The following is a 922,746-nucleotide window of genomic DNA, read 5'->3' as shown; positions in this document are numbered from 1 at the left end:
ATCAGATTCTCTGATGAAACAACAGATGGTAACGGCACTCAATTCGCTTCCCGCCAAACAGCGGGAAATACTCACCATGCGTTTTTATGATGAGCTTAGCTATCCACAGATTGCCGACATCCTTAAGATACGTTATCAGTCAGTTATAAACCATGTTTACCGTGCGGTACAAACGCTTCGGCAGGTCTCAGATCTTTCGTCCGTTTATGCGGCTTAACAGGCTCGTAGAAGTCTTCCTGGGGCATTCACATTCCCTTTTTAAATCCAGGGCAATTTAGGGGCGCTGTGGAGAACGGGATCGGGTGTAACTTATCCGGTCTACTCGGTCAATGTTGCAGAAAACTGTTCGAATGGTATTAGCCTGTTCTATAAAAAAATGAAACCACATATATTGAAAATGAGCCATACAGGCAAATGCCTGTTCAGATTTGCCATTGTCCTGTTTGCGTTGTTATACACGGCAAGAGGTATGGCACAACAACGAAAATCAATCCTTCCCGGCGAACTTTGGCCAGATGATAAGGGGAACCATATCCAGGCACATGGGGGAGGGATTACTAAGGTGAAGGATACCTATTACTGGTATGGTGAAGAGCGCCGTCAGGGACTGGATTCTAATTATAGATACGTGAGCTGCTATTCATCAAAAGATCTGATGAACTGGAAATTCAGGGGAGATTTATTTAAAATGACCGATCCTGACAGCCTTGGGAAAAAGTGGGTATTGGAACGCCCAAAGGTTTACCATAACATCAAAACCGGAAAATACATCATGTATATGCATATTGATGGGCAGGTAAAGGGGCAGAAAGGTAATTATAACTATGCGCGGGTAGGTGTGGCTATTGGTGATTCTCCAACAGGACCATACAGGTTTATTCGTACTTTCCGGCCCCTAGGTCAAGAAAGTCGCGATATAGGCCAGTTTATAGATGATGACGGATCTGCTTATCTTATTTTCGAAGACAGACCGGTTAAAGGCTTCCACATTGCGAAACTTTCTGAGGATTACCTGGATGTTGAAAAAGATATCTGCATCATTAAAGCACCCCTGGAAGGCGGAGCTGTGGTAAAATATAATGGGCTTTATTATGCGATTGGTTCGGCACTGACCAGTTGGAGCCCAAACCCCAATAAGTTCGCAACAGCTAAATCACTGGAAGGACCATGGTCCGAATTCGAAGATATTGCTCCACCTCAGACCAATACCTATGGATCACAGTCTACCTTTATGCTTAAGGTTGTCGGCACAAAATCAACTGCTGTAATCTTTGTGGCCGACAAATGGAAACCCCGTACCCAATGGGATTCCCGATACCTTTGGATGCCCCTGGAGATTGGTGATGGCAAACTCAGGCTTCCGGAACCTAAACCATGGCGCATCAACGTGAAAACAGGAGAAACAACGATCATAAAATAACGTGAGTTTTGGGTCTTAATTTCGTCATTGCGAACTGAAGAAAAGGGTTTTGCGTAGGAGTGAAGCAATCTTTTTGAGATAAATGAATAATAGATTGCTTCAACTCGCTCATATCCGGCCTTGCAATGACGCCTAATTTTTTGTAATCCGGCATCTTAAGTTTGGCGAAACACCTTAAAGCGTATTTAAACAGGTACTTCGACAAGCTCTTCTTAGAATATTTATAATACACTTTTTTTATGCTGATTTCCGTTAAGGACTTAATTCGGTGTGATTTCGATGGCTATACCGCCCGCAGCCCTGATCATAAAAGGCATTTGATAACCCCTTTTTACCCTGATCGCTTTTTTTGAAAGTTTTTGATCACCTGAATCTCCCCAGATTGTCGCAGTGTATGACTTATCTGCATCAAGAAAATCCATAGTTATTACACCTTTCCAATCATTTTCCCCAGCTGCTGCCCCTATAAACCAGTTGTTCCCATTTTTTCTTGCAACACTGATATATTTTCCTATCTCTCCCTGGAGGTATGCCGTGCTGTCCCAAACCGTGGGTACCTTACGGAAAAATTCTATCTCATCCCAATTGGTATAATCTTTTGGCCTGCCATACCAAAAAATAGACTGTAGGGGGCTAAAATTGATTACTGTAAGTGCAAGCTGTTGTGCCTTGCTTACCTTAAGGTTTTTATGGAACTGATTCTTCGGATTAGGGAAACAGAAAGTGAAATCAGCCGCTCCTGCCAAAAAACGTGTGAAGGGAAGTACAGTGGTATGGAATGCATCAGGACTGTTTTCATCACCACGGATTCCTTCCTGTGTTAGCAGAAATGGATATGTCCTGCTCAGACCCGTAGGCTTATAATTGTCATGGATGTTCAGTAGTAATCCGTTATCATTAACTTTCTTTATTGCAGAAGAAAGCCATTGCAGCCCCTTTTGACTAAGCCCATCAATAAAACCAAATTTGATACCCTTAATCCCCCACTTTTTATACAATGGAAGGATCTCGTCGAGATGCGCCTGTAGCCCGATATAATTTACATAGAGGATAACTCCGACCTTATGCTGGCTGCCATAGCTGATCACTTTTTCCATGTCGATGTTTGCAATCGGAATTCTTGGATCAGAAGATATGCTTCTTTCCGGTCCATACCAGCCTGCATCGAACAAGATGTACCTGAAATCCATTTTTTCAGCCAGGTCTATACAGTCAAGGGCAGACTGGGTATTGAGTTGGGCACGTATCAGTTTTCCTGCAATTGACCTGCCAGGGAGTTCAGATGAAGGGGCACTGGAAAGTTTGAAAGGCAGTTCGCTAAGGCTGTGAAGGCCAACCGCATTTTCAGAAACGCCAATAGTTCTCCAAGGGCTCTGAAATGGCAGCACTGCCTTTACCTGGCTATCTTTTTCAAATGAAACCTGGAGCGATCCAGGAGCCGTACCATGGATAAGTTCTGCTTTCGTATATTCAGTGTTCTCTGCCTCCCCAATACTTAAGTAGGAACCTTTTGCCGCCAGAGTTGATGGAAGATCTGAGCTTCCCTTTAATGAATCAACTGGTAACCGTCTGAATACAGATTCCTGGTGATACTGATAGATCAGGTATTGGCCATTGGGATTGAAACCAGTGTTTTCCCTTAAAATGGTTATTTCTTTTTTTTTCTTTTGCTGTGGTATAAGATACCTTATGGCTAAACTGCCATCAAACACACGAAAAAGTATTGAAGAAGAATAATCCTGAGATGTTAAGTTAATGCTGCATTCATTATAGTTGTTATTAATCACCCTGTTTTCTCCAAGCAGGTTGATCATATTTTCCCGGTGCGAACTTTTAGATGTGCCTGTAATGTTCACCTCAGAAGCCGTTTCCTTTGAATCAATTTGCAGGCCCAGAGCAGACCAGCCCAGGATTTCTTTTCCATTTTTGCTCATGCGGTACCTGATCTCCTTTTTTGAAAATAAAGCAATATCTACTTTTGTCCCTTTTTGTGGAGACTGGACCGAAATGATCTGCTGTACCTGTGCAAATGAGGGAACCCCCCCGAAGCCAAAGGCCATCAGCAATGCAAAAACTTTCTCTTTTTTTTTCATGAATGTTTAATTTGAATATACAGTTAAGATTTTTGTTCTTGGTCATATTCTGCAATCGGGGCTTAGCCCGAAGGTTGAATTGGCGATTTATCGACAAAAGGAACAGTTTAGGATACTCTAAAAAATATGTTTATATCCTAGGTGTTACAAAGTGAGTATGGTCTTATTTTTTTCGTGTCGTATAGCGTATATTCACTTTTATGGTCAGGTCTATAAAGGTGTGTTTCAAAATTTCCATTTAATCCTAAACAATGAAAAAAATACAGTGCCTTTATTTGATGGTCTATTTTTTGTTTTTTTTAAGTTCCGTTTCATCAGCACAGAAGAAATTCATACATCCTGGAATTCTCTTTTCCAGTTCAGATCTACAAAGGATATATCAAACCGCCAAGGACAAAAGTTCGGCGGGTTATGCATCGTTTGAACTACTAAGTAATAATCCACTGGCCAGCTCAGATTACAAGTTGAAAGGGCCGTTCAGGGTAATATCCAGAGATGGGGAGTTCGGGAATACTAAAAGCCTGATGGAAGCAGACTTCAGTGCGGCTTATCTTAACAGCCTCATGTGGATAGCTACCCGCGATCAAAAACATGCCCAAAAATCCATTGAGATATTGCTAGGCTATGCAGATTCTCTGCAGCGCATTCCATCTACTAACGATGCTCCATTATTGGTTGGATTGGAAGGAACCAAGATTATCAATGCCCTGGAAATCCTGAAATACGATTTTAAAAGGGCTGATCCTAAAAAACTTGAACGGATAATCCGTATGGTAAAAGGGATCTTTTTGCCAGTTTGTGAGCAATTTTATGCAAGTCCTGCCTATACTAATGGAAACTGGGGCCCAATAGTAACAAAATTTTACCTCTCAGCCGCAATCTATCTTGATGATCAAAAAATGTATGATAAAGCTATACGTTTTTATCTCCATGCCAACGATAATGGCACTATAGCCAACTATGTGGATGGGGAAACCGGACAGATACAGGAAAGCGGTAGAGACCAGGGCCATTCCCAATTGGGTATAGGGGCGATGGCCACTATCTGTGAGATTGCATGGAAACAGGGCGATGACCTTTATGCTGCGCTTAATAACCGGCTGTTAAAAGGATTTGAATATACCGCCAGATATAACCTCGGCAACGAGGTTCCGTTTAAAAAATGGAAGGATATAACTGGAAAATATAGTGACTGGGAACAGATATCGGTTATAGGAAGGGGAAGATTTATTCCTGTTTACCAGATGGTCTATAACCATTATGTACGCAGAAAGGGACTTTTAATGCCCTTTACCCAGCAGGTAATAGCAAAAATGGGGGCAGAGGGCTATGATCGGGACCAACCGGGTTTTGGTGGATTGCTTTACCTAGGCAGCAAATAAGCTTCACTACGAATCGTCTTTTATCTGACTCTTTTTTCCGATTACCCAGGGCAGTCGGTCTACAATGCTCTGCATCTGGGTTAGTATGTGATAATAAAGGTGAAAAAGACGTTCATTTTGCTAAACTGGTTTTGTTTAATTAAGTTTGGGTAGCCAGATATAAGCAATTCACATAACCAAGCTATTCTCCGACAAACAATTTTTGGATATTTAGAGTATCCCAGCGGCAACCTGGTGTCATTATTTCATGAAATCCGAAAATCTTTTATCCTGTCGGATCTTTCATTAACATTATAAATAAATACCATAACCATTGATGAATAAAACTATCATATTTCTGATTTTTTCATTACTGATGCCATTTGTTGACAAAGGTTTTGAGCATGTTCAGGCCCCTGTTCCCCAAAAAAGTATTTATGTTTCCACATCAGGGAGCGATAAGGCCGAGGGTTCGGCAGCAAAACCGCTAAGAACGATCAGTTATGCTGTTTCAAGGGCAATGCCTGGAGATAGGATACTTGTTTCGGCAGGAGTTTACCGTGAATCGGTAATGTTTGAACGTGGTGGAAGTTCGGAGCACAAAAGGATTACGCTACAGGCCTTAAACCAGGCAAAAGTTATGATCAAAGGTTCTGACCGGAAGACAGGCTGGGTAAAGGGTAAGGACAAACTCTGGAAATGTATGCTGGATTCTTCCCAAACCGGGATGATGCTCTTCTTTAATGGAAAAAAAATGGTCAATGTATCCACCCTTCAGGAGTGCAGTAATGCGCTGCGGTGGACTAAAACCATGGAGAAGGGAAAAACGATAATATGGGCGAATTTCGGTACGTCCGACCCCAATGTTGGGCTAACGGAAATTTCGGTCAGAAATGTGGGGATCAGTGCCAGGCCTGGTGTAGATTATCTTACCATTGAGGGGATTGCTGTCAGTCAGATTTTCAATGATTATGCCTCTATTTATGCAGAACAGCCCGGCGCAATAGATACCAAAAATGGAAAGTACTGGAATATAACAGGCTGTTCCATTAGTGAATGCCATGCTGTAGGCATTTCTATAGGTATAACCGGGCATGTTTATCCAGATGCTAATGCAGGAAGACCGGAGTTTAACGATTATACAGATCTGGCTTCAGTTGGACATCACAAAATCAAAGGAAATCATATTTTCAATTGTGGGCAGGCCGGTATTTTTGGGTTAATTGGTGGTACTTCAAGCACCATCGAAGATAATCTGATAGAGAACATGAACCAGGATGGCAGTTATACGGACAGTGAATCTGCAGGTATCCGGCTGGCTATGGCGGTTGATGCCAACATTATACATAATCTGATCCGCAGAGTTTATGGAAAAAATAGTTATGGTGTTTTTTTAGGGCCAATTTTTCAGGGTACCCGTTTGTCAAGAAATATTATTTCTGACAGTGGTGCCGGACTGTTTTACCTGTTTAAAAACCATGGACCTGTTTTATTTGACAACAATATACTTGCAATGGCAGATACTGCAGATAAAGATATGACAGGCGTAAAGATGGAGGCATCAGAGGCAAACGTTTTTGTTCAGAACCTGTTCTATAACTGTAGCTTCTACAATGGCCGGCAACCTGGGAAATCAGTGTCAACATCCAATTTTTTGCCGCATAGCCTGGTGATCAAACAGACAATCCCTGCACTGGATATTGACCACAGATGGTATGGGAATCTTTTTATTGGCAAAGGGGCGAGCACAACAAAGCCAGCAGGAGGTGAAGCAGATTTTAATCTTTATGCAGGTGGGGCCCTTCCGCTAAGCTGGGCAGATCTGAATAGCTCAAAAGTCAAAAATAGCTTTTCTTTTCGCCTGGAACACAACCAGAAAGGGGTAGCATTATTTTGGAAAAAGGAAGCACTAAAGCCAATAAAAATCCCGAAACTAACAGCTGAATTTTTAGGTTTTTTTGCGCTGAGCAAGCAATATATAGAATACCCTGATGGAAAAAAAATAACCATTGACAGGGATTTCCTCAATACCGTGGGCGGCACTTTAGAAAGAACTCCCGGGCCTTTTTATCAAGGGCAGGGCCTTAAATCAAGAATAAAATTATTTTAAAATATTAAGCATGCATAGTTTAAATGTTTATACCAGGTTAATCCGATACGATAAATGGATGTTAACCTTAATCATATTCTTTTTCTATATGGTAAATGCTTACGGGCAGGTATTAAAACTGGAAAAACCGGTCGCCTACCATCCCAAGCCTTTTACCCATCCTGGTCTGTTGCATTCAGGCAGCGATCTCCGGCGGATGAAAGATATGGTTGCTTTGGGCAGAGAACCATGGAAGAGTGCATTTGAGAAATTCAGGTCACATCCATGGTCAAGCGCTTCCTGGGAACCTCATGCCGTGAGGCATGTAGAGCGTAGTTTGCTGATCGGTGCCGGCAAAAATATCGGAAACCTGGAGAAAGATGTTTGTGCTGCTTATCAAAATGCAGTGATGTGGTCTGTTACAGGTGATGAAGCCCATGCCAAAACTGCCATAAAAATTATCAATGCCTGGTCTGAAACCTTTAAAATCTTTGATGGAACAGATGTGGAGTTAGGGGCTGGACTAAATGTTTTTAAGATGGCGAGTGCCGCAGAGATCATGCGCGCTACCTACCCGGAATGGAAACAGGAAGATATCGAAAAATGCAAAGTGATGTTCAGGGACGTGTTTTATCCTCCGATCCAATATTTTGCGCTTTGGGCCCACGGCAACTGGGATCTTGCCTGCATGAAAGGCATGATGGCTATTGCCGTTTTTAATGATGACCATGAAATGTTCGATCGCGCGGTTGATTTTTACTACAAGGGCCCTGGAAACGGTAGCCTGCTGCATTATATCGTAAATGAAGAGGGCCAGGGGCAGGAGAGTGGGCGTGATCAGCCTCACAGTATGCTCGGGATCGGCCACCTGGCAGAAATGTGCGAGATTGGATGGAACCAGGGAATGGACATGTATAGTTTTGCGCAGAACAGATTACTCAAAGGCTTTGAATATACGGCCCGTTATAATCTCGGTGAAGATGTACCCTTTCAGCCTTACACCGACATTAGTGGTAGATTTCCTGCGGATACAATATCCATCAGTGGAAGGGGTAACCTCCGTTCGATCTTTGAACAGGTATACAACCATTATGCTTTCAGGGTAAAGGGCATAACGGCAGATCAGTACCGTTATACTAAACAGGCAGCAGATAAACTTAGACCTGAAGGTGCAGGGTTCAATGCCGACAATGCAGGTTTTGGAACACTTTTCTTTTCCCTGCCGCGGCCGTAATAATCTGGATAGCGATAGATAGAGCCCGATAACGGCACTAAACTGAAGTTTTATGTACAGAATAATCTTTATCTGCTTTATTTTTTATTATGCCAAAATATTTTTGCTGCAGAATGGCAATGGTCTGTTCCCATTGCAATATGGGTATAACGCTATGGCTCGCCAGATCCAATCCGCTGTTCCGGCGCAAAGCACATTTTCGATAACCAACTGATCAGTCACTTCAATCCAATTTCAGGTAATGATAAAAAAGATCTCTATAGGCGATATAGCTACTGCCCTGAATATTTCAAAGTCAACGATTTCTTTCATTATTAATGGCAAGGCGAAAGAGAAACGCATCAGTCTGGCCCTGACTGAAAAAGTGCTGCAGTACATCGATGAAAATGGCTATAAACCGAGCCGCCTGGCCCAGAGCTTGAGTACTGGTAAGACAATGATTATTGGCCTGATGGTGGAAAAAATCTCTGACTATTTTTTTGCACAGATGGCCTATCATATTGAGGAAATTGCCTATCAAAACGGATATAAGATTTTCTACTGTAGTACCGATAATGATCCGGATAAGACCAGAGAACTTATCCAGCTTTTTAGGGACCGCAATGTAGATGGTTACATCATAACTCCTCCTGCCGGGATGGAAAAAGAAATACAGTCCCTTATTGATGAGGGATCTCCGGTTGTATTGTTCGATAGATATTATCCGGATATTGAATCAAGTTATGTGATTCTTGATAATTTCAAAGCCAGCTATAATGCTTCGAAATACCTCGCAGAGCATGCTTTTGTCCATATTGCATTTATTACACTGGATAGTAACCAGAGCCAGATGGAAGATAGGAAACAGGGTTATGCTAAGGCAATGATCGAACACGGGCTGGAAGTTATTGTAGAAAAAGTACCCTATGGAAATGATCCGGACCAAACGGTTAAGCAGCTTGTCAGGTTCCTCAGGCAGAACAAAAGGGTCGATGCAGTTTATTTCGCTACCAATTACCTCGCTTTTAGCGGCGTGAAGGCTATCAATCAGCTTGGATATAAAATACCAAATGGTATGGGCATTATCGCATTTGATGATCATCAGGTCTTTGATTTTTATGAACCTACCATAACAGCGGTTGCCCAGCCTATTTCTGAACTTGCAGGGCAATCGATCAGGGTACTGCTCAGTTTACTTAACAAACCTTTGGAAGAGAGAGCCGTTCAAAAAGTAATCGTTCCGGCCCATTTCATTATCAGGGATTCGACCACCAGGCTGTTATAAAATGTGATGAATTATCTGTTAAATAATGGGTATGGAAAGCAGCGTGGCGTGTCTTATCATGGCCGGGTACTATCCAGCCTGATTTCATCATACAATGATTTTATGAAGAGTTTATTTAACATCAAAGGATGTTTTGTTGCCATAGTTTTGACCCTGCTGGGGATACAGTTTTCGGCCGCACAGACAGAGCCAATTCTAAAAGCATATCCTGCGCCGCAATCTATTCCGCAGAATACCGATTTTACCGTCAAAGTACGGCAGCCAGGCCAGCCATGGCAGGATCTCCCGGAATATACCGTAATGGTTGACTGTGTAAAGGGATTGGGCCATTCAGTAGAAAAAGCGTCTATGGCCTATTTTGACTTTTCAGGAGAAGTAGAGGTTTCTGTAAGATTCAATAAAGGCGCAATCAGCAGCTCTCGGATACGTCCGCTTTCCTATAATATTCCACATACAGTATCGGGCAGGACAATTACCTTTAAACTTGAAAAACCCGTAAATCTTTCAGTTGAAGTGAACGGTGATCTCTTTCACAATCTTCATCTTTTTGCAAATTCTGTAGAAACTTTCGTTCCGGACAGTACGGATAAAAATGTTGTTTTTTTTGGACCAGGTTTACATGAGATCCCCGGAGGGAATTTAAGGGTGTTATCAGGTAAAACAGTGTATGTTGCCGGTGGCGCTGTACTTAAGGGGCGGATTCTGATTGATAAAGTTGAAAATGTTAAGGTTCTGGGAAGGGGAATGATCGATCATTCCATTAAAGGAGCTATAAGGATTGCGAATTCCAAAAATGTTGAAATAGAGGGACTGTTTGGTACACAATGTTTTACAGGAGGATCGGAGAACGTGACCATACGCAACTTTAAATGCATGAGCTACTACAAATGGGGCGACGGTATGAATGTCATTTCAAGTAACAACGTGCTCATTGATGGCGTTTTCAACCGTAATTCTGACGACTGCACTACTGTGTATGGTACCCGTTTGGGATTTACAGGAGGTTGTAAAAATGTTACCATGCGTAATTCTACCCTTTGGGCCGATGTTGCCCACCCCATTCTGGTTGGAACCCATGGAAATACGCCCAAGCCCGAGGTGCTGGAAGACCTGAGCTATATCAATATCGACATCCTTGACCATAAGGAGCAACAGGTCGATTATCAGGGCTGTCTGAGCCTTAACGCCGGTGACAGCAATCTTATCCGCAATGTCCGTTTCGAAAATATCAGGATTGAGGATTTCAGGGAAGGCCAGTTGGTGAATATCAGGGTGTTTTTTAATGCCAAGTATTGTACTTCTCCTGGCCGTGGTATTGAGCATGTTTTATTTAAAAATGTAAGCTACAATGGTACAAAGGCAAAACCGTCAATCATTTTAGGTTATGACGAACAGAGAAAGGTTAGCAACATTGTATTTGAAGACCTGAAGATAAACGGGGCATTATTCTCTGACGATATGCTAGACAAGCCGGCTTGGTTCAAGACTTCGGATATGGCCGGTATGTTTGTTGGCGATCATGTTGAGGGGGTGGTTTTTCGAAGGACAGGAAAGTAGCTGGTAGGGTAAACAAGTAAATTATATTTGACGGTTTTCTGTTTGTTGCTTGATGAGTTCAACTGTTGGCCTCCAATACAGCTCCAGGTGTTTACGGATTACCTCATCAGGAAAATTGCGGATGTTAAGCTCAAGCCTGGTCTGTTTATTTTCATACGTCAAATTAAATTCCAATATACAATAGCTTTCTTCGGTATCGGGTAAATTGGAGAGAGAACTTAAAAAACTATAACAGAGTTTGATGCCAGGGTCCAGTTCCAGGATTGTTCCTGAATTGATGAACGGGATTCCGTGCAGATCTCCGCTGGTGATTATTGTGCTGCCAACTTTCCAATCCGTCTGTATTTCAATAGGGCTATCATGTGTCCATTTTTGAATAAACTCAGGAACAGTAAGGCTATCCCACACCGCATGCATTGGGGCAGTAATAAACACGGTTTTTTGCAGTAGATCCATGACCATAAAAATACAATATTTTAAGGATGATGATGGGTCCTTGCCCCAATGTCCATTAAGTTGAGGGATAAATCGCAAAAAGATGTCACCCTGAGCGTAGTCGAAGGGCATTTATTTGCGATTTATCAACATCAAGAAGTCTTCGACTACGCTCTCCACACGAGTCCTTTGGACAGATTGACGACCGTGGTGTTTAACTTAATGATATTGGTCCTTGCCCTGCAGGAACCTGTTAGTACTCCTATTAATGTTAGCCTAGCGATACTGATGCGCTTTATCAATTATGCTTCTGTACTTTTTATGCATCTCAATAGCTATACTTACTGAACTGCCAACCGTTTTTAGGGGATAGTCTTTCCTTTGGTTTACCCAGCTCCATTCCCAGGCGCTTACCTCCCTGTTAAACTGTTTGATATCGATTTCTTTTTGATTGTCGATGGCCTGTGATGCATATCTAAAAAAAAGCGCCCATCGCGGTTTGTAAAAATCACTGAACAAACCACTCCATTGTCTGCAGGCATATTCATTTAACGGACTTTTTTCATCACCCCATAGCGTAATCAAATCTTTCGCGTTCATTTCGTAAAGTGCTTTTTCAGCAGGATTGTTTCCCCAAGTTCTTGCCTGCTCAACCCATGGGCCAAGCATAAAATCTTTTCGGGTAGCTAACAGTTTATCCATATCGTCAATAAGCTGAAGAAATTTTTGGCTTTCTGCCTTAAAGGTAACCATATCCTTTTTTTTGTAGGCGGTTACAAAATTTCGTTGTAAGGGTAGGGCATAATTTGCCATGGCCTGTCGGGTTACATCCACTATGTCGTACTGAAAACCATCACTATTGCTGCAGGTAGGTGCAGCCTTTATAAGTTCATCCCAGGCTGGTAACAGATCCCGCTCCTGATAGTTTAAGGTCGTTTTGGCCCAACGGGTCAGCGAATCGAGTGTGGGACGTGCCTGAATAATAGATTCTGCACCATCTCTGATGTACTTATCTTGGGGTACATTATAAACTGTTTTTCTTAAAATTTCCCATGCCTTTTGTGCATTGGGATTATTTTTTCCGTATCTGTTAAAAACAAAATTAGGTAGCCATGTTTTTAGATCTACCGGTTTCGATTGCCAAACATTGGCCATCATCAATTCATATAATACCGGGTTTTGTTCAATACCTTCCATTGTGAGGCCAATACCTTTCATCTTACCACTTTGTGGATCGTTCAAGGCTTCTGCTGGTGCGGTAGCAATTACGTCCATCCGCCCAAAAAGATTGGTATTTCCTCCAAAATTATGCAGCATATTCCAGATCCAGGGTTTTCCATAAAAACCCGAAGTGCGTTTCCATACCGGTTCTATTTCCGTGGCCAGGTCTAACAGTATCATCTTGTCGTTGGGTACGGCTTTTAAAAGCGCTTCTGTTTGGGGTTCTTTCCAGAATTTTCTATCACTATAAAATAGCCAGCCCTGCATTACCCAGATAGCCTTGGGGTCTGCCTGCGACATTCCATCGTAAATCCTTGCACTCAGTTTGCCTAAAAAATCAGTTTCTGATGATGGTGGTTCATTTTCGTTAAAGGTATCGGCAGAGTAAAGGTGATCGGTGCCCAACAATGCTGTCTGTTTCTGTAAAAACCTTTTCCCGATAGCTGCGAACATAGGATCTTCCGAATCGAGGATATAAGTGTCTGCGAAACCATTGGTCCAGTTGGTAGCCTTCAGTTTCGCATTCGGAAATTTCTTTTTAAATGCGGCTGGTACATGCCCTGTAAATGCAGGCAGAACCGGTTTCATGCCAAGAGAACGCTGTCTGGCCAAGATTTTCTTTTGCAGTTCGAAGTGACTTTTCATCCAGTCCAATGGCAGGGGGCCGCCCCAACCATCTATGTTCCCCATCCAGAACCACGAAAAATAGGCCGGCCCTGTAAAAAAATCCTTCAAGTCGTTATCGCTAAAGCCCATCTCTTTGTATACAAGATACCAGGTATATTCTTCTCCAGTAATAGCCAAGGGCATATTAATGCCATGAAGTGCCATCCAGTCCATTTCCTTTTCCCATCTGGCCCAATCCCACCAGCTCATACTGTAATTAAATGTACAGTAGTTGAGGTAATAACGGTACTCGTAAGGTGTAGATTTCCTTACTTTATTTTTAACTACTGGTAGGTTTTGAGGCAATTTAAGGTTAATGCCGTTCCAGGTAATCTGGCAATGGGCATATTCTGTTAAATAATAATAAAAAGCCGAGGCAATAGCTACGCCGCTGTTCCCCCTTAAAATGATGGTGTTTTTTTTGCTTTCAATTTCAAAGACATCCATGCCTTTTTCAGAAACGATGCTTTGGATTAAAAAAAACTGATGCTGTTTGGGTAAGACCCTTTTGATCAGTTCAGCCGACGAAGAAAGATAATCTTGCGCCCTTATTTTGGCAGATGCCATTACCAAAAATGCAGCAAGAAAGTATATTTTATATTTCATCTGTTTGTTTTATTTTGAAGGATAACCATGGCTTTTGCTATCCTAATATTCGATAAAATTATTAGCGGTTCAATATACAGATAATAAATAATGGAGCAGATATATTCTGGCTCCATAAAATATATTTTAACCATTATCTGCTTTAGTTATTGTGGTGCCGCTTTTTTGTTTACAGGATATTAGCTATCGTTACAAAAGCAATTAATATTAGAAAGATAAGCCCATGGTTGTTTTTTCTCTTGTGATGATTTATTTAAGATTATTGCTGTGGATATAGCTATAAAAACTTTTGAGTAAAGGTTAAATCACGTTTTTATCCACTACTATAAATGGAAAGCAGCGTGACGGATAATAGCTAAAAGAAGATACACATTAGATTTATACGCTAACCAAATGCTTATATCGATAAGACAATTGTGTTTAAAATAAAATGGATGTTATCAGTTTAATGCTTTTTTTGATGCGTAAAGGCACTTTCTGCACCACTTAAACAAACTGGGTATAAATTTAAACAATTGTGCTATGCTTAAAATTGTAGTTGTCTTAGCTTCGAATACTCAATACAGGTAACCATTACCCTTTCCGTTCGAACATGATGCTGAAGTAAGTACGACCAACACTTACCCTAAGAGCGCTTAACGCTGATCTTAATCTCAGTGTGATGCCAAAGGCAGATTGTTCAATTATAAGGAAAGCTAAAATTGGTTTTTATTGTAGGGAGCTAACCAAATAAATATAAACCAAATTGAACAAACGCTCATGAAAGCACCCGGTTAAATCCAAATCGATCTCGCACCGATACAGATTGAATTCGTTCAATAGTATCAAATACTAATCCTAACCAAAATAAACCAAATTTTATGACTAAAAACTACTACTACTACAAAGAGGGGTTACTCCGCTCTACGCGAACTAAAACAATTGAAAAATCTGTTTTGGTGATCCTAACTAACTAGGACTGGCATACAATTATCCAAATCTATTTCTCTTTTAATGATTTTAAATAATGGAAAAAATAACCAATATGGGTAATGATGTGCGCTCCAGATATCGGGGAGCAAAGCAGTTATTACTTGTGATGTATTTAACACTGATTATCTCCGCGCTGTTGATTGACACAGCTGCCGCACAACAACGGCGAAAAATAACCGGGACGGTAGTTGATGAACAAAAGCAGCTATTAATAGGAGCCACAATTACTGTAAAAGGTACCGGTTCTAAAGCGCAAACCGGTACAAATGGAGAATTTGCTATAGAGGTACCTGCCGATCGGCAAATACTTACCGTTGCATATATAGGAATGAAGACTCAGGATGTGAGCATTGCCGGCAAAAATACGGTAAACATAACCATGAAATCAAACGCTGATCAATTGGGTGATGTTGTGATTGTAGGGTATGGCGTTCAAAAGAAACAGAGTGTTGTTGGTGCAATTACACAAACCACAAGTGAAGTACTGGAACGAACAGGTGGTGTATCTAGTTTAGGTGCGGCATTAACTGGAAATTTGCCGGGCGTAATCACTACAGCCAGCACCGGAATGCCAGGGGATGAAGATCCTCAGATCCTTATTCGTGGCCGCAGCACCTGGAACAATGCCAGTCCGCTTATTCTAGTAGATGGAGTTGAACGATCGATAAATAACATCGATATCAGCTCTGTGGCCTCAGTATCTGTACTTAAAGATGCTTCAGCCACTGCGGTATTTGGCGTGAAAGGTGCAAACGGCGTAATCTTGATTACCACCAAAAGGGGGCGTGAAGGGAAGGCAGAAATCAGAGCAGCTGCTAATACAGTTGTTAAATCTGCATCTAAATTGCCTGGTAAGCTCGATTCGTATGATATGTTCCAGGTGCGTAACCGAACAATCGAATACGAATTAGCACTCGCTCCGGGTGCCTGGAGTTCATATCTTCCGGAAGCTGTGATGCAAAAATATCGCTCGCCCGCCAATCTCGAAGAAGCCGAGCGTTATCCAAACGTAGATTGGGTAAATACCTTGTTTAGAGACAATGCAATGTCTTATAATGCCAATCTTAATGTAAGCGGCGGAACATCGTTTGTAAAGTATTTTTCTTCTGTTGATTACCTTGATGAAGGAGATTTGTTTAGAAGGTTTGGTAATGATCGTGGTTATAGCGGTGGCTACAGTTTCAAAAGATTGAACGTAAGAAGCAACCTGGATTTTCAATTAACACCATCAACGGTATTCAGAACAAATATCTCTGGTTCAAGAGGTACATCTGAGCGGCCATGGATTGATGTTAACCCTTACAATACCTGGACAGCGGCTTATTCTGCAGCACCAAATCTCTATCTCCCTGTCTATTCGGATGGTACATGGGGGTACTATAAGCCCAATGAACAACAAAGTTTAAACTCCGTTAGGATTTTGTCTACCAGTGGTCTTCAAACGACCACAACTTCCCGTATCACCACAGATTTTACCTTAGATCAAAGCTTAAATTCTCTTGTTAAGGGATTGAGCTTAAAAGGAACACTGTCTATCGATAACACATTTATCGAAGCTGGTCGTGGAATTGATGACCGCAATAATGGAACATTGAGTAAATACATCGACCCTGAAACGGGAGTAGTAAGTTATTCACAAACCAAGGATGCGGCAACAGAGCTGGAATGGAGGGAAAGTGTAAGATGGGCAAGCCGGGCAGGTGACGTTAACGATGGTGCAACTTACCGACGGATGTTTTCTCAAATGCAGATCAATTATGCCCGAACCATTGCCCAAAAGCATAATTTAACTGCCATGGGACTTTGGAGTAGAGATAATACTGCTACCGGAAGTATCATTCCTTCTTATCGTGAAGACTGGGTTTTCCGTACCACGTACAATTATGCAGGCAAGTACAGTTTCGAATATAATGGAGCTTATAATGGCTCTGAGAAATTTGGCCCTGCCTATCGCTTTGATTTCTTTTCATCCGGTGGACTTGGATGGATGATTTCTGAAGAAAAGTTTATGAAGCCGATCAAATTCATCAACTCTTTAAAATTACGCGGATCTTATGGCGAAATTGGTGATGATGGTGGTTCCCCAAGATTTGCATTTTTAACGAACTGGGCATTTGGAGGAACAACTCCGCTCGGCATTACCGGAGAGGCCGCTGAAAATAGTCCTTACAATTGGTATAGGGAAACTGGCGTAGGTAATCCAAACGTTCGTTGGGAGAAAGTGGCGAAGAAAAATATTGCACTCGACTTTAGTATCCTCGGAAACTCGATTTCTGGAAGTGTAGATTTCTTTCAGGATGACCGTAGCGATATTCTTACCGGTACTTCCCGGGCTGTACCAAGTTATTACGGTGCCCAACCACCTACATTTAACGTTGGTAAGGTGCGGTCGAGAGGTTATGAAATTGACATCCGGTTTAACAAAAAAATCACCAGCAATTTTACCGCGTGGGCCAATATCAATTATACCCATGCAAAAAACAAAGTGATTGATGCCGACGTAGCCGAGCTATTGCCAGAATATGCGAAGCCTATCAATAAACAGATTGGACAGGCTTATTCTTATGTGAGCGCTGGTTATTACAATACTTGGGATCAGCTTTATGGAAGTACCATGCACAATGCCAATGACCAATTGAAAATCCCAGGAAACTATCATCTGGTAGATTTCAATGCTGATGGGATAATTGATGCGAATGATAACATTCCTTATGGCTACGCTGGTTCTCCTGAAAACACCTATAATGCAACAATAGGTTTCGAATGGAAAGGTTTCAGTGCCTTTGCTCAATTTTATGGTGTAAATAATGTTACCCGTCAAGTTGTGCTGGGAACATTTTCCGGAAAAAATACTGTTGCCTATGATGAAGGAAGTTATTGGTCAAAAGACAATACAAACCCTGATGGTCCGATGCCACGTTGGGAAACAACCCCAGCGGGCTTTTACACAGCAGACAGGTACTTCTATGATGCATCTTACCTGCGTTTAAAAAATGCGGAGATTGCTTACACTTTTAGGCAAGATTGGGTTAAAAAAGCAGGGATCTCAAGTATACGTATATTCTTAAATGGAAACAATTTACACGTGTGGACTAAGATGCCGGATGACCGTGAAGCAAATTATCAAAGCGCTGGCGGACAAGGATGGGCCTCGCAAGGTGCTTATCCAACTGTAAAGCGGTATAATCTAGGCGCTAATTTCATCTTCTAAACATGATCATTATGAAAAAATATATAACACGCCTATTATTAATAGGAATGATTTGGGCGGGAACCGGCATGGTATCTTGTAAAAAATATTTAGACAGAGATCCTGAGGCAACTGTATCAGCCGAATCTGCGTTCAAAGACTTTCGTAGTTTTCAGGGCTTTACCGAGGAACTATATAATTGTATTCCGGATTTTACAAACAGGTATTGGACCAACAGTTTCAACTGGGGTGAAGACGAAATCCAGTCTACAGTTCAAAATTTCCACTTCGTTAACAAAATAGATAACGGTGATTTTTGGGGCTGGCAGAGGGAGTTTGACGGATGGGGAGCAGGATTTTTAGACAATGCCAACGCAAATACAAATAACGATCGTTTTACCAAGGGCCTGTATCCACTGGCCTGGTATGGCATTCGTAAAGCGAATTTAGGTCTCGAGAACTTAAACCTGATGGTAAATGCAACTGATGAAGAACGTAACCTGATCAGAGGCCAGCTGTTGTTCTTTAGAGGTTGGTTCCATTTCCAGCTCATGCAATATTTTGGAGGGCTGCCATACATTGATAAAGTATTGCCAGCCGATGAAGAATTGAGATTGCCCAGGCTAAAGTATCAGGAATGTGCAGCAAAGGCAGCACTGGATTTAAGAGCTGCCGCTGATCTTTTGCCAATCAATTGGGATAATACAACAGCCGGGATCCAAACCCTGGGTAAAAACCAATTGCGTATCAATAAAATCATGGCATTAGGCTATTTAGGTAAAAATTATCTGTGGGCCGCTAGTCCATTAATGAACTTAGAATCTACTGGTAGCAAAACCTATAATGTAGAACTGAGTAAAAAAGCGGCTGCTGCATTTGCCGAGTTATTAAAACTAACAGAAAGTGGTGCTGCTCCTCATAAGTTATTGCCTTTTGCACAATACAGTACCAATTTTTATACAACTGGCCAAAATTTCTTAATCCCGGGAGGTACTGAAGTAATATTTACAGGACCATATTGGGGAGCACATGGCTCAACCTATGGTACTGCAAAACAATATACCCCAGCAATTGTAGGTGCCGATGCGCTGGTATTCGCACCAACTGCAAATTATGTTAATTATTATGGGATGAAAAATGGTTTGCCCATTTCGAATTCTGCCCAGGCTGATCCTACTGGTTCAGGATATGATCCGCAATTTCCTTGGCGTGATCGCGATCCAAGGTTCTATAATGATATTATATATGACGGAGTTAAAGTGGTGCAGGGAACTTTAGCAGCGAATATGGAGCCACACCGATATGCAAATCTGTTTACAAATGGAAGTTATAGAGATGAACGTTCTGGTAGCCGTACAGGGTATATGATGTTCAAATTTGTGCCCAGAACCGCCAATAACTTTGATCAGGGCTGGAATTATGGACAGAACCTGAATATTAAGGTTTCATATATGCGTTTGGCCGATATCTACCTGATGTACGCAGAATCGGTTGCAACCGGGTACGACTCCCCAGGTGCAACCGCAGAGGGATTTAGCAAAACTGCCGTAGATGCAATCAACGTGATTCGAGATCGTGCTGGTGTTGGCCGTGTTGCCGCGCAGTTCTTAGTATCTACGTCAGAGTTTATGAAAGAAGTAAGACGCGAACGTGCTGTTGAACTTGCCTTTGAAGGGCATCGGTTTAATGATCTTCGCCGCTGGCATTTGTTAGCCGAGGTACCTTATACCTTAAAAACAGCCGCGGAATTTGATCGTGCTGCTCCTTTAAACCCTGCAGTCGACACCAAATTAAACAAGGTTGTAAACTATCGTGAGCGATTAATATTACAACGTCCATTTAGTGAAAAGCATTATTGGTTGCCACTTAAACGAGCAGATGTAAATATGTATAAGGAGTTTGCGCAAAACCCTGGATGGTAAGGTAGTTCATGATCACAAATAATTAAAGACAAGAATGATGAAATTTTTAAGAAATGCATTGGCGCTGTGTGTCTTTTTTACGCTGTCTGTCGGTGTAATCAAAGGTCAGGACGCCGTTAAGATACCCATAAAAGCTGTTGTTCAAGATATCAATGGAAATCCGATAAAAGGGGCATCCATAACTATTGAAGGAAACGATGTGCTCACCATAGCAAACCAGGCTGGTGAATTTTCTTTATCGGTAGAGGAGAATAGCACATTTATGGTAAATGCTAAAGGTTATAAAACCTTGCCGGTAATTGCATTACCCAACCTAAAGCAGGTTACCTTAACTAAAGAGGATAGACTAATAAATGTGGGTTTTAAAAATGCAGCAGAAAGTAATCTTCCTGCTGGCGTTTCAAGCGTTAACCTGGCACAGCTTTTTGAGAAAAACTTTATAACCTATGGATTGGACGGGATAGAAGCTTTTGCTCCGGGCTTTAATGGCAATAACCTTTGGGGCATGAACACCTCGTTAATATTGGTTGATGGAGTTCCGAGGGATGTGAACAGTGTTACACCAAATGAAATTGAGGAAATCACTTTTCTCAAGAGCGCTTCGGCCGTTGCCCTATATGGCAGCCGCGGTGCAAAAGGAGTAATCTTGATCACCACAAAAAGAGGTACACCAACTAAGCAAAAAATAAACGTTCGTTCCAATATCGGACTAAATACGCCAAAAAGATTCGCTCAATATCTGGGCTCTTCAGAGTACATGACCTTGTATAACGAGGCTTTATCTAATGATGGTCTGGCGGCGGCTTATACTCCAGAAACTATTTATAATCACTCTGGTGTTAACCCTTATCGTTATCCAAGTGTAGATTATTACGCTTCAGAGTACCTCAAAAATAGTTTTTCACGCTATGATGGCGTAGCAGAAATTTCAGGAGGGAATGATCGTGCCCGTTATTACACCAATGTTGGGTTTGCATCTACAGGTTCGCTGCTTAATTTCGGCGAAGCCAAAGAAAATAACACATCAGAACGCTTTAACATCCGCGGAAATGTTGATATGCAGCTAACCAAAGCACTAAAAGCCCGGGTAGACGCAAGTGCTGTGTTTGCCAGTAGCGGCGGAGTAAATACGAATTACTGGGCTAACGCCGCAACCCTGCGCCCTCATTTATTTACCCCGTTAATCCCAATTAATTTATTGGAACAGAGCGACGAAGTGAGCAGGGCGATGATTAAAAACGCTACAATTATTGATGGACAATACATCCTTGGTGGTACGCAATTAGATCAAACTAATCCCTTTGCGGCCATTTATGCTGGTGGTAACAATAAATTTGTACAACGCCAGTTTCAGTTTACCACTGGTATTGATGCCGATTTGAAAGGAATTTTGAATGGACTTACCTTTAGTACTACTATGGGGGTTGATTACCTGAACAGTTACAATCAGGGTTATCGGAATGGATATGCGACTTACCAGCCCAATTGGACAACCTACTCTGGTACAACGCTAATCGGCAGCTTAACGCGCTGGGGAGAAGATACTAAAACTGGAGTTCAAAACATTGCAGATAGTTATTACAGACAAACCATTTCGTTATCTGGTCAATTTAACTACAATACTACCGTCCGTAATAATCATCATATCTCTGCAGTATTGCTGGCGGCGGCATATCGCCAATCGCAATCTGAAATCTATCAGCCAACCACAAATTCTAATTTAGGTTTGCAGTTAAATTATGATTTCAGCCATAAGTATTTTGCTGAGATTACCGGAGCTGTGGTACGCTCGCCAAAAATGCCTCCGGGAAACAGGATTGCACTTTCTCCTGCAGCTTCTATTGGATGGCACCTTAGCGAAGAGCCATTTTTGAAAAAAGTTTCGTTCATTAACGACTTAACATTAACTGCATCAGCAGGTATTTTAAATACCGATCTTGATTTTGATGAGTATTTTGCCTACGAGAGTATCTATACAGGCACAGGGGGTAACTGGTATGGTTGGAATGATGGTACAGGTACACAGTCTACAGATTCGCGCCGCGGATCCAATATGGATTTAACTTTCGCTAAGAGGAAAGAAATCAGTATCGGTATAAAAGGTGGAATGTTCAAAAATCAGTTTAATTTCGGAGCAAATGTTTTTAGAAATAACATCACCGGGATTATCGGTCAGCTTAACGTCCTTTATCCCAATTATTTCACTACCGGGTTTCCGAGTTCTTCTTTTGTTCCTTACAGTAATTATAATAGTGATCAGCGGACCGGTTTGGATTTTTACTTAAATTTTAACAAACGTATTGGTGCAATCGACTGGACTTTTGGAGCGTCTGGAACATATTATACGACCAAAGCAACTAAACGTGCCGATCTGTTAACTTATGAAAATAGCTATCAATACCGTGCCGGCAAACCACTCGATGCTATCTGGGGATTAAAAAGCAATGGTTTTTACATGGATGCCAGCGAAGTGGCGGCGGCCGATGGAATTAATAGTGCAAAACCAGCATTTGGATCATCATTGGCTCCTGGCGATATCAAATATATTGATCAGAACGGTGACAAAATCATTGATGATAAGGATCAGGTATACCTTGGTCGCGGTGGATGGTTTGGTGCTCCGTTTACAGCAGGATTGAACGTAACTGCTAAATGGAAAAATCTTACCCTGTTTGTTTTGGGTACAGGCCGCTTCGGTGCAAGTGCCATGAAAAGCGATAACTATTTTTGGGTTAACGGAAGTGATAAGTATTCGGCAGTGGTACGCGACAGATGGACGCCTCAAACAAAAAATACGGCAACCTTTCCGCGACTTACCACTTTAAATGGCGATAATAATTTCAGAGCGTCTGATTTCTGGTTGTACAGCACAGACCGGTTTGATTTATCTAAAGTTCAGATCTCCTACACAGTTTCCGATAAATTGTTCAAAAGTAAAGTATTGAAAGAACTGGGGCTGTATGTGGCAGGATTTAATCTTTTAACAATAGCGAAGGAAAGAGAAATACTCGAGCTGAATTTAGGAGGTGCCCCACAAACAAGGATGTATAACCTGGGCGTAAAGGCAATGTTTTAATTGAATATTAGATTAGAAAAGATGAACAGAATATTAATACAATTTATAGTTGTCGTTGTGATGCTCTCGGGCTGTAAAAAGTTTACTGACCCTGCTCCACAAAATAATGGAGATTTTGAGAACATCTATACAGAACCCGCACTTGCCCATGGGTTATTGCTAAATGGTTATACAAGGCTTCCATCAAATGGCTGGTCTTTTAACGATGTCGCTACAGATGATGCGGTAAGTAATGATATCAATAATAATTTTAGGAGAATTGCCACCGGACAATGGTCGGCTCAATTTAATCCATTAGATCAATGGACCAATGCAAGAGCAGGTATACAGTATATCAACTTATTTTTAGCAGAGACAGATAAGGTGCTTTGGGATTCTAAAGATCCGGTGTTGAGCAGGATGTTTAATGATAGGCAAAAAGGTGAAGCATATGCTTTGAGAGCTTACCTAATGTCGTATATGCTACAGGCACATGCCGGAAAAGTAGGGGGTAATTTGTATGGTTTCCCTATTGTACTCGAACCCGAAACACCTGCTTCCAACTTTAACCAGCCAAGGGCCACATTTGATGCCTGTATTAAACAGATTTATGGTGATTTGGATAAGGCAGAACAATTGCTTCCTTTAGATTATGCTGATATTAATAGTACCAGCCAGATTCCTGCAAAATATGCAGGAGTTAATGTAGAGACCTATAACCGGGTTTTCGGTAAGTTTTTTAATCAGCGAATGACTGGCCGTATTTCTAAAGCCATTCGTGCCAGAGTAGCACTAATGGGCGCAAGTCCGGCTTTCAGCACAGGCAATTCTACCACATGGACCGATGCCGCCAGCTATGCAGCACAGGTACTTTCACTTAATAACTGGTTAGCTAATTTAGATCCTAATGGTGTTACCTGGTATGATAACAAAGCAGAAATTGATGCATTGGCTTCTGGCGCTAGTCCCAAAGAAGTGCTTTGGCGTACAAATGTTGGATCAAATAGCGATTTAGAAGCGGCCAATTACCCACCAACCTTATCTGGTCAGGGCCGTATAAACCCAACTCAAAATCTGGTTAATGCTTTCCCAATGCAAAACGGTTATCCAATTGCCAATACAACGCAGAGCGGATATAATCCTGCGGCTCCATTTACTGGCAGGGATCCACGTTTAGCAAAATTTATAGTGTACAATGGAAATACCATCGGGCCAACAAACAAGGTAATCAATACCACAACAGATGTAGCAACAAATGATGATGGGCTGAATAGAAAAGAAGTTTCTACAAGAACCGGTTACTATATGAAAAAATTGTTAAGGCAGGATGTTAGCCGTACACCAACCGTAAATAATCAGAAACATTACAGGCCACATATCCGCTATACGGAAATGTTCCTGATATATGCAGAGGCAGCAAATGAGGCATGGGGCCCTACAGCAAATGGTGGCAATCCCTATTCCGCTTACGATATTATTAAAGCTATTCGTGCCAGGGCCGGCGTTGGAACTACAAACGGTGATGCATATCTCGAATCGATTAAAACAGATAAAGATGCCATGCGAACATTGATTAGGAATGAGCGTAGGTTAGAATTGGCTTTTGAAGGATTCCGCTTCTGGGATCTTCGTAGATGGAATGCAGCATTAACCGAACCGGTGAAAGGGGTGAGTATCTCGCAAGGCACCTATCAGGAAATCAATGTAGAAGCAAGAAGCTATCAGGAATATATGAGATTTGGACCAATTCCTTACAGCGAAACACTCAAGTACAATGCTTTGCAACAAAACACGGGATGGTAATATTCATTCACTATAACAAATAACATCATGAAAAATAAAGTATATATTTTACTTGCGCTCGTCTTAACACTTGGCGCTTGCAAAAACGAAGAATGGGCATTTCCGGATAATGATACACAAACCGTTTATTTTGCCTATCAGGGGCCGATCCGGACCCTCACCATGGGCGAAGATATTTTTGATACTTCACTTGATAACCAACATAAGCTTCAGATTATGGGTACGGTTGGTGGAGTTTATTCAAATAAGGAAGATATTACCATTGGCATCAGTGTAGATAATGCGCTAACTCAAGGCTTATCTTTCCCATCACCCTACAGCGGTATGATAAAGCCCATGCCGGCTAATTATTATACGCTTGCAGCTAACAAAATTGTCATCCCGAAAGGAAGTTTGATAGGTGGAGTAGATGTACAGCTCACCGATGCTTTTTTCGCAGATCCATTGGCGATCAATACCACTTATGTGATCCCTTTAACGATGACCAGTGTTGATCAGAACAAAATGATCTTGCCCGAAAAAAAATATACTTTGTATGCCGTAAAGTATATCAATACATGGCAGGGGTTTTATCTCCGCAGAGGAAAGGATGTGATTGCGGGCAAAGGCGGTAACACCGCGCTCAATCAAACCGTAGTTCGCCATATGAAGTATGTGGAGAATGATGAAATCAACAAGTTAAACACACGTTCGCTAACCCAGGCCGAGTTTCCTGTCACATTTAAAGTAACAGGCGGAACCAGCATCAGCCGAACCTTATTGTTAACTTTTGATAACACGGGCAACTGTACAATTACAGCTGCTGATGCCAGTTTTACAGCGAGTGGCACCGGAAAATTTGTTAAACGGGGAGAGAAAAACAGCTGGGGCAGCCAGGATCGTGATGCCCTTTATCTGAACTATCAGATCGATCTGAATGATAGAACGGTGAATAGCGTAGATACCCTGGTAATGCGCGACCGCGGCGTGAAAGCCGAAACATTTACGCCGGTCAAATAATTAATATTTAATCTAACAATCGAGAAAATGAAACGATTATACAAAATAGCATTTGGTCTTTCCTGGGCAATGTTGCTTGCTTCCTGCCACAAATATGAGGCACTCGAATTTCAGGTGGCCAAGCCAACAAGCTTCGCGGCCCAAGAGCAGATCGATGCCTATCAGCCATTAAAAACCTATATTGATAGAACGGCAAATCCTAAATTTAAATTTGGTGCGGGAACCAGTCTGCAATCCTATCTCTCCAAAGGTGTAATTTATAGATTGATCAATAGCAATTTTGATGAAATTACGTTGGGTTATGAGATGAAACATGGAGCGGTTGTACAAGCTGACGGAAGCCTGGCTTTAAGCAATGTGAAAAACCTGTTGGAGACAGCGTCCAAAGCCGGTATTACAGTTTATGGGCATACACTTGCCTGGCATGCTAATCAAAATGCAACATATTTAAAAGGACTGATTGCCCCGGTGGTCATTCCTTCAAGCGGTGGCCCTACCTGGGACCTGGTCATCGGGGCCGATTTTGAAACGGACAACGCCTCAGTTTATCAATCCAATACCAATGCCGTTGCCTCTTTTACTGCAGCTGGCGAAGGCTTTAACGGTACAGGACGGGCTTTGAAAATTACTAACTCGGCAGTACGGGCCAACGATTATGATGCGCAATTATTTCTTAAGTTTCCAGCGGTAGCAGTAGGAGAGAAATATGAACTTAAAATGAATGTGCGTTCTGATGTAGCGGCATCTTACCCTACACAGGCACATACTACGCCTGGCGCTTACAAATTTTATGATTTTTTTGGTGCAATTTCTTCAACACCAACCTGGACAACCTATACGAAAGAAATTACCGTTACGGCAGACATTGCAACAAGCGGTGCTTTGGCTTTTAATCTAGGTAAAACAGCAACAAATTTTTATTTCGATAATATCACGCTTAAAAAATACAATCCGCTTGGTGGCACTACAATTGTAGAAAAAACTGCTGAGCAGAAAAAGACCATTTTAACCACTGCATTAGATACCTGGATTAAAGGTATAGTTACCGCTTCAAAAGATTATGTTAAAGCTTGGGATGTGGTAAACGAACCAATGGATGATGCAAAGCCAACTGAGCTTAAAACTGCTGCGGGCAGAACATCCATTGCGGCCGATGAATTCTTTTGGCAAGATTACCTGGGGAAGGATTATGCGCTAAAGGCATTTCAATTGGCCAGGCAGTATGGTAATGCGACTGATATCCATTTTATTAATGATTATAACCTGGAATATAGCATCGAAAAATGCAAAGGATTAATTGATTACGTAAAGTATTTGGAAGGCAAAGGCGCAAAAATAGACGGTATTGGTACACAAATGCACATTGTGGCAACTTCTGATAAAGCCAAGATTGAAGAAATGTTCAAATTATTGGCCGCAACTGGTAAACTTATCAAAATATCAGAATTGGATATGGGTTTTACAGGAAATATAAAAACTGCACAGGCAACACCCGAGCAATATGCAGCTCAATCTGAGATGTACAAATATGTAATCAAGAAATACTTTGAGCTTATTCCGGCAGCTCAGCGATATGGAATTACAATATGGGCGCCTCAGGATAGTCCAGCTACCTCAAGTTGGAGAGCAGGGGAGCCAATTGGCTTGTGGACAGAAGGTTTTGTGCGAAAACCAGCCTATGTTGGCACAGCCGAAGGTTTGAAAAATAAATAAAGTTACTACGCGCTTATAGCCAGGAACAACGTTAACCGTAGTTCCTGGCTTTTTTATTGGGAATTACCAGTAAAGTCGACTTAAACCTGATTGCTGCTCTGCTATCTCTTCCCGTCCGCAAAATTTATCGTTTCATTTTCCCGGTCTCCTTTTTTCAGCCTGATTATAACAAATTTAATATAGTTATGCAACCGATTGTTTTTTTCGAAAGTAAATGATATATTCGGGTAAAAATTACTCAGGTATGAAGCTTTACATGAGTATAATTTTTTTAAAAAAGAAATAACCAAATATTAATACCTTAAACTATGTATTTCTGTGATGATACTGGGGCAAGAATCGTAAGCGTTTACATTTCCCCGAAAATTATCTATTGCCATATTTTCCAGACTTTATAAGCATGACCGTAAAATCTTATCTTCCGCTTTGCGCTTTGCTCGTTATAGTTTTGTTCACTAACCTAAAGACAAAAGCTGAGGTAAAACTTCCACAGCTAATCAGTAATCGAATGGTGCTACAACGAAATACAGATTTAAAGATCTGGGGGTGGGCCAGTGCAAATGAGAAAGTTAAACTTTCTTTTAATAATAGAAAGTTTGAGACAATTACCGGCAGCGATGGGAAGTGGTTGATTATGCTTCCTAAAATGAAAGCCGGAGGCCCATATACCATGACCATTGAAGGGCAGAATTTGATTACATTAACCGATATTTTAATTGGAGACGTATATTTTTGCGCAGGCCAATCTAACATGGTGTTGGCAATGGAAAGACTGAAAGAAAATTATCCAAACGAAGTTAAGAATGATAATTTTCCTCAAATCAGGAATTTCTTTGTACCCACAAAGGCTGATGTATCCAAAGAATCACTGGATTTGCCAAAAGGGGAGTGGAAATTAGCATCAGGTAAAGAATTGCTTGAGTTTGGAGGAGTTACTTATTTCTTCGCCAAAAAACTCTATCAAAAATACAAAATTCCCATTGGGATCATTAATTCCAGCGTGGGCGGAACACCAATAGAGGCTTGGATGAGTATAGATGCGTTTAAGGATTTTCCTGCAGCTGAAGCCCAGATCAAAAACTTTCGGGATACCACTTATATGAACAGCCTAAAAAAACAGGTGCTGCCTATGTCAGATAAAACCTTGCAATCATCCTATGTTCCAAAAACATGGCATAAGTTTTGGATGCCAGGCTATTGGGCAGACCAGGGCGTAAGAAACCTGAATGGTATCCTGTACTTTAAAAAGGAAATTGATGTTCCTGCGGGGATGACCGGCGTACAAGCAAAACTTTTTATGGGGCGTATTATCGATGCTGATTCCACTTTTGTAAATGGCATTTTTGTGGGCAATATCACTTATCAGTATCCTCCAAGAAGATACAATGTGCCAGCAAACCTGTTAAAGCCTGGAAAAAACACCATTTTAGTAAAAGTTACAAATACAACTGGCAAAGGTGGCTTTGTGCCTGATAAAAATTATTCGATACAGGCTAACGGACAAATAATTGACTTAAGAGGGGAATGGAATTACCAGGTGGACCAAGTATTTACTAAACCAAGCTATTCCCCGTCTAGACAACAAGTTCAGCCAATTGTGGCACAAAATTCTCCTACTGGACTTTACAATACCATGGTTGCACCCGCAATCAACTATGGTATAAGTGGCTTTTTATGGTACCAGGGAGAAACAAATGCAGGCAAGCCAAAAGAATACGCCAAACTGCTACCTGCACTAATTAACGATTGGAGGAATAAATGGGGCTTAGGTAATATTCCATTTTTATTTGCACAATTACCCAACTATATGGAGGTTGATTATGTTCCGGTTGAGAGCGACTGGGCACAACTTCGGCAGAGCCAGCTCCAAGCCTTAAAAGTGCCAAATACAGGAATGTCTGTTGGGCTCGGTGCCGGCGAATGGAATGATATTCATCCCCTGAACAAAAAAACAATTGGCGAACGTTTGGCTTTATGGGCCGAAAAACTAGTTTACGGTGAAAAAAACATCGTTTACTCAGGTCCGGTCTACAGATCAGCAACGGTTCAGGGCAATAAGGTGATTTTGAATTTTGATCATGTGGGAAGTGGACTAACTGCAAAAGGTGAACCCGAACTTTATCATTTTGCCATTGCAGGTGCCGATAAAAAATATGTGTGGGCTAAGGCTAAAATTGAAGGTAACACCGTAATAGTTTGGAACGATAGTATTTCCAGTCCTGTTGCTGTCCGATATGCCTGGGCGGATAATCCCGACGGTGCAAATTTGTATAACGCAGAGGGCTTGCCGGCATCCCCGTTCGAGGCTGAAATAAAATAGTTTAAATTAGGGGTGTTAACTATATTTACGCACAAAGCAAATATAAATCCACAGTGTACCAAGGTAAGCTAAGCGAGCCCTGCATTAGTACAATCACAATCCAGATCGCTAAAGCGTGAATCTATTGTTATGATGTTAAAACGAGTATCAGGTATAAGCGCAATGTCACTTCTAGGGATATTGTTATTGACGTACACTATAGTAAAGGGACAAAGTAACCCCAATTTCATTACCCTTAATACTAAAAATGGCCTTTCTTCAAATACTGTAAATACAATCCTGCAGGATCATAATGGTCTTGTATGGTTTGGAACCAGCGATGGGCTGAATAAATTTGATGGAACTAATTTTACCGTTTATACTACTAAAAGTGGCGATAGCACGAGCATTCCGTCTAACAATATCTCGGCACTTTTAGAAGACAGGAGGGGAAGACTTTGGGTGGGTACAAACGGAGGAGGTTTAGCTTACTATGATGCTAAAAAAAATACATTTAAATCATTTGTAGGTGAAGGTATCCCGAATCGTAACATCCCATTTAATGTATTAACACTTTACGAAGATAGAACAGGAAATATTTGGGTAGGCACTTTTGGCGGCTACCGGGTGATCAATACCAAAACATTTAAGGTAAAAAATGTAGGCATCAATGCATTAATGGGCAACGGTTCCAGTGTGCTTTCTTTTCTTCAAGGTAGCGGCAATAAGATATGGATCGGCACTAATTTAGGACTTTTGGCCCTTAATTTAACCAACGGTGCTACCGAGAAGTTTATCCATCATCCCAATGACCCTTCAAGCCTAACTGATAATTTCATTAAAACTATGGTTAAGGATGAAAAGGGACGGATATTTTTTGGCACCTACAATGGCCTCAATATGTTGTTGGATGATGAAAAGCATTTCAAATCTTTTTTGCAATCCGGTGATAGGCTATTTTCAGGCGACATTATTTATTCTGCCAGATTGGAAAAGGGCGGTAAATTGTGGCTAGGAACTGAAGATGGCGTAACTATTTTCGATACTGCCACCGAGGTATTCTCAAACATTCGTCCCAATAAACGCGAAACCTTTGGCCTTAGTCACAAATCGGTTAGGAGCATTTGTATGGCCAATAATGGGATTATCTGGCTAGGTACCTACCAAGGTGGTGTTAATAAATTCGATCCGAATTTAGCGCTGTTTAACTTAAAGCATAGCAGCCCGTTTGATCCCAAAGGTCTTTCATCGCCCATTGTCACTTCTTTTGCCGAATTCTCAAAACGAAAAATATTTGTGGGTACGGATGGCGGAGGACTACACTTTTTCGATCGTGATAAAGGCGTGTTCGAACATATTGACATCAAGAGCAAAATAGATTTCTCCCGAAATCCATTGGCCATACTTACATTAATGCTCGATTCCAGGGGCACGCTTTGGGTGGGCACTTACCAGCATGGCTTATTTGCCTATAATTCCAAAACCAAAACTTACAAACAGTTCCTGGCCGGACCATCGGCAACTGATCTTAGCCAAAACGAAATTTTCGCAATCAAAGAAGATAGCAAGGGTTTGATATGGATCGGTACAAACGGAACTGGTGTTAATGTATTTGATTATAAGACGAATTCATTTACCCGGTACGGCACTCAATCCTCGCCACCTATGGTGCTCCCTAGCAATGGTTTTATACGTGCAATTGTCGAGGATCCTTACGGAAATATGTGGATATCATCCAGCGGAACAGGAATAGCCGTATTTCAGCGTAACAACGGGAAATTTAAAGTATACCGAAAAGCAAATAGCGGGCTTTCTAATGATGTGGTATTGAGTTTGTTATGTGATAGTAGGGGAAATATATGGGCCGGAACGGATGGTGCCGGGCTCGATCTTTTCAATCGCCGTACCGGAAAATTTACCAATTTTAACGAAACAAACGGATTGCCTAATGCTATTGTATACAAAATATTGGAAGGCAGAGACGGACTGATTTGGTTTAGTACCGACAATGGCATCAGTTGTCTTGATCCAGAAACAAAAAAAATAAAAAACTTCGGACGCCCCAATGGGGTGCAAGACAGTCCTTTTATATTGGGTTCGGGAATCAGCACTTCAGACGGTGAGCTTTATTTTGGCGGGCAAGATGGTTTTAACTATTTTAATCCGCTCGAATTGCCTTCCAACAGTGTGGTTCCAAATGTATTGCTTACCGAACTAAAGGTAGCCAATACAGTTGTACTTCCTGGTGAAAAATCACCTATTCAAGAGCAAATTGGCTTCGCAAAAAAGATTAAGTTGAGTTATGGGCAAAATTTCTCAATTAGTTATGTAGCGCTAAATTATACAGCGCCGCAACAAAACCACTATTCCTATCGCCTTGTTGGTTTGGATGATGGTTGGAATGAAGTTGGCAAGGAGAAAACAGCGTATTATACAAATTTGGACCCTGGAGATTACATTTTTCAGGTAAGGGCAAGTAACAACGACGGGGTTTGGAGTGATAAAATCACTTCAATTTCCGTTCATATACAACCACCCTTCTGGAGAACTATTTATGCTTATGTTTTTTATGTAGTTTTAATCGGCACAATCCTATTTGCCATTAGGCGAAGGGGAATTCAGCGCATTAAACAGCAACTTGCTATTGAACAAGCGCAGATCAATGCCGAACAAAGGATACTACAGCAGCGAAGGGATGCCGAACGTGCCCACGCGTTAGATATACAAAAGATCAAATTCCTCACCAATTTAAGTCATGAATTTAGAACACCGATTTCATTGATTTTGGCTCCCGTTGATAAACTGCTTGCTGTTAAACAGGAATCTGCTGTAGCTGGCCAGGTAAAGATGATCCGTAGAAACGCGCGAAGGCTGTTAAACTTGGTAAATCAACTGCTCGATTTTAGAAAAATGGAAGAACAGGAACTGAAGTTGAACCTGAACGAGGCCGACCTTATTACTTTTATCAGTGAAGCCGCAGAAGCATTCCAGGATCTTTCCGAGCGCAAGAAAATTTCACTTCGTATTAACAGCGATATTAAGAGTCTGAAAACGCATTTTGATCAGGATAAAATGGAAAGAATTATATTTAACCTGCTTTCTAATGCATTTAAATTTACAAAAGAAGGTGGAGAAGTATCTCTTAACATGTTCTTAAGAGCCGCTACCGATCAAACTAAACCTGTATTTTGTATCGAGGTTTCAGACACCGGGATAGGTATTGCACATCAAAGTAAAGATAGGGTGTTCGATCGTTTTTTTATGGATAACAATGTAAGCTCTATCTTAAATCAAGGCAGTGGAATCGGATTGTCGATTGTAAAGGAGTTTGTAGAACTGCACGGTGGACAGATTACCGTAGAAAGTGAACTTGGAAAAGGAACCGCGTTTTTGGTTTCGATACCAGTTGAGATAATGGATGAAGAAGATGATCGAGAGGTTGATGATACAGCCTATGGTTTTAATGAAGAACCGGATGAATCCGTTACGGAGTCAGTAATTACCGAGGTAAAGATGGCCACTATTCTTTTAGTTGAAGATAATGAGGAGTTTAGATTTTACCTAAAAGATAGTCTGCAGCCTTTTTATCATATTATAGAGGCATCAAATGGTAAAGAAGGTTGGCAGAAAACGCTTTCTGGGCACCCACAACTAGTTGTTACCGATATCAGCATGCCAGAAATGAATGGCATTGAGCTAAGCCAGAAAATAAAGGCAGACAAAAGAACAAGTCATATCCCGGTTATCCTGTTGACCGCAATCAGTGGAGAAGAGGACCAGGTTAAAGGCCTAAAATCCGGTGCGAACGACTACCTCACCAAGCCTTTTAATTTTGACATTCTCCATGCGAAAATCGACAACTTATTGTTGTTTAATCGCTCGGTGAAAAATGCGTATTCTAAACAGGTGCAGGTTCAGGCTAAAGAAATAGAAATTGAGTCTAGTGAGGTTAAGTTGTTGAATAAAATTGTCCAGTATATTGATGAAAAACTTAACAATCCAGAACTCTCAGTAGAGGAACTAAGCAGGCATGTGGGCATGAGCCGGGGTTCTCTCTACCACAAACTGCTAGAAATCACCGGTCTGACACCAATCGAATACATTAGATCCGTAAAACTGGAAAGGGCAGTAGAATTATTGGAGAAAAGTGATTACAACGTTGCACAAATCGCATACATGACAGGTTTTGGTACACCAAGCTATTTTTCTAAGCTTTTTAAAGCTCAGTTTAATATGCTTCCCTCCGAATATATCAATGTAAAACGAAAAGATAAACGGGTGAAGCTTTAAAATCCTTCTCAGTATAATTTCTTATTTAAAAACAAACATCTGGAGCTTTCTTTTGAACAAATGGCTCATGACAGTAAGGCCGTAGATGTTAGTTTTGAGCATAATCAACGTGCACTTTATGAAAAAACTTCTTCTCTTTATGGCCTTTCTTTATACTGGCTATTCTTACGGACAAATTACATTTACAAACCCGATTATGGCAGGTTTTTATCCTGATCCCAGTGTAACCAAGGTAGGAAGCGATTATTACCTTGTTAATTCAACCTTTGCCTACTTTCCAGGGGTTCCGGTGTTCCATAGCAAGGATTTAAAAAACTGGAAGCAGATCGGCAATGTGATCGATCGCCCATCACAAATGACTTTTTTCGGTGATCGTACCTCGAGAGGGCTTTTCGCACCATCAATCAATTATTATAAAGGGACATTTTATATGACCTGTACCAATATCGATAAGCGCGGAAATTTTGTAATGACCTCAAAAAAACCTGAAGGACCATGGAGTGATCCGATTTGGCTCCCGCAAGTAAGAGGGATTGACCCCTCACTGTTTTTTGATCAGGACAAAGCCTACATCGTTTATAACAGCGATGCGCCAGATAATAAACCCCTATATTCAGGGCACCGAACTATTCGTACTTTTCAGTTTGATCCGGTAGGCCTAAAAGTAGTGGGTGAAGAAGTTCAGTTGGTAAATGGTGGGGTAGACATCAGCAAAAAACCGGTCTGGATTGAAGGACCGCATATTTTTAAACGTGGCGATTGGTATTACCTCTGTGCTGCCGAAGGAGGTACTTCCGTTAATCACTCACAAGTGATTTTAAGAAGTAAACAAGCCACCGGACCTTATGTTCCTTATGAGAAAAATCCGATATTGACACAACGCGATTTAGACCCAAACCGTAAAGACCCGATTACCTCTACCGGTCATGCTGAATTGGTTGACGGTCCAGATGGTAAAACTTACGCCATTTTCCTGGCTGTAAGGCCTTATGAAGGCAATCATTATAATACTGGCAGAGAAACATTTATTGCTCCGGTTAAATGGGTAGATGGCTGGCCAATCATCAATCCGGACCAAAAAGAAGTTCAATATAGTTATACTGCTGATTTTAAGGAAGTAAAACAGATAGCCCCGCCACAAAGTGGAAATTTTGCCTACAGAACTACGTTCGATAAAAAACTCGATCAATCGTTATTGTTTCTAAGAACCAATGATACCAGCTGGTATAGGTTAGATAAAAAAAATGGCTTAACAATGAGGTTACTGCCAGAAACGTGCATGGGACTGGGAAATCCGGCATTTATCGGTAAAAGACAGCAGCATTTAACCGGTAGCGCTTCAACCGAGATGACCTTTACGGCATCGCAGCCAAATGAAAAAGCTGGGATGCTTATCTTTCAAGGTGAATATAATTTTTACTTCATCTGCAAATCAATAAAAGATGGCAAGCAGGTGGTTCAGCTTTACAAAGGAAACCGAACCACTAAGGGGATGGACTTGATTGTTGAAACTCCGGTAAAAGTTAAAACCCTGCAGTTTAAAATAGAAGCTAATCGCGGACTTTATAATTTTCTATACGCTGAAAGCCCTGGCAAATGGAAAATATTAAAGGATAATGTGGATGGAAAGTTTTTGAGTACCGAAACCGCAGGAGGTTTTGTCGGCTCACTTTACGCGCTTTATGGCACTTCATCTGGAGAAAACACTAAAAGTACAGCTTCTTTTAAATGGTTAGATTATAGCGGCAATGATGCCATTTACAAGCAAAATAAATAATACAGGTTTCTGTTGATCTTATTGCCAGAAACCTATTGAAAAATAGTTGATATTACCTAGGCTACCTGCGAAGAGTTCTTCCAGGTTGATTAGTTAAAAAATAACCTCGCAGGTGCTGCAATACCTGCGAGGTTTCTGTTAAACTGGCCACATTATCTGTCAAATTTCCACCAGTCAAAATTGAATAAATCGCCTTCGTTTCCTTTAAATATGAAAAACAGATCGTGCACGCCAGCTTGCTTTTTATCGATTTTTACCGATTGGGTGTTCCATGATTGGTTATCGCCGGTTGGCTTTACATTTAGGGTAGTTAACAGGGTTCCTGAATAACTATCCAAGCGAACCTCGATCTCTCCGCCCTGATTTCTGCTGGCTACCCGGGCTTCAAATGATTTTGCACCTTTCCCTAAGTCTACACTTCTTACTTTAATATAATCTCCATTATTAATCTCCGTTACGTAAACCCCGATTTTGGGTGAGATTGCGGTTTCTATCCCTTCTTCCCAGGCAATGGTTTCGGCTTGCGAAATTTGATAAGGATTAAAATGCTGAACAGGTTTAACACCACCAACTGTAGCTTCAATTCTTGGAATAGTGCCATCTGCATTATAGTTGAATTCTTCTACGGCTACCGAGCGATTAAAGCCACCACCGCCCGGTAAAGCGGCATTATGATAAAAGAAAAAAGATTTGCCTTTATAATCGATCACGCCGGGATGGTTGGTAAATGCACCACCTTTTTTGATCACGGTCATGATTGTATCCCGATAACTCCAGGGGCCTTTTGCGGTTTTGCTGGTTGAGTAGGCCAGATGTTCGGGAACGCCTCCTGCCGGATAAAGTAAATAGTACAAGTCTTTTCTCTTATAAAGCCAGGGGCCTTCTTCATAGGCCGAGGGGCGTTTGTCGGCATCTTTATAGCGAACATTAAAACCTTCTTTGTTAAGCGGAACGGTAATCACCTCACCCGAATACGAGATCATATCCTTATTTAACTTTACATATTTTAGGTAAGGATTGCCCCAATACAGATAAGCCTGTCCATCATCGTCAATAAAAACAGTCGGGTCTATGTCACCATTCCCACTGTGCAACAGCGGTTTTCCAATTGCATCTTTGAAAGGTCCGGTCGGACTATCACCTACGGCTACGCCGATAGACATTCCTTTGCCACTGGTTTCGTTCACTGGTACATACCAGTAAAACTTTCCGTTACGGAATATACACTGACCAGCCCAGGCATCTTTTTTTGCCCAGCTAAAGGTCTGCAAAGATAGTGGAGAACCACGATCCGTCCAGTTTACCATATCAACAGTCGAATAGGCGTGCCAGTCTTTCATCACAAACCAGGTAGATTTGTCTTCATCATGACCAGTGTAAAGAAAAACGGTGTCTTTGTATACCAATGGTGCAGGATCTGCCGTGTAAATCGTCTGAATGATAGGATTTTGGGCACTTGCCAGATGTGTAAGCCCGAACAAAACAGCTGTTATAGATAAGCGGATTAGTTTTAACATAAGTTTTTATTTCGCCGAAAATGTCCAAAAATCGATATTTACTTCTGGTTTTTCTGCTCCTTTAATGATTAGGAAAAGATCTTGTTTTCCTGTCGCCCCATCAACTTTGCAGCTCACTTCTTTCCAGGTCTGCGCATCACCGGTGTTTGGCACAGCAAGTGTTCCGATTATTTTTCCGTCAGGGCTACCTAATCGGAGTTCAATTTTATTGTCCTTTCCAATACTTGCTACCGAAGCCGAAAATCGTTTCGCTCCTTTGCCGAAGTCTACGCCCCTAACTTTTATCCAATCTCCGTTTTTAATATGCGTAACATTTAAACCACCTTTGCTGCATGTTTCAGTTTTAACACCTTGTTGGTCATTCATCGTTTCGGCTTCCACACGGACGTAGGGATTTAATCCTTCCACCTGTGGTACTCCATCTGCCGTATAGGTTACCTGTTCGATACTGCCATCGGCCTTGTAATTTAATACCTCAACAGCCAGATTTCTTTTAAATTCTGTGGGGATTCCCAATTTGTATGCTACAGCCCTGTTGTGGTAGGCATGGTACCATTGCCCTTTAAATTCGAAAATTCCCTGATGGTTGTTGTTATTGTTTTTTGGCGGTTGCGCAGCAACGATTCCTCCATAGGTAAATCCAGTTGTGGGGCTTTTACTCATCATATAATCGATGCGCATCTGCGCTTTCGGGTTGGTTGAGTAAGAGAAATAATAAATCCCATTGCGCTTATGCATCCATGAAGCCTCAAAAAAGGCAGGAGCAGTAATAGAAGTTGCAGGGCCATCTACGCTGATCATATCCCGGTTAAGTTTAATTACCCGAACGTTGCTCTCACCGTTACCACCAAAGTACATATAGGCCTGGCCATCATCATCAATAAAGGTCATTGGATCAAATAACCACATATTTGGTGCAGGAAGTACACCTGGCGTTTCGGTTTCAACGAGTTTTTTTCCAATTGGGTCTTTAAATGGCCCTGTCGGACTGCTCGAAGTTGCTACGCCGATGCCATTGCCACCATTTCCGAAGTATAGAAAAATTTTGCCGTCGCGGGCAATAGCTGCCGGAGCCCAGGTTCTGCCAGCCCAGGCTACATCTCTTGGTGCTTCAAATACCACACCATGGTCTGTCCAGTTTTTCATGTCGCTGCTCGAAATGCAAACGATCGATTTCATTTTGTAGCCGCTATTTTTATCGTAAGAGTTCTCATCGTCGTTAGATGCGTAGAGATAAACTCTTCCGTTGTAAACAAGGGTGCCAGGGTCTGCCAAATGACGGTAACCGACTATAACTTCGTCGGCGGAGCTGATTTGAGCAGTTGTAAGAACAAAGAGAAAAGCGCAAAAGGCTAGGGTGGATTTAAGGTTCATAAAAGATAAATTTGGTTAATTTCAATCAATGCTGCTAAATTATCGAGAACCTTAATCAGCAACTACTTTATTTCATCAATTTTACTAGCACATTTGGTTAGTTTGCTTGTTTTTCTGTAACGGGATTGATTGAATTAAAAACATTTGTAACATAGATTTGAACAAAGCAGTTCGTTGATCTGCACATTTCTGAATAGCTTTGAATACCGAATATAAACGCAGTGCAAGTTGAAAAGCTGCCTAACCTGTATGAAGAATCTTAAAATATTTACATTATCGCTCTTTTTTGTGCTAAATATAGTTTACGTTGAAGCGCAAAAAGCGACCAATCCGCTCATTTTTGCCGATGTACCCGATCTTTCGATGATCAGGGTAGGGAAAGTGTATTATATGAGCAGCACCACGATGCACATGAATCCAGGTGTGCCCATCATGAAATCAACTGATCTGGTAAACTGGAAAATTGTAAGTTACGCTTATGATACCCTCGGAAATGCTGATGAATTAACTTTATCCAACGGAAAATGGGATTATGGACGGGGATCGTGGGCAAGTAGCCTTCGTTTTCATCAAGGCATTTATTATGTCAGTACTTTTTCTGGTACCACCGGCAAAACGTACATCTACAGTACAAAAGATATCGAAAAAGGCCCGTGGAAACTTATGTCTTTTAAACCTTCGCTCCATGATCACTCCCTGTTTTTTGAGGATGGAAAACCTTACATGGTATACGGTGCCGGCAAAATTATTTTGGTTGAGTTAAAGGAGGATTTATCTGGAATAAAACCCAATACGAAACCTATAACGATTATCGAAAATGCAAGCCTTCCGGCAGGTACAGGTGCCGGATTGCCAGCTGAGGGCTCTCAACTGTTTAAAATTAATGGCAAATATTACCTTTTTAATATTACCTGGCCACGAAATGGAATGCGTACGGTTGTAGTACACCGTTCCGACAAACTTATGGGGCCATATGAAGGGCGGGTAGCTCTTAAAGATAAGGGGGTTGCGCAAGGCGGTTTAATCAGTACGCCAGAAGGAAAGTGGTTTTCATATCTTTTTAGAGATTTTGGATCCGTTGGCCGCATTCCATATTTAGTTCCGGTTACCTGGGAAGACGGCTGGCCGGTGTTGGGTGTTGATGGTAAAGTCCCGGAAACACTGGAACTTCCAGCTAGTAGGGGCTTAATCCCCGGCATTGTAGCATCAGATGAATTTACACGCAAAAAAGGGGACCCCGCACTTCCACTGGTATGGCAATGGAACCACAATCCAGACCATTTATTTTGGTCGCTAACTAAACGCCCGGGATTTTTACGGATTAGCACTTCCAGGTTGGATACTAATATCCTTCTGGCCCGCAATACATTAACCCAGCGTACCATCGGGCCAGTATCAACCGCAATCACTTCAATTGATATTTCCAATATGAAAACCGGAGACCAGGCTGGATTGATGTTGCTGCAACGCAAATTTGGTTGGGTTGGTGTAAAAAACATGGGGTCAAAGAAAACGGTGGTAACGGTAAGCGCCCAAAATGGTACTGTAAAAGGTGAAGATGTTCCAGCTGGACAGCAAACCATTTATCTCAAAGCAAGATGTGATTTTGAGAACCGAACAGATAAAGGTTATTTTTTTTACAGTTTTGATGGCAAAGCCTGGAAGCCGATAGGGGAGCCGCTGCAAATGTCGTATACGCTTCCCCATTTTATAGGCTACCGCTTCGGACTGTTTAATTACGCAACTGAAAATGCCGGAGGATATGTTGACTTCGATTATTTTAGGATTGAAGCAAAATAAAATAGTTTCCCGCCTAATCTTGTCCTAAATATGGCCATTAAGTTTTATTTTTCGCTCAATGTCATTAAGTTAAGGGATAAATCGCAAAAAGATGTCACCCTGAGGGTTAATTTATTGTATAAAAATCAATATAAACGACAGGAGAATTTTAAAGATTAACCTCTTCAGATTATCGTCATTGCGAGAAGGCTTTTTCAGCCGACGAAGCAATCTTACAACGATCGCTACCAGCGTGTGCATTAAGATTGCTTCGTCGTTCCTCCTCGCAATGACGACCTTTCTTTTGAATGTGTCAATTGTAGCGTAGTCGAAGGGTATTTATTTACGTTTTATCAATCTAAAGAAATCTTCGACTACGCTCTCCACAGGAGTCCTTTGGACAGAGTGACGACCGCGGTGCTTAACTTAATGATGTTGCCATTTCATTTGAATAATGACAGACACTAAAAACCCAATATATATGAAAAAACCGCTATTGTTCTTGTTAAATTTATGCCTGTTTGTGGGAGTAACAAATGCGCAGACCAGTCAGGCCCCTGCAGGATTTGACGAATTAAATCCTGCTATTGCTCATGGTAAACTAGATACGATCACCTACAATTCGAAAACTGTTGGGGTGAAAAGAAAGGCCGTTGTTTATCTACCGCCAAACTATTCAAAGCTTAAAAAATATCCGGTGCTCTATCTTTTACATGGCATTGGTGGCGATGAATTTGAGTGGCTAAATCAAGGGCGGCCAGAACGCATACTCGATAATCTTTATGCGCAAAAAAAAGTGAGAGATATGATTGTCGTATTGCCTAATGGGAAGGGCAATGGCCGATGATCGTGCTTCGGGCAATATCATGGCTGCAGATAAAGTGGCAGCTTTTGCAACATTTGAGCGTGATCTGTTAGATGATCTAATTCCATACATCGAAAAAAATTATCCTGCAGAAACGACCAGAGAACGTAGAGCTATTGCCGGTCTATCTATGGGGGGTGGCCAATCCTTAAATTTTGGATTGGGAAATTTAGATAAGTTTGCCTGGATCGGTGGATTTTCATCAGCACCAAATACCAAAATGCCAGATCAATTATTGCCCAATCCGGATACAGCAAAAGATAAGATAAAACTGCTCTGGATTTCCTGTGGTGATGAAGACAGGCTTTTAACAATCAGCGAACGCACCCGTGATTATATGGTTGAGCACAAAGTACCTCATATTTTCTACAAAGAACCCGGAAAGCATGATTTTAAAGTTTGGAAAAATGATCTGTTTAATTTTTCTCAGTTGCTGTTTGTAAGTAAGTAATTGTAGATTATCGATGGAAATTTAATATTTGAAGTTAAATCTCCATCGATAAATTGAAGAGGAGTTGGAAAGATAAAAGCTTTCAAAGCTACGCCAATTTTGCAAGGCTACCCGTTGAGCTTATTAATTCTAGCTGTATTGCGTGGCTTTTTTGCCCCGGTTTCTCAATTTGTCAATTCCTGAAACCTGGGGATAATAATAGTTCTACCTATATTAACTCATCAATTCCTTCAATTCCACATAACAACCTTATTTTCAACTTACACTTATTCAACCCATGGTTCAATCATTTGGATTGTTCCATCGGCATTGTGCTTCAATTCGGTCACTTTCACATTTCTAAGGTGTGTTTTTCCCGAAAGCTGGGTGTCATGGTAAAAGATATACCATTTGCCTTTTATCTCTAAAATGGAATGGTGGGTAGTCCAACCTTGAACGGGCTTCATAAAAGTGCCTTCATAAACAAATGGTCCATAGGGTTTATCGCCAATCGCGTAAGCTAAATAATGGGTATCGCCTGTTGAATAAGTAAAATAATATTTTCCATTAAATTTGTGCATCCATGCACCCTCAAAAAAACGTCTGTCGTGGTCATTAGTGAGTAATGCTTTTCCTTGTTTATCTACAAGCTGAACATCTTTTACTTCACCATCAAAAGATAACATATCACTGCTCAATTTTGCTACTTTAGCACTCAATGCGGGTTCATTTTCTTTCTGTGAATCGGTTTTAGATCCATTGGCGTCGTATTTCCCGTTATTCCAACGTTGCAACTGCCCGCCCCAAATTCCACCAAAGTACATGTAACTGGAGCCATCGGTATCTGTAAACACCGCCGGATCGATACTATAACTTCCTTTAATAGGTTCAGGTTCAGCCTTAAATGGTCCTGCTGGATTTTTTGATGTAGCAACACCGATTCTAAATACATCAGATTTATCTTTAACCGGGAAATACAGATAATAGGTTCCGTTTTTAAAGGCAGCATCGGGCGCCCAAAGTTGTCTGCCGGCCCATGGAATATCTTTTATGCTTAATGCCACACCGTGATCGGTAACTTTACCATTAACACTGTCCATGCTCAAAATGTGGTAATCTCTCATGTCAAAATGATCACCATTATCATTTTCCGGCGTGCCAGCCTCGATATCATGCGAAGGGTAAATGTAAATTTTTCCGTTAAAAACGTGCGCAGATGGGTCGGCCGTATAAATTTTGGTAATAATGGGCTGCGATAAATAGCTGGGTTTTTTAGGCGTGTTTGCCGTTTCCTTTTCTGTTTTTTGGTTTGCTTGCTGGCAGGAGCTGGCAATAGCCATTCCCATAATGGAGGTAAAAAGGGTGATTTTTTTTAATTCGTTAATCATGTTGTTCATGGTTTTGTTAATTTAATTTCGTATGCTTTTAATGCTTTCCGGTGGTCCTAAATAACTTGGTTTTAATCCTCCCATATCTAGTACTAATTTTTGCAGTACCACGCCTGGATTAATCATCCAATAGTTGATGGTGTGTTTTCCGGCTTTGTTAAAGACAAGGGGAGTTTTAAAAATTTTGATATTGCTGGCTACCGATTGTCCCCAGGTATAATCAGAGATGTAATCCTTGTTGATATTAACTACTATAGGAGGCTGCTCGTCTAACGATACTGCGAACTTTAGTCCATCCTTCCCCGTAAAATCTATAGTGGGCGAGATAAAGGTATTTAAGGTAAAATTGCCCGTTTCAGTTACAAAAATGTCGTAAGCCAAATTTGGTGAGCCTTCACCAGGTTGCTGAATCGGTGAAGTTACAGGTGTAGCGATTATTCCGCCCCTGGTTTTTCCGTAATTGGGAATGGTTTTCCAAAAAATAGGTCTACTGTTTACCGCTCTGCTATAACTTGTCGCTTCCATCGAGATGTAGCCGTTATCAGGGAGGAATAAATTAGCAGGCAAGTTGGTTGGTATAGTGTTTTCGGTTTTAATGGGGATGGTGATGCTCGATTTATCATTGCCAGAAACGATAATTTCACTTGTTTTGGTGTTTTTTGGAGCTTTACTCCAATCGATGCTGATTTGAATTTTCTGATCATCGTGAAGTGTTCCCTTTTTACTGCTTAACACTACAAAATCAGGCGCTTTGATGTCGTATTTCAGTTCACCTGCACCTGTTCTAAAAATTTCGAGCGTATGCGATGTATTTGCAAGCGCTGAAAAAGTGAACCCTTGCGCCACCTTTGTTTTTCCAGTAAAGTGGAGCTCCGAGTTTTCCAGTGAAATGCCCAGTGTGGTAGTAGCATTGTTAATCAGCGTAGTTTTAGGGATAATATTGCTATCAGGCTGTTGCCAGGAAGTGTAACCAATATGCGTTTGATCCATCATATAGTCCCATTTTCCTCCAGCCATTGTTTTGTTGTAGTAAGTGCTGATTTCGGCATCTCGCTTAAATAAAGAATCAACTTTCCTGGCGAAGCTATTCGTAGAAAATCTGCCCTGTTTGGCATATAGTTTGTTTTTGGCCACAGCGAGATACATCTCATATAAATTAGATACAGCCTCAATGGGGTGGAAAACCAATTGATAATAGGCATCTTTTTGATTATCAATTAATTGATGGTTCGTGGCGACTGCCTTTTCTTTAAGTTTTTTAAAGTCAGCGGTAACTTGTTCAAACTCATTATAGTTGCTCAAACTATAGGTATTTGCATTAAGTAGTTCTGGTTTAATTCTACCTGCGTATTTTAGGTAAGTGTCTATGTGGCTGGCAATTGCTATGGCGTATTCATTGCCAAACTGCTTAGCCGACCAATTAATTGTGTAGTCTATTAATTTATCGGCTGGGATGGCGTCAGGATTCCAGGCATAATCTAAAAAGAACTGGATGGGGAACTCCATTGGTTTTAAATCGCCTACGTTTACGATCCAGATCTGATTAGCATCATGTTCGTAAGCCAATCGCATTTGTTCCCAAATTTTTTGGATAGGGTTGGTGTTTACCCATTTGTAATTTCTGGGGCCACCCACATAGTCAAAGTGATAATAAATCCCATAACCTCCTTTTCTGGGTGCCTCACCTAAACTTGGCAATTTTCTAATGTTGCCCCAATTATCATCGCATAAAAGTAAAGTTACATCATCGGGAACGCGCATCCCTTTGTCGTAATAATCTTGAACTTCCTTATACAAGGCCCATAGCTGTGGTGTTTGTGCTGCAGGTTTTTTTGTTACTTTTTCAATAATTTCACGTTGATCTTTTACAATTTTTTCCAATAGAGCGGTAGCTGTGCCTGTAGACATGGGCTCGTCGCCATCGCCACGCATGCCAACAGTGATGATCTGTTCTTTATCGGCTACACGTTGCAAGCCGCTTTCCCAAAATGCACGTAACTGTTCTGGATTTTGATCATAGTTCCATTTGCCACCTTTATATCTTTTCCACTCATCATGGGCACGTGTTAAGGGTTCATGATGAGAAGTTCCGATCACTACGCCATACTCGTCGGCTAAAATAGGGTTGAGTTTATCGTCGTCGTTAAATGCACTTCCCCACATGGCAGGCCATAAATAATTCCCTTTTAGGCGAAGAATCAATTCGAACACCTTCTCATAAAACTTATGGTTAAACCCTCCAAATTCTTTTCTGCTCCAACCGGAAAGTGCTGGAGCTTCGTCATTTAAAAATATCCCACGGTATTTTACCGCTGGTGAAGAAATGATATGACGCCCCGCAATAACATAGAGCGAATTGCTTTTTTTTACCGGAACATCAGCCCAATAATACCATGGCGAAACACCGATTTGAGAAGAAAGCTCGTATATTCCATATATCGTTCCGCGCTTATCACTTCCGGCAATTACTAAAGCAGAATCAATGCCTTTGATTGGGTTTTTTATCACCTGAATTAATGTGGCTTCCCATTTTCCGGCAATTTCAGAGACATTTAGACCATGGTTTCTGATCATTTCGTCGATGATTTTGCTGTTGCCGATAGTGCCGATGATAATAGGCATGCTGGTTGTTTTATCCGTTAAAAATTCGGGTTCAAGTCCACTTACCTTTTTTATATCGTTTTGAAGATTTTGGGCGGCACGTATAACGCCTGGCCATTCGTTAGCACTTACTAAAACAGACGGAACCTTACCTTTGCTCACCACAGCAAAACTTCCAGGCAAATAAGTATTTACCGTAATTGGACCAAGCCCAGCGGCTTGTACAATGACGATGTTGAAAAGGAGTAAGGCCAACAGAAATATTTTCTTCATTATCTAAAATTTAATAACACCCCAATAGGCTTTTTTGGGTTTCAATTGCGTGTCGAAAAGTAAGGGGTAATTTTTGCGGCCAGGTACCGGATAACCATCCAGCCAGGTACGGCGATCTGAAATGTTCCAGAATGTAACGTTGGTGATTACATTTTTATACTTTCTGAAAACGTTGAACACCATTTTGTACTTTGCAACCTGCCTGGCTTCGAGTTCAGCGGTATAAGCATCGTTTTCATTCGCACGTTTGGCACGTTTATTTTTCTCCCATGGATAAATGGAAAGATCTAACTCGGTAAACTGTATTTTAAGGCCCAAAGATGAATAGCGTTCAATTGCTGTAACGAGTTCTTTTTCAGTAGGTTCGTAGATAGACCAATGCGCTTGGAGGCCAACGCCGTCTATGGATACACCTTTGTCCTTCAGGCTTTTGAGCAACTTGTATACGCGTTCTCTTTTTTCTGGTCGTTCGGTATTATAATCATTGTAATAAAGCTTTGCATCGGGATCGGCAGCGTGCGCATATTCAAAGGCTTTAATAATAAAGTCTTCACCACAGATCTGGTACCATTTCGAATTTCTTAAGTATTTTGTAGAATCGTCGTCAATGGCCTCATTTACAACATCCCAGGCGTATATTTTTCCCTTGTATCGTCCAACTACGGCATCAATATGTGCTTTCAGTCGTTGTAACAATACGGTTTTACTTACTTCCTTTCCGGCTTTATCTGTGAAAAACCATGAGGGCACCTGTTCGTGCCAGCATAAATTATGGCCACGTACTTTGATGCTATTTTGCGCTGCAAAGCTGATGATCGAATCGGCTTCCCGCCAATTAAATTTCCCCTCTACAGGCTGCATCGACTCCATTTTCATGTCGTTTTCTGCTGTAATGCTGTTAAAATGTTTTTTAATCAACGCACTTTCCTCTCCGCTCAGATTTCTTTTGCCAACAGCAACACCGATAGGGAAGTAATTTTTATAAAAATCTTTTAAACCCCTGGTATCTGTTTGATTACTGGAAAGCGATTGACCCGTTTTACATCCTCCAAAGCCCAGCACGAAGAATAGAAATAGGATATAGCTTGAAAATATATTTTTGGCACTCATTGTATCTTGATCAATTTGGAAAATTATAGACCATTTGATTATTTTTTGCCGAGTAAGCTCAGCATTTTTTCTCCATATCTTTTGCCTAACATACGGTAGCCTTCGGCAGAAAAATGTAGATTGTCTGGTCCATCGGGGCAGCCCGCAGAAGAAATAACATGTGCGTTGGGAATGGTTTGTGGTAAGGTTGCAATAATGGCGTTCATACTGGCACAAACTCCACCTTGGTCGGCGTTTACCACTTCTCCGGCTAGTAATGGAGTATTTTTAGCTTCTAATTTCAGGTCTTTCAGCAGGTTTTTATATACGCCTTTTACTTTTTCCGGCCACGCTTTGTCGCCGGTATTTGATTCTCCCTGATGCAACAATATCCCTTTGATTATACCGCTTTGCTGTGCAATTTTAGCCATCTCTACCATCCGGGCATATGGGTTTCCCTCGTATTCAGCTAACATGCCCTTCATCCAATCTGGTGCTGTTGCCGTGTATGATTGGTAATTTTCTTTGTCGAACAGTTCAATTTTACATCCGCCTATGGCAACATTGATTACACCGATTTTAATATTTTTGGGCAGACCGGCAACAAGTGTCCTACCGAAATAATCTACCGGGCCAAGCCCCGTTTTACATCGTGTTAGCGGTGGAACAGCAGTATACCAATTGCCTTTTGTACGGTTTAAGTTGTCGCAATTAACGGCTTCCAACAGGCGAAACCGTTGATCAACTGCTGTAGTATCTTGTGCCTCAAATTTAGCGGCACCTTCCATGTTCGATTGTCCGAAACATAGAAATATATAAAAATTCGAATCCTGTGAAAATGAGGGAATGCTGATCAGCAAAAAAGCTGCGCAAGTAAAGATGGCACGTAGTTTAATCATATTTGGTTATAAGTAGGTTGTATTGATATAGGTACTGTTACGCTTAATAGCTGATGATTTAGCAGTACATATCGTCTTTAATCATCAAATTTGTTGTTTGTTTAAAATTTTGTAACCTCGTAGTATGCTTTTTTGGGTTTTAAATCCGCATCAAATAGTAATGGAAAATTTTTCCTGCCTCTGCCATCGAGCCAGCTGTAGCGGTCGGAGAGGTTCCAAAAGGTAACACCTGTAATGTTTTTTTTATATTTTCTGAACACCTCAAAAACCATCTTATATTTTTCCAATTGCTGCTGTTCCATTTCTGGTGTAAAAACAGCTGCATTAACGCCTTTTTCTCCTGTAATCATCTGGCCGCCCTGTCTTCCCGAATACACGGAAACATCTAACTCGGTAAATTGGATCTGAAGGCCAAGAGATGAGAATAATTCAATAGATTTTTCAAGCTCGGAGCGGGTAGGGTTGCTGATAGACCAATGTGCCTGTAATCCAACACCATGGATGGGAACTCCCTTGGCTAACAGATTTTTAAGCATCCGATATATCTTATCCCGTTTTATGGGATTTTCCGTATTGTAATCATTATAAAACAACAATGCTTTTGGATCTGCTGCACGTGCATCCCTAAATGCTTGTTCAATAAATTCCTCTCCGGCAATGTTATACAGTTGAGATTTTCGGAAAGTGCTGGTGTCATCTGCAATCACCTCATTCACTACATCCCAAGCATAAATTTTTCCACGGTACCGGGATACAACAGTGTTGATATGGTTTTTAATCCTGGAAAGCAATACTTCTTTAGTCACCTGGTTTCCTGTAGAATCTTTAAATAGCCATCGTGGCGTTTGTGCATGCCAGATTAAGCAGTGCCCCCTTACTTTTATCTTATTATTTAGTCCAAATTGAACAATTGAATCAGCCATTTGCCAGAAAAATCTATTTTCATAGGGATGTATTGGTCCCATTTTCATTGCATTTTCTGCAGTGATACTATTAAAATGTGCTAAGATCAGCGACTTTTCCTGATTATGGAGATCGCTTGGTTTGACTGCAACACCTATGGGGAAATAATTTTTATAGTAATCTTTTAGCCCGCTGGCTCTTTTGTATGCACTTAGGGTTAGGATTCCTAAGAAAAGGAATAAAAGAATCGCTAGTAATTTGTTGGGCTTTCGGCTCATAATTTGGCTTGATGATTAGTAGGCTAAATTATTTGGATTGTGGCTATGAGAATAGTTTATTTCGTCATTTTTACTAGTACATTTGAATAATTGGGTGTTTTTTTTGTAGCACCCGTTATTTTGTGCTTCCCTGGTAAATGCAATTGCAGCGATCTGGATTAGGACAAAGAATCATACGGGCATCTAGCTTTCTTTGGCAGGAGCGTTACCGTAATCCTTCGCTGGTCATGAGCACCCGCTTGATTGTCCCATCGGGATTATAATAAAGATAATCCACACAGACCGAACGCCTGTGACTGCCTCCGCCTTTTAGTGCGCCGTTATGATAAAAGAAGTAGTGCTTTCCTTTGAATTCGACAATGGCAGGACGGTTTGTTTCACAGTTTCCAGCCAGTTCGTTCAATATCCCTTTGAATATCCATGGTCCATGTATGCTCGGGCTCATGGCGTAGGCTACCTTTTCCGGACTGCCATAACCGTAGGTCAGGTAGTACCAGTTGTTGCGTTTAAAAACATGAGCACCTTCCGAGAAACCAGGTAGTTCAATCGTATTGATTTTGCCCTGCAGACTGAGCATATCATTACTTAGTTTAGCGAAATAACACTGTTGGTTACCCCAAAAGATATAAGCTTGCCCGTCTGTGTCAATGATTACAGAAGGATCAAGGTTTGCCATCGGATTTTTGTCGAAAGGAATATCATTTCCTGTGATCAGGGCCGATCCGATCGCATCACGGAAAGGACCTGTAGGTGTTTCTGATATTCCAAGTGCAATTGCTTTGCCTGGTATATCGCGATGGGAGACTGCAGCAAACCAATAAAAGTGCTGTTTGTTAAAAACCACACAGGATGCAAACGCATCCCCGCTTGCCCAGCTAAAATCTTTTGCCTGTAGTGGTATCGGATGTTCTTCCCAGTTGATCAGGTCGGCAGAAGAAAAGCAGAGCCAGTTGCGCATGATGTAGTTTTGTGACTCTGGAGGTGCTTCATCGTGGCCGGTATATAAATATACTTTCTGATCGTATACCAAAACAGTTGGATCAGCGGTGAATTTGTGGTTGAATAGGGGATTTCCGGTGTTGATCATATCATTTGCATAATAAATAACACTTATAATGCCCGTTAATGTTCGATGGATGTGATCTGATAGATTCTTTTGTAAAAAAGAGGTTATATCATAAAGCTAGATTTGTCATCCTGTCCAAAGGACTCCTGTGGAGAGCCTGTCGAAGGATCCACTTAAATACCCTTTAAGGTGTTTCAACAGGCTCAACACGACAGCCTTTATGATATCCCCTCTTTTTTATTCTGCAACGGCCTCTTCATTAACCGCATTCACAGCGATCTCGGTGAGTGCGACATCAGTTGCCTTTTCGTTGTCAAGGGTCTGTGAAAGAAGTTCGGCCACGTCGCTGTGTCCGATATTTTCGGCAAACACCCTAAGGGTACCGTAGGTTGCAATTTCATAATGTTCTACTTTTTGAGCTGCCAGGATAAGTCCTGCATCTCTTATCATCGTACCTTTTTCGGTATCAGTAATAATTCCATCAGCTTCTTCCAGTAAACCTGCCATTGCATCACACTTTTTAGCTACTGGTTTTTCACCTAGAAGTCCAAAAACTTCTTCCAGTGTGCTCACATGTTGTTGAGTTTCCGTTGTGTGCTTTTCAAAAGCTGCTGCAAGCTCAGGGCTGGTGGCCGCTTTTTGCATTTTTGGAAGCGCTTTAGCAAGGTGTTTTTCTGCCCAGTAAATATCCTTTAATTCATCAATAAAAAAATCATGGAATTCAGAATTTTCTATTTTTCCTGTTTTTGATGTAGATTTTGAGGCTTTGTTGCCTGCTGTTTTTGTTGTTGCCATAATTATAATTTTAATAGGTTTTTGATATCTATAGAACAGGTTGAAATTTCAAATGGTTTTATGTATTTTATTTTAAGTTCTTGGTACCAATCTATCCATTATGGTCAATTTTAATATTTCTATTTTCCGGTTTCCATATGCGGCGCATCTACCGGTTTAGATTCCGGGGAGCCTTTCTGCCTTAAGAAAATAGTGAATACCACGATAGCAGCTACCGAGAGGAATTCACTCTGCCAGTTTTGAAAGGTTTCAAACCAGAAGTTGGCCTGCCCCAGATAGGAGGTCATCGTATCTGTTACTTTACCTTTTAATATTTGCTCAGCGTTGTGATCTAGCCAGCTACCATAAAAATGGAGGTACCAGCTCACCAGAAAAAGGATACAGAAAGCAATAGAAAGCGAGTTGGAATACAGTTTCAAAATCAGTCCGCCCTGGCGTACGGGCCAAGGGGCATTTTTCGAGGCGACAGGCTCGCGGTCTACCGCTTCTTCTTCATCAAGTTTTTTAGATTCGGCCGACCCGATCTGGCGCAATTTTACGGTTAGCAGCACATAAAGGACCATCTGCAAAAACTCGCTTTCAAAATTTTCGAAAGTGGCGGAAATAAAATGCCCGGTATGAAGGTAATTATTAAAAGAGACCGGCGAAGCTCCCTGGTCGCTCAGTTCGGTATTATGTTCTTTCCAGCCGGTAATTGCCTGTGCTAAGAGTGTAAAAACAAATAGGCTGATAAAGGTTACCGAAAGTCCATTCCGGTACAGCCAGGTCTTTTTTGGAAATACTTTCTTTGCTTTCATATCTATTTATTAGTTATCCAGGGAGGTGAGGTAATCTGCTAACATGGCTGCGCAAGCGAATACGGTTGCTGTAACAATTTCCTCGCGACTGCCGGTAAAATTAAGCCTTTCTGAAAAAGCCAGTTCGTTGTGATGTGTAGCATAGATGAACATGGTACCTACCGGTTTTTCCTGGGTTTCACTTCCTCCTGGAGCAGTAAGTCCGGTGATGCCGATATGGATGTCAGCATCGATCAGTTTTGACAGTCCCAGGGTTATGGCCCGTGTAACCTCCATTGATTCAGGTGTATAGGTCTTGATCAATGAAGCGTCAACCTGTAAAAGATCTTCCTTTAAACAGGCATCATAACAAATAATTCCTCCTTTAAGGAATTTACCCGCATCTTCTATCATTGAAAAATCTGCTGAAAGCCGGCCTGCGGTTGCGCTTTCAGCAAAAGCGATTGTGAGGTTTCTGCCAATAAGCATTTTTCCTACACTTTTCATCTTGTTGTCCATTATAAAATCTGACTATTGGGTCCCCGCATTAACAGATCAGTTTTGCAGGTCTCTGCAGAATCTGATGGTGGTAGTGCGGAGGTCTTTTGGCCTAAATAACAACCTTTATAGATAAATGGTTTTATGTGGCGGAGGACAGGAGCGGAACTTTTCTGATAAACAAAATGAAGATCTGGCTAAAGCATATATTATCACTGATTTACAAGGTGATTTTCAATTTCGCCCGCAATGAGGTTAATTTCATGAATACCTAATGATACCTGTGCCGCTTCAGAATTCAGTCTATGGTCGAAATATTCTAGCATCCCAGGATCAATCTCGTCCTGTTGGAGCAGTATCCAATCCAGTCCCATTTTTCGGATGGCACCAAGGATACTGCCAAAATATACAATTATATAATAATCTTTCTTTGGGATAATAGTCAGGGTAATTTTATCATCACCATGATCGATCTGGATATTAAATGGAACCATAAAATTACAACCCTAATGTTGATGGATTTGTTTGGACATTGGTCTTTTTTAGTCCCGCTTTTGGTAATGGTTGAAATCTTGTTCAGATTTAGATCTGAGCTTGTTTATCAAACTTGTCCAGTCTTGTGGATTTCTATTCTCTCTAATGCTTTCCTTGGTGGCCCGGTAAGAACATTACCATCGGTAGCGAATCTTCCTCCGTGACAAGGGCAGTCCCAGCTCTTTTCGCTGGCGTTCCAGTTAACAATGCAGCCGGCATGTGTGCACACAGGGCTTAAGGCGATAACCTTGCCGTTTATATCTTTATACAAAGCGAGCTTTTTGCCATCTAGTTCTACTATTTTTCCTTCATCGTTTTTTAGCTCTTTTGTTGACCGGATAATTTCTGTTCCAAATCGGTCAGCAACGAAATGATAGGCCACATCTGCATTTTCTTGCACAAAGTCCATAAACCCGGAAATAGGTTTCAATCGCGACGGGCTGAGCAGTTTCGCAAGATCGTTCTCAATACCCAATATCAGATCGGTTAAGATAACTGCCGAAAGGCTGCCGAAGATCATCCCGTTCCCGTTAAAACCCGTTGCTACAAAGCTGTTCGCATCACCGCCCGGAAACTGCCCAATATAGGGTAGGCCATCTACGGGAACATAATACTGTGATGACCACCGGTAATCAATGGAGCTGATGTCAAAATTTTCCATTGCATATTGCTCTAGCGCCGAAAAGGCCTTTTCCGGATCATCGTGCCCCGTCTTATGGTCAGCGCCACCAATTAACAGGTATTGATCTCCATCTATTTCATGACTTCGGAAGTAGTGATAAGGCTCTTGCATATCATAGGCCAGGCAGTTGGGGTAATCTCCGCCTTTAAGTTTAGCGGCCAGTACATAACTTCGGTAAGGCGCATTTCTGAGCGACAGGATATTAATTCCAGGCGGAATGTGTGTAGCCCATACCAAATGCCTGCCCTGAACGGTTATATTTACTGCTTTTATATAGTGGATGTCGTCTTTATACTCACTGTTTTCAACAAAGGTATGCTCCAGGATATCTCCGCCCAGTTTAAGGAACGCTCTGGCGAGGCCTAGTATATATTTTATGGGATGGAATTGCGCCTGCTCTTTAAATAATAACACGTGCTGGAAATTAATTGGAATGCCGTTTTCAAATACCTCACTTACCTTAACACCAGCCTGCCGGGAAGAGGCAAAGATGGATTTAAGCTGCTCAGTCTCTTCCTGGTTTTGAGAGAAGAGGAAGGCATCTTTGTATTCAAAGTCTGCATCGATTTCGAGCGCTTTGATATTGCTGCGGATCATTTCGATTATTTCTTTTGTAGCACGGGCAAGTTGTGCAGACGCTTCTTTTCCAAAATCGCTATCAATCTCCGGATAGGTGGCATCCAAAAAGGTATTCAAATGTGCGCTTGTGCCACCAGTAGTACCGAAACCCAGGTTTTGCGCTTCAACCAAAAGACATTTTTTACCTTTTCGCTGCAGTTCAAGGGCAGTGGTTACGCCTGTAATTCCTCCACCAACGATTACTACATCGTAAATTGTATTTTCTTTAAGCGGTTTGATTTCCAGGCGGGGATGCGAAACCTGCCATAGACTTTCATTTTCTCCGTCCCTGGCGGACATAAGGTCGGTATGGTTTTTCATAAGCTGTTTTTATATTAAAACAGGAGGTAAAGCGCAAAGGTTTTCGAATTATAAGTGATTTTATAGGGCTTATTTTGCTACTTTAAACGTAAGGTTGTTCTTTTTGGATAAAAAAGCCCGATTAATTTCTACAAATCTTCAATCTGTAACGGTAGCTTTAAATGGTGTAAAACAAATTTATTTGAGTTTTTTACTTTCAACCATTATTTCTACAAGGCTGTGCATAAGGTTTACTTTTAAACGGCTTTTTTTTATGTCATTTATTAACTGATCATCTACGTGCGCATCTTTTCCGTTCCATTTTATCTTTAAGTGTTTTGTTCTTATCGGTGGCACAGGAAATACTACATCTTTGCCTTTTGCAATTTCTGCGATATAATTTTTTAGGATTTCCCTTTGGTTTTCTTCTACAATTACAACATCAAAAAAACCATCACTGGGATCGGCGTGTTCACTTAACCTCAAGTTAGGTCCAAGGCGCGAAATATTCATGATTTCGACCATGATACATTTTTTCCTGATTTTTTTATCCTCTACCTCTATACTACAGGTATGAGCAGTATAGGTTTCGGTAATTGCTAATAACGTATCCAGTGCAATTTCAAATTCATCTTCAGCCGTTTTTATTGCTGTTGTATCCATGCCTTCGAGCTTTTGCATTAGTTTAGGAAAAATGCCAAAGCCAAAAGATTCGATGAAAAACAGTGGTTCTGCTGTTCCGGTAACCTGTCCAATATCAAATTTTCGCAGATTGTAATTAGACCAGGAGGCTATATTTCGGTCCAGATCGCTTGAAATACCAAGAGAAGTTGCAATATTATTTGCAGTACCAAAGGGGAGAAGGGCTACGGGTCGTTTGTAACGCAGTTTTTTATCAAGAAGCTTGATAATCGTTTTTTTTATGGTTCCATCGCCGCCGGCAATGGCAATAAATGAAGTTTCGGGGCGGATATCTTTTAACGAACGTTTTTCAGAAGACGCATAATCTATCGAAAAGCCATGACGCTCAATAGCAGACGAGAGTTTTTTTTCTGAATGTTTTTGCTGTCCTGCTCCAGGATTATGGATTACATGAACTAAAGGCGCTGGCTTTTTCATCTTTATTTGAACAATATAGGCCAGACTTAGTTTTATTAAGAGGTATAAACAGTAAAAAAATAGAAATGAATATCTTAATCACCAATGACGACGGCATTTACAGCCCCGGAATAGCAGCACTTGCCAACATTGCCAAAACTTTTGGCACAGTAAGAATTGTTGCCCCTGATGTAGAACAGTCATCAATGGGCCATGCAATAACACATTCACGGCCTTTGAGCTACAAGAAATCGCCGATTGCTTTTGAGGGTATAGATGCCTTTCGGGTAAACGGTACACCAGCCGATTGTGTTGCACTTGGCTTGCACCTATATTCTGATACCAATGTGGTACTTTCGGGGATTAATATGGGACCAAATTTAGGCAATTCCATGTGGCATTCGGGCACATTGGCTGCGGCAAAACAAGCTGTTCTTTTGGGTGTAAAAGGTATTGCTTTAAGTACACCAGTTGGCCGTACCGAACCTGATTTCGAAAAACTAAAACCCTTTGTGGTCAGTTCACTAGAGGAATTATTTATAAACAATGAGCTTGCCCTGTATAATGTTAATTTTCCGCCAGAACCTAAAGGCATTAGGTGGACGCGGCAGTCTGTGCGCCTGTATGATGGAAATGTTGTTCCAGGAGAAGATCCGATGGGACGGAAACATTTTTGGATCACAGTAACCCCGCTTGAGCCGGCCGAAGAAGACACCGATCGCTGGGCGGTTGATCATGGTTATGTTTCTATTACGCCATTGCGATTAGATTTGACCAATGAGGCTGAACTTGTAGGCCACCTGATGTCTAAATAGCTTAAAGTTGTTAGAAAAATTGTTGGTGCATTAAAAAGGCCCGTTAGGGCCCTTGCTTAATGTACCGGATTGGTTTTGTGCATGGTGTCACGTTTGAGTGTGTCACGTTTGGTGGTGTCTTTTTTAGACGGCCACTCTTTGGTTTTTTTTACTGGCTTTGTTTTTTCCGTCTTTTTTTTAGTGGTGTCTTGTCGTGTTTGTGCAACCGATGCCAGGCAGATTGAACAGACTAGCATCATAATCATAAGTTTTTTCATAAGAATAGAATTATTGTTAAAATACTAGTAATAAAACAATTGTGTTTTTGTGAATGTTTTATGAATTTTTCATTTTCGTCTATATTCAGCACACAACCATTGGTATTTTATGCAATTCTTCTCCATCAACCCATTAATTTATAAAACCATATCTGTTTTTACTTTGTTTTATGGTGAAAAAACGGATTAAATAAGCCGAAGAATTTCTACTGGTTTATCTACAGTTAATTAATGAGTATGTAAAAAGAGTTAAAATCATGAAATGTCACCAGTTTTGTATATTTCTTATCGTTTCGCTGTTTTTACTCAGCTGTAAGCATGATCAGACCGAATTTGCTATGCCAGATCGTGAATTTACCGACTCCGTGTATCCTGAAATGCAATATCAGCAGCAGTTGAATCTTGAACTGCAAAAGATGGCTGATGCTCCAGAAATTAAGGATTTAGGCATCAGGAGAGAGCATGAAAATCAAGCCTATATTCAGCAGTTAGCCGCAAATACAAATACGCAGAATCAATTTCAACAAACTTCGCTCAAAGAAGAACACCTACAAAAACTAACGTTATTGCGTCTACATAATCCGGTCCAATTCGAACAGTTACATTCACTTCTCGTAGATTCAGATCAAAAAATGATTAGCTTCCATGTAAAAGCTACTGGTTCTACAGGATTGCTCAATCCTGATTTGAGGGCTTGGGCTGAAGCAAAAATTGCCCATTGGACGGCAGACTTAAGTGAAATCCAACGCTTGAAAAAATAACCAAAACTGATATTGCCGCTCCGGTTTTTATCGTTCTGGTGTTTGCGCTATAATTAAACGAAGTTTTAATCCAATCCGGTTGATTTAAGTTTAATTAGCCGTTTACGTATCCTTTCCAGCACTTTTTAAATTTAATAGATCAACTATCTTTTTTAATAATACAAAGATATCAAAAGGCTTTACCACAAATTCTTCGGCGTTACATCCGCTGGTCATTTGTTGTATATCGGCATGGGCACTCATCATAATTACTGGTGTAGCAGCAGTTTGAGGATCAGCCTTAAGCAGTTTGCACACCGCCATCCCGTTGCCGTCGGGTAGCATTACATCCAATAAATAAAGGTCTGGATTGATATGCTTTCTGCTAAAAAACTCATTAACGGTAGTATAACATGCTACCTGGTAGCCTTCTTCTAAAAGCAGGAACTGTAATATATCTCTTATCCCTGCATCATCCTCAAGTATACAGATCAGTTTACCCATAAAGAAAATTTGTACACTAAATATTTATTCATTAACAATAGCATTTGCGTTTTCAAATTATTCTGTAGCAGCGGTTTTTTGATCTTTGTTGTTGCCTTCTTCATACCTGTCCTCCTCCTTTTCATCTTCGTGTACAATAAGCGAATGGGGAGTGGCTGCGGCAGGGTTTGCACCTGTGCCAGAGGTTTTGGGCAAACTTAAAAGATCGTTGTTATTGATTAATGGCGTGTTTTTTATTTCAGTATTACCCAAGGCCATTTGATTTAGCTGTTCCTGGTTTTTCCTTTGATTGCCTTTCTCAAGGTCTTTTCTGTCGTTTTTGGTATTTGCCATAATGCGATTTACTTTGTTAAAATAAACAGAACCATCAGATTAAAAGTTTTAAGCAAAACGAAAATTAACAGCATAAGCTTGGGTATTTTAGCCTAATTTTTTATTTGCCAAATTATTTTTGATACGCCGGACCGATCATCTTTTTTATTTCGAGCGCATTAAAAGCAGCATAACCAGCCTGGTCATTATCGAAATAGAGGTACACGTCTTTTCCTTCTTTTATCCACGAAATCAACATATTGTTCCACTTTGTTAAGCTATTGTTGTTATAACTTCCCTGATATTTTCCTTCAGGTCCGTGTAGTCTGATATACACGAAATCTGCTGTGCTCAAAATGGGAGATTGATGCCCGGCCAGCTCATAAATACAAAAAGCACAGTTATATTTGGCCAGCAGCGTAAATACATCATCATGATACCAACTTGGATTTCTGAATTCGAAAGTATATCGGTGCTTTTTAGGAATCATTTCCAAAAATCTTTCCAGCCTTTCGGTATTTAATTTCCATTTAGGTGGGAGTTGAAAAAGGATAGGTCCCAGTTTGTTTTCCAGCCCTTCACTGGCTTCTAAAAAATCCAGGATTTCAGCCTGCTCCACCTTCAATTTTTTGAGGTGGGTAAAATATCTGTTGGCTTTAACAGCATAAGTGAAATTCTTAGGGCTTTGCAATTGCCATTGCTTAAAATTATCGATGCTTGGTTGGCGATAAAATGAATTATTCAGTTCTACAGTATCGAAATGTTCGGTAAAATATTTAAACTGATCTTTCTTTTTAAGGTCATCAGGATAAAAATTGCCCTCCCAATGACGGTATTTCCATCCCGATGTGCCGATGTATGCTTTTCCTAATTTCATATTTCGTTATCAGTCTGTTTGCACATTGCTGCTACCAGTTATTCAATTTCTCCATCAGCCATGCCATCTAAAAACCAGCCAGACCTGTATTCGAATCTTGCTGATGAAGTTTTCGATTTATTGGTAACCTTGCCAGTAAAATCATGGGCAATATCGCCTTCGCTCTCCAGAATCTGTTTGGCCAGGTTAGCATATTCATTTAAATCCAATCCATCGTTGATAATATAAGTCAATTCCCCGTTCTCGCTCCATGATGATTCAATTAATCCGTCATCAAATTTTTTCTTTAATGTATTCAACTCTTCTTTGCTGTTATTTAAGGATAGGTCTTTCATCTTTGTTTTATCTTATTAATTAATGTGCTATTAAATTATAAATGGAACGACTAAGGTTTAACCATTTTTTTTATTTTTAACTAGCCTGGGAGCAGCTGTTAATTTTTCTTCTGAACGTTTTTTTGCAGAATCAATTGAATGCGAATGGTGGATATCTTCTTCCTTTTCTGCCACATCAGAAAGTTTTGCATAGTATTTATGTAATACATCCAGTTCTGCCTCCGAAAGATCTTCAATATCAACCATACGGTTACTTGCATGTCTACTGGCTGCCAATAACTCATTAAGTTTTAACTGTATGGCCTTCGAATCCTTATTCTGCGTTTTTTGGATCAGAAATACCATTAAAAAAGTAATAATTGTTGTTCCGGTATTAATTACCAGTTGCCAGGTATCCGAATAGTTGAAAATGGGGCCGCTAACGCCCCAAATTATAATAATGCCAACAGCTATGGTAAAGGCGCCAACACTGCCGGTCCAATAGGTAATCCTGTCAGATATACGCTCAAAAAAGTTTTGCTTGTTTGTCATATTCTTTAGTATTAAGTCTAAGGGTTTGTATTATTTACATAAACAGGCGAAAATTTCAGAAGGTTTTCAGTTTTTGTTTTCTTCTTGCCTGCCTTTGAGATATAAATACCAGGGCGTCCCTTTTTTAAGTTATTAAAAACCATGTTGATACTGTGCCTGCTGAGAAAAATTTAATTGAAATATTAACCAGTGTTGCAACTACATACCTTAACTGCTAAATAAATCAAACCTGCAACAGGTTTGCCGTGTTTATAATGAAGTACAGCTTTTAAAACAAAGGTTGCTTCTTGCAGAAAATAATTTCAAAGGTTTAAACTTAAGACAATGGAAAACAAAAAAACAGATCAGCAGAACAATGAGAATAAGGTTGGTGTTGTACTGCATTCACAGATTGAGGCCAGTGATGCAGATAGTGCTTATCAGGATGAGGCTTCTGCCAGGGAATTATCAAAACAGGCAGGAAAATCGGATTCGGATGCGGACCGCGCAGAAGAAAATGGCTGAATTCATCATAAAAATTAATTTTTTTGAAAGAGTATGATACTAAAAGCACTATGGCTAAAGTGGGTAACTAACATGTTAGGCTAAATTGTTAAAACCATTTATTGTTTTTGCAGGTTTTCTATATACCGAAAATACATCCGGTGCCATAAAAATATCTTATGAAAAATCAGATATTCCCTTTTCTCGCTATCGTGTTTTTTGCCTTGCCCTGTGTTCAGGAAGTAATTCGGAATAGTGCTACTTCCAGGGAAGACAATACTGAAACTGTTGAGCATATCTATCCTTAAAACTACATGGAAAAACTCATTGAACAGCTTAATGCATTTTTAGGAAACAGAATTATGGATCTGAAGACAAAGGGACCAGCGGAAGTTGATATACTGATAGATGAGAAGCAGCCCTTAGAATCCTTCGCATCGCAACTCCGGAGCCATAATATAGAGCTTGTTGATGAAAATACATGGGCAAGGATAAATTTTGTCCGTGCCTACGGCACATTAGCCGATAGTTTTTCCCTAAACCAGTAAATGCATAAACCGCAGAAAAAATAATCGTTAACAGCCCAAAAAGAGGCCTAAGTTAAAAACACTATGGATAAGAAAACACCAAAAAGAAAAAATAAACCTGCCCAACCAGAAAATGATAAGACGGCCAATCTGGAATCTTTTGTAGCAGATTCGACAGGCGAATTTTTAACAACTAACCATGGGGTTAGAATTAATGATGATCAGAATTCGCTCAAAGCCGGAGAAAGAGGGGCAACACTTTTAGAGGATTTTATCCTCCGTGAGAAAATTACACATTTCGATCATGAACGTATACCCGAAAGGGTAGTTCATGCAAGGGGGTCTGCAGCACATGGTGTATTTAAGGTTTATGAAGATATGTCTAAATTAACCAGAGCTGCATTTTTATGCGATCCGGGAGCAGAAACCCCGGTGTTCGTTCGGTTTTCAACGGTAGCAGGCTCTAGAGGGTCGACAGATCTGGCGCGTGATGTAAGGGGTTTTGCCGTAAAATTTTATACCCAGGAAGGAAATTTTGACCTTGTAGGCAATAACATGCCAGTATTTTTTATTCAGGATGCGGTTAAATTTCCAGACCTTGTTCATGCAGTAAAACCTGAGCCTGATAATGAAATGCCACAGGCCGCTTCGGCTCACGATACTTTTTGGGATTTTATTTCCCAGATGCCTGAGTCATCGCATATGATCATGTGGCTGATGAGTGATCGTGCCATCCCCAGGAGCTACCGCATGATGGAGGGCTTTGGTGTACATACCTTTAGGTTTGTAAATGCCAATGGTGAAGCCAGTTTTGTGAAATTCCACTGGAAGCCACTTTTGGGCGTGCATTCAGTGGCCTGGGATGAGGCACAGAATATTTCGGGTAAGGACCCCGATTTCCATAGAAGGGATCTTTGGGATGCCATAGAGGCTGGTGCCTTCCCTGAATGGGAACTCGGTGTGCAGATCGTTCCTGAAGCTGATGAGTTTAAGTTTGAATTTGATCTTTTGGATCCTACCAAACTGATTCCTGAAGAACTTGTTCCTGTGCAGCGTATTGGTAAAATGACACTCAACAGAAACCCCGATAACTTTTTCGCGGAAACTGAGCAAGTCGCTTTCCACGTTGGCCATGTTGTACCAGGTATCGATTTTACAAATGATCCTTTATTGCAGGGCAGATTGTTTTCTTATACCGATACCCAGCTAATCCGACTGGGAGGACCAAATTTTCATGAAATCCCGATTAACAGACCTGTAATTCCTGTGCATAATAACCAACGTGACGGCCATATGCGCCAAACGATCAACAGGGGTAAAACCAGTTATGGTCCGAACGGACTCGCCGCAAACGATCCAAGACAGGCACCAGCTGCACAAGGTGGCTTTGTAAGTCATAATGAGGCAATTGATGCCAGAAAGATCCGCGCAAGGAGCAGGAGTTTTTTTGATCATTTTTCGCAGGCCCGCTTATTCCTCAATTCACAGAGCAATGCCGAAAAGAACCACATTATTGATGCCTTTAGCTTTGAACTCGGTAAAGTAAAGGCCATTCCTGTGCGGGAACGTATGCTGGCTGTATTAATCCAGATAGATAAGGGCCTGGCTGAGGCCGTTGCGCAGGCACTTGGCCTGCAGATTCCAAAAATCCCCTTGGCAGACCTTAACAATAGCCTGCCAGCTGATGGCAAGAGGAAAGATTATGCTTCTGTAAATCCTAAAGGAAGCCTTGCAAGGTCCACAGCGCTAAGTATGGCTACAACGATCAAAGATACAGTCAGATCAAGAAAAATTGCAATCCTTGCTGCTGATGGAGTAAATGAGCAGACCCTTAGCAAAGTTAAAGATTTCCTTGTTGCTCAGGGAGCGGTAGTGCATATTATAGCGCCAAGATTGGGTGAAATTATTTCGGCAGGCGGTAAAAATATTGTTGTGGATGAAAGTCTTCTAACAGCAGCCTCCGTCCTTTACGATGCAGTATATGTACCTGGGGGGACTAATTCAGTTAATGCACTTAGTGGAGAAGCCAATGCAATTCATTTCTTAAATGAGGCATTTAAGCATTGTAAGGCAATTGCTGCCGACAAACAGGCACTTCAGGTATTGGAATCTACTTATTTTGCTAAAAAGCTACCCGCAGAATATGCCAGCGGTACTGCACTACGCGAAGGAATTTTGATTACTGAAGATATTAAGGCCCTTACAAAGACTTTTGCAGAAATGATTGCTTTGCACCGCTTTTGGGACCGTGAGATTCAAAGAAAAATACCTGCATAGTTTAAGGTACAAACCAGGTGAAGGCCAAAAGCCTTCACCAAATTTATTGGATATGGAAAATAAAAACAACTTCGAAGCCGTACCTGCCCAATATACCGGTAGCGGGATGGACGTAATAGGGCATAGGAACTGTAGCACCCCTGAAGAAGCGACAAAGGTTTTTGAACGGGCGTGTACTAAATTATTGTCCGTCAACGAATGGGGTCATTATGCAGGCATATCCGCTTTCCAATTAATTGATCCTCAGGGTATCCGTGCAGAAAGGCAGGCTCAGCTAAATGATTATATCAGGATCGATATTCCAGGTCCTGGAACCCAGGCTGGAATGGGTTATGACTGGGTTCAAATCGAAGAGATCACAACTGAAAGCGACGACAAGAAGCAGGCATTGTCTATGAGGGTAAGGCCCTGTGCGCATCCTTTGTCACGAAAAAAGGAAACTGCCCACTTTTTAAAAAGCGAAGCTACATCAAGCTTTATCATCACACGGATCGGACAGTGTGTTACTGCGGAAGAACATGCTAGAAATGAAGTTCCAAATACCGATAATGGCAGCCTTTATGATAAGGGACGGAATTTTATGGTGGGTATGGCGGCCAAACTGGGCTTTTCATATCCGCAGTGGAAAGGGCTGGTTAAGGCGCTTTTGCAAGATTAGCATTTTTGCTGTATAATTCAAGCAGTTCTGCTCCGGCTTCGTTCCCCTGTAAAATGGCAAGGTCTAATGCATGCTGCCCCCTGATGTCCTGAAGACCGGTTTTTGCACCATGTTCTAAAAGTAGTTTTAATACCTCATTGCGGCCAAACATTGCAGCAAACATCAATGCGGTTCCACCGTTTCCATGCTGAAGATTAAGGTCTGCCCCGCTTTCGATCAGTAATTTTGCAATATCGGTATAACCTTTAAATGCTGCACCCATTAAAGCTGTGTTGCCTCCCTGATCTCCAAGATTCAAGTCTGCTCCAGAAGCAATCAGGTATGCTGCGGCTTCCAGCTGGTTGTTATAGCAGGCAATAATCAGAGCAGTATAACCTTTATCGTCCTGAAAATTTATATTTACTCCTCTGTGTATGAGTTCTTTTAAAACCTCCGTATCGCCTTTTCTTGCGGCAGGTATAATGAGTTGTTCGATGTTTTCCATTTTTATATAACATTCGCATGCTTAAAAAGTTTAAAGTAAAGCGCTGTTCATTTGCTGTTAAAAACTTAATAATTCTTCAACCTTTTTTTTAAAAAAAAATTCTATCAAAAGAGCAAGTTGATATATCTTTGTAGCAATTTTCGTACTCCCTAAAGGGAATTCAGTAAACGGGATATAGCGTAGCCAGGTATCGCGCCAGCATGGGGTGCTGGAGGTCGGAAGTTCGAATCTTCCTATCCCGACCAGCTTTTGGGCAGACCAACACATTGGTACCAATTTGCTAATTTTTTGAAACTATAGTTATAAAGTATCTGTTTTACTATAAAACAGATACTATGAAAAATTACATCGATCCAAAAGAAGAAGACAACGAAGGTGAAAATGGCAATGAACAGGCACGCATAAGTCCCAACGAAGAAAAAGAAGCCGATGATAACGAGGTTCAACGTGGACTTACCGGCGAAATGGATGATGAAGATGATATTGGCGGAGACCTTGCCGGAAATGCGGGCGGAAATGCTTAGCACCTTAAAAAGCGGGCAGCGATATGTGATGCCCGCTTTTTATTTTATATGTCCTGCCTTATCGATGCCAAGTAACCTGTGATGTTGAATGAACGAACGGGTATATTGTGTTTTTCTGTTTTTCTTGTTGGCCTGCAACACATGCCATGTCATTCCTCAACTTATATACAGTGATTTCCGGTACCAATATATGCGCTTATTGCAAACATTTTTTAATATTCCCTGTTTGTTTGAGAAGAACTGATCGAGATTATTATTATTATCTAATAGATTTAAGCGTTAAAAAGAGATAAATGGCTAAATCAAAAAAGCAACTGGAAGCGCGCTCAACTGGTACAATTCCAAAAACACTTACTGGGATTTCCGGACTTGACGAGATTACATTAGGTGGTCTGCCTTCGGGAAGGCCAACACTTGTTTGCGGGGAGGCCGGCTCTGGAAAAACACTTTTTTCCATTGAGTTCATTGTTAAAGGAGCCTTGGATTATGGCGAACCAGGGGTATTTATGGCTTTTGAAGAAAAAGCTGAGGAACTTAAAGCTAACGTAGCATCACTCGGATTTGACCTGGAACAGTTAGAAAAGGATAAAAAAATAAGGTTGGATTACGTACATATTGACCGTTCAGAAATTGAGGAGACCGGAGAGTATGACCTGGAGGGGCTTTTTATCAGGCTTGGCTATGCAATTGACAGTATAGGCGCAAAAAGGGTAGCACTTGATACCATCGAGAACCTTTTCGCAGGATTAAATAATACGGCAGTGCTTCGGGCAGAGATCAGGAGACTTTTTCAGTTTTTAAAATCAAAAGGCGTTACAGCGGTTATAACAGGTGAACGTGGAGGAAATGGCCTTACCCGTCAGGGGCTTGAAGAGTATGTGTCAGACTGTGTTATTTTACTTGATCATAGGATTATCAACCAGATCTCCACCAGAAGATTAAGGGTTGTAAAATACCGGGGATCGGTTCACGGAACCAATGAATATCCCTTTCTGATCGATGATGAAGGTATCTCAGTGCTTCCTGTTACCTCTCTGCAGCTGAATCATGAGGTTTCCACAAAAAGCTTGCCCTCAGGCATTGCTTCGCTGGATAAAATGCTGGGAAATTCTGGCTTTTATAAAGGGAGCAGTATCCTGGTTTCTGGGACAGCTGGCACGGGCAAGACCAGTATAGCAGCAACATTCGCCAATGCGGCCTGCCTTAGGGGAGAGAAATGCCTTTTCTTTGCTTTCGAAGAATCCCCAAAACAGATCATCAGGAATATGCGTTCTATAGGCATAGATCTTCAAAAACACCTTAAGGAAGGAACGCTTGAGTTTTACGCCTCACGCCCTACCTTGTACGGGCTGGAAATGCATCTGGTGGCTATCCATAAGGCAATCAAAAAGTCCAGGCCGTCTGTTGTTATACTTGACCCGATTACCAACCTGATCACAATAGGATCGGTTAGTGATGTGAAAACCATGCTTGTGCGCCTGATCGATTTTCTACAGGCTGAACAGATTACGGTAATGTTTACAGCCCTCACCCTTAATAATATCGTCAACGAACAAACCGATGAAGGGGTTTCCTCACTTGTTGATGCCTGGCTTTTGATCCGCGATATTGAGAGCAACGGTGAGCGGAACCGTGGATTGTATATCATGAAATCCAGAGGAATGAAACATTCCAACCAGATACGTGAATTTGTGATTACAGATAAGGGACTAGATCTGGTGGATGTATACCTTACCGAAGATGGCGTGCTTACTGGCTCGGCGCGGGAGGCAAGGATGCTTATGGAACAGACTGGCGAGGTCATCCATGCCCAGGCTGTCAGCCGTAAGGACCGTGAACTTGAACGCAAACGTAAAATTTTAGAATCAAAGATCGAAAGTCTAAGATCCGAATATGAATCGGCAGAAGAGGAGCTCAATAAAGTTTATGTTGAGGAGGCTTTAAAAAAACAGATTATGGGCGAGACAATAAGTAAAATTGCCGATCTGCGCAGGGGAGATGATGGTGGGGAAGAAAAAAATGTACACAAAAACAAATAAATAGTGGGGAAAGCATATGAACTCCGGCTATATGTGGCCGGTAAAACCAATAAATCGGTTGTCGCACTGGAAAACCTGAAAAAGCTCTGCGAGGAGCACCTGAAAGGATTATATAGCATTGAGGTGATCGATCTTTTGGAAAAACCACAGTTGGCTGAAGGTGATCAGATATTTGCCATTCCGACACTGGTAAAAAAAGTACCTGAACCGGTCCGCAAAATTATAGGCGACCTCTCAAACGAGGAAAAGGTTCTGGTTGGATTGGATATACGTGCAAAGATTAAAAATTAATTATGCAGACAGGAAACCCGGATCATCCAGATAGTACCCAAAGCGCTGATTTTTTTTCGCTTAGGCTTTTTATTGCAGGTGCATCACCGGTTTCCGCAAGGGCAGTTGTCAACATCCGCGCAATATGCGAGGAGTTTATTGCCGGCAGGTACGAGTTGGATATCATTGATGCACATCAGCAACCCTTGCTAGTGCAGCAGGATGATGTAACGGCCATTCCGATGTTGATCAAAAAATCGCCAGTTCCTATCAAGAAGTTGATCGGGGACTGCTCTGATAGGGAGAAAGTATTGAAAGGTTTGGGTATCAGTTTTTAAGTTATGCAGAAGTCAAGTGAACATATCAGGCTAGAGCAGGCCTATGAAGAACTTCGTATCCAGCTCGAGGAAGCCAACGATATTATCCATGCGATCCGCTCTGGAGAAGTTGATGCCCTGATTGTAAATGGTCAGGATGGTCATCAGCTTTTTACGCTTAAGAGTGCTGATCATACCTACAGGATCTTTATCGAACAGATGACCGAAAGCGCACTTACCCTCGATGAATCATATCGGGTACTGTATTGCAACTCACAGCTCGCCCGGCTTTTGGGGCTGCCTTTAGAAAAAGTTATCGGTCTAAATTTTTTGGCATTTTTTTCAACAGAAGATCAGGCCTTTGTCAAAGAAACGATCGATGGAGCGTGGGAAGTGGACACCAGGGCAGAAGTAGATATCATCAACAGCTCCGGGACTTCCTTACCGGTTCAACTCTCTCTAAAAGCGCTTAACCTTGATGAAGGTACTTCACTAAGCGTCATTATTACCGATCTGAGCGAGCTGAAGAAAAACCAGTTGCTTTTGGAAACCAGGAACAGGGAACTTGAAGCAGCAAGAAAAAATGCAGATGAACTCAATGAAAATCTTGAAAATACAGTTAGGCTAAGGACACAGGAACTCGAGACTATCAATGAAAAACTCGCAGCAGTCAATGATCTTCAGAAAGAAGTCAACGGTCAGCTTAAAGATGCACTCGATGCACTTAGGGAGAGTGAAGATAACCTACAGTCGGCCTTCGATGCCGCCGAGCTGGGCAGTTGTAACCTGGATATTAAAACAGGACGGGTTGAAGTATCAGAACGGTTCAGGAAACTCTGTGGCCTGCCTTTGGAGGGGGAAGTCAATTGGACGATGGTGTTGAGCAGTGTTGACGGTGAATATCTGTCAGCGCTCCAAGAGGTCCTTCAGGATTGTATCAATCTTGGAAAGCCCCTGGATTATACCTATCCAATCAAGCATCTTATTTCCGGTGATAACCGTTGGATGAGGATAGTAGGCAAGTTTAAAAAAAGCAGTTATGGCGATTTTGATAGCTTTTATGCTGTTCTGATGGATGTGACAGATCAGAAAAGGGATGAACAGCGGAAGAACGATTTTATTGCAATGGTTAGTCACGAGCTCAAAACCCCGCTTACTTCCATGAAAGGTTATATTCAGGTTATGCAGCTGAAAGCCGGAGGTACTTTGAACGGCTTTCCAGACAAGGCCCTCAAGGGTGCTGAGCGTCAGATCAATAAAATGACAGGCATGATCAATGGTTTTCTTAACCTCTCGCGTTTGGAGTCGGGAAAAATGCTGATGGATTTTCAGCCCATGGAAATGTCTGTCCTGCTTACGGAAGTGGTGGAGGAATATATTGCAACGGTAAACAACCATAATATAAAGTTTGCATTCCAGCCAGGTTTTTTTGTTAATGTAGACAGGGACAAACTTGGCCATGTGGTGAATAATCTGATCAGCAACGCGGTGAAATATTCACCTGTTGACAGTGAAATAATTATTGAAAGTTATCTTCAGGACGGCACAGCCGTATTCCGCATAACGGATCATGGGATGGGAATAGATGAAAACGATATCCCAAAACTATTCGAACGGTTTTACCGGGTAGAAAACAATCGGATGAGTACTGTTGCCGGTTTTGGAATAGGACTTTATCTATCTGCCGAGATTATCCAGAGACATGGCGGAAAAATATGGGCAGAAAGCCAGTTAAAAAAGGGCTCTGTTTTTTATTTCAGTTTACCATTAATTAATCCTGTATAGCACTATCGGTGCGAAAGTCTGCAGATGTACCTTCCATTCCCGCACATTTTATTAACTGGTTAGGGTGTTAGCACTCCTTTCCGGCATAGAGAGGGAGTGCATTGATCTTCCAGCTGCAATCAGCTCTTTTTTTAAGTCTATTGATTCGAGGTCGTGAATAAAAAAAAGCCGCAAACAGCGGCTTTTTTTTATTGGATTTCGATCTGCCTGGCGACCACCTTGGCTTCCTCTTTTTTAGGAAGTTCAAGTTTCAGAATTCCATCGTTATAGCTTGCACTGATCTTTTCAACGTCAGCACTTTCAGGAAGTGTGAAAGATCTTGTGAAGGCCGAATAACTATACTCTTTTCTGTTATAGGTTCTTCCTTCGCTGAGGTTTTCGTTTTTTGTTTCAGTTGAGATAGTAAGCATGTCCCGCTCTACCGAAACGCGGAAATCATCTTTTTTAAGTCCGGGTGCAGCAAGCTCAATATGATAGTGATCGGCTGACTCCGAGATATTTACAGCTGGAACGCTGCTTAAACGGCGGTCGGTAAAAAAAGTATCGCCGAGTACTGATTCAAAGATGTCATTAAAGCCTGGCAATAATGAGCTGTTCTTTTTTTCCGGATTGAATTTAACCAATGTCATAGTGTTTTCTCCTTTACAATTTTTAATAATAAATGGACTATAAATCAATTAATTTTCTCTGGACGCTGATTGTCCCATTTTTGGTTAATCAACTGTTATGCCAGTGGTGAAAATAAAGTGATTATAGCAGTCAAACTGAAAAATTTTCATTTTTTCTGAAATTTTTTCAGTTCACGGGACTGAAATTTTTTCATTGTAACATGAGCTCGCTTTTAGTCAGGTCGCCCAAAAGACCTGATAGCGCCTGACATAAATGCTGAGCAACGGTATCAGATTATTGGTTTGTAATGTTTATATTTTCAAAAATGCCCACTGCTGATTACGTCCACCACTATAAGACCATTGAATAGCTGTGCCACCATTGTTGAGTGACGATCCATTAATATCCAAAGCCTTTCCGCTATTTACATTAATGATCCTATAATATCCATTAGAGGTAATCTGAATTGACCATTTTTGATTTGCACCACCACTGTAATCCCATAAAGCTGCCTGGCCGCCATCGGCAGTGCTCCAGCCATTAATTTCTAAACACTTTCCGGTGGCATGCATTGGTGTTAACCTGTAATATCCACCTCCTGCATCTTCCACTTTGAACTGCTGATTTGCCCCCGCTACATAAGCCCACTGCTGAGCAGGTGTTTGATTAGCAGTACCCCATCCTCCAATTTCCAATGCCTTAAAGCTGTATCTGTTTACAATCTGGTAAACCTGTCCTACCTGGATGTTTGAGGTCGTGTTATTTTGCGCTCCCTGTACCACTGCGGCAAGGCCTTGCTGATCAGCAACTCCATTTGTCTGCCTGTCAATGATTCTGAATGCATTGTTTCCACTTGACCCATCATCGAAATAAAATGGAAGTAAGCCATTTAAGAGTGCCTGATGGGTGATATGGTTTATATAGTATGCCCTGCTGGCCATATGGAGTGTCAACGCATCACCAGAAAGCGTTGTCGATCGCCGGATTGCGCCATATTCGCCCAATATTACCGGAATGCCCTTATCAATATACTTGGTCTTCATCAGCGAAAAATCTGCTCCGGCATTTGATTCCTCGCCAAAAGTGGCATTCCGTGAAGCGTCAGTAGTGGAATGATATCCATTGCCCCAATAATAAAACATATTGCCCCAACTTACGTCCTCGGTGAGACCGGCAAAATTAAAAGGAGTATAATAGTGTACTTCAACCATCAGGCGATTCGCTGCAGGATCGGTGGGTAGGGTATTCATTAAATTGCTGGTGCTTTCAATGTTGGTTGTGGGCCCTTGGATAACCAATACCCTGTAACTATTTCGGCCACCAGTTGATCTGACCGCATTCACAAAGGTTTGATGATAGGAAAGCAGAACGCCCATTCCGGTAGCATCTGATACTGCAGGTTCGTTAGCACTGGCAAACATAACATGTTCGTCAAAATCACGCATCTGCGTAGCAATCTGCTCCCAAAAAGCTTTTTGCATGGCGTTAACCGCTGCCTGTTGGGCTGGGGTACAGTTGTTCTCCAGCCAGCCCCCGTCCCAATGGATATTTAATATTACATACAGACCATCGTTAACACAGTATTGCACAACCTGCTTTACCCTGTTCAGCCATGATTGCTGAAGTTGTGCCGTAGCACTGTTGGCCATGTATTGGTTCCATGAGCAGGGGATCCGGACGGCAGTAAAACCGCTTCTTTTCACCTGATCGATAAGCGCCTGACTAACCATAGGATTGCCCCAGTTTGTTTCACCGCCAATTGCCTCAAGTGTGTTGCCTATATTCCAGCCCAGTTTGAATTTTGTCGAAAGCTGCATTGCCGTACTGTTTACCCCCGATTGATCGGGGGGAAGAGGTGATAGGTTATAACTTGGATAACTGGTTGCAGTTAACGCCCTGGCAATTGTTTTATTGATTGTATCCGATTCTGGAACGACAACTTCCGGCTTTTGGCATCTTGTTACCAAAAGGAACATGAAGATGCCCATAAAATATTTTAAGATTCTCATAGTGTAGATGATTTTGTTGGTGAACTGTATTACATTGATATTTAATTCGATAACAGCTAATAATAGTTTACGACTAGCTTTTTACAGATAGTTTTTTTAATGATCGGATAGGAACCGTCGGTGCAGGTAATGCGGTTTGCATTCCTTTTTAGCTAAGCTAATACAGAAAAGCGGTTTGTTACCATCGGTTGATGTTGTGTTTTTTCCGTTGACGATTGTTTGTACTCTGACGGGCCATGCACTTCTCGACAGTAGCCGGACCCGCAGTCTTGTTGGTTCTAACAGCCTTGTTAGATTGATGATTTTCATGCTCATAATTGTATTTGGTTAGATGTAATTATTATTAGCAGGCTGAAGCTGATAAACCTGTAATGGGCGGTAATACTAATTCGAACCAGCAGCACGCTGATTATAAAATTAAGAATGGTCCATCGGTTTATAGGAGCTGCATGCTAACAATTAAAAGTAGCGATAGGTAATCTGCACAAAGGGCATATATGTTACTAAATAGGTAACAAATGTTGCCTGTTGATTTTGGTGTTTTACAGTAAGTTTGCTTGCAATTATTCACCAGATATTGTTCTGTCTATATCTTTTAAGGGCTGTGGTGTCATCCTGCTCAACTGTCCGGTGTTTTTCCAGGTTTCCTGATTTTTTGTTCCTCTACTAAAGTTTGCTGAGCGTAAACTGCATGTGATCTGCACAATGTTAGTCCAACGAGAAAAAATCCAGGGGAAGAATTTTTAATGAAAAGTTTATCCTATCCGGAGGCAATAAGCAGAGATTTCAAGTGCCTCAAGTTAACAGAATCCCTTCCAGATAAAGCCTATAACGATAAAATGTTACATAACAGCGAGATGGTTTTATGTGGTAGAATTATCTTTTTTTTTAGTTATTTATCTGTTTTTCAGTGCTTAAAGATGTTTTGATTGGCTTTCTAATCAAAATGTTTATCGATAGTTATGTAACAAAAATATCCTTCTTTGTATCATTTGAGGCATTCGTCAATTTGACTTGAAACTATATTTGAATATTCAAAGCCAATAATTAATGGCAGGCAATTAGGATCAGTGGTCAGGGAAGAATAAACTCTTATATGTCTCGCTGTTCCTGGAGGTGTCGTTAATTAAGGGCGAAACAAACCAAAATAAACCAAATATGAACCAAACAATTTCTATTCGGAAATTACCGACTTTTTTGCTGGTGGTAATTTTCTTAGTGCTTATGCATTTAAAAAGCTATGCTCAGGAGAGGCAGATTACAGGAAAGATCGTGGGAAGCGACAATCCTGCGCCATTGGTCGGTGCCACGGTACAGGTAAAAACAAAAAAAACAGCTGTATCAACAAATCAGCAAGGACAGTATTCTATAAGGGCAAATACCGGAGATGTACTTGTTTTCAAAATGATCGGTTTTCAGTCTCAGGAAATAATGATTGGTGATGGTAGTGTCATCAATGTTATTTTAAGGATCGAATCTACAAAACTGGACGAAGTGGTTGTGATCGGTTACGGCGATAAGGCCAGACGTGATCTTACAGGCTCTGTATCTTCTATTTCAGGGACAGAACTCCTTAAAACACAACCTACCACTGTTGATCAGGCACTACAGGGAAAAGTTCCCGGCGTTGTAGTACAGCAGATTTCGGGCCAGCCCGGTGGCGGTGTTTCGGTACAGATCCGCGGATTGTCTGGCTTTAGCAACAACCCGCCGTTATATGTAGTTGATGGACTTCAGATCCTACCTTCAACCGGCGATAAGGGTACAAATCCATTATCAAGCATCAATCCATCCGAAATCGCTTCAATTGATATTTTGAAGGATGCATCTGCTACCGCTATTTATGGAGCACAGGCAACCAACGGTGTGGTTATCATCACCACCAAACGGGGGATTTCTGGTCCACCGGTAATCAGTTATGATGGCTATGCCGGTGCACAGGCACTGCCCAAATACTATGAGGTAATGAACCTCAAAGAATATGCAACCTTTATGAATGAAAAGGCTGCGATTATAGGCTATGATCTCAGACCACAGTTTGCAAATCCGGCATACCTTGGAGTGGGGACGGATTGGCAAAAAGCGCTTTTTAGAACCGCGCTGATGCAAAACCATAACGTTGCGCTAACAGGAGGTGATGCCAGAACAAAATATTATCTTTCTGGAACTTATTTTTCTCAGGACGGAATTGCACTCGGATCTGATTTCAGAAGGATTTCGAGCAGGTTAAATCTGGATAACAAAACAACCGATTGGTTAAAATTGGGGGTGAGCCTGCAGCTGGCCAACGTAAAAGAAAACGTTACTACATCTCAGGCAGGCGTAATCAGACAGGCATTAAATCAAACGCCAGATGTAAATGTAGTAAACCCGGACGGCACCTGGGGTGGTAATGATCCCAATATTTATGGCGCTACGGGAACCAATCCATTTGCTTTGGCAAAAATTGTAAAAGACCTTAAAAACCGCTACGAATTATTCGGAAATGCTTATGCAGAGGTTCAGTTTGCCAAAGGACTTACACTACGCAATGAAATATCAGGGAATTTTACGACGGCTACCGAAGATCAGTTCGATCCTATTTATACCATGGGTGCTTACTCCAAAACCTCTAATTCGGCAACTTATTCTAGTGGAAAAAATACATTTTATTCCCTTACCAATTACCTAACCTACGCACATTCTTTTGCCAACAAATATAACCTGAATGCAATGGTTGGGCACGAGTCTAAACTGTGGGATTATGAAAACGTATCGGCAAAGAGAACAAATTTTCCCAGCAATAATGTACAGGCCATAAATGGTGGTGATGCCACAACGGCAACCAACTCTGGCGATAAAGGGCAAACAGCTGGAGAGTCCTATTTCGGCCGTATTGATTTTAAATACGATGATAAGTATAATATTACACTTAACGTCCGTAATGATGGATCATCCAAATTTGCAGCTAATAACAGATGGGTGACCACTTATTCTGGTGCATTCGCCTGGAAACTTAAACAGGAAAAATTTCTTAAAGACGTAAAAGCGATCGATGACCTGAAACTTAGGATCGGATATGGTTTGCAGAATAATCAAAATATTCGTGATTATGCCTACGGTTCAACTTTAACTACTGTAGCAACATCATTATCGGGTAATTCGCAGTTGATCGCTACCAGTGGCAATCCCGACGTAAAATGGGAAACCACAAAAGGATATAATACCGGTCTGGATGTAAGTATACTGAACAGAAGGGTCGATTTTTCGATAGATGCGTATTATAAAAGAACGGATAACCTATTGTTAAGCCTCACCTTACCACTATATTCAGGTATGGTTGATGCTACAGGTTATGCCCCGGGATCGATCCAGTCACCTTATATCAACATCGGTTCTGTGAGCAATAAAGGGATTGAATTTTCTGTAACCAGCCATAATATTAAATCTAAAAACTTCAACTGGAGAAGTAATCTGACATTTTCGCGTAACAACAATAAAATCCTCACCTTAAATACCGATGCTGCCGCATTATATGGTTATGCAGGCAGCACAGCAATTACCAAATCAACGGTGGGCCGATCGATCGGGGAATATTATGGCTATGAAGCCCTGGGTACCTATAAAAATGCAGAAGATTTTAAAAAGTATCCTGCCTTACCGCAAAAAGGAGGTCTTCCAATACCAATTACCAATGGTTCGGGAGGCGTATGGGTAGGTGATGTTATATTTAAGGATCAAAATAACGATGGTGTGATCGATGAAAGCGACCAGGTTTATTTAGGTTCTCCAATTCCGAAATTCCAGTTTGGGATAAACAACAGCTTTAATTATAAAAACTTTGACCTGAATATCTTCATGTCCGGCAATTATGGCAATAAACTTTATAACCAGGTGAGGGTAGATGCAGAAAATCCGAATCAGAACTTTGGATACTTTAGAAACGTGGGAGATTATGCCCGCATCGGATTAATTAATCCTGCAGGTTCTGCTGCTGATATCAACAACGTATATATTACCAATCCCGAAACCAGTATCACCAGAATCAGCCAGGCCAGTGGTAACGACAACCAACGTTTTTCGAGCAAATATATCGAAGATGGCTCCTTTATCAGGTGCAAAAGCATTACGCTGGGATACAATTTTAAAGAGAGTCTTTTATCCAAAATCCACCTGAAAAACTTGCGCTTGTATGCCCAGGTAACCAACGTATTTACAATTACAAAATATAAAGGTTACGATCCTGAGATAGGTTCATGGAATCCCTTAGCAGCAGGTGTAGATAATGGATATTATGCGCAGCCACGTGTGTTTACTATTGGTGCCAACATCTCTATTTTAAACAACTAAGACCAAAAATTATGAAACATATTAAACTATATATACTCACTTTATTCGCTGCTGCCACACTAATAAGCAGCTGTAAAAAAGATTTTCTGGATAGACCGCCCTTGTCGCAAATAACAACAGATAATTTTTATAAGAGCGCTGCAGACTTAAGGCTTGCCACAGCTGCCCTTTATGCGCAGCCATGGTCTGATTGGAATAATTTTCCGCTACTGGGCATCGGCGATATTCTGAGCGGCAATATGCTGCAGCCCTATAATGCCGACCTTGCCCAGTTAACTTCGTTTGCAGTAACCAGCAATAACGGACAAATTGGAACATCTTGGCGCTGTTTTTATAAAATAGTAGCACACTGCAATACCAATATTAAGGCCATCAATACCAGAGCAGCCGATAGCATACCGCTGAAAAATAAAAATGGTGCACTTGGCGAGCTGAAATTTTTACGTGCCACGGCATATTTTCATTTGGCGCAATTGTGGGGGGCAGTGCCAATAATAGAAGATAATGATAAACTGATCAAAGAACCGCTATTGCCCCGTCATCGCCTTGCCGACGTTTACCGTTTTATTGTTAATGATCTTCGCTTTGCAGCTGCTGCTTTACCAACACGCGATCAGACAGGTCGCGTAACTACCTGGTCTGCACAGGGCATGCTGGCAAAAGTATACCTAACCAAAGCTGGTTTAGGGGGAAGCAGAAATCAATCGGACCTTGACAGTGCTGCATTTTATGCCAAAAATGTGATCAATACCAGTGGTTTAACGCTATTGCCAAGTTATTATAATCTTTTCAGGACACAATTTAACGATAATTCAGAATCGCTTTTTGCTTTCCAGTGGGCACCAGGTGTAGGTTATGGAAATGGTAATGCCATCCAAACCCAATTTGCCCCCAGCTCGAGTGTAGTTCCTCCCGGCGGTGGATGGGGTGGAGCAATAGGTCCTACATTTGATTTGGATAGTTTGTACACGCCTCAGGATTCCATACGTCGGAAAGCTACTTTCATGCTTACGGGCGATCATTACCCAGATCTGAATGCCGCAGGCGGAGGTTATACGGCCACATCCTGCAGTGTTAAAAAACACATTGTTGGTACAGCCATCGATAATAATGCACCAACTATGGATATCTGGTCGTCTACAGAACACAACGCTATTTTGCGTTTGGCAGATGTTTACCTGGTATATGTGGAGGCGCTATTGGGCAACAACAGTTCAACTTCCGATGCCGAAGCCTTAAGGGTTTTCAACATGATCAGAAAAAGAGCTGGCGTTGATCCGGTAACAACTATCACTACAGAACTGCTAAGGAATGAAAGGAGGATTGAACTGGCATTTGAAGGTCAATACTGGTTCGACTTGGTTCGCCTTTCATATTATAATCCGCAAGGAGCAATTACACTGCTAAGCAACCAGATTTCAAAAAATACAAGGGTGCAATTTACGTATGATCCGGCTACGGGAAAGAAAACCAGAAATACCAGTGGTATCGTAATCACGCCGCCAACCATAGCCACATTTACGCTACCTATCCCTGCAACAGAGATAACCGCCGATCCTAAACTGTTGGATCCACCGGTAGCATACTATTAATTAACAACACTAATTATTAATTGAGATTAATATGAAAAATTTATTGAACAGGGCTAATAGCCATTTGTTACTTGTTTTAATTGCCATAATCTTTTTTATACAACAGGGTTGTAAAAAAGAAACATCATCCTCTTCTTCCGGTTCGCCGGAAATTACCGGAATACGCAATTACGTAGCCAGTCCGGGCGACTCACTGATCACCAGGGTAGGTACAGGAAAATGGATTGTAATTACCGGGAAAAATTTAAGAGGTGCGCTTCAGATATATTTTAATGGTGTTAAAGGCTCTTTTAACGATTCCTGGTTTTCTGATACAAGCGCAATTGTGTTAATGCCTGCAGTAATTGCATTTCCTACAGTTGAACCATCGCAGCTTAATACGATACGCTATGTAACCACCCACGGAGAAACAACTTTTTCATTTCCGATAGTAGCCCCGGCCCCAACCATAACCGGTATATCAAATGAGAGTGCTAACCCCGGAGATTCTGTACGGATAAATGGATTGAATTTCTTTTTTATCAAGCGTGTAAACTACGCAGGGCAAGATGTAACGGCTTTTACCGGATCTAACGATGGCACATCCATCAGCCTGGTAGTACCTGCCGGCCTTACAAATGGCGGAATCGTTACGGTTGTTACCAAAGCAGGAGAGGCCAAAACTTTTTATAATGTTCATGATTATGCCACTGGGATGTTAAATAATTATGATGATGTAAATACTTTGGCTTGGGGCTCTGATGTTTCAAACAGTTCTGTAAATTACCCAGGACACACTGGTAATTATGGTGTGATGAAAGCATCAAATGTACCTGCGGGGAATGGAAGCTGGTGGGAAGGCGGACGTTCGATGAATACAAATTCTGTACAGTGGATTCCAGCTGCAAATTTGTCTGATTCGCTAAGCCACTATGCACTTAAATTTGAAATAGCAGTAAATAAGCCGTGGGTTAATGGTACGCTCCAGATTGTGAAAGATTTCGCATTTAATTATGCTGCTGTTTACAGACCATGGAAGAACGTCAATGGCTCAAGTACCCCCTTCAAAACCAATGGTTGGCAAACCGTTGCCATTCCGCTATCAAACTTTCTAAATAATGGATTACCAGCCTCAAACTTAACAGCGCTTGTTGGTGCCCAAGGGAATGGAGCCATTAATTTTACCTTCATGAATGACGGCACAACAATGGTCGAGAATTTTGAAGCAGCTGTAGATAACATCAGAGTGGTAAGAATTAAATAAATTAACTGAAACTGTATCATAGATCTAAAATTGTCATCCTGAGCTTGTCGAAGGACCCCTTTAAATATCTTAAAGGCGTTTCGACAGGCTCAACGTGACAAATTCAACATAAACACAACTTATGATACAGCTTCATTAGCTTTATCGCTTTTGTCAACAAAACATCTATCATTTTAAAACATAAATAAATAATGAGTCATTTTAGAAGTATAAAAATAAAAGGACAATTAGGTATCTTAGTATTACTGTCACTTACTCTTTTTACTGCATTTTGCAAAAAGAAGGAGGATGTGCAGCCGCAACTTAATATTTCTTTATCTGAAGTTGCTTTTCAGCCCGATGGAGGCATCTCAAATATAACGGTTACCAGCAATGGCAAATGGAATACTAAAAATCCTGCCGATCTTTGGTTGCAGATCAGCCAGACTGCAGGAAGCGAAGGAAATACCGAATTAAAGTTAACCGCAATGCCTAACCTTACAGGTGCTTCCCGATCTGCGGTAATGGTAGTTAACTCAGATAACGGACAGGCCCGAAGGGTTACGATATCGCAAACGAGCACGCTATTCCCTTCCTACAATACATCGCCCAAAGCGCCCGACCAAACAGGGATGAACAGCGCAGCTGTGCAGTTGGCAGCCAAAATGAAATTAGGGTGGAACATTGGAAATACAATGGAATCGCCAGGTGGTGAAAGTGGATGGGGTAATCCGCAGATTACCGAATCATATGTGAAATTTGTGAAACAGACAGGTTTTAATGCTGTAAGGATTCCTTGTTCCTGGGATTGGAAACATTTGAGTGACCGACAAAAGGCTACCATTGACCCTGCATGGCTTAACCGGGTAAAAGAAGTAGTTAAATATTGCGTAGATAATGATATGTACGTTATGCTCAATATCCACTGGGACGGTGGCTGGCTGGAAAAAAATATCAATCAGATAAAGAAAGATTCTGTTAATGCCAAACAAAAGGCATTATGGGAACAGATTGCTACAACCATGAGAGATTTCGATGAGCACCTGATGTTTGCCAGCGCCAATGAACCTGAGGTAGAAAATGCAGAACAGATGGCCATACTCAATGGTTATCACCAGACATTTATCAACGCCGTTCGCTCTACCGGTGGCAGAAACAGTTACCGTGTGCTGGTTGTTCAGGGGCCTAGTACCAATGAGGATAAAACCAACACTTTAATGAATAGCTTGCCTACTGACCAGGTTCCTAACCGCTTAATGGTAGAAGTGCACAATTATACGCCTTCACAATTTACAATACTCGACAATGATGCAAATTGGGGCAAAATGTTCTATTACTGGGGAACAGCCTACCACTCAACCATTGAGCCTGGCCGTAATGCCACCTGGGGTGAGGAGGGCGAACATATTAGGTCCTTTGGTTTGATGAAAGCCAAATTTATAGATAAGGGCATCCCGGTATTATTAGGAGAATATGGCGCTTATAAAAGGGGCGGTAGTAAAAATGTTCCTTTAGATCTGGCCGCACACAATGCTTCTGTAGATTATTGGAATAACTATGTAACCAAACAGGCTATTCACTTTGGCCTTAAGCCTTTCTTTTGGGATACCGGTGGTGCTTTAGATCGTAGAAACAACACGGTGCTTGATCAGGGAACCATCAATGCCATTGTTACAGCTGGTAAATAATGATAATGCCGTAAAATTAAGCTCAAAAATAAAGTTTGGTGCTTAATTGCTTACAGTTTATTGAAATATAAATTTTCTGTAGATAAGGAAACGCTACTATTGATGGAAATCAAGGCAGAGAACCTCCATCTTCAGGAAGGAAAATAACAACACACACAAATGCAAAAAAATATTTGGTTATTGGCCGTTTTGCTTTTTACATTTTCGGGTAGGTTAATTGCTCAAAATTTGAAGGAAAACAGGTCAGCCACCCAGAAACGAACAATAAATGTCGATTTTACCAAAGCTGCAGGTAAATTAAATACCATGTTTAACGAATGCGTTGGTGCAGGCCGCGCGAACGAAGGGCTGCGGGCAGATTGGCAGCAACAACTTGCATATGTTAAGAAAGAGTGCGGTTTTAAATACATCCGCATGCATGGCTTGTTAACCGATGATATGGCGGTATACACCGAAGACAATAAGGGCAATCCACAATACAACTATATGTATGTGGATGCCTTATTCGATTTTTTACATAGCATCGGTATAAAACCTTTTGTTGAACTTGGATTTATGCCCGAACGGCTTGCAAGTGGAAATAAAACCATTTTCTGGTGGAAAGGAAATGTAACTCCGCCAAAAGATTATGAAAAATGGGCTGGTTTGGTCAAAAATCTTACAGAACATTTTACAGAACGTTACAGCGCAGATGAAGTGAAGACCTGGTATTTTGAAGTATGGAATGAGCCCAACCTCAAGGATGGGTTCTGGACAGGAACACAGGAGGATTATTTTAAATTATACAAATATTCTGCTCAGGCTGTTAAAAGTGTAAATAAAGCATACCGGGTTGGCGGTCCTGGAACTGCAGGTGCAGCCTGGGAACCCGAAATGATCGAATATTGCCACAAAAACAATGTACCCATTGATTTTATAAGTACTCATGCTTATGGTGTAGGGCAGGGATTTCTGGATGAATACGGACAGGGGGGGACTGTGCTCGATAAAAATCCGATGAGCGTTAGCAGCGAGGTACTTCAATCCAGAAAGGAGATAAAAGAATCGGTAATGCCAAATTTGGAGTTGCATTACACGGAGTGGAGTTCATCATATACACCAGCTGATGCCATTCATGATAGCTATCACAGCGCGGCATACGTGCTGCAGAAACTGAAACAGGTAGGGAATGCGGCCAATTCCATGTCGTATTGGGTTTTTACTGATATTTTTGAAGAACCAGGTCCACGTTACACCCCATTTCATGGTGGTTTTGGAATGCTAAATACCCAGGGAATTAACAAGCCGGTATTTTATTCCTACCAGTTTTTAAACCGTTTGGGGAATATAGAACTGGTAAATAAAGATGCAGCTTCCTGGATCTGCAAAGATTCATCAGGAAACATGCAGGCGCTTGTTTGGGATTATACATACACGCTTCCCGATTCAACCAATAATCAACAATATTATAACCGCGATCTCCCCTCAAAATCAAAAGGAAGACTGAAAATCAATATTGCGAACGTACCCGCCGGTAATTATGCACTTGAAGTTTATAAGGTAGGTTACCGGAATAACGATGCTTACTCAACCTATCTTTCCATTGAAAAGCCACTGCAGCTTTCAAAACAGCAGGTAGAGCAGATTAAGCGACAAAACGACGGCTCTCCCATATCAAAAGAGATTATTACAATAAAAGAAGGACTTCCTTTTTTAAAAGAAATTGATTTACATGAAAACGATGTCTTTTTCTTTCAATTAGTTAGGGTTTAGGCTCATAAGTTTTATCAGGTTATGATTTTTAGATTGGGAAAAGTAAACAGATTGAAAGTGCAAATAAGTTTTGCCTTTTTTATAATATTTAATTTTATTCAGGTGCATGGCTTTGCCCAAATAACTTTAGCAAAGGTATTTGGAGATAATATGGTTTTACAACGGGATATCAAAATTCCGGTTTGGGGGAGTGCTGCACCTGGTAAGCGCATCGTCGCCGAGCTTGGAAAGTTCCGCATTGGTACAACTGCTGACGGGGATGGGAAGTGGATGGTGTATTTCCCCGTATTTAAAGCTGGCGGCCCATATCAACTCAGCATTTCTGAACAGGGAACAAAAGGCACCGAAATCGAATTGAAGGGAATCCTCATTGGCGACGTATGGCTGGCTTCAGGGCAATCCAATATGGAATGGTCGGTAAAGCAGGCTCTAAATGCAGATGACGAAATAGCCAAGGCAGATTTTCCTGAAATACGTTTATTTCAAGTAACACATGTTAAGAAATTAACGCCTCAAAAAGATATTGCAGGTGGAAAATGGAAAGTTTGTAGTGCCGAAAATATACCTCAATTCTCAGCAGTAGCTTATTATTTTGCAAAAAAAATACACCGGGACCAAGGTGTTCCCATTGGTATTATACAAAGTACCTGGGGTGGTACACCAGTAGAATCCTGGACAAGTCGGGAAAAATTGCTTTCCTCTCCAATTACCAAAACAAAAACCATGGCAAATGATACCTTGAGTGAGCAGGATTTTGTACAGGATAGCCTTGACCAGGTACGTTGTTGGGATATTGTTTACCATCCACAGCATAACTCGGATAAAATCATATCGCAGCCAGGTTATAATGATTCTGGATGGCCGGTAATCGAAATGCCTAAGCTAATAAAGGATTTTGGGATCGGACAATATGAGGGAATGATTTGGATGCGTAAAAAAATCATTTTACCAGAAACTTTTTCAAAATCAGACATAACACTCCATATCGGGAGGCCTGATGTAAATTATTCTCTGTATTTCAATGGTACAGAAATTTGTAAAACGGTATGGAATACTGATCCTGGACAGCACTATACTATTCCTGCCAAAATACTGAAAAATGGTGAGAATGTGGTTACCCTTAGGTTGGCAATGCTTTGGGGGGGCGGTGGATTAAATCCTCCTGCAGATGAAATTTATATTACAAATGGCACCGCAAGAATATCATTGGCCGGTACCTGGAAATATCAAAAAGATTTAGAGCCAGCTATAGCCAAAAATCGTAATTACCAATATTATCCTTCTTTACTTTTCAATTCAATGATTAATCCACTGATCCCATACGGAATTAAAGGATTTCTCTGGTATCAGGGTGAAGCGAATGATACTGCGGCTTACAATTACCGTAAATTATTTCCGATGATGATCAACGATTGGCGCACACGCTGGAAACAGGGGAATTTGCCATTCCTCTATGTTCAGCTGGCAAATTTTAAAAAAACACAGCCGGTTCCTTCCGAAAGTGAATGGGCTGAGCTTAGAGAAGCCCAGTCGCTAACCTTATCACAACCCAACACCGGAATGGCCTGTGCCATCGATATCGGAGAGTCAGATAACATTCATCCTGGTAATAAACAGGAGGTTGGCCGCAGGCTTGCTCTTGTGGCCAATAAACTCGTGTATAAACAGAATAATACAGCGTCTGGGCCATCACTGAAAAATTTTTCGAAAGAGGGGAGTCGCATGCGTGTCAGTTTTACAAACACTGCAGGTGGGTTATTCTCGAAAGATGCAAAAGTGTTAACTGGTTTCTCCATTGCGGGCAAAGATAAACACTTTCACTGGGCTGATGCTAAAATTGAAGGGAATGAGATTGTCGTTTACAGTGATAAAGTGCCTGAGCCTGTTGCTGTACGTTATGCCTGGGCCGATAATCCGCAGTGTAATCTTATGAATTCGGATGGCCTGCCCGCCGTACCTTTTAGAACTGATAACTGGAAAGGAATTACCCAAAAATAGATATTCAATAAAGTATCTATGAAAATGAATTGTCTGCGAATTGCTCAACGCACCCTGACAAGGCTTTATAAAACCTTCGAATAATATGAATAAACTTATAATCACAATCTTATTAATCCAGTTTAGTATTTGTGCAACAGCGCAATACCAGCTAGCTCAGAACCCGAAAGCCCCGGGATCCTATACCAATCCTATTTTCCACGGCGATTATCCTGATCCGAGTATATTACGTGATGGGGATAATTATTACATGGTCCATTCATCCTTCGAATATTATCCGGGTTTATTGATCTGGCATTCAAAAGATCTGATCAACTGGAAACCAGTAACCCACGCCCTGCACAAAAAAGTAGGTTCGGTGTATGCACCCGATCTGGTGAAGTATAAAAATAAGTTTTATATCTATTTCCCCGCAAACGGTACCAATTATGTGGTCACGGCAGATTCGATTGGTGGTCAATGGAGTGACCCGGTTGATTTGAAGATTGGCAACATCGACCCCGGACATATTACAGATGAGCATGGCAAAAGATATCTGTTTTTCAGCGACGGCGGATTTGTGCCTTTATCTGATGATGGTCTTTCCACCGCAGGAAATCAAAAGAATTCATACCAAGGTTGGCCCATCCCTAGAAACTGGTCTATTGAGTGTTTTTGCCTGGAAGGCCCTAAGTTGATAAAAAGAGGAGAATATTATTATATCACTGTGGCCGAAGGCGGAACAGCAGGTCCCATAACCGGGCACATGGTCGTATCTGCGCGTTCAAAATCACTGTCCGGACCATGGGAAAATTCTCCCTATAATCCGATTGTAACAACAACAGAACAATCTGAAAAATGGAGATCGAAAGGGCATGCTACCATTATTGATGATGTAAAAGGAAATTGGTGGATGGTGTTCCACGCTTACGAAAAAGACTTTTACAACAAAGGCCGCCAAACAATGCTGTTGCCTATAGAATGGACAAAAGACGGTTGGTACAAAGTACCCACAGGTATAAACGACGGTAAACCGATCAAAAAGCCAGATTTGGCCCTTTCTAAGACCAATTTTAACCTGAACGACAATTTTGCGGGTAATAAGTTAAAATCCCAATGGCAATTCTTTGAAGAGCTGGATACCAACAGGTTTAAATTGGCCAATAACAGCTTGTCAATAAAAGCAAAGGGAAATACAATAGGCAATAGTTCTCCCTTATTATGCATACCCGAAGATCATTCCTACACCGTTGATGTTGAGGTCTTAATTGAAGGAAAAGCAACTGCCGGGCTGGCTCTTTTTTACAATAGCGCTGCATCGTCAGGTATACTGGCCAACAATGAAGATATAGTTGCCGATCTGCGTGGATGGCGGGCTCCGGCTGAAAAAAATGTAGTTAACAACCATGTGTTCCTGCGTCTCAAAAATGTAGAAAACACGGTAGATCTGTATTACAGTAAAGATGGTGCTAAATGGAACAAAATTGAAAATTCCTTTGAGGTTTCGGGCATGCACCATAATGTACTTAGCGGGTTTTTAAGCTTGCGGATAGGCCTCTGTTCCATTGGAGAAGGGAAGGTAACTTTTAGAAACTTTAAATACACTCCAATAAAATAGCCTGTGTAGAAGCCTACCGGAGCGACAATTCTGAATTTGATAATTATTGATAAAACACTGGTATTTTTATGGACCAAATATTTGGAACACTAGCAGTTGGCAGGAGATCACGGGGCCTGTACAGGAATAAATTCACTCAAAATAATGCCCAGAATAATATTAGCTTATATCCTGGGATTTTAACCGTCCTGTTTTTGCTTTTGGTAAACTGCATGTCGGGAAACGCCCAAAGTAGGGATAGCGGCGAGCGCAAACAGTTGTTTGATTATAACTGGAAATTTTTGCAGGGCGATGAAGCCTTGGCCAGATCAAGGGATTTTAATGATTCAGGCTGGCGTAGCCTTGATCTGCCGCATGACTGGAGTATCGAAGGAAAAATAAACCCTAACAATCCAACTGGTGGTGGTGGCGGCTATTTTCCGGCGGGAACTGGCTGGTACAGGAAAACATTCGCTGTTCCTCAAGACTGGAAGGGAAAAAACGTTTCTGTTTATTTTGAGGGCGTATATATGAACTCCGAAGTTTTTATCAACGGAAAATCGCTTGGCGTATATCCTTATGGCTATTCATCGTTCGGCTATGACCTTTCGCCGTATCTGGATTTTGGAAAAGAAAATGTTATTGCAGTGCGTGTCGACAATTCACAACAGATGAACAGCCGTTGGTACAGTGGCTCTGGTATTTACCGTCATGTGTGGTTAAATGTTACTAGTACTGTACATGTTGCGCACTGGGGCCTGAATATTTCAACTCCTCAAGTATCTTCAAAAAAAGCAACTGTACTGGTGAAAACCAAGGTTAAAAATGAAACAGCATCTGCGCTGAGCGTTGTTGTAAAAACTTTTCTTCGGAACAGGAATGCTAAAAATGCGGGAGATGGCCAGATGAAGGTTGAGCTTCCTGCCAATAGCGAGAAGGAAATCACCCAGACCATACAAGTGTCAGATCCTATGCTCTGGACACCCGAAACACCACATTTGTACCAGGCTCAGATCCAGGTTGTAAAAGACAAAAAAGTGCTGGACGATACAAAAACCAATTTTGGCATCCGTTCCCTGAAATTTACCACTGAACATGGATTTCAGCTTAACGGCAAAACCGTGAAGATAAACGGCGGCTGTGTACATCACGATAATGGCTGCCTGGGCGCTGCAGCTTTTGACCGCGCCGAGGAACGTAAAGTTGAATTGCTTAAATCTGGTGGTTTCAATGCCGTGAGGACTTCCCACAATCCACCTTCTGAAGCATTTCTTGATGCCTGCGATAGATTAGGCCTGCTGGTAATGGATGAATCATTTGATTGTTGGAAAATTGGAAAAAACACCAATGATTATGCAAAATATTTCAACCAGTGGTGGAAAAAAGATTTAGAGACAATGATTTTGAGGGATCGTAATCATCCGTCTATCGTGATGTGGAGCATAGGTAACGAAATTGTAGAACGGGGAAAACCCGAGGCAGTTGAAACAGCTAAAATGCTTTTGCAGGAAGTGAAAAAATTAGACACTACAAGGCCGGTAACTTCTGCAGTTGTGAATTTAGGCAAATGGGAAAACCTGGATCCTTTGATAAATGTACACGATGTTGCCGGTTACAATTACAACCTGCAAACTGCCCCGGAAGATCATAAAAGAGTGCCTTCTCGTATTATCGTTCAGACCGAATCCTATCCGAAAGATGCTTTTGCCAATTGGAAACTGGTACAGGAAAACAACTACGTAATCGGTGATTTTGTCTGGACAGCGATGGATTATTTAGGTGAGTCAGGAATTGGCCGTTATTATTATTCGGGTGAGGTGCCCGGTGAGCATTGGGAGAACAGTTTTTTTCCATGGCATGGCGCTTACTGCGGCGATATCGACCTGACCGGATGGCGCAAACCCATTTCCCATTACCGGAGTATGCTGTACAACGATAACGAAAAACTCTATATGGCCGTTCGTGAACCTGCCCCTGAACCGTTACAGATCAAGGAAACCTGGTGGTCGGTATGGCCAACCTGGGAAAGCTGGACATGGCCTGGTTTTGAAGGGAGGACCATTCAGGTTGAAGTGTATTCCAAATATCCGAAAGTGAGGCTTTACCTTAATGAGAAACTGATAGGCGAACAGGCAACTATGCGCGAACAACAGTTCAAAGCTACTTTTCAGCTCCCATATGCTGCGGGTTTGATTAAAGCCGTAGGGGTAGAAGGTAATAAGGAAACGGGATCAGCCATCCTCAAAACTGCTGGCGATGCGGCAAAAATAATACTAAGGGCAGACCGGAAAGAAATCTTGGCCAACGGGCAGGATTTATCGTATATCACGGTTGAGCTAACCGATAAAGAGGGAACAGTTCAGCCCAATGCTACCAACCGCCTGCATTTCAAGATCGAAGGCCCAGGTGTAATTGCAGGAGTGGATAATGCTGATCTGAAAGATTTTGAACAGTATGTAGACAATACGCGTAAGGCATGGAAAGGTAAGGCTTTAGTTGTGATAAAGAGCAGACATGAAGCTGGTGATATCAAATTAACGGTTACATCGCCTGATTTACCCGCTCAAATTTTAACCGTTAAAACCGTTGAGCAGGAGTAATGATTAGATGCTTTAAATTAAAATGACACAAAAACAGCACCATTATGAATGATACTCAGCAGATAGTTTTACCAATATTTTGGAAAAACTGTAATGCCTTTGGAGGAGTGCAGATGCCCTGCAACCTTTTAATAAATTATCCATTTAAACAGACTTTTGATCACAATTATAATAATCAATATAACAAATGAATAAATTTTTTTTACGTATAATCATTTTTATGGCGCTATGGCCAGGTGTTGGGAATGCTCAAATCCTGCATCTTAAATCTCCCAACGGGAAAATTGATTTGGCTTTGGAAACCGGAGCAAAAATATCATGGTCTGTAAAACATGAAAATACAGCAGTTATTGTGCCTTCAACCATTTCGTTAAGACTTGGTAACGGGGTGGTTTTAGGAAATAATGCAAAAATTATTAATACTAAAAAATCAAGTGTCAATACCGTTATTAATACACCTGTTTATAAAAAGAAATCGGTTGTTGATGAGTACAACCAGCTAACGGTAAACTTTAAAGGTGATTTTGGCCTGATTTTAAGGGCCTATAACGATGGTGTAGCCTATCGTTTTTTCACTAAGAAAAAAGGAGAGATTACTATTGAGTCTGAAGAAGCTAATTTTAACTTCGATAAAGACCATAAGGCCTTTATTCCCTATGTACGCGATTTAAGGGAAAATAATTTATATATATCTGCTTTCGAATCTACATACGATGAAATCCGGCTTTCGAAATTTGTAAAGGATTCGCTGGCTATTTCTCCGCTTCTTGTCGATTTGGGAAATGGGAAAAAAGCCGCTATCGTAGAGGCCGAATTGGTAGATTATCCCGGTATGTTCCTCACCAAAGGCAAACAGGAGCAGCATGGTTTAAGTGGAACATTTGCACATTATCCGAAAGCAGAGCGCTTAGGTGGATTTAATAAAATGAATTACATGGTTTCAGATAGGGAAGCTTATATAGCTAAAACCAGTGGGACTCGTAATTTCCCCTGGAGAGCTGTGATAATAAGTGAGCATGATAAGGACCTTTTAAATAATGATATGGTGCAAAAACTCTCTACACCTTCCCAAATTGCAGATATAAACTGGATAAAGCCAGGTAAGGTAGCCTGGGACTGGTGGAATGACTGGAACATATCAGGTGTGGATTTTAAGGCAGGAATTAATACCGAAACCTATAAATATTATATTGATTTTGCTTCCAGAAACCACATCGATTATGTGGTGTTGGATGAGGGCTGGAGCGAAGAAACCGACTTGCTGAAAATTTCGCCAAACATGAATGTCAAAGAACTGATCAGTTATGGAAAGCAGAGAAATGTAGGCATCATGCTTTGGGCGTCCTGGTATGCCATAAATCGGGATTTAGATGGCACCTTTACCCAATATTCAAGGATGGGAATTAAAGGTTTTAAAATAGATTTTATAGATCGGGACGATCAGAAAATGGTAAGTTCGGTTTACAACATCGCTAGAAAAGCTGCAAATTATAAACTCCTTATTGATTATCATGGCGTTTATAAACCTACCGGAATACAGCGTACCTATCCCAATGTTGTCAATTTTGAAGGAGTAAAAGGATTGGAAAATGCAAAATGGACACCAAATGATGATATGCCCCATTATGAAACTACAATACCGTTCATCAGGATGTTGGCTGGCCCCATGGATTACACCCCTGGAGCGATGCGTAATGCGACAAAAGCAGATTTCAGGCCAAGTAATTCAATGCCTATGAGCCAGGGAACAAGATGTCATCAGTTGGGTATGTACGTGGTATATGAAGCACCTTTACAGATGATGGCTGATAGCCCAACAGCATATATGAAAGAACAGGAGAGCACCAGTTTCATTTCAAAAATACCTACCACCTTTGATGAAACAATTGCCCTTGATGGAAAAGTAGGAGAATATGTTACTGTCGCCAGAAAAAAAGAAAATAAATGGTATATCGGCGGACTGTCAAACTGGTCTGCAAGGACAACAACAATTGACCTGTCTTTTCTGGGCAAGGGAAAATATTCTGCAGAACTTTTTAAGGATGGAGTTAACGCCAATAAGGATGCTACAGACTACAAACGCGAAATAGTTAAAGTTACAAGTGCAGATAAGCTTACCATTCATATGGCGAATGGTGGTGGCTTTGCAATCATAATTAATCCGGAAGAATAGTTGGAATAAATAGTCCGGCTGTTCAAACAAAGCTGAATGAATAGCCGGCAAACTAAGCGGAAGGAGATAAGTACCCTTACTTATTTTGTTATTCCGTAGATGGTGAAAAAATTAAATTTTTAAACAAGATAAACCTACGATATCTGAATGATGAAACCAATGCAGGCCTCTCTGGTGTTTTTTATTGCATGATATGCCAAAAATAAAAATACTAAAGCCTATGGCGATTTCGGTGAGTTTATGTACAATCCGGCAATTTAGATCAATGTGTGGTAATGATATTTTGCCTGTACAATTACTTTAAAAGTAAGATGAATAACGGAATAAAGATAATATTATTTAAAGCGTGGATATGGATTGTATTATCCACGCTGCTTTTAGCCGGTACTGCGCATGCACAGACCGCAATGATTAATGCTCAATCAAGGAACCCGATCAGCTTGAACGGTGAATGGAACGCTATTTTGGATCCTACCGGTATTGGCGAATGGAGGCAGATATGGTTAGAAAAAAAGCCCGGGTTAAAAACCGACTTTGTAGAATATTCTTTTGAAGGTGGTCCGCGATTGAAAGTACCTGGCGACTTTAATTCTCAAATGTGTGAATTAACTTATTTTGAAGGGGTTGTCTGGTATAAAAAAGAATTTAATTATTCGCTGGATAAAAATAAAAGACTGTTTGTTCATTTTGGTGCAGTGAATTATCTGGCAGATATTTACCTGAATGGGGAAAAGATTGGAAGCCACGAAGGTGGTTTTACTCCATTTCAATTTGAAATAACCGAAAAAATTAAACCTGGGAAAAACTCACTGATCGTTAAGGTTGATAACAAAAGACTGAAAAACGGACTTCCAGGATTAGGTTACGATTGGTTAAACTACGGCGGCATTACCCGCGATGTAAATCTTATTGAAACCGGTAATACTTATATTGAAGATTATAGTATTCAGCTCAGAAAAGGAAGCCAAAAAGAAGTTCTTGGATGGATTAAATTAAACGGTATTCACAAGAAACAAGATCTGAAAGTTAAAATTCCTGAATTAGGTCTGGTGTATTCAACAAAGTCGGATAGTATGGGAATGGCTAAACTTCGGTTTTCCGGCGCTTTCAAATTGTGGTCGACCGATAACCCCAAACGTTACAAGGTGTTTGTTGAGGGCGAAACTGATCGCATCAACGATGAAATTGGTTTTAGGAATATAGACGTTATCGGAAATAAGGTTTTCTTAAACGGTAAGGTTGTTTTTCTCAAAGGAATTAACATTCACGAAGAAAATCCCTATAAAGGAGCCAGGGCATTTTCGAAAGAAGATGCCATCCTCCTCTTAAGCCAGGCGAAAGCACTTGGTTGCAACCTGGTTCGCCTGGCGCATTATCCGCATAATGAATACATGATCAGTGAGGCTGAAAAAATGGGCTTAATGGTATGGAGCGAGCTGCCGGTGTACCAGCATATCGAATTTTCAGATACTGCGGTTTTATCAAAAATGAATTTGATGCTCAAAGAAATGCTTAGCAGAGACAGGAACCGGTGTAGTGTAGTGATCTGGAGTCTTTCTAATGAAACTTATGATGGTACACCAAACCGTACCAATGCACTCGCCAGATTAACTAAGGTATGTAGATCACTTGATTCTACCAGATTAATAACACATGTTACCAACAGTCAGGCTTACAGCAATAATTCTTTTAAAGTATGGGATAGCCTTTACAAGTATGCCGATATCATAGCGGTTAACGAATATATTGGCTGGTATATTCCCTGGCAAGGTAAGCCCGAAAATACAACCTGGAACGTGGCCTTTCCGGATAAGCCGGTTTTTATTTCCGAATTCGGTGGCGAGGCACTGTTTGGCAACAGGAATGGAGCAGCCGATGAGGCTGCTTCCTGGAGAGAAGAATATCAAAAGCAAATCTATGCCGACCAGCTCAAAATGTTTAGTGCCATTCCCAATCTATGCGGCGTATCCCCATGGCTTTTGTTTGATTATCGCTCATTAGGCAGAATGCACCCCGTTTATCAGAAAGGATATAACAGAAAAGGCCTGTTATCGGAAAAGGGTGAAAAAAAAATGGCCTGGTATATTATGGAACAATATTATAAAAGCAAATGAAACCTATAAATGTTAGAAAAAACCTATTGGTTTTGAGCTGTTTGATGGCCACCCTCAACGTTTTTGGCCAAAGTAAACAGATCAATCTTTGGAATGGAGAAGCGCCAGGTGCAATAGCCAATGCCAATTATAAACAGCAAGTAGATTCAGCAAATAGCTGGATGACTTTTATCACAAAGCCCTTACTTGAGATGTATCCGGCCCCATCGGAAACAGCAAATGGTACGGCAGTAATTATATGTCCGGGAGGTGGTTATTCCGGGCTGGCCATTGCCCACGAAGGAAAGGAAGTTGCCAAGTGGTTAAATAGCCTCGGAATTACGGCTTTCGTATTAAAATACCGCTTGCCAAATGATGCAATCATGATTGATAAGACCATTGGTCCATTACAAGATGGGCAGCAAGCTATTCGCTTAGTGAGAAGCAATGCTAAAGCGTGGGGGATCAATCCCGGAAAAATCGGGATTATGGGATTTTCGGCAGGAGGACATCTTGCAGCTACAGTATCAACTCATTTCAAAGAAAAGGCCTCGGCAATTGCTGATACAACAAGCCTGCGGCCAGACTTTTCGATACTGATTTATCCGGTTATATCCATGCAGGAAAATATTACTCATAAAGGTTCAAAAGTGAATTTGTTGGGCGAAAATCCGGCTGCAGAAAAAGTAAACTATTTTTCAAATGAACTACAGGTTAACGATCAAACACCACCTGCATTTCTGGTACATTCTATGGATGATAAAGCGGTTCCGGTACAAAACAGTGTTGCATATGCGCTTGCTATGGAGAAAAAAAATGTTGCCTGCGAACTTCATATTTATCAGTCAGGCGGACATGGTTATGGCCTTGCACATTCTAAAAAAACTGAATCATTGTGGCCCGAAGCTTGCCGTAAATGGATGGAGATGAGGGGATACATCAAAGAACAAGGAACGGAAAAAGGTATTATTGATCAGGCTGCCAAACCAGGTCCGGACGATAAACCTGCGTTTAACGATCCACCAATGGGTTTCAGAGATAAACGCGACAATATATCTCATGGCACCATCAGCTCCGTTCAATACAGTTCCAAAACATTGGGGCAATCCCGCGAAATGCTGGTTTACACGCCCCCAGGTTATTCGCCTGCTAAACGCTATCCGGTAATTTATCTCTTGCATGGACTTAATTCAGGTAACGGTCAATGGCCATATTGGGTTCGTGCCAATAATATTATCGATAACCTGATAAGCGAGGGTAAAATTAAGCCAATGATAATCGTTTTTCCAAACTGCAATACCAACGTAACTGTAAATAATCCAAAGCCAGATGAGCAAGAGGAGCGTAAAGGAGGCTTTAAGGGTTACGGGATGTCTTTCCAGAATGATTTGCTTCATGAAATCATTCCATTTATTGAATCTCATTATTCAGTTTATACCGACCGCAAACATCGTGCGCTGGCGGGCTTGTCTATGGGTGGTGGTCAATCCTTGAACATAGGCCTCGCACATATCAGCGCTTTTGCTTATGTGGGTGGATTCTCTTCCGCACCTAACACCAACCAGTTCGGAGGTCTTTCTGATGTTAAACTTTTACCCGATTTGTCGGCTGCAAAACACAAACTTAAAATATTATGGCTGGCGTGTGGCAGTAAAGATGGGTTGTTTAGCGTTAGCCAGCGCGTGCACCAATACCTCAAATCGCAAGGGGTACCACATGTATGGCATGTGGATGCAAATGCTCATGATGATACGGAGTGGGCCAATAACTTATACCTTTTTGTTCAGCATATTTTCAAATAAAGGTGAGCTGATGCATTAAACAACATACTCATCGTTTGATTCTTTAAAGTAAAAAAATAACAAACATAAAATTATGAAGAAATATTTAATGGCATTTATATTAATTGTGATCTACGGAACTACCGCGAAATCCCAAAATGCCAATCCATATTTTCCAGAAAAAGACCTGATCACCACCGGGATATACTATTATCCCGAACACTGGAAAGAAAGCCAGTGGGAGCGCGATATCAAAAAGATTTCGGATATGGGCTACGAGTTTGTGCACCTTGCAGAATTTGCCTGGTTTAAAATGGAACCAGAAGAAGGAAAGTTTGACTTTACCTGGCTTGATAAGGTGGTGGGTTTATGCGCAAAATATAAGCTTAAGGTGGTCATGTGCACGCCATCTGCAACTACACCGGCATGGATGCGGACCAATTATCCCGAAACCTTTATCATGGACGGGCATTATATCCGGGCCGAACATGGAACAAGGGGGCTGGCATCAATCGTTAATCCAAAATACCGTTTGTTTGTGGAAAAAATTGTAACCGAGATGGGCAGGCGCTACGGTCAGAATAAAAATGTAACCGGATGGCAGCTGGATAATGAACCCGATGCGAAACCCGATTACAGTGCATCTTCTCAGGAAGCTTTCCGGCAATGGCTAAAGAGCAGGTACCAAACCATTGATGCTTTAAATGATGCCTGGGGCACTGCCTTCTGGAGCCAGTGGTATAACAATTTTGACCAGGTTATGATCCACAATACAAACCTGGTAGGCTGGTGGGGCAATAATCCGCATGCATTGCTCGATTTTAAGCGTTATTGTGCGGATGCACAGGCTGAATTCCTTGATTTTCAGGCTGACAAACTGCGGGAACATATTGCAAAAAAACAATACATAACCACCAATTATACGGCTGTTGCTACGGGCTCAGACCCTGGGCGGACCAGGAAACTCGATTTTGCAGCCTATACTGCCTATCCCAATGGAGGCAGCGACAACATTGGCGAACTTGGATTCAGATTGGGCGATAGCAAGGTAATCCTTTTTGCTTCAGCATATTATAAGCAGGTTGGTGGCGTATCAGGGGTAATGGAAATCCAGCCGGGCCCGGTAAATTGGGGGAGCTACAACCCGCTACTTTTGCCCGGAACAGTGCGCATGTGGCTGTACCATACCTTTGCCGCAGGTGGGAAACTGGCCTGTTCTTACCGGTTCAGGCAGATTTTATACAGCGCAGAACAATACCATTCGGGTGTTATACAAACAGATGGGGTAACACCTTCGCCCGGGGGTGAAGAGTATATCCAGTTTATGAAAGAAATAAAAGAGCTGCGCAGGCAATATAAGCCGGATGTTAAGCTACCGGAAAAGCTGGCAGCCCGTTCAACGGCCATACTCTGGAACCTGGAGAATTATTGGTCGATAGACAGGCAAAAACAGACCAACCAATGGGATACCTGGGGATATCCTGTTAAATTTTTGGAGATCGCAAAATCGCTGGGAGCCCCGGTCGATATCATCAATGAAAAAACTGATTTTTCTAAATATAAGGTTTTAATTGTACCTGCCTATGAAATGGCGGATGCTGCTTTGGTTAAAAAATGGGAGAACTACGCTGCTAACGGAGGGCATTTGATTATTACCTGCCGTACCGCAACCAAAAACCGTATGGGGCATTTCTGGGAGGGTAAAACGGCAGCGCCGATTTCTGGCCTTATCGGTGCCCAGGTTACGGCGACCGATATGCTTTCAGCTTATGCTAATGGGGATATCCAGATGGGTCCGGAACACTATAAATGGAACAAATGGGGCGATCTGTTGCAGCCCGATCAAAATACCGAAGTCCTTGCAAGGTATGAAAACCAGTTTTATAAAGGGAAGGCAGCTGTTGTAAAACACAAAATCGGTAAAGGATCTGTAACCTACATAGGTGTAGCCACAGACGATTCGAAGCTGGAAAAGGATCTGTTACGGGAAACTTACACCGGAGCAGGGGCAACTACCGAAAATTATCCGCCAGGTGTTTATGTTTATTGGAGGGATGGGTTTTATATGGCCGTAAATTATTCTTCTACTGATTATATGATAAATATTCCTGCAGATTCGAAGATTATTGTCGGAGAAAAAACATTGAAACCCGCTGGTGTAACGGTTTGGACCGGGTAAATTTGCCGCAGTGCTGAGCATATCTCCGGATTTTATTGTAAATTAGCCATATTAACGTTAACCAAACGATTATAAACTTGTGCTTTTAGTAGTAAGTAATTCCTTCTAAACAGACATACCCGATTTAATAAAAAATATGTTTAGGTTTTTAGCCCTGATCTGTGCACTGATATGGGGTAGTGCGCTTTATGCCCAGGATGATAGTTACCGGTTTTCCCGTATTGATATTACCAATGGGTTATCAGATAACCAAATAAATTCGATATATAAAGACTATAAGGGATTTATGTGGTTTGGAACCATGGCTGGACTGAGCAGGTTTGATGGGCACGATTTTAAGATTTTCAGACACAATTCAAAAGATAGTTCAAGCCTGCCAAATGGTTATGTGGTCGGCATCTTTGAAGGACCGCAAAAACAGTTATGGATTAAATCAAACGAAGGCTTTAGTATTTATGACCACACCAGCGAAAAGTTTGAGCGTTTTCAGCAAAAACATTATAGAAAATATAAAATTCCAAACGGATACCTTAAAGAAGTAAAAACAGATAGCGGGAGGAAGTTATATTTTAATATTCAAAATCACGGTATTTATTGTTACGATTCGAAAACCAATACATCGATAAAATATACGCTAAAGGGAGCGCTGATAGGTGCATTGGAGAATGCTGAGGTAAGTGATTTTATCGATGATTTAAAGGGTAATTTATGGATTATTTATACTAATGGTATACTTGATAAATTTAACTTAAAACAACATCAGGTAACCCGCCGGTTTAACGCTGTAAATGAGCATTTTTCTGGTCAAACAACCGCATACAGCCTTAAGCGTGATTCAGCAGGTGATATCTATATTTTTAGCGGGCCCAATCCTTTTGGCCTCTTTTATCTCAATGCAAAAAACGAGAAGTTCCATTATTTCGGGAAAAAGCAAGATCATACCGGTTTAAGTTCTAAAAATGTAAGCCACATAATTGAAGGAGAAGACGGAAATATTTGGATTGGTACCGATCATGGCGGAATTAATATTCTGGATAAAAAGACCAATAGATTAACTTATATTTTAAATAAAGAGAACGATCCGCGAAGCTTGAGCGATAACAGTATTTCGGCATTATACAAGGATAACAATAATATCATCTGGATCGGCACCTTTAAAAAAGGAATTTGTTTCTATCATAAAAGCGTTTATAAGTTTCCTGCTAACCGGTATCTGGCCGGAAAAAAACCAATTAAGAAAGATGTTAATTGTTTTGCAGAAGATAACTATGGCAATCTATGGATTGGCACCAATGGGGAGGGCTTGTTGCGTTTAAACAAAACAACCGGCGAGATTACAACTTACCGCAATAACCCCGACAACAATACTTCTTTGGCTAGTGACATTGTGGTAAGTCTTGAGATAGACCATGAAGGTATATTGTGGATTGGCACTTATTTGGGCGGGCTTGATGCTTTTGATGGAAAAAATTTCAAACATTTTAAGCCTGGTCACAACGCTGCAAATTTGTCTGATAACCGCATTTATGCCTTATTGGAAGATTCTTATAACAGACTTTGGGTTGGCACCTTAAATGGTGGACTCGATTTATTGGACCGCCAGACCGGAACATTTAAACATTTTAATCCAAATGTTAAAAATACACTGAATTCTTTTGTTGTTTCCTGTTTGTACGAAGATAGAAATAGAAATATCTGGATTGGCACTACTGGGGGCGTAAATATATTTGATCATAAAAGCGCTACCTTTAAATATCTAACAAGCAAATCTGCAGATAGCAACAGTCTCATCATGAATGATGTAAGTTCGATATTGCAAGATGTGCGAGGATGGATGTGGATCGGTACAAAAGAAGGAATCAGTATATATGATCCGGTTACCGGCATATTTAACAACCTGAACGAAACTGTTGGCCTCCCTGAAGGTATGGTGTTTGAACTACTGGAGGATGAAGATCACCATATATGGTATAGTTCACGTAAAGGCCTTTATAAGATTTCTGTAATCCCTAACGGAAAAAAGTATCAATTCAGATATAGCAAATACGGTCAATCTGATGGTCTTGAAAGTACACAGTTTAATATCAATGCTGCAGGCAAAACTAAAGCGGGTGAACTGATTTTTGGAGGCCCAAGCGGGTTTAATGTATTCAAGGCCGGCGAAATTAAAAACAGCAAGTTCCCTGCTGCCTTAGTAATGACAGACCTGGAAGTGTTTTACCATAAAGTCCGCGTAGGAGAGCCTATCAACGGGCACATTGTTTTGCCAGAAGCCATCACTTCGCTCAAGAATTTAAACCTCACTTACAAGGAAAATATCTTTTCAATCCAGTTTGCATTGCTTAATTATTTTAACCCAAACAAGATAATCTATAAATATAACCTCGAAGGGTTCGATAAACGCTGGCTTACTGTTTCGTCTGAACTGCGGAAGGCTACTTTTACCAATCTTGATCCAGGAGAATATATCCTCCATGTAAGCGCTTTTTACGAAAATGATTCGGCTCCCATCGCAGAGTCGCAGTTAAATATCACCATTTCTCCCCCTTTCTGGAGAACCGTGTGGGCATACATCCTATACCTGGCAATAATAGGATTTGCATTACTGTATATACGTAGCCGGGGCATTAATAAACTTAAACAGGAGTTTGCATTGGCACAGGAAAGGGCTGAGGCAAAACAACTGCGGGAGCAAGACCGTAAAGAGGCAGAAAGATTACGGGAACTGGATTTACTAAAGATTAAATTTTTAACCAACCTCAGTCATGAGTTCAGGACGCCCATTTCCTTAATTCTTGCTCCGGTTGATAAGCTGTTAATTGCTGCGAAAGAAAATGAGCGGTATGGGCAGTTGGCAATGATTAAAAGAAATGCAAGGCGTTTATTAAACATGGTAAATCAGTTGCTCGATTTTCGTAAAATGGAGGAACAGGAACTGCGATTAAACAATACCGAGGGCGAAGTGGTATCTTTTATTAAGGATGCCACAGATTCTTTTTATGACCTGGCCGAACGTAAACAGATAAAACTGACTTTCGCCAGTCCGATCGAAAGTTTGTATGCTTATTTCGATCAGGATAAAGTAGAGCGTATCATATTTAATCTGCTCTCGAACGCGTTTAAATTTACGCCACCTGGCGGAAAAGTAGAGGTTATGCTACACAAGCGGTTAAACAAAACGGAAGATGGTAAAATTCTATTGGAATTAAAGATTCAGGATTCCGGAATAGGCATTCCGGCAGATAAACAGGCACAAATTTTTGATCGCTTTTTTCAGCATGAAACTTCCGCATCCATTCTGAATCAGGGATCTGGAATTGGTCTTTCAATTACCAAGGAATTTGTAAAAATGCAGGGTGGTGAAATAGCTGTAGAAAGTGAACCTGGTCAGGGAACCTGTTTTACACTGCAACTCCTGTTATCGCCTGTTGTAGAAGAAGATCTGGTTCGGAGCAATGCTGAAGATCTGTCTGTTCAATACGATATTGATGACAAAGAAAAAACAGGAAAAGAGCCTGCCGATAAACATGTGACGACAAAAAATGTCCCTGTGATTTTGTTGGTAGAAGATAATGAGGATTTTAGGTTTTATCTTAAAGATAACCTGAGCATTTATTATAAGATAGTAGAGGCCTCAAACGGAAAGGAAGGTTGGCAAAAAGCACTGGCGCTGCATCCGCATTTGATCGTTTCGGATATCAGTATGCCCGAAATGAGCGGTACAGAACTGTGCACGAAATTAAAATCAGACGAGCGGACAAAACATATTCCGATTATCCTGTTAACAGCTTTAACAGGCGAGGAGGAGCAACTGAAAGGATTGGAAACCGGAGCAAACGATTATATGACCAAGCCTTTCAATTTCGAAATTTTACACTCAAAGATCAAAAATCTCCTCACGCTGCATCAAACCTTTAAAAAAACCTATTCCAGACAGGTAAGCATGGCATCACCGGAAATGGAGATCGAATCCGATGATGTGAAATTTCTGAATACCGCATTGCTTTACATTGAAGACAATCTCCATAAACCCCAATTATCTGTGGAAGATCTGAGCAAGCATATGGTGATCAGTAGGGTATCATTATACAGAAAGTGTTTACGGGTTACCGGTAAAACCCCTATTGATTTTATCAGATCTGTTAAGCTCGAGAAAGCGGCGGTTTTATTGGAAAAAAGCAGTAAAACCATTTCCGAAATCTGTTATATGGTCGGTTTTAGCACCCCTAACTATTTTGCAAAAGCATTCAGGGAAAAATACCAGGTGCTTCCTTCAGAGTATAGAGCGAAAAAAAGGCATTCGGATTAAAAACAGCTCCTGATACCTTTCAAACAGGATAAATTGATTGATGTTATTAAAAGTAAATAAAAACACAGCTGTGTTGCGGCTTTAGTAATTATTCTTGATACGCACTAAAATGACCAGATAATAATCGTTGTTTTAACGTTTATTATTTATATTTGTGAAAGACCAAATATAAACGGATGAAAAGAATAACATCAGTATTGATTTTACTTTGTTCAATGTTCACAATTGATCAAACTTACGCGCAACAGAATTTTAAGAATTGGGCGAAGACTCCTCCAATGGGATGGAATAGCTGGGACTGTTACGGCTCTTCTGTTACAGAAGCTGAAGTAAAAGCCAATGCAGATTACATGGCTTCCAAATTGAAATCTTCCGGATGGGAATATATCGTTGTAGATATCCGCTGGTTTGTGGAAAATGATAAAGCAGGAGGGTATAACCAAACAGATCCAAAATATGTAATTGACAAATTTGGGCGTTATCTGCCTGCTTTGAACCGGTTCCCGTCAGCAGCAGACGGACAGGGCTTTAAAAACCTGGCCAAATATATACACGCTAAGGGTTTAAAATTTGGTATCCATATTATGCGTGGCATCCCTACGCTTGCCGTTAAAGAAAAGATGCCCGTTATGGGTACAAAATACACTGCCGATCAGATCTATAGCACTGATTTGCAATGCAAATGGCTCACTGACAATTATACGATAGATGCTACAAAACCTGGTGCACAGGAATATTACGATTCAATAATGAAACTTTACGCCAGTTGGGGTGTCGACTTTATCAAAGTAGATGATCTTTCCCGTCCTTATCATCAGGGAGAAATAGAGCTCATCAGAAAAGCAATTGATAAAACCGGTCGCCCGATTGTGCTGAGCACTTCACCAGGCGAAACGCCGATAGAAAAAGCAGAACACGTTCAAAAACATGCAAATATGTGGAGAATGGTGGATGATGTATGGGATACCTGGCCACATATTACCCACCTGATTAATGTTGCACAACCATGGGCGCCGTATATTAAACCTGGCACCTGGCCTGATTGTGATATGATTCCTTTGGGTAGAATTTCCATTCGCGGAGAAAGGGGCGGCGACCGTGCGAGCAGATTGACCAGGGATGAGCAGCAAGTGCTGATGACTTTCTTCACCATATTCCGCTCGCCCCTGATGTTTGGTGGCGATATGCCGAGCCTAGATCCCTTTACCACTTCGCTGCTTACCAATAAAGCTGTACTTAAGATGCATAGAGAAAGTATGGATGTGAAATTTCTCTTTAACGATCGCAAGAAAGTTGCAGTAACATCAACGAATGCTAAAACCGGACAACACTATCTCGCCCTGTTCAATCTTTCTGATGAGCCAGATCCAAAGGAAATTTCTGTAAAACTCTCAGATTTAGGGATAACTAAAATAGCTAAGGTTACAGATAGCTGGACAGGAAAAGTTGTTCAGAATGATGGAAAACAAATAACCGCAAATCTTAAACCACATAGCTGCATTTTGTATGAAATTAAGTAAGCTATCTATAGCACTGGTGCTTCTGCTGTTTAGCAAAAACTCATTTGCATCAGAACCAACGAAGCATGCTGCAGCTGATTCTGTTTACCTGTTTTCATACGTGAATGATGGATTGCGGTTTGCATGGAGCAATGACCGGAATAATTGGACCCCTGTTGGAATGGGACAGGTTTATCTTCGCTCAGATTTTGGCCGTTGGGGATCAGAAAAAAAAATGTTTGCTCCATATGTGATTCTGGGGCGCGGGGGAGTTTGGCAATGCGTTTGGAGCTTAAATGACCGGGTAAAGCAATTTGCTCATGCTCAAACCAAAAATCTGATTGACTGGGGGCCGCAAGCTTATCCCTTTTTTGAAAAAGGTAAGAATATCCTTCGTCCGGTGATTAGTTACCATAAAGATCCGGACATTTATCAGATTGTATATACGGATAGCGAGGGCGCCTATTTTCAGACAGAAACAAAAGACTTCAAGACCTATAGTACGGCAAAAGAGGTACCGCTCTCTGCCTATAAAAGCAATACCATCACCATTACGATTCAAAACAATACGGTAAGCGGACAGTTGCACCGCGTTAAATGGGCGGTGGTTGAAGAGTTGAATAAAGCTGCGGAGCTTAGGAGTTTCAAGGCGCAACAAGATGCGGAGACAACTAAAGATGATCCGGTACGTTTTGCAAACTTAACAAAGCCAGAGCTGCATATTTCGGCAGCGCCTGAAAAAGCTAAAGCAATAAGCAAGCTGTTAACAGGGATATTCTTTGAAGATATCAACTATGCAGCAGATGGGGGACTTTATGGCGAACTGATTCAAAATCGTGACTTCGAATATCAGCCATCTGATAAAGAAAACCATGATACAAAATGGAATAGCAATCATTCCTGGACATTCAAAGGTAAAGAAGGGGATTTTGCAATTCGAACAGAGCAGCCACTACACCCAAATAACCCACATTATGCGGCACTAAATTTAACGGTCGATGGTAGTTCATTATCGAATGCTGGTTATGATGGAATTGCGGTCAAAAAAGGGGAAAATTACCTGTTCTCCAGTTTTGCCCGGGTTGCAGAAGGAAAGAAGTCGTTTGAAGTGAGGCTTGTTAGTGAAAAATATGGCTTGCTATCGAAAGCATTGATCAGTTGCAGTTCAAAGTCCTGGAAGGAAATCAAAACAACGCTAAAATCATCGGTTTCAGCCTCAGATGTTAGCTTGCAATTATGGCCATTACAAAATGGCCGTATTGATCTCGACATGATTTCACTATTTCCCCAAAACACCTTCAAAAATCGCCGAAATGGCCTTAGAAAAGATCTTGCAGATACAATTGCAGCGATAAAGCCGCGTTTTGTACGTTTTCCTGGTGGGTGCGTGGCCCATGGAGATGGGATCCATAATATTTACAGATGGAAAAATACAATCGGCGCCTTACAGGCCCGGGTTCCCGACCGCAATTTGTGGGGTTATCACCAGAGTATGGGGCTGGGATACTTTGAGTACCTTCAGTTTTGTGAAGATATCGGCGCAACGCCGGTACCTGTTATTGCCGCTGGAGTGCCTTGCCAAAACTCAGGAGCCAATGGGGGCGGGCAGCAGGGCGGAATCCCGATGGCAGATATGCCTGCATATATTCAGGATATTATCGATCTGGTTGAATACTGTAACGGATCCACTAATACAAAATGGGGGAAGGAACGTGCAGCAGCAGGACATCCGAAACCATTTAATTTAAAGTATATCGGTATCGGCAATGAAGACCAGATAACAGACGTCTTTCGCGAGCATTTCGCCATGATCTATAAAGCACTTAAAAAAGCACACCCTGAAATAACCATTATTGGAACTTCAGGGCCATTTTTTGAAGGAACAGATTATGAGGAAGGTTGGGCCTTTGCCAACGAAATGAAAGTTGACATGATAGATGAACATTATTATCGTCCACCAGGCTGGTTTATAAACAATCAGGATTTTTATGATAAATATGACCGCAGTAAATCAAAGGTTTATCTGGGGGAGTATGCGGCAAGCCTCCCAGGGGGAAACAGGACTAACCTGGAAACTGCTTTAGCTGAAGCCTTGTATCTCACCTCCCTGGAGCGCAATGGGGATGTGGTATCTATGGCCTCTTATGCGCCGCTGTTGGCAAAGGAAAAACATACGCAGTGGAATCCTGATCTGATCTACTTTAATAATACGGAAGTTAAGCCCACCATTGGATATTATGTGCAACAGCTTTACGGTCAAAATGTAGGAGATGAGTTTATTCCTGCACGGGTTGATTTTTCAGTGAAGAGAGAAGATGCAATTAAGCGGGTGGCATACTCCATTACCCGCGACAAAGAATCAGGGAAATTATTCATCAAAATTGTAAATATGCTTCCAGTAGCAATCAAGTCTAATATTGATCTGTCCAAGCTAAATCCAATCAGTAAAGGGATAATTAAAAAAGAAATAGCAGGTCTTCCCGGTGATTACAAAATTCAACCTATAAAAACAGCTATGGATTTTTCGGATCTTAAATCTTTCGAACTAAAACCTTATTCCTTTACCGTATTTGAACTGTAAAATCAAATAAAACCGCTCGTCATCCGATAGCTATCGGATGACGAGAAGGCTTTTTCAGCCGACAGTCTGTCCCGACCTTTCGGGAAAGCAATCTTACAACTATCACTGCTAGTGTGCGCTTTAAGATTAGCTTCGCTGAGCACTCCGTGGTTCCGGTTGCGCGGGAAAGACGACCGATTATAGCGAGCGCCTTAACCCCCTATCCGCCTATCGGCACCTTTCCCCTGAAAGGGAAAAGGCTAAAAAACAAATTACCGCATCCTGCAATATGCTCCCTGCTATCTGGCCTAGCAGATTTTATTAGTAAGAATCAGGTCCAAAGATCTCTCCACTGCGGTAGAGATGACGACCCAACCTGCCCCCTCATAGTTTCAGAGTAATCAATCTACGGATGCCTGTCTCTGCCCTCTACAATATGTGCCATGTATCTACACCCTGTCATCCGGCATAGGAAATGATGGAAGGAGAAAACGTTAAAGCTTTTGCACCTCCTTCCAAATTACCACTACACCGAGACAGCACGCCCTCCCCGATTCTTCATCGGGGAGGGCGTGCTGGCGACAAAAAAGCTTTGACGAATTTATCCGAGATCAGTTCCAAGCCTTGATTTATGCCTTGGTGTTTGTTGTTTTTAAAGGTAGTCATGCTTTCGCTACGCTCAGGTTTGGTTACCTTTTTATCAAGAAAAAGGTAAGAGCCCCTCGGCGGCGGTGAGCCGAGGCAAGCCAGAGCCCATGGAAAAGAATAAAGACCGCTTTAAGGTTCCCGCCTGCGCGGGAAAGACGACCACTCTATTGGAGTCCGTCATTGATAGCCTCTCAAAAGACAAATGTTTTTGTTTACAACTACACATTCTTTTGTAGGCCTGCACCTGTCTGGGTTTGCGATAAAAAGCGCTCCAATCAGTGCTTACCAGTTTTACGGATCAGGAAAAAAATCGGATACAAATATTTCCAATTCAAATGCTATTATTTAGCAAATAAGGTTTTCAGCTGCCGTTATAAAGCTTTTGAAACATTTTTAGCGGAAATTGAAAGATCTGATCTATTCTAAATGGTATCTCTGACCTAATTTTGGTGCTAATAACCAATTATCCAGAAGAAGCTTATTCAGGCCTCTTATTTAATTATGAGAAATGCAAAGGGAGTAAGGTAGCATCCACACAAAAGGCTAAAATTTTCCGGTAATGGTATAGGTGCATCGTTTTATGGTGTACGCTATTGATAAGTATGAACCGGTCAGTAGCCCAATTTTAAAAATAATGCGAAACCAACACACTTAATTAACCAATATTATACAGATAAGCATGAATTTATATTCTTATTTTTTCATTGCCTGTGCATCGGCCTTTTGTTTAACGGGCAGGCCGGCTATTGCTCAGGAGACCAAAGTCGAGCCAATAATCATTAAGGCAGAACGCAATATCCTGCTCAGGAGTTTTATTGATCTTGATGGTGGTAAACGGGTTACGCATGCCATTAGCATAGGCAGTCCGTTGCAAGTGCATTATACCTACGATGCGGACAATGGCCAATTGGTACTATTGTGGAAAGGAGGATTTCTGGATGCGACACCAATGTGGCATGATAGGGGCGATGGTTCTTCGCGGCCACTCGGAAAGGCAATCCAGATCGGTGATGCGATACCCCAGATTCAACAGTTAGCAACACTACAAAGTGAGTTTAAGAAAGACACAACCGGGTCAGGCTTCAAACCGAAGGGTTATACACTTGATGCATCAGGTTTGCCAGTGTTTAAATACCGCACCTATGGATTGAGTGTTAAAGATGCGACCAAGGTGATTGATGGTGGCCAGGGGATTCGCCGCGAAATTGAGCCAGAAGGAAGTGCCAATGATTTATACCTGTGTCTCGCCAGGGCAGGCAGGATCGAACCGAAGGGGAATGGTAAATATGTTATTGCAGATAAAGCTTATTCCATTTCTGTTGCAGATGAAGCCGCATTGAAACCTGTCATTAGAACCATACAGGGCACTCAGGAACTCTTGGTTCCATTCCAAGGTAAGATCATTTACACCATTCTTTTTAACCAATAGCCAGATGAGTATTTATTTCAATTATTATAAAAACGGTATTTCGTGCCTGTTGACAATGACATTTATATTGGTGTCAATAAGCTGCTTTGCTCAGGCAGAATCGCCAAAGGAAGAAGATTATTTTAAAATCATGAAAGTACCTGCTCCCGAAGGAGCAATCCTCGAAGTAGGCGGGCTTTGTACGTTGCCTAACGGCGATCTGGGTGTAACTACCAGGAGGGGGGATGTTTTCATTGTGAAAAACCCTTCTTCATTGAAACCAACATTTCAAAAGTTTGCTTCAGGCCTTCATGAAGTACTGGGACTTGCCTATAAAAATGGATCATTTTATTGTGTTCAACGGGGTGAACTCACTAAAATGACAGATACAGACAACGATGGAGTGGCCGATGATTTTGAAACCATATACGCTTGGCCATTGTCTGGAAATTACCATGAGTACAGTTTTGGCCCTAAGCTAGCTGCCGATGGATCTTTTTTTGCAACCCTGAATCTTGGATTTCCGCCAACCTGGTGGAACCCGACAAGTATGGTTCCATGGAGGGGCTGGGCACTCCATATTTTTGAAGATGGAAGAGTAGAGCCCTGGGCTGCGGGTATGCGCTCACCTTGCGGAATTAGTATGATTGATGATCAGCTTTTTTATACCGATAATCAAGGCGATTGGGTTGGCTCCGGAAGTATCATGCAAGTGAAAAAAGGCGCATTTATGGGGCATCCAGCCAGCCTGGTGTGGGCTAAGTTACCACAGTCTCCAATAAAACTGACCACAGAACAGTTCTTTGCTAAGAATGAGACAAAGATGATTTACGACCGCAAGGGAAACAGTGTAAAGCCAGAGAACGATGTGAACGCAAAGGTGGTAACCGAGATGGATATGAAGAAGAACTTTCCTGAACTGCAAATACCTGCGGTGTGGCTGCCTCACGGAATTCTGGGTATTTCAAATTCTGAGATAGTAAAAATTCCTCAAGGCTCTTTTGGCCCTTTTGCTGGCCAGCTTCTGGTGGGTGATCAGGGACAGAGTATGGTTAGCCGTGTGTTCATGGAAAAGATAAACGGAGAATATCAGGGGGCCGCATGGCCTTTCAGAAGTGGATTTCAGTCGGGTATTGTGCGTCTGGCCTGGGGGAAGGATGGATCATTGTTCGCCGGTGAAACCAACAGGGGATGGGGTTCGGCCGGTGAGGCCACAGAAGGAATCCAGCGACTGGTCTGGAACAATAAAATCCCTTTTGAAATGCGCAGCATCAAAGCCATGCCTGATGGATTTGAAATAGCGTTCACCAAACCTGTTGATAAAAAATACGCCTTAGATCTTGCTTCTTATTCAGTGGAAAGCTTTATTTATAAATACCATAGTGTATATGGAAGTCCGCCTGTAAATAGCCAAAAATGCAATGTAAAGGGCGTTCGCGTTTCAACTGATGGCCTCACTGCCCGGATTATTGTAGCCGGCCTGCGCAAAGGATATATTCACAACATTACTTTGGATGGTATTCGATCACAAGAGAACTACTATAGTCTGGTACATCCAACAGCATATTATACTTTAAATAATATTCCGGAAGGGAAAGCGCTTAGCCTTGCAGAAGTAAGTACCAAAAATTCGTCCTCAACTAAAACGCTGCCTTTGGCACAAAGCAAAAAGTCTTCATCAGGTGGGAAAACATCAGTAGTGAAAATTCCAACTTATGAGCAGGTGAAAGGGCTGCTAACTAAAAATACCTGTCTGGCCTGCCACAACACGGATAAACGACAAGTTGGCCCCTCTTTTAAAGAGATTTCCACTAAAAAGTATGCGGTCGAGGAACTAATAAGCCTGATTTATACGCCTAAACCAGAGCATTGGCCGGGTTATTCTACGCCGATGCCGCCAATGACCAATGTTCCAAAAGATGAGGTGAAAAAAATTGCGACCTGGATCAAATCATTAAATAAATAATACATCAATAGTTAAAGAAAATCAATCAATAATATGAAACGATCAATATTAATTGCTGGGATACTCGTAACAAATGCACTGCTCGTTCAGGCGCAGCAATCGGCTAAGCCAGAAGATACGGAAGTATGGACCCCGGTACCTGCAAAGGTAAGCCCGGCTAAAGTGCCTGGAGGAGCGCCTTCAGATGCCATAGTTCTTTTTGACGGGAAAGATCTGGATCAGTGGGTAAACTCCGGCGATGCTGCTTCAGCAAAAAAATGGAAGTTAGCTGAAGGGATCATGATAGTAGATAAGGCTGTGGGCGATCTCCAGACAAAAGAGAAGTTTATGGATTTTCAGCTTCACATTGAATACAGGATTCCAGAAAATATAACAGGAAGTGGCCAGGGCCGGGGTAACAGCGGTATATTTCTGGCTGCTCTTCCCTGGGGTGCCGGCGGATATGAGTTGCAGGTGCTGGACAATTACGACAATAAAACCTACGTAAACGGGCAGGCTGGCAGTCTCTACAAGCAATCACCACCGATGGTAAATGCCTGTTTAAAACCAGGAGAGTGGCAAACCTATGATATCGCCTGGACAGCTCCCCGTTTTAACGAAGACGGTTCTTTACGGTCACCGGCTGTAGCAACAGTTTTTTACAATGGCATTCTCGTGCAGAATGCGACCATACTCAAAGGAGACACACCTTATATTGGCCAGCCAACCTACAGAAAACATGGCGCCTCACCAATTAAATTACAGAGTCATGGAGATAAAAGTGAACCGATCAGCTATCGCAATATCTGGTTAAGGAAATTGTAGCAAGTATCCCTTTGTTGATCGATTTTTTTAATAGAAACCAATTATATCCCTGTATGAGAACCGTAAATTATCTTTTCGGCATCGTAGCAATTGAAATTAACCCTTAGCGAGCGAGTATTCGTTAGATAAAATAAAAAAATATGTTTAGAAAAAAAGTATTGTTAAGTACGGTTTTTGCGATCTCTTTTTTGGGATGTCAAAAGGATGTGGAAGCGCAGACTAAAGTAGATAAATCGAAAGTAGTTAGTGAAAATTTAGTAGAAAAATTCGCAAATGTTTCGCCCAAACTTACCTCCAATAATGCCAATCCTTTATTAGATTTCATGTTTACGGCCGATCCGACAGCTGTAGAATATAATGGAAGAATTTATGTGTACGCCACTAATGATCATCAACAGTATGAGCATGTAGGAAAGGATGGGAAAAATTCATACGAGCGTATCCGTACACTGGTTATGATGTCTACCGATGATATGGTTAACTGGACCTATCATGGTCTCATCAATACTGCCGAACTGGCACCATGGAGTCAGAATTCCTGGGCGCCTTCTATTACATCAAGGCTGGAGGCAGATGGCAAGACGCACTTCTATTTGTATTACTCCAATAGTGGTATTGGCACAGCCATGCTTACTTCCACCTCTCCGGTTGGCCCATGGAAAGACCCATTGGGAAAGAATATAATAGACCGTTCTGTTGCCGGTGTGGATGTTGATGCGCCATTCGATCCCGGAGTTGTGATTGATGACCAGGGTACAGGCTGGCTTACTTTTGGAGGCGGATCACCTAAAACGAAATATATGCCGGATAATGCTAGAATCGTCAAATTAGGAGCAGATATGATCAGTTTGGCCAGCGATGTCGCTAAAATACCCGCTCCTTATTTTTTTGAGGCAAGCGACCTTAACTTTATCAACGGGACCTGGGTTTATACCTATAATACAAACTGGGAAGAACGCACGGAATGGCCTTATAGCAATATCGACAAACCAACCAAATGCAACATGTCTTATATGACCAGTAAAACACCATTAAGTGCGGATAGCTGGAAGTATCGCGATAATTATTTTAAAAATACTGGCGATGATAATGTAGGCCCCTGGACAAACAATCACACTCACCTGTTCAAGTTTAAGGGGAAATACTATATTGCTTACCATGCCATGTATTTACAGGATTATTTTGGCACCAAAGGTGGTTTTCGTAATGTGGGTATCGAAGAAATGCAGGTGGATGAAAAGAATGTGAATTTCCAAATGGGCAAAGCAACTTTTAAAGGTACGGCACAACTTAACCCGTTAAATCCATTCGTTCTTCAGCAGGCAGAAACTACTGCAGGCACATCGGGGCAAGTCCAGTTCGAGGCTGTTGGTAATCCTGGCAATATGGTTGCCAAAGGAAAAGCAGATCAACAATGTATCATGGTACGGGGAGCCGATTTTAGCAAACAGATTCCGGCCAAATTCGAAGCCAGGATGAAAGGAAAAGGTAAAATTGATGTTTATGTAAATAATCTTAAAGGTACGCCTCTTGTTTCCCTGGTATGTGATGAAAAGGAATGGACTACACTTTCAAAGAAAACAGACCTGAAAATAGATAAAGGAATAACGAATATCTATTTTGTGTTTAATGGAGCAGGTTTTTTGTTTGATGAATGGAAATTCATTCGTTAATTCCGATTGCAGGTTTTTAATGTTAATTACAATTAAAATCGGTTAAGAATCAAAAACCAAAATGAAAATATGAAAAAAGGAAGTCCAATAAAGATTAAGGACCTTTAAATTAAAGACAGAACAAATCTTTTTTATCATCCCAATTGATGTGAACCGAGTCATATTAACGAAATCAGGAGAATTTAAAAGATTAAATCCTCTCAGATTATCGTCATTGCAAGAAGGCTTTTTCAGCCGACGGCTTGTCCCGACCTCGGGAAAGCAATCTTTATGACAAGGATCACTAGCATGAAAGATTGCTTCCCGGAAAAAGTCGGGGCAGGCTCTCATTCCTCCTAGCAATGACGACCTTTCTTTTGAATCTGTCAATGGTAGCCTGTCGAAGGACTTGTTTAAATACACTTTAAGGTGTTTCGACAGGCTCAACATGACAGCATCTGAGGTGAAATCGCTTTTATGATACACCCTCTTCAATTCAATACTAGCAGCAGCTCTGCACTGCCCTACATCCCGTCTGATCGCATTGCAAAAACCAATTTTACATGTCTAAAGGCATTTGTTTCACTCCATTCATTGTCATAGTTTAAACCGTAAGGCCAAAAATGCCCGCCTCCGGTGTGTATCACGCCACTCGTGCCATCAAAAATTTTGATAAGTGCTACTGTGTTTGCGCCCAAAAAGTCGCCCGTACCAGTATTCGATGTCCATCCGCTGCTTAGGCCTACACCATAGGTGTGTGCAATTTCGTGCATTGCCGTACGAACATTCTGGTAACTGGTATTTGCACCAAAACGTATGTTCCCGTTTGTACTGCCATCGGCTGTGGGCACACCCGTGTTATATTGCACGGTTAGTGTGCGGGCGGGCCAATTGGCGCCAGCGTTATATCTTGCACAGGCATCATTCATAGCGGTGGTAATTCGGGCGACTACATCAGCCGGTACGCCTGTACTGTTAAGCACCCAATTCAGTTGACCGCCTGCATTGACCGTTAACAAAGACCACTGTTGGTTTTCTCCGCCCGAGTAAGTCCATTGCGCAACATTGGCGCCATCAGCGATTGACTGGTTGGCAACATCGAGGTCCTTACCACTGTTTCGGTTAACGATACGGTAATATCCGTTGCCCAATGAGGTAAATTGCCATTGCTGGTTTGTAGCGCCCGAATAGGTAGATATATTCACATTATCCCCATCAGCTGTTCCCGCCTGGTCTACCTGAAGTCCTTTGGCGCTATGTACCCCAATAATCGAATAGTAACCACCCGAAAGCAGGGTCAGGTTCCATTTTTGATTTGTTCCGCCTGTACCGCCATATTGAGAAACATTCGAGCCGTCAGCAGTCTGAAAACCACCAACATCGAGTACTTTTCCGCTTTTTCGGTTCACGATATAAAAGGTGCCGTTGGTTACAGACAATGGGGTTTCATTTGGCGGTATTGCACCCAGTTTTGCTTTCACCGAAAGCTTATCCGTGCTGTCTGGATCCGGAAGGTCGTTTTTTCTGCAACTGCCAAAAAATAAAACAAATCCGAGCATCAATATGCTGGCTGAGGGTAAAGTAAATGATTTTGTTTTCATAAAATTAGGTAAGAATGAATGAACAGGCATATGAACATGTTCGTTTGGTTATTTTAAAGAGGGCATATGCTACTCGTTTGAGGTGAGTCCCTCTTTTTATGATCAATAAACTATAGTAATCACCTTGTTTTAAAAAGGTTCATTTTTTTAAAACGGTCTGGTTTATAAGGCTTTTGGTTTATCCTGTAATCACATGCCCGTTCCTTACTGCTGCTGCCTAAACAGCGGTAACGATTAAAAGAATTGTAAAAGATACTTCTGGTAGTTCACCAGATTTTTATACTTGGTTGAAACAAATTAACCATAAAAAATGTGCTTGTAGTGAGGGGTAATCTAACCTAAATTAGGGGGTAAATTCTTCGTTTTCCTTTTTTATTACAAGGTGTTAAGCTAAATAAGAAAAAGCAGCCTTTTATAAGCGTCTTTTTTACGTTTATTTTTGATTTAGATCGTGCCGAAATCTGCTTAGGCAGTTCACCGTCAAAACCTTTAATTTCAAGAAAATATATTAGTTTTTTTATGAAGTGAAGCAAAGTGGAGAAGTATTCATCAGAGACTTTTACGGTCTGTTTCTTTTTGAATGTGCGCTCTTACAGGCTGTAGTTCAGGTAATTTTTAGTCTGGCAGAGGACGTTACGTAATATTTAATTTTTTTTAATGGCTTTCTTTTTTAAGCTGTAAAACCATCTGGTAGCGATCGGTTTTACCTAAAAGATTTGCCGACTGCCCAGCTGGAAAGCCAGCGAAAAGGACTGTTTCTGATTACCCCTTCTTTACCTGTTGTTTACCCTTTCTTGCTACCAAGTTAACCCCAGGGTTACCCCAGGCTTACCTATTCTTTACCTTTTGGTTACCTAAAAGGTAAAGCCAATGCCTGTTTTGGCCGATCTGGCACACCGCTTATGGTCATGTTGCCCTTAAGCTGGCTGCCACAAGTGGTCTGGCTGTGGCAGCGCGGGCCAACCTTAACGGTCCATTTTAGCTCATTATCTGTGTAAATTGGTCCAATTTAGCTCATTTTAGCTCAAAATGGGGTGGCAATGCCACAAAGCCGTTAGGTTTGGAGCATGGATTTAAACATAGCGGCATAAACAGCAATCCTTTTATACAAACATTTTCTCACTAAAAAACAAAAATTATGGCAACCAATTTAAAAAAATATAACTGTGCCAGTCAGGTTCCTTCAGCTACAGTCATATCATTAGCTGGCCATCGCAGCGGATATATCGGCCTTTATGGATTTGAAAAACATTATTTTTCTTATTTTAGATTGATTAGAATACTGAAAATTATTTTCCATATGACTAGAAAGCTTTTATTTATTTTGGTGTTAAGCTTAGTATTTAGTTTGAAATCTAAAGCGCAGCACAAATCAATAATTCCATCTGATGTAATTCCGTTTCAGGTAACTGTCGAAAAATCTACCCATAAAGGTAAAAATGCCTTAGCCCTGCAGATAAAAGGTGAAGCTAATGGAGACAATACACTTGCAATTTTAAAGGATATCGAATTTCATAACGGCGTAATTGAAGCTACAATTTGTGGACAACCACTTGCAAACGCTGGAGAATCTGCCCGTGGCTTTGTAGGTATTGCGTTCAGGACGGCTTTAGACGCATCAAAAATGGAGGTTTTTTATTTACGCCCTACCAATGGCCGGGCAAATGATCAATTGCGCAGAAACCATTCCAGCCAGTATATTTCTATTCCGGGATATCCCTGGGAAAAATTAAGAAAGGAAACACCAGGACAGTATGAAGCATATGTAGATATATTGCCTGCAGAATGGATCAAAATAAAAATTGTAGTAAAGGATGAAACTGCCAGGCTGTATGTTAACGGTGCTGCTCAGCCTACTTTAATTGTAAATGACTTAAAGCAGGGTAAAGATATTCGGGGAAGTATCGGGTTATGGATAGGTCCTGGTACGTTAGGCCACTTTACTGATGTTAAGGTAACTAAAGCAGATTGATAAATAGTATATAAATCCCAGCATCGAACCTGTAATTATTTTTGGAATAAATTTATACTGCTTTACACTACATTTTTTGCTTGAAGAGATATAAAACTTTGATAATAAATAATTGAATACAATATAAATAAAACTATTTATAATATTCTGATATTCAGTTGTTTGTGTACGTTGTTTATTTCCGGTACGGTAAAAAGTTCAGAAAATTCCTATAATATTATTTGCCCGCCTCCAACCAGCGATTTAGCGGCAATTGTACTGAATTCCTCTGATTTGCCGACACAAATTCAGTTGATTGGCCATCGCCACTCCTGATAGCTGAAACTCGATGGCGCGGTATGGCTAGATCACTAGATCAACATAAATGTAATCTGAGCATAACTTGCGTGGAGTGCATTTGGCCGATTTGAGTTAAATATAACCGGCAATGCCCAATTGTGGGATATAGATTTTAAATTGTAAAATATATCTTACAAAAAAGAGTATAGAGGGCTTACGATTTTGTCTTTCGAATATATAAACCTGCGATGTCCTATTGCCAAAGGTTAATATTAAAATCTAACCAAAATAAATTAACAGATGATATCATTTAAAATGTGTCATGCCCTCGCTATAGCCTGCTACTGCCCTGCAGAACAGGAAGATGATAGCTGCCATGCTAATGCACTTTACGTTAGATACAACAGATCAGATACTTCTTTCTTTATGCAGGGCCACTCCAAGCCAGCTGTCATGCCTCATTTTTGCAACCGATAAATAATAATTAATAACCTAAACCATAAACTATGATGAACAAGTACTTTTTTATCCTGCTTTCATTTATTTTGAGTGTTTGCCTCTCCGCACGATCACAGACCTTCGTTCACCCGGGCATTCCGCTGTCGGGTTCAGATCTGAGTATTTTGAAGGCCCATGTACAAGCCGGAGACTATCCCTGGAAACAGGCTTACGATCTGCTGGCGGCAGATGGCAAATCGCAGTTGACTTATATGCCAACACCTTATGTTTCCATTAGCCGCAATCCCAATGTCAATCTTCAGCCATGGAGAAACGATATGGTTGCTGCATTTTTTCATGCCATGATGTGGAATTTTACGGGTAATGAGGCACATGCTAAAAAATCAAGGGATATTTTAATGGCATGGGCCACTACCCAAACGGAATTTGGGGGAATTGAGTCCAACCTCGATTTAGGCGATTACGCTTATGCTTATGGCGGTGCCGCTTCCATTCTTCGTGGAAGCTGGAGCGGTTGGACAGCTGAAAATACGACAGCAGTAAAAAATCTGTTTAATAACGTATACTGGCCGAGTACAGGTTGCGCAGGTTATGCTTTAGGGCCGGCTAATAAAGGTACATTGAGTATAGCTGGGGGAGCCGCTATCGCTGCTTTTTCTGATGATCCCGCAAAAATGGCGCATATCGTTCACCTGATGCGGTACATTGGGTCTACTGGATTTAAAAATACACTGCCCAGTGGAGAACATGGGGAAAGCGGAAGGGATCAGGGACACTCCCATGGCATGTGGAGTGGGATGGCTTTTACTGCAGAAGTGTTCTGGAAGCAAGGAATAGACCTTTATTCTGAGCTGGATAACAGGCTACTTTACTTAGGAGAATATTTTGCTAAAACGAATACAGGCAAACCCATCGGATTTGTACCTTTTGGAACCACAGACTGGTATTATCTTACTGCTGCACCCTATGGCTGGGATGGTGGAAGATGGGGTTTAACCCTACTTCACGGTGCCTATAATGTACGTAAAGGGCTCGGTACACCTTACGTATCTAAAAGGCTTAATACCATTCCCGGGCGTTTTGATCTGGTAAATACTTGGTTTTATAAATCTGAAGACAATTCTACCGCTGCGGTTCCGCCACAAACCGAAATTGTACCACCTGCCGGAAAAGTGGGAACAGGCGGCTTAACTTCTCTGGATATCGGAACAGCTTCTCCTTCAGGCAGCAGTTCCTACAACAATAATGTTTGGACGGTAAGTGGAAGTGGTGCAGAGATACTGACGCACTCGGCCGATGCCTTTCACTTCGTTTACAAGGAAGTAACCGGAAACTGTTCTATCATTGCCAAAGTGGAAACGGCAGGAGGTGGCGCCCTGAATGCAAGAGCTGGGGTCATGCTCCGTTCTGATCTTACATCTACATCGGCGCAAAGGATATGGATTGCCATTAAATCCGGTAAGCGGGCCGAGTCGTTTATGCATGGATGGACCGAGGTTAGGGGAGGTTCTAACTGGGAAAAACAGGAAAGGCCGATTCCGCAAGATGCCTACTGGGTTAAGATTGAACGCATAGGTGATGTGATTAATACATACTATTCTCCTGACGGTACAAGCTGGGCTACGGAAGCACAGGGAAGGTTTGAAGGCTTTACAGGCAAGGCCTATGTCGGCTTAATGGTTTGCTCAAATGCAAACGGTGTTTTGAATACTGCTGTATTTAATAATGTAAGTGTTACAGAAGGGCAAGGGGGGATGGTTACCCTGCCCGAAGCGCCGCATTCTATCTACGCATATGGCGGAAATAACCAGGTCCAGCTCAGCTGGCTTTCTTCCTTCGGTGCAGATAGCTATACCGTTAAAAGGTCATCTTCAGAAAACGGACTTTACACCACCATTGCTTCTGGCCTTACCGGAAACAGTTTCTTAGATGCGGGTGTAGCTAACGGACAGACTTATTATTACAAAGTTTGTGCGGTAAATATGGTGGGCACAAGTCCGGATTCACCGGCAGATTCAGACATGCCAGAAGCGCCTTATGTACCTCAAACTGTAGGTTTACAGGGAGGTATTTACCGGATTATTGCCACACACAGCAATAAGGCAGTAGGGGTAAAAAATAGTTCTATTGCCGAGGGGGCGCTGATCGGACAAAGAACTTATCAGTCAACAAGTAATCAGCATTGGACTATAAGCCAGCTATCGGGTACCGATTATAAAATAATCAATCTGCTTAGCGGAAAAGCATTGGATGTGGTAAACAATGCTACAGCTAATGGCGCTATCATCGAACAACGCACCTATTCAGATACCGATCCGGCCCAGATCTGGTTTATTAAAGACAGGGAGAACGGAACTTTTAATATCATCGGCAAACAAAGTCAGAAAGCATTGGAGGTACCAGGTTCAAGTACTTCAGACGGGGCCACGATGAACATCAACAGGTGGCTTGATGGTACAAACCAGATTTTTAGACTAGAGTTGGTTTCTGCACAGGAATTGAATGATGCTTACCTGCAAAAGTTAGCTGAGGCAAAATGGCTCCGCGATTCAACAGCTGTGAGTACAACCAATATTCCTGGAAGATTTCCTGTAACAGCAAATACACAGTTAAGTGACAGCATTACATATGTGCAGCAGCAATATAACCAGCAATCAACCCCGATCGAAATCAGTGGCTTTAATACTGTGCTACAAAACGCCATAGAACGGTATAAAGCGTCTATGTATTACCAAACGAATATGCTGGCCGATGGGAATTATTTCCTTAAACCCCTTAACAATGATTCACTTTGGACCAGAAATGCGACCAATACACCATTGTTTGATGTTGCCAATCCTGATCCATTATTGCAGATCTGGAACGTTAAAAAGCAAGGTAATGGCAGGTATAAAATTATTTGCCTCAGCGCACCATCTGGCTTTAGCAATTATATTAATGAGAATGCGCAGTTTGGTCGTACGGTATCGCCATACCAGGATGTTTGGAATTCCATGAATATTTATTTTAACGGAACCTCTTATGCTGTTCAGCGTGCTCAAACGGCTGGAAATGGTTATTGGTTTATTAACGGTAACCAGGTACAGTCTGTACCTGGAAGTGATAATGACCCGGTTCCATATAACTTTCCTTTCGCTTTTGTACCCGCAGGTACAATTCCCTTAAGCCTGACCGTTGCAGCCGGTGACGCTAAAAATATACTGGAATGGAGTCCTGTTGCCAATTCTACTTACAATATAAAACGGGCGGCTACTCCTGGAGGGCCATATACTACTATAGCAAGCCAGACAAACACTGGTTTCACAGATACTGGTGTAAGTAATGGCACACCATATTACTATATTGTAGCTGCAGCTGATAGTTCAGTTGTGAGTACTGAAGTAGCGGCACTACCAAATGTTGGCCAGCTTGTTAACCTTAAATTTGATGAAGCTGCTGGAACACGCGCTATCGATAGCTGGGGCGCCAACCATGGCACACTGGCTGCTACGGCAAGCCGGGCTAGCGGAAAGGAAGGGACATCGCTAAAACTTGATGGTACAGCAACCTCTTATGCTACATTGCCGACAGGAATTGTCAAAACATTATCTGATTTTACCATTTCAAGCTGGGTAAAGATGGATGCACTCTCTACCTGGATGCGTGTATTCGATTTCGGTACCGGTACTGCACAGTATATGTTCCTTACCGTTCAGCAAGGAACGCCGACTGTAAATGGCGTAAAGCTCTCAACGGTCCGTTATGCCATTAAAAAGAGCGGGACCGAGTTGAATGTAAGTGCCAATTATGCCTTTCCGTTAGATACATGGACACACCTGGCAGTTACCCAATCAGGAAATACCGCTAAGCTGTTCATCAACGGTGCTTTGGTATCAACTAACGCTGCCCTGACGATTAAACCCATGCAACTTACCGTTTCAGGTACGGCTACAGGCACTACGTTAAATTACCTGGGTAAATCACAGTTTAACGATCCGCTCTTTAAAGGCGCTATTGATGAGTTTAAAATTTACAGCAGGGCATTAAGTGACGCCGAGATTGCCCAGAGTGCAAAATCTGAACAGACCATCAACTTTAATGTTTTGCCGGATAAAACGGTTACCGATACGGGCTTTAACGCTGGCGCAGTTTCCAGTTCAGGTTTGGCAATCAGTTATGCCAGTTCAGACACAACAGTGGCAACAGTGCTCAACAATATGGTTCAGATTAAAGGGGCAGGTATCACAACCATTACTGCAACTCAGGAAGGAAATGAGAAATATACAGCCGCAGTACCTGTGGGCCAGACGTTAACCGTGAATAAAGTTGCGCAGACGATTAATTTTGCCAGCTTGACTGCTAAAAGGATCGGAGATGCCGATGTGACTTTAAGTGCAACATCAAATGCTAATTTGCCGCTTAACTATTCGAGTTCAGATACCACGGTTGCAAAGATCGTAAACGATAAACTGCAGGTGGCAGGTAATGGAACTACCGTTATCACAGCACAACAGGGAGGAAACGGAACCTATGCTGCAGCCAGTGTGACCCAGGCCTTCAGTGTGGTTCCCTTTAACATCCAGGTACAATCAATGGATGGTGATAACGGCCAGCTTAGCAATAATGTGATCCGGCCAAATTTCAGCCTGGTAAACCAGGATTCGACCGGGATAAACTACAATGAGCTTACCATGCGTTACTGGTTTACAGCAGAAAATTATGCCGGAATCAATACCTGGGTTGACTATGCCCAAATGGGAAACAGTAATGTGAAGATGAAATATGTACAACTGCCAGATCCTGCTTCAGGCGCCCTGGGTTATATGGAATATAGCTTTATATCCGGAGGAAAGTTAAATGGGAACAGTAACAGTGGGGTAATCCGCACCAGGTTTGCCAATCAGGATTGGTCTGATCTTTCCGAAGCCGATGATTATTCTTACCAGGCCAATACAGGTAGTTACGGCGTAAATAACCACATTACCCTATACCGCAATGGTAAATTGATATCTGGAGCAGAACCAGCGCCGGTACAGGCTACAACCAAACTGAATGTGTTTTATCAGAATCAAAACCTGACTGCAAACAGCAACACCATCAGTGCCTATATTGCCATTAAAAATGTAGGCAACAGTGCCATTGATTATGGCGACCTGACCGCCCGTTATTGGTTTAGCAAGGAAGGAACAGCTGGATTGAATATGACCGTAGATTATGCCAAACTGGGAAATAACAAGATCAAAGGGAATTTTACAGAGGTAAGTCCTTCGCTAGCTGGTGCCGACACCCACCTGGAATTATCGGTCGATCAGTCAGCAGGAAAACTATTTCCCCTAAGCAGTACCGGAAATATCCAGTTCCGCATCAATAAAACCAACTGGTCAGCCTTTAACGAATCCAACGATCATTCGTATTTGCCTAAGGCAGCAATGGACTCAAATGCCCACATCACGCTTTATTACAAAGGTCAGCTGATATACGGAATAGAACCTGCTGCATCTGGTTTCGGCCAACCCGGTAATCTTTCAGGTACACAGCCCCGTACAGGTATAATCCAGGCAGAGCCTTTAGCCCAGGAGTTATCAGCCAGTAATATCATTTATCCGAATCCGGTTAAAGATCAATCTTTCAAAGTAAGACTTACCCCGGATCTCAGAGATCAAAATATTAAGGTAACCATCAGAGACGTGGTAGGCAGTGTTATACAAAGCGGAAGCTATCGTGCTGCAGACCGTGAATTGCAGGTCGGCTTATCAGGAAATTATCGTCTAGGCGTTTATTTTGTATACCTCAATAAACTGGCACCGATAAGATTGATAGTGGATAAATGAAATACCACCAGAGGCCGTCTCATAAGTTAATTATGAGACGGTTTTTTTTATATGATTTTATTTGATTGTCAGGGTAGCCGGACTACATGGTACAGTTATGCGATTTTGTATTTAGTTGGTACCGATAAAAGATGTTGCAGATGGGTTAGGGATCAGTCAAAACCTTTGGGTAAACGGAAAGAGCACGAATCGGAGTCTAAACAGAGTTCTTCGGTTCTCACTGAAGATCAGAAACTGATCAAAAAACTCCAGAAAGAGTTAAAGGATGCTCAAATGGAACGAGATATATTAAAGGACGGGTGGGCATCTTTTCTAAGGGAGACTGGAGATATTCGGATTATAAAGGATTACTGAAAGATATTTCCGGTTGAAAGGATGTGTATTGCATTTGGGCCAGGTAACAGTAGTTTTTATTATGGTTAAGAAATCCTAAACGTAAACGGCTTATAGCAGATATTAATCTTATATATACTTATCGTCTTTAGCGTTTGAAAACAAATCAATAAATCCTAAAATAGCCGCTTAAAAAAGCAATATGACAATAAAAACTCTCTGGTAGGACTATCGCAATTCCAGTGATTAGCAAAGACTAAAATTAAAATGCCAGACTTAAGCGCTAGATTAACTACTCTTTATTGCCCCCATAGAGATTCCATTCCCAGATACCAGGTACGCCATCCAAAATTTTTATTCTCAGATAACGGCATTTGATGTTTAATGGATCAACGTGAGGAGATTGCATTTCTATTTGGCTATGCCCACCATGCTTTTGCCATGATTTTCCGTCCAATGAAGTTTCCAGAATGTAAGCATGACCGGCAGTTGGGCGAACAAAATATATATTGCTTTGCCGTACAGAAACAGTCTTGCCCAAATCTGCAATGATCCAGCGATCCCGGTCTTCATTCGTAGCCATCCAGCGTGAACCATTTGCGCCATCAATAGCAAAGTTGGGGGTAAAATATTCTTCGCGTACAAGTAAAGTGTCTTTCATTGGTTTGATATTTTGAGGGCGGGTCGTACTGGAAGCATATATGTTGCGGATTTGCAGCTGTTTCCGTTTTTTGATCTCTGCCAAGGCACCAACGCCATCTAAATTCAACTCCATCGGCATTATTGTACCGTCATTTGCAAATTTTAATTGATTCACATAAGTCTGGCGGTTGGTGCTTCCTCTCCCAAATTCTAAAAAAGCAAGATAATAATTATCTGTTCCCGCTACATTGAAAACGGAGCCATGACCTGGTCCAAATACCCCTTTACTATAGTTTGTGGTGGCTATTATATCTGTTTTAGGAAAAATATAGGGTCCTAATGGCGAAACTTTGCTCATTATATAGGCATACTGATACCGCTCATCCCCCCCTAAAGTGTATAAGTAATAATAAATGCCTTTTCTTTTAAACACAATAGGCCCTTCAGAATACTGCGTTCTGGGTGTGGAAATTACTTGTATGGCCGAGTCGACAGTAATCATATCAGGCATCAATTTAGCCGCATGCCTGCGGTTCCAGAACACATAGGCCTGCTTATCGTCATCTACAAATATTTCCGCATCAATGCCATCTGGTTTTTTAATCTGTAATAAGGTTGATGGGGTATAAGGTTTAAACCATTCATCCTTGCCCCGGGCAAGGATGAATGGTCCTTCCGGCCGATCTGCTACTGCAGGGTACATATAACCATTAACGGTAGGGTAGATATAGAATTTATCATTTGCCGGAACAACTTTGCTTGGTGCCCAATATAATTCTTTAACAGCCGATGGAAAATAAATGCCATCAAGTCTCCAGTTAACGAAATCTGTTGATTTCCAGAGTACCGGAGGACCTGAAGATTTGAGGCCTTTGCCATAGCCATCGGTTGTGGCGTAACAATAGAAAGTTCCGTTGATTTGCTGAATACTGGCATCTGCAATCATATCAGGGATCAGGGGCTTGCCAAATGGGTTTGTTTTCTGAGCCCTTATTGTAGTTACAACCCCCAATATGAAAATAATGGACAGTAGCGTTTTATTAATCATAGATATGTAATTAGATCTTTTGTAATATATATTCGAATAACTATATTAATGGTAGAACATAAATAATATAGACTGCTTTTCTCCTGTTTATCTTTCTTATCAGATAAATTAAAACTCTTTAACCATGACACGAAGTCTGTTCATTTATACTCTTGTGTTGTAAAGAGGATAAACGAACGATCTACTAACCCGTATTGATATTGTTAGCGCTATCGAATATTATGGTATGACAGAATTGTTAGACACAATAAGAGCGCATTACGGTATAACAGCAATATTGGAGACAGTAGGAGAGGAACTGTATAAACCAGTCTGATTAACCTCACGCCAATTTTAGTGCATAGCGAAATCAGCCATAAATCAGGGGCTTGCTGATTATTTATTTTTGGGAGTTGGGGCAATAAGTCATGGTTTTTCCAGTTTTGCATCAAAATATTGTCAACAAAGAGAAATGTAAGTATATTCGTCCAAGAGTAACAAATAAGTCGTCGTTACCTAATTATTCGTTTAAACTAGTAGCTGTGTCCGTTGATAAAAGCCGTTATCCGTGGTTTGTAAGGAATAAGCAAAGAATCAAGTGGTTGGAAACTTCCAGCGACAAATTTATTTATTTCATCATATCCATTTTCCTGGTTGCACTCGTTCATCTATTGCTAATTCTGCTAGAGTCTGGTTTGCCCGTGGCGGTTTTATATGGCCCTTTGGCATTTTCGGCCTACCTCAGTTTGCAGAAAAAACCTGCCTTCACTATCTTTTTTGCATTGAACATCATTTTTTTTGTCCTACTTAGTTTAGTATATCTGTCTTTGAAAACTCCGTGGGCGATGTTGAATCTGAAAAGAGATTATCTTGATTTTTACTACCTGTTTTATTTTTTGGTGATGATGATCTCGATGGCTGCACATAGTATATTGCCACTTATCACTCTGATGAAAAAAGCAAATGTTGACAATCAAGAGATGTTTTTAATAAATTTCTTCTATTTCAGTATTTTTATTTCAATATTGATTGTTTTCATTTTAATCCGCCAGTTTATATTTCCAAAGATTTTGAATGGATTTGATGTAAATATGCTCATCAATTTGTTGCTTTTTATGGGCTGGTTGATGATCGGCAACTTCATCAGGATGTACATCAGGGATGGAGGTTTGAATTTGAAACTGCATGAAACTGTTGCAACAGTTGATTTTGTTGGTAATGAAACCAATGGAAATAATATCTATTTTGAAAAAGTTGATGCTGTGTTATCCAATGCCGATCTCCTTTGTGACCCTGAGTTCTCACTTGCAGTGCTGGCTGCTAAAACAGGCATTCCACGGTTTCAGCTAACCAATACCTTGAAGGTTTTTTATGACAAGAATTTTTATCAGCTATTGGCAGAGCTCCGTATCCAACATGCCAAAATAAAGCTTGAGGCGGACTTGGATTTAAAGATAGAAGCACTCAGTTATGAATGTGGGTTTAAGTCGAAAAGTGCATTCAACAAATATTTTAAGGAAATTGTAGGAGTGACCCCAAAAGAATATAGGCGTTCGGTTAAACAAAATGTGCCGGTAACAATCTGCTGAAATCATGAATATACTTCTATTGCTTATATTTTTGCTTGCGGTTACTTCATTAATCCTGATCCACAGGTTGCATGTAAAGGAGAGTTTTCTCAAAGTGTTGCAGGTTTACCATTTCTACTCCATCAGTCATGTCTGCTATACGGCTATAGCCATTAATTTTTTCGGCGATATCCGGTTTGTAGATGCGGGTGCACCATTTGCCTTTGGCTATGGCCCGCTGTTATATCATGGGATTATCACCTCTGTAAAGGAGATGGATAAAGAAATGCGAAACCGCATCCTGTTTCATCTCATACCTATCCCTATCTTCTGGATTGCATTCATTGTCTTGTTGTCTGACCCCTTGTTAAGGGAGCAGTTTCGGTGGAAATATTATTTGGTTCTTGGAATAGGTCAGGGCATCTCCCTCTTGGGTTATGGTGGCTGGGCCATTTATTTGACAGGTTCTAAAAAAATAGTTTCCCAATTAGGCGATAGGAGCAGGATGATCAATGTTGCTTCTGTACTGATCCTGTTTATGGCTTCTTTTGGTATTGTAGTGATGTTTTCGCGCGTACTACCGCAAAAATCCATGCCTCCCACCATCGGCCTTTACATTATATATGGCTTTTTGCTCAGTGCCCAGCTATCAGTTGCAAGGTATCTTTACAAAAGAATCAAGGGAACTTCAAAAACTGAGGACAACTTATCAGCGCAGGTAGCGGTACAGAAGGCTGAACCAGCTTACGAAAAATCCGGTATTCCGACAGAATTATTAGCCGAATATAATCTGCGTTTACAAAACCTAATCTCCGAAAACCACATCCACCTTGATAGTTCGCTTTCGATCGAAAAAGTAGCAAGCTTATTGGGGATTTCAGCCCACTATACCAGCCAGCTGTTTAGCAGAATCCATAACGAAAGTTTTATCAACTATATTAATAAGTTGCGCATTAACCATGCCTGTTTTTTACTTACACGTTATGAACAAAAGGGCATTGATGAGATTATATTCGAGTGTGGTTTTGGATCGAAAGCAACTTTCAACCGTGTATTTAAGAATCTGAAAGGATGTACCCCATCTCAATTTCGGAACAGTTAGAACGAGATAAAATATTTAGGTTGATTTTTTGTAGTATTAGGTATACAAATTCAAGAAATCTAGTGCATCCCAAAGAATTGATACTCGATTTCCGTCATCTCAACGCATATTTGCGGCCACTTACGGGTACATACTGAAAAAACGTTTTTTATCAGGATGTTCCATGAAAGTGAACGGCAATCATGATGTTCTCTGGAAATTAACGCTTTCAAGACCTCCATTATTGTCCGTTCGGACAAACGAAATATTACTTATATGAATACACATTTACCAAAAAGGATAGCGACAGCTATTGATTGGGTATGCTTTTTTGTGCCGTGTTTTAAACGTTCGGCCTTCCTGAAAATGGCGATGCTGCTAATGCTCTTTGCTTTCTCAAAGTTTGAAGCTTTTGCGGAAGGTTCAAAAGACTTTTATCCCTCAGGAGCTACAGGAAACAGAGCCTTTTTAGTGTCAACAACTACTTATCCCGGTGGGTTTGTGAGTTCGGCTAGTTACCCTTTTTTAACCCAAGGCACACATTATGCGTACGTTAAAGAAGGCGAGACTATCGCAGCGGCGCATAGTGGTCAAAATGTTGGAACAGGTCGCATAAGATTAACAGCACCAGATGGTACAATATATACATCTGCAGCTGATAATGTTGGAAGGATTACTACCCGTGCAACTGAATTGTCGGGCTCGAGAGTAGGTTATACCCCGTTTCAAAGAACAGTGAGTAGCGCAACTCAGGCAGGAGTTTGGAAAATAGAGTTTATTGCTCCAAATCCATCCGCCTCGACAACTCCGGCGGACGTTAATGCAAATGACGCTTGGACACAGGCAAGTAATGCCTCGATATCAGCATGGGATGTCTCGGTATTCCCGAATCTGGTAAGCACCACTGCCATCACCGGAAGGGTATATGCAAACGTTTTGAATTTAATGCTTCCACAAACATGGGCTGCAGGAAACGGCTTTAATGGTAAGCATTATGTACTTACAAAAGATGGCTATGCTTATTTAGTAAATGAAAACGGACTTAACGGAGCGGCTTATACATTTTTTGTAAATAGTAAAGGTTTCACCACTGCAGCGGGTGGGGCAGGTAATCCTACTTACAAAAGCTTGAACTCTTCAACAGCCAATGTTTTTGTTAAAGATCCACGCACGGCAGATAATGCCAATGGAATTACCCATAAAATATTCTATAATAAACCAGATGATACAAACCTTCCTGAAACGGCTGCTTATGCCGACGGCGGAACGACTTGGCTAAAGGCAACTAGTGTGGTAGTCCCAACAGTTTCGAACATCGTTTTCGAGGGTGTGGAGAATTCAGGATCAAGTGTAAGTGCCAAAGGAGCAAATATCAAATTTGATTCAAATGTAAATGGAACTTATAAGATTGTAATCCCAGGAAATGGAGCGTTCATTGATCGGGTATTAACAGGTACAACCGTGGCCGGTAGCAATACCGTTGTATGGGATGGCGCTGCAGGAACTTCTGTCGCTGATCCTGTAACACCTGGGGCAAAAGTTCCTCCGGGCACAATACTCAATCAGGTAAAAATTCAACTCTATGGTGCAGAGGTACACTTCCCTTTTGTAGACGTAGAGATTAACCCAAACGGACTTATTATACAACAATTAACAACCAATGGAACCTATACTCCTGTTGCAGGAGGCGATGTAGTTTATTGGGATGATAGTCCTGTTGACAATGCAGGAACGCCACCTAATCCTAAAAAAGCCGTGTTAGGTGTTTCGGCTATTAATAGTAGTTCGAATGGACACAAATGGGGCTCAAATACTAGCGGTAGTGGAGGAAGTTCTGATTACGGTAATGAGAAGTCACTAGATACTTATACTTTTATTCCAGGTGCTGAAATCACAAAGACTATAGCTGTAACCATCGCTCAGGCAGATTTAGAGGTTACAAGTAACACACCATCGCTCACCACAACAACATCAGGAAATACGGTTACTTATACGGTTGTAATTAAAAACTTAAATATCGCAGGGGTAAGCGTAAGTGATGTAACCGGAGCTAAGTTTGGCTTTGAGCACCCTGCGGGCTTTACCGTTACCTCGGCAGTTTTAACCACCAACACTGGTGCCATAGTAGAAGCTTCTCCGGTAAACGGAGCCACGAAATGGGAGTCTACTTTAAGTATGACCACTGGATCTACAGGGACTTATGTAATTACTGGTACCGTAGGTACATCCTTAAAAAACACCACGCTAACTACACGAGCAACCATCTTGCGTCCAGCTGATATCGCAGATCCAAATGCCACTGACGAAAGTACACCAACATTTTCCAATAACGTTGATACAGAATGTAACGGGAACCCGAGCGGAAACGGTTGTAATAATATTCAGGCTGCAAGTGTAGCAGTTGGAAATAATCCACCAGTTGGAGTAGCTAACGTTAGTTCTACAAACATGAATACTACCTTAACAGTGGCTGATGGAGCAACTGGAACTGGTGGTGATTTATTGGTAAATGATACGGATGCAGATGGAGATGCACTTGTGGTAACCAAGTTTACTGTTGCAGGATCTGCTGGTGATAAAACCTTGGGTGGAGCCGGCTTTTTAATTCCTGGTCAAGGAACTATCACGATCAATGCCAATGGTAGTTATTCGTTTGTCCCTTTGACAAACTTTACAGGCGCAGTTAATACCATTACTTATACGCTAAGTGATGGTATTGCCACCGCCACCACCACCTTAAATATAACCGTAATAGCAACCAATACCGCCCCAACTGGTGTGCCTAATACAAATACAACGCCTGAAGATGTAACCTTAACCGTCGCAGATGGCGCTACGGGAGTAACCGGCGATTTATTGGTTAATGATACAGATCCAGAAAATGACCCCTTAACCATTACCAAATTTACCATTGCAGGTATATCGGGCGACCAAGCTTTAGCGACTCCGGTTTCAATTACCAACGTAGGTATAATTACGATTAACGCTAATGGTTCCTATACATTTGTGCCTGTTGCAGATTACAATGGTACTGTTCCGCAAATTACCTACACACTTTCTGATGGTAGCTTAACCGCGACGACTACTTTAGACATTACAGTTACGCCAGTTAACGATGTTCCGGTTGTTGCAGCGATCAGCAAGAGCGGAGGGGAAGATAGCCCGATACCTTTTGCCGCTGTAGACTTTACCTCAAAATTTACCGATAAGGATAACAACCCGTTAACCAAGATCCGCATAGTCGATCTTCCGTTGAACGGTAGCCTGCAGCTTAACGGCATTGCCATCACGGCAGGCCAGGAAATCGTTGCGGCTGATCTGGATAAGATCACTTTTGTTCCCAATGCAGACTGGAACGGTTCGACCAGTTTCAACTGGAACGGCAGCGACGGTACGGCATATGCTGTTTCGAATGCAGCTGTGAATATCACGGTCACTCCGGTAAACGATGTTCCGGTTGTTGCAGCGATCAACAAAAGTGGTTTGGAAGATAGCCCGATACCGTTTGCCGCTGTAGACTTTACCTCTAAATTTACGGACAAGGATAACAACCCGTTAACCAAGATCCGCATAGTCGATCTTCCGTTGAATGGTAGCCTGCAGCTTAACGGTATTGCCATCACGGCAGGCCAGGAAATCGTTGCAGCGGATCTGGATAAGATCACTTTTGTTCCCAATGCAGACTGGAACGGTTCTACCAGTTTCAACTGGAACGGCAGCAACGGTACGGCATATGCTGTTTCGGATGCAGCTGTGAATATCACGGTCACTCCGGTAAACGATGTTCCGGTTGTTGCAGCGATCAGCAAAAGTGGTTTGGAAGATAGCCCGATACCTTTTGCCGCTGTCGACTTTACCTCAAAATTTACCGACAAGGACAACAACCCATTAACCAAGATCCGCATAGTCGATCTTCCGTTGAACGGTAGCTTGCAGCTTAACGGCATTGCCATCACGGCAGGCCAGGAAATCGTTGCGGCGGATCTGGATAAGATCACTTTTGTTCCCAATGCAGACTGGAACGGTTCGACCAGTTTCAACTGGAACGGCAGCGACGGTACGGCTTATGCTGTTTCGGATGCAGCTGTAAATATCACGGTCACTCCGGTAAACGATGTTCCGGTTGTTGCAGCGATCAGCAAGAGCGGAGGGGAAGATAGCCCGATACCTTTTGCCGCTGTAGACTTTACCTCAAAATTTACCGATAAGGATAACAACCCGTTAACCAAGATCCGCATAGTCGATCTTCCGTTGAACGGTAGCTTGCAGCTTAACGGCATTGCCATCACGGCAGGCCAGGAAATCGTTGCGGCTGATCTGGATAAGATCACTTTTGTTCCCAATGCAGACTGGAACGGTTCGACCAGTTTCAACTGGAACGGCAGCGACGGTACGGCATATGCAGTTTCGGATGCAGCTGTAAACATCACGGTTACTCCGGTAAACGATGTTCCGGTTGTTGCAGCGATCAGCAAGAGCGGAGGGGAAGATAGCCCGATACCTTTTGCCGCTGTAGACTTTACCTCAAAATTTACCGATAAGGATAACAACCCGTTAACCAAGATCCGCATAGTCGATCTTCCGTTGAACGGTAGCTTGCAGCTTAACGGCATTGCCATCACGGCAGGCCAGGAAATCGTTGCGGCTGATCTGGATAAGATCACTTTTGTTCCCAATGCAGACTGGAACGGTTCGACCAGTTTCAACTGGAACGGCAGCGACGGTACGGCATATGCAGTTTCGGATGCAGCTGTAAACATCACGGTTACTCCGGTAAACGATGTTCCGGTTGTTGCAGCGATCAGCAAAAGTGGTTTGGAAGATAGCCCGATACCTTTTGCCGCTGTAGACTTTACCTCAAAATTTACCGATAAGGATAACAACCCGTTAACCAAGATCCGCATAGTCGATCTTCCGTTGAACGGTAGCCTGCAGCTTAACGGTATTGCCATCACGGCAGGCCAGGAAATCGTTGCGGCTGATCTGGATAAGATCACTTTTGTTCCCAATGCAGACTGGAACGGTTCGACCAGTTTCAACTGGAACGGCAGCGACGGTACGGCATATGCTGTTTCGAATGCAGCTGTAAATATCACGGTCACTCCGGTAAACGATGTTCCAGGCTTTGTTAAAGGGGCAGATCAAAATATCAATATCAATGCAAGCTTGCAGAATGTCCCACTTTGGGCGAGCTCAATCACCAAAGGCCCATTAGATGAAAGCGGACAAGTATTAAATTTTATTGTAACCAATACTGATCCTTCAATGTTTGCTGTGCAGCCTGCGATCCTGGCTGACGGCACACTTAGTTACCAGCCAGCAGCAGACAAATTCGGGAAGATTACTGTATCGGTGTCTTTAAAGGATAATGGTGGAACCGTGAACGGAGGTATCGATCAATCTGCAGTGCAGACTTTCACGATTACTATAAAGCCTATAGGCCAGGCAGATTCAGATCTGACCCCTAAAAACACACCCGTGACAACTTTTGTCACAGTAAATGATGGTGCAAGCGCAACCGGTACAACTGTTATTGCAGGTAGCGCACCAGCTCATGGGAATATAGTGATTAACACTGATGGAAGTATCACCTACACGCCGAGCGATCCGAACTTTGTGGGTACAGATACTTATACTTACCGCCTGACAACTCCTGACGGAATTGTTTCAGATCCAATCACTGTTACGATAAACGTTTATAATCCTGCCTTCACATTTACCAAACTTATCAACGGCACGGTACCGAATACTGTTGGAGCTGAACTTAAATACAACTTAGTCCTTACCAATACGGGTAATGTTACCCTGAGCAATATCGCGGTGAGCGATGCGAATGCAGTGGTTACAGATTCACCTGTAGCAAGTCTTGCACCGGGCGCTTCTGTTACCTTAACTGCTGTGCATACAATGACCCAGTCGGATATCGACGGTGGCAGCGTGACCAACCAGGCTAAGGCTAGCGGCAAGGATCCTAAAGGAAACGGTGTGGACAAGGACTCTGATGATCCTTCAACCGGTACCCCTGATGACCCTACGGTAACCATTATCCCTGCTGCTCCATCGATGAGCCTTGCAAAATCGGTGAACGGTGCGGTACCGAATACGGTTGGTGCGTCACTTAAATACAACTTAGTGCTTACCAATACAGGTAATGTTACCTTAAACAATATCGCAGTAAGCGATGCAAATGCGGTAGTTACAGGTTCACCTGTAGCGAGCCTTGCACCGGGCGCTTCTGTTACCTTAACTGCTGTGCATACAATGACCCAGTCGGATATCGACGGTGGCAGTGTGACCAACCAGGCTAAGGCTAGCGGTAAGGATCCAAAAGGAAACGGTGTGGATAAGGATTCCGATGATCCTTCAACAGGTACGCCAGACGACCCTACGGTAACCATTATTCCTGCTGCTCCATCGATGAGCCTTGCAAAATCGGTGAACGGCACGGTACCGAATACTGTTGGTGCTGAACTTAAATACAACTTAGTCCTTACCAATACGGGTAATGTTACCCTGAGCAATATCGCGGTGATCGATGCAAATGCAGTGGTTACCGGTTCGCCAGTAGCAAGCCTTGCACCGGGTGCTTCTGTTACCCTGACCGCTGTGCATACAATGACCCAGTCGGATATCGACGGTGGCAGCGTGACCAACCAGGCTAAGGCTACGGGTAAAGACCCTAAAGGAAACGGTGTGGATAAGGATTCCGATGATCCTTCAACAGGTACCCCTGATGACCCTACGGTAACCATTATCCCTGCTGCTCCATCGATGAGCCTTGCAAAATCGGTGAACGGTGCGGTACCGAATACGGTTGGTGCGTCACTTAAATACAATTTAGTCCTTACCAATACGGGTAATGTTACCCTGAGCAATATCGCGGTGAGCGATGCAAATGCGGTGGTTACCGGTTCACCTGTAGCAAGCCTTGCACCGGGTGCTTCTGTTACCCTGACCGCTGTGCATACAATGACCCAGTCGGATATCGACGGTGGCAGTGTGACCAACCAGGCGAAGGCTAGCGGTAAGGACCCTAAAGGAAACGGTGTGGATAAGGATTCCGATGATCCTTCAACCGGTACGCCAGACGACCCTACGGTAACCATTATTCCTGCTGCTCCATCGATGAGCCTTGCAAAATCGGTGAACGGCACGGTACCGAATACTGTTGGAGCTGAACTTAAATACAACTTAGTCCTTACCAATACGGGTAATGTTACCCTGAGCAATATCGCGGTGAGCGATGCGAATGCAGTGGTTACCGGTTCGCCTGTAGCGAGCCTTGCACCGGGCACTTCTGTTACCTTAACTGCTGTGCATACAATGACCCAGTCGGATATCGACGGTGGCAGCGTGACCAACCAGGCGAAGGCTACGGGCAAAGAGCCTAAAGGAAACGGTGTGGATAAGGATTCCGATGATCCTTCAACAGGTACCCCTGATGACCCTACGGTAACCATTATTCCTGCTGCTCCATCGATGAGCCTTGCAAAATCGGTGAACGGTGCGGTACCGAATACTGTTGGAGCTGAACTTAAATACAACTTAGTCCTTACCAATACGGGTAATGTTACCCTGAGCAATATCGCGGTGAGCGATGCGAATGCAGTGGTTACCGGTTCGCCTGTAGCGAGCCTTGCACCGGGCACTTCTGTTACCTTAACTGCTGTGCATACAATGACCCAGTCGGATATCGACGGTGGCAGCGTGACCAACCAGGCGAAGGCTACGGGCAAAGAGCCTAAAGGAAACGGTGTGGATAAGGATTCCGATGATCCTTCAACAGGTACCCCTGATGACCCTACGGTAACCATTATTCCTGCTGCTCCATCGATGAGCCTTGCAAAATCGGTGAACGGCACGGTACCGAATACGGTTGGAGCTGAACTTAAATACAACTTAGTCCTTACCAATACGGGTAATGTTACCCTGAGCAATATCGCGGTGAGCGATGCAAATGCAGTGGTTACAGGTTCACCTGTAGCAAGCCTTGCACCGGGTGCTTCTGTTACCCTGACTGCTGTGCATACGATGACCCAGTCGGATATCGACGGTGGCAGCGTGACCAACCAGGCAAAGGCTACGGGCAAAGACCCTAAAGGAAACGGTGTGGATAAGGATTCCGATGATCCTTCAACCGGTACGCCAGACGACCCTACGGTAACCATTATCCCTGCTGCTCCATCGATGAGCCTTGCAAAATCGGTGAACGGCACAGTACCGAATACCGTTGGAGCTGAACTTAAATACAACCTGGTGCTTACCAATACAGGTAATGTGACCTTAAACAATATCGCGGTGAGCGATGCGAATGCGGTGGTTACAGGTTCACCTGTAGCGAGCCTTGCACCGGGCGCTTCTGTTACCTTAACTGCAGTGCATACGATGACCCAGTCGGATATCGACGGTGGCAGCGTGACCAACCAGGCAAAGGCTACGGGCAAAGACCCTAAAGGAAACGGTGTGGATAAGGATTCCGATGATCCTTCAACCGGTACGCCAGACGACCCTACGGTAACCATTATTCCTGCTGCTCCATCGATGAGCCTTGCAAAATCGGTGAACGGCACGGTACCGAATACTGTTGGTGCTGAACTTAAATACAACTTAGTCCTTACCAATACAGGTAATGTGACCTTAAACAATATCGCGGTGAGCGATGCGAATGCGGTGGTTACAGGTTCGCCTGTGGCGAGCCTTGCACCGGGCGCTTCTGTTACCTTAACTGCAGTGCATACGATGACCCAGTCGGATATCGACGGTGGCAGCGTGACCAACCAGGCAAAGGCTACGGGCAAAGACCCTAAAGGAAACGGTGTGGATAAGGATTCCGATGATCCTTCAACCGGTACGCCAGACGACCCTACGGTAACCATTATTCCTGCTGCTCCATCGATGAGCCTTGCAAAATCGGTGAACGGCACGGTACCGAATACTGTTGGTGCTGAACTTAAATACAACTTAGTCCTTACCAATACAGGTAATGTGACCTTAAACAATATCGCGGTGAACGATGCAAATGCAGTGGTTACAGGTTCGCCTGTGGCAAGCCTTGCACCGCGCGCTTCTGTTACCTTAACTGCTGTGCACACGATGACCCAGTCGGATATCGACGGTGGCAGTGTGACCAACCAGGCGAAGGCTAGCGGTAAGGATCCTAAAGGAAACGGTGTGGACAGGGATTCCGATGATCCTTCAACCGGGACCCCAGATGACCCTACGGTAACCATTATTCCTGCTGCTCCATCGATGAGCCTTGCAAAATCGGTGAACGGCACGGTACCGAATACTGTTGGAGCTGAACTTAAATACAACTTAGTCCTTACCAATACGGGTAATGTTACCCTGAGCAATATCGCGGTGAGCGATGCGAATGCAGTGGTTACCGGTTCGCCTGTAGCGAGCCTTGCACCGGGCACTTCTGTTACCTTAACTGCTGTGCATACAATGACCCAGTCGGATATCGACGGTGGCAGCGTGACCAACCAGGCGAAGGCTACGGGCAAAGAGCCTAAAGGAAACGGTGTGGATAAGGATTCCGATGATCCTTCAACAGGTACCCCTGATGACCCTACGGTAACCATTATTCCTGCTGCTCCATCGATGAGCCTTGCAAAATCGGTGAACGGCACGGTACCGAATACGGTTGGAGCTGAACTTAAATACAACTTAGTCCTTACCAATACGGGTAATGTTACCCTGAGCAATATCGCGGTGAGCGATGCAAATGCAGTGGTTACAGGTTCACCTGTAGCAAGCCTTGCACCGGGTGCTTCTGTTACCCTGACTGCTGTGCATACGATGACCCAGTCGGATATCGACGGTGGCAGCGTGACCAACCAGGCAAAGGCTACGGGCAAAGACCCTAAAGGAAACGGTGTGGATAAGGATTCCGATGATCCTTCAACCGGTACGCCAGACGACCCTACGGTAACCATTATCCCTGCTGCTCCATCGATGAGCCTTGCAAAATCGGTGAACGGCACAGTACCGAATACCGTTGGAGCTGAACTTAAATACAACCTGGTGCTTACCAATACAGGTAATGTGACCTTAAACAATATCGCGGTGAGCGATGCGAATGCGGTGGTTACAGGTTCACCTGTAGCGAGCCTTGCACCGGGCGCTTCTGTTACCTTAACTGCAGTGCATACGATGACCCAGTCGGATATCGACGGTGGCAGCGTGACCAACCAGGCAAAGGCTACGGGCAAAGACCCTAAAGGAAACGGTGTGGATAAGGATTCCGATGATCCTTCAACCGGTACGCCAGACGACCCTACGGTAACCATTATTCCTGCTGCTCCATCGATGAGCCTTGCAAAATCGGTGAACGGCACGGTACCGAATACGGTTGGTGCGTCACTTAAATACAACCTGGTGCTTACCAATACAGGTAATGTTACCCTGAGCAATATCGCGGTGAGCGATGCGAATGCAGTGGTTACAGGTTCGCCTGTAACAAGCCTTGCACCGGGCGCTTCTGTTACCCTGACCGCGGTGCATACAATGACCCAGTCGGATATCGACGGTGGCAGCGTGACCAACCAGGCGAAGGCTAGCGGCAAGGATCCTAAAGGAAACGGTGTGGATAAGGACTCCGATGATCCTTCAACCGGGACCCCAGATGACCCTACGGTAACCATTATTCCTGCTGCTCCATCGATGAGCCTTGCAAAATCGGTGAACGGCACAGTACCGAATACCGTTGGAGCTGAACTTAAATACAACCTGGTGCTTACCAATACAGGTAATGTTACCCTGAGCAATATCGCGGTGAGCGATGCGAATGCAGTGGTTACAGGTTCGCCTGTAACAAGCCTTGCACCGGGTGCTTCTGTTACCCTGACCGCGGTGCATACAATGACCCAGTCGGATATCGACGGTGGCAGTGTGACCAACCAGGCTAAGGCTAGCGGTAAGGATCCAAAAGGAAACGGTGTGGACAGGGATTCCGATGATCCTTCAACCGGGACCCCAGATGACCCTACGGTAACCATTATTCCTGCTGCTCCATCGATGAGCCTTGCAAAATCGGTGAACGGCACAGTACCGAATACGGTTGGAGCTGAACTTAAATACAACCTGGTGCTTACCAATACAGGTAATGTGACCTTAAACAATATCGCGGTGAGCGATGCAAATGCTGTAGTTACAGGTTCGCCTGTAACAAGCCTTGCACCGGGCGCTTCTGTTACCTTAACTGCAGTGCATACGATGACCCAGTCGGATATCGACGGTGGCAGCGTGACCAACCAGGCTAAGGCTAGCGGTAAGGATCCAAAAGGAAACGGTGTGGACAGGGATTCCGATGATCCATCAACCGGTACGCCAGACGACCCTACGGTAACTGTTATCCCTGCTGCTCCATCGATGAGTCTTGCGAAGACAGTAACAAATGTGGTGAGTAAAGTAGGGGATGTAATTAATTATAAATTAATTGTTACCAATACAGGTAATGTGACTTTAACAAATGTCACTATTACTGATGCAAAAGCGGATCCGGGAAGCATTATTCCTTTGGCCATCGCGGTGTTGCAGCCAGGCGCCCAGGTAACTGTGACTGCAAGGCACACCCTTACTCTTGCTGATGTAAACAGCGGCCGTTTTGCCAACCAGGCTACCGCTTCAGGAACAGATCCTAAGGGAGGGACAGTCGTTGTCGATTCTGATGATCCATCAACTCCTGCGGCTGGTGATCCGACCGTGACAATAATTACAGCAAAACCAGCAATTTCATTAGTGAAATCTGGGGCGCTAAGTGCAGATGGAAACAATATTGTTTATACGTTTAAGATCAGAAATACAGGAAATGTTGAGCTGGCACCGGTTACACTTACAGATAATAAACTGTCGTTGAATGTAACTGTAGCAAGCAGATTAGAACCTGCAGCCGAAGTTTCTTACCAATATACTTATCGGGTAAGCCAGGCGGATAGGGACAAAGGAATGGTAGAGAATACTGCTGAGGTTGTTGCCAGTTCGCCATCAGGTGGCAAGGTGACAGATCGCTCGGGTACAGCAGAAGATAATGATCAGCCTACGCAAACCCTTATGCCACAGCGTTCATCAATCTCGCTTGTTAAAACAGCGGTGGTATCCGGTAATTCAATCAACTATACCTTTACGATCACCAATACAGGTATGACGACTTTAACTTCGGTTACCCTGAATGATGCCAAGGCTGGGGTTTCAGGTCTTTTATTGCCTCTTCCTACAGGACTGTTACCTGGAGAATCGGTCAACCATAGCGTGGTTTATAAATTGAGTCAGGCAGACAGAGATCTAGGCAGTGTGAGTAACACGGCTAAGGTGGATGCATTAACTCCCGAAGGAACACACGTGGGTGACGTATCTGGTTCGGACAGTACAAATGACAATCCAACGGTAACCCCTGTAACTCCATCTCCGGTTGCGGTGAATGATGTTGCCTCTACAAAGGCAAATCAGATCGTGAAAATACGAGTACTGGACAATGATGATGCTAAAAATTCAGGTTTTGACCTTAGCAGCATTGAGATTACTGCTCAGCCGAAAAACGGCACGCTAAAAATCAATGCTGATGGTACCATTAGTTATGAGCCACGTGCAGGGTATACAGGAGATGACGAGTTCACCTACAGGGTGAAAGATACAGATGGATATTATACCAATATAGCTTCAGTTAAGATAACTGCTGACTTTAATGCCATCAAGGTGCCAAACCTGTTCACGCCAAATGGAGACGGAATAAACGACACCTTCGAGATTATCGGCCTGAACCAATATCAGTCCAGCGAACTTACAATTGTAAACCGCTGGGGTAATGAGGTATTCCATGCCAAGGGATATAACAATAACTGGACAGGAGAGGGGTTGAATGAAGGAACTTATTTCTACCTGTTACGTGTAAAACGGACTGAGGGAAGTGAAGTTGAGGTATTTAAGGGGTACATCACATTGATCAGGGCCTTTAAAAAATAATAAGAAGTTGAGGCGCCGGCAATGCCGGCGCCTAAGATAAGACAATGATGAAAAGAATTATTATATCAATAACTTGTGCACTAGTGCTGGTTGCCGGAACAGTTTTAGCACAACAGGATGCTCAGTACAGTCAGTACATGTTCAATGGGATTTATATAAATCCGGCATATGCCGGCTATAAAGAAGTACTCAATGCGCACACTTTTTACAGGAGCCAGTGGACAGGCATCAACGGTGCACCCAAAAGCCTTGCACTAGCGGTTGATGCAATTGCCAATAGTGGGAACGTTGGTCTTGCCCTTCAGGTGGCTTCCGACAAACTTGGTGCGCAGAACAACCTGAGTATTTATGGAAACTATGCCTATCGCATCAGGATGAACGACGACGGAAGTTCCAGGCTCTCGCTGGGGCTTGGTCTGGGCATGGTGCAGCTTGGTATCGATGGCGCAATGCTCAACCCAAATAATCCTGAACCCAACCAGCCTGTTGACGTTCAACGTACGATAGTACCCGATGCGCGTGCAGGGGTTTATTTTGCCAATAACCGCTTCTATGCCGGGTTATCTGCTGACAATCTGATTGCCAGTTATGTTAATATCGACCGTTATGCGTTTATTCCACAGCCCAAACCGCATTTTTACCTGACGGCCGGCATGTTATTGCCGCTGAACGAATCCTTTCAGCTCAAACCTTCATTTTTGATCAAAGATGACAGAGGAGGCCCCACAAGCCTTGACGTAAATGCATTTCTGATGATCAAGGATGTTTTCTGGGTAGGAGGTGCTTACCGTACCGGAATAAAGCTTTATGATAAAAGCCATCTTCAAAAAGATCTGAACATGCGCAATTCAGCTGTTGCCGCGCTGCAGTTCTTTCCGTCGGAAAAGATACGGATCGGTTATGCATACGACTTTTCAGTCGGACCGCTACAAGGCTACAGTGGTGGCACACATGAGATATCCATTGGATACTCCTTTATCAAACCGAACATCAGAATGGCCACCCCAAGGGTATTTTAATCACTATTAAGCAAGGAATCATGAACAACAAACACTTACTGGCCTGTTTTGCAACTACGATAATCACCCTTATGGTTATCCGCCCGGCATCAGCTCAATATATCCTCAAGCAGGCTGACGCGGAATATGATTTATTTAATTTTAGCAAGGCGGCAGATTTGTATGAGCAGGCCTATCGCAAGAAAGCAGTTCTAAGTACGGCAGAACGACTGGCTTCTGCCTATGGATACATGAACGATTACAAACAAACTGAAAGCTGGTATGCCATTGCCTCTTCCATGCCTGGAAGCAATGATCAAAACATCCTGAAATATGCCAGTGCCTTACAACACAACGCAAAATACTCTGAAGCAAAGGCCCAGTTCCAACGCTACATAGACCGGCATAGTGAAGTGACTGAATGGCAGCGTAACTTATGGCTGGGCTCGTGCGACTCTGCGTTAAAATGGATGCGTAATCCAAGACCAATTGAGCTTATGAATGTGACCGCCCTCAACTCTTCTCAGTCTGATTGGGGTGCTGTTCAAAAATCCGGGCAGATTGTTTTTGCATCCGACCGCAATGCTCATTCAGAAGTAATTGCAGCGAACAGACCGTTTTTAAAGTTCGACGGCGCAAAGCAGCCCGATAAGAATATTTATGGCTGGACAGGAAACGGATACCTTAAATTATATGCGCAGCATGTCGGGCAGGATAGTGTAAAAATGATACCCATTTCCGGCAGCTCTGAATATCATGTAGGGCCGGCAAGCTTCACAGCAGACGGAAAACTTATTTTCTTTACCATGACCAGGATACCGGAAAAGACTAAAAGAGGCAGAAAGGAACCTGCTACAATAAATGTTGAGCTCTACTCCTCACAAAGTGATGGGCAAGGTGGCTGGCAGAAGCCAATTCCTTTTCCGTTTAACAACGTAGCTGAGTACTCGCTCAGCGACCCCTACATTTCGGCCGATGGGCAAAGTCTTTATTTCTCCTCAAATATGCCCGGTGGAAAAGGCGGAACTGATCTCTATATCTGTACTAAAACGCAGTCAGGAGACTGGGGCAGGCCAGTGAATTTAAAGGAAGTCAACACAGCTGGAAACGAGCGGACAGTTTCGTTTGATGAGCACAACAATATGTATTTCGCAAGCGACGGATATATTGGAATGGGTGGGCTCGATGTTTTCAGGGTTATCAATCATGCCGGCAAAATAACAGGTATTCAAAATCTGGGATACCCGTTTAATTCTCCGAAGGATGATCTGGCTTATTTTCCGTCCAGCGCCCAATCGCCAGGATATCTCTCGTCTAACCGTGACGGGGGAAAGGGAAGTGATGATATATATAGTGTGTCCATGCAAATGGGTTCAATCTATTTAATAACAGGAAGGGTTTTTGAAAAAGGAACTGGCAGAATTTTGCCGGGAGCAGTTGTGACTTTAGTTGGTCCGGGCGGCAAACGACTGTCTGTTGAATCAGCCCAGGATGGATCATTTAGTTTTGAGGTTCCACCTGCCAACTATACTATCAGTGGCGAGAAAACAGATTTCCGTAGTGAGGTTAAAACCGTGATGGAGACTTTGGCACATAAGCAAACTGTTCAGGTAGACCTGAATCTTGAGCGTATAAAGCTTAACCAGGGCATTCGGATCGAAAACATTTATTACGATTTCGATAAATCGAATATCCGCAAGGATGCTGCATTGGAATTAGATAAACTTGTTCAGATCATGGAGGAAAATCCAACCATATGGATCGAACTTGGATCACACACTGATAGCAGGGGAGGCGACAGGTATAACCAGCAGTTGTCGCAGCGCAGAGCAGACTCGGCCGTTGCTTATATTATTTCGCAAGGAATAAACCGTAACCGGATTACCGCTAAAGGATATGGTGAATCTGAACTTATCAATAACTGCAAAAACGGTGTGGACTGTTCAGAAGAGCAACATCAGCTGAACAGAAGAACTGAGTTTAAGATTACTAAATATTAATGGATGCGGCAGCTACTGACTGGTGCCGTTATTGTATTTTTCGCCGCTGCGATTTTACTGTATGTGAATTTTTTAAGGTCAGAATGGGACAATAAAAAGCGCCGTAGAAAGCGTTGAATATTCTTGTTCTAATTTGCGAAAAGTCTTTTGAAATTTATAAAAAAGGTCACTTAAGCTAAATGTAAAATAGCATTTATAGCGCTGGCCTTAATGCTGAATTTAATTGGATAGCTACCTGATTCTAAAGGTAGCTATCTATTGTTACTGGGTTAATATTTCCCATTGTTTCCTTCATCCTCATCTAACTATTTCATGTTTGAACCAATTCAACTGAAGGGTCTTCAGGAGATACCCTGTAGGCCGGAGGTGTATAAAGAAGGCATGATGACCAAAGGGATTAAAGGATTCAGTATGGCGGAGATTGTGTTGTTCTGATATCCTTCTGCCCGAGCATTTTACTTACTGTTTCGATGGAAAGCCTTTCTGAAGGCTAATCGTTGTGGTAAAGGTATGGCGGGTAATGTGGGTTTTTTGGTGATTTCTGATACTGATGCCAGTGGAACCGAAGGGAGTCGAGCCTTTCTTTTAATTGATTAAAATACTATAAACTTATTTAGGAATAGCTACAGGTATGCCCATTCAATGATTTGTTTAATGGTACTCTTTATTTCGGCCTGTGCTTTCCTGATATCAACTCAACAGATCAGACCGTTATTCGTATGAGCAATTAAGGTAATGTAATATAATATATGCCTCCTATTAGCAGGGCAGCTACCGGCCTGATGTTTTTATCTTTGCCTTTAAAGTATTTGTCAGTAAGTTGTTTGATCTTTTTCAACAGAACACATTTAAACGACACTATTTTGCTGCATTGCTCTTAACAATTTGTTAATTTATCACGTTTCAGCAAATAAATAAAGCCACTAAATACTTTTGGCCTTTACCTCTTGCAGTACATTCTTTATTACGGTTTTGATCTTTGGAAGAAGACCGCTGTCGCTGCGTTTGCCTGAAAGCAGGGTGCTGATGAGACGAGTGATTTCCTGGATCGAAAATGGTTTTTCCAATATCGCATCGCAACCATAATCAGACAATGAAAATAGTATTTTAGTATAGGCAGAAATAATGATGATAGGGACGTACTCAAATCCATCGATAGCGCGGATGGCGCTGCAAAGCTCTCCTCCGTTCCATTCGGGCAGCATATAGTCCAAAATAACCAGATCTGGGCGGTAATGCTCAATTTGTTTAACCGCTTTCTCCGGATCGTGGCAGCCCTGGCATTGATAACCGTACAACTTAAGAATTTCTTGCAGTGTTTTCAGTAACATCAGGTCATCTTCTACAATAAATATTTTTTTTGTTTCCATAATCTTCTAATTGTTAACGTCGGATATTTTTTTGAAAACCTTCAATCATCGTCTGGATACGTGCTGATACCCTCCAATGAGCCCATCATTTTTTTTGGCCTAATGCAATGGCTTGATTTCCAGGTCATCGAGTTGCGCGATCCGGAAGATTTCTTTCGAAATAATCGCTACGTTTTCCTTTAGTTGCTCCAGGTTGCAGGATATTGTTCCTAATGGTACCGGAAGACCTGCAATTTCCTGGATAAGTTCCATCTGGATCATGCAGGCACCTAAAGATTCCTTTTTTCCTTTGAGCATGTTAAAGGTTTCAAGTGCAGATTCCCGGTCTGTTCCAAGCGTAAATTTTCCATAGGTAATTTTAGTGTCCTTTAAATGAAGCACCACTATTATTGCTAATGTTGATTCCATTTCGTTAGGTTTTATTTTTCTATGATCATACTTCTGGATTAAAAAAAAAGCCGCTTGGTGCGGCATTTTCAAGTTTATTAGCGAATCTCGATCTGTTTTGAAACTGCCTTTGCTTCTTCTTTTTTTGGAAGTGTGAGCTTAAGTACCCCATCGTTATAACTCGCATGGATACGGTCCATATCGGCGCTTTCAGGAAGTGTGAACGCCCTGGTGAAAGCCGAGTAGCTGAATTCACGTCTGTTGTAGGTTTTTTTCGATGTATTGTTTTCACTGGACTGTCCGGTAGAAATAGTAAGTATCTCTCTCTCCACCGAAACTTTAAAATCTTCCTTTTTCAGGCCGGGAGCAGCAAGTTCGATATGATATTCTTCACCTGTCTCTGAAATATTTACAGCAGGAAGGCTGTTGATTCGGCGGTCTGAAAAAAATGTGTCGCCCGGTACGGACTCAAAAATATCATTAAAGCCTGGCAATAATGTATTGTTTTTCTTTTCTGGATTGAATTTAACCAATGTCATAGTGTGTTCTCCTTTTAATGGTAAAAACTATTAATCAATTAATTTCCTCTAAACCTTTTAAGCGGTTTTGAAACGTCAACCTCAAGCGCTGTGCCAATAGTATTTTAAGAATATTCAAATACTATTGTAGGAACCCTTAGCTGAAAAAAATTCAGCTTTGAACTGAAAAAATTTCAGCTCGCCTGTCTGATGGTTGTCAGTATGGCGTTAAGCCAATTTAGGCATACCGGTTTACCCGTGCAATAAAATGTTCGATATTAAAGGGTTTTGCTATAAATTCTGCGCCACAGCCCGAACCCTTAATTTCGGTCTGGGTAGTGTTGGCAGACATCATGATGATGTTAATGACTGAGGTACGCTCATCCATTCGTAATTGTCTGCAGATATCGAGTCCATTACCGTCGGGTAACATAATATCGAGTATTGCTATATCAGGCAATCTCTGCAAGATCATTTGGTTGAATGCTGCAACGGTAGGGCAGCCATTTACCTCGTAGCCTTCTTCAGACAGAATATAACTGACCACTTCACTGATATCTGCATCGTCCTCCAGGACATAAACTAATTTTTTATTCATTTGTGTTTGTCTTTGTTATATTAGATTTTAATGTGTGTGCTGCAAGCGGGGAACTGTAAATTTAAATGCAGCACCATTACCGGGTTTGCTTTCAACCCATATCCGCCCTCCATGGCGTTCAATAATCTCTTTAGTAATATAAAGGCCCAACCCAAGTCCGGATATATTCCGGTCCTTTTCTCTTACCCTGTAAAACTGGCTGAATATATGGGCCTGTTCGGCCTCGGGAATTCCTGAGCCATAATCTATTACCGAAATAATTATTTCGTGGTCATGGCTTATAGCTGTTATATTAATATCCCGGGACTGGGGCGCATACTTTATTGCATTGCCAATCAGGTTTGTGATTACCTGTTCCATCCTCATTTTATCCCCCTGCACGAAAAGGTCTGCCTGGCGGACATAAATATAATTGTGTCCGGGAACGGTTTGCTCAAATGTTTCGCAGATATCACTGATCAGTGCGCCAAGGTCAAGCTGTTCAAAATTGAATTGTAATTTGCCAGCCTGGACCTTAGAAATGTCAAACAGGTCGTTGATAAGGATATTGAGTTTGTCCACCTGCTTGATTGCCTTGTCTAAAAAAACTTTGTTCAATCCATCCGAAGCTGTTTTTTGAAGCACCTGAAGAAAGCCGCTCATAGAGGTGAGTGGTGTTTTGAGTTCATGGGAAGCCAAAGCTATAAATTCGTCTTTTTTAAGGCTGAGGGTTTTGACCTCTTCAAAAAGTTTTGAGTTATCAAGGGCTATGGCTGCCTGAGATGCAACCCCAACCACCAGGTCTTCGTGATCCTGAAGAAATATACCGGGTTCTGGATGACCAAAGAAAAGCCCGCCGATTACTGTTCCTGTTGAGGAAATAACCGGGACAGCCAGATAACTGACCACAGGCAGGTGTCCATCGGGCATCCCAAAATGGGGAGCCATTTTGCCATAACGTTCATCTTTTCTGATGTTATCTACACGCACAACCCCCTCACCGCTAAAGGTGGTGTGGAACACAGCTGTATTACGGGGCATACCAAATTTTTCAAACGCCTCACGTGGAGCGCCCGAGAGCGTATAGAGCATGTAGGATTCACCTTCCTCATTGATTTTATTGTAAAAGAAAGCGCCAAATGCCGCCCCGGTAAGTTCTGTTGTCGCATCAGTCACTTTTTGCAAAATGATATTAACATCCAATTGTTCACTGATGCTCTTACCTATCGAATTAAGGATCATGAGCTTTTGTGAGTTGCTTTTTAAGGCGTTTTCTGCTGCTCTCTGAGCGGTGATATCCCTGGCTACTTTTGAAGCGCCAATGATTATCCCTTCACTGTTCTTTATCGGGGAAACTGTTAAGGAGACCTGGATTTCCCTGTTTTCCTTGCTTATCCTTATGGTTTGAAAGTGATCTATCTTTATACCGCTTTTGATACTGCTTATGATGCGTTCTTCCTCATCAAGACGGTCTGGCGGGATCAATATAGAGATGTGGCGGCCAACGGCCTCGGTTTCGCTATAACCGAAGATATTTTCAGCCCCTTTATTCCATGTGGTGATTATGCCGGCGAGCGTTTTGCTTATGATGGCATCATCGGAACTCTCAACTATGGCAGCCAGTGCAGCCTGCTTCTCATCGGCGAGTTTTTGGGATGTAATGTTGCGTGCAATCTTACTTACCCCAATGATGCGGCCCTTCTTGTTCCTTATGGGCGACACGGTAAGTGATATAGGTATTTCAGTTCCATCCTTGGCCACACGTACGGTTTTGTAATGTTCGATTCTTTTGCCTGCCCTTATGTTATTGATAATGTAATCTTCTTCATGGATTCTGTCCTGAGGAATGAGGATAGTAATATGCTTCCCGATTACCTCTGATGCAGAATAACCAAAAATTCCCTGCGCCCCTTTGTTCCAGCTGGTGATGAAACCATCCAGCGTTTTAGAAACGATTGCATCTTCGGATCCTTCAATAATGGCCGCTAGCGTAGCTTGCTGTTCTTCAACGGTATACTCATCTGAAATGTCGCGGATCATTTGAGCAATGCCTATCAATTTTTGCTCAGCATCAGTAATTGGAGAGATGGTAATGGAAACATGCAGGTCTTCCCCGGTTACCGATCGGCGTATGGTACGGAAATCGTGGACTTTCGCACCGCACCGCACAGTATCCACTAAGCGCTCATACTCTTCAAAAACGGCTTCTTCCATTATTTCGGAAACTGTCTTTCCAATATGCTCCCTGGTAAAACCAAACAGTCGCGCTGCCGCTGGGTTTATATCTGTAATTTTAAAATCAATGTCATGGCAGATTACTGCGTCTTCCAAGCTTTCAAAAATCGACTTAAAGGTAAACAGTTGATTTTGGGAAGTTAAGTCCATACTGGGCGGCAATTATTTAATTAAAGAAGGTACATTCACATTAATACCCGATCTAAATTAACAACCCTGAGCGATAATAGTTTTAAGAATATAAAAATGCATCCCTTCATGGGCTGTCCATTTTAGCCTTTTTGATTAAATCTATTGACTTTGAGCTCATGTGATTCAAAAAGCAAGATGTTTAACTAAATGGGATTTTGCCTGATTATACGAGTTCATTATTAAGAAATGCCTTTGCCTTCAGGCGGGTAGCGTTTGCATTTGAAGGATTGCGGATTTTTGATATGATGTGTTGAGAGAACGGCCCGGATGCCTGTAAGGACTTAAAAAGCTTTAATCCTGCTAAATTAACCAGGTTTGCATCTGCGGCAATCGTATATGAGGTGACCACGGCATTACAGCGGAAGCCCTTTGATGCCACTAGAGGATATTTATGGCCGATTCCAAAAACGGAAACTGATGCCAATAAACTGATTAAATAAGAAAATCTGTTGCCTGTTGATATGCAGATAATGTATTTTGCGTATCAACAGGTTCTTTAGAGCGAATGTCTTTTGATAACTTTTGTGGGGTTTCTTGTAATTACGATTTTTTCATCCAGGATGGCTTGTGCGACTGTTTTTCCCATTGCCTCAAAATCAGTTGAGATGACCGTGATGCCATCTTCAAGCACTTCTTTCACGAGCGTATCATTATAAGAGATGAGACCTATATCCTTCCCTAACTTAAGTTTCTTTTTTCGGGCGAGCTTAATTAACATCACATCATCGGTGTCGTACCTGCTGAAGGTTACATAAGCATTACCTTTTTGAAAAGTCTTTTCATCAATCTCAGATTGTATCAGGTATGGGTACTCAGTTTCAGTGCAATAATGTAAAAAACCTTCAATTACCAGCCTGGCATGTACAGCTTCGGGATGGGCAACCAATATCAGCCGATCGTATTTTTTTAACTCAGCCTGCAGCTTATGAAGACTATTATAAATGTCATAGCCGTAATCCTGGTATATACTACTGTAATTGCCTGATAAACCTTGCTCGTTTAAATCAATAATTATTCTTTTCTTGTCCGGAATCAGGTTCAGGAGCGGGGCTACATTTTCTTTTAAAAAAGTTGCAACAACGTAATGTGTATATGAACCCAGATTTTCTTTGATCAATTTTTCGAATACCTGATAATTATGATGGTGAAAGTAGATATCTATATCGGCGCGGTTTTCCAGTTGGTTAAAAAGCGTCCTATAAAACTGTTCACGCAGAATATTCATTTTATCAAGCAGCAAAAATACGCGGAAGGAATGATGAATGGCTTTTTTGCGTACATAATATCCTTTCCTGTATACAGATTCCACGATACCTTTTTCAACAAGTTCATTCAGGCCTTTGAGTAAAGTTTCCTTACTCATTTTTAATTGCAACTGCAGCTGCTTGAGAGAAGGCAGCTGATCTCCAATATGTAGCTGATCAATTTCAATCAGCGTCATAATGTGATCGGCAAGCTGCTGGTATTTCATTTTGCCTTGATTGCCTTTCTGGAGGGTGTTTTCAGAGGTCATAGGTATATTTATTTAGGCAAATGTAATTAATACACCATACAAACCAAACCAGCCCACCTAACAATTATTTAATAATCACCCCATTTTGGGTTTAAGGAGCTTTTTTTTATTTTTTTATCTTTTGTAAAGAAATAAAATATATTATATTTGTTTACTAACCAGTCCAGTCCAGACCAGACTAATGTTGTGAGCATTTGATGATGTGCGTAGTAATTATTGTTATACTGCTTTAATTGCTATTCTCGGAATCTGGATGAGGTTTTAAATGCTTTAGCAAGTCATTTAAAAATACTGCAGATATGTAAATGTCTGTCGTAACAATATAACCAAATATAAACAATGAATATGAAACCAAACTTACTCTTAACGGTGCTATTGGTTCTGGGTATTCCGCTTTCCAGTCTGGCTCAAGCGGTAAAAACCATTACCGGAACTGTTACAGAAGAAACAGGGAAACCCTTGCCGGGTGCGAAAGTAGTCATCCAGGGGAAAACAATTTCCCGTGTAACAGATGATCAGGGCCACTTTAGCCTTTCTAATACAAAGGAAAGTGAATTATTGGTGGTCTCCATGGTTGGCTATATCAGCAAAACTGTAGTTGTCACCAGTCAAAACCAGTATAAAATTCAGTTGGTACCTAACAACACTGCGCTGGATGACGTGGTAATTGTTGGTTATGGTCAGGTAAAACGAAAGGACCTTACTGGTTCGGTCGGTTCTGTCGTAATGAAAGATATGGAAAAGGCACCGGTGGTTTCCTTTGAAGATGCTTTGGCAGGAAGGGTGGCAGGGGTGCAGGTCGGTTCTGGTGATGGACAGCCAGGCAGTATTAGCAACATTACCATTCGCGGAGGAAATTCCATTACCCAGTCAAACTCACCACTTTATGTGATAGATGGCTTCCCTTTGGAAAATCCCGATAACAATACCATTAATCCGGATGATATTGAATCAATAGATATATTAAAAGACGCATCTTCTACGGCAATTTATGGGGCGAGAGGGGCCAATGGGGTAATCATCATCAAGACCAAGGAAGGTAAGGTTGGTGCACCGGTAGTTAACTATAACAATTGGCTGGGCTATCAGTATCCGTCAAAGCAGATAGAAGTGATGAGCCCTTATGAGTTTGTAAAGTACCAGCTGGACCTGAATAAGACTTCCGCTACCGCTTTGTATCTTAAGGACGGCAAAACTTTAGATGCGTACCGCAATGAGCAGGGGATAAACTGGCAGGATTATGTATTGCAGAATGCATTTATGCAAAATCACAGTTTCTCTATGAGGGGCGGCACTGCGGCTACAAAATATTCGGTAAGCAGTTCTTATTTAGATCAGAATGGAATTGTTATTAATGGCGGATATAAAAGATACCAGGGACGGTTTCAGATCGATCAGCGTTTAGGGAAAAATATGAGAATTGGCATTAACACCAATTATACATACGGAATCAAAAAAGGTCAGATAGCAAATCTAACCAGTGATAACCTAAACAGCAGCTCGGCAGGAAATGCCAGCTCATATTTGATGTACAGTACCTGGGGATACAGGCCTGTTACAGGCAATGCGGATGACGAAAATTTCCTTGATCAGCCTTTTGACGACGATGTGGCGGGCAATACAGATTTAAGGATAAATCCAGTGGTAAACTCCAACAACTTGTATCAGTATGCTTTTAACAAATCACTTACTGCCAATGCTTTTGCGGAGTATGCTTTCCTGAAGTATTTTAAGTTCAAGGTGAGTGGCGGGATGACGGATACCCGTTTGGTTTTTGAGCGCTTTAACAACGCTAATACGGCAGCCGGAAATCCGCGAACCGTTTATGGGCAAAGCTACGGCATTAATGGTTCCCTCGAAAATCAAAATATCCGCAGTTTACTGAACGAGAACCTGCTCACATTTAATAAGACATTTAACAAGAAACACCGTTTAGATGCAGTGGCTGGATTTACCATGCAGAGAAATAGTATGGAGGGGGATGGATTTGTATCTATTTTATTGCCAAATGAGTCATTGGGTGTCAGAGGGCTTGACCAGGGCACTGTCCTGGTAAAAACAACCTCAGGTAGTTATTCAACGCTGGTGTCCTTCCTGGGGCGTGTGAACTATACATTTAACTCCCGCTACCTGTTCACGGCTTCTATCCGTAGCGATGGGTCTTCAAAATTTGCCCGTGATAACCGGGTGGGGTATTTCCCTTCCGGGGCCTTTGCCTGGAATATTGGGGAAGAAAATTTCCTGAAATCAGTTAAAGCTATTTCTTCTGCAAAACTAAGGGCTTCTTATGGAATTACCGGAAACAACCGGGTATCAGACTTTGCATACCTGAGTGTTTTAGATCAGGAAGTAGGGGCTAATACCGGAAATACCAGAAGTGGCTATTATTTTAACGGACAATACATTAAAGGAACTGTACCTGTTGGGCTGGGAAATGAGAACCTTAAATGGGAGCGAACCGGAAATCTTGACCTTGGAATAGACTTAAGTTTTTTTAGGCAGCGCATCAGTTTAACGACCGATTATTATTATAAAAGAACTACAGATTTATTGCTGAATGCTTCATTGCCTACTTCAACTGGATACCTTACCGCATTTAAAAATATTGGTGTTGTGGTAAATAGGGGCTTGGAGTTTACCTTAAATACAATAAACCTGAGTACAAAGAAATTTAGCTGGACATCTAATTTTAACATTGCCTTTAATACTAACAAGATCGAAGAGTTAAATGGTGATCAGCCGAGTTTAATTACACGTGTTTCGAACTGGAACGCCAATTTCAATAACTCTTTACCCTATATAGCCTTGCCAGGACGCCCCGTAGCCTTGTTTTACGGCTATGTTTTTGATGGGGTATATCCTTTAAGTGATTTCAATGTATTGTCTAACGGTAGTTATGAGCTGAAACCTGACGTACCGAATAATGGGAGCGCCCGTTCGCTTATTAAGCCAGGTTTTATCAAATACAAAGACATTAATGGAGATGGGGTTGTAGATGCAAATGATCAGACGATTGTTGGTAATCCTAATCCGAAACACATTGGAGGCTTTTCCAATAATTTTAATTACGGACCGTTTGACCTCAATATTTTCTTACAATGGTCTTACGGAAATGACATTTTAAATGCGAACCGGATTGTATTTGAAGGTGCGGAAGCCAGACCAAGTCTGAATATGTTTAAAACCTACGAGAACAGGTGGTCTCTGGAAAATCAGAATAGCGATTTGCCTGTAGCCGGTGGTTATGGTCCTAATGTGTTCTCCGACAGGAATATAGAAGATGGCTCCTTCCTTCGGTTAAAGACGGTCTCGTTGGGCTATAACCTTTCTTCTGCAGTAACGAAAAAGCTGAAAATACAATCAGCCCGCTTTAATGTTTCGGCACAAAACCTAATAACTTGGACCAACTATTCCGGTTTGGACCCTGAAGTTTCAGTGCGCCATTCTGCGCTTACACCGGGTTTCGACTGGAGCCCATATCCAAGGGCGCGCACCATCACCTTTGGTATGAACCTAACTTTTTAACGATAAATGTTTTTACAAATGAAAACAACTTTATTATATATCGCGATGATGCTGGCACTGGTTGTTAGCTCATGTTCAAAGATCCTGGACACAACCCCACAGGATTTTGTATCGCCAGTAAATTATTACAATACAGAAAGTGAACTGCAATCTGCACTGGCGGGAGTATATGACCGTTTGGGCGATAACAGGCTTTATTCACAAGGTATGTCTTGTTATATGGTTTTCAGTGACGAATTTTTCATGAAAAACCAGACATCGGGAATGAATGCCAATATTGTAGATGCTTCGACCCTGGAATTAAACAGGCATTGGGAAACGCTTTATACGGGTATTGAGCGAGCGAACATGTTGCTCGAAAACATCGATAAGGCCGTTAAGGTGACTGCGGAAAAACGCAACGAAATAAAAGGGCAGGCGCTATTTTTAAGGGCTTACTATTATTTTCTGTTAACCGATGAGTTTGGAGGTGTGCCTTTAAAGCTTCAATCCAGCAAATCACCTGAAGAACCGCCTCTCCCTGGCACTTCGGTAAAAGACCTTTACGAACGGATTGTTACTGATATGAAACAGGCAGAAGGCCTGGTGAAATCCGTTTCTGATTATGGCTATAATACCCGTATTACAAAAACAACTGTACAGGGTATACTCGCGAGGGTATATCTGACCATGGCAGGTGCCCCGTTAAATGATGTAACAAAATATGCTGATGCCAGAACTTATGCAGAAAAAGTAATGCTGTCAGGATTGCACAGCCTTAATCCCGATTTCAAACAAATCTATATCAACCACGTTCAGGAGATTTTCGATACAAGGGAAAGTATGTGGGAAGTAGAATTTAAAGGCGTAAACCAGGGCGAAATACAAGAGGGCGGCATGATTGGCAGCTATAACGGCATTACCTGTGGAAATATTGAATTGGGATATGGCTATGATTATGTTCATGCTACGGCGAAGCTTTACAATGCTTATGCAAATGGCGATCAGAGAAGGGACTGGACAGTTGCGCCTTACCGGTATGTGACAAGCGGACAGACTGCTGTACGGACCAATTGGGCAGCAGATCAGATATACGACCGTAGCAATGGGAAATGGAGGCGCGAATATGAGCTTCTTTTACCAAGAAATCAAAACTATACCGGTACAAACTGGCCATTGTTGAGGTATGCCGATGTATTGCTGATGTTTGCAGAAGCTGATAATTATACCAATAATGGGCCCTCTGCAAATGCCTATAAAGCGATAAATATGGTGAGGCGAAGGGGCTATGGAAAAGATGTGCTTGTGCCCGATGTAGCGGCCGATGCTGCTGCTAATCTGTCTCAGCAGGATTTCCTTGATCTGATCAGGAATGAACGGTTTCGTGAGCTTGCTTTCGAGGGCATCCGGAAGCACGATCTTGTACGATGGGGTATTTATCCATCCGTTATGCAAACACAGGCAAGAGAATACCAAACTAATATGCCAACAGCTCTAAAAGACGCAGCTGTTGCACAGGCACAGCGGGTTACAGATCGTGCTGTTTTATTCCCGATCCCGAACAGCGAACTGGCCGTTAACCCTAATATCAAACAAAATACAGGATGGTAACTACAAAATTGTCTAAGATGAATAAGCTATTAATTGCATCTGTTATATTATTTTCCCTCGCTTCCTGCCAGAAGACCCATGAGCTGGCGCCTCAGGACGATTTTTCTGTTCAGTTGGAAAAAAACAGTTATAAAGTTGGAGAGCCCGTTAGGTTTACGATTAATGGTAAACCGGAAAACATTGTATTTTGGTCGGGAGAAGCCGGACGCAAATATGAGTACCGGAAAAGAACAGTCGTGGAAGGAAATACGGTTTCCCTAAATTTTAAAACCTACGCCCAGTTCGGTTTAATGCCCATCGATCAATCGGTGATAAAACTGTACGTATCTACCAATTTCAACGGAATATATGATGCTACAAATGTAAAGGCCGCTACCTGGGAAGATATTACAGATAAAGCCGTTTTATCTGCTGGCCTCGATCAGACCCCCTCAGGAAATATCAGCCTGAACACTTTTGCTGCGCGTAATAAAAATATGGCACTGGCTTTGGTTTATAAGACCACTGTTATAAAACCAGAAGCACAGCAAAACCGTTGGGTAGTCCGTTCTTTCGATCTTAAAAGCACCAATCAGCAAGGGGAAGAAACGGTACTGGCCAATATAGCTACAGCGGGCTGGACTGCTTTTAATTTTAGTGGTACTGCAACCAATTGGAGTATTACTTCAGCACAGTTACTTACTGTAAGGAACAGTACCGATCTTGATGATGACTGGGTAGTAACCAAACAGTTCAATCCTAATAGTATTTTGCCAGATGTAGGAGAACCTATTAAAAATATTTCCCAGAAACTAACAGATTATACCAGGGTTTATACTAAAGCTGGCGTATATAAAGTGTCATTTGTGGCAACCAATGCCAATGTAGAAAGATCGCTTACAGTTGTAAAAGAAATAGATTTAACCATTACCCAATGAGATTAAAACCTGTAATCTTGCTGTTACTTGCTTTTGCAAATAGCAGTTATGCCCAGCAAGCGCCCAAAGCCCGATTAACAAATAATATACTTCGCCTGAACTGGGAAGATACGGGTAAGGGATATAAAATAAAACAGCTGTCGGTAAAAGGACAAAACGGATGGCAGTCTTTGTCTGGCACATTGGGGCAATATACCCTGCTTTACAGTACAGATCAACCCAGGATGGATTCGGAGGCTAAAGACAAAAACGGGAAAGAAATTCAGTTTCCTGAACCTGAATATCGTTATATCATTCCTACCTGGAAGGCGAATACCTCTGCGGTTTCCTTAAACAAGGAAGGGCGTGCCATTTTATTTTATCCGCAACAGTATAAGCAGGTTGGCAATACACTGGTTTTTCAGCAAAAAACAGATGTTTCTACTGTAGAGGCAATCTGGAAACTAGATCCTGTTTACAAAAATGATCTTTGTGTTTCCATTCATTTAACAGCCGATAAGGATGGATATTATTCCATAGCGACTCCGGCATTGAGTACAAACGACAAAAAAAGTTTTGAATGGGGCTGCATCCCAGGTGTGTTTCAAGGCAGTACCATCAACAATGACTTTACAGATGCCTATGCTTATGGACACGGAATTCCGGATAGACCGGTTGTGGTAAGAGAAAGAACAGCATCTGCACTTACGGCTATGCTCACCAATAAAGATGGAATTACACTTGCAGTTACGGCTGAGCCGGGAACAGCCAGGCACCCATGGGAATATGATAAATCTACCCAGTCAAACTGGCTGCTTGGCCTGTCACTGATCAACAGACAGGAACAACTGAGCCCGACTTTATATCATCCGGTACTGGGGCAGAACAAGTCGTATTTAAAAAAGGGGGAAAGCATCTCTTTTGATTTCAGGTACACCATCAATACTTCAAGCTGGTATAAGGCATATCAGCATGTCGTAAATGATGTTTACCGCTTTGATGAGCTACTGCACTTGAAGCAAACCAAACTTTCCTTATCTAATCGTATGGAACAGCTTTTAGACTATGTGAAAAAGGACAGTACTTCACGGTGGAGGACCTTTGATTATCATGGACGGACTATTGGTGCCCAGGAATATTTGGGTGGGGTGTATGGCTCAGAAAAAGACGCCGTAAAAAATGCCGATTATGGGGCCATGTGGATGTTGGCAAATATAACTCAGGACCCGATTCTGGTTCAGAAACGTCTTAAAGATGCATTGAACTTTAAATTGGCGCAACAAAATACCGCTGATGGGTTCTTTCACGGAGCTGCAGCTGGTCAGTATTACCTCTACAATTCTAAACGGTTTACTGAAGAGTGGGGGCCTTATACCGAGCCAATCGCAACTACTTATTATATGTTGCTGGATATGGGGAATGTATCCTTATTTGAACCAGATAATCAGCAGCTTAAATCGGGTATACGTATGGCGGCCGACTGGCTTTTGACTAAAATGAAGCCAGAAGGTTATTGGGAAGTGGCTTATCATAACAACACGCAAAAACCTATGTTTGAAGATCTGAAAGATTATAGACCTACTTTTTACGGATTGTTGGTTGCATATCAGACGCTTCGGGATAGGAAATACCTGGAGGCGGCAGTAAAAGCAGCAGACTGGTACATTAAAAATGCTGTAGATAAAGGCTACTTTTTAGGTGTTTGCGGGGATGCCAGGTTTGCACCTGATTTTGCAACGGGGCAAAGTGCCCAGGCTTTGCTCGATCTGTTTGAAATTACAAAAGACGTAAGATTTAAACAGGCTGCTATTAAAACTGCACAATTCTATACAACCTCCATCTATTCTCATCCGATTCCAAATAAAGAAAGCAGAAAAGTTGGATCGAAACAATTGGAAGAATGGCAAATAAGCCAGGTGGGGCTAAGCTTTGAGCATGGAGGGATTTTAGGTTCCGCAAATAACAGTGGCCCCATCATGCTCGCAAGCCATGCCGGCATGTTTGTAAGGCTATTTCAATTGACAAAAGATTCGCTATACCTCAAAATGGCAAGAACAGCAGCTTTAAGTAAAGATGCTTTTGTAGACCCCGCCACAGGAGTTGCTTCCTATTATTGGAGCGCCATGAACAAAGGAGCCGGGCCTTTTCCTCATCACGTCTGGTGGCAGGTGGGTTGGATCACCGATTACCTGATGGCAGAACTTTCCTTGCGTTCGCAGGGGCAGATCGATTTTCCTTCAGGCTTTCTTACGCCTAAGGTTGGCCCTCACAAAACATTTGGCTTCCGGCAGGGAAAAATATTTGATAAGCAGGGAGACCTGACATTGATGGAGAAACTGGTTTCATTAAACAATCCCAATATGGACTATGTATGCGCCCTGAATAAGCAGGAAAAAGTGTTTTACCTGTTTGTATTGAATAACGATGACGAAATGCAGGAAAGTACCCTTCAGTTAGATATGTCCCGTTTTATTCCAGGACATAGCCTGGATTTGAAAACAGCTAAATGTTTTTCTGCATCAGGTTCAAAAATTCCTTTTTCTACAGGAGATCCTATAAAAATAGCACCTTATGGTCTCCAGGTTTATGCATTTACATACAAATAAATTAAGACATGTACCAGAAAACCAGGCTATGTTTATTATTAACAGCATTCTTGTTTTTAACAACGGGAACTGTGATTGCCCAGCAAGAAAAAAGCCTACTGCTGGGGACTGATTTTCAGTTTAAAGGCAAATGGTTTAATGAAGTTAATAAAGACGGCATCAGTGGCAACATTTTAAGGTTTTTAGAAGGAGAACAGGATAGTACATCTGATGCACTAACCGTGATGAATATCGGAAAAGCAGGTCGTTATGCCATCTGGATAAGGACCCCCGATTTTGATACACGTCCCCGTACCCGGTTATTCCAGCTTTCGGTTGGAAATGCCAGGTTAAAAAAAGCAGGAGGACATGGAAAACCAGGATATGCCTGGGAACGTCTCGGCAGTGCTGACCTAAAGGAGAGTGATGTGCTGTTGCGCCTCCATAATTTTAATTTTGGCCGCTGCGATGCTATTCTTTTTACGCAGGATAGTACCATCAATCCAAATGATATAGATAAGAAAACCCTTTTATCCTGGAAAAAGCTTCCTGTTATGCAGGAAACACTTGCAGCGGAAAAGAAAAACACGAGCCCCGCACTTCAACTGAGCAAGACGGACAAGGTAATTGCAGGAATTGAAAACGAGGCTTTACGTGTGCAGTTTGTACGAACGGGAGCCGACCATAAGGCTATTGCTTGTAGAACAGAAATAAAAAAAGACGGGGCCTGGCAACAGATAAGTACTGCAAACATTGAAGACCATAGGGTTTTCTTAATTAATACTAATGCTACTGCCATCCAGTTTAATAAATACTATCCGGCCTGGGACAGCCAAAAACCAAATGCATATTTTGTTTTTAAGGGGCAAAAATATGCAGTTTACCAGCCTGACGCCGATCTCAATCCTTTTGAGGCGGGGAACCTCAGCGAGGCCATTCCCATAACGGCAGAAGCGGTAAATAAACAAACCATAAAAGTTCAATATGTGACCAGGAATGGTTCTGCAATAACCGGTTTGTGGACATTACATCCAGGGCAGCAACATATTGATCTGCGGCTGATCTGCAAGGTTGCCCAGCCAGGATATTACAGTATGGGGATCGAAGCCTTTCAGCCTGTTTCCGATCAGGAACTGGAAGGCGTAATGATGGCACCCATGTTTCAGTATAAGCGGCTTTCTGACGGTCCGCAAATGATGATTACTGCTATGATGCAGCAACCCTTGGCCATTGTTTCTTCGAAAACAGGGCAGGGTATTGTTTCTAGTTATGTTGCAACAAGTCCTGAATTGTTTAAAAAAGACTGGGGTTCGGTAGACTATGCGCCTGCGGGTTTTACACTGAAGAACCATAATAACCAGATACAGCCGGTTATGTTTTCTCCGGTTCTGGGAATGAATGATTCTAAATACCGTGCAGGGGAGTTGATCGACAGGCGATTTATTATTGGTGTAAAGTCGGGCAACTGGGATTCGGCCATGGATTATGTATCGAAGGAAGTGTTTGAGGTAAAGGATTACCGGAAACAAGAACAGGCGTCGCTTACTGATGCGGTATTCAACATGATAGAGCTGGTGAAAAACGACAATGCTGCGGGATGGTCAACTGAGCTAAAGGGTTTTTTTGATATTGAGGGTGACCCTAAAACAGCACCTACAGTTGTAAATGCCACACCATTGGCCAATATTGCACTTTCTGTATTGCAGAATGATGAAGAATTTTACATCAGCCGGTCTTTGCCGACCATAGAATTTACGCTTTCCAGAAGCGGGTACCGATGGGCGACAGACATTGTTCCGACAGCGTATAATGCGACACGAAAAACGCTGGAGTTTAATCCGTTTATCTCTCAGTTTACCACATCTTATTATGTAGGATTGGATCGTTTATTGGGAGGATTGAATCCCTGGCTGAAAAATATAGCATTACCCGGAGATAGTCTTAGGGTGGCAAAAGGCTACTCAACAGATTTCCATTTATGGAACCAGGCGCTCTGGGCATACCAGCTCACAGGTCAGGCAAAATGGTTGCAGCAGGCAAAAAACGACGCAGATCTTTTTATTCAGCAAAAAATATATAACAATACCAGTAAAGTATTGAGTCATGTACCTTTTTACAATGCCAGTTTTTATGCACCCTGGTGGGACTTGCTTGATCTCTATGAAACTACAAAAGATAAAAAATACCTGAAAGCCGCAGAATATGGTGCCCATTTTACCATTGCGGGAATACGCAGCTATCCGAAAGTGGAAGATAGCCTGCAAACAATTCACAAGAATAATCATTATGATGGCGTTACGCACATCTGGTGGAAAGACAACCAGCCTTATCGTTTGGGCTTTCCGCGAAAAAATGGCGATGTACAGGAAAAAAAAGTGCCCGAATGGCTGGTATCGCCAGTAGGCCTGGGCCTGGAGCAGCCTAGTACTTATTTTACTCGCGTAAAAGATCAGACAGTCCGTCCGGTATTTATGAGTAGCTGGGCACCCCATTTGTTGCGCCTGTTCCAATATGAGCACAAACCCATCTACGAAACCTATGCCCGCAATGCAGTAATCGGTCGTTATACAAACTATCCGGGATATTACGGTACGGGTTTTACAGATATACCTATGTCCGTTGATTTCCCTTATAAAGGGCCGGATGTGAGTTCCATTTATTATCATCATATCCCACCGCATATCGCTTTTAGTCTCGATTACCTGATCTCAGAAAGTATACAGCGCTCGAATGGAAATGTAGTTTTTCCTTATAGCAAACAGGAAGGATTTGTCTGGTTCAACAACCGGGTATATGGTGGTGGGAAAGGAAAGATCTTTGGCGATCAGGAGGCCACACTATGGATGCATAAGGGCCTGGTAAATATTCAGAATCCGGGAATCAATTATGTTACTGCAATTTCGAATAAGAACTTTTGGATCCTGCTTTCCTCGGAAGCTGAGTCCGAACAAAAAGTAGACGTACAATGGACTGATGCTACAGCAGCGTTAAAGGATGGGAAAGCCCTGGTTTATGCGCAAAGCGATCAGTCAGTTTCCCTGGATTTTAAAGCGGCTAAGATTGATGTTGTTGTCCCAGCAAAAGGATTCAGGGCGATTGCTATTCCGTTAAAGGCGGCTCCGTTTGCAAAGAAATATCAGCCGGTAAAAGATGGGATGAAGGTGATTGATCTTGGCGCTCCCTGGGGACGTGTATTCTTGTTCCGTATCCGTTCTCCCTTTGGTTGGGATACCTGTTATGGATTTGCAGAAACAGCTCCTTTAAATGGATATTCCGTAACCGTTAATTGTAACAATCAAACACAGGAAATAAAGCAATATCCTTACGAATGGAGTTTTAATAAACTGGCAATGGGTGAGGACGCAAAACTGGAGCTCATTTTTAAGAGCAATGACGGGAAAATAAAATCAAAAAAAATTGTACTTAATGGTAATGAATAAAAAAGGTGTAAAAACTGCATTGCTGGGTTGTTTATTGATGTCTGCTACTGCATTCTCTCAAACCAGGCCTGATAGTGATAAGATTGCGGCCTCCCAGGCAGGGGCTTCTCCTCTTTATTTTGATGTTTCTGCGTCCAATATCCCTGTAATTGAAGCGGGTGATTTTAACAATGAGCTGGAATGCAATGTTAGGGCAGGCCTTCCGGGCTTCTTTGAAAAAGTAAAGGCGGGTAAAAAGGTGGTGGTTGCCTTTATTGGAGGGAGCATCACCCAGGCAAATTTTGGTTATCGCCTTCAAACGGCCCGGTATTTGGAGCAGACTTATCCTCAGGCTAGCTTCCAATGGATCAACGCAGGTGTATCAGGTACAGGAACAGAGCTGGGTGCATTTAGGATCAATGAACAGGTGCTCAGCCACCAGCCCGACCTTATTTTTATAGAATTTGCCGTTAATGGTGCTTATGCCGCCGGGATGGAGGGAATGATCCGTCAAGCAATCAGGAAGAACCCCAATACAGCTATTTGTTTGCTGTATACCATTTTAACCGGACAAACGGCCTTTTATCAAAAAAATGAACTGCCACCAAATATTAAAGGACTGGAGCAGATTGCTGCGCATTATGACCTACCTGCTGTGAACTTAGGTGTGGAGGCGGCAAAGCTGGAAGCAGCGGGAAAACTGATCTGGAAAGGGAACCAGGCTGATCCGAATAAGATTTTGTTTTCTGAGGATGGAATCCATCCGACTACCGCGGGGGGAAATCTCTACGCAGCAGCCATTGCCCGGGCATTCAGAAAAATTGAGGCAGCAAAGCCTTTAAAAAAGAAGGAGCTGCCAAAGCCTTTAATTAGTCCCGCATGGGATGATGCAATGATGGTGGATCCTTCAACTTTACCGGTTCCTGATAAGGGCTGGAGGGTGTTACCAACAGATACTGATCCAAACCTTAAAAAATTTAGTCCCTGGTTTTCCAATGTACTTTCTGCAAATAAACCAGGGGCCACATTTAGTTTCCGTTTTAAGGGAGATATGCTGGGCATATTCGATATTGGCGGACCAGAGGTTGGACAACTGGAATGGATTATAGATGGAAAACCTGTAAAACTTAGCAGAGAAAAGGAGGGAAGTTTTATTTATTACCAGGCAAAAGATACAACCGCTGCAGATGTGTTGAACAGATTCAATAGCTACTGCAATAACCGTTACCGTGGACAGTTTGATGTAATTAAAGTACCGCAGGGTAATCATTTGGTGAAAGTAACCCTGTCTGGCCAGAAGGCCGATAAACTTATGATACTGCCTGAAGATAAGAGAGCGGATATTGTTCAACATCCTGAAAAATATGATCAGACAGTGATCTATTTAGGCCGGATTTTATTAAGGGGGACATTATTGAAATGAAACAGATTTTTAAATTAAAAAAGCATATTAAATTCATTTGCTTTTCAATCGCATGCTGTTTATATGTGCAGTCGAATGCGCAAACTGTAAAAGATAGTCAGGGCTTTAAAATTTTATCAAAGGACAAAACTTACCTGTTTAAGCCCGATTTTGTTGTTATTTGGAACGAAAAGGATCCTGAAATGGCATTGAAACCTTCCGGCTTAAAAAAAGTATCTTACAATATTCCCACCTGGAAAACCACAGACAGTAGTTTGGCCGATTATCACCAACAAATTGTTAGTGCCAGTGTTGCCGGAGATGGATTTGACGATAAAATATTAAGAAGTGCGGAGCAAGATAGGACGGCCAATATCTATCACGCCGGAAAAACTCATTTTCTTACCGCAATCAAAACAATCAGTTCTGGAGATTCTATTCGTTTTATCTTTCCGGAACATGCCTTATTTACGCTAAAAGCATGGCTGATTAAAAGTAGTTTGCCTTACCCTAAAATAGAATTTTTGTTTACACCTAAAAAGAACGGTTTTTATAGTGTAGGCTACATCGGGGCACCATCTTTTAAAAGTGATCATGTTGATGAACTATGGCAACCCTTAATCTGGACCGAAAAACGGGTTCCCCTGCAACCCTATCTTACTCCGTCGTTTATGGCAACAATCCCTGCTACACTGGTTAATGACGGGTATAACTCAATAGGTGTACTGGCTGCCTCCAGGTATTTGCCTTTTCAACCTTTACCTCTTTTAACCAATAGCCAGTTCGGAATTGCACTTCTAAATAACAAATCAGAATTACAGCCCCAGGTTTTTGCTCCCATGCCGGGTGGTATCAATTCGCAGATGATGGCGGGACATTCTTTTGAGTTTTCAATGAGCCTTGTTGTTGAACCGTTGAGCATCACTAAAACATATGAGCAAATGGCAACAACTGTGTTTGGATTTAAGGATTACCGGACCAATGCTACCGTTTCTATGAATACAACCCTGGATAACCTGATTAATTATTCAAAGACCCGTTACGCCTGGTTTATCGATAGCCTGAAAGGATTTGCCTATGCTACGGATGTGCCTGGCGCAGTAAAAAATGTTTCAAGTCTGAACCCGCTTGAATTGGCTATAGTAAGGGATGATCAGGAAATGTTTGATAAAAGGGCATATCCTTTAATGGAGTTTATGTTGTCGCGCGAAAAGTTCCTGTTTGCGATTGACAGCAATCAGAAAATCCAATCTCCATCCAGGAAGTTGAGGGGGCCTATTGCTCCATTGTCTGAATTACAGGTGTTATCTGATGTTTTTGGCGGTAACAACTCCTTTTATACTACGATGGCAAAAAAAGAGTTTGGAACGGCGCGTGTCAGGAATCTCGATGAAGAGCAGAAAGGTCGCAACTGGGTCAATGCAATGTTTATGTTTAAACTGACATCCGATTCGGCTTATTTAGGTTTAAGCAAGGCTCTGGCCGATAAATATCTGAAAGAAAGAGTAAATACAAGGTTAAAGGAATTTGGTGATCCGCTGTTTAGTTCCAACTTCTTCTGGCCAACCTTTACCAATAACTGGTCTGCTCTTTTAGAATTATATGAACTTACTGCTGATCGCCGTTATCTGGAAGCCGCACAGGATGGAGCCAGGCATTATACCTTGTTTACCTGGATGACACCTGCTATACCGAATGATCTGGTTACTGTAAATAAAGGAGGGAAAGCACCGATGTATTGGTACCTCAAATCAAAAGGACATCATCAAATGTATTATCCTGAGGAAAAAGTTCCTGCATGGAGGCTTTCTGAGATGGGACTTACACCAGAATCATCAGGAACTTCAACCGGGCACAGGGCTATTTTCATGTCTACCTATGCGCCCTGGCTGTTAAGGATAGGCTATCATACAAATGATCCGTTTTTAATGAATGTAGCTAAAGCTTCGATTGTAGGCCGTTCCGAAAGTTTTCCGGGATATCATATCAATACAGAGAGAACTACGGCCTACGAAAAGGCCGATTTTCCACTCCACGAGCATAAGGACCAGAGTGTGAACTCCTTTCATTACAATCATATCCTGCCTATGGCTTCTATGTTTGTCGATTACCTGGTTTCAGATGCTTATGTAAAAAGTGGTGGCAGGATAGACTTTCCAAGCGATTATATAGAAGGATATGCCTATTTGCAGAATAAGTTTTACGGCGCTAAGAAAGGCCGGTTCTTTCAGTTCGAAAATGTGCAACTCTGGATGCCTTCCCGACTGTTGAACACAGCTAATATTGCTTTAAACTATGTTAGTGCAAAAAAAGGAGATACACTTCTACTTGCTTTTATGAACCAATCCGGAGCGGATATCAGCACCAGTGTTTCTATAGATGCTTCAAGGGTAGATTTTTCAGGCAGTACTGGAGTTCAGACTTTATATCCAACGTTGCAGGTTTTGAATTTAAAGGACGGTACTTTCCAGGTCAATGTCCCTGCCGGCGGCATTACTGCCCTGGCTATCCCGGGTGTAAAAATCAGCAGTGCTTTTCAGGACCAGATCCTGAATGTGAAAAAAGATCAGAGAAATGATGATATCAATATCCCTGAAGGAGATACAAAGGCATTATTATTTAAACTTGGTGCTTATGCGCAAAAGCTTTTTGTATTTCTTCAGGAAGATGATACAAAATGGAAGAAGGCTAGGTTGGTCTACAAGATCGATGGAAACAAGGAAAAGATCATTGATAAAAATGAATACCCATTTGAATTTACAGTGCCTGTTGATCAAGATAAAGCAGTTCGTTTTCACCTGGAATTAACGGATATCAACGGAAAATTGACGAAATCCAAAGAAACGGAATTGGGCAAATAATATTTCTTTCTCACAATAGTCTTTTGGATATCAACAGGTTTTCAGGTTGACTCCCTGATAATCAGTTCTGTTTTCAACACTTTTGTCACGGCCTTCCAGTCGCTCACATCCCTGTTGATCTGGTCAATCAACAATTGGGCTGCGGTCATCCCGATCTCTGCTATTGGTTGAGCGACAGTTGTTAAGGAGGGGGCCATCAGTGCCGACGCATAATCGTTGCTAAAGCCGATAATGGCAATATCTTCAGGAATTTTTAAACCTCTTTTTTTGATGACCTGAATGGCCTCTATTGCCGTCGGATCGTTTACAGCAAAGATCGCGTCGGGTGGGTTTTCCATATTTAACAGGTGGTTCACGTAAATCTTAACTTTTGAAAGCCCCAGGTCGTATGAAATGATCAGCTCCTCATCTATTTCTATGTTGTTTTTCTTAAGTGCAGATTTATAGCCATCGAGCCTGCGTTCACTTATTCTCAACGAAACCGGACCCGCAAGATGGGCAATTCGTTTTCTGCCATTTTTAATCAAATAATCAACGGCATTGTAAGCACCCTCAAAATCATCAACAATTACTTTCGGGACTTTCATTTCATCGCATACACGGTTGAAGAATACGATTGGAATCCCCTTTCTTTCAAAGATCTTCAAGTGGTCATAGTTTTTGGTTTCGCGGGTAATAGATACGATTATGCCATCAACCTGGTTGGCCAGCATCACTTTGGTGTTGGCTACTTCAGTTTCGTAAGTTTCGTTTGATTGGCTGACAACGGTGTTGTAGCCAGCCTGGGTAGCTACTTCCTGTGCGGCTATGATTACCTGTGGAAAATAGGAACTCGAAAACTCGGGAACGATGATGCCTATGGTATTTGTTTTTTTACTGATCAGGCTTATGGCGAGCATGTTCTTCTGATAATCCAGCTTTTTTGCCAGTTCCAATACAGCTTCCCTGGTTTTGAGGCTCACATTGGCATGGCCTGTTAAAACCCTTGATACAGTTGATTTCGACAGGTTAAGTGCCCTGGCAATATCTATAATGGTAACCTGGTGCTTTTTCATCGTTAAAATATCTGGTATGATGCAATCACAAATTGATTATTTCCAATATACAACATATTAATTGATTGGGGAAAGGATTTTGGGAATGTTCCCAAATATTGGGACCGTTCCCAAAACAATAAGTTTTTTGAAAGCTGCGAGGTTCTTTTACTGTACCTTATATTTGAATTAACCATTTATAAATCTAACCCTAAAAAGGTCAAAAGCATCAAATTGAAAAAAGCGATATTACTTATCAATCTACTTCTTCTTGTATCTACAATGAAAGGGGCAGTTTTGAATACTGAAATTAAAATGATCAGTCCCGACGGTCATATTTCAGCTGAAATATCTCAAAGTGACGGACGTTTATTTTATGCCGTAAAGGCCGATCAGCAGTTATTGATCAATAATGGCACAATGGGGTTGGTGATTGATGGCATTGCATACGGAAACCATGTTGCCAGCCTTTCTATTTTAGCAAAGCGTACAGCCCGTACGGGAAATAAAGTATATCATATATATATATTGTTATTAGAAGAAGCAGGCAGAAAATATAACGTCGAATTTCGGCTTTCCAATGAGGGGGCTGCCTTTCGGTATATTTTTGATAGTAAAACAGCACAATATGTAACCAAAGAGCTTACGGCCTTCGCGCTTCCAAAATCGCGGGTATGGTTTTTTGAGCGGAACAGTGCCTGGAAGCTGAAAAGTTACGCAGGTTTATGGCAAAATACTACAGCAGATAGCCTGAATACAATATCAAGCCAGGGGCCGGTACAGGGAAAACCTTTATTATTCGAACTTCCGGGCAAAAAATACGCAATGCTTACCGAAGCGGCCCTTTATAATTATAGCGGGATGCGTTTCAAAGCTTTAAACAATAGAGTATTACAGGTTGATTATACAGAAAAGAACGGGTTTAATGTTACCGGCAGTCTGATTACGCCATGGAGAGTTTTATTGTACGCCACGGATCTGAATACGCTGGTGAATAGTTCGATGATCAATGACCTGAACCCTGAACCGGATAAGCAATTGTACGCTGACCAAAGTTATATAAAACCCGGAAGATCAGTCTGGAGCTGGATCACCAGGGATAAAAACTATATGCAGCCTGAGGAAGAAATGAAATTCATAACAGCTGCCGGCGAACTGAATTTTGAATATACTTTACTGGATGAGGGATGGGAAACGATATGGCCCGACAAATGGAAGCAGTTAACTGAAATATGCAGTTTCGCAGCAGATAAAAAGGTGGGCGTATGGGTATGGAAAAACTCAAAAGCACTTAGAGAGTCCTCAAAAAGAGACAGCTTTCTGGATAGTGTGCGCAATGCAGGAGCTGTTGGTATAAAAACAGACTTTATGGACAGTGAGGCAAAAGAACTGATTGATTTTGAAATCGGGTTTTTAAAAGCCTGCGCAGAAAGAAAACTGATGGTCAACTTCCATGGCTGCCATGCGCCAACCGGTGAAAGTAAAACCTATCCGAATGAAATGACCAGGGAGGGTATCCGTGGGATGGAACTGAATATCATGAAAGAACCCATACCCGCCTGGCACAATGCTGCCTTGCCCTTTACCAGGCTGGTGCTTGGCCATGGCGATTATACCCCCGGCTTGTTCTCCAACAAGGGCAATACCACCAATACACACCAGCTGGCATTGTTCTTTCTGTTTAATTCCCCCTTCCAGTGTATGGCCGAAAATCCGGTAAAATTATTGGCAGATAATCAGTTTAAGCCTGTTATTCCCTTACTGAAAAAACTGCCTGTTACCTGGGATGAAACGGTTGTACTTAAATGCAGTGTAATCGGTGAAATTGCGGCCTTCGCAAGAAGGAAAGGAAATACATGGTATATCGTTGCAATTAACGGTTCAGCAAAAAATAAAGAAATCTCCTTTAATGCAGACTTTTTAAAGAAGAAGAAAAAATATAAGGTTATCGCGATAAACGATGCGCCCAATGGTGGGTTTTTGAGAACAACGTCAACAATAGGTGCAACTGACGTTAAAAAAACAGTAATTAGCCCCAATGCCGGATTGGTGATGGAAATCAGCCCCTCAGGTAATTAATTCCCATTATGAATTTAATGCAGAAGGATTTCCCTTGTCGCCATTCAGAACAGACTATTGGAAAAGTATAACAGAAGGAAAGAAATAAGACAGAATATTTTTATGATCACAAATCAAGGAGGCGAAAAGAGGCAGCTGCGATCTAACGAACTCGCGGCAGATCTTGCAATTATAGGCGGCGGGGTGTCAGGAACCTGTGCCGCAATTACGGCTGCGAGGCAAGGGTTAAAGGTTGTACTGGTGCAGGACAGACCTGTGCTTGGCGGAAATGCGAGCAGTGAGGTAAGGTTATGGATGCTGGGCGCTACATCACATATGGGAAATAATAACCGCTGGGCCAGGGAAGGTGGTGTTGTGGATGAGCTGATGGTTGAAAATATGTACAGGAACCCCGAAGGAAATCCGTTGATTTTTGATACAGTTTTGCTTGATAAAGTTATTTTAGAGCCAAATATTACCTTATTACTGAATACCGGGGTGTATGATGTAGAGAAATCAGCCTCAGATCAATTAAGCGCCGTAAAAGCCTTTTGCAGTCAGAATTCTACAGAATACATTATACACGCACCACTTTTTTGCGATGCATCAGGAGATGGTATTGTGGCCTTTCTGGCAGGTGCGTCATTTAGGATGGGGGCAGAGTCTAAAGATGAATTTGGAGAGCAATTTGCGCCTACAAAAGAATATGGGGAACTGCTTGGCCATAGCCTGTATTTCTACAGCAAGGATACTGGTAAACCCGTAAAGTTTGTAGCCCCTTCTTATGCACTGGATGATATTACAAAAATCCCCAGGTTTAAAAATTTTAACGCCAGGGAATACGGATGTAAACTTTGGTGGCTGGAGTATGGTGGGAGACTGGATACGGTGCACGATACAGAAAAAATAAAATGGGAACTCTGGAAAGTAGCCTACGGTGCATGGAACTATGTAAAAAACTCGGGCAATTTTCCCGAAGCCGAAAACCTTGCGCTAGAATGGGTAGGTACCATACCGGGCAAAAGAGAGAGCCGCCGTTTCGAAGGCGAATACATCATCAAGCAACAGGATATCGTTAATCAGCAACAGCATGATGACGCCGTCGCATTTGGTGGCTGGAGCATAGATCTGCATCCGGCTGATGGAGTGTTCAGCGAGAAACCCGGTTGCAATCAATGGCATAGCAAGGGCATTTATCAGATTCCCTACCGCGCTTTGTACAGCCGCAACATCAGAAATCTTTTTCTGGCTGGTAGGATTATCAGTGCAACACATGTTGCCTTTGGCTCTACTAGGGTTATGGCTACTGCTGCCCATGCGGCACAGGCAGTAGCCATGGCAGCGAAAATCTGTAAAGACAAAAATCTGTTGCCAGCGGATATCTATCATAAAGGATTTATACCCGAACTACAGACTGAGCTGCTGCGCAGTGGGCATCATATTCCGGATCTTGTACTCAACGATGCGCTCGATCTCGTGAGCAGTGCGCAGGTTACAGCATCCTCCGAGCTATTGCTAACAGGTCTTCCTGAAAGTGAGCTGTTTAAGCCACTTGAGTTTTCTGTTGCACAGATGATCCCCCTAAAAGCAGGTGCAATCGGGGCCTTTGTTGTACATGCGGAAGGAGATGTGGCAACGGAGCTGGAAGTGGAACTTAGGATCAGCAGTAAAAAGAGCAACCATACGCCAGATTTGACCATAGGTAAAGTTTCATTGCCAATAAATGTTGGGCGCAATTGCCTGCAGATCAGCTTTGATGCGGCAATGCCCGAAGAAACTTATGCATTTCTTACTTTTATGAAAAATCCTGCTGTTAAACTGCAGTTCTCAGCGAAGCGGGTTACAGGATTATTGTCTGTGTTCAACGCCATTAATAAGGAGGTCTCCAATTATGGAAAACAAAGCCCGCCAGAGGATATCGGAGTAGATGAGTTTGAATTCTGGTGCCCCAAGCGCAGGCCCGAAGGGCACAATATTGCATTTAACTACGCATCTGGCATTAATACTTTTGGTGCTGTAAATGTTACCAATGGCATAGATAGACCCGTTTCTGCGCCAAATGCATGGGTGGCTGATTGGGAAGATAAGAATCCGGCACTGACCATCAGCTGGAAAGAAATCAAGACCGTTAAACGGATCGAGTTATTATTTGATACCGATTTTGATCATCCGATGGAGTCTGTCCTGATGGGGCACCCCGAAAATGTGATGCCGTTTTGCGTAAGAAATTATGTAATTAAAGACGACAAAGAGAACGTTGTTTTTACTAAAACCGGTAATTATCAAACCAGGAACATCATTGAGCTAACTGAGCCTTTAAAGACCAGAAGCCTAACGATATATTTGGAACATCCTTCAGATGATGTGCCTGCGGCTTTGTTCTCCGTGCGTTGTTATCAATAATACTAAATAGCAGATAAATTAAATGGGAAAATTAGATTTTGTGGTAATGGCGGTTTTTGCCTTACTTATATTCGGTATCGGACTTACATTTACCCGTGTGGGAAGTAAAAGCGGGCAAGCCTTCTTCGAAGCCGGGGGAGAAACACCCTGGTGGATCAATGGCTTATCCTTGTTTATCAGCTATTTTTCGGCTGGAACCTTTGTGGTTTGGGGATCTATCGCTTATAAACATGGGCTGGTTGCCAATGCAATACAGTTAACAATGGCCGTTAGTGGCTTAATAGTAACCTTTTTTATTGCCGGAAGATGGAAAAAAACAGGTGTTGCAACCGCGGCTGAATACATTGGCAAACGGTTTGGCGCGGCCGAAAAACAGTTTTATACCTATATGACCTTATTGCTAAGCCTGTTCACCACTGCTGCAGTATTGTATCCGGTTGGTAAGATGGTGCATGTAGCTACCCCTTATTCACTGGAAACCTGCATTATTGTGATCGGGTTGATCATTGTGGTATACACCGCTGCTGGCGGATTATGGGCGGTTTTAGTGACTGACGTGGTTCAGTTTGTAATACTTACAGCAGCAGTACTGATTGTGATCCCTATCGCTTTTTCCCAGATCGGCGGACCTGCAAACCTTGTGGCAAAAGCGCCACCACATTTTTTTGAGCCTTTTAACCAGGACTACACCTTTGGCTTTATGCTTGCTTTTATTGTTTATCAGACCTTTTATATCGGCGGAAACTGGTCGTATGTGCAGCGTTATACCAGTGTATCTAACCAAAAAAACTCAAAAAAGGTAGCAGGTATATTTACCATATTGTATTTTGTAAGTCCTTTTATCTGGATGATCCCCCCGATGATCTACCGGGTGATCAATCCAAATCTTCAGGGACTGGAAAGTGAAGATGCATACATGATGTTGATCCAAAAAGTGATGCCGGCTGGTTTGATCGGGCTTGTGCTGGCCGGAATGGTTTCTGCCACATCCAGTAAAGCCAATACAACGATTAATATGGCCTCCACTGTCTTTGCACAGGATATTTATAAAAACCTGCTCAGGCCAAAAGCTTCAGAAAAAGAAGTGATCTGGATGGCCCGATTCTTTACCCTGGTTTTTGGCGTACTAACAATTGTTGTTGCCATTTGGATACCTAGCGCCGGCGGAATTGTTGAAGTGGTTTTAAGTACGGCCTCTATTGCTGGGGGAGCATTGTTTGCACCGATCATCTGGACACTTTTTTCTAAACGTCAAACCGGATTTTCAGTCGTTACCGCCACTGTAACATCATTGCTGATCAACCTGTTCTTTAAAGTGATTACGCCTGGTATATGGGGCTTGAAGTTCGACCGCACCATGGAAACCTGCATGGGGATGGGTATTCCAATAGCGGTTCTTTTGTTTTTTGAAATATATTATACTGCGAAAGGGCGTATTTCTATTAAGGTTGAAGAAATGGAGCAGGAAAAAAGAGTTACGGCTGTTCGGGTTGTGGATCCGGCCCTACATATTGAGGCTGCAAAACAAAATAAATTCGGGATAGGTGTTATTGCACTTTCAATGGGTATTGTAGGGATAGGTATCGGAATACTTGGATATATCGCCAAGGATTTTTCAATTACCGTAATGGCCGTTGGCGGCCTAATTCTGATATCGGCGGGGTTAATATGGCGGGTAGCCAGTAAAAAGTTGGTTGTTTAATGCAAACAGTACAAAAGTTTATGGAGTGGGTGCTTTTTTACGGTCAGGAGTAAAACCCTATAAATACATTAAAGCCTATCCAAAGGCGAGGTAAAAACAAAAATTTATAAATATGATACGATTCTTTTTAAAGTACAAAGGCAGCAGATTATTCATTTTTTTGCTTGTTTTTAGTCTGAATGCTTTCAGCCAAACCAATAACAATACATTACACTTATTTGTAATTGGAAATAGTTTTTCGCAAAATGCAACCACTTTTCTGCCTCAAATGGCCAAAGAAACGGGTAAAAATTTAATTATTGGCAGGGCAGAACTTGGCGGTCATTCTTTGGAGCAACATTGGGGTTATGTAGAAAAATTTGAAAAGGATTCAACCGATGTTAAAGGAAGGCCATACGGAGGCAAATCGTTGAAAATGTTATTGTCGCAGGGTACCTGGGATGTAGTGACCATTCAGCAATATTCATACCTTTCAAGCGATTCATCAAGCTACAATCCATACGCGAAAAAGCTTGTAGACTATATTAAAAAGCTTCAGCCAAATGCAGAAATCGTGATTCACCAAACCTGGGCTTACCGTGCTGATGCAAAGAAATTTGGGAAAGTTGGGCCAGCGCAATTGGCTAAAAGCCAGTTGGAAATGTGGCAAAAATCCCGCGAAGCATACCGCAAACTAGCAAAACAGTTTAATGCCAGGATTTTACCCGTTGGCGATGCGTTTGAAGAAGTGGCGACCAATAAAAAATATGGCTATAAAAAGGATACAACTTTCGATTTTGAACATCCTGTAGCACCCAATTTACCTGATCAAACTCATTCTATCAATGTGGGCTATTTTTGGAACAAACAAGAATTAGCCTTCGATCCAAACCATGCGAATGATGCGGGGAAATATTTAGGCGGTTTGATTTGGTACGGAATACTTTTTAAAGATTCTCCGAAAAAAATAGAATTTAAACCCGCATCTGTTTCAGATGATTTTAAAAGTTATCTGCTTGAGGTTGCGAATAAGGTTATAAAGGTTTCCAAAAACTGATTTTTGTGATATCAATCTCCTTCAATAATGTTATTAAACCGTAATTTCTTACCGCTTCTTATGGAATATCTTAACGTGATTTAATATATGAATGGGAATTTCCCTGACCATTTGGACAGGGAAACGCCATTTTAATAAGATACAAGTGTGGTAATGCTCGATGCTGAAAGGTTAATGCCAAAACTTCCGCCCGAAACCGTGAAGCTGTTTGAGCTAAGATTTGTCGTACTTGTTGTAAAATAGCGGTTGAATCCATTAACTGAAATCCCGGTATAGCTAAAGGGCTGATAAGTAACGGCCGTATTTTGGTTTATGATAACAAGTACTAATTTTGTTCCGCTTTTGTATGCGGTAACATAAACACCAGTGCTTGGATTTGAAGTACAACTAATTTTGGTATATCCCGGGCGGACATATCTGGCGTAATGTGCCATGATATAACCTAATTTTTGAATATTGCCGCTTTCGCTGATTGGTCCGTAACTTCTTCTAATGTACCACCAGACATATGCACTCCACCCTGCATTCATGCAATCATGGATCTCTTTGGCTGCTGTCATCGCATTTGGCCAATCTTCCCCGCTTATGCTGGAGTTGGTATAATGTTCTGTCATCCATACTGGTTTGCCAATATTCCCCAGGTTATAAGGCGTTTTACCATAGATGTGGCCGCATACAAAACTGGTGTTTGATTTTGCAGTTCCATTGCTGAGATAGGTATTGATATAAGTCTGGTTCATCTGAAATGGTTCAGGTGCCATAATCGGTGCACCGCAATTACTGCCCTGTGCAGCAACAAAGTCGGCTACTTCCGAAGCTGTAAGTTCCATAGATTCATAGTTGACCTGATAATCAGGCTCATTCGTAGGACTAATGGCGGCGAGGCCGCCCACTGCACTATTGAACGCACTTAAATGTGCAGCATAGGCAGAATAAGAAGCTGTTTTGATTTTGCCGCCTACTATACTTCCATTGGTCTTCATCGATGCGGGCGCTGACCATGCTGAAGCGATGGCTGAGCCTCCATATAACTTGCATGCATCGATAGTTGCTTTTTCAGCTGAAAACTCTGTGGATGAATTTGGGACACGTACGCGGACAATGCTTAAACCGATGCCATTTGTCGGTGAAAATGCCGTAGTTCTTTGAGTACTTGTTAAGTCCCCTGTCCATGCCACAATGTTGGCTCCACCGAACCCTTTTATAGACTGTTGTACAGTGGAGGCGTTAATTTCGGCGGTGCCCTGTACGGCGAGAGCTGCCAGGGTTCCCTTAACGGAGTCCGATCCGAGCGCTGTAACGGTTTTTTGCGGAATTAACGGTTCTGCTTTGTTGATCTCATTTTTTGAACAGCCAGCAAATAATAGTGCTGCAGTAAGCACACATAAAATTTTGTTTCTCATAAGTAGATTTGGTTAGTGATTTAATTAATCAATTTTAAATAAATCAAGTGCTAGAGGATACTTCATATGATTTTTTTTCTGACACATATGTTGAAGTACCGAGGTTTTGTTGCTCTCCACATCAGGCAAAGCAGACTTTTTAGATAACGGATTTCAGAAGATTTTGCAGGTAATTTATAAGAAATGGGAACAGCTATTAAAACAGGTTTCATGAACTATCAAAAAAGGGATGCTTTAACCACCACTTTTACAACAGCAAAAGATTTTATAACTGAAGTGTATTTGCCTCTTTATAATAGCAATAAAAATCAACATTTAGTTTCTTCCATGTACGATTTTGTATAAAAATTGCCTTAAAGGATTAATGTATTAAATTTAACGAAAAGCACAAGTCAGGCCTTTGCTTGTTCTGGGCGCTAAGACTTGCGCTAGATGGTGTTCTCTACGCTAACTGCTGCATCTCTTGTAACCAAGAAATTCGCACTACCCGATTTTTTTGTTTTGTCTTGATAAAAACAGGCTATTCATAGTCCTTACTTTTGGTCAGCTTTTTTAAAGTATCCAATTCATATATCGGTCGTTCCAAATTGTAAGGAATTTCCCGTTTGCTAAACTGCTGGAAATATAACAAACAGGCATCCTTCCAAACCTGTGCATCACCGCTTTGGATCTTGAGCTTGGACTGCACCGATTTGAACCGCTCATCATCAACCAAGCCATTGGTAGTGTCCCAAATGCGCTGGAAAGCACGAACACGTTGCAAACCAGAATCGTAACGATAACAAAGCGCTGTCCAAAGGTCGTTTCCATTTTTAAGTTTATAAGTCCATGGCACATGATGAAACCACAACAAGTATTCTTCCGGACAATTTTCCAGGCTGTTAAATGTAGATCGGAGTGGTTCATGGTACTGTTCAACAGCATTGCTGCCTGTGCTGCTTCTGTCAAAACCGATCCCTGAAAGGTCTGCATTGTGGTAGTATACCGAGGTCCAGTCGGCTCTGATGGCTTTATTCGAGAACCATGGTGCAGGCCCATAATGGTGCCCTTCAGCAAAAATGTGGTGCAATCCTAAAGGCATCATATAATCCACAGCCGCTTCTCTGCTCTGCATCATCATCTCTTTTATCGGCTTTACCAGGGTTCGCTCCATTTTCTTTTCCGTAGGATTTAAAAAGGTTTGCCTAATCCATTCATCCGCAATATCTTCACTCTTGAGTTTATTGTCCCAGGCAAGTCTGCCGAAAGCATACCAATTGGCCTGTGCAAAAATATGTCCGGTCCAATTTCTCTCCAGGCCAATATTGGATACCCCTGCAATGGCGGTGAGGGGCTGTTTATCCAATGTCCCGTCTGTACAGGCCGCTACAGTGCTTCCCTTACCGTTTCGGTAGGTATCGCTTTGTAAACATTCTTCCCAAAGGGTAGACAAAAAAACGAGGTGATTCGACCAGCCCAGATACTCCTGAGTAATCTGAAACTCTGGCATTACAGGGGTTTTGATCATAGCACCGAACAATGGACTGAATGGCTCCCGGGGTTGAAAATCAAGTGGCCCGTTTTTGATCTGGATAATTACATTTTTCCTGAATTTACCATCAAATTTTAAAAACTCATTATAGGCTTGTTTGGTACGGTCCTCATTACTTGGTTGATATACAAAGGCACGCCACATTACAATCCCTCCAAAAGGAGAGAGCGCATCAGCCATCATATTGGCGCCATCAACGTGTGTCCTTCCGAAATTTTGAGGGCCGGGTTGCCCTTCGCTATTGGCTTTTACAAGGAATCCTCCAAAATCAGGAATAAGTGAATAAATTTCTTTGGCCTTAGCTGCCCACCATTGTCTAACTGCGGGAACAAGCGGGTCGGCGGTTTTAAGCTTCCCAACAGTAACGGGTGAGGAAAAGTTGACCGATAAATAGACCTTTAAGCCATATGGACGTAATACTTTGGCGATAGACTGAACCTTTTGGAGATAGGCTGTGGTGAGGATTTTTGCAGAAGCATTTACGTTATTGAGCACTGTACCATTTATGCCTATGGAGGCATTGGCTCTTGCGTATTCCTTGTACAACGCGATATCGGCCTGACTAAGTTGAAGTGAAGAATCGCCCTGTCTCCAAAATATCGAACCACCAGCATACCCGCGTTCTACAGAACCATCCAGATTATCCCAGTGGTTAAGGATTCTTCTTGAATAGGAGGGATTGGAGGCATAATTTTGATCAGACTTTCCTAAATACTGCCTTCTAAGGAGCTCGTAGCTTCCGTAAAGCATACCCAGATCCGTTTTAGCGGCTATTTTATTGCCTTCCAAACGAAATCCATCATTGGTAATCGGGCCATCTTTAACAAAATCAAATTTTAGTTCTGCGCCATCTTTTCCCAGCCACCCGTTTTTAATTTCTTGTATAGCGATGGTTAATACGGGCGACTTTCTTGGTGATACCACCGTCACCCGCTTCACAGCGGTATTGCGGAGCCAAAGCTGGTGTCCATCTTCTGCCTTCAGAAAATGGGTAGTAGCTGTAATGATAATCAATAGCAGGGTAATCTTTTTCATCTAGTTGATTATTAGTTTTCTGGTAACAATATTACCGCTTGTTTTTAGCTTCTCATCTGGCTGGCTTCCACCGATCGATATTGTGATCTCGCCTTTTAGTGGTCTTTTTGTTCCTTTATCATCAATATAGGTAAGTTCATCAGGTGATAATTTAAAATGAACAAGTTTGCTTTCACCAGGCGCCAGGCTAACTCTTTGATATCCCTTAAGGGCTTTTTTAGCTGATTTTATTCTTAAATTGTTGTGCATCACATACAACTGGGCAACCTCGTCGCTCTGCATTTTCCCGGTATTGGTGATCCTTACAGACAAACTTGTTCCTTTGCCTGATTTAAGGTTTGAAGGTAAGATAAAGTTGTGATAATTGAATGTAGAATAGCTTAACCCATATCCAAATCCAAAAAGAGGTTTGCCTTTGAAATATCTATAGGTCCGATTTTCCATATTATAATCATTAAAATCTTTTAGATCCTCGTCACTCTTATAAAAGGTTACCGGAAGTCTTCCTGAAGGGCTGTAATCACCGAACAACAAATCAGCTACTGCAGTTCCTGCCGATTGGCCGCCGTACCAGGCATTAACAATAGCGGGTACGTTTTCGGCTTCCCATGGAATGGCGATGGCACTTCCTGTCATCATAATAAAAACAACTGGCTTGCCACTAGATTTTAAAGCTTTCATGAGTGAGGTTTGCGCCTGGGGAAGCATGATAGAAGTTCTGTCGCCGCCATTAAAACCAGGCACATTTACTTTCATTTCTTCGCCTTCAAGCTGCGGAGAAATGCCGCCCACGAATATAAATGCATCTGCATCGCGATGGCGCGCAACCAGCTCAGTAAAATCTGTGCGTTCAAAGGTACCTCCCGCAAAGCGGACCTTTGCGCCACCTTCACCTTGCCAGTACTCCATTTCAATTTTGTATGTAGAATCCTTCGAAACCGGAATTTTATACGTTTTAGCACCCCATCTGTTTTTAGACCAGGCATCTAAAACTTTTTGCCCGTTTACCTTTAAACGATAGCCATCATCACCATCTGCTTCAAAGGTGATTTCTTCTGACTTTAAAGCTTTAAACACTGTGCTAAATCTGGCAGAAAAATGGTTTGCCGTCAAACCTTCACCAATTTGCTCGCCCTCTTGCCAGTTGTGGTTTATTGATTTTTCGAACCGTGTTAAAATAGGTGCTCCCTGCAGTTCTATGCCTTTGTAATATTCTGCCTTGAAACCCTTGTGGCCATCTGCAGTTAATTGATCCTCTAAATTTAGATAATGTAGGATCGTATCGCTCGCAAACGAAATGGCCTGCTCAAATATCACCTCTGTTTGATTTCCCACTTTATCTTTTATACCCTGAAGAACCGTTGTAATGGTTGAGGGTGTACCATTGTAATTTCCCAGCACCGAAATGTCATTATTGGCATTGGGGCCAAGTACCACAAGTTTCTTTAGATTCTTTTTCAGGGGAAGTGTGTTGGATTCGTTTTTTAACAAAACCATTGATGCCCTTGCCATTTTAAGTGCATGTGCTTTGTGGGCACTGTTTTCTAAAACTGTTATCGGTGTATTGGCGTATTTCACCATCGAAGGCGGATCGAACATGCCAAGCCTGAACCGGATCATGAACAGCCTTTTTACCGATACGTCAATATCTTTTTCTGTAATTATACCGTTTTTAACCGCAGTAATTAAAGCTTTATAAGCATCAGTTCCACAGTCTAGATCGGTTCCGTGAAAAACGGCATCAGCCGATGCGCTTGCTGCGTCTTTGTGGGTTTTGTGATTTTTGAAAAAATCATCAATGGCCCAGCAATCTGAAGTAACATAGCCCTTAAATCCCCATTTCTTTCTTAAAATGTCGGTCATTAAAAGATCGCTGCCACAACATGGTTGCCCTTTAAATGCATTATAAGCACACATCACTCCGGCAACTTTCGATTTCGTAACCAATTTTTCAAAAGCAGGCAAATAAGTGTCCCAAAGATCGAAGGCACTAACATCTGCATTGAATACGTGGCGTAGCGGTTCCGGTCCGCTGTGTACAGCATAATGCTTCGCACAAGCTGCCGCTTTCAGGTACTTTGGGTCATCGCCCTGCAAACCCCTTACAAATGCATCTCCCAATGTAGCGGTTAAATATGGATCCTCACCATAGGTTTCCTGACCGCGTCCCCATCTTGGGTCTCTAAAGATATTGATATTGGGTGTCCAATAGGTTAGTCCTAGGTAGCGCTCGTTTGTACGGCCAAGCGCAACCGCCTTATTGTAAATTGCCCGCCCTTCCAAAGCAGAATAGTCTGCCATTTTACCCAGTGCAGAAGGATCGAACATGGCCGCCATTGCAATGGCCTGTGGATATACGGTAACCTTAAACGGCGTTCTGGCCACCCCGTGCAGTGTTTCGTTCCACCAATCGTAAGCCGGAATTTTTAATCTTGGAATTGCAGGTGCCGAATTAAGCATCTGAAAAACTTTTTCCTCAAGTGTTAATCTGGACACCAAATCATCAACCCTTTTATCAAAAGGTAATTTGTAATTTTCAAATGGATATTCCTGTGCCTGAATTGGACTGGTAAGGTGTAGAAGAGCTAACGTGGTAAATATTGTTAACAAGAATAATCGTCTCATATATTTGGTTTTCTTAACTTTTGCAAGTTCCAAATAGTTTGACTTCGGGAGGTGTACATTTGGATAAAAACCTATGACAAATGTTTCGAACTCGTTGTTTGGCTCCTTTAAATTTTATTTTACCCGATGAATTAGGATGAATATAAGGGAGTATTGAACATTTATTGCTATAATTTTCACAATTGACTTAACGCTCACCAGATAATCAGGTTATTTTAGCTGGAATTGAAAACCATGGGCGAAAACCAGGCGCACTGATGGAATAACCAGATATGTTCAGTTGTGGGTGCTACCTACCGAACCAATAGACAAATATATAATATGGGCCATAGCTTTACTTACAGGGGGACCAAAATTTCCCTGTTGTCATATCTTCACCCGGTTAAAATATTTTCCATACGCCGTAACGGATCAGCCAGCTTGGTTACCATATTTCTGTGCGTTGCGGTCTTACTTCTGATTTTCCCGGTCAAAGACTATGCTCAGCAGCAAAAAATAAATTTTACATCACTGCAGATAAAAGATGGCCTATCATCCAACACAGTCAATACGATAGTAAAAGACCACTTTGGCTTCATGTGGTTTGGTACAGAAGACGGACTGAATAAATACGACGGCAGCAACTTCACCGTTTATAAGTTTAATGAAGATGATCCGACAGGCCTGCAGTCCAATGATATCAGGGCTTTGCACGAGGACCGTTCGGGTAACCTATGGGTTGGGAGCTCTCTGGGTTCTTTGAGTTTATTTGACCGTAAAAACAATTCCTTCATAACCTATCCTGCCAATGTAAAGGGCGGTCTTAGCAGCGATCTCATTCATGCTGTGACTACAGACCATTTAGGCCATGTTTGGGTAGCAACTTATAATGGGCTTGATGAGCTGGATCCAAAAACAAATAAGATCACCAATCACATCAGGCAAACCCCATACAGGAAATCTTCAGCTCAACTATCTTTTAACTGTCTGTTAGCGGATAGTAAGAACAGATTGTGGATCGGATCAAATAATGGGGTATATCTTTATGACAGGAAAGAAAAGGCGTTCAAGATTTACCGCCACAGCCCTTCTGATGCCTCCAGTCCGATCAGTAACGAGATAAACACGATCTGTGAAGATAAATCGGGAAATATCTGGTTTGGAACAGCACGGGGAATATGCAGGAAATTACCCAACCAGCGTGGATTCAGCGCATTTGTGTACGGTGCCGGTGACCTCAGTGCACTTGCCAGTAGCAGGGTGATAAGTCTGGCAATAGATAAAAACAATCAATTATGGGCAGGTACTGATGATGGGCTGAAAATTATTGATCTCAATAGCGCCGCTATTACATCTTACAGGCCGAACTACAGAGATTTCTACTCGCTTACAGGCAAATCGATCAGCAGTATTTATATTGATGACGGGATCTATTGGCTGGGCCCATTTCATGGCGGGATAAGTAAATATGATTCCAATCTGAATCTTTTTAATCTAAAACAGAGCAATATTTTCGATCCCAATGGTTTGAGTGCATCTGTAATCACTTCTTTCGCGCAGTACAGGGATGAAATATTTGTGGGCACAGATGGTGGTGGGCTAAATCTCTTCAACCCGCATACCGAGCTGATAAAACGGTTCAATGCTAAACTGCCTGATGGAAGTGCACTGAACAACATCTCCATAATAGCCATGGCCATTACGAAAGAAAAAAAACTGCTCATGGGAACCTATTCAAACGGTTTGGTGTCTATGGATCTGTTAACTGATGAGCTGTTGCAGATCAAACGCTCCACCAAAGCCAATGGGCTGAATTCGAATGACGTTTTTTGTTTAAAAGAAGACAAGACAGGTAAAATCTGGGTAGGAACCAACGGAGGAGGAGTAAACCTGATGACCCCGGATGCTAAAGTGGTTTTGAAATATTGCAAGAACCCTCAGGCGCCCAATGAGGTGGATTTTCCGGGGAATAATTTCATCAGGTTCATCGAAGAAGATGATCAAAATAATATGTGGATCGGAACTTATGGGTCAGGGATATCTATACTTGATCAGTTTACCCATAAATTTTCGGCTCTGAACAAAAACAACAGCAACCTGCCCAGTGATCTCACATTGTCAATATTAAAGGACCGGTCAGGCAATTTATGGGTCGGAACTTTTAGTGGGGGACTAAGTCTCTATGATCGTAAAAAGAACAGGTTCATCAACTTCTCTGAAAAAAATGGATTGAATAACGCTACAGTGTATGCTATAGTAGAAGACTTAAGGGGACTGATCTGGGTAAGTACAAATAAAGGCATCAGCAGTTTTGATCCCAGTACAAAAGTATTTACAAACTACACGGTCTATAACGGTGTTCAGAACAACAATTTTATCCGTGGCGCGGGGATACGAACTGCCGGAGGGGAGATCTATTTTGGAGGGGCCGCTGGCTTCAATTATTTTAACCCAAGGTTCTTTAAAAAAAATAAAAGTGTTCCCTCGGTAATCTTTACGGATCTCAAGGTTTCAAACTCATCGGTGCTGCCCGGCAAGGCCAGCCCGATCCAGGAGCACATATCCATTGCCAAAAATATTCACCTGGATTATAAACAGAGTTTCACGCTCAGCTATGTCAGCATCAATTATACAGTCCCTGAGGATAATCAGTATTTCTATAAATTAGAGGGGTTTGACAAGGATTGGATAAAGGCAGGCTCAACAAAATCTGTGTCCTATACCAATCTTGATCCGGGGGAATATATTTTTCATGTTAAAGCAAGCAACGGTAACGGTATCTGGAATCCCTCAGCAACTTCCATTGTAATTGAGGTTAGCCCTCCGCTCTGGAAAACCATATATGCTTATATTTTTTATATCCTCACCATTGTCGGTGCGCTTTTCTATATACGGCATCTGGGTATCCAGAAACTCAAAAGAAAGTTTGCCCTTGTACAAGAAAAAATGAAAGCAGAGCAGCGCTTAGCGCAGCAACGGAGAGAAGCCGAACAGTTAAGGACCCTGGATAAACTCAAAATCAAGTTTCTGACAAATCTTAGCCATGAGTTCAGAACCCCGCTTTCACTTATCATGGGCCCTGTAGATAAGCTGATAGCCGAACAGCGTGATGAGCATGTTGCCAATCCCTTGTTGATGATCAAGCGCAATACAAGGCGGTTGTTAAACCTGGTTAACCAGATACTGGATTTCAGAAAAATCGAGGACCGGGAACTTACTTTAAATGCTGTTGAAACAGATATCGTTTCTTTCATCAAAGAGGTTCTTGAATCATTCAATGATCTGAGCGAACGCAAGCAGATACAGTTGGTGTTCAAAAGTCAATTAAGCTATTTTAATGCACCTTTTGATCATGATAAGATCGAAAGGGTGCTGTTTAATCTTTTGTCAAATGCATTCAAGTTTACCCCGGTTGGTGGAAGAATTTCGGTTGAGCTCGAAAAAGTTACACTGCCTGACGCGGAGAATGCAGCTACGCTGATCATTACGGTTGCCGATTCGGGCATAGGCATTTCAGAAACGGATCAGGAAAGAATCTTTCAACGCTTTTTCCAGGCAGACGGAATAGCGCCGATCTTGAATCAGGGAAGTGGCATAGGTCTTTCAATTGCACAGGAATTTGTGAAATTACATGGCGGGAAAATCGCTGTAAGGAGTAAAGCCGGTCTCGGAAGTGTTTTTACCATCGAACTCCCGTTCTCAAGTGTCCGGTCTGCAGCCGAATTGATGATCGATTTTCCGGCTTCTGCAGATAAGGGCAGACCAGAGTTGAACGGCACCACATCCGGACAGCATCGGGATGCAGATATCTCTTCTATTTTATTAGTGGAAGACAATGAGGATTTCCGTGCCTATCTTAAAGATGGACTGCAATCGTTCTACAGGATATACGAGGCCGGCAACGGACAGGAAGGGTGGCAAAAAACGCTGTCAAACCATCCGCAGATAATTGTAAGTGATATCAACATGCCTTATATGAACGGAATAGAACTATGTAAAAAAGTTAAATCAGATAAACGGACCAACCACGTTCCCATTATATTGTTAACCGCCTTAACAGGGGAAGAGGAACAGATAAAAGGTCTGGAAACCGGTGCAAACGATTATCTGACAAAGCCGTTCAACTTTGAGATCTTAAATGCAAAGATTAAAAATCTGCTTTCTCTCAACAAAAGGCTCAAAGATACTTATAGCAAGCAGATCAGGATGGAGGCAACAGCGGTAACAATCGAATCACATAGCGACCGTTTGCTAAAGAAAGTGGCGGTTTATATTGATGATAATTTAAACAACCATAAACTTTCGGTAGAAGACTTAAGCAAACATGTAGGTATGAGCAGAGGTTCACTGTATAATAAAATACTTGAATTAACAGGGCTTTCGCCAATTGAATATATCCGGTCGGTTAAACTCGATAAGGCAGCTGTTTTATTGGAAAAAAGTGATTTGAATATTTCACAAATTGCCTACATCGCTGGATTTACTACCCCTAATTACTTTGCCAAGTCGTTTAAAGCAAAATTTAATATGCAGCCTTCCGAGTACATTAGTATTAAAAGAAAATTGGAAGACCGTTTGGTAAAAGAAACTTGAACATGCATTTATCTTCAAAATAGGTGAAAAAATACAATCGATAAACATATTTTCCATAATAATAATCAAATCTTCCAGCAAAAAAACAACAGATAAGGTAGCTTCGCTAAACCAAATATTAACCTGACCTAAATGAAAGCATGATACTGCTAACGCTCAAAATGAATTATTCACACCAGTATATAAACAAGATAAATAGCTATCAAGGTGAAAATATCATCGTCAAACAAACTGATTACCGATCAAATAAAAATAATCATGAAATTTAAAGCCCTCTTCCTATTATTATCAACGCTGGTTTTTTCGGTGCATTTTAAATCGCAGGCGCAAAATCCAATTATCAAACACATGTTTACTGCTGATCCGGCACCATTAGTATATAAAAATAAAGTTTACCTGTATGTTGGTCATGATACCGCAACGGTGAAAGATACCAATTATAAAATGCCCGACTGGCACGTATTCTCGTCAAAAAATATGGTCGACTGGGAAGATCATGGCATGCAGCTTTCGCCGAAGGCCTTTTCATGGGCGGGGGGAGATGCATACGCCGCCCAGTGTGTTTACAGAGATGGAAAGTTTTATTGGTATGTATCAACAGGCCACCAAAAAAATAATGAGAGTAAAGGAGGGATGGCGATCGGCGTGGCAGTTTCTGATAGCCCTGTTGGGCCATTTAAAGATGCAATTGGCAAGGCTTTGGTGACCAATGAGATGACTACTGATAAAAAGCATGGCTGGGACGACATTGATCCTACTGTTTTTATCGATGATGATGGGCAGGCTTATCTGTTTTGGGGCAACGGAAGTTGTAAAAGTGTCAAGTTGAAAAAAAATATGATCGAAATGGATGGAGAAATCCTGGTACTGGACATAAAAAACTACATTGAAGGCCCCTGGGTTTATAAAAGAAAAGACAACTATTATCTGATCTATGCCGGTGCGGGAACCAAACCCGAAATGATCGAATACTGTATGGCAAAGGGGCCGCAGGGACCTTGGGTATACAAAGGTATTATTCAGGGAAATGTTCCCAACAGTTTTACTACTCACCCTGGTGTTATCGATTTTAAGGGCAGATCTTATTTTTTTTACCACAATGGCTCTTTGCCCACAGGTGGTAGTTATAGAAGGTCTGTCTGTGTAGATGAGATGCACTATAATGAGGATGGCACCATACAGAAAATTGTAGAAACCACTACTGGTGTTAGCCCGGTAAAAGGCAGATAAACAGCTAATAACATACCCTTAATCTAACCAGATATGAAAAAAACGAATAAATCCCTCTTTGTTAAAATAACAGTGCTTTTTGTCAGCTTAAGTGCTTATGCCTTTAATAGTTTTACTCAGCAGATCGTGTCCAGTGCCCCAGAAGGCTTTGACGTCATTCAGCCTGCAATTCCGCACGGAAAAATCGATACATTGGTTTACTTGTCAAAAACTGTCGGTAATAACCGTAAAACATTGGTATACACTCCACCGGGTTACGCTAAACAATTAAAATATCCGGTTTTATACCTTTTGCATGGTATCGGAGGTGATGAAAAAGAATGGCTTAATGGAGGTAATCCCCAGGTGATCCTGGATAATCTTTATGCCACCGGTAAGTTAGCACCTATGGTGGTAATTATGCCGAACGGTAGAGCCATGAAAGATGACCGCGCCATCGGGAACATTATGGACAGGGATAAAGTGCAGGCCTTTGCTACCTTTGAAAAGGATCTGATTAATGATCTTATCCCCTTTGTAGAACGGAAGTTCAGCGTATATAAAGACCGCGAACACCGGGCCATTGCAGGCTTATCAATGGGGGGAGGACAGGCTTTGAATTTCGGATTGGGAAATCTGAATAAATTTGCCTGGATAGCTGGTTTTTCTTCAGCACCGAATACCAAAATGCCAGAAGTGCTTGTGCCTGATCCAAAAAAGGCCGCAACCATGCTCAAATTGTTATTTATCTCCTGTGGTGCTAGCGATAACCTCATTATCAATAGTAAGCGCACGCACGATTATCTGACTAAAAATAAGGTGCCACACATCTACTTTATCGAGCCTGGTTTTCACGATTTTAAAGTTTGGAAGAATGGATTGTACATGTTTTCGCAAATGCTTTTTAAACCGGTTGATACCGCTGCTTTTTCAAAATATCCGGTAGCAGGTGTGCCGGCTTCAACCAATATTGGCGCTGGCGCCTATCCACAGATTACCGATGACCATAAAGTTGTTTTCAATCTTGCAGCGCCCAATGCTCAAAGTGTCCAGGTAGACCTGGGCCGAAAGTACGATATGGTCAAAAATGACAATGGCAGATGGACCGTTACAACCGATTCTTTGGGTGAAGGATTTCATTATTATTCGCTCATCATAGATGGCGTTCCTGTCGCAGATCCGGCCAGTAAGTCTTATTTTGGCATGGGGCGCATGGCCAGTGGAATTGAAATTCCTTTTTCAAAAGGCGACTATTATGCGTTGAAGGATGTTCCGCATGGCGAACTCCGGATCAAAAAATATTACTCAAAAGTAACCAGGTCATGGAGGCAGCTATATGTTTACACACCGCCTTTTTATGATGCACAGCTAAACGAAAAATACCCGGTACTTTATATCCTCCATGGAGGGGGAGAAGATGAAACTGGCTGGGCCAACCAGGGTAAAACAGATCTTATTCTCGACAATCTTATTGCTGCTCAAAAAGCCAAACCGATGATTATTGTAATGCCCAGTGCAAATGTAGGTGGAGCTGCCTTTGGCGAGGCCGGATTAAAGACCTTCGAATCAGAATTGAAAGAAGTGATTATTCCCTTGGTTGAAAATACTTACCGCACCAAAACCGATGCACAAAACAGGGCATTGGCCGGTTTATCGATGGGCGGGATGCACACGCTTTATACCGGGATTAACAATACCGATAAATTCGCGTACCTTGGTGTATTTAGTTCAGGATGGGTTGTGCCACGTCAAAACACAATAGCCGAGCTTCAGTATGCAGGAATGAAAAACAACCATGAAAAAATCAACGCCAACCTGAAGCAATTGTGGATTGCCATGGGTGGGAAGGAGGATATTGCCTATAATAACTGCCAGATAATGATGGATAAATTTAAAGCGCTGAATATCAATTTTAGTTACCACGAATATCCGGGAGGCCACACCTGGCCTGTTTGGCGAAATAACCTTTATCAGTTCTCCTCTACCTTGTTTAAATAAACCTTTTTGAAGTAAAATTACATGTTGACATTACCAAAATACGATCTTTTGCAAAAGCTTTTCCTTTGCCTATGTGTTTCTGTGCTATTCAATATTGGCTTGTGCGGAAATGTTAGGGCACAAGAAGGATTTTATGCCAATTCATTTCCTTTAAAACAGGTAAAACTGCTTAATGGGCCATTCAATCACGCCAGAGACCTTAACATAAAGACACTATTGGCTTATGATGTGGACCGCTTGCTTTATCCTTACCTCAAGCAGGCGGAGCTTCCTACAGATAAAAAAGGCTATGATAACTGGGAGGGGCTGGACGGGCATATTGCCGGACATTACCTGAGTGCACTTGCACTTAACTATGCCTCAACGGGTAATCCAGAATGCAAAAGCAGGATGGAAAAAATCGTAGCAACATTGAAAGCCTGTCAGAACAAAAATACGGCTTCACATCCAGAATGGGGAATAGGATATGCAGGAGGCGTTCCCAATAGTAAGGAGATCTGGATGAAACTTAAAGAAGGAAATTTCAAAGCCTATCAATCTGCGTGGGTACCCTGGTATAATGTTCACAAAACTTTTGCAGGTTTGCGCGATGCCTGGATTTATGGGGAAAGTAAAGATGCGAAGGAGGTATTTTTAAAATTCTGTGATTGGGCGATAGCCATTACCTCGAAGCTTAATGAGCAACAGATGCAACAAATGTTAGATACAGAACAAGGTGGAATGAATGAAGTATTGGCTGATGCCTATCAGATCACCAGTAATGAAAAATACCTGAATGCAGCGATGCGGTTTTCTCATCAACAATTGCTTACGCCTATGGCCAACGGGCAAGACAACCTTGATAATAAACATGCCAATACCCAGGTTCCCAAAGCGGTTGGTTTCCAGCGGATCGGGGAGTTGAGCCATCAACGGAATTATGATCAGGCCGGTCAGTTTTTTTGGGAAACAGTAACAGGCAATAGGTCTTTGGCATTTGGCGGAAACAGTCGCAGGGAATTTTTTCCAAGTGCTGCCGCCAGTGCTGATTTTGTAGATGATGTGGAAGGGCCAGAAACCTGCAACACCTACAATATGCTAAAACTGACCGAAGGACTTTTCAGGGAAAAACCCGATGCCAAATACGTAGACTTTTACGAAAAAGCCCTGTATAACCATATTCTTTCGTCCCAGCATCCCGAACATGGTGGCTATGTTTATTTTACGCCTGCCCGGCCAAGGCACTACCGCGTATATTCGGCACCGAATGAAGGTATGTGGTGTTGTGTGGGCAGTGGTATGGAGAACCACAGCAAGTACAACGAATTTATTTACACCCATCAAAAAGATACTTTATATCTTAACCTGTTTATTGCCTCTGAACTCAACTGGAAAGAAAAAAACATTACAATAAGGCAGGAAACTACTTTTCCTGATGAGGAAAAAACCAGGCTGGTTGTTACAGAAGGAAATGCCAGGTTAATGTTGATGATCAGAAAACCATCATGGATCGACAAGGAAATGATGGAAGTGAAAATCAATGGCAAAAAAGCCGATTATAAATTGCTTCCGAATGCTTATCTGGGAATTGGCCGTAACTGGAAAAAAGGAGATGTGGTAGAGCTGAGCCTGCCCATGAAAACTACCGTTGAGCGGATGCCTAATTTGCCTGAATATGTGGCAATTATGCACGGACCTATATTATTGGGTGCTAAAACAGAAACGGAGGTACTTAAAGGACTGGTAGCAGACAACAGCCGTTGGGGGCATATCGCCAGTGGCAAAAAACTGCCCATTAGTAAGGCACCTATTCTCATTGATGAGCACATTGACAATATCGGCAAGAAAATCGAGCCGGTAAAAGGTCAGTCGATGAAGTTCTCTTTTGTGAATGAGCGGATAGAAAACCCCGAAAAAATTACCCTGGAGCCTTTTTACCGCATTCACGATTCACGTTACATGATGTACTGGATGGCGCTCACACCTGGCCAATATGCCGCTTACCTCGATTCTGCTACCCGGGTAGAAAATGAAAAACTTGTACTGGAAAGCCGTACTGTAGATTTTGTTGCACCAGGAGAACAGCAGCCAGAGGTAGATCACCAGATGAAAAACAACAATTCCCACACCGGATCCTTTCTTGATCAATTTTGGCGCAGTGCAACGGGAAATGGTTTCTTTAGCTATCAAATGAATACCGAGGGCTCAGATCAGCTGGCGCTAAATGTTCGTTACCATACAAGTGGTGGCCGTGATAAATTTGATATTTATCTTGATGATCAAAAACTGGTTGGCGTAGATGCAGCCCAAGGGCCACAAAAACCAGGCTTCTATAACCAGGAATACCCAATCCCGGCAGAAATGCTAAAAGGCAAAAACCGGATTTCGGTTAAATTTTCCCCTTCAGATGGAAAATCGACGGCAAGGGTGTTTTATGTGAGGTTGGTAAAGAAATAACCGACGGATGAAAACTATAGCTCTGAACGCAGAATGGCTCGATGGGTTAAGAAAAATCCCTGCAGATGAGCGGATATCAAGCATGGTAATGCTGGCAGTTTCGAAATAACAATTTAGAAATTTAACAATTAGATCCCTTTGTAAATGAATATCCATAGTCTGATACTAAGATTCAGTAAGGTAATTTTATTCTTTTTTACAAGCACCTTGGTATTTGCACAAGCGCCTGTAAAGTCAAAATTAAAGCTTTGGTACGAACAGCCTGCAGGTGCTGTTTGGGAAAATGCACTTCCTGTTGGTAATGGCTTTTTAGGCGCAATGATTTACGGTAACGTGGCAAAAGAAGTGATAAAACTCAATGAACATAGCCTTTGGAGTGGTAGTCCCTATCAAAATGATGTTCCGGAAACTTTGGGCCATTTACCTGAAATCCGCGCACTCATTTTTCAAGGCAAGCATAAGGAAGCTGAAAATCTGGCCAATAAAATCATGTTTGGAAAAAAATCGTCCGGGCAAATCTTTCAGCCAGCCGGCAATCTTCAACTCGCTTTTCCCGGTCATGAAAAGTACCGAAACTACTACAGAGAACTCGATATCGAAAACGCTGTAAGTAAAACAAACTATAGCATTGGCGATGTAACTTATACCCGAACAGCTTTTGCTGCACACGGTAATCGCGTAGTGGTAATAAAACTTACCGCCACTAAAGCCGCCAGCATTTCTTTTACCGCAAATTACACCACACCCCATAAAAAGGTTTCAATCAGTACCTCAGCTGTTAAAGATCTGGTAATGGAAGGATTGACCAGCGATCATGAAGGTGTCAAGGGGCTTGTAAAATACAACGTAATCAGTAGATTCAGTAATGAAGGTGGTACATTAAAAGCTACCGATTCGAGCATTGTTGTTGAACATGCCAATGCAGTAACCATTTTCGTCTCCATTGCTACCAATTTTAACAGTTATAACGACATCAGTGGCAATGCTTATAAACGGGCATTGGATTACCTGAATCAGGCTTCAGCGAAATCTTATGATAAAATCCTGGCTACCCATCTCGCCAACTACCACAAATACTTCAACCGTGTTCAGCTTGATTTAGGGGAGAGCGATGGTACGGACTTACCAACAGACAAAAGGCTCATGAATTTCAGGAACACAACGGATCTTCAGTTTGTTAATCTATATTACCAGTTTGGCCGCTATCTGTTAATCAGTTCTTCCCAACCTGGAGGTCAGCCTGCCAATTTACAAGGTATCTGGAATGATAAGCTTTATCCGCCCTGGGACAGTAAATATACCATTAATATTAACGCTCAAATGAATTACTGGCCAGCAGAGCCGACCAATTTGCCCGAACTGCACCAGCCTTTTCTTAAAATGGTAAGTGAAATGGCTGAAACGGGCAGGGCCACGGCTAAAAACATGTACGGTGCAAGGGGCTGGATGGCGCACCACAACAGCGATATCTGGAGAAGCACCGGGCCAGTAGATGGTGCGTTCTGGGGAATCTGGAACGCTGGAGGTGGCTGGGCCAGTCAGCATCTTTGGGAACATTACCTCTATGGAGGAGATCGCCAATACCTTAAAAGCATTTATCCTGTTTTAAAAGATGCAGCAACTTTTTACAAAGATTTTCTGGTGGTGCACCCAACACTGAAGTATTTGGTGGTTAATCCGGGTACTTCTCCCGAAAATGCACCTGAGGCACATGGTGGCTCCTCTATTGATGCGGGTACCACCATGGATAACCAAATTGTTTTCGATGTGTTTTCCACTGCTATCCGTGCTGCCAAAATACTGGGAATTGATGGTGTTTTTGCCGATAGTTTATTGCAGATGCGCAATAAGTTATCGCCTATGCACATTGGCAAACATGGCCAATTACAGGAATGGCTGGACGATATAGACAGTCCGAACGATAAACACCGCCATATTTCTCACCTTTATGGTTTATTCCCCTCTAACCAGATTTCTGCCTACCGTACGCCCTTACTTTATGCCGCTGCAAAAAATACCTTGCTTCAAAGAGGTGATGTATCTACTGGATGGAGTATGGGCTGGAAAATAAATTGGTGGGCAAGGATGCAGGATGGAAATCATGCTTACCAACTGATTCAAAACCAACTCACACCGCTAGGCGTTAATCCGGGCGGCGGTGGCACCTACAATAATCTCTTTGATGCCCATCCACCGTTTCAGATAGATGGTAATTTTGGTTGTACCTCTGGCATTACCGAAATGCTGATGCAAAGTGCCGATCAGGCTTTGCATTTATTGCCTGCTTTGCCGGATGTATGGAAGGAAAAGGGTTCCATTAAGGGTTTAAGGGCCAGGGGAGGCTTTGAGGTACTCAACCTCGAATGGTCTAATGGGCAGGTAATCAAGGTCGTAATTAAATCAACGCTTGGCGGAAATTTTCGGTTAAGGGTTCCAAATGAAATGAAAAGCGACCTTGTTGAGTTGAAAAATGCAGTTGGTACTAATCCGAATATGTTCTATTCTATTGCCGAAACCCAGGAACCTATTGTATCCCCAGAAGCCCGCTTAACCGATAATCCATTGAAAAAGACTTTTGTTTACGACATATCAACCAAACCAGGCAGGTTATATACGCTGCTGCTCAAATAATTATAATCTCATGAAATTTATCCGTTTATTTATCATTTTTACCATTGTAAATACCTGCATTTATGCGCAGGAAACAGTAAGTTATCATGTTTCCAGCCCCGATCAGAAAATCGTTCTGACCTGTAATCCCGCTCAGGCAACCTACAGCATTACCAGGGGTAAAAAAACAATCTTACAAAATTCTAAACTGGGCATTATCAGAGAAGATGAAGACTTCACAAAGGCATTAAAAGTCGTTGGTACTGCAGAGCGAAAATTGAAAGAGCGCTATGTAATGCTCAATGCCAAAAAGAAATCGATAACCTATACAGCAAATGAACTGGTGATATCGACCAGAACGCCAGCGGGCAAAAGAATGAATATTATTTTTCGTGTTTCTGATGATGGTGCCGCCTTTCGTTACGAATTTCCGGAGAAAGATCCATCGTTAAGAAAAATACAGTCAGAACAAACAAGTTTTCACTTTCCCGAAGGTACCTTGGCCTGGTTACAGGCCAAAGCCGAGGCACAAACAGGATTTGAACATACCAACCCTTCCTACGAGGTATATTATAATATGGCTATCCCGGTAGGTACGCCATCTTCCAGTGCTAACGGGTGGGTATATCCGGCTTTATTTAAAACAGGCGATACCTGGGTGATGCTTACAGAAGCCGGACTGGAAAGAAATTATTGTGGAACCGCTTTGCAACGTTTATCACCTGGCGGAGAATATCGGATCAATTTTCCCCAGGAAGCTGAAAAAATAAAAGGAGGGGCCCTTTATCCCGAATCTACACTTCCATGGATTACGCCCTGGCGGATCATTGCCATAGGCGATCTGGCTACAGTTATGGAATCAACCCTTGGTACAGATCTTGCCCCTGCATCCAGGTTAAAAGATTTATCGTTCGTAAAACCCGGAAAAGCCGCATGGAGCTGGGTATTGGAAAAGGATAAGGCAACGATATACCCGGTTCAGAAAAAATATATTGATTACGCAGCAGATATGAAGTGGCAGTATTGTTTGATCGATGCAAACTGGGACCAGACCATTGGATATGATTCGGTTGCGGTTTTAGCTGATTACGCAAGAAAAAAAAATGTGGGTATGTTGCTCTGGTATAATTCAGCAGGTGATTGGAATACCGTAAAATTTACACCAAGGGATAAGCTGTTAACGCATGAGGAACGGGTGAAGGAATTTAGCAGGCTTGAAAATATGGGTATTAAAGGCATAAAAATCGATTTTTTTGGTGGCGACGGACAATCTATGATTGCTTACTATCATGATATTTTAACCGATGCTGCCGCTCACCATTTGCTGGTCAATTTTCATGGAGCTACACTGCCCAGGGGATTGCAACGAACATACCCAAATTTAATGACCGCAGAAGCCGTACTGGGATACGAAATGATCACATTTGGGCAAGATGCAGCCAACAAAGCACCTCAACACATGGTTGCCAGTGCCATGATCAGAAATGCGTTTGATCCGATGGATTTCACGCCGATGTGTTTATACAAGATCCCCAATATCGAACGGCAAACAACCGCTGCATTTGAACTGGCTACATCAGTGGCCTTTTTATCGGGTATTCAGCACTATGCCGAAACACCGGATGGGATGAGCCATGTACCTGTTGAGGTGAAAGATTTCTTAAAAGCATTGCCCGCTCAATGGGATGATGTAAAATTTATTGATGGATATCCGGGCAAGTTATATGTTGTAGCCAGAAAATCGGGTTCCAAATGGTATGTTACAGGATTGAATGGAGAACCGATTGACAAATCGCTGGCATTAAATCTTACTTTTCTTAAAAACAAAACAGGTAAACTTATTTCTTCAGGAAACGATAGCGAAAGCCACAATGGGTTTGTTGCCAAAGAAGTAAAAATACCAGCCTCCGGAGAATTGAAAATCGACCTGAAGAAGAATGATGGTTTCGTAGCCGTTTTTGAATAATTAACCAGCTGAAAATAATCCACAAATAGCATTTTTTGTGCTGTCAAAATAACGCACAGAGAAAAAGAAATTATTTTGGTTTAGTGTACTTCTCGGATTCAGGGCAGGCGCTTGTTATCTGTCAAATGATAGATCGGGCTGAAAACTTGTTCTGGATCCCGGGTAAGTATTACTCAGCTTTGCTGTTATTGTTGAACCAGCAATAAATTCTTATGAATATAAAATTAAATGCAATCCACTCCTGAACTAATGGTTACCATCTTTACTTATAGCATTACAACATCCAAAATTTCGATTTTTTGAAAAGATCTTAATGCATTATTTATTGTTTCTAAAAAATAAATAATCGAAGCGGCCTACTCCTTAATATTTGTTGTTGTTAAAGATTATTGAGATGGCTTTTTGTTGCATCTGTTTAGTTTACAATCGATTGCATAAAATGGCTTCATGTTTTGTGGCCGAAAGACTTCCCCCCGTTTAAAAATTGGTTTTTAGTCGATCCATTCCTTTGAACATTTATTCCATATTTATGAACAATTGACACTTTCGCTTTTGTGCTCACCGAATAACTTTACGCTATCATGCTTATTCACTTCTGTTAGAGGTGCTCATTATCCGGTTTTTGGATAACCAGTGGGCTCATTACGGAGTGAAGTATGGACTTTAACCATTATAAACCAAATTTTTATGAGGAATGAATTTTTACAGTTTTTTGTAAAGCCTGGTGCAGGACTTTCCAAATGTCTAGCCAAACTATCACTGATTGCTTTTTTTTCGCTTTTTGTAGTTGCTGCACATGCACAAACCCAGGTAAAAGGGCGCGTTGTGGATGATCAGGGAAAACCCCTTCCAGGTGTAAGTATTCTGGTCAAGGGAACCTCAACCAGTACAACAACCCTGGGTACAGGAAACTTCAGTATTGCGGTTCCATCAAGCAATTCTGTACTGGTGTTTTCCTACATCGGATTTACAAGTCGCGAGGTTCCGGTCAGAAATCAAACCGAAATCAATGTAACATTACTTCCGAGCGCTGCTGAACTTGAACAAGTTGTAGTGGTGGGATATGGAACCCAGCGCAAAGAATCGGTAACGGGTTCTGTAGCAAACATATCGGGCGATAAAGTTCGCGAAATACCGGCGCCCAACGTGGCACAGGCTATTCAAGGTCGAATAGCAGGGGTAAACATTTCACAAACTTCTACCAAACCTGGTGCAACCATGCAGATTCTGATCCGTGGTCAGCGTTCCCTTTCCGCCAGTAATGATCCGTTGGTGGTGCTTGATGGGATTCCATTTCCAGGCTCTATTGGCGATATTAATCCCAACGACATTAAAAGTTTAGATATTTTGAAAGATGCTTCCGCTACTGCGATTTATGGCTCGAGGGGAGCAAACGGAGTAATATTGATCACCACTAACCGTGGCCAACAAGGCGCTCCGGCTAAAATATCCTATAATTCATATACTGGTTTACAAACACTTTTTGCCAAATATCCAATGATGGATGGCCCGGAATTTATTGCATTGCGCAAGGCAGCTGGATTATTTACAACCAATGGTGTAGATGAATCTAACGACGTAAACACCGATTGGCAAGATTTATTCTATAATAAATCGGCAGTTGTAACCAGTCATGATGTTGGTGTATCTGGCGGATCTACTACCGGTAGCTACAGTTTTGGTGGCGGCTATTATCAGAATCAAAGTCTGATCCCAACTCAACAGTACACCCGGTATTCAATGAAAGCATCCATGGATCAGCAAATTGCCAGTTTCTTAAGGATTGGATTTACCACCAATAACAATTACAACATAAGTGAAGGCAACCAGCTCGGCGTTTATGGAATCCTTAGCAATTCGCCTATCGCAAATCCTTACAATGCAGATGGCAGCCTAAAAAGAACAATCAGAATGCCTCAGGATGAATCGTGGATTTACACCCGCGATCTCACTAAAAATCTCAGTGATAAATGGCTTAATGAAACGCGTGGCTTTGCTACCTATAATTCATTTTATGGCGAGGTTAACATTCCATGGGTAAAAGGACTAAAATACCGTACCAATCTCGGCCTCGATTTTATCCAGAGCAACAATGGTAACTATACAGGTGTTGGAATTGGAAGTGCTACTGCTACTACAGTTTCTACTGCTGGGGTTAGCAATTCGCAAACCTACCATTGGACACTTGAGAATTTATTAACTTATGACAGAACCTTTTCGGAAAAGCACAACATCAATGTAGTTGCCTTATACTCTGCTGAACAGAATAAGTTCAATTCCTCATCCATGTCAGCACGTGATATTCCGTCCGATGCTTTTCAGTTTTACAATCTTGGCCAGGCCAATGGAGAGTTAACAATCGGTAACGGGGACTACAGGTTAAGTGGACTGATGTCTTACATGGGAAGAGTGATGTATGCTTATGATAATCGCTATTTAATCAGTGCAACCATCAGATCTGATGCGTCATCACGCTTGGCGCCAGGCCATAAATGGAATACCTATCCGGCTGTTTCTGTGGGTTGGAACCTGATGAATGAGAATTTCATGAAGGGGATAACCGCTATCGACAGGTTGAAGATCAGAGTGGGGTACGGGCAAACATCAAACCAGGCAGTAAATCCATATCAAACCCTTGGTTTGCTAAACTCGCGCCCTTACAATTTTGGCGATAACAACTATGCTACCGGATATTATGTTTCTCAGTTGCCTAGCCCGGGTTTAGGCTGGGAATATTCACAGACCTGGAATTATGGCCTCGATTTCTCCTTACTAAAAAGCAGACTGACAGGAACATTTGAATACTATGTAACCAACACAAAAGATATATTGTTAGGCGTTGCATTACCTTCTACCGCGGGTGTGGGCAGTTATACTGCAAACATCGGCCAAACACAGAATAAAGGCTGGGAACTGAGTGTTAACGGTAATATTTTTAATGATAAGGGAGGCTGGTCATGGGATGTAGGATTTAATCTTTATGCAAACCGGAACAAACTTGTTGCTCTTGCATCAGGCCAGACCAGAGACGAAGGGAATGCATGGTTTGTGGGCCATAACATCAATGCCATTTATGATTTTGAAAAAGTAGGTTTATGGCAGGCCGGAGATCCATACCTGAATGTTTTAGAGCCAGGTGGTAATGTGGGTATGATTAAAGTAAAATACACGGGCGATTTTGATGCGACCGGCAAACCAACAAGACCCATTGGTGCAGCAGATAGACAGATCATGGATGTAGATCCTAAATTATCAGGAGGATTTAATACAAGGGTAGCTTATAAAGGATTTGACCTCAATGTGGTAGGATTATTTAAAGATGGTGGAATTTTGCTAAGTACATTATATGGTTCTTCCGGATACCTGAATCTTTTATCTGGAAGAAGAAATAACGTTAAAGTTGATTACTGGACCCCTGAAAATACAGGAGCAAAGTATCCAAAACCTGGCGGTATTGCAAGCGGCGATAACCCTAAGTATGGAAGTACATTAGGTTATTTTGATGCTTCTTTCTTAAAAATACGGACCATCTCTTTAGGATATGATTTCAATCGAAGTTTGTTAAAAGATTCCAGAGTGAAACTTCGGATGTACTTAACCGTTCAAAACCCTTTTGTGATGTTCTCTCCATATCATCGCGAGTCGGGCATGGATCCTGAAACAAATTCATACGGCGATGAAAACGCTGCGGTAGCATCGGTTTATCCTCGGAGAATTTTAACCATTGGTACCAATACCCCGTCTACCCGTAACTATGTAGCTGGTCTTAATTTAACATTTTAATATACCGATATGAAACGTATACATTTAAATATAACATTGAGCGTTTGGCTTGGGATGGTCGTTTTCTCAGGCTGTAAAAAAATTCTTGAAGAAGAACCCCGCAGTATCTTTACACCAGATTACTTTAAAACTGTTACAGGGGTAAATGGCGGTCTTACAGCAATGTACGGTCACCTCCGCAACATGTATGGACAGGCCTATTACTATAATTCGCTAATTACCGGTACCGATGAGGCTACCTGGGGCAAAGATGCTGATGGTAATTTTAAGGATATGGATTGTTCAGGTGTTGGGTCAATACTTTCTACAAGTTATCCCAGTAGCGTATTATGGGGAGAAGCCTTTCCCAATATTAATACAGCAAGTGGCGTAATTGAGAATGCCAGTGCCGCAGGTATTGCCCCTTCATTGGTTGCAGAAGCAAGATTCTTCCGCGCCTTTGATTATTTTTTGTTGGTACAGACCTTTGGCGGGGTGCCACTCGATTTGGGTGCCGGACAACTTAAATTCAATACCAGTCCGGTAAGAACATCAGTACGCAATACAGTTCCTGAAGTATATACAAAGGCAGTATTTCCTGATTTGTTGACGGCTGTTGCCGATTTACCAGTGGCAGCCCGCGTTACAGGAGGGGTAACAAAAACTTTGGCACGACTGTATCTGGCAAAAGCCTACCTAACTTATGGATGGTGGTTGCAAAATCCTAACAATATTCCAACCTATCCTGCAGCAAACCGTACTGATCCTGACGGACATGATGCAAACTGGTATTTTCAACAGGCTTATGACGTTTCAACTGCAGCTATCGAAAGTCCCGGATCTTACGGTTTGGTAGATACCTATTATGATGTAAATTTAGGATCGAATGATCGTAACAAAGAAATGTTGCTATATGCTGATCATACCCAAACGAGCGAACGTTTTAATGGTGGTAGTTTAACCTTTGGTAGTGGTGGGGCACCTGATAATTTTGCAGGTTGGATGATGACCTGGAATTACACCAATATTAGAAGCGGCGGAATCAGTTCGGTTCAGCGTGAAGCAGAGCAACACCTGGGCAGGCCGTGGAACCGGATGGCTCCGCCTATTGAAGTGTTTAAAAATACTTTTGCCGATAAAACATTGGATTCGCGTTATGATGGTACCTTTACAACGGTATATCGTGGAAATTGGCCTAAAGGATATAACCCACCAGAATCGGCCCCTGCCTCTTTGGTTAATGCCAATGGCTTGTCTATTGTTCCCGGAAATGCCGTTTTAACCTTTCTGGATGCTGACAATAACGCCGTAAGTTATCCAAGCGGAGCCGGAACAAGTAATGTTGGCGCCGGAACATTACCAGGAAGGGCAGACTATGTAATTTCCCCATCGGGAATAAGCAGGATCGTTTATCCTGGTCTTTGGAAACTGGGTCCTTACCGCACAGATAATGGCACAGGTTTAGGTCAGCCAAATGCAGGTAGTACCCGCCCTTATCCTATTGCAAAGTTTTCTGAACTTTACTTCGTAGCTGCCGAAGCTGCTGTAAAAGGTGCTACACCCAAAGCAGGTAAAAGTGCGCGCGAACTGATCAATGTGGTGAGGGCCCGTGCCGGAAAATGGCGTTGGGATAATAATGGTAATGTGGCAAAAGTAGCCGACAATAGTGCAGCCATGATTGCCGCAACCCCGGCAACAATTGATATCAATTATATTTTAGCAGAGCGATCGCGTGAATATTATGCGGAAGGATACAGGAGATTCGACCTCATTAGAACGCAAAAATGGGCAGAATTATCCACTACCTTTAGTATTTGTGGTACCGGATATGGCGACCATACACCAGTAACGGTTACCAGAACGATTACGCCAAATCTTTATCTCCGTCCAATTCCACAAGGACAGATAGATGGTATGCAAATGTCTGACGAGGCAAAGAAAGCATATCAAAACCCTGGCTACTAATTTAAAACAGGCAGATTTTTCCAGAAAAATCTGCCTGTTTTTATTTCAAATTGGTATGATAAACGATTCATTATAAATACTTTAATAGCCGTTATCAACAAGCACGCTATGATGGAATATAGAATGATCCCTTATAATGCATTGCTATAACTTCCGTTATGTAGGCATAAAGCTGACGACAGCGGGCATTTTTATGCAAGTCAGTCGGTAAAGCTTTGCGAGATATCAGCAAAAGACATCCAGACCTAATCTGAAATGAAACCTTAACTTGGGATTTGATAAACCAAAAGATTAAATTCACTCACAAATTTGTGATAGGAAAATGAAACCTCCGGTTACTAACAAAAGGTTTGGTAATAGGTTGGCTCAAGGCAATTCCGTTTTCTCAGAACAATTGGCTACCACGGCCAGGCTCATTTTTAAAAATGATTTCAAAAAATCATAAGTTATAATCCAATATTTTGCATTCCAGGTCTTGCCAATATAAAAGATATTAATGGACTGTATTCACTTCGTTTTTAGAAAACACACCACGATGCTTGCAGCTAATGGATTAGTCATTAATATTTAATCATAAAACATCATAATGAATATCGCCCAATGAAAAAGCGCTCTTTTCTTCTGCTGGGACGATCATTTAAGGTGAAAGGCCTTTAATCTCTTGGGTTCTATATCCCATATTCATTATCAACTGCTAATAATTGTAGTTTCTGTACAAAACTGAACCATTTCCGTACAAAACCGAACCCTTCAGGTAGGCAGTTGTAGCTAGTTTTGGACTTGCCAAATACAATAGCTACAAATTATTATGAGATCGATAGGCGAACATTTTCGCATACTGTTGGAAATTCTCCGATACTACAAACAGTATAGAAATACCGGAACCCTGACTGAAGGAAATAACAGCATACAATTAAACACTGTCCGGCCAGGAGAAATCAACAATTAAATAACAGGTATAACTGATGAAACAAAAAATATTACGCCTATTCCTTTTAACGTTCCTAACTATCCCCGCAATCGCCCAAAAGAGGCTTAGCGTTAGTTCGCCCGATGGGCGGTTGCAAGTGGGGGTTCTCCTGACTGATACTATTGGCTATCAGCTGTTTCACGATAGCAAACTGATACTAAGTGCTGACGCCATTGCTATGAAATTGGGTAATGGAAACGCCTTTGGGATCAAATCCCAATTAAAGCAGGCCAAAACCATACTTGTTAAAGGAAAAATTGATGCTCCTGTTTACAAAAGAAGCCAGATAAATGACGAATATTCGGAGTTAACACTTGATTTCAAAGAAGATTTCAAACTGATTTTTCGGGTTTATAATGAGGGAATGGCCTATCGTTTTGTATCTAAGGGTAAAAGAGACTTCATTGTAAATGAAGAATTGGCATCGTTCCGATTTCCTAAAGATCACAAAGCCTACATTCCATATGTGAAAACCAAGGAGAAGACACTTGAAGGTCAATATTTCAACTCATTTGAAAACACATATGACTACACCGTTCTGAGTGAAATGAACAGGGATAAACTGGCTTTTTCCCCGCTGGTAATAGAACTTGATGGCGGGAAGAAAGTATGTATAGCGGAGGCAGATCTGCAGAGCTATCCTGGCATGTACCTTTATAATCCTGGCGGCAACACTACCCTTGAAGCAAATTTTGCACCTTATCCGAAGTCTACACAGCAAGGCGGACATAACCAGCTGCAGCAAATGGTAAGTTCCCGTCAGCCTTTTCTGGCTAAAAGCAAAGCTGAAACAAAATTTCCCTGGCGTATTGCCATCGTAACCACAACTGATAAAGCATTAGCCGACAATGATATGGTTTATAAACTGGCTGAGCCAAGCCGGTTAAAAGATGTCTCATGGATAAAACCCGGGAAAGTGGCCTGGGAATGGTGGAACAACTGGGGGCTGAGCAAAGTAGACTTTGTTACGGGTGTAAATAATCAAACCTATAAAGCTTATATCGACTTTGCATCTAAAAACGGAATTGAATACGTTATTCTAGACGAAGGTTGGGCAGTAAACCTCAAAGCCAGTTTATTCGAAGTTGTTCCCGAAATTAACCTGAAGGAGCTTATTGCCTATGGAATGTCTAAAAATGTAGATCTGATACTCTGGGCCGGATACTATGCCTTTGAGCGAGACCTGGAAAAGGTGTGTAAACACTATTCGCAACTGGGGATAAAAGGTTTCAAGATCGATTTTATGGATCGTGATGACCAGGATATGGTCGATTTTCACTACCGCGCGGCAGAGATAGCTGCTAAATATAAACTGCTTGTTGATTTTCACGGAACTTATAAACCAACAGGCCTGAACCGTACTTTTCCTAATGTAATCAATTACGAAGCGGTTAACGGCCTTGAGCAAATGAAATGGACAGGGCCCGAAATGGATATGGTTACCTATGATGTTACCATGCCCTTTATCAGGATGGTTGCCGGGCCCGTTGATTATACCCAGGGAGCCATGCGTAACGCAACCAAACGTAGCCACAGGGGAATAAATGATGAACCGATGAGCCAGGGAACCCGCTGCAGGCAACTGGCCGAATATGTGGTATTCGAATCGCCTTTGAATATGCTTTGTGATAGTCCGGATAATTATGAAAGGGAGCAGGAATGCACTGACTTCATCAGCGCGATCCCCACAGTATGGGATAATACAATCGTGCTTAACGGCGAGATTGGACAGTATATTACTACCGCACGCAAAAGGGGCGATACCTGGTATTTGGGATCGTTAACCAACTGGGATACCCGCAATCTGGAACTTGATCTCAGTTTTCTCGGTGCGGGAGATTATGTTGCAGAAATTTATCAAGATGGAGTAAACGCCAATAAAATCGCATCCGATTACAGAAGAGACCGGATCAGTATTCCTGTCAATCGCAAACTATCCATTACCATGGCCCAGGGTGGTGGCTTTGCAATGAAAATCATTAAAAAGTAAACCAATAATTTTATGAAGCTAACCAAAACCATTTTTTCTTTGCTGATACTGCTGTGTTGCTTGCTTTCGAACATTTTTGCGCAAAACATTTTGGTCAATGTATATGGAAGAAAAACGCAGTCTCTTAATGGGAGATGGGATGCGATTATAGATCAATACGATCAGGGGAGGAAGAACAAAATTTACCTGAACAAAAAACCTGTAGGTAAAACAGATTTTTACGAATATTCCTTTGATGGCGGTTTAAAACTAAATGTACCCTCAGATTGGAACAGCCAGTTGCCGGAACTGAAATACTATGAAGGTACCGTTTGGTATGCAAAACATTTTGATGTACCCAAAGACCATATCGGCCGCTTATTTATCTATTTCGCTGCGGTAAGCTATCGCTGTAAGGTATACCTTAATGGAAAAGAAATTGCTGAGCATGAAGGTGGTTTTACGCCTTTTCAGGTGGAGGTAACGGACTTGGTCAAGAAGACAGACAACTTTTTAGCCCTGGAGGTAAATAATACCCGGACAACTGATGCCATTCCTGCAAAATCGTTCGATTGGTGGAATTATGGAGGCATTACGCGCGATGTGATGTTGGTATCAACGCCCAAAGTTTATATCCATGATTATTTTATTCAATTGGATAAACAGCGCAACAATCAAATCAATGCTGTGGTTAAAATTGCTGGTAGTCAGGTAAATGTAGCGGTAACTGTCGAAATTCCTGAGTTGAAAATAAAACAAAAGCTGGTTACAGATCAACAGGGAATCGCCAGAACCTCAATCAGCAATGTAAAACAGCTGCAGCGCTGGTCGCCTGAATCGCCAAAGCTTTATAATGTACGCGTATCTACTGCCGAAGATGTGGTAAATGAAATGATCGGTTTTAGAAACCTCGCAGTAAAAGGAACCGGGATTTACCTCAATGATAAGCCGGTTTTTTTAAAATCCATCAGTTTTCATGAAGAGATTCCACAGCGAAAAGGTCGCGCTTTTTCTGAGGCAGATGCCGTAATGCTTTTGTCTGAAGCGAAAGCATTGGGTTGTAACATGATCCGTTTGGCGCATTATCCGCAAAATGAATATACGGTGCGTACGGCCGAAAAAATGGGCTTTTTGCTATGGGAAGAGACACCGATCTGGCAGGGAATTGATTTTGAAAATCAGGAAACCAGAAAAAAGGCTGGAGTCATGATAAAGGAAATGGTGATGCGGGATAAAAACCGGTGTGCACTCTCATTTTGGGGTATGGCAAATGAAACACAGCCCTCAAAAGCCAGAAATGAATTCTTGAAATACCTGATCAAATGTTCAAAGGAGATTGATAGCACTCGATTAATCACGGCTGCATTCGATTTAGTAAAGTTTGATCGCGATAGGCAATGTTTTGTTATGGACGACCCCTTCGTTAAGGAGTTAGATGTAGTGGCCATTAATAAATATATGGGTTGGTATCATCCCTGGCCGGTTACACCTGATAAGGCCATTTGGGATGTAGCCAGAGATCAGCCTTTAATCATCTCCGAATTTGGCGCAGAAGCCCTGTATGGAAAAACAGGAGACACCGATACCGCAAGTTCATGGAGCGAAGATTATCAGGCCCGGCTGTATAAAGACAACCTGGAGATGTTTAAACATATTCCAAACCTGCGAGGAATTTCTCCCTGGGTATTGTTCGATTTCCGATCACCTTTCCGTTTCCACCCCACTTACCAGGATGGCTGGAATAGAAAGGGCCTTGTTTCAGATCAGGGGTTCCGTAAAAAAGCCTGGTATATCATAGCAGATTATTACAAAAACATTAATTAGACATTTATGAGTAGGTATATTTTAATCCTTCACGACTGTTTAAAGCAAGAAAAAATGAGATCGTGGTATTCGAATTAAAAAATCTGGAACAGAAAAACAAGCATCTCAGCAAGCAACCTGTATTTCGTTAAAATCATAACAAATTTTCTTTTGAGCCTCCTTTGTACAAAAGCAAACCATTTCCGTACAAAAACGAACCCTCCGGGATAGGCTTTAGCGGTAGTTTTGTGCTAACCAGATATCACAACCAAATAATATGAGCATTCAACAGATCATTGATTTCAGGGCAGCTGTCATTTCTGCTAAGTGCGATCAAGACATCAAAGTCACCGGCAAACCATCAGGTCCATGAAAGGCATCCAATCTCTTAGTTTATAAGCTATTGAGCAGCCAGAGAAATAATAATCCGAATACTAACCATATATAATTCTACATGATAAAAAAAATACGAATCAGGCTCCAGGGTCACATTATAATGCTTGTGCTGCTTTTATTGATGATAAACATCGGTTATGCGCAGGAACTGAAAAAAGTTAGTGGTAAAGTTACCGATGAGAAGGGGGAGGTACTCGTTGGGGTTTCTGTAAGGGTTAAAGGAAGCAATACGGGTACTTCGACTGATAAAGACGGAAATTATACCTTGCAGGCAGCTCCTGCTGCAGTACTGGTATTTTCTTATGTAGGTTTTGGCAACCAGGAAGCCAGCGTAAACGCCTCAGGGACAGTTAATATAAAAATGGCTGGCGATAAACAGTTGGATGAAGTGGTAGTTGTGGGCTATGGTACCGCCAAGAAAAAAGATCTGACCGGCGGGTTGGCCGTAGTAGGAAAGGAGCAGATCAATATGGTTTCTACGCCGAACCTTATGGATCGTTTGGTTGGGCAGGTAGCAGGTTTTAATGTCACTACTGGAAATGCTGCACCTGGTCAGGACCAGGCTTTACTGATCCGTGGAGAAAACTCATTATCGGCCAATAATTCACCGCTAATTGTTTTAGACGGCATACCTTACAGCGGATCTTTGGTAGACCTTGATCCCAATAATATCGAAAACCTGACCATTTTAAAAGATGCATCTGCGGTAGCCATTTATGGCGCCCGTGGATCTAATGGTGTCATCCTGATCCAGACCAAAAGAGGGATGTTGGGCAAAGCACAGGTTACCTATCGCGGGCAATTGGGCTTTGCTGAGCCAATGCAGCGGATTGATGTAATGGGACCAAACGAATTTATCCGTTTGAAACAGGATATCGGCCGTTTAAAATCAGGATATACCGGCGATCAGCTCGATCCTATTGCAGGAAACATCATGAGTGTAACCGAGCGTGAAAACTTTAAAAATGGAATTACCCATAACTGGCAAGACTATATCTTTAAAAGGGGAATAACGATGGATCATCAGTTAAGTATTTCCGGTGGCACGCAAAATACCAAGTACATGGCGGCAGCTTCGTCACTCAGTCAGGAAGGTGTGGTTTATAATTCGAAGCTTTCAAGACTAAATGTTACGGCCAATATTGACCAGACCTTTAATAATTGGTTAACTGTTGGCCTTGGAACCCAGTTTTCGCAAAGAAATGACGGAGGCGTTATGCCAAACATTGAGCATGCCATCAAAATGAGCCCTTATGGTAAATATATAGATGCCGCGGGTTATTATGTCCCCGAGCCTATGGAGTCTTCGCTGATTGTTAACCCCATGCGTAATGTGAACGCAGACCAGGATAGAATAAACCGTAGCTTTTTTCTCAGTGGTTATGCTGATATTAAATTACCCCTGAAAGGACTTTCTGCACGCTCGAATTTCGGCTACAACTACAGGAGCAGCTTTACAGGCACTTACTATGGAAGAGACACTTTTGACGGTCGCGAGCAGGCCGGTTTAGTTGGCGGCAGGGCATCTATCAATAATGGGCATTATAACGATTATACCTGGGAAAATGTACTTAAGTACGAACGTACCCTTGGTGATCACCGTTTTGATGCTACAGGCTTGTTTAGTATGCAACAGACCAAAAGTGTCGGATCATCACAGAGCGGTGAGGGTTTTGTTACCGATAACACCAGTTATTACATGATGAGTACAGCGGCGCGCAACCTCAATATGTCATCAAATTTATCAGAAACAGCACTTTTATCTTATATGGGGCGGATCAATTATGGCTATAAAGGGAAATATATTGTAACCTTTACCGGCCGTTCGGATGGTGCTTCCGTATTTGGAGAAAACAATAAATATGCTTTTTTTCCATCAGCTGCCCTTGCATGGAATATCGGTGAGGAAAGTTTTATTAAAGATAAGCTAAACTGGGTCGACCTACTCAAACTAAGGGTTTCCTATGGCGCTAATGGTAACCAGGCCATCACGGCTTACCGAACATTAGATCGCCTTTATTCTAGCGTAAAATATATATGGGGTGATGGCGGAACGGCCGTAAATACCGCTTACCTTGCTGGTGATGGCGTTGGTAATCCCAACCTGAAATGGGAAACAACTTATACCACCAACGTTGGCCTGGATTTTCAATTGTTTAAAAACCGTTTAAGCGGTACAATTGATGCCTATCTGTCGAGAACCAAAGATTTACTGATGACCCGTACCGTTCCGATCATGAACGGTTACAGTAGAATCTGGGACAATATCGGCCAAACACAAAATAAAGGATTCGAGATTACCTTAAACTCGCTCAATGTCGATGTAAAAAACTTTAAATGGAATTCAACAGCTGTTTTCTCATTAGACCGCGATAAGATTGTAGAACTCAGGGGCGATGGACTGGATGATGTAAATAACAGTTGGTTTATTGGTAAACCGCTGCGGGTTTTTTACGATTATAATATGGTTGGTATTTGGCAAAAAGGCGAAAACTATACCGTTCAGCAAGGTGCGGCAGCTGGCGCTGCCAAATTAGAAGATGTGGATGGTAATGGCCTCATCGATTCTAAAGACCGTAAAGTGATTGGTTCTAAGATGCCAAGGTATACCGCCTCGTTAAGCAACCGGCTAAGCTATAAAAACTTTTACCTGTCGGCATTGGTAACCGGGGTATTTGGCGTTTGGCGCGATGATAATATGGCCAATATCGGTTCGTGGACTTTCGGAATAACCAACTATGTACACAATGCCAATTATTGGACGCCTGAAAATCCGGAAGCAACTATTGTTTCGCCGGGATATACCAACAACTTCGGGCATGGCTACTATAAAAAAGTTTCTTATGTACAGGTAAAAAACATCACCCTTGGGTATCGAATAGCACAACAATTGGCCAAAAAGCTTGGTGTAAGTGGCATTGATGTTAACGTGAGTGTTAACAACCTTAATACAATTTCGAACATCAGACAGGTACTCAATTATGATAATACCTGGATGGCTTCATATCCGACTGCCCGGTCTTATATGTTCGGTTTAAACGTAAATTTCTAACGCTTTTTATCACATGAAAAAAACTATAAAAACAGGATTGGCACTCATCATATTGTTTTCGGCAATGGGATGTAAAAAATTTCTGGTAGAAGATCTGAAAACAGAGTTGGCACCAACCAATACTTATACCAGTACTTATGGATTTGAGGTGGGAAGCGCCGGATTATATGCCCTTACCCGCTCAGAATACAACACTTTTGGCGAAGGTGGTGCTTATCTCCACAATGGGGCATGCCCTTACGAAGCTTTACAAGCTGCAACAGATATTGCTGATGTAATCAACAGCGATGCATCGCTGCTGCCTTTTGCAAATCTCACATTAAACTCATCAGAAAGGTTCGTTGGCACTTACTGGAACTGGGCATACAGCATTATCTCGTCGGCCAATTTAATGCTCATCTATTCGGAAAAAAACACTAACTGGGATTCTCCTTCCGATAAGGAACGTTTTCAGGCAGAGGCCAGATTTTTCCGCGCATACGCCTACCGCACTTTGGTGTATTTATATGGAGACGTACCCTATGTAGAAACCATTTTATACGATTTTAAGCTCAATTTTACCCGTACACCAAAAGCAGAGGTTTTGGGGCATATCATTGACGATCTGACTTTTGCCAGCCAGCACTTACCTGCAAATCCAGATCAGGTAAAAGATGGGAAGCTTACCAAATGGGCTGCTTACCATTTACTAAGCGAAATGCACCTGCTGAACAAAGCATACGTGCCTGCTGAGCAAGCTGCACTCGCGGTAATCAATAGTGGCTATTATGGTTTAATGAAAACACGATTTGGCGTAAATAAAGACAAGGCTGGAGATGTTTTTAGTGATCTGTTTCTGGAGAATAACCAGAACAGGTTAAAAAACGCAAACCGGGAAAGTATCTGGGTTTTACAGTTCGAATTTAATACTGTAGGTGGTGGTACCAATTCAGACGATTGGAGCCGCAGGGCCTGGAGCCCAAATTATTCTACAATAACGGGTTTCGTTTTAGCAGATACCCTGGGAGGAAGGGGGCTGGCACAGCTCACGCCGATGAAGTGGTGGGTTGGAACAACAGGCACAAACGCAACAGGTAATGTTCCGGGGATTTTTGAAGCAACGGATATCCGCAATTCAAATTATAACATCAAACGCAACTGGTACTATAATAACCCTGGCGAAACCTCATTGTATGGCAAAAAAGCAAATATTACCGAACAAACCTGGTTTTCTACCAAAAGTTTATTTCCGGCAATCACAAAGTTTTTCTACGGACGGGCGGAGAACCTTGGCCTAACCGGAAGTTATAAAGACCGGGTTAAATTTCGACTGGCGGAAACCTATCTGCTGCTGGCAGAAGCTTATTTAGGACAAGGAAATCAAGCGAAAGCCGCTGATGCTGTAAATGAAGTGCGTAAACGTGCTGGTGCCTCGGTAACAGGCGCAGGCCAGATGACCATGGATTTTCTCCTCGATGAACGCATCAGGGAACTGGTGGGAGAGGAAAGCCGCCGCTTTACATTAGTACGTACCAATAAGCTGGTAGATCGGGCGAAACTTTATAATACGGCCATCAAAGACAAAATTATGGATTATCACACCCTTTGGCCAATTCCGCAGTCGATTATTGATGCAAACCGTGACGCAGTGTTTCCTCAAAATCCAGGTTACGGTAAGTAGTGCTAAACGTGCTAAAAATAGAACAATTTAAAATGAATACTTATACGATCTGATCAGATGAAAAAAAATAAATATTTATATAAATCATGGCTTTTACTGTTTTTTTTGATCGGGTTTGCGGCCTGCAAAAAAGGAATTAACGACATTGAAAAGGTTGAAGAAAAATTGACTCTACAGATATCTTCAGCAAATATTGCGTTGGATGAAAACAACCTTGGCAAAGACATTGTCACCTTCTCGTGGAATCCTGCGAGGCCACAATCAGATGATCACTTAGTTTCTTATATCACCAAGCTGGATCTGGTTGGGAACAACTTTGGTTCGGCTACCGCCATTATGAATTACGAAGATGATGGAACATTTAGCAGAAGTTTCACTTCTGAACAATTGCAAAACTGGGCAAATCAGAAATGGGGCATTCCTATCAACAAATCCTTTACACTGGAGTTCAGGGTTGTTGCACAATGGGAGGGTGGTGCCACTTTTGAATCGCCTGAAGTAAGAACGGTACAGGTTAATGTAACACCTATCCGAACAGTTGTTTTTGATGCCGATAAAATATTTTTGGGTGGAAGCGCTGTTCCGGGATTGAGTAAGGTGGAAATGCCTAAAACTTTGGAGAATTTAAATCAGTACGCCTACCTGATCGACTTACAGCCCGGCGAACTACAAATTCCTGTGGAATATAATGGGGCAACAAATTATATCGCCTCTGCTGATGCCGCTACGACGGTAAAAGACGGAACCGCTATTGGCATAAAAATGCGTGAAAACGCCTTTTCATGGAAAATTGAGACGGCCGGGAAATACCGCGTTATAGTGAATATGCAAAAGGCAACCGCAACCATCTATTCTCCTTCACAGGCATTGACACCAAAGGTTGTAACCTGGAACGGAGATGGCGGAATTGCCCAAACAACCACCATCGCTGAGTTATGGATGCACGGGGCTGTGAATAGTTTTGGAACCCCTGTAAAAATGGACTGTAAGGTGAGTCTGGCCGATCCCCAGATTCTGGTATACACCGGAGGCAAGGTTGGTAAAACCAAGTTTATTGTTTACGGAGGCAATGATAACAATAAAAACCTGGCTTACGCATTTAGCTGCCCGCTTACAGCCACTGGTACCGCACAGGAACTTACCCTTGTGCAGGGTACTGTTGCGCCACTTTCTGGCGGGTCGACCAGTGCGCAACGCAATTCTTATTATACTATTCCATCTGGTACAAATGTGATTGTATTCGACCTGCGTAACATGACTATACTGGCAGAAAAACGATGAAATAAATCATAGGTCTTTAACCACAATTGGTGATGGGAATTAAAAAAATAAAAAGATGAAAAAAATGAATTATAAAATACTGATTTCACAAGCATTATTAGCCCTGATGGGTGTTATAGGCTTTGCCTGTAAAAAAAATGTGGACGAAGAAACGGCTAAAGCCGAAGGTACTTTGGTTAAACCTAAGTACAACAGGAGTGCAGTATTTCGCAATCCGCTTAACGGTTGGGTAATGTACGGCTCGGGTTCCGGTAACGAATCTTATTGGGATACTGAATATTATGTCCCCGATTTGGGAAAAAGAGTAAAGGCGATTGATTATGCTTCAGCTTGTTATATCCGAACCAGCTGGGCAACGTTCAACCCCGCTAATGGCGTTTATGCATGGAGAAATCCAGGTTCAGCACTTTATAAAATGATTAAAGGTGCAGAAAGCAGGGGTTTGCCAATTGCTTTTAGGATTGTTGTGGATGGTCGCGACCAGGGATTAAATACCCCGCAGTTTGTATTCGACGCAGGAGCGAAGTATTACCTGGAAGACAGTAAATTTCCTTCTCGCCGTACCCCTTATCCTCAGGATCCAGTTTTTCAGCAATATTATGCGAAATTTATTGAAGAACTGGCCAAGGATTTCAACGATCCTGTACGCACTTCTTTTATCGACGCTTATGGTTTAGGTAAATGGGGCGAGGCACACAATGTAATTTATGAAGATCCCAATACCTCAACTGGCGCAAATACCGAAACGCTTAAGGAACAGGTTTTTGACTGGGTAACCAACCTCTATACAAAGAATTTCGATAAAGTGCCGATGGTAATCAACTATCACCGCTTAATCGGCCATCCGGCAAGTTGGGGCGCAGCCAATGCAAACAGCGATAAACTTTTAGTGAAATCGATTAACAAAGGTTACATTTTAAGGCAGGATGCTTTTGGCATGACCGATTACTACCAAAGCTGGGAAAAAAACTTTGCCAAAACATGGAGTTTTAAATGTCCGGTTATTATGGAAGGCGGCTGGATTACTACAGGCACTCACCGCTACTGGACTGATCCGAATGGTAAATATAGGGAAGATCATCCTGAAGATGTGCGCCAGGGTGAATTTGATGCCGCGGCAGACGCAGCAGTGAACATGATGGATTTTCGCATCGGAGAAGTTGAAAGCTGGTTTACTAAAGCATTTAACTTAACGCAGCGCTTTGTTGCTGAAGGTGGCTACCGCTTATATCCAGATCAGGTATATCTGCCAGAGAAATTGACCAGTGGAAGCGAAACCACCATTACACACCGTTGGAGAAACATGGGTTGGGGTTACTTTCCAAATAATATTAAGCAATGGAACTTTAAGTATAAAGTGGCTTTTGCACTCCTCGATGGCAGTAACAACGTGAAGAAAATTTTTGTTGATACCAAAGCCGAACCGTCAACCTGGTTGAAAAATAATCCTGCTACATACGAATTTAAGCTAACCGCAGGTGTACCCCCAGGAACTTATACCTGGGCAGTAGCCATAGTTGATACCACAAAAGAAAATCAACCGGGGATAAAAATTGCCGTAAATGGCGATTTAACTTCCACCGGATGGCTCAAGCTGATGGAGGTAGCTGTTCAATAGTGCCGTTTTTCAAAGTGCTTGTTTGCTTCTGGGTAAACGAGGGCTTAGATCCTGGAAATTATTGCATACCGTGTTATAGTGATTTCTTTCAGCAGCGTGTAACATCGTCAATATAAAAGAGAATAGGAATCGAAATAAATTTATAGATAAAAATTTTAGTGGTAATTTCAAAATCCAATACTTTACCAGCTTCTGCTTTAACCTTATGGATATCCGGAAAATCATTTGTTTGCTATTTTGTTTCAGTGCATTTCTACTAAAGAGTGCATTTGCGATTGATATTTCAAGGTATCGTTTTCATGTAATGCCCGAAACATTCTATTATGGAGGCATTCAAAGCATCACTAAAGATAGCCTGGGGCGAATCTGGTACACCGGTCCGGATGCTGTTTTTATGTATGATGGAAATAGTTTCTATCAGTTAAACGAGCTGGCATCGCTGAGTAATCCCAAAGTTAAGTGGGCTTATGGCTCGCTGGTAACCGATAAAAAAGGAGGATTGTTTTTGGCAACCAACCACGGTTTGTTAAGGTTTAATTACGAGCGGTTTAATTTTGATTTAATTCTTCCAGGTAAAATCCGCTCAATCTGCCTCTATGACGATGGCAGTGTTTATATGCTCTCTGGCGATAGCCTGTTAAAGTATAACCAGCAAAACAAAACTGTCAAAAAAATTAAACTGCCTACCAGCAAATATTTCAATAGCGTAATTAGCTTGAAGGGTAATATTTACCTCTCGCAGGAAAATTTACTGTATAGGTTTGATACTAAGACATCGCGCTTTACCGTTTTTGCCGATTTGGGCAAAACCTCTTATGTTGTTAACGATGCCGTGGCCTATCAGGGCGATTACTATTTCCTTACGCAACGCGGTGGTATTTTCATTACTGATGCGAGGGGAACAATTAAAAAAAATATTCCGATAACGGCCGGAGGAAACCAGGCAACTATGGCTAAAAAGATTTTCATCGATCAGGTCGGAATGATGTGGGTAGCTACACAGTCGGGACTCTTGCTTTACGATCCGAAGACAGAAACAAGCAAACTGCTCAAAATGAACCTGAACGATGCTTTTTCCCTGCCAAATAACTCGATCTGGACCATTTACGGCGATCCGGATCAAGGTGCCTGGATCGGAACTTATGGCGGTAAAATTGCTTATTGTTCACTTTACGATGCATATGTGCGCTATTTTACACCGAGTCCTGGAGGGCTTAACCATCCGGTCGTAAGCGGTTTTCAGGAAGACGACCTGGGTAATGTTTGGATTGCAACCGAGGGTGGCGGGCTTAACTATTGGAACAGAAAAGAAGATACTTTCCGCCATTTCACCAAGGGCGAAGCCAACTCCATCAATTCCAACATGGTAAAGCGCTTAAAATTTGATCCTGAGCGAAAATACCTGTTCATATCGTCTTTTAATGGTGGTATTTCTGCCTACGAAATGGCTACCGGGCACTTCAGTAACCTGAACATATTGTCGCCAGAAAGTAAACAGCCCTTAACCGTGTATGATTTTGTGCGCGATGCCGAAGGTACCTGGTGGATGACTGATCCTGATAAAAACTTTTTTCACCGGAAGAAAAACCAGGTAGCCTCAGCAACCGAAATCGTGAAACTTATTGGTTTAAACGGTCAACCTTTGGATGTAGAAATTGAGGCCATTTCGCTTGATCAGCAGCAGCATTTACGGGTAGTTAGCCATCAGGGTTTGTACATTGCAGATCCCAAAACCCTAAAAGTGCTAAAGCATTATGTGATCAAAAATGGTCCGTATGCGGTGAATCATCTTTGCAGTTATTATGAAGCATTAAACGGTGACCTTTGGCTTGGCACTTCCGGAAGAGGAGTCAACATTTTAAAAAAAGACGGCCGATACCTTAATTTCAGTGGGACAAATGGTTTTCCCCCGAAGATTGTTTTCGGCATTCTTGAAGATGATGCTTCTGGAAATATTTGGTTTAGTACCAATGAGGGGTTGTATTTTTTCGATCAAAAAAATCAAAAATTTGAAAAAGCCAGGTTTTATAAGGCAAACAGCTGCGGCTCTTTTTATCTAAGATCCGCTTATAAAACCAAAAATGGGGAGATGTTATTTGGAGGAACAAACGGCTTTTTACTTTTCGATCCGCAATACCTGAACAAAAACTTACAAAAGCCAAAGGTGTTTTTCACTGGTCTGCTCATAAACAACCAACAGGTAAGCAATATTTCCAAAGATTCGCCATTGGCGAAAGATATTTCTACTTTGAGCAATCAGGAGAACGGAAGGATTTCACTTTCCAGTAATCAGTCAAACATCGAAATCCGGTTTTCTTCAAACAGCTATCTGTCGGCTGATAAAAACCAATTTTCTTATCGCATGGTCGGCCTTAGCGATAAGTGGCTCAAGATCAATACCAGCCAGCATGCTGTACAGTTTTTTAATTTGCCTAGTGGCGATTATACTTTTGAAATAAAGGCCTCTAATAATGATGGGCTTTGGGGCAGCGATGTTTCGAAACTTTATTTTCATGTAAATCCGCCATTTTTCCTGTCCTGGTGGGCTTACTCCATTTATACTTTAATTGTGCTCGGGCTCCTGTTTTTCATCATGCGTTACTACACCAATAAGAAGGTTTTTAAGGAACGGCTGGCTTTAGAAGCTTTGAAAGAAAAGAATATGCGGGATTTAAATCAGGCGAGGACCGATTTTTTTACGAATATATCACATGATCTGAAGACACCGCTTACCCTGGTACTCGAACCCCTGAAACAGCTAAAAGAAACGGTACAAAAAAATGATCATGCCACTGGTTATATGCAGTTAATTGAGAAAAATGTTGCCCGTATCCAACGTACAATCAGCCAACTATTGCGTTTCAGGGAAATCGAAAGCCAGAAAGTAACGCTAAACCCTCAGGTTGGAGATTTTATCAGTTTCGTACACGACGTTTTTGGGCTTTTTGAACTTTATGCGAATAAAAAGGAGATTGAAACCAACATAACGGCACATGAAGATCATTTATATGTTGCCTTTGATTATGATATTATTGAGAAGATTTTGACTAATCTTTTCTCCAACGCCTTAAAATATACCTCCAACAAAGGTTATGTTGGCGTACGCATTTATCAATCTACAATGGAGGAAAAACTGCGTCTGGATGTTATATCAGATCATCAGGACCGGGAATATGTTTCTGTGGAGGTATTGAACACCAGTATTGGGTTTTCAGAAGCACAGATTGCTACCTTATTTACCTCTTTTAACCGATTGTCGTCTTACCGGCCAACTTTTGAAGAAAGTTCAGGGCTTGGCCTTGCTATTGTAAAGGAGCTTGTGGATGCCATTGAGGGGAAAATCTGGATGGTGAATAAAACCAATAAAGTTTCTTTTACCATGATGCTCCCGCTCAAAAAAGAAGCCGGCTCCGGAGATATGCAGTCAAGCGTATACGATTATACCATCTCAGAGATAGACGATATTCTGTTAGAAACTGAAGCGCCCGATCTTATACTGAAAAATGCCAGAAAAGCCACCAGCATCTTACTGATTGATGATGACCCTAATCTTCGGAATTACCTGGAACGGCGACTGTCTGAAAAATACAATGTATACATGGCCAGCGATGGAATGGAAGGCATTATTAAGGCTGAAAAAATCTACCCACAACTGATTATTACTGACCTTGTGATGCCTAATACCAATGGATTTGAGGTTTGCAGTCATTTGCGGCAGAACTTTAAAACCAGCCATATTCCCATTGTGATGATATCTGGTATGGGCGATGTACACCAGAACAAGACCAAAGCGCTTGAACATGGGGCTACGGTTTTTATCGACAAACCTTTTGAAGTGGAATACCTCATTCAGCAAATTGATACCATTTTGAAAAACCAGCAAGAAATGCGCGAAATGTACAGCAAGCGCCTGGTGGTCGACCCGGCTAATGTTACCATTACCTCAATGGATGAGGAACTGCTGATTAAGGCCATGAAGTTTATTGAGCAGAATATGGCCAATCCCAATTATTCGGTCGACGATTTCGTATCGGATATGAATACGGGAAGGACAATTCTTTATCAAAAGATCAATGATATTGTTGGCATGTCTATCAAAGAGTTCATTTTAAATATCAGATTGAAAAGAAGTGCCTACCTGCTCGAACATGCAGATTTAACTGTGGCAGAAGTTGCTTATCAAACCGGGTTTAACAACGCAAAATATTTTAGTGTCTGTTTCAAAAAACAATTCGAAACCAGTCCGTCTGAATATAAAAAGCGCTACAGCGCTGAAAGCAATACGGTGTAACGATGACAGGCGATGGGTATGCAAGCTGCCATATTGGGCATAGCAAAAAGATTTAACATATACATAAAGGGAGCAAATTGCATGATTTCAGCCTTCCAATTTTAACCAAATAAAATACCATGAACCATTTAAAGTTTTTTCTTTTCATTTTTCTCACAACATGCCTTTTAAGTATGCTGCAAGCACAGCAGGCGCCTGCGCAAAACCAACTTAAGGGTATGCACCCACAACAACAGATTGATTTTGTTAAAAAGCAGCTCAAAGCGAAAAAAGAGCCTTATAGCTCAGCATATAAAGCACTGATCAGCAAAGCAGATTCTGCCTTGCTGGTAGAACAGCATGCAGTAGCAGATTTCAGCATTCCCGGATTTTACCAGGACAAGGATGGCCACCGCAAAACCTCACTGGCACTTCAGGTAGATGGTTTTTCGGCCTATAGTTGTGCCCTGGCCTATCAACTGAGCGGAAAGACTAAATATGCCGATAAAGCGATTTATTTTCTCAATGCATGGGCATCCATTAACAAAAAATATTCACAATTAGATGGTTCGCTGGTGATGTCGTACTCTGGTACCACCCTAATGATCAGTGCAGACCTGCTTAAAGATTATAAGAAATGGAAGCCGCAAGATGTTGCGCAATTTAAATTATGGACCAAAAACGTTTTCCGGGAAGCGGCGAATAGTATTCGTTCCCGCAACAACAACTCAGGCGATTGGTCGCGTCTGGCTTCCATACTGGCCGATACCTATCTTGATGATCAGGAAGATTTACAAAAAAATATTGCGCTAATTAAAAATGACCTTTTCGACAAGCTTGCGCCCGATGGTCATATGGTTGAAGAAGTAAAAAGGCAAGGTAAGGGAATCTGGTACACCTATTTTTCTCTGGCTCCGCTAACTGCTTCGGGTTGGGTAATCTATAACCAGACCGGTGAAAATCTTTTTACCGCAACAAAAAACGGTGCGTCATTGAAGAAATCGCTTGATTATTTGCATTACTATAACCAGCATCCTGAAGAATGGAAATTCTTCAAAAATCCTGCTACGGGAGCAGTGTATACAGAAACAGGCTTCTGGCCGGCCAATCTTCTGGAGGCCATGAATGGCATTTATTCCGATGCCGTATATGAAAAATACCTGGCGCCATATCGGCCTATTATGTATCCGAAACACGATTATGCCTGGACATTTCCAACACTTATGCCTTTACGTTTAAACGGATACCAATAAATCAATCCATGAAAAAACATTTATTAAAACCCTTCTTAATGGCCTGTACATTCTTCGCCGGCTTATCTGTAGTAGCACAACAGCAAAAACAGCCTATGCCGCCAGTACTCACTGCCGATGGTTTCAAACTGGTATGGGCCGAAGAATTTAATGGCAAGGGTGCACCCAATCAGGCAAACTGGACTTATGAACTTGGATTTGAACGCAATGAAGAACTTCAATGGTATCAACGGGAAAATGCCAGGTGTGAAAACGGAAAATTAATCCTCGAGGCAAAAAGAGAAAAAAAGACAAATCCTAATTTTAAGGAAGGAAGCAACGATTGGAAGAAAAACCGCAAAGAAGCTGATTATACTTCGGCCAGTATCAAAACACAGGGACTGCATAGCTGGCTTTACGGCAGATTTGTGATGCGCGGTAAAATTGATATCCGCGATGGCATTTGGCCAGCCTGGTGGACATTAGGAACCAAAGGATCATGGCCTGCAACCGGCGAAATTGATATGATGGAATATTACCGGAAAAAACTGCTCGCCAATATTGCCTTTATGGGAGCCGATCGAAAAGATGCCTGGTTTAGCACGGAAAAAAATATCGATTCACTGGGCGGCCAAGCCTGGGCAGATCAATTTCACATTTGGCGAATGGATTGGGACGAAAATAGCATTGCACTTTACGTAGACAACCAGCTCTTGAACAAGGTGAGTTTGGATAAGCTGGTGAATCAGAATGGTACTAATATTAATCCTTTCAAACAACCGCATTATATGTTGCTCGATTTAGCAATAGGTGGAAAACAAGGTGGAGATCCTTCAAAAACGTCTTTTCCTGCCAGGTTCGAAGTAGATTATGTAAGGGTTTACCAAAATAATAAACTAAAAAACTAAAAAATTAAAATATGAAACATATGAATTTTAGACGCTTACTTTTAATATTAATACTTACCTGCTGTTGCGGATACAGCGCTTTTTCTGAGCCAACGCATGCAAAAAGAGATTCAGTTCTGCAAAAGACAAACATTTTTAAAATAATGCAGCGGGTGGCAGACTGGCAATTGGAAACCTGGAAAAATAAAGGTTTTAACCATCGAAAAGCCGATTGGACAAATGGGGCCTGTTATACTGGTATTTTCGCTTTTGGCAATATTAAAGGTAATGAACATTATCTTAAAACGCTTATAGATATTGGCGATGAGCTGGGTTGGAATACCGGACATTTGCGCTTTCATGCAGACGATTATTGTGTGGGTCAAACCTATGCTCAACTTTACAATAAATTCAAAAAGAAAAAGATGATTGCACCGTTTATTTTGCAGGCAGACAGCATTGTAAATAAACCACATAACGAACCTTTAAACTGGAAAAATAACATCCAAAACAGGGAGTGGGCCTGGTGCGATGCCCTTTTTATGGGGCCTCCTTCTTTAGCTTATCTGAGCACTGCTACCAAAGATGAAAAGTACTTAAATACAGCGGTAAAACTGTGGTGGAAGACCACCGAATTCCTCTACGACCCAGCAGAGAAGCTGTTTTTTAGAGATGAAAGTTTCTTTAACAAAAGAGAAAAAAACGGTCAGAAAATATTTTGGTCGAGGGGTAATGGATGGGTTTTGGGTGGTTTGGTAAGGGTGCTGGAAAATATGCCGGAAAACCATCCCGACAGGAATAAATTGGTACAGCTCTACAAAGATATGGTGGGCAAAGTTGCCAGCTTACAGCAGCCTGATGGTAGCTGGCATGCGTCATTATTGGATCCTGCGAGTTTCCCGGTTAAGGAGATGAGTGGCACAGGTTTCTTTAGCTATGCAATTGCCTGGGGCTTAAACCATGGGCTCCTGGAAAAGAAGCAATATCTTCCTGTGGTAGAAAAATCTTGGAAAGCGCTGGTATCTGCTGTTCATGAAGATGGCATGCTGGGTTATGTGCAACCTATTGGCGCAAGCCCGGATAAGGTAAATGCCAACAGTACCGAGGTTTACGGTGTGGGTGCGTTTTTGTTGGCAGGAACTCAATTGTATCAATATTTGAAATGGCAGGAAAAGGTCAATAAAAATTAGCGAAAATGAAGATTAACATCAAAATTAAGCGATCTCCTTTAGCTAAATCCACAGCTTTTTCTCTGCTGATCTGCCTGGTTACCGATCTTTTTGCTCAAATCCGGCAGGATACCCTACGCTTATTTATAATTGGAAATAGCTTTTCACAAAACGCTTCGACCTTTTTGCCACAAATGGCTAAAGAGAGGGGAAAACCCTTATTATCGGCCATGCCGAACTTACCTGAAAAAAGTAGCAAGCAAAGTAGTGACGAAAGCGCAGGATGGGCAGTAAGGATATGATATCCGCAGATTAAAATGATTTCCGCATTTTTTGCCCTCAGCATCAGTCTGAGGGCAAATTTAATCGAAATAATGCGCCAACTGTACAAAACCAAACCATTTCCGTACAAAAGTGAACCCTATGTGAGGGGTAAGTACTATAGATTTGTGTTAACCAAATAATAAACCCAACTAAGTATGATAACCCATTTCTCAACCATCCCGGCTATTGCCAATGAGGAAAACACAAAATCTAAACTACAAGTCAGTAAAATAGAATGGCATAGGTATTTAACTGATATTTCACGGCATCAGGTTTAAACCAAACGGCAAATCAAAGTAATTGAATTTGTAATGCTTTCATCTCTCTTTTCTTAAAATCCAGCTAATAAACCCTAACCTTTTTTTGGTTATGAGGGTGCTTGTACGGTATCCTGCAGGCGAGCTATGCGAGATAAAAGCGGAGCAATATTAATTCAACATTGATTTTGCCTGAAGCATAAGTGTAAGTAAAATGAGGCTGCAACTTTAAAATCAGATAAAGAAGGCCCATCCTTTTCGAAAAAAAAATAATTCTAACCATATATCAAGTAAATGATAAAAAAATTAAACCTCAGGCCCAAAAGCTGGTTTTTCGTGGTTATTGCGGTGTGGTGTGCGGCACATACACTTGCTGCTGCGCCCATAAAAACAACCACCAGCCCTGTTACTATATCTCACAAACTACTGTTTCAGGAAATAACCGGAACAGTTAAGGATGAGAAAAACCAACCCATTCCGGGTGCAACAATTAAAATAAAAGGAACTAGCATCGGCGTTCAAACCGATCTGGATGGAAAATACAAAATCAACGTTAATCGTGGTCAGGTACTTGTATTTTCTACTATTGGCTTTGAAAGCAGGGAAGTGACTGTAGGTACTGCGAGTGTAATTGGTGTAACTTTAACATCTTCAAGTAGTTCGCTTAATGAAGTGGTGGTAAATGGTTATTCTACACAAAGAAGATCAGCCGTTACCGCTGCCATCAGTACTGTTTCGGGTGCCGATTTATTAAAAGCGCCGGTAACAAATGTCAATAACGCTTTGGCCGGGCGGGTACCTGGTTTAGTAGTACAGCAAACCTCCGGACGGCCGGGAATTAACGGTGCAGCCTTGTATATCCGCGGACAGGTTTCTCCCTCAGCAACAGCACTTATTATTGTGGACGGTGTTGAGCGGACTTCTTTCGGCGATATTGATCCCAATGAGATTGAAAGCATTAATGTCTTAAAAGATGCATCATCTACGGCTTTGTATGGTTTAAAAGGCGCTAACGGCGTATTTGTAATCACTACGAAAAGGGGAGTAGAGGGGCCGGCAAGGGTAACCCTTTCGGGTAACGTGGGCATTGTTAGTGCCACATCCCGCCCCGAGATCCTGGATGCCTACCAAAGTGCAATGCTGCTAACCGAAGGCCAGCTTAATGTTGGCGAGCCCCGCACCTTTACCGATGATGATTTAGCCATATTTAAGGCAGGAAACGGTAATCCACTGCTTTATCCGGATGTGATGTGGTACGATGAACTGGTTAAAGACCATTGGATGCAGAACCAGCAGAACCTGACCATATCAGGCGGTAGTGAAAAAGTAAAATATTTTACCTCTTTTAGTCACCTGCGCGAGGATGGAAATTTTAAGGAATTTAAAACACCTTTAGATTATTCTACCTCGCCAAGTTATAGCCGTTATAACTTCAGGGCCAGGGTTGGCATAGATCTTACCAAAACCACCAATTTTGAAGTTAACCTGGCAGGCAGGAACGAACACCGTTACAGTCCGGCAGGGATGAGCGAATACAATGACCCTGCGGGGGTAGTGAGCAATGGTATTGAGGGGCTTGTGGGCCGGGCGTTGAAAATGCCGTCGTGGGCAGCCCCGTTTTTTAAAGAATACATCAACTCCGACGATCCCAAAATTATTGCATTGGATGGAAATTACAACCACATCGTAAACTATGGGCTGGGCGGTGTAAATGCCTTCAATCCTTACGCTTTGCTAACCTACGGTGGGTATGCTTTTACCGATAACAATATTGCAGAATCAATTTTTACGGTACGCCAAAAACTTGATTTTATAACAAAAGGCCTGAGTTTAAAAGCCCAGTTTGGTTACGATGCCACACAATTATCAGGAAAGTTGCAAAGGGGCAGTACAGGATACCTTGAACTAAATCGGTCAACGCTAGCGCTTACGCCGGTTGGCGGAACTTACAATGATTTTTTTGGCGCACCGGCTTATTCAAGAAGCGGTTTTACCAAAACGAATTTACAATTATTTTTAACCTATGGCAGATCATTCGGTAAACATAACCTGAGTGCTAATTTAATCGGTCAGCGCGAGCTACAGGGCTCGGCAGCGGCTGCTGCCCCATATGCCAATCAAGGCATTATTTCGGAGGCTACCTATAACTATGGCAATAAATACTTTTTAACGGCCAGCGCTACCTACAACGGCTCAGAGAACTATGCCAAAGGCTATCGCTATGGCTTCTTCCCCGCTGCAACTTTAGGTTATAATTTGGCCAATGAAGATTGGATGAAAAAATTTACCTGGATCAGTATGCTCAAAATACGTGGTTCGATTGGAAGGGTAGGAATTCCTAGTCCGGGTACAAGCCGGTTCTATTATCAGAATAGGTTTGGGGCAGGGGCAAACGTTGTATTTGGAAACCCAAACAGCAACTTCAGTGCGCCAACCTATACCCAATTGCAATATGGTAATCCATTTATCACCTTTGAGATCTCGTTAAAAAGAAACATAGGGCTTGATCTCTCTTTATTTAAGGATAAGCTGAATATCACGGCAGACCTTTTTGATGATGAGCGTTCGGATATTTTAACTACCCGATCGGCAACCAGTTTTGCTACCTACGGAGCTACCGTGCCAAGCACCAATTATGGCATCAATTATAACCATGGATATGAACTTTCAGTAACTTATCGGGATAAGATTAGAGATTTTACTTATTCCTTCACCGGAAACCTGAGTTATGCGCGTAATGAGCGTAGGGTATTAGACGAGGCACCCGGTCTTGCAGAAAACCTGCGGGTATCTGGCAAGCCCATCGGTACGTATTTCGGATACCATGTGCTTGGCTTTTATGCAGACCAAAAAGATATAGACAGCAGTCCGCTAAATAAAATTACAGCCTATCCTTCTATACCGGGCGATTTTAAATATCAGGATGTAAACGACGATGGAATAATCAATAACCAGGATGTAGTGGCCATTGGACATCCAAATATTCCTGAATACAATGCCAGCTTAAACATGCAGTTCGGTTATAAGGGATTTCAGTTGTCGGCATTGTTTAATGCGGTGACTAATGTGAGTTCTAACGTGGTGTTCCAAAGCGGTGGCCTTAACCAGTATTATGCACCGATGTTGGAAAGATGGACACCCGGCAATACCAACGCCAGCTGGCCGGTAATTCGTCCGGGCCTGAACGCAAACCCTAACGAAAGTTTGAACGATTTTACCTTGCAGGATGCTTCCTATATCAAACTGCGAAACGTGCAACTCAGTTACAGTCTGCCTAAAAAATGGATAACGAAACTTCGGTTAAATAGCCTTACGGTATTTGTTAGCGGGCAGAATTTAAAAACATGGACTAATTTCTATGGTATAGATCCTGAAAACAGCTTGTCGGGAAATGCTTACGCTTCATCCGTCGCCACCATTCCAACCACCAAGGTCTTCAATTTTGGTCTTAATTTATCACTCTAATTAAAGGTATAACATGAAAAAAATCATATATCTCTTGCTTTTAGTTGTCTTGTCAATTGGTTTTTCCTGCAAAAAGGATTTTCTGCAGCGCGATGTGGGAATCCAGAGCGACCTCGAAGAGGTTTTTAAAGATCCGTTACTGGCTTCCCGTTTCGGCGATTTTACTTATACGTTTTCCATTTCAGATTATGGCCGCCTGAGTGGTTACAAGGGTATGACCTCACAATTTACAGATGAATCTATCGCTAATAACGGTCAGATAGAAGTAGCAGCGATGAATAGCGGTCAGTTTTTAGATCCAGGGGCCTCAGATGTAACAGGCATTTATGCACAAATGTACAGAGGAATCCGAAATGCAAACCTGATGCTGGCCAATATGGATAAAACACCATGGACAGATCTATATAATCCTAATTATATTAAAGGAGAGCAACTTTATCTCCGGGCGTATTTTTATTTTGAACTTTTAAGGCGCTTTGGCGGTGTGGTGATATTAACTCGACCTCAGGATTTTACTGAAGCTTCAACAGACCTTCCCCGGGCGAGTTATGCCGAAACATTGGCGCTGATATTAAGCGATCTGGAGCAGGCCATTACATTATTGCCATTAACCAACGCCGATTGGCCAAACCCGGCCGCACAAGCTAACAGGGCTACAGGCGCTGCAGTGCTGGCGCTTAAAGCAAGAGCCTTGTTGTTCGATGCCAGCCCGTTAAATAACCCGAACAACGATTTAGTCAAGTGGAAGAAGGCTGCGGAAGCTTCGAAAGCGATTATAGACCTGAATAAATTTTCACTCGAGCCCAACTATGCCAATGTACTTACCGTAGCCAACTCTAACGAATATATCCGGATCTGGCCACGCGGAGGCCGTGGATTTATCGGTACCTACCTCAGCGATTTCTTGATTCCTACAAGTTATGGCGGAGCACAATCTAATCTTTCGCCTGTTCAGAATCATGTTGATCTTTATGAAATGGCGAATGGCAAGCCTATTACCGATGCTACATCGGGGTACAATCCACAAAATCCTTATCTCAATAGAGATCCACGGTTTTATGTCAACATCCTTTATAACAATGTTACCTGGCAGGGGCGTGCGGTACAAACCTGGCAATCGGAGCCGAATGCGCAGGGAATTATAACCTACGGAACTGATATCAGCACAGCCACTTCCATTACTAAAACCAGCTATTACCTAAAAAGGCTATGGCCTGAAGCTTCACGTTCGGGCTCAACAGCATCGGCACTTCTGAATTATGTTTTCTACAGGTATGCTGAGGTACTGATCAATTACGCTGAGGCCTTAAATGAAGAAACCGGACCAACTGCCGAAGTATATAATGCAGTGAATGCCATTCGTTTGCGGGCTAAAATGCCGGCTTTGCCAGCTGGCTTAAGCCAATCTGAAATGCGGGAGCGCATTAGAAATGAACGTGCCATAGAGTTTGCTTTCGAAGACATGCGCTGGTGGGATATTCTCCGCTGGAAAAAAGGACCGGAAATCGTAGCGCAACCAATGAAAGCCATGAAGGTGATTAAAAATGCCAATGGATCATTCAGCTATAGCTTGATAGAATTGCCTGCATTTAAAAAGGTATTCAACAATAACATGTATTTATACCCGATCCCGAGAGCAGAAATGAATAAAACCAGTGGCGCTTTAAAACAGAATCCGGGCTGGTAGTTATTGGGTTGTACATCAATTAAAAAAATAAGAAATGACAAGATATATTAAATGTTCGGGCGTTATGGCGTGCATCATCGGCTATCTCTTAACCTGCACGGCCTTCGCACAAACTAACAGCGAGCAGGATACCGTTAGGATTGTGAAAGCGAACAGCAAAGACTCGACAGATAAATTAATAGAAATTCCGTTTGCTACACGCAGCAGAGCAGAGCTGAATTTTGCTCAAAGTTCGCTTCGGTATAACCAGCTCACAAAAGTGCCCATCAGTAACCTGTCTGGTTTACTCGCCGGAAGATTAAGTGGTTTTTTGTTCCGATGGACAGGTAATCAACCTGGTGGCGGAAACGTATCCTACCAGATCCGTGGAAGGTCATCTTATGCGCAGGGTTCAACACCGGCTTTTCTTGTAGATGGAATTGAACGTGATTTCGAAGATATGGATATCAGCGAAATTGAAAGCGTAACCGTATTAAAAGATGCTGCTGCGCTAAACTGGTATGGCCTGAATGGAGGGAATGGCGCCATTCTGGTGACAACCAAAAGGGGCAAAGTTGGCGAAAACTTAATCTCTTTCGATGCGCAGGGTGGTTTTCAATCGGCCAGTAACCTGATCAAGCCGCTAAATGCTTACGATTTTGCCATCTTGTACAATCGTGGTTTAACCAATATCGGGCAAACGCCAGCCTACAGTGAGGCAGCGCTCGATGCTTACAAAAATCATACAGATGCCTATTTGTATCCTGATAACAATTATTTAGATCGTTTTCTAAACAAACGGGCAGCTACCCAAAGGTATGCACTTACCTTTAGTGGCGGGAGCAACAAAGTGCGTTATTTTAGCTCCGTTAGTTACTTTAATCAGCAAGGGCTTTTTAAAGAAACAGAAACGCCCAATTACGATTCTAATTACGGTTACAAACGTTATAACTTCAGGATCAATCTCGATTACGATGTTACTAAAACACTTACGCTCACTTTGTTGGCAGGCGTTAGAAGTGAAGTGCGGAATGATGTTGGAGAAGGTACTGCAACTGTATTTAACAATTTGTATAATTTGCCGCCCAATGCTTTTCCTATTTTAAATGCTGATGGATCTTACGGTGGAACCTCGCTCTTTCAGAATAATCCACTCGGACAGTTACAGGCAACAGGGTTTTCGCGTACCACGACAAATATTTTACTGGCCAGTATCATGGCCGATCAAAAACTGGATTTTATAACGAAAGGTCTTTCTGCCAACTTATTCTTTTCTTACGATGGTTATGGCAATTATGGAGATGGATTATCTGAAAATTATGCCGTTTTCAATCAAACAGTTACACCAGTACAAACTTACCGTACTCCTGCGGTAATTGCTTACCGTACTGCGGCCTTCCAAACCAATACCAAAAATAATGAGCTCTGGTTCGGCTTCGATTACAAAAGGACCTTTGCTACAGATCATCAGATAAAAGCCAATGTACGCGGGCAGCAATATATAAGCGCAGCGGTAGACCGGTTAGACTATCGTTCCCGTATGCTTGTTGGTCGTGCTGATTATAGTTTCAGACAGCGCTATATGCTAGGTCTCATCGCAAGTTATTCAGGATCAGAAAACTACGCCCCGGGAAGACGTTTCGGGTTTTTTCCGGCAGTATCGGCCGGATGGCTTATCTCCAAAGAAGATTTTCTTAAAGATGCCTCGGCTATCAGCTACCTTAAATTGAGAGGATCTTACGGCCGTTCGGGCAACATTGGGCCAACTTATGATGCCAGCGGGAATGTGGTCAGGCTGCCTTACCGAACGCTGTTTACCAGAGATGCGGGGCCATTTCTCGGTTCTACTTTTTCTACTTCAACAACAGCAAGATTGGTAAGCCCTGCCGGTAACCCACTAACCACCTGGGAAAAGGTTGACCGATTGAACCTGGGTACTGATGTAGACTTTCTCAAAGGGGCACTTTCGTTCTCTTTTGATTATTTTGATGAAAAACGGACAGACATTCTGGGCCCTGCAAATTTACCGGGTATTGTTGGGATAGCCATTGCACAGGTAAACTCCGGGAAGGTAAGCAGTAAAGGATTTGATGCCAGCGGTGCTTTTAATAAAAGAATCGGCGAAGTACTGATCAGTACCAACGCCAACTTTACCTATGCTAAAAATGTAATTTTAGAGCGGACTGAGAACGTATTGCCCAATCAATCTACAATAGGGCGCTACGTAAATGGCGGAAATTATTACATTGCTGAAGGTATTTTTCAAAACCAGGCAGAAATTAATGCAAGTCCAAAGCAAACCTTATCGAGCCTCGTGGTACCTGGCGATCTTAAATACAAAGATGTTAACAACGATAATATCATAGATGCAAATGATGCCGTATCAAGCGATTATACCGATATTCCGAAAATATATTACGGCTTTGGTTTTAACATCAGGTATAAACAATTTGATCTCGGCGCACAGTTTCAGGGTGTAGAGGGGCGGACAATTGATCTTTCGGATATTATGTATGCGGGCCCTAATGGATTGAACCAGTTGAGTTTAGATACCTGGACACCTGCTACTGCGGCTACAGCGAAATACCCACGCGTTGGAATCTCCGATAATGGGAACAATACTGCAAATTCTACCTTTTGGTTATATTCAGGCGATTTTCTGAAGCTCAGATCTGCCGAAATCGGCTACACCACTTCTAATAAACTCAACCAACGCTTACGCTTTAAAGGCGCAAGGATTTTTGTAAGTGGCAATAATATTTTTACCATTTCCAAACTCAATGCGCTGGATATTGATCCCGAAACACCCAATGCAGGTCGTTTCTCCTCTTATCCCTATGTAAAAACCTTTGCAGTGGGTATAAATGTCAAATTTTAATTCAAAATGAAGATGAAAAAGAAACTATATGGTATGTACATCCTTCTGGCAGTTTTGCTAATGGGGCTTGGCGCTTGTAAGGATGAATTTTTTGAACCTTCATACAGTGAAGGCCCCGTTAATGAAGAAGCAATCTGGAACACCGACAGGCGTGTGCGTGAGTATTTGAACAACGGATACAATTATATGCTGGCCAGATACAATGTTGATGGTTCAGGCGCATTAATGGCCAGCGGAAGTGACGAAGCCGTAAATTCAAATTTAAACAGCAATGTAAATATTTTTAATAATGGCAACTGGAGCAGTTTAAGGACCTTCGATGAACAATACACCAATCTTTATACTGGGCTATGGGTGGTAAATACATTTCTGGAGCGGTCGCCAACGGCGGTTATCTTTCCGGCAAGCGATCTGCCAGGGTTAAGGGGAGAAGCCTTCTTTCTGAGGGCTTTATTCCATTATGAATTATTTAAACGGTATGGCGGAATCGTGCTCGCCACCAGATCCTTTTCACCGGTAGAAGATCTGAATCTTCCACGGAATACTGTTGATGATGTGGTAAAACAGATTGTTAAAGATTGCGACTCGGCAATCAGCCAGATTCCGGCAGCTTCTACCAAAGATTGGGATGCGGCCAATTATGGCCGTGCTACAAAAGCCGCGGGAATGGCATTAAAAGCCAAGGCCTTGTTGGTTTATGCAAGTCCGCTTTATAACCCGGGTAACGACCTGCAGCGGTGGCAGAATGCGGCAAAAAGTGCAAAAGATTTAATCGATTTAAACAAACACAGCTTGTTGAGCACGGCGTTATTCCCGAGTTTATGGGACTATACCACCACCGCTACTTCATACAACAACGAGGTTATCTTCGCTACCCCGGCAAGCAATACCAATACAATAGAGTCAAATAACGCACCCATTAGCTTCACAGGCGGATTGGGAAGAACAAACCCTACACAGAACCTGGTCGACGCCTTTGAAATGACCAATGGCAAAGCCATAACAGACCCTACATCAGGTTATGATCCGCAAAATCCGTATGTCAACAGAGACTCACGCTTAAACCAGTTTATTGTGTATAATGGAGCAAATTTTAAAACGGGAAGTTTAACACGTGCAGTAGAAACTTACGAGGGGGGGCGTGATAATGTTCCTTCCAATGTTAACAGTACAAAATCGGGCTATTACCTGCGTAAGTTTCTAAGTGGGAATGCAACTTACAACATCACAGGTACCACAAGCGTACGAAGGCCCTGGGTGTTGTTTAGGTATGCAGAAATCTTACTGATCTATGCAGAAGCTTTGAATGAATTTGGAGGTCCGAATGCAGAGGTTTATAATGCCGTAAACGCTGTGCGCACCCGTGCCGGGATGCCCGCGTTATCTGGGTTAACCCAATCTCAAATGCGCGATCGGATTAAAAATGAACGCCGCGTAGAATTATGTTTTGAAGAGCAGCGGTTTTTTGATGTGAGGCGATGGAAGGATGGGGAAAGTAATTTTAACGGACCAGTTAAAGGCATAAAAATTACCAAGGTGGGTACTACGTTAGCTTACAGCCCTTTTGTAATTGAAAACAGGACCTTTACCAGTAAAAACTATTGGTATCCTTTTCAGCAGTCTGAGATCAATAAAGCAAATAAACTGATTCAAAATCCAGGGTATTAAGTATGATGTATAGCTTAAAATTTTCTCCCCATCAGGGCAGATTTGTAATAATCGCTTCGGTAAGAAAAACCATGTGTTTTTTGCTTGCGCTAATCCTGTGTTCAGGCAGCCTGTATGCGCAGAAAACGGACAAGTTTATGGGAGAGATTGTCAATTACGATGAAAGCACTGTTCCTGCCTATACCTTACCTGAAATACTGCTCACTACAAAGGGAGAAAAGGTAAAAAATACCTCAATATGGGAGAAAAAGCGCAGACCCGAGCTTCTTGCCCTGTTTGAAGAGCATATTTACGGAAAAACGCCGGTCAGTTTGGATAGTTTAAAGTTTATGGTAATCAACGAAAAAACGGATGCCATGGAGGGGAAGGCCCATTTGAAAGAGATAAAGATTACCGCCTGGAATAATGGGAATTCGGTATCCTTTCCTGTGGTGCTCTTTATTCCAAATAACCGGAAGAAACCAGCGCCGGTATTTTTACTGATCAACAACCGGAGCAATAGAAATACCGATCCTACAAGAGTAGAAAAAAGTACTTTTTGGCCTGCGGAGCTCATGATCGACAGCGGTTTTGCTATTGCCGCTTTTCATCATGCGGATGTGGCTCCCGACCGTAAGGATAGCTATCAGGATGGTGTATTGGCACATTTATTCCCAGCAGAACTGGAAAAAGATAATGGAATGAAAGCAATCGGCGTGTGGGCCTGGGCAGCAAGCAGGGTAATGGACTATTTCAAAACCGATAAAGAAATCGATTTTAACAAAGTTGCACTTGTAGGGCATTCGCGGGGTGGTAAAACAGCTTTGTGGGCTGCCGCCCAGGACCAACGTTTTGCAATGGTGTTTAGCAGTTGCTCGGGCAGTACAGGCGCATCACTGGCGAGGCGTAAATATGGCGAAACAATAAGCCTGATCAATAAGCAGTTTGGTTATTGGTTTAATAACAATTACAAGAAATATAGCAATGATGTAAACAGCCTGCCGGTTGATCAGCATATGCTCATTGGTCTCATTGCCCCAAGGCCTGTGTATACTACCAATGCTACCGAAGATAGGTGGGCAGATCCTTATGGCTCGTTTTTGTCATTAGTAAATGCTAAACCTGTTTACGATCTCTATGGTAAGCAAGTTGCCCTTCCCAAAGATATGCCCGCGGTGAACAGCCCGATAATTAATTCGGCTATGGGTTACCATTTCAGGGAAGGAAAACACGACCTCAATGTTTACGATTGGACAAATTTTATCCGCTTTGCCAGACTCCATTTTAAGTTATGATATTGGATGGGTGCTATGGCAAGTCGCTATTTTACAATATGTTGTGTTAATGTAGCCGAAAAAAATAAGATTGGTTAGTTTTAGTTGACTGAGGAACGCTGCAAAGCTCCTCCGTTTTTTTTGTTTTCTGTTGATATGCAGTGATTTATCAATGTTTTTTGAAGGCGAATATCAGTTTTAATATCCTTCGGGGCATTTTTTTTCTTCTTGTACAAAATTGAACCATTTCCGTACAAAAACGAACCCTTTAGCACCATTTGTCGTGTATTTTTATCACAACCAAATTATATTCTTATGAGCCAATATCTTAAGTTTCATCAACCGAGAGCAAGGTGAAATGGGAGGCAAGGAATCAATGAATCCAGATGGGATGCATTAAAGATCTCTTTTGCCTTTCCTGATCAGCGTACAATCTTACACTGATCACCGATTTTTTAAACCCATCATTGTGCTTCGAAATGGCGATCTGTCGACAATCGTGCTTCGATTTATAATGTCTCTTTATGTCCAATCCCTTATTTAGGTCGTAACCCGCGTGCCTGTAATTTTTGTGAGGAGCAAACTGTTGCCCCATATTTTCAGAAACAATGCCACATTCAAATTTAAAGAATTTTTAAATCCAATAATTTAATTTTTATTACTATGAAAAAACCAAACTTAGAAAAGACCGCAAAGGTCGCTTTGCTGGCATTTTTATGCTTGCAAATGCTTTCGTGCACTAAAAACAAAGACGAAGATCTGCTAGAGACCTTTAACAACGGACCACAAAAAATGGCTGTAGTTGGCGCCGCCAATAATGTATTGGTCAGGCCTGTATACAACAGTACCGCTGTATTGCGCAATCCGTTAAACGGATGGGTGATGTATGGGAAACGGGATGCTACGGAGACCTATTGGGATAGCCAGTTTTTTGTGCCGGAATTGGGCGCTAATGTAAAGGCAATAGATTATGCATCTGCCTGCTACATCCGTACAAGCTGGCGATCCCTTAATCCCAGCCCAGGGGTTTATGCCTGGAGAGACCTGAGTTCACAGATCGGTAAATTAATTAATGGGGTTAAAACCAGGGGATTGCCCATCGCGTTTCGGATCGTTGTAGACGGGCGTGATCAGGGAGAAAATACGCCTGCTTTTGTATTTAATGCAGGAGCTGGGTATTGGTTATCAAACCCGGCCGCTCCTACACAGAAAACCCCTTACCCTCAAGATCCGATATTCAGGCAGTATTATACCACCTTCATCGAAGAACTGGCAAAAGACTTTAATGATCCCGTTCGTACCTCTTTTATCGATGCCTATGGTTTGGGCAAATGGGGAGAAGCGCATAATGTAGTGTATGCAGAACCTGGTACTTTAACCGCTGCGCAAACAGAAACAGCTAAAGAAGAGGTTTTAGACTGGATTATGGCATTATACAACAGGACTTTTACCAAAGTGCCGCTGGTGATCAATTACCATAGATTAATAGGTCATCCTACGAGTTGGGGGGCAGCAAACGCCAATAGTGACAGGCTATTGGTGAAAGCAATCAATCAAGGGTACAGCCTGAGGCACGATGCCTTCGGAATGACAGACTATTACCAAAGCTGGGAGAAAAACTTTGCTGCAACCTGGAAACATAAACGTCCGATTATTATGGAGGGAGGATGGATTATAAGTGGTACCCACCGTTACTGGATCGACTCAAGCGGACAATATCGAGAAGGGCATCCTGAGGATGTAAGGCTAGGCGAATTTAACAGGTCGGCCGAAGCTGCTGTGAATATGATGGATTTCAGAGTTGGAGAAACGACCTCCTGGTTTCAGACCAGCTTTCCGCTGGTACAACGCTTTAATGCCGAGGGAGGTTACCGGTTATATCCTGATGAGTTATCGTTACCAAATGCAATTGCCAATGGTGCCACTGCTATTTTGAGCCATCGCTGGAAAAACATGGGCTGGGGTTATTGCCCTAACAATATCCCACAGTGGAACTATAAGTACAAAGTTGCCTTTGCTATTCTGGATACTGCCGGTGTGGTAAAAAAACTCTTTATCGATGAAAATGGTGACCCTTCTAAATGGTTGAAAGACAATCCTATCACTTATAATTTCACCACAACGGCAATCAATTTGCCTCCTGGCACTTATAAGTGGGCTGTAGCTATTGTTGATAAAACAAATTTAAATAAGCCTGGCATTGCACTTGCTGTAACTGGCACCTTTAAAAATGGATGGCTTGAACTTGGTAATTTGCAGGTACAGGCAGAAGCACCGGTTGGTCAAACGGTAAAATTAAAAGGACCCAACAACCTCTTTGTATCCGGCGAAAATGGGGGAGTGGCCATGAGATGTAACCGCGCAAGCGCTTCCGACTGGGAAACTTTTACTATTATTGACGCAGGTGGAGGAAAAGTCGCTTTGCGAAGCATGAACAAATTTGTGTCCTCAGAAAATGGAGCTACAACGGGGATAACCTGCAACCGGACAACGATCAGCGATTGGGAAAAATTTGATTGGGTGGTTAACGCGAATGGAAAAATCTCACTTAAGGGGAATAACGGCAAGTATATTTCTTCTGAGGGCGGGCAATCGGTAATGAAATGTAACAGGGAAACTATCGCAGGCTGGGAGGCATTTGTGTTGGAGTAGCAAATGCGACAGCATATCCCTGCAGGCCATTTTGATAGGGGAAATAATAGAAAAAATCAACATGGCGGTTTTGATTACACATTATAGCCTTCCTTTCCTGGAAGGCTATTTTTATTCCAATATCCATCATCCCATAAACGCTGAATGGCTATTCTTCAATCAAGGGTATTTAAGAGGCACTGATCAGATCGCCGCATTGTTTGCAAGCGGGTAATGGGATACAACTGTTTTTTTCTTGGGCTGCTTGTTTTTACCTGTCGGAGCAGTGACATTCAGTACCGTGATGAACTTTGTCGGATCCCCGATCGATTCATAAACCACTACCTCGGCGTAATCTGGTTGCGTTATTACATCCGGGTTGTTTTTTAGCACATCAAAGTTTTTGATCCTCAGCTGGCCTATAAGATGATCTTTGTCGTGAACGAAAGGAATAATGAGGTTTGGCTTCCGCGGTTTCATCCACTGATCGTTCAGTTCTGAATAGGGGATCTTGACATGACCGTTCCAGGCAACCAAAATGGTACCTCCCGTGATCACTAGAAATTCACCTGCCCATATTAGCCAGAGCAGAAGCCCTGAAACATTGTCACTGCCCTGGATGCGGAAGGTACCCACTTCGTTTAATGCTGTTATTTCCTTGAATAAGATTCCTGGATGAACAAACAGGAAAGCCATATCTCCGATCAATTGTTTAACCTCTGCCTGGCTCAGCTTAAAAGTGAAACCACTACGGCTGTACATAACGGCGTCAAAGAAAACCCATTGAATATAAAATGCAAGCAGACTACATACGGTGGCGATGATAAGGGCAACCTGGATGTTCCTGATCTTACCGATCCGGATACCCATGTCGATCGCCAGGCCCAGGAGCATGCCCATAGAAAATGCACAGATGGCGATGAACCAGATATTCGGGATCAACTGGCACAGGATAATATAAAGGAGCGGAAGTATGAGCGATGCAATGATGCCGATGATCAGGGTTGTTAAAATGCTGGAGGGCGAGGCATGGCCTGCAGGAGTGTATTTTTCTTCCATGTGAACGGTATTTAGATTTTAATTTCAAACAGCGGTAATGGAGATTTGTTTGAGCGCATCTTTATAAGGATGTATTTTTTTGTTATCGTTTTTTCTTTGTTTCGGAAATGATGAAATGCCTATACAATTTATTTAAAATATAGATCTAATTATTAGTTATCAATAAGCCGGTTAACACGAGTACCCCTGCAAGAAGCATCCAAAAGCTCAGTGGCTCACTTAAAAAGACAACAGCAATTGCAGCACCAATTATCGGGTCGAGATTCAGGAAATTACCTACTTTGGCCGCAGGAAGCTTTTTCAATGCATAATTATACAACAGATAGCAAACCGCAGAGCCGGCAACCCCCATATACAAAATGCCCCACCAATGTTTCATTGGAATGCCTGAAAACAATTTTCTATCTTCAAAAAAGGAAAATAGAAAAAGAACGCCGGTACCGATAAAGGTGCTCAGTGCAGTTAGGGTAATGGGGTTAAGCCGATCCAGTTTTCTGGAAAGCACTGTGTAGGCTGACCATAAAATAACCGATCCCAGCATTAAAAAGTTGCCTAGCATACTCCCATCTTTGTTGCCGGATTGATGCCCCTTTAAAGCAACCAGTACAATACCTGCGAATGCTATTGCAAAACCTACCATTTGCATTTTAGAGATCCTTTCCTTTAAGAAAAGTGTACCCATAAATGCAATCATCATTGGCATTGTTCCCTGAATCAGCGCTCCGCTTGATGCAGATGTATGTTGAAGCGAAAGGTTGAAAACCGGATAGTATAAGCCAATGCCTATGATACCCATCAGTGTAATAATCAAGTAGTCCCGCTTCGTTAATGAAGGATAGCTTTGTTTTGAAAATGACCGGAAAAAAAACGGGAGCAAAACAACAGAGGCAATTAAGTGCCTGGTAAAAGCAAACTGTATCGGACCTACATCCTTTACCACCAACTTGGTTACTGTAAAAGAACTTCCCCAGATCAGCATGACCAAAACAAGACTGATATAAGTAATGATTTTAGAATTGACCATAATACTTCAGTTATGATCAACAAACAAATTAAAGAGAAAAATGGTTTACAAACCTAAAAAAAGAGCGATTGCTGCACGATATCAAAGTGTATCTTTTTTTGAACTCGTTTGGTGTAGGATAATTGAAAAATATCCGATGTGCTTTTTCGCAACATATTTCAAATATATTTGTGATATGTTCAATAGCGGTATCTTTTTGCCTATCATCATTATTTTAGGCATAGCCTACAGCATCTTGGCAAAAAAACTGACGGTTCTGGCCGCTTTTACAGGCGGGATACTGGCTTGCCTTATTTTTACCGCCGCCGCTTACCCGGGGCTGGCGATGATGACCATGTTTTTTATCCTCGGTTCTGCTGCCACCTCGGTGGGCCGGCACAGAAAGCTGGCTTTTGCCACCAGGGAGGAAGAAAAAAAAGGCCGTAATGCAATGCAGGTACTGGCCAATGCCGGGGCTGCGGCTATTGCAGCTATAGTGTGCCTGTTTTACCCTCGGCAGGCTTATTTGATGCTTCCGGCAATGGCGGCAGCCTTTGCCTCGGCTACAGCAGATACCCTGTCTTCCGAGCTGGGGATGGTTTATGGAAGACGTTTTTTTAATGTTATTTCCTTTAAGCCCGACCGCTGCGGAATGGACGGTGTGATCAGCCTGGAAGGGACGCTGATCGGTATCGCGGGCAGCTGTATTATTGCCGGCATTTATGCCCTGGGATGGGGATGGAACATCAGCTTTTTCTTTATTGTTCTTGCAGGTACCCTGGGTAACCTTACCGATTCCATACTTGGGGCTGTGCTGGAACGGAAGGGGATGATCGGGAATGATGCGGTCAATTTTTTGAATACATTGACAGCAGCGGTTGTGGTTGTGTTGTTGGAGGTTTTTCTTTAGGCCGCGATAGGCCAGGAGGCTCCAGAGCTCGTTTATATTGGAACTGCTTTTTGTATAAGCTTAATCCCTCGAAATAAACATAGTTTTCTTGTTTTCGCCTTATTGAACAGATAAATTTAGGCTGCTTAAAACCAAGCCGGCATTAAGGTTGTTTAATTTCAGATCATAATGGAAAGAAAAATAAGATGGGAAGGCTTGGAATACAAGTCTCTGGAAAATTGTACGTTAACGGAAACAGATAATGGTGTCGCAATCACATCGATTATTACATGCCAAGTTAACAAGCAGGCGATTAAAATCTCGTATAAAATTCTCACTGATACGTTGTGGGCAACCTATTTCGCAGAAATAAATGTTATATCGGGCAGAAATGAAAAAACACTGCTTCTAGAGAAGAAAGGTGCTTATTGGCAGATCAACAATACGGTTGATCATCGATTTGATGGTTGTGTAGATATTGACATTTCATTAACACCTTTTACCAATACATTGCCGATAAGAAGGTTGGTTTTTAATGGGCAATTGAGCAATAGGATCGAGGTGATATACATAGATATTATTGCTGATGTTATAATGCCTGTAAGACAGTATTATACCAAAATATCAGATTCGGTATACCTGTACGAAAACGAAAAATCGACGTTCAAGGCCGAGCTAAAAACCGATCCCTATGGATTGGTAATCGAATACCCGAAACTATTCCGAAAAAAATAGCAAGTATCTGTTTCTGGTTGTTTAAATTCATTTTAGGCTCTCTTGATTTCAATCTCTATATGGATAATCAACGGTAAGATTGGTATTTCAGGGAAAGTGGCCACTTCGTCCCCTTTTCAAACTTACGAACAACTAATCTTTACTTTTATCGATCTCTTTGGCGACCCTAATACGCCGCCAAAACGAGGGTAAAAGACGGCACATTAAAGCCCGTAAAACTACCCCGGTGGCGATCGTTTTACCTGAAAATTTACTGGCTGCCTAGCTGGAAAGTCCAGCGAAAAGGCCATATCTGATTACCCCTTGTTTACCTGTTATTTACCCTTTCTTGCTACCAGGTTAACCCCAGGGTTACCCCAGGCTTACCTATTCTTTACCTTTTGGTTACCTAAAAGGTAAAGCCAATGCCTGTTTTGGCCGATCCGGCAGCCTGCTTATGGTCAGGCTGCCCTTAAGCAGGCTGCCACAAGTGGCCCAGCTGTGATAGCGGAGGCCAACCGTAGCGGTCCATTTTAGCTCATCATTCGTGTTAATTGGTCCAATTTAGCTCATTTTAGCTCAAAATGAGGTGTGAATGCCGCAAAGCCGCTAGGTTTGGAGCATGGATTTAAATATACCGGCATAAACAGCAATCCATTTTTAAAATTAATCGTTCAGATGGCCCATAGGCATTGAACAAATCAAAAAATGCAAATAGCTTAAAGGTCTCGGGTAATCTTAGCTATATAGGAGATATGCTGTTGAAGAAATTTATCGGTTTACAAATTGTATTTTGACAGGAAAAACCTTACTTTGGAGATATATGAAAAACGCTTGTCTGCTCTTGCTTCTCGGGATATTTATTAATACTAAATCTCATGCGCAACAATATTTGATCAGTGCTCAAATTACTGGTTTTGAGGATGGTACAAAATTTTATTTAAACGATGTTATCCTTGATACTAATATTGATAGCGCAGTAATCGAGAACAATTTTTTAAGTTTTAAAGGAAAACTCAGGGCAGAACCCCAATCTTTATGGGTTACCACAAATGCCGGGCAAAAGTTTTATTATTTCACATTGTTGATGGGAAATGAAAGGATCGATGTGAAAGGGGATATCAAGGATTTTCCTTTTGATCTGAAAATAACGGGTTCAAAAACCCAGGACATGCACAACAAAATGATCGCCCTGACTAAAGAAGGTTATAAGAAGCGCAGCAAATTGGTAGAAGAATACCAGGCCTTAACGGGTGATAGCGCGAAATCAAAAGGTAAGGCAATATGGAAGGTTATTGCCAGGCTTGATAGTTTGGATATGCTCACTAGAATGAATTTTGTGAAACAGAATCTGAATAGTTATGAAGCGCTCGATGCCCTGTTCTACCTTAAAAGAGATTTTTCAAAAGACACCATCAGTAAATTTTATAACTCACTGAATTCAACGTTCAAAAACACCTCTTATGCAAAGCGCATCAAAACTTTTTTGACCGTGGGCGATGTTCTTGAAACAGGGGATATTTATGCTGATTTCAATGGTTTTGATAGGGACGGAAAGCGCCATACTTTATCGGAAATAAAAGGCAAATATGTATTGCTTGATTTTTCATCCACATACTGCGGCCCTTGTATAGAATCAGTTCCCGAATTAAAGAAAATCTCACAGGCATACCGTCAGGAGCTGGCCATCGTTTCATTTTCAGGCGACGCCGGTAAAGAAACCTGGTTAAAGGGTGTAAATAGAGACCAGCCGCAATGGTTAAGTCTTTGGGATGGGAAAGGATTTTATGGGGAAACGACCATCAAGTATGGCATTACCGGCTATCCAACATTTGTACTTATTGATCCCAAAGGAAAAATTGTATCCAAATGGTCGGGATATTATGATGGTGCTGTGCTGAAGGAAGTTCAGAATCAACTCGCCAAAAAACAATAAGACATATCAGATCTGTTGTGGTAAATAACTTTCCATGTTGCAAAGGAAAAGATGTTCTAACGATGAATTAGATCGAAAGTGGCACATTTTTCTTTTCTACAGTCCAACTGTGGCTGAATAATAATCGTTATTTTAACGTTTGTTTTTTATATTTGGTAACACCAAGTATATAGGCCATGTCTTTTTTCAAATCGTTGATCCTTTTAATATTATTTATTGTCGCTGGGCCTTTGGCTTCAGTTGCGCAACGGCTAATACAGCGTAAACAGCTCTTCGATCACGATTGGAAATTTAATCTGGGAGATGTTAAGGGAGGAAACAGTTTTGAATTTGATGATCAGAATTGGAGAACCCTCGATCTGCCGCACGATTGGAGCATCGAAGGGAAGATTAGTCCGGAAAATCCAACTGGTGGAGACGGAGGTTTTTTTCCATCGGGAACTGGCTGGTATAGAAAGAAATTTGTGGTGCCCTCTGATTGGAAGGGAAGGCTTATTTCCATAAATTTTGAGGGAGTTTACATGAATTCGGAAGTTTTTATCAATGGAAAATCATTAGGCACCTATCCTTACGGGTACTCGGCATTTACTTATGATCTTAGTCCATACCTTAATTTGGGGAAACAAAATATAATTGCGGTCAGGGTAGATAATTCAAAACAGAAAAACAGCCGTTGGTATAGCGGCTCAGGTATTTACCGCCATGTATGGCTGATGGTAACGGGGCAAGTGCACATTCCCAATTGGGGGGTAGGAATTTCAACGCCCGAAGTTGCTGAAAAAAAAGCCACTATACAGATTAAAACAAGGGTTAAGAACGAAACCGCATTACCAAAAACGGTTACGGTTCAGACTAATCTCTTTGACCCAGGACTGAAAAAGTCAGGTGCAATGCAAACCCAGATCAGGTTAGATGCGCATAGCGAAAAGGAGGTAATTCAGGATATACAGGTAGAAAAGCCACTTTTATGGTCGCCAAAAAAACCTAACCTATACCAGGCTCAAATTAATATTATATCCAATAAAAAGGTGATCGACGGCAACCAGACAGATTTTGGGATCCGTTCATTAAGATTTACAACTGGGAATGGTTTTCAGCTGAATGGACAGACACTTAAACTCAATGGCGGTTGTGTGCACCATGATAACGGCTGTTTAGGCGCCGCTGCCTTTGACCGAGCCGAGCAACGGCGGGTTGAACTACTGAAAGCAGCAGGGTTTAATGCCATAAGAACTGCTCATAATGTCCCTTCTGAAGCTTTTTTGGATGCATGCGACCGATTAGGGATGCTGGTTATCGATGAAGCATTTGATGGTTGGAAAACCGCTAAGAATAAATATGACTATGCCATGTATTTTGACGATTGGTGGAAAAAAGACATCAATGCAATGGTACTAAGGGATAGGAATCATCCCTCGGTAATTATGTGGAGTATAGGGAATGAAATTATAGAACGGAAAGAACCACAGGCGGTACATACCGCAAAAATGCTGGTAGATGCTGTTCATGAAATTGATTCTGTCCGTCCTGTAACCTCAGCAATGACTACCTGGGATAAGGATTGGGAAATATTTGATCCATTAATGATGCAGCATGATGTTGCAGGCTATAATTATCAGTTGCACAGGGCTATTGCAGATCATGAAAGGGTACCTTCCAGGATCATTGTTCAAACAGAATCCTATCCCAGAGATGCTTTTGCCAATTGGAAACTTGTAAATAACAATAGCTATATCATCGGAGACTTTGTTTGGACTGCACTCGACTACCTTGGCGAATCGGGTATTGGGCGCTGGTACTATTCGGGTGAGGTGCCTGGTGAGCATTGGGAGAACAGTTTTTTTCCATGGCATGGCGCTTATTGCGGCGATATTGACCTGACCGGATGGCGGAAACCCATTTCCCATTACCGGAGCATGTTGTATAACGGTAACGAAAAACTCTATATGGCCGTCCGTGAACCAGCCCCGGAACCATTAGAAATCAAAGAAACTTTGTGGTCGGTTTGGCCCACCTGGGAAAGCTGGACCTGGCCGGGATATGAGGGTAAACCACTTCAGGTTGAGGTTTATTCCAAATATCCGATGGTTCGTTTATACCTTAATAAAAAACTGATGGGAGAGCAGAAAACCAGCATAGCCCAAGAGTTTAAAGCTGTTTTTACTGTTCCCTACACTGCTGGAGAATTGCTAGCTGTTGGTGTTCAGGATAGTAAAGAAGTAGAAAAAGTAATACTCAAAACCTCGGCAAATACGGACAGGGTAAAGCTGACCGCAGATCGTAGTGAAATAAGCGCAAATGGACAAGACCTGGTATTTGTAACTGTTGAGCTGACTGATAAAAACGGTGTGCTGCAGCCAAATTCTGAAAACAGGATAAATTTCGACATTGAGGGGCCTGGGAAGATTATTGGACTAGACAATGCGAACCTGAAAGATGTAGATTCCTATATTTCCACCTCGCGCAGGGCATGGAAAGGGCGGGCGCTGGTGGTCATCAAAAGTACCAAAAGCACCGGAACGATAAAGTTGAAGGCAAGCTCTCCGGGCCTGACCGAAGCCGCGGTTGTAGTCCGCTCATCTCCAGAAGCAATTCAGCACACACTTCGTTATTAGTATGGTATGTGGTGGGGTAATCTCCACCTATGGGCATCCTTTGGCTATTAGCGTAACAGTGCCTATTTTAATGTAACATCGAGGTAAACAGAATGACGCCCGTATGTTTCGTAAAATGGTTTGAAGACCACATCATCAATGCTGAACTGTAAAGATTGTGGGTCGCCCTTTATTGACTTGCCAATATCTTTGGCATCCAAGGTTACTTTGCGCCAATCCTTTCTGGCTTCTGGTTCCTGCGCTGCCAGCAATATTGGTCCGTAAAACAAACTCGCTATATTCTGCTGATCCATAACCGGATCCAGGTGGAATTGGAATGGCATCTTTAAATCTACGATGTCGCCATTTTTCCAGCTACGGCTTATCTTTAGGTAACTACCTGGCTCGGCCTGAAATTTTTGTTCTTTCCCATTGATCTTTACAAAGAATCCTTTGGTAGCCCAGCCTGGCACACGCACATTGAGATCAAATTTTCCGCTGCCCTTAATCGTAAGGCGGGTGTGGTCTTCTTTTGGGAAATTTGTTGACTGTTCTACCGTTATCTGGCGCTCTGTCCATTTTAGTGTTGAGGGAATATACAGGTTCACATAAAGCGCCTGGTTATCTTTACTTTTAAAGTAAATTGAATTTTGTAGTTTGGTGCTGCTCTCTATTGCCGTGCCGTTACAGCAGGTAAAGCCTGTCATATCCGCATTGCCAAATTGTTTAACAGAACCTGGTCTGAGTGGTACATGATAGGTATTGGCAGGGCTGTTCTCGGCAACAGATGCCAGGATATGATTATACAATCCACGTTCATAATAATCCATCAGCTCTGCCCGCTGATCGAAGAGAAACAGGTCTCCGGTCAATTTTAGCATATTGTAAGTAGCACAGGTTTCATTCTGCCCTCCTTCTGAGAAGCCGTTTTCGTACAAGGTAGCGGGCTGCGCAATAAAACATTCTGCATTGGCAGGGTTACGGGCACCTGCAACTCCTCCGATACTATACATGTAATCGTCTACCATTTTGTGCCAGAAGTTATCCGCTATACTATAATATTCAGGTTTATGGGATGCCCGGAACATTTCGATACTTCCAACAATTTGGGGTATGTGCTGATTGGCATGCAGACCACGGAAAATATCTACATTTTTGGCCAGTCCATGTGAATGTGCGGTATCACCAAAGAAAACCTTTATATTATCAAACAACTGTGCTGTTTTGAGGTATTTCGGATCATTTGTAATCCGGTATAAACGCGCCATTACATCATTCATGCCGCCATATTCGCCAGCAATGTAGGTATTCCACATCCTGATAAGCGTTTCCTGGGGCAGCTGGCTTAAGCGGGTATATACCCAGTCACTCATGTCTGTCGCTATTTTAAGTGATTTTTTATTACCACTTACCTCATATACGTCTATTAAGCCAGCTAAAATTTTATGTAATGTATAATATGGAGCCCAAACCTGGTTTTTTTGTCCTCCATACTTCGCTCCGTTTTCTAACATGATAAACTGATCAGGAGGGTAGGCGCTGATGAATCCTTTTCCCCAGTTCCAATAATCGGTGCGGATGCCCGATGCACTAAGATCAGAATCATAATCTGATTTGCCGGGGCCATGTGGCACAGCGCTCGGATCAGATACAGCGGTGGAATCTGAATTTTTAGGTTTCCCCGATAATTGTGATAGTTCATAGAGTGTATTGATCATATACTCCATTTTTTTTGAAAAATTGCGCTGCAGTGCCTCATCATATCCGGTGCTCGCATAGGCCTGGGCAATTGCCGAAAGGTAGTGGCCTGTGGCATGCCCCCTTAATTTGGTGTCTTCACTGTCCCACACACCTAAAGGTTTAGCTCCTTCAGGTTGTTTCAGGCCAAATGCTTCGCGGAACATATAGAGGAAAGAGTTAGGATCGGTTTTAGCTAATGTTTTGATAAATTTATCACGGTTTTCGATAAATTTAGTTGCATGGCCATGAACGTCCGTCTGTAAAGAAACCCTGTTTAAAGTAAAGGGCTCTAGCTTTAAGGTCGGTGCAGCTGTTTTTTTAAGTGCTTTTACGGTTACAAATGCCTTCGGTTGAAAAGCCGTTCCCGCTACACGCCCGGTAACGGTGTAACTTCCGGGTTTCAAAACTGTGCTGTTATCGGTTGGAGAAGGCCACAGAACACGTACTTTTGGGCCTTTCATGTTGTTCTTGTAGGTGCCGGGTATATAACTGGGTAACCGGGGTAAATTTCCTGTTTCTGTTTCCACCTGAATATCCGATACATGGGTTAAATAAGTATTGTAAAGTTGTGGCGTGCCTGAAGAAAATTTTGGAAGATCATCTTCACGCTTACCTACATTTACCACGCTTTCCTGAGTACCTCCCTGGGCATTGCGATAAATGCCGGCAATCTGCCCGGCACTTAACGGAACCCGATAAATACGGAAATCATGTATCATGGCATTCAGATAGGGATCGCCTGGTATTAGCGATTTTCCGATATACAACAGGTTTTTTGCCACTGATTGCTGATCGAATACCGTTGTTAACTCTAATGAGATCCGCTTAGCTTCGGCCACAGGTTTGCCGTTCACATAGGTCACCATAGATTTTGATGGAATATCTATCACAATAGTAACATAAACCCATTTATTCAGTTCTAGCGCTGGCGAAACCACTGGGTTTTTATTGTTTTCCTTTGCCGTGATCAATGCCTGGAAACCTTCCTGAGCATTTGTTCCAACAGGAGCCGCAAAAAAATGATTAGTTACGTCCTTCCCGAAATCAAAAAAATGTTGGCCGGGCTGCTTAGAACGGAGGTATATCCATCCTGATATGCTGAGCGATTCTATATCCGTTAATGCTTCTCCTGGAATGGTAACAAACGAATTGTTATCACCGGAGAGCGATAAAACCTTTCCAAATCGACTGTCATTGATAAATTTGACCCCGTCGCCCTGAAATTTGGCATGAAAATTATTTCGGGACCAGTCTTTGGTATCACCATTAAAGATATAACGCGCACTCATTCCTGTTTCACCGATCCCATCTAATATCTGGTCTCCATTTTGCGCATTGGCAGTAGTGATAGCCATGGCTAAAACAGCAGGAAACAGGATGGTACGCAAGAATACTTTATATATTTTCATGTTTAAATCATTTTATCAATAAGCCCTCTTAGATCTGTTTATATCAAGATATTTATGCCCGGATCTTTTGGTAAACGTAAATGAATTTTAAGAATCTCGAATAAAATAACCCTTAAAATTCATCGATAAAACTATGAAGAAGCCCTGTGTTTTTATGCTTCTTTTTTATCTGATAGCTACTAGATATTAACAAGTACCCGCCGTAAAACGAATAAATTGTGTATTGCCCTGATTGGGATTGATTTTAACCTCAATTTACTAAATTTTAAATAACGACATATTCAGGCTTGTTTTTAAGCTTGTTGTTATAATTCCCGAATCATCGTGATTAGCATCTTTTTAGCGTGAAAGACCCTGACCTGTAGCGAAGCGGAAAGCTACGCAGTAAAATAAATTCAGGGTGACGACCGCCTTAACGGAAAACTTGATTAAAACGTCACAAAATGAGATTTAATAATCGAAATCAGGTGCTAGTTTTCCAATCCGCTACATTAAAAGCATAGTTTGTACTGGTTGGTTAAAATACTAATGTTATGCATCAATATACAACGGAAATCTGGGCTAGGCTTCATTTATATTTACATCCTGATCCATCAAGTCTGGTTTTTATAGGCCGGGATATTAATATGAAAAACATTTCTCTAAACCTCCTCATTTTTTTTCTCCTATGCTGTTCTTTTCAAGCTATAATGGCGCAATCTCAACATTTGGCCAAGGGACAGGGCAATCCTGTTATACCAGGTTATTTTGCAGATCCAACGGTTAAAAAATTTGGAGATACTTATTATATTTATGCAACAACCGACGGCAATGGAGGCGGATTTGGACCATCGCAGGTATGGACTTCAAAAGATTTTGTGAACTGGGCTTTGCAGGATATGAACTGGCCAACAACCCATCATTACTGGGCGCCAGATGCAACCCTGGGCCCTGATGGAAAATATTATCTATACTACTGTCAGCCCGTTGAAATATTCGGTGCATCTTCTACAACGCCGGTTGGCCCATGGACATCGCTTTTAGCACCCGGAAAACCAATAGTTTCAAATTTTATGGTACCCAAGGTGATTACACTTGATGGGCAGACTTTCAAAGATGACGACGGTAAGTATTATATGTACTGGGGCACATGGGGCATTTATCCGGGCCATGGTTGTGGTGTTGGTTTATTGAATGACGACATGAAGTCGTTTTCAAAACTTGCTCAGATTCCGAATACCGATGCGAAAGACTTTTTCGAAGCGCCATTTGTATTTAAAAGAAAGGGAATCTACTATCTTACCTATTCATCCGGCTATTGTGAAGATGGAACTTACAGGGTACAATATGCAACTGCAAACAATCCGATGGGACCTTTTAAGTATGCCCAGGATAATCCTATCCTTGCCACAAATGGCGACGGGACGGTGCATGGGCCAGGACATCAGTCTGTTCTGCAGCAGGGAGACGATTTCTACCTGGTTTATCACCGGCATAATAACCCACACAATGACGGTGGCTATCACAGGCAGGTAGCGGCAGATAAAATGATTTTCGATGAAAAAGGAAACATACTGAAGTTGATACCTACACATTCCGGAATTGGCTATTTGGCAAAAAATGCGAATCCGCATCCAAATCTGGCGCTGGGCAAAGCCGCTGTGGCCTCTTCATCTTATGATCAGGATTTTAAACCCGAATTTGCATTCGATGATAATAACGGAACTTTATGGAAAGCCAAAAATAATATTGGCCCCTCATGGCTCCAGATCGATTTAGGCAGGGCTTATAATGTTAAAAGTGTACACACTCAATTTGAATATGCTACCTGGTACTATCAATACAAAATCGAATATTCGATCGATGGCAAAACATGGAAACTGTATGCTGATAAAAGTAAAAACACCCAACATGGAAGTCCAATGATCGATTTTGGAAACGTTAGGGCCAGATATCTGCGTACAACAATTTTACGGACAGAATACCCTGGGTTAAATAAGGCGATATGGAACATTAAGGTTTTCGACAATGCCGAATATAATCCAGTGATGAATACCAGCATCAAAAAATGGGAATCTTTGCAACGTTTTGAACCGAAGGGACTGTTGGTGGATCTGAACTTTGATAACCTTCGCGTAGGATCAATAGCAGGGCATGTTCAAAATAACGGACAGTTAGCTGGTGTATTTTCTGCTAACGGAACAAATAAGCCGGTTACTTCAATGATAGGTGGAAAGAAAGCTTTGGTTTTTTCTGGCACCGAGCGCCTATTATCATCCGTTCGTGCGCCTTCATCTATGCTGGGGAACAGCAGCTATAGCGTGAGTATGTGGGTGCTGAACCCAGAGATCGGTAAAGAAGAAACCATCGTTTCGTGGACAGGTAGGGGTGGTGTTAATTTAAGTAATGCTGCAGTAGGTTATGGGAATAGTAAAAGTGCAGGCGCTGCCACCCATCTGGGCTGGGCAGATTTAGGATACAGGAATTTACCGAAAGCAAATGAGTGGCATCTGATTACCATGGTTTTTGATGGGACAATGGAGCGGATATATGTTGATGGGAAATTGGATAGGGCAGAAAGAAGGATGCTTTTTGTGAATAAGCTTACCAGGTTTCTTGTTGGCGGAAATGATGACGAAACTTCAGGATTTTCTGGTGCGCTGGCCGCTTTGAAAATTTATGATGTTCCATTAACCGATACAGAGATTAAAGCAGCCTATACAAAAGGCATAACTAACCATACGGTTCTGTACGCAGATGCAAAAAACCTTGAGTATGGGGATTTAGCAAACTGGCCCAATAATGGAGCAGCTTTGGGAGAACTGGCCTGCAAGGGAAATGTAGAAGTTGCTGATGTTAATGGGAAAATAGCTGCTGTATTGGCAAATGGCAGTAAAGTTATCATAGGAGATAGGATTACAAAAGAGGTCGATTTTTCAAAACCATTTAGTGCTGTTTTTTCTCTTTTGCCTGCTATTGGTTCAAAAACAGATCTGTTTTTTGGTAAAGGAAATAAAGCCGTAAGGATAATGGGTAATGGAAAATGGCAACAGCTAATCTGTTCTTTTTATCAGGGCAAATTCCAGGTATTTATCAACGGTAAACCGGCCGGTTATGCACTGATCCCTAATATTCAAAGCGACCAGCGTATTTTGATTGAATCTTCTGGCGGGGCTCCCGGTGCCACAACAGCAATATCATCAATTTCTATGTACAATTATGGTCTTGATCATGGTGGTTGCTTAAAAGAATTTAATTTTTGGGAACAAACCTTGGGCACAGGTAACTTAAAAGCATCATTTGTATCAACACCATCAGCGGTTACGCCAAATATGGTCTACATGGTTGCAGATAAACCTAAACTGCCGGGCAGTGATCTGGAATATCTTTTTGAAAATGATAAACATAAAGGGGATGCGAAATGGTTGCGGTCATCAGATTATATGGATTTTTCGGTCCTTCCACAAAGCAGTTATAGTTATACAGTGAAAATCAGGGATAATTTTGGAAATGTTACCCAAACTTCTCTTCCCTTTGCTGTTAAAACAGATTCTTCACAATTTGTGATCAGAAAACAGCATGGATCGGCCCGGTCAGTTCCGGCAGCAAAGGATGGTTTAACAGGAACTTCCTGGGATGGTTTATTGGGAAATGCAGATACGGTTACACAGCAATCGGGCATCCTAAAGATGGTTTCGCACAATACATTTTGGGATGGATCGGAGGCAACTGGGCCTTTTGCCTATAACAATGTGGAGGGTGATTTTATCGCCGAGGTTATGCTTTCAGATATGCTGGGGCTCAAGGAGAAGAAAGCTTATGGTGCAAATGAGTCAGGTATAATGGTTAAGGCTTTAACAAATGGAAGAATGCTTTTACAAAACGGCATCATGCCGGGCTGGGGCGTTGGAAATATTGTTACCGACCTTGGGAATGGTGGCAGAAGGCAGACGAACAACCTTTCTGGATGGGCTTTTTACAGGCATCTGCAGATACAGCGGGCAGGAAATACATTTTTTATGCGTGGCAGCAGCGATGGTAAGACTTGGGTAGATCTTCCTGGCAGTCCGTTAAAAAGAGATGATCTGGGCAGCGCCGGCATACAGGTTGGTGTTTACCATGCTACCTATGGTGATGCTTCTGGTTATACATCTTTTAGTGGCTTTAAGATTATCCAAAAGAAATAAGGAAACATCGAAACGTTGGTATAATGCTTTGCTATACCAACATTAAATGCTTGTTATTTTGATGAAGCCTTTACCTATTGCATATTCTTGCCGTAATAAGCGTTTGTCTCGTTCCCTCTTCAAACCAACGCTGCATTCAGCTTCAAACTGATGCCTTATTATGGAGCAAGTGGTCGTTTTGATTATCTTAACCGCTTTTTTAGATCTAAGTTAACGCTTAAAATGGTTTTCGGGAGCTTATCCGTTAATTGGGAATAGGAGCTAATTTACAGTTAGTTACCTTCAATCAGCGCGTATAACAATTTGACAATTTGAGACAAATCGACAAAAAGTTGAACAGATAATAATAACGCTATTCCTTTACTTTGATTTCAATTAACCAAATAACAAACCTTACTGCAAATTTCTTCCACCAGCAATACTATGCTTTGCAGTTTTAATATTTTTTATGAGATACAAATTATTTGTTTCAGATGATTGATAATCATTAGTTTATCTAAAAGACAATAAATCAGGAAAATTACAACTAAAATGATGCTATGCTCCATAAATACTTATCAGTTCCAGGTATATTTCTCGTACCAGAATAAAACAAATCCGTGTTGATCCTGCAGACAAATGCTAAAATAGGCCAATTTTAGTAGTAATGGTGTTGCAAGCAGTAGAACATTTAGCTTGCAATATGTTGCTGATCAGATATTATTAATGGATCAAAATTATTGCTGTTAATAATAAAACGATTTACTGATTTAGCTGATCTAAATACCATTAACTTAACCAGAAGGGGTACGAAGATCCTACACAATGTTGTGGGTCTGCAACCTGATCAATAATGTTTTCTGCAAAAGGTAACGGGTCCTTGCAGATCCGCGGTCGGAATTACAATTGTAACGCCGAAGAACATTACTATGCCCATTCCGGAGGAATATTGTTTCATGGTGCCAATTTAAGCAGTATTAAGATTAAGCTATTCGAAAATATATAGCAATACCATAACCATTATTGGTTAGCGTTCAGCGTGGAAAGAAATAATAAAATCCAGTGTAACCCGGCTAAATCCGGATAAAGCAATATGTATATGAAAATTAAAAACAAGGTTAAAACCAGGCGTTGGCAAATCCGTTGGATGCTGCTCGGGTTGATTGCGCTTTCCTTAACACATTGTAAACATGATGAGTTGCCGCAAGAAGTTGGCTTTGATCCATCTAAGCCCGTAACCGTCAACGATTTTTACCCTAAAGCCGGAAGTGTAGGAAACAACCTGGTGATATATGGTGAAAATTTCGGGAACGATCTTTCCAAAATAAAAGTGATGATCGGAGGAAAGTCAGCCAAAGTTGTTGGTGTGAAAAATAATGCCATTTATTGTATCATTCCCGAAAAGGCCTATGCTGGCGATATAAAAGTTAGTGTTCTTGGTGGCAACAATGAGGAATTGGCTTATGGTGCCTCAAAAGAACCACTTTCGTATACCAGAAAACTGCTCGTTTCTACCTTTTTAGGGAAATACTATCAGGTGCCAAGTAATTTTGAGGAAAAGGAAGGCCCCTTTAACGATTGTGGTGGATTTAAGGGGATATTATGGCTCACCTTCGATCCCAAAAACTATAACCATCTCTATTTCTCGGCCGATGTAAACAGCTGCCGTCTGATTGATTTCGAGAAGCAATATGTGAGTTATTTCAGAACGGATCTCGATAGGGTATCGATATTAAACTGGAGAATGGACGGAAATCAGGACATGATTGTTTCTCACAACCATTCCAGCGATACCAAAAATGGAAATTATCTGTTCACCCGTGAATCTAATTTTGTTCAGAAAAAGGCGATCGAGGTTTATGCCCGGGGTGTAAACGGTACAATAGTTCATCCGCAGAATGGAGAGTTATATTACTCAAGGTTCAGAGCGGGCGATATCCGCAGGTATGACTTCAATACCAAAGAAGATAAATTGGTGTTCTCCAATCCCTATAGCGCGGTAGCCGTTTACATGGTGATGCACCCCTCCGGTGACTATGCCTACCTGGTCGAATATGATAAACATTTTATTATGCGTACCGATTACGACCGGGATAAGAAAACCTTCAAAACACCCTATACCATTTGTGGTGCAGCGGGTACAGCAGGTTATGCCGACGGAATTGGCACTAACGCGCGTTTGAATAACCCTGTACAAGGCGTATTTGTTAAAAATCCCGAATATGAAACGGCAGGAGGCGACCAGTACGATTTCTATTTCTGCGATAAGGCCAACCACGCGGTCCGCATTTTAACACCACAAGGAAGGGTAAGCACATTCGCCGGACGTGGGAACAATGGCACAAGCGGTTATGCCGATGGCGATTTACGTACCGAAGCCCGTTTCAATAACCCGCAGGCCATTGCCTATGATGATGTGAAAAAATGTTTTTATATCGGTGATACGGGCAATTGGCTTATCCGCAAAATAGCTAAAGAAGAATAATTGATGACAACCAAATATATAATTATGAGATTAATTTTACTAACGTGCATCGTGCTGATTGGTGTCTCCTTTAATGTTTTCGCTCAGGAGGTAACAGTAAAGGGAACAGTAACCGATATTGGCAAACAGCCCATCCCGGGGGTAAGCATATCTGTTGCCAACCTGCCCGGACTGGGGGCAATTACCGACAGTGATGGAAAATTCAGTATCAAAATGCCTCCCTACCAAACATTGGTGTTTACTTATGTGGGTTACGAAAAACAGGAGGTATTGGTAAAGGAGCAGCGTGTTGTAAATGTTATCCTGAAAGAATCAGATGCCAGTGTACTGAACGAGGTGGTAATTACCGGTACAGGTGCAGAGAAAAAAATATCTATCACGGGGGCCATTACAACTGTAAATGTAGACCGGCTAAAATCTAATCCCTCCACATCGATGGCAGATGCGCTGGCAGGTGTGGTACCAGGCATCCAGGCCATGCAAACTTCAGGGCGCCCAGGCAGCATTTCAGAATTTTGGGTGCGCAGTATTTCTACTTTCGGCGCCAGCAATGCAGCGCTGGTATTGATTGATGGCTTTGAACGTGACATGAACGAAATCAATGTGGAAGATGTGGAATCCTTTTCTGTATTAAAAGATGCTTCAGCAACGGCTATTTATGGAAGCAGAGGTGCAAATGGTGTAATTTTAATCAAAACCAAACGAGGCAAGGAAGGCAAGGTAAATATTAATGCAAAAGTAGAAGGCTTTTATAATACACTGACCAAGCTACCTGAATTTGTGGATGGCTATGAGTATGCGTCGATGGCCAATGAGGCAAAGATTGTTAGAAATCAGGAGCCGCTCTTTTCGAAGCCAGAACTCGAAATACTGCGCCTGGGTTTAGATCCCGACCTGTTCCCGAATGTAAACTGGATGGATGTGGTATTGCGTGATGCAGCAAAAAGCCAGCGCAGTATGATCAATTTAAGCGGAGGTGGAAAAACTGCACGTTACTATTTATCGGGAAGCTACCAGAACCAGCAGGGAATGTATAAGGTAGATGATGCATTGAAAGACTACAATACCAACGCCAGTTTTAATAAGTATACCTATCGTTTAAGTGTTGATATGGATATTACCAAATCTACCTTGCTTACAGTGGGTGTTTCGGGTTCGTTACGGAAACAAAATGATCCTGGAGTGGGCAGTGATGCCATATGGACTGCGCTGATGGGCTACAATGCAATTACCTCTCCACTGGTATATTCAGACGGGAAGATCCCCGCAAGTGATGATGGAGATACCAACCCGGATAATGATATGGACCGCTTTAATCCTTGGGTACAGGGTACCATGACCGGTTACAACGAAAGTTGGAGCAATAACATCCAAACTACATTAAATCTGAACCAGGGTCTGGATTTTATTACCAAAGGACTCCGCTTTGTTGGTCGCTTTGGTTATGATACTTATAACAATAACTATATCAAACGTTACAAGTTTCCTGAACTGTGGAGCGCCAACCGTTACCGCGATACCGAAGGCAATTTGGTATTTAAACGCATAAAAGAGGAACAGAAAATGACACAGACTGCTGGTTCGGACGGCGATAAACGTGAGTTTTTTGAATGGGAAACACATTATAAAAATAACATTGGCGACCATAATTTCGGGGCCATGGTTAAGTATAGTCAGGCATCGAAGGTATTTACCCAGAATATCGGTTCGGATTTAAAAAACGGAATTGCACGACGGAATCAGGGATTCGCCGGGAGGGTCAACTACAACTGGAAATCGCGCTATTATGTAGATTTCAATTTCGGTTACACGGGTTCTGAAAATTTTCACAAAGATTACCGCTTCGGATTTTTTCCTGCCATTTCCGGCGCATGGAATATCGGAGAGGAACCGATCGTGAAAAAATTAGGATGGGTAGATATGTTTAAAGTGCGTTATTCATATGGAAAAACGGGGAACGACAACTTAGGCGATATCAGGTTTCCTTATCTCTATACTTTAGAGCAGATGGCTGCAGGCGGATACAATTTCGGTGATTTTGATTCTTCAAATCCGTGGACGGGAATCCGTTATTCTTCAGTAGCTTCTCCTAATGTTACCTGGGAAATTGCCACCAAGCAGGATCTGGGAATCGATTATTCACTTTTTCACGACAAGTTTAGCGGATCGGTTGATTATTTCCGCGAACGCCGTGAAGGAATTTACATGAGCCGGAATTTTCTTCCCGGATACGTAGGCCTGGAAAATAATCCGTCTGCGAATGTGGGCGAGGTAAAAGCTGCAGGATTTGATGGCAGTTTTACCTATAAACAAAAAGTAAGAAATGTAGATCTCACTTTACGTGGCAATGTTACCTATAGCAAAAATGAAATCTTAGAAAGAGATGAAGAAAATACAATTTACACTTACAAGCTACAGGAAGGCCACAGGGTAGATCAGGCCCGGGGGCTGATCGATTTAGGCCTGTTTAAAGATTATGATGATATCCGTAATAGCCCGAAACAATCCTATGGTGAGGTAATGCCGGGCGATATCAAGTACAAGGATATTAATGGGGATGGTATGATCGATGATAATGATGTTGTGGCTATCGGCGCTACAACCAGACCGAACCTTACTTATGGGTTTGGGCTTTCAGCAAGTTGGAAAGGCCTTGATATCAACGTGCATTTTCAGGGCGTAGGAAAGTCTACTTATTTTATTAACGGATCGTCGGTTTACATGTTCAGCTTAGGTCAGAATTGGGGAAATATCCTTGACGATATAGCCAATAGCAACCGCTGGAAATTAGGCACAAATGAAGATCCCAATGCAGATTATCCCCGGTTAACCTATGGGCCAAATGCCAATAACTACCGTGCATCTACCTTTTGGCTAAGAGATGGTTCTTATCTGCGTTTAAAAACATTGGATATTGGCTATTCGCTGCCTAAAACCCTGGTGAACAAGGCACACCTCAATAATGTACGTTTCTTTTTTATCGGTACTAATCTGCTCACCTTCACCAAATTTAAACTGTGGGATCCGGAGTTGGGAAGTTCAACAGGGAAAGTTTATCCGCTAAGCAGAACAATGTCTTTAGGGGTATCAGTTAATTTATAAGAAGAAGAATATGAAAAAAATACTTATGGTCTTAGCTTTCGCTGGCATTGTTTTAATTGCTGGCGGATGTAAAAAATATCTCGACTCAGATTACCTCTTCGATGAGCGGTTAACTACGGAAGAGGTTTTTACCAATACCGATTATGCAAACAGATGGTTGGCACAGGCTTACTCTTTTCTGGGCAGTAATTTTATGCAGGATGTAAGCAGCAAGAAGTACATGCCCTTTAATTTTGCTGATGATATGTATTACGGTGATGAAAGCGACGGGTACAAAAGATGGAAAAACGGGCAATACACAGAAAATGGATTAAATGGCGAAAGCAAGGAAATTTGGAATGTGGCCTATAAAGGTATCCGCCAGGCTTCTATATTTATTACTAATATCGATATCAATAAGCAGTTTACAGCAAAAGAAATTGCTAACCTCAAGGGGCAGGCCCGGTTTTTAAGGGCCTACTTTTATTGGGTGCTTTTACGTACTTATGGTCCGGTGCCAATTGTGCCCAATGAGGGGATTGATTACACCAAAGAGTATGATGAAATTGCGCAGCCACGGAATACCTACGAAGAATGTGCCGTTTACCTCTCGAACGAACTGGTAGAAGCCGCCAAAGGACTTTCACTTCAACAGGGGATACAACAGATTGCAAGGCCAACCCGTGGTGCGGCTTTAGCGCTCCGTGCCCGGATACTTTTGTATGCCGCAAGTCCGCTGGCTAACGGAAAAGCACCTGCTGATGTAGCAGCGGCACTGGTTACCAAAGATGGGAAGCCCTTACTTTCACGAACCTACGATGAATCTAAATGGGCCAGGGCTGCCGCCGCTGCCAAGGATGTAATGGATATGGGCCAATACCGTTTGTACGTAGCTTATAAAAAAACAACTGGCGATGCTGCTTATCCGGCAACTGTTACTCCTCCGTTTGATGGTAATTTTTCTAATAGTGCCTGGCCTTCTGGCTGGAGTGATATCGATCCTTACGAGTCGTACCGCGCTTTGTTTAACGGAACAGTTCCTGCCTATCAAAATCCTGAACTGATTTTTACTCATGGCCAAAACCAGGGGGGCGAAGGCATAAACGTTTTGGTGCTGCATCAGTTGCCGCGCCTTGAGGGCAAGGGATACAATTCGCATGGCATGACCCAAAAGCAGGTTGATGCCTATGCTATGAATGATGGTAGCGATATACCAGGAATGAACAGCATGTACGCCGGGAGACAGGGTTATGAGGGCCGCTATAATAGCCAACCCCGCGCTACGGGTTTTGTAACGCAGACAGAACTGACCAAATATCCCGAATTAGGCCCTTTGGGCGTTGGGGTAAATAAACAGTTCGTTCAGCGCGAGCCACGTTTTTATGCATCGGTATCGTATAACGGTTCTACCTGGAATCTCCTCAATGCAGAAAGCGTAAGAGATGAAAAAAGTAATGTACAGATATTTTACTATCGGGGCGATCCTAATGGTTATAAAAACACGACCTACTGGCCACGTACGGGAGTGGGTATTAAAAAGTATGTGCATCCGGACGATATCAGTAATGTGGCTGTTACCGCTTACGATCAAAGCCGTATGAAACAAAAAGTCGACCCTGCTATCCGTTATGCGGAAGTATTGCTGATTTATGCAGAAGCCTTAAATGAACTGAACGGATCTTACAATATCCCATCGTGGGACGGAAGCAAAACACAGGTAATTTCACGGAACATTTCTGAAATGAAAAGAGGAATCCAGCCTATCCGCATCCGTGCCGGGTTAGCTGATTATCCGGGAGATGTTTATGCTGATCCAAATAGATTTCGTATAAAATTGAAAAGAGAACGTCAGGTAGAGTTATTTGCCGAAGGGCACCGCTATTTCGATCTGCGCCGATGGACAGATGCGCAATCGGAAGAGTCGGCCCCTGTTTATGGCTACAATGCCTATGCCACTAAAGCGCAGGCAGATCTTTTCCATAACGTGGTTGAAACGCCATCATTACCTTCCATTTTTACGCTCAAAATGTGGTTTTGGCCAATTCATTTTGACGAATTGAAACGCAACAAATACCTGACACAAAATCCGGGCTGGACAAATCCTGAATAACAATCATAATCCGAAAAAAAATGAAGAAATATATAGGTATTCTATTTTTATTGATAACAACAGCGGTAGGCTTTGTTTCATGTAATGATGAATGGAAGGAAGAACAATTCGTTCAAACGGCATCATTTAAATCAAATCCAACTGCCCAGGGCGTAAGCTGGAGTTATTTACGTTATAATGCCACCGGAAAGGTGAGGTTTAATCTTCCTATCATTATCAGTGGTTCTACACCAAATCTTAAAAACCGCACCATACACCTCGGTTTGGATCCGGATACGCTGGCGAAATTAAACCAGGAACAATATGGCCACCGCCAGGAGCTGTATTTTAAACAATTGGACCAAAAGTATTATACGATGCCCCAAACCATAGATGTACCGGCTGGAGTAAGTACAGTTACTGTTCCAATCGATTTTACTTTGGGAGACCTGGATCAATCTGATAAATGGGTATTGCCGTTACAGATTTTAAACGATCCTGCTTATGACTATCAGGCCAATCCACAAAAATATTACCGTAGGGCTATGCTGCGGATTACTCCATTTAATGATTATTCCGGAGAATATGGCGGTACTTTGTATAAAATATTTCTCGATGGGGATACTGAACCCTTAACCCTGAATACCCACCGAACTTTTGTAGTGGATGATAAAACTATTTTTCTATATGCCGGAATCAGGGATATTGATTACCTGGACCGCAAAAACTATAAGGTGTTTATTAAGTTTACCGATCAGAATATCGATATCCAGAAGAAAAAGTTAGAAATCTGGAGTGATAATACCGCAAACAATAAATTTAAAGTCGGGGCGGCACAATCTTATTACACCAGAGATGAGGCCTGGGATCCAAAACTTCCATACCTGAAACATATTTATACCACGCTTTATTTATCCTACGAGTTTGAGGATTACACTACAGTGCCCGGGCAAAGGTTAAAATATAAAGTAGATGGTACATTATCCATGCAGCGCGACCTGAATACATTGATACCCGATCAGGATCAGCAGATTCAATGGTAATTAGTAATTTATAGAAGTCTAGTTTTTAAAACTTGACTTCTATAAAACACACTAAACCCAGCTAGCACGCGTGCTCCAGCGAGAGAAATATTTAAGCAAGTCCTTTGACAGGCTACCATAGACAGCAATCCATTAGCACTGCCGTCATTCCCGTGCAGGCGGGAATCTTAAAGCGCTTACATTCCGATTATCTTCGATGAGCACTTCGTGGTTCTCAATCGAGTTGAGGTTGACAATCTCGTGCAGCCTACCATTTTGCCAAAAAGACCTGTTTTTTATATTGATTTTAAGAAATAATTACCCCTCAGGATAACAACTAAACTATATAATGGAATCGTCATTCGATAGCGATCGGAGGAGCTCACCGATTTTAATCGGTAGCGCAATGTAGAAATCTTTAAACCAGATAATATAGTTCAAAGATCTCTCCACTGCGGTCGAGATGACGATCTTTATATTTAAGTCTGTTAGTGATGGAATATTGAGTTTTAATGGTATAATTAAATATACGCATTTCCAAGCGGAAAATAATTCAGCTTTCAATGGCATCATTAATTATTCATTAATCTAAAGCTGTTAAAAGTCCCTGTCTGCGAAAGATCTCCTTTTACCACAATACCCGCTCTGTACCCCATTCCCCAGGGCACATATTTGGCTGCTAAAAAATCTGTACGGTAAAAACTAAGCCATTCTGCTCCTTGTTTTTTATGGAAAAATTCTATCTGTTTCCCATCATTGCTGATCTGCATTTTTAATTGCACGGTGTCAGCTAAATTTTCTTTTGAAGTTTTACGAATGGTGTATGCGCCTTCAAAATTATCAAAAACAACAAAACCATCTGTTGAGGCTGTAATGCCTATTCCACCAAGTTCGCCGGGCCATTTGCTTTTGAAAATGGAACCGCCAAGACAAATACCTGTTTTTGCCGCACCGGGCTTTATTTCGGCACTGATGCTAAAATTTACGGTCTTAATATACTGACCCAGAAATGTGCCAAGCGCATGGTTTTCATCAGATGCTGTTAATTTTAAGCCTTTATCAAAAGACATCAATGGTCTTGGTGATTTGGAAGGCCATTGCCAGGCCAGATCAAGTTTTTGATCATTTTCAAAATTGTCGACAGAATTAAGGTCGGCCTTTGGCCGGTTGGGGAGGGTTGCATTATGCAATACTGGCCAGCCATCAGCACCAACCATTAACTCTTCTATAATGCCCTCTCTGCCTACAAAAACATCATAACTTTTGTTGAAGGCGTGGTAGAGCATAAACAATCTGTCATCTGCTGTTTTTACCACTGTGCCATGACCGGGGCAGTTCCACTTATCATTACTCACCATTATCGGGTTATTACCGTACTTTTCCCACACGCCGCTGTTGAGATCTTTCGTTCTGGCAATTCCTGTTTTGTAATTGCATTTTGCATCACAGCAGCCACCAACAGAATACAGGCTGTAAACATATTCTCCCAAAGTAAAAAAACAGGCACCTTCAACCAATCCGGTTTCCCAAGGCTGACTATTGGTGAATACTTTGCTCTTTTGCCCGAGTAATTTTGTCCGGCTATCGTTAATTTCCTGTTTCCAGATCCAGCTTTCTTTGCCACAGCCATTCCCGTCATTTTTCCAGAAAGCATAAATTTTGCCATTGTGCTGTAATTCAAACGCATCTATGGCACCACATTCATCTTCAATAATAACAGGACCATTATCAATAAATTTACCATTTTCAATTTTATCTGCATCAATCCAGGCTGTGCCGCATTGTAAACCCGGATTACCTTTTGTTTCCCTGTTATGCGCCGTGTAATAGGCATATATCCGGTTCCGTTTCTGATCATAAACCAGTTCAGATGCCCAAAAGTTATTCTCGCCCCACTGGTTTTTCATATCCTTAAATCCATCCGGAAAAACATGGTTAATCAGTTTCCAGGTTTTAAGGTCGGTTGATTTATAGATGGTAAAATAAGGAGCCCATTCGTTTGTAGTAGAGGTAGCGTAATACACCTTTCCAACCCTGATGATAGAAGGATCCGGATTATCGCCTGGGAGGGCTGGGTTTACCAATATGTGCGCAGCGTTTTCAGCGTTGTAATTTTCGGTTTGTTTTTTTTTTAGTCCGCAGGAAACCAGGTAAAAGCTCATTAGCAAATAAACCAGGCGAGTACCTAAAGTTTGTATTGTTAAGTTACAGGACTTTTTTATAGCTATTTTATTAGTTTTTTCTGCTGGTTGAACACCATTTGCATATTTTTTAAAAAATGTAGATAATCGAAAGGTGATCATGTATTTCAGGGTATAAATTGTCTTTTTGCTATTTGGTTATTTGTCCGAAAATAAACAATTAAATACAGGGAGAAAGGGAAGCCAAAGTTTGAGCACCGCGTACAAATGAATGTTTTATTACTAACCTTTGTGGTGCAATCCACTCTTTTTTAATCCGTTTTTGGTGCTATTTTATGTTTTAAATTATTGATTTTTAATGTGTTAATTGTGTTTTTGTCAGCTTGCTTATATTTTTAATAAACAAGTTTTTAATCTGGTAATTCTTCTTTCTTTTCGGTTTTTGATCAGGTAAAATGAGACAAATCAACAATAAATTGAACATATTTTGCAAGGTCCATTGGCTTACTTTGGCATAAGAACCAATTATAAACTTGTTAAGTACATCAAATGCTAATGCTATGGCCAATCAGCCTAAAGATATTGACGAAACCAGATTCTCCCTGTCCGGCCTAAGCACCAGATGCCACCTGAAAACTAAATTCTTTAAAATACATAACAATTACACACTAAATTCAATGAAAAACCACAGGTTAATTTACATGCTATTATTGGGCATTTTTGCCGTAAACCTAACTTATGCTCAAAATATACTTAGCAAAAGCGAGAAAAAGGAAGGGTTTAAATTGCTTTGGAACGGCAAGGATGCTACTGGTTGGCGTGCCATATTTAAAGAGCAGTTTCCGGCTAAAGGCTGGGAAATGAAAAACGGGATTTTAACCGTACTGCCATCAAACGGACAGGAGCAGGGCTCTGGCGGCGATATTGTTACCCGGGATGAATATTCGGCCTTTATTTTAAAGTTTGATTTCAAACTTACTGCAGGTGCTAACAGTGGTATAAAATATTTTGTAACTGAGGAAGAAAAAACCAATCTGTCTGGTATCGGCCTTGAGTTTCAGGTACTGGATGATGAAAAACATCCTGATGCGAAGCTGGGCAAAAACGGTAACCGCAAGCTTGCCTCTTTATATGATCTTATTCCATCAAACAAACCTGCTTCGGCAATTAAAGCAATCGGCGAATGGAATAGTGGCGAGATCCGTGTTTACCCGAACAATCATGTTGAACATTGGTTAAACGGCGTAAAAGTAGTGGAGTATGAGCGCGGATCAGAAGATTTTAGAAAGCTGGTGGCTGGAAGCAAATACAAAACATGGAAAAACTTTGGAGAAGCTAAAAAGGGACATATCCTGATCCAGGATCACGGCAACAATGTTTCGTACAAAAACATTAAAATAAAAATACTTAAATAATGCGTGTGATGGAAGAATCGAGAAGAGATTTTATAAAAAAGGCAGCAATTGCAGCAGCAGGAACTTATGTAGGTACTTTTGGGATGTCGGCCAAAAGTTACGCGAATATTATCGGTGCTAATGATCGGGTTAGGGTTGGTGTGGTTGGTTTTTCTGATCGCTTTAAAGATACGCTGTTCCCCTGCTTTTTAAACCACAACAAAGAACTTAATTTTGATATTGTTGCCCTTTCTGACCTATGGAATTACCGTCGTGATTTGGGTGCTGAACACATTAAAAGTAAAATCGGTCATGGCATTACGTCCTGTAAAAACAATGACGAACTTTATGCATTGAAAGATCTTGATGCGGTCATCATCAGTACTCCGGATTTTGCACATGCATCGCACGCCATAGAAGCTGTTAAAAACAAAAAAGATGTGTATTGCGAAAAACCCTTTGCCGAAACCATGGATGATGCCAATGCAGCATTGAAAGCGGTAAGGTCTTCGAAACAGATTCTGCAGATTGGTTCGCAACGCCGAAGTGGGCAAAATTATCAGGCTGCTGCCGATTTTATCAAAGCAGGTAAATTTGGCGATCTTACCATGGTAGAGTTGAGCTGGAATGTAAACCAACCTGGCCGTTGGCGCCGCCCCGATTTGGTAGCTAAACTGAAAGAGCAGGATACCGATTGGAAACGCTTTTTATTGAACCGGCCATACGAAGCCTTTGATCCCAGGATATACCTCGAATACCGCCTTTTCTGGCCATATTCTTCAGGTATGCCCGGACAATGGATGAGCCACCAGATTGATACGGTGCATTGGTTTACCGGATTATCTCACCCGCGAAGTGTAACCGCAAATGGTGGAATTTATCAGTGGAAAGACGGTCGACGCAATTGGGATACCACCACTGCCGTGTTTGACTATGGTCCGCTTGACGATATGACTAAAGGTTTCCAGGTGGTATTTACTTCCAGGATGCATAACGGTGATGAAAGACCGGCAGAAATCTATTATTCGAATGGGGGAGAATTAAATCTCATTACCAATACCATATCGCCTCATGGAGGTTTAACGGCAAAAGCTGCGGCTGCGATGAAAATGAAGCCGAACCTCTTGCCCGAAATTAAACTTGCTGCGCCATCAGCTGCTGCTGCATCGGCCAACACCGGTGCAGATGTGTTAAGTTCTAACCATATGCGCAACTGGCTGGAGTGTATCCGAAGTAGGAAAGAGCCTAATGCGCCTGTTGAGGCAGGTTATCAGCATTCCATCGCCAATATCATGGCGAATGCTGCGGTACGCACCGGAGGAAAAGCCAGCTTTGACGCCACTCGTCAGCAGGTTATGGTGGAGGGAAAAGTATTCAAATACTAGCGCTTCAAACAACAAAGTACCAAGGTCTGTGTCTTCACAGACCTTTCTCATAAACCCTCTAGTTATATTTAACCATATAAGTCATCTAAGGGGCATATAAGCTTATATCACCTAAGTCGACAAGGTCTGTGTCCCGACAGGCATTTCGCATAAATTCTTTAGTTTGTTTTTACCATATAAGACATTTATAACCTTATATGTTCTTATATTCCTTATATGTTGAGATTGCGTATAGAGGTCTGCGTCCTTAAAAATTGTGTTTAAAAAAAACATTTTTTTGTTTTTAATCACCTTAGCCACCAAGGTCTGTGTCCTCACAGCCCTTTCTCATAAACCTTCTAGTTGTATTTTACCATATAAGGCATTTAAGGGGCATATAAGCCTACATCACCTAAGTCGCCAAGGTCTGTGTCTTCACAGCCCTTTCTCATAAACCCTCTAGTTATATTTACCATATAAGTCATTTAAGGGGCATATAAGCTTATATCACCTAAGTCGACAAGGTCTGTGTCCCGACAGGCATTTCGCATAAATTCTTTAGTTTGTTTTTACCATATAAGACATTTATAACCTTATATGTTCTTATATTCCTTATATGTTGAGATTGCGTATAGAGGTCTGCGTCCTTAAAAATTGTGTTTAAAAAAAGCATTTTTTGTTTGTAATCACCTTAGCCACCTAAGCTCACCTAAGTCGCCAAGGTCTGTGTCCCCACAGACCTTTCGTGTAAAACTCTTTAATTTATTTTACTATATAAGGCATTTATAACCTTTCGCATAAAGCTTTATGTTTGTATAGCCATTCAGGTGCCTGATTTTAGCCGCCCGTATCTTTACTCAGCGAATTCATATATTCCTGGGGAGTGACTTTAAAATATCGTAAGAAATTTTTATTAAATAAGCTTTGAGAGCTGTAACCCACCATCTTCGCAATTTCAAAAAAGCTGAATTCGTTCTGAGCAATCAGCTTGGTGGCTTTTTTAAGGCGGGTAACATCAATCAGTTCTTTTGGCGACAGGGCAGAAATCGCTTTTATTTTACGGTATAGGGTAGGGCGGCTCATGTGCATGTGCTCCGCAAGCTGATCGATATCCAGATAAGGATCCTGAATATTTTTACGTACATACTCATCCAGTCTTTTTAAAAATGCCTCTTCAATTTTTGAGTTTGCCACTACACGTACATCTTCGAAAGGCGCACTTGCAAAATGGGCTTTAATTTTTAAGCGGTTCTGGAGCAGGTTGGCCACCTGCACACGTAACAGCTGCGGCGAAAATGGTTTTTTGATATAAAGATCTGCCCCTACTTCCAAACCTTCAATATGTGCCTTATAGGTGTTTTTAGAGGTCAATAAGATAATGGGGATATGGCAATATTCTACGTTTGATTTGATCAGCCTGCAAAGCTCAAAACCATCAATGCCGGGCATCATAATATCGGAAATAATAAGATCTACGATTTCATTATCCAGAATTTCCTGCGCAACTTCTCCGTTAATTGCCAAATGCAATTTATAGATGTTCCCGAACACCTGTGTTAAAAACTCAAGAATATCTTCATTATCATCAATGATTAAAATACTGTCGGTCATATTATTTTATCTTTTTCCAACTACTCAATTTAAATTCAAATTTTTGATGTATAGGCAAAACCAATTCAAAAACCACTTTGTCAGCATCACCTTCCAATAACGTGAGTGAGCCGTTATGCAGTTCGGCCAACGATTTTGCCAGCGAAAGCCCAATGCCAGTGCCAGGTTTATCTTTGCCATATAACCTGAAAAACGGTTCGAAAATCTGCGCCCGGTATTGCTGTGGAATGCCTTTCCCATCATTGGCGAAAGTAACGTTAAAACGGCCCTTTGTTTCATCAGAAGTACTGAGCCGAACAATTACTTTGCTTGTTCCATATTTAATCGCATTTGAGATTAAATTGTTAAAAATCTTTATCAACGCCTCTCTATCGGCAAATGCAATGATGTGCGTTTTGGGCAGTTCAAGATCAAGCGAAATATTGCTTTTTTGAGCCTCCTGCTCAAAAGCATTCACTTGTTCTTTTAACAGGTTATTGATATCGGTATTGACGAAATTTAAGCCGAACTGGTGCATTTCTGTCTTGCGGAAATCAAGCAATTGATTGGTCAGTTTGGCCAGTCGGTTTGCATTTTTTTCGACCATGAGCAAACTGTTTTTTAGGGGCTGCTCCTTTGCCTCCTCCAGCATCATCTCAACAGGGCCTAAAATCAAGGTTAGCGGTGTTTGTATCTCATGCGCAATATTGGTGAAAAATTCGATCTTGGCCTGATAAATCTCTTTTTCCTTTTCGTGTTCGAATAACTGTAATTTATTGAGGTTTTTGCGTTCGATATAACGGTGATAATAGCGTATTGCGAGAAAAAGCCCGGTTGCGATCATCAACAGGTAACAAATGTATGCCGTAATACTTTTCCAAAATGGTGGAAGGATTTTAATAAAAAGGCGGCGCTCCTGTCCGGTCCAGCTGTCTATGTTGCTTTTTGCCCTCACCTGAAAAGTGTAACTACCTGGCGATAAATCTGTAAAATAAGCTTTTCTATTGTTGCTCAGGTAGGTTGTAGCCTGATCCAGGCCTTTCATTACATACTCATACCTGGTCACTTCGGGCGAGGAGTAGTTGAGTGTAGCAAATTCGATGCTGAAATTGTTCTGGTTGTGGGCAAGTACAATGGTGTCGGTATAAGAAATTGATTTGCTTAGCGGGCTATTTTCAACATTGGGAAGAACTTCCTTATTATTGATCTGGAACCCAGTGATAAAAGTAGGTGGTGCGGTATCTTTTTGCTCAAAATCTTTTGGATTAAAAGAAATCATTCCCCTTACTGATCCGAAATACATCCTGCCATTCGGATCTTTATAAGCAGAACTGAAGTTAAACTGATCGGTAATTAAACCATTTGATTTGGTGTAGATTTTAAACTTTTCAGTCTGCATATCAAAACAGATCAGGCCTTTAAGCGAGCTTATCCATAAATGTTTTGAGCTGTCTTCGAGCACACGGAACAGGATATTGGTAGGCAGGCCATTTTCAGTTGTGAATTTTTTCAAAACTTTCCTGTCCGGACTAAGCCTGATCAGGCCACCACCTTCAGTGGTAAACCACATGGCATGGTTGCTATCTTCCATAATGCCACATACCGGAAATTCATGAACGCGCTGTTTGCTAAGTTTGTCGCCAAAAGTAATGTTACCATGTTTACCGGTTTTAGGGTGGTAATAAAATGCTCCGCTTGATACGCTGCCCGTCCAGATATTACCAAACCTATCTTCCCAGATGTCGTAAACATAAGAATTTACGGGAATCTGTTGAATCCGTTTAAATGTTCTTTTCTTTTGATTAAAAACAAACAGGCCCGACCCCATATTATATCCCGTGCCCACATAAATCGTACTGTCTTTGGCAAGGTGGATAGAAAGCACAAAATCGCTCGTCTGTTCATTTTCTTCGCCAATGGTTTTAAAATGGTCTATAACTTTTCCCTTGTTGATGTCCATTATTTCCAAGCCATGTAAAAACGGGCCCACTAATAGTTGATTACCCAGGGCAAGTAAACCATGAATATTGGGGTAGGATAGGTTGCCTGCTTTACCATTGGCGGTATAATTGGTAAAAACTCCGGTTTTGGGGTTAAATTTGTTCACACCGGCATCTTCGGTACCAATCCATAAATTGCCTTTATTATCCGGACAGATCTCTCTTACGGCATTTCCTGAAATGGAATTGGTGCCCAGCAAGGGATAATATTTTTCAAAGCGTGCATTTTTTTTCGAGAAATAACTTAGTCCACCGAAATAAGTACCTGCCCACATTCCTCCCTGGTTATCTTTACAAACCGTATAAACGGCATTATCCGTAATAGCGTAAGGGTCGCCTGGCCGTTTACGCAAGTTAATGTTAACATTGGTGGCTAAATTGTAAATGTAAATGCCCGATTCGGTCGCAATCCAATATTCCTGGTTTTCACCCGCAGTAATATCACGTACATAAATATCGGTATTATCGTTATTTTTAAGAATCAATGATTTAATCGCGCCTGTTTTGGTATTGTAGCTTTTTAAGCCCTTTTTAAAGCATCCCACCAGTAGATTATTATTCCCTGTTGGAAATATTTTACTGATTGAACGAAGGTTAGCGGGTACATTTTGGCCGATTATTTTTACACTGGTTTTTGAGCCAGTCTGAGGATTGTAGGTTAACAGTTCCCCATTATCATTCCCAACCAGAATGTTCCTGTGTTCATCAATGGCTATGCAGGAGGCACTTATTCTTAGATCTATTACCCTGTTATCTTTCTGTATATATTTAAAAAGTACCCTGTTTGCTAAAAAGAAAAGGTTGTTTTGATAATCTACCAAAATAGAATTGATGTATTTTTTCATGCTGGGTGCGAGCGGGGTAAACACCTCTTTAACGGGGTCATATTTTAAAATACCGCGGCCCGTACCTACCCACAACATGCCCTTTTTATCTTCAGCAAGGCTAACAATAATGTTGTTGCCGATATTTCCGAATCTGCTTTTTTCGTTTTTAAAAGTTTTAAACGTATAACCGTCAAAACGGTTTAAACCTCCTCTGGTTCCCACCCAGATCATTCCTTTCTGATCTTGCATAACCGTATTTACCGAGTTATGGGCCAGGCCGTCATCAGCCTGGTATTGCTTAAAATAATAAGATTGCCCTTCGCAGGTACTAACTGCAAAACATGTACTCCATAACAAGAAAAATAATACCAACCGCATATTCAAGTTAATATCAAATATATGTAAATCGGATTGTTGTGTAACCTACTGTTTTGGTACCTGATGATCCAATTTTAAATAGTTGTTTTGTTGTAATCTGATTATCAGTTGTTTGTATGGTTTTTTGGGAGTGATTTGAGACATATCGACAAAAAGATGAACAAATTTTACAGGCATCATTCCTTTACTTTGATTGTAATTAACCAAATTAATAACCCTGCTGCAAATTTGTTCCATCGGCTTACCATGCCATTGCAGTTTTAGTATTTTTTATGAGAAATAAATTATTGATTCATTTGGCAGCCGCATTTGTGGTTTTAGCAGGTTCTTGTCAGAAAGGACCATCAAACGATAGGAACCACATCCAAAACAACGTTGGAAAATTAGCCACATTAAATGTAATTGCTGCTGCACCGCCTTTAGGCACCTTAATTGACGGGGCAATATATCGGATCCGAGGGATGTCATCCTTACCAGATGGGCCTGTGGTTGAGGTTACCGGTAACTCAACGGCAGAAAATGCGGCCATACAGCAATGGTCGTGGTTTCCTAATAATGGACAGAAATGGAAGCTGGTGAAAACAGATGCCACTTATTGCAAACTGATCAATATCACCAGCAATAAATGTTTAAAATCGCCTTCAACAACATCTGGCGCTATTTTACAACAAGGTATAGACGATGGCAGCGATGCGCAACAATGGGCTATCGATTATACAGGCAGCAATAATGTATTTACCTTAACCAACAAGGCTACCGGGATGAAAATGGCCGTTGATCCCGAAAGCAATACCCCTGGCGCTAAAATCAGGCAGAAAACTACGCTAACCGGTACGCAGGGGATGTTTAATTTTCATGATACCAATTTCCAGAATCCACTGATCAATGCGAGCAGGGCCGACCCCTATGTTGCACAAAAAGATGGCTATTATTATTTTATGTATACGCGGGGTAATAATATCGGGCTGAGAAAAACCAGATCGATGTCGTTGTTATCTACAGCAGTAGAAACTGTGGTGTGGACACCTCCGGCTGGTGCGGCTTATTCTTCCAATATCTGGGCGCCCGAATTACATTTCCTTTCTGGTAAATGGTACCTCTACTTTGCCGCAAATGATGGAGGCGACGTTACCCACCGCATGTTTGTGCTGGAAAACGCCAATGCCGACCCTACCACCGGTACATGGACTTTTAAAGGGAAAATAAGCGATCCGAGTGATCAATGGGCTATTGATGGTTCAGTATTAACCATAGGCACAACAAATTATTTTATTTGGTCGGGATGGGAAAATGTGGCCACCAAGTACAAACAGTATATCTACATTGCGCAGATGTCCAATCCGTGGACAATTAGTAGCGATAGGGTAAAAATATCATCGCCAACCAACAATTGGGAAAAATACGAACCAAGTGGTTCATTGGGGGCGGGTGTTAACGAAGGGCCGATCATGCTTAGAAAAGATGCCAACAGTCCGGTTTTTATTATTTATTCTGCCAGCAGGTACAGCAGCGATAATTATTGTTTGGCTCAGATACAGTTAAAAGATGGTGGCGACCCCATGGTGCCTGGTGATTGGATCAATAAAAAGCAGGTATTTGTTAAAAGCGATGCCAATGGAGTTTATGGACCAGGTCACAACGGTTTTTTTACCAGCAGTTATACCGATCCGAATGGCGTGATACATAGCGAAAACTGGTTTATTTACCATGCCCGTAGCGTTGCCAATACCACAAATGGATCCAGAACGCCGAGGATGCAAAAGTTAACCTGGAATGCAGACGGCTCACCAAATTTTGGAACTGCCCTGGCAACGGGGCTGAATATTCCGGTGCCTGTGGGCGAATGATGGGATTGTAGCTGTTTATAAGTGCTTAATGTGCTAAACCATCCGTATTAATTTGAGATAAAACGACAAAGGAATGAACAGTATTTGTAAACCGCATTTTTTTACTTTGATACCAGGAAACCAAATATAAAATCCTGCATACCGCTTTGCAAATTCTACTTAGCCAATTATGCCGATTTGCGATAAGGTTTCGCACATCCAATAATTTAACCAAATATGAAATATAGAATTCTACTCAAAGGAATTGTAACCGTAACTTTTTTGCAGGTCGTGATATTGGCCATTTCCACAACAGCGAACGCGGGCAATAATGCTGATGCAGCTGTGGTGCTGAATAAAAAACCTGGATTTACAAGCATAAGCCAGGCCGATATTAGCATAACCGGTAAAGTAACAGACGAAAAAACAAAATCGCCTATACCCGGGGTTTCAGTTAAGGTAAAAAATGGCACCACGACTGCTGTAACTGACGAAAATGGTTTGTACAAAATCAATGTACCCAATGAACAAACGGTTCTTTTGTTTTCTTATATCGGTTACGATGTAGAGGAAGTAACGGTAGGCAATCTTAAAAACATCAATGTGGTATTAAAATCTTCACAAGCCAACCTTGATGAGGTGGTGGTTGTGGGTTATGGTACCCAAAAGAAGGCCGATGTAACAGGATCGGTAGTGAGGGCTAATCTCGATGATTTTAGAAATGCACCCACCACAAACGTGGCCAACCTTTTACAGGGAACGGTTCCGGGTTTAAATGTGGGGCAGGTTAACCGCGCCGGCTCAACGCCAGGAATTAGCATTAGGGGGCAAAATACGCTGGGTGGGAACCAAAACGTACTGATTATTTTAGATGGCGTACAATACAATGGTTCATTAACTTCAATTAATCCTGATGATATTGCGTCGATAGATGTGCTAAAAGATGCAAGTGCTACAGCAGTGTATGGAGCACAGGCGGCAAATGGAGTTATCCTCATTACCAGTAGAAAAGGAGCTATTGGTAGAACCAGAATCTCTTTTTCTTCTCAGTATGCTACCCAAAAACCAAATATCGATTTAAAACCGATGGCCAGAGATGAATATTTGGATCATATTAAATATTTATACTACGACCAGGCCTTTCTTGCTCCTGATTTTACGCAACCAAATCCGGCATTCGATCTGGTAAGCAAAGTTGATGCATCGATGAAAGATGCGCAGGGAAACCTGCTGCCCAATGATTTTAGCTGGTATGATGAAGCTACCAAAACCGGCGCAATTGTGGATAACCAGCTTAGTGTTTCGGGCGGAACTGATAAGATCAATTACCTTTTATCGGGCAGTTTAACCAGAAATTCAGGATTTATCAAAAACGATGTTTTTAAAAGAAAAACCATCAGGGCAAACATCGAAACCAAAGCAACAGATTGGCTTACCATTGGCCTGCAATCGTTCGGGACTTTTGTGAATGAGGATGGGGTAGAGCCAAATTTCGTAGATATCAATTTAATGTCGCCCTTAATCCTTCCCTGGGATAATAATGGAAACCTGAAAATCAATCCTTTTAATACAAATGTAACCAATCCGCTGTTAAACTATCAGGCTGATGATTACGACCGCCACAACTATTTCTTTGCCAATGTTTACGGTAATGTACAGCTGCCTGTTAAGGGCTTGAGCTATAAAATTAGTTTTGGTAACAATTATCGTCTAGATTTTAAAAACATTTCAAATATGTATGATTCTAACCTTACCGGGCAGGCTTCAAAAGAAAATACCACTTATTACGATTATACCTTTGATAACCTTTTAACTTATAATAAAGTTATCGGTAAGCACAGCTTTACCGGAACTTTACTTTACGGTGCCATTGAACGCGATAACAGCTATACCAGGGCTTACTCAACAGGTTTTTCGAGGTTGACCCTTGGTTACGATAACCTACAGCAGGGCACTAACCGGTTTGCGATATCCAATGCATGGAAAGAAACCCTTAATTATCAGATGTTCCGTTTAAACTACAATTACGAAAGCAAGTACCTGTTTACCGGTACCATAAGGAGAGATGGCTTTTCTGGCTTTGCCGAAAATAATAAATATGGTGTTTTTCCATCCCTATCGGTAGGTTGGGATATTTCAAAAGAATCATTTTTTAAAGTAAACTGGGTTGATAACCTTAAGCTGAGGGTAGGTTATGGTGTGGCCGGGAACCAAACTTCCCGTTACTCATCATTGGCCGCTGTTGGTTTAGGGGTATCGTATGTTTTTGGCGATGGTGGTTCAACCCAACTGGGGCAGCAGGTTAATTCGCTGCCTAATCCCGACTTAAGATGGGAACGTACCACTGGTGCTAACCTCGGCCTCGAATTTAGTATCCTGAAGAACAGGTTATCGGGTGTAGTGGAGTATTACAATACGAAAACTACCGACCTGCTTTATTCTGTCAATATTCCGGTAATAACAGGTTTTAATAATTTCCTAACCAATATCGGACAGCTGAACAACAAAGGCATCGAGCTTTCTTTAAACTCAAAAAATATCAATAGTGGTGGATTTCAATGGAATTCTACATTGAGTTTTTCCCATAATACCAATAAAATAGTTAAGCTTTTGGGCGATCTTAATGGCGATGGAGTTGAAGATGATCTTCCGCAAAGTGGGCTTTTCGTTGGGCAGTCAACCGCGGTAATTTATGATTACCAGGTAAACGGGATTTACCAGATCGGCGAAAAGATACCTACAGGCTATTCACCGGGCACCTACCGCATTGTTGATCAGAATGGCGATGGGGTGATCAACGCCAGTGATCGGGCCATTTTGGGATCGTCTGCACCTGCGTACCGGTTGAGCCTGTTAAACAACTTTCAGTATAAGAACTTTACTTTGAGCATTTTCTTTAATTCTATTCAGGGCGGTTCAAAATCTTACCTCGCCGGCAATACGCCAAGACTCATCAGAGATGATAATGCCATCAGGAACAATTACCTGAGCGGGATAGATTTTTGGTCACCGGATAATCCAAATGGTAAATATCCGCGGTCATTTGTATCGGCTACGTTAAATCCGCTACTTTTCCAGAACCGCAGTTTCGTGCGTTTGCAGGATGTATCACTCTCTTATAAATTCAGCGGAAAACTGATCGAAAAGATGAAACTTCAGAACCTGAATGTGTTTGTAAGCGGACGCAACCTGGCCACCTGGACCAATTGGGAAGGCTGGGATCCGGAGACCAATCAGGGCCTCACGAATGATGGAAGACCTGTATTTAAAGGATATGCTGTGGGCTTAAATGTTACATTTTAAATTAAACCGATGAAAAAGATTACCTTCATTATAGTGGCTATTGCCATTTCATTTGTCTCCTGTAAAAGGGATTTTCTGGATGAAAAACCACTTGATTTCTTAATCACAGATAATGCTTATACCACCGCAAAGGATTACGAAGCGGCGTTGAATAATCAATATAACCGTGTAAGAAGCGAATTTTATAACAGTGGAGAACAACGTCCTTTCGATTATGTTTTTGGCTGCGACCTGGTTTTTGACGGTCAGCCGGCTACTACAAGGCATACCAATATGGTTGCTGCATATTCGCCCTTAAGTACAGAAATTCCGTTAATTCACTGGACTTCATTATACAAAATAGTGGCAGAATCGAACACCATTATCGATCGTATTCCGGGCTCGTCACTAACTCCTCCCGAAAAGATATTAATGGAAGCCAGGGCAAAATTTTTCAGGGGCCTGGCTTACCGTACGCTGGCCTATTTATACGGTGGTGTCCCCCTGAATACTACAGAGGCTGTTAATCCTAAAACAGATTATATAAGGGCCACTAAAATAGCTGTGCTTGAGCAGGCTATTAGCGACCTGAAATTTGCAGCAAGCAATCTTCCGTCCATTAACCTGGTACAGGATGGAGAAGTAAATAACCTGGCTGCCTATCATCTTTTGTCGGAAGTTTACCTGGCAGCAGGGCAGTTTCAGAACGCTGTAGATGCAGCAACAAGCGTGATCGGCAACCCGAATGTGGGTTTAATGACCAACAGGTTTGGGGTAAAATCAACAGATGCTACTAAAAATGTGTATTGGGATCTTTTTCAAAGGGGCAACCAGAACAGGAAAAACGGAACCAACAGGGAAGCCCTATGGGTAATCCAGTTTGAAACTGATGTGCCGGGCGGTGGGGCAGTTTCTACAGGCATTGGTGGTTCTTACCAGATGGAAAGGCATTTTGCGCCGCAATTTCTCACTTTCAGGCTCGCTGGCAGCAGTGTTCAACCGTTTTTGTACCCAATCAGCGATTATACGGGTGGCAGGGGAATTGGTTGGGCAATACCCACCAAATATTTTTCGGACGTCATCTGGCAGAGCGATTTTAATAACGACCTTAGAAATGCGCCCTTTAATTTTGTGCGCGAATTTAAAGTAACCAATCCTGCACACCCACGTTTCGGACAAACCATATCTACCATCAACCCACCTGCGGGTATAACCGTGCCAAGAAGAGATTTCTATGCTTTTCAATCAAAAGTAACCACACCAGGCGATCATCCTGATGGCATGTTCCAGGATAAATCGCAGCTGTTGCTTAAAGCAAGCGCAGGCGGAACTTATGCTGATCAGTATATGTTCCGGTTGGCAGAAACATATCTGTTAAGAGCCGAAGCTTACCTGGGTTTAAACCAGCTGGATAAAGCAGCTGCAGATATTAATGTAGTACGCAGCAGATCAAATGCATCGGCTGTATTGCCGGCTAATGTAAATATCGATTATATTTTGGACGAGCGTATGCGCGAACTCGGCTCCGAAGAAAAAAGACGGATTACCTTGATGAGGCTGGGCTTGGTTTACGATCGCGTAAAAAAATGTAATCCTTATTATAACGATGTTTTAACAACCTATAACCTCTGGCCAATCCCTGCTTCCGAAATCGAGCGAAATAATGGTGCAAAATTGGAACAAAACCCAGGTTATTAATCGCAGGCTAAACTACCATGCAAATTGCCAGTAGGATAAATCCTAAGTTGAAAAATTTTTCCTGTAACCAAAAAGACTTTAACCAAATTATAAAATTATATGTGTAGAAAATTAATTGCCCTATTTATACTCTTAATTCCATTCCAGTTCCTGTTTGCACAGAACAATTTGCTGAAAGATTTTCCTGAAGGATTTGGCCCAAAAGAAGTAGGAAAACGTTTAGCTTACCGCTTTCTAGATAAAAAACACATGCTCCACGCAGGGAAGTGGATCAGCTATCCGGAAACTTTCAATTGGACCGGAGCACTTAAATATGCTAAGTTAACAAAAGATAAAGTGCTCTTGTCGCGCCTGGAAGAGCGTTTTGAGAAGTTAACCGCTGAAGAAAAGCAGCTATTGCCCATTATGAACCACGTTGATTTGAATATGTTCGGCAGCCTGCCTTTGGAATTGTACCAGATTACCAAAGATAAAAAGTATTTTGACTTAGGTATGCCTTATGCAGATACCCAATGGGCCGTTCCACAAAAAGCAAATTTACAGCAAAAGGAATGGGCTGATAAAGGTTTTTCATGGCAAACCCGTTTGTGGATAGATGATATGTATATGATCACTATTGTTCAGTCCCAGGCTTACAAAGCTACAGGTGATAAAAAATATATAGATCGCGCAGCTAAAGAAATGGTACTTTATCTGGATGAATTACAGCGGCCCAACGGTCTTTTCTACCATGCACCCGATGTGCCGTTTTATTGGGGGCGGGGAAATGGCTGGATGGCTGCAGGAATGACGGAGCTTTTGCGGTTGTTACCTGAAGATAATAAAGACCGTCCGCGTATACTTAAAGGCTATGAAACAATGATGAAAAGCTTGAAAGATTACCAAAGACCAAGTGGGATGTGGAACCAGTTGATTGATGAGCCAGACTGTTGGGCTGAAACATCAGGATCTGCAATGTTTACCTATGCACTAATCAGCGGAGTAAAACATGGCTGGTTGGATAAACAGGAATATACTCCTGTGGCCCGAAAAGCCTGGCTGGCATTGGTGCCGTACATCAACGAAAAAGGCGACGTTGCAGAAGTTTGCGTTGGAACAAATAAGAAGAATGATAAACAGTATTATTACGACCGCCCACGGAATGTTGGCGACTCCCACGGGCAATCTCCATACCTGTGGTGCGTTTTTGCATTGCTGGAAAAATAAGTACCGAATTACTTAATAATATTAATCACGTGTAATCTTAATTTTTAACAGCTAACGTGAAGTAATCGTCTGGTTTAATAAAAAAAAATAAACTTTTGTGCACCGTATTTGGTATAACGCCGGCTGATCTCATACTGACGGCGGGTGCACGAGCTGGTAGTCCTGGGGGTATTGCCCCAGGCTATCTTTTAAAATTGAGCAACCGTCTCAACCCAGGATCAAAAAATGCAGCTTAAAGTATGCATAGCGAAATATTGAACGACGATACCGCTATCAAAACCTGGGAAGAAGCATAAATCTATCCCTGTAATAGAACAGGTGAAGATGATGGCGTTCAGCAGAATTAGAAAAGAATAAACAAGAGAGATTGACGATAATTGTTTAATCGCTATTGCGCATGCAATCGAGACTGTGTGCACGGCTTACTTTCCGAACAACAGGTTTACAGTAAAGATTCAGGTACTAATATACCTGATAGTTGATAACTTTTTATCAATAAGTCCAAACCAATAGAGTATTATTTCCATTTTGAGTTGTCAATTGTAAAAATATCTACTTCTCCCCAGATTAGATTTTAAACTCTATTTTTTTCGGATGTTCAAAAAAACAATTTTCCAGTTCCTTATAATGATGGCAATCACCCTGTCATCAAAATCTCAAAATCTGCAGCGGCAGAAACTTTTTCCCTTCCCTGATAAAGTCAGGTACGATGGAGCCTGCTTATACATAGATGGTAAACCAACTTTTGTTTACAGTGCTGCTTTCCACTATTTCCGTACACCCAAGTCGCTTTGGCGTGATCGTTTTTCCAAAATAAAAGCAGCAGGCTTTAATACCGTTGAAACGTATATCCCCTGGAATCTGAGTGAGTTGAATATGCCTAAGGGGCTGAACGACTATTCTCAGGTCAATTTTAAAGATCTTATGGATTGGCTTCATATGGCCCAGGAAGAGTTTGGTTTCTACACTGTTATCCGGCCTGGCGCATTTATCTGTGCCGAATTCGCAGGAGGAGGCTATCCACGCTGGCTGGCTAAGTATCGTCCTGACGATGTGGAGGGTTTCTGGTTGCGAAGTGCTGACGACCGCTATCTGGACTGGCACGATCACTGGTATAAAGCTGTATGTAAAGCTATTCAGAAAGAGCAGATTACCGCAAAGCAAAGAGGTAAGAAAGGAATTATTCTTTTTCAAATAGAAAATGAGTACAATGCACACAAAACCACAAATAAATCGCATGCCCTACAGCGTATGTATAACTGTGTACGCGGTGCTGGGATAACGATACCTGTATTTACCTGCCTGACCTCGGAAACCCGCGGAAGTAAAGATCCCTTGTTATCGCAGGTTTTTGATTGCGATAATTATTATGTAGGGCTGAAAGATGCCATTAGTTGTGCAAGGCGTATGGGCGATCTGAAACAACAGCAACCCAATGCCCCTGGATTCGTTACCGAACTGCAAGGCGGTTGGTTTGCAACCGTAGGTGGGAAACTGAGCGAAGACCATTACTCCAACGACAAACATTTTTATGCCATCGGAATGATGTCAATTGCAGGAGGTGCTACAGGTGTTTTTCCTTATGTGTTTGTTGGAGGAACGCATTTTGCAGGCTGGGGTGCCAGGGGGCAAACCACAACTTATGATTACAACGCAGCGATCCGTGAAAACGGAGCTTTATCTCCAAAATATTACGCCGCACAAAATCTAGGTGATTTTATCAAAAAGCATGGGAATGAACTGATTAATTCAAAAGGCGGGGTATGCAGCTTTGAAAGTGCTCCAGCCGAAATTGTAGGTGCACAACGCATAGCTGCTGATGGAACACGCTTCATATTTATACACAACAGCGCTACAGACCAAAGCCATAGCGGTGCTGCAACGGTTAAAGCCGGTAAAAACGATGCCGGACAGCCTATGTACAATATTGACCAGGATGAAAATAAGGTACTGATCAAAAGTAAAAATAAAGCCGATACCACAGTGGCTATGATAGCCAACCTTTTAATCCATTACGATCTGGGACCGCTAGAAACAAAAGTACTGATCATTCCCCCAGCAGCTGGGGCTGAGAAAGGCATCTGGTGGTCTTATCGGGCACCAACAGCAAAAGTGTCTATTCCGGTTAGCTTTCGCTTTAAATCAGTGAAACAATACGATGAAGATGCACAAGGCCAATGGCTTCCGTTAAGCCAAGGAAAATCTTTGCCTGAGATGGGCATAAACGATTTGCGATACGTACGCTACCGTGCGGGCTTCGAGCTTAATAAACAAGAAGCCACCAAATATAAGCGAATGTTGTTTAATACCTATTCTAGGGATATTATAAGTATGGAAGTTAATGGCAAAATTGCTCCCCGGATATTTCCTGCTGAAAAGTGGGTATCAGAGGTTACCCGCCAACGCGATAAATCATTTACCTTTTTAAAGGAAACCGAATACGATAACCAATTTGATTTGACGGGGTTACTGAATGAGGGCCGTAATGAAGTGTGGCTGGTTTATGAAAATATAGGACATGAACATGGGTATTTTCCGATGGAAGAACTTTGTGGTATCCGCGTTGCAGGCCTTTCTGATGGTACTACAATGATTAATAAAAAGCTAAACTGGGAGTATAGCACTAATCTGTCTGGTGTAACGCACAAATTTACTGATTTGGGTTTCGATGCCAGGAATTGGAAATCTGTACCACTGGATACTACTTTTCAGATCCCGCGCAAAGGAAATAACCTGCAACCCAAAGGAAAACAAAATGCACTTTTAACCTGGTACCGTGCAGAATTTAAACTGCCTGAAAATGTTGGTAAAAAAACCTGGAGGTTACTTATCAATGCTTCAGGTAATGGATTTATCTATATAAATGGTCATAACATAGGCCGCCATTGGGAGGCTGGTCCACAAAGGGAATTTTATATACCGGAATGTTGGCTAAACCTTAAGAAGGGAGAGAAAAATAACATTACGCTCGGCTTAAGGCAAACCGTTAACGGCGCCGTAATCAGAGCAATGGAAATCTCCAGCTATAATAACGACGAAACTTAGATTGAGTCAATCATCTAGTTATCAGATTGTTGAAACTTCGGATTAGTATAAAAAAGTCTTTTTTTTATAATGATCTGCATACCCCAACTAATAAATTTGTTTTGATTAGCTGGACCTTTTTCCCCTACATCGGAACCGCTCTCAGCTGGATTGAATGTGACCGTAAATTATGCCAAACTGGGAAATAACAAGATCAAAGGGAATTTTACAGAGGTAATTCCTTCGCTAGCTGGTGCCGACACCCACCTGGAATTATCGGTCGATCAGTCAGTGGATAAATGAAATACCACAGGATTTCTTTAAGCAACCTTTTGCCTTTAAATGGCGTAGAAACTTTTAGAGACGAGCAACCGATTGAGTTAATTAAAGTGAAGTTACCTTCTTTAGCGTTTACTCTGACATAAATATATTGTTGTATGACAAATTAGCTTAACCAATTTATACTTATATATCCTATGAAAACAAAAATGAATCAATTCATGCTTTGCGCTTTAACCATCTTTTGCGGATGCAGCAAGCCAATTGCCGCTGAGGATCAGGCGAATTTGGGCATCAGTCTGGTGACTGGAAAACAAATGGCTGCTGCTGCACTTGGGCAGGTAACCACTGTTGTACACCCGGGAATGCTTCATTCTGCGGCTGATTTTACCCGAATGACAACCAAAGTAAATGCAGGGGCGCAACCCTGGCTTGCTGGCTGGAATAAGCTTGTAGCCAATGGCCGTTCTGCAGCTACCTATGTTCCGCGGCCGGTTGATACAATCGTGCGTGGAAGAGCAGCAAGCGGAAGAGGAGAAAATTACATTTTGGCCTGTCAGGATGCTGCCGCGGCTTATCAAAATGCCTTACGCTGGAAAATTAAGGGTGATGCAGCATGTGGCGCAAATGCTGTAGCCATTATGAATGCCTGGGCAGTTAAATGCAAGTATATTGACGGAGACAGCAATAAACAGTTGGCGGCTGGACTACAAGGTTATCAATGGGCAAATGCTGCGGAAATTATGCGTGGTTTCAGCGGTTGGTCTGCAACAGATTTTACAGCTTTTAAAAATTTTATGCTTAACGTCTATTATCCCGTTTCGAGTGATTTTTTGAACAGACATAATAATACCTGTGGCACACATTACTGGTTGAACTGGGATATGTCTAACTTATGCACGGTGTTGGCCATCGGCATTCTTTGCGACGATGTGGCGAAGATCAACTATGCAATAGATTATTACCAGCATAGTGGAACCGGGACCGCTTTTATCGGAAGAGTAACAACAGCTACATATCCCAATGGTATGGACCAGGCGCAGGAAGCCGGAAGAGATCAGGGGCATGCCACAATGGAGGTTCCTCTTTTCGGTACTTTTTGCCAGATGTTATATAACCAGGGACAAAACTTTTTCGATTATAACCCTTGGAGCCATGTTAATCCGCCACTTTTAGGGGTTAGCGAATATATAGCAGCCTATAACATCAATACAACCAATACCGTTCCGTTTACAACTTATAACAACTGTGAGAATTCGAATCATACTGTTATTTCAAGTGCTGGACGGGGTAGTATCCGTCCGGGATGGGAACTGGTTTACAATTATTACGTGAAAGTAAAAGGCAAGGCCGCTACATACACGACCCAATTCGCCGAGAAAGTACGGCCAGAGGGTGGTGGTGGCGATTATGGACCAAATAGTGGGGGATATGATCAACTTGGCTTTGGAACCTTAACTTTTTCCCGTTAAGCAATAATAACCGATAACAACAAAGGCTTATCAATTAAGATGAAGCCTTTGTTGTATATGGTGCTATCGGTAAATTTAACTGCAGAGCCTGTTACTTAGATTTTTACAATGCCCACCGTGGTTTCTGCCTACAGAAGTTTCTGCCTACAGAAAATAAGATAAGATCGTTCTCAACCTATAATAAGAATTGTATAGAAAAAAAGAAATCCCCGGAATTATTAAATTTCGCGGATTCTTTTGTGGAGCCTAAGGGAGTCGGACTTATCGGTATATATGTATGTAAATCAGTGTTTTGTGATTGATTACTTACTTTAAGGTGCCAAAAACTCACCTTTATTTTTTGAATGCAAATTCTTAATTTAAACGTAGGAAAATGATTGAGAAATTCAAAATCATAGGCTAGTTTGATACAATGTCTTGGCTGTTAGATTTAAGATGTTTTTCTCGATTAGTGCTCCCGACGAGACCCTTAGCGAACTTTTTTATTGATAATTTGAAGTGGATTGCTGATTTGAAGATTTCGAAATAAGCTTTAACGATAAGTTCGAAGTGATGAAGCTGCAACCTATTCGAACGTTAGGCGGATACGAATTGTTCATAGAGGCGCAATGTTAGACGGTTCGATATTGTTTCAGTATAAGTAATAAGGTAGGTAAGGTTTGCTTTATTCCCTCAATTATGAAGAACCGCTGGCCCGCTCTGCCGTCCATCTTATTTTATAGTAGCCAAATACCGATAATATTATAAGGAGGATCGTAACCATAGGATCTAGGGGGCATGGGATCACCTGTGTGATATTGAGGGCAAAGCCACTATAATAGAGGCCTGTTTGCTCAACATAGCATGAGCCCAGGACTGTTGACTCTGTATAATGGGAACACAAAAGATCATGGTAACCGCCCTGGCTAGCGTCGAATAGATATGCCCTTACGCCATTAAACTGGCCGAAATATGTCTGGTATATGTTGTCACAGGCACCAAAACATTTATATCTACAGGCCTGGCCAACCGTGAAGCTCTGAGCGTACCCTTCTCTCACCACCCCTAAAAAAACTATAATTACCGCTGATATCCTTTTCATAAATCTTTCCCCCACATCTGATAATACTTACAGCTTTTAAGTTGATCTTTTTGATTTCTGTCTGTATTTCAGTAAGGTATGGATATTGAGTGGGATATTCTGTTTATTTTAATATTTAATAATACTTAACTGAATCGTTAAAATGATTCATCAATTTTTATAGAAAAAAACCTACTGATCTCTGCATAAGTATCAATAGCTTGCATGTAAAAACATTTATTTTCAGGAATGCCGCCGTTATATTGCAAATAATGATTCTTGAAAGCTTCTGGCAATAGTAGCTCGTGAGCAGGAAGGTAGAGAAAATGCGTAATCTCATGATTTTTAGCTTATTATTGAAAAGGGTAAGGGTAGTTAACTGTTCTGAGTTTTTGTAACCTCGTACCTGAACTGAGTGTACTTCTTTATGATCAACATACCTTCTTCGTAAGGAGTTGCTCCTAAAAACCAGAAAATCTTTAGGTAAGGTTGCCGATGCAACATATTTTTCGAGCCTGCGTCTTTTGGTTATCTAATCTATGCTATGAAAAAAAAATATACAGTTCTGTTTAGCCTGATCGGGCGGGTTTTCTTTTGTTGCTCAGCTTATGCTGCCATCATTTGGGACGAAAGACCCTTAACGAATATAGCAAGAACGGTTCTGGCTTACCATATCTTCCTGAATTTTATAACCATCAGGCAGAAGAGCTTAGTAAGAAAGGGGAAAGTTTGGATCTCCAGATAACCTTAGATTAATATGCTCATTCTGTTTTAACCTCTAAACTTGTAGTTTTATGAAAACAATATTTTTAAAATCTAATCTGCTTTTACTGGTGCTTTTGAACTCGCTAGCAGGTTATGCTCGTCAGCTAACCGTTGTAGAGCAGGATTATCCGGTTGCCAAAGCCGAATCGATCAGGCAAGGCAAGCTGCTTATCATCGACTTTTATACTGATTGGTGCATCCCCTGCAGAGAGCTGGATGCTGCTGTATTCAGGGATAGCACAATGAGCAGGCAATTAGCCAAAAATTTTGTAGTCCTACGTTATAATGCAGAAAAGCGGGATACAGTATATAAGCTTGCACTAAAGTACCATGTCGGTATGTATCCTACCACTTTGGTGCTCAACCTGCAACAGCGGATCCTGCATCAAGCCTATGGAATGCTGCCTGGGAAAAAAGGGATAACAGGAAATTATCTTGATTTTTTAGCTGAAGCGATCAAGAACAACACAGACGGCAAGATCATCGATGGTGTATCGGCACCCGGGAGGACAATTTATCCCAAGTTCTATGAAGATTACGTTTTCCGCATCAATACCAAAGGGTTGGATGAAAAATTAGCTGCCTACTGGAATTCTACTGAGGATTACCTTTCGGAGGTTCCCTTTAGTGTGCTGTGTTATTTTTCCGGTGGTACTGAACAGGTGAACGCCTTTTTTTTAAAGCACAAGCAGAAATACGAAGCGCTTTATGGTGAACTGGATGTTAAATTTATCCTGAGCATGATGGTAGGAAAGAAAATGAATGATGCAATGAAAGCAGTAAACCGTAAGGCTTTTGAGGAAGGTATAGTTTTCGCAAGGGAACATCTCGCCCCGCAGGAAGCTTTATTATATATCCCGCTAATGGAAGAGCGGATGCTACAGCTTGAAAACAAATGGGAAGAGGCACTGAAAATGTTTTCCTTACGCAAAAAACAGCAAGGGCTCGATGATAACGCTTCCCTGAGGTTCAGCTCGGCAGTTGCAGAAAAATGTAGCGATATAAACGTCTTGAATATCTGCAAGGAATGGATGAAGAAAATAGCCGTCAGCAATCCCAATCACGACACCATGAGTGTGTATGCGCGTTTGGTGTACAAAACCGGGAACAAAGCTGAGGGGCTGAAACTGATGGGAAAGGCCATTTCAACAGGCAAGCTGTCTAACCAGGATGTCTCAGGGAGTGAGGAATGGTTGAAGCATCCAGATAGCTGACCCTGAATTGGATTTCCTGGTTTTGGGAACATGATTGCACCCAGCTAAAATTTATAATCAATAGATGAATTTGATAAGCCCTTCTTTTACCATTTCTGGAGTAACAACACGAATTGGGGAATGGCTATTAATAATCTGAAAACTTAAAATCGCATGAAAAATATTGCACTCACCATTTTACTCCTGATATCGAACCTGGTCCTATCGGCACAAAACAGCGTTCAACGGATCGACAGTCTGGTAGTTTTAAAAAATGCCGAATATGAGCTCTCTGGAAATATCCTGATTGCCGAAAAAGGAAAAGTTATCTATCGCAAATCTACCGGAATTGGTAATACTTTAGCCAATACCCCGGTGACTTCAGTGTCGTCCTTTAACCTGGCTTCTGTTTCCAAAATCTTCACATCGGTAGCTATTTTACAGCTTACTGAGCAGGGAAAGCTCAGTTTAAGCGATCCTGTGAAAAAATATATTCCTGAATTAAATAACGGACTGATTTCAATCAGCCAGCTCTTATCACATACTTCCGGGTTAGCGGATTTGCAGATGCTGGAAAAACCGTATGCCGAGGATACCAGTAAAGTGTTTACAATAGCCGATATCCCTGGGGCAATAAATAAGGATAAAAACGCCTTTCGGTCGGCACCTGGAGAGAAATGGAGCTATTCTAACAGCGGATATAACCTGCTGGCCCTGATTGTTGAACGAGTAAGCAGGACTTCATTTTCCGACTACCTGACTAGCCATATATTCAGGCCGGCCGGCATGTTGAATACCTATATCAATACGGTATTGATAAATGTTAAGGATCCTAACCGGGTAGTAGGGTACGACTATTTAAACTTCGCACCCTGGAAGTTGCTGCGGGCGGATTCATTGCGCCAGAACCACATAGAACTGATGCATTTGGACGGATTGATTGGCCAAAGCAATGTCGTCAGCACAACAGCAGACCTGTTGAAGTTTGACAGGGCATTATATAACGGTCAGATAATCAAACGTTCATCGCTCGATAAGGCTTTTACCCCAACCCGGTTAAACAATGGCGAACTGGCTACTTCCGGCTGGAAAAACAACTCTTGCTACTATGGCTTGGGTTGGCAGATACTCAAAGATACCTCAAATGGCAAGGTTGTGTTCCACACAGGGGGGATGCCCGGTGCGGTTACAGCATTTATCAGGAACATCACTAAAGACCAGACGGTCATTGTTCTCAATAATATAACACACCGCAGTACCCATGGTTCAGCGATGAGCCTGCTTTATTTACTCAACGGAGGCGTGCCACAAAGGGATAAAAAATCAATGGCAAATGAGTTTTCAAGGACACTGGTAAAACACAATGTAAATGAAGCATGGGCGAGGTTCAATAGCATTAAGACCGATACTACCCATTTTTATCTGGATGAAAGGGAGATGAACTTAGCAGGGCTCAGCATGTTCTTTAACAATTATAAAACACAGGGTATGGAAGTGCTGAGATTGAATACTGTTTTGTTCCCAAACAGCGCGAATGTTTACGACAGCCTGGCCATGGCACTAGCCGAGTCGGATGAAAAACAAAATGCAATCCTGATGTACAGGAGGTCTTTAGAGCTCAACCCAAAATCAGCAAGTGCAGTGAATGCATTAAAAAAATTGTCAGGCCCTTGATCTTGGAGAAATAAAGGGTCGAAGGGTGCAAAATGCACCCTCTTGATAAGGTAGCGCTTTTCAGCCATATACTGAAGGCTAAAAATTTGCACAATCACTGTCGCCAGTCAACTGCATTCATTGAGCAGCAGCAAATGGAAATCAAGCAGGAAATGCTGTGAAGATGAAAGATTGAGCTTTCAGAGAGATTTGAGGTCAATTATTTGCAAATCTTTTACTGGGGGACCGCAAAGTACTTTTCCCCGTACAGAAAATCTGCATCCATTGCAGGGACAATCCCAGGTTCTAATTTTGATTGGGGTAGTTTTTAATGGAACACCTGTTTTTGCGGATGCGGGACCAATTGCCGGATTGTAGGCTGAGGTTTTTCCAGAGCCAGATTTTTTTGTAGGTACACAAGTAAAAGCGTCAAAGGGGATTTACGAAATTGATATGAATTTTTAATCAGGAGAAGGGATATCACTGCTTAATAAAACAGGATAAAAAGACCGCGAAGAATGAGACTTTAGATATTCAAGTTTGTATAAGAAATCATCCGATAATGCGCTATTGAATAGTTTGGATAAAAAAGTCTCAACCATATCCACATCCGGAATAGCCATAGAATCAAAAAGCAGCATCCTTTCTTCCCCAAAATGATTGATGTTTTTAGAAATCTTATCTGAATCTTGAGTATAGTTCAGAAAGTTGTGATTGTTGTCGCCGTCTATGTATAATACAATTGGGTTCTGGTTCATAATGGTTTGTTCCTAAAACTTAATAAACCCCTGGCGTAAAAAAAAATAGTTGTCTTATTTTGCAGATTATCGTACATTTTGACTTGGCGATTAGCTAGGTGATGGTTTGTTTGTTTGTTTGTTTGTTTGTTTGTTTGTTTGTTTGTTTGTTTGTTTGTTTGTTTGTTTGTGTCAGTAAAATGGGGTGTTGTTTGGTGGGTATTAGGAAGGGGAGAGTTGTTATTAGCTGTCCCCTGCGGGCCGGGCCATCTGCTGTATCTTTTGTTCCGAAAGGATGCCATTTCTGTCCCTGACAGAATCTTAAAAATGTCTTTGTAATGTTCTGTTTTGCCACTAATAAGTATAAGGTAAACAATTCATAAAACCATTTGTGACGATGCCGGAATATTATATCGTTTGCTTAATTGCCGCCTCCAGTTTATCCAAGCCTGTGTCCTCCTGATCTGAATTATATGTGATTTTCCCCTTTGCATCTACCAAAATGCAAGTAGGTACCGCATAAACGCCGAGAGATTTAGGAATTTTGCTATTGGAGAATTTCAGTCTCTCTGAAACATTAATCCAGGTGAGTTCGTTTTTCTTAACATGTTCTTTCCACCTCACCACATCATCATCGTTATTGAAGTAAACGACTTTTAATCCGGATGCTTTGTATTTTTCATAAAGAGTCTTTAAGAAGGGTAACTGCTTTTGACACGGAAGGCACCAGGTGGCAGATAAGACGATCAGGTAGTTTTGCCCGCTTAACGATTGGCTATCAAATGTATTGCCATCAATATCGCTGACGGTAAAGTTGATGATGTCTTTGCCTACCTGCGCTGCAAGGTAGCCTTTGATAAAATTCTTTTGGCGTTTATAGATAGAAAGGCCGAGCGGCGATTCCCCAAGTTTGGTATCTAGCTTTGCCCAGGTCTCCAATACTGCATTGGCATGGCTTAATGAGACTTCGCTCGCACTGGTCTGATACAAAAGTAGTAGACTATAAAAGTCTTTTGGGTGATTGCTGACCAGCTGGAGTTGGTTTTTTAAGTCTTCAAGGAAAATCGCTTTGGGTATCGTTCTGCCATTGGCTGTTAACGGATATTTATAATATAATGCATGCCATAGTTGTTCTGATTCCGCCCGGATTTTCATGCTATTGGTCTCCAGGCCAGAAAGGATTGGTTGCTCATTTGAACCTTTGCCCATCTCCAGGCGTATTGAATGTTCTCCCGAATCAAGTGGAAACTTAAGAGATGCAGACTTTCCTTTGTTCTTAAAGCCCAGTTCTACAAAGTGGACAGGCTGTGACATAGCACCTTTAAACCTAACCATTCCGTTCTTACAGACTGATGAATCTATTTTTAATGCCTGATGTCCGGCGTTATCCAATAGATACAATTTGATTTTTTTGCCCTCCAGCTCTTGACTCTTAATGTTAAGAATATAGGTGTACTGCGCATAGCTGGTTCCAACGAGCAGCGACATCAACATGATTAAAAGAGGTACTCTCATAAGTCCTTAAGCGCAGCGCTAATGCCGGCGATGCTTGAAGATAACATAAAAAATGCTAAAGCGAAAGTGGGAACGGAGAATATATTAAATTCTTTTTGGCCTAAGCTTCCGCTATTTCGGAGCTATTTTCTATTTTTGCGCTGCAAACCTATAGGGTCTGCACTTTTTATCTAAACTAGCGCTTTCAGGATTGAGGCGATTTTTTTGTGGACTGACTTCATTCATGGAGCACCTTCTAACATTGAAAAATCTTCTGAAAGCCGGCCTGCGGGTAATGCTTTCGGCAAAAGCAATTATGGGGTCTGAGACGATGAGCATTTTGCCTACATTTTTTATTTTTCTGAAGTAACTATCCCGAACATTTAAAGCCCGCCCATAATGCATTCAGCTTCAGCCATATCTGGTCTGTGAACGGCTTCGGGGAAAGCTTGTAGAAAACAATGATCTGGCTGCTGCCCGGACATTTTTTGATATGGACTTTCGCATGAAGTATCATGGGTTTCTGCGCCATATAATCAAGCATGTGAATGGTGCCGTTAAGGGTTTGCAGATCGCCATTTTCTGTTTTGGCTGCATGGAGTTTTGTCTTTGTTTTGAAAATAATGGCTTTGGGGATATTTCGTTTGATGATGTTTCTGGCTATAAGACCATCATAATAGGTATTAAGGTTTTTCTGGATGACAGCTATATTTTGGACAGGACTGTTGTCCAGCAGCCACAAAAATGCATATGACCAGTAATCGGGGCTTTTCTGGTCGCTCCAACCCTTGGTAAACCGGATATCTTCCACACCGGTGTATTTGATCGATGGGGCGAAGTCTATAGGAATGGGAAAACGCTCAATGCCCCAGTTATCCAGTTCAAGCTGATAAGGCGGTTTCCAGGATGGGCCGTCAAATGCGGGCTTGGTTTGTGCAAGCGTTTTTGAGCAAAGGCAGCTGAAGAGCAGTACAAGGAAATAGCTGTTGATCTGATTCATGTTTTATGGTTTTTTGCTTTGAAGTACCAAAAATTCATTTCTAATTTTTTTATTGCAAAATCTTTAAAATAAAGATAAGAAAATAGCCAGAGTATACACGGAATAAATATCAGATCAAAACCAAATTAAGACGGTGTTAGGTTGTTTGGGCTGTCCCCTGCGGGCCGGGCCATTTGCTGTTAAGCCCTGTTTTGTCCTGTCGGTGTTTTGAATTTCCAGATGGATATGATGGACAGAAGTACGATCAAGAAATAGGGGAGAGATACATTGAAAATATTATAAGTGGTATGGCTGTCGCTGATGATAACCAAAGCGGAATTTTTACCACCTGCAGTTTGTGGAATGAGCTCCTGTGCGTAGTTCCATCCCAAATGAATCCCAGTCGGAAACATCAGGTTTTTAGTTTTGATATAAGCCATGTATCAAAACCAGATTTTTCTATCTGATTTAACGGAAATCACTATGGACAAACTTAATGCTATCCTGGACGTTTTGCTCAAAATTGGAGGGCGGATGGAGTCCGATAGATGAAAAGGCAAACGATAGGTTAAAAAGGCAAGTGTCTTCATTAACTCTTGGGGCAGCGAAGAAACTATTCGGGGAATATCATATTGCCAAGGGAACAAGGAAGAAATCACGCCAGTCTTATCTTTCAAAATTGAACCAGTTCATCAACTATTATGAAGAGGATAAAAAGGTAAGTGAGATTTCCTATCATGAAATCACTGAATTCCTGAACTTTATGGAAAAGGACGCTGCCAATAAATATGTAATGATTGTTACAGAAATAAATCTGTTCATTCTGTTTTTTATATCAATTATCAGTGTCTATGTTCCCATTATTCTGCAATAATAGATTTAATTTGTAACGAACGTTACAAATTAATGTCATAAAAAGATGTGGCCTTGAATTTCTCACGCAACCAAGTACGCTTAATTTAAAGCATGATAGAACATGCTTGTTAACCTGGTTCCGATATAACGGAACTGGTAATGTTCGTCTCTGAAAAACCGACGGTTAAAAATTAAAGGGCAGTAACCATCAACGATTACTGCCTTGAAAATGTGGTAAGCAAAATTAATTAAAGCAGTGTCGATCCGCCATCAATAGTGTATTCAGAACCGGTAATAAATGAGGCTTCGTCACTGGATAGAAAGGCAACAAGCTGGCCTATTTCTTTCGGCTTGCCGATCCGGCCGATAGGCGTCAGGCTGATCAGGTAATCAGTCATACCTGCCAATGTAGCTTTATCCATTCCCATTTTCCCAAATAACTCAGTATCGATAGCGCCAGGACTAATGGCATTCACACGGATCTTTCTTGGTGCCAATTCTAATGCTGCGGTTTTCATCACTGCGTTTAGTGCGGCCTTGCTAGCACTGTAAACTGCTAAACCAGGGCTTACCGTAGAAGCAAGAACTGAAGAAAGCAATACGACAGATGCACCGTCATTCAGATGTGGAATGAATTTGCTTAACGTAAAGTAAACGCCCCTGAAGTTAACGTTTATCATTTTGTCGAAGCTTTCGGGTGTTTCCAGTTCAATCGATGATGTTCCGGATATACCGGCGTTGATGAAAAGAATGTCAACCTTTCCAAATTTTTCAGTCACCTCGCTCACTAAGTGATCAATGTCCTCCAGTTTTCCCTGATCTGATAATATAGCATGTACATCAAGCTCTTTTGCAGCCAGGTCTATGGCTTCCTGTCTTCTTCCTGTTATCACAACGGTTGCGCCCAGTTCCCTGAGTAATTTTGCTGTGCCGTATCCCATGCCGCTGTTTCCACCGGTGATCACCGCTATCTTGTTTTCGAATTTTTTCATTATTTAATTATTATCCGATAAAGGTATCCTTTAAATGCTATACATTTGTAAGCAGTATAAAAAAGTATAGCAGCTATTCAATATGGAAACAGATAGACACGATGCGAAAAGTAAGAAAGAACTGGCCGCTTTGATGGATACGATCTACGTGATCGGCGGCAAATGGAAAATGCCGATCATTTTTGCAATTTGTAAAGGACATCAGCATCGTTTCCGCGAATTGGAACGTAGTGTAACCGGTATCACGTCAAGGATGCTCTCTCTGGAACTGAAGGAGATGGAGGTAAATAAATTGATCACCAGGACCGTCTATCCTGAAACACCTGTGCGAATTGAGTACGAGATCACCGATTACTGCAAAACGCTTGTGCCTATGCTGCAGTCAATGGTTGACTGGGGAATGCTGCACCGGCAGAAGATCAGGGAAGATTAAATGCCTATCCGTTCTACTTTAATTACCAAATATTAATAACAACCTCAATCTGTAACATTCGTTACAGAATGAGGTTACCTTTTTAGCTATATGGCAAGGAATGTGGAATTTGACGAAAAGCGTGCGATTCAAAAAGCGATGGAAGTTTTTTAGAAAAAAAGGTTATAGCGGTGCTTCGATGCGAGACCTGACGGAAGCCATGCAGATCAGCGTAACCAGTATTTATAATACGATCGGGGATAAGCACCAGTTATTTGTAAGGTGTATAAGCGATTACATCAACAACCGCATGCAGGAAGCTGTAGCGGCACTCGTCTAAGATCAAATCACCGTTAGAAGATGTTATTAATTTGATCAATGGCTGTGTAAGTACGATTCTTTATAGTGATAACCATTGCCTGGTTATCAAAACCACGTTTGAACTGGCTGCGACCGACCCGGATATTAAGGCGCTGGTCAAGAAAGACAGTGACTTTACCCACGATCTTGTATTGAACCTGATAGAGAACGCTATCGAACAAAAAGAGATAGTTACGGAATCTGATGCCGAAACTATTACAAACTCCATAACCAGCGCCTTTACCGGCTGGCATGAATCTTATATTATTCACCAGGATCCAGTCAGAATAAAAAACATGGCTGCTTATTTAATATCTCAGCTTTCAAAGTGATCTTTGTAACAAAGGCTGGTATTTTCCGCATTGATCAAAACTGACTGATCAATCCAGATCGGCATCTATATGTTCTATCAGCCCCGCATCATTGAAACGGATATTAAGCCATCCTGTCTCGTGGCCAAAGTCACCTGTAAAATCCACTTTAGCCAGAATGTTTTCCGGACCGGTTTCCTCAACCGAAAGCAATTGGGTTGAGGTACGATAACCAATAAAGAAGGTCACGAAGTATTTTTTGATACCTTCTGCCTGTTCAAATTTTTCTCCTACGGAAACGTCTTCGATTACGGCATCCGCTGCAAATAGATCCAGCACTTTTTGCGTATCAAAATTATTAGCCGCGGCTATGAATGCACGGACGATCTGTTCAAATCCTGTATTTTTCATTTTGGTAATGCTTAAAGATATGTTTCAGTTCAGCGACCTCCTGAAGTCAAGCGGCGACAGCGCTGTTTTCCTTTTAAAAAGTCGGTTAAAGGATTGCGGATGCTCAAATCCGAGCTGATATGCTATTTCCGCAACAGAAAGTTCTCCGCTGGTTAGTAGTTCCTTTGCCTTTTCAATCAGTTTAGCGTGCACATGCTGCTGTGTATTTTGCCCGGTGAGCGAACGGAGCATGTCACTCAGGTAATGAGCGGAGACTTTCAGTTCGCCGGCGATTTGTTCGACAGCTGGCAAACCATTGATCAACGGCTTACCTGTACCAAAATAATCGGATAGCAACTCTTCAAAACGCGCCAATAATTCACCGCTGGGTTCTTTACGAGTGATGAACTGTCGGCTGTAGTAGCGCTTACTATAATTGAGCAACAGCTCGACCTGCGAAACCAATACATCCTGGCTTAGCTGATCAATAGCTGAGCCCAGTTCCTGTTCGATGTTTTTGAAAAGGCCGACGATTACTAGCCTTTCCTTTTCGGACAGGTATAGTGCCTCGTTAGCGGCGTAAGAGAAAAATCCGTAGTTTTTAATATTGCGACCTAAAGGATAGCTCCGGATAAAATCAGGGTGGACAAGCAAAGTATAACCACCATATTTGGCTTCGCCTTCCAGGGCTGTAATGAGCTGTCCCGGTGAGACAAAAGATAGACCGCCCTCATCAAAATCATAATGGCTTTGGCCGTATTTTATCCTGCCGCTAAAGTCTTTCTTAAACGAGATTTTATAAAAATTAAATAGCATTCCCTTTTCCAGGTCGGCGGTATGCACGGTAATTGTGCCGTAATCGACCAGGCTGATCAGCGGATGGAGTGGCTTGGGTAAACCCAGTGCGCGATGCAACTCCGATATGGAATTAAAGATGACTGGTAGTTTAATGTTTTTCATACGGACTGCGCAAGTTAAGGTATTTTGTCAAATTGATGCGATAAGCTTCAGGGCCTTCTGCCAGCCGTTTAGCGTAGAGCCGCAGTGCATCGTTACCTGCAGGGTAGGTTAACTGGTCCTTTTCGTCTGTAGCCGCGGTAAAAACCACTTCGGCTATCAACTCAGGTTCGGTAAATTCCATTAGGGTACCGTCGCTAAAACCTTCATTCATTTTAGCTAACGTTGCTTCGTAAGCTGTATCCTGTGTAACCTGCATCGCTTTCATGAAATCGGTTCTGATACCGCCGGGAGCGATGTTCTTAATGCCGATATTGAATTGTGCAAGATCGTAAGACATACTTTCGGCCAAGCCCTGCAAAGCCCATTTGGAGGCGTTATAAACCGCCGATTGCGGATTGGACACAAGACCGCAGAGTGAGGTGGTATTAATAAATAAGCCTTGTTGTTGCTGGCGAAAATAAGGAATAAAGGCGCGGATCACCGAAAGGGTGCCGAAGAAATTGGTGTCAAATTGTGCGCGGATCTGTTCTTCGGTATTCGCTTCCACCGGCCCAATAAGGCCATAACCGGCATTGTTGAATGCAACATCAATGTCTGTTAAAGCCAGGGCGGCATTTACGGTGTGCTGCACCTGGCTGCTATTCGAAATATCCAATGGTAACAGGATAACGTTATCTAACTGGTTCAATTCTGTTTCCTTTTCGGGTGTTCGCATGGTAGCGATAACTCGCCAGCCCTTAGTCTGAAATAATTTTGCGGTCGCTTTTCCCAATCCGGCAGATGCGCCGGTGATAAAAATAGTTTTCATATTGTTTCCTTTTGTTATACAAAGGTGCAGCACAGGGAAACGGGATGTGTAACTAAAACGGACGAGGTTGTAACCAAAACGGAGCGTTTGACAAGATGGAAAGAATTACAGACGGCTAAATAATGCGCGATAGATGAGGAGACGAACCAATTATATTTTACTACTCCAGCACCACAACCTTTGTGTTAGATTAATATTGCTTCAGGGAAAGTTGAGTTTGATCATCTATTCTCACTACTGGGAATTTTTGAAAAACTGCCTATTGTAATCAATTCGTCCTTTGGCTGGGCTCGAACCATTACATTTATCAGGCTAACTGTTTGAATTATCTAAAGTGGGCATTTCGGCGAAAATGGCCACCCGTTCCGCATTTAAACTGTCATCCATTTCGCTTTAAAGTGACCGCCTGTTCCGCGGCAAACCGGCCACTCTGATCTTTCGATTAGCTTTTTTGCAATTGACTTTCAGGAACAATCTTTCAATTTATGCATAAAATAAAGGCTCCTAGGAGCATATCTGCATTTTCGGGGTGGACTATTCTTTGGGTTGCGCCCTAAAACTATTTCTGAAAATATTGGATACTTAAAGTTCATTTTTATTATGGGATAAGAATTGTAGCCCCGGTTGTTTTTCTGTTTTCCAACTTCCGATGTACTTCTGCCGCTTCTGCTAGTGGAAAGCGATTGGGATTGATTTCACCAAAAGTTCCTCTTAAATATTGCTTATAAACTTCTGCCGATAAGTCTTCAAGATGCTGGTGAGATTGGATGTAGCGACCTATATCTGGACTAACAAAACGAATTTGATTTTGAATAAGGATATTTTGATCGACCTTGGGGAAACCCGAAGCATAGCCAAAAAGTATGGCCGTACCGCCAGGTTTAATCAGTTCAACTGATCTGCCAAAGGTAGCGGCACCCACACCGTCATAAAGTACATCTATTTTTTGACCGCCAGTTATTTGCAGTACCCTTTCTACAGCGTTTTCCATATCAAGGGCAATAACCCCATCAAGTCCCACCAGCTGTTTTTTCTTTTCTTCTGAACCGACCGTACCGATAACCGTTGCTCCTAAAGACTTTGCCCATTTTGACAAAAGTGAGCCTACACCTCCCGCTGCGGCATGTACCAACAAGACATCTCCCTTCTTTACTTCATAAACAATATTCAGCAACACATTTGCAGTAAGTCCTTTTGCCTGTAAGGCTGCTGCCGTTTCATACGAAATTTCATCGGGAAGGTGTACAAGATTGTCAGCAGATACCAGCCTTCGTCCAGCATAAGCTCCCATGGCGTGATGGTAGGCCACACGGTCACCAGTTTTAAAATTGGTAATATCTTTGCCGACTGCCTCTATGATACCGCTGGCTTCTACGCCAGCCCCTGTTGGAAATTTTGTTACAGGGAATGTGCCATTTCGAAACATAATATCTACAAAATTTACCCCGATGGCTTCATGCTTAAGCAGTATTTGATTTGTTGCGGGATTACTGACAACCTCTTCTTCATATACCAATACTTCCGGACCTCCCTGGCTGTACATTTTGATTACACCTGAGGTACTGTTGTCATTTATTTTTTTCATGTTTTTCGTCTTATACAGCCCCAATCTTGAATAATTGTTCAAGATTGGGGCAAAAAAATTATTCCTTTATTTTAATTTGATAAGGTTATGAGTGATAAGGGCACCTCCGAATTCCTGCAATCTACCGCCTTCATCCAGACCTCCCAAATCTATCGGATAAAAGCCCAGGTTTTTTGCAAAGGTTAGAACTTTTTTTTTCGACCCTTCATCATCCCCTGAGACAAAGATCACACGTCTACCTTTATCCACATTAGGATCTGAAGCCAAAACTGCGGCCGGTAATGTATTGAATGCTTTCACAAGTGAAGCACCGGGAAATAAACTGGTATTAACCCTGCTGGATGTTTTTCCGCCGAAATCTTTAGGTTTAAACTCTGGAAAAACAATGGCATTGCTCGTATCTATAACGGTACGTCCTTTCCAGTCTATATCTTTTACAGCATCCGGTATCTGATCAAAATGAACGGCGATCAGTACAAGGTCTGCCTGAGCTGCTTCAGTTGGGGTTCCTGCAGTTACTCCGCCCCCTAAAGTGAAGGCCAAATCAGCCAATTCGACGGGTTTTTTCCTGCTGCTGATGATTACTTTATAACCTGCTTTTGCTGCATGTCGTGCAACAGCTTGTGCTATGTGTCCTGCCCCCACTATTCCGATGGCCTTAGTAGCTTCTTGAGGATTCTCCTTGTTTGATATTTCATTTTCCATCTCTAAATTTTTTAGTTCTTAAAATATTACTTGTCCAAAGCCGGTAAAATTTACCAAGGAAACGATCCTTCCGGTGCAGAGAACAGTACTGAAGGGTCATTCTCTCCAAGAGCTGCACGTACAATATTGCGGGAAGCCTCTTCGACGGTTTCCGTTCCCTCAAAATTATTCATGGCGGTCGCTGCAAAACCAGGACTTGCGGCCTCTACACGGATATTGCTAGATTCCAACTCAATGGACAAGGCCAGGGTAATTGCGTTGACGGCTGTCTTGCCTGCACCGTAAACAACATTGAAGCCTCCACGGTACGGATATTCCGGGTCTGCATTAAGATTTAAAGATGCCATACCACTGGACAGATTAACGATGCGGGCAGAAGGAGCCTTGTGAAGCAATGGCAGAAAGGCCTGGGTAACAGCCAGTAGTCCGAAAACATTTGTTTCCCAAACAGCTCGTATCTCGTCAATATCTGCTACACTGGCTTTGCCAGACGCCAGTATTTCTTCCAATGACCTTTCTGATGAACCTGCATGCGAGATCCCGGCGTTATTGACCAATACGTCGAGTCTGCCAAATTCTGTATTTACCTGATTGGCTGCCTTCAAAATGGATTCCTTATTGGTTACATCAATGGCGATCGGATACGCATTTTCACCTATTTCCGATACAGCCTCTTTTGCATTTTCTAATTTGCGAGACCCGACCAGTACAATGAAACCATGGCCTGCCAGCTCTTTTGCTACCTGTTGGCCGATACCTCGGTTAGCTCCTGTGATCAACGCTACTTTTTTTTCTGTTTTTTGCACTGAATTCTCTGAATTTGACATTGTCTTAAAATTTAAATGTTAATATAATTTATATTTGAATGATTGTTCAAAAATGGAGTAAAAAAAATTTATCGTGTTATCATATCCAAAAGATCATCAACGATTTTGGCTATGCGGTTTTTATCCTTATAAAGAATGAAATTCTGCCCCAAGCCCGGCAAAGTGGCTACGATGAGTTGGGCCAATGAGAAAGTATCCTGCTTATCACTGATAGCCCCAGTTTTTTGTGCATTGATGACCATTTGTTCGAAAATCTCAAACAGTTTATCCATGCTGTTCTTCAATAAATGATGCGTTTCATCATCTGTCGCCGCGAGCTCGAAAGAGCTTTTAACTGAAAGGCAGGAGTCTTGGCTTAGTACGGAATTGGTAGCAACCTCCATATAAAATTCACGAAGTAATTCGAGCGGATTTTTCTGTGTTTCCTTTTGCTTCAAATCGTAAACATAAATGGGGTTCAGATAATCCTTGAGACAAGCCAAAAATAAGTCATGCTTGTTTCCAAAAGTATTGTAGATACTTCCGGGATTTAGCCCGGTAGCTTCTACCAAATCTTTCATCGAAGTGGCGTTATAGCCCTTCTTCCAAAATACCTGTAGTGCTTTGGAGATGATCTTTTCCTCGTTAAATTCTATTACTCTCGGCATAATGATTCAAGGATAAGATTTATTTTTGAATGAACGTTCAAAAATAAGTAATTTTTTGCACTTTTTTTTATTTGTATATTTCAACTAAACTGGTTCTTCCTGGGCATTTCGGCAAATGTGTACGCGCGTTTCGCATTTATGCTGACACCTCCTTTCGCTCCAAACTGTACGCCTTGATCTTCAGGTCAGGATTTCTTTGCACAGCAGTTCCGATAAAATTTCTAAGTTCAGGTCAAATTAAAGCCCCAGAGATAAAATCGATGCCTCGTGTGATCTTGCATTCATCAGATTGAGTTTAAGCGCTTCAAAGCGTCTTTTTGATGGATTTTCCGGTTTCATCCGAAGGATGATGGAATGGTGATCTAAAGGAAAGTGGGAAATGAGGATCCCGAACGGGAAACCGTGGTGCGCCTAAGGGAAGAAGTAAATTTGCAGCCAAGCCGCTATGCGTTCAGAGGGAAAGGAATGACTTACCAAAAAATCCGGCAGCCAAATTCGCGTACAGTTTGGAGCGAAACGGACTGTACAGATTTAGTGAAATACGCAGGTAATTCAGAAAAAGTCGAATTTATGATCTCTACCAAGATTTTTCACTTATTTATTCAAACTATATTTTATATCGTAATTCACTATTTTTAAAGTATTGTTTTCCATATAAAAAGTCAACGTCTCTATGGTTTTATTCAGTGTTCTTTTAACATTGAAAGTTAGTGTATATACATTTTTGCTTTCATCATTACTTACGGTTTTTGTATGCCATTCAATTAAGTCGGCACTAACTACAGTTCCTTGTTCATTTGCAATTTTAGTATAGTTTTTTAGTAATGTTTCCCTGCTTAATACATGAAAGAATTTTGAGCTAAACAGACTAATGGTACTCGGATATTGTTGCTTTTTTAAAGCATTATAAAATTTATCGGATATGGCTTCAGCTTTATTTTTGTCTTCAACATTGTCAGTTGTTGTTGTTTTAACAGTACAACTTATAAAAATTGAAATCAAAATGAACATGAATAGATATGTTTTTATGTTAATTTTCATTTTAGTGTATAAATAAATTTAGAAGAGAGTTAGGCTTTACATCATAATCATTGGTGTTTGGTATCATCACTACGACAAAAAGATTATCACGTTTTTTTAAGAATAATATTTCTGACGGGACCGCATTTTGGGGTGATCTAAGAAGGCTGAATTTAGATTCAGAAACTGCTTTGACTCTGACAAAAAAGGTAAACGGAGTAGATTATGCATTGCTTCCAAATTCCCGGCTTTATGTTTTCCCCATTCCCGATCAGGAAATAGTCTTTCATGGATTGAACAGAATTTACGATAGATTTTTTATGTCGTCCATGTCGTCATACCGGCCGGAAGAAATCGATCCTGGCTGGTATGGTTCCATTAAAATTTTTCTTTAGAGTATAACATAGACGTACAAGGTCTTATTCTTCTTGGAAAATTAAATTGCCCGTTTAAAATCCGTCTGCTGTATTCTTTATTTTATAATTATGCATCGATTATAAAAATATTTATGGGTTCCAAGTTTTCTAACTTGTCCTTAAACATAATATCTTTTTTGCGTTTGCCGAACAAACCTAAAATGATAAATAAAGCCATTAAAGACATCATTGCAGATTTTGGATGAACTATAAAATGGGTAATGATTAAGACAATGGCTAGGATTAATAAGCTTACAATTAGTGCTAAGCCATTACTGGTTGTAAAGAAACCAGGTTTAAAAACGATTTTATCATCTGGATCTTTATTGATATTGTACTGAGATACGAAGTAATAAAATAGGCTAAATACACTTTCTTCAACCACAGCACTATTTTGATCCTTATCATTAAAAGATAAATTCTTACTTGATCCATCTCGGAGGTATAAAGTAATATAGGTAACACTCGATGCCGAGAAATAACATCTGTAAGATTTTATATCCTCCCATCGATAGTTAAACTCATTTTTTAGCTCATCATCCTGTAACCCAAACTCGCTTATTTTGAAATTTTTATCGTCAAAATTTAAGATAATCTTTCGTGTAAATAAAAGTTTGATTTTTTTTTGGAATACAAATGGGATAACACTTAATACTATCCATGCAACGACTCCTAATTTGGGCATCATTAGTAATCTCGCAACAGATATTAACAGAAGTGTGATCAGTAGATAAGCTGGCAAAGCATATAGGAATGCTTTGCCAGTATTATAACTTTTTGTATTGTATGAAATCGTTTTGTTGTGCATCTTATTATTGCTGCGTAGCTTGATAAGCATCATAACCTAAAGTCCCCACTGCTATACCTACTCCAACGGTTCCATCATAAGCCTCTCCCAAGCCTGTAAATTCAGATGCCCCCGCTAAAGCAGCTAGTCCTAAAGCTATCCAGTCATCTGCAGTAGCATCTCCATTAATTATATGGTATACAGCAGGACCGCCACCAGCTATCATACCTATAACAGTTCCACTACTTGTAAGTGCTTTAAATGCAACACCACCTATAGCCTCACCATTAGCGACAAAATTCAGCGCATTTGCTCCAGTCATCGAAGTTCCGTAAGAATCCATTCCAATGGTGATTGCTGTAAATGCACCCGTACTAGAATTAGAAGGATTTGCTGTAATAGTCACGGTATTTAGCTGTATGGGGTTAGATCCTGTTCCAAATCCATATCCGCCACCATCTCCACCAGCGCCTGACCCACTACCACCGCCTCCATCAAAAGATATGTTTGAAAACATCGCATCGGCCCCACCACTAAAATCATAATTTCCCTCTGCATAATTACCAATTCCGTTCTGTGCAATGTCGTTAAGCATCTCGGCAGCGGTCATTCCGCCTTTAATCTTTAGTCCTTCCATGTTGTCCATCAGTTCAATCTCTTGGGCCAGCTGGTCAAAGTTTAATTTTTGTCTTTTCATTTTTTTTAGTTTGAGTTGAAAAAAAAAGATGAGGATATCTGGAATTAAATGTCTACAAGAATTATGAAGAAATCATGAAGGAAAAAGACAGCTATGTATTATAAACTGAAAACATTATAATTTGGCCAAATAATTAATCTAAGATGAATTTACGCTCATTTCCAACTGAAAGGCAATTAGATATGATGGACTGTGGTCCGGCCTGTTTAAAGATGATTGCAAAACACTATGGTAAATTTTATTCTTTACAATATTTAAGGGATAAATGTGGTGTAACAAAAGAAGGCGTGTCATTCGATGATATCAGCCATGCAGGTGAAGCCATTGGCTTACGTACCTTGTCATTAAAGTGTACTTTAGAGGATTTGCTTGATAAAGTTCCATTACCAGCCATCATTCATTGGAACAATAGCCATTTTGTTGTCGTTTATGCTGTTAAAAAACAGTCTGAAAGTAAAAGTTCTGTTTTGGTATCTGATCCTGCCAAAGGTCATATCAAATATGATGTTACCGAATTCGCTTCCAAATGGTTAAAGTCTGGTACAACAAAGGGAGTATTGATGGCTATCGAGCCTCAGGCAGAATTCTATGAGAAAAACGGGGAAGAAAAATTAAGCAGGAAAAAGACACTGGAAAATTTTATAGGCTATTTCCGGCCTTATAAAAAGAGTTTTATTAATCTTTTTGTAGTCATGTTATTGGTCACCGTTTTGCAGGGACTGTTGCCCTTCATCAGTAAATCGGTGATAGACGTTGGTATACAGACGCAGGATATAGATTTTATAAATATTGTACTGGTGGCCAATATAGCCATCATTGTAAGTGTCTTACTAAGTAATATGGTGCGCGATTGGATTTTATTGCATATCACCTCAAGGGTAAACATTGCGTTAATATCTGATTATCTCATTAAATTAATGCGTTTGCCCATTACGTTTTTCGAGAACAAGATGACAGGTGATATTCTGCAGCGTGCACAGGATAATGAAAGAATCCGGTCTTTCATCATGAACAACTCCTTAAGTATGCTTTTTTCTTCGCTTACATTCGTCGTTTTTGGGGTGATCATGTTTATTTATAATCCTATAATCTTCTATATTTTTTTAGCTGGAAGTACGATATACGTAGGCTGGGTTATGGCTTTTTTAAACATTAGAAAAAAACTGGACTGGGAATATTTTGAACTTGTTTCGCAAAATCAAAGTTACTGGGTAGAAACTATTTCGGCCATACAGGATATCAAGATTAATAATTACGAAAAACAAAAGCGTTGGAAATGGGAAAATATACAAGCCCGTTTATATAAGGTAAATCTAAGGGTGCTTAATATAACAAATACCCAAAACTCAGGCGCACAGTTTATTGACAGCTTAAAAAATCTTTTTATTACCTTTTACTGTGCAAGGGCAGTGATTAGCGGAGACATCACTTTTGGCGTCATGATTTCCATCCAGTTTATTATCGGAATGTTAAACGCACCGGTTGTGCAGTTTATCCAGTTTATTATTTCCTTTCAGTTTGCAAAAATCAGCTTTTTAAGACTTAACGAAATCCACCAGCTGGAGGATGAACATGAAAATGTCGGTCAGAATAGTATCGAGCTGCCTGATAATAAAAGTCTAATCATCAGTAATGTCGCTTTTCAGTATACGCCAAACGGAAAATTAGTGCTGCGGGGTATCAGGCTTATAATTCCTCAAGGCAAGGTTACTGCTATAGTTGGTGATAGCGGAAGTGGTAAATCGACCTTATTGAAGCTGTTATTACGTTTGTATAAACCCAGTTACGGTGAAATCCGGATTGGGGATATGAACATTAATAATGTGAGTTTACGCCAATGGCGGGATAAGTGCGGAGCGGTAATGCAGGATGGAAAAATATTCAATGACACTATACTAAACAATATTGTTCTGGATGATGAAAAGATAGATTATGAAAAATTAAAAAAGGCGTTAAATACTGCCAACATTAGCCAGGAAATAGAACAGTTGCCTTTAGGATATCAAACTGTAATGGGCGAACAGGGGCGTGGGTTAAGTGGGGGACAAAAGCAAAGAATATTAATTGCGAGGGCTTTATACAAAAATCCTGACTATCTATTTTTTGATGAGGCAACAAATTCTCTTGACACCATTAATGAACAAAAAATTACAGCTGCTTTAGATGATGTTTTTGAAGATAAAACTGTCATTGTTGTAGCCCATCGACTGAGTACCATCCGTAAAGCTCATCAAATTGTTGTAATGCAAAATGGTATGGTAGTGGAAATCGGCAACCACCATACCTTAATGGAAAAAAAGGGCAGATACAGTCAACTTGTGCAGTCACAACTTGATCTCAGTACGGAGGCGGGAGCCGGAACCATAGTCACCTTACCCAATAATTAATTTAATTAGTATGGAAAATTCTAAATCAATTGAGGCACTCCAGGCTGAGAGAAGTGAAGAGGTGCAACATATTATAGAACGGATGCCAACTGGTTTCGGCTTCCGCGTTTCGGCGATTGTTATACTTCTGTTTACATTGTTGTTTGTTTTTGGCTGGTTTATACGTTATCCGGATATTGTAAAGGGAGAAATTAGTATAAATACGAAAAACTCTCCTTTAAAACTCATCGCAGGCAGTAACGGGAAATTAAAAATTAATGGAATTAAGTCTATGGATAAGGTTAAAGAAGGTCAGATACTGGCATATATCGATAATCCAACTAATCCCAGGAGTGTTATTTATATTGATAGTTTGCTTAAACTGTATAACCCCAACACAGATGAGATATTAAGGATTACGGGGAAATTACCCCGCAATTTTTCATTGGGTGAACTTAACACCAAATACTATGCATTCGTAAATAGCTTGCAGGAGTTTGTCAATTCTAAAAAGGATAGACTTTTGGATAAAGAAGCTGAAAATTATAGACTATTGCTTAACGAGCAGATAGATGCGATAGCCACCACATCCAGGCGTGTTGACATGGCTAAAAACACTTTATGGTATGCTCATAAATTTTACAGCCGGGATTCTACACTATTTACAAAAAAAGTGATTAGCGAATCGGAACTCGATAAAACCCAGATGAGTTATCTTTCCAGTAAAGATGGCCTGCAAAATGCCGTTAACAATTTAATCAATGCCCAACAGGCAGTCCAGCAAACAGAAAGTAAACTACAGGAGCTCGGTATACAGAAACCAGAAAAAGAAAAAGAACTGAGAATTTCTTTGATTTCTGCTTATAATGATTTGGATGACAATATAAAAAGCTGGGAGCAGAAGTACGTTTTTAGGGCTTCTTTCGATGGTAAGGTTCAATTTCTAAAATTCTATAATGAGAACCAATTTGTACAATCAGGAGAACAGGTATTCACTATAGTACCGTCAGCAGCACAAGCATTTGGGCAGGTTATTCTACCAGCTCAGGGAAGTGGTAAAATTAAAGAGGGTCAGGAAGTTATTGTTAAGCTGGATAATTATCCGTATATGGAGTATGGTTCGATTACTGGCCGGATTAATTCAATATCTTTAACAACCAGCACCACCAAAACCGAAAAATCAGAAATAGACACGTATATGGTATTGGTTGATTTTCCTAAACAGTTAAAAACCAACTATGGAACAGAACTTGATTTTAAGGCTGAGGCAAAGGGATCAGCAGAGATCATTACAAATGATCGCAGGTTGATCCAACGTCTCTTTGATAATTTAAAGTACATTATGAAAAAATAATCCGCCGCCAAGATCTAACAGTCTACAATGTTTTATTTATAATCTCGGGTATGGTCGCCGCATCCTGTTTATGGTGCCATAACGAAAGAGGCCTTTGAAGAGAGTCTGTCTTATGGCCAACTAAAACTGCCAGAGGATCAGATGCTGACCCGGCTTGAGGTGATGGAGTATCTTGGGATAAGTGAAAGCACTTATAAGAGAAAGGTAAGGAAGGGTATTTTAAAACCCAGCAAGCTTCCCGGTGGGGACAGGTTTTATAAAAGTGAGCTGAGAGAGGAGTTTTTAGAAAGTAAACGAAGGGGGAGGATCTGATAAGCAATGTTAACAGTGGAGATTCTGAAAAATTCGAAACTCGTTTGCATATTATGAGATCCTAGTACTTGACTAGGCAGATTTTCCGTTTTAGTTTGGATTTCGAAGTTGTATAGTTGGCGAGACTTCAAACTAGACTTCATCTTTTAGAAAATCGGAGCTTTGCTGTAACATTTTTATTTTTCTAGTAAGAACCTTTTAAAGGTCCGTTTTTCCTTAGAAATTGATAAGCCATAATAGTTGAGAGATTTTTTTATGTCTTTAAAATTTTCCAAACTTAAGGTCATATCATATCCTTTATTGCTATCAAATTCAGGTAGGACATTTGAGCCCAATAAATTTTCTAATTGGTTGGTTAAGTCCTTTAGCGGCGTATTATGTATGGAAATCAATTTCTTATCTCCAGACACCCTCAAGTTACCTTGGGCTTTTTGTTTTCCAGATTCATTTCTTTTTAGCTTAGTCAAATCGGCTAACCGTTCTTTTCTTCAAAAGAAGATTAAACTGAAATTTCTTTTCATAAATTAATCTTAAAAGGTGAATAAAGTTAAGATTGCAGTCAAAAAAAGTCAAGATGTTTACGTGGTAAACTAGCTGTATTACAGGTAGTTATAATCAAATTCGGTGCGTCGGAATTTTTTTCGTTTGACGCACCTCTTGACGCACCTCGCATATGCGTTATTGGTCAAAAAAGCCACTAAATACCAAAAGACAAAAGCCTGCAAATTATTGATTTGCAGGCTTTTAGTGTTTTTTGGTGAATTCTGTTACTGATTCCAGTGGAGCCCGAAGGGAGTCGAACTCTCTATTTAATCTGCTGATAATCAGTGATTTAAAATCGATTATAGTTTTTGTTGACCAAAAACTCACCTCTATTTTTTTAAATGCAAATTCTTTACCGTAAATGTACGGAAATTTCTCTTTCCATAGATAATTAACATTCTTAAAAAGAGATTTTGTGTTATTGACTGTTAAATCAGGATTTCGTAGAGGCGATGAATAAGGAAAACTAATCATTTATGCTTTTGCATTAAGCATAAGGAACCTTTTTGCCATAGCTTTTCTTAATTTTAAAATTTTGATCGCTGTGGAAACAAAAATAAATCTGTTGTTTGGCAACTAATAACCATTTTAACGATACACCTTAAAGGCACCAACATCCTGTAGCGCTTTACGTACTTTATGGATTCGTACCAAACTGGCTGGATCTCTTTCCACGGTGAACTCTCCATCTGGTCCTTCAGATACAATTGGATCCCTGTATGCATTAACAATTGGAAGGGCACCCAACTCCATCAGATTTAAAATACGATCTCTCGCCACAGCTGTCACATTAAGCAATTTAAAGACACGATCTAAAATTACTTTTTCAAAATAAAAATTGCCGAAAGGAAAAACGTTAATCTGGACGCTTTCTCCAGTAATTGAATATGGTCTTTTGCTATCCTCCATATCCATTTGATTAATTTCAGCACTTAATCTAGTAAGTTCTTTATTGCGTTCGTTTGTTTTTGAAAGGGATGCGATTACCATTTCCGCGAACGTTTCATGGCCAGTTCCCTTATTCTTTAAATGGGTTAATTTCTCTTCCAGCCCATACCAATCATTATTTAGAATAATTTCCTCCATCTTTTTCATTACAAGGTCAGCCTGCTTAAAATCCCCGATAAAATGCAATAGCTCATATTGTTGGGACAGCGCCGCCACCATATTTTCCCAGGCACTCATTTGCTCACATACCTTGGCGATGCTACCAACATAATCAGCCTGCTCGTTGAGTATCTTTTTTTCTGACGCATCTAAATCTGATTTAACAGTAAGCATTTTTCTATCAATGTTGAGAATAATGTCGGTGTAGAATGCTTGTATATATTGGATTTTTATCCCATTTAAACAGATGTTGTGGTATGTAAATTGATTTTTATCACGTAATGCTTTTGCTTTGAGTTCATTAAAACGCTTATTATAATTGTCAATTTGTTCTGACCTAAGTTTATGTTTTTCCGGACCAACAAATAATTTTCTGCCCGACTCTCTATGCATTAGCAAATAATTCAACATTTGATCATTTAAGCGGTAGCCCTCGACCGTAAGTGCGAAACTGTCAGCGATTAATTTTAGGCTCTCATCACAGTGAGGATCTGCAAATATAGAATCGATCGCTTGTTGAAACTGTTTTAATTTTTCAGAGTCAGGGTCTTCACTTACATGGTAAACCTCAAATGCTCTTAGTATCCTGAGATACAATCCAACATATTCAGAATCCATCAACGCTTCGATATACCCGGAACTTTTTTCTGCATCAATCATCCCGAGTGAACGTTTTGATTGTATGGTATAGTAGCTCATCATACTCTGTATTGCCGAAGGAAGATCATCTATATTTTGGCTGGCAATTTTAAAATGATCTAGGGCCTTGTTGAGCTTTCCAACAAGATAGGCGGCCGTTCCACATACAAAATGAAAAATCGTACCGCCCTTGTCTAATGGATAACACTTTATTTCAAGCGTTAAGATGTCGAGAAACCTACCGGCATTTAATAGACCATAGCCATGTTTTTCCAAAAACCTCAGATTTTCGCTGAGGCTATATACATTTTGATCTTTTTGAATTACAATTGTGTCTTCTAGGGTTTCATTTCCATCAGCGAGCTTTAGTGTTTTATTTATGTTTCTTCTGAGAAAGCCAAGACTTAACATTTCCTGATGGATTTTTCCTATAACAATGCTATCAAGTAATTTGTTAAACCTGAAAGTAAACCTCTCAGGATAGTCATTGTCTGGATATTTTTCCCTTAACAATTTTTCAACTTCCTGAGCCCGCTCATAATAAAAGACATCTTCAGTTTGATTATAAAGTACGTAAAAAGCTGGTAGGCTGTCATTGAGTAAATAATTAATGTTTGAAACCTTAATTGCAAAAGAGATACTGTCATCTTTGTTCTTTTCAATCGACTGAGTTGCCTTTAACTGAACCGGAAACCTAAGGTTGGTACTGTTCCCATTCGACTTAATTTCGATAAAGAGATCAATGCCTTTATCATTTTGAAGCTCATCGCGTATCTCAAAATCATGAGCACTAAAAATATCCCGAAACTTACTTCTGGAAATCGTCTCTAAATTTGCGTTAGCATCTGATTTGGGCAGTGATTGATTGTTGAATTCGTCTCTTGTCATTTGGTTTATGCTGATAAGCGAAGTTATCGAATTAAAAAGTGATTTTATATTTTCATCAGGTTTCCAAACGCTAGGCCATTAACAAAACAAAATCTATATTCTGCGTATTTTATTAACTTGGTCCTAAATATTTTATCCCAAGTATCATTTTAGAATTTCATGAAATTGAGATCAATCAATGAAGGTCAGATACTAAAAAAATTGGTCCTAAAACATTTTTAAATTTGCCCACTTTAGGTACGAAGTTTTATTATATTTGCGCCATTGAAATAATGTTAGGCATGTTTAATTTTGATAATTAATTACCAGATTGCCTAATGGCAATCTGAATAATATTGATATTGGTCCCGTAGTTCAACGGATAGAATAGAAGTTTCCTAAACTTTAGATATGAGTTCGATTCTCGTCGGGACCACAATACAGCTTTAAATTCATCATGCAGCCTTTCTAAGTACTAGAGAGGCTGTTTTGTTTTCCGTCAAATTGATTAGGGGCTGGCCGACAACCAAACCGACAACAGATTTTGGTGGTCACTGGTTGCAATCTACTAACTCATCTACATTGTTTTTAAACAACTATCTATCAACCCTGTTAATTAGAATCCTCATATTATCAACTATTGATGCGGGATCATCAAAGTGAATGTAATGACCAGCGTTGGTTAGGTAGAGTAAAACACCCGGTTTGCCAGTAGAATGAATCAGTTTTCTCCACCTTTCCATGTTAGCAGAATTTTTGACATGGAAAAAAACTTCCTGATCATAATCCTTACTTCTTTGGGCAACTGGTACTTCGAATTTCCCACCTACAAAAAAAAGTAGGGGAACAGCAGGTAAAGGTAAGCTTGATATTTCAGCAAAATCTGTTTTTCTTAGCTCAGTCAAAACCCTTCTTTCACTCCAGGGCCCAAAATTTAGGGAATCTACTTTCTGATTCGGTTGGTAAAGGCGATTGCACAACATTTCATCGATCTTCTTTTCGGATAGTCCCATTTTTCTAAAAATGTCATTCCAGTCGTTTTTTGTTTCCGTAAAGTCGGCGGGATCAATAAATACAAGTCCTGAAATTTCTTCTGGATAAAAGCCGGCATAGCTCCTTACATATACCCCACCAAGAGAATGCCCAACCAAGATATAAGGAGGAGCTATGTTCAATTTCTTTAGGATATCATGCAAGCTTTCTGCGACGAACTTAACGGTAGGCATTTTGAAAATTTTATCTGATTTGCCTATTCCAGCCCTATCGTAGGCAAACACCGGTGCAAACGTCGAAACTTGCCTTATGATTTTCTTCCAATTTCCAAGATCTACACCCATCCCGTTTTCGAAAATGATTACTGGAGAATTCGCTTTTCTTTTCTCGAGACCCTGAACAAGAATATTATAATTGTGACCATTGACCTCAACCATTTTCTCTTGCCCAAATGATGCAAAGGATAGTGAAAAAAGACAGAGTGTAAGGATTGCTTTCATTGCAAATTATCTTTAGTTATTTTGATATCCTCAAGTTGGCGAAATCTCCATTTGAGTTATTGCCGACCCAAAAGCCAATTTTTTTACCAGTAGGATTTGGATTAAGTGTTGTAACCTCTAGGCAGGGCACTTGGCCTCCGTTCAAAAATACTTTAACCTTGTTTTCTTTTACTTCGACCTTAATATGGAACCAATCTGTAGCTTTCACCGTTGGGGAATTGATACCTGATTCGTATTTGTCCTTGTGCGTATTACGAAGTTGTTGAAATCCGAACTTTGGTTCAAATGAGTATTGTACAGCATGGATCTTACGCACTGAATCAGCAGACTGGAAATTGAAGGGGCGAAAGTAGACCGATTCATAAGTCTCATTATCTATGCCATGGAAAGCAATCCCAATGAAACTTTTTTGCATTAAATCACGGCCTTTTGCATTAAACTCAATGGTGCCCTCCGAAAAGAGTAAATCTTTTACCCAAGCTACACCGGCTCCGGTACCTTCGCTTAGTCTTACAATTGACTTTTCGTTTTCTTTAACCTGTTCAACGGTACGATTGTGGGAAATATATGCTGATTGCTGTGATTTCGATTCTTGAGACCATGCTATTGAGAAAGAAAAGCAGGTCAGAATGAACAATATTTTGAAGTGTTTCATGGCTAAGGTTTTTAAAGGGCTAAAAGTGAAATCTTTAATAAAACTAGTAAATTAGTTCGAAGTTTGCAATATAGATTTGATTACTATTTTTTGAATCTAAGGTTGGCTTTGAAGCGGTCAAAAGAGTTTGAAATCGGTGTCTTTAAGATCATTAGTAAAGATCATAAGTCGTTGTTAGTTAGTTGTTTGCATGGGTTTCCTGTTTAGTGATTTACAGTTTTGCCTACACTTTTTTTAGAATTATATTTTCTTAAAGACTACACAAATTTCTAAAAGCCGTATTAAATAAATTATAATCAGATGAATATGTTAATATATGGATATTACTTTTCGAAAAAGGTTCGTTTATTGAGACTATACATCTCAAATAAATTGAATGTTTCTAATTAAATCAGCTCAGTTTGGATTATTGGTCATCACCTACGGTTTATCTCAAACTCGAGCATCAAGAACGTACGTAACGTAGTATCTGCCTTAATCTTAATAAACTCCAACTCAAAGGGTGAAAATGTAGATTTGATACTGTGTGTACCACCCTGAAAAAGATCAATCATAGCCAAGGTGGCATCAATTTCCGTTTTAAGTAACTTGGCAAACTGGCTATTTGAACCGTTGAGATTACGGCACAAATATAAAAAGCGGCCTCTCCGGGTAGGCCTCCCATTGGCATAATGTTCTTTATTGACATCCCATTTTGTAATTACATCATCTGGTGCCAGAAGGTGTAGCACATGTGTATATAGTTCACGCAAAGAGGTAATCACATGGCGGATTTTATCAGGATTATCGGATTGCATGGCCTGGACTGCACCATGCCACAGATCCGGCAGGTCTTTATGCACTACGGGTAAATATTGGCTGATTGCATCCCTGTTTTTTTCAGTTATTTCCGAATCAAGCTGTTCTTCCGAAACTTCTTCCGGATCATCTATTGATACGATCTTAAGGATACGGGAACCAATATAATAATCCTGGGCAGGTATTTTGGCAGTCTCAGGGGCTTCATATATCCAGTTTGGTTTTTCGCTAATACTGCGGAGCAGACTGCTATATCCCTCAGACACGCCCAAAAAACCTTTCTGAGCCACCTGTACTGCCGCCTGTGATAGATTTATCCGCTTACCAATACTATCCCACTGAAAAGCGGCCAAATTAATCTCCGCTAATCTAGTGTAAGAACTCGCTGCTTCAAGCGCCAACCCGACTGATGAAATATGCTTTTTTTCAAACAGAGAACTCGCTGTTAATACTCCCGCTAAGGATCCTATTTCCATTTTTTTGAAAACGTCCTGCTGCAACAGCGACTTTGGTAATATCGATTCCCGTAGAGAAACCAAATCCTTAAGACCAGTATACGATTTACTAATAGAGGATAAGCGTAGATTCAAAAAACTGTTTTCCTGCAATCTGTCAAAAGCAGATAAACTACCCGTAATATCTCTTAACCGTTCACTTATTGGCTTAAAGTTATCCAAGACCTGCCTGCTAGAGGCGGCGCTCTCATATAAGTTTCTGGCAGCCGATGATCCAAGCATACCGGTTAAGTTCAAATCTCGGAATGTATCCATTTGTAGATTTCTTAAATGGGAAGTAGAGCGCTCGACTGCATCAAGTGTCAATCTTACATTGCTGGGCACCATTCTTTCAACACTACTTATCATATCCATTGCGGTTTTGGCAGCACCTATTACTCCTAGGCTATTTCCCATAATGAGGTTATTTCTCAAGCTGCTACCGATGATATCCTCTAAACCTCTTGCCAGTTTCCCATCTTCACCATAATCGAAAAATTGCCTCCTTATTTCCTTCTCTCTCTCAAGGGTAGGGCTTACCGCATCGAGAATCACCCGTATGGAATAATTTTCAAGTCTGCGCAAGCTTAACTTGGCTTTCCATAGTTTTCTTTTTTCTGCTGCCGTAAAATCTATTGTAAACTTCCTCATAATGACAAAAACAAATATACCCAAATGTTGTCCAGCGAACGACAGGATATTTAGCGTTTCAATTTTGCTTTCTTAAGGTGGGTATTTCAGCAAAAGTGGTTCTTCCCCAATTTTGGTGGTCAATCCGGTGCTAATACCAGTCTTTTCCTGAGTAAATCGAAGCTTGCCCTTCCATACATTTGACGTTTAATAGTCTTCAGTTTGTTAACATTGCCTTCGACGGGACCATTGCTCCAATGTAGATTGATAGCATTTTCAATGGATTGAAGGTCCGACACCAATCCTTTGGCGAAACTTTTCAACTCTCCAATAACCGAATGGTTAGCTTCTGTAATCCACGCATTCAATTTATTACCTGTCTTAGTTTCAATCAATCCTCGGAATTTTTTTACCAATGACATAGTACGTTTTAATTCAGCTGATGCTTGGCATAATCTGGATATAAGCTTTTTTTGTGTGCTGCTAATTTTACTTTCAGGAGCTAAAAATGCCATGGCAGCAGCTGACGGCTTAAAAAAAGAACCTGCATGCTGTGGGAGTTTTGTTTGCCGTGCCTTTTTTCCTACCCTGATATCATAGTAGGTCAGTGATTCAGACAATGTGCTATACGCCCCGGGATATCCTTTTTGCTTCAGTTCTGTCCAAAGTGTTTTCAAATGAATATTAGGGTCTGCTTCCAGTCGTTCTTTGATGTATTCAAAATAAGCCTCTATCATTCCCCTTTCTCCGTAGGACTTCCGCATCAGCACATCCATCGACAGGTATTTCCTGACGGTATCTTTATGCATTCCTAAGGATTTTGCAATTGCGTTCTTGGACAACCCTTTAGCCTGTAGTTTCTTCATCTCATCAAATCGTTGCTTAATAACACCGTCTGTAGCGGCCAGCTTCTTCCCCGCAGGGAAATCTTTTGGAACCACTAGTGGTTCATCAACTGTTTTAGGAGCCACTGCCCTACTAAGTCTGGTGTACTCGCGTACCATTATTCTTTTAACGGCTTCTCCAAGATTTTTAAGCAGATGCCAACGATCCGTGACTTGTATAGCCTGGGGAGCTCCTTTTGTGGCTGCCCGCATATATTTACCGTAACGGTCCCTTGTAATTACTTCTATCGCAGGTTGCCCTTGCAACCAACTGATCAATGTTTTTTCCTCCCGGTCTGGCAGCAAATCGATTACTTTTCCGGTATCCAGGTTTACCAGGATGCTACCATATCTATCGCGCTTTTTATATGCCCAGTCATCTACCCCTACAGCTTTAAGCTGCCCTAATGGGGGAAGGGGAGCTTTTTGGATCAATCTTAGTAAAGTAGAATCACTCACAGGCATGGATAATGTATTGCAAATGCGCTCAGCGGATCTGCCACCCATTTCCAAAGCGGTGGTTAATAATTTCTCATCCAATCTTTTTGTCCGTCGCTTACATGGTTCGAAATGGTCATCAAAGCGTTCGGTGAATATCTTTGTTTTACATTCAATTTTAAGGCATCGGTATTTTCTGGATTGCAGGTATATATTACATGACTTCCCAAACGTAGGTAGGTCACGAAACTTTCTTAAATAATAGCTATGAAGCTTCTTTGAAGGACTTAGGCAATCCGGACAACGGCAGATCTTTTGCCTGCTCTGTACATAGATATTAACAAAGTCGGCCTGGTTATCTACTGAAACTACTTTAAAGGGATCAATTGATGAGAAAATCAGTTTGGTAAGATTCATTATTTCTTAACGAATAATAACCAGACTTATCATGGAAAACCACCAAAATTGGGGAAGAACCACTATTGTTGAAATATGCAGTCTGGGCGCTACTTTTATAAATTTATAAGGTTGAAGGAATATTTTTCGGTTGTTTCAAGAAGGCAGGCAAGCCATCCGGCAATGCCTGCTATCAAATCATAACTAAACTAAAATCCTGCAGGACTTAAACAACCTGTAGTTTTTTTTCCTGTTCTGTCGAAGACCAGAATCCGTTTTCTAGGAAGTTCTTATACTTCACACCTGGCAATGCTATCACATGGCTGAGTAAATTGTTTCTCTTAGGATTGGCTATGCCTTAACTTTGTTAAAATGTTATATCTTGGCAACACCCGCTTTTTCTGCAGTAAATTTGCTTTCAATCATACGGTCTAGTTCCTGAAAATGAATCCTAGTTAATTTATCCAGTCCCGTTTTTTTTGCTGCGTTTCTAAACAACAACTGCTGTTTTCTCAATTGATCTTTGAATAAACCTTTTAAATCTGAAACTGTGAATTTATAGGTAGATAAACCCACAATTGTATTCATTTCATTTTCTAAAAAAGTTTGTTCCAGTAGTCGGTACACATATAATTTCTGAAGATTCCTGCGGTAATAGTCAACATTGGCTCCATTATTGGCTTCTTTTAAAATCCTAGCATCTAAGTCATTAAAAAGGGCAGTAAGGGTATAGGTTTTTGTTCCTGAACCATTGTGTTCATTGCCCCATAATTTCATGATCCTGTTTCGCCCGACAATGGCATTGATAGCACCTTTTTGCAGATCAGCCAGTTCGGCATCAAATTTAATGTCAAGTTTTTCTGCAAAATCTCTATTGTTGAGCCATAAAGGCGTATCAAACAACTCATCGTTTACAAACTTAACCGCCTTTTTTTGGATAGAATATGGTACTGGTTCATAAATTGGTCCAGATTCTCCATTTACTTTGTCAGTATGGTAAATACCACCGATATTTTTAATTACATGACCAAGATAGAGTTGGAATTGATCCCAGACTGCCGAATAACCAACCTGTAATTTACTCTGATTTGCATTGGGAATAGTTACCCATTCTCCAACTTGTGGTATAATTCTTTTTAAATTCTTAATTCCATATCCACTGGCCAGAACTGCGTCGTTACCTAAATCTTCGTTCTGTGATCTAGGATCAAATACTTCCATTTCACCGCCAAACCATAAACGTTTATTGGTCCTTATGGAATCTGTAACCATCTTTATCAGCATTTGCTGTTCCTGTTCAGGAGTCTCAAATTCAGGATGCCAGGTATAGGCCCATTTAATTGCCCATTTATCGTAATCTCCGATCCGGGGGAAAAGGCCTTTTTCACTGATACTATCTTCAGGTTGCGCTACATAGTTAAACCTTGCATAATCCATGATAGAAGGGGTATGACCGTTCTTTTCAACCCATTCTTTATTTCTTAGTTTTTCAACAGGAACAGTCGAACTCGAACCAAAATTGTGCAATAGGCCTAAAGTGTGACCAACTTCATGAGAAGATACAAAACGGATCAGATTGCCCATCAACTCATCATCAAAAGTAGCTTTTCTTGCCCGTGGATCAGTAGCGCCAGCCTGCATCATATACCATCTTTGCAATACCGACATTACATTGTGATACCAGAAAATATGACTTTCTATGATTTCGCCGCTGCGCGGATCGGATGTATTCGGACCCATTGCGTTTGCAATCGCTGAAGGTCTGTAAATGATAGCTGAATGGGTGGCATCATCGATACTCCAGGTACTATCCTGTTCTTTTGTGGGCGCTTCTTTGGCAATAATAGCATTTTTGAACCCTGCTGCCTCAAAAGCTTTCTGCCAATCGTTAACACCTGCAATTAAAAAAGGAACCCACTTTTTAGGTGTTACCGGGTCTATATAAAATACAATTTGCTTAGCGGGTTCCACCAATTCACCTCTTTTATATTTTTCAACATCTTCTGCTTTGGGTTCGAGTTTCCATCTTTTTGCGTAGGTCGTTGTTTTAACACCCTGTGGATCTGCGTCAAAATCCCTGAATGAGGTAGAAAAATAACCTACACGTGAGTCCTGTAGCCGCGGTTTCATCGGTTTTTTATCCAGCAAAACCATAGATGAATTCAGTTCAAGCGTATAACTGGAACTGGCTGGGTTTGATCCAGCGCTATAGGATTTAACAGCTCTTATCTCGATGTTTTTGGAATAGCTACGCACATAGTCAATATAACTTCTGTCATTCAGCTGCGCGCCTATACCTGCCCGTTCTTTAAAAGCTTTCCGCTCAAAATACAGGATATCATTGTCGCTATTTAGAAAATCTGTAACCTCAACAACGGTTGCTGAAGAATCTTTGGATACTGAAAGCATTGGGAATACCGCGGCAATGGCCTGAATGTTATTTTTCTGTACACCTGCAAACATTGTTGTGGTGCTATCTTTGTTGTATTCAGAAAACGAAATCCGTCTCAAAAAGATTTTTTTGTCCGGTCCTTTTTCAAAACGGTATACCGTTTCTCCGATTTGGTCTCCTGCGTAGCCATTAGAACCATTACGCATATCGGTAGAGGCTTTAGAAATCCTATTCACAAAAAGAATATCTCTGTTGAATATGGCGTTGGGTATTTCAAAATAGTACTTATTATCTTTTTGGTGAACAGTAATAAATCCATTTTGGCTTTTGGTATTTTTAGTGATGATTTCCGAATAAGGTTTTAAAGTATTAGCCTTTTTTAGACTATCTGCTGTTTTTTTAGCCGGATCTACTATCACGATTTTAGGAGCAGGTACTTTTTTCTTCTGGAATAGTGCGCAGCCAGACACCATTGCCATCATACCGAGCGAACAATAAATTAATCTTGATTTTTGTTTAAACATTTTTCTATTGATTTGTAATTTGTGTTTTTTGTGATTGATTCTTAATTCTGTATTGTATTTCAGTTTCAGGATCGTTCTGATCCTTCAAGCCTGTTGAGTTGACTACATTGTTTTGATAGTTATCCTGTGTGTGGTGCTGGTTCTTGAAAAAAATCATAAATAGCCCTGTTCAGCAGTAAGGTAAACAGCACTAAATAACTTAAACGTTGACTGTTGGCTCCGTTAGGGCTAGCAGTCAACGGATTTAATTTTTGGTTATTCCGGATTAATACCGATACTATCCATTGTACTATGGCGATAGGGCAGAGCTCTTATAATCACGAAAGGTTCGCGTCATGTTTTTTTCTTGACGACAATAAAAGATCAGCTATCTAAAAGCCGGAGTTATGGATTTTGTAATATTTCCGGGTTTAAAAGAATGTATTTATCTGCTATCGGATAGGTGTATCGATTGGCACCAGGATCGATTTTATATGTAACTCCTTTAAAAACTCTGGTAACAGTACTCACAAATCCTGGATCTTTACTTAAACGGCGCTGATCAAACCAGCGAAAACCTCTGCCCGCGAACTCCCTCTTTCGCTCATCTGTTACCATATGTAATGCGGTGTTGGCGTTATTAGTCTGTAAATCGGTATATTTTGCTTTCTCGAACCTTTTGATACGTAAAGAATTCAGGATCTGTACTGCTGCTGCCGCATTGCCTGCACGTGCAGTGCATTCGGCTTTTATAAGTATCATTTCCGGAACGCTCGTTCCAACGTAGTTACCATCATTTAGCAATCTCTGTCTGAAATAGGCGCGTGTTGTAAAATTTGATCCTGGAACTGTAGCGCCATCTTTCGTAAATATCTGAAAACGGATATCTGTCGGATCATACATGTTGATCGCATCTGTACTTAAGGGATATGTAACTGGAAAACCGTTAGTCTGCTTAAAAAAAATCTCTTCTGGGTTAAGCAGTCTGGTGGGGATCGAGGTCGGAGTCTTTACATAGTCGTTCAGATCCAATAAACCACTTTGTAAGCCCAAAGCTAAGTCAGCATTTCTTGAAGCCTCGGGGAAGTTTCTCATATTCAGGTATATTCGGGCCAATAATGAATAAACCGCTGCCTTTGAAGGGTTTGAGTTGAAGTCCGGTAGGTTATTCAGGCCATTTAAAGCTGAATTTAAATCTGAGTTGATCTGATCATAGACTTTTTGAACACTTGGTCTGGTTAAATCGGTAAAGAATTTTGGTTCAAGTACCAGCGGAACTCCCAGATCAGTTGATGAGGTGGCAGGATCATATTGCTTAGCGTAAATATTTATCAGTACATAGTAGCTAAACGCTCTTTGCACTAAAGCATATGAGAGTGCTTTTTGTTTTTCTGCCTCGGTTCCCCCTTCGCTTTTCATTACACCACTGGCAACTGTATTACAGATTAGGATCTGCGCATACATCTTTGCCCAGTCCACATCCTCGTTCGAAATATAAATATTGCTTGCCCAGGTAAAAGCATTTCTTGCTGGTTCTGCTAAAGAGTTTTGCCACCTTGCATCATCGGTACCCACATCATCACCAGCGAATATAGGCGAGTAGTAAGCATTATCAAAACTAGAAGTATTCTGCATCAACAGTTGATAGTCATTTGTAAATCTTAGAACCCTAGAATCAACAGGTGGAACTTCAACAAACTTTCTGCAGGCTGACATTGAGATCAAAAGACAGATAATCAGCTTTGTATATATAAACTTTTTCATCGTATTAATATTAAAGTGACATACTTAGGTTAAACAGATAATTTTTGGTTGGGGGTAGGTTCGTGAAGATATCAGTGGATTGATAGTCTGGATCGACCCCTTCCTTATTAGCAACCCACAACAGACCGAGGTTGCTAACCGTTAGGCCGAGATTAATACCCTTGATAAAACCCGTTTTATTCAGGATGGATTTAGGTAGTGCATAGTTCAGGGAAATCTGCTGCAATCGAATGTTGCCAGCATCTTTAACGTTTAGGTCTGATCCAGTAAACCAGTTTACACTGTTGATATCCGGGCTGTTTAATCCCGGTATATTCGTAAAGGCTTCATCGCCAGGTTTTCTCCATCTATTTGCCAGAGCTGCGCTATTGCTTAATAGTCCCTGCATACTATTACCGTTTGGATATTTGCCTCCGTCAATGTTTCTGAGTAAAAATTTATGTCCAAGGTTATAGCTCACACGTACCAGAAAGCTCAGATTTTTATAATTGACAGTATTCATAAAACCACCAAAATACGGAGACGAAGTACGTCCAGCATAAATGAGGTCTGCAGGTTTTACTGAGACTGTTCCTTTTGATGTAAGTTTACTGCCGTCTGCTGCGAAAATCTGTGAATGTCCAGTATTGTCGAGTCCAGCCCATCTATAAACAAACATGTTGTCGGTTGGATAACCTGTTACCAGGGCAAATCCTGCCAGCGCACTTACACTTGGAAAACGTGTATCGGTAACCTCAGTGGTGTTATATGAAAAATTCAGGTTCTGAGACCAACCCCAGTCTTTAGTTCTTATAATATGTCCCGAAACGGAGAACTCAAATCCGTGCCCTGAAAGATCACCTGCATTGTATGCTAAGTTGGTAATTCCATAGGTTGCATTTACTGGCACGGACATTAATATTCCATAAGTTTTTTTTCTGAAAATATCTAAATTAACAACCAGCCTGCTGTTAAATAAAGAAGCGTCCAGGCCGGCATTCATCATTTTGGTGGTTGCCCATCCGATATCCTGGTTTGCATTTGCCTGTATCTGTGCATTAGGAACATTGGTAATGAAGTCAGTTCGTGATTGAATTGTTGTATAGTTGTTCGAAGTGGTCGGAGGATTTCCGCCAGTACCCAGTGTTGCACGTAGACTAAGTGTGGTTATCCAACTCACATGTTCTAGAAAATTTTCTTTCTTTATATTCCAACGTAATCCTGCAGACCATAAGGGTGTGGCCCTGTCCCTTCTGTCCACACCAAGTATGTTAATGTCGTCAAAACGTACACTCCCGGAAAGATAATATTTGGCATTAAAGGAATAATTTGCATTCCCATAGTAAGACAGGTATCTCCTTCTTCCAAGAAAAGTCATTCCATTTGCTGGTGACAGAGCTGACTGGGATCCATACACAGTGTTATAACGCCCAGTACTTGTTGTATTTACATTGATTGAAGCATTGGTAAATTCATCATAGCCATAAAATATTTGTGTACTTCCTCTATATCTCGACTCACGGATCTCAGTTCCGCCTATTACATTAATTTGATGGATGTCATTCCACGTTTTATCAATATTAAATTGTGTACGCAAACTATAGTCGTCACTGTTAGTCTTTGCTGTTCTATTTATAGCGCCTATAGGTACTCCATAAATGAGTGCTTTCGTAGCTGTATTGATTGTAGTGCCGGTATTGATCAAGTCACGTGTCGAGTAACTGTCTTTGTTTTCGATCAAACCCTGGTCTGATATACCTTTCTGGACCTGCCCTGATGCTGTAACATTCAACCAATCTGTAATTTTTCCTTTAAGGGAAGCATTTATACGGAAGGAGTTCCTGGTTGTAATGGTATTGTTGTAATCCAACTCATCTATTGCATTGTAAGTCCAGGGCAGATAACCTTTGCCCATAAAATCATCTGATACTGCGTTTGTAAAAGTGGCACCCCTGTAAATCTTTTTTCCGCTATCATCGATCAATTGGTCATAAGGAGCCAAACCAAATTTACCAACACTCAGAGCCTGTAGAGCTGCTCCGTTTACCTGTGCCCTGGAATAGGTATAGTTTAGACCCGTTGTAAGTGTAAGTCTTTTTTTTAGGAAATCATTGGTTAAATTAGTGGTTGCCGAATAAGTTTCGCCACTGTTGCTTTTAAAAACAGGGCGGTCTTTGGTGTAACTTCCGGAAACATAATAAGAGTTATTATCGGTACCTCCCGAAAAGGAAAGGTTATATTGCTGGGTAACTGCTTTTTGGAGAAGATTATCCTTGATCTGATCCCTGTTGGAACGGTTTGCCAATACATCCAATGCGGCATCCCGCTGAGCAATCGTGGCCGTTCCCCTTTTTACCCTAAACATCCATTCCTGAGCTTCAGAAACAGGAGCGCTGATCAAGTTCGTCAGGGGGTCTGTTATAAAATTTTTATCAACCAGTTCCTGCTCAAGGTCTATATATTCCCTGTTGGTCATGGTACTCATATTTTTGAAGTTTGCCGGTGCCGAAATGCTCAGAGTGTTACTGAAAGCAATACCTGAAGATTCTTTTTTACCTCGTTTTGTCGTGATTACGATCACTCCGTTTGCTGCATTAGCACCCCAGATTGCCGACGCAGCTGCATCTTTAAGAAAAGTTATACTTTCAATGTCGCCTATATTAAAAGTACTTAATATTGCATTTCCTGAAGTGGAAGGCTGATTTGTGCTGCCCACCGATGGAGTGCTATTGTACCCCCCGGTAATGCTTGTCAGGTTTTGGTCCATTGCGGGGAATCCATCAATAACAATTAAAGGTGGGGTGCTGCTATAAAAGGTATTGGTTCCCCTGATTTCTATGGAGTTTCCTCGGAGTTTAAATAGAACCCCAGGAACTTTACCTTCCAGACGTTCCATTAGGTTTATACTCGGAGTGCTCTGAATATCCTTTTCAGTAACTACCACGTAGGAGCCGGTCAGGCTCGTCTGTTTTATTTGTTGATAGCCATTAGAAACTATCACGTCTTGAAGGACCTGGGTTGAAGGTTTCATTTTTATCACGATGCCGTTCTGGGCTTTTACCTCCTGGGAAATATATCCGATAGCAGATATGACCAGTACATCGTCATCTTTAATCCCATAAAACATAAAAGTTCCATGATCATTTGCAACAACCATGCGGTTGGAGTTTTTAAGCTTGACAGAGACTTGAGGAATGCCAATTCCGGTTTCTGCGTCTATTATTTTCCCTGTTACATCAACTGCAGTAAAAAGGTTGACAACTTTATCAAAAAAATGTAGTTCTATTTTTTTGATCACTATGGTTTTGTTTACCAGTGAATAGGTTAATTTCTGTGGTGTCAATGTTTCATTCAATACTACCTCCAATGGAGTGTCTTTGAAAGATGCGTGGATGATTTGCCCATCATCAACTTTCCCTTCTTCCCAAAGTACATTATAACCGGTCTGCTTTTTAACCTCCCGAAACAATTGTTTCAATGACACGTCTTTTTTATTGAAGGTTAACTTTTGCGCAAAGGTTGAGGCACTAACCTGCAGCAAAAAAGTTGTCATGATTATTATGGTTAGCTTCATTGTAAGGAGTAGTGAGTTAGTTACACGGACGTAGCGCCCAAATCTGTTTGGATCCTTAAATTTCATTACATTTGTAGTTTAGTGGTTTAGTTGTTATATGTGAAAATGTCTCATCTGAGTGCCACTTACCGCCGGGGATGTTAGCCGCATTCCCGGTTTTTTATGGTGCCCGTTTTTATATGGGTATATCTATTGCATTACAAGAATCCTCCTTCCTTTTACTTTAAAGTGAACTGATCCTGTTGATTCCAGTACTTCCAACAGCTGGGATATATTTTCAAACCTAGAGACTGTACCTCTGAAAGCCTGAGTTTGTTTCCTATTGTTTTCAAATTCCACTTCGACATCATACCAACGCTCTACCTGCTTCATGATCTCTTTGAGTGTATGACCGCTGAAGATAAAGGTCCCGTTTTTCCAAGCAATGGCTTCTTCCGTATCTACTTCAAAAACCTTCAGGTGTTCACCTGCAATAACTGATTGTTGTCCTGGTTTTAATATTACATCTTTAGTGCTGTTGTTGCCCATCAGATCGGTAACATGAACAGTGCCTTCTAAAAGTGTAGTTTTTGTATCCGCATCCTCTGCATAACCTGAAATGTTAAAATGCGTACCCAGCACTGTAATTTCCTGCCGGTTTGTTTCTACTATAAATGGGCGCTGCTTATTCTTAGTTACTTCAAAATAGGCTTCTCCGTTCAAGAATACCCTACGCTCTTTCTTACTAAACTGAACAGGGAATTTTAGGGATGAAGCGGCATTTAGCCATACTTTGCTTCCATCTGGTAATTCCACCTGATATGTGCCGCCTCTCGGCGTATTTACTTTTATGTCGTTGTCAACAGTGTTTTTCTCGCCAATCTGAGCTTGTTTTAGAGAAGTAACTTCGGTTCCGTCCCTGTAAGTTAGCTTGCTTGCGTCAATTACTACACCGGACTCATTATCATTGAGCAGGATAGTTTCTCCATTTGCAAGTGTTAGAACAGCTCGGCTTTTTCCTGGAAGGATATCTTTTGATGTATTGGCGATGCGTGATGGTGTATTGGCAAAATAATTAGTATCAAATAAATAAATACCTGCCGAAAGAGTAACGATTATACTGGCTGCAACTGCAAGCCTTGGCCATAATCTTTTTTTAATTGTTGCTTTTCCGGCTTTTTTAAATTGTGCTGTGCCAACTAGGTTCTGGTAAAAATAGTCTGTTTCTTCTTTAGTATAACTTTCCTCGGTGTAGATGTTATCCCATACTCCATCCATTGCAGCAAAAACTTCGCTGTCATTATCCTTAAGCTTTAAAAAAGCAATTAATTCTGCGTACTCCCCCTGGCTGATATTTCCATCCGCAAACTGTTGAAGTAAATTTATTATACGCTGTTTATCTGCCATCTTCACAATCCCTTAATATTTGGGTTATATTGGCATTACACGGCAAAACGAAATTAGGACTAGTCGATATGAAAAAAAATAATCAACGCTTCAAAAGCCCCACTGCCATAAGCATAAAATAGGCAACATCTGATTGATTGAAGTGTGTTTTAAGGGTCTTTAATGCGGCTACAAGATGGTTTTTAACTGTATTACGGGAAAGGTTAAGTTTTGCGGCGATTTCGTCATAATTTAGTCCTTCATATCTGCTCAATCTGAAGATCACCTGCTGCTGGGGCGGTAGATGGATTAGGGCAGCTTCTGTAAAACGTTGCAGATCTCCCAATAATACAGCCTCTTCGGTTTCATTACTTATTTTTTCCATGTTTAGCCACAACTGATCCAGCGCTTTTTGTGAGTTAGCAATTTTCCGCAAGGCATTAAGGGAAAGTCTTCTGGAAATGGTATATAGGTATGGGGCAATCGGAAAATCTTCATTTAGCCGATCACGATTTACCCATATGTTGAGTAAGGTATCATTCACAACTTCTTCCGCCTGCTCTTTGTTTTTTAGCAACCGGAAACAAAAGGTATATAGTTTTTTGAAATTAAGGTCAAAGATGTGGCGGAAAGCAGGTTCTTCGCCAGCTTTTAATGCAATAATGGTTTCTCTTTCAGTCAACCCCAACACCATCTTTTAGCTTGAAAATTTTTGTTCAGATACTTCTTTCATGAATTGAAATGTACACAAAGATAATATTAATTGTATCTCTTTAAATATCAGGGAATGACATTCAATAAAAAGGAACCTGCAATATAGAGTAGACCAGTATTCCCGAAGCCGATACCCAGCTCAGGAATTTTTTTTTAAACATGTTATCAACTTTCTCAATAGTATGTCCCAATACAGCACCGATCGTTTTTTGCATTAAATGCGCAGTCAATTGGCTGTGAGCATAATTTTAATAGAATATTCTATTAAATATCCTGTATTAACTGCCTATGTTTTTGTCTATTAGTATTTAATGTTTTTTTTGTAACTAAATAGTTACGATTAATAGATTTCAATTAATTCTTTTTTAGTTCTTTTTTAAGGGATTCATCTAAATTCACCTTTAGTTAATAATATAAAACAATTCTAGTGATGTTTTATACTAACCAAACCATAAACCAAATTGAACCCAATGTTGAGACTAGCTGCTCCTTCACTAATTTCTTTTTTTAGATAAAACAACTAGCAAGCAAATTTTATCCTGAGCAGCCAATTCGTTTAAATCTTCTAACCTGAATATAATGTTATTGAAAAAAATAAATCTTCTCGCCACGTTATTGATGTTTTGCTCACTTTGGGGGCGTGCACAAACAGGGAATTCCAATCCAATGAAATTGTGGTATGATAAGCCTGCAAATACCTGGAACGAAGCACTACCATTAGGCAATGGCCGGTTAGCGGCCATGGTTTACGGAACCCCCGATAAAGAGGAGATCCAACTGAACGAAGAGACCATCTGGTCAGGTGGGCCAGGAAATAATGTACTTACCGATGTTTCCGGAAATATAACCGATATGCGTAAACTTTTGGCCGAAAAGAAATATAACGAAGCTCAACAGCTCGCCAATACTACTTTTAAACCTGCCAGTGGTGAAGGTTATAACCACGGGATGCAGTTTCAGCTTGCGGGGAGTTTGTTTATTCATACTAAGGATACCCAGCCTGTTACTGATTATTACCGCGATCTGGATATTGGAAATGCGATTTCAACGGTACGGTATAACAGGGGAGGTGTAATTTATACCCACGAAACCTTCACTTCACTCAAAGATCAGGTGCTTATTATCAGGCTTACGGCAAGTAAACCTAAAAGCATTACCGTTAATCTGGGCATGAAAAGCCCGATGCCACATGTTAAGGTTGAAACTGAAAATAACGCCCTTAAACTGAGTGGCCTCTCGGGTGATCTGGAAGGAAAAAAAGGTATGATCAAGTATGTTACCCTCGTTAAAACCAAAACAGAAGGCGGATCATTTACCGTAGATAAAGATAGCCTGAAAATTAAGGGCGCAGATGCAGCAACAATATATGTTTCTATCGCTACAAATTTTAAGGATTACAAAACACTCAATGTTGATGAGCATGAAAAGGCACTAAATTTTCTTGCTCAAGCCATGAACAAAGATTATAGTCTATTAAAAGCAGATCATATCAAGGCCTACAGAAAATATTTCGAGAGGGTAAAACTGGAGTTGGGTTCTTCTGATGTGGCAAAAATGCCCACAGATGAAAGAATACGAAGATTTAAATCTGGTAATGATCCGGCACTGGTATCCCTTTATTTTCAGTTCGGACGTTATCTCCTGATCTGTAGTTCGCAGCCGGGAAATCAGCCTGCCACCTTGCAGGGCAAGTGGAATTCAAAAACCGCACCACCCTGGGACAGTAAATATACGGTTAACATTAATACCGAAATGAATTATTGGCCTGCAGAGGTAACCAACCTGCCTGAAATGCACCAGCCTTTATTTAGCATGCTTAAGGATCTTTCCGAAACGGGGAAAATGAGCGCTTCGAAAATGTATCACGCCCGTGGCTGGAATATGCACCATAACACAGATTTATGGCGGATTACCGGACCCACGGATGGCGGATACTATGGCATGTGGCCAATGGGTGGCGCCTGGCTTACCCAGCACGTTTGGCAACACTACCTATATACCGGCGATAGGAAGTTTTTGAAAGATATGTATCCTGTATTGAAAGGCCTCGCTATGTTCTATGCAGATGTATTGCAGCAAGAGCCAGAACATAAATGGCTGATCATCTCACCATCCATGTCGCCAGAAAATGAGTATCAAAAAGGTGTGGCACTTTCTGCGGGCACTACGATGGATAACCAACTGGTTTTTGACGTATTTAGCAATGTGATCAAGGCTTCTAAGACCTTAAAAGTGGATCTTTCTTTTGCCGACAGTCTCAAAGTATTACGAACTAAGCTTCCTCCAATGCAGATTGGGCGTTTTGGCCAACTACAAGAATGGTTACAGGACTGGGACAGGCCGGGTGATAAACATCGCCATGCTTCACATCTGTACGGATTGTATCCTTCCAATCAGATTTCTGCATACCAAAACCCCGAACTTTTTGATGCTGCTAAAACAGTTTTACTCAATAGGGGTGATAAATCTACCGGCTGGAGCATGGGCTGGAAAGTTAATTTCTGGGCCCGTTTGCTTGATGGTAACCATGCCTACAAACTCATTACCGATCAGTTGACCCCAGCACCTGTTGCTGAAAGTGGCCAGGATGGTGGGACTTATCCCAATCTTTTTGACGCACATCCGCCATTCCAGATTGATGGTAATTTTGGCTGTACTTCAGGTGTTGCCGAAATGCTGCTCCAGTCGCATGATGGTTTTATATACATTTTGCCCGCACTTCCAGATGCGTGGAAACAGGGCAGTGTTAGCGGACTGATGTCGCGTGGTGGATTCAGCTTTGATATCAGTTGGAAAGATGGAAAAATCATTAAGTTGACAGTCCATTCCGCTCTGGGCGGAAACTGTAGGCTGCGCCTTCCCCACTCGATAAGATATCTTAGCGGAAAAGCACCAATATTAGCAAAAGGAGAGAATCCAAATCTGTTTTTTGAGGTAGAAACACAGAAAAAGCCAATAATTGCAGCGGAAGCAAAAATTAATCCCTTGCAACTCAAAAAATCATTTTTGTACGATATTAAAACAATGCCAGGGAAAACGTATCATTTTGAATAGTTTTAAAATTACGTTTTATTTTTTTTATTCCGCCTATTATAAAGGAAACCATGGTTCGATATATTAATCTGATCAGAAAGCTAACCAATCAGGCAATGGATGGAGATAAGAAAACAGAAATTGCCGAATTGATAAAAACGTATAGGACACATCTTCAATCTGCCTTTGATGTGCAGCAAAGCCTGTATAAGGCAAAGGAGCTATTGATTCAAAAGCTTTTTAGCCAACTAAAGGTACTGGCGGTATCGAAAGGTTATATTTTTGAAGAAGACGATGATTTTTTTGAAATCTATAACGGCTTTAGTTTTTTTGTTCCCCATTGGAAAAATGTTGCGATTGGTTTCGAGTTCCAGAAGAAAAATACGAACAATATGATCTTCGGTCTCTATCATCGTAATACCCCTTTGGATTTACGGGGCGATCTCGATTTATACATTCAGGAACAGCTAAAAGGGGCTAGTACTCCAACATGGCCATTTTTCAAGAAATTTGACTATCAGGACTGGGAATATGATGAACTGCCATGGTTGGCGATCGAGAATGGAGAGATGTTGAGGTTGCTCGGTCAAAAACTTGATATGATAAGAGAGAGCACCAAAGGATTGGTTCTTTAGATTAGAGCCTGCTCTTTGTGAAATTGATTCATTGAGGATGGAAATGATTTTATGTCTTGTGGAGAATTAGGCTATGATATGAATTTGGTCTTTCTATGAAAACGATTGCGATACTGACCATATGGAGAAGTGATTGGAGCCAATTAAATAATGTTATGAATTAAAAAGAAGATATAATATAAACCAATTAATTTAGATCTCTATGCTATCACGATCTAGAGCCCATCTTTGGGGGCAAAAAATGTTTTTTATTGATTTAAGAAACTATGAAAAACTGATGGAAGAGTTTCTTATGAAAACAGCGGTTGATTTTAGTGCTTCGGTGGAAGGATCAATAGATCATGAGGACAGGTCTGAGGAGTATCAGGCTTTCGTACTTGAAAGTTTGTCTGAACGTCAATATGAATTTTCGGTATTGTATCCACATAATTTTAGATCGTCATTTTTTATTCAGTTGTTTTCTGTTTTCGAACACCAGATACGAAAGGTTTCGCTTCAATTAGCAAAATCACTGAATGTAGAAAAAAAACCTTTAGATAAAAAAGGCGGCTGTATTGTCTGTAAAGCCAGGGAGGTGCTTGAAAAGCTCTGCGGTATTGATTTTGGTGCCTTGGAAGAATCTTGGAAATATCTCGAAACGATGAGGAAAATCAGAAATGTCTTTGTTCATCATCAAGGACGGATTTCACAACGGGATTACCACTGGGAGGAAATAAAGGACTATATAGCTAAAAACAATGATTTGATTTCGTTTAAAGAAAATATCGACGAACAGGAAGAAGGTAGGTCATATTACGATGAAATACCCCGACACCGCTTTACTATATTGATCAAGAATAGCGATTTTAATAGGCTCTATCTTGATTCAATTGAAGCATTCTTCACTGCTATATTAAGGGACTCTGGGGTTGATTGGTAGTCTATTTTATTATTTTTTCCAGTACTTTCATGTTAAAACCGCTTTCTCTTAGAACGCAGCATATCAGTAATTTTTTTAGATTCTGGGTAATATAAAGAAGTTTTACCCCCTCTACAATTTTATATTTGTCTGTTCTGGAAAAGAAATGCGAATAATAGTTTCTGGAGTCCACAATCTCCTGAAAATCAAAAGAAATTCTTTTTATCGCCGTAAGAAACTCGAACTCTGAATAAAGAGACTCCATTCTCTCTTTTAGAAAAGAACTTTTTTTATCTTCTTTTCTGAACCGAATATGAAATCCTTCTATTGCTTGTACCACTAACAGAAAGTCTCCGCTACCAAATGTTCTTTTTGTACGAATGCTATTTATCAGGTGGTTTAAAATAGGTAAGATTTCAGTATTGAAGCTGAACCAGGTTGTTATAATGTTTTCAAACTCCTGCTCGATGTCAGTATAGTGGAAAAGAAAATCGTTAAAAGCCACGTCTTTTTGAGGCAGTTTATTGGGCTGAATCCAATAAAGACTGATAGGGAAGAATATTTTTTTTCCATTTTTTCGGTCCTGAGAGTAGTTTTCATTGAATAGGTCTATACCTATAAAATCTATATCCGTTAAGCAGGCTAAGGACAGAAATGTTTTAAAACGTTCAGCTATCTCCTTATAGCTGGAAAAGCCTTTATCGGCTCCCTGTTTAATACCAAGCTCATAATGCTGGGTTATTTTCAGTTTTTCATTGTGGAGTGTCTCTGGCGGGGAACAGCTGTAGCTGAGTCGGATCGATGTCCCGTTTTTAATGGGGACCGAGATTTCCTTGTGATTTTTGATATCATAGCTTACCTCAAAGCCCGAGACATCATTTTCAATATTGTATAGAATGGAATACCTCATCATGTACTGGTTTACCCATTCTGTGAGAAAAGGGAGTTTTATTGTAGCAGAGTGGAATTTTTCGTCTTCAACCGAATCAAGATGTATACCATACAACATGTATTCTACAGAATAGTTGTTCATTGCAAATGAACTTGAAAAGTTGACCGAACCCGACCTTCGACATTTGATCAGTGTAATCTTTTTTCCATTTTGATCTTCACCCAGAACCAGATCTGTTGTTTTATTGCTTTCCCCAGCAAAAGCTTCCAGAACATCCAAGGGAGGTTCGAATGCACCTATCAGTTCGAGATAGATTTTCTCATTTGGGATGTAGTGTAATATTCCAGCTATTCTGTTATCCTCTAAACCCTGAAGATGCCAATAGCCCTTGACCGCTTTTATATTTTGCATATTTGTTCTTGATAATAACGCTAGCTCTTAATGGGCAAGAAAATCTGACAAGAGATAATCTTACGAAGATATGATAAGCTACATGACAATATTAGTAAAATTATCCACTCCCTACGTTTTAGAAATTCATCATATCCTACGATGCCAAAGCAACTATTTTAAAGACCGGTTATGGTGCCACCTCGTTAGAAAATCATTGTTACATTGTATGTAAAAGAGACCGTCCGAACTTCTGAGGTTTTACAAACGAAGACTAAGTTATCTTTCGTTCCAATAAATCTGAGCTATGAGTTTAGTGACACATAGTGTACTTTTCATAATCTTGTTGAAGAAGTTTTTTTTGGAACACTTTTTTTCCTTAATTGCAGGAATAAAATATTGTATTTGGAACAATCAGCTTTTTTTGGCCGGCTCAGTGAAATGATAAGGGGAATGCCCGATGACCCATCACTGTTTAGTGTGGAAGGGAGGGGATTTGCCCAGGAGTGTGCAGGGCAAATGCATAAACGGTATCTCAGGAGTTGTCTTCTGGCGCTTTCTGAGGTTGAGGAGTTTGTTCTGCAGCTTTACCAATCAGTAATATATCTTTCAGGTTTTCGCACAAACCAAGCAGTCAGAGAAGCCCGTATTACACGTTATCATCACATTGTCTATCATATCGAGGGGCATCTCTTGCGCACAACCGGCATTCTTGACCGATTGTTAATCCTAGTGAACGAGATACTGGAACTAGGCATTTCTGAGCATAACTGTAAAGCTAACCAAATGCTATACATAAGGAAAAGTATAAAGGCTTCCCACGCAATGCACATAAACTACTACCCAGGGCTTTTTGGTTCCCTAGTTTCTGTCATGGAGCAGATAGAATTACTGAGAGAAGACCGGAATATGGTAGCCCATCAAAAGGGGATCAATTATGATGACCTGAGGAAGATTCAGGTGTTAAATTATTGGTACATATCCAGGACGGTGATGAGCTTGAAAAAACCAGGCATATCGCAAAGGTGACCACCGATAAAATGGTCAAGGGGTATAAGAAGCGTATGTTGATGTACACCGATGAATTGAGGGGCCGATTGGGAGTGGTTTACGGTATTCTCAGCCCTATCTTTGATGAGAAGTATGGTGTATATCTGAATGGAGATAGATTTTGATATGAAGTTAACCATATGCATTTTTTAAAACGGATGGAAAATACTCCTTATAGTAATAGTATCAGCGAGCGATTCAGTCAGGATATTAGGTTATTTGAACTTTACCAGAAAGAGATAAGGAAGACAATTAATAAGTTAGAAACAAAGATAATAGAGCTACAGCGCCACGTGGATGGGGGCGGCTCAATAGCTATCCTGCCGAAGGCAATACCAAAACCTTACGGTGGATTTGCTACGCGGGTTGGGCTAGATGATACACCTGAGATAAGAGAATTGCTCTCTTTTGCGATGAGCAGAAGAATAGATGAACTTAAGGAGTATGTTGATATCTCACTCAGGATGGCGTTTTCCTATCTGATATCGATCTTTGATGCAAGGTTTGATGATATTATAGTGGTATATTTCAATTCAATCAGGAACATTTTTCCAGATGATAAAGTGCGCGAATCTAAGTCCAACGCCCTTAGCCGACTTGGCTTTACTGAACAGATGAAATTTTTCAAAAAGAACATCGGACTTGATTTCGGTGCGATCCTCGGAAAGGAGATGATTAAGCAGATAATAGAAAGGAGAGAATGCCGAAACTTAGTGGTGCACAATTCGGGTTTTGTAGATAAATACTATAGAAGGAATGTACCTGGTACAAACCTGTCAGTGGGGGATAAATATCCTCTCGATTATACTTATCTTGAAAGTTCGATAGAACTATTCAGTCTGTTCTTTATGCATTACTACTCAGAATTGGAGAGGAAAATGGGTGCTTTTATTGATGTCCCGCTTCCCAGAAGCATGACCTGATTATTGATTGAATTATGGCAAAAAGAGAAAATTTTTCGAAAAAGACAATTGAAACCTGCAAACAGGCAGCAGCATTTATATGTTCAAGAGCAGAATGCCGTACAAGCACTGTTGGCCCTTCACCTGAAGATAAGCACTCTGGTGGCTACATTGGCAAGGTATGCCATATCTCTGCGGCATCTGAAGGTGGCCCAAGGTATCTGCCACAAATGACTTCATCAGAAAGAACGGCGATTTCAAATGCCATATTTCTCTGCAGCAACTGTTCGGACCTTATAGATAAGAACAATGGAAAGGCATTTTCGATCGAAATGCTAAACAGCTGGAAGGACCAGCATCGCAACTGGTTGTTGGCGCATGGAATAGGGCCATGTGTAGGAACTGGAAAAAAGCATAGGAGTGTAAATAAAAAAGCGCTGGATCTTTATACAAGCCTGATCACTGATCTTGGAGTGCTGAAGGACTCGCTTTCCGATTGTCTGGATTATTATCAGAACCCGCTTTACCGATATGAAGATTTCAGTAACAGCGAACATTTCCGCACTCTAATGGGCATAGAGGAAAAGTCGGTGAGAAGGATAAAGAAAACGGCTTACATGGCTGAGATACTTTACCCCCCAGAACCTCTGCAAATATTGGTGCCTTTCTTGGAGAACTGTGGTATATAACTGAGCATGGGGCATGTGGCCAGTTAGACTACCTCGAACTTACTCTTAAAGAAGTAGATAGAATACTTTCGTTAATGATTAAAGAAGCAAGGAAGTTTCAAGAGACATTGAGAGCAGATGCCATCTTCGATTAATTTAAACCACATATAAATGAGATGGCCAGTTTTTAAAGGTAACGTTGCGGTATGCATCCCTGAGGCTGAAGAAAAGGCAATGTTTAAGTACATTCTCGAGCACACTACCCACCCTGGTGATAGGCCTGATCTGCTCGAAATGACTGATGAGGATCTTGTTCCTCTTGGAAAATTTATCCTTGGTACACCAGACTACAATTTTTTTATCGGTCCAGGGTTTTTGCAGTCCGGAAAAGAAGTCAGCGCACTTGGAAGCAGTTTTGAAAAGTGCTTGTTACACCTTTTTCGGATAACTGGTATTAAGCCAATGTGTTATGGTGGTGAGCCATTGGAACTTATAGGAAGCTTTTCGGTCTCCTACAGGACTTCCGAGGGCATAATATTTTTCTTTAAGATTTCCGCGGATTCTGCTGAGGCTATGGTGAAAGGATTTTCTTCGATCCGTGATTTTTTAGCGGCTTATGAGGATGGGTTGTTAGGCGGAATATCTGATGAAATCAATCGAACCTTTGCCCTGGGAGACAGGGTATATTATTTTGAGCGTACGGAATCGGCGTGGAGGGTTGTAGATCCACTGGGCGTTATTGGAGAACGGCAACATCAAAAACATAAGAAAACAAGAGTTGACGAGAGGTTGAGTAAACCAGAGATCTTGATCTGTGAAGATGACCTGAGCAAAAATTTTATCTTTGGTAATAACTGGATACTGAAATTTGACGGCCTACATTCTTCCATGGGCCGTCCTAATGATGTCAGTATTTACTCAAACATCTGTGACCGAAATCTGGCAGAAGCCAGATTGCTCTATAAACGAATAGTCCTACCCAGATATAACGAGTGTCAATCGCCGTTTCCAGATAGGGAAAAACAAAAACTTTACATTGATTATTTTGAATTTATCACAGCATCTATCATTTTTTCTTTTACTGCAATAGAGGCAATGGTTAACACGATCATTCCCTGGGATTTTGTGTTGTCGGTCAAAGATGGTAAAGCTCATGATAAGCAGTTCGTCGAGCGGAATTACACTCTGACAGAAAAATTGAATAAAATTCTTTTCAAACTTCTCTCAACACCCAGGCCACAAAAAGAGGTTTGGTGGGGTGATTTTAAGACGCTTCAAGAACTGCGTGATCAGACGGTACATACCAAACAATCAGATTCTGAGGATAGGTATTCAAGGCTGCTATCTAAGGACGTATTTAGGGTAATAGGCTGCTATAGAAAGATAATATCCCATTATGGTAGTTACTTAAGAATGAACAGGCCCGATCTGTTGAACTGTTTTCCATATGGATTTGGCGCAGATGGTATTTCCGTTGATCTTGTTTCGGCAGAAACATATAGCAAGATTTATAAAGATATGCACAATCCCTTTATGGGTGGAAACGATGGATTCAGCTAATTTTCCGGTGGTTTAGGCCATGTCAAATAGGCAATGGGCCTACCTTTACATATTATCTTTAATAAATGCTGCCAAGACTGTTACACCCAGTTTTTGTACTGTGTCAATTGCAAATTTTCCAGCCACATTAAGATACTTTATTAGGTTGCTTCCATTTTTTTCTTCTGCTGCGGCCTGTGCAAGAGCAATGTTTTTTACTGCTGTAACTTCTTCTTCAGTCTTGGCTTCTGAGGTAAGGAATTCCCTCAGTTTTCGCAGTTCGTCTGCTAATATTGTATAGTCTGTGTTTTCTGGTAGCGTACTCGACTGTTGGTTAAATATTGGATTGTTGGCTATTGCGTTATCGCCAACGGCTCCAATCTGTGCGTTGGGCATTGAATACTTGCTCATAAAAATCTCTGTTTTTTGTTCTACTGCTGGCCTGAACTCTGAATTCATAATCTTTTGTCTCAGGAGTTCAAGATCGCCCGGTTGAAAGTTACCAAATAATTTTGAGAAATGATCTGCAAAATCAATCATTCCATTGTCTGATATCAGTTTTTTCTCGTCCCTTAAGTATGTACGTATCGCTGTATTAAAATAGTTTTGCAATTTCTCTGATTGCAGGTTACCTTTTATTGTCGATATCTTGCCCTTTGAAATGCTGTGCAGGACATTTTTAAGGCAGCATTGCTCGGAAAATATACGCTGGATAGTAATACGTAGATTTCTATGAACTACCTGTTCGGAACCCTCCATACGTTCGTGGACCCAAAGTTTAAAGGTTTTCTCCCGATAGTTGTGCCATTCACTGAAAAGAAGATATCCATCCTCCTCATGTCTGATCTCGTCCATTTCAAGACCGCTTTTCTCAAGTTTTTCCTCATCGTCCAAAAGAAGGTATATCTGTGGCTCACAGTCCATAATGCTATTTTCGGTTCCGGTATCCGATAACTTCGACTTAAAGGTCGTGTTGGTTCTATGGAATTTTTTAAGCCACTTGGCCAGTGATAGCAATTGTGGGCTGTATCTGTTCTCACCAATTCTGATCTTTACCTGTGAATCAAGGATGTTGCTTACAGTTTCGTTAATATCATGCCTGCTTATGGTTTTCTTGCCAAGATTGGTACGAAATACAAATTCATATCTGTTCAGTACAAGCTCTTCTCCCGAATAAAAATTCCTATAAACGTTTTTTAACTGCATCCCACTACGGACAGTGATGTTGGGACAGCCGATGCCACGTCTGATCTCACACAGGTATCCCTCGTGGACCCAACTTTTAAGGCCTTTTTTCCTTCTTGGCCTTATCTTTCCAGTTCCCCTGACAAACTGTGAGAGATTGGGGAGAGGCCATCCTGGTTTATCGAGGACTTCGGTAGATGCCTCGTTGAACAGCCTGATATCTGTGAGTGTAAACTGTAGAAAAATAATCATAATGTTTGTTAAAAAAAGTCCCAAAGTGGCGAACACTTTGGGACCCGAACTCTTGGCTCAATTTCCTTTCGATATCAAGATCAGTAAGCATTCTTATCTGGATGCTAGGTAATCTACTAAGAAAACATATTGTAAGGGTCCTAAGCAAGCTTATTCCTCCAATAATGCGTATTGAACCCCTTGACGATTCTCTGGTTTATATTTAGGGTCCTGTGCCCTAAAAAGCAAATATAATCAATTTGGCTTATAAACGTCAAAGCTATAAAACCTATATTTGATGTTAATAATTCAAATTAAACAGAAATGCTCTTCAGTAAACTTATTATCGAAACAGAAAAGGAAGTTGAACAGTACTTCGATACGCTATTTGATATGGCCGTCAAAAACCAGGTACACTCAGGTGATCTTCTTTTAGTGATGGAGGGGGCGCTACTGTCCAGGGAAAAGGATTATGACAATCCTGATGCGGTTGAGCTTAAAAACTATTACAATATTGGAAAGGGGCTTGACGGCCACTGTGAGGATACCAATTACGGTTTTATTGCAGAATATGTCAATTCCACAGAAAATGAAAGTTTTGAAGATTATAAAAAGGCTATTGAATTCGATCCCGTAAGGAGCCATGAGCTTCGCGATATCACTGAAGGGGAATCGATCACCATTCAAATAGAAATGCTTATTTATCTTAAGATTTGGGAAGGAGAGACGTTTTTGAAAAAATTTTACCAGCTGCTAAGGTTAGTGAATCGTGAGGAGTATGACTGGCATTGCACTGTCAATGGATTTGGAAAAGCTAAACAAGGAAGCCTTTCACGGGCCGAGCTCTTAAGTTTTATCAAATCACAGCTTGAAACCCATATTCCAGGCCTTTCAACCTCATTTAACGAATGCCATGTTCCTCAGGTCAGAAATGCAATATCACACTCCCAGTATGCGATTATCGGCAGGGATATTATGTTCAACAACTATGAGCCAGAGAGGGAAGGATCTATAAGAGGGATTTCATTTGACGACTGGACTGACATGTTCCACCGTACCTTGGCGATCTTCCATCTTTATAACAAACTGTTCAGACGCATCAGACTTTATTATTATGAATCATCGGCTGAGTTCAGGCATAAAAAAGAGGTAAGGGTAAACAGGATCTTTCCGGAGCTACATAGTTTTCATCTTGTCCTTCACACAAGACCGATCTTCATGGACTGGGGCCCTAGTCCCGATAATTATTAGCTAGGATAAATATCTAAAAACAGATAACTATATTATGGATTGGATAAACACAGCTGATAAGATGCCAGAGGAATTTGATCCGGTATTCCTGAGTAGGAACCGGGACGAAGATCTTGGGAAATCGGATATCGGCTATCTCATTAGTAATGACGAGGGCCTGCAGGGATGGCACATAGGTAATGAACGTTTTCTAAAAATACATGCAAGAAGCTTTTGGATGCTTTTGGAGGAAAGGAATAATTTTGTTCCTGCACATCTGTCTGGAGAGGGATTGACCCCTGTTTTGGATTTTTATCTGGAAAGACTCGACTTCTTTGATAAGAAGATAATGTATCTGGGAAAATGGATGATCCATTCAGGTCAGGGAATATATCATCTGGATTATTATATCTCAGGCATACTCAACCGTGGTATGTCACTCATATACGGCTTTATTACACTTATCAGAAGTGTAAACTTTATCTCTGCAGCACATCTTGTTCGGCCTTATCTTGATAATTATCTGCGCCTTAGTGCAGCTTGGATGGTAGAGAAGCCACATGATTTTGCATTTAATGTACTCAAAGGGGGGAGGGTTGACCTGATGGTGGATAGAGAGGGTAAAAAGATGACGGACAGTTACCTCGTCAAAAAAGCTACAATCGACTATCCCTGGGTCAAAAATGTATATGAACAGAGTTCTGGCTTTGTCCACTTCAGCAATAAGCATATCTTCAATGCAACATCCTTTGCAAAGAAGAAGGGAAATACACTTACAACGTTCATAGGAAAGGTGGACAATGATGTATCCAATGAAAACAAGCTAGAAGCAGTAATTGGGATGATAGAAATCAGTAACTGTATAGTTAAACAGGTTTTCGGATGGATTAATACAAAACGCATAAAGGGTTAGTTATACCCTATCTGATTAGCTAAAAGAAGGAGCAGCTCTGGTGGGAAAGAAAAATTAATAGATATCTTTTCCGATAACTATCGATCGGATTTTCACTGCCCTCGAAGAAACAGGGCAGGAGTGTACAGAGTCTAAATCTTTAGATTACAATATTCCTGTACTTTCGGCAACCCTGCACGCTTCCATGACGTTGGTTACATTTAGCTTTTGAAAGATGTTTTGTCTATGCCGGTTCACTGTGTTAATACTCAAACCCAGCTTAACTGCAATTTCCTTACTTCTACGGCCATGCTTAATAAGTTGTAAAACCTCTTTCTCCCTTGAAGATAAAATATCAATAAATCGCTGCTGATTATGATCTATGATTTTTCCTGTTTTTATATTGACAATTGCCCCTTGCGGAATTTCAAATTCAGGATGATCATAAATCATATTATAAAGACAAAGGGACAGACGCATACTGCCGTCTTTAGAGTTTCCAATATATATCAGGCGGTGCTGGATCAAAATATACTTTCCATCTTTGTTGCGGATCCTAAGTTTGGTGATTACCTGATAATCCATCCGTTCTCTGATATCAATAGAGTTTAGCAGCTGAAAAAATTGAAACTCAAGCCTATATTTCTTCTGTAGATCTTCTGGGTGTACACGGCCCAATAGCTCATCCTCCCAAATGGATTTAATCTCAGCTTCTTTCTTTTCAAGGCCGATTTCTTCAGCAATTGCGTCGTAATAAAGAAAGCTTCTTCTAGCTTTCATATCACTGAGTACACTCATGCAGTTCTCAAGTTTACTATACATCTGGGCGATCAGCCTGCCGTTCTGCAATTGCAGTTCAGGATTGACCGTTGCTTCAAAAGGCTGAGAAAAAAATTTAATGTCAAGCAGGTCCCGCATAATTATTTATCAGGTCTATGGTTATTTATCACCATTGAATTTAGTTTGATCAGTCAATAACTTTGCGAACTTACTAAAGTTGAATGTGATTTAGCTATTAAAAAAATGTTTTGATTAAAGTAAATATCATGCGCCCTACATTACCTGTGGTGTGGCAAAATAAACATTCAACGATTAAAACAATAATAATAAAAACATGAAAAAAATCCTTTTTGCGCTTGGGTTTATGCTTAGCCTAAATGAATTGAAAGCACAAAACCTTGAAAAAATGCAGTGGTTTAATGAGCCTGAAGAGTGGCAGATCAAAAACAACAGTCTGATAATGCAGGTGACTCCTAAGAGTGATTACTGGCGCATTTCACACTATGGGTTTACCGTTGATGACGCCCCTTTTTATTATACCACTTATGGCGGGGAGTTTGAAGCCAAGGTAAAACTGACAGGTGCCTACAAAGCCCGTTTCGACCAGATGGGACTGATGATCCGTACTGATCATAAAAACTATATCAAAACCGGTGTCGAGTTTGTTGATGGTAAGTTCAATGTAAGCACTGTAGTTACTCATGAAAAAAGCGATTGGAGTGTGCTGTCACTGGAGAAGGTGCCACCTTTTATCTGGATTAAGGTGGTGCGCAGATTGGATGCATTAGAAATCTTCTATTCCCTTGATGATAAAAACTATATTATGACCCGTAACGCACCACTTGAGGATAATGCACCGATAACGATCGGATTGATGGCCGCAAGCCCTGATGGCAATGGTTTTGAAGCCAAGTTCGAGAATTTCAAAGTAAAGCACCTTGCTGATCAGCGCAGATTGGAATGGCTTAAAAACCATCAATAGTTTCCTTTTCAGTTGGTGGGAGGAACACCAACCGAAAGTACAGAAGAATCTTTCTAATATTTTATCAAGGTTACGATGAAGTTTTGATATTGTATGCCAGAAACTTTCTCTGGGCGGTTGAGAGATAAATAGATAATTTGTTAAGATTTTTCTACGTCGGCGGGACCAAGTTGTTCAGCTAAATTTATAATGGTTATTTTCCTTTAAAAATCATTTTTGCTCATTTTCAGTTGTTTAGCCCTCACGCATTGTAATTTTGGAGATTCCTTTTATTTTTGTGCAATGACCGTAACTGTTTTGGCTATTCTTGAGACTGACTTCAGACCCGAGAAAGCGCTCGCAAAAGTGATGAATGACAGGCTCCAGCGTGCGGCATCAGAACTCCAGAATGTTCACCTGAAGTCCCTTTCTGGGAGGGGATTCTCAACAGATGATCTTGTTATTTATATCAGTTATAATCCAAAATATAAAATACGCTTCAGAATCGTAAATGATGTCGCCGCAGATATTGAATACATGGTAGCAGAATGCTGTGGACGCTTGGGCTATATTCTCTGGAAGACGAATAGTGTAGCTGTAGATAAAAATGACCTTTTTGCCTTCTAGTATAATGGGCCAGAATCGAATATTGGATATTCTTAGAAAGATTTCCGGAAATGTAAAGATTCTTGAATTATGAGATTACCCTCGGCACATGTACTTAGAAGAACCATTATAGTTGAAATTTCTATTTACTTTGCATTAAGGACACTTGTCGGAGATATTCTGGGTGAAGGGATGAAAGGAATTCCTTCAGAAGCCTTGCATTTTCTTCGATTACCTGATCGACCACTTTCAGCCTTTTCTTTTTATATTCCCTGATCCTGTATTCTATGATTCGCATTGGGAGAAGGTCTCTAGCCTCCCGGTTCATAGGGTAGCCCTTGGCCTCGAATTTGTACAGGGTGAGCCCGTCATAAATATTGATCTCATCCCTTTCCTTATCTCCGATTGTCCCTCCATGGGTGTTCACGTGGCGGAGGCTGACCAAGTTGGCAAAGGCCTGGGTATAGTTATCATATATTACCATTGGTGCCGCTTTTTTTTCGAGCTTCTTGGCCAGTTCACTGAACGAACAGTTCCTTTCCGGGAGGTCTAGCTGGTAGACTTCATTGATCAACAGCTTCATGATCTCCTGGATAGTATGTACCTTGTGAAAAAGAGCCTCTGTGTGATACTGAAGATATTCAAGCTGGGAAATGCCTTTTTCGAAATAGTATCTTTTGAACGGATACCTTCCCATGTATATCCTGATGTGATCAATCTGTTCTGTTGTTTCGGTCAAGGTGTTCTGGATGCGGAATATTGTAGACTGGTATCGCTTACATCCATCCAACAGTGCAAAATTGTTTTTTCCGGGCAGGAAACCCTCGATTGTATGGGCAGTTCGAAGAAAGGTGGAATAATCTGATAAAAGTTTCCGCGTGAAAAGGTTGTTGAGGTAGTCCAGGTTCATGGTTCTTGATAAACAGTTTTGTTAAAGGGGCCTTTTTCTTTTGTTGATTGCCCTGCTCATCCGGTCGAACAGTCTTTTTTTTCCTGATAGATCAGTTCAAGTGCGTATTTCAAGAGCCTGTATGCATCTAGGATGTTTTGTTCTGAAAGAGTATTAAAATGGCTTCCGCTGTTACCGATCCATTTGATAGCTAAAAGATGGTTTGCAACCTCGGGATTCTTTTTTTCGTATTCCAAGATTCTATGGTGGAGGACAATCTTTTCGCGCCCCTTTTTTTAACCTGAGTCTTTTTTATCTTAAGCTCGTCCATCCAGAAAAGACCAAATGAATCAATAAGAATCCTTCGGACGCTATCTGGGCATGATTTTGGTATCACTATAATATGAGGGGCTGGAATAAAGGTTGAATATTTAGCGTACATATCGTCTCCATTTTCGTCTGGATAGTTGTTGCAGGAAACAAATCCAAGGGCGGCTGCAGCCTCTCCACAGGTGTTGCTCTGAAAGTGCTCGCTAAAGACATAACCTGATACAGGGTAGGGCGGCTCATCCAGTGCATTGATGAGTGATTCCCTGGTTTCTGTCTGTACAAATTTTTTATTGATGGAGAACAGCTCTCCCAAGTGACATTTTGGACAAGGCCTGGGCAGCCTCCAGTCAGTCCATATATTTTCGTTCATTGGAGTGTATTTAGAATTTTAGGTGATATACAATTCGTGTCCATCCTCTAGTAACTTTTTCTTTTTTGTGTTCTTTGTTTTTAGAGTTTTTTTACCAGCGCTGTTTCTGTCCAAGGCAGCCTCTTAGTTCATTTTAGTACAGGAGGCGAAACATGGCAAGGAAGGCTCCTGTACAAAAGTGATCGATATCAGTACCTAGGGAAATTCAAGTAACTTAAAATGGCTGTTGGTAAGATATTCATATATAAATGATGCAGTCTCCTTGCTGATAACCCTATCCAGTGCAAGGTCAAGTAGCTTTCCCTTTAGCAATTGAGACCAGGTTTTCTTGGAAAGTTTATTCTGCAGTTCACGAAGTTCCCCAATTTCGTCGAATATAATTTCCTGGCCGTGGCCTAGTTTGGTCAAGTGTTCAATGATATTATCAAGCTTTTTCTCTAGTTCCCCATTTCCCTTTGCCCTTTTTGTCTGCCTGTCTTTTCTCTCTATATAGTTTGCACCTTTTACAGAGATATGTACATTATCCTCCTTGCCATACCTATGGTGCGGGTTTACATAACCGCGCCTCCCAAGGTCCTCAGCAATCTCATGTGGCTCGGAGCTCCTAAACCCGATTCCATTCAGATTAAGGATTGTGGCGATAGAGTAGGTCTCTTCTCCAAATACAATGTTGAGTTTGCGTAGCAAAAAGTCGGTTTTGTCTGTAATGCCATTGAACTGTACTGTATTTTCTGGCTCCGAAAGTGTTTCAACCATCATTAGGTAGCCCTTGACCTGTTCGAGGCTTTTGTAAAACCGGTCCAGTCTATCAAGCTCTTTTTTTATTTCCGGCTCAGAACCGCCTCCCCATTTGGACCAATGATAATCCTCAAAACTATTATAGCTTTTTCTTAATAACCTTAGTACGGGATCCGCATCAGGGGATATGGAATCCTTAAGGAAACTTTCTGTTCGATCAATCAGGCTGTCCGCTTGCAACTTGAACCGGCCGTTGTTTTCGCTGCTGCTGGTAAGTAGGGCCAAAAATTCATTGAGGAGTTCTTCCAGTGCTTCGAAAAAGGCAAAATGCGAGATGTTGGTTAGCGTGTGTTTCATTGTTGTTGAAATATCAGATAGATGTCTATGTTATTTTTATGGGCAGTGATTCTGAAGGATTGAAAAGTAAAATTATGGATTTAAGGCTAGTGAATCTGTGGGAGTTTTGCAACAAAAATAATTTGTCGTTAGGAGACAAAAGAACGGGCAGTCAGCAAAGCCTTCTACCCATTATCTAAATTAACGCTCTCAGAAACAAAGTTAATATTTCTAAGATCATCTGCAAGTTTCTGGTTACCTATAAAAACTGTGTCAAAGGCTGAGATATCGTATAGATCTTAGGGAGGAAACGAGGCTTGATGAGGTTTGTTTTGGTGCGATAATACATTTTTATGAGGGCTATTTTCATATTATGTTTCAATTAAAGTTTTTTTAAGCATTTATTAAGGTCTAAAATTAAGTTTGGGCTTTCATAAACATAACCAAATAAACAACGGATGGAAAACATTACCATTGGAGCTGATATAGGTGGTTCTCACATTACAGCCGCTATAATTGACCTCGAAAAAAAAGAAGAGATAAACCATACCTGGAAAAGGGCTCGTCTTGATTCAAATGGAACTGCTGAGAGCATTATTGAAACATGGGCAGATACCTTGGATTCATGCTGTAAAGGATATGACAAAGAGCTATTAAAGGTTAATATTGCGATGCCCGGTCCCATGGACTATAAAAATGGGATCAGTAAAATTAAGGCCCAAGGTAAATATGCGTCACTATATAATTTAAATATTAAAAACCTGTTGGCAGGCCGGTTGGGTATTCCTGCATCTTCAGTAAATTTCATGAATGATGCTGCCTGCTTTTTAAAAGGAGAGGTTTTTAGCGGGAGCCTTAGAGGCTATGATCAGGCCATTGGTTTAACATTGGGTACTGGTCTTGGAACTTCTTATTTTGTAAATGGGAAGGTTAGGGATGCCGGTCTGTGGTGCATGCCTTTTTTGGATGGTATTGCCGAAGACTACATTTCCACAAGATGGTTTATCAGAAGGTTTGAAGAGCTCAGCGGAATCAGGGTGAAGGATGTAAAGGATCTGGTGGACCACCACAAACTCTCACCATATTTTAAGGAATTATTTACTGAATTCAGTCGGAACCTTGCGAATTTTCTGTATAAGTTCATTAGAAAAAAGATGCCCTTAGGGGCTGTTTTAGGCGGAAACATTGCCAATGCCGAAGCTTATTTTATTGAAGATACCCGTAGTAACCTTGCGCAGATTATGGGGTACAGCTTTCCTGTCGAAATCTCTAAGCTGGGCGAAAAGGCAGCACTATTAGGAGCAGGCTCAAATACAGGGGTTAAATCATAAGCGGCGTTTGGCATAATGAAAAATTTCTACACGCAGAATAGATAATATGCAAATGTCCCATTATGATTTTATCTGTTCCATATATCTCAACAACGAATATCAATCAAATTTTAAATACCTAAAAATGAACCAAACAAAAATCAAAGCTACTTTTACCGAAAAGAAATTCCTGATTACCCTTGTGTTTGTTACCTCCCTTTTTATGTTTTGGGGCATAGCGATTACAATGGCGGATGTGTTGAACAAACATTTTCAACATACAATGAACCTAACCAAATCACAATCTGCATTTGTTCAGTTTGCCGTCTTCGGTGCCTATGCTGTGATGGGAATACCAGCGGGCCTATTTATGAAACGCTACGGATATAAAAAAGGAGTGCTTTTAGGACTGTCTCTTTTTGCAACAGGTGCATTTTTGTTTGTTCCTGCGGCAAACATGTCTTCATTCGCTTTTTTTGGTATTGCCCTCTTTATTGTTGGATGTGGCCTGTCTACACTTGAAACCGTCTCACACCCATTTGTTGCCTCCCTGGGAGACCAGAGGACGAGCGACCAGCGTATCAATTTTGCCCAGTCGTTTAATGCTGTTGGTGCAATGTTGGGGCCAGCTATCGGTAGTTATTTTCTATTGCGCAATAACGTACAGGGAAGTACGGACTTAACATCTGTCAAGATTTTATACACAGTGATCGGTGCGGTTATCCTGCTCGTGGCCCTGTCCTTCTCTTTTGTAAAAGTTCCGCACACTACAGATCCCCACGCTGTTTCCGAGTCGGAAGCAGATGCGGTAAATGTTGACGTTGCCCCTGAGAAAAGGCTTTTTGATCATAAGCATTTTGTATGGGCAGTTGCTGCCCAGTTTTTTAACGTAGCAGCACAGGCTGGTACCTGGGCATTTTTTATCAACTACGGTCATGAAAAAATGGGCTTTAGTGATGCGGAAGCTGGTAACTATATGGTGTTGTTTATGGGAATGATGCTTGCCGGACGTTTTATCGGAACATTTTTAATGCGTATTGTTGCACCGAATAAGTTACTGGCAGCATTTGCCCTTGGCAACATTATCATGTGCATTGTAGTGGCACAAAGTCTAGGCCTTGTATCTTTCATTGCCTTATTGATGATCAATTTCTTTTTTAGCATCATGTTCCCAACAATATTTAGCCTGGGACTTAAAAACCTTGGGGCTAGAACTCAGCAGGCATCTTCATTTCTATCTATGGGCGTTGTTGGTGGGGCTTTCTTCCCTTTCATTATGGGGGCCGTAGCAGACAGGGCGGGGACGGCAAATGCCTATTACGCACCAATTGTCTGTTACATCGTTATTTTTCTTTTTGCTGCCAAGTTTTATAAGGTAAAGCATTAATATCCAGAATTTTTTATGAAAAATCATTTTATACTTGCGGTTCTTGTATTATTTTTTCTATCCGGATCGGTTGATGCGCAGGAGAAAAGTACCTCTGAGCAAAAATATTGGAATACCAATATTAAGTTAACCTCCTGGCGGATTCCGCCTCCTCCAATTGGTTATAAACCGAGATTGGTAGACCTCGATAAGGATGGGGATCCAGATTTATTATATTCGGTAACCAGCAAGAATATTCCTGTTCTTTGGGTGGATGACGATGATGATATGACTTGGAGCGATCTGGAAGGTGATACCGATAGTGATTGTCTGCTGATAGACAAAAACAGGGATGGGAAATATGGTGGAATGGGTGATCTTATTATTGACTGGGTTGATAATAACCAGGACAATAAGGCTGATATGCAGATTATTGTGGACTATCCACAGGTAAGGACACCTCAGGCTTGGCCAAATGGGCATTATATGGTTGTGCTCGATACAGATAAAGACAATGTTTTTAATTATATCGATTGGAACAATTTCGAGATAAAGGCCTGGGACAGGAATGGTCTGTCGGATTTTTTCCTTGATTATAGTGGCAAAAGTGCATTTCTTAAGATCCACGTTGCTACCTATACAATGGAGAACCTCAAGTTGAACTGGGAAAATCCATTTCTTTTCTATGATCCTGATAATGATGGTTTGTCTGAAATGGCTATAAGATTTGTAGACTCTCCCAAATCTACCCCATATCATCCGGGTGACAGCAGTTCATATAACGTAAAACTTGGAGGGAAGATTGACTGGGTCTCGATCGCTGTTGATATGGATAATGATAATGCTCCAGGTAATGAATTTGATTATGATTTTTCGCTCAATTTTAGGGGAGGAGGATTTGATTACATGGACCAGATTCATAAATTTAAAAACATGCGTGGACTAAAGGCCGCAGATACGCTTTTTATGGATCCGCGTTGGAGACAGATGGATGAACTGATATACCCCGACCATGACAGTGCATTAGATCTGATTTTTAACCGTGGAAAATGGAACAAGGTTTATTTTGTCTATGATGAGGATGATGACTGTAACAGATGGGAGCGTGTGGAGTTTTATGACCCTTTGGATCCTTTCAAGGTAGGCCCGGAAAAGGGTGGGATCGATAACAATGTGCAGAGTGACCCAGCAGGTGACAGAGGTGAATGGGACCTTGACAATTCCGGCAAAGGTCAGCTTTATATCAGTAAATTCGACGGACGGCTGCACTTGTACGGTGCCGAATGGGGAGCATGGCGTATTGATCAGAACGCATCATTTTACCAGGGATGGGACAGGAAATGGTTAAATAAGGATCCTAATCAATTTGCAACGGTGAAATACATTGATAGTGATAATAATGGCTTTATAGATAAGATACTTTATGATCTTGATGGAGATAAACTGTTTGAAGATTCGGTGGATCTGGCCAAACTCAAGCTTAAGGATGTGTGTGAGGTTGTGGATATTTCAAAATTTAAGTATGACGATTACGTAAGCCTACACAAGAAAATGGCTGATCAGCTTTGGAGAAACGCAGGATTATCCTTAGAGGCTGCCAAGAAATATGGTGTGAATACAAGTTGGTATGCCAAGCTTTCCCAGGCAAATTCTGCCAAGGAAAAATATAACAACGGTTACTGGCTGCAGTTTTATGTTTATAGGGATCTAAAAGACCATTTTCTGAGAAAAAAAGATAAAGATATGCTCCATAAATTGGATCTGGCATACTATGGCGCTGATTGGCAGTCACTTTAATAGCCAGATTATCTTTAGCGTTTACCTGACTTTCAAGTTGAGAAGGTTTATGGACGGACAGGAATGATGGATTATGTTGTGGGGCCAAGGTTTAAGGAAATTCAACGGCCCCATAACACCATCTAAAAGACGGAAATTAATTTATTTCTCCAAGCCGTATAAGCAGGGTCATAAGAGTTAAAGTGGGCAGCATCTTACAATATTTAACAAAATAGCTATGGGTTTCAAAATTGTTATTAAAAGCATTCTCCGCATTTTATTGTTTATTTTTTCTTTTCTCGGGATAAGCGCAGGAGCTGATAATGAGTGTTATGCCCAACATTATTCACAGATCTGGGGTAGGAATGGCGAAAAATGGGACCGGAGCCGTATACCGGATTTTACCACTTCTGGCTATAAAGAAGGAAAGGTGCTGATTCCAAGTTATCCCATTGTTATAAATATCAGGGAAATGGGAGCTTTTGGAGATGGAATCCATGATGATACATATGTGTTAAGGGAAGCCATTAAAAACTGTGGTAAAAAGGGAACGGTTTTTCTTCCAGCAGGAAGTTATCTTATCACAGACAGTATTTTAATTGAAAAGAGTGGATTATCTATCAGGGGAGCTGGTAGGGACAAAACAATTTTGCTCATCTCCAAGGGGCTGGAGGAACTTTATCCTAGATATGGCCTGAATGGTGGAAAACAGTCTCCGTGGTCATGGAGCGGTTCGATGATTACTTTTCAGGGGAACATTTCAGGTTCGGGAATAGAAAGTCTCAGTATCCGTTTCCCTGATAGTTTATGGTCCGATCATAACTTTCATGAAAGGGGATATAACGGTATCGGTTTTAGTGGGAATGCACAGGATGGCTGGATAAGTAATGTCCACATTACCGGATCGGATCTTGGAATCTGGATTGATAGATCTGCGCATCACATTACCATAACAGACTGGCTTCTCGACTTTGGACCAAACAGGAATTTGCAGAAGATCCAGGGACATCATGGGGTCAATATCTATGGTGGATATAACTTACTGCAGAACTTCGAAATCAGGGGCAGGTTTTGGCATGACCTATCTGTCGAATCCAAGTTCAGCACTCATAACGTATTCCGCAAAGGAAAAGGGACAGACCTCTGTCTTGATCATCATCATCATGAACACAATAATAATCTTTTTACCGATCTGGATGCCGGCGAGGGAGGCAGGCTTTACTTTTCTGGAGGAAATTTTGCACCTCTGGGCATTTGCTTCAATGAAACATTCTGGAATATTAGGGCGAAGTCACACTTAAAATACTGTGACGAAAAGAATAGTGATAAAGGACGTTCTACAAACAATGTCTGTGTGGGTTTTTACACCGATCTTCCTTCGCAATTGAACAACCCAGACGGGAACTGGTTTGAGACAATCCAACCATCGGATCTGTATCCAAAAGACTTATACAAGGCACAGATGGATTTTAAGTTAAGATCAAGGCACTAAAAGCGTGAAAATACCACTGATTGTATATGTTTTGATATAAGTTACCATTTAATATTCCTACTGATGAGATTACTTTTAATATTTGTCGTTCTTGTGCTTTTACTAGCCTTATCCGTTGTTTCCAACGCACAGACGGTTACTTTGGATTATTATTTTAACCGGGAAACTCATAAGGATAAACAGGGTAAGGATATCCGTTTTCATTATCTGTGGAGCGAGCGTTCAGGGTCGGGCTTCTCCATTCTCGGAAATGCCTTTAAGAAGCAAGGATTTAAATTAGATTCGCTTGAAACATCCCCAACTTTGATGGATTTAAAGAAAAGTGATGTTTATCTTATAGTGGATCCCGACACAAAGAAAGAAGCCCTTAAACCCAACTATATTGGGACTGTAGATATCGGAGTGATTTCAGCGTGGGTGAAGAAGGGCGGAGTACTGGTGATGTTTGCAAATGATAGTGCCAATGTAGAACTACCAAACTTCAATAAGCTCGCAGATGTTTTTGGTATGCATTTCACCAGCGATATAGAGAATCATGTCATTGACGATGCCCATTTTAGCGAAGGTACAATAGTAATCAAGGACAATCCGGTATTTAATACAGCTGGTAAAATCTTCATGAAAGATGCATGTGCAATCACAGCTAATGGGACTACAGAGCCTGTCCTGAAAAATAGCAACGGGGCGACAGTTATCGCCTATACAAAATATGGTCAGGACCATGTTATTGCTATTGCAGATCCGTGGCTGTATAATGAGTATGTGAACGGTAGACTCCCAAAAGAGTTGGGTATCGAAAACGATAAGGCTGCTGATGATCTGGTCTCATGGATAAAAAAGCTGACCGATAAATAAGAAAAATTGATGAGTACCGGGTAGCGCCATCTACCAATCTAAATGGATATCTGAGTGCTAACCCGGTGTTTCTGGTGGTGAGGCTTTGGATACCTACCCTTTCAATATCTCCTCTATGAGTGCAAGCTCCCGTTCATCAAAATTGATGTTTTCCAGAGCTATTACCGCATCATCCACCTGACTGGTATTACTGGCTCCGATAAGAACCGATGTTAGCCGCGCGTCTTTCAGTAGCCATGATAATGCCATCTGTGAAAGTTTTTGACCTCTATCCGATGCCAGCTTATCAAGTGCGGTTATCTTTTCCAGTTTCGATGGGCTGATATCCGTTTGTTTTAAAAATATCCCGCTGGTTGCAATGCGGGAGTCTGAAGGGATTCCCTTGATATATCTATCTGTCAACAGTCCTTGGGCAAGGGGTGAAAAGGCGATGCAGCCTGTCCGTTGTTTCTCAAGAACTTCGAGAAGGCCTTTTTCTGCATTTCTTTCAAACATTGAATACTTGACCTGATGGATCAGACAGGGGGTACCCATTTTGTTAAGCATTTCAATGGCTTTTTCTGTCTGGTCTGCAGAGTAATTCGAGATCCCTACATATAGGGCTTTTCCCTGTTGTACGAGGAGGCTCAATGCAGCCATAGTTTCTTCAAGATCGGTATCGGGATCCGGCCGGTGATGATAGAATATATCAACATAATCAAGCCCCATCCTCTTTAGGCTCTGATCAAGACTGGAAACAAGATATTTTTTTGATCCCCAGTCTCCATATGGCCCCTCCCACATAGTGTATCCCGCTTTTGTGGATATGATTATTTCGTCCCTATGATTGAGGAAGTCTTTGTGTAGGATTTTTCCGAAAACTTCCTCTGCAGATCCGGGAGGCGGGCCATAGTTGTTTGCAAGATCAAAATGTGTAATTCCATGATCAAAGGCGGCAGCGATTATCTGTCTGCTTTTTTCGAACGCATTAACGTATCCGAAGTTATGCCAAAGCCCAAGTGAAATGGCTGATAGCTTTAGTCCGCTGTTCCCGCATCTGCGGAACTGCATAGTTTGGTAACGGTTTGGTGAAGGTTTAACTGTCATTTTTATAATATTGATAATTGACAACGTTTGGAGCTTAAAGAGGGCTCTTGTCAGATGTGGGACAAAAATATTTTTTGGTCTTAATTTTTTATTAATATTAAGCAAGGTTGAGTCTCTTCCGGACAATTTGAACTTTGATAGTGTTAAAAATTGACCGACATTATATCTGTTGTTTTTGAGGTCAGGTCAGTACTGAATCGGCATATTTTTTTAACAGAGAAGGGTATTATACAGATTTCTCAGTTAGGGATGCATAAGCATAGTGCGTTAAATTGAATTTTTTAAAAGAATTTACCAGCTTGTCCTATCTGTGAATGAGTACTGCATAAACCTGTGCTAGAGATTATTTTTATATCGGGAAAGCAAGAATTGGCTTTATTCTGGTTTTTCTGTCTGTGTTAAGGTTTTTTTAATGTGAAATTAAGGTGTTAAGCTTTATTTGCACTTTATTAACACACATATAACCAAATATGAAAAAATCTTTTAAAAGGTATTGTACCATCTATTGCCTCGCAATATCTATTGGGGTTCCCCATATAGCATTTTCTCAAAAATTGACTTCTTTCGTCGATCCGTATATTGGAACCGGTTCCCATGGACATGTCTTTTTGGGTGCTAGTGTTCCCTTCGGTGCAGTACAGTTAGGACCGGACAATTTTTATAAAGGCTGGGACTGGTGTTCTGGATATAACTATCAGGACAGTGTGATCAGGGGTTTTGCCCACACCCATCTAAGCGGTACCGGTATCGGTGATCTTTCCGATATCGCGATTATGCCATATACTGGTGATATCAAAACAGACAAAGGGCAGGAGAAAATGCCTGGAAGCGGTTATGCCTCACTATTTTCCCACAAGGATGAAAAAGTAAGACCAGGTTATTATTCGGTTAAGCTGGCCAATGGTGTAACGGTGCAGCTGACGGCATCAGAAAGAGTAGGTTTTCATCGGTATAATTTCCCTAAGGGAAAACCGGCGAATGTGATTGTGGACCTAAAAGAGGGGATCAATGATCAGTCTACAGATACCTATATCGAACAGGTCGACGACTTCACATTTAAAGGATACCGTAGATCATCCGGATGGGCAAAAAACCAGGTAGTTTTTTTTGCTATTAAGTCTTCAGTACCAATAAAGGATTTTCTGCTTTACAATAACACTGAAAAGCTTAATGGAAAATCTGCACAGGGCAAAGCGGTCAGGGGAATATTTAGGTTTGAACATGCACCTGAGCTCTTGGAACTTAAGGTAGGGATTTCCCCTGTAAGCACTGAAAACGCGTCGGCAAATATAAAAGCAGAAATTCCAGGTTGGAACTTTGATGAGATCAAAGAACAGGCAGATGTAAAGTGGAACAGGGAACTGGCCAAGTTAACTGTTGAGAGCAGTTCAATGGCAAAAAAGAACATATTTTATACAGCAATGTTCCATACGATGATCAATCCCTCTTTGTTTAATGATCACAATAAGGATTATCTGGGTGCCGAAAAAAAGCCCCATAGAAACGCTCCTTTTGACAATTATAGTGTGTTTTCTACTTGGGATACCTATCGGGCCACACATCCGTTGTTCATTCTCACCCAGCCTAAGCGTACCGGTGATATGGTGAATTCCATGCTGGCTATTTATGAGCAGCAGGGAAGCTTACCTATCTGGCACCTGATGGCAAATGAGACTGGCACAATGGTAGGGATGGGCAGCAGGCAGATAGTTGCAGAGGCTTACCTGAAAGGAGTTAAAGGATTTGATGGAGAAAAAGCCTTTGAAGCACTGAAAAGTAGTTCGATGCGGGATACCTTAGGTCTACAATATGCCAAGAACTATCAGGCAGTACCAGCCGATAAAGAGAGCCGGGCTACAGCTAAGGGGATGGAATACGCCATCGGCGATGGCGGTATTGCATTAATGGCCAAAAGAATGGGAAAGACGGAAGAGTATGGATATTTTAAGAAAAGAGCTGAAAATTACAAGCTTTATTTTGATCCTGCTGACCAGTTCTTTAAAGGGAAACTTGCAAGTGGTAGCTGGGCACCAGATTTTGATCCGTTAAAGACCAAGAATAATTTATATGCAGAAGGCAATGGATGGCAGTATAACTGGCTTGTTCCACAGGATGTGAACGGTCTGATCCAGATTTTAAAAGGAGATGCAGCGTTTAACAAACGGTTGGACCAGTTTTTTTCTATTCCGTTCAAGGGGAATGAAGAGCTGGCAGATATGACCGGACTGATCGGACAGTATGCTCATGGAAATGAGCCAGGACACCATATTCCTTATCTTTATGCTTACAGTGGTCAACAATGGAAGACGGCTGAAAAAGTAAGGTATATACTGAATGATATGTACCACGACCGTCCAGATGGGATTATAGGCAATGAAGATTGCGGACAGATGTCAGCATGGTATGTTTTCTCTTCGTTGGGCTTTTATCCCGTAATGCCTTCTTCTGGAGTTTATGTCATAGGAAGTCCCATCTTTGACCGTGCAACGCTCAATCTAGGAGATGGTCGGAAGTTTACTGTGGAAACAGTTAATAACAAGGATGAGAACCTGTATGTTCAGAGTATTGAACTGAACGGTAAGAAGTATGAAAAAAGTTATATTTTACATGAAGATATCATCAAAGGCGGTAGTCTTAAAATAGTTATGGGCAGTAAACCAAACTACAATTTTGGAGCAGCGAAGCAGAGCCGTCCACAATAATTTTACAGCTATATTTAACTCCAACATATGAAACTTAAACCCTTTCTGGTCATTTCCGGCATTGTTTTGCTATTTTGTTCATTTATCCAAAATCCTGCTGATGTTTATCGTGACAAATGGATTGATTTTAATAAAAACGGTAAGAAGGATATCTATGAAGACACTTCAAAACCAATTGATTCCCGGGTAGACGATCTACTGAAGCAGATGACTGTTGATGAAAAAACATGTCAGCTGACTACTTTGTACGGTTATGGTGCATTTTTAAAAGATCACCTGCCAACCGCATCCTGGAGAGATAGCATATGGAAGGATGGTATTGCAAATATCGATGAACAATTGACAGGTTATAGAAAGGATACGCTGTATGCAGTCCCTTATTCATCCCACAGCGAGGCGATCAATACGATCCAGAAATGGTTTGTTGAGCAGACCCGTTTGGGCATTCCGGTAGATTTCACAACAGAAGGGATCAGGGGGCTTAACCACATGAAAGCTACTTATTTTCCTTCACAGCTTGCCCAGGCCAGCAGCTTTAATAAAAAACTGGTAAGGGAGATTGGTACGGTAACCGGCGCTGAGGCTAAGGCCTTGGGATATACCAATGTATATTCTCCTATACTTGATGTTGCTTCTGATCCGCGCTGGGGCCGTATCGAGGAGACTTATGGTAGTGATCCTTACCTTACCGCTCAATTGGGCAAACAGAATATACTGGGTATTCAGGGAAATGGGATTATTTCTACCGTGAAGCATTTTGCAGTTTATAGTATTCCAGTTGGTGGAAGGGACGGAAACGTACGTACAGATCCACATGTAGCCCCCCGGGAAATGTGGAATTTATATCTGGAGCCGTTCCGTGTTGGTATTCAGGAAGGGAAAGCAAAAGGTGTAATGGCCTCATACAATGATTATGATGGTATACCTATTATTGCTAACCCTTATTTTCTGACTGATATATTGCGTAAGCAGTGGGGCTTTAAAGGTTATGTGGTCAGTGATAGCCATGCAGTTGAGGACCTCTTTGCAAAACACCATGTTGCACTTGATACGGCCGATGCAGCCCGTCTTGCGTTGACTGCTGGGCTGAATGTAAGGACCGAGTTTAAAAACCCCGCGGATTGGGTAAGAGGGCTGCGCAGGGGGATCAGAAACGGAAGTATTTCAATGAGCGTCGTTAACCAGCGTGTCAAGGAGGTTTTGCGTGTTAAATTTGAAATAGGTCTATTCGATCATCCATTTGTTGAGAACATAAAGGCGGCAGACAGCATAGTTCACTCTTCATCGGCTAGAAAGATAGCCTTGCAAGCAGCCAGAGAGGGGATTGTCCTGCTAAAGAACAAACAAAACCTTTTGCCGATAAATGTCCAGAAGGTAAAAAATATTGCAATTATCGGTCCCAATGCGAAGGAACGGGAGAGCCTGCTCTCAAGGTACGGTCCTGCCCATGCCCAGGTAACCACTGTTTACGATGGTCTGGCGAAGGCACTTCCTTCATCTGTAAATCTCTTGTATTCCAGGGGATGTGCACATATTGATAAAAATTTTCCAGGTAGTGATGTTGAGACATTTCCTTTGGATGGTCAGGAGATAAAGGAAATGGATGAGGCTGTTGAGGTTGCATCCAAGGCAGATGTCATATTCCTTGCGATGGGTGATAATGAAAATACGATAGGTGAGACCAAATCCAGGTTAGACCTTAAATTACCCGGTCACCAGGAAGAATTACTTGAGCGGATTGCAGCATTGAATAAACCAACAGTATTGCTTTTGGTAGGTGGTAGACCAGTGTCGATCAATTTTGCAAGTAAGCATATTCCTGCTATCGTTGAAACCTGGTACCTTGGTGAATTTATGGGGGATGCAATTGCCGATGTGGTTTTTGGAAAGTACAATCCCGGAGGGAAACTGCCCGTTCCATTTCCTAAATATGTTGGACAGATACCGTTATCCTTTCCTATGAAGCCCTCAGCCGACGCCTCAGGTAGTACCGATGCAAACGTGAGCGGATTTATTTACCCATTTGGTCATGGACTGAGCTATACGGCTTTCTCTTATTCTGATTTAAGGGTTAATAGGGCCGATTACCGAAAATCAGGAGAAATAAAAGTCAGTTTTAAACTAACCAATACAGGCAAGGTCAGAGGGGATGAGGTAGTGCAACTATACTTTCAGGATGAGGTGAGTTCGGTAACCACCTATATTAAAAATTTACGTGGTTTCGAACGGGTTAGTCTAGAGCCATTGGAAACAAAAGAACTGTCAATGACTATAACTTCACATGACCTGTCTCTACTCAATCAGAAAATGGAAAGGGTCGTTGAACCTGGCTGGTTCAAGATTATGATCGGAGCATCGTCTGAAGATATAAGGCTCAATGAGAGAATAAAACTGTAATATCCTGAATTATTAATTTTAAAAAAATGAAAACATCAATTATATTTTTACTCTTTTTTTGCATCCTTCATAATCCATTCGCCCATTCTGCAGTGGCCTCTGGAAATCCTGAAATAAAAAAGATCAGAGCCTATGCGCGCAAGTTATTGCTGTCTGATACAGCATATGCAACTGAACAGAGCTATCGATTGACAGATGATATTATCTATGATACCGATGGTAATGGATATTTTAAATCAATGACACCTGAGGGAAACTGGGGAGATATAGATTATGCTTCCCAGATGAGAAGCTCCTGGAAGCCCTCTTGGCATCTTTACAGGACTATGCTGATCTGCAGGGAATACTATAAAAACCGAAAACCCGAATATCTGGCTGCAGTGCATAGATCGATGGCCTTTTGGATCAGAAAAGATCTGATCTGCGAGAACTGGTGGCAGAACAATATCAATACCCCATTCACCTATACCAGCCTGATATTGATGTTGGGCGATGATGTGCTTAAGGAGGAAACTGACTACCTGAACAAAGTAATCATTAAGCGTATACCTGTACATAAGGCAACAGGGCAAAATCTGATCTGGCAGTTGGACAATGAGGCAAGAGTTGCACTCATAAACGAGGATAGGGGCAGCTTCTCAGGAATAATGCAAAGAATGCAGGAAGTTATCAGTGTAACTGTTCAAGAAGGTATCCAACCTGACTATTCGTTTCATCAGCATGGTCCAATGCTGCAGTTTGGGAACTACGGCATGCATTTTACAAACAGCCTGTTGTTCTGGATGACCGTTACCTCGAAAACTTCAGTGGCCTTCGCGCCACAAAAACAGAATATAATTTTTGACTACATATCCAAGGGGCTTAGATGGACTATTTATAAAAAGGCTATGGATATTACTGCTGTTGGAAGACAGATAAGAGCAAATAGTGGGCTGAAAAGAGGGGAGAATCTGGCAGTAAATTCATTAATGGTACGGACCTTCGATAAGGGAAAAGCCTGTGGGTACTACATTGACGGTTTTAAGGATGCTGAACAGGGCAAGTGCAAGATCGAGGGGAATAAAAGTTTTTGGCGAAGTGATTACATGATTGACCGTAAGGACAATAAATATATGATGAGTGTAAAAGCACACGGTCCATTTGTTTCCCGTGTGGAATCGATAAACGGGGAGAACCTAAAAGGTACCTACCTTAATGATGGCGTTACACTTTTCCAACGGAGCGGAAAAGAATACCGCGATATCGAGGCGCTCTGGAACTGGGCAATGTTGCCGGGTACAACCGGGGATACCACGGCAAATCCTTTGGTTAAGCCCGCACCCAATAAAGGTGTCTTTACCGGTCAGGTATCCAATGAGCGGGAGGGTATATTGGCCATGGACTACGATAGGAAAGGGATCAAGGCCCGTAAAAGTTATTTTTTTTCCAATGGGTCTATGGTGGCGTTGGGAACCGATATCAGTGCTCCCAATATGAAAAATATTGCTACGGTCGTTGACCAGAAATTTTATAATGCCACCGCGCCACTTAGTTCCGGGAAAGGAACTGATAACAGCAGATGGTTATGGACGGATAGCGTAGCTTATATATTTCCCGATCCCGAGACCGGTTTCAAGACCAAAATTGAGAAAAGGAAAGAAAGCTGGTATGATGTTGATAATGCATCTTCCAGGGAACCGGTCAGCGGAAGTTTATTTACGGTCTATGTTCCACATAATGAGCAGAATAAGTATCTGTATGTGGTTAAGCCGGCCATAGGGTTAGCTGATGCAAAAAAGATAAATATCAGCAAGCAGTTGAAGGCACTCAGCAATACAGCCCAGGTTCAGGCAATAGAACTGGATATGAAGATAATGGCTGTGTTTTATTCAGCTGGAACTATCAATCTTTCCAACAAGAGTACACTTAAAGTAGATCAGTCCTGTATGTTGATGCTCGATAGAAAGAATGATAAAAATATACTTTGGCTATCTGATCCAACCAGGAAATTGAAAAATATTACAGTTACAATAGACGGAGCCAGTAAGGTGATCAATTTTCCTTCGGATGATTACCTGGGAAATACCGTGCAATATGTATGGTAGGGGAATCTGCTTCTTATTCTTAAACAATGGCATATTCAGTGAAATAAATTTCGGGGAATGGAAATCGGGTGGGACTAGGCCCCTAAGAACGAACCGGGTCTTAAAAAAAGAGGATATCAGTAGACTAGGGTAGGCTCTGATTTTAGACCGCCTGTTGTTTTCAGATCGCTCCGATGCTTGGGGGGAAATTTGCCATTTACCCCCCTTCATATTTACTATATAGGTTTTTCGACAGCGCTAGAAACACCTGTTTGCTCCCCTTTTTTAATAAATTTTAAAAACTAAACAAATGGTAAAAGAAGTAGAAAGCCTTTTTTCACTAAAAAATAAGGTTGTAGTGGTTACTGGCGCTACAGGTGTTTTAGGCGAGGCTTTTATTAACGGATTGTGCGCTGCAGGCGCTACAATTGTAGTAATCGGAAGAAATGAAGAAGTAGCCAGGCAAAGAGCTGCCGATGTGATCAATGCTGGAGGCAAAGCAATTTACATTATTGCAAATGTACTTGATGAACAGAACCTGATCGATGCAAATGCGATCATCATCGGCAAATTCGGACGTATTGATGCACTGGTAAATGCAGCGGGCGGTAATGTAGCGGAGGCGGTAATTCAGCCTGGTAGCGATGTTTTCGATCTTAACGTTCCTGCGCTTAAACAGGCTTTCGATCTTAATTTATTCGGCACCATTATGCCAACACAGATTTTTGGTAAAGAAATAGCCAGAAATGGTGGCAGTATTGTGAATATTTCCTCTGTTTCGGCTACTCAGGCGCTTACCCGTGTATTGGGTTATTCGCTGGCGAAAGCTTCGATTGATAGCTATACCAAATGGATGGCTGTGGAGCTGGCCAACCGTTATCAGGATAAAATCAGGATGAATGCTATTGTGCCTGGTTTTTTTATAACCAACCAGAACAGGGCATTATTAACCAATGAAGATGGTTCGTTAACTGCAAGGGGGCAGGCCATCATTTCTAAAACACCATTTAAACGTTTCGGAGATCCCGAAGAATTAATCGGCGCACTGGTCTATTTGCTTAGCGATGCTTCTAAATTTGTAAACGGCGAAAATATTAAAGTTGATGGAGGATTTACAGCATTTTCCGGGGTTTAAAATAGCCGTCAATCTGTGTAATCCTACTATGAGTGTAATCACATTATGAAATATAAAAAATTAGAACAAACCTGGCGTTGGTACGGCCCAAACGATCCCGTAAGCTTACAAGATGTTAAACAGGCAGGCGCCACTGGTATTGTAACTGCATTGCACCATATTCCGCATGGCGAAGTTTGGCCATTGGAAGATATTCTGGAAAGAAAAGCCATTATCGAAGCTGCAGGCTTAACCTGGTCTGTAGTAGAAAGCGTTCCGGTGCACGAAGCCATTAAAACACATAGGGCAGATGCTGGTCAGTATATCGAGAATTATAAAACTTCTTTGCGCAATTTATCGGCCTGCGGAATTAAGATTGTGTGCTACAATTTTATGCCTGTACTCGATTGGACACGTACACAGTTGGATCTGGAAATGACCGATGGTTCGAAGGCACTTTATTTTAACTGGATCGATCTGGCTATTTTCGACCTCTATATCTTGAAGAGAGAAGATGCAGAAGCTGATTATTCGCAGTCCATTTTGCAAAGAGCAAAAGATAAATATACGACCCTAAGCGAACAAGATCTGGTAGATCTTCGCATTAATGTATTAATGGGTATTCCGAACGAAAAGGAGATTGAATTAGAAACCTTACGCAATAGTATTAAAGAGTATAAGGCAATCGGTACACAGGGCTTAAAAGAAAATTTAAGGTTTTTCTTGTCATCTATTGCTGATGTATGTACAGAGGAAGGCATTAAAATGACCATTCACCCTGACGATCCACCCTATGCTATTTTAGGCTTACCGAGGATTGCGAGTACCTTGGAAGATTTTAATTACATCATTAAAGAGGTAGATCAGGCTTTTAACGGTGTTTGTTTCTGTACAGGCTCATTGGGTGCCGGAATGGGAAATAACGCCTTAGAAATCTTTAATGCGGTTAAAGAGCGTGTTTACTTTGCGCATTTGCGTAATGTTAAAAAAGATGAAGATGGTAGCTTCTATGAAGCCGACCATTTAGGTGGCGATGTGAATATGTACGAGATCATGAAAGCCTTAACAGAAGAAAATGCTTTGCGTGATAAATCGATTCCTTTCCGCCCGGATCATGGCCACCAGATGTTGGATGATTTGGCAAAAGAAACCAATCCTGGTTATTCTGCCATTGGTAGATTAAGGGGATTGGCCGAATTAAGGGGTTTAGAAATCGGCGTAACGGGAAATTACTGATTTTTTGCCACGGTAAACCCTAAGAACGTTCGAAATTCATGTACACAGATCTCATTGCATTTTTTTAATAGCTCTGGTATCATATGGCAAACAGGAATGCTTTTAAGCAGACCTGTTTGTTACACAAGTTTAAATCAATTATCCTAAAATCTCTTGAAAGCTCTTACCGAAACTCTCGCTGTAAATTGCCTTATATTCTTTATTGAATTTTTCAAATATGGATTTGGCAAGAGAGTGTTTACCAAGAGCGACCAAGGTTTTACATTTGAGCGCAACGGCATCTTCATTAACCGGGTCAATACTAAGAACGCAATTAGCTATTGTAATGACAAATTCAGGATCATCTTCAACCTTTATTTCTGCTGCAGTATGAAGATAGGCATCAATAACTTGGTCTGTGATCTCAGCTTTTAATGTGTCCAACCAAGAATATTCGCTATTGGACAGGAAATTCCCTCTGTTTAAGATTTTGGTCAGGTCGTTGACATTTTGTTTACTGAGTTTCTTTTTTCCTGTAATGGTATTTTGATAATCTATATAATCAATATTCAGCTTTGAGCTATCAATAATCAGTTTCCAATGGCCAGTCTCCTTTGATACCTGACATTCATCCATACTTTCAAGAAGTGATTTAAGTTTAGTGATGTTTACAGATCTATTATTTCTTGCGCTGTCAATCGGCTTATCGAACCAAAGGAGCTCTTCTAGTTTCTCTGAACTGATTCCACGTCCCCACCTTACGGTAAAAAGCAGGATAAGAAGGAAAAGCTCTTTGATTACAGGGGTAAATTGCTTTGTAATATCTTTACCGTCTTTATTGATCAGCTGAAGGTCTCCAAAGAGATAAATAGTGTTCGGCACGTCTTCCTCCTGGGGAAGACCGATCTGTTCTTCATTTTCCTCTTCATCTTCAGTTTTTTCTGGATAAGGAAGAGTTGTAGCAGTACTTACTTGTCCTACTTTTTTATTTTTGATCCATTTTATATAAATCAGAGACAACAGACCAATCAGAATTACTATCAATATTAACCCATACCACTTGATCTTGCCAAAGAAAGAAATTTTATCTATATTATCGAGTGAGGCCTCTGGCGGAGTCAACAAAGTGTAGGTTTTTATAGTAGTACGGTCCTGGTTTTTATCATAAAAGACGATGGCAGAAACGAGTTTTTTACTTGCTGGAGAGTAGTAGAGATCAGCAAATGAGTTAATGTCGTGAAAAGTGTATGGGATTTTATTTCCAACAAATTTAAATGTGGGTGAATTTAATGATCCTTTAATAAGTCTTAGGGAAGAATTGTATACATGGTTGGTAAACGTTAGTGCATAGTATGACTTGCCCTTTTCATCTATTATCATTGAATTGGCGAATGCAAATTCTTCATTCTTGGGAACGAGTTCAAATATCTTTTTAAATGTCCTTTTTTTAACATCGAAAAAAGTGAGGTCATAAATGTTCTTAGGATTTAGGATCTGCTGACCGGTGGTACTTCCATAGCCACCCAGAATATAAGCCCCTCCCTTGGCTGCCCCGAGTGCGGCAAGATAACGGGGGGTAAATTCTCCTTTAATATCCACCTCCCCCCAGCTTTTATTAGTGAAATCATAGCGATGGGCGTCTCTTTTGTACATATATCGCCCATATCCTCCTATAATATATAGCGAACTGTCCATTTGAGAATAGAATCTGTTGGGATGCCAGTAGTTTGTTGGAGAGTCTGGAGTTTTTAGTTTTTTGTCCCAGCTTTTCTTTGCGAAATTAAAAATGCTTACAAGTTTTTGATCGGTATAAGCATTTACAAGCCCTCCAGATCTGATGTCATAATATGAAAGGGTTCCTGGAAGGAGTGGGCGTCGTCCATCACTATATTCTATGGTTTCAGTTTTATCTGTAGTAAGGTAGTGAATGAGTAAAGCATTCTCTGTAATCACAAAAAGCCTTTCCTGGTCAGCATCAAACGCTATGCTTGCAGGTCCAGCCACAGATGTTGACTGAGTTAATTTCCAATCGTGGTGAAGCCTCCTGATCCAGACTGGATTGATCACATTTGCATTTTTTTCAGCAACTACTTCTGAAGCAATTAGCCCAGAATGTTCATTCAGCGGCCAGTGATAGGCCAGTTTACCTTCTTCTGTTATTTTGATGTCTTTCAGTTTCATCGGTGGCACATCCCGTACCTCGTGTTCTTTATAGTTGGTTGCACCAAAAAACACCTCATAACAGTCCTTTGTGAGTTTGATTTTTTCCCTATAGAGCTTGCCATCTGCTGAAAGAATCAATTCCTGTTTATCAATATCGAACATCAACTTGATTTTGTACCACTGTTTGAAAAGATAATCTATCTTTATATCAAAGGCAATACTGGAAACCTTATCGTCAATGATAAGCTTCAAATGTTTGTTCTCCAAAAGACGCTTGTCATAGATGAGATCTATATTACGGCCTTTCTTGTCGATCACCCTGAAAATATATCCAAAGTAATCCTTGTATCCCGGCATGAATGACAGATCAAAGGAAATTTCAAAATTTTTGTCAAAACACAGAGAATTCGTAGCCCCCAGATCTAAGCCTGTTCTTTGTTCCTGAATGGTCTCATGGCCCTGAAAAAACAGACCATAGTTCTGGGCAACCACAGGTGAAACGCATATAAACAGAAATGTGAAAAAAAGTATGTAGAATTTTAATCTCATAATAGTAAAATAACAAAAGATATTTAGTTGATTTTTTATTGTTTGAATTGTTCTGCTGTATGGAAACAACCCCTGCAAGTCGCTGTTTTGACTGATCTGGCTAAGATAACTATTTTTGACTAATTTCTTGTTGGATGTACCTGTAATCACAGAAAAAAACAATATGCAATTAACCGTTGAATTAACGTTATTGTGAGTTTTTTTTAGATAATGACGGATGCTTGACAGCCAAGAAACTATTACTTGCCCGATCACACGGATGTTAATTGCTTAGCGTGCAGTTTCCTCGAAGATTATGATACTGCTCTTATCGGATCTGGACACTATTATTGTTCCTTTTGATCGGTCAATTGAATAGACCTACCGACTGGAAAGCTAAGGTAGCATCCCAGTTAGGAGAAGAATGAAAATGTCAGGACCCAGAAGAAACACTTGGGGTAAAGAAATTGTATTTTGCAATTATATATGGAATGTCCTGGATATTTCGAGACCTCCAATGGTAAGCTAACCTAGAAAAAGCTGAAAAGGACTATCCTTAATAGAAACATTTGTGAAAATTTCGATGCCACTACGGGATTGTGGTCCATTGGTAGTGGAGTAGTTATTATCCTAAATTTTACTGTTCTTTTATTTTTTGTAGGTCTACATAGTCATTTTTACTCTGTTTTGTTAATTTTTTTTTCAGAAAAAGAAATTAATCTATCAAATTAAGGTTTTTTTAGGCCTTTTTTAATGTCTAGGGCTAACTTTATCCCGGAAATAACTTATCCCATGCAACTCTATATCGATTGATTCTGATTGCCTGAAAATAAGGAATGATATCGGGGCAGGGTAGATCGCTAAAGATTTAGCGTAACTCCGGTACTGACAACTAAACCAAATATAAATTAATTATGAAATCAAAATTACTCATGCTTTGGCTGGTATTTTGCATGGCTTTGAACAGCTATGCTCAAACGATCATCAAGGGAAAAGTAACAGATGTCGCTGGACAAGGACTGCCGGGGGCAACTGTTACCAACAAACAGGACGGAAACAAATCAACTACCAACGACAAGGGGGAATTCAGTATATCCGTAAAAAGTGCTGCGCTTGCAGTCTTAAATGTGGCTTATGTCGGCTATAAGGCGCAGGACGTTGCCTTGGGCGGAAAAACAAACATTACAATTAAACTTCTTGAAGACGCTTCCAGTTTAACTACAGTAGAGATCACCGGCGCAATGGGTGTTAAGCGGACGGCCAAATCTATTACCTATGCAGCACAGAAAGTAGATGTAGAATCCCTTACCGAAGCGAGGGACCTAAATATTGTGAATGGGCTCGCAGGTAAGGTGGCGGGCATCCAGGTAACGAATACCGGGCAACCAGGTAGTTCAGCAAGGGTTATCCTTAGGGGAGAGGGCTCTGTATCTGGAAATAACCAGCCATTATGGGTTGTAGATGGGGTCCCTATTTCAAATGAAATGGGAGATGAGCGTGGTGATAATCTTGACCGGGGCAACGGTGCTGCGGATTTAAATCCCGATGATATCGAATCCATCGAAGTATTAAAGGGCCCTAACGGTGCTGCGCTTTATGGATCAAGGGCTGCTAACGGTGCCATCCTGATCACCACAAAAAAAGGTAAATTTGGAGACAAGACCTATGGTATCGCGGTAAACCAGAATACAATGCTCTATACTATTACCGAATTTCCGGAATATCAGAATGTATATGGTGAAGGTAATTCCGGTGGGCGTATGGCCTATGATGTAAATGCATTGTTTGGGACAACCGGGGCGATCAACATGGGAACTTATGCTACTTCATGGGGTATGCCTATGCTTGGCCAGCCATTCAACACTTTTAGCGGTCAGCCTCACGGTTACGTGCCACAGCCTGGAAATATTAAAGCGCTTTATCAGTCATCTGTTACGAATGTCAGCAGTATTGCGATCAGCAAGGCTGATGCGACCTCGTCATTCCGTTTATCATATACCTATACGGACGGTACCGATGTAATTGAAAACCAGAACCTCAAAAAGAAACACAATGTAAACCTGTTCGCGACAAAACGATTGGGAGACCGCGTAAGTGTTGATGCCAGAGTGTTATATACAAATGATGTGACCGATAACCGAAGTGTGAGAAACTTAAGTGCAGCCAGTCCCCAGTCGGCATACGTATACATGACCAGGAGTACTGATGTTGCAGGTTTTACACCATGGAAAGATGCCAACGGAGATGCAATAGGTATCCCAGGGCTAAACTCGTCAGAGAACCCCTATTGGTCGATCTACGAAAACAGCAATCAGGATGCACATACCCGTTTGATAGGAGGGATCAGTGCAACAGTTGATATTACAAAGGAACTTAAACTCCGTTCACAGGTTGCTGCCGATCTTGATTTTGCCAAAGGATACATTTATAATGAGCTAGGGGGAAGAACAAATCTTAAAGGTAACTATTCAAATAGTGCAGACCAGGCACAGAACTGGACTTATGAAACCTTGTTGACCTACAATAAAACAATCAATAAGGATTTTAAGGTTTCTGCCAACTTAGGCGGTAATATTTCAACCAGGGACCTACTGAGACGTACAGCAAGGATCGACGCTTTATTGGTACATGACAGACCTACCATCAACAATAAAAATGCAAATCCTGAGGCCAATGAAGCATACAACCAACAGGAAATCCAATCGATTTTTGGTACTTCAACAATTAGCTTTAAAAACTTATTGTTCTTAGATATTACCGCAAGAAACGACTGGTCTTCAACCTTGCCCGCGAGCAATCGCTCTTTCTTTTATCCTTCAATTGGAACAAGTTTCGTTTTTTCGGACCTGATCAAGAAGAACGATATCCTGACCAATGGTAAAGTCAGGGCATCCTGGGCCAAAGTGGGTAACTCTGCAGGACCATATCAGTTGATCCAAAGTTATACCAGTGGGACACTTTTTCTTGGAAATCCAACCCTGACATATGACAACAAGAAGAAAAATGCGGACCTAAAGCCTGAGCAAAAGGTATCCATAGAACTGGGTACTGATCTGTCATTTTTCAAAAATAGATTGAGTTTAGCTGCCACTTTTTATAAGGATAATACTACAAATCAGATCTTAACCGCTAATGCCCCTTCTGAAAGTGGTTTTAGTCAGATGGTGATTAACGCTGGAGAAGTGCAGAATAAAGGGGTAGAGATTACACTATCAGGAACAATACTGAAAACAAAGGCGTTAACATGGACAGGTATTGTCAATTATTCTAAAAATGAGAGCCTTGTGAAATCCTTAAATGAAGGTGTTTCACGCAGGGATCTTGGTGGTGGCTTTTTAGGTGCGAAAGTTCAGGCCGTAGTTGGCATGCCATATGGAATAATCACTGGTAATATCCCTTATATGGTTGGCGATAAAATGATCGTTAGTGATAATGGACGTCTGGTAGCAGATCCAGATCAGATCATCGCCAGCTATCGTCCAAAGTGGCTGGGCTCTTTCGGCTCGGGAGTAACATATAAAGGATTTGACCTTTCTTTCCTACTTACTGTAAAATATGGCGGTAACCTTTATGTTGGAACCTATGGCAGGGCGAATTTCCAAGGTACCACGGTTTCCAGTCTTGCTGGCCGTGATGAATGGCTGTTCAGTAAATGGATATTAGGTGAAAGCGGAGATGAGCAAAAAGGTTTAGGCCAGGCAGTTGGGACGACAAGAATACCTTACGCAGATTCACAGCGGCCTAAGGGGCTAAGGTACCCTAACTCTTATTTTCAGTCTTATGCACCCGGCGCACCGACAGTCCCTTTAAGAGATGAAAACGGTAGGTTGATCCCTGGTGGAGTAAACACAATATGGGGTGATCCTCAATTGTTGGCCGCTGATTTTGTGCAGAACAATGTACCCGCACTTATTTATGATGCTACTTCGGTGAGGATAAGTGAGCTGGTGTTCGGCTATACTGTTCCATCAAAGTTGTTTGGAACGGGTTTCATTAGGAGTGCACGTTTGGCAGCTGTTGCCAGGAATCCGTTTGTACTCTATAAAAGAACCCCTCAGGGTGTGGACCCCGACTCGGCGAATACTACTGGAAATGCTCAGGGTATTGAGGCCGGAGGATCGTTTCCTTACACACAATACGGTTTGAATTTGAAGTTTACATTTTAAAAAAAAGCTAAAAATGAAAAAGCTTATATATTTATTTCTTGCCGGAATTCTTTTGGCATCTTGTACAAAGAACTTTGATGAACTGAATACAGATCCAGGTTCTTTTGTTAAAACCGCTCCTGAAGGGATTATGTCAGGGGTCATAAAGCGGACAAACGATTTTATGGCGAATAACAATACATTTGGCAACTGGGACAATGCTTTTTTCCTTACCCAACAGGCCAACAGAGGTAGTGCTGCCGATCAAGGGGGGATGTGGAATACTTTTTATGTAGGTGTCCTTGAAAACCTTCACCAGATCATTGTTACCTACGGTGATGATCCTGGATTTGCCAATAGGGTTCTGGCAGCAAAAATATGGAGAAGTTACGTACATTCGATTTTAGTCGCACAGTACGGACCTATTCCTATAACACAAGCCAATAACCCTGATTTTCCAAATATAATCAAGTATGAGTCTGAGGATGAGGCGTACGCTATTATCCTTAACGACCTAAAGGATGCGGCTTCAAAGATAGATGTAACCAAAGACAAGTTTACCTATGATGTCCTGTTTAATGGCGATATGCTTAAGTGGAAAAAATTTGCCAACACGCTTAGGCTGAGGATTGCGTTGCAATGTATGAAGAACCTGGGCGCGACCGCAACTGCCCATGTTTCAGATGTAATGTCAAATGAAACCGCCATGATTGCCTCTGAAGCGGAAACAGCAAAGATGAACTACGAAAATGTTATCAATAATGAAAACCCTTATTATATCAGGTATAAAAGAAATGCATTTACCGGAGTTGTTCCAAAACTGAACGATTTTACAATGACTTTTTTAAGATCGTATAAAGATCCAAGAATAAATGTTTACTATGATAGTGTAGCAGTCATAACAGACCGCTATAATGTTCGGGATACATTACCCAGCACTGCAGATGACACGCTGAGAGTGGTTACTTATCCTATCCCTCATATGGGAATGCCAAAGGCATCTACACTTTTAGCTTCATGGAACCTGATAGCCGGATTAAGCCCCTTGAACACCGGGGCAAATTCTATTTCGAATGCAAGGGCTGACCTGTATGCTCCAGACCGTCCATTTACAATCTTGTCCTATTCTGAAACACTATTTTTAAAGGCTGAAGCAGCCAAGCTGGGGCTTGGTGGGACTCAGACGGCAGAATCCTACTACAACGCGGGAATTGATGCCAATTTTGCCTTTTGGAAAATAAGTAATGCTCAGCGTGATGCTTATAAGGCGCGTAACGGGATCAAGTTCGGTACATCGGCCAAAGGCTTCAATAACTATCTGGGGATTGTGAATACTGATATACCTTTAGATGATCTGACCAAGATATGGATACAGAGATGGCTCAATTATTATCCTGATGGTGGTTTTGATGCATGGACCCTGATCAGGAGAACACGTATGCTGAATTTTCCTCCGCATACCAATTCATTCCCAACAAATACCGGGGTAAATCTTCCACACCGTGCATTATATCCAACAACATTAAATACTCTAAATCCTGTCGGTTACAAGGATGCACTTGTTAAACTTGGGATCGGTGGTGCAGTAAATGATGATAATCCGGCTGTTGCATTAAGGTTTGAAGCTCCATACAGGGTGACAGAATGGGAAACAGTACCCGCTGCTTATGATACGAAGTTCATCCAAAAATGGTATGGCCCAACATTCGAAGATTTAAAAAAATCGGGTGTTACATTCACCATTGTTACGAAATATGTTAATTAACTAATCCTACATAAATGAAAACTAATTTCAAATATATATCACAAGCTCTCTTCTTAATTGCATTGACCATATTTAGCTCTTGCAAAAAAGAAGATGAGGGCCCATCTATTGATGACAATTTTTTGAACTATGAAATCCCCGAGATACCTGTCACGGAGAACTATCACGTAGGTGCATTTTACACCTATTTTACAACTTTTCATGCCAACGTAAAACAGATACCTGTAGGTGGAAAGTATGTGATGTCTGCCACAACCGGTATCCCGTTGGCTACCGCTACCAGGCAGATTGATAATGCTGTAAAAGGAGGCCTTGATTATTTTGTATTCAACATGCGTTCTCCGAACAGGGATGTCAACAATCAAAAAATAGATTCTATAGTAGTTAAATCTTTTCTTAATGCTGATACTGAAGGCAAATTGAAGTTTGCCATCCAGTTTAACTGGTCGGGAGCGTATGGACTGACTACTACTGCACCACTGGAAAATGACGCAACCAAACTGAGCCAGTTTTACAAGGATATTGCAAGGTTTGAATATCTTTTTAAAAATCCGAATTATATGAAAGTTGGAGGGAAAGCTCTTTTTTATATCCTTAATGCCCAGAATTTATTTTCAAATGATAACACTGTTATCTACAAGGAGCTCAGGAAACGGATGTCTGCATTGGGAGTAGAACTATATATTGTCGGTCAGCAGGAAAGATGGTCACCTCCTGCAAGGTATGCCCATAGGTTTAAGGGATGTGTCGACGCAGTTTATCATTCGGCTATGGCACCCGATTATTATGACCGTCTTTATCTTTTGCCCCAGTTCATGGATCAGAACTGGAAGTATTCCAAGCAATGGTTTGCCGATAATATTTCTGTCGATTATGTGCCGAATATATTTCCAGCATATAGCTGGAACATTGTAAATGTTAACCAGACAAATCCGAACGTTTTAAGAAACGATGGGGGAGCTATGTATAAGAAACTCTGTAACGTGGCAAAAGGCAATGCCAGTAGTGCAACGCGTCTTATCCTTATTGATTCTTTCAACGATTATCAGCTGGATACCCAATTGGAACCGACAGAGAGTTATGGCGATTTTTATCTTGATGTAACAAGACAGCAGTTCAAAAAATAATTTTTAAAAAAAAAAGTTCTTCTGTCATCCCCCTCCTTATCCTAAACGGAGTGAAAATGGTACTTTCTCTGTGGACCAAACGGTTGCTCGACACAGGGATTGGTACCAGTACACTCGCTGACCGGTTCATGCCGGTCGGTGGGGAGAGAATTTGGTTAGTTAGCATCAGCGGAACAGGAGACAGACCTGTTCCGCTTTGTTAGTTTAATTTATCTAAGGAAAAATAAGATACAGGTATGAGGTTTATGGTTTTTCTAAAAGAAAAACTAATTGATCTGGTTATTAATTAAGTATATGACTAATTTCTACAATAGAATTTTTACTCTCCTATTACTTGTCGCTATTCAGGCCTGTTTTGACAAGGCATGCTATGCTCAGTCCATCGCTAAATACCCGTTTTTTACCTACACCTTTGGCGGACTCTCTCAATATGATATTCCCAAGCAGGTAAAACTTCTTACGGGGCTGGGATATGACGGCCTTGCCGTTGAGGTAACAAAGGCTGTTGATCTGGAACGGCTTGAACATTATCTTCAGTATTCACAGGAACATCCGGGCTTCAAGGTTTTTTCTGTCTTCGTCAGATATAATTTTGACGATGCAGAAGCAGATAAGGACAGATGGAGAGAGGTACTGAAGAAGATAAAAAAAAAGGATATCAATCTCTGGTTTATATTCGGCCCGAAGAGAACAGGTGTTACCGATAATACCCTTGATTCAGTTTTAAAAGTGGTGAATTCTGTGGCTTTGGTCAATAAGGTACAAATGACACTTTATCCGCACAGTCTCTGTTATATTTCTTCGGCGGAGCAGGCTATGCCATTTGTGAAGAGAGTGGGAAGCCCTAATGTCAAATTAGCTGTACACCTGTGCCATGAGGTCAGGGCAGGCAACGGAGCCCGGATCGGTGAGGTGGTGAAGAATGTAAGACAGTATATAGGAGCCGCAACAATTGCGGGAACAGATTCAGTTGCTGATTTTACATCCGCTTTAAAGATGGATACGACTACAATTAAACCCCTTGACAGGGGCAACTACGATGTGCGCATATTTCTTAGGGCCCTAAAGGTCAATAGATATAAAGGCCCTATCGGCTTTATCAATTTTAAGATTGCCGAAAAGCCAGAGGATTATCTGGATAGGTCTATGAGAATATGGCGCAAGTTTAAAACTGAAATCCTATAATAGTATGTTTTATAATATGAAGTTCTGCCTTTCTATCGGCATGTTGTTGTCAACATTTGCCGTGTCGGCCCAGTCCAATAAATCCTTTGACGCACCCGACCAGATACTATGGCATTCCCGAACAAAAAACTGGTTTGTTTCAAATCTCGGTGGAGGTGTTTCATTTGAAAGAGATAAGAATGGATGGATCAGCCGTCTGGATGCCGGTGGTGAAATTATTGAGAGGCAATGGGTAAAGGGCCTGGATGCACCCTCGGGCATGGTTAGTACGGAGCATAAACTTTTTGTCTGTGACCGGGATGGAGTTGTACAGATAGATATTGCAACGGCGAAAATTGAAAAAATGTTTCCCATTCATGGAGAATTTATCAATGATGTGGCGATTGCTGCAAATGGTGATCTTTATGTTTCTGACTTTCACGCTAACCGCATCTATAGACTTCCTGTGAAAGACCGTAAAGCAGAAGTGTTCCTGGAACTGAAGGAATCCCCTGATGGTGTTCTGGTAGACGGGCAAAATCTGATTATTGCAACCTGGGGAAAAGTTGTCAATAAAACAACTTTTGAAACCAGCAGAAAGGGAACATTGCTTACAGTTGATCTGATGTCAAAAAAGATGGTACCCCTTTTGAAAAATAATCTGGAAATAGGTAACCTTGAAGGTATTGTTAAAGCAGGGGAATACTTTTATGTTACGGACTGGATGAGGGGAGCACTGCTGAAGGTCAGCGTAAAGCATGGTATACAGGTGGTACTGACCGGGCTGACCAATCCTACAGATCCGGGTTATTCTAGAGAACTTGACCTGGTAGCCTTTCCCGAACATACCGGGAATAGAGTGACATTTTTAAATATAGGTCAATAAAAGGGTAGAAACCGAAAGCCTGAGAGGTCGGCTCTATTGTGGATCGCCAGATCGTTTATTTATGATCTTAGTAATAATTGAAATCGTAGCGATCCCATAGTAAAAGATATCAACTCTATTTGGCTATTTTTATTATTAGTTCGCGGATAGATCATTGCTGGTTCGTGGCTTCCTGAAGCACTGGAGAAACTGATTGGACAAAATCTGCCTATAAACCGGTAAAAAATGTTTAAAGAGCAATGATGTAGGGTTCTGGGCAAATAATTGGTATCCAGTTTTTTAGGGAATAAGATTTTGCGGACAGCTGTAACTGACCGTAAGGAAATGGGGGCTGTTGATGCAGATTTATGCTCTTATGGAATGAAGCCCTACTGGTTTTCCAATTATTCAGCACAATCCCGTAATTATATATAGTTTAATTCTCAATTGAATAATTAATAAAAATCAAAGAAGTGTTGAGTGGTAGAGAAGACGGTTTACCTAATTAAGATGCCTACAAAAAAAAAGCTATTGCTATTGATGTGTCAAGCAAAACCTGTGTGCGGAGTCTTAAGGATTGCCCCTTTGCCCCTTCAAACATATCCATTAGTTGTAATTGTCTCAGAATATATTAATTAGATATTCAGTAAGATATTCTGTATTATTGCAATGACAAGACTGTTTCAAACTGTTTTTAGTTAAAAAGAAGTGCCAAAGTTCTGTTAATGAACAAAAATACCAACTATACCGAAACTACAGATGCCGATTTACTGAACCTTCTTAGGGAAAATCCTGAAGTTGGTATTACTATGGTATACAATAGGTATTGGAAAGTGCTTTTGGATGCAGCATTTAAACGGCTAAAGGATGAACAGGAGGCTAAGGAAGTTGTTCAGGAACTTTTTATAGCGTTGTATACCAGAAGAAATGAGCTGGTTCTGACCTCTGGACTCGAAGCCTATTTAGGAAATGCCTTAAAGTACAGGGTATTAAATCACTTTAGACACCAGACAACAAGAGAGAGATATGCACAGATTATCTCCACACAATCTCAGACTTATATTGCAGAGGTAGACCAGAGAATAGAAGATGCCGAGCTAGCTATCCGTTTAAAGTCAGCTACTGAAAAATTACCACCGAAATGCAGGGAGGTATTTTTGTTGAGTAAGATAGAACGCGTGACAAATGCAAAAATCGCCGAAAAACTGGGCATTTCTGTAAGTACGGTTGAGAAACACATCAGCAGAGGTATGATCCTTATGCGCAAACATCTGGGCGACAATGACAGCTACCTGACCATAATTGCTATTCTGTTATTCGCAAGCAGCAATAAATAGACTGATTAACTCTACAGAACCACTTGATATTGTAAGATTGTTTGATTTTATATCACTGTTTATCAGTGTTTTGTGTTTTTTGTGCTCGATTTAATTTTTATGACTAGCGGTTTTTGATTTCTAAAGTGACATGTATTAAAGCACGATACCTATGAAATATGACAGGTTAATGGATTTGATTGAAAAGATGGAAAATCAAAATGCAAGCATTTCGGAGTTGGAAGAGCTGGATTTGTTTTATCAGTCTTTCGAAAATGCTGAAGTGTTCGATTTTAGTGCAATTGATGAAGATAATTACAGAGCGGAGTTCCTGACAGAAATTAAGAAGAAAATCGGATTTATGAAGGTAGTGGATAAATCCGTTACAAGGAGATTATGGCCTCGCATTTCAGCTATAGCAGCCTCGCTAATCTTAATTGCATGTGGGATTTATTTCTTTGACCTAGTAGGTCGTTCTGACAAAGCCAAGAGCCTTATAGTTCATGATATTGCACCCGGTAAACATGGAGCAACATTGATACTTTCAAATGGAAAGAAAATCAGGTTAACTGACTCTGGTAATGGCGAGCTTGCAAAACAGACAGGGATAATTATCACCAAAACCACTCAGGGAGAAATAACCTATCATGTAATGCCGAACACACTGCCTGCTTCTGGGCCGGACCCGGCTCCTGAATATAATTCACTATCCACTGATAAAGGTGAAACTTTTGAAGTGTTGCTTCCTGATAAAAGTAAAGTATGGCTAAATGCCGCATCTGTATTGACCTTTCCGATAAGATTAAAAGAGAATGAGAGAAGGGTGGTAAAACTCGACGGTGAAGCATATTTTGAAATTGCAAAAGATAAAAAGCATCCTTTTATTGTTGAAAGCAATGGTCAACAGGTTGTGGTTCTTGGTACACATTTTAATGTCAATTCTTATCGCAATGAACCATTTGTTAAGACAACATTGCTTGAGGGAAGTACAAAGATCATATCAGATAACGGGAGTGAGAGGATTTTAAAACCTGGACAGCAGTCGGTTTTACAGGGGCATAAATTGGATGTGAATGAAGTAGATATAGACGAGGCTATAGCCTGGAAGAATGGTGATTTTGTCTTCAACGAGGAAGAACTTACAAGTATCATGCGGAAGTTGGAACGGTGGTATAATATAGATGTAGAATACCAGAATGCCAGTATTGGAAATAAAAGATTCGGGGGGACTATATCTAAATTTTCCAATGTATCTGATGTTCTCAGAATGCTTGAGTTAACTAGGGGGGTACATTTTAAAATTGAAGGAAGGAGGATTATCGTGAATAAATAAATACATCAAAAGGCCAAAAAAGCCAGAAGTGGTGGAACACTTCCGGCTGTAAGTCTGGCCAAGAATCAACAATTAAAGCAGAGTCAACTATAAACCAAACTTAACAAATGTATAAAAATTACATTGGAAAATGGGATAGGCACCTATCCTTTTTCCAGGAAACCCTACGTGTAATGCGACTAACCATAATAATTTTGTTTATTTCAATTATGCAAGTTAGTGCTTCAGGTTATGCACAAACAATTACTTTTAAATCGCAGAATGCGACTTTAAAAACCCTGTTCAAGGCGATTAAAAAACAAACAGGGTATAATGTAGTCTGGGACAGTGAAACCATCAACCTAACTGAGCCTATCGTCGCTGATTTTAGTGAAACCTCAATACCTGAAGTATTAAAGACTGTGCTTACAAAGCAGTCGCTAAGTTATGTCATAGAAAAAAAAACCGTCGTCATCCGTTATGTGCCACCGGTAGAAAAACTTTCCCCGCAGTTGGCAGATATTAAAATCGACGGACAGGTAGTCGATCAGAATGGGGCACCCTTGATAGGAGGGACGATTACCATTAAGGGATCAACCCGGAAGATTGCTGTAGGCGCGGGAGGATATTTTACCATCGACAAGGTAGATGCCGGCGCTACACTGATTTTTACCTATCTGGGCTATGAAACCCAGGAGGTAAAACTTAAGCCGGGAGTTTCTACTTTAAAAATTACAATGAAGCTTACTGAAAACAAGATGGATGATGTCGTTATCACCGGTACCGGTATTAACAGGAAGAAAGATAGCTTCACGGGATCAGCGGTCACTTTTACAGGTGATCAGCTCAAATCGATAGGGAATAAAAATGTACTACAAAGTTTAAAAACCCTCGACCCGTCATTTATCCAGATCGAGAATAATCTGCAAGGCTCAAACCCCAACAGAATTCCCTCCTTTGAGGTAAGGGGCAAGACCAGTATCAATACCTCCAATCTGAACGATCAGTTCGGTTCTGATCCGAACCAGCCCTTATTTATATTGAATGGTTTTGAAAGCTCCCTCCAGACAATCTATGATCTGGATATGAACCGTGTAGCATCGATCACAATTCTTAAAGATGCTGCATCTACGGCATTGTATGGATCTAAAGCAGCGAATGGTGTAGTGGTAGTCGAAACAAAACGTCCGCAACCAGGAGAGCTCAGGGTAAACTATACCGGAGATTTTTCTGTTGATATGCCTGATCTGAGCAGTTATAACATGATGAACGCATCGGAAAAGCTGCAATTTGAAAAACTTGCAGATGTTTATGCTGATCCTACTACTGCTTATTGGGCTACTGAAGCAAATTATAACGCAAAATTAGCAGATATACAACGCGGGGTTAATACCTATTGGCTGAGTGAACCTGTACGAACAGGATTTAGCAACAGACATTCGCTTACCTTTTCGGGGGGAAGCAATGAGCTTAGTTTCGATGCCAATATCAACTACCGCAATCAGGATGGGGTCATGAAAGGTTCCAATAGAGAAACCTATGGTGGTAATATTGATCTGAATTACAGGAAAGGAAAACTGAATCTTACCAATATGTTTTCTTTGAATGGTTTTAGATCCAATGAATCTCCTTATGGATCATTCAGCGACTTTGTAAATGCCAATCCGTATTACCGGAAAACGAATCAGGATGGTAGCTTATCCAAGTATCTTGATCCGCTCAACATAACACCCAGTACGGCCAATCCGTTGTATAATGCATCATTGTTCAGTATAAACCAGTCGCAGTCCCTGTCGTATATCAATAACCTTCAGGCAATTTATACTTTGTCAGATTCTTTCAGGATCCAGGGTGGCATCCAGATAAAAGGTAACAATGACAACAGTATCATCTTTACCAACCCGGAAAATACAATGTTTGATGGCGTTACTGCTTATGAGAAAGGGCGTTATACCAACACACATCCCTCTGGTTTCTCTTACAATGGCAACCTTATGTTCACTTATGCGAAAGTCATAGATAAGCACCAGATCAATGCCAACATCCGTGGAGACATTCAGCAGAATTCGAATAGATCTACCGGTTTTTCTGCGGTAGGATTTCCATATGGCACAAATGGTAATCCCGCATTTGCCAACAGTTATACTCCCTATAGCCGGCCTTCATCGGCAATTTCCATATACCGTGGTTCTGGTGTACTCGCCAGTGTCAATTATGCCTATGATCAAAAATACCTATTGGATGCAACTTATAGGTTGGACGGCTCAAGCGCTTTTGGCTCTAACAATATCTTTCAGTCCTTTGCTTCTGCGGGTCTGGGATGGAATATACATAGAGAACCATTTATCCTCCCGATTCATTGGATAAGCCTGTTGAAACTTAGGGCTGACGTGGGGGTCACAGGAAATCAGAACCTTGGGCAGTTTAGTTCAACATCTATCTATTCGTTTTTACCGGGGAGTAATAGTTTCGGGCAGGGCTTAGATCTTATATCCCTTGGGAATCCAAATCTGGAATGGCAAAAAACGGTTCAGGCAAGTTATGGATTGGATTTTGCCCTGTTAAATAACAGGTTTAGCGGCTATCTTGAATACTTTGATAAGTACACAGATCCCTTGGTTATTTCGGCCAATGGTACATTGCCCAGCTCTACCGGTGCAAGCAGCAACTATGTGATCAATGCAGGAAATTTAACTACCCGGGGCTGGAATTTCAACCTGAGAATGTCACCTATTTACAATTTGAAGGACAGGGTCATCTGGACAGTTGGAATTACAGGTACACTGATGAACAGCAAATACGGAGGATTGAACAGCAAGCTAGACGCATTGAATAAACAACAGGAGACAACCTCGGGATTAATAAGATATAGTGATGGATATAGTCCCGACGATATTTGGGCTGTGGTTTCACGCGGTATTGATCCGGCTAACGGAAATGAGATATACCAGAAAAAAGACGGCTCATTAACTTATGTATACAGTACAGATGACATCATTAAAGTAGGTAATACCAGACCTAAGATGGAAGGAGTAATCAGTACATCATTTACCTACAAGGGGTTCACCGCTGGAGCGAACATAAGGTATCTGATAGATGGTTACGTATTCAACAGTGCGGTGTACAATAAAGTTGAAAATATAAGCACCACCGGGGTACTCTATAACCAGGATAAAAGAGCTTTATACGAAAGATGGCAAAAACCGGGGGATGTAACGCAGTTTAAGGCAATCAATACCAGGGTCTTTACGCCAATGTCCTCACGCTTTATTCAAAAAGATACACACTTTGTAGGAGAGTCCTTTAACCTTGGCTGGAGGATCAATAAAACTCCTTGGTTACAGGCGTTAAAAATGCAGTCTTTAAGTATAAATCTGTATGTCAATGATATTTTCAGACTGGAAAGCGTAGTAAGCGAAAGAGGTACAGACTATCCATTCTCCAGATCAGCCTCTCTGAGTTTAAATGCCTCATTTTAAATTTAATAATGAAAGATATGATACCTAAATATTTATACATCATCGCCCTGTCTGTTATAGTCGTGTTCGTGAGCGGCTGCAAAAAGTATCTGAATATCCAACCGGAAGATAAGTATACCCAGGAACAGGTATTTTCTAATGAGCTTGCTGTTCAGCAAGCCCTGAACGGACTATATTTTAACCTCTCGTCAGGTACACTTTACGGTGTGAATATGACCAATACAACTCTTGAACTTATGGCACAACGCTATAACGTATCGCTAAATAGCACTACAGTTGCTAGTTATCAGCAGTTTCAATTGTATACTTATACAGATGCCAATACACTAAGTGTGTATGATAACATCTGGACCAGCACTTATTCCACGATTACCAAAGCCAATGCCTTTATCCTAAATCTTAAAGAAGCGGAAGACAGAGGTATTATCAGTCATTCAAATGCCGGACTGCTGAAAGGAGAAGCTATAGGGATCAGAGCAATGCTACATTTTGATATGCTCCGTATATTTGGACCGGTTTATCTGGTAAGTCCCGATGCGAAAGCCATTCCCTACTATAAAAATGCAGACGCAGTAAAAAAAGAGGTGCTCACCGCAAAACAGGTTCTGGATAGCGTAAGTGCTGATCTTGCAACAGCTAAAGCACTGTTGGCAGGTGATCCTGTGATCAACGGGGGAGTGATTAATGGAAGTAATTTCTATAGTTCCCACAGAAATCAACGGTTAAACTATTATGCTGTCGAAGCTTTACAGGCAAGGGTGTTTTTATACGCCGGAAAAAGACCAGAAGCCAATCAGGCGGCAAGGCTAGTTCTTCAACAAGGTGAAAAATGGTTTCCATGGCTTCCATATACCAGCATAGTAAATAATCCCTCACCAGATAGGATATTTTCCACCGAAGTGTTATTCGGTGTTTATAATCAGGATATGTACACCAACCAGACTGCCCTGTTCAGCCCAGAACTCAACAATTTGTTAACTCCATTGCCTGAACGTCTGACCAGTACTTTTGAGGGCAATCAAAATGATTACCGCTATTATACTACCTGGGTTGACGGAATTAAAGGACGTACTTTTTTTAAATTCGCTGATCTGGCAGATAAAACTAAACCGTGGCGTTTTATCCAGCCCCTTATCAGGAAAAGTGAGCTGTACTATATCATTGCCGAAACTGAAACTGATCCGTCCGCGGCAATTAATTTTCTTAATACAGCAAGGTTTAACAGGGGACTTGTAAATCTTCCTCCCACCGCTTCACTTGATGCCGAAATCCAAAAGGAATACCAGAAGGAATTCTGGGGTGAAGGCCAGCTTTTCTTTTATTATAAAAGAAAAAACAGGACCTCCATTCCTTCTGCCGTTTCCCCAACGGCGAATATATCAATGAACACGGCGAAATATGTTTTGCCTCTCCCGCTTTCAGAAACCTCACTACGTTAATTAAAAGGAAAAAGAAATGAACACTATTAAATATATCTCTATATCAGCTCTGATATTCTGCTTTTTTACATCATGCAAAAAGCAGTCATTATTGACTTATAATTCACCAGATAACATTTATTTTACTTCTACTGGGCAGCCCCTTGACTCTACGAATTTCACTTTTGCTAACCAGCTTCCATCTGTAAAAGCTACGGTATTTAAAATACCTATCGCAGTAAGTGGTACTCCAAAAGATTACGACCGTACCTTTCAGGTAATCGTTGACAAGAGCAGTACCGCAATTGCGGGTCAGCACTATGAATTCCCATTTTCTATGACTGTTAGGGCAGGGAGGGTTGTAGATAGTCTGGGTATAAAATTATTGCGGTCAACTGATCTTCAGAATAAAGCAGTGCTGTTGAAGCTCATCCTTCAAGAGAACCAGAACTTCCATGTCGACATAAAAACTGTGACTTCTTATACCAGTTTTATAAACGTCACAAATTTTAAGCTGTATATATCTGATGTACTTGTTGACGGAAAATACTGGTCAGGAGTATTTGCAGCTTATTTTGGTGCTTTTAGCAAAAAGAAGGTATTGCTAATTAATCAAATTGTAGGGATGCCGCTTGATTATTATACATCAGGTTGGCTTACGGATGTAAATGTATCTGCTAAAAGTACTGTTTGGGCGATCACGATGAGCCATTATCTGGCAGATCAAAAAGCTGCAGGTAAGACCATTTTTGAAGATGATGGTGTCACTGAAATGGTGATGGCCCCGGCCTATCAATAATCACTTTTTAATTACATATTAATTATTAAATTATGAGAAAGATTTTGCTTCACCAATTACTGGTGATACTTTTCGTTTCCTCTTTAGCATCTTGTTCAAAAGATATCGGAAACTATACTTACCACGATATTAATCAAATTACATTTACGGATCTGGATACAATTAAAGGATACCGGGTTAATTATGATGATTCTCTGGTTTTAAATCCAACCTTAGCGATGACAAAAGATGATAGTCATTCTATAGGAGATTATATTTACGAGTGGTCATTCAGGCTGCCAAACAAGTTTGGAAATACGTCTGATTCTGTGATCTCAGTGAATAAAGTCCTTAAAATCAAAGTAGGAGTTCCACCAGGTACCTATCCTTTACAGTATAGGATTACAGATAAGAAAACAGGGGTTCAGTTTCATGCAAGGACCCAATTGGTTGTGGTTTCGGAAATATATGAAGGTTATTTGGTGCTCAACGATGTGAATGGACAATCTAGGCTCGATATGCTTTCCTATAATAAAGCAGATAATTCATTCCGACAGTTTACAGATGTCCTAAAAAAAATGGGGTCAACCCTTCCCATGCAGGGAAAGCCATATCAGGTATTTTGTATGGATTACACAGGCACCAACATTACCACTCAGAATTACGGTGTTTTTGTTTTAAATGCTTCCGGAACCAGCAGAATTGATCAGGAAACTTTCGCTTACAGCCCAGCACTTAACATACGTAATCTAATTGTGGGCAATGTTCCCGTTAATTTTACAGCACAGGGTTTAACGGGCAATCTAACAGCTGCTTCGTTTCCTTTAATGGTAATGTACGCCAATGATAATGTGTATATGTACAGTACACTCGCTGGATATGCCTTTAAATACACTCCGATAAATGTTTATACACCAAGCGGAGCGCCATTCAGAATATCACCCAATATCATTACAAACAATGATAGAAGAACGGTGATGTATAATATGGACAAACGTAGCTTTGTTTCAGCAGCTTCATACAATAGTACTTCGGTTACGGATATCCCAACTTATCCTACGGGGTACGACCTGGTTTATATGAACAGGGACTATAACAATAAGGCATTTGCGATCATGAAAGATCCAGCTACGGCAAAATATAGGTTGCTGAGATTTGACATCGGGGGGCTTGTTAATGATAATATTGAACTTGGGCCGGAATTTGCAAATGCCTCCCACTATGCCTTAAGTCCAGAACTGGGTTATATTTTCTACAGCGTGGGCGGAAAAGTATTTGAATTTGATGTTTCCACCAAACAATCAATACTAATGGTCGACAAGGGTGCAGCTATCATTACCTATCTTGATTTTCAATATTTTTATAAACGGTTGGCCACCCCTTCAAATAACCCCAATTACAAAGATTGGGCTAATTTGCTCACTGTAGGGGCTTATGACCCGGGAGCGGCTCCTACTGAGAGTGGTACGCTGGAATTATATAGTGTACCCCCTGTTAATGGCCAGATCATCAAAAAGAATTCCTGGACAGGTTTTGGGAAAATCGTTAGTGTGTGTTATAGAGAAAGATAAATTTCAGCAAAACGTAAAAATGAGCTACCTGAGTAGTGGACACCATAATTCCACTATTCAGATAACTATATCATAAATACCCTAAATTTCATAAAATGAATACATTAAAAAAAACATTAGTACTTGCCGCAGTGCTATGCCCTTTCTTAGCTATCGGGCAAGCTAAATTCACTGTTCAATGTCAGGTAGAAGAAGGACTCAAAGGGAAGGCTGCTTTACACCGCTATACCCTGGAGCGGGGAATAAGTGATGACACACTCTCTTTCAGAGATAGTAAATTTGCTTTCAGTGGCAATATGTATACCACTGAACCTGAAATCGGACAGGTTGTTATTAACGATAGGACAGCTAGCCCTATGAACGCTATATTCTATCTTGAACCGGGTACCATCAATATTCAGTTTATGGGTAGCCAGAAGCGACAGATCGTCTCTGGCACTCCTTTAAACAGAGACCTGCAGGAATACAACGACATGATATATGGTTATCTGGACAGTTTGTATACAGCGGGTGGCAACACTAAGAGGTATGGTGTTTTTAGTACTGAAGTACAGGACAGATCGGTTGCTATTATGGAGAAATTTGCCAAAAAGCATCTATCTTCACTGGTAAGCCTTGATGGAATATGGAATATGGCAACTTATACAAAAGCGATATCCAAACCCAATCAAGCTAAACTTAGTGATATTTTTCAGCACCTTAGCCCGGTATTGAAAGGTTCGGAAAAAGGTAAAGAGTTTGTATCAAAGATTAAAGGTTTAGGTGTTACAGGTGTAGGTCAGATGGCCCCTTTATTTTCCATGGCTGATACCTTAGGACGTGTAACCTCCCTAAGTGAATTTAGGGGTAAATATGTTCTTTTAGACTTTTGGGCCACCTGGTGCGGGCCATGTCTTGCTGAAATGCCCAATGTTGCCAAAATATACAGGAATTATAAGAACAAAAATTTCACCATAGTTGGTGTTTCAATGGACCGTCCGGATTCGAAAAAGAAGTGGTTGTCACTTATTAAGGAGAATAATTATAACTGGACCCAATTATGCGATTTTAAGTGGTGGAACTGTGAAGCCGCTTTGTTATACAATGTTGGCTCTGCACCGGCAAACTTTCTGATAGATCCCAATGGAAAGATTATTGCAAAAGATCTGATTGGAGAAAAACTGGAAAGTAAGCTGAAGGAAATCTTTGATTAAACTTTAAAAGATCTTAAATGAACAGATAGGTATAAACTCGGCCATTGCTGGGTTGACATCTATCTGTCAGTTAGCTATAGCATGTTTACTTAAAAAGAGAACCTTTGCAGTTAGTTTAAACCAGGCTGTTGCCAGATGAAAAAAAGAAAGAATTAAGAGGGGAAAAGCCTCTGTTACCGAAAAAATAAACGAAAGTAGTGCCTGAAAAAAGAAAATATCCGGAATAATCTTGAATCCTTGTCAATGAACAAATATTGACTGATTTTTGAATAGTTAGTAATGATTATCTCCCGAACTTTGTAGAAGTAGTAAGGGACTTTTGATTAGTTATAATGACGGTACCTCCGGATGGTTGGGCTGATCATGTTGGTGTTTTAATACAACCTACCGACAAATTCCACTTTGCTACCAACTGTGGATGGACAGGCCCGTCAGGATCTGAATGGGCCCGTCCTTTAAAAATTGTCTGTTTTGGTTATCCGACATTAAACTATTGCTGGTTTTTTGAGAAGATCTTACTCTGGTAGCTTCAAACGCTAATATTTACTGCTCTTCATCTGAGTAATATCTACGGTTTCCAAAAGACAACGGGAGATAAAACCGTAAGATGTTATTTCAGCTGAGTACCCATGTCAGGATCGGTTTTATCTTTAAAGCGATGAGCCGATTGGAGACCAACATTCCGGGCTATTTATAGAATTTTTTATCAAAACATATTGAAAATGAAAAAAAAGATCATATCGATGGTATTAATGTTGCCATTAGTATCATTTGCGCAACAGTCCTTCAGTATCAACGGAGATTTGAAGGGGTTGAAATCGGGGAATAAAATATTCCTCTCGTACTTTGCTGAGGGTAAGATTGTCTCTGATTCTGCCAGCGTTTCAAACGGGAAGTTTGATTTTAAGGGAACATTACTCTCGCCCTCCAGAGCTGAATTGTATTTGAACAGGAACTTTTCGGTAGTGAAACCGGTCAAGGGCGAAACGGTGGATAAGCTTACCTTTTACATAGAGCCCGGCAAGATATCGCTATCCTCCCCGGATTCACTGGACCATGCAACTGTTAAAGGTTCTCGGTTAACTGTAGACAATGAAAAACTACAAGGGATCACAAAGCCAGTCATATTACAAATGAATGAGCTCAACAATAAATTTGTAAGGCTCTCTGCAGATGAGAAGAAAATACAACAACCTGTTTTAGCTGCAGAATTCACAGCGTTGTCTGATAAAATGAAAGCTATGCAGTTAGCGTTTGTTAAAGATAATATTAAATCATATGTCAGTCTGGTAACCCTCTCCCAATTGGTTGCAGATCCGAAACTATTCTCTGAGGTTGAGCAGATATTCCTGATGATGGACGGAGGTCTAAAAGCGACAGGAACCGGAGCTGAACTGGCATTAATTATAGCGAAAGGAAAGAGCACTGCTATTGGGGCAAATGCAATGGATTTTACACAGAATGATGTTAATGATAGACCAGTAAAGCTTTCAGATTTCAAAGGTAAATATGTCCTGCTGGATTTCTGGGCGTCATGGTGTGTGCCTTGCCGAGCCGAGAATCCCAATGTTGTAAAGGCATTCAACAGCTTTAAAGACAAAAATTTCACTGTTCTTGGAGTTTCTTTGGACCGCCCTGGTAAAAAAGAAGATTGGTTGGCAGCGATCGAGAAAGACGGGCTTGCATGGACTCAGGTTTCAGATCTTAAGTTTTGGGGCAATGAGGTTGCCAAGCTGTACAACATTAGCGGCATACCTGCCAATTTTCTAATTGATCCAACAGGAAAGATTATTGCAAAAAATATACGTGGGGAAGAACTTCAAAAAAAACTCACACAACTATTGGATGCAGGCACGATGTAGTATTTTTATCACCAATAAAAGCAGTTGTAATGATAAAAAAAGACTGTTTTTATTTGTGATCCAGAAATCTGTCTCTTTTACAGGTTTTTTTGAAGACTCAATGTTATTCTGTTTTAAGATCATCTTTTTTCGCAAGAGGGGTGGTATTTACAATTTAAGGCCATAGATTAAAGGGCCATGTCCGGGGAAGTTCCCTGTAGATTTCAGAAAAAGATGCCTAAAGTCTCCTCGGATAAAGGAATAAGTCGTCTGGGCCAATACTTTGGCGAGATATAAGACAATAAAAACATAAACGGATGAACGATTTTAATAATGCTCAAGTGGCGAAACTGCCAGGGCACTTAAAACAATTTATTGTTTCACAGAACTATGAAAGGTACACGCCTATAGATCAGGCGGTATGGCGTTATGTGATGCGCCAAAATTATAGTTATCTTAAGCACGCAGCTTATTATCCCTACATAAGCGGACTGCATAGCGCTGGTCTGAGCATGGAGCGCATACCAGATCTTCAGACAATGAACGATAACCTGGGGAAAATCGGCTGGGGAGCGGTTACGGTAAATGGCTTTATCCCACCTGCGGCTTTCATGGAGTACCAAGCTTACAGGGTATTGGTTATTGCAGCTGATATAAGACAGATCAACCATATCGAGTATACCCCAGCGCCGGATATTATCCATGAAAGTGCAGGGCATGCACCGATCATCGCAGACACGGAGTATAATAATTATCTAAGTTATTTTGGTTCTATTGGAGCCAAAGCAATGTTTTCATCTAAGGACTTTGAACTTTATGATGCGATCCGAAAATTGTCAATTCTAAAAGAAGCGGATGATACCCAGGAAGCAGATATTACCAGGGCCGAAAGAGAACTCATGCATGTCAGTGAAAATATGGGTGAGCCCTCTGAAATGGCTTTGCTTGGACGTTTGCATTGGTGGACGGTTGAATATGGGCTGATCGGAACCATTGAAGATCCGAAAATTTATGGTGCCGGGCTATTGTCCTCAATCGGAGAAAGTGCAAGCTGTATGAAGCAGGATGTGAAAAAACTTCGGTACAGTCTAGATGCCGTAAATTATCCATACGACATAACAAAGCCCCAGCCCCAGCTATTTGTCACCCCCAACTTCCAAAACCTGATCGATGTATTGGAACAGTTTGCGGACACAATGGCTTTCCGCTGTGGTGGGGCGGGCGGGATTATTAAAGCTATCTCCTGCGCGCGGGTAACTACTGCAGTTTATAGCTCCGGTCTCCAGGTAAGTGGAATTTTTACCGAACTAGGTTTAGACGCAGAAGATAACATCAGTTTTGTAATGACAAATGGACCAACGGCATTGGCGTTAAATGGAAAACAATTATCCGGACACGGCAAGGATTATCATCAAAATGGATTTTCCTCGCCTGTTGGCAAACTGAATAATTCGATTAAGGTTTTAGAAGACTATAGCAAAAAAGACCTAGTGCAATCAGGGATTTTAACAGGTAAAATAACAAGGTTAACCTTTGACAGCGGAATTGCAGTTTTCGGAAAAATAAAATCTATTTTAAGAAATGAGAATAAGGTTCTTCTCATCACTTTTGAAGATTGCACTGTAACTGACTGTGATGGCTGTATCTTGTTCCATCCTGAATGGGGGACCTACGATATGGCTGTCGGAGAAAAAATAATTTCTGTTTTCAATGGCGCTGCGGACAAGGAGAGTTTTGAAGAATCTGTAATGGTAAACGAAGAAAAATGTCAACCCGATTATGGGGAGAAAACCCTGGAGCTGCACCAACTCTATAAAAGGGTCCGCTATATCAGAGAAAGTGGGGTAAACTCGGAGAGCCTTGAGAAAATCTTCAGCCAGTTAAAAAATGACCATCGTGATGATTGGTTATGTGCACTTGAGATTCTAGAAATCATAGTTTATCGACAAAATGACAGCTTACTGGAAAAAAGGGTACTTGCATATCTGCAGAGGAGAATAACGCAGGCCCCACATCTGTCAAAGCTAATCAATGACGGGTTATATGCCATCAAGAATCCGGTTTATATATGAGATGTAACCTTGGTACATGAAAAATATTGTCTCTGTTGTATTGCTTTACGGTAACATGCTGGTAGATATTTAACATGTTCTATTCTTTGTTTAAAATCCCGCTATAACCAAACAATCTAATAATAATTATCCAATTTTCCGGAAATTTTCTTCTTTTTACATGCAAATTCCGGATATTCATATTTCTAATAATAATCCACGGCCTCACCCCCGTTTTTCCTAAAAGTATATGCAGACAGAACTTGACAAAGTAGACATCGGATTGCTGAAGCTACTCCAGAATGATGCCTCCCTCACTAATAAAGAACTTTCCTATAAGCTCAACAAATCTATTGCGACTATCCATGAGCGTATACGGAAACTTAAGGACCAGGGATATATCAAAAAAATAGTCGCTATCCTCGATCGAAAAAAAATAAACCGGAACCTAATATCATTTTCACAGGTACTGCTCAATGATCACACTCAGCGTACCCTGAATGAATTTGAGGATTCCGTAACCAAATTCCCTGAGGTCATGGAATGCCTGCAGATGACAGGGGCATATGACTTTATCCTAAGGATTGCTACTGAAGATATGGAAGCCTATCATGATTTCTATCGCAATAAGCTAGCTACACTTGCAAACATCACAACGGTACAGAGCTTTTTTGTGCTTTCTGAAGCAAAGAGCAGCACAGCCTATCCTATATGACCGATCAGAAGGTTCATTCACAATTACCTGACCATATTTTCCTAAGGTACTGGACTTACAAGAAAGTCTGGCAATCCTGCCAGACTTTGCAGCTTTTTTGTATAAACGGATGCAAAGCATCAACCTTGACCGGAGTGAACCGGCTCAGATAGTACAAACATCAAGATATGTAGGATCAAATGCAATAGTTTGTTGATAATCCAAAAAGAATATAGATCTACCGCATTTTCTCCAGATATTTTATGAAATAAACATTTGTTTAGTGTGTTATTCCGTTATTTTTTCAGTTACTGAGCTGGAAGCTCTCTTTAACGGGGGGAGTAAATTTGGACGGCAGTGTGGTACAGGTGATGATTTTGAGGCTGTTTAATAACCATCTGTTATAGTATTTCCTTACCTGCATTCTTTTAAGATTTAGTTGTTGCGATATCTGGATTGTAGTGGGAAGTTCCCAATAGCATTGGCAAAGCCTCTATTTTCCTGTTGCCCTATTTAACGGCAATACAGGGATTTAATATATAATATTGGTTTTTCTTTTTCGTAATTTTGAATCAACAATTACCCACAGATGTCGATAAAGCCCCTTTCTAATGAAAAGGACCTGCTAAAGAAAATAGCGGATGGTGACAGTTTTGCGTTTGCTGAATTGTTCCGTGCTTATAATGAGCCGTTGGCAAAGTATGTTTATACCCTTTTGGAATCTGTAGAGATGTGTGAAGAGGTTGTACAGGATATATTTATCAAAATATGGGAAAATCGCCAGGAGCTTCCATATCTGGAAAAATTCACTTCCTATCTTTTTATCCTTACCCGGAACCATACTGTGAGTTCCATCCGTAAAATGATACAGAACCGAAAATACATGCAGCAGTATATCGAAGATATAGTTATTGACAGTACTACCGAAAATATTTTTAGTGCAGATCAGGAATATCAGGATACGGTTGCACGTGCAGTATTACAGTTACCTCCCTCTCAGCAAACAGTGTTGATGTTGAGGCAACAGGGATTAAAAACGTATGAGATAGCGGAACGCATGGGGATTTCAAGGGATTCAGTGAAAAAGTATCAGCAATGGGCAAGTCATTCTGTTTCAAAGTTCCTAAAATCGCATATTCTTATGGGGGCATTTTTCTTATTTATCAGGCGCCATTAATATTTGAACACGCTTTTTGATCGATCTGTAAATTTAATATTAATTTATTTTAAATTATCATATCCCGATTTTAGGGTTTCTGCGTCTTTAGTTCATAATAAGGCAATGTTGCCACCAGATCTGAACTTCACAAAAGACAATGGACCAACGACTTCAATATTTGTTCAAACGTCAGCTGCTTCATGAGAACTCTCCTGAAGAGAAAAATGAACTGCTCGTTTTGATGGCCGATCCCCGTAACGAAGAGTTTGTCAAAGAACTTTTGAGCTTTTACTGGGAAGAGTTCAGTAGATCGGAAACGGAGTCCGAAGATGTATTCCAGCCTGGGCAGGGAGAGGATATCTTGGATCACCTACTGAAAGAATACGTTTACCCAACGCAGGTTCACACCAAAAAGGTTAAACTTTGGCCCCGTATCGCCTCTATTGCGGCAGCTGCTGCTGGAATTGTTTTTGCACTATACTTTTTTGTGATCAGGGAAAGAGCGACCGATCATGTTCAGGAAAATGCTTATTCAAATAACATCAAGCCAGGAAGACAGGGAGCAACGCTTACACTTTCTGGCGGTAGGCAGATCAGATTGGCAGATGCCCTCAATGGCAGGCTTGCAAAAGAGGCCGGAGCAGAGGTTTCGAAAACCGCTAACGGCCAGTTAGTCTATGACCTTAAAAATAACACTGATGCAGAAAAGACAGAGCTCAATAGACTTTCGACTAGTAAAGGAGAAACCTATATGGTAACCCTGCCTGATAGGAGTAAGGTTTGGCTTAACGCGGCTTCCAGCCTGACTTATGCGGTCCCTTTGATAAAGAACGGAATCCGTTCCGTGAAGCTGGAAGGTGAGGCGTATTTTGAAGTCAACAAGGACAAAGTACACCCTTTTGTCGTTGAATCCGGGGGGCAGAAAGTCGAAGTTCTTGGGACGCATTTTAACATTAACAGTTATGCAGATGAACCGGCGATAAAAACCACACTATTGGAAGGGGCTGTCAAGATTAACAATAATACCGTTCTTAAACCTGGTGAGCAGGCTTTACTTGTTGGTAAAGAGATAAATGTCAGCCCTATTGATACCGAAGGAGCCATCGCGTGGAAGGATGGGAACTTTAGGTTCAATGATGAGAGAATTGAAAGCATAATGCGTAGAATTTCCAGATGGTACAATGTTGAGGTGAAATTTATTGGAGCGGTCACACAGGAAGAATATAATGGTAAAATTTCAAGTTCTAAAAACCTTGACCAGGTTTTGGGCATCTTGAGTGCAACCAAAACTGTTAAGTTCAAGATAGAAGGAAGGGAGGTGATAGTGACTAAATAGATACTTTAAGCATGCTAATTAACCAGGTCCCGAAAGCTATCGGAACCTGGTGAGTTTGGCAGAGCTAACTTTAAAAAAAAAAATCAACTGATAACCCGCAGGTGCCCCCGGCTTGGAAACTAAAGGCACTTTGCGACAAACCAAACTTTAGACAAATGTATAAAATATATACTGATAAACTCGGTGTACTGGAACCGGTATACCGCAAAATGCTACTCATTATGCGATTGATCACTATTATATTAATAGCATCACTAATGCAGGTAAGCGCATCAACCACAACCCTTGCACAGAAGATTTCCCTGTCCGAAAAAAATGCAGCTATTGATAAAGTCTTTAACAAGATCAGCCAGCAGACAGGATATGATTTTTTGGTGACCAGAACGATGATCAGGGATGCAAAACCTGTAAACATCACTGTAAAGGATGAAGAATTAAGTGATGTGCTTTCCCGTATTTTTAAGGATCAGCCCCTGGAATATGTGATTAAGGATAAATCTGTAATCATATCCAGAAAAAGCTTTTCTTCAGCTAGTGCCCCGCAGACCCAAACCAAAATTATTGTTAACGGCAGGGTAGTGGGTGAGGATAATCAGGTACTGCCTGGTGCGAGTGTGAAAATTAAGGGGCAGGACAGGGTCATTAAGACAGGTTCGGGCGGTGAGTTCAGTATCGAAGCTAATGAAGGTGATATAATTACCGTCTCTTTCCTAGGTTATAAAACCGCTGAGGTTGAAATAGGTAAAACCAATAATATTACAATAAACCTTGAAGTGTTACCAGCACAGCTTGATGCTGTAACCGTTGTCAGTACGGGATATCAGAAACTTTCAAAGGAACGGGCGACTGGTGCGTTCAATACCATATCCAAAGCACAGTTGGATAGGCCTTCTACCAACATTGCTCAGCGGTTGGTAGGGGTAACCCCTGGTATGCAGGCAACACTTGATGCTGATGGAAACCCAAGATTCGAAATCAGGGGGCAGACCAGTCTGAATATCAGGGACAATAACGGGAATCTTACTGCCAACGCAGTGCCCCTGGTTGTAGTGGACGGTTTTCCCATCCAGGGTGATTTTTCTACCATTAACCCAAATGATGTGGAAAGTATCACGATCCTCAAGGATGCAGCAGCTGCTTCCATTTGGGGTGCACGTTCGGGAAATGGGGTAATCGTAATTACGACAAAGAGGCCCCAAAACGGTGATGCACTTAAAATTGAGCTGAATTCTTTTATTAGGCTGGGTGGTAAATTAGACCTGAATTATGTTAATCCACAGGCAAGTTCAGCAGAAACCATAGACTATGAGAAGGCTGCGTTCAATCATTGGGGAGGTAAAACGAATCTTGGAACGCTGGCCGGTCAGGATCAGTTCAAAGCATGGTCATTAGGATCGGTTGCGATGAACGAACAATATCTTGGATATCTGAATCTGGGACAGCGTGACGCAAAGCTTGCTCAGCTCTCAGGATACGATAACCAACAGCAGATATCTGATTATCTATTGGCAGCTCCGGTAAACCAACAATATAACCTGAGTATATCAGCTGCTACAAAACGTAGCAGCAATGTTTTTTCTTTGATGTTCGCTGACAACCAGTCGAACTTTAAGAACACAAACAGTCAGCAGTACTTACTGAATTATCGAAATACTACAAACATTTTTAAATGGTTGGATTTTGATTTTTCAGCAATGTTCCAATACAACGATAGGAACAATAGTGGCTATGATCTCAACTATATCAAATCATTATCGCCGTATGATATGCTGCTTAATCCAGATGGATCGCAGACGAACGTGGTAAACACCTATTATCAGCCACTGCTTGACCGGAGCGTTCCGATGGGCAAGTTCCCCTATTCAGATTGGACATTTAATCCCATAGCAGAGATGGCTAACCGCAATCTGGGAGCAAGAGATCTAAATGCACGCCTCCAGGGAGGGCTAACAGTCAAGCTGCTGAAAGGATTGACATATGATGTAAAAGGCCAGTTTGAGATTTTTAATACCCTGACACGGAATCTTTACGGAGAACAGACTTTTTTTGTAAGAAACACCGTTAATACTGCTTCCACATGGAATATGACCACTAATGCAGTCACTCCAAATCTTCCCAAGGGCAGTATCCTCGATCAGAGCCGGGATGAGTATAAAAGTTATAATATCCGCAACCAGTTGAATTTCAACCGCTCATTTGGTAGACATGAAATCAGTGTCATTGCAGGAACGGAGATTACCAACCGTAATTCCCAGTCATTTGGAAATCCAAGGGCTTATGGTTACAATGACCAGACACTAAGTGTAGGGACTTTTCCAAACGGACCTGGGGGGACATCTCTCCAGCTCAAAGACTGGATAGGTACAAACGAAACTTTCAGCTATGTAAATACGTTTCAATATGCGACCGATCGCTATTTTTCGCTATACGGAAATGCAGCATATACATTTGATGGAAAATATACGGTATCAGGTAGTGTGAGGACCGATGCTTCTAACCTTATTTCGGACGACCCTTCTTACCGTTATTCGCCATTCTGGTCTGCTGGTCTGAGCTGGCAGCTCTCTAAAGAGAAATTTTTAAACGATATCACATGGATTGATCGCTTAGGGATACGTATGACCTATGGATATAACGGAAATGTAGATAAGAGTACAGCCTTTATGCCACTGATATCCTCAAATCCTAATCCTGATATATATACTCAGGATAGAACAGCCTCAATAGCCAGTTATGGAAATCCGACCCTTCGCTGGGAAAAGATTGGGACGGCGAATCTTGGTATAGATTATTCTCTCTTTGGCGGGAAAATTTTTGGCAAACTGGACTTATACAGTAAAAAGGGCAAAGACCTTATAGCTGATATTACGATTCCTTCTGCAAATGGTGTGATAAGTCAAAAATTTAATAATGCAGGCATGCTCAATCAGGGGATTGAAGTTGAGTTTGGAACTTTTGCGAATATATCTGACAAAATCCGTTGGACCGGTAGCCTTAATTTTGCCTATAACCACAACGAGATTACCAAGTTGTTTAGGGCAAGTTATCAGCCCTCCAATCTGCTGGGCACTACCTCAGCCTATGTAGAAGGTAAGAATGCCAATACTTTATGGTCTTACAAGTACGCTGGTCTATTTAATCTTGGCACTGATGCAAGCCTTAACTGGCAACCAATGATACAGGGGCCTGATGCCGGCACCAGGTTTAGTTTTGCCAATACCCCACTTGGAAATCCATTGAATTATATGGTAGATGGGGGAACAAAAGTTGCACCCTATATTGCCGGTTTCTCAAGCCAGTTTAGAGTTTATGATTTTGATTTTTCATTTATCTTCACTGGAAAGTTTGGCAATGTGTTCAGGCACAATTCATTTAACTACCCTCTATTGTGGGCAGGTAAAGTGCTTCCAAATAGCAGGTTGTCAGAAGTGATGAATGCAGATCCAATGACAATGGTTCCCCTGCCCAAAAATCCAAATGAGCCAAGTTATTACAACTGGACAAGTTTTACTCCTTACCTGGATTATTTGGTGGACAATGCCAGCTACGTGAGGTTGCAGGAAGTTAATCTAAGCTACAATGTACCTGTAAGATTGTTATCAAAATTTGGGCTCGCCAGAATGCAATTGTATGCCCAGGGCAATAACCTGTTCATCATTACGGCAAACAAATACGGTGAAGATCCCGAGTATCCCATTGGAACAGTCCGTCCACAAGCCCAGTACACATTCGGATTTAAATTGAATTTTTAAGATTTTGATTATGAAAGCAATATATAACCTCGGCTTGAAAATGAGCCTGCTGATAGTAATTGTGACCGCATTGACTTCCTGTAAGAAGTTTCTGGATGAAATCCCCTCAAAAACGTCTTCTATACCGGTTACAACGACCGCCCAGCTCGATGAAATACTCTCGGCCTATCGAGATTTTTGGCCCGAACCCAATAAAGCCAGTCTCTTTGCAACTGACGATAATTTAGTCAGTATGCCAATGTATGATGCTGTTCCAGCAATCTATTCGGGTGCAGGATTGGTGAGCCTACAGGCTACCCTTTGGGATTATACCAATCTGGCCAATGCACAAAGAGATGATTTTTGGGGTGGTGACGGATTTAAGCCTGGTGAGTATGGAAAGATTTTTAGAGCGAATATGGTACTAGAAGAACTTCCCAAAGTAACGGGCAGCGATGAAGATAAAGCGAGGTTACAGGCGGAAGCCCATTTTATAAGGGCATATAGCTACTGGAACCTTGCAAATGTTTATTGTCTGCCTTATGTCGCTAAAAATTTAGCAGAACCGGGCCTGCCATTAAAAACTTCTACCAGCTTTGAACAGCCTCTTGATCGGGCCACGCTTGCGGACACGTATAAACTCATTGAGGCCGATCTCCAGGAAGCACTTAAAATTAAGCAGACCTTGATGCAGAGCGGAAAAGCACGACATTGGAGAGCGAGTACAGCTGGGGTCAATGGATTTTTGGCGCGGTTTTATCTTAACCAGAATAATTATCAGAAAGCGCTGGAATATGCCAGTTCTGCACTTACGGAATATAGTGCCTTAGTGGATTTTAACACGGAAATGTCCAATGGACTGGTCTATCCGATAAATATACCAGGGGTTGGAGCCTCGACAATTCAGTTCCCTAACCAGTTTACGACTTCCCCAACTGATTATACATACAGGATCAGTTGGAAGGAACAACTGTATTCACGTTACCTTGATGGAACTTCCTATTTACCAAGTCCGGGGCTCATGGCAATGTATGATACGGTTCATGATCTGCGTTATAAATACAATTTCGTTGAACATTTATCCTATCTTTTAGGAATAAACTATGATGCCACAGGCTATCTATATTTCTACATTTCAGGCCTTCCAAGCGGTCCTTCAACCGCGGAGATGTACCTGATAAAGGGAGAATGTCAGGCAAGATTGGGCGATTTTAATGCTGGGCTGTCAACAGTGAATCTTCTCCGTGCCAAACGTATGACACCGGGAACCTGGGTAAACCTTAGCGCTGGTACCCAAACAGAAGCAATAAAACTAATCTTGGATGAACGTCGTAGGGAACTTCCCTTCGTTCAGCGCTGGAATGACTTGCGCAGATATAATAACAATGAGGATCCCAATGATGATGTAACGATAACCAAAACGTTCTATCCCTTCACTGCTACAGCCGTTGATAAAACCAAGGCTCCCATTACCTATACACTTGATAAAAATTCAAGGAAATATGCATTGCCGATCAACAATTTTGAGATCTCTTCCAGTAATGGGGGGATCAAACAGAATACCTATTAAATTTTTAAATAACAGTAATATGAAAATCAAGATAAATTATAGAGAGAGTGTTTTAAAAAAAACAGGATTGGTGATCCTTTCCATGCTAACAGTACTTCAGGTACTGGGGCAGGATAAAACCACGCTTAAGGTCGGTGATCCGGCACCACCTGTCAAAGTTTTTAAATGGGTCAAAGGAAATCCTGTTGAATCTTTTGAAAAGGATAAGGTTTATGTAATGGAGTTTTGGGCCACATGGTGCGGTCCCTGTAAAGCAGCAATGCCCCATCTTTCTGAAATGGCAAGGAAATATGCAGGTAAAGTTACATTCACCGGCGTTGATATCTGGGAAAAAAAAGGACAGCCTCAGGAAAAAGAACTGCCCGCCGTGATCAGTTTTGTGAAGCAGATGGGCAAAGATATGGACTATAATGTAGCAATGGACAACAACAACCAGGATATGGCCAATAACTGGATGACAGCCGCCGGTCTGGGAGGGATACCAGCAACATTCCTGATCAAGGATGGAAAGATCGCATGGATCGGTCACCCTATGAGCCTAGAGCCCATTCTGGCCCAGGTTGTTGCAGGTACCTATAATTCAAAAGCATTTGGCGATAATTATAACAAGCAGAGCCAGGATCAACAAAAACAGCGTAGTGAAGTGGACGCAATATTTAAGCCGATCCAAGAGGCGAGAAAGGCAAAGAATTATAAAAAGGTATTGGTTTTGATCGACTCATCAATGGCAGAAATCTCAAGTAAATATAAATTGTACCAGGGAGGTGCTGAAAGCATGAAATTTGAGGCTCTGGTAGAAACAGATATCCAGAAAGCGATTGTTTTTGCAAGAGAATGGCATAAGACAGCTCCGGGCTGGGCGAACATATCCGTTCCCAAACTTTTCTCAGAGAAGGACGGGCTTCCAGTTGAAGCCTACAGGATGGGAAGTGAATTCATGCAGGAAGCGCTATTGTTGCCCAACGCTGTAACTCCCTTGGTATATGAGATCATAGCGAAGTGTTATTTTAAAGCTGGAGACACTGTCAATGCTGTTGCTTCACAGAAAAAAGCACTTGAAACTGGTAAAGCTGCCCTTAAGGAGGGAAAGTACAAGGGAAGTATTCTTGAGGAAACGATTGCCAGGTTTGAAGCAGAGCTTAAGGAATATGAAAAGTAATTGATCGGATTGTTTTAGTTTACTCGTTTATTTTAGCGGCAAAGAAGATTTCTTTGCCGCTTTTTTTGTCTTTTGTCGGAGGGATTATCTAGGACTGGAAGTCGATATTAGGGATTTACCGCTGTTTTTGCTTATCAATGTTTACCACAGGTTTATCATCCGATAGGTGATCACTTTATTTATTCCACAAATCAAACAGGGCATGAAAACACAATCGGATTTGCAAGTTTATTCACTAAAATATTAAAATTTATACCTGATTATTGCGAAAAGATATTTATGTGTCTTTTTAGCGTCCCTAAATTTTTCATCCTACACGGTCGGGCCTTTTTCGTGCAGAAAAAATCATTTATTGATCAATAACTGGTTATTTTTTTGGTTGAGTGCCAAATTAATGTTTTTTTAAGCTTTTTTTTGCCCGTTATGCGTTCTTGCAGCTTTTTATGGTCCGGGTACTTCTCCTATATGAAAAATGTATATCCGTATGTAGCTTTTATATGGATTAAGAAGTCACAGGATCATTTAAGAGCAAGTTTTTAACCAATTATAAATACACACATTAACGATGATTTCTTCTTCAAAAGTTTTAAAGGCCGGTCTTTTGGGCGCTGTCCTGTCGTTTGCATCAAGCCTGGCATTTTCCCAGCAAGATGCGGGGAAAAGTAACTTAAAATACATTGATCCTACAATAGGGAATGTTGGCCATTTGTTACAGCCTACAAGGCCCACTGTACAATTGCCCAATCAGATGATTAGGGTTTTCCCACTTCGCGAAGACTATATGTCCGACCAGATTACAGCCTTCCCACTGAATGTAGTTTCCCATAGGTTGGGCGAGGTATTTGCAATAAAACCATCTGTAAACCGCATTGCCGCAAATTCGTATGTGAGGAAAATGACATATGATCATGATCTTGAGATCACAAGACCTTGGTATTATTCGACATACCTGATAGATGATCAGGTGAAGGTAGAGTTTGTGCCGGGCAACAAAGTAGGGATATTTAGGTTTTCCTTTCCCGAAAAAGGGGAAAGGAACATTCTTTTCAGCCTGCTGAACGACGGAGCGGGATCCTTTCAGGCATTGTCCGATACCGAGATTATAGGTTCAGAAACCTATCATGGAAACATCGCAGTATATTTTTATGGGAAATTCAATGAGAAGCCGTCTTTCGGTATTTTGGAAAACCAGAAAGTAAGCGATAAGAAGTCTGTTTCGGGGAAAAACGCTAGGGCATTTGCATCGTTTGCTGCTGGTACTGGAAGTGTAGAGCTGAGCTATGCAGTTTCCTATATAAGCCCTGAACAGGCACAGAAGAACTACTTAAAAGAGTTCAATGGTGCAGATTTTTCACAATTAAAACAGAAAGGCGAAGAAGCCTGGTCAAAGGTAATCAACAAGATTTCGGTTACAGGAGGGACCGAGGCTCAGAAACGGACCTTTTATACTTCTTTATACCGTTCATATGAACGAATGGTCGACATCACCGAAGACGGGCAATACTTCAGCGGTTTTGACAACAAGGTACACAAGACGGTCCGTCCTTTTTATACTGACGACTGGGCATGGGACACCTATCTTGCCCAACACCCTTTAAGGACGATACTGGCACCGGCACAGGAAGAGGACATGTTGAACTCTTATGTGAGCATGTACGAGCAGGGCGGCTGGATGCCTACCTTTCCCGTACTGTTCGGAGACCATGCCTGTATGAACGGTTTCCATTCAACAGTTGTTTTTCTTGATGCCTATAGAAAGGGCCTAAAGAACTATAATGTGGCAAAAGCCTATGAGGGATTGAGAAAAAACTCGACCGATGCGACGATGCTGCCCTGGCGAAATGGTCCTAAGGGGCCTTTGGACGACTTTTATCATAAGAACGGTTATTTTCCATCGCTGAGGATCGGTGAGGCAGAGACCGACACGATGGTTCATAAGTTTGAGAAAAGACAGGCAGTTGCGGTTACCCTTGGCCAGAGCTATGATGACTGGGCCCTTGGTCAGCTGGCAAAAGACCTTGGCAAAGACGCTGATTATAGCCTATTTGACAAAAAGGCTGATAACTATAAGAATTTATGGGAGAAGGATAAGAGAATGTTTATGCCAAAGGACAGCGAAGGAAACTGGATCAAGATGGATCCAAAATTTGACGGAGGAATGGGAGCCAGGGATTATTATGATGAAAATAATGGCTTTACCTACAAGTGGCAGGTACAGCATGATCTAAAAGGACTTGTTGACCTGATTGGCGGAGAGAAGAATTTCGAGAATGATCTTGACCAGCTTTTTAGGGAGGGGCTTGGCAGAAGTAAATATGCTTTCTGGGCAAAGCTTCCGGATGCAACCGGCCTTGTTGGTCAGTTTTCAATGGGCAATGAGCCAAGCTTTCATATTCCATACCTGTACAATCTGACGGGTGCTCCCTGGAAGACCCAGAAGAGGATCCGCTTCCTGCTGGATACCTGGTTCAAGGACAATGTATTCGGTATTCCGGGAGATGAGGACGGCGGGGGAATGACTTCTTTTGTGGTGTTCTCCTCACTGGGCTTTTATCCCCTTACGCCCGGTCTTCCAGTCTATACCATAGGCAGCCCGTTGTTTGAAAAATCATCTATCAGATTGGACAACGGAAAGACTTTTACTGTAAATGCCAATGGGAGCAGCGTAGTGAACAAATACATCCAAAGTGCCAAATTAAATGGCAAAGTACTGGATACTCCATGGTTTACCCACGATCAGCTTGTCAATGGCGGTACACTTGAACTGGAAATGGGCCCATATCCTAACAGGGAATGGGGGGTAGCGAAAAATTTCACTACGCAGAGAAGATAATATAGCAATAGGAGATTAAGTGATACGGCTTAACCTCTCTATTTGATTTCTTTTTTTCAACCACCCAAATAACTAATATTAACCAGATTTAACCAAATGAATAAAAGGATATTTCTGCTTTTAATGGCCTGCTGTTCAGTTTTATATAGTTTCGCCCAGAGAAAGCACGCTAAAAAATCAAAATTCCCAAGTTATAAAGGCTTGGTCATGGCCGGCTATCAGGGCTGGTTCAACGCAAAGGGGGATGGTGCAGACCGCGGCTGGAACCACTATGGCCGCGTTGAACAGGCGAAGATCGGGGTTGAGATATGGCCTGAAATGGGTGAGTATAGGAAAACCTATAAAACCCCATTTAAACTTGCAAACGGAGATCCCGCCTATCTGTTCAGTTCATATGATAGGTCTTCCGTTCAGCTTCACTTCAAATGGATGAAGGACTATGGTATCGATGGGGTTTTTATCCAGCGTTTTGTCGCCAATCTTAAGTATAGGCAAGGCCTCAACCACAATAATAAGGTACTTTCAACCGCTTTTGAAGCGGCAGCAAAAAATAATAGGGCAGTCGCAGTGATGTATGACTTTTCCGGAATGATTGACGGAGATGAAAAACTGGTAATACAGGACTTTAAAAACCTGGTGGACAGTCTGAAGATAACCAATATGGGCAATAACCAGAATTATCTCTATCACAATGGTAAACCACTGGTGGCACTTTGGGGTGTAGGCTTTAATGATAACCGCAAGTACAACCTTAAAAATGTGCAGTATATCATAGACTTTTTAAAAAATGACCCTGTTTATGGTGGCTGTTCGATTCTGTTGGGAGTTCCTACCCAGTGGCGTGAACTGAAAGGAGACACTCAATCGGATCCTGAACTTCTTGAAACTTTTAAGAATGCGGATATCATTCACCCTTGGTTCGTTGGCCGTTTTGCCGAAGCCGGCGTTCCTGTGATGTTGGAGAGGATAAGAAGGGATATTGCATGGTGCAGGGAAAATAAGGTGGATTATGTACCGGTGGTATATCCCGGATTCAGCTGGCACAATATGAGACCGCGATCTCCATTTGATCAGATTCCGCGAAACCGGGGACAGTTTTTTTGGAAGCAGTTGTCGGGTGCAATAGAAAACGGTGCGGAGATGATCTATATTGCTATGTTTGACGAAGTGGATGAAGGAACCGCGATTTTTAAAATGAGTAAAAATCCTCCGGTCGGTAATGTTCGGTTCTTAACCCCCGAGGAAGATATTCCGTCTGATTATTATATGTACCTAAGTGGATTTGCGGGCAAGATGCTCAGGGGCGAAGTCCCGTTCCAGAGCAATATTCCTCCGCCAAAGGGTAAATAGGCTAGCGCCAGAGTACAGAAAGGATTTAACAGAACCCACTGGACGTATACCAGTGACAGGTTGATTTTAACAAGAATTTTGAAGAATAACAACAATTATCACTAAAGATGAAAATAGTATTTAAACTATCTGTTCTATTCATGCTTTTACACTTAAGTGTATCTGCAAAATTACGCCTCCCAGCCCTTGTCGCCGACCATATGGTTCTGCAGAGAGATATAAAGATCCCGGTATGGGGCTGGGCTGAGAAAGGGGAGGAAGTTCAGGTTACCTTTAAAGGGGCAACATATAAAACAACTGCGGACGATAATGGTAAATGGACTGCCGTAATGCAGCCGACTGCTGCTGGCGGGCCTTACGAACTTACTGTCAAGGGGAAAAGCGAAGAGATCCGCATCAAAGATATTATGATAGGGGATGTCTGGATCTGTTCCGGGCAATCAAATATGGTTTTTGATTTTAACAACGCCCGTGCGAAAGTGCTATATGCCAAAGATATTGCTGCATCAGAGAATAACCAGATCAGGCAGATATTGGTAACCCGTGTGACCGGTGCTGTACCCAACGAGAATTTTAAGACCTCGGGATGGAGATCAGCAAAGCCGGAAATATTAAATGGGTTTTCGGTTGCGGCTTATTTTTTTGCCAGGGAACTGTACGAAAAGAACAAAGTGGCAATTGGTCTGATCAATGCAAGCTGGGGAGGTACAAAGGCCGAGGCATGGACCAGTGAAGAGGGAATCAAGGCATTTCCCCAGTTTGAAAATGAAGTTAAGCTGTTAAAAGATACAGCACAGATTGCCGCCAAGATAAAGCAGCGCCAGCAGTCGATCACTGACTGGCATCTAAAGAATAAAACAGAGGACAAGGGGTATAAAGATGGAAGTGCTGACTGGGCATCACAGGAATTTAACGATGGATCATGGAAAACAGTCACCATTCCAACGATGTTCGAGAAATTTGGTTTCGCGAATACCTTTGGTGTGATATGGTTCAGAAAAGAGATCGATGTTCCTGAAGATCTGATAGGCAAAGATGCTGTTCTGAAGCTTGGAAATGTTGATGATGAGGATGAAACTTTCATCAACGGAACCAAGATAGGAGGATATGCAAATAGGGAAAAATCAAGGGAGCACACAGTTGCTTCCAAACTTATAAAAGCAGGTAAAAACATCATTGCAGTAAGGGTCATCAACTGGAATGGGCCGGGCGGATTCGCAGGTAATAAACCAATGGTGCTCGACTTCGGTACAAAGCAGGTTTCAATTGACGGTAACTGGAAATATGAGTTGGGTAGAAAGACAGGACAGCTTCCGGGACCATATAACCCCCAGGACCTGAGCGTTTCTATATACAATGGCATGATTGCGCCTTTAATCCCGTATGCAATCAAAGGGGTAATCTGGTATCAGGGTGAAAATAACGGTTCACGTGGCATCGAATACAGAACATTGTTTCCAGCAATGATTGCCGATTGGAGGCTAAAATGGAAACAGGGTGATTTCCCATTTATTTTTCAACAGTTGGTCAACTATAGGCAGCCTGTTCAACAGCCGGCAGAGAGTGATTGGGCCGAGTTAAGGGAAGCACAACTTATGACACTTTCCAGGTCTGCGAATACAGCTATGGCGGTGGGTATTGATATCGGGGAAGCAGGCGATATCCATCCGGTCGATAAATTGGATGTGGGTAAGCGTCTGGCACTTGCAGCAAGGAAACTGGCTTACGGAGAGAAAAATCTTGTTGCCTCTGGACCTGTATATAAATCGATGCGGATAAAAGACAATAAAGCAATCCTAAGTTTTACCAGTACCGGAGCCGGGCTGAAGACCAAAGATGGAAAAGCACCTGGCTACTTTGCCCTTGCAGGTGCCGATAAGAAATTTTACTGGGCTGATGCAGTAATCGTCGGTAACCAGATTGAAGTATCCAGCAAGGATGTCAATGCACCTGTTGCAGTACGCTATGCCTGGGCCGACAATCCCGAAGGCTGTAACCTTATTAACAATGAGGGGCTGCCCGCATCTCCATTCAGAACAGATGACTGGGAAAGAGTAAAGTAAAAAACATTCCTGGTCTGCAACCAAGTAAGAACGAAGTTTCTTAATATGCTCAGCTGGATAAAGGGCCGGTATTGAAAATGATAAATGAATGAATAAATAAAGCGATGATGATAAAAAAGTACATGCTTGAAACGCTTACACTGACAATACTGTTATTGAACACATCAGTATTTGCCCAGTCAAGTGCCAATTTAACCGAACAGTTTAGTGATCCCGGTAAGAAACTGGAAAAAACCGATAGAGGCCTGCTAAAAATAGAGAACGGTGTTTTAAAAAGTAAGGATGCCTATGCGTCATTTGGCGGAGAGGAAATGGGCAATTATGAATTTAGTTTTAAGGCCCGTACACCAGCAAATGGAAGCGAAGTACAGATATGGTCGGGATTTAGGGCATCAAGCAGAAATGACAGGTATATTCTTGGCCTAAGGGGCGGCATTCAAAATGATCTATATTTGGCAAGATTAGGGTATATGGGGACTGACGATCACCTGGCACTTAGACATCTTGATTTTCCATTGGTTCCGGGTAAATGGTATGATATCAGGGTTCAGATAGCAGGAAGCCGTATCAAGGTATTCCTAAATAAGGAAGAACTGCCATGGATTGATGTTGAAGATCCGAATACAGAATTCTCACCCAAAGGAAAAGTTACCCTTGGGGGAAGCTGGATCGAAACTGAATTTGATGACCTGCGAATAAAACCACTTTCATCAAATATCTTTTCCAAAGGTCCGGTAAAAGAATATCAGGTGAAAAAGATAGATAAGAACCGGAAAAGGGAAGAAGAACGCGCTGCTTATAAACCTGTCTTAGTAAACAATATCGGCCCTTCTAGAACAAAGATTTCTTTGGATGGTTCCTGGCTGTTCAGTCCGGGTTACGAAACCAAAAGTACCGCAGATGCAGTTTCACCGTCAAACCCTGATCAGAACTGGCATATTATGAGGGTTCCCCAGTTCTGGAACCCAAATAGGGAATGGCTGCACGGGGAGAAGTACAACACCGCCAGCAAGGGAGTGTCAGATAACTACTACCAGAAAGAGATCGATAGGTGCGAAGGCTATACCTTTGATTATAAGAGAACAGATGTAGGCTTTTACCGCCAATGGATCGAGTTGCCGGAGAACATCAGTGGCAGGTACCTCGAGCTTACATTTGATGCTGTGTCGAAGGTTGCTGAAGTATTTGTAAATGGAAAAAGAGCTTCAAGTCCACATGTGGGGATGTTCGGCGAGTTTAAGATAGATGTTACCAAACTTCTTAAGCCAGGTAAAAACCTTGTGGTAGTCAAGGTTTCAAGAGACTATGTAAAAGATATCAAGGATGCAGATGTCGTAACCGATGTAGCTGTTACGGTTCCTGTAACCAACAAGATGCTGAAAGATCTGGCCCACGGTTTCTACAATGATGATCCTGCAGGGATATGGCAGCCCGTAGCGCTTGTGGTTTCAGAACCGGTAAGGATTACCGATGTCTACATAAAACCCAAATTGACGGGCGCTGATTTTGAGGTAACTGTTAAAAACAACACTGGTGATGCACGGAAATTTTCAATTGTGACAGCAATAGATGCAGTAGCCCAGAAATCACAGTTATATAATGCTTCAGCTCTGGAAGATGTGACACTGAATGCAGGTGAGGAAAAAATATTTACCTTCAGTATTGGTAATCTAAAGCCTTTATTGTGGACCCCGGCCAGTCCAAATCTCTATAATTTCAATTTTTCAATCAAAGTTGCAGGGAAAGAGCTGGATAGGCAAAGTATAGTATCTGGGTTCAGGACATTCGAAACAAAAGGTGATTTCTTTTATCTGAACGGTCGGCAGTACTGGCTAAGAGGGGGCAACCATACTCCAATGTCACTGGCACCAAATGATACCGCATTGGCCAACCAGTTCAATAAGCTCATGCACGATGGAAATATTATGATTACCCGAACGCATACTGCTCCTTACAATGAGCTGTGGCTATCATCATCAGACCAAAAAGGTGTCGGGGTAAGTTATGAAGGTGGATGGCCATGGCTGATGATCAAAAGCAGTATGCCAGACCAGAAATTGATCGATCTCTGGAAGAATGAGTTTTTTGATCTGATCAAAAAATATAGAAACCATCCTTCCCTATTGTTCTGGACGGTCAACAATGAAATGAAATTCTACGACAATGATCCTGATTTCGAACGGGCAAAGGTTAAAATGGGAATTATATCTGATGTGGTAAAAAAGATCAGGGAAATTGATCCCACCAGACCTGTCTGTTTCGATTCCAATTATACCCGTAATGAGAAGAAATTCGGTAAGGAGTTTTTCGATAAAATTGATGATGGAGATATTGATGACCACCATTGGTATATCAACTGGTACCATGGATCTATTTTTTCTGAATTTAAAGGTGAATGGCAAAAATCGTTCAAGAATCCAGGAAGGCCACTGATCAGTCAGGAGTTTTCTACAGGCTATGCAAGTGAAACCGGACACCCGACAAGGTTTTATACCTATGTCCATCAGAATCCCGCAAGTCTGGTTGGTAATTATGCTTACGAATATGCGAATCCTGAATATTTCCTAAAGGCACAGACATTTATAACCAAGGAGTCTGCTGAGGCTGTCAGGAGAACGAATGAAAAAGCTGCCGGGATTTTGCATTTTGCAGCATTGACCTGGTTCAAGAATATTTACCAGGCTGATAAAATTGCGCCACACCCAAGTTATTCGGCCATGAAAAAAGCGCTTCAACCCATTTTGGTTTCTGCTGAATTGTGGGGAAGACATTTTTATTCAGGAACTAAACTGCCCCTGAGGGTTTACATAGTTAATGACAGGGATGAAGGAACCGAGCTCGCCGAAACAGAACTTCAATGGTCGGTTCGCGGTGAGGATGATAAGATAATACTGGCAGGCAAGGAAGCTGTTCCCCCTGTTGCCTATTATGGACGTAAATTTATTGAACCTGTAATCAACATCCCGAACACGTTGCCGGTTTCAAGGATAAATGCCAGACTTGTATTAAAGTTAGTAGAAAAAGGAAAGACTGTTTCTGAGAATGAGGTTGAATTGCTGCTTTCTGATAAGAAATGGCTGGGAGTAGGGCGCTTAAAAGGAAAAAATATTGTTCTTGTTGACAAGTTGGATGGGATTTCACCTGTCTTGGCAGATCTGGGGATAGGAAGTAAAAAGGTGAATTCCGTAATTGATGCCCTTAAGGAGAAGTCTGATGTTCTGATCTTAAGCGGTTTGGATTCTGTAAATACTTCTCCGTCTGAGGTTGACAGGATCAATGCATTTGTAGCAGCAGGTGGTAAGTTATTACTGCTGAATTCAGGTAGGCTGGCCAGCTCACTGTTTCCTGGCAAGGTGCGGAATATTTTTAAAGAGAACGGTGAAATTGTCTCTATAGAAGTGCCGGAATCACCTGTTTTTGATGGAATTGAGCCGATGGATACCAGATACTTCAATAACAACAAAAGAGAAAACCCATTGGTAGTTAAAAGTGCATACAGAATAAACAGAGGGACTGGGGTAGAACCCTTAGCCTCCTTCCTGAAAATCCATGGATACCTTGAAGGGAACATCCGTGAACGGACCAAAAAAATGGATGAAATGAGGGGCTTTCCGATCGTTAAGATCAGCGAAAAGGGTACAGCAATCCTATCAGAGATTATGTTTGAAAAAGCAACAACAGATCCCATCGCCGGTAAGTTACTTGTGAATATGCTAGGGACACTGCTGAATGACTAAATTTAGGGGTGAAGCAGTCTGTATCGGTTACCATAGTTGATAATTGTTTTGCTGTTAGGTTGTGATGCCTTTTTTTGATTAGCTAAATAAGCTTTAATATACCGTTTGTTATTCCGGCGCCTTCGCATTTCTTATGCGAGGGCGTTTTGAGTATTGTATACCCTTAACGGGCAATGAATGACTGTTATTGAAGGAAAGGGAACCCTGACTATGCCATAGCTACCGCTACGAAGAGCATCTCTGTTAAACTAGTTAACAACAGGGCGACCAATAATTGAATCTATATTTTGCTCTAGGATATGGCTCTTGCTGTTTTGATATTGCTGAGACAGCTATAGGGTTCAGGGTAATGTGAGCATAATTTAGCCTGTTTTAAAGTAGCTGCGTCGTAATGTTAATCAGTTTGATATTGTCTTTTTTAATTAGGTTTTTAGTCGCTATTTATAGTAGTGGTAGCGGGGTAGGTCATGGATAAAAGTGTGGAGGAAAATATATACTTAATCCGGGATTTCAATAAAAACTGTTTTCATGATAATTATTTTTCAACCCGGTTTGTCCTTTATTGTGATGAAACTGGACCTTTATTCAGTTATAAATATTGTTGTTTCGAAGTGAAACCATCTTTAGTGTTCCTTTTTTATCCCTCAGGTTGATTTCTGATGAACAAAATCCTGTGCATATCTATGAAAATAGGCTGTTTCGGGTTTATAAAGACATCATGGGAATATTTTGGTTCATCAAGGCTGTTTTTAAGGTTTTTTTAAGTTTTTTTTAAGACTTGAGATTAGTTTTATGTTTAAGCAAATGCCTTTTTTTGCTTACACCTAAACATAACCAAATATGATGAACAAAACCACAATGAGTGGTGTGAGCCTGCTATCACGGTTCCCCAGATCGGGGCTTCTCAGCCCTAAAAACATTCAGATTGCCAGACAGCTGGTAATTCAGATCCTTACAGGTATTTGCATGATTACTTTGCTCTGCCGTTGCAGTAAAATTCCCGACGATCTGGCAAGTGCCGGGATCAGCGGAAAGTCTAAAGCACAGGGGCTGGTGCAACAAGCCCTGGCAGTTCCGCCCGGAACCGGATCAATTGATGACCCCAATATCCAGTATTTCGGCCGTTGGGATTTTAGCAATGCTACACAGTATGTAAGTAATTGGGGAGGCGCATATCTGCGTGTAAAATTTACCGGCACAACGGTCAAAATAAAAGTGGGCGCTGCGACCCATTATTACGCCAAGATAGACAATGGTCCCTGGGTCAGCTATCCGAATGCCACCGGTACTGTTAACCTTACGCCAAGTGCGCTTGCAAGTGGTACCCATACTGTTACGGTGGCTCAGGGAAAGGACTATAATTATTTTTTTAATTTTCAAGGATTTATACTCGATACAGGCGCAACAACAAGTACTCCGGATGTATCTACCGATATCATCGAATATATAGGTGATTCGATAACTGCTGGCTACGCAGCGGGAACAGGTGGGCAGGCAAATGTCTCAGCCTATGGATGGGTCTGCTCGGAAGCGTTAGGTACAGAGCATACTCAGATTGCCTATCCTGGAATAACACTTGTAAGCGGTTATACGATAAGTGCCGGCATGGACACACAGTACTTCAAGTTGCAGAATCCCTCGTACACCTCATCACCCAACTGGGATTTTACAAAGTATACTCCAAGACTTATTGTTGTCAATCTTGGTACCAATGATAACAACAAGGGGGTGCCTGACAGTGTTTTCAAGAACGGCTACATTACCTTCCTTGCCAACATCAGGACAAAGTTTGCAAACGCTGAGATATTTGTAATGAGAACTTTTATCGGGGTAAAGGCGGTGCCTACATTGGCCGCAGTAAATGCCAGAATTGCCGCAGGGGACAACAAGGTTCATTATATAAATACGACAGGGTGGTTGACCTCAACTGATTACTCGGATGGACTGCACCCAAATGTAAGTGGACACATCAAGGCCGCCAACCTGCTCAGACCTATTCTGGATCCGTATATAAATGGAACCCCTACACTTGCTGACGGAACCTATAAGATAATCAACAGGAACAGTGGCCTGGCAATCGATGCGAAGGCACAGGGTACCGCAAACGGTACAGCAATTCAGCAATGGACATATAGTGGACAGAATAACCAGCGCTGGACCGTGACCTCTCTAGGCGGGGGACAATATAGGATTGTAGGTGTACAGAGCGGGAAATCGCTTGATGTTACCGGTCAGTCTACCGTTAACGGTGCAAAAGTCCAGCTATATAATTCTACCAGCGGTAATAATCAAAAATGGATTATTACTCCTGGTGTAGGCGGGTATTATACCATAAAGGGCGTTCAGAGCAATCTGATGATGGAGATTGGTAATAATTCAACAACAGCGGGGGAGCTTGTCCAGATTTGGAGCAGTACCGGGGGCAACAACCAACAGTGGACTTTTCAGACACCTTAATAATTGAAATTATTTATTGTAATGAAACGTCCTGGTGTTTCTACGTAAAAAAAATATGCCATGGCTAGGTGTAAACGGAACCGTCGGACGGTTTTATCTTTCAATATAGGATAGATCACTGATGTCATCGTTATACCGCCCACTGGTGGGCAGGTGATTCATAAATCCTTATTAACATTAGTACAATTAATCAATTATAAACCCAAATCAAAAAAAATGAAAAAAACAAACATGTTTGTTCTGACGGCCGCTTTTGCGGTATTTATGGGCTGTTCCAAAAAGGAAGCCTCAACAGCTGATGAGCAGGTTCCGGCACTGAACAATAAACTTGCCCTTGCAGGGATTGCTGCGTCTCCGGTCGGCGATGTAGTAGGAAAGGTAACGGTAGGTTATCAGGGATGGTTCGGTGCCTCTGGTGATGGTTCACCTTTGAATTCCTGGCAGCACGGAAACCTTGAATGCTGGCCGGATACCCGTGAGTATTTAAATACCTATTCGGGGACACCGTTTCCTCAGGGTGGAGTGTCACAGCCAGGCTTTACCGGTAATCTTGGCAATGGGCAGCCAGCTAAGATGTTTTCTTCATGGTCGTCTCAGACTGTAGCCAAACATTTTCAGTGGATGCAGGATTATGGTATCGACTGCGCAGCTCTCCAAAGGTTTGGGAGCTATCTGGCAGCAGGATCAAAGAAAAATTTCTTTGATCAGGTTGTGGCTAAAGCAAGAAATTCAGCAGAAGTCTATGGACGTAAATTTTATATCATGTATGACTGTAAGGCTACAGATCCCATAGATGTGGACTGGACTAACTCGATGAGTACCCACATCAATTCTTCGGCCTATGCAAGACAGAATGGCAAGCCAGTTGTTTGCTTCTGGGGAGTAGGGAAATCAGACAGAGGCACTATGGCAGACTGGGTAACAAAAATCAATTGGTTCAAGGCTCAGGGATGCTATGTGATTGGTGCCCCATTACAGGGCTGGAGAGGTGCAACTGATAAATCTGCATATAATGCATGTGATATGATTATGCCATGGATGGTAGGTAAAACTACCAATTTTCAAAGCTGGTTTACAGATGATGTGGCTTATTGTAACGCTCGCGGTATTGATTACCAGGCCGATATCTATCCGGGAACAGCGTTTTACAATACAAACGGTCAACCAAAGAACAAAATTCCAAGAATGCATGGAGACTTTATGTGGTCGCAGTTCGCTGCAGCAAAAAATTCTGGAGTAAACAGCGTCTATATATCGATGTTTGATGAGCTGAATGAAGCAACTCAGATTTTCAAGACAGCAGAGAATGACTCAATGGCACCAGCTGGTAAGTATTTTCTTAACCTGGATGCAGATGGTGTTGCAGTTACGTCTGATTTTTATCTAAGGCTGACCAATGATGGTGGGAAGATGATCAAAGGCACAATACCATACACAGCAACGCATCCAACTGCACACTAATAAGCGGCCTAAGCAGAAAGATTGCCTTTGGCACCTTAATTGAAGGCGCTTATTTATCTCTAACAGACATGAGAACGCAGTCCTAGACGGTTCTCATGTCTGTTTTTTATCCTATAAGAATCCATGAGGGGTATATTTAGGAACCGGATTATAGCGCAATTATTGATTGAAACTAATTTCAATGGGTACCCGATTACTGCTGTTGGTTTTTTTGTTCATAGATAAAGATTATGCTCAAGATAACCCTATCATACTGAACACAGATATTCAAGGTCTGGCCGGCAAGTTGTACCCCATAAAAAAATGAATAGGGCTGTTTTGCCTATTTTCAACAGGAGGGCTATCTGATGAAGGAAGTAACCAGAAAATAACTTATTGGTTGCATACACGTCATATAGTTTTTACAATTTGGTGCCATTATTTTATTTAAGATTGTCCCCAACTGGGAGATCCCTGGAAAAGTTTTACGAAAATGCAGTTTATGCCCGAAAGTAGCTATTTTTTGATGCTGGAACAGTCTAGCGCAATGCTTTTGCGGATTAAGGATAAAAAGCAGTCAATCCGTAATTTCGAAGCGCAGAATGGACAGCTTAAAAAGTATTTTGATCTGAACGGCTGGGAGGATATGCTGATGTTTTATGCTTTTTTATGCGTAAAAATACTTGAAATAAGATTCTTTGCAAATGCACTAATGGGAGATAAACCTTCCCTACATAATATTATCTTCACAAGAAAAGTGCTGATTTCGGTCAGACACTTACAGGAAAGGCTGGGTGAAAGTGTTCACAGGTTAAAATATTTCTTTTTGGATACAGATAGCGATAACTTCAGGTCTGCCAGAAAGATTGTGAATCAAATAAACCTCGGTGCCGAAAAGCTTTTTTCATATCCTCTGGCCATCCCATTGTTCAATGAGGATGCGATTAAGCAAGAACTTCTGGAATATGTCACATCTGAACTGCCTGAACATACCCAGATGTTGGGGCTGATCTCTGAGCTTGAAGTTTATCTAGATTCCGTGCTTAAACTGATGCAACTGATACAGAAAGGGCAATTGGAAAATTTTGATTCCCTCGCCCAGCATATGGGAAGGTTTGATGAAGTCAGGGCCTAAACGCGAAATGTCCCCAGCAGTTTTATCTGTTACTAACCCTTAATCTGATCCCAGGTCTGGGTGCTCATGAAGTTAATAAATAATTTCGGCATGTGTTTGTATTTTGCACAGGGTTTGGGCTGTTCTGATACTATCCTACAATAGAGGCCAGTCTTACCTTTCTAAAAGAAAGAACTTGATATTTTATCCCATTGTTGGAGGTTTAAAGTGGTCCTGATATAAATTGTCCTTTATCATAAGTTCACCAAAGCGTGTCTCCATTTGTCATGAAGTTTTACCGATGGTATATCATTCTAAGGTACTCAAGCCTCCAACAATGGGATAAAATAGTTATGGACTCTTTCTTAAGTCAATAGCTGACCGTATTAGGTAGTTTTTGCCAGTTACAGGGAGGATATTCCGGCTTATGCCTTCCAGTGCAGATGCTTTGATCTGTTTACCTTCCCTTTCTTCACCAAGGAGGAGCATGTAGTCCGCAAGTTTGGCAGCCCAACGATAGTCCTGTTCCTTTAATGCCTGCTTGGCAGCACTTAGCATTTTGGCTTTACCACCTGCAAGCTTCGCATGCCTTTCTGCATCTTCAATGGGCGTAAGTGGAACGAGGTCTGTAGGATTCCCGTCAAACCATCCCAGTTTGGCTGCATATATAGAGCGGACAGCCCAAGGGATTGCCCCATAAAGCTCTGCCAGGTAAGGTTCCTTTGCAAGCTGTGAGGGCAAATGGATTTCAGCTGCCAGCTGATCCGGTGTTTTCCCTTCATTCATCCCCTTGATCGTTTCACTGTAGACATATTCAATCGCTTCCGCATGGTTACGGAGCATAGGCATTATTTTATCCGATCCAACTATTGCATTGTTGTGTCCAAACATAATGGCCTGTGGATTGAATTCCATTAGTCTTCGGACAGATTTGCCCCACTGTTCAATATCCCGGTAGGTCCCGCCTCGTATCGGGTAAAGGTTGGGAAATGCACCGACAACATGGTCTCCGGAAAAAAGCACTTGTTTCTCAGGTAGCCAGGTTACCACGTGATCAGCACTTTCGCCTGGAATGGTATACAGCTCCAGTTTGATGCCATCTATTGTTAGCTCGGTTTTTCCTTCGTTCACGAAGCGGTTTGGTGATATCAGGGGGCCGGTTTCCCCTTTGGGGAAACGTGGGATCATGGAATTGAGGGGATAGATGCTATCAGGAATACCGATTCCGAACTGTTTGGATGCACGCTGTGCTACAACTTTTTCTAGACCTACGGTACTTTTTTGTTCTGCACCGAAGTTGTAATGCCCCCATACAGGAATGGTCCCCTTGCGGCCCTGGAGAAAAGCGTTCGCCCCCCGACGGTGGTCCGGATGGCTATGGGTAAGAATAATTCCTAGCAGGGAATCGGGAGCCAGTTTTTTAATCTCTTCAAGGGCCTCTTTCCCGCCACGGATATCATCTCCGGTGTCAATAAGTATAAAGCCGTTTTTGGTGACAATGACACCAAAGTTAGAGCCGTTGTATCCAACAAATGCATAAACACCAGGAGCTAACTCCACTCTCTTGCGTTCAAGTTTCTGGTGATGAAAATCTGATGGATTCTCAAATCCCGGATAGACCTGGGCTGAGCCAATATTAGTATTGATATTGATCATGACAAATAGGCAAAACAGGCCTTTTAGGATAAGTTTTATTTGGGAGCTTTTGTTTTTCATTTGATATTTTATTTTGGAAGTCCGTTTAATGAGCGATAATGATCAGGGGTAAATGGAACGTATAATCTTTTGCTGGATATCCAGGGATTTTATCCCAATATCAGCTGAAAATATTTAAAATAGTTTCTCGGCAGGCGGCTTTACCCCGGCCAGTCTCAAATAGACAGTTGTCTGGCCCCGCTGGTGCGTCTGGTGCTCAAAAGCTTTTTGGAGGGCCATTTCCCTGGTCAGTTCAAATTTACCAAAAAGTTTGAAGTTCTCAGCCAATTGTGAAGCGTTGGTTTTTTTAATACAGGCTATAACAAAGTCATAACCATCCAGGACCTGTTTGGTAATGCTAGCTTTAGACAGATCCGATGATTTTTCCAGGGAACCCGTTACAGGATTTCTTTCACCTGTTGCAGCGGCAGCAAAGATGTAATCTGTATCTGTAAGATGTAACATCTGTTCTGCAAAGGACCTCATCTCTGGGGTAGGTTTTAGGCTGTATCCAGATTCGGGCATAGCTTCCAGGTATTCTCCGGTATAGGCCTTCGCCCTTCCCCATTCTTTTACGAGTTTATCTTGCGCGGTCTGCGCATTTGCAGAGCTGTTGATGCCACATACTATAAAGAAGAGGATAAATAATTTGATTGCTTTCATAAATTAATTCTATTAAGCAAAAGTATATTCAAAAAAAAAGAATAGCCAATAAACTATATTAAGAAATAGCCTTAATATAGTTTAAGATTCAGCTTTTTTTATTCTGGCTATTTCGCACCTTACTTAAAAATTCAGGTGTGATCCCGAGGTACGAAGCAATCTGGGTATTGGGCAGGCGATTGGAAAGATCGGGATATTGCTCTAAAAAATATTGATAACGTTCCTCTGCTGTTGAGCTGATGTTCTTTAAGATCCGGTCCTGAAGTTTGATATACTTCCTTTCGATCATAATTCTAAAATTCCGGTCAAATTTATGATAGTGGAAATATAGGAAAAGAAGATCGCTATGTCTGATCTGCATGATAATAGATGGTTCTACTGCTTCGATATAAAGTTGACTGGGCTTCTCGGAGTAAAAACTGCTCAGATCGGTCATCCAATCATGCTCGGCTGCAAACTGAAGATTGTGTTCCCGGCCGTTTGGGTCAACGGCGTACATTTTAAGGCATCCCGAAACGATAAATGAGAAGTTGACACAGACTTCCCCCTGCTGTAGGATGAATCCCCTACGTTTTATTTTGCGTTCTACAAAGCGTCCCAATATTTCATTACGCTCCAGTTTATTTAAAGGAACATAGGTTTTAAAATATGCGATCAGCACATCATAGCTATTTGTTTTGATATCCAAGATCTTAAATATATATAGATTGATCCGTAAAGATCAAAGATAATGATAATGCCAAAAAGGTACCAAGGGTAAATTCACCTGCTTAGGGTTGGACAGATAATCCTTTATGGAATATAGCTTTTTCAGGTTTTCTCAGTATTTATTGCACAGATATGTAATATTCGCCAAGGGGGAGAGTGGGGGAACTGAATCCCAGCTTAAAATCCCTCGCTAATATGGTTTAAAAGACACTTATGATAATTGACTCACCGAATCGCTCACGTGACCTTTCTTAAGTGCAAATGCTATTTGATAAAGGTTGGTATTTAATGTCTAGATTCAAAGCATTGGCGTTATGGCTTAGCCAAAATAGGGTGTGGTCCTACCAGTTCTGATCTGAAGGAGAGTAGCGTGTTTGACTCTAGTTAGTCGATTTAGAAGCAGATTTCAAGGCTAATGAAAGTATTGGACAAAGTAATCAACCACCGATTGTGGCAGCCCTTAATATTTAACTGAACTGACTCGGCTAAACAGATAAAAAACTTCTGTGAAGCCAATTTATCTTCCTGCAGGTAACATGACTGGTAAACTTGAAAAGTAGTATTAAAAAAATTAATTTAGAGTAGCTAATAATAAAAACTCCAATCCGTCTACTACTGATCCCTCTTGACTGGGAACGATTGTGAAATGTATTTTGTCAACCGCTGTAGTAAGCTGAAGCCTCTTGAGCTGAACCTTGTCGATTTGTATGAAATACTTGCCCGGTACTAATCCCAAACAACTAAAGTAGCCATCCACTTCCGTAACTGTACTAGCCATAAGAGTCGATTGTGTATTGTAAATATGCAGTATAATACCACCAAGATTTTTCTCGCTATCTTTAGTTTTTATCTTTCCGGCAACTTCCCCTGAGACCAATACGGCTACCTCAACACTCTTTACCGAGTTAGGGTCTACTGTAATGCTATAGTTCTTTTGATGGAGTCGCCAGGCTATGTTTTCGAACCCCGAGGGGTCTAATTCAACCTCGACCACGGCATAGGCTTCAAGGTCTGTGATACGGATGGTTGTATCCTTAAGGTTTTTTTTGATCCGTCCAGCATTGACACGGATATTTAGTCCTGTAGCTTTCGGTTCATCAGGGTCCCGCCGTCCATTGCTGTTGATATCCAGATATGGATTTAATACAATAACCCCTTTACCTACATTTGGATGATTGCTGAAATTGATATATTTCGATTTGTGGTCATACATCAAACTGCCATTCACGGCCTGGAAGTACCTGACAGCATTATTACTTTTTCGTACCGATGTCTTCGTATTTGCAAAGGAGAAATCGCACCGCAAACCGATTTCGGTATTTGTTATGTTACTGCTGAAATTTCTTTCGTATGAAAAGTTGGCATAACCATTTCTAAAAATCCGTTTTTCCAATTCAGTTTTAACGCCAATCAGTTTTTTTTCCAGATACTCATACTGAAGTTGCTGGGTCAATATGATGTTTTTAAGCATTCTGGCTGAAATTGATAAATTACTGTATACGTATGGATTGTGACCAGGCATAAAAATGGAGAAAGTGTTAATACTGGTGCTGTAGGAACCAAGTGCTACCGACAACATCCACTGCGCAGTGGTGTATTTAAAAGCGGGCAGTACAATCTGTTCCAATGCAATTCTGGAATACGCCGAAAAAACACGCCCCCTTAAAGGGAAAGAGAGACTCACTTTTCGGTCTTCCAGAAAAGTATTATTGATTGCAGTCTGTCCTTTACTGTACCAGATATTACTAACTTCCATTTGCAATCCTGAGGACATATTGTAGCTTAACACGGCTTTTGTCTGCACTTTATAGTCATATTCCGCTGAAAACAACAGATTGGTAGACACCCACATGGAAGTATTGATAAAGGGTATGGCTTTTCCTGAGGTAATTGAAGAGAGATATTCGGCACCAGCTCCCACGGTGATCCTTTTACTAAGTCCATAATTGCTGCTGAAACGAGAAAATCTGCTGTGATACTCATCTTCCACAATCCCCGTTGAAATGGTGTACTCAAATTCATTTTGAGGCAAAAAATTAAATGGCACCGTTATGGTTTGTTCGCTGAAACGTTCCTCCCCATATAAACCAAAAAAATGGAGTTTTACCAGAGAATTTCCGTAGACCAAGGGGACATTCAACGTATAAAAACCAGAGGCATCTGCTTTCACATAGTTGATTAAAACGTTGTTGACATACATTTCTACTGTCCAGTTGGGCTCCGTATAGTTGCTGATCATATAACTTCCAAAAGATCTCCTGTAGGTAGTTGGTGTATTGGTCATTTGAACGCCCACAATGGGGGCATAAATAGTGGCTATTGCCTGTCCGTAAATTTTTCCAGCAGATATTTGCTTAGCAAAGCTTCGGTCATTATCTACCAATTTCCAAAGATAGTATTGCTGCAGTTCTTTAAATGGCTCGGTGCTATGGTAGTTCAAAATAACATTGGTCTCGCCCCCTGCTATTACTCCCCCCAAACCAAGGCTTATGCGGGTATCCTCAGCACCTTTCACATTGTCTTTGGAGGTGGCTAGGGAATAATCGGCCGTCCCTAGATGAAAAACTGGATAGACTCTACCAACCTTAACGTCCGGTTGGAACACTCCTTTGAGTTTATTTACATTGGCGCGCATCTGTTTTTGCCGCATCTCCCGTATGGCAGGCAGTTCCAGCTCGGTACTGAGGGTCACAGACAGGTTCCGAAAGCTGAAAAGGCAGTTTAACTGAAAAATCCTACCGAAATAGTCAGACCGTAAATACAGGCTCGTTGGAGTGGTGATCAGGTCGTTTGGCGACAATACGTACACCTTCCCCAAGTAGCTGATACGATTTTTTATATTGTCAATGAGAAACTTAGCCTCCGGATTGATGAAGGTGCCGCTTATGGAATCCATGGTTGAAGAGGCCTGGTTTCTGATCCCAAGAAAATTAAACAGATCCCCAACGGGCAGATAAACAGTCTGGTCTACAATCACTGCTGACATCTCTATCCCGCCAATGCGCTGGACATTTAAAAAAATAGAAACCTCGTCATATTCAGGCACCTCATGCGCCTTACAGTCATTTATATTGCAGTACACAACAAACAAGATCAGCAACCATCGCTTTAACATGGTTAGGGTTGTATAAATGTAACAGAAAATGTACCGTTATAACTTCCAGGTGGACTGGCCAGCGGATTTGTTACGGTGAGCGTACCACCAATTCTGATTAATGTGCGGCTGGGAGATACAGCGGTTGCAATAAATGAACTGCCCAAGTCAGAATTGCCGATATGCAGACTCAGAGTACCTCCGTTGCTGCCGGTTAAGTTTACATCAGGGCCATTGCTGATCGTGATGATGGTTCCCGGTTCTGCATCTGCTTCAAAAATTGCAGGTGAAAAGGAAAATCCCAAGCTTGCCTGGATGATACTGCCGGTGGTTGACCTGGATCCGTTCGGATAGACAATTACGGTACCGCCAGAGCCACCCAGGTAAAAGGCACCGAAGCTTAGTCCCTGGGCAGGATTAACATAGATTGAAATCGGGCGCGGAGGATTTTCAATAGCAAGTATCTCCGGCCTGTGCTGTGCATATACCGAAAAGCCTAATGGCAATAGGGCGAACATTAAAAATTGCTTCATTTGCTTCCCCCGATAAGTATTTTTTTTGAATGCCTGCCCTTTGGTGTCATAAAACTAACGACGTATACTATATCCGGCGAAAGACCATGTAATTCATAATCTCCATTTCCGTTAATGGGCTGCCTTGAAATCCGCTGCCCAATCAAATTACTGATAAGTAAATATCCTTTTTGTTCATCTATCAGTTTAATGTGTACATATAGCGCACCTCCTGATCCATACAAGGAGTATTCGTCCTTTTTTTCAAGAGGGGCATTCACTTTGTTAAACCTTAGGGAGAACCGATCAGTGTAAGTGCCCTGATTTAAACCGATCGTGAACTTGGGGTTTAATAGCAGGTCCTGTACTGCGCCTGTTACAGCATCCACCAGGTAAATGTGTAAGGCATTAGGCCATTGTTCTGTATTGCGTAAATTGAAGGTAATCGTCCCATTCCTACTGGTCTGTAAGCCTAATGGAATTACGGTAAGTGTATCTAGATCTAGCAAGGCATTGATGACAAGCTTTGAAGCATCGGCGGCTAAAGAATATAGGTTTGGAATCTGATCATCCAGGTTCATAAGCTTTATCGCATCCAGATTTTTATCAAAAACAGGACTGGCCTGATCGCTGGTGTAGATGATCAAAGGGTCTGAGGAATGTTCATGATCCGAGAAATTTGCACTTAGCCTAAGTAGGATACGTGGACGCCGTGTGTTCTGCTTCGGTACTGTACTTAATGTAGATTTATGGAAGACCGGTGAAAGGTTGTTGACTCTTATATTATTATCAACACCAAATGTGCCACTTACCGGGAAGCTGCCATTACTTACATGGACAAAAAACCCCTGCATGGACGCGATAATATTTCCTGCAATGCCGTCGCTTGACACCCCGTTGATATAGGTACTGTAGGTGCCAGTATATTGACTGGTATTGCCTGAGTTAAAAAAGTAAACCGCATTGTCAATATTTGTCTTTGTCCAGCCGGAAGCCGCGTTCCAGTCTATTGGAGAAGGATAAGGATTACCGACCAGGTTAAAGCCTTCTGAGTAGGGTTGATTGTGGTTATAGATGGTTGATGAGATCGCGCCGTTATTTACTGCACCTGTTATACTTACTGTTTTTGGGGCAGTCGATGCGCCAAAATCCGCTGCATAACCATGCATCGGAACAAGTGGATTCGTAACGGTTGTATAAGGGGTAAAACCGGAACTTGCCTGGTTTTCTATATATGTGTAAAAATTGGGGAAAGTGGCATTGAGATCGACGATGCTGGCAAAGCTGTTTACGGTAGCAGATTGTACGGGCGAGCTGAAATATTTATATCCATAACCCGCCGCCAGGTAACGTTGCATGGTCACATTTCCCGATACATTACCTATTCCGGTGCCATCGATCAATGCAGTTTGGGCGGCAGACGAAAGCAAAGTAAGGTATCCACCAGTACTCAGTGTCCCAGTGGATACCAATAGTATTCCGCCAAGGTTTAGGGTTCCAGCCAGTGTGACGCCGGAGCTATTGGCTATGGTAAGGTCTTTAATCTGGTTACCTGTAAATACACCCGCAGGTATAGTTTGGGCAAGGGTGCCATTCATTTCAATCTTTCCGCTGTTTACCGTGAAAGTGCCACTGCTGCTAATGTCCCCTCCTATTTTTAAAGTCTGGCCGTTGATATCCAATGTCCCGGCAGTGACGGTAACGTTATTACTTACTGAGAGATCTGCTTGCAGCAGGGCGGTGGCATTGGCGCTATTGATCTGCAGGTTATAAACCGGTTTTGCGGAGACGATCTGCATTGTCTGGGCGGCACTTGTTGATACATTTCCAATTTGTAGACTACCGCCCGTAAAACCAGTGCCTGTGGTTGAAAGGTTTGCATAGCCGAGGTTTTGTCCGCTGCTTCCCCCCGCGTTCTGCAGGATTATTGCGCCACCTGACATATTGAAAGTGCTGCCTGAAACATCCATGTTAAATGGTGCTATTCCTGCAGTGGTGCTTCCAAGGGTGTTTATAGTCATTGTTCCGCCCTGTACATCCAGCATCCATGATGTGCCGGGGTTACTGATCGCGGAGGTGAGGTTAAGGTTTCCGGCGCTGACAATCAGGTGCCCTGAGTTTTGAGGGATAACGAGATTATCTGCTACACTTCCCATATTCAATACGCCCCCGGTAACTTTAACCAGGCCGGCTACTGTCCAGTTCATATTAACAGCATTACTGGTGCCTGCATTTACCCATAAACCGGCGGTAGCGGGTATCAAAAAGTTATCAGTAGCAATATCTGTTATAAAGGGAGTGATGTTTGTGCCGGAACTGTTCAGGTTAAAGGACCCGTTGTTTAATATCAGAAATCCGTTAGGAGCAGAGAAATTTGTGGCTGTAACATCGAGATAATTGCTACTGAGCGCTCCCATGTTTATGGTAATATTGTTGAAATTCGTAACGGGTCCTGATCCGGACAGGATCTGAACGCCGTTTTTGTTAAATGTGGTGTTACACAAACTGTTTGCGTCTGGTCTCAAATTCATCGTGCCATTGTTGGTGAAGTTACCTCCTACGGCGAGCAGGTGCGTTGCATCGGAAGTGCCGGCAACATTAAATGTAGAGCCGCCCGCAATTGTGACAGCCCCACCGGCTATAATTTTTTGTACTGTAGCGTTTGTGCCGATATTCACTGTTCCCGATGTAATACTGAGGTTATTGCCAACTGCCGCATCAAGAATGGTGACCACACCGCCGGAACTTGCTACATCCAGATTATAGTAAGGTATTGTTGTTATAATTTGATCCGTTGATCCATTATAACTGATTGTCGCCAAATTGACAGTTGCATTGGGAATTGCAGTACCAGCTACCCTTAAAATTCCCGCAATACCAATGATACCTGGGCTGAAGGTTTTTACGCCTGTATTACTTAAAGTAAGATGGTTGTAACTGGCTGCAGCGATGACCTGTGCCCCGTCTTCATTAAAGTCAATTGTACTGCCGGCAACTATATAAGTATTGGTACCTGGGGTAAATGTTCCCGAGATGCCAATTGTGCCACTGTTTGCTAACGTACGGCTACCTGTTGAGCTACTGGTCAGGTTATTGTAATTGTAAGCAGGGATGGTTTGCGCAGCTGTTCCTGTAAAGCCAACTGTACCTCCGGATACATCAACTGTTCCAGAGACCGTTGCAAAGGCCGCTGCCGTATTGAAAATACCTGAAGTCAGTGTAAGATCACCCGATACGGACAGAGATTTTGTGCTGTTAATGCTCAGCCGTAAGCCTGTATTGTTGAGTAGTAAATTCTTTGTGGTGGCTGCTACGTTAATGTCAATGATATTGGCACCGGTCAGTTCTACATTATCAGTAGCAGTGGGTACACCATCGGTATTCCAGTTTGCCGCATCGCCCCAGTTGCTTGTTCCTGCACCGCCGTCCCAGGTTTTGATGTAAATGGTCATTTCGCCAATCTGGAAATCAACAAATGTGGTAAGTCCAGTTACCTGTACACTAGTCGGGCTTACGGTACCTATCATTGGGTATGTCCATAACCCGCCATTGTATGCGCCCACCACAAATGCGTTTGTATTTGCTCCTGCATCTAAATCGGAGGCCAAATAGTTGAAGATGGCACTGCAGGAAACGAATACGATACCACTGTTGGCCAAAGTCCAGAATCTGTTTACACTTTCAGCAGCATTGATGGTTGAGCTGCTGATATTGGGCTGATCGACGGGATTGGTAAATACGGTAAGGTCGCCAGCAGTTGTCACACCCGAAAACACAAGTGAAACCGGAGTGTAGCTTGCTCCGTCCCCTATTTCAAAACTTTTCCCTGTAGTGCCGACGGCTATGTTTTTTTGTAATTTGCCATTTACCCAACCTGTATTCTGGGCTGCTCCGGCGATACTGCCTGAGGCTGGCTGGATGAGTTTGTAGCTGCCTGTTTGCAGGGCTCCAGAAATGAAATTCAAGATTCCATTCACCGCTGCATCTGCTGATAAGGTACTCAGTCCTGAGGCCTTATTGACCGTAAGGTTATTGAAAGCTGACAGGACATAAATATTCTGGGCACCGGTGCCGTTTAGCGTGAAAGTGGAAGTCCCGCTATTGATGGTACCGCTGCTGGACAGGTTACCGCCAATAGTATGCGTATAGGCACCTGCATTTAATATTGATCCGGCATTTACTGTCAAATTATTTGTAATATTCCATGTAGATGAAGGTGTTATGCCTACGGCGTTTGTATTGGAAATGACCACATGACGGATCGAACCCGGTGTGCCGGCCAGTGTCAACGCACCTGTTCCACCGAAAATTACAGTGCCATTGCTTGAGAAAGCAGTCCCCATATTGACTGTAGCCGCGACTGACGGAATAAAGTTAAAGGTGCCATTGCTGGTCATCGTTCCGTTATTGATCAATCCGCCAAGGATGTTATGGGTAGACATTCCCCCGTTAAATGAAGCTCCGCTACCAACAGTAAGTGCATATAAGACGGTCCATCCAACACTTGGGTTTACACCTCCGGTATTATTGATATTCAGAAAGCCAAACTGAGGCGTGGAAGTAGAGTTGAGTACGGGTGAAACAGAGCCGTTAAAGTTTACGGTTATGGCAACCGTTGTAACGGAGTTGATCAGGCTCAGCGTTTGCAAAACGTTGCCAGAAAAAGTAGTCGTGCCCAATGTGTATAAAACACCACTGTTGACCAGATCGCCATGAAGGGTTGTACTGATCGTTGACCCACCGTTTAATGATCCGGTACTGGTAATATTGAGTAAACCATTGAAGGTAACATTATTTAAAATGGTATAGCTGCCAGTAACAGTCATTTTATTAAACGTGGTATTACCAGTGATGTTTTTGGAGACGCCGGCACATAATACCGTACTGGTTGACGGCGTAAAGGTTCCGTTGTTGACCCAGTGGCCATTCAGTGTGAGTGTATTGGCACCACCATCAAAAGTAGTGGCAGCCTCTATGGTTAAATCACCGTTTACGGTAACAGGGGTATAGAGAATTTTAAGCCCGCTATTCCTGAATATTAAATTGCCATACACCAGGCCGGGTAAGAGTAAATGCTGCGTGCCTGTTCCATTGAATATTACCGTACTTGCAGGTCCAAGGGAGTAGTTGGAAAATTTATTGGGGGCATTATCAGCTGCAATAATTAAAGTGCCTGCACTGGCAATGATAGCCGATCCACCGATAGTGGTCCTGTTAAAGAAAAACGACTTGATGTCAAGGGTACCTGAAGTTCCTGCGAGATTTCCTTTTAATGTGACATCTCCTGTCAGTTCCGCTAGTGCGCCTATCGGTTTATTGATCTCCAGGTTGTTGAAGATGGATGCTGTGATGGTTTGAGGGCCGATACCATCAAAGATTACATTTGCCCCATCATCGTTAAAGGTGCCGCTGTTTGTCCAGTTGCCCCCAATGTGTAAAATACTGTTGTTGTGCAGCGTTGCCCCGGATGAGATGGTTACATTTCCTGCAATGTTGGTTGTGGAGGAATTGTCCAGTTCCCCTGTGGAAATCAAAAGGTTCCCGGCAATATGAATGGCATAGTTTATCTCTGCCGCCCCGCCGGCTTTGTTAATGCTGAGATGGTTATAGTTGACCTGTCCAACGTTCTGATTATCTATGCCGTTATAAATTACTGTTCCACTTCCTGCGGTGAATGTTCCACTGGTATAGTTGAAATTCTTGAAAATGCTTAATGTTCCTGCTGAATTAAAAACAACGTTAGCTCCCCCAGACTGGCTAAAGGCACCTGCGGCATTTACTGTTCCTGTACCGATATTAAGATTGATGGCATGACCTGTTACCCCGTCACTAAGCGATAGATCGCCGTTAACGGTGATAGACTGATCGTTTGCGTTGATGGTATGTATAATGCTGCTTGCCCAGGTTCCCTTGATGTCGCCGGTACTGAGCGAACCGCCACTTGCCATAGAAAGGATTACTGCCTGTGTGCTTCCGAAATTTATGTTTTTGACATTTACCGCACTACTTATCGTTGGTTGATTGGTAAAAGCTATAGTGCCCAGATTGACGATGTCTGTTACAGATGGAGGTGCCGATGCTGAGCCCTGAAGAACAGTCCAGTTGGCGGCGGTATTCCAGTTGGAACTAACGCTTCCGTTCCATTGGGCAACATTTGAATTGTCTGAACAGGTCCAGCGGTTGGTGATGTTTGTTAACCCGCTTTGTTCCACATAATTGCTGGTCGTACTGTTGGCTGTTTTGCCGCTGGAAACCCATACTGACCCATTGTAATTCCATAATCCCATCGAAGACTCCACACTGCCGTTCAGTTCGTTATCTTCGTAATGCAGCCGGAGGGTTGCATTATAGCTTCCTGAAGGAACGGTTATGCTGTAAGCCCTGTTGATCGATCCGCCAAAGGGAAAATCATTAACTGATCCTTTCACGATGGATACCGTAACACTTGTAACGGATGAAACAGTAGAAAAATTAACTGTATTGTCGGGCCCCTCAAAGGCATAGGCCACGCCGGTTGTAAAAGCATGGGTCCGCTGGATATTGCCCAGTATAATCCCGTTGCCCGTTCTGGTCGTTGTAATGGTCAGGGTATTTGTTCCGGTAACCATGGTTCCTTGTATCATGTTCAGGGTAGCCGTGGATACATTATTTTGTAAAATCAGGCCTGTAGCCGCGGTTGTGCTGTTAACCGTGAGCACATTGAATGTAGTGGCACCGCTGATGTTAGAATTCTGATTGCCAATAAATTGAACGGTACTGGTTCCGGCTGTAAAACTGCCTGAATTACTCCAGTTTGCATAAATGGAATGGGTAAAGGGCCCTGGAATAAAGGTAGTACCGATAGCTATGGTCATGTTGTTATTTACGGTTAAACCTGCTATTGCCGTTTTGGTGTTTCCATTGGACAGGGTAAGGTTGCTGTAGGTAATGGCATTGATATTCTGAGGGCCTGAACCGTTAAAATCTACCGTATTTGGTGCTGAGGAAGTCACGTCCAATGTACCAGTGGTGATAGTCATTGTACCTGCAATGCCCAAAATTGAAGTTGCCGATAACTGTAATGAAGTACCATTAACGGTTGCATTAAAAAGGTTGGCGGTTCCACTTAAAGTTGATGTCCCTGTAAAGGTCGTAGTTCCTGAAGAAGCAGATAAACTGCCGTTGACGGTAAGACCAGATGATATTGAAAAATTTGCAGTGGATGTTACACTACCAGATATTGACAGTATACCAAAACTCATGGCACCTGCTCCTGAAATCGTTTTTGAAGTCCCTGCCATGGTAATTACACCTGTGCTGGCTGTAAAGCTGCCGCTCACGGATATATTACCAGTAAGGATTACCGAAGCAGCAGTACTCACGGTTCCGGTAACGGTCAGGTTGTCTACTGCAATATCTGTTCCGGTAATTGTTGTTCCTGATCCGGACATCAACAAAGTTCCGCCTGATGCCTGGCTGAAGGAACCTGATCCAGTGGTGGCAAGGTTACCGGCTAAGTTCACGCTGCCAGCTGAAAAACTGACCAATGGAGCAGCTACGGTGAGGTTGTTGAAATTTTGAGTACCGGATCCACTTACCGTTGTCCCCGGGCCTGTAAAAATAATTGTACCCGTATTGCCGTTAAAGGTTCCGTTATTTAACCAATTACCACCGATATTATGTGCATAAATGCCACCATTGAATGTAGTGGAGGCGGCGATAGACACATTTCCGCTAACAGTAATTACTGAAGCAGCAGTAAATGAAACTGAAGTGCCCAACCCCACTATGCTACTCAAATTACCCACTACGGATAATGCTGTTGCCGGAAAAGTCTTTATGGCAGCACCGGCGGAACTGCTGAGCTTAAGGTTTCCATAAGGTTGGTTGGCTACAGTTTGGCTGGTGCCTGAATATTCTACTGTACTGGCCACTACTAATGTATTGTTTGTATAATTGGCCGGATAAGTATTAGTGCCACCAATCTTTAAGGTGGCATTATTGGATACAGTAAGCATCCCGCCAGGAGTAAGCCGGTTGGCGGTAAAAACGTCCAGATCAAATGTGCCGCTGGATACGGCAAGGTTACCGCTAAGGCTGATATTGGTATTTAAAGTGACGATGTTAGCCGTATTTACAATGCTAAGATGATTGAAGGAGGTCGCAAATGTACCACTGATCAGCTGGGCGGTTGTACCATTGAAAGTTACCGTGGAAGTTCCTGCAGCAAAAGCTAGAGCCGAGCTATTGTTGGTCCAGTTTCTCTTAATGGTGATATTAAAATTATTAGCGGTTAAAGTACCTACTGTAACAGATAGATTATTGTTAACTATGATCGCGGCTGGTAAAAGTAATCCGCTGCTGTTGTTAAGTATTAGATTATAGAATGTAGATACACCTGAGAAGGTCTGTTGTCCGGAAGTGCCGTTAAAACTGACCGATCCGTTATTGGTAAAGGTTCCGCCGTTTGCCAGTGTTCCGGTAATGTTTAGGGTACCTGCTAAGTTAAGGGTTAGCGTTGCACCTGTATTGATGCTCAGGTTCCTGCAATTTACACTACTGCTGATTGTGGGCATTCTGGTTGTGCCTGCCGCAATAATGACATCTGTAGTTGAGGTTGGTACAAGTCCATCGCACCAGTTATTTGCATTTGCCCAGTCTGTATCTACATTGCCTGTCCATTGTCCTGTGGTGTTTGTTGAGCTTACGGTTACATAAGCAACGGCTGGGGTTGCACAGCCGGCCATCGTTGCCTGTACTGTATAAATGCCAGCGTGGGCAGCAGAGAAAGTAAGCGCTGGGTTTTGTAAATTTGAAGTAAAACCGTTCGGGCCGGTCCAGGAGTACGAAGCCCCTGCAGCTGTTGTAACTGTAAGGCTAAGTGATGTGCCGGCACAAACCGGGCTATTGCTCCCTGCTCCATCGGGCGAATTATATAATATACTGACTTCTGCAGCGTTAAGCTCTCTGTGATAGATAACTGCATCATCGAGTGTGCCCTGGAAATAATGACTTGTGGGTTCATTGGGCCAGGTAGCGACATCATCATAACCAATTCGCCAATAGCCTGTGTAGCTCTCAGCACTGGTAACCGTACCATCACTGGCAGTCAATACGCCGTCAACATATAATTTTAATCCGCCAGCCCCAAGTGTACTGGTGGCCAGGTGCCAGTTTCCATCATTATAGGCCGTTGCTGTACTCACATATTTTTTAACCGATCCGGGGGCGACACCCAGATATAAAACACCTGTTCCGGTCATATAAATAAAGCGGTCCCGGCTCCCGCCATTGCCTGTTTGCATGCTGGAAAAGCCGATCAGCACCCCACCGACAGTTGTTGTAGTTTTAAACCATATAGAAGTACTGAACGATCCTGGGTTTACATAAGCATTAGCAGTTGAAATGTAATTGCTGCTACCATTAAACAGGTAGGCTTTATTCGTGTTGCTAAAGCGATCTGGAGCCTGGGTAGGGACAATCCCCTGAAATGTACCGTTGTTGCTGCTGATTGCGTCATTTGCATTTCCTTCAAATTTATAATTGGCAATTAAGCCAGTAACGGGAAGCTGCGAAATAGCTGGCCCCGAGCATGCCAGTAACTGACTTCCACTAAGTACGATACTTAAACCGCCCTCAGACACTGCATATATTTTCCAGTAATAGGTGGTGCCGGCCGTTAATCCGGATTGAAGGGAAGAGGTGCTGGCCACGGCTGTTTGTGTAATAAAGGTATAATTTATGGCATCTGTTGAACGGTAGATGACAAAACCACGCTCATTGGAGGACAGGTCCGTCCAGTTCAGTGTCATTGATGTATTGGTTATGCCGGAAAATGTCAAGCTCCCCGGAGCCGTTGGTACCGGAGGGGTAAAGCCATAGGTTCTTCCCGTCACCCGCTTGGTCGTTACAGTTGCTTCAATGGTAGAACTTACACTGGTTCCGGCATTGTTTACCGACAAAAAACTACCAGAGCCAGTTGCAGCAGCAGTGATCCCAATCGAGGCTGAGGGGGAAACCGCTGAAGCAGCATCAGACCTGTAAATGTATTCGATCTTGCCGGTATTTTCATAAAGCCTTATCTGGAAGGAACATACGCTTCCGATTGCAAGATAATACCATCGTACATTCAGATACTGCAGGGTAAATATGCGGCTGCCTGCTGTTCCAGTTGTTTTATAAGTCACATTGGTGGTGGTCCCGATGTCCAGATCGTCCCACAAAGGGGCAATAACAGGGCGGGGGCTACCTGCTGTAGATAAGGAGTTCGTATAAATGTTATCTGTCGGGAGGTTACCCAATGTTAGCCAGCCATTTGTACTTGCAGCTATATTATCATAACGGATGCCCATATACCAAAAGTCAAAGCCAACGGGGATGAGTCCCGAAATGCCATCGTCTGTTGTGCCTGTCCACCCGGTAGTACTGATTGGGCTTGATAAAGCCGTGAAAGTACCGGTTGTGCCGGCAAAAACATAATTGGTTACGGTTTGCGCAGTTAACTGCAAACTTGTAGAAGCCAGCAAAAAAATAAGGATACCTTTACATAGAAGAATAGATAGAAATGTTCTTTTCATGTCCCTGAGAGCTTATATATTGTCATCGCCTGTACACCTGGAAACAATGGTCTCCGCTCAAAGTAACACCAATTCCTTTTCTGCAATTATGGCATATTTGATTTCGGATGATGTGGAATAGATAATATGTATCTTTCCGGTATGGTAGTTTATATTTGGGTTCTTATCTAAACTAATCCTGAAATTGCGTTCATCATTTGGCGTGTAAACGGCAAATCCCCTTGCCAGGCCAACTTGTGTAATTTTTCCCTGGGCCGAAATGTACTCCACCCTAATATCACCATATACAGACATATTGCCTGAACGGCTAAATGTCATCCTCACTTGGTGATCATCTGGACCTTTGCTTTCCATCGCTACATTTACGATAGCGATACTGTTTGTAGAAATGCCTCTGCGGATAATAACCGGAATTGCAAGACCAAATACAGGAACCAACCGGACAGCTATCGCTTTTGCATTGGTATCTGCAAGTTGAGGTTGCCTTTCATCAGGAACTGCCCTAAAGTATAAATGCGATCTGTATTCACCCGGTTTTAAATCCCCTGTATTGTTGAGCTGCACTTTTATCGTCTGGGCTTCATTTGGACCAAGTACGACACTCCTTGGGAAAAACCTGAAATTCTTGTCTGCAAAATTTTGCCCGGAGTCCGGCTGCGTAATGTTTTCAAAAGCTCCTTCTTTTGTCATTCTGTATTGAATCACGGAGATCAAGTATTTTGCCGTATCAGCACCTGTGTTGGCTATACTTAGCTCCTGGGTTCTTTTACTGTCATCAAATACTACCCTTCGTGGAATAATAATTAAGTTTCCCTGTGCTTCAGCTTTTGAGAAATTTCCCATCAAACCTGATAAAATGAATATAAAAGTAAAAATTCTTGTCATCCCAATCCTCCGCCAATTTGATCAAATTAAAAATGGCTGCTAGTGATTTGCTGCAGCCACACTAACTAGTTATAGTTTACCGTTACGGCAAAGATGTCGGTTGCGGTATATAAACCTGCAGCTTGTGATACACCTAGATTCAAAGTTGCCCCCACAGTAAGTGTTTGGGTACCTGCAGACAAAATACCTGTTGAAGTTGGGGTACTAGTGAATGTATCCACCGTCATGGTATTAAGGCCGCTGGTAATGGTAACAGCTGAAGATGGAAGTGTAATGGCATAGGTATAAACGCCAGAGCCGCCGATAGTAAATGATGCTGCTGTGACTGTACCGTTAGCTGCCGGTAAGGTTACCCCACCTGTAGAGCTGCGGACTCCGCCAGCAGTCAATGTCACAGTACCGACAGTTCCATTAGTTGCTACATTTCCGAAATTGAGGTTTATAGTCTTTGTGATGCTAATGGGTGCGACGATTGTGGCCGAAGCTGTAGAGGTTGCCGTAGCTTGTGCCATAGCTGAAGTGGAGAACATGAAAGAGGCAAAAGAAATACATGCAATAAGTAATGATCTTTTCATAATTAGTTTGTTTATTTGTCAACAAAGCTAATCTTTACTTCGTCCCGATAGATTGCAGTCGCCAGAAAGGCAGATATGGCCGCCAGGGCAGCAGGTTTATGCCTTGAGATTTTGTAAGTTTCCCTTTCAGCACATATAAAAAATATTGCTAGTGAATTAAAGCGTACCTTTAGCGGGAATTCCATGCTTAAAAAAATGAATTGTTTAATTGTTGATGATAGTAAAAAGACAGCCGCCGATCTGAAATATATGATCAGTATGGATTCTAGTTTAATACTGTTGGGTGAATACAATGATGCATCTTTAGCTTGTGAGGAAATTCTCAGACAGCCGGTCGACATTGTGTTTTTAGATATCGAAATGCCTGGAATGTACTGGATAGGGTTATCGAAAAACTTAGATCAAAACAAACCAAAAATTATTTTCACGACCAATGCCGCCGCTTACAAAATAGAATCCTGCGAGATGGACATCGCGGATCTTTTGACCACACCAATCTCGCCAAATAGCTTCCGGAATGTTATAGAGAAAGCCAAAGAATTTTTGGAAAACAAAAAAAAGGTCATAAATGCCTTAGAGGACGATTTTATATTTATCCGTGATGCCAATGTCATCAAGCGGCTTAAGGTGGACGAGATCCTATATCTAGAAGCCATGGGGGATCAGGTTAAAATTCACGTGATCAATCGGGTATATGCTGTGAACTCTTCGCTCAAATCCGTAGAGCAAAAGTTATCTAAACAAGTTTTTTTAAGAACACACCGCTCTTTCATCATTAACATCAGTAAGATAGATACTATGGAGGGAGGAATGTTGGTGATCAACAGAAATAAAATTCCGGTATCAGATGCCTACCGGGCATTAGTAAATAAAAGAATGCATATTTTGTAAAACTTCGACATTTTAATTAGGTAGGATATTTATAAAAGTTGCAACAATATGGAGTATAGGAATACCTTTAGATAGAACCCAAATCTAAGTCTCCTAACTTTCTTTACCTTTCTAGCTATAGTTTTTATACGCTTATCTGGTTCAGTGTTTTATAAATATTACATTTTTTTAACACCAGTGATCTGCCACTGCCTTATGGGTCATTTACACCTGAACTGAAATCAGAAATGAAAAGCCGAGGCTATACCTCTGTTTAAGCTCCTAAAAAGTAAAGCATGAAATGGCGGAATGTTGAAAGCGCTGATATCGATTAAGGAAATCCAAAATCAAATAAAGCAAGCTACAAATAATAACCATTGAAATAATTGCTGCTGTAAGTAATAATGCCTAATTTTAATAATATGCTAACCAAGGTACAATAAAACAACCTCCCCTATGATCAACTTCCTGCTGTTTCTGTATGACGCCGCCTGTTAGCTCAGGCAATACCGGTAATGAAACCTCCGATAACCGGATTATTTATGAAGATATCACCTTCAGAAAACTGATCGAAAATAGTTATTCGGGAATTGCATTATTGAATAAGGATCTTCAGACCATCTACCGTAGTCCGTCCGCTACACGGATTGTGGGCTGGAGTACCGCCGAACGAATGGAAATGGGCGCAGGGGAATTAACACACCCCGTTGATAAGGAAATGGTGGATCTGCTGTTGCAGGAAGTTCTCATAAGCCCCAATATCCCCAAAACATCTACCTTTCGGTCAAAACATTTTGAAGGGCACTATATCTGGCTACAGTGCACGTTTACCAATATGTTCGATGAACCGGATGTCAATGCGATCGTATGTAATTTCCTGGATGTTACGGAATATAAGTTAAGCCAGGAAAAGGTTATAGAAAATGAGCATTTTGTCAAGACCATTACCGATAACCTGCCGGCCATGATCGCCTACTGGACTGCTGACCTGCACTGCCTGTTTGCCAATAAAGCGTTGTTGGAATGGTTTGAAAAAACGCCAGCGCAAATGCAGGGTATCCATAAAGGGAACCTAATGGATAAAGAGGAATATTTACAATGTATGCCATATATCCAAAACGTCCTGAAAGGCAGGCCCCAAAGCTTTGAACGCTCTTTTTTAAAGGCTAAGGGCAAGAGGATCTATACCCATACCCAGTATGTACCGGACATTCAGGATGGCAGGGCCAAGGGCTTTTATTCCCTGATTTATGATTACAGCGAAGTCAGATCTGCCGAACTTGAAATTTTGAAAAAAACGGCCCAGATTGAAGACCTGTTGGAAAATATTACCGATGGATTTATTGCCTTGGACGAAAATATGTGCTATACTTATGCAAACCGGCATATCGGTGAAATGCTTGGAAGGGCACCGGAATCCCTGATCGGTAACTGTATCTGGGAATTATTTCCGGAAGTGGTGGGTTCTGCAACATACAGGGCCATCCAATCCGCATACCTTGAAAAAATATATACCTGTAATGAAGATTATTATGAGCCGTTAAACCTGTGGCAGGAAAACAGGATATATCCTTCTGATAGCGGGTTATCCATTTTTATCAGGGACATTTCGGAAAGAAAGGCAGAGGAACTGCAAAAAGCACTGTTATCAGCTATAAGCCTATGTTTTAAAGAGGGCAGGGAATTAAATGAAATCCTTCTTAAAGTACTGGGACATCTAACGGGTTTTGGCAATTTCTGCATGACCGAAGCCTGGTTGATCGGATCGGATAAAAAGAAAATCAGCCGGGCCGCCAGATTTTATAAAGGGGTCAAAATAAACGGCTTTTTCAAAAACGGTGTTGATATCAGGATCTTTGCAAAAGGGACAGGTCTGCCCGGCGTTGCATGGGAGAGCCAAACCACCCAGTTCTGGCAGAACATCGATGAAGAGAAAAAGTTCATCCGTCATGCAGCTGCAAAAAAAGCCGGCTTGAAATCAGCATATGGAGTGCCATTGTTTGATAATAAAGGACTGGTAGGTGTACTGGTGCTGGGGATGGCTTCCAATGAACACCGCGGCGCGGCATTTATGAGGAGGCTGGAAAAAATCGGTTCGTATCTTGGTGCTGAGATTAAGCGTAAACAGCTGGAACAGGAACTCAACCAGGTATTTAATTTCACACCGGATATTCTCTGTATCGCCAATACTGATGGTTTTTTTAAAAAGGTCAATCCCGCAATGAGTACCTTATTGGAATACAGTAAGGAAGAACTGCTTTCTATTCCTTATCTGGATATGGTTCATCCCTTGGACAGGGAAAATGCTCTTACCGAATTACAGAACATAATTAACGGCAAACCTACGTATTATATTGAGAACCGTTACATTACCAAATCGGGAAAGATCAGGTGGCTGGCATGGACGACAACCGCGGCATCTGAAGAGGGGACATTGTATTGCGCTGCCAAGGACATTACAGATAAAAAGGAACTGGAAACACTGCTGCAAAAGGCAACGGAACTGGCCCGCATTGGTGGATGGGAAATTGACCTGGTCCAGGGAACAGTCTACTGGTCTGCGATGACAAGGGAAATCCATGAAGTGCCGGAGGACTTTGAACCTGATCTTGAAAAAACCATCAATTTTTATAAAGAAGGTGAAAGCAGGATCCTGATCAGTCAGTATATTTCGGATGCTATGCTCACTTGTAGATCCTGGGATGTGGAACTGCAGATTGTAACAGCCAGGGGAAACACCAAATGGGTACGTGTTATCGGCGAGCCTGAATTCTCGGAAGATAAATGTACACGGATAATTGGCAGTTTTCAGGAAATTGATGCATTGAAAAAAGCTGAAATTACTGCCAAAGAAACTCTTGAGGAAAGAAATACGATACTTGAAAGTATAGATGATGCTTTTTTTGCTGTAAATGAAAACTGGACCGTGACCTATTGGAACAGTACGGCTGAGAAAGTTTTGGGAAAAGCAAAAGAAGAGATGCTGAACAATAACTTATGGGATATATTTTCAGATTCTTTGGATTCAGTATCTCATAAATTATACCATGAAGCTATTGAATTTAACCGCGTGGTACATTTTGAAGATCATTACACACCCTTAAACAAATGGTATGAAATAAGTGCATACCCGGCTGGCAATGGCTTATCTGTTTATTTTAAAGATATTACAGAACGTAAAGTGTCTGAAAATAGTCTGAAAGAGTTGAATAAATCTCTTCAAAAACATGCCAAAGAACTGGCTGTCTCCAATGCAGAGCTGGAACAGTTTGCTTATGTTGCCTCCCACGATTTACAGGAACCATTACGCATGGTCACCGGTTTTTTAACCCAGATCGAGAAAAAATACGGGACTATTCTAGATGAAAAAGGCAAACGGTATATCCATTTTGCTGTAGATGGGGCCAAGCGGATGAGGCACATCATACTGGACCTACTGGAGTTTTCTAGGGTAGGTAGATCGGAAGAGGGTATCGAAGAAGTTAATACCGTCAAAGTGGTCAATGATATCCTTGCTTTGTACCGAAAGCAGATAGAAGAACAAAATGCGCAGATAACCCTTAACGAATTGCCGATATTACAGACCTATCGGGTTCCGGTCAGGCAGGTATTCCAGAACCTGATCAGTAATGCGTTGAAATATCAAATAAAAGGCCTATCTCCCTTAATCAGTATAACAGGTGAGGAAACCGGCACTTTTTGGAAATTTTCGGTTGCGGATAACGGAATAGGCATTGACCCGGAATATTTTGACAAGATTTTTATCATATTCCAGCGGCTGCACAATAAAGACGAGTTTTCGGGCACGGGTATGGGCCTGGCGGTAACAAAAAAAATAATAGAGAACCTGGGGGGCAGTATATGGGTAGAGTCTGAGGAAGGCAGAGGCAGCACGTTTTATTTCACCATATTAAAAAGCAGCTAATGAAACCCATACATATTTTACTTGTTGAAGATAATGAAGGCGATATTTTACTGACGACCGAAGCATTGGAAGATGGCAAGATCGTCAGTAAAGTAACCGTAATGAGAGATGGCGGGGCAGCGGTTAACTTTTTTGAAACTTTAGTTGGCCGTGATGACAGGCCTGATCTGGTATTACTGGATATTAACCTGCCAAAAAAAAACGGACATGAGGTATTGCAGTACATCAAAAAGAGTGAACGGTATAACCAGATCCCTGTGGTCATGCTCACGACCTCTTCTTCGGAACGGGATATATCATTGGCTTATAAACACGCTGTCAATTGCTATATAACCAAGCCGATCGACGTTTCGGAATTTATGTCTGCCATGGCTAAATTACAGGATTTCTGGATTAACATTGTCTCTATTCCTACCCTTAAATGATGAATGCCAGTAAAACCGAATACCGGATCCTGGTTGTTGAGGATAATCCGGGGGACTTCGCCCTGGTAGAGGATTTTATTTTTGAACAGATTGAATCCCCTATAATCATTCAGGTGAAAACATTTAAAGAAGCTGAAGAGATCTTAATAAAAACGGGTCCCGTGTACACTGTTGTTCTTCTGGATCTTTCCTTGCCGGACCGCGCCGGTGAAGCGCTTATCTATGAAATGGTCAAACTATGCAGGAATATCCCTGTTATTGTGCTCACGGGGTATACAGACTTCGCATTCGGGGTAAAATCACTTTCGCTGGGGGCATCAGATTACCTGCTGAAGGAGGATTTAACCTCAATCTCATTATATAAAAGTATTATCTACAGTAGTGAACGTAAAAGAATAATTTCTGCGCTCGAGGAATCCGAAAAACGCGTTAGGAGTTTTGCAAATCAGTTGAATAATGCATTGGAGGAAGAACGGGCACGCATTTCGCGTGAGATTCACGATGAATTCGGACAGCATTTATCGGGGCTTAAAATGTCTTTGTCCTCTTTGAAAAAGTCCAACAACGGTAATCATGAGCTGGAAACACTGATCAGCGCCCTGGTTGCCGATGTCAATATCAGCATAGAATCTGTCAGACAGATCGCGAACGAACTAAGGCCGGTCTTGATAGATAAACTGGGCTTAATTGCAGCTATAGAATGGCTGGTGGCCGAGTTTGAAAAAAAAACTGGGATCTCCAGTTATCTTGAAGCAGACACAGACCAGCTTGTTATGGATGAGATGCCCGAAATAAATATTTTCCGCATCTGCCAGGAAGCGTTGACCAATATCACCAAACATGCAAACGCTACATCGGTAAAAATTCAGATCAAAAACACAGATGGTCAGTTGTTCATAAAAATAATTGACAATGGCAGTGGGATTAAATCCAAAACCCTGCACAATCCCCTTTCCATGGGGCTACTAAACATGAAAGAGCGTGCCAATCTGATTGATGCAAAATTAAATATCAACAGTTCATCACAGAACGGAACAATCATCGAACTTATTTTAGATACAAATGGCAAAAAAAATATTAATAGCAGACGATCATTCCGCAATTAGGACCGGTATCAAACAGATCTGTACAATTGATTTTCCATCTGTAGAGTTTGGGGAAGCGATGAACTATGGGGAGGTTTTTCAAAAACTGAAGGAAAATGACTGGGATATTCTGATACTGGACATCGGCCTTCCCGGTAGAAACGGACTGGATATCCTCAAACAGATAAAAGCGGAAAAATTAAAGACGCCGGTGTTGATGTTCAGTTTTCACAGTGAAGAACAGATTGCGCTCAGGGCGATGAAACTTGGTGCCTCGGGCTATCTTTCAAAAGACGCAGCTGATCTGGAACTGATTAAGGCCATCAGTCAAATTACCCAGGGCAAGAAATATGTATCCCAGTCTTTGTCAGAAAAACTGCTTTCATTACTTGATGACAACGCTGATAGAGAACCTCACGAACTTTTATCCGACAGGGAATATCAGACACTGCTGCTTATTGCCTCGGGTAAAACTGTTACTGAAATTGCGGAACTGATCTGCTTAAGCACACCTACCATCAGCACTTACCGGGCACGTATCCTAGAAAAAATGAAGATGAAAACCAACGCCGAGCTCACTACCTATGCGATCACTCAGAAGCTTGTTTAATTTGTTGCATGTCAACCAAATAACTACAGAGCTTTCATAGTTACATCTATATTTTCATAATTACCTATTTAATAGCTTTGATTATCAGCAAAGGATATTCAGATTATAGTGCCACTACCGGCATATCTAACATCCACGCTTTTAAATGGAATCATTATTAAACCTAAAGTTATGAAAAACCTTAAAAAATTATTTGTTATCGTACTTGGAGTATCTGCTGTTCAGTACGCTCAGGCCCAATCAGCCAAAATGAGTGAGCCCGTTGGCTATAGACTCGGAAACGGAATGAACATTATCATTTCTGAGAACAGCCGTTCACCAAAAGCTTACTCTAGTTTTACTTTGGATGCCAAGGCCTTCGAAGGAAAAAAAGATGGAATAGTGGAGTTGTTCAACGCTGTGTTAAATGAAAACACCGGTAAAAGCCCGAACATCAGTTTTAAAGACAATAGCGGCAGATTGGCTACTTCCAGTACTGATTTTGATAAAGATTTAGCCCTAATGGCTTCATTAATCCGAAATGCAGTTTTAGATCAAAAAGATTTCAACGCAGCAAAAGCTAAGTTGATTGCCAGTTTAAAATCACAAGATTATGATTACGATCAAACTGTAAACGAAAAATCTGTCAATGCCCTGTCGTTGGAAGATATTAAAAATTTTTATGACCGGATTTCTCCGGAAAAAACTTTTTTAACTATCGCTGGAGATATAGACTTGAGTTCTGCCAGATCATCAGCTAAAAAGGCCTTTGGAAACTGGAACAAAATGCAGGAAACTGCTTTAGCTTTTTCAAAATAATATCGGATTAATTTTAAGCCCTTTGATTGGTTTCAAGGGCTTTTTTTGTTCCGAGAACCCCCAGAACATACATTGGTCCACAGCGTGCTGATCAGTGATCCAGTTTTCAATAAATGCCAAAATGCTCTTTTATTGGGTTAGCAGCGTAAGGACCCGGCCCGAAGTAAAAGCGGCGAGTGAGCCGCAGAGCAATCATCCCGGTTGCGCTGGATGACCCATTGGTAAGCTGTAGCGTGCGTGGAAAGGAATAATCGGAAAATGGTGGGATACAATATCAAAATTGTAAATAACCAAGCCGCAGAGAGCAATGGCAGCAAAATATTACAGATTAATCAACATGAGGGCTCATCAGTTTATAGGCTGACCGAAATCCATTTGTGTATTCTGAAAGAACAACTTTTACAGTCTTAATAAACACTACACATATGAAAAGCCGATGTTTATCTATTTTTTTTCTGATTTTATTGGGGACAGGCCCATTACTTTATGGTCAGATGCCCCCCCAGGCTGGCAGGGCATGCTTCTATCCTTCATTTGGTCAGATCTATCAGCAAGCATACCTGGGCAGTACAACTGTTTTTATCTACGACAACGGAAACGGGCCGTACAGCTTTCTTGCTTGCTCTAACAAGACGGTATTACAGGCATCCGGTAGCTGCATGGTCAGAATTCCCGATGGTCAGCCACAGGGCGGTAATACCTATCCTGGTCAGCTGTTCACCATCAACCAGGTGATTCCATGTCCTTTAGATCGCAATATTTCATTTTTGGCGATAGTTCTGGCAGCGTTTGGGGTGATATCGATAAGGCAGAGGTTTAACACTGTCTGAAATACTGATACTGCTTTGTAACTGGTTCCTGGGGGCGTTAGCCCCCTTGAAGCATCGATAATGTAAAAGATAGTTAACTGTCCAGGTTCGACGACCCTTGGGAAGCTGAATGGTTTTTTTTGATAAAATTTAAATGGGAGCTAATATCTAATAAATTAGTTTACATTTGACCGATACGCTCCCTCAATCTCTTCTCCTTTTTATTTCGCAATAAAAAAGTTAAGGCTGTCTGCTTAGCTTATTCCCTCTGCATTAATATGCCTCAAATGCATATTGACTTTTGTGTACCATTAATAATAATTATAATGATAAAATTCTACTTAACCTTTGCCATTCTATTTATTTCATGTACTTGCATCGTTAACGCGCAAGTGGGAATAGGTACTACAACTCCTCATGCAAGTGCGCAACTGGAGATCGTTTCAACTAATAAAGGCTTTTTACCCCCAAGAGTAACACTAGCGAATAGACCAGCATCTCCTGCAACAGGCCTTTTGATTTTTCAAACTGATGGCGTCGCCGGCTTTTATTATTACAACGGTACCGCATGGGTAAATTTTAGCGCACTAACTGCACTTTCTGCCAATTTGAATACCAACACCCAAACGCTATCATTTGATGGATCTATAAGCGGTTTAAAGATGGTTAATGAAGGTGGTATGACGGTTTATGGAGTAAGAAATTCTTCACTTTCTACTACGCCTGATTTAAATTTTCAGTTAGACAAAGCAGGAGGTCTTGTTCTTAGAGGGGTTTTAGGTACAGGTACTATACCTGCAAGCGGGTCTGGTGAACGTATGATGTGGCATCCATATAAAGGTTCGTTTAGAGCTGGGGGTGTTGGCATTGGTGTTGATAGTTGGGATGAAACTTATAATGGTTTTTATTCCGTAGCTTTTGGTTTCAATACCAAAGCATCGGGTAACTATACTACATCAATTGGTTATGCAAATAGCGCAATGAGTGCTTATGGCATTGCAATGGGTTATACCAGCATTTCGCATGGTACCTGCGCTGTAGCAATAGGTTACAGATGTACTGCAAATGCAGATTATGCAATGGCTTTTGGACAACGTGCTTCTGCAGCTGGATTTAGCGGAACCATGGTTATGAGTGATGCATCTAATACAGACAGTTTGCGAGCTTCAGCAATTAATCAGTTCAATGCGAGATATGCAAATGGATATAGATTGTATACCAATGCGACTAAAACGGTAGGTGTGAGTTTAGCTGCAGGTGGAAATTCATGGGCAGCAATCTCAGATTCTACTAAAAAAGAAAACTTTATTAAACCAAATCAAGAATATTTCTTGTCAAAACTAAGCCAATTGCGTATCGGTTCATGGAATTATAAAGTTCAAGACAAAAGTGAGCGTCATTATGGTCCAATGGCACAAGAGATTTTTTCGGCATTCGGCAAAGATGAATTTGGAAAAATAGGTAATGATACTACGTTGGCATCAGCTGATATGGATGGGATTATGATGATTATGTTGCAGGGATTAGAAAAAAGGTCTACAGAACAGCAAGTACTCAATAAACAACTAACAGAAGAAATTGCTGCAATAAAAACAGAAAATTCATCACTCCAACAACAGCTTGCTAAAGCTATTGATGTTAAAAAAAATCAGGATGCCATCCAATCGCAAAATGCAGTGATAGATCAACAATCCAAAAAAATTACAGAGTTAACAGCCGAAGCAGTCGAATTAAGAAAACTTAAAGAGCGTCTCGACTCGTTAGAGAAACTTTTAACTTCCACAGCGAAGTAATACGTTAGGCAGGCTCTCTCAAAATGGGAGGGCAATTAATTACTATGTAATGAAATTGGAATGAAAAGTTGTTATAAATTAATAATTTTATTCCTCATAAGCTGCTTCTTTTTTATTGATGCAAACGCACAACTAAAAGCAGGTACAGAGGGAATACACATAAAAACAGGAACGATACTATCTACAGACGGTTTAGTATTAACGCCGTCGGCTGATCTTACCATATCTGCACTTAGTATAGATAAATCAGTCACTCCTGTGGTTGGTACTGTTGGTTCCGGAATAAATAGAACATATACCTTTAGTGCACCACTTGTTTATTCGGGAACGTTTAGACTTTACTATTTGATAGGCGAATTAAATGGTAACACCGAAAACTTACTGCAGTTGGTTCATAAGCCAACTAGTATTGCAAGTAGTTATATCGTTAGCTCGGGTTCAACGATAAATGCAACGACTAAGTATATTGAGAATTCATTTACGGGTACATCATTTACCACGTTATCTGCCAGTGATCCAGCAAATTTTGCGGTTGCTATCTCTACCAATGCCAACTTATCGGCACTGGTATTAAGTGATGGAACACTTTCGCCAACTTTTGCGCCTGCAACGCTAAGTTATACCGCTTCGGTTGCTAACAGTGTGACGTCTGTTACTGTAACTCCAATTCGCGAAGACGCTAATGCGACTATCACCGTTAATGGAGTAACCGTTGTTAGTGGAAACGAATCCGGAGCAATTGCTTTAGCTGTAGGAAGCAATACGCTTACAACAGTTGTTACCGCACAAGATGGAACTATAACAAAAACATATACAACAACGTTAACACGTTTAGCCGCCGCTCAAACTATTACGTTTAATGCACCTTCGGCGAAAACGTATGGCGACGCTACTTTTACCTTGCCCGAAACAGCAAGCTCTGGATTAACAATTAGCTATGGCTCTAACAATACAGCAGTTGCTACCATTAGTGGAAATGTAGTAACAATTGTTGGCGTAGGTACTGCGAAAATAACGGCAAGTCAGGCCGGAAATTCTAGCTACAGTGCAGCAATTCCTGTTGAACAGAATCTTATTGTCAATAAATTAACCGTGGCAGTTACGGCCGCGGTTAAAGCCAAATCGTATGGCGATGTGGATCCTGTATTGACCTATACTTTTGCTCCGGCGTTGGTTACTGGTGATTCGTTTAGTGGAGATATTAGCCGTGCTGTTGGCGAGAGCATTGGTAGCTACGCTATTGGTCAGAACAATCTTGCATTAAGCCCAAATTATACATTAACCTATACAGGTGCCAACTTAGTGATCGATAAGAAAACGATTACGGTTACCGCTGAGGTAAAAAATAAGACCTATGGCGATGCCGATCCTACATTGACCTATACTTTTGCTCCGGCATTGGCTACGGGCGATGTGTTTACGGGTAGTTTAACCCGTGCCATGGGAGAGAACGTTGGCAGTTATGCTATTGGACAGGGTACGTTATCTTTAAGCTCAAACTATACCCTGACTTATACAGGTGCAGATCTTGTAATTGGCAACCAAACCATTACGGTTACGGCTGCTGCAAAAGCTAAGACGTATGGCGATGCTGATCCTACATTGACCTATACCTTTGCTCCGGCATTGGCTACAGGCGATGTGTTTACGGGTAGTTTAACCCGTGCCGTAGGAGAGAACGTTGGGAATTATGCTGTTGGACAAGGTACATTAGCTTTGAAATCAAATTATACACTTAGCTATGCGGGCGCAGATTTGGTAATTGGTAAACGTACCATTGCAGTTACTACAGTTGCTAAAGCTAAAGAGTACGGTGATGCCGATCCTACATTGACCTATACCTTTGCTCCGGTATTGGCTACTGGTGACTCGTTTACCGGTAATATTAGCCGTGCGGTAGGAGAAAGCGTTGGCAGTTATGCCATAGGCCAGAACAATTTGGCGCTGAGCTCTAACTATGCCTTAACCTATACGGGTGCTGACTTAGTGATCGGCAAAAAAACGATTACGGTTACCGCTGAGGCGAAAACCAAGACTTATGGCGATATGGATCCTGTATTGACCTATACTTTTGCTCCGGCATTGGCTACAGGCGATGTGTTTACGGGTAGTTTAACCCGTGCCATAGGAGAGAGCATCGGAAATTACGCTATTGGACAGAACAATTTGGCACTGAGCCCTAACTATACCTTAACTTATACGGGTGCTGACTTAGTGATCGGAAAAAAAACGATTACGGTTACCGCTGAGGCGAAAACCAAGACGTATGGCGATGTGGATCCTGTATTGACCTATACTTTTGCTCCGGCATTGGCTACAGGCGATGTGTTTACGGGTAGTTTAACCCGTGCCGTAGGAGAGAGCATCGGAAATTACGCTATTGGGCAGAACAATTTGGCACTGAGCCCTAACTATACCTTAACTTATACAGGTGCCAACTTAGTGATCGATAAGAAAACGATTACGGTTACCGCTGAGGTAAAAAATAAGACCTATGGTGATGCCGATCCTACATTGACCTATACTTTTGCCCCGGCATTGGCTACAGGCGATGTGTTTACAGGTAATTTAACCCGTGCCGTTGGAGAGAACATTGGCAGTTATGCTATTAGACAGGGTACGTTATCTTTAAGCTCAAACTATACCCTGACTTATACAGGCGTCAACCTAGTAATCGATAAGAAAACGGTTACGGTTACAGCCGCTGCAAAAGCTAAGACGTATGGCGATCCCGATCCTACATTGACCTATACCTTTGCTCCGGCATTGGCTACTGGTGATTCGTTTAGTGGAGATATTAGCCGTGCTGTGGGCGAGAGCATTGGCAGTTATGCTATTGGGCAGGGTACTTTAGCCTTAAGCACAAACTATACCTTAACGTTTAATATTGCAGATTTAGTAATCGGTAAGAAAACGGTTACAGTTACGGCTGCTGCGAAAGCTAAAACGTATGGCGATGCCGATCCTGTATTGACCTATGCCTTTGCTCCGGCCCTGGTTAGGGGCGATTCGTTTACGGGCAGTTTAAGCCGCGCAGTAGGAGAGAACGTTGGGAATTATGCTATTGGACAGGGTACATTAGCCTTAAGCACAAATTATACACTTAGCTATACAGGTGCAGATTTGGTAATCGGCAAAAAAAGCATCATAGTTACAGCGGTGGCACAGAATAAAGGTTATGGCGATGCCGATCCGGCGCTTACCTATACTTTTAGTCCTGTATTAATAATAGGCGACAGCTTCAGTGGAAGCATGACCAGGACGGTTGGTGAAAATCTTGGCACCTATGCGATTGCACAGGGTACATTGGCACTTAACGGCAATTATACCTTGACTTATGTTGGTGCAGATCTTACCATTGGCAAGAAAACGGTAACGGTGACCGCTGTAGCGAAGAGCAAAGCCTATGGTGATGCCGATCCGACATTGACCTATACTTTCGCTCCTGCATTGCAGACAGGTGATAGCTTTACGGGATCCTTAAGCAGATTGCCTGGTGAAAACGTTGGCACTTATGCCATTAATCAGGGAACACTTGCATTGAACGGCAACTATACTTTAACCTATATCGGAGCTGATCTAACGATCGGCAAGAAAACAGTTACGGTAACCGCGGTAGCGAAAAACAAAGCTTATGGCGATGTCGATCCGGCACTGACCTATACTTTTGCCCCGGCGTTAGCAGGTACTGATACTTTTACAGGATCATTAACCAGGGCAGCCGGTGAAAACGTGAGTACCTATGCCATAAACCAGGGTACACTTGCATTGAACGGCAACTATACTTTAACCTATATCGGAGCTGATCTAACGATCGGCAAGAAAACAGTTACGGTAACCGCTATAGCGAAAAGCAAAACCTATGGTGATGCCGATCCTACTTTAACTTATACTTTCGCTCCGGCGCTACAGGCTGGCGACAGCTTCAGCGGCTCTTTAAGCAGGGCAGTCGGTGAGAATATCGGTACCTATGCAATCGGCCAGGGCACACTTGCCCTTGACGGGAAATATATCATAACTTACGTTGGTGCTAACCTGACCATCGGCAAGAAAACAGTCACGGTAACAGCGGCAGCGAAAAACAAAACCTATGGTGATGCAGATCCTGCTTTAACCTATACTTTCGTTCCTGCATTGCAAACAGGTGATAGCTTTAGCGGAAGCCTGACCAGAACAGTTGGTGAAAACGTAGGTACTTATACGATTAACCAGGGTACACTAGCCTTGAACGCTAATTATACCTTAACTTATGTTGGTGCTGATCTGACCATCGGCAAGAAAACAGTCACGGTAACAGCGGCAGCGAAAAACAAAACCTATGGTGATGCCGATCCTGCTTTAACCTACACTTTCGCTCCTGCATTGCAGACAGGCGATAGCTTTAGCGGAAGCCTGACCAGAACAGTTGGTGAGAATATTGGTACTTATGCCATTAACCAGGGTACACTAGCCTTGAATGCTAATTATACCTTAACTTATGTTGGTGCTGATCTGACCATCGGCAAGAAAACAGTCACGGTGACAGCAGCAGCGAAAAACAAAACCTATGGCGATGCCGATCCGGCATTGACCTATACGTTTGCTCCTGCATTATCAGGTACTGATACTTTTACAGGATCATTAATCAGGACAGCCGGTGAAAACGTTGGCACTTATGCCATTAATCAGGGTACACTTGCATTGAACGGCAATTATACTTTAACCTATATCGGAGCTGATCTAACGATCGGCAAGAAAACAGTTACGGTAACCGCGGTAGCGAAAAACAAAGCTTATGGCGATGCCGATCCGGCATTGACCTATACGTTTGCTCCTGCATTATCAGGTACTGATACTTTTACAGGATCATTAACCAGGGCAGTTGGTGAAAACGTGGGTACCTATGCCATTACCCAGGGTACACTTGCATTGAACGGCAACTATACTTTAACCTATATCGGAGCTGATCTGACCATTGAAGCGAAAACCGTAATAACGGTAACCGCTATAGCGAAAAGCAAAACCTATGGTGATGCCGATCCTACTTTAACTTATACTTTCGCTCCGGCGCTACAGGCTGGCGACAGCTTCAGCGGCTCTTTAAGCAGGGCAGTCGGTGAGAATATCGGTACCTATGCAATCGGCCAGGGCACACTTGCCCTTGACGGGAAATATATCATAACTTACGTTGGTGCTAACCTGACCATCGGCAAGAAAACAGTCACGGTAACAGCGGCAGCGAAAAACAAAACCTATGGTGATGCAGATCCTGCTTTAACCTATACTTTCGTTCCTGCATTGCAAACAGGTGATAGCTTTAGCGGAAGCCTGACCAGAACAGTTGGTGAAAACGTAGGTACTTATACGATTAACCAGGGTACACTAGCCTTGAACGCTAATTATACCTTAACTTATGTTGGTGCTGATCTGACCATCGGCAAGAAAACAGTCACGGTAACAGCGGCAGCGAAAAACAAAACCTATGGTGATGCCGATCCTGCTTTAACCTACACTTTCGCTCCTGCATTGCAGACAGGCGATAGCTTTAGCGGAAGCCTGACCAGAACAGTTGGTGAGAATATTGGTACTTATGCCATTAACCAGGGTACACTAGCCTTGAATGCTAATTATACCTTAACTTATGTTGGTGCTGATCTGACCATCGGCAAGAAAACAGTCACGGTGACAGCAGCAGCGAAAAACAAAACCTATGGCGATGCCGATCCGGCATTGACCTATACGTTTGCTCCTGCATTATCAGGTACTGATACTTTTACAGGATCATTAATCAGGACAGCTGGTGAAAACGTTGGCACTTATGCCATTAATCAGGGTACACTTGCATTGAACGGCAATTATACTTTAACCTATATCGGAGCTGATCTAACGATCGGCAAGAAAACAGTTACGGTAACCGCGGTAGCGAAAAACAAAGCTTATGGCGATGCCGATCCGGCATTGACCTATACGTTTGCTCCTGCATTATCAGGTACTGATACTTTTACAGGATCATTAACCAGGGCAGTTGGTGAAAACGTGGGTACCTATGCCATTACCCAGGGTACACTTGCATTGAACGGCAACTATACTTTAACCTATATCGGAGCTGATCTAACGATCGGCAAGAAAACAGTTACGGTAACCGCTATAGCGAAAAACAAAACCTATGGTGATGCCGATCCGGCATTGACCTATACGTTTGCTCCTGCATTATCAGGTACTGATACTTTTACAGGATCATTAATCAGGGCAGCTGGTGAAAATGTTGGCACTTATGCCATTAATCAGGGAACACTTGCATTGAACGGCAACTATACTTTAACCTATATCGGAGCTGATCTAACGATCGGCAAGAAAACAGTTACGGTAACCGCTATAGCGAAAAACAAAACCTATGGTGATGCCGATCCGGCATTGACCTATACGTTTGCTCGTGCATTATCAGGTACTGATACTTTTACAGGATCATTGACCAGGTTGCCTGGTGAAAACGTGGGTACTTATGCCATTAATCAGGGAACACTTGCATTGAACGGCAACTATACCTTAACCTATGTGGGAGCCAACCTGACCATTGGCAAGAAAACAGTTACGGTAACAGCGGCTGCGAAAAACAAAACTTATGGTGATGCCGATCCTGCTTTAACTTATACTTTCGCTCCGGCATTGTTGACAGGCGATAGCTTTACTGGATCCTTAAGCAGGGCTGCCGGTGAAAATGTGGCTACCTACGCCATCAATCAGGGAAGCCTGGCATTAAACGGCAATTATACACTGACTTACATAGGAGCTGACCTGACGGTAAACAAAGCAGTTCTTACTGTTTCGGCAAACAATGCATCAATGTGCCAGTCAGATGGTTTTCCAACATTTGGTGTGAGCTATAGCGGCTTTAAATTGGGAGATACTGAAAATGTATTAAGCACTAAACCAACAGTAAGCACTACTGCCAACAGAAATGTTGCAGGCACTTATGTTCTTGTTCCAGCAAATGGTGCATCGGGTAATTACAGTTTTGTTTATGTGAACGGTACACTGACCATCAATGCACTTCCTTCGGTAAACATTGTAAGCAGCAAAGGTACGGAGATCAGTAAGGGTGAAACCACAGTATTGACCGCCAGCGGTGGAACCGGTTATAGCTGGTCAACAGCCAGTGGAATTATAAGCGGGCAGAACACGGCAACGTTAACCGTCCGTCCGTCACAGACCACTACTTATACTGTCCGCGTAACCAATGCCAGTGGATGCAACAGCACAGGGGCGATCACCATTACAGTGGCCGAAGATTATAAACTTGTGGCTACGAATATCCTGACACCTAACGGTGACGGGGTGAATGATACCTGGACCGTACAGAACATTGATATGTACCCCAGCAACGAGGTGAGGATATTTGACCGTGGAGGCAGGGAAATGTACAATAAAAAAGGATATGACAACAGCTGGAACGGTACGGCCGGAGGAAGCGATCTTGCTGAAGGTACCTACTACTATATCATTACCTATGGCCCTGGCAAACTTGTTCAGAAGGGATTTATCACGATTATCAGAAACCGTTAAGAAAAATGAAAAGCATGAAAACAAAAATATTGATACTGGCTGCTCTGATCGGGTTTTCGAATGTAAAGGCCCAGACCAGCCCGTTGTTAAACCAGTATTTCAACAATACTTACCTTGCCAACCCGGCAATGGCCGGCTATAAAGAAGGGGCCGAAGTAGACCTTGCCTTCCGTTCCCAGTGGAACAATATCCCCGGTGCGCCGCTGGTTCAGAACCTTAGCGCCACCTATGGATGGGAAAGGGTAGGCGTAGGGCTGAACCTGAACCTGGATAAGGCCGGCCTGCAGAGGCAGACGCGTATCCTTGCAAGTTATGCCTATCACCTTCCGCTGAGCCCTTCCGCCAGACTGCACTTTGGCCTGTCGGCAGGTTTTATGAACCAGCGGATAGACATGCAGGACCTGATCGGCAATCCGAACGATAACCAGATAGGTGCATACAATACCGATCACAAAACCTATTTTGACGGGGATTTTGGTACAGGAGTGACAACCGAACGTTTCAACATCGATTTTGCACTGGTAAACCTGAAAAACTATTTCAAGAAGGATAATTTTAAACTTGTCAATACGCCGGTTGTCTACGCCTCGGCGGGCTATAAGATACATCTAGGTGAAAACCTGATCCAGCCGAAGGTAGCCTACCGTTCCTTTACCGAGATAGCGGATATTGTTGATGTCGGTGGACAGTTGGGCATCGCCAACCAACAGGTACTCTTTACGGCCATGTACCATACCAGTAAGGCTGCAAGTTTCGGTGTTGGGCTGCATTATAAAAAGAAATACATAATCAATACAGCCTATACCACACAGACCGGGGCATTAAGCGGATATACCGCAGGAAGTTTTGAGATCAACCTGGGGATTAATTGGTAACCGGGCTCGATATGTGAATAAGGAAGAAGAGGCTATTTTGAAACGAAAAAAGCCTGCTATCATACGATTTTCAGGCTTTTGTTGGTTTTTGAAACCATTTTGGCGGAGAGTGTGTATCCAGGCTCGTGGCTTATGGTCAGCCCAAGGTTTTTAAGTTGTCTGATATTAATTTTCAGCCATTCCTTTTCTTTGCCGGTTATAGATGCGAGGTCCGCTGCCCTTAATCTGGGATGCTGCTGCTTGATGGCCAATAATACAGTCTTCGTCCAATATCCCTGCTTGCTGAACTGATCAAGCCGGTTGATCTTGCGTTTTAAGAATACAAGCTCATATTCATTTAATACGGTTTTCACCCTCAGCGCCAAACGTGGGTCTTCCGACCTGTACCTGACACGGATTTTGTAGATAGTGCCAATAGCAGCCTCCTGAAGTATATCTGCTAAGGTTTTTAAATCAGGGAACCCCGCATTTTCAGCATCTTTACCTGTGATTGCAGAAAGTGCCGTTTCAGAAATATCAACCACTTCTATCACGCCGACGCTGGTTTTTATCACGCTGCCCCGCTAAATGGACAGTTTCTTCCATTTTCTGAATGCCAATGTAACTGTTCCCGCTTTAATGCCTTCAGGGTGTCCCTGTTTAAACAACATCCTAAAGTGTTTTGCGTAAATATGTATTCAAAGTTACAGGATCCCTGTCAAGCAAAGTTTTTAGTTTCTCATCGACAAATGAAAATTCGTTGCTACTGATCCCTTTTGCCATGCTGACCAAAAGATCAATGACTTCTGCGGGTACCTGGTATTGCTCCAATTCTTCCCTATAGTCATTGAGTGGGATGTCACAGAAGGCTGTGCCATTTTTCTTTACGGAGTTTATCACCTCTGCCAGCTCAGAAAATGTATAGGCATGGCTGCCCGTAATTTCATAAATGGCGTTTTTATGGTTTTCGGGAGATAGAGCTACCTTACCGATGGCTTCTGCTATGTCCATCCTCGAAACAAAACTAATTTTTCCCTTTCCTGCCGGATAATTGATTACCCCTTCGTCAACCATGCTGCCCAATAGGGCCGGTAAAGCCTCCATGTACAGGCTGTTCCTGAAAAAAGTGTAAGAGAGCTGTGAGCTCATTATGGTGTTTTCGGTTTCAATGGATTGTCTTGCTGCAATAAAATGTGCCTTTGAACTGGGTTTAACACTGCTTGTATAGATAATATGGCTTACCCCGGCCTTAATTGCCGAAGTGACGGTACTGTTCTCCTGGTCTATACCTTTTTGACCGATACTTGTCGTCGAAATCTGGACAAGGTGATCAACGCCCTTAAAGGCGTTTTCAAGTGCATAGCTGTCATTATAATCTGCTATCCTTATGTTTACCCCCAGCTCTTCCAGACTTGAGGCCCGTTGAGGGTTTCTGACAATTGCTGTAATGTTGTTCGCCTTTACTTTTTGTAGAAGGAAATCGATGGTGGCCCGCCCGAGGTTTCCGTTGGCTCCTGTTATTGCTATCATAATTTTTTTAAGCAAAAATACAGTTGCCCCTATCTTTATAATAGAATAAAAACGACAATATCAGTCCCGTAGTAAAGGGAAATTTTCAACTATCTCCTTGGTCCGGGTGTTGAACTGTTTTGGCTGTAGCCCTGAGAACTCTTTGAACTCCCTGATGAAGTGTGAATGGTCAGAATAGTTATGCATTAAGGCTATTTCTGATAAACTTCTCGATTGCTCGCCACGGAGCTCGGTCAGGGCCGACTGAAAGCGCATTATCCTTAAGAACAGTTTGGGTGGAATCCCGATTGACTGGTTAAATAACCGCTCCAGGCTCCTTTCGGAAATATGGAGCTCATCTTGTATCTCTTTTATTGTTTTTCTCATGCTGTTTCTTTGGATAGCCAGTATAGGGTCCAGAAACTGAAAGCGTCTTTTTACCTTTCTCGTGAGGATTTTTTCGAAAAGATATGAGGATAAAATCTCTATCCTGTTGTAATCCGAGTCTGCGTGAAATAACCTGTCAACCAGCATGTCAGCTCCCTGATCGAGCAAACATAAGTCTATTGAGGTATCTGTCAGATCGTTAGCATCGATCCCGAAAATTGATTGAAGGCCATTTGGATAAAAGTAGATACCGATTGTCCGGAATTTTCCCCAAGAAGTGTGCTGGCTATGCTTTGTAGTCTGGCCATAGATAAACAGGTCCGGTAGCTTATCGTTTTTTTTATCCACCGATGGATTGCCGGTGATCTGAAAAATCAGCCCCGGACAACCGTCCGAAAATATCTTAAATACGTTAGGGGAGTACCCGGTACAGTCGTGTTCGAGTATCCAATAGTACCTTATGAAATCTCTAAGGCTGGCAGATGGAAGTATTTGCCGATACCTCATAAAATGATAATGGATAAACAGGTTTCCCTAAGATACAAATTTAGCATACCTGATCCAAGATTATGCAGGTTGAACCGGAGATTAATAGAGTGTTCGGCACTTTTCCTGTCATTTAAAGTAATAATTTATCCAAAAAATAGCTTTTTAAGCTTTTTTTAAGGAGTTTTTAACCAATCTGGATATGTTTGGCTTTAAGCTAACCAATAAGCCTTTTTGGAATCTATTTGTAGGATCTATATCAACTTATTTGGGATGGCCTAATTCATAAAAAGTGAAAATAACAGAAATCCAATGCTCAAAAAGATATCGATAAAAGATATAGCACAAAGGCTGAACATCTCCATAACCACTGTTTCCTTTGTCATTAACGGGAAGGCTACTGAAAAGAGCATAAGCAAAGAAGTGACCAAGAAGGTTCTCGATCTGGTTGCGGAAGTAGGCTTCCGGCCCAATTCCTTTGCAAAAAGCCTCAGAACGGGAAAATCCAACACAATCGGGTTTTTAGTAGAGAATATATCTGCTCCATTTTTTTCGGGTATAGCAAGTTTTCTTGAGGAAAAAGCAAGATCGAAGGGGTATAAGATCCTTTTCAGCAGTATCGGTAAGGACAAGGACAAATTTGCAGAACTTATTGATCTGTTTACCCAACATAAGGTGGATGGATACATTATGGCCGTCCCTGATGGTATGGAGGAAGAAATCAAAAAAATCATTGCTACGGAGGTTCCTGTTGTACTTTTCGACCGTTATATTCCGGAGATTTCTGCAGACTATGTTCTGGTCGATAATTTTGCAACTACCTTCACTGCTACCAAACATCTGATGGAGAATGGATATAGGAAATGTGCTTTTGTTACGGCAAAAACGCAGCAGCAACAGATGCTTGATAGGTTGGATGGCTATCGCAATGCTATCCTGAACCATGGGGGAGAGGAATCCATCCTGGAAATCGAATACGAAAGACCGGGGAGTGCAGTAGCTGAGATCCGAAAATTTTTAAAGCTGGGGCAGGTTGATTCTGTTATATTCGGTGCAAATTATATCACCATGGAAGGGCTTAGGGCACTTAGGGAAGCAGATGGAGGATTGAGTGATGACGTCGCAGTTATATCCTTTGATGATTTCGAACTATTGGAACTTATATCTCCATCTGTTACTGCGATCGAACAGCCTTTGGAAAAGATCGCACATAATATTATGAAAATTCTTTTGGCGAAACTTGACCATAGAACTGAACTGGGCACCTTTTCAACATTGAATGTTCCCTGCAAACTGAACTTTCGTAAGTCGAGTGAACCAAAAACGTAAAATAAATGCTTTACCACAGAAACTATTGCCAAGTATTCTCCACACTCTATGCAGGGCGTAATGGTGCCCTTTTTTGCCAGCGGCATGAGATATTCCTTTCTTGGCATAGGACATTTTCGATAGATGTGGTAAGCGGTTTTTTAAGCTTTTTGGCTGGAGCGGTAAACAGTGAAGCTGGGGGTTGGGAGGCAAGCTTCCGATAATGTCGATAAGAAGGTTCAGAAGAGCTAAGCGGTGGCAATGCGAAAAATAGAACCATAAGATGGCTGTTCCCGTATACTTTTAACATACAAGGATACCCCGCGATGATTAACTCTAATGCATAAGGCCTATATTTGAAGGTCTAGATGTTATTTTCTGATGCTTCTTTTTTCTTTTGGTGATCTTTTTCGTTAAAAATGATAAGGGTATGGATTCTCTTGTGCCGTTTGCTGGAGATTCAATGAAGATTGTCGGATGCCCATAAAAAAACAGCCGCAGTTTCATGCGGCTGTCTTGGTTTCTCACTAAATTACTTGTTCTGTTCCCCTTCTAAGATCTTACCTATTCTGTAGGACATATCCTGAAGATGGTATCTGGTAATCCCTGTAGTTGATGGGGTTGCTTTCTTGATATCCGCTCTCAGTTGTGTAAGGTATCCACGTGCAATACTGGGAATATCTGAACCAATAGGATCCATCTGCCTTACCGTCAGTTGTCCCGGTACCGGGAACTGTAACGGCAAAGCACCCTTCATCAGCTGCGACATACTTTCTACAAAAGATTTTTGCAGATTCCTGCGGTAGATATCTATTGGGGCATGGGAAGGTAGCTCAGTCCAGATGGAGGCATTAAGGTCAGCAATCAGTTCAGTCGCCCTGTACGTTTTTGCTCCATTGGTTGCCTCGGCACTGAGTAGTTTTAAAAAGGTTGAGGCATTGAGCAGCCTGCCCAGAGCAATAGCCTGCAGGCTTTTTATCGTATTCAATGGATCGATACCTGCCTTTCCGATAAGCTCGCTGCTGATGAGCCATTTCGGTGTTTTGAACAGTTCACGGCTCAGAAAAGATACAGCATCCTTTTGGCGTGAATATGGGGTAATGACGAACTGTGGCCCCTGTTCCTCAACAGTCTTTGGTGTCGAGTATATTCCGCCCACATTTTTGAGCACATGCCCGATGTAACGTCCAAACTGTGTAGTAACCTCGTTATAGATCATCCTTGCATCATCGTAATCGCTTCCAGGTGTTCTGGTCCAGGTCAGGATATTGGGAATTATGCGTTTTAGGTTTTTTATTCCATAGGTGCCGGCAAGCATAGCATTGTCACCGAGATCTTCACTTTGCGACCGTGGATCGTTCGGGTCCGTTTCGGTACCGAACCATAACCGTTTGTTTGCTGAGGTCCGGTCGATGATCCAGCGGTTCAGGAATGGTGATTCTGCCTCAGCAGTCTTATACTCGGGCATCCATTTATATCCCCATTCAATCGCCCATTTATCGTAGTCGTTTATCCTTGGGAAAATGCCTTTTTCTGAAATGTTGTCTTCTGGCTGGGCAACGTAGTTGAAACGTGCATAATCCATAATAGATGGTGTGTGCCCGTTCGCTTCTACCCATTGTTTGTTTCTCAGGTTTTCAACAGGTACGGTAGAGGAGGAACCAAAATTGTGCCTCAGACCCAGGGTATGTCCGATCTCATGCGAAGAGACGAAGCGGATCAGTTCACCCATCAGCTTGTCATCAAATGTCATTTTCCTTGCTTTCGGGTCAATTGCTGCAGCCTGGATCATATACCAATTGCGCACAAGGCTCATCACATTGTGGTACCAATTGACATGGGTTTCAATGATCTCTCCACTCCTGGGATCGTGGACGTGCGGCCCAGAGGCATTGGGAATATCGGATGGTTTGTACACGATGGCATTATGGGTTGCGTCATCAATGCTCCAGTTTGGGTCTTTTGGAGCCTCTTTGGCTATGATTGCGTTTTTGAAGCCTGCTTTTTCGAATGCAGCCTGCCAGTCGTTAACACCCTGTATAAGATATGGAATCCATTTTTTTGGTGTGGCCGGATCAATATAAAAAACAATCTGTTTGGCCGGCTCTACCAACTCTCCTTTGAGATAACGCTCAACATCCTGAGGTTTTGGTTCAAGCTTCCATCGGGTGATCATGGAGATTCTTTTGACCCCTTGTGGGTTGGCATCGAAATCGACATAACCTGTGGCAAAGTAACCAACGCGTGGATCGTAGAAACGGGGCTTCATCGGATTGCGGGGAAGCAGTACAATTGAGCTGTTGAGTTCGAAGGTTACCGGCCCTCCAGAAACCGCACCTGGGACAGGGGCAGGCATCTTCATGTATGTCTTTACGGTCCTCACCTCAATGTTAGCCGGAAAAGCCCTTATATTGGATATGTAGGAACGGTCGGGCACAGCTGCACCAAGAGAAAATGATCTTTTGGTCTGTGCATCGAAAAAGAATACATCATTATCTCCGTTAAGGTAATCCTGCATATCGATCACACTTGCGCTGCTCTTGGTAATGGAATCCGTATGGTAGGCCTTTATGTCGAATGAGGCCAATATCGGCTGAAGAGAAGAATTCAAAACCGATCTGTACATCCCTGTCGTGTCAGAGGCGCGTTCACCGAAGGAGATATTTTTTAAGAATATCCTGTTCGATGGACCTTTCTCGAACCTGATCACATTATCACCGATCTCATCCCCAGCGTAGCCGCTCATCCCCGCCCTTACGCCAGCCGCGGCTTTGCTTATCCGGTTCACAACAAGGATATCCCTTCCCAGCAGAGAGTCCGGTATCTCAAAGTAGTACCTGTCATCCACATTGTGGACCTTAAAAAAACCGTTGTCTGTCTTCGCTTTTTCTGTGATCACCTGATTGTAGGGTTTGGGGCCGGAAGCTGGTGGCCTGTTCACTGCATTTGCTCCCACGGTGGGGGCTGCAACAGCAGGTGGTTGGGCAGTTCCGCGGGGCACTGTCTTTCCAGGCCGGTTCTGTGCAGATGTTACCGAAAAACTGATGGCCGCAATAGCGGCCGTCAAGCATAATCTTTTCATATATGTGTTTTTAAAGTTGTTTTATCTTTCATCGGTATCCATTTCGGGGAACGGTTCCAACTGTGTATGGAATTTTCAGCGTATACTATGTTCCGGTTGAAACTCCAACTTTATCTGTCACCAGGGGCAGATAGAAGGGAGTTCTTTTTTAGAAGGATTTAGGTGATGTATTTTGGCTTAAATAGGTACACCGGTTTTTCCATCAAATAACTTGAGGCATTCTATTAATCTTTGTCCTACAATAAACTTGCGCTAAAGGTCATACTTAGAAGAAAATCCAGCAAATGTTTTTTGCTTTTCTGAAAATATTTCGGTATACGACTTTTTTTTCGAAAATAAACCGATTTAATACGTTGTTTTAAGGTGTTAATTGAGGTTTTTTCAGTTAAAGGTTTGCTTTTTGTTAAGCGTTTCCTTCTGGGTGACCACGACTTTTCTGTTTTTAGAGAAAAAACATAACCCTAGAGAGGAAATTAAGGCACAATTAAGGAATAATTAAGCGACTGCGATAAATTTGAATATTTATAATCCTAATTCTAACCAGAAGATGCTTAAAAGATTTGTGCTGTTCCAAGCGGTATGCATACTGGGCCTGACTTACGTCTCCGCTCAGAGAAAACATTCTACTAATACAATTTTTCCCAGCTACAAGGGACTCGTGATGGCGGGCTACCAGGGGTGGTTCAGGGCCGAGGGAGATAGTGCCCATCAAGGCTTCAGCCATTACTTTGCCAATGAAAAAAAAGTAGGTATAGATATGTGGCCTGATGTCAGTGAATACCCTAAAACCTACGAAACTCCATTCCTGATGCCGGATGGAAAAAAAGCGAGACTTTTCAGCTCATACGACAGAAGTACCGTTGACCTGCATTTCAGCTGGATGAAATCCTATGGGGTGGATGGCGTATTTATGCAGCGTTTTATTGACTATGCAAGAACCCCTGCCTCAAGAGAAGCTACCGCTCCAGTGCTGCGGAATGCGCTTGCTGCGGCCTCCGAGAACAGACGTGCGATAGCGGTGATGTATGATCTCTCAGGACTGAAGGCTAGCGGAGAGGACTGCTCTATGATCATTGAGGACTGGAAGTTTCTCGTAGACCAGCTTAAGGTCACAAATCAGAAAGGGGTCAATACCTATCTGAATGAGAATGGAAAACCCGTGGTCGCCATCTGGGGTGTGGGATTTCCAGACAGACCATACAATATAAGGGACATAGGTCTAAAAAGGCTGATCGATTTTCTCAAGAACGATCCTGTATATGGTGGTTGCGCGGTAATGCTGGGGGTGCCGGCCTATTGGCGCACATTGGAGGGCGATGCGATCAGCGATCCATACCTGCACGAGATCATCCGTTCAGCAGATATCATCCTTCCCTGGACAGTACAGCGTTTCACACCATTATTGCATAACGATATGGACCGTTACAGGGATCTTCTGATTGCCGATATGAAATGGTCAAGGGACAATGGAGTGAAGTATGTTCCCTGTATAACACCGGGATTCAGCTGGCACAACCTGAGTACCTATGAATTTCCGGATGATGTAAAGCCAACAGGTTCAATACCAAGGCAGGGAGGCCGCTTTTACTGGCAACAGATATCCACGGCGATCAGATCGGGAGCCGAAATGCTATATGTTGCGATGTTTGATGAGGTCAACGAGGCTACAGCTATCTTCAAGGGGACGGATGTTCCACCTGTTCAAAAGGGCGATGTGAAGTTCATCGATATGGACGGTGTTCCGTCGGACCATTATCTGTGGCTGACCGGAGAGGCCTCAATGATGTTAAAGGGTATAAAACCCCTGCAGGTGAAAATGCCCAAAAGAGAAAATAATATCCATTAAAATTAGATACCAAAGAAAAAGGGATGGTAGGTACAACAGCGGTGATTCGAGAAAATAAAGCGGGCAAGGTACCAGGCGGTGTCGATAGGGTTGTTGTCATACTGGGCGGAAAAGGATCGGCATCGGCATTCAGAGAGTTGCTCTCTGGTCTGCGAAAAGGGATACAGGCACCTGTTATTGTCCTTATCGACAATGATATGGGGGATATCAAAGGGGAATCCAGTCTTTTTTTTGGGTACCCTGAGATTCAGTGGGTATCGGAAGACACCGGGCCACAGCCCCTGGAGAACGGGAAGATTTATATGTCGCTCGGTCTCTTAGGCATTGACAAGGAAGCTAACCTGTTCTCACAGACCGCTGAAGATGATACATCCCGTTCCGATCGGATTTTGCTTCAGACCGCGCGGTTATTCGGTAAAGGAGTGGTAGCAGTAATACTTTCCTGTGAGGATCCAGTCAGTGCCACGGCAATTAATTCCCTGTTGTCAAGCGGGGGCAAGTGCATTGTACAGGATCCATCAGAGGCAAAATATCCCCAAGGACCAGTGTCGGTGCTGAAACACTTCGAAGTAGACTATCTTTTGCACACCAGTTTGATCGGCTTTGTATTGCAGGGACTGGTGATGAAGCATTGATATGTTAATATATAAAAAGATACTGACAGTTCATAGTGTCAGTTTTTGGTTAGTAGCAGAGATGGTCCTTGGATAAGGCTGTCTCTTTTTTTAATTGTAATTATCTTTTGTTATCGCCTATTATCATCCCGCATAGCTTTTTGCTGCATCTAAGGTTCCTTTTTCGGAACTGAAACTTATTTGCCAATCTTTATGTTCATGGCAATTCCTGTTCTGCGGTATGCTGGGCCGGGGGAGCATCGCTTCCTTCCAGATACAGGATCTTCGAAAAATCCGAGTTTATTCAGTTTTCCTACGGTAATATGCTCAGATGAAGCTGGATTACTGTCAAATAAATGACAGAACTTCTTCTTTGAAGCTTTAGCGAAAACAATGTCTGAGAGGTTATTGAATGTAAGAGAAAAAGTGTTCTGTAGCCCAATAGAGGTAGATATTGTGTTTTTTTCGGTCTAAGAAAACATATGGTTTTAGGCTATTAAACCAAAAAATAGTGAATTCTGTATTTTCTCTAAAAAAAAGCTGCTTAAGGCAGCCATATTAAGGAATTATTAATTCTTTTTTAGTGGTATCTGATAAATTAGCTATTGGTATCTAACCAATATTTAATCTATAAATTTATGAGAAAACTACTATTTTTCCTCCTTGCCTGTTGCATTTCGATAAATGTACAGGCGCAGAACACTACCGTAAAGGGGAAAGTGTCAGATGGATCCGGAGGTCCACTAGTGGGGGCTATTGTCAAGGTAAAAGGCGGTAGTACCGCAACCTCCACAAACACAAACGGTGAATACACCATTGCCGTCCCGTCTGGTGCAATACTGACCTTTTCATTTGTTGGCTACGACCCCAAGGAGGGGCTGGTACCACAGAACGGAATACTTAATATGAGTCTTTCGGAGACCAATAGTTCATTGGAAGAAGTGGTTGTGGTCGGTTATGGAACACAGAAGAAGGCCAGTCTGACCGGTTCGGTAGCTTCGGTATCCAATAAGGACATTGTGACCACCAAGAACCAGAACGTTCAGAATATGCTGACCGGTAAGGTTCCCGGCCTCCGGGTAGTACAGGGGACAGCTGAACCGGGTACCTTCAACAACCAGTTCGATATCCGCGGCTTCGGTAATAATCCACTGGTGATCATTGATGGAGTACCCAGGGGAAATCTGGCCAGACTGGATCCTAACGAGATCGAAAGTATTTCAGTTCTTAAAGATGCCTCTGCTGCTATTTATGGCGCAAGGGCTGCAAATGGGGTAATCGTTGTGACAACAAAAAAAGGCGCAGTTGGAAAGGCTACAATCGAATACTCGGTATACGCAGGTTTTCAGAAACCTTCGGGACTGCCTAAGCCGCTTGATGCAGTGGACCGTTTTACAATTCTCAATGAACGCTCGATGCATAACGTCAATTCTCCGGTCCCAGCATTTTCTGATGAGGTGATCAGGCCGTTCCTTGATGGGACCAAGCAGAGCACTGACTGGTATGGCATGGTGATGAGGAATACCTCTGCACAGTCACAGCACAACCTTAGTGCCAGTGGCAGCTCCGATGGAGGTAAAATATCCTATTTTCTAAACCTTGGCTATACCAAGCAGGGCGGCCTATGGAAATCAGATGACCTCAACTATAAGAAATATAACTTTAGATCAAACCTGAGTGCGCAGATAACACGCTCACTTAAGGCAACAATGAACATCAGCGGGATCATCGATGAACAGGACCGTCCCTACAGGGATTCATGGGAGATTTTTAAGAATCTTTGGAGGTCACACCCCGATGATCCTTATTATGCGAACAACAATCCCAATTATCTTTTCAGAAACCAGGCCGACTTTAATCCTGGAGCGATTGCGGATTCGGAGATGTCCGGTTTCCGAAAGTTTAACAACAAGATTTTTCAGGGCTCGTTCAGCCTGGATTATGCTGTGCCTTTCATCAAAGGGCTTTCGGCCAGGGGACTGTTCAGTTACGATGCAAACCTGACAGACAATACCGCCTATCAGAAGACCTTTTCGGTCTATGACTACAATGCAGCGACCAACAGTTATACCGGGGTGAAATATCAGATACCCAATCAGCTCAACCGGAGTTATAGTACCACGCCGAACAACCTTCTACAGTTTTCACTGAATTATGAGCGCACCTTTGCAGGCAAACATGACTTAAAGCTTTTTGCCGCCTATGAGGAAGAGAACAATACCGGTGATGCTTTTCAGGCACAGCGCGAACTATCTATCCAACTGCCATATCTGTTTGCCGGTAATTCTTTAAACCAGCAGGGGTTCAATAATCCATCAGATATTTTCGAAACAAGCAGAAAGGCTATGATCGGAAGGATCAACTATGCCTATAACTCACGGTATCTCCTGGAAGTTGCAGTGAGACGCGACGGTTCTTCTAGGTTTCCACCAACTGACAAATGGGGCTTCTTCCCATCTGGATCACTGGGATGGAGGGTTTCAGAAGAGAGTTTTATTAAGGACAACGCAGCACTTTCTTTCATAGACAACATTAAGCTGCGTGCCAGTTATGGTCTTGTTGGAAATGATAGCGGACTGAATTTTCAGCACCTGACAGGATATGACTACCCGGCCACAGGTAACTCACAGGCTCTTGCAAACGGTTATTATTTTGACGCTTGGACAAATTCGCTCAATTTCCGCGTACTGCCAACACCTAATTTTACATGGTATGAGGGAAAAATGCTTAATCTTGGGCTTGATGTCGAAATGTGGAAAGGCAAGCTTGGTCTTACTTTCGAGGCCTATCAGCGCAATGGCAGTGGGATAGCGGCAAACCGTTCGGTTTCCTTTCCCGCGACCTTCGGGGCGGTGACGGGACTTGAAAACCTGAACTCTGATCAGACCCGTGGACTGGAACTGCAATTGACCCATAGAAATTCCATCGGTAAGGACTTTAATTATAGCCTGAGCGGGAATGTCTCGGTTACCAGGACAAAGCGCAGGTATGTTGAGCGTCCGATGGACGGAAATTCGTACCTTAACTGGAGGAACAACACAACTGACCGCTACAATGATGTCTGGTTCGGCCTGGGATATGTAGGCCAATATCAGAGCTATAGTGAGATCGCCCGGTACCCGGTTTATGTATCCAGGACGGCGCTTCCCGGAGACTATATCTATGAGGACTGGAACGGAGACGGAACAATCGATGATCTTGACCGCCATCCCATTGCAACCACTTTGAACCCTACGGGAGATTTTAATAGCAAACAGAATAATCCCCTGCTCACCTTCGGTCTGAATATCAGTGCTGATTACAAGGGATTTGATTTGAATGTGCTCTTGCAGGGAGCTGGCATGTCCTATGTTGCATATGGAGAGATGTATCAGACTATATCTGAAAATGCACTTGATTTCTTTATGGACAGATGGCATCCACAGGATGCGAAGAAGGATCCATATGATCCGTCCAATGTTTGGATACCTGGATACAATGCTTATTCCGGTACAGTTTACGAGATTGATTCCGAACGTGGTATCCAGAACGGTTCTTATCTGCGTGTCAAGAGCATAGAGCTTGGTTATTCGCTTCCGAAAAAACTGATCTCAAAGGCGGGCCTGCAGCAGGTACGCTTCTATGCAAACGCATATAATCTGTTTACCATCACCAATGCGATAGGAGTAGACCCGGAGCACCCTTCAAATCTTTACGGATATATGTACCCATTGAACAAGACCGTGAATTTCGGCGCTAACATCAAGTTTTAATTTTAGAATCGATAGAAATTATGAAAAAGATCAATTTTATCATAGCACTGATATCGATCGGTGTATTATTTTCCTGCAACAAGTTGGAACTTTCCCCTCCCAATATAATCCAAGATGATATCGCCCTGGGAACAGAGGATGGGGTCAAGGCCTACATGGCAGCGCTTTACAGTAACCTGCCGATAGAGGACTTCAAGTATAGTGCGGACAACCAGGGTACCAATGGCTTCAATACGTGGAACATAATAAGTACCCTGTCGATCAATACCGGCGAAAATGCAAACCGGAACAACGGAGCCTTCATCAATCCTGCAAGAGGGTACTTTGCAGAGGCGTACAAGGAAATCCGGAATATCAACTACCTGCTTGCTGAACTTCCAAAACAGGGGCTCTCGGCAGAAAGCGTTACCCGGTGGAAGGCCGAGGCTTATTTTCTCAGGGCCTACACCTACTTTGCCATCGTTAAACGATATGGTGGGGTGCCTATACTGAAGGAAGCCCAGACCGAGTATATCGGCGTTGATCCGGGAAAACTTCTCGTCGCAAGGAGCAGTGAACAGCAGAGCTATGATTTTATAGCTTCAGATCTTGACCTGGCAATAGCAGGGCTCAACACGACAAGCGAAAATAAGGGTAGGGCGAACAGGTTTATTGCTGCTGGTTTCAAGTCAAGGGTAATGCTCACCGCCGGCTCAATCGCAAGGTATGGAACGCCATATATGGTAGATAATGTTATGCTCAATGGTATCCCGGCCAATATGGCCAATAGCTATTTTGCTGCAAGCTGGCAGGCTGCAAAACTTCTTGAGGGCCAGTATAGCCTCTATAGGAAGAAATGGTCTGCAACCGATAAGCTTTCTACAGCTGATAACTACGCAGATCTTTTCCTTGATGCCGCCAGTCCGGAGAATATTTTTGTAAAGGGCTATTCCTTTCCTGAAGCTGTGCACAGCTGGGATGCATTGATGTCTCCCCAGCATATGACCTCGACATATGGTGACAGGTTCTGTCCGACCCTAGATTATGTCGAGCTTTTCGACGGCCTTCCCAAAAATGCGAAGGGACAGCTTAATACACTTAATCCTGATGGTACCTATAAAGTATACAACAATGTCAGGGAACTGTTTGACAATGTGGAGCCCCGTTTGCGCGGGACTGTTCTGCTTCCCGGACAGCCCTTCAAAGGACTGAACCATGATATCCGCCGAGGTACCTTTATCGAGAGTGTTGATCCATCGGTGCCCCTTCAAAAATTTTTCCCAGATGATAGCAAGACCGCGTATACTACCCTTGCTTACTATAGTGCCAACATCAAACAGTCATCGGACAACCGCCCAGCAGTACAGGTTCCGATCGTTCTGGCTTCCGGTGAAAAGATCTTGCCTACTGGCCTTGATGGTATCCTGTCTACCCCGGCATGGGCGACTGTAACAGGGTTTTCGGGTAGAAAGTACCTTAACCCTACAATGATGGTAAGTCAGACTGCACTGCATATGTCAATCCAGTCCTGGATAGAGATGCGCTATGCGGAGATCCTGCTGAACAGGGCCGAGGCTGCGCTGGAACTGGTTCAGAACGGAGGAACGGTATCTGGAGTTGATCTACAGATAGATGCCTATAACTGCATCAATGATATCCGGAGCAGAGCAGGAGCAGTTCTGCTTGGTAGTGCTGGAGAACTTTCATCAGCTGCGGCACTACCCCTGACATCGGGCGGGTACGTACTTGCACCTAACCGCGGACTTCAGCTTATCCGCATAGAACGCAGAAAAGAACTTGCCTTTGAAAACAAGATTTATTGGGACATGATCCGTTGGAGGACTTTTGATCAAGAGGTAAACACCAGAACATGGAGAAGACTAAACCCATTCCTGTTCGCTAAGGGCGCTGTGAACCAGGCTGCGGATTATGTTTTGGGCAAGTACATCTTTGACTGCCGATTTGATGAGCGCAATTCCGTCTTTACCTTCCCTGTACGGAATTATTATGAGCCTATTCCTGCCTCTGAGGTTGCAAAGGGGCTTAAACCAAATCTGAGTAACTAACAATCAAAACCTATTAAAATGAAAAAGAATTTAATATATGCACTGTTATTCGGCTTTGCTGCTATGTCCTCTTCTTGCAAGAAGGACAATTACGCAGTCCCGGATGCAGAAATATCTGGAATACTGACAGATGCCAACGGTGTTGGCCTCCAGCTGGAGCAGGGAAAGGGAAGCGCGAGGATCAAGCTCGAAGAGCTCAGTTGGAGCAATAACCCAACGGCACAGGATCTAAATCTCCAGCAGGATGGCAGGTATAGCAACAACAAGCTTTTTCCGGGCCGTTACCGGGTGGCACCTTTTGATGGGCCTTTCTATCCACTTGACAGTGTACAGATGAAGATTATCGAGCTTACCAGTGGAAATTCGACGGTAGCTGATTTCAGGGTGGTGCCATACCTCAATGTTGCCTTCGTAGGAGAACCTGTGGTAACAGTGGATAAAAAGATCTCAGTGTCCTTTAGGTTTACCAGAAACGCTGCCCCTGCAGGTAAGACACAACCGGCACCACTTGATTATCAGCTTTTCATATCTACAACCCAATATGTCGGAAACAATAATTTTGATAATACCCGGGTGGGGGGAGTGGTAGCCGCAACAGCTGCTATGGAAAACCAGGTACTGACCATTACCTCTTCCCAGCCTATGAAGTACGCCACGACCTATTTTGTCCGCGTGGGTGTTAGGGTAAATGACAGTTTCAAAAAATATAACTATACAACAATAAAAACCTTAAACGTCCCGAACTGATAAGTTGAAATCAGCCCCCTTTAACTAGGGGGCGATTTTATTTTACCCCCAATCAAATCAATACGATAATATGATAAAGAAATTTTTAGTTTTTTCGGCCCTTTTGTGCTCGGCCGTATTCTGCAATGCCCAAAATGCACAGTTAGAAGCTGCGGTTGGTAAACTGACCAGGCTTATGGTTACCCCGGATAGCCTTGGACTAGATTCTATACTCCTGGATAACCTGAGCTATGGGCATTCCAACGGGGGGCTACAGTCCAAGCCACAGTTCATGCGTTCGTTGCTTACGGGAGCATCCGATTTTGTTGAAATTGATTTAACTGACAAGCAGGTTGTAATACAGAACAAGATAGCCCTGGTCCGCCATACACTGAGTGCGAAAACGAACGATAAGAATATCCCGGGAAAAGTCAAACTGTACATCCTTTTGGTATGGAGTAATGAAAAAACCGGATGGAAACTGCTCGCCAGACAGGCGGTCAAGGTGCCTGAGAAATAGACCAGCTCTTGAAGCCATAATTTAAAGATTGGACCGGAAAGCTTTTGCTGCCGGCCCATTACTTTTGATCTGCACCATCTTGAAGATTCAGATGTCAGTGTTATCCAGATCTTTTCGACAGTGATCTTTTTTAATGGATTTCGCAAGACACATGTGGCGATACTCACTTATCTAAGTGTCAGATTACCAGAGGCAATATATCTTCAGTCCATTTCTATTCTTAGCTAACTCAATGTAGGCCCTCTTTTTTTAGTGCATAAGGACGATCCTTATAACCCCGAGTAATAATCATAACCCTGTTCGGCCCAATAGTCTCTAGGTCGTCTATTGCTAAAGGTCATTGTGCCGATCCTTTTGAGGTTTTTGATCCCATATTTCACCGGAACGATCAGCCGGAGTGGAGCGCCGTGTTCCATAGTTAATGTTTTTCCGTTCATCTCATAGGCGAGAATAGTCTGGGGGTGCAGGAAGCTTTCCCGCTCAAGTCCTACATAATATTCTCCGTTAGGGGTTTCAAGGCCTATATATTTTTTTTCGCAAGCTTTGTCAAGGTTAAAGTGTGAAATAAAATCGGCTACGCTGACCCCACCCCAGTACTGGATCTGGTCCCAGCCCTCAACACATTTAAAATCAAAGACGATTTCGGTTTTGGGAAGGGCGGTGATTTCGGCCAGGTGAATGTTTAGTGATTTTTTGCCACTGACAATCACCTGGAGTTTCCAGTCATCAGGGTCAAAATCAGTATCATCTTCAATGCCGATAAGGCTGTTTATCCTTATATCTCTATTTGCCCGATCTTTTGGGTAGGTCCTGACCAGATTGCGGTTGCTGAAGAGGTTCCTGAAGAACAGTTCTGTACTGTTCAGTGCCCTCCGTAAAGGCGCACGTGTTCCGGCAGTAATACCCGCCGTTTCTTCTGGAGCATTCAGGAGCCATTTCCATCCTGCAATACCGGTTCCGCCCAGCGCAAAGAATGCACTGAAGGAAATAAAGTTACGCCGCTTTATTTTCTGCTCAACAGTTAGCGGAATACGGACTTTCTTTTTATGGGTTTTTTTCATTTTTCTGTTTTTTCTGATGTGAACTGCCCGGTGCCCAATTTTTCTTTATCTTCACCCACCTCAAACCCTGAGATCACTGATCGGAAGTTGTTCCATCCGGCCAGCACTACCTGCAGGATATGGACGACGAAAAAAAATACATATCCAATAGTCAGTGCAAAATGAAGGATCCTGGCAAAGTGATAACCGCCACAGAGCCAGCACAACCAGTAAAACTGCACAGGTTTATAAATGGCTAGTCCGGTGGAAACGGAGCCAACGCCCATGATGATTATAGCAGTATAGGCAATGCGCTGTGCCGCATTGTATTTTTGCTGTGGAGGAAGGGTCTTTCGGATATGCAGGTCGTGGAGGAGCACCTGCCAGGCTTCCTTAAAAGTACGTTGTCCTGGAACAAGCTCACGCCAGGCACCTGAAAAAAAAGTATATAGGACATACAAGATCCCATTTATTACAAAAAACCACATAAAAAGAAAATGAAATGCCATGCCTTCTGCTAAGCGCTGAGGGATGTGGAAATAGGAATAGAACCATTCTGGGAAGAACCGGATCATTGTAATTCCAAAAACCGAGATGCCATAGGAATCATTGGCCCAGTATATAAAAAGTCCGCTCCATATCATAATGGCGAGGACCGGAAAATTGACCCAATGGGTCCACCGCATAAGCAGGCTGTGTTTTTCTTTGATGGTTTTCATTTGTTCTGATAGGATAAATGTCCAGTTTTTATTTTCCTCAAACAGATCAATACTGCTCTGTGACTGTTGTTAAAGGACACTTTGAAAAGTAATCTTCGCTTTTAGGATCACTTTTTTGAATGCTTAGTCGGAGTGGACAGCAATTCCTTACAAAAAAATGAAATTATTCGTTGACCATGTCCCAGATCTTGGTTTGATAGGCGGCGAAGCCAAAAAAATAAATCTGAGATTTCCTGTAAGGAAATCCTCCCATCAGCGACAAAGGGTAAAATAACAATAAAGAATATGAAAAACCAGATCTTAAAATCAGCAGGCAAGCTGTTACTTGCCACTGTCCTAACTGCTAGTATCTGCATGCCAAGCCATGCATCCTTGAGTGCTCCATATCAGGAAAAAGACAAAATGTCCAAAATGAAGCAGGACAAAATGGAGAAAAAGAAAGTGGACAAAATGGAAAAAGGTAAAATGTCGAAAATGAAGACTGATTCCATTAAGAAAGCCAAAATGGAAAAAAGCAAAATGGCAAAGGATAAAATGTCAAAAAGCAAGATGTAAGAAATATGGGCAGGTGCTTATTGCCTCTCTTTCCTTATGAATTCGCATTAAAATCCGGTTATAGCAATATTCCGGATTTTATTGTTTAAAGTTACGATCACAATGGCTACCCAGATATGTGGTTCGCGGTTATTGTTCTTAGGGTTTCAAAACTGAAAATAGCCAGGGCATCGATCTTTTCGGGGCCAAGAGAATTTGTCCTGACCTGTTCCTCTGCCACCCAGAATAACGTTGATCGATGCGTTCGTCAGCCCGTTGATTGTAGCTTCTGCTACTTCCGGGGAACTGTCCATTTTTTCCGACTATAGCTGTTTCATCATCGCCGTATCTGTTGCCAAAGGGTAAACGGTCATGACATTGATCGGAGACCGATGGAGCTCCCTCCGCATTGTTTCAGAAAACTGTCTGACTGCAGCCTTGGTAGCTGCATATGTACTGTAAAAAGGCATGGCAGTATAACCATATACTGAAGAAAAATTTATGATTGCAGCATCCTTGCTTTTCTGTAAAGGGGATTTGATTTTTTTGTCAACAGGATAAGCTCGGTAAGATTGATGTTGATCTGAATATCAAGCGCGACCCATTCCTGCGTGATTTTTTTTACTACAAAGTTCAAGTCCTCTGCACGGGAGATATCATCCTGGATTGCGAGGATATTCACTTTGCTGAATTCTGCTTTCAGTTCCTCTGTAGGCTCTTTGTCTACCTACAACAGCAGCCTCCTTTTCCCTTGCAGCACAAGCTGTTCAAGGATGGCATTGCCTTTCCCTGCACTCCCGCCTATAATGAGTATTTTTTTGTCTTTGATTTCCATATCAGATTGGTTGACCCGATTTTATTGTTGTCTGTTTTCCGGCAGTAGCCAATGCTTTGCCCGCAGTCCATAGCGATGCACCAAAAAGCAGAATATCTTTGATCAGGAACTGGCCAGGTAATCCCGATATAAAAGGAAATGACATTCCCTGTTGGATAGTCCCTGGAGTGGAGAACATAAAGCTCAATGTGATCAAGAAAGTAATTGCTCCGCCAATACTGCCCAAGGCTGATAGCTTTGGTGAGAAATAGTGAAGACTGATCAAGATACCAGTGGAGATCTCCAGTACGCCGATCAGATTGGAAAATGATCTTGTATCAAGAAACTGGTATACCCAGGAAAGTAAGGGACTGTCCGGCCAATGGGCGGGTACCCTCTGCCTCATAAGCACTGAATTTTAAAAAACCTATCCAGATAAAGACAATTGCAAGTCCATAACGCAGGACGATTTGGCCAGAGGTAAGAAGAAGTGTTTCTTTTTTTTGGTTGTGTTGCATGTTATTGGCTTTTAACGGTTTTATATTGATAGGGTAAATGGTGTTTATTTACAGCTAGTTATGGTTACGGCTGATAAGTCTTAGCGTGTCTTTAGTTGAAGGGAATATTAGTTTTGTGGGGCCGAAGCGCCGGTTTTCCAAACGCACACAGTTCTTTAGCATTTAGATAGCCTACCGATCGGAAAATAATTTTACCTTCTGTGTCAATGATCAGAAGTGTAGGGTACTCTTCAATGTTCCATTTTAAAGCTAGCGACTTACCTTCTCCTTTTTCCATGTCGATTGATAGGTTTACGAAATTCCTGTTATAAAACTCAGCTGCATCCGGGTCCTTGAAGCTGAGTTCCTTTAACTGTCTACATGGGCCGCACCAGGACGCATATGCGTCGACAAAGAGATATTTATGCTGGACCCCGGCTTTTTTCAGCGCAACCGGATAAGCATTTTCGATAAAATTTATCTGAGCAGTCTTAGTCTTTACAGGTTCATTTTGTTTTATCTGTCCATATGAAGGTTTGGGGGCGGTAAATGTGGCCAATAATAAAACAGTTCCGATCAGGAGAATATAAGGTTTGATGTTTTTCATCAGTCAGTTGCTTAAAGATGATACCGGATGGATCAGATTTCCTCACGCAGTGCGGTTGCAGCAGCTTTCAACAATGGGGCGCTTAACCTTTGGGTAATATCGGGATTGATGTATTCGAAAAGGATCTTGCCCTTTTTATCAAGGATAAAAACAGATGGGACTGGAAGAAGCCTGTCCACATTCTTTCCCCCGGAAACTTCCGGAAGGAACCCATTATAGTTTTTTTGGACTTTTAAAAGCGATACCGAAACGCTTGGCTGCATTCAGGTCTGCATCGGACAAAAGGGTATAGGATAGTTTTTCATTGCTGAGGGTTTTACCCAGGTTCTCAGGGCTGTCAGTAGAAATTGCTATGATCTGATAACCAAGTTTGGTCAGGTCCTGCTCGATTTCCTGAAGCCCCGCGAACTGTTTGGAACAATAAGGGCACCAGCCCCCACGGTAAAAAACAAGTATTGTAGGTGTCTGTGAGACCGATCTGTTGAGGTCAAAGACTTCGCCTGTTGATTTTGGGAGGCTTAAGGCAGGAATCTGTTCACCTGCCAACAGTGGGCTGATATCTTGAGGTTTTAGGGGAACTCCTGCCATCATTTTTACCGTATCGACATACGTCTTATAAGGAGCATTAGATAAGATTAGATTTTTGCCCGTATCTGCGGTGGCACTTAAATTCAAAGCAGAGAGGCAGAATTTGTCCAAGACTGCTTACATAATATTGGCAAGCTGGTCACATATTTTCTCCAATAAAAATTTAAACAGTAAAATTTAAAGATCTGAATAGAAAACTAGCCTCACCATCGCTAGAAACGTACCTAAAATACTCCCCCTGTTTTTCATGCTCCGGATTTACCTGAAAGAGATAGAAGCTCCGGTAATTGACGTTGACCAAACTACCTTTGAAATGCTGATTTATGATCGCAGAAAAGGTATTGTTCCGCCCAAACATCTGATAGGGACTGAATTTAACACAATGCATCACTAAACAGGCGACCACAGCACTGATGCAATGAAATAACGTGGCCTGCGAAAAATGTTTTTCCCGGTCATGCTTGGTATTATTGTAAGCATCATACCAAGCAAGTGAAGCTGTAGGTTTAGCGATATCCCAATGTTCAAACGGCCTGATTGGCGGAATACCTGCATATGTGTTCAGCGTAAACTGATATTCTTTTAGGTGCAAGGGTTGACAAAGCCTGGCATAGTCATTTGTGGTCAATCTTTTTCCACTTCCTGACAATCCGGATTTTTCGGCGTAGTATTGCCAAAAATTCTCCAGTTCGGTACAGGCCAGGATGAGCAGTTCCCTGGTTTTATGGCTATATACATGCTGAGAGGCAACGGCAGGCTCAATATAGAGAAAAATATCATCAAGTTTGTTGATCAACAGGCGCAGTGCATTTTCAGAAAGCCTCATTTCCTGTTCAGTCACATCAAGAGCCTCATAAACATCCTGCGCGGAGCGGAGCGAAGGACGCCAAACCCCTTTTACTATAGCTCCAACTTCGGTTTCCATTTCCTCAATATCTTCTGCACCAAATTCACTTTTAACCCAATCTTCCAGTGAACCAGACTTTTCCTGGATAACCGTTAGCCTAGCTGGAATTTCATAAAAACCATGCTCTAGCCCAAAATAATGGATAAAATGGGTTTTACCCTCGTAGGCATAACCTCTGGGGTACTCTTCATGCAAAAAAATGCTCTGTCCAATTATTGAAGTTCTGGTGTTTTTATAGGTAAGGGATTTGGGCATATGAGTAGATTAATAAACAAATCATTAGCAAAGCGCAATTTTAATTTAGAAAAGCAAAATGGCCAATATTATTTCAGTTTCAAAAGAAAATACAAGCCGTTATTGCTGATTTTCCTATGCTCCTCCTTGTATTCCAAATAGGTTTGCCCCACAGTCATACTCAGCGAAGCCAGCACGGCATACTGCATGGGCATGCTTGCCACGACAGTACCTACCAGTGGCACATAGGTTTTATAATCCTTCATTTTGTCTACAAACTGTCTAAAAGTTTTGCTTTTCAGGTTCTTCATTTTGGTTTCCAGTTCCAAAAGAGGTTTCTGTATCTCTGAAAAAAACAATGCCTGGTATTCGGCTTGTTTTATGTTTGTACCAAACAGGTCTTTGTTTTTTACCTCTATGGAATTAACGGTCTGATGGAACAGCCCAAGTTCATCTCTGAGCTTGAGTTTCATTTCGAGAATATCCTCAAGACTGAGCACATCAGGATTGGGCAAACCAATCTTCAAGGCATCAAATGCCAGAGATTTGGAATACCCTTTTTCCCCGGCATTAAGTTCTAACTTTTCTGTATTGCTGACAAATGTGGTGAACAGGTGATTGAGGTTGTTACTACTGGTGATGCAGGTCTGCCCTTCCATTAGCAGTTTAATAAACCACTTCAGTTTAAAAGCATAGTAGAACCACATGTACTGCACCTCGACCGGATCGCCCCATTTGAAGCCAAGCATGTGTTTCATGATTTCATATACCTCCTGGGTAATAATTTTAGCACCTGGGTCTGTCGGGTGGAGCGGGTAGATATAATCATCCTCAGCATTTACCAGTTCACTGATACTTCTGGAAAACATTTCATCGTACTTATCGGCCCTGGCTTCATCCCGTTTGGTGATGTTGAGCATTCCATTGTCTATAAGGAGTTTATAATCCTCCCGGAAAGATTTAGGAATGAACTGCAAATCTTCTACGGCTTCAAATTCTATCGTCTCCCCTTTCTTGCCGAATTTGGGCGCATAGACAGCATCATTAACAATGTTTATCTTGTCGTAATACAGGGCAAGCAGTTTGATTTCATTAGCAGATTTGGGCGTGATATCAGAATTATAGTAAATTTCTCTCATTAGGCACTATTTGAAAGCTGTAATTAAAATATATGCAAGATAAAGATAAAAGTCTATCATATTGGCAGTGCACATAAGCGCTCCAATCCCTTCACGACCTAATAGCTGCCATTATTCATCACGCTAAAGACAATTCCTTTAAATTGTTGGCACAGGAAATATAAGTTGTCCGGGCAAAATGATATTAATATATTGCAGTTAATGCAACATCTAAATCAAGCTCAAATGAATTCATATTATCAAAGGCTACTGGACAGGATAAGGACTAAGAACTTTATCATAATGGTACCTGTTCAGCCCGAAAACGATGCCCAACTCAATAACTGTTTTCAGAACGTAGCAAAAAAAGTGGCGGAAAGCGGTGGTAGCGTATGCTATGGATGGGCAGTTTTGCCTCAGACACACATGCTTGAAGCTGAAAAACATGCAATCTGGCAAAGTCCAGAAGGAGAATATATAGATATTACCCCAAGGAGTTTTCCAGTCAGCGTGATGCAGTTTCTTATCGATGATGAATTTCAATATAAAGGACAAATTGTAGGAAACATCAGGATAAATGTAAGCGGCAACAAAGTAGTCGATGACTGGATCTTTGTCTGTGAGGCAATCGATGTTATCTATTCCGACTATGCGGATAGAATTGATGAACATAGGGTTACCATACCTCAAGAAATCGCACCTTTTCTACAGGGACTGGAAAATTTTGTAAAGGTATACCAACCCTTTATCACGGCTGGTGGAACCTCAGAAACGGTCTGTTTTTGTGGCAAACCGCTATTTTATAAGGATTGCCATGGAAATGGCATACAGGATGCAATAGCAAAAGATCTGGCTCAATTTGCAATCCTTCTGAGAACAGAAGGATTATAGATTCCCAACTTCTAACCAATATTTCAAATTACATTCAACACCACTTAAAACTATGATGAAAATTGAAGATTTAATCATTGATGGCTTAGACCACACCATTGCTCGCTCTTTGGAAAGTGTCAGAAAGGACATGAAAATTTCTGAAAAAGATTTCCGCAAGTTGCTGGATGAAGAAGATGGGAAAGCCTATGATATTCTGTATGATGTAGTATCGGAGTATTTAATCGACAGAGACTTCACATCGAAATATTTACAGCAATGGAGAGTGACTACCCGCAGCAATCAAGCCAAGGTAATCGGTATGCACAAGAAGCCATTTTTATATTTTTTCGCCTACCTGCATACCTGTTTCCAAATTTACAACCGGACAAGGATGGCCCTGGATGGCCGTGTCGTGGACAAGACAACAATTCTTCAGATCTGTTTTTATGGAAACCTTTGCCGAATGGGCGACGAGATTGGAATCCTGCTTTCAAATGGGTATACCTCTGCCGCGTTAACGCTCTGGAGAACTTTTTATGAGCATGCGGTAATAGGTCTTTTAATATTAAAGGAAAACTCCGAAGAACTAACCGACCGCTTTGATGCCTCAGGGCATCGGGATCTTGAGGCCAGGGCGGAAAGCTATAAAAAACGCCATGAAGATCTAAAATTCCCTCCGTTGGAAGCCAAAGTTGTTATGGATATTGAGCAAAAAAGCGCCTGGTTAAAGGAAAACTTTGATGGGCAGCTGTTCAAACAGGATTACGGATGGGCATCAACAGTAATTAAGGAAAAACCAACATTCCGGGCGATCGAAGCACATGTAGAAATGGGACGGTTCAGACCATTTTATATCTGGGCATCAACATTTGCCCATCCAAGTTTTGAACGCCTTACCGACTTTTGGGGTGAAGGAGATAAGATTGTATTGGACAGGATTACAAAACAGGATGAAGATTTACAAGCCTACATAGACCCGATGCAGCTTACCATGGCCTGCTTTCAGGAAATCAACATAGAATTCCTAAACATTTTTTCAATAGATCATCAATATGATGCCAATGTTGCCATGCTCGGCAAAATCTATGACAAGCTAACTGCGAACTTTAAGCGTGTAGACGATTAGTAAGCACCTAGTCATAAACAAAGAAAAACTTTTCTACCTTACGAAATCCAACATTTCCGAATTAAGGTGTCGTTTCTGAACCAAATTCTACAGAACCCAGAGAAAAAGTCTTAAACCACGCTTTCCGATTACTGCCGGAACTAATCCTTTATTAAAAAAAACATGGCTGTATTCTCAATATCTACCTCAATAATACCATATAAACTTTTTTCGGTCTTTGGCTTTGATCCAATTGACAAAAAAAGCGCCTCAATCCTGAAAGCGCTAGTTTAGATAAAAAGTGCAGATCCTAAGATTCGCACCGCAAAAATAGAGATTAACTTCAGAGTACAAAAAAACTATGGACCGAAAAGTTCTGCACCCCAGAGAGAGAGACGGCTCCCGACCATATTAGAGCATTCCGCAACAGGGATGGCAGCGGATACCGGCCTGAGGGATAAGGCCTACAGGTGTATGAGCGGACAGTCCGGCTGTTGCACAGGTAAAAAATTAAAGCATCTTTTTTATTGTTATTTCCTTCTTCTCTATTCCCCCGGCCATAATTAAGAACAACGCCCCCTAAGACCATCCTTACAATCTGTTTCCTACGAAAACCGGCACATCTGAGGTTTATCCCTAGGAGAAAACGGCCAAAGAAGCTTAACTTCCAGGTTCCAGATCAATATCAGCCTTTTTTCCATGACTTGGTAACATTATTATTAATTACTGGGTTTATCCCAGATCCTCTGAGGGATTAAGTGTTTTTTAACCAATTATTAAGGTCTCCACCTAAATTCGTGGCAACCAGATATCAATTATGATTCGCGCGCTCCACTCTCCATCCAAGGCAACAGTTATTCATGTTACCGGCCAAAAGCAAAAGGTAAACTACCTTCAATGCCAACTATCAATTAACCATTTCAAGCAATCAAGATGAAAAAGACGTTCTTAATCTTTGGGATTATACTTCTATTATATAACTGTGCAGGGGCACAGCAGTACGATGATTCAGATCCGCTGAATAAACTGGACACCGTCCAGATGAACAAATTCGCAGGCACATGGCAGTGGAAGTCAAGGGACACTTCCTTTACCCTTCTATTAAAGAAATGGAAGGCAGGTGAAGGTCTTTATATGGTTGTCGGCTGGTACAAATACACCGTCAAAGGAAAAACCGTGATCGACCGGCTGGATAGTGCTGGCAAAGGAAGATACTCAGGTTTTGTCGGAATGGCCATGAAGGGGAATGATTCGCTAAAGTTCACATTCACTGACATCACCAGGGATGAATCAAGGGGCGGAAACCTGAGTTTTATCGCAGGCAATCCTAACAGGGTCCGTTTCTTGAGCGAAAAAGATCCCAAACCCAGAACGGGACTTAAAGCCCATACAGGACTGGAACACGTCTTTACCGAAAAGATCCCCGCTCCCTTAAACATTACAATGAAAAGAACCAAACAATAGCATGGAAGCACGGAATAAAAGCACAGAGCCGGCAACTAAGCTGACAGCTCTATATACAATCCCTACAATATGACCGACGAAATTAGCTGCACCATTGTTGATGATGATACATCAGCGATCAGTATCCTAGAAAAACACCTCGCCCACATTCCCAGGCTAAAGCTGCACAGGACATTTACAAGACCTGTTGAGGCGTTGAACGCGATCGATACCTATCAGGACAACCATTTGATATTTATGGATATAGATATGCCGGGCATGTCAGGTATGAAGCTTGCAGAAAACCTCAGACATACTTCCCACAACATCATTTTTATCACGTCCTATCAGGAATATGCGCTGGCAGCTATAAAAGTCAGGGCTAAACATTACCTATTGAAGCCATTCGGACTGGATGACCTGGCGGAGGTGGTCAACATAGTCATCCGAGAATGCTATGAGCTTAAGAATTTCGATAGTGAGGATGAAAATGCCTTTTTCTTCAGGACCGACAAAGAACTGGGGAAGCTTAAGAGAGTGGAAAAGGCTGAGATCGTATATGTACAGGGTGCAAACCACCACATCCATATCTATACCCCAACCGAAAATTTTTCGGTTTACATGTCCCTTGGTGAACTGGAAGAAGGCCTTAGAAAGAACAGGCAATTTTTCAGGGTCCATAAGTCATACATACTCAACGTAGGTTATATCAAAAACATAGATGGAAACAAAATCAATCTCGGCAAATACGAAGTCCTGATGACCTCATCTTTCAAGAAGGATTTTGTTTCCTATGTGGAGCGGAATACACTGAAAACAAACCGGAATACCTGAAAGGTCATTCTATTCGAGAGGCATGGGTGGTTGTAATCAATATTGTTGTGGTAACAGTAGGGTCTGTACTGATACTTCCGAACCCGTCTTTAGAGCGAAAAACAAATACTGTTTTTTTTGTCAATTTTATCTGGCTGTTTCTTTTCATGAGGGAAACTTACCCTGGCCAAAAACCTTAAACGAACCAACTGCGCAAGGCATATGAATACCATCGTGAAACCCAAAACCTACAGCGTCAAATGTTTTCTAAAAACATACAGATGGCACATTTTTGCCTGGCTGCTTTTTGCCCTTTATGAATCAACCGCAGTAGCTGTTGTTGCCGGAAGATTCGCTGACCCGATAAACTACATGGTGCATTACCCGATCAATATATTGCTCTTCTATGTCCATTCCATGGTCCTTCTCCCCTTTTGTGCCAACAAAAAAACAGGTAAAATACCAATAGTAATCCTGCTGTCCCTTTCCCTGCTTTTGATATATATCCCCACCAGTTACACCGCAGACCTGATCTTGGACCACTGGTCCCAGCCAGCACATTTTCCCATAAAAAACCCCTCAAGCGGTTTTATATTAAGCACACTCTGGAGGGGTTTTTACTTTATGTCATTCGCAACAACCTATTTTTACATAACGCAGTTTGTAATCCAACAGAAGATTACCTCATACCTGGAAAAAAAGGCTATTGAGAAAGAACTCAAAGAAAAAGAAATGGACATAGAACTGGCAAGAGCAAAAAATGCCTACATCCGGGCACAGATCAACCCCCATTTTCTTTTCAGCACGCTGACCTTCATTTACGACCGTGCGCTGGGAAAAGAACCAAAGGTGGGCAAGGCAATATTGTATCTTTCCAAGCTCATGAGATATGCCATCGAGAGCGATCATGGTCCCGAGAAAATACCATTGTTGCCCGAAATACTCCAGGTGGAGAACCTGATCGAACTGAGCAGGATCAAACAACCGGAGCTTTACCTTGAATTTGATTATACGCTGGATGTGGGAAATGTAAAGATAATCCCGCTGGTCCTGCTCAGCCTGATCGAAAACATGATAAAACACGGAAACCTCAGTATGAAAAGTGAAGTCGCAAAAATAAGCCTCAAACAGGAAAATGGCTTCCTGATACTGGAAACCGACAACCTAAAAAATACAGGGATCAATGATACGGGCTTTCATACGGGACTTAACAATCTAAAAAAGAGGCTGTCCTATTCATATGGGGCCAATGCGGGCTTAACTTATTATTCAGATAGCCAGTCACACTTCATTGTAACTGCAAGAATACCGATATAGTAAAAGGGCCGCATCCTCAGATTAAGGGTTTGATTATAGCAAAAGCAATCCCTAGTTTTACATAAACAAATTAATGCTCAACAATGGAATGGATTAAAATTTTCCAGATAGGCAAGATTCCTATCAGGATAGTATTGCTCATAAGCATTACTTCAGGTCTGCTATTATTTTTACCAAAACCTTTTCTACAGACACTTCAATTAGACCCTTTTATAAAGGAATATGGAAGATACATTGGGATTGCCTTTGTAGCTTCAGCAGGGTTTCTTCTTTTGGGAATAGCCGGATGGTGCCTTCAGCAGCTCGGCCGGTGGTGGCAAACCATTAGATTCTCAAAAGCGATCAAAAGAAACCTGATGTCCCTGGACAATCAGGAGAAATCGGTTCTACGGGAGTTCATCTTTACCGACAGCTCTACCTTGCCCTTACCAATGCAAAATGCAACCGTTGCGGGGCTGGTAAACAAAAGGATCCTGTATCAGATAGGAAACTATGGGGGACTTACATTTAGGGACATCACATTCAATTATGGTATCTCTTCAACCGCAAAAAGGAAATTAACGTTAGAGATGATCGGAGCGCCAGGCAATCCATCCGGACAGTTCTCCGAAGAAGATAAAATCTGGTTGCGGAACAACCGTCCTTCTTTTATGACTTCCAGGAATTCTTTGTGGTAATAAACCTGCAGGCCATTTCAGCAATATTCTATCTTAAGCTGAAATATAGGCCCACTACAGTCTTTTTAATCTCTTTAAAAAATTAATTCCGCTTTATACGACCTTTAACAACACAGAAACTATGATTAACGAAAGCGAGTTCGAAACTCAGGTATCAGAAGTACTCAAAAATGTTTTTCCAACATTACTGCCTACGGAACTTTCACAACAGCGTTCCTTTAAAATAAAATTCGGACACCACAATGTATTGATAGATGGCAAAGAACCTACCAATTATGCAAAAAGAAGCATATATGATATCCTGATCCAATATAAGGGAAAACCGTTTGCAATGCTGGAATTAAAAAAGCCTGGGATCGGTATTACGGAGGATGAGATCGACCAGGGGATTTCCTATGCCAGGCTTACGGAGGAAATTACCCCTATTACCATTATATCAAATGGCTCCGACACCAGAATACTCAATACCTATACGAAAGAAATGATTGACCTGACTACCTTTGATGCACATAGCATTGATAAGATATTCAGGGCAGGCTTGAGATTAGCCAGTAACGCTGTTGAAGACAGTATAAACAACCTCTTGGAAAACGATCAGAGGATTATGTTCGATATGATCAATACTGTTACCGCCGACAGCTTTTCCAACCTAACGGGGAGTTACAAAGATTTTGGCAAACCCATCATTTCAGAGTTTGCGGTAGACAGATCTATGGGGAGCTTTAAAACTGCTATGGAACAGAATCTTTCTGTATTTTTAACCGGTGACAGGTACTGTGGAAAAACAAACTATCTATTTCAGCTGTTCAAAGGAGCCAAACTGAATGGGCATGCCTTCCATTATTGTGATTGTAATGAGGTGAACTATTCAATTTTCCGGAAACTGTCCATATTCCTGACAAGGGAAGTTGGAGTCAAGCTCCCATCAGAAAAAATAAGATCCTGGTTACTTTTAGGCCTAAAAAGCAATTACAGGAATAGATTGATCATATGTTATGATCACCTACAGTTCAGTACAAATCCCGAGATAACCATGGAAATTGCCGAATTAACGGACATATTCAGGGGAACAGAGAATCAGATTATACTTGTCTCGGATAATAGCAACTACGATAAGTTATGCGGTATAGACTCAACCTCATCAAATACCTTTTACATTTCAAGGTTTAAACGCATAAAGCTTAAAATGTTTTCGATGAAAGAATTTGAAAGGGCAAACGACCTGTTCTTTCAAAATTTCCAAAGTTATATCTTGCCCGGAGGCGAATATTCAGGTCTATATCGGAATCCTAGAATCTGGAGGCTTCTTGCTATCAACAATATGGAACAACGTCCCGAATGGCCCTCTATCGGAGTTATAAAGGCTGTTCCATCCTCAGAATTTATTACATTGATTTCAGAACGGTTGGTTACAAACAACCAGACCAACCAAGATCTTAGATATTTTACGGAAGCATATGTAGATTTTCTTTTCAGCAATAACCTAACCGGTGACCTCAGCTTAATGGCTATGAATTTTCCGGTTATGGACGAGTTGACTTTTAACCGGGCATTAAGTCAGGAAGCCAGAAACCGACTATTGGAAACAGGGATTATCGAGCGACAATATACAAGGTCATACGACAACGTCTACATTCCGAAAATCCCTGAAATGATGCTAAAATTCTGCGTCAGGCCTATGAGCGACAAACTATTGCATCTTTTTGAGACAGAATTCGATACTGCCTATAATACCATGATCAAAATATGTCAGTTTTTGCCATATGGTGAAATCATTGCTGCAAAAATCATTGCAGATTACTGTATATCTGGAAAGGATCTTTTGGTTGGTGAAATATTCAACAAATTAATAACAGACCTTCCAGTTTTGGAGAAATCCAAAGATATCCGTTCGGTAGGCATTTATTTACCCAATTATGGATTTAAAGAAATGGATGTATCCCAGGAGGAAGAGCAGACAATGATGGCGAATTTTCTTCCCTACCTGATCCTTTCCCATCTGGTCGGATATTCCTTCAATACTTCGGGTGAAGATCCTGATGAATTTAACTTAAAGTGTCTGGAGGCAATTGGCCACTTAAGGTTTCAGATCCGGCCCTTACATCCAAATACGATCATGGAAGCCCAGCCCGAGACCCTAACGGCCGACTCCATCGGAGATCTTGCAAATTCGAACGTTGGGATTACAGAACCCATTGTCCAATCCATCCAGGCAATACTCATGCAGAATCCCGGATCGATCCGAAAACTATTTGATCTCGCGCTCAGTAAAAAGGTTTACCCATTAATATACAGGATCTTTCTTGGAGCCAAATACACCAAGGATATCAGCAGTGGGGTTACCGAGGAGGTGTGTAACCATATTATCGGTGAATACCTGGAGCAGATCTACAAAATGGTTGCCTTTGGAATCTGTGAAAAAGGAGCATCAAGAGATGATATAAGACGAAAAGAAAAAGAGATAAAAAAGAACCCTTATTTTAAACGGCATATAAGCAGCTTAAGTTAATATATCACCTATAATAAACAGATCAAATAATTATTAATCATATATGGCAAAAAAAGCGTCAACCCAGGAAAACTATTTAAGGCTCTTTACCAAAGACTTTCAGCCGGACCCGGCCCCTAAATACGAGAAGATTAAACTCAAAGACGGAATCACCACTGTATACAGTAAGGATTTTAAGATCAGCTCGGGCCAGCTTGTAAGGTCGCCGTATATCGTATTTATTATTTTTGTAAAACTGTTAAAATTTAAGTTTGCAGGGAGATGGGAGAAAACCCTATGGGAAATTCCAATTCTTTACAAGGGTATTCCTTTCATTCTTGCGCATCAAAAATTCGGTCTAAAGTTTACCTCCTATCAAAAAGGGGCAGATGTTGGAGAAACCGCAAAAGAAGCCATAATTAAAATAGAAAAGGCAGTACCTTATGCAGAGCGTTTGATAGAGGGTGAAATTAAAGACCGGGTAATAGAGGGAAGGATATCCCTAGCCAATGAATACCGCGCCATAAAAGAGCGGTATCTGTTCTTTAGAAAAAAAGCTGAAACCATCCATAAAAAGATGAAAAAACTCCGTAAAACAGGAAATCAAGAGGAGGATTACGCCATATTGATGATGCACAGGCTTCTTACCCCACCGGAGGTAAACTTCTATACAATCGCAATGCTGGATGCCTTCTACAGCCTTTTGGAGCACACATTTGTACTCATCCTTCCATTTCTAAAGCATGACCTGCCCACTGAGATTACCCTGGAAAAATTCATTGGAATGAACTGGAAAAACAAATATCACCATATATTCTCAGCTTCTGATAAAACCGCTGTAAGCCAGCAGCTTGATACCCTGATCCAGATCAAGGAACAGTACAGAAATCCCCTCGCCCATGGGTATTTCCAAAAAAACGGACACTCCTTCAGTGTCCATATGGAAAACCTGGGAGCAATCCCAATGGCGCTTACAAAACACAGGGGAAGCCTGAGCTATGGCTTTGAACAGCCTGATGAAAAGGAATTTAACGAGATATGTACCGCGCTCGATAAATTTGAAAAGTTCCTGGCAGAATTACCTGAAACAAAATATGGAATGATTTATATTGAGACAGGATTTCTTGTTGCCTTTGATATAGATTCGCGCACACGGTATATGGAAGCAATGACCTCAAAAGAGGCTTTCGAGGGATTATTGGATTTTACAGGGTACCAGATAGACTCAGCAGCGAACATGGACTGGTAGTCCAGTGCTTCCTTTTTCTACTGCCGGCTTGGCTCTGCCCATATCCGGCACGGCTTTTCTCAAGGAACTATCGACCAGCAGCATATTGCCCACAATTATCATAAACAAAGGCAGTGCGGGGAAATAGTCGGTACATCTATTTCTGGAAAAATATGCTGCCAGTTAAAACGTCCATCCATTTGTTTTTCTTGTTACCTGCGCAGGATGTTTAATTTTCATCGAGCCTCTCATCGATGCGCTGTTGAAGCTCTTTCTTAAATCCTTTATCGAGTTTAAGAATACCTGAACCGGGGTTGAATATTTTCCTGGCCATCTGGTTGATCACCGCGCTCTGGTGCATAAAGGTTACGCATATTGCGCAGCCAGCAAGATGGATCTTTAACTCCATCTGTTCCCTTAATGTTATTTTCGCTATCTGCTGTTTTTCAATCAGAAAAGTAGCCTTTTTACAGTTATAGGCAATTTTCCTTAACTCTTCTTTATCCAGTTCTTTCATATCTCTCAATTTAAATCCAGTTTCTCTGAAGGCATGACCTTAGGTTAACCTTTGTCCTGTGAATGATTACCCAAAAATTCGATGAGCTTAATTTCAGCTCACTACAGATCATTTCAGTTGACTCATCATCAATGTGCTTCATCGTAAATACCGACATCCATAAACCGGGCAGCCTTTTCATACAGGCCTGGAGTATGCGTTGAAACTCTTGGTTCTCCAGCGCATCAGGCTGTTCGATACCGAGTTCCGCAGGTCTGTGCTGATCGTTCCAATGGCCATCGTCATGATCGAAAAAATCGGTATCACCTTCCTGCGTTTCCAGAACCGCACTACTTTTTGCGAAGCCCGAGGACCTTGAACGGTAAACATCGATGATCTTATTTTTTAAGATTGCGGTAAGCCAGGTTTTTTCAGAACTTCTTCCTCCGAATTTTTCCTTGCACTCCAGGGCGGCCAGAAATGTTTCCTGCACCAGGTCCCTTGCAAGATCTTCATCGTTTATCCGAACTAGTGTATATCCGTATAGGTAGTCCGCATACTTAACGACCCATTGATGCGGATCAAGCCGCTTATTCTCAACAGATTCATTACTTGTCAGGTCTAATTGCATAAGTGAATTTAAATAGATTATCTAATATTTGATATTGACTTTTTTACTTTGAGCTGTACTTTACTATGCTTGGTCGGTAATTGTTCCGAATCCTTACATTTTTTTGGATTTTATTTTTTGAAAGGATTTCATCTGCCGCTTGGCCAGTGGGCTTAGAATTAAAAATAGTCGAAATTAACGATGGGGGTAAACTGGGATCAATGGCCTATTAACCGGAGTTATCAGCTTTATTCCGGTGATCAGGATAAATTTACAACACTGTCCCAAAAGGCAAAAGCAGCGAACAGGCTTACCACCATGTTCAACTGTTTTTGCACATATTCCAAAAAAAATCTTGTTCTATACTGAAATTTCTTCTCTTAGGAAAACATTAAAATAGTTCATAACGCTCAATATCAACCTTAAAGGCATTATTGAACGGTAACCTTCACTATATCCTTGGTTGCTGGCAGTGTGGTAAAAGCGTTTGGATTTGGAACCGCTGTAATAGGGCTGCTTTCGGCAAGTGGGGTACCCGCCAGATTGAACTGGGTAATTCCTGCACCTGGAAACTGGTCTATGGCTGTTCCATTGTTGTAAAGCCCGATAGCCGAGGATACATCACCTTTTTTTAACGGATCTATCCCTTCAGTCCCTGTTGCAAAGAACCAGTCATTAGAAAACCCGTACATCGTAGCAATTGCGAGACGGTCACCCTTTACAAAAGAAATTTCCTGTGAAACCGTACTGCCCTGGGTGCTGCCGATCATTGGAAGCAATACCGTAGAATTTGCAGCTGGAAGTACATAGACAGCTTTGATCCCTGTTTTTCCTTTAAGGAATGATGCCAGTACAGAGGCATCACCTTTTTGGGCCAGATCTTTCAACCCCTGGCCGCGGTCATTCTCTCCAAGTTTGAACAGTGGGTTATCAACTCCGTTGTACACTACAACAAGTACCGGTGACAGCGGCGTAAAAATACCGGTAATACTACTGATATAATTACTTAGGGGAACATTGTCACCAGCCTCTGCAATAGAGGTCAGTCCGTTTGCGGTAGCCTGTCCCTTGGTAAATAAAGGTGCGGGATTCAGCAGATTTCCTCCTACGATATAGGAAACGGCCCAAACCCCAGGGCTTAGAGGGGTTTCATTGGCAGTACCGCCCGATGTATTCTGGATGGTAAGGATAAAAACAGAGTTTCCGGCATACTTTAAGGTGGCTTTCACCAGACTGGATGCCGGGAGATAACCGTTGCCCTGGGCATCATTTCCCGTAACCTCGGTAATATTCTTACTTTCAGCTACTCCCGGATGGTTTACCGTGGCACCCGGTTTCTGATTTGCCCGTGTACCGTTGTCCCATAATTTTATCTGGTTAGATACATCTCCTTCAATAGGCATACCGCTGGCATCATAAACCTGGATACCGGGATTATCTGGTGCAAAGAAAAGGTCATTTGATGCACCGTACATGGTCGCAAAACTCAATGCCTCACCTTTGGCAGCTGAAAACCTGATAACTGCCGATCCGCCAGGCATGATCAAAGGTGAGCCTGTCCCCTGAAAAGTACCCGATTCCACCAATGGTTTTGACTGTAGCACATTCTGTACCGTTATGGTAGATTTCTCTATGGTGTTTACCGGCGCTTCGATACTGTCTTTTTTACAGCCAAAGAATGTTAGGGGCAAAATTGCAGCGGCGAGCCACTGAACTGATCTTGTTGTTTTCATATTTGTGTTTTCCCCCTTGGTCGGTGCAGGTCCCAATTCCTTACATCTTTTTTTTAAAAAAAATATCTTTTGACACTGACGGTAAAAAGAAGATAATTGATATTTTTTGTAAGGAAACATACGGTCTCCCGACAAAGGCTATAAAAACATCACATGCAAACAAATCGCAGAACAAAATTATCTTGGGGAACATCATTGACCGTCTTTACCTTCATTGGCCATCCATTTTTCTGCACTTTTTATAAAAATGGGAATCACTGTGGGTATTTCTTGCATTTGCAACCGCATTTGTAATTGTCCGGATCAGGTTACACTAGGTAAGAGCAAAATTATCCAACGACTAATTCTTGAATGACTGCCTGAACTCAAGGGGTGAAAGATTGGTTTTGGCTTTAAATAATCTGCTGAATGACTGCAAATGTTCAAACCCCAGTCCATAAGCAATTTCACTCATGGAAAGGTCACTGGTAGAAATTTTTTCCTTGGCCTTTTCTATCAGCTTTTCGTGGATGTAATGCTGGGTGTTCTGCCCCGTATGCATCCGTAACAGGCTGCTTAGATATTTTGGGGTAACATGGAGCACGGCGGCCATATCGTTTACCGTCGGTAATCCTTTGGTTGCCGTTTCCCCGCTATTTAAATAAGCATTCAACGCTTTTTCCAGGCGGTTAAGTATTTTATGGTTGGCCTTTTCGCGTGTAATGAACTGCCGGTTATAGAACCGCTCGGCATAGTTAAGCAAGCTTTCCAGTTGCGATATTATGATCTGCTTGCTGAATCTGTCAATGTTCGTATGTGTTTCACGGTGGATATTCTGAATGATGCCGATAATAATTTCTTCTTCTTTTTCAGAAAGGAATAAGGATTCGTTTACAGCGTAATCCCAAAATTCATATCGTTTAATGGTACTCGCCAATGGAGTGTTCCATAGGAAATCGGGATGGACGATTAAATGCCATCCCGATTGCTTGACTTCGAGGTCTTTTTCGACGCTAAGGCTTGTCACCTGGCCCGGCGAGGCAAAAGCCATGATGCCTTCATTAAAATCATAAGGCTGTTGTCCATATTTTAATTTGAGATCTTCTGCTCCCGTGACCCGCTTTATAGCTATGCAGTAAAAGTCACAGAAGCTTGTTACTGCATCGCCACTGCGCATCATTGCGGTAGTGTCTGTCTTAACTGCACTGATAAGCGGATGTTCAGGCTGGGGCAGTTGCCAGGCCTGGAACCATTCGCTTATCGTTTTATAGTGTACCATATGGTTTAATTTTCCTTACGAATTTCAAGCACAATTTTTCCGCGGACATGTTTCGTTTCGATATCTCGATGTGCCTGGGCTGCCTGTTCCCACGGATAAACCTTACTGACAATAGCTTTCACTTTGCCGGAATCAATAAGCTTGGCAACTTCTGTCAGACAGCGCTGGTGATTGATATCAACGCCTGCCATGGCAACTGTCGCATTTTTCCTGGCCAACAGGGCTTTAAACTCTTCATTTGGCCACACCCCATGCGTGCATACAAAGATACCATCTTCTTTCAAAACAGGAACAGATCTCAGGCGCAGTTCTTCATCAACGGTAGTGGTAGGGGTTGCATTGAATACCACATCGATATCGCTCAGGATATCCTCAAACTTTTGTGTGTTATAGTCAATTACTTCATCAGCGCCCAAAGCTTTTAAAAATTCAGCATTATGTGCCGATGCTGTGCCGATGACATAGGCACCATAGGCCTTGGCAAACTGTAACGCCAGATTTCCAATACCGCCTGCCGCACCATGGACCAGTACACGCTGACCTGGTTTTATCCTGGCCTTTTCTACCATACCGCTCCAGGCCATACGGGCGCAAGCTGGCAATGAAGCAGCTTCATTAAAATTAATAGTCTGTGGCATTAGAGCAAATTGGTCGGCTCTTGCTGCAAAATACTCCGTGTAGCTGCCATCTAAATAATTAGGGACACCATACACACGGTCACCTTTTTTAAAATCTCTCACCCCAATCCCAACCTCTTCTACGACTCCTGCAGCATCCAGGCCCAATCCCAGTGGCAATTTTAGAAGCGGTTTTAAACCTTCATTTCCGCCCTGGCGTACGATGTAGTCCGCTGGATTGACACTCGCTGCATAAACTTTTATCAATATCTCGTTCACTGCCGGAACAGGACATTCAATTTCAACAATTTTCATCACTTCCGGTCCACCAAACTCATCAATTCTGATCGCTTTCATAATTTCTGTTTTTTTATACAAAGGTCAGCAACAGCAGGATGTTAAATTTAACCAGAACACTGTTTGTTTTAACCGAAATGGCCAATTACACCACAGGTAGGATTAGTTGCTGAAATGTAGCCCTTTTCTGAAGCACCATTGCTACTCTTGCCAAATGTCGACATATAGCTAATTAAAAATACCCAACATTGGGTATTTTTAATTAGCTATTTTTTGATAAATTTAGATGTATTGAAATTAAAGTATCTCGCCCATGAAAATTTTCCCCCGAATCTGTTTTGCAGTAATGTTTGGTATTTATAGCCTGTCTGCTTGGGGACAGGGCCGTAAATTGGTTGGTGTAATCGACGATACCTATGACGTCAATCAGACCGGAGGATATAACCACGTAGTTCCATTGACTGTTCCCCCGGGAATTAATGGTCTGGTTCCCAGTCTGAGCATAGTCTACGATTCCAGGGCAGGCCTTTCCGAGATGGGCTATGGATGGAGCATTAGTGGGCTTTCCAAAATCGTAAGGTCCGGGAATAATTTTGCACAGAACGGGTTTCTAGACGGGGTGGATTTTACCGAGAAGGATGTCTTTTTGTTGGACGGTCAGTATCTATCCTGTATTGAAATGAACAATGGATCCGCAAACTCTATTTACCGTACCGAAAATGAGGGTTTTGCTTTCATCAGGGCAGTCGGTGCCATTGCCAACAGTAGCTCCTCTCCAAGTTATTTTGTTGTCAAGCAGCCTAATGGCCTCATCTACTATTATGGCGAAAACAGTGGGGCCCGAAATGAGGTCTCTATTAATGCCTCAAGAACCGAAGTCCTTGAATGGAACCTGACGCGTATTGTGGACCGGTTTGGTAATTTTATCCTTTTTGAATACAGTGCCCGGCCCGACCATCGCATCAGGATTGAATCCATCAGTTACGCAGGCAATGGAAAGATCGGTCTGGAAGCGAAGAATAAAATACTCTTCAAGTATACCAGCGACCCGGTACGTAAAACCAATGTTGGCTATCTCGCAGGGGCCACCTTTAAACAGAATGATATTTTATCTTCAATCCAAATGGAGACAAACGGCAGATCGCATAAGTATTATCAATTTGGTTATGATCTTGCGACTGCAAAGCAGCTCATCAGTATCCGGGAATCTGCCGACAAGGACGGGATTTCCTCTATCCCAAAAACCACCATCGGATGGTATGAGCAGCAGGGGATCGCTTACACTGCTGTTGATAGTGTAGATCTTCCTGCACCGATTACCAATTATAACTTCATCCGGGATCTTAATGGTGATCAGAAGGATGAATACATCAGCCTCACGAAAGTGAAAATAGCCGGAAAGGATTCTTTGACGCTTAATGTTTTTACAAGAGAAGACGGTAAATATGTTCCGGTAATCATCAACCTGCCGGTTGCATCAGGCTATACCCTTGCGAATGGTGTCGATTTCTTGGACCTTAATGGTGATCAGCTTATTGATATTGTTACCCCCGAGTATGTACTCATCAACAATAGCCGCACTGACAGGATTTCCTTTACAAAACAAAAATCTGGCTTGCCGGTCTATGGCGTTTTCGAAAGGACGGTGGTGGATATGGATGGAGATGGGCGTCAGGAACTTTTTTGTAAGAGCTATATAAACAGTTTTAGTATCTATGGCCTGAATGCAAAGAATGAACTTGTCCAGAGTGGGAGTATGTCTTTTGGAAACCCAGTGGTCAATACCAGACAGTTTTTAGGCGATTTCACCGGCTCTGGGAAGACCCAGGTATTGATTTCGCTCATCGCTGATGGCCAGATGAAAGGAGGGATCCTGAAATTTAAGGATGGACAGGTAGATACCAAAGAATTTCTTTTTCCCGCTGGGCTTACTGCCCTGGATTGGCCACTAATGAGCTTTGTGGATGTTAATGGAGATGGGCTTTCAGATCTGATTTTACCCTCTGCCAATCCTTATAGCACAGATATGCGGATCTTTTTGTTTACAGGTAGCGGCTTCCTGCCAACAGTGATAAATAAACCCCTTTCCAATACTGCTGGTGCCAAGTCTTCTTTTGGAAACTATACTTCTTCTGAAGGCCTGCAATACTTACTGGCCTGGCCGGACAATAAAAGTGAGGTTTACGATATCTCTGTTCCGGACCCAAATAATCTATCCTTTGTACTCTCCAAAACACAGTTGAAATTGCCTCAGGGGATTAATATCTTTACCAGTTGGGAATCCCTGAGTTTTGAGGATGTGGACTGGAACGGTAGTCCTGATCTTGTTTTCAGGGGAAAGCGGGAAGTCAAGTATACAAGTGGTCTCGGTCATGACAATAAATTAAGGGAAGTGACCGATGGATTGAAAAACCGGGTGAGGGTTACCTACACAGGTCTGAATGATCATAAAACCTACAACTGTGATTTTGGAACCTCTCTAAAAGGAAGCTATTATTTTTACCGTGGGGGCTTTCCCGTGGTAAAGTTTCTTGCCACTACCTCTGCATCCGACAAATTTGAAAATTTTACGGAATATTCTTATGAAGGTCTCATCGCTGAAAGAAGGGGAAGGGGAATTGCGGGCTTTTCAAAGGTAAAGCAGTATAACTCCACTACTAAAATTCTTACTTCCAGTGACTACAGGTATGATTTTCCGCTTACAGGAAAACTTAGCAGGCAGGAGAAAAGTATAGACGGGAAGGCTTTCTTCATTCAGGAGAATAAATGGGATTTCCTGCTTTATCACAAAGGGAACGACTATCAGGATATCAGCCTCCCCCAGGCTTCAAAGAACCTGATCTCTGCCGCACTTGGAAAGAGTTTCGGGAATAAATTTAGCCAGGGCGACAGTAAGGCAATCTCACTGATGTCAGGCTTTTCCCAAAAGATGGATACCTCGGTACTTAAGGCTGACAGTGCCCACAATTCCAGTCAGCAGGATATAGCCATGTCTGTCCTTCATGCAGTAAGGGATTTCAGCTCTTCCGGACTAAGTTATAAACCCCTGCTCATGAGTACCCGTATTGTCAAATATGAGACCGATGGAACAGAATCCTCCAATACCTTGATCAGAAACAGCTATGATGGTTACGCCAATAATATTAAAAGTGAAACAGTTCTCTCAGAAGGTACAGTCGTCTGTGTTGATAGGAAATTCAGAAACTTCAATGCAGACTTAAGTCTGGGGGCACTTTATCTGTTTGGTGTTCCCCTTAGTGACAGCACCTATGTATATCATCCTGCAAAAAATTTAAAGACCCCGGGGCGTACCTTCCATTATATCTATAATACCAATGGTACAATAGCAAGCATAATCCGCCAGAGATCGGATGCTCGGTACCGGCATTTTACTGACCTAAGCTATGACCAGGCCGGTAATATAACCGCAAAGAAAAGCTATAACAATCCTGGAAGAACGTTATCAGAACGGTACCTGTATACCGATGATAAGCGGTTTATCGAGTCTTATATCAACCCAATGGGATTTAAGACCTCCTACATTAGAAATGTCGACAATGGAAGGATGGTAACAGAAACTGATCCTAACGGATTTATTATGGACTACCAATATGATTTGGCTGGAAACCTGATTAGGGAGGTCTATCCTGATGGAAAGGTGATGGATTACAGCTATCAGCTCAATTCAAATGGTGACGATGGAGAATTTACTGCCTATACGGTTAGTGAGAAACAGCCCGGTGCAGATTTGGTGAAACGCTATATTGACCGGAATGGTCGGGAAATCGCATCCCTTTTTCCAAGCATTGGGCTACAGGGAAATGATAAGGGGCTGATTAGAAAATCGGTGCTGACCCGTCATTATTCAGAGCGCAGGCGTACACTTGAGGTCAGCAGGCCCGCTTTTGTAGACTTTAAAATAGGGACCAATGGGAATCTTGAATTTAACGAAGAAGGGCCAGATCCCGATGAGCCAGGCAGAACAGAATATGGGTATGATGCTTTTGGACGCCTGATATCGATTAAGAACCCCGATGGCAAGATTTCCAGTGTGGCTTATAAGGGCCTGACCAAACTGGAGACCAATACTGGAGGACAGGTGAAGAAGACCAGATATGATACCAAGGGCCAGGTAACCCAGGTGAATGATTTCAGTGGTAGTACAGTGGATTATCAGTATGATCTTTGGGGTAACATGATCTTATTAAAGACCTCAAACGGGAGTATAGAGATCGGTTATGATGTTCTTGGGAGGAAAACCTCTGTCAAAGACCCCAATATTGGGGTTATTAATTATAGCTATGATGAATTCGATAGACTGATAAAAGAAACAACCAATGGTGTACGGGAGGTCAGGATCGAATACGATGCAATCGGAAGGGTAACAAAAAAACAGACTCCCGGAGGAAACGTCCAATGGTTTTACGATCGTGCGGTGAAAGGGAAAGTGGATAGTATTGCCCAATCCGCAGGGAATTTTACAGCTTATAGGTATGACAGGCTGGGAAGACCTGTTGCGCAGCATCAGGGTGTCAACGGAAAACTGTTTATCAGCAACTTCGCCTATGACTCATTATCGAGGGTTTCTTCCAAGCGTTACCCATCAGGATTGCTGGTAAGCTATGGATACCAGAACAATGTCCCAACTTTACTTAGCAGTCAGTTTGGTCAGGACACCGTAAAGAAGATCTGGGAGCTCGAAGAGGTAACTGCCTCAGGTCTGGTGCTTTCGGGTAGTTTTGGGAACGGTCTAAAAACGGAAAACCGTTATGGGCAGGAAACAGAACTCCTGACAATGTCGCGTACTTTTGAACCGTCCGGTTCAGCAAGGTCGCTGCAGGAACTGCGTTATGAATATGATGATCTTTATAGGATCAATAGTAAGGCAGACGGCATATCTGGAAAAGTTGAAAACTACAGTTATGACGTATTGAGCAGGCTTTCCGCTGTTTCAACTGACGGTGCAAGAATGGAGGTAGGTTATTCGAACAATGGTAATATTATAGAAAAAACGGGTACAGGTATCTATCAATATGACTCACAGTCAAACCAACGTCTTCGTTATGTGTATAACAATGGCGAGAAAGTACGGGAATATAGTTATGACGGCTTTGGTAATATGGTTGAAGACCGTAAAAAAGGTATCAAAATAGGGTATAGCTATTTCAATAAGCCCGAGATGATAGAAATGGGTGGGCAAAGGCTAGAGATGACCTACGGTTATAATCAAAATGAAACCAGCAGTACCTTAACAAAGGCTGGAAAGCTCATCAGCCGGAATATTAGGCCTTCCTCGGACTTTGAGGTGATTGAGGAGGGGAATAAGGTTACCCAGGTGCATTACCTGTCAAGCGGGGGACAGATGACTGCAGTGGAACAGATAGTAGATTCTGCAGGGAAACGTGAAGTGAGTATTGTTTATCTCCATCTTGACCATCAGGGCTCAATTACGGCAATGAGTAACCAGAATGGTAAGATAGGAACAGTTTACAGCTACAGCGCATTTGGGCAACGTCTGGTTCAAACTTTCAGACAATATAACAGGTATGGTCAACCAATCTCGGGATCACCGGAGGTGGAAGAACTGGGTTATACCGGACACCGTCATCTCGATGATTTTGGGCTCATCAACGCTGGCGGAAGGTATTATGATCCTGAGGTCGGGCGGTTTCTTTCTCCTGATTTATTTATCGAAGACCCAAGCTCACCGCAGAGTTTCAATCGTTACAGTTATGTGATGAACGATCCCATAAACAGATGGGATCCAGAAGGCTTTTGGTCGATACGCAAACCACTGAACTTTAGCAAAGAATCACGCGCGGTCGGTAGGGTGATCAATAATATTGGCCGGGAAACTGGAAATGGGATCAGGGCAATCGGACAGTTCCACCAGAATGTATACAATGAAGGCGACCGTTTTTTTGATAAATACGGTAAGCAGGTAGTGATTATTGCGGCTGCTGCCGCCATCACTTATTTCACTTGTGGAGCCGGAACAGCTGCATTTTGGGCCGCTGTGGGCAAAGGGGCATTGATTGGTGCAGGTGTTAGCGGTGGGATGACAGCAGTCCAGGGCGGGAGCTTTAAGGAGGTCATGAATGCATCAATGAATGGTGCGATAAATGGTGCAGCAAGTGCGGCGATGTTCAATGCCATTGGTTCAAGTTTTGCTAAGTTCGGAGAAATGGGACTGGATAAAGATGTTTCTTTCGCTGCCAAGACCCTGGTGCATGGGGGAGCGGGGGGAATAAATTCAGAGCTTTCCGGAGGAACGTTTAAACAGGGCTTTCTGGAGACCTCGATTGTCCATGCTCTGGGGCCTTTGAATGAAAGTATTTTTGATCAGCGTGACCAGAAATTCTCCCGCATTGCCTTTTCCGGCGGTGTTGGTGCCATAGCTGCATATTCCAGTGGAGGAAATGTTGTTGCGGGGGCAACCAGCGGAAGTTTCTCAAGATGGTTCAACTGTGAATCCACCCTGCCGCCCCCGGGTAATCCGATTTCGAAATTTATGGAGCCTGGCTATGTGGCCTGGAAGTGTGATCAGCAGGTCATCAACGACCCTTATTTTAGGGCAGGACATATAGACTTTGAGAGAAGTTGGGACAGGGGCTCGGATGTCAGGGATTTCGTTTTTACCTTTTACGAACTGATAAGAAGGAACAGCTCCCAGAAACAACAGCCAGTTCAAGAGGTTAAGGCTCCAAAACACTATTAAGTTAGCATCCTGACGGGTAATGGACCGATTGTATCCTATTATCGCGTATTATTACCTATCGGAACATTCGCTTTTAGGATAGAATAATTTACCGGTAGGCGCGGGACTTTTATTGGTAAACTTAAGGCCAGTGACTTATCGGAACTGGACATAACGGGGTCATTGCTAGAATTGTTTATTCACGGCTGCAGGTTCAGATGCTTGTAAGGATCTAAGCCTGTAGTCACTATTCACCATCTAGAATACCTGTCACATAGTATGGATAAAGTAGTCAAATAAAATACGGCGACAATATAGCAAATTACCCTTAGCTGATTAGTCGTCCTTTTCTTTAGAAGTAGGCCAGTTGTGATTTAACGTTATGTTAAACTTCCCTTCATGTCCAACGACATCGTAAACTCCACTTTCATTTTTTTGTATAAATCTACAGTGCCAACCTTGAAGTGAGACCTGCAAACTTCTGTCAGCAAACAATTCAATATTTGAAGAAAATTCTATATTCGATGTTTTTATTACAGCTTTCCAATCAGATGCCATTCTACATTTTGCTAGAATGAAAAAGATAGCATCTCGAGAACATTCAAGAAAGTCTCGCTTCCCATGGGTTGCATGACCTATCTCAATTTGATTTCTTAAAAACCTATATTTTAAATCAGTGCTTTTTTCAACTAATGATGTTAAAATAAGATCGCATTGCCTTTTTGGATTGGAAAGATCGCCATGCTTTGCTGAATCAGAAAGATCTGATATGATTTGATAACTAATATTTTCTTTAGAAAGGTCAAAAGGTTTGAATTTTAAGGTTGATTCTGGAAAGTGCTTAATAGCAGTTGCTAAATTGGAAGCATTTGTCAAAAAATCATTAGAATTTTTATTTAGAACTAAATTGCTAATTAAGGAATCATTAAGTTTTTCCCATGGCTTTAATATATCTAAGAGAATTTTTTCTTCAATTGACTTCATACAAGGGAATAGTATCTTATAAAAGTAAAAATTAAATGTTATTTAAAACGTAGAATGTGTAGTTTATAAGGATTGATTTATTGAATAATTATTTGGAATATGTATGGATAAAGGTGGAAGTTTATGTTAAATCGAGAAAAGAAAAGTCCAATGGGCGCAATAGAAATTCAAATACTTGTTATCACTGAAATACACACAATTAGAAGCTTTCGGAAAGAATCTTCGAAGAATTAGAATGGAGAAAGATCTTTCAATGGAAGCACTTGCAAATTTGGCTGAGATAGAACTATCACAGATCTATAGGATAAAGACTGCAAAGATAAATTGTAAGCTTATTACAATACTCCGAATAGCAAAAGCCCTTGAAATAAATTCTAAAGAGTTATTTTAACAATAAAGCCCCTCGTACAACAAGGGGCAGTCAATTAAATTTCATAAAAGTGTGTTAAGCAATTGAACTTATTTCTTCTTAGTACCGTAAGGACTTTGATTTGTTGGCTTTAAAGAAATATCGTTCTTTGAAGCAATTGCTTGAACAGCAGCTGGTGTTCGCTCAACTTTTAAAGCAATAATCCTAGTAGGAGTATTTTTTGCAGCTAGCTGCTCAACTTGCTTAATTACATCTGGAGTTATTGGTTTTCCGTTATTTGCAGGCATTTTTGCCATATCTATTTTTGTAGCAATATGATGCCACATATCAAATATAGAACATCTACTAAAAATCTTAGCAAGAACTTTTCCACATTGTAATAGTTATTCATTATGTCTAACTATTTGATAATCAATTGACTTTTAGATGATAATTGATAGGGTATTTAGGAATGGAACAAATAACAGAAACTTGGGAAGCTTTCCAAGAAAAATTCAAAACCTTCCTTATCAAGGAAAGAAATTGGTCAATAAACAAAGCTTATAAGTATGAAGACAATAGGATTAAAGAATGCTTCGAAAAAGGCATGTCGGTTATAGATACCTTTTTCGAAGTTCTTACAGGTTCAGTGAGTGATTAGCTTATTTAACTTCATCTAATCCAATCCAGATTCTACCAGAACTAGGCGTTAAAAGGATTGCATATTTTAGACCAGTTGAACCTGCTGCAATCTTAGCTTTATCGATAACTTCTTGGCGATTATTATCGCCAATGAAATTATATTCAGCAGTAGGTAAGTGATATTCAATTTTACTTTGTGTATCAATTATTGTCCTTGTGAAACCTTGCTTTTCCATTGCAATATGAAGTTTTTCATAATCTTCTTCCTCATTTGAATAATGTAGTAAAACGCGTGTGGTATATTTATTCATAATATGTGTGCCTTCGGTTTATCAGGCTTGTATGGTATCACAAAAGTTATGCAAGTATTGGAACTAAGACAAACTGTCTGTTAAAAATGGCTTTACAAAACAAAATAGCTGAAAATTAGGCACTTATAGTGAAATTTATTCCAGTCTTAATAAAATTAAAAGTACGCTAAGGGTAATTTGCTATATTGTCGCCTTAATTATAATTAACCTTTGCTCAGCCTGGTGGATTTGTTTCTATGTTTTCACTAATTTTCTAATGGTATTGCATGTTGTAAATTTATTTGTTGTTTTTGCTGTCCCCTGCGGGCCGGGCCATTCGCTGTATCTTTGTTCCAAAGGATGCCGCTGCTGTCCCTGACAGGACTATGCTTGACTATGTTGGTTCCTTTTTTTCTTTCTAAGCTGCTGTACACAGGTATGAACTTTAATTATGCAAAAAAAATAGGTTAGAAAATACTAAGGATAAAATTTATCTTTTTTCTAAAAACAGAAAATTCAGCAAGCTCAGCTCGCTGAACATCCCAGAGGTCAACGAAGAAAATTCTCCATATCCTGCGCCGGGCACGAAACCAAATAAAGAGATGAATTAAATAAGGACACTTTTGATAGTGGTGGGAATTTCAGATAAGCTATCTGTGAGATTATAGGCCAGGCTTCCGTATTTATTTAAGCTATATTTGATTTCACCAATGCTTGAATAATGTATATAAATTTTCAAAAATACAATTACCAGATCGTTGATCCTAACCAGAGACAACAATATGAAGCCAGGGACAAAGAAGCCTACAAAGATGTACTGAAAGATTGGTTCGGATCTAATCTCGACCTATTTGTCGACAGAAAGTGGGAAATAGAAGAAATCCATTACCTTAAAGAGATAGGTGACTTTATTAAGCTGGTAAAGGAGGCGGAAAGCCTTTACGAACTCGCCTTTTTTACAGGATGCATCGCATTGGTCGGTGTTGCATCAGAAGACTTTTCAAAATACCTCTCGCTAAAAAACAACAGGAATGTACATATCAGGGATGTCTATACAGATGGGCCAAGAGCTGGGCGGGCATATGACCTCAGTCAGTACGACCGCTTAAAACTTCAGAGGGATGAAAATATAATTGACCAGTATACCTACCTTTTGCTGGATGAAATACGCAGTATCCGCAACGACTGCTTACATTACAACCAGAGTTTCAAACAAAAAGCGGTCACCGCTATACAGGACGATGCGATAAAATCCTTAAATAATCTAAAAAAAGTATTAAAGTCTACTATAGGAACGGCTATTGATCCTGAGGATTTTATAGAATTGTTTGATGAAGTTTTTGCAGAAGGGAATACAAGGGGTTTTGAAGAAATCATTTGGAAGCATAAAAACATGTTTTCCCACATGTTACAGCTCCCTATTGTTCAGGCACCAGGCGTGAAAAGGGTTGTTAAATTCAATTTGTTTACCGTTACAGAACTGGACGCGAATGAAATAACGCTAACAGAGATGTACTCTTATGAGCAGACTAGTGCGAATCTATGCGTATGTGTTGATCTAGATCAAAAAGGTATAGAACTGGTGGCCCAGACCAGGATCAAAGAGGGCGATCGTGTATGGGCAGAAATCTATTCCAATGTGGCACCAAACGGACAAACGCAGTATTGGTTTATTAGCAAAATCGGGAAGATTAATGCCTAAGATTAAGTTTAAATGAACTGGCTATTTCCAATGAAGGGCACTGTAGTTTTAATTTTAGAAATTGGCTATTTGTGCCGCTTTTTCCCAAACAGACTGTTGTTCGTACATAGGTTGCCGGGCAACGACTACTCATTTTTGTATGTGGTTTTCATCAGGAAAGAACCAATATCCCTTTATCTACCCATATTGAAATCAGGGAGCATTTGAAAAGGATATATGCAACCTCCAAACAGTTTGATTAAAGGTTAGATTCGGTCAGGTTTATCGGAGTTTGGCCGATAGGTAATCAAAACTGCTGCAGCTCTGCCATAAGGTTCTGTTCCCGATGACGTAAAAGTGTTTTTTTGCCCTGGTCAATGCTACATTGAGCATATTGGGGTTGGCTGATGCCCACCTTCTTGCACCTTCGCTTTTAGGGTCACTACCGAGTATGAGGAATACAGTGTCGGTTTCCTTGCCCTGAAAGGTATGTATGGTTCCGCATTTTATTTTTGGGAAAATTTTATTGAGCTCTGTGCGGCATTTATCGGCTACGGATTTAAATGGGGAGATGACAAATATCTTATCACTATCCTGGATGATAGCGAGTTTTTCTTTTAGCAGTTCAATTTCTTCCCTGATGACCTGTTTGTTTTCTACGGTTTTTCCTGCAACATGGAACCAGGCAGATGGGCCGAGTGCCGTGCTGTTTTCACTGTCCGGGGTTGCTTTGACCATTTGATCTGAGTAGGCGATGTGGTTGGCGATGGAGAACATAGGGTCGGCGCATCTGCCATGTGTGCGCAGGGGAAATCCTGTCCAGATGTTCTGTTCATCGATCTGTTTCATTTCTGTACCCTGTGGGCTAATGCGGTCGACGAGCTGTTGGGCAGAAGATAAGCGTGGAGACCAGATGGCTTCATTTTTATATGGGCGGTTGAGTATTTCGATGAGTTTAGCAGGGCTGGTTATTACCGGCTCGATCTGTCGCGGGTCTCCGATGATGATGGATCTTTTTGATCTGTTTATGATTCCTGCTGCCGATTGCGCCATGGCCTGCCCGGCCTCGTCCAAAAGGAGCCAGCCTATGCTGTCCTCTTCAAGGTTTTTAAACAGACGGCTGACCGAGGCAAGCGAGGTAGATACAACCGGGACCATAAAGAAAAAGGTTTTCCATACACTCGAGGCAATAGTTTTAGAAACGGCGGCTTTACCGTCTAGCATTTCAAGAAGGATATTGATGTTGTTGCGGAACTGTTTGGCATTGCTCAGTACTGCGTATTCATGTATTTTGAGGCTTGTTAAGAAAATATTGGATCTTAAGGTATTGAGTTTCTCTGACGACCATGGGTTGCTTTTGTGGAAAGCTGATCTATTTTCGGTATAGGCTTTGTACAGGTTTTCATCGGGAAGATTGGCGGGTGCTATTCCGTAGTTTTGTACAAGTGCTTCTTTTTTTGTTGCGTATGCTTTAATCCTGCTTTCAGTTAAAACCAGTTCTTTTTTGATACCTTTTTGCCCGGTCTCATTTTTGTCCAGCAGGGTTTTTAATTGCTGTTCTTCTTTCCCGGTTTCGGAAATGGTGCTGCTGATTTTATTTAGATCCTTCAAGTACTTCTGTAAAGGCAAATCCCAGTTTTTAAAGGATCTTGTGCTGAAAAGCTTTTGGAAGAAGAAAAAGGAAGGTTTGCCCAGCTGGTGAAGAGTGATAAGTTCTTTTATCTCTTTTAACTCGGCCTTTAGCCTGTCAAGGTCTTCCTTTAGATGCCTGATCAGGTTTTCTAAGGTTATCGCTTTTTCCTTTAGCTCATTGAGATCTTGCTCAAGTTTTGTTTTTTCCTTCAGGTCAGACAGTTGTTTTGGAAGCGCAGCATGGAGCGCGCTGGCTGATTTGCGGAACTCCTCAAATTCCCGGATCAACCCATTAAGCTCTGTTTTGGCCTGTTCGAATTTTCCGCGGTAGCTTAGCGTGTGATCGATATCTTCCGGATTATTGTATAGCGAACCCAGATAATGGCTGAATCTTTTCTCTTGCTTGGTATTGAACCAGAAGTTTGACTTGAAAAGTCCCCTGTTCTCTGAATTGCCAAGGGCTACTGCCAGCAGTCCCCAGCTTTCCTTTTCGATTATGGATTTTGTATGGTCAATGAAGTATCCTGCCTCGGTAAAGCAGGAATCTATTTTATCCCTTTGGGGAAGTTCTTTGGATATATTCTCAACAGCTGCATTATTGTTACTGGCCACAACGATCCCCGCATCCTCAAACAACGGGGTTTTGATGGGGAAATGCGTAAGAAAATCCGATTCACGTTGGATGCGCTCTCCGGGCATAAACATCAGAATGTTGTTTGCTTTGATGAGTTTTTTTGCGCGCTGTACAATGACATCTGCCACTATATCGCTAAGCAGTGTTGTCTTGCCTGTGCCCGGAGGACCGTTAATACCCATGATCCCACCTTCTTTTAGCTCTTCGAGAGCGGTGTTCATAGCACCCAGTTGCGCTGAATATGCGCCAAATTGCGGATTGGAAGGCCATCTTCCCATTGGCATCTTATCAGGATCTATTGTTTTGAAGAATGCATCGGCCTCTTTCAAAAGATCGGTTCTTTGCTTGATATCAAGTTCCGGACTGAGATAGTTGTTCAGTCCTTTGTTCCATTTTTTTGGGTGGTTGATCAGCTTATTTAGATCATCCAGATAAAAGCTGTTGAGGAAACTGGTATCCGCATTTTTGATCTTTTTGGATATGATAATGCTCTGGCAGTAGATGGTATGGTCACATTCTAGGTCATTGATGTTTAAATTGTTGAGTGCGCTGATCTCCCGTTCTAACTCCTTCCAGCCAATGGTACCTAGCTCGATTGGCTCCTCTGTTTCCTCGGTAAATGGCTTTATGTTATACCGGTCGATAAAATCTTCCTGTACTTTTTCCAGCATTTCCACTACTGTTTCCATTTTTTTTCCGCTCTGGAGGCATTGTAATCCATGGAGGTATGAAGCCTGTAGGTATGCGCCCTCCTCGCTCAACGTGCCCTCTTCTTCCAGTATAAGTACGGCCATGCAGGTGTCGCCTGTAACTTTTTCCATCCAGTCCGGCTTTTCGTCACTTTCTCCGGTGAACTTTTCAATGAGTCCGGTAATATGCAGTTTTTTCTGTTTTCCAAAATATAGGATATATCTGCGTTTGGCATCCTCCAGAGGTTCCTGGGGGATTGCCCATGGAAGCGGGGAGCCCGTTTCCAGATAATTGAGTTTATCGGGCATATCAGGGAGATTGAAAATTTCAATGTCCCTCCAGAACTGGAGAACGTTTTTCTGTGTTTTCAAGAGCATAATCTTTATGTGCTTAAAATAACCAAAATTTTCAGACTATTAGACGGAATATTTAATACCGGTTCTTCACAGCTCTGATTTTATAGTTAGGTGGCGGACTTATGATCCTGGTAAATATCTTCGATGGCCAAATAGATACTTATCTGCTTTTAACAGATCTGGTCCATGTGGATCATTCCTCGTCGTAAAGATCATATTCGCCCCGTGAGAACACATCAAGTTTTTTATAGAATTCACCTTTATAGTAAAACCTGTAGCTAACAAAGCTTGTTTTTAAGCCTGTCTCTTTTACATGGAAATCGGATTCGCTTATCACTGTCATCAGCTGATCGGCGGTATAGTTGAATATTTTATCAGCCGGTACATAAATCAGTATGCAGTTGTTTTTCCCTGCAGTTACCGTCCATCCGCGTTGACCGAAGTATTCGGCAAGTAATAGTGCTCTTGCCTTTACATATTCACTTGACTCTTCTGTTCCCATGAGAACCAAATTAATAAAAAACCAATAAATATAAAAAAATCCAATAATTGGGAGAAAGAGGATTACCGGACAGGCTTGGATGAGAATAATCAATATAGTGCCACTGAGGTTGTTTGGATGGAACAACTGGGTAATGTAAGCACTAAGTGTTTAATGATAAACAGTTGATGTACACACTTTTGTTCATGGCTGGATTCCTACCAGAATATTAGGCCGGTTAATGGGGGTAGCACGTCTAAATATTATCATTTCAGCATTGACGGGTTTTAATGAACGTAATGAACAGGGCAGCAGGGCAGCAATCGGGTATCTTTACAATTCACTGGTTTTGGATCAGGGGGTTCAATTGTAAATGATATGTGGTTTAGGGTGGTTTTGGTTTTTTTATTATTTACATTTTCCTTTTTAGACTCCTTTGCGCAGTTAATAGGCTGCAGAAAGGATGGGTTTATTTATCACACTCCACCATCTTTTCTGGTTGGATGGACAAGTCCAATATCTGAGACTTGCGGATCCGGAGCTACAACCTCAACCGAATATCTTCACTTCATTCAGAATGTACCTAATGCTTCCGCATGCCCAATCGGTTTATTGAGCCTCGGTGGTACCGGTAGCCTTGTCGAATATGCGGTGCTTTTTTGTCCCCTTGATGAGCTGCTGGCCATACTAATTGTACCGGCTGCCATCATCGGTTTTTTGTTGCTTCGAAAACCTTTAATTTAGATAGGGGAAGCAGCCGGAGGAACACCGATAGGCTGGGATTGAAGGGTTACATCTGTTATCTCTGTTGCGGGAAATCAAATGGCATCTTTATTAGTCAGATATCGTTATGCTAATAGTTGGGCTTGGATGCTGCAAAAGTAATTGCCTTAAGGTTTCTTGGAACAGATTTGGGCTTATCAGGAGTATAGTGTAATTTGCTAAACAAAAATGGAACAAATGGATAGTACAGAGGTATCTAGAGCATATTTTTATGCTCAGCAAAATTTACATAATCAGGAGATAAACCTTGCAAATGCAAAAGTAGTATTAAATGAATTCCAGGAGAGTGGTTTTTCCCTTGGTCCAGAAAGGCAACTGAGAGCTACGGTTCTAGCGCAAAAAATAGCTGATGAAAAAGACTTATATGATGAGAAACTTGAAGAACTTGGGGATATAGCTCTGGAGTTAATAGAGGAAATTTTAGAAAATGGGGGCAATATTGGCGAAGAGGTTAGGTTTGAGATGGGAGAGGGCCGTTATTTTAAGGTAATCTTAGAAAAAGGTAATAATCTAACATACCTTGGATCATTTTCAGAGCTGTAACCGAATATCTTTACTGTTAATGATTATTCCGAACAAAGTACACCACATTCCGAGGCATAGTGCACCAGTTTGGTTCTGGCTTTAGCACTAACTTTTAACCATATCACTTTTGGACAAAGCGATATTCTGTAAACTTAATGATTTTTTTTATTTCTCATGGATTTACCAGTAAGTGCGATTCTGTGAGCAGATGCTGACAGCCTGTCCATAATTGCATCTGCAAGTGTTGGTTCATCTATAAAGTTATACCAGTTATCCACTGGCAGCTGTGAGGTTATTATTGTCGCGCCGTTGCCATATCTATCCTCCAGAATATCAAGTATTGCTATCCTGGCATCATTGCTAAGTGGCTTAAGCCCAAAGTCGTCTAATATCAGTAGCCTGTTTGAGGATATCCCCTTAATCCATCGGAGGTAAGTTCCATCGAGCTTTGCCTGGGCAAGAGCATCCAGAAACTTATTCATGCTGAAATATAGCGTACGGAATCCAAGTAGGCAGGAACTGCGTCCCAGTGCACAGGCAAGGAAACTTTTGCCGCACCCGGTAGCGCCGGTAATGAGCACATTTTCACCACGTTCAATAAAAGTGCCGTCCGAGAGTCTTAGTACCTGTTCACGGGTAATGCCACGCTCGGAGGTACAGAGTATATCTTCAGGAAGGGCATGATACCTGAGCTTACTATACCTGAGATATTTTTCTGTTCTTGCATGCTCACGGTACTCGATTTCTGCCTGGACAAGCATGGCGAGCATTGAATGTGGATCCTGGATCTCGTGTACCGGTAACTGTAGTGTTGCCTCATAGCGCCTGGCCATCCCGCTAAGCCTTAGGCTTTTCATCTGGTCTGCTGTGTTCTGTGTATTCATATTGATCTTTATTAATTGGTTTTGTATGCTTCGGCTCCCCGCACGTTCTGGTGTAGTGGCGTCCTGTATTCTTTCTGTTCTGTTTCTTCGACCATGTCCATATTGTTGTCAAGAATGTTTTTTATTACAGTGTATTTAAACCTGTGCCCGGTGAGTCCCCTTTTGCAGGCAGCTTCCATTCTTGCCGCTCCATAGGCTTTCAAGAGCCGCATCAGTCCGGCGCAGCCAGCATATGATTGATGTATCACGGGATTGCTCTGCATCAGCTTCTGAATAAAGTCATAAGTGTTCTGACCTGCTCTTTCAGCCTGTTTCAGATAATATTCAGGATCCCATCCCTTTTCATCCGAAAAGGATTGGTGCGCTTCAGGCATATGTTCCCTAACCGTGGTGAAATGGTGTTTTCTAAAACTCCGGACGTGTATGGCAATCCGCGTGCAATTATGAAAGATCTCAACGCTGTCCATACAATATGATATCCTGACCTCTTTACCAATATATCTAAAGGGAACGCTGTAATAGTGCCAGTCCTCACCAATAACCACATGGTAATTCTTCTGAACTTTTGCCCTGGTGTAGTGCTGGATAACGAAATGTGATTCGGGAAGTGGCTGCAAAAGTGCGGACTCATTATTATGGAATAGCTCATAGCGGCTGAAACTTTTGCGCTGGAAGCTAAGCTGGTGATGTTCATTCAGCTTTATCATGATAGCTGCATTCAATTCCTTAAGGCTGTAGAAGGTCTGGTTCCTGAGTTTCGCATAGATGCGCATGTAGGCTATCCTCACAAAGTTCTCTACGCTTGGCTTGTCCTTTGGCTTATAAGGGCGTGCAGCAAAGAGTGCAATTTTGTTATGGTTGGCCCACTGCTCCAGCATCTCGGTAAAGACAGGCTCATACTTTGAGCTTTTGGATACCCACTGCCTCATATTATCAGATTTTACCCCTTTGGGCACACCACCTATATAGATAAGTGCTTTGTTCAATGCTGATACAACCTGCGGCAACTTTGCATCTACAAGCGCTTCTACATAACCGTAACCGCTAAAGGGAAGAATGGCAAGAAATACCGGACAGCTAACCAGTTCTCCTGTAGAAGTATCCAGGTAATGCAATGGCGTGCCGGCAAAATCTACCTGCATCATCTCAGCTGGCTTATGCTCAAAATGCATAACGGCCTTCGAGGCCCGATTATGTTCCTGCAGCAGATCACAGAACCTTGAATATTGAAACCCTTCCGGATAATTGGTAATATACTCTTCCCACAACAATAACCTGGTGACGCCTTCTTTGGAGGCGAGTTGTTGATTGTGATATTCCAAATGTTCAAGGAAATGAACCCGCCTGGGATCAGCATCCTCCATTACCTCTTCCTTTACAAGGCCAAGGATCTCATCAATATCCCTATCAGAGAGCTTTAGCAAGCCATTAAAGGTCAAACCTGTCGATCTGAACTTTTCCAGGTAACTCGCGATCGTACGCCTGTTGACCCGGACTTCTTTTTCTATTTTCCGTTGGGAGACACCCTGATCCAGGAAAATGAGTATCTGTCTAATCTTATTCATGCTGAGCAGTTTGTTCGCCATATCTACAGGGGTAAGCTTGATGCTTACCAAACCTATATAATTGGCGGGTTAAACTATGCCCAAATCAGTGATATGGTTCATTATAATGGTGTAGTATGTGTCGGAATGGCAGAGTGAAATAATCCTGCAAGGAACCAAAAGTGGTGCACTTTGCCTCGGAATATTTTATTACCTCAAACAAAAACTGGTGTACTTTGGCTCGGAATGACTGGTGCATTATGCCTCGGAATGGGTGGTGTAGTATGGGTCGGAATATCCAGTTAAATAATTAGTATTCAATACCCAGCCCCATGCTTGGGTATTTTAGTTACAATTATACCTACTGTTGTGCAACGGCCAGGCTATCCGCTCATACGCCCACAGGCCTTATCCTCGAGGCCGGTATCCGCTGTTATCCCTGTTGCGGGAAGGAGAAAATTACTTCTTTAAAATTGAATTCTAACTTTTATGAAAGGAATAGCTCACTGTTCTCGTCGTTAAGCCATTGATTTAGAGCTAGAGTGTAGCAGCCTAATTTTGAGCTACTGACTGTACTCTTTAAAGACGAACCGGGATTTGCGATTTGAAATTTCCAGGTTGAGTAATAAACATGCTTAATAACGAAAATACAGAAATTTATAGGGGTCAGGATTAATTTACAAGGTATTCTGATATCATTTTGGTGCCCGATATGCAGATGAGATATTGAATGTAGAGAAGGTCTGTAATTATGTGAGTCGAAATCATACCTGATAGAGGTTGATGAAGTATTCAGAGATTGTTCCCTCAGAAATTGCTGGTATTCCTCTTCAAAGGAATCTCCAAGATCTTCATCGGTTTCATCACTTAAATAGTTGATATCGCGTAAGTGCTGTAGAAACTCCGGATAAGTCTTATACTCTTGTGGGTTCTGGAAAAACGCAAACCTAATATGTGTAGTCTTGTTTGATGCATCAAACCCATAGGAAAATTGAAATATTGAATCATCATTGAGTAGGATATCGTAATCAAAATTCCTGATAGCACATTTGTAAAGGTCGAAATAACTCTTTTTCTGAGAGGCTGTCTTGAATTCTGGAGAAACATCATCCCGGTTGATGACCTTTACGCCTAAGGATTTAAAAAGTCCGATTTCGGACAATATCCGCTTGGATTCAACAATGGATGTATTGAACTTTGAAATGGACATTACTTTTTCTTTGGCTGGTTACTTTTGATAATATTATTGATGACCTCTTCCTTTGATATCCCCATTTCTTTGGCAATGTCTTCTGCAGCGCGTTCCATTCTGTTTAATGCAGATTGCTTTTTGCTGATATCTTGCCATATTGTTTTTACTTCCTCTTCACTTGGTTGGGTAAAGATTAACTCAAAGTTGTTTTTTTGTAGTGTGTTAAACTCCATTATGCACTGGGCCATATTGTCTTTCCCCGTACCAGTGATAGTCACCCATCCCTGAGCCCTTGTTATGGCCGTGAATAGCTTATTGCGTTCAGTAAGATCACTTCTATTTGTTCCCGAAAACACTATATCTGTTCCCATGATATACACGCTCCCAGCCTCGTTACCCTTGGCCCTGAATATCGTCGATAGGGTTACATGATCTTTGACTTTAAAAACAGTGGTATCGTTGGGGGCGTTGAGCAGGTTGAAAGGCTTTATCCCAAGAGCTACGAGATGATTTTCGAGTTCGTTGAAATAATTTTTGACGTTTACGTTATCAAGGCAGATCACCGAGATATCTTCAGGGTTTAGGCCATCTTTTATGTCATGGAAGATGAGCTCGCTGATCTTTTTACATTCTTGGTTAAAGTTCTCAAAATCATATATTTTTATGATCTCATCTGTGGTATCTAAAAGTTCATTCTTTAATAGAGGGCTGTTTTTGCTAGGCCTCTCGATTACCATTCTGTCTCCGATCTCAGAATTTCCTTCCCTGACATCAAACCCTAGGCTGTTCCAATGGTCGTTGCTTTCCAAGCGTTGAATGATCTGCACCTTGTTGTTCTCATCCATATTGTAAATGCCGAGTCCAAGTGCAAACGCAGCCACCAATATTTTTCTTGGGTTTCGGTAACACTTATGGAGTACCAAGTCCTGTAGTTCATCTTCCTTTTCTTCGAAATCTATATGCCATTTTCCCTCTTCGTCCTTACCGAAAGTATCTTTCTCGCTTTGTAGCTTTACGTGGAGTATATTTTGAAAATCATCATACGCCCATACGACCCTGTTCCGTTTTGTAAGCTGTCTACATACCCTGTAAAAGCTCGAAGGAAAGTCTTGGGCTTCATCTAATAGAGTGTAGTCATAAAAGTTTTCTAATTTTTGTTTATCGAGTTCCTCGCAGATATAATCAAATGGGTCTTTTTTTGTCCTACTTCTTGCTTCTGTAAAGTTTATTGGGGTTATATAGTTGGCATTGCAGGCATTATAATACACACCTTCAAGTCCTTTGCCGCCCCATGCATGCATAATGTGGATCTTCCGCCAGTCAGGGTCCTTGTCTGCAAATTGTCTGTAAAATCTGGTGATTAGCCTTTTTACGATATCATAAAGTGTTTTGGTATAGTAGGTATAAAGGATCTCTGCCTGATCGTTTTGCAGGTGGATCATGGCCGCTTTCATTGCGAGTATAATGGTTTTTCCTGAACCTGCAAGCCCGCGGATGCGCTGGGCACCGTCTAATGTAAAGAGAGCAGCTCGCTTCTGTTCTAGATCAAAATTGCATATTTCATTGTCTATCAATGTTAGTGTTTTTCCCTTACTAGACCCATTTTCTGAATCCGGATTTGTATTTCTTTCAACCGGCCTAGGAATTCCTTTGGACCCCTCAATTGTTGCTTTTAAATCATTGTAATTTTCTTCTGAAAGTGGATTTCTATCATATTTTAGGTACGTTTCTACCTCAATTTCAGATTTTACCACAACAAAGTCCTCAAATTCGATATCCCGCTTTTCTGTCTGGGTATAATTGTTCAAAAATACGATGGATTTGATGTTGATCTTCAGGTCTCGTCGTCCCTTACGCAATTTCGGCGCATCTTTAAGTATTTTTGCGAATATCAGTCGATCGATTTCATCGAGCTCATTGATAATATTTTCACGGTCGATATCAACTCTTTCTGAAAAATCAACGCATTTAAAGATAATTATGCCATAGTTCTGGCTACACAGGAGAAGATTTGCCGTGATTAATTTATCGTTTTCAGAATTTGGATAGAGAGGAAAGTGGTGATATATTGCCGATGGACCAATATCCTTTTTCTTATCAATGTTCAATAGAATCTCAACGAGGGCTTTGGCACTAGGTTCTTTGTTGAGGATGGTTTCATTGATATTTCTTTCGATCATTTTTTGTTGTGGTAAGTGGTTAACGGATAATAAATCGGGTGACATTATTTTTAACACCTACTTTTTGATTCTTCCAATTCTTTTTTCCATATCATATTTCTTCTGGGCTTCCTCAGCCTTTGACATTCCTTCTGGCCACTTGTTAGTTGGTATTAAAAGTTCTTGGATGTTCGATTTAGTAAGCTCCGCAATTCTATATAGGTTTTCTGGTTTAGGTTGAATTTCATTGTTGCACCACCTCGAAACAGTTTCGGGGTTGACTCCCATAAGTTCAGCTAGAACTTTATTATCGATACCTTTATCTTTCAAAACTGCTGCTATTCTATATATCCCTCTTTCGCCTTTACTCATTCTTTAAATGTTATACTCAAATATAATTAATTTAATTGCTTGCTAATCAGGTGTTTGTAACTTCTTATTGAATCAATTTATTGATTTAATAGATTATTTTATTGATTTATTAAATCATTTTATTATATTTGATTTCATTTTGTAACGATTAATGTTTGATTTAATAGGTCATGTAATTGATTTTATATGATATGATTTTATAATTTTGCGTTTACTTCAAAAAATAAAATATTGAAGCATTCGCTTCGAGTCTTGTTCTGGAAAACTAGCACTTTTAAAAGAACACAAGATAAGGAGCCGGAATGCCCATGCTAAGGCGTGGGCTCCCTTCTTATGCGTGTTCAGGGTGTGCTAGCCCTCCAGAGCGCTAAGTTGGGGACCACGCCTTATATATGGTTCTCGAGAGACTCGTAATTCCAACGAGTATGAGAAAACAAATAATTAAGCGGAATTTAAGCCTTTCCCTATTTAAGATAGGGGAGTGCTATATTGACGTCTTTTCTATACTCGATTTTCAGGTGCTGTTGCGCCTATCGTTGTTATCCTGTCCCTTTAATAGACTTTTTGCACTTAAGCCTAAAAACCCTGTGTAAAATTTGGTTCCCTGCTTCTCTGGTATTACAAAAACAGGTTCTTGATAATGATCTCAGGAAGTGGGTTTTTTTTTGCTTTTATTAACTAATCAACCACTAACATTCAGCGATAATTTCGATGTGGCTTTGCTATGCTCAAGATTTTGAGCGGTTTAAAGAAACTGTTGTCGGTTATTCCTGTCCCGCAAAGCAGATACGGCAGGCTTTAGTGCAGTTTAACACCTGCCTAAAGTTTTTAGAATAATCAAAAATTTATCAGCTGACTAACCAAACATTATGAAAAAAAATATTCTGACCGGCATTATGCTGGCTTTTTCTCTTTGCCTTTTTGCTCAGCAAAAAATAACTCCATTAAAGGTTGGAGATAAGGTCTCCGATGATTTCTGGGCCGTGACCCATAGGTATTTTAGAGGTGGAACTACCACTGATGCTAATCTATCATTCCTAAAGGGGAAATTTGTAATAATCGATTTTTGGGCCACATGGTGCGCCCCCTGTGTGCAGTCTTTTCCTGAACAGTCAAGACTGGCAGGAGAGTTCAAGGGAAAACTTGAGATTCTTAGGGTTACCAGGGAAAATGACGGGATCGTTACCGCTTTTAGTGCTGCCGCTAAAAATTCTTTGGGAAAAAGTTTGACCTCGGTTGTGTCCGACTCTTTGCTAAACGGGCTGTTCCCGCATAAGGTAATACCCTTTACCATCTGGATCGACGAGACAGGGACTGTCCAGAATATTACTGATGGAAGTGAACTGACTTCGGCCAATCTGAAACTTGCTTTTCAAAAGGTATTTACTGCACCTACTGCATATCCGATCACTCCGGGTGCCCCATTGTTTATGTACACCCATCCAAAGAATATGCTCGCTGTAAATATGCTCGTGAAGGGTAACATACCAGGTTTGGGCGCGGGGAACGAAGTCCGGGAAAACGAGATAAAGAAAGGCTATCTGATTAAAAACTCTACCCTTAGGTGGGTATACAGTTTTTTGGCGATGAAACAGTATAATTGGTTTTACGATCAGCGTATTCTATTGAATTTTAAGGATAAGGACGTTTTCAATAACAGGTATCTCCAACCGGATGACCTTTGGACTGTTGATTTCTGGATTCCAAAAAGGTATGGGGAAATGCTGCCGCGCCTGATGACCGATTATGTAAACGAAAATTCGGGATATACCGCGCATGCTGAAAAAGTAGATGCCGGATGTTATGTCTTATCCTATAAAGAAACGGCAGGTACGATGCCACTGAGGACGAGTGGGGGCAAGTCTATGAACCGCCTTTTTTATCCAGGTGGAAAAATGGTGAATCAGCCTATATTATATTTTATGGTTAAAGCTCTGGCAAAGTCATGGATGACTTTGCCCATTGTGGATGAGACCGGCATAGATTATAAGGTTGACATGGAGATTCCCGTATGTAATAATGTGGAAGAGCTTAATGATGTGCTGAAAAAATACGGGTTACTTCTTACACTTTCATCACGTAGGATGGAAATGCTGGTAATCGATAAAATTGATGGCGCTGATAATTTGGGTTTATAAGATGAGACAGTTATTGGTTGCAATATTTGCATTTATCACCTTGAACGGTTTTGCACAGGTTAGATCTAAACTGGTAATCCTTGATAGCGAAACAAGGGTGGCCCTTGCGAAGGCCAAAATATTGATTGATGGAAACAGTAACGTCTTTTATGCCGGCGAGGATGGAACTTTTTTTCTTCCTTCAGATAAAAGGGAGTTCAAGCTGAGTGTTTTCTTTGTTGGTTATGAAGTGGAACAGTTGTCAGTCACGGCACCGTTAACCTCTGATCTTAAGGTTTTCTTGCGCTCAGAAGCAAATGTTCTGGAGGATGTTCAGGTCAATACGGGATATCAACGGTTGTCAAAAGAGCGTTCGAATGGCTCTTTTACTGTCCTTGATAACAAGCTTTTAAACCAGCAGGTTGGGCGGAGCATACTGTCAAGGCTTGAATCGGTTTCATCAGGGCTTATTGCTGATAGATCTACTAGTTCATCTGGCAGGTTGATGATCAGGGGGATCAGCAGTATAAGAGGACCGAAGGAACCATTGATCGTCCTGGATAATTTCCCATATGAGGGTGATCTGAACAATATCAATCCGAATGATGTTGAAAGTGTTACTATTTTGAAGGATGCTGCTGCTGCAAGTATCTGGGGCAGTAGGGCTGGGAACGGCGTGGTGGTGATCACCACCAAAAGTGGTAAATACGGTGCAAAAACTGCTATAAGTGTAAATATGAACGCGGGTTATTCACCTAGGCCGGATTTAAGCCGTCTTCCACAGATGAGTTCTTCTGATTTCGTCGAAACCGAGATTTTTCTCTATGGAAAAGGTTTTTATAATTCGCAGATCAACAGTGCTACCCAAACCGCACTTACCCCGCTGATAGAGCTACTGCTTAAAAGGGACAATGGTTCCATATCGGGCGAGATTGCACAGCAGGAGATTGCAAGGTTAAAAAGCCTTGATGTCAGGAATGATTTCAGGGATTATGTCTATCGGAACATGTACAGTAACCAGTTGTCCCTCAGTCTTTCCGGTGGTGGCACAGCTTATAAATGGATCTCATCGGCTGGTTATGATAGAAGCGTCTCGGAACTTGATGCAAAATATAACAGGTTCAATTCAAGGACGCAGGTTGATTTTAAGCCGCTTAAAGATCTCGAACTGACTTCCGGCGTGTATTTTACTCACAGCGCTTCGATAACTGGCAGATCGGGCTATGGAAGCGTTTTATCTGTTAATCCGGCCCTTTATCCATATGCGGAGTTTGCTGATCAAAATGGAAGGGCTCTTCCTATTCCAAAAGGCAGAAGGATCAGCTATCTCAATTCATTAGCAAACGGTCTGTTAGGGGATTGGGCTTATTATCCCCTTGATGAATTTAAGCATACCCAGGGCAGAACGGAGCTTTCTGACCTGTTGTTGAATGCAGGGGTAAAGTACAAATTGCCACTTGGTTTTTCCCTGGATTTCAGTTACCAGTTTGAACGGCAGCAAAGTATGGGTAGGACCATCTATGATGCGCAGAGCTATTTTGCTCGAAATACCGTGAATGATTTTGCCCAGTTTGCCAATGGTACGGTACAGTATAAGGTGCCAAAAGGCGGTATCCTTGACAACGTGAACAATGTACTATTGGTTAATAATTTTAGGGGCCTACTTAAATATGGGCTGCAGAAAGGTGACCATGACCTGAGTGCTTTTGTAGGGGTGGAATCAAGGGATGCGGAAACTGATGGAATTACTTCACGGCTTTACGGCTTCAGGGACGATATCCTTACTTCAGGTACTGTTGATTATACGACACAGTACCCTTCTCTTTCAACTGGTAACAGTTCCTTTATCCTTGACCGTAATGGAGTAAGTAACACCATAACACGTTTTGTTTCGGTTTTTTCCAATGCAGCGTACAGTTATAAATCAAGGTATACCCTTACACTGAGTGGTCGCAGGGATGCCTCAAATCTTTTTGGGCTCAATACCAACAATAAATGGAACCCATTATGGTCGGCAGGGCTTGGCTGGAACATCGATAGGGAAGCGTTTTTTGGTGTTAAGTGGATTTCCCTACTGAAGCTGAGGGCAACTTATGGGGTATCCGGAAATATTGATCCGTCCATGACCGCTATCACTACTATTGCCTATGTCGGTACTAACCCCAACTTATCTGAACCCTATGCACGGTTTAATAATTATGCAAATCCTGATCTGAAATGGGAAAATATAACAATGATGAACCTGGGAGCAGATTTTTCATTATTGAACAGTAGGATTTCCGGTTCTGTTGAGTTTTTTCACAAAAAAGGAAAGGACCTCTTTGGAAATGCTCTACTGGATTACACTGGGGGTGTCGGAAACAGTATTTTAAAAAATGTTGCGGAAATGAGCGGTAATGGGGTTGAGATACAACTGAATTCAGTGAACGTGGACAGGGAATTAAGATGGACAACCAGTTTTAACTTTACCAAGTATGCAGACAGGATAGATAAGTATTTCCTTTTGAATATGCAGGGCAGTTCTTTTTTGGGAACAGCGAATAGTCCACCTGTCTCTGGTGTTATAGGGAATCCTGTATATTCTGTTTATGCGTACAAGTGGGGCGGACTGGATCCGATCAACGGAGATCCCATTGGAGTACTAAAAGGTCAGCCCAGTAAAAATTACAGTGAAATTGTTGGCGCCGGTACCCAACTGTCAGATCTGCGTTATTTTGGATCCGCTATACCGAGGGTCTTCGGTACTTTCGGGAACAGTTTCCGTTTTAGGGGACTGGAGATCAGTATTCAGATTAGCTATAAGCTTGATTATTTTTTTAAGCGTAATTCGATACAGTATGGAAATCTTTTCTCTACAGGTCTTGGACATTCGGACTTCGCACTTAGATGGACAAAACCCGGTGATGAGCTCAACACAAATGTTCCATCCCAAATCTATCCCAACGTAAGTGCAAGGGATAATTTTTACCGGAATGCGGAAGTGTTGGTTTCAAGGGGAGACCACATCAGACTTCAGTATGTCAATTTGAGTTATACCCCGCCGCTGAGATTTAAAAAGATTTCTAATCTGACAGTTTATGCGAATGTATCCAATCTAGGTATTATCTGGGCAGAAAACAAAGAAGGTCTTGATCCTGATTACGAGATCGGGGTAACAGCACTTGGTCCTTCCAAAATATTCTCGATTGGTCTAAGGGCTTCATTTTAAAGTTAATAGGTTTGTTATGAAAAATATATGTGTTATTGCGATATTGGTAGTATTATCACTTATCGGTTGTAAAAAATTCCTTGATGAAAAATCAGATAAAAAGCTGGCTGTCCCGGAGAATCTGGATGACCTTCAGGCATTGCTGAACAGCGAAAACCTGGTCAGCCTGGTTGATCCTTCGGCGGGAGAAATCAGTTCAGATGATTTTTATCTCACAGATGCTGATTTCAACAGCCTTTCACAGGACCGCGAAAGAAGACTTTACCTATGGCAAAAAGATCACCTCTTCGCCAATTCGTCTTCTCCAAATGATTGGCAGAACCTCTACAGCCTAGTCTATCTTGCCAATACGGTTATTGAGAATATCGCTAAGATCGAAAAGACCGGGCAGAATGCAACCAGATATAACAATATCCTTGGACAGGCGTATTTCCACAGGGGGAGGGCATATTATAGTATCCTTCACCTTTGGTCGGTAGCCTACAATTCCCAAACTGCAGGAAATGACCTTGGAATGGTCATTAGGGAATCAACGGATTTTAATATCCGATCTGAAAGATCCGATGTACAGACTGGATATGATTATATTCTCTCTGATCTGAACCGGGCATCGGCCCTTCTTCCACTTTTACCCCCGAGTCCGGTGAGACCGGCCAAGCAATCTGCTCTCGGCCTTTTGTCAAGAGTATACCTGGGTATGAGAAAATATGACCTGTCATTATTATACGCTGATTCATGTTTACGGATCAGTAATAACCTGCTTGATTACAATACGGTTAACTCCACAAAGACAGTTCCTTTCATTAGATTCAATAGTGAGGTTCTTTTTGATTGTTATAATGGAACTCCTGCGATATTGGGGAATACCCGCGCGAAGATCGTTCCTGAACTGTATAACAGTTACGCCGCAGACGATCTGAGGAAGATATTGTATTTTAGGAACAACAATAATGGAACCTATGGATGGCGAGGTAGCTATACAGGATCAACCGGCTTGTTTCCCGGTATTGCAATTGATGAGATTTTGCTGAACAGGGCTGAATGTTTAGCAAGAAAAGGGGAATTCCAGTTGGCGCTTAATGATCTTAACGCTTTATTGGTTAAGCGCTACAGGACCAATACTTTCAGTCCCTACACCTTGGAAAATGCAGGAGATATAAAGACACTTGTCCTAAACGAACGCAGGAAGGAGTTGACTATGAGGAATATCCGTTGGTCAGATCTGAAAAGGCTCAATATGGAAGGGGCAGATATTAATCTGAAAAGGTCTATTGCAGGAGTTACTTACAGCCTGGCGGCCAATGATCCCCGGTATGCCCTGGAGATTCCTGAGGATGTTGTAGCCCTAGGCAACATTACACCCAATAAAAGATAAAATACGAAAACCGTGGGCCTGGCCCACGGTTTTCGTAGCTCGGTTGGTTTTATTGCTCAGGAGACCTTCCAGTAGATATTGCTAAGATTTCTCCTGTACTTTTTCCCTCAAGGAATTCTTCCAGTGCTTCTGGGGTAGTCACCTCACTAGGAACCGTAATTACACAAGGGAAGCCACCAGGCGCACATAAGTCCGATGGAGTACTGGTATGGACATACTTTTCGAAATCCGTTGGATCATTGTCCCCATCAGGCTGATAGGCCCATTGTGTAGTGAACTTTGTAGTAAATGCACTTGTTGTAAATGTAAGACCGAACCCTAATACAAGGGCTACAAGGCCTAAGTTTAACTTTTTTAACATAACTTTTAGTTTAAGATTTCCCTTATCTGACGGGAAGGTTATTTCTGATCTGGTTGTCTTGGTCTTTCGATCGATTGGTTTAGACATATCGGAACGGACCAGGTTCCATTTTCGCTTATTTACTCTTTGTCACCTACCTCCCGCTTTAAGTGGATATATATGGTTAATAGGGTTATTGCTGTAAAAAATAGATTGAATAACAGATGCATTTTCCATCCCAGCAGTTTTAGTACCCCGCCACAGCTGCAGGGAACCTTATTGAAGTATCCTGCAAGGATTAGGATAATGTAGATCGTGAAGGATGCAATCAGTATTAGGGATAAAAAAAGGCCAATGAGCCTGCTTTTTACGAATGCCAATAGCAGAGCGGCAATGAGTTCTGAAACAGGTACAGCAAATAGAAGGAACGAGGTAAAGGCAACTGTAAATACCTGTTTATCCAGATCTGCCTGAAAGCCTTTCAGATCACCCAGTTTGCTTGCTGCTGTGGTTCCCCACAATAGGATCAGTAATATATAACCTGTTCTGTAGATGTTCTGAGATAATTTTATACCCATAATGTTTTTTTAGGTTTGTAGTGGTTAAACTTCCTACTTTAATGCTGATGTAAATTTCGCGCTGAACTTTTTTTTTAGGGTACATATATATTGCCCAATTAGAATTGAGATGTTATTTTCAGGTAATATTTATTACCTTTTTGCAGCTTTTGATCTTAAAAGGCTGAGAACCTTTGGATGGATCCCCAAAAAATTCGCAATATTCTTCAGTTCACAAAGGTTGAACAATTCTGGGTTGGTTTCCATCAACTGCTCGTAGCGCTGCAGTGTATCTAAATGGGCCAGGGCGGAGGAATGCTGTAGGATTTTTGAAATATGGCTTTGATATATTCTGGCCTCGAGTTCCCGGTACTCAGGGAAAAGTTTGAACAGGTTCGGAATATGCTTTTGTGGAAAGCTTAGTATTTTCGAATCCTCAAGAAATTCAACATATAATTCATCGGTGGCGTATTGCTGCAGTAGGGCCATATGGGGAAGAAAAACTTTCTTAAACCAGAAAATAATGGTTGTGTCTCCGTCTTCATTTCGTGAATAGATCCTAAGTGTCCCGGACTCGATGAAAATCAGTGTATCGAAGAGTTTGTCCGAGAGTTTAATTGTCTTTTTTCTTTTAAAATCATCCTCCTGGAGGATATAGTTCAGATAGGCCTTAAGTCCAATAGAAGGTTTTAAGTGGGCCTGCATTTTTTCAAAATAGATTTCTTTTTCCATGATCATTAGATTTTCTTATAAAGAAACAGGCTTTTAGAATTTTGTCAAGTTGCTGTTTTAGCAACCCCCAGCAACCATGGTCCATATTTGCGTTTTAATGGGACTTTGCTGGGAAAATCATTTATATTTGCACCATGTTGTAATAAATTACAATCAAAAATATTTGTAGCAATTGCTATTTGACTGTTTCAGAAAACCGCAAAACTTTGAACAACACAGGAAAAATAGATCGGTTGCCTGCGCTATGCGTGGGTGCCTGTTTATCTTGTGTTGTAGGTTCTTTGCGGTTCCTCTGAAACGGATGGCAGGCAACCCGCGTATTTATGGAATCTCCAAAGAAAGACCCGCTTGATTTTTTGAACCTGCCGATTGCAGAAGTTGCTCTGACGGAAAGTTTTATATTGAGAAGTAAACTGATGGGCTTTTTTACCCTAAATGATATCATCTCATCTGAACTCTTGACTTTGCACGAACGGGAAGATTATAGTGAACGTTGGTACTATGAATTTGTAAGTTTTCTCAAACTTCATAATCTGACCCATCTCTTAGAAACATAGGGGGATTTACGGACTTGATTGTTAAGCTTGTTAATTTCTATAGTTTTTCTTGAGCCATTACTAGCATATGGGTAATCTTTGATATTACCTTTTCAAGGTCATCGGCGGAGTTTCCATAGTAACTGTTCTTGAAGCTTTTTTCAGAGATCTTTGTTGTTTCCGGTGTGCTATAGTGCCTGGATGCATACTGATGTATTAGTCTAGGTTTATCAACGAGGATTATTCCTGTCTCAACCTGCAGATGGATAAAAATTGCCAATTGTCTTACCGTAAAACTTACACGGTAATTCTTTTCCATCAATCCACCTGAGGAAAGTTCCTCTGATAAAAAATCCAGCGACCTGATATATGAAATTTCGGATTTAATAAACCGGATTAATGCTTCTTTCACTCCTGGAAGTTTTGGTTCGTAAACTGAAACTGAAATAGGCTGTAGCTGTTCAATTTTCTTTAAAAGAAACTGTAAGGTATGGAACTGATCAGAGATATTTTCTACCAGTTCAATCTGTCCAAGGATAAAACCACAGCAAAAACTGTAAAAAACTGGATGGTTAAATTCCAGTGAAATAAGATCGGTTATCAATCCCAGCGGCTCAAGCTCTGTATCTGTTTCAATAATATCCAGAAGTACGGCCAGTGTATTTGTTAAATACTCCATCTTGGAAAAGGTTGTTTCAATCAGATTCGGATACTTTACCCAAAAGATCTCCTTTAGAAGTTCAGTGAGATCTTCAGGTAGCCCTTTTTTCTTCGTCGAGTCCAATAAGAACGTCAATTTGTGCCCATGCTTGATATTAAAATCATTTATCAGGTACTTTGGGACTTCTGAGTGGTTGTCAAAGTAATTGGGAAATGAACTTCTGATCTCATTTAGCAGTTCTAGGAGAAGTTTCTGGTATACTTTTAAGAGGTTAGCGTTTCCATTATCCGTACCGGGTTCCAAGAGTTGATCCTCGGTCCGTTTGAAAATATTGATTATTCCAATCTGGTGCTGATAGAGGTACGCCCTGGCAGTACCTGGTTCTGTACCTGCAATGTTGCTGTGAAGAGAGAGCAGGATACGGTTGCATTCACTTTCGAAATCCTGTTCAGTCCCACGATCAAAAGAGATAGGAGCTGTAGCCGTAGCGCATCTCCTGACCATTTCAGTTAAAGCGTAAAGTTCAAAATCCATGTGAGATTGTTGATTTTAGGTACAGAATTTAAGTCTTTGAATCTGCAAAAACCACGAAACTGCGTAAGGGGTGCTGTTTAGACCGTAAGACATTGTTTTGAGAACGTGAAAGATCCCGTTTGGATGGGGAATAGAAACATCTTTCTTGAAAATAAGGCCTTTAGGTGCCTGAAATTGATGGTTGCTGAATCTGGTAACCAGAGCGCAACTTGACATTTATTTCTGATAATATTTTATTTGCCTGGTATTAAGTGTTTTAAGGTGGTTCTGCAGAATGGTAGATCCGACATCAACGGATGTTGTACTGCTGTGCTTGCAATGTGTTCCCGCTCTTAATCAACTGTTGCGAAATAAGCTTAAATCTTACACTAAACGAAAACCCCATGAATAAGATCGACGCTCTTTTAGACATTCTGTCGAAGATACACCATATTTTGGTTCTTGTTTATAATAGCAAATACCATGGCAATCTCGTTTTTGAGGATGACCCTCAGATGGGACGTCAGCAGGTTAAGGATTATCTGGGGATCAGTGAGAGTACCTATAAAAGAAAAGTGAAAGAGGGGACGCTAAGGCCCCAGAAATCTCCCGGTGGTGATAGGTATTATAAGAGCCAGCTTTTGAACGAGTACCGGGAAAGTAAGCGTAGGGGGAGGGTATAACATATCGGGTTATCATTTGCTGCTATGTCAATCCCACTGTTTTTTTTATGTTTGTGTCCCGTTTAATACAAGCGGAACAATCAACAGAATTTTAAAATGGGTGATTTACCCCGAAAAAGAACAACATGGACAAATTTAAAAAGGTACAGGAAGTTATTGCCTCAGTAGAGGCAGATGTTGCAAAGTTTTATGATGGCGGAAATGCTGCCGCTGGAACACGTGTTCGTAAAGCAATGCAGGACCTAAAGGTATTGGCACAGGAAATCAGAGCTGAGGTTACTGAGAAAAAAAATACAGCAAAATAATTAAAGTTACTGTTTTGGGAAATGTTAGGCCTTGGTATTTTACCAGGGCCTAACGTTTTATGGAGCAAATACTTTTGCGCAATTCTTTTAGTTAAAATTAGAAGGCATGCTATCCAGCAATGCCTTCTTTTGAAATAAATCAAAACCAATTAACTAAAATTAAACGCTGCAGGACTTCTAAAACCTGCAGTTTCTTTTCTCTATTTGTTGAAGGCAGTCAGCCCACCTTCCAGAAAATTCTTGTAGTTCGCTATTTCATAATCAGCACCTTGTGGTTGTGCCAGTAGTGTTTCTGTTTTAGGATCGAGCAGTACATAAAAAGGCTGCGAATTGGACTGAAATTTCCTGGCCTGTAGATCGCTCCATTTTTTGCCAATGGTATTGAGCTTTCTTCCCTCAGGGGTAATCACTACATCTTCTGGGGCCAGTTCCGATTTATCATCTACATATAACTGGATCAGTACATAATCATTGCTGATCATTTTATATACATCTTTGTCCGGCCAAACATTGGCTTCCATTTTTCTGCAGTTTACACAGGCATGGCCGGTAAAATCAATCAGCACAGGTTTGTTCAGTTTTTTGGCAGCGGCTAAACCTTCATTATAATCGAAATAGGCGTTCAGCTTTAACGGGGCATGGAATTTATCGGCATATTTATGCGGACCATCATTTGTTGAAGCTTGTTTTCCAGCCAATAAGCTGGCGGTGTACAGGTCGAAGTCCTGTGTTTCCTGTGGTGGAAGAAAAGCCGATACACTGCGTAAAGGTGCTCCCCACATGCCCGGAATGAGATAAATCGTAAATGCCAATACTATTGTGGCCAGAAAAAGCCTCGGTACTGAGATAAATGCCAGCGGACTATCATGTGCAAACTTCAGTTTGCCCAAAAGATAGATGCCCATCATCCCGAAAATGACGATCCAAAGGCTTAAGAATATTTCGCGGTCAAACCATTCCCAGTGGTAGGCCAGATCAACATTGCTCAAGAATTTTAATGCAAAAGCGAGCTCCAGAAAACCCAGCACTACTTTTACACTGTTTAACCAACCGCCAGATTTTGGCAGTTTATTCATGGCAGATGGAAATAACGCAAACAAGGCAAAAGGAATAGCCAGTGCCAGCGAAAAGCCAAACATGCCTATAGCCGGGCCTAACAAAGCGCCAGTGGTTGCTGCCTGTACCAGTAAGGTGCCAATGATAGGTCCGGTGCATGAGAAAGATACCAGGGCCAATGTTCCGGCCATGAAGAATAATCCTGCAATGCCTCCCTTGTCCGAATTGGCATCCATTTTATTTACCCATGAAGAGGGAAGGGTAATTTCGAACGCTCCCAGAAATGAAGCAGCAAAAACAACGAGTAATAAAAAGAAAAAGAAATTGAAGATGCCATTGGTAGACAGGCTGTTCAGTGCATCCGCACCGAAAATTACCGTTACCAAAAGGCCAAGCACCACATAAATAAGGATGATGAAAAAGCCATAAAGCGCTGCACGCCGAAAGGCCCTTCCTTTTTCTGATCCTTTAGTGAAAAAACTTACCGTTAAGGGCAGCATGGGGAAGATGCAGGGCATCAGCAAGGCCGCTAAACCGCCAACAAAACCTGCAATAAAAATTCCCCATAGGGTTTTGTGTTCTTCTTTTGGTTGGACAATAGTTTTTTGAACAGCTGTAAGCTTACTAACTGTGGTTTTCAGATTGGTATCAACCGCTTTAACTGTGCTATCAACCGTTTCCGGTTTAATCTCTGTAAAAGTTAAGTCGTCGGTACTGGTGCTGTCCTGTGCGTATCCATTTAAGGATATTGCACAGCAGAACAGCAACCCGAGACAGATTTTTTTTAAGGATATCATATGCGCTGCCAAACTTATTTTACAGGAATGCTAAAATCCACCTGTTCTGGTGGCAAACATTGTTTGTCGTCGCATACCATAAACTCTACACTGCCTTTAACGGCAGCAGTTTTGCCTTTTAACTTAATCTTTTGCTGGAACACTACCGATTTTTCGAAATAGCTTACATCCATCTTAAAGGTGGGTTCGTACTTGGTAACCGCTTTTGGTTCGGTTGTACTGCCAACTAAGCTGTAAGTACCCGATGATGGAAAGGTAAAGGTTGTTTTAACCGGACCGCCATCTTTAACAAACTGCGAATATAGATGCCAGCCCTGGTCTACTGTGGCTTTTATAAATACAGTTGCGGTTGTTGGTCCTGTTTTTTTTGCTGCGTAACTCCAGGTTACCGGTTTTAAAATCTGGCTGTATGCGCTGAGGCTGATCAGGCATACAACACAGAATAAAAAGGTGATTTTTTTCATTTTGTGTTTTATTATATTGGTTAAAGTAATCTGCTAAAGGCCTGATAGTCGATAAAATCTACTTCAGGGGTAATGTACCCGGCTTTAATCGGTTCATCCTTCATTAAATCGGTACTTAAATATTTTTTATTGCTGTCAGAAAAGATGGTCACCACACAGCTGTCTGTACCCATTTTTTGCTGTTGTTTGATCGCGCCGATTACATTCGCACCTGAAGATATGCCAACGGCCAGGCCGAGATTTTCTGCCAGTTTTTGCGCCATCAGTATGGCATCGCCATCGTTTACCTGTATCACGTCATCCAGTTCGGCCAGTTTAACGATTTCAGGTATAAATTCATCGGAAATGCCCTGGATCCTATGGCTGCCCACTTTATAGCCGGTAGTTAAGGTTGGCGATTCTGCAGGCTCCAATGGGTGTATCTTTATGTCCGGATTTTGCTTTCTTAAGAAATTACCTACACCCATAATGGTCCCTCCGGTACCCACACCCGCAACAAAAGCGTTAGGTGAAAGGTTTTTTAGCCACAATTGCTCCCAGATTTCTTTACCTGTAGTATGCTCGTGGGCCTCAGGATTGGCGATGTTCTCGAATTGCTTGGGCAGGAAAATATTAGGATTGTTCGCCGCCATAAACTCTGCAAGTTTAATGCTACCGATAAAACCGCCTTCTTCTTTACTCACCAGAATGATTTCGGCCCCCAGACTTTTAACGATGTCAATGCGTTCCCTGCTCAACCAGTTTGGCATAATGATGGTAACCGGATGCCCCAATGCCTTACCTATTGCAGCAAATGCAATCCCAGTGTTGCCGCTGGTAGCTTCAACAATCTTATCCCCAGGTTTAATCTTACCTTCTGCATAAGCTTTTTTTAGGGTGTAAAGCGCCATCCTATCTTTAATACTGCCAGTTAGATTGTAATGTTCACATTTGACATAAATTCTATTTACAACGCCCTGGTAACTATAGGTGAGCTCAAGCATCGGGGTGTTGCCGACCAGAAGTGATAAGTGCTTGAATTTCCCCTCCATAGCAGAAGACATTTTATTTGCTGTTAATGTTGTCATGGCTGTTTATAAAATCGGATAACCTATGGTTATTTTGATTGGTTTTTATTTATGTAAAACTCATTATTATAATTTTTTATCGCAACGGATGTCGTTTTTTACGGAAATTTTCTGCTTTATAGGTTGTTATTTGGTGGTTATTTCAGTTTTGGCTGTTTTTTTTGATATACACTGTGCTTTTTTTCAATTTTTGATAGCCGTGGTACAGAGTGATTTAGATCAGTTTGATGTGGAAATAATAAAATTGGTGCAGCATGTACATTGTCAAACAATGGTTATTCTCATTGATGAATAGCGGATTTTAATACCAATGTTGTCCGATCGGTTCGATCAAAAATAATTGATCCCCAAAAAATCTAAAAAATGATACTTTCATTGAGCTGTGAATCGTTGCTCTGATAATCTTTGCAGGATCATTTAGAATATAGGACGACAGGGAATGCCGCACTGATACCGAATCCCCAGATTGTTATTATTTCCAAAATCCACTCTAGACCTTGTACAGCTTGTCTCACAATACTTTTTTTTAATCGGTATGGCTCATGAGTAGCTCAAAAAGGGCCCGATTTAGTCCAATTCAGCTCAAAATTTTTCTCCCCATAGATAACTGGATACGTTTGGTCAATGAAACCACATAACCTGTTTCAAAGCTATAACTATCACTGCCTTTGGTTGGCACCAATGAGGCTTTACTAAAAAGGTATTCGATGATTGAAACCGGGGCTGTAGCCTGAAAAGTAATAAGATCAGCAATCTGCCTGTGGCATGAACGCTAGGATGCCTTCGGCATCTGTTCTTTGACATAATGGAATGAAGCATTATTCCGTGGGGAGCGGAAAATCCTGCGAAGTTGAGATCATATCAATATCACGAAAACGCAGGGGCAGGCGAGGGCCCGGTCCGTATGGACTGACGTGAGTAATTCCGATCTACCGAAGACTTTGTTTTGTATTTAGTTTAGGTAATCAAGGGGCCATGTGCCCCTTTTTTTGTTCTTTGTTCCCGTTTTCAGAAACATATAGCTTGCGGCTAAGCCGAAAGCTTGGAAAAGGGTGTCTGCTTAAGTTATTATCCTTTGATCGCATTCAGGTTTGAGGTTTTGAATGTTTTTTTGTCTCTTCGGGAATGTTGATACAAAATTTATTAAGATTAGAACTGGAACTGAGCTGGATGAACATGTTCTTTAGGTCATTTTCCAGTCGGCAGAAAACGGTGCTTATCTTACTTTTTTTACCTACTGTCGGGATCATCGGTTTCGTGTTCTGGAATATTTCAGCCTGGAGTGGACAGAACTGGAAATTGGTAACCTTGGCACTTGCGATACCTTTTTTTTACTATTTTCAGAAAAACAGTACTAAATTTACCCGACAGGTTATCGATAGGGTTTTTGGTTCTGGCCCATCGGAAATCTTTGATGAAGGGTTTCGGTGTATTGAAGGGGTTAGGGTCATCAGGGTTTATCTTTTTTTAAAGGAACGCGGGTCGCTTAAGAAAGATAAAATAGAGCATATCATAAGCTCACTTAAATTTGAGGCATCAGTCCCAAAATACAGGTTCTTCTCTGGAAAGCTCTTCTACACATTTTTTATACTTTTTATCGGTATTGTGATACCTAAGCTCTTCGAGCTCATTACACCTATTAAGCCTGAAGAAAAATTTGATAGTGTGATGGACATACTATCGGTTGTAGCCAAGGCGATGGGACTGGTGGTTATGTTGGTATTTTTAACCGAATGGATGGTTAAAGATACCCATAATAGATTGTCAAAGAACCATTATAAAGTAAACCTTATCCGTTATCTGGAAGAGATCCGGATGTTGATTGTCTAATAAGCTATATATCCTTCTGCTTTTATTAAACGCAAGATGTCTTTTTGTCCGACGAAAATTCCTTTGGAATTTCCTTACCGCCAAAAAGTATCTTGCCTTAAAGACTGGCCTTCACTGCGTTCTGCCCACCTTTAAGGGAGAGAAAACTCGCGGCTCGTTTTCTTTTGTAAGATTTCTTTGAAGCTATGAAAAAAAGACTCTGTGGTAGGCCACCAATGCTATTAGGAAAAAGGGATAAAAAAATTGATGTCCGCTTTACCAAGGAAGAATATGAACTAATACTGAATCTTGAAAAGTCATTAGGTGTTAAAAAAACGGACCTGATCAGAAATAGAATACTTGTTGGTTCTCAGTTGGTGGTGGTCAATGCCCGGCAGCTAATCTGCGCACTCGATCAGATAGGTACTGAAATGGATAGGGCAGGGAACAATATCAACCAACTTGCCAGATATGCAAATACGCTTAACCGCCAGGGGATTCTTTCCGTAGTTGTTGTTGAAAGATACAATATACTGTTGGGCAATTATCAGGATATCCAAAAAAGACTGGAAATACTACTCCGGAGGATAATCAGGCTATCAGGTAAGTAATGGGGGATGTTTCCTGATTCTAAAAACCAGGATTGAAAAATTTTAGCCCGTTAGGTTATATATATAACCGGTTACTTAGCTTTAATGCAATACCGTTGTCCGGTTCTACTGTTGTTTTGTTATCGATCTATGTGGTTCGCTGGATTACTATCTAGCATGTTACTTTAACATCCTGTTACTGCGCTAACACTGAACTACTATAGCAATGTAACTGGTTATAAAAGATCTTAGCTACTGAAATGGCAATCTATCCCGGTATATTCCGGACTAAATAACTAAATATCCAGATATATGATTGTAAAGATACTTTCCTCGACAGCGAGTTTTTCAGGCGTAAGTTACAATACCGATAAGATTGAGCAGGGGAAAGGAGAACTGGTCAATGTTTCTAACTTTGGGATGCTTCAGATGCTTTCCGAGCTCCGGCCTACTGATTATATCAATTATTTTAAAGCAGTATCCTCTGTAAATAAAAGGGTCAGTAAACCACAGTTCCACGCCGTTATTTCAGCTAAGGGCAGATCAACGCTAAAAGAGGAACTAACGAGGATAGCCCAAAATTGGCTTTTAAAGATGGGGTATGGCAAAAATCCCTACCTGATTGTTTTTCATAGTGACACAAAAAACAACCATGTTCATACGGTATCAACCAGAATAGACAAGGCTGGCAAAAAGATATCCTCTGCCTACGAAAAACTCAGGGCGATCAGGTTACTTTCAGAGACCTTGGGGCAGAACACCAAACCGGATATCAGAACCATAACTGATAAAATGCTAAAATACCGCTTTTCTACACTGGCCCAATTAAAGCTACTCTTTGAGATCAAGGGATTCAGTACCAGCATAGAAAATGACAAGTTAAAAATAAGTGGCCAAGAGGGGCAGATATCCGAAATAGATCTTGTACAGATTGATAAAATTATTGCCACGGACAAAAGAAACATACAGAGATCAGCCCAACTTAGGGGGATCATTGAAAAATATAAACCGAAATACAGTTTTTTGATCCAAGACCTTGAAAAATCAGACAGTAAGGCCCTTCATTCAGGAATGCGTTATGGCTCAGACTTGGGCGACTTTCTTCATTCAAAATTTGGCATCCAGCTTGTTTTCCATTATTCAGGAGAATATCCACCATATGGATACACCATTATTGACCATGCGGAGAAAAATGTTTTTAAAGGTTCTGAAATCATAAAACTCAAAACACTTATTGGAGAAACCTCTGATAATCAACCCTCGACAGACACCTTTCAAAATTACAACATCAAAAACATCCCAAAAATTAAGGATAATATCGATTCAATGGAATTTTCGGATTTTGATAGATCGGTTTTGAACCTGCCTGATCTGACTGAAGATATTGACGACGAGGCCATTCTTGGCAGAAACCGTCAGCGAAAGGGCAAGGCCCGCACCAATACACGTTAAACTTAAACCATTTGTCATGCTAATAATTATCGGAAACCAAAAAGGAGGTGCTGGAAAAAGTACGCTCACGCTACTACTTGCAAATTTTCTCACATTGGTCAAAAAACGAAAGGTCACAGTAATCGATATGGATTACCAACAGTCTCTTGCACAGAAATATGAAAAAGCTAAAATATTGGAGCATACAGATCCTTACGAGATCATCGCCGCAGGCTTAGAACATTTTCCATCTATGTTCACTGTGCTCAGGCAAAGTCCCGACCATATCGTAATCATTGATCTCCCGGGCAAACTTGATGATGATGGTCTGATGCCGGTATTTGCATCTGCGGATCTTGTGTTCTGCCCTTTTTCTTATGATGAGTTCAGTTTTGATTCCACCATACTTTTTTCGGTAGTGCTGAAGAAGATCAATAAAGATATTCCTGTATTTTTTGTTCCCAACAGGGTCAAGGGAAATGTAAAATATGAAACCCAGACCGAGGTAGAGCTTCAGCTCGCCCGCTTTGGAACCATTACAACGGCAATTTCTGACCGTGTTGATTTTCAGCGTATAAGTACCTTTCAAACGCCCCTTGTACTTTATCCGATCATCCTTCCCGTATTTGAAAAAATCTATGAAAGCCATATAGCCAGCAACACCGGATAACAAAATACACAACTATGGAAAAGAAAATCATTTCGATCGCGGATGAACTCCGAAGATCAATAACGGAGCCGGCCGATACGGTGCTAAAATATACAGGTAGAACCAAGGAGGTCACGCAGAAGGGAAAAGGGAAAGAGAAGAAAACCATTAATGGTGCAATAGGCCTGCTTGAGGCTATGACAAGGTTTGATTGCTCCGGAAATACACACATGCTTCATCCAAGACTGGATGTGAAGACAGTAAAACTGTTGAACAGCTTTAAACTGGCATCAGGAATTGATATGAACCGTTTTATTGCCTTTTCTATCCATTATATATTTCAACAGCACCCCGAACTCAAAACATATATAAAACAATCACTAGAAAATTTTGAACTATGACATGGACACAATTTATAATTTATCTCGCCAGTGCCTACTTTTGTTATTACGGAGCCAACCTGCTTTTTGATTATTCCAGAGCCGGCAGCATTGGAGATGCTGAAAACAATAGCCTGGTAACGGTCGGATTTTCCACCGCCGATCTTCCACAAAAAATAGAAATCGAAAGCCTCGACCCCGGATTTTCAGAGATCGACTACTTTATCGGAGAAGGGGAAGGGGATGCGTCGGATTCACCGATTGTAGCCTCTGGTGGAATTTCTATCAGGGAACTCTTTGAACTTGCCAAGGATGAGTCGATCGAATACACAAGGTCGGTAAGTTTCTAGCCATGACCCGGTTTCGCGTTTTTCTCCTGCTGCCCCTGGTTGTACTTCCTCTGTTTTGCATAGGCCAGCCTGGTCTGCCTGAAATGGAACAGGCTACTTCCCTTATCAGAAATTCTTTCTTTTCAATGCGCGATCTTTCATATGTGCTGGCAGCACTGATAGCAGTGATAGGGGCAGTCGTGATCTATCACAAATGGCAGATGGGAAAGGATGTGGGAACAGATATTCCAGCGTGGTTTTTCTCCTCCATTTTCGTGCTTTTGACCGGAGCTTTTTTATCGCAGTTATTCGGTATCTAAGTTTTCGATCTTTAAATCTACAGCCCTTTAAGGGCTTTTTTTATTTACATCCATTCATCCTTTAATCAAATTGTTATGAAAAAAATCAAGAACATCCGGTTTGTTATCTTTTTGTACCTCACGACCATCGTTGGTTATGCGGCGGCCCAGAGTGGAGTTAACGGGCTTAATACCGCGACGACAACCCTGAAGACCTATGTAGATCCGGCCTCTAATATTGCCCTTGTCATAGGTGGCATTGTTGGTATCGTAGGAGGGATCAGGGTATATTCCAAATGGAACAGCGGAGACCAGGATATTAATAAGGAACTGATGGGCTGGGGAGGTTCATGCCTTTTTCTGGTGCTGTCTTCACTGATCGTTAAAGCTTTTTTTGGCCTTTAATATGGAAGCCAAAAAGTTTCAGGTTTACAAGGGACTGCAAAGGCCCCTTACCTACAAAGGCTTTAAGGGCAGATTTATATACTGGGGCCTGGGGATATTGCTTTCTTCATTGGTATTGGGAGCCATTATTATGGCAACAGTGAATATGTACCTCGGTGCCCTCCTAATGATCGGGCTTATTGTTTCAGGATTTCTCTGGTTGGCAACCCGGCAGAAAAGAGGCCTATATGATAAAAACATGCTGAACGGAATTTTTATCCACCCAGTAAACCTTCAAAAAATCTATAGATATGTCAGGCAAGAAAGAATTTAAGCTTCCCTATCTGGGCGTTGATCCCGGTATCTCGGAAGATCTGTTATATGGTCTTAAAGGTGAATTTTCAATAGTCTTGGGTATCCAAAACCCCGTAGGACAATATGGGGCAGATGCAAATGGTTATGAAGCCTTTCATTCTCTTTTTATGAACCTTTTGGGGGTTGTCGGCGAGGGCCATATTGTCCAGAAGATCGACGTGATTTCAAAAGCGGTTTATCAAAGTGGACAATCAAAAGAATACCTTCAGGAAAGTTATAACAGACATTTCGCCGGCCGTACTTTCAATAGGCTGCTGACCTATCTTGTAATTACCAAACAACCGGGAACGGTCGGTTTTTACAGATATGATAAAAAAGCGATGCGGGATTTCCGGCAGACTATAGCTAAGGTTATGGATATACTGGCAGCAGGGGGCACTTTGCCTGTTCTTTTGCGCGAAAGGGAAATCAATAATCTTGTTCTGCGGACGATGGCGATGAATTTTTCCGGTGGAACGGTCTCACTTGAGAATTATAGATCAGGAGAAAACGGCATCGGTCTTGGCGAGCGGACCATAAAGTGTATTTCCCTTGTTGACATTGATCAGATCGATCTACCACAGGAGATCCCGGTCCATGGCCATCTTTCGGAAGGTGGGAAGAACAGAGATTTTCCCGTAGATCTTTTGTCTTTCCTTTTTAGGGTACCTGAATTTGATTGTATTATTTATAACCAGGTGATTGATGTCCCTTCCCAGTTGAAAGTGCTATCAGGGCTCGAACTGAAAAAGAAGCGGCACTCTGGGATACCCGATCCGGTCAACAGCATCTGTGTTGAAGATATATCAATGTTACTGGATGACGTTGCAAGAGATAACCACATAGTAACCAGGGCGCATTTTAATGTTGTGGTCTGTGCAAGGAATGAACACATTGAAAAGTCATGCAACTTCATAGAAAGTGCTCTTTTTCAGATCGGTATAGTGCCGTCAAAAAATGCTTATAACCAAATGGAACTTTTTAGGTCCTGTCTACCTGGAAATGCAGTTGAACTTAAAAATTATGATCTTTTTTTGACTACTGCAGAAGCAGCCCTTTGCCTGTTTTTTAAAGATGCACCTCAAAAGGATGAGGAATCTATTTTTTTAGTGCGTTTTACCGACAGGAAAGGTATCCCAATGGCGATTGATCCAGAGGATCTGCCAATGGTAACGGGAAGGATCAATAACCGCAATAAATTTGTGCTCGGGCCTTCAGGTACAGGGAAATCTTTCATGATGAACTCACTCCTGGAGCAATATCAGCTTTACAACATGGATGTGGTGATTATTGATACCGGACATTCTTATTCTGGGCTATGCAGTTACTTTGGCGGTAAATACATCACATATTCCGACGGGAAGCCGATCACGATGAATCCTTTTGCAATAAGCGAAGAAGAGTATAATCTCGAAAAAAAGGATTTTCTCTCAACCCTTATTATCCTGTGTGTTAAAGGGCAGGATGGTACGGCCACACAGTTGGAAAGGGATATCTGGTCCAATGTGATCAGTGCATATTATGCCAACTGGTTCAGTCCTGTAGATGGAGTGCCAAAAATTGAAAAACTGTGTTTTGATTCATTTTATGAATTTGCACTCTACAAAATCCCGTTGATCATGGGAGAAGAATCTGTTCCATTTGATTTTGATGAGGCAAGGTTTATCCTCAAGAAATTTTACGTTGGTGGGGAATTTGGTACAATACTTAATAAACCCGGTGATACATCTCTGTTAAATGAGCGGTTCATTGTATTCGAAATAGACAATGTGAAGGAACATAAAATATTGTTTCCACTCGTTACCCTTATCATCATGGATATTTATGTTCAAAAGCTTAGGCACCGCAATAAGTTTAGGAAAGCACTCGTGATAGAGGAAGCATGGAAATCCATTTCTTCTCCATTGATGGCAGGCTTTCTGGTTTTTGTTTATAAAACGGCACGTAAATTTTGGGGAGAGATCATTACCGTTACCCAGGATCTAGAGGATATCATTGGAAATGAGATTGTAAAAAATACAATCGTCAGCTCTTCAGATACCGTCATCCTGTTGGATCAGTCCAAATTCAAGGATAACTATAAGGAGATTGCAGGACTGCTTTCGATCAGTGATACTGAACAGAAGAAGATTTTCAGCATCAACCAACTTGATAACCGGTCTGGCAGAGGACGCTTTAAAGAAGTGTATATCAGACGTGGGGCGATTGGTGAGGTTTATGGGGTAGAGGTATCAACTGAACAGTATTTTTGCTACACCACAGAAAAGCCGGAGAAACTGGCAGTAGAAAGTTACGTTTCAAGGTTTGGATCCTATCCTGATGCACTTGATGCATTTGTTTCAGATCTGAGAGCGAGCCGCCTATCCATAGGGGAATTTGTCACTTCGGTGAATCTTGCTCCACAACAACTAATGAGTTAAACTTTAATACAAATCAATTTAGATATGAAAACAATATTTCTGTTTTTAATGGCCTGGCCCTGCCTTTTTGTGTCGGCCCAAACGCTTTATGTCGATCCGCTGACTTCTGGCGCAATCGCAGGTCATGCTTCAGTAATCAATGGCCAGTTAAATAGGGCGAACGATAACCTTAGCCTGATCTCAAAAGGACAGCTCGCCGTTACCGGACAGTTGCTAATAGTGAATGATATGCAGGATAGGATCTATCAGGGACTTACCCAGGTTGCCGCCGTGATGAACAACCTGATATCTGTAAAGGAGATCGGAGAGATCGGGATTGATATTGTAGGGGATGTAGAAAAGACGGTAGCATTGGCAAAGTCCAATCCTGTTCTGTTGCTTTTCGCGGAGCAGGGCGCAAGAGAATTTAAGGCAAGGGCGCTATCGCTTGGCACCGAAGTCGGGGCCTTTGTACTAAAAGGCGGAAAGGGAAACCTGATGGATGCGGGTGAGCGGTCAAAACTGCTCAATCATATCGCAACACAGATGCGGATTCTGCGTGGTACCGCTTATGGGATGCACAGGGCTATGTACTGGGCAAAAATGAAAGGTCTTTTCGCTGCTCTCAACCCTTGGTCGGATTGGATCAACATGGATGTCAGGATTGCTAACCAGGTAATAACAGAAGCTAAACACCTAAAAAAATGAAAAGTTTTATCATCATCATCCATTTAGTTTTCGGATGTCTTCTTGGGGGTAATGGCCAACAAAAGGCATTGAATATTCCCGGTATCCACCAGCTGGTAGCGGACTCCAAATCCGAAAACGAAAAGCAGCAGAATGCAAGGGATAGACAGGCACAGAATACCATAAATGAACAGGCCAATAAGACTTTGTTGGCTCGGCTTAAGAGTAGTTACCGCGAGATCCAAAGCAGGTTCAACCTTATAGGAACGGCAATGATAGCTACTGATATAGGACTAAAAGCTGTTCCCATGGTGGGAGATATTGCCCAAAACCAGACAAAGTTATATGAATTGGCAAACCGGGATCCGGCTTTGCTCTTATTGGTCTATCAGACAGAAATTGAGTTTCTTTCCAGGTCCAGGGATCTTCTTTCATTTCTTATCGGACTTTCAGCTAGCATCGGGGCGCTAAACCAGATGAAAATTACAGACCGTAAAATACTCTTCGATTTTGTTCTTGATGAGCTGTCCCAGATTCGGGCCCTTTCCTCTGGCCTGGTAAATATTTTATCTTATGGGAATTTAAAGTCCCTTTTTAACCAGCTAAACCCATTTTCAGATTACATCAACACGGACCGCTCGCTTGTCGAGGACATTATTCGAAACGCCAAATTCCTAAAAAGATGAGAAAACAATTATTTGTGATGGTATCTGTTTTCATACTGGGTAGCTTTTCTTTTGGATCACATGCACAGCGGGTGGTTTTTGATTCAAGGCATTTTGGGATTGTCAATGAGAATGCAATCGTCAGGAATGCCGCAGAAATGACCCACAGGGAATATTTGGACAGAATAAACGGAAGCTTAAAACAGATCAACCTCAACTGCGCCACCGTTGTCGCGGCTCAGACGGTTATTTACGATGGGCTTTCCAACATCAATTCTGCCCTGAAAGGGGGATTCATGGTTAAAAATATGTCTGCGGTCTGTTTGGATATACTAAATTATTCAATGCAGATGGCTGAAATGGCCAGATCAGAACCTTATCTGCTGCTTTTTGCAGAAGAAATGTACCGTGATATGAATTCACGTGCGGCAAGACTCTATGGTGAAGTGTCTGGATTTATCCTCAAAAACGGAAGCAGTATACTTATGGATCATGCATCAAGGGATGAACTTCTCAAAAAAATCAATACCGAACTGCACATTCTTTCAGGACTTACATATGGAGCGTGGAAGGCGATGTACTATGCTAAAATAAAAGGGGTATTCAACTCAGTTAATCCCTTTTCATCCTTTATCAACCAGGACCGCTCAATGGTCGAAGACATTATCAGAAACTCCAAATACCTAAAAAAATGAAAAAATCAAAATCTATTATAATATCGTTGACACTGTTTCTTTCCGCTAGTTTTAGCAATGCCCAGAAATCCATCAGGGATGAGAGTATAACCTATCAGCAGGAACGGATGGTTTTCAAACAATGGGACCGTTCCAGATTTACCCCAACATCGGGATGGCTGGGCATTAATCCCTACTACTGGCTGACCTGGGGACTGCACCCCAATTATCCCAAAACCGACCTGCGTCCGTTGGGCGGGGCGGGCCCGCAGTTGCAGCGCCTTTCCCTTGCAGGAGTCCAAAAGGATACCGACCGTTCCTATGAGCTTCAGTCAGATTCCCTGGGAAATGTTGCAAAAGATGAAATCATGGCGCATTCGGGTCTGTTATCTGCAACAGATCCGCTTTGGCTCCTTTATTATTCAAGGCAGTTAAGGCCGGTGACTGATTTTGATCCTTTGATGATACTTAAGGGACTTCCTGCCGGCACTAAGGCCAAACTGATCAGTGAGGGGAGTTTTGACTGGTATAGTGCAGAAATGCAGATGCTCGGTGAGCGCCTTGACCTGACCAGAAAAAGTAATCAGGACCGTGGTGCCAGGATACTTTCCTATCATGGCATGCTCAATGATTATCGCAGACTATTAGGGATCTGGTCAACAAGGGTTGCAACTGCTGAGCGGCTCATGTCGCAAGGCCAGCTTCAAAGGAAACTTAAGGCACAGGAAACCAGCATCAAAAAATGGAGCCCCGATAGCGACCTTGAGATCGCAAGGGAAGTGTTGCGCAACCGTAAATACTAATGTTGACTTAAATTGAATGTTATGAAAAAACAGATAGGGCTTTTTACGTTTTTAATGGCTCTGGCTATCGGGGCATCTGCTCAAACTACGGATTACAGGAGATCATTTGAATTCCTGCAAGGGAATGGGGTTTATGAAGAGGGCGTAATGGTATTTTTAAAGGGTATGAAAAATTCCCTATGGGAGCATTTTGATATCTTCATTACAGATGCCAAGGCGTTGGCCGCAATATTCATGATTATATTCTTCGCGATAAAATCTTATGAGATGATGGCCGGGGATAAAAAGTTGGAAGTTATGCCTTTGCTCCGCCCTTTTGGGCTTGTTATGATCATCTTGTGGTGGGGTGCATTTACAAAAGTTATTGCTTTTCCGACCGATCTGGTTGCCATGAAAACAGAAGAAATGTACACGAGTGAGCAGGCCAATGTCAATAATCTCCGGGTGATTAGGGCAGACTACATGCTTAAAATTGCAAATGCTCTATATAGCTTTCAGGCGGAGACTGAGCTTGCTGAAAAAGAATCTGATACCTGGATAGATCAGGCGTGGGACTCGGTCACCAGTTCTGTAAAAGAGGGGATGTCTACAGTGATCAGCCCTGTCATTGAACTTAAAAACCGGCTCAAGATTGGAATGCAGTTGCTGCTGACGCAGTTATTGGAACTCCTTGGTATCTGGATACTGCGTTTAGCAGTCTATGTCTTATTTCTCATCCAGATCATATATTCTGCGATACTCATCATTCTTGGACCTTTTGCGGTAGCTGCGAGCATATTACCCTCTTTCAGGGATTCTTTAAGTACCTGGATTGCAAGGTTCGTTTCTGTAAATCTTTACTTAGGCATTGGATACCTGGTCATGTACATCGTTGCCCTGTTACAGAAAACCGCTATGACCATGGAAATCAGTAGGTACAAAGAACTGATCGGGGAGAACGGCGAAGCGCTAAATATGGAAAAAATGGCCTGGTTCGCTGGAAACGGAGTACTCTCGTTTGGTACTGTTATCCTCAGTTTTCTTATCGGAGCAATCTGTATGTTCACTGTTCCCAGCATTTCCACCTGGATCATTTCCACATCGGGTATCAGTTCTGCTGCATCCAACTTTGGCAGGGGATCCCAGACCGTTTTGGGTGTTGCAAAGAAAGCATCGGGAAAATTCTTTTGATTATTAATCTTTTAGTTATTTCTTATGATCATCAAAAATATTGAATCAAAGATCCGCTTGGCCACTTTGGTGTCTATTGGGAGTCTGGTACTTGCCTTTGGCGTAAGCTTGGCCGTTTCTGTTTATGCCTATAAGCAAGTGCTTTCGTCCCGAAAAAGCATTTATATACTTAATAATAATGTGCCTATTCTTGCCAAACAGACCGATGTCAAGATGAACCGGCCCGCAGAATATAAAGCACATATCGACCTTTTTCATTCCATATTCTTTTCATTGACACCGGACGACCGTTACATAGAATACCAGATGAAAAAGGCCATGTATCTGATAGATGAATCGGGGGCCAAGCAGTACAACGACCTCAAGGAGAAAGGATATTTCAGTTCTGTACTTTCCAGTAGTTCGGTATTGACCCTTCAGACAGATTCTATCATTCTTGATCTGCCGCGCCAATATTTCAGGTATTATGGAAGACAAAAAATAGACCGGCGTAGCGTAACAGTGTTCCGCTCATTGATTACAGAAGGTTACCTGAAAGACATCCCAAGAAGCGAGAATAATCCACATGGCGTACTCATCACCGCATGGAAAACAATTGAAAATAAAGACATCGAAAATGTTCAGAAAAATTCGCTCTAACAGGGCACCGGAAAAAACGGTATGGATGGATCTCAGGGATGAGCTTGCGCCATACCTCACCAGGATTTATAAATCATCATCTTCACTGCTAAGGAGATTTCCAAGAACAATATTCGTCTGTATGGTGATTTCTTTGAGCTATTCTGTTCTTTGGTCATTCAGTTCCCGCCAAGGACATAAATCTAAAAACAATTCACAGGTAAGTGGTCAAAAAGATAGTTCCCAAAATCTGGCGGTAATTAATGGGAGGCTGAATTCCATCTCCAGGACTGCTGGTAATCTGCGGCGGACAATGGCCATCAGGGACAAAGTAGACTCTGTTTTAAATAAAAAAAAGCTTTCTGGGACAGATTCCGTATTTCTTGAAAATGCACTGCTCGAGCTTAAACAAATCCAACAACCATGAAAATAAACTTAAAACAGCCCAGATATGTGGTCCCTTTATTGGTGCTACCGTTTTTATGCCTGTTCTTTTATGTATACCAAAGTTCCATAGGACAAAAAGTCCAGGATCCACTTCAGGAAGGGATGAACAGCAATATCGCGGATATATCTGATCAGGTCAGAAAAAGGGGGCTTACCGATAAACTTGATGCATACCGCGATCGATATAGGGATTCAGAAGGAACCACTGCAATCAACAACCTCGATGGCAATGAAGTAGGAAATGTTGCTTCGGATGCCGAAAAACGAAAAAAATCTTTGGATTCCATTGAACGTGTACTCCGTCAAACAGAAAAAACGGTAAACAGCGCAAAAACTGGCAAGTCGGCAATTTTCAATGCCAATGGTAAGAGGGGGGCATTACTTTCTGCTGAAGACAGGGCAATGGCGGAAGCACTTTCCAGCTTCGGAAAACAGGGTCAATCTGTATCCCGGGGAGAAATAAAAGGACATATTGGTGAACCTGTAACTGACCCTATGGAAGTTTTTAAAAAACAGATGTCCTATATCGATAGCATGGGGAAGGCCAATGATCCGGAATATCAGGCAGAGCTTAAGAAAAGGGAAAAATTAAAACCTGCTTCAACTGTTCCGCAGATAAATATCCAAATGGTCACTAAACAACTTGCCGGTCTTGGCGTTTTCAATACAATCCTGGCAGAAAAAAACAGCAGCTTGATCAGTGCGGTAATAGATGAAAATGTGACTGGATATTCGGGTTCAAGGATCAGGATACGCATCCTCGAAGATCTGTTTGTCGGTTCACTGCCATTAAGGAAAGGCACTTATCTGTTCGCCGAGATCACTGGATTTTCTCAGCAGCGGGTCAAGCTCAGTATAACTTCTATCGCAAGGGAGGATAAAATTATCCCTGTCAGACTGGAAGTATATGATCTTGATGGTCTCGAAGGCCTTTATGTTCCTTCATCAAACTTTAGGGAATTTTCACGAAACCTGGGAACTGAATCTGTCCAGGGCTTTTCTACCCAGGGAAGCTCACAGAACCAACAGGAATTTCTCATGAGTGCGGTGGATAAGATCTTTACATCCACTTCATCCGCAATTTCAGGGCTTATCAGAAAGAACAAGGCAAAAGTTAAATACAATAGCCGGGTTTACCTTATTGATCCCCAGTCCCTCCACAAACAATCAAAATAAATATTATGAAAAAAATAATCTTTCTATTGGCGATAAGCTTTTTGGCCATATGGCATGCCTTTGCCCAGACTGTTCCATTGAACAGGCCACTTTCAGTAATCTATCTTAAAAAAGATTTGACCATACACCTTCTTTCGCCCGAGAATATCCGCTATGTTGATATCTCTACGTTAAAGGTTCATGGGGATATACCGGTACCAAACCTGCTCAGGCTAAAAATGGGGGATTCCTGTTCAAACGCTTTTTCAGCGGTACTGACAGTCGTAGGAGAAAAGAACATCTCGCAATTTAGCCTGATTTATGATAAGGGCAGGTCTGACAGTCTATTTAGGTCAAGTGTAGATATTGATCGGACAGATATGCAGCCGATCTCAGTCCCTGATGTTTCCTTCTCGGAGGCCGAGGCCAGGGGCTATGCACTTTCAATGTTCAGAAAGCGTCCAGAGACTGGTTCAGTCAGGGCAAGTGGCTATGGGCTAACGGCAAAACTCAACAATATCGCAAGTGTCGGTGACTATGTATTTATCGACATCAGTTACGTCAACAAGAGTAACCTAAGATTCGATATTGAGGAAATCAGATTTAAGATAGATGATAAAAAGCTGATCAAGGCTTCCAATACACAATCTGTTGAACTGATTCCAGAATATGTGTTTTCCAGCGTTTCATCATTTCAAAGATATTACCGTAATGTATTTGTTTTCAGAAAGTTCACTTTTCCGGGGAACAGGATACTAAATGTACAGCTCACCGAAAAACAGCTTTCTGGAAGGACGCTTTCTTTCGGGCTACGCTATAGCGATCTCCTTAATGCCGATACGCTCGAACAGTAATCCAATGCTTTTATGGAAGAGTCAAAAGAGCTTCAAAAGCTTCACAGCTTTCTCCAATGCCTGGTTTATTTTTGCATTTTTTTAGAGATCACGGTCTTTGTCTATATTGATGCGCCGTTCTGGGGACTTTTCTCCACTGGACTCTACAGGATAAAGTTGCTTCCGATCTATACTGAGCTTATTTATAGCAAGCTCTTCGTATTACTGTTGATCTGCCTGGTGAGCATTGGGACCCTATCAAAAAAGCAACCTGATTTTGATATAAAAAGTAAAATCCTATATCCGCTCTGTACTGGTATAATGATCTATTTTGGAAGTGTTTATTTCTACGGAAAGCCTTCTGCTCTGGCATTTGCTTATACACAGGGCAATGATCTGGTATATATAGTCTGTTCATTTATCGGTGCGGTAATGATCAGTGTTTCCATGGATAACGTATCAAAAATCATCCGTTCAGGTCTGGGTAAAGATAAATGGAATGTTGAGGGCGAAAGTTTTATGCAGCCCACAGTTAAGGTAGAGACACCGTTTTCCGTAAATATACCAATGCTTTTCTATAATGGAAAAAAGGTACGAAAGGGCTGGATCAATCTGAACGTTTTTCGCGCGACAATGGTAATCGGTACGCCGGGATCAGGGAAATCATTTTCTATCGTAAATCCCTTTATCCGGCAGATGATCGCCAAGTCCTTTGCGGTATGTCTGTATGATTTCAAATATCCTGACCTTGGAAAAATCGCTTATTACCACTTTTTGCTCGCAAAGAAAAAAGGGCTACTGGAGGGATTTACCTTTCATGTGATCAATCTGAACAATGTTGAAAAGAGCAGAAGGATAAATCCACTTCGGGCCGACTATATTCTCACCCTGGCAGATGCCTCCGAAACTGCCGAAGCAACAGTTGAGGCATTAAAAAAGGGGGATAAAGCCAGCGGAAGTGATGCTTTCTTTACGCAGTCCGCCATTAATTTTCTGGCATCCTGTATTTATTTCTTGAGCAGGTATGAAGGTGGAAAGTTCTCAAGCCTGCCACATGTGATGGCTTTTTTGAATAGGTCTTATGCAGAGATATTTGCTGTGCTCTTTACCGATCCCGAGCTGATTTCATTGCTTTCGCCATTTAAGTCTGCATTTGCTGCCAAGGCATTTGATCAGCTGGAAGGGCAGATCGGGACGCTCAAGATTTTTATGAGCCGCATGGCTACAAAAGAAAGCTTTTGGGTGTTTTCGGGCGATGATTTTGACCTGAAGATCTCTAACCCTAAATCCCCTGGGATGTTAGTGCTGGCGAACGATCCCAATACCCAGAACATCAATTCTGCATGTTATTCTGTGGTACTTAACCGCCTGACAAGACTGATCAATTCTAAGGGCAACCTTCCTTCAGCGCTGCTCATTGATGAAGTACCTACACTCTTTGTGCATCGGATAGAAAACCTGATTGCAACAGCAAGGTCCAACAGGGTCGCGGTATTGGTTGGACTTCAGGAACTTCCGCAGTTCAAGCAACAGTACGGAAAAGATACTGCATTTACAATTACCTCTGTCATAGGAAATGTACTTTCCGGGGCAGTCAGAAACAAGGAAACCCTGGACTGGTTAGAACGGATCCTTGGAAAGTCTAAACAGCAGGGAGAAAGCCTTTCGATCGATAGGAGCAAGGTTTCAGTTTCGTTAAGTGAAAAACTTGAAGTCTTGGTCCCCGCAGGCAAGATAGCTTCTTTAGCTTCAGGGGAACTGGTCGGGGTAATTGCTGCAGATACACAGAGCAGGTATTCTGGTAAGTACGAAACATCCGCCATCAATTGCAGGGTAAACCTGGACATGAATGAAATCAAAAATGAGGAAAAAGCTTATGTTGACCTGCCAGTCTACTATGATTTTGGAGATAATAAAGAAGAAATACTGCGTGTCAACTTTATGCGCATTATCAGGGAAATCGAGGTTATGGTTTCCAGTTTTGCTTAACCTTTTGGTAATTGCTTTCTCGGGTAAAGCACAGTCCATTGATGGATTATCGTTATCCCTACCGCTACACAGGTTCAAAATAACTTCCGGTTTTGGTTATAGGATGCATCCAGTAACCGGGGTTAAGAATAGCTTTCATAGCGGGATAGACCTCAGGGCAAAATCTGATACTGTATTTTCTATTCTACAGGGAAGGGTTGTCAAGATTTCCAGCGATCCAGTTATCGGCGGCTATATAGTGGTCAGTCATGGTGAATTTACCAGTATTTATGGACACCTTTCAAAATCAATGGTCAGTGTGGGTGAGATAGTTATTTCCGGTACCTCCCTTGGAATCTCGGGATCTAGCGGACGGGTAACAGGAGAACACCTCCACTTTGGATTAAAGTTCAAAGGATATTTTGTAAACCCCCTTAAGTTACTCTATCTCTTTACTACCATAAAGAACCATAAACTGTTTCTCCTTTTGCTTGATTCTTCTGAAGTCAGTTCACCTGATACGCCAATTCTAATCAAAGAAAAAACTCTATTAACTACTAAAACAGAAATACAATGAATATACCAATATTAAATGAAAAGGATCTTCCGCTAGAGCAGCTCAGGGAGATTGGTCTTGTTAAAGGAGAAGATATATTGATCCAGAGCAAAGATATCCATGCACTTCTTTCGGGAAGCAGGACCAATCTGATCAAACTTCATGATATCTCGCGCAGTGGGATTGAGATCAAAGAAATGGAAGTCAAACTTTCTCTGGTCAGAGGGGTATCGGGTAAACCGGAACTATTGGTGCATCCGGTATACAAACAATCGCTCAACCCACCCTACATCACCCAAGCAGAAGCCGATGAACTTATTACCGGTCAAAAATCAAATGTTCTTAAGGAAGTCGACTGGGGTGGTGAAAAGAAATCACTACTGGTGGAATACGACTGGGATACAAGGGAATTTGTGGTAACCGACATGCTGAAGGTCAGGGCACCCGAACAGGTAAACGGGATAACATTAAGCCCTTACCAAAAAGAACGTTACCGTGAAGGAAGACAGATTGAACTGGATGACGGGACTTTGATTCAGGCCAGTAGCACATGCGCTGAAGGCCTACGTTCAAACAGGCTTTCACTGATCATTTCGATACTGATGGATGGAGGTATATCATATGTCCTGTTTAACGGGGTCAAGGCACTTATCGGAAATAAAGGACTGATGGCACAAACAAATGAGAAAAATGACGGTTATAAACAAGCTTTTAAGGATTATGAAAAACAGCAGTTATCTAGGCTTGGTGACAAGACATTCGACGAACATCTGACTGCAGCCTCCGCCCATAACAGGGGATATACTCGGTCCGGACTTTCAAGATAAATGAGTTTTTCTGCAATGATCACAGCGAAAAAGATCTGTGAAAGCTTTGAAATGCCATTCAAGGCAGGTAATTCAGGTCAACTGATATTTGGCTATAACACAGGGCAATGCGAACATTTTGGCGTGGGGTTTCATCTGGTGCCCACCATGGCTGGTTTTTGGATAAGCAAGTGGGTGGATCTTAATCTGATAAAAGAAATCTTTGTTTGCAATAGCGTCATGGAGGTTGTAGCATTTCTACATTTTAATGCCCACCGCTACAATAGACATGACGAACTGCTGTTTCTTGCTATTGCTCCGATGTATAATTACCCGGTAGGATTATTTTGCCAAAAGCATAATTTAAGGTTGAACCTGCTTTTTGGGACCGAGCTTATCGATGTACTGCGCGCTATTAAGTTCTGTCTCGATTTCAAGGGTATTGGAGTGTGTTTTTATCATGACGGCGAAATGGTTACCGCTATTGTTGCAGGACGTATCTTTTCAATTCACCAAAAAGGGATCTCCTTGCGGAAATTTTTCACACTATTGGGTATCCGGCCTTTTTTTAGGCAGCATGTCCCAAAATCCAAAATTTCTTTTTTACACGATTTTTTAAATCAGTGAACCGGTACCGTCCATTGGATATGCCGGTTCTTTTCTATTAATCAAAATTAATCCAGTTATTATGAACGAAAACAATTTGGAGTATCTTCAGAACAATCTGAAGTACCTTGGGTTTGGTGAATCACTACACCCAAAATTAAGAGAAGCCATTGAAAAAGAGCTTCCGGAATTCAAGCTACAGATGGAAATCCAGATGCCCCCAGTCAATTCGAAGGACAAACCTGAGCTTGCTGATGCCATGCGTTACGAACTCGATTTTTCAAAGAGTAAGGATACAGACATGTATTTTTTTAATAAATATGTTGCAACACTCCAGACTGCGGGACAGCCCGATTCGATAGATCAGACCTTCTACATCAACAAAGGAAAAGGTGTGACTGTAAAAGAGAGTTACAACCTGCTTTCGGGACGTGCAGTGAATAAAGATGTTATACTTAAAAGTGGAGAAAAGGCCAATATGTGGCTAAAGCTAGACCTCATGGACCGTGATCCGGAAAAAGGTTTTATCGTTAAAAATTACGGGGAAAATTACGGTTTCAACCTGGCTTCAACTGTTGACAGGTTTGTGCTTCCTGGTATCGATAAGCCCGGGTTCAAAGACCAATTGATGAAAAGTCTTGAAAGGGGTAACTTGCATGAGATCGGTTTTTCAAAAGATGGTAAAGAGATGAAAGGATTTGTAGCCGCCAATCCGCAGTTTAAAACCCTTGATTTTTATGATCTTAATCTTGCTTCGGTTTATAGCAAAGCAGTTGATGTAAAAGAGGTTTTTACTAAAGCCTTGGCCCCTGATGAAAAAAAAGAAGCGTTTGTAGAGGAAGTTTCGAGTGTAGAAAAAAAGGGCAGAACCAGATAGTTTAAATTACAGATCAATATGCTGAGACAGGGGACTTTGGTCCCCTGTTTTGTTTTGCCCAAATTTTCGTAAAAAATTAAGATAAATTATGAACATAGAAATATTGACAAAAGAAGATCTGGCGAACTTCGGGACGCTTCTGTTAGAAGAAATCAAAAAGATAGTTGCCATAGAAGAGCCAGTTAAAAAGAAGTTTTTGAAAGGGTATGAGGTGAGGAAGGTATTAGGCGTATCACAGGGGACTTTACAGAACCTAAGATTAAATGGAACACTTCCATATTCAAAAATTGGAAGTATCTATTACTATAATGCCAAAATAGTGGAAAATTTAATGAATGGTAATACCCAAGTCCTTGGGGCCGAACGCTAACGATCATGAAACCAAAAAAACTAAGGATCAATAAAAATCTGAATTTAGTGTTCTCGGTAATCAATTCTGACAAGCGGATCACTACGACTGATATTGCTTTAATTTATGCGCTGATTATTTATTATGTGAAGGGCAGATCAGGTGATTATTTTCAGGTATCACGTAGGGGACTAATGGAAATAAGTAAAATTTCTTCAACACGTACATATCATAAAAGTATCAACAACTTAATAAACTTTGGATACATAAAATATGTACCGTCATATCATCCAAAATTAGGAAGTAAAGTCTCTTTGTTAATGGTCTTATCTAAGGGTGCCCACTTAGAATAAACAGGATGGCGTCCATCTAACATAGATGATTAGACTATGGTGTTGACTACTAATGAAAGCGTGAAATTTATCTCAGCAGCCCTGCCCGGGATTGGGAAGGGCTTGTACTCATATGCTAAAAATCCAATAACACTTATTTTTTTAAATTTTCTGAGGCTTTTGCAACCTGTAGAAAACATTTTCTGAGAATAGTTCTTCGGATATAGTTTCCCCTGATTGTGTCGGCCCGTTCTGCCCTGATATATAGGTTTGAACGTGGGGAATATTTCATATTGATCGAGGTATTCAGACTACTGTCAATAAATACAACTTTTCCTGTACAGGTGCCATCATTTATGCCAAAAGCATTTCTGGTAACTTTTTTGCCATTGATAACCGTATCTGTTTCGATATTGATCAGAACCATTGAATTTTTGCGGGAGGTAATATATAGGCCGATCGTTTTCTTTTCAGGGAAAACATGGTACATTACCTCAAGGGTATCGCTTTTCTTTTTGCCAGGATCTTTTTTTGCAAAAACTTTTTCTACACTGGGCATGGAAAACTGTATGATCAGCCCGATACAGTAAGATGAGATACCAAAAAAACAGAGCCTCATCGCCAATTTAAAATGGGTCGTGAATTTTTCAATTATGTCCTCATAAGCTTTTTGTTCCGATGCCTGGTTTCCAGTAAGTACCGTGGTTTTCTCTGGAAAAGAAGCCTTTGCCGATTCCCAATATGAAAAGATCAGTATGGCAAAAGATGCCCCCATAAATAATAAGGCAAATACGTTCCAATCTTCCTTTTTCCCCCATATCACACTTGCAAAGGTTATTGTAGAATATATCCCGAATACCCAGCCGATCAGCTTTTGGAGCCTGTCGCAAGCATCCTTTGCGCGGTCCGTTGATGTATATATCCTTTCAGCAGTCAGGTTTGACCAGAAGTTTACATCGGTTTTGTTTTGCTCTCCTATTCCCATGCTAAGGACAGTTTACGGAATATTGATTGACATGGCCCTTCGCGCAGCGCAGGGTAAAGATCTTTAGCGATGCGGTGGCCGTCCGTCCTTCATTTGATCTAACAAAATTCTGATAGTGCACCTCGGCATCCAAGAGCCCAAGTTTATTTTTGATCATGCCATCAATTTTGATGATACGGTCAAGCATGCGTTTTGATCCTCCACCAGAACTGTTCTGAAGGTTAAATTTTTCTGTGAAAAGTATTGTCGTCGGTCCACAGGGATCTGGAAGCAGGGCGGGACAGCCCGCCTCCATACAGTTGATGAATGCCATAATGTTATATTTTTAATAAATATTTAGTTTTAAACCATCTAAACTTGACTTGTTGAGCGTGGCCCCAGCCGGCAGCACCAGGACATGCCCAGATGTTCCAAGCGTTTTAGATTCGGGAATAGTCGTGTAGGATGCCTTTAACCATGCAATAAAATTTCTTGCCTCGGTCGCAGAATTGAAGATTATTTTTCCGCTTGACCCCACAGTAGGAAGTGAAATCTCAAGTGGCAGCTCGCCACCTTTAACAGGTATTGATATCGTCCACATTTTTGGTTTTAAGATGTTGGCGGGAATTAGGTTTACCTTATCTTCTGTGAAACCGTTTCCACTTATCAATGATACGACATCATCTGATTCAGAGATCGTTCTGTCTCCGTCTTTAACCCATCTGTATTCTCCGTTAAATTTAAGATCTGCCTCCACATCTTTGATCAGGCCGGGGTAGATCAAAATAAAATCCTTGATTTTTAATTTGTCTGCTGGGTTTGCCTTGCCGGCAATATCCAAAAGATCAGTAAAGGAGATTATCCGCTCGGTATTTGGTGATTCTTTGATTTCAAAAACAATGTCTGCAATGATATTCCCTGAAAGGTCAATACCAAGGCCGCCATTCTGGAACAGGTTCAGGTCATTTTTGGATATAGATGCCTGAAGTCCCACAATCCGTTGGCGGAGCATTACTTCCTCTGCAAAAGTCCTTGAACCGGTGCCTGTAGCTGTCAACCCTAGGCTTCCGGTTGTTGTACTGGAAAGGCCATTGGTGCTTCCATTTACGGAGGTATTGGAAAATGTATTTGTTCCTGTACTTCCTGTCCCTTCATTTTTAAAGGCATTGCCATCTGCATCCACTAGTGTCCTGTTCGTACTTCCCCCATTGGTGAGTACAGAAGAAAAGCCTGAACCTGCGTTTCCCGTAAGACTTGCTGAGGCAGTGTTACTGTAGTTGAGTTTTCCAAACTCCAGGGTCTGGTATTCGGTCATCAGCCGGTTACAACTAAGGAGCTTGGTGCCTTCAGGCAGTGAAAGTGTCACATCTATCATGTTGATGCGGTCCGCTGGATGGTGTTTGAGTTTTTTGACCGAAATGACAATCCTTTTCTGAAACCTGGTTAAATCAAGCACATCTATCCCTCCGGTAGACTTTGGGCTTAAGCTGCTCGAAAGGGCAGAAACAAACTTGGCGTTGTCGGTTTCTTTGATACCAATTTGTTTGATAAGTTCTGCCTGGGCTTCAGCGTTAAGGTCAAAAATCGATTTGGGTTTAGCCTGTTCCACTGCATCCCCGGTTACCGCATACCCACTTACCTTAATTAAGGAATCCATTTTGCCGCTAGTTGCATATTTGATTGATTTATATCTTCTGGTCAGTTTCCCCGTCGAATTACATGCGCCGAGCAGACCTATGGCAACAATGGCCAATAGGGTATTTCTAATGTTGTTTCCCATGATGTCCCCCCTTTTTTTCCAATAGCTTGATCAGCTTTTTGGAAGGTTTACTGGCAAACAGAGACATCAGTTGAGCGGTCTGTGCCGATAGTTCATAAATCTTTGCTGGGTTATCCAGCTGTGTGTCGGTTTCCGTAACAGTGACATCCTGTATAAAAGTGTCACCCGGTGACTTGAATATCGTTGAATTGATCCCAGCCGTAAAATACCTGTTGGCAAGAAGGGCTGAAAGTGAACCCGCTGTCTGGACAGCGGTCCATTGTGGATCGTTGACATGTGATGTCAGTACGGTGATGAATTTTGCCATGAGAGTTTGTTTAAGATGGTTTTATCTGTTTGATAGTCAATTTAATAGCTGTTGCTTTAAAGTTAAGTGTTTTTTTTGTTAACAACCTGTGTGTTTGTGATGTAATTGAAAAATACCTGTTTTTAAGTACTGGGAAACATACATTATTCCAACGAAACGGGTAAAAAGGCCGTGAATTTCTGGCGCTACGCGCACTGCGAGCGCATAATGTTCCGGCATTGCCGGAACACCCTCTGGGATTTATAGCTCTCCGTTTACTATGCACCAGTATTTCCGGACTTTCTTTTTTCCCGTTTTTTCTTTTGGAAAAATTTTTAGGGAAATGGAAAGGAAAAAAATGTAAAACTTAAATTTTTTAATCATGGAAATTACAGGAAGACTAACAGCCGACGCGGTTGTAAGAACAGTAAGCGGAGAACGGAAAGTAACAGGCTTTTCAATTGCAATCAATGACATCTATCGTACTGGGGGTGAGCTGAAAAAGATCACCACATTTATCGACTGTTCCTATTGGCTTAACACAGGGATTGCCGAATATCTTAAAAAAGGGGGATGGGTCCAGCTTTATGGGCGCATCGGTGTAAATGCATATATGAGTGGATCGGGAGAGGCCAAGGCATCGCTTACTTTTCACACCTCTGAAATCAAACTTTTGGGAAGTGCATCACGCAGAGAGAACAGTTCCGCTGTTGCCGAACCTATGCAGAGCGAAAAACCGAAGGAAACCGTAAACAGATTCGAGGGCATTGATGATGACCTGCCATTTTAATTATTAGCCGATACATTCATTTTAGACAATTTCGTCATGGCACATAACCTTAATTATAACGAGAGAACACAAAAACACAGCTTTTTTTCTGTAAGCGAAAAAGCATGGCACGGATTGGGTACAATAGTAGAAGCCTATCCCACTTCTGCCGAAGCCCTAAAGTTTGCAGGGCTTGATTATTCGGTTGAAAAAAGACCGCTTTTCACAATGGATGCGCTTAACATGCGCCTCCAAAATGATCCCGATCCAGATGCGGTAATCTTTGGGAGATCCCCACAGATTCCAGTTCCAAACTATTTTGCAACCGTAAGGACAGATAACGAGGCCGTACTCGGTGTCGTTGGCAGGGATTACAGCGTGGTGCAGAACATCGAAGCATTTGAGTTTTTCGATAGCATTGTTGGCGGTGGAGAGGGCATCCTCTATGAAACCGCAGGCGCATTGGGCAAAGGGGAGCGCATTTTTATTACGGCAAAACTCCCTTCCTATATTAAAGTAGGAAGGGATGACCTGATCGAGCAATACCTTTTTCTGACCACCTCACATGATGGCTTTGGTAGCATCACAGCAGCATTTACGCCCATACGCATCGTGTGTAACAATACGCTGAATGCTGCCCTTAAAAATTCTACAAATTCCATCCGCATCCGCCATTCCTCGGGCGCTGGGGAAAGGCTCAAAACAGCGCATGCATTAATGGGCATTTCGGGAAGGATAGGGGACGAAATGGAACAGGTCTTTAATCATTGGGCTACCGTGCGTATCTCCGATGAAGAAGTAAAGAAACTTATTCAGATCGCAATGGCTCCAAACCGCGAGGTATTGGCCAAACTGAAAAATGGTGCACTTGATGAAGCATCAAGTGCGTATAAAAATATCGTGGATGATGTTTACAGCTATGCTATGGTAAATCCCTCGCAGATGCTTGATACCACAAAAGGAACATTGTTCGGTGCATATAATGCCGTAACGGGCTACTATCAGAACATACGCAGATTCAAAGATGGTGAATCAAAATTCAGATCCATTTTGGAGGGAACAGCCAAACAGCGCGGACAGTCCGCCTTTGACCTGTGTCTTGAGCTTGGCAAAAACGGTAACATTTCTTTTCAACTTAACTGATCTACTTAGGGGCGCAGCTGCGCCCCTGCTTAAAATTAAATCACCATGAGCAAATTAACAGATAAAACAGAGTACGGGGCGCTTTTTCAGATCGCACAGGCCCTGCACTTTTTTGAGAATCTTTCAGATATGAGCGTATCTGCAGGGGATGCCGTCCGTATCCGCCACGCCGAGAACATTATCAAAGATGTGATCACACAGAACGGATATGAATTTGTGCATTCCAATGACAGGGAAATATATTTAACCAAGGACAGACCATGAGAACCAATTTTTTTCAGGCCATACAGCGTTTGCAGGGAGTAGGGGCGTGGGTATTCAATATTTCATTTGCAGAAGAAAATGAAATGGTCGTTTCGGTACTGCTAAAACCCGAAACAAACGGAGAGATCAAAAGCAAATTGCCCCCGATGGTTTTTAAAGGGACAGCACAGGAACTGGATGAGGGTATCCTAGAAGGTCTTACCGTTCCGATATCCGAAACAAAATCGCTTTTCACTAACATCTCTGCCTATAACAAAGGTCTTGAAGATGCAAGGGCAAAGATTGTGGAAAGACCCAAGCCCGTTAAAGCCACTGCGCCAAAGGTTGCAGGAGAAACGACTTTGCAGGAGAAAGAGGAACAGACTATCGAGGATAGACCAACTTTCGAGGACATTATCAGAGAGATCGGTAAACTCAACAGCAGCTGTAAATATGCCGAAGCGATAGCGATGTTGCCCAAGGAGGCGGACTATCCCGATAAAAAGGCTGAGATCGGGAAACTTGCAAGGGAACTCGAATGGAAGAAAAACCAACTCACTTTATTGTAACCATAAAAATAGATACTATGTTGACAGCAGATATATTACCACGGGTTTTTGTCTTTATCGAAAAGACAAGGGAAATAAGGCTTTCCGATCCCTCAAACAGTTTCAGTCCCCAACAGGTAATGAACTTTTATTCGGGGACTTACCCGATCCTCACTACAGCGATGATCGAAGGCCCCGAGATCAAAGGGGACGAAATCCAGTATAGGTTTATTACCACGCTCGGAACAAAGGGATAACAATGAAAAAGAAAGCAAAATGTATCAAGATTACACCAAATTCGCAGCAGTCGAAGCTGCACCGTACGCTAGGCCGCTTCATGGAAAGCTTGAACTACGCGCCCGATCTACCAGAGATAAGGAACAGCCAGAGAAGCCCTGCACCGATGGCCTTAACGGAAATGGTTTTTTAAACCACCGTTTTTTACCGCTCGTGGAGGGCTATCCCGAAGAAATAAAAACACATGCAGAAGTAGAAAGGGAATTTTTCCTTTCTGCATCGCATCTCTGCAGTCTTTACCGGATTCGCTTGGACGGTTGTCCCGATTGGCCATATCCCAAAAATATTGGGATGGCAATAGAGGAGATAGGTGAAAAAATCGCTGTGGACGATAAAGATATCAAAGTGATCGTAGTAGTAGGAGATGACCACAGCGCCTGTCTCGCCACCGTAAAGACTTTTGATACAAAGTCAACACTATATTATCTCCCTGTTGAGCCTTTGTACCGACTTTTAAAGAACGATAAGGAAAAAAGTACAGCAGAACTGTTACTTTCCGTGGTTGCCTATTTCTATCAGATCGGCGGAATCCCATATCACGGAGAGAACAGCAGTTACCTATACTATATTTATGGTGGTATTTCCGAACGGAGCATTGATGAAGATTGTTTCGCGGACAGGCAGGAGCAGCAATATGTTATAGACCATATCACCTTTATGGAAAATGCAGGGATGTGGCTTCTTAAAGAGATTAAAAATCCTAAAAATTTAAAACTGTTTGGAAAAAGACTGAAAACGTTCAAGCCTTCCACAGAAGCAGAGAAAAACCTTTTGGCCATTTCGCAAAGGGTGGCAAAACTCATAAAAGCCAATCCCAACCGCTCTATCATGGAGAGTATCCATGATAGTCTAGATGGAGCAGATGGGGACAGGGTATATGCAGAACAATACCTTTCTTTTATATGGAGTTTTGATGACTGTCTCTATGATGAGGTGATGGAGGTTGTAAATTGTGAATTACAGGAATATAATCAGATCGATGAACCCCTGACGATGCAATTTTTTGCATCACCACAAGAGGCGGTTTCACATGACCATAGCTTTGAGACCGAATTTTTTGATCTTTTGAATGATCTATCCGATAACCTAACCGATTTTGCACATGAAAAATATAACTGATCTTTTTGCCAAAACCTATACGCCCTATAAAGCATTACTTTTTTACCGCTCATATGAAAATGATATTTTTTATGTAGAAAGCTATGATATGGATGCGTTGGGAAAACCGATCAATGCCCATCCGCTATCGGTAAAGGAGTGCGGAAAACTTGCAGAAAATTTAACTATTTCGGATGAGCGAAACCGAACATTCTTACAGCCCGAAGGGTTTCTGCCCCAAAACGTACTTTATCTAAATACTGGACGTAACGGTTCTGCCGTTTGGTTTACCCCAAAGATGAAACGCCACCTCTGCTTTAAAGGCAGCCTTTCTATTGCTGATGGGGAAGCCTTTTTGCCACCGTTATTATGGAAGGCATCCAAGAATCGTCTTTCTGTATGGGCATTGGGCGAAGAGGAAAGACCGTGCCTTTCATCAGTTATATATTTTGCACCATTTTTTAATACCTACGATGATGGTCGGGTGTGTATGGGAAATGTAAAGATCGATATTCCCGATGGATGTGGCCTCGAAAAATTTATGGTAGAATGGGAGCGCTGCTATTTTGGGTCTGCCTTTAGCCATTTGTTGCAGGGCATTTCCCCAGTAAAGGGGAATATTGTTCAACTGTGGCAGAATCTCATCGGTTCGGGGAAATACTTCCCCAAAGGATTGCTCAAGAAATTCCCCAAAAAACTAAAGGAGATTATTTGATGAAAGAGACAAGAAAAAGGGTACATATTGTATACCCATACTTACTCAACCCCACCAATCCTATCTCGGTCAACCTCATAGGTGCAGGAGGAACGGGAAGTCAGATGCTGACCGCACTAGCACGGATCAATCAAGCGCTGAATGTACTTGGCCACGCGGGGCTACAGGTAAATGTTTTTGATGATGATGCCGTTCAGCAGTCAAACCTTGCGAGGCAGCTTTTTACAGAAAACGAGATCGGACTGAATAAGGGAGTAGCACTGATCAACCGTATCAACCGATTTTTCGGAACAAATTGGAAGGCTGTTCCCGAACGCTTTGAAAAATCAAAGGGAGGAAAGATAGTCCAAAACAGGACAGCCAATATTACCGTTTCCTGTGTAGATACCGTAGCGGCAAGAATGGACATTGATAGGGTCTTGAGAATAGAGCAGGGGAAAACCATGAATCGGGACAGCAATATTTATCTTTTGGATTTTGGGAACAGCAAAGATTCGGGACAGGTTGTACTGTCTACAGTCGGGAGGGGCGAACAGCCAAAATCTACAAAATTTGAAACAGTGGGTATTCTTCCCTCTCTAGTGGAAGAATATCAAAAGCTATTAAATGAATCGGAAATTCAAGATCAAACACCAAGCTGTTCACTAGCGGAAGCACTCGACAGACAGGGGCTTTTTGTAAATTCTGCACTTGCAAATTTGGGCGCATCCCTGTTATGGACTATGCTGCGGGAGGGTATAATTCAATATCGGGGATTCTTTCTCAATCTAAGGGATTTCCGTACGCAGCCTATCTCGGTGTAGGCTCATTTTGTCAAAATCTTCTGGCGGCGGGCTCCGCCCGCCCGTTTTTCGGATGGGTCCGACCGTTCATATCCCTCAACAGATCCCCATCCGATCGAAAAGCCACTAATAACCGTGGGTTCGTTGACTGCTCCGTTATTTTTCATTTAGCACAGCTTTTGCAAATAACAAAGGAAGCCACTTGAAAGTTTCCATGCTTTTTTGCTGTTAGGTCGCGGTATTCCGCCCGACCACAGGGGCAGGTACGCTCGCCAGCTGTTTCGGTAAGATGTTCCAACCGCTCAACATTGAGCAACAATTTTAGATGGAATCTTGCTCTCTTATGTGCAGTTGTCTTATATCTGAATACCCCAAGATCCATAGAAGATTTTTTTGAAAGATAAGGAAACCTGTTGACCAAACAAGGTTTTTATAGTTTATCTAAACGAAATGGTCTTAAAAGTAATCCGGAATAAAAATTGGCGTTGACAATTGCTTTCGGCTAAACCTAAAGGCTTTTATCTGGAACAGGTTAAATGTAATCCTGATTCTTATCTTTAGCTATCAGCATTAACAAATGTCCTGACAGAGACTATCCTAAAATGAAATTAGATAAAAAGGGATAGGTGGGGTAAAGTTATCATAAGAAAAAAACAATGGGAAATAAAAAGTCACAGGTCGATATCGAGCTGGATGAAAAAGTAGTCCAGATGGATAAGGCAATTGCTGTACAGGAGGAAATCAAAGCGTCGTTTCAGTTCGTAGTTATCGGTATGCAGAATATAAAATCGCTGAACTCTACTGTTTCGAACAACCATGTTGTCCTTCAGTTACTTTCATCCGGTTTCGAACGGCTCATCAAAATATTGATACTGATTAAGGAAAAACACAAAAATGGAACCTTTCCCAGGCAGCAGTTCGGCGATAGGTTTTTTAAAGATAATGGGGGTGGTCATGGTATAGATCAAATGCTCACTATCTTGCTCGAATATGGCAACGGGATAGACGCCATGATGAAAAATACAGTTGTGGTAGAGGATCTCGAATATCTGGAAAAGGATAGGGACTTTCTTGAGCTGATCAGGATCCTGACAAAGTTTTCTATCAGCCAGCGCTATTTTTACATCGATACGCTTATCATGGAAAAAAGGAATACCAAAATGAATCCTTTTGAGGCATTCGGTGATTTTTTGTACAGCTTATTAAATGAGAGCGAGAATGGCTCCCTTTCCGAACAGGAAGCGGATGCCATTGTTTTCACTAGAGCTGTGTCCTGCATAGAGCGTGGATTAAGGGCGATCTCCAGATTTTTTATCTTCGGGTTCGAAGATCTTGGGAAAACATATTATGATGATTTTTCGGCTTTTATTTTATTAAAGGATGAAGATCTTGGGAAGATGAAATATGTCCAAAAACTGATAGTACCCAATGAAGGTTATGTTCCAATGAAAGCCCCTTCGTTAGCATATTTCAAGATTTTAGCCCTGTCGAGAAAAGCTGTACTAAAACCCGGAGCGGATTGGGACTGGCCTTTCATGATAAGTGAAGTTGCCGTATTCTCCGTTCAGGGAGGCTATTATCTGGTGAAGATCGGAGAGGAGCTGTTTGCCCTATCGACTTCGTGCAGTGAGCATTTTAAGATCCCTCCATATAACAAAAGCAAAAACTTTATACAGGGCAAAGCCGGATTCTTTTTGATGGAGGAGGCAAAAAAACTGAATGTTTAAAAAAAAATGTTCAAGCCCAGGGGACGATGATTCCCAATAATATCTAGCTGCCCCGGTTGGGATAGTATGAATGACGGTAGATGATGTGTAATCTCCGGTTTTGCCTTGTAAAAAAGTATTAGAAAAAAGTGAACTTACTTTGTTATCCACTGCTGGCCTCTAGATTTTTTTTGATATCTCGCGGGTGCCATTCCTGTCCACCTTTTGAAGGCCCGCATGAATGCGCTTAATTCATTATAACCGAGCATTGAGGATATTTCTTTTAACAGAAAAGAATTCTCTTTTAAATACATCAACGCGAGATTTTTACGGGCTTCATCAGTTAACTGTTGAAAGTTGATATCCTCTTCTCTTAGTTTTCGTTGTAGCGTACGCTTGCTCAGATTGAAGTTGCACGCAATATCTTCGAGGCTAATCATTTTCAGGTAGGAGTTTTCGCGGATGTAATTGTAGACACGTTCTTTTAATGATCGGTCAGCTATATTGTTACCTTGCCAGAGATCGGCCTCCACAAGCAACACTTTCTGATGTTCATGGTTCGATGTTATAATTCTCTCATCCCAGTAGATAATATCAAACGAAATTTGATTGCTTTTTGCATTTGGTTCCGGTCTGCAGCGAGGTACACGCTCATATTCATCGAGATCATCCAGTGATCTTGAAAAACTGACTGAACTAGGACGCAGTTTTTTAAATAACAGCCCGTCAAGTTCATGGATTACCAAAACCATCAATAGATCAACGATCTGTATGTCTATAATATTCTGGTGCCAATTAGGATTAACCGGTATGAACCTAATGGAAAAATAATGGTCATTCCGGATCAGTTTAAGCTCCACTGATGGGGTGATTAAATGCGATAAAGGAGCAGCATTGGTCAGCGCTTCACCCACTGTTTTGCTTGTTTTTATAATTTCTCCCACAATACCCAGTGCCTGTAACTGTAAGGATTCCCCGAAATGAAGACCGAACATGTCATCCTTACTCATAGCTAAAACATTTAGCCAGACATCATCGATCTGCTTAGAGGTTAAGGAAGCTTTTGAGCCCGTCAGTTCTTTTAATGTGAGGTTTGATAATCGGAGCAGTTTTTCTGCAGGAAGGTCTCTTTGAACTGCATAACCTATAAGTCCTGATATAAATGTTTTAGATGGGGCTTCCATGATAGATAAATGTTGAATGCTAAGGTATTAATATTACCGATGACTATAAAAAAAATGGCGTAAAATGGTAATTAAATGTCATCCAATGGTACTTAGTACCCCGCCTAAACCTGCGAACTTTGGATCAACAAATAAATACAGTATATTATGGAAAATCAACCAAAACAGGTAGTAACAGAATTTTTGACCTCGGTTAAGGTGCTCGATCTTGAAAAAATCGGCCAATTGTTGTCTTCCGGGGTAAACTGGTCCCAGCCTGGCAGCAACGAGATCTCAGGTCTGAAGAGTTCACAGCAGGAAGTATTCGGAATGGTAGGTAAGATGTTCGAGATTTCTGGTAACACATTGCAGTTGGATGCTTTTAATTCAATTAGTATAAACGGTAACCGGGTTGCGTGCCTGTTGCACTGGACGGCCGAGAAAACTTCAGGAGAAAAACTCGATGTTTACAATATAGATATTTATACTGTTGAGTATGGTAAAATCTGTAATGTAGAAATTTTTTCAGCTGACCAGGCACGGGAGGATGACTTCTGGACAAACTAAGTAAAATCAAATGCCGGACAGACTATCATAATCAGCCCTGTTAGGCATGTAATATTGTAACACCAAAAAAATATATGAAAGCATCTGAATCTAACAGTCCCATTGATGTAGTATTGAGATATTATTCTGCATTAGGTGAACGTAACATCCAAAAGATAATAAAATTGTTCCCAGAACAGCTTGATTGGTACGTTCCTGGTAACGAAACAATCGCTCCTTGGCTCGGGGTTAGAAAAAGCCGTGATCAGGTAAGAGAGTTTTTTGATTTATTGTGGCAAAGTACTGTGCCCATATCTGCAAAAATTGATCATATTGCTGTTGACAATACCGTGGTGATCACTTCGGGAAGTTTTGAAACACAAATGGTGAAAACAGCGAAAATTTATAAATCCATATTTTTCACTGAAATAACTATTGTTGACGAACTGATCGTAAAATACAGACTATTGGAAGATACATTCGGATTGGTAAATGCCCTGGGTAAATAGAGAAAACATTTTCCATCTGGTTGATAGGAATGTCTGCTCTAATAAAAGAATCAGTTAGGAACGACTGCTTGTGAAGTACTTAGCTTAACTCGCCTCACTATTTATACTATGATCATAACGGACCTTTTCATAGTTCGAAGCCAGCGCTCTAAGTTCACGTATTTCGGACATTTCTTCATAGGTGATGGTCTGACTGCCCTTGTTCATCAGCGTATTGATCCTGAGTAAAGTTTTTCTGTAATCTTCTACCGTTTTGATTGCGTCCATGATATTAAATTTAAGCTAAGTTAGCACATCAAGAAATAGGCTAAACTGAAAAATTGTAAACACCATGTGGATAATTTTTGTTAGGAACTGGTGCTAGGCTCCCCGATACATGGAGAAGTTAATAAAATAATAGATATTAATAAGTGAAAAGGAGACAGATGATTTATCCTGTCTCCTTTTCGTCATTTAAATTATGTCGGGCTTAAATCCTATTCTTTGCCTTGGCTGAGGTTCTTGAACTGTGGTGGTAGAAGTCAGTTCGTCGAGATATCTGAATAATATTTCTAAATTCTGATCGTGGTTGTCCAGTCTGTTTTTGATTCTTTCAATATCATCTTTTAACGATCTGTTCTCGGTTATTTGAAACCTGATTTTACTAAAAATTCTGATAATTTCAATATTTACCTGTATGGCCTTCTCACTATTGAGAATACTTGAAAGCATCGCTACACCTTGTTCAGTAAATGCAATTATTCCGTACTTCGAATGCATTCCACGTTTTAAGGTGCCAAATTGGCTCCTTAAAACTTTTAGTTCTTCAGCATTAAGTTCAAACATAAAGTCTTCTGGGAATCTGGAAGCATTCCTTCTAACCTGGCGTTTCAATTGCTTTGTCTCAACCTCATATAATGATGCCAGATCGCTGTCCAGCATCACCTTCGCGCCACGAAAATGAAATATTTTCTCTATAATATTTTCGGATGTTGGCATTTTATCAAGTGTTGTCATGTCTTATTTGATTATTGTATAACTATAGACTGTGTTTTTGGAGGCGGGCTTTTCAATTGTAAGTTTCTCACTTAAGACCGCCATATCTTTGCCGACTTTTATATCCAGAATTTTGGCATAGTGTTGTCCTGATGTCTTTATGGCCAAGCATTTTACTAACCGTTTCTATTGGTACTCCATTTTGAAGCGTGATTGTTGTTGCGAAGGTATGTCTGGCAATATGATAGGACAAAGTGAAATTAATCCCACATAAATCAGCGATTTCTTTTAGGTATGCATTCATTTTCTGGTTGGAACTCACCGGAAAAGCCTTATCTAAATCAGCGCACTGTGGATGGTTTTCATATTTTGACAACAAGACAATTGCTTTTGGAAGCAAGGGTACACGGGTAGGGGTGCCCGTTTTCTGCCTATTTGTAATAAGCCATGTTTCATTTTCGTTTCTGATAATGATTTCTGATCTTTTAAGCTTATAAATGTCTATATAAGCAAGCCCCGCGTAGCAGCTAAAAAGAAAAATATCCTTGACACGGTCCAGGCGTTCATTTCTGAATTGCCTATTTTCCAATAATAAAACGTGCTCTTTTGAAAGACATGGTTTTTCAAGAGCCTTTACTTTCACTTTAAAGTTTACGAACGGATCCTTATCTATCCAACCATTGGCCAAGCAGCGCTTAATTACTTTTTTAAGGTTTTTGATATATTTGACAGCCGAATTATTGTTACATTTTCTAGTAGTTCTAAGAAAAAAATCATAGTCCGTTAAGAATTCATGGTTAATTTTTCTGATATCAATATCTTGAACTTTGTACTTTTCCTTTAAAAATTGCACGATGTGTCTCAGCGTGGTCTGGTATCGGAGCAATGTCATTGGTGCAAACTCTATTCCAACTAATGCTTCCATTTCTTTATTGTGAGCTTCAAAAACCTCCTTCAGTTTTCTAATCCTGTGTTTTTTCCCAAGGAACTCATCCATAAGTGTTTGGGCAGTGAGTTCCTCATCCCTGATAAAAATCTGTCTGTGCGCCTCTTGGACTTTCAACTCTAGTTGATGGAGATAAAGGTTAAGTGTTTTTGCTTTTTCAGTGCGCCCTTTAAATTTACCATTGTCCCACTCTTCTTCCTTACATTGTTTGCCAGTGGCAGCTTCAGAACGTTTTTTGTCAACAGTTATCCTTAAATAAACTGATGTAATACCATTTTGGTCTGTGTTTCTTCTCTTTAGAAAGAAGATTAAACTGAAATTTCTTTTCATAAAAGTAATCTTAAAAGGTGAATAAAGTTAAGATTGCAGTTAAAAAAAATCAAGATGTGTACGATGTAAACTAGTTGAAAATCAATTCGTTAGCCGCTAAAAGGTGCCTCAGGTTTTAAGTTGTCCCGAGGCACCTCTTGAGGCACCTCACATATGCGTTATTTGGTCAAAAAAGCCACTAAATACCAAAAAACAAAAGCCCGCAAATCATTGATTTTCAGGCTTTTAGTGTTTTCTGGTGAATTCTGATACTGATTCCAGTGGAGCAAAAGGGAGTCGAACCTGGTAGTTTATTTATCTGTAAATAAGTTTTTTATGGATTCTTACTTTCTTTAGGGTGCCAAAAACGCACCATTATTTTTTAAGGGCAAAGTCTTAAAGTAAAAATATAAAATTTAGAACAAAAAATATGGTATCACCTCTGTCTATGTGATAAAGATATTGTCTGTTCATAAGTAGTAATGTTTAATTTTTTTAATTTCCATGCGATGCGTTTTTCAGCTAAAAGACTTAAGTTTACGCAAACGCATTCTCATGTTAAACACAAAGTTAATTAGGGTATTTGTTTCTTGTCCAGGAGATGTCAGTTCCGAGAAAGAAATTATAAAAAAGGTTTGCGAATCTTTAAACCATGGCTTATCCAAAAATAACCGAGGTATTATATTTGAAGTGCTGGACTTTAAGGACATTGTCGCAGCCTGGGGTGACCGGCCACAACAGGATATTAACACTCGCTTTTCAGGCTATGATATTTACATCGGACTCTTGTGGATGCGCTACGGTACACCATCCGGTGATTCGGATCCAATTACTGGGAAACCTTACGAATCTGGGACGGAAGAAGAGTTTCGAATTGCAAAGGCAAAATTTGAGGAAAAGCTTCCCATAGAGATTTACTTTCTATTTAAAGACCCTAGGGCTTCATCAAATCTAGCTGAAACGAAGCAATTGCTTAAGGTTCAAGAATTTAAGGAAGAAATCCAAACAAATGGTTGGGTGAGCAATTTTCCAAACACTCTGGACACGACAGATTTCAATAATAAAATTCACGGTATCTTAAACGATTGGATATATAAAATTGAGCATGAGGAAATGTCTGAGCAAAAAACAGCTTTTACTGCAGAAATCAAATCAAAGGAAAAAACTGATAAACCCATAGTTCTGCTTAATTTTTTTAAATCAGCACCTGCTCACCAGAACATCATCAAAAGAACGCTGATCGCATTTGATCCAGAGGCTGATCCAATGAAGATTTTTTACAGCGAAGCCTCAAGAGAGACACTTTCATCACTTGTTGAGAAACAAAGTAGAATTGTTTTATTAGGAAATGCAGGGGCAGGAAAATCAACTGAACTAGCAAATATGGTACATCATTTTTCTGATGGCAAATCTACTTTGATACCTGTCTTCAAAAGAATGAATACTTATGTAGATGAAAATATTGAAGATTTTCTTCCCGCAGACTGGGATCAAATTCCTGAAAATATCGCTTTAGTGGTTTTAGACGGACTGGACGAAGTTCAGCCTATTCACTTTAACACTTTGGTTAGAAAAATTTCCACTTTTTCAGATAAGTTTCCCAAACTTAAGATGGTTGTGTCCTGCAGGACTAACTTTTATGAATTCCCTTCGAACAATTCCTCCGGAACGCTTTCTGATTTTAATGTCTACTTAATTAATGAAATTGAGCTGCAAAACATTCCTAGTTATGCAAAGGATGAATTTTCGGTTGACGGCGAAGCTTTTGTTTTTGAAGCTTATAATGAGGGCTATAGGGATCTTATTCAACAGCCATTTTTTCTGAAAATGTTACTTGAAAAATATGTCCAACAAGGCAATCTGAATATAAGAAAAGTGGAGCTATTGAATGAATTCGTAGAAAGGCGATTTGATTTTGATCAGAACCATTTTAAATCTACGACCCCACTTAAAGAAAAAAAGCCTTATATCATTGGGCTGCTAAAAAAGGTAGCCTTGACTTTGGAATATATGGGTAAAAATTACTTGAGTTATGAGCAACTTCAGGAAATTTTTCGAAACCCGGATGACTTGGAACTTATAAAGTTCTCAACCGCATTTCGCAATTTCGAGTCTGACCCGACTAAATGGGGGTTTGAGCATAACAACATCCAGGAATTTTTAGCGGCAAGCGCCCTATTGGAAATGGATATTGCCCAGATTAAGGGATTGATTTCGCTAAATGGTATACGCATCAAGCCGAGCTGGGTAAACACTCTGTTTTTTCTGATGAGTATTTTAGATGATCAGAAACGGACAGCATTAATAAATTGGATACTTTTAATGGAGCCAGAAATACTGGTTAAAATAGAACCAGATAAAATAAACGCTGAAACACGATTTGCTATTTTTAAGAACATCTTCAATCACTACAAAACGCAAGGTGTATGGCTGAGATCCAACAAGTTCAGTAACCGTGAGCTAGCAAGGTTTGCCATGCCGGAAGATACAAATGCTTTTTTGGTTGAAGAGCTCTCAAATCCAAAAAATACTAGGCACAACAGATTAAATGCTCTTGATCTGCTTAAAAATCAGCAGCTCGGAGAGAATGAGACTCGTAATTCAAAAAAAGCCATTTTAAATTTCATCTTTGAAAACTCTGAAGATGGCCACGCATTCAATGCTGGCGCATACGCTCTGGTAATGATGGGATTGGCAGATGATGAGGTTATCGGGCGATTGATGGAAACGTTTGGCTCTCGAAATAATCAGTACATAAGGTCGGGTATGTATAAGCTTATCAATAAAGTAAAGCTTCATAGTAAATATATTGAATACCTTATTCAGGGGATTGGAATTTCAGATAATGATCAGGATCGTGAAAAGGTGAATCTTATGGATGAAAGTATGCAGTTGGATGAGTCACTATCTGCACCCCTTGACATTGATGCTCTAAAGAAACTTATAGCTTTTTTTGCAGATGTAGAAAACAGAAGGCTCTACCGATACCATGAACGACACGAAATTATCAGGAGCATTGTTACCCGTGCTTCAGCCCTATACAGCCAACACCCTGAACTTTATGAACTTTTGTTTAATCTGTTCATAAAATATGCAAAAGGTCAGGAAAATATCTCGGGAATTATTAGCGATTTTTTCGTTAAGACTGGAACACGTTTGGTTGTTTTTAAAGAGATATTTGCTAGCACAGAGATCGGAGCGTATCAAAAAAGTATTCTTTACCGACAACTCCTAGATAAAACTACTGTGGATTATGTAATAGAAGAATTCCTTGGGCATAATATTACAAATAAAAATCTGCTGCAATTTTACGAAGAAGTGAAATGGATGGGCAACAAAGCTATTGGAGACGAGCTTCATTATTTGGAGGAACAAATCAATGCACATTCCGATTTACTCAACAATAAAACTAAAGAAAACTTAGAAGACTTTCGCAAATTGTATGAGCAAAAAAATGTAGACTTATACTTTTCCATTGAGGATTTTAGAAATGAAATTCTCTTATTTTTTAAAAAAAACAACCTAACGGAACTTGCTTGGGATGAGCTTTTTAGTTATAAAAGATATGATATTCGGGATGAGAATGAAATCAGGGATCCGGTCTTTGATTTTTTAGTTGACCTATCCCGAAACTCGCAGTTTATATCACTCGAGCGGGTCATTGCCTTCATGGACCAAACTGAAAAATTTCAAGATTATCTTTTTGCAAAGTTTAAAGATAAATTGACAAGTAATCCTAAAATTGTCCCTAACCCAGCCCAACAAAACCATTTAGAGGCCTGGGTTAAGGACAGGTCTTTAAAGGCCAATATAAAAGAATCAATTAAGGTCAACCAGCTTGACCGTGATCGTATCAATTATGACCCAAAGGTACAGACACTCTGGTATTTTATTGAAAAGTTCGATATTGAAATTGGAAAGGATAAAATCCTCGATTTCACGACCTATGATGACTTCCGCCGAAATACTTCTGAAAATTTTGATTTTGAAACTATAGAAAAACAGGTTGGAAAAGAACAGGTTGAAAAGCGCATCATTGGTAATTTAAAGACCGGAATTGAATATGATACTTCATGGAAAAACAATGCCCTTTATGCAATAAACCATAAGCTTGTTTCCAGTTATTCTTACATTTTAAAAGAGTTGCATAACAACCAGAGAAGTGAATATTACCGCAAAGAAGTCCTTGAACTTTACGCCAAAGAAGCTAATGACTTAAGGGGGCTTTACGCCGTCTTAGATGCTGTGGGGAAGAATAATTTACGCTGGACACTGGTTCGCCTGATTTTAGAAAAAGAACCAGAGAGTCAGGAAATCTTAAATTTTCTACATGGGGTATTGAAGAATAATGATGAAATAGACACAGAGAAATTCCTGTCATCACAGCAGTTAACAAACCTTAAAGACCGATTTGGGACAGAATATTATCTAGATTACCTGATTAATAATAATGGGGACATGACACTGGATTATTATTATGATGCGGCTTTTTTACGTAGCATACTCGATCCGTATTATGTTCCGAAACTGATGGAACTCCTTAAAATTGCTAAAACTGATAAGGCACACGATGACTTTAACAGGTTAGAACCCTTGGTAACCGAGACGCTGATGAATATAGCCCTTACTAACGAGGATAACCTACTTACTGTAAAATCGGCGTTGCTGGAATTCATAGAAAAAAATACCGGAAAAATCGAATATGTAAACTTTTTATATCCCTTCATTGACCGTATTGAGTATCAATTTTACCTCAGTGCATCCCAGACTGATGATATAAAGCACGCACTCAGAGAGGTTGAAAAAATATTAAAAGAATGAGGCAAAATCAAAAAAGATGCATTCTTCAGCGAACTATATGGGTGGTTAAAAATGGTCAAATTTATAGTTATGAAAGTATCCAGGTAACTGATAAAATCAATATTATCTAATTAATAATTGTCATTTAACTTAATCTGAAAAAATAAAGGCTATCGAATGTGCAGTTAAATCTATCAATTGTAATGACTCCCTGATCCAAGTAGTGTGGTTTGAGAATGTTGCTGAAAATGACTGTTGGAATGCAGAAAATCACTCGCTATTCAACAAACAAAATTTATGATAGAACTTATTGTCTTTAACCTGCCAAGTAACGTTTGATAATAAGAATTGATCTGAGCTTGATTTAGACTTTGCATTAAGTGCAATATATTAATATCATTTCAGCTTGTAAAACTTAATATTCCCCATGCTGGAAATAAAAAGGGGTGGCTTCTTTTGTCTATTGCCTATGTTTAATTATTAGTTTATTTTTGGATTGAAGGATACTATTGCTTCATCCATTATGCTCTCATTTATATTGTTGCTATGTATTGGGTTACTCTTTTTATTGCTCAATATCCGATACTGGAAAATCACAATTGCAGCTTTTCGAAACCTTCGGTTATCTTTTAAAAAATGGTTTTATTTTCTTTTGGATGCCTTTATTGGGAAGCTTCAAAAACTAAGGAAGAAATTATACTTTGGAATTGATTCAAAAAGTGGCGAACTTTTCGAATCGCTAACGCCAATCGAGGATGGCGATGATGATGATATTTACGACAAGGCGCTAAGTTTTTCACTGCTGGATAAGGACATCAAGAATATCGCTTTGACCGGCCCTTACGGTTCAGGGAAGAGCACAATTCTAAGAACTTTTCAGAAGAACCATAAGGAATTCAGGTATTTGAACATATCGCTGGCATCGTTTAAAGTTCATAAGGATGATGATGAGCCTAATAATGAGCTGATTGAGGTCAGTATTTTGCAACAGATTTTTTATCATGTAAAACACAGTGCAATTCCTGATTCCAGGTTTAAGCGGATAAGAAAGGCCTCCAAGATGAATTTATTGCTGAAAGCCGCTTTGTTGATCCTGTGTGGCCTTTGTTTTTTTTATCTGACCAAGGATAAACCGTTACCTGCAATACCTGAATCAACGGCCTTTTTGAAGAGTATCCGGTCATACTTGTTGATAGCAGCACTGATAATTTTAAGTACTGGAAGTTTATACCTGGTCTACACAATTTTTAAGCTATACAACAATTCAAAGTTCAACAAGGTTAATCTTACCAGCGGAGAGATCGAACTTTCAGATCATTCAGATGCCTCGGTTTTGAATAAACACCTGGACGAAATCCTGTATTTTTTTGAAGTTACGCCCTACGATGTTGTGATCATAGAAGACCTGGACCGTTTTCAAAATCCTGAGATATTTACCAAACTTAGGGAGATCAATAACCTGATAAACAACTCAAAACAGGTAGAAAGAAGGATCGCATTTATCTATGCGCTTAAGGACGATATTTTTTCCGACGAAAAAAGGACGAAATTTTTTGATTTCGTGATACCAGTAATCCCGGTTATCAATTCGTCCAATTCTGAGGCCAAACTGCTCGAACGCCTTAAAACAGCTGAGGTCTTCCCTGCACTTTCAAGAGAATTTGTTTCTGAAATCGCCCTTTATATCAACGATATGAGGCTTTTGAAAAATGTGTTCAATGAGTTTATTCTGTATAAGGCCAAACTGGGTACATTTGAGCTGGACCCTAATAATCTTTTGGCCACGATATTATATAAGAATCTTTATCCTACTGATTTTGCAGATTTAAATAAGGGTGAAGGCCAGGTATTTGAATTTTTTGCCAAGAAGCCAGATTTTATTAAACAGATTACAAAGGCCAAACGGGATAGATTAGCATTTATAGAAAAAAAACAATCAGATTTAGAGGTTTCAGTGCTCAAAGATAAATTTGAACTACGATCGCTTTATATTGCAAAGTTATTTGAGGTATTGCCGAACAACTCTTACAAACATGTTTACCTTGGTGCCAATCAAGTAAGTATCGAAGAGCTAAATACGGATGAAAATTTTGCTAAACTGAAATTAGAAAACAGCCTTACCTATCAGTCTGTTAATGGGTACGGAAGACATAGCAGTGGTCAAAGTTTTAAATCAATTGCGCAGTTAGTTGATAAAACCCAAAGTTATGACCAAAGGGAGCAACAGATTGCGAGCCGGGAGGAATATTTTTCGGAGCAGACCAAAAAAGAGGCAGAGAGCATAAGGGCCGAGTTACTGGAGATTTCTATACAACCATTTAGTAAGATTATTGCCGATTTACCAGATAGTGAGTTAGAACACTCGATAAAAGGGTCCGCTATTCTATTGTTCTTCATTAGAAATGGCTATATCAATGAGGACTACCATGATTACACTTCTCACTTTTATGAGGGTAATTTAAGCCGAAAAGATAAAGTTTTCTTACTTGGTGTCAAGAATCATAAAGCTCAGAATGCAGATTATACACTCGACAATCCCGCTAACGTTATCGAAGAAATTAAGCTGGTGGAATTTGCTCAATATGACGTGTTGAATTACTCTTTGCTGGATAGTCTATTACAGTCCAAAGATAAACATAAGGACAAATTAGAGGCTTTTTTAAAGCTTATCATTTCGAACACAACTGTTGCCGGCCAGTTTAGGGACAGTTACTTGGAGAAAGGCAAACAGGTGCCAAAATTTGTAAATGCGCTCTTTGCCCAATGGACAGGATTTTGGGATTATGTAATGATTGAATCGGGATTTTCTGATGAGAAAAAACTACAGTATCTGAAATTGATTTTGGATCACGCAGACTTGGATACAATTAAATCTATCAATTCAAAAGGCGCTTTGGGATTGTTTATCTCAAAGGAAAAAGGATTCCTGACCGTCATGCAACAGTTAGAATCGGCTGATAAAATCAAAACCGTTTTAAAATTGTTGGATGTTAAGTTTGATGATCTTGATATCACTAAGGGCCAGGATGAATATTTCGAAGTGGTATACGAAAATGATTTTTATCAGCTTAATGCCGGGATTATCCACAAAGTGCTTCATTTCAAAGAGATTGAAACTGAAACGGCAAGTGATGGGTTTAATAAAGCCAATTATACCACGATCCAAAACAGCGGATTGGTTAAACTTCAGCAGTACGTAGAACGCAATATAAACGATTATATCGAAGACGTGTTTTTATCCTTGGGAACAAACAAAGATGAATCGGCAGAAAACCTGATTACCCTGTATCAAAATGACGATATTGACTTGGATAACAGGTCTGCAATTATTCAAGCCCAGAACACGATGATAGAAGATTTTGAGGACGTAGAGGAGCATTTCTGGACTGATATAATGAAAGCGAAGAAAATTAGTCCGAAATGGACGAACCTTTACCCTTACTACCAGAAAATTGGTGGGCTGGATTTGCATCTGGTGAGCTTTTTAAATGTAAAGGAGAATTTTGAAGCCTTATCTATATTGCGCGTTACGGACTTGGAAGGTGAAGGAGATGAGATAGAGAAATTTGCACTTGCGATTGCAACCAATGATACGGTAAGCGTAGAGAGTTTTAAGTCTTTGATTTCCAGTTTTGGTTACGAGTTTGATGATTTAGATGTTTCGAAAGTTCATCCAGAAAAGGTTAGCACTATGATTGAGCATAGGTTTCTGTTGTATTCCTTCGTCAATTACAATATGCTAAAAACAAGTTTTAACGGTAAAAACATCAGTTTGGGAGAACAGGTTCCCGAAGAATTCATAGCAGATTTTAGAAGCCGGGGTTTTGATGCAAATGACTTTTTGCTTGTGCTAAAATCTAAAGTATTCTCCTATGATCAAAAAATAACGGTTCTGAAAGAAATAACTGCAGATATGCTCACCGGGAATGAAGACCTGAAAGCCGAGATGATAGGCCTATTGCTTACCCAATATGAGGAAATTATTTATTCAGTAATAAAGGAGTTGTTGGCTGCAGATCAGGATATAGAAAAAAAGGTGAGTCTATTGAACTTATATTTAAGTCACTTTAGTCCTGAGCAGATCACAGGTGCGCTTAGGGCACTGGGAGGAAAATATGCAGAGGTTGCCGACAGAAGTGAACCTAGATTAGATCTCAACGACGCAAATAAGGAACTTGGAAAGATACTCCATGGGATACGTTATATTTCAAGCGTCACCATCAAAGATGATTTTGTGAAGTTAAACCACTTTAGAAGTGGTGGTGAGTAGTTATTTTAATAATTTCAATATAAATGGGGATAGATGTAAATAAATTTTTAGATAAGAGAAACATTCCTATATGGGATGCGGTGAGTCAGTCATTTGAAATTAAAATTGCACCATCATTAAACAATGAGTATAGTTGCTATTCGAAAAACTCAGAAGCGACAATCTATGTGGATGCTAAAAATATATGCGTTGCATCCTTTACCCATGAGTTATTGCATCTTTACTTAAAAGTAAAAGGTATTTTCATAGGAGCAGGCTTTTCAAATCAGGTAGCTGCAAGTAGAACCTTAAGCAGGATTTTTAGCGGAGCACTGTTGGATCACATCGGTAACTGTCTCGATCACATAAAAATGTTTGAGATTTATGATGCCCTCGGCTTTGATAGTACAAAATTTATATTAGACTTCGATAGTCACAAATGCTCAAATTCTGAAGTATCAAATTTAAAGAAAAACTATAAGAAAGGAAATAACTACAATACTGTTGCTGTCGACTTTTATATTGGGAAATTTATAGCCATCCACGCAGACTTCAACGATGATCTGGACTATGACAGTTGCTTAACTGAATTAAAAAGACTTGATCCTGGATTGTATAATGTGTTAGAAAGTTTTATTATCGAATGGGAGGAATTCGATATAGAAAGCACTGATTTATTAACAAATAGCTACCATATGGTGTTACACCGTTTTTATGAGGATTTAAAGTTGTGGCTCGGAGGAAAACAGTTTGTGTAGTTATCTGTGTTAGTTGATGTTCCCACTACAGGCAAATTTGATTATTAAATCTTAAAAGGTGTATCTAAAAGAATAAAAAGAAAAAATGTTTGATGATTTTATACGGAAGTCCAAATGGATTGAGAAGAACAAATTGCAAGTTCCAATAGGCATTGATGGTGGTATCAATTTATTTAGAGTGTACCCGAATAAAGATTGTCTCTATATCTCAGAGAATGAGGCTAGGACGTATAATAACTGCAATGGTAACCTGATAAACCGGACATGGAACAGTTAGACCAAACCGAAAAAAGAAGTTCAAAGCGGGTTGGGGAGATGGTTTTGACCTTTGCAAGCCTAATTACCGACATATTGGAAAATGATGTCCTTGAAGGCACTGCTTATCAAAAGGATCCAGGCCATTTTTACTATACAGTGCTTCATAAACTCCGCAATGTTTTGGATGCTTCAAGTTTCTTGATCGCAAATCTTGATGGTAAACCCCATTATACCGATTCAACTTATCTTCTATTGCGAACATGCTTATTTGATGTCGCAAATCTATATTTTGTCCTTGATAAATCTGAGGAAAAAGAGATTGAACAGAGTCGTATTGACAGGATTATGTTCGACCACGTGAGGGCAATCTACAATAGTGCGAAAGGTGACGAGGAGGAAAGGACGGCGGTTAGGGAAGCATATCCCGATTGTTTTAATGGAGATAAATTTAAAAAGGAGATATTACCCGTCAATATAATTATAACCCTGAATGAAATTGATAGCCCCTCGCTGAAGAATGAGATGGACTTTATAATTCATTACTACAACATCTTTTCGAAAATAGAACATAATGGTACGTTGTCATTCGATATCCTTCATGCCCCTTACTATCCACTAGGTAAAATACGGGCAACAAGTAGGATTTACGCTGCAATTGGAACCATTATGAAAGGCATTGTAGTTTTAATTCGCCATGTGTGGATTCATCATGAAGATAAAAGGGTGGAGACAATGCAGGCATTTATGGCCGATATATTGGAAATTGAGTGGCCTGAACTAAATCAACTATAGGGTTGGCCAATATGTATTTTTTAAAAGATTTTCTTTGGCTGGGCAAATAGGTTGCGCATTAACATTAATTTAGGAAAATGGAAACACCTGAAGCACACAATATAGAATATAATAGTACGTATATCAGCATGAACCTGATTGATGAACTTGATTATTTTCTGGGGGGATATGGTAAGCCAAATGTAGAGTTTATATTTTCCTTAAATACTTTTGTTGAATCTTTTATCGCATGTTCGGGTTTTTACACATCCCTTAATGAGCTTAATCATATCAATCTGACCTCGCCAGCTATTTTTCCAAATGGAAGGCCAATCCTAAAGATGATTGTGAGAGAAACCGGATTGCGATTTGTCAATGGGGTAATTGATAAACCCGCCCGGTCTATATATTCCGACTTTAATATCAATAGTACCAGAAAGGAAGCACAACAAAAATTCATCTCAAGTCTTAATAAAAACGAACTTGACCACTATTTTATCCAAAGTAATATCGCTGTAAGCAGGGAAAATATACCGCTATTAACTTCGAAGTTTGAGAACGGAGAATTTAGCGTTTCTGAATTGCTGGGTACTTCACAGGAATTGGTTTCTAATTTACTGAGCGTATCACGTCATAACAATATACAGACAACCCTGCCCATATATCTTTTCAATCAACAGATTAACGAACTTACCAAAACACCATATTCCATTACCGCGCTGGATACGGTAGCAAAACTCTATGATGAAAAGGTAGATGGCCTTAAGAAAAGCTTGGGCTATAGATATCTGCCTATTCCACCTTTTACCAATATCCTCCTCAGCCAGCTCCGCTCTGTTTCGGAAATACCCGATAAACTTGTGCAGCTCCGGGCCGATTACCAGGAATTAAGGTCGCAGTTTGTTCAGCTTGAAGTTAACATACATGAATCAGCCAGTATGAAGGCCCAATCTGGTGCCTACGATAAATTCCTGGAATTCTGGACAGTATTTAACAAGAAATATGTCGGTAAAAACACTAGGATTTTTTATGGTGCTTTAGATCTTGGAGCGGGTGGCGATTTTGACCAAGCCGCAAATAAGTTTATTGAGAAAGGAAGTGTTTCAGATAGCTTATCAGATTTAAATTGGGGAAAGATTGCCGGAAATGTAGCAAAGGGCGCATATAATTGGTATGGAGATAAAAAAGCGATCAAAAGATTTAAAGGCTTGACCAATATTTGGGAGTTATTTGATAATAGCACAGGTATTTCGCAGCAACTTCAGCATTTCGAAAGACTTTTTGGGGTAAAATACAGTATTGGTGAAGTCAACGCCGTTCATGATTTCATAAGGACACAATTTTTGGACATCAGAAAAAGTTAAAAAATGGCATATTTCAACAAAAAAGAATCAACTGGAATATTCGAAAATGATAATGGTGTCTACCGTGAATATAAGGATGATATTGGCAATGGCTCTATAAACAGTATAACGCAAGCACTAGGCTATCATACAGACGAAGTTTATTCGTATTTCGTGCCTGACGGGCACTCAGATAAAATAAGTGTGATTATACTGGAGATATTTAGCCGGAACATCATTTTTGTAACCACCAATAAAAACGTAACTTTTATTGTCACCAAAGATATCCGGAAGGCAATGTCAGGTTTTTCATTTGACTATGAATTTAAACCCAATAATATTGAACAAATATTAACTACCGGTATAGATAATGAAAGTTTACGGATTGGCTTTCTCGCTGAAGTTCTTGATATCAAAAATACTGATAATTATGGCTTTTTTTATGCCAAGAAAATCAAAACCTATCTTCAGATTACTGATGGGATTTTGACTGATTTTCAGTATGATGACGGTTTTAGTACATGGGCCAGGGAGTTAAGGGAAGTTAATAGTACGATATTTAATTTAATTGTTGCGACGGCTAAAAAGTTTCGACCATTTGATACTTTTTTGATGAACAAAGAAATCAACTTGCAATCAGAAGCGTGGGGTAAGGTTCCATACGCGGCTCGAAATGAATTTGCCTCTTTGCATATAAACGATCTTGGCTCAATAAACTTTTATATGATTATGGTCTGCCATTATAATGAAAACATCACAGAAGAGGAATTCGTGCATATAAATTTTGGTAGGTATCACTTGGACAAATCTTGGGAAGGAACTGGCCGAAAATACGACTACGGCCGTTTCTCATTTCAATTCGATACAGATGGTCAATTGTTGGATTATACTGGGCCACGAGTGTAAGCAAAGAAAAGCTAAATATTTAGTAACTTATTTAAATATTTTATCAAAGTGGACAAAACAGAATCCGAAATTGACCTTTTAATTAAGGAAAATCAGAGACATATAGAAAGGTTAAATAAAATGATACTGAACCTACATTCAGTGGCAAACATTCGCTTTTGGTATTGGTCTTTGGGCAACTTTTCAAAATCCAGTAATATACATAAAGATCTTATGAATATGGATGCTCTCACAACAAGCATCGTTATTTCATACGGACGATTGTTTGCTGGAGGAAACGGAAGTATCAAGTTAAAAGACGATATTATCCCAGACTCTTTCAAGTTAGTACATGATGCGATTATTGATCTCAGAAACCAAAAATATGCACATCATGGGGGTCATCGATCTATTGAATCAGTCATTAAAATTGAATATATCGACTCAACCTTAAGTATATTTCCTACTATGAATTTAGATATTTGTTTTGGGGCACCGAAAGAATGGGCATCTCTATTCGAATGGCTGGATAATTTTATGTATGCAAATATCGATAAACAATTATTTTTCCTCACTCGGAAAACTGGTATTGAATGGAAAATTCCTCATGGAGATGCCCCAGAATGGGTAGTGTAATTATTCGAACTTTAATATGCACGATTTCGAGTAGCTAAGTGATCTAACAGTTGCCGATTATTTGAGATTGCCAAGCCGTTCATTGTTTGGATTATAATATTGTTGATTTGAATTATGGACTGAAAATCAATAGCTTTCATGCTAATTTTTTTTACACTGGAATCATAGAAAAAGTCCACATCGATTGTGGTTCCGTCAATGATTAAGCAATGGTTAGGTGACAATGGAAAATAAAAGGTAAAATCTTCATTAAATTTCGTATTAAATATTCCCGGTTTTTGCTTGCTTACACTTGCACCTGGATTATCTGTCGTTAAAAAGTTATTACCTGGTAATTTTGAAATAGCAATTGTCCAGGGGTGTTTCCGTAGTGCATCTTTTAGCATTGTTGATGTTTTTCTATCGTTTTCTCTCTTAATCAAAGAGGATAATTGTATATTTCGTTCAAAATTTTCTCCATTGTATTTTTTGTCCATAACGAACTCTAATATGGAATTTTTTAGTAAAGTAGGAATCTTTCTAAATCTTTCATGATAATAATTGTCATGTTGCAGCTGTTCTTTTGCTATATCGATTAAACGAGTCCCATTATTCTTGAGATCATTGTTCCTATAGTATGGATTTCTAATTTTCATCTGAATTATAAAATCTGCAAATGCGTCGCACTCATTGCTTGTCAACTTTAATTTTTCGACTAGGGAATTATATAAAGTTCTGGCATATTGGTTCTCCAATCTTTTAAAAGTTTCGTTTTCTATATGCTCCTCATCCAGATTTGCGTATTCTGGATTTCTATTTTTAAAATCCTCGTCTAAGTTGTAAAAATATTTGTCACGACATATTTGTGCTGACACCTTAGAGCTAAGAAAGTCTGAATACCCCTTATGGAGTTTTTCGAAATCTAAAACCCATAACTTATCGTTATCATAAAATTTCTTTAAATAACTCTGCGGTACGTAATGTTGCGCAACCTTCATAATATATTGTTTTAATTCCCACTTTTTTTAAGATTTGATAGGCCAAAAGATAAATCAGTATAAGAAATAAATGTCCTATCAAGACACTTATTTCCTATAAGTGACCATCCTTTCTTTAGAAGCTTTTCACTAATTTAAATAATTAAGATGTCTGCTTCCCATATTCTAATAAATCTATATGAACCGAAGTGGATTTATATTTTCCGGATCTCATGCTTTCAATAAATTCTTCTTTAGATATACCAAATGCACTTGATATGTAATGAAAATGTGCTTGACCCTCTTTCCAATTTTCTTTTCCTCCGATACTATTGTATGTTACAAAAAAGCAATGCCATAGATCATCATTTTCAAAAAAATGGGAAACAATTACTTTTCTGTGTTCGATGACATTTTTTAATTCGCCATCGCTTAAATCTGTTTCCCCAACCTTTTCGATCGTACCATCTTCTTTCATCCTGAACATTTTTGGTAACTTTTTTCCCTCTAATCCTGCAGGTAGATTTTTGAATAAATACTTACTATATAACAATCCAAAATCAGAGTAAGATTTGAAAATGAGTGACATTAATTCATCAGGATTAAACTTTACTCCTTTAAGTAAATTAATTTGGTCTTTTTTCCGGCTTGTTTTTAAAAGTTCTAGTAATTTTCCATCAACCTCAGTCTTTTCAAATACTTCAAAAAATTCATCTAAGCCAATTTTAGCGTTTTTGAGATAGAAATCCTTACTTACCATGGAAGCTAAAAAGGGATCTTTAGCACTTAACAAGTCATGAAAGACAATTGCTCTTTTTTCAAGTTCAGCTGATTTATAAAACTCAATTGGGTTTACTTTTTCTACTTTATCAGTAGAAAAGACACGGGTAAATCCCTGTCCATTTTCATCAAATATTTTTTCTGTATGCATATTTTATTATTGTCGAAGCGATGATATACTATGGGGTTTATGATTAAGAATATCGGTAAATTAATTTTCTTTTTTCTTAATTGGAAAATCTTGTAGATCATTTCAACGAAAACGGCAAAAAAGGCCGTGAATCTCGTGCGCTCCGCTCACGCAGCGTGCATAATGTTCCGGCAGGTCGGAACACCCTCCGATGAGAATAATTTGGATTATCTCCAAAATACCCTGAAATACCTGGGCTTTGGAGAATCACTTTCAGAGAAGCTTAAGGCAGCTATAACGAAAGAGTTGCCAGAGTTTTCCTTAAATTTTGAAAACCTGCAAACAGCTCCAAATGCGAAGGATAAACCTGAATTGGCAGATACAGTTTCTTATATTCTCGATTTTTCAAAGAGTAAAGAAACAGATATGTATTTTTTTAATAAATATCAGGCTTCCCTTCAAAAACCAGGGCAAGATGCCAGGCTCAAACAGACCTTTTATATTAATAAAGGAAAAGGAGTTACCGCCAAAGAAAGTTATAATTTGCTTTCCGGGCGAGCTGTAAATAAGGATGTCGTTTTAAAAAGTGGGGAAAAAGCAAACCTTTGGCTTAAGCTGGATTTTGCCGAACATTCTCCAGAAAAAGGATATTCTTTGAATAGTTATGGGCAGCAGTATGGATTCGATCTAAAGGAAGTTGTTGATAAATTCAAAATCCAGGAAATGGAAAAACCGGGATTCAGGGATCAGTTATTAAAAAGCCTTGAACGTGGAAATCTGCATGAGGTTTCATTTATGAAGAATGGAAAAGAAACAACCGGTTTTGTAACGGCCAATCCACAATTCAAAACATTAGATTTCTACGACCGTGATTTGGGACAGGTCTACAGTAAAGCTGTTGACCGCCGTGAGCCGTTGCTAAAGGAGGAAAAAGAAAAAGAACAAGCAATTGCGAGTGAGATGGAGCCTCAGGTGGAAGAAAAAAAAGGACGGGGTAGATAGTTTGTGGAGCACATTTTTGTAATCCAGGGGACTTCGGTCCCCTGTTTTTGTGTGGGCCATTTTTTAAAGTAGATGAAGTATGAGCATAGAAATATTGACAAGAGAAGATCTGTACAACTTTGGGAATTTTTTGATTGAAGAGATCAAAAAGATAGTGACTATTCAGAAGCCTGTCAAAAAGAGGTTTTTGAAAGGATACGAGGTAAGAAAAATATTGGGAATATCTCAGGGAACTTTACAGAACCTAAGATTAAACAGGACACTTCCATATTCAAGGATTGGAAGTATTTATTATTATGATGCCAACATAGTTGAAAATTTAATGGCTGGAAAAAATGAGAGGCATGGGATAAAATGAGACCGGAAAAAAAAATTAGAGTTCATGGAAAGTTTAAACAGATTGTCCATTTGATTAATTCAGATAACCGTGTTTCCTCTACTGAAATGGCATTATTATATGGACTAATTATTTTCTATGTCAGAGGAAAATTTCATTCTAATTTTCAAGTTTCACGTAGTGGACTAATGCAAATAAGCAAAATATCCTCAACGCGTACGTATCACAAGAGTATCAACAATTTAATAACATTGGGTTACATTGAATATCATCCATCATATCATCCAAAATTGGGAAGTATGGTTTCATGGGTCAATACCCTGCAGGGAAGTCCTCCTAATAACATTCAGGATATTGAGTGGCATTAGTATACAAAAAAGGCGACGGATAATTTATCCGTCGCCTTTTTTGTATTTAAATTATATCTGGTTTAAAACCTATTCTCTGCCTTGGCTGAGGTTCTTGAGTTGTAGCGGTCGAAGTTAGTTCATCGAGATATCTGAATAATACTTCTAAATTTAGATCATGGCTGTCCAATCTGTTTTTGATTCTTTCAATATCTTCTTTTAATGATCTATTCTCCATTATTTGAGATCTGATTTTTGTGAAAATTCTGATAATTTCAATGTTTACCTGTATGGCTTTCTCACTATTAAGAATACTTGAAAGCATTGCTACACCTTGTTCGGTAAACGCAATTATTCCATACTTCGAATGCATTCCACGTTTTAAGGTGCCAAATTGGCTCCTTAAAGCTTTTAGCTCTTCATCGTTTAGTTCAAACATAAAGTCTTCAGGAAATCTTGAAGCATTTCTTCTAACCTGGCGTTTCAATTGCTTGGTCTCTACCTCATATAATGATGCCAGATCGGTGTCCAGCATAACCTTCACACCACGAAAATGAAATATTTTTTCAATGATGTTTTCTATTGTTGGTATTTTATCAATTGTTATCATGTCTTATTTGGTAATCGTATAACTATAGACCGTATTTTTGGAAGCAGGTTTTTCCATGGCAAGTTTCTCACTTAAGACAGCCATATCTTTGCCTACTTTTATATCCAGCGTTTTTGCATAGTGCTGTGTTGTTCTGATATCCTTATGCCCAAGCATTTTACTAACCGTCTCTATGGGTACCCCATTTTGAAGGGTGATTGTTGTTGCGAACGTATGCCTGGCAATATGATATGATAAAGTGAAATTAATCCCACATAAATCAGCGATTTCTTTTAGATATGCATTCATTTTCTGGTTAGAACTTACCGGGAAAGCTTTATCTAGCTCAGCGCATTGTGGGTGGTTTTCATATTTAGATAATAATATTACTGCTTTTGGAAGCAGAGGAACACGTGTAGGGGTACCCGTTTTCTGCCTATTTATAATAAGCCACTTTTCATTCTCGTTCCTAATAATGATTTCTGATCTTTTTAGCTGATATATGTCAATGTAGGCAAGCCCGGTATAACAACTGAAGAGAAATATATCTTTAACACGGTCCAGCCTTTCATTTCCAAATTCCAAAGTTTCTAACTTATTTATCTGGTCTTGTGAAAGGCATGGTCTTTCAACTACTTTCACCTTTGCTTTAAAATTAGCGAACGGATCTCTGTTGATCCACCCTTTTGCCAGGCAGAGCTTAATGATTTTTTTAAGGTTTTTGATGTATTTAACCGCTGAATTATTATTGCATTTTCTTGTCGTTCTTAAAAAGAAATCATAGTCGGTTAAGAACTCATGGTTGATTTTTCGGATATCGATATCTTTGGATCTATGTTTTTCCTTTAGATATTGTCTAATATGTCTCAACGCAGTCTGATAACGTAATAATGTCATTGGTGCGAATTCAATGCCTACCAATTGTTGCATTTCATTGTTATGGGCCTCAAATACATCGGTAAGCATTCTAACTTGTGTTCCTTTTCCCAAGAAGTTATCTGCAAGACTTTTAGCAGTTACATCTTCCCTAGCCATTAGGAGATTCCTATGCGATTCATGCAGCCTGGATTCTAGCTGTTTAAGATAGAGGTTAATAGCTTTTGCCATTGCGGAATTTCCAATGACCTTTCCATTTGACCAGTCGTTGTCTGCACATTGTTTTCCTGTAGCAAGATCAACACGTTTTTTTTCGATTGTAATCCTCATGTAGATAGAAGAGTTACCATCGTGATCTGTTTTTCCTTTCTTTAGAAAGAAAAGTAAACTGAAATTTCTTTTCATAAAAGTAATCTTAAAAGTGAAATAAAGTTAAGATTGCAATCAAAAAAAGTCAAGATGTTTACTTGGTAAACTAGCTGTATTACAGTTAGTTATAGTCAAAAGCGGTGAGTCCGAAACTTTCGTAGTCTGACTCACCGCTTGACTCACCTCGCATATGCGTTTTTTGGTCAAAAAAGCCACTAAATGCCAAAAAACAAAAGCCTGCAAATCATTGATTTTCAGGCTTTTAGTGTTTTTTGGTGAATTTTGTTACTGATTCCAGTGGAGCCGAAGGGAGTCGAACCCTTGTCCAGTTGTGAGATAAATCATACCTTCTACATGCTTATTTTTCAATTGATTTTAGGGAAATAAACGGGCTGAAAACCGACCTTATTTAAATCCTTAGATACTTTATCTCACTTTAAGTCGTATCTCCTTAAAGCCAGCTTTGTTGTTTCGATGCCCCAGATTCTAACCCAACAATGCAGCAGTTAGAGGGACAAAAGCTAATTAGTTCTAAACTAAGCAGCTAAGGCGTAAGTATTTTCGCCAACTAAAATGTGAACGTTCACTTTAAGTGCTCTCCGTACAACGCACTGCATGCTAACATAACCTTCGCCACCCTGTCAAATCCAAGAACGGCCCCTTTTTCAGTTTACAGTTTTGAATAATCAGTTGTAAACCGGATACAAATATACAAATAAATGCCAAATAATAGCTTTAAACTGTTATTTGGCATCTAAAATTGAAAACTGCAAATTGCGAACTGTAAACTACACCGTTCTTCCAGGATATTGTTGTAAGGCTACTTCCAAACAGTCCATAGCTGCATTTAAATCGGTGGTATTTAATACATATGCCATACGTACTTCGTTTTTACCAGAACCTGGGGTAGAGTAAAAGCCCGTTGCAGGTGCCATCATTACCGTTTGGTTATTATGCGTAAAATCTTCTAAAATCCACTGGCAGAACTTATCAGCATCATCAATCGGGAATTTTGCTACCACGTAAAATGCACCGCCCGGATTAGGACAGAAAACGCCTTCAATATTATTTAACCGATTAACCAAAGTATCACGGCGTAAAGTATATTCGGTATTTACTTTTTCAAAATAACTGTCCGGTGTATCCACAGCCGCTGCACCGGCAATCTGTTCAACCATGCCCGGGCTTAATCTTGCTTGTGCAAATTTTAATCCTGATGCAATAACTTCTTTATTTTTAGTAATTAAACAGCCTAAACGTGCACCACAAGCGCTGTAACGTTTAGAAACCGTATCCATAATCACCACATTTTCATCCAAACCATCTAAATGCATTGGAGAAATAAATTCTCTTCCATCATAACAGAATTCGCGATAAGCTTCGTCAGAGAATAAAAATAGATCGTATTTAACACAAAGTGTTTTTAAAGCCTCTAATTCTGCCCTTGAATATAAATAACCAGTTGGGTTATTGGGGTTACAAATGATGATTGCCTTCGTTTTTTCTGTAATCAGTTTTTCGAATTCGGCAATCGGAGGCAAAGCAAAACCATTTTCGATGTAAGAAAGGATGGGTTTTACCACCACATTGCTCATGCAGGCAAAGCCATTATAATTGGCATAAAAAGGTTCTGGAATGATAATTTCATCGCCCTCGTTTACGCAGGTCTGCATGGCAATGGTAATGGCTTCAGAACCACCAACCGTTACCAATATATTTTCGGGTGTAATATTATAACCCAGTTTATTGTAGTATTCGGTAAGTTTTAGGCGGTATGCAAGTGTACCTTCTGATGGCGTATAGGCCCAAACATTAAAATCAATGTTTTTGACGGCGTTTAACATTCCTTCAGGTGTTTCGATATCTGGTTGACCAATATTTAAATGGAAAACTTTTTTACCATCTTTTTTAGCTTGATCTGCAAATGGAGTTAACTTTCTGATTGGCGATGCAGGCATCTGCACACCTTTTTGTGAAATTTTTGGCATGGCACAAAAATAAAAAAGTCCCGATGAAAATCGGGACTTTTTAAATATTATCGTTTAAATAATTATTTCGAAGCTGCGGCAACCGTTTCACCTTTAATGTAAAGCACTTTAATTGGTGTTTTAGCATTTGAAGTAATGGTTACGGCTTTCGAAAAAGTTGATGGACCAGCAGCAGCGTTAAACGTTACCGAAATTACACCAGTTTCACCTTTTTTCAATGGGGTAGAAGTGTATTTAGGTACTGTACATCCACAACTTGCTTCAGCTTTGGTAATAATTAATGGCTCTTCACCAATGTTGGTGTATTTGAAATCGTAAGTTACTGGTTTGTTTAAAACAATTTTACCGAAATCGTGAGTTTCCGATTCAAATTTAAACTCTGCAGGTTTAGTTTGTGCATTTGCAGCAATACCTAAACCTAAAACAAAAGCGAATAATACTAAGATCTTTTTCATGTTATGTGGTTGTAATTTATTTTTTAAATTCTAAAACAAATTTAATGTTTTCATATTAAAACAAAAACTATTCCAAATATATTTTACAAATCCATATATAATTTTACAATGGAGGATAAAGGCAAACTTTTAATTTTGTATATATTTGCCGCAACCAATCTTTGATTACTATGCCGAATGAAAAATTGATGACCAACACTATTGATGCTTCCGAACTCAGTTTTAATGATTTTAAATCTATCGTTATAAACGACTATAAAATAGCCTTTGAAAGTAGGCAGGCCAGTGTTTTAGGCCGTAGAGAAGTATTAACAGGGAAGGCTAAATTTGGCATTTTTGGCGATGGGAAAGAAGTGCCCCAGGTGGCTATGGCAAAGGCTTTTAAAAACGGCGATTGGCGCTCGGGATATTACCGCGATCAAACTTTTGCCTTTGCAACAGGGATTTCTACCATTAAAGAATTTTTTGCACAACTTTATGCCAATCCAACCGATGGAGCTGATCCGTTTTCAGGTGGACGGCAAATGAACTGTCATTTTGCAACAAAATCAGTTAACGAAGATGGAAGCTGGAACGATTTAACGCAGATTAAAAACTGTTCGTCAGATATTTCTCCTACCGGTGGCCAAATGGCCCGTTTGGTTGGCTTAGCCTATGCTTCTAAATTATTTAGGCAAAATAAGGAACTGGATTACTTAAAGCACTTTTCGGTTAACGGAAATGAGGTTGCTTTTGGTACCATTGGTAATGCCTCAACTTCTGAAGGCGTGTTTTTTGAAGCCATTAATGCTGCAGGTGTTTTACAGATACCCATGGCCATCTCCATTTGGGATGATGCTTATGGCATTTCAGTTCCGGCAAAATATCAAACTACAAAAGAAGATATTTCTGAAGTTTTAAAAGGTTTTCAGCGTGAGCCTGATCAGCCAGGATATGAAATTTACAAAGTAAAGGGCTGGGATTATCCAGCTTTATGCGAAGTGTATGAAAAAGCAATAAATGTTTGTAGAAACGAACATGTACCTGTTTTAATTCACGTTACCGAACTTACTCAACCCCAGGGGCACTCTACCTCTGGCTCGCACGAAAGGTATAAATCAAAAGATCGTTTAGCTTGGGAAAATGAGCACGATTGTATCCTGAAAATGCGTGCCTGGATGCTCGATTCAGCGGTTGCAACCGAAGAGGAAATTGCAGAGATTGAAAAAGAGGCTAAAATTTTTGTTCGTAACGCACAAAAAGAAGCATGGAATGAGTTTTTGGATAGCATTAAACCCGAACAAAAACAAGTGGTCGATTTAATTAGCGGTGTAGCTAAACATCAACCAGAACTCGCCAGAATTGCTGCAAATCTGGCTTCAACAGCTGATGCACAACGACGGGAAGTTTTTACTGCTATACGAAAAGCCATCCGTTTATCCGCTAATTTTAATTCTCCGGAACGTGATGAACTGTTAACCTGGTATAAAACGCAGGCTAAGTTTAATCATGACCGTTATAATTCTAAACTGCATACTGATGGCAAAGAAAGCCCTGATATGATAGCAGTAGTTAACGCGGCATATGATGAACAATCAAAAATGGTCGACGGTAGGGAAGTGCTTAATGCCTGCTTTAACGAAAACTTTGCCCGCGATCCACGTTTAGTAGCTTTTGGGGAAGATTTAGGAAATATTGGCGATGTAAATCAAGGCTTTGCAGGTTTACAGGCCAAATATGGCGAGTTGAGGATTACCGATACTGGAATTAGAGAAATGACCATTATGGGGCAGGGCATTGGTTTGGCCATGAGGGGCTTGAAACCGATTGCCGAAATACAGTATCTGGATTATTTAATTTTTGCACTAAATGTACTCAGCGACGATTTAGCATCGCTATCATACAGAACCAAAGGGATACAAAAAGCACCTGTTATTGTGCGTACCCGTGGCCATCGACTGGAAGGAATCTGGCATTCAGGTTCACCGATCAGCATGATTTTAGGCGCTTTAAGGGGGATGCATTTATGCGTACCAAGAAATATGACTCAAGCTGCCGGCATGTACAATACCCTTTTTAGGGCTGATGAACCTGCCGTAGTAATTGAGTGTTTAAATGGTTACCGACTTAAAGAAAAATTACCTAGTAATGTTGGCGATTTTACGGTTCCATTAGGTAAAGCAGAGGTTTTAGAAGAAGGAACTGATATTACAGTAGTATCTTACGGTTCTTCGTTAAGAATTGTTCAGGAAGCCGCAGAAGAATTGAGCTTATTAGGCATTTCAGTAGAAATTATAGATCCACAAACATTATTACCTTTCGATACCACCCTGGTTTGTGTAAAGTCCCTTGCCAAAACCAATAAATTATTGGTTGTAGATGAAGATGTTCCTGGGGGCGCATCTGCATATATCCTGCAAAAGGTAATCGAAGAGCAAAAAGGTTATTTCCATTTAGATGGTCAGCCGAAAACATTATCGGCTAAAGCACATCGTCCACCATTTGGATCTGACGGCGATTATTTCAGTAAACCGTCGGTTGACGATGTCATTGAAACCATTTACCAGATGATGCACGATGCAAATCCAGCTAAATATCCCGCATTTTTTTAATAAGCAATAGCTGAGGCATAAGATTTAACCGCCTGAATAATTTAAAAGGTTTACAATCATTTTCTTATTTTATTTATGCTTAAATGATTGGGATTCTTGATGAAAAGGTAAAGAACTGGTTACCTATTGATCAGTTTTTTAATTACTTTTATAAACCAAACCTATTTTGTTATTTCAGTATGTTTTATCTCATCCCGGATATGAAATGCTGTCATTTTCAAGATTTTTTATGCTCATTATCCAGTAGAAACAAATCATTGGTTTGATCTGAAAAATGAAGCGCTATCTTGTAAATGCTCAGTTCGTTAGTAAAGCATGTTTTTCTAAAAAAGGCATGCTGTTTCTCTTTTTCTCATTTTTATACATGGCTAGTTTTAGCCAGGTGGGTGCGCCGCAGAAAAAACTGGATAGCCTTTTAAGTTTAAATCAAAAGAATTTAAAAACAGATTCTACCAAAATCAAAATATTGACGGAAGTTTATCGCCAATATATGAGGATGAAAAATGTAGATAAAGCGGAAGAATATGTAGATAAAACCATTCAGCTTTCACATGAGAAAAATCTAAAAAAATTCTCTGCAATGGCTTATTACCGTAGAGGTTTAATGTATCACGGTAGGTCTAATTATCAAAAGGCAGAAGAGAATTATCACAATGCAGTTGCCGAATTTTCTTCAATAGGTAATCTGGATATGGTTGCCGGAACTTACCTCAATTTAGGTGCTTTATATGGCAGCATTCCAGATTATGTAAAATCATTAGAAGTTAACCAAAAGGCCATAGCTATCTACGAAAAAATGGGCAACGAAACCGATATGGCCAGTTGTTATACCAATATTTCTACTATTTACCAAAGTTTGGGTAATCAGAGTCAGGCCCTGGTTTATATGAACATGGCGCTAAAAGTATTTGCTAAGGAGGGCGAAAATACAAGAGGCGTGGCTGTTGTTTATGGCTTGATTGGTACCAATTATTTCGAGGCTTCAGATCGTGAATTACAGGAGATGAATGTATTGCCTAACCAGAAAATTAAACTGGCCTTAGCGTATTATAATAAATCATTGCGGGTATCAGAAGCCATTGGAGATATAGGTTTAATAGCCACTATTAAACGAAATCTTGCAGACTTATACAGCTCAATAGGACAAAAGGACGCAGCGTTAAAATCGTATCAAAAATCAGTTGAATTAAATAAGTCGGGAGAAGATAAAGAAGCCTATGCCTCAAGTTTATATGCATTGGGAAACTTTTACCAAAAAGAGAATGATTTTGAAAATGCCATCCTATTGCTCAGTAATAGCTTAAAAATTGCTGAAGAAAACAGCTTATTAGATATAGAAAAACAATCTAGTTTGGGGTTGAGTACGGTATATGAAAAACAAAAAGACTATAACAAATCATTAGCCTATTACAGGCAATATATTGCCGTTAGAGATAAAATTTTCGACCAGGAAAAAGAAAAGGAAATTACCCGAAGGCAGATGCAGCTCGATTTTGGTATTAAAGAACGCGACTATTTATTGAAGCAAAAACTTACAGAAGGCGAGTTAAAAAGACAACAACAAGAACTTGCGCTAAAAAGACAACAGTTAGTGCTGAGTGATAAAGAAAAAGCATTAGATCTCCTAACTTTTCAAAAGGCAAAAGCTGATCTCGATATTCAGCGTTTGGCTCAGGACAGTAAATTTGCCAATGCTAAATTTGAAGCAAAATTAGCTGCCGGGATAAAGGATAAGCAGATTAGTAAACAGGTACAACAGATTAAACTTGATGAACGTGTAAAATTATTCCTCACCATCGCCACCACATTGATTCTGATTATTGCCGTTGTTATATTTTTTAATCAGCGGAAAACAACGAGGCTGAATATAATTATCAATAACCAAAAACGGGAGTTGGAACAGTTAAGTAAGGTTAAAGACCGTATTTTTAGTGTGGTAAGCCACGATATGCGTACCCCTGTAAATTCATTAATTTCCTTTATGCAACTTTTAGAAGGGGGAAATATCGAACAAGAGAAGTTGAACAGATATGCTGCGGCACTAAAAAACAACCTTACCTATACCTCCTCAATGATGGAGAATCTTCTTAATTGGGCAGCCAGCCAGATGCAGGGTTTTAACCCATATTTAGAATCGTTGGATGTTCATGAGTTGATTAATGAAGTTATTCTTTCTTTGCGGGATAACGCTAACGAAAAAAGCTTAGCTATCCAGAATTTAGTGCCGGCCAAAACATTTTGCAAAGCAGATTCGAATATGCTCATGCTGGTTATCCGAAATATCATCAGTAATGCCATTAAATTTACGCCTAATGGTGGTACAATCACAACTAGTGCCGCTCATAACGGAAATGTGCTGGAGATTAAAATTTCAGATACAGGGATCGGTTTAACACCTGTACAGGTCGAACATTTTAATAAGCCAGGTTATCTAGGCGCGGGGGTGAGTACATTAGGCACCAATAAAGAAAAAGGTACAGGTTTAGGTTTATTGCTCTGCAGAACCTTTATTAGCTTGATGGATGGTAAAATTAGCGCCGATATTAATCCTGCCGGCGGAAGTTATTTTAAAATAATCCTGAAAAAATAGCTTATTTTAAAAACCTCGACAGAATTTTCTTGTCAATTGATTTTTCCAATAATTCCTGCCTGTTAGAAGCGCTTATCGGAACCAGAAAGTTATGATCTAAATGAACCTCATGGTTGGTTAAGGTTACAATGTGGTTTATATTAATGATGTACTGTTTGTGTACCCTTGAGAAAATTTTCGAAGGAAGTTGTTTTTCTAGATTTTTTAGGCTTACTAAAATAACATGTTTATCAATACTGGTAAACAGCTTCGAAAAATCGCCCATACTTTCAATATAAATTACATCATTATATTTCAGCTTGGTTATGCCTTTGGTCTCTCTAAAAAAGAAATAATCGTCGTCTTTTTTATCGTCGGTGTTTAGATTTTCGACAGGAAGTTTATTTACTAGTTTCCTTAATTCAATATACTCGATCGCTTTGTTGGTGGCTTTTAATATGCGTTCGAACGTTGCAGGCTTAACAATAAAATCCAATGCATCCAGGTTAAAGCTCTCAGCAGCGTACTCACTAAATGAAGTGATAAAGATAAATAGCGGTTGTTTTTTCAGGCTTTTTAATAAATCCATACCAGAAAGCTCTGGCATATCAATATCAGAATAAACAATATCCACTGAAGTGGTTGATAAAATTTGTGAAGCTTCTATACCGTTACTACAGACAGCGATAATATTTAATGATGGGATTTTTTTTAGATGCATTTCTATGGCATCTCTTTCAATTTCATTATCATCAACAATTAAACAGCTGTACGTCATTTAGGAATGGGTTATGTAATTTAGTTAGAGAACACGTTTTTTAACTTAATGTTTGTAATTTACGTTAAAATGTGGATTGTAATACAATCCAGGTATCATTTTGTAGATAAACGTAATATTAACTTTTATTTCTGGTGTTTCTTTTCACCAGTGTATAATTTCTCGCCGGCTTTTACGGCTAATTGCAGGTCGTTTTCTTCTGGAGGGACTGGGCAGCGGTATCCGTCACTATAGGCACAATAAGGATTGTAGGCTTTATTAAAATCGATTTCGATATGATTATCTACGATTTCTTTTGCATCCAGATCAATATACCTGCCGCCGCCATAAGTTTCCTTATTGTTGGTTTCATCAGTAAAGGGCAAAAAAAGGTGATCTTTATAAACGGGGTTGGTTGATAAAGAAACACTTTTATATAAAGTCATTTGAATTTTTTTGCCGTTGAGAATAAAGTTAACGTGTGCATATTTATAGTAATCGCTGCTAGAGCCATTAAAAGTAGGCATTTTGAAAACTTTTTCATTCTTCAGTATTTCTACATCGGCTAAAATTCTGTAAACACTGTCTGCCTCATAAAAATGAAGGTTTTGCAGGTCATTTTTTTTGAGTGGTGAACGCTCATCTTTAATGAAATCCTGTTTATAGGTTTCACGATGTTTTGCGATCTGATCAGCATAACTTTGTGCAAAGCTATTCATGCTGATCAATAGAAATAAGGCGGTAATGATTCTCATTAACGAAAATTAAATAATACTTGCTTTGTTTCTTAAAAACTGATCGGCTAAAACCAATGCTGCCATAGCCTCAACAATTACTACTGCTCTGGGTACCACACAAGGATCATGACGGCCCTTGCCTTTAATCTCCGAAGCTTCACCAGCAGCATTGATGGTTTGCTGGTTATGCATAATGGTTGCAACAGGCTTAAAAGCTACTTTGAAAGTAATATCCATCCCGTTAGAAATGCCACCCAAAATACCACCGGCATAATTGGTTGTGGTTTTAAAAACTTTCGAATCGGCAGCTTTTGGCTGTGGAATATCGTTGTGTTGCGATCCTCTTAATTCACTTCCGGCAAAACCAGAACCATATTCGAAACCATGAACAGCATTAATACTGAGCATAGCTTTACCTAAATCGGCATGTAATTTATCAAAAACAGGCTCACCTAAGCCCGCGGGACAGCCTTTTACTACACAACCTATTTTTCCCCCAACGGTATCGCCATCTTTACGAACGGCATCGATAAACTCAACCATTTCGTGTGCAGTTGCAGGATCAGCGCAACGCACAATATTTTCTTCCCTAATCTGCAATAAAGCAGATAGATCATTGCTTTCTAAATTAGGAGCTTCTATTGTACCTACCGAAGTTACATGTGCGAAAATTTCGATACCCTGTTGCTTCAAAAACAGCTTTGCAATTGCACCAGCCGCTACACGGGCAGCAGTTTCGCGGGCAGAGGAGCGGCCTCCGCCGCGGTGATCGCGGATACCATATTTTGCATCATAAACATAATCGGCATGGCTAGGGCGGTAAACATCAACATTGTGACCGTAATCTTTTGAACGTTGATCCTCGTTCGGAATTAAAAGTGCAATTGGCGTACCCGTACTTTTTCCTTCAAATACACCCGATAAAATCTGAACAATATCGCTTTCTTTTCTTTGAGTGGTGATTTTGGATTGACCCGGTTTACGCTTGTCAAGTTCTGATTGGATAAAATCCATATCGATATCCAATTGCGCCGGACAGCCGTCAATAATTACCCCAATGGCTACGCCATGAGATTCGCCAAAGGTGGTGATGCGAAATAGTTGTCCGAATGAGTTGCCTGCCATATTTGTTTAGATGTGAGAAGCTAGATATGAGATTTGAGTAGTATTCTGTTTATCATATCTGAACTTCATTGTTTTTAGATGTTAGATTATTATTGTTGTTTTATTTCTTGAGTCTCACTGCTAGTGCCTCAAATCTCATATCTCAAATCTCGTGTCTCATATCTCTCTCACCTCAAATCCCGCTTTTTTCAAATCTTCCCAATAATACGGATAAGATTTTTCTACTACCTGCATTTCTTCAATTTCAACTTCATTTATCAATAAAGCAAGTGGTGCAAAAGCCATCGCCATACGGTGGTCCTCGTAGGTGGCGAAAGTAACTTTATCCGGAAAATGAAGGTTATCTGTGTTTAAAGTATATACCAGATTATCTTCTGTAAAAGTAACGCCTATTTTAGCCAATTCGTTCTGAAGGGCTGCAATGCGATCTGTTTCTTTGATTTTTAAAGTCTCTAAACCTGTAAAAGCCATGTTTTTGCCCAATGCTGCTGCAATAACTACAATGGTTTGCGCTAAATCCGGACAGGTTTTTAAGTCTAAAACTTCTTTTGTATCTAAAGAAAGACCTAGGTTGCTAATGGCAATTCCATTATTGGTTTTACTGGTAGCGATACCGAAAATCTTCATGATATTTTTGATCTGGCTATCGCCCTGCAAACTTTTTTCTTTTAAAGCAGGTAAACTAATTTCTGCTTCATCAGCTAATGCTGCAATACTATACCAATACGATGCTGCGCTCCAGTCGGGCTCAACAACCAAAGTACCAGGTTTAAATACCTGTGGTTTGATGGAGATTGAGTTTCCGCTCCAGGAATGCGCAATGCCAACTTCAGCCAACATATCTAAAGTCATATCTACATATGGTTTAGAGGTAAGCTCACCTTCAATTTCCAAAGTTAAACCCTGAGGTAGGATAGGGGCAATCATCAGCAGAGCTGAAATATATTGACTACTGATATCACCTTTAATTTTAACTTCAGCAGTTTTTTGATTTAAAGGGCCAACAATATTCAATGGAGGGAAACCTTCAGCTTCTGCATAAGAAATATCAGCGCCGATGGTTTTTAAAGCCTCTGCCAAGATACCAATGGGGCGCTGTTTCATCCGTTCGGTTCCGGTAAGTAAGAAATTACCGTTTTTAGCCGAAAGATAAGCCGATAAGAAACGCATAGCGGTCCCTGCCGGGCCAACGTCAACTGTTTTTGATTCCTGGATTTCTACTTCTAATTCTTCTTCAAGATTATTAAGGATGCCATTTAAGGTTACCGTATCGGCAGCATTGGAAAGGTTTTCAACTTTAACCAGTTTTTTGCTTAAAGCGCTAATAATTAAAGCCCTGTTGCATTCGCTTTTCGAGCCTGTTAATTGGATTTCCGTATTAATATTCTTGGTTCCTTTAAAAGAAACTAAGGCATTTTTCGACATTTTATTCTGTTTTTATTCTTAAATGTAGGTGGCAGATGGAAACACCTGACACCTACATTATATTTGTTTTTTAATGTCATATTGAGTTATCGAAATTGTTATAAGTCCTTCGACAGGCTCAGGATGACACCACTGCTAGACGGTCAGCTTTTGGCTTAGTCTTTCAGTTTTCAAGTTTGGTTAAGCATTTGGATTTTACCCTAAGCCCTCAACCTCTAAACCCTCCACCTTTATTATGCTTTAACCTCAGTATGTTGCTCAGCAGCAATGCCTTGTTCAGCTTTGCCAGCATTCATAATTTCGGTTTGCTTACGGATTGATTCACCGTGCATCAATTCTAGGAATTTCTCCGTAAAGTTTAAGTCTAATTTTAAAGCCTTTGCAAAAGCATGACCTTTTTTAATGATGGCATCCCAACGGTTAACCTGTAAAATAGTTACCTGGTTATCGCGTTTAAACTCACCAATTTTCTCTACAATAGCCATACGCTCACCTAATTTCTGTAATAAGATATCATCAATTTTATCGATTGATTTACGTAGGTCGGCTAATTTATCAGCGAAAGCTTCATTTGGTGCTTCTGGTTCACGAACAGTTAAACGGTCAACCAATTCAGCTAAAGCAGCTGGTGTAACTTGTTGTTTAGCATCTGTCCAGGCAACTGAAGGATCTACGTGAGATTCGATCATTAAACCTTGCATATCTAAATCTAATGCTTTTTGAGAAATGTAAGGGATTAACTCACGGTTACCGCAAATATGACTTGGATCGTTGATGATCGGTAATTCAGGGCAAAGTGTTTTTAATTGGATAGCAAGTTCCCACATTGGTTCGTTACGGAAAGAACTTTTCTCGAATGATGAGAAACCGCGGTGAATTGCACCGATTTTAGTAATTCCTGCGCCATTGATACGCTCAATTGCACCGATCCATAACTGTAAATCTGGGTTAACTGGATTTTTGATCAATACCGGAACATCGTGGCCTTTTAACGCATCAGCAATTTCCTGAACGGTGAAAGGATTTACAGTAGAGCGTGCACCAATCCAAAGGATATCTACACCAGCTGCTAAAGCCTCTTCAACGTGTTTTGCATTTGCAACCTCTACAGCCGTTGGTAAACCAGTTTCTGCTTTAGCACGTTTTAACCACTCTAAACCAATACTTCCGATACCTTCAAATTCTCCTGGACGGGTACGTGGTTTCCAGATACCAGCTCTCAATACCGATACTTTACCGGTTGCAGCCAATAAGTGCGCTGTAGTTAATAATTGCTCTTCAGTTTCTGCGCTACAAGGACCAGAAATGATTAATGGTTCGTTGTTTACGTTTAACCAGGTGTTTAATGGTTGGATGTTTAAATTAAGTTTCATGATGATGGGGTTGTTAAAGTCCTTATTCCGCAGTCGGAAGTCCGGAGTTATATTTTAATTATTTTATTTACAAGTTTGAATGCTACTATTTATCTTCGGACTCCCGACTTTTTATACTTTATCGTTCTTCTGGTACTCTCCAAGGATATTAAAGTTCGATGTATATTTTAATGCCTTTCTAATGGCCTTATCATATTTTTCTGTAATTGGCCATTCTAAGTCGACGTAAAAATAATACTCATTTCTTTTACCTAAAACCGGCATAGATTGTATTTTTGTTAAGCTTACATCCTGTTCGGCGAAAATATTTAACACAGTTGCCAATGAGCCTGCTTTGTGCCCAACCTGAAAACAGATTGATGCTTTGTTTATTTTCTTTCCTTCGTCTGTTTTGTCTTTTTTAAGGATCAGAAAACGGGTATAGTTTTTCTTGTTCGATTCTACACGGCGTTCTAAAATGTTTAAGCCATAAAGTTCAGCAGCTAAACTGTTTGCAATGGCCATGGTATCTGTTAATTGCTCTTCCTGGATACGTTTTGCACAAGCGGCAGTATCGTTGCTCTCCACAATTTTAATGTGTGGATAATCGTAAAAGAAATCGATACACTGGCGGATGGCGATAGGATGTGAAGTAACCACTTTAATATCTTCAAACTTTACACCTGGTAGCGCCATTAAGTGTAATTGGATGGGTAAGTAAACCTCGCCTACAACCGAGAAACCAAAATCTCTGATCAGCGTGTAGTTTGGTAATAAACTACCTGCAATAGAGTTTTCGATGGCCATTACTACGAAATCGGCATCGTTTTTCTCTAGTTTGTCGCAGGTTTCTTTGAAAGAATTACACTCAACAGTTTCAATGTCTTTACCAAAGAATTTGTATGCGGCTTCTTCGTGGAAAGATGCTTTAATACCCTGAATTGCTACTCGTTTTGTCGTTTCCATTTTTGCGTTAAAACAAAAAAGTCCCGGCTGTTTGCCGGGACTTTCTTATACATTTTAATATTGTTATATATCTTTTTGCATATTAGCCCCGGCTCTCACTAAAATAGTAAAAGTAACCAAAGTAATATGTGTTAAAATTTTTCATCTTTTTTTGTTGAGCCAAATGTAGTAACAAAATTTAATTTGTCAATAAGAAATTGAAAATATTTTTAATAAAATTTAATTTTGTTAAAAATGAACTAGTTTTCTGATAGGTCTTTTTGTTCCTTGAAATGGCTTAAAAACGGATTTTTATATGGTTAGGGTTAGAAATTTTGACTAGAGATGACCAGTCGCGTGGGGTCGTACAAATTGAGTACTGTCAATAGAAGCGTAACGAAGTACATGCAGACGATGAAACACCTGTTTGCCACAGTCATCGATTCTGCTCTGCGTTTGGAATGACAGATTTTTCGAATACTAAAACATCATCTGTGTTTATCTTTGCGCATCTGTGGCTAAAAAACAATAGATAAGATATATCAAAAAAAAGGCCTGTGGAGACACAGACCTTTAGATTAAACAAATTAATATTTTTTATCCTGTAGAACTTAACTCCCCCCGATCGTTAAGTCCTTTTACTTTGTCCTGTTGCTGTGCTTCGTATCTTTTCTGTTCCTCCTCACGTAATTCCTGTTGCATAATTTTAGCAATTTTAGTGCTTCCGTCATGGCTCCATCCCGGCGGATTAAAAATGTATTTCACCTTATCTATAAAAGTTGGTGCTTTTTTAACATCAGCACTCAATGCAATAAACTCATGAAAAATAATGTTAATCGCACCAGTATCTTCAGGCTGGGTGGTTAAGCCATATTTAACTACATCTTCCGGCAACTCCTCCTGAAAAGTACCGAACCATCTGTCCCAAAGAATTAAAACCATACCCATGTTTTTGTCTAAGTAACGTACATTGCTGGCATGGTGAACGCGATGGTGTGATGGCGTTACGAAAATATACCCGTACCATTTTGGGAGTTTAATGTTGTACTGTGTGTGCACCAGGTTTCCGTAAATTTGGGTTACCAGGTAAGCAAAAAGGATATCAACAGCGGTGAAACCCATAAATGCTAAGGGCAAATAGAAGAAAACACGGTACAGTGGTTCGAAAACGGTTGAACGGAACCCGGTGGTTAAGTTAAAATGTTCAGATGAGTGATGCGTAACGTGCATCGCCCAGAAAAAGCGTACGTAGTGGCCAACTGTATGTAAAAACCAATACAGGAAATCTTGCGCTAAAATTAAAACAAACCAATAAAGCCAAATATTAGGTATTTGGAACAAACGGAATTGATAACAATATTGTAGTAGAAAAAAAGTGCCTGTTTTTGTTGCTAAATTAATCACAATAGCAGCCGTCATCAGGTAAATATTGGTCCAGGTATCGCGTTTGGTATATAACTTTCTGTCGTGCGCATAGCTAAAATACATTTCAACCAGGGTCAAAACAATTACGAAACCAAACAGGCCAACAACAGAAATATCACTTCCGGTAAAATTCATTTTATAAACTATTGTAATAATCTAAACTGCTCAAAATATCGGCGGTACTTACACGGCAGTTAAACGTGCATTTGCCAGTTGTTTCTAAAAGTGAGAAAAGGATGTTCCCATCTTCATTCTTTTTATCACTTTGCATCAGTTCTAAAAGCGTATCGAAACTCTCTTTTTTAATATGATGTTTAGGATATAAAGACAAAATATATTCACTAATATCTTTCAGCTCACCTTGGGTTAACGTACTGTTTTTGATCGATAATGCCGCTTCACAAACAAATCCGATGGCAATTGCTTCACCATGTGTTAACGGATTTTCGTCATTTGCCAAAGAATAACCCTCTACAGCATGCCCAATGGTATGCCCGAAGTTTAAAATCTTACGCAGATTTTTTTCATGCGGATCGATCGTTACCACCTCGTTTTTAATTTCTACTGATCGGTAAATATCTTCAGCAGAAGGACTTAAGTAATTACTTTCCTTTAATTTTTCGTAATATGGCTTATCATAAATCAAGCCATGTTTAATCATTTCGGCAAAGCCTGATAGAAGCTCGCGTTGTGGTAACGTTTTTAAGAATGCAGTTTCGATAAAAACCATTTGTGGTAAGGTAAATGTACCTACCATGTTTTTTACATTGTCGATATCGATCCCTGTTTTGCCGCCTACCGAAGCATCAACCTGCGATAAAAGCGTAGTAGGTACATTGATAAAATCGATTCCTCTTTTGTAGGTAGAGGCAATAAATCCGCCCATATCGGTAATTACACCGCCACCTAAATTGATCATTAAACTTTTGCGGTCTGCTTCAAAATCCAAAAGCGTCTTCCAGATTCCGATACAAAAATCGATATTTTTGTTTTCTTCACCTGCCGAAGTTTCAATCAGGTCAAATTCAGAAAAATCATCTAAAAGCGATTGAAAAAGCGGTAAACAGATTTCGCTGGTATGTTCATCTGCAAGTACAAAAACCTTGCTGTATTTATTGCTTTCCAAAAGTGTTTTTAGCGCTGCTAAATTACTTTCGAAATATAGAGTGTGACCTGCACTGGTTAGTGGTTCCATTAAATAACTTCTATTTTGTTTTCTCCAAAAGTAATAATATCGCCAACCCTAACCTTATAACGTTTACGAAATTCGACCTCACCGTTAGTTTTTACTAAACCATCTTCTACTACGGTTTGGGCATCACCGCCACTCCCAACTAATCCGCTTGCTTTTAACAGTTGGATTAATGGAATAAATTCGCCTTCTAATTTGAATTGTATCATTTTGTGCAAAAATACGATTATTTGGAGTTTTTTAGTTTTAACAACCAATGCTTTTTATAATTTTGCACCAATCTGACTTATTAATAGATAAAAATGGATTTATCCCCCAACAAGCAACCAAATTTCGACAATACGGAAATTGCTTTCCGTCAAAAATCTAACAACGAACTAAAAAAAGCATATTGGCTTTTTAAAATGATTGGCAGTAATTTCCTTACCAAAGTTGGTCCTGCCATCACCAATTTCTTTTTAAATATTGGTTTGCCAATCCAGGGAGCAATAAAAGCCACTATATTTCAGCAGTTTTGTGGTGGCGAAACCATTGCAGAGTGCGATAAAGCCATTGCACAATTGGATAAAGGCGGAGTGGGTACCATTTTAGATTATTCGGTTGAAGGCGAAGAAGAGGAACAGGTTTTTGATGAGACCTGTGCAGAGATTATCCGTACGATTGTTCGCGCTGATGGTGATAGCAAAATTCCGATTACAGTTTTCAAAATTACCGGAATTGGTCGTTTTGCCTTATTACAGAAGCTGGATGCCAAAGAAACCTTAAATGATGCAGAAAAGGCAGAATACGAAAAAGTAAAACTGCGTTGCGAAATGATCTGTAAAACTGCTTTCGACAAAGGTGTGCCGATTATGATCGATGCAGAAGAAACCTGGATCCAGGATACCATTGATGAACTGGCTTTGGATATGATGCGTAAATTTAACCGCGAGCGTATTATTGTTTACAATACCTACCAAATGTACCGCCATGATAAACTGGCCGATATGAAAGCCGACCATTTAATTGCCAAAGCTGATGGTTTTATTTTGGGAGTAAAAATGGTTCGTGGCGCCTATATGGAAAAAGAACGTAAACGTGCTGCAGAAATGGGTTATCCTTCGCCGATTCAGCCAAGTAAGGAAGCATCCGACCATGATTATAACGAATCGTTACGTTATTGTGTAGATCATATAGAAGAAATTGCCATAGTTGCGGGAACGCACAATGAAGATAGCAGCCGTTTATTGACTTACCTTTTAGAGGAAAAGAATATTACGCACAATCATCCTCATGTATATTTTGCCCAGTTGTTAGGGATGAGCGATAACTTAAGCTTTAACCTTGCCGATGCGAATTATAATGTAGCGAAATATGTTCCTTACGGACCTATTAAAGCGGTAATGCCTTATCTGTTCAGAAGAGCACAAGAAAATACATCAGTGGCGGGGCAAACAGGCCGCGAGCTCGGTTTGATTGAAAGAGAATTAAAAAGAAGGAAACTGTAATTCAGTTTTCGGCTAATCTTAGAATCGTCATTTCGAGCGGACCCGATAGCTATCGGGTGCAACGCAGTCGGGAACCCGAAGATTCTGCGAAGCAAAATCTAATCAGATAGCTCTCTCTCCCGAAAGTTCGGGACTGCGCTTCAGTCGAGATGACGATTTTTCTTCTCGTATCGTCATGCTGATCTGTAACGAAGTGGAAAGCTACGAAGTAAACCGAGCTTTAAGCGAGTTTACTGAAGGTAATTTATTCCAGCGTCTTTCTTATAATTGGCATTTTTTTTTGGAAATAAGCGTGCAGTAGTCCTTCTGGACACTCAGCCTCGTTTTGCGCTATATCTTTTGGCTGCCCTTCTACTTCGCTCAGGGTGAGGGTGACAGCCAAAAAGGATGCCGCTTTATCCGATAGCTATCAGATCGAGCTTAGGTTGAGCGGCTGTTTTTAATCGCGCAGAATTATTTCTTCACTACAAAAGATTGTTTTCCGGTTAAGAGGTCGTAAAACAAAATAAAATCGCTTACCAAGCTATAACCCGGATATTGAAAAGTAGCGGGTTTGTTTTTTTCGAAGAAAAAGTGACCAACCCAAGCAAAGCCGTATCCAAGTACAGGAATAGCCAAAAAGAAATGCCAGTTGTGAAAAAGAAAACCTGTAAAAAAAGCGAGGCAAACCAATCCGGTACCTATAAAATGTAAAATACGCGATGTGGTATTGGTATGTTCCGACAAATAAAAAGGGTAGAACTCTTTTAGCGACTTAAACTTTTTTTCTGACATATACTAATTTACAAAATTCCGTTCGCTTTTAAAAAGGCACCCAATTGCGCTGGTTTTTCGGTCATTAATAATGCATTTAATCCTACTTTTTTAGCACCTTCAATATGTTGCGGACTATCGTCAATAAATAAGGTTTCGGTAGGATCGAGGTTATTTTCTTTTAATACCTGCTCAAAAATATTAGTATTCGGCTTACGCAGTTTCATGTGCTGAGAGAAATAAGCTTTCTCAAAATAAGCGTCGTAATTATTAATCTGGAAGGTTGTTTTGAGGTAATTGATAATCCAGTCGTAATGGATTTCGTTATTGTTGCTCAGTAAAAATGTACGGTATTTTTCTTTTACCTGAAGCAGTAAATCGTGGTTTTCCTGTATGGTACCAATTAATAAACTGTTCCATGCATCATCAATTTGCTGGTCGGTTAATTCGGGTTTATTAGCTGCTTTTCTAATTCCTGCCCTAAATTCGGCAGGAGAAATTGCCCCGGTTTCAAAATCATCAAATAGTTGGTTGTGTGCTTTATGGGCAAAGAAGTTTTCAATATCGGTAATACCCAGTTTTTGAAAAGATGCCTGAGCGATTCTGAAATCGATATCGAATATTACGTTTCCGTAATCGAAAATAATGTTTTTAATGTTTTGCATGGAAATCCTTTAGCATTTGCTGCAAAGATATTATTGCTGATTTAATGGAAGGCATTAAACGTTTTTTTTTACAATAAAAAACCCGAAACCTATAGTAGATAAGTTTCGGGCATAATATTTTACGGTATCGTCATTTCCAACCTGATAGCTATCGGTTGATTAGGGATCTTAATGCATTAGTGGTGTTTTCTATTTGCATTAAGATTCCAGCCCAATGTCATTAAATTAAGGAGAAAACAAAAAACATTGTTATCCTGAGCCCGTCGAAGGACAAATGTTTTTTTGTTTTCGCTGCTAAAAGGTCTTCGACAAACTCAGACTGACAACAACTAGGCTTAACTCCATGATATTGCATTTCCGTCTTCGCGGGAATGACGACACTAAAATCATGTAAATTATTTAGGTTCTACCGTGATTGATTGGATAATTGGTCTGTTCTTTTTATCACCTCTTTTTAGTTCTTTGAACACAAAATAAATAGAATGGAATTTTCCATCTGAAAGCATATTGATCGGAATACTATTCCTAAAAGTAGATTTGCCAATCATAACGCCTTTGCTATCATCTAACCTGATCTCGATTTCGCCATCTGATCCAGGATCAAGATTTAAAAATGAAAAACCAAATCCTGAAATACCAGTTAAATCAATATTTTTAATTGCTATCCAACCATTTTCTTTGGACAGGATAAGTTTTTCACCACCATAGATATCTTTTCGCTCAAAACCGCCAAAATCTTTTATATCATCCGCATCAATTACATTACTTTTCAGATTGATCACTTTTGTTGTGGTTAATGGTTTTTTAAATGCTGTACCTCCTGCATCTGTATAAGTTGCCTTTAAAGTTAAAACTGATTTCTTCTTATCAGTAGCAGCTGGTGGGATGATTTTTCCTGTTGTCGGAAGTGATGCTTTAACCGCTTCTTTATCGCCTAAAGTCATAATCCACTCCGTAATTTTTTTCACTTCAGCCTCTTTCATCGCAGTATGCGCAGGCATAGGTACTTCTCCCCAAACCCCCTGACTGCCGCCAATTACTTTCGAAGCCAGATAATCAACCGCTTTGCTATCATTTTTATATTTTGCTGCAATTTTATTAAATGCAGGACCAATGGAAACAGCAGCCTCTTTGTGACAAGTGCTACAATCAGATTTTAACATTAGCGTTTTACCCACAAGGGTTTGTGCTGCTTGTTGGTGGCCCAATTCTGCTCCAGCTAAATCTGTTCCTTCTGTATACGTATTTGAAATGTATATGCGATTATTATTCACTTTAGCACCTTTATCGCTTACTAAAACTTTATAATCAACCGGTTTATTCGGAAAATAAAAGCTTTTGTTTCCAGCTAGGTCAATAGCTACAGTTGGATGCTCGTTCCCTGCAAAAACCGGCACAACCTGGCTTTTTACAGAGGCTTTACTTTTATCCATTACAGTAACACTTACCGGGTATTCGCCTGCTTTAGTAAAGGTATATTGTAAACTTGGCGTAGTTGTAGTTTTAGTAATTCCTTTTCCCAGATTCCAAATGTAAGTCAGCGCATCTCCGTCCGGATCTTTAGCAGTAACAGTTGCGGTTAATTTGTAAGGAAGTAATCCACTTGTTTTTGCAATATTTAAACTTTCAACTAACGGAGGTCGGTTGCCTTTTAAATAATCAATCCTTGTAATTGCTGCGTCAGGGTTTTTGGTAAACCAACCTTTACCATACTCCAGGATGTACAATTTCCCATCAGGCCCTAATTCCATATCAATAGGTGCAGCTAAAGAAACGTTAGATATAAAGGGCTCCATACTCAGGTAATCACCCTGTGCATTCATGGTTACGGCTTTAACCCATCCACGTACCCATTCGTAAATAATCAGTTTTCCGTTATAGTAAGCCGGGTAGGGTGAGTTTGCAGTTGCATAATAAACTGGTCCAGCCATTGCGGTACGCCCGCCTGAGCCTACCTGTGGAAATTCTTTCGATTCGCCATACGGATACCAGATATAAGCTGGTTGCGCGGGTGGAAGTTGCTCTAAACCTGTATTGTTTGGCGAATTGTTAATTGGCTTTTCAGGATCAAAAGCATTGCCATTCGCTCCATTGGTATAATCGTAAGCTTTATATGGGTAGTTATTGCCTATAAATAACGGCCAGCCAAAGTTACCGGCTTTTCTTGCCTGGTTTACTTCATCATATCCCCTTGGCCCTCTTAAAGCGTCATCATTGGAAGCATCAGGACCAACTTCTCCCCAATATAAAAAATTAGTTTTTTGATCTACAGAAATCCGATAAGGATTTCTATCACCCATTACATAAATTTCTGGTTTAGATTTTGGATCATTTTTCGGAAAAAGGTTGCCGTCCGGGATGCTGTAAGTGCCATCTTCATTTACTTTGATCCTTAAAATTTTACCTCTCAAATCGTTGGTGTTTCCGGCCGATCTTCTGGCATCATATTGTTCAAAACCCTTTCTGTTATCGAGCGGCGCATACCCTTTATTTACATATTGCTGTTTTGGAGCATCAAAAGGCGTAGAGTTATCTCCAGTAGATACATAAAGTAAATTGTCTGACCCAAAAGCAATAGATCCTCCGGTATGACAGCAGATTTCGCGCTGAGAATAGAATTCTAAAATGATCTTTTCTGATTCTTTTACAATCTGATCGTTTATTAACTTAAACCTGGATAATCGATTAACAGATTTATCAAACGGACTATAGAAAAGATAGATGTATTTATTAACTGCAAATTTAGGGTCGGCAGCCATTCCCAATAACCCTTCTTCTGCATTAACATTAGGCGTGTTGGTTTTAAAATAAACATCAAGCTTACCAGCTTCTTTAATTTTTTTTGTCTGGTTTTTATAAATCAATACTTCACCTCTGCGCTGTGCTACCAAAATATCCAGATTAGGGAGGATGGTCATTTCTGTAGGCTCTGTAAATTCTCCTTGGGCAAGCGTCACTTTTACAAAACGGTCTTGATCTGGTGTGTCTATTTTATATTTGGGGAAAAATTCGAAAGCCCTGCTTTCGTAAATGTTTTTGTTTAGTGTTGTTGCCGATATTAATACAAATGCAATGGCAGATAACAGTAGTGTAAAGGTTGTTTTCATTTATTTGATTAAGGTATTTTGAATAAATATAGGATATAGTTTTATAGCCTGAAGTATTGTATCAAAATTTATGCGAATAATGTCAAATTAGAATAACTTATCTATAAGGTGATTGAATTTAGATTCAAAATGAAATTATAAAACGTTTTCGGTCAAAATTCTTACATCAACAAAATTATTGCGGTTATCTATTTTTTCTTAAAGAATCTCTACTGTTCAATAGGTATTGTGCTGGTAATGTTAGTTTTATGTAGGTATACACGCTAATAATAATAATACGATGACTGGAGTAATAACAGCGTACAATAAAGAAAGGGGTTTCGGTTTAATCTCTCAATATTTGGTTTTAGAAAGCATCTATTTCGATATAGTAGATTGCAAAGCGAAAGGTTTGTATGTTGGAAGTACAGTCGAATTTGATACTGCTATCACGAAAAGAGGGGTAGTTGCTAAAAACATAATGGGTACAGCTAAACTTAAGGCGAGGCCCAAAACTTTAATATAAAGATTTCGGTTTTAAAATGATACTTAATCCCTGTTCAGCGCATTCTCTTTAGACTATTTAAAATCAGTTACCATAAGATAATTGATTTCATACATGCATTTAGTAGCAAGCCTATCTGTTTTTAGAAAAAAATCGGTTTAAAAGCAGGTTTTAATTCTTATTTCTCAAGGGCTTAAAATTAGCGATCGGATCAGTCATCAACTTATATTATATCAACCAGGGCTTATCGGAATCAGTGTAAAATGGCTATTAATATTAAAAATAATACAACTTCAAGTTGTTTTTTGACTTTTTTTGTGTCAGCCTATTGTCATTCTGATTTTAATCTGTAACTTACAGAATGGGCGATAAAGTAAATTTGATTCTTGGAATAGTTTTCCTTTTAAGTGGTTTTAGTGTTTTCTTTGTGATTTTTAGTGGAAAAAAGGGTTAGTTCAATTTTCAAATACTTTTTTAAAGAGAAATTTTTCTCTTCGAATGATTTATTTTGATGATGCGGCAAAATTCGGTATCCGGATAAAAAAAGAATTCATTTTCTGGTATTCAAAACAGCCTTTTAGTATTTAGGGTTGCTTGGGGTGCGCTAAGCATAAATGTAAGCTGAGCGCTTATTAATGGGAGCGGTTTTTATAAATTTTCTTCTATTAAAGGCTTTGTATTACCTTATGTTATGCCAATCGTGATATCGATGTTGGTAATGTGTGCTTGTTTTTGCCAGCTTTTGATCCAAATGCGCTTGGTTAAGGCTTAGTGTAACACAATAAAATAGGGAAGAAATTGCTGGCTCAGTCTGCATCTTTTTTGTTTACACGTGTTTTGTTTGTTCAAACATAAAAATCATCATTAATTGTCGTTTGATCTATAGATTAGGCTTAGAAATCTATTTAATTGCTAAAACTTTTTGAGTTTTTGTATGTTTATTGTATTAAATCTAAATTAAATGCAAGGAACAGTAAAATTTTATAATGAATCTAAAGGTTTTGGCTTCATTATAACAGAAGACGGCGAAGAAGTTTTTGTTCATGTTACAGGCTTGGTTGATAAAATAAGCCAGAATGATCGGGTAGAGTTTGAAATCGCACAAGGAAAAAAAGGTCCCAATGCGGTTAATGTAAAACTGATTTAATGCCGTTATGAGATTAGGTACCGTAAAGTTTTATAATCCTAAAGAAGGTGTTGGCAGCATTACACCATCAAATGGTGGGCGCGAAGTGAGTGTTTTTGCCCGTGGGGTAATCGATCCGATAAAACCCAATAATATTGTTCAGTTTGACATTGAATTTACGCAAAGTGGCATCGAGGCCATTAAAGTGATGGTGCTATCTGCATAGGCAGATCATTTACGGAAGATTCTTTTTGTGTCATATTACCAGTCTATTTATTATTTGGCACAGTTTTTTGGTTAGCTATATATTAGTTAACGCAAAAGGGTACAAATGGTGACAAAAGAAATGGGAACGATAGATTTTTATAATGAAACTGAAGGCTTTGGAAAAATCAGGAACGATATTGGAGAAGAAGTGCTGTTTTATCAAAGTGGCCCAATAAATGGATTTAATCTAAAAAAGGGTTTAAAGGTTTCTTTTGAATTGCATCAAATATTATCAATTGCAATAAATGTGCTAATTGTTGATCCGAAGGATTAATAATTATTAATGCTTTGATCCTTATAGCCTGTTTTACAGATAGAATTTAATCATTATAATAGATTATTTTAGCAACTTGTAACCAAATCTGATAAATTTGGTCTTACCGTTGTTTATCCTTAAGTTATGATACAGCTAGAGCCAATTACCGGTTTTTTTAAAAGAGAACGTGCGTTGCAGGCAGCATACCCTATGCGTATGTTGATTGTGCGTGAGGGGAATGGCTTTTTGTGCATGAATTCTGGCGATTACCCCTTGTTAAAAGGCCGGGTATTTTTTATTCCGGAAGAAGGCCTGGTTAGGCTCGAAGGAGAAATTACCTCAGGTTATTGGCTCAGTTTTAGCAGTTTATTATATGCCGAATTTTTACTTCAGCATTTAGATCCCCAGGCTAAGAATCTCTTCTTAAATTTGTCTTTCAGGGATCTCGATTCGCAAAAATCAACTAAAACCTATAGTTTGCTCGATCAGCTAAAAAAAGAAATCAATATTAAAAAAGACATGCCCTTTTTAGCGCAATACTTATCATTATTTCTGGGTTTTACAGCTGGTTTAGAAGGCTATCTTGCTGCTTTAACCTTAGATGATTTACAGCAGGTATTAAGGTTTAGGGCCATTTTGGAACAATTTTATAGGCAAGAAAGGTCCATTCGGTTTTATGCGGAAGGCATGGGGATGAGCCCTGGCAAATTGAACAAATTTTTAGACCGCGTACTTGGAAAAAGCTTAACAGTGCTTATAAAAGATCGGATTATGCGCGAAGCGGAAGAATTGTTGCTTCATAGCGATTATACGGTTGATGAAATAGCCGAACTATTGGGCTTTGAACAAACCACCAATTTTAGCACGAGTTTTAGACGGCATAAAGGCATATCGGTACTTCAATTTAGTCGCCTAACTTAAATTGAATGAAAAATTGGTGCGTCTGCCAAAGAAATGTTCGTCACTTCGATTTCATCTCTTCTAGAGAACAGGTTTTCCAGACCTCACTACATTAATTGCTTTCACGCCTAACGCGTAAAGTTTTGCTTACTGCATCTATTTTATCAGCCGCACCAATTTTGCATTGGCTAAATTATAAAATCTTAGCTTAAAGAAAAAAAATATTCCTAATAATGTTACGAAGTTGTATTTTAGTGTTTACAAATATGCGTCTGCGCTAATCTCGGGCAGGTAAAATAAAAAGTCTAGTAAGTTTGTAGATTATTTGCAAAAAATTATATTTGCCAAAATATAATCATTGTGAAACAAGAGTTTATGAAATCTTTTTCCTTACTAAATGTTTTAAAATTTATAGCTTTTGCTATGCTTATGGCCAGTTTTGCTTCTGTACAAGCACAAAGCAAAAAGAAACCCAATATTATTTTTATTCTGGCTGACGATCTTGGCTATGGTAATGTGCACAGTTTTAACCCAAATTCTAAAATTCCAACCCCAAATCTGGATAAGCTAACTGAAGAAGGAATTAAGTTTACCCGTTTCTATTCTGGAAATACCGTTTGCGCACCTTCAAGATGTGCTTTAATGACTGGTTATACCATGGGCCATGCCTGGATAAGAGGCAATGCGAAAGCAAAAGATGGTCTTGCTGCTTTACGCGCGCAGGATACCACCTTGGCCGAACGTTTAAAAAGAAACGGTTATAAAACAGGCATGTTTGGTAAATGGGGTTTAGGAGATGAAGACAGTAAAGGTGCCCCGCATTTAAAAGGTTTTGATAGTTTTTATGGATACCTGGATCAATCGCATGCACACGATTATTACACCAATCATTTGTACGAAATTGTTGGTGGTAAAACAGTAGAAGTGCCTGTTGATACTGCAAAATACACTGAAGACCTGATTGTAAATAAAGCGGTTGATTTTATTAACGCCAATAAGGATCAGTCTTTCTTTTTGTATCTGCCTTTAACTGTTCCGCATGCAGAGTTGAAAGTACCGGCAGAACTGTTGAAGAAGTTCCAGAATGCAGACGGTTCGAGTAAATTCCCACCTGAAAAACCTTTTGAAAAAAAAGGAAACTATGATAGTCAGGCACAGCCGCATGCTGCTTTTGCGGCCATGGTAAATAAACTTGATACTGATGTGGGCACTATTGTAGCATTGATCAAAAAATTAGGCTTGGATAACGATACCTACATTTTCTTTACCAGTGATAACGGCCCACATAAAGAAGGTGGTGCCGATCCGGTGTTTTTTAACAGCAGTGGCGAGTTTAGGGGGGTAAAAAGAGATCTGTATGAAGGTGGCATCCGCGTACCATTAATTGTAAGGGCGCCGGGCAAAATCGCTGCAGGTCAGGTTAATCCAACGCCGTGGGCATTTTGGGATGTATTGCCAACCCTTGGAGAGCTAACAGGAACAGCATCACCAAAAAATATTGATGGATTGTCTTTTTCTCCTTTGTTAAGTGGTAAAAAAGCAGCTAAAGAACATAAATATTTTTACTGGCAGTTTAACGAAGATGGCCTGAAAGAAGCTGTAACCAAAGACGACTGGAAATTGATCCGTTTTAGAAACAAAGGAACTGCAGAAAAGCTGGAACTGTATAACTTAAAAAGTGATATTGGTGAAAAGAATAATATTGCGGCAAAAAATCCTGAAACCGTTAAAGCGCTTTATGCTTTAATGAAGCAGGCCAAAACACCATCAGAAAATCCTCTCTTTGATTGGCCGGAAATTGAAAAATAGATGAAGATAATTAAGCCAATTCTAATTTTGAGCTGTACTTTGCTTTTTGCCTGTAAAAATGGTCCGGTGAAGCAGAATACTCAAGTGAAAGTGAAATATAAGCCCGCGGTTTGTTGTTCGTCTAACCTGCCATCACGCTTTGGTATAAAAGCGACTGGCAATGTTCGCCCATTTGGAAATAAACAGGTTAAAAAATCATTTTAAAATGAATTCCAAGGTTGGTGTCTCACCAACCTTTTTTTGATCGGCCATTGGTAGTATAATGGAGGAATAATGATTAGAAAATGAATGACTTGTGGTTCTTGGCGGCTGTCAGCCCCGCTTTACGCTTTATACCGACGAAGAATCGGTATGTTCGCTCCAATCCCTTAGGTTTGAGAAAGATTATCAAAGAATTAAATTTGACAAAGGAACCCTTAAAAGCAGAGGTGAACTATGCTGCGATCCAGACTTACGATCTAGAACCTGTAACAGACCTCTGCTTTTTAGTTGAACAAGAACCATATAGAATTTTAGTCTAGCGGACTATTAAGGGATTCAGTTTTATTCAACTTTAGGATTTCCATTTCACTTAACCGTAAAGTTATGAATTATGAACTATTTGTTGGAATAGATATTTCCAAATCAACCATCGATGTTGCTGTTGTTACACAGGCCTGTTTCGACAAGCCCCTCCACCATGTTTTTAAGAACAGCTATGATGGCTTTGGCCTAATGCTGGAATGGCTTTCCATACATGGTATCGCGCTTAAGAAGGTTCTTTTCTGTTGCGAGCATACAGGTATTTATATCTGCCCCATAACCAACTTTATGCATGCAAATGATTTATCTATATGGGTTGAAAACGGGCTGCACATTAAGCGTTCCATTGGACTTAAACGGGGGAAATCTGATAAGGCTGACGCACAGGCAATCGCAAGCTATGCTTTTTCAAATCAGCACAAAGCCCGTCCTTACCTCCTTCCTTCGGCAACAAGCTCAAAACTCAAACACCTGCTAGCACACCGCGAACAGTTGGTAAGACACCAGACCTCTTTTAAATGCACCTGCTCAGCGCTTAAAGGATTTGATAGGGAGAACGCTGGCTATTGCATAGCCGATAGCCAGGAAATGCTTGCCCTTTACGCCGAACGGATAAAAAAGGTAGATATCGAGTTGGCAGCCTTAATAACAGAGGACCAGGAACTAAACGAACAGTTCAGCCTTGTGCAGAGCGTGCATGGGATCGGAAAGCAGACGGCTATGTTTATCCTGATCCATACTGAAGCCTTCGCTGCATTTTCAGACTACAGAAAGTTTGCGAGCTATTGTGGAATAGCCCCATTTCCACATAGCTCGGGGACGAGTATACGAGGGAGAAACCGGGTAAGCAACCTCGCCAATAAAAAACTAAAGGCGTTACTGACCATGTGTGCGCTAAACACGATAAAAAAAGATAACGAATTCAAACGATACTATGATCGAAAAAAAGCTGAGGGAAAAAACGCTATGTGTGTACTGAATGTGATAAAAAATAAGCTACTGAGCAGAGCTTTTGCTGCTGTTAAAAGAGGTACGCCATACCTCCTGGAGCCTGCTGCATAAATCTAAAGTAATGCTCCTCAGAAAAAAAACTTTTTATTTGCATAAACCATAGAATACGGGTTTAGGAACAAGGGTTTGTGCATCCTGCAACCACAAAAATGAAATACTGTTCTGGCCCATTAGCCCCGGTTGAAGCGTTACCCTGCAGCAACGAGGAACGAGGCAGCGAAGCGTAAAAGCGTAAAACGGGAAGAAACTGAGTGTTTTGCACAGGCATTGCGCTCCAAATTCAAATCAGCATTTCTTCTCCTTGGCCTATGACGTATGCAGGCAGTGCTGCTGTGTTGCAGATTTATCTTTAATCCTCAAATAGATAGCCACTATAAGCCAATCCTTTAGCCACACTTTTAAAGTTATCGCCAGAGTTTAATGGGATGTGCGGAAACTTGGTTTTAAACAGGTTTTGGACTGCCGAAACCATAGATGTTCCGCCTGTTAGAAACAAACAATCAATGTCTGTTGGATTGATTTTGTAAGTCTCCATAAATTGATCCAGGTAAGTATCAATTTTGTTGATGTCTTTTTCGATAATTGAATTATACTGTTCGAGTGAAATATTTTCATCAATCTCGATTTCCATATTGTTATAGGCAAATGTAGAAACAGGCCGATCAGAAAGTTCGATTTTTGTTTTCTCTATCGATCTGAATAAAGAATAACCCAGGTTGTTTTCGATCAACGTGATCAGGTTTTTAAATTTCGGATCGTTTCCAGAGTAATAATAATACTCTTCAATCTCTTTCTGGATTTTTAAACCGTTAAAAAAGTTCATTTTATCCCAGGTGCAGATATTGGCAAAGAGCGATTTCGGTACATTTAAAATTTTGCCGGGTGTTGCCTCATACATCGTGTTTTTCCCGAAATATGGCGTTCCCTTATCCCACATAAAAGCGGAGTCAAGACTATCGCCACCAATGTAGATACCACCTGAGGCTATCATATCATTTTTACGGTCTTTGCTGCCAACCTTATCCGGATCAAGGATCAGGTAAGTGAAATCTGTTGTACCTCCACCTAAATCGGCCACCAGAACACGTTCTTTCTTCTTGATTGTTTTTTCGTAGGCAAAGGCTGCCCCGATAGGTTCGAATTGAAAACGCACATCAGTAAAACCTGCGCTTTCAGCTGCTTTTTTTAACCTGGTTTGCGCCAGGGTATCTTTCATGGTATTATCATCATCAAAGAAAACCGGACGGCCGATAATGGCTTTGTGGCAATCTTCGCCCGTAATCAGGTCGGCTTTTTCTTTCAGGTCTTTAAGAATGAGCGTAACCAGATCGGAAGCTGTATATCGTTTATTGTGAATACGCGTTTCGGTAAAAGTAGTTCTAGAAAGAATCTGTTTAATGGATTTGATAAAGCGGCCTTTCATACCATCGCTCAGGTAAGCATCTATTGCTTTTTCGCCAACAATATGACTTTCACCATCAATAACGCTTTTTACTTCTGTAAAATAGATTAATGAGGGGATAGAAATCGTATCTACAATTTCTTTCTTTTCTTCATCATAAATAGAAAGTGCCGAATTGGTTGTTCCAAAATCGATTCCGTATAAAAACTTACTCATGGCTTGATATGCTGGTGTGTTTGGCGACTAAAATGGGGTTGCGAAAGTATTAAAAAAAAGCGAGGCCTGAAAGCTTTATAAGCTAAAAATATCGCTTATAAATAAAGTCTTATTCTGTATATTTAAGAAATTGTTTACACCATAAATTAAAACACAGTTGAAAACCGCCAAAATCTTTTTACTGGGTTTAATGCTCCAGCTTTTCTGTATAATTACAGTTTCTTTAGCACAGAAAAATACACCAGATACCGTAAAAACCGGAATTTACGTAACCAGTATCCACGATATAGATTTTAAAGACAAAGAATATACCATTAATTTCTGGCTATGGCTAAAATATAAAAACAAGGAGTTTAATTTTGCTGATAACCTGGAGATACCGCAGGCCAAAACGGTTAGCAAATCATTTTCAACTATAGATAGCATTGGTAATGAGGTATACATGTTAATGAAATTGCAATGTGTAATGAAAGACTCGTGGTCAATCAATAATTTTCCATTCGACCATCAACTGCTGAGGCTTTCTGTAGAAAATTCGCAATTCGATTCAGCAGCCTTGGTGTTTGTTCCTGATACTTTAGGTAAGCAGTTTGATCCTCGCTTTACCCTACGCGGCTGGAATATCGATAGTTTAAAAACCTCTGCAGCCAATAAAATTTATGAAACGGCTTTTGGCGATCCAGGTATAAAAGTGCCAAGAACAGAATATAGTAGTTATAAGGTGAGGATCGGGATTAGCAGAGATGCTTTTGGATTATTCTGGAAAATGTTTTTAGGCATGTATGTGGCATTCTTAATTGCCTATATGTGCTTTTATATCCATGCTGATAGCATTGATTCGCGCTTTGGATTAAGTGTAGGCTCTCTTTTTGCTGTAATCGGTAATAAATACATTATTGATGGTTCGCTCCCCGAATCGACTACTTTTACCCTGGTAGATACTTTGCATGGAATTACTTTGGTATTTATTTTGATCGTTATCATATTAACAGCCTTTTCTTTAAAAATGATCAAAAGAGGAGAGGAGAAAAAAGCCGAAAGGTTTGATCGGTTTTTCTCCATCTCGCTTTTAACCGTTTACCTTGTTTTAAATATTTTCTTTATTGTAAAGGCAATAAACGCTTAAGTTATTTAGAATAACTCGCTTGTACCCAGATGGGCGTTTACAATACGGGTAATCTGCTGGCCAAGTTCTTTTGCATTGCCAATGCCTACACTTTTAAGTGCCGCCAGTTGGTCGGTAGTTCTGGGCATTTTTTCGGCAATGGAAAGTAGTGCTAAATCTGAAAGCACCGCATAATCTTGAGTGCCCCGTTGCAGCGCGATTGTTTTGCGCCATTCGACCAGGTTTTTATAAACCTGTGGATTGGAAATCTCTTTCGGCTTGATGCTCGATTTAACCGGTTTTTTCTCTGGCTGTTTATTGCCTGCCGCATGTAAAGTATCAATATAACCTTTGATTGAAAATGGATTCCACGAAATTTTAAATAAAGCCAGTTTTATCTGGAGTGCATCTTTACAGTCGTTTAATACTGTAAGTAGTTTATCAGAGTGGGTATCATTGTAAAAGTTGATGCCCACAATTCTTGCCATTAAAGTCATGAGCTGTTCCAGTTTCGGAACGAAATAATCAGATGCCTTCTGCAAACGTTCCATAAAAGCACTTTCATTTGCCGGATTTTCATCGGTGCTTATTTTAGAAAATTCCTTTGCGATAAAATTTCTGGCCACTTTGAAGATTTCGTGCTGAATGATCTGGTTCCCTTGTTCATAAATTGATAAAAAGGCATTTTTCTCGTCTTTGTCGATCAGTTTAGACCGACCGAGTTTTTCCCAGTCTTTGGCAACCAGTGAGAAATCCAGCAATTCATGGATCAATCCCCAGGCATATTGTTGGGTATAACGTGCCAGCAGCTCAGCTGTAGGTTTATCCTGGTGAGCGGTTTTTGTGAAACTGATTACCTTGGCATCGGTAATAATGTTTTCGGCAACCACAGGTGATTTTAGAATAAGTCCTTCTAAGCTTCTGCAGCGACTGAGTGCTACATAAGCCTGTCCGTGGGTAAATGCAGTACTTACATCAACTATCGCCTGATCAAAGGTTAACCCCTGGCTTTTATGTACCGTAATAGCCCATGCCAGTTTAAAAGGGTATTGTGAGAATGATCCGGTGCTGGTTTCGTCGATTTTATTTTCTTCGTCGCTCAGGCTATATTTAACATTTTGCCAGATTTCTTTTTCTACTTCGATTTCCCTGCCACCATTGGTAAAGGTTACTTTTATAGAATCCTGACTAATAGCGGTTATTTTTGCCGCTTTTCCATTGTAAAACTGCTTTTTACCCGACGAATCATTTTTGATAAAGATGACCTGCGCGCCCAGTTTTAACTGGAGTTTTTCATCAGTAGGATAGGCATCCTTAGGGAAATCGCCACTTACTTCTGCGTTAAATTCGAAAATTTCTCCGGGTAATTTTTCTAAACAGCCCTGGTTAATTTCGTTAACCAGCTGGTTGTGCGTGGTTAAAGTAATGTAATCATCTTTCCATTCCTGATCTAGAGATGGATCGTAACGCTCATTCAGTTTCGCTAGTAAGCCAGCATCAAGGCTGTTTTCGCGCATGCCGTTCAAAATATCCAGAAATATGGGGTCTGATTGGCGATAAACTTTATCTAAGGTAAACGTAAGCATTGGCGTAGACCTGAAAATCAGGCTATCGAAAAAGTAAGGGCTGGAATAGTAGCTGCCCAGGATATGCCAGGCATCATGAAAAATAGGAGAGAGCTGATAAAGATCGCCGATCATCAACACCTGAACGCCACCAAAAGGACGATTAGAGCCTTTAACGCGTTTTAAGGTACGGTCGATAAAATCAATTAGATCGACCCTAACCATACTAATCTCATCAATAATCAATAAATCGAGGCAGCGTAATAACCTTGTTTTTTCATCTGAGTATTTAAAATTAGTTTCCGCATTTTCATCAACAACCGGAACCAAAGGGCCAAAGGGAATCTGAAAAAAGGAGTGAAGCGTTACGCCTCCGGCATTTATTGCGGCCACAGCGGTAGGCGCAACAATGGCAAAATTCTTTTTCGTGGTATCTCTAATCTTGCGCAAAAGGGTAGTTTTACCCGTTCCGGCTTTACCCGTTAAAAAAACAGGCTGGTTGGTGGTGGCTAAAAAATCTAAAAGAAGTTGGTTGTCCGGATCGGGCGTATTCATATCAATTACAAAAATAACCTATTCGAAATTGATTTAAGGATAGATTAACAGGCGTTTTATCCACAATTTTTAATCAGAAACGAGGATCAACAAAATGAAGATTAAAATTAAACACTTGAAAATGAGTTTATATTCTTTCTTTTTATGAAAAAATGCCGAAAACATTTTCCTAATTTCAATTCAAATTTGTAACATTGCACTCGCAAAAAAGGAATACCTTTTTTCCGGGCCTATAGCTCAGCTGGTTAGAGTAGAAGACTCATAATCTTTTGGTCCCTGGTTCGAGCCCAGGTGGGCCCACTGCTTTAAACCCCTTTAAGGATAACTTAGAGGGGTTTTTTGTTGCCTGAGTTTTCTTTAAAGCACCTTTTTAGGATCTGTCTGATTTTTGATTAAATAGATATAATTGAAAATATAGCCGGAGATCATAATCTGCATTTGATTGATTTACCATAACACATAAAGAGGAGCGAAAAATTAAATTTAATAGCACCTCCCTTATATAATCCCCCTATATCCACTTGGATAACATTTTAAGAACTCATCAAAATTAATAATCTCTGCTTTTCAAAAATTTAAGCGACTACAAAAGTCCGTTAGAAAAAAGGACAACGGTTTTGTTTAAAAATTAATTAAAATACCTGGTTTTAGGTAGATCTATATAGTGGTTTATCGTTATTTTCAATCTATTTGGGCCAAATTATTGGGTATGGCACCACAGTTGCAATTTGGCATTTTAAAACTTAAATTAAAATTGCATAATGAAAACAACAACAAACTTAACTATGGTAATCAAAGGATGTGCATTTGCTTTAATGGTAGGTGTCGTGCTACAATTTGCGGCTTGCTCTAAAAGCAAAGATATTAATCCGAGCGATGAAGAAATCTTGAGTAAGAAAATAGAAGATATTATTCCGCAACAGTATGTGGATAGCTTGACCAAACTGGGTTTTACTATAAATAAGGGTACTACGCCCCCAAATATCGATGGTTCTTATTTATTTAAGCCTTTTACCATAAAAAGCAGTAATATACCATACGATAGCTATCAGCCTGGTTATGTGCTTATTGATGGCGTAGTTAAACTTTATGAGCAAAGTGCCAGCGATTTCAGCATAAAAATGTTGGGTAAAAACTTTATCGGTGCAGCAGATACCAGTGTTGTAACCGCCATTAGTGGAAGCGGAAATAAATTTACCGTTTACGGAAAGGTAAAAGCGTACAGAAACGGTGGTTATAATTTTTACGCTTTTTTAATGTCTGGAGAAAAAGACGGCAATAATATTAAAAACGGAATTGCTGGTATCATAAATATCGATGATTCTCACACCGGACCTAATACCATTGCAGAAGGACAAGGCAGAGTTGCCTTTGATGGCGATTATACTTCTGGACCTACAGACTTTAATAGCAAAACCGCTATGATTACCGAAATAAATACCATTAGTAGTAAACCATCTCAACTCAAATAACAAAGACAGCGGCTCGGAAAATCTCCCAAGCCGCTGTCTGATGTTCTCTTTTGTCATTCTGAAAATAAAAAGATAATATTTAAGTAACACACAAACCTGATCAAAACAATACTGTATAATATTTTGAAACTATACAGCAAATCATTAAGCAGAAATAGAGCAATCAATAAGTGTCGAACGCTATGCTATATTTTTGCCAAATCTGCGATTAAACGCAAATCGGCCAGGAAATGGTTCGAGAGGCGCCCAGTGGGGACACTACTTTAAACCCCTTTAAGGATAACTTAGAGGGGTTTTTTATTGCTCAAAAAACTAGGTTACCGGCTATTTAAAAGCAGTTTTAATGATGGCAGACCATCTGTAGATATTTTTGGTTATTATCTGCTTGAAAAGACAGCATTGCGGAACATCGGTAGGCCATTAAAGCATGTAAAACTACCTGGTGGTGATCGCTTTTACCTGAAAGATTTACTGGCTGCCTAGCTGGAAAGGCCAGCGAAAAGGGCCATATTTAATTACCCCTGCTTTACCTGTTGTTTACCCTTTGTTGCTACCAGGTTAACCCCAACGTTACCTCAGGCTTACCCCGGCTTTACCTTTTGGTTACCTAAAAGGTAAAGCCAATGCCTGTTTTGGCCAATCGGCTACACTGGTTATGGTTATGTTGCCCTTAAGCAGGCTGCCACAAGTGGCCCGGCTGTGGCAGCGGGGGGCAACCGTAGCGGTCCAATTTAGCTCATTATTCGTGTTAATTGGTCCAATTTAGCTCATTTTAGCTCAAAATGAGGTGCTAATGCTGCTAAGTCGCTAGGTTTGAGCATGGATTTAAACATAGCGGTATAAACAGCAATCCTTTTATACAAACATTTTTTTAATAAAAAACAAAAATTATGGCAACTTATTCAAAAGGCGCAAAAGGCGCATTCCCGGGCAAAGTAGGCAGTGGGGCACAACTGGCGCAACATAGATTACCTGAAAGCAATGCAAAGCGTTTCGACAAGCTCAACATTACAAGTTCGAATGGAATCACAACTTATGATACAGCCTCCTTTGACAGGCTTTATATTTCCTTTTTAAATGATTTTAAAGAAAATCTAAAATTTTGGGTCGAAATTAAAATAAATCGGATTTGCTAGAGCAACCATATTTTCACTTAAAGCCATAGATTTTGGTACTTGTGGATAAGGAGTATTTACGCCTTCGACAGTAACCCGATAATAGCTTCTCCCTTTTGTATCCGGTGTATCTTCAAATTGAACCATTGGTATTTTGCCTTTAGCATGGTAAGTATTCAATTTCTTTCCATTTTTAATGATGGTAATGGTGTAATCAGCATCTGGTAAAGTATTACCAATTAACTGAGCCAAAAATTTTACAGGTTTACCTTTAGAAATGGCATTATCGCCCATCATCATCTCGAATTTACCATCTTCATTTGCATCAGCATAAAATTCTACTCTTGGCGCGAAAGGATTTGAACTCACCGAAACCTTTCCATGAGTTAGTGCATCAACAATTGCCGTTAAATTTTTCTCTTTTGCGAAAACCCAGGTTGTTGGCGTACCCACATAATTATATTCGGCCTGATAAGTATTTGTACTTGGTTTTTCAGTTCCTGTAGGTACACCGTGATGTGCATCACTTCCTCCTCTTCCCGTCATCATTCTTCCTGATGAAAGCATATCATCCCAAATCATAATTGCATTTGCATTTTTTGGCCAAACTGACGAATTCCAAACTTCAATCGATTGAACCAGATCATAAGAAAAGCCAAAATTGTCTTTTCCGCTCGGATGATTTGCCGATAAGTGAATATGAAGTGATTTTTTCACTTTACCAATATTAACATCACGTTCATCGCGAACATCAAATAAGCGTTTATGATGATACGGTTTATCAGAAAATACATTTCCATGCCCTCTGGTTGTCGTCCATTCTGCACCATATAACAGTAGAAGCGAGTCTGATTTAAATTCTGGATCTGCCCAGGTATGCTGTTCCACATCGCCATCTACATGATTATCGTGATCTGTAATACACACGTAATCCATTTTAACAGATTTAGAAAAATTAATGATTTTTGCTATCGAATTATTTGATGATTCTGTGCTATGCCGTGAATGCACATGTAAGTCGCCTTTTAACCAAACGCCATTTTTATTTATGATTGCCGGAGGGTTAATAGTTTCCTGTGCCTGGATATAGCCTGCATTGAGCATTAAAATAAGGCAAAATGAAAAACGAAAATATTTTAATTGAATAGACATAATGTGATTTAATTTAGAATTAAAAAAGCACCTGCAATGCAGGCGCCTGATTATTTGTTTGCCGTGTAACTAAGATTAAGCTTTAACTAAAAACGCTTCAGGCATTTCTGCTGCCTTGAGCATAAAGTTATGTAGCTCGTAGTTTTTAACGAAAGGCTTCAAATTTTCCGAACCCGGGCCAAACATGGTTAGTTCCACGTAGTCACCGGTATGGTTCATTCCGGCCCATTGTACATCGGTATATTTGCCCAAAATTTTACCATACTCGTAAAATGGTAGGTTCGATTCGTTGTAAAGCTGACCAGGAACAATATCCTTGAAATGCACTAATAAAGATTTTACATCTTCCGATTTCATTTCGAAACCTTGGTTTTCTTTTATCAAATCAATTATTTTTTGTTCACTGAACGATTGATTTAACTGCGCTAAAAGCCAGGTATTACTGTGTTTAAAATTTTGAAGGCTATCGAACTTTTTGTTGGCTTCATCAGCATAGAACAAACCGGGGTTAGAATTACCATGATCTGTGGTGATGATAACTAAGGTTTCACCATCTTTTTCGGCAAATTCTATTGCTTTTCCAACAGCTTCATCAAAAGCAAGCTGATCGAAAATTAAACCGCTTAGGTCATTCGAATGCGCAGCCCAATCCACTTTACCGCCTTCAACCTGTAATGCAAAACCATCTTTATGATCTTTCATCAGTTCGATTGCTTTCATGGTCATCTCTGCCAGCGTCGGCGTTGATTTTATGAGTTCCTGATCATGCAGTCTGTCGACCTCGTAAGGCATTCCATCCTCTGCAAATAAGCCCAAAACAGGTTTTGATTTATCTAAGGCTAACATTTCGGCTCTGTTCTCAGCAACTTTATAGCCTTGCGTTAAATATTTTGGAATCAGGTTTCCACCCTGCCGTTTCTCCCCGAAATATTTATGCCCTCCACCCATCATCACATCAAACTTTAAGCCCAGGTATAGTTCTGCAATAATATCCTGCCCCCCACGGTTATCTATGTTTATGCAAAAACCGGCAGGTGTTGCGTGCGTTATGGGAACAGTAGTTACACAACCTACCTTTTTACCTTTTTCTTTAAATTTCTGAAGGATAGGTTGTGGTTTTTCGCCTTTCATTCCTACATTAAGCGAACCGTTTCGAACCCGCATACCACCACCCCAAGATGAACTTGCAGCTGCAGAATCGGTAACCATAGCGTTTGCAGATGCCGTATCCATTAATGCCCTGACAGCTCTGTTATCGCGGTACAGGCCTAACCATTTACTACTAAGCCCCAATATTCTGTTCGAATATAAATCAGCCATATTCAGCGTTCCTATACTCATGCCATCACTTACCATCATGATGATGTTTTTAGCTTTCTTTGAACCGCCAACAGGTTTAGCGATAACATCACTTACACCTGTAAATGGAATAGTTAAACCTGCCAACAATCCACCTTTTAATAATGACCTTCTATTCATATTCTATTTATTTTTAAATAAGGGATTAGCTCTGTAGTATTTGCCACCAGCAAAGCTGACAGCGTAATCGGAATTAAAATGTGTACTTTTTAAATAATAATCTGTTGTGATAACTTGTGCGCCAGAATTACAAGCCGAATTGAAATCACCCTTATCGTTTTTGCGGGCCTGTTGCGTATCGTTATCGGCCCGTGTTCTAATGATGTAACCTTTTTTTACCAGTTCAGAAATCTGTTTGTCTTCAGGGTTATTTCTAATCATAAAAGCAGCTTCAGGTGTGCCAGGATCTGAATTTGCAAACATTACTCTACCTTTTAGCGATGGATGATTTAGGATATAAGTTGCTCTTTTTTTGCCGGTAGCATCCAGTACAAAAATAAATTTGCCTTTCGCCTGGCTCAATTTTGGCCAATTCTGATGAAGTACTGCATCTTGAAGCGAACTGTATTTACCTCTTACTTCATCAGGAAGAATGATATGTTCTTTACCTAAATTCTCTAAGATCACTTTATCCAATTCATCAAAAACCTTTGTCGTAAATAATTCTGGTGATGTAAATCCAGTTTTTTTTATCGAATCATCTTTAGCCTCAAGCGTAATAAAAACCGGTGTATGATCTGCATGAGCTTCTGACCAGGTGCGCAACACTTTTAAAGCTCCTACAAAAGTTGGTACTGAGCTTCTAAAATCGATTTCTGGAATGTGTAAAACCTTAAAACCAGGTTTTTTCATTTCTCCGGAAATATCAAAAGCGGGTTGACCTTTCGCCCAGTCTAAACCTTTTGGATGCGCATAACGACCACCAGCAGAATCCGCATAAACATCAATCTCCAGGTTTCTTAATCCCATGTTTAATTGTTCTGGCATGGAAATGTGCTCATAATCGATCTTACTGGCAGATACTGAATCCGTTTTCTTAAATACGGTAAATAATGCCGGATTGATGGCTTGCTTATAACTGTTATGCGAACCAATAACCTGAATCTGATTGATGGTTGGATCTTCGTTAACGGTAATAAACGCTATTGCTGGCAATACCAGCAATAGGCTAATGCAACTGATGATTTTCATACACCTTTTTGTTAATACCCTGGGTTTTGTTTCAGGTTTGTATTAAGCTTTAACTCATTTGCCGGAATAGGATAAATTCTTCTGGTGATATCCTTATTCATGAAAAGTACGTCGTTTGGTAGCGGATATTCGGTTTCAAATTGTCCGAAACGGATTAAGTCATTTCTTCTCCATGCTTCCCAGCTAAATTCACGGGCTCTTTCATCAAGTAAAGTGCTCAAATCTACCGAACCGGCTAAACTAGCACCAGCGCGGGCTCTTATTTTATTTACAAGTACCAGTGGTGTTTGTAATTCGCTATTAACAGTTGTAGCGGTTGCTCCCCTTAATATCGCTTCTGCTTTCATGAGCATTACATCTGCCAAACGGAGTAGGGGCATATCGTTGCCGTTTAAACGTGTGGCCTGAATTGCGTTTACATCCGGCCAGTACTTCACCGATCGAACACCTTTAGCCTGATCTGCAACAGTATTACCTAAATCCATTGGTTTACCTGGTTTTAAAATAAGGTCAGGGGTAATCTCAATTTGAGTTGTTGTTCCTGCCACAAAAACAGGTTTGGTTAAATCAGGTTTACGGTTAGCATCTGGCGCATATTGTTTACCAATTAACCAGAAACTGTTACGGATATCATTGTTCAGGTTGAACCGGTTATAATATTCTGGCGTTGTACTCATTGCAATACTAAAACCCACATTAATACCATATGCTGCTGCTAGTGCAGGATAAAAACCAAATCTTGTCATCTGGTTGCCTGGAATCTGCTGATCGTAGGGAACGGCAAATATGGTTTCATTAATCTGTGGCCCATTGTTAACATCAAAAATATCTGAATATTTGTTATCCAAAGCGTAGTTGGTGTTTTTCAGGATATTATCGGCCATAATTACAGCATCTGCATATCTCGGTTTGCCAGTATAGACCTCCGAATTAAGGTACATTTTTTCTAATAAAGCATAAGCCATTGCCTGGGTTGGCCGGCCATAAAGCAATACACGGTTGTTGTTATCTTTTATTGGTAATTGCGGTATTACAGCTAAAAGTTCTTTCTCAATAAATTCAAATACTTTATCTCTGGTTTGGTTTCCAGGAAGCGAGCTTACCGGGAATGTATCTATAATTGGCACATTGCCATATAAATCCATCATAAAGTAGTAATATAAAGCCCTCATTGCTTTTACTTCGGCTAAGCTGCTACTTTTTTGTGTAGCTGAAACTGAAGATTCATTGGTCAGGTTGATTAAGCGGTTGCAGTTATTAATACCGCCGAATCCCCACTGCCAGATATCCCTCACATTGGGGTGGTCAATTGTCCAGGTATGGTAATGGAGCTGACGGTACTGGCCACCGTCATCAAAGTTTCCATCGCGTGCGGGAATAATTGCTGCATCTGTAGAGAGTTCCTGCATTCTCCAATATGGCACGCCATATTGAGAAGAAAGATTAGAATACATGGTGCCATAAAGAGCCGCGTAATCTGAATTGGTAAAAGGAAAATTATCTTTAACGTATTGCGATTCAACATCAACATCGAGCTTACTGCATGATTCTAATACCATCAGGCAAGCAAGGATATTAAATAGGATTATAATTTTTTTCATCTTTATTGTTTTTTAGAATGATGCACTTGCACCGAAACTGAAGGTTCTCGTTTTTGGATAATAGTTGTTGTTATCAATTCCCGGCGTTAATCCACCAATGTTGATTTCTGGGTCTAAACCACTGTATTTAGTGATTACGAAAAGGTTATTTGCCGTAACATATAATCTAATGGATTTGATGGCTGGTGTTTTAGGTTTTAGTGTATAGCCAAGCGTAGCGTTATCCAAACGCAAGTATGAGCCACTTTCAAGGAAACGGTCTGAAATCAGATAAGCATTAATATCGTTGAAAGATTCGCCGAGGGTAAACCTAGGAATGTTTTGAAGTTTTGCATCGGCAGGATTATTTAAAGATGCCTTTGTGGCATTCAAAATCTTGTTGCCCAAAACGCCTCTAACTAAAAAGTTAAAATCCCAGTTTTTATAACTGAAACTATTCGCCCATCCGTAAATTAATTTAGGCTGGGCGTTGCCAGCGATTTTTGCATCAGTAGTTAAAGGCTGTGTGGCAATGGTTTGACCAGCAGCATTAACGTAAGTGCTTACGCCTGCTGCATTTTTACCTGCATAATTCCAAAGGTTAAAAGTGCCCAATGCATAACCTGGCTGAATCAGCTGACTGAAATTGCCCGACTGGCCTTTGCCACCAAGCTGAGCTGTTTGGATGGCTGCGATTTTATAGAAATCATCAGATAAGGTTTCTACTACGTTTTTATTGTGCGCAATATTTGGAGAAGTTGTCCACTTAAAATTATCAGTTTTAACTGCTATTGCATTTAATGAAAATTCAATACCCGTATTTTTTATTTTGCCTACGTTAGCCGTAATGGTTGGTAAGAAGAATTGTGTTGTAGAAACTTCGTAACGATCATAAATCAAATCAGAAGTTTTCTTTACATAAAAATCAAGTGAGCCCGTAATTCTGTCTTTAAACAAGCCAAAATCTAAACCAATGTTGGTAGTTGCTGTACTTTCCCATTTCAAATCTGGGTTTGGGTTTCTAACCGGACCAATGGCATTGCTGATATTGCCATTATTTAAAAATTTATTGCTTCCAGAAAGTGTACCATAAATTAGTAAAGAAGAGAAAGCATCAAAACCTAAACTGTTGCCGGATACGCCATAACCGGCACGAAGTTTTAAATCACTAATAACCGGAACCGACTGCATAAAATCTTCGTCAATAATTCTCCAGCCTGCAGAAACAGCCGGGAATAGACCCCAGCGATTATTTTTTCCGAATGCAGAAGAGCCATCATCTCTTAAAGATGCCTGAAATAAATATTTCTCATTATAGTTGTACTGAACCCTGCCGTAATATGAAATTAATCTTAAAGTTGAAATAGGGGCGTTGTTAAAGGCGATTTGGGAAAGCAAACTTGGATTAGACAAAAACAGGTTGTTATATCCTAAATTATCGTTTGAAAAATTTTGTGTAGTTACGCCAAAACCATCATTCGTTCTATCTTCTTGCCATGAATAACCGCCAAGCAATTTTAAACTATGTTTCCCGAAAGTTTTATCATAGTTAAAATAACCCTCTAAAACCTGGCTTTTGTTTAAAACATCGATTTTTTGTGCTTGTCCGTTTACACCTCTGGCTAATCCCGATTGGCTGTTTAAATAAGTACTGTAGTTATTTTGGTCTCTTTGAGAAGAAACGCTGGCTGTAAACTTTAGTCCATCAATGATATTTACCTGAGCCATACCATTAATCAATGTTTTATTATTCAAGTTATCGATTACGTTATTATCAACAATTGATAATGGATTTCTTGTTCCACTCCCGGTACGGTTGTAGTTCTCTTTATAGCTACCATCAGTATTAAAAGGATTTACTGTTGGCAAATAGAAAAGCATATTGGGAAGCGCTTGTGATTGATATACATCTGAACTTTTCGAATTACTGTTGGTTATGGTTAAACCCAGTTTAAGCCGATCATTAAAAAACTTCTCGTTAAGGAAAGCACGAACAATTGTTCTTTTTAACGATGTGTTTTTAAGAATCCCTTTATTATCGAGGTAATTCACACTTGCGCCATAATCTGATGTTTGACCAGCGCCTCCGTAAGAAAGATTATGATTTTGAGAATAACCTGTTCTTTCTAAAAGTGATTGCCAGTTTGTATCCGAACCATCATCATCTACCGCATTTAAAGTTTGCTTGTTATCTGCAAGGTATTGTCTCAACTCGGGAGCTGAAAGCATATCGTATTTTTTAGAAACTTTCTCTACGGCAGCATAGCCGCTATAATTTAGGCGGGATTGGCCGCTTTTAGCACGTTTGGTGGTTACAATGATTACGCCATTTGCTGCCCTCGAACCATAAATGGCAGTTGAAGATGCATCTTTTAAAATGTCGATATTTTCGATATCAGCCGGTGCCAATAAATCAATCGAAGCTCCGGGAACACCATCGATAACGTAAAACGGCTCTTGTGCAGCACCTTCACGTAAAGTAGATGGACCACGTAAAATAGTAGATGGTTTAGCATTCGGATCGCCACTTTTAGTAACATTCAAACCTGCAACTTTACCTTGTAAAAGTTGGGCTGGGTTAACCAAAACACCTTGGTTAAATTCTTCTGATTTTACAGAAGTTACCGCACCTGTTAAATCTTTTTTATTAGCTGTACCATAACCAATAACCACAACTTCTTTCAGGTTTTGATTATCCGAAACAAGGGTTACATTTATTTTAGCCTGATCATTAACCGTAATTTCCTTGGTTAAACTTCCAAGTAGCGAGAATGTAAGTATGTCAGACGGTTTTGCCTGAATAGTATAACCGCCATTTGTATCGGTTGATGTTCCTAAGGTGCTGCCTTTTATTTTAACTGTTACGCCCGGTAATGGCTGACTGGTTTCATCAACAACTTTACCCGTTATTGTTTTATCACTTTGAGCCTGGGTGTTTAATGAAAAGAAAAGCAGCATTGCAACAAGACATTGCCATCTGCCAATCAAAGACAAGTAGGTCTTTTTGTAGTTTTGTTTCATGAATGATTGGTTATGATTGTTTGGATCATTCACAGAAACAAACGATTGTTCCTTGCTCTGTGAATTTCTCACAAAGATGCCTTAACCCGATTATGGATTTTGTCAGTTAGAATTAAGAAATTATTAAGAATTATAAGTCGGATTGAAAATAATGTTAAGGATTTTCAAGTTACTGGTTCAGAATTATGGATTAAATTTAACATTATGATGTAAAGATGAAGTGAACCTTATGTTGTTGATTGAAAAATTGCGATTTTTTTTCTCAATTATATTGTTCGTTGCTCTTTGCACTGTGTTTATGTTTTTTAAAAGGTTATTTTGTTAAAAACATTGAAAAAAATATATACATCCAGCCACTTCAGGTTCAAAAAAAAAGAGGAAGACTTTTCAGCTCCCTCTTTTTATATGATCTGTTTTTTTTATCTGATCTATATTTGGTTTATTTATAAAGGTAATTCATTGCAATTACATCATTTGCATTAAATGTACGGTCGCCACCGTTAGAGCAAGCCAGCATGAATGATTCTGCATCTGCTTTTGATGGTGTGCCTGGGATTTGTATCGCACCAACTCCTGCCGTTCCTTCATTAGAACGTTTTCCTCCACAGCTATAAGCTCTGTTCATGTAGTCTGTATGACGGAATCCAATACAATGTCCAACTTCATGTTGCAAAACAGAAGCTACATACAATAAATTAGGATTTGTTCCGTAGGCATTAACATTCGTATTCATTTTAACCTGATTAAATGGTTCGCCGCTTGAAGTAGGGAAACCAGATGAACCCAAAGTGATATAGCCACCACTTGGCCCTTCGTTAAATCCAAATACATCAATGTTACCTGTAGTACCTGTATTTGCCCTTTGAAAAGTCATACGCAGGCCCAATGAGTTGTATCTTGAAATCATGAGGTCAACAGCATCACTATACACCTGTGGTAAATTTGTAACAGAAATTGTAATCACACGTGGTAGAGATTTAACAACATTCGTTGTGCGGTACTGCTCGGTTTCAGCAATATTTAAGTTAGGGCTTAAAGACTTTTCGTTTAAGTTGGCATCTGTTAGAACGATGTCGCCTTCTACCAGATAACCATTATCAACTTTACGCGCATTTTCGACGCTAAATCCTAAGCTTTTTATTTGTTGTAAAGTACTTGCTGATATTTCGGCCTTATTATCAGTTTGTTCAGAAGTGTTGTTCTTTTTGCATGAAGATACGCAGAGAAATAACGCGCATACCATGGCCAATGATAGAAATTTTGTGTTTTTCATGTTTAAGTTAGTTTAGGTTAAAATGTATTGATCAGATAAATTCTAATATATAAACAAATTCTATGTAATCAAATAGTTACAATCTTTTTTTTGAAAAATATCTAATGGATTTGTCTTATGTGTTCATTAAAAAATTGTTTGAAAATTTAGACGGCTGTGTCTAAAACATCTGATGCAATTTGTACTGTAACTTATTTAAAAACTAACACCCACTTGTAAACCTGTAGATAATGATGCAGGTAGATTATTGCCAAATCTCACGGGGAAAGGCAAGGCAAGATACAGGCTCAAATCTTTTCCTTTTTTTACAACCTGGTTCAAAACCGGTGTAAAGCCATAACGTCCGCTGGTTTCAAATGCTGCACGACCTATAAATGTAAAGCCATGTTTGAACCTGAACATTGCCCCCGGATGAAATAATACCGAACTTACTTTAGAAATATTATGTTCGGTACGGATACTCGGGGCAATCTCGAAACTGACCCCGAATTTATCACTCTTTAAAATGTTTATTCCGAATGGAAAGGCAAGTGTGTATACATCCGAAAAGTTATCGTGGAATCCGTTTTTATCCCAGGAACCGATGGGGTGAAGCAAACTGAAATAGCCAGTTACCTTTGGATATGTATGATTTTGAGTCGTTTGTTGTGCCTTTGTTGATAAACTTAGTAACGTATTGAAAACAAGTAGCATTATACTTTGCTTAACAGGCAATTTTGTAGAGATTTTATGCATAACGAGAAGTTAGAAGAATTTAATGAATAGTCCTATCGCGGCCGCTGCACCAATGATATAGGGCTCTTGTAATTTTTTGATGTAGATGAGTGAAAGTATAGCTGCTACTGCGATTAATGCTGTTGGAATGTCTTTTATAGAACGCATACCGATCACAATTACTGAACCAACGAGTGCGCCAATCACAGCAGCGGTAATTCCTTCAACGAATGTTTTAACGCTATTATTTTTTGTAATCTTTTTGAAAGAGGGTGCTAACGCCACTGTAAAAATGTAGCATGGCAGAAAAGTAGCCAGCGCTGCAACACAGGCCCCTGGAAACCCTGCTACAAGATAACCGATAAATCCTACTGTAATTACTACAGGTCCAGGCGTGATCATGGCAACTGCAACCGAATCTACAAACTGAGCTTCCGTTAACCAAGCAAATTCCTTTACCACACCACCATGCAGGAAAGGTACAATGGCCAGTCCGCTACCAAATACAAATGCTCCCGCCTTAACGAAAAACCAGCCAATGTCTTGTAAGGTCTTGCTTTCATAGTGCCAAAAACCAGTACTGAACAATATTCCTACCGGGAGTGTTGAAGGCTTTCTAATCCATTGCGGTGGGGCCTTAATGAGCATATACAGGATGCCACAAGCTAGAAAAAGTAAGATTTCCTCTTTTTCGGTAACAACGGTGATCACGATTCCAATGATATAGAACACCCATAAAAGCCATTTGGATTTGATGGCAGCAGGCTCCAGTTTGCTGATTGATTTAATGGTTAGTTTATACGCGCTCATGGTAATGATGCCGATTACGGCAGCGCCAACACCATAAAATACCGCTTGCATCCATGCCAAACCACCATATTGTTGGTAGGCCATACCAAGCAAAACCACCATGATGAACGATGGTAATACAAAGGCTAATCCTGTTAAAGTAGCGCCTATTAAGCCATAGTGTACAAAGCCAATATAGATACCCAACTGTGCGGCAAGAGGCCCGGGAGCCAATTGCGCAAGCGCTAGCCCTTCTTTATATTCTTCTTCGCTAAGCCAGCCTTTCTGCTCAACCAGATCACGCTGCATATAACCTACCAGCGCAACAGGACCACCAAAGCCCCAAGTGCCCAATTTTAGGAAATACGTTGTAATTTCTGCTAGTGCGTATCGCGGTTTGGCTTTATCGGTTTGTTCTTTCATCAGCAAATTGTATTTTACTACAATATTGCTTATTCGCAGGGCACTATAATTGTACGGATTTAACTATTTGTATCCGTTTTACCTTTTTTGTGTTTTTTTCTGTAAAACGAGGGGTTTTCTCCAGTCTGTTTCTTAAATATTCTATTAAAATGGCTCTGGTCTGAAAATCCGGTAAGATAGGCAATCTCGGTTAATGAGTAAGCTGATGTTTCTATCAACAGCATAGCCTTTTCGATCCTCATCTTCCGTATATAATCTCCAAAAGACAGGTCATCAAAATACTTGGAAAACTCCCGGGATAAATAGGCAGGATTAATTTCCAGTTCATCTGAAGCCTGCTGGAGACTCAAAGACATATTGGTATCCATCTGGTCCTGTATCATTTCCCGTAATTCATTTGCCCAGGCCGGTGCTTTCTTTCCTTTATTTTCCCGAAGGTACCTGGTGTATATGTCCAGTAACATTTGTTCAACTGGTCCGGCCTGTGTATGTTTTTTATGGTAAAGGTGTTTTGCCCAACTATACAGGCCATCATAAATCCGCATGCCTAAAGCCAATAGCTCCTGATCATTTGAACTGTGGTAGGCTAAACCCGAAAATACAGCTTCTAGCCCTGCTGCCTGTGGTGCGAAGTCATGGCGATCAGTATCTGCCCCGCGAACGATAGCAGCAATGCGGTCAAGAGCAGTGTCTTTTAACTGGTGTTTTTTAATGAAATAATCAAAAGTGCATTGATCATTGTAATGCGTATATTCTATATCAGGCATGTCGAATGGTACCGCCCCTAATTCGCTGGCTTTAATCATTACCTCATCTGAAGGTACATAAATAATTTCTGCATCAGGATCGATAAAACGCCTGATTAGCCAAGGACAGGCAATCCGGTCAATTTTTGGATGTTCACGGGTGATCCACTTTGTCATTTATAATAGGAGAGTAGTATGCAAAGTTAATTATCATACCCGATTTTAATAATAATAATTCGGTGAAGCGAATCTTTTATTTACTTCATCAAAAAAAATGTTTAGTTCACCTAGCGTAAACTGTTAAGTTTTTAAGTGACGATATAGCGTGGTGCATGAATAATAACAAATAAGAAACCATCATTAACTGTATTTTGATGGTATTTTAAAGTAGATCGTAGAAGGTGTGTTTTGCACAGGTTAGGCCGTAAAGCCCCTTCTACATTGTCGCATATCACCACTGGCAAACTCGAATTTACATGCCATCTTTGTATAGTCAGGAATTGATATTAAAAATACTGACAAGATGGTGGAGCAGCTACCACTTCAAAAACGGGCGAAACCGAAAAGCCTAAAGAGTAGGAAATTAAAAAATAATTTTATGTCGAACAACACCGTTTCATTGCACAGAGTTTTAAAAGCATCGCCAGAAAAAGTATATCGTGCATTTACCGAACCTTTGGCAATCGCTTCATGGTTACCTCCATATGGTTTTCTTTGTACTGTTCACGAAATGACAGTAGCACTGGGAGGTTCTTTTAAAATGTCGTTTCAAAACTTTTCTACTTCCAATGGTCATTCATTCGGCGGAAAATACCTTGAGGTAACACCGAATGAGTTTTTAAAGTATACCGATCAGTTTGATGATCCAAACCTGCCTGGTGAGATGATTACCTCTGTTTGGTTGAAAAAGACTTTAGTGGGTACAGAAATTAAAATTATTCAGGAAGGAATTCCCTCAGCTATACCTGTAGAGATGTGTTACCTGGGTTGGCAGGAATCGCTTGAAAAGTTAGCGAAGCTGGTAGAACCGGAAATACCTGATGCTTAATTAAAGGAATTATATTTTTTGAAATACATACTCAAGCTAACCTCAGGGTTTAAACCCCTCCAAAATAATTTTGGAGGGGTTTTTTATGCGCTTACATAATATTAAGCGATTTTGCCAAATGATTAAGTCTATTTGTAGAAGCGCAGCAATATTGGATGAATAGATATATATTCAAGTTGGTATTATCCCTAACCAATAATGAACCAGCTATTTAATCTTTCCTGCAGCAAATTAGTGGCGCCTATTAATTTGGCAATCGCATTACATTTTCAGTATTATATACCAGGTATTTTTGGTGCCGATAAAAAGGATATTTCCCGCCTTATAAATAATATGCAATATGGTTGGCTGCCGTTATTCTGTAATAAGGAGCAGACTGTTAAAATCGCACCAATAAACACACACTAATCACAACAAAGTACCCTTAAAACATGGATAACAATACAATTGGCCGAAGAAATTTTATTAAAAAGGCAGGTTTGTTAACAGCAGGTCTTGCTACATTATATTTTCCGGTATGGGCGCAGAGCATTTTTGCTCAGGATTATCCCTTACATAATATTCCGGAAGATAAAGATATCGATCCCCTTTGGGCACGTTCGCTTTTTAACAGGGGTGAGGCAAGCACTTACCTGAAAAGTCGAAATGAACTGAAATACATTGGTATGCCTGCAGGAGGTTTACATGCTGGTACCGTTTATGTGGGCGGAGATGGGCGGCTTTGGCTCTGGCAGATTTACAATGAAACCTTTGAAGGGCCTCAGGAAGGAATAGACCCTAAGGTGGTTAACTGGAACGATGGAACTGCTGTACGTAAAATACGTGTTAGGGATGGCGCAGCATATGTAGAACCAGCCATTGCCGACAATAAACGTGTACTCGATCAGGGCTTCGCCGTTAAAACCATTATCGATGGAAAAAATGTGATAAAAGAGTTGAATGAAGGCGATTGGGACGAGATTAGTTTTAAGGCATCGTATCCGGTAGCCAATATCAGATATAGCAGTAAAGGATTTCCGCTTGAGGTAAACCTAAAGGTTTATTCTCCTTTTATCCCTCTTGATGCAGAGCGATCGGCTTTGCCGGCTACAATTTTGCGCTTAGCCGTTATAAATAAAGGCAAAAGTCAGCTAAAAGTTTCTGTTTTGGGATGGATGGAAAATGGAGCAAATAAGCTTACTGGTAAAATAAACACCGGACAGCGGAAAAATCAGGTTATTAAGCTTGAAAAATCTACTGGCATATTTTCATCCTTTGAACCAACAAACGAAGAAGTAAAGGCTGCTGGCGATAGTGGCACCATGGGTTTTATGCTGCATAACGCAGCAGGGAAAACCCAAACATCATTTAGTCCCTGGCCAATAAAAGAAGAGGATTTTGATCAGGTTTTAACAGACACCACAACGATAGAAGCTCCTGAAAAACTTGTGGGAAGCATTAGCCTTTCAGCTGATTTATTGCCTGGGAAATCGCTAAAAGCGGATTATTCGATAAGCTGGCACTTTAATAACCCCAACCCAAAACTTAAAAAACTGGTGAAAGATGCCGAAGGTGGTTATCATTATGGAGCCAGGTTTAAAGATGCTAAAGCCGTTTCGGCATTTATAGATGCGAATTTTGATGAGCTATCTACTACAACCGAGTTATGGAGTAACACCTGGAACAACTCGACCTTGCCACAATGGTTTTTGGAAAGAACCTTTGTAAACATAGGTACATTGGCTACTGCCAATACCTACCGCTTTGCCGATGGCAGGTTCTGGGGTTGGGAAGGTGTAGGCGCCTGTGCAGGTACCTGTACCCACGTTTGGCAATATGCCCAGGCGGTGGGAAGAATTTTTCCTGAGCTAGAGAAAGGCTTACGGGAGAAGGTTGATCTGGGCGTTGGTTTTAAAGAAGATACCGGCGCAATTATTTTTCGGGCAGAAAATGAAAGCAGGCCTGCTATTGATGGCCAGGCAGGTACGGTGCTCAGGTTCTATCGCGAACATCAAATGAGCAAGGATAATACTTTTCTACAGGCCAACTGGTCAAAGATCAAAAAGGCGGTGCAGTTTATGCTCGATCAGGACAAGAATGGAGATGGTATGACCGATACCCCGATGGAGAATACCCTGGATGCAGTATGGGAAGGAGAAATTGCCTGGATAGTAGGTCTTTGTATTGCTGCGGCAAGGGCTGCTCAGGCTATGGCAGAAGAAGTAAAAGATGTATCATTCGCCAAAACCTGCGAAAACTATGTAAACAATGGCCGCAGGAATATGGAAAAAGAACTGTTTAATGGAGAATATTTTATCCATCGCCCGGATGCTGTTCAGGGACGTAAAAATTTGGGTTCTTATAATACCTGTCATATCGATCAGGTTTACGGACAAAGCTGGGCATTTCAGGTAGGTTTGCCCCGGGTATTGGATAAGGGGAAAGCCTTGTCTGCGCTCAAAGCTTTATGGAAATACAATTTCACGATGGATGTGGGGCCTTACATCAAAACACATACTGGTGGCCGCCCATATGCACTTCCTGGTGAGGGCGGCATGGTGATGAATACGAATCCCCATAACGAACCTAAGCCATTTGGCGAGAATGTAAGCTGGCAACTTGGCTACTTTCATGAGTGTATGAGCGGTTTCGAACATCAGGTAGCCGCACATTTTATGGCAGAAGGCATGGTAGAGGAAAGCCTTATCTTAACCCGTGTTATTCACGACAGGCACCACGCTGCAAAACGAAACCCGTTCAATGAAATAGAATGTAGTGACCATTATGCCAGGGCAATGGCAAGTTATGGAACTTTTATTACAGCCTGTGGTTTTGAGTACCATGGCCCGAAAGGATATATTGCTTTTGCCCCTAAATGGAACAAAGAAAACTTTAAAGCACCTTTTACTGCTGCGCTTGGATGGGGAACTTACAGCCAGCAAAACGCTGGGCTTAAACAGATCCACCATTTCGAATTGAAATATGGTACGCTGGCCTTGAATAAAATCTCCCTCGAAAAACTTGGTGGAGGTAAATCAAGAACAGTTTCGGCTCAATTAGGTGGAAAACAAATTCCTTTATCTTTTAAACAGGAAAATAATGTAGTGGAAATCCTGATAAAAGAAACTTTAAACATTCAAAAGAACCAGATTTTAACCATCAATATTGCTTAAATTAAAGATATGAATCCATTTCGTTTAATAATGAAATCAGCTGCCGCCTTATTGGTCGTAGCTGAACTATTTCTGGCAGGTTGTACTGCTCCGACAAAGGAAAAAGATGGCTTGAATGGTATTTCAAACAATTGGCAACAGGATTTTGATGCTAAATTACCGATGCTGGGGCATAGAAATTGGATTTTGATCGTGGATAAAGCTTTCCCAGAGCAAAATGCTGCAGGAATGGACTATATTTATGCAAATGAAGACCTGGATGCTGTTTTAAAAAAGGTGCTTGCTCAGGTCAATCTTTCAGGTCATGTAAAACCGATTGTTTACAGGGATAAAGAGCTCAGTTTTATTAGTGAACAGCAGGTTAAAGGGGTTACGCGATTTAAAACTAGTATCGAAAATACACTAGGTAACCTGCCTGTACAAACGATGCTCCATGATTCTGTTTTTAAAAAATTAGATACTGAATCGAAATTGTTCAAAGTGCTCGTCATCAAAACTAATGAAGTAATTCCTTATACTTCTGTGTTTTTGCAGCTGGATTGTGCCTACTGGACTAAACCAAAGGAAGATACTTTGAGAAATAGAATGAAAAATTGATGTGAAGTAAGCGGCCTGCATTAGAGGCCGCTTGTATATACTTACTTCCATTTTAATATATTAAACTTATGCCCGTCTGGGTCTGCAAAAGCGCAACCGTACATGCCGTGAAATTCCTCTGGTGGTGAGAATACAGCACCGCCGGCATCTTTCACTTTTACCGCCCATTCATCTACTTCTTCCTTGGTTTCTGCCGAGATGGTGAACATGACCTCGTTGCCCTTGCTCAAATCGGCGAGTTCGCCTTTCATGCCCTTTTTTAAACTGTCTTCCTTAAAAAAGTGGATCACAAAATTATCTTCTCCAAATAAAAAGCTGGCTAACTCATCACTCTCGGGACCTGCATTTTTTTCAAAACCGAGTTTGGTGTAAAAAGCCCTGCTTTTCTCTACATTTTTAACGCCTAAATTGGCCCAGATTTTTGCTTTCATAATTTATATATTTAGGTATAGATTCTTAATTATAATGCTTCGTAACTTAATAATACGGTACCGCTTTTAAAGCTGCGGGTATTGCTTAATTTCAAATTTAAATGTTCTTGTATGCCGCTAAAAACAGAGGCGCCCTTTCCGATGGCTACCGGATCGATCATGATTTGATAGGTGTCTATCAAACCTGCTTCGGCCAGTTGTGTGCTCAGATTTCCGCTGCCTAAAATGGTAATGTTTTTTGGTGATGTTTTCTTCAGCTCGGCTATTTGAGCCATTATATCATCGCTCATTATCCGTGTATTTTGCCAGTTGGTGTGCTGCAGGGTATTGGTACATACAATCTTTTCGGCCTGGTTCATGCCCCTGGCTATTTCAGGCATCAAATCAATGGCATTTTGAGATGGCCACCACGATGCCATCATTTCATAAGTTATCCGGCCGAAGAGCAGGATGCTATCGTGCTCAAGATTTTTCGCGCTGAACTCGCCCTCTTCCCGGCCGTGCTGATGCCAGTCGATCCCATTGTTGGCATCTTTATAATAGCCATCCAGACTGATAAAATTGAATACACTTAATTTGCCCATTGTTGCTGTTGTTTTATCTGTTACAAATCTCTGTAGATTATTGGTGCCATTTAGGCGGCATAAATGACAACTTAAGGGCGTGAAAGTGACAAATAAAATACTTAATTTAGTTAGCATTAAAATAACGATTTAAGGATGTTAAAAGTTTGCCTTTATATTTTCGACGAAGCTGTTCCTTCATCAGTTACCGGAGTTGTAGATTTGTTGAGTGCTGCCAACCGTTATATGGAACGTGCTGGTAAAACGCCTGTATTTGCGCTAAGTTTGGTTGCAGAGAAAGATCGCGAAATTCCTTTTCATTTTAACAACGTCAATATCGAGCAGTTAAATTATGGGGATATACGGCAAGCTGATCTGATTATTATTCCCTCATTCAGCGTAAGTAACGAGGGCGTGTTAGGTCGAAACCAAGCGGCTGTTAATTGGATCAAAGAAATGTACGCCAACCAGACCGAAGTGGCCAGTTTGTGCGTAGGTAGCTACTTTTTGGCCGAAGCGGGTTTGCTTGACGGTAAAGAAGTAACCTCGCACTGGGCTGTAGCAACAGATATGCAGAAACGTTATCCCAAAATCAGAATGAAAAGCGATTTGGTAACCACCGATCAGGACGGGGTTTATACCAGTGGTGGAGCATTCTCTTCTCTTAAATTGATCCTCTACCTGATTGAGAAATTTTGCGGTCGCGAAGCTGCCCTGTGGATCAGTAAAATGTTTGCCATTGAAATGGACAGAACCAGCCAGGCGCATTTTAAGGTATTTACTGGCCAGCATCAGCACGATGATAAAGATATTTTAAAGGCCCAGCAGTACATTGAAGAAAATTACCAGAACGAAATCGCAATGGATGAGGTATCAAGTCTGGTTAATATGGGTAAGCGTAATTTTATCCGTCGGTTTAAGGCGGCCACCAATAATACACCTTTCGAATATCTACAAAGAGTGAGGATAGAATCAGCAAAAAAAGCCATCGAAATGAACCATAAAGATCTGCCATTTATTATGGAGGATACCGGTTACAACGATTTGAAAGCATTCAGGAAAATCTTTAAACGCATTACGGGGCTATCGCCTATGGAATACAAACGAAAATATGCGAGGGCTTAAATCATCAATTAGCGAGATATAACGGAGATAACAATAAAAACATAATCAACAATAAGAGTCTATTTACCTAATAATGGCTTTTCCGGGGCTTACAACAACCTGTTTGTTCTGAGCAATATGCAGTTTAAGGGATATAACCTTCCTAAATCAATTCATATTTTTTTATGGCGTAGGGGTAAATCCAAATGTTGTTGTCATACTTTCAAAACACAATAAATATTCAATTATTTAAAAACAAAAAAGTATGAAAATGAACAAGTTTTATTTATTAGTTGCTGTTATGGTTATTACAGCAGGAGTGGCAAAAGCACAAGATTCTGACCTGGTATTTGGTGTAAAAGCTGGTGCGAACTACGGAACATTGCCAACAAGTTTAAAGGCCATAACAGATAAAAAAGGAAAGGTAGGTTATAATTTGGGGGTATTTGCGCGGGTTGGTAAATCGCTATATTTTCAGCCAGAATTGAATTATGTTAGCTTTAAGAGTTCATATGTCTATGCAGCAAACACTTATACACCAAAATTTAACCAACTTAATTTACCACTTATGGTTGGATATAAGCTTATCGATACTGAGGCTTTAAATTTAAGAGTTTCTGCAGGTCCCGATGTTAATTACACCCTTAACGAAGCAAAAGGGCCGGTTGGCTTTGATTATAAAAAGCTTAATTTCGGTGGAGTGATTAATGCTGGCGTAGATATTGGCAACATCAGTATCGATGCCAGATACAGCAGGGGCCTTACAAAAATTAATAAGGGACTAGGTGAGAAAAGCGGTTTGTTTAATCTATCTGTAGGATTTAAATTGTTTTAAAGCACTGCTAATTCCTTTATTCTTCTAACGAATAAGTTTAAATACCGGAACAACATAAATCCATTTTTCTCTAAGAAAAATGGATTTATGTTGTTAACTTCTTAAATAACATTTTGTTAATTGAAGAAACTAAATTAGTTTCATTACTTTTGTTGCTAAACGAACTATTTAAGTCTTGTGTCATGTAATATCATTTGCATATAAATGTTGAATGACCTTTCCCGCTCGGGGAGGGAGTAATTACTATTTATTTTTTACTTTACTTATTACAATATGGCTATTTCAAAAAAATATGGTCGTACTTATCACTATCCGTTTTCGCCGGGAACAACTAGCGATGACAGGATACAGCACGATTATTGGGAATATTTACAGAAAATCCCTACACTTATACACACCGAAAAACTCGACGGCGAGAATAATTGCCTATCTAAATACGGCGTGTTTGCCCGCTCGCATGCGGCTCCAACAACATCACCATGGACAGAAAGTCTTAGGCGTTTTTGGCAACTTGTAAAACATGATTTAGGAGATTTAGAAATCTTCGTAGAAAACTTATATGCAATCCATTCTATTGAATACCGTAAGCTCGAACATCATTTTTATGTATTTGGTGTTCGCGAATGCGACCATTGGTTAAGCTGGGAAGAAACGCAGTTTTATGCAAATATGTTAGATCTGCCAACTGTTCCTATAATTAAAATAGAACAAAAACCAGAAAATCAACGGCAATTCGAAAAAGAAATACTTGAGTTGGTAAAGAATCCAGGGAAATTTGATACCTATGATGTTTACGATAAAACCCAGGTCACTATGGAGGGAATTGTTAGCAGGAATGCTGATGAGTATACCGTTAATAATTTTGCCCAAAATGTTTTCAAATACGTGCGCAAGGGGCATGTTAAAACTGATGAGCATTGGACCAGAAGCTGGAAACGCGCATCACTGATAAATGAAGGAGGTAAGCATGTGGACGTTAAGTGAAAATAAGCAATGGGCAGATCTTGAAATTCGCTTTGACTGGGTAAAGCGAATGGCAGGTGTTCAGCAAGACTCTCGCTATCATGCAGAAGGTAATGTGGCCATACATACGCAAATGGTATTAACAGCTTTACAAAGTGAACTTGCTTTTAAAGATTTATCTAAGCAAGATCAGGAAGTTTTATGGGCAGCTGCTTTATTGCATGATGTTGAAAAATACAGTACTACTGTTTTTGAAGCAGACGGAAGCATTACCTCAAATGGACATGCGCGTAAAGGGGCTCAATTTGCAAGACAATTACTATATCAGGATGAACCAACACCTTTTACCATTCGTGAACAAATTGTAGGGTTGGTAAGGCATCATGGTTTGCCGATTTGGTTATTTGAAAAAAATGATCCTGTGAAAGTCATAGTTAAAGCAAGTATGGAAGTTAATCTGCAATGGTTATGTTTATTAGCAAAAGCAGATATGCTTGGACGTATTTGTGATGATCAGGAAGAGATGTTATATCGAATAGCTTGTTTCGAAGAATTTTGTAAGGAAAATGAATGCTGGGAAAATCCGTATAGGTTTAAATCAGATGCTGCGAAAATGTATTTTATGCAACATGAAGATGTTTATTTAGATTACATCCCATTTGATGGGCCAGTAACAGAAGTTATTTTGATGAGTGGTTTGCCCGGTGCTGGAAAAGATACCTATATTAAAGCACATTACTCAGATTGGCCTATTATCTCTTTAGACGGTATCCGTAAGGAAAAGGGAATATCCCCAACGGATAAAGCAGGTAACGGGAGGGTAATACAAGAAGCAAAAGAGTATGCCAGAGTTTATCTGCGGAAACAGCAATCTTTTGTTTGGAATGCTACCAATACGACGAGCCAGATGCGCATGCAATTAATTGATTTGTTTAGTATTTACAAGGCAAAAGTAAGTATTGTCTATATTGAAGTGCCTTACCAACACTTGCATCTTCAAAATAAGAATAGATCTGCTATTGTACCTGCAGGAATACTTGATAAATTAACGCGTAAACTCGAAGTGCCTGCACAATGGGAAGCGCATCAAGTAGTTTATCAGATTCGGTAATAGAGGTTTTTAAGTTCGTAATTAAGCGAGCTAAGCCAGAATCATTGGAAAACATCCAATTGTTAAGGCAGCCCTTCAGCATATTCTGAAGGGCTTTTTTGTGCTTCTAACAGTATTTCGGATTTTTATTCCATTAATTTATACAGGAAGCCATCTTTTGATATGGACTAAATTCTTTAAAAACTAAAAATGTGTAACTTGAATCTGTAATGTATATCATATGAAATATAACCGACGCGATTTTATTGGTGGGAGCATGGCCCTCACATCTGCTTTATTTTTAACACCAATGGAAACATTTAGCACACCTTCTTCCAGATCTGAAAAATGGACAAATGGCTTCGCCTTAAAAATCATGGCGCCCTATTGGGGCTTTAATGGCTCGGTAACCGATTTTTGCAAAAAAGCAAAAGATTCAGGTTATGATGGAATAGAAATTCTTTGGTCGGCAGAAATTGCAGAGGAATTATTTAAAGCGTTAAAAAAATATCAATTAGAAGTCGGTTTCCTTTGCCGTGGAGATGAAGCCCTTCCGGTACCGCACTTTGCAACTTTTAAAAAAGTACTTAAAGAAGCTGTTGAACATCGGTACCAAAAACCGTTGTATATAAATGTGCACTCCGGAAAGGATTTTTTCCAATACCAGGACAACAAAAAATTCATTGATTTTACTGTTCAGTATGCCAAAGAAACAGGAGTTCCAATTTATCATGAAACCCATCGGTCGCGTATGCTTTATTCAGCTCCGGTATCATTACAATATTTAGATAAAAATCCTGATTTAAGGCTAACCCTCGATATTTCTCATTGGTGCAATGTGAGCGAAAGTTTACTCGAAGATCAATCAGAAACTGTTGCACTTGCTATTTCACGTACCGATCATATTCATTCCAGGGTTGGCCATGCAGAAGGACCACAAGTAAGTGATCCAAGAGCTCCGGAATGGAAGCAGGCTGTTGAAGCACATTTTGCCTGGTGGGACAAAGTTGTTGCCCTAAAGAAACAACAAGGTAAAATCCTAACCATGTTAACTGAATTTGGGCCACCCAGTTATATGCCAACCATTCCGTTTACCAACCTTCCAGTTGCCGATCAATGGGAAATAAATGTATATATGATGCAGGTTTGGAGAAAAAGATATTTGTAGCCTTTGTAAAAATGACTGCTTTTTAAACAGCCTGTAAAGCTAATTAGGTGAACATGATGCATGTTCTTTAAACGACATTAATAACTACCCTGATTTTAAATAGACTAATAGACATTGTGTTGATTAACATTTTTTTTAATAATCGTATATCTTTTTGCCTAGGTAAATCAAACACATGATTTTATGGTTGCGTTGCCTGAAAATTACTACTGTTAATTAAGCAATATTGAAAGGTTTTGAATTGAAATTTAGCGATTAGAGGCTTATCGAATTCTATTTTTAGCCTATATTAGACTCGAATAATAAGATATTGAAAAAACATGTCCAATAAAGCAATGCAAATGAGATTTAAACTAGGTCCGCTATATGATTACTTTAAATAATTTCAACATGGAAAAATCGTATGCTATCGGAATTGATGTAGGTGGTTCTTCACTCAAATGTGGAGTAGTAAAGCAAAATGGCGAAATTTTATATTCCATTATTGTATCGCTAAAAAATGCGAAAACACAAGGTGCAATTATTGCGCTCATTGTAGAAGCAATCAATACCTGTGCTAAAAAAATTAAAAACCCCATTCTTGGGGTGGGCATTGGTTTTCCGGGAATTATTTACAACAATAAGATTATTGCCGGTGCTGATAATTTACCCGGCTTTAAACAATTGGCTTTAGGTGAAATCCTGCAGGAAGTAACGCGTTATAACATTGTAATGGATAATGATGCCAATTTAATGGGACTTGGAGAAATGACTTATGGGGCGGCCAAAGATTGTAGTGATGTGGTTTTCCTTACCGTAGGTACGGGAATAGGTGGTGCTGTGATGATTGATAACAAACTTTACGGAGGATTTAGAAATAGAGGTACAGAGTTAGGGCACATTGTTGTACAACACCGTGGAGTTGCCTGTGCCTGCGGAGGTCGTGGTTGTTTAGAAGCTTATGCGTCAGTATCTGCCCTGCTTAACCATTACCAGTCTATCCACCCAAATTCGCCAGAAGAGATTGATGGTAAATATATGGTCGAAAAATACCTGGCCAGGGAAGAATATGCAGTTGAAGCTATGGAATCGCATTTCGATTACCTGGCTACTGGCATTATTAGTTTTATAAATATATTTAGTCCGCAAAAAATTGTAATTGGTGGAGGCATAAGCGAGTCTGGCGCCTTCTATGTCCGTGAGATAGAAAGAAGAATAAAAACTTTAGCCGTACCTATTGCACCAGGTAATGAATTGGTAGTTGCGGCCAAGCTCGGCAACAAGGCTGGCTTATTAGGTTGTGCAGCAAATGTTTTTCAAAAGTTTAAGGCCTTTGATTATGCAGTGAAATAATCCGTCAGAAAAATAATAGTCCTAACCTAAATCTGCATCCTTTTCACCAGATCAACAGGAAACGAAAGCATTGAATGTTAACAGAAAGGATATTCTAATTTTTTAGAATATCCTTTTTTTTCTGTCGAATAATATAGGATACTGCTTACAGGAAAATATAATCGATCAAAATTTTTGAGCATTCACCTTCCCAACAGGCTTACAGACTAAGCAAACCTGAAAAGGTTTAAAACATTTAGCCAAATAATACAGGTTCGTATACAGTTATAAACGAATAGGATACCGATTCCTTAATGGTACAAAAGATGTTCAGCCGCCCAGACCACCGGTCTTTTTTTATTTTTAACATTATGAAGCTATCTTTCTTTTAAACAGTCTATATCGCCTGTACCTTTAAAATCACACTGGTTCTGTAAGCATTGGCTTCCGGATTAAGGCCTATTTTCATTAAAAAGTCGCCAGAATAAACTTTAGTACTGTCAATTGGCGATTTAGTGCCAGGATACAGGTTAATTTCTTCTATTTTATACTTTTTGGCTGAGTCTAATCCTTTTAGTTTAATTGGTAATATCACACCATTAGTAAAAAGGGTAGCTACATAATAGTTAAAAACAATAGCCTGGTCTTTTGCTTCATTTACGTAGGCAATTGAAGCTATTTTATTTTCGTAAGGATCCTGCAAACGGTATTGCTGGCCATGCCAGATAATATCTTTAAAGCTGTTATAGGTTTTTACGGCATTCTGACTAAAAAGCAAATCATTTTTACTGAGCTCATTTACACGTACATCATAACCGAGTTTCCCCATCATGGCCACATCTGTTTTAAATTTAATAGGTTGTTTACCCATATCGGTAATGTGGTTATCTACCGCAATTGAAGGAAAATAATATGAATATTCCCATTGAATAAAGATGCGGTCGTATGGATTGGTATTATCGCTGGGCCAAAATTCAGTGAAATGTTGCAATGCGGCATAATCTACTCTCGAACCACCTCCGGCACACAGCATCATTGGTGTTTTAGGATATTTTTTTCTAATCCGTTCTAATACGCTATTCAGTCCCCTGATATATTCAAGATAAAAATGATCCTGGTTTTTTAAAGTAGGAGAGTTGGCGTTGTATATTAAGGAGTTACAATCCCATTTAATGAAAGCAACTTCTGGTACTTCCTTAAAAATATCATCTACGGTTTTGTAAATAAAATCCTGAACCTTAGGGTTGGTTAAATCCAACACCAACTGGTTGCGCATGTAATATTCTTTTCTTTCAGGCTGTCTGATAATCCAATCGGGATGATTCTCATAAAGTTCGCTTTTAGGATTAACCATTTCAGGTTCTATCCAGATACCAAATTTTACACCGCTTGCTGTGGCTTCTTTACCCAAAGTACTGATGCCATTTTTTAATTTTTGTTTGTTATACTGCCAATCTCCCAGGCCACCAGTAGATCCATTACGTGGGTATTTGTTACCGAACCAGCCATCATCCAATAAAAAAACATCAACACCTAATTTTTTGGTATCCTTTGTTAATTCGTTTAATTTTTCATCATTAAAATCGAAATAAGTGGTTTCCCAGTTGTTTAGTATGGTAGATCTTTGGCCTTTCCCGTCTAATATTTGATAGTTTCTGGCCCAATCATGTAAATTTCTGCTGGCTAAACCTTTTCCTGCCGATGAATAAGTATAAATAAAGCGGGGGGTAACGAAATTTTCGCCAGCCTTTAAAGTATAATTCGACGAAAAATTATTAATACCAGCAGTTACCCGGAGGTAGTATTCGTCGAAAGTTTCGAAATCTAATTTAAAGTTTCCTGTCCATGCTAACGATCCGGCAATTACCTCGCCCATATCCTCAGTGGCAGGCTGGTCTATCGAAACCATAAACGAAGAAGAATGAAGCAGGTTTGTTCTGGTTCCTAGTTTCGAATCGATGGTTTTTATCCCATGCAACAATTGTTGCTCTTCCGATCGCATTTCGCGTGTGGCCCCGCTATACTGGTTTTTAAGGAAGAATTTTTTTCCACTCAGGGTAAGATTTGCCGAGGCATATTTGTTGAGCACGACTGCACCTTTCTCTTTATGTTCAATCTCGGCCCATTGCTCAATTACATTTTCATTAAAATAGGCCAGGTATTTCAAGGTAACCTGAAAATTGTATTTTAAGTCTTTGAGCATTATACTGGTTAATTTTCTGTTCTGATCTAGCTGTTCGGTTTTTACATCCGAAAATGTTAAAACGGTAGATTTGTTCCCATCGGCATGGGTTACAGTCAATGCAGGCTCTAATAAATTAAGCGAGCCAGAGGCAATATAAGCTTCACGTTTATTTAAAAGGTCATCAGAGCCAGGTTTGTATTTATCTAATGCTTGTATGCTTGGGTATTCGCTCGCATTGTCTAGTTTTTTGCCAAGGTAAGTCGATAATAAAGTGTTGTCACGATCTGTTTCTAAGATCAGTACATTACTTTTTGTAGTAATTTCTATCGTTTTTTGCGCAAAGCTGTTTAAACCTATTGTCATGGACAGTAAAAAAAAAAGTGTGTTTTTTCTTCTCATTATTTATTCCGGTAAAAAGTTTAGGTGATTTTTCTGCACCTTGAATTGAACATCTAATTAGTTTTATACTGATTTAGGATTATCGATCTGTAAAATTCTTATCGGGTTCTAATCGTAAAATTATCCCAGAACATTTGCAATAAAAATAAGTACCGGTACAAAAAGCTGCACAAATGTTTGAGTACGTAAAATTTTGTTTTATAGTATTCTGTGATCTTTTATATTTGGTTTTATAAAAATTATAAATCGGTTTTAATTGGTTTTTAGAATAAAGCAATCAACTCGTAAGTGTTAAAATGCACTAACATTCTTAGATACCTAATTAGCTATTATTCAAGTTTAGGTTATTAATGTCAACTCAAAATACTGTTGTTATCAATCATAAGCTAAATGGTGCAAATTAGAATTTTCTGAAGTTAATGAATGTGCTATTTGTATCGGATTATTATCTTTTTTTAACAAGAATAAACCAGATTGTATGAGATTATAGTACTAAAGCCTCATATTTCTAAATCTAATTGTAAAATAAACGGGGCATTATTATTGTTAAGGGAGATCAGCGTTGTTTTTAAAAAATTAGCGTAATTTTATAATCATAAAAAAATAATATAGTTTTCAGCTTTAAACATTTTCAAGAAATGCATTTCCATCGTCATTTTAAATTACCGCAACCCCGGATACACTCATGAACTATAAACAATTGCAGGAAGATGTAGAAAAGCACGTTGGCGATTACTTCCATACCCATAACGACCCACGCCTGGTTTATCATAACCTGGAACATACGCAAGAAGTGGTAAATGCTGCACAACAAATTGCCAATCATTACCAGCTTAATGAACAGGATTTTTTCTCCGTAACCGTTGCGGCCTGGTTTCACGATACAGGCTATTTTGAAGACGCACTAAACCACGAAGCAAAAGGAGCAGAACTAGCTGATGATTTTTTAGCAAAACATAAGGTCAATCAGGAAATCCGTGACCATGTTAAAAGTGCAATATTGGCCACCAAAATTCCCCAGAAGCCTAAAAATGAAATCGATAAAATCCTTTGCGATGCGGATCTGTTCCATTTAGGCCTGGCCGATTTTCGCGCAAAAGGTAAATTAATGCATAAAGAGAATGAGCTCATCTATAAAAAAGATATCAGTAAATTAGATTGGCGTAAAAAAGATATCCAGTTTATGGAATCTCATCATTACCATACAGATTATGCCAATTTACTGCTAAGCGATCAGAAGCAAAAAAATATCAATAAACTGAAAAGTAAATTAACATCGCAGGAGGAAATCAGTACCGAGCTGGATGAAGCTAAAAACTTCGTACCTAATGTGATACAGGACAAAAAGAAAAAGGATAAAGACGACAGGCCAGATAAAGGGATCGAAACCATGTTTAGGATTACTTCTGCCAACAACCAACGGTTGAGTGATATGGCCGACAATAAAGCGCATATCCTGATCACCGTAAATTCCATCATGCTTTCTTTGATCGTGAGTTTGTTGTTAAGGCGATTGGAAGATCATGGTAACCTGATTATCCCCACATTTATTTTGTTATTAGTGAGTTTAACCTGTGTGGTAGTTTCTATTTTATCAACCCGCCCATCTATCCCCAAGGGAGAATTTACACAGGAAGATATGGATAAGAAAAAGGTAAATCTATTGTTTTTCGGTAACTTTTATAAAATGAGCTTACCCAGTTATACCGATGGTATGATTAAGGTGATGAACGATAAAGACTTTTTATATGGCACCTTAATCACCGATGTATACTCGCAAGGCGTAGTTTTGGGCAGAAAGTATAAACTGATCCGTCTGGCTTACAACATTTTCATGTTTGGTTTAATTGCAGCAGTATTGGCATTTGTAATTGCCTACGCAGCTTACGGTAAACTTTAATGGAACAGATAGTAGAAACCTCTTTTTTTAATAGAGATTTAAGCTGGTTAAAGTTTAACGAGCGTATTTTAATGGAAGCCGAGCGAAGTACCGTTCCACTTTTAGAACGTATTAAGTTTTTGTCGATATTTTCTTCCAACCTTGATGAGTTTTATCGTGTAAGGATGCCGGTGTTACTCGCTTTGGAGAAATTGAGCAATAAGGAAGATAACGATATCCGGATTGACGATAATTTGCTCAATACGGCTAATCAGCTTATTTCAGAACAGCAGCAGCGTTACGGTAAGGTACTTAAATCAGATCTTATTCCCTTGCTGAAAGAGAATAAGATAAACTTAATTTATGGGCAACCATTCCCCGCAGAAATTCAGAAAAATATAACCAGATATTTTTTGAGTCAGGTAATGGCTTTTTTGCAGCCTGTTTACATTGATGCTGATACTAACTTTTTTCCTTCAAATAATGAACTGTATTTTCTGATTACATTAAAAAAGAAAGAAGATGCAGAAGTTGTTATTTTAAATATTCCCTCCAACCAGTTACCCCGTTTTTATAAAGTAGAATCAGGCGATGAGACCTTTATTGTTTTTCTGGATGATATCGTTCGTTTTCATTTAGACCGTGTTTTTCCAGAAGGGGAAATTACAGGTTGTTATAGTTTCAAAATTACAAGGGATGCCGAAATTGACCTGAAAGACGAATATTCGGGCAGTTTATCCGAACAATTAGAGAAGCAGTTGCTCAAACGCGATTCTGGTTTAGCTACACGTTTTCTTCATCAACCAGGCATACCGGCCAACGTTTTCGAATTGCTCAAAAAGCTTTTCAACCTTAAAAAGGCAAATAGGATGGAAGGCGGGCAGTACCATAACCTGAAAGATTTTATGGGTTTTCCGGTTAATTCGCCAAAATTATCCAATCAAAACTGGCCAAAAATCTGCAATACCGACCTCATAGATGGATCTTTAACCGAGGCCATTTATAAAAACGATATTATCGTGCATACGCCTTACCAGAGTTATGATAGTGTATTGCGCTTTTTTAATGAAGCGGCTATTGATGAAGATGTACGGGAAATCTATGTTACGCTTTATCGCGTAGCCAGCGATTCTAAAATTGTTAATGCCCTGATCAGTGCTGCCAAAAATGGTAAAAAAGTAACCGTATTGGTGGAGCTTAAAGCTCGTTTTGATGAGGCCAACAACATCAAATGGGCCAAGAAAATGAAGGAGGTTGGCGTTGATATTATTTACAGTGTAACCGCTTTAAAAGTTCATGCCAAAGTAGCCTTGGTAAAACGCCAGACGGGTGACCGCATGCGTTATTCGGGTTTGTTTGCTACCGGAAATTTTAACGAAAGTACGGCCGCTTTTTATACCGATCATATTTTAATGACGGCCAATAAAGAAATGCTGCGTGAAGTGGAGCTGCTTTTTATTTTTCTGGCCAAAAGGATTAAGCCTACCTCTTCCGATCTGATTAAATTCAACCATTTATTGGTAGCACAGTTTAATCTACAACAAGTTTTTCTTGATTTGATAGATCGCGAAATTGAACATGCCAAACAAGGTAAACCATCGGGCATTACCATTAAAATGAATAATCTTGAAGAAAAAGTATTGATCAATAAACTTTACGAGGCATCATCGGCAGGTGTAAAGATCGAAATGATTGTCAGGAGCATTTGCCGCTTAATTCCAGGAGTGCAAGGAATGAGCGAAAATATTAAGGTTACCCGTATTGTTGATCGTTATTTAGAACACGGCCGTGTTTTTATTTTTCATAATTTAGGTAAAACCGATGTATACCTCGGTTCTGCCGATTGGATGAACCGGAATATTTATCGAAGAATTGAAGTTTGCTTCCCGATTTATAACGAACAGATTAAGCAAGAAATGATAGATATTATCGAAATCCAAAAACAAGATAACGTACAGGCGGTTTGTATAGATGAAAACATGAACAATATTCCTGTTAAAAGCAGCGGGACTCCTGTAGAGTCTCAACATGATATCTATACATTGTTAAAAAATAAATAAATACCCGTGGCCTGTGTCCTCATAGACCACATGATAACTTATTAATGGTCTGTGAGGACACAGACCATGGACGTTAAATTTTACCTTATGAAATACAATAAAACTTTCCTAGCCTCTAGCTTGCTAATTTCAGTTGCCTTTTTGGGCATTTCGTGCGTAAATGGTAATCGTGATGATAAAAAAAGTGATTCTACAGAAACCGTTTCAACAGGAGGAGCAGAAAAATCAAACCTTCCTTACGATTTAGCAAATCCTGTAAAATATAACATGCCGCAAAATTTATTCGAAATTTCTGGAATTGTATTTCATAATGGTGATCCTAAAGAAGTATTTGCAATTCAGGACGAAGACGGCGATTTGTTTCATCTTGGTTTAACCGATAAAGAATCGAAATTTACCAAATTTGGTGGCAAAGGTGATTATGAAGATCTGGCTATCTTAAATAATACTGTAATTGTGCTAAAAAGTAATGGCGAACTGCATAGCTTTCCTATTAGCGAGATCAATAAACCAGAAGTTGCAGATGTGGTTAAAACCAAAGACCTGGTGCCCAAAGCCGAATATGAAGGATTGGCTGCTGACGAAAAAACAGGACAGGTATATGTGTTAACTAAAGAAATTAAGAAAAATAAAAGCGCTCAGACGGATATTTATGCCTTTAAATATGCTGATGGTAAATTTACCGCAACTGGAACCTTTGGTTTGTCTTATAAAGAAATAGCTGACTTATCTGGCGATGCCAAAATTAAGTTCCGCCCTTCTGCCTTGGCTAAAAACCCATCAACTAACGAGTGGTACGTGCTTTCATCAGTGAATAAACTATTGGTAGTTACCGATGCAAACTTTAAAATAAAAGCGACCTATCCTCTAAAAGGAGATTTTTTTAACCAACCAGAAGGTATTGCATTTGATCGCGATAACAACCTTTATATTTCTAACGAGGGTGGTACTTTATCGGCAGGAAACATTTTAATGTTTAAATTGAAAAAGTAAATTCTGGTATCATTAGGCAGTCGTCATCCTGAACTTGTTTCAGGATCTTTCCTGTTATAGATGCTGAAATAAATTCAGCATGACGGCGCGATGGGAAAATTCTCCAAGAAATAAAATAAATTTTAAAATAACTACCTTTATACAAACGCTTAGTCTATGATTAAAAGATTTACCCTTTTTACCATCTTATTTTTAATCAACTTCATTGCCTTTGCGCAAGATGATGTAAAATATCGTGTAATTCTTTTTGGCGATGCAGGCGAGATGAATCCAGCGCAGATGCAGGATTTAAAAAACGCGGCCAAACAAATACTTCCTAAAAAAACAACGGTTGTATATCTTGGTGATAATATTTATCCAACCGGAATGGGCCTGCCAGGCAGTGTAGAAGAAGAGGAAACCAAAAAGATCTTACGCTCACAGTTTGAGCCTATGCGTAAAATGGGGGCTGCGGTTTATTTTGTTCCCGGCAACCACGATTGGGATAAATCTGGCCCTAAAGGTTTGGCCAAAATCAAAGCGCAAGATGATTTCCTTAAAGCACAGAACGATCCATTACTGCGGTTAATACCAGAAAACGGGTGCCCTGATCCTGTCGCGATTAAATTAACGGATAAATTAACCATCATTGCTTACGATAGCGAATGGTGGGTTTTTCCATACAATAAATCGAATCCTAACGGCGAATGCGAATGCAGGACAAAAGATGAGGTTTTGGTCAAAATGGAACAGTTACTCGAAGAGAACAAAGACAAGGTTATTCTATTGGCTTCGCACCATCCATTTCAGAGTTACGGGCCACATGGAGGTTATTTCAACTTAAGGAACCATATTTTTCCTTTAACATCGCTGGATAAAAATTTATATATCCCTTTGCCTGTTTTAGGTTCTGTTTATCCGTTATTGCGTTCAACCTTGTTGAGCCCCGAAGATTTAAACCATCCGGCCTATAAGGATATGATTAAATCAGTAACCGGTGTATTCGGCGATTATCCAAATGTAACTTATGTTGCCGGGCATGAACACGGCCTGCAGTTAATCAAAGGAAAACAACTGCAGATTATTAGTGGATCTGGTTCAAAAGTATCGCCAAATAAAGAGGGAAAAACATCTTTATTTCACGAAATGCAGCAAGGTTATGTGGTTGCCGATCAGTTGAAAAACAACGATATGCGCTACGAATATTATATTTATTCAGATACGAGCGTTAAAAGAGTTTATAGTTACATTAAAAAGTTCGAAAGCATCCCTCAAATAGTAAGAAACAGAGATAAACCGATTACCGCGGATAGTATTTATGTACGTGTTAAACCCGAATATGACAGCGTTGGCCGTTTTCACCGTGCTATTTTTGGCGAAAATTACCGTAAAGAATATGCAGCAAGAACAAAAGTTCCTGTGTTACGTGTTTCTCAAATGATGGGTGGATTAAAAGCAACACAACGCGGTGGAGGCAATCAATCGCGTTCTTTACGTTTAGAGGATAAAAACGGTAAAGAATATGTATTGCGCAGCGTGGAGAAATACCCTGAAGTACTTTTGCCTGCAGCATTGCGTGAAACCTTTGCTAAAGATATTATAAAGGATAACATGTCGGCACAACACCCGTTTTCGGCACTGGTGGTACCTGAGTTGGCTAAGGCCGGGGGGATCGCACATAGCAACCCGATTATTGGCTGGGTTTCTCCTGATGACAACTTGGGCGAATTTGAATCGGCATTTGCCAATACTTTGTGTTTGTTCGAAGAAAGAGAACCAACAGGAGAATCAGACAGTTCTCCGAAAATGGATAAAAAACTAACTGATGATAACGATAATAGATTAGACGGGCCTGCCTGGGTAAAAGCCAGGGCGTTTGATGTGTTATTAGGCGATTGGGACAGACATGAAGACCAATGGCGTTGGAAAGAAACCAAAACTAAAGATGGTTCGCTTTATTCGCCGGTGCCAAGAGATCGTGATCAGGTATTTTTCAGATCTGACGGCCTTTTACAGCGTTACGCACAATCTTCGTCATTATTACCCATGATGCAGGGTTATGAGCGTGGTATAAAAGATATCAATTGGTTTTTATGGGAAGGAAGAGAAATCAGTAGCCGTTGGACCGCCAATATTGATGAAAAGGAGTTTGATAAAATTGTGAAAGATTTTTGCGCAAATTATAACGATGCCGTTTTCGAAAAAGCACTAAAAAAACTTCCTGAACCAAGTTACTCATTACATCACGATGCCTTTTTGGCACAGATGCGTAACAGGATAGCCACTTTGCCAAAGTTAATGAATCAGTATTATCATTTCTTTAACCGGGTTGTAGATATTGAGGTGACCAATAAAAATGAACTGATTCAGATTACAGATGCAGAAAACGATGGGTTACGCGTAAAAATCAATAAAATTTCTAAAGAGGGTAATATCAAAGATGAACTCTTCGATCGGAAATTCGATCCCAAAGTAACCAAAGAAATCAGGGTGTACATGCACAATGGTAACGACAGCTTGATCCTGAACAATAAAAACTCGAGTATTAAATTACGGATTATCGGTGGCAAGGGTACTAAAGTTTACGATTTTGCAAATAGCAACGGATCTGTAAAGTTGTATGGTAGAACCGATAAGGCAACCTACAATGGAGCGGATGCCAATAAAATCAGGAAAATTATTTCTAATGATACCTCGAACTTCAGTTACATACCAAAAGATATGTACCGCCGTAATTCGTGGCTGTTAAATGCAGGCTACAATCAAGATGATGGCCTTTTATTAGGCTTGATCTACAAACAAACCAATCCTGGTTTCAGAAAACAACCTTATGGCAATTCGCAGACCATTTCTTTCTTACATTCATTCTCTACGAAAGCTTTTAGGTTTAATTATAAAGGCGAGTGGTTAAAAGCTTTAGGTAAGGGCGATTTTGTGTTAAAGGCCGATGCTTTCGCGCCAAATAACACACAGAATTTCTTTGGCTTGGGCAACGAAACGCCTTTCAACGATGGAGACAACATTAGGTATTACCGTGCACGTTTCAACCTTTATCAGGTTGATGCTTCAATCAGGTGGCGCCGTCCGAAATCTACCTTTAGCGTCGGTCCGTCATATCAATATTATAAATATAATCAGGAAGATAACGATGGACGTTTTATTGAAAATCCATCACTCTTACATTCATCTGATTCGATAACGGTACGTAACGAAAAAATGTTTGCAGGTGCATTTGTAAATTTTACCAACAATACCCGCGATAATGATTTGTTACCAACATTGGGCAGTTATGTTGACTTCAAACTTTTGGGTTACAAAGGCGTTAATAAATACTCAAATTCTTATGGACAGTTTACGGCAAGTATAGCCTTGTACAAAAACCTTGATGGCAGAAAAAACTTCATTTTGGCCGATCGTTTTGGTGGAGGAGTAACCATTGGTAAACCAGCTTTTTATCAGGCCTTATATCTGGGCGGGCAAGGAAATCTTTTAGGGTACCGCCAGTTTAGGTTTGCCGGCGAACATACTTTTTATAACAACTTAGAGCTTAGGGCCAAACTTGGCGATCTGGTTAGTTACGTTCTGCCCGGACAAATTGGCTTATTGGGTTTTTATGATGTAGGCAGGGTTTGGAAACGTGACGAAACTTCTACATTATGGCACCACGGCGTAGGAGGGGGTGTTTATTTCGCTCCGGCATCACTTACAGTTGTGCGTTTTGTAATGGGCCACTCATCTGATGGCTGGTATCCATATGTATCGCTTAATTTTAGGTACTAAATTTGTGTAACATATTAATAGATGTAATATCCAAGTATTACGTTCAGCAGACGAACATTGCTTTAATGAGTATGTATCTTTGCAATGAATTAGTAATTAAATAGATAACTATAAATTTTACACTATAGCAAACTTATACAATGAATACCAATGTAATACAGATACATAAAAACGAATGTATACATTGCCAGGTAGAATCATCTCTGTCTTTCCGCCCCCTTGTGGAGTATTTAAAAGGCAGATTGAAAACAGAAAAATCGGTAAAATCTGAATTTTACAGGTTTTTACTTCAAAAAATTGAAAAAGACGATGTGCTGCTTGGCAACATCAGTGCCGAAGAATTATCCCAATATAAAGATACTTTAGAATTGATTTTTACCATTCTAACCCCTTTAATGGATAATGAAGACGATTTATTTTGGGCTTTAAGTACCCCAATTCCAGATCAGATTTTCTTTAGCACCAATGCATTCTATAAATTTTTTAAGGATCATGATCCTAAAAATAAGGTAACCAAAGACAACGAGCCTGTTGAGAAAAAACAACTTAAGTTTATCTACAATGTTATTTTAGGCCGTTTTTATAATTTTACCTCGGTACTGAAGAATGAGATCATTTATGCCCATATTAATCAGGAAACAAAACTGACACAATATTACAATATCCAAACGGATACGAAGTTTGTTGATATTATGCATAAGGGTGATTTGCCTGAGCTTAATTTTGAAGAACTAGGCAAGCATTTTCAAGACGAAACCGAACTGGAATACCTGGTAAAGCACCTGCCTTTACAAAATTTTCACTTTGAAGGATTCAGCATTATCTCCATAACAGATGTGACTTTGCAACATGCTATTGATGGTATCAGGGATGCATTGGTTAATCACAATTATCAAACCGAAGCCTATACGCATGTAATCCACGCTTTAAAAACACTTAGCGGAAACGGAAAACTCGAATTTGGCTTAATGCCTTTTTTAACCGTTAACAATAAGCTCGTTTTCGATAACCAGGAGTTTTCGCAAAGTATGCTGATTAATTCGGCAAAATCATCCAATCTTGAAGAAGAGGTTTTTTATTCGTTGGTTGATAAATATAAAGAAAACCCAAGGTCAATTTTTGTAAGCTCAATCAATGACGATCAGATCGATAAAGATCCTTTTTTAAGGGTTTTAAAAGCTGCCGGTGTTTGTTCTTATTCGGTATTACCTGTGTATTACAATACCCAGTTGGCTGGCGTTTTAGAAGTTTATTCGAGTGAGGAAGTATTGGTTGATGATAAACTATTATCGAGGTTACGTCCGGCGATGCCTTTAATCGGTCAGCTCTTCCAATACAGTATCGAAGAATTTGATGCTAAAATGGACGAAGTGCTGATGGATAAGTTTACTGCTCTACAACCGTCGGTACAATGGAAGTTTAACGAGGCTGTTTGGCACTTTCTTCAGCAAAATAACAGTTATCATAAATTAAAGGAAATCGAAACGATTACCTTTAAACATATGTATCCGCTATTTGGGGCAATTGATATCCGGAATTCTACCATAGAGCGTAATAAAGCTTTAAAAGATGATATGGAAGTACAGTTAAACAGTTTAATTGACACTTTAAAAGCCATCCGTAAGCATGTCTCTTTAGAACTTACCGATAAACTATTATTCAATTGTAAAGACTGGATTAAACGCATCGGCGATTTTGCTTCATCAAATGAAGAGAATAAACTGAATGAGTTTTTAGAAATGGAAGTTTACCCTTTCTTATCAATTATAAAAGGGAACTACCCGATAACAGCTGAGTTTGTAGATCGTTATTTTGAAGTTATTGTTCCAGAAACCGGTGCTGCATTTGCAAATCGCAGGCAGCTGGAAGTTTCGATGCAGCTGATCAATACCGAAGTGAGTCAGTATCTGGAGAAATCGCAGGCTAATTTACAGGCTTCATACCCTTGTTATTTTGCCAAATTTAGAACTGATGGAGTGGAGTACGATATTTACATCGGACAGGAAATTGCACCAGATCGGCCATTTGATTTGTTGTACCTTAAAAATATCCGTTTATGGCAATTAACCTCAATGGTCGATATTGCGCGTTTATCGAAAGGATTAATTGGAGAAATGCCCCGTGCATTAGAAACCACACAGCTGATCTTTATTCACTCTAATGCAATTGATATTAGCTTTAGGAACGACGAACGCCGTTTTGATGTAGAAGGTGCTTATAATATCCGTTACGAAGTAGTTAAAAAACGTATTGATAAAGTATTAGTTAAAGGTACAACCGAACGTTTAACGCAGCCCCATAAAATTGCAATGGTTTATTTCAATCCTGAAGAAGCCAAAGAATATATGGAGTACATTAAATATATGCAGGTTCAAGGATATTTAAATGATGATTTAGAGCAGCTTGAACTAGATGAACTTCAAGGTGTTTCTGGTTTAAAAGCTTTAAGGGTAGGGGTAAAATATCAGGAAAGTAAAGTAGCAGGCAAAACAGATGCTGCTAAAAAACTTAAACCTAAAGAGATCAAATCCATTGAGAAGGAAATCGCGAAAGTGCTACAGCACTAATAGTTGTCATCGTTAGTGAAAACCCTGAAATGGATTAAGGGTGACGCTACAAGTTAAATCCTCTGGTTTGATACCAGGGGATTTTTAATGAAGATTCTTCGTTGCCTTTTCAAAGATTGAAATTAAACTGAAGAAGTTTATACTATATCATGTTCAAAAACAAAAGGCTTTCTGATCAGATCAGAAAGCCTTGTTTCATTTGTGTGTTTTATAATTATTTGATTGCAGCAATTTCTTTTTCAATTGCAAAAATTTCTACAGAGCTGATGTTGGTTTTTAAAGCAGCAAATTTATCGATGGTTAATTTTTGAGATTTACCCATTACTAAAGTATGTTGATCAGTAGAACCGCTTAATTTTAAGTCTGCCTGATCAGCAATTACGGTATATAAACCTTCTGAACTGGTATTGATTTCGGCATGTGCATTTCCTTTTAAAAAGATCTGAAGATATTTTGTTCTTAGTTTTCCTTCAGTTTTAACAACTGCATTTTCCGATGCTTCAATTCTGTAAAAATCGTTTACATAAACAGTTAGTTTTGCTTTGTCGGTACTAATTGAAGTGATTTTTAAATTGTCACCATCCTGCATCACTTTTGCTGTTCCTGTATTATCATCAGTATAAGAAATGCCTGGGTTACTCCGCTGGATAATGGTTACTTCTACATTTCCTTTTACAGAAATTCTTTTAAAAGCCGATATTTTTAAAATTGCATCTGGCTCTTTTTCTGCTGCAGAAACATTTGTAGTAAATACAGCTGATGATAAAACGATTGCTGTTAATGAAGTGGCGATTAGGGTTTTGATTGAGGTTTTCATAATATTTTTATTTAATAATTAAATGTTAATTAATTGTTATTTAAATGTTTAAGTCTTTATATTGTGGTTTTGTAGATAAGACGCAGTGAAATGAAAAACGTTGCAGGCAATGTTGCATTTTTATACAATCGATAGGTAATACTCGACGAACAGGCATTAATTCAAGACGAAAACCTGAAACTTTTACCAAGCATTTGTAAAATATTTTAAGATCTTTTATTGATCTAGTCTTTTTCTTTATATTTAATGAGAATTTTAGTCTGTTTATTTATGAAGAAAAAGGTTGTGCTTGTTCAGGATAATAAAGATATCCTTGATATAATGGACCATGTATTGGAAGAGGAGGGATTTGATGTTACGGCATCATTAACAACCGAGCCTATAGATAAAATAGACCAAATTGAACCCGATGTGGTGATTGTTGATGATCACATTAAGGGTAAAAAGAGTGGATCACAGGTGATTAAAGAACTTAAATCTGACCCTGAAACAGAAGATGTATCGGCCGTGTTAACTTCAACATCAAATAACTTACCACAACAGGCTGAAGAATGCAAAGCTGATGATTATATCGAAAAACCGTTTGATATCGATCACATGGTTGAAGTGGTAAAGAAAAACAGCTAGATTTTATCGAAATGACGACCTTCGGGAGCGAAATCTATAAGTTGCATTATTTATGGTTTTAACCTATAGATTTCTCGACTGCGCTCAAAATGACGACTCTCTACCTAATGTGAGGCTTAAACGTATCTGTTTTAACCGTTGCTTTTAATTCATGTAAAATCGTATACAGTCCAAAATTAGTCCGGTTAACATAAATAAAATGTTTCACGCCACGTGCCTGTTTAAATTCAGGCATTTTTGAGATTTTCTCGCCATACATATACAATTGCTCAAAAAAATCTGGTTTGCTAAAGTCGAATGATTCACTGGTATAGGGTTTGGCGAACAGACTGATCATCTCCCTATACGATTTATAGTAAAACTCAATCTGCTCAGGAGAATCGTCGGCATGGATCATATCCAGTTTTCTAAATGCATCTATCGTTTTATTTTTATCATGAATTACATCAGTAGAAATTAAGGCGAAAAACGGGTAATAGAAATCATCTGGCATTTCTTTTATGCATCCAAAATCAATTACTCCAAGGTTTTCATTTGGTGTAATCATAAAATTTCCGGGATGCGGATCTGCGTGTACAGCCCTGAGTTCATGTTGTTGAAAATTATAGAAATCCCACAGCGCCTGTCCGATTTTATTGCGTAGCTCCTGAGAAGGATCCGTTTGTAAAAATTCTTTTAAATGCAAACCATCAATCCAGTCCATGGTAATGATCCGTTTTCCGGATAATGCGGGGTAATATTTCGGAAAGACCACATGATCGAGATTTTTGCAGGCTTCTGAAAATTCGATAGAACGTTTAACTTCCAGTTCGTAATCTGTTTCTTCGAGCAAACGTTCTTCCACTTCCTTAATATAGATATTCAGTTCCTTTTCCGACATGCCCAATAAACGGAAGGCGAAAGGTTTTACCAGTTTTAAATCAGAAGAAATACTATCGCCCACACCTGGATATTGAATTTTAATGGCTAACTTCTTGCCATTAAGCATTGCCTGGTGTACCTGCCCGATAGAAGCTGCATTGCTGGAGCTTAGGTTAAAACTATCGAAAATATTTTCAGGCGTTTTACCGAAGTTTTTGGTGAAAGTCCGGACAATTAACGGACCCGAAAGGGGTGGGGCATTATATTGCGATTGGGTAAACTTATCGACGTAAGATTTTGGCAGGATATTCTTATCCATACTTAACATCTGGGCAATTTTTAAGGCGCTTCCTTTTAATTCGCTCAATGATTTATAAATGTCGGTTGCATTATCCTCGTTAAGCTGCTCGCGGTCCATTTCTGGATTAAACAGTTTTTTGGAGTAATGTTTAATGTAATTGCCCCCGATCTGAATACCGGTTTTAACAAATTTTGCCGAACGCTCTACCTTTGTGGTTGGAATACTTTTTTGTGTCTTCATCTGGTATTTAAAACCTCATCTTTTCTGCAAACTTTCCATTCCTGGATAAAAACTTTCCGTATTCTAATAAATTATCAATTGGCGAATGCTGAAAAAGATCGAAAGTTACATTGATGCCTTTTTCGATGGCCTCATCGCTTTTTTCGAAACCTTCACTATCATCGTTGATCCAGAAATTAACAATAAAGGCAAACTGGATCCATAAGGCGTCCTTATATCTTTTGCTTAGAAAACGGCGTTCAGCAAGTTCACCACTATCTAAACCCTCTTCAATAATTTCTTGCGCAAAGTTTTCGAAAATAGGTTTTACGCCAGCCAGTACATCTGGAGTAGAAAATTTACCACGGTGATTCTTTAAACTGTAAATCACAAAACTGCGTTCGTTCTTCAGGTTTTCCAGGTAACTGTAAAAGAAAGAAAGCATTTTTTCTCTGGCCGTATACTGGGGCCAAACTTCCTGCTCTTTAATTTTGTTAATGGTTTCGAAAGTAAGTTCGAACCAGATTGTTTTTTCAATGCTTTCAAAAGATGAGAAAAACTGATAAAAATCGGCCTCGGAAATTTTAAGCTTTTTCACAAAAACATAAACCGATTTTGGTTTTTCATTGTTTGTTAAAACATAATCTAAATATGCTTTTCTAATTTGCTGAGCAGTTGCCATATACCTGTTTTTACAAGTATAACGTTTAATTTATGCGCTTGTTTTTGCTGCTGGTTTTTTGTTGATCATAAAATTGTAATAATAGCTTTCAGAATATTTGAAAGTTAATTTTCGACTAATTATTTTAGTTTTTAGAAATTTTAATGTTGATAATTTTTTACCTTTAGACTAAAATAATTAGTATTTTTGTGTCTGATTATTCCTTTTAACTAAATAAAGCAACATGATCCAGGTAAATGATTTTTTATATGGCAAAATGGAACTGCCAATGGTATTTTCTGATCTGTTAGATACTGATGCTTTAAAAAGGTTAAGTGGGGTTCATCAAAGTGGTGCTATATTTTTAGTCAATCCAGATATTTGCCACTCGCGTTTGGAGCATGCCATAGGTGTTACTATGCTGATCAGGATGCTTGGTGGTTCAGAATTGGAGCAAATTGCCGGATTGCTGCACGATATTTCGCATACCGCTTTTTCTCATGTGGGCGATTATGTTTTCGACAATACGGATGAAGATTATCATGAAAAGGTTTTTGCCGAAGTTTTATGCAGATCGGAAGTGCCTGATGTGCTGTTAAATTATGGATATAATGTTAACCAGATATTGTATGGTACCTTTGAAATTTTAGAACAGCCATTGCCAGCGCTCTGTGCCGATCGTTTAGATTATACTTTGCGTGATGGTATTCATGGGGGGGTAATTTCGCGTCAGCGCGCCCGCGAATTTTTGACTTCCATTGTTTTGAAAGATGGAAAGATAGCAGTGAATGCAGAAGCGGAAGTAGCCTGGATTAATGAAGCTTTTGAAAAACTGAATAATGAAGTGTTTAAACTGCCGCTTCACCTTTACGCCAACGGCAAAATGGCCGAGCTGATTAAAAAATTTCTGAATAAAGGAATATTGATTGAAAGCGATATGTTTAAAACAGATACCATGCTGCTAAACAAAATCAGAACTTCTTATGAAGGATATCAAGCCATTAAATCGATCAAACAATTAAAAGGTTTCGCCGAATTTATGCGCCATGGAGCGGTGCCTAAAATCAAAACAAGGACTTTAAATGCTTTGTTGGTTTAAGTGTTTAGGGGTTGATGTTTTGCGTCGATTATCTTCTTATTTTCGTACTCCTGAATCAAAAACCAATGGTTATCAATTAATGAACTAATTTACGATCGAAATACAGAAATTGAGGATTATGATTTGTTGCATCATCCTAAGGAATAGATTTTTGTATAAAAAATCGATATAAATAACATAGAAATTCAAAGAGATAATTCCTCAAGATTTCATCATTTCGAGCGGAGTGCAACGCCGTTGAGAACCACGAAGTGCTCAGCGAAGCTAAATCTGCCAAGATAGATCTCTCTCCCGAAAATTCGGGACTGCGCTCCAGTCGAGATGACGATGCTTTTTATTGAAAGTCTGTCAATGGTAACTTGTTTCAAGGGCTTCTTACTATAACGAGAATAAAACCAATTGCTAATTGAACCAATCAACCAAACCGTTTCAGAAGAATTAACGTATATTGTGGAAATATAAAGATATGTCTGCAATAGAAATTATTTTAATAGGAGTGGTTATCCTGCTTATTTTTGGTGGTAAAAAATTGCCAGAATTAATGAAGGGGATAGGGAGAAGTGTGAAAGAATTTAAGGATGCCAAAGATGAACCTCCGGTAAAATAATTGCAACACACAAAACTTTCTGTTAATGGCGCTGTTATAACTAAAATAAACGCCAATATGGAAAATAAAAAAGAAGATCTGGCTAAATCAAAATCCGATTTTACTGCAGAAAATGCAAAACACCCTGAAAAGGGATTAAATGATTGGAACGACCGCTTAGATGAAAACCTGGAGCCTGAAAATCATGACGATAGTGTTGCAGATGAGAAAGCTAAAGACTTCTCCGCAAAGTACGGTAGCGGCGATCAGTCCGATCAAGGTAATAACTGAATATTCATCATATAGCCACTTTTAATAGGTGGCTTTTTTGTTTTGCCTGCTAGTGTATTCATTATTTCCAGTTCGATTTTTCTGTATGGATTATATTTGTAAGTAAAACTTTTTTACACTACTCTTTAAATTTATTACACGAAGAGCGATTTTTCCACCTAAAATTGTTAAAATTCCGGTAATTGTTTTTTCTTGTGGATTGATTAATAGTATATTGCATATCTAATCAAGCAAAAATGTGTAACGTTTTCAAACTAAACTGATAGGTAATGAGCAGGCATTGGTTATTGGTTTTGTTAACGTCTTTGTTTTTTGCTAAAGCATTTGGACAAAACATTTCTAACGAAGGAACTGATTTTTGGACGGTTTTTCCAACCCATGTACCATCAAGAGCTGTTAATGGGGTAATTCCATATGGTAATATTGCTATTTTTGTAACATCAAAATCTAATTCTGAAGTTACCGTAACTTGCGGTAATGCTGCTCCTGTTACAAAAACTATTCCAGCCAATACAGCCGTTAGGTTTGATGTTCCAAGAGCCGATGCTTATATTGATGGGGTATTAGAGGCCAACCGGGTTTTAACAAATAAGGGAATACATGTTAAAGTTACCGACGGTCAGCCAAAAGTATCTGTTTATACCCATATATATGGTGCAGCAAGATCTGCTGCTTCCCTGATCTTACCATTTGAAACTTTGGGTCAGACGTATTATTCCATGAATTTTTGGCAGAGTAATGGTGGTAATAATTTTTTAACATTGGTAGCTGTAGAAGATAATACTGATATTATTTTGCATGAAAAAAATGGCAATAAAATCTCAATAACCTTAAACAAAGCTGGTGATGTTTATGAATATTTAGCATCTGGAACGCAAGATCTTACCGGTACTTATGTAGAAACAGATCCGGCGACATCTTCTTGTAAGCGTTTTGCGGCGTTTTCCGGTTCTTCAGTACTCGCAATTGTTTGTAATTCTTCGCAAGACCCATTGTTTCAGCAGCTTTACCCCACAAACAGCTGGGGCAAAAATTATGGGGTTGTGCCATTTATCAATAGAAAATATATCTTACGGATTCTTGCACAAGAAGATAATACAAGTGTAACTTATAATGGCACTACATATATTATTAATAAAGGTATACCTATTGAAAGTGAACAATTAACCAGCTCTACTTTTATCGCGGCTGATAAATTAATTAGTGTAGCACAGTATTCCTTAACACAAGATTGTTCCTCTGATAATGGAGGGGCTATTATTGGTGATCCAGAAATGGTGATATTAAACCCGATTGAATTTAATATAAAGGGTGTTACCGTTTTTTCTTCTGATTTGCAGAATATTACAGAAAAGTATGTAAATGTTTTAATTAAAACAGCTAGTATCTCAGGATTTAGGTATAATGGCATAGCACCAAATACCGCATGGACAGTTTTAAATGGTAATGCTATTTACTCCTATACACAGATTCCGGTTAACGAAGAAAGCATAACACTAACTGCAGGTGATGGCTTTAATGCTGTGGCTTACGGTTTTGGTGATCACGAATCCTATGCTTACTCTGCCGGTACAAATCTATCTTCCAACAACTATCTTACCGTGTTTAACACCACTAAAAATGAAGAAGGACAAAATGGATGCGTTGGAGAAACTTATAATATCAAAATATCGCTTCCATACAAGCCTGATTATATCAATTGGTTGTTAGATAATGAAACTGTAATTAATCAAAATCCGCCTATATTACTTGATACTAAAATTTTGCCTGATGGAACTAGCATATATACTTATGAGTCGCCATATACCAAAACGTACGCGGAAAAGGGTAAACACAGTTTAGAAATTGTAGCACATGTGCCTAACACATCTTCATGCGCATCGGGTGATTTAACAACCAATTATACTTTTAATATTTATGATCTTCCAATAGCAAAATTTGATCCTATCATAGGGTGTTCAAATATCGCCGCGAAATTTACAGATGGGAGTACTCCTAATAATGACGATTTTACAATTACCAAATGGTTGTGGGATTTTGGAGATGGGAGCACCCCTTCTACTGAACAAAACCCAGAACATATTTATACCAGACCCAATAAATATATTGTCAGATTAACAGTTACCACAGGTTCAAATTGTTCTAACACCTCAGAACCTGTTGAAATTACAGTAAATCCTACGCCATTAGCAGATTTTGGTGTTGCTGGGTTCTGTACCAATAAACCAACCGTTTTAACTGATAAATCGAGTATAGAAGGTACTGGGGCCATAGTAAAGTGGACCTGGGATTTTGGAGATGGAAGTACTCCCGTAACGTTAGAAAATAATATTCCTCCGCCGCATCAATATACTGTTGCGGGTCATTATACAATCACTTTAACTGTTGAGAGCGATCTTAAATGTTTAAATATTAAGCAAGTAGATATAGATGTATACGATCCACCGAAAGAAGTGGATTTCATGCTTCCTGATTTTTGTTTGAACGATGGCGTGGCCAGATTTAGAAACACTTCCAAAAATGCAGACGGAAGTACAACAGGTTTAACTGCACAATGGACCTATGTTTATAATGGCAGTACAATAGCTACCTCAACCGACTTTGATGGCGCTTTTACACCTCAAAATACTGGCGATTATACAGTTACACTGACGGTTAAAAATGCTGAGGGCTGTGACACGTCGTTTCCAAAAACATTTACGGTTAACGGTGATGTTAAAGCAGCTGACTTTGATATTGTAAATGACCATAGCTGTGTGAGCGAGGATATTATGATTAAAAATACATCTACCGTATTTACAGGCAACATTACAAAAATTGAGATTTACAGAGATTTTGGAAGGGAAACTTCTATTTATAAAACAATCCCTTATCCTGATGTCAACGAAGTTTTTGTTCTTAAATACGATAGTTTTGGTGGCACCACCGACCGAGCTTTTAACGTCAGACTTGTAGCTTATTCCGGAGAAAACTGTTCTAAATTTTTAGATAAAACGCTTACATTAAAACCGGTCCCACAGTTGCTATTCGATAATATACCTCCGGTTTGCGAGGCAGATGGAACAGTTTTAATTACACAGGCCAAACAGAAAGCTGAAGAAGAAGTTATTGGAGGGAATGGTGAATATGCGGGAGATGGCATTAAGGCTGATGGAACTTTTAATCCTAAAATCGCAGGATTAGGATCGCACATTATCACTTATACCTTTACAGGCGATAATGGTTGTCCTAACTCCATAACAAATACGATCGAGGTATATAAATCGCCTGTTGCTGATGCGGGTGCATTGGTTTATATGCTGGCAGGCGGGCAGATCGAGATCCCTGCAACAGCTGAAGGTACTAATTTGAAATATAAATGGTCGCCTGCTATAGGTTTGAATAAAACTGATGTGTTAAATCCGATTGCATCACCAGATAACGATACAGAGTATACACTTACGGCGACCACACAGCCTGATGGCTGTGCCACAACATCGAAAGTTTTGGTTAAAGTTTTGCAAGTATTAAATCCTCCCAATACCTTTACACCAAATGGCGATAACGTAAACGATACCTGGATCATTAAATATTTAGAATCTTATCCAAACGCTACTGTCGAAATCTTTAACAGAAACGGGAATAAGGTGTTTTTTAGCAATGGATATAAAACTCCTTTTGATGGGAATTACCAAAATGAGCCGCTACCGGTAGGTGTTTATTATTATATTATCAACCCGCGTAACGGACGAAAAACAATAACAGGCCCGCTCACTATAATCAGATGAATTGAAGAAGCTCATCATCATATTTGCACTTTTTGCATCATTTAAGGTTTTTGCACAACAAAAGCCACAGTATACGCAATACATTTTTAATCAGTATCTGCTAAATCCGGCGCTCTCAGGAATTGAAAATTATCTCGATTTTAAAGCTGGTTACCGTAAACAATGGTCGGGTATTACCGATGCGCCTCAAACTTCATTTGTATCAGTACATTGGGCGCTGGGCGATAATCAATTGTGGAGTAATGCGCTAACCGCTTTCCCCGAGCAAACAGGTAATCCGATGGACCGTAATTATATGCAAAACTACATGTCGTCGCCATCGCATCATGGAATGGGGGTGACCGCTGTTTTAGATAAAACTGGTCCGATAAAAAGACTTGATGCGAATGTTACCTATGCCTATCATTTACAGCTAAGTAATAATTTTAATCTTTCAGCAGGTGTTGCTGCGGGTATTTCGAGTATCTCGTTAGATGTAAATTCGCTTACTTTCGATACACCGATAGATCCGATTATGAACAGGGCATTGATTAACCAGGTGAAACCCGATTTAAGCATCGGTTTGTGGTTATATGGCGCCAGGATGTTTGCAGGTTTATCCGTGCAGCAGATTTTACCTCAGAAATTAAGTTTCACCGGCGATAACAGCTATAATCTGGGTAAGGAAGCCCCACATTATTTTGCTACGGCAGGATATAAGTTTTTCTTAGATGATGAAATTGCCGCTGTACCATCGGTAATGGTAAAGTATGTATCACCTGCCCCGGTTTCTGTTGATGTAAACCTGAAACTGGCTTTTAAAGATAAAATCTGGTTGGGCGGCAGTTACCGTAAAGATGATTCGTTCGCGGCAATGGCTGGCTTTAATATCGGTAAGATGGTTAACTTAACCTATTCTTACGATTTTACAACATCGGAGTTAAATCAGGTAAGTAATGGCAGCCACGAAATTGTATTGGGTTTATTGCTAAACAACATTTACAAAGTGCCATCGTATATTAAAATGTGGTAACCTTGTTGGTATTCCCAATTAGAATATTACACTTCTATTTGGAGCGCAGTGCCTGTGCAAATCAATAAATTGTTCCCGTTTTTGCTTCGCTTCTTCATACCCTCCTCGCTACGGCGTAACGCTTAATTCGTTAAGTTAAGCACAGCGGTTGTCACCCTGAGCGTACTTGAAGACTCCTTGAGATTGATAAATTGCAAATAAATGCCCTTCGACTACGCTCAGGGTGACATCTTTTTGTGATTTATCCTTTAACTTAGAGACATTTGGGTAATGCTGTAATCGGGGCTAAATGGCCAAGGCAGTTTTTTATCTTTGAGGTTGCAGGTAGGCCTTTGTTCTTAAACCTGACAGTAGCGGCAGCTCCCGATCTTTTCATCGGGACTATAGCGAATGGCAGGGCAGCAGACGGCCAAGCACACAGAACCGTTCATTTCCAAATCAATAATGATAAGCCATTCTTTTGTAATGCAATCTGGTGGGAAGGGGAACTTTAGCAGGTAATTTACTGCCAACTGAAAACTGCTTTAAAGTTCTTTTCTTAACCTAGCTACTGGAATATTCATCTGCTCACGATATTTAGCAACGGTTCTTCTGGCAATATTATAACCTCTTTCTTTTAAAATTTCGGTTAATTTTTCATCCGCTAAAGGTTTGCGTTTATCTTCGTTGCCTATACAGTCTTCCAGTATTTTTTTAACCTCTTTATTCGAAACTTCTTCACCATTTTCGGTTTGGATAGCCTCTGAGAAGAAAGATTTTAACAAGAAAGTACCAAATTCGGTCTGTACATATTTAGAGTTTGCCACCCTCGATACGGTTGAAATATCCATATCGATTTTATCAGCAATATCTTTTAAGATCATTGGGCGCATTTTACGCTCGTCGGCCGTTAAAAAATATTCATATTGATAATGCATAATGGCATTCATGGTTTTTAACAAAGTTTGTTGTCTTTGTTTAATTGCATCGATAAACCATCGTGCAGAATCTAATTTCTGTTTAACAAACTGAACGGCCTCTTTCAGCTTTTTATCTTTTGATGAAGCTTTGTCGTAATGCTCGAACATTTCCTGATAAGATCTGCTTACCTTTAGTTCTGGTGCATTTTTAGAGTTTAAAGTCAAGATTAATATGCCATCATTATTACTGATATGGAAATCGGGAATAATCTGCATTTGTTTGGTGGTAACCTGATTGGCATCACCTGGTTTAGGGTTTAAACGCAAAATTTCGTTTACAACCTCTTTAAGTTCTTCACTATCTAAACCTAAACTTTTTTCTAATTTATCGTAATGTTTACGCGTAAACTCATCCAGATAGTTTTCTACAACATTCATTGCTTTAACTATAATCGGATTGTTCGGGTCTTTCCTTTTTAATTGGATCAATAAACACTCTTTCAGGTCTCTTGCGCCAATGCCAGGAGGATCGAAACTTTGGATCAGTTTTAACATTTCCAATACATCCTCTTCCTCAACCATAACATTCTGAGAAAAGGCAAGGTCATCAATCATAGAGCCCAGCGGACGGCGTAAATAACCATCATCATCTAAACTACCGATAATCTGTTTGCCAATAATAAAATCCTGATCGGATAGGGGAATAAGATCTAATTGCTCCTGTAAACTTTCAAAAAAAGTACTTTCAATGGCAATTGGAGTTTCTTTTTTCTCTTCATCGTCATCACCATTATTGTAGTTGGTACTATAATCATTGGTAGAATCGTCCTGTAAATAATCATCTACATTAAATTCATCCATGCTGGTATCTTCTGATGATTGTTCGTAATCTTCAGGCCCATCATTTAAATCATCATATTCACTCTTTGGCTCATCCTGAGTCATTAAGCTTGGATCTTCAAGCGCTGGGTTTTCTTCAAGTTCTTCTTTTACACGGGTATCTAAAGCAACGGTTGGCACCTGCAACAGTTTAATAAACTGTATTTGTTGTGGTGATAACTTTTGTAATAATTTTTGTTGTAAGTGTTGCTTTAGCATATTAAATATAAAAGAATGGAGCAAAAATAAACAATAGATTTCAGATATTCTGCTGAATTGACTTAAATGCTATCGATATGTTTGGTTTTAAAATTATTTCATAAACATTTGTATTGAGTTTAATGTTTGCTACTTTCGTGAATAAATAAACTAAAACTTAATAAAATATGGGCTTTGTAAAAGAATTTAAAGAATTTGCCATTAAAGGTAATGCTTTCGATTTGGCAGTCGGAGTGATTATAGGAGGTGCTTTTGGTAAAATTGTTACCAGCGTAATCGACGATTTAGTGATGCCTATTGTAGCTGCAATGGTTGGTAAACCAGATTTTAGCAGTATTTATTTTGCAATGGGAAAAGGTGCTGAATTGATTCCGCAGGGAGCTTCACTGGCAGATGCTAAAAAGGCTGCACCAGATGCATCTATATTCGCTTATGGTAATTTTATTACAGTAGCCATTAATTTCTTATTGTTGGCTTTAATTGTTTTTATAATGGTTAAAGCGATTAATAGAATGAAAAAGAAAGAAGAAGCAGTAGCTGTTGCGGCACCGGCAGTGCCAACAGCAGAAGAAACGCTTTTAACCGAAATCAGAGATTTGTTAAAAACAAAAGCGTAACATACAAAAGCCGTCCGATTTTACAACCGGACGGCTTTTTTGGTTTAATAACTTCTTTTTACGCTTGGATCGGTTATAATGATATAATCGCCGAGTTTTTTAAATTTTTCCCAATCTGGGTTCGTAAAGCTTTCATCAGAAAATGATGAAATGTTCAATATTTTTAATTTCGGATTTGCCTGAGCCAGTTTCGCTAATGTTCCCAGTTTTTCGTCGCTGTGGAAACGTCCATTAAGCTGAAAAACCTTAAATCCCCTGTTTGCCTTAACAAACTTATTTATGGACCATGACATGGTCGCATCCCATAAATTTTGTGTCTGGTAAATCTTCATTGAGCCCATGTTATGGTCACCCAAAGTTTCAGTAAATTTTTCATAATACCTACCCTGGGCCGTATCAATTGGTAGGGGTGGTAAAAAATTAAATGAAGTTTTTGGGAAATTTTCTAAAACTTTAAGTCCTCCCATGGTAACAGCATTGCTGTAGCGCGTGGCTGCATTTGATGCAATAACTTTTAACTTATTTTGTTTGGCGTACTCTATTAAAGGTTTGTAATCTTTGTAATTACCCCAGGCTCTGCCTTCTTTAACAAAGTTTTTTTCTGAAATTAATCCTGCTAAATATTCGTCTAACTCAGGTTGTACATCGGTATGGAACATTTCTAAGGACAGTGCCGTTTTTAATGGATATTTTGAATTGAGTTTTCTAAAAAGCTCCGCTTCCAGATAATGACCTATAGAATCGTTGTGGTCTTCGCCAAAGAATAAAACATCTGCCTGGTCCATATCAGCAACAATGTCGTCTATTGATATGGATTTCTGTTTTTTTACATCGTAAATCTTGTAATGGCTACTTATTTCCTGTGCATATAAGCCAGTAGAAATAGTAAAAACAAGCATTAATAGGGAAAATTTCATACCATCAAAATAACAAAATAATTTTCACCGATAAAATAAGGGCACTTACCGCCTTTTACCGAGTTCTTGCAAGCCAAGCCTATTATGATCGGGTGCTTATCAATACTTTTGGATATTAAATATGAATACAAATGGAAAATATTAATAGTAACGATAACAACCAGCTTAAAAACTCAGGAAGGGTTTGGAGCGGTTTCATCATAGTCATCATCGGATTTGCATTTCTATTGAATAATATGGGGCTAAATATTCCAAGATGGATATTTAGCTGGTCTAATTTTTTAATTGCACTTGGTGTGTTTATCGGCGTTCGTCGTAACTTTAAAGGAATAGGCTGGCTGATCCTGATTTTGATCGGTGCTTACAATACCTTAGATAATATACCTGGTTTAGATTTTGATTTATCTAAATATGCTTTAGGTATTGGTTTGGTTATAGTAGGCGGCTTTTTAATCTTCAGGCCAAAGGATACCCTGGCCTTTAGGAAAAAACGTAAGGATGAGAACAAAGCCGAATTTGATTTTAACGAAGCTACTGATAAAAAGACTGTAAATAATAATGATGTTATTGAAGTAATGGCCGTTTTTGGTGGAAGTAACCAAACCGTTTACTCTAAAAACTTTCAAGGGGGCGATATTACAGCTGTATTCGGCGGAGCAGATATTGTAATGACTCAGGCTGATTTCCCTGAAACGGTATCGCTTGATGTAACAGCAGTTTTTGGAGGAATTAAATTAATTGTACCACAAAACTGGGCAATAAAATCGAATGTAACGGCATTATTTGGTAGCGTTGAAGATAAAAGATCGCATGTTATGCCGGTAGCAGAGATGAAAAAAACATTGATCTTAGATGGGACGGCTTTATTTGGAGGGATCGAAATTAAAAGTTTCTAAACATTTATTATAAACATCGCCTATGAAATGGTTTGCAGTAAATTGTATCTATCAGGTAATTTGTGGTGAGGGAAAACATACGCCCCAGTTTAATGAACAAACGCGTTTAATCCAGGCAGATGGGATTGCGCAGGCTTTAGACAAAGCGAAATTAAATGCTGTAAATTTTAACCCTTCTTTTAATAATTGTAACGGCGATAAAGTAGTATGGAAGTTTATAGGTGTAGGAGGAATATCGGAACTGGAAGAACTTGCTGATGGGGTAGAGGTAAGTTCTAAAATTGTTGAGCCCAAGTCGGTTACGCAATACCTTGAAAAGTTAGCGCACCGCAATAAATCATTAACTAATCAAAATTATTTTGACAACTAGACCTTTATCCGTTCCCCAAATACAGAAAATATCGTTCACCATTGCGATAGTGTGGACTGTATTGTGTGGTGCAGGATTACATTATATAGTTAATTTTTCTTGGTGGATATCGATAACCGATAGCTTAACCAATAATTTTTTATTGGCTTTGGCCTGCATCGGTATCAGTAACATGCTTGGGTATTACCAGCCAAAAAATGAGCGGATACTGTATGTACTGATTATCACGCTTGCGCTTACTTTTGTGATTATTTTTGCGTCAAAATATGTTATACTCTATATTTTTTCTGATTATAAAGAGTATAAAGATTTTTATAATTTTTCTTTTGTCTTCAGAGGCTTAATCTCTTTTATGTGTTTAGCCTGGTGTGCTTTAGCTAATATTTTATGGTATAGATTAGAGGAACAATCAGAAACACACGAAAGACTATCGGCAGCTAAAAGTTTGGCCAAAGAGGCCGAATTAAATAAATTAAGACACCAATTGCAGCCACATTTTCTTTTCAATAGCTTAAACTCGGTATTTGCACTAACCATGGTTAATCCGAAAGAGGCTGGTGTAATGATCATGAAATTAGCTTCTTTTCTCCGCGGAACCTTAAAACGTGATGACGAATTGTGGGTTTCGGTAGAAGAAGAAATGGAATATATTCAATTGTATCTTGATATTGAGAAGGTAAGGTTTAGCCACAGGTTAAATATCGAAGTTAATGTTGCTGAAGATACTTTAAATCTTTGTTTGCCAGGTACTTTGTTGCAGCCCATCGTAGAAAACGCTATTAAATTCGGACTTTACAATACCTCGGCCGGGATTACGATCAAGATAGATGTTACCGTTGAGCATAATATTTTACAGCTCCGGGTACAAAATCCCTTTGATCCAGAAATGAAGGCTGCCGGAGGAACGGGATTTGGTTTAAGTGCCATTAAACGCAGGTTATATCTGTTATTTGCGAATACCCATTTATTACAAACCGATATTGAGGCAAATAATTTATATATTACCACCCTAAAAATTCCACAAAAAAATGATCAGAACAATACTAATTGACGATGAGCCTTTAGCAAGAGATATTGTAAAATATTACCTTTCAGATCATGCAGAAATAGAGATTGTAGCCGAATGTGGTGATGGGTTCGAAGGCTTAAAAGCCATTACCCTGCATAAGCCTGATTTAATTTTTTTGGATATCCAAATGCCTAAAATAAGCGGTTTCGAAATGCTCGAACTCGTAGAGGATAAACCTGCAGTAATTTTCACCACTGCTTTTGATGAATATGCCATTAAAGCTTTTGAGGTTAATGCAGTAGATTACCTGCTTAAACCCATCGATAAATCGCGCTTTGATGCGGCCATTAAAAAACTGCCTAACAAATTAAATCAAACCGAAAATACGGAAGCCGTTTTGGATGCAGCAGCTTTAAGTCCGGCACAAAATAATAGGGTAGTGGTTAAAAAAGATGGTGTAATTAAAATTATTCCTGTCGCCGATATCAACTATTTAGAGGCTGATGATGATTATGTGAAGTTAAGTACCGTTGATGGTGCTTTTTATAAGAACAAAACCATGGCTTATTTCGAACAAACGCTTGATGTAAGCCAGTTTATCCGCATACATAGGTCTTACATCATTAACCTGGCCCAGGTAACCAAAATAGAGCTGAAAGAGAAAGATAGTTATGTGGTGCTGTTAAAGTCTGATATCTGGTTGCCGGTAAGCAAAACAGGTTATGTAAAGCTGAAGGCGGCTTTGGGGCTTTAGGCTGATTATTTGGAAAGCAATCAACTGCTAAAGTTATTGTTAGTCCTGCTTTCCGTTACTCCCGATGAAGAATCGGGATCACTGCAATCAGGTTTGTTTTACGGTGGCTGCTGCTGTTATTATTGGCCTGTTTCCTTCCGGCGCCTAATACTAATAACAAGGGATATTGTAACGGGTTCCTTATTTCGTTCCATAGGAAGGTTTGATGAAATAAATAACGCAGGTAATCGTCTAAAATGAGAACATTAGCCCTTTTTTTCAAAAGATTTTTTACATTTGCATTAAATAGAAAAAATAATAATTAATCACTCTTGCATTTGTAGAGAAATCGCTTTATATTTGCACCTCTTAATTTTACAATAGATAATATACAGTCATGAAAAGAACATACCAACCTTCGCAAAGAAAGAGAAGAAACAAACACGGCTTCCGCGAAAGAATGGCAACAGCTAACGGCAGACGAGTATTAGCATCACGTCGTGCTAAAGGAAGAAAAAGATTAACAGTTTCTGACGAACGCAAGCATAAAGCATAATTTTTGATTGCTTTTCCGTTAATTCGGGATCGGCAGATCAAAATCTGCAGTTATCAATCAAAAATATATGTACACATTCAGGAAAGAAGAACGGTTATGCAGCAGGAAACATTTAGACCTGTTGTTTAAAAACGGTTCTTCTTTTTTATTATACCCCTTCCGGATTTCTTATCTTTTTGTCGATCAACCAGCTGATGTGCAAGCACAGGTAGTAATCAACGTCCCTAAAAAAAGATATAAACGGGCAGTAGACCGCAATCTGCTCAAGCGCCGCATACGCGAAGCTTATCGCCTCAATAAACAAGATAAATTATATATGCCTTTGCCTACTGACAGGGGATTGCTTTTGATTTCTATTCAGTTTGTAGGTAAAGAAAAATATGATTTTGCCTTCATAGAGAAAAAACTGGTTGCTACTTTTAAACGCTTTCAAAATTTAATCCAGCCAAATGAAATTCATCAATAAAATTTTCGGATGGTTTTTTTTAGGTTTAATCAAGGTGTATCAATATGCCATTTCGCCGATGTTGGGTGCAAATTGTAGGTTTACGCCAACTTGCTCGCAGTATGGGATAGAAGCCATTAAAAAGCACGGACCATTTAAAGGTGGTTGGCTGGCACTGAAACGCATTGGCCGTTGTCATCCGTGGGGTAAACATGGTCACGATCCGGTTCCATAGCGGCGTTCATTAGTTTAATGGTCATTAGTTCATTTGTTGCCATCGCTCATTGGTTATTGATTCATTAGTCATTTGATTATAGTTAACGCGGCCGTCATTTCGACTGTGGCGTAGCGGAACGGAGAAATCTATTTCATTTCAATTATAAAGATCCTTCGACTACGCTCAGGATGACACATCACCAAAGGTAATTTGGCCCCAAACGCTAACCGCTAAACTGAATTAACTTCAGACATCGGACTTCCGACTACATCCATTTTTTAATATCTTTGCGCAATGGCTAAAATACTTCAAATAGAAACTGCTACAGCAATTTGTTCGGTAGCGCTATCTGTCAACGGCGAAACTATTTCATTTAAAGAGGAAAAAGGACAAAACCTGCATGCTGCTAATTTAACCTTGTTCATTGATGAAGTGCTTAAAACTGCAGGGCTAAGTTACCCAGAGTTAGACGCCATTGCTGTAAGTAAAGGGCCAGGGTCTTATACTGGATTAAGGATTGGTGTTTCTACAGCTAAAGGCCTTTGTTATGCACTGGATAAGCCATTAATTGCCATCGAAACCTTAGAAATGATGGCTGCAGGTTACCTGGTGGAAAATCCTGATTATTCTGGTTTAATCTGTCCAATGATCGATGCCCGCCGAATGGAAGTGTATACCTCAATTTTTGACCGTTCTTTAAACGTAATCACGCCAACTGAAGCAAAAATTATTGATGAAACAAGTTTTGCTGATTATCTCACGCAGCAAACTGTTACTTTTTTGGGTGATGGGGCAGCTAAGTGTGCTGAAGTTTTAACACATCAAAATGTAAAGTTTGATGAGGCCAATTTCAATGCTGCAAAATACATGTCGCGGTTAGCTAACGAAGCTTTCAGCAACAGTAAATTTGAAGATGTAGCCTATTTCGAACCTTTTTACCTGAAAGATTTTGTTGTTACGCAATCTAAAAAACAACAAGCACAGGGTTAAACCGTTTATTTTCTTCTAAAGATCGAAAACAAACTTTTAAAGAAACTTCCGCCTTCATTGTCATTTATGCCGGGTATTACATCGGCAAACTGCGGATGGTTAACCACGTTGCCAAATTTAATGCCCACTCCCATATAAAAAGAAGCGCCATTAGGGCCGCTGCCTACAGTAGCATCTTTTTTAATTAATCCATAAGTTTGGAAACTGGTAGCTACTAAATTATCGGTACCCATAAACAATTCGAAATTTGGCGTCTGGTATTTCCCTTGCAAACCGACCATAAAAACACCATTTAAGTTATACAGCGGGGTAACACTGCCAGAAAAATCGCTGGCAATAAAAGTATTTACAAAAGCAATATCTCCACCTTTGTAAAACAGGTTTTTCGAAACGGCTAATCCTGGTTTGTAAAATCCATACCGTTTAGATACATAAACATCCAGTTTGGCATTTGTAGGTGCCAAAAACTTTTTACTCTGCTCTGAAAGCAGAAAAATGTCCTTTATTTCCTGGTTGGTATTAGACTGGTCCTCTAAATTTTCAATTATTTTAGATTGATCTATCGTAGTACGCTGTGTATTGCTCCGCCACCAGATAAAACCCAGATCTTTAACATTCGCCATTAAAAATAAGCCTTTTTTAGTGGTGTAATTGGCTCCAAAACCTAATGATAGTCCTGGGTTTTTAAAGTTAGGAAAGAAATTTTTCTTATCTACCTCATTAAAGTCAGAAAAATTGCTGGAATAGGTTCCTCTTAAGCCAATTAAGAGGGCATCCGATTCAGGATCGATATATAAATAAGAGTCAGCAACGTTTAATTTGTTATAAAGTATCCCACTCAGTATACTTGCTTTTAAACCAAAGGCCAACCTTTTGTTCCAGTTTTCGCGATAGGTAAAGCTAAACTGATGGTAACTTTGTTCATAGCCTTTGGTATCAAATATTCCGGTATACTGCTGGTTGGAATTAAATCTTTCGAACGAATCAAAAATAGCCAGCGCTTCGTTAGTATAATCGATATGTGCATCAGACCTGATCTGCCACGAAAAGCCCATTTCTTTTTGATACTTATAAGATTTGAAAAGCCTGAATGCGGCTACGTAAATATTGCTGTTTTCGAAAAAATGGTTCACTTCTCCAGTACCGATCGGTAAACTTCTTGTATCAAAAACACCTTCCTGTGTTAATTTTCTTATGGCAAACTTAGAACTTCCTTTATTAATGGCATTTGTTCCTAAATAGGGCAGGAAGAAATTGGAAGAAAATTTTCGGGATGAATCGAGGGTGAATGATTTTTGAGATGGGTTTTCGAATGCATCAAACATAGTTTTAGTGCCAAATAGGGCATATTGTTGTGCATTTGCAACCCCGAAGCTAGCTATTGCCAGTAACGCAAGTAAAAGTTTCTTCATGTAAAATAGTTTTCTGGGCTTGTTTCCTTATTAACGGTTACTTAACGAATCTGGTATTTCTGGCTTTAAATATTTGTTTAAAAGCAAGTTAGTGATAAATTTGTTTTTGTCTGCACTCATCTGGTAGTAAAAAGTATCGAAACTTTTTAAACCGCTATCGGCCCTCAAATGTTTATAAAATGGAAGCTGAATATTGTTCCTGAAAATATCTGCCGAATTTTTGGTGTTGATGTAATAACTCACATTCGAAGTGGTTGAAATCTGGTTTACTGCATCTAAATATTGAGGGGTTTGTATTAAGAGCCTGTTATGCTTATAATCGTTTAAAAATGATTGAACTGTACTCGCATTATTGGCCACAACCAAGTTATTATCCACAATGGTATAATATGGCCTGCCGAATTTTTTAAATGGTTCGCCAAAGTAACTAAACAGGATATCAGATGATTTAAAGAGCTTAATGTCATCATTGTAATCTGCACTTACATCAAGCAACAACTGTTTTACTTTTTCCCCATCTGATAATGAAATTGCACCTAGTTTTTCGCTAGTGCTTAACTGAAAAAGAATAAATTGATTTTTCGTGTAAGTGGTGAATATCGAATTTAAATCTGTTCTGTATTCATCTTTTACCTTTTTTATTACCGCATTGGTTTTGGGAAGTATTTTCGTTTGTTCCTGCCAACTATTCAACTTTTTAAGCCATTTACCATAATCATCATAAGCATAAAGTGCATAGTTTGCCGTGTTATTTGGGAGGATGTTTTGTATGGATGTATTTTGTGCAGCTGTGTTCTCGAACAATTTAAGGTAATTATGTTGATCTTTTAACTCTGTATTTCCACTGAAAAGAATTTTTTCTCTGCTAAAATTATAATTAAGTACGGCAAAACTGTTCTGTTTATTAAAAATTGAAATTTCTCCATTAATGTTACCTGCAATAATATTTTTGAGCAATAAGGGCGCCTGGTTAAAATTGATATAAACATGAGTGAGCACATTTTTAATTTGACGGTTATTCTCCTTAATATATTCGGTAAAGGGGTTTTCTGTTAAACGTACATTGGCATCATGGATCAGTTTGAGCGAGGTTGAAGCTGTTAATACCTGATCATGAACGCCTAAATAAACCGATAAGCTGTCATTGAGTTTCACCGTGTACAGGTCCTTAGCATTTTCGCTGATCGCTTTTTTAAATTTTAACTGTTCGTAGAATTTTTTGATGTCATTATCACGTTGTATCTGTACAGTGATTAAGAAGTTCAGGGTTTTATTCGAGTCTGGCAGCACACTAATATAAACCTGTTGATCTTTCAGGTATCGGTTTAGCAGATTATCGTCAATAATACTTGTTTTTAGCTGCTTTAATAGGTTCATTTTATCCATCCCTAAAACCTGTTGGATAAGCTGTTGCGCTTCAATGATGTCGTAAAAACCTTTGTCATTCTGAAAAGAAAATACCAATGCGGCATTATTAGTTGCCGATTGCAGCGCCAGGTCTTTCGCATCATTATCAATTCCTAATTTCGAAAAATAGACGTAGGCCATAAAGGCTACACCTAAAAATAATGTGCTTGTTAGAATTACGATTTTTTTCATCTGCTGTGCAACAAATTTAATTTATTACATTGATTAGTGAGAAGTTCTTTGTCAATTTATTAATTTAGCGATTGCTACTAGCAAATAACTATGAATAAACGAATAATCCTTACTGCTTCTTTTTTTGGTGCTGTTGCTGTTTTGCTGGGCGCATTTGGCGCTCATGGCTTAAAGACCCTAATTGATGGACCATCATTAGAAATTTGGCAAAAAGGCGTTGATTATCAGTTCTATCATACATTTGCATTATTGTATCTTTCTACCTTTGCCCGTTATCGGAATAAGCTCATTAATATCGCTTATTTCTGCTTCACATTTGGAATTATCCTTTTTTCAGGGTCGTTATATCTATTGGCTACCCGAAGCATATCACACCTGGGATTTACTGAATTTATTGGCCCAATAACGCCAATTGGTGGGCTTTTATTTGTATTGGGATGGATAATGCTCTTTTTTGCGGCATTTAAAGATAAATAATGAATACTTTCGAAAACGATATTTTTGCAGAAAGAGAAACACTTTTTGTTGAAGTTATTTTGCCATTATCTTTGGCGAAAAACTATACTTATCGGGTACCTTTCGATTTAAACGATCAGGTTGCCGTCGGAAAACGTGTGGTTGTTCAGTTTGGAAAACATAAAATTTATACGGCTTTAATTAGCGGAATTAGCACCGTACCCCCAACGGTTTACGAAGCAAAATATATTATCGATGTAGTAGATACTGAGCCTGTAATTACACCCATGCAGCTTAAATTCTGGACATGGATGACCAATTATTACATGTGCAATGAAGGTGATGTAATGGCGGCTGCTTTGCCTGCAAGTTTAAATCTGGCCAGCGAAACCATATTGATTCTTCGCGAAGATTACAATGAAGACACCGAACTTACCGATAAGGAAGAAATCATTGTCAATGCACTAAAACAGCAGCAGAAACTTACTGTAAATGATGTTTCCAAGCTCCTCGGACAGAAAACAGTATATCCGATCATCAATCATTTGCTCGATAAAGAATTGGTTCTGGTAGCTGAAGAGGTGGTGCAGAAATATAAACCTTTACTTAAATCGTTCATCATTTTAAATGATTTTTATAGCGATGAAGAAAATCTAAAGCAGCTCTTCAATGTTTTGGATAGGGCGCCTAAACAATTAGACGCTTTATTGGCTTACCTGAAATTACAAAAATCAAATCTGCCGATCTCTAAAGAACAGCTTTTGGAAGAAAGTAATTGTGGACCAGCAGCATTAAAGGCTTTAACCGATAAACATATTTTTGTGGTAATGAAAAGACCGGTTAGTCGCCTGGCTGCTCACGATGAAGAATTCAGTGTGAATTTCGAGCTGAACGAGGGGCAGCAGAAAGCATTAAGCCAGATTAACCGATATTTTGAAGAGAAAGAGGTGGTTTTGCTACATGGTGTTACCGCATCCGGAAAAACACAGGTTTATATCAAGCTGATTGAAAAAATCATTCAAAATACAGATGGTCAGGTATTGTTCTTGCTCCCCGAAATTGCCTTAACCACACAGATTGTAGAACGAATTAAGCGTTATTTTGGGAATTCAATCGGAGTGTACCATTCTAAATTCAACAATAGCGAAAGGGTAGAAATCTGGAATAAGATAAGAACCGGTGCATATAAGGTAATTCTTGGTGCCCGCTCAGCCGTTTTTCTTCCATTTCAGGATTTAAAATTAATTGTGGTTGATGAAGAACACGAACCGTCTTACAAACAATACGACCCGGCACCACGTTACCAGGCCAGGGATGCAGCCATTTACCTTGGTTATCTGCACCAGGCCAAAGTGGTTTTAGGTTCGGCTACGCCATCATTAGAGAGTTATTATAATGCCTTACAGGGCAAATACGGACTTGTAGAGATGAAAGAGCGTTTCGGTGGTGTTCAACTTCCGAACCAGCAAGTGGTAAGTATTTCGGAAGAAACGAAGAAAAAAACAATGAGCTCGTATTTTTCAAGCGTGTTGATCAAGGATATCGACCTGGCACTTTCTAAAAAAGAGCAGATTGTGTTATTTCAGAACAGGAGGGGCTATGCCACCATTCTAATCTGTGCAACCTGTGGTTATACCCCAAAATGTGTAAACTGCGATGTAAGCTTAACCTATCATAAGAGCAGTGGCAAATTGCATTGCCATTATTGCGGCTATCAGCAAAGTAGCGTAAATATCTGTCCGGCCTGTGGTTCGGTGCATGTGGAGCAAAAAGGATTTGGTACCGAGCGTATTGAGGAAGAACTCAGGTTACTTTACCCAGAAGTTACCATTGCCCGGTTGGATATGGACAGTACAAGGACAAAAAATGGGCTCCAACAGATCTTAAACGACTTTCAAGAAAAGAAAACCGATATTTTAATCGGCACACAGATGGTGGCCAAAGGATTGGACTTCGATAACCTGAATCTTATTGGGGTAATTAATGCCGATACGCTTTTAGGTTACCCCGATTTCCGTGCTTACGAAAGGAGTTTCCAGTTGTTGGCGCAGGTTGCAGGTAGGGCAGGCAGAAGGGCCGATCAGGGTAATGTCTGTATCCAGACTTACGATGCCGAAAACCGTATTATCAAGCAGGTGGTGAACAACGATTATGAGGGGATGTACAACGACGAAATTGTAGAACGGGAGAAATTTCTTTATCCCCCTTTTTCCAGAATGATATTCCTGTATGTAAAACATAAAGATTCTCATGTTTTAGATCACGCGGCATTCACGCTGGCCAATATCCTTAAAGGAAAATTTGGTAAACGGGTTTTAGGTCCTGAACAACCTCTGGTAAGCCGTGTACGGAATCTTTATATCAAACAGATCATTATCAAGGCTGATAAGCATACTGCCATTCAAAAAGTTAAAGATGCATTAAGAGAAACCCTGACCCAATTTAATGCCACCAAAGAATTTAAAGGCGTTTTTACTCAAATAGATGTAGATCCGTATTAATTACTAATTTAAGTTTTGATTTAGTGTTACTTACGGTAATGTGGATTTCTTTATCTTGTATCACCGTTAAAAAAAGCTAATTTTGAAGCTCATGGCGTATAAATTTGTTGATAATTACCGGGAACGTGGAGCGAGAAAAAAACTGGTTGAGTTGTTAAAATCTCGCGGAATTGAAGATAAAAATGTGTTAACAGCCATAGGTAAAGTTCCACGGCATTTCTTTTTTGATGAAACTTTTTGGAACCAAGCCTACAAAGATATTGCTTTTCCAATAGGTGATGGGCAAACTATATCCCAGCCTTACACCGTTGCTTACCAAAGTGAGCTGTTGCATATTAAAAAAGGAGATAAGGTACTCGAGATCGGAACGGGGTCAGGCTATCAAACCTGCATTTTAATGGAACTGGGTGCAAATGTTTTTACCATCGAAAGACAGGAAAATATCTACAATAGAACCATTCAGGTTTTACCTGGAATGGGCTACCGACCTACTTTTTATTGTGGCGATGGTTCGAAAGGAATTGCTGCACACGCACCGTACGACAAAATAATCGTTACTGCAGGTGCTCCATTGGTTCCAGAGATATTATTAAAACAATTAAAAATAGGTGGTATTCTTGTCATTCCGGTTGGAGATGAGAAAACCCAGAAAATGGTTACTGTTATTCGCGTAAGCGAAACCGACTACGAAAAGATTGTGTTGGATACCTTTAGGTTTGTGCCTTTAGTGGGCGACCAAGCGTGGTAGTAGTTTAAGTCCCTAGTCCGAAGTCTTCAGTCTTTAGTCGATTTGGACTCAGGACTAAAGACTCATGACTGTAGACTAACCTATCTTTTCATCGCTCTATCCAACTCGCGTTTGGTATCTCTATCCTTAATGCTATCGCGTTTGTCGAATTCTTTTTTACCTTGAGCCAGTGCAATTTCTATTTTAGCGAAACCTCTTTCGTTGATGAAAATACGTAATGGAACGATGGTATAACCTTTTTCTTCGCCTTTAAGCTTTAATTTTCTAATTTCTTTTTTCTGTAGTAATAAGGCGCGGTCGCGTTTAATATCGTGATGATAGAAAGAGCTGTGCGTGTATTCGGAAACATGAAGATTGCGCACATAAAGATTGCCGCCAATAAACATGCAAAATGCATCGGTCATGTTGGCTTTACCTTGTCTGATTGCTTTTATTTCAGTTCCTAAAAGCGCAATCCCTGCTACGTATTTATCTAAAAGATTGTAATCGAAATATGCTCTTTTATTCTTTATGTTGATGTCGTTTTTCAAAATTGTAATAAAGTATATGTTGTTGTAATATTCAGCAATGGTATAAATTATACATGCCGGGTTGCAAATATCCTAAAAATTGATGTGATAATTTAGTTTTAATCACATTAAGTTAAGGCTTGTAGCGGTTACAGTTTATTTTTATGCAAACTGCAATATTTTTTAGTGTCTTATGATTTGGAAATGTACGGGCAGTTCTTTTGGCAGCCTCAGTCCCGCTTTTTGCTGCAACAAAAGCAGAAAAAGCTTTTGGTTTCCGCGTCAATCGGGTTTATTTAACTTTGGGTTCTGCAAGAAAATAAATCTTTCACATCCCGATAAATAAGGACGGTACTGTTTGGCAACGGCCCTTTGCTCGCTAAACCCGACAGGAGCGAACACGCAGTGCAACGAAGTAAAGCGGATGGCGGGACTACAACAGCCATGAAAAACTGGCTTTCATTTCCACAATATTTCAATGATTTTTTAAGCTTCAGGTAACTAATGTTGATCAATAAAAATGTTCATCTGTTTGTAAAAGCTAAGGATATATTATTATGTTCGTATTTATTCGTTTAAGTTTGGACTTTAAATATCAAAAATGAAATTCAGGAACCTACTTTTAATCTTATTGTTAGCCGTTACTTTTCAGGTGGAAGCACAGCAACCTACTTTATTGCCGCAGTTTACCTTTTACAAACTGGACGGAAAACCATTTTCAAATAATGATATTAAACAAGGAAAAAAGAACCTATTTATCTTATTTGATTGTACCTGTGAGCATTGTCAGAGGGAAAGTAAAAATCTGAATACCAATTACGCCAGGTTTAAAGACGTTAATATTTACATGATTACCATGGATGAGGGGTATATCATTCCGCAGTTTTTCAATTCTTATGCCAAGGGTTTAAACACCAAGCCTAATGTATTGGTATTGCAGGATAAAAAACGCATGTTTATCCCAACCTTTTTGCCAAAGCAATACCCGTCAATGTACTTGTATTCTTCAGCTGGTAAGCTGCTGATGTACCAATCAGGAGATGGTGGTGTAAAAAAGCTAATGACTGTAATCAATAAATAATCCTATACTATTTTTGGTTAATATAATATAGCTAAGCTTAATATTTAAGCTAGTTACCTATCTGATAATCAAAACCGGAATATTTACCTTATGCCTTACGGAATCGACAGTAGTACCGAAAATAAGGTCTTTTAAGCCCTTGTGGCCATGTGCTCCCATTACCAATAGTTCCATCTCATTTTTGTTGCTGATATCGGCTATGGCTTTACCGGTACTTCCAAAACCGATAAAAGGTGTAGAATCATATCCGAGATCTTCTAGGTTAGCTCTGTATTTCTCCAGGTTAGCAGCATCGCTCTGCGTCTCGTGGTCCATTACTTCGTTACCAAGATAGCGGGCAGCAGCAGTTTCTACGATATGGATCAGGTAATAGTGTGCATCTTTACCACCCTGAATTAAAGCATGCCGGATGGTGTTTCGATCGTTTTTAGAAAAATCTACGGCAATTCCAATCCGCTTATAACTGATTTTGTCTATTTTTCCAATATCCAATGCATTCCCATGCGGTACAATCTGTTTTGAAGCATTTCTTTTCTTTTCTAATAACGGGTGGAAGAAAACATAAAGCAGGAGTAAAACGATCAGGATTAATGCTGGTATTACAATCACATAAATCCACCAGTTGTTGGCCTCTTTTGCCCAGCCACTTATTTCTTCAATTACAAGTTTCACATTCAATGCGATAATAGCTAGCGCACTTGCCCATGCCAATACCTTAACCCATGGTTTAATTGCAAAATCTTTCATCAGGTTTTTATCTGATGTAAAATGAATTAATGGAATAATGGCAAAACCCAATTGCAAACTTAATACCACCTGACTCAATACCAACAAGCCACCAAGTGCGTTTTCGCCATAATGTAATATAGTGAAAAATGCCGGGATAATAGCTAAAAGACGGGTGATCATACGTCGTAACCAAGGTTGAATCCTTAAATTAATGTGGCCTTCCATAATAATCTGTCCTGCTAAAGTTCCGGTAACAGTAGAGCTTTGCCCAGCGGCGATTAGCGCTATGGCAAATAGGGTTGGGGCAACATTGCCAAAAATGTTCGAAAGTAGTTTATGCGCATCCTGAATTTCGGCCACTTCATGTAACCCATTTTTATAAAAGGCAGCTGCAGCAAGAATCAATATAGCGGCGTTAACAAAAAAAGCAAGGTTTAATGCAACTGTTGTATCAATGAGGTTAAATTTTAAGGCCTCTTTAATCCCTTTATTGCTACGTTCAATCTTCCTGGTCTGTACTAAAGATGAATGTAAATACAGGTTATGCGGCATTACGGTGGCGCCAATAATCCCGATGGCAATATAAAGTGCATCGCCATTTAATATAGATGGCTCAAAACCTTTTGCTACTTCTTTAAGCGAGGGCTCTACAATAAACATTTCAACCAGAAAGGAAATACCGACAATAAAAACCATCGAAACAATAAAGCCTTCCATGGCGCGCATACCTTTATTGAGTAAAAAGAGTAGTAAAATGGTATCGAAAATAGTAATTGAAATACCCCAGATTAATGGCAATCCAAAAAGGAGCTGTAAACCAATGGCCATCCCGATAATTTCGGCTAAATCGCAGGCTATAATTGCGGTTTGTGCTAAGGCAAATAATGGAATATTGGCCCAACGCGGATAAGCTTGTTTAGATGCCTGTGCTAAATCCAGCCCTCTTACTATCCCCAAACGGGCACTTAACGATTGTAACAGTAGCGCGATGAGGTTAGACATTAGTAAAACCCAAATTAATTGGTAGCCAAATTTACTACCGCCAGCTAAATCGGTTGCCCAGTTACCCGGGTCCATGTAGCCAACACTAATTAAATAAGCAGGGCCAATGAAAGCTAAAATTCTCCTCCAGCCTTTTCTTTTATCTGTATTTACACTTTGATGTACTTCACTTAACGATTCAGTTTTTGCCATTACTGCTGATTAAAATATGTTTTGCAACTTCTCTACTAATATTAACTTGTTTATCGGATGACAGGATTTCTACTGAACCATCGAAATCGGTCACGTCGCTGATCTGGATTTTTTTGCCTAAGGTTAAGCCTAGTTTTTCTAAATGTTTTAAAAATGCCGAGCTATGCTGGGTAACACCTGTAATGGTGCCCTGATCGCCTATTTTTAGTTCGATTAATTTAATAAACTGTGTTTTGGCAAATCTTCCGTTTTTATCTGGAATAGGGTCGCCATGAGGGTCGGCCTTTGGAAAGCCTAAAAACTCGTCTAGTCTTTCAATCAGCTCAATTGATTTAATATGTTCTAACTCTTCAGCAACATCATGTACCTCATCCCACTTAAAGTTTAATTTGTCTACCAAAAAAACTTCCCATAAGCGATGTTTACGTACAATATCTATCGCTGTATTTTTACCTATTTCGGTTAAGGTAACGCCTTGGTATTTAATATAATCAACTAAACCTTTGTCTGCTAATTTCTTAATCATGTCGGTAACCGATGCTGGTTTAGTTTGCATTTGCTCTGCAATAGCATTGGTTTGAACATTTATTGTTTTCTCTGCCAGATGATAAATAGTCTTTAGATAGTTCTCTTCCGTGTAACTTTGCATTTATGTTTATCTAATTTTATTTTTAGGTAAATCTAAAAAATATTATTTAAAATATATATGATAAATTATGTTAAAATTTAGAATATAATTTGGTTATGTTTGTATTCTCAAATACCTTTAACACCATATGGCATCTGAATTAGATAAAATTGACTTTAAAATTTTAAGAATTCTTCAAGAGAACGGAAGAATTACCAACTTGCTTTTATCACAGGAAATTGGTTTATCACCTGCACCAACTTTAGAACGTGTGCGCAAGCTTGAAATGGCAGGATATATTAAAAGTTACCATGCTTTGGTAGATGAAGAAAAACTAGGTTTAGGTATAAAAACCTTTATTCAGATTCAACTCGATTTTCATAAAAATAACACCATTCAGATCTTTTTGGATGAAGTAAATCAAATCAAGGAAATCACTGAGTGCCATCACGTTACTGGTCAGGCTGATTTTCTGTTAAAGGTTTATGTGAAAGACATTAAAGCTTACGAACGTTTAATTATGGATAAAATCAGTAAGATTTCTGTGGTTAAAACTTTCCAAACAATGATGATCATGTCGACCACGAAAAAAGAACCAATCGTGCCGTTGGAGTATTAGACTTAACCATTAAATATAATAAGATGGCGATGACAAGCCGCGCCGGGTCGTCATTTCGAGCGGAGTGCAACGCAGTCGAGAAATCTAACTAGACAGATCTCTTCATTTCGCTACGCTTCAGTCGAGATGACGACGGTTTTATATAAAGTTCTCTTTAATATTTATTTCAGCATCTTTCTTGCTATTAAGACCCTGAATTAAATTCAGGGTGATGTATCGAGTAAGGTTAATCGATTTCGTTATTCAATATTACTCTATTAATAATTCCTGAGACTTCCTGAGCATTTTGATAAACCATAAAATGGGTACCATTTTGGATCACAAAATCTGGCTGAGCAATTTTTGAATATAAAATTTTATCATTAGTGCCGTGGATGTGATAGATGTTTTTAGGTTTGATTTTGTTGCTCCAGCTTAAAATACTCCCAATTGCCCATTTTAGAAAATGAGGATCTGTGTCTTTTATAATCCTGCTTAGTAATGTTTTTTCGCTGCTCGAACGTGTGCCGAAATAGTAATTCTGAGTAAGTTTATTCGATGATTTTAAGAGTCTGGCAGGAATAAATTTTAACAGTCCAAGCTTGCCTGCAAAGCGGTATAATGCAGGCAGATGAGCACTCAACATTGTACTCGAAATGATAATCGTTGTTGTAGGATTCAATAATTTCGCAATTTCTACAGCAATCATTCCGCCAAAAGAAACGCCAACCAAAGCAAAAGGTTGGCTTAAGTCTATTACGCTACATAGTCGTTGAGCATATGAAACTAATGATTCATTTTTATTTGGTGTAATCCAATCTATATGAATTATATTGATCTTCTCGTCCAGCTTTAGCTTAGAAAAAATCCTTTTATCGGCACCTAAACCGCTGATAAAGTAAGTATTCATTAGGCTGGTAAGTTCCAGTCGATAGGTGTTAAGTTGTTTTGTACTAAAAGCTGATTTGCTTTCGAGAAATGTTTAGATCCAAAAAAGCCATTGTAGGCAGAAAATGGTGATGGATGAGCAGCTGTAAGTACATAATGTTTTTTCTGGTCGATTAAAGCCGCTTTTTGTTGCGCATATTTACCCCATAAAAGGAATACGATATGCTCGCGCTTCTGTGATAAAGCCTTAATAATTTCATCAGTAAAAATTTCCCAGCCACGGTTTTGATGTGAGCCTGCTTCCGAAGCACGAACGGTTAAAGTTGCATTTAACAACAAGACGCCCTGTTCTGCCCAATGTGTTAAGTGCCCATGGTTTGGTGTTTTAAAACCTTCAATATCAGTTTCCAGTTCTTTGTAAATGTTTTTTAACGAAGGTGGAACCGCTACACCGCGTTGTACGGAAAAGGAAAGCCCATGCGCCTGTCCAACACCATGATAGGGGTCTTGACCTAAAATCACAACCTTTACCTGATCAAATGGTGTGGTGTTTAATGCGTTGAAAATATCACCGCCTTTTGGGTAAACCGTTGCACCATTGTTTTTCTCCTCCTGTAAAAAAGACTTAAGGCTTTTCATGTAGTCTTTTTCAAATTCTTCCTCTAAAACGGCTAACCAACCTGGTTCTAATGCTGCAGACATGTTTTTTATGTATGATGTGTAAATGTAATGTGGTTGATGGTTTAATAGGTTATAGTCAATAGTTTGGTGACAGTCAGGCGATAGGCTATTAGCCATCAACCATGTACCATTAAACTATGAACCAAAATCTTCTCAAAAAGTTTAAGATTTCTTCTTATATATCGCCAGTAAATCGCCCTCGAGTGTTGTTTTTGGCCCCTCTATAATCCGTCCCAGTTCTTTTCCTTTTTTATCAAAAACAATAAAAGTTGGTACCCTTACAATATCCAGGCCATCTAGAATGCCGTTTTCAGCTTTTTTATTTCCGTCGACTGCAATAATTTCTACGTTTTTCCCTTTAAAATGTAAGGCATCTAAAATTTTAAAGAAATTCGGTACGTTTGCTTTGCTGTCGCCGCACCAGGTGCCTAAAACAATTTTTATTTTTTCGTTTTTAACCAGTTTTTTCAATTCGATCATGGTTGCTGCATCGGGTACATATGCCGCGTAAAGTGGGTCGTACATTTCTTTAAACTCAGGAAAAGCGGTAATTCCTTCACGTGTACAGGTGTTAATCAGAATATCTTTATTGTGGACTTGATCGTGGATTTTTTTATTAACTTCTTGTGCAGAAACGTTCATTGCAAGTACGATTAGGGTGATGGATAATAGGATTTTCATATTTAAGAGACGGTTTTTTTGAACTTTTAAATTTTTAATGAAATTATTGTTTTAAAATCTAATTTCTGCCATTTAAACACGATATTTGCAAAAAAAAATAATTAGAATAAAATTTATGCCAAATATTATCAGATTAATTGCGGGGTTTGCTTTACTGGGTGGCGCAGTAGCTTTATTTATTTTCGGCTTTTGGCCATGGGGAATTGTTGCCATTTTATTGGGAATAATTGTACTGGTAACTTATTTCTTTAATGAGAACATGCTTTTAGCACAATGGTTTCTTAGAAAAGATAACATGCCTAAAGCAAAAATGTTTTTAGATCGGATTACCAATTACGAAACCCAGTTGATTAAAGTTCAACATGGTTATTATAACTTATTGATCGGGTTAATTGAAAGCAGAACAGCACCGATGCAAAGTGAAAAGTATTTCAAGAAATCGCTTGCATTGGGCATGCAAATGGATCATAACATTGCTTTGGCAAAATTAAGTTTAGCGGGCATTGCAATGGCTAAGCGTAACAAACGCGAAGCTACCATGTATCTTGCCGAAGCGAAAAAAGCAGATAAAAATAAATTACTAGCCGATCAGATTAAACAAATGAAAGATCAGATGGGCATGATGGACAAGCAACAGCAAGTCCGTTACAGATAAAATTTTAAAGCCATTTCTTAACCGGAATGGCTTTTTTGTTTCAGCTCAGTTTTGTTTATTGAAAATTGCGGCGTATAAATTACTATTTTTATGAATAATCTAACTTTTAAATATTCATGAAAAAAGTATCTTATTTACCTGTGTTGGCTTTCTTAGCCATTCTAGGTGCTTGTAATAACAAAAAAGATGCTGAAGAAAGCAATGAAAGCTTTTCATCGGCTAATCCTTTTTTTAAAGCAAGCGAACTTGCCTTTCAGGCTCCCGCGTTCGACAAAATCAAAAACGGCGATTTTAAACCCGCGCTGGAAGAAGGAATGAAGCAGCAGATGAAAGAAATCCAGGAAATTGCTGAACAAACTGAGGCACCAAATTTTAAAAATACCATTCTGGCCATCGAAAAAAGCGGACAACTTTTGAACCGGACAAGTATGGTTTTTAACCTACTTACGGGTGCCAATACCAATCCCGAATTGCAAAAGGTTAAAGAAGAGGAGGCTCCTAAATTAACTGCAAACACTGATGCTATTTATTTGAATACCAAACTTTTTAATCGGGTAGAAAGCCTTTACAAACAGAAGGATCAGCTGAAACTGGATGCCGAATCTTTGCGTTTACTGGAGTATTATTACCAGAAATTTGAACTGGCAGGAGCAAAGCTTTCTGATGCTGACAAAGACAAGCTTAAGGAGCTGAATAAAGAAGAAGCTACTTTGAGCGCGAAGTTTACTGCGCAGTTACAGGCAGCAGGTAAAGGTTTAAAAAATACTACCCAACAGCCCGAATTGCAATCAATGACCGATCGTGCCAAGCGAGAAGAACTTTTTAATAAATCATGGAACAGGGCAGAAAAAGGCGACGCAAATGATACCCGTAAAATAATTTCAAGAATTGCGCAGATCCGTTCTGCTCAGGCTGCATTGCTTGGCTTTAAAAATTATGCGGCTTGGAAATTGCAAAATCAGATGGCTAAAACACCTGAAGCAGTAGAAGATTTTTTTAGTAAAGTTATTCCAGCTGCTACCGCTAAGGCAAAAAGTGAAGCGGCAGATATACAAGCTATAATCGATCAGCAAAAAGGTGGCTTTAAATTGGCCCCCTGGGATTGGGACTTTTACGCTGAACAAGTTCGCAAAGCAAAATTCGATTTAGATGAAAACGAGGTTAAACCTTATTTCGAGTTAAATAAAGTACTCATCAACGGCGTTTTTTATGCTGCAACACAACTTTACGGCATTACTTTTAAAGAACGTAAAGATTTACCTGTTTACCAGGAAGATGTTCGTGTTTTTGATGTGATAGACAAAGATGGGAAACAGCTCGGTCTGTTTTATTGTGATTACTACAAGCGTGATAATAAAGATGGTGGTGCCTGGATGGATAACCTTGTTCCCCAATCTAAGCTATTCGGCACGATACCGGTTATTTATAATGTCTGCAATTTCACCAAACCCGAAACAGGAAAACCAGCATTAATTAGTTTCGATGATGTTACAACTATGTTCCATGAATTTGGGCATGGTTTACATGGTCTGTTTGCCAACCAGCAATATCCCAGTCTTTCTGGTGCAAATGTAGCCCGCGATTATGTAGAATTTCCTTCCCAATTTAACGAGCACTGGGCTTCCGATCCGAAAATACTAAAGAATTATGCCCTTCACTATCAAACCGGAGCACAGATGCCGCAGGCTTTGTTAGATAAAATTAAAAAGGCGAGTTCGTTTAACCAGGGCTATATTTTTACTGAAGCATTGGCAGCGGCCGATCTGGATATGCAGTGGCACACGATTTCTCCGGGTTCACCATTGCAGGATGTCGATAAATTTGAAGCCGAGGCTTTAAAGAAAACCAATCTAAATTTATCATATGTGCCTCCACGTTACCGCTCCAGTTATTTTCTGCATATCTGGAGTAACGGCTACGCTGCAGGTTATTATGCCTATAGCTGGACTTCTATGCTTGAAAATGATGCTTTTTCGTGGTTTCAGGAGAATGGGGGATTAACCAGGGCAAATGGTCAGCGTTTTAGGGATATGATTCTGTCCAAAGGAAATACCGAAGATCTTGGCAAAATGTTTTTTAATTTCAGGGGACATAATCCTGATATTAAGCCAATGCTTAAAAAACGCGGATTGTTGTAAAACAAAATTATAGTACAAAGGACAGTTAACAATTGGCCTTTGTACTATTATAATCAATAACGGGTTTAGGGTGGCGACGCTGTAGTTATGGTACTATTTTTCTCTAAATTCCATCTCTGCCGATGAATCTTTCTTTACCCAAGAGAAACTGAATAGCCTTTTTTACATTACGGTTTACCGATTCTTCCGTTTTAAGATTGGCGATATAACGTATAATTTCCTTCTGTAAATGGGGGGCAAGGCCGTCAAATACATCCTTAGCTTGTTTATTTTCTACTAATGCCTGTTCCAACTTAGGGTTTATCCTTATTGATCGTTCTTCAGCATCAAATTCAATTTCGAAGCTTGCGGTATCTCCAACATCTTTACCTGCCGCTTTTCGCATAGGGGTATTCAGGTACAAACGCCAATCGCCAGCATACTTTACCAGGGTTTGCTTGAACTCATGTCCATCAATTTTCATTGTAATTGGAAGCCGACCTTTATCTTTCCCTGCCTGGTGGAAAACATAGTTTAGTGCTTCTTCCGTTACAAATACAAAAGGATTGATGCCAATAATCTTAATTTCAGCAGTAAATGGTACAGGTTTCTTATTATCCATTAATTAAAGATATTGCCTTTGATTAAAACTCCATAATTTTTGGTCAATAAATCAGACGTTATGCTTTCCGCTTAACGCCATTCGCCACTTGCTCTTCTCAAAAAATTAAAACTAAACTCCATTTTCCATTGTAGTTTATATAAAATCTAATACTATGGCAACATCACAAGAAGGGAGTACCAACAATACTCAGGAAGAAAATAACATCAAAGATTTAGGCGGAAAAGAAGCCATCGAAAAACTGAGAACACTAGCCGAAAAGGCCGAAAGCTGTTTTTTCTGCACGAATATTAAAACTGGTGTACCCTTATCGGTAAGGCCAATGGCCATTCAGCAGGTCGATGATGAGGGAAATATATGGTTTATGAGCATGAAAGACAGTCATAAAAATAATGAGATTTCAACTGATCCTTTTACACATCTGTTGTTTCAGGCCGGAGCGCACTCGGGTTTTGTAAATATTTATGGGATTTCAGAAATCAGCAGGGATCAGGCTAAAATCGATGAGCTTTGGAGCCCGTTTATCAAAACATGGTTTCAGGGAGGGAAAGACGATCCTGATATTACCTTAATCAAGGTTATCCCTTCGGAGGGATACTATTGGGATACCAAACACGGCACTGCCGTTGCATTTTTAAAGATGGCAGCGTCGGTATTAACAGGAAAAACAATGGATGATTCGGTAGAGGGAACTTTAGAGGTGGACTAATCAGGGTAACTGTATAAATTGGTTAACTGGTTAATTGTTTAAAGCGGTTAGCCGGTTAATCGTTAAATTAACTGCTAACTGGAAATTCCCAACTGAAAACAGACTATTTATCCCCTAAATAATCGAATCCTTCAAATTCTTCTCTTTGAGTTCTTTTGCTTAAGATATCTTCTTCTTCGGCTTGTACTCTTGAGAAGAATAAAGCTTCGGCCTGGATTCTTTTTATTAACTGACGTACCAGCGTTAAATCAAAAGCATCTTTGCTTAATTTAATGCAGTATTCTCTTTCGTTGATTTCTAAACTTGACGTATTCATATCGCAATGATTTTAATTATCGATTGCTGTAAATATAGAGAAGGCTTGCTAAACAATTGTTAGCAAGCCTTTTAAGTTTATGTTATGTTTTTGTTAAAATCAAATCCAGAATTCCGTTTTTCGGGTCTCTGATTGAATTATTTATGAGATAGGAATAAGCCGTCGTCTGTTTTGGCAACTTTTAAAATTCCTTTTCCTGTTAAAGCTTTTAAGGTTGTATCCCATTTTTTATTACTCCAATCGGCCAGTTTCCCTTTTACTTCAGTTAACAGGTATTGTTCGCCTTCCGAAACCAATGCATATAATTCTGTTTCTTCAGGTGTCATTTCTATTTTCTTTTTCTCAGGTCGCATCTGCGGGAAGAATAAAACTTCCTGGATGGTACTTTGGTTGGTCATTAACATCACCAAACGATCAATACCAATACCCAAACCCGAAGTTGGTGGCATGCCATATTCTAATGCACGTACAAAATCGTCATCCATGGCCATGGCCTCATCGTCTCCGCGGGCAGCTAATTTTAACTGATCTTCTAAACGCTCTTTTTGATCAATAGGATCGTTTAATTCTGAATAAGCATTGGCAATCTCCTTGCCATTAACAAATAGCTCAAAGCGCTCTACTAAACCTTCTGCAGTACGGTGCTTTTTAGCCAGCGGTGTCATTTCGATCGGGTAGTCGGTAATGTAGGTTGGCTGGATTAAATTCGCTTCAACTTTAGCACCGAAAATTTCATCAATTAATTTACCACGGCCCATTGTATCATCGATTTCGATACCTAAATCTTTACACGTCTGCGCAATTTCTTCCTCTGTCATCGCCGACACATCAATTCCGGTATATTTTTGGATCGACTCGTACATGGTTAATTTTTCGTACGGTCCTTCAAAATTAATTTCGTTGGCACCAACTTTAACTACACTTGCACCAGTTGTGGCAATAGCTACTTTTTCTAAACATTCTTCAACCATTGCCATCATCCAGATATAATCTTTATAGGCAACGTAAATTTCCATTGAAGTAAATTCAGGGTTATGCGTACGGTCCATCCCTTCATTACGGAACATTTTACCGAATTCATAGACGCCATCAAAACCTGCAACGATTAATCTTTTTAAATAAAGCTCATTTGCAATACGCAAATAAAGCGGCATATCTAAAGTATTATGGTGTGTGGCAAAAGGACGCGCAGCAGCACCGCCGTGAATAGGCTGTAGTATAGGCGTTTCTACTTCCATCCAACCCTGGTTATCAAAATAATTGCGCATGGTATTGATCACCTTGCTACGTTTGATAAAGATCTGTTTAAAATCAGGATTTACCGTTAAATCTACATAACGCATGCGGTAGCGCAATTCCGGATTGGTAAATCCATCATAAACATTACCTTCATCATCGCGCTTAACGATTGGTAGGGGACGTAGTGATTTGGAAAGCACCTTAAATTCAGTAACATGTACAGAAATTTCTCCTGTTTGTGTAGTGAATACATAGCCTTTAACTCCGATGAAATCGCCAATATCTAAAAGTTTTTTAAATACAGTATTGTATAAGGTTTTATCATCACCAGGACAAAGTTCATCACGCTTTAAGTAGATCTGAATTCTGCCGGTAGAATCCTGTAACTCCGTAAAAGAAGCAGCCCCCATAATATTACGGCTCATAATTCTACCTGCTAATACTACGGTCTTGTATGCTGTCTTATCTACTTCATAATTGGCTAATATATCTGCCGCATAAGCATTTACTTCATAAGCTTCTGCAGGATAAGGCTCAATGCCTAACGCACGTAATTGTTTTAGCGACTCACGTCGTAATACTTCTTGTTCTGATAATCCTATACTCATTTCAGGTATTTTTTGCAAAAGTAATGCTTTTGCATTTTTTGTTATTGTTAAATTTTGGTGCTTTAATGAAAAAGAAATAATTAGCTGATTAAATTTTGAATTAATGTTGGAAAAAATTCAATTTTCAGTAGCAATTAACTATCCATTTAAAACCGATGGTTGCAAAGATAAGAAAGCTATTGTAATTACTAAATGCTTTATTAGATATAACATCGTATTTGAGCATGTTAAATCCGATGAGATAAAAAATATGGATTGTCAGAAATTCCCATCAGTATTTATTCCATATCAATTAACGGATCCCAGAATACCTTTTTAAGGTTTTGAACTTTCAGGTTTTTAATTTCAACCCCTTCGCGTTCGAGGAGCTCCTGTCTTTTAGCTGTAGATGATGGATCGCCGCTGAGCAAGCCGTTGCTACTGATTACCCTATAATAAGGTACAGGAGACTGTGCTGCCCCACAAGCACCGATGGCTCTGGCAACCATTCTCGATAGGTTAGGCGTGCCAATGGCTTTTGCAATCGCTCCGTATGATGTTACCCTTCCTTTGGGTATTTCTCTGGTTAAATCCCAAACCTGTTCAAAAAATAAATCGTGTTTCATTGTTTTGGCAAATGATACATAAAGCTATTAAATATATCTGTTTCATAATTCGTCATTGGGAATTTATTTATTAAAGCTTTATATGGTTTCTTTGGTCTAATAGCTATTCCTTTGTCAGAATCCATCTGAAGTTTTTAAGTATTTCATCGGGTAATTTTTTTTAGCGATATGAATTTAGTGTTTCACAGATGTTATATTTGTTTGCACATGAATAGCCATTTAAAAAACGATGCCCGATATAAAACAAATACCACCTTCTAGTTTTGAGTTTTTAAGGTTGTTAAAAAATAACAACGAACGTGAGTGGTTTAACGACCATAAAATAGCTTACCTGAAAGAACATGCATATATAGAATCTTTTGCACAGGATTTATTAGATCTGATGAATACCCATGATGTAATTGAAACACCATCGGGAAAGAAAAGTTTATACCGGATTTATCGGGATACCCGTTTTTCAAATGATAAAACACCTTATAAAACACATTGGAGCGGAAGTTTTAAACGTGCAGGTAAACAAAGAAGGGGTGGCTACTATTTTCATATCGAACCAGGTAATAGTTTTGTAGCCGGTGGCTTTTTCGGGCCTTCTCCTCAAGATTTGAAACTGATAAGGGAAAATATAAGTTTTGATGCCGAGCCTTTAAGAGAAATATTAAATGATAAAACTTTTATTGCTTCTTTCGAGACTTTGAAGGGCGAACAATTGAAAACAGCTCCGAAAGGTTTTGATGGAGACCACCAGGATATCGATCTGCTACGTTATAAACAGTTTTTGTTAGTTCATCGATTTACAGATGAGGAAGTTTTGAGTAAAGAATTCCTAGGGTATTGTAATCAGGAATTTAAAAACATGCGGCCTTTCTTTGATTATATGAGCGAAATATTAACAACAGACGCAAATGGAATGGATTTGTAACTGATTCTTACAAATGCAGCAAAAAATTAAAGGGTCATCATACTAATTTTGTAATGATGACCCTTTTTTAATTATGATTCAGCTTCTATACCTTCCTCATACATTTCGTTAATGGCTTCGGCATATTTCTTTTCTACAATACGGCGTTTAACTTTCATGGTAGGAGTAATTTCTCCTTCATCTATATTGAAAGGATTACGCTTGATCTTAAAGTTTTTAATGCGCTCAAATTTAGCCAGCTCGTTTGATATTTTTTTGATGTCCTGTTCCATCCAATCTATAATTTCCTGATCGCGGATGAAAGGATCAGCCTCTTCAAAAAATGATGGTTTAAGTTTAAAGGTTTCTTCCAAGGTTTCCCTGTTTGGGATAATAATTGCTGTAATAAACTCACGTTTATCTCCAATTAAAAAAAGCTGATCAATTTTTGGGCTTTTCAGATAAATGTTTTCTACCGGGGTAGGGTAAACATTTTTGCCGTAAGCATTTACGATCATGTTTTTTAAGCGGTCTGTAATCTGCAGATTACCTTTATAAAAACGACCAATGTCTCCGGTATGGAACCACATGTCTTTATCTATCGCTTCGGCAGTTTCTGCTGGTTTGTTAAAGTAACCTTTCATTACGCAATGACCGCGTACAATTACTTCACCTTCGGCGCATTCAAATTCTTCGTTAAAAGTATTATGTGTTTGGATGCTAAGCATTTCTTTAGTCTCAACATCTTGTATGCCCACTTCAATTCCTGGAATTACGCGACCAACAGTGCCATAAACCTGTCGGTGGTATTCGGTAACCGACATTACGGGCGAAGTTTCTGTCAAGCCAAATCCTTCCAGTATTTTAATGCCCAGATCACCAAAAAATTCACCAACATTTTTAGGTAGAGCGGCACCACCCGAAATCATAAACTTTAAACGGCCACCTGTTTTTTCTTTAATTTTACTGAACACCAATTTCTCCGCTATTCCTTTTTTGGCTGATAAAATGAAGCCCGGGTTTTTGCCGGCCTCTTTTGCTAAACGGTACTTATTGCCTGTTTCTAAAGCCCAGGTAAATATTTTTGCTTTTGTACCTCCACCAGCAGTTCCTCCTTTAATCGCTTTATCGTGTATGCGTTCTAAAAGGCGTGGAACGCAGCTCATCACAGTAGGACGGACCTCACCCATGTTTTTGGCCAATAACTCTAAACTCTGTGCGAATGCAATTTTACAGCCTTGTGCGCAACAAACATGGTAAGTTGCTGTACGCTCGAATACGTGCGATAGCGGTAGAAAGGAAAGGAAAGTTTCCGTTTGATCAATCACAGGGATCTGTTGCAAGCAAACCTCCACATTCTTAACAAAGTTATAATGGGTAAGCATTACACCTTTTGGCGTTCCTGTTGTTCCCGAGGTGTAAATTAAAGAGGAAACATCTTCAGGTAAAACCAAACTTCTGCATTGGTCAATGTCAGCCCTTTCGGCTGCCGTAACCTGATGTTTAAGCGCCAGGATATCAGAAAAGGCTATAACTTCTACATGTACATCCTCTGGAATAACAACTTTTTCAAAATCTTTAAAGGCGGGAATAATATATTTTAACTGTTTGCAATTGGCTGCTACCTTTAATACTTTGCGGTATAGAAAGTTATTCCCAATAAGAATAGCTTTTATGCCAGAGTCGTTAATGATGTAAGCTACTTCCTGTTCAGAAAGCGTGGGGTAAATGGATACGTTAATTACACCGATCTGCTGTATTCCCTGGTCATAATATACGTACTCAGGAGAATTCTCAATCATTAATCCTAATCGGTCGCCTTTTTTTATTCCTTTCTCTAAAAAGAAAGCAGAAACAGCGTCGGCTCTTTTTAAAGTATCTTCATAAGAAATTTCAGCCCATTCTGCACCTTGTTTATGGATCAAAAAGGTTTCTTGAGGTTTATGGATGTTTTTTACAACATTCCGCAGCAAGGTAGGAACAGTTGAAAATTCGTTTATTAATGGCATGCTCGTATTGGTTCGCTAATTATAATTAACAATTATAAGGCTTTTTGGTTTAAAAATACAAAAGGGCCCCGAAATTTTCGGGGCCCTTAAATAATATGTTTTATAAGATTTTAAACAGAGAAGCTTTCGCCACAGCCACAGCTACGGCTGGCATTCGGGTTTATAAAGTTAAAACCTTTTCCATTTAAGCCATCAGTAAAATCTAATTCAGTTCCGGCTAAATAAAGGAATGATTTCATATCCAAAGCAATTTTGATTCCCCTGTCTTCAAAAAACTGATCGCCTTTTTGTTCTTCGTTATCAAAATCTAAATTGTATGATAAGCCTGAACAGCCACCACCTTTTACCGAAACGCGTAAAAAGTAATCAGAACCCATTTCCGAATCCTGCATTAAGTGGGTGATTTTTTCTTTTGCTTTATCTGTTATTGTGATCATAGTATCGAGTATTTAGTATCTAGTATCAAGATTGAATTATTATAGTCTTGATACTAGATACTTATGTCTTGTTACTTATTAATGGTGCGATTTTTCTAACACAATTGCCTCTAAACCATTTTTAACGCGGTAATCGTTAATGGCCGATTTAATTGCATCTTCTGCCAAAACTGAGCAGTGAATTTTTACTGGAGGTAAAGCCAATTCTTCAACAATATCCATATTGTCAATAGATAAAGCCTCATCAATTGTTTTTCCTTTTAACCATTCTGTAGCTAAAGAAGAAGAAGCAATAGCCGAACCACAACCAAATGTTTTAAATTTAGCATCAGTGATTACGTTGTCTTGGCCAACTTCAATCTGTAAACGCATTACGTCGCCGCACTCAGGTGCACCAACTAATCCTGTTCCTACAAATTTGCTGTCTTTATTTAAAGTACCTACGTTACGTGGGTTATTGTAATGGTCAATTACTTTTTCTGAATATGCCATGATTTTATTTTTTTATCTCCTTACAGAGCAATTTTTTAATTAATTTTCAACTTAGCGTTTGGCGATTTGCGTAAAGCGTTTGGCGATTAACCTTCTACCTTAAGCCTTTCTTAGTGTTCCGCCCACTCAATTTTACTCAGGTCAATTCCTTCTTTAAACATTTCCCAAAGTGGAGAAAGTTCTCTTAAGTGATTAACCGCTTTTTGAGTAACTTCAATAGCTTGATCGATCTCTGCTTCTGTAGTGAACCTTCCTAAACCATAACGGATAGAAGAGTGTGCTAAATCATCCGATAAACCTAAGCTTTTTAAAACGTATGATGGTTCTAAAGAAGCTGAAGTACAAGCCGATCCTGAAGATACAGCTAAATCACTCATTGCCATCATTAAACCTTCACCTTCAACATATTTGAAAGAGATATTGGCTACGTGTGGTAAACGATGCTGTGTATTACCATTAACATAACTCTCTTCCATTTTGTTCAAAGTAGTTTCTAATTTATCACGTAAAGCAGCTAAACGAACAGATTCGCTTTCCATTTCCAGACGACAAAGTTCGCAGGCTTTACCTAAACCAACAATACCAGGAACGTTTAACGTACCCGAACGCATTCCGCGCTCGTGGCCACCACCGTCCATTTGTGCAGTAACTTTAACTCTTGGGTTTTTACGGCGAACGTAAAGTACACCAACACCTTTCGGGCCATACATTTTGTGTGCCGAGAAAGCCATTAAGTCAATACCATCAGCATTTACATCAACCGGAATTTTACCAACTGCCTGCGTAGCATCAGTCATAAATAAAGCACCATGTTTGTGTGCAATTGCTGCAATTTCTTTAATCGGTTGAATTACACCGATTTCGTTGTTGCCATACATAATCGAAACCAAAATAGTTTCAGGAGTCATAGCAGCTTCTAATTCAGCTAAATCAATTAAACCGTCTTCTTTAACGCCTAAATAAGTTACACGTGCACCATTTTTCTCCAGGTGTTTGCAAGTATCTAAAACCGCTTTATGTTCAGTAACCGCAGTTATAATGTGGTTACCTTTTTCTTTGTACATTTCAAATACACCTTTAATAGCCAGGTTATCGGCTTCAGTAGCACCTGATGTAAAAATAATTTCTTTTTCAGTACAGCCGATTAGTTTGGCTACCTGCTCACGGGCATAATCTACACCCTCTTCAGCCACCCAGCCAAACGCGTGATTACGACTTGCGGCATTTCCAAATTTCTCTGTAAAGTAAGGTAGCATTGCTTCCAACACCCTTGGATCTAGCGGGGTGGTTGCATTATTATCTAAATATATCGGCTGTTTCATCTCTATTCTGTTAATTATAACACAAAGATACGAAAAAACTTATTTAACAATTATAAATAATAGCTATGACCTTATAGAGAAAAGCCGCATTTTTACATTCACTTAACCTTATAATCTATGAATAAGATAGAACACATCGGCATCGCGGTAAAAGACCTTAACAGTTCCATAGCTATTTATCAGAAACTATTGGATACCGATTGCTATAAAACTGAGCAAGTTGCATCCGAATTTGTAAATACGGCATTCTTTAAAACTGGCGAAAACAAGGTAGAACTGCTGCAGGCTACTGCTCCAGATAGTGCAATTGCTAAATTTATCGAAAAAAAAGGGGAGGGAATTCATCATATCGCTTTTCTGGTTGATGATATCCTGGCAGAAATGGAACGTCTGCACAAAGAAGGTTTTGTGCTGCTCAGCGATTCTCCAAAAAAGGGTGCAGATAATAAAATGGTGTGTTTTGTTCATCCAAAAGATACCAATGGTGTGCTGATCGAGATCTGCCAGGAAATTAAATGGATTTAAAAGGATAGAAGACGGAGTTTAGTTTTTCGATGCCGTCATCCTCGCGCATGCGGAGATCTTAAAGCGGTTAATAACTTCATTGTAATTTTGAAAACGAAACGTCTTGTATTCCATAGCCTCTTCAGTCCTGCTAACCGCTATAGTCCCGATGAAGGATCGGGAGCTGCCGCTTTTATCAGGTTTATTTAAATTGGGCTGTGGTTCCTGGGTAGAAACAAATCGCATAAAAAAGGTAATCATAAAGCCCTGATCCTAAAATCCTGTAATCTCAAAAATCCTATTCTATGTCATTAATTAGTATCATCAACAAAGATTTCGATATACCAGATGATCTTTCTGAGAATCAGTTGCGGGATGCAATGGTAGATGCCTTTGCTTATTTAATCGATAACGACTTCCCTAAACTGATCCAGATCTTGTATAAAGCCGATGTAGATCAATATAAATTAAAGGAACTGCTGGAAACGGTTGAAGGCACAAGCTCGGCTGAAGTAATTGCTGATGCTTATATCGCCCGCCAAATGGCTAAAATAGAAACCTGGAAAAAATACAGTCAAAAGAAGGATTAGGAGTGAAAGCTTATTCTTGCGAAGGATTAAAACGGTTGTACATATCCATATCAAAAAACGAAATGGAATTGATCTTATCCGCTTTTAGTACGAGGTCGGTTTTTAACTCATCTGTATTTGCAACCGAGCCATCTTCAATATAACTGGCATAAACCGTTAAATACTGGGTGGTAAAAACCAGTTCTTTATCGTCAACCTTGCGGTAGCCGCTAAAGGCAGGGCTAATGCGGATATAACTTGTAGTAAAGGGTTTTGGCAGCTCTTTAACCCAGCCAATGTAAAATTTACCGCTATCCATGGTAAACTGCAAAAGGTGGGCATCGAAAAAGGACGAACTCAGTAGAAGCTCAAATTCATTTCCCGAAGTAACAATTGCCCTTTTTATTGCTTTAAGGCGATTAATAAAAAGATTTGCGATTTCTGTTGCGCCTACCGCCACAAATAACGACATGCTGGTGGTTCCGAAATAAGGTGTATGAATGGGAAGTAATTTGCTTAGCTGCTCAACGGTTTCAGGAGAGATGGCAATTAATAATCCTCTTAATAAAAAGCATACACCTAAAAGCAGGATGCCTGCAAAAGCAGAATTTAACAATACACGTTGGCTTTCTAGCCGATATTGTACATATCGAAGGTATCTGAACCTGATAAGAATATAGTAGCCGCCTACAAGAGGAAATAAGAGCAGGTTAAAAGGCATCTATATTGGCTATTTCTTGTTTTTATCCTTTTCTATCTTTTTGAAAATACTCGATTCCATTAAAGCGCCCACCATTTGTCTGATCCTTGGCTGTGCAAAGAAATCGGGGCTTTTAATGTAGAGCTTTCCACTACTGTTAGAATGGATAATTCCATCAAACTCGCTATCTTTTCTCATATATCAAATTTACACATATTTTTTAAATATCTGAAAAACAATATGCAGTCCAAAAAAGTTTAGGTTTGCTGCATTATATGTGGATGGAGCAATCGTTTTACAATAAACATTGTTTAAAACAGTTTTACTAAAGCAGATGCCAAAAATCTTATAATTAAAATTTTAATTTAGGCTTGTAAATCAAAAATAAAATTAAGATATTTGCATCCTCTAAAATAGAGGTAGAAAGACTAATAGGAAATGTCATAAGCGTTGTTGCCAGCAAATTGCAAAAATGTTCTTGATGCTTTCACACAAATAACTAAAAATAATATTCAAATGAAAAAAGATTTGCACCCAACAAGCTACAGACCAGTTGTTTTTAAAGACATGTCTAACGAATATGCTTTCTTAACAAAATCTTGCGTAGATACTAAAGAAACAATTAAATGGGAAGATGGTAATGAGTATCCTCTTTATAAATTAGAGATTTCTCACACTTCTCATCCTTTTTATACTGGTAAAATGAAATTGGTTGATACAGCAGGACGTATCGATAAATTCAAAAACCGTTACGCTAAGAAATAATTTTAGCAACAAAAAAGCATTTTTTGAAGTCCCTTTGCCAAAAGCATCGGGACTTTTTTTATTTTTGTTGCTTATGACAATCAATCTTTTTGATGATTCTTGCTGGGCATCTCTCCGTCCGCTTACGTTTACCAGGCCTGTGGCCGATTTACGCATTGGTATTTTAACCATTGCCGAGAAATGGGCTAAATATTTAAAAGCCGATTTTGGCTTTCATACTCAAGATTACCTCTCTGTAAAATTTGCGCCAAAACCCAATGCCGATTTATTTATAAACGGTTCTGTTTGTCCGGATGAAGCTTTGCTAAACGCCGTAGATAAACTTAAAGCAGGTGAAGTGCTTTACAAAAGAGATGTCATAATCGCATATATCGCAGATCAGCATGATTTAGCATCTGTTAAATCATTAAGACCGGTTGAATATAAAAGTGATTTTATACAGATTGTTTATCCAGAACATATTTTTGGGAATAATCCTGGCGAGATCAGAAAAGATTTTAAATTATTGACCGAAGGACGCAGCTCAGCAAAGATAAGTAGTACCAACCAGTTGCTCGGTGATGATATTTTTCTTGAAGAAGGCGCCAAAGCTGAGTGCAGCGTTTTTAATACTACGTATGGCCCAATTTATATCGGTAAGAATGCTGAGGTTTGGGAAGGTTCTTTAATAAGGGGATCCTTTGCACTTTGTGATAACTCCTCTATAAAAATGGGGGCCAAAATATATTCAGGTACTACCATAGGTCCGAATAGCCGTGCAGGAGGCGAAATTAACAATTCGGTAATCTGGGGCAATTCGGCCAAGGGCCATGAGGGTTATTTGGGCAATTCGGTAATGGGCGAGTGGTGCAATATAGGTGCCGATACCAACAACTCGAATTTGAAAAATAACTATGCCGAAGTAAAACTTTACGATTACGAAAGTAAAAAAATGCGTAATACTAACCTGCAGTTTTGTGGTTTAATTATGGCCGATCACGCTAAATCGGGCATAAATACCATGTTTAACACGGGGAGTGTGGTTGGTATTGGAGCCAATGTTTTTGGTGCAGGCTTCCCTCCAAACCATATACCGGATTTTAGCTGGGGAGGTGCCAGCGGTTTCGATATCTATAAGTTAAACAAAATGTTCGAAACAACCGAAAAGGTATTTGCCCGGAAAAATATAACTTTTGATGAAGTAGAAAAGGATATTATTACTAAAGTATTTGAATTAACTGAATCGTATAGACGATTTTAATATAAAACCCGATCTGGAAAGATCAACCAAGCATTAAATAATACAAAATGAGAAAAAAGATTGTTGCCGGTAACTGGAAAATGAATTTAGATTATAACGAAGGTGTTTCGTTATTCAGCGAAATCGTAAATATGGTTAAAGATGAGCGCAAAGGCGATCAGCTGGCTATTATTTGCTCGCCGTTTATTCACTTAAACAGCTTGGCAAAATTGGGTGGTAACGATGTTAAAATTGGCGCTCAAAATATTAGTGATAAAGAAAGTGGTGCATATACAGGCGAAACCTCAGCTAAAATGGTGAAATCTGTTGGTGCAGAATATGTTATTTTAGGTCACTCAGAACGCAGACAATATTTCGCTGAAAGCGATGCTTTATTAGCTGAAAAAACTAAAGTTGCTTTGGCGAATGGCCTAACACCAATTTTCTGTATCGGCGAAACTTTAGACGAGCGTAACAACGGCAGCTATTATGAAGTACTAAAAAAACAATTGGTAGAAGGTATTTTTAGTTTAACTGAAGAAGACTTTAAGAAATTGGTTATTGCTTACGAGCCAGTTTGGGCTATCGGTACAGGTTTAACTGCTTCTCCAGAGCAAGCGCAAGATATCCATGCTTTTATCCGCAGTGAAATTCAAGCCAACTATGGTTTTAACGTGGCTGATGATACAACTATTTTATACGGTGGTAGCTGTAACCCGAGTAACGCTGCAAGCTTATTTTCTCAAAACGATATTGATGGCGGCCTAATTGGTGGTGCATCATTAAAATCACGCGATTTTACAGATATTATTAAAGCATTAAATAGCTAAATGCAATACACAAAAGCAATATTTACATTCAAAAGTATCGAAGATTATCAACAGGATCTGCTCATCAGCGATCTTGCCGATTTAGGCTTCGATACTTTCGAAGATAGTGAGGGTGGTTTTACGGCTTTCGTAATCAAAGACAATTTTAACGAGCAGGAATTAAAAGGGCTCTTGGCAAATTATAGTGAAGAATTTGCAACAGCATATACTTTAGAAGATGTTGCCGACGAAAACTGGAATGCCGAATGGGAGAAAAATTTTAGTCCGCTGATTATTGATGATGTATGTTATGTAAGGGCAACCTTTCATGAGCCTCAGCCATCGTATCCGTACGAGATCGTAATCGATCCTAAAATGGCCTTTGGTACTGGTCATCATCAAACAACCACAATGGTAATGCAGTATATTTTAGCTGCCGATTTAAAGGATAAAAATATCCTTGATATGGGCTGTGGCACTGGGATTTTGGCTATTCTGGCTGCAAAACTGGGTGCTAAAAGCTTAATGGCCATCGATTATGATGATATCTGTTACGAAAGTACCATAGAAAATGCTTCACTTAACCAGGTAGATAATCTAAAGGCGCTTTGCGGTAGTAAAGAGGTTATTCCTAACGAAGAATATGATGTTATTTTTGCCAATATCAATCGAAATATCCTGCTTGATCAGATTCACCGTTACGCCGAGGTGTTGAAAGCTGGAGGCAAAATTTTCTTCAGCGGATTTTATTTAGATCCTGATTTAGGAATGATTACTGCTGAATGTGCTAAATACGGCATCAAATACATCGATCATAAACAAAATGGCGATTGGGTTGCGGCTCAGTTTGAAAAGAAGGTAGAAGGTTAAAGGCTTAAGGCAAGGGGGAAAGGGTGATTTGTTCTCCAGCCTTTTGTCTCAAATCTCATATCTCCTGTCTGAAATCTAAAATAATAAATATGCGCATACATTTTATTGCGATTGGTGGAAGTGCAATGCACAATCTGGCCATCGCCTTACATAAAAAAGGGTATCAAATTTCGGGATCTGATGATGTGATTTTCGAGCCTGCAAAATCCCGTTTAGATAAATATGGGCTATTGCCTGCTGAAATGGGTTGGGATGAAAACCGCATTTCAAACAATCTGGATGCTGTAATTTTGGGCATGCACGCCCGGATCGATAATCCAGAGTTATTGAAAGCACAAGAATTAGGCGTTAAAATCTATTCTTATCCTGAATACATTTACGAGCAAAGTAAAAATAAATTACGTGTAGTCATTGGCGGTAGTCATGGTAAAACAACTATCACTAGTATGATTTTGCATGTGCTTAATTACTATAAACGCGATTTCGATTATTTGGTTGGTGCGCAGCTGGCCGGCTTCGAAACCATGGTAAAGGTTACCGAAGAAGCACCGGTAATGATTATAGAAGGAGATGAGTATTTATCTTCACCGATTGATAGAAGACCTAAATTTCATCTTTATAAGGCAAATGTGGCTGTAATTAGTGGTATTGCATGGGATCACATCAACGTTTTTCCAACCTATGCCGATTATACTTCGCAGTTTGATAAATTTATCGATACGATTGAGGATAACGGAACTTTGATTTATTGTGAAGCAGATGCTGATTTAAATGAAATTGTAACACAATCAAAAGCTAATGTTACCAAAATTGCTTATGCTATTCCTGCGCATGAAATCAGAAATGGAATAACGTACTTGCTTCCACAAGAAACAGCTTTAAAGATATTTGGTGATCACAACCTGATGAACCTGAATGCAGCTAAATTGGTATGCGAACAATTGGAAATCAGTGAAGCTGAGTTTGATATAGCTATTTCTTCATTTACTGGTGCCGCTAAACGTTTAGAGGTCATCTCAGCTGACGAATCTACAAACGTTTATAAAGATTTTGCGCATTCACCATCAAAATTAAAAGCTACTATCGATGCTGTTAAAGGACAGTTTGCCAACCGAAAACTGGTTGCTTGTATCGAATTGCATACTTTTAGCAGTTTGAACAAGGATTTCCTGAAAGAATATACAGGTGCTATGGATAAAGCCGATGAGGCAATTGTATTTATCGATATTAAATCTTTCGAACAAAAGCGGATGGAACCTTTTTCTGAAGACGATGTTCAGCAGGCTTTTGCTAATCCAAAACTGAAATTTTTTAATGATGCAGCAAAATTAAAAGCTTATTTGTTAAGCTTGAATTATAAAAACGCTAATCTACTCATGATGAGCTCTGGTAATTACGCAGGTTTCGATTTACCGGAACTGGCAGCTGCTCTAGAAAAGTGAGCCTGAGACATGAGATTTGAGACGAATCCATTTGCTCAGATCTCATGTCTTTGGTGCATCTCTTGATATGTGCGCGTCATATCTTAAATCTAGTATCTCATATCTGAAAAATTATGAAAAGTATCGGAGATCACATTAAGCAAAGCAGGCTGGCTTTGGGTTTAAGTCAGGCCGATGCTGCTAAAAAGCTAAATATTTCTACTCCGGCCTTTTGTAAAATTGAGACGGGCCAAACCGATCTCAATATCTCCCGGTTACTCCAGATTTCCAAAACATTTAAGGTTCCGGTAATGCAGCTGATCGCCGGACAATCAGCAACACCAGACTCCTCAGAAGAACTCGTTGCACTTAAAAAAGAACTGATTGAAAAAGAAGAGGAGCTTAATAAGCTCCGTAAAAAAGTGATCGATCTGTATGATAAACTAGGGATATAAAATGCGGTTTATTTATTTTTGTACCGACTAATTATCATTTAAAAATTATAATAAAGAATAAAATTCATTTTTAATTAAAATATTTTGAATTTTATTCTTAAAATTTATAGTTTTATAGAATGGTAATCGAAAACAATTTTAGTTTGGATCATATCGATCTGGCTATACTCAGACTTATGCAGGATAATGCGCGGATCTCGAATGTAGATTTAGCGAAAGCGTTAGACCTGGTTCCTTCAGCAGTATTGGAACGGGTAAAGAAATTGGAAAAGAAGAATATAATTACCCAATATAATGCCCGGATAAATCCTGTTGCACTCGATTTAAAATTACTTGCCTTTATTTCAATGAAATCATCTCAAAGTTTGGGCTGTAGTGATACCGCAAACGAACTGGCAAAAATACCTGATGTGCAAGAAGTACACGTAATTGCAGGCGATGATTGCTTTCTGATTAAGGTGAGGACAGCAGATTCTGCCTCGTTGATGGCTTTACTGCGGGATGAATTTAGCAAGATTCCGAATATTTTATCGGTTAAAACCACGATTGTGCTGGAGACCGTGAAAGAACAACAAAAATTAGTAATCCCTGAAAAATAAGCATATGTCAAATTTAAATAAAACAGCATCTCCAGTAATGGTTTACCTCGCATTTGCTATCGTATACATCGTTTGGGGCTCTACCTACTTTTTTATCCAAAAAGCATTGGCTGGTTTCCCGCCTTTTATTTTAGGCGCTTTCCGTTTTTCTATTGCGGGAGTGCTGATGTTAGGCTGGTGCAAGATTAAGGGAGAAGATATTTTTAACCTAAAAACCATCAAAATTGCTGCAGTAAGCGGTATTTTAATGTTGGGTTTGGGCAATGGAATCGTAATTTGGGTAGAGCAGTTTATTCCAAGTGGTTTAGTGGCTATTATGGTTGCCTCAGCAGCAATATGGTTCGTTATTTTAGATAAATCGCATTGGAAAGAAAACCTGAGCAATAAGTATATTGTATCAGGTTTAGTAATCGGCTTTTTAGGTGTGGTGCTCTTGTTTGGGGGCCAGATTGTACAAGTGCTTGATAAACCACAAAGTAATCTGCAGATTGTAGGTATGGTATTACTTGTTTTCGGACCAATAGCCTGGGCTGGGGGATCACTTTATTCGAAATATCATCCCACTACTGGTAGTTCGGTTTCTGTTAATACAGGCTGGCAGATGTTGATGGCCAGTTTGGCTTTTTTGCCTGGAGGATTTTTCAAATCTGAGTTTAAATTGCTCGATTGGGGAAGCATATCGCTTGATGCCTGGTTATCTATCGTTTACCTTATTCTGTTTGGTTCAATTGCAGCATTTAGTGCTTATGTATGGCTGCTTAAAGTACGTCCGGCTACGCAAGTGAGCACTTATGCTTATGTAAACCCGGTAGTAGCTGTTTTGTTAAGTTTAACTTTTACCAACGAAGTAATCGGCCTTACCCAGATTATTGGTTTGGTGATTATTTTGGGGAGTGTACTCTTGATAAATTTGCCGAAATATAAAAGCGCAGGCTAAGTTCTCGGTAAAATCGTCATTGCGAGAAGGAATGACGAAGCAATCTTTTGATTAGATAAATACTACCGAATTAAGATTGCTTCCCCGAAAGGTCGGGACAGGCTGTCGGCTGAAAAAGCCTTCTCGCAATGACGATTAATTTAAAAGATTTTGCGCATGGTAAGGTGCTTTTTACCAAAGGTAGCACCGGTGGCTTTATGGATCGCAATCATCTGTTCGTTAAAATCGCCTACCCAACTCAATTCAAGTTCTTTGTACTGGTTTTTAGGAAGTACGTATTCGCCTAAGCGGATAAAAAGAACCGACTCCAAGCCATGTTTTTGGAACTTAGGTTTGGTACCCATTACAATTGCCCTCATGCGGGTAACGCCAACCCAACGACGGTAGGCGAACTTTAATTTTTCAATCAGGCCCAGTTTACCATCAAAACCTTTTATCATCTGGTTCGCATCGGGAATCAATACTACAAAAGATGCTGGTTCGCCATTAAAGTAGGCAAACTGGATCAAATGTTCATCCATAATGGGTTCCATACTTTTAAAGCTTTCTTCGAGCGTTTCCTTTTTAATAGGCACAAAGTTTTCAAAATCCTGCCAGCCATCATTGTAGATTTCCATTAAATCATTAATGTATTTGCTCGAATTGGCCTTGCTGAAATATTCGAAAGTATAACCTGGTTTATTTCTTACCCAGTTGGCAATTTTTGTAAAACGTTCTGGGAAGGGGATGGTTAAGTTAATATGGTTAGTTAATTGTTCGTATTCAGTAATGAAGCCATATTTCTCGAAAAATTTCTGATAATATGGAAAGTTATAGTTCATGCCGAAAGAAGGGGGGGTAAAGCCCTCAACCAATAGGCCCCAGAAGCTATCGTTTTCGCCAAAATTAATCGGTCCGTCCATTGCCTTCATTCCGTTTTCGGCCAACCAGTTTTTAGCTGTATCGAACAAAAGAAAGGCAGCTTTTTCATCATCAATGCATTCAAAAAATCCCATACCACCGGTTGGTTGATCATAGTGGTAGGCTTTTTTCTCATTAATAAAAGCAGCTACACGGCCAATCAGTTTTCCTGCATCATCTTTTAAAACCCAACGTGTACATTTTCCATGTGCAAAAAAGGTGTTTTTTTCTGGGTTAAAAACATTTTCAACCTCACTATCCAATGGACAGATCCAGTTTTTGTCGTTTTTATATAGGATTTTGGGAGTGTTTAGAAAGTCTTTTTTTAGTGATGAATTGCTTACTGATATAACTTGCATGGGCAGATTTTAAAATTAAAAAGCATCCTACCAAGCGGGCGGATGCTTTTTCAAATATATGTTTTTTAAATACTAATAGTCGTCGTCGTCATCGTCGAAATTATCGAAGTTGTCAAGATCATCTAATGGCATATCAAAATCATCATCATCATCATCTTGAGGCTTCTTTTTCGTTGTTTGAATATCGTCATCTTCAAGATCATCATCTTCGTCTACCTGTTTCTTGGTAGTCGGCTTAGTTGGGAGTTTCTTTGGCGCTTTCATAACACAAAAATAAAAATTGCTTTTATAGTTTAAAAATACAAAAAAACTTTTTTTAATAACAATCTGGAAGCAAAGAAATTAATTTATTTATTCCACATTTTCTCCAACGGTATTTTCCTCTTTTACGAGGTCTTTTAATTGAGGAAGCTGATTTAGGTTATTTAAACCAAAATAATCCATAAATAATGTGCTTGTGCTGTATAGGATAGGTCGGCCGGGCGTTTCTGCTTTTCCATCGATACTAATTAGTTCTTTTTCCAGCAGGCGTTGCACTGAATAATCTGAATTTACACCTCTAATCTGTTCGATTTCCAATTTGGTTATCGGTTGGCGGTAGGCAATAATGGCAAGCGTTTCCATCGCGGCCTGACTTAATTTTTTCTTCGAGCGGTGTAACTGAAGTTGATTAACCGTTTCATGGTAATCTTTTTTGGTGAGAAACTGGTAACCATTGTTTAAGAATACCAATTCAATAGCAAAATCATCATGGCCATATTTTTCCTTAATCTGCTCTATGCTTTCGAATATTTGCGTTTCGGTAAATTCTTCGTTAAAAACGGCATTTAGGGCAAGTATAATTTCTTGTGTACCTATGCTTTGGCTGGAAGAAAATACGAGTGCTTCGATGTGCCTGGTGATGTTGTGATTGAGCATATACAAAAATAGAATTTTTGGGCATAAAAAAAGCGGTCTCGCTTTTAAAAACAAGACCGCTTTCAACACACAAATGAAACCTGAATTAAGATATAGTTTTAGGTTAGGTTATTAAATATCTATATCAATTCTATAAGAACGTCTTTGATAAACACTATCGTTTATTTCTAACACAAGTTTAAGGCTAAACAGGGTTCGATCAAGATTCTATTTAGTGAGTGGTATTAATAATTGAGTAAACGGTAAATTTTCTATTTTAACGGTATAGAAATGGATACTGTTGTGCCATTTGTGGTATTCTGACTAACGTTTAAGTGTATAGGTTTTGCTCCAATCTGACCTAAAAGGTGCAATCTTTCTTTGGTTAACTGCATTCCTTTACTAATGTGTGTTTCCTTTTTATCCTTTAAAGAGTTGTCAATTCCAATCCCATCATCGATAATTTCGATGTTAAGATAGAATTCATCTTTCAGTTTAATGTTGATCAGGATTTCGCCACCTGTTTCTTTTGGCATAATGCCATGCCATATTGCATTTTCTACGTAAGGTTGCAACAACATAGATGGGATAAAAGTTTCTTCTTTATCAATTTCTTCATCAATATTAAAAATGTATTTTAATTTATCGCCGAAACGGTTCTTCTCTAGTTTTAAATAAAGATTTAAGTATTCTAGTTCTTCTTCTAAAGAGATGTAGCTTTTGGTACAGATCTCCAGGTTCTTTCTGATCAATCTGGCAAAGCCCGTTAAAACCTTATTTGCCGAAGCCGTGTTTTGCGTATTAATATAATGCTGAATCGAATTCATTACGTTGAAGACAAAGTGTGGATTCATCATCGCCTGTAAGGCTTGTTGCTCAAGCATCAGCACTTTGTTTTTTAACAACAATTGTTCTTGCTCTTTATCTTTTTGCTTGCGGGTGATATAAACAGCCACTTTATAAAAAATATAGGCTACCAGCAATATCAAAATAGATAGGAACCATAAGCTTTGCCAAAAATGCTTTTTAATGGTAAAAGCTATTTTTGCAGATTCGCCCCAATTCCCATTTTGGCTTTTGGCACTTACCTCAAATATGTAATCGCCCGATTGTAATGAAGAAAAATCTAACCGCCTTGTGCGGGTTTCTACCCAAGCTGAGTTTTCATTTAAACGGTAACGATAAGTGATGTCACTCGTGGTAAAATCGACTGCACTAAAGGTAAATAGAATGGTATTGTTACCAGTTTCGAAAGTAAAATTACCTTGATCAACCGGCAAACGCTCATTATCTTTAATAATAGAAGTAACGTAAACCTTAGGAAGATTCTTGATTATGTTTTTATTGTTGTACTTAAATAAGATAAGGCCTTTGTTCGTTGCAAAATAGGCCGTGCTATCATCAATAAACAAACTGTTAATGTCATCGCTTAAAAGATCCTTACCATAGTCGAAATTGGTCACGGTGAACTGATTAGGATAATCGGCTATTTTGTTTACACCTTTATTTGTTAGTACCCATATTTCGTTGTTTTTTACAAATATTTTGGTGCAGATATTATTGGTTAGGCCATCTTTTTGGGTAATCTGTCGCGTAATCTGCCTGTTCTTGTAAAAAATTAAACCATAACCATCTGTTGCCAAAATCAAAGTGCCGTCTGCAAGTTGCTGAATATCATTTATCCTTTTGGTAAGTAAGGGATGATTTTCATAATGTTTAATTAATTTCCCCTTCGAAAATTGAGACAGACCATTAATATTCGAAAACCATAGATTCCCTTCGCTGTCGTAAAAAACGTGGTAAGATCTGTCTTTAAAAAAATCTTCTTTTTCTCGGTACTTTGCGGCATTAAACTCAAATTTGTTTCTTCTATCCGATAAAAAAACAACACCCGACGAAAGGGCTAATGCCAGGTGGTCGTTATTCTTGCCAATGCTAAAATGTTTGATTACAAACATTGAATTATTCGATTCTTTTAGATACTTTACCTCATTCCTGCTGTTATAGATGTTTTTGAAAACACCCATTCCATAATCTGATGCAAAATATATAGATTGATCTTTTGGGTCGAAAGTAACCTGTTTAATGGTTTTGTATTTTTTGAAATCGTCTAAACCAATTTCATCAACCTGATAATTGTTAATGGTTAACACATCGATTACGGCATCATCGGTGCCCAGCCACAAGCGGTTTTTTCCATCTTTCGTAATGCTTTTAATTACATTGCTGCTCAGTCCTGATTCGGCATCAATGATGGATAAGCGGTTATTTGCGTTAGGAAGCATATAGATACCTTGATTAGTGGCAAACCACATGTTTTGATTACTGTCTTTAATTACTTGATTAACAGGTATGTCCTGTAGGTATTGGACTGTTTTTCCGCTTTTATCAAGGACAAAGGCTCCATTTGCATTCGACAACCAAACCTCTTTTGAAGTAACATCATAGTAAAAATATCCCGACATGTTTTTGATCAGATTCTGAGGAATCGATATGAGATCGTTGATACTGCCATGTCTATATTGTTTTAAGCCGCCAGCATCTAGATAAAATAAAGATCTGTGCGTAGAATTGACAGCAGTCATGTAGGAGAGGGGCTGCACTTTTGATTTGACCATCGAAAAAGTTTTTCCGTCAAACCTTTGAACGCTTAAGTCGCTGTAGGCAAATATATTTCCCTGCTCATCTTCGTGTATAAAGGCATTGATAAATTTATCATTTGGATTAGGCGAAATGTACTTTTTGATCGTTTTTCCGTCCCAGCAAACAATCAGGTTAGCATTGGTTCCGAGCCAAATTCGGCCCAGTTTATCTACTAAAAAGGAAACAATTACCGTATTAAAGTTTAGCTTTTTAAGCAGTTCGTCATTATCCTGGTTGTAAAACTTCCCTTCTTTTAAGTAGCTGAGCTGACCGTTTAGGGCAAAAAACCACAATCGGCCATCTTTGTCTTCTTTCATCTGAAGGATCTGGGTATCTGGAAGTCCATCTTCGATCGTAAAATTCTGGAAATTTGTACCATCGAAACGGCTCAATCCATTATCCGTTGCAATCCAGATAAAGCCTTTTTTATCCTGTAGAATGTAATAACAGTTGTTGCTGGCCAGCCCATTTTTAGTATTATAATGGGGGAGGTAAGTGGTTTGAGCAAGCAGGGTTTTTGGAACACTAAATATAATAAGCCCGAATAAAAAAGCAATAAAAGAGCGGCCGAAGTTTAACTTCAGGATTGCTGTTTCAGCAGATAAAAGCACTTTTTTGCGTAGTTTAATGATCACTGTTCGCCTTTGTAAATAATTTTATTTTTTCAAAAAAATCGCTTGCTCTTCTTCGGGAAATATTAATACTCTCTCCATTTTTTAAGAATACCTGAAGTCCGTTTTTAGAATTATACTCTTTTAAATGGTTAAGGTTGATAATGCTCGACTTATGGATCCGTACAAATTGATCGCCAGGTAAAAGCTCTTCAAATTCCCGTAAAACTTTCGAAACCGTTATTTTATCATGGTTATTTAAGTGTACAATAGAGTAATTGCTATCGGCTTCGATATAGATGATATCATCTATATCGATCATTTTAAAACCCTGGCCATAGGGGAGGGTAAGCTTCTTGATTTCGGATCTTGAGCTTAAACTGGAAGCCAGATTGTTGATTCTTTCATCATTCTCATTCTGACCTTTAAAGCGCTTAATGTGCTGAAAAACCTTATCTACAGCTATTTTAAGCTCATCAATATCAATTGGCTTTAATAAATAATCGAGTGCGTTAGCCTTAATTGCTTTTAATGCATACTGATCATAAGCGGTAGTAAATATAACTGCTGCGTTACGCTTTTGTGCATCAGGAATCAATTCGAAACCATTGCCTCCGGGCATAGCTATATCCAGAAAAATTAAATCGATAGGATGGTGCGCCAGAATATCTTTTGCTTCCGTTACAGATCTCGCAATACCGGTAATTTCTACCTGTGGACAGTTCTGTTGCAGTAAAAAAAACAACGATGACCGGGCAAACTCCTCATCATCAACAATAATGGCTTTTAGTGTTGTCATAGCTATAGGTTGGTGAATGTATTAAAATGCGCTTATAAAAAAAAATGCAAATCAAAAAAACCAGTGTTCTGATTGTCACGTATGTATCATCAAACGAATTCAAAACCACTAAACATAGATTGCTATGAAAAAGAATGAACTAGAAACAAAAAATGAACTTCAGGAAAAAAGTTTATTTGACAAAACTGTAGGCAGAAGATCTTTTCTTCAGTATGCAGGTGCAGGCGCTGCAGGTATTGCCTTGGTAGCCGCAGGTTGTAAAAAAGATCGTGGCTACGAGAATCCTGTAATGGGAGGCGCAACCTTAGATTTTAAAGATGATTTCGGTGTATTAAATTATGCTTATGCTTTAGAACAATTAGAAGCTGCATTTTATGTAAAAGTTGCTTCTGCTCCGCCTGCAAGTTTCACGGCTGCTCAAAAGGCATACTTTCAGGATATCCAGTTCCATGAAATTGCACACAGAGAGTTTTTTAAAGCCGCTTTAGGTACAGCGGCAATCGGCAGTTTAGAAGTTGATTTTTCTTCAATTGATTTCACCAGCTCTACAAGTGTATTGGGTACAGCCATGGCTTTCGAAGATTTGGGTGTTTCTGCTTACAATGGTGCGGGACCACGACTTAAAAGTGCAACTTATTTACTGTTAGCTGGTAAAATTGTTTCAGTAGAAGCCCGCCATGCAGCGTATGTTCGTGATTTGATCTCAAATGGGACATTTGCTGATTTAAACAGCCTTTCTGCTTTAGGTGCCGATAATGCAAAAGGATTAGACGCCGCTTTAACGCCAGATAAGGTTTTAGCTGTCGCTGGAAAGTATATTAAAACCAAAATTAATGTAATCAATCTTTAATTTTTAAAATCAGAAAATCATGAATATCGTAAATATATTAGAAGAAATTGAAAAAGTTGACGGTGAAATCTATGAGAGATTAAATCCGAGAAGAGCTGCAATGAAAAGCTTTTTCAACATGGGTAAAAAAATCTCTTTGGCTGCTATGCCGCTTGCCCTAGGTTCAATGTTTCAAAAAGCATATGGACAAACAGCTTTACCTGCTGCGGTTGTTGATGTATTAAACTTTGCTTTATCGTTAGAGTATTTGGAATATCATTTTTATAATCACTGTATTGTAGGCAAAACTCCAGGATCGGCAGTAACTGATGTTACTTTTAATTTTCCTAATGCAGCCAGTCAAGCAGCCATTACTACCATTCGTGATCACGAAAAAGCACATGTTGATTTATTGGTAGGCGCTTTGGGAAGTTCTGCCCGTGCACCAATTGCATACGCAGATACCGATTTTAGAGCTGGTGGAGCATTTGCTTCAGTATATTCTGATTATAATACTTTTCTTGCTGTAGCACAGGGTTTTGAAGATACTGGAGTTAGGGCATACAAAGGCCAGGCAGGAGCTTTGTTAGGTAGTCCTGTATTGCAAACTGCTTTGCAGATCCACTCTGTTGAGGCACGCCATGCTTCGCATATCCGCCAAATGCGTACCGCTGCTGGTTCTACTGTTTATAAGCCATGGGTAAGTCTTGGCGCTTCAGGTCAGGCAAATGATTCTGGAGTTGCTGCTGTTGATGCCGTATATGCCGGAGAAGATTTAACTGTACAAGCTGGTGTAAATATCGTAGGCATAGGTAGCAATGCAGGCATAACCAAAGCTGCAGCAGTAGAAAGTTTTGATGAGCCTTTAGATAAAGCAAGTGTAGTTACCATTGCCAATTTATTTTTAAGGGACGGTAAAAAACTATAGTACATCAACCAACATATTGGCATTATTAATTAGGTAATGTTTAGTTTAAGGTAGGGAGGTAGAATTCGGTTCTGCTTCCCTTTTTGGTTAGGATTTAATTGGATGTAAGGATTTTAGGATCCAATTTTCAGCACTAAGTGATTGGAAAGCCAGGTTCTGTTTTTCAATTAGCATTAATCCCGCTTGCGCTAAAGCTTTTTAACTGCCCTTCGACTACGCTCAGGGTGACAGCTAAAAAGTATATCGCTGCAATCGGGTTTACTTATCTAGGTAATACTGAATAAATTTAAACATTCATTAATTCTATCAATCTCCAATTCAATCACTCATTAATAAGTAATTACCTGCTCTTCTAAGTGCTCAGGCAAATCCCTGTAATTGTATTTTTGTCCGCGTAACTGAGGCTCGAAACCGGCAGCTTTGATTGATTGCTGGATACCATTCGCGGTAAAGCGGTGCGGTGCGCCAGCTGCCGATACTACATTTTCTTCGATCATAATCGATCCAAAATCATTTGCACCTGCATGTAAACAAAGCTGTGCGGTTGCTTTACCAACGGTTAACCAACTGGCCTGAATGTTTTTAATATTCGGCAACATAATGCGGCTCAAGGCAATCATGCGGATATATTCATCAGCTGTTACATTGTTGCTGATGCCACGGAGTCTTTTTAATAAAGTACCGTCATCCTGGAAAGGCCATGGAATAAAAGCCAAGAATCCGTTTGCATCGGCTGGTTTTTCACTCTGAACCTGACGGATCCATACCAAATGTTCAAAACGCTCTTCGATGGTTTCTACGTGTCCAAACATCATTGTTGCTGATGTGGTAATATCTAATTGATGGCACGCACGCATTACATCAAGCCATTCCTGTCCACCGCATTTTCCTTTTGAAATTAAACGCCTTACACGGTCATTTAAAATTTCGGCACCTGCACCAGGAAGCGAATCCATTCCTGCTTCTTTTAACGCTTTTAATACTTCAGTGTGCGTCATTCCTTCCAGCTTTGCCACATGTGCAATTTCCGGTGGACCTAAAGCGTGCAATTTTAAATCAGGATATAATTCTTTTAGTTTTTTGAAAAGATCTGCATAAAAGGCTAAACCTAAATCCGGGTGGTGACCGCCCTGTAATAATAACTGATCTCCACCTAAACGGAAAGTTTCTTCAATTTTTACCTTATAGGTTTCGATATCAGTAATATAACTTTCATCATGGCCAGGCCTACGGAAAAAATTACAGAATTTACAGTTGGCAATACAAACATTGGTCGTATTTACATTACGGTCGATCTGCCAGGTTACTTTTCCACTGGGTACCTGAATTTTCCTCAACTCATTCGCTACAAACATTAACGATGCAGTATCGGCATGATGGTATAAATGTACACCTTCTTCAAGGCTCAAAAAATCGAAATGTAATGCCCGTTGCAGTAAATCGGCTGTATTCATAGTACAAAGATAAGGAAAAGGGAGGGAAGGTTGAACGTGTAAGGTTTAAGGTTTGTCAAAAAAATAACAAACACAGCTAATACACCAAAATCTATTAAATCTTCCACATCAGTGAAATCATTTATTATATCTTTACGGTTCTAAAAATTAATATGGTAGATTTTAATCGTTTTACACTTGCCAATGGTTTAAAAGTTTTGGTGCATGAAGATGCTACAACGCCAATGGCAGTTTTAAATATTTTATATGATGTGGGCGCCCGTGACGAGGACCCTGAAAAAACCGGTTTTGCGCATTTATTTGAGCATTTAATGTTCGGCGGATCGGTAAATATTCCGAATTACGATGAGCCTTTGCAGCGCGTAGGTGGTGAGAACAACGCTTTTACGAGCAATGATATTACCAATTATTACATCACGCTGCCTGCAGAAAACATAGAAACAGCATTTTGGTTGGAAAGCGACCGTATGCTGAGCCTGGCTTTTTCTGAAAAGAGTTTAGATACGCAAAGAAATGTGGTAAGTGAGGAGTTTAAGCAACGTTATCTTAACCAGCCTTATGGCGATGTTTGGTTAAAGTTGCGTCCGCTGGCTTATAAAAAGCATTCTTATCGCTGGGCAACTATTGGAAAAGAGCTTTCGCATATCGAAAACGCTACAATGGCCGATGTAAAGGCATTTTTCAAAAAACACTATACACCACAAAATGCAATTTTGGTAGTGGGTGGCAATGTAAAAACCGAAGAGGTAAAAAAGCTGGCTGAAAAATGGTTCGAACCGATCCCGGCGGGAGAGAAGTACAACCGTGATTTAGTTCAGGAAGAACCGCAAACAGAAGCGAGGCAAGAAACTGTGAAGGCAAATGTGCCTTTAAATGCAATTTATATGGCTTTTAAAATGCCAGGGCGATTAAATCAGGATTATTATGCCTTTGATTTATTATCTGATATTTTATCACGTGGGCAGTCTTCGCGCTTGTACAATAGCTTGTTGAAAGAGCAGAAACTTTTTAGCGATATCAATGCCTACATTTCGAGCAGTTTAGATCCGGGTTTGTTTATTGTTGAAGGTAAATTGGTAGAAGGAATAACAACCGAAACTGCAGAAAAAGCAATATGGGCTGAACTGGATAAGTTAAAAGCGGAACTGGTTTCTGATAACGAATTAACCAAGGTAAAAAACAAGGTAGAATCTGTGCTTGTTTTTTCTGAAATGAGTTTATTGGATAAAGCGATGAACCTGGCTTATTATGAGCTTTTAGGTGATGCCGCTTTATTAAATCAAGAAACAGAAGAATTTTTAAAGGTTAAAGCAGAAGATATTAAACGGATCTCTAATGAAACTTTCCAACCAAATTCATCATCAACTTTATATTATTTAACTGAAGAAAATGCTTAACAGACAACAGGCACCTGATTTTAAGCAGGTATCAACGATAAATTTTATCCATCCAGAAAAAAAAGCATTGGATAACGGTGTGCCCGTTTTTACAATCTATTCCGGAGAACAGGACCTGGTTCGTATTGAATTTATTTTTGAAAACGTAAACTGGAAGCTCGAAAAACCATTACAGGCTATTGCCGTAAACGCATTGATCAATAATGGAACAAATAAATTATCGGCGAAAGAAATAGCCGAACAAATTGATTTTTATGGGGCATTTTTCCAAACAGAATATGTCCAGGATCAATCTTCGGTTACGCTGTACACTTTAAATAAACATTTACACTCGGTACTACCGATTGTGAAAGATGTTTTATCAGAAAGCCAGTTTCCACAGCATGAACTTGATATTTACATTCAAAACCAAAAGCAAAAGCTACAGGTAAACCTAAAGAAAAACGATGTTCTTTCGAGAAAAGAATTTGCACAGGCTTTATTTGGCGATACAGCTTACGGTGTAAATATTAAAGCAGAGCATTACGATGCCTTAAAGCGCGAAGATTTAATTGAATATTTTAAAGCTGCCTACGCGCCAAATAATTGTACCATAATCGTTTCGGGTAAGTTTGATGATGCTAGCTTTAACCTGCTGAACGATGCTTTTGGACAAGGTTGGGAAAAAAGCAATGCGGTAAAGAACAGTTTCAAATTTACTTCAACAAAAAAACAGTTTGTTTATACGGAAAAACCAGAAGCTTTACAGTCTGCGATCAGAATTGGTCAGTTGGCGATTAACCGTAAACATGAAGATTTTTCTGGTCTTCAGATTTTAAATACTGTTTTAGGTGGATACTTTGGCTCGCGCTTAATGAATAACATCCGTGAAGATAAAGGCTACACTTATGGCATTGGTTCTGGGATTTCTTCGCTACAACAGGCTGGTTATCTTTTTATTGCTACCGAAGTTGGTGCTGATGTTTGTTCGGCTGCATTAACTGAGATTTACAAAGAGATAGAGATATTAAAAAATGAACTGGTAGGGGAAGAAGAACTGGATCTGGTTCGGAACTACATGTTGGGCTCGATGTTGGGCAGTTTGGAAAATGTGTTCTCACATGCCGATAAATTCAAGAACATTTATTTCGCGGGATTGGATTATGATTACTATACAAAGTATATTGAGAAAGTGAAGACCATTACCGCTGAAGAATTATTGGCATTGGCAAATAAATACCTTACTACTGATAGTTTTACCGAGGTAGTAATTGGGAAGAAATAGGTGCTATAGCCATATTAAAAAGAGTCTCCATCATAATTTTGATTAGAATCTGTCACGTTGAGCCTGTCGAAACGCCTTAAATACATTTAAAAGCGTCCTTCGACAGGCTCAGGATGACAATTCTACATTGATGATACAAGCTCTTTTTTACTACCTGTACTGGCAAAGATATGCCGTTTGAACGCTGGCCTTTACTTTAAAAGATGAGTTTGCAGGTACTTCAAAATTTCTACCAGCTTTAATGCTTTGCCAATCTGTAGTGCCTGGTAAGAGTGCTGTTAGTTCGCCCTCTATAACATGCATAATTTCTTTCTGAGCTGTTCCAAAAGTATATTCTCCTGGATTTATAATGCCGATAGTCGATCTTCCTTCAGCTGTTTCATAGCCTAACGATTTAACGTTGCCATCAAAATATTGGTTTTCAGTAATCATTTGCTAATTTATAAAGTTTTTGCTAAAACAGCTTTTTGTTTATCAGCCTGGTAAATCTTTTTATAAAAATCTACATACTCACCATATTTTTCTGGCGGATACTTTTTATTGTTCATGATCTGTGTTCTGCTATAAACAATCATATTATCCTTTACACTAAATTTCGCGGTGTACGAGCCAAACTCAGAGTTAATCGTAATATCTTTTGGAATAAACTCCACAATATACCCTTTTGGCAAAATATAACTAATTTCATCATCGTCATTATAACCAAAAGGAACAGCAAAGTATGTTTTTCTTCCCTCTACTTTAAGCGGGACGTTCTCTCGACGATTCACCTGGTTTACCACCAAAAATAACTTATCTCCACCCTTGGTTAACAATGGGTTGGTTTTAAAATTAATCTCTTCGGTAAGCACTGGTAACGTTTTATCTGGCTGTGAATACTTATAACTAGTCAGCTCTGCTACCGGAATGGGACTATCTTCAATTATTGTTTTCCGGAGATCAACGGGTTCCATTAAAGTCATCGAAAAATTTTCTTCAAACTGCGCGTTGCCATAAGTAGATTTTATTTCAGAGCTGGCTGTACCATCTTCTGCTAATGTAATTTTGGTTTTTCTGATCTGATAATTTTCTTTGGCATTGTAAGCAGGAGTATGCACTATTTTTCCCCCGTCTTCGGTAACCATTAGTACATTTCGATCAGAATTGCTATAGCCGATGAATCCCATTGGTTTATATTGGCTGGTGCATTCTAAAAAAGTAGTATCTTTTGCCAATGGAACACACAAAATCATGTGGTTTGCCTGCCCCACACTCGAATAATTCGGATTTAAGCTGGGCATATCATTTCCAATAACAATTAAATTTGAGGCAATTCCAGCTTCGTTTAATAGGGCCTTCATATAATTAGAAAGCGCTTTACAGTCACCGTAATTCACCTGTGCAACCTTTTCGGCCAAAATAGGCCTAAAACCTCCAATTCCCAATTGAACGCTTACATAACGGGTATTTTGCTGCAAGTGGTTATATAAAACGCGAATCTTTTCTTTAGGTGTTTTGGCATCTTTGATTAAATTCTGTACCATTAATTTGGTGGCTTCAGGAAGTTTGTTTCCACCCTGATTTAAGGTATACAACCACGACCCGAAATTTTTCCAGTTATCAAAATTACCTGTCGACCCATCATATTCAAATTGATTGGGGGAGGCTTTAACCCAGGCAGAAATGTTATCAATACCTGTACTTAAAGGTTCTTCAGCAACAGCTTCAACATTGGCACTTTTCCATTTGTACTGTACTTTTTCTCCATTAATTACCGAGTCGGTCTGTAAATTCGAACTGGTAATATACCTCATTTTATAGTTTTTGGCCTTTTGAATAGTATAGGTCGATTTTTCAACAGATACACCAAAACCTTTTAAGTCTTGCCATGAAGGGAAATAAAGCAATCCGTTATAATCCTGACTATAGCTGTACTCTACAGTGTATGGGTAAGTTATACTTACAAATTTTAAGTGCTTAAGTCTGTTGTCTTCGAAGATGGAAAAATCCGAAATCAGGCTTTGGTCTTTAATGTCAGAACTTTTATAATCTTTTACTTTTTTTCCTGCTGCATCGTAAAGGGTAGCCTTAATGTTGTATATGTTGCTAAACTTATCGTAAACTTTAGCCATTTCACCATATTCTTCACCGGCCTTGTTCAAAATGGTTATTGCCACTTTATAATCCATTTTTGCTTCACCTAAACCTTTAACATCAAAGAAAGATTCTTCGTTCCTAATTACGACAACAGCATCCTTTTTCAGGTTTTCAGGGATCTTCGCTACATCGTAATCTGTTTGTGCTAGTGCACTGTTAATACTTACAAGCGCAAGCACCAAACTTAAATAGTATTTCATTATACTTTCTTTTTAAATACGATCTGTTCGGCCTGTTTTTCCACCACCGTTTTAAATAATTCTTTTAAATCGAAATATTCTTCTGGAGTATAGAGCGATTTGTTTACGTTTATGATACTTCTTACCATTAAGGTTTTACCTTCTGCAACGTAATTGATGGTAAATGTTCCGTTGTCTTCAGGAAGTTTATAAATCCCGCCCTTTGGCAGCTTATCTACTTCGTAGTCTTCAGGGAAGTTGATCGTAATCCGGTAACTTTCTTTAAATGGATAGGCAAAATCGACCGGGAATTTTCGTTGTTCCAGTTTGAATAGATTTTCCTTGGTTCTTTCGAAAAGGAGAGGTGTAAAATACACCAGGTTTCCGGCTTCTTCAACATTATCTTCAATTACTACATCCATACTTTCAGTCAACAGCTCATCAAGATTGTCGAGGTTGTCGATTTTGTAATTAGAAACTTCAAGCCCTGTTTTATCTTTTTTAAAGTTTTTAACAAATTCGGTTTCGTTATTCGTTTTTCTGTATTTATTACGAAGATTTAATGCGCTGTATCCTTTTGAATATTGATTAATTTTTCCAGTTAGTTTATTTTCTTTATCAAGCGTCATGTTATAGACAAAGATCTTTTCGGTCGTTACTGTTGGTTCAGTTGAAAGCCATTTTCCATTTAAACTTTTTAAATCCATGTAAAAGCCCTGGTGATTTAAATTGTCATAATCTAGCATACCTGCAGGAAGATCTTTATCGGTAGCATCAAGAAAATATAAACTATTTCCGATCTGTGTAACACCAATTACATTATTGAATGCCGATTCTACCGGGTATCCGGGATGTTCACCATTTTCTCTTGTGCTGATCAAAACAGGGTAAGCCTCAATTTTTGCTTCTTTTAATAGGCTTAATAAGGAAAGGTTGATGTCAGCAGATGAACCAGTTTTCTTTTCGAAGATACTTTTTGGATTGGTTTCTTTAGCATACACCAGGTATTCTTTATTCCAATTTAAGTTGTTTTTAACATAGTTGAAAATGAGTTTTACAGCCGCAAGGGTATCTTTTTCGCCTTTTAGAATGCCAGGAAGTACAGATTTGGCATAACTGTTTTTATTAATAAAACCGCCAAATTTTTCATCTTGAGCCATCCCATTAATAATTTTTGACCACGAACCATTAAAGTCTTGGTACATTTCGCCCGGAAATTGGGTTGCCCTAAGTTCAAATTCTATTTTAGGGATATAATCATCCATTGTGGTTACATAAGGCTCGTCTTTCAGCGCAGGTACATTAGCAGCACAATATTTATCGTAAACAGCAGTAGAATTTACACCTGATACGTAGCTTGCATTTACATTTTGATGAAGCGGATGGTCAACATGATAATACCCACTTAAGTTGTTCTTATAAGTTAGATACTCAGGTATTTTTACATTGTACTCTGACCAAAGCGTTGGAATGTTTGACTGGAATTTCCAGCCACGTAGTGTGAAAATAAAATCAGACTTGATTTTATATTTAAATTCGATAATAGAGCCTTCCTTAACGTTAGGCAGCGCAAATTTTTTGATTACATAATTTTTATCAAACTCCTCGGTAAACTTGGCATCCTTATTCAGTTTACTGGTAACCATTTTGCCGTCAACCATATTGTAAGTTGCAGCGTCCATAAAATTGAGGTCTTCTTTAGCCGAGTTGCTATTTTTATAAAGTTTTACTTGATAGTTAGCCAGGTCATAACCGTTTTTATTTAAGATTTTATAACGGATATGTCTTTCAAAAACATAAATAAAGCTACCAGATGAAGGCCCGATTTCAAAATAACAGTCGCCAACATCGAATAGTTTAATTGCAGAGGCAGAAGAGTCCTGGCCTGAAGCTTTCACTTCGAATTCTGCTGGTGTAATTTTACCAAACTTGAATTCTCTTTTTACAGGTTGAGTGGTTTGGGCATAAGCGGTGCTAACTCCAATGCATAGCATTAAAGTCAGAAATTTGAGAGCATTTTTCTGCATTTATAAAATTAGTTTTTTGGTTATGCAATATTAAAAAGATTTAGTTGAATATGATCAATTAATTGACAACATATTTTAATCTAAGACTTTTAAATCAGTCTAATAAGGTATAAGCAAAAATTTTATAAAGTGTTTCCGTTAGCTCATCCTATGAGTTAGCCATTTCAGTTTTGTAGGTTTTCAGATATTCCGATCTCACTATTTTTGCCGTTTTATGGTCTTTAGTATGGCTCCATCCCGGCGGCATAAAGATGTATAGAAACTTGTTTTTGATACCAGGTGCGCGCCAAACATCTTTAGCCAAAAGAATAATCTCACCGAAATAAGCATCTAAAAAACTGTGTTTTTTCATTTCTCTGGTAATGCCATATTCAATTTTTATCGTTTTGTCTTCTTCCTGGTAGGTTTTAAAAACATGGTCCCAAATAGGCAACAGGTTACAGAAGTTTGTATCCATATACAATGCATTCTTGGCATGGTGTACACGATGATGAGAAGGGGTAAGGATGATTTTATTTAAAAAACCGAAACGACCATCTTTAGAAATATTTTCTCCAATGTGGATAAAAGATCCCCAAAAACCGTCGATAAACATGATTAAAAAAAGCAATGCAGGGCTTACACCTAAAAGAATGCATGTTGTAGTTCTAATCAGGTCTGCATAAGGCGCTTCAAGAAAAAAATGCGCAAAATTTACCGATAAGTTCATGGTTTCTGGGGCGTGATGGGTGGAGTGCAAACACCAGAAAAGCCTTACCTTATGCGCTAAAAAATGATAAATAAAATGGCCAAATTCCCAGATCACATAACCATATATCAGCCAGTACCATGTAATCTCAGTTTTAAAAATGGCGTATTTGCCAAATAAGCCGATACAGATAGACACCATTCCGATAGAAATAATGCGGCCAATGAAAGAATTAATCACCAGTGAAAAGAAAGAAATCCGGTAATCAACCACTTTAAAACGGCGGTAAAATGTCATCCTGATGATTTCAAAAACCAATAAAAAAGGAATCAAAGGCCCCATAAGTGCGCTAATGCCATTCCAGCTCATAAACTGGCTATAATCATTGGTCTGCAGTAGTTTTAACAGCGCTGGTAAGCCGAAAAATCCAACGAGCCATTCTTTTACGCCTTCAAGAAAATCTATCATCTTATTATATTTGGTTTGTTGAAATTATATAAAACTAAAATTTTATTCAAATAAATTCGCGAAATAAGTTAGGTCATTGTTGCTAAATATTCATTAAAGCTTAGTTTTTGCTTTGTGATGATAGCGATTGTCAGACAAGCTCAATATTTAAGCATTTTTATCATTATACTTTTATATTCCCTCAATTTTCGTATCTTTGCCTGGCAAATAATAAATCCTAATTTATTTGCTATGCAACTCGATTCCACAAAGTTTATTGCCACAGGTTTAACGTATGACGACGTACTTTTAGTACCGGCATATTCCGAAATTCTACCCCGTGAAGTAAATACAGCCACTTTTTTAACAAAAAAAATTAAACTTAATGTTCCACTGATTTCTGCTGCGATGGATACTGTAACAGAAGCCGAACTTGCCATTGCCATCGCGCAAAATGGTGGTATTGGAATGTTACACAAAAACATGACCATAGAAAGACAAGCCGAAGAAGTACGTAAGGTTAAACGTTCTGAAAGCGGTATGATCCAAGACCCGGTTACTTTATTGGAAACAGCTGTTGTGGCCGATGCTTTCAAGATTATGAAAGAGCATAAAATAGGTGGTATTCCTGTTGTAAGCAGCGACAATAAATTGGTGGGTATTATTACAAATAGGGATTTACGTTTCCAAAAGGATATGAAAAGACCGATTTCTGAGGTAATGACTAAAGAAAATTTAATCATTGCACCAGAAGGTACAACTCTGGTTCAGGCAGAAGAAATTCTTCAGAATCATAAGATCGAGAAACTTCCTGTAGTGAGCAAAGATGGTTACCTAAGCGGTTTAATCACTTTTAAAGATATTTCGAAGGTTAAAAATTATCCTGTTGCCTGTAAAGATGAACGTGGCCGTTTACGTGTAGGTGCTGCGGTTGGTGTAACGGCTGATACGATACAACGTGTTGATGCCTTGGTTCATGCCGGTGTTGATGTAATTACCATCGATACTGCTCACGGTCACTCTAAAGGCGTAGTTGATAAATTAAAAGAAGTTAAAGCGAAATATCCTGATTTGCAGGTTATCGTTGGAAATATTGCTACCGGTGCTGCCGCAAAATTCTTAGCCGATGCTGGTGCTGATGCCGTTAAGGTTGGTATTGGCCCTGGTTCTATCTGTACAACAAGAATTATTGCTGGTGTTGGTGTTCCTCAATTATATGCGGTTTACGAATGTGCCAAAGCTTTAAAAGGCACAGGTGTTCCTGTTATTGCCGATGGCGGTATTAAACATACAGGTGATATTGCCAAAGCAATTGCTTCTGGAGCAAGTACGGTAATGGCAGGTTCGTTATTTGCGGGTGTAGAAGAATCACCAGGCGAAACCATTATCTACGAAGGACGTAAATTTAAATCTTACCGTGGAATGGGCTCCATTGAAGCAATGGAGCAAGGCTCTAAAGATCGTTATTTCCAGGATGTGGAAGACGATATTAAAAAGTTAGTTCCCGAAGGAATTGTTGGCCGTGTGCCATTTAAGGGTACCTTAGCAGAGGTAATGTATCAATACATTGGCGGTTTGCGAGCAAGTATGGGTTATTGCGGTGCGGCAAGTATCGAGGCATTACAAGAAGCACAATTTGTGCAGATTACGGCTGCAGGTATGCGCGAAAGCCACCCACACGATATCACCATCACTAAAGAGGCACCAAATTATACAAGATAAGGTGTATCTTTTCGAATAATCATCATTGCGGGAAGCAATCTCATTAGTCGAAATTTTTATAGAATTTAATTATAGCGGGGCTTCGTTTACGAAAGCCCTGTTTTTGTTCTTAGACCCTTATAGGTTTTAAAACCTATAAGGTCTGGAGAATTAATTAAAAATAGAAAAATCACAAAATAAAATTTGGCAGCTAAAATTTTTTAATATATTTGTCTACTAAATCCATAGGATTTATATAATAATTATGAAAGCAAATCAAAAAACACGCTCGTATGGTTGTTGTAGCCATTCTAAAACAGTAATCGAATACTTTCGAACGAGTCATTAATCAACAACATTTAAACAAACTATATAACTAATCATGAACAAAAGCTTACTAATTCTCTTTTCATTTTTACTTTCGGCAAGTTTAGCTTTTGCCCAAAGCCCGGTAACCGGCGTAATCAAAACAACAAATGGCAGTACAATACCACATGCAACTGTAAAGGTAAGAGGAACAAACCAAGCCGTAGTGGCCGATGATAATGGTGCTTTCAGTATAAATGTAAAACAAGAAACTCCATTTTACCTTCAAGTGAGTTCAGTTGGCTATAAACCACAGGATTTCCAGATTTTAAAACTCCAGGAAACACCAATAGAATTAGTTTTGGTAGAAAACGCATTATTAGATGAGATCGTTGTAACGTCGAGAAGGCGTTCGGAGGTTTTACAGGATGTGCCTATTCCAATTACTGTAATCGGTGGCCAGGCAGCAGAAAATGCAGGCGCTTTTAACGTTAACCGTTTAAAAGAGTTGGTGCCGTCTGTGCAATTATATGCTTCGAATGCCAGAAATACCACGCTTAATATTAGAGGTCTGGGTTCAACATTCGGTTTAACTAATGATGGTATCGATCCGGGTGTAGGTTTTTACGTAGATGGTGTTTACCACGCACGTCCGGCTGCTACCTCGACAGATTTTCTCGACATTGAACAAATAGAAGTAATCCGCGGTCCTCAAGGTACGTTATTTGGTAAAAATACTACCGCAGGTGCATTCAACATTACCACCACAAAACCTACCCAAACGCCAAGCGCAAAAGTAGAATTGAGCGTTGGAAACTATAACTTTATCCAGGCAAAAACCTCAGTTTCGGGAGGAGTAGCAAAAAATCTTGCCGCGAAAATATCTATTTCTGGTACGCAACGTGATGGTACCATTTGGAATACCAGAGAAGAACGCAAATATAGCGGACAAAACAACCTTGGTTTTAAAGGCCAGTTGTATTTTACCCCCTCAGATAGATTACAGATATTGTTGAGTAGCGATGTAAGCATTCAGCACCCTGCCGGTTATCCTTTGGTAATTGCTGGTGTTGCACAGACAGAAAGAAGCGCTTACCGTCAGTATGCCAAAATTGTTTCTGATTTAGGTTATCAACAACCAAAAATCGATCCTTTTTCTCGAGAGATCAATACCAATACTCCCTGGAGACACAATCAGTCGATCGGTGGTATATCTTTAAATGTGGATTACAAGATTGGTGGCGGAACATTAACTTCTACTACTGCATGGAGATTCTGGAACTGGGATCCTACAAACGACAGGGATTTCTCTGAATTATCAGCATTGACCAAATCTCAAGGTAACTCCCGTCATGATCAATATTCACAGGAAATTAGATATGCCGGTAATATCACCGATAAATTAAGTGGCGTAATTGGGGTGTTTGCCCTTGCCCAGAACTTAAAAGGGTTAGCTCAAACAGAAGAAGTAGGCAAAGATCAGTGGAGATTTGTGCAAACAAGCAATACGGGTAGCCAGGCATTATATTCAACACCAGGTTTATTAGATGGCTTCGGAATTAAAACCAATTCGACCATCAAATCGTTAAGTGCAGCTATTTTTGCTCAGGTTGACTGGGAATTTTTAGAACACTTTCACGTATTACCTGGTTTAAGGTACACATACGATAAAAAGGATGTGGATTACGATAGGGTAACTTATGGCGGATTGCAGACTACAGACGCCGCTTTACTTGCACTAAAAGCTGCTGTGTATAGTAATCAGCAGTTCACTACCAAAGTAGATAACAATAATCTATCAGGTAACTTAACGGTGTCATACCGCCCTAACACAAAGTTGAACGTTTATGGAACTTTCTCTACTGCTTATAAACCTGTTGGTGTTAACGTAGGTGGTTTGCCAACTACTTCAACCGGGCAGGCAGACTTGTCAGTTGCTGTCGTAAAGCCAGAATATGTTCAGCATTACGAATTAGGTTTAAAAACAAAACCAGTTAAAGGTGCCATATTAAATGTTACCGCTTTTAATACCGATATTAAAGATTATCAAACCAATGTACAATCTCCACAGTTGGGGGTAAATAGGGGATATCTTGCCAATGCAGAAAAGGTTAAAGTAAAAGGTTTAGAAATTGATGGAACTTATCAATTGGAAAGGTTCTTAACTTTAAATGCAGCGGTAGCCTATCTTGATGGTAAATATGTGAAATTCACCAATGCACCACTCCCTTTAGAAGAAACCGGACATACTGAATTAGTGAACGGTGTAGCTACCCAAGTGGCATTTAAAGATGCTTCAGGAGGTAGATTGCCAGGTATTTCTAAATGGAATATTTCTGGAGGTTCTGAATTTAGTACCCCAGGTAGTTTAGCAACCAGGGTTGGTAGGTATTTTATTGCCGGCGATGCCAGTTACCGTTCAGAATATTCTTCAAATCCTACGCCATCAAGCATTTTAAATGTTAAAGGTTATGCTTTATTTAATGCAAGGTTAGGATTCAAATCAGATAAGTTCTCGTTATTTGTTTGGAGCAGAAATATCGCAAACAAAAACTATTATGAACAATTGCAGGCTGCAGCAGGTAACTCAGGCTTATATGCAGGTGTACTTGGCGATCCAAGAACTTATGGTGCTACAATCCGCTATGCTTTCTAAGATCGTTTAACAAAAAAATCTTTTCTCTTATATTTGGTTAAAAGGAGTAGCGTTAATGCTGCTCCTTTTTTATTAAACCCTATCAGGTTTTTAAAACCTGATAGGGTTGTTAACGAAATAACAATAAACTGTAACAGCTTTGTGCAGAATTAAAATTTACAGAAAGCCGATAAAGTCTTAACTTCGGTAAATTTTAACTAAATGAATAAGCTTAAATCGGTTTGTGTGTATTGTGGCTCAAACTTTAATGGCGATGTATCGCTGCGTAACGCAATAAAGCAATTGGCAGAAACACTTGTAAAACAGCAGATCAGATTGGTTTATGGTGGTGGGAGCGTAGGTGTGATGGGTGTATTAGCCAATGATGTACTCGAGTTAGGCGGTTTAGTTACAGGCGTAATTCCACAGTTTTTAATGGATAAAGAAGTTGGTCATAAGGGGGTAACCGAAATGATTGTAACAGAAAATATGCACCAAAGAAAACAGAAAATGGCCGATTTAAGTGATGGTTTTGTAATTTTGCCGGGTGGTTTCGGCACGCTTGAAGAGTTTTTTGAAGTATTAACCTGGTTGCAGCTCGGCCTGCACACAAAACCAATCGGCGTATTAAATGTAAATGGCTTTTACGATCCTTTATTTGCCCAGATGGATATGATGGTGCAAAGTAAATTTTTGAAACCGGCCAATCGCGATTTAGTTTTTAATGAGGCAAATGCCGAAATTTTAATCGATAAAATGGATGATTTTTCTGCCATTCCAGACGAGGTTTGGTTTAGAGAAAGAAATCTGAGTTAATTATAACGAAGTACTTCGGATTATAGTCAATGGCTAATAGTTAATGGTCGCGATGTTTATACGGATAGGCTATAAACCATGAGCCATCATATTGATAATCATACTAAAAATATTATAAAACACTTGAATAAAGGAACTAAAATTACAAAAATGCAAATCATTACCTCCCACGCAGAATTTGAACAATACCTTGGCAAGGAATTAGGCGTTTCTTCATGGCATACCATTACACAAGAACAGATTAATAAATTTGCCGATGCCACATTAGATCATCAATGGATTCATGTTGATGAAGAAAGAGCCCAAAATGAAGGCCCTTTTAAAGCAACCATCGCGCATGGCTATTTAACGCTTTCGTTAATCCCTTATCTATGGAAAGAAATTGTTGATATCCAAAAACTAAAGATGGAGATCAATTATGGGATCGAAAGTTTAAGGTTTGCACAAGCTGTTACCGTAAACAGTAAGGTAAGGTTAAAAGCTAAACTGGCTTCTATTATCAATCTCCGGGGCGTAACCAAAGTAAATATGGCTATCGAAATGGAAATTGAAGATCAAAAGAAACCTGCCTTTAGTGGTGAGGTTGTTTTCTTGTATCATTTTGTGAATTAATAGCTTACAATCTGTCGCATTGTTTATCTTTAATGTTAAATAAAGAAAAACAAATACCTCATGATCGTAAACTGGAAATCTTTAAGTTTTATTTTAATTAGTCTCGCTATCCTTTCCTGCCAGAAGAATAAGGCTCAAAACAGGGCTGCTGATTCATTTTTGCCGATGCAGATTGGTAATTTATGGTATATGAATGCTCAATCTTATACCGAAATCAAGGATACTGTTCGTATCAATAAAAAGCTTTTTTACAAGTTTTATTCATTGGTTGGAGGTGATGCGGTGAGTACAGTTTATTTAAGGATAGACGAGCAGAATAAATTGATTGAGGGTTATCCAGATAGTCCTTTGAAAACTTATACCAGAGCTGATTTCAATGCAAAAATTGGCGATAAGTTTTTCACGACAGGAGAAAAGGATGAAAATGATAACGAAGTAACTGTTATTCAAAAATCGGATACCGAAATTACTTTTTCGTTTGATCCGATTTATCATCTAAATCTAAAAGGCTACCCATCGCAGGTAAAATATATAAAAGGTAAAGGCTGGGCCGAAAAGTTTAAAAAGCTAAAGATTGATGGCGTAGTTTATCAAAATTAGCCTTTACGTTTATATACTTTTTCATATTGTTCAATCCATTGCCCGGGCGTTACTTTTCTGCTGAGCTCAGCAATTAGCGCGTATGGAATGTCATCAGGCTTTTTAAAACGGACACAGCCTTTTCCCATATCCAATTTGTATTTGCTGTGTTTAGGGTATTCCGCCTGAAACCATTCCGGTAAATCAGTAAAAGCATACAATCCTAAGTGGTGCATAACAATAAAATTCTTTTGCGAACCGATATTGATAAAAGGTAAAGCCTGTGCTGGTGTACAATGGTAACCAGCAGGATAAAGCCCGAGCGGAATAACATATCCCAACATAAAATAGGTAATCTGTTCTTCGAAACCAGCTGGCAGGTTTTCTAAAATAGTATCTCTCAATTTCGAAACCGGCATTTTCCTTTCTTCAGGGAGGCTGTTTAAATATTCCTTTGGTGTATTAATAACAGATGGTTGCATATCAATCTTTATCAAATTTCTTTTTAAACCTACTTACAATTGATGGATTATCGAGCTCCTCTAAACTGCTCAATTCCAGCTCCAGTGCTTTTGTACTGATCTGGATTTCTATTAATGAAATGATTAGCGATATCATGAAAAATATTAAACTCAGGGCAAAAAGAATTTCAGCAACAGTATTCCACTCCAAATAAATAAAAAACATACAAAAAAGGCAGCTGGCAAAGCTAAGCACACCAAAAGCCTGCATGTTTTTGATCAACCTTAAGCGATAACGCAGGTTTTCGATCTGTTTATGAAGCGCTGCATTTTTATCGCCATCCTCATATTTCGATTTTAAACTTCTCACTAAACTTGCCAAAGCCAGAAAACGGTTGGTATAAGCCAGCATAATTAAGCTGATGGCAGGAAACAATAGCGCAGGAATATTGATGGTTAGTTCCATTTTTCGGATTTACCCAAAAATATCATTTTAAACGGATATCTTTCACATTAACCGCGAAGGACGCAAAGTTTTCGCAAAGAGATTATTATAGCTGGAGTATAAAACCGTATTTTTTCATTGCTTTTTCTTTGTGTACTTTGTGGTTGAAAAACTTAGCGCACTTTGCGGTTAAGCTAACGTTAGACCAGAAACCGTTTTGGTCAATATTGTTTTTCTAAAATTAAATTTAAATTGCCACCATGAATATCGAATTCAATAAAAATGAGGATGTAAATAAACAGTTGGTATACGAACTGAAAACCAGACTCAAAAAAATATATTTAGGTGGCGGCGAAAAAAATGCTGCCAAACAAAAAGAAAAGGGAAAGCTATTGGCCCGCGAGCGGATTGCCTATTTAATTGATAAAGATACCAACTTTTTAGAAGTAGGTGCCTTTACGGCTGATGGCATGTATGCCGAGCAAGGTGGCTGTCCTTCGGCAGGAGTGGTGTGCGGTATTGGCTATGTAAGCAGAAGACAGTGTATGATTGTGGCTAACGATGCTACTGTAAAAGCTGGTGCCTGGTTCCCGATGACCGCAAAAAAGAACTTGCGTGCTCAGGAAATCGCTATGGAGAACCGCCTGCCAGTAATATACCTGGTTGATAGCGCTGGTGTATATCTCCCGATGCAAGATGAGATTTTTCCTGATAAAGAACATTTTGGAAGGATGTTTCGTAACAATGCAATCATGTCGTCGGAAGGAATTGTACAGATTTCGGCCATCATGGGCGCTTGTGTTGCTGGTGGTGCCTATTTACCCATTATGAGCGATGAAGCAATGATTGTTGATAAAACCGGATCCGTGTTTTTAGCGGGTTCTTATCTGGTAAAATCGGCCATAGGTGAAGAAGTTGACAATGAAACTTTAGGCGGAGCCACTACTCATTGCGAAATATCGGGTGTTACCGATTATAAACATCCCAATGATCAGGCTTGTTTAGATAGCATCAGGAACATCATGAGTATGTTGGGTGCACCTCAAAATGCAGGTTTTGATAGGATTAAACCAGCAAAACCAAAAGAAAATGAAGAAGAACTATATGGTATTTTACCCGAAAACAGAGATAAACCTTACGAAATAATGGATATCATTAACCGTTTGGTTGATCAATCTGAATTTGAAGAGTACAAAAAAGGCTACGGACAAAGTATTGTTTGTGGTTTAGGCCGCATTGATGGCTGGGCAGTGGGTATTGTGGCCAATCAGCGTAAAGTGGTGAAGTCGAAAAAAGGAGAGATGCAGTTTGGTGGTGTAATTTATTCTGATAGCGCCGATAAAGCTACCCGTTTTATTATGAACTGTAACCAAAAGAAAATCCCCTTGGTGTTCTTGCAAGATGTTACTGGCTTTATGGTGGGCAGTCGATCAGAACATGGCGGTATTATTAAAGATGGAGCTAAAATGGTTAATGCTGTTGCCAATTCTGTGGTGCCAAAATTTACAATAGTATTGGGCAATTCTTATGGTGCAGGCAACTATGCCATGTGTGGTAAGGCTTATGATCCACGATTAATTTATGCCTGGCCAACCGCTAAAATTGCAGTAATGGGCGGTTCCCAGGCAGCAAAAACTCTACTTCAGATTCAGGAAGCCTCCTTGAAAGCCAAAGGAGAGGTAATCACACCAGAAAAAGAAGCAGAACTTTTAAAGGAAATCACTGATAAATACGATAGTCAGACCACTCCTTATTACGCAGCATCAAGGCTTTGGGTAGATGGTATTATCGATCCATTGGAAACCAGAAAAGTTATTTCGATGGGAATTGAGGCGGCCAACCAATCGCCGATTACGAAGAAATTTAATGTTGGGATTATACAAACTTAGGGTCCAATGTGCTGTCAGATGTTATCATCTGACAGTTAATTACACCACCGGAGGTACCAGAGTTTTGAGCATAATTAATCATCTATAATGAACTAAATTATCCAAGACGGTCAACACATTTATAACATATTGTGCCTTTGTTTCTTCGTGGTGAAAAAAATAAATGAACTTGAGTGCTGAAGTGATCGAAACAATTAATATTATATTTAGCGCATGAAAAATCTTTATCTTTTTCTTGTCCTTAGTTTTTTGCAGATTAATCTCTTTGCTCAAAAATCGGATAAAATTCATCAAAATGCGATCGTAATCGATACCCATGGCGATATTTTATTCAATCAGATTAAATCTGGTATCGATATTGGCAAACTTCAGTCTAAAGGGAATTTCGATTTAGTAAGGGCCAAACAAGGCGGTTTAGATGTTCAGTTTTTTTCCATCTGGTGTGATGAAACTGGTGGGTATGCTGTAGCTAACCGGGAAATAGATTCGCTTTATAGTTTGATCAAACGATATCCCGATAAGATCCAGTTGGTTACCACCGCTAAAGATTTGGAGCAGGCTGTTCAGCAGCATAAATTAGCTGCTATGATAGGTGTAGAAGGTGGACATATGATCGAAAACCGTTTGGATTATATCGATAGCCTGGCAAAGCGCGGAATGGCTTACCTCACCTTAACCTGGAACAACAGTACTCCATGGTCCAGTTCGGCCGCCGAAGAAACCTCGGGTAAAGTTAAACCTGAACATGCAGGTTTAAGTGATTTTGGAAAACAAGTTGTAAAACGATTGAACAAACTTGGGGTAATGGTCGATTTATCGCACGTAGGCGAAAGAACATTTTATGATGCCATTGCTGCATCTGCTAAACCCGTAATTGTTTCCCATAGCTGTGCCTATGCTTTAAATCCGGTTCCACGAAATTTAAAAGATGATCAGATTAAAGCGGTTGGCAAAAACGGTGGGGTAGTCTGTATTAATTTCTACAGCGGTTTCTTAGATTCTACTTTCAATACTAAACAAAAAACTTTCTTTGCAAAATATGATGGCGAACTTAAAGCGTTGAGCACTAAATATGGCAGAAGCAATGCCATTGATACGTTGATTTTCAATCATCGAGCTGATGCCGATGCCACACGACCACCAATCGCACTTTTAGTTAAACATATTAATCACGTAGTGAAATTAATCGGTATAGATCATGTTGGCTTGGGCGCAGATTTTGATGGCGCCGAATCTTTTCCTTTAGGAATGAACAGTGTTGCCGATTATCCTAAAATTACCGATGAGCTGATTAAAAGTGGATACTCGGAAAGCGATATCAAGAAAATTCTGGGAGGCAATGTAATTCGGTTGATTAAAGAAAATAAAGGAGGATAATTTTTTGTGCTGTAAGATGTTACCATCTTACAGTTAGTATACCTGAATTGGAGTTGTGGTCTATATATTGTGCAGTCAGATGTTACCATCTGACACCACGAGTACCACCCTGAAACATCTTTAGTGCCCCTGAGTATTAAGCGCCAAACGCCATGCACTTTGCGCTCACTGTTAATAAGTAAACTATGTTGACAATGTGCACTTGCCAACAAATATTTAAAGCATTAAATTTGCGCTACGATTAATGAATTTCAAACACACAATATAATGTCACAAGAAAACGAACACGTTCAGTGTTTAATTATAGGTTCAGGTCCTGCAGGTTATACTGCTGCAATTTATGCTGCCAGAGCTGATTTAAAACCGATTATGTATACTGGTATGCAAGCCGGTGGGCAGCTTACGCAGACTACAGATGTAGAAAATTTTCCAGGTTACCCGCAAGGAATTATGGGGCCGGAAATGATGGAAGATTTCCGCAAACAGGCAGAACGTTTTGGTACCGATATCCGTTTTGGTTATGTAAGTTCAGTAGATTTCTCTTCAACACCTCATAAAGTAGTAGTTGACGAAATTAAAACCATTACAGCCGATACCGTAATTATTGCTACCGGGGCTACAGCAAAATGGCTGGGCTTACCAAGCGAGCAACAATACAATGGTTTTGGCGTTTCGGCCTGTGCCGTGTGCGATGGTTTCTTCTTTAAAGGACAAGATGTTGCCATTGTAGGTGCCGGAGATACAGCTGCCGAAGAAGCAACTTATTTAGCAAAACTTTGTAAAACCGTACATTTATTGGTTCGTAGAGACGAATTCAGGGCTTCTAAAGCAATGGTAAGTCGTGTGTTAGCTACACCGAATATTGTGGTGCATTATAATACCGAAACCCAGGAGATTTTAGGTAACGGTAAAAATGTAACTGCGGTTAAAGTTTTAAATAACAAAACCGGTGTCGAATCCGATATCGCAGTGGAGGGTTTCTTCGTAGCTATCGGGCACAAGCCAAATACCGATATTTTTAAAGGTCAGCTGGATATGGATGAAACTGGTTATTTAGCTACTAAACCAGGTTCTACTTTAACCAATATCGAAGGTGTTTTTGCCTGTGGTGATGTGCAGGATATGTACTACAGACAGGCGGTAACTGCCGCAGGTTCTGGATGTATGGCCGCGCTCGATGCCGAAAGATATTTAGCCGCTAAAGAACATCCTGTAGAAGCATAACAAGCTTTAAATATAATTTTAGAAAGAGAAATCAGTAACGGTTTCTCTTTTTTGTTAAAATCGTCATCTCGACTGGAATGCAGTTAAATGGAGAGATCTAATAGTAGGAGTGCTAAGAGATGGTTTCTCTTTTTTGTGATTGATGTTTTTTGGAAAGCAGATGCAGTAGTTCTTTTTATTGTCAGGCCTGCTTTCCATTACAAGTCCACTCCCGATGAAAAATCGGGATTGCGTGCTTTCCATTGCAATCAGGTTTAAATACTTAGGTTTCTGCTACTATTGAGGGTTGAATAGCACGGTGCCTACCTTATAATTGTTATGCACTTTGCAGCCCCAAATAGTACCACTGGTTGTGCCACCTAAACCCGATCAAAGCGGGATGCCAATTTTCTTCAAATTGGCAGAAGCGGGAGCGGGACTATTGTAACCCAAACGCTTCTGCACCTGTTTTCATAAAAGTAGTCGTCATATCGACTGGAATGCAGTGAGATGGAGAGATCTATCAGTAGGAGTTCTAAGAGATGGTTTCTCTTTTTTTGTGATTGATGTTTTTTGGAAAGCAGATGCAGTAGTTCTTTTTATTGTCAGGCCTGCTTTCCATTACAAGTCCGCTCCCGATGAAAAATCGGGATTGCGTGCTTTTCATTGCAATCAGGTTTAAATAATTAGGTTTCTGCTGCTATTGAGGGTTGAATAGCACGGTGCCTATCTTATAATTGTTATACACTTTGCGGCCCTGAACAGTTCCACTGGCTGTGCCATTTAAATCCGATCGAAGCGGGAGCGGGACTATCGTAACCAAACGCTTCTGCACCTGTTTTCATAAAAGTAGTCGTCATTTCGACTGAAACGCAGTGAAATGGAGAATCTGTTGTGTAGAGGCTATAATATATAGGCTTCTTGACTTCGTTGCACTCCGCTCTAAGTGACGACCTCTTAATATTAAGATTTATCTGCGTTATGCGGTGCAGTCAAACGGTTGATCTTGATTGTAACAAGAATGTGAGATTCGGAATCTGGCCATAATCTCTATCTTGGTTCAAAAAAATCAAATAAATCTATAAAAAACCTAAACACAACATGAACAAAGCATTATCGATTTTTATTGGAGTATTAATCAGCACGAGTGCATTTGCGCAGAGTGACCCTAATCTGGGTATCATACCTGCACCTGTAGCCATTACCAGGGCAAACGGAAATTTCATTTTAGATAAAACAACAGTTTTAGTAAATCAAAGCATCGACGGCGCAAAGATGGCTGATTTATTAAATGCTTTTATTGTTACCAAGGCAGGTTTTGCCTTACGTGAAACTAAAATCACCCAGCCTAACCAAAAAGCAATTGTTTTAACATCTGTTGGAGCAGATCAATTGCCTGCTGAAGGTTACACGATTAAAGTTACCCCTAAACAAATTATTTTAACAGGAAAAGGCGCTGGCCTTTTTTATGCGGTTCAATCTGCTATGCAGATGATGCCTGATAAAGTGTCTGATAAAATTACCATCCCCGCAGTTGATATTAACGATTATCCACGTTTTGCCTACCGCGGAACCATGTTGGATGTAAGCCGTCATTTCTTCCCGATCTCTTTTATCAAAAAATACATCGATCAGTTGGCTTATTACAAAATCAATACTTTCCACTGGCATTTAACTGATGATCAGGGCTGGAGATTGGAAATAAAAAAATATCCAAAACTAATTGAAATCGGTTCTTCACGTAATGGGACAATTATTGGCAATTATCCAGGTAATGGCAATTACCTTACACCGGTTAAAGGTTATTACACACAAGAAGAAGCTAAAGAAATTGTTAAATATGCTGCAGCGAAATACATCACCGTAATACCAGAGATCGAATTGCCAGGACATGCTTCTGCTGCAATTGCGTCATACCCTGAGTTGAGCTGTTTCCCTGACCGCGATACTTTTATCAGCGATAAAACACCATGGGCTGGTAACAGAAAAGGAAAACAGGTACAACAAACCTGGGGTGTTTTTGATGATATTTTTGTACCATCAGCCAATACTTTTACTTTTTTAGAAAATGTGTTAGATGAAGTGATTGCTATTTTCCCTTCTAAATACATCCACATCGGCGGCGATGAAGCACCTAAAACCTATTGGAAAGAATCTACCTTCTGCCAGAACCTAATGAAAGAGAAAGGTTTGAAAGATGAGCATGAATTGCAGAGCTATTTCATCCAGACCATAGAAAAACATGTGAATGCAAAAGGACGCTCCATTATTGGTTGGGATGAGATTTTAGAAGGTGGTTTGGCGCCTAATGCAACTGTAATGAGCTGGAGAGGTGAAGATGGTGGAATTGCTGCGGCACAACAAAAACACGATGTAATTATGACCCCAGGATCGATGGGTTTATATATCGACCATAAACAATCTAACTCTCCTGATGAGCCGGTAACCATCGGCGGATTTGCCCCTTATCAAAAGATTTATGCTTATGATCCAATTCCGAAAGTTTTAACTGCTGATGAAAGAAAATACATCAAAGGTGTACAGGCAAACATGTGGTCTGAGTATATTAAAACTACAGCGAAAGCAGAAAATCATGCTTTCCCACGTTTATTGGCTTTATCTGAAATTGCATGGTCGCCGGTTGAACGTAAAGATTTAAAGAATTTTTCTGAACAACGTTTACCAGCTCATTTGGCCCGTTTAGATAAAATGAATGTTAATTTCTGGGTACCTACACCAATTGGCCAGAGCGATAAACCTTTAACAGGCGGAGAATTTACAATTGATTTAAAAGCACCAGTTAGCGGAGCTAAAATTTATTATTCTATTGATTTGTCACGTCCATCAGAAAATGCATTTTTATATGCCGCTCCGGTTAAGATCACTGTTCCACAGGGAGAAAAAAGAGTATTAAAAACCATTGTTATTGCACCAAGCGGTAGAAGGAGTGTAGTTACCGAAACCGTTTTAAATAATGGAGCACCTGAAGTTAAAACAGATGCAAAGAAATAAATTGTTGCTTTAAAAAGCTAAAATACTTAATTTGGGGCAACCAAAACGTCCTAAATAGAATGAAATTACAGAAATATACATTACAGCATCTCTTATTAATAACAGGGATGCTGTTTTGTTTTGCATGCACAGAAGAAAAGCCTAAAGAAGTTAAAACAGAGACTACAAAAGTTCAAAAGAACCCTTTTCGTTTTTACAGGGATATAGAGGTAAAACCAGGATTAAATTTTGAAATCGTAAGCTGGGGAAAAGGGGTAGATTCTATCGGAGGCTATCAGATTTTAATGTCCGATTCTGTTCGTAATAACTATAGGTCGGCCGCCGTAGATCGCAAAGGCATTATAACCGATGCCTGGAATATGGATTTAGACAATGACGGAAATCCTGAATTGTACATTCAGTTATTAAGCAAAAAGACAGTTTCAGATCTAAATGTTTTTGAATATGCTGGCGGCGATTTTAACAAAATCAGTTTTCCTTCATTAAATTCAAATCAGAAAAAAGGTTATTCAGGTAATGATCAATTTTTTATCAAAAATGGTGATCTGTTCCGCTCCTTTCCTGTAAAAGATGCAGCAGATAGTACTAAAACAATTACCCGGACCTATCAATATAAATTAAGCGGAAATGGTTTTTCTACAAGCGAGGTAAAGCCTGAGGAGGGGAAAGCTAAAAAGTAAGGTTTAGGGTTAAAGGTGGATGGGTTAGGGTAAAAAGGCGTGAGACGAGGAGTTATACCTTGAAAGATCGTCATGCTGAACTTGTTTCAGCATCTATTTATATCGCGAGATCCTGAAGAATCTGATAGTTATCAGATCATTATGACGCGTATATTAGTTATTCAGCTTCGAACGATCGTCATCCTGAACTTGATTCAGGATCTATCATGCAATTTAAAAAACAATGGACAACGGAAAATTTTCTATCATCGATCGGATCAGGAGCTTTAAATATGCTTTTAACGGGCTAAAACTGTTCTTTATTAACGATCATAATGGAAGAGTTCATTTGTTTGCAGCAATTGTAGCCATTGGTTTATCTTTTTATCTGAAAATTTCCGGTTCAGAATGGATTGCCATTTTATCTGTTATTTCGGCTGTTTTTGTTGCCGAAATTTTAAACTCTGCTATCGAAAAACTAGCCGATGTAGTTTCACCCGATTATCATCCAAAAATTAAAATAGTAAAAGATTTGGCTGCTGCAGCAGTTTTGGTGGCTGCATTTCTGGCGGTAGCCGTTGGTTTTATTGTCTTTATTCCAAAATTATTTTTGTAATTCGGCCATAGCAGTCCTCGATTCTTCAATCTTATCCTGGATAATATCATCCCAGCGGGCCTGCATTTTATGGTTGCTGCCATGCTCGGTTTCTTCATCATAGTTACGCTGCATGGTATCGAAATAATCGCTGATCTGATTGGCGAGTTCAGATATCTGAGCTTTATAGTTGCTTACAGAATAGTTCCGGTTTTTTAATACCCTTTCAGCCTCCAATAATAAAACATACTGAATATCGGCATGCCCTTGTTCGTGGTGTAAAAGACTTGCCCTAATTTCAGGGTCTTTAATTTTATCCCACTTAACCCACGACCTCGTTTTATCAATGCTCACATCGTTTTTAAGCTTAATGGCAACGCGATTACGGTAAACTGTGCTGGAGTAACTGTATTTCCATGTCATTGCGGTCAGCGCAAAAAATGGAGAGCGCGTATCGGCTTTACCTTTAAAATGCGTTTCCCAATTCAATTGAATGGGCCCGGAAAAATCTTGTTTAAAAGCAAAAGTACATGGCAGTGCCAGCAAAAATAAAAGGGGTATAATATGTCTTTTCACCTGTGTAATTTTAGTTTCAACGCTGGTGAAGCCATCATGATTTAGATATTCCGTTGTTGAGGGTAAATCATGATGGTTTCATGTGTTGGTTTTTACAGTGAAAAAACCGTGCCTAAAATTATTCGGGTGTAGAAATCTGTCCGCTAATGCGCTCAAATTTCTCGATCAATAAAGCTATACGTTCTTTTTCCCTGCTCATTACTGCCTTTCTTAATATCGTGGAGCAAAATAATATCCATAATGCAGTTAAGCCTACAGCCAAAACTTTTTGAACGACCGTAAAGTGAGCAAGAATTTCTACAAAATAAAATATGATGCCCAATGAAAGTGCAATCATATAAAACCAATATAAAGAGTTGTACAGTTTATAACGGTTTAATTGATAAGTTTTTAAGTTGTTTAAATATTCGTGCGGGTGAGCGGTGAAATCGGTTTTCGAAATTAGCCTGTAATCGCGGTAAAGAATTAAGGTATATACGCCAATGGCAATAATGGTGATGCTGATCCCGACGTGTGTAGTCCACGATTCGAAGTGAAAAAAGATCCACAATGCAGCAATGGCAATAAAAGATGCCAGCATACCCAAAATGTTCAAAGCCGATTTCAGCTTGATGCCATTTACTTCTTTCTTCGCTTGCTGCAGCATTTCATCAGCAGAAACCTTAACTTCTACCTCGTGCTTTTGCCACAACTCCTGTATTTGATCAAACGCTTGCATACTGGCTATATAGTTCTGTTAATTTTTGTTTAATGCGGTGAATTTTTACCCTCAAATTGCCTTCGCTTATTCCCGATATATCAGCAATTTCATGGTATGGTAATTCATCAAGTACCATAGTAATAATTAAACGGTCATTCTCTTCGAGCTTGGATATACATTTATAAAGTAGGGCAACCTGTTCATTTTTCTCTGAAAATTCCTCTATTTTATTTTCTATAATGTTATCTGTTAATTCGTCTTTCGCCTGTCTTTTTTCCGACCTCAAATAAGTTAAACAGGTATTCACCGCAATTCTATAAATCCACGTAGAAATTAAAGATTTGTTTCTGAACTTATCCAGATTTTGCCAAACCTTTAAAAAAGTTTCCTGTAGAAGATCGTTTGCAGCGTCGGTATCGCCAGTATAACCATAACATAAATGGAATATCTTTTTGGAATTTGAATCGAAGATCTCTTTAAATAACTTGTCTTTTTGTTCCATTTAGGGGTTTATAGTTGCGTTTTAGATGATGATGTACACTTTTTGTTACATCAAGAACCAAAAATAATATATTTTTTGATGCCATTGACTTAAAAGTTTTTAACCAAAGATGCGCACGGATAAACACGGATTTTTACATCTGTGTGCATCCTTTCTATGTGTGGTTAAATTATTTCTGCTTTGCCGAATGGCTTAACTCAACGGCGTTGATATATTTTTTAATCTCACCTGTTATCAAAATTTGTTACACGCCGTAAATATCGTAGTTTTACCAAATTAAGAGTATCACAAACTTTTTATATTCATGAAGAAAAACAAACTCACGCTTTTCATTTTCTTAGCGCTGATTGCGGGTATTGCATTGGGCTATATTTTAAATGTCAATTCAATCGATGTCTATAACCAGAAAATACTCACCGCCGATGCGAAAGTTAAAAGTATAGAGGTAAGCATTGCCAAAACGACCGATACCACTAGTATTGGTTACACACAGCTTAAAGCTGAAAGAAAAGCAAACGCTAAAATCAAAAAAGAAAACGAAGACATCAGGGAGAAAAAATTAGAATATTTTACGCTATTGAGCGATATTTTTCTTCGCTTGATTAAAATGATTGTTGCGCCGTTGGTATTTACAACCTTAGTGGTTGGTGTAGCCAAAGTGGGCGATATTAAAGCTGTGGGTAGAATTGGTGGTAAAACACTGGGCTGGTTTTTGGCCATGTCGTTAATGTCGCTAGTGTTGGGTATGATTTTAGTAAATTTATTCGAACCCGGAAGACATATGAAATTATCATTGCCCGATCAATTGGTAAATACCGGTATCCAGAAAGCATCGATGAGTGTGAAAGATTTTATCGCACACGTTTTTCCAAAAAGCATTGCCGAATCGATGTCTACCAACGAAATTTTGCAGATTGTTGTATTCTCTTTATTCTTTGGTGTAGCAACAGCTGCCATTGGCGATTTAGGCCAGATTGTGATTAAAGCATTTGATGCCATTGCTCACGTAATTTTAAAGATGACTGGTTACGTAATGAATTTTGCACCCCTGGCGGTTTTCGGAGCCATGACCGCCATTGTAGCCAAACAAGGACTTAATGTATTAAATACCTATGCCATATTTATCGGCGAATTTTATCTGGGATTAGCCATACTCTGGGCGGTGTTAATTTTCTTAGGATTTTTAGTGTTGAAAAAACGAATTTTCCGCTTGGTTAATGACATGAAAGAACCAGCACTTCTGGCTTTCAGTACAGCAAGCAGCGAAGCGGCTTATCCAAAAACAATGATGCTTTTAGAGCGTTTTGGCTGCAAAGACAAGATTGTAAGTTTCGTACTGCCACTGGGTTATTCGTTCAATTTAGATGGATCGATGATGTACATGACCTTTGCGTCCTTATTTATTGCGCAGGCTTACGGCATCCATTTGGGTTTCGAGCAGCAAATTTCGATGCTTTTAATATTGATGTTAACCAGTAAAGGAATTGCAGGTGTACCAAGGGCATCATTAGTGGTAATTGCCGGTACTATTGCAAGTTTCAATATTCCTGAAGCAGGATTAGCTTTGTTAATTGGTATCGATCCTTTATTGGATATGGGCCGTTCTGCAACTAACGTTGTTGGAAATAGCATTGCAACAGCAGTGGTAAGTAAGTGGGAAGGGGAACTTAAGGAGTCCTGAGTCTGGAGTCTTCAGTCCTGAGTCGTATTTAACATTTATTCAATCATTTAACATTTATTCATTCAATAATTCAACATCCAGTGTCAAGTAAAGGAAAAAAAATATTCTTAGCCATTACCATTATTGTTCCAATGATCATTTATTGTTACATCTATTATAAACCTATTATACAGAATGCGCCTTTTCGCAAGGATGATTTTGTGTCGATGCAATATAGCTATGGCTTAAAAGATACTTTGGAAAACACATATGATTCAAAGACTGGTGTTTACCGATACGTAAATAATAGGGACTCAGTGGTTACCAAAAAATTCTTTTTAAAGAGCAATGATGTGTTATATATGCATAGAAAGGCAAATGAAATCGGCCTTTGGAATTTTCCAGATACCATTGGTAAAAAAAGTGATAAATCCAGGTTGGTACCGCGTTATGATATAACTTTCAATTATAAAAAAAAGTCAAAACACGTAACCATTTATGGCGACTTTGATGGCAATCCAAAATTACTGGATGCAGCTGTTCAAATGAGAAAAATTATTCAGGAAACCTTATTACAAGCCGAAAAAAGAAGCGGGAAGTAGCAGGTAGTCTGAAGTCCGGAGTCCGACGCCAATTGCCTGTAAGTCAGTTGGGCGTTTGGGGGTTTGAAGTCGATTAAGGAATCCGCTAAATATATTTTCCAGAGGGGTAATTTATTATTTTGTTTGGAGTCAGTTAACCGATTTGAACAATTAACCAGTTAACCATTAACCAATGAAGACTTTAATAAAGCGTTAAATGTTAGCGTTTTGTTAAAGTCTTTTTCCTTTTAGGATGTTTTCGTATATTTACGATATATTCGTAATAATGGAAAAATTAACATTACAGGAAGAGGAAGCCATGCTGGCTGTTTGGCAGATCGGTAAGGGGTTTATCAAAGATTTTATGGATGTACTTCCTGATCCGAAACCACCGTATACTACATTGGCATCTACCATCAAGAATCTAGAACGCAAGGGCTATCTGATGAGCGAACGTTTTGCCAATGCCAACCGCTATAGTGCAAAAGTTAAGGAGGTAGAATATAAAAAACGCTTTATGAGTGGTTTTGTAAATAATTATTTCCAGAGTTCTTATAAAGAACTGGTTGCTTTTTTTGCCAAGGATAAAAAAATAAGTGCAGAGGAACTTAAAGAGATTATAAATTTAATTGAGAACCCAGAAAAGTAAATGCCATGCCACATTTCTTTATCATTTTATTGAAAATTAATCTGGTGCTGATCTTGTTTTCGGCAACCTACTACCTCGTGCTGCGGAGGCTAACTTTCTACTCCATCAACAGGATATTTCTGCTGTTTGGGATCATCTTTTCTTCTGCCTACCCATTTATTAACCTCACCGGGTTTTTCGCCGGACGGAAAGCTGTACCTGCCTTTGTTCCACAATTTAACCAGCAGGTAAGTGAATTGGTAAAACAAGATGCCGTTTCGGTATTTTGGCAAGGACTTACGGTGCTTTTTTATACTGGTGTTTTATTGATGGCTTTAAGATTGCTCGTGCAGTTTATTTCGCTTTACAGGATGCATAAAAATTCTTCACCCGATCATTTAGATGATTATAAAGTGAGGATTTTAAATGAGGAAGTAAGCCCGTTTAGTTTTTGGCAGACCATTTATATCAATCCACATCTACATAAAAAGCAAGATTTAAGCAATATCCTCGAGCATGAGCGTGTACACGTAGAAGAATGGCATACTTTAGACATTATTCTGGCCGAAATCTGTGTGGTTTTCTATTGGTTTAATCCAGGGGTTTGGTTGATGAAAAAAGCGGTAAGAGAAAATATTGAATTTATTACCGATGCCAAAATTTTAAAGAAAGGAATTGATAAAAAAGCTTATCAATATAGCTTGTTAGATGTAGGAACGTTACAGCCATCGGTAGCTATTGTGAATAATTTTAATTTATCCGACCTTAAGAAGCGCATTAAAATGATGAACGCAAAACGTTCTTCAAAAGTAAATTTAACCAGGTATTTATTCGTGTTACCCATATTGCTTTGCGTTACTTTAGCGTTTACCATCGATAAAAAGGATGTAAAGAAAAGTTTAGCACCCCTAACCAAAATGGTAAATGATGTTTTACCTGAAAAGGTTGCTGAAGTAGCTATACAACCCAAAACAGTTTTAAAAGCTAAATTCAAAAGGAGAATAATCATTGATACCCTGAAAGCACCTGATACCGCCACCAAAATGACTTTTATTTTTAAAAGTGTTGTAGAGGGTGCAGATTCTTCGCGAAAATCGATAGAAGAGACTTTAAAAGGGTTAGGTAAACAAGTGAAGATTATGAGCTTTAAAACGGATGGAAATTTTAAAGGCAAAACTTTCGTACAACATTTTAGCTTTAGCGATACCTCAAATGCAGACCATAAAAATATTGCTATTAATGTTTTAGCTGATAAAGACAGTGGTTTTGAGCATTTGCCAGTTCCTGGTAAAAATGGTTTTGCAACGGTTTATTTTTTTAAATCAACGGGCAAAACCTCAGCTGCTAAAGATGGAAACCAACATGTAACAGGCAATGGCACTATGGTTAACGAAACCACAACCTATTTTTTAAATGGTAATAAAATCTCGAAAGAGGAGCTTGATAAATTGAATGCGAATAAGATTTCTGATCTCAAAGTTGACAGAAATAATCAGGCCATTCAGATTAGCATGAAGCCATAATCGTTTTGAAATAATTAAATTCTAAAAAAAAGTCGTCATTGCGAGAAGGCTTTTTCAGCCGACGAAGCAATCTTTATAGTAAGAATCACTAGCCTGAAAGATTGCTTCCCCGAAAAAGTCGGGGCAGGCTCTCGTTCCTCCTCGCAATGACGAATCTATTTATTAAAAATTAAAAGCAGCCTTTAACATAGCCACCCTTCCCGGTATATAATAGGTTCCGGTGGTGAGTGAATTTGCAGAAAGATAAATTGCATCAAAGCTTTTGATATTGGCCAGATTGGTTACGCCAAATTCTAAATCTGTTTTCATTTTTAAGAGTTTGTACTTAATATTCATATCTGCAAAAAGATATTTTAAATTAGGCTGTGAAGACTGATGCGTAAATAAATGCTCGGCCGATAAATTTAAATATACATTTCTAACAGTGGTGATGGCCAAGGTAGATTGCTGCCTAAGCTGTTGGAAATTTGTTTTTATTGCATCAGCAACTTTAGCTTTATTATCGGTTACTGAGAAATTTGCAAGGTAAGACCAATTGATAAAATTAGTAAGTTTTGCTTCTATACCTACTTTATAAGAAACCGTTTGCGCGTTAAAGGCAAATAGTTGATTATTCTGCAATTGATCGTATTTACTCTGCGAAAAATTTACCCCTGCACTCACTGTACTTCTCAGGTCGAATAAGTATTTGCTTGAATTTACACTAAACGAAAGCGTACGGATGTGGTTGCTTAGCGGCAGCACAACCCTCTGCTGGATGTTATTGCTCAAACTATACGAAGAAATGGTGTTCAGCTCGGCATCGCTGTAGTTAGCCGTTAAATTAATAAACAACATCTGCATCGCTTTTCTAAAGTTAAATCCAGCTCCAATATTATGGGTTTTTGATTCTGAAATAGGGGCATTGTTGGCGAAAAGCGAGCGATAATTTTTTAAAACTGTACCACGATAAACATCGTCAATTCCCCCCAAATCATTTCGGAAGGCATAATTTGCCGTTACATAATTCTCCGGACTGGTTTGATATTTTAAATTAAATGAAGGGTTTAGGAATAATTTGTGCAGGCTTTTGTCTAGTTGATTTACCTCATCACTGTAATTGATCTGGTTGTAACTCAAGGGTAAACTCAATCCTGCTTTCAATTTGTCGTTTGTAAATTCATAGGTCGCATCTGTATAGAGTTTGGTTTTAAGCCAGTCGAGATCATTTACCGCATTACCCGAAACCAGTTCTGTTTGCTGATTATTTTGTGTACGGTAAAGCTCAGAGTTGAGCTGTTGTTGTTGTACATTGAAACCTGCCTTATAAGTTTGCACGAAATTATTTTTTACAAAAGCAAAAGATGCATAATTGTTAGTGTACCAGGTTGGTATTTTAATGTACTGGCTTAAACCCAGGTAACTATTTCCATTATTTAAAATATCGGCATTAAGTCCTGGGGTAATGTTTAATGTTTCAGGCTGCGTTGTTCTATTTAAATAGGAGTAGAGGTTAATCACGTCTTCCGACTTCATTTTTTTTCGGTAATTGAATTCATTTGAGATATCGAGGGTTTGCTGACGCAAAATCTGATTCGCGGCCACATTGTTGATTACAAATCCTGACGAAGTTTTAAATGGTGCATAATCCAATACAAAATTATTGTTCAGGTAATATTTATCTGCATTTCCATTCAGGTTAAACTGCGTACGGAGTTTTTGCGGATTGATGGCATTGTTCTGCGATTCTGAATACCTAATGGTTTGGCCCGAAAGATAGGTTTCTGAAAATTTATTGTACTGTTGATCGCGCTGATCATATAAGTACGAAAGGTTCGCCCTTAATTGCAGGTCCTGGTTAAACTTATATAAGTTGTTTAGGTTGATCAATCCAGCTTTATTAAAAAGATACCTGCTTTGTGGTAAAGAGGGCACACCAGCCGCTCCTGTAGATAGCAACCCGCTTGGTTTATCGTTGTCCAGGCGTTTTAAATAATCCGATAAATTATGCGAGGTGAGGTCAATACCCGGATCGCTACCAATGTTATTGCCTTTAATATTATTAATGAACTTCAGCTTTTTATTAAACAACATGGCCGTTAGATTTTCATCAAAGCGGTTGGGCATTCCGGCACCAACTGTTGCATCACCCATTACCTTCAGTTTAGCATCGTCTTTAATCACCAGGTTCAGTGCAACGTCATCACTCATGTTGTTTTTACGCATCATTTTAATCGGTTGGTCATTCTGGATCACCTGTACCTTATCTACGGCACTCTGTGGGATACTTTTAGTGCCGATGTTATATTTGTCGTCCAAAAGATTGTCACCATCTACATAGAGGTTAGAAATCGATTTTCCGTTATAGCTGATCTTTCCATTTTCGGCAACTTCGATTCCAGGCATTTTTTTGAGTACATCGCCAATGCTCCGGTCTTGTTTGTCGGCAAAATCAGATGGCCTGTAATTTAAGGTGTCGCCATTTGCTGTTAACGAAGGCCGGTTTTTTACCGTTACGGTTTCTAACACTGTTTCGCTATTTTGTAAAACGAGATCGTAACCTTTGTTTACATCCGTTATAATCGTGCTCAGTTTTTTATATCCAATGCTCGATGCTTCTATTTTATAACCGGTAATCTGATCATTTTTTAAAATAATGCTAAACTCGCCATTGCGGTTCGTTCTGGTGAAATTGATCACGTTCCCTTCAGGATCTTTTAAACTGACATTAACAGACTCAATCGCTTTTCCATTGCTATCCTTAACAATTCCTTTGATCGGTTTTTGTGCCAGCGCCGAAAAAGCAGCAAACAGTAGCATCAGCATTATAGCGCATTTTCTCATTTTTTCTCAGGAATTTCGATTGGATTGTTGATCTCGAGTTTGTTTATAGCTGTGCCTCCGGCCGGGCGGGGAGCAGGATTAGCCTTAAAAGAACCTTGCATACCACTCGCGGCCATTTGAGCCTGCATAAAACCTTGAGGATCTTTATCTCTTGCTGCTTTAAGTTTATCTAATTCTTTTCTGGTCGTTTTGATGGCGTCTGCAGGTAATTTAATCTCCGATCCAAGGTAAGAGGTGCTTACATCTATTCCCACCATTTTAACTACACCTGTGCCATTGGGCATTACAATTTTGCCATCCTCACCCGAGTTTGTTTGGTTGGCATCGTCTTTTACGTTTTCAAGACCAGCGAATGTAAATTTTACTTCTTTTTTCTCATCATAAGCCTCTATAATTAAGCCGGGTAATCCATTTAATTTCCATGGACCACTTTGAAAAGGTATTTCTGTGGCAAACCAGGCAATCCATTTTCTACCTTTAAAGGCTGCGGTTGCTTTCTGACATGATATCCCTGAAAAACTCATAGTGTCTTTTAAAATTTTCCAGTCGATTTGTGGAGCAGTTTCTTCGATAAGGTAATTGTTAAACAGGCGTTCCTTGGTAATCATTTTATGTTCATTGGCAAAAAAGAAATAATCTTCCTGTGTTAATGGAACTTTCATTTCGCTTTTCACCTCGATTTTGATATTGGAGTTGCCTGTTTGATTTTTCATCTGCTCCTGAATCTGCTTCTGGGTGTTTAACGATTGATTCAGCTTATCGTAGCTGGTATAAACGGAAGCATTTTTTCCAGTTACGAGTAACATGTTTTCGGTTTTCGGTTTATCACGCTGCGTAGTATCCTGGATGTGTGTAAAAGTATACCTTACTCTTGCTAAAGCCTTATCAGGGCTTTGGGCTTTTGCCGAAATGGTTAAGGCGGTTGCTAAACAGATGGTTAGGGTTAGTTTCATGAGTTTTGTTTTTAAGTGATCTATTTAATTTTCGTAAATCTACGAAATATTCGTAATAAGAAAAGTGCTTTAACATTTTTTAACGAAGAGAAGATGGAAGAATAGATTAGGGGTAATAGAGGGACGGGGTATTTTATTCGCGAAGGCACATAAAAACATAAATTCTTTAGATAGGTCATCCTGTCCAAAGGACTCCTGTGGAGAGCGGAGTTGAAGGATCTACCTCAAAGCTTGAATAGCGCATAGAAAATGTTTTTTATGAATTGGAAATGAATGGCTATAAATCTATCGGTTGGTTTCTCATAGACCGAAACTTAGAGAATAGTATGTGTGTAGATATTTAATTATTATTTGAAAATGAAGAGGTGGTGGTTCTTGGCGGGCTTCAGTCCCGCTTTCCGTTATAAGCACCGCTGAAAAAGCGGAGGCTTCCACTGCAATCGGGTTTAGGAACAAGGGTTTCTGCACCTAGCAACCCCGAAAATGAAATGCTGTTTAGGCCCAATAGCCCCGGTTGAAGCGTTACCCTGCAGCAACGAGGTACGAGGAAGCGAAGCGTATAAGCGTAAAACGGGAAGAAACTTTTTGCCTTGTACAGGCTATGCGCTCCAAAGAAATCGATAGTTTTTAATAAGGAAACAAATGGCCTGCGGTTCTTGGCAGGCTTCAGTCCCGCTTTCCGTTCTTTCCGATGCTAATTTAGTACCGAGTTATCGATAAAGAATCGGAACCACTGCAATCGGGTTTAGGAACAATGGTTTCTGCACCTGGCAACCCCGGAAATGAAATGCTGTTTAGGCCCAATAGCCCCGGTTGAAGCGTTACCCTGCAGCAACGAGGTACGAGGAGGCGAAGCGTATAAGCGTAAAACGGGAAGAAACTTTTTGCCTTGTACAGGCTATGCGCTCCAAAGAAATCGATAGTTTTTAATAAGGAAACAAATGGCCTGTGGTTCTTGGCAGGCTTCAGTCCCGCTTTCCGTTCTTTCCGATGCTAATTTAGTACCGAGTTATCGGTAAAGAATCGGAACCACTGCAATCGGGTTTAGGAACAAGGGTTTTTGCACCTGGCAACCCCGGAAATGAAATGCTGATTTGGCTCAATAGCCCCGGTTGAAGCGTAAAACGGGAAGAAATTCGATGTTTTGTACTGGCTCTGCGCTCCAATGTAACTGTTGGATGCAATGGGCAGTAGGGTAGGTTTAGCCTAAGAATTATTGAGCCATAATTTTCGGAAAATGCAATAACATAGTCTTCAAATCGATCTTGAAATCCTTAAATCCTCTGAATCCTGATACCGTATGATTTTAGTGAAAAATATTTTCGATATGTATTTGTGTGTTAATTGAATTTGTTCTATATTTGCACCTCGTTAAATAAAAATTAAAAAACTAATATTTAAACAATGTACGCAATAGTAAATATAGCAGGGCAGCAATTTAAAGTTGCTAAAGACCAGCACCTTTTTGTACACAGATTACAAGGAGATGAAGGCGCTAGTATTGAATTTGATAATGTATTGTTGGTTGACAACGGTGGTGCAATTACTGTAGGTGCTCCTGCAGTTAAAGGTGCTAAAGTTTCAGCTAAGATCGTATCTCATTTAAAAGGTGATAAAGTAATTATTTTCCACAAAAAACGTAGAAAAGGTTACAAAAAGAAAAATGGTCACCGCCAGTTTTTCACTAAGATTCAGATCTCTGACATCACTCTATAATTAATTGTTAACCCAATAATTCGCTTTTTAGCGAGTTACAAAATATAAAATCATGGCACACAAAAAAGGAGCCGGTAGTTCGAAAAACGGACGTGAATCGCATAGTAAGCGTTTAGGTATTAAAATTTTCGGTGGGCAATTAGCTATTGCTGGAAACATTTTAGTACGTCAACGTGGAACAAAACACCACCCTGATAAAGGTGTTGGTATTGGTAGAGACCATACATTATTTGCTTTAGTTGATGGTACTGTAATTTTCAGAAAGAAACAAGATAACAAATCTTATGTTTCTATCCTTCCTATCACCGAAGCTGAAATTGAAGCAGCAGTAGCTAAAGCACCAGTTGCTAAAAAAGCGGTTGCGAAAAAAGAAGTTGTAGCTGAAGAGGTTGTTGAAGCAGCACCGGTTGCTAAAAAAGCACCTGCTAAAAAAGCAGCTAAAAAAGACGAAACTACTGAAGAAGCTGCACCTGCAGAATAATTAGTAACAAAGTTATAAAGGAAAGTCCCGATGCAAATCGGGACTTTTTTTGTTGGTAGAGTTCATTAGTTCATGGTTGATAGCCATAATGTTTACAGCGATTGCTTAAATCTTAATTTTTCTTAACTTCTTAATGGTCAGAATATGAAAGTTGCTTAATTGTTTAAAGCGGTTAATTGATTCTAACGCCAAACTATTACCAGCCCTTCGACTACGTTACCACTGACAGACTCCAATAGAATGGTCGTCATCTCGACTGTAGCGCAGTCCCGAAAGTTCGGGAGAGAGATCTATCTAGGCAGATTTCTCGACTACGTTGCACTCCGCTCGAAATGACGATAGCTTGAGGGAACTATATACTTAATTTTTTTTATATTATAAATTACCCCTAAGGGTGACATATCATGGGAAAATCGATTAATAGACTTCAGACTCCAGACTGCCGACTCCGGACTAATGTGTTAAACCCTGTTAAATAACAAAATTTAACAATTCATCGCGATACATTCGCATATCATTATTTAATTATTGACGATGAATTTTAAAATACTCAGCTTATCTGTTTTTTCTATCATGCTAGTTGGCTTTTCTGTCAAGGCACAAGATGTAGAAGAGAATATCCGTATGGTGAAACCCTTTAAGGCCGATGGTATATCGAACGAATGGAACGAACCGCTTAACCAATACAACGATGCCACCAAACTAGCCTTTGCCCTGGCCAATGATGACAAAAACCTGTACATCATTATCGAATCGTTAGATCCCCAAACTACTTTTAGTGTACTAAGAGGTGGTATTACCTTAAATATTAATACTGAAGGTAAAAAGAAAGATGGTATGAAGTTAACCTTTCCTTTGATGGAAAGACCGCCAATGCCGAAGGAAGGAGATGAACACCGTGATCATGCTCCTTTGTTGCCAGATGGAGCCACACAAGATCCTGTAGCAATGAACAAAAGCATTCGGGTTTCGGGATTTAAAAATATTGCAGATGGTGAATTACCAGCCATAAATCAGGACGGGATTGAAACTGGAATGAGCATTCATTCCAACAGAGATCTTATTTACGAATTAAGCATTCCATTAGCACAATTACAGATAGGATTAGACCTTAAAAAGCCGTTGGTTTACAATATTAAAATTAATGAGCCGAATAAATCTGGTTTCAAAAGAGAAGCCAGGCCTGAAGGTGCAGGTGGTGGTAAAGGCAGATCGGGCGGTAGAGGTGGAATGGGAGGCGGAGGAATGGGCGGTGGCGGTCGTGGCGGTATGGGTGGTGGAAGAATGGGGGTTGGAGGCCAACGACCATCAGAAGGTGGCGAATCTGGATCTAAATCCTCCGATTTTTGGATCAAATATAAGTTGGTAAAGGCCTAAGCTAGGATATATAAGTGCGTCATTTCGAGCGAAGTGCAACGAAGCCGAGAACCCGGAGGCTCAGCTAAGCTAAATCTATTTTAATAAAAATCAATTTTATAGATTTCTCCATTCCGCTATGCTTCAGTCGAAATGACGAATACCTTAATACTCCCTAGCCATCAATTGCTCGGTGAGCATTAAAATATTTGATTTTCTCTCCTCACTCACATTAATCTGGGCAAATACCGCTAAGGCTTGGTTGAGGTAATTGTTCATGTTTTCTTTAGCAATATCCTGAATATCCAAAGTATCGTAAACCTGACGTACGGTATCTACTTTTTCCTGCGCGTTAAATTCTTTGTAGCCTGTCCAGGTATCTAATGATGCCCTGGTTTCTCCATCGGCAAGTTCGAAAGCCTTTAACAGCAGAAAGGTTTTTTTGTTGGCAATAATATCGCCACCTACCTGTTTACCGAATTTTTCAGGATCAGCATAAACGTCTAAAATATCGTCCTGCAGCTGAAAGGCAATGCCTATGTTTTCGCCAAACTGATAAATTAAATCTGCATCTTTTTCTGAAGCACCAGCAATAATGGCACCTAACTTTAAGGCTCCTCCCAAAAGCACTGCCGTTTTTAACCTGATCATGTTGATGTATTCTTCAATACTCACATCGTCACGACCTTCAAATTCCATGTCCAATTGCTGACCTTCGCAAACCCCCTGAGCGGTTGCATTAAAAGTATTTAATACAGGGCCGAGAAAGGCTGGGTTAACTTTTGCAAGGTTTTTATTTGCCTCCACCATCATCACATCGCCACTTAAAATGGCAATATTGATGCTCCACTTTTCGTGTACGGTGGCTTTCCCGCGGCGGAGTGGCGCATTGTCCATAATGTCGTCATGAACAAGCGTAAAATTATGAAAGATCTCAATGGCCATAGCGGCGTGGATTGATTCGTTTGCATCTTCACCAAACAACTCTGTCGCCATTAAAACCAATAATGGCCTTATCCGTTTTCCGCCAAGATTGATGATATAAGTAATCGGATCGTAAAGCTGTTTGGGATGATCCGGAAACTTTAAATTTTGTATTGCAATATCTAAAATTTGTTGTAATTCTTCTGTAGTATGCATTGTAATTATTGCGTAAACACTGTGTTTAAGGCACAATTTTATATTTTTAATCTGGAATTAGGGTAAAATCGATTTGGCGTTTAGAAAGATCTACTTTTTTCACCCTGATCATCACTTCATCACCCAATTGGTATTTTTTCTTTTTGCGCTGGCCTACAATGCAGTAATTTTTCTCATCAAGTACATAAAAATCGTCTGATATGTCTCTTAAACGGATCATACCCTCACATTTGTTCTCTTCAATCTCTACATACATGCCCCATTCGGTAACACCCGAAATAATACCTTTGTACTCCGTACCGATATTGTTTTCTAAGTATTCGGCCTGTTTGTATTTAATAGAGGCACGTTCGGCATCAGCAGCTCTTTTCTCCATAGCAGAAGAATGTACGCAGGCCACTTCGTAAAACTCCATATCTGCCGATTTACCGCCGTCTAAATAAGTTTGTAGAAGCCTGTGCGCCATTACATCCGGATAACGGCGGATAGGGGAAGTAAAGTGCGTGTAATATTCGAAAGCCAGACCATAGTGGCTGGTTTTTTTAGTAGAATATATTGCTTTTGCCATTGACCGGATGGCCAGTGAAGTTAGAATATTCTGTTCTTTCTTCCCTTCAACATCATTCATTAAGTTATTTAACGATTTTGCAATTTCTTTATCCGATTTGGTGTTGATTTTATAACCGAAACGGGAAGCAAAGGTTGCAAAAGTATTCAGGGTTTCCATATTTGGTGAATCGTGCACGCGATAAACAAAGGTCAGTTTGTCCTTTCCTTTAGTTTTCTTGGCTATAAATTCGGCAACTTTACGGTTCGCCAAAAGCATGTAATCTTCAATCAGTTTATGGGCATCTTTACGTTCCTTAACATAAACACCAATTGGCTTACCCGAGTCATCAAGTTTGAATTTAACTTCTGTACTTTCGAAACTGATGGCACCGTTTTTGAATTTACGGTCGCGAAGGATGTAAGCCAATTCATTCAGTTTCAATATTTCCTGAGCGTAATCGCCCGCTTTATTCTCGATTACTTCCTGTGCTTCTTCGTAACTAAATCTTCTGTCGGAGTGGATCACCGTTCTACCATACCATTCAGATTGAATATTGGCCTGCTCATCCAGTTCGAAAACGGCTGCAAAACATAATTTATCTTCATGTGGACGCAATGAGCATACACCATTACTCAAACGCTCTGGTAACATTGGGATTACACGATCTACCAAATAAACTGAGGTAGCTCGGCTGTAGGCTTCTTTATCCAGTTCCGTTCCCTGAATTACATAATGTGAAACATCGGCAATGTGCACACCAATTTCGTGGTTTCCGTTGGGCAGTTTTTGGTAGGAGATGGCATCATCGAAATCTTTCGCATCTGCCGGATCTATCGTAAAGGTTAATACCTTTCTAAAATCTTTTCTTTTGGCAATTTCAGCTGCAGGAATTTCTTCCGGGATGGCATTCGCTTCGCGCTCTACCTGTGGGGGAAACTCTAAAGGAAAACCATACTGTGCTAAAATAGCATTCATTTCGGTATTGTTCTCGCCCTGGTTACCCAGTACATGTTTAACAATCCCGATCGGATTTTTAGCACTTTCAGGCCAATCTGAGAGGGTTACCAACACACGCTGACCATTTTTGGCCTCATGGATATCGGCCAGAGGAACAAAAATATCGTGCATCATTTTTTTATCGTCCGCAATTACAAATGCAAAACGATCAGATATCTTGATTACACCTGTAAAATCTGATTTTGCCCTTTTAATAATTTCGACAACCTCACCATCGTTTTTACGACCGCTTTTCTTCGCAAAAACATAAGCCTTTACGGTATCACCATGTAATGCATTTTTGAGTTTTCGCGGAGCTACAAAAATATCCTTCTCAAATTCATCTTCCGGAACGATATATGCAGATCCATCGGCAGTCATATCAACCGTACCGATAATAAAATTCTGCAGTTCTTTAAGTTTAAATTTACCTTTTTCTGGTTCTAAGAAAATCCCTGCACTTTTCCCTTCTTTTAAGATCTCAAGAATGGTTTCTCTAGATTCTTGATCGTTCAAATTTAATTTGGCCGAAACCTGCTTGTAATTAAGCAGCTGATTATTGTTTTTTTCAAAAACATCACTAACCAATTGATTCAGAACCAATTTTATATTTGCCGATTTTTTCTTTGCCATATGCTAAACTGAATTTACCGAAGATACAGAAAAGATGCTCAGGATGGAAAATATAGGGCACAATATGTAAAATGGATGATGGTTTTATAGTTCATTGGTTCATCGGTCATTGGTGTATTGGTATAGCAAACAGGTTACCTGGTAATGGTTTAATAGCACATGGTTGATAGCCAAGGCGAGGTAGAGAAAATTGCTATTGACTATCAGGGATTAACCATTAATCAAATAAATAATACTTCAGATTAAACCCTATTTCTAACCTTCATTCCACCTTATGGACTATGGACTATGGACTATGGACTATGGACTATGGACTATGGACTACGAACCAACCTGATCTCCATGTAAGTAATTCTCTTCCGTTCGGCGGTGTAACTCAAATGTATGTTGCCGCTTTTATCCTGAATAATGGCCGGATAGCTATACTCACCTTTAGCATGGTTTTCGAGTGTGTAAATATCCTGCCAGTTTTCTCCATCGGTTGATATGGCCAGTTTTAATACTGATCTGCCTTCCCACCAGTTTTTACCTGCTGTTAGCGGGTTGTAAACAAGTAATTGCCGCCCGTCTTTTAGCGTTACCGCATCGCTACCCGAATTTGGATTAGGTAATTGAGTAGCCTTAAGTTTTGACCAGGTTTCACCATTATCTTCCGACCAGCTTTCTACAATCACATTTTGCCTGCTCCTACATAATAGCTGCAGTTTTCCATTGGGATAGGTTAAAATAGAAGGTTGGATTACACCAAAAGTATCGCAGTTGATGTTGATCTTTTCCCAGTTTTTGCCATTAGCATCTGATTTTTCAATATGGATCGCCCATGTTTTTTCATCTAAACTTTCTGTACTTGAGGGATAAAGGATTGTTCCATTTGGTAATTGAATCGGTTTGTTTTTAATTGGCCCTAAGAAATCTTTAGGCAATTTCTGTGCTTTAGACCATGTTTTTCCATTGTTAACAGATGTTTTATATTCTGCCCACCAGGTTCTTGGATTTGCACCGACCTTATAATGTAAAAATAAAGTGCCGTTTTTTGTTTTAAAAAGAACGGGATTCCAGCAGGCAAATCTGCTCGTATCGTTTATTATCCCATTTGCGATTTCAATTGGTTGACTCCATTGCGTTCCGGTTTTTATTGACGACCAGATTGCGACATCTTTACTTCCTTCATGCTTACCACCAAACCAGGCGGCCATTATTTTTCCTTTGCCCAAATCAACCAGCGTTGAGGCATGGCAGGCCTCGAATGGAGCCTTTTCAAAAATAGTAGTCGACTGAATGATTTCTACTTTTTGTGCACAAACGTTTAAAGAAAGAAAAATCAGTGTAAAAGCAATTGAAAGATATTTAAGCATTTTCTATTATTGGTGTCCTGGAATAGCTTCGATCAGTTTTTGGGTATAAGCTGCTTTTGGCGCATAAAATATCTGCTCTGGAAAACCTTCTTCTTCGATTTTTCCTTTGTTCATCACTAAAATACGGTCAGAAATATGCTTTACAACAGCCAAATCGTGAGAAATGAAGATATAAGTGAGTCCGAATTCGCGCTGGAGATCTTTGATGAGGTTTAAAACCTGCGCCTGAACGGAAACATCTAAAGCAGATACCGACTCGTCGCAGATGATAAATTTAGGTTGTAAAGCCAAAGCCCTGGCAATAACCACACGCTGCCTTTGTCCGCCGCTAAATTCATGCGGATATCGGTTAAAATGCTCTTCTTTTAAACCAACTTTATCAAGCAATTCCAGTACTTTTTGTTTACGCTCGCTATCGTTACGGTATAATTTATGCACCTGTAATGGCTCTAAAATCGATTGACCAATACTTAGTTTAGGGTTTAATGAAGCATAAGGATCCTGAAAAATAATCTGAATATCTTTTCTTAACTTCCTTAAGGCCTTTTTGTTGATGTGTGTAATGTTTTCTCCATTAAAAATAATTTCACCAGAAGTAGGTTGTATCAACCGTAAAATGGTACGGCCAAGAGTGGTTTTACCACAGCCCGATTCGCCAACCAGACCTAAGGTTTCACCAGGAAAAACCTCAAAATTCAACCGGTCAACAGCTTTAACGTAATCAGTCGTTTTGCCAAAAAGACCATTGTGGATAGGATACCAGGTACATAGGTCTTTAATCTGAAGTAAAGGTTTCTGGGCGTAAAGTTTTTCTCTCCGTGCGGCTATTTCTGCCTCTGTTAGTTGGTTTGAAGCCTGTAAATGTGCCGTAGCATCATCAATTTTTCCGGTAAGGAAATCGGCCACCACAGGTAGTTTTTTTAATTGTAGACTAGGTGAGGGGCGACAGGCAAGCAAACCTTTGGTGTACCGATGTTGTGGGTTCTCAAAAATCGATTTTGCTGGGCCTTGTTCTACGATTTCGCCTTTGTACATTACGGCAACTTCATCGGCAATTTCATTTACTACACCTAAATCGTGCGAGATAAAGATCATTGCCATATTCCGTTCCTGTTTCAGTTTTAACAGGAGCTGTAAAATCGTTTTCTGAACAGTTACATCCAATGCCGTGGTGGGTTCATCGGCTATTAATAGTTGCGGATCGCAGCTCAAAGCCATGGCAATCATTACCCTTTGCTTTTGCCCGCCTGATATTTGGTGCGGGTAACTATCAAATATTTTGTCTGGTCGGGGTAGTTGCACCTCGTTAAACAATGCAATAGTATGTCTTTTTGCTTCCGCTTTATCTACCTTTCGATGTAACATGATGGCTTCTGCCACTTGGTATCCGCAGGTAAAAACAGGATTGAGCGAAGTCATGGGTTCCTGAAAAATCATCGAGATCTGGTTTCCTCTGATTTGGCGGATTTCGTTTGAACTGAGGTTGAGCAGGCTAATGTCTTCAAAATCTATTTCTCCGGTAATTTTTGCCGCACGTTCATCATGCAAGCGCATAATGGAGAAAGATGTAACTGATTTTCCAGAACCAGATTCGCCAACAATACCTAAAACGGTTCCTTTTTTTACATTAAAACTGATCTGTTTTACAGCTTTAAACCAGGTTTTTTCGTCCTGGTTATAGAAATCGATATTTAGGTTTTCTACGTTTAGCATCAAATTTTTGAAATAATAAGTTCATTTGAGCCTGTTTCCAGGCTATTGTAATCATCTAAATGGTAGTGACAACCAATTGGGGTTTCATCCTGAGCTAAGGAAAGCAGCTGTTTTGCAAGGGAAATGAGTCCTGCTTTATTCGCATGAATTTGGATTTGATTTTCAATAATATCTGTTTTAAGAATGAACCCATCTACCCAGCTAAATTGCAATCCTACCTCATCGTTATATTTTGGAATTTCCAGTTTTACTTCGATTACCATTTAGGATACAATTGTAATGTTTTCTGGCGGAATTATATCCATACCTTTAAATTTTAACAATACCTGTGCGGTGGTAATTACATCTTTCTGGCAATAGGTAACAATCCTATCGAGATTTTTTTCTTCATAATAAACTTGTCTTACCTGCGCACCGTTGATATCATCTTTCGGAGTAGGAATATCTAAAATTGCGGCCAAAAGGTTTAAGGAAGTAAAATGTTTGTAATCGCCGAACTTCCAAAGTTCCATCGTATCAATATGGTTTATTTCCCAGGGTTTTTTGCCCGAAAGTTGCAATTGAACCGGAATTTCTATGCCGTTAACCAATAACCGCCGGCATAAATAGGGAAAATCAAATTCTTTTCCATTATGCGCGCAGAACATTAGGGTAGGCATTTGTTTACTCAACAAAGCAGAAAACTGTAGCAGCATTTCTTTTTCATCGTGGCCAAAAATAGATTTGATACGCAAAGCGGATGAATTGCTCTGCACACTGAAAATCCCCATACTAATGCAGATAATCTTACCAAATTCGGCCATAATGCCGGCTTTTTCATAAAATTCTTCGGCAGTTTGGTCTGAACCTCTTTGGTAATGTGTTTTTTGCTCCCAAAGTTCCTGAAAATGCGGGGGTACATCTTGAAAAGATGGATATTGAGGTACAGTTTCGATATCGATAACCATTACCTGATTGAGATCTAACGCCTTTAGCATATATAGAAAAATTTACAGTTAACAATTTACAATTTTCTGTTCATAATTATAGCCGTCATTAACTATTGTTTTGTTGGGGTTTTCTTATTTTCAGATGACTCGTTACAATCATTGATTAAATTTCAACAACTTTCTATTAAGGCACATTTCTAGATCCAGCAATTATTTCTGTCGTTGGAGGTTGATTATTTGGTCGTAAACATTTTTTACATCTTCAATAAACTCAAGACAAGCTGGCTGCTTTACACCTGGCCATTCTATTCCCTGCATCATTGAATTTCTAAAATCAGTTGGTCCTAATGTAATAGTTCCGCTATTATCAGATTTTTGATTAATTGTTATGTCGGTTAGGGTTCTGATGTTTAATGACTTGATTTCGCTGCTAAATATTCCCGTCTTTATAATAATTCTGTCCGACGTAATTCCGTAAGCGGTATTTGCTCTCTTTTTTGCGTCGATGAAAAATCTTCCTATGGTGATGTATAGTCCCGTTAGAACAAATGGAATACCCCATAGTTTAAAGAAAAAAGGGGCATCAGTTGTAAGGACACTTGTTTCCCAGAAGACTGCAAATCCAGCCCAAAGCAAACTAAAGGGAATTAAGAATGCATCTGAAGTTCTAAATAAAATTCCTGTCTTAGGTTTTCCTGCCCATATTAATTTTTCGTCTGTGCTTAGATTGGGTTTTAGTTCGTTTTCGATCTCGTAACTTGTCATTTATTTATTTGATAGTTTGGTTTGATGGCTGGTTGCGCTAATTATTGTTTCTAGCTCTTTGTTCAGTTTGATTTCAACACACAATACTTTAATTAAATATTAAAATTCGATAAAATAAATCATTTTCGTTTCACCTTTTTTTAGCTTTAATATATTTTTTGTTGAAAATTTATTTTATAAGTTTGGTTTATGGCGAAAAGTAAATTTGAGCAATCTTTAGCAGATGGCGCTCACCAAAAGCTTCAAAGTTTAATTGGTACCTGGAATGGGATAACCAAAACCTGGTTCGAAAAGGATGTGCTGGCAGATGAATCTCCAGCTGAAGCAAAATTCACTTCAATTTTGGGTAACCGTTTTATTTCTATTGACTACCAAGGAAGTTTGGAAGGAAAAGCTTTTGAAGGTAAAATGATTGTCGGTTTCGATATTCCTTACCAAAGATTTACGACAAGTTGGGTTGATAGTTTTCACATGGGTACACAGATTATGCTTTCGGGTGGCGAAGCTACTGCAGATGGTTTTTCTGTTTTTGGAGAATATGGGAGTCCTGAATATGGCGAGCAGCTTTGGGGCTGGAGAACATCACTTGAGATTATTGGTGAAAATGAAATTATATTAACTGCTTACAATGTCTCGCCAGAAGGGGAAGAAGCAAAAGCTACGGAAACGGTTTATAAGAGAAATTAAATATGTTAGTCGGGATTTGTAATCCTGACTTGCGAATTCTTGAAGTGGATTATAAATCCACAACTCATTCAGACGAGATTGCAAATCTCGACCAGCAGTAGGTTGGGAATCTTAATCCTTCATTTCAAATGCATTAAGATTCCCGCATACCAAAAAAACTAAAATAAGCTCGGCGAAGCCAGATTGGCCATTACCGGAATCTTTAAATCTGTTCCTGTAGCTTTATTCAGTTTCGCTGTAAAATAAGCTGAAAATAACGGAGAAGATAGCTCAACATTCTGGTGTACAAAGAAATACAAGTTTTGTAAGCCCTGTTCTTTCCAGCTTACAATTCTTTCAATCCAATCGTCTAAGCGTTTTTTATCTATGTCATCATCGTTTGCACCAACAAAACGCACAAAGGCGGTGGGCGAAGTTAAACGCATATGCAGCATGTCTCTTCTGCCTGCAGTATCAACAATAATATTGGCTACACCATTTTCCTGAAATAATTGCGCAAAATCGTTGGCAATGGACGGATTTGAAAACCATTCTTCATTTCTCACTTCAACACCCAAAGGAATTACTTTCGGGAATTCGTTGATCACGATTTTTAACCTTTCGAAATCTTTAGGTTTAAAGTTATCGTGCAATTGAAGAAAAGCCATTCCTAATTTATCTTCAAAATTACTGATGGCATCGCAATACTGTTCTACAGGTTCTTTAACGTTGATCAATCTTTTAAAGTGACTGATGGTATTAGTCAGTTTTGGGAAAAACTTAAAATCTGCAGGTGTTTTTTGCGTCCAGGTGATTACTTGTTCACGGCTTGGCATACCATAAAATGTGGCATTGAGCTCAATAGAATTAAATTGAGTAGAATAGTAAGTCAATTCATCCTTAGTTCCTTTTGGATAAAAGCCCTTTAAATCGGCTTTATTCCATTTGGCGCAACCCACATAGGCCTGGAAAGATTGTTTAGGTTTATTTGCTGCTAAAATTGCTGCTGTTTCAGGAGCATCAGCAGGAAGGGTATAATCTATAATCGAAGGATCGTCTACTTTACCGAATTGCATTTTTAAAGGTTTTAGATGTAAGGTAAAAGGTTTAAGGCAAAAAAATACCTTAGCTTATTCAACTAAGGTATTTATATATTGTAAAAATAAGAAACTTGTTCTTTGCTTTTAGCTTATTGTGGAAAGTTTATGTTTTTCATATCTCCACACTGTAAACTTGCAACTGTAAACTGAATTAGTAACCCAGAATCTTCAATACCTGCTTACTATTCTGCTCTTCTCCAAAAACCTCGAAATTGAAACTTTCGTCACGGTTTCTGCGGATCAAAACATGTTTCGGGCTTGGCAATAAACAATGGTGAATACCACCATAACCGCTCAATACTTCCTGATAGGCACCGGTGTGGAAGAAACCCAAATACTGCACCTTACGCGTTTTTGGCATAAATACACTGTTCATGTGTGCCTCCTGGTTGTAATAATCCTGTCCATCGCATGTAATACCACCTAAGTTAACCCGTTCATATTCAGCATCCCAATTGTTAATCGGTAATAAAATGTACTTTTGATTTAATGCCCAAACGTCAGGTAAATTGGTAATAAAAGAACCATCCAGCATTAACCAGCGCTCACGGTCGTTCTGTTGTTTACGGCCCAGTACTTTATAAAGGATACCGGAAGCCTCGGCAACCGTATATTTACCAAATTCGGTAATAATATCTGGTTCCATTACATCATGAATGGCACAGATTTCTTTAATCCTTTTCACAATTTCGTTTACCATGTATTCGTAATCGAAATCGAAAACCAACGAATCTTTAAATGGCATACCGCCACCAATATCGAGGGTATCTAAATCCGGATTGATTTTTTTGAATTTGCAATAAAGCGTTACGTATTTCTCTAACTCATTCCAATAGTATGGCGAATCGGTAATACCCGAGTTAATGAAAAAGTGTAATAATTTAACCCTGAAATTAGGGTTGTGAACGATTTTATTGTTGTAGAAATCAATAATATCTTCCATACGCACACCTAAACGTGAAGTATAGAACTGCGAGTCTGGCTGCTCTTCAGCAGCAATACGGATACCTAAGTTACAAGGGGTATCGATATCAACCTCATCATCAAAAAGATTAAACTCTTCTTTGTTATCTAAAACAGGGATAATATTGGTATAACCATCGTGCAACATATCAATGATATATTGTTTGTACTGGTAGGTTTTAAAGCCGTTACAGATAATGGTGGTATCTTTCGTTAACACACCTTTTTTCTCCAGCGCATCAACCATTGGCATATCAAAAGCCGAAGAAGTTTCCAGGTGGATGTTGTTTTTTAAAGCTTCTTCTACAATATGCTTAAAATGCGAGCTTTTTGTACAGTAGCAGTATTTATAATCGCCACGATAATTGTTCTTTAAAATAGCGGTTTGGAAAAGGATCTTCGCCTGCTGAATCTTCTTGCTTACCATTGGTAAGTACGTGAAACGTAGGGGAGTACCGTAAGTTTCGATCATTTCCATCAGGTTTAAATCCTGAAAATATAATTCATCATCTATAACATCGAAACCCTCTTGAGGGAAACCAACACTTAGATCAAGAAATTCTGAGTAACTCTGCATTTACTTTTAAATAATTTTTGCAAAAATGTAATTTTAAATCGAGAATTAATCTTTAATAAAAATATTTTTACTGTAGAGAAACCGTTAGCCTAACTACAAAATTTCGGTATAAAATGTTTTTAGCAAAAAAACAGGTTGCTTGTTTGGATAACAGTCTGGAATACAAGCAGTAATAAGGAGTAGGTTTAAGGATTTGGAAAGCAGGTTCCTGTTTTTATAGGTTAGGGTTGGCCCTGCTCTCCACTTTACTCGTTGTACTCGTGTTCGTCCCGATCAGGTTTAGTTGGCAAGGATAGTGCAGCTATTTAGGGTTTGATAGCGAGTTGGCTAATACACTCTGGTCTTAGCGTCTCGCTAAGACTTTTTAGTAAATTATTTAATAAATGAAAGAAGATTACTGTTTAACTAATAATTTGGAAAGCAGGTTCCTGTTTTTATAGGTTAGGCTTGGCCCTGCTCTCCACTTTATCCCGAAGAAAAATCGGGATGTTCGTTCCGATCAGGTTTAGTTGGCAAGGGAAATGCAGCTATTTAGGGTTTGATAGCGAGTTGGCTAATCAATTATAGGTAAATCTTAATTGATTGATGAAGCTGTATCATCAATATAGATTGTCATCCTGAGCCTGTCGAAGGACCTGTTTAAATATCCGGTGAAGCATTTCGATACATTCGTCAAGCTCAGTACAGGCTGAGCTCAACCTGACAAGTTCGAATTTAATCACAGCTTAAGTTACAGGCTCTGGAACCAGATAGGGTTTTATCCTTTGCGGAGGTATTTGGTTAAAATTACAATAGTTTGTCCTTCAACCTTACCTTCAATCTGTTCGGTATTATCATGAACTAATCGGATATTTTTAACTACAGTACCCAATTTAGCACTCAAAGTTGAGCCTTTAACATCCAGCGTTTTCACCAAAACCACGGTGTCGCCTTCAAATAAACGCGTGCCATTGCTGTCCTGATGAAATTCTACTGTTCCATCTTGCTCGTGGTCGCCGGTTTTTTTAGCCCACTCCAAAGTTTCATCTTCAAGGTATAAAATATCCAGACTGTCTGCTGCCCAGCCTTCATTTCTTAACCTGCTCAACATTCTCCAGGCAACAACCTGTACCGGGGCAAATTCCGACCACATGGTTTCTGTTAATATTTTCCAGTGGTTTGGGGCAAGTTGCTCCGTTTTTTCAATCTGATCTAAGCAGGTTTTACAAACTAAAATGCTGTTATCGCTATTGGCATTGCTGGTTGGCGGCACTTCGTATACCGATAAATTGGTTTCAGCAGTGCATAATTCGCATTTATTGCCCGAGCGGGTCTGTAATTCTTGTACTAAAGACATATTGATACTGGATTTTTGGCGAAAGTAATAAAACTAATTGGAATGATCGGGCATTGTGAAGTGGACAATATTGGAGAAATTTTTTGTTCTTGTAATTTAAAAGTTTTGTTTGATAGAAAAAGATATCAAATAATTGCTGATCATTTGGAAAGCAGGTTCCTGGTTTTATCGGTTTGGGTTAGTCCTGCGCTTCACTTTACTCGTTGCACTCGTGTTCGTTCCGATCAGGTTTATTAAATTAGGGTGGTGCTGCTATTGAAGGTTGAATAGCGTTGTACATTTGTTAAATGGGTTTTCCGTGTTTTCAGAGCTTCCGTGGCAAAATAAAAATGGTTCGTGGAGACATGAACCATGGCTAGGGGAGTAACAGCTTAAGATAAATCGTCATTTCGACCGCAGTGGGAGAAATCTTTGAACTATATTTATTCATTAGTTCAAAGATTTCTCTCCCGAAGCCTCGGGACTTTGCTTCATTCGAAATGACGATTGAATTTTACAACCTTATATTTGATAATTCATTTTTAGGATTGTTGGCTTAACAGCCAATCTTTTATAGTTACAATTTACTAGGCAAATGTATCTCAGCGAGCATACACCTTGCACTGCCGCCACCATTTTTTTCGATGGTGTAAAGTGGTGTATAAATGATCCTGCTATATTGTTCTAATGCAGCAATCTGCTCGGTATTTAAGGACAGATAAGCCTGTTCTGACATCACCAATAAACTTTCGTCATCTGCATTGGTAACCTGTAACATGTTACCTGCAAATTTGTTCATCTGTTCCAGGCTGATTTCGATGATTTCTTTTCCACTGCCTTTTAAACTGATGGTGACGTTCATTTTTTCTTCCGGATCGCGAATCGAATCCAGGCAGATTACTGCAAAACGATCGCCAATACACATGATTACATTGGTATGGTAAATCGGGAAATTTGATCCGTCTACCGCCTGAAAGGCTACTGGTTCATATCCGGTAAGCATGCAGAAATTGTTCAGTACTTCTTCATCGGTGCGCACACTTAAACAGGCGTAAGCAATTTTGTTGGTCCGGTCTAATACCATACTTCCGGTACCTTCTAAAAACGCATGCTGTTGTTCGTAAAAGCTTAAATCACTGATGTGGTTCACTTCAAAATTTTCTTTCAACCCATCCAGTATCTCTTTTCTGCGCTCTAACCGGCGGTTTTCAGAAAACATCGGGTAAAGATATACTGAGCCATCTTCATGAAAGGAAACCCAATTGTTCGGGAAAATAGAATCAGGTGTTTCAGGCTGTAAAGTATCATCTACAACCGTTACGTCAACATTGTTTTTTCTTAATAAATCAACAAAGGCATCAAATTCTTTTAAAGCTTCTGTTTGTACGTTGGTTTCAGTGGATGCAATTTGAAACTTATTATTTCCGGCCGTTTGCGCGTTGAATTTAAAATCAACAGGGCGGATCATGAGGATATGGTTGGTAGATTGATTCATTAGTTCAATTGTTCATTAGTCATTCGTAAATCGGTTAATTGTTGATATCGGTTAATTGATGCTAAACACCAAGCCCCAAACCAAATAATGTGTTAATTGGTTCATTCATTCACCGGTGCATTATAAAGTTATCGCTATTTATTATCTGTACCAAAACAAATGAACCAATGGCTAATGAACTATTGAACCAAATTATCCCTAAGTATCGGTAAACTCATACAATGAAAACCACCACGGGCACGCGATAATTCTGCCGAAGGCATTAAAATCAAGGTATCGGTTATGGTTTCGGCATTTACTTTGCCACTTTCTAAATCCTGGATTAAATCTTTCACATCTACCACATTAAAACCGGCAGCTTTAAAGGCTTCAACGGTTTTATCGTTTCTATCGTATCCTAAAACAACACCCTCTTTAATGGCTAAAAGGTTACAGGAGTCTGTCCATTGCTCGCGTGAATCGTAAGGGAACTGATTGTTTCCGCTATAAATGATTTTGGTTGGTTCAGTGCTTTTTAAATCGTTCTGACTAATGTCATTTAATAAAGCTTCTACATGTTCGAAATGTTTCGGCTCTTGTGGGTTGGCTTTTGTAAACTGAATGGCAGTGGTAGCCTCCAATTTTTCGGGCTCTTTTAAAAAGTTGATCGGCTCGTAAGGATTATATTTCGGCGAATGGGCAATCGAATTCAAAATTACCCAGGTATTGCGTTTAACCTGTGTAAAAACAGTATCCAGGTGCATGTAATCACGTTTGCTTGGTATTTTTACCACGGTAACTTTTTCTACCACATCCTGGTCGAACAATAATTTAATCGCTTCGTTGGCACCATGTTCAGAAGTTCTTTCGCTACAGCCGATCAATACGTGGTTAGGACTTACCATCATCACGTCGCCACCTTCTAACGTGGTACTGAAAGCAGGTTCGTCACCTGGTCTTAAAAAATGCATGGTCACATCCGGAATTTCGAGGATATTATTACGGTAGTCCTCAAACAAAGGATGGTTGAAGAAAATATAACGCATTAAAAGTGTTTCGCGCACACGGGCTTTTTTTGCCGGTTTGTTTAACAGGATATGGTTATTAATGGTGGTACCCACATCCCTTGTAAAAATTAAATTGGGAATGGGCGCAAAAATCATTGTATCGTTGGCTAATGTTCCGGAGATAAAAATCTCTGCCAATTGTTTCGGATCGGTATTCGTTAATTCCAACTGAACCTTATAAGTACAGCCTTCAATGGCACAAACGGCAGCAACCAGTTTTTTGCGGATGGATTCGTTCTCCAGCATCTCGCTCAACAGGTTCTGAATCTCGATTACCGATTTAGAATTGTGAAAATCGGGGTGGTTGGGTTTGTAAAAATTACGGTTTGATGCTTCTGAATCTATTTCAGCCAGTTTTCCTTTAATCTTATCAGGATCAAGAAAATACATCAATAATTTAATATAATAATCGTATTCACCTTTACGGATGGTATCTAAATGTACAATATCTTCGAAAAGCCAATCTTGTGCCTTAGAGGGTACTACTTTGCCTAATCCACTATCAGGACTATGTATTAATAATTTACGTAATCTGCCGATTTCGGTGTTTACGCTCACTTTAAAATTGGGGTTCTGCTCGCTCATAAAAAAGTTAGTTATTGCAAATCTATTAGAAAAATTCAGATATGAGAATTGAGATGACAGATTTGAGATAGACTTCTGCTTAGATTGGTTTATTTATTGCACAAAACCAACACCCTTAAACCTTATTGAAGCGACAGCTCCCGATTCCTTCCATCGGGACTATAGCGGAAAGAAGGACTATCGGAACCGATTGGCACTACAGCAGCTTTCCAAACCTTTAAAAGCTCGAAAACCTTCCCCCTTAAACCTTTCACCTTCCACCTTTTTTACATATTTTTGGCGCATGAATTTTATTATTGCCGAAACACAGAAAGCCATTTTTGAACTTTACAAAGAAGAAGTAGCCGAAAGTGTAATCAACATACAAGAAACACGTAAAGAATTTGAAGGACAGGCAACCATTGTTGTTTTTCCGGTTACTAAAATTTCGAAAAAATCGCCAGAGCAAACTGCCACTGAAATTGGAGAATATTTGGTTGCTAACGTAACCGATATTACTAAATTTAATGTGGTTAAAGGATTTTTGAACTTAAGCATTGCCGAAAGTTATTTCCTTAAACAGTTTAACGAAGAAATTTTATCGCCCGATTTTGGTGTATATGCACCTAACGGTAAAAAGGTAATGGTCGAATATTCTTCTCCAAATACCAATAAACCGCTTCACCTGGGGCACGTGCGTAATAACCTATTGGGTTACTCGGTTTCTGAACTGCTAAAAGCTTATGGTTACGATGTGGTGAAGGTAAACCTGGTCAACGATCGTGGCATCCACATCTGTAAATCGATGCTGGCCTGGCAAAAGTGGGGCAATGGCGAAACACCCGAAAGTACTGGCTTAAAAGGCGATCACCTGGTTGGAAAATACTACGTAATTTTTGATAAAGAGTATAAAAAAGAGATTGATGCCTTAAAAGCAGAAGGGCAAACTGAAGAAGAGGCGAAGAAAAATGCACCATTAATTAAAGAAGCGCAACAAATGCTTTTGAAATGGGAGCAAGGCGATGAGGAAGTGGTTTCGCTTTGGAAAACCATGAACGAATGGGTTTACGCTGGTTTTAATGTAACCTATAAAAACCTTGGGGTAGATTTTGATAAATTTTATTACGAAAGCAATACTTATCTGTTAGGAAAAGGTACGGTTGATGAAGGTTTAGCCAAAGGCGTTTTCTTTAAAAAAGAAGATGGTTCGGTGTGGATCGATTTAACTGCCGATGGTTTAGACCAGAAATTGGTTTTACGTGCTGATGGAACTTCGGTTTACATTACACAGGATTTAGGTACTGCCGAAATGAAACACGACGATTTCAATATGGATGAGTCGATTTATGTGGTAGGAAATGAACAGGATTACCATTTTAAAGTGTTATTCCTGATTCTAGAGAAACTGGGCAAAAGTTGGGCAAAAGGCTTATACCATTTATCGTACGGGATGGTCGATCTGCCAAACGGTAAGATGAAAAGCCGTGAAGGAACTGTTGTTGATGCAGACGAGCTGATTGAAAGCATGGTAACTACTGCCCGCGAAAAAACTGAAGAATTGGGTAAAACCAACGATTTTAGTGAAGAAGACAAGGAAGAACTGTATAAAAATATAGGTTTAGGGGCTTTAAAATATTTCCTTTTAAAGGTTGAGCCTAAGAAACGTTTGTTGTTTAATCCTGCTGAAAGTATCGATTTCCAAGGGAATACCGGGCCGTTTATCCAATACACACATGCCAGGATTAAATCGCTGTTGAGTAAGTCTAATTATCAGTTTGCAGTTGGCAGTGAACAGTTTTCAGGAATATCGGAGGTAGAATTGGAAATGATTCTGCAACTGGCCAAATACCCTGCAGAAATTGCTATTGCGGCTAAAGCTTACAGTCCGGCGAGTTTGGCCAACTATTTATACGAACTGGCTAAGCTGTTCAACAAGTTTTACCATGAGGTACCACCAATTGTAAAAACGGAAGAAGGTGAGGTAAAACAGTTCCGTTTAAACCTGAGTAAAAAAACGGCTGATATCATTCATACCGGAATGTTGATTTTAGGGATTACTTCGCCAGAGCGGATGTAGATACTGTTGGCTAAAGCCAGCGGTAATGAGTTTTCTGGTTTTAAAATCCTAATTAATGATTAACGAATTGATTTTACTTTGTCTGGTGGCTTTTGCTGCCGGATTTATAGATGCTATTGTAGGTGGCGGTGGTTTATTACAAACTCCCGCCATTTTACTTATTTTGCCCCATTATCCTGTGGCTACGCTTTTAGGGACTACCAAAATCCCATCAATGGCGGGTACAACACTGGCCGCTTTCAAATATTCAAAACAGGTTCGTTTTAATTACAAAGTACTTGCTGCCTGTGTATTAACTGCATTTTTAGCAGCATTGCTGGGCGCATTTTTGGTAAGCAGGATAGATAATTCGGTCATCAAGCCCGTAATTCTCGTTGTGCTGGTTTTAGTCGCACTTTATACCTATTTCAATAAACAATTTGGTATCCACCAGGAGAAAGATCATTCGCTTAAGCAACAGGTTTTAATGGCCGGTTTATTTGGGGTATTGATCGGTTTTTATGATGGTTTAATCGGGCCAGGCACAGGATCTTTTCTGATTTTGGTTTTTATAGCCGTACTGGGCTTCGATTTTATAGGTGCCAGTGCGCATGCCAAAATTGTAAATATGGCCACTAATCTGGCGGCCATTATCTATTTCAGTTCTACCGGGCATATCCTGTTTCAATACGCTATACCAATGGCGCTGTTTAACCTAACAGGTGCTTTCTTCGGTACAAAACTGGCCTTGCTTAAAGGAAATAAATTTGTCCGTGTATTTTTCCTGATCGTTGTTTTCGGAACAATTCTACGCTTTGCTTACGATATTCTGAAAGCATATGTTGTGTAGATGTTTTTAGCTATTATTCAATTTCTTCGCTGCAGCCTTGTCAATCTCCGATTGAACTCACGTGTACGAAGGGTGATCGGATCAGGACACTGTAAATTAAAAGCGGCAGTAGCTATATTGTTGGCGTGATGTGAACTTTGTATTATAGGGCAAGACACTTGAGCCATAAACATTTTTCAGCAAAAACAATCAGCATACTGAATGAACTATATTTTTTATACTTTTACTTTCCTATGAGCAACCCGCATAAACACACCGATGAGGAACTTGTCATTCTGTTTAAGGAAAATGACGTTGTTGCCTTCAGGGAAATTTATGTTCGGTATTGGTATGAATTGTACCTGATTTCGAATAAGCGGCTGAGATCTAAAGAAGCTTCTGAAGAAATTATCCAGAATTTTTTTACGCTGTTTTGGATCAATCGCAAAAAAATAAATATCAGGGGTGCACTGAAGGCTTATCTCCATACTGCCATCCGTTATTCGGTGATTGATTACCTGGCCAGGGAGGCAACCCGGAACAATTATATGGAATTGCTATCTTTTAGCTATAATGAGTCAGCCAATACGACTGAGGAAACGGTGTTCTTGCATGAGGTAGAAGATGGCATCAATCAGGTGATGTCGAAATTGCCTGCCAAATGTCGAAAGGTGTTTGAATTGAGCAGGCAGCACCATAAATCCAATAAGGAAATTGCTGAATTATTAGGCCTCTCCGAGAAAACAGTAGAAAACCACATCACTAATGCACTGAAACTTTTCAGGCTGCATTTCAAGGAAGTTCTGATCGCTTCATCCTTCGCCTGGTTGCTATTTTAGCAGCCCAGAATTTTTTTTATTTTTTTTTGGGGGCAACAGCCTGCCCAACCGACTATATCATTAACCAACCAAATATAATGTAACCAATATGGGCAAACCGATAGCCGTATCCTTACTAAAAAAATACCTTTCAGGCAACTGTACTGCTAGTGAGGCTGCAGAGGTTGATCATTGGTTTGATCTTATGGATGGTGTGCCAGATCATATCTCAGGTCTGACAGATGAGGAACGCGTGCTCATGGAGGACAAAATCTTTGAACGTATCCTTCAAAACATCGAAGCAAAGGAGCATCAAAATCTAGGCCTGCGCCCTAAAAAGTCAATTTATTCCTGGAAAGTCCTGGCGGTTGCCGCGTCGCTGTTTTTATGCTTAAGTATGGTTTTGCTCTGGATGCAATACTCCTCCTCGTTTTCTCCGAAGAAAAGCTTTAAGTCAAGCCAATCTGCAAGTATCCGCCCGGGAGGCAATAAGGCCGTACTCACACTTGATGATGGATCTTCATTGGTACTGACTGATGCAAACTTGGGTAAGGTAGCTGATCAGTACGACATGAGTGTGGTGAAAACCGCTGAGGGAGAGGTGAGTTATCAGAAGAGTAAAGGGGGAAATCCCTCTGAAATGGTATACAACACCATCACAACACCTGTAGGCGGAAAATACAGCGTGATATTGCCGGATGGAAGTAAAGTCTGGCTGAACGCTAAATCCAGTTTGAGGTTCCCAACCTCATTTACAGGTGCAGAAAGAAGCGTACAAATGACAGGTGAGGTGTATTTTGAAGTTGTGAAGAATCCTAAACAGCCTTTTAAGGTACGATGCGGTGGAACCGAAATCAGCGTTCTCGGAACACATTTTAATGTGATGGCTTACAACGATGAAGCTAATCAAAAAACAACGCTGTTGGAAGGCAGTATCCACTTATCATCAGGAAACTTTTCTAAGCTGTTAAAACCCGGGCAACAAGCCAGTGTAAATCAGTCGACAGGTATTGAAGTAAGCAACAACGTTGATTTGGAAGCCGTGATGGCCTGGAGAAACGACCTTTTCATTTTTAAAGATATGGAGATCAAAGACATTGCCCGGCAACTCTCCCGGTGGTATGATGTGCAGGTTGTATTTAAAGGCACGCCCTCAAAAATTCCTTACACAGGTACGATAGCTAAAGATGTCGAGCTTTCGGAAATGCTAAGCATGCTGCAGTTTACAGGACTAAAATACGAACTGAACGATCATGTGCTTACCATTATAGAATAATGGAAAAAACTGCTTAACCATAATTTAACAATATAAATAACCAAATATGAGAAACTACTACAATACTGCTTAATCAACCAGCGTAACCGTTTTTTAAAAAAAGACCGGATCGTGTTTGCAGCACCTCCGGTCATTGTAAAGGTTACTTACAAGCCAATTCAGACGACATTATAATTTAACCCAAACTCTATAAAGATATGAATTTATTTTATAGGATCAGGCAGCTATTTCGCCGTGATTCTTACCAAATTTTATTAACAATGAGACTAACCGTGCTTCTTTTTATTCTGACTTTAATGCAGGTTAGCGCAAATAGCTTTAGTCAGAATTTAACGCTTAAACATACCAATAGCGACATCTTTTCTGTCCTTAAGCAAATAGAAAAACAGAGTGGTTACCATTTGCTTTTCAGACGTGCCGATATTGATGAGAAATCCAAAATCAATGTAAATGTAACCAACATGCCCATTGAGCAGGCATTGGTATTGGTTTTGAAAAACACAAACCTGGATTTTAAGATCATTAAAAAAACAATTATTCTTAAAAAAACAGCCCCTTTGCCATCGGAACATATACAAATCCAGGACATTGAGATTTCGGGCACAGTCAGCGACGAGAAAGGCATAACACTTCCCGGAGTCGCGGTCAAAGTGAAGGATTCAAAGGTGGTCGCCGTAACAGATATCGATGGGAGGTATAAAATCTCCGTTCCATCAGCTACAGCGATTCTTGTATTTTCTTTTGTGGGTATGGAAACCCAGGAAATTGTTGCGGGCAAAAGAACCGTATTGAATGTGGTTTTGAAGAGCCAAACTAAATTACTCAGCGATGTCGTAGTGATCGGATACGGAACTCAGAAACGTTCCGATATTAACGGATCAATTTCTTCTGTAAAGGCCTCCGATATCGAAAATGTACCCCAGGTGAGCATCGATCAGATGTTACAGGGTAAGGCTTCGGGATTAACCATTACGCAGAATTCGGGGGCGCCCGGCAGCAATACATCTGTCCGTGTGCGCGGAATAACTTCGTTGAGCGGAAGTAATGAACCTTTATATGTAATTGACGGTGTACCCATCTCGGGCGATGCCAGTAACCAAAGCACGAGTGGGAGATCACCGTTACAGGCTTCTTCTTCGAACGCCAATTCTCAGACCACCGTTAGTCCTTTGTCTCTGATCAACCCAAATGATATCGAATCGATTGATGTTTTGAAGGACGCATCTGCAACCGCAATCTATGGAAACAGAGCTTCAAACGGCGTGATCATCATCACTACAAAAAGAGGAAAAACGGGTAATTCGGCTATCAATTACGATGGTTATTATGGTTTTCAACGCGTAGCGAAGTATATGGATGTAATGAACCTTAAACAATATGCTCAACTGCAGAATTCTTTGGGCGACATCTATGGAACAGGAAGACGAGTTGAATTTGCAGATCCTGCAGTGTTGGGAGAAGGTACCAACTGGCAAAAAGAAATCTTCAGGACTGCTCCTCAGCAAAGTCACCAGGTAGCTGTTTCTGGCGGTAAAGAGGGCTTGAATTATTACATTTCAGGTGGTTATCTCGCACAGGATGGTACGGTTATCGGATCTGATTTCCGTCGTTACAGCTTGCGTACCAATGTAGATGCCCAGGTTAAAGAATGGTTTAAACTTGGTATTACACTAACGGCCAGCCGTTCTGCGGAAAACGTTATCACCAGCGATAACAACGGGATCATTTACAATGCACTGTTGCAGGGGCCTGATCTCGCGGTAACCAATCTTGATGGTTCGTATACCGGGCCTCCTGTATCAGATCCGCTGGCTGCCGCTGCAGCACTGAATCCAGTAGCCCAGGCACAGCAAATCAAAAACAAACTGAACAGAAGCAACATCAATACGAATCTCTACAATGAAATCAAAGTACTTAAACCACTATCTTTAAGATCGGAACTAGGCGGGGACTTTAATTTCTCTGACAATAATGTATTTACGCCAAGTTATTCATGGGGCCGCTTTACCAACCCTACAGCCTCGTTACAGGAACGCCATCAGCAAAGTACATTTCTGATCTGGAAAGAATACCTGAATTATAATCAAACATTCGGAAAACATAACCTGAATGCAATTTTAGGTTATGAAGTGCAGCAATCTACCTGGCGGGGTATAGAAGGAACAAGGCAAGGTTTTTACAGCAACGATGTGCAATCACTAAACTTAGGGCAGGCCATCACGGCCACCAATGATGAGTATATTGGAACACAGCGACAAGAATCTATATATGCCCGTGCCATTTATACCTATGGTGCAAAGTATAGCCTTACTTCTACCATCCGTAAAGACAAGACTTCTAAATTTGCAGAAGGATCACAATCTGGTTATTTCCCTTCTTTTGCCGCGTCGTGGAAATTGTCTGAGGAACCTTTTATGAAGGGAATCAACAAGGTGGTGAGCGGGGTTAAAATTCGTCTTGGATATGGAGAGGTCGGTAATCAGGATGTTCCCAATTACTTGTACAGCTCTTTATTGAAGTCATCTCAGACGGGTTTGGGTACAGGATTTCTTGCCGGACGAATTGACAATAAGGCATTAAAGTGGCAAACCTCGATCCAGTATAATGCTGGTCTGGACATGAGTTTTCTGAAAGGTAAGATCAGTACCAGTATAGATCTCTACAAAAAGACATCAAAAGACTTTTTGTTCCAGCTCACACTTCCGGCATACCTGGTGGGTGGCCCCGATTACCTAGGCGGCATTAATCCCCCTTACGTAAATCTGGGCAAAATTGATAACGTAGGTTTTGATTTGACTGTCAATACCCGAAATATCGATAATGATCAATTTAAATGGAATACCACTGTGGTTTTATCACATTACAAAAATGAGGTAAAAGAACTGGGTAATGGGCTTACCGAGCTGTTTGGTACAGTAACCAACGCTTACCTGCAAACACCTGTTACGCGTACCGTTGTAGGCAGGTCGGTGGGTGAATTTTATGGTTACAAAGTAAAAGGAATTTTTAAAACAGAGGATCAATTGCGTGCTGCACCGGTTCAGTTCGGCAGAACGATTGCCAATAACAGCAACAGTACATGGCTGGGTGATGTGCAATATGAAGATGTGAACGGTGATGGTGTGGTTAATGAGAAAGACCGCACAGCGATCGGGAATCCCAATCCTAAGTTTACCTACGGTATTACCAATACGTTTAGCTACAAAGCCTTTGATTTCACTTTGTTTTTAAATGGATCTTATGGTTCGAAGATTATGAATTTGTTGAACAACACCATGGGTAACCTGGCAGCTGTTTATCAGAACCAATATGCTGCTTACAGCAATTTCTGGACGCCTCAGAATCCGGATTCCGACATTCCTGCTCCGAAAATTGGTATTGACAATCCAAATCTGGTGGTATCTGACCGGTATGTGGAAAGTGGGTCCTTTTTAAGGATTCAGAATATGACTCTTGGTTACAAAGTGCCTGCCGCCTGGATCAGGAAATTTAAATTCAGTAACCTGAAAGTATATTCCAGTGTGCAGAACCTGTACACCTTTACGAAATACAAAGGCTATGATCCGGAAATCGGTGCAATTAATCAAAGTGCAATCCTGAATAACATCGACCTGGGCAGATACCCGATTGCCCGGACCATCACATTTGGAATCAACGCACAATTTTAGTGACCATAAATTATTGTAAGAAAATGAAATCATATCTTCTATATCTATTTGTCTTCATAGCCGCAGTTAGCAGTAGCTGTAAAAAGGACTTTTTTAACATTCCGCCGCAGGATGCGCTCAGTGCGGATAATTTTTACCAGAATACCGAGCAGGTACGGGCCAGCACGGCTGCTTTATACAATTCCCCGTGGTTTGATTGGAATGCAAAAGCTTCCTGGTGTATCTCCGAATTGTTGAGCGGCAATGCACATACCTATTCTCCGGATGTGATCAATTTTGGTAATTTTTCGGTAACTGGCGACAATACTCAATTATTGTCGGCCTGGAATTCCTTGTTCAGCGTAGTCGCCCAATCCAATGCACTTATCAACAACCTTAAATCCAAAGTCCCGGCCAGTGTACCGGCTTCTGTAGTGAATAACGCACTTGGGGAGGCCAGGTTTATGCGTGCCACGGCTTATTTTTACCTGGTGAGAACCTGGGGAAATGTGCCCATTATAGAAAATAGCCTGGACCATGTCAGCAATTATCAGATCAATACCAATCCGGTAACTGATGTGTATACCTTCATCATCAATGACCTGAAGTTTGCCGAAGCGAACTGCGACAAAATGATCAGAACCGGATCTGTTGCTCAGGGTAAGGTATCCAGTGGATCTGCGGCTGCACTTTTGGCTAAAGTTTATCTGTATATGCGCGATTACTCCAACGCCCGCCTAAAAGCAGAACAGGTAATCAATAGCGGGGAGTTTAAATTGTACGGGATCGATGTTTCAGGAAAGACCTATGCAGATTTATTTAAAACGGCCAATAACAACAATGAAGAAAGCATCGCTGCTATTCAATGGCTGGGCGGATCTTCCTACGGACACGGAAATGCCTTACAATCTTTCCTCGCCTATAATTCTGAAATTACGGGTACAGGAGATGGGTATGGCAGTGTAACGCCGTCAATCGATTTGCTGACAGCTTTTGAGCCAGGTGATTTAAGAAGAAAACCTACGGTGATGATGCAGGGGGATGTTTATCCTGAAATCAACCAGGCTAAAGGCGGTTATACCTTGCCAGCGGGGGCAGTTGCGCAGGGAATGCCTGCCTTTATCAAAAAGTATGTAGTAGGTACTCCCGCAGATAATGGGGGTAAGGGTGCTGCGTTTTCGACAGCGAATAATACGTACCTGATGCGTTATGCAGATGTGCTTCTGATTGAAGCGGAAGCCGTTCTTGCCGGTGCGCAAAGTACAACAGATGCTGCTGCACTGGTGCCATTTAATAAAATCAGAAGCCGGGCCGGGCTGATTCCTAAAACCTCCATTTCCATTGCAGATATCTATCAGGAACGCCGGATGGAATTTGTGTTTGAGGCTGATTATTGGTTTGATCTGGGCAGGTTAGATGGATTTAATGTAACTGCTCACCCTAAGGCAATCGCCATTATTGCCAACCAGGAAAGGGGTATTTACAGCAACACTACGCCTGTTGTAATCTGGGGGCAAAAATACACACCCACCGATGCCAATTTCCGTTTGCCATATCCTACAACAGAATCTACCCTTAATCCTAAATTATTACTGCCACCGGTACCTTACAAATTTTAAATCGTTATTATGAAAATCATATATAAAAACCCCATCGTCATTTGTTTGACAGGACTATTTTTCATGCTGATGTTGATAACCTCCTGCAAAAAGGAGGAAGAGGGACAAGGTATGCCAGTTATCACCAGGGTGCGTACTTTGGTGAAGCCGGGAGTTGATCAACCAACGGCTTTAGATTCTACGGTCACCTCAGGCGATGTCGGCGTAACTTATGTAATCGAAGGGCAAAACCTGAAGAGTACCAACAAAGTGGAGTTTAACGGTACACCAGCCTACTTAAATACGGCACTGTTTAGCGACCACAGTATCGTGGTGATGATCCCTGCTACGGCTTCCTGGATCAATCAAACCGGTAAATTAATACTTACCAACACATCTGGAACGGTAAGCTTTGATTTTAGTATCAAACAACCACCTCCCGTAATTACAGAATTGAGCCAGTTTGCCGGAAATGCAGGAGATGAGATTACCATTACCGGCTTGCGTTTCGATCAGGTAACCGGCGTTAAATTCGGTACGGTTGAAGCCAGGGTGGTTTCCTCAAAAAGTACAGAATTAAAGGTAACCGTACCTAGCGGGGCACTGGGTGCCGTAAGTGTCACTACCCCGGGCGGTACTGGTACTGGCCCCTATGTATCTTACGATGGAACAGCAGTGCCGATACTATTACCATTTGGATTCAGACATTTGTTTTACGACGATCAGATCACAGCTGGTTACGATTTCAATTTTGGCGGTGCCAGTGGAGACGTAAGTAACACAGAGATGGTTAAAAGAGGCAACCACTCCATCAAACTCACTTACACCGGTAATTATGCCGGATATGCTGTAGGTAGCAATGTTCCGGTAGACCTGAGTGATAAAACTTATGTTAAATTCTCTATATATGGAACAACCGGAACTGAAGGTAAAGTAGTAAAGATCGGATTGAATGACTTCGATAACCGGCAGGTGAGCATTGTATTGCATGCCGGTAAATGGACCACCTATGTTGTGCCTTTGGAGCGTTTCCAAAATGCCAGCCAACCGGGTAAACCAACCAGTCTCAACTGGATTGGCTTTCAGGAGTTGAGTGGTAATGCACCGGAAACAATTTTCCTGGATGATATCGGAGTATATTAATCCTTGCTGTTAAAAATAATTTAATGAAAAGAGGCTGTCTCATCAATACGAATGTTATCCTGTCTAAAGGACTCCGATGAGGGCCTGTAGGAGGACTTGTAGAAAAGTCACTTAGGACGTTTCGACAAGCTCAACGTGACCAGACTCAAAGATAAATTGATTTATGAGACAGCCCCTTGTTGGTCTGTTAGAAATAAAATTACAATCATGAACAGGATAAAATATCTGGCTGTTGGCATTCTGATGCTAACCGTTAATTACTGCAGTATGGCGCAAAAAAACCTGGTGACCAATGGAGGCTTCGAAGATGAACTCAGGGGATGGGTAGACTATTCTGCAAAGGCAACGCCTTATATTTTCAGCAGCGGAAAAATGAGCAGCGCTTTATTCTCCAGCGATCCTTCTAAATGGACAGGCATGCACCAGATTGTTGCGCTTCCCAAAAATACTCAATATATTTTGATGTCGGCAAAGATCAAGGTAGATGACGTAGGTACCGGAAAGGAAGATTGGAACGGTGCACTCTTCCTTTTTGAAATGCTGGGTAAGGGCGAAGCCAAAATCGGCGAAGGGATTAATATTGCTTCAGCTACCGGCGATCAGGACTGGAAGCTTTATGAACGTGCGTATATTGTTCCGCCAGGTGCTACAAGCATCAAACTCTTATTTGCATTGGGTTATGTATCGGGCACTATGTTCGTTGATGATGTTAGCCTCAAAGTAATCAGTCAGGCCGAGTATGAGAAATATTTATAACCTTATGAAATCCTTATTTTACGTTGCGCTTCTCATGCTCATCATTATAGGGCTACCGAAAGCCCAGGCCCAAAAGGTCGGGCTTCCGGTAATATTTTTAGATCAGTCAGGCTTTTATCCAGGTTTGAATAAAAGTGCCGTGATCACCAAAGATGCTAAAGGCGATGGCTTTGAGCTGATTGCGATGCCAGCGGGAAAGTCGGTATTTACCGGGTCGCTATCCGGATGGAGAAGCACAGGCTATTCTGGAATTAAGACCAGAATAGCAGATTTCAGCGGTTTCCAAAAATCTGGAACGTATTTGGTCCGGATTCCAGGCGTTGGCGACTCGCCGGTTTTTAAGATTGCAGACAGTGTGCATCAGGACCTTGCGCTGGCAAGCTTGAAAGCTTTCTATTACCAGCGCGCTTCTTCGGCCTTGGATAAAGATTATGCGGGTAAATGGTACCGCGCTTCGGGACACCCGGATACCGCAGTATTGATTCACCCTTCTGCCGCCACTAAAAACAGGGCTACAGGAAGCAGGATTAATGTAACGGGAGGTTGGTACGATGCGGGCGATTACAATAAGTACATGGTTAACAGCGGAATTTCTACCGCTACTTTATTATCGGCTTACGAGGATTTTCCTAACTATTTCCTTGGCCTGAAAGCGAAGCTTCCAAATGCGAAGAATGGCGTGCCGGATATATTGACCGAGGCCATCTACAATTTACGCTGGATGCTGAAAATGCAGGATCCATATGACGGCGGTGTTTATAATAAATGTACAAATCTCGGTTTCGATGCAATGATTATGCCTGCACAGGCTACGGCACCCCGATATGTTGTGGCGAAAGGTACGGCAGCAACGTTAAACCTTGTTGCTGTCGCCGCTCAGGCATCCAGGATTTTAAAGGATTTTCCACGGCAGTACCCCGGCCTGGCAGACAGTTGCCGTGCTGCCGCAGTTCTGGCCTGGAATTGGGCCCTTAAAAACCCAAATCTGGCTTACGATCAGGAGCTGATGAACAAGACATCTGATCTGAAAGTTACTACAGGTGCTTATGGAGACAAAGATTTTGAAGACGAATGGAGCTGGGCAGCTGCTGAGCTCCTGATTACTACCGGCGGATCAGAATATTATGATGCTTTCTTTGCGCGCCTGAATGCAAAGGTAAATTTGCCAAGCTGGAGTTACGTAGGCATTTTAGGGTATTATTCCATGATCAGGTGTCATGATAAACTCCCGGAAAGTTACAGCAGCATCACGAGTATTTTGAAGAAAAAAGTGCTTTCCATTGCAGACCGTTATCTGTTGACGGGCAAGGCGGGTGCCTATGGCGCAGTAATGGGCAGCGCACTGTCGGATTTTGTATGGGGAAGTAATTCGGTTGCCATGAATCAGGCTGTCTTGCTTATTAATGCTTATTTATTCACACAAAACAAGGATTATCTGAATGCTGCTGTGGGTAATCTGGATTATATTCTGGGAAGAAATGCAACTGGTTATTCTTTTGTTACCGGTATTGGTACCAAATCACCGATGAATCCACATCACCGCATTTCTTTCGCTGATGGTGTTATAAATCCGATTCCTGGTATGTTGGTCGGTGGCCCCAATTCGGGAAAACAGGATGGACTAAAATATGGAGCTGTGGAACCGGAACTGTCGTACCTCGATGATGTTGCTTCTTATGCAAGTAATGAGATAGCAATCAATTGGAACGCTCCATTGGTATATGTTGCAAATGCACTGGAGTGTTTACAAACAAAAGAAAGTGACGGTTCAAATAATCGGCAGTAAAAAAATGGCCGAAAACTGATCTTTTACCCGGAAGATAAATCGATCAGATTTTAAAGGTTCCAATAATAATTACATCTTAGCACGTGCTTTCCAGGACGTAACCTGAAGAGAAACATCCTCTTCAGGTTATTGGAGCCTGCTAGCAAGATTTCAGGGTTTTAAAAGATTATTCCTGGTTATTTGAGCGGTTGCCTAAGGAGTTAGCCCCCCCCCTCATATTTAGGAATCTGCGCGGTATATTTAACATGCTCTGCCGGCATTATTGACCAGGTTAATGATGGAAAAATAAACATCTTATAGCTTGACCACCTTACCCCTGAATGTTAAGAAATTTGAAAGCTGAGCCCAAAAACGTCCATTTTTAAATATCGGTAATAAGTTCTATTTTTACTTGTTGATGATTCCAGATTATTCCATATATGATGATAGTAAATTAGTTTCGCTATTGATAGAAAGGGATAATATGGCTTTTTCTGAAATTTACAGCAGGTACTGGCCTATATTATATAAACACGCTTACAGGATGCTCAAAGAAGAGCATGAAAGCGAGGATGTTGTTCAGGAAGTATTTACAAAACTTTGGCAAAGGGCACCATCGTTACAGACCGATATTTCAATCGGTGCCTATCTTTATATGGCTACAAGAAATGCAATCCTAAATTTTTTTAGTAAAAATCAGGTTCATCATGCCTACTTAGTAGATCTTGGCAGCTTTCTCGACCAGGCCCAGGAAATTACTGATCATCGCATCAGGGAACGCATATTATCCAAATTAATCGAGGAAGAAATTGAAAAGTTACCCCCACGGATGCGTGAAGTTTTCGAGTTGAAGCGCAAACAAAACTTATCATATAAGGAAATTGCTGGCGTGATGAATATATCTGAGCTTACAGTGAAAACTCAGATGAATAAGGCAATATCTACTTTACGGACTAAATTTGGCAATAATTTGCCTTTCTTCTTCATCTCCTTATAGCCCTTTTTTTATTTTTTTAATAAAAACTTAATTTATTTTTAATATTGAATACAACATTGCCTTAAGCTGCCTGTCTTACTATTATACTCCCTATAATAAGCATGAGCAATTTTAACGCAAGACAATTTATTAGAAACTACTTAGATGATAAACTTTCGGTTAAACAAAGGGCCAGGTTAGAAACCTGGTATTTGTTAAAAGCTGAAGAGAGTAGTACAGCCGAACCGCAGGTAGACTATGAAAAGTTAGCGGCAAAGCTCTGGACTAAAATTCTCGACGGGACTTCCGATTCAGGGGAAGAACAGGTGAATGTTAAAAAAATTGGCAGTCCGTACAAAACTTTCATTTCAATCGGAATCGCGGCCAGCATTTTACTAATTGCCGGAGTTAGTTATTTACTGCTCAAAAATAATAATAAAGCCAATGATCGATTTGTAATTGCCAAACAACATGATCTGCCCGCTGGCACCGATAAGGCTATTCTTACCTTATCAAATGGTAGGGCAATCGATTTAAATAACGAGCTTACAGGGAAAGTTGCTACCGAAGCAGGAATTGAAATTACAAGAGCAACCGACGGCACTTTGGTTTATAAAATCACAAATACCAAAGCTAAGCATGGAGGCTTCAATACAATCAGTACGCCAGTTGGAGGACAATATGCCGTTGTGCTGCCGGATGGGTCAAAGGTGTGGCTAAATGCCCGGTCATCACTGAAATATCCAACAATCTTTCCTAAAAGCAGCCGAAGCGTAATTCTGACAGGTGAAGGCTATTTTGAGGTTGCCCACTTGGAAACAGCCAAGGGAAGGGTGCCTTTTTTGGTATCAGTCGTAAAAGGCAATAATCAAGTCGAAAAATTGGAGGTTTTAGGAACGCATTTTAATATCAATGCTTATGCAGATGAACCTGATGTAAAAAGCACATTGCTGGAAGGAAGCGTAAACATTGTTCTCAACGATGGCAAAACTGCTTTGTTGAAACCGGGGCAGCAGGCAAAACTTAGTAATCAGAATATGCAGATACAACCAGCAGATACTGAAATGGCAGTTGCCTGGAAAAATGGTGAATTTGTGTTTAGAGAGGATTTACGCAGTGCCATGCGCAAGGTAGCCCGATGGTATGATGTTGAGGTAGTTTATGATAAAAGCGCACCGGAAAACCTAACGCTTGGTGGTTGGATGTCAAGAAGTACCAGTATTTCAGAAGTGCTCAATCATATTCAACTGACAGGAAAAGTGCATTTTAAACTTGAAGGAAGGAGGGTAATCGTTTCTAAATAAAGAAAAAAGATGCCAAAAAAAACCAGAAGTGCTTGGCGGCACTCCTGGATAATTTGGTAGTCGACTATAATTAATCAACTAATAACCGCATAAGGTCCTGATTTCGAAGCCCGGGCCGGATGCAATAACCAAACAAACAAATGTATAAAAATTTTACTTCACTCGGGTTGCTTAACCGGCAGCTCCGAAAACTGCTACTCGTTATGCGACTATCTGCTGCGATTCTTCTGTTTACGTTCATGCAAATCAGTGCATCAACAATGGCACAAAAAGTTTCCATTGTTGAAAAAAATGCGCCATTGGAACGTGTGCTGAAAGAGATACGCAAACAGAGTGGTTACGATATTATTTATGACCTCAGTATTATTCTGGATGCTAAACCTGTTTCTATCAATATAAATCAGGTTAGTGTATTCGAGGCTATTCAAAAATCATTAAATAACCAGGCCCTTACTTTTTCGCTGGATGGTAAAACCATTGTAATTAAAGAAAAGACTGTGACTGATAAACTGGTTGATATTATTAAGGTTGTTGATGTAAAGGTTACAGTAAGGGATTCCTCAGGCAGGCCACTTCCCGGAGCGAATGTTTATAACAAAACAATCAATAAGATGTACACCACCGACAAAAACGGAGACTTAGTGATTAATGATGTGCCTGCCAATGGTTATGTTCTGCAAATTAGTTTTCTGGGCTTTAAGGGCGAGGAGATTTTCGTCGACAGGAAGACGGTTATTTATTATATCACACTCCGACAGTCTTCAGCCGCACTGGATGAAGTGTCGGTACTCTCAAACGGATATCAAAAAATAAGCAAGGAGCGTGCTGCAGGTGCTTATTCGGTCATTACCGGTAAAGAGCTGGCCGCTAACCCGGCAGTAAACATTATGGAACGCCTGGAAGGGCAGGTAGCGGGCGTGAAGTTCGATATCAAGGGCAATAGTGTACAAATTAGAGGGGTAAATAATTATGGAGCAGGCAGTGGAATTCCTTTAATTGTTCTTGATGGGTTTCCGCTGATGAATCCAAGCGATTTAGCCACCCTTACCAAACCTGTAGGTGGTAATACTTTTGGTAATTCTGTAATCAGTAGTGTGAATATGGCTGATATTGAGCAGATTACCTTCTTAAAAGATGCCTCTGCTACCTCTATTTGGGGCTCAAGAGCGGCAAATGGGGTAATCGTTATTGAGACCAAAAAAGGTAAAAAAATTGCGCCTTCACTAAACGTAAGCTATCTTTTTGGTATATCTAAAAATCCTTCTATTGCCGATCTGCACTGGATGAATAGTGCGCAATACATTGATCTGGAAAGGGAAATGGTTGATAAAGGGCTGCTGGTTGATCCTTTAGCAGCATCGCCAGGAAATGAAATTTATACCCCAAACAATAGTGAGGCCACAGAATGGATGTTTAGGGTTAAACGCGGTACTGCCACTGCTGCACAGCGTGATGCAGCATTAGCTGAAATTGCATCGAGAGATGGCATGGCACAGATCGAAAAATATTTACTTCAGAATGCTACTAACCACCAATACAACCTTTCTTATTCAGGCGGTTCTGAAAACAGTACTTATTACATTTCTGGAAATTATACCAAGGATAACCCAATATTTAAAAGCAATTATGGTGAAAATGCTTTTGTAAATGCCAATACTTCGACCGATTTTTTTAATAAAAAAATAACTTTAAGGGCGCTGTTTAACTATCAATATTCTAAATCACAATACAATGCTGCCGCAGTGAATGCACTATCAGTAAGCACTACGGCATTACGCCCTTATGATTTATTGCAGGATGAAAATGGCAACAGCATTGGCAGAAATATTATCATTACCGATGTTTTAGCCAATAAAATGGTAGGGCAGGGTTATTTACCCTTTACCTACAATACACTCGATGAATTAAATTATTCAAATTCTATCGCCAAAAATAATGTACTCAGAATGAGTGCTGGTTTAAATGGTAAAATTGCGAAATGGCTAAATGCTGATGTTTCGATATCTAATCAACGTCAGTTCGGTAGCTCTTATACGCTTGATGACTTGAATAGCTATGCAGGAAGGATACTGGTAAATACATATACCCCCCCTAATAGTAAAGCCATAAATACATTTCTCTATGGCGGGCGTTACATCACTTATGGGACTACTTCATCAGAAATGTCGTTGCGCGGGCAGTTAAATTCAGATTTTACGATTGCTGGTAAACACCAGTTCAATGCCATTGCTGGTGCCGAAATTAGAGAAACCAATTCTGATGGTACATCTGAAACCAGATATGGTTACAATGCAGATACGCGTACAATTGCAACTGTTAACCCTACACAACAGTATCCAACCATGTACGGCTATACTCAATCGTTGGGTGCGAATTTAAGCAGTTTGACTGCTTACCGTAAGCGATATTTATCGTATTATAGTAATGCATCATACAGTTACCAGGATAAATACTTCGTTACTGGTAGTGTACGTTTTGACGATTATACTTTATTGGGACTGGATAGGAGTAAGAGAGCCAGGCCATTTTGGTCGGTTGGCTTAAGATGGAATGCTAATAAAGAAGAATTTTTCCAGGATTTAAATTGGTTAGATGCATTTAGTGTTCGTGCAACTTTAGGAACCAGTGGAGTGGTACCTCAGGCAGGTACAAATGTACCCATCATTAATGTTTCTGGTACCGATATCAGAACTGGCCAGCCTGTGGCTAATATCGAAACTCCGGCCAATTCGGATTTGGGTTGGGAAACCACAAAAATGGCTAACCTAGGTATCGACTTTGGCATTTTAAAAGGAAGGTTAAATGGAAGTGTTGATGTATATACGAAAAGAACAGTGGGTATTATGGCACCCTTCGCTTATAATGCCACCTACGGATGGTCTAACTTATCGTTCAACAGCGGAACTTTGAGTGGACATGGTTATGAATTCTCCCTAAATGGCGAATTGATAAGAGCAGGAAGATTCAGCTGGAAATCAATTTTAAATTTTGGCTATACCACCAATACGGTTACAGATCAACGTTATGTAAACAATGCCAGTAATATCGCCGGAGCATTAACCACCATAGAAGGTATGCCATTAGGCTCACTTTATGTTTACCGCTGGGCGGGATTGGATAACAAAGGCCAATCACAAATTTACGATCGCAATAATAATATCATCAATAACACGACTAACCTCACCACTGCCTTTACAAAAGAAGATTTGGTTTACGTGGGAAATAGGTACGCGCCTTACACCACTGGTTTTAACCATAATTTCAGATATGGTCAGTTAGAGCTAGGATTAAGATTTGTAGGCTATTTTGGGCATGTTTTCTTAAAAAATGCCGTAACCAATTATCCAACAAGTGCAGATTTTGCCTACAATGGCGTTTTGGGAAGACAGGGAGAACTGGCTGATCGCTGGCGGAAACCAGGTGATGAGGCTTTTACTGATGTTCCAGGGATAACAGGCGTAAACTTTAACAGCATTAACCGCTACCGCTTTTCAGATGCATTGGTTAGAAATGCAGATAATATCCGTTTACAACAGATTTCTCTTGCTTACATCGTTCCGCAGCGCTTCCTGCCCCACAACTTTGTGAAATCTTTGTCACTATCGGCAAATGTAAGAAACCTGGGAATTGTTTGGCGCGCAAACAAAGATGGTATAGATCCTGAATTTATAAATACAGGAAATTTTGGTAGCGTAACACCTACGCCAAGTTATGTTTTTGGAATTAATGCAACGCTGTAATCAACATGAAAAATAAATATTCAATTATATTGTTTGCCTTAGCAATTACTTTGGCAAGCTGCAGAAAATATGTGGAGATTGATCAGCTTTCAATCAGAACACTAAAATATACTTCCGATTTCAGGAATACCATGAATAATAATGGTGTGCTGGAAGGGACTTATTCTTACCCGATTCTGTCAGGTGATGATATAGAGATCACAGATGCGACAAGGCAAAACGCCCTTGGGGATATTTTGGGCAATGTATACACCTGGGCGCCAAAATATACTTCTGAAAGCCAAAGCGACGCTGATTGGGATAAGCTGTATAAAACTATTTATGTATGCAACCAGGTTTTGGACGGTGTTTTAACTTCTCAGGACGGAACGGAAGCGGAGAAACAGCGGATTTATGCTGAGGCCCTGGTACACCGGGCTTATACTTATCTGGTACTGGTGAATATGTATGGAAAGCAATATAATGCGGCCACCGCATCAACAGATTTAGGGGTTCCGCTGCTTACCAACCCAAATTTATACACTAAGCTCGACAGAGCCCCTGTTGGAGATGTTTATAAACAGATATTAAATGATTTAAGGACATCGATAAGTCGTTTGCCTGCTGTTGCGGAGTATAATGTACGCCCGGCGAAAGTATCAAGTTATGCCATATTTGCCAAAACGTATTTAAATATGCGCGATTTTGACAATGCAGCATTGTATGCGGATAGCGCCCTGACCTTGCAAAGTGGCTTACTCGATTTGAAAACCTACGAAAATTCACCTGGAACCATTCCGGTAAGATTGTTAAATCCTGAGATCATGTTTTCCAAAATTTCTGGTGTGGCTTATCCTGCTACTTCCCTAAGCAGTGATTTACTTGCTTCATTAGGAACAACAGATTTACGCTATAAACTTTTCACTGACGTAAGAACCCGTTTCGGCAACCAGTTTAGCACTTCCTTCACCGGAAGGGCATCCACCAAATACCTGATTAATGAATTTGTAATTAACAACGGTCTGACTGTGCCCGAGATAATGCTGATTAAAGCAGAGTGTTTGGCCAGGGCTGGAAAAACTGAAGATGCCATGAAAATCGCAAACACTCTAAGGATCAAACGTTTTACAACGGCCAATTATGTTCCATTAACAGCAGCAAATGCCAGTGATGCACTTCGTATAGTTGTTGAAGAGAAAAGGAAAGAATTCTTTGGAACAGGTATGCGCTGGTTTGATCAGAAACGTCTGAATCTTGACACCGATTTCGCTGTAACAAAGAACCGCAGTTTCAAGGGAACCAATTACACTTTACAACCCAATAGCAATCTTTACCTGTATCCTATCGGAGATAAATACATTCTGTTGAACCCCGAATTGCAGCAAAACCCTAGATAGAAAATCAACCCATGAGAAAACATTTTTTTAAAAAATGTATGCTACTGCTTTGCCCTTTTTTTGGGCAGCAGTTAGCTGCACAAACGTTAACCTGGCAGCCGGGAGTACTACACGAAAACCAGAAAATCAGCTTTCAATACCAACCGAAAGGTGGCGACCTCGAATTTAGTGACCAGCCAAAAGCACTCGCGGCGGTATACAGTGGTAGCAAATGGAGCACTGTTCCGGTTCAGTTAGAGAAAAAGAACGATATATGGTCAGGAAACTATCAACTTCCGGATCATGCCGTATTTATCGCTTTAAAATTTTATCAGGGTGATATTCAGAATCCTGAAGCGTCTGACAATCAGAACGGTAAAGGTTATTACCATCAGGTTTTAAATACGAAGGGGCAACTAGTTCCGGGTACCTATTTGGCAGAAGCCGGTTTGAGGGCAGGCATAGCCGGCAATTTGATGTTGAACAGCTTCGTCAGTCCTTCCAGGGATCAAAAGATGATTGACTCTTTGCTGCAAAAGGAGGAAAACATTTCTAAACGCATACCAAGATCACTTTTGTTCAATTATTTAGAACTTAAGCAGCTCACTATGCCCGCTTCTGAGTTCAGTTTAATGGCCGATAACCTGTTAAAGGGCGAGCTAAAAAATGGGAAACTTAGCGAGCAGTTTTTGGCCCAGGCACAACGCTATTACGAAAAGTTGAAAAATGAAAATGGTTCAGCAGCTGTAGAATCACTTATTTTTAAAGATTACCCTAAAAGCAGCACAGCCAGGTTTTTAGCCTTCAGAAAAAATACTGAAGGAAAATCCGGAAAGGATTTCGAAACAGGTGCTGAAGATTTTCTCAAGGCTTTTCCATATCTAGAATGGAAGAAGTCGCCAGACGCCCAGTCATTTATTTACTATACTATTTTCAGAAACCTGGCAACACAATACTTTGACGGCGGGCTAAATGAAAAATTTTTAGGGCTCTTTAAGGATATTGATTTTAAAACTGCCAACGAGATCTACCGCTGGAATATCACCCGGGGGCAAATGTCGGGGAGAGGCGATCAGAAATTGCTCTATAAATTTAGCAGCACTATTATTCCTTATTTACTTGAAAGACAAAAGGATAAATCCTATTTAGTCGATTTTGGTAATGACGTGGATAAAGCACAGCAAAATGCAGATAATCAAATGGATGATCGTTTATTTACGCACATCTCCCTTGCAAATGCCCAGGGTGATTATGCAGCAGCGAACCAATACTTCAAATATTTATCGGAAAAAGGGTCTATCGGAAATGCGGATTTAAATGAGATGCATGTAAACATTTTGGAAAAACTGAACGATACTAAAGCAATTAAGCCAGTATTAGAATCCAGTGTAGCCGCCAATGCAGTAACACCAATCATGTTTACCAAACTTAAGGAACTTTATAAAAGCGAGCATGGCGGTAAGGAAGATGGCTATGAGCAGTATCTTGCTGGTTTAACGCCATCAGATAAGAAAAATGAAATGAGGGCACATGTAATGGCGAATATGGTCAACTACCCACTCATTCCATTTAGTTTGGAAAATGCCGATGGCAAAATGGTGAGTTCTAAAGATTGGGCGAATCAGATTGTGGTGATCGACTTCTGGGCAACATGGTGCAGACCATGCATTGAAGCTTTCCCGGGTATGCAACTTCTGGTTGACCAGTATGCGAAAGATCCGAAAGTTGCCATATACATGATCGGTACCATGCAGTTTGGTGATTATAAAACGAAGTCTGTTAAGTATATACAGGATAATAATTACCGTTTCAATCTTTTGCATGATGCGGTAGGAGCGAAGGGCGAACAGGATCAGGTATTTAGAAGCCTGACGCCATTGTTCAAGTCATCGGCGATTCCCCGTAAGATTATTATTAAAAATGGCTTGGTTCGGTACAGTTCAGAGGGTTATTCAGGTAGTCCAAGCCAGTTAAGAGACGAGTTGTCGACAGCAATAGAAATATTAAGGGCAGAAAAATAAATCAAATGAAACCATCATGATTTTTCAAACCATATCGTGGGATGAATAAATCTGATAGCTTCATCACTATTGAAAACAAATTTATACAGATGAAAAAAAATACCATAGTGTCCTGTTTATTCGCTTTTTTTATTATCGCGTCTGCTCAGGCACAAATGAATCCAAAAATAAAATTGCAGGATGCACTTAAACTCATTCAGGATAATTATGTAGATCCGGTAAATGACGAACAGGTTGTCGATGCGGCCATCAAAGCGATGTTAAGCAGCCTCGATCCACATTCCAGTTACATCAGCCGTGAAGAAGTAGAAGCCATGAATGAGCAAATGACCGGCAGTTTTGCCGGCATCGGTATTTCATTTGCAATGGTGGCCGATAGTACCTTTATAACTGGTATCAATCCTGATGGACCGGCAGCAAGGGCAGGTTTGCAGGTAGGCGACCGGATTAATACGGTTGACGGTGCCTCTATTTTTGGTAAGAACTTGAAAAACCAAGACGTGATGCGGATGCTGCGGGGCGAAAAAGGAAAGGCCGTTAAGTTAGGCGTTATCCGCAAGTTGCAGCCTACACCGCTTGAATTTAATGTGATGAGGGAACAAATTGCCGAACTCTCTATCAATACCAGTTACATGGTAAGTAAAAATGTAGGCTATATTTCATTGGCTGTTTTTAGTCAGTCGACCAGAAGGGAAATGGATGCGGCGCTAAAGAAGTTAAAGGCTTTGGGTATGACCAAATTAATTCTGGATTTACAATCTAACGGTGGTGGACTTGTTGAAGCAGCTATTGGTGTAGCCGATGAATTCCTGCCACAGGATAAACTGGTTTTCTATTCAGTAACCAACTCCGGCGTAAAAGACAATTATCTAACCGGTGGCTTTGGCCAGTTCATGACAGGTGATCTGGTGGTTTTGATCGATGAATCAACAGCATCATCCAGCGAAATACTAACCGGTGCTTTACAGGATTGGGATAGGGCAGTGGTAATAGGCAGAAGAAGTTTTGGTAAAGGTTTAATGCAAAAAGGCCTTGAACTGAGTGATGGCTCAGTAATCAGATTAACGGCAGCACGCTATTATACCCCATCGGGCAGATCGATCCAAAAACCTTATGCTAAAGGTAAAACGGATTACTTTGAAGATTTTAACAGGCGTATGGCCTCTGGGGAACTCACCCAGGGCGGACACATCAACTTTCCGGATTCTTTAAAACATACCACCCTTATCAATAAAAGAACCGTTTATGGCGGCGGCGGAATTATGCCTGATAAGTTCATACCAATTGATACGGCGCTATACAGCGGATGGTTAAATAAATTGATGAACAGTGGAAGGGTAACCCAGGCAGCTTTTAGTTACGTACAAGAAAATCGAAAAAGCCTAACAGATAAATATGCAGATTTTGACGCTTTTAATCAATCCTTTAAAGTAGACGAGCGAATGATTGATCAGATCATGACCAGCGCCATTAAGCAGGGGATTAAACTGCCGTCAGTAACTGATCAGATAGCAAGAAAAACCATTGCTGTAGAATTGAAGGCAGAGATGGCCGATATGTGCTATCTCGGTAAAGGTTATGCGCTTCGCGTCAGAAACGAGGCCAGTACTGCCTTTGGTACAGCACTTAATATCTTAAATAACCAAAAGATTTACAACCAGTTCCTGGAAGCTAAATCTTTAACGAATACATCATCTTCATCCAAAAGCACAAAAAAAAATAACCTATAAATCATGAAAAGAACATTATTAGCAGCAACATTAGTGCTAAGCGCTTTTGTTACCGCTGCACAAACAGGATATGTAATAAAAGGCCAGATCGGGAAGTTGGGCAAACCAGCAAAAGCCTTTCTCTTAATTAAATTAGAAGGAAAGGAAAAATTGGATTCAGCAGAACTCATTAACGGGGTTTTCTCGTTTAAAGGTTCGGTTCCTTCACCTATGGAAGCTACGCTTCGCTTAAAGCATGACAATTCCATTGATACACCCGGACGAAGGATTAAAATTGATGGTATGCCCATCATTTTAGGGAACGAAAATATTACCATTACCGGAAAAGATTCCATTAAAACAGCTACCATCAAAGGCTCAACCTTAACCGATGAAAGTAGAAGTGTTGACGCACTATTGCGCCCCATTTATGCAAAGCTGCAAGCCCTGAACCAGGAATATACCGACCAGCCTGAAGCAAAAAAACAGGACAGAACCTATGTTTTAGAACTGGAAAACAGAGCAAAAGTGATAGAAAAGGAGATTTTTGATGCGAAGATCGGTTATGTGAAGAAAAATCCGGATAGCTTCATGTCGCTGATGGCTTTAAATTCTACGCTGGCACCAGGTTTCGACGCCGTGGAAATGGAAAAAATTTATCTCACCATCACTCCAAAATTAAGGGATTCATATTTTGGTAAAGAGGTTGGCTTACGCATCGCTACCTTCAAAAAAACTCAAGAAGGTGTAGAAGCTCAGGATTTTGCCCAACCCGATGTTGATGGTAAAATGGTTAAACTTTCTGATTACCGCGGAAAATATGTTTTAGTCGATTTCTGGGCTTCATGGTGCGCGCCATGCCGTAGGGAGAATCCAAACTTAGTTAAGGTTTATGAGCAATATAAATCAAAGGGATTTGAAATTTTGGGTGTTTCGCTTGATAAAGCAGCTGATAAGGCTAAATGGATTAAAGCAATTGCCGACGATAAATTAACCTGGAAACAGGTTGGCGATTTGAAAGGATGGGAAAACGCAGCAGCAGCCCAATATGAGGTGAAAGCTATTCCTATGAATTTTTTAATTGATCCAAGCGGGAAAATTGTTGCTAAAGAACTTCGTGGCCCTGCACTGGAAGCAAAAATAAAAGAGATTTATGAAAATAAGTCTAAGTAATAGAAATTTTGTTAGTTAATGATGACAATGCAGGTTGATGGATGTCGCCTGCATTTTTTTATACTTTCGGTTGATGTACAGCAAGATCAGTAGCGGAGATATAGGGCATGTTTATGTGGTAAATAAGTATCGGGCTTGAGTTCTTTTATAACGGTTATTGCTCTTATCAGATCGGTGGTGGTACTTATGATCCTTACTATCCGGGACCGGAATCCTCAACAATCTTTGTCTGCCACCTTTTACCTTAAAAAATAAAGTTATCCTTTTTGGCTGAGGATTGCGGGATGTTGAACATCGGTCCAACAATAACATGAAGTAATTGTACAGGTAATTTATAATATTTGCTTCATAATAAATAAATAATAACTAGTATTTTCCTTTATTGATCTCTTTGGCGACCCTAATGCGCAGCTTATCTGCCAACAGGTTAAAGGTTACCTGAACATTAGCGAAAGCACCCAAAAACCTAAGGTAAAATACGGCACATTAAAGCCTGTAAAACTACCTGGTAGCGATCGTTTTTACCTGAAAGATTTGCTGGCTCCCTAGCTGGAAAGCCAGCGAAAAGGACTGTTTCTTATTACCCCTTCTTTACCTGTTGTTTACCCTTTCTTGCTACCAAGTTAACCCCAGGGTTACCCCAGGCTTACCTATTCTTTACCTTTTGGTTACCTAAAAGGTAAAGCCAATGCCTGTTTTGGCCGATCCGGCACACCGCTTATGGTCATGTTGCCCTCAAGCTGGCTGCCACAAGTAGCCCGGCTGTGGCGGCGTGGGCCAACTGTAATGGTACATTTTAGCTCATTATTCGTGTTAATTGGTCCAATTTAGCTCATTTTAGCTCAAAATGAAGTGTCAATGCTACAAAGCCGCTAGGTTTGGAGCATGGATTTAAACATACCGGAATAAACAGTAATCCTTTTTTAAATAACCCTTTTTCAATAAAAAACAAAAATTATGGAAGCGTATTCAAAAAAATATAACTATGTCAGTAAAGTTCCTTTAATTACGGCCATATGGCAAATCATATTTACGGAAAGCTGCTCGCTTACGTTGAGGGCAATAGGTCAAATTTTAAGTTGACATTGTTAAACTAAAGTTTTATTTTAGAACCATTATAATTGTTGCTTAAATATCTCCCGGCGTATTTGTGCCATTAACCGGCAACCTGCGGAGGCCAGACAAATAATCCTATGTCCATATTTAAACAAGCAATATGCACCTTATCGATTCATCGATCCAAGCTTTCTACGCTCAGACGCAGGAAGAAACCAGACTTACCATGGGTCTTGGCCCGCTGGAGTTTGAACGTAATAAGATTTTGATCAGCCGCTATCTTGACCATCCCTGCCATATCACAGATGTAGGCGGAGGCACTGGTCATTATGCACAGTGGCTTAGCAGCCTCGGCCATTTCGTTACACTTATTGATCCTGTTCCAACACATATTCAACAGGCAGAAAAGCGATCCAAACGAACAGGGTTCTACTTCCGGTGCCTGCTTGCGGAAGCACGCAATTTGCCACTGCCTGATGCAAGCCAGCACTTGGTTATGCTTCATGGACCTTTGTACCATCTGCAAGAGCGATCAGATCGTATAGATGCCTAGACATCAGCGGTAATTTCCCCTCAAATAGTGGCTTATTAGCGCTGTTTAATGTTTTTTAGTGTCGTTAAGTGTCGATAAGCGACATCATTTCACCCATGATTTTTTTGGGAAAAATTTCAGTCGCTCGAGCAACAAATAAGCAACAAGAATGCGAAAAATAGTGGTAAACCTCCAAGGAATTCATGGATAAATATTAACATAACTTATTTATTATGCATGCTGTTTTCTCTTTTTTGTCAATTACTAATTAAGTTTAGCATTAACAGTTTTTAGTTTTTCTAAAGTTTGGAATGTTTTACTTACAGAATCTTTTGTATACAATTTACTGTTAAATTTAGGTCCGGCCTCAGCAAAATATCCTTGTAAAGTTTTAGAAATTTTTTCTTTATTGGATGGTGAATACTCAAGCGTTCTAAAGTTATAATAGTACAGAATCTTAACTAAAATTGAATATCTAAGTACAGGTATTTTTATATCTGAAATACTTTGTTTGATATATTCATGATTTTTCAATAAATCGATATCAGCTAAAGTATAAAGCAGTATGAATTTTTTAAATTGACTTTCTTCTTTGCCATTTTTTAGTTTTTGCAACTTATCTTTAATTATCCCCTGCAAATTATTTGCACCAATCATGTCAGAAATTCTACTCTGAACAATAATTGGGAGCATTTGACGCATCAATTTCACTAAGGCTGCCATTTTATTTTTTTCTTCATTTAATCCTGAATTATCACTATTAAATGATTGAAAAAGTTTATATCCCCAACTTACTGTAGTATTAATGATATAGTCGAAAATTTCATTAATGAGATCTGTACTTGTTATATCATCTGCATTTTTAAAAACCCTTCCTAATATGTAGAGAGAATTCTCTAAGGAAACAATATTATTTTGGTCAATAGGTAAAAAACGTTTTAATCTGACTTCGCAATTATCTTGAATGCTAATGGTTGAAATACTTTCCTCAACCTCTTCAATATCATCTAGCTGTTCATTAGACATAACACTCCTAATCAAATCTGTATGGTTTTTTTCAAGATGTAATGCTATTTCTCCAGTATCTAGCTGTTTCAGTGCGTTGTCGATATTTTCAGTTAAATATGCTTGATTTATATCCGAAAATATTTCTTTTGTTTTATTGAAAATCTTCAATACAAAATCTTCATCGCCACGATTTGAACCAGCGTACATTTCTAGTTCGTTTTTGAAGCTTAAGTAAACATTATTGTCATTAATAACAATTTCTCGAAATTCCTTATCCAATTTTAAGTAATGAGCTAAGAAATATTCAAACACACCGTTCAGTCTAAAAGCATATCTTCTGTTTTCAACTTCTTTTATAATACCCTTGTCAGTTATATATGACCAAATTGTTGCTGAATCAGTATCATTACGTGGGTTTGAAGCTAAGTATTTCGCAGTAAATTCTAAAATATCATCACTTGTTGCTGAATATGCATTTTCGTTATTATCAAGTAAAAATTTTGAAAGATGTGCTAAATATTGTTTGTACTTCTCGAAGCTGAAACTTCCTTTGTTTTTAATTAGTTTCTCTCTCTCAAGTATTGATTCAATATATAAGTCTACCAAATCAACATCGTTTGTAATATCTTTTCTAGAATCTTTAAAAACCCATAAAAATAATGAAACACTCCAAAAATTAAATGGTATAGCCAACATACCAAAAATATGATTTATTCTATTTATTACTTCAACCTTACTGATTTCTGAACTGCCATAAAATTTATCAGCTAATTCTCTTAACTGCTTGGGTTTAAGACTATGAAAATAAAGAGTTTTAACACTATATGTATTAATTTTTAGTTCTTGGTATTTAGATCCAGAATTCTGATCAGTACAAATTATAATTTGAGCTAAGCTGAACGATTTTACTATTCCTTCTAACCATTTAATGTTGTCATCATCCCTAAAATCCATATTATCAATAAGTAGCATAACTGTCTCATTCTCCATAATATCTTTAACCGCCGCCTTGTTAACTTGAAAATATGAAGCTAAATCCTTTACAAACTTCCCTTCCAAATGCTCTTCTTTCTCAATTTTTTTAAAATCCAAATAAATAGGAATTCTCTCGTAGTGATTATAATCCTCTAAGCAAATTAGCTGTATTTTTTTTAACAAAGAGGTTTTACCACATTTGTCATTTCCCATTATTAAAAAGTTAACATTAGACTTAATTATTTGTTCAACATCAACTATTTTAACTGAGTTTTGTTTTTTAACCTCTTCTGCACTCTTTGAACTGATTACAGGACTAGTCCACAAATCAATAAAGCCTTTATTATCTTTATCTTTCTTTCCTTTAAGAAAAAGATCGTCAGCATTTTCCAATTCTTCATTATATAAAGCCCTTAATCTTTGTCTGAATTTATTTTGTTTTGCTTTTTCAGAATCAATTGGAATCTGAAGTTCTAGAGGGTTTGTATCATAAAATACTTCATCTTGAGTGTCATATTTATAACAAGTGGCATTAACTTTAAAAGATTCTAGATCTATATTTACTACTGTGAAGCCAATTTTAGATCCATCATTATCTGCGAGTGCTGCAGCTGATGCAAGTTTTAAGATCCCATCTTTAGAAGTATACGATACTGAAGTATTGTTTTTATGTAAATGTCCAGAGAAAGACACATTGAAATTATTATGAATTAAATCTTCAATAGCATACTGGTTATATGACTTAAATTGAGATATTGGATGATGATGTAAAAGAATCTTAATATCACATTTGTTAATCAACTTTAAGCTTTCTTGAAGGTAACTAATAGGTACAATTAAATTACCCTCATCCGATTCGCCTATGGCTCTCCATGCCGTATTTAAGCATATAACTCCAACGCTTTTACCTAAATGTGTTCTTATGTGACTTGAATAACCGAAGCTTATAGTATCAAATCTATTGGTGGTAGTGAAATACTGTCTCGCGAAATGTTCATAATTTTGCAGTGGAAATAAACTAGATTGGTAATCAATATCTTTTTTCTTGACGAATACTTCCAATTCTTCATTTGTTTTTAAATTATCAATTCTTGAGACTATTGCTGGGCTAACTTTGGTTCTGTCGACATCATGATTCCCAGGGCAGATGAAAAATTTATCTTTCGGAATATTTAAGGTTGATAATAATTTATTGATGAGAACTTCAGCTGCATTTGTGAAATCGTTTGATTTAGTGCCTGAAAAAACTAAGTCCCCTGTAAAAAAAATGTAATCAATTAATAGATTTTGTTTTTTTATATGTTTTACAATATTCTCAACAATCGCATCTTGTTTAAATTCGTTATGTAATGATGTTTTAAAATGGAAGTCCGTTAAGTGTAGAATATTCATAGCGTTATTTTTTTTCAATATCAAAAGAATAGATCGCTTATACAATGAAAGTTACTAACAAATACCTGAATTAAATTTTCAATACACTATTCTACTAATCGAAATTTATTTATTGAATTTACAAATCAAGTCAGAAGTTAATTGATTGTAAAATGATTTCTCCCACAATTGACGATCTAAATCTCTTAGAGAAGTAGTGTGAACTTCTAAGTTTCTAACCGATTCAACAAACTCAAATTATTAATTGAGAATTTTTTTAAGCCTTTAATGTCGTCAATGCCTTTATACAAACTTGGCGTATTACAAACTTTATAATCACATACTGTAAAGTTGTTTGGATATAGTAAAGACAATATTGCAGAAGCCATTGGTAATCGAAATTCATATTGAGAAATTAAAATTTCTAATTTCCCTATATTACTTTCAGTTAGATAAATTGCTTTTGTTAATTCAGATACACATTCTTCGAGATTAGGATACTTAATATACAAGCTATATGTAAATAAAAGAAAATATAAGAAACATGAATTACTTTCCGATACAAAACTTCGTGAATATATTCTCCAACAGATCATCGGTAGTCACCGTACCTGTAATTTCGCCAAGATAATGCAGTGCCTGTTTAATATCCATGGCTAAAAAATCTGATGTAACCGGATTATCTACATTGGCCAAAACCCTTTGCAGCGCATGTTCGGTTTGTTTTAAAGCTTCTACATGGCGGATATTCGTCACCAGGGTTTCGCTGGTATTAATATGATGCAAATTAACCTGCTCCAGTAAGGTGGTTTTTAATTCATCGATACCCTGTTTCTCTTTAGCAGAAATAAAAACAACATCTAAAGCTTCGAAAGCCTTACGCTGCGCATCAGCCATGAGGTCGGCTTTATTGACTAAAATTAAATAGGGGATGGCCAATTGCGCCAAACCCCGAATCTGCTCTTCAATTTCTGAAATGCTTTGAGCAGCATCGGCCATATAAATGATCAGTTTGGCCTGTTTCATTTTTTCCAGGGTACGTTCTACGCCTAAAGCTTCGATAATATCGGCTGTATCGCGGATTCCGGCCGTATCGATAAAACGGAAAACAATGCCACCAATGGTCAGTTCATCTTCAATGGTATCGCGTGTGGTTCCGGCAATATCCGAAACAATAGCACGTTCTTCGTTCAGGAGGGCATTTAATAGGGTAGATTTACCTACATTAGGTTTACCTGCTATAACAATTGGAACCCCGTTTTTAATCACATTTCCCATTTCGAAAGAGGAGATCAAGCGTTGCAGAACGTAATTGATCTTATTTACCAGGCTTTTCAACTGCTCACGGTTGGCAAACTCTACATCCTCTTCTGCAAAATCGAGTTCGAGCTCAATCATCGAAGCGAAATGGATCAATTGTTCTCGTAAATCCTTTAATTCGTTGGCAAAACCGCCGCGCATCTGTTGCATGGCTACATCATGCGAAGCCTTTGAATTTGAGGCAATTAAATCGGCTACTGCTTCTGCCTGACTTAGATCGAAAGCACCGTTTAAAAAGGCACGCAAGGTAAATTCGCCAGGTTTGGCAGCACGGGCACCTTTGCTGATTAACAGGTTAATAATCTGTTGGATAATGTAGTTAGAACCATGACAGGAAATTTCTACCACGTTTTCTTTGGTATACGATTTTGGGGCAACAAATAAACCCGCCACCACTTCATCAACAATATGATCGCCATCTTTAACCAAGCCAAAATGTAAAGTATGTGAAGCCTGCTTTTCTAAATCTTTTCCTGCAAATACGGAATTGGTAAGGGAGATAGCCTCCGGACCAGATAAACGGATCACGCCAATGGCGCCGGAACCTGAGGGAGTAGATAAAGCAATAATGGTATCTTGATTGTTCATGTGCGGTATTAAAGCTGCAAAAATAAGGCTAATCTGTGGGTATATCGTGTAAGGGAAGTAAATTTTTTTAAGCATTGGTTAACGGTTAATAGTTAAATAGATTAACTGACGCCAAATGCTCAACTCCAAATCAACTATCTGCCCTTCGACTCCGCTCAGAATAATATATAGAGGAGGGAAAATTGGTTAATTGGCTACCAACTTCAAGGGTCCAATTTAAAACTGGTTTAATCGGTTAATTTTTGAAATTGGTTAATCAATGCCAGGCCAAAACTCCCAGCTAACTTTCGTAACTTAAAACATTTAGATAACAATTGTGTTATAAACCTCAAATCAGAATAAGCTTTTTATGACGAACAATTTACCCGTGACCGTTAAACGATCGATAGAATTATTGGGTCTGATGGCCATTGTTGCCGTTATGGTAATCGGAAGAGACATTATCATGCCGATGTTGATGGCCTTTTTTATCAGCATTATGTTACTACCGGTGTATCGCTTTTTAAAAAGAAAAAAAATACCAGAATCCTTGTCCATTATTCTATCCATTCTATTGGTAGCGCTCTTTGTGGCCTTGATTGTGTGGTTTTTTTCGAACCAGATCGGCATTTTGGTTAAGGATTTTCCGCAGATAAAAGCAAACGTAACACAGCATATCAATTCATTAAGCGATTGGATCAGCCGTATTACCCATTACAACGATAAACAGCAAAAAGCCTTCATACAAACTAAAAGCGACGATCTGATGAACATGGGCACCTCGCTTGCAGGTGGTGCTGCCGTTACATTAAGTGGCATTTTTGTATTTATCGGTTTGTTGCCCATTTATATTTACCTGATGCTTTTTTATAAAGACATTTTATTGCGCTTTATCTTCATGTGGTTTAAAACAGATGATCATCCAAAAGTGAAAGAAGCTATTTATGAAACCGAATCGATCATTAAAAGCTACTTAATTGGACTGTTGATCCAGATTACCTATATGACCATTTTATTAGGCGGAATATTGATGTTAATCGGTATAAAACACGCTTTATTAATCGGGGTAATCTTTGCCATTTTAAACCTGATCCCTTACGTGGGTGCTTTAATCGGTAACTTGATAGGGGTACTGCTTACGCTTACTTCATCGCAAGAATTATGGCCGGTAATTACCGTTTTAGGCGTAATTGCATTTGTTCAATTTTTAGATAACAACATACTTATGCCACGTATTGTGGGCTCTAAGGTAAAAATCAATGCCTTGTTTGCCATCCTTGGGGTATTTATCGGTGGCAGTATAGCAGGGGTTTCAGGGATGTTCCTCGCGCTGCCTATTGTGGCTGTGCTCAAAATTGTATTCGATCGTACAGAGTCATTCAAACAATGGGGTGTATTACTTGGAGATGAGCGCCCGGCCAAAAGCCCGATGACTTTTCCCAACTTTAGGAAGAAAAAACCAGTGGCTACTAAAACTGGAATAGAAAAGGGATAAGCTTGTGCGGTAATCAGTATAATCTGCGGGAGTCAGTTGGTGCACAGTTTCCCGCAGATTAAGAAGACAACGCAAGCGATATTAATCTCTCTTGTTCATAAAAAAAATAAGCTAATTTAACCACCAAATTTACGCACCCTATAAATCAGTGATAACATAAAATACCGTCCTAAGCGGTTAACCTGCTTATCCACAATTACGTTATCGAACACATCTCTCGATATTCCGGAGTTCTGATCAAAAAGATCGAATCCTTCGACACGGATAGCGGCCATATCGTTCTTCATAAACTTATATTCCATTGATAAACGAAGCAGCGTTGGATTACGCACGGCACCATTATCAAAACCTGAGTTAATCTGTTTGGTGAAATCGTAGCCCAGTGTAAGATCTTTAAAGAAATAATTACGGCCTTCTATACCACACTCAAAACGGTTAGACTGGCGGTCGGTAAACGTATCATTCGAATACTTGGTCAGGTTTTGCGAATAAGAGGTTTCTACCTCAAAGTTGACAATATCTTTCAGGTCTACCCTAAATTCGAGTTCCTGGCGCCAGGCCATGTTACGTGCTTCTATTCTGCTATGATCTGTAAAAGTAATGTTGTTGTTCAACTGCCCTGAACCAGAATAACCTATGGTAAACTTTCGCTCTGGCGAGAGCGGTTTACTAATGTCGTAATCGCCTTGTAAAGTATAGTACCCGTCTGTGTTGATATAACTGGTGAGCTGATTAACAGTATTTGGTACGCGCTCTTTAGTAGTTACAATCCTATCGTTAGTGCGTTCGTACTTAAAATTGGCCATAATCACTTTTCCGGCGCTCCAATCGGCTTGTTTGTAATGGGCATTGATACTGTGGATAAATTCGGGCTTTAAATTCGGGTTCCCTGTAACCACGTTCTGGAGGTTAGAATTGTCGGATATGGGTTGCAATTGTAAGAATCCGGGTTGGTTATTTCTTCCCCAATAATTTACATCCAGCGATTGCTGATTAGAAAATTTATACGAAAACCGACCGGAAGGGATGAGGTTAAAAGTACGGTTAACGGTTTCAACATTATTACTTAAATTCTGTCCCTGAAGTAAGGCCGGCTGTGCGTTGATGCCCAGTGTATAGTTTAGCTTTTCGCCGATATACCGGTAATTCAGTCCCACCTTATTGGTGATGAACTGGTAATCGTAAATGTTACTCAATTTTGGGTTAAACACTTCATTGCCTTCAACTACATTATAAGTATCTCTTAAATTATTTGTTGATGACCGGTTCCAGCTGTAATTTACTTCTAAAAAGGTTTTTTTCCAAAGTGGCTCCATGTACGACGCACCAATGTTAAGCCCTAAATTCTGACTGTTTTGATTGTTTAGCAGGTTTTGTACCGAATCGACTCCTTTACCCTCGAAATTGAAATACTTGTTATACACATTACCAAAATTTTCGCCATTGGTATAATTAATATTACCCCAGGAACTCAGGTTTCGGCCTTTCTTCGGAAATTTATGGTTGTAAAATATACTCGTACGGGCACTCAGGTTATTCGAATTAGTGAAATTATTGCTTTCTCTTCGGGTAGATAAGGTATCCTGAGTAATAAGTGAGCTACCCGTATTATTGCCGCTATTGGTATTGTAAGAAAAGTTTGGAGAAATCTTAAGGTAATTCATGGTATCTATTTTATACTCCAAATTACCGCCAAACCAATGGCTATAGTTATTGCTCTTACTGTTGTTGCGGGCATCTTCAAGTCTGCTCAGCGGATTTTGCCCTACATCTTGTAATACACTTTGTGTATAGGTAGAACTGATGGTGTTGTTTTTATTGTTGTTAAAATTATATCCGGCATCTGCAGAGAGTTTGCTGTTAAACTCATTTTTATAGTTAAGTCCCGCGACGTTTCTGGTGGTAATGCCATCGCCGCCACCACCACGCATATTGGCATTGGCCGAAGTGGCATCGAACGAAATCTGCTGTTCACCCCTCATGCTATTTCCCCGTATATTGGTATTATAGCGATCGGCATTGCCCAAACCTGCAGAGGCCCTGGCAAAATAACCTTTCTTTTTATCTTCTTCAATGGTCAGGTTCAGCACCTTTTCCGGCTCACCTGTTTTAATACCTGTAAGTTTGGCCTGATCGCCATAATCGTCGATAAACTGAAGGTTTTTGATAATATCGGCAGGAAGATTTTTAATGGCTGTGGCTACATCTGTTCCGAAGAAATCTTTACCGTTAACACGTATTTTGGTTACAGGCGAACCCTGACTGGTTACATTCCCATCTTTGTCTACCTTAATACCGGGTAGTTTTTTCAGCACTTCATCAACCGCATCGCCATCTCTAACGGGAAAGGCCTTGGCGCTAAAACTCACGGTATCTTCGGTTACTTTAACAGGAGGAACACCCGATATCACTACGCCCTCCAAGGTGTTGGCTGATGGTTTAAGCCTGATATCGGTGATGCTTAAAATATTACCCTTTTCGATCTGATAGTGTTTAACAAAGGTATCGAAGCCGATAAAAGCTGCTGATAGGGTAAACTGTTTAGATTTAATTTTATCCAATGCAAATGTACCATCAGGATTGGCAGAGGTGCCTATACTGTCGGTACCAAATTTAATCCTAACTACCGCACCAGGTAGTGGTAGGCCTGCAGTATCTAACACGATACCCTTTACGGCATAATTTTGTGCCTTACTGTTTGTAAAAAAACCTGCAAAGAGCAGGAGTAGAAAAATCGTTTTAGTTAGCGCCCTCATCAATTTATTTGTGTGTGGCATAAAAGTACGGAGCAGAGGGCTAACCCCGTTCAGCGTAATCAACATGTTACTGATTTTGGCTATTTTAGCTGTAAATGAGATGTTTCCTTTGCTTTCTTTAGCCGGTATATCAGGCTAAATAAAAAGCCTTCTCGCGTCCGCTAGCTATCGGATGACGATAATTGGAGGTGATTTCTATTAATGACAGATTTCTAAAAATTGGGCGTCATTTCGACTGGAACGTAGTGGAATGGAAATCTTTGAACGATGTTAAAAGATCTCACTTCGGTCGAGACAATAGTTGATGGTGATTTATCCCTCAGCATGACAGTGCCTTTGGTTTTGCATTTATAAAGATTTGGAAATGAACGGACAATGATCCTTGGAGGCCTGCTGTCCCGCTCTTTGCTCCAAGTCCTCACCCTCAGGCTTCGGGTCTGCGGGCTTTACACGCCGATCGGGTTTAGGAACAATGGTTTGTATCGTAAAGCTAAAAATAAATAAAAAACTAGACTCGATTTGCAATTACAAAACGGCTAAACCAGTTCACAAATCCGGCCCAACAAAAACCAGGAAAGTTAATCTGCGGTGATCTGCAAAATCAGTGGTAAATATTTGGGTAAGGGGCCATGGCGGAAAAAAATCAGTTATATACGTGATTCATATTGATTTTTGAGAAATCAATTGTCCTTCAGTATTACATTCCTGCCAAGAGTTTTAAACCTAACGGCGTTGTCTTGCTCAACTGTAATGGTAATGTGCCCTGTTTTACTCGTGTTAATATCGCTTACCTTGCCAGACTTACCGATGTGTGTTCCTTTAACCACAACACAGTAGTCGCCATCTTTTAAATTTGTTGTTTCCATTTTATTTACAAGCTTAAGTGTGTTTCTGAACTGCGTAATTTTATTTCGGCATTGGGTTGGCTTCGCTTACTTTCTGTGTTAAAATTATAAAATTTTAACGGGATGTCGCTCATCTTAAAATGAAGATGATGAAACGATGTAAAATGCTGGTTATTTTGCCTGATCTGCACGTAAATTCTGTTATCTTGTGAAACGCTCGCTTTAATGAATCAAAAACCTTTGTTTTCGATGAAAATAGCACCTTTTCTATACTAATGCCAGATATATCATGATCAAAAGATTAATACCATTATTGTTATTATTGGTTTCTTTCGCCAGCTTTTCGCAGGAAACTACCAAAACCTATCTTTCCGGAACAGATAAAGATCATACCAAGCAATGGGATTTTTATTGTACTGCCGGTCGTAAAAGCGGCATATGGACTAAAATACCTGTACCATCTAACTGGGAATTACAGGGCTTTGGAAGTTACAACTACGGGCACGATAAAGTTAAAGCCAGCGAACAGGGTATTTATCGTTATGAATTTCTGATGGGTAAAATAACAGGAAAAAAAGTATTCCTGGTTTTTGAAGGTGCTATGACCGATACTAAGGTTAGTATTAACGGAAAGCTGGCCGGAGACCTGCACCAGGGCGGATTTTATCGGTTTAAATATGATATTACCACACTGTTAAAACCAGGGCAGAAAAACCTGCTGGAAGTTACGGTTGATAAAGTATCGGCAAATGCATCGATTAATAAAGCCGAAAGAACGAGCGATTTTTGGATTTTTGGTGGCATCTTCCGTCCGGTTTACCTGGAAACTTTACCAGACAAATTTATAGAAAGAGTTGCAATTAATGCCAAGGCCGATGGAACCTTTCAGCTTGATGTTTATGGTCAGAATTTGGCTGCAGATGATATTCTTGAAGCCCAGGTGAAAAAACTAACTGGCGAAAATGTGGGAAAAGCATTTGCCATAAAAGCGAATTTAGGGAATGGTATGCAGACCCTGAAGGCTACATTCTCAAACCCTTTATTATGGAGCAGTGAATTCCCCAATTTATATCAGGTGGTGGTGCGGATCAAAAATAAACAGAAAATTATTCATCAGGTGAAACAAAAGTTCGGTTTTCGTACGCTCGAGCTGCGTAAGGGCGATGGTTTTTATGTTAATGGTTCGAAAATGATTTTAAAAGGGGTTAACCGCCACAGCTTTTGGCCCGAAAGCGGACGCACATTAAGCCGCGAGGTACATTTAATGGATGTGAGGTTAATGAAAGAAATGAATATGAACGCCGTTCGCATGTCGCATTATCCACCCGATGCAGAATTTTTGGATATCTGCGACTCCTTAGGACTGTATGTGATTAATGAATTAACGGGCTGGCAGGCAAAATACGATAACACAGTTGGGCACAGACTCGTAAAAGAGCTTGTAATCAGAGATGTAAACCATCCATCTATTATTTTTTGGGCCAATGGTAACGAAGGAGGTTTTAATACCGATCTAGACAATGATTATGCCTTATACGATCCGCAGAAACGTACCGTAATTCACCCATGGGAGAAGTTTAACGGAACCGATACCAAACATTATCCAGATTACAATTATATGGTTAAGGCTGCTACTTCAGGACAGGAGGTTTTCTTCCCGACTGAATTTATGCACGCGCTTTATGACGGTGGTGCCGGTGCGGCTTTAGATGATTTCTGGAATCAAATGCTCATTCACCCGCATGGTGCCGGTGGTTTTATTTGGGCTTTAGTGGATGAAAACGTAATCCGTACAGATAAAAACGGTATTTATGATGGTGATGGAAACCATGCTCCTGATGGAATTGTTGGCCCACATCGCGAAAAGGAAGCCAGTTTTTATACCATAAAAGAGATATGGTCTCCGGTTTTTGTCGATCTGACAAAAATTGACAATGATTTTAATGGTAAAATCGCGATCGAGAACCGTTTCAATTTTACCGATTTTGATCAATGCACTTTTAAATGGAAATTGCTTAGTTTTCCATCGGCTAACACAGCAGGCACCAAAGCTATTGTAAATGCCAGCGGAGTAACAGCTTCTAAGCTTAAACCTGGCGCGAAAGGTATGCTTAATCTGGCTTTGCCAAAATCGTGGACACAAAGTGATGCCTTATATTTAACCGCCTATGGAGCTGATGAGAAGGAAATATCTACCTGGAGCTGGCCGATAAAAGCTGCCCGTTTGATTGCAGAGCAGCAAGAAACTACGCTATCTAATTCAGAAGTAAAAGCCGAAGAAACTAACCAGTCGCTCCTGATTAAACAGGGCGGTATTAGCTACTATTTTGAAAAGACAACGGGTTATCTGGAGAAAGTGCTTAAGGGAAATGCCATTATTTCTTTGTCAAAAGGTCCGGTGTTGGCTGGTGTAAATACTGAACTGAAAAATTTTAGTCATAAAGCAGAAGGAGCAAAGTATGTCGTTGAGTCTGATTATCAGGGTGCTGGTAATTTGCATGCGAAGTGGACATTTGAAACCGGAAAGCTGGTAAAACTCGAATATCAATTTAACCAGCAAGGCGATGCTGATTTTATGGGTATTACCTTTAATTATCCAGAGGATAAAATTACCGGAATGAAATACCTTGGCCGTGGCCCGTACCGGGTTTGGAAAAACAGGTTAAAAGGGCAGCAGTTTGGAGTTTGGCATAAGGATTATAATAATTCGATTACTGGCGAAACCTGGGGCTATCCCGAGTTTAAAGGCTATCATGCCGAAGTGAACTGGGTAACTGTAGAAAATAAAGAAGCCCCATTTACGGTTTATATACCCGATCAGGATACTTATCTGCAAATGTTCAGGCCTGCACGTGAAGCTGCGGCATTAAGCAACAACAATGTAGAGCCCGCCTTCCCAGAAGGGAGTATCGGTTTCTTAAAGGGGATAAGTGCCATCGGGACCAAGTTTCAGTCGGCTTTATTATTAGGGCCCCAAAGCCAGAAAAACAAAACAGACGGAAAAACTTTTAAGGGGACGCTACTATTCGATTTTGGAAAATAAGTGTTTTAATCACTAGGTTAAAACAGCACAGCAAAATCCTATTTAATCCGTAGTTTTAACGATATGAAGATTGTATTTTTTTCTGCGAAGCCTTACGACCGTGAATTTTTTGAAAGCTGTAATAAACATTATGATTTTGAATTAGAATTTTGGGAAACTCATTTGGGGCCTCATATTGCCGATGCGATAAAAGCAGATACTGATGCTGTTTGTGTATTTGTGAACGATAAACTAACGGCTGATGTTATAGCTATACTGGCGCAAAAAGGGGTGAAAATTATTGCTTTGCGTTGTGCAGGCTTTAACAATGTAGATCTGAGCGCGGCCAAACAATACGGCATTCGCGTTTGCCGCGTTCCGGCTTATTCGCCACAGGCAGTTGCAGAACATGCTGTGGCCATGCTGCTCACGTTAAACCGTAAAACCCATAAGGCCTATAACCGCGTACGCGAACAGAATTTTTCGCTTTCAGGTTTAATGGGTTTCAATCTTTTTGGCAAAACAGTAGGGGTAATCGGCACAGGAAAAATTGGCGCTGTTTTCTGTAAAATTATGCTTGGTTTTGGCTGTACTGTACTGGCTTCAGATCCTTTTTTGAATAAATCATTACAAAATGCGGGAGTAAAATATTTGCCTTTTCATGAAGTAATAAAAGAAGCCGATATTATTTCGCTGCATTGCCCGCTTACACCGGAAAACCATTATTTGATTGGATCGAATAGCTTATCGACGATGAAAAAAGGTGTTACGCTAATCAATACAAGCAGGGGCGGATTGATTAATACACGTGAAGTGATTGAAGCACTAAAAACCGGCCAGCTTGCGGCGCTGGGAATTGATGTATACGAGCAGGAAGAACAACTCTTTTTTAAAGATCTTTCCGGAAGTATTATTGGTGATGATGATATTCAGCGATTAATCAGTTTTCCGAATGTTTTGGTTACCGGGCATCAGGCTTTTTTTACGCAAGAGGCCTTAGCAGAAATTGCAGCGTCTACTTTAAAAACGGTTAAGATATTATTGGAAAATAATGCTGAAGAGGAAGTTTCAGAAGCAATATTGGTTTAATAAGGCAGCAGTTTGATACCAGGAAATAAAATTGAACGCATGGAGCTTTAGTGAAGGTTGCCACAAAATCTCCATGCGCGTTGTATTGTTGTTCTAGTAATAAGAAGTATTGAGGTTGCTGTTCTGCTTTTCTGCGGCCTCGATAGGGGCATAATTAGAAAGAATAAGTGCCTCGCCCTTTTTAACGCATACATCATGCTCAAAATGTACAGATGGACTTCCATCAGCAGTTCTGATCGTCCAGCCGTCTTCATCTAGAAAAACATCCTTTTTGCCCATATTTATCATAGGTTCTATGGCAAGTACCAGGTTTTCTCTTAAGAGTAAACCGTTGCCTTTCCGACCATAATTCGGCACCTGTGGATCTTCATGCATATCTTTACCCAAGCCATGGCCTACCAGATCCCTTACTACGCCGTAACCCTGCTTTTCGTTATGGCTTTGGATAGCTGCACCAATATCGCCAATGCGTTTGCCCACAACAGCTTCTTTAATTCCAAGAAAAAGTGATTCTTTGGTTGTTTTTACCAGGTTTAGTACCGCTTGCGATACTTCGCCGATGATAAAGGTATAAGCATGATCGCCGTGAAAACCGTTTTTTATGGTACCCACATCTACAGAGATAATATCGCCATCTTTCAGCTCATCTTTAGTAGGAAAGCCATGTACAACCACATCATTTACCGAGGTAATAATATGAAAGGGAAAGCCGTTATAGTTATAAAAGGAAGGTACGGCGCCATTATCAAGTATAAATTCATTGGCTATCTTATCAATCTCGAGGGTTGTAACGCCTGGTTTTAATATTTTAGCTACTTCTGCAAGGGTATCGCTCACGAGTAGGGCACTGATCTGCATCAGTTCTACTTCTTCGTTGGTTTTATATAAAATCATTGCCGCAAATTTAGCAAAAGAAGCGGAAAGGAAAAAAGACAAAGAATGGAATGATAGAAGGACTGAATATTCGTTGCTAAATTAAGAACACAACCGGTAATCGGGTATTAAAACTTTATTTCTGATTCTACTCAGGGTTTCTAAACGCATGCCAAGGTAGCTGGCCAGATAACGTTGTGGTATTCTGTTGATATCCAGGTCGCTTTCCTGGAGTTTACGGTACCTGCTCATTGCTTTGGGTATCCTGGCCAGGATTGATCTTTCTGATGCGGCATAATAATGAAGCGCCAACAGCTTTCTGCCGATTAGGTTGGCCTCCGGATAGTTTGTGTACATCGAATCGATCAGGGTATAAGGAATGCAGATGAGTTGACATTCTTCCAGGGCCTGAAGGTACTCTATTGAATGACCGGACTGCTGTTCAGGGTTACGTATGGCGCCTATTAATTCATTTCCGAAGCTAAACCAAGTGCTGATGTCTTTTTTACCATCGCGTATAAAGCCACGAACGAGTCCGTGTACCAAAAAATATAGCGAAGCATTACTGTCTATCGGTGAAAGGATGTGTTTATTCTTCTTAACATGGATAAGCTTACAAGATTTTTCATATTCGGCCTTGAAAGCTTCGGATAAAGGATGGAATTGCCCAATATAATCGAAAAGCGGACGTAAAAACGATGTTGAATAAGGCATACCTAAGGCTGTTTAGATTTTTGAGAAAAGATTAAAGCATACTCATTTGAAATACCATAATCATATGATGGTCAGGAACCAAAGGTATCCGGTATTTCAATATTTAGGGAAATACAGCGTAGTTACGGCCTCTAACGATACGATCGTTAGAGTAAAAAAAGGGGAATAACAGGTTAGCGGCTTAATTCCTGTGCAAAATAGGTGGTTGGCATTAAGCCTGTTTCTTTTTTAAAGGCATTGTAAAACGTAGCCAGGCTTTTAAAACCAGCTTCAGAAGCAATGGCTTCGATGGTTATTTTATCTGATTTGAGGGGATACTGTTTTAAAAAATGATCAACCCGGTAGCTGTTTATCCAGTCGCGGAAATTTTTTCCGATGTGTTTGTTAATTACGAAAGAGCAGTGGTGGATCGGGAGATTAAGTTTTGCCGCCAGATCGATAATCTGAAAATCGTGCACCAGGTAAAGTTGTTCCGCCTCCATTATTTCTTTCATGGCAAGGGTATAGTCAGACAGTTGTGCATCTAAAAGATTAATTTTTTTGACAGCGGTTAGCGTACGTTTTGGATTTTCTTCTGATAAAGGAACTAATGAGGATTCAGCTTCAGTTTTTTTGGTTGCAGGTTTTTTAGTCCAATCAACAGCCACCAGCAAGTAGCCATAAAAAATATAAGGTTTATGAAGCGCATATAATAAAATGATTAATAGGGCCAAACAATTGAGCACAATAAAAGAGGTGTTGACATATGGGATGTGCAAACTTCTTAAAATAATGGGCACCAAACTAAACAATTGGAAAAAGGTCGCAATCCGGAGAAAAAAGATGATCCACTCTCTGCCTTCACCTTCGAGTATCTGTTGTGGTTTGTTTTTTAAACGGAGCACTGCAATCCAGGTGAGGCACAGATAACCAAATACCAGTATTGGCCTAAATAAGTAATGGAAATATGGGGGAAACAGGCCGCTTTTTGTTTTTAGTGAGAAGTAACCGTTTTCAGCTAATTGGCTTCCTATCAGATCCCAATTGAGTGCTGTAGAGAAATGCCAGGGGATAACATGGATTATGGCTAACAAAGCTGGTACAAAATGAAGCCATTCTATTTTTTGTAAACTTTTACGGTCTTGAAGAAAGCCTGTAATGTAGAGGTAAAAGCAGGCTGGAGCAGCATAATAAAACGGCGTAAAGGTTTGATGAAAAAATGCCAAAGCATTAGGTTGGCCTGATTTAAAGAGCAGTGAAGTTAAGATCTGCCCAAACCTGGCAAAGAATATAACCGAAAGCAGGATGTTAAGCAGTTTATTCCCTTTTTTTGCAAAAAAAAGATGCATAGAGAATAAAAGTAAAAAAAGACAACTAGTACTAACGAGCAGGTTTAAAGATTGCATATTTCCAACCAAGATAAAACATAATTGTTAAACTAAATTCCCCTAATTGTAAAATATTTTAGTATTAAATACATTATGTTCAAAATACTGAAAATGAGGTGGTTTTGGTTTAAAAATAGGCCGGTTTAGCCACTATTGTCCTTATGTTTTATAGGCTTCTTATGCCATCTGCAATAATGATTTGGCATAAACGTTTGTTTAATTTATAAAAAGCAATAGTTTTGCGGCCCGTTTATTGTTAGCGGAAAGGAATATATTTAATTAATGGATGTTTATCATCCCTATAAAAGAAAAATTATGGACAAATTTAAAAAAGTGCAAGATCTAATCTCTTCTGTTGAAGCAGACGTAACTAAGTTTTATGATGGTGGTAATGCTGCAGCAGGTACACGTGTACGTAAAGCAATGCAAGACCTAAAAGTTTTAGCCCAAGAAATTAGAGCTGAAGTAACTGATAAAAAAAATAGCGCTAAATAATTTGTTTTCGCTTTTAAAAAGAAAGCCCGCGTTTTACGCGGGCTTTCTTTTTATGTGCTAGTCTAAGTCTTTGCCCTTTATCTCTAAAAGTTATTTATTCCGTTTACTGGTAATAAGTTTATTGGTGAAGAAATCACGGAAATCGTTGTAATAAAGGTCGCCAACAGTAAAGCTGGTGTGGTTCGAGAGCGTTACTCTTGTTCCCTCTACATGTAAAATATGATTGATGGAAATAATATAACCCCTATGCAGCTGGATGAAGCCCTTTTTAAGGTTCAGTTGTTCTTTAACATCTTTCAAACTTAAATAAGCAATAATTATTTTCTCTTTTGTATGTATTTTGATATAGTTGTGAAAACTTTCAAAAGCAATTATATCAGCATAATGTACTAAAACCGCTTTGTGATCTTCTGATTTATTTTTGACCAAAAAATAAGTTTCCTGCCCTATATTTTCTATTTCTTCCTCAAAAACACGGTTTACCGTTAGGGCAAATTTAGCATAGCCGTAAGGTTTAAGTAAATATGCATCTGCTTCTGCTTCGAATGCTTCAAAGGCATATTCCTCATGAGAGGTAGTAAATATCAGTTTCCTGGTTTTGGAGCGGATCGCTTTAGAAAGTTCGATGCCCGAAATCTGTGGCATTTGAATGTCCATAAATATCACATCTACCTGGTCAATCTTTTTAAGTTCGTTCAGGGCCACCATTGGATCGGTGTAACTCGCAAGAAGCTTCATGTTGGGGGTATCCGCAATATATTTTTCAAGCCCCGAAATCGAGTTTTGCTGGTCATCAATGGCTATACACTTAATCATTTGTTAATCTTCTTTGTATACATAACGAAATTACACCTTTTCATACCGAAAATAGAACGCTTTATCCTGTTTCGGCGTAAATTTTCTTTCTGTTGGCTAATTTAAGATAAAAAAAGTGCTATATGATGTATACAGGAGTGATTAAATGGTATAATCCGATACGAGGTTTCGGATTTATTGCACCCGATGATGGAAAGGAAATGGTTTATGCAGATAACCAGAAATTGATAGGGATTTACCGTCGTTCTTTAGTGGTAGGAACCAAAGTTCGCTTTGATTTAGAACAAGGGCAGGTGGGATGCCAGGCTACTAATATTGTAGTGCTGAATATAGGCTTTGACTAACATTTGTACCTATCCATAACGAAAACAGACCGATCTGTGTAACCTAGTGCTGAGGATAAGGACAGAATACGATCTTAGCCTGCGATTAGTGAAAATTTTAGTTTAGACGGCGTTTGTTTGGGAGCAATAAACATTAAAATTTTTTATTTGACATCTACCTATTAACTTTCATATCTGGATTATCTCTCTTTCCTATCTAAATTAGCGCTCTTTTTTAGATAGGATTTATTTTTTTTCGGATAAGGTTTTTGCTTAAATTCGTAATACTCTTTAGGGTACGGGTATGCTTAAAGCAATTGTTTATGAATTTCAAAACCTTGGTTCTTTTGTTGAGTACAGTTTCTACTGCACTTATTGGTGGTCTTTTTTATGCGTACTCCTGTTCGGTTATTCCGGGCCTGGCGCGTCTTTCCGATGCTTCCTTTTTACAAGCAATGCAATCAATAAACCGCGCTATTTTAAATCCGTTATTTTTTATTTCTTTTATGGGTACGTTGGTTATATTACCCATAAGTGTTTGGTTTTTCAGAGAACAAACTATGGTGTTTTACCTGCTTTTGGCGGCAACCTTATTATACTTTGCAGGTGTTTTTCTGGTTACCATAATTGGAAATGTACCGCTCAATAACCTATTGGATGGGGTGGATCTTGATAAACTTGGTACAACAGAACTAACTGCATTGCGCGAAAAATTTGAGCCAGGCTGGAATTTATTCCACCGGATCAGAACCATCGCCTCATTTATTTGTATTATACTGGTAGCGTATGCAGCAATATTGAGTCGTAGTGTTTAAAGATCGTATATCAATTTTATAGCTTTTGAAACAGATATCGCATCCGTATTTATTCGTATGCATCTGTGGTTAAAAACGCTTAATCTACCTGTTGGCATTTCATCAATCGAAACGCAATAATCATCATCTGTATCTGTTTTGGTTTTTTTTAACGACAAAGGCTTTAGAAATTGCGCTGTTTCTCTTTTTAGACCATAAAATACGACGATTTGTGTAAAAATTTACAAATATCAGGAGATAAGTAAGATAAGCCCCGGTACAAGTCAATGAAATCGATTGTATTTATATTATCTTTGTATTATCTCTATGCGTATTTACAGTTCATATTCTGATAGCGAATTAGCATTCTTATTAACTCAAGGTGATGAGCTGGCCTTTACCGAAATTTACAACCGCTTTTATGGCTTACTTTTTATCCATGCCAGTAAACGCTTAAATGACGATGAAGAAGCTAAGGATGTATTACACCAGTTGTTCGAATCGCTTTGGGTTAAACGCTTACAGGTAGCACCCGATGGTAACTTATCAGCCTATTTATATACAGCCGTTCGAAATAGAGTTTTAGATGTATTTGCACACCAAAAGGTAGAAAGTAAATATGTAGATTCTTTGCAGCATTATATAGATCAAGAACAGGTGTCGACTGATTATATGGTGCGTGAAAAGCAGATGGCGTTGTTAATAGAGCAAGAAATTGATGCATTACCACCAAAAATGCGCGAAATATTCGTTTTAAGCCGCAAAGAAAACAAATCGCATAAAGAAATTGCGCTCGAATTAGGGCTTTCCGAGTTAACGGTTAAAACGCAGGTTAAAAAAGCGCTCCGAATTCTTAAATCGAGGTTGGGGGTAGTTATTTATGTGGCTTTTCTTTTGAAAACCTATAAGTAATTTGTCGTGACGGGCTTAAATACAGTCTTTTCTCTCTAAATTGAGCGGTATTGAAGATATTTTTAAAAAAAAAATAATTTTCGATACCCCCAAGGCTATAGCTTCACCGTATATATAATAATCAACCAAACTAGATTTCTTTTTAATGGAGAAAAATGCAAAAAAGCTTTTAGATAAATACTGCGCAGGCCATTGTACGCCAGAAGAAATTGCTATTGTAGAAGCATGGTACCTTCAGTTGCCTTTCGAAAAAGAGGCTCCTGATCATTTGCTTATCGAAACCAGCAAAAAAGAAGTCTGGAGCAGGTTAAGCCCAGTCAAAAGAGCTGTAAAATTGGTCACGGTTAAACGCGTTGCGATAGCTGCGAGTATTATCTTATGCTGTAGCGTAGGACTCTATTTTATGGTAGGTCGTAATACTTTGCCATTAACAGCTAAAACAGAATTAAAAAATATTCTACCAGGGGGACATAAAGCAATACTAACGCTGGCCGATGGAACGGTGGTAAATCTCGATGATGCTAAAAACGGTCAGATTGCAAACCAAAACGGCATTGTAATCCGTAAGGCTAAAAACGGTCAGCTCGAATATATCATTAAAGAAATCCCGAATGCTTCACTTACAGGTTCAAATACGATCGCTACGCCACGGGGAGGGCAATACCAGGTAAGCCTGCCTGATGGAACAAAAGTTTGGCTTAATGCTGCTACAACCTTAAAGTACCCTTACGCCTTTGCTAAAAACGAAAGGGTAGTAGAATTAAATGGAGAAGCCTACTTTGAAGTTTCGAAAGACCATACGCGCCCTTTTAGGGTAAAAACAGATGCGCAAATGGTAGAAGTTTTGGGTACTCATTTTAATATTAATGCCTATAATGATGAAGCGGCTGTTAAAACCACGCTTTTAGAAGGTGCCGTAAAAGTGAGCAATGCTGCTGGTAGTGTAAACCTGCACCCGGGAGAACAATCGAAGCTAAATGTAAACACGGCAAAATTAATTGTTGATCAGGAAATTGATGTTGATAAAGAGATGGCCTGGAAGAATAATATTTTCTCTTTCGATAATGATGATCTCCAGACCATTATGCGGCAAATTTCGCGCTGGTATGATGTGGATGTAGTTTATCAGGGCAAAATTTCAACAGAAAAATACGTAGGCGAAATTCCGAGAAATAGCAACCTGGCAGAGGTATTTAAAATATTAGAACTTAACCACGTTCATATTGATGCAAAAGGCAAGGTGCTTACCGTAACTAGAAATTAAACAAGAATGGCTTTTCTTTAAACAGCCGAACAATCAACCAACCAATTCACGAACTAACTAAACTTTATGATGAAAAAACTACCAGAAATTTAGCATCCTACCTTTAAAAAAAACCGAAAGCGCGATAACGCTTCCGGTAGAAATTTGGACAAGCAGCTTGCTTCGAAACCCAGCTGCTATTTTTTAACCTCATTCATTACAAAGGTATGAAATTAACTACCCTTTACAACCCCGTGTGCGACATGCGGAGGGTAAAGATTAAATTTTTATTGGTCATGAAATTGACTACGATTTTACTACTGGTTGGTGCCTTACATGTATCGGCAGCCACCTTTTCGCAAACGGTAACGCTCTCTCGAAGAAAAACTTCGCTTAAACAGCTTTTTAAGGAGATCAAAAAGCAAACAGGCTATTTTTTCTTTTATAAAGGTCAGTTGTTGCAGGATAAACCTGAAATAACTATAGAACTAATGAATACTTTTTTAACTGATGCGTTGAATACTGCGTTAAAAGATCAGAACCTCAGTTTTAACATTGTTAACAAAACGGTTGTAATTAGCGGTAAACCGGATTTACCGGCACCAACGACAAGTATTAACGCCAAAGTGGAAATAAAAGGTGTTGTGGCTGATAAAGCTACAGGAGAAACCATTCCAGGGGTAAATATCTCAGTTAAAAACGGCGCGAGTGTAGGCATTACCAACGAAAAAGGCGAATTCAAAGTCAATGTTGATGACGGAAGCATTTTAGTTTTTAGTTATGTGGGATACGACTTGTTCGAAATTAAGGTTACAGGTACTAAAACGTTAAACGTTAAGCTCACCCCCAAGATGACCCAAATGAACGATGTAGTAGTTACAGGTTATCAAACGATTAAAAAAGATAACTATACCGGTAATGCAATTACGATATCCGGCGATCAGCTGAGAAGGGTAAATCCACAGAATTTGCTTCAAAGTATCGGTACGTTCGATCCTTCCTTTAAACTGATAGATAATAATCTTGCCGGCTCCAATCCCAACCGAATTCCTTCTATCAATGTTAGAGGAGCTTCAGCGCTGCCAAGCGGTGATGGGCAGGTGTTGAGAAGGGATGATATTCAGGGCAGAGCGAATACGCCTGTTTTTATGCTTGACGGTTATGAAGTGAGCGTGGAGAAAGTATTTGATCTGGATGTGAATAGAATCGCATCGGTAACCTCATTAAAAGATGCGGCTGCAACGGCAATTTATGGTTCGCGCGCGGCCAATGGTGTAATTGTGATTACAACTAAAACACCCTTAGAGGGCAAATTAAGGATAGAATACAATTATGAATTGAATCTTACTGCTGCAGATTTAACTGATTACCAGGTGTTAAATGCAGCTGAAAAACTAGATTATGAAGTGTTGGCAGGCTTATACAATTCCTCGAAACAACAGGTGTCTCAAGATCAGCTCGATGAAATCTATTACCATAAAAAAGCCAATGTTGTGGGTGGTGTTAACAGTTATTGGCTATCGCAACCCCTGCGTAATACCTTTGGGCATAAGCATGCTGTAAATTTAGATGGAGGTTCACAAGCATTTCGTTATAATGTAAATCTTCGTTACCAAACCAGACCAGGAGCAATGAAAGGGTCGGAAAGGGACCAATATTCAGGAGGAATGAGTTTTCAGTATAATGTAAAGAAAATTCAGTTCAGAAATGAATTGTCCATAACACAAATGGGCGCCACCGAATCTCCATATGGCGATTTTTCTAATTATGTCCGCATGAATCCTTATTACCCATTGCAAGATGCTAATGGCATGACAATGAGGATTTCTGATGTATATGAAAAACAAGATCGATCGAAAGAATATGTTTTTAATCCGCTGTTTGACGCCGGCTTAAGCAGTTTCAATAAATCGAAATACACCGAAATTATTGATAACCTTTCTGCTGATGTAGAGGTGGCGAATAACCTTCGGTTAAGGGCACAAATGAGTTTAACCAGCAAATCGAATTCTGATGACGTATTCACTTCTCCGCTGGCAAATAAGTATTACCTGTATACAACAGATAAAATAGATGAAAAGGGAGAATACACGAATAGGGAAATGAAAGAAACCTATTGGGATAGTAACATCAGGTTAACTTGGCTAAAGCAGATTGGTGGCAGTTATTTTAACGCTTTAGTGGGGGTAAATGCCCGTACAGAACTGCGCGATCAAAAAGAATTTACCGCTATCGGATTTGCTAATGATCGTTTTACGAGCATAGGATTTGCCAAGGGTTATGCTGAAGATGGAAAACCGCAAAGCAGGCTCGAAAAAGCACGACTTTTTGGTTCTTTCTTTACGATGAACTACTCCTATAAAAACCGCTACCTTATGGATGGAACCGTGCGTATTGATGGATCTTCAAAATTCGGCGTAAACAATAAACTGGCTCCTTTTTGGTCGTTCGGATTAGGATGGAATGTACACCAGGAGGAATTTCTGCAGGGTAATCCTGTAATTAGCCAACTTAGAATAAAAGCCTCAACGGGTCTCACCGGTTCGGTAGAATTCGATCCTTACCTATCAAAAACCATTTATAAATATAATACAGGAAACTGGTATTCATCGGGTATTGGTGCCAATGTAAACAGTTATGGGAATGAAAATTTGGGGTGGCAAAAAACGAGGATGACGGATATTGGTATCGATATCGGGTTGTTTAAAGATCGTGTAATGATTACGCCCAGGGTATATAAGAAGTTTACCAAAGATATTTTGGCTGATATTACATTACCGCCATCAACAGGATTTCTGTCTTATAAGGAAAACCTTGGTGACATGGAGAACAAAGGCGCTGAGCTGGGGCTAACCATAGATGCAGTAAGAAGCAAAGACTGGTCGGTAAACCTGAATGCAAGCATGGTTTCCAATAAAAACAAAGTGGTGAGAATCTCCAATGCTTTAAAAAAATACAATGACAGGGCAGACGAACTGCAGTCGGTAAAACCAGGAGATGGTGGTTACAGGGGCATTCCCTTACTTAGGTTTAGCGAAGGGCAACCTTTCAATGCCATTTATGGTGTACGTTCATTAGGCATCGATCCTGAAAACGGACGTGAATTATACCTCAAAAAGGACGGTACACTTACATACGACTACGATAAGAGAGATTATGTGGTAATTGGCGATCCTAATCCTAAAGTGAGCGGCTACTTTGGTGGAACGGTTAACTATAAAAGATTTAGCTTGTACGTACAGTTTCAAACTTTTTTTGGAGGCGACAAATATAACCTGACACTGGTAGAGCGTGTTGAAAATGCTGATCCAAGATATAACGTTGATAAGCGTGTATTCGAAGAAAAGTGGAAACAGTCTGGCGACCTCTCTTTCTATAAAAATATAGCAGATAATGGCGAGACGGATGTAAGTTCGAGATTTATACAGCCAGATAATCTGATCAACCTTCAATCGGTAAACCTTTCTTATGATATGAATAAAAAAATCGCATCTAAATTATCGATGTCGAGCCTCATGTTTCAGATTACGGCCAATGATGTAGTGCGTTGGTCATCAGTAAAAGAAGAAAGAGGCATTAATTATCCGTTTACCAGGAGTTTAACCTTTTCTGTTAGAGCAGCTTTTTAAGCTATTAATGAACAGATTTAAAATATAAAAACATGAAAATTAGATTGTTAATATGCCTCATCCTGATAACAGGATTATTGAGTTCCTGCAAGAAATGGCTGGAAGTTGAGCCAGAATCAGAAATTGCTGCTCCAATTTTATTCAGTACAGAAAGTGGCTTTATGGAAGCCATAAATGGCGTATATAACCGCAGTACAGAATCGGATCTGTATGGCAAAGAACTCACATTTGGAACAACAGAGGTACTTGCCCAAAATTTTTCGATGCGTGATGACGGACAGGATTACAGACAGACCTCATTGTACAATTATAAACATGGCGAATTTATCAAGCGTAAGGATAGAATATGGGCTGGTTTATACAATGCAATTGTTAACTGTAACCTGATCCTCGAAAATGTAGATGCAAAAAAGAACATTTTTAGCGGCTCCAATTATTCCATTATCAAAGGAGAGGCACTTGCATTAAGAGCATATCTGCATTTCGATCTGTTGCGTCTTTTTGCACCTTCTTATTTGAGAAACCCCTCAGCAAAAGGAATTCCATATGCTAACAAATACACGAAGGAGATTACTCCGGTTTCAAACGTATCGGAAACCATTGATTTGATCATCAAAGATTTGGAAGAGTCGAAACAATTATTAGTTGTAGATCCGATTCGGAGTGCCAATTATATTGTGAATTATCCCTTAGTAACCGATACGCTGAAAAATACAGAAGAGAAAAATCCAAGTCTTTTCTTGCAGAACAGAAGGCATCGTTTAAATTATTATGCAGTATGCGGAACGCTTGCCCGGGTTTACCTCTATAAAAATGATAAGGTTAAGGCCTTACTTAATGCTAAGGAGGTTATCGACTCGAAAAAATTCCCATGGACGGCAAAAAGTGATTTTGAGGCATTCGAAGATTCGAAAAAAGATCGCATCCTTTATAAGGAACTCGTTTTTGGATGGTATATACCAGGTGCTGCAAAAGAAATAAAAGATAATTGGTTTCAAAGTGGCACAAGGGGTTTTTACTTGATTGAGGATGCCGCAGATTATATTTATGAGAAGGCAACGGCCGGAGCAAGTGATTCTCGTTATAAATACTGGTTATCTGCAACTTCCAGCCAATCGTCAAGATCTTACGACATCGTTAAATACCGCAGAAACCCCTTAAGTGCTGAGACAGGTGCAAATCTGCATTACCTGATGGCTCCTGCAATCAGGCTCAGCGAGATGTATTACATCGCTGCCGAATGCTCATATGCAAACAATCCCTCGATCGCAGTTAATTACCTTACACAGGTTCGTGAGGCGAGGCAAATAGGCGACCCTTTAACTATAAACAACGAAGAAGATTTATTAAAAGAACTGCTTAAGGATGCCCGTAAAGAATGGTTAGCTGAAGGCCAGTTGTTCTATATGTATAAACGGCTTAATAGAGGCATAATGGGGCAAACCGGTGTAACCATTCCTGCTTCCGATAACATTTTCGTGCTTCCACTTCCTAACGACGAGATTGTTTACGGTGGCAGATAAAACAATTTGAAATTCTATTAATAGCAAATTATGAAAATATATATATTAATATTCGCAATCATTTGCCTTGTTTCTTGCAAGAAAGCAGAAGAGATGCGTTTTGATCACAGTGCTAATGTTTATTTCGACATTTATAATGGAGATAAAGACAGTATAGTAAGAACCTTTGCCTATAATCCTACACTGGCTCAGGATACCGTATGGCTACCGGTACGTTTATCCGGAATCAGAACAGATGCAGAGCGGAAATTTAGTGCGCGGGTAGATGCCGATTCTTCTACGGCCACTCCCGGAGTTCATTACGAAGCTTTGAAAACTCAGTACTCAATCCTTCCGAATAAAGGATTAGGATACATTCCTGTGGTGATTTATAATAAGGATAAGGAACTTGAAAACAGATCGGTTTCCATACTTATCAAGTTAACCGCTACACCAGATCTGGGTATCGAAAATCCCTATCTGATCCGGGCAAAGGTAGTGTTCTCTTCTAAACTGGAAAAACCAGGTTGGTGGGATAGCTGGCCACTTCCTCCTTATTCGAGAACCAAACACGAATTGTTTATTCTGGTAACCGGGCAAACCTCCCTCACGACCGATGGACTTGACGCACCAAAAAACCTTTATTATGTAGGATTATTGACCACCATGCTAAATAATCCGTTTAATTGGGTAACTAAAAATGAAGCAAAGGGCTATGTAATTGAAGAGGTAACTGCGGGAAATACTAATAGTTATTATTTCTACAATAAACAAAATCCGGCCAAAAAAACATTGTTGAGAAAGAACATGCAGAATGGCAAATATTATTTTATAGATGAAAACGGTAATGAGGTTATTTAAATGTAAAGCCATGAATATTAAAAAATTAATCTTATTGATAATTGGTGTGATTTCTCTTGCCGCATGTCATAAAGACCTGGGCAATTACGATATCGATATGCCTATCGAACCTAAACTGGTTAACCTCGATTCTGTTTACACGGCAAGTGTAGGTGATAGTTTGATCATCAAACCCAAAATAGAAGGTGCCGATGCGGCCAATGTAGAGCTTCAATGGAAAATCAGTGTAATGGAAGGGAATGACGTGCTGTATACCGGACCAGCTTTGAGGATCATATTCGGTTTGCAGGCTAAAAGATACGCTGCCCGCCTTACGGTTTTAAATAAAGCAAATGGAATGAAATATTTCCACAAATTTTACATCGACGGCGGAACCGAATTTGCCAGCGGTACAACGGTATTGAGTGTCGAAAATGGAATAACACAGTTCTCATTTGTCAAACCAGATGGGAGTGTAAAGGCCCGTTTATACAGGGCAATGCAAGGGAAAGATTTACCTGTTAACCCGAAAAATTTATTCCTGCTTAGGAATGCATTTACAGGGGGTACATTGTTGGGATATTGGATTATTACCCGGAATGGCGGAATCAGGCTGGAGCCCAATACCATGCAGGAAGATCCAAAATACCCGAATACACTTAAGGATAACTTCTTTACACAACCAGATAATCTTGAGGTTGGTTCATTGGTCTCGCATCCTCAAGGCGTAATGATGGGCATTGTAAATGGTAAATTTTACGGTGGAACAACGAGCACATGGGATCAGGCGGCTACTTATGGAATGTTTGGCTTACCTGCTGATGGTGATTACGAATTGGCCCCATCTTTTGTAATGAGTTTTACGCAATCGGCTACATATTTTATTGGTTTCGACAAAAACAGAAAGCAATTTGTCAGGATCAATCTTTATGGCGCACCTGTTTACTTTGGTACCCAATACTCGGTTACCACAACAAATGCCTTCGATCCTTTAAATGTTGGGATGGATCTTATTCATTTGGAGCAACTTAATAACGCAGATTGTTTTGCCTATTGTAAGGGAACCGATGGGAAGATTTATGAATTAAAGTTCAATGTTCAGTTTAATGGGCCGTTTACCTTTACCCCCCAACATAAACGTCTTTTTGTACGTCAGGAGTTGATTAACGAAAATACAAAATGGAGTGGTGCTAAAAATGGGGTAATCTATATTGCCAATGGTAGTAAAGTTTATCGGTATAATCCTGTAAATGAAGAACTCAGAGAACTGGCAACTAGCTTTAGTGGTAAATCGGTTACGATGCTAAAACTTAGCGACGATGAAGAAACGCTGATGGTAGGAACGGAAGAGACCGTTTCTTTTCTAAATATAGCTACCGGAATGAATGGTGTACTCATTAACAAGATCGAAGGCATTCCCGGCGCCCCGGTTGATATCGCAATCAGAAAATAACCCTGTTCCATGCTTAAGCCTTCAAAACCTTAGGCATGGAAATATTTAAATTATAAAGAAACATACACATGAAAATAATAAAATTAACAGTATTGGCCTTTTTGTTACCAGTTTTAAGCTGGGCACAAACGCCAAATTTTAGTTTGACAGGTAAGATAGGCACATTGGGCAGTCCTGCCAAGGTTTATGTCGATTACATGGACAATGGTGTAAGCCACGAGGATTCTGTAGCCTTAGTTAACGGAAGTTTTAAATTTACCGGGCATATTTCTGGAAATGCCTACGCCCGTATGGCACTCGATCATACTGGTGACGGTAAAGGTAAGGCGGTTTATACCGGCGATGTGATTTACTTTTATTTTGGCAAAGAGCAGGTAAGCATTACTTCTAAAGATTCTTTAGAAAACGCTGTATTTGCCGGCTCGAAGGTTTACCAGGAGTATGATGCTTATAATAAAGCCATTGGCGGTACCATTATGGCACTTACTAAAGCTGTAAATATAGATTTTAACAGCGGTACACCAGAACAAAAAAAAGATACAGCTTATATGAAAGCAGTAGATCTGCGCTTCAGAAAAAATATCCAGAACAGAACCGACAAACAGTTTCAATTTGCTAAAGAACACCCAACTTCATACTTCGCTTTGGTGGCACTTTCAGAAGCTGCCGGAAGTAAGGTTGATGTAGCGAAGGTTGAACCACTTTTTAATGCCTTGAGCAAAGTTTACCGCGAAACCGATATGGGCAAAGAACTGGCACAGCGCATTGCCGCAAGTGGTATTACTGCTGTTGGAAACGTGGCGCCGCTTTTTACGCAGAACAATGTGGTAGGCAAACCAGTTACGTTAGCCAGTTTAAAAGGAAAAGTGGTGCTGGTTGAGTTTTGGGCAAGCTGGTGTGGACCATGCAGGGCCGAAAATCCGAACCTGGTAAAGCAATATCAAACTTACAAAGATAAAGGCTTCGAAATTATTTCAGTTTCGTTGGATAATGTAAAAGAACGCTGGTTAGAAGCGATTGAAAAAGATGGTTTAGACTGGATTCATGTTTCTGATCTGAAAGGATGGAACAACGAAGTGGGCCGTCTATATGGCGTACGTGCCGTACCCGCAAGTTTTCTGGTAGATGCGCAGGGCAAAATTATTGGCAATGGTTTGCGCGGCGAACCTTTGAATAAAAAGCTTGCTGAAATATTCAATTAGTTACAGGTTGATAAAATATAGACGATGAAAAAGATGCTAACGGCATGCCTGATGCTGGTTTCGCTGCTCACTTTTGGGACTGCGAAATATCGGGAGAAAATTGCCTTAAAGGTTTTGTATGTTGGGTATAACCCCGATAAAGCAATGCCCAAAAATGTAGTGTATTATTCAACTACGCCAAATGTGGTCGAAAAAATATACAAAACCAGAATGGCAGATTTTAAAGCCTTTTTGGAACAGCGTTTTACCGTAGTTAAGGTAGTGGATGTTGCCGATTACAAGGTGGAAATGTCTGACGGGGTAGATGTAACGCTGATGGATGCCGGTCCAGTGGTGCTACCGGCAGACTTTAGTCGTCCAATGGTTTTAATGCATGCTATGGCGCCAAATGTAGGTTTGCCTTTAGGTTTAAAATTCGATTGGTATTGTCAGTGTTTGGATGATGAAGCCTTGAACATCAAAACCGACCATCCCATTTTTAATACGCCAAATGCCGTAAAACTAAGTATGGTGAAAAAACCAACTCCAGGTTCTTTTTTTAACGGACACCAAGGTATAGAAACACCAAGGCAAATGGATAGGTGGCAGGTGGTAAAACAGGGTTTTTCTTCTAAAGAGCCTTATCTAATCGGCATGGTTTCGCATGGCGAAGGATTTAACGATTCGCCCGATGCTGAATCTATTTCAGGTGGTGTTTGCCTAAAAAATGCCGAGGCAGTAGCACTAGGCCGCCAGGGAAATTACTTTATGTGGGGTTTTGCAGGCTCCCCTGATTATATGACAGACGAGGCCAAAGATGTTTTTGTAAACACGATCTGTTACATCAAGAAATTCGATCACCTTCCGGCTATTGTTAAAAAAGTGCAGATCGAAACCCGTAGCGGCATAGATGAGCTGATCTATCGGTTAAGCAAAGATCTTTATAATCAGGCTATTGCTTCGAGGCGGGAAGGTAATCTTCGCATGCTGAAAATGCAACAGGAATTAAAGGATAAAAAAGCAAAAGGCGAAGATATTGGCCATGGCAACGAAATGTTTTTGAAAATGCCGGTAACCAACGATACCCAATCTTTTGAGGACTATGTAAAAGGTTATGCTGGAGATAGCTTATTTGCTGTTTATGGTACTAATATTAGTCTTTATCACAAGTATTACCGTCAAAATTATGAGTATTTTTATCCTTCCGGCGTGTATACCCTTCAGTTAGATCGTGATGCACAAAAACTAGGCATTTCTAACCGTAAAGTTGCCCTTTTAGATAAATGTGTGAGTCTTTTAGAAACTAATAAGGATGTTGAAATAGCACAACGTTTGTTGGAACGTTATACTACAGAGAAATTCAGTAAAGCTGCCGATTGGAGAAAATGGCTTAACCAAAACCGCAACAATTTATTTTATACGGAGTCTGGTGGCTTTAAATTCATGGTGAATACCTATGGGAAAAATGTTCCTGTAGGCCAACAGCAAAGCTATCAATTACCAAAAGCCATTATAGGTGGTGAACCTACCACAGCCGATCCTGTAGCCGTTTCTGCAAGATTTATTCCTGGTAATGGTAATAAAAAAGACAGTTTGCTTATTGAAGCCAAAATTTTAAAAGGCTGGCATATTTATGCTTATGTATCTAAAGATAATCCCTTTGTGGTTACCGAAACTAGATTGGAACTCCCTGAAGGTGCAGTGGCCGATCAAGAATGGAAAACAACAGCAGCTATTCCTTATCCGGGCAACGAGGGCATGTTTATTTTTGAAGGAAAGGCAAACTTTAGGATAATGGTCGATTATCGCAAGGCAAAAGCCGGTACTAAAATCAAATGTGGTTTATATTATCAGGTATGTGATGAAACCAAATGTTACCCACCTAAAGAAAAGATATTAGAAATACTCATTTAAGCTACCTATGCGCTCGGCATGGCCGGTAAAATGGCCTTGCCGTTTTTTAACCCTTTAACTTAAAATATGAAACCTTTTTCAAGGCTTTGTCTCTTGGCGTCTCTGTGTCTGTTCGCGTGTATTTCTGTATCGGCACAAACTGCTGTAAACAAAGCTGATTCCTTACAGAATAGGCTTTTATCAGAAATGATCACAGTGCCTGCACCCAATTTTACCTTAAAAGATCTCGACGGAAATGTAGTATCGCTCAAGGATCTAAAAGGAAAGATTGTGGTGTTAGATTTCTGGTCGACATGGTGCGTGCCCTGCAAAAAATCTTTTCCAGCGATGCAACTTGCCGTTAATACCTATAAAAATGATGCTTCTGTAAAGTTCTTATTTATCCATACCTGGGAAACCACCAAAACACCAGTTGAAGATGTGAAAAAATACATCGCACAATCGGGTTTTAATTTCCAGGTTTTAATGGATCTGAAAGATGAAGCTGGGCGTAATGCTGCGGTTGAAGATTATGGCGTGAGTGCTATCCCTGCAAAATTCGTTATCGATAAAGCAGGCAATATTGTATTTAAACTAACCGGGTTCACCGGAACTGATGCCGCGGCGCTCCAGGAAATTTCTGAGCGGATTAAGCTGGCAAAAAATCATAAATAATAATGAATAATTCTATAAAGGCATTAACAGTAGCCTTAGTGATACTGTTTAACCTGAATGCTGCTGCACAGCTAAAGCAGGTGGCTAAATTTCAGAAAACCATCGCCGGAGCAATTAAAAAAGCATACCCTGCAAGTGTACGGATGTGGGGTTTCGACGTACAGCAGAACCAAAGAACAAGTGCACAGTTTAGTGGCGTAGTAGTGAGTGCCGATGGTTACATCTTAACTGCTGCACATACCATTTTGCCAGGTAAAAATTATAAGGTTTTTTTCCCTGATGGCCGCGAATGCATTGCGATGGCTCTGGGTAAAATAGAAAATAAAGATACGCCTGGCATTCCAGATGTAGGCATGATGAAAATTACCGATAAAGGCATCTATCCATTTGCAGAGATGGGTTATTCGGCAAGTTTACTTAAAAACGAACCTTGTATCAGCATTTCTTATCCAGAAAGTTTAAATCAAAACCTGCCAACCCTAAGATTAGGAAATATTGCAGAAGTGAAAAATGAATATGGTTTTATCCGCTCCACCTGCAAAATGGAACCTGGCGATTCTGGTGGCCCGTTATTCGATTATTATGGCCGTGTAATCGGGTTGCACAGTGCCATTGATGTTTCAGAGGAAATGAATTTCGAAATTCCAGTCGACCTTTACCGCCGTTATTGGACAGCCTTGAACAGTGAAATGCTTTATACGGCTTTTCCTGAAAAACAAGATAGTGTGAAAACAGATCCCTTGTCTTTACTATTGCAAAAAGAAAGCAAACAAAAGGCTTTACACCCTGATTTTAATATACCAACGATTAAAAACAGCTGCTTTTCCATTAAAAGTAGGGTAAAAGGAAAAACCCAGGATATTTACGCCACTTTGTTGAATGTTAACATCGCAAATGGAGCTAAAAAACAGTTTCTATTGAGTAAAAACACTATGGTTGGCGAACAAGCACAATGTGATATTAATGGATTTGCAGTGCCAATTAAGTTAATTGGAAAAAATCAGGAAAGCGACCTGGTTTTATTTGAACTTGAACAGCAAATAACCGGTGGGATTGATTTAAATATTTCTGATAGCGACAGCGTTAAAATAGAAATGGGTAAACTTCTTTATAGCATTGATCCTGCTGGCAAAGTGATGCGCAGTATTTTAGGCAGTACGCTATTTAACTTGCCGAAAATTAACAGTCAACCTTATTTGGGAGCAATGGTGGTATACAATTCCAGCCCTGTTCAGTTCTCGTTAATTAAAGAAGGAAGTCCGGCAGAAAAAGCGGGTATTAAAGTTGGCGATGAATTGATTAGTATTAATGGAAGAACTATTGAAAAGGCAAGTGAATTTGCCCCAGAAATGCTGAAGTATTGGGCAGATGACGACGTTACTTTTGAATGGGAAAATGCTGCCGGAAAAATGAAGAAAACTTTTAAACTGGAGGGGCGGGGGCAATCGGTTACTAATCATCCGGCAGAGAAATTTGAAGGTGGAAAGTCGGAGCGGAGAGATGGTTTCAATGCTGTTTTTACACACGATGCGGCCATTAAAGCCAATGCCAGCGGTTCACCTGTTTTCGATTGGCAAGGTCGTTTTTATGGGATTAACATTGCCAGATTTAGCAGAACAACCACGGTAGTGGTTCCAAAGAAAACGATAATAGAATTTGTTTTGAAGACTATTCAGTAGCTTAGTTTTCGCCACGGAAACACAGAAATCGCAGAAGTTCTATTAATCGGTGTCTCACCGACCAATGCGTAAATTTATTGCCTGGAATATATTTCGGTCGGTGAGACACCGACTGATAAGGACTGCCCAAACCGAAAAGCACTGCACCTGCTTTACAAAAACGATACATTATGCATTATATTTATTATTTGGAGCGGCTTGCTTGTGCTACGATTAAAGTTTGTTCCCGTGCTTCGCTGTATCCCTTTGCTGCGCTTTGGGGATGCCGCTACGCCCGGGGCTAGTAACTCTGACATTGCAAAAAAATAAGGGCAAAAATCTCCTTTCGAGGAATATTTGTGGTTTTAATGAACAGACCTTTGTTAAATAAACCTTATTGCAGCGGCTATCCTTTTTGTTGCAGGACTAATTGTTTATATAATTCATTCACAAAAAGATAGAAGCGGAAAGAAGGACTGCCCAAACCGAAAAGCACTGCACCTGCTTTACAAAAACGATACATTATGCATTATATTTATTATTTGGAGCGGCTTGCCTGTGCTACTATTAAAGTTTGTTCCCGTGCTTCGCTGTATCCCTTCGCTGCGCTTTGGGGATGCCGCTACGCCCGGGGCTAGTAACTCTGACATTGCAAAAAAATAAGGGCAAAAATCTCCTTTCGAGGAATATTTGTGGTTTTAATGAACAGACCTTTGTTAAATAAACCATATTGCAGCGGCTATCCTTTTTGTTGCAAGACCAATTGTTTATATAATTCATTCACAAAAAGATAGAAGCGGAAAGAAGGACTGCCCAAACAAAAAAGCACTGCACCTGCTTTACAAAAACTATACCTGCATTATTATTTGGAGCGGCTTGCTTGTGCTACTATTAAAGTTTTTTATTCTATTGGTCGGTGTCTCACCGACCTACGCTTTAACATTAAGATTGCTTCCCCGACCGAAGAGTCCTGTTGTGTGGACACATCTTTTTGAGGTTTTTTGATACAGAACCCTGAAATGAATTCAGGGTGACGATTAGCTTAAGAATAACCAACAAGAAAAACTATTTCTTCAGCAAGGTATCAATCTCTGTATTAAATTCTTTCACAAATTCATCATAAAATTTGCCAGTGGCCGGGCCATTAAAACCAGTATGGATCTGTGCCACATTGCCCTGTTTATCTATGATTATTGTGGTTGGAAAAGATAAAAAAGAATCGAGTGCAGGCAACGATTCAGATACAACCTGTTTATCGGCTGTACCTGCAATAACCTGATCGTAATCTATTCCAAAACGTTCGCGGAAACGTGTAATCACCTTTTTTGCATATTCGGGTTCGGTTGAGCGCTCGTAATGCAAAGCAATAATTTCTACACCACGTTTCTTGTTTTCTTTGTACCAGGGCGCAATAAAAGTAGCTTCATCAACACAATTTGGGCACCAGCTTCCGGTTATGGTTAAAATCACCACCTTGTTTTTATATTTTTCATCCTTTAACGAAATCTTTTTGCCGTTTATATCAGGAAAGCTAAAATCAAGCGTTTTGTATCCTTTTTTCAGGTAGGTAAGTTTATAAGGATCAGGCAGGGCAGCATCTTTATTTTTAGTTCCGGTAAAAGGCTGGCTTCCCCTTGCACCTAAAATTTCGCCCGTTAAAGAGCCATCAGTCTGGAAAGTTCCTTTGTAATAGGAAGGAGAGGAGCCAATAAAGCTCGAAAGTTGAAATTCATTTCCTTCTACTACACCTTCCAGATAACGCGAATCGCCCGTTACACGTAGAAAAGTGCCAGTAAGTTTGTTACCAGTTTGCTTAAATAAACCTACTGTCTTTTCTTCCTTACCATTTGGCGATTTAAAAACTACATCATAAGTGCCAGAATAATCAGCAGTTGCAGGTTTGTCTGCCGTTTTAAAGCGGTAATTTTTTCGTTCGGCAATAATTACCAAAGGTTTGCCCGCTTTATCTTGTTTCCTTAATGTACCTGTTAATTGGTCACCATCTATCGCAAATGCAAGTTCATTATCAAACTGATCCAGTTTTACGAAAAGCGAATCGGCTGTTTGTTTTACAAGACCACCTTCGAAACTTTCTTCAGCATTACGGAAATATAATTTCTGCTGACCACTTTTTTCGCTGATTTCGAAGTTAAAAGGGATCTCTAATCCTTCCTTTACCTTAGCTATTCCACGCCAGCTACCGAGGGCGACAAAGGTTTTTTGTTTTTTCTCTTGAACCTTTGCTGCTTGCTTATTGGCGAAGACAGGATGTTCCTGAGCATAGATAAAAGTTGTTGATATGGCCAATATGGCTGTTAAAAGGGATTTTAGTTTCATTGGGATGTGTATTGACGACTAAATTGGTAGACAAAGATATGGATGTTATTGGCAAAGAAAAAATATTTCAATAAAAATCTATAAAAACTATAGGATAAATGGAATAAGTTATACCTTTGCAGCAGTTATTTTAAAATACTTATCAAGAAAGGCGGAGGGAATGGCCCTGTGAAGCCTTAGCAACCATCTAATTTTTAGAAATGGTGCTAATTCCATCTCAGATGAATCTGGGGTAGTTAAGTCAGTTGTTTGCGTTATCCTTATAAGAATATATGGAGCACTTCTGATTTATGGGGTGCTTTTTTTTTGCCCCGACGCATGCTTGAAAAGTAAATATGGTTAAAGAAAATTATTCAAATGAAAAAAACAGACGAGCTAAAAGCCATTAATACAAACTTTAATGCATACTTCCGAATGCGTATGCCCTGTTAAAACCGCTCCATTTTAACAGGCTTCTTTAGGCTAACCATTCCTTTTTATTTTTAAAAACAAATACGTTTTAGTCGTAGTGGAATTGTTTTGCCCAAAAATATTATCCCTTTTTAACTAATTAACTACACAATATGTTTAAAAATTTAAAATCAATAACGTTTATCTTGCTGCTGTTCCTGGCGCAAAAGCTTTCTGCTCAGGATGTAACGGTTACCGGAACGGTGAAATCGGCAGATGGTGAAACACTCCCTGGTGTTTCCGTTTTAATAAAAGAAACCAAACAAGCCACCATTTCTGATGCAAAAGGAGCTTTTTCTATTCATGCACCAGATAAGGGCACCTTGGTATTTTCTTATATCGGTTTTAAGAGCCAGGAAATACAGATCAATAAAAATGCTGGCCCCATTTCGATCATTCTTCAGTCAAGCGATAATGCGCTTGATGAGGTGGTGGTTACGGCATTGGGTATTTCAAGACAGAAGAAATCGCTTGGTTATGCTGTTCAGGAATTAAAAGGACAGGATTTAGCCGAAGCTAAAGAATCCAACCTCGTAAATGCACTGGCCGGAAAAATAGCCGGTGTTAGGGTAACCAATAGCCAGGGGAGCATGGGTTCTTCGCGTGTGGTCATCAGGGGGGAAACATCTATTGCCGGAAATAACCAGCCATTATTTGTGGTTGACGGGATTCCGGTAGATAATTCTCAGTTAAATTCGGCAGGGGCGAGAGATTATGCCAATACCATTTCGGATATTAATCCCGAAGATATAGAATCGATGAGTGTGTTAAAAGGACCAAATGCCGCTGCACTATACGGTTCGAGGGCTGCAGCAGGGGTTATCCTCATTAAAACCAAAACAGGTAAATCGAAAAAAGGATTAGGCATTGCCATCAACTCAAACGCGGTTTTAGAAACTTTGCTTACGCTGCCTGTGTATCAAAATGCCTTCGGTCAGGGGTCGGAAGGCAAATTTAGCTATGTAGATGGTGCAGGTAAAGGCATTAACGATGGAGTAGATGAAAGCTGGGGGCCTAAATTGGATGGTAGATTAATTCCGCAATTTTATTCGAAGGGAGTAGCCGTTCCATTTGTGGCGCATCCCGACAATGTGCGCGATTTCTTCCAGACCGGATATTCATTAAATAATGGGGTATCGGTTGCAGATGCCGGTGAAAAATACGATTACCGGATTTCATACAATAATCTGAAACAGGTGGGGATCGTACCTAACTCTGGTCAGGGCAAAAACTCGTTTGTGCTGAATACATCATTAAAAATAACACCGAAATTAACCTTAACTGCCAATGCAAATTACAGCAAACTTAATTCTGATAATTTGCCTGGAACGGGCGGTTCGAGATCAACCAGTACCATGTTACAGTTTACCTGGTTCGGCCGTCAGGTTGATATCAACCAATTGAAAGATTATTTGGATGAAAATGGAAAAACGTTTAACTGGAACAACAGCTATTACAGCAATCCTTATTGGGTAGCTTACGAAAATACCGTATCGCAAAACCGTAACCGTATTATTGGAAGTTTAGCACTAAATTATAAAATAATTGATGGACTTGATTTCAATTTCAGATCAGGAACAGACTATTATAACGATAGGCGCAAAGTGAGGATTGCTTATGGCACAAACGGAACACCTTTCGGGTCGTATACGGAAAGTGCTTTTACAGTAAATGAGAACAATACCGACGCTACCTTAAATTTTAACAAACAGTTAAATGATGATTTTAGCCTCGAATTATTGGGTGGTGGTAACATTCGCAGGCAATATATAGAACAGAATGATCAAAGTGCACCTAAGCTAGCCATTGCAGGACTTTATACCCTTAAAAACTCCCGCGATCCATTGGTTTCTTCTAATAATTTATCGAAGTTAAAATCTTATAGTGTTTATGCATCTGGTCAGATTGGCTTTAGAAATTACCTGTTTGCCAACATCACGGCCCGTAACGATTGGTCTTCAACCTTGCCTGCACAGAACAGGTCTTATTTTTATCCATCATTTAATGGAAGTTTTGTAGCAACCGAGGCGTTCGATATTAAAAGCGAAGCCCTTAACTATTTAAAAATACGCGGAGGCTGGTCTAAAGTAGGTAAAGATGCAGATCCTTATCGTTTGATCAATACTTATGCGTTTAGTGCGCCGTTTAACGCAAACCCTCAACTTACCACAAGTAATATCGATCTTAATCCTAACCTTAAACCAGAAACTACCACTTCAACAGAACTGGGTGTTGAGGCTGTTTTCTTTAACAAAAGGTTACGTTTCGATTTAAGTGCATACAATACCAATAGTTACAATCAGATTTTGGCAGCCGATGTAAGTCAAAGTACCGGATTTAGCTCAAAACTGCTTAATGCTGGAAAAATCAACAACAAAGGCATAGAAGCACAGTTGGGTATTACGCCAATTAAAAAACAGTTTACCTGGGATATTGATTTCAATTTCGCTGCAAACAGGAGTAGGGTAATTGAACTCGATGCGGAGAAATTATTAACGAATTACATTGTCGCTACCAATTCAGCGCAGGTAATTGCTACCGTTGGACAACCTTATGGATCGCTTTTCGGAACAGCATTTTTAAGGGATGGCAATGGAAATATTATTGTAAATGCCACAGGTGCACCAGCAACAAACCCAACCAAGCAGGTATTGGGAAAATATACACCAGATTGGATTGGCGGGGTGTACAATACCTTCACGTATAAAGGCATCAGTTTAGGTGTATTGGTTGATGCGAGTATTGGTGGTTCTATTTACAACGGTACTTATGCAACAGGTACTTATACCGGAGTTTTAGCCTCTACACTGCCAGGGAGAGCAGCAGAATACGGAGGTATTTCTTACTATTATCCAGATAATAAAAAGGAAAATGGAACCGTAAGGGTAAACGGAGCTGCTCCGGCAGGTGCAACGGTTTATGATGACGGGATTATTTTTGATGGTGTAACGGCTGATGGTAAACGCAATGAGAAAGTGTTACCTGCCCAACAATATTATAAATCGTTCAGGAATATCGATGAAGCAAATATATTCGATGCCTCTTATGTTAAGCTTCGTGAAGTTAAGCTTAGTTACAATTTGCCAGCAAAATGGATTCGTCCGCTAAGTTTGCAAGGGGTTTCTGTATCACTTGTTGGCCGTAACCTTTGGATTATTCACCGCAATACGGTAGATATTGATCCGGAAGTAGCCTTTAATACTGGCAACGGACAGGGGTTGGAAAGTCTTTCTAACCCGAGCACACGCAGTTACGGTATCAACCTGAATGTTAAATTTTAATCTGACCATCATGAAAAATAAAAAACTATATATACTGGCCATTCTGGCAATTGCATTTTCATCTTGCAATAAAGAGCTCGATGAGGTAAATATTAATCCGAATGCTCCAGAAATTCCACAACCTGATTATTTACTTACGGGCACCACTAAAACTACAGCCGATACGTATTGGGGGGTAACCAATAATATGAACTCGAGCTTGCTTTTTGCACAACATTGGGCTAAAGTTCAATATACAGAAGAAGATCGGTTTATCTTTTCGAACAGTAGCTTTACGGCTTTATGGTCTACTGGCTACGCACAAAGTATTGCTGGCTTTAATAAAATTATCGAATTGGGCGATGCACAAGGCAATCCAAACTATAAAGGAGTTGCACTTGTGTTAAGGTCGTGGGTATTTTTGTTACTTACCGACGCTTATGGGGATATACCATATTCACAGGCTGGAAAAATTAAACAGTTTGTTACGCCGGTTTACGATAAACAAAAGGATGTTTATTATGGTATTCTTAACGATTTAAAGACTGCTCAGGCAACTTTAGATCCAGCTTCAGGAAAAGTTATAGGTGGAGATGTTATTTATAGCGGTAATATTGCTTTATGGAAAAAGTTTGCCAATTCTTTACGCCTTCGCATCGCTTTACGCATTGCAGATAAAGAGCCGGCTAAAGCCAAACAGGTAATTGATGAAGTACAGGCTGAAGGTGGCACTTATATTAACAGCAAATCGGAGAATGCAACACTGCTCTACAGTGATTCGCCACAGCAAAATCCAGTGGCTGCATCATTCGAAACCAGGAATGATTACCGGATCAGTAAAACCATCGTAGATAAACTTTTTGCGCTAAATGATCCCAGATTACCAGTTTATGCAAGCAAAACTGATAATGCTACACCTCAAACCTATGTAGGCATTCCGAATGGCTCAACAAATTCAGAAGCCAGTGCAATAGGTTTGGCAAATTCTTCCAGACCAGGAACTTATTTTTTAGCACCAAAAGCACCTGCTGTGATTTTTAGTTATGCCGAATTGCTTTTTGATAGGGCAGAAGCCGCTGCAAGAGGTTTTACTACAGAAAATGCAGCTGACCTCTATAAGCAGGCCATCAGGGCATCCTTTGATCAATACAGTATAGGTGGAAGTGCTGTTGATGATTATCTAAATCAGGCTGCGGTACAATATGATGCTGGTAATTATAAAAAATCAATCGGTGAGCAAAAATGGATCGCTTTGTTTGGTCAGGGTTTAGAAGCCTGGACAGAGCAGAGAAGGTTAGATTATCCGCAATTAACTGCATCTGTTAATACTGTATTGAATGGCAAAATTCCGGTACGTTTTATTTATCCAGGTTCTGAACAATCGTTAAACGGACAGAATTATAAAAATGCGGTAAGCAGCCAGGGCGCAGATTTATTAACTACCAAACTTTGGTTTGATGCTTTTTAATCCGATAGTGGTAATAGTGGTGTCGGATGTTACCATCTGACACCAAAACAAAAAAACGTCCTGAATTTATTATCGGGACGTTTTTGTTTTTACAATTAAAGAAAAAGATAAACCTGTTCAGGTTCCTTTCTTTTAATTGGTATTCATCTGGCTAAGTCCTCAGCAGCATTGCTTGCCTTGGTCTTCAGGTCTTCAGTGTATCCTTTTGCTTTCTCTACCCATTCTGGGGCTCTATCTAATAGTTCATCTACTATCGATTGTCCGGTAATTGGATCTTTCTTGGTGATATATTTTACGCCAGCATAAACTGCAGCGCCAATAATTGCTGTTTTTAAAATTCCCATGTTCTTTTCTTTTTTATTAGTTAAACATTTTGAGATCGTTTAAAGTTTTAGACAATTTCCTATACCTGTTGTTACATGCTTGTTGTTACCCCGGTCATTTTTAGCACTTCGATTACTAAATTAATAGGACGAGATGATAACATCTGGCATCATGATTAAAAAGGGCGAGGGTAACTTCCGAAGTCCGAGAGCTAAATTTACTCAAGCATTAAGATTATTTCGTGCATAATGATGGTTTTGTCTGTTTGCTGACGATAAATACCTGGTGCTTCGATAAAATTTTACAGATTATCGCTATTAAATTTATATATTTCGACCAAATTAACCCCCAGTAAATCGATTAAACCAAATATTGCTGCATGGATAAGAAAAAGCTGTTCAATGAAATTAAGGAATTGAGCATCATAAATTCTTTCTCGAAACACGAACAGCTTGTACAGGGAATCATTAATGGCTTAAACCACAAATTGATTGCCAAGGGAGATATTCTACCTTCGGTGAACGAGATGATGAGAGAAACAGGCTTTGCTAAAGAAACTATAGGTAAAGCCTATAAAGCGTTAATTAGTAGGGGTATTTTAGAGTCAAAAAACCGTATGGGTTATTTTGTAGCAACTGATGATACCGAACAACACCTTAAAGTTTGTCTGCTGATTTACGCTTTCGATACTTTTCAGGAAACCTTTTATCAGAATTTCCGAGATCATTTAGGCGAGAACATCCAGGTTGATGTATACTTCCACCACAATAATTTCAGTGTTTTCGAATCGATCATTAACAGCAACAAAGGGCAGTATGGCTTATATGTTATTGCGCCTATAGAAAGTGATGCTGCAAAAGAAGTATTGGAACAGTTACCCAAAGAAAAACTGCTCATTGTAGATCGGTATGTAGAACTTAAAGGCGATTATTCTTACATCGTTCAAGAATTTAAGAAAGCATCCTATAATGCTTTTTTACAACTGGCTCCCCGCATTAAAGAATTCTCCGAATTTGTTTTCTTTTTTAAACCTTCCTCTGCCGAACCAAATGAAGTACTGCTTTCGTTCAAACGTTTTATTAAGGAATTTAAAATAAATGGTGTAATTAAAAACAGTTACGAACCCGGAAGCATTGCACCAGATAAAGTTTATTTCACCATACATAACCTCGAACTTTGGGAAATGTTGAAGGATACCAAGGTAAAAGGTTTAAAAGTAGGTAAAGACTTGGGCATCCTTTCGCACAATGATGATAACGTTAAGGAAATCATTTTTGATGGTATTACTACATTTTCGATAGATTTTGCACACATGGGCCGTTTGGCCGCTGAGTTTGTATTAAGTTTAAAACCAGTTAAACGTGTAATGGAAAATAAACTGATCAGAAGAAATTCACTTTAATACCATTGCGTGGGCACAACGGCAATCATCAGTTTTATTTTGTTTACGGCACTTGCCGCAACAATTTCTTATTTCAAAACGCGGAAAACACAGCGATCAACCATCAGTGGTTTTCTCTTTGCCAATAGAACCAATGGTTTTATTATTATTGGGGCTTCGTTGTTTTTCAGCAACATCAGCGCTAATCAGTTTATCGGCGAAAATGAATCGGTTTACATCAATAACATGTCGGTTATAGGGTGGGGGATCTCCTCTATCCTGGCCATGATCATTGTTTCCGAATTCTTTATCCCCATTTATTTTAAAACAGGTATCCGTACTATTCCCGATTTTTTGGAGAAACGTTATGATAAACAGACCAAAACCCTGGTATCGGTTGTTTTTCTTTTTAGTTATATCATCAATCTACTTCCATCGGTACTGTATGGAGGGGCAGTTGCCTTTAGTAACCTGATCGATCTCTCAGGTTTCCATCTTTCTTATTGGGAGAGCATTTGGATATTCGTGTGGATTATGGGATTGATCGGTTCAGTTTACACCATTTTAGGTGGCTTTAAAGCGATTACAATTTCCGATACGGTATTAAGCGCAGGCATGTTGATCTTAATTATTGCACTACCTTATTACGGCTTACGTTATTTAGGTCATGGCGATTTCTTTAGCGGGCTCTCCACAGTACTTTCTACTAAAAAAGAGCACTTAAATTCAATTGGCAACAGCCACGATGCTGTTCCTTTTTCTACCCTGTTTACCGGAATGCTGATTGTGAACTTGTACTATTGGGGAATGGAACAATACATTGTTCAGCAGGTACTGGCTGCTAAGAGTTTGGAAGAAGGCCAAAAGGGAATTGCTTTAACTTGTTTTGCGAAATTGTTATGCCCATTGTTGATTAATATCCCCGGTTTAATTGCAGTACACCTATATCCTGTATTGACCAATACCAATCAGGTATTTCCATTGCTTATTAAAGACGTACTACCGCCGATTTTAATGGGTTTATCAGCTTGCGTACTTTTTGGCGCAGCAATTACAACCTTTAATGCGGGCCTTAACAGTTCGAGCACTTTATTTCTCCTGAATTTATACAAACCTTTTATGGAGAAGAAAGGGAAAGTATTGGCTGATAAAAGTTTATTGAGAACAGGACGCTTATTCCAGATTTCGGTATCACTGTTTGCCATGGCATTCGCACCCTTTATCATATTTTCGAAAAATGGATTTTATGAGTATCTGCAAAAAATCAGTGCCATATTTAGTCTCCCTATCTTTACTATTATTTTTCTCGGTTTTATTACCAAAAAAATGCCACCCATAGCTGCCAAAATCGGGATGATCTTTTTTATTTCCTGTTATGTACTTAGCGAATGGGTATTTACTATTCAGCTTCACTATCTGCATACACTGGCCATCATTTTTTTTATCACCATTGCATTAATGCTTTTTATTTCGAAAATGCATCCCAATCAAAACCAATACACATTGGTGCTGGATAATAAAATAGAAATTATTCCCTGGCGCAGCAGACACTACTATCACGTGGTTTTGATCTCGCTGATGGCACTTGTATTTTTTGTTTTTTCTACCTACATACTTGCTTAAGCTCACCTATTATTCTTAAACGTTTTATTTAAGAAACTTGGAATATTAATTTTTTTGTTTATCATTGTATCTGAAAATAGTAGGATAGGATAGGATAGGTCAAAATGCGGCTATTTGATTGCGCTCCAGCGTTTTGTTTCCTTTTAAAAAGAGACATAAGGTAATAGCGGTGCTAAGATCGTTTGTCCTCAACCCTATATAATATTTTCATTAACCAAATAATCCAAATTATGAGAAATTTTACTACTTGTGCAGCAATGCAAACACCTCCTTCGATTGCTAAAGGATGGCCGGCAGATTTAGAAAACCTTAAAAGAGCTTAACTCCTGTCGATCTGCATCTATCTACAATTTTTTAGTTCAATCATTTAAAAGCTAATTAGCAAATGAAGCAATTATTTTTGTTTTGTGGGCACTTATCGGTGCCCAACAGGCTAAAAAATGCAATGACATTGACAGGTTCGATTCTTGTGTTTTTCCTGATTTTTATGCCCTCCACAGGCTTTTCTCAAACGGGAAAGAAAACCATTACGGGTAAGGTTACCGATTCGGCAGGAGTTGCTATACCCGGCGTTGTTGTTGCTACCGTTACCGGTACTAAGGCCGGCACCCAAACGGATAACAATGGTAGGTTTATTCTTGATGTGAACCTCGGCGTTGAATTACGTTTCTCATTTGTGGGTTACGAAGAAAAAAGGATAACAGTTACTGCGAACACAACTATACTTAATGTTAAACTTGCAGAAAATGCGGTGCAGGCTGACGAGGTTGTGATTACAGCATTGGGACAAAAACAGCGAAAGGAAGCCATTGTTGGTGCGGTAACATCTGTACGGCCTGGTGATTTAAAAGTGCCTGCCAGTAACCTTACCACCGCATTTGCTGGTAGGATAGCAGGTGTTGTTGCATTTCAGCCGAGTGGACAACCCGGTCAGGACAATGCTAATTTCTTTATTCGGGGAGTAACTACCTTTGGTTATAGAAGAGACCCATTGATTTTGATTGATAATGTGGAAATGACATCTTCTGATCTGGCGCGCCTCCAGGTGGATGACATTGAAAGTTTTTCGGTTTTAAAAGATGCGAGTGCAACGGCACTTTATGGTGCCAGAGGTGGAAACGGCGTAATCCTTGTTAAAACTAAAGAGGGAAAAGCCGGGAAAGCGCAGATTAGCGTTCGCATGGAGGGATCAACATCTTCTCCGATCAGCCCGCTACAAATTGCTGATCCGGTTACCTATATGAAACTTTACAATGAGGCGCTGAGTACAAGGAATTCGCCGGGAGCGCCATATACCCCGAACAAAATATTAAACACGCAGGCTTCATTGGCTGGTGCCCCTGGTAGTAATCCTTACGTTTATCCTGCGGTAAACTGGATGGATATGTTGTTTAAAAAAAATACATCAACACAAAGGGCCAATCTGAACATTTCTGGTGGTGGTGGTGTAGCCAGATATTATGTGGCCGGATCTTTTTCAAATGATAATGGAATATTGAAAACGGATATCAGAAACAACAATAACAATAACGTACGTTTTAAAAACTACCAGTTACGATCGAATGTAAATATTGATCTGACCAATACTACCGAACTGATTGTGCGTTTATCAGGTAACTTTAATGAATATGTAGGCCCTATGACGAATGACCCGTCGTTTGCAACGGATCTATATAATATAGCTACACATACAAGCCCGGTCGATTTTCCGGCTTATTACGAACCGGACAAAGCCAATGCACGTGTTCAGCATATTCTTTTTGGTAACAATACCGAAGCTACGGTACTGCCCGATGGAAGCACACCACCCACTTCTTCTACAGACGTAAAAAACATTAACCCATATGCTGCATTGTTGAGAGGAAACAGAAGATTTTCCGAATCGAGGATGCTTGCACAACTTGAGCTCAACCAAAAACTGGATTTCCTTACAAAAGGACTGAATTTTAAAGGCATCTTCAGTACAAACAGATACGCAAGATTCGAATCAGAACTGGCCTATGCACCTTATTTTTATAATGTTCAGTCGTACGATAAAGCATCTAATCAATACACACTAAATTGGATCAATAATAAGCCCGATCAGGCCAGAGAATACCTAAACTACTACGCAGGAAAAAGCACACTTAATACCTTCCTATATCTACAGGGGGTACTTGATTATTCAGCAGATATTAATGAAAACCACAATGTAAGTGCTGCCTTGATCGGTACACAACAGCAATTGCTCAATGCAAACGCCACTACATTATTTAATTCTTTACCATTTCGGAATCTTGGCCTCTCGGGACGTGCAACTTATGCATATAAGAGTAAATATTTCTTAGAGTTCAACTTTGGCTACAATGGTTCGGAACGTTTCTCAGAAAACCACCGGTTTGGTTTCTTCCCAACTGTTGGTGCCTCCTGGATCGTATCCGGAGAGAAATTCTATGGAAACCTTTCAAATGTGATCAGCCGCATGAAAATCAGGGGTAGCTACGGTTTGGTTGGTAATGATGCGATCAGTGACAGGCGATTTTTCTACTTATCAGACGTTAACCTGAACGGAGGAAATCCGGCTTCATTCGGAACTAACCTTGGTTACTCACATAACGGGGTTACGATCAACAATTATGAAAATAGGGATGTTACCTGGGAGGTATCGAGGCAGATCAATATGGGATTGGAATTAACCCTCCTTAAAAACATAAGATTTACCACAGAGGTTTATAAAAACTTTAAGTCAGACATCCTCCAGGACAGAAAAGATATTCCGAGTACAACGGGATTGGAATCACAGATCTCCGCTAACATAGGAAAGGTAGAATCGCAGGGCATCGAATTCTCGCTTGATGGAAAACACAATTTCAGTAACGATTTATGGATATCAGCGTTAGCCAATTTTACTTTGGCCAAAAACAAATATACACAATATGAGGAACCTGATTTTAGTGATAAGTACCGTCTTCACAATGGTGTTTCTCTTAACAGAAATTTTGGCTACATCGCAGAACGATTATTTGTAGACGACAGTGAGGCCAGAAACTCCCCTAAACAGATATTCAGTACCAATGGTGTCGCTCCAATGGGTGGCGATATCAAATATCGCGATTTAAACAATGATGGTGTTATTGACGGTAAAGATCAAACATGGTTTGGAAATCCTACCGTACCCACAATTGTATATGGATTTGGAATCTCAACAGGCTTCAAGAACTTCGATCTTAATATGTTTTTCCAGGGACAGGCAGGTGTATCTTTTGTAATTGACCCGGCAAGAACAAGTCCGTTTATTAAAAGCCCCGATTCGTGGTTACCCGGCAATACCCAGGTAATTCAACAGTATGCAGATGATCATTGGTCTGAAGATAACCAGAATCTGTATGCATTGTACCCTAGGCTTGGCATAAACGGTGCAGTGATTGAAAACAACCGCCAGAACAGCTCATGGTGGTTACGCGATGGCAGTTTCCTCAGGATGAAATCATTGGAAGTAGGTTATACCTTACCCAGAACACTGGCAAGTAAGATTAAACTCAGGAATCTGAGGGTTTATTTCAGCGGACTTAACCTGGTAACCTGGAGCCCATTTAAGATGTGGGATCCGGAAATAGGTGGCAATGGGTTTTCTTATCCGCTGCAGAAAGTTTACAACCTGGGCATTAATGTTAGTTTATAGTTTAAAACAAAGAATTAGGGTATGAAACCATTATATTCAAAAATTTTATACGCTGTTGTTATGGTATTGTCCATGGCATCATGCAAAAAGTACCTGAACGTTACGCCTGATAACGTAGGTACAATAGATTATGCGTTTAGGAACCGTAATGAGGCTGAAAATTACCTCTTCACCTGTTATAGTACTTTACAGCGGTTACAGGAACCATGGATGGACGGGGGATTTTCTACTTCTGGTGAAATTGTTTTTCCTGGGCAGAATGAATTGAATGATACACAGGGTATTAATGCCGTTGGCTTTAACATGATGAGGGGTACGCAGACCAGCAACAACCCTGGATTAAATTACTGGGACGGAAATGAGGGAGGGCAGGCGATGTTCAATGCCATCAGACGCTGTAATACTATGTTGGAAAATATCGACAAGCCCATAGACCTTGGCGATACAGAAAAAAAGAGATGGATTGCTGAGGTAAAATTCCTAAAAGCCTATTATCACTTTTACCTGTTCAGGATGTATGGACCTATTCCGATCACCAATGTTAACCTACCGATTAACAGTTCGATAGAGGCTACAAGGGTGAAAAGAAAACCTGTAGATTCAGTGGTAAATTATATGGTTCAGCTATTAAATGAGGCTACGCCTGATTTACCGACCCAGATCCAAAATCAGACACAGGAACTCGGCAGGGTGACTTCCCTTGTTGCACGCGCTGTTAAAGCTCAGATTTTGGTAACTGCTGCGAGCCCATTGTTTAATGGCAACACTGATTATGCCGGGCTCACTAATAAAGATGGACAACAATTGTTCAACCCACAAAAAGATCAACGGAAATGGGACCGCGCTGCCCAGGCCTGTGATGAAGCATTAAAGGCATGTTTGGCGGCCGGACTGAGGTTACACACCTTTACTCCAACAGCGAATATGCCCGCTAACCTTCCGCAGGAACTGATTAATGTACTTTCGTTTCAGACGGCAATTACCGACAAATGGGAGCAGAACACAGAGTTGATATGGGGCATGGCTCCGGTTTTCGGATTTGGAAAACAGGAAAGATGTATCCCTCGTCTTAACGCTGCCGCTGCCCTGAATATAGGTAGCGCCCAGGGTTTCTTCGCTGTTCCCATTGCGCAGCAAGAGTTGTTTTATACTAATAATGGGCTGCCTATTGATGAAGATAAAACCTGGGATTACAGAGACCGGTATACTTTAAAAACTGCGGGAACTGAAGATCAATACTACGTGCACAATGGATATGAAACTGTTAAAGCGCATTTTAAACGTGAACCAAGATTTTACGCATCTATTGGATTTGATGGTGGCGTTTGGTATGGCAACGGTCAACTGGGCGATCCGGCAAATGCAAACTATGTACAGGCACGTGGTACTACGAGTTTTGCAGGCCCGAAAGATGGAAGTCATACCAACATTTCAGGCTATTGGCCAAAAAAACTAGTCAATTATCTAACCGTTTATAATGATCGTTTATCTTATGAAGATTTCCATTTTCCATTAATGAGGCTTTCAGATCTTTATCTGCTCTATGCGGAGGCATTGAATGAGCAGGGAAAAAACTATTCAGAAGTATTGCCTTATATAGACGAGGTAAGAAAAAGAGCAAAGATTCCAACAGTTGCAGAAGCGTGGACGGCTCAGTTTTCTACAAATCCTTTAAAATACAGCACACAGGCAGGTCTTCGTCAAATCATTCATCAGGAAAGAAGGATTGAACTTGCTTTCGAGTGTATGCCAGGATGGGATTTACGACGATGGAAAGAACTACAAACGGTAATGGCCAAACCGATGCAGGGATGGAGCATTTTCGATGATCAGGCGGTAAACTATTATCGTCCGCGTAATCTTTTTGTTCCGGTATTTAATACAAAAGATTATTTATGGCCTATCAAGGCAGATAATCTGGCGGTTAATCCCAACTTAGTTCAAAATCCATTTTGGTAATATTTAAAGAAGATTTGATCATGAATATAAAAAAATATAGTTTTCCTTGTTTGATCGTGCTGATTATTATTGGCATGGTGGCATGCAAGAAAAATAACGGCTTTAATGCCGTTATTTCTGAAGATACCACTAAACCATTACCCGTAAGTAATATTAAAGTCGACAATTTTAACGGAGGTGCAAACATCACCTATAACCTTCCCAATTCACAGAATATTCTTTACGTACTTGCCAGGTACAAGATAAATGACAATGCAGACCGGGAGACAAAATCTTCCTATTACCAGGATACGGTAGTGGTTGAAGGATTTGCAAAAGCAAAAGCATACCAGGTAAGCCTTTATACCGTTTCGAGGGCAAATGTAATGTCTGATCCTGTTACCGTTACCGTTAATCCCTTAACACCGGTTTATTCGGTCGTGCGCCCATCAGTCGACCTTTCTGCCGATTTTGGCGGGGTAAATATTAAAGCCGAGAACCCGTTAAAAAAACAGATCGGTATTGTGGTGTTGAGTTATAATAACAATACTAAATCTATGGAAATCGAGGATCAGCGTTTTACCAAAGACCCGAAAATAGATTATTCGGTTACCGGTTTTTCATCAACAGAACGTCGGTTTGGTGTATACGTTACAGACAGATGGGGCAATATTTCAGACACGTTGCAGAAAGCATTAGTACCGCTGGCCGAAGAAGCAGTTGATAAATCAAAATTCACCGTATTAAACCTGAATACAGACAGCCCGATTGATTTTGGCTGGACGTTACCTAATTTATGGGATGGGAGGCAGGACGGAAGTGGCTGGCATACCAGATACGGCGTTTCACTTCCATATTCTTGTAGTTTTGGCATTGGAAAAACCTATAAGTTAAGTCGTTTTGTGCTCTACGAAAGAACAGGAGACCAGTATACCTACAAATTTGCAAATCCAAAACAATTTGCGCTTTGGGGAACGAACTCATCTACGCCTGCTGATGTTCAGCTTCCTGTTACAGCCGCAGAAGGTACGGTTATCGGGAATTGGGTAAATCTTGGGAATTTCCGCTTTCCGGATCCGCCGTCAGGTAATCTTCCTACTGCAATCAATTCATCAGATAACGATTTTGTTAAAAATGGCGTCAGCTTTAAAGTACCTACAGCAGCCCCGCCAGTGAAGTACCTCCGGATAGCTGTGCAAACGGTATGGGGCAACGAAGCAGCGGCTCACCTCATGGAATTTACACCTTATGGAACTGCACAATAATCTCATTAATTGAATCTGATATCAAAATTTTATAAAAATGAAATCACCACGATTTATTTACAAAAAGAAATAAATAAACCGTGGTGGCTTCAACATCGGAAAAATAATTATATACGGATGAAAAATCTTATAATTTTCGTAGGCCTTTTTACATTGGCTATTACAATAGGCTGCAAAAAACAGCAAACAGATTTCAGGAACTTTTTTGATGGGCATGAAATTATCTATACGGGTAGTCCCAAAGAAGTACTGAGCAGACCCGGAAATCTTCGTGCACAGTTAAAATGGAAATCAAGTTCCGACCCGAGTATTGTAAAGTATGTGATCTATTATAATAATAAAGTAGATTCGCAGGTAGTAGCAATCAATAGCAAAACAGATAGTGTTTTTGCGACAATACCGAACCTTCAGGAATTTGTTTATTCGTTTACGATTTACTCCTATGATAAAAATGGGAACAGGTCAATTCCAAAAGAAGTAAACAACGTAAAAGTATTTGGACCCATTTACAAAAATAGTTTGCTGAACAGGGCTTACAATGCTGCAGAACCTTATGTTGTAAATGCTGACGGATCTGTTAAACTTAATTTTAATGTGCCCGACACTATAAATACGGGTACGGTTATTAAATATACCAATGCTTCAGGAAGTGCCTCAGAACTGACGCTTTTACCCAAAGACAATTCTATTGTTCTTCCCAGCTATAAAGCGGGGACTGAAATACAGTACCTTTCTTCTTATATTCCGCAACGAAATTCATTGGATATTTTTGACGTAGGCGCCTATTCTGTTTTTCCGAGGATTTATAATTATGTGCTTTGCGATAGATCACTTTTTGCCGAGGTACACTTGCCGGGCGATGCACCAACCTACGAGTCGGGCACAAGCATCAGTAAACTCTGGGATGGCAGTGTTGGCCCGCAGGGTTATCCTAATATTTTTCATAGCGGGGGTAACAGCGGCATGCCTCATGTAATCACATTCGATTTAGGTAAAGTATATGCCAATTTATCGCGTATTGAAGAAACAGGAAGGGACTGTTGCAATAATCCCGATCGTTTTGAGGTTTGGGGAATAGCCGATTTAACCAATGCAACAACTACTTTATCAGCCAGTAATAATGGATGGACAGCTGAAGCAATAAGCAAAGGTTGGACACTTTTAAAAGATGTAACCAGGACGGATGATGGCAAAAACGCCATAACAGCAGAACTGGATAATGCAGGTAAACCGATTCGTTATATTCGTATCCGGATTAAACATGTAAACACCGGCGATGGTAATTATAGCAATATGAGCGAAATCAGGTTCTGGAATAAACAGTAAATGTAATTGGATTCGGTTACTGTGAGTGATGTGATAAGCCACACGCGATCGTCATTTCGAGCGGAGTGCAACGCAGCCGAGAACCACGAAGTGTTCAGTGAAGCTAAATCTATCGAGATAGATCTCTCCATTCTACTGCGTTCCAGTCGAGATGACGATTGCTACGTACAAAACAAATAAATGAAAAATGTATAAAAAGCAACTGATTATTATTACACTATGCTCGCTTTTCATCAGTAAAAACGTTCTTGCCCAGCAAAAACCATTGTTGCTCTGGTACGATAAACCTGCCAAAATCTGGGAAGAAACTCTTCCTTTAGGTAATGGTAAACTCGGCATGACACCCGATGGAGGCATTAAGAGGGAAAATATTGTGCTCAATGATATCACTTTATGGAGTGGTGGGAAACAGGATGCCAATAATTACGAAGCCTATAAAAGTTTGCCCAAAATCAGGCAGCTGATATTGGAAGGTAAGAATGATGAAGCACAGGAACTCGTAAACCGCGATTTTGTATGCAAAGGGCAGGGCTCAGGTGGCGCAACCTGGGGTAAGTACCAAACCCTTGGAAACTTACAGCTCGATTATGAATATCCTGGTGTTAAAGATGCAAAACCTGAGATTTATAAAAGAACTTTATCGTTGGATAAAGCGGTGGCTACAACCGAATTTAGGCTGAACGGTGTAAAGTATAAGAGGGAATATTTTTGCAGTTTTGATGATGATGTAAATATCATCCGCCTCACCGCCGATCAACCTAATAAACTCAATTGTAATATTTCGATCAGCAGATCAGAAAAAGCAATACTGGCTAGCCAGAGTAATGAACTGTTGATGTTCGGTCAACTGGATAATGGCACTGATGGTAAGGGAATGAAATACCTGAGCCGCGTAAGTACCACACTTAAAGACGGTACGGTAACAAGTGAAGGAAACATTCTTAAAATAAAAAATGCAACTGAACTGATTATTTATGTTGCGGCAGAAACCGATTTTAAACATAAAAATTTCGAAGCCAGGGTAAAGCAGGCATTACAAGCGGCTCAAAAGAAATCTTATAGTTTAGAACTTGCAAATCATATCGCAAATTTTGCTAAACTCTTTAACAGGTTAAAAATTAATTTAGGTGAAGGCGAAGCTGCAAACCTACCTACAGACGTAAGGTTAGACCGTTTTTATAAAGATTATAAAAATGATGTTTCACTTAGCGCTTTATTTTTCCAGTTTGGCCGGTATTTAAGCATCAGCAGTACAAGGGTCGGGCTTTTGCCACCAAATCTTCAGGGTTTATGGGCAAACCAGATCAATACGCCCTGGAATGGCGATTACCATTTAGATGTAAACGTACAGATGAACCACTGGGCTATTGAGCCTGCAAACCTTTCGGAGTTAAATCTTCCACTGGCAGAATTGGTAAGAAATTTAATTGAGCCAGGTGCAAAAACGGCGAAAGCATATTACAATGCCGATGGATGGATTGCCCACGTCATTACGAATGTTTGGGGCTTTACCGAGCCTGGCGAAAGTGCATCATGGGGCGCATCAAATGCAGGTTCGGGCTGGTTGTGCAGTAATCTATGGGATCATTTTGCCTATAGTCGCGATCTAAAATACCTGAAAAGCATTTACCCGATCTTAAAAGGATCAGCTGCATTTTACCAAAGTGCTTTGGTTAAAGATCCAAAAACAGGCTGGTTGGTTACTTCACCATCGGTATCCCCAGAAAATACTTTTTACCTGCCCAATGGAAAAACGGCCAGTATTTCAATGGGACCTACCATCGATAATCAGATTGTAAGGGAGCTTTTTAATCATGTAATTACTGCTGCTAAACTCCTTAAAACTGATGCCATCTTTAGTGCTTCGCTTCAGGAAAAATTAAAATCTATTCCGCCAGTTGGCCTAATTAGCAAAGATGGCCGTATACAGGAATGGTTAGAAGATTATAAAGAAACCGATCCACAGCATCGTCATATTTCACATTTATATGGGGTATATCCAGCCGGACTAATTACACCAACAGCTACTCCGGCATTGGCAGAGGCTGCAAAGAAAACGCTCGAAGCCAGGGGTGATGACGGACCAAGTTGGTCAATTGCTTATAAACAGTTATTTTGGGCAAGATTACAGGATGGCAACAGGGCTTTTAAACTGTTTAGAGAGATTTTAAAACCTACATTACGAACCGATATTAATTATGGAGCCGGAGGAGGCGTTTATCCGAATATGCTATCGGCCGGACCGCCGTTTCAGATTGATGGCAATTTTGGAGCATCGGCAGCTATTGCAGAAATGCTGATCCAAAGTCATGATGGTTTTATCGAGCTGCTCCCTGCTATTCCTGATGCCTGGAAAAATTTTGGTGAAATTAAAGGATTAAAGGCAAGGGGTAATTTTACAGTTGATATGGATTGGAAAGATGGTAAAATTACAAATTATAGAATCGCTTCGGCCATACCTCAAAAGGTAAAGCTAAAAATGAATGGTAAATTAATCGAAATAATGTCGAGCAAATTAAGTAAATAAATGGTTCTTAAATTTATATTCAGGCATAAGTTATTCTTGATTTTACTGATCCTGCTGTTTTCTGAACGGTCTGCATCGGCAATTATATTCAACTATGGTAAATCCGGAAAAATAGACTATAACCTTAAAACAGGTCTTTTCAATATTTCAGATCAATCGGGGCAGTTGCTGTTCAATGGTTTTTCGCAGTTAGAGTACCAGAAAAAAATGCTCAGCTCAAAGGATTATCGACAGATCAGTTACACGAAAACTACGATTAAAGATGGTTTTGGGAATGGTTTTAAGTATGTTTTCTTGTTAAGGCAGCTTGGTTTACCAACTATGCAACAAGTTTTTTATACCTATAAGGATAAGGATTATTTTATGATTAGCCTTACTTTACAAGGAGCTGATTTATCCATCAACCATATGGTACCTTTAAATGGGAATTTAATCCATCGGGAAGCTTCAGATGCACCAACGAGTTTATTCATACCTTTTGATAATGATACCTTTATTTCTTACAATGCTGTTCCGTTAAAGGCCGATACAAACAATCCAAGTGCAGAAGTTACGGCTTTGTATCACAATCAATCCAGAAATGGTTTTGTAATCGGATCTATAGAACACAGCAACTGGAAAACCGGCATTATTACGACTATGGATCGCGGAAAAAAAATAAATATACAGGTCGTTTGTGGTTATACAGAAGAAAGCATTACCCGTGATAAAATTGAACATGGTTATTTAAAAGGCAATTCGATCAGTTCTGCCAAAGTATTTTATGGTGCTTTTGCCGATTGGCGTTCCGGTATGGAAAACTATGCACGGGCTAACCGGATAGTAGAACCGCCTATTGTTTTTAAATGGAAAGCCGGAACTCCTGTAGGCTGGAACAGTTGGGGCGTAATGCAAGAGAAAATAACACTCGACAAAGCCAATCAGGTGGTCGATTTTTTTGCAGATAGCCTAAAAACCTTCAGAAGTGGTGGTGTGGCTTATATCGACCTCGATTCTTATTGGGATAACCTGCTAAAAGGAGGCTTAACTGGCGATTACTCCAAATTAAAAGCCTTTGCTGATTATGCTAAATCGAAAGGGTTAAAACCTGGAATTTATTGGGCACCTTTTGTAGATTGGGGATTTGCCGGCGGCGGTAACCGCAAGGCGGAAGGAAGCGATTATACATTTGGAGAGATGTGGACCAAAACTGGCTCAGGCTACCATGATATTGATGGTGCAAGGGCGCTCGATCCAACGCATCCTGGTACCCAGCAGCGCATAGCTGCAGTGATTACAAAGTTTAAGGAATGCGGTTTTGAAATGATTAAAATCGACTTTTTAGGTCACGCTGCAATAGAATCCAATCATTTTTACAATCCAAAGGTTAGCACGGGCATGCAGGCTTATAAATTGGGTATGGAATTTTTATTAAAACAGTTGGATAATAAAATGTTGGTTTACGCAGCCATATCACCAAGTTTAGCTTCTGGACGATACATACACATGCGCAGAATAGCCTGCGATGCATTTAAATCAATAAAGGATACAGAGTACACTTTGAATGGCATAAGCAATGGCTGGTGGCAAACTTATCTTTACGATTATATAGATGCAGACCATGTGGTATTTTCCGATCAATCTGACCAGGAAAATACAGCCAGGTTTTTATCAGCGATTGTTACGGGAACCTGCATTACCGGCGATGACTTTTCACGGCAAGGCAAATGGAACAGTACAGCAAAGCGTTTATTGAACAATGCCGAAATCCTAAACGTATTAAAAGATGGAAAGGCATTTCTTCCGGTAGAAGGGAATAGGGGCAAATCGGCTTCGCAACTTTTTGTAAAACAGGTTGGAAACGTGAAATATCTCGCATTATTTAATTATAGCGATGAAGCAAAGTCCTTTACGTCTGACTTTTCGAGAATCGGTTTAAATACCGATGAAGTGTACAGCTGTCAAAATTTGATCACTCAAAAAACTGAAAACTTCAAAAATAACCAAGCTTTAAGTGTGGCCGCAAAAGATGCCATTATCTTCAAAATCATACTTAAACAATAAAAATAAATCAACTACTACCTATAAACATTACCCCCATTAACATTGAAAACACAAATGAACAAGTCAGATCAAATTTTATATTACATCAAGCACGGAGCATTGGCCATTACCATTTCGTTCTTTACAATCGGCAATATTAGGGCCCAAAGCATTATTCCTATTGAAACCGCTCACAATGCATTGGTATTACAGGCCGATATAAAGAAAGATGTAAACACCATTTTTTTTGGAAAGAAACTAGCTAACAAACAAGAATACGCTCAAATTACAGCACAATTTAAACAGACTGAAGATTATACAGGTCAGCTAAATTCTGTGTATACGCCATCAGGCTCCAGGAATTTGGTAGAACCAGCTATTAGTGTTACCCATGCCGATGGTAATAACTCCCTCGATCTGAAATACATTGATCATACCGTTACCGCTATTGATGATAATGTAAGTTTAATAAAGATCAGATTAAAAGATCCCGTGTATAATTTTGAGGTAACCCTATACTATAAGTCTTTTTATAAACAGGATGTAATAGAACAATGGACGGAGATTAAACATAGTGAGAGAGGTACGGTGGTATTGCATAAATATGCTTCGGCTAATCTGCACTTAAAATCACCGCGGTTTTGGTTAAACCAATACCATGGCGATTGGGCTAAGGAAATGCAACCAGAGCAAAGTGAAATTACCCATGGCATTAAAACTTTAGATAGCAAACTGGGCACCAGGGCAAATTTGTTTCAACCTTCTGTTTTTATGATTTCGTTAGATAAACCTGCTGAAGAAAATGAGGGCAATGTTTTGTATGGTGCAATGGAATGGAGCGGTAATTTTAAGGTCGATCTTGAGCTGGATTACCAGGATAACCTCCGCATTATTGCCGGAATGAACAATTATGCTTCGCCCTACAGCTTAAAAGCAGGTGAAGTTTTTACAACTCCTGCTTTTTTGTATACTTTTTCTGATCAGGGAAAAGGTGATGCCAGCAGGAAATTGCAAGATTGGGCACGTAATTATAAAATATTAAATGGAAAAGGCAGCAGGTTAACACTTCTGAATAACTGGGAAGCCACTTATTTCGATTTCAATGAGCAAAAATTGGCCGATTTATTAAAAGACACCAAAAAACTGGGTGTCGATTTCTTTTTGCTTGATGATGGTTGGTTCGGAAACAAATATCCGCGTAACGATGACCATGCCGGGCTTGGCGATTGGCAGGAAAACAAGAAGAAATTGCCGAACGGAATAACTTCTTTGGTAAAAGAGGCAGATCATGTAGGAACCAGATTCGGAATTTGGATAGAACCCGAAATGGTTAACCCTAAAAGTGAGCTTTATGAAAAGCACCCTGATTGGGTGGTAAAACAGCCTAACAGACCTGAATACTACTTTAGAAACCAATTAGAACTCGATCTGAGTAACCCAAAAGTACAGGATTTTGTTTTCGGTGTGGTAGATGGTCTGTTTACTAAGAATCCTAAACTGGCCTACATTAAATGGGATTGTAATGCGGTAATTTACAATGCATACTCCGCACATTTAAAAAATCAATCTCATTTTTACATCGATTATGTAAGAGGATTGTATAATGTGCTGCAAAGAATCCGTGCAAAATATCCAACTGTGCCAATGATGTTATGCTCTGGTGGAGGTGGGAGGGTAGATTATGCTGCCTTACAGTATTTTACAGAGTTTTGGCCTAGTGATAATACCGATCCTTTAGAACGCATATTTATGCAATGGGAATACTCTTATTTTTATCCTGCCATTAGCAGCTCTAACCATGTAACCGATTGGGGAAAACAGCCAATAAAGTTCCGTGTCGATGTAGCCATGATGGGCAAACTGGGTTTTGATATTGTGGTGAGTAAATTGCCAGAAAAAGAGCTTCAGTTCTGTCAGGAGGCGATTAAAAACTATAACGATGTAAAACAAACGATCTGGCAAGGTGAGCAATACCGTTTGGCTAATCCACGTACGGGTAGCATAGCATCCATGTTATATGTAAATGCACAAAAAACCGAAGGTGTAATTTTTAACTATCTGGTCAACAACCGTTATGGTGAGAATAGTAAGTATCCGATTAAGTTGAATGGTTTAGATGTAACAAAGAAATACCATATTAAAGAAATTAACCTTTATCCCGGTACAAAATCATCAATAGATGATACTAAAACTTATACTGGCGATTTCCTGATGAAAGTGGGCTTTAACCCTAATGTTAATAACAGGAGGACCAGTGTGGTGTTAAAATTAGAAGAGGTAAAGTAATATGGCGTTCGTCATTTCGACTAAAGCATAGCGAAACGGAGAAATCTAATTAATGGTTTCTCCATTTTTTACCACAGCGCCGACAGAAAGCAAACCGCAGAGGGCACTGAGCTGGAGCATAAATAAATACGATCGTCATTTCCGCGTGGGCGGGAATCTTAAAGCCCATTCCATGTTTTGGTCTACCAAACAATTTTTAAATTTTAATCCACTACATAGATCCTTCGACTACACTACCATTGACAGCATCCAGTAGAGCGGTCGTCATTGCTAGAAGGAACGACGAAGCAATCTTTCCTGCTAGCCTTCCTTGCTAGAAAGATTGCTTCGTCGGCTGAAAAAGCCTTCTCGCAATGACGATACTTTGAGGTAATTTATCTCCATTAATATTTCCTGTCATTTATATTAATTTTTATAAAATAAATTACTCCTTAGGATGACAAATGAGACTATAGGCAACTCATTGATTGATCGACTTTGGACTACTGACTTCCGACTAAGGACCCTTTACCAAACTAATCCTCATCTTCACTTCCATTCATAAACGCCCGAGGGCTTTTCCCAAATTGTTTTTTAAACTCCCTGCTAAAATATTTAGGATCGTTAAAGCCAACCTGATAAGCCACTTCATAAATAGTAAACCTATTTTGTTTAAACAGCTCCATTGCTTTCTTTAAACGGATCGATTTAACAAAATCATTTACGGAAAGGTTGGTTAGCTTCCTGATTTTTTTGTACAAAATCGGTCTGCTCATACCCACCATCGAAGCGAGTTCAGATACCCCAAAATCTTCATCGGCGATATGCTCATCAATGTATTTTAAGAGTTTTAGCATAAAAGCTTCATCAATGGCGTTGATGGTGAGTTCTTTCGGCTGTAAATGGATGTGTTTTAGAAATTTTTGACGCATTACCTGCCTCGACATCAGTAGATTGCGGACATTCAGTAAAAGCAGTTCGGGACTAAAAGGTTTGGTAATATAGACATCGGCACCAGTTTCTAAACCACTAACCTGGTGGATATGAGAAGAGCGGGCTGTAAGGATAATAACGGGGATATGGCTGGTCCGTTCATCTTCCTTAAGTCTGCGGCAAAGTTCTATACCATCCATTATCGGCATCATTATATCGCAGATAATCAGATCTGGAAGCGTTTCTACAGCCGTTTCCCAACCCATTAATCCATTTTCACTTTCGGCAACCTGGTAATGTTTGCCAACCAGTGATGTAATTAACAGTCTGATTTCACTATTGTCTTCCACCACCAATATGGTTTCGGTCGAAATATCAGTTTCTTTTTCGGGTTTTAAAGTTTTTAATTCTTGTTCTGCCTGCTGCGTGTAGATATCGGGATGGCTCGGATAATCTTTTATCCCATCAAAAAGAGCCGTTTTAAAATGTGATTTCCCTTTCTTTAACTTTACTGTAAAATTGGTGAAACCACGCTCGCCATTTTCAGCAGGTGTACTTTCTACAGCAATATGTCCTTTATGTTCCTCCACAATTGCTTTAGAAAGTGCCAAACCTATTCCCGAACCGATTTGGTTGGAGTGTTGCTCATCAACCTGGAAATAATCACTAAAAAGATTTTTTAAACTCTCGGCAGGTATACCCAGTCCGTTATCAGAAATGCTAATCGCTACTTCATTCTCCATTTCCAATAGAGAAACAGAGATTTTGCCGCCCTTTTCGCAGAATTTAAAGGCATTAGATAACAAGTTGAACAATACTTTTTCGAGCTGCCTTTTATCAAAAAACAGTTTGATGTTTTCCTGCTCGTGTACAAACTCATATTGTATATTGTTCGTTTTTGCTAGATGAGAGAAGGAGATGAAAATTTCGTTAATAAAATCGATAATATTATCTTCCGTAACATGCAGGGTAAGGTGCCCGGTTTCAGCTTTTCTAAAATCCATTAATTCGGTAATAAGCCGCATTAGCCTGTTTGCATTATTTTTTATCGGAATAATCTGTCGATTTAACTCGGTATCGGTTTGATATTGCTTCGAAAGATTTTCTAAGGGACCAAGAATTAAGGTAAGTGGTGTCCTGATTTCGTGGGCCACATAGGTGAAAAAATTCAGTTTCATTTTCTGAATGTCTTCAGTACGTTTAAGCAAAGCTCGCACAAATAGATAACGTACAATTAAAAATAGTATACCCGAAAAGAAAGCCAGATAAATAAGATAGGCCCACCAGGTAGCCCAAAAGGGCGGAAGTACCGTTATTTTAAGCGTTGCAGCTTTACCGCCAGGATTTCCATCATTATTATTTCCTGTTACCATAAAGGTATAATTGCCTGCAGGAAGATCCGTATAGGTAACACTGGGCACATCGGTTTTTACCCAATCTTTACTGTGGCCCTTAAGGATATAACGGTAACTGTTTTTTTCTGGTTTAATGTAATTTAATAAGGCAAAATTGAGCGTGAAGTTGTTGTTGTCGTGTTTAAATGTAATTTGCTTAGTGCTTTTGATATCTTCCTTTAACAATCCATCCGGAGCATTTACCACCACGGCTTGATCGGATAGTTTGAGTTCGGTAAGGGTGATTGGTGCAACATTTTTATTAATATCAATCTGGTTGGGAAAAAAGGCGGTTAAACCATCGTAACCACCAAAAAACAACTCGCCATTACTATCTTTAAAAAACGATCGGATATTAAAATCGTTGCCCGCTAGTCCATCGCTTTTGGTGTAATTAATAAACTTTCCCGTTTTAGTAACCAATTTGGATAATCCCTTATCTGTACTGATCCACAGGTTATTTTCGTCATCTTCAATTATTCCCAGTACATTACTGTTTGGTAACCCGTCTTTTTCATTATAATTCTTGAATTTTCTGCTTTTATTATCGAAAATGCTCAAACCACCAAAATAAGTTCCAATACAAATATTTCCATTTCGTATCTGAATAATGCAATTAATATGATCTGAATTTAAACTGCCTGCGCTGTTTTTCTTCTCATAATAGGCTGTAATTCTTTTAGTGGATGGGTGGTAAGCATATAATCCGGCCATCGTTCCAATCCATAAATTTTTGGCCTTATCTTCAAATATAACCTGGATATACTTGTTCCTCAGGTTTCGTTCTAACGGACTTTTAATTGTTTTAGAAGCATAATGGCCATTTGTTTTTTTTAATGTAGATAATCCATCTCTGGAACCTACCCAAACAGTACCCTCACTATCTACAGTTATTGCAATTATTTCGTCACCACCCGGATTGTTTTTTACATCTTTAACATTGATTATTTTCCTGAAATTACGACCTGAGGGATTAAATAGGTATAAACCACCACGGTGTGTGCCCACCAGTAGGTGCCCGGTTTTATCAAGGCACAGGGTTTTAATTAGGTTGGAGTTAAGCCCGTTGCTGTTATTTGGCTCTGATTTATAGTAGGTAAAGGTATTGTTGCTTCTGTTTACGTAATTTAAACCACCACCTTCAGTGCCAATCCACAGGTTATGGTATTCATCTTCGGTCATGGCACTTACAATATTGCTGCTCAAACCTTGCTGTTTCTTCGAATTTCTAAAAACGGTAAATGGCGTTGCAGACGGGTAAACAACATTTGCGCCTTTGTAATAAGTACCCAAATAAACTGAGCCGTTGATATCTTGAAAAATACTATGGATAGAATTCTGGCTCAATCCGCCTGTTTGTTCAGGGTCGTAACGGTAATTACTAAATTTTCGCGTATTTGGATTGAAGATACTTAATCCTTCCTGTGTCCCGATCCAAATATCGCCCGCTTTATCGCAGGTTAGTTTTCTAATGTCATTATTAACAATCGAATTTTGATCTGTAGCACTGGTTTGGTATCGTGTAAATGTTTTGTGTTCGTAATCGAATAGGTTTAAGCCGTTGTAGGTACCTAACCAAAGCCGCTTTTGTTTGTCGATTACAATACTTTTTACAGCATTAGAACTGATGCTGTTCTTGTTATTGGGATTATGTCTGAAAATTTCAAAATGATATTTACCGTTAACAACGTAAATACGCACCAAGCCATCATAAGTGCCTACCCAAAGGTTCTGTTTTTCATCTTTAAAAATTGAGAAAATACAGTTAAGCCTAGATTTATAATTGGGTTTATCGAAAAGAAACTTCTTGAAAATCTGCTTTTCGGCATCTATAAGCAGGTTAAGACCATTATCAGTACCTATCCAGATATTTTTTTGAGGATCTTCATACAAACATTCTACTGAATCGCAGCTAAAGGAATTGGCAGAACTCTTTCTATTGATGCGATAAAAATGATCGGTTTTTTCATTGTAAATATTCAGTCCGTTTTCTGTACCTACCCATAATCTTCCTTTGCTATCACTTAATAAGGTATTAATCACATTATCCGAAAGGCTGTTGAGGTTGTCTGAGCTTTTGTTGTAAATTTTAAAACGAAAACCATCATAACGGTTTAACCCTTGTCTGGTACCCATCCAAATAAACTGGTTTTTATCTTGCGCAATAGCCATCACGGAATTTTGCGACAAACCATTTTCCATCCTGAGGTGGTTAAAAACAATCTGCTTCTGGGCACGCAAAGAGGTGCAAATAAAAAGCATTGAGAAAAACCACAAAGCGTTTAAACGCAGATTCATAAATTATGTTAGTTTTTGGCCATCCTATGGCTAATAGAAGAATAGCCCTTGATGTATTTCCTTTAAATATAGCGCGAACTTATTAAAATATTAAAGGATTACAGTTTTTCTACCCTTTCATTTACAATTTTCGACCTTTTTGAAGGAATAATACGCCAGTTTTGGTTTAAGAAAATTGAGCTAACTAGGCCACAATAACCAGTGGCACAGAGACTATTGATTAAATAAACTGACCAAACCAGAGGATATGAATAAAGGCTAACCGCACAAACTAAACTATAGTCTATTCACGACTTTAAATTGACTAATCCAAATCAACTAATCAAAAAGATAACCAAACAATGAAATTCAACCTAAACCAACGGGGTACTATGCCGGTTTGCATATGTCCGCTGTTTCCGTTTACTATTTACAGCAATCGAATCAAAACTTCTGATACCTATGCTAAGGCATAGATTCAATCTATTACACTAATAAATTAAATGTGAATTGCTGCTTACAAATAATTAGGCATGCAGAAATAATTCGGGCTGTTAAATGCCGGACGAATCAAACCTACGCTAAGCATTGAATTAGGCGCTTTCTGCATAACTAAAGTTATAAACAAAATAAATTATTTTAAATGAACGGAACTTATACTTCGATTATAAAGCGGATGACGCTGTTTGGGGTGCTGTTATTCTTGGCAAACAGTGTTGATGTTTTGGCATTCCCAAACCTTACCAATTCTTTAAAAAGCAAGAAATTTCAGGTGCCATCGTCGGCCAAAAAAAATAGTAAACGAATTCCCAACGATTCATTGTCGAATTTGAGAGATTCTTTGAGAACCAAACTCAGGAATTCTGCAGCGGTAAATTTGCCAGCCAATAATGTTTCAGTTTTATTTGGAACGCAGAAAAATGTAAAAAGAATTCAGTCTTCGGCTACAATAAATGGAGAAGAGCTGAAGAGTTTTCCTACACCACAAGTGGGCTTAATGTTGTACGGGAAACTGCCAGGTTTGTACGTAGTTCAAAATAATTTCCAGTTGGGTTCTGACGAACCTGCTATATCGCTAAGGGGAAGAACGCCATTGGTTGTAATTGATGGTGTACCACGCTCGTATCTAAGTATCGATCCTGAACAGATAGAAAGCATTTCAGTAATAAAAGATGCACTGGGAACCGCACTATATGGCATGAAGGCCGCAGACGGGATGTTACTGATCACAACCAAGCGTGGTGCAAACATGCCCAAGCAGATTACCTTTACCAGTCAGTACGGTATTCAGCAGCAAATTGAACGGCCAAAATTTCTGGATGCATTCAATTATGCCACCTTATTTAATGAGGCCCTGGTAAACGACGGCCGGCAACCCATTTATACAGCAGCCGATTTAGATAAGTATAAAAATGGTACAAATCCTTTTACGCACCCCAATGTAAACTGGACCGATGAAATTTTAAAGGCTACAGCGCCTGTGAGCAGACAAAACCTGAACTTAAGAGGCGGAAGCAACAAGGTTAGATATTTTGTAGACCTCGACTACCTGAGCCAGAGTGGTTTTTTAGTTACCGATCCTTCCATTAATACTTATGAAACGAACAATAGTTTCAAGCGATATTCTTTCAGAAGTAATATAGATGTTGATTTAACAAATAGTACTACGCTCAGTTTAAGCTTGTTTGGAAGAATAAGAAACAGCAATCAACCCGGATCTACAATAGCCAGTATTTACAGTACATTGTTAACTACGCCTAACAATGCCTATCCGAAATTTAACGAAAATGGCTCGCTAGGGGGAAACACCGAGTTTCAAAATAACCTGTATGGTATGTCGATAAAATCTGGATACAGGCCATCGGTTAATCGAAATTTAGGGGCAGATGTATCGTTAATGCAAAAGCTCGATACTTTTTTGCCTGGTTTGTATGCTAGTGGTGCAATATCTTTCAATTCCTACTATAACGAAAACATCAACAGAAGTAAATCTTTTGCGGTGTATTCGCCGGTAGTAAATCCAGTTACAAACCAAACTAGTTATAAAACAATAGGTGGCGATGGTACGCAATCGAATAGTTCTTCTCCCACAGATTTAAACCAGCAAATATTTTCCCGTTTCGATTTGGGTTATGATAAAACAATAGATAAAAATACTTTTAAAGCCCAGCTATCATTTATCAGAGACAGTTATGTTTTGGGTGGCGCTTTATCGCAGGTTAATCAATCGCTGGGCGGAAGGTTTAATTACGATTACGATAATAAGTATTTATTGGAATTGGCCACTTCGTACATGGGCTATGACCGCTATAAAGCGGGAGACCAGTGGGGCTTCTTTCCATCAGTTGGTTTAGGTTGGAACATTGCCAACGAAAGTTTTTTTGCTAATTTAAAAAATACGGTTAATTCGTTAAAAATCAGGACATCTTACGGTTTAACCGCTACAAATGCGGCAGCTGGGTATTTCCAATACCTGCAAAACTTTGATAATGGCGATACATTTTACAGCAGAAATCCGCTAACCACTTCAAATACTAAAGATGAAGGACCGCTGGCTAACCCAAATATTACCTGGGAGAAAGCAAAGAAATTTAATATCGGCTTAGATGTTTCGATGTTAAAGGATAAAATATGGTTTACCGCCGATTATTATAAGAACAGTTATTATGATCTGTTGCAAACCAGGAGGACAAATGCGAGTGCAGTAATTGGAGCTGTTTTACCGCCTGAAAATATGGGTAAAAACCAATATTCAGGTCTTGAACTGGCGCTTGGATACCAAAATCAGATCAACAACTTCAGATATTTTATTACTGCCAATGGCTCGTGGAGCGCAAGCAAAGTAATTTTTAATGATGAACCTTTTAGAAAAAATGCTTACGAATACAGAACCGGACAACCTGTAGGACAAACTTTTGGTTATGTGGCTGATGGTTTTTACAACAACACTGCAGAAATTAACAACGGACCAAAGGTTGATGGCTACCTCCCGGTTCCCGGCGATTTAAAATATAAAGATTTAAATAACGACGGTATCATCAATACTTATGATATGACCGCAATTGGCAGTACCAAGCCTGTTTTCTTTTACGGTGTAACTGGAGGGATCAATTATAAAGGATTAGACTTTTCATTCACCTTAAATGGTACAGCAAACAGAAATGTGTACTTCAACTTTGTCAATTTTGCATCAACTGGTGCAGCTGGCGGATATGGACAAGCCTTAGAAAGCAGTTTGTTAAGATGGACACCTGCTACCGCTTCACAGGCAGAATATCCACGTTTAAGTGTTGGTAATAACCCAAATAATAGCCAGGTTTCTTCTTTCTGGATTAAAAACGGCAGTTATTTAAGATTAAGGAATGTAGAAATAGGTTATAGTTTACCTGGTAACCTGATTAAATCAATCGGTTTTACCAATGTCAGGGTATTTACCAATGGCCTTAACCTATTAACCGCCACAACCTTAGATGGGGTAGATCCGGAAGTGTTGATCGGAAATGTACCCAATCAGCGGATATTCAATTTTGGTGTTAACCTTCAGTTTTAAATCTTGATTATGAATAATTATAAAATATACTTCGCTATAATCTGCCTGTTATTTGCATTTGGCTGTTCGAAAAAATTTGAGGCAGAACCCTTGGACCGCATAACCGGCGACTTAATTTTTGATCCTCTCGATAAGAATGCTGATTATGCAAAACAATTTTTAAACGGAACCTATTTGTTGTTGCCAGATTGGTACAACAGGGTAGATGGCAGCTTTTTAGATGCTGGAACAGACGATGCTGTACCATCAAGAATAGGAACACAGGCAGAATATTACCGTACGGGTAGAATATCATCTACAACCCTTCCTGATGACGTTTGGAGCAAGAATTATCTGGGCATCAGAAGAGCCAATCTTTTTTTAAGCAAAGTAGATGTAGTACCCACAACTGCAGTTTTAAAAACGCAGTTTAAAGCTGAAGCAAGATTTTTGAGGGCCTATTTTTACTTCGAACTGGTTAAGCGCTGGGGCGGCGTGCCTTTAATTGGTGATAAGGTGTTTACCATCAATGATGATATAAATATACCAAGAAATACGCTCGACGAATGTTATGCTTATATCGTAGCTGAGTTGGATGCCATAAAAAGTTCATTATTACCTTATGCCATTACAGATGGAGATTGGGGCAGGGCAAATATCGGAGCCGCAATGGCCCTAAAATCGAGAGTGCTGTTATATGCCGCCAGCCCCTTAAGTAACCCGACAAATAATATCCAGAAATGGACATTAGCTGCACAGGCAGCGGCCGATGTTAAAGGATTGGGTTATACCCTGGTAACCGATTGGGTTGCAAATTTCAATGCAACCAAAAACACCGAGTTTATTTTTATTAAACAGAATGCTTTAAATACAAATATCGAAATCAACAACGGTCCGATTGGATATTTACAGGGCGTTGGCTTAACCAGTCCGTCGCAAAACCTGGTCGATGCATTTTTAATGCTTGATGGAAAAGCCATTTCCGATGTGGGATCTACTTATGATCCAAACAACCCATACGTAAACAGAGACCCGAGGTTAACCGCTACCATAATGCACAATGGCAAAAATTGGTTAGGAAGGCCTGTTGAAACATTTGAAGGTGGCCAGGATAGGCCGGGGGGAAATAGAACACAGACCAGAACGGGATATTACCTGAGAAAATTTATGGGCAAATTTGAAACCTCTACTACATACACCAATCAGGCCCATCATGTAATCTTATTAAGGTATGCTGAAATTTTATTAAACCATGCCGAAGCGCTAAACGAATCGGGCGGGGCAGTTGCCGATATCGTTAATAATTTGGTTTTGATCAGGAAAAGAGCAGGAATTCTTCCTGGTTCTAATAATCTTTATGGCTTATCGCTTACGCTTAGCAAAGATGAATTGCGTAAAATAATTCAGAATGAACGTCGTATAGAACTGGCTTTTGAAGAGCACAGAACCTGGGATCTGAGAAGGTGGAAGATAGCCGAAATTGAATTAAACAAGCCAGTCAGAGGTGTGCAGGTTATTAAAAACGGAACGGCCTTCTCTTATACTTATTTTAATGCCGCAAATGCTGTTTTCGATGCTAAAATGTATTGGTACCCCATACCACAGGCCGAAATATTAGCCAATAACAAAATGGTTCAGAATCCAGGATGGCCTAACTAATAAGCGGCATAAATTTAAAATAATGAAGCACATAGGTTTTCAAATTACAGATTGAAATGGAAATCAGGATGGCTTCATGCAGATAAAAAAGAAACTATATACAGATGAAAAAAATACTGAATATAATATTGCTTGTGCTGATCACTAATTTGGCTTACGCCCAAACCAAAGTGGTAAGGGGTGTGGTGGCAGATGATAAGGGCACAACACTGATTGCTACAACAGTTACAGAACAAGAAAACCCAAAGAATATTGTGATCACCAATACCAGTGGCGCTTTTAGTATTAAAGTTGGTGCCAACAGTACCAAACTGATCATAAGCTCTGTTGGTTACATCACAAAAGTGGTAACCATTACCAGCCAAACTTTAAATATTGTTTTAAAAGAAGATAATTCAAATTTAAATGAAGTGGTTGTAGTAGGTTTTACCCCACAAAAGAAGATAACCAATGCCGGCGCAACCAGTACAGTATCAGGTAAAGAATTAAGACAGAGCCCTGCTGCAAGTTTTCAAAATGCACTAGCCGGAAGGCTACCGGGTTTGTTCCAGCAGCAAACCAGTGGTCAGCCTGGAGCCGATGCTGCTAATATTTACATTCGCGGGGTTAGTACCTATACAGGAGCATCTAACAGGCCATTGGTAATTGTAGATGATGTAGAGTACCCGTACGAGCAGTTAAGTCAGTTAAATTCGAACGAGATCGAATCCGTTTCCATTTTAAAGGATGCTTCTTCAACTGCTATATATGGTATAAAGGGGGCAAATGGTGTAATTGCCATTACTACTCGCAGAGGTACAATTTCTGCCCCAAAGATTACATTCAGAAGCGATTTTGGCTTGCAAACGCCAACCATACGAAGAAAACCACTTGATTCTTATAATGCTTTACTCTTATTAAAAGAGCAGGAGGTAAATGAGGGCAGAGACCCTAATCTAACTTATCCCGGACTGGTTACCGATGAAGCGCTAAACCATTTTAAATTGGGAGACGATCCTTACCGCTACCCAAGTGTAAAATGGTATGATGAGGTAATGCGTAAAAATGCTTTGCAGCAAAGCAACAATATTGACATTATTGGTGGTACTCAGAATTTAAAGTATTTCGTAGCACTAGGCAATGTTAATCAAAATGGTATTTTAAAAGAGATCCAAAAAGACGAAAATTTTAACAGCAATTATTATTTAAAAAGATACAATATCAGATCGAATGTTGATTTGAACGTAACTAAAACATTAACACTAAAGTTAGATCTTTCGGCCAGGTTTAATGAAATTAACCAGCCAAATCTTCCCGATGTACTCGCCGGTGGCGCCGTTTCTATTTGGCGGAGGTTAAGCAGCGGACTTTTAAACCCATGGAATTACCCTGTAAAAAACCAAGATGGAAGTTATGGAGGCAGAAAATCAGCAACGTTAAATCCGGTTGGTATTTTACAATATGCTGGTTACAACAGAAATTACAGTAATAACCTTAACTTAAACTTAAAGGCCAACCAAAATTTAGATTTTGTAACAAAGGGACTTGCCGCAAGGGTAATTCTGGCCTACACCAATAATGTAGAGTTTAACCGATCGTTAACCAGAGGGCGTTTCCCTACTTATGCTTACCTGCCGGGATCTGATGTTTTAGACCCTGTTTTTCCGGAGCTAAGTAGGTTAGATCCGCTTACTGCAGTTACTACGTTTGATGCCAATACATCAGGCTACCCTATTCGTAAGGTTAATGTACAAGGTATTTTAGATTATAACCGTCAGCTTGGAAACCACAATTTATACGGTCTAATCGTTTACAACCAGCTAACAGATATTTCTGGTGCCAATATTCCTGCAAATTTTAGAGGATATTCTGCAAGAATAGGATACAATTACAAATCGAAGTACATCTTCGAACTGAACGGTGCATATAATGGTACTGATAGGTTCAAAGCAAATAAGCGGAATGGTTTATTTCCGGCAGTAAGTGCAGGCTGGAACATTAGTGAAGAATCCTTCTTTAAAAAAGCACTTCCTTTTATCAATTATATGAAAATCAGGGGCTCGTTGGGTACCGTTGGTTCGGACGATTTCCCGAATACTTACCGTTATATCTACGAAGAAATTTATAATGCACCCTCAACAGCAGCAAACTCTTACTGGTTTGGCGATAATAACAGCTTACAGTATGGTATTACTCCGGGAGCCCTCGCAAATGAAGATGTAAGATGGGAGCAGGAACGTAAGTTGGATATTGGTACAGATATTAAATTGCTGAACAGTAAACTTGGAATAACCTTCGATTATTTCAACCATAAAAGGTACGATATTTTAACAGTTAGGGAAACCGTTCCTAATTTCTCAGGTATTACGTTACCTCCGGTAAATTTGGGTATTGTAAATAATAAAGGTTTTGAGCTCGACCTATCATACCAGAATAAACTGTCAGAAAACTTATCCTACTTTGTTAAAGGAAACATTTCCATCTATAAAAATAAAATAATTTACCGTGATGAGCCTTATAATCAAGGTAACCCCTTGCTGATGCGCACAGGCCGGCCTATTGGTCAGATTTATGGGTATACCAGCATAGGTTTCTACAATGATGCGGCCGATATCGCCAATAGTCCGACATCAGTTGGCCGTGCAGTTAAACCTGGCGATTTGAAGTATGCCGATATCAACAACGACGGAAAGATCGATCAGGGTGATATTGGTCCGATTGGCAACCCGAACATCCCTCAGATCAACTACGGTTTTTCATTAGGCACAAGCTACAAAGGTTTTGATGTTTCAGTGCTTTTTCAGGGGGCTGCAAAAGGAAGTTTAAGTGCTTCTACTATGTTTCAGATCGGGAATGTTAACGGCACACCTGCTGAAATACACTTAAAAAGATGGACACCAGAAACTAAAGAAACTGCAGAATTACCACGTTTAGGTGGTGCCAACTTTGATCAGTCTACTTTTTGGTTACGCCCAACAGATTATATCCGACTCAAAAACGTAGAACTGGGCTATAATTTCAATAACAAACTGATCAGTAAAATCGGATTATCAAATGCCCGCATTTACGCCAATGCCGCAAATCTGGTTACCTGGTTTAACCTGAAGATTTATGATGTAGACCCTGAGTCTATAAATTCTACAGGAACGGTAGAGGCCTATTCATCCTATCCTCAACAAAAAATTGTAAACCTCGGCTTACAGGTAACATTCTAATATATAAACAGATGAAAAATATAAATTATATAAAAACTTTAACATTGGTTGGCTTATTAGCGATAGGTGCTGTTGCCTGCAAAAAAACTGATAGCAGTAGTTTTTTGGATAAAACAGATGTAGGGCAGCTCAATGAAGCTACTGTATTTGCCGATAGTTTGTTAACGTTTAGGTTTTTAACGGGTATTTATACCGGTTTGGCCGGAACATACTATCTCGATAATGGCTTAACAGGCGGTGGTTTGTGGTCGTACAGCGATGCATCAGACGATTCGGATATCGTATGGAGCGGTGCTACGGCGCAAATAGCACCCGCTTTTAATTCGGCAACATTTCAAAGTCAGGCCGATTTTAGCCGGTTTAAGAACCACTGGAACAATTGTTACAATAATATCAGGCGGGTAAATGTTTTTTTGGCAAACGTAGACAGATCTCCGATTTCAGCCGCCAGAAGAGCAACTTTAAAATTAGAAGCCAGGTTTTTAAGGGCTTACTATTACTGGCATTTACTGCGCAATTATAGCGGTGTGCCAATTATTGGCGATAAAGTTTACGCCATAACCGACGATTTTGGTTTAGCCAGATCTACATTTGCCGAAACCGTAAATTATGTTGTTAGTGAATTAGATGCTTGCGCAGCTTTGCCTGTAACCACACAAATTGAAGATTTCGGACGGCCCACAAAAGGTGCCGCATTGGGCTTAAAATCAAAAGTTTTACTCCTGGCTGCCAGTCCTCTTTTTAACGGGCAAAACCCCGGCACAGGTGCCAATAAAAATCTGGCAGGTTACGATAACCTAGATAACAATAGATGGAAACTAGCCGCAGATGCAGCAAAGGCGGTGATGGATATGGGCATATACAGTTTAGTGAAAGATAATACCACCGCCCTTGGTTATGGGTATTATCAGATGATGATTACAAGAAATACCCCTGAGCATATTTTTCAGGTCATGAAATCGACAAACAGGTGGTACGAAGGTTTTCTGCTGCCGGTTTCCCGCGGCGGGCAGGCTTACTCTTATCCAACCCAGGAACTGGTAGACACCTATCCGATGAAAAATGGTAAAAACATTAAAGAAGTAGGCTCTGGTTACGTAGAAGCAGATATGTACAAAGACAGGGATCCCCGTTTTTATTATTCTATATTATATGATGGCAGTTTGTGGTTAAACAATACCACAAATACTAAAACGGTTGTTAATTTGTACGCCAATGCCCCAGGCGATGGTTTAGGTACCTCGGGCTCTACTAAAACGGGGTATTTGTACCGTAAATTTTGTCACGAAGGTGCTGGTGGCAATTTTGGCATATCCAATAATATTGGTTTGGTGGCCATCAGATATGCCGAAATATTACTGAATTACGCAGAAGCTCTTAACGAATTTAGCGGCCCCAGCACAGAAGTGTACCAGGCTGTTGAGCAAATCAGAGAAAGAGCTGGTTTAGTACCATTTCAATTGCCATTGCAGTTAACCAAAGAGCAAATGAGAGAAATAATACGCAATGAGAGAAGGGTAGAGCTAACCTATGAAGAAGCGATTAGATTCTTTGATATCAAAAGATGGAAGCTGGCAGAAACTTTAATAAATGGTCCGGCAAACGGGATGCGTTGGACACGTAGCGGATCAACCGTTACCGGAGCTCGCTTTTCGTTTGAAACAAGGAGATTTACCAATCCTCAAATGTATTATTTCCCTATTCCACAATCAGAAATTAACAAGAGTGCAGTGCTGATTCAAAATCCAGGATGGTGAGATTCTTAAGTCCGAAGTCATGAGTCTGGAGTCGATTAGGTCGTCATTGCAAGCTTGCCTTGCAATGACAATTTCGAAGAGCCAATTGATCAATTACCAACCACCAATGAACCAATGAACAGTAGCAATCAGTTAACCGTTTCGAAATTAACCGATTAACCAATACGCAATGAACCGAATAACAAAAATCAGAACACTTGAACCCATTATGTTCTATTCTGGGAAGCAAGATGAACTGCAGATTTTTTTAAACGAAACCGAATATGGTGAACTGATTATTAAGTCGTTGTCTAACGATCAGATTCAGGTTAAAACGGTGCTGCTCGATGAAACAGGCGAAAAACTCAACTGGAAACAGGATTACAAAGGGCTTAGGGTATCAGTGCCAGAAACATTGGTAACCAGCAAGAAGGCTACGGGGAGGGTGGTAAAGGTCACTTTTTAACAAAAATGACAATGATGAAATAAAAATCAATTAATCAAATAACCTCAAACCATTAAACATGAAAAACAAAAAACAACTTTGCTTTGCGCTGCTTTTGATGATTTCAAGCGGCCTTTTAATGACTGCCTGTAAAAAAGCACCCGTTTCAGAACCAGAAACGTTTAGCGCAAAACCAACTACATTGGCAGTAAGCTCGGGAACCACTCCGCCGAGTTTTGTTACCAATACCAAAAACCTCAATATTGTAATGTTCGTGCCAACCGATAACCCGGCACTTTCTGATTACAAAACCCGCTTAACCTCTTTATTGGTTCATTTTCAGGGCTGGTTCCATACCGAAATGTTAAGGTATGGCTATGATAAGTACATGGGGCTGCCCAAAATCGATTCAACCGGATTGGTGCGTTTTATCGAAATACCAGCTCAGTTCGGACAGTCGGCTTATCCTTACGATGCCAGTATTTCGGCAACTAAAATCCTGAATGAGATTGCTGCTTACAAAGCTACACATGCTTCAGAATTCTCCAATTCGAGTCATACCCTGATTTTATTGCCGCAGCGTACAGATGGTAGTTTCGATCAGCCCTTTTATGGTTACGGTAAAAATTGTTTTGCTACTGATAATTCAAACATGGCGGTCGATAAAATCCCTAATGCAACATCAAATTTACTTGGCGGTATGTTGCACGAACTTGGACATGGCTTAAATTTACCCCACGATCATGCCAAATATGCTTCAGAACAACCAATCTTAGGTACTTCTTTAATGGGATCAGGAAATGTAACTTTCAGTAAAGGTCAGCCAACATTCTTGACTGAGGTTGATGCTGCCATTTTAAACCGTAACGAAGTGTTCCAGAATCCTTTGCCTACAGAAATACCTTACGAAGCAGCCACCACCACTATTAATGCACAGTTTGCCTATAATGCAACAACACAAGCCTTCGATGTTACAGGTTCATTTACAAGTAATAAAGAGGTAAATGATATCCTAATTTACATGGACCCGGATTTGGGTGGTAGCGATGCTGATTATAATGCAGTGGCATGGAGATCGAACCCGGGTACTGGAAATACAATTTCGGCGACCATTCCTTTTAGCGAGCTTTATTATAAAAACAATGAAGCTTACAACATAAGGGTGAAATTGCTATTAAAAAATGGCGGTAATGTGAGCAAAACCTATTCGTTTACATTTTTAAATGGTGTGCCACAGGTTGGAGCAAATGGTTCTGCTAAATTTCATCAGAATGCGAGTTATGGTGGCTATGGGGTATCATTACCTGTTGGCCAGTATACTACAGCCGATTTAATTAGCCGGGGCATTAGTAATAATGATGTATCATCTGTTAATTTAGGACTAGGTGTTAAAGTAATTATGTACGATGGAGATAATTTTACCGGAAGTAGTATCGAATTAACCTCATCAAGCACTTATGTTTCTACCTTTAATGATAAAGCATCGTCGATAAAAGTAATTGCAGTTAATTAATGAATAATAGATTTTTAAAACAGACTGACCTGAAGATGCTCAAACCAAAATATCAAAAATGAGAAAAACACTTTTTTTAAGTCTGTTATTTGCACTGTTTGCCCAGTTATTGGTTGGGCAAACAGTGCAAAATAATGCGTTGAAACAGTTTAAGGAGGGGAAATTCGGCATGTTTTTACATTGGGGACTGTATGCCCAAACGGCAGGCGACTGGAAAGGCCATAAAGTTAAAGGTGGCGAGCATTTTATGCTTTACGAACGCATTCCGGTAAAGGAGTATGGAGCCATTGCCGATCAATTTAATCCCGTAAAATTCGATTCAGATGCCTGGGTTAAGCAAGCCAGTGAAACAGGGATGAAGTATATTGTTTTTACTGCGAAGCATCATGATGGTTTTGCCATGTACAATTCAGCCAGCAGCGACTATAATATTGTAAAACGAAGCCCCTTTAAGCGCGATCCGATAGCAGAACTGGCGAAAGCCTGCAAAAAATACAAAATCAAACTTTGTCTTTATTATTCCTTAGGGAGAGATTGGCAAGATCCGGAGGTGCCAACCAACTGGCCTGTAAAAGCTGGAAGAAGCAACACTTGGGATTATCCTAATGAAGATGAAAAAGTTTTTAACCGCTATTTCGAAAGAAAGGTTAAGCCGCAGATCACCGAACTTTTAAGTAACTATGGTCCAATTGGTGCACTGTGGTTCGATACGCCCGAACTTATCAGTAAAACAGAGAGTGCAGAACTTAAAGCGTTAGTTAATAAATTGCAGCCAAACTGCTTGGTTAACAATAGAATTGGAAATGGTTATGGCGATTTTTCAATTTCAGAACAGTCTTTGTTACCCACATCAAAAAAAGTATGGGAATCTTGTTTAACCATTGGCCAAAACTGGGGCTACAACAAATACGATAGTCTTTGGAAATCGCCAGAAATGCTGGTGCGTCACTTGGTAGAAGTAACGGCTAACGGTGGCAATCTGCTGTTAAATGTTGGCCCTAAAGGCGATGGTACATTTTCGGAGTGGGCAACTGCCCGATTAAAAACGATAGGTAAATGGATGGATATTAATCATGAAGCCATTTATGCTAGCCATCCATGGTTGGTTATGAAAGAAAATAGTGGAGAAAAGACCGACAATATTTCCATTGAACAAAGTAAAAACGCCATTAAAGATGCCGTTTTTGATGGTACACCAAAATCTTTAACACCAGATATTTACTATACCGCAAAAGATAAGACTGTATATGCTTTTTTAAGAAGCTGGCAAAAGTCAGATGTACTATTAAAGACGATAAATAAAAGCACCCTGTCTGTTAAAAATATTGAACTTCTGGGAAACAGTAAGAAAATAAAATGGGTAATAAACAATGAGGGGCTTAGTCTTGATTTGCCCAATGATTATAACAGCGGAACTCAAATTCCTGTTTATGTATTAAAAATAACAACCAATTAATGAGATTACTACATATATTATCTATATTAATTGTTTATTCAACTGCATTTGCACAGCAACCAGGAATTATTCCTATGCCGATGCAATTTGTAAAAGGTAGTGGCTACTTTACCCTGAACAATTACAGTAGTATTGGTTACAATAGCGAACAGTTAAAAACAATTGCTTACTATTTTCAGAACGAATTATTAAGTCAAAAAGGAATTACCGTTCAGCAAAAAGCAAAATCGGCAAGTATTGTGCTGGTACTAAAAGCAGGAAAGAAACGTGCAGATTCATGCGCTTATCAGATCAGTATCAAACCTGGCCAGATTATCGTTTCCGGTACACATGCCAATGGAATTTTTTATGGGGTGGTCTCGCTGTTGCAACTGGCATTAACCAATAAAAACAACCAACTTCCTGCTGCTGAAATAAGTGATGCACCGGTTTATGGATGGCGTGGCTTTATGCTCGATGAATCCCGGCATTTTTTTGGCAAACAAAAAGTAAAGTCCATTTTAAACTGGATGGCCTTTTATAAACTGAATACCTTTCACTGGCATTTAACCGATGAACCTGCCTGGCGCTTAGAGATTAAGAAGTATCCTAATTTGGCCCTTATTGGTGGTATTGGAGATTATCTAAACCCCAATCTGCCAGCACAGTTTTATACACAAGCCGATATTAGGGAAATTGTGGCCTACGCTGCCGAGCGCTACATTAAGGTTATACCAGAAATTGATATGCCTGGGCATGCTACTGCGGCCAATAAAGCCTATCCAGAATACTCAGGAGGCGGTTCAATAGGGCATCCGGAGTTTACCTTTAACCCTGGCCTGGAAAAAACCTACGGTTATTTAACCGATATTTTAAAAGAAACCAATGTGCTTTTCCCTGCCGGGTTAATCCATTTAGGAGGAGATGAAGTGAGTTACGGAAACGAAAAATGGAAAAGCAATCCAGATATTTTAAAACTACGCGAGCGCGAAAAGCTTAAGGATGACGCTGCGGTAGAACACTATTTTATAAAACGTATGGCCGATTCGCTCTACCAATTAAACGCCAGGGCTATTTTTTGGGATGAAATGGCCGAAGCCGATCTGCCGAAAGAGAAAACGATTATGTTTTGGTGGCGCCATGAAAAACCTGCTCAGCTCCGTACAGCTTTAAGTAAAGGTTACCCAACGGTTTTGTGCCCGCGTTTGCCACTGTATTTTGATTTTGTTCAGGATAGTACCCATCAATACGGTAGGAAGTGGAACAAACTGTATAGCCCCATTGAACAGGTATACCAGTTCGACGCTCAGTCTTTTGCCGGGAGTGATAAAGAAAAACAACTTATTTTAGGTATACAGGCTAACCTTTGGACAGAAACAGTAGACAACGACAACCGCTTAGATTATTTACTTTTTCCGCGGATTGCTGCGCTGGCAGAAGCTGCATGGACGCCGCAAAACCAGAAAGATTTTAAAACCTTCAGTAATAATTTAAACCAACATCTGGCGCTTTATGGTAAAGCAGGACTTTATTATTATCATCCATCAAAACCCTTACAAAACCCAGAAATACCAGTTAAGAGAAAGAAACCATTAAATTATAAGGATTAATAAGAACACGAATAAAATTTGAATATGAAGAATATATTAAAGTTTGTCTTGGTTACTGTTGCTTCGATCGTTGCAATAAACCCGGCAGATGCACAATGGACTGGGCCAAAGAACAAGCCTACAAAAGAAGTTGAAGTTAAATACGGACCCCTAACACCACCACACCGTACCGATGCCGACATGGAAGCCTTTCGCAGTTATGGTTTAGGACAGTTTATCCATTGGGGAATTTATTCTATCGCAGGTAACGAATGGAATGGGATAAGTGCAAGGGGAGGTGCAGCAGCATCAGAATGGATCCGTTCCTGGAGTGGGCCTACAGCACCAAAAGATTGGACTAAAACTTACGATAACCTGTATAAACAGTTTAACCCCAAAAACTTCGATGCCAAACGCTGGGCTAAACAAGCTAAGGATATGGGCGCAAAGTATGTGATTTTTACCACCAAACATCATGATGGCTTTGCACTTTGGCCAACCAAATATTCCGATTATAACGTTTCTGCATCGCCATATAAAAAAGATATTGTAAAGCAGATTGTAGATGCCTATACCGCCGAAGGTATTGATGTATATCTCTATTTCTCTATTTTAGAATGGAATAATCCAAATTATATGGGTAAAACCCCTAAAACCGACGAAGAGAAAGAAAAATTTGGTAAGTTTTTAACTTATACCCGAAACCAGCTTTTAGAGCAACTGGATAACTATCCGAAAATTAAAGGTTTCTGGTTTGATGGAACCTGGGATGCCTCATGGAAAAGTGCCTACGAATTTACCTACAATTTAGAAAAAGAACTCCGAGAAAAACATCCTGGCTTAATTATCGGATCACGTTTCCGTAACGATGAACACGGTTCAAGACACTTCGATTCGAATGGCAATATTTTAGGCGATTACGAGCAGGGCTGGGAGCGTAAGTTACCTGCAGAGTTTGAGTGGTTGAACGGTAACGATTGGGACGCAGTAATGACTATCCCGCCAAACGGTTGGGGATATATGAAAGATTGGTCGGGAATTTATACCAAAACTACCGACGATTTATTGGATATGCTGATGCGTTCGGTATCGATGAACGGCAATTTTGTACTAAACTTTGGCCCCGATGGTAATGGAAATATGCATCCCGAAGAGGATAAAATTGCAAAGGAAATCGGCGAGTGGATAAAAATAAATGCTGAGGCAGTATATGGGGTACGCCATGCTGCATTAACCCCTTCTAAATTAGGCTACTTTACTCAAAAAGACGATAACCTTTATTTAACTGTTTTTAATCAACCCGTAAATGGCATTGTGCGCATTGCGGTGCCTAAAAATGCCAAACAAGTTCCAGGTACAGCTGCGCTTTTAGTAAACAGCAAGAATTTAGGCTTAAAACAAGCAGACATTGGTTTAGATCTGGATAAGAATACCTATTACGATGTAGTACTGCCAAAAGATTTTAGACCCAACAAAGCATTTGTAATTAAAATGAAGCTGGTGGTGCCTAAAGCAAAAGCAGCAAAGTTAATGGATGCTAAAATGTAGTTAGAGTGCTCCGTTATTTCTGTAAATTTTTTAATTCAGAAGATTTAAAATAAACCGTGCGGCTGTAAACTATCAAACCAGGTTTTGTAATAAATGGAAACAATAGCTGAGAGAGTATAAACTGGGTTTTGATTGAGAGATTTAAATGTAAACGATATGGTAATTAATAGGTTGATTAGTGCCCGAATTTTACCGTCTATACTAAGCGTACGTTAGACTGGTTATCTGATGTCACGCCTTGTAAATACATTTATTTGGTTAGTTAATGATTGCGTAGCGATGGATGTTTCTACGCAATCTTAATCCTAACTCATGGCTATCCATATTATAATTTACCAAACCAATTAAGTCTTAAGCTTGATATCTTAATATAAATCATAGGTGCAGTAATATAAATCATGGGCGCAATAATATAAGTCGCGGGTGCGGTAATATAAGTCGCGAGTGCAATAATATAAATCATGGACGCAATAATATAAGTCGCGGGTGCAGCAATATAAATCATGGTCGCAATAATATAAATCACGGGTACGATAATATAAATCGCAGGTGCGGTAATATAAATCGCGCTATTGGCCAGATACATTTAATATTGAATTAAAACTGTACTGTAACTTTAACAATTTCATAACGCTAGCTAACTATCTTACTAATAACATCGGTTCATCTTTGTTAAAAGGCCCTAATCAAATAATAGGATAATTTAAGCACAATGATATGAGACTGATTTCTTGCGTAGCGCTATTAATGGTTATACCTGCAATTGGACTTTTAACCAAAGCGAACAAATTTACTGATGATAAAAATCCTGAAACCCCAGTGCATGAGCACATTGTGAATGATTCAGCTTCTTTAAAATTATTTAGTCATATTGATACGGCTGCTAAATTTGAGGGTGTACCCGTTGTATTTGCAATTGATTATCGGTTGAATTTTTTTAAGCCTGTATACCTCAACTCAGCCCCCTTATTTACAATTAATAAAATAAAGTAACGCGCTGCGCTCAGAAAATATAAACAGGAGATCGTTATCATAAGTCGACTTGGCTCATTAGTTCTCTTGTTCATTAGTCGCTTTCATTCCCGAAAAGGTGGCAGATCATGTGGTGTCAGATATTTCTATCTGACCTTCTATATAGTATTTAATTCGAATTTTGGTTTTTCATAGGCTGTATCATAAATATAGATTTGTCATCCTGAGCCTGTCGAAGGACCTATTTAAATATCCCGAAAGGCGTTTCGACAAGCTCAACGTGACAAATTCGAATGGAAATTACAAATATGATACAGCCTGCAATTTTAATCGACTTTAGATTAAGGACTCCAAACTCAAGGCTCCAAACTATTTACCTTCCCACCAGGTCAAAGGAAACTTAATCTCATCAACAGAGCTTGCAATCATATCAGGTTTAAAAGCATAATGCCCTAAAGTATCTTTGCTTGAGATGCCCGAAAGTACCAGAATGGTTTTATATCCCATTTGAACACCTCCCTGTATATCCGTTTCCATTGTATCGCCAATAACCGTAGTTTCACTGGTTTCTAATCCCAGAAATTTACGTGCTGAGCGCATCATCACCGGACTTGGCTTGCCTGTAACAAATGCTTTTCTGCCAGTTGCTTCTTCAATCATAGCAGTAGTTGCGGCAATACCTAAATTATTCCAACCTGGTTTCTTTGGCGATGGATCTCTATTGGTGGTGATAAATTTAGCTCCAGCAAGAATCATATCAACCGCACGCTGCACCATTTCGAGCGTAAAGTTTCTACCTTCTCCAAGTACCACAAATTCTGGATCGGTGTTTACCAAAGTAATACCATGGTCGTGCAAACTGCTTAATAAACCACCTTCTCCCAATACATAAGCAGTACCATTCGGGCTTTGATCGGAAAGGAATTTACCTGTGGCCATCGCACTGGTGTATACATGGCTTTCTTCTACCTTTATACCTAATCCTTTAAGTTTGCGTACGACCTCTAATGCAGTTCTCTGACTATTATTAGTCATAAACGCAAAAGGAATATCTTCATCTATTAAGTTTTTAATGAATTTATCAGCACCAAATATCAATTCTTCCCCGCTATAAATCACCCCATCCATATCTATTAATAATCCTTGTTTCATGTTTTGTAGATTTAATCTGTTTATGTGCAAACTTAATATTTTCTTGTTCAATCAGTGTTAAGATAAAGTCTTTAGGTAGTCAGTTTTTAACCCAAACTTATCCTGTCGATATTAAATGGTATTTATTTCCTCTTCATTTATTTAATAAAAAATTAATGTTCGAATTGTAGCATATCCTCAATTTGTACCGTATTCATAGAAAATCAAATTATGAGAAACGCTTTTAAAGTAACCACCGCCTTTTTGATTGTGTTAACCATCCTGAGTGCTTGCAAAAAGAAAACGGATAACCCAATGGATTTTACCATTGACGCGCAAAATCTAACTCCTTGTACAGAAGGAAGCTGCCTGTTTGAGTATGTTAATAATGCAGCAATGCCCGATCGGCAGATTACACTTAGCACCGGGCAATACCGGGTTTTTTGGGCTACTAAGAGTAATAGCTTCAGCACCACGCGGATATATATGGAAGCACCAATGAAGGGTGATAAATTTTTATTAACGGATGCTGATATTCTGGCTGGAAAGGTAAAACATCTGTTTTCTTGCGCTTCATGCGATTATTTCAACTTAACTCCAATTGCAGGTACGGTTAAGGGAATTAAAGTGGCTAATGCGAATAACTCATCCGAAAAATGGTTGTTGGACGCACACATTGTTGTGGCAGCTGAAAAATCTAAAATACCTGTAGATACCATCCAAATTAAACAATATTTTGATTTAGCAGTGAAATAAGATGAGGCGTTTATGTATTAATTAAATGTACATAGGCGCCATTTTTCGCCAATAATGGGGGCGGTGTGCATTGCTCTCCCAGGTATGAAACTGATTGGGGATACCTTTCTCCCATAACAGGCTGCTTAGGTGCTGGTTTCCACTTAAAAATGGATCTGTTTCGCCTACGGCAAGAATAATTTCCATGTTTCTAACTGCTGATAACAATCGATCGTCGTTTAGGTTAGCAATATACTGCGCTGGCATATTAAAATAAACCCTTTCATCGTGAAACCCGTTCAGCAGGTCTCTAAAATCACCTATATTGTCTGTAAGGTCATATCTTCCGCTGATACCAACCGCTTTTTTAAATAACCAGGGATATTTCATGGCGAGGTTTATAGCATGGTAGGCGCCCATGCTACAGCCAGCAGTTTCTACATAATCACCATCATTTTTCTGATAGATAAGCGATAATACTTCTTCAAGGAGATATTTTTCATACTGTAAATGCCGGTCTATCCTTACCGATGGAAATACCTCATCGTTATAAAAGCTCTCTCCGTCTATACTATCTACACAAAAAATTTGGAGTTCTCCATTTTCAATTTGTGTACTTAAAGAAGCTATAATTCCCCAATTTTCGTAATCGTAAAACCTGGCCATGCGGGTAGGAAAAAAAATGACTGCTCTTCCGGCATGACCGAAAACGAGTAGCTCCATATCCCGTTGAAGATTATGACTGGACCATTTATGATATTCCCTGTTCATTGGCATCAATTCTTTTGTGGAAAATTAAGGCATATATGTTATCAGGATATTAATTGCGCGTAATGATTAACCTAATTTCTCTTTAACAGTAGTTGCCCACAAACGATAACCTTCTTCGCTCAGATGCAATCCATCGTGATCGTAAAGTTCAGGGTTTGGGTTACCTTCTTTATTGAGCATTTTTTTAAATACATCAATAAATTTCCAATTGCTATTGAGTTTAATAATTTCGCTTTCGATGAGATTATTGGTGTATCTAAACTGATCGGCCATTTGCCAGCGGGTTAGACTGGGTTTTAGCGATATAAAATAACAGGGCAATATGCCAAACCGCTGGTTAACTTTAACCATTAACTGCTGGAAAAAGATAAATATTTCCTCAGGGTTTCTACCATCACCAAGGTCGTTATCGCCTGCATATACCACAAGCGCCTTTGGTTTGTAGTCTATCATAATCCGCTCAAAAAACCATACACATGCTGCTAATGTAGAGCCGCCAAAGCCTAAATTGGTTACTTTCATGTAATCAAAATCATCTTCTAGGCTATTCCACAACCGGATAGATGAACTGCCATAGAAAATAACCCCCGGATGCTCCCGATCTAAGCGATGCGCCCTTTCCAATTGTTTAACTTCTTCTTCGTACCAGTACATATGGTTAAAGATAAAAAGATCTGCCTCTTGAAGAAATGTATTGTATGTTAAGTTTATGTTATTAGGTGTTGGTTTATTGGTTCATTCGTCATTAGTATATTGGTTATTTGTTCATGCGTATTGCTCAATTTTACAGGAACTAAAACTTAATACCCTAAACTTCTTAATGATCAAAGAAAGCAAGGTCGGGGTTTTATACCATTAAGGCAATAAGAACATTAAGGTTGAATTAGTATGATCTTAATATCCTAAACTTCTTAATGATGAACTAAATAGGATTAACGATTTTACTATTAAGGAATTAAGAACATTAAGTTTGAACTATCTGCCTTATTAATAGCCACTAAATTGTTTCGGGTCGCCCCATTCTCTTTAAGATACGGTAATGGGAGCGAAGTGCTGATAAGAAGGTACTGTTTTCATGATAAGGCAATCCAAATTCCAGAGCGGTTTGTTTCACAATAATGGAGATTCGACCATAATGTACATGGCATATTTTAGGGAAAAGGTGATGCTCTATCTGTCGGTTTAACCCACCAAGAAAGAAAGCAGAAATTGGCGATTGGGTTGCGAAATTAGCTGTAGTACGCATTTGGTGTTCAGCCCAGGCCTCTTCCATATTGCCTTCTGCATTGGTTGTTGGAAAAGTGGTTCCTTCTACTACATGAGCAAGTTGGAAAACCAGTCCCATGGTTAAGCCCTGAGCCATGTGTAACACTACAAAACCGATTGCAATCTGCCACCAGGCAAGCGGCATAATCAGTATCGGTAAACCAATAAAAATAAAGTAGTAAAGAAACTTATAGAAAAAGAGGTTAAAGTATTCGATCTTCGGATGTTTGTTCTGGCAGGCACCTACACTTTTTTGAAAAAACTTTTTATAATCTTTACGAAATACCCAGGAAAGCGAAGCCAGACTATATAAAGGAAAGGCATACCATTGCTGGAAACGTTGATGGGGTTTTAATTCATCTTCTGTACAGATGCGTATAAGTCCTGGTGCTACTTCGATATCTTCGTCATGACCAGGTATATTGGTATAGGTATGGTGTACCACATTGTGGGTAATGTTCCACACATACGGATTGGCACCAACCATATTAAAAAGAAAACTAAAAAATGAATTGGTGCGTTTAGAACTCGAAAACGAACCGTGAATGGCATCGTGGCAGATATTGAAACCGATGAATGCACATACTGCACCAAGCAGAATAGTTAAACTTAAGAGAATACCTATATGAAAAGAAGAGAGTAATATAGTTAAATAAAGTGCCAAAAATAAGATGAGGAAAAGAAAGGCTTTAAACCACATCAGCACGTTGGCATTGATACTTCTATTGTTTTCTTTAAAGTCGTTGTTTACTCTGCGGCGAACTTCCGAGTAAAATGTATTCCCTGCTAAACATGGGAATTTTGCTTTTGATTTCATGATCTTGTGCGCTAATCTACCCCATGTACGAGGTCGATAACTCCAAGTTCATTAAGCTTTATGTATAGCCCGGCCAATTAGCCCAGCTTAGTTATAAACGTAAACAACTGTGTTTTAGTTTTCGACGAAGATAATAAATTAACCGTTGATGCACCTGGCAATCATATCAAATAATTACGAATTTCTTAATAAGAGCGTAAATTAATTTACTTCAATGACTGTATTAAACAAATTAATAATGAGATGAAAGCAAAAAGTAAGGATAAAATATTGGTCACTAATATTTTAGCTCCAGATTATATTCAATTGGAGAATTCAATTTAATTATGACACAGACTACTCGCTGTAGTTCCTCTTATTAGCAGCATAAATATGGTACCAAATGTAAAAAATCCATATTAATACCACTGTGCTATAAACCAATTCGGGTTCAAAAGAATCCCTTGTAGTTAATAGTGCAATGGAGGAGATCAGAGCAGTCAGGAAGAAATAAAGAATATTTTTCATAACATACTGATTTAATGAATGTTGGATTTAGTAAATATAATAAAATATCTCCTTTGGAGCAAATGTTTGATGAAATAATTTACCTGATTCTGATGAACTCGGTTTTTTATCTTATTTATAAGGTGTTTTTTCTTCATTTAATTTGTGTTTTACTTGTTGTTATACATAATTATAGCGGTTTGAAGCTTATTTAATTGCTTAAAGTAATTAGTTTGGATTGTTGCTTTAAATTAATATGGATCTTTATCAGGATAACGACTGTGAAGTTGTTTTACTTTAAAATGAAGTAAATAAGTTTACCGGCCAGTAAGTAAAAGTGCCAAATGGTTAAGAATTAACTTGAAATGCACAAAATTGTGGCACAAGAGAATTTATATTTTTTTGTAAGTTTACGCGGCACAACCACCAAGAAACCAATAACACACACAAATGATTAAATTTTCTTTAAGCTTAATTTCTTTTACACTAGTTTTTTTTGGATTAAAAAACTTCTTTAGCGAACCAAAAATACAACGCGTATCACCACCCGAATTAACAATAACCAATTTCGCAGGACCTGATGTTACACCCAGCCCAGCCTGTTTAGCCGTAGCACCGACTGGAGAAGTATATGTTGGTGTTGATATGATCGGCTCTTTAGGTAAAGATCCTGGTAAAGGCCATATTCTTAAATTGATAGATAAGGATAACGATGGTAAAATGGACGAACATGTAGATTTTGCCGAGGTGGATAATCCACGCGGTATTATTGTTCAAGGCAGCCAGGTATATGTATTACATACCACTTTTTCTAAAGAAACAAAACAGGCTACCGGCATGAATTTAGTTGTTTTCGAAGATAAAGATGGCGATGGAAAAGCCGATGGACCCGAAAAACCGCTTATAGAGCATATCAGTAATGCCAAATATATCCGCGAACGTGGTACCGACCATGCTACTAATGGCATTAGAATGGGCATTGATGGATGGATTTACATTTCTGTTGGAGATTTTGGATTTCATGATGCGGTAGATCGTTCAGGCAAAAAACTAACCATGTTAGGTGGCGGAATTATGCGTGTTCGCCCTGATGGAACTGAAATGGAAGTATATACACATGGTACACGTAATGTTTATGATGTAGCTATCGATCCTTACATGAACGTTTTTACCCGAGAAAATACCAACGATGGCGGTGGATGGAATGTCCGTTTCTCGCACCACATACAATCTGGAGAATACGGTTACCCTGTGTTATTCCAGAATTTTACTGATGAAATTATTCCTGCACTTGCAGATTTAGGTGGAGGATCGGGTACCGGAGCATTATTTATGGATGAACCAAACTGGCCGGAACAATATAACCATGTACCAATGATGGCAGATTGGGGCAGAAGCATGTTATATATTCATAGAGTAACCGCCGATGGGCCGACTTTTACACAGAAAGATGAAGAATTTATTAAACTCCCTCAGATTACCGATCTTGATGTAGATGGTTCAGGAAGGCTCTATTTGTCGGCTTGGGACGGTGCAGGTTACTCTGGAAGTCCTAATAAAGGCTATGTTGTTCGTGCAGTGCCAAACAACTGGACATACAAAGCTTTTCCTGATGTTAAAAAAGCTTCAATTAAAAAATTAACCGAGTTACTTAAATCGAATAGTGCAGTAGGCCGTTTAACTGCTTCGCAGGAATTGGTTTTGCGTAATAATAAACAAGCTATTGCATCGGCTTTAAAAGTGGCTTCCGATCAAGGCTTAGCACTTGATGTTCGTATAGCTGGTATGTATACCTATGCACAGCTAACCAAAGAAAATGGTATCGCAACTTTAGTTGAATTTACCAAAGATAATGCAATTAAGGAATTTGCCTTGAAAGCACTTGCTGATCGTAAAGCGAATATAGACAAAGTACCAGTTGAACCATTTTTAGAAGGTTTAAAAGATCCTTCTCTTCGCGTTCAGGCTGCTTCGATAATAGGTCTAAACCGTTTGGGCAGGGCAGAGGTTGCCAATACGCTTTTACAAACCAAGGTACCTGCTTCATTTACTGCACCTGCCAAAGGTACTGAAGGACCTCATGCAACACCAAATTCAGCTATTATTTTGCCTCATTTAGCTGTTAGGGCCTTAGTTGATCTCCAGGCTGTAGATGCTTTGCTTGCTGCAGTTAAAACTGAAAATTCTGCCCTTGCACTTTGGGCCTTACGTTATATACATACCGAAAAAGCGGTTAACGGATTGATCGAAAACTATAAACAATCGACAGATGAAAAATTAAAACAGCAGATATTGGTTACTTTAGGCCGTTTGTATAAAAAAGAAATTGCTTATGATGCTTCTTGGTGGTGGGGTACACGTCCCGATTCACACGGACCATATTTTAAAGCCGTTTCGTGGGAAGGTTCTCCTATTATCGAGAAATTTTTGAAAGAAGAAGCTACAAAAGCAGGAGCGAAGGGAAAACAATTTTACGTTGATTTAAATGCACGCCAAAGGATGGACATTCCTGAATTTGCTGAAGAAGAAAAAGTAGCTGCTGCCGAAGAGCCAAAAATTGATTTGGATAAAATCAAAAACAAAAAAGGTCAGGTAGGTAAATCATCTATCGAAGATGTATTGCTGGCCATCAATAAATTACAGGGTGATCCATTAAAAGGAAAAAATATTTTCAATAATCAAGGTTGTATTGCCTGCCATAGTTTAAGTAAAAGCGAGAAAATGAAAGGTCCTTTTATGGGACAGATCGGCTCTATCATGAACCGTGAGCAGATTGCAGAATCGATATTAAAACCTAATGCTTCAATTTCTCAGGGATTTGCTTCGGTAATGATTACCGCCAAAGGCGACCGTACCTACATGGGCTTTATTACAGAGGAAACGGCTGCCAAAGTGGTGGTTCGTAATATTGCAGGAGAAGTTTTCACCATTAAAGCGGGCGATATCCTATCGAGAAAAGAAATGGAAACTTCGATGATGCCAGAAGGTTTGGCCAATTCATTATCATATGAAGAACTGGCTTCGTTAGTTTCTTTCTTATCTGAACAAAAGAAATAGTCCCTTGCAGTTAAATTTGATAAGTATGAAATAACCCCATGAAGAAAAATCAGCTTATCACAATTATATGTACCATCATAACTTTGTTTTGCTCTACTATAGCAGTAGGGCAAAACAAGGAAGTTGATTCAACTTTTAAGATGCCGTCGCATCCAAGGTTATTGATAAACCATGAGCTTGAAGAACAGATCTTAGAAAATGTAAAGCGCGATGAGAAGTTTAAACAAATCCACCAAGCCATATTATCAGAAGCAGATTACGTTTTAAATAAACCCGTATTAGGGCGGGTGATGATCGGAAAACGTTTGCTTGCTGTATCCAGAGAAGCACTTAAACGGATTTATTACCTCTCTTATGCTTTTAGGCTAAACCATGATAAAAAGTATTTAGCCAGAGCAGAAAAAGAACTGCTCGCAGTTTCTGGTTTTAAAGATTGGAACCCAAGCCATTTTCTTGATGTGGGTGAAATGACAATGGCTTTATCAATAGGTTACGATTGGCTATATCAGGATTTACCCCAATCAACCAGAAGTATAGTTGCTCTTGCCATTCTCGAAAAGGGAATACGGCCTTCAACAGATAAAAGGTATAATAACTGGTTAAATATTACCAATAACTGGAATCAGGTATGCAATGCAGGCATCTCGTTTGGTGCAATAGCTACTTTCGAAGAACACCCGGCATTATCAGCTAAACTTATTAACCGGGCAATTAAAAGTGTAACCCTACCCATGCAACAATATGCTCCTGATGGTGCTTATCCAGAAGGTTATGGATATTGGGAATACGGCACTTCTTTTAATGTGATGTTTATCAGTGCTTTGGAAGGTGTTTTTCATCAGGATTTTGATTTAAGCGCTCAGTCAGGTTTCCTTAAAACAGCTGATTATCTGGCTAATATGACAGCTCCTTCAGGAAAACCTTTTAATTATTCGGATAGCAGGGCGGTGGCTGAATTTAATCCCGCACTTTTTTGGTTTGCATCGAAACTGAACGATCCTGCTTTACTTTGGGTAACTAAAAAACAGCTCGATGAGCAAATGCCGCTACAGAATAGATTACTCCCATCGGCAATGTTGTGGGGTGCAAAACTATCGCTTAATAACATTAAGCCTAAAACTACACAGTTTTGGATAGGAAATGGTCCTAATCCGGTTGCTTTGATGCGAAGTTCGTGGACGGATCCGCTGGCTACTTTTGTAGGTTTTAAAGGTGGTTCACCCGCTGTTAGCCATGGCCATATGGATGTAGGCTCTTTCGTCATGGAATCGCAGGGAGTGCGTTGGGCCATGGATTTTGGGATGCAGGATTACGAATCGCTCGAATCGAAGGGCATTAATCTTTGGGACAGTAAACAAAATGCAGCGCGCTGGAAAATATTCCGCTATAATAATCTCGCACACAATACCCTTTCAATTGATAGTACTTTTCAGAATGTTAGGGGCAATGCTGCTTTCATCAGTAGCGCTGATAATGGCCTGTTTATGAATGCTGTTGCCGATCTGAGTAGCTTATATGCCGATAAACTAAAAAAATCAATTAGAGGGGTGGCCTTGATCGATAAAAAAGCAGTAATGATCCGTGATGAAATAACCGTAGGAAACACCGATGTAACCCTTCGGTGGTCGATGGTTACACCTGCTACGGTACACATCATTGATAAGCATACCATCGAATTAAGTTATAAAAACAAAATATGTTATCTCTTTGTAGATACCAAAAGCAATGTTAAAATAAAAACCTGGTCAACAGATCCGGTTACAGATTATGACGCCAAAAATCCAGGAACTTCGATTGTAGGATTCGAAGTAAGGCTTAAAGCTAACAGCGAACAAGCCATATCGGTATTTTTAGCTGCCCAGAATCCATTACCCCAAAGCTTTTCTGCTAAACCGATAGCCAGTTGGCCTAAAAAATAAATAGGCCTGGTAGTTGACGTATTTTCAGCTTTACTTCTAAGGCTTGATTTTACTTATAATTCTTTCTAAAAACTATACTGATGAAATTTATTGTTATTGTCGAGCAATTTTTATCATAAAATTGCGCCAGTTGTTTTGGTTTAAAAAAACAAAACTTACATTTAGCGATTAAATCTATATACCTAGTCGATGAGCAGATCGGGCAGGTATGACCACCAGTTATGGAAGACCATTTTTTTGAACAAATTATTAAGAACCCTCTTGAACAACCAAATATTCCACCCAATGAAGTGATATCCCTTTGGGCAGAAAAGCTAATTCAAGTGCTTTTTCCAGAAAATTCTCCTAAAGTATTTTCTACAATTATAGATGTAAAGAAATATGTTGCTGTTTTGGAGCTTGAACTTTATGATATCATATCGGCCAGTTGTAAGCTTAAAAATAGCGAATGTAAAAATGCAGCTGGTCAGTTTTTTGAAGAACTGCCAGAGCTTTACCGTGTATTGAACACCGATATAGTAGCCATTTATGAAGGCGATCCAGCTGCACAAAGCAGGTTTGAGGTCATTAGAACTTATCCCGGTTTTTATGCCATCTGTTTCTACAGAATTGCCCATATGCTTTATAATTTCGGTATACCGCTGGTTCCGAGAATTCTTACCGAATATGCCCATTCTAAAACAGGAATCGATATCCATCCGGCAGCCAGTATTGGCGAATACTTCCATATCGATCATGGAACTGGGATTGTTGTTGGCGAAACCAGTACAATAGGTCGTTATGTGAAACTTTATCAAGGGGTAACACTTGGCGCTTTGAGTGTTAAAAAAACATTAGCAGGCAGCAAACGTCACCCAACAGTAGAAGATAGGGTAGTAATATACTCTGGAGCAACCATATTGGGCGGCGAAACCATTATTGGGCATGATAGTATCATCGGGGGAAACGTTTGGCTTACAGAAAGTATCCCAGCTTTTTCTACGGCTTATCATTCTCCAATAATTACCATTAGAAACCATAAAGAAACCAATTAATATATTAAAATATGGCAGGAATAATCGATCTGATCGGAAATACGCCAATGGCTGAACTTCAAAAGCTGAATATTAACCCGGCTGTAAGGGTATTTGCCAAATTAGAGGGAAATAATCCAGGCGGTAGTGTTAAAGATAGAGCGTCGCTTAATATGATCAGGAGTGCGATAGAACGTGGGGATATAGCTCCTGGAACTAAACTGGTAGAGGCCACAAGTGGTAATACCGGAATTGCATTGGCTATGATTGCAAGTTTATACAACTTAGAAATTGAACTGGTTATGCCAGCCAATTCTACGCGCGAACGTAAGGTAACCATGGAGGCCTTTGGTGCAAAAGTAACCCTGTTAGAAAGTATAGAAGAATGCAGGGATTATGCAGAAGAAAAAGGCGTTTCAAAGGGGTATTTTTTATTAAATCAATTTGCAAACCCTGATAATTACCTTGCTCATTATAAAACAACCGGACCAGAAATATGGAAAGATACGGAGGGACAGATTACGCATTTTGTAAGTTCTATGGGAACAACGGGGACCATTATGGGCTGTTCCCGATTTTTTAAGGAAAAAGATAGTAATATTCAGATTGTAGGCTGTCAACCTACTGAGGGCTCTTCTATTCCAGGTATTAGGCGTTGGCCTGAAGAGTATCTACCAAAAATATTCGATCCGCTACGGGTAGACCGGGTAATGGATATTGCGCAGGAAGAAGCAACCTTAATGTCGAGAAGAATGGCTAAAGAAGAAGGTTTATTTGCAGGTATGAGCTCGGGAGGTGCCTGCGCGGCTGCTTTGAAGCTTGCTGGTGAACTAGATAATGGAACCATTGTTTTTATCGCCTGCGACCGGGGAGACCGCTACCTGAGCAGCGATCTTTTTGGTTGAGCATAAATCACTAATCTTGCCGGGCTTTTTTTGATAAAAGCATGCGAACCCTTTGAGTGATGGCTTCCATTTCAAAGGGTTTTTCTATGTAATCATCCCAATGTGTTTTGTAATAAGTACTATTGTGAATACCATTTCGTGATCCCATGAGCACGATAGGAATGGAACCATGTACCGATAGTTTTAGTTCCGTACATATCGCCCTTCCATCGCTCATACCCAACGAAATATCGATTAAAATAATCGGGTTGGAAAGCAGCAACCTTGGTATGCAAATCCATCGTACTGGAAAGATTCATCGTAATATAGCCTTCAAATTCGAAGATCATCCTTATGGCATCAAGTGTTGCAGGGTGATCTTCAATAATTAATATCTTTGGTTGGGATAAGAACATTTCTTTGTGTTATTAATTAAGGAAAGCTAAGATTACCAGTGCCTCGCTTTTTAAGCAATAACTCAAATATTTTCGAGTCTGTTCTGGTGAGGCTATCAAGAGAATTGCGTAGGCTCTGGTTTACCAGGCTTAAATTGGTAAACATAGTTCTCAGGTTATCGTTTTCATCTCTCAGCTCCAAAAGCTCATTGGCTATACTCCCAAAATCTCTAATCCAGCTATCAAAACAGTTTTTATCAATTTCTAATGCGGTATAAATTTCTTCAGGATCTCTGCCGTTGTAAAATTCTTGAATGCTCTCAATAATTTTGGCAGGGGTGTTATTCAGTTTCATGGTTGGTTTCAGATGCTGTTTGTGCAGAAGGCTAAACCGTCCCCTGTCTAGACCTTCTGCGGCACAGCAATATTTTAAAAAGTTTTCATTTAAGGATAGGGACAAAGAAATAGAGCGTTTAAAGATTATCAAAATTTTTGTCTACGCAGTAATACGCACTAATTTTAATTGTTTGGATTTCAGGTAGTAAAATAAAATGTAATTGGTATTCGGTTCATTATATATAGTTTTTGATGAATTAGCGTTTTTAAATAAACCATGCCGCCAGGCGTGTAACAAATCATCCCGGAAAAGACCGTTTCTGTCGACATGGTTAAAAATATGAGTACAATCCAGACAAAAGGCATTTAAGCCAGTTTGGTTTAAAAAACGGTATCGCACCGCGTGCACTCTATATAGCTATATGCAAAGAGGGTGCGGCAGGTGGATTTTAACGATACGCATTTCTACGCAAAGATATTCAAGTTGCTGTAATTAAGTGTGTTAGGTGGTTTTTGATAATTTATTGTTGAAATAAAGGCAAAGAAAAAGCGGTCTATTTTTGTATATTATTTAGGACGATTTGGTGAGGTCTAACATCCAAGCGTGCATATTGGTTTCGCCATCTATACCCAGTTTTTTACGAATTCTATATTTGCGGCTCTCTACAGCACGTACACTAAGTTTGCAGGTTCTGGCAATTTCCTTAGTATCAAAATTTAACCTGATGTAAGCACAAAGCGTTAACTCTGCAGGTAGTAGTTGTGGCGAAACCTGAAGTAACTTTTCGATAAAGGTAGATTCAGCTTCACTAAACCGCTTCATAAATGAAGGGTCTCTGGCATGAGCAAGTTCGATGAGTGCTTTCAAAGAAAAATGTTCAACAGATTTTTCTGTTTTTGCATCGAGCTGTTTACGGTAACCTTCAACCTGTTCTTGAAGCAGAATACGTTGCCTCCGAAAATGCGCATTATGCCGTGTTAATAATCTTAATCGTTGGCCATAAAGACCGAGGCTGATGAGTATTCCTTCAATTATTCCAGCTAAAGTGAGTAAATTATAGCTGTAAGATTGAAAGGGTATTAACTCAGATAAACAAAAAACAAGGTAAATGGAAACCAAGGCAACGGGGATCCATCCCAGTACGTAACACCAGATAAGGGGATTTTTTTTGGCATAACCGCGGATTATAATCACTTTAATGCTACTGAACAGAAAAAGTAATGAGGTTAATAAAAATAAAACATGTGTAAGTATATTGGTAATGCTTCGGGCATCCCATAAAGAGCAGATCAGGATTAAACCCCATCCAAACATTAATACCTTAAAGAATTTATTGAGCTGCGGAAGTTGGCGTTTAAGTTTTAAAAAATAGCTGTTAAACAGAATCGTAGCAATGTAACCAGCTGCAATAAAAAAATGAGCATGCACTAATATAAACCGGGCCATTGGCGGACCTAGCAATAAGCCATAACCTTGAAGATAACAGACCATTACAATGAAATAAAGCAAAATAATCCTTGCTATATAAAGCGCAAAGAGTTTACTCCGTGTAATAACGAACATAAAAACATGAAAAATTAGGATCATCAATGCGATACCCATATAAATAGGTTGCACGCTATGTGCTTTAAATAAAGCGTGATTCAATACCGATTCGGTAACAAGCTTAACCGGCACAAGTAAAGTATTCATTGCCCGCATTCTTACATATACTTCGCCAATTGGTGTTTTTACCTGCTTTAAAGGAAATACATAGCCGGTACCTAGAATATTATCATTTTGTTTCAGGTTGAACATGCCAGAACTTATCTGGTTTATCATCCCGCGTTCATCGCGATAAAATACGGTAATAGAATCGATGTTCGCATAATCGATAAACAGATAGGGGGTGGTTTGGTTGTTATTTTTGAAACGGAGCTTCATCCACCATACTTTTCCGCTGGTGCCACCGTTAAAAATTGCTGATTTGCCTTTTGAAAAACGTTCTGGCTTAAATTGCGCTACCTTTTCAAAAGGTGTTGTTTCGAGAGCGTCCCGCCAAAAGTATCCTGCTTGGCCAATGTTAACAAAAGTTTGTTTTTCTACCTCGATCACCGGTTGAGCTATGCAAAGGCCGCTTTCAATCAAAAAAGCAATAAGAATAAAAATGGTCTTCATTAATTAAACCAATGTAAAAAAGCTGGGATGACTTATTACAGGGGAGAAATTATAGCTTTATAATAGAAAATCCAAATTTTATCTGAAAAAAGAACATAATGTTAATGGTTTGGCATTCACTTCATTTTTGTATTTTAGACCAAGCACCAAATTATATGCACCAACTGATTATACAATACGCTTTCTTACTTGCAATTATTCTGTTTGTGGTGATGCTCGCACAAAAAATCCGCGTGGCATATCCTATTTTATTGGTAATTGCAGGTTTAGCATTAAGTTTTTTGCCAGTACTTCGTAATATTGAGATTGAACCGGAGCTCATTTTTGTAATTTTTTTACCTCCATTGTTGTATGAAGCTGCTTGGAATACTTCATGGAAAGATTTCTGGAAGTGGCGTAGGGTAATCAGCAGTTTTGCTTTTCCAATTGTTATTCTTACCTCCAGTATTGTTGCCCTAATTTCTCAAAGCCTAATTCCGGGTTTTACATGGGCGCTGGGTTTTTTGTTGGGTGGTATTATTTCTCCGCCTGATGCGGTATCGGCATCGGCTATACTTAAAAATGTTAAGGTACCTAAAAGGCTCACCACAATATTAGAAGGCGAAAGTTTACTAAACGATGCATCCAGTTTAGTAGTGTTCCGCTTTGCTTTAGCCGCAGTAATGACCGGAAGTTTCGTGTTTAGTAAGGCCGCTGGTAATTTTGTGGTTGTTATCGTAATGGGAATTTTGGTAGGAATTGCAGTAGCTTTAGTTTTTTATGCTTTGCACCGATGGTTACCAACCACTACAAATATTGATATCATCCTTACTTTTTTAACGCCTTATGTAATGTACATAACCGCAGAGGAGTTTGGGTTTTCTGGTGTATTGGCTGTAGTGAGCGGTGGTTTGTTTCTTTCGGCCCGCAGAGACCAGATTCTTACCCACCGAAGCAGGTTGCAGGGTATAAATGTTTGGGAAACGGTAGCTTTTGTACTGAATGGCTTTGTTTTCTTGTTGATTGGTTTAGAGTTTCCGGTAATTATTCGTGGTTTGGGCAACGATGGTCTTCTACCAGCCATTCGTTACAGTGCCATTATCTGCGTGGTTTTAATTGTTACGAGGTTAGCCAGTACCTATGGTGCTTTGTACTTTACGCGTTTCATTAGCCGTTATATTACTACTGCCGATCCTAACCCAAGCTTAAAGGCACCCTTGCTTTTTGGCTGGGCAGGAATGAGGGGAGTGGTTTCTTTGGCTGCAGCACTTTCTATTCCGGTAGCATTAAAATCAGGTGAAGCTTTTCCTCAGCGCAACTTAATCTTGTTTATCACTTTCAGTGTGATACTGGTTACTTTAGTTTTGCAAGGTTTAACATTACCCGCATTGATAAAATGGGTGGATATGCCCGATCCGGATTATACTGTTTCTTTCGAGCAACAAAAACAAATGGTGAGAAAGAAATTATCCATATTATCGCTTAAAATCCTGGATGAAAAGTATCACAATGCCTTATTGCATAACGATATGATCAGATCGATAAAAATCCGTATTGAGGCAGAAATGGAATTGTTGAGAGATTGGGAAAAAGAAGAAAACATTTCAAGGTCTGAAGGTTTTTATCACGACTATCGCATTGCACTTGAAGATATTATGGCTGAACAGCGTATTTTATTGAAAGGGCTAAATAAAAAAGAGCAGATTAATGATGAAGTGATTAGAGAACAATTAGAACTGCTTGATCTGGAAGAAGAAAAACTGCGCAGGCATTTTAGTCAGCGGGATATATAAATACGCTTGTAACCCACTAAAACTGGCTAATTTATTTTGTGTGTAAAACTTGCCATATCAACATCTGGAATGATTGAAATATAATCATATATTTGCTAATTAATTTAGTAAGCATGTCGGTAAGGGTTAATATTACTTCAAAGGGAATACAAAAGGTTCTTAAAAATTATAATGAAAAGCAGGCCATTGCGGAATACATTTGGAATGGTTTTGATGCCAATGCCACAACTATACAGGTAGATTATGAAGCCAATTCACTTGGCCTTTTAGAGCAGTTAACTATTGCTGATAATGGTTATGGAATTAACTTTGATCGCTTACAACAAAAGTTCGATCCGTTCTTCGAATCTGAAAAATCAATTCAGATTGTAGCACCAAAGCATACCTCGAAAATGCATGGCCGTAATGGAGTAGGAAGGCTTACTTTTTTTACTTTTGCGCACGATGCCGTTTGGCACACCACTTACCAATCAGAACAAGGGTTTCGATATGGTGAAATACACATTAGCACTGGTGGTTTAAATAGTTATAGTCACAATTTTACTGCCGCTCCAAGCAGTTCTGGCGAGACTGGAACAACTGTTTCATTTACTAATTTGAGGATTAGTCAGCAAGATGTAGAAGAAACGGTACTTCCTTTTCTGATAAACGAATTCTGTTGGTTTATAGAATTGAACAAGCAAAAAAACTATTCGGTTATTGTAAATGGCAAAGCATTAGATTTTAGCAGCAATATTAAAACTTTAGAAGAGTTTAATATTTTTTACCCCGATACAGCCGTTACTTTTAAGATTAAATATGTTCATTGGAAAGAAAACCTACATAAAGAACTGTCTAAATACTATTTTTTGGCTGGTGGTGAAGAAATTTATAAAGATTACACCACTCTAAATAAAAAGAGCGACGATTATTTCCATAGTGTTTATATTGATAGTGATTTTTTTCGTGACTTCGATTTTAAAAGTTTCGAAAATGAAGGACAGGTGGCCATATTTGGAGCCGCTAAATCTTCAGCAGAGTACCGGTTTCTAATTAAAGCGTTAACAGAATATCTTAAAGGTAAACGGAAACCATTTTTAAAAGAATGTGCTAAACGCCTGATCGAAACTTATGAGCAGGATGAAATATTTCCGGTTTATGCTACCGAAAGGGAAAAAGAATTAAGGAAACCAGCGCTGGTTAATTTAATTAAGGCCTTATATGAAATAGAACCTAAATTGTTTAGCAGTTTAAATACCGATCAGAAGAAAACTTTTGTGCGCTTGATCGATGTTTTAATGCGCTCTAACCTGCGTGATGAGATTTTTGAAATGTTCAACGGCATGATCGAATTGGAGGCTGAAGAGCAGGATGAACTATTGCAATTGATCAAAGGCCTTGAAGCGCTGAAAAATTAGATCTATATTGATAAGTAATTTAGTAATTTGTTGCCGATAAAAACAGTTTTAAATGAAAAGATACCTATTATTAATTGGCATTTTACTAATTAACACCCCATTATTGTTTGCACAGAATAGGAATCTTAATATTGTTTTTATTGGTAATAGTATCACACAAGGTGTTCAGCTTGCTGCTTCTGATGCCCCACCTGCTGTAGCTGTGGCTTATCTGCTTAAGCAAAAAGGAATAAATGAAGTTAATTTCAGTAATCAGGGCCATAGCGGTTATACCACTCTTGATTTTTTACCCAGTGCAGGCCGTACTTTTAACAAAGTAGAAGAAGCAGCCAATGCATTTACCAATAAAGAAGCATTACTGGTTTTCTCGTTAAAACTCGGTACCAACGATAGTGCTATAAAAGGACCGCATGGAGCTCCGGTTCCGCCTGATCGATATATTGAAAATGTAAAAACTATTGTGGATAAGCTATTGGCTGATTTTCCTAAGGCCATTGTGGTGTTGCAGCATCCTATCTGGTATAGTCCCAATACTTATAACAGCTCAAAATATATGGAAGAGGGCTTGAGCAGAGTGCAGGCATATATTCCAAAAATTGATAGCCTTGTTTCAAGTTATAGTTTAACAAAATCTAAACATGTTTTTGTGGGGGATAGAAAAGCATTCGATTATTTTAAAAAGCATCATCTAACCGAGCTAATCCCTGAAAAGGGGCAAGCGGGTACCTTTTACCTGCATCCAAATAAATTAGGTGCCGCGTCTTTAGGAAAATTTTGGGGCAAGGCGATTGAACGGGTAGTGAAGAAGAATTTTTAAGTCCCTGCCTGGCTATTCATTTAATAGATTATTAAAAATCAAGTAAATCTTTTACGTGGAGCCCTTTAGCCAGCTCGAAATATTAGATAACCAAAAAGTTATTGAATTTAAAAGGTTAGTATAAGCATAATAATGCCTGTATAGCCATTTAAAAATACCTTCTTTATTGTTTTTTGCACATAATAGCTACGATTGTTCGCAAAACTTGCGATTTTAATATTATATAATCATTTTTATAGCAGCAGTTTAGTTGTTAGACCCGTTTATGAAGATCACTTATTATTAAATCTTACTGTTTTTGTATGACTGAGCAGGTAGGGTATTTTCGAACAAACATTCCCATAAAAATTTACGGGTTGAGTGAAAAATCGGTTACAGTAACATTCGGAACGGCAATCGATCACGATTTGTTATACCTGATCGCCGATTTTAACCGATTGCTGTTGCAAAACCCTTTTTCCGGTTTAATTACCACAGTTCCGGCTTATACTACATTAACTGTTTTTTTTGATCCCTTAATCGTGATGTTATCAGATCTTCCAGGCCAGGTTTGTTTCGAAAAGGTATCAGCACATTTAAATAAAATTGCACAGATAAAAAGAGAAAAATCAAGGATAACAGCTGATAAGATGGTTATTCCTGTATGTTATGGTGGCGATTTCGGACATGATCTTTTAACGGTAGCCCGCACCAATAAACTTAGCGAAACTGAGGTAATTGATATACATACTGCCGGGCAATATATTGTTTTCATGATCGGCTTTGTGCCAGGTTTCGCCTATATGGGTGGAATGGATACCAGGTTATCAACCCCCAGAAAAGAGGTTCCTAGTTCTAAAATACCCGCCGGATCTGTGGGTATTGCGGGTAGTCAGACTGGTATTTATCCTATGGAAACACCTGGCGGATGGCAGATTATTGGAAAAACGCCATTAAAGATGTTCGATGTAAACCGCTCGCAGCCATCTCTTTTAAAGGGAGGGGATATGGTTACTTTTAAAGCCATTGGTATAAAGGAGTTTAATGCTTATGCAGAAATATGAGTATGAAAATAAGCATCATTAAGCCAGGCTTGTTAAGTACCATTCAGGATATGGGGCGATACCGATACCTCTCGCAAGCTGTACCTGTTTCGGGTGTCATGGACGAGCTGGCCCACCGGTTAGCAAATAAAGCAGTTGGTAACGATGATAACCATGCTACCATTGAGTTTACCTATGCTGATGCTTCATTTAAAGCTGAAACATCTATTCTAATTTCTTATTCTGGCGATGGTGCCTGCTTAGTTTACAATAATGAATTAATGCCTGCAGAAAAGCCATTGTTTTTTCCGGCAGGTTCTGTTATAAAGTTAATCCATAATGCAATTGGGGTGCGTACCTATCTGGCTATAGCTGGTGGATGGGATGTGCCTGATGTAATGGGAAGTAAAAGCACTTATCTTACTGCTGCTTTTGGGGGCTTTAAGGGGAAGGCATTGCAAAAGGCAGATGTTTTGATCGGTGGTGCTATTAATAGCGAAGTATCAATAAGAATATTAGAACAATTAATCAATAGGTCGTTAACTTACCCAAATTGGCGCATTTCGCGCGAAAGTTTACTGCCAGAGAAAAGACAAACCATTAGAGTTGTTCTCGCAAACGAAATTAGTTGGTTCGACGCAACATCCATTATCTCATTTTTAACCAATTTTTATACCATTGATAGAAGGAGTAATCGCATGGGCTATCATTTATTGGGAAAGCCTTTGGTGAGAAAAGTTAAAAAGGAATTGCTCAGCACGGCAGTAACACCTGGTGTTATCCAGGTAACCGGAAATGGCGATTTGGTTATACTCATGGCCGACTGTCAAACAACAGGTGGCTATCCGCGTATTGCACATGTTGCAGCGGTCGATTTGCCTTTATGTGCACAGCTTAAACCTGGTGATGCCATTCGCTTTTCCGAAATTTCGAGAGATGAGGCAGAAGCGCTTTACTTTGAACGGGAACGCGATTTATCATTGATTACCACGGCAATAAGCCTTAAATATATTAAAACATGAAAACGATCGATCTTAATTGCGACATGGGAGAGGCATTTGGGAATTATGCCATGCCCAACGATGAAAAACTGATGGACTACATTTCATCAGCAAATATTGCCTGCGGCTTCCATGCCGGCGATCCGGCTGTAATGCAGCAAACTGTAGCTTTAGCCTTAAAAAAAGGAGTAGCCATTGGTGCACATCCTGGTTTGCCCGATCTGCAGGGCTTTGGTCGTAGAGAAATGAAGATTACCCCAAATGAGGCCTATCAGCTTACTTTATATCAAATTGGTGCATTAAGCGGTTTTGTAAAAGCTGCGGGGAGTAAATTGCATCATGTTAAGGCGCATGGTGCACTATATAATATGGCTGCAAAAGATGTCGCCCTGGCAAAAGCCATTGTACAGGCCGTTTACGATTTAGATCCGGGTTTGATCCTATATGCTTTAGCAGGAAGTAAGATGATCGATGAAGCTGAAAAAAAGGGTATTGTAACCGCATCAGAAGTTTTTGCCGATCGAAGTTATCAGGATGATGGTTTACTTACGCCTCGGTCAGCAGACAATGCTTCAATTACCAATGAAGAAGATGCCATTAATCAGGTATTGGGATTTGCTTTAAACCAGAAAGTAAATAGTATAAATGGAAATCGCATTGCGGTTAAAGCCGAAACAGTTTGTTTGCATGGCGATGGCGAACATGCTGTTGCTTTTGCTAAATTAATAGCTGAACGGTTACAAAAAGAAGGCATCGTAATTAAAGCCCCAGTAATATGAAACCAAAATACAATTGGAGTGTACTTTTAGGGGCAGCTTTTTTAATGGCTTCATCGGCTATTGGTCCTGGATTTTTAACACAAACTGCAGTTTTTACCCAGCAGTTAGGGGCAAGTTTTGCGTTTGTGATATTGTTATCCATCATATTAGATGCCATTGCACAATTAAACATCTGGCGGATTATTGCTGTTGCCGATAAACCTGCTCAAGATATAGCCAATAAGGTATTTCCAGGTTTAGGATATTTTATTTCTTTCCTGGTATTTTTGGGTGGTTTGGCTTTTAATATTGGTAATATTGCTGGCGCTGGCTTAGGACTCAATGTATTATTCGGTATTAGTGTAGAACAGGGTGCTGTAATAAGCGCAATTATGGCAATAGGGATCTTTATTTACAAAGAAGCCGGCAAGGCAATGGATGTTTTTGCCAAAACCATGGGGCTGATTAAAATTATACTCGCCTTAATTATCGCCTACACCAGTTCTCCGCCATTGGCAGAAGCCGCATTAAGGGCGGTAAACCCCACACAGTTTAGTTTTACGGCAGTTTTGACTATAGTGGGTGGTACAGTGGGCGGTTATATCACTTTTTCGGGCGCTCACCGCTTATTGGATGCCAGGCAAACTGGGATCCAGAACTTAGGTGCTGTAAATAAAGGTGCATTAAGTGCCATCGGATTGGCATCTATTATGCGCTTATTATTATTTATTGCTGCTCTGGGCGTAGTAAGCAAAGGTTTTACTTTAGATCCGTCCAATCCAGCTGCTTCGGTTTTTAAATTGGCCAGCGGCGAAATAGGGTATAAGATTTTTGGCGTAGTAATATGGGCTGCGGGGATTTCTTCTGTTGTGGGCTCAGCCTATACCTCCATCTCTTTTATTAAGAGTTTTCACCCACTGATCTTAAAGTTTAACCGTGAGATTATCATTGCCTTTATATCCATCTCCTGCATTATTTTTATCCTTATTGGTAAACCCGTTAAAATACTGCTTACTGTAGGTGCTATTAATGGTTTTATTTTGCCCATTGCATTGGGGATTATGCTTATTGCGGCCTATAGAACTAAAATTATTGCAAATTACAAACAACCGTTTTGGTTAACCTTAACAGGTATAGCTGTGGTGTTAACCATGGTCTGGATGAGTTATGGCACCATTATACAAATGATAAAAGGAGAATAAATCTTTATACAATGAATACGATTACCAAATATTTTTGCTTTTTCTTCCTATTAAGTGCTACCTGTTTTGCGCAGCAGGGTACAAATTCCGTAGCCGTTGAGCCAGGAGTTTCGCTTGCACTGGCAAGTTCCAGAAGTGCAGCTATAAGTAATATTCAATATAAGCTTCACTTTACTGTACCAGCAGTACAAAATACATTAATAGAATCAACTGAAAGCATCGATTTTAAGTTAAATAAGTTGATTGGTATGCAGGTTGACTTTAAGCAGGATGCAGATCATATCAAACGAATATCGGTTAATGGAAAAACGATACCGATTGATTTTAAAGCCGAACATATTTTAGTAAAGCAGGAGTATTTAAAAATAGGCACTAACCATATCGAGATCGGATTTATTGCAGGTAACGAATCATTAAACCGAAACAAAGATTTTTTGTATGCACTTTTTGTCCCTGATCACGCCAGAACGGTATTCCCCTGCTTTGATCAGCCGGATTTAAAAGCTAATTTTTTACTTTCGTTAACCGTCCCAACTGATTGGAAGGTAATGGGTAATGCTGCTAAAAAAGATTCGCTTGTGCAAAGGAATTCTACCACCTATCATTTCAATAATTCGGATAAACTACCCACTTATTTATTTTCCTTCACTGCCGGTAAATACACCCTGGTAAATAGGAACATAAAAAATAATAAAATGGAATTTCTGCACCGTGAAACCGATTCAGCCAAAATTAAGCTCAGTGTAGATTCTATTTTTGTAGCACATCGAGATGCGCTTGATTTTTTGGAAGACTGGACAGCGATAAAATATCCTTTTCAAAAAATAGGTTTTGTCAGCATTCCAGATTTTCAGTTTGGTGGCATGGAGCACCCTGGTGAGGTACAATATAAAGCATCAGCATTGTTTTTAGATCAAGGTGCAACCAGAGATCAGTTCATTTCGCGCTCTAACCTGATTTCGCATGAAACCGCACACATGTGGTTTGGCGATCTGGTAACCATGCAATGGTTTAACGATGTTTGGATGAAAGAAGTTTTTGCCAATTTTATGGCCGATAAGGTAACCGAAAAATTAATGGGCAAAAATACTTTCGACCTTAAGTTTTTACAAGATCATTATCCGGCAGCTTATGGGGTAGATAGAACACTGGGTGCTAATCCCATTCGCCAGCAATTAGATAACTTACAGGAAGCCGGATCGATGTATGGAAATATAATTTACCATAAAGCACCGATCATGATGCGTCAATTGGAATTATTGATGGGGAAACATAATTTTCAGCAGGGTATAAGGGAGTATCTGAAAAAATACAGTTATAGCAACGCTACATGGAATGATTTGATTGCCATTTTAAGTAAATACAGCAAAAGTGATCTCCATAGTTGGAACAAAGTTTGGGTAAATGAACCTGGCAGACCGGTTTTTAGCTATGATATTAAATACCATGGAGATAAAATAAGCGGTTTAAGTTTAAACCAAAGCAGTGAGATGGGACAGCCACGGGTATGGCCACAATCTTTTACGGTTAAGCTGGTTTACCCAACAGAGAGTAAGATTTTGGTTGTAAATGCTAAGCTTGCTAAGACAGATTTAATTGAAGCAAAAGGTCTTCCAAAACCACAGTATATTTTATTTAATGCAAACGGTGCAGGGTATGGCCTTTTCCCGATTGACAAAGAGATGATGGCAAATCTTTATGATCTTGCTGACCCATTAGAACGGGCATCGGCCTATATCAATGCCTATGAGAACATGCTTTCGGGCAAAAGCACTAAACCTGAAGAACTTTTAGCTGTATTTTTACGAGGATTATCAGTTGAGAAAAACGAGATGAACCTCAGGTTAATTACGGGATACCTAACCAATATTTACTGGACTTTTCTTACCGCTGAAGCACGGAATGCGATGTATGAAAGTATGGAGAAAACAATATGGAATGCAATGGAGCAACAGCAAACGCAAAATAACAAGAAGATTTTGTTCAACGCTTATCAAAATGTATATCTGAGTGCAGATGCGGGAAAACGCATGTATAATATCTGGCTCAAACAAACCGCACCAAATGGAATTAAATTGTTAGAAGATGATTATAGCGCGTTAGCTTTAATACTGGCCCTTAAAACGGATACTGCAAATACGATCTTAAAAGATCAGTTAGCGCGCACCAAAAACGAAGACCGTAAAAACCGGCTGATTTATTTAATGCCTGCCTTATCATTAGACGTTAAGGAAAGAGATAATTTTTTTAATGGTTTAAAAGACCGGAAAAACCGCCAGAAAGAGGCCTGGGTAACTACGGCTTTATCTTACCTGCATCATCCCATCAGGCAAAAAACATCTATTCATTATCTTAAAGAAAGCTTAGATTTATTAGTAGAAATACAGAAAACAGGAGATATATTTTTCCCGCAATCTTGGCTTGCTGCTATTTTCTCTAGTTATAACAATAAAGAAGCAAATGCAGTTGTACAGGATTTCTTAAAATCACATCCTGCATATAATCCAAAATTAAAGGATAAAATTTTGCAGACTACAGATAACCTTCGCCGGGCACAGATCATTGTACATTAACTCTAAGGCAAATAAATTTGTTACATACGAGTTTAAGAAGAATTTATACTTTTGTCGCGAGAGCGTTAATTTAGATTGAAAGGGGTAAACATGAATTTGTTTGCCCTTTTCGTTTTCTATTAATCTTAATCGTCATGCAGAACTTGTTTCAGCATCTTTTCTGCTGTTACGACCCTGAAATGAATTATCTTCGGTGAACTTGCTAATACTCGGTTCAGGGTGACGGTACGGTACGTAGATGAATTACATTTGTATGCATCTTACGAAAAAAAAGCTAAAATTAGATCTATGATCGGCTTTCTAATTAAAAGATTCTGTTTGATTGTTCAGATCATCTAACAAACCATTCAATAAAATATCTCTTTTATCTTCAATTGAAGAATCATCCTGGATAAAAACGGTAAGGTTCGTGTTTTCTGTTGTTTGAGGTTGCATATAAGGCTGCGGTTTATGTTTGTCAATTAAATGTCTACAGTTATCTAACGTCGATTTTCGAATATAGTTTGTAACTTTTTTATTCGAACTTGTAGTGTCTTAATTGTACATAGTATAAATCAATATTGACCAAACATTGGGCTAGTATTTAGGTTATATCTTCAGGACAAGACAAATTCTATTAATCTGTAAATCGATGAAACACTACGACGCAATAATTATAGGCGCAGGGCAGGCAGGAACTCCTTTGGCCAAAAGGCTTGCCGAAGCAGGCAAAAAAACAGCGATTATAGAAAAAAGATATGTTGGCGGTACATGTATTAATGACGGTTGTACACCAACAAAAGCAATGATCGCTTCCGCAAGGGCAGTATACCAAGCCAGAAAAGCAACTGAACTTGGCGTAAAAGTTGGAACGATCAAAATTGATTTTAAAAAGATAAAGCAACGGAAAGACGATATCGTAAACCAGTTCAGGTCATCATCTGAAAAAGGCCTTAAAAATACCAAGGGACTAGAACTGATATTTGGAACGGCCAGGTTTACTGGTGAAAAAGAACTGGCTATTGCACTTAACGATGGCGGTGAAGAAAAAGTAACTGCCGAATGGATTTTTATTAACACTGGTGCAAAAACCACCATACCGGATATTGAAGGATTGGATGAAATTAATTATCTTACATCGACAACAATTTTAGATCTTAAAACAGTTCCAGAGCATTTAGTGGTTATTGGTGGAAATTACATTGGGCTTGAGTTTGGACAAATGTTTAATCGATTTGGCAGTAAAGTAACCGTTTTGGAAAAATCATCGGGCATATTAGCTAGAGAAGATCAGGATATCTCATCAGCACTTACTGAAATTTTAACCGACGAAAACATCGAACTGATCACTGATGTTAAAATCAAAAAAATAACGCAGGATAAAAAACAGATTAGCATTACCCTGGAGTCTGGGAAAATCAAAAAAGAAATAACAGCGAGCCATGTGTTGGTAGCTGCAGGCCGTACTGCTCAGACCGCAGATTTAACCCTTGAAAACTGTGGCGTAAAATTGGATGATAAAGGGCATATTCTTGTTAATGAAAAACTCGAAACCAATATTAAAGGGATTTATGCGCTCGGTGATGTAAAAGGTGGGCCTTCATTTACACATATTGCTTATAATGACTATACCATCGTTTACCGGAACCTAATGGAAGGCACAAATTATTCTATTCACGATCGGCCTGTGCCATATTGCATGTTTACCGACCCTCAGCTTGGGCGGATAGGTATTTCTGAAAAAGAAGCAAAAGAAAAGAAATTGAATTATAAAGTTGCCGTTCTGCCAATGTCGAATGTTGCGCGCGGTATTGAAACAAACGAAACTTTAGGGCTGATGAAAGCAATTGTAGATGCAGACAGTAAAAGGATAATAGGAGCTACTATCCTGGCCACAGAAGGTGGAGAAATCATGTCTGTTCTTCAAATGGCGATGGAAGGTGGGATTACTTACGATAGGATCAGATATTGTGTATTTGCACACCCTACTTATTCCGAATCGTTAAATAATCTGTTTATGAAAATCGATAACTAAGTATGATCCAATTAAAAGAGATAAGTAAGAAATTTGGAGATACGCTTGCGGTAAATAATGCCTCTTTTAGGGTAGAAGAAAAGGAAACTTTGGTATTGTTGGGTACAAGTGGCTGTGGTAAAACCACCACGCTAAAAATGATCAACCGGTTAATAGAGCCCGATGCAGGTCAGGTTTTTATCAATGGCGAAAATATAACCAATCAAGATCCTGATATTTTACGAACGGGGATTGGTTATGTGATGCAGAATATTGGGCTTTTTCCACACTATACCATCGCCGAGAACATTGCCGTTGTGCCGAAGCTTTTAAAATGGGATAAGGAAAAAATTAAAGTCAGGACGCAGGAGCTGATCGAAAAACTCCATCTTCCTGAAAATAGCCTGTCGATGTTTCCACACGAATTGAGTGGTGGGCAACAGCAGCGTGTAGGCCTTGCACGTGCTTTAGTTACCGATCCTTCCGTATTGTTAATGGACGAACCATTTGGCGCTTTAGATAATGTGACCAGAACAAGTATCCAAAAAGAATTTAAAGGACTAGAAGAATTAAAAAGGAAAACCATTGTAATGGTTACACACGATGTTCAGGAAGCTTTTGAATTGGCAGATCGCATTTGCTTAATGGATAAAGGAAAAATCATCCAGATTGGAACACCCAAAGAATTACTTTATCAGCCTATAAATGATTTTGCAAGGAAATTTTTAGCTGGACAAAGGTTAGCTCTTGAATTTAAAGTGGTTAAAATACAGGATATTTGGCCTCATTTACCTAAAGGGACACTACAAGATGGGAAAAGCTTATCTGCTGATATGAATGTATGGGATGCGATGGAATTGTTGCGGAGTTCTGATCGGAGCGAACTTCTTGTTTCTGGTGCCAATAAAGAAAGCAAAGCCGTTAATTTCGAACAGTTAACCAAAGGATTTAACCAATTTCAAAACGCGCAGGTACATGAATGAGCATCAGCAAACTTTATGGCAGTTTATGCACGAACAATCTGATAAATTGTTTGCTCAAACCCTGCAACATGTTGGCTTAACCTTTATTTCCTTACTTTTTGCCATCGCCATTGGCTTACCATTGGGCATATTGATTGCCAGAAAAAGAAAACTTTCAGGAACGGTTTTAGGGATTGCCGGCGTATTGCAAACGGTTCCGAGTATTGCCTTATTGGGTTTTATGATTCCAGTTTTAGGGATTGGTGCAAAACCTGCAATTGTGGCGCTGCTGATTTATGCCTTGTTACCGATTATCCGCAATACCTATACAGGCATTATTGGCATCGATCAGCATGTTAAAGAAGCCGCCAGGGCGATGGGCATGAGCAAAAATCAGATTTTGCTGAAGGTTGAGTTGCCATTGGCTATGCCCGTTATATTGGCGGGTATCCGTACTGCAACGGTAATTAATGTTGGCGTGGCCACATTGGCCTCCTTTATTGCTGCTGGTGGATTGGGGGAGTTTATTTTTGGGGGCATTTCACTCAACAATACCAACATGATCTTAGCTGGCGCTATTCCCGCAGCTTTGTTGGCCATTATTCTCGATGCTTTACTTTCCCTGGTACAGAAAATGGATTTTAAAAAACTGAGAAAAGCATTGTACATTTTGCCAGTTGTGATTTTAATTTTAGGTGGCTTTTATGCACTTCCATCGGCTTATGGTTCTACCTTAACTGCCGGATTTACCCCTGAATTTATGGGCAGGCAAGACGGCGATCTTGGATTGAAATCTACCTATGGCTTAAAAATCCATACCATTGTAATCAGCGATGCGGTAATGTATAAGGCGGCTTTTTCAAAAGAACTGGATGTTATTAGCGGTTACTCTACCGATGGTCGTTTGAAAGCCTTTGATCTAAAGATTTTAAAAGACGATAAAAGTATTTTTCCGCCGTACTATGCTGCACCAATTGTTCGGAATGAAGCTTTTAAACAATTTCCAAAGCTGGAAGAAACATTAAATCTGTTAGCAGGCAAAATAAATGATTCAGTAATGACCGATCTTAATTACAGAACAGATTACCTGCACCAAACACCAGAACGTGTGGCAAAGGATTTTCTTATCAGTATTGGTTTGTATAAAGCACCAAAAAACGGACATAACGGTGTAGTGCGGATAGGCTCAAAGATTTTTGGTGAGCAATATATTCTGGCCGAAATGTACAGTATGTTGATCAAAGGGAATACAGATTATGAGGTATCTACCAAAACAGGATTAGGTGGAACAAAAATCTGTTTTGATGCACTTATGAATAACCAGATCGATTTTTATCCCGAATATACCGGAACAGGTTTATTGGTTTTGTTACAACCGGATCCAAAAATTGCTAAGGAAATGGCGCACGATAAAGATAAAACTTATGAGTATGTCTGCACCGAATTTGAGAAAAAGTTTAAGATCAAATGGCTTAAACCTATAGGTTTTAATAATTCTTATGCTTTGATGATGCGGCAAAAACAATCAAAAGATCTGAATGTTAATACCATCACAGATCTTAAAAACTATCTAGATAAAAATTAATGACACTGTTAGAAGAATACTTGCAGATCAGGAAATACTCTGAACAAATTTGCGAACCATTGCAAACAGAAGATTATGTAGTACAGCCTATTGCGGATGTAAGTCCACCGAAGTGGCATTTGGGACACACCACCTGGTTCTTCGAAACCTTTATATTAAAGCCGTTTTCTGTTAATTATCAGGTATATAACGATGAATATAATTTTGTTTTTAATAGTTATTATGAAACCGTAGGTAACCGGGTAATCCGGACAGATCGTGGTAATTTAAGTCGACCCAGCGTAAATGAGATTTACCAGTACAGGGCTTATGTAGATGAAGCCATGGTGAAATTCCTGGCCACGACACTAACAGATGAAGTAAAAGAACTGTTAATTTTGGGCTTTAACCACGAGCAGCAGCACCAGGAACTTTTACTTACCGATATTAAATACATTTTAGGAAACAACCCGCTTTTTCCAACCTATTCGAAAAACCAAAAAGAAGTTTTAACCGTAAGTGAAATAGAACCTGGATTTATCAACATTTCAGAAGGAATTTATGAGATCGGTTATGCTGGAAAGGATTTCAGCTTTGATAATGAACTAAACAGGCATAAAGTTTACCTGCACGATTTTTCAATCAGTAAAACGTTGGTCAGTAACGCAGAATTTATCGAATTCATTAGTGCAGGCGGTTATGAAAATTTTAATTTCTGGCATGCTGAAGGATGGGATTGGGTGAAAAACAATAACATTAGTGCACCCATGTACTGGCACTTAATAGACGGAAAATGGTTTAATTATACTTTAGCTGGTCTTTTACCTATTGATTTAACCGCACCGGTAAGCCACATCAGCTATTACGAGGCCTATGCTTTTGCAAGCTGGAAAGGCATGCGTTTACCAACTGAATTTGAGTGGGAGATAGCAGCCGAACATTTTAACTGGGGCGAACGATGGGAGTGGACCGAAAGTGCCTATTTACCTTATCCCGGTTTTAGTAAGGCGCCGGGTGCCATTGGCGAGTACAATGGAAAGTTTATGGTTAACCAAAAAGTGCTTCGCGGTGCATCAATTGCCACGCCTGAAAATCATTCACGCATTACTTATAGAAATTTCTTCCACCCACATTTAAGGTGGCAATATACAGGCATCCGATTAGTAAAATAGTATAGATATGACCACCACCACTATCGAAACAACAACAGACAACAAAGCACAGTTTCTTCAAGAAACCTTAGCAGGCCTATACTCCGAGCCAAAATTTATGCGCTCTAAGTATTTTTACGATGCTACCGGAGACCGTATTTTTCAGCAGATTATGGAAATGGAGGAATATTATTTAACCAATGCAGAAATGGAAATTCTGCAATACCAGGCCAACCAGATTTCTCAAGCGATATCGGCCGATGGAAGCGCTTTTGATTTAATCGAACTTGGTGCCGGCGATGCAACAAAATCCATTCACCTACTAAAATCACTGTTGGATAGTCAGTTGGAATTTAGTTATTTTCCGATAGATATTTCCGCGCATGTAATTTCGGATCTGGAAGAAAATTTGCCTAAAAAACTTCCTGGATTGGATATGAAAGGTTTAAATGGTGATTATTTTAATATGCTTAAAAAGGCCACAGAATTATCCAGCCGCAGAAAGGTTGTACTTTTTATGGGCGCAAATATCGGAAACATGAGTATAGCAGATGCCGGAAAATTCTGCTCGTCATTGAAAAAACTGCTTTCTCCTAAGGATTTGTTGATCATTGGATTCGACCTGAAAAAAAATCCCAAGCAGATTCTTTCTGCCTATAATGATAAAGGAGGAATTACAAGGTCATTTAACCTCAATCTGCTTCATCGCATCAATAAAGAATTAGATGGCGATTTCGATATGGATAATTTTGAGCATTATGCCAGTTACGATCCAGAATCTGGAGCATGTAAAAGTTATCTCATCAGTTTAAAAAAACAGATTGTGAATATTGGTCAAAATGCCATTCATTTTGCAGAAAACGAGTATGTTTTTATGGAAATATCACAAAAATATTCGCTTAATGATATCGATCAGCTTGCAGAAAAAACCGGATTTAAACCGCTTCAACGTTTTTTTGATCAACATCAGTATTTTGTAGATGCCATTTGGAAAGTAGACTAGCTACGGTTGTCCAAAACCTGGAGCAGTTGATTTAAATCTTCTTCTGTATTATAATAGTGAAACGAAATCCTTGTGCCTGCCCCTCGCGGTGAGCAAAGGATTTTGGCTGATGCGAGTTTTTCTACTGTTTTTTGATCCAAGGGCATGCTCATGATGGTAGATTGATATTTTCGCTCCAATGTCCAATCTGGAATTAAACCTCTTGAATTTAATGCTAGCCTGGCTTTGCTGGAAATTGTCTGCGCGGTTTTTTCAATCCAATCGAAACCGATTGATCCAAGATAATTTAAGCTTTCGTTTAGTGTACCAAAATTTAAAGTATCTAAATGGCCAGGTTCAAAACACATTGATAAATGGTCTTTGCCTTTTAAAAAAGGTGCTGTAGGCAATTCGGCCAATTTGTTTTTACTGTAAACCGCATCTTTCATTCGATCTGAAAGAAATGCATAACCGTTTCCATACCCCGCTAAAAGCCATTTATAGCCACTTCCGATTAAAGCATCCAAGCCTGATTTTTCAAAGTTAAAATTTGTAGTACCTAAAAACTGAGTGCCATCACCGATCAACAAAAGATCAGGGTATGTAGCTTTTAGTTTCTGGATAAATTCATCATCCATCCTTAACCCACTAATGTATTGTACCATACTAAATGCCATTACGGTAGGTTTAAATTTTTCAATGGCAATGATAATGTTTTCTTCTAACTTTTCATCAATGGTTATGCTGTGGTATTCAAAACCCATACTGATTACAGGGTAACTTACAGATGGATATTCCTCCTCCAATAAAAGAAAACGATGGTTTTTGTCCAACCCACTCAATAAAGTATTAAAACCGACCGAGAAATTCTGAACCAAATAGGTATTTTCAGATTTTAAACTGAAAAGTTTAGCAATGTTATTTCTGACATCGGTAATGATGGGCAGATTTTCCATTCTGAAAATGCTTCCTCCGGCAATAAAGTCTTGATCATGTTTAGTTCTCCATTCTGCCAGATTGGTAGATAAAATGCCTGAATTAGCTGTGTTGAGATAGGTATATGCTGTGAGGATCGGAAAAGATAGGTTCATGTCCAAAATTAAAAGAATTGTGCGTTAAAAAAATAAACTTTGGACCGAAATTGATTTTTATACAAACCTATGAGAATCACGTTTGTTAGGTTAATACAATCTGTTAATGTTATTATGGAAAAACAAACATCGATACTGGTTACAGAACTTAAAAAATTATTAAATGGGGGTGGAGCACATGTAGGGTTTAAAGATGCTGTAGCCAATTTGCCTTTTAATCTTCTGGGCGAAAAGCCCCATAATTTACCCTATAGTATTTGGCAATTGGTAGAACATATCAAAATTGCTCAGTGGGATATGCTCGAATTTAGTAAAGATGGATCGCATCGATCGCCTAAATGGCCAGACGACTATTGGCCTAAAGAACTGGCACCTAAGGATGAAAACGCCTGGAACAATACGCTAAAACAGATTGATGCTGACTTGAAAGAATTTATTGCTTTGTTAGATTCTTCAGATTTATATGTGCCAATTCCGCACGGCAATGGACAAAGTGTATTACGCGAGGCCTTGCAGATTGCCGATCATAATGCTTATCATGTTGCCGAAATTGTTGTCATCAGGCGTTTATTGGGTGCCTGGAAAAGTTAAAAGGAGATTGTCTTGTTTGGCCCCGTACTTTGCCGCTTATGCAGCCAGTTACTATTATTTTAATCCGCTAAATTTAACTGTCCAGTTCTCGTAGAAATTGATTAAAAAAGATTATGTTACAAAACTCAAAAGCATTCAGCTCTTTTTCTGTAGACGATGTACAGAAAGCGAAAGATTTTTATCAAGGAGTATTGGGTATCGAAGTTAAAGATAATCCAATGGGCGTGATTGAATTGGTTATTTCCGGATCAGCAAATGTATTACTTTATCCAAAGCTAAATCATGTTCCGGCAACTTTTACGGTGCTTAATTTTCCTGTTGAAAATATAGATCAAGCCGCCGACGAACTTATTGCCAAGGGAATAAAGTTCGAGATTTACAATGAAGAGTATCTCAAAACGGACAGTAAAGGCATCTCCCGTGGAAACGGAGGGCCAAACATTGCCTGGTTTAGAGATCCTGCAGGCAATATTTTGTCTATATTGGAAACGGATTAGACAAAACTTCCGAAGTTTGCGCTCTGGTCCGCGAACTTTGCCAACTTCGGAAGTCTTGCTATTAGCCTAAAAGCTCAAAACATTGGTGGGCAATTTCATATTCTTCGTTGGTTGGAATAACCAGTATTTTTACTTTAGCACCTGCCTTGTTAATTTCTTTCAATTCTCCATTGTAGGCTGTATTTTGACCTGGATCTAATTCAATACCCAGGTAATCGAGTGCTGAACAAACAGATTCACGCATGGTACTATCGTTTTCGCCTACACCAGCGGTAAATACTATTGCATCTATACCATTTAAAATGGCTGCATAAGCTCCAATAAATTTCTTGATCCTATAGGCATACAGTTTTAGCGCCAAAATTGCAGCTGCATTGCCTTCGCTTACCATTTTTCTGATGTCGCGCATATCGCTTGAGCCACCCACACCCAAAAGCCCCGACTGTTTGTTAACCAAGGTACTCAACTGCTCTAAGGTATACCCAGAATGCTCCATTAAATGAAAAATAACCGATGGATCGATGTCTCCAGAGCGTGTGCCCATCATTAAACCGCTTAATGGGCCAAATCCCATACTAGTATCTATCGATTTACCATTTCTAATGGCCGTTATGCTGCAACCGTTGCCCAAGTGAATGCTAATAATTTTTGTATCAACTTTGTTTAACCATTTAATGGCCTGTTCGCTTACATATTTATGGCTGGTACCATGAAATCCATATACCCTGATCCCGTGCTCTTTATAGTACCACTCCGGAATAGCATAACGATAGGCCTGTTCTGGTATGGTTTGATGAAATGCTGTATCGAATACTGCAATTTGTTTCGCGTTTACAAAAGTCTGTTCGGCTACTTCAATACATTTATAATTAACCGGATTATGTAGCGGAGCAAGGGAAAAAAGCTTTTTGATCTGGTGTTTTACATCATCAGTAATAATAGTCGGCCCAGAAAAATGTTCACCTCCATGTACTACACGGTGACCAACAGCAGCAATATCATCAGGACTCACAATTACTGCGTATTCTCCTTGGGTTAATAATGACAAAACCTGTTTTAATGCTTCACCATGGTTGGATATAAAACCTGTTTCTTCTATACTGTGTTTTTTGTTATTGGTATAAACCGTATGTTTTATAAACGAGCCTTCGATGCCAATCCTTTCTACCAGTCCGCTGCAAACAGGCGTTTTTTCGGGCATTTTAAAAAGTTGGTATTTTAAGGAACTGCTTCCTGAGTTGATTACTAAAATGTTCATATTAAATATCTTGGCATTGAATCGCTGTAATTACAACGGTATTAAAAATATCATCTACAGTACAGCCACGGCTTAAATCGTTTATTGGTTTGTTTAAGCCCTGTAACATTGGGCCAATAGCTAGTGCCCCGGTTTCGCGCTGTACCGCTTTATAGGTGTTGTTGCCGGTATTTAAATCGGGGAAGATCAATACACTTGCTCTTCCTGCTACCTCAGAACCCGGTAATTTTTGTTTACCTACAAGTGGATCTACAGCAGCATCATATTGTATCGGCCCTTCAATTTTTAATTCCGGATGCCTTGCTTTAACTATGGCGGTAGCTTCTCTTACACGTTCTACATCTTCTCCTTCTCCAGATGTTCCGGAAGAGTAAGAAAGCATAGCAATACGTGGCTCAATGCCAAATTTGGCGCTACTCTCTGCAGAGGAAATAGCTATTTCTGCTAATTGCTGGGCCGTAGGGTTGGGGTTAACCGCGCAATCGCCAAATATGGCCACACGCTCTGGCAGGCACATAAAGAAAATAGAGGAAACCACTGATACACCAGGTTTGGTTTTAACAAACTGCAAAGCAGGCCTTATGGTGTGCTGAGTGGTATGGACCGCACCCGAAACCATCCCATCGGCATCACCCTTATAAACCATCATGGTTCCGAAATAAGAAACATCAGTCATCATATCTCTGGCCATTTCGAGGTTTACATTTTTGGCTTTACGTAATTCATGTAAGGTATTTACATAATCGTTATAATGAGGAGATTGACCTGGGTTATGTATCTTTAAAGTATTGGGATCCAGATTTAATCCAAGTCTTTTAATCGTGTTGGTAATTTCTGTTGGATCGCCTAAAAGCGTGATGTCTACAATATCCTGGGTAATGAGTTTTTCCACTGCTTTTAAAATGCGTTCGTCATTTCCTTCTGGTAAAACAATATGTTTTTTATCGCGTTTGGCCCATTTAACCAGTTGGTATTGGAACATGTGTGGCGTAATGCCCTGATAGCTAAAAGTGATAATTTTATCATCAAGCGCTTTAATGTCGACATATTTTTCGAAAAGCTCTATTGCGATTGCAATTTTCTTCTTGTTTTCGATTGTGATTTTTGAGTGAATACTACCAATGGTTGTAGTGGTTTCGAAAGTTCCTTTTTTAACCGCTATTATTGGAATAATGGTTTGTAAACCTTCAATCAATTTAATAATCGGCTCATCAGGTAAACTGCCTGCGGTTAAAACAATGCCTGCAATTTTTGGGTAGTTGGCTGATAGGTTGGCCTGAAGTGAACCAATAATGATATCGCCACGATCGCCAGGGGTAACTATTAACAGGTTATCTTTTATGTGCCTTAAAAAATTAGGAAGCATCATGGCACCTGTCACAAAATTATCGACCTGGTTATCCAATAGTTCAGATCCGAAAAGTACCTCACCACCTAGTGCCAATGTAATTTCTTTCATTGTTGGACTTTGCAGGCCTGTTTCAGTAGGGATAACGGCGATAAGTAATTCGGGTGGCAATTGATTCGTTAAAGCTTGTTTAATACGGTCTGCCTCCTCTAGATTCACCATATTGGCCACCACGCCTAATACCTGTACATCTCGCAACAGGAAGTTACGGTAAATGTTGATGGCCGATTTAAAAAGCTGACTTGCTGTTTTGTTCTTTCCCGATACCACTATTAAAACAGGTGCACCTAAGTTTTTGGCCATTAAGGCATTCGATTCGAACTCAAATGCCATGCCTTCACCTAAAAAATCGCTTCCTTCAATTACCGTGAAATCGTAATTATCTTCCAGTTTTTTATATTTACTGATAATGGTATTGATAATTGCGCCACTATCTTCTGCTTGGTGCAGCATTTCTTGCCGGGTAAAGGCAAAAGCATCCTCATACTTAACAGGGAGTGAGAAATAATCCAACATGGCTTCTACATGTTCATCTTTTTTATTCTGATCGTCTTGCGCAATAATGGGTTTAAAGTAACCTACTTTTTGGGTTTTAGCCAATAACATATTGATCATTCCGAAAGCAATTACTGATTTTCCGGTATAGGGTTCGGCTGAAGCAATGAATATATTTTTAGTCATAAAAAAGGGGCAATGTATACGAATAACCAATTGCGCCCAATATAGTTGGAAATATCTATTTTAAAAACTAAAAGAGGTTAAGTTTTTAATTACCTGAATAGAAAATTTGGGTCAATATTTCGATAGCCATAAATAGGAAAGGCATGAATTGGATGTATCACAAATATAGGTTTGTCATACTGAGGGGTAATTTATTGTATAAAAATCAATATGAATGAAGTACAATTGTTTCTCTTGCCCTACGGCGCGGCCTTGCCTCGGCTTGCCGCCGCCGAAAGGCTCTTTCTTTTTGGCATCAAAAAGAAACAAAAAATGCCAGCTGAAAATTTTTCTTTTAAAGCCGGTGAAATGGCTTTGTCAGCGGAACCCGAAAAATTTGTTAGGCTGGATTAGGTAGAACGGGGATACCGTGCGATGGCCTAGCTAGATGGAAATACAAAATCTATAAAAAACTGATTAATAATTATTTGTAAAATAACGTCAATGGTGGCTTGTCGAAGAACCAGTTTAATAGATAGTGAGTGTTTCGATTACTTGTATTGCAATTCAGATTGGCTGCTTCTTACCAATGGTGGCACTGTAACAACTAAATTGAATCGGTTTTACGCATTTGATTCAATCAATAACTTTAACATTTTCAGCCTGTGTATAAGTGGTAGGTTCACTTTTGCATCAGGATTAAGCTTTAAAGGCGTAAAATGACTTTCCAAAAAATGGGCATAATCTGTAATTATGGTAGCCTGATTAAGATAAATTGGAACCTCTTGCTTTCCTGCTTGGGTAAAAAAATCTTCTAGCTGCTGTATTTCTTGGATGGTCATGTTACAAAGTTATCATTATGTAATGAGTTGGGCTAAACAAAATAAAGCATTAATGAGTATCTCTCTCATGTTCAATCTAAATAAATTTTACCCGGTGTTATAAACGCGATAAGATTACTGATTTTATCACATCAGTTTTCCATCACATAGTTCAGTGCTTTATCGTTTCCTTTTAATAAATCTGATAGATTCTTTGGAATTTTAATTTCGGGTACAAGTGGGCCATCATGTCCTTTCCAATTTTCCCAGTACTGGGTAGAATAATTTACCTGTAATTTGGTGTTTGGTAAATTAAATGCGCGTACTTCGCCATAATGGTTAATGGTACCCGCAGTAGTTTCTCCAACTAAAATGGCTTTTGTTTCTCTTTTAAGTTTGATGGCATTCATAATGGCAGAAGAAAAAGTAGCCCGACCAATCAACACGAAAATCTTCCCCTTTTTATTTAAATTATGATTTTTAATCTTTTCGATAAAGGGCTCTAATATTGCACTGTTCCCGCCGCCATTCATCGTTAAGTCGATAATGATACGGTTTGGTTTTTGTTTTTCAATTTCTTTAAATAAGTTATCATTAAAGGCATCAAAGGGCTTTTTCGGATCATCCTGGCATTTATTGTAATTGAAATACAAATTGCCTTTCTCCATTACATACCAGTAATTTTCTTGGTGGGTATTTGCAAGTAAGCTGCCATATGCAGACGCATATACCATATCTATTTTCTTGGTTTTTGGTATAGCATCTAACTTCACCTTTAAAGTTTCACCATTTGGATTTAAAAGTTCGAGGCTTACATCATTTGGGCTAGGACTTAAATTTAGTGCATAAAGCAGACTGGGACTTGCCAGATAACTTGCCTCAGCGATATTAAAATAAGGGATATTGCCAGAGATAATTACAGATGAAATGGCTTTTTCTGCTTCTGATAAAGTTTTGCCGCCAATTCGGATCACCTTTGAAAGTAAGAGCTGCTTATTTGCTTCATCTGTCGAGGTAACTACCAGTCCATCATCAAATCTTTCAAATTTTACTGGGTATTTAGTGGTATACGGAGGGACTATTGTGCTGTGCTCATCACCTATAGCGGCCTGTATTTTCATGATTTCTACATAAAATTTTTCAGTAGAAATACTTGAGGTCTGCTCTTCAAGATGGGTTATCATTGTATTAAATTCTGGCCTAGAAAGTTTTGCAAAAAGATTTTTGTGTTTAACAGGAAGGCTGTCTTTATAAAATTTTAAATCATCACTGAAGATGTTTTTCGAAGTTTGTGCATAGGTGTAAGTAGCACATAATGATAAGATTATAAAACAGAAACGGCTGATATTTTTCATTTATATATTATTGTTTACATAAAAGATGTGGAATTTTGGAAAAAGTTGCGCGGGTAGAAAAGGTTTTGATAATTATCCTAAATATATTCCTTTTTTGCAATACCTAATTTTATTACTAATAATTTTAGTTTAAATTTGTTTTCCCTAATTAATTGTTATAGTGTTCTAATCACATTGAAAGAGAATGAACAATAGTGAAATGCAAAAAGATATCCCTCGTTCTGATATGATTCAGGATATTTCGTCACTTAAAAAAGAATATTGCCGAAAGGAGACCGCTTGGCACCGAGATTGGAAATTGGCTTTCCCGCCATCATTTAGAGAAGTTGCTTTTTATGATGCAGCCAATGCTAATATCCACCGTGCTGATGTATTTACCCCATCCGGTTATACCATTGAGTTTCAAAATTCTCCGATCGCATTGGCCGAGCTTAACAGCAGGGAGGCATTTTATCCAAATTTAATATGGGTATTGAATGGCAAGAAATTTAAGGGATTCAAAATATTGAAACATTTACCTGATGTGGACGATCCAAAACTAAAGGATTATGAGTTTTGTCATTCCGATCACCTTTCGATGGTAAGGAAATCAGAGGTAATGCAGGGGGGGGCCAATCCAAAAATACTTAATTTTTATCATCCCGAACTTCAGGGCATTAAACTAACCTCAAACCTATATTCTTTTTGTTGGAAACAGCCGCATAGTGTTTGGTATTTAGCTACTGCAAAAATTATTGTAGACTTAGGTGGGCATTTTTTATATGAGCTAAAACAGCGTAAACAATTAAATGGAAATTATCCATACCTGAAAATGTTAAGTAGGAAAGCCTTTATCGATTGGCACACACCACCAGAGCTCTAATTATAACTTTCGAAAAAATAAATTCGGTAATTAAGGATAAAATCAGGAGAGGTCAGTGTGACTGAAAAAGTAGCGTATTAAATCCCTTTATCTTAAGAAATTTAATACGCCAAACTGCATTATTTCATGCTATCGTTAATTTTATTGATCATTACCAAATGGCTTTGAACTATTGGTGCTGTTTTGGTCGCAAATGCTTTAAGATCTGCATCTTTAGCATCTCTTAATTCATCTTCCATTAATTTTAATGTAGATTTATGACCACTCACCATGGCATCAACATAAGCTTTATCAAAATCTGCTCCTGATTTTTTGCTCAGGTCATCCATTTTTTTCTTGTGCTCATCATCTACAGTACTTGGCAATGTAATGTTTTTTTGTTTCGCAATAGCCATTAATTCGGTGTTTGCCATGCCGTGGTCTTTTACCATCATGGTTGCAAATTCTTTAACCTGCGGATTACTGCTTTTTTCGAGGGCCATTTTTCCAAGTTCTACTTCAGCCATCCCGCCAACCGCTGCTTGGGTAGTAAACTTAGCATCAGCTTCATCTA

652 protein-coding genes, 3 tRNA genes, 1 other RNA gene, 1 pseudogene and 1 riboswitch (2 of these 658 only partly in view) are annotated in these 922,746 nt (G+C 40.3%); of the genes and pseudogenes, 416 read left to right on the top strand and 241 right to left on the bottom strand.

Going from position 1 to position 922,746, the window contains the following annotated elements; all coding sequences use genetic code 11:
* Both ACN9MR_RS14660 and ACN9MR_RS14655 read left to right on the top strand, forming a co-directional pair.
* On the top strand, window positions 1-217 hold the 3' end of the coding sequence (locus ACN9MR_RS14660) for an RNA polymerase sigma factor (RefSeq protein WP_426324682.1). Its footprint begins 347 nt before the window's first position; 217 of the gene's 564 nt are visible here — the last part of the coding sequence; the start codon falls outside the window, past its left edge; it ends in the stop codon at window positions 215-217.
* A gap of 159 nt (window positions 218-376) precedes the next feature.
* The gene (locus tag ACN9MR_RS14655) at window positions 377-1,420 is read left to right on the top strand and encodes a family 43 glycosylhydrolase (protein ID WP_426324680.1); all 1,044 of its coding nucleotides are present in this window, start codon (window positions 377-379) and stop codon (window positions 1,418-1,420) included.
* Window positions 1,421-1,680: 260 nt separating this feature from the next.
* Here the strand turns inward: ACN9MR_RS14655 and ACN9MR_RS14650 are convergent, their stop codons facing one another.
* On the bottom strand, window positions 1,681-3,513 hold the full coding sequence (locus ACN9MR_RS14650) for a glycoside hydrolase family 97 catalytic domain-containing protein (RefSeq protein WP_426324678.1): 1,833 nt from the start codon (window positions 3,511-3,513) through the stop codon (window positions 1,681-1,683).
* Between the two features lie 251 nt (window positions 3,514-3,764).
* On the opposite strand from ACN9MR_RS14650, the gene ACN9MR_RS14645 reads away from it, so the two are divergent.
* The 5 genes from ACN9MR_RS14645 (at window position 3,765) to ACN9MR_RS14625 (ending at window position 11,018) form a co-directional block, all read left to right on the top strand.
* Complete coding sequence (locus ACN9MR_RS14645; RefSeq protein ID WP_426324676.1) at window positions 3,765-4,895, top strand: alginate lyase family protein; 1,131 nt, start codon at window positions 3,765-3,767, stop codon at window positions 4,893-4,895.
* A gap of 316 nt (window positions 4,896-5,211) precedes the next feature.
* Window positions 5,212-6,984 (top strand): right-handed parallel beta-helix repeat-containing protein, encoded by a 1,773-nt coding sequence (locus ACN9MR_RS14640; protein WP_426324674.1) that lies wholly within the window; start codon window positions 5,212-5,214, stop codon window positions 6,982-6,984.
* A gap of 10 nt (window positions 6,985-6,994) precedes the next feature.
* Window positions 6,995-8,197, top strand: a complete 1,203-nt coding sequence (locus ACN9MR_RS14635) for an alginate lyase family protein (RefSeq protein ID WP_426324672.1) — start codon at window positions 6,995-6,997, stop codon at window positions 8,195-8,197.
* A gap of 241 nt (window positions 8,198-8,438) precedes the next feature.
* Window positions 8,439-9,461, top strand: a complete 1,023-nt coding sequence (locus ACN9MR_RS14630; protein WP_426324670.1) for a LacI family DNA-binding transcriptional regulator — start codon at window positions 8,439-8,441, stop codon at window positions 9,459-9,461.
* 6 nt (window positions 9,462-9,467) lie between these two features.
* Window positions 9,468-11,018, top strand: a complete 1,551-nt coding sequence (locus ACN9MR_RS14625; RefSeq protein ID WP_426324668.1) for a glycosyl hydrolase family 28 protein — start codon at window positions 9,468-9,470, stop codon at window positions 11,016-11,018.
* 21 nt (window positions 11,019-11,039) lie between these two features.
* On the opposite strand, the gene ACN9MR_RS14620 is transcribed toward ACN9MR_RS14625, so the two are convergent.
* Complete coding sequence (locus ACN9MR_RS14620; RefSeq protein WP_426324666.1) at window positions 11,040-11,585, bottom strand: SRPBCC family protein; 546 nt, start codon at window positions 11,583-11,585, stop codon at window positions 11,040-11,042.
* 144 nt (window positions 11,586-11,729) lie between these two features.
* Window positions 11,730-13,946, bottom strand: coding sequence for an alpha-N-acetylglucosaminidase (locus tag ACN9MR_RS14615; RefSeq protein ID WP_426324664.1), 2,217 nt, complete (start codon window positions 13,944-13,946; stop codon window positions 11,730-11,732).
* Between the two features lie 1,006 nt (window positions 13,947-14,952).
* Here ACN9MR_RS14615 and ACN9MR_RS14610 point away from each other — a divergent pair.
* The 9 genes from ACN9MR_RS14610 (at window position 14,953) to ACN9MR_RS14570 (ending at window position 35,966) form a co-directional block, all read left to right on the top strand.
* On the top strand, window positions 14,953-18,129 hold the full coding sequence (locus ACN9MR_RS14610) for a SusC/RagA family TonB-linked outer membrane protein (protein ID WP_426324662.1): 3,177 nt from the start codon (window positions 14,953-14,955) through the stop codon (window positions 18,127-18,129).
* Window positions 18,130-18,140: 11 nt separating this feature from the next.
* Window positions 18,141-20,030 (top strand): RagB/SusD family nutrient uptake outer membrane protein, encoded by a 1,890-nt coding sequence (locus ACN9MR_RS14605; protein ID WP_426324660.1) that lies wholly within the window; start codon window positions 18,141-18,143, stop codon window positions 20,028-20,030.
* Between the two features lie 34 nt (window positions 20,031-20,064).
* On the top strand, window positions 20,065-23,106 hold the full coding sequence (locus ACN9MR_RS14600; RefSeq protein ID WP_426324659.1) for a SusC/RagA family TonB-linked outer membrane protein: 3,042 nt from the start codon (window positions 20,065-20,067) through the stop codon (window positions 23,104-23,106).
* A 21-nt stretch (window positions 23,107-23,127) separates the two neighbouring features.
* On the top strand, window positions 23,128-24,888 hold the full coding sequence (locus tag ACN9MR_RS14595; RefSeq protein ID WP_426324656.1) for a RagB/SusD family nutrient uptake outer membrane protein: 1,761 nt from the start codon (window positions 23,128-23,130) through the stop codon (window positions 24,886-24,888).
* 27 nt (window positions 24,889-24,915) lie between these two features.
* Window positions 24,916-25,887 carry a DUF5627 domain-containing protein gene (locus ACN9MR_RS14590; RefSeq protein WP_426324654.1) on the top strand — a complete coding sequence of 324 codons (972 nt, stop codon included), beginning with the start codon at window positions 24,916-24,918 and terminating at the stop codon, window positions 25,885-25,887.
* A gap of 27 nt (window positions 25,888-25,914) precedes the next feature.
* Window positions 25,915-27,600 (top strand): endo-1,4-beta-xylanase, encoded by a 1,686-nt coding sequence (locus tag ACN9MR_RS14585; RefSeq protein WP_426324652.1) that lies wholly within the window; start codon window positions 25,915-25,917, stop codon window positions 27,598-27,600.
* 508 nt (window positions 27,601-28,108) lie between these two features.
* The gene (locus ACN9MR_RS14580) at window positions 28,109-29,920 is read left to right on the top strand and encodes a sialate O-acetylesterase (RefSeq protein WP_426324650.1); all 1,812 of its coding nucleotides are present in this window, start codon (window positions 28,109-28,111) and stop codon (window positions 29,918-29,920) included.
* Window positions 29,921-30,106: 186 nt separating this feature from the next.
* Window positions 30,107-34,189 (top strand): hybrid sensor histidine kinase/response regulator transcription factor, encoded by a 4,083-nt coding sequence (locus ACN9MR_RS14575; protein WP_426324649.1) that lies wholly within the window; start codon window positions 30,107-30,109, stop codon window positions 34,187-34,189.
* A 118-nt stretch (window positions 34,190-34,307) separates the two neighbouring features.
* A complete protein-coding gene (locus ACN9MR_RS14570) occupies window positions 34,308-35,966 on the top strand; it encodes a glycoside hydrolase family 43 protein (RefSeq protein WP_426324648.1) in 1,659 nt (552 codons plus the stop codon).
* A gap of 152 nt (window positions 35,967-36,118) precedes the next feature.
* Here the strand turns inward: ACN9MR_RS14570 and ACN9MR_RS14565 are convergent, their stop codons facing one another.
* Together ACN9MR_RS14565 and ACN9MR_RS14560 are read right to left on the bottom strand one after the other, a co-directional pair.
* Window positions 36,119-37,483, bottom strand: coding sequence for a glycoside hydrolase family 43 protein (locus tag ACN9MR_RS14565; RefSeq protein ID WP_426324647.1), 1,365 nt, complete (start codon window positions 37,481-37,483; stop codon window positions 36,119-36,121).
* 6 nt (window positions 37,484-37,489) lie between these two features.
* Window positions 37,490-38,857 carry a glycoside hydrolase family 43 protein gene (locus ACN9MR_RS14560; RefSeq protein WP_426324646.1) on the bottom strand — a complete coding sequence of 456 codons (1,368 nt, stop codon included), beginning with the start codon at window positions 38,855-38,857 and terminating at the stop codon, window positions 37,490-37,492.
* Window positions 38,858-39,106: 249 nt separating this feature from the next.
* Here ACN9MR_RS14560 and ACN9MR_RS14555 point away from each other — a divergent pair, with 249 nt between their 5' ends.
* The 3 genes from ACN9MR_RS14555 to ACN9MR_RS14545 all read left to right on the top strand — a co-directional run bounded on the left by ACN9MR_RS14555 (window position 39,107) and on the right by ACN9MR_RS14545 (window position 41,952).
* The gene (locus tag ACN9MR_RS14555) at window positions 39,107-40,657 is read left to right on the top strand and encodes a glycoside hydrolase family 43 protein (protein ID WP_426324645.1); all 1,551 of its coding nucleotides are present in this window, start codon (window positions 39,107-39,109) and stop codon (window positions 40,655-40,657) included.
* A 460-nt stretch (window positions 40,658-41,117) separates the two neighbouring features.
* Window positions 41,118-41,483, top strand: a complete 366-nt coding sequence (locus ACN9MR_RS14550; protein ID WP_426324644.1) for an alpha/beta hydrolase — start codon at window positions 41,118-41,120, stop codon at window positions 41,481-41,483.
* Window positions 41,461-41,952, top strand: coding sequence for an alpha/beta hydrolase (locus ACN9MR_RS14545; RefSeq protein ID WP_426324643.1), 492 nt, complete (start codon window positions 41,461-41,463; stop codon window positions 41,950-41,952). Before ACN9MR_RS14550 ends, ACN9MR_RS14545 begins: the two co-directional genes overlap by 23 nt.
* Window positions 41,953-42,218: 266 nt before the next feature.
* Here the strand turns inward: ACN9MR_RS14545 and ACN9MR_RS14540 are convergent, their stop codons facing one another.
* The 12 genes from ACN9MR_RS14540 to ACN9MR_RS14485 all read right to left on the bottom strand — a co-directional run bounded on the left by ACN9MR_RS14540 (window position 42,219) and on the right by ACN9MR_RS14485 (window position 55,750).
* Entirely contained in the window at window positions 42,219-43,319 is a 1,101-nt protein-coding gene (locus tag ACN9MR_RS14540) for a glycoside hydrolase family 43 protein (protein WP_426324642.1), read from the bottom strand.
* Between the two features lie 21 nt (window positions 43,320-43,340).
* Window positions 43,341-46,193 carry a glycosyl hydrolase 115 family protein gene (locus ACN9MR_RS14535; RefSeq protein WP_426324641.1) on the bottom strand — a complete coding sequence of 951 codons (2,853 nt, stop codon included), beginning with the start codon at window positions 46,191-46,193 and terminating at the stop codon, window positions 43,341-43,343.
* 3 nt (window positions 46,194-46,196) lie between these two features.
* Window positions 46,197-47,303 carry an endo-1,4-beta-xylanase gene (locus ACN9MR_RS14530; RefSeq protein ID WP_426324640.1) on the bottom strand — a complete coding sequence of 369 codons (1,107 nt, stop codon included), beginning with the start codon at window positions 47,301-47,303 and terminating at the stop codon, window positions 46,197-46,199.
* Between the two features lie 38 nt (window positions 47,304-47,341).
* Window positions 47,342-48,181, bottom strand: a complete 840-nt coding sequence (locus ACN9MR_RS14525; RefSeq protein ID WP_426324639.1) for a sialate O-acetylesterase — start codon at window positions 48,179-48,181, stop codon at window positions 47,342-47,344.
* Window positions 48,182-48,282: 101 nt separating this feature from the next.
* The gene (locus ACN9MR_RS14520) at window positions 48,283-49,362 is read right to left on the bottom strand and encodes an endo-1,4-beta-xylanase (protein WP_426324638.1); all 1,080 of its coding nucleotides are present in this window, start codon (window positions 49,360-49,362) and stop codon (window positions 48,283-48,285) included.
* Window positions 49,363-49,567: 205 nt separating this feature from the next.
* Window positions 49,568-50,449, bottom strand: coding sequence for a glycoside hydrolase family 43 protein (locus ACN9MR_RS14515; RefSeq protein ID WP_426324637.1), 882 nt, complete (start codon window positions 50,447-50,449; stop codon window positions 49,568-49,570).
* Between the two features lie 216 nt (window positions 50,450-50,665).
* Window positions 50,666-51,223, bottom strand: coding sequence for a ferritin-like domain-containing protein (locus ACN9MR_RS14510; protein WP_426324636.1), 558 nt, complete (start codon window positions 51,221-51,223; stop codon window positions 50,666-50,668).
* A gap of 119 nt (window positions 51,224-51,342) precedes the next feature.
* Window positions 51,343-52,020 (bottom strand): DUF6766 family protein, encoded by a 678-nt coding sequence (locus ACN9MR_RS14505; RefSeq protein WP_426324635.1) that lies wholly within the window; start codon window positions 52,018-52,020, stop codon window positions 51,343-51,345.
* A 9-nt stretch (window positions 52,021-52,029) separates the two neighbouring features.
* Window positions 52,030-52,506 carry a CinA family protein gene (locus ACN9MR_RS14500; protein WP_426324634.1) on the bottom strand — a complete coding sequence of 159 codons (477 nt, stop codon included), beginning with the start codon at window positions 52,504-52,506 and terminating at the stop codon, window positions 52,030-52,032.
* A gap of 203 nt (window positions 52,507-52,709) precedes the next feature.
* A complete protein-coding gene (locus tag ACN9MR_RS14495; protein ID WP_426324633.1) occupies window positions 52,710-52,991 on the bottom strand; it encodes a hypothetical protein in 282 nt (93 codons plus the stop codon).
* A gap of 107 nt (window positions 52,992-53,098) precedes the next feature.
* Complete coding sequence (locus tag ACN9MR_RS14490) at window positions 53,099-54,652, bottom strand: FAD-dependent oxidoreductase (RefSeq protein ID WP_426324632.1); 1,554 nt, start codon at window positions 54,650-54,652, stop codon at window positions 53,099-53,101.
* 177 nt (window positions 54,653-54,829) lie between these two features.
* A complete protein-coding gene (locus tag ACN9MR_RS14485) occupies window positions 54,830-55,750 on the bottom strand; it encodes a diacylglycerol/lipid kinase family protein (protein WP_426324631.1) in 921 nt (306 codons plus the stop codon).
* Window positions 55,751-55,815: 65 nt separating this feature from the next.
* Between ACN9MR_RS14485 and surE the strand changes: the two genes are divergently transcribed.
* A complete protein-coding gene (gene surE, locus ACN9MR_RS14480; RefSeq protein ID WP_426324630.1) occupies window positions 55,816-56,544 on the top strand; it encodes a 5'/3'-nucleotidase SurE in 729 nt (242 codons plus the stop codon).
* A gap of 56 nt (window positions 56,545-56,600) precedes the next feature.
* On the opposite strand, the gene ACN9MR_RS14475 is transcribed toward surE, so the two are convergent.
* Window positions 56,601-56,801, bottom strand: coding sequence for a hypothetical protein (locus ACN9MR_RS14475; protein ID WP_426324629.1), 201 nt, complete (start codon window positions 56,799-56,801; stop codon window positions 56,601-56,603).
* 338 nt (window positions 56,802-57,139) lie between these two features.
* On the opposite strand from ACN9MR_RS14475, the gene ACN9MR_RS14470 reads away from it, so the two are divergent.
* Entirely contained in the window at window positions 57,140-57,562 is a 423-nt protein-coding gene (locus tag ACN9MR_RS14470; protein WP_426324628.1) for a hypothetical protein, read from the top strand.
* A 102-nt stretch (window positions 57,563-57,664) separates the two neighbouring features.
* Here the strand turns inward: ACN9MR_RS14470 and ACN9MR_RS14465 are convergent, their stop codons facing one another.
* From ACN9MR_RS14465 to ACN9MR_RS14445, 5 genes are all read right to left on the bottom strand, one after another.
* On the bottom strand, window positions 57,665-58,045 hold the full coding sequence (locus ACN9MR_RS14465; RefSeq protein ID WP_426324627.1) for a response regulator transcription factor: 381 nt from the start codon (window positions 58,043-58,045) through the stop codon (window positions 57,665-57,667).
* A gap of 57 nt (window positions 58,046-58,102) precedes the next feature.
* The gene (locus ACN9MR_RS14460; protein WP_426324626.1) at window positions 58,103-58,378 is read right to left on the bottom strand and encodes a hypothetical protein; all 276 of its coding nucleotides are present in this window, start codon (window positions 58,376-58,378) and stop codon (window positions 58,103-58,105) included.
* A 112-nt stretch (window positions 58,379-58,490) separates the two neighbouring features.
* Window positions 58,491-59,234, bottom strand: a complete 744-nt coding sequence (locus tag ACN9MR_RS14455) for a DUF72 domain-containing protein (protein WP_426324625.1) — start codon at window positions 59,232-59,234, stop codon at window positions 58,491-58,493.
* A gap of 38 nt (window positions 59,235-59,272) precedes the next feature.
* Entirely contained in the window at window positions 59,273-59,569 is a 297-nt protein-coding gene (locus ACN9MR_RS14450; RefSeq protein ID WP_426324624.1) for a hypothetical protein, read from the bottom strand.
* Between the two features lie 57 nt (window positions 59,570-59,626).
* Window positions 59,627-60,100 carry a low affinity iron permease family protein gene (locus ACN9MR_RS14445; protein ID WP_426324623.1) on the bottom strand — a complete coding sequence of 158 codons (474 nt, stop codon included), beginning with the start codon at window positions 60,098-60,100 and terminating at the stop codon, window positions 59,627-59,629.
* A gap of 324 nt (window positions 60,101-60,424) precedes the next feature.
* Here ACN9MR_RS14445 and ACN9MR_RS14440 point away from each other — a divergent pair, with 324 nt between their 5' ends.
* The 5 genes from ACN9MR_RS14440 to ACN9MR_RS14420 all read left to right on the top strand — a co-directional run bounded on the left by ACN9MR_RS14440 (window position 60,425) and on the right by ACN9MR_RS14420 (window position 64,045).
* Window positions 60,425-60,604: a hypothetical protein gene (locus ACN9MR_RS14440; RefSeq protein ID WP_426324622.1), complete on the top strand. Its 180-nt coding sequence runs from the start codon at window positions 60,425-60,427 to the stop codon at window positions 60,602-60,604.
* A 158-nt stretch (window positions 60,605-60,762) separates the two neighbouring features.
* A complete protein-coding gene (locus ACN9MR_RS14435; RefSeq protein ID WP_426324621.1) occupies window positions 60,763-60,891 on the top strand; it encodes a hypothetical protein in 129 nt (42 codons plus the stop codon).
* Between the two features lie 6 nt (window positions 60,892-60,897).
* Window positions 60,898-61,131, top strand: a complete 234-nt coding sequence (locus tag ACN9MR_RS14430; RefSeq protein ID WP_426324620.1) for a hypothetical protein — start codon at window positions 60,898-60,900, stop codon at window positions 61,129-61,131.
* Between the two features lie 63 nt (window positions 61,132-61,194).
* On the top strand, window positions 61,195-63,387 hold the full coding sequence (locus ACN9MR_RS14425; protein ID WP_426324619.1) for a catalase: 2,193 nt from the start codon (window positions 61,195-61,197) through the stop codon (window positions 63,385-63,387).
* 52 nt (window positions 63,388-63,439) lie between these two features.
* Window positions 63,440-64,045 carry a hypothetical protein gene (locus ACN9MR_RS14420; protein ID WP_426324617.1) on the top strand — a complete coding sequence of 202 codons (606 nt, stop codon included), beginning with the start codon at window positions 63,440-63,442 and terminating at the stop codon, window positions 64,043-64,045.
* Here ACN9MR_RS14420 and ACN9MR_RS14415 read toward each other — a convergent pair.
* The gene (locus tag ACN9MR_RS14415) at window positions 64,023-64,529 is read right to left on the bottom strand and encodes an ankyrin repeat domain-containing protein (RefSeq protein ID WP_426324616.1); all 507 of its coding nucleotides are present in this window, start codon (window positions 64,527-64,529) and stop codon (window positions 64,023-64,025) included. The two genes, ACN9MR_RS14420 and ACN9MR_RS14415, sit on opposite strands and share 23 nt — an antisense overlap.
* Before the next feature lie 168 nt (window positions 64,530-64,697).
* Here ACN9MR_RS14415 and ACN9MR_RS14410 point away from each other — a divergent pair.
* The 6 genes from ACN9MR_RS14410 (at window position 64,698) to ACN9MR_RS14385 (ending at window position 69,464) form a co-directional block, all read left to right on the top strand.
* Window positions 64,698-64,774: transfer RNA gene (locus ACN9MR_RS14410), tRNA-Pro, on the top strand.
* Between the two features lie 90 nt (window positions 64,775-64,864).
* Window positions 64,865-65,053 carry a hypothetical protein gene (locus tag ACN9MR_RS14405; protein ID WP_426324615.1) on the top strand — a complete coding sequence of 63 codons (189 nt, stop codon included), beginning with the start codon at window positions 64,865-64,867 and terminating at the stop codon, window positions 65,051-65,053.
* A gap of 293 nt (window positions 65,054-65,346) precedes the next feature.
* Window positions 65,347-67,092 carry a circadian clock protein KaiC gene (gene kaiC / locus ACN9MR_RS14400; RefSeq protein ID WP_426324614.1) on the top strand — a complete coding sequence of 582 codons (1,746 nt, stop codon included), beginning with the start codon at window positions 65,347-65,349 and terminating at the stop codon, window positions 67,090-67,092.
* 3 nt (window positions 67,093-67,095) lie between these two features.
* Window positions 67,096-67,383, top strand: a complete 288-nt coding sequence (gene kaiB, locus ACN9MR_RS14395; protein WP_426324613.1) for a circadian clock protein KaiB — start codon at window positions 67,096-67,098, stop codon at window positions 67,381-67,383.
* 2 nt (window positions 67,384-67,385) lie between these two features.
* Window positions 67,386-67,700, top strand: coding sequence for a circadian clock KaiB family protein (locus tag ACN9MR_RS14390; protein WP_426324612.1), 315 nt, complete (start codon window positions 67,386-67,388; stop codon window positions 67,698-67,700).
* Between the two features lie 3 nt (window positions 67,701-67,703).
* A complete protein-coding gene (locus tag ACN9MR_RS14385; protein ID WP_426324611.1) occupies window positions 67,704-69,464 on the top strand; it encodes an ATP-binding protein in 1,761 nt (586 codons plus the stop codon).
* Window positions 69,465-69,652: 188 nt separating this feature from the next.
* Here the strand turns inward: ACN9MR_RS14385 and ACN9MR_RS14380 are convergent, their stop codons facing one another.
* Together ACN9MR_RS14380 and ACN9MR_RS14375 are read right to left on the bottom strand one after the other, a co-directional pair.
* On the bottom strand, window positions 69,653-70,093 hold the full coding sequence (locus ACN9MR_RS14380; protein WP_426324610.1) for an Hsp20/alpha crystallin family protein: 441 nt from the start codon (window positions 70,091-70,093) through the stop codon (window positions 69,653-69,655).
* 291 nt (window positions 70,094-70,384) lie between these two features.
* Entirely contained in the window at window positions 70,385-72,082 is a 1,698-nt protein-coding gene (locus ACN9MR_RS14375) for a cellulase family glycosylhydrolase (RefSeq protein ID WP_426324609.1), read from the bottom strand.
* 1,158 nt (window positions 72,083-73,240) lie between these two features.
* Here ACN9MR_RS14375 and ACN9MR_RS14370 point away from each other — a divergent pair.
* The 19 genes from ACN9MR_RS14370 to ACN9MR_RS14280 all read left to right on the top strand — a co-directional run bounded on the left by ACN9MR_RS14370 (window position 73,241) and on the right by ACN9MR_RS14280 (window position 111,932).
* Window positions 73,241-76,411: a SusC/RagA family TonB-linked outer membrane protein gene (locus ACN9MR_RS14370; protein WP_426324608.1), complete on the top strand. Its 3,171-nt coding sequence runs from the start codon at window positions 73,241-73,243 to the stop codon at window positions 76,409-76,411.
* Between the two features lie 11 nt (window positions 76,412-76,422).
* The gene (locus tag ACN9MR_RS14365; protein WP_426324607.1) at window positions 76,423-78,003 is read left to right on the top strand and encodes a RagB/SusD family nutrient uptake outer membrane protein; all 1,581 of its coding nucleotides are present in this window, start codon (window positions 76,423-76,425) and stop codon (window positions 78,001-78,003) included.
* A 31-nt stretch (window positions 78,004-78,034) separates the two neighbouring features.
* Window positions 78,035-79,246: a glycan-binding surface protein gene (locus ACN9MR_RS14360; protein ID WP_426324606.1), complete on the top strand. Its 1,212-nt coding sequence runs from the start codon at window positions 78,035-78,037 to the stop codon at window positions 79,244-79,246.
* A 191-nt stretch (window positions 79,247-79,437) separates the two neighbouring features.
* Entirely contained in the window at window positions 79,438-80,913 is a 1,476-nt protein-coding gene (locus ACN9MR_RS14355) for a cellulase family glycosylhydrolase (protein ID WP_426324605.1), read from the top strand.
* A gap of 159 nt (window positions 80,914-81,072) precedes the next feature.
* Complete coding sequence (locus ACN9MR_RS14350; RefSeq protein ID WP_426324604.1) at window positions 81,073-82,665, top strand: GH39 family glycosyl hydrolase; 1,593 nt, start codon at window positions 81,073-81,075, stop codon at window positions 82,663-82,665.
* A 21-nt stretch (window positions 82,666-82,686) separates the two neighbouring features.
* Window positions 82,687-84,663 carry a sialate O-acetylesterase gene (locus ACN9MR_RS14345; protein ID WP_426324603.1) on the top strand — a complete coding sequence of 659 codons (1,977 nt, stop codon included), beginning with the start codon at window positions 82,687-82,689 and terminating at the stop codon, window positions 84,661-84,663.
* 85 nt (window positions 84,664-84,748) lie between these two features.
* A complete protein-coding gene (locus ACN9MR_RS14340; RefSeq protein ID WP_426324602.1) occupies window positions 84,749-86,260 on the top strand; it encodes a family 43 glycosylhydrolase in 1,512 nt (503 codons plus the stop codon).
* Between the two features lie 68 nt (window positions 86,261-86,328).
* Entirely contained in the window at window positions 86,329-88,839 is a 2,511-nt protein-coding gene (locus tag ACN9MR_RS14335; RefSeq protein WP_426324600.1) for a glycoside hydrolase family 2 TIM barrel-domain containing protein, read from the top strand.
* A 187-nt stretch (window positions 88,840-89,026) separates the two neighbouring features.
* The gene (locus ACN9MR_RS14330) at window positions 89,027-91,012 is read left to right on the top strand and encodes a glycoside hydrolase family 97 protein (RefSeq protein ID WP_426324598.1); all 1,986 of its coding nucleotides are present in this window, start codon (window positions 89,027-89,029) and stop codon (window positions 91,010-91,012) included.
* Between the two features lie 311 nt (window positions 91,013-91,323).
* Window positions 91,324-93,126 carry a glycoside hydrolase family 2 protein gene (locus tag ACN9MR_RS14325; RefSeq protein ID WP_426324596.1) on the top strand — a complete coding sequence of 601 codons (1,803 nt, stop codon included), beginning with the start codon at window positions 91,324-91,326 and terminating at the stop codon, window positions 93,124-93,126.
* Window positions 93,123-94,907 (top strand): alpha/beta hydrolase-fold protein, encoded by a 1,785-nt coding sequence (locus tag ACN9MR_RS14320; RefSeq protein WP_426324594.1) that lies wholly within the window; start codon window positions 93,123-93,125, stop codon window positions 94,905-94,907. Before ACN9MR_RS14325 ends, ACN9MR_RS14320 begins: the two co-directional genes overlap by 4 nt.
* Window positions 94,908-94,980: 73 nt before the next feature.
* Entirely contained in the window at window positions 94,981-97,065 is a 2,085-nt protein-coding gene (locus tag ACN9MR_RS14315; RefSeq protein ID WP_426324592.1) for a beta-galactosidase, read from the top strand.
* A gap of 136 nt (window positions 97,066-97,201) precedes the next feature.
* Complete coding sequence (locus ACN9MR_RS14310) at window positions 97,202-101,374, top strand: two-component regulator propeller domain-containing protein (RefSeq protein ID WP_426324590.1); 4,173 nt, start codon at window positions 97,202-97,204, stop codon at window positions 101,372-101,374.
* Window positions 101,375-101,550: 176 nt separating this feature from the next.
* On the top strand, window positions 101,551-102,894 hold the full coding sequence (locus ACN9MR_RS14305) for a glycoside hydrolase family 27 protein (RefSeq protein ID WP_426324588.1): 1,344 nt from the start codon (window positions 101,551-101,553) through the stop codon (window positions 102,892-102,894).
* Entirely contained in the window at window positions 102,881-105,454 is a 2,574-nt protein-coding gene (locus ACN9MR_RS14300; protein ID WP_426324586.1) for an alpha-L-arabinofuranosidase C-terminal domain-containing protein, read from the top strand. The genes ACN9MR_RS14305 and ACN9MR_RS14300 overlap by 14 nt, the downstream gene beginning before the upstream one ends.
* A 1,306-nt stretch (window positions 105,455-106,760) precedes the next feature.
* The gene (locus ACN9MR_RS14295; RefSeq protein ID WP_426324584.1) at window positions 106,761-107,510 is read left to right on the top strand and encodes a hypothetical protein; all 750 of its coding nucleotides are present in this window, start codon (window positions 106,761-106,763) and stop codon (window positions 107,508-107,510) included.
* A 4-nt stretch (window positions 107,511-107,514) separates the two neighbouring features.
* Window positions 107,515-109,455 (top strand): c-type cytochrome, encoded by a 1,941-nt coding sequence (locus ACN9MR_RS14290; protein ID WP_426324582.1) that lies wholly within the window; start codon window positions 107,515-107,517, stop codon window positions 109,453-109,455.
* Window positions 109,456-109,488: 33 nt separating this feature from the next.
* The gene (locus tag ACN9MR_RS14285; RefSeq protein ID WP_426324580.1) at window positions 109,489-110,259 is read left to right on the top strand and encodes a 3-keto-disaccharide hydrolase; all 771 of its coding nucleotides are present in this window, start codon (window positions 109,489-109,491) and stop codon (window positions 110,257-110,259) included.
* Between the two features lie 140 nt (window positions 110,260-110,399).
* Window positions 110,400-111,932 (top strand): glycoside hydrolase family 43 protein, encoded by a 1,533-nt coding sequence (locus ACN9MR_RS14280; protein ID WP_426324578.1) that lies wholly within the window; start codon window positions 110,400-110,402, stop codon window positions 111,930-111,932.
* A gap of 503 nt (window positions 111,933-112,435) precedes the next feature.
* Here the strand turns inward: ACN9MR_RS14280 and ACN9MR_RS14275 are convergent.
* The gene (locus ACN9MR_RS14275; RefSeq protein WP_426324576.1) at window positions 112,436-113,512 is read right to left on the bottom strand and encodes an RICIN domain-containing protein; all 1,077 of its coding nucleotides are present in this window, start codon (window positions 113,510-113,512) and stop codon (window positions 112,436-112,438) included.
* 1,138 nt (window positions 113,513-114,650) lie between these two features.
* Here ACN9MR_RS14275 and ACN9MR_RS14270 point away from each other — a divergent pair.
* Both ACN9MR_RS14270 and ACN9MR_RS14265 read left to right on the top strand, forming a co-directional pair.
* Window positions 114,651-115,484, top strand: a complete 834-nt coding sequence (locus ACN9MR_RS14270) for a hypothetical protein (protein ID WP_426324575.1) — start codon at window positions 114,651-114,653, stop codon at window positions 115,482-115,484.
* Between the two features lie 785 nt (window positions 115,485-116,269).
* On the top strand, window positions 116,270-122,032 hold the full coding sequence (locus ACN9MR_RS14265) for a cellulose binding domain-containing protein (protein ID WP_426324574.1): 5,763 nt from the start codon (window positions 116,270-116,272) through the stop codon (window positions 122,030-122,032).
* A 625-nt stretch (window positions 122,033-122,657) separates the two neighbouring features.
* Here the strand turns inward: ACN9MR_RS14265 and ACN9MR_RS14260 are convergent.
* On the bottom strand, window positions 122,658-124,055 hold the full coding sequence (locus tag ACN9MR_RS14260) for a family 43 glycosylhydrolase (protein ID WP_426324573.1): 1,398 nt from the start codon (window positions 124,053-124,055) through the stop codon (window positions 122,658-122,660).
* 824 nt (window positions 124,056-124,879) lie between these two features.
* Here ACN9MR_RS14260 and ACN9MR_RS14255 point away from each other — a divergent pair.
* The 5 genes from ACN9MR_RS14255 (at window position 124,880) to ACN9MR_RS14235 (ending at window position 142,644) form a co-directional block, all read left to right on the top strand.
* On the top strand, window positions 124,880-125,623 hold the full coding sequence (locus ACN9MR_RS14255) for a helix-turn-helix domain-containing protein (protein ID WP_426324571.1): 744 nt from the start codon (window positions 124,880-124,882) through the stop codon (window positions 125,621-125,623).
* Window positions 125,624-125,627: 4 nt separating this feature from the next.
* Window positions 125,628-126,704, top strand: a complete 1,077-nt coding sequence (locus tag ACN9MR_RS14250; protein ID WP_426324569.1) for a helix-turn-helix transcriptional regulator — start codon at window positions 125,628-125,630, stop codon at window positions 126,702-126,704.
* A 255-nt stretch (window positions 126,705-126,959) separates the two neighbouring features.
* On the top strand, window positions 126,960-139,646 hold the full coding sequence (locus ACN9MR_RS14245; protein ID WP_426324567.1) for a DUF7507 domain-containing protein: 12,687 nt from the start codon (window positions 126,960-126,962) through the stop codon (window positions 139,644-139,646).
* A gap of 44 nt (window positions 139,647-139,690) precedes the next feature.
* A complete protein-coding gene (locus tag ACN9MR_RS14240; RefSeq protein ID WP_426324565.1) occupies window positions 139,691-140,665 on the top strand; it encodes a PorP/SprF family type IX secretion system membrane protein in 975 nt (324 codons plus the stop codon).
* 20 nt (window positions 140,666-140,685) lie between these two features.
* Complete coding sequence (locus ACN9MR_RS14235; protein WP_426324563.1) at window positions 140,686-142,644, top strand: OmpA family protein; 1,959 nt, start codon at window positions 140,686-140,688, stop codon at window positions 142,642-142,644.
* A 923-nt stretch (window positions 142,645-143,567) separates the two neighbouring features.
* On the opposite strand, the gene ACN9MR_RS14230 is transcribed toward ACN9MR_RS14235, so the two are convergent.
* The 6 genes from ACN9MR_RS14230 to ACN9MR_RS14205 all read right to left on the bottom strand — a co-directional run bounded on the left by ACN9MR_RS14230 (window position 143,568) and on the right by ACN9MR_RS14205 (window position 149,436).
* Window positions 143,568-144,014 carry a response regulator gene (locus ACN9MR_RS14230; protein WP_426324561.1) on the bottom strand — a complete coding sequence of 149 codons (447 nt, stop codon included), beginning with the start codon at window positions 144,012-144,014 and terminating at the stop codon, window positions 143,568-143,570.
* Window positions 144,015-144,113: 99 nt separating this feature from the next.
* Window positions 144,114-144,422 (bottom strand): hypothetical protein, encoded by a 309-nt coding sequence (locus ACN9MR_RS14225; protein ID WP_426324559.1) that lies wholly within the window; start codon window positions 144,420-144,422, stop codon window positions 144,114-144,116.
* 77 nt (window positions 144,423-144,499) lie between these two features.
* Window positions 144,500-144,940 (bottom strand): Hsp20/alpha crystallin family protein, encoded by a 441-nt coding sequence (locus ACN9MR_RS14220; RefSeq protein ID WP_426324557.1) that lies wholly within the window; start codon window positions 144,938-144,940, stop codon window positions 144,500-144,502.
* 217 nt (window positions 144,941-145,157) lie between these two features.
* Complete coding sequence (locus ACN9MR_RS14215) at window positions 145,158-145,517, bottom strand: response regulator transcription factor (protein ID WP_426324555.1); 360 nt, start codon at window positions 145,515-145,517, stop codon at window positions 145,158-145,160.
* Between the two features lie 27 nt (window positions 145,518-145,544).
* Window positions 145,545-147,881, bottom strand: a complete 2,337-nt coding sequence (locus tag ACN9MR_RS14210) for a PAS domain S-box protein (protein WP_426324553.1) — start codon at window positions 147,879-147,881, stop codon at window positions 145,545-145,547.
* Between the two features lie 538 nt (window positions 147,882-148,419).
* Entirely contained in the window at window positions 148,420-149,436 is a 1,017-nt protein-coding gene (locus ACN9MR_RS14205) for a GntR family transcriptional regulator (protein ID WP_426324551.1), read from the bottom strand.
* 345 nt (window positions 149,437-149,781) lie between these two features.
* Between ACN9MR_RS14205 and ACN9MR_RS14200 the strand changes: the two genes are divergently transcribed.
* Genes ACN9MR_RS14200 through ACN9MR_RS14170 form a run of 7 tightly spaced genes read left to right on the top strand, consistent with a single transcriptional unit; the run spans window position 149,782 to window position 165,714 of the window.
* Window positions 149,782-152,961 carry a SusC/RagA family TonB-linked outer membrane protein gene (locus ACN9MR_RS14200; protein ID WP_426324549.1) on the top strand — a complete coding sequence of 1,060 codons (3,180 nt, stop codon included), beginning with the start codon at window positions 149,782-149,784 and terminating at the stop codon, window positions 152,959-152,961.
* An 18-nt stretch (window positions 152,962-152,979) separates the two neighbouring features.
* Window positions 152,980-154,551: a RagB/SusD family nutrient uptake outer membrane protein gene (locus ACN9MR_RS14195; RefSeq protein ID WP_426324547.1), complete on the top strand. Its 1,572-nt coding sequence runs from the start codon at window positions 152,980-152,982 to the stop codon at window positions 154,549-154,551.
* A 17-nt stretch (window positions 154,552-154,568) separates the two neighbouring features.
* Window positions 154,569-155,468, top strand: coding sequence for a DUF5017 domain-containing protein (locus ACN9MR_RS14190; RefSeq protein ID WP_426324545.1), 900 nt, complete (start codon window positions 154,569-154,571; stop codon window positions 155,466-155,468).
* Window positions 155,465-158,053, top strand: a complete 2,589-nt coding sequence (locus ACN9MR_RS14185; protein WP_426324543.1) for a glycerophosphoryl diester phosphodiesterase — start codon at window positions 155,465-155,467, stop codon at window positions 158,051-158,053. The genes ACN9MR_RS14190 and ACN9MR_RS14185 overlap by 4 nt, the downstream gene beginning before the upstream one ends.
* Window positions 158,054-158,061: 8 nt before the next feature.
* Window positions 158,062-161,472 (top strand): hypothetical protein, encoded by a 3,411-nt coding sequence (locus ACN9MR_RS14180; protein ID WP_426324541.1) that lies wholly within the window; start codon window positions 158,062-158,064, stop codon window positions 161,470-161,472.
* Entirely contained in the window at window positions 161,465-162,874 is a 1,410-nt protein-coding gene (locus tag ACN9MR_RS14175; protein WP_426324539.1) for an SGNH/GDSL hydrolase family protein, read from the top strand. Before ACN9MR_RS14180 ends, ACN9MR_RS14175 begins: the two co-directional genes overlap by 8 nt.
* Complete coding sequence (locus ACN9MR_RS14170; RefSeq protein WP_426324537.1) at window positions 162,871-165,714, top strand: hypothetical protein; 2,844 nt, start codon at window positions 162,871-162,873, stop codon at window positions 165,712-165,714. The genes ACN9MR_RS14175 and ACN9MR_RS14170 overlap by 4 nt, the downstream gene beginning before the upstream one ends.
* Window positions 165,715-165,755: 41 nt before the next feature.
* Here the strand turns inward: ACN9MR_RS14170 and ACN9MR_RS14165 are convergent, their stop codons facing one another.
* Window positions 165,756-166,769, bottom strand: coding sequence for a LacI family DNA-binding transcriptional regulator (locus ACN9MR_RS14165; protein ID WP_057934594.1), 1,014 nt, complete (start codon window positions 166,767-166,769; stop codon window positions 165,756-165,758).
* Between the two features lie 261 nt (window positions 166,770-167,030).
* Between ACN9MR_RS14165 and ACN9MR_RS14160 the strand changes: the two genes are divergently transcribed.
* The 4 genes from ACN9MR_RS14160 (at window position 167,031) to ACN9MR_RS14145 (ending at window position 173,947) form a co-directional block, all read left to right on the top strand.
* Entirely contained in the window at window positions 167,031-168,827 is a 1,797-nt protein-coding gene (locus ACN9MR_RS14160) for a glycoside hydrolase family 97 catalytic domain-containing protein (RefSeq protein WP_426324534.1), read from the top strand.
* Between the two features lie 102 nt (window positions 168,828-168,929).
* The gene (locus tag ACN9MR_RS14155; RefSeq protein WP_426324532.1) at window positions 168,930-171,209 is read left to right on the top strand and encodes an FAD-dependent oxidoreductase; all 2,280 of its coding nucleotides are present in this window, start codon (window positions 168,930-168,932) and stop codon (window positions 171,207-171,209) included.
* Window positions 171,210-171,231: 22 nt separating this feature from the next.
* Window positions 171,232-172,911, top strand: a complete 1,680-nt coding sequence (locus ACN9MR_RS14150) for a sodium:solute symporter family protein (RefSeq protein ID WP_426324530.1) — start codon at window positions 171,232-171,234, stop codon at window positions 172,909-172,911.
* 112 nt (window positions 172,912-173,023) lie between these two features.
* Complete coding sequence (locus tag ACN9MR_RS14145) at window positions 173,024-173,947, top strand: DUF4886 domain-containing protein (RefSeq protein WP_426324528.1); 924 nt, start codon at window positions 173,024-173,026, stop codon at window positions 173,945-173,947.
* 131 nt (window positions 173,948-174,078) lie between these two features.
* Here the strand turns inward: ACN9MR_RS14145 and ACN9MR_RS14140 are convergent, their stop codons facing one another.
* On the bottom strand, window positions 174,079-175,350 hold the full coding sequence (locus ACN9MR_RS14140) for a hypothetical protein (RefSeq protein ID WP_426324526.1): 1,272 nt from the start codon (window positions 175,348-175,350) through the stop codon (window positions 174,079-174,081).
* A gap of 183 nt (window positions 175,351-175,533) precedes the next feature.
* On the opposite strand from ACN9MR_RS14140, the gene ACN9MR_RS14135 reads away from it, so the two are divergent.
* Window positions 175,534-175,695, top strand: a complete 162-nt coding sequence (locus ACN9MR_RS14135) for a hypothetical protein (RefSeq protein WP_426324524.1) — start codon at window positions 175,534-175,536, stop codon at window positions 175,693-175,695.
* Window positions 175,696-175,870: 175 nt separating this feature from the next.
* On the opposite strand, the gene ACN9MR_RS14130 is transcribed toward ACN9MR_RS14135, so the two are convergent.
* Window positions 175,871-177,916: an alpha-glucuronidase gene (locus ACN9MR_RS14130; RefSeq protein ID WP_426324522.1), complete on the bottom strand. Its 2,046-nt coding sequence runs from the start codon at window positions 177,914-177,916 to the stop codon at window positions 175,871-175,873.
* Complete coding sequence (locus ACN9MR_RS14125; protein ID WP_426324520.1) at window positions 177,917-180,541, bottom strand: glycoside hydrolase family 3 C-terminal domain-containing protein; 2,625 nt, start codon at window positions 180,539-180,541, stop codon at window positions 177,917-177,919.
* Between the two features lie 321 nt (window positions 180,542-180,862).
* Between ACN9MR_RS14125 and ACN9MR_RS14120 the strand changes: the two genes are divergently transcribed.
* From ACN9MR_RS14120 to ACN9MR_RS14000, 25 genes are all read left to right on the top strand, one after another.
* On the top strand, window positions 180,863-185,113 hold the full coding sequence (locus ACN9MR_RS14120) for a hybrid sensor histidine kinase/response regulator transcription factor (protein ID WP_426324518.1): 4,251 nt from the start codon (window positions 180,863-180,865) through the stop codon (window positions 185,111-185,113).
* 258 nt (window positions 185,114-185,371) lie between these two features.
* Window positions 185,372-186,343 carry a glycoside hydrolase family 43 protein gene (locus tag ACN9MR_RS14115; RefSeq protein ID WP_426324516.1) on the top strand — a complete coding sequence of 324 codons (972 nt, stop codon included), beginning with the start codon at window positions 185,372-185,374 and terminating at the stop codon, window positions 186,341-186,343.
* Window positions 186,344-186,376: 33 nt separating this feature from the next.
* Window positions 186,377-188,320, top strand: coding sequence for an alpha/beta hydrolase-fold protein (locus ACN9MR_RS14110; protein ID WP_426324514.1), 1,944 nt, complete (start codon window positions 186,377-186,379; stop codon window positions 188,318-188,320).
* Between the two features lie 21 nt (window positions 188,321-188,341).
* Window positions 188,342-190,756 carry a beta-L-arabinofuranosidase domain-containing protein gene (locus tag ACN9MR_RS14105; RefSeq protein ID WP_426324512.1) on the top strand — a complete coding sequence of 805 codons (2,415 nt, stop codon included), beginning with the start codon at window positions 188,342-188,344 and terminating at the stop codon, window positions 190,754-190,756.
* A 144-nt stretch (window positions 190,757-190,900) separates the two neighbouring features.
* The gene (locus ACN9MR_RS14100) at window positions 190,901-193,387 is read left to right on the top strand and encodes a glycoside hydrolase family 95 protein (protein WP_426324510.1); all 2,487 of its coding nucleotides are present in this window, start codon (window positions 190,901-190,903) and stop codon (window positions 193,385-193,387) included.
* A 10-nt stretch (window positions 193,388-193,397) separates the two neighbouring features.
* Complete coding sequence (locus ACN9MR_RS14095; RefSeq protein ID WP_426324508.1) at window positions 193,398-195,332, top strand: glycoside hydrolase family 97 catalytic domain-containing protein; 1,935 nt, start codon at window positions 193,398-193,400, stop codon at window positions 195,330-195,332.
* A 687-nt stretch (window positions 195,333-196,019) separates the two neighbouring features.
* A complete protein-coding gene (locus ACN9MR_RS14090; protein ID WP_426324506.1) occupies window positions 196,020-199,115 on the top strand; it encodes a SusC/RagA family TonB-linked outer membrane protein in 3,096 nt (1,031 codons plus the stop codon).
* Window positions 199,116-199,124: 9 nt separating this feature from the next.
* Entirely contained in the window at window positions 199,125-201,059 is a 1,935-nt protein-coding gene (locus tag ACN9MR_RS14085; RefSeq protein ID WP_426324504.1) for a RagB/SusD family nutrient uptake outer membrane protein, read from the top strand.
* 965 nt (window positions 201,060-202,024) lie between these two features.
* Complete coding sequence (locus tag ACN9MR_RS14080) at window positions 202,025-204,019, top strand: glycoside hydrolase family 97 protein (protein WP_426324502.1); 1,995 nt, start codon at window positions 202,025-202,027, stop codon at window positions 204,017-204,019.
* Window positions 204,020-204,031: 12 nt separating this feature from the next.
* Window positions 204,032-205,822: a glycoside hydrolase family 2 protein gene (locus ACN9MR_RS14075; RefSeq protein ID WP_426324500.1), complete on the top strand. Its 1,791-nt coding sequence runs from the start codon at window positions 204,032-204,034 to the stop codon at window positions 205,820-205,822.
* A 433-nt stretch (window positions 205,823-206,255) separates the two neighbouring features.
* Window positions 206,256-209,249 carry a SusC/RagA family TonB-linked outer membrane protein gene (locus ACN9MR_RS14070; protein ID WP_426324498.1) on the top strand — a complete coding sequence of 998 codons (2,994 nt, stop codon included), beginning with the start codon at window positions 206,256-206,258 and terminating at the stop codon, window positions 209,247-209,249.
* Between the two features lie 13 nt (window positions 209,250-209,262).
* Complete coding sequence (locus ACN9MR_RS14065; RefSeq protein WP_426324496.1) at window positions 209,263-210,909, top strand: RagB/SusD family nutrient uptake outer membrane protein; 1,647 nt, start codon at window positions 209,263-209,265, stop codon at window positions 210,907-210,909.
* Window positions 210,910-210,966: 57 nt separating this feature from the next.
* Window positions 210,967-212,190 (top strand): SusE domain-containing protein, encoded by a 1,224-nt coding sequence (locus ACN9MR_RS14060; RefSeq protein ID WP_426324494.1) that lies wholly within the window; start codon window positions 210,967-210,969, stop codon window positions 212,188-212,190.
* A 55-nt stretch (window positions 212,191-212,245) separates the two neighbouring features.
* Complete coding sequence (locus ACN9MR_RS14055; RefSeq protein WP_426324492.1) at window positions 212,246-213,808, top strand: DUF4832 domain-containing protein; 1,563 nt, start codon at window positions 212,246-212,248, stop codon at window positions 213,806-213,808.
* Window positions 213,809-214,112: 304 nt separating this feature from the next.
* The gene (locus ACN9MR_RS14050) at window positions 214,113-218,099 is read left to right on the top strand and encodes a hybrid sensor histidine kinase/response regulator transcription factor (protein WP_426324490.1); all 3,987 of its coding nucleotides are present in this window, start codon (window positions 214,113-214,115) and stop codon (window positions 218,097-218,099) included.
* A 119-nt stretch (window positions 218,100-218,218) separates the two neighbouring features.
* On the top strand, window positions 218,219-219,331 hold the full coding sequence (locus ACN9MR_RS14045) for an alginate lyase family protein (protein ID WP_426324488.1): 1,113 nt from the start codon (window positions 218,219-218,221) through the stop codon (window positions 219,329-219,331).
* An 8-nt stretch (window positions 219,332-219,339) separates the two neighbouring features.
* Window positions 219,340-220,218, top strand: coding sequence for a glycoside hydrolase family 16 protein (locus ACN9MR_RS14040; protein WP_426324486.1), 879 nt, complete (start codon window positions 219,340-219,342; stop codon window positions 220,216-220,218).
* Between the two features lie 143 nt (window positions 220,219-220,361).
* On the top strand, window positions 220,362-221,387 hold the full coding sequence (locus ACN9MR_RS14035) for a glycoside hydrolase family 88/105 protein (RefSeq protein WP_426324485.1): 1,026 nt from the start codon (window positions 220,362-220,364) through the stop codon (window positions 221,385-221,387).
* A 5-nt stretch (window positions 221,388-221,392) separates the two neighbouring features.
* Window positions 221,393-221,668: a hypothetical protein gene (locus tag ACN9MR_RS14030; RefSeq protein ID WP_426324483.1), complete on the top strand. Its 276-nt coding sequence runs from the start codon at window positions 221,393-221,395 to the stop codon at window positions 221,666-221,668.
* 573 nt (window positions 221,669-222,241) lie between these two features.
* The gene (locus ACN9MR_RS14025; protein WP_426324481.1) at window positions 222,242-225,412 is read left to right on the top strand and encodes a SusC/RagA family TonB-linked outer membrane protein; all 3,171 of its coding nucleotides are present in this window, start codon (window positions 222,242-222,244) and stop codon (window positions 225,410-225,412) included.
* 13 nt (window positions 225,413-225,425) lie between these two features.
* The gene (locus ACN9MR_RS14020) at window positions 225,426-227,099 is read left to right on the top strand and encodes a RagB/SusD family nutrient uptake outer membrane protein (RefSeq protein ID WP_426324479.1); all 1,674 of its coding nucleotides are present in this window, start codon (window positions 225,426-225,428) and stop codon (window positions 227,097-227,099) included.
* A 34-nt stretch (window positions 227,100-227,133) separates the two neighbouring features.
* Window positions 227,134-229,956 carry a SusC/RagA family TonB-linked outer membrane protein gene (locus ACN9MR_RS14015; RefSeq protein WP_426324477.1) on the top strand — a complete coding sequence of 941 codons (2,823 nt, stop codon included), beginning with the start codon at window positions 227,134-227,136 and terminating at the stop codon, window positions 229,954-229,956.
* A 12-nt stretch (window positions 229,957-229,968) separates the two neighbouring features.
* The gene (locus tag ACN9MR_RS14010) at window positions 229,969-231,624 is read left to right on the top strand and encodes a RagB/SusD family nutrient uptake outer membrane protein (protein WP_426324475.1); all 1,656 of its coding nucleotides are present in this window, start codon (window positions 229,969-229,971) and stop codon (window positions 231,622-231,624) included.
* Window positions 231,625-231,626: 2 nt separating this feature from the next.
* The gene (locus ACN9MR_RS14005) at window positions 231,627-232,898 is read left to right on the top strand and encodes a prolyl oligopeptidase family serine peptidase (RefSeq protein ID WP_426324473.1); all 1,272 of its coding nucleotides are present in this window, start codon (window positions 231,627-231,629) and stop codon (window positions 232,896-232,898) included.
* 642 nt (window positions 232,899-233,540) lie between these two features.
* Window positions 233,541-235,529, top strand: a complete 1,989-nt coding sequence (locus ACN9MR_RS14000) for a DUF4832 domain-containing protein (protein ID WP_426324471.1) — start codon at window positions 233,541-233,543, stop codon at window positions 235,527-235,529.
* 183 nt (window positions 235,530-235,712) lie between these two features.
* Here ACN9MR_RS14000 and ACN9MR_RS13995 read toward each other — a convergent pair whose 3' ends face one another.
* Window positions 235,713-236,567, bottom strand: a complete 855-nt coding sequence (locus ACN9MR_RS13995) for a hypothetical protein (protein ID WP_426324469.1) — start codon at window positions 236,565-236,567, stop codon at window positions 235,713-235,715.
* 145 nt (window positions 236,568-236,712) lie between these two features.
* Window positions 236,713-237,591 (bottom strand): DMT family transporter, encoded by an 879-nt coding sequence (locus ACN9MR_RS13990; protein ID WP_426324467.1) that lies wholly within the window; start codon window positions 237,589-237,591, stop codon window positions 236,713-236,715.
* Between the two features lie 40 nt (window positions 237,592-237,631).
* On the opposite strand from ACN9MR_RS13990, the gene ACN9MR_RS13985 reads away from it, so the two are divergent.
* From ACN9MR_RS13985 to ACN9MR_RS13970, 4 genes are all read left to right on the top strand, one after another.
* Window positions 237,632-238,480, top strand: a complete 849-nt coding sequence (locus ACN9MR_RS13985; protein ID WP_426324465.1) for a DUF92 domain-containing protein — start codon at window positions 237,632-237,634, stop codon at window positions 238,478-238,480.
* Window positions 238,481-238,648: 168 nt separating this feature from the next.
* Window positions 238,649-239,194: a putative glycolipid-binding domain-containing protein gene (locus ACN9MR_RS13980; RefSeq protein ID WP_426324463.1), complete on the top strand. Its 546-nt coding sequence runs from the start codon at window positions 238,649-238,651 to the stop codon at window positions 239,192-239,194.
* Window positions 239,195-239,996: 802 nt separating this feature from the next.
* Entirely contained in the window at window positions 239,997-241,109 is a 1,113-nt protein-coding gene (locus ACN9MR_RS13975; RefSeq protein WP_426324461.1) for a thioredoxin-like domain-containing protein, read from the top strand.
* A gap of 176 nt (window positions 241,110-241,285) precedes the next feature.
* Window positions 241,286-243,724, top strand: a complete 2,439-nt coding sequence (locus ACN9MR_RS13970; protein ID WP_426324459.1) for a sugar-binding domain-containing protein — start codon at window positions 241,286-241,288, stop codon at window positions 243,722-243,724.
* 62 nt (window positions 243,725-243,786) lie between these two features.
* On the opposite strand, the gene ACN9MR_RS13965 is transcribed toward ACN9MR_RS13970, so the two are convergent.
* The gene (locus tag ACN9MR_RS13965) at window positions 243,787-246,852 is read right to left on the bottom strand and encodes a beta-L-arabinofuranosidase domain-containing protein (protein WP_426324457.1); all 3,066 of its coding nucleotides are present in this window, start codon (window positions 246,850-246,852) and stop codon (window positions 243,787-243,789) included.
* Window positions 246,853-247,541: 689 nt separating this feature from the next.
* On the opposite strand from ACN9MR_RS13965, the gene ACN9MR_RS13960 reads away from it, so the two are divergent.
* From ACN9MR_RS13960 to ACN9MR_RS13940, 5 genes are all read left to right on the top strand, one after another.
* The gene (locus ACN9MR_RS13960) at window positions 247,542-251,018 is read left to right on the top strand and encodes a family 43 glycosylhydrolase (RefSeq protein ID WP_426324455.1); all 3,477 of its coding nucleotides are present in this window, start codon (window positions 247,542-247,544) and stop codon (window positions 251,016-251,018) included.
* A gap of 1,078 nt (window positions 251,019-252,096) precedes the next feature.
* The gene (locus tag ACN9MR_RS13955; RefSeq protein ID WP_426324453.1) at window positions 252,097-253,482 is read left to right on the top strand and encodes an IPT/TIG domain-containing protein; all 1,386 of its coding nucleotides are present in this window, start codon (window positions 252,097-252,099) and stop codon (window positions 253,480-253,482) included.
* A gap of 24 nt (window positions 253,483-253,506) precedes the next feature.
* Window positions 253,507-256,584, top strand: a complete 3,078-nt coding sequence (locus tag ACN9MR_RS13950) for a SusC/RagA family TonB-linked outer membrane protein (protein WP_426324451.1) — start codon at window positions 253,507-253,509, stop codon at window positions 256,582-256,584.
* 10 nt (window positions 256,585-256,594) lie between these two features.
* Window positions 256,595-258,673, top strand: a complete 2,079-nt coding sequence (locus ACN9MR_RS13945; RefSeq protein WP_426324449.1) for a RagB/SusD family nutrient uptake outer membrane protein — start codon at window positions 256,595-256,597, stop codon at window positions 258,671-258,673.
* Between the two features lie 20 nt (window positions 258,674-258,693).
* Complete coding sequence (locus tag ACN9MR_RS13940) at window positions 258,694-259,695, top strand: DUF4973 domain-containing protein (RefSeq protein ID WP_426324447.1); 1,002 nt, start codon at window positions 258,694-258,696, stop codon at window positions 259,693-259,695.
* 551 nt (window positions 259,696-260,246) lie between these two features.
* Here ACN9MR_RS13940 and ACN9MR_RS13935 read toward each other — a convergent pair.
* A complete protein-coding gene (locus tag ACN9MR_RS13935) occupies window positions 260,247-261,836 on the bottom strand; it encodes a glycoside hydrolase family 43 protein (protein ID WP_426324445.1) in 1,590 nt (529 codons plus the stop codon).
* 656 nt (window positions 261,837-262,492) lie between these two features.
* Here ACN9MR_RS13935 and ACN9MR_RS13930 point away from each other — a divergent pair.
* Window positions 262,493-263,230 carry a 3-keto-disaccharide hydrolase gene (locus ACN9MR_RS13930; protein WP_426324443.1) on the top strand — a complete coding sequence of 246 codons (738 nt, stop codon included), beginning with the start codon at window positions 262,493-262,495 and terminating at the stop codon, window positions 263,228-263,230.
* An 8-nt stretch (window positions 263,231-263,238) separates the two neighbouring features.
* The gene (locus ACN9MR_RS13925) at window positions 263,239-264,594 is read left to right on the top strand and encodes a Gfo/Idh/MocA family protein (protein ID WP_426330229.1); all 1,356 of its coding nucleotides are present in this window, start codon (window positions 263,239-263,241) and stop codon (window positions 264,592-264,594) included.
* An 816-nt stretch (window positions 264,595-265,410) separates the two neighbouring features.
* Here ACN9MR_RS13925 and ACN9MR_RS13920 read toward each other — a convergent pair.
* A complete protein-coding gene (locus ACN9MR_RS13920) occupies window positions 265,411-266,184 on the bottom strand; it encodes a response regulator transcription factor (RefSeq protein WP_426324440.1) in 774 nt (257 codons plus the stop codon).
* 1 nt (window position 266,185) lies between these two features.
* Window positions 266,186-269,368 (bottom strand): ligand-binding sensor domain-containing protein, encoded by a 3,183-nt coding sequence (locus tag ACN9MR_RS13915; RefSeq protein ID WP_426324438.1) that lies wholly within the window; start codon window positions 269,366-269,368, stop codon window positions 266,186-266,188.
* 272 nt (window positions 269,369-269,640) lie between these two features.
* On the opposite strand from ACN9MR_RS13915, the gene ACN9MR_RS13910 reads away from it, so the two are divergent.
* The 8 genes from ACN9MR_RS13910 to ACN9MR_RS13875 all read left to right on the top strand — a co-directional run bounded on the left by ACN9MR_RS13910 (window position 269,641) and on the right by ACN9MR_RS13875 (window position 286,847).
* On the top strand, window positions 269,641-271,215 hold the full coding sequence (locus ACN9MR_RS13910; protein ID WP_426324436.1) for a family 43 glycosylhydrolase: 1,575 nt from the start codon (window positions 269,641-269,643) through the stop codon (window positions 271,213-271,215).
* 216 nt (window positions 271,216-271,431) lie between these two features.
* Window positions 271,432-274,497 (top strand): SusC/RagA family TonB-linked outer membrane protein, encoded by a 3,066-nt coding sequence (locus ACN9MR_RS13905; protein WP_426324434.1) that lies wholly within the window; start codon window positions 271,432-271,434, stop codon window positions 274,495-274,497.
* A 9-nt stretch (window positions 274,498-274,506) separates the two neighbouring features.
* Window positions 274,507-276,174, top strand: coding sequence for a RagB/SusD family nutrient uptake outer membrane protein (locus ACN9MR_RS13900; RefSeq protein WP_426324432.1), 1,668 nt, complete (start codon window positions 274,507-274,509; stop codon window positions 276,172-276,174).
* Window positions 276,175-276,273: 99 nt separating this feature from the next.
* Window positions 276,274-277,380, top strand: coding sequence for a glycoside hydrolase family 88/105 protein (locus ACN9MR_RS13895; RefSeq protein WP_426324430.1), 1,107 nt, complete (start codon window positions 276,274-276,276; stop codon window positions 277,378-277,380).
* Between the two features lie 594 nt (window positions 277,381-277,974).
* A complete protein-coding gene (locus tag ACN9MR_RS13890) occupies window positions 277,975-280,425 on the top strand; it encodes a beta-galactosidase (RefSeq protein ID WP_426324428.1) in 2,451 nt (816 codons plus the stop codon).
* Between the two features lie 455 nt (window positions 280,426-280,880).
* Window positions 280,881-282,155 carry an alginate lyase family protein gene (locus ACN9MR_RS13885; protein ID WP_426324426.1) on the top strand — a complete coding sequence of 425 codons (1,275 nt, stop codon included), beginning with the start codon at window positions 280,881-280,883 and terminating at the stop codon, window positions 282,153-282,155.
* A 1,854-nt stretch (window positions 282,156-284,009) separates the two neighbouring features.
* On the top strand, window positions 284,010-285,194 hold the full coding sequence (locus ACN9MR_RS13880) for a thioredoxin family protein (RefSeq protein WP_426324424.1): 1,185 nt from the start codon (window positions 284,010-284,012) through the stop codon (window positions 285,192-285,194).
* Window positions 285,195-285,347: 153 nt separating this feature from the next.
* Complete coding sequence (locus tag ACN9MR_RS13875; protein ID WP_426324422.1) at window positions 285,348-286,847, top strand: serine hydrolase; 1,500 nt, start codon at window positions 285,348-285,350, stop codon at window positions 286,845-286,847.
* A gap of 440 nt (window positions 286,848-287,287) precedes the next feature.
* Here the strand turns inward: ACN9MR_RS13875 and ACN9MR_RS13870 are convergent, their stop codons facing one another.
* The 4 genes from ACN9MR_RS13870 to ACN9MR_RS13855 form a co-directional block, all read right to left on the bottom strand.
* Window positions 287,288-287,584 carry a hypothetical protein gene (locus tag ACN9MR_RS13870; protein ID WP_426324420.1) on the bottom strand — a complete coding sequence of 99 codons (297 nt, stop codon included), beginning with the start codon at window positions 287,582-287,584 and terminating at the stop codon, window positions 287,288-287,290.
* A gap of 387 nt (window positions 287,585-287,971) precedes the next feature.
* A complete protein-coding gene (locus ACN9MR_RS13865) occupies window positions 287,972-289,078 on the bottom strand; it encodes a TlpA family protein disulfide reductase (RefSeq protein WP_426324418.1) in 1,107 nt (368 codons plus the stop codon).
* Window positions 289,079-289,427: 349 nt separating this feature from the next.
* A complete protein-coding gene (locus ACN9MR_RS13860) occupies window positions 289,428-290,057 on the bottom strand; it encodes a hypothetical protein (RefSeq protein ID WP_426324416.1) in 630 nt (209 codons plus the stop codon).
* Window positions 290,058-290,236: 179 nt separating this feature from the next.
* Window positions 290,237-290,476 (bottom strand): hypothetical protein, encoded by a 240-nt coding sequence (locus ACN9MR_RS13855; RefSeq protein ID WP_426324414.1) that lies wholly within the window; start codon window positions 290,474-290,476, stop codon window positions 290,237-290,239.
* 56 nt (window positions 290,477-290,532) lie between these two features.
* Here ACN9MR_RS13855 and ACN9MR_RS13850 point away from each other — a divergent pair, with 56 nt between their 5' ends.
* Window positions 290,533-290,910, top strand: a complete 378-nt coding sequence (locus ACN9MR_RS13850; protein ID WP_426324412.1) for a phage integrase N-terminal SAM-like domain-containing protein — start codon at window positions 290,533-290,535, stop codon at window positions 290,908-290,910.
* A gap of 229 nt (window positions 290,911-291,139) precedes the next feature.
* Here ACN9MR_RS13850 and ACN9MR_RS13845 read toward each other — a convergent pair whose 3' ends face one another.
* Window positions 291,140-291,883 carry an SDR family NAD(P)-dependent oxidoreductase gene (locus ACN9MR_RS13845; protein WP_426324410.1) on the bottom strand — a complete coding sequence of 248 codons (744 nt, stop codon included), beginning with the start codon at window positions 291,881-291,883 and terminating at the stop codon, window positions 291,140-291,142.
* A gap of 82 nt (window positions 291,884-291,965) precedes the next feature.
* On the opposite strand from ACN9MR_RS13845, the gene ACN9MR_RS13840 reads away from it, so the two are divergent.
* The 3 genes from ACN9MR_RS13840 (at window position 291,966) to ACN9MR_RS13830 (ending at window position 292,987) form a co-directional block, all read left to right on the top strand.
* Window positions 291,966-292,316, top strand: coding sequence for a winged helix-turn-helix transcriptional regulator (locus tag ACN9MR_RS13840; protein ID WP_426324408.1), 351 nt, complete (start codon window positions 291,966-291,968; stop codon window positions 292,314-292,316).
* Window positions 292,317-292,437: 121 nt separating this feature from the next.
* Window positions 292,438-292,635: a TetR/AcrR family transcriptional regulator gene (locus tag ACN9MR_RS13835; RefSeq protein WP_426324406.1), complete on the top strand. Its 198-nt coding sequence runs from the start codon at window positions 292,438-292,440 to the stop codon at window positions 292,633-292,635.
* A 31-nt stretch (window positions 292,636-292,666) separates the two neighbouring features.
* Complete coding sequence (locus tag ACN9MR_RS13830) at window positions 292,667-292,987, top strand: TetR family transcriptional regulator C-terminal domain-containing protein (protein WP_426324404.1); 321 nt, start codon at window positions 292,667-292,669, stop codon at window positions 292,985-292,987.
* A 48-nt stretch (window positions 292,988-293,035) separates the two neighbouring features.
* Here the strand turns inward: ACN9MR_RS13830 and ACN9MR_RS13825 are convergent, their stop codons facing one another.
* The 8 genes from ACN9MR_RS13825 to ACN9MR_RS13790 form a co-directional block, all read right to left on the bottom strand.
* The gene (locus tag ACN9MR_RS13825; RefSeq protein ID WP_426324402.1) at window positions 293,036-293,377 is read right to left on the bottom strand and encodes a nuclear transport factor 2 family protein; all 342 of its coding nucleotides are present in this window, start codon (window positions 293,375-293,377) and stop codon (window positions 293,036-293,038) included.
* Between the two features lie 24 nt (window positions 293,378-293,401).
* Window positions 293,402-294,316 carry a helix-turn-helix domain-containing protein gene (locus ACN9MR_RS13820; RefSeq protein WP_426324400.1) on the bottom strand — a complete coding sequence of 305 codons (915 nt, stop codon included), beginning with the start codon at window positions 294,314-294,316 and terminating at the stop codon, window positions 293,402-293,404.
* Window positions 294,303-295,124: an SDR family oxidoreductase gene (locus ACN9MR_RS13815; RefSeq protein WP_426324398.1), complete on the bottom strand. Its 822-nt coding sequence runs from the start codon at window positions 295,122-295,124 to the stop codon at window positions 294,303-294,305. Before ACN9MR_RS13815 ends, ACN9MR_RS13820 begins: the two co-directional genes overlap by 14 nt.
* Before the next feature lie 598 nt (window positions 295,125-295,722).
* Window positions 295,723-296,709: a quinone oxidoreductase family protein gene (locus ACN9MR_RS13810; RefSeq protein ID WP_426324396.1), complete on the bottom strand. Its 987-nt coding sequence runs from the start codon at window positions 296,707-296,709 to the stop codon at window positions 295,723-295,725.
* Between the two features lie 66 nt (window positions 296,710-296,775).
* Window positions 296,776-297,414: an NADPH-dependent F420 reductase gene (locus ACN9MR_RS13805; protein WP_426324394.1), complete on the bottom strand. Its 639-nt coding sequence runs from the start codon at window positions 297,412-297,414 to the stop codon at window positions 296,776-296,778.
* Window positions 297,415-297,464: 50 nt separating this feature from the next.
* Window positions 297,465-298,241 (bottom strand): SDR family NAD(P)-dependent oxidoreductase, encoded by a 777-nt coding sequence (locus tag ACN9MR_RS13800; RefSeq protein ID WP_426324392.1) that lies wholly within the window; start codon window positions 298,239-298,241, stop codon window positions 297,465-297,467.
* Window positions 298,242-298,309: 68 nt separating this feature from the next.
* Window positions 298,310-298,888: a TetR/AcrR family transcriptional regulator gene (locus tag ACN9MR_RS13795; protein ID WP_426324390.1), complete on the bottom strand. Its 579-nt coding sequence runs from the start codon at window positions 298,886-298,888 to the stop codon at window positions 298,310-298,312.
* A 594-nt stretch (window positions 298,889-299,482) separates the two neighbouring features.
* On the bottom strand, window positions 299,483-299,929 hold the full coding sequence (locus ACN9MR_RS13790) for a hypothetical protein (protein ID WP_426324388.1): 447 nt from the start codon (window positions 299,927-299,929) through the stop codon (window positions 299,483-299,485).
* Window positions 299,930-300,099: 170 nt separating this feature from the next.
* Here ACN9MR_RS13790 and ACN9MR_RS13785 point away from each other — a divergent pair, with 170 nt between their 5' ends.
* On the top strand, window positions 300,100-300,303 hold the full coding sequence (locus tag ACN9MR_RS13785; RefSeq protein ID WP_426324386.1) for a hypothetical protein: 204 nt from the start codon (window positions 300,100-300,102) through the stop codon (window positions 300,301-300,303).
* Between the two features lie 88 nt (window positions 300,304-300,391).
* Here the strand turns inward: ACN9MR_RS13785 and ACN9MR_RS13780 are convergent, their stop codons facing one another.
* Together ACN9MR_RS13780 and ACN9MR_RS13775 are read right to left on the bottom strand one after the other, a co-directional pair.
* Window positions 300,392-301,132, bottom strand: a complete 741-nt coding sequence (locus ACN9MR_RS13780; RefSeq protein WP_426324384.1) for a hypothetical protein — start codon at window positions 301,130-301,132, stop codon at window positions 300,392-300,394.
* Between the two features lie 4 nt (window positions 301,133-301,136).
* Window positions 301,137-301,808 (bottom strand): hypothetical protein, encoded by a 672-nt coding sequence (locus tag ACN9MR_RS13775; protein ID WP_426324382.1) that lies wholly within the window; start codon window positions 301,806-301,808, stop codon window positions 301,137-301,139.
* Window positions 301,809-301,951: 143 nt separating this feature from the next.
* On the opposite strand from ACN9MR_RS13775, the gene ACN9MR_RS13770 reads away from it, so the two are divergent.
* The 3 genes from ACN9MR_RS13770 to ACN9MR_RS13760 all read left to right on the top strand — a co-directional run bounded on the left by ACN9MR_RS13770 (window position 301,952) and on the right by ACN9MR_RS13760 (window position 305,840).
* A complete protein-coding gene (locus ACN9MR_RS13770; RefSeq protein ID WP_426324381.1) occupies window positions 301,952-304,195 on the top strand; it encodes a peptidase domain-containing ABC transporter in 2,244 nt (747 codons plus the stop codon).
* Between the two features lie 10 nt (window positions 304,196-304,205).
* Window positions 304,206-305,528, top strand: coding sequence for an HlyD family secretion protein (locus ACN9MR_RS13765; RefSeq protein ID WP_426324380.1), 1,323 nt, complete (start codon window positions 304,206-304,208; stop codon window positions 305,526-305,528).
* A gap of 141 nt (window positions 305,529-305,669) precedes the next feature.
* The gene (locus tag ACN9MR_RS13760) at window positions 305,670-305,840 is read left to right on the top strand and encodes a helix-turn-helix domain-containing protein (protein ID WP_426324379.1); all 171 of its coding nucleotides are present in this window, start codon (window positions 305,670-305,672) and stop codon (window positions 305,838-305,840) included.
* A gap of 176 nt (window positions 305,841-306,016) precedes the next feature.
* Here the strand turns inward: ACN9MR_RS13760 and ACN9MR_RS13755 are convergent, their stop codons facing one another.
* Window positions 306,017-306,307 (bottom strand): hypothetical protein, encoded by a 291-nt coding sequence (locus ACN9MR_RS13755; protein ID WP_426324378.1) that lies wholly within the window; start codon window positions 306,305-306,307, stop codon window positions 306,017-306,019.
* Window positions 306,308-306,971: 664 nt separating this feature from the next.
* Complete coding sequence (locus ACN9MR_RS13750) at window positions 306,972-309,017, bottom strand: DUF4365 domain-containing protein (RefSeq protein WP_426324377.1); 2,046 nt, start codon at window positions 309,015-309,017, stop codon at window positions 306,972-306,974.
* A 343-nt stretch (window positions 309,018-309,360) separates the two neighbouring features.
* Here ACN9MR_RS13750 and ACN9MR_RS13745 point away from each other — a divergent pair.
* A tRNA-Arg gene (locus tag ACN9MR_RS13745) sits at window positions 309,361-309,432 on the top strand.
* 160 nt (window positions 309,433-309,592) lie between these two features.
* On the opposite strand, the gene ACN9MR_RS13740 is transcribed toward ACN9MR_RS13745, so the two are convergent.
* The 9 genes from ACN9MR_RS13740 to ACN9MR_RS13700 all read right to left on the bottom strand — a co-directional run bounded on the left by ACN9MR_RS13740 (window position 309,593) and on the right by ACN9MR_RS13700 (window position 325,052).
* Entirely contained in the window at window positions 309,593-310,489 is an 897-nt protein-coding gene (locus ACN9MR_RS13740; protein WP_426324376.1) for an alpha/beta fold hydrolase, read from the bottom strand.
* A 16-nt stretch (window positions 310,490-310,505) separates the two neighbouring features.
* Window positions 310,506-311,144 (bottom strand): hypothetical protein, encoded by a 639-nt coding sequence (locus ACN9MR_RS13735; protein WP_426324375.1) that lies wholly within the window; start codon window positions 311,142-311,144, stop codon window positions 310,506-310,508.
* Window positions 311,145-311,560: 416 nt separating this feature from the next.
* Window positions 311,561-313,087 (bottom strand): hypothetical protein, encoded by a 1,527-nt coding sequence (locus tag ACN9MR_RS13730; RefSeq protein ID WP_426324374.1) that lies wholly within the window; start codon window positions 313,085-313,087, stop codon window positions 311,561-311,563.
* Window positions 313,088-313,206: 119 nt separating this feature from the next.
* Complete coding sequence (locus ACN9MR_RS13725) at window positions 313,207-314,805, bottom strand: ISL3 family transposase (RefSeq protein WP_426324373.1); 1,599 nt, start codon at window positions 314,803-314,805, stop codon at window positions 313,207-313,209.
* Window positions 314,806-315,159: 354 nt separating this feature from the next.
* Window positions 315,160-317,700: a zinc-dependent metalloprotease gene (locus tag ACN9MR_RS13720; protein ID WP_426324372.1), complete on the bottom strand. Its 2,541-nt coding sequence runs from the start codon at window positions 317,698-317,700 to the stop codon at window positions 315,160-315,162.
* A gap of 384 nt (window positions 317,701-318,084) precedes the next feature.
* Window positions 318,085-319,443: a RagB/SusD family nutrient uptake outer membrane protein gene (locus tag ACN9MR_RS13715; RefSeq protein WP_426324371.1), complete on the bottom strand. Its 1,359-nt coding sequence runs from the start codon at window positions 319,441-319,443 to the stop codon at window positions 318,085-318,087.
* A gap of 10 nt (window positions 319,444-319,453) precedes the next feature.
* Window positions 319,454-322,975 (bottom strand): SusC/RagA family TonB-linked outer membrane protein, encoded by a 3,522-nt coding sequence (locus ACN9MR_RS13710; RefSeq protein WP_426324370.1) that lies wholly within the window; start codon window positions 322,973-322,975, stop codon window positions 319,454-319,456.
* Window positions 322,976-323,185: 210 nt separating this feature from the next.
* Entirely contained in the window at window positions 323,186-324,382 is a 1,197-nt protein-coding gene (locus ACN9MR_RS13705; RefSeq protein ID WP_426324369.1) for a FecR family protein, read from the bottom strand.
* 82 nt (window positions 324,383-324,464) lie between these two features.
* Window positions 324,465-325,052: an RNA polymerase sigma factor gene (locus ACN9MR_RS13700; RefSeq protein ID WP_426330228.1), complete on the bottom strand. Its 588-nt coding sequence runs from the start codon at window positions 325,050-325,052 to the stop codon at window positions 324,465-324,467.
* Window positions 325,053-325,654: 602 nt separating this feature from the next.
* Here ACN9MR_RS13700 and ACN9MR_RS13695 point away from each other — a divergent pair.
* From ACN9MR_RS13695 to ACN9MR_RS13685, 3 genes are all read left to right on the top strand, one after another.
* Entirely contained in the window at window positions 325,655-328,129 is a 2,475-nt protein-coding gene (locus ACN9MR_RS13695) for a glycosyl hydrolase family 95 catalytic domain-containing protein (RefSeq protein ID WP_426324368.1), read from the top strand.
* 95 nt (window positions 328,130-328,224) lie between these two features.
* On the top strand, window positions 328,225-328,743 hold the full coding sequence (locus ACN9MR_RS13690; RefSeq protein WP_426324367.1) for a hypothetical protein: 519 nt from the start codon (window positions 328,225-328,227) through the stop codon (window positions 328,741-328,743).
* 241 nt (window positions 328,744-328,984) lie between these two features.
* A complete protein-coding gene (locus ACN9MR_RS13685) occupies window positions 328,985-329,662 on the top strand; it encodes a hypothetical protein (RefSeq protein ID WP_426324366.1) in 678 nt (225 codons plus the stop codon).
* A 1-nt stretch (window position 329,663) separates the two neighbouring features.
* On the opposite strand, the gene ACN9MR_RS13680 is transcribed toward ACN9MR_RS13685, so the two are convergent.
* Window positions 329,664-330,944 (bottom strand): HEPN domain-containing protein, encoded by a 1,281-nt coding sequence (locus tag ACN9MR_RS13680; RefSeq protein WP_426324365.1) that lies wholly within the window; start codon window positions 330,942-330,944, stop codon window positions 329,664-329,666.
* 384 nt (window positions 330,945-331,328) lie between these two features.
* On the opposite strand from ACN9MR_RS13680, the gene ACN9MR_RS13675 reads away from it, so the two are divergent.
* The 4 genes from ACN9MR_RS13675 (at window position 331,329) to ACN9MR_RS13660 (ending at window position 335,103) form a co-directional block, all read left to right on the top strand.
* On the top strand, window positions 331,329-331,952 hold the full coding sequence (locus tag ACN9MR_RS13675; RefSeq protein ID WP_426324364.1) for a Cthe_2314 family HEPN domain-containing protein: 624 nt from the start codon (window positions 331,329-331,331) through the stop codon (window positions 331,950-331,952).
* A gap of 179 nt (window positions 331,953-332,131) precedes the next feature.
* On the top strand, window positions 332,132-332,896 hold the full coding sequence (locus ACN9MR_RS13670; protein WP_426324363.1) for a hypothetical protein: 765 nt from the start codon (window positions 332,132-332,134) through the stop codon (window positions 332,894-332,896).
* Between the two features lie 14 nt (window positions 332,897-332,910).
* Window positions 332,911-333,564 (top strand): hypothetical protein, encoded by a 654-nt coding sequence (locus tag ACN9MR_RS13665; RefSeq protein WP_426324362.1) that lies wholly within the window; start codon window positions 332,911-332,913, stop codon window positions 333,562-333,564.
* Between the two features lie 150 nt (window positions 333,565-333,714).
* Entirely contained in the window at window positions 333,715-335,103 is a 1,389-nt protein-coding gene (locus ACN9MR_RS13660) for a hypothetical protein (RefSeq protein ID WP_426324361.1), read from the top strand.
* A gap of 45 nt (window positions 335,104-335,148) precedes the next feature.
* Here the strand turns inward: ACN9MR_RS13660 and ACN9MR_RS13655 are convergent, their stop codons facing one another.
* On the bottom strand, window positions 335,149-336,519 hold the full coding sequence (locus ACN9MR_RS13655) for a hypothetical protein (protein ID WP_426324360.1): 1,371 nt from the start codon (window positions 336,517-336,519) through the stop codon (window positions 335,149-335,151).
* Between the two features lie 303 nt (window positions 336,520-336,822).
* Here ACN9MR_RS13655 and ACN9MR_RS13650 point away from each other — a divergent pair, with 303 nt between their 5' ends.
* Both ACN9MR_RS13650 and ACN9MR_RS13645 read left to right on the top strand, forming a co-directional pair.
* Window positions 336,823-337,749: a hypothetical protein gene (locus ACN9MR_RS13650; protein WP_426324359.1), complete on the top strand. Its 927-nt coding sequence runs from the start codon at window positions 336,823-336,825 to the stop codon at window positions 337,747-337,749.
* 34 nt (window positions 337,750-337,783) lie between these two features.
* Window positions 337,784-338,641, top strand: coding sequence for a hypothetical protein (locus tag ACN9MR_RS13645; protein WP_426324358.1), 858 nt, complete (start codon window positions 337,784-337,786; stop codon window positions 338,639-338,641).
* A gap of 144 nt (window positions 338,642-338,785) precedes the next feature.
* Here ACN9MR_RS13645 and ACN9MR_RS13640 read toward each other — a convergent pair whose 3' ends face one another.
* The gene (locus ACN9MR_RS13640; RefSeq protein ID WP_426324357.1) at window positions 338,786-339,400 is read right to left on the bottom strand and encodes a response regulator transcription factor; all 615 of its coding nucleotides are present in this window, start codon (window positions 339,398-339,400) and stop codon (window positions 338,786-338,788) included.
* Window positions 339,401-339,734: 334 nt separating this feature from the next.
* On the opposite strand from ACN9MR_RS13640, the gene ACN9MR_RS13635 reads away from it, so the two are divergent.
* On the top strand, window positions 339,735-340,382 hold the full coding sequence (locus ACN9MR_RS13635) for a DUF1349 domain-containing protein (RefSeq protein WP_426324356.1): 648 nt from the start codon (window positions 339,735-339,737) through the stop codon (window positions 340,380-340,382).
* 282 nt (window positions 340,383-340,664) lie between these two features.
* On the top strand, window positions 340,665-340,988 hold the full coding sequence (locus ACN9MR_RS13630) for a hypothetical protein (protein WP_426324355.1): 324 nt from the start codon (window positions 340,665-340,667) through the stop codon (window positions 340,986-340,988).
* Window positions 340,989-341,109: 121 nt separating this feature from the next.
* On the opposite strand, the gene ACN9MR_RS13625 is transcribed toward ACN9MR_RS13630, so the two are convergent.
* The 4 genes from ACN9MR_RS13625 to ACN9MR_RS13610 all read right to left on the bottom strand — a co-directional run bounded on the left by ACN9MR_RS13625 (window position 341,110) and on the right by ACN9MR_RS13610 (window position 343,651).
* Entirely contained in the window at window positions 341,110-341,877 is a 768-nt protein-coding gene (locus ACN9MR_RS13625) for a Cthe_2314 family HEPN domain-containing protein (RefSeq protein ID WP_426324354.1), read from the bottom strand.
* A 56-nt stretch (window positions 341,878-341,933) separates the two neighbouring features.
* Window positions 341,934-342,113 (bottom strand): hypothetical protein, encoded by a 180-nt coding sequence (locus tag ACN9MR_RS13620; protein WP_426324353.1) that lies wholly within the window; start codon window positions 342,111-342,113, stop codon window positions 341,934-341,936.
* The gene (locus ACN9MR_RS13615) at window positions 342,068-342,556 is read right to left on the bottom strand and encodes a hypothetical protein (protein WP_426324352.1); all 489 of its coding nucleotides are present in this window, start codon (window positions 342,554-342,556) and stop codon (window positions 342,068-342,070) included. The genes ACN9MR_RS13620 and ACN9MR_RS13615 overlap by 46 nt, the downstream gene beginning before the upstream one ends.
* A gap of 195 nt (window positions 342,557-342,751) precedes the next feature.
* A complete protein-coding gene (locus ACN9MR_RS13610; protein ID WP_426324351.1) occupies window positions 342,752-343,651 on the bottom strand; it encodes a hypothetical protein in 900 nt (299 codons plus the stop codon).
* Window positions 343,652-344,088: 437 nt separating this feature from the next.
* Between ACN9MR_RS13610 and ACN9MR_RS13605 the strand changes: the two genes are divergently transcribed.
* The 5 genes from ACN9MR_RS13605 to ACN9MR_RS13585 all read left to right on the top strand — a co-directional run bounded on the left by ACN9MR_RS13605 (window position 344,089) and on the right by ACN9MR_RS13585 (window position 350,429).
* Window positions 344,089-344,961 (top strand): ROK family protein, encoded by an 873-nt coding sequence (locus ACN9MR_RS13605; protein ID WP_426324350.1) that lies wholly within the window; start codon window positions 344,089-344,091, stop codon window positions 344,959-344,961.
* Window positions 344,962-345,085: 124 nt separating this feature from the next.
* Complete coding sequence (gene fucP / locus ACN9MR_RS13600; protein ID WP_426324349.1) at window positions 345,086-346,327, top strand: L-fucose:H+ symporter permease; 1,242 nt, start codon at window positions 345,086-345,088, stop codon at window positions 346,325-346,327.
* 15 nt (window positions 346,328-346,342) lie between these two features.
* Window positions 346,343-348,103, top strand: a complete 1,761-nt coding sequence (locus ACN9MR_RS13595) for a hypothetical protein (RefSeq protein WP_426324348.1) — start codon at window positions 346,343-346,345, stop codon at window positions 348,101-348,103.
* Between the two features lie 217 nt (window positions 348,104-348,320).
* Window positions 348,321-349,574, top strand: a complete 1,254-nt coding sequence (locus ACN9MR_RS13590; protein WP_426324346.1) for a glycosyl hydrolase family 28-related protein — start codon at window positions 348,321-348,323, stop codon at window positions 349,572-349,574.
* A gap of 63 nt (window positions 349,575-349,637) precedes the next feature.
* On the top strand, window positions 349,638-350,429 hold the full coding sequence (locus ACN9MR_RS13585) for a DUF4350 domain-containing protein (RefSeq protein WP_426330207.1): 792 nt from the start codon (window positions 349,638-349,640) through the stop codon (window positions 350,427-350,429).
* Window positions 350,430-350,522: 93 nt separating this feature from the next.
* Here ACN9MR_RS13585 and mgrA read toward each other — a convergent pair whose 3' ends face one another.
* Complete coding sequence (gene mgrA, locus ACN9MR_RS13580) at window positions 350,523-351,515, bottom strand: L-glyceraldehyde 3-phosphate reductase (protein ID WP_426330206.1); 993 nt, start codon at window positions 351,513-351,515, stop codon at window positions 350,523-350,525.
* Window positions 351,516-351,985: 470 nt separating this feature from the next.
* Here mgrA and ACN9MR_RS13575 point away from each other — a divergent pair, with 470 nt between their 5' ends.
* From ACN9MR_RS13575 to uxuA, 5 genes are all read left to right on the top strand, one after another.
* Window positions 351,986-354,217 carry a GH92 family glycosyl hydrolase gene (locus tag ACN9MR_RS13575; protein ID WP_426330205.1) on the top strand — a complete coding sequence of 744 codons (2,232 nt, stop codon included), beginning with the start codon at window positions 351,986-351,988 and terminating at the stop codon, window positions 354,215-354,217.
* A gap of 27 nt (window positions 354,218-354,244) precedes the next feature.
* Window positions 354,245-356,614 (top strand): glycoside hydrolase family 3 N-terminal domain-containing protein, encoded by a 2,370-nt coding sequence (locus tag ACN9MR_RS13570; RefSeq protein WP_426330204.1) that lies wholly within the window; start codon window positions 354,245-354,247, stop codon window positions 356,612-356,614.
* 26 nt (window positions 356,615-356,640) lie between these two features.
* Window positions 356,641-358,698 carry a polysaccharide lyase family 8 super-sandwich domain-containing protein gene (locus ACN9MR_RS13565; RefSeq protein WP_426330203.1) on the top strand — a complete coding sequence of 686 codons (2,058 nt, stop codon included), beginning with the start codon at window positions 356,641-356,643 and terminating at the stop codon, window positions 358,696-358,698.
* A gap of 289 nt (window positions 358,699-358,987) precedes the next feature.
* Window positions 358,988-359,812, top strand: a complete 825-nt coding sequence (locus ACN9MR_RS13560; protein WP_426330202.1) for an SDR family oxidoreductase — start codon at window positions 358,988-358,990, stop codon at window positions 359,810-359,812.
* Between the two features lie 45 nt (window positions 359,813-359,857).
* Entirely contained in the window at window positions 359,858-361,027 is a 1,170-nt protein-coding gene (uxuA, locus tag ACN9MR_RS13555; RefSeq protein WP_426330201.1) for a mannonate dehydratase, read from the top strand.
* 138 nt (window positions 361,028-361,165) lie between these two features.
* On the opposite strand, the gene ACN9MR_RS13550 is transcribed toward uxuA, so the two are convergent.
* Window positions 361,166-363,718, bottom strand: coding sequence for a galactose oxidase (locus ACN9MR_RS13550; RefSeq protein WP_426330200.1), 2,553 nt, complete (start codon window positions 363,716-363,718; stop codon window positions 361,166-361,168).
* An 893-nt stretch (window positions 363,719-364,611) separates the two neighbouring features.
* Here ACN9MR_RS13550 and ACN9MR_RS13545 point away from each other — a divergent pair.
* From ACN9MR_RS13545 to ACN9MR_RS13415, 27 genes are all read left to right on the top strand, one after another.
* Window positions 364,612-367,863: a SusC/RagA family TonB-linked outer membrane protein gene (locus tag ACN9MR_RS13545; RefSeq protein WP_426330199.1), complete on the top strand. Its 3,252-nt coding sequence runs from the start codon at window positions 364,612-364,614 to the stop codon at window positions 367,861-367,863.
* Window positions 367,864-367,876: 13 nt separating this feature from the next.
* Window positions 367,877-369,607 carry a SusD/RagB family nutrient-binding outer membrane lipoprotein gene (locus tag ACN9MR_RS13540; protein WP_426330198.1) on the top strand — a complete coding sequence of 577 codons (1,731 nt, stop codon included), beginning with the start codon at window positions 367,877-367,879 and terminating at the stop codon, window positions 369,605-369,607.
* A gap of 14 nt (window positions 369,608-369,621) precedes the next feature.
* Window positions 369,622-370,734 (top strand): glycoside hydrolase family 99-like domain-containing protein, encoded by a 1,113-nt coding sequence (locus ACN9MR_RS13535; protein ID WP_426330197.1) that lies wholly within the window; start codon window positions 369,622-369,624, stop codon window positions 370,732-370,734.
* A gap of 294 nt (window positions 370,735-371,028) precedes the next feature.
* The gene (locus tag ACN9MR_RS13530; protein WP_426330196.1) at window positions 371,029-371,919 is read left to right on the top strand and encodes a sugar phosphate isomerase/epimerase family protein; all 891 of its coding nucleotides are present in this window, start codon (window positions 371,029-371,031) and stop codon (window positions 371,917-371,919) included.
* 16 nt (window positions 371,920-371,935) lie between these two features.
* The gene (locus ACN9MR_RS13525; RefSeq protein ID WP_426330195.1) at window positions 371,936-372,784 is read left to right on the top strand and encodes a hypothetical protein; all 849 of its coding nucleotides are present in this window, start codon (window positions 371,936-371,938) and stop codon (window positions 372,782-372,784) included.
* Between the two features lie 704 nt (window positions 372,785-373,488).
* Window positions 373,489-374,100, top strand: coding sequence for an RNA polymerase sigma-70 factor (locus tag ACN9MR_RS13520; protein WP_426330194.1), 612 nt, complete (start codon window positions 373,489-373,491; stop codon window positions 374,098-374,100).
* Between the two features lie 151 nt (window positions 374,101-374,251).
* Window positions 374,252-375,412 (top strand): FecR family protein, encoded by a 1,161-nt coding sequence (locus ACN9MR_RS13515; protein WP_426330193.1) that lies wholly within the window; start codon window positions 374,252-374,254, stop codon window positions 375,410-375,412.
* Between the two features lie 194 nt (window positions 375,413-375,606).
* Window positions 375,607-378,870: a SusC/RagA family TonB-linked outer membrane protein gene (locus ACN9MR_RS13510; RefSeq protein ID WP_426330192.1), complete on the top strand. Its 3,264-nt coding sequence runs from the start codon at window positions 375,607-375,609 to the stop codon at window positions 378,868-378,870.
* 17 nt (window positions 378,871-378,887) lie between these two features.
* On the top strand, window positions 378,888-380,309 hold the full coding sequence (locus ACN9MR_RS13505) for a RagB/SusD family nutrient uptake outer membrane protein (RefSeq protein WP_426330191.1): 1,422 nt from the start codon (window positions 378,888-378,890) through the stop codon (window positions 380,307-380,309).
* Window positions 380,310-380,325: 16 nt separating this feature from the next.
* On the top strand, window positions 380,326-381,087 hold the full coding sequence (locus ACN9MR_RS13500; protein WP_426330190.1) for a DUF4843 domain-containing protein: 762 nt from the start codon (window positions 380,326-380,328) through the stop codon (window positions 381,085-381,087).
* 32 nt (window positions 381,088-381,119) lie between these two features.
* On the top strand, window positions 381,120-382,637 hold the full coding sequence (locus tag ACN9MR_RS13495) for a PKD-like family lipoprotein (protein ID WP_426330189.1): 1,518 nt from the start codon (window positions 381,120-381,122) through the stop codon (window positions 382,635-382,637).
* Between the two features lie 95 nt (window positions 382,638-382,732).
* On the top strand, window positions 382,733-383,830 hold the full coding sequence (locus ACN9MR_RS13490; protein WP_426330188.1) for a redoxin domain-containing protein: 1,098 nt from the start codon (window positions 382,733-382,735) through the stop codon (window positions 383,828-383,830).
* Window positions 383,831-384,552: 722 nt separating this feature from the next.
* Window positions 384,553-385,692, top strand: coding sequence for a redoxin domain-containing protein (locus ACN9MR_RS13485; RefSeq protein ID WP_426330187.1), 1,140 nt, complete (start codon window positions 384,553-384,555; stop codon window positions 385,690-385,692).
* A gap of 296 nt (window positions 385,693-385,988) precedes the next feature.
* Window positions 385,989-387,743 (top strand): aromatic amino acid hydroxylase, encoded by a 1,755-nt coding sequence (locus tag ACN9MR_RS13480; RefSeq protein ID WP_426330186.1) that lies wholly within the window; start codon window positions 385,989-385,991, stop codon window positions 387,741-387,743.
* A gap of 229 nt (window positions 387,744-387,972) precedes the next feature.
* A complete protein-coding gene (locus ACN9MR_RS13475) occupies window positions 387,973-388,437 on the top strand; it encodes an Lrp/AsnC family transcriptional regulator (protein WP_426330185.1) in 465 nt (154 codons plus the stop codon).
* A 568-nt stretch (window positions 388,438-389,005) separates the two neighbouring features.
* A complete protein-coding gene (locus ACN9MR_RS13470; protein ID WP_426330184.1) occupies window positions 389,006-389,593 on the top strand; it encodes an RNA polymerase sigma factor in 588 nt (195 codons plus the stop codon).
* Window positions 389,594-389,732: 139 nt separating this feature from the next.
* The gene (locus tag ACN9MR_RS13465; protein WP_426330183.1) at window positions 389,733-390,911 is read left to right on the top strand and encodes a FecR family protein; all 1,179 of its coding nucleotides are present in this window, start codon (window positions 389,733-389,735) and stop codon (window positions 390,909-390,911) included.
* Between the two features lie 155 nt (window positions 390,912-391,066).
* Window positions 391,067-394,663 (top strand): SusC/RagA family TonB-linked outer membrane protein, encoded by a 3,597-nt coding sequence (locus ACN9MR_RS13460; RefSeq protein ID WP_426330182.1) that lies wholly within the window; start codon window positions 391,067-391,069, stop codon window positions 394,661-394,663.
* 10 nt (window positions 394,664-394,673) lie between these two features.
* On the top strand, window positions 394,674-396,212 hold the full coding sequence (locus ACN9MR_RS13455; protein ID WP_426330181.1) for a RagB/SusD family nutrient uptake outer membrane protein: 1,539 nt from the start codon (window positions 394,674-394,676) through the stop codon (window positions 396,210-396,212).
* Window positions 396,213-396,231: 19 nt separating this feature from the next.
* Window positions 396,232-397,371 carry a TlpA family protein disulfide reductase gene (locus tag ACN9MR_RS13450; RefSeq protein ID WP_426330180.1) on the top strand — a complete coding sequence of 380 codons (1,140 nt, stop codon included), beginning with the start codon at window positions 396,232-396,234 and terminating at the stop codon, window positions 397,369-397,371.
* Between the two features lie 565 nt (window positions 397,372-397,936).
* Window positions 397,937-400,204 (top strand): GH92 family glycosyl hydrolase, encoded by a 2,268-nt coding sequence (locus tag ACN9MR_RS13445; RefSeq protein WP_426330179.1) that lies wholly within the window; start codon window positions 397,937-397,939, stop codon window positions 400,202-400,204.
* A 96-nt stretch (window positions 400,205-400,300) separates the two neighbouring features.
* Window positions 400,301-401,554 (top strand): glycoside hydrolase family 71/99-like protein, encoded by a 1,254-nt coding sequence (locus ACN9MR_RS13440; protein ID WP_426330178.1) that lies wholly within the window; start codon window positions 400,301-400,303, stop codon window positions 401,552-401,554.
* Between the two features lie 107 nt (window positions 401,555-401,661).
* Entirely contained in the window at window positions 401,662-403,617 is a 1,956-nt protein-coding gene (locus ACN9MR_RS13435) for a sialate O-acetylesterase (protein WP_426330177.1), read from the top strand.
* A 104-nt stretch (window positions 403,618-403,721) separates the two neighbouring features.
* Window positions 403,722-407,354 carry a sugar-binding domain-containing protein gene (locus ACN9MR_RS13430; protein ID WP_426330176.1) on the top strand — a complete coding sequence of 1,211 codons (3,633 nt, stop codon included), beginning with the start codon at window positions 403,722-403,724 and terminating at the stop codon, window positions 407,352-407,354.
* Between the two features lie 840 nt (window positions 407,355-408,194).
* Complete coding sequence (locus ACN9MR_RS13425; RefSeq protein WP_426330175.1) at window positions 408,195-409,811, top strand: RICIN domain-containing protein; 1,617 nt, start codon at window positions 408,195-408,197, stop codon at window positions 409,809-409,811.
* Window positions 409,812-410,027: 216 nt separating this feature from the next.
* Window positions 410,028-411,272: a glycoside hydrolase family 71/99-like protein gene (locus ACN9MR_RS13420; RefSeq protein WP_426330174.1), complete on the top strand. Its 1,245-nt coding sequence runs from the start codon at window positions 410,028-410,030 to the stop codon at window positions 411,270-411,272.
* A gap of 481 nt (window positions 411,273-411,753) precedes the next feature.
* Window positions 411,754-412,386 carry a hypothetical protein gene (locus tag ACN9MR_RS13415; protein WP_426330173.1) on the top strand — a complete coding sequence of 211 codons (633 nt, stop codon included), beginning with the start codon at window positions 411,754-411,756 and terminating at the stop codon, window positions 412,384-412,386.
* A 330-nt stretch (window positions 412,387-412,716) separates the two neighbouring features.
* Here ACN9MR_RS13415 and ACN9MR_RS13410 read toward each other — a convergent pair whose 3' ends face one another.
* From ACN9MR_RS13410 to ACN9MR_RS13375, 8 genes are all read right to left on the bottom strand, one after another.
* Complete coding sequence (locus ACN9MR_RS13410) at window positions 412,717-414,081, bottom strand: alkyl sulfatase dimerization domain-containing protein (RefSeq protein WP_426330172.1); 1,365 nt, start codon at window positions 414,079-414,081, stop codon at window positions 412,717-412,719.
* 114 nt (window positions 414,082-414,195) lie between these two features.
* Window positions 414,196-414,723, bottom strand: coding sequence for a DinB family protein (locus ACN9MR_RS13405; RefSeq protein ID WP_426330171.1), 528 nt, complete (start codon window positions 414,721-414,723; stop codon window positions 414,196-414,198).
* Between the two features lie 88 nt (window positions 414,724-414,811).
* Window positions 414,812-415,411: a Crp/Fnr family transcriptional regulator gene (locus ACN9MR_RS13400; protein WP_426330170.1), complete on the bottom strand. Its 600-nt coding sequence runs from the start codon at window positions 415,409-415,411 to the stop codon at window positions 414,812-414,814.
* 591 nt (window positions 415,412-416,002) lie between these two features.
* Entirely contained in the window at window positions 416,003-418,546 is a 2,544-nt protein-coding gene (locus tag ACN9MR_RS13395; protein WP_426330169.1) for an MSCRAMM family protein, read from the bottom strand.
* 2 nt (window positions 418,547-418,548) lie between these two features.
* The gene (locus ACN9MR_RS13390; protein WP_426330168.1) at window positions 418,549-419,058 is read right to left on the bottom strand and encodes a DUF4402 domain-containing protein; all 510 of its coding nucleotides are present in this window, start codon (window positions 419,056-419,058) and stop codon (window positions 418,549-418,551) included.
* Window positions 419,055-429,593 carry a fibronectin type III domain-containing protein gene (locus ACN9MR_RS13385; RefSeq protein WP_426330167.1) on the bottom strand — a complete coding sequence of 3,513 codons (10,539 nt, stop codon included), beginning with the start codon at window positions 429,591-429,593 and terminating at the stop codon, window positions 419,055-419,057. Before ACN9MR_RS13385 ends, ACN9MR_RS13390 begins: the two co-directional genes overlap by 4 nt.
* A 57-nt stretch (window positions 429,594-429,650) precedes the next feature.
* Window positions 429,651-430,436 carry a hypothetical protein gene (locus ACN9MR_RS13380; protein WP_426330166.1) on the bottom strand — a complete coding sequence of 262 codons (786 nt, stop codon included), beginning with the start codon at window positions 430,434-430,436 and terminating at the stop codon, window positions 429,651-429,653.
* A gap of 107 nt (window positions 430,437-430,543) precedes the next feature.
* On the bottom strand, window positions 430,544-431,053 hold the full coding sequence (locus tag ACN9MR_RS13375) for a DUF4402 domain-containing protein (protein WP_426330165.1): 510 nt from the start codon (window positions 431,051-431,053) through the stop codon (window positions 430,544-430,546).
* Between the two features lie 195 nt (window positions 431,054-431,248).
* On the opposite strand from ACN9MR_RS13375, the gene ACN9MR_RS13370 reads away from it, so the two are divergent.
* The 10 genes from ACN9MR_RS13370 to ACN9MR_RS13325 all read left to right on the top strand — a co-directional run bounded on the left by ACN9MR_RS13370 (window position 431,249) and on the right by ACN9MR_RS13325 (window position 449,785).
* The gene (locus tag ACN9MR_RS13370) at window positions 431,249-431,944 is read left to right on the top strand and encodes a LytR/AlgR family response regulator transcription factor (protein ID WP_426330164.1); all 696 of its coding nucleotides are present in this window, start codon (window positions 431,249-431,251) and stop codon (window positions 431,942-431,944) included.
* 460 nt (window positions 431,945-432,404) lie between these two features.
* Entirely contained in the window at window positions 432,405-435,848 is a 3,444-nt protein-coding gene (locus ACN9MR_RS13365) for a PAS domain S-box protein (protein ID WP_426330163.1), read from the top strand.
* Window positions 435,848-436,273 (top strand): response regulator, encoded by a 426-nt coding sequence (locus ACN9MR_RS13360; protein WP_426330162.1) that lies wholly within the window; start codon window positions 435,848-435,850, stop codon window positions 436,271-436,273. Before ACN9MR_RS13365 ends, ACN9MR_RS13360 begins: the two co-directional genes overlap by 1 nt.
* Window positions 436,270-437,379, top strand: a complete 1,110-nt coding sequence (locus ACN9MR_RS13355) for a histidine kinase (protein ID WP_426330161.1) — start codon at window positions 436,270-436,272, stop codon at window positions 437,377-437,379. The genes ACN9MR_RS13360 and ACN9MR_RS13355 overlap by 4 nt, the downstream gene beginning before the upstream one ends.
* Window positions 437,336-437,968: a response regulator gene (locus tag ACN9MR_RS13350; protein ID WP_426330160.1), complete on the top strand. Its 633-nt coding sequence runs from the start codon at window positions 437,336-437,338 to the stop codon at window positions 437,966-437,968. The genes ACN9MR_RS13355 and ACN9MR_RS13350 overlap by 44 nt, the downstream gene beginning before the upstream one ends.
* Before the next feature lie 171 nt (window positions 437,969-438,139).
* Window positions 438,140-438,766, top strand: coding sequence for a hypothetical protein (locus ACN9MR_RS13345; RefSeq protein ID WP_426330159.1), 627 nt, complete (start codon window positions 438,140-438,142; stop codon window positions 438,764-438,766).
* Window positions 438,767-439,191: 425 nt separating this feature from the next.
* Window positions 439,192-439,596, top strand: a complete 405-nt coding sequence (locus ACN9MR_RS13340) for a hypothetical protein (RefSeq protein WP_426330158.1) — start codon at window positions 439,192-439,194, stop codon at window positions 439,594-439,596.
* A 305-nt stretch (window positions 439,597-439,901) separates the two neighbouring features.
* Window positions 439,902-441,368 carry a tail fiber domain-containing protein gene (locus tag ACN9MR_RS13335; RefSeq protein ID WP_426330157.1) on the top strand — a complete coding sequence of 489 codons (1,467 nt, stop codon included), beginning with the start codon at window positions 439,902-439,904 and terminating at the stop codon, window positions 441,366-441,368.
* 60 nt (window positions 441,369-441,428) lie between these two features.
* The gene (locus ACN9MR_RS13330) at window positions 441,429-448,910 is read left to right on the top strand and encodes an MBG domain-containing protein (protein WP_426330156.1); all 7,482 of its coding nucleotides are present in this window, start codon (window positions 441,429-441,431) and stop codon (window positions 448,908-448,910) included.
* 14 nt (window positions 448,911-448,924) lie between these two features.
* A complete protein-coding gene (locus ACN9MR_RS13325) occupies window positions 448,925-449,785 on the top strand; it encodes a PorP/SprF family type IX secretion system membrane protein (RefSeq protein WP_426330155.1) in 861 nt (286 codons plus the stop codon).
* 59 nt (window positions 449,786-449,844) lie between these two features.
* On the opposite strand, the gene ACN9MR_RS13320 is transcribed toward ACN9MR_RS13325, so the two are convergent.
* From ACN9MR_RS13320 to ACN9MR_RS13310, 3 genes are all read right to left on the bottom strand, one after another.
* Complete coding sequence (locus tag ACN9MR_RS13320; RefSeq protein ID WP_426330154.1) at window positions 449,845-450,339, bottom strand: hypothetical protein; 495 nt, start codon at window positions 450,337-450,339, stop codon at window positions 449,845-449,847.
* Between the two features lie 97 nt (window positions 450,340-450,436).
* Window positions 450,437-451,294 carry an NmrA family NAD(P)-binding protein gene (locus ACN9MR_RS13315; RefSeq protein ID WP_426330153.1) on the bottom strand — a complete coding sequence of 286 codons (858 nt, stop codon included), beginning with the start codon at window positions 451,292-451,294 and terminating at the stop codon, window positions 450,437-450,439.
* A 60-nt stretch (window positions 451,295-451,354) separates the two neighbouring features.
* Complete coding sequence (locus ACN9MR_RS13310) at window positions 451,355-452,167, bottom strand: AraC family transcriptional regulator (RefSeq protein ID WP_426330152.1); 813 nt, start codon at window positions 452,165-452,167, stop codon at window positions 451,355-451,357.
* A 291-nt stretch (window positions 452,168-452,458) separates the two neighbouring features.
* Between ACN9MR_RS13310 and ACN9MR_RS13305 the strand changes: the two genes are divergently transcribed.
* Window positions 452,459-453,475: a LacI family DNA-binding transcriptional regulator gene (locus ACN9MR_RS13305; RefSeq protein WP_426330151.1), complete on the top strand. Its 1,017-nt coding sequence runs from the start codon at window positions 452,459-452,461 to the stop codon at window positions 453,473-453,475.
* Window positions 453,476-453,986: 511 nt separating this feature from the next.
* Here ACN9MR_RS13305 and ACN9MR_RS13300 read toward each other — a convergent pair.
* On the bottom strand, window positions 453,987-456,536 hold the full coding sequence (locus ACN9MR_RS13300; protein ID WP_426330150.1) for a zinc-dependent metalloprotease: 2,550 nt from the start codon (window positions 456,534-456,536) through the stop codon (window positions 453,987-453,989).
* Window positions 456,537-457,083: 547 nt separating this feature from the next.
* On the opposite strand from ACN9MR_RS13300, the gene ACN9MR_RS13295 reads away from it, so the two are divergent.
* The 6 genes from ACN9MR_RS13295 (at window position 457,084) to ACN9MR_RS13270 (ending at window position 466,039) form a co-directional block, all read left to right on the top strand.
* On the top strand, window positions 457,084-458,382 hold the full coding sequence (locus tag ACN9MR_RS13295; protein WP_426330149.1) for a glycoside hydrolase family 71/99-like protein: 1,299 nt from the start codon (window positions 457,084-457,086) through the stop codon (window positions 458,380-458,382).
* Between the two features lie 23 nt (window positions 458,383-458,405).
* Window positions 458,406-459,017 (top strand): chemotaxis protein CheB, encoded by a 612-nt coding sequence (locus ACN9MR_RS13290; protein ID WP_426330148.1) that lies wholly within the window; start codon window positions 458,406-458,408, stop codon window positions 459,015-459,017.
* 584 nt (window positions 459,018-459,601) lie between these two features.
* Window positions 459,602-462,748 (top strand): SusC/RagA family TonB-linked outer membrane protein, encoded by a 3,147-nt coding sequence (locus ACN9MR_RS13285; protein WP_426330147.1) that lies wholly within the window; start codon window positions 459,602-459,604, stop codon window positions 462,746-462,748.
* A gap of 20 nt (window positions 462,749-462,768) precedes the next feature.
* On the top strand, window positions 462,769-464,793 hold the full coding sequence (locus tag ACN9MR_RS13280; RefSeq protein WP_426330146.1) for a RagB/SusD family nutrient uptake outer membrane protein: 2,025 nt from the start codon (window positions 462,769-462,771) through the stop codon (window positions 464,791-464,793).
* An 18-nt stretch (window positions 464,794-464,811) separates the two neighbouring features.
* Window positions 464,812-465,540: a DUF3823 domain-containing protein gene (locus ACN9MR_RS13275; protein ID WP_426330145.1), complete on the top strand. Its 729-nt coding sequence runs from the start codon at window positions 464,812-464,814 to the stop codon at window positions 465,538-465,540.
* A gap of 70 nt (window positions 465,541-465,610) precedes the next feature.
* Window positions 465,611-466,039: a nuclear transport factor 2 family protein gene (locus tag ACN9MR_RS13270; RefSeq protein ID WP_426330144.1), complete on the top strand. Its 429-nt coding sequence runs from the start codon at window positions 465,611-465,613 to the stop codon at window positions 466,037-466,039.
* 269 nt (window positions 466,040-466,308) lie between these two features.
* On the opposite strand, the gene ACN9MR_RS13265 is transcribed toward ACN9MR_RS13270, so the two are convergent.
* Window positions 466,309-467,100: a molybdopterin-dependent oxidoreductase gene (locus ACN9MR_RS13265; RefSeq protein ID WP_426330143.1), complete on the bottom strand. Its 792-nt coding sequence runs from the start codon at window positions 467,098-467,100 to the stop codon at window positions 466,309-466,311.
* Window positions 467,097-467,798 (bottom strand): cytochrome b/b6 domain-containing protein, encoded by a 702-nt coding sequence (locus ACN9MR_RS13260; protein WP_426330142.1) that lies wholly within the window; start codon window positions 467,796-467,798, stop codon window positions 467,097-467,099. Before ACN9MR_RS13260 ends, ACN9MR_RS13265 begins: the two co-directional genes overlap by 4 nt.
* A gap of 285 nt (window positions 467,799-468,083) precedes the next feature.
* Here ACN9MR_RS13260 and ACN9MR_RS13255 point away from each other — a divergent pair, with 285 nt between their 5' ends.
* A complete protein-coding gene (locus ACN9MR_RS13255) occupies window positions 468,084-468,353 on the top strand; it encodes a hypothetical protein (protein ID WP_426330141.1) in 270 nt (89 codons plus the stop codon).
* A 302-nt stretch (window positions 468,354-468,655) separates the two neighbouring features.
* Here ACN9MR_RS13255 and ACN9MR_RS13250 read toward each other — a convergent pair whose 3' ends face one another.
* The 7 genes and pseudogenes from ACN9MR_RS13250 to ACN9MR_RS13220 all read right to left on the bottom strand — a co-directional run bounded on the left by ACN9MR_RS13250 (window position 468,656) and on the right by ACN9MR_RS13220 (window position 473,118).
* Entirely contained in the window at window positions 468,656-468,874 is a 219-nt protein-coding gene (locus ACN9MR_RS13250) for an SDR family NAD(P)-dependent oxidoreductase (protein WP_426330227.1), read from the bottom strand.
* A gap of 294 nt (window positions 468,875-469,168) precedes the next feature.
* Window positions 469,169-469,664 (bottom strand): annotated as a pseudogene (locus ACN9MR_RS13245) (YkgB family protein).
* A gap of 91 nt (window positions 469,665-469,755) precedes the next feature.
* Entirely contained in the window at window positions 469,756-470,250 is a 495-nt protein-coding gene (locus ACN9MR_RS13240; protein ID WP_426330140.1) for a thioredoxin family protein, read from the bottom strand.
* Between the two features lie 32 nt (window positions 470,251-470,282).
* Window positions 470,283-470,429 (bottom strand): hypothetical protein, encoded by a 147-nt coding sequence (locus ACN9MR_RS13235; RefSeq protein WP_426330139.1) that lies wholly within the window; start codon window positions 470,427-470,429, stop codon window positions 470,283-470,285.
* A gap of 34 nt (window positions 470,430-470,463) precedes the next feature.
* Window positions 470,464-470,925 (bottom strand): peroxiredoxin family protein, encoded by a 462-nt coding sequence (locus ACN9MR_RS13230; RefSeq protein ID WP_426330138.1) that lies wholly within the window; start codon window positions 470,923-470,925, stop codon window positions 470,464-470,466.
* 76 nt (window positions 470,926-471,001) lie between these two features.
* Complete coding sequence (locus ACN9MR_RS13225; protein WP_426330137.1) at window positions 471,002-472,000, bottom strand: hypothetical protein; 999 nt, start codon at window positions 471,998-472,000, stop codon at window positions 471,002-471,004.
* A gap of 68 nt (window positions 472,001-472,068) precedes the next feature.
* Window positions 472,069-473,118, bottom strand: coding sequence for a hypothetical protein (locus ACN9MR_RS13220; RefSeq protein ID WP_426330136.1), 1,050 nt, complete (start codon window positions 473,116-473,118; stop codon window positions 472,069-472,071).
* A gap of 225 nt (window positions 473,119-473,343) precedes the next feature.
* On the opposite strand from ACN9MR_RS13220, the gene ACN9MR_RS13215 reads away from it, so the two are divergent.
* The 8 genes from ACN9MR_RS13215 to ACN9MR_RS13180 all read left to right on the top strand — a co-directional run bounded on the left by ACN9MR_RS13215 (window position 473,344) and on the right by ACN9MR_RS13180 (window position 483,062).
* Window positions 473,344-473,988, top strand: a complete 645-nt coding sequence (locus tag ACN9MR_RS13215) for a hypothetical protein (protein WP_426330135.1) — start codon at window positions 473,344-473,346, stop codon at window positions 473,986-473,988.
* A gap of 52 nt (window positions 473,989-474,040) precedes the next feature.
* The gene (locus ACN9MR_RS13210) at window positions 474,041-475,096 is read left to right on the top strand and encodes a DUF5677 domain-containing protein (RefSeq protein WP_426330134.1); all 1,056 of its coding nucleotides are present in this window, start codon (window positions 474,041-474,043) and stop codon (window positions 475,094-475,096) included.
* Window positions 475,097-476,008: 912 nt separating this feature from the next.
* The gene (locus ACN9MR_RS13205) at window positions 476,009-476,539 is read left to right on the top strand and encodes a DUF6705 family protein (RefSeq protein WP_426330133.1); all 531 of its coding nucleotides are present in this window, start codon (window positions 476,009-476,011) and stop codon (window positions 476,537-476,539) included.
* A gap of 69 nt (window positions 476,540-476,608) precedes the next feature.
* Complete coding sequence (locus ACN9MR_RS13200) at window positions 476,609-477,352, top strand: LytR/AlgR family response regulator transcription factor (protein ID WP_426330132.1); 744 nt, start codon at window positions 476,609-476,611, stop codon at window positions 477,350-477,352.
* Window positions 477,353-477,565: 213 nt separating this feature from the next.
* Entirely contained in the window at window positions 477,566-478,648 is a 1,083-nt protein-coding gene (locus ACN9MR_RS13195) for a sensor histidine kinase (RefSeq protein ID WP_426330131.1), read from the top strand.
* An 83-nt stretch (window positions 478,649-478,731) separates the two neighbouring features.
* Window positions 478,732-479,325: a super-infection exclusion protein B gene (locus tag ACN9MR_RS13190; protein WP_426330130.1), complete on the top strand. Its 594-nt coding sequence runs from the start codon at window positions 478,732-478,734 to the stop codon at window positions 479,323-479,325.
* 121 nt (window positions 479,326-479,446) lie between these two features.
* Window positions 479,447-481,834, top strand: coding sequence for a type I restriction endonuclease (locus ACN9MR_RS13185; protein WP_426330129.1), 2,388 nt, complete (start codon window positions 479,447-479,449; stop codon window positions 481,832-481,834).
* Between the two features lie 43 nt (window positions 481,835-481,877).
* Entirely contained in the window at window positions 481,878-483,062 is a 1,185-nt protein-coding gene (locus ACN9MR_RS13180) for a hypothetical protein (protein WP_426330128.1), read from the top strand.
* A gap of 208 nt (window positions 483,063-483,270) precedes the next feature.
* On the opposite strand, the gene ACN9MR_RS13175 is transcribed toward ACN9MR_RS13180, so the two are convergent.
* The 5 genes from ACN9MR_RS13175 to ACN9MR_RS13155 all read right to left on the bottom strand — a co-directional run bounded on the left by ACN9MR_RS13175 (window position 483,271) and on the right by ACN9MR_RS13155 (window position 488,112).
* A complete protein-coding gene (locus ACN9MR_RS13175; protein ID WP_426330127.1) occupies window positions 483,271-483,558 on the bottom strand; it encodes a hypothetical protein in 288 nt (95 codons plus the stop codon).
* Between the two features lie 10 nt (window positions 483,559-483,568).
* Window positions 483,569-484,168 carry a sigma-70 family RNA polymerase sigma factor gene (locus tag ACN9MR_RS13170; protein WP_426330126.1) on the bottom strand — a complete coding sequence of 200 codons (600 nt, stop codon included), beginning with the start codon at window positions 484,166-484,168 and terminating at the stop codon, window positions 483,569-483,571.
* Window positions 484,169-484,578: 410 nt separating this feature from the next.
* On the bottom strand, window positions 484,579-485,880 hold the full coding sequence (locus ACN9MR_RS13165; protein WP_426330125.1) for a spondin domain-containing protein: 1,302 nt from the start codon (window positions 485,878-485,880) through the stop codon (window positions 484,579-484,581).
* Window positions 485,881-486,220: 340 nt separating this feature from the next.
* Complete coding sequence (locus ACN9MR_RS13160; protein WP_426330124.1) at window positions 486,221-487,138, bottom strand: helix-turn-helix domain-containing protein; 918 nt, start codon at window positions 487,136-487,138, stop codon at window positions 486,221-486,223.
* A gap of 5 nt (window positions 487,139-487,143) precedes the next feature.
* The gene (locus tag ACN9MR_RS13155) at window positions 487,144-488,112 is read right to left on the bottom strand and encodes an NADP-dependent oxidoreductase (protein WP_426330123.1); all 969 of its coding nucleotides are present in this window, start codon (window positions 488,110-488,112) and stop codon (window positions 487,144-487,146) included.
* A gap of 253 nt (window positions 488,113-488,365) precedes the next feature.
* Here ACN9MR_RS13155 and ACN9MR_RS13150 point away from each other — a divergent pair, with 253 nt between their 5' ends.
* Window positions 488,366-494,770 (top strand): RHS repeat-associated core domain-containing protein, encoded by a 6,405-nt coding sequence (locus ACN9MR_RS13150; RefSeq protein ID WP_426330122.1) that lies wholly within the window; start codon window positions 488,366-488,368, stop codon window positions 494,768-494,770.
* Window positions 494,771-495,085: 315 nt separating this feature from the next.
* On the opposite strand, the gene ACN9MR_RS13145 is transcribed toward ACN9MR_RS13150, so the two are convergent.
* Window positions 495,086-495,733 (bottom strand): hypothetical protein, encoded by a 648-nt coding sequence (locus tag ACN9MR_RS13145; RefSeq protein ID WP_426330121.1) that lies wholly within the window; start codon window positions 495,731-495,733, stop codon window positions 495,086-495,088.
* A 175-nt stretch (window positions 495,734-495,908) separates the two neighbouring features.
* On the opposite strand from ACN9MR_RS13145, the gene ACN9MR_RS13140 reads away from it, so the two are divergent.
* A complete protein-coding gene (locus ACN9MR_RS13140; protein ID WP_426330120.1) occupies window positions 495,909-496,124 on the top strand; it encodes a helix-turn-helix domain-containing protein in 216 nt (71 codons plus the stop codon).
* 68 nt (window positions 496,125-496,192) lie between these two features.
* On the opposite strand, the gene ACN9MR_RS13135 is transcribed toward ACN9MR_RS13140, so the two are convergent.
* On the bottom strand, window positions 496,193-496,399 hold the full coding sequence (locus tag ACN9MR_RS13135) for a hypothetical protein (RefSeq protein WP_426330119.1): 207 nt from the start codon (window positions 496,397-496,399) through the stop codon (window positions 496,193-496,195).
* A gap of 155 nt (window positions 496,400-496,554) precedes the next feature.
* On the opposite strand from ACN9MR_RS13135, the gene ACN9MR_RS13130 reads away from it, so the two are divergent.
* Window positions 496,555-496,743: a hypothetical protein gene (locus ACN9MR_RS13130; protein WP_426330118.1), complete on the top strand. Its 189-nt coding sequence runs from the start codon at window positions 496,555-496,557 to the stop codon at window positions 496,741-496,743.
* A 1-nt stretch (window position 496,744) separates the two neighbouring features.
* Here ACN9MR_RS13130 and ACN9MR_RS13125 read toward each other — a convergent pair whose 3' ends face one another.
* Window positions 496,745-497,035, bottom strand: coding sequence for a hypothetical protein (locus ACN9MR_RS13125; RefSeq protein WP_426330117.1), 291 nt, complete (start codon window positions 497,033-497,035; stop codon window positions 496,745-496,747).
* A gap of 700 nt (window positions 497,036-497,735) precedes the next feature.
* Between ACN9MR_RS13125 and ACN9MR_RS13120 the strand changes: the two genes are divergently transcribed.
* On the top strand, window positions 497,736-498,716 hold the full coding sequence (locus tag ACN9MR_RS13120) for a hypothetical protein (protein WP_426330116.1): 981 nt from the start codon (window positions 497,736-497,738) through the stop codon (window positions 498,714-498,716).
* Between the two features lie 261 nt (window positions 498,717-498,977).
* On the opposite strand, the gene ACN9MR_RS13115 is transcribed toward ACN9MR_RS13120, so the two are convergent.
* Together ACN9MR_RS13115 and ACN9MR_RS13110 are read right to left on the bottom strand one after the other, a co-directional pair.
* Window positions 498,978-502,022, bottom strand: a complete 3,045-nt coding sequence (locus ACN9MR_RS13115) for a DEAD/DEAH box helicase (protein ID WP_426330115.1) — start codon at window positions 502,020-502,022, stop codon at window positions 498,978-498,980.
* A 178-nt stretch (window positions 502,023-502,200) separates the two neighbouring features.
* Window positions 502,201-502,509, bottom strand: a complete 309-nt coding sequence (locus ACN9MR_RS13110) for a hypothetical protein (protein WP_426330114.1) — start codon at window positions 502,507-502,509, stop codon at window positions 502,201-502,203.
* 939 nt (window positions 502,510-503,448) lie between these two features.
* Here ACN9MR_RS13110 and ACN9MR_RS13105 point away from each other — a divergent pair.
* The gene (locus tag ACN9MR_RS13105) at window positions 503,449-503,814 is read left to right on the top strand and encodes a hypothetical protein (protein WP_426330113.1); all 366 of its coding nucleotides are present in this window, start codon (window positions 503,449-503,451) and stop codon (window positions 503,812-503,814) included.
* A 134-nt stretch (window positions 503,815-503,948) separates the two neighbouring features.
* Here the strand turns inward: ACN9MR_RS13105 and istB are convergent, their stop codons facing one another.
* From istB to ACN9MR_RS13080, 5 genes are all read right to left on the bottom strand, one after another.
* Window positions 503,949-504,680 carry an IS21-like element helper ATPase IstB gene (gene istB / locus ACN9MR_RS13100; protein WP_426330112.1) on the bottom strand — a complete coding sequence of 244 codons (732 nt, stop codon included), beginning with the start codon at window positions 504,678-504,680 and terminating at the stop codon, window positions 503,949-503,951.
* A gap of 11 nt (window positions 504,681-504,691) precedes the next feature.
* A complete protein-coding gene (gene istA, locus ACN9MR_RS13095) occupies window positions 504,692-506,266 on the bottom strand; it encodes an IS21 family transposase (protein WP_426330111.1) in 1,575 nt (524 codons plus the stop codon).
* Between the two features lie 445 nt (window positions 506,267-506,711).
* Window positions 506,712-507,434, bottom strand: a complete 723-nt coding sequence (locus tag ACN9MR_RS13090) for a DUF2290 domain-containing protein (protein ID WP_426330110.1) — start codon at window positions 507,432-507,434, stop codon at window positions 506,712-506,714.
* Complete coding sequence (locus ACN9MR_RS13085; protein ID WP_426330109.1) at window positions 507,434-509,596, bottom strand: DEAD/DEAH box helicase; 2,163 nt, start codon at window positions 509,594-509,596, stop codon at window positions 507,434-507,436. Before ACN9MR_RS13085 ends, ACN9MR_RS13090 begins: the two co-directional genes overlap by 1 nt.
* 57 nt (window positions 509,597-509,653) lie before the next feature.
* Window positions 509,654-509,947 carry a helix-turn-helix domain-containing protein gene (locus tag ACN9MR_RS13080; protein ID WP_426330108.1) on the bottom strand — a complete coding sequence of 98 codons (294 nt, stop codon included), beginning with the start codon at window positions 509,945-509,947 and terminating at the stop codon, window positions 509,654-509,656.
* 869 nt (window positions 509,948-510,816) lie between these two features.
* Between ACN9MR_RS13080 and ACN9MR_RS13075 the strand changes: the two genes are divergently transcribed.
* The 3 genes from ACN9MR_RS13075 to ACN9MR_RS13065 are packed head-to-tail and all read left to right on the top strand — an operon-like array spanning window position 510,817 to window position 516,647.
* Window positions 510,817-512,085, top strand: coding sequence for a TlpA family protein disulfide reductase (locus ACN9MR_RS13075; RefSeq protein ID WP_426330107.1), 1,269 nt, complete (start codon window positions 510,817-510,819; stop codon window positions 512,083-512,085).
* A 1-nt stretch (window position 512,086) separates the two neighbouring features.
* Window positions 512,087-515,272 carry a SusC/RagA family TonB-linked outer membrane protein gene (locus tag ACN9MR_RS13070; RefSeq protein ID WP_426330106.1) on the top strand — a complete coding sequence of 1,062 codons (3,186 nt, stop codon included), beginning with the start codon at window positions 512,087-512,089 and terminating at the stop codon, window positions 515,270-515,272.
* A 16-nt stretch (window positions 515,273-515,288) separates the two neighbouring features.
* Window positions 515,289-516,647 (top strand): RagB/SusD family nutrient uptake outer membrane protein, encoded by a 1,359-nt coding sequence (locus tag ACN9MR_RS13065; RefSeq protein WP_426330105.1) that lies wholly within the window; start codon window positions 515,289-515,291, stop codon window positions 516,645-516,647.
* A gap of 49 nt (window positions 516,648-516,696) precedes the next feature.
* On the opposite strand, the gene ACN9MR_RS13060 is transcribed toward ACN9MR_RS13065, so the two are convergent.
* From ACN9MR_RS13060 to ACN9MR_RS13050, 3 genes are all read right to left on the bottom strand, one after another.
* Entirely contained in the window at window positions 516,697-517,008 is a 312-nt protein-coding gene (locus ACN9MR_RS13060; protein ID WP_426330104.1) for a hypothetical protein, read from the bottom strand.
* A 119-nt stretch (window positions 517,009-517,127) separates the two neighbouring features.
* On the bottom strand, window positions 517,128-517,565 hold the full coding sequence (locus ACN9MR_RS13055; protein WP_426330103.1) for a MauE/DoxX family redox-associated membrane protein: 438 nt from the start codon (window positions 517,563-517,565) through the stop codon (window positions 517,128-517,130).
* Between the two features lie 132 nt (window positions 517,566-517,697).
* Window positions 517,698-518,276 carry a Crp/Fnr family transcriptional regulator gene (locus ACN9MR_RS13050; protein ID WP_426330102.1) on the bottom strand — a complete coding sequence of 193 codons (579 nt, stop codon included), beginning with the start codon at window positions 518,274-518,276 and terminating at the stop codon, window positions 517,698-517,700.
* A 323-nt stretch (window positions 518,277-518,599) separates the two neighbouring features.
* Here ACN9MR_RS13050 and ACN9MR_RS13045 point away from each other — a divergent pair, with 323 nt between their 5' ends.
* Window positions 518,600-518,833: a hypothetical protein gene (locus tag ACN9MR_RS13045; protein ID WP_426330101.1), complete on the top strand. Its 234-nt coding sequence runs from the start codon at window positions 518,600-518,602 to the stop codon at window positions 518,831-518,833.
* Window positions 518,834-518,870: 37 nt separating this feature from the next.
* On the opposite strand, the gene ACN9MR_RS13040 is transcribed toward ACN9MR_RS13045, so the two are convergent.
* Window positions 518,871-520,007, bottom strand: a complete 1,137-nt coding sequence (locus ACN9MR_RS13040; RefSeq protein ID WP_426330100.1) for a hypothetical protein — start codon at window positions 520,005-520,007, stop codon at window positions 518,871-518,873.
* Between the two features lie 383 nt (window positions 520,008-520,390).
* Between ACN9MR_RS13040 and ACN9MR_RS13035 the strand changes: the two genes are divergently transcribed.
* On the top strand, window positions 520,391-520,669 hold the full coding sequence (locus ACN9MR_RS13035) for a helix-turn-helix domain-containing protein (RefSeq protein ID WP_426330099.1): 279 nt from the start codon (window positions 520,391-520,393) through the stop codon (window positions 520,667-520,669).
* 125 nt (window positions 520,670-520,794) lie between these two features.
* A complete protein-coding gene (locus ACN9MR_RS13030) occupies window positions 520,795-520,974 on the top strand; it encodes a histone H1 (protein WP_344851764.1) in 180 nt (59 codons plus the stop codon).
* Between the two features lie 200 nt (window positions 520,975-521,174).
* Here the strand turns inward: ACN9MR_RS13030 and ACN9MR_RS13025 are convergent, their stop codons facing one another.
* Genes ACN9MR_RS13025 through ACN9MR_RS13015 form a run of 3 tightly spaced genes read right to left on the bottom strand, consistent with a single transcriptional unit; the run spans window position 521,175 to window position 524,358 of the window.
* Entirely contained in the window at window positions 521,175-522,827 is a 1,653-nt protein-coding gene (locus ACN9MR_RS13025; protein ID WP_426330098.1) for a protein-disulfide reductase DsbD family protein, read from the bottom strand.
* A 14-nt stretch (window positions 522,828-522,841) separates the two neighbouring features.
* Complete coding sequence (locus ACN9MR_RS13020; protein WP_426330097.1) at window positions 522,842-523,291, bottom strand: protein-disulfide reductase DsbD domain-containing protein; 450 nt, start codon at window positions 523,289-523,291, stop codon at window positions 522,842-522,844.
* A 20-nt stretch (window positions 523,292-523,311) separates the two neighbouring features.
* The gene (locus tag ACN9MR_RS13015) at window positions 523,312-524,358 is read right to left on the bottom strand and encodes a PLP-dependent cysteine synthase family protein (RefSeq protein ID WP_426330096.1); all 1,047 of its coding nucleotides are present in this window, start codon (window positions 524,356-524,358) and stop codon (window positions 523,312-523,314) included.
* 1,125 nt (window positions 524,359-525,483) lie between these two features.
* On the opposite strand from ACN9MR_RS13015, the gene ACN9MR_RS13010 reads away from it, so the two are divergent.
* The 26 genes from ACN9MR_RS13010 (at window position 525,484) to ACN9MR_RS12885 (ending at window position 545,549) form a co-directional block, all read left to right on the top strand.
* Window positions 525,484-526,188, top strand: a complete 705-nt coding sequence (locus tag ACN9MR_RS13010; RefSeq protein ID WP_426330095.1) for a hypothetical protein — start codon at window positions 525,484-525,486, stop codon at window positions 526,186-526,188.
* Window positions 526,189-526,373: 185 nt separating this feature from the next.
* On the top strand, window positions 526,374-526,778 hold the full coding sequence (locus tag ACN9MR_RS13005; protein ID WP_426330094.1) for a plasmid mobilization protein: 405 nt from the start codon (window positions 526,374-526,376) through the stop codon (window positions 526,776-526,778).
* Window positions 526,779-527,069: 291 nt separating this feature from the next.
* Window positions 527,070-528,209, top strand: a complete 1,140-nt coding sequence (locus ACN9MR_RS13000; RefSeq protein ID WP_426330093.1) for a relaxase/mobilization nuclease domain-containing protein — start codon at window positions 527,070-527,072, stop codon at window positions 528,207-528,209.
* Between the two features lie 16 nt (window positions 528,210-528,225).
* Window positions 528,226-528,858, top strand: coding sequence for a ParA family protein (locus ACN9MR_RS12995; protein WP_426330092.1), 633 nt, complete (start codon window positions 528,226-528,228; stop codon window positions 528,856-528,858).
* A 14-nt stretch (window positions 528,859-528,872) separates the two neighbouring features.
* A complete protein-coding gene (locus ACN9MR_RS12990) occupies window positions 528,873-529,238 on the top strand; it encodes a hypothetical protein (RefSeq protein ID WP_426330091.1) in 366 nt (121 codons plus the stop codon).
* Entirely contained in the window at window positions 529,235-529,567 is a 333-nt protein-coding gene (locus ACN9MR_RS12985; protein ID WP_426330090.1) for a hypothetical protein, read from the top strand. Before ACN9MR_RS12990 ends, ACN9MR_RS12985 begins: the two co-directional genes overlap by 4 nt.
* Before the next feature lie 2 nt (window positions 529,568-529,569).
* Window positions 529,570-529,866, top strand: a complete 297-nt coding sequence (locus ACN9MR_RS12980) for a DUF4134 family protein (protein ID WP_426330089.1) — start codon at window positions 529,570-529,572, stop codon at window positions 529,864-529,866.
* A gap of 75 nt (window positions 529,867-529,941) precedes the next feature.
* Entirely contained in the window at window positions 529,942-530,250 is a 309-nt protein-coding gene (locus tag ACN9MR_RS12975) for a DUF4134 domain-containing protein (RefSeq protein WP_426330088.1), read from the top strand.
* 1 nt (window position 530,251) lies between these two features.
* Window positions 530,252-530,563 carry a plasmid transfer protein gene (locus ACN9MR_RS12970; RefSeq protein ID WP_426330087.1) on the top strand — a complete coding sequence of 104 codons (312 nt, stop codon included), beginning with the start codon at window positions 530,252-530,254 and terminating at the stop codon, window positions 530,561-530,563.
* Entirely contained in the window at window positions 530,541-533,003 is a 2,463-nt protein-coding gene (locus ACN9MR_RS12965) for a TraG family conjugative transposon ATPase (protein ID WP_426330086.1), read from the top strand. The genes ACN9MR_RS12970 and ACN9MR_RS12965 overlap by 23 nt, the downstream gene beginning before the upstream one ends.
* Window positions 533,004-533,027: 24 nt before the next feature.
* Window positions 533,028-533,690, top strand: a complete 663-nt coding sequence (locus ACN9MR_RS12960; RefSeq protein ID WP_426330085.1) for a hypothetical protein — start codon at window positions 533,028-533,030, stop codon at window positions 533,688-533,690.
* On the top strand, window positions 533,687-534,355 hold the full coding sequence (locus tag ACN9MR_RS12955) for a hypothetical protein (RefSeq protein ID WP_426330084.1): 669 nt from the start codon (window positions 533,687-533,689) through the stop codon (window positions 534,353-534,355). The genes ACN9MR_RS12960 and ACN9MR_RS12955 overlap by 4 nt, the downstream gene beginning before the upstream one ends.
* The gene (locus tag ACN9MR_RS12950; protein ID WP_426330083.1) at window positions 534,352-535,029 is read left to right on the top strand and encodes a hypothetical protein; all 678 of its coding nucleotides are present in this window, start codon (window positions 534,352-534,354) and stop codon (window positions 535,027-535,029) included. Before ACN9MR_RS12955 ends, ACN9MR_RS12950 begins: the two co-directional genes overlap by 4 nt.
* Window positions 535,026-535,811 (top strand): hypothetical protein, encoded by a 786-nt coding sequence (locus ACN9MR_RS12945; protein ID WP_426330082.1) that lies wholly within the window; start codon window positions 535,026-535,028, stop codon window positions 535,809-535,811. Before ACN9MR_RS12950 ends, ACN9MR_RS12945 begins: the two co-directional genes overlap by 4 nt.
* 21 nt (window positions 535,812-535,832) lie before the next feature.
* Complete coding sequence (locus tag ACN9MR_RS12940) at window positions 535,833-536,981, top strand: plasmid transfer protein (RefSeq protein WP_426330081.1); 1,149 nt, start codon at window positions 535,833-535,835, stop codon at window positions 536,979-536,981.
* A gap of 24 nt (window positions 536,982-537,005) precedes the next feature.
* Window positions 537,006-537,620, top strand: coding sequence for a conjugative transposon protein TraK (traK, locus tag ACN9MR_RS12935; RefSeq protein WP_426330080.1), 615 nt, complete (start codon window positions 537,006-537,008; stop codon window positions 537,618-537,620).
* Entirely contained in the window at window positions 537,598-538,026 is a 429-nt protein-coding gene (locus ACN9MR_RS12930; protein ID WP_426330079.1) for a hypothetical protein, read from the top strand. The genes traK and ACN9MR_RS12930 overlap by 23 nt, the downstream gene beginning before the upstream one ends.
* Entirely contained in the window at window positions 538,023-539,222 is a 1,200-nt protein-coding gene (traM, locus tag ACN9MR_RS12925; RefSeq protein ID WP_426330078.1) for a conjugative transposon protein TraM, read from the top strand. Before ACN9MR_RS12930 ends, traM begins: the two co-directional genes overlap by 4 nt.
* 5 nt (window positions 539,223-539,227) lie before the next feature.
* Window positions 539,228-540,055, top strand: a complete 828-nt coding sequence (gene traN, locus ACN9MR_RS12920; protein ID WP_426330077.1) for a conjugative transposon protein TraN — start codon at window positions 539,228-539,230, stop codon at window positions 540,053-540,055.
* A gap of 12 nt (window positions 540,056-540,067) precedes the next feature.
* Window positions 540,068-542,023 carry a type IV secretory system conjugative DNA transfer family protein gene (locus ACN9MR_RS12915; RefSeq protein ID WP_426330076.1) on the top strand — a complete coding sequence of 652 codons (1,956 nt, stop codon included), beginning with the start codon at window positions 540,068-540,070 and terminating at the stop codon, window positions 542,021-542,023.
* Window positions 542,024-542,027: 4 nt separating this feature from the next.
* Window positions 542,028-542,579 (top strand): M23 family metallopeptidase, encoded by a 552-nt coding sequence (locus ACN9MR_RS12910; protein ID WP_426330075.1) that lies wholly within the window; start codon window positions 542,028-542,030, stop codon window positions 542,577-542,579.
* Window positions 542,576-543,385 (top strand): DUF4099 domain-containing protein, encoded by an 810-nt coding sequence (locus ACN9MR_RS12905; protein ID WP_426330074.1) that lies wholly within the window; start codon window positions 542,576-542,578, stop codon window positions 543,383-543,385. Before ACN9MR_RS12910 ends, ACN9MR_RS12905 begins: the two co-directional genes overlap by 4 nt.
* Complete coding sequence (locus ACN9MR_RS12900) at window positions 543,386-543,991, top strand: hypothetical protein (protein WP_426330073.1); 606 nt, start codon at window positions 543,386-543,388, stop codon at window positions 543,989-543,991.
* A 61-nt stretch (window positions 543,992-544,052) separates the two neighbouring features.
* Entirely contained in the window at window positions 544,053-544,847 is a 795-nt protein-coding gene (locus ACN9MR_RS12895; RefSeq protein WP_426330072.1) for a hypothetical protein, read from the top strand.
* 88 nt (window positions 544,848-544,935) lie between these two features.
* Window positions 544,936-545,217, top strand: a complete 282-nt coding sequence (locus ACN9MR_RS12890; protein WP_426330071.1) for a helix-turn-helix domain-containing protein — start codon at window positions 544,936-544,938, stop codon at window positions 545,215-545,217.
* A 5-nt stretch (window positions 545,218-545,222) separates the two neighbouring features.
* Window positions 545,223-545,549 (top strand): hypothetical protein, encoded by a 327-nt coding sequence (locus ACN9MR_RS12885; protein WP_426330070.1) that lies wholly within the window; start codon window positions 545,223-545,225, stop codon window positions 545,547-545,549.
* A 133-nt stretch (window positions 545,550-545,682) separates the two neighbouring features.
* Here ACN9MR_RS12885 and ACN9MR_RS12880 read toward each other — a convergent pair whose 3' ends face one another.
* From ACN9MR_RS12880 to ACN9MR_RS12865, 4 genes are read right to left on the bottom strand one after another with little or no spacing between them, the layout of a single operon-like run.
* Window positions 545,683-546,513, bottom strand: coding sequence for a hypothetical protein (locus tag ACN9MR_RS12880; protein ID WP_426330069.1), 831 nt, complete (start codon window positions 546,511-546,513; stop codon window positions 545,683-545,685).
* Window position 546,514: 1 nt separating this feature from the next.
* Window positions 546,515-546,826: a hypothetical protein gene (locus ACN9MR_RS12875; protein ID WP_426330068.1), complete on the bottom strand. Its 312-nt coding sequence runs from the start codon at window positions 546,824-546,826 to the stop codon at window positions 546,515-546,517.
* A 12-nt stretch (window positions 546,827-546,838) separates the two neighbouring features.
* On the bottom strand, window positions 546,839-548,272 hold the full coding sequence (locus ACN9MR_RS12870; protein ID WP_426330067.1) for a hypothetical protein: 1,434 nt from the start codon (window positions 548,270-548,272) through the stop codon (window positions 546,839-546,841).
* Window positions 548,256-548,579: a hypothetical protein gene (locus ACN9MR_RS12865; protein ID WP_426330066.1), complete on the bottom strand. Its 324-nt coding sequence runs from the start codon at window positions 548,577-548,579 to the stop codon at window positions 548,256-548,258. The genes ACN9MR_RS12870 and ACN9MR_RS12865 overlap by 17 nt, the downstream gene beginning before the upstream one ends.
* Before the next feature lie 361 nt (window positions 548,580-548,940).
* Between ACN9MR_RS12865 and ACN9MR_RS12860 the strand changes: the two genes are divergently transcribed.
* The 9 genes from ACN9MR_RS12860 (at window position 548,941) to ACN9MR_RS12820 (ending at window position 555,880) form a co-directional block, all read left to right on the top strand.
* Complete coding sequence (locus ACN9MR_RS12860) at window positions 548,941-549,348, top strand: single-stranded DNA-binding protein (protein WP_426330065.1); 408 nt, start codon at window positions 548,941-548,943, stop codon at window positions 549,346-549,348.
* 36 nt (window positions 549,349-549,384) lie between these two features.
* Entirely contained in the window at window positions 549,385-550,470 is a 1,086-nt protein-coding gene (locus ACN9MR_RS12855) for a DUF932 domain-containing protein (RefSeq protein ID WP_426330064.1), read from the top strand.
* Window positions 550,471-550,515: 45 nt separating this feature from the next.
* Window positions 550,516-550,734 (top strand): hypothetical protein, encoded by a 219-nt coding sequence (locus ACN9MR_RS12850; protein WP_426330063.1) that lies wholly within the window; start codon window positions 550,516-550,518, stop codon window positions 550,732-550,734.
* A complete protein-coding gene (locus ACN9MR_RS12845; protein WP_426330062.1) occupies window positions 550,731-551,282 on the top strand; it encodes a PRTRC system protein E in 552 nt (183 codons plus the stop codon). The genes ACN9MR_RS12850 and ACN9MR_RS12845 overlap by 4 nt, the downstream gene beginning before the upstream one ends.
* A 17-nt stretch (window positions 551,283-551,299) precedes the next feature.
* Window positions 551,300-551,518, top strand: a complete 219-nt coding sequence (locus ACN9MR_RS12840; protein ID WP_426330061.1) for a PRTRC system protein C — start codon at window positions 551,300-551,302, stop codon at window positions 551,516-551,518.
* Between the two features lie 19 nt (window positions 551,519-551,537).
* Window positions 551,538-552,677: a hypothetical protein gene (locus ACN9MR_RS12835; RefSeq protein ID WP_426330060.1), complete on the top strand. Its 1,140-nt coding sequence runs from the start codon at window positions 551,538-551,540 to the stop codon at window positions 552,675-552,677.
* Window positions 552,661-553,371, top strand: a complete 711-nt coding sequence (locus ACN9MR_RS12830; RefSeq protein ID WP_426330059.1) for a PRTRC system protein B — start codon at window positions 552,661-552,663, stop codon at window positions 553,369-553,371. Before ACN9MR_RS12835 ends, ACN9MR_RS12830 begins: the two co-directional genes overlap by 17 nt.
* The gene (locus ACN9MR_RS12825) at window positions 553,371-554,174 is read left to right on the top strand and encodes a PRTRC system ThiF family protein (RefSeq protein WP_426330058.1); all 804 of its coding nucleotides are present in this window, start codon (window positions 553,371-553,373) and stop codon (window positions 554,172-554,174) included. Before ACN9MR_RS12830 ends, ACN9MR_RS12825 begins: the two co-directional genes overlap by 1 nt.
* 635 nt (window positions 554,175-554,809) lie before the next feature.
* Window positions 554,810-555,880: a hypothetical protein gene (locus ACN9MR_RS12820; RefSeq protein ID WP_426330057.1), complete on the top strand. Its 1,071-nt coding sequence runs from the start codon at window positions 554,810-554,812 to the stop codon at window positions 555,878-555,880.
* Between the two features lie 134 nt (window positions 555,881-556,014).
* On the opposite strand, the gene ACN9MR_RS12815 is transcribed toward ACN9MR_RS12820, so the two are convergent.
* Window positions 556,015-557,043: an AraC family transcriptional regulator ligand-binding domain-containing protein gene (locus ACN9MR_RS12815; protein ID WP_426330056.1), complete on the bottom strand. Its 1,029-nt coding sequence runs from the start codon at window positions 557,041-557,043 to the stop codon at window positions 556,015-556,017.
* Between the two features lie 147 nt (window positions 557,044-557,190).
* Between ACN9MR_RS12815 and ACN9MR_RS12810 the strand changes: the two genes are divergently transcribed.
* Window positions 557,191-557,589 carry a nuclear transport factor 2 family protein gene (locus ACN9MR_RS12810; protein WP_426330055.1) on the top strand — a complete coding sequence of 133 codons (399 nt, stop codon included), beginning with the start codon at window positions 557,191-557,193 and terminating at the stop codon, window positions 557,587-557,589.
* Between the two features lie 74 nt (window positions 557,590-557,663).
* The gene (locus ACN9MR_RS12805; RefSeq protein WP_426330054.1) at window positions 557,664-558,077 is read left to right on the top strand and encodes a nuclear transport factor 2 family protein; all 414 of its coding nucleotides are present in this window, start codon (window positions 557,664-557,666) and stop codon (window positions 558,075-558,077) included.
* Window positions 558,078-558,161: 84 nt separating this feature from the next.
* Here ACN9MR_RS12805 and ACN9MR_RS12800 read toward each other — a convergent pair whose 3' ends face one another.
* The 3 genes from ACN9MR_RS12800 to ACN9MR_RS12790 form a co-directional block, all read right to left on the bottom strand.
* Window positions 558,162-558,344, bottom strand: a complete 183-nt coding sequence (locus ACN9MR_RS12800; RefSeq protein ID WP_426330053.1) for a hypothetical protein — start codon at window positions 558,342-558,344, stop codon at window positions 558,162-558,164.
* 186 nt (window positions 558,345-558,530) lie between these two features.
* Window positions 558,531-559,073: an ORF6N domain-containing protein gene (locus tag ACN9MR_RS12795; protein ID WP_426330052.1), complete on the bottom strand. Its 543-nt coding sequence runs from the start codon at window positions 559,071-559,073 to the stop codon at window positions 558,531-558,533.
* 67 nt (window positions 559,074-559,140) lie between these two features.
* Window positions 559,141-560,328 (bottom strand): site-specific integrase, encoded by a 1,188-nt coding sequence (locus tag ACN9MR_RS12790; RefSeq protein WP_426330051.1) that lies wholly within the window; start codon window positions 560,326-560,328, stop codon window positions 559,141-559,143.
* Between the two features lie 534 nt (window positions 560,329-560,862).
* Between ACN9MR_RS12790 and ACN9MR_RS12785 the strand changes: the two genes are divergently transcribed.
* The 7 genes from ACN9MR_RS12785 (at window position 560,863) to ACN9MR_RS12755 (ending at window position 574,007) form a co-directional block, all read left to right on the top strand.
* Window positions 560,863-565,128, top strand: coding sequence for an NACHT domain-containing protein (locus tag ACN9MR_RS12785; RefSeq protein WP_426330050.1), 4,266 nt, complete (start codon window positions 560,863-560,865; stop codon window positions 565,126-565,128).
* 631 nt (window positions 565,129-565,759) lie between these two features.
* Window positions 565,760-569,377 (top strand): hypothetical protein, encoded by a 3,618-nt coding sequence (locus ACN9MR_RS12780; RefSeq protein WP_426330049.1) that lies wholly within the window; start codon window positions 565,760-565,762, stop codon window positions 569,375-569,377.
* 23 nt (window positions 569,378-569,400) lie between these two features.
* Complete coding sequence (locus tag ACN9MR_RS12775) at window positions 569,401-570,114, top strand: hypothetical protein (protein WP_426330048.1); 714 nt, start codon at window positions 569,401-569,403, stop codon at window positions 570,112-570,114.
* A gap of 264 nt (window positions 570,115-570,378) precedes the next feature.
* A complete protein-coding gene (locus tag ACN9MR_RS12770; protein ID WP_426330047.1) occupies window positions 570,379-571,164 on the top strand; it encodes a hypothetical protein in 786 nt (261 codons plus the stop codon).
* Window positions 571,165-571,241: 77 nt separating this feature from the next.
* Window positions 571,242-572,507: a hypothetical protein gene (locus tag ACN9MR_RS12765; RefSeq protein WP_426330046.1), complete on the top strand. Its 1,266-nt coding sequence runs from the start codon at window positions 571,242-571,244 to the stop codon at window positions 572,505-572,507.
* Between the two features lie 3 nt (window positions 572,508-572,510).
* A complete protein-coding gene (locus ACN9MR_RS12760) occupies window positions 572,511-573,392 on the top strand; it encodes a hypothetical protein (RefSeq protein WP_426330045.1) in 882 nt (293 codons plus the stop codon).
* A 48-nt stretch (window positions 573,393-573,440) separates the two neighbouring features.
* On the top strand, window positions 573,441-574,007 hold the full coding sequence (locus tag ACN9MR_RS12755) for a hypothetical protein (RefSeq protein WP_426330044.1): 567 nt from the start codon (window positions 573,441-573,443) through the stop codon (window positions 574,005-574,007).
* A gap of 11 nt (window positions 574,008-574,018) precedes the next feature.
* Here ACN9MR_RS12755 and ACN9MR_RS12750 read toward each other — a convergent pair whose 3' ends face one another.
* A complete protein-coding gene (locus ACN9MR_RS12750; RefSeq protein WP_426330043.1) occupies window positions 574,019-574,984 on the bottom strand; it encodes a DUF4238 domain-containing protein in 966 nt (321 codons plus the stop codon).
* Window positions 574,985-575,126: 142 nt separating this feature from the next.
* Complete coding sequence (locus ACN9MR_RS12745) at window positions 575,127-575,894, bottom strand: hypothetical protein (protein ID WP_426330042.1); 768 nt, start codon at window positions 575,892-575,894, stop codon at window positions 575,127-575,129.
* 351 nt (window positions 575,895-576,245) lie between these two features.
* Here ACN9MR_RS12745 and ACN9MR_RS12740 point away from each other — a divergent pair, with 351 nt between their 5' ends.
* Window positions 576,246-576,875 (top strand): hypothetical protein, encoded by a 630-nt coding sequence (locus ACN9MR_RS12740; protein WP_426330041.1) that lies wholly within the window; start codon window positions 576,246-576,248, stop codon window positions 576,873-576,875.
* Window positions 576,876-576,954: 79 nt separating this feature from the next.
* Window positions 576,955-577,233 carry a helix-turn-helix domain-containing protein gene (locus tag ACN9MR_RS12735; protein WP_426330040.1) on the top strand — a complete coding sequence of 93 codons (279 nt, stop codon included), beginning with the start codon at window positions 576,955-576,957 and terminating at the stop codon, window positions 577,231-577,233.
* A 393-nt stretch (window positions 577,234-577,626) separates the two neighbouring features.
* On the opposite strand, the gene ACN9MR_RS12730 is transcribed toward ACN9MR_RS12735, so the two are convergent.
* The 5 genes from ACN9MR_RS12730 to ACN9MR_RS12710 all read right to left on the bottom strand — a co-directional run bounded on the left by ACN9MR_RS12730 (window position 577,627) and on the right by ACN9MR_RS12710 (window position 581,836).
* Complete coding sequence (locus ACN9MR_RS12730) at window positions 577,627-578,169, bottom strand: ORF6N domain-containing protein (protein WP_426330039.1); 543 nt, start codon at window positions 578,167-578,169, stop codon at window positions 577,627-577,629.
* 3 nt (window positions 578,170-578,172) lie between these two features.
* Complete coding sequence (locus tag ACN9MR_RS12725; RefSeq protein ID WP_426330038.1) at window positions 578,173-579,429, bottom strand: site-specific integrase; 1,257 nt, start codon at window positions 579,427-579,429, stop codon at window positions 578,173-578,175.
* A 259-nt stretch (window positions 579,430-579,688) separates the two neighbouring features.
* Window positions 579,689-580,054, bottom strand: a transfer-messenger RNA (tmRNA) gene (gene ssrA, locus ACN9MR_RS12720).
* 127 nt (window positions 580,055-580,181) lie between these two features.
* Entirely contained in the window at window positions 580,182-581,381 is a 1,200-nt protein-coding gene (locus tag ACN9MR_RS12715; RefSeq protein ID WP_426330037.1) for a pyridoxal phosphate-dependent aminotransferase, read from the bottom strand.
* A 62-nt stretch (window positions 581,382-581,443) separates the two neighbouring features.
* Window positions 581,444-581,836, bottom strand: coding sequence for a DUF1573 domain-containing protein (locus ACN9MR_RS12710; RefSeq protein WP_426330036.1), 393 nt, complete (start codon window positions 581,834-581,836; stop codon window positions 581,444-581,446).
* Window positions 581,837-582,006: 170 nt separating this feature from the next.
* On the opposite strand from ACN9MR_RS12710, the gene ACN9MR_RS12705 reads away from it, so the two are divergent.
* Window positions 582,007-584,427: an alpha-ketoacid dehydrogenase subunit alpha/beta gene (locus tag ACN9MR_RS12705; protein ID WP_426330035.1), complete on the top strand. Its 2,421-nt coding sequence runs from the start codon at window positions 582,007-582,009 to the stop codon at window positions 584,425-584,427.
* 274 nt (window positions 584,428-584,701) lie between these two features.
* On the top strand, window positions 584,702-587,017 hold the full coding sequence (locus tag ACN9MR_RS12700; RefSeq protein WP_426330034.1) for a tetratricopeptide repeat-containing sensor histidine kinase: 2,316 nt from the start codon (window positions 584,702-584,704) through the stop codon (window positions 587,015-587,017).
* A 1-nt stretch (window position 587,018) separates the two neighbouring features.
* On the opposite strand, the gene ACN9MR_RS12695 is transcribed toward ACN9MR_RS12700, so the two are convergent.
* The 9 genes from ACN9MR_RS12695 to ACN9MR_RS12655 all read right to left on the bottom strand — a co-directional run bounded on the left by ACN9MR_RS12695 (window position 587,019) and on the right by ACN9MR_RS12655 (window position 596,163).
* Complete coding sequence (locus ACN9MR_RS12695) at window positions 587,019-587,774, bottom strand: LytR/AlgR family response regulator transcription factor (protein ID WP_426330033.1); 756 nt, start codon at window positions 587,772-587,774, stop codon at window positions 587,019-587,021.
* A gap of 125 nt (window positions 587,775-587,899) precedes the next feature.
* Window positions 587,900-588,508 (bottom strand): DUF1684 domain-containing protein, encoded by a 609-nt coding sequence (locus tag ACN9MR_RS12690; RefSeq protein WP_426330032.1) that lies wholly within the window; start codon window positions 588,506-588,508, stop codon window positions 587,900-587,902.
* A 9-nt stretch (window positions 588,509-588,517) separates the two neighbouring features.
* A complete protein-coding gene (gene aroC / locus ACN9MR_RS12685; RefSeq protein WP_426330031.1) occupies window positions 588,518-589,615 on the bottom strand; it encodes a chorismate synthase in 1,098 nt (365 codons plus the stop codon).
* Window positions 589,616-589,771: 156 nt separating this feature from the next.
* Complete coding sequence (aroA, locus tag ACN9MR_RS12680) at window positions 589,772-591,040, bottom strand: 3-phosphoshikimate 1-carboxyvinyltransferase (RefSeq protein ID WP_426330030.1); 1,269 nt, start codon at window positions 591,038-591,040, stop codon at window positions 589,772-589,774.
* Between the two features lie 233 nt (window positions 591,041-591,273).
* A complete protein-coding gene (locus ACN9MR_RS12675) occupies window positions 591,274-592,413 on the bottom strand; it encodes a chorismate mutase (RefSeq protein ID WP_057934078.1) in 1,140 nt (379 codons plus the stop codon).
* Between the two features lie 111 nt (window positions 592,414-592,524).
* Window positions 592,525-593,358 (bottom strand): prephenate dehydratase, encoded by an 834-nt coding sequence (locus ACN9MR_RS12670; protein ID WP_057934077.1) that lies wholly within the window; start codon window positions 593,356-593,358, stop codon window positions 592,525-592,527.
* Window positions 593,359-593,934: 576 nt separating this feature from the next.
* Window positions 593,935-594,897, bottom strand: a complete 963-nt coding sequence (locus ACN9MR_RS12665) for a sterol desaturase family protein (protein WP_426330029.1) — start codon at window positions 594,895-594,897, stop codon at window positions 593,935-593,937.
* A 1-nt stretch (window position 594,898) separates the two neighbouring features.
* Entirely contained in the window at window positions 594,899-595,957 is a 1,059-nt protein-coding gene (aroB, locus tag ACN9MR_RS12660) for a 3-dehydroquinate synthase (protein ID WP_426330028.1), read from the bottom strand.
* The gene (locus tag ACN9MR_RS12655; protein WP_029275915.1) at window positions 595,957-596,163 is read right to left on the bottom strand and encodes an RNA-binding S4 domain-containing protein; all 207 of its coding nucleotides are present in this window, start codon (window positions 596,161-596,163) and stop codon (window positions 595,957-595,959) included. Before ACN9MR_RS12655 ends, aroB begins: the two co-directional genes overlap by 1 nt.
* 93 nt (window positions 596,164-596,256) lie before the next feature.
* On the opposite strand from ACN9MR_RS12655, the gene ACN9MR_RS12650 reads away from it, so the two are divergent.
* A complete protein-coding gene (locus ACN9MR_RS12650; RefSeq protein ID WP_426330027.1) occupies window positions 596,257-597,441 on the top strand; it encodes a proline dehydrogenase family protein in 1,185 nt (394 codons plus the stop codon).
* A gap of 453 nt (window positions 597,442-597,894) precedes the next feature.
* Here the strand turns inward: ACN9MR_RS12650 and ACN9MR_RS12645 are convergent, their stop codons facing one another.
* The 3 genes from ACN9MR_RS12645 to ACN9MR_RS12635 all read right to left on the bottom strand — a co-directional run bounded on the left by ACN9MR_RS12645 (window position 597,895) and on the right by ACN9MR_RS12635 (window position 601,966).
* Entirely contained in the window at window positions 597,895-598,215 is a 321-nt protein-coding gene (locus ACN9MR_RS12645; RefSeq protein ID WP_029279495.1) for a DUF962 domain-containing protein, read from the bottom strand.
* A gap of 8 nt (window positions 598,216-598,223) precedes the next feature.
* Complete coding sequence (locus ACN9MR_RS12640) at window positions 598,224-598,859, bottom strand: HAD family hydrolase (RefSeq protein ID WP_426330026.1); 636 nt, start codon at window positions 598,857-598,859, stop codon at window positions 598,224-598,226.
* A gap of 395 nt (window positions 598,860-599,254) precedes the next feature.
* Window positions 599,255-601,966 carry a PQQ-dependent sugar dehydrogenase gene (locus ACN9MR_RS12635; RefSeq protein WP_426330025.1) on the bottom strand — a complete coding sequence of 904 codons (2,712 nt, stop codon included), beginning with the start codon at window positions 601,964-601,966 and terminating at the stop codon, window positions 599,255-599,257.
* A 280-nt stretch (window positions 601,967-602,246) separates the two neighbouring features.
* Here ACN9MR_RS12635 and ACN9MR_RS12630 point away from each other — a divergent pair, with 280 nt between their 5' ends.
* The 7 genes from ACN9MR_RS12630 (at window position 602,247) to ACN9MR_RS12600 (ending at window position 608,392) form a co-directional block, all read left to right on the top strand.
* Window positions 602,247-602,471 (top strand): cold shock domain-containing protein, encoded by a 225-nt coding sequence (locus ACN9MR_RS12630; protein WP_426330024.1) that lies wholly within the window; start codon window positions 602,247-602,249, stop codon window positions 602,469-602,471.
* Between the two features lie 940 nt (window positions 602,472-603,411).
* On the top strand, window positions 603,412-603,597 hold the full coding sequence (locus ACN9MR_RS12625; protein WP_426330023.1) for a cold-shock protein: 186 nt from the start codon (window positions 603,412-603,414) through the stop codon (window positions 603,595-603,597).
* Between the two features lie 7 nt (window positions 603,598-603,604).
* Window positions 603,605-603,802, top strand: coding sequence for a cold-shock protein (locus tag ACN9MR_RS12620; RefSeq protein ID WP_131032641.1), 198 nt, complete (start codon window positions 603,605-603,607; stop codon window positions 603,800-603,802).
* Window positions 603,803-603,907: 105 nt separating this feature from the next.
* Window positions 603,908-604,117 carry a hypothetical protein gene (locus ACN9MR_RS12615; RefSeq protein WP_426330022.1) on the top strand — a complete coding sequence of 70 codons (210 nt, stop codon included), beginning with the start codon at window positions 603,908-603,910 and terminating at the stop codon, window positions 604,115-604,117.
* A gap of 126 nt (window positions 604,118-604,243) precedes the next feature.
* A complete protein-coding gene (locus ACN9MR_RS12610) occupies window positions 604,244-605,020 on the top strand; it encodes a helix-turn-helix domain-containing protein (protein ID WP_426330021.1) in 777 nt (258 codons plus the stop codon).
* A gap of 354 nt (window positions 605,021-605,374) precedes the next feature.
* Window positions 605,375-606,808, top strand: coding sequence for an arylsulfatase (locus ACN9MR_RS12605; protein WP_426330020.1), 1,434 nt, complete (start codon window positions 605,375-605,377; stop codon window positions 606,806-606,808).
* A 585-nt stretch (window positions 606,809-607,393) separates the two neighbouring features.
* Complete coding sequence (locus tag ACN9MR_RS12600) at window positions 607,394-608,392, top strand: IS110 family transposase (RefSeq protein ID WP_426330019.1); 999 nt, start codon at window positions 607,394-607,396, stop codon at window positions 608,390-608,392.
* A 298-nt stretch (window positions 608,393-608,690) separates the two neighbouring features.
* On the opposite strand, the gene ACN9MR_RS12595 is transcribed toward ACN9MR_RS12600, so the two are convergent.
* On the bottom strand, window positions 608,691-609,959 hold the full coding sequence (locus ACN9MR_RS12595; protein ID WP_426330018.1) for an Hsp70 family protein: 1,269 nt from the start codon (window positions 609,957-609,959) through the stop codon (window positions 608,691-608,693).
* Between the two features lie 157 nt (window positions 609,960-610,116).
* Between ACN9MR_RS12595 and ACN9MR_RS12590 the strand changes: the two genes are divergently transcribed.
* A complete protein-coding gene (locus tag ACN9MR_RS12590) occupies window positions 610,117-611,085 on the top strand; it encodes a hypothetical protein (RefSeq protein WP_426330017.1) in 969 nt (322 codons plus the stop codon).
* Between the two features lie 5 nt (window positions 611,086-611,090).
* Here ACN9MR_RS12590 and ACN9MR_RS12585 read toward each other — a convergent pair whose 3' ends face one another.
* Window positions 611,091-613,184, bottom strand: coding sequence for an HRDC domain-containing protein (locus ACN9MR_RS12585; protein ID WP_426330016.1), 2,094 nt, complete (start codon window positions 613,182-613,184; stop codon window positions 611,091-611,093).
* A 226-nt stretch (window positions 613,185-613,410) separates the two neighbouring features.
* Here ACN9MR_RS12585 and ACN9MR_RS12580 point away from each other — a divergent pair.
* The 4 genes from ACN9MR_RS12580 to ACN9MR_RS12565 all read left to right on the top strand — a co-directional run bounded on the left by ACN9MR_RS12580 (window position 613,411) and on the right by ACN9MR_RS12565 (window position 615,792).
* Window positions 613,411-613,484, top strand: a tRNA-Ile gene (locus ACN9MR_RS12580).
* Between the two features lie 461 nt (window positions 613,485-613,945).
* Entirely contained in the window at window positions 613,946-614,656 is a 711-nt protein-coding gene (locus ACN9MR_RS12575) for a hypothetical protein (protein WP_426330015.1), read from the top strand.
* Between the two features lie 300 nt (window positions 614,657-614,956).
* On the top strand, window positions 614,957-615,139 hold the full coding sequence (locus tag ACN9MR_RS12570) for a hypothetical protein (protein ID WP_426330014.1): 183 nt from the start codon (window positions 614,957-614,959) through the stop codon (window positions 615,137-615,139).
* Between the two features lie 407 nt (window positions 615,140-615,546).
* Window positions 615,547-615,792 carry a hypothetical protein gene (locus tag ACN9MR_RS12565; protein WP_426330013.1) on the top strand — a complete coding sequence of 82 codons (246 nt, stop codon included), beginning with the start codon at window positions 615,547-615,549 and terminating at the stop codon, window positions 615,790-615,792.
* Here ACN9MR_RS12565 and ACN9MR_RS12560 read toward each other — a convergent pair.
* From ACN9MR_RS12560 to ACN9MR_RS12520, 9 genes are all read right to left on the bottom strand, one after another.
* A complete protein-coding gene (locus ACN9MR_RS12560) occupies window positions 615,751-616,923 on the bottom strand; it encodes a CehA/McbA family metallohydrolase (protein WP_426330012.1) in 1,173 nt (390 codons plus the stop codon). The genes ACN9MR_RS12565 and ACN9MR_RS12560 overlap by 42 nt on opposite strands.
* 75 nt (window positions 616,924-616,998) lie before the next feature.
* Window positions 616,999-618,402 carry an alkaline phosphatase gene (locus ACN9MR_RS12555; protein ID WP_426330011.1) on the bottom strand — a complete coding sequence of 468 codons (1,404 nt, stop codon included), beginning with the start codon at window positions 618,400-618,402 and terminating at the stop codon, window positions 616,999-617,001.
* 3 nt (window positions 618,403-618,405) lie between these two features.
* On the bottom strand, window positions 618,406-619,473 hold the full coding sequence (locus ACN9MR_RS12550; protein WP_426330010.1) for a phosphatidylinositol-specific phospholipase C1-like protein: 1,068 nt from the start codon (window positions 619,471-619,473) through the stop codon (window positions 618,406-618,408).
* An 11-nt stretch (window positions 619,474-619,484) separates the two neighbouring features.
* Window positions 619,485-621,074: a RagB/SusD family nutrient uptake outer membrane protein gene (locus tag ACN9MR_RS12545; protein ID WP_426330009.1), complete on the bottom strand. Its 1,590-nt coding sequence runs from the start codon at window positions 621,072-621,074 to the stop codon at window positions 619,485-619,487.
* A gap of 12 nt (window positions 621,075-621,086) precedes the next feature.
* Window positions 621,087-624,074: a SusC/RagA family TonB-linked outer membrane protein gene (locus ACN9MR_RS12540; RefSeq protein ID WP_426330008.1), complete on the bottom strand. Its 2,988-nt coding sequence runs from the start codon at window positions 624,072-624,074 to the stop codon at window positions 621,087-621,089.
* Between the two features lie 439 nt (window positions 624,075-624,513).
* The gene (locus tag ACN9MR_RS12535; protein WP_426330007.1) at window positions 624,514-625,347 is read right to left on the bottom strand and encodes a M57 family metalloprotease; all 834 of its coding nucleotides are present in this window, start codon (window positions 625,345-625,347) and stop codon (window positions 624,514-624,516) included.
* A 195-nt stretch (window positions 625,348-625,542) separates the two neighbouring features.
* On the bottom strand, window positions 625,543-626,082 hold the full coding sequence (locus tag ACN9MR_RS12530; RefSeq protein ID WP_426330006.1) for a hypothetical protein: 540 nt from the start codon (window positions 626,080-626,082) through the stop codon (window positions 625,543-625,545).
* A gap of 9 nt (window positions 626,083-626,091) precedes the next feature.
* Window positions 626,092-627,273, bottom strand: a complete 1,182-nt coding sequence (locus ACN9MR_RS12525) for a chromate transporter (protein ID WP_426330005.1) — start codon at window positions 627,271-627,273, stop codon at window positions 626,092-626,094.
* A 59-nt stretch (window positions 627,274-627,332) separates the two neighbouring features.
* Window positions 627,333-628,196, bottom strand: coding sequence for a chromate resistance protein ChrB domain-containing protein (locus ACN9MR_RS12520; RefSeq protein WP_426330004.1), 864 nt, complete (start codon window positions 628,194-628,196; stop codon window positions 627,333-627,335).
* Window positions 628,197-628,617: 421 nt separating this feature from the next.
* Here ACN9MR_RS12520 and ACN9MR_RS12515 point away from each other — a divergent pair, with 421 nt between their 5' ends.
* From ACN9MR_RS12515 to ACN9MR_RS12505, 3 genes are all read left to right on the top strand, one after another.
* On the top strand, window positions 628,618-629,067 hold the full coding sequence (locus tag ACN9MR_RS12515) for an SRPBCC family protein (protein ID WP_426330003.1): 450 nt from the start codon (window positions 628,618-628,620) through the stop codon (window positions 629,065-629,067).
* A 431-nt stretch (window positions 629,068-629,498) separates the two neighbouring features.
* Complete coding sequence (locus ACN9MR_RS12510; protein WP_426330002.1) at window positions 629,499-632,219, top strand: GH116 family glycosyl hydrolase; 2,721 nt, start codon at window positions 629,499-629,501, stop codon at window positions 632,217-632,219.
* A 30-nt stretch (window positions 632,220-632,249) separates the two neighbouring features.
* Window positions 632,250-632,816: a hypothetical protein gene (locus ACN9MR_RS12505; RefSeq protein WP_426330001.1), complete on the top strand. Its 567-nt coding sequence runs from the start codon at window positions 632,250-632,252 to the stop codon at window positions 632,814-632,816.
* A gap of 41 nt (window positions 632,817-632,857) precedes the next feature.
* Here ACN9MR_RS12505 and ACN9MR_RS12500 read toward each other — a convergent pair whose 3' ends face one another.
* Together ACN9MR_RS12500 and ACN9MR_RS12495 are read right to left on the bottom strand one after the other, a co-directional pair.
* Window positions 632,858-633,247 (bottom strand): VOC family protein, encoded by a 390-nt coding sequence (locus ACN9MR_RS12500; protein WP_426330000.1) that lies wholly within the window; start codon window positions 633,245-633,247, stop codon window positions 632,858-632,860.
* Window positions 633,248-633,276: 29 nt separating this feature from the next.
* Complete coding sequence (locus tag ACN9MR_RS12495) at window positions 633,277-633,948, bottom strand: dihydrofolate reductase family protein (RefSeq protein WP_426329999.1); 672 nt, start codon at window positions 633,946-633,948, stop codon at window positions 633,277-633,279.
* A gap of 18 nt (window positions 633,949-633,966) precedes the next feature.
* Between ACN9MR_RS12495 and ACN9MR_RS12490 the strand changes: the two genes are divergently transcribed.
* From ACN9MR_RS12490 to ACN9MR_RS12465, 6 genes are all read left to right on the top strand, one after another.
* Window positions 633,967-634,935 (top strand): GlxA family transcriptional regulator, encoded by a 969-nt coding sequence (locus ACN9MR_RS12490; protein ID WP_426329998.1) that lies wholly within the window; start codon window positions 633,967-633,969, stop codon window positions 634,933-634,935.
* A gap of 250 nt (window positions 634,936-635,185) precedes the next feature.
* Complete coding sequence (locus ACN9MR_RS12485; protein ID WP_426329997.1) at window positions 635,186-635,749, top strand: porin family protein; 564 nt, start codon at window positions 635,186-635,188, stop codon at window positions 635,747-635,749.
* A 273-nt stretch (window positions 635,750-636,022) separates the two neighbouring features.
* On the top strand, window positions 636,023-636,733 hold the full coding sequence (locus ACN9MR_RS12480) for an RNA ligase family protein (RefSeq protein ID WP_426329996.1): 711 nt from the start codon (window positions 636,023-636,025) through the stop codon (window positions 636,731-636,733).
* Window positions 636,717-637,823 carry an AAA family ATPase gene (locus ACN9MR_RS12475; RefSeq protein ID WP_426329995.1) on the top strand — a complete coding sequence of 369 codons (1,107 nt, stop codon included), beginning with the start codon at window positions 636,717-636,719 and terminating at the stop codon, window positions 637,821-637,823. The genes ACN9MR_RS12480 and ACN9MR_RS12475 overlap by 17 nt, the downstream gene beginning before the upstream one ends.
* A 220-nt stretch (window positions 637,824-638,043) precedes the next feature.
* Entirely contained in the window at window positions 638,044-638,970 is a 927-nt protein-coding gene (locus tag ACN9MR_RS12470; RefSeq protein WP_426329994.1) for a sugar phosphate isomerase/epimerase family protein, read from the top strand.
* Window positions 638,971-639,360: 390 nt separating this feature from the next.
* Window positions 639,361-640,302 (top strand): ROK family protein, encoded by a 942-nt coding sequence (locus ACN9MR_RS12465; RefSeq protein WP_426329993.1) that lies wholly within the window; start codon window positions 639,361-639,363, stop codon window positions 640,300-640,302.
* Between the two features lie 376 nt (window positions 640,303-640,678).
* On the opposite strand, the gene ACN9MR_RS12460 is transcribed toward ACN9MR_RS12465, so the two are convergent.
* Window positions 640,679-642,865, bottom strand: a complete 2,187-nt coding sequence (locus tag ACN9MR_RS12460) for an alpha-galactosidase (protein ID WP_426329992.1) — start codon at window positions 642,863-642,865, stop codon at window positions 640,679-640,681.
* 685 nt (window positions 642,866-643,550) lie between these two features.
* Between ACN9MR_RS12460 and ACN9MR_RS12455 the strand changes: the two genes are divergently transcribed.
* From ACN9MR_RS12455 to ACN9MR_RS12435, 5 genes are all read left to right on the top strand, one after another.
* A complete protein-coding gene (locus ACN9MR_RS12455) occupies window positions 643,551-644,765 on the top strand; it encodes a Pycsar system effector family protein (RefSeq protein ID WP_426329991.1) in 1,215 nt (404 codons plus the stop codon).
* Window positions 644,765-646,804, top strand: a complete 2,040-nt coding sequence (gene ppk1 / locus ACN9MR_RS12450) for a polyphosphate kinase 1 (protein ID WP_426329990.1) — start codon at window positions 644,765-644,767, stop codon at window positions 646,802-646,804. The genes ACN9MR_RS12455 and ppk1 overlap by 1 nt, the downstream gene beginning before the upstream one ends.
* A gap of 87 nt (window positions 646,805-646,891) precedes the next feature.
* A complete protein-coding gene (locus ACN9MR_RS12445; protein WP_426329989.1) occupies window positions 646,892-647,797 on the top strand; it encodes an SdiA-regulated domain-containing protein in 906 nt (301 codons plus the stop codon).
* A gap of 156 nt (window positions 647,798-647,953) precedes the next feature.
* Window positions 647,954-651,556 carry a BamA/TamA family outer membrane protein gene (locus ACN9MR_RS12440; RefSeq protein ID WP_426329988.1) on the top strand — a complete coding sequence of 1,201 codons (3,603 nt, stop codon included), beginning with the start codon at window positions 647,954-647,956 and terminating at the stop codon, window positions 651,554-651,556.
* A 140-nt stretch (window positions 651,557-651,696) separates the two neighbouring features.
* Complete coding sequence (locus ACN9MR_RS12435; RefSeq protein ID WP_426329987.1) at window positions 651,697-654,123, top strand: GAF domain-containing protein; 2,427 nt, start codon at window positions 651,697-651,699, stop codon at window positions 654,121-654,123.
* A gap of 214 nt (window positions 654,124-654,337) precedes the next feature.
* On the opposite strand, the gene ACN9MR_RS12430 is transcribed toward ACN9MR_RS12435, so the two are convergent.
* On the bottom strand, window positions 654,338-654,940 hold the full coding sequence (locus tag ACN9MR_RS12430; protein WP_426329986.1) for a GIN domain-containing protein: 603 nt from the start codon (window positions 654,938-654,940) through the stop codon (window positions 654,338-654,340).
* Window positions 654,941-655,210: 270 nt separating this feature from the next.
* Here ACN9MR_RS12430 and ACN9MR_RS12425 point away from each other — a divergent pair, with 270 nt between their 5' ends.
* Window positions 655,211-655,567 carry a response regulator gene (locus ACN9MR_RS12425; RefSeq protein ID WP_426329985.1) on the top strand — a complete coding sequence of 119 codons (357 nt, stop codon included), beginning with the start codon at window positions 655,211-655,213 and terminating at the stop codon, window positions 655,565-655,567.
* Window positions 655,568-655,667: 100 nt separating this feature from the next.
* Here the strand turns inward: ACN9MR_RS12425 and ACN9MR_RS12420 are convergent, their stop codons facing one another.
* Window positions 655,668-656,969 (bottom strand): ABC1 kinase family protein, encoded by a 1,302-nt coding sequence (locus tag ACN9MR_RS12420; RefSeq protein ID WP_426329984.1) that lies wholly within the window; start codon window positions 656,967-656,969, stop codon window positions 655,668-655,670.
* Between the two features lie 7 nt (window positions 656,970-656,976).
* Window positions 656,977-657,630, bottom strand: a complete 654-nt coding sequence (locus ACN9MR_RS12415) for a TetR family transcriptional regulator C-terminal domain-containing protein (RefSeq protein ID WP_426329983.1) — start codon at window positions 657,628-657,630, stop codon at window positions 656,977-656,979.
* 223 nt (window positions 657,631-657,853) lie between these two features.
* Here ACN9MR_RS12415 and ACN9MR_RS12410 point away from each other — a divergent pair, with 223 nt between their 5' ends.
* The 5 genes from ACN9MR_RS12410 (at window position 657,854) to ACN9MR_RS12390 (ending at window position 664,364) form a co-directional block, all read left to right on the top strand.
* Entirely contained in the window at window positions 657,854-658,708 is an 855-nt protein-coding gene (locus tag ACN9MR_RS12410) for an HD domain-containing protein (RefSeq protein ID WP_426329982.1), read from the top strand.
* 466 nt (window positions 658,709-659,174) lie between these two features.
* On the top strand, window positions 659,175-659,315 hold the full coding sequence (locus ACN9MR_RS12405; RefSeq protein ID WP_426329981.1) for a Sec-independent protein translocase subunit TatA/TatB: 141 nt from the start codon (window positions 659,175-659,177) through the stop codon (window positions 659,313-659,315).
* 57 nt (window positions 659,316-659,372) lie between these two features.
* On the top strand, window positions 659,373-659,585 hold the full coding sequence (locus tag ACN9MR_RS12400; RefSeq protein ID WP_426329980.1) for a hypothetical protein: 213 nt from the start codon (window positions 659,373-659,375) through the stop codon (window positions 659,583-659,585).
* A gap of 269 nt (window positions 659,586-659,854) precedes the next feature.
* The gene (locus tag ACN9MR_RS12395; protein WP_426329979.1) at window positions 659,855-663,352 is read left to right on the top strand and encodes a PKD domain-containing protein; all 3,498 of its coding nucleotides are present in this window, start codon (window positions 659,855-659,857) and stop codon (window positions 663,350-663,352) included.
* A 1-nt stretch (window position 663,353) separates the two neighbouring features.
* Entirely contained in the window at window positions 663,354-664,364 is a 1,011-nt protein-coding gene (locus tag ACN9MR_RS12390) for a PorP/SprF family type IX secretion system membrane protein (protein WP_426329978.1), read from the top strand.
* 524 nt (window positions 664,365-664,888) lie between these two features.
* On the opposite strand, the gene rpoN is transcribed toward ACN9MR_RS12390, so the two are convergent.
* Window positions 664,889-666,361: an RNA polymerase factor sigma-54 gene (gene rpoN, locus ACN9MR_RS12385; RefSeq protein WP_426329977.1), complete on the bottom strand. Its 1,473-nt coding sequence runs from the start codon at window positions 666,359-666,361 to the stop codon at window positions 664,889-664,891.
* A 167-nt stretch (window positions 666,362-666,528) separates the two neighbouring features.
* Between rpoN and mscL the strand changes: the two genes are divergently transcribed.
* On the top strand, window positions 666,529-666,978 hold the full coding sequence (mscL, locus tag ACN9MR_RS12380; protein WP_426329976.1) for a large conductance mechanosensitive channel protein MscL: 450 nt from the start codon (window positions 666,529-666,531) through the stop codon (window positions 666,976-666,978).
* A 44-nt stretch (window positions 666,979-667,022) separates the two neighbouring features.
* Here the strand turns inward: mscL and ACN9MR_RS12375 are convergent, their stop codons facing one another.
* Window positions 667,023-667,895 (bottom strand): ChaN family lipoprotein, encoded by an 873-nt coding sequence (locus ACN9MR_RS12375; protein WP_426329975.1) that lies wholly within the window; start codon window positions 667,893-667,895, stop codon window positions 667,023-667,025.
* A 131-nt stretch (window positions 667,896-668,026) separates the two neighbouring features.
* Here ACN9MR_RS12375 and ACN9MR_RS12370 point away from each other — a divergent pair, with 131 nt between their 5' ends.
* From ACN9MR_RS12370 to tsaB, 8 genes are all read left to right on the top strand, one after another.
* Window positions 668,027-668,791 carry a LiaF transmembrane domain-containing protein gene (locus ACN9MR_RS12370; RefSeq protein ID WP_426329974.1) on the top strand — a complete coding sequence of 255 codons (765 nt, stop codon included), beginning with the start codon at window positions 668,027-668,029 and terminating at the stop codon, window positions 668,789-668,791.
* A 22-nt stretch (window positions 668,792-668,813) separates the two neighbouring features.
* Window positions 668,814-669,161 carry a DUF4288 domain-containing protein gene (locus ACN9MR_RS12365; protein WP_426329973.1) on the top strand — a complete coding sequence of 116 codons (348 nt, stop codon included), beginning with the start codon at window positions 668,814-668,816 and terminating at the stop codon, window positions 669,159-669,161.
* Window positions 669,151-670,212 carry a sensor histidine kinase gene (locus ACN9MR_RS12360; RefSeq protein WP_426329972.1) on the top strand — a complete coding sequence of 354 codons (1,062 nt, stop codon included), beginning with the start codon at window positions 669,151-669,153 and terminating at the stop codon, window positions 670,210-670,212. Before ACN9MR_RS12365 ends, ACN9MR_RS12360 begins: the two co-directional genes overlap by 11 nt.
* Complete coding sequence (locus ACN9MR_RS12355) at window positions 670,190-670,924, top strand: LytR/AlgR family response regulator transcription factor (RefSeq protein ID WP_029280416.1); 735 nt, start codon at window positions 670,190-670,192, stop codon at window positions 670,922-670,924. Before ACN9MR_RS12360 ends, ACN9MR_RS12355 begins: the two co-directional genes overlap by 23 nt.
* 376 nt (window positions 670,925-671,300) lie before the next feature.
* Window positions 671,301-671,459: a 50S ribosomal protein L34 gene (gene rpmH / locus ACN9MR_RS12350; RefSeq protein WP_010601723.1), complete on the top strand. Its 159-nt coding sequence runs from the start codon at window positions 671,301-671,303 to the stop codon at window positions 671,457-671,459.
* A 67-nt stretch (window positions 671,460-671,526) separates the two neighbouring features.
* On the top strand, window positions 671,527-671,925 hold the full coding sequence (locus ACN9MR_RS12345; RefSeq protein ID WP_426329971.1) for a ribonuclease P protein component: 399 nt from the start codon (window positions 671,527-671,529) through the stop codon (window positions 671,923-671,925).
* The gene (yidD, locus tag ACN9MR_RS12340) at window positions 671,909-672,139 is read left to right on the top strand and encodes a membrane protein insertion efficiency factor YidD (RefSeq protein ID WP_108201106.1); all 231 of its coding nucleotides are present in this window, start codon (window positions 671,909-671,911) and stop codon (window positions 672,137-672,139) included. Before ACN9MR_RS12345 ends, yidD begins: the two co-directional genes overlap by 17 nt.
* Window positions 672,140-672,415: 276 nt before the next feature.
* On the top strand, window positions 672,416-673,111 hold the full coding sequence (tsaB, locus tag ACN9MR_RS12335; RefSeq protein WP_426329970.1) for a tRNA (adenosine(37)-N6)-threonylcarbamoyltransferase complex dimerization subunit type 1 TsaB: 696 nt from the start codon (window positions 672,416-672,418) through the stop codon (window positions 673,109-673,111).
* Window positions 673,112-673,116: 5 nt separating this feature from the next.
* On the opposite strand, the gene ACN9MR_RS12330 is transcribed toward tsaB, so the two are convergent.
* On the bottom strand, window positions 673,117-674,523 hold the full coding sequence (locus ACN9MR_RS12330) for a DUF5723 family protein (RefSeq protein WP_426329969.1): 1,407 nt from the start codon (window positions 674,521-674,523) through the stop codon (window positions 673,117-673,119).
* A 30-nt stretch (window positions 674,524-674,553) separates the two neighbouring features.
* Window positions 674,554-676,122 (bottom strand): hypothetical protein, encoded by a 1,569-nt coding sequence (locus tag ACN9MR_RS12325; RefSeq protein ID WP_426329968.1) that lies wholly within the window; start codon window positions 676,120-676,122, stop codon window positions 674,554-674,556.
* 90 nt (window positions 676,123-676,212) lie between these two features.
* Between ACN9MR_RS12325 and ACN9MR_RS12320 the strand changes: the two genes are divergently transcribed.
* From ACN9MR_RS12320 to ACN9MR_RS12310, 3 genes are all read left to right on the top strand, one after another.
* The gene (locus tag ACN9MR_RS12320) at window positions 676,213-676,599 is read left to right on the top strand and encodes a DUF423 domain-containing protein (RefSeq protein ID WP_276898347.1); all 387 of its coding nucleotides are present in this window, start codon (window positions 676,213-676,215) and stop codon (window positions 676,597-676,599) included.
* Entirely contained in the window at window positions 676,599-679,079 is a 2,481-nt protein-coding gene (gene priA, locus ACN9MR_RS12315) for a replication restart helicase PriA (RefSeq protein ID WP_426329967.1), read from the top strand. The genes ACN9MR_RS12320 and priA overlap by 1 nt, the downstream gene beginning before the upstream one ends.
* A gap of 91 nt (window positions 679,080-679,170) precedes the next feature.
* Entirely contained in the window at window positions 679,171-679,827 is a 657-nt protein-coding gene (locus ACN9MR_RS12310; protein WP_426329966.1) for a protein-L-isoaspartate(D-aspartate) O-methyltransferase, read from the top strand.
* Between the two features lie 80 nt (window positions 679,828-679,907).
* On the opposite strand, the gene smpB is transcribed toward ACN9MR_RS12310, so the two are convergent.
* Window positions 679,908-680,357 carry an SsrA-binding protein gene (smpB, locus tag ACN9MR_RS12305; protein ID WP_029279869.1) on the bottom strand — a complete coding sequence of 150 codons (450 nt, stop codon included), beginning with the start codon at window positions 680,355-680,357 and terminating at the stop codon, window positions 679,908-679,910.
* A 580-nt stretch (window positions 680,358-680,937) separates the two neighbouring features.
* On the opposite strand from smpB, the gene ACN9MR_RS12300 reads away from it, so the two are divergent.
* Window positions 680,938-681,417, top strand: a complete 480-nt coding sequence (locus ACN9MR_RS12300; protein ID WP_426329965.1) for a TlpA family protein disulfide reductase — start codon at window positions 680,938-680,940, stop codon at window positions 681,415-681,417.
* Window positions 681,418-681,474: 57 nt separating this feature from the next.
* Here ACN9MR_RS12300 and ACN9MR_RS12295 read toward each other — a convergent pair whose 3' ends face one another.
* Entirely contained in the window at window positions 681,475-683,340 is a 1,866-nt protein-coding gene (locus ACN9MR_RS12295) for an Nramp family divalent metal transporter (RefSeq protein WP_426329964.1), read from the bottom strand.
* Window positions 683,327-683,989, bottom strand: coding sequence for a metal-dependent transcriptional regulator (locus ACN9MR_RS12290; RefSeq protein WP_426329963.1), 663 nt, complete (start codon window positions 683,987-683,989; stop codon window positions 683,327-683,329). Before ACN9MR_RS12290 ends, ACN9MR_RS12295 begins: the two co-directional genes overlap by 14 nt.
* 127 nt (window positions 683,990-684,116) lie before the next feature.
* Between ACN9MR_RS12290 and ACN9MR_RS12285 the strand changes: the two genes are divergently transcribed.
* Window positions 684,117-684,587, top strand: coding sequence for an Lrp/AsnC family transcriptional regulator (locus tag ACN9MR_RS12285; protein ID WP_025142637.1), 471 nt, complete (start codon window positions 684,117-684,119; stop codon window positions 684,585-684,587).
* Window positions 684,588-684,813: 226 nt separating this feature from the next.
* Here the strand turns inward: ACN9MR_RS12285 and ACN9MR_RS12280 are convergent, their stop codons facing one another.
* From ACN9MR_RS12280 to ACN9MR_RS12270, 3 genes are all read right to left on the bottom strand, one after another.
* The gene (locus ACN9MR_RS12280; RefSeq protein ID WP_426329962.1) at window positions 684,814-685,476 is read right to left on the bottom strand and encodes an alpha/beta fold hydrolase; all 663 of its coding nucleotides are present in this window, start codon (window positions 685,474-685,476) and stop codon (window positions 684,814-684,816) included.
* Window positions 685,476-686,156, bottom strand: coding sequence for a uracil-DNA glycosylase (ung, locus tag ACN9MR_RS12275; protein ID WP_426329961.1), 681 nt, complete (start codon window positions 686,154-686,156; stop codon window positions 685,476-685,478). The genes ACN9MR_RS12280 and ung overlap by 1 nt, the downstream gene beginning before the upstream one ends.
* A 141-nt stretch (window positions 686,157-686,297) precedes the next feature.
* Window positions 686,298-686,816: a thioredoxin family protein gene (locus ACN9MR_RS12270; RefSeq protein ID WP_426329960.1), complete on the bottom strand. Its 519-nt coding sequence runs from the start codon at window positions 686,814-686,816 to the stop codon at window positions 686,298-686,300.
* Between the two features lie 115 nt (window positions 686,817-686,931).
* On the opposite strand from ACN9MR_RS12270, the gene ACN9MR_RS12265 reads away from it, so the two are divergent.
* Together ACN9MR_RS12265 and ACN9MR_RS12260 are read left to right on the top strand one after the other, a co-directional pair.
* The gene (locus ACN9MR_RS12265) at window positions 686,932-687,471 is read left to right on the top strand and encodes a DUF2892 domain-containing protein (protein ID WP_029280631.1); all 540 of its coding nucleotides are present in this window, start codon (window positions 686,932-686,934) and stop codon (window positions 687,469-687,471) included.
* Between the two features lie 116 nt (window positions 687,472-687,587).
* On the top strand, window positions 687,588-689,609 hold the full coding sequence (locus ACN9MR_RS12260) for a M3 family metallopeptidase (protein ID WP_426329959.1): 2,022 nt from the start codon (window positions 687,588-687,590) through the stop codon (window positions 689,607-689,609).
* 103 nt (window positions 689,610-689,712) lie between these two features.
* Here ACN9MR_RS12260 and ACN9MR_RS12255 read toward each other — a convergent pair whose 3' ends face one another.
* Complete coding sequence (locus ACN9MR_RS12255; RefSeq protein WP_426329958.1) at window positions 689,713-690,210, bottom strand: YdeI/OmpD-associated family protein; 498 nt, start codon at window positions 690,208-690,210, stop codon at window positions 689,713-689,715.
* Window positions 690,211-690,364: 154 nt separating this feature from the next.
* Between ACN9MR_RS12255 and ACN9MR_RS12250 the strand changes: the two genes are divergently transcribed.
* Window positions 690,365-690,919 carry a pyridoxamine 5'-phosphate oxidase family protein gene (locus ACN9MR_RS12250; RefSeq protein WP_426329957.1) on the top strand — a complete coding sequence of 185 codons (555 nt, stop codon included), beginning with the start codon at window positions 690,365-690,367 and terminating at the stop codon, window positions 690,917-690,919.
* 103 nt (window positions 690,920-691,022) lie between these two features.
* Here ACN9MR_RS12250 and ACN9MR_RS12245 read toward each other — a convergent pair whose 3' ends face one another.
* From ACN9MR_RS12245 to ACN9MR_RS12235, 3 genes are all read right to left on the bottom strand, one after another.
* On the bottom strand, window positions 691,023-691,235 hold the full coding sequence (locus tag ACN9MR_RS12245) for a hypothetical protein (protein WP_426329956.1): 213 nt from the start codon (window positions 691,233-691,235) through the stop codon (window positions 691,023-691,025).
* Between the two features lie 137 nt (window positions 691,236-691,372).
* Entirely contained in the window at window positions 691,373-693,082 is a 1,710-nt protein-coding gene (gene lysS / locus ACN9MR_RS12240) for a lysine--tRNA ligase (RefSeq protein ID WP_426329955.1), read from the bottom strand.
* Window positions 693,083-693,360: 278 nt separating this feature from the next.
* A complete protein-coding gene (locus ACN9MR_RS12235) occupies window positions 693,361-693,687 on the bottom strand; it encodes an MGMT family protein (protein ID WP_167294883.1) in 327 nt (108 codons plus the stop codon).
* A 229-nt stretch (window positions 693,688-693,916) separates the two neighbouring features.
* Between ACN9MR_RS12235 and ACN9MR_RS12230 the strand changes: the two genes are divergently transcribed.
* A complete protein-coding gene (locus tag ACN9MR_RS12230) occupies window positions 693,917-694,606 on the top strand; it encodes a DUF2461 domain-containing protein (RefSeq protein WP_426329954.1) in 690 nt (229 codons plus the stop codon).
* Between the two features lie 71 nt (window positions 694,607-694,677).
* Here the strand turns inward: ACN9MR_RS12230 and ACN9MR_RS12225 are convergent, their stop codons facing one another.
* From ACN9MR_RS12225 to ACN9MR_RS12210, 4 genes are all read right to left on the bottom strand, one after another.
* Complete coding sequence (locus tag ACN9MR_RS12225; RefSeq protein WP_426329953.1) at window positions 694,678-696,594, bottom strand: AMP-dependent synthetase/ligase; 1,917 nt, start codon at window positions 696,592-696,594, stop codon at window positions 694,678-694,680.
* Between the two features lie 110 nt (window positions 696,595-696,704).
* Window positions 696,705-697,031 (bottom strand): HesB/IscA family protein, encoded by a 327-nt coding sequence (locus ACN9MR_RS12220; RefSeq protein WP_025142623.1) that lies wholly within the window; start codon window positions 697,029-697,031, stop codon window positions 696,705-696,707.
* A 78-nt stretch (window positions 697,032-697,109) separates the two neighbouring features.
* Complete coding sequence (gene iscU, locus ACN9MR_RS12215) at window positions 697,110-697,523, bottom strand: Fe-S cluster assembly scaffold IscU (RefSeq protein ID WP_426329952.1); 414 nt, start codon at window positions 697,521-697,523, stop codon at window positions 697,110-697,112.
* Between the two features lie 110 nt (window positions 697,524-697,633).
* Window positions 697,634-698,845 (bottom strand): IscS subfamily cysteine desulfurase, encoded by a 1,212-nt coding sequence (locus ACN9MR_RS12210; protein ID WP_426329951.1) that lies wholly within the window; start codon window positions 698,843-698,845, stop codon window positions 697,634-697,636.
* Window positions 698,846-698,962: 117 nt separating this feature from the next.
* Between ACN9MR_RS12210 and mce the strand changes: the two genes are divergently transcribed.
* On the top strand, window positions 698,963-699,370 hold the full coding sequence (mce, locus tag ACN9MR_RS12205) for a methylmalonyl-CoA epimerase (protein ID WP_426329950.1): 408 nt from the start codon (window positions 698,963-698,965) through the stop codon (window positions 699,368-699,370).
* Between the two features lie 284 nt (window positions 699,371-699,654).
* Window positions 699,655-699,939, top strand: coding sequence for a hypothetical protein (locus tag ACN9MR_RS12200; protein ID WP_426329949.1), 285 nt, complete (start codon window positions 699,655-699,657; stop codon window positions 699,937-699,939).
* Window positions 699,940-699,949: 10 nt separating this feature from the next.
* On the opposite strand, the gene ACN9MR_RS12195 is transcribed toward ACN9MR_RS12200, so the two are convergent.
* Together ACN9MR_RS12195 and ACN9MR_RS12190 are read right to left on the bottom strand one after the other, a co-directional pair.
* Entirely contained in the window at window positions 699,950-700,639 is a 690-nt protein-coding gene (locus ACN9MR_RS12195) for a hypothetical protein (protein ID WP_426329948.1), read from the bottom strand.
* Between the two features lie 9 nt (window positions 700,640-700,648).
* Entirely contained in the window at window positions 700,649-700,816 is a 168-nt protein-coding gene (locus ACN9MR_RS12190; RefSeq protein ID WP_426329947.1) for a hypothetical protein, read from the bottom strand.
* A 318-nt stretch (window positions 700,817-701,134) separates the two neighbouring features.
* On the opposite strand from ACN9MR_RS12190, the gene ACN9MR_RS12185 reads away from it, so the two are divergent.
* The 8 genes from ACN9MR_RS12185 to ACN9MR_RS12150 all read left to right on the top strand — a co-directional run bounded on the left by ACN9MR_RS12185 (window position 701,135) and on the right by ACN9MR_RS12150 (window position 707,693).
* The gene (locus ACN9MR_RS12185) at window positions 701,135-701,383 is read left to right on the top strand and encodes a type B 50S ribosomal protein L31 (protein ID WP_025142617.1); all 249 of its coding nucleotides are present in this window, start codon (window positions 701,135-701,137) and stop codon (window positions 701,381-701,383) included.
* 73 nt (window positions 701,384-701,456) lie between these two features.
* Complete coding sequence (locus tag ACN9MR_RS12180; RefSeq protein ID WP_426329946.1) at window positions 701,457-702,623, top strand: putative sugar nucleotidyl transferase; 1,167 nt, start codon at window positions 701,457-701,459, stop codon at window positions 702,621-702,623.
* A gap of 47 nt (window positions 702,624-702,670) precedes the next feature.
* Complete coding sequence (gene tpiA / locus ACN9MR_RS12175) at window positions 702,671-703,432, top strand: triose-phosphate isomerase (protein ID WP_426329945.1); 762 nt, start codon at window positions 702,671-702,673, stop codon at window positions 703,430-703,432.
* Window positions 703,433-704,281 (top strand): 50S ribosomal protein L11 methyltransferase, encoded by an 849-nt coding sequence (gene prmA, locus ACN9MR_RS12170; RefSeq protein ID WP_426329944.1) that lies wholly within the window; start codon window positions 703,433-703,435, stop codon window positions 704,279-704,281.
* Window positions 704,282-704,370: 89 nt separating this feature from the next.
* Window positions 704,371-705,723: a UDP-N-acetylmuramate--L-alanine ligase gene (locus ACN9MR_RS12165; protein WP_426329943.1), complete on the top strand. Its 1,353-nt coding sequence runs from the start codon at window positions 704,371-704,373 to the stop codon at window positions 705,721-705,723.
* A 113-nt stretch (window positions 705,724-705,836) separates the two neighbouring features.
* A complete protein-coding gene (locus ACN9MR_RS12160) occupies window positions 705,837-706,157 on the top strand; it encodes a helix-turn-helix domain-containing protein (protein ID WP_057935228.1) in 321 nt (106 codons plus the stop codon).
* 119 nt (window positions 706,158-706,276) lie between these two features.
* A complete protein-coding gene (locus ACN9MR_RS12155; protein ID WP_426329942.1) occupies window positions 706,277-706,756 on the top strand; it encodes an Lrp/AsnC family transcriptional regulator in 480 nt (159 codons plus the stop codon).
* A 4-nt stretch (window positions 706,757-706,760) separates the two neighbouring features.
* Window positions 706,761-707,693, top strand: a complete 933-nt coding sequence (locus ACN9MR_RS12150; RefSeq protein ID WP_426329941.1) for an EamA family transporter — start codon at window positions 706,761-706,763, stop codon at window positions 707,691-707,693.
* A gap of 140 nt (window positions 707,694-707,833) precedes the next feature.
* On the opposite strand, the gene ACN9MR_RS12145 is transcribed toward ACN9MR_RS12150, so the two are convergent.
* The 5 genes from ACN9MR_RS12145 to ACN9MR_RS12125 form a co-directional block, all read right to left on the bottom strand.
* Window positions 707,834-708,952, bottom strand: a complete 1,119-nt coding sequence (locus ACN9MR_RS12145; protein ID WP_426329940.1) for a GNAT family N-acetyltransferase — start codon at window positions 708,950-708,952, stop codon at window positions 707,834-707,836.
* 72 nt (window positions 708,953-709,024) lie between these two features.
* Window positions 709,025-709,216: a hypothetical protein gene (locus ACN9MR_RS12140; RefSeq protein ID WP_057935224.1), complete on the bottom strand. Its 192-nt coding sequence runs from the start codon at window positions 709,214-709,216 to the stop codon at window positions 709,025-709,027.
* An 87-nt stretch (window positions 709,217-709,303) separates the two neighbouring features.
* Window positions 709,304-709,870 (bottom strand): SMC-Scp complex subunit ScpB, encoded by a 567-nt coding sequence (gene scpB, locus ACN9MR_RS12135; RefSeq protein WP_426329939.1) that lies wholly within the window; start codon window positions 709,868-709,870, stop codon window positions 709,304-709,306.
* Window positions 709,871-710,121: 251 nt separating this feature from the next.
* Entirely contained in the window at window positions 710,122-713,127 is a 3,006-nt protein-coding gene (locus ACN9MR_RS12130; protein WP_426329938.1) for a ligand-binding sensor domain-containing protein, read from the bottom strand.
* Window positions 713,117-713,902, bottom strand: coding sequence for a LytR/AlgR family response regulator transcription factor (locus tag ACN9MR_RS12125; protein WP_426329937.1), 786 nt, complete (start codon window positions 713,900-713,902; stop codon window positions 713,117-713,119). Before ACN9MR_RS12125 ends, ACN9MR_RS12130 begins: the two co-directional genes overlap by 11 nt.
* Window positions 713,903-714,026: 124 nt before the next feature.
* Between ACN9MR_RS12125 and ACN9MR_RS12120 the strand changes: the two genes are divergently transcribed.
* Both ACN9MR_RS12120 and ACN9MR_RS12115 read left to right on the top strand, forming a co-directional pair.
* Complete coding sequence (locus ACN9MR_RS12120; RefSeq protein WP_426329936.1) at window positions 714,027-714,752, top strand: ferritin-like domain-containing protein; 726 nt, start codon at window positions 714,027-714,029, stop codon at window positions 714,750-714,752.
* Window positions 714,753-714,771: 19 nt separating this feature from the next.
* A complete protein-coding gene (locus ACN9MR_RS12115; RefSeq protein WP_426329935.1) occupies window positions 714,772-715,659 on the top strand; it encodes a ferritin-like domain-containing protein in 888 nt (295 codons plus the stop codon).
* A gap of 329 nt (window positions 715,660-715,988) precedes the next feature.
* Here the strand turns inward: ACN9MR_RS12115 and ACN9MR_RS12110 are convergent, their stop codons facing one another.
* Entirely contained in the window at window positions 715,989-717,113 is a 1,125-nt protein-coding gene (locus tag ACN9MR_RS12110; RefSeq protein WP_116251886.1) for a CofH family radical SAM protein, read from the bottom strand.
* A gap of 152 nt (window positions 717,114-717,265) precedes the next feature.
* Between ACN9MR_RS12110 and ACN9MR_RS12105 the strand changes: the two genes are divergently transcribed.
* Both ACN9MR_RS12105 and ACN9MR_RS12100 read left to right on the top strand, forming a co-directional pair.
* Entirely contained in the window at window positions 717,266-718,510 is a 1,245-nt protein-coding gene (locus tag ACN9MR_RS12105; protein ID WP_426329934.1) for a M16 family metallopeptidase, read from the top strand.
* Window positions 718,503-719,774, top strand: a complete 1,272-nt coding sequence (locus tag ACN9MR_RS12100) for a M16 family metallopeptidase (RefSeq protein ID WP_426329933.1) — start codon at window positions 718,503-718,505, stop codon at window positions 719,772-719,774. Before ACN9MR_RS12105 ends, ACN9MR_RS12100 begins: the two co-directional genes overlap by 8 nt.
* Before the next feature lie 150 nt (window positions 719,775-719,924).
* Here ACN9MR_RS12100 and ACN9MR_RS12095 read toward each other — a convergent pair whose 3' ends face one another.
* The 4 genes from ACN9MR_RS12095 to ACN9MR_RS12080 form a co-directional block, all read right to left on the bottom strand.
* On the bottom strand, window positions 719,925-720,206 hold the full coding sequence (locus tag ACN9MR_RS12095) for a pyrimidine/purine nucleoside phosphorylase (RefSeq protein ID WP_426329932.1): 282 nt from the start codon (window positions 720,204-720,206) through the stop codon (window positions 719,925-719,927).
* 8 nt (window positions 720,207-720,214) lie between these two features.
* Entirely contained in the window at window positions 720,215-722,110 is a 1,896-nt protein-coding gene (locus tag ACN9MR_RS12090) for a DUF3857 domain-containing protein (RefSeq protein ID WP_426329931.1), read from the bottom strand.
* On the bottom strand, window positions 722,110-724,116 hold the full coding sequence (locus ACN9MR_RS12085; RefSeq protein WP_426329930.1) for a DUF3857 domain-containing protein: 2,007 nt from the start codon (window positions 724,114-724,116) through the stop codon (window positions 722,110-722,112). The genes ACN9MR_RS12090 and ACN9MR_RS12085 overlap by 1 nt, the downstream gene beginning before the upstream one ends.
* Window positions 724,117-724,264: 148 nt before the next feature.
* Window positions 724,265-725,272 (bottom strand): sterol desaturase family protein, encoded by a 1,008-nt coding sequence (locus tag ACN9MR_RS12080; RefSeq protein WP_426329929.1) that lies wholly within the window; start codon window positions 725,270-725,272, stop codon window positions 724,265-724,267.
* Window positions 725,273-725,503: 231 nt separating this feature from the next.
* Here ACN9MR_RS12080 and guaB point away from each other — a divergent pair, with 231 nt between their 5' ends.
* The 5 genes from guaB to ACN9MR_RS12055 all read left to right on the top strand — a co-directional run bounded on the left by guaB (window position 725,504) and on the right by ACN9MR_RS12055 (window position 731,921).
* Window positions 725,504-726,973, top strand: coding sequence for an IMP dehydrogenase (guaB, locus tag ACN9MR_RS12075; protein ID WP_426329928.1), 1,470 nt, complete (start codon window positions 725,504-725,506; stop codon window positions 726,971-726,973).
* A gap of 361 nt (window positions 726,974-727,334) precedes the next feature.
* The gene (locus ACN9MR_RS12070; protein WP_426329927.1) at window positions 727,335-729,914 is read left to right on the top strand and encodes a TonB-dependent receptor; all 2,580 of its coding nucleotides are present in this window, start codon (window positions 727,335-727,337) and stop codon (window positions 729,912-729,914) included.
* Between the two features lie 201 nt (window positions 729,915-730,115).
* Entirely contained in the window at window positions 730,116-730,709 is a 594-nt protein-coding gene (locus ACN9MR_RS12065; RefSeq protein WP_426329926.1) for a TIGR00730 family Rossman fold protein, read from the top strand.
* Between the two features lie 150 nt (window positions 730,710-730,859).
* Complete coding sequence (locus tag ACN9MR_RS12060; RefSeq protein ID WP_029275744.1) at window positions 730,860-731,321, top strand: MaoC family dehydratase; 462 nt, start codon at window positions 730,860-730,862, stop codon at window positions 731,319-731,321.
* A 60-nt stretch (window positions 731,322-731,381) separates the two neighbouring features.
* Window positions 731,382-731,921 (top strand): hypothetical protein, encoded by a 540-nt coding sequence (locus ACN9MR_RS12055; RefSeq protein WP_426329925.1) that lies wholly within the window; start codon window positions 731,382-731,384, stop codon window positions 731,919-731,921.
* On the opposite strand, the gene ACN9MR_RS12050 is transcribed toward ACN9MR_RS12055, so the two are convergent.
* Window positions 731,918-732,382 (bottom strand): DUF1801 domain-containing protein, encoded by a 465-nt coding sequence (locus ACN9MR_RS12050; RefSeq protein WP_426329924.1) that lies wholly within the window; start codon window positions 732,380-732,382, stop codon window positions 731,918-731,920. The genes ACN9MR_RS12055 and ACN9MR_RS12050 overlap by 4 nt on opposite strands.
* Before the next feature lies 1 nt (window position 732,383).
* On the bottom strand, window positions 732,384-732,827 hold the full coding sequence (locus ACN9MR_RS12045) for a DUF2721 domain-containing protein (protein ID WP_230146010.1): 444 nt from the start codon (window positions 732,825-732,827) through the stop codon (window positions 732,384-732,386).
* A gap of 239 nt (window positions 732,828-733,066) precedes the next feature.
* Between ACN9MR_RS12045 and ACN9MR_RS12040 the strand changes: the two genes are divergently transcribed.
* The 6 genes from ACN9MR_RS12040 to ACN9MR_RS12015 all read left to right on the top strand — a co-directional run bounded on the left by ACN9MR_RS12040 (window position 733,067) and on the right by ACN9MR_RS12015 (window position 741,562).
* On the top strand, window positions 733,067-734,695 hold the full coding sequence (locus ACN9MR_RS12040) for an acyl-CoA carboxylase subunit beta (RefSeq protein ID WP_426329923.1): 1,629 nt from the start codon (window positions 733,067-733,069) through the stop codon (window positions 734,693-734,695).
* Window positions 734,696-734,908: 213 nt separating this feature from the next.
* Complete coding sequence (locus tag ACN9MR_RS12035; RefSeq protein ID WP_426329922.1) at window positions 734,909-736,072, top strand: dipeptidase; 1,164 nt, start codon at window positions 734,909-734,911, stop codon at window positions 736,070-736,072.
* Window positions 736,073-736,339: 267 nt separating this feature from the next.
* Window positions 736,340-737,296 (top strand): thioredoxin-disulfide reductase, encoded by a 957-nt coding sequence (gene trxB, locus ACN9MR_RS12030; RefSeq protein WP_113951968.1) that lies wholly within the window; start codon window positions 736,340-736,342, stop codon window positions 737,294-737,296.
* Window positions 737,297-738,376: 1,080 nt separating this feature from the next.
* Window positions 738,377-740,287, top strand: a complete 1,911-nt coding sequence (locus tag ACN9MR_RS12025; protein WP_426329921.1) for a beta-N-acetylhexosaminidase — start codon at window positions 738,377-738,379, stop codon at window positions 740,285-740,287.
* A 59-nt stretch (window positions 740,288-740,346) separates the two neighbouring features.
* Window positions 740,347-740,967, top strand: a complete 621-nt coding sequence (locus ACN9MR_RS12020; protein ID WP_426329920.1) for a hypothetical protein — start codon at window positions 740,347-740,349, stop codon at window positions 740,965-740,967.
* Window positions 740,968-741,190: 223 nt separating this feature from the next.
* Window positions 741,191-741,562, top strand: coding sequence for a diacylglycerol kinase family protein (locus ACN9MR_RS12015; RefSeq protein ID WP_426329919.1), 372 nt, complete (start codon window positions 741,191-741,193; stop codon window positions 741,560-741,562).
* Here ACN9MR_RS12015 and ACN9MR_RS12010 read toward each other — a convergent pair.
* The 3 genes from ACN9MR_RS12010 to ACN9MR_RS12000 all read right to left on the bottom strand — a co-directional run bounded on the left by ACN9MR_RS12010 (window position 741,551) and on the right by ACN9MR_RS12000 (window position 743,319).
* Window positions 741,551-742,117 (bottom strand): DUF922 domain-containing protein, encoded by a 567-nt coding sequence (locus ACN9MR_RS12010; protein WP_426329918.1) that lies wholly within the window; start codon window positions 742,115-742,117, stop codon window positions 741,551-741,553. The genes ACN9MR_RS12015 and ACN9MR_RS12010 overlap by 12 nt on opposite strands.
* A 118-nt stretch (window positions 742,118-742,235) precedes the next feature.
* Window positions 742,236-742,835, bottom strand: coding sequence for a hypothetical protein (locus ACN9MR_RS12005; RefSeq protein ID WP_426329917.1), 600 nt, complete (start codon window positions 742,833-742,835; stop codon window positions 742,236-742,238).
* Complete coding sequence (locus tag ACN9MR_RS12000) at window positions 742,822-743,319, bottom strand: RNA polymerase sigma factor (protein WP_029275756.1); 498 nt, start codon at window positions 743,317-743,319, stop codon at window positions 742,822-742,824. Before ACN9MR_RS12000 ends, ACN9MR_RS12005 begins: the two co-directional genes overlap by 14 nt.
* Before the next feature lie 304 nt (window positions 743,320-743,623).
* Here ACN9MR_RS12000 and ACN9MR_RS11995 point away from each other — a divergent pair, with 304 nt between their 5' ends.
* The 4 genes from ACN9MR_RS11995 to ACN9MR_RS11980 all read left to right on the top strand — a co-directional run bounded on the left by ACN9MR_RS11995 (window position 743,624) and on the right by ACN9MR_RS11980 (window position 747,711).
* Window positions 743,624-745,000, top strand: a complete 1,377-nt coding sequence (locus ACN9MR_RS11995; RefSeq protein ID WP_426329916.1) for a dicarboxylate/amino acid:cation symporter — start codon at window positions 743,624-743,626, stop codon at window positions 744,998-745,000.
* Window positions 745,001-745,080: 80 nt separating this feature from the next.
* The gene (locus tag ACN9MR_RS11990) at window positions 745,081-745,581 is read left to right on the top strand and encodes a hypothetical protein (RefSeq protein ID WP_426329915.1); all 501 of its coding nucleotides are present in this window, start codon (window positions 745,081-745,083) and stop codon (window positions 745,579-745,581) included.
* A gap of 265 nt (window positions 745,582-745,846) precedes the next feature.
* Complete coding sequence (locus ACN9MR_RS11985; RefSeq protein ID WP_108201046.1) at window positions 745,847-746,209, top strand: BlaI/MecI/CopY family transcriptional regulator; 363 nt, start codon at window positions 745,847-745,849, stop codon at window positions 746,207-746,209.
* Between the two features lie 5 nt (window positions 746,210-746,214).
* Window positions 746,215-747,711 carry a M56 family metallopeptidase gene (locus tag ACN9MR_RS11980; protein WP_426329914.1) on the top strand — a complete coding sequence of 499 codons (1,497 nt, stop codon included), beginning with the start codon at window positions 746,215-746,217 and terminating at the stop codon, window positions 747,709-747,711.
* Between the two features lie 162 nt (window positions 747,712-747,873).
* Here the strand turns inward: ACN9MR_RS11980 and ACN9MR_RS11975 are convergent, their stop codons facing one another.
* Window positions 747,874-750,516: a carboxypeptidase regulatory-like domain-containing protein gene (locus tag ACN9MR_RS11975; RefSeq protein ID WP_426329913.1), complete on the bottom strand. Its 2,643-nt coding sequence runs from the start codon at window positions 750,514-750,516 to the stop codon at window positions 747,874-747,876.
* A 14-nt stretch (window positions 750,517-750,530) separates the two neighbouring features.
* On the bottom strand, window positions 750,531-751,487 hold the full coding sequence (locus ACN9MR_RS11970) for a GLPGLI family protein (protein ID WP_426329912.1): 957 nt from the start codon (window positions 751,485-751,487) through the stop codon (window positions 750,531-750,533).
* Between the two features lie 1,404 nt (window positions 751,488-752,891).
* Between ACN9MR_RS11970 and rplU the strand changes: the two genes are divergently transcribed.
* The 3 genes from rplU to ACN9MR_RS11955 all read left to right on the top strand — a co-directional run bounded on the left by rplU (window position 752,892) and on the right by ACN9MR_RS11955 (window position 755,061).
* Window positions 752,892-753,203, top strand: a complete 312-nt coding sequence (gene rplU, locus ACN9MR_RS11965) for a 50S ribosomal protein L21 (protein WP_025146774.1) — start codon at window positions 752,892-752,894, stop codon at window positions 753,201-753,203.
* A gap of 52 nt (window positions 753,204-753,255) precedes the next feature.
* The gene (rpmA, locus tag ACN9MR_RS11960; protein WP_131032291.1) at window positions 753,256-753,684 is read left to right on the top strand and encodes a 50S ribosomal protein L27; all 429 of its coding nucleotides are present in this window, start codon (window positions 753,256-753,258) and stop codon (window positions 753,682-753,684) included.
* Between the two features lie 534 nt (window positions 753,685-754,218).
* Window positions 754,219-755,061: a hypothetical protein gene (locus ACN9MR_RS11955; protein ID WP_426329911.1), complete on the top strand. Its 843-nt coding sequence runs from the start codon at window positions 754,219-754,221 to the stop codon at window positions 755,059-755,061.
* Window positions 755,062-755,205: 144 nt separating this feature from the next.
* Here ACN9MR_RS11955 and ACN9MR_RS11950 read toward each other — a convergent pair whose 3' ends face one another.
* The 7 genes from ACN9MR_RS11950 to ACN9MR_RS11920 form a co-directional block, all read right to left on the bottom strand.
* Window positions 755,206-756,180, bottom strand: coding sequence for a polyprenyl synthetase family protein (locus ACN9MR_RS11950; protein WP_426329910.1), 975 nt, complete (start codon window positions 756,178-756,180; stop codon window positions 755,206-755,208).
* 46 nt (window positions 756,181-756,226) lie between these two features.
* On the bottom strand, window positions 756,227-758,359 hold the full coding sequence (gene rnr, locus ACN9MR_RS11945) for a ribonuclease R (protein WP_426329909.1): 2,133 nt from the start codon (window positions 758,357-758,359) through the stop codon (window positions 756,227-756,229).
* 314 nt (window positions 758,360-758,673) lie between these two features.
* Complete coding sequence (locus tag ACN9MR_RS11940; RefSeq protein WP_426329908.1) at window positions 758,674-759,714, bottom strand: sialidase family protein; 1,041 nt, start codon at window positions 759,712-759,714, stop codon at window positions 758,674-758,676.
* A gap of 6 nt (window positions 759,715-759,720) precedes the next feature.
* Window positions 759,721-761,427 (bottom strand): ABC transporter ATP-binding protein, encoded by a 1,707-nt coding sequence (locus tag ACN9MR_RS11935; protein ID WP_426330226.1) that lies wholly within the window; start codon window positions 761,425-761,427, stop codon window positions 759,721-759,723.
* Window positions 761,427-761,690 carry an Imm32 family immunity protein gene (locus ACN9MR_RS11930; RefSeq protein ID WP_426329907.1) on the bottom strand — a complete coding sequence of 88 codons (264 nt, stop codon included), beginning with the start codon at window positions 761,688-761,690 and terminating at the stop codon, window positions 761,427-761,429. Before ACN9MR_RS11930 ends, ACN9MR_RS11935 begins: the two co-directional genes overlap by 1 nt.
* Window positions 761,691-762,404, bottom strand: coding sequence for a 3'-5' exonuclease (locus ACN9MR_RS11925; RefSeq protein ID WP_426329906.1), 714 nt, complete (start codon window positions 762,402-762,404; stop codon window positions 761,691-761,693).
* 162 nt (window positions 762,405-762,566) lie between these two features.
* The gene (locus ACN9MR_RS11920) at window positions 762,567-763,121 is read right to left on the bottom strand and encodes a hypothetical protein (protein WP_426329905.1); all 555 of its coding nucleotides are present in this window, start codon (window positions 763,119-763,121) and stop codon (window positions 762,567-762,569) included.
* A 189-nt stretch (window positions 763,122-763,310) separates the two neighbouring features.
* Between ACN9MR_RS11920 and ACN9MR_RS11915 the strand changes: the two genes are divergently transcribed.
* Entirely contained in the window at window positions 763,311-763,808 is a 498-nt protein-coding gene (locus ACN9MR_RS11915; protein ID WP_426329904.1) for a DUF1579 domain-containing protein, read from the top strand.
* A 158-nt stretch (window positions 763,809-763,966) separates the two neighbouring features.
* Here ACN9MR_RS11915 and ACN9MR_RS11910 read toward each other — a convergent pair whose 3' ends face one another.
* The 5 genes from ACN9MR_RS11910 to ACN9MR_RS11890 form a co-directional block, all read right to left on the bottom strand.
* Window positions 763,967-764,863 carry a DUF72 domain-containing protein gene (locus tag ACN9MR_RS11910; RefSeq protein ID WP_426329903.1) on the bottom strand — a complete coding sequence of 299 codons (897 nt, stop codon included), beginning with the start codon at window positions 764,861-764,863 and terminating at the stop codon, window positions 763,967-763,969.
* Window positions 764,864-765,038: 175 nt separating this feature from the next.
* The gene (locus ACN9MR_RS11905) at window positions 765,039-766,427 is read right to left on the bottom strand and encodes an arginine decarboxylase (protein WP_029277861.1); all 1,389 of its coding nucleotides are present in this window, start codon (window positions 766,425-766,427) and stop codon (window positions 765,039-765,041) included.
* 757 nt (window positions 766,428-767,184) lie between these two features.
* Window positions 767,185-767,763: a PhnA domain-containing protein gene (locus ACN9MR_RS11900; protein ID WP_426329902.1), complete on the bottom strand. Its 579-nt coding sequence runs from the start codon at window positions 767,761-767,763 to the stop codon at window positions 767,185-767,187.
* A gap of 556 nt (window positions 767,764-768,319) precedes the next feature.
* A complete protein-coding gene (ctlX, locus tag ACN9MR_RS11895; protein WP_426329901.1) occupies window positions 768,320-769,237 on the bottom strand; it encodes a citrulline utilization hydrolase CtlX in 918 nt (305 codons plus the stop codon).
* Window positions 769,238-769,416: 179 nt separating this feature from the next.
* On the bottom strand, window positions 769,417-770,868 hold the full coding sequence (locus tag ACN9MR_RS11890; RefSeq protein ID WP_426329900.1) for an arginine deiminase family protein: 1,452 nt from the start codon (window positions 770,866-770,868) through the stop codon (window positions 769,417-769,419).
* Window positions 770,869-771,151: 283 nt separating this feature from the next.
* Here ACN9MR_RS11890 and argS point away from each other — a divergent pair, with 283 nt between their 5' ends.
* The 17 genes from argS to ACN9MR_RS11805 all read left to right on the top strand — a co-directional run bounded on the left by argS (window position 771,152) and on the right by ACN9MR_RS11805 (window position 798,622).
* Window positions 771,152-772,924 (top strand): arginine--tRNA ligase, encoded by a 1,773-nt coding sequence (gene argS, locus ACN9MR_RS11885; RefSeq protein ID WP_426329899.1) that lies wholly within the window; start codon window positions 771,152-771,154, stop codon window positions 772,922-772,924.
* A gap of 55 nt (window positions 772,925-772,979) precedes the next feature.
* A complete protein-coding gene (locus tag ACN9MR_RS11880) occupies window positions 772,980-773,753 on the top strand; it encodes a sulfite exporter TauE/SafE family protein (protein ID WP_426329898.1) in 774 nt (257 codons plus the stop codon).
* A gap of 233 nt (window positions 773,754-773,986) precedes the next feature.
* Window positions 773,987-774,571 (top strand): RNA polymerase sigma-70 factor, encoded by a 585-nt coding sequence (locus tag ACN9MR_RS11875; RefSeq protein ID WP_426329897.1) that lies wholly within the window; start codon window positions 773,987-773,989, stop codon window positions 774,569-774,571.
* 88 nt (window positions 774,572-774,659) lie between these two features.
* Window positions 774,660-775,826 (top strand): FecR family protein, encoded by a 1,167-nt coding sequence (locus ACN9MR_RS11870; protein WP_426329896.1) that lies wholly within the window; start codon window positions 774,660-774,662, stop codon window positions 775,824-775,826.
* Between the two features lie 260 nt (window positions 775,827-776,086).
* Window positions 776,087-779,494 (top strand): TonB-dependent receptor, encoded by a 3,408-nt coding sequence (locus ACN9MR_RS11865; protein WP_426329895.1) that lies wholly within the window; start codon window positions 776,087-776,089, stop codon window positions 779,492-779,494.
* 23 nt (window positions 779,495-779,517) lie between these two features.
* A complete protein-coding gene (locus ACN9MR_RS11860) occupies window positions 779,518-781,092 on the top strand; it encodes a RagB/SusD family nutrient uptake outer membrane protein (RefSeq protein WP_426329894.1) in 1,575 nt (524 codons plus the stop codon).
* A gap of 9 nt (window positions 781,093-781,101) precedes the next feature.
* Window positions 781,102-782,214: an IPT/TIG domain-containing protein gene (locus ACN9MR_RS11855; protein WP_426329893.1), complete on the top strand. Its 1,113-nt coding sequence runs from the start codon at window positions 781,102-781,104 to the stop codon at window positions 782,212-782,214.
* A 207-nt stretch (window positions 782,215-782,421) separates the two neighbouring features.
* The gene (locus tag ACN9MR_RS11850) at window positions 782,422-782,970 is read left to right on the top strand and encodes a hypothetical protein (protein WP_426329892.1); all 549 of its coding nucleotides are present in this window, start codon (window positions 782,422-782,424) and stop codon (window positions 782,968-782,970) included.
* A 4-nt stretch (window positions 782,971-782,974) separates the two neighbouring features.
* The gene (locus ACN9MR_RS11845) at window positions 782,975-784,756 is read left to right on the top strand and encodes a glycoside hydrolase family 9 protein (protein WP_426329891.1); all 1,782 of its coding nucleotides are present in this window, start codon (window positions 782,975-782,977) and stop codon (window positions 784,754-784,756) included.
* Window positions 784,757-785,153: 397 nt separating this feature from the next.
* Window positions 785,154-785,732, top strand: coding sequence for an RNA polymerase sigma factor (locus ACN9MR_RS11840; protein ID WP_426329890.1), 579 nt, complete (start codon window positions 785,154-785,156; stop codon window positions 785,730-785,732).
* A 101-nt stretch (window positions 785,733-785,833) separates the two neighbouring features.
* Entirely contained in the window at window positions 785,834-787,015 is a 1,182-nt protein-coding gene (locus ACN9MR_RS11835; protein WP_426329889.1) for a FecR family protein, read from the top strand.
* Between the two features lie 140 nt (window positions 787,016-787,155).
* Window positions 787,156-790,755, top strand: a complete 3,600-nt coding sequence (locus ACN9MR_RS11830; RefSeq protein WP_426329888.1) for a SusC/RagA family TonB-linked outer membrane protein — start codon at window positions 787,156-787,158, stop codon at window positions 790,753-790,755.
* Window positions 790,756-790,760: 5 nt separating this feature from the next.
* The gene (locus tag ACN9MR_RS11825; RefSeq protein WP_426329887.1) at window positions 790,761-792,131 is read left to right on the top strand and encodes a RagB/SusD family nutrient uptake outer membrane protein; all 1,371 of its coding nucleotides are present in this window, start codon (window positions 790,761-790,763) and stop codon (window positions 792,129-792,131) included.
* Between the two features lie 11 nt (window positions 792,132-792,142).
* Window positions 792,143-794,131 (top strand): TlpA family protein disulfide reductase, encoded by a 1,989-nt coding sequence (locus ACN9MR_RS11820; RefSeq protein WP_426329886.1) that lies wholly within the window; start codon window positions 792,143-792,145, stop codon window positions 794,129-794,131.
* A gap of 89 nt (window positions 794,132-794,220) precedes the next feature.
* Window positions 794,221-795,861 carry a S41 family peptidase gene (locus ACN9MR_RS11815; protein ID WP_426329885.1) on the top strand — a complete coding sequence of 547 codons (1,641 nt, stop codon included), beginning with the start codon at window positions 794,221-794,223 and terminating at the stop codon, window positions 795,859-795,861.
* Between the two features lie 3 nt (window positions 795,862-795,864).
* On the top strand, window positions 795,865-797,013 hold the full coding sequence (locus ACN9MR_RS11810; protein WP_426329884.1) for a redoxin domain-containing protein: 1,149 nt from the start codon (window positions 795,865-795,867) through the stop codon (window positions 797,011-797,013).
* Between the two features lie 1,216 nt (window positions 797,014-798,229).
* A complete protein-coding gene (locus ACN9MR_RS11805) occupies window positions 798,230-798,622 on the top strand; it encodes a class I SAM-dependent methyltransferase (protein WP_426329883.1) in 393 nt (130 codons plus the stop codon).
* Window positions 798,623-798,865: 243 nt separating this feature from the next.
* On the opposite strand, the gene ACN9MR_RS11800 is transcribed toward ACN9MR_RS11805, so the two are convergent.
* Window positions 798,866-801,976 carry a metallophosphoesterase gene (locus tag ACN9MR_RS11800; protein ID WP_426329882.1) on the bottom strand — a complete coding sequence of 1,037 codons (3,111 nt, stop codon included), beginning with the start codon at window positions 801,974-801,976 and terminating at the stop codon, window positions 798,866-798,868.
* Window positions 801,977-802,504: 528 nt separating this feature from the next.
* On the bottom strand, window positions 802,505-803,863 hold the full coding sequence (gene mnmE / locus ACN9MR_RS11795) for a tRNA uridine-5-carboxymethylaminomethyl(34) synthesis GTPase MnmE (protein WP_426330225.1): 1,359 nt from the start codon (window positions 803,861-803,863) through the stop codon (window positions 802,505-802,507).
* A gap of 349 nt (window positions 803,864-804,212) precedes the next feature.
* Between mnmE and ACN9MR_RS11790 the strand changes: the two genes are divergently transcribed.
* Window positions 804,213-805,337, top strand: coding sequence for an AI-2E family transporter (locus ACN9MR_RS11790; RefSeq protein WP_426329881.1), 1,125 nt, complete (start codon window positions 804,213-804,215; stop codon window positions 805,335-805,337).
* 116 nt (window positions 805,338-805,453) lie between these two features.
* Here ACN9MR_RS11790 and ACN9MR_RS11785 read toward each other — a convergent pair whose 3' ends face one another.
* Both ACN9MR_RS11785 and ACN9MR_RS11780 read right to left on the bottom strand, forming a co-directional pair.
* Entirely contained in the window at window positions 805,454-808,159 is a 2,706-nt protein-coding gene (locus ACN9MR_RS11785) for an outer membrane beta-barrel protein (protein WP_426329880.1), read from the bottom strand.
* 614 nt (window positions 808,160-808,773) lie between these two features.
* Complete coding sequence (locus tag ACN9MR_RS11780) at window positions 808,774-808,959, bottom strand: KOW motif-containing protein (RefSeq protein ID WP_426329879.1); 186 nt, start codon at window positions 808,957-808,959, stop codon at window positions 808,774-808,776.
* 268 nt (window positions 808,960-809,227) lie between these two features.
* On the opposite strand from ACN9MR_RS11780, the gene ACN9MR_RS11775 reads away from it, so the two are divergent.
* Window positions 809,228-811,981 (top strand): glycoside hydrolase family 2 protein, encoded by a 2,754-nt coding sequence (locus tag ACN9MR_RS11775; protein ID WP_426329878.1) that lies wholly within the window; start codon window positions 809,228-809,230, stop codon window positions 811,979-811,981.
* Window positions 811,982-812,044: 63 nt separating this feature from the next.
* Complete coding sequence (locus tag ACN9MR_RS11770) at window positions 812,045-813,049, top strand: 2-hydroxyacid dehydrogenase (RefSeq protein WP_426329877.1); 1,005 nt, start codon at window positions 812,045-812,047, stop codon at window positions 813,047-813,049.
* Window positions 813,050-813,142: 93 nt separating this feature from the next.
* Here ACN9MR_RS11770 and map read toward each other — a convergent pair whose 3' ends face one another.
* The 3 genes from map to ACN9MR_RS11755 form a co-directional block, all read right to left on the bottom strand.
* A complete protein-coding gene (map, locus tag ACN9MR_RS11765; protein WP_426329876.1) occupies window positions 813,143-813,943 on the bottom strand; it encodes a type I methionyl aminopeptidase in 801 nt (266 codons plus the stop codon).
* 81 nt (window positions 813,944-814,024) lie between these two features.
* A complete protein-coding gene (locus ACN9MR_RS11760) occupies window positions 814,025-814,636 on the bottom strand; it encodes a Crp/Fnr family transcriptional regulator (RefSeq protein ID WP_426329875.1) in 612 nt (203 codons plus the stop codon).
* A gap of 173 nt (window positions 814,637-814,809) precedes the next feature.
* Entirely contained in the window at window positions 814,810-815,964 is a 1,155-nt protein-coding gene (locus ACN9MR_RS11755) for a helix-turn-helix domain-containing protein (RefSeq protein ID WP_426329874.1), read from the bottom strand.
* Between the two features lie 354 nt (window positions 815,965-816,318).
* On the opposite strand from ACN9MR_RS11755, the gene ACN9MR_RS11750 reads away from it, so the two are divergent.
* Complete coding sequence (locus ACN9MR_RS11750) at window positions 816,319-816,498, top strand: histone H1 (RefSeq protein WP_057933955.1); 180 nt, start codon at window positions 816,319-816,321, stop codon at window positions 816,496-816,498.
* A gap of 90 nt (window positions 816,499-816,588) precedes the next feature.
* On the opposite strand, the gene ACN9MR_RS11745 is transcribed toward ACN9MR_RS11750, so the two are convergent.
* Entirely contained in the window at window positions 816,589-817,314 is a 726-nt protein-coding gene (locus tag ACN9MR_RS11745) for a LytR/AlgR family response regulator transcription factor (RefSeq protein WP_426329873.1), read from the bottom strand.
* A 122-nt stretch (window positions 817,315-817,436) separates the two neighbouring features.
* Here ACN9MR_RS11745 and ACN9MR_RS11740 point away from each other — a divergent pair, with 122 nt between their 5' ends.
* From ACN9MR_RS11740 to ACN9MR_RS11685, 12 genes are all read left to right on the top strand, one after another.
* A complete protein-coding gene (locus ACN9MR_RS11740; protein WP_426329872.1) occupies window positions 817,437-817,658 on the top strand; it encodes a cold-shock protein in 222 nt (73 codons plus the stop codon).
* A 302-nt stretch (window positions 817,659-817,960) separates the two neighbouring features.
* A complete protein-coding gene (locus ACN9MR_RS11735) occupies window positions 817,961-818,452 on the top strand; it encodes a DUF1772 domain-containing protein (protein ID WP_426329871.1) in 492 nt (163 codons plus the stop codon).
* A 306-nt stretch (window positions 818,453-818,758) separates the two neighbouring features.
* Entirely contained in the window at window positions 818,759-819,343 is a 585-nt protein-coding gene (locus tag ACN9MR_RS11730; protein ID WP_426329870.1) for an RNA polymerase sigma factor, read from the top strand.
* 145 nt (window positions 819,344-819,488) lie between these two features.
* Window positions 819,489-820,607: a FecR family protein gene (locus ACN9MR_RS11725; protein ID WP_426329869.1), complete on the top strand. Its 1,119-nt coding sequence runs from the start codon at window positions 819,489-819,491 to the stop codon at window positions 820,605-820,607.
* Between the two features lie 275 nt (window positions 820,608-820,882).
* Entirely contained in the window at window positions 820,883-824,215 is a 3,333-nt protein-coding gene (locus tag ACN9MR_RS11720; RefSeq protein ID WP_426329868.1) for a SusC/RagA family TonB-linked outer membrane protein, read from the top strand.
* 32 nt (window positions 824,216-824,247) lie between these two features.
* On the top strand, window positions 824,248-825,738 hold the full coding sequence (locus tag ACN9MR_RS11715) for a RagB/SusD family nutrient uptake outer membrane protein (protein ID WP_426329867.1): 1,491 nt from the start codon (window positions 824,248-824,250) through the stop codon (window positions 825,736-825,738).
* A 30-nt stretch (window positions 825,739-825,768) separates the two neighbouring features.
* On the top strand, window positions 825,769-826,578 hold the full coding sequence (locus tag ACN9MR_RS11710; protein ID WP_426329866.1) for a DUF4843 domain-containing protein: 810 nt from the start codon (window positions 825,769-825,771) through the stop codon (window positions 826,576-826,578).
* A 10-nt stretch (window positions 826,579-826,588) separates the two neighbouring features.
* Window positions 826,589-828,010, top strand: coding sequence for a PKD-like family lipoprotein (locus ACN9MR_RS11705; protein WP_426329865.1), 1,422 nt, complete (start codon window positions 826,589-826,591; stop codon window positions 828,008-828,010).
* A 68-nt stretch (window positions 828,011-828,078) separates the two neighbouring features.
* Window positions 828,079-829,212 carry a redoxin domain-containing protein gene (locus tag ACN9MR_RS11700; protein WP_426329864.1) on the top strand — a complete coding sequence of 378 codons (1,134 nt, stop codon included), beginning with the start codon at window positions 828,079-828,081 and terminating at the stop codon, window positions 829,210-829,212.
* A gap of 24 nt (window positions 829,213-829,236) precedes the next feature.
* Window positions 829,237-831,105 carry a protein-disulfide reductase DsbD domain-containing protein gene (locus ACN9MR_RS11695; RefSeq protein WP_426329863.1) on the top strand — a complete coding sequence of 623 codons (1,869 nt, stop codon included), beginning with the start codon at window positions 829,237-829,239 and terminating at the stop codon, window positions 831,103-831,105.
* A 66-nt stretch (window positions 831,106-831,171) separates the two neighbouring features.
* A complete protein-coding gene (locus tag ACN9MR_RS11690; RefSeq protein ID WP_426329862.1) occupies window positions 831,172-831,759 on the top strand; it encodes a TlpA family protein disulfide reductase in 588 nt (195 codons plus the stop codon).
* A 2-nt stretch (window positions 831,760-831,761) separates the two neighbouring features.
* Complete coding sequence (locus ACN9MR_RS11685; RefSeq protein WP_426329861.1) at window positions 831,762-833,438, top strand: trypsin-like peptidase domain-containing protein; 1,677 nt, start codon at window positions 831,762-831,764, stop codon at window positions 833,436-833,438.
* A 1,044-nt stretch (window positions 833,439-834,482) separates the two neighbouring features.
* Here the strand turns inward: ACN9MR_RS11685 and ACN9MR_RS11680 are convergent.
* Complete coding sequence (locus ACN9MR_RS11680; protein ID WP_426329860.1) at window positions 834,483-835,754, bottom strand: TlpA disulfide reductase family protein; 1,272 nt, start codon at window positions 835,752-835,754, stop codon at window positions 834,483-834,485.
* A gap of 136 nt (window positions 835,755-835,890) precedes the next feature.
* Window positions 835,891-835,997: riboswitch (SAM riboswitch) on the top strand.
* Window positions 835,998-836,317: 320 nt separating this feature from the next.
* On the opposite strand from ACN9MR_RS11680, the gene ACN9MR_RS11675 reads away from it, so the two are divergent.
* A complete protein-coding gene (locus ACN9MR_RS11675) occupies window positions 836,318-839,485 on the top strand; it encodes a SusC/RagA family TonB-linked outer membrane protein (protein ID WP_426329859.1) in 3,168 nt (1,055 codons plus the stop codon).
* 10 nt (window positions 839,486-839,495) lie between these two features.
* Window positions 839,496-840,932, top strand: a complete 1,437-nt coding sequence (locus tag ACN9MR_RS11670) for a SusD/RagB family nutrient-binding outer membrane lipoprotein (protein WP_426329858.1) — start codon at window positions 839,496-839,498, stop codon at window positions 840,930-840,932.
* Window positions 840,933-841,075: 143 nt separating this feature from the next.
* Here ACN9MR_RS11670 and ACN9MR_RS11665 read toward each other — a convergent pair whose 3' ends face one another.
* Window positions 841,076-841,276: a YtxH domain-containing protein gene (locus ACN9MR_RS11665; RefSeq protein WP_426329857.1), complete on the bottom strand. Its 201-nt coding sequence runs from the start codon at window positions 841,274-841,276 to the stop codon at window positions 841,076-841,078.
* Window positions 841,277-841,635: 359 nt separating this feature from the next.
* Between ACN9MR_RS11665 and ACN9MR_RS11660 the strand changes: the two genes are divergently transcribed.
* The 9 genes from ACN9MR_RS11660 (at window position 841,636) to ACN9MR_RS11620 (ending at window position 859,285) form a co-directional block, all read left to right on the top strand.
* The gene (locus ACN9MR_RS11660; RefSeq protein ID WP_426329856.1) at window positions 841,636-842,658 is read left to right on the top strand and encodes a GntR family transcriptional regulator; all 1,023 of its coding nucleotides are present in this window, start codon (window positions 841,636-841,638) and stop codon (window positions 842,656-842,658) included.
* A gap of 9 nt (window positions 842,659-842,667) precedes the next feature.
* Window positions 842,668-844,260, top strand: coding sequence for a solute:sodium symporter family transporter (locus tag ACN9MR_RS11655; RefSeq protein WP_426329855.1), 1,593 nt, complete (start codon window positions 842,668-842,670; stop codon window positions 844,258-844,260).
* Window positions 844,261-844,645: 385 nt separating this feature from the next.
* Window positions 844,646-847,921, top strand: coding sequence for a SusC/RagA family TonB-linked outer membrane protein (locus ACN9MR_RS11650; RefSeq protein ID WP_426329854.1), 3,276 nt, complete (start codon window positions 844,646-844,648; stop codon window positions 847,919-847,921).
* A gap of 21 nt (window positions 847,922-847,942) precedes the next feature.
* Window positions 847,943-849,880 carry a RagB/SusD family nutrient uptake outer membrane protein gene (locus ACN9MR_RS11645; protein WP_426329853.1) on the top strand — a complete coding sequence of 646 codons (1,938 nt, stop codon included), beginning with the start codon at window positions 847,943-847,945 and terminating at the stop codon, window positions 849,878-849,880.
* A gap of 20 nt (window positions 849,881-849,900) precedes the next feature.
* Window positions 849,901-851,124, top strand: a complete 1,224-nt coding sequence (locus ACN9MR_RS11640) for a DUF4959 domain-containing protein (RefSeq protein WP_426329852.1) — start codon at window positions 849,901-849,903, stop codon at window positions 851,122-851,124.
* Window positions 851,125-851,241: 117 nt separating this feature from the next.
* Window positions 851,242-852,450 (top strand): DUF4998 domain-containing protein, encoded by a 1,209-nt coding sequence (locus tag ACN9MR_RS11635; protein ID WP_426329851.1) that lies wholly within the window; start codon window positions 851,242-851,244, stop codon window positions 852,448-852,450.
* A 187-nt stretch (window positions 852,451-852,637) separates the two neighbouring features.
* Window positions 852,638-854,977: a glycoside hydrolase family 95 protein gene (locus ACN9MR_RS11630; protein WP_426329850.1), complete on the top strand. Its 2,340-nt coding sequence runs from the start codon at window positions 852,638-852,640 to the stop codon at window positions 854,975-854,977.
* On the top strand, window positions 854,978-857,020 hold the full coding sequence (locus ACN9MR_RS11625) for an alpha-galactosidase (RefSeq protein WP_426329849.1): 2,043 nt from the start codon (window positions 854,978-854,980) through the stop codon (window positions 857,018-857,020).
* A 54-nt stretch (window positions 857,021-857,074) separates the two neighbouring features.
* Window positions 857,075-859,285 carry an alpha-galactosidase gene (locus tag ACN9MR_RS11620; protein ID WP_426329848.1) on the top strand — a complete coding sequence of 737 codons (2,211 nt, stop codon included), beginning with the start codon at window positions 857,075-857,077 and terminating at the stop codon, window positions 859,283-859,285.
* A 515-nt stretch (window positions 859,286-859,800) separates the two neighbouring features.
* On the opposite strand, the gene ACN9MR_RS11615 is transcribed toward ACN9MR_RS11620, so the two are convergent.
* Window positions 859,801-863,889, bottom strand: coding sequence for a hybrid sensor histidine kinase/response regulator transcription factor (locus ACN9MR_RS11615; protein ID WP_426329847.1), 4,089 nt, complete (start codon window positions 863,887-863,889; stop codon window positions 859,801-859,803).
* 622 nt (window positions 863,890-864,511) lie between these two features.
* Here ACN9MR_RS11615 and ACN9MR_RS11610 point away from each other — a divergent pair.
* The 10 genes from ACN9MR_RS11610 to ACN9MR_RS11565 all read left to right on the top strand — a co-directional run bounded on the left by ACN9MR_RS11610 (window position 864,512) and on the right by ACN9MR_RS11565 (window position 881,509).
* A complete protein-coding gene (locus tag ACN9MR_RS11610) occupies window positions 864,512-867,418 on the top strand; it encodes a SusC/RagA family TonB-linked outer membrane protein (RefSeq protein ID WP_426329846.1) in 2,907 nt (968 codons plus the stop codon).
* Between the two features lie 9 nt (window positions 867,419-867,427).
* Window positions 867,428-869,056, top strand: a complete 1,629-nt coding sequence (locus ACN9MR_RS11605; protein ID WP_426329845.1) for a RagB/SusD family nutrient uptake outer membrane protein — start codon at window positions 867,428-867,430, stop codon at window positions 869,054-869,056.
* Window positions 869,057-869,160: 104 nt separating this feature from the next.
* On the top strand, window positions 869,161-872,250 hold the full coding sequence (locus ACN9MR_RS11600) for a SusC/RagA family TonB-linked outer membrane protein (RefSeq protein WP_426329844.1): 3,090 nt from the start codon (window positions 869,161-869,163) through the stop codon (window positions 872,248-872,250).
* A gap of 11 nt (window positions 872,251-872,261) precedes the next feature.
* The gene (locus ACN9MR_RS11595) at window positions 872,262-874,007 is read left to right on the top strand and encodes a RagB/SusD family nutrient uptake outer membrane protein (protein ID WP_426329843.1); all 1,746 of its coding nucleotides are present in this window, start codon (window positions 872,262-872,264) and stop codon (window positions 874,005-874,007) included.
* Between the two features lie 169 nt (window positions 874,008-874,176).
* Window positions 874,177-874,452, top strand: a complete 276-nt coding sequence (locus ACN9MR_RS11590) for a hypothetical protein (protein ID WP_426329842.1) — start codon at window positions 874,177-874,179, stop codon at window positions 874,450-874,452.
* A gap of 58 nt (window positions 874,453-874,510) precedes the next feature.
* Complete coding sequence (locus ACN9MR_RS11585; protein WP_426329841.1) at window positions 874,511-875,944, top strand: hypothetical protein; 1,434 nt, start codon at window positions 874,511-874,513, stop codon at window positions 875,942-875,944.
* A 58-nt stretch (window positions 875,945-876,002) separates the two neighbouring features.
* Entirely contained in the window at window positions 876,003-877,400 is a 1,398-nt protein-coding gene (locus ACN9MR_RS11580) for an alpha-L-fucosidase (protein WP_426329840.1), read from the top strand.
* Window positions 877,400-878,989, top strand: a complete 1,590-nt coding sequence (locus tag ACN9MR_RS11575; protein ID WP_426329839.1) for a beta-N-acetylhexosaminidase — start codon at window positions 877,400-877,402, stop codon at window positions 878,987-878,989. Before ACN9MR_RS11580 ends, ACN9MR_RS11575 begins: the two co-directional genes overlap by 1 nt.
* Before the next feature lie 24 nt (window positions 878,990-879,013).
* Complete coding sequence (locus ACN9MR_RS11570; protein ID WP_426329838.1) at window positions 879,014-880,516, top strand: alpha-L-fucosidase; 1,503 nt, start codon at window positions 879,014-879,016, stop codon at window positions 880,514-880,516.
* 747 nt (window positions 880,517-881,263) lie between these two features.
* Window positions 881,264-881,509, top strand: coding sequence for a hypothetical protein (locus tag ACN9MR_RS11565; protein ID WP_426329837.1), 246 nt, complete (start codon window positions 881,264-881,266; stop codon window positions 881,507-881,509).
* A 348-nt stretch (window positions 881,510-881,857) separates the two neighbouring features.
* Here ACN9MR_RS11565 and ACN9MR_RS11560 read toward each other — a convergent pair whose 3' ends face one another.
* Window positions 881,858-882,640: an HAD-IIA family hydrolase gene (locus ACN9MR_RS11560; protein WP_121285161.1), complete on the bottom strand. Its 783-nt coding sequence runs from the start codon at window positions 882,638-882,640 to the stop codon at window positions 881,858-881,860.
* Window positions 882,641-882,850: 210 nt separating this feature from the next.
* Between ACN9MR_RS11560 and ACN9MR_RS11555 the strand changes: the two genes are divergently transcribed.
* Entirely contained in the window at window positions 882,851-883,375 is a 525-nt protein-coding gene (locus ACN9MR_RS11555; protein WP_426329836.1) for a hypothetical protein, read from the top strand.
* Window positions 883,376-883,396: 21 nt separating this feature from the next.
* On the opposite strand, the gene ACN9MR_RS11550 is transcribed toward ACN9MR_RS11555, so the two are convergent.
* From ACN9MR_RS11550 to ACN9MR_RS11535, 4 genes are all read right to left on the bottom strand, one after another.
* Complete coding sequence (locus ACN9MR_RS11550; RefSeq protein WP_426329835.1) at window positions 883,397-884,077, bottom strand: esterase family protein; 681 nt, start codon at window positions 884,075-884,077, stop codon at window positions 883,397-883,399.
* A 114-nt stretch (window positions 884,078-884,191) separates the two neighbouring features.
* Window positions 884,192-884,779, bottom strand: a complete 588-nt coding sequence (locus ACN9MR_RS11545) for a GDSL-type esterase/lipase family protein (RefSeq protein WP_426329834.1) — start codon at window positions 884,777-884,779, stop codon at window positions 884,192-884,194.
* A gap of 343 nt (window positions 884,780-885,122) precedes the next feature.
* Window positions 885,123-886,208, bottom strand: a complete 1,086-nt coding sequence (locus ACN9MR_RS11540) for a fatty acid desaturase family protein (RefSeq protein ID WP_426329833.1) — start codon at window positions 886,206-886,208, stop codon at window positions 885,123-885,125.
* Window positions 886,209-886,544: 336 nt separating this feature from the next.
* Window positions 886,545-886,715, bottom strand: coding sequence for a hypothetical protein (locus ACN9MR_RS11535; RefSeq protein ID WP_426329832.1), 171 nt, complete (start codon window positions 886,713-886,715; stop codon window positions 886,545-886,547).
* A 429-nt stretch (window positions 886,716-887,144) separates the two neighbouring features.
* On the opposite strand from ACN9MR_RS11535, the gene ACN9MR_RS11530 reads away from it, so the two are divergent.
* From ACN9MR_RS11530 to cysM, 4 genes are all read left to right on the top strand, one after another.
* A complete protein-coding gene (locus tag ACN9MR_RS11530; protein ID WP_426329831.1) occupies window positions 887,145-889,751 on the top strand; it encodes a DUF7133 domain-containing protein in 2,607 nt (868 codons plus the stop codon).
* Window positions 889,752-889,891: 140 nt separating this feature from the next.
* A complete protein-coding gene (locus tag ACN9MR_RS11525) occupies window positions 889,892-891,670 on the top strand; it encodes a heparinase II/III domain-containing protein (protein WP_426329830.1) in 1,779 nt (592 codons plus the stop codon).
* A gap of 221 nt (window positions 891,671-891,891) precedes the next feature.
* Window positions 891,892-892,704, top strand: a complete 813-nt coding sequence (locus ACN9MR_RS11520) for a serine O-acetyltransferase (protein ID WP_426329829.1) — start codon at window positions 891,892-891,894, stop codon at window positions 892,702-892,704.
* Window positions 892,705-892,715: 11 nt separating this feature from the next.
* Entirely contained in the window at window positions 892,716-893,588 is an 873-nt protein-coding gene (gene cysM / locus ACN9MR_RS11515) for a cysteine synthase CysM (protein WP_426329828.1), read from the top strand.
* A 119-nt stretch (window positions 893,589-893,707) separates the two neighbouring features.
* Here cysM and ACN9MR_RS11510 read toward each other — a convergent pair whose 3' ends face one another.
* From ACN9MR_RS11510 to ACN9MR_RS11500, 3 genes are all read right to left on the bottom strand, one after another.
* A complete protein-coding gene (locus ACN9MR_RS11510; protein ID WP_426329827.1) occupies window positions 893,708-893,983 on the bottom strand; it encodes a response regulator in 276 nt (91 codons plus the stop codon).
* A gap of 16 nt (window positions 893,984-893,999) precedes the next feature.
* A complete protein-coding gene (locus ACN9MR_RS11505; RefSeq protein ID WP_426329826.1) occupies window positions 894,000-894,317 on the bottom strand; it encodes a hypothetical protein in 318 nt (105 codons plus the stop codon).
* A 552-nt stretch (window positions 894,318-894,869) separates the two neighbouring features.
* A complete protein-coding gene (locus ACN9MR_RS11500; RefSeq protein WP_426329825.1) occupies window positions 894,870-896,456 on the bottom strand; it encodes a 7TM diverse intracellular signaling domain-containing protein in 1,587 nt (528 codons plus the stop codon).
* A gap of 155 nt (window positions 896,457-896,611) precedes the next feature.
* Between ACN9MR_RS11500 and ACN9MR_RS11495 the strand changes: the two genes are divergently transcribed.
* From ACN9MR_RS11495 to ACN9MR_RS11460, 8 genes are all read left to right on the top strand, one after another.
* Window positions 896,612-898,228 (top strand): Na+/H+ antiporter, encoded by a 1,617-nt coding sequence (locus tag ACN9MR_RS11495; protein ID WP_426329824.1) that lies wholly within the window; start codon window positions 896,612-896,614, stop codon window positions 898,226-898,228.
* A 113-nt stretch (window positions 898,229-898,341) separates the two neighbouring features.
* Window positions 898,342-899,625, top strand: coding sequence for an ATP-binding protein (locus tag ACN9MR_RS11490; protein ID WP_426329823.1), 1,284 nt, complete (start codon window positions 898,342-898,344; stop codon window positions 899,623-899,625).
* A gap of 52 nt (window positions 899,626-899,677) precedes the next feature.
* Window positions 899,678-900,442, top strand: coding sequence for an SGNH/GDSL hydrolase family protein (locus tag ACN9MR_RS11485; RefSeq protein ID WP_426329822.1), 765 nt, complete (start codon window positions 899,678-899,680; stop codon window positions 900,440-900,442).
* Between the two features lie 302 nt (window positions 900,443-900,744).
* A complete protein-coding gene (pxpB, locus tag ACN9MR_RS11480) occupies window positions 900,745-901,485 on the top strand; it encodes a 5-oxoprolinase subunit PxpB (protein WP_426329821.1) in 741 nt (246 codons plus the stop codon).
* Window positions 901,482-902,486 (top strand): biotin-dependent carboxyltransferase family protein, encoded by a 1,005-nt coding sequence (locus ACN9MR_RS11475; RefSeq protein ID WP_426329820.1) that lies wholly within the window; start codon window positions 901,482-901,484, stop codon window positions 902,484-902,486. The genes pxpB and ACN9MR_RS11475 overlap by 4 nt, the downstream gene beginning before the upstream one ends.
* A complete protein-coding gene (locus tag ACN9MR_RS11470; protein WP_426329819.1) occupies window positions 902,483-903,244 on the top strand; it encodes a 5-oxoprolinase subunit PxpA in 762 nt (253 codons plus the stop codon). The genes ACN9MR_RS11475 and ACN9MR_RS11470 overlap by 4 nt, the downstream gene beginning before the upstream one ends.
* Window positions 903,241-904,425 carry an NRAMP family divalent metal transporter gene (locus tag ACN9MR_RS11465; protein ID WP_426329818.1) on the top strand — a complete coding sequence of 395 codons (1,185 nt, stop codon included), beginning with the start codon at window positions 903,241-903,243 and terminating at the stop codon, window positions 904,423-904,425. Before ACN9MR_RS11470 ends, ACN9MR_RS11465 begins: the two co-directional genes overlap by 4 nt.
* 11 nt (window positions 904,426-904,436) lie before the next feature.
* A complete protein-coding gene (locus tag ACN9MR_RS11460; protein ID WP_426329817.1) occupies window positions 904,437-906,998 on the top strand; it encodes a M1 family aminopeptidase in 2,562 nt (853 codons plus the stop codon).
* Window positions 906,999-907,298: 300 nt separating this feature from the next.
* Here ACN9MR_RS11460 and ACN9MR_RS11455 read toward each other — a convergent pair whose 3' ends face one another.
* Window positions 907,299-907,433, bottom strand: a complete 135-nt coding sequence (locus ACN9MR_RS11455) for a hypothetical protein (protein WP_426329816.1) — start codon at window positions 907,431-907,433, stop codon at window positions 907,299-907,301.
* A 196-nt stretch (window positions 907,434-907,629) separates the two neighbouring features.
* On the opposite strand from ACN9MR_RS11455, the gene ACN9MR_RS11450 reads away from it, so the two are divergent.
* From ACN9MR_RS11450 to ACN9MR_RS11430, 5 genes are read left to right on the top strand one after another with little or no spacing between them, the layout of a single operon-like run.
* Window positions 907,630-909,012, top strand: a complete 1,383-nt coding sequence (locus tag ACN9MR_RS11450; RefSeq protein ID WP_426329815.1) for a mercuric reductase — start codon at window positions 907,630-907,632, stop codon at window positions 909,010-909,012.
* Between the two features lie 2 nt (window positions 909,013-909,014).
* Window positions 909,015-909,974: an ABC transporter ATP-binding protein gene (locus ACN9MR_RS11445; RefSeq protein ID WP_426329814.1), complete on the top strand. Its 960-nt coding sequence runs from the start codon at window positions 909,015-909,017 to the stop codon at window positions 909,972-909,974.
* Window positions 909,967-911,538: an ABC transporter permease/substrate-binding protein gene (locus ACN9MR_RS11440; protein ID WP_426329813.1), complete on the top strand. Its 1,572-nt coding sequence runs from the start codon at window positions 909,967-909,969 to the stop codon at window positions 911,536-911,538. The genes ACN9MR_RS11445 and ACN9MR_RS11440 overlap by 8 nt, the downstream gene beginning before the upstream one ends.
* Window positions 911,538-912,689 (top strand): ergothioneine biosynthesis protein EgtB, encoded by a 1,152-nt coding sequence (gene egtB / locus ACN9MR_RS11435; protein WP_426329812.1) that lies wholly within the window; start codon window positions 911,538-911,540, stop codon window positions 912,687-912,689. The genes ACN9MR_RS11440 and egtB overlap by 1 nt, the downstream gene beginning before the upstream one ends.
* 7 nt (window positions 912,690-912,696) lie before the next feature.
* Entirely contained in the window at window positions 912,697-913,671 is a 975-nt protein-coding gene (locus ACN9MR_RS11430; protein WP_426329811.1) for an L-histidine N(alpha)-methyltransferase, read from the top strand.
* Here the strand turns inward: ACN9MR_RS11430 and ACN9MR_RS11425 are convergent.
* Window positions 913,668-914,741, bottom strand: a complete 1,074-nt coding sequence (locus ACN9MR_RS11425; protein WP_426329810.1) for an aminotransferase class V-fold PLP-dependent enzyme — start codon at window positions 914,739-914,741, stop codon at window positions 913,668-913,670. The genes ACN9MR_RS11430 and ACN9MR_RS11425 overlap by 4 nt on opposite strands.
* 114 nt (window positions 914,742-914,855) lie before the next feature.
* On the opposite strand from ACN9MR_RS11425, the gene ACN9MR_RS11420 reads away from it, so the two are divergent.
* Window positions 914,856-915,332, top strand: a complete 477-nt coding sequence (locus tag ACN9MR_RS11420; RefSeq protein WP_426329809.1) for a DinB family protein — start codon at window positions 914,856-914,858, stop codon at window positions 915,330-915,332.
* A gap of 113 nt (window positions 915,333-915,445) precedes the next feature.
* Window positions 915,446-915,829 carry a VOC family protein gene (locus ACN9MR_RS11415; RefSeq protein WP_426329808.1) on the top strand — a complete coding sequence of 128 codons (384 nt, stop codon included), beginning with the start codon at window positions 915,446-915,448 and terminating at the stop codon, window positions 915,827-915,829.
* 61 nt (window positions 915,830-915,890) lie between these two features.
* Here the strand turns inward: ACN9MR_RS11415 and ACN9MR_RS11410 are convergent, their stop codons facing one another.
* Both ACN9MR_RS11410 and pta read right to left on the bottom strand, forming a co-directional pair.
* On the bottom strand, window positions 915,891-917,087 hold the full coding sequence (locus ACN9MR_RS11410) for an acetate/propionate family kinase (RefSeq protein WP_426329807.1): 1,197 nt from the start codon (window positions 917,085-917,087) through the stop codon (window positions 915,891-915,893).
* 1 nt (window position 917,088) lies between these two features.
* Complete coding sequence (gene pta / locus ACN9MR_RS11405) at window positions 917,089-919,176, bottom strand: phosphate acetyltransferase (RefSeq protein ID WP_426329806.1); 2,088 nt, start codon at window positions 919,174-919,176, stop codon at window positions 917,089-917,091.
* A gap of 210 nt (window positions 919,177-919,386) precedes the next feature.
* Between pta and ACN9MR_RS11400 the strand changes: the two genes are divergently transcribed.
* The gene (locus ACN9MR_RS11400; protein ID WP_426329805.1) at window positions 919,387-919,569 is read left to right on the top strand and encodes a hypothetical protein; all 183 of its coding nucleotides are present in this window, start codon (window positions 919,387-919,389) and stop codon (window positions 919,567-919,569) included.
* Window positions 919,570-919,778: 209 nt separating this feature from the next.
* Here ACN9MR_RS11400 and ACN9MR_RS11395 read toward each other — a convergent pair whose 3' ends face one another.
* Both ACN9MR_RS11395 and ACN9MR_RS11390 read right to left on the bottom strand, forming a co-directional pair.
* Complete coding sequence (locus ACN9MR_RS11395) at window positions 919,779-919,997, bottom strand: DUF6965 family protein (protein WP_426329804.1); 219 nt, start codon at window positions 919,995-919,997, stop codon at window positions 919,779-919,781.
* A 131-nt stretch (window positions 919,998-920,128) separates the two neighbouring features.
* Entirely contained in the window at window positions 920,129-921,331 is a 1,203-nt protein-coding gene (locus ACN9MR_RS11390; RefSeq protein ID WP_426329803.1) for a S41 family peptidase, read from the bottom strand.
* Between the two features lie 184 nt (window positions 921,332-921,515).
* On the opposite strand from ACN9MR_RS11390, the gene ACN9MR_RS11385 reads away from it, so the two are divergent.
* The gene (locus ACN9MR_RS11385; protein ID WP_426329802.1) at window positions 921,516-922,193 is read left to right on the top strand and encodes a competence protein; all 678 of its coding nucleotides are present in this window, start codon (window positions 921,516-921,518) and stop codon (window positions 922,191-922,193) included.
* Between the two features lie 119 nt (window positions 922,194-922,312).
* Here the strand turns inward: ACN9MR_RS11385 and ACN9MR_RS11380 are convergent, their stop codons facing one another.
* On the bottom strand, window positions 922,313-922,746 hold the 3' portion of the coding sequence (locus ACN9MR_RS11380; protein WP_426329801.1) for a DUF4142 domain-containing protein. It continues 148 nt past the right edge of the window; the window shows 434 of its 582 coding nt (coding positions 149-582); the start codon falls outside the window, past its right edge; it ends in the stop codon at window positions 922,313-922,315.

Origin of the sequence: Pedobacter sp. R-06 (assembly GCF_049913135.1) — a bacterium.
GTDB lineage: Bacteria > Bacteroidota > Bacteroidia > Sphingobacteriales > Sphingobacteriaceae > Pedobacter.
This window is presented reverse-complemented; position numbering and strand designations above follow the sequence as displayed.

What these genes read in the sequence shown, in the direction of transcription:
- ACN9MR_RS14655 (WP_426324680.1), top strand. Translation starts at nt 377, where the DNA reads ATGAAACCACATATATTGAAAATGAGCCATACAGGCAAATGCCTGTTC.
- ACN9MR_RS14650 (WP_426324678.1), bottom strand. Translation starts at nt 3,513, where the DNA reads ATGAAAAAAAAAGAGAAAGTTTTTGCATTGCTGATGGCCTTTGGCTTC.
- ACN9MR_RS14645 (WP_426324676.1), top strand. Translation starts at nt 3,765, where the DNA reads ATGAAAAAAATACAGTGCCTTTATTTGATGGTCTATTTTTTGTTTTTT.
- ACN9MR_RS14640 (WP_426324674.1), top strand. Translation starts at nt 5,212, where the DNA reads ATGAATAAAACTATCATATTTCTGATTTTTTCATTACTGATGCCATTT.
- ACN9MR_RS14635 (WP_426324672.1), top strand. Translation starts at nt 6,995, where the DNA reads ATGCATAGTTTAAATGTTTATACCAGGTTAATCCGATACGATAAATGG.
- ACN9MR_RS14630 (WP_426324670.1), top strand. Translation starts at nt 8,439, where the DNA reads ATGATAAAAAAGATCTCTATAGGCGATATAGCTACTGCCCTGAATATT.
- ACN9MR_RS14625 (WP_426324668.1), top strand. Translation starts at nt 9,468, where the DNA reads ATGAATTATCTGTTAAATAATGGGTATGGAAAGCAGCGTGGCGTGTCT.
- ACN9MR_RS14620 (WP_426324666.1), bottom strand. Translation starts at nt 11,585, where the DNA reads ATGCCCTTCGACTACGCTCAGGGTGACATCTTTTTGCGATTTATCCCT.
- ACN9MR_RS14615 (WP_426324664.1), bottom strand. Translation starts at nt 13,946, where the DNA reads ATGAAATATAAAATATACTTTCTTGCTGCATTTTTGGTAATGGCATCT.
- ACN9MR_RS14610 (WP_426324662.1), top strand. Translation starts at nt 14,953, where the DNA reads ATGGAAAAAATAACCAATATGGGTAATGATGTGCGCTCCAGATATCGG.
- ACN9MR_RS14605 (WP_426324660.1), top strand. Translation starts at nt 18,141, where the DNA reads ATGAAAAAATATATAACACGCCTATTATTAATAGGAATGATTTGGGCG.
- ACN9MR_RS14600 (WP_426324659.1), top strand. Translation starts at nt 20,065, where the DNA reads ATGATGAAATTTTTAAGAAATGCATTGGCGCTGTGTGTCTTTTTTACG.
- ACN9MR_RS14595 (WP_426324656.1), top strand. Translation starts at nt 23,128, where the DNA reads ATGAACAGAATATTAATACAATTTATAGTTGTCGTTGTGATGCTCTCG.
- ACN9MR_RS14590 (WP_426324654.1), top strand. Translation starts at nt 24,916, where the DNA reads ATGAAAAATAAAGTATATATTTTACTTGCGCTCGTCTTAACACTTGGC.
- ACN9MR_RS14585 (WP_426324652.1), top strand. Translation starts at nt 25,915, where the DNA reads ATGAAACGATTATACAAAATAGCATTTGGTCTTTCCTGGGCAATGTTG.
- ACN9MR_RS14580 (WP_426324650.1), top strand. Translation starts at nt 28,109, where the DNA reads ATGGTGCTACAACGAAATACAGATTTAAAGATCTGGGGGTGGGCCAGT.
- ACN9MR_RS14570 (WP_426324648.1), top strand. Translation starts at nt 34,308, where the DNA reads ATGAAAAAACTTCTTCTCTTTATGGCCTTTCTTTATACTGGCTATTCT.
- ACN9MR_RS14565 (WP_426324647.1), bottom strand. Translation starts at nt 37,483, where the DNA reads ATGTTAAAACTAATCCGCTTATCTATAACAGCTGTTTTGTTCGGGCTT.
- ACN9MR_RS14560 (WP_426324646.1), bottom strand. Translation starts at nt 38,857, where the DNA reads ATGAACCTTAAATCCACCCTAGCCTTTTGCGCTTTTCTCTTTGTTCTT.
- ACN9MR_RS14555 (WP_426324645.1), top strand. Translation starts at nt 39,107, where the DNA reads ATGAAGAATCTTAAAATATTTACATTATCGCTCTTTTTTGTGCTAAAT.
- ACN9MR_RS14550 (WP_426324644.1), top strand. Translation starts at nt 41,118, where the DNA reads ATGAAAAAACCGCTATTGTTCTTGTTAAATTTATGCCTGTTTGTGGGA.
- ACN9MR_RS14545 (WP_426324643.1), top strand. Translation starts at nt 41,461, where the DNA reads ATGGGAAGGGCAATGGCCGATGATCGTGCTTCGGGCAATATCATGGCT.
- ACN9MR_RS14540 (WP_426324642.1), bottom strand. Translation starts at nt 43,319, where the DNA reads ATGATTAACGAATTAAAAAAAATCACCCTTTTTACCTCCATTATGGGA.
- ACN9MR_RS14535 (WP_426324641.1), bottom strand. Translation starts at nt 46,193, where the DNA reads ATGAAGAAAATATTTCTGTTGGCCTTACTCCTTTTCAACATCGTCATT.
- ACN9MR_RS14530 (WP_426324640.1), bottom strand. Translation starts at nt 47,303, where the DNA reads ATGAGTGCCAAAAATATATTTTCAAGCTATATCCTATTTCTATTCTTC.
- ACN9MR_RS14525 (WP_426324639.1), bottom strand. Translation starts at nt 48,181, where the DNA reads ATGATTAAACTACGTGCCATCTTTACTTGCGCAGCTTTTTTGCTGATC.
- ACN9MR_RS14520 (WP_426324638.1), bottom strand. Translation starts at nt 49,362, where the DNA reads ATGAGCCGAAAGCCCAACAAATTACTAGCGATTCTTTTATTCCTTTTC.
- ACN9MR_RS14515 (WP_426324637.1), bottom strand. Translation starts at nt 50,449, where the DNA reads ATGATCAACACCGGAAATCCCCTATTCAACCACAAATTCACCGCTGAT.
- ACN9MR_RS14510 (WP_426324636.1), bottom strand. Translation starts at nt 51,223, where the DNA reads ATGGCAACAACAAAAACAGCAGGCAACAAAGCCTCAAAATCTACATCA.
- ACN9MR_RS14505 (WP_426324635.1), bottom strand. Translation starts at nt 52,020, where the DNA reads ATGAAAGCAAAGAAAGTATTTCCAAAAAAGACCTGGCTGTACCGGAAT.
- ACN9MR_RS14500 (WP_426324634.1), bottom strand. Translation starts at nt 52,506, where the DNA reads ATGAAAAGTGTAGGAAAAATGCTTATTGGCAGAAACCTCACAATCGCT.
- ACN9MR_RS14495 (WP_426324633.1), bottom strand. Translation starts at nt 52,991, where the DNA reads ATGGTTCCATTTAATATCCAGATCGATCATGGTGATGATAAAATTACC.
- ACN9MR_RS14490 (WP_426324632.1), bottom strand. Translation starts at nt 54,652, where the DNA reads ATGAAAAACCATACCGACCTTATGTCCGCCAGGGACGGAGAAAATGAA.
- ACN9MR_RS14485 (WP_426324631.1), bottom strand. Translation starts at nt 55,750, where the DNA reads ATGAAAAAGCCAGCGCCTTTAGTTCATGTAATCCATAATCCTGGAGCA.
- surE (WP_426324630.1), top strand. Translation starts at nt 55,816, where the DNA reads ATGAATATCTTAATCACCAATGACGACGGCATTTACAGCCCCGGAATA.
- ACN9MR_RS14475 (WP_426324629.1), bottom strand. Translation starts at nt 56,801, where the DNA reads ATGAAAAAACTTATGATTATGATGCTAGTCTGTTCAATCTGCCTGGCA.
- ACN9MR_RS14470 (WP_426324628.1), top strand. Translation starts at nt 57,140, where the DNA reads ATGCCAGATCGTGAATTTACCGACTCCGTGTATCCTGAAATGCAATAT.
- ACN9MR_RS14465 (WP_426324627.1), bottom strand. Translation starts at nt 58,045, where the DNA reads ATGGGTAAACTGATCTGTATACTTGAGGATGATGCAGGGATAAGAGAT.
- ACN9MR_RS14460 (WP_426324626.1), bottom strand. Translation starts at nt 58,378, where the DNA reads ATGGCAAATACCAAAAACGACAGAAAAGACCTTGAGAAAGGCAATCAA.
- ACN9MR_RS14455 (WP_426324625.1), bottom strand. Translation starts at nt 59,234, where the DNA reads ATGAAATTAGGAAAAGCATACATCGGCACATCGGGATGGAAATACCGT.
- ACN9MR_RS14450 (WP_426324624.1), bottom strand. Translation starts at nt 59,569, where the DNA reads ATGAAAGACCTATCCTTAAATAACAGCAAAGAAGAGTTGAATACATTA.
- ACN9MR_RS14445 (WP_426324623.1), bottom strand. Translation starts at nt 60,100, where the DNA reads ATGACAAACAAGCAAAACTTTTTTGAGCGTATATCTGACAGGATTACC.
- ACN9MR_RS14440 (WP_426324622.1), top strand. Translation starts at nt 60,425, where the DNA reads ATGGAAAACAAAAAAACAGATCAGCAGAACAATGAGAATAAGGTTGGT.
- ACN9MR_RS14435 (WP_426324621.1), top strand. Translation starts at nt 60,763, where the DNA reads ATGAAAAATCAGATATTCCCTTTTCTCGCTATCGTGTTTTTTGCCTTG.
- ACN9MR_RS14430 (WP_426324620.1), top strand. Translation starts at nt 60,898, where the DNA reads ATGGAAAAACTCATTGAACAGCTTAATGCATTTTTAGGAAACAGAATT.
- ACN9MR_RS14425 (WP_426324619.1), top strand. Translation starts at nt 61,195, where the DNA reads ATGGATAAGAAAACACCAAAAAGAAAAAATAAACCTGCCCAACCAGAA.
- ACN9MR_RS14420 (WP_426324617.1), top strand. Translation starts at nt 63,440, where the DNA reads ATGGAAAATAAAAACAACTTCGAAGCCGTACCTGCCCAATATACCGGT.
- ACN9MR_RS14415 (WP_426324616.1), bottom strand. Translation starts at nt 64,529, where the DNA reads ATGGAAAACATCGAACAACTCATTATACCTGCCGCAAGAAAAGGCGAT.
- ACN9MR_RS14405 (WP_426324615.1), top strand. Translation starts at nt 64,865, where the DNA reads ATGAAAAATTACATCGATCCAAAAGAAGAAGACAACGAAGGTGAAAAT.
- kaiC (WP_426324614.1), top strand. Translation starts at nt 65,347, where the DNA reads ATGGCTAAATCAAAAAAGCAACTGGAAGCGCGCTCAACTGGTACAATT.
- ACN9MR_RS14390 (WP_426324612.1), top strand. Translation starts at nt 67,386, where the DNA reads ATGCAGACAGGAAACCCGGATCATCCAGATAGTACCCAAAGCGCTGAT.
- ACN9MR_RS14385 (WP_426324611.1), top strand. Translation starts at nt 67,704, where the DNA reads ATGCAGAAGTCAAGTGAACATATCAGGCTAGAGCAGGCCTATGAAGAA.
- ACN9MR_RS14380 (WP_426324610.1), bottom strand. Translation starts at nt 70,093, where the DNA reads ATGACATTGGTTAAATTCAATCCGGAAAAAAAGAACAGCTCATTATTG.
- ACN9MR_RS14375 (WP_426324609.1), bottom strand. Translation starts at nt 72,082, where the DNA reads ATGAGAATCTTAAAATATTTTATGGGCATCTTCATGTTCCTTTTGGTA.
- ACN9MR_RS14370 (WP_426324608.1), top strand. Translation starts at nt 73,241, where the DNA reads ATGAACCAAACAATTTCTATTCGGAAATTACCGACTTTTTTGCTGGTG.
- ACN9MR_RS14365 (WP_426324607.1), top strand. Translation starts at nt 76,423, where the DNA reads ATGAAACATATTAAACTATATATACTCACTTTATTCGCTGCTGCCACA.
- ACN9MR_RS14360 (WP_426324606.1), top strand. Translation starts at nt 78,035, where the DNA reads ATGAAAAATTTATTGAACAGGGCTAATAGCCATTTGTTACTTGTTTTA.
- ACN9MR_RS14355 (WP_426324605.1), top strand. Translation starts at nt 79,438, where the DNA reads ATGAGTCATTTTAGAAGTATAAAAATAAAAGGACAATTAGGTATCTTA.
- ACN9MR_RS14350 (WP_426324604.1), top strand. Translation starts at nt 81,073, where the DNA reads ATGCAAAAAAATATTTGGTTATTGGCCGTTTTGCTTTTTACATTTTCG.
- ACN9MR_RS14345 (WP_426324603.1), top strand. Translation starts at nt 82,687, where the DNA reads ATGATTTTTAGATTGGGAAAAGTAAACAGATTGAAAGTGCAAATAAGT.
- ACN9MR_RS14340 (WP_426324602.1), top strand. Translation starts at nt 84,749, where the DNA reads ATGAATAAACTTATAATCACAATCTTATTAATCCAGTTTAGTATTTGT.
- ACN9MR_RS14335 (WP_426324600.1), top strand. Translation starts at nt 86,329, where the DNA reads ATGGACCAAATATTTGGAACACTAGCAGTTGGCAGGAGATCACGGGGC.
- ACN9MR_RS14330 (WP_426324598.1), top strand. Translation starts at nt 89,027, where the DNA reads ATGAATAAATTTTTTTTACGTATAATCATTTTTATGGCGCTATGGCCA.
- ACN9MR_RS14325 (WP_426324596.1), top strand. Translation starts at nt 91,324, where the DNA reads ATGAATAACGGAATAAAGATAATATTATTTAAAGCGTGGATATGGATT.
- ACN9MR_RS14320 (WP_426324594.1), top strand. Translation starts at nt 93,123, where the DNA reads ATGAAACCTATAAATGTTAGAAAAAACCTATTGGTTTTGAGCTGTTTG.
- ACN9MR_RS14315 (WP_426324592.1), top strand. Translation starts at nt 94,981, where the DNA reads ATGAAGAAATATTTAATGGCATTTATATTAATTGTGATCTACGGAACT.
- ACN9MR_RS14310 (WP_426324590.1), top strand. Translation starts at nt 97,202, where the DNA reads ATGTTTAGGTTTTTAGCCCTGATCTGTGCACTGATATGGGGTAGTGCG.
- ACN9MR_RS14305 (WP_426324588.1), top strand. Translation starts at nt 101,551, where the DNA reads ATGAAAAGAATAACATCAGTATTGATTTTACTTTGTTCAATGTTCACA.
- ACN9MR_RS14300 (WP_426324586.1), top strand. Translation starts at nt 102,881, where the DNA reads ATGAAATTAAGTAAGCTATCTATAGCACTGGTGCTTCTGCTGTTTAGC.
- ACN9MR_RS14295 (WP_426324584.1), top strand. Translation starts at nt 106,761, where the DNA reads ATGAATTTATATTCTTATTTTTTCATTGCCTGTGCATCGGCCTTTTGT.
- ACN9MR_RS14290 (WP_426324582.1), top strand. Translation starts at nt 107,515, where the DNA reads ATGAGTATTTATTTCAATTATTATAAAAACGGTATTTCGTGCCTGTTG.
- ACN9MR_RS14285 (WP_426324580.1), top strand. Translation starts at nt 109,489, where the DNA reads ATGAAACGATCAATATTAATTGCTGGGATACTCGTAACAAATGCACTG.
- ACN9MR_RS14280 (WP_426324578.1), top strand. Translation starts at nt 110,400, where the DNA reads ATGTTTAGAAAAAAAGTATTGTTAAGTACGGTTTTTGCGATCTCTTTT.
- ACN9MR_RS14275 (WP_426324576.1), bottom strand. Translation starts at nt 113,512, where the DNA reads ATGAAAACAAAATCATTTACTTTACCCTCAGCCAGCATATTGATGCTC.
- ACN9MR_RS14270 (WP_426324575.1), top strand. Translation starts at nt 114,651, where the DNA reads ATGGCAACCAATTTAAAAAAATATAACTGTGCCAGTCAGGTTCCTTCA.
- ACN9MR_RS14265 (WP_426324574.1), top strand. Translation starts at nt 116,270, where the DNA reads ATGATGAACAAGTACTTTTTTATCCTGCTTTCATTTATTTTGAGTGTT.
- ACN9MR_RS14260 (WP_426324573.1), bottom strand. Translation starts at nt 124,055, where the DNA reads ATGATTAATAAAACGCTACTGTCCATTATTTTCATATTGGGGGTTGTA.
- ACN9MR_RS14255 (WP_426324571.1), top strand. Translation starts at nt 124,880, where the DNA reads ATGTTGAATCTGAAAAGAGATTATCTTGATTTTTACTACCTGTTTTAT.
- ACN9MR_RS14250 (WP_426324569.1), top strand. Translation starts at nt 125,628, where the DNA reads ATGAATATACTTCTATTGCTTATATTTTTGCTTGCGGTTACTTCATTA.
- ACN9MR_RS14245 (WP_426324567.1), top strand. Translation starts at nt 126,960, where the DNA reads ATGAATACACATTTACCAAAAAGGATAGCGACAGCTATTGATTGGGTA.
- ACN9MR_RS14240 (WP_426324565.1), top strand. Translation starts at nt 139,691, where the DNA reads ATGATGAAAAGAATTATTATATCAATAACTTGTGCACTAGTGCTGGTT.
- ACN9MR_RS14235 (WP_426324563.1), top strand. Translation starts at nt 140,686, where the DNA reads ATGAACAACAAACACTTACTGGCCTGTTTTGCAACTACGATAATCACC.
- ACN9MR_RS14230 (WP_426324561.1), bottom strand. Translation starts at nt 144,014, where the DNA reads ATGGAAACAAAAAAAATATTTATTGTAGAAGATGACCTGATGTTACTG.
- ACN9MR_RS14225 (WP_426324559.1), bottom strand. Translation starts at nt 144,422, where the DNA reads ATGGAATCAACATTAGCAATAATAGTGGTGCTTCATTTAAAGGACACT.
- ACN9MR_RS14220 (WP_426324557.1), bottom strand. Translation starts at nt 144,940, where the DNA reads ATGACATTGGTTAAATTCAATCCAGAAAAGAAAAACAATACATTATTG.
- ACN9MR_RS14215 (WP_426324555.1), bottom strand. Translation starts at nt 145,517, where the DNA reads ATGAATAAAAAATTAGTTTATGTCCTGGAGGACGATGCAGATATCAGT.
- ACN9MR_RS14210 (WP_426324553.1), bottom strand. Translation starts at nt 147,881, where the DNA reads ATGGACTTAACTTCCCAAAATCAACTGTTTACCTTTAAGTCGATTTTT.
- ACN9MR_RS14205 (WP_426324551.1), bottom strand. Translation starts at nt 149,436, where the DNA reads ATGACCTCTGAAAACACCCTCCAGAAAGGCAATCAAGGCAAAATGAAA.
- ACN9MR_RS14200 (WP_426324549.1), top strand. Translation starts at nt 149,782, where the DNA reads ATGAAACCAAACTTACTCTTAACGGTGCTATTGGTTCTGGGTATTCCG.
- ACN9MR_RS14195 (WP_426324547.1), top strand. Translation starts at nt 152,980, where the DNA reads ATGAAAACAACTTTATTATATATCGCGATGATGCTGGCACTGGTTGTT.
- ACN9MR_RS14190 (WP_426324545.1), top strand. Translation starts at nt 154,569, where the DNA reads ATGAATAAGCTATTAATTGCATCTGTTATATTATTTTCCCTCGCTTCC.
- ACN9MR_RS14185 (WP_426324543.1), top strand. Translation starts at nt 155,465, where the DNA reads ATGAGATTAAAACCTGTAATCTTGCTGTTACTTGCTTTTGCAAATAGC.
- ACN9MR_RS14180 (WP_426324541.1), top strand. Translation starts at nt 158,062, where the DNA reads ATGTACCAGAAAACCAGGCTATGTTTATTATTAACAGCATTCTTGTTT.
- ACN9MR_RS14175 (WP_426324539.1), top strand. Translation starts at nt 161,465, where the DNA reads ATGAATAAAAAAGGTGTAAAAACTGCATTGCTGGGTTGTTTATTGATG.
- ACN9MR_RS14170 (WP_426324537.1), top strand. Translation starts at nt 162,871, where the DNA reads ATGAAACAGATTTTTAAATTAAAAAAGCATATTAAATTCATTTGCTTT.
- ACN9MR_RS14165 (WP_057934594.1), bottom strand. Translation starts at nt 166,769, where the DNA reads ATGAAAAAGCACCAGGTTACCATTATAGATATTGCCAGGGCACTTAAC.
- ACN9MR_RS14160 (WP_426324534.1), top strand. Translation starts at nt 167,031, where the DNA reads ATGAAAGGGGCAGTTTTGAATACTGAAATTAAAATGATCAGTCCCGAC.
- ACN9MR_RS14155 (WP_426324532.1), top strand. Translation starts at nt 168,930, where the DNA reads ATGATCACAAATCAAGGAGGCGAAAAGAGGCAGCTGCGATCTAACGAA.
- ACN9MR_RS14150 (WP_426324530.1), top strand. Translation starts at nt 171,232, where the DNA reads ATGGGAAAATTAGATTTTGTGGTAATGGCGGTTTTTGCCTTACTTATA.
- ACN9MR_RS14145 (WP_426324528.1), top strand. Translation starts at nt 173,024, where the DNA reads ATGATACGATTCTTTTTAAAGTACAAAGGCAGCAGATTATTCATTTTT.
- ACN9MR_RS14140 (WP_426324526.1), bottom strand. Translation starts at nt 175,350, where the DNA reads ATGAGAAACAAAATTTTATGTGTGCTTACTGCAGCACTATTATTTGCT.
- ACN9MR_RS14135 (WP_426324524.1), top strand. Translation starts at nt 175,534, where the DNA reads ATGGGAACAGCTATTAAAACAGGTTTCATGAACTATCAAAAAAGGGAT.
- ACN9MR_RS14130 (WP_426324522.1), bottom strand. Translation starts at nt 177,916, where the DNA reads ATGAAAAAGATTACCCTGCTATTGATTATCATTACAGCTACTACCCAT.
- ACN9MR_RS14125 (WP_426324520.1), bottom strand. Translation starts at nt 180,541, where the DNA reads ATGAGACGATTATTCTTGTTAACAATATTTACCACGTTAGCTCTTCTA.
- ACN9MR_RS14120 (WP_426324518.1), top strand. Translation starts at nt 180,863, where the DNA reads ATGGGCCATAGCTTTACTTACAGGGGGACCAAAATTTCCCTGTTGTCA.
- ACN9MR_RS14115 (WP_426324516.1), top strand. Translation starts at nt 185,372, where the DNA reads ATGAAATTTAAAGCCCTCTTCCTATTATTATCAACGCTGGTTTTTTCG.
- ACN9MR_RS14110 (WP_426324514.1), top strand. Translation starts at nt 186,377, where the DNA reads ATGAAAAAAACGAATAAATCCCTCTTTGTTAAAATAACAGTGCTTTTT.
- ACN9MR_RS14105 (WP_426324512.1), top strand. Translation starts at nt 188,342, where the DNA reads ATGTTGACATTACCAAAATACGATCTTTTGCAAAAGCTTTTCCTTTGC.
- ACN9MR_RS14100 (WP_426324510.1), top strand. Translation starts at nt 190,901, where the DNA reads ATGAATATCCATAGTCTGATACTAAGATTCAGTAAGGTAATTTTATTC.
- ACN9MR_RS14095 (WP_426324508.1), top strand. Translation starts at nt 193,398, where the DNA reads ATGAAATTTATCCGTTTATTTATCATTTTTACCATTGTAAATACCTGC.
- ACN9MR_RS14090 (WP_426324506.1), top strand. Translation starts at nt 196,020, where the DNA reads ATGAGGAATGAATTTTTACAGTTTTTTGTAAAGCCTGGTGCAGGACTT.
- ACN9MR_RS14085 (WP_426324504.1), top strand. Translation starts at nt 199,125, where the DNA reads ATGAAACGTATACATTTAAATATAACATTGAGCGTTTGGCTTGGGATG.
- ACN9MR_RS14080 (WP_426324502.1), top strand. Translation starts at nt 202,025, where the DNA reads ATGAAACAAAAAATATTACGCCTATTCCTTTTAACGTTCCTAACTATC.
- ACN9MR_RS14075 (WP_426324500.1), top strand. Translation starts at nt 204,032, where the DNA reads ATGAAGCTAACCAAAACCATTTTTTCTTTGCTGATACTGCTGTGTTGC.
- ACN9MR_RS14070 (WP_426324498.1), top strand. Translation starts at nt 206,256, where the DNA reads ATGATAAAAAAAATACGAATCAGGCTCCAGGGTCACATTATAATGCTT.
- ACN9MR_RS14065 (WP_426324496.1), top strand. Translation starts at nt 209,263, where the DNA reads ATGAAAAAAACTATAAAAACAGGATTGGCACTCATCATATTGTTTTCG.
- ACN9MR_RS14060 (WP_426324494.1), top strand. Translation starts at nt 210,967, where the DNA reads ATGAAAAAAAATAAATATTTATATAAATCATGGCTTTTACTGTTTTTT.
- ACN9MR_RS14055 (WP_426324492.1), top strand. Translation starts at nt 212,246, where the DNA reads ATGAAAAAAATGAATTATAAAATACTGATTTCACAAGCATTATTAGCC.
- ACN9MR_RS14050 (WP_426324490.1), top strand. Translation starts at nt 214,113, where the DNA reads ATGCCCGAAACATTCTATTATGGAGGCATTCAAAGCATCACTAAAGAT.
- ACN9MR_RS14045 (WP_426324488.1), top strand. Translation starts at nt 218,219, where the DNA reads ATGAACCATTTAAAGTTTTTTCTTTTCATTTTTCTCACAACATGCCTT.
- ACN9MR_RS14040 (WP_426324486.1), top strand. Translation starts at nt 219,340, where the DNA reads ATGAAAAAACATTTATTAAAACCCTTCTTAATGGCCTGTACATTCTTC.
- ACN9MR_RS14035 (WP_426324485.1), top strand. Translation starts at nt 220,362, where the DNA reads ATGCAGCGGGTGGCAGACTGGCAATTGGAAACCTGGAAAAATAAAGGT.
- ACN9MR_RS14030 (WP_426324483.1), top strand. Translation starts at nt 221,393, where the DNA reads ATGAAGATTAACATCAAAATTAAGCGATCTCCTTTAGCTAAATCCACA.
- ACN9MR_RS14025 (WP_426324481.1), top strand. Translation starts at nt 222,242, where the DNA reads ATGATAAAAAAATTAAACCTCAGGCCCAAAAGCTGGTTTTTCGTGGTT.
- ACN9MR_RS14020 (WP_426324479.1), top strand. Translation starts at nt 225,426, where the DNA reads ATGAAAAAAATCATATATCTCTTGCTTTTAGTTGTCTTGTCAATTGGT.
- ACN9MR_RS14015 (WP_426324477.1), top strand. Translation starts at nt 227,134, where the DNA reads ATGACAAGATATATTAAATGTTCGGGCGTTATGGCGTGCATCATCGGC.
- ACN9MR_RS14010 (WP_426324475.1), top strand. Translation starts at nt 229,969, where the DNA reads ATGAAAAAGAAACTATATGGTATGTACATCCTTCTGGCAGTTTTGCTA.
- ACN9MR_RS14005 (WP_426324473.1), top strand. Translation starts at nt 231,627, where the DNA reads ATGATGTATAGCTTAAAATTTTCTCCCCATCAGGGCAGATTTGTAATA.
- ACN9MR_RS14000 (WP_426324471.1), top strand. Translation starts at nt 233,541, where the DNA reads ATGAAAAAACCAAACTTAGAAAAGACCGCAAAGGTCGCTTTGCTGGCA.
- ACN9MR_RS13995 (WP_426324469.1), bottom strand. Translation starts at nt 236,567, where the DNA reads ATGGAAGAAAAATACACTCCTGCAGGCCATGCCTCGCCCTCCAGCATT.
- ACN9MR_RS13990 (WP_426324467.1), bottom strand. Translation starts at nt 237,591, where the DNA reads ATGGTCAATTCTAAAATCATTACTTATATCAGTCTTGTTTTGGTCATG.
- ACN9MR_RS13985 (WP_426324465.1), top strand. Translation starts at nt 237,632, where the DNA reads ATGGTTTACAAACCTAAAAAAAGAGCGATTGCTGCACGATATCAAAGT.
- ACN9MR_RS13980 (WP_426324463.1), top strand. Translation starts at nt 238,649, where the DNA reads ATGGAAAGAAAAATAAGATGGGAAGGCTTGGAATACAAGTCTCTGGAA.
- ACN9MR_RS13975 (WP_426324461.1), top strand. Translation starts at nt 239,997, where the DNA reads ATGAAAAACGCTTGTCTGCTCTTGCTTCTCGGGATATTTATTAATACT.
- ACN9MR_RS13970 (WP_426324459.1), top strand. Translation starts at nt 241,286, where the DNA reads ATGTCTTTTTTCAAATCGTTGATCCTTTTAATATTATTTATTGTCGCT.
- ACN9MR_RS13965 (WP_426324457.1), bottom strand. Translation starts at nt 246,852, where the DNA reads ATGAAAATATATAAAGTATTCTTGCGTACCATCCTGTTTCCTGCTGTT.
- ACN9MR_RS13960 (WP_426324455.1), top strand. Translation starts at nt 247,542, where the DNA reads ATGGCGCAATCTCAACATTTGGCCAAGGGACAGGGCAATCCTGTTATA.
- ACN9MR_RS13955 (WP_426324453.1), top strand. Translation starts at nt 252,097, where the DNA reads ATGAAAATTAAAAACAAGGTTAAAACCAGGCGTTGGCAAATCCGTTGG.
- ACN9MR_RS13950 (WP_426324451.1), top strand. Translation starts at nt 253,507, where the DNA reads ATGAGATTAATTTTACTAACGTGCATCGTGCTGATTGGTGTCTCCTTT.
- ACN9MR_RS13945 (WP_426324449.1), top strand. Translation starts at nt 256,595, where the DNA reads ATGAAAAAAATACTTATGGTCTTAGCTTTCGCTGGCATTGTTTTAATT.
- ACN9MR_RS13940 (WP_426324447.1), top strand. Translation starts at nt 258,694, where the DNA reads ATGAAGAAATATATAGGTATTCTATTTTTATTGATAACAACAGCGGTA.
- ACN9MR_RS13935 (WP_426324445.1), bottom strand. Translation starts at nt 261,836, where the DNA reads ATGAGCTTTTACCTGGTTTCCTGCGGACTAAAAAAAAAACAAACCGAA.
- ACN9MR_RS13930 (WP_426324443.1), top strand. Translation starts at nt 262,493, where the DNA reads ATGAAAAACCACAGGTTAATTTACATGCTATTATTGGGCATTTTTGCC.
- ACN9MR_RS13925 (WP_426330229.1), top strand. Translation starts at nt 263,239, where the DNA reads ATGGAAGAATCGAGAAGAGATTTTATAAAAAAGGCAGCAATTGCAGCA.
- ACN9MR_RS13920 (WP_426324440.1), bottom strand. Translation starts at nt 266,184, where the DNA reads ATGACCGACAGTATTTTAATCATTGATGATAATGAAGATATTCTTGAG.
- ACN9MR_RS13915 (WP_426324438.1), bottom strand. Translation starts at nt 269,368, where the DNA reads ATGCGGTTGGTATTATTTTTCTTGTTATGGAGTACATGTTTTGCAGTT.
- ACN9MR_RS13910 (WP_426324436.1), top strand. Translation starts at nt 269,641, where the DNA reads ATGAGAAATAAATTATTGATTCATTTGGCAGCCGCATTTGTGGTTTTA.
- ACN9MR_RS13905 (WP_426324434.1), top strand. Translation starts at nt 271,432, where the DNA reads ATGAAATATAGAATTCTACTCAAAGGAATTGTAACCGTAACTTTTTTG.
- ACN9MR_RS13900 (WP_426324432.1), top strand. Translation starts at nt 274,507, where the DNA reads ATGAAAAAGATTACCTTCATTATAGTGGCTATTGCCATTTCATTTGTC.
- ACN9MR_RS13895 (WP_426324430.1), top strand. Translation starts at nt 276,274, where the DNA reads ATGTGTAGAAAATTAATTGCCCTATTTATACTCTTAATTCCATTCCAG.
- ACN9MR_RS13890 (WP_426324428.1), top strand. Translation starts at nt 277,975, where the DNA reads ATGTTCAAAAAAACAATTTTCCAGTTCCTTATAATGATGGCAATCACC.
- ACN9MR_RS13885 (WP_426324426.1), top strand. Translation starts at nt 280,881, where the DNA reads ATGAAAACAAAAATGAATCAATTCATGCTTTGCGCTTTAACCATCTTT.
- ACN9MR_RS13880 (WP_426324424.1), top strand. Translation starts at nt 284,010, where the DNA reads ATGAAAACAATATTTTTAAAATCTAATCTGCTTTTACTGGTGCTTTTG.
- ACN9MR_RS13875 (WP_426324422.1), top strand. Translation starts at nt 285,348, where the DNA reads ATGAAAAATATTGCACTCACCATTTTACTCCTGATATCGAACCTGGTC.
- ACN9MR_RS13870 (WP_426324420.1), bottom strand. Translation starts at nt 287,584, where the DNA reads ATGAACCAGAACCCAATTGTATTATACATAGACGGCGACAACAATCAC.
- ACN9MR_RS13865 (WP_426324418.1), bottom strand. Translation starts at nt 289,078, where the DNA reads ATGAGAGTACCTCTTTTAATCATGTTGATGTCGCTGCTCGTTGGAACC.
- ACN9MR_RS13860 (WP_426324416.1), bottom strand. Translation starts at nt 290,057, where the DNA reads ATGAATCAGATCAACAGCTATTTCCTTGTACTGCTCTTCAGCTGCCTT.
- ACN9MR_RS13855 (WP_426324414.1), bottom strand. Translation starts at nt 290,476, where the DNA reads ATGGCTTATATCAAAACTAAAAACCTGATGTTTCCGACTGGGATTCAT.
- ACN9MR_RS13850 (WP_426324412.1), top strand. Translation starts at nt 290,533, where the DNA reads ATGCTATCCTGGACGTTTTGCTCAAAATTGGAGGGCGGATGGAGTCCG.
- ACN9MR_RS13845 (WP_426324410.1), bottom strand. Translation starts at nt 291,883, where the DNA reads ATGAAAAAATTCGAAAACAAGATAGCGGTGATCACCGGTGGAAACAGC.
- ACN9MR_RS13840 (WP_426324408.1), top strand. Translation starts at nt 291,966, where the DNA reads ATGGAAACAGATAGACACGATGCGAAAAGTAAGAAAGAACTGGCCGCT.
- ACN9MR_RS13825 (WP_426324402.1), bottom strand. Translation starts at nt 293,377, where the DNA reads ATGAAAAATACAGGATTTGAACAGATCGTCCGTGCATTCATAGCCGCG.
- ACN9MR_RS13820 (WP_426324400.1), bottom strand. Translation starts at nt 294,316, where the DNA reads ATGAAAAACATTAAACTACCAGTCATCTTTAATTCCATATCGGAGTTG.
- ACN9MR_RS13815 (WP_426324398.1), bottom strand. Translation starts at nt 295,124, where the DNA reads ATGAAAACTATTTTTATCACCGGCGCATCTGCCGGATTGGGAAAAGCG.
- ACN9MR_RS13810 (WP_426324396.1), bottom strand. Translation starts at nt 296,709, where the DNA reads ATGAAAAAAATAAATGACAACAGTACCTCAGGTGTAATCAAAATGTAC.
- ACN9MR_RS13805 (WP_426324394.1), bottom strand. Translation starts at nt 297,414, where the DNA reads ATGGAAAATGAAATATCAAACAAGGAGAATCCTCAAGAAGCTACTAAG.
- ACN9MR_RS13800 (WP_426324392.1), bottom strand. Translation starts at nt 298,241, where the DNA reads ATGTCAAATTCAGAGAATTCAGTGCAAAAAACAGAAAAAAAAGTAGCG.
- ACN9MR_RS13795 (WP_426324390.1), bottom strand. Translation starts at nt 298,888, where the DNA reads ATGCCGAGAGTAATAGAATTTAACGAGGAAAAGATCATCTCCAAAGCA.
- ACN9MR_RS13790 (WP_426324388.1), bottom strand. Translation starts at nt 299,929, where the DNA reads ATGAAAATTAACATAAAAACATATCTATTCATGTTCATTTTGATTTCA.
- ACN9MR_RS13780 (WP_426324384.1), bottom strand. Translation starts at nt 301,132, where the DNA reads ATGCACAACAAAACGATTTCATACAATACAAAAAGTTATAATACTGGC.
- ACN9MR_RS13775 (WP_426324382.1), bottom strand. Translation starts at nt 301,808, where the DNA reads ATGAAAAGACAAAAATTAAACTTTGACCAGCTGGCCCAAGAGATTGAA.
- ACN9MR_RS13770 (WP_426324381.1), top strand. Translation starts at nt 301,952, where the DNA reads ATGAATTTACGCTCATTTCCAACTGAAAGGCAATTAGATATGATGGAC.
- ACN9MR_RS13765 (WP_426324380.1), top strand. Translation starts at nt 304,206, where the DNA reads ATGGAAAATTCTAAATCAATTGAGGCACTCCAGGCTGAGAGAAGTGAA.
- ACN9MR_RS13760 (WP_426324379.1), top strand. Translation starts at nt 305,670, where the DNA reads ATGCTGACCCGGCTTGAGGTGATGGAGTATCTTGGGATAAGTGAAAGC.
- ACN9MR_RS13750 (WP_426324377.1), bottom strand. Translation starts at nt 309,017, where the DNA reads ATGACAAGAGACGAATTCAACAATCAATCACTGCCCAAATCAGATGCT.
- ACN9MR_RS13740 (WP_426324376.1), bottom strand. Translation starts at nt 310,489, where the DNA reads ATGAAAGCAATCCTTACACTCTGTCTTTTTTCACTATCCTTTGCATCA.
- ACN9MR_RS13735 (WP_426324375.1), bottom strand. Translation starts at nt 311,144, where the DNA reads ATGAAACACTTCAAAATATTGTTCATTCTGACCTGCTTTTCTTTCTCA.
- ACN9MR_RS13730 (WP_426324374.1), bottom strand. Translation starts at nt 313,087, where the DNA reads ATGAGGAAGTTTACAATAGATTTTACGGCAGCAGAAAAAAGAAAACTA.
- ACN9MR_RS13725 (WP_426324373.1), bottom strand. Translation starts at nt 314,805, where the DNA reads ATGAATCTTACCAAACTGATTTTCTCATCAATTGATCCCTTTAAAGTA.
- ACN9MR_RS13720 (WP_426324372.1), bottom strand. Translation starts at nt 317,700, where the DNA reads ATGTTTAAACAAAAATCAAGATTAATTTATTGTTCGCTCGGTATGATG.
- ACN9MR_RS13715 (WP_426324371.1), bottom strand. Translation starts at nt 319,443, where the DNA reads ATGAAAAAGTTTATATATACAAAGCTGATTATCTGTCTTTTGATCTCA.
- ACN9MR_RS13710 (WP_426324370.1), bottom strand. Translation starts at nt 322,975, where the DNA reads ATGACAACTTTTTTGCTGCAGGTTAGTGCCTCAACCTTTGCGCAAAAG.
- ACN9MR_RS13705 (WP_426324369.1), bottom strand. Translation starts at nt 324,382, where the DNA reads ATGGCAGATAAACAGCGTATAATAAATTTACTTCAACAGTTTGCGGAT.
- ACN9MR_RS13695 (WP_426324368.1), top strand. Translation starts at nt 325,655, where the DNA reads ATGTTATTGAAAAAAATAAATCTTCTCGCCACGTTATTGATGTTTTGC.
- ACN9MR_RS13690 (WP_426324367.1), top strand. Translation starts at nt 328,225, where the DNA reads ATGGATGGAGATAAGAAAACAGAAATTGCCGAATTGATAAAAACGTAT.
- ACN9MR_RS13685 (WP_426324366.1), top strand. Translation starts at nt 328,985, where the DNA reads ATGTTTTTTATTGATTTAAGAAACTATGAAAAACTGATGGAAGAGTTT.
- ACN9MR_RS13680 (WP_426324365.1), bottom strand. Translation starts at nt 330,944, where the DNA reads ATGCAAAATATAAAAGCGGTCAAGGGCTATTGGCATCTTCAGGGTTTA.
- ACN9MR_RS13670 (WP_426324363.1), top strand. Translation starts at nt 332,132, where the DNA reads ATGGAAAATACTCCTTATAGTAATAGTATCAGCGAGCGATTCAGTCAG.
- ACN9MR_RS13665 (WP_426324362.1), top strand. Translation starts at nt 332,911, where the DNA reads ATGGCAAAAAGAGAAAATTTTTCGAAAAAGACAATTGAAACCTGCAAA.
- ACN9MR_RS13660 (WP_426324361.1), top strand. Translation starts at nt 333,715, where the DNA reads ATGAGATGGCCAGTTTTTAAAGGTAACGTTGCGGTATGCATCCCTGAG.
- ACN9MR_RS13655 (WP_426324360.1), bottom strand. Translation starts at nt 336,519, where the DNA reads ATGATTATTTTTCTACAGTTTACACTCACAGATATCAGGCTGTTCAAC.
- ACN9MR_RS13650 (WP_426324359.1), top strand. Translation starts at nt 336,823, where the DNA reads ATGCTCTTCAGTAAACTTATTATCGAAACAGAAAAGGAAGTTGAACAG.
- ACN9MR_RS13645 (WP_426324358.1), top strand. Translation starts at nt 337,784, where the DNA reads ATGGATTGGATAAACACAGCTGATAAGATGCCAGAGGAATTTGATCCG.
- ACN9MR_RS13640 (WP_426324357.1), bottom strand. Translation starts at nt 339,400, where the DNA reads ATGAAAGCTAGAAGAAGCTTTCTTTATTACGACGCAATTGCTGAAGAA.
- ACN9MR_RS13635 (WP_426324356.1), top strand. Translation starts at nt 339,735, where the DNA reads ATGAAAAAAATCCTTTTTGCGCTTGGGTTTATGCTTAGCCTAAATGAA.
- ACN9MR_RS13630 (WP_426324355.1), top strand. Translation starts at nt 340,665, where the DNA reads ATGACCGTAACTGTTTTGGCTATTCTTGAGACTGACTTCAGACCCGAG.
- ACN9MR_RS13625 (WP_426324354.1), bottom strand. Translation starts at nt 341,877, where the DNA reads ATGAACCTGGACTACCTCAACAACCTTTTCACGCGGAAACTTTTATCA.
- ACN9MR_RS13615 (WP_426324352.1), bottom strand. Translation starts at nt 342,556, where the DNA reads ATGAACGAAAATATATGGACTGACTGGAGGCTGCCCAGGCCTTGTCCA.
- ACN9MR_RS13610 (WP_426324351.1), bottom strand. Translation starts at nt 343,651, where the DNA reads ATGAAACACACGCTAACCAACATCTCGCATTTTGCCTTTTTCGAAGCA.
- ACN9MR_RS13605 (WP_426324350.1), top strand. Translation starts at nt 344,089, where the DNA reads ATGGAAAACATTACCATTGGAGCTGATATAGGTGGTTCTCACATTACA.
- fucP (WP_426324349.1), top strand. Translation starts at nt 345,086, where the DNA reads ATGAACCAAACAAAAATCAAAGCTACTTTTACCGAAAAGAAATTCCTG.
- ACN9MR_RS13595 (WP_426324348.1), top strand. Translation starts at nt 346,343, where the DNA reads ATGAAAAATCATTTTATACTTGCGGTTCTTGTATTATTTTTTCTATCC.
- ACN9MR_RS13590 (WP_426324346.1), top strand. Translation starts at nt 348,321, where the DNA reads ATGGGTTTCAAAATTGTTATTAAAAGCATTCTCCGCATTTTATTGTTT.
- ACN9MR_RS13585 (WP_426330207.1), top strand. Translation starts at nt 349,638, where the DNA reads ATGAGATTACTTTTAATATTTGTCGTTCTTGTGCTTTTACTAGCCTTA.
- mgrA (WP_426330206.1), bottom strand. Translation starts at nt 351,515, where the DNA reads ATGACAGTTAAACCTTCACCAAACCGTTACCAAACTATGCAGTTCCGC.
- ACN9MR_RS13575 (WP_426330205.1), top strand. Translation starts at nt 351,986, where the DNA reads ATGAAAAAATCTTTTAAAAGGTATTGTACCATCTATTGCCTCGCAATA.
- ACN9MR_RS13570 (WP_426330204.1), top strand. Translation starts at nt 354,245, where the DNA reads ATGAAACTTAAACCCTTTCTGGTCATTTCCGGCATTGTTTTGCTATTT.
- ACN9MR_RS13565 (WP_426330203.1), top strand. Translation starts at nt 356,641, where the DNA reads ATGAAAACATCAATTATATTTTTACTCTTTTTTTGCATCCTTCATAAT.
- ACN9MR_RS13560 (WP_426330202.1), top strand. Translation starts at nt 358,988, where the DNA reads ATGGTAAAAGAAGTAGAAAGCCTTTTTTCACTAAAAAATAAGGTTGTA.
- uxuA (WP_426330201.1), top strand. Translation starts at nt 359,858, where the DNA reads ATGAAATATAAAAAATTAGAACAAACCTGGCGTTGGTACGGCCCAAAC.
- ACN9MR_RS13550 (WP_426330200.1), bottom strand. Translation starts at nt 363,718, where the DNA reads ATGAGATTAAAATTCTACATACTTTTTTTCACATTTCTGTTTATATGC.
- ACN9MR_RS13545 (WP_426330199.1), top strand. Translation starts at nt 364,612, where the DNA reads ATGAAATCAAAATTACTCATGCTTTGGCTGGTATTTTGCATGGCTTTG.
- ACN9MR_RS13540 (WP_426330198.1), top strand. Translation starts at nt 367,877, where the DNA reads ATGAAAAAGCTTATATATTTATTTCTTGCCGGAATTCTTTTGGCATCT.
- ACN9MR_RS13535 (WP_426330197.1), top strand. Translation starts at nt 369,622, where the DNA reads ATGAAAACTAATTTCAAATATATATCACAAGCTCTCTTCTTAATTGCA.
- ACN9MR_RS13530 (WP_426330196.1), top strand. Translation starts at nt 371,029, where the DNA reads ATGACTAATTTCTACAATAGAATTTTTACTCTCCTATTACTTGTCGCT.
- ACN9MR_RS13525 (WP_426330195.1), top strand. Translation starts at nt 371,936, where the DNA reads ATGAAGTTCTGCCTTTCTATCGGCATGTTGTTGTCAACATTTGCCGTG.
- ACN9MR_RS13520 (WP_426330194.1), top strand. Translation starts at nt 373,489, where the DNA reads ATGAACAAAAATACCAACTATACCGAAACTACAGATGCCGATTTACTG.
- ACN9MR_RS13515 (WP_426330193.1), top strand. Translation starts at nt 374,252, where the DNA reads ATGAAATATGACAGGTTAATGGATTTGATTGAAAAGATGGAAAATCAA.
- ACN9MR_RS13505 (WP_426330191.1), top strand. Translation starts at nt 378,888, where the DNA reads ATGATACCTAAATATTTATACATCATCGCCCTGTCTGTTATAGTCGTG.
- ACN9MR_RS13500 (WP_426330190.1), top strand. Translation starts at nt 380,326, where the DNA reads ATGAACACTATTAAATATATCTCTATATCAGCTCTGATATTCTGCTTT.
- ACN9MR_RS13495 (WP_426330189.1), top strand. Translation starts at nt 381,120, where the DNA reads ATGAGAAAGATTTTGCTTCACCAATTACTGGTGATACTTTTCGTTTCC.
- ACN9MR_RS13490 (WP_426330188.1), top strand. Translation starts at nt 382,733, where the DNA reads ATGAATACATTAAAAAAAACATTAGTACTTGCCGCAGTGCTATGCCCT.
- ACN9MR_RS13485 (WP_426330187.1), top strand. Translation starts at nt 384,553, where the DNA reads ATGAAAAAAAAGATCATATCGATGGTATTAATGTTGCCATTAGTATCA.
- ACN9MR_RS13480 (WP_426330186.1), top strand. Translation starts at nt 385,989, where the DNA reads ATGAACGATTTTAATAATGCTCAAGTGGCGAAACTGCCAGGGCACTTA.
- ACN9MR_RS13475 (WP_426330185.1), top strand. Translation starts at nt 387,973, where the DNA reads ATGCAGACAGAACTTGACAAAGTAGACATCGGATTGCTGAAGCTACTC.
- ACN9MR_RS13470 (WP_426330184.1), top strand. Translation starts at nt 389,006, where the DNA reads ATGTCGATAAAGCCCCTTTCTAATGAAAAGGACCTGCTAAAGAAAATA.
- ACN9MR_RS13465 (WP_426330183.1), top strand. Translation starts at nt 389,733, where the DNA reads ATGGACCAACGACTTCAATATTTGTTCAAACGTCAGCTGCTTCATGAG.
- ACN9MR_RS13460 (WP_426330182.1), top strand. Translation starts at nt 391,067, where the DNA reads ATGTATAAAATATATACTGATAAACTCGGTGTACTGGAACCGGTATAC.
- ACN9MR_RS13455 (WP_426330181.1), top strand. Translation starts at nt 394,674, where the DNA reads ATGAAAGCAATATATAACCTCGGCTTGAAAATGAGCCTGCTGATAGTA.
- ACN9MR_RS13450 (WP_426330180.1), top strand. Translation starts at nt 396,232, where the DNA reads ATGAAAATCAAGATAAATTATAGAGAGAGTGTTTTAAAAAAAACAGGA.
- ACN9MR_RS13445 (WP_426330179.1), top strand. Translation starts at nt 397,937, where the DNA reads ATGATTTCTTCTTCAAAAGTTTTAAAGGCCGGTCTTTTGGGCGCTGTC.
- ACN9MR_RS13440 (WP_426330178.1), top strand. Translation starts at nt 400,301, where the DNA reads ATGAATAAAAGGATATTTCTGCTTTTAATGGCCTGCTGTTCAGTTTTA.
- ACN9MR_RS13435 (WP_426330177.1), top strand. Translation starts at nt 401,662, where the DNA reads ATGAAAATAGTATTTAAACTATCTGTTCTATTCATGCTTTTACACTTA.
- ACN9MR_RS13430 (WP_426330176.1), top strand. Translation starts at nt 403,722, where the DNA reads ATGATGATAAAAAAGTACATGCTTGAAACGCTTACACTGACAATACTG.
- ACN9MR_RS13425 (WP_426330175.1), top strand. Translation starts at nt 408,195, where the DNA reads ATGATGAACAAAACCACAATGAGTGGTGTGAGCCTGCTATCACGGTTC.
- ACN9MR_RS13420 (WP_426330174.1), top strand. Translation starts at nt 410,028, where the DNA reads ATGAAAAAAACAAACATGTTTGTTCTGACGGCCGCTTTTGCGGTATTT.
- ACN9MR_RS13415 (WP_426330173.1), top strand. Translation starts at nt 411,754, where the DNA reads ATGCCCGAAAGTAGCTATTTTTTGATGCTGGAACAGTCTAGCGCAATG.
- ACN9MR_RS13410 (WP_426330172.1), bottom strand. Translation starts at nt 414,081, where the DNA reads ATGAAAAACAAAAGCTCCCAAATAAAACTTATCCTAAAAGGCCTGTTT.
- ACN9MR_RS13405 (WP_426330171.1), bottom strand. Translation starts at nt 414,723, where the DNA reads ATGAAAGCAATCAAATTATTTATCCTCTTCTTTATAGTATGTGGCATC.
- ACN9MR_RS13395 (WP_426330169.1), bottom strand. Translation starts at nt 418,546, where the DNA reads ATGTTAAAGCGATGGTTGCTGATCTTGTTTGTTGTGTACTGCAATATA.
- ACN9MR_RS13390 (WP_426330168.1), bottom strand. Translation starts at nt 419,058, where the DNA reads ATGAAGCAATTTTTAATGTTCGCCCTATTGCCATTAGGCTTTTCGGTA.
- ACN9MR_RS13385 (WP_426330167.1), bottom strand. Translation starts at nt 429,593, where the DNA reads ATGAAAAGAACATTTCTATCTATTCTTCTATGTAAAGGTATCCTTATT.
- ACN9MR_RS13380 (WP_426330166.1), bottom strand. Translation starts at nt 430,436, where the DNA reads ATGGGAAATTTCTCAAAAGCTGAAGCACAGGGAAACTTAATTATTATT.
- ACN9MR_RS13375 (WP_426330165.1), bottom strand. Translation starts at nt 431,053, where the DNA reads ATGAAAAGATCATTACTTATTGCATGTATTTCTTTTGCCTCTTTCATG.
- ACN9MR_RS13370 (WP_426330164.1), top strand. Translation starts at nt 431,249, where the DNA reads ATGAATTGTTTAATTGTTGATGATAGTAAAAAGACAGCCGCCGATCTG.
- ACN9MR_RS13365 (WP_426330163.1), top strand. Translation starts at nt 432,405, where the DNA reads ATGACGCCGCCTGTTAGCTCAGGCAATACCGGTAATGAAACCTCCGAT.
- ACN9MR_RS13360 (WP_426330162.1), top strand. Translation starts at nt 435,848, where the DNA reads ATGAAACCCATACATATTTTACTTGTTGAAGATAATGAAGGCGATATT.
- ACN9MR_RS13355 (WP_426330161.1), top strand. Translation starts at nt 436,270, where the DNA reads ATGATGAATGCCAGTAAAACCGAATACCGGATCCTGGTTGTTGAGGAT.
- ACN9MR_RS13350 (WP_426330160.1), top strand. Translation starts at nt 437,336, where the DNA reads ATGGCAAAAAAAATATTAATAGCAGACGATCATTCCGCAATTAGGACC.
- ACN9MR_RS13345 (WP_426330159.1), top strand. Translation starts at nt 438,140, where the DNA reads ATGAAAAACCTTAAAAAATTATTTGTTATCGTACTTGGAGTATCTGCT.
- ACN9MR_RS13340 (WP_426330158.1), top strand. Translation starts at nt 439,192, where the DNA reads ATGAAAAGCCGATGTTTATCTATTTTTTTTCTGATTTTATTGGGGACA.
- ACN9MR_RS13335 (WP_426330157.1), top strand. Translation starts at nt 439,902, where the DNA reads ATGATAAAATTCTACTTAACCTTTGCCATTCTATTTATTTCATGTACT.
- ACN9MR_RS13330 (WP_426330156.1), top strand. Translation starts at nt 441,429, where the DNA reads ATGAAAAGTTGTTATAAATTAATAATTTTATTCCTCATAAGCTGCTTC.
- ACN9MR_RS13325 (WP_426330155.1), top strand. Translation starts at nt 448,925, where the DNA reads ATGAAAACAAAAATATTGATACTGGCTGCTCTGATCGGGTTTTCGAAT.
- ACN9MR_RS13315 (WP_426330153.1), bottom strand. Translation starts at nt 451,294, where the DNA reads ATGATAGCAATAACAGGAGCCAACGGAAACCTCGGGCGGGCCACCATC.
- ACN9MR_RS13310 (WP_426330152.1), bottom strand. Translation starts at nt 452,167, where the DNA reads ATGAGGTATCGGCAAATACTTCCATCTGCCAGCCTTAGAGATTTCATA.
- ACN9MR_RS13305 (WP_426330151.1), top strand. Translation starts at nt 452,459, where the DNA reads ATGCTCAAAAAGATATCGATAAAAGATATAGCACAAAGGCTGAACATC.
- ACN9MR_RS13300 (WP_426330150.1), bottom strand. Translation starts at nt 456,536, where the DNA reads ATGAAAAGATTATGCTTGACGGCCGCTATTGCGGCCATCAGTTTTTCG.
- ACN9MR_RS13295 (WP_426330149.1), top strand. Translation starts at nt 457,084, where the DNA reads ATGCTTAAAAGATTTGTGCTGTTCCAAGCGGTATGCATACTGGGCCTG.
- ACN9MR_RS13290 (WP_426330148.1), top strand. Translation starts at nt 458,406, where the DNA reads ATGGTAGGTACAACAGCGGTGATTCGAGAAAATAAAGCGGGCAAGGTA.
- ACN9MR_RS13280 (WP_426330146.1), top strand. Translation starts at nt 462,769, where the DNA reads ATGAAAAAGATCAATTTTATCATAGCACTGATATCGATCGGTGTATTA.
- ACN9MR_RS13275 (WP_426330145.1), top strand. Translation starts at nt 464,812, where the DNA reads ATGAAAAAGAATTTAATATATGCACTGTTATTCGGCTTTGCTGCTATG.
- ACN9MR_RS13270 (WP_426330144.1), top strand. Translation starts at nt 465,611, where the DNA reads ATGATAAAGAAATTTTTAGTTTTTTCGGCCCTTTTGTGCTCGGCCGTA.
- ACN9MR_RS13265 (WP_426330143.1), bottom strand. Translation starts at nt 467,100, where the DNA reads ATGAAAAAAACCCATAAAAAGAAAGTCCGTATTCCGCTAACTGTTGAG.
- ACN9MR_RS13260 (WP_426330142.1), bottom strand. Translation starts at nt 467,798, where the DNA reads ATGAAAACCATCAAAGAAAAACACAGCCTGCTTATGCGGTGGACCCAT.
- ACN9MR_RS13255 (WP_426330141.1), top strand. Translation starts at nt 468,084, where the DNA reads ATGAAAAACCAGATCTTAAAATCAGCAGGCAAGCTGTTACTTGCCACT.
- ACN9MR_RS13240 (WP_426330140.1), bottom strand. Translation starts at nt 470,250, where the DNA reads ATGAAAAACATCAAACCTTATATTCTCCTGATCGGAACTGTTTTATTA.
- ACN9MR_RS13225 (WP_426330137.1), bottom strand. Translation starts at nt 472,000, where the DNA reads ATGCCCAAATCCCTTACCTATAAAAACACCAGAACTTCAATAATTGGA.
- ACN9MR_RS13220 (WP_426330136.1), bottom strand. Translation starts at nt 473,118, where the DNA reads ATGAGAGAAATTTACTATAATTCTGATATCACGCCCAAATCTGCTAAT.
- ACN9MR_RS13215 (WP_426330135.1), top strand. Translation starts at nt 473,344, where the DNA reads ATGAATTCATATTATCAAAGGCTACTGGACAGGATAAGGACTAAGAAC.
- ACN9MR_RS13210 (WP_426330134.1), top strand. Translation starts at nt 474,041, where the DNA reads ATGATGAAAATTGAAGATTTAATCATTGATGGCTTAGACCACACCATT.
- ACN9MR_RS13205 (WP_426330133.1), top strand. Translation starts at nt 476,009, where the DNA reads ATGAAAAAGACGTTCTTAATCTTTGGGATTATACTTCTATTATATAAC.
- ACN9MR_RS13200 (WP_426330132.1), top strand. Translation starts at nt 476,609, where the DNA reads ATGACCGACGAAATTAGCTGCACCATTGTTGATGATGATACATCAGCG.
- ACN9MR_RS13190 (WP_426330130.1), top strand. Translation starts at nt 478,732, where the DNA reads ATGGAATGGATTAAAATTTTCCAGATAGGCAAGATTCCTATCAGGATA.
- ACN9MR_RS13185 (WP_426330129.1), top strand. Translation starts at nt 479,447, where the DNA reads ATGATTAACGAAAGCGAGTTCGAAACTCAGGTATCAGAAGTACTCAAA.
- ACN9MR_RS13180 (WP_426330128.1), top strand. Translation starts at nt 481,878, where the DNA reads ATGGCAAAAAAAGCGTCAACCCAGGAAAACTATTTAAGGCTCTTTACC.
- ACN9MR_RS13175 (WP_426330127.1), bottom strand. Translation starts at nt 483,558, where the DNA reads ATGAAAGAACTGGATAAAGAAGAGTTAAGGAAAATTGCCTATAACTGT.
- ACN9MR_RS13170 (WP_426330126.1), bottom strand. Translation starts at nt 484,168, where the DNA reads ATGCAATTAGACCTGACAAGTAATGAATCTGTTGAGAATAAGCGGCTT.
- ACN9MR_RS13165 (WP_426330125.1), bottom strand. Translation starts at nt 485,880, where the DNA reads ATGAAAACAACAAGATCAGTTCAGTGGCTCGCCGCTGCAATTTTGCCC.
- ACN9MR_RS13160 (WP_426330124.1), bottom strand. Translation starts at nt 487,138, where the DNA reads ATGGTACACTATAAAACGATAAGCGAATGGTTCCAGGCCTGGCAACTG.
- ACN9MR_RS13155 (WP_426330123.1), bottom strand. Translation starts at nt 488,112, where the DNA reads ATGAAAGCGATCAGAATTGATGAGTTTGGTGGACCGGAAGTGATGAAA.
- ACN9MR_RS13150 (WP_426330122.1), top strand. Translation starts at nt 488,366, where the DNA reads ATGAAAATTTTCCCCCGAATCTGTTTTGCAGTAATGTTTGGTATTTAT.
- ACN9MR_RS13145 (WP_426330121.1), bottom strand. Translation starts at nt 495,733, where the DNA reads ATGAAGTCAATTGAAGAAAAAATTCTCTTAGATATATTAAAGCCATGG.
- ACN9MR_RS13135 (WP_426330119.1), bottom strand. Translation starts at nt 496,399, where the DNA reads ATGGCAAAAATGCCTGCAAATAACGGAAAACCAATAACTCCAGATGTA.
- ACN9MR_RS13130 (WP_426330118.1), top strand. Translation starts at nt 496,555, where the DNA reads ATGGAACAAATAACAGAAACTTGGGAAGCTTTCCAAGAAAAATTCAAA.
- ACN9MR_RS13125 (WP_426330117.1), bottom strand. Translation starts at nt 497,035, where the DNA reads ATGAATAAATATACCACACGCGTTTTACTACATTATTCAAATGAGGAA.
- ACN9MR_RS13120 (WP_426330116.1), top strand. Translation starts at nt 497,736, where the DNA reads ATGTATATAAATTTTCAAAAATACAATTACCAGATCGTTGATCCTAAC.
- ACN9MR_RS13110 (WP_426330114.1), bottom strand. Translation starts at nt 502,509, where the DNA reads ATGGGAACAGAAGAGTCAAGTGAATATGTAAAGGCAAGAGCACTATTA.
- ACN9MR_RS13105 (WP_426330113.1), top strand. Translation starts at nt 503,449, where the DNA reads ATGGATAGTACAGAGGTATCTAGAGCATATTTTTATGCTCAGCAAAAT.
- istB (WP_426330112.1), bottom strand. Translation starts at nt 504,680, where the DNA reads ATGAATACACAGAACACAGCAGACCAGATGAAAAGCCTAAGGCTTAGC.
- istA (WP_426330111.1), bottom strand. Translation starts at nt 506,266, where the DNA reads ATGGCGAACAAACTGCTCAGCATGAATAAGATTAGACAGATACTCATT.
- ACN9MR_RS13090 (WP_426330110.1), bottom strand. Translation starts at nt 507,434, where the DNA reads ATGTCCATTTCAAAGTTCAATACATCCATTGTTGAATCCAAGCGGATA.
- ACN9MR_RS13085 (WP_426330109.1), bottom strand. Translation starts at nt 509,596, where the DNA reads ATGATCGAAAGAAATATCAATGAAACCATCCTCAACAAAGAACCTAGT.
- ACN9MR_RS13080 (WP_426330108.1), bottom strand. Translation starts at nt 509,947, where the DNA reads ATGAGTAAAGGCGAAAGAGGGATATATAGAATAGCAGCAGTTTTGAAA.
- ACN9MR_RS13075 (WP_426330107.1), top strand. Translation starts at nt 510,817, where the DNA reads ATGAAAAAAAATATTCTGACCGGCATTATGCTGGCTTTTTCTCTTTGC.
- ACN9MR_RS13070 (WP_426330106.1), top strand. Translation starts at nt 512,087, where the DNA reads ATGAGACAGTTATTGGTTGCAATATTTGCATTTATCACCTTGAACGGT.
- ACN9MR_RS13065 (WP_426330105.1), top strand. Translation starts at nt 515,289, where the DNA reads ATGAAAAATATATGTGTTATTGCGATATTGGTAGTATTATCACTTATC.
- ACN9MR_RS13060 (WP_426330104.1), bottom strand. Translation starts at nt 517,008, where the DNA reads ATGTTAAAAAAGTTAAACTTAGGCCTTGTAGCCCTTGTATTAGGGTTC.
- ACN9MR_RS13055 (WP_426330103.1), bottom strand. Translation starts at nt 517,565, where the DNA reads ATGGGTATAAAATTATCTCAGAACATCTACAGAACAGGTTATATATTA.
- ACN9MR_RS13050 (WP_426330102.1), bottom strand. Translation starts at nt 518,276, where the DNA reads ATGGAAAAAGAAATCTATTTTGAAAAAATGCAGGCCCACTTAAAACCT.
- ACN9MR_RS13045 (WP_426330101.1), top strand. Translation starts at nt 518,600, where the DNA reads ATGGAATCTCCAAAGAAAGACCCGCTTGATTTTTTGAACCTGCCGATT.
- ACN9MR_RS13040 (WP_426330100.1), bottom strand. Translation starts at nt 520,007, where the DNA reads ATGGATTTTGAACTTTACGCTTTAACTGAAATGGTCAGGAGATGCGCT.
- ACN9MR_RS13035 (WP_426330099.1), top strand. Translation starts at nt 520,391, where the DNA reads ATGAATAAGATCGACGCTCTTTTAGACATTCTGTCGAAGATACACCAT.
- ACN9MR_RS13030 (WP_344851764.1), top strand. Translation starts at nt 520,795, where the DNA reads ATGGACAAATTTAAAAAGGTACAGGAAGTTATTGCCTCAGTAGAGGCA.
- ACN9MR_RS13025 (WP_426330098.1), bottom strand. Translation starts at nt 522,827, where the DNA reads ATGATATCCTTAAAAAAAATCTGTCTCGGGTTGCTGTTCTGCTGTGCA.
- ACN9MR_RS13020 (WP_426330097.1), bottom strand. Translation starts at nt 523,291, where the DNA reads ATGAAAAAAATCACCTTTTTATTCTGTGTTGTATGCCTGATCAGCCTC.
- ACN9MR_RS13015 (WP_426330096.1), bottom strand. Translation starts at nt 524,358, where the DNA reads ATGACAACATTAACAGCAAATAAAATGTCTTCTGCTATGGAGGGGAAA.
- ACN9MR_RS13010 (WP_426330095.1), top strand. Translation starts at nt 525,484, where the DNA reads ATGTTGATACAAAATTTATTAAGATTAGAACTGGAACTGAGCTGGATG.
- ACN9MR_RS13005 (WP_426330094.1), top strand. Translation starts at nt 526,374, where the DNA reads ATGAAAAAAAGACTCTGTGGTAGGCCACCAATGCTATTAGGAAAAAGG.
- ACN9MR_RS13000 (WP_426330093.1), top strand. Translation starts at nt 527,070, where the DNA reads ATGATTGTAAAGATACTTTCCTCGACAGCGAGTTTTTCAGGCGTAAGT.
- ACN9MR_RS12995 (WP_426330092.1), top strand. Translation starts at nt 528,226, where the DNA reads ATGCTAATAATTATCGGAAACCAAAAAGGAGGTGCTGGAAAAAGTACG.
- ACN9MR_RS12990 (WP_426330091.1), top strand. Translation starts at nt 528,873, where the DNA reads ATGGAAAAGAAAATCATTTCGATCGCGGATGAACTCCGAAGATCAATA.
- ACN9MR_RS12985 (WP_426330090.1), top strand. Translation starts at nt 529,235, where the DNA reads ATGACATGGACACAATTTATAATTTATCTCGCCAGTGCCTACTTTTGT.
- ACN9MR_RS12980 (WP_426330089.1), top strand. Translation starts at nt 529,570, where the DNA reads ATGACCCGGTTTCGCGTTTTTCTCCTGCTGCCCCTGGTTGTACTTCCT.
- ACN9MR_RS12975 (WP_426330088.1), top strand. Translation starts at nt 529,942, where the DNA reads ATGAAAAAAATCAAGAACATCCGGTTTGTTATCTTTTTGTACCTCACG.
- ACN9MR_RS12970 (WP_426330087.1), top strand. Translation starts at nt 530,252, where the DNA reads ATGGAAGCCAAAAAGTTTCAGGTTTACAAGGGACTGCAAAGGCCCCTT.
- ACN9MR_RS12965 (WP_426330086.1), top strand. Translation starts at nt 530,541, where the DNA reads ATGTCAGGCAAGAAAGAATTTAAGCTTCCCTATCTGGGCGTTGATCCC.
- ACN9MR_RS12960 (WP_426330085.1), top strand. Translation starts at nt 533,028, where the DNA reads ATGAAAACAATATTTCTGTTTTTAATGGCCTGGCCCTGCCTTTTTGTG.
- ACN9MR_RS12955 (WP_426330084.1), top strand. Translation starts at nt 533,687, where the DNA reads ATGAAAAGTTTTATCATCATCATCCATTTAGTTTTCGGATGTCTTCTT.
- ACN9MR_RS12950 (WP_426330083.1), top strand. Translation starts at nt 534,352, where the DNA reads ATGAGAAAACAATTATTTGTGATGGTATCTGTTTTCATACTGGGTAGC.
- ACN9MR_RS12945 (WP_426330082.1), top strand. Translation starts at nt 535,026, where the DNA reads ATGAAAAAATCAAAATCTATTATAATATCGTTGACACTGTTTCTTTCC.
- ACN9MR_RS12940 (WP_426330081.1), top strand. Translation starts at nt 535,833, where the DNA reads ATGAAAAAACAGATAGGGCTTTTTACGTTTTTAATGGCTCTGGCTATC.
- traK (WP_426330080.1), top strand. Translation starts at nt 537,006, where the DNA reads ATGATCATCAAAAATATTGAATCAAAGATCCGCTTGGCCACTTTGGTG.
- ACN9MR_RS12930 (WP_426330079.1), top strand. Translation starts at nt 537,598, where the DNA reads ATGTTCAGAAAAATTCGCTCTAACAGGGCACCGGAAAAAACGGTATGG.
- traM (WP_426330078.1), top strand. Translation starts at nt 538,023, where the DNA reads ATGAAAATAAACTTAAAACAGCCCAGATATGTGGTCCCTTTATTGGTG.
- traN (WP_426330077.1), top strand. Translation starts at nt 539,228, where the DNA reads ATGAAAAAAATAATCTTTCTATTGGCGATAAGCTTTTTGGCCATATGG.
- ACN9MR_RS12915 (WP_426330076.1), top strand. Translation starts at nt 540,068, where the DNA reads ATGGAAGAGTCAAAAGAGCTTCAAAAGCTTCACAGCTTTCTCCAATGC.
- ACN9MR_RS12905 (WP_426330074.1), top strand. Translation starts at nt 542,576, where the DNA reads ATGAATATACCAATATTAAATGAAAAGGATCTTCCGCTAGAGCAGCTC.
- ACN9MR_RS12900 (WP_426330073.1), top strand. Translation starts at nt 543,386, where the DNA reads ATGAGTTTTTCTGCAATGATCACAGCGAAAAAGATCTGTGAAAGCTTT.
- ACN9MR_RS12895 (WP_426330072.1), top strand. Translation starts at nt 544,053, where the DNA reads ATGAACGAAAACAATTTGGAGTATCTTCAGAACAATCTGAAGTACCTT.
- ACN9MR_RS12890 (WP_426330071.1), top strand. Translation starts at nt 544,936, where the DNA reads ATGAACATAGAAATATTGACAAAAGAAGATCTGGCGAACTTCGGGACG.
- ACN9MR_RS12885 (WP_426330070.1), top strand. Translation starts at nt 545,223, where the DNA reads ATGAAACCAAAAAAACTAAGGATCAATAAAAATCTGAATTTAGTGTTC.
- ACN9MR_RS12880 (WP_426330069.1), bottom strand. Translation starts at nt 546,513, where the DNA reads ATGGGAATAGGAGAGCAAAACAAAACCGATGTAAACTTCTGGTCAAAC.
- ACN9MR_RS12875 (WP_426330068.1), bottom strand. Translation starts at nt 546,826, where the DNA reads ATGGCATTCATCAACTGTATGGAGGCGGGCTGTCCCGCCCTGCTTCCA.
- ACN9MR_RS12870 (WP_426330067.1), bottom strand. Translation starts at nt 548,272, where the DNA reads ATGGGAAACAACATTAGAAATACCCTATTGGCCATTGTTGCCATAGGT.
- ACN9MR_RS12865 (WP_426330066.1), bottom strand. Translation starts at nt 548,579, where the DNA reads ATGGCAAAATTCATCACCGTACTGACATCACATGTCAACGATCCACAA.
- ACN9MR_RS12860 (WP_426330065.1), top strand. Translation starts at nt 548,941, where the DNA reads ATGGAAATTACAGGAAGACTAACAGCCGACGCGGTTGTAAGAACAGTA.
- ACN9MR_RS12855 (WP_426330064.1), top strand. Translation starts at nt 549,385, where the DNA reads ATGGCACATAACCTTAATTATAACGAGAGAACACAAAAACACAGCTTT.
- ACN9MR_RS12850 (WP_426330063.1), top strand. Translation starts at nt 550,516, where the DNA reads ATGAGCAAATTAACAGATAAAACAGAGTACGGGGCGCTTTTTCAGATC.
- ACN9MR_RS12845 (WP_426330062.1), top strand. Translation starts at nt 550,731, where the DNA reads ATGAGAACCAATTTTTTTCAGGCCATACAGCGTTTGCAGGGAGTAGGG.
- ACN9MR_RS12840 (WP_426330061.1), top strand. Translation starts at nt 551,300, where the DNA reads ATGTTGACAGCAGATATATTACCACGGGTTTTTGTCTTTATCGAAAAG.
- ACN9MR_RS12835 (WP_426330060.1), top strand. Translation starts at nt 551,538, where the DNA reads ATGTATCAAGATTACACCAAATTCGCAGCAGTCGAAGCTGCACCGTAC.
- ACN9MR_RS12830 (WP_426330059.1), top strand. Translation starts at nt 552,661, where the DNA reads ATGAAAAATATAACTGATCTTTTTGCCAAAACCTATACGCCCTATAAA.
- ACN9MR_RS12825 (WP_426330058.1), top strand. Translation starts at nt 553,371, where the DNA reads ATGAAAGAGACAAGAAAAAGGGTACATATTGTATACCCATACTTACTC.
- ACN9MR_RS12820 (WP_426330057.1), top strand. Translation starts at nt 554,810, where the DNA reads ATGGGAAATAAAAAGTCACAGGTCGATATCGAGCTGGATGAAAAAGTA.
- ACN9MR_RS12815 (WP_426330056.1), bottom strand. Translation starts at nt 557,043, where the DNA reads ATGGAAGCCCCATCTAAAACATTTATATCAGGACTTATAGGTTATGCA.
- ACN9MR_RS12810 (WP_426330055.1), top strand. Translation starts at nt 557,191, where the DNA reads ATGGAAAATCAACCAAAACAGGTAGTAACAGAATTTTTGACCTCGGTT.
- ACN9MR_RS12805 (WP_426330054.1), top strand. Translation starts at nt 557,664, where the DNA reads ATGAAAGCATCTGAATCTAACAGTCCCATTGATGTAGTATTGAGATAT.
- ACN9MR_RS12800 (WP_426330053.1), bottom strand. Translation starts at nt 558,344, where the DNA reads ATGGACGCAATCAAAACGGTAGAAGATTACAGAAAAACTTTACTCAGG.
- ACN9MR_RS12795 (WP_426330052.1), bottom strand. Translation starts at nt 559,073, where the DNA reads ATGACAACACTTGATAAAATGCCAACATCCGAAAATATTATAGAGAAA.
- ACN9MR_RS12790 (WP_426330051.1), bottom strand. Translation starts at nt 560,328, where the DNA reads ATGAAAAGAAATTTCAGTTTAATCTTCTTTCTAAAGAGAAGAAACACA.
- ACN9MR_RS12785 (WP_426330050.1), top strand. Translation starts at nt 560,863, where the DNA reads ATGTTAAACACAAAGTTAATTAGGGTATTTGTTTCTTGTCCAGGAGAT.
- ACN9MR_RS12775 (WP_426330048.1), top strand. Translation starts at nt 569,401, where the DNA reads ATGGGGATAGATGTAAATAAATTTTTAGATAAGAGAAACATTCCTATA.
- ACN9MR_RS12770 (WP_426330047.1), top strand. Translation starts at nt 570,379, where the DNA reads ATGGAACAGTTAGACCAAACCGAAAAAAGAAGTTCAAAGCGGGTTGGG.
- ACN9MR_RS12765 (WP_426330046.1), top strand. Translation starts at nt 571,242, where the DNA reads ATGGAAACACCTGAAGCACACAATATAGAATATAATAGTACGTATATC.
- ACN9MR_RS12760 (WP_426330045.1), top strand. Translation starts at nt 572,511, where the DNA reads ATGGCATATTTCAACAAAAAAGAATCAACTGGAATATTCGAAAATGAT.
- ACN9MR_RS12750 (WP_426330043.1), bottom strand. Translation starts at nt 574,984, where the DNA reads ATGAAGGTTGCGCAACATTACGTACCGCAGAGTTATTTAAAGAAATTT.
- ACN9MR_RS12745 (WP_426330042.1), bottom strand. Translation starts at nt 575,894, where the DNA reads ATGCATACAGAAAAAATATTTGATGAAAATGGACAGGGATTTACCCGT.
- ACN9MR_RS12735 (WP_426330040.1), top strand. Translation starts at nt 576,955, where the DNA reads ATGAGCATAGAAATATTGACAAGAGAAGATCTGTACAACTTTGGGAAT.
- ACN9MR_RS12730 (WP_426330039.1), bottom strand. Translation starts at nt 578,169, where the DNA reads ATGATAACAATTGATAAAATACCAACAATAGAAAACATCATTGAAAAA.
- ACN9MR_RS12725 (WP_426330038.1), bottom strand. Translation starts at nt 579,429, where the DNA reads ATGAAAAGAAATTTCAGTTTACTTTTCTTTCTAAAGAAAGGAAAAACA.
- ACN9MR_RS12715 (WP_426330037.1), bottom strand. Translation starts at nt 581,381, where the DNA reads ATGCCAAAAATTTCACAAAAAGGTGTGCAGATGCCTGCATCGCCAATC.
- ACN9MR_RS12710 (WP_426330036.1), bottom strand. Translation starts at nt 581,836, where the DNA reads ATGAAAAAGATCTTAGTATTATTCGCTTTTGTTTTAGGTTTAGGTATT.
- ACN9MR_RS12705 (WP_426330035.1), top strand. Translation starts at nt 582,007, where the DNA reads ATGCCGAATGAAAAATTGATGACCAACACTATTGATGCTTCCGAACTC.
- ACN9MR_RS12700 (WP_426330034.1), top strand. Translation starts at nt 584,702, where the DNA reads ATGAAGCGCTATCTTGTAAATGCTCAGTTCGTTAGTAAAGCATGTTTT.
- ACN9MR_RS12695 (WP_426330033.1), bottom strand. Translation starts at nt 587,774, where the DNA reads ATGACGTACAGCTGTTTAATTGTTGATGATAATGAAATTGAAAGAGAT.
- ACN9MR_RS12690 (WP_426330032.1), bottom strand. Translation starts at nt 588,508, where the DNA reads ATGAGAATCATTACCGCCTTATTTCTATTGATCAGCATGAATAGCTTT.
- aroC (WP_426330031.1), bottom strand. Translation starts at nt 589,615, where the DNA reads ATGGCAGGCAACTCATTCGGACAACTATTTCGCATCACCACCTTTGGC.
- aroA (WP_426330030.1), bottom strand. Translation starts at nt 591,040, where the DNA reads ATGTCGAAAAATGCCTTAGTTTCTTTTAAAGGAACCAAGAATATTAAT.
- ACN9MR_RS12675 (WP_057934078.1), bottom strand. Translation starts at nt 592,413, where the DNA reads ATGAAACTTAATTTAAACATCCAACCATTAAACACCTGGTTAAACGTA.
- ACN9MR_RS12670 (WP_057934077.1), bottom strand. Translation starts at nt 593,358, where the DNA reads ATGGAAACGACAAAACGAGTAGCAATTCAGGGTATTAAAGCATCTTTC.
- ACN9MR_RS12665 (WP_426330029.1), bottom strand. Translation starts at nt 594,897, where the DNA reads ATGAATTTTACCGGAAGTGATATTTCTGTTGTTGGCCTGTTTGGTTTC.
- aroB (WP_426330028.1), bottom strand. Translation starts at nt 595,957, where the DNA reads ATGGAACCACTAACCAGTGCAGGTCACACTCTATATTTCGAAAGTAAT.
- ACN9MR_RS12655 (WP_029275915.1), bottom strand. Translation starts at nt 596,163, where the DNA reads ATGATACAATTCAAATTAGAAGGCGAATTTATTCCATTAATCCAACTG.
- ACN9MR_RS12650 (WP_426330027.1), top strand. Translation starts at nt 596,257, where the DNA reads ATGGATTTATCCCCCAACAAGCAACCAAATTTCGACAATACGGAAATT.
- ACN9MR_RS12645 (WP_029279495.1), bottom strand. Translation starts at nt 598,215, where the DNA reads ATGTCAGAAAAAAAGTTTAAGTCGCTAAAAGAGTTCTACCCTTTTTAT.
- ACN9MR_RS12640 (WP_426330026.1), bottom strand. Translation starts at nt 598,859, where the DNA reads ATGCAAAACATTAAAAACATTATTTTCGATTACGGAAACGTAATATTC.
- ACN9MR_RS12635 (WP_426330025.1), bottom strand. Translation starts at nt 601,966, where the DNA reads ATGAAAACAACCTTTACACTACTGTTATCTGCCATTGCATTTGTATTA.
- ACN9MR_RS12630 (WP_426330024.1), top strand. Translation starts at nt 602,247, where the DNA reads ATGACTGGAGTAATAACAGCGTACAATAAAGAAAGGGGTTTCGGTTTA.
- ACN9MR_RS12625 (WP_426330023.1), top strand. Translation starts at nt 603,412, where the DNA reads ATGCAAGGAACAGTAAAATTTTATAATGAATCTAAAGGTTTTGGCTTC.
- ACN9MR_RS12620 (WP_131032641.1), top strand. Translation starts at nt 603,605, where the DNA reads ATGAGATTAGGTACCGTAAAGTTTTATAATCCTAAAGAAGGTGTTGGC.
- ACN9MR_RS12615 (WP_426330022.1), top strand. Translation starts at nt 603,908, where the DNA reads ATGGTGACAAAAGAAATGGGAACGATAGATTTTTATAATGAAACTGAA.
- ACN9MR_RS12610 (WP_426330021.1), top strand. Translation starts at nt 604,244, where the DNA reads ATGATACAGCTAGAGCCAATTACCGGTTTTTTTAAAAGAGAACGTGCG.
- ACN9MR_RS12605 (WP_426330020.1), top strand. Translation starts at nt 605,375, where the DNA reads ATGAAATCTTTTTCCTTACTAAATGTTTTAAAATTTATAGCTTTTGCT.
- ACN9MR_RS12600 (WP_426330019.1), top strand. Translation starts at nt 607,394, where the DNA reads ATGAATTATGAACTATTTGTTGGAATAGATATTTCCAAATCAACCATC.
- ACN9MR_RS12595 (WP_426330018.1), bottom strand. Translation starts at nt 609,959, where the DNA reads ATGAGTAAGTTTTTATACGGAATCGATTTTGGAACAACCAATTCGGCA.
- ACN9MR_RS12585 (WP_426330016.1), bottom strand. Translation starts at nt 613,184, where the DNA reads ATGAATACGCCCGATCCGGACAACCAACTTCTTTTAGATTTTTTAGCC.
- ACN9MR_RS12575 (WP_426330015.1), top strand. Translation starts at nt 613,946, where the DNA reads ATGAAAACAACAACAAACTTAACTATGGTAATCAAAGGATGTGCATTT.
- ACN9MR_RS12565 (WP_426330013.1), top strand. Translation starts at nt 615,547, where the DNA reads ATGGCAACTTATTCAAAAGGCGCAAAAGGCGCATTCCCGGGCAAAGTA.
- ACN9MR_RS12560 (WP_426330012.1), bottom strand. Translation starts at nt 616,923, where the DNA reads ATGTCTATTCAATTAAAATATTTTCGTTTTTCATTTTGCCTTATTTTA.
- ACN9MR_RS12555 (WP_426330011.1), bottom strand. Translation starts at nt 618,402, where the DNA reads ATGAATAGAAGGTCATTATTAAAAGGTGGATTGTTGGCAGGTTTAACT.
- ACN9MR_RS12550 (WP_426330010.1), bottom strand. Translation starts at nt 619,473, where the DNA reads ATGAAAATCATCAGTTGCATTAGCCTATTGCTGGTATTGCCAGCAATA.
- ACN9MR_RS12545 (WP_426330009.1), bottom strand. Translation starts at nt 621,074, where the DNA reads ATGAAAAAAATTATAATCCTATTTAATATCCTTGCTTGCCTGATGGTA.
- ACN9MR_RS12540 (WP_426330008.1), bottom strand. Translation starts at nt 624,074, where the DNA reads ATGAAACAAAACTACAAAAAGACCTACTTGTCTTTGATTGGCAGATGG.
- ACN9MR_RS12535 (WP_426330007.1), bottom strand. Translation starts at nt 625,347, where the DNA reads ATGAAAAACACAAAATTTCTATCATTGGCCATGGTATGCGCGTTATTT.
- ACN9MR_RS12530 (WP_426330006.1), bottom strand. Translation starts at nt 626,082, where the DNA reads ATGCATAAAATCTCTACAAAATTGCCTGTTAAGCAAAGTATAATGCTA.
- ACN9MR_RS12525 (WP_426330005.1), bottom strand. Translation starts at nt 627,273, where the DNA reads ATGAAAGAACAAACCGATAAAGCCAAACCGCGATACGCACTAGCAGAA.
- ACN9MR_RS12520 (WP_426330004.1), bottom strand. Translation starts at nt 628,196, where the DNA reads ATGACAAAGTGGATCACCCGTGAACATCCAAAAATTGACCGGATTGCC.
- ACN9MR_RS12515 (WP_426330003.1), top strand. Translation starts at nt 628,618, where the DNA reads ATGTCGAACAACACCGTTTCATTGCACAGAGTTTTAAAAGCATCGCCA.
- ACN9MR_RS12510 (WP_426330002.1), top strand. Translation starts at nt 629,499, where the DNA reads ATGGATAACAATACAATTGGCCGAAGAAATTTTATTAAAAAGGCAGGT.
- ACN9MR_RS12505 (WP_426330001.1), top strand. Translation starts at nt 632,250, where the DNA reads ATGAAATCAGCTGCCGCCTTATTGGTCGTAGCTGAACTATTTCTGGCA.
- ACN9MR_RS12500 (WP_426330000.1), bottom strand. Translation starts at nt 633,247, where the DNA reads ATGAAAGCAAAAATCTGGGCCAATTTAGGCGTTAAAAATGTAGAGAAA.
- ACN9MR_RS12495 (WP_426329999.1), bottom strand. Translation starts at nt 633,948, where the DNA reads ATGCTAACTAAATTAAGTATTTTATTTGTCACTTTCACGCCCTTAAGT.
- ACN9MR_RS12490 (WP_426329998.1), top strand. Translation starts at nt 633,967, where the DNA reads ATGTTAAAAGTTTGCCTTTATATTTTCGACGAAGCTGTTCCTTCATCA.
- ACN9MR_RS12485 (WP_426329997.1), top strand. Translation starts at nt 635,186, where the DNA reads ATGAACAAGTTTTATTTATTAGTTGCTGTTATGGTTATTACAGCAGGA.
- ACN9MR_RS12480 (WP_426329996.1), top strand. Translation starts at nt 636,023, where the DNA reads ATGGCTATTTCAAAAAAATATGGTCGTACTTATCACTATCCGTTTTCG.
- ACN9MR_RS12475 (WP_426329995.1), top strand. Translation starts at nt 636,717, where the DNA reads ATGTGGACGTTAAGTGAAAATAAGCAATGGGCAGATCTTGAAATTCGC.
- ACN9MR_RS12470 (WP_426329994.1), top strand. Translation starts at nt 638,044, where the DNA reads ATGAAATATAACCGACGCGATTTTATTGGTGGGAGCATGGCCCTCACA.
- ACN9MR_RS12465 (WP_426329993.1), top strand. Translation starts at nt 639,361, where the DNA reads ATGGAAAAATCGTATGCTATCGGAATTGATGTAGGTGGTTCTTCACTC.
- ACN9MR_RS12460 (WP_426329992.1), bottom strand. Translation starts at nt 642,865, where the DNA reads ATGAGAAGAAAAAACACACTTTTTTTTTTACTGTCCATGACAATAGGT.
- ACN9MR_RS12455 (WP_426329991.1), top strand. Translation starts at nt 643,551, where the DNA reads ATGAACTATAAACAATTGCAGGAAGATGTAGAAAAGCACGTTGGCGAT.
- ppk1 (WP_426329990.1), top strand. Translation starts at nt 644,765, where the DNA reads ATGGAACAGATAGTAGAAACCTCTTTTTTTAATAGAGATTTAAGCTGG.
- ACN9MR_RS12445 (WP_426329989.1), top strand. Translation starts at nt 646,892, where the DNA reads ATGAAATACAATAAAACTTTCCTAGCCTCTAGCTTGCTAATTTCAGTT.
- ACN9MR_RS12440 (WP_426329988.1), top strand. Translation starts at nt 647,954, where the DNA reads ATGATTAAAAGATTTACCCTTTTTACCATCTTATTTTTAATCAACTTC.
- ACN9MR_RS12435 (WP_426329987.1), top strand. Translation starts at nt 651,697, where the DNA reads ATGAATACCAATGTAATACAGATACATAAAAACGAATGTATACATTGC.
- ACN9MR_RS12430 (WP_426329986.1), bottom strand. Translation starts at nt 654,940, where the DNA reads ATGAAAACCTCAATCAAAACCCTAATCGCCACTTCATTAACAGCAATC.
- ACN9MR_RS12425 (WP_426329985.1), top strand. Translation starts at nt 655,211, where the DNA reads ATGAAGAAAAAGGTTGTGCTTGTTCAGGATAATAAAGATATCCTTGAT.
- ACN9MR_RS12420 (WP_426329984.1), bottom strand. Translation starts at nt 656,969, where the DNA reads ATGAAGACACAAAAAAGTATTCCAACCACAAAGGTAGAGCGTTCGGCA.
- ACN9MR_RS12415 (WP_426329983.1), bottom strand. Translation starts at nt 657,630, where the DNA reads ATGGCAACTGCTCAGCAAATTAGAAAAGCATATTTAGATTATGTTTTA.
- ACN9MR_RS12410 (WP_426329982.1), top strand. Translation starts at nt 657,854, where the DNA reads ATGATCCAGGTAAATGATTTTTTATATGGCAAAATGGAACTGCCAATG.
- ACN9MR_RS12405 (WP_426329981.1), top strand. Translation starts at nt 659,175, where the DNA reads ATGTCTGCAATAGAAATTATTTTAATAGGAGTGGTTATCCTGCTTATT.
- ACN9MR_RS12400 (WP_426329980.1), top strand. Translation starts at nt 659,373, where the DNA reads ATGGAAAATAAAAAAGAAGATCTGGCTAAATCAAAATCCGATTTTACT.
- ACN9MR_RS12395 (WP_426329979.1), top strand. Translation starts at nt 659,855, where the DNA reads ATGAGCAGGCATTGGTTATTGGTTTTGTTAACGTCTTTGTTTTTTGCT.
- rpoN (WP_426329977.1), bottom strand. Translation starts at nt 666,361, where the DNA reads ATGCTAAAGCAACACTTACAACAAAAATTATTACAAAAGTTATCACCA.
- mscL (WP_426329976.1), top strand. Translation starts at nt 666,529, where the DNA reads ATGGGCTTTGTAAAAGAATTTAAAGAATTTGCCATTAAAGGTAATGCT.
- ACN9MR_RS12375 (WP_426329975.1), bottom strand. Translation starts at nt 667,895, where the DNA reads ATGAAATTTTCCCTATTAATGCTTGTTTTTACTATTTCTACTGGCTTA.
- ACN9MR_RS12370 (WP_426329974.1), top strand. Translation starts at nt 668,027, where the DNA reads ATGGAAAATATTAATAGTAACGATAACAACCAGCTTAAAAACTCAGGA.
- ACN9MR_RS12365 (WP_426329973.1), top strand. Translation starts at nt 668,814, where the DNA reads ATGAAATGGTTTGCAGTAAATTGTATCTATCAGGTAATTTGTGGTGAG.
- ACN9MR_RS12355 (WP_029280416.1), top strand. Translation starts at nt 670,190, where the DNA reads ATGATCAGAACAATACTAATTGACGATGAGCCTTTAGCAAGAGATATT.
- rpmH (WP_010601723.1), top strand. Translation starts at nt 671,301, where the DNA reads ATGAAAAGAACATACCAACCTTCGCAAAGAAAGAGAAGAAACAAACAC.
- ACN9MR_RS12345 (WP_426329971.1), top strand. Translation starts at nt 671,527, where the DNA reads ATGTACACATTCAGGAAAGAAGAACGGTTATGCAGCAGGAAACATTTA.
- yidD (WP_108201106.1), top strand. Translation starts at nt 671,909, where the DNA reads ATGAAATTCATCAATAAAATTTTCGGATGGTTTTTTTTAGGTTTAATC.
- tsaB (WP_426329970.1), top strand. Translation starts at nt 672,416, where the DNA reads ATGGCTAAAATACTTCAAATAGAAACTGCTACAGCAATTTGTTCGGTA.
- ACN9MR_RS12330 (WP_426329969.1), bottom strand. Translation starts at nt 674,523, where the DNA reads ATGAAGAAACTTTTACTTGCGTTACTGGCAATAGCTAGCTTCGGGGTT.
- ACN9MR_RS12325 (WP_426329968.1), bottom strand. Translation starts at nt 676,122, where the DNA reads ATGAAAAAAATCGTAATTCTAACAAGCACATTATTTTTAGGTGTAGCC.
- ACN9MR_RS12320 (WP_276898347.1), top strand. Translation starts at nt 676,213, where the DNA reads ATGAATAAACGAATAATCCTTACTGCTTCTTTTTTTGGTGCTGTTGCT.
- priA (WP_426329967.1), top strand. Translation starts at nt 676,599, where the DNA reads ATGAATACTTTCGAAAACGATATTTTTGCAGAAAGAGAAACACTTTTT.
- ACN9MR_RS12310 (WP_426329966.1), top strand. Translation starts at nt 679,171, where the DNA reads ATGGCGTATAAATTTGTTGATAATTACCGGGAACGTGGAGCGAGAAAA.
- ACN9MR_RS12300 (WP_426329965.1), top strand. Translation starts at nt 680,938, where the DNA reads ATGAAATTCAGGAACCTACTTTTAATCTTATTGTTAGCCGTTACTTTT.
- ACN9MR_RS12295 (WP_426329964.1), bottom strand. Translation starts at nt 683,340, where the DNA reads ATGGCAAAAACTGAATCGTTAAGTGAAGTACATCAAAGTGTAAATACA.
- ACN9MR_RS12290 (WP_426329963.1), bottom strand. Translation starts at nt 683,989, where the DNA reads ATGCAAAGTTACACGGAAGAGAACTATCTAAAGACTATTTATCATCTG.
- ACN9MR_RS12285 (WP_025142637.1), top strand. Translation starts at nt 684,117, where the DNA reads ATGGCATCTGAATTAGATAAAATTGACTTTAAAATTTTAAGAATTCTT.
- ACN9MR_RS12280 (WP_426329962.1), bottom strand. Translation starts at nt 685,476, where the DNA reads ATGAATACTTACTTTATCAGCGGTTTAGGTGCCGATAAAAGGATTTTT.
- ung (WP_426329961.1), bottom strand. Translation starts at nt 686,156, where the DNA reads ATGTCTGCAGCATTAGAACCAGGTTGGTTAGCCGTTTTAGAGGAAGAA.
- ACN9MR_RS12270 (WP_426329960.1), bottom strand. Translation starts at nt 686,816, where the DNA reads ATGAAAATCCTATTATCCATCACCCTAATCGTACTTGCAATGAACGTT.
- ACN9MR_RS12265 (WP_029280631.1), top strand. Translation starts at nt 686,932, where the DNA reads ATGCCAAATATTATCAGATTAATTGCGGGGTTTGCTTTACTGGGTGGC.
- ACN9MR_RS12260 (WP_426329959.1), top strand. Translation starts at nt 687,588, where the DNA reads ATGAAAAAAGTATCTTATTTACCTGTGTTGGCTTTCTTAGCCATTCTA.
- ACN9MR_RS12255 (WP_426329958.1), bottom strand. Translation starts at nt 690,210, where the DNA reads ATGGATAATAAGAAACCTGTACCATTTACTGCTGAAATTAAGATTATT.
- ACN9MR_RS12250 (WP_426329957.1), top strand. Translation starts at nt 690,365, where the DNA reads ATGGCAACATCACAAGAAGGGAGTACCAACAATACTCAGGAAGAAAAT.
- ACN9MR_RS12245 (WP_426329956.1), bottom strand. Translation starts at nt 691,235, where the DNA reads ATGAATACGTCAAGTTTAGAAATCAACGAAAGAGAATACTGCATTAAA.
- lysS (WP_426329955.1), bottom strand. Translation starts at nt 693,082, where the DNA reads ATGAGTATAGGATTATCAGAACAAGAAGTATTACGACGTGAGTCGCTA.
- ACN9MR_RS12235 (WP_167294883.1), bottom strand. Translation starts at nt 693,687, where the DNA reads ATGAAACACGATTTATTTTTTGAACAGGTTTGGGATTTAACCAGAGAA.
- ACN9MR_RS12230 (WP_426329954.1), top strand. Translation starts at nt 693,917, where the DNA reads ATGCCCGATATAAAACAAATACCACCTTCTAGTTTTGAGTTTTTAAGG.
- ACN9MR_RS12225 (WP_426329953.1), bottom strand. Translation starts at nt 696,594, where the DNA reads ATGCCATTAATAAACGAATTTTCAACTGTTCCTACCTTGCTGCGGAAT.
- ACN9MR_RS12220 (WP_025142623.1), bottom strand. Translation starts at nt 697,031, where the DNA reads ATGATCACAATAACAGATAAAGCAAAAGAAAAAATCACCCACTTAATG.
- iscU (WP_426329952.1), bottom strand. Translation starts at nt 697,523, where the DNA reads ATGGCATATTCAGAAAAAGTAATTGACCATTACAATAACCCACGTAAC.
- ACN9MR_RS12210 (WP_426329951.1), bottom strand. Translation starts at nt 698,845, where the DNA reads ATGAAACAGCCGATATATTTAGATAATAATGCAACCACCCCGCTAGAT.
- mce (WP_426329950.1), top strand. Translation starts at nt 698,963, where the DNA reads ATGAATAAGATAGAACACATCGGCATCGCGGTAAAAGACCTTAACAGT.
- ACN9MR_RS12200 (WP_426329949.1), top strand. Translation starts at nt 699,655, where the DNA reads ATGTCATTAATTAGTATCATCAACAAAGATTTCGATATACCAGATGAT.
- ACN9MR_RS12195 (WP_426329948.1), bottom strand. Translation starts at nt 700,639, where the DNA reads ATGCCTTTTAACCTGCTCTTATTTCCTCTTGTAGGCGGCTACTATATT.
- ACN9MR_RS12190 (WP_426329947.1), bottom strand. Translation starts at nt 700,816, where the DNA reads ATGAGAAAAGATAGCGAGTTTGATGGAATTATCCATTCTAACAGTAGT.
- ACN9MR_RS12185 (WP_025142617.1), top strand. Translation starts at nt 701,135, where the DNA reads ATGAAAAAAGATTTGCACCCAACAAGCTACAGACCAGTTGTTTTTAAA.
- ACN9MR_RS12180 (WP_426329946.1), top strand. Translation starts at nt 701,457, where the DNA reads ATGACAATCAATCTTTTTGATGATTCTTGCTGGGCATCTCTCCGTCCG.
- tpiA (WP_426329945.1), top strand. Translation starts at nt 702,671, where the DNA reads ATGAGAAAAAAGATTGTTGCCGGTAACTGGAAAATGAATTTAGATTAT.
- prmA (WP_426329944.1), top strand. Translation starts at nt 703,433, where the DNA reads ATGCAATACACAAAAGCAATATTTACATTCAAAAGTATCGAAGATTAT.
- ACN9MR_RS12165 (WP_426329943.1), top strand. Translation starts at nt 704,371, where the DNA reads ATGCGCATACATTTTATTGCGATTGGTGGAAGTGCAATGCACAATCTG.
- ACN9MR_RS12160 (WP_057935228.1), top strand. Translation starts at nt 705,837, where the DNA reads ATGAAAAGTATCGGAGATCACATTAAGCAAAGCAGGCTGGCTTTGGGT.
- ACN9MR_RS12155 (WP_426329942.1), top strand. Translation starts at nt 706,277, where the DNA reads ATGGTAATCGAAAACAATTTTAGTTTGGATCATATCGATCTGGCTATA.
- ACN9MR_RS12150 (WP_426329941.1), top strand. Translation starts at nt 706,761, where the DNA reads ATGTCAAATTTAAATAAAACAGCATCTCCAGTAATGGTTTACCTCGCA.
- ACN9MR_RS12145 (WP_426329940.1), bottom strand. Translation starts at nt 708,952, where the DNA reads ATGCAAGTTATATCAGTAAGCAATTCATCACTAAAAAAAGACTTTCTA.
- ACN9MR_RS12140 (WP_057935224.1), bottom strand. Translation starts at nt 709,216, where the DNA reads ATGAAAGCGCCAAAGAAACTCCCAACTAAGCCGACTACCAAGAAACAG.
- scpB (WP_426329939.1), bottom strand. Translation starts at nt 709,870, where the DNA reads ATGCTCAATCACAACATCACCAGGCACATCGAAGCACTCGTATTTTCT.
- ACN9MR_RS12125 (WP_426329937.1), bottom strand. Translation starts at nt 713,902, where the DNA reads ATGACAACACTAAAAGCCATTATTGTTGATGATGAGGAGTTTGCCCGG.
- ACN9MR_RS12120 (WP_426329936.1), top strand. Translation starts at nt 714,027, where the DNA reads ATGAAAAAGAATGAACTAGAAACAAAAAATGAACTTCAGGAAAAAAGT.
- ACN9MR_RS12115 (WP_426329935.1), top strand. Translation starts at nt 714,772, where the DNA reads ATGAATATCGTAAATATATTAGAAGAAATTGAAAAAGTTGACGGTGAA.
- ACN9MR_RS12110 (WP_116251886.1), bottom strand. Translation starts at nt 717,113, where the DNA reads ATGAATACAGCCGATTTACTGCAACGGGCATTACATTTCGATTTTTTG.
- ACN9MR_RS12105 (WP_426329934.1), top strand. Translation starts at nt 717,266, where the DNA reads ATGGTAGATTTTAATCGTTTTACACTTGCCAATGGTTTAAAAGTTTTG.
- ACN9MR_RS12100 (WP_426329933.1), top strand. Translation starts at nt 718,503, where the DNA reads ATGCTTAACAGACAACAGGCACCTGATTTTAAGCAGGTATCAACGATA.
- ACN9MR_RS12095 (WP_426329932.1), bottom strand. Translation starts at nt 720,206, where the DNA reads ATGATTACTGAAAACCAATATTTTGATGGCAACGTTAAATCGTTAGGC.
- ACN9MR_RS12090 (WP_426329931.1), bottom strand. Translation starts at nt 722,110, where the DNA reads ATGAAATACTATTTAAGTTTGGTGCTTGCGCTTGTAAGTATTAACAGT.
- ACN9MR_RS12085 (WP_426329930.1), bottom strand. Translation starts at nt 724,116, where the DNA reads ATGCAGAAAAATGCTCTCAAATTTCTGACTTTAATGCTATGCATTGGA.
- ACN9MR_RS12080 (WP_426329929.1), bottom strand. Translation starts at nt 725,272, where the DNA reads ATGATAGATTTTCTTGAAGGCGTAAAAGAATGGCTCGTTGGATTTTTC.
- guaB (WP_426329928.1), top strand. Translation starts at nt 725,504, where the DNA reads ATGCAACTCGATTCCACAAAGTTTATTGCCACAGGTTTAACGTATGAC.
- ACN9MR_RS12070 (WP_426329927.1), top strand. Translation starts at nt 727,335, where the DNA reads ATGAACAAAAGCTTACTAATTCTCTTTTCATTTTTACTTTCGGCAAGT.
- ACN9MR_RS12065 (WP_426329926.1), top strand. Translation starts at nt 730,116, where the DNA reads ATGAATAAGCTTAAATCGGTTTGTGTGTATTGTGGCTCAAACTTTAAT.
- ACN9MR_RS12060 (WP_029275744.1), top strand. Translation starts at nt 730,860, where the DNA reads ATGCAAATCATTACCTCCCACGCAGAATTTGAACAATACCTTGGCAAG.
- ACN9MR_RS12055 (WP_426329925.1), top strand. Translation starts at nt 731,382, where the DNA reads ATGATCGTAAACTGGAAATCTTTAAGTTTTATTTTAATTAGTCTCGCT.
- ACN9MR_RS12050 (WP_426329924.1), bottom strand. Translation starts at nt 732,382, where the DNA reads ATGCAACCATCTGTTATTAATACACCAAAGGAATATTTAAACAGCCTC.
- ACN9MR_RS12045 (WP_230146010.1), bottom strand. Translation starts at nt 732,827, where the DNA reads ATGGAACTAACCATCAATATTCCTGCGCTATTGTTTCCTGCCATCAGC.
- ACN9MR_RS12040 (WP_426329923.1), top strand. Translation starts at nt 733,067, where the DNA reads ATGAATATCGAATTCAATAAAAATGAGGATGTAAATAAACAGTTGGTA.
- ACN9MR_RS12035 (WP_426329922.1), top strand. Translation starts at nt 734,909, where the DNA reads ATGAAAAATCTTTATCTTTTTCTTGTCCTTAGTTTTTTGCAGATTAAT.
- trxB (WP_113951968.1), top strand. Translation starts at nt 736,340, where the DNA reads ATGTCACAAGAAAACGAACACGTTCAGTGTTTAATTATAGGTTCAGGT.
- ACN9MR_RS12025 (WP_426329921.1), top strand. Translation starts at nt 738,377, where the DNA reads ATGAACAAAGCATTATCGATTTTTATTGGAGTATTAATCAGCACGAGT.
- ACN9MR_RS12020 (WP_426329920.1), top strand. Translation starts at nt 740,347, where the DNA reads ATGAAATTACAGAAATATACATTACAGCATCTCTTATTAATAACAGGG.
- ACN9MR_RS12015 (WP_426329919.1), top strand. Translation starts at nt 741,191, where the DNA reads ATGGACAACGGAAAATTTTCTATCATCGATCGGATCAGGAGCTTTAAA.
- ACN9MR_RS12005 (WP_426329917.1), bottom strand. Translation starts at nt 742,835, where the DNA reads ATGCAAGCGTTTGATCAAATACAGGAGTTGTGGCAAAAGCACGAGGTA.
- ACN9MR_RS12000 (WP_029275756.1), bottom strand. Translation starts at nt 743,319, where the DNA reads ATGGAACAAAAAGACAAGTTATTTAAAGAGATCTTCGATTCAAATTCC.
- ACN9MR_RS11995 (WP_426329916.1), top strand. Translation starts at nt 743,624, where the DNA reads ATGAAGAAAAACAAACTCACGCTTTTCATTTTCTTAGCGCTGATTGCG.
- ACN9MR_RS11985 (WP_108201046.1), top strand. Translation starts at nt 745,847, where the DNA reads ATGGAAAAATTAACATTACAGGAAGAGGAAGCCATGCTGGCTGTTTGG.
- ACN9MR_RS11980 (WP_426329914.1), top strand. Translation starts at nt 746,215, where the DNA reads ATGCCACATTTCTTTATCATTTTATTGAAAATTAATCTGGTGCTGATC.
- ACN9MR_RS11975 (WP_426329913.1), bottom strand. Translation starts at nt 750,516, where the DNA reads ATGCTGATGCTACTGTTTGCTGCTTTTTCGGCGCTGGCACAAAAACCG.
- ACN9MR_RS11970 (WP_426329912.1), bottom strand. Translation starts at nt 751,487, where the DNA reads ATGAAACTAACCCTAACCATCTGTTTAGCAACCGCCTTAACCATTTCG.
- rplU (WP_025146774.1), top strand. Translation starts at nt 752,892, where the DNA reads ATGTACGCAATAGTAAATATAGCAGGGCAGCAATTTAAAGTTGCTAAA.
- rpmA (WP_131032291.1), top strand. Translation starts at nt 753,256, where the DNA reads ATGGCACACAAAAAAGGAGCCGGTAGTTCGAAAAACGGACGTGAATCG.
- ACN9MR_RS11955 (WP_426329911.1), top strand. Translation starts at nt 754,219, where the DNA reads ATGAATTTTAAAATACTCAGCTTATCTGTTTTTTCTATCATGCTAGTT.
- ACN9MR_RS11950 (WP_426329910.1), bottom strand. Translation starts at nt 756,180, where the DNA reads ATGCATACTACAGAAGAATTACAACAAATTTTAGATATTGCAATACAA.
- rnr (WP_426329909.1), bottom strand. Translation starts at nt 758,359, where the DNA reads ATGGCAAAGAAAAAATCGGCAAATATAAAATTGGTTCTGAATCAATTG.
- ACN9MR_RS11940 (WP_426329908.1), bottom strand. Translation starts at nt 759,714, where the DNA reads ATGCTTAAATATCTTTCAATTGCTTTTACACTGATTTTTCTTTCTTTA.
- ACN9MR_RS11935 (WP_426330226.1), bottom strand. Translation starts at nt 761,427, where the DNA reads ATGCTAAACGTAGAAAACCTAAATATCGATTTCTATAACCAGGACGAA.
- ACN9MR_RS11930 (WP_426329907.1), bottom strand. Translation starts at nt 761,690, where the DNA reads ATGGTAATCGAAGTAAAACTGGAAATTCCAAAATATAACGATGAGGTA.
- ACN9MR_RS11925 (WP_426329906.1), bottom strand. Translation starts at nt 762,404, where the DNA reads ATGCTAAAGGCGTTAGATCTCAATCAGGTAATGGTTATCGATATCGAA.
- ACN9MR_RS11920 (WP_426329905.1), bottom strand. Translation starts at nt 763,121, where the DNA reads ATGACAAGTTACGAGATCGAAAACGAACTAAAACCCAATCTAAGCACA.
- ACN9MR_RS11915 (WP_426329904.1), top strand. Translation starts at nt 763,311, where the DNA reads ATGGCGAAAAGTAAATTTGAGCAATCTTTAGCAGATGGCGCTCACCAA.
- ACN9MR_RS11910 (WP_426329903.1), bottom strand. Translation starts at nt 764,863, where the DNA reads ATGCAATTCGGTAAAGTAGACGATCCTTCGATTATAGATTATACCCTT.
- ACN9MR_RS11905 (WP_029277861.1), bottom strand. Translation starts at nt 766,427, where the DNA reads ATGCAGAGTTACTCAGAATTTCTTGATCTAAGTGTTGGTTTCCCTCAA.
- ACN9MR_RS11900 (WP_426329902.1), bottom strand. Translation starts at nt 767,763, where the DNA reads ATGTCTTTAGTACAAGAATTACAGACCCGCTCGGGCAATAAATGCGAA.
- ctlX (WP_426329901.1), bottom strand. Translation starts at nt 769,237, where the DNA reads ATGAATCAATCTACCAACCATATCCTCATGATCCGCCCTGTTGATTTT.
- ACN9MR_RS11890 (WP_426329900.1), bottom strand. Translation starts at nt 770,868, where the DNA reads ATGAGCGAGCAGAACCCCAATTTTAAAGTGAGCGTAAACACCGAAATC.
- argS (WP_426329899.1), top strand. Translation starts at nt 771,152, where the DNA reads ATGAATTTTATTATTGCCGAAACACAGAAAGCCATTTTTGAACTTTAC.
- ACN9MR_RS11880 (WP_426329898.1), top strand. Translation starts at nt 772,980, where the DNA reads ATGATTAACGAATTGATTTTACTTTGTCTGGTGGCTTTTGCTGCCGGA.
- ACN9MR_RS11875 (WP_426329897.1), top strand. Translation starts at nt 773,987, where the DNA reads ATGAGCAACCCGCATAAACACACCGATGAGGAACTTGTCATTCTGTTT.
- ACN9MR_RS11870 (WP_426329896.1), top strand. Translation starts at nt 774,660, where the DNA reads ATGGGCAAACCGATAGCCGTATCCTTACTAAAAAAATACCTTTCAGGC.
- ACN9MR_RS11865 (WP_426329895.1), top strand. Translation starts at nt 776,087, where the DNA reads ATGAGACTAACCGTGCTTCTTTTTATTCTGACTTTAATGCAGGTTAGC.
- ACN9MR_RS11860 (WP_426329894.1), top strand. Translation starts at nt 779,518, where the DNA reads ATGAAATCATATCTTCTATATCTATTTGTCTTCATAGCCGCAGTTAGC.
- ACN9MR_RS11855 (WP_426329893.1), top strand. Translation starts at nt 781,102, where the DNA reads ATGAAAATCATATATAAAAACCCCATCGTCATTTGTTTGACAGGACTA.
- ACN9MR_RS11850 (WP_426329892.1), top strand. Translation starts at nt 782,422, where the DNA reads ATGAACAGGATAAAATATCTGGCTGTTGGCATTCTGATGCTAACCGTT.
- ACN9MR_RS11845 (WP_426329891.1), top strand. Translation starts at nt 782,975, where the DNA reads ATGAAATCCTTATTTTACGTTGCGCTTCTCATGCTCATCATTATAGGG.
- ACN9MR_RS11840 (WP_426329890.1), top strand. Translation starts at nt 785,154, where the DNA reads ATGATTCCAGATTATTCCATATATGATGATAGTAAATTAGTTTCGCTA.
- ACN9MR_RS11835 (WP_426329889.1), top strand. Translation starts at nt 785,834, where the DNA reads ATGAGCAATTTTAACGCAAGACAATTTATTAGAAACTACTTAGATGAT.
- ACN9MR_RS11830 (WP_426329888.1), top strand. Translation starts at nt 787,156, where the DNA reads ATGTATAAAAATTTTACTTCACTCGGGTTGCTTAACCGGCAGCTCCGA.
- ACN9MR_RS11825 (WP_426329887.1), top strand. Translation starts at nt 790,761, where the DNA reads ATGAAAAATAAATATTCAATTATATTGTTTGCCTTAGCAATTACTTTG.
- ACN9MR_RS11820 (WP_426329886.1), top strand. Translation starts at nt 792,143, where the DNA reads ATGAGAAAACATTTTTTTAAAAAATGTATGCTACTGCTTTGCCCTTTT.
- ACN9MR_RS11815 (WP_426329885.1), top strand. Translation starts at nt 794,221, where the DNA reads ATGAAAAAAAATACCATAGTGTCCTGTTTATTCGCTTTTTTTATTATC.
- ACN9MR_RS11810 (WP_426329884.1), top strand. Translation starts at nt 795,865, where the DNA reads ATGAAAAGAACATTATTAGCAGCAACATTAGTGCTAAGCGCTTTTGTT.
- ACN9MR_RS11805 (WP_426329883.1), top strand. Translation starts at nt 798,230, where the DNA reads ATGCACCTTATCGATTCATCGATCCAAGCTTTCTACGCTCAGACGCAG.
- ACN9MR_RS11800 (WP_426329882.1), bottom strand. Translation starts at nt 801,976, where the DNA reads ATGAATATTCTACACTTAACGGACTTCCATTTTAAAACATCATTACAT.
- mnmE (WP_426330225.1), bottom strand. Translation starts at nt 803,863, where the DNA reads ATGAACAATCAAGATACCATTATTGCTTTATCTACTCCCTCAGGTTCC.
- ACN9MR_RS11790 (WP_426329881.1), top strand. Translation starts at nt 804,213, where the DNA reads ATGACGAACAATTTACCCGTGACCGTTAAACGATCGATAGAATTATTG.
- ACN9MR_RS11785 (WP_426329880.1), bottom strand. Translation starts at nt 808,159, where the DNA reads ATGTTGATTACGCTGAACGGGGTTAGCCCTCTGCTCCGTACTTTTATG.
- ACN9MR_RS11780 (WP_426329879.1), bottom strand. Translation starts at nt 808,959, where the DNA reads ATGGAAACAACAAATTTAAAAGATGGCGACTACTGTGTTGTGGTTAAA.
- ACN9MR_RS11775 (WP_426329878.1), top strand. Translation starts at nt 809,228, where the DNA reads ATGATCAAAAGATTAATACCATTATTGTTATTATTGGTTTCTTTCGCC.
- ACN9MR_RS11770 (WP_426329877.1), top strand. Translation starts at nt 812,045, where the DNA reads ATGAAGATTGTATTTTTTTCTGCGAAGCCTTACGACCGTGAATTTTTT.
- map (WP_426329876.1), bottom strand. Translation starts at nt 813,943, where the DNA reads ATGATTTTATATAAAACCAACGAAGAAGTAGAACTGATGCAGATCAGT.
- ACN9MR_RS11760 (WP_426329875.1), bottom strand. Translation starts at nt 814,636, where the DNA reads ATGCCTTATTCAACATCGTTTTTACGTCCGCTTTTCGATTATATTGGG.
- ACN9MR_RS11755 (WP_426329874.1), bottom strand. Translation starts at nt 815,964, where the DNA reads ATGCATCTTTTTTTTGCAAAAAAAGGGAATAAACTGCTTAACATCCTG.
- ACN9MR_RS11750 (WP_057933955.1), top strand. Translation starts at nt 816,319, where the DNA reads ATGGACAAATTTAAAAAAGTGCAAGATCTAATCTCTTCTGTTGAAGCA.
- ACN9MR_RS11745 (WP_426329873.1), bottom strand. Translation starts at nt 817,314, where the DNA reads ATGATTAAGTGTATAGCCATTGATGACCAGCAAAACTCGATTTCGGGG.
- ACN9MR_RS11740 (WP_426329872.1), top strand. Translation starts at nt 817,437, where the DNA reads ATGATGTATACAGGAGTGATTAAATGGTATAATCCGATACGAGGTTTC.
- ACN9MR_RS11735 (WP_426329871.1), top strand. Translation starts at nt 817,961, where the DNA reads ATGAATTTCAAAACCTTGGTTCTTTTGTTGAGTACAGTTTCTACTGCA.
- ACN9MR_RS11730 (WP_426329870.1), top strand. Translation starts at nt 818,759, where the DNA reads ATGCGTATTTACAGTTCATATTCTGATAGCGAATTAGCATTCTTATTA.
- ACN9MR_RS11725 (WP_426329869.1), top strand. Translation starts at nt 819,489, where the DNA reads ATGGAGAAAAATGCAAAAAAGCTTTTAGATAAATACTGCGCAGGCCAT.
- ACN9MR_RS11720 (WP_426329868.1), top strand. Translation starts at nt 820,883, where the DNA reads ATGAAATTGACTACGATTTTACTACTGGTTGGTGCCTTACATGTATCG.
- ACN9MR_RS11715 (WP_426329867.1), top strand. Translation starts at nt 824,248, where the DNA reads ATGAAAATTAGATTGTTAATATGCCTCATCCTGATAACAGGATTATTG.
- ACN9MR_RS11710 (WP_426329866.1), top strand. Translation starts at nt 825,769, where the DNA reads ATGAAAATATATATATTAATATTCGCAATCATTTGCCTTGTTTCTTGC.
- ACN9MR_RS11705 (WP_426329865.1), top strand. Translation starts at nt 826,589, where the DNA reads ATGAATATTAAAAAATTAATCTTATTGATAATTGGTGTGATTTCTCTT.
- ACN9MR_RS11700 (WP_426329864.1), top strand. Translation starts at nt 828,079, where the DNA reads ATGAAAATAATAAAATTAACAGTATTGGCCTTTTTGTTACCAGTTTTA.
- ACN9MR_RS11695 (WP_426329863.1), top strand. Translation starts at nt 829,237, where the DNA reads ATGAAAAAGATGCTAACGGCATGCCTGATGCTGGTTTCGCTGCTCACT.
- ACN9MR_RS11690 (WP_426329862.1), top strand. Translation starts at nt 831,172, where the DNA reads ATGAAACCTTTTTCAAGGCTTTGTCTCTTGGCGTCTCTGTGTCTGTTC.
- ACN9MR_RS11685 (WP_426329861.1), top strand. Translation starts at nt 831,762, where the DNA reads ATGAATAATTCTATAAAGGCATTAACAGTAGCCTTAGTGATACTGTTT.
- ACN9MR_RS11680 (WP_426329860.1), bottom strand. Translation starts at nt 835,754, where the DNA reads ATGAAACTAAAATCCCTTTTAACAGCCATATTGGCCATATCAACAACT.
- ACN9MR_RS11675 (WP_426329859.1), top strand. Translation starts at nt 836,318, where the DNA reads ATGTTTAAAAATTTAAAATCAATAACGTTTATCTTGCTGCTGTTCCTG.
- ACN9MR_RS11670 (WP_426329858.1), top strand. Translation starts at nt 839,496, where the DNA reads ATGAAAAATAAAAAACTATATATACTGGCCATTCTGGCAATTGCATTT.
- ACN9MR_RS11665 (WP_426329857.1), bottom strand. Translation starts at nt 841,276, where the DNA reads ATGGGAATTTTAAAAACAGCAATTATTGGCGCTGCAGTTTATGCTGGC.
- ACN9MR_RS11660 (WP_426329856.1), top strand. Translation starts at nt 841,636, where the DNA reads ATGGATAAGAAAAAGCTGTTCAATGAAATTAAGGAATTGAGCATCATA.
- ACN9MR_RS11650 (WP_426329854.1), top strand. Translation starts at nt 844,646, where the DNA reads ATGAAGCAATTATTTTTGTTTTGTGGGCACTTATCGGTGCCCAACAGG.
- ACN9MR_RS11645 (WP_426329853.1), top strand. Translation starts at nt 847,943, where the DNA reads ATGAAACCATTATATTCAAAAATTTTATACGCTGTTGTTATGGTATTG.
- ACN9MR_RS11640 (WP_426329852.1), top strand. Translation starts at nt 849,901, where the DNA reads ATGAATATAAAAAAATATAGTTTTCCTTGTTTGATCGTGCTGATTATT.
- ACN9MR_RS11635 (WP_426329851.1), top strand. Translation starts at nt 851,242, where the DNA reads ATGAAAAATCTTATAATTTTCGTAGGCCTTTTTACATTGGCTATTACA.
- ACN9MR_RS11630 (WP_426329850.1), top strand. Translation starts at nt 852,638, where the DNA reads ATGTATAAAAAGCAACTGATTATTATTACACTATGCTCGCTTTTCATC.
- ACN9MR_RS11625 (WP_426329849.1), top strand. Translation starts at nt 854,978, where the DNA reads ATGGTTCTTAAATTTATATTCAGGCATAAGTTATTCTTGATTTTACTG.
- ACN9MR_RS11620 (WP_426329848.1), top strand. Translation starts at nt 857,075, where the DNA reads ATGAACAAGTCAGATCAAATTTTATATTACATCAAGCACGGAGCATTG.
- ACN9MR_RS11615 (WP_426329847.1), bottom strand. Translation starts at nt 863,889, where the DNA reads ATGAATCTGCGTTTAAACGCTTTGTGGTTTTTCTCAATGCTTTTTATT.
- ACN9MR_RS11610 (WP_426329846.1), top strand. Translation starts at nt 864,512, where the DNA reads ATGAACGGAACTTATACTTCGATTATAAAGCGGATGACGCTGTTTGGG.
- ACN9MR_RS11605 (WP_426329845.1), top strand. Translation starts at nt 867,428, where the DNA reads ATGAATAATTATAAAATATACTTCGCTATAATCTGCCTGTTATTTGCA.
- ACN9MR_RS11600 (WP_426329844.1), top strand. Translation starts at nt 869,161, where the DNA reads ATGAAAAAAATACTGAATATAATATTGCTTGTGCTGATCACTAATTTG.
- ACN9MR_RS11595 (WP_426329843.1), top strand. Translation starts at nt 872,262, where the DNA reads ATGAAAAATATAAATTATATAAAAACTTTAACATTGGTTGGCTTATTA.
- ACN9MR_RS11590 (WP_426329842.1), top strand. Translation starts at nt 874,177, where the DNA reads ATGAACCGAATAACAAAAATCAGAACACTTGAACCCATTATGTTCTAT.
- ACN9MR_RS11585 (WP_426329841.1), top strand. Translation starts at nt 874,511, where the DNA reads ATGAAAAACAAAAAACAACTTTGCTTTGCGCTGCTTTTGATGATTTCA.
- ACN9MR_RS11580 (WP_426329840.1), top strand. Translation starts at nt 876,003, where the DNA reads ATGAGAAAAACACTTTTTTTAAGTCTGTTATTTGCACTGTTTGCCCAG.
- ACN9MR_RS11575 (WP_426329839.1), top strand. Translation starts at nt 877,400, where the DNA reads ATGAGATTACTACATATATTATCTATATTAATTGTTTATTCAACTGCA.
- ACN9MR_RS11570 (WP_426329838.1), top strand. Translation starts at nt 879,014, where the DNA reads ATGAAGAATATATTAAAGTTTGTCTTGGTTACTGTTGCTTCGATCGTT.
- ACN9MR_RS11565 (WP_426329837.1), top strand. Translation starts at nt 881,264, where the DNA reads ATGGTTATACCTGCAATTGGACTTTTAACCAAAGCGAACAAATTTACT.
- ACN9MR_RS11560 (WP_121285161.1), bottom strand. Translation starts at nt 882,640, where the DNA reads ATGAAACAAGGATTATTAATAGATATGGATGGGGTGATTTATAGCGGG.
- ACN9MR_RS11555 (WP_426329836.1), top strand. Translation starts at nt 882,851, where the DNA reads ATGAGAAACGCTTTTAAAGTAACCACCGCCTTTTTGATTGTGTTAACC.
- ACN9MR_RS11550 (WP_426329835.1), bottom strand. Translation starts at nt 884,077, where the DNA reads ATGGAGCTACTCGTTTTCGGTCATGCCGGAAGAGCAGTCATTTTTTTT.
- ACN9MR_RS11545 (WP_426329834.1), bottom strand. Translation starts at nt 884,779, where the DNA reads ATGTACTGGTACGAAGAAGAAGTTAAACAATTGGAAAGGGCGCATCGC.
- ACN9MR_RS11540 (WP_426329833.1), bottom strand. Translation starts at nt 886,208, where the DNA reads ATGAAATCAAAAGCAAAATTCCCATGTTTAGCAGGGAATACATTTTAC.
- ACN9MR_RS11535 (WP_426329832.1), bottom strand. Translation starts at nt 886,715, where the DNA reads ATGAAAAATATTCTTTATTTCTTCCTGACTGCTCTGATCTCCTCCATT.
- ACN9MR_RS11530 (WP_426329831.1), top strand. Translation starts at nt 887,145, where the DNA reads ATGATTAAATTTTCTTTAAGCTTAATTTCTTTTACACTAGTTTTTTTT.
- ACN9MR_RS11525 (WP_426329830.1), top strand. Translation starts at nt 889,892, where the DNA reads ATGCCGTCGCATCCAAGGTTATTGATAAACCATGAGCTTGAAGAACAG.
- ACN9MR_RS11520 (WP_426329829.1), top strand. Translation starts at nt 891,892, where the DNA reads ATGGAAGACCATTTTTTTGAACAAATTATTAAGAACCCTCTTGAACAA.
- cysM (WP_426329828.1), top strand. Translation starts at nt 892,716, where the DNA reads ATGGCAGGAATAATCGATCTGATCGGAAATACGCCAATGGCTGAACTT.
- ACN9MR_RS11510 (WP_426329827.1), bottom strand. Translation starts at nt 893,983, where the DNA reads ATGTTCTTATCCCAACCAAAGATATTAATTATTGAAGATCACCCTGCA.
- ACN9MR_RS11505 (WP_426329826.1), bottom strand. Translation starts at nt 894,317, where the DNA reads ATGAAACTGAATAACACCCCTGCCAAAATTATTGAGAGCATTCAAGAA.
- ACN9MR_RS11500 (WP_426329825.1), bottom strand. Translation starts at nt 896,456, where the DNA reads ATGAAGACCATTTTTATTCTTATTGCTTTTTTGATTGAAAGCGGCCTT.
- ACN9MR_RS11495 (WP_426329824.1), top strand. Translation starts at nt 896,612, where the DNA reads ATGCACCAACTGATTATACAATACGCTTTCTTACTTGCAATTATTCTG.
- ACN9MR_RS11490 (WP_426329823.1), top strand. Translation starts at nt 898,342, where the DNA reads ATGTCGGTAAGGGTTAATATTACTTCAAAGGGAATACAAAAGGTTCTT.
- ACN9MR_RS11485 (WP_426329822.1), top strand. Translation starts at nt 899,678, where the DNA reads ATGAAAAGATACCTATTATTAATTGGCATTTTACTAATTAACACCCCA.
- pxpB (WP_426329821.1), top strand. Translation starts at nt 900,745, where the DNA reads ATGACTGAGCAGGTAGGGTATTTTCGAACAAACATTCCCATAAAAATT.
- ACN9MR_RS11475 (WP_426329820.1), top strand. Translation starts at nt 901,482, where the DNA reads ATGAGTATGAAAATAAGCATCATTAAGCCAGGCTTGTTAAGTACCATT.
- ACN9MR_RS11470 (WP_426329819.1), top strand. Translation starts at nt 902,483, where the DNA reads ATGAAAACGATCGATCTTAATTGCGACATGGGAGAGGCATTTGGGAAT.
- ACN9MR_RS11465 (WP_426329818.1), top strand. Translation starts at nt 903,241, where the DNA reads ATGAAACCAAAATACAATTGGAGTGTACTTTTAGGGGCAGCTTTTTTA.
- ACN9MR_RS11460 (WP_426329817.1), top strand. Translation starts at nt 904,437, where the DNA reads ATGAATACGATTACCAAATATTTTTGCTTTTTCTTCCTATTAAGTGCT.
- ACN9MR_RS11455 (WP_426329816.1), bottom strand. Translation starts at nt 907,433, where the DNA reads ATGCAACCTCAAACAACAGAAAACACGAACCTTACCGTTTTTATCCAG.
- ACN9MR_RS11450 (WP_426329815.1), top strand. Translation starts at nt 907,630, where the DNA reads ATGAAACACTACGACGCAATAATTATAGGCGCAGGGCAGGCAGGAACT.
- ACN9MR_RS11445 (WP_426329814.1), top strand. Translation starts at nt 909,015, where the DNA reads ATGATCCAATTAAAAGAGATAAGTAAGAAATTTGGAGATACGCTTGCG.
- ACN9MR_RS11440 (WP_426329813.1), top strand. Translation starts at nt 909,967, where the DNA reads ATGAATGAGCATCAGCAAACTTTATGGCAGTTTATGCACGAACAATCT.
- egtB (WP_426329812.1), top strand. Translation starts at nt 911,538, where the DNA reads ATGACACTGTTAGAAGAATACTTGCAGATCAGGAAATACTCTGAACAA.
- ACN9MR_RS11430 (WP_426329811.1), top strand. Translation starts at nt 912,697, where the DNA reads ATGACCACCACCACTATCGAAACAACAACAGACAACAAAGCACAGTTT.
- ACN9MR_RS11425 (WP_426329810.1), bottom strand. Translation starts at nt 914,741, where the DNA reads ATGAACCTATCTTTTCCGATCCTCACAGCATATACCTATCTCAACACA.
- ACN9MR_RS11420 (WP_426329809.1), top strand. Translation starts at nt 914,856, where the DNA reads ATGGAAAAACAAACATCGATACTGGTTACAGAACTTAAAAAATTATTA.
- ACN9MR_RS11415 (WP_426329808.1), top strand. Translation starts at nt 915,446, where the DNA reads ATGTTACAAAACTCAAAAGCATTCAGCTCTTTTTCTGTAGACGATGTA.
- ACN9MR_RS11410 (WP_426329807.1), bottom strand. Translation starts at nt 917,087, where the DNA reads ATGAACATTTTAGTAATCAACTCAGGAAGCAGTTCCTTAAAATACCAA.
- pta (WP_426329806.1), bottom strand. Translation starts at nt 919,176, where the DNA reads ATGACTAAAAATATATTCATTGCTTCAGCCGAACCCTATACCGGAAAA.
- ACN9MR_RS11400 (WP_426329805.1), top strand. Translation starts at nt 919,387, where the DNA reads ATGAATGAAGTACAATTGTTTCTCTTGCCCTACGGCGCGGCCTTGCCT.
- ACN9MR_RS11395 (WP_426329804.1), bottom strand. Translation starts at nt 919,997, where the DNA reads ATGACCATCCAAGAAATACAGCAGCTAGAAGATTTTTTTACCCAAGCA.
- ACN9MR_RS11390 (WP_426329803.1), bottom strand. Translation starts at nt 921,331, where the DNA reads ATGAAAAATATCAGCCGTTTCTGTTTTATAATCTTATCATTATGTGCT.
- ACN9MR_RS11385 (WP_426329802.1), top strand. Translation starts at nt 921,516, where the DNA reads ATGAACAATAGTGAAATGCAAAAAGATATCCCTCGTTCTGATATGATT.